This is a genomic window from Pseudomonas poae (genome assembly GCA_028869255.1).
GTDB lineage: Bacteria > Pseudomonadota > Gammaproteobacteria > Pseudomonadales > Pseudomonadaceae > Aquipseudomonas > Aquipseudomonas poae_C.
The window spans coordinates 5,117,509-6,040,254 of sequence record CP110972.1 but is presented as its reverse complement, the minus strand read 5'-3'; the positions used below and the strand labels follow the sequence as shown (position 1 = coordinate 6,040,254).

The 922,746-nt window shown below is 61.1% G+C and carries 736 protein-coding genes, 7 tRNA genes, 4 rRNA genes, 62 pseudogenes and 1 riboswitch (2 of these 810 cut by a window edge); of the genes and pseudogenes, 427 read left to right on the top strand and 382 right to left on the bottom strand.

Annotation, left to right across the window (positions count from 1 at the left end; translation table 11 throughout):
- The 6 genes from LRS56_27355 to dadA all read right to left on the bottom strand — a co-directional run.
- Positions 1 to 970, bottom strand: the 5' portion of a protein-coding gene (locus LRS56_27355) for an acetyl-CoA hydrolase (GenBank protein ID WDU62414.1). It extends 953 nt beyond the left edge of the window; only the first 970 of its 1,923 coding nucleotides appear in the window; its start codon is at positions 968 to 970; its stop codon lies off the left edge, out of view.
- 137 nt (positions 971 to 1,107) lie between these two features.
- Entirely contained in the window at positions 1,108 to 1,536 is a 429-nt protein-coding gene (locus LRS56_27350; GenBank protein WDU62413.1) for a c-type cytochrome, read from the bottom strand.
- Between the two features lie 181 nt (positions 1,537 to 1,717).
- Positions 1,718 to 2,266, bottom strand: a complete 549-nt coding sequence (locus tag LRS56_27345; GenBank protein WDU62412.1) for a cupin domain-containing protein — start codon at positions 2,264 to 2,266, stop codon at positions 1,718 to 1,720.
- A 116-nt stretch (positions 2,267 to 2,382) separates the two neighbouring features.
- A complete protein-coding gene (gene alr / locus LRS56_27340; protein ID WDU62411.1) occupies positions 2,383 to 3,456 on the bottom strand; it encodes an alanine racemase in 1,074 nt (357 codons plus the stop codon).
- Between the two features lie 79 nt (positions 3,457 to 3,535).
- Positions 3,536 to 3,889, bottom strand: coding sequence for a RidA family protein (locus LRS56_27335; GenBank protein WDU62410.1), 354 nt, complete (start codon positions 3,887 to 3,889; stop codon positions 3,536 to 3,538).
- On the bottom strand, positions 3,861 to 5,162 hold the full coding sequence (gene dadA / locus LRS56_27330; GenBank protein WDU62409.1) for a D-amino acid dehydrogenase: 1,302 nt from the start codon (positions 5,160 to 5,162) through the stop codon (positions 3,861 to 3,863). The genes LRS56_27335 and dadA overlap by 29 nt, the downstream gene beginning before the upstream one ends.
- 156 nt (positions 5,163 to 5,318) lie before the next feature.
- Here dadA and LRS56_27325 point away from each other — a divergent pair, with 156 nt between their 5' ends.
- Entirely contained in the window at positions 5,319 to 5,807 is a 489-nt protein-coding gene (locus LRS56_27325) for an Lrp/AsnC ligand binding domain-containing protein (GenBank protein ID WDU62408.1), read from the top strand.
- Between the two features lie 29 nt (positions 5,808 to 5,836).
- Here LRS56_27325 and LRS56_27320 read toward each other — a convergent pair whose 3' ends face one another.
- Positions 5,837 to 6,190 carry a YkgJ family cysteine cluster protein gene (locus tag LRS56_27320; protein ID WDU62407.1) on the bottom strand — a complete coding sequence of 118 codons (354 nt, stop codon included), beginning with the start codon at positions 6,188 to 6,190 and terminating at the stop codon, positions 5,837 to 5,839.
- Positions 6,191 to 6,305: 115 nt separating this feature from the next.
- Here LRS56_27320 and LRS56_27315 point away from each other — a divergent pair, with 115 nt between their 5' ends.
- The gene (locus tag LRS56_27315) at positions 6,306 to 7,598 is read left to right on the top strand and encodes an FAD-binding oxidoreductase (GenBank protein ID WDU62406.1); all 1,293 of its coding nucleotides are present in this window, start codon (positions 6,306 to 6,308) and stop codon (positions 7,596 to 7,598) included.
- Here the strand turns inward: LRS56_27315 and LRS56_27310 are convergent, their stop codons facing one another.
- Entirely contained in the window at positions 7,599 to 7,823 is a 225-nt protein-coding gene (locus tag LRS56_27310) for a DUF1127 domain-containing protein (GenBank protein WDU65822.1), read from the bottom strand.
- 166 nt (positions 7,824 to 7,989) lie between these two features.
- Here LRS56_27310 and LRS56_27305 point away from each other — a divergent pair, with 166 nt between their 5' ends.
- Together LRS56_27305 and LRS56_27300 are read left to right on the top strand one after the other, a co-directional pair.
- Positions 7,990 to 9,414, top strand: coding sequence for a PLP-dependent aminotransferase family protein (locus tag LRS56_27305; GenBank protein ID WDU62405.1), 1,425 nt, complete (start codon positions 7,990 to 7,992; stop codon positions 9,412 to 9,414).
- 62 nt (positions 9,415 to 9,476) lie between these two features.
- Positions 9,477 to 11,045: a phospholipase D family protein gene (locus LRS56_27300; protein ID WDU62404.1), complete on the top strand. Its 1,569-nt coding sequence runs from the start codon at positions 9,477 to 9,479 to the stop codon at positions 11,043 to 11,045.
- 126 nt (positions 11,046 to 11,171) lie between these two features.
- Here LRS56_27300 and LRS56_27295 read toward each other — a convergent pair.
- Together LRS56_27295 and LRS56_27290 are read right to left on the bottom strand one after the other, a co-directional pair.
- Positions 11,172 to 12,315, bottom strand: a pseudogene (locus LRS56_27295) (MFS transporter).
- Between the two features lie 163 nt (positions 12,316 to 12,478).
- Positions 12,479 to 13,972, bottom strand: coding sequence for an aldehyde dehydrogenase (locus LRS56_27290; protein WDU62403.1), 1,494 nt, complete (start codon positions 13,970 to 13,972; stop codon positions 12,479 to 12,481).
- Positions 13,973 to 14,202: 230 nt separating this feature from the next.
- On the opposite strand from LRS56_27290, the gene LRS56_27285 reads away from it, so the two are divergent.
- The gene (locus LRS56_27285; GenBank protein WDU62402.1) at positions 14,203 to 14,565 is read left to right on the top strand and encodes a cupin domain-containing protein; all 363 of its coding nucleotides are present in this window, start codon (positions 14,203 to 14,205) and stop codon (positions 14,563 to 14,565) included.
- A 71-nt stretch (positions 14,566 to 14,636) separates the two neighbouring features.
- Here the strand turns inward: LRS56_27285 and rpmG are convergent, their stop codons facing one another.
- Complete coding sequence (rpmG, locus tag LRS56_27280; GenBank protein ID WDU62401.1) at positions 14,637 to 14,792, bottom strand: 50S ribosomal protein L33; 156 nt, start codon at positions 14,790 to 14,792, stop codon at positions 14,637 to 14,639.
- Positions 14,793 to 14,803: 11 nt separating this feature from the next.
- Complete coding sequence (gene rpmB / locus LRS56_27275) at positions 14,804 to 15,037, bottom strand: 50S ribosomal protein L28 (GenBank protein WDU62400.1); 234 nt, start codon at positions 15,035 to 15,037, stop codon at positions 14,804 to 14,806.
- A 458-nt stretch (positions 15,038 to 15,495) separates the two neighbouring features.
- On the opposite strand from rpmB, the gene LRS56_27270 reads away from it, so the two are divergent.
- Complete coding sequence (locus LRS56_27270; protein ID WDU62399.1) at positions 15,496 to 17,088, top strand: ABC transporter substrate-binding protein; 1,593 nt, start codon at positions 15,496 to 15,498, stop codon at positions 17,086 to 17,088.
- A 28-nt stretch (positions 17,089 to 17,116) separates the two neighbouring features.
- On the opposite strand, the gene radC is transcribed toward LRS56_27270, so the two are convergent.
- Entirely contained in the window at positions 17,117 to 17,791 is a 675-nt protein-coding gene (gene radC, locus LRS56_27265; GenBank protein WDU62398.1) for a DNA repair protein RadC, read from the bottom strand.
- 152 nt (positions 17,792 to 17,943) lie between these two features.
- On the opposite strand from radC, the gene coaBC reads away from it, so the two are divergent.
- From coaBC to argB, 4 genes and pseudogenes are all read left to right on the top strand, one after another.
- Positions 17,944 to 19,152, top strand: coding sequence for a bifunctional phosphopantothenoylcysteine decarboxylase/phosphopantothenate--cysteine ligase CoaBC (gene coaBC / locus LRS56_27260; GenBank protein WDU62397.1), 1,209 nt, complete (start codon positions 17,944 to 17,946; stop codon positions 19,150 to 19,152).
- Positions 19,153 to 19,157: 5 nt separating this feature from the next.
- On the top strand, positions 19,158 to 19,613 hold the full coding sequence (dut, locus tag LRS56_27255; GenBank protein WDU62396.1) for a dUTP diphosphatase: 456 nt from the start codon (positions 19,158 to 19,160) through the stop codon (positions 19,611 to 19,613).
- Positions 19,614 to 19,861: 248 nt separating this feature from the next.
- Positions 19,862 to 21,274: pseudogene (locus LRS56_27250) on the top strand (phosphomannomutase/phosphoglucomutase).
- Between the two features lie 19 nt (positions 21,275 to 21,293).
- Positions 21,294 to 22,199 carry an acetylglutamate kinase gene (gene argB / locus LRS56_27245; GenBank protein WDU62395.1) on the top strand — a complete coding sequence of 302 codons (906 nt, stop codon included), beginning with the start codon at positions 21,294 to 21,296 and terminating at the stop codon, positions 22,197 to 22,199.
- Positions 22,200 to 22,368: 169 nt separating this feature from the next.
- On the opposite strand, the pseudogene pyrE reads toward argB, so the two are convergent.
- A pseudogene (gene pyrE, locus LRS56_27240) lies at positions 22,369 to 23,012 on the bottom strand (orotate phosphoribosyltransferase).
- Positions 23,013 to 23,094: 82 nt separating this feature from the next.
- Here pyrE and LRS56_27235 point away from each other — a divergent pair.
- Complete coding sequence (locus LRS56_27235; GenBank protein WDU62394.1) at positions 23,095 to 23,874, top strand: exodeoxyribonuclease III; 780 nt, start codon at positions 23,095 to 23,097, stop codon at positions 23,872 to 23,874.
- 58 nt (positions 23,875 to 23,932) lie between these two features.
- Here LRS56_27235 and LRS56_27230 read toward each other — a convergent pair whose 3' ends face one another.
- Both LRS56_27230 and rph read right to left on the bottom strand, forming a co-directional pair.
- Complete coding sequence (locus LRS56_27230; protein ID WDU62393.1) at positions 23,933 to 24,301, bottom strand: DUF4870 domain-containing protein; 369 nt, start codon at positions 24,299 to 24,301, stop codon at positions 23,933 to 23,935.
- Between the two features lie 22 nt (positions 24,302 to 24,323).
- Positions 24,324 to 25,046, bottom strand: a complete 723-nt coding sequence (gene rph, locus LRS56_27225; GenBank protein ID WDU62392.1) for a ribonuclease PH — start codon at positions 25,044 to 25,046, stop codon at positions 24,324 to 24,326.
- 185 nt (positions 25,047 to 25,231) lie between these two features.
- On the opposite strand from rph, the gene LRS56_27220 reads away from it, so the two are divergent.
- The 6 genes from LRS56_27220 to LRS56_27195 all read left to right on the top strand — a co-directional run bounded on the left by LRS56_27220 (position 25,232) and on the right by LRS56_27195 (position 30,528).
- Complete coding sequence (locus LRS56_27220) at positions 25,232 to 26,095, top strand: YicC family protein (protein ID WDU62391.1); 864 nt, start codon at positions 25,232 to 25,234, stop codon at positions 26,093 to 26,095.
- 10 nt (positions 26,096 to 26,105) lie between these two features.
- Positions 26,106 to 26,726: a guanylate kinase gene (gene gmk / locus LRS56_27215; GenBank protein WDU62390.1), complete on the top strand. Its 621-nt coding sequence runs from the start codon at positions 26,106 to 26,108 to the stop codon at positions 26,724 to 26,726.
- A 167-nt stretch (positions 26,727 to 26,893) separates the two neighbouring features.
- The gene (gene rpoZ / locus LRS56_27210; protein ID WDU62389.1) at positions 26,894 to 27,157 is read left to right on the top strand and encodes a DNA-directed RNA polymerase subunit omega; all 264 of its coding nucleotides are present in this window, start codon (positions 26,894 to 26,896) and stop codon (positions 27,155 to 27,157) included.
- A 60-nt stretch (positions 27,158 to 27,217) separates the two neighbouring features.
- Positions 27,218 to 29,323, top strand: coding sequence for a bifunctional GTP diphosphokinase/guanosine-3',5'-bis pyrophosphate 3'-pyrophosphohydrolase (gene spoT, locus LRS56_27205; protein ID WDU62388.1), 2,106 nt, complete (start codon positions 27,218 to 27,220; stop codon positions 29,321 to 29,323).
- A gap of 24 nt (positions 29,324 to 29,347) precedes the next feature.
- The gene (locus tag LRS56_27200; GenBank protein WDU62387.1) at positions 29,348 to 29,728 is read left to right on the top strand and encodes a RidA family protein; all 381 of its coding nucleotides are present in this window, start codon (positions 29,348 to 29,350) and stop codon (positions 29,726 to 29,728) included.
- Between the two features lie 56 nt (positions 29,729 to 29,784).
- On the top strand, positions 29,785 to 30,528 hold the full coding sequence (locus LRS56_27195) for a hypothetical protein (GenBank protein WDU62386.1): 744 nt from the start codon (positions 29,785 to 29,787) through the stop codon (positions 30,526 to 30,528).
- Positions 30,529 to 30,653: 125 nt separating this feature from the next.
- Here LRS56_27195 and LRS56_27190 read toward each other — a convergent pair whose 3' ends face one another.
- A complete protein-coding gene (locus tag LRS56_27190) occupies positions 30,654 to 31,505 on the bottom strand; it encodes an SDR family oxidoreductase (protein WDU62385.1) in 852 nt (283 codons plus the stop codon).
- A 187-nt stretch (positions 31,506 to 31,692) separates the two neighbouring features.
- Between LRS56_27190 and exbB the strand changes: the two genes are divergently transcribed.
- The 7 genes and pseudogenes from exbB to LRS56_27155 all read left to right on the top strand — a co-directional run bounded on the left by exbB (position 31,693) and on the right by LRS56_27155 (position 39,634).
- The gene (gene exbB, locus LRS56_27185) at positions 31,693 to 32,667 is read left to right on the top strand and encodes a tonB-system energizer ExbB (GenBank protein WDU62384.1); all 975 of its coding nucleotides are present in this window, start codon (positions 31,693 to 31,695) and stop codon (positions 32,665 to 32,667) included.
- A gap of 6 nt (positions 32,668 to 32,673) precedes the next feature.
- Positions 32,674 to 33,099: a TonB system transport protein ExbD gene (gene exbD / locus LRS56_27180; protein WDU62383.1), complete on the top strand. Its 426-nt coding sequence runs from the start codon at positions 32,674 to 32,676 to the stop codon at positions 33,097 to 33,099.
- Entirely contained in the window at positions 33,096 to 33,845 is a 750-nt protein-coding gene (locus tag LRS56_27175; GenBank protein ID WDU62382.1) for an energy transducer TonB, read from the top strand. Before exbD ends, LRS56_27175 begins: the two co-directional genes overlap by 4 nt.
- Positions 33,846 to 34,013: 168 nt before the next feature.
- The gene (locus LRS56_27170; protein ID WDU62381.1) at positions 34,014 to 34,934 is read left to right on the top strand and encodes a LysR substrate-binding domain-containing protein; all 921 of its coding nucleotides are present in this window, start codon (positions 34,014 to 34,016) and stop codon (positions 34,932 to 34,934) included.
- Positions 34,935 to 34,942: 8 nt separating this feature from the next.
- Positions 34,943 to 37,017, top strand: a pseudogene (recG, locus tag LRS56_27165) (ATP-dependent DNA helicase RecG).
- Positions 37,018 to 37,094: 77 nt separating this feature from the next.
- Positions 37,095 to 38,495: an HDOD domain-containing protein gene (locus LRS56_27160; protein ID WDU62380.1), complete on the top strand. Its 1,401-nt coding sequence runs from the start codon at positions 37,095 to 37,097 to the stop codon at positions 38,493 to 38,495.
- A 284-nt stretch (positions 38,496 to 38,779) separates the two neighbouring features.
- Positions 38,780 to 39,634, top strand: coding sequence for a hypothetical protein (locus LRS56_27155; GenBank protein ID WDU62379.1), 855 nt, complete (start codon positions 38,780 to 38,782; stop codon positions 39,632 to 39,634).
- A gap of 154 nt (positions 39,635 to 39,788) precedes the next feature.
- On the opposite strand, the gene LRS56_27150 is transcribed toward LRS56_27155, so the two are convergent.
- The 13 genes and pseudogenes from LRS56_27150 to tagH all read right to left on the bottom strand — a co-directional run bounded on the left by LRS56_27150 (position 39,789) and on the right by tagH (position 57,256).
- Positions 39,789 to 40,166 (bottom strand): helicase, encoded by a 378-nt coding sequence (locus LRS56_27150; protein ID WDU62378.1) that lies wholly within the window; start codon positions 40,164 to 40,166, stop codon positions 39,789 to 39,791.
- Between the two features lie 124 nt (positions 40,167 to 40,290).
- Positions 40,291 to 41,214, bottom strand: coding sequence for a type VI secretion system-associated lipoprotein TagQ (tagQ, locus tag LRS56_27145; GenBank protein ID WDU62377.1), 924 nt, complete (start codon positions 41,212 to 41,214; stop codon positions 40,291 to 40,293).
- Positions 41,215 to 41,298: 84 nt separating this feature from the next.
- Entirely contained in the window at positions 41,299 to 43,008 is a 1,710-nt protein-coding gene (locus LRS56_27140; protein WDU62376.1) for an SUMF1/EgtB/PvdO family nonheme iron enzyme, read from the bottom strand.
- Positions 43,001 to 44,186, bottom strand: a pseudogene (locus LRS56_27135) (ABC transporter permease). Before LRS56_27135 ends, LRS56_27140 begins: the two are co-directional and overlap by 8 nt.
- On the bottom strand, positions 44,186 to 44,890 hold the full coding sequence (locus LRS56_27130; GenBank protein WDU62375.1) for an ABC transporter ATP-binding protein: 705 nt from the start codon (positions 44,888 to 44,890) through the stop codon (positions 44,186 to 44,188). The pseudogene LRS56_27135 and the gene LRS56_27130 overlap by 1 nt, the downstream one beginning before the upstream one ends.
- Entirely contained in the window at positions 44,890 to 47,853 is a 2,964-nt protein-coding gene (locus LRS56_27125) for a serine/threonine-protein kinase (protein ID WDU62374.1), read from the bottom strand. Before LRS56_27125 ends, LRS56_27130 begins: the two co-directional genes overlap by 1 nt.
- The gene (locus LRS56_27120) at positions 47,850 to 48,569 is read right to left on the bottom strand and encodes a protein phosphatase 2C domain-containing protein (GenBank protein ID WDU62373.1); all 720 of its coding nucleotides are present in this window, start codon (positions 48,567 to 48,569) and stop codon (positions 47,850 to 47,852) included. Before LRS56_27120 ends, LRS56_27125 begins: the two co-directional genes overlap by 4 nt.
- Positions 48,570 to 49,223 carry a type VI secretion system-associated protein TagF gene (tagF, locus tag LRS56_27115; protein WDU62372.1) on the bottom strand — a complete coding sequence of 218 codons (654 nt, stop codon included), beginning with the start codon at positions 49,221 to 49,223 and terminating at the stop codon, positions 48,570 to 48,572.
- A pseudogene (gene tssM / locus LRS56_27110) lies at positions 49,220 to 52,719 on the bottom strand (type VI secretion system membrane subunit TssM). Before tssM ends, tagF begins: the two are co-directional and overlap by 4 nt.
- Positions 52,716 to 54,004, bottom strand: a pseudogene (locus tag LRS56_27105) (DotU family type VI secretion system protein). Before LRS56_27105 ends, tssM begins: the two co-directional pseudogenes overlap by 4 nt.
- Positions 54,005 to 54,010: 6 nt before the next feature.
- Complete coding sequence (gene tssK / locus LRS56_27100) at positions 54,011 to 55,345, bottom strand: type VI secretion system baseplate subunit TssK (protein WDU62371.1); 1,335 nt, start codon at positions 55,343 to 55,345, stop codon at positions 54,011 to 54,013.
- Between the two features lie 16 nt (positions 55,346 to 55,361).
- Complete coding sequence (tssJ, locus tag LRS56_27095) at positions 55,362 to 55,871, bottom strand: type VI secretion system lipoprotein TssJ (GenBank protein WDU62370.1); 510 nt, start codon at positions 55,869 to 55,871, stop codon at positions 55,362 to 55,364.
- A gap of 54 nt (positions 55,872 to 55,925) precedes the next feature.
- A pseudogene (gene tagH, locus LRS56_27090) lies at positions 55,926 to 57,256 on the bottom strand (type VI secretion system-associated FHA domain protein TagH).
- Positions 57,257 to 57,650: 394 nt separating this feature from the next.
- Here tagH and tssA point away from each other — a divergent pair.
- The 14 genes and pseudogenes from tssA to LRS56_27020 all read left to right on the top strand — a co-directional run bounded on the left by tssA (position 57,651) and on the right by LRS56_27020 (position 79,866).
- A complete protein-coding gene (gene tssA, locus LRS56_27085) occupies positions 57,651 to 58,670 on the top strand; it encodes a type VI secretion system protein TssA (GenBank protein WDU62369.1) in 1,020 nt (339 codons plus the stop codon).
- A gap of 54 nt (positions 58,671 to 58,724) precedes the next feature.
- Entirely contained in the window at positions 58,725 to 59,231 is a 507-nt protein-coding gene (gene tssB, locus LRS56_27080; GenBank protein WDU62368.1) for a type VI secretion system contractile sheath small subunit, read from the top strand.
- Positions 59,232 to 59,233: 2 nt separating this feature from the next.
- Positions 59,234 to 60,730 carry a type VI secretion system contractile sheath large subunit gene (gene tssC / locus LRS56_27075; protein ID WDU62367.1) on the top strand — a complete coding sequence of 499 codons (1,497 nt, stop codon included), beginning with the start codon at positions 59,234 to 59,236 and terminating at the stop codon, positions 60,728 to 60,730.
- Positions 60,731 to 60,898: 168 nt separating this feature from the next.
- On the top strand, positions 60,899 to 61,387 hold the full coding sequence (locus LRS56_27070) for a type VI secretion system tube protein Hcp (GenBank protein WDU62366.1): 489 nt from the start codon (positions 60,899 to 60,901) through the stop codon (positions 61,385 to 61,387).
- A gap of 78 nt (positions 61,388 to 61,465) precedes the next feature.
- Complete coding sequence (gene tssE, locus LRS56_27065; GenBank protein WDU62365.1) at positions 61,466 to 61,981, top strand: type VI secretion system baseplate subunit TssE; 516 nt, start codon at positions 61,466 to 61,468, stop codon at positions 61,979 to 61,981.
- On the top strand, positions 61,978 to 63,837 hold the full coding sequence (gene tssF, locus LRS56_27060) for a type VI secretion system baseplate subunit TssF (GenBank protein ID WDU62364.1): 1,860 nt from the start codon (positions 61,978 to 61,980) through the stop codon (positions 63,835 to 63,837). The genes tssE and tssF overlap by 4 nt, the downstream gene beginning before the upstream one ends.
- Positions 63,801 to 64,844, top strand: coding sequence for a type VI secretion system baseplate subunit TssG (gene tssG / locus LRS56_27055; GenBank protein ID WDU62363.1), 1,044 nt, complete (start codon positions 63,801 to 63,803; stop codon positions 64,842 to 64,844). Before tssF ends, tssG begins: the two co-directional genes overlap by 37 nt.
- Positions 64,837 to 67,495 (top strand): annotated as a pseudogene (tssH, locus tag LRS56_27050) (type VI secretion system ATPase TssH). Before tssG ends, tssH begins: the two are co-directional and overlap by 8 nt.
- A gap of 158 nt (positions 67,496 to 67,653) precedes the next feature.
- Positions 67,654 to 69,594: a type VI secretion system Vgr family protein gene (locus tag LRS56_27045; GenBank protein ID WDU62362.1), complete on the top strand. Its 1,941-nt coding sequence runs from the start codon at positions 67,654 to 67,656 to the stop codon at positions 69,592 to 69,594.
- 15 nt (positions 69,595 to 69,609) lie between these two features.
- On the top strand, positions 69,610 to 70,044 hold the full coding sequence (locus LRS56_27040; GenBank protein ID WDU62361.1) for a DcrB-related protein: 435 nt from the start codon (positions 69,610 to 69,612) through the stop codon (positions 70,042 to 70,044).
- Between the two features lie 12 nt (positions 70,045 to 70,056).
- Positions 70,057 to 74,473: pseudogene (locus LRS56_27035) on the top strand (DUF6531 domain-containing protein).
- 2 nt (positions 74,474 to 74,475) lie between these two features.
- Positions 74,476 to 74,757, top strand: a complete 282-nt coding sequence (locus tag LRS56_27030) for a hypothetical protein (protein ID WDU62360.1) — start codon at positions 74,476 to 74,478, stop codon at positions 74,755 to 74,757.
- A gap of 45 nt (positions 74,758 to 74,802) precedes the next feature.
- Positions 74,803 to 79,197, top strand: coding sequence for a DUF6531 domain-containing protein (locus LRS56_27025; GenBank protein ID WDU62359.1), 4,395 nt, complete (start codon positions 74,803 to 74,805; stop codon positions 79,195 to 79,197).
- Between the two features lie 33 nt (positions 79,198 to 79,230).
- Complete coding sequence (locus LRS56_27020; protein WDU62358.1) at positions 79,231 to 79,866, top strand: hypothetical protein; 636 nt, start codon at positions 79,231 to 79,233, stop codon at positions 79,864 to 79,866.
- Positions 79,867 to 80,266: 400 nt separating this feature from the next.
- Here the strand turns inward: LRS56_27020 and LRS56_27015 are convergent, their stop codons facing one another.
- The 4 genes from LRS56_27015 to LRS56_27000 form a co-directional block, all read right to left on the bottom strand.
- Positions 80,267 to 81,265: a hypothetical protein gene (locus LRS56_27015; GenBank protein ID WDU62357.1), complete on the bottom strand. Its 999-nt coding sequence runs from the start codon at positions 81,263 to 81,265 to the stop codon at positions 80,267 to 80,269.
- 318 nt (positions 81,266 to 81,583) lie between these two features.
- Positions 81,584 to 81,859, bottom strand: a complete 276-nt coding sequence (locus LRS56_27010; protein ID WDU62356.1) for an HU family DNA-binding protein — start codon at positions 81,857 to 81,859, stop codon at positions 81,584 to 81,586.
- A gap of 192 nt (positions 81,860 to 82,051) precedes the next feature.
- Entirely contained in the window at positions 82,052 to 83,200 is a 1,149-nt protein-coding gene (locus LRS56_27005; GenBank protein WDU62355.1) for an FAD-dependent oxidoreductase, read from the bottom strand.
- 36 nt (positions 83,201 to 83,236) lie between these two features.
- Positions 83,237 to 83,404 carry a rubredoxin gene (locus LRS56_27000; GenBank protein WDU62354.1) on the bottom strand — a complete coding sequence of 56 codons (168 nt, stop codon included), beginning with the start codon at positions 83,402 to 83,404 and terminating at the stop codon, positions 83,237 to 83,239.
- 195 nt (positions 83,405 to 83,599) lie between these two features.
- Here LRS56_27000 and LRS56_26995 point away from each other — a divergent pair, with 195 nt between their 5' ends.
- Positions 83,600 to 84,163 (top strand): chorismate lyase, encoded by a 564-nt coding sequence (locus LRS56_26995; GenBank protein WDU62353.1) that lies wholly within the window; start codon positions 83,600 to 83,602, stop codon positions 84,161 to 84,163.
- Positions 84,163 to 85,053 (top strand): 4-hydroxybenzoate octaprenyltransferase, encoded by an 891-nt coding sequence (gene ubiA, locus LRS56_26990; GenBank protein WDU62352.1) that lies wholly within the window; start codon positions 84,163 to 84,165, stop codon positions 85,051 to 85,053. The genes LRS56_26995 and ubiA overlap by 1 nt, the downstream gene beginning before the upstream one ends.
- A gap of 195 nt (positions 85,054 to 85,248) precedes the next feature.
- Here the strand turns inward: ubiA and LRS56_26985 are convergent, their stop codons facing one another.
- Positions 85,249 to 85,626, bottom strand: coding sequence for a hypothetical protein (locus LRS56_26985; protein ID WDU62351.1), 378 nt, complete (start codon positions 85,624 to 85,626; stop codon positions 85,249 to 85,251).
- Positions 85,627 to 85,780: 154 nt separating this feature from the next.
- Here LRS56_26985 and phoB point away from each other — a divergent pair, with 154 nt between their 5' ends.
- The 3 genes from phoB to LRS56_26970 all read left to right on the top strand — a co-directional run bounded on the left by phoB (position 85,781) and on the right by LRS56_26970 (position 89,504).
- Entirely contained in the window at positions 85,781 to 86,470 is a 690-nt protein-coding gene (phoB, locus tag LRS56_26980; protein ID WDU62350.1) for a phosphate regulon transcriptional regulator PhoB, read from the top strand.
- Between the two features lie 97 nt (positions 86,471 to 86,567).
- Positions 86,568 to 87,893, top strand: coding sequence for a phosphate regulon sensor histidine kinase PhoR (gene phoR, locus LRS56_26975; GenBank protein WDU65821.1), 1,326 nt, complete (start codon positions 86,568 to 86,570; stop codon positions 87,891 to 87,893).
- A 321-nt stretch (positions 87,894 to 88,214) separates the two neighbouring features.
- Positions 88,215 to 89,504 (top strand): hemolysin family protein, encoded by a 1,290-nt coding sequence (locus LRS56_26970; protein WDU62349.1) that lies wholly within the window; start codon positions 88,215 to 88,217, stop codon positions 89,502 to 89,504.
- Positions 89,505 to 89,507: 3 nt separating this feature from the next.
- Here the strand turns inward: LRS56_26970 and LRS56_26965 are convergent, their stop codons facing one another.
- The 8 genes and pseudogenes from LRS56_26965 to LRS56_26930 all read right to left on the bottom strand — a co-directional run bounded on the left by LRS56_26965 (position 89,508) and on the right by LRS56_26930 (position 99,902).
- Positions 89,508 to 90,179, bottom strand: a complete 672-nt coding sequence (locus LRS56_26965) for a M23 family metallopeptidase (protein WDU62348.1) — start codon at positions 90,177 to 90,179, stop codon at positions 89,508 to 89,510.
- Positions 90,180 to 90,324: 145 nt separating this feature from the next.
- A complete protein-coding gene (locus LRS56_26960; GenBank protein WDU62347.1) occupies positions 90,325 to 91,236 on the bottom strand; it encodes a response regulator in 912 nt (303 codons plus the stop codon).
- Between the two features lie 155 nt (positions 91,237 to 91,391).
- Positions 91,392 to 92,152: pseudogene (phoU, locus tag LRS56_26955) on the bottom strand (phosphate signaling complex protein PhoU).
- Positions 92,153 to 92,222: 70 nt separating this feature from the next.
- Positions 92,223 to 93,056, bottom strand: a complete 834-nt coding sequence (gene pstB, locus LRS56_26950) for a phosphate ABC transporter ATP-binding protein PstB (protein ID WDU62346.1) — start codon at positions 93,054 to 93,056, stop codon at positions 92,223 to 92,225.
- A gap of 164 nt (positions 93,057 to 93,220) precedes the next feature.
- Complete coding sequence (gene pstA, locus LRS56_26945; GenBank protein WDU62345.1) at positions 93,221 to 94,891, bottom strand: phosphate ABC transporter permease PstA; 1,671 nt, start codon at positions 94,889 to 94,891, stop codon at positions 93,221 to 93,223.
- A gap of 15 nt (positions 94,892 to 94,906) precedes the next feature.
- A complete protein-coding gene (locus LRS56_26940) occupies positions 94,907 to 96,940 on the bottom strand; it encodes an ABC transporter permease subunit (protein WDU65820.1) in 2,034 nt (677 codons plus the stop codon).
- A 485-nt stretch (positions 96,941 to 97,425) separates the two neighbouring features.
- Positions 97,426 to 98,412, bottom strand: coding sequence for a phosphate ABC transporter substrate-binding protein PstS (locus LRS56_26935; protein ID WDU62344.1), 987 nt, complete (start codon positions 98,410 to 98,412; stop codon positions 97,426 to 97,428).
- A gap of 199 nt (positions 98,413 to 98,611) precedes the next feature.
- Positions 98,612 to 99,902, bottom strand: a pseudogene (locus LRS56_26930) (MFS transporter).
- 409 nt (positions 99,903 to 100,311) lie between these two features.
- On the opposite strand from LRS56_26930, the gene LRS56_26925 reads away from it, so the two are divergent.
- Entirely contained in the window at positions 100,312 to 100,716 is a 405-nt protein-coding gene (locus LRS56_26925) for an acyl-CoA thioesterase (GenBank protein ID WDU62343.1), read from the top strand.
- Between the two features lie 57 nt (positions 100,717 to 100,773).
- The gene (locus LRS56_26920) at positions 100,774 to 101,673 is read left to right on the top strand and encodes a D-hexose-6-phosphate mutarotase (protein WDU62342.1); all 900 of its coding nucleotides are present in this window, start codon (positions 100,774 to 100,776) and stop codon (positions 101,671 to 101,673) included.
- Positions 101,674 to 101,792: 119 nt separating this feature from the next.
- Here the strand turns inward: LRS56_26920 and LRS56_26915 are convergent, their stop codons facing one another.
- The 5 genes from LRS56_26915 to LRS56_26895 all read right to left on the bottom strand — a co-directional run bounded on the left by LRS56_26915 (position 101,793) and on the right by LRS56_26895 (position 105,585).
- Positions 101,793 to 102,329: a DUF3299 domain-containing protein gene (locus tag LRS56_26915; protein ID WDU62341.1), complete on the bottom strand. Its 537-nt coding sequence runs from the start codon at positions 102,327 to 102,329 to the stop codon at positions 101,793 to 101,795.
- Positions 102,330 to 102,407: 78 nt separating this feature from the next.
- Positions 102,408 to 102,653 carry a GlsB/YeaQ/YmgE family stress response membrane protein gene (locus tag LRS56_26910; GenBank protein ID WDU62340.1) on the bottom strand — a complete coding sequence of 82 codons (246 nt, stop codon included), beginning with the start codon at positions 102,651 to 102,653 and terminating at the stop codon, positions 102,408 to 102,410.
- A gap of 104 nt (positions 102,654 to 102,757) precedes the next feature.
- Complete coding sequence (locus LRS56_26905) at positions 102,758 to 103,843, bottom strand: 5-(carboxyamino)imidazole ribonucleotide synthase (GenBank protein ID WDU62339.1); 1,086 nt, start codon at positions 103,841 to 103,843, stop codon at positions 102,758 to 102,760.
- Positions 103,844 to 103,854: 11 nt separating this feature from the next.
- Positions 103,855 to 104,346: a 5-(carboxyamino)imidazole ribonucleotide mutase gene (gene purE, locus LRS56_26900; protein WDU62338.1), complete on the bottom strand. Its 492-nt coding sequence runs from the start codon at positions 104,344 to 104,346 to the stop codon at positions 103,855 to 103,857.
- Positions 104,347 to 104,676: 330 nt separating this feature from the next.
- Positions 104,677 to 105,585, bottom strand: coding sequence for a LysR substrate-binding domain-containing protein (locus LRS56_26895; protein ID WDU62337.1), 909 nt, complete (start codon positions 105,583 to 105,585; stop codon positions 104,677 to 104,679).
- Between the two features lie 182 nt (positions 105,586 to 105,767).
- Between LRS56_26895 and aspA the strand changes: the two genes are divergently transcribed.
- The 7 genes from aspA (at position 105,768) to LRS56_26860 (ending at position 118,276) form a co-directional block, all read left to right on the top strand.
- Positions 105,768 to 107,192: an aspartate ammonia-lyase gene (aspA, locus tag LRS56_26890; protein ID WDU62336.1), complete on the top strand. Its 1,425-nt coding sequence runs from the start codon at positions 105,768 to 105,770 to the stop codon at positions 107,190 to 107,192.
- Between the two features lie 390 nt (positions 107,193 to 107,582).
- Positions 107,583 to 109,034, top strand: coding sequence for an alanine/glycine:cation symporter family protein (locus LRS56_26885; protein WDU62335.1), 1,452 nt, complete (start codon positions 107,583 to 107,585; stop codon positions 109,032 to 109,034).
- 82 nt (positions 109,035 to 109,116) lie between these two features.
- Positions 109,117 to 110,097 (top strand): asparaginase, encoded by a 981-nt coding sequence (locus LRS56_26880; protein WDU62334.1) that lies wholly within the window; start codon positions 109,117 to 109,119, stop codon positions 110,095 to 110,097.
- 50 nt (positions 110,098 to 110,147) lie between these two features.
- Positions 110,148 to 111,140 carry an AraC family transcriptional regulator gene (locus LRS56_26875; GenBank protein WDU62333.1) on the top strand — a complete coding sequence of 331 codons (993 nt, stop codon included), beginning with the start codon at positions 110,148 to 110,150 and terminating at the stop codon, positions 111,138 to 111,140.
- Positions 111,141 to 111,387: 247 nt separating this feature from the next.
- Positions 111,388 to 112,422 (top strand): histone deacetylase family protein, encoded by a 1,035-nt coding sequence (locus LRS56_26870; protein WDU62332.1) that lies wholly within the window; start codon positions 111,388 to 111,390, stop codon positions 112,420 to 112,422.
- Entirely contained in the window at positions 112,419 to 113,510 is a 1,092-nt protein-coding gene (locus tag LRS56_26865) for a polyamine ABC transporter substrate-binding protein (GenBank protein WDU62331.1), read from the top strand. The genes LRS56_26870 and LRS56_26865 overlap by 4 nt, the downstream gene beginning before the upstream one ends.
- A 125-nt stretch (positions 113,511 to 113,635) precedes the next feature.
- Positions 113,636 to 118,276, top strand: a complete 4,641-nt coding sequence (locus tag LRS56_26860) for a hypothetical protein (protein WDU62330.1) — start codon at positions 113,636 to 113,638, stop codon at positions 118,274 to 118,276.
- A 6-nt stretch (positions 118,277 to 118,282) separates the two neighbouring features.
- Here the strand turns inward: LRS56_26860 and LRS56_26855 are convergent.
- Positions 118,283 to 119,817: pseudogene (locus LRS56_26855) on the bottom strand (PLP-dependent aminotransferase family protein).
- Positions 119,818 to 119,907: 90 nt separating this feature from the next.
- On the opposite strand from LRS56_26855, the gene LRS56_26850 reads away from it, so the two are divergent.
- The 3 genes from LRS56_26850 to LRS56_26840 are packed head-to-tail and all read left to right on the top strand — an operon-like array spanning position 119,908 to position 121,680.
- Positions 119,908 to 120,546, top strand: coding sequence for an FMN-binding negative transcriptional regulator (locus LRS56_26850; GenBank protein WDU62329.1), 639 nt, complete (start codon positions 119,908 to 119,910; stop codon positions 120,544 to 120,546).
- A complete protein-coding gene (locus LRS56_26845) occupies positions 120,543 to 120,989 on the top strand; it encodes a GNAT family N-acetyltransferase (protein WDU62328.1) in 447 nt (148 codons plus the stop codon). Before LRS56_26850 ends, LRS56_26845 begins: the two co-directional genes overlap by 4 nt.
- A gap of 10 nt (positions 120,990 to 120,999) precedes the next feature.
- Complete coding sequence (locus tag LRS56_26840; protein ID WDU62327.1) at positions 121,000 to 121,680, top strand: GNAT family protein; 681 nt, start codon at positions 121,000 to 121,002, stop codon at positions 121,678 to 121,680.
- A gap of 22 nt (positions 121,681 to 121,702) precedes the next feature.
- Here the strand turns inward: LRS56_26840 and LRS56_26835 are convergent, their stop codons facing one another.
- Together LRS56_26835 and LRS56_26830 are read right to left on the bottom strand one after the other, a co-directional pair.
- Positions 121,703 to 121,978 (bottom strand): helix-turn-helix transcriptional regulator, encoded by a 276-nt coding sequence (locus LRS56_26835; protein ID WDU62326.1) that lies wholly within the window; start codon positions 121,976 to 121,978, stop codon positions 121,703 to 121,705.
- The gene (locus tag LRS56_26830; protein WDU62325.1) at positions 121,975 to 123,321 is read right to left on the bottom strand and encodes a HipA domain-containing protein; all 1,347 of its coding nucleotides are present in this window, start codon (positions 123,319 to 123,321) and stop codon (positions 121,975 to 121,977) included. Before LRS56_26830 ends, LRS56_26835 begins: the two co-directional genes overlap by 4 nt.
- 284 nt (positions 123,322 to 123,605) lie before the next feature.
- Between LRS56_26830 and LRS56_26825 the strand changes: the two genes are divergently transcribed.
- A complete protein-coding gene (locus LRS56_26825; GenBank protein ID WDU62324.1) occupies positions 123,606 to 124,922 on the top strand; it encodes an autotransporter outer membrane beta-barrel domain-containing protein in 1,317 nt (438 codons plus the stop codon).
- A gap of 65 nt (positions 124,923 to 124,987) precedes the next feature.
- Here LRS56_26825 and oadA read toward each other — a convergent pair whose 3' ends face one another.
- Both oadA and LRS56_26815 read right to left on the bottom strand, forming a co-directional pair.
- Positions 124,988 to 126,796: a sodium-extruding oxaloacetate decarboxylase subunit alpha gene (gene oadA, locus LRS56_26820; GenBank protein ID WDU62323.1), complete on the bottom strand. Its 1,809-nt coding sequence runs from the start codon at positions 126,794 to 126,796 to the stop codon at positions 124,988 to 124,990.
- A gap of 11 nt (positions 126,797 to 126,807) precedes the next feature.
- Positions 126,808 to 128,223 (bottom strand): acetyl-CoA carboxylase biotin carboxylase subunit, encoded by a 1,416-nt coding sequence (locus tag LRS56_26815; GenBank protein ID WDU62322.1) that lies wholly within the window; start codon positions 128,221 to 128,223, stop codon positions 126,808 to 126,810.
- 196 nt (positions 128,224 to 128,419) lie between these two features.
- Here LRS56_26815 and LRS56_26810 point away from each other — a divergent pair, with 196 nt between their 5' ends.
- Positions 128,420 to 129,394 carry a LysR family transcriptional regulator gene (locus tag LRS56_26810; protein WDU62321.1) on the top strand — a complete coding sequence of 325 codons (975 nt, stop codon included), beginning with the start codon at positions 128,420 to 128,422 and terminating at the stop codon, positions 129,392 to 129,394.
- Here the strand turns inward: LRS56_26810 and LRS56_26805 are convergent.
- The 3 genes from LRS56_26805 to LRS56_26795 form a co-directional block, all read right to left on the bottom strand.
- On the bottom strand, positions 129,324 to 129,521 hold the full coding sequence (locus LRS56_26805; GenBank protein ID WDU62320.1) for a hypothetical protein: 198 nt from the start codon (positions 129,519 to 129,521) through the stop codon (positions 129,324 to 129,326). The two genes, LRS56_26810 and LRS56_26805, sit on opposite strands and share 71 nt — an antisense overlap.
- Before the next feature lie 226 nt (positions 129,522 to 129,747).
- The gene (gene hexR, locus LRS56_26800; protein WDU62319.1) at positions 129,748 to 130,614 is read right to left on the bottom strand and encodes a transcriptional regulator HexR; all 867 of its coding nucleotides are present in this window, start codon (positions 130,612 to 130,614) and stop codon (positions 129,748 to 129,750) included.
- 162 nt (positions 130,615 to 130,776) lie between these two features.
- On the bottom strand, positions 130,777 to 133,650 hold the full coding sequence (locus LRS56_26795; GenBank protein ID WDU62318.1) for an EAL domain-containing protein: 2,874 nt from the start codon (positions 133,648 to 133,650) through the stop codon (positions 130,777 to 130,779).
- Positions 133,651 to 133,927: 277 nt separating this feature from the next.
- Here LRS56_26795 and uvrD point away from each other — a divergent pair, with 277 nt between their 5' ends.
- From uvrD to LRS56_26750, 9 genes are all read left to right on the top strand, one after another.
- The gene (uvrD, locus tag LRS56_26790) at positions 133,928 to 136,111 is read left to right on the top strand and encodes a DNA helicase II (GenBank protein ID WDU62317.1); all 2,184 of its coding nucleotides are present in this window, start codon (positions 133,928 to 133,930) and stop codon (positions 136,109 to 136,111) included.
- A gap of 189 nt (positions 136,112 to 136,300) precedes the next feature.
- A complete protein-coding gene (locus LRS56_26785) occupies positions 136,301 to 137,170 on the top strand; it encodes a Tim44 domain-containing protein (GenBank protein WDU62316.1) in 870 nt (289 codons plus the stop codon).
- A 185-nt stretch (positions 137,171 to 137,355) separates the two neighbouring features.
- Positions 137,356 to 137,853 (top strand): RNA polymerase sigma factor, encoded by a 498-nt coding sequence (locus tag LRS56_26780; GenBank protein ID WDU62315.1) that lies wholly within the window; start codon positions 137,356 to 137,358, stop codon positions 137,851 to 137,853.
- Between the two features lie 43 nt (positions 137,854 to 137,896).
- Positions 137,897 to 138,877: a FecR domain-containing protein gene (locus LRS56_26775; protein WDU62314.1), complete on the top strand. Its 981-nt coding sequence runs from the start codon at positions 137,897 to 137,899 to the stop codon at positions 138,875 to 138,877.
- A 144-nt stretch (positions 138,878 to 139,021) separates the two neighbouring features.
- Positions 139,022 to 141,913: a TonB-dependent receptor gene (locus tag LRS56_26770; protein ID WDU62313.1), complete on the top strand. Its 2,892-nt coding sequence runs from the start codon at positions 139,022 to 139,024 to the stop codon at positions 141,911 to 141,913.
- Entirely contained in the window at positions 141,795 to 142,136 is a 342-nt protein-coding gene (locus LRS56_26765) for a TonB-dependent receptor (protein ID WDU62312.1), read from the top strand. Before LRS56_26770 ends, LRS56_26765 begins: the two co-directional genes overlap by 119 nt.
- Positions 142,137 to 142,221: 85 nt before the next feature.
- On the top strand, positions 142,222 to 142,983 hold the full coding sequence (locus LRS56_26760) for a hypothetical protein (GenBank protein WDU62311.1): 762 nt from the start codon (positions 142,222 to 142,224) through the stop codon (positions 142,981 to 142,983).
- 92 nt (positions 142,984 to 143,075) lie between these two features.
- Entirely contained in the window at positions 143,076 to 144,575 is a 1,500-nt protein-coding gene (locus tag LRS56_26755) for a surface lipoprotein assembly modifier (GenBank protein ID WDU62310.1), read from the top strand.
- A gap of 119 nt (positions 144,576 to 144,694) precedes the next feature.
- Positions 144,695 to 145,102, top strand: a complete 408-nt coding sequence (locus tag LRS56_26750) for an SMI1/KNR4 family protein (GenBank protein WDU62309.1) — start codon at positions 144,695 to 144,697, stop codon at positions 145,100 to 145,102.
- Between the two features lie 46 nt (positions 145,103 to 145,148).
- On the opposite strand, the gene LRS56_26745 is transcribed toward LRS56_26750, so the two are convergent.
- On the bottom strand, positions 145,149 to 146,912 hold the full coding sequence (locus tag LRS56_26745) for a cation:proton antiporter (protein ID WDU62308.1): 1,764 nt from the start codon (positions 146,910 to 146,912) through the stop codon (positions 145,149 to 145,151).
- Positions 146,913 to 147,206: 294 nt separating this feature from the next.
- Between LRS56_26745 and LRS56_26740 the strand changes: the two genes are divergently transcribed.
- A complete protein-coding gene (locus tag LRS56_26740) occupies positions 147,207 to 147,683 on the top strand; it encodes an acyl-CoA thioesterase (GenBank protein WDU62307.1) in 477 nt (158 codons plus the stop codon).
- A gap of 139 nt (positions 147,684 to 147,822) precedes the next feature.
- Here LRS56_26740 and pdxY read toward each other — a convergent pair.
- A pseudogene (gene pdxY / locus LRS56_26735) lies at positions 147,823 to 148,694 on the bottom strand (pyridoxal kinase PdxY).
- Between the two features lie 117 nt (positions 148,695 to 148,811).
- Here pdxY and LRS56_26730 point away from each other — a divergent pair.
- Positions 148,812 to 149,207 (top strand): DUF3301 domain-containing protein, encoded by a 396-nt coding sequence (locus LRS56_26730; GenBank protein ID WDU62306.1) that lies wholly within the window; start codon positions 148,812 to 148,814, stop codon positions 149,205 to 149,207.
- On the opposite strand, the pseudogene LRS56_26725 reads toward LRS56_26730, so the two are convergent.
- From LRS56_26725 to dksA, 4 genes and pseudogenes are all read right to left on the bottom strand, one after another.
- Positions 149,201 to 150,162 (bottom strand): annotated as a pseudogene (locus tag LRS56_26725) (CobW family GTP-binding protein). The gene LRS56_26730 and the pseudogene LRS56_26725 sit on opposite strands and share 7 nt — an antisense overlap.
- A 44-nt stretch (positions 150,163 to 150,206) precedes the next feature.
- Positions 150,207 to 150,851, bottom strand: coding sequence for a DUF1826 domain-containing protein (locus LRS56_26720; protein WDU62305.1), 645 nt, complete (start codon positions 150,849 to 150,851; stop codon positions 150,207 to 150,209).
- The gene (gene zigA, locus LRS56_26715; protein ID WDU62304.1) at positions 150,851 to 152,056 is read right to left on the bottom strand and encodes a zinc metallochaperone GTPase ZigA; all 1,206 of its coding nucleotides are present in this window, start codon (positions 152,054 to 152,056) and stop codon (positions 150,851 to 150,853) included. The genes LRS56_26720 and zigA overlap by 1 nt, the downstream gene beginning before the upstream one ends.
- 27 nt (positions 152,057 to 152,083) lie before the next feature.
- Positions 152,084 to 152,488, bottom strand: coding sequence for an RNA polymerase-binding protein DksA (gene dksA / locus LRS56_26710; protein ID WDU62303.1), 405 nt, complete (start codon positions 152,486 to 152,488; stop codon positions 152,084 to 152,086).
- Between the two features lie 127 nt (positions 152,489 to 152,615).
- On the opposite strand from dksA, the gene LRS56_26705 reads away from it, so the two are divergent.
- Positions 152,616 to 152,984 carry a glutamine synthetase gene (locus LRS56_26705; GenBank protein WDU62302.1) on the top strand — a complete coding sequence of 123 codons (369 nt, stop codon included), beginning with the start codon at positions 152,616 to 152,618 and terminating at the stop codon, positions 152,982 to 152,984.
- On the opposite strand, the gene LRS56_26700 is transcribed toward LRS56_26705, so the two are convergent.
- Positions 152,981 to 154,183 (bottom strand): N-acetylmuramoyl-L-alanine amidase, encoded by a 1,203-nt coding sequence (locus tag LRS56_26700; GenBank protein ID WDU62301.1) that lies wholly within the window; start codon positions 154,181 to 154,183, stop codon positions 152,981 to 152,983. The two genes, LRS56_26705 and LRS56_26700, sit on opposite strands and share 4 nt — an antisense overlap.
- 127 nt (positions 154,184 to 154,310) lie before the next feature.
- Here LRS56_26700 and folE2 point away from each other — a divergent pair, with 127 nt between their 5' ends.
- The 7 genes and pseudogenes from folE2 to LRS56_26665 all read left to right on the top strand — a co-directional run bounded on the left by folE2 (position 154,311) and on the right by LRS56_26665 (position 159,950).
- Positions 154,311 to 155,207, top strand: coding sequence for a GTP cyclohydrolase FolE2 (folE2, locus tag LRS56_26695; protein WDU62300.1), 897 nt, complete (start codon positions 154,311 to 154,313; stop codon positions 155,205 to 155,207).
- The gene (locus tag LRS56_26690) at positions 155,204 to 155,872 is read left to right on the top strand and encodes an ATP-binding cassette domain-containing protein (GenBank protein WDU62299.1); all 669 of its coding nucleotides are present in this window, start codon (positions 155,204 to 155,206) and stop codon (positions 155,870 to 155,872) included. The genes folE2 and LRS56_26690 overlap by 4 nt, the downstream gene beginning before the upstream one ends.
- The gene (locus LRS56_26685; protein WDU62298.1) at positions 155,872 to 156,738 is read left to right on the top strand and encodes a metal ABC transporter permease; all 867 of its coding nucleotides are present in this window, start codon (positions 155,872 to 155,874) and stop codon (positions 156,736 to 156,738) included. Before LRS56_26690 ends, LRS56_26685 begins: the two co-directional genes overlap by 1 nt.
- Positions 156,739 to 156,749: 11 nt before the next feature.
- Positions 156,750 to 157,628 carry a metal ABC transporter substrate-binding protein gene (locus tag LRS56_26680; protein WDU62297.1) on the top strand — a complete coding sequence of 293 codons (879 nt, stop codon included), beginning with the start codon at positions 156,750 to 156,752 and terminating at the stop codon, positions 157,626 to 157,628.
- Positions 157,625 to 158,053, top strand: coding sequence for a phosphoribosyl-AMP cyclohydrolase (gene hisI / locus LRS56_26675; GenBank protein ID WDU62296.1), 429 nt, complete (start codon positions 157,625 to 157,627; stop codon positions 158,051 to 158,053). Before LRS56_26680 ends, hisI (LRS56_26675) begins: the two co-directional genes overlap by 4 nt.
- Positions 158,050 to 158,610 (top strand): DapH/DapD/GlmU-related protein, encoded by a 561-nt coding sequence (locus tag LRS56_26670; protein ID WDU62295.1) that lies wholly within the window; start codon positions 158,050 to 158,052, stop codon positions 158,608 to 158,610. The genes hisI (LRS56_26675) and LRS56_26670 overlap by 4 nt, the downstream gene beginning before the upstream one ends.
- A gap of 3 nt (positions 158,611 to 158,613) precedes the next feature.
- Positions 158,614 to 159,950, top strand: a pseudogene (locus LRS56_26665) (dihydroorotase).
- On the opposite strand, the gene LRS56_26660 reads toward LRS56_26665, so the two are convergent.
- Positions 159,947 to 160,468: a DUF3617 domain-containing protein gene (locus LRS56_26660; protein WDU62294.1), complete on the bottom strand. Its 522-nt coding sequence runs from the start codon at positions 160,466 to 160,468 to the stop codon at positions 159,947 to 159,949. The pseudogene LRS56_26665 and the gene LRS56_26660 sit on opposite strands and share 4 nt — an antisense overlap.
- Before the next feature lie 130 nt (positions 160,469 to 160,598).
- Here LRS56_26660 and cls point away from each other — a divergent pair, with 130 nt between their 5' ends.
- Positions 160,599 to 162,038: a cardiolipin synthase gene (gene cls / locus LRS56_26655; GenBank protein ID WDU65819.1), complete on the top strand. Its 1,440-nt coding sequence runs from the start codon at positions 160,599 to 160,601 to the stop codon at positions 162,036 to 162,038.
- A 132-nt stretch (positions 162,039 to 162,170) separates the two neighbouring features.
- On the opposite strand, the gene cfaB is transcribed toward cls, so the two are convergent.
- From cfaB to LRS56_26625, 6 genes and pseudogenes are all read right to left on the bottom strand, one after another.
- Complete coding sequence (cfaB, locus tag LRS56_26650; GenBank protein ID WDU62293.1) at positions 162,171 to 163,355, bottom strand: C17 cyclopropane fatty acid synthase CfaB; 1,185 nt, start codon at positions 163,353 to 163,355, stop codon at positions 162,171 to 162,173.
- An 87-nt stretch (positions 163,356 to 163,442) separates the two neighbouring features.
- Positions 163,443 to 163,577: pseudogene (locus LRS56_26645) on the bottom strand (DUF2063 domain-containing protein).
- Positions 163,574 to 165,460 (bottom strand): cation-translocating P-type ATPase, encoded by a 1,887-nt coding sequence (locus tag LRS56_26640; GenBank protein WDU62292.1) that lies wholly within the window; start codon positions 165,458 to 165,460, stop codon positions 163,574 to 163,576. Before LRS56_26640 ends, LRS56_26645 begins: the two are co-directional and overlap by 4 nt.
- On the bottom strand, positions 165,457 to 166,491 hold the full coding sequence (locus LRS56_26635; protein WDU62291.1) for a protease modulator HflK: 1,035 nt from the start codon (positions 166,489 to 166,491) through the stop codon (positions 165,457 to 165,459). Before LRS56_26635 ends, LRS56_26640 begins: the two co-directional genes overlap by 4 nt.
- Complete coding sequence (locus LRS56_26630) at positions 166,488 to 167,471, bottom strand: protease modulator HflC (protein ID WDU62290.1); 984 nt, start codon at positions 167,469 to 167,471, stop codon at positions 166,488 to 166,490. Before LRS56_26630 ends, LRS56_26635 begins: the two co-directional genes overlap by 4 nt.
- Positions 167,472 to 167,483: 12 nt before the next feature.
- Positions 167,484 to 169,389: pseudogene (locus LRS56_26625) on the bottom strand (protease modulator HflK).
- Positions 169,390 to 169,693: 304 nt separating this feature from the next.
- On the opposite strand from LRS56_26625, the gene LRS56_26620 reads away from it, so the two are divergent.
- The 8 genes and pseudogenes from LRS56_26620 (at position 169,694) to pbpC (ending at position 183,760) form a co-directional block, all read left to right on the top strand.
- The gene (locus tag LRS56_26620; GenBank protein ID WDU62289.1) at positions 169,694 to 170,317 is read left to right on the top strand and encodes a CDP-alcohol phosphatidyltransferase family protein; all 624 of its coding nucleotides are present in this window, start codon (positions 169,694 to 169,696) and stop codon (positions 170,315 to 170,317) included.
- Between the two features lie 10 nt (positions 170,318 to 170,327).
- Positions 170,328 to 172,082 carry a bifunctional alpha/beta hydrolase/class I SAM-dependent methyltransferase gene (locus LRS56_26615; GenBank protein WDU62288.1) on the top strand — a complete coding sequence of 585 codons (1,755 nt, stop codon included), beginning with the start codon at positions 170,328 to 170,330 and terminating at the stop codon, positions 172,080 to 172,082.
- 2 nt (positions 172,083 to 172,084) lie between these two features.
- Positions 172,085 to 173,383: a phosphatase PAP2/dual specificity phosphatase family protein gene (locus LRS56_26610; protein ID WDU62287.1), complete on the top strand. Its 1,299-nt coding sequence runs from the start codon at positions 172,085 to 172,087 to the stop codon at positions 173,381 to 173,383.
- Positions 173,373 to 173,816, top strand: coding sequence for a hypothetical protein (locus LRS56_26605; GenBank protein ID WDU62286.1), 444 nt, complete (start codon positions 173,373 to 173,375; stop codon positions 173,814 to 173,816). The genes LRS56_26610 and LRS56_26605 overlap by 11 nt, the downstream gene beginning before the upstream one ends.
- A gap of 9 nt (positions 173,817 to 173,825) precedes the next feature.
- Positions 173,826 to 174,446, top strand: a complete 621-nt coding sequence (locus LRS56_26600) for a lysophospholipid acyltransferase family protein (protein WDU62285.1) — start codon at positions 173,826 to 173,828, stop codon at positions 174,444 to 174,446.
- A 1-nt stretch (position 174,447) separates the two neighbouring features.
- Positions 174,448 to 175,380 carry a phosphatidate cytidylyltransferase gene (locus tag LRS56_26595; GenBank protein ID WDU62284.1) on the top strand — a complete coding sequence of 311 codons (933 nt, stop codon included), beginning with the start codon at positions 174,448 to 174,450 and terminating at the stop codon, positions 175,378 to 175,380.
- A gap of 297 nt (positions 175,381 to 175,677) precedes the next feature.
- Positions 175,678 to 181,479: pseudogene (locus LRS56_26590) on the top strand (alpha-2-macroglobulin).
- A complete protein-coding gene (gene pbpC / locus LRS56_26585) occupies positions 181,460 to 183,760 on the top strand; it encodes a penicillin-binding protein 1C (protein WDU62283.1) in 2,301 nt (766 codons plus the stop codon). Before LRS56_26590 ends, pbpC begins: the two are co-directional and overlap by 20 nt.
- A gap of 102 nt (positions 183,761 to 183,862) precedes the next feature.
- On the opposite strand, the gene LRS56_26580 is transcribed toward pbpC, so the two are convergent.
- The 28 genes from LRS56_26580 to mnmG form a co-directional block, all read right to left on the bottom strand.
- Positions 183,863 to 185,647 (bottom strand): thiamine pyrophosphate-binding protein, encoded by a 1,785-nt coding sequence (locus LRS56_26580; GenBank protein ID WDU62282.1) that lies wholly within the window; start codon positions 185,645 to 185,647, stop codon positions 183,863 to 183,865.
- Positions 185,631 to 186,377 (bottom strand): ABC transporter ATP-binding protein, encoded by a 747-nt coding sequence (locus tag LRS56_26575; GenBank protein WDU62281.1) that lies wholly within the window; start codon positions 186,375 to 186,377, stop codon positions 185,631 to 185,633. Before LRS56_26575 ends, LRS56_26580 begins: the two co-directional genes overlap by 17 nt.
- Positions 186,378 to 186,380: 3 nt before the next feature.
- On the bottom strand, positions 186,381 to 187,139 hold the full coding sequence (locus LRS56_26570; GenBank protein ID WDU62280.1) for an ABC transporter permease: 759 nt from the start codon (positions 187,137 to 187,139) through the stop codon (positions 186,381 to 186,383).
- 56 nt (positions 187,140 to 187,195) lie between these two features.
- On the bottom strand, positions 187,196 to 188,512 hold the full coding sequence (rfbH, locus tag LRS56_26565) for a lipopolysaccharide biosynthesis protein RfbH (protein WDU62279.1): 1,317 nt from the start codon (positions 188,510 to 188,512) through the stop codon (positions 187,196 to 187,198).
- 17 nt (positions 188,513 to 188,529) lie between these two features.
- On the bottom strand, positions 188,530 to 189,612 hold the full coding sequence (gene rfbG / locus LRS56_26560) for a CDP-glucose 4,6-dehydratase (GenBank protein ID WDU65818.1): 1,083 nt from the start codon (positions 189,610 to 189,612) through the stop codon (positions 188,530 to 188,532).
- Complete coding sequence (gene rfbF / locus LRS56_26555; protein ID WDU62278.1) at positions 189,606 to 190,376, bottom strand: glucose-1-phosphate cytidylyltransferase; 771 nt, start codon at positions 190,374 to 190,376, stop codon at positions 189,606 to 189,608. Before rfbF ends, rfbG begins: the two co-directional genes overlap by 7 nt.
- 226 nt (positions 190,377 to 190,602) lie before the next feature.
- Complete coding sequence (locus tag LRS56_26550; protein WDU62277.1) at positions 190,603 to 191,688, bottom strand: hypothetical protein; 1,086 nt, start codon at positions 191,686 to 191,688, stop codon at positions 190,603 to 190,605.
- Complete coding sequence (locus LRS56_26545) at positions 191,688 to 192,635, bottom strand: NAD(P)-dependent oxidoreductase (GenBank protein ID WDU62276.1); 948 nt, start codon at positions 192,633 to 192,635, stop codon at positions 191,688 to 191,690. Before LRS56_26545 ends, LRS56_26550 begins: the two co-directional genes overlap by 1 nt.
- A complete protein-coding gene (locus LRS56_26540; GenBank protein ID WDU62275.1) occupies positions 192,635 to 193,726 on the bottom strand; it encodes a 3-dehydroquinate synthase in 1,092 nt (363 codons plus the stop codon). The genes LRS56_26545 and LRS56_26540 overlap by 1 nt, the downstream gene beginning before the upstream one ends.
- On the bottom strand, positions 193,710 to 194,270 hold the full coding sequence (locus tag LRS56_26535; GenBank protein WDU62274.1) for an SDR family oxidoreductase: 561 nt from the start codon (positions 194,268 to 194,270) through the stop codon (positions 193,710 to 193,712). Before LRS56_26535 ends, LRS56_26540 begins: the two co-directional genes overlap by 17 nt.
- Before the next feature lie 168 nt (positions 194,271 to 194,438).
- Complete coding sequence (locus tag LRS56_26530) at positions 194,439 to 195,218, bottom strand: aldolase/citrate lyase family protein (GenBank protein ID WDU62273.1); 780 nt, start codon at positions 195,216 to 195,218, stop codon at positions 194,439 to 194,441.
- Positions 195,219 to 196,106: 888 nt separating this feature from the next.
- Positions 196,107 to 197,033, bottom strand: a complete 927-nt coding sequence (locus LRS56_26525; GenBank protein ID WDU62272.1) for a glycosyltransferase — start codon at positions 197,031 to 197,033, stop codon at positions 196,107 to 196,109.
- A 163-nt stretch (positions 197,034 to 197,196) separates the two neighbouring features.
- On the bottom strand, positions 197,197 to 199,029 hold the full coding sequence (glmS, locus tag LRS56_26520; protein ID WDU62271.1) for a glutamine--fructose-6-phosphate transaminase (isomerizing): 1,833 nt from the start codon (positions 199,027 to 199,029) through the stop codon (positions 197,197 to 197,199).
- Between the two features lie 10 nt (positions 199,030 to 199,039).
- Positions 199,040 to 199,807 carry a DeoR family transcriptional regulator gene (locus LRS56_26515; protein WDU62270.1) on the bottom strand — a complete coding sequence of 256 codons (768 nt, stop codon included), beginning with the start codon at positions 199,805 to 199,807 and terminating at the stop codon, positions 199,040 to 199,042.
- A gap of 241 nt (positions 199,808 to 200,048) precedes the next feature.
- Positions 200,049 to 201,416, bottom strand: coding sequence for a bifunctional UDP-N-acetylglucosamine diphosphorylase/glucosamine-1-phosphate N-acetyltransferase GlmU (glmU, locus tag LRS56_26510; protein ID WDU62269.1), 1,368 nt, complete (start codon positions 201,414 to 201,416; stop codon positions 200,049 to 200,051).
- 123 nt (positions 201,417 to 201,539) lie between these two features.
- Positions 201,540 to 201,956: a F0F1 ATP synthase subunit epsilon gene (locus tag LRS56_26505; GenBank protein WDU62268.1), complete on the bottom strand. Its 417-nt coding sequence runs from the start codon at positions 201,954 to 201,956 to the stop codon at positions 201,540 to 201,542.
- A 44-nt stretch (positions 201,957 to 202,000) separates the two neighbouring features.
- The gene (gene atpD, locus LRS56_26500) at positions 202,001 to 203,377 is read right to left on the bottom strand and encodes a F0F1 ATP synthase subunit beta (protein ID WDU62267.1); all 1,377 of its coding nucleotides are present in this window, start codon (positions 203,375 to 203,377) and stop codon (positions 202,001 to 202,003) included.
- 27 nt (positions 203,378 to 203,404) lie between these two features.
- Positions 203,405 to 204,265: a F0F1 ATP synthase subunit gamma gene (atpG, locus tag LRS56_26495; GenBank protein ID WDU62266.1), complete on the bottom strand. Its 861-nt coding sequence runs from the start codon at positions 204,263 to 204,265 to the stop codon at positions 203,405 to 203,407.
- A 50-nt stretch (positions 204,266 to 204,315) separates the two neighbouring features.
- Positions 204,316 to 205,860 carry a F0F1 ATP synthase subunit alpha gene (gene atpA, locus LRS56_26490; protein ID WDU62265.1) on the bottom strand — a complete coding sequence of 515 codons (1,545 nt, stop codon included), beginning with the start codon at positions 205,858 to 205,860 and terminating at the stop codon, positions 204,316 to 204,318.
- Between the two features lie 21 nt (positions 205,861 to 205,881).
- Positions 205,882 to 206,418: a F0F1 ATP synthase subunit delta gene (locus LRS56_26485; GenBank protein WDU62264.1), complete on the bottom strand. Its 537-nt coding sequence runs from the start codon at positions 206,416 to 206,418 to the stop codon at positions 205,882 to 205,884.
- A gap of 12 nt (positions 206,419 to 206,430) precedes the next feature.
- On the bottom strand, positions 206,431 to 206,901 hold the full coding sequence (locus tag LRS56_26480; GenBank protein ID WDU62263.1) for a F0F1 ATP synthase subunit B: 471 nt from the start codon (positions 206,899 to 206,901) through the stop codon (positions 206,431 to 206,433).
- 56 nt (positions 206,902 to 206,957) lie between these two features.
- The gene (atpE, locus tag LRS56_26475; protein WDU62262.1) at positions 206,958 to 207,215 is read right to left on the bottom strand and encodes a F0F1 ATP synthase subunit C; all 258 of its coding nucleotides are present in this window, start codon (positions 207,213 to 207,215) and stop codon (positions 206,958 to 206,960) included.
- 133 nt (positions 207,216 to 207,348) lie between these two features.
- On the bottom strand, positions 207,349 to 208,218 hold the full coding sequence (gene atpB, locus LRS56_26470) for a F0F1 ATP synthase subunit A (GenBank protein WDU62261.1): 870 nt from the start codon (positions 208,216 to 208,218) through the stop codon (positions 207,349 to 207,351).
- Positions 208,219 to 208,234: 16 nt separating this feature from the next.
- Positions 208,235 to 208,642 (bottom strand): F0F1 ATP synthase subunit I, encoded by a 408-nt coding sequence (locus tag LRS56_26465; GenBank protein ID WDU62260.1) that lies wholly within the window; start codon positions 208,640 to 208,642, stop codon positions 208,235 to 208,237.
- Positions 208,643 to 208,790: 148 nt separating this feature from the next.
- The gene (locus LRS56_26460) at positions 208,791 to 209,663 is read right to left on the bottom strand and encodes a ParB/RepB/Spo0J family partition protein (protein ID WDU62259.1); all 873 of its coding nucleotides are present in this window, start codon (positions 209,661 to 209,663) and stop codon (positions 208,791 to 208,793) included.
- Between the two features lie 9 nt (positions 209,664 to 209,672).
- Positions 209,673 to 210,470 carry a ParA family protein gene (locus LRS56_26455; protein ID WDU62258.1) on the bottom strand — a complete coding sequence of 266 codons (798 nt, stop codon included), beginning with the start codon at positions 210,468 to 210,470 and terminating at the stop codon, positions 209,673 to 209,675.
- Between the two features lie 18 nt (positions 210,471 to 210,488).
- Positions 210,489 to 211,133, bottom strand: coding sequence for a 16S rRNA (guanine(527)-N(7))-methyltransferase RsmG (gene rsmG / locus LRS56_26450; protein WDU62257.1), 645 nt, complete (start codon positions 211,131 to 211,133; stop codon positions 210,489 to 210,491).
- The gene (gene mnmG / locus LRS56_26445) at positions 211,130 to 213,022 is read right to left on the bottom strand and encodes a tRNA uridine-5-carboxymethylaminomethyl(34) synthesis enzyme MnmG (GenBank protein WDU62256.1); all 1,893 of its coding nucleotides are present in this window, start codon (positions 213,020 to 213,022) and stop codon (positions 211,130 to 211,132) included. Before mnmG ends, rsmG begins: the two co-directional genes overlap by 4 nt.
- 565 nt (positions 213,023 to 213,587) lie before the next feature.
- On the opposite strand from mnmG, the gene LRS56_26440 reads away from it, so the two are divergent.
- The 3 genes from LRS56_26440 to LRS56_26430 all read left to right on the top strand — a co-directional run bounded on the left by LRS56_26440 (position 213,588) and on the right by LRS56_26430 (position 217,568).
- On the top strand, positions 213,588 to 214,094 hold the full coding sequence (locus tag LRS56_26440; protein WDU62255.1) for a sigma-70 family RNA polymerase sigma factor: 507 nt from the start codon (positions 213,588 to 213,590) through the stop codon (positions 214,092 to 214,094).
- A complete protein-coding gene (locus LRS56_26435) occupies positions 214,094 to 215,038 on the top strand; it encodes a FecR domain-containing protein (GenBank protein WDU62254.1) in 945 nt (314 codons plus the stop codon). Before LRS56_26440 ends, LRS56_26435 begins: the two co-directional genes overlap by 1 nt.
- A gap of 91 nt (positions 215,039 to 215,129) precedes the next feature.
- Entirely contained in the window at positions 215,130 to 217,568 is a 2,439-nt protein-coding gene (locus LRS56_26430) for a TonB-dependent siderophore receptor (protein WDU62253.1), read from the top strand.
- A 19-nt stretch (positions 217,569 to 217,587) separates the two neighbouring features.
- Here the strand turns inward: LRS56_26430 and mnmE are convergent, their stop codons facing one another.
- The 5 genes from mnmE to rpmH all read right to left on the bottom strand — a co-directional run bounded on the left by mnmE (position 217,588) and on the right by rpmH (position 221,516).
- Positions 217,588 to 218,958, bottom strand: coding sequence for a tRNA uridine-5-carboxymethylaminomethyl(34) synthesis GTPase MnmE (gene mnmE, locus LRS56_26425; GenBank protein WDU62252.1), 1,371 nt, complete (start codon positions 218,956 to 218,958; stop codon positions 217,588 to 217,590).
- Between the two features lie 79 nt (positions 218,959 to 219,037).
- Positions 219,038 to 220,720 (bottom strand): membrane protein insertase YidC, encoded by a 1,683-nt coding sequence (yidC, locus tag LRS56_26420; GenBank protein ID WDU62251.1) that lies wholly within the window; start codon positions 220,718 to 220,720, stop codon positions 219,038 to 219,040.
- A 2-nt stretch (positions 220,721 to 220,722) separates the two neighbouring features.
- A complete protein-coding gene (gene yidD, locus LRS56_26415) occupies positions 220,723 to 220,968 on the bottom strand; it encodes a membrane protein insertion efficiency factor YidD (protein ID WDU62250.1) in 246 nt (81 codons plus the stop codon).
- Positions 220,961 to 221,365, bottom strand: a complete 405-nt coding sequence (rnpA, locus tag LRS56_26410; protein ID WDU65817.1) for a ribonuclease P protein component — start codon at positions 221,363 to 221,365, stop codon at positions 220,961 to 220,963. The genes yidD and rnpA overlap by 8 nt, the downstream gene beginning before the upstream one ends.
- 16 nt (positions 221,366 to 221,381) lie before the next feature.
- Positions 221,382 to 221,516, bottom strand: coding sequence for a 50S ribosomal protein L34 (gene rpmH, locus LRS56_26405; protein ID WDU62249.1), 135 nt, complete (start codon positions 221,514 to 221,516; stop codon positions 221,382 to 221,384).
- A 585-nt stretch (positions 221,517 to 222,101) separates the two neighbouring features.
- Here rpmH and dnaA point away from each other — a divergent pair.
- The 4 genes and pseudogenes from dnaA (at position 222,102) to gyrB (ending at position 228,311) form a co-directional block, all read left to right on the top strand.
- Positions 222,102 to 223,622 (top strand): chromosomal replication initiator protein DnaA, encoded by a 1,521-nt coding sequence (dnaA, locus tag LRS56_26400; protein WDU62248.1) that lies wholly within the window; start codon positions 222,102 to 222,104, stop codon positions 223,620 to 223,622.
- Between the two features lie 38 nt (positions 223,623 to 223,660).
- Positions 223,661 to 224,764, top strand: coding sequence for a DNA polymerase III subunit beta (gene dnaN, locus LRS56_26395; GenBank protein ID WDU62247.1), 1,104 nt, complete (start codon positions 223,661 to 223,663; stop codon positions 224,762 to 224,764).
- A 20-nt stretch (positions 224,765 to 224,784) separates the two neighbouring features.
- Positions 224,785 to 225,888 (top strand): DNA replication/repair protein RecF, encoded by a 1,104-nt coding sequence (gene recF / locus LRS56_26390; protein WDU62246.1) that lies wholly within the window; start codon positions 224,785 to 224,787, stop codon positions 225,886 to 225,888.
- Between the two features lie 4 nt (positions 225,889 to 225,892).
- Positions 225,893 to 228,311, top strand: a pseudogene (gyrB, locus tag LRS56_26385) (DNA topoisomerase (ATP-hydrolyzing) subunit B).
- 95 nt (positions 228,312 to 228,406) lie between these two features.
- Here the strand turns inward: gyrB and LRS56_26380 are convergent.
- Positions 228,407 to 229,129, bottom strand: a complete 723-nt coding sequence (locus tag LRS56_26380) for a response regulator transcription factor (GenBank protein ID WDU62245.1) — start codon at positions 229,127 to 229,129, stop codon at positions 228,407 to 228,409.
- Between the two features lie 297 nt (positions 229,130 to 229,426).
- Between LRS56_26380 and LRS56_26375 the strand changes: the two are divergent.
- Together LRS56_26375 and LRS56_26370 are read left to right on the top strand one after the other, a co-directional pair.
- A pseudogene (locus LRS56_26375) lies at positions 229,427 to 230,373 on the top strand (FecR domain-containing protein).
- Positions 230,374 to 230,376: 3 nt separating this feature from the next.
- A pseudogene (locus LRS56_26370) lies at positions 230,377 to 232,658 on the top strand (CHASE2 domain-containing protein).
- Between the two features lie 182 nt (positions 232,659 to 232,840).
- Here the strand turns inward: LRS56_26370 and LRS56_26365 are convergent.
- The 4 genes and pseudogenes from LRS56_26365 to glyQ all read right to left on the bottom strand — a co-directional run bounded on the left by LRS56_26365 (position 232,841) and on the right by glyQ (position 237,236).
- Positions 232,841 to 233,611 carry a lysophospholipid acyltransferase family protein gene (locus LRS56_26365; protein ID WDU62244.1) on the bottom strand — a complete coding sequence of 257 codons (771 nt, stop codon included), beginning with the start codon at positions 233,609 to 233,611 and terminating at the stop codon, positions 232,841 to 232,843.
- Positions 233,612 to 233,693: 82 nt separating this feature from the next.
- Positions 233,694 to 234,230, bottom strand: a complete 537-nt coding sequence (gene gmhB, locus LRS56_26360) for a D-glycero-beta-D-manno-heptose 1,7-bisphosphate 7-phosphatase (protein ID WDU62243.1) — start codon at positions 234,228 to 234,230, stop codon at positions 233,694 to 233,696.
- A 2-nt stretch (positions 234,231 to 234,232) separates the two neighbouring features.
- Positions 234,233 to 236,286: pseudogene (gene glyS / locus LRS56_26355) on the bottom strand (glycine--tRNA ligase subunit beta).
- Entirely contained in the window at positions 236,283 to 237,236 is a 954-nt protein-coding gene (glyQ, locus tag LRS56_26350; GenBank protein WDU62242.1) for a glycine--tRNA ligase subunit alpha, read from the bottom strand. Before glyQ ends, glyS begins: the two are co-directional and overlap by 4 nt.
- Before the next feature lie 81 nt (positions 237,237 to 237,317).
- Between glyQ and tag the strand changes: the two genes are divergently transcribed.
- Both tag and LRS56_26340 read left to right on the top strand, forming a co-directional pair.
- Positions 237,318 to 237,875, top strand: a complete 558-nt coding sequence (gene tag / locus LRS56_26345; protein WDU62241.1) for a DNA-3-methyladenine glycosylase I — start codon at positions 237,318 to 237,320, stop codon at positions 237,873 to 237,875.
- Positions 237,876 to 237,915: 40 nt separating this feature from the next.
- Positions 237,916 to 238,803, top strand: a complete 888-nt coding sequence (locus LRS56_26340) for a lysophospholipid acyltransferase (protein WDU62240.1) — start codon at positions 237,916 to 237,918, stop codon at positions 238,801 to 238,803.
- A gap of 129 nt (positions 238,804 to 238,932) precedes the next feature.
- Here LRS56_26340 and LRS56_26335 read toward each other — a convergent pair whose 3' ends face one another.
- The 5 genes from LRS56_26335 to def form a co-directional block, all read right to left on the bottom strand.
- Entirely contained in the window at positions 238,933 to 239,244 is a 312-nt protein-coding gene (locus tag LRS56_26335; GenBank protein ID WDU62239.1) for a hypothetical protein, read from the bottom strand.
- A 140-nt stretch (positions 239,245 to 239,384) separates the two neighbouring features.
- Entirely contained in the window at positions 239,385 to 240,758 is a 1,374-nt protein-coding gene (gene trkA, locus LRS56_26330) for a Trk system potassium transporter TrkA (GenBank protein WDU62238.1), read from the bottom strand.
- A gap of 22 nt (positions 240,759 to 240,780) precedes the next feature.
- The gene (gene rsmB / locus LRS56_26325) at positions 240,781 to 242,091 is read right to left on the bottom strand and encodes a 16S rRNA (cytosine(967)-C(5))-methyltransferase RsmB (GenBank protein ID WDU62237.1); all 1,311 of its coding nucleotides are present in this window, start codon (positions 242,089 to 242,091) and stop codon (positions 240,781 to 240,783) included.
- Entirely contained in the window at positions 242,088 to 243,041 is a 954-nt protein-coding gene (fmt, locus tag LRS56_26320; GenBank protein WDU62236.1) for a methionyl-tRNA formyltransferase, read from the bottom strand. The genes rsmB and fmt overlap by 4 nt, the downstream gene beginning before the upstream one ends.
- A 68-nt stretch (positions 243,042 to 243,109) precedes the next feature.
- On the bottom strand, positions 243,110 to 243,616 hold the full coding sequence (gene def / locus LRS56_26315) for a peptide deformylase (protein WDU62235.1): 507 nt from the start codon (positions 243,614 to 243,616) through the stop codon (positions 243,110 to 243,112).
- A gap of 135 nt (positions 243,617 to 243,751) precedes the next feature.
- Here def and LRS56_26310 point away from each other — a divergent pair, with 135 nt between their 5' ends.
- The 3 genes from LRS56_26310 (at position 243,752) to LRS56_26300 (ending at position 246,311) form a co-directional block, all read left to right on the top strand.
- Positions 243,752 to 244,528: a peptidoglycan-binding protein gene (locus LRS56_26310; GenBank protein WDU62234.1), complete on the top strand. Its 777-nt coding sequence runs from the start codon at positions 243,752 to 243,754 to the stop codon at positions 244,526 to 244,528.
- Positions 244,529 to 244,591: 63 nt separating this feature from the next.
- Complete coding sequence (dprA, locus tag LRS56_26305) at positions 244,592 to 245,695, top strand: DNA-processing protein DprA (protein WDU62233.1); 1,104 nt, start codon at positions 244,592 to 244,594, stop codon at positions 245,693 to 245,695.
- A 58-nt stretch (positions 245,696 to 245,753) separates the two neighbouring features.
- A complete protein-coding gene (locus LRS56_26300) occupies positions 245,754 to 246,311 on the top strand; it encodes an L-threonylcarbamoyladenylate synthase (protein ID WDU62232.1) in 558 nt (185 codons plus the stop codon).
- A gap of 120 nt (positions 246,312 to 246,431) precedes the next feature.
- On the opposite strand, the gene LRS56_26295 is transcribed toward LRS56_26300, so the two are convergent.
- Entirely contained in the window at positions 246,432 to 247,409 is a 978-nt protein-coding gene (locus LRS56_26295; protein ID WDU62231.1) for an NADPH:quinone reductase, read from the bottom strand.
- 159 nt (positions 247,410 to 247,568) lie between these two features.
- Between LRS56_26295 and hemF the strand changes: the two genes are divergently transcribed.
- Entirely contained in the window at positions 247,569 to 248,501 is a 933-nt protein-coding gene (gene hemF, locus LRS56_26290) for an oxygen-dependent coproporphyrinogen oxidase (protein ID WDU62230.1), read from the top strand.
- Positions 248,501 to 249,319, top strand: a complete 819-nt coding sequence (gene aroE, locus LRS56_26285) for a shikimate dehydrogenase (GenBank protein ID WDU62229.1) — start codon at positions 248,501 to 248,503, stop codon at positions 249,317 to 249,319. Before hemF ends, aroE begins: the two co-directional genes overlap by 1 nt.
- 63 nt (positions 249,320 to 249,382) lie before the next feature.
- Here aroE and LRS56_26280 read toward each other — a convergent pair whose 3' ends face one another.
- From LRS56_26280 to betC, 3 genes are all read right to left on the bottom strand, one after another.
- Complete coding sequence (locus LRS56_26280; GenBank protein WDU62228.1) at positions 249,383 to 250,951, bottom strand: SulP family inorganic anion transporter; 1,569 nt, start codon at positions 250,949 to 250,951, stop codon at positions 249,383 to 249,385.
- A 163-nt stretch (positions 250,952 to 251,114) separates the two neighbouring features.
- The gene (choX, locus tag LRS56_26275) at positions 251,115 to 252,029 is read right to left on the bottom strand and encodes a choline ABC transporter substrate-binding protein (GenBank protein WDU62227.1); all 915 of its coding nucleotides are present in this window, start codon (positions 252,027 to 252,029) and stop codon (positions 251,115 to 251,117) included.
- 16 nt (positions 252,030 to 252,045) lie between these two features.
- Positions 252,046 to 253,560: a choline-sulfatase gene (betC, locus tag LRS56_26270; protein ID WDU62226.1), complete on the bottom strand. Its 1,515-nt coding sequence runs from the start codon at positions 253,558 to 253,560 to the stop codon at positions 252,046 to 252,048.
- Between the two features lie 104 nt (positions 253,561 to 253,664).
- Between betC and LRS56_26265 the strand changes: the two are divergent.
- The 6 genes and pseudogenes from LRS56_26265 (at position 253,665) to LRS56_26240 (ending at position 259,398) form a co-directional block, all read left to right on the top strand.
- A pseudogene (locus tag LRS56_26265) lies at positions 253,665 to 254,614 on the top strand (LysR family transcriptional regulator).
- 31 nt (positions 254,615 to 254,645) lie between these two features.
- Entirely contained in the window at positions 254,646 to 254,972 is a 327-nt protein-coding gene (locus tag LRS56_26260) for a DOPA 4,5-dioxygenase family protein (GenBank protein WDU62225.1), read from the top strand.
- A gap of 162 nt (positions 254,973 to 255,134) precedes the next feature.
- A complete protein-coding gene (locus LRS56_26255) occupies positions 255,135 to 256,094 on the top strand; it encodes a 2-dehydro-3-deoxygalactonokinase (GenBank protein ID WDU62224.1) in 960 nt (319 codons plus the stop codon).
- A 1-nt stretch (position 256,095) separates the two neighbouring features.
- Entirely contained in the window at positions 256,096 to 256,716 is a 621-nt protein-coding gene (locus LRS56_26250; GenBank protein WDU62223.1) for a 2-dehydro-3-deoxy-6-phosphogalactonate aldolase, read from the top strand.
- Positions 256,717 to 256,764: 48 nt separating this feature from the next.
- Positions 256,765 to 257,913, top strand: coding sequence for a galactonate dehydratase (dgoD, locus tag LRS56_26245; GenBank protein WDU62222.1), 1,149 nt, complete (start codon positions 256,765 to 256,767; stop codon positions 257,911 to 257,913).
- Between the two features lie 180 nt (positions 257,914 to 258,093).
- A complete protein-coding gene (locus tag LRS56_26240; protein ID WDU62221.1) occupies positions 258,094 to 259,398 on the top strand; it encodes an MFS transporter in 1,305 nt (434 codons plus the stop codon).
- A 187-nt stretch (positions 259,399 to 259,585) separates the two neighbouring features.
- Here LRS56_26240 and LRS56_26235 read toward each other — a convergent pair whose 3' ends face one another.
- The 3 genes from LRS56_26235 to trpB all read right to left on the bottom strand — a co-directional run bounded on the left by LRS56_26235 (position 259,586) and on the right by trpB (position 262,209).
- A complete protein-coding gene (locus LRS56_26235) occupies positions 259,586 to 260,023 on the bottom strand; it encodes an anti-virulence regulator CigR family protein (GenBank protein WDU62220.1) in 438 nt (145 codons plus the stop codon).
- Between the two features lie 135 nt (positions 260,024 to 260,158).
- Positions 260,159 to 260,968: a tryptophan synthase subunit alpha gene (gene trpA / locus LRS56_26230; protein ID WDU62219.1), complete on the bottom strand. Its 810-nt coding sequence runs from the start codon at positions 260,966 to 260,968 to the stop codon at positions 260,159 to 260,161.
- On the bottom strand, positions 260,968 to 262,209 hold the full coding sequence (gene trpB / locus LRS56_26225) for a tryptophan synthase subunit beta (GenBank protein ID WDU62218.1): 1,242 nt from the start codon (positions 262,207 to 262,209) through the stop codon (positions 260,968 to 260,970). The genes trpA and trpB overlap by 1 nt, the downstream gene beginning before the upstream one ends.
- Positions 262,210 to 262,319: 110 nt before the next feature.
- Here trpB and LRS56_26220 point away from each other — a divergent pair, with 110 nt between their 5' ends.
- Positions 262,320 to 263,216, top strand: coding sequence for a LysR family transcriptional regulator (locus tag LRS56_26220; GenBank protein WDU62217.1), 897 nt, complete (start codon positions 262,320 to 262,322; stop codon positions 263,214 to 263,216).
- Between the two features lie 6 nt (positions 263,217 to 263,222).
- On the opposite strand, the gene LRS56_26215 is transcribed toward LRS56_26220, so the two are convergent.
- Positions 263,223 to 263,549, bottom strand: coding sequence for a DUF883 family protein (locus tag LRS56_26215; GenBank protein ID WDU62216.1), 327 nt, complete (start codon positions 263,547 to 263,549; stop codon positions 263,223 to 263,225).
- A gap of 157 nt (positions 263,550 to 263,706) precedes the next feature.
- On the opposite strand from LRS56_26215, the gene LRS56_26210 reads away from it, so the two are divergent.
- Entirely contained in the window at positions 263,707 to 263,922 is a 216-nt protein-coding gene (locus LRS56_26210; GenBank protein WDU62215.1) for a dodecin family protein, read from the top strand.
- A gap of 115 nt (positions 263,923 to 264,037) precedes the next feature.
- A complete protein-coding gene (locus tag LRS56_26205; GenBank protein WDU62214.1) occupies positions 264,038 to 264,262 on the top strand; it encodes a DUF1161 domain-containing protein in 225 nt (74 codons plus the stop codon).
- A gap of 61 nt (positions 264,263 to 264,323) precedes the next feature.
- On the opposite strand, the gene LRS56_26200 is transcribed toward LRS56_26205, so the two are convergent.
- Positions 264,324 to 265,325, bottom strand: a complete 1,002-nt coding sequence (locus tag LRS56_26200) for an LLM class flavin-dependent oxidoreductase (protein WDU62213.1) — start codon at positions 265,323 to 265,325, stop codon at positions 264,324 to 264,326.
- 216 nt (positions 265,326 to 265,541) lie between these two features.
- On the opposite strand from LRS56_26200, the gene LRS56_26195 reads away from it, so the two are divergent.
- Both LRS56_26195 and LRS56_26190 read left to right on the top strand, forming a co-directional pair.
- Positions 265,542 to 265,973, top strand: coding sequence for an OsmC family protein (locus LRS56_26195; protein ID WDU62212.1), 432 nt, complete (start codon positions 265,542 to 265,544; stop codon positions 265,971 to 265,973).
- Between the two features lie 142 nt (positions 265,974 to 266,115).
- Complete coding sequence (locus LRS56_26190; GenBank protein WDU62211.1) at positions 266,116 to 266,355, top strand: DUF1161 domain-containing protein; 240 nt, start codon at positions 266,116 to 266,118, stop codon at positions 266,353 to 266,355.
- Here LRS56_26190 and LRS56_26185 read toward each other — a convergent pair whose 3' ends face one another.
- Positions 266,356 to 266,778: a hypothetical protein gene (locus LRS56_26185; protein WDU62210.1), complete on the bottom strand. Its 423-nt coding sequence runs from the start codon at positions 266,776 to 266,778 to the stop codon at positions 266,356 to 266,358.
- Positions 266,779 to 266,888: 110 nt separating this feature from the next.
- Here LRS56_26185 and LRS56_26180 point away from each other — a divergent pair, with 110 nt between their 5' ends.
- Positions 266,889 to 267,932: an aminopeptidase gene (locus LRS56_26180; protein ID WDU62209.1), complete on the top strand. Its 1,044-nt coding sequence runs from the start codon at positions 266,889 to 266,891 to the stop codon at positions 267,930 to 267,932.
- Positions 267,933 to 268,006: 74 nt separating this feature from the next.
- Here LRS56_26180 and LRS56_26175 read toward each other — a convergent pair whose 3' ends face one another.
- Both LRS56_26175 and LRS56_26170 read right to left on the bottom strand, forming a co-directional pair.
- Entirely contained in the window at positions 268,007 to 268,666 is a 660-nt protein-coding gene (locus tag LRS56_26175; GenBank protein ID WDU62208.1) for an HAD family hydrolase, read from the bottom strand.
- Entirely contained in the window at positions 268,663 to 269,205 is a 543-nt protein-coding gene (locus LRS56_26170) for a gamma carbonic anhydrase family protein (protein WDU62207.1), read from the bottom strand. Before LRS56_26170 ends, LRS56_26175 begins: the two co-directional genes overlap by 4 nt.
- A gap of 102 nt (positions 269,206 to 269,307) precedes the next feature.
- On the opposite strand from LRS56_26170, the gene prlC reads away from it, so the two are divergent.
- From prlC to LRS56_26145, 5 genes are all read left to right on the top strand, one after another.
- Positions 269,308 to 271,359: an oligopeptidase A gene (prlC, locus tag LRS56_26165; GenBank protein WDU62206.1), complete on the top strand. Its 2,052-nt coding sequence runs from the start codon at positions 269,308 to 269,310 to the stop codon at positions 271,357 to 271,359.
- A complete protein-coding gene (locus LRS56_26160) occupies positions 271,356 to 271,631 on the top strand; it encodes a YheV family putative metal-binding protein (protein ID WDU62205.1) in 276 nt (91 codons plus the stop codon). Before prlC ends, LRS56_26160 begins: the two co-directional genes overlap by 4 nt.
- 260 nt (positions 271,632 to 271,891) lie before the next feature.
- Positions 271,892 to 272,644, top strand: a complete 753-nt coding sequence (locus LRS56_26155; protein WDU62204.1) for a gluconate 2-dehydrogenase subunit 3 family protein — start codon at positions 271,892 to 271,894, stop codon at positions 272,642 to 272,644.
- 2 nt (positions 272,645 to 272,646) lie between these two features.
- Positions 272,647 to 274,431, top strand: a complete 1,785-nt coding sequence (locus LRS56_26150; GenBank protein ID WDU62203.1) for a GMC family oxidoreductase — start codon at positions 272,647 to 272,649, stop codon at positions 274,429 to 274,431.
- 12 nt (positions 274,432 to 274,443) lie between these two features.
- A complete protein-coding gene (locus LRS56_26145; GenBank protein WDU62202.1) occupies positions 274,444 to 275,697 on the top strand; it encodes a cytochrome c in 1,254 nt (417 codons plus the stop codon).
- Positions 275,698 to 275,795: 98 nt separating this feature from the next.
- Here the strand turns inward: LRS56_26145 and LRS56_26140 are convergent, their stop codons facing one another.
- Positions 275,796 to 276,059, bottom strand: a complete 264-nt coding sequence (locus tag LRS56_26140; GenBank protein WDU62201.1) for a hypothetical protein — start codon at positions 276,057 to 276,059, stop codon at positions 275,796 to 275,798.
- 209 nt (positions 276,060 to 276,268) lie between these two features.
- Here LRS56_26140 and LRS56_26135 point away from each other — a divergent pair, with 209 nt between their 5' ends.
- The 3 genes from LRS56_26135 (at position 276,269) to LRS56_26125 (ending at position 279,922) form a co-directional block, all read left to right on the top strand.
- Entirely contained in the window at positions 276,269 to 277,327 is a 1,059-nt protein-coding gene (locus tag LRS56_26135) for a PA0069 family radical SAM protein (GenBank protein WDU62200.1), read from the top strand.
- A gap of 230 nt (positions 277,328 to 277,557) precedes the next feature.
- Positions 277,558 to 278,289: a carbonic anhydrase gene (locus tag LRS56_26130; GenBank protein WDU62199.1), complete on the top strand. Its 732-nt coding sequence runs from the start codon at positions 277,558 to 277,560 to the stop codon at positions 278,287 to 278,289.
- An 85-nt stretch (positions 278,290 to 278,374) separates the two neighbouring features.
- Positions 278,375 to 279,922 (top strand): SulP family inorganic anion transporter, encoded by a 1,548-nt coding sequence (locus tag LRS56_26125; GenBank protein WDU62198.1) that lies wholly within the window; start codon positions 278,375 to 278,377, stop codon positions 279,920 to 279,922.
- A gap of 129 nt (positions 279,923 to 280,051) precedes the next feature.
- Here LRS56_26125 and LRS56_26120 read toward each other — a convergent pair whose 3' ends face one another.
- Positions 280,052 to 280,699 (bottom strand): hypothetical protein, encoded by a 648-nt coding sequence (locus LRS56_26120; GenBank protein WDU62197.1) that lies wholly within the window; start codon positions 280,697 to 280,699, stop codon positions 280,052 to 280,054.
- Between the two features lie 367 nt (positions 280,700 to 281,066).
- On the opposite strand from LRS56_26120, the gene coxB reads away from it, so the two are divergent.
- From coxB to LRS56_26100, 4 genes are all read left to right on the top strand, one after another.
- Positions 281,067 to 282,194, top strand: a complete 1,128-nt coding sequence (coxB, locus tag LRS56_26115) for a cytochrome c oxidase subunit II (protein ID WDU62196.1) — start codon at positions 281,067 to 281,069, stop codon at positions 282,192 to 282,194.
- Between the two features lie 58 nt (positions 282,195 to 282,252).
- Positions 282,253 to 283,842: a cytochrome c oxidase subunit I gene (ctaD, locus tag LRS56_26110; protein WDU62195.1), complete on the top strand. Its 1,590-nt coding sequence runs from the start codon at positions 282,253 to 282,255 to the stop codon at positions 283,840 to 283,842.
- A 147-nt stretch (positions 283,843 to 283,989) separates the two neighbouring features.
- A complete protein-coding gene (locus LRS56_26105; GenBank protein WDU62194.1) occupies positions 283,990 to 284,541 on the top strand; it encodes a cytochrome c oxidase assembly protein in 552 nt (183 codons plus the stop codon).
- Between the two features lie 35 nt (positions 284,542 to 284,576).
- The gene (locus LRS56_26100) at positions 284,577 to 285,464 is read left to right on the top strand and encodes a cytochrome c oxidase subunit 3 (GenBank protein WDU62193.1); all 888 of its coding nucleotides are present in this window, start codon (positions 284,577 to 284,579) and stop codon (positions 285,462 to 285,464) included.
- Between the two features lie 6 nt (positions 285,465 to 285,470).
- Here LRS56_26100 and LRS56_26095 read toward each other — a convergent pair whose 3' ends face one another.
- Positions 285,471 to 285,674, bottom strand: coding sequence for a twin transmembrane helix small protein (locus LRS56_26095; GenBank protein ID WDU62192.1), 204 nt, complete (start codon positions 285,672 to 285,674; stop codon positions 285,471 to 285,473).
- 28 nt (positions 285,675 to 285,702) lie between these two features.
- Here LRS56_26095 and LRS56_26090 point away from each other — a divergent pair, with 28 nt between their 5' ends.
- The 5 genes from LRS56_26090 to LRS56_26070 are packed head-to-tail and all read left to right on the top strand — an operon-like array spanning position 285,703 to position 289,626.
- Complete coding sequence (locus LRS56_26090) at positions 285,703 to 286,467, top strand: SURF1 family protein (GenBank protein WDU62191.1); 765 nt, start codon at positions 285,703 to 285,705, stop codon at positions 286,465 to 286,467.
- Positions 286,433 to 287,017 carry a hypothetical protein gene (locus LRS56_26085; protein ID WDU62190.1) on the top strand — a complete coding sequence of 195 codons (585 nt, stop codon included), beginning with the start codon at positions 286,433 to 286,435 and terminating at the stop codon, positions 287,015 to 287,017. The genes LRS56_26090 and LRS56_26085 overlap by 35 nt, the downstream gene beginning before the upstream one ends.
- A 10-nt stretch (positions 287,018 to 287,027) precedes the next feature.
- Positions 287,028 to 288,107: a COX15/CtaA family protein gene (locus LRS56_26080; GenBank protein ID WDU62189.1), complete on the top strand. Its 1,080-nt coding sequence runs from the start codon at positions 287,028 to 287,030 to the stop codon at positions 288,105 to 288,107.
- Positions 288,095 to 288,994 (top strand): heme o synthase, encoded by a 900-nt coding sequence (cyoE, locus tag LRS56_26075; GenBank protein ID WDU62188.1) that lies wholly within the window; start codon positions 288,095 to 288,097, stop codon positions 288,992 to 288,994. Before LRS56_26080 ends, cyoE begins: the two co-directional genes overlap by 13 nt.
- On the top strand, positions 288,991 to 289,626 hold the full coding sequence (locus LRS56_26070; protein ID WDU62187.1) for an SCO family protein: 636 nt from the start codon (positions 288,991 to 288,993) through the stop codon (positions 289,624 to 289,626). The genes cyoE and LRS56_26070 overlap by 4 nt, the downstream gene beginning before the upstream one ends.
- A gap of 574 nt (positions 289,627 to 290,200) precedes the next feature.
- Here LRS56_26070 and LRS56_26065 read toward each other — a convergent pair.
- From LRS56_26065 to LRS56_26055, 3 genes are read right to left on the bottom strand one after another with little or no spacing between them, the layout of a single operon-like run.
- On the bottom strand, positions 290,201 to 290,974 hold the full coding sequence (locus LRS56_26065) for a MetQ/NlpA family ABC transporter substrate-binding protein (GenBank protein WDU62186.1): 774 nt from the start codon (positions 290,972 to 290,974) through the stop codon (positions 290,201 to 290,203).
- 51 nt (positions 290,975 to 291,025) lie between these two features.
- Positions 291,026 to 291,700, bottom strand: coding sequence for an ABC transporter permease (locus tag LRS56_26060; protein WDU62185.1), 675 nt, complete (start codon positions 291,698 to 291,700; stop codon positions 291,026 to 291,028).
- A complete protein-coding gene (locus LRS56_26055; protein ID WDU62184.1) occupies positions 291,700 to 292,707 on the bottom strand; it encodes a methionine ABC transporter ATP-binding protein in 1,008 nt (335 codons plus the stop codon). The genes LRS56_26060 and LRS56_26055 overlap by 1 nt, the downstream gene beginning before the upstream one ends.
- A gap of 265 nt (positions 292,708 to 292,972) precedes the next feature.
- Here LRS56_26055 and katE point away from each other — a divergent pair, with 265 nt between their 5' ends.
- Entirely contained in the window at positions 292,973 to 295,114 is a 2,142-nt protein-coding gene (gene katE, locus LRS56_26050; GenBank protein ID WDU62183.1) for a catalase HPII, read from the top strand.
- Between the two features lie 100 nt (positions 295,115 to 295,214).
- Here katE and LRS56_26045 read toward each other — a convergent pair whose 3' ends face one another.
- Genes LRS56_26045 through LRS56_26030 form a run of 4 tightly spaced genes read right to left on the bottom strand, consistent with a single transcriptional unit; the run spans position 295,215 to position 298,032 of the window.
- The gene (locus LRS56_26045; GenBank protein ID WDU62182.1) at positions 295,215 to 295,934 is read right to left on the bottom strand and encodes a hypothetical protein; all 720 of its coding nucleotides are present in this window, start codon (positions 295,932 to 295,934) and stop codon (positions 295,215 to 295,217) included.
- Between the two features lie 37 nt (positions 295,935 to 295,971).
- Complete coding sequence (gene znuB, locus LRS56_26040) at positions 295,972 to 296,760, bottom strand: zinc ABC transporter permease subunit ZnuB (GenBank protein WDU62181.1); 789 nt, start codon at positions 296,758 to 296,760, stop codon at positions 295,972 to 295,974.
- Positions 296,753 to 297,538, bottom strand: coding sequence for a zinc ABC transporter ATP-binding protein ZnuC (znuC, locus tag LRS56_26035; protein WDU62180.1), 786 nt, complete (start codon positions 297,536 to 297,538; stop codon positions 296,753 to 296,755). The genes znuB and znuC overlap by 8 nt, the downstream gene beginning before the upstream one ends.
- Positions 297,538 to 298,032, bottom strand: coding sequence for a Fur family transcriptional regulator (locus tag LRS56_26030; GenBank protein ID WDU65816.1), 495 nt, complete (start codon positions 298,030 to 298,032; stop codon positions 297,538 to 297,540). Before LRS56_26030 ends, znuC begins: the two co-directional genes overlap by 1 nt.
- A 46-nt stretch (positions 298,033 to 298,078) precedes the next feature.
- Here LRS56_26030 and LRS56_26025 point away from each other — a divergent pair, with 46 nt between their 5' ends.
- A complete protein-coding gene (locus tag LRS56_26025; protein WDU62179.1) occupies positions 298,079 to 299,008 on the top strand; it encodes a zinc ABC transporter substrate-binding protein in 930 nt (309 codons plus the stop codon).
- Positions 299,009 to 299,132: 124 nt separating this feature from the next.
- Here LRS56_26025 and LRS56_26020 read toward each other — a convergent pair whose 3' ends face one another.
- Together LRS56_26020 and LRS56_26015 are read right to left on the bottom strand one after the other, a co-directional pair.
- Positions 299,133 to 300,086, bottom strand: a complete 954-nt coding sequence (locus tag LRS56_26020; GenBank protein ID WDU62178.1) for a homoserine kinase — start codon at positions 300,084 to 300,086, stop codon at positions 299,133 to 299,135.
- A 56-nt stretch (positions 300,087 to 300,142) separates the two neighbouring features.
- Positions 300,143 to 300,433, bottom strand: coding sequence for a DUF2782 domain-containing protein (locus tag LRS56_26015; protein WDU62177.1), 291 nt, complete (start codon positions 300,431 to 300,433; stop codon positions 300,143 to 300,145).
- Positions 300,434 to 300,507: 74 nt separating this feature from the next.
- Here LRS56_26015 and polA point away from each other — a divergent pair, with 74 nt between their 5' ends.
- The gene (gene polA, locus LRS56_26010) at positions 300,508 to 303,297 is read left to right on the top strand and encodes a DNA polymerase I (GenBank protein ID WDU62176.1); all 2,790 of its coding nucleotides are present in this window, start codon (positions 300,508 to 300,510) and stop codon (positions 303,295 to 303,297) included.
- Between the two features lie 269 nt (positions 303,298 to 303,566).
- Here polA and yihA read toward each other — a convergent pair whose 3' ends face one another.
- Positions 303,567 to 304,208: a ribosome biogenesis GTP-binding protein YihA/YsxC gene (gene yihA, locus LRS56_26005; GenBank protein ID WDU62175.1), complete on the bottom strand. Its 642-nt coding sequence runs from the start codon at positions 304,206 to 304,208 to the stop codon at positions 303,567 to 303,569.
- A gap of 192 nt (positions 304,209 to 304,400) precedes the next feature.
- Between yihA and LRS56_26000 the strand changes: the two genes are divergently transcribed.
- From LRS56_26000 to LRS56_25975, 6 genes are all read left to right on the top strand, one after another.
- Positions 304,401 to 304,703 (top strand): cytochrome c5 family protein, encoded by a 303-nt coding sequence (locus LRS56_26000; GenBank protein ID WDU62174.1) that lies wholly within the window; start codon positions 304,401 to 304,403, stop codon positions 304,701 to 304,703.
- 33 nt (positions 304,704 to 304,736) lie between these two features.
- On the top strand, positions 304,737 to 305,342 hold the full coding sequence (locus tag LRS56_25995; GenBank protein ID WDU62173.1) for a cytochrome c4: 606 nt from the start codon (positions 304,737 to 304,739) through the stop codon (positions 305,340 to 305,342).
- Positions 305,343 to 305,510: 168 nt separating this feature from the next.
- Entirely contained in the window at positions 305,511 to 306,146 is a 636-nt protein-coding gene (gene dsbA / locus LRS56_25990) for a thiol:disulfide interchange protein DsbA (GenBank protein ID WDU62172.1), read from the top strand.
- 10 nt (positions 306,147 to 306,156) lie between these two features.
- Positions 306,157 to 307,035 (top strand): endonuclease/exonuclease/phosphatase family protein, encoded by an 879-nt coding sequence (locus LRS56_25985; GenBank protein WDU62171.1) that lies wholly within the window; start codon positions 306,157 to 306,159, stop codon positions 307,033 to 307,035.
- Positions 307,032 to 309,110 carry a GGDEF domain-containing protein gene (locus LRS56_25980; protein ID WDU62170.1) on the top strand — a complete coding sequence of 693 codons (2,079 nt, stop codon included), beginning with the start codon at positions 307,032 to 307,034 and terminating at the stop codon, positions 309,108 to 309,110. The genes LRS56_25985 and LRS56_25980 overlap by 4 nt, the downstream gene beginning before the upstream one ends.
- Positions 309,111 to 309,198: 88 nt before the next feature.
- Positions 309,199 to 309,975, top strand: coding sequence for an N-acetylmuramoyl-L-alanine amidase (locus tag LRS56_25975; GenBank protein ID WDU62169.1), 777 nt, complete (start codon positions 309,199 to 309,201; stop codon positions 309,973 to 309,975).
- A 3-nt stretch (positions 309,976 to 309,978) separates the two neighbouring features.
- On the opposite strand, the gene LRS56_25970 is transcribed toward LRS56_25975, so the two are convergent.
- Complete coding sequence (locus tag LRS56_25970; GenBank protein WDU62168.1) at positions 309,979 to 311,766, bottom strand: ATP-binding protein; 1,788 nt, start codon at positions 311,764 to 311,766, stop codon at positions 309,979 to 309,981.
- Between the two features lie 10 nt (positions 311,767 to 311,776).
- Positions 311,777 to 313,123 (bottom strand): sigma-54-dependent response regulator transcription factor AlgB, encoded by a 1,347-nt coding sequence (gene algB / locus LRS56_25965; protein ID WDU62167.1) that lies wholly within the window; start codon positions 313,121 to 313,123, stop codon positions 311,777 to 311,779.
- A 377-nt stretch (positions 313,124 to 313,500) separates the two neighbouring features.
- Between algB and LRS56_25960 the strand changes: the two genes are divergently transcribed.
- The 5 genes from LRS56_25960 to LRS56_25940 all read left to right on the top strand — a co-directional run bounded on the left by LRS56_25960 (position 313,501) and on the right by LRS56_25940 (position 317,884).
- On the top strand, positions 313,501 to 313,785 hold the full coding sequence (locus LRS56_25960) for a hypothetical protein (GenBank protein ID WDU62166.1): 285 nt from the start codon (positions 313,501 to 313,503) through the stop codon (positions 313,783 to 313,785).
- A gap of 81 nt (positions 313,786 to 313,866) precedes the next feature.
- A complete protein-coding gene (locus LRS56_25955; GenBank protein ID WDU62165.1) occupies positions 313,867 to 314,031 on the top strand; it encodes a DUF1328 domain-containing protein in 165 nt (54 codons plus the stop codon).
- A 2-nt stretch (positions 314,032 to 314,033) separates the two neighbouring features.
- Positions 314,034 to 314,498, top strand: coding sequence for an inhibitor of vertebrate lysozyme family protein (locus tag LRS56_25950; protein ID WDU62164.1), 465 nt, complete (start codon positions 314,034 to 314,036; stop codon positions 314,496 to 314,498).
- Between the two features lie 727 nt (positions 314,499 to 315,225).
- Entirely contained in the window at positions 315,226 to 316,557 is a 1,332-nt protein-coding gene (gene gltP, locus LRS56_25945) for a glutamate/aspartate:proton symporter GltP (GenBank protein ID WDU62163.1), read from the top strand.
- 97 nt (positions 316,558 to 316,654) lie between these two features.
- Positions 316,655 to 317,884 carry a hypothetical protein gene (locus LRS56_25940; GenBank protein ID WDU62162.1) on the top strand — a complete coding sequence of 410 codons (1,230 nt, stop codon included), beginning with the start codon at positions 316,655 to 316,657 and terminating at the stop codon, positions 317,882 to 317,884.
- A gap of 103 nt (positions 317,885 to 317,987) precedes the next feature.
- Here the strand turns inward: LRS56_25940 and LRS56_25935 are convergent, their stop codons facing one another.
- The 20 genes and pseudogenes from LRS56_25935 to LRS56_25840 form a co-directional block, all read right to left on the bottom strand.
- Positions 317,988 to 318,599, bottom strand: coding sequence for an ABC-type transport auxiliary lipoprotein family protein (locus tag LRS56_25935; GenBank protein WDU62161.1), 612 nt, complete (start codon positions 318,597 to 318,599; stop codon positions 317,988 to 317,990).
- On the bottom strand, positions 318,596 to 319,534 hold the full coding sequence (locus LRS56_25930; GenBank protein WDU62160.1) for an MlaD family protein: 939 nt from the start codon (positions 319,532 to 319,534) through the stop codon (positions 318,596 to 318,598). The genes LRS56_25935 and LRS56_25930 overlap by 4 nt, the downstream gene beginning before the upstream one ends.
- A gap of 1 nt (position 319,535) precedes the next feature.
- Entirely contained in the window at positions 319,536 to 320,339 is an 804-nt protein-coding gene (locus LRS56_25925; protein ID WDU62159.1) for an ATP-binding cassette domain-containing protein, read from the bottom strand.
- Positions 320,336 to 321,484, bottom strand: coding sequence for an ABC transporter permease (locus tag LRS56_25920; protein ID WDU62158.1), 1,149 nt, complete (start codon positions 321,482 to 321,484; stop codon positions 320,336 to 320,338). The genes LRS56_25925 and LRS56_25920 overlap by 4 nt, the downstream gene beginning before the upstream one ends.
- A gap of 54 nt (positions 321,485 to 321,538) precedes the next feature.
- The gene (locus LRS56_25915) at positions 321,539 to 322,570 is read right to left on the bottom strand and encodes a DUF5924 family protein (GenBank protein WDU62157.1); all 1,032 of its coding nucleotides are present in this window, start codon (positions 322,568 to 322,570) and stop codon (positions 321,539 to 321,541) included.
- A 71-nt stretch (positions 322,571 to 322,641) separates the two neighbouring features.
- Positions 322,642 to 324,024: a pitrilysin family protein gene (locus tag LRS56_25910; GenBank protein WDU62156.1), complete on the bottom strand. Its 1,383-nt coding sequence runs from the start codon at positions 324,022 to 324,024 to the stop codon at positions 322,642 to 322,644.
- Between the two features lie 57 nt (positions 324,025 to 324,081).
- Positions 324,082 to 325,740 (bottom strand): Na/Pi cotransporter family protein, encoded by a 1,659-nt coding sequence (locus tag LRS56_25905; protein WDU62155.1) that lies wholly within the window; start codon positions 325,738 to 325,740, stop codon positions 324,082 to 324,084.
- A gap of 210 nt (positions 325,741 to 325,950) precedes the next feature.
- Positions 325,951 to 326,717 (bottom strand): annotated as a pseudogene (locus LRS56_25900) (TerC family protein).
- Between the two features lie 65 nt (positions 326,718 to 326,782).
- On the bottom strand, positions 326,783 to 328,090 hold the full coding sequence (locus LRS56_25895; GenBank protein WDU62154.1) for a CitMHS family transporter: 1,308 nt from the start codon (positions 328,088 to 328,090) through the stop codon (positions 326,783 to 326,785).
- Between the two features lie 375 nt (positions 328,091 to 328,465).
- Entirely contained in the window at positions 328,466 to 330,427 is a 1,962-nt protein-coding gene (locus tag LRS56_25890) for a DUF4105 domain-containing protein (protein ID WDU62153.1), read from the bottom strand.
- Positions 330,424 to 330,744: a DUF2388 domain-containing protein gene (locus LRS56_25885; protein ID WDU62152.1), complete on the bottom strand. Its 321-nt coding sequence runs from the start codon at positions 330,742 to 330,744 to the stop codon at positions 330,424 to 330,426. Before LRS56_25885 ends, LRS56_25890 begins: the two co-directional genes overlap by 4 nt.
- 39 nt (positions 330,745 to 330,783) lie before the next feature.
- Complete coding sequence (locus tag LRS56_25880; protein ID WDU62151.1) at positions 330,784 to 331,092, bottom strand: DUF2388 domain-containing protein; 309 nt, start codon at positions 331,090 to 331,092, stop codon at positions 330,784 to 330,786.
- 102 nt (positions 331,093 to 331,194) lie between these two features.
- Positions 331,195 to 331,515: a DUF2388 domain-containing protein gene (locus LRS56_25875; GenBank protein ID WDU62150.1), complete on the bottom strand. Its 321-nt coding sequence runs from the start codon at positions 331,513 to 331,515 to the stop codon at positions 331,195 to 331,197.
- 136 nt (positions 331,516 to 331,651) lie between these two features.
- Positions 331,652 to 331,837: a hypothetical protein gene (locus LRS56_25870; GenBank protein ID WDU62149.1), complete on the bottom strand. Its 186-nt coding sequence runs from the start codon at positions 331,835 to 331,837 to the stop codon at positions 331,652 to 331,654.
- A gap of 262 nt (positions 331,838 to 332,099) precedes the next feature.
- Complete coding sequence (locus LRS56_25865; GenBank protein ID WDU62148.1) at positions 332,100 to 332,315, bottom strand: DUF1127 domain-containing protein; 216 nt, start codon at positions 332,313 to 332,315, stop codon at positions 332,100 to 332,102.
- A 318-nt stretch (positions 332,316 to 332,633) separates the two neighbouring features.
- A complete protein-coding gene (locus tag LRS56_25860) occupies positions 332,634 to 334,127 on the bottom strand; it encodes an acetyl-CoA hydrolase/transferase family protein (GenBank protein WDU62147.1) in 1,494 nt (497 codons plus the stop codon).
- 179 nt (positions 334,128 to 334,306) lie between these two features.
- Positions 334,307 to 335,743: an NAD(P)(+) transhydrogenase (Re/Si-specific) subunit beta gene (locus LRS56_25855; GenBank protein ID WDU62146.1), complete on the bottom strand. Its 1,437-nt coding sequence runs from the start codon at positions 335,741 to 335,743 to the stop codon at positions 334,307 to 334,309.
- A complete protein-coding gene (locus LRS56_25850; protein ID WDU62145.1) occupies positions 335,743 to 336,063 on the bottom strand; it encodes an NAD(P) transhydrogenase subunit alpha in 321 nt (106 codons plus the stop codon). Before LRS56_25850 ends, LRS56_25855 begins: the two co-directional genes overlap by 1 nt.
- Positions 336,064 to 336,078: 15 nt before the next feature.
- Complete coding sequence (locus tag LRS56_25845; GenBank protein WDU62144.1) at positions 336,079 to 337,200, bottom strand: Re/Si-specific NAD(P)(+) transhydrogenase subunit alpha; 1,122 nt, start codon at positions 337,198 to 337,200, stop codon at positions 336,079 to 336,081.
- Between the two features lie 452 nt (positions 337,201 to 337,652).
- Positions 337,653 to 338,552 (bottom strand): LysR family transcriptional regulator, encoded by a 900-nt coding sequence (locus LRS56_25840; GenBank protein WDU62143.1) that lies wholly within the window; start codon positions 338,550 to 338,552, stop codon positions 337,653 to 337,655.
- 155 nt (positions 338,553 to 338,707) lie between these two features.
- On the opposite strand from LRS56_25840, the gene LRS56_25835 reads away from it, so the two are divergent.
- From LRS56_25835 to LRS56_25795, 9 genes are all read left to right on the top strand, one after another.
- A complete protein-coding gene (locus LRS56_25835; protein ID WDU62142.1) occupies positions 338,708 to 339,889 on the top strand; it encodes an acyl-CoA dehydrogenase in 1,182 nt (393 codons plus the stop codon).
- 12 nt (positions 339,890 to 339,901) lie between these two features.
- Positions 339,902 to 341,122: a CaiB/BaiF CoA-transferase family protein gene (locus tag LRS56_25830; GenBank protein WDU62141.1), complete on the top strand. Its 1,221-nt coding sequence runs from the start codon at positions 339,902 to 339,904 to the stop codon at positions 341,120 to 341,122.
- 628 nt (positions 341,123 to 341,750) lie between these two features.
- Positions 341,751 to 343,287, top strand: a 16S ribosomal RNA gene (locus LRS56_25825).
- An 82-nt stretch (positions 343,288 to 343,369) separates the two neighbouring features.
- A tRNA-Ile gene (locus tag LRS56_25820) sits at positions 343,370 to 343,446 on the top strand.
- 30 nt (positions 343,447 to 343,476) lie between these two features.
- A tRNA-Ala gene (locus LRS56_25815) sits at positions 343,477 to 343,552 on the top strand.
- 248 nt (positions 343,553 to 343,800) lie between these two features.
- Positions 343,801 to 346,692, top strand: a 23S ribosomal RNA gene (locus LRS56_25810).
- Between the two features lie 156 nt (positions 346,693 to 346,848).
- Positions 346,849 to 346,964: ribosomal RNA gene (gene rrf / locus LRS56_25805) — 5S ribosomal RNA — on the top strand.
- A gap of 109 nt (positions 346,965 to 347,073) precedes the next feature.
- Positions 347,074 to 347,189, top strand: a 5S ribosomal RNA gene (gene rrf / locus LRS56_25800).
- The 16S, 23S and 5S rRNA genes sit together here with 2 tRNA genes alongside, the layout of an rRNA operon.
- Positions 347,190 to 347,532: 343 nt before the next feature.
- Positions 347,533 to 349,413, top strand: coding sequence for a methyl-accepting chemotaxis protein (locus LRS56_25795; GenBank protein ID WDU62140.1), 1,881 nt, complete (start codon positions 347,533 to 347,535; stop codon positions 349,411 to 349,413).
- Between the two features lie 45 nt (positions 349,414 to 349,458).
- Here the strand turns inward: LRS56_25795 and LRS56_25790 are convergent, their stop codons facing one another.
- The 5 genes and pseudogenes from LRS56_25790 to LRS56_25770 all read right to left on the bottom strand — a co-directional run bounded on the left by LRS56_25790 (position 349,459) and on the right by LRS56_25770 (position 356,053).
- Entirely contained in the window at positions 349,459 to 349,917 is a 459-nt protein-coding gene (locus tag LRS56_25790) for an SRPBCC family protein (GenBank protein ID WDU62139.1), read from the bottom strand.
- Positions 349,918 to 349,936: 19 nt separating this feature from the next.
- A pseudogene (locus LRS56_25785) lies at positions 349,937 to 353,313 on the bottom strand (amino acid adenylation domain-containing protein).
- On the bottom strand, positions 353,310 to 354,257 hold the full coding sequence (locus LRS56_25780) for a diiron oxygenase (protein ID WDU62138.1): 948 nt from the start codon (positions 354,255 to 354,257) through the stop codon (positions 353,310 to 353,312). The pseudogene LRS56_25785 and the gene LRS56_25780 overlap by 4 nt, the downstream one beginning before the upstream one ends.
- Positions 354,254 to 355,012 (bottom strand): DUF3050 domain-containing protein, encoded by a 759-nt coding sequence (locus LRS56_25775; GenBank protein ID WDU62137.1) that lies wholly within the window; start codon positions 355,010 to 355,012, stop codon positions 354,254 to 354,256. Before LRS56_25775 ends, LRS56_25780 begins: the two co-directional genes overlap by 4 nt.
- Positions 355,013 to 355,354: 342 nt before the next feature.
- A complete protein-coding gene (locus LRS56_25770) occupies positions 355,355 to 356,053 on the bottom strand; it encodes a GntR family transcriptional regulator (GenBank protein WDU62136.1) in 699 nt (232 codons plus the stop codon).
- A 254-nt stretch (positions 356,054 to 356,307) separates the two neighbouring features.
- On the opposite strand from LRS56_25770, the gene LRS56_25765 reads away from it, so the two are divergent.
- The 9 genes from LRS56_25765 (at position 356,308) to LRS56_25725 (ending at position 365,941) form a co-directional block, all read left to right on the top strand.
- A complete protein-coding gene (locus LRS56_25765; protein WDU62135.1) occupies positions 356,308 to 357,201 on the top strand; it encodes a TauD/TfdA family dioxygenase in 894 nt (297 codons plus the stop codon).
- Positions 357,202 to 357,215: 14 nt separating this feature from the next.
- Positions 357,216 to 358,241 carry an ABC transporter substrate-binding protein gene (locus LRS56_25760; GenBank protein ID WDU62134.1) on the top strand — a complete coding sequence of 342 codons (1,026 nt, stop codon included), beginning with the start codon at positions 357,216 to 357,218 and terminating at the stop codon, positions 358,239 to 358,241.
- 1 nt (position 358,242) lies between these two features.
- A complete protein-coding gene (locus tag LRS56_25755) occupies positions 358,243 to 359,094 on the top strand; it encodes an ABC transporter ATP-binding protein (protein WDU62133.1) in 852 nt (283 codons plus the stop codon).
- An 11-nt stretch (positions 359,095 to 359,105) separates the two neighbouring features.
- Positions 359,106 to 359,954: an ABC transporter permease gene (locus LRS56_25750; GenBank protein ID WDU62132.1), complete on the top strand. Its 849-nt coding sequence runs from the start codon at positions 359,106 to 359,108 to the stop codon at positions 359,952 to 359,954.
- A gap of 98 nt (positions 359,955 to 360,052) precedes the next feature.
- Entirely contained in the window at positions 360,053 to 360,679 is a 627-nt protein-coding gene (locus LRS56_25745) for a TonB family protein (protein WDU62131.1), read from the top strand.
- A 52-nt stretch (positions 360,680 to 360,731) separates the two neighbouring features.
- A complete protein-coding gene (locus LRS56_25740) occupies positions 360,732 to 361,652 on the top strand; it encodes a LysR family transcriptional regulator (protein WDU62130.1) in 921 nt (306 codons plus the stop codon).
- A 231-nt stretch (positions 361,653 to 361,883) separates the two neighbouring features.
- A complete protein-coding gene (locus LRS56_25735) occupies positions 361,884 to 363,419 on the top strand; it encodes an MFS transporter (GenBank protein ID WDU62129.1) in 1,536 nt (511 codons plus the stop codon).
- 15 nt (positions 363,420 to 363,434) lie between these two features.
- Entirely contained in the window at positions 363,435 to 364,493 is a 1,059-nt protein-coding gene (locus LRS56_25730) for an HlyD family secretion protein (GenBank protein ID WDU62128.1), read from the top strand.
- Positions 364,490 to 365,941 carry an efflux transporter outer membrane subunit gene (locus LRS56_25725; GenBank protein ID WDU62127.1) on the top strand — a complete coding sequence of 484 codons (1,452 nt, stop codon included), beginning with the start codon at positions 364,490 to 364,492 and terminating at the stop codon, positions 365,939 to 365,941. The genes LRS56_25730 and LRS56_25725 overlap by 4 nt, the downstream gene beginning before the upstream one ends.
- Before the next feature lie 115 nt (positions 365,942 to 366,056).
- Here LRS56_25725 and LRS56_25720 read toward each other — a convergent pair whose 3' ends face one another.
- Both LRS56_25720 and LRS56_25715 read right to left on the bottom strand, forming a co-directional pair.
- Positions 366,057 to 366,761 (bottom strand): DUF3142 domain-containing protein, encoded by a 705-nt coding sequence (locus LRS56_25720; GenBank protein WDU62126.1) that lies wholly within the window; start codon positions 366,759 to 366,761, stop codon positions 366,057 to 366,059.
- Positions 366,758 to 368,914 (bottom strand): outer membrane assembly lipoprotein YfiO, encoded by a 2,157-nt coding sequence (locus tag LRS56_25715; GenBank protein WDU62125.1) that lies wholly within the window; start codon positions 368,912 to 368,914, stop codon positions 366,758 to 366,760. The genes LRS56_25720 and LRS56_25715 overlap by 4 nt, the downstream gene beginning before the upstream one ends.
- A gap of 179 nt (positions 368,915 to 369,093) precedes the next feature.
- On the opposite strand from LRS56_25715, the gene LRS56_25710 reads away from it, so the two are divergent.
- The 25 genes and pseudogenes from LRS56_25710 to LRS56_25590 all read left to right on the top strand — a co-directional run bounded on the left by LRS56_25710 (position 369,094) and on the right by LRS56_25590 (position 399,892).
- Positions 369,094 to 370,686, top strand: a complete 1,593-nt coding sequence (locus tag LRS56_25710; GenBank protein ID WDU62124.1) for a glycosyltransferase family 39 protein — start codon at positions 369,094 to 369,096, stop codon at positions 370,684 to 370,686.
- A 33-nt stretch (positions 370,687 to 370,719) separates the two neighbouring features.
- A complete protein-coding gene (locus LRS56_25705; protein ID WDU62123.1) occupies positions 370,720 to 371,013 on the top strand; it encodes a DUF2789 domain-containing protein in 294 nt (97 codons plus the stop codon).
- Positions 371,014 to 371,106: 93 nt separating this feature from the next.
- Complete coding sequence (locus LRS56_25700) at positions 371,107 to 371,760, top strand: hypothetical protein (GenBank protein ID WDU62122.1); 654 nt, start codon at positions 371,107 to 371,109, stop codon at positions 371,758 to 371,760.
- Positions 371,757 to 372,182, top strand: coding sequence for a hypothetical protein (locus tag LRS56_25695; protein ID WDU62121.1), 426 nt, complete (start codon positions 371,757 to 371,759; stop codon positions 372,180 to 372,182). The genes LRS56_25700 and LRS56_25695 overlap by 4 nt, the downstream gene beginning before the upstream one ends.
- 245 nt (positions 372,183 to 372,427) lie before the next feature.
- Complete coding sequence (locus LRS56_25690) at positions 372,428 to 372,838, top strand: winged helix DNA-binding protein (GenBank protein ID WDU65815.1); 411 nt, start codon at positions 372,428 to 372,430, stop codon at positions 372,836 to 372,838.
- Positions 372,835 to 374,913: an FUSC family protein gene (locus tag LRS56_25685; GenBank protein WDU62120.1), complete on the top strand. Its 2,079-nt coding sequence runs from the start codon at positions 372,835 to 372,837 to the stop codon at positions 374,911 to 374,913. Before LRS56_25690 ends, LRS56_25685 begins: the two co-directional genes overlap by 4 nt.
- Positions 374,910 to 375,119 (top strand): DUF1656 domain-containing protein, encoded by a 210-nt coding sequence (locus tag LRS56_25680; protein ID WDU62119.1) that lies wholly within the window; start codon positions 374,910 to 374,912, stop codon positions 375,117 to 375,119. The genes LRS56_25685 and LRS56_25680 overlap by 4 nt, the downstream gene beginning before the upstream one ends.
- Complete coding sequence (locus LRS56_25675) at positions 375,116 to 376,006, top strand: efflux RND transporter periplasmic adaptor subunit (GenBank protein WDU62118.1); 891 nt, start codon at positions 375,116 to 375,118, stop codon at positions 376,004 to 376,006. Before LRS56_25680 ends, LRS56_25675 begins: the two co-directional genes overlap by 4 nt.
- Entirely contained in the window at positions 376,003 to 377,445 is a 1,443-nt protein-coding gene (locus LRS56_25670) for an efflux transporter outer membrane subunit (GenBank protein WDU62117.1), read from the top strand. Before LRS56_25675 ends, LRS56_25670 begins: the two co-directional genes overlap by 4 nt.
- An 81-nt stretch (positions 377,446 to 377,526) precedes the next feature.
- On the top strand, positions 377,527 to 378,159 hold the full coding sequence (locus LRS56_25665) for an NADH:ubiquinone oxidoreductase subunit N (GenBank protein ID WDU62116.1): 633 nt from the start codon (positions 377,527 to 377,529) through the stop codon (positions 378,157 to 378,159).
- Positions 378,160 to 378,318: 159 nt separating this feature from the next.
- Positions 378,319 to 379,815 (top strand): annotated as a pseudogene (locus LRS56_25660) (YdgA family protein).
- 299 nt (positions 379,816 to 380,114) lie between these two features.
- Positions 380,115 to 382,595: a poly-beta-1,6 N-acetyl-D-glucosamine export porin PgaA gene (pgaA, locus tag LRS56_25655; protein WDU62115.1), complete on the top strand. Its 2,481-nt coding sequence runs from the start codon at positions 380,115 to 380,117 to the stop codon at positions 382,593 to 382,595.
- 12 nt (positions 382,596 to 382,607) lie between these two features.
- Positions 382,608 to 384,605, top strand: coding sequence for a poly-beta-1,6-N-acetyl-D-glucosamine N-deacetylase PgaB (gene pgaB, locus LRS56_25650; GenBank protein WDU62114.1), 1,998 nt, complete (start codon positions 382,608 to 382,610; stop codon positions 384,603 to 384,605).
- Between the two features lie 2 nt (positions 384,606 to 384,607).
- The gene (gene pgaC / locus LRS56_25645) at positions 384,608 to 385,948 is read left to right on the top strand and encodes a poly-beta-1,6-N-acetyl-D-glucosamine synthase (protein ID WDU62113.1); all 1,341 of its coding nucleotides are present in this window, start codon (positions 384,608 to 384,610) and stop codon (positions 385,946 to 385,948) included.
- A 2-nt stretch (positions 385,949 to 385,950) separates the two neighbouring features.
- A complete protein-coding gene (gene pgaD, locus LRS56_25640) occupies positions 385,951 to 386,433 on the top strand; it encodes a poly-beta-1,6-N-acetyl-D-glucosamine biosynthesis protein PgaD (GenBank protein ID WDU62112.1) in 483 nt (160 codons plus the stop codon).
- Positions 386,434 to 387,018: 585 nt separating this feature from the next.
- Positions 387,019 to 388,666: pseudogene (locus tag LRS56_25635) on the top strand (ShlB/FhaC/HecB family hemolysin secretion/activation protein).
- A 30-nt stretch (positions 388,667 to 388,696) separates the two neighbouring features.
- A complete protein-coding gene (locus tag LRS56_25630) occupies positions 388,697 to 393,211 on the top strand; it encodes a filamentous hemagglutinin N-terminal domain-containing protein (GenBank protein WDU62111.1) in 4,515 nt (1,504 codons plus the stop codon).
- The gene (locus LRS56_25625) at positions 393,190 to 393,852 is read left to right on the top strand and encodes a hemagglutinin repeat-containing protein (GenBank protein ID WDU62110.1); all 663 of its coding nucleotides are present in this window, start codon (positions 393,190 to 393,192) and stop codon (positions 393,850 to 393,852) included. The genes LRS56_25630 and LRS56_25625 overlap by 22 nt, the downstream gene beginning before the upstream one ends.
- Before the next feature lie 8 nt (positions 393,853 to 393,860).
- The gene (locus LRS56_25620) at positions 393,861 to 397,013 is read left to right on the top strand and encodes a hemagglutinin repeat-containing protein (protein ID WDU62109.1); all 3,153 of its coding nucleotides are present in this window, start codon (positions 393,861 to 393,863) and stop codon (positions 397,011 to 397,013) included.
- 2 nt (positions 397,014 to 397,015) lie between these two features.
- A complete protein-coding gene (locus tag LRS56_25615) occupies positions 397,016 to 397,405 on the top strand; it encodes a hypothetical protein (GenBank protein ID WDU62108.1) in 390 nt (129 codons plus the stop codon).
- Positions 397,406 to 397,446: 41 nt separating this feature from the next.
- A complete protein-coding gene (locus LRS56_25610; GenBank protein WDU62107.1) occupies positions 397,447 to 397,806 on the top strand; it encodes a hypothetical protein in 360 nt (119 codons plus the stop codon).
- On the top strand, positions 397,803 to 398,204 hold the full coding sequence (locus LRS56_25605; GenBank protein ID WDU62106.1) for a hypothetical protein: 402 nt from the start codon (positions 397,803 to 397,805) through the stop codon (positions 398,202 to 398,204). Before LRS56_25610 ends, LRS56_25605 begins: the two co-directional genes overlap by 4 nt.
- A gap of 452 nt (positions 398,205 to 398,656) precedes the next feature.
- Entirely contained in the window at positions 398,657 to 398,860 is a 204-nt protein-coding gene (locus tag LRS56_25600) for a hypothetical protein (protein WDU62105.1), read from the top strand.
- Between the two features lie 99 nt (positions 398,861 to 398,959).
- Positions 398,960 to 399,253: pseudogene (locus tag LRS56_25595) on the top strand (NucA/NucB deoxyribonuclease domain-containing protein).
- A 3-nt stretch (positions 399,254 to 399,256) separates the two neighbouring features.
- Positions 399,257 to 399,892, top strand: a complete 636-nt coding sequence (locus LRS56_25590) for a DUF2625 family protein (GenBank protein ID WDU62104.1) — start codon at positions 399,257 to 399,259, stop codon at positions 399,890 to 399,892.
- A gap of 231 nt (positions 399,893 to 400,123) precedes the next feature.
- Here LRS56_25590 and LRS56_25585 read toward each other — a convergent pair whose 3' ends face one another.
- Both LRS56_25585 and tnpB read right to left on the bottom strand, forming a co-directional pair.
- Positions 400,124 to 401,656: an IS66 family transposase gene (locus LRS56_25585; GenBank protein ID WDU62103.1), complete on the bottom strand. Its 1,533-nt coding sequence runs from the start codon at positions 401,654 to 401,656 to the stop codon at positions 400,124 to 400,126.
- Between the two features lie 18 nt (positions 401,657 to 401,674).
- Complete coding sequence (gene tnpB, locus LRS56_25580) at positions 401,675 to 402,034, bottom strand: IS66 family insertion sequence element accessory protein TnpB (protein ID WDU62102.1); 360 nt, start codon at positions 402,032 to 402,034, stop codon at positions 401,675 to 401,677.
- Between the two features lie 207 nt (positions 402,035 to 402,241).
- Between tnpB and lepB the strand changes: the two genes are divergently transcribed.
- From lepB to LRS56_25550, 6 genes are all read left to right on the top strand, one after another.
- Complete coding sequence (gene lepB, locus LRS56_25575; protein ID WDU62101.1) at positions 402,242 to 403,027, top strand: signal peptidase I; 786 nt, start codon at positions 402,242 to 402,244, stop codon at positions 403,025 to 403,027.
- Between the two features lie 28 nt (positions 403,028 to 403,055).
- Positions 403,056 to 403,535, top strand: coding sequence for an RDD family protein (locus LRS56_25570; GenBank protein WDU62100.1), 480 nt, complete (start codon positions 403,056 to 403,058; stop codon positions 403,533 to 403,535).
- A 26-nt stretch (positions 403,536 to 403,561) separates the two neighbouring features.
- On the top strand, positions 403,562 to 403,996 hold the full coding sequence (locus tag LRS56_25565; GenBank protein WDU62099.1) for an RDD family protein: 435 nt from the start codon (positions 403,562 to 403,564) through the stop codon (positions 403,994 to 403,996).
- Positions 403,997 to 404,362: 366 nt separating this feature from the next.
- Complete coding sequence (locus LRS56_25560) at positions 404,363 to 405,043, top strand: CsgG/HfaB family protein (protein ID WDU62098.1); 681 nt, start codon at positions 404,363 to 404,365, stop codon at positions 405,041 to 405,043.
- A gap of 29 nt (positions 405,044 to 405,072) precedes the next feature.
- The gene (locus tag LRS56_25555) at positions 405,073 to 405,435 is read left to right on the top strand and encodes a DUF4810 domain-containing protein (protein ID WDU62097.1); all 363 of its coding nucleotides are present in this window, start codon (positions 405,073 to 405,075) and stop codon (positions 405,433 to 405,435) included.
- A complete protein-coding gene (locus LRS56_25550) occupies positions 405,432 to 406,082 on the top strand; it encodes a DUF799 domain-containing protein (protein WDU62096.1) in 651 nt (216 codons plus the stop codon). Before LRS56_25555 ends, LRS56_25550 begins: the two co-directional genes overlap by 4 nt.
- Before the next feature lie 53 nt (positions 406,083 to 406,135).
- Here LRS56_25550 and LRS56_25545 read toward each other — a convergent pair whose 3' ends face one another.
- On the bottom strand, positions 406,136 to 407,995 hold the full coding sequence (locus LRS56_25545) for a M10 family metallopeptidase C-terminal domain-containing protein (protein ID WDU62095.1): 1,860 nt from the start codon (positions 407,993 to 407,995) through the stop codon (positions 406,136 to 406,138).
- 273 nt (positions 407,996 to 408,268) lie between these two features.
- Between LRS56_25545 and LRS56_25540 the strand changes: the two genes are divergently transcribed.
- From LRS56_25540 to LRS56_25530, 3 genes are all read left to right on the top strand, one after another.
- Positions 408,269 to 409,897 carry a VWA domain-containing protein gene (locus LRS56_25540; GenBank protein WDU62094.1) on the top strand — a complete coding sequence of 543 codons (1,629 nt, stop codon included), beginning with the start codon at positions 408,269 to 408,271 and terminating at the stop codon, positions 409,895 to 409,897.
- A 154-nt stretch (positions 409,898 to 410,051) separates the two neighbouring features.
- Positions 410,052 to 410,624, top strand: coding sequence for an RNA polymerase sigma factor (locus LRS56_25535; protein WDU62093.1), 573 nt, complete (start codon positions 410,052 to 410,054; stop codon positions 410,622 to 410,624).
- Positions 410,621 to 411,211, top strand: a complete 591-nt coding sequence (locus LRS56_25530) for a hypothetical protein (GenBank protein ID WDU62092.1) — start codon at positions 410,621 to 410,623, stop codon at positions 411,209 to 411,211. Before LRS56_25535 ends, LRS56_25530 begins: the two co-directional genes overlap by 4 nt.
- Positions 411,212 to 411,267: 56 nt before the next feature.
- On the opposite strand, the gene LRS56_25525 is transcribed toward LRS56_25530, so the two are convergent.
- Positions 411,268 to 411,344, bottom strand: a tRNA-Arg gene (locus LRS56_25525).
- Between the two features lie 371 nt (positions 411,345 to 411,715).
- On the opposite strand from LRS56_25525, the gene gabD reads away from it, so the two are divergent.
- The 3 genes from gabD (at position 411,716) to LRS56_25510 (ending at position 415,967) form a co-directional block, all read left to right on the top strand.
- Positions 411,716 to 413,158 carry an NADP-dependent succinate-semialdehyde dehydrogenase gene (gabD, locus tag LRS56_25520; protein WDU62091.1) on the top strand — a complete coding sequence of 481 codons (1,443 nt, stop codon included), beginning with the start codon at positions 411,716 to 411,718 and terminating at the stop codon, positions 413,156 to 413,158.
- A 182-nt stretch (positions 413,159 to 413,340) separates the two neighbouring features.
- Entirely contained in the window at positions 413,341 to 414,618 is a 1,278-nt protein-coding gene (gene gabT, locus LRS56_25515; protein ID WDU62090.1) for a 4-aminobutyrate--2-oxoglutarate transaminase, read from the top strand.
- A gap of 140 nt (positions 414,619 to 414,758) precedes the next feature.
- Positions 414,759 to 415,967 carry an HDOD domain-containing protein gene (locus tag LRS56_25510; GenBank protein WDU62089.1) on the top strand — a complete coding sequence of 403 codons (1,209 nt, stop codon included), beginning with the start codon at positions 414,759 to 414,761 and terminating at the stop codon, positions 415,965 to 415,967.
- Positions 415,968 to 416,111: 144 nt separating this feature from the next.
- Here LRS56_25510 and LRS56_25505 read toward each other — a convergent pair whose 3' ends face one another.
- The gene (locus LRS56_25505; protein WDU62088.1) at positions 416,112 to 417,113 is read right to left on the bottom strand and encodes a sensor domain-containing diguanylate cyclase; all 1,002 of its coding nucleotides are present in this window, start codon (positions 417,111 to 417,113) and stop codon (positions 416,112 to 416,114) included.
- A gap of 188 nt (positions 417,114 to 417,301) precedes the next feature.
- Positions 417,302 to 418,486, bottom strand: a complete 1,185-nt coding sequence (locus tag LRS56_25500) for an acyl-CoA desaturase (protein ID WDU62087.1) — start codon at positions 418,484 to 418,486, stop codon at positions 417,302 to 417,304.
- A gap of 165 nt (positions 418,487 to 418,651) precedes the next feature.
- On the opposite strand from LRS56_25500, the gene LRS56_25495 reads away from it, so the two are divergent.
- The 6 genes from LRS56_25495 to LRS56_25470 all read left to right on the top strand — a co-directional run bounded on the left by LRS56_25495 (position 418,652) and on the right by LRS56_25470 (position 424,975).
- A complete protein-coding gene (locus tag LRS56_25495; protein WDU62086.1) occupies positions 418,652 to 420,565 on the top strand; it encodes an EAL domain-containing protein in 1,914 nt (637 codons plus the stop codon).
- Positions 420,566 to 420,862: 297 nt separating this feature from the next.
- Entirely contained in the window at positions 420,863 to 421,045 is a 183-nt protein-coding gene (gene oscA, locus LRS56_25490; GenBank protein WDU62085.1) for a sulfur starvation response protein OscA, read from the top strand.
- 68 nt (positions 421,046 to 421,113) lie between these two features.
- The gene (locus tag LRS56_25485) at positions 421,114 to 422,124 is read left to right on the top strand and encodes a sulfate ABC transporter substrate-binding protein (protein ID WDU62084.1); all 1,011 of its coding nucleotides are present in this window, start codon (positions 421,114 to 421,116) and stop codon (positions 422,122 to 422,124) included.
- A gap of 162 nt (positions 422,125 to 422,286) precedes the next feature.
- The gene (cysT, locus tag LRS56_25480; protein ID WDU62083.1) at positions 422,287 to 423,105 is read left to right on the top strand and encodes a sulfate ABC transporter permease subunit CysT; all 819 of its coding nucleotides are present in this window, start codon (positions 422,287 to 422,289) and stop codon (positions 423,103 to 423,105) included.
- Between the two features lie 13 nt (positions 423,106 to 423,118).
- The gene (gene cysW / locus LRS56_25475; protein ID WDU62082.1) at positions 423,119 to 423,991 is read left to right on the top strand and encodes a sulfate ABC transporter permease subunit CysW; all 873 of its coding nucleotides are present in this window, start codon (positions 423,119 to 423,121) and stop codon (positions 423,989 to 423,991) included.
- Positions 423,992 to 423,994: 3 nt separating this feature from the next.
- On the top strand, positions 423,995 to 424,975 hold the full coding sequence (locus LRS56_25470) for a sulfate ABC transporter ATP-binding protein (protein WDU62081.1): 981 nt from the start codon (positions 423,995 to 423,997) through the stop codon (positions 424,973 to 424,975).
- Positions 424,976 to 425,108: 133 nt separating this feature from the next.
- Here LRS56_25470 and LRS56_25465 read toward each other — a convergent pair whose 3' ends face one another.
- Positions 425,109 to 425,633, bottom strand: a complete 525-nt coding sequence (locus tag LRS56_25465) for a DUF962 domain-containing protein (GenBank protein ID WDU62080.1) — start codon at positions 425,631 to 425,633, stop codon at positions 425,109 to 425,111.
- Between the two features lie 83 nt (positions 425,634 to 425,716).
- On the opposite strand from LRS56_25465, the pseudogene LRS56_25460 reads away from it, so the two are divergent.
- Together LRS56_25460 and LRS56_25455 are read left to right on the top strand one after the other, a co-directional pair.
- Positions 425,717 to 426,402: pseudogene (locus LRS56_25460) on the top strand (Crp/Fnr family transcriptional regulator).
- Positions 426,403 to 426,440: 38 nt separating this feature from the next.
- Complete coding sequence (locus LRS56_25455) at positions 426,441 to 426,806, top strand: response regulator (GenBank protein ID WDU62079.1); 366 nt, start codon at positions 426,441 to 426,443, stop codon at positions 426,804 to 426,806.
- A 106-nt stretch (positions 426,807 to 426,912) separates the two neighbouring features.
- On the opposite strand, the gene LRS56_25450 is transcribed toward LRS56_25455, so the two are convergent.
- The gene (locus tag LRS56_25450) at positions 426,913 to 427,917 is read right to left on the bottom strand and encodes an AraC family transcriptional regulator (GenBank protein ID WDU62078.1); all 1,005 of its coding nucleotides are present in this window, start codon (positions 427,915 to 427,917) and stop codon (positions 426,913 to 426,915) included.
- A gap of 101 nt (positions 427,918 to 428,018) precedes the next feature.
- Here LRS56_25450 and LRS56_25445 point away from each other — a divergent pair, with 101 nt between their 5' ends.
- Positions 428,019 to 429,113 (top strand): fatty acid desaturase, encoded by a 1,095-nt coding sequence (locus LRS56_25445; protein ID WDU62077.1) that lies wholly within the window; start codon positions 428,019 to 428,021, stop codon positions 429,111 to 429,113.
- Here the strand turns inward: LRS56_25445 and LRS56_25440 are convergent.
- The 3 genes from LRS56_25440 to LRS56_25430 all read right to left on the bottom strand — a co-directional run bounded on the left by LRS56_25440 (position 429,004) and on the right by LRS56_25430 (position 431,654).
- Positions 429,004 to 429,939, bottom strand: a complete 936-nt coding sequence (locus tag LRS56_25440) for a LysR family transcriptional regulator (protein WDU62076.1) — start codon at positions 429,937 to 429,939, stop codon at positions 429,004 to 429,006. The two genes, LRS56_25445 and LRS56_25440, sit on opposite strands and share 110 nt — an antisense overlap.
- A gap of 97 nt (positions 429,940 to 430,036) precedes the next feature.
- Positions 430,037 to 431,206 carry a CynX/NimT family MFS transporter gene (locus tag LRS56_25435; GenBank protein WDU62075.1) on the bottom strand — a complete coding sequence of 390 codons (1,170 nt, stop codon included), beginning with the start codon at positions 431,204 to 431,206 and terminating at the stop codon, positions 430,037 to 430,039.
- On the bottom strand, positions 431,193 to 431,654 hold the full coding sequence (locus tag LRS56_25430; protein WDU62074.1) for a nucleoside deaminase: 462 nt from the start codon (positions 431,652 to 431,654) through the stop codon (positions 431,193 to 431,195). Before LRS56_25430 ends, LRS56_25435 begins: the two co-directional genes overlap by 14 nt.
- Before the next feature lie 106 nt (positions 431,655 to 431,760).
- Between LRS56_25430 and LRS56_25425 the strand changes: the two genes are divergently transcribed.
- From LRS56_25425 to LRS56_25375, 11 genes are all read left to right on the top strand, one after another.
- Positions 431,761 to 432,612 (top strand): LysR family transcriptional regulator, encoded by an 852-nt coding sequence (locus LRS56_25425; GenBank protein WDU62073.1) that lies wholly within the window; start codon positions 431,761 to 431,763, stop codon positions 432,610 to 432,612.
- 240 nt (positions 432,613 to 432,852) lie between these two features.
- Positions 432,853 to 433,662, top strand: a complete 810-nt coding sequence (locus LRS56_25420; GenBank protein WDU62072.1) for an energy transducer TonB — start codon at positions 432,853 to 432,855, stop codon at positions 433,660 to 433,662.
- A gap of 51 nt (positions 433,663 to 433,713) precedes the next feature.
- Complete coding sequence (locus LRS56_25415; GenBank protein WDU65814.1) at positions 433,714 to 434,436, top strand: MotA/TolQ/ExbB proton channel family protein; 723 nt, start codon at positions 433,714 to 433,716, stop codon at positions 434,434 to 434,436.
- A gap of 1 nt (position 434,437) precedes the next feature.
- Positions 434,438 to 434,839 carry a biopolymer transporter ExbD gene (locus tag LRS56_25410; protein WDU62071.1) on the top strand — a complete coding sequence of 134 codons (402 nt, stop codon included), beginning with the start codon at positions 434,438 to 434,440 and terminating at the stop codon, positions 434,837 to 434,839.
- Between the two features lie 315 nt (positions 434,840 to 435,154).
- Entirely contained in the window at positions 435,155 to 435,736 is a 582-nt protein-coding gene (locus LRS56_25405; GenBank protein ID WDU62070.1) for an alpha/beta hydrolase, read from the top strand.
- Between the two features lie 49 nt (positions 435,737 to 435,785).
- A complete protein-coding gene (locus LRS56_25400; protein WDU62069.1) occupies positions 435,786 to 436,709 on the top strand; it encodes a sigma 54-interacting transcriptional regulator in 924 nt (307 codons plus the stop codon).
- A gap of 127 nt (positions 436,710 to 436,836) precedes the next feature.
- Entirely contained in the window at positions 436,837 to 437,619 is a 783-nt protein-coding gene (locus LRS56_25395) for a MetQ/NlpA family ABC transporter substrate-binding protein (protein WDU62068.1), read from the top strand.
- 525 nt (positions 437,620 to 438,144) lie between these two features.
- Positions 438,145 to 438,810, top strand: a complete 666-nt coding sequence (locus LRS56_25390; GenBank protein ID WDU62067.1) for an amino acid ABC transporter permease — start codon at positions 438,145 to 438,147, stop codon at positions 438,808 to 438,810.
- Positions 438,791 to 439,450: an amino acid ABC transporter permease gene (locus LRS56_25385; protein WDU62066.1), complete on the top strand. Its 660-nt coding sequence runs from the start codon at positions 438,791 to 438,793 to the stop codon at positions 439,448 to 439,450. Before LRS56_25390 ends, LRS56_25385 begins: the two co-directional genes overlap by 20 nt.
- Positions 439,447 to 440,223, top strand: coding sequence for an amino acid ABC transporter ATP-binding protein (locus LRS56_25380; protein ID WDU62065.1), 777 nt, complete (start codon positions 439,447 to 439,449; stop codon positions 440,221 to 440,223). Before LRS56_25385 ends, LRS56_25380 begins: the two co-directional genes overlap by 4 nt.
- On the top strand, positions 440,220 to 441,071 hold the full coding sequence (locus tag LRS56_25375; GenBank protein ID WDU62064.1) for a transporter substrate-binding domain-containing protein: 852 nt from the start codon (positions 440,220 to 440,222) through the stop codon (positions 441,069 to 441,071). The genes LRS56_25380 and LRS56_25375 overlap by 4 nt, the downstream gene beginning before the upstream one ends.
- 134 nt (positions 441,072 to 441,205) lie before the next feature.
- Here LRS56_25375 and LRS56_25370 read toward each other — a convergent pair whose 3' ends face one another.
- Complete coding sequence (locus LRS56_25370; GenBank protein WDU62063.1) at positions 441,206 to 442,366, bottom strand: AAA family ATPase; 1,161 nt, start codon at positions 442,364 to 442,366, stop codon at positions 441,206 to 441,208.
- Between the two features lie 121 nt (positions 442,367 to 442,487).
- Between LRS56_25370 and LRS56_25365 the strand changes: the two genes are divergently transcribed.
- Genes LRS56_25365 through LRS56_25350 form a run of 4 tightly spaced genes read left to right on the top strand, consistent with a single transcriptional unit; the run spans position 442,488 to position 449,885 of the window.
- Positions 442,488 to 443,570, top strand: coding sequence for an efflux RND transporter periplasmic adaptor subunit (locus tag LRS56_25365; GenBank protein WDU62062.1), 1,083 nt, complete (start codon positions 442,488 to 442,490; stop codon positions 443,568 to 443,570).
- Positions 443,567 to 444,637: an efflux RND transporter periplasmic adaptor subunit gene (locus LRS56_25360; GenBank protein ID WDU62061.1), complete on the top strand. Its 1,071-nt coding sequence runs from the start codon at positions 443,567 to 443,569 to the stop codon at positions 444,635 to 444,637. The genes LRS56_25365 and LRS56_25360 overlap by 4 nt, the downstream gene beginning before the upstream one ends.
- Positions 444,634 to 447,687, top strand: a complete 3,054-nt coding sequence (locus tag LRS56_25355; GenBank protein WDU62060.1) for an efflux RND transporter permease subunit — start codon at positions 444,634 to 444,636, stop codon at positions 447,685 to 447,687. The genes LRS56_25360 and LRS56_25355 overlap by 4 nt, the downstream gene beginning before the upstream one ends.
- A gap of 2 nt (positions 447,688 to 447,689) precedes the next feature.
- A complete protein-coding gene (locus LRS56_25350) occupies positions 447,690 to 449,885 on the top strand; it encodes a hypothetical protein (GenBank protein WDU62059.1) in 2,196 nt (731 codons plus the stop codon).
- Here LRS56_25350 and LRS56_25345 read toward each other — a convergent pair.
- From LRS56_25345 to LRS56_25285, 13 genes and pseudogenes are all read right to left on the bottom strand, one after another.
- Positions 449,882 to 450,508, bottom strand: a complete 627-nt coding sequence (locus tag LRS56_25345; protein WDU62058.1) for a methyltransferase domain-containing protein — start codon at positions 450,506 to 450,508, stop codon at positions 449,882 to 449,884. The genes LRS56_25350 and LRS56_25345 overlap by 4 nt on opposite strands.
- 127 nt (positions 450,509 to 450,635) lie before the next feature.
- The gene (locus tag LRS56_25340; GenBank protein WDU62057.1) at positions 450,636 to 454,307 is read right to left on the bottom strand and encodes a YncE family protein; all 3,672 of its coding nucleotides are present in this window, start codon (positions 454,305 to 454,307) and stop codon (positions 450,636 to 450,638) included.
- Positions 454,308 to 454,466: 159 nt separating this feature from the next.
- Positions 454,467 to 455,111 (bottom strand): ABC transporter permease, encoded by a 645-nt coding sequence (locus tag LRS56_25335; protein ID WDU62056.1) that lies wholly within the window; start codon positions 455,109 to 455,111, stop codon positions 454,467 to 454,469.
- The gene (locus LRS56_25330) at positions 455,101 to 456,216 is read right to left on the bottom strand and encodes an ATP-binding cassette domain-containing protein (protein ID WDU62055.1); all 1,116 of its coding nucleotides are present in this window, start codon (positions 456,214 to 456,216) and stop codon (positions 455,101 to 455,103) included. The genes LRS56_25335 and LRS56_25330 overlap by 11 nt, the downstream gene beginning before the upstream one ends.
- Positions 456,213 to 457,029: pseudogene (locus LRS56_25325) on the bottom strand (MetQ/NlpA family ABC transporter substrate-binding protein). Before LRS56_25325 ends, LRS56_25330 begins: the two are co-directional and overlap by 4 nt.
- A gap of 83 nt (positions 457,030 to 457,112) precedes the next feature.
- Positions 457,113 to 458,465: an LLM class flavin-dependent oxidoreductase gene (locus LRS56_25320; GenBank protein ID WDU62054.1), complete on the bottom strand. Its 1,353-nt coding sequence runs from the start codon at positions 458,463 to 458,465 to the stop codon at positions 457,113 to 457,115.
- Entirely contained in the window at positions 458,465 to 459,658 is a 1,194-nt protein-coding gene (locus LRS56_25315; GenBank protein ID WDU62053.1) for an SfnB family sulfur acquisition oxidoreductase, read from the bottom strand. The genes LRS56_25320 and LRS56_25315 overlap by 1 nt, the downstream gene beginning before the upstream one ends.
- A 25-nt stretch (positions 459,659 to 459,683) precedes the next feature.
- Entirely contained in the window at positions 459,684 to 460,925 is a 1,242-nt protein-coding gene (locus tag LRS56_25310) for an SfnB family sulfur acquisition oxidoreductase (protein WDU62052.1), read from the bottom strand.
- 187 nt (positions 460,926 to 461,112) lie between these two features.
- Positions 461,113 to 461,875: pseudogene (locus LRS56_25305) on the bottom strand (hypothetical protein).
- A gap of 395 nt (positions 461,876 to 462,270) precedes the next feature.
- The gene (gene yecC, locus LRS56_25300; GenBank protein ID WDU62051.1) at positions 462,271 to 463,017 is read right to left on the bottom strand and encodes an L-cystine ABC transporter ATP-binding protein YecC; all 747 of its coding nucleotides are present in this window, start codon (positions 463,015 to 463,017) and stop codon (positions 462,271 to 462,273) included.
- A gap of 2 nt (positions 463,018 to 463,019) precedes the next feature.
- Positions 463,020 to 463,685 carry a cystine ABC transporter permease gene (gene tcyL / locus LRS56_25295; protein WDU62050.1) on the bottom strand — a complete coding sequence of 222 codons (666 nt, stop codon included), beginning with the start codon at positions 463,683 to 463,685 and terminating at the stop codon, positions 463,020 to 463,022.
- Positions 463,685 to 464,479, bottom strand: a complete 795-nt coding sequence (gene tcyJ, locus LRS56_25290) for a cystine ABC transporter substrate-binding protein (protein ID WDU62049.1) — start codon at positions 464,477 to 464,479, stop codon at positions 463,685 to 463,687. The genes tcyL and tcyJ overlap by 1 nt, the downstream gene beginning before the upstream one ends.
- 281 nt (positions 464,480 to 464,760) lie before the next feature.
- Positions 464,761 to 465,756: a D-cysteine desulfhydrase gene (locus tag LRS56_25285; protein ID WDU62048.1), complete on the bottom strand. Its 996-nt coding sequence runs from the start codon at positions 465,754 to 465,756 to the stop codon at positions 464,761 to 464,763.
- A 166-nt stretch (positions 465,757 to 465,922) separates the two neighbouring features.
- Between LRS56_25285 and LRS56_25280 the strand changes: the two genes are divergently transcribed.
- The 4 genes from LRS56_25280 to mgrA all read left to right on the top strand — a co-directional run bounded on the left by LRS56_25280 (position 465,923) and on the right by mgrA (position 471,894).
- Positions 465,923 to 466,849 (top strand): serine acetyltransferase, encoded by a 927-nt coding sequence (locus LRS56_25280; GenBank protein ID WDU62047.1) that lies wholly within the window; start codon positions 465,923 to 465,925, stop codon positions 466,847 to 466,849.
- Between the two features lie 403 nt (positions 466,850 to 467,252).
- Entirely contained in the window at positions 467,253 to 469,211 is a 1,959-nt protein-coding gene (betT, locus tag LRS56_25275; GenBank protein WDU62046.1) for a choline transporter BetT, read from the top strand.
- A gap of 208 nt (positions 469,212 to 469,419) precedes the next feature.
- Entirely contained in the window at positions 469,420 to 470,748 is a 1,329-nt protein-coding gene (locus LRS56_25270; GenBank protein WDU65813.1) for an OprD family outer membrane porin, read from the top strand.
- A 108-nt stretch (positions 470,749 to 470,856) separates the two neighbouring features.
- Positions 470,857 to 471,894 carry an L-glyceraldehyde 3-phosphate reductase gene (gene mgrA / locus LRS56_25265; protein WDU62045.1) on the top strand — a complete coding sequence of 346 codons (1,038 nt, stop codon included), beginning with the start codon at positions 470,857 to 470,859 and terminating at the stop codon, positions 471,892 to 471,894.
- 132 nt (positions 471,895 to 472,026) lie between these two features.
- Here mgrA and tauD read toward each other — a convergent pair whose 3' ends face one another.
- The 7 genes and pseudogenes from tauD to LRS56_25230 all read right to left on the bottom strand — a co-directional run bounded on the left by tauD (position 472,027) and on the right by LRS56_25230 (position 480,261).
- Complete coding sequence (gene tauD, locus LRS56_25260; protein ID WDU62044.1) at positions 472,027 to 472,863, bottom strand: taurine dioxygenase; 837 nt, start codon at positions 472,861 to 472,863, stop codon at positions 472,027 to 472,029.
- Between the two features lie 11 nt (positions 472,864 to 472,874).
- Positions 472,875 to 473,711, bottom strand: a complete 837-nt coding sequence (gene tauC, locus LRS56_25255; GenBank protein ID WDU62043.1) for a taurine ABC transporter permease TauC — start codon at positions 473,709 to 473,711, stop codon at positions 472,875 to 472,877.
- Complete coding sequence (gene tauB, locus LRS56_25250) at positions 473,708 to 474,487, bottom strand: taurine ABC transporter ATP-binding subunit (GenBank protein ID WDU62042.1); 780 nt, start codon at positions 474,485 to 474,487, stop codon at positions 473,708 to 473,710. The genes tauC and tauB overlap by 4 nt, the downstream gene beginning before the upstream one ends.
- 17 nt (positions 474,488 to 474,504) lie before the next feature.
- Positions 474,505 to 475,482, bottom strand: a complete 978-nt coding sequence (gene tauA, locus LRS56_25245; protein ID WDU62041.1) for a taurine ABC transporter substrate-binding protein — start codon at positions 475,480 to 475,482, stop codon at positions 474,505 to 474,507.
- 262 nt (positions 475,483 to 475,744) lie between these two features.
- Positions 475,745 to 477,328, bottom strand: coding sequence for a glutamate--cysteine ligase (gshA, locus tag LRS56_25240; GenBank protein WDU62040.1), 1,584 nt, complete (start codon positions 477,326 to 477,328; stop codon positions 475,745 to 475,747).
- Between the two features lie 214 nt (positions 477,329 to 477,542).
- Complete coding sequence (locus LRS56_25235; GenBank protein WDU62039.1) at positions 477,543 to 477,926, bottom strand: PaaI family thioesterase; 384 nt, start codon at positions 477,924 to 477,926, stop codon at positions 477,543 to 477,545.
- A pseudogene (locus LRS56_25230) lies at positions 477,926 to 480,261 on the bottom strand (Tex family protein). The gene LRS56_25235 and the pseudogene LRS56_25230 overlap by 1 nt, the downstream one beginning before the upstream one ends.
- Before the next feature lie 356 nt (positions 480,262 to 480,617).
- Between LRS56_25230 and ompR the strand changes: the two are divergent.
- Positions 480,618 to 481,358 (top strand): two-component system response regulator OmpR, encoded by a 741-nt coding sequence (gene ompR, locus LRS56_25225; GenBank protein ID WDU62038.1) that lies wholly within the window; start codon positions 480,618 to 480,620, stop codon positions 481,356 to 481,358.
- A 117-nt stretch (positions 481,359 to 481,475) separates the two neighbouring features.
- The gene (locus LRS56_25220; GenBank protein ID WDU62037.1) at positions 481,476 to 482,789 is read left to right on the top strand and encodes an ATP-binding protein; all 1,314 of its coding nucleotides are present in this window, start codon (positions 481,476 to 481,478) and stop codon (positions 482,787 to 482,789) included.
- A 110-nt stretch (positions 482,790 to 482,899) separates the two neighbouring features.
- Here the strand turns inward: LRS56_25220 and rimK are convergent.
- The 3 genes and pseudogenes from rimK to LRS56_25205 all read right to left on the bottom strand — a co-directional run bounded on the left by rimK (position 482,900) and on the right by LRS56_25205 (position 485,076).
- Positions 482,900 to 483,804, bottom strand: a pseudogene (gene rimK, locus LRS56_25215) (30S ribosomal protein S6--L-glutamate ligase).
- Positions 483,801 to 484,250, bottom strand: a complete 450-nt coding sequence (locus LRS56_25210) for an ATP-dependent zinc protease (GenBank protein WDU65812.1) — start codon at positions 484,248 to 484,250, stop codon at positions 483,801 to 483,803. The pseudogene rimK and the gene LRS56_25210 overlap by 4 nt, the downstream one beginning before the upstream one ends.
- Positions 484,251 to 484,296: 46 nt before the next feature.
- Entirely contained in the window at positions 484,297 to 485,076 is a 780-nt protein-coding gene (locus LRS56_25205; GenBank protein ID WDU62036.1) for an EAL domain-containing protein, read from the bottom strand.
- Between the two features lie 116 nt (positions 485,077 to 485,192).
- Here LRS56_25205 and LRS56_25200 point away from each other — a divergent pair, with 116 nt between their 5' ends.
- Positions 485,193 to 485,600: a S4 domain-containing protein gene (locus tag LRS56_25200; GenBank protein ID WDU62035.1), complete on the top strand. Its 408-nt coding sequence runs from the start codon at positions 485,193 to 485,195 to the stop codon at positions 485,598 to 485,600.
- Positions 485,601 to 485,757: 157 nt separating this feature from the next.
- Here the strand turns inward: LRS56_25200 and LRS56_25195 are convergent, their stop codons facing one another.
- Entirely contained in the window at positions 485,758 to 486,561 is an 804-nt protein-coding gene (locus LRS56_25195) for a phosphatase PAP2 family protein (GenBank protein ID WDU62034.1), read from the bottom strand.
- A 125-nt stretch (positions 486,562 to 486,686) separates the two neighbouring features.
- Here LRS56_25195 and hslO point away from each other — a divergent pair, with 125 nt between their 5' ends.
- On the top strand, positions 486,687 to 487,589 hold the full coding sequence (gene hslO, locus LRS56_25190) for an Hsp33 family molecular chaperone HslO (GenBank protein WDU62033.1): 903 nt from the start codon (positions 486,687 to 486,689) through the stop codon (positions 487,587 to 487,589).
- A 179-nt stretch (positions 487,590 to 487,768) separates the two neighbouring features.
- A complete protein-coding gene (locus LRS56_25185; GenBank protein ID WDU62032.1) occupies positions 487,769 to 489,310 on the top strand; it encodes a phosphoenolpyruvate carboxykinase in 1,542 nt (513 codons plus the stop codon).
- 188 nt (positions 489,311 to 489,498) lie between these two features.
- On the opposite strand, the gene LRS56_25180 is transcribed toward LRS56_25185, so the two are convergent.
- The 5 genes from LRS56_25180 to LRS56_25160 all read right to left on the bottom strand — a co-directional run bounded on the left by LRS56_25180 (position 489,499) and on the right by LRS56_25160 (position 492,206).
- Positions 489,499 to 489,855, bottom strand: coding sequence for a DUF1493 family protein (locus tag LRS56_25180; GenBank protein WDU62031.1), 357 nt, complete (start codon positions 489,853 to 489,855; stop codon positions 489,499 to 489,501).
- Between the two features lie 274 nt (positions 489,856 to 490,129).
- A complete protein-coding gene (locus LRS56_25175) occupies positions 490,130 to 490,612 on the bottom strand; it encodes a hypothetical protein (GenBank protein WDU62030.1) in 483 nt (160 codons plus the stop codon).
- Positions 490,613 to 490,837: 225 nt separating this feature from the next.
- Entirely contained in the window at positions 490,838 to 491,161 is a 324-nt protein-coding gene (locus tag LRS56_25170) for a hypothetical protein (GenBank protein ID WDU62029.1), read from the bottom strand.
- Positions 491,162 to 491,442: 281 nt separating this feature from the next.
- Positions 491,443 to 492,036 carry a putative adenosine monophosphate-protein transferase Fic gene (locus LRS56_25165; GenBank protein ID WDU62028.1) on the bottom strand — a complete coding sequence of 198 codons (594 nt, stop codon included), beginning with the start codon at positions 492,034 to 492,036 and terminating at the stop codon, positions 491,443 to 491,445.
- The gene (locus tag LRS56_25160) at positions 492,036 to 492,206 is read right to left on the bottom strand and encodes a YhfG family protein (protein WDU62027.1); all 171 of its coding nucleotides are present in this window, start codon (positions 492,204 to 492,206) and stop codon (positions 492,036 to 492,038) included. Before LRS56_25160 ends, LRS56_25165 begins: the two co-directional genes overlap by 1 nt.
- A 175-nt stretch (positions 492,207 to 492,381) precedes the next feature.
- On the opposite strand from LRS56_25160, the gene LRS56_25155 reads away from it, so the two are divergent.
- The 3 genes and pseudogenes from LRS56_25155 to LRS56_25145 all read left to right on the top strand — a co-directional run bounded on the left by LRS56_25155 (position 492,382) and on the right by LRS56_25145 (position 496,234).
- Entirely contained in the window at positions 492,382 to 493,557 is a 1,176-nt protein-coding gene (locus LRS56_25155) for a tetratricopeptide repeat protein (protein ID WDU62026.1), read from the top strand.
- Between the two features lie 287 nt (positions 493,558 to 493,844).
- Positions 493,845 to 495,780: pseudogene (locus LRS56_25150) on the top strand (RecQ family ATP-dependent DNA helicase).
- A 22-nt stretch (positions 495,781 to 495,802) separates the two neighbouring features.
- Entirely contained in the window at positions 495,803 to 496,234 is a 432-nt protein-coding gene (locus tag LRS56_25145; GenBank protein ID WDU62025.1) for a thioesterase family protein, read from the top strand.
- Positions 496,235 to 496,383: 149 nt separating this feature from the next.
- On the opposite strand, the gene LRS56_25140 is transcribed toward LRS56_25145, so the two are convergent.
- From LRS56_25140 to LRS56_25125, 4 genes and pseudogenes are all read right to left on the bottom strand, one after another.
- Positions 496,384 to 496,863, bottom strand: a complete 480-nt coding sequence (locus LRS56_25140; protein ID WDU62024.1) for a glycine zipper domain-containing protein — start codon at positions 496,861 to 496,863, stop codon at positions 496,384 to 496,386.
- Positions 496,864 to 497,238: 375 nt separating this feature from the next.
- Positions 497,239 to 499,587, bottom strand: a complete 2,349-nt coding sequence (locus LRS56_25135) for an FdhF/YdeP family oxidoreductase (GenBank protein ID WDU62023.1) — start codon at positions 499,585 to 499,587, stop codon at positions 497,239 to 497,241.
- Positions 499,584 to 500,423 (bottom strand): formate dehydrogenase accessory sulfurtransferase FdhD, encoded by an 840-nt coding sequence (gene fdhD / locus LRS56_25130; GenBank protein WDU62022.1) that lies wholly within the window; start codon positions 500,421 to 500,423, stop codon positions 499,584 to 499,586. The genes LRS56_25135 and fdhD overlap by 4 nt, the downstream gene beginning before the upstream one ends.
- Before the next feature lie 97 nt (positions 500,424 to 500,520).
- Positions 500,521 to 501,409 (bottom strand): annotated as a pseudogene (locus LRS56_25125) (LysR family transcriptional regulator).
- 132 nt (positions 501,410 to 501,541) lie between these two features.
- Between LRS56_25125 and lysM the strand changes: the two are divergent.
- The gene (gene lysM, locus LRS56_25120; protein WDU62021.1) at positions 501,542 to 501,982 is read left to right on the top strand and encodes a peptidoglycan-binding protein LysM; all 441 of its coding nucleotides are present in this window, start codon (positions 501,542 to 501,544) and stop codon (positions 501,980 to 501,982) included.
- A gap of 122 nt (positions 501,983 to 502,104) precedes the next feature.
- On the opposite strand, the gene yrfG is transcribed toward lysM, so the two are convergent.
- Positions 502,105 to 502,767, bottom strand: coding sequence for a GMP/IMP nucleotidase (gene yrfG, locus LRS56_25115; GenBank protein ID WDU62020.1), 663 nt, complete (start codon positions 502,765 to 502,767; stop codon positions 502,105 to 502,107).
- An 87-nt stretch (positions 502,768 to 502,854) separates the two neighbouring features.
- Here yrfG and nudE point away from each other — a divergent pair, with 87 nt between their 5' ends.
- Positions 502,855 to 503,421, top strand: coding sequence for an ADP compounds hydrolase NudE (gene nudE, locus LRS56_25110; GenBank protein WDU62019.1), 567 nt, complete (start codon positions 502,855 to 502,857; stop codon positions 503,419 to 503,421).
- Entirely contained in the window at positions 503,418 to 504,254 is an 837-nt protein-coding gene (gene cysQ / locus LRS56_25105; GenBank protein WDU62018.1) for a 3'(2'),5'-bisphosphate nucleotidase CysQ, read from the top strand. Before nudE ends, cysQ begins: the two co-directional genes overlap by 4 nt.
- Before the next feature lie 128 nt (positions 504,255 to 504,382).
- Here cysQ and LRS56_25100 read toward each other — a convergent pair whose 3' ends face one another.
- Genes LRS56_25100 through rfbB form a run of 7 tightly spaced genes read right to left on the bottom strand, consistent with a single transcriptional unit; the run spans position 504,383 to position 511,466 of the window.
- Complete coding sequence (locus tag LRS56_25100) at positions 504,383 to 504,838, bottom strand: YiiD C-terminal domain-containing protein (protein WDU62017.1); 456 nt, start codon at positions 504,836 to 504,838, stop codon at positions 504,383 to 504,385.
- Between the two features lie 26 nt (positions 504,839 to 504,864).
- Positions 504,865 to 506,250, bottom strand: coding sequence for a sigma-54 dependent transcriptional regulator (locus LRS56_25095; protein WDU62016.1), 1,386 nt, complete (start codon positions 506,248 to 506,250; stop codon positions 504,865 to 504,867).
- Positions 506,247 to 508,055, bottom strand: a complete 1,809-nt coding sequence (locus LRS56_25090; GenBank protein WDU62015.1) for an ATP-binding protein — start codon at positions 508,053 to 508,055, stop codon at positions 506,247 to 506,249. The genes LRS56_25095 and LRS56_25090 overlap by 4 nt, the downstream gene beginning before the upstream one ends.
- Before the next feature lie 36 nt (positions 508,056 to 508,091).
- The gene (rfbD, locus tag LRS56_25085) at positions 508,092 to 508,973 is read right to left on the bottom strand and encodes a dTDP-4-dehydrorhamnose reductase (GenBank protein ID WDU62014.1); all 882 of its coding nucleotides are present in this window, start codon (positions 508,971 to 508,973) and stop codon (positions 508,092 to 508,094) included.
- Positions 508,970 to 509,515 (bottom strand): dTDP-4-dehydrorhamnose 3,5-epimerase, encoded by a 546-nt coding sequence (gene rfbC / locus LRS56_25080; GenBank protein ID WDU62013.1) that lies wholly within the window; start codon positions 509,513 to 509,515, stop codon positions 508,970 to 508,972. The genes rfbD and rfbC overlap by 4 nt, the downstream gene beginning before the upstream one ends.
- Positions 509,512 to 510,387 carry a glucose-1-phosphate thymidylyltransferase RfbA gene (rfbA, locus tag LRS56_25075; GenBank protein WDU62012.1) on the bottom strand — a complete coding sequence of 292 codons (876 nt, stop codon included), beginning with the start codon at positions 510,385 to 510,387 and terminating at the stop codon, positions 509,512 to 509,514. The genes rfbC and rfbA overlap by 4 nt, the downstream gene beginning before the upstream one ends.
- Positions 510,384 to 511,466 carry a dTDP-glucose 4,6-dehydratase gene (gene rfbB / locus LRS56_25070; protein ID WDU62011.1) on the bottom strand — a complete coding sequence of 361 codons (1,083 nt, stop codon included), beginning with the start codon at positions 511,464 to 511,466 and terminating at the stop codon, positions 510,384 to 510,386. The genes rfbA and rfbB overlap by 4 nt, the downstream gene beginning before the upstream one ends.
- Positions 511,467 to 511,618: 152 nt before the next feature.
- On the opposite strand from rfbB, the gene LRS56_25065 reads away from it, so the two are divergent.
- The 3 genes from LRS56_25065 to LRS56_25055 all read left to right on the top strand — a co-directional run bounded on the left by LRS56_25065 (position 511,619) and on the right by LRS56_25055 (position 516,207).
- A complete protein-coding gene (locus tag LRS56_25065; protein ID WDU62010.1) occupies positions 511,619 to 514,528 on the top strand; it encodes an aminotransferase in 2,910 nt (969 codons plus the stop codon).
- Positions 514,529 to 514,650: 122 nt separating this feature from the next.
- A complete protein-coding gene (gene aguA, locus LRS56_25060; GenBank protein ID WDU62009.1) occupies positions 514,651 to 515,757 on the top strand; it encodes an agmatine deiminase in 1,107 nt (368 codons plus the stop codon).
- Between the two features lie 234 nt (positions 515,758 to 515,991).
- Positions 515,992 to 516,207, top strand: a complete 216-nt coding sequence (locus tag LRS56_25055; GenBank protein WDU62008.1) for a hypothetical protein — start codon at positions 515,992 to 515,994, stop codon at positions 516,205 to 516,207.
- A gap of 126 nt (positions 516,208 to 516,333) precedes the next feature.
- Here the strand turns inward: LRS56_25055 and LRS56_25050 are convergent, their stop codons facing one another.
- Complete coding sequence (locus LRS56_25050; GenBank protein ID WDU62007.1) at positions 516,334 to 518,421, bottom strand: TonB-dependent siderophore receptor; 2,088 nt, start codon at positions 518,419 to 518,421, stop codon at positions 516,334 to 516,336.
- A gap of 410 nt (positions 518,422 to 518,831) precedes the next feature.
- On the opposite strand from LRS56_25050, the gene LRS56_25045 reads away from it, so the two are divergent.
- Entirely contained in the window at positions 518,832 to 520,154 is a 1,323-nt protein-coding gene (locus LRS56_25045; protein WDU62006.1) for an OprD family porin, read from the top strand.
- Between the two features lie 59 nt (positions 520,155 to 520,213).
- On the opposite strand, the gene LRS56_25040 is transcribed toward LRS56_25045, so the two are convergent.
- A complete protein-coding gene (locus LRS56_25040; GenBank protein WDU62005.1) occupies positions 520,214 to 521,401 on the bottom strand; it encodes a M48 family metalloprotease in 1,188 nt (395 codons plus the stop codon).
- Between the two features lie 32 nt (positions 521,402 to 521,433).
- Between LRS56_25040 and LRS56_25035 the strand changes: the two genes are divergently transcribed.
- Together LRS56_25035 and LRS56_25030 are read left to right on the top strand one after the other, a co-directional pair.
- Positions 521,434 to 521,757, top strand: coding sequence for an adenylate cyclase (locus LRS56_25035; GenBank protein ID WDU62004.1), 324 nt, complete (start codon positions 521,434 to 521,436; stop codon positions 521,755 to 521,757).
- Entirely contained in the window at positions 521,744 to 521,962 is a 219-nt protein-coding gene (locus LRS56_25030) for a hypothetical protein (protein ID WDU62003.1), read from the top strand. Before LRS56_25035 ends, LRS56_25030 begins: the two co-directional genes overlap by 14 nt.
- Positions 521,963 to 523,362: 1,400 nt before the next feature.
- On the opposite strand, the gene LRS56_25025 is transcribed toward LRS56_25030, so the two are convergent.
- The 8 genes and pseudogenes from LRS56_25025 to LRS56_24990 form a co-directional block, all read right to left on the bottom strand.
- Positions 523,363 to 524,226 (bottom strand): hypothetical protein, encoded by an 864-nt coding sequence (locus tag LRS56_25025; GenBank protein WDU62002.1) that lies wholly within the window; start codon positions 524,224 to 524,226, stop codon positions 523,363 to 523,365.
- An 11-nt stretch (positions 524,227 to 524,237) separates the two neighbouring features.
- Complete coding sequence (locus LRS56_25020; GenBank protein WDU62001.1) at positions 524,238 to 524,918, bottom strand: Cro/Cl family transcriptional regulator; 681 nt, start codon at positions 524,916 to 524,918, stop codon at positions 524,238 to 524,240.
- A gap of 3 nt (positions 524,919 to 524,921) precedes the next feature.
- Positions 524,922 to 525,755, bottom strand: a complete 834-nt coding sequence (locus LRS56_25015) for a TIGR04255 family protein (protein ID WDU62000.1) — start codon at positions 525,753 to 525,755, stop codon at positions 524,922 to 524,924.
- Positions 525,756 to 525,947: 192 nt separating this feature from the next.
- The gene (locus tag LRS56_25010; GenBank protein WDU61999.1) at positions 525,948 to 526,223 is read right to left on the bottom strand and encodes a hypothetical protein; all 276 of its coding nucleotides are present in this window, start codon (positions 526,221 to 526,223) and stop codon (positions 525,948 to 525,950) included.
- Positions 526,220 to 527,196 (bottom strand): annotated as a pseudogene (locus tag LRS56_25005) (integrase domain-containing protein). Before LRS56_25005 ends, LRS56_25010 begins: the two are co-directional and overlap by 4 nt.
- 895 nt (positions 527,197 to 528,091) lie before the next feature.
- Positions 528,092 to 528,421 (bottom strand): hypothetical protein, encoded by a 330-nt coding sequence (locus tag LRS56_25000; protein WDU61998.1) that lies wholly within the window; start codon positions 528,419 to 528,421, stop codon positions 528,092 to 528,094.
- 1 nt (position 528,422) lies between these two features.
- Entirely contained in the window at positions 528,423 to 529,757 is a 1,335-nt protein-coding gene (locus tag LRS56_24995) for an integrase arm-type DNA-binding domain-containing protein (protein ID WDU61997.1), read from the bottom strand.
- Positions 529,758 to 529,929: 172 nt separating this feature from the next.
- Positions 529,930 to 530,005 (bottom strand) — tRNA-Thr (locus LRS56_24990).
- Between the two features lie 937 nt (positions 530,006 to 530,942).
- Here LRS56_24990 and bcsQ (LRS56_24985) point away from each other — a divergent pair.
- The 10 genes from bcsQ (LRS56_24985) to bcsQ (LRS56_24940) all read left to right on the top strand — a co-directional run bounded on the left by bcsQ (LRS56_24985) (position 530,943) and on the right by bcsQ (LRS56_24940) (position 546,538).
- Positions 530,943 to 531,989, top strand: a complete 1,047-nt coding sequence (gene bcsQ / locus LRS56_24985; protein WDU61996.1) for a cellulose biosynthesis protein BcsQ — start codon at positions 530,943 to 530,945, stop codon at positions 531,987 to 531,989.
- Positions 531,986 to 534,205 carry a UDP-forming cellulose synthase catalytic subunit gene (gene bcsA, locus LRS56_24980; GenBank protein ID WDU61995.1) on the top strand — a complete coding sequence of 740 codons (2,220 nt, stop codon included), beginning with the start codon at positions 531,986 to 531,988 and terminating at the stop codon, positions 534,203 to 534,205. The genes bcsQ (LRS56_24985) and bcsA overlap by 4 nt, the downstream gene beginning before the upstream one ends.
- A complete protein-coding gene (bcsB, locus tag LRS56_24975) occupies positions 534,202 to 536,463 on the top strand; it encodes a cellulose biosynthesis cyclic di-GMP-binding regulatory protein BcsB (protein ID WDU61994.1) in 2,262 nt (753 codons plus the stop codon). The genes bcsA and bcsB overlap by 4 nt, the downstream gene beginning before the upstream one ends.
- Positions 536,460 to 537,656 (top strand): cellulose synthase complex periplasmic endoglucanase BcsZ, encoded by a 1,197-nt coding sequence (bcsZ, locus tag LRS56_24970; protein WDU61993.1) that lies wholly within the window; start codon positions 536,460 to 536,462, stop codon positions 537,654 to 537,656. Before bcsB ends, bcsZ begins: the two co-directional genes overlap by 4 nt.
- Positions 537,638 to 541,516: a cellulose synthase subunit BcsC-related outer membrane protein gene (locus LRS56_24965; protein ID WDU61992.1), complete on the top strand. Its 3,879-nt coding sequence runs from the start codon at positions 537,638 to 537,640 to the stop codon at positions 541,514 to 541,516. Before bcsZ ends, LRS56_24965 begins: the two co-directional genes overlap by 19 nt.
- Positions 541,517 to 541,532: 16 nt before the next feature.
- Entirely contained in the window at positions 541,533 to 542,195 is a 663-nt protein-coding gene (locus tag LRS56_24960) for an SGNH/GDSL hydrolase family protein (protein ID WDU61991.1), read from the top strand.
- Positions 542,195 to 542,860 (top strand): alginate O-acetyltransferase AlgF, encoded by a 666-nt coding sequence (locus LRS56_24955; GenBank protein ID WDU61990.1) that lies wholly within the window; start codon positions 542,195 to 542,197, stop codon positions 542,858 to 542,860. The genes LRS56_24960 and LRS56_24955 overlap by 1 nt, the downstream gene beginning before the upstream one ends.
- A gap of 17 nt (positions 542,861 to 542,877) precedes the next feature.
- The gene (locus LRS56_24950; GenBank protein WDU61989.1) at positions 542,878 to 544,293 is read left to right on the top strand and encodes an MBOAT family protein; all 1,416 of its coding nucleotides are present in this window, start codon (positions 542,878 to 542,880) and stop codon (positions 544,291 to 544,293) included.
- A 12-nt stretch (positions 544,294 to 544,305) separates the two neighbouring features.
- Positions 544,306 to 545,430 (top strand): cell division protein FtsQ, encoded by a 1,125-nt coding sequence (locus LRS56_24945; GenBank protein WDU61988.1) that lies wholly within the window; start codon positions 544,306 to 544,308, stop codon positions 545,428 to 545,430.
- Between the two features lie 175 nt (positions 545,431 to 545,605).
- The gene (gene bcsQ / locus LRS56_24940) at positions 545,606 to 546,538 is read left to right on the top strand and encodes a cellulose biosynthesis protein BcsQ (GenBank protein WDU61987.1); all 933 of its coding nucleotides are present in this window, start codon (positions 545,606 to 545,608) and stop codon (positions 546,536 to 546,538) included.
- 240 nt (positions 546,539 to 546,778) lie between these two features.
- On the opposite strand, the gene LRS56_24935 is transcribed toward bcsQ (LRS56_24940), so the two are convergent.
- The 5 genes from LRS56_24935 to LRS56_24915 form a co-directional block, all read right to left on the bottom strand.
- A complete protein-coding gene (locus tag LRS56_24935; protein WDU61986.1) occupies positions 546,779 to 547,966 on the bottom strand; it encodes a methyltransferase in 1,188 nt (395 codons plus the stop codon).
- Positions 547,947 to 548,636 carry an ABC transporter permease gene (locus LRS56_24930; protein WDU65811.1) on the bottom strand — a complete coding sequence of 230 codons (690 nt, stop codon included), beginning with the start codon at positions 548,634 to 548,636 and terminating at the stop codon, positions 547,947 to 547,949. Before LRS56_24930 ends, LRS56_24935 begins: the two co-directional genes overlap by 20 nt.
- Positions 548,637 to 548,674: 38 nt before the next feature.
- On the bottom strand, positions 548,675 to 549,370 hold the full coding sequence (locus tag LRS56_24925; protein ID WDU61985.1) for an ABC transporter permease: 696 nt from the start codon (positions 549,368 to 549,370) through the stop codon (positions 548,675 to 548,677).
- 74 nt (positions 549,371 to 549,444) lie between these two features.
- The gene (locus tag LRS56_24920) at positions 549,445 to 550,197 is read right to left on the bottom strand and encodes an ABC transporter substrate-binding protein (protein ID WDU61984.1); all 753 of its coding nucleotides are present in this window, start codon (positions 550,195 to 550,197) and stop codon (positions 549,445 to 549,447) included.
- Between the two features lie 13 nt (positions 550,198 to 550,210).
- Positions 550,211 to 550,984 carry an ABC transporter ATP-binding protein gene (locus LRS56_24915; GenBank protein ID WDU61983.1) on the bottom strand — a complete coding sequence of 258 codons (774 nt, stop codon included), beginning with the start codon at positions 550,982 to 550,984 and terminating at the stop codon, positions 550,211 to 550,213.
- Between the two features lie 555 nt (positions 550,985 to 551,539).
- Between LRS56_24915 and gabP the strand changes: the two are divergent.
- Positions 551,540 to 552,932 (top strand): annotated as a pseudogene (gene gabP, locus LRS56_24910) (GABA permease).
- Between the two features lie 135 nt (positions 552,933 to 553,067).
- Here the strand turns inward: gabP and LRS56_24905 are convergent.
- Together LRS56_24905 and LRS56_24900 are read right to left on the bottom strand one after the other, a co-directional pair.
- Positions 553,068 to 553,481, bottom strand: a complete 414-nt coding sequence (locus LRS56_24905; GenBank protein WDU61982.1) for a hypothetical protein — start codon at positions 553,479 to 553,481, stop codon at positions 553,068 to 553,070.
- 17 nt (positions 553,482 to 553,498) lie between these two features.
- Positions 553,499 to 554,437, bottom strand: coding sequence for an alpha/beta fold hydrolase (locus tag LRS56_24900; protein WDU61981.1), 939 nt, complete (start codon positions 554,435 to 554,437; stop codon positions 553,499 to 553,501).
- A gap of 173 nt (positions 554,438 to 554,610) precedes the next feature.
- Between LRS56_24900 and LRS56_24895 the strand changes: the two genes are divergently transcribed.
- From LRS56_24895 to LRS56_24885, 3 genes are all read left to right on the top strand, one after another.
- On the top strand, positions 554,611 to 555,576 hold the full coding sequence (locus LRS56_24895) for an arsenic resistance protein (protein WDU61980.1): 966 nt from the start codon (positions 554,611 to 554,613) through the stop codon (positions 555,574 to 555,576).
- Positions 555,577 to 555,663: 87 nt separating this feature from the next.
- A complete protein-coding gene (locus LRS56_24890) occupies positions 555,664 to 557,268 on the top strand; it encodes a hypothetical protein (GenBank protein ID WDU61979.1) in 1,605 nt (534 codons plus the stop codon).
- 94 nt (positions 557,269 to 557,362) lie between these two features.
- The gene (locus LRS56_24885; GenBank protein WDU61978.1) at positions 557,363 to 557,632 is read left to right on the top strand and encodes a hypothetical protein; all 270 of its coding nucleotides are present in this window, start codon (positions 557,363 to 557,365) and stop codon (positions 557,630 to 557,632) included.
- 126 nt (positions 557,633 to 557,758) lie between these two features.
- Here LRS56_24885 and LRS56_24880 read toward each other — a convergent pair.
- From LRS56_24880 to LRS56_24865, 4 genes are all read right to left on the bottom strand, one after another.
- A tRNA-Phe gene (locus tag LRS56_24880) sits at positions 557,759 to 557,834 on the bottom strand.
- A 103-nt stretch (positions 557,835 to 557,937) separates the two neighbouring features.
- A complete protein-coding gene (locus LRS56_24875) occupies positions 557,938 to 558,210 on the bottom strand; it encodes an oxidative damage protection protein (GenBank protein WDU61977.1) in 273 nt (90 codons plus the stop codon).
- On the bottom strand, positions 558,207 to 559,274 hold the full coding sequence (gene mutY / locus LRS56_24870) for an A/G-specific adenine glycosylase (GenBank protein ID WDU61976.1): 1,068 nt from the start codon (positions 559,272 to 559,274) through the stop codon (positions 558,207 to 558,209). Before mutY ends, LRS56_24875 begins: the two co-directional genes overlap by 4 nt.
- Complete coding sequence (locus tag LRS56_24865) at positions 559,271 to 561,484, bottom strand: AsmA family protein (protein ID WDU61975.1); 2,214 nt, start codon at positions 561,482 to 561,484, stop codon at positions 559,271 to 559,273. The genes mutY and LRS56_24865 overlap by 4 nt, the downstream gene beginning before the upstream one ends.
- A 326-nt stretch (positions 561,485 to 561,810) precedes the next feature.
- On the opposite strand from LRS56_24865, the gene LRS56_24860 reads away from it, so the two are divergent.
- The 7 genes from LRS56_24860 (at position 561,811) to LRS56_24830 (ending at position 567,597) form a co-directional block, all read left to right on the top strand.
- Positions 561,811 to 563,472: an OFA family MFS transporter gene (locus LRS56_24860; GenBank protein ID WDU61974.1), complete on the top strand. Its 1,662-nt coding sequence runs from the start codon at positions 561,811 to 561,813 to the stop codon at positions 563,470 to 563,472.
- A 256-nt stretch (positions 563,473 to 563,728) separates the two neighbouring features.
- Positions 563,729 to 564,322: an imidazoleglycerol-phosphate dehydratase HisB gene (gene hisB, locus LRS56_24855; GenBank protein ID WDU61973.1), complete on the top strand. Its 594-nt coding sequence runs from the start codon at positions 563,729 to 563,731 to the stop codon at positions 564,320 to 564,322.
- On the top strand, positions 564,322 to 564,960 hold the full coding sequence (gene hisH, locus LRS56_24850) for an imidazole glycerol phosphate synthase subunit HisH (GenBank protein WDU61972.1): 639 nt from the start codon (positions 564,322 to 564,324) through the stop codon (positions 564,958 to 564,960). Before hisB ends, hisH begins: the two co-directional genes overlap by 1 nt.
- Entirely contained in the window at positions 564,961 to 565,218 is a 258-nt protein-coding gene (locus tag LRS56_24845; GenBank protein WDU61971.1) for a DUF2164 domain-containing protein, read from the top strand. It abuts the gene before it with no gap.
- Between the two features lie 39 nt (positions 565,219 to 565,257).
- The gene (hisA, locus tag LRS56_24840) at positions 565,258 to 565,995 is read left to right on the top strand and encodes a 1-(5-phosphoribosyl)-5-[(5-phosphoribosylamino)methylideneamino]imidazole-4-carboxamide isomerase (GenBank protein ID WDU61970.1); all 738 of its coding nucleotides are present in this window, start codon (positions 565,258 to 565,260) and stop codon (positions 565,993 to 565,995) included.
- 9 nt (positions 565,996 to 566,004) lie between these two features.
- Positions 566,005 to 566,775, top strand: coding sequence for an imidazole glycerol phosphate synthase subunit HisF (gene hisF / locus LRS56_24835; protein WDU61969.1), 771 nt, complete (start codon positions 566,005 to 566,007; stop codon positions 566,773 to 566,775).
- Positions 566,776 to 566,841: 66 nt separating this feature from the next.
- Positions 566,842 to 567,597: an ABC transporter substrate-binding protein gene (locus tag LRS56_24830; protein WDU61968.1), complete on the top strand. Its 756-nt coding sequence runs from the start codon at positions 566,842 to 566,844 to the stop codon at positions 567,595 to 567,597.
- Here the strand turns inward: LRS56_24830 and LRS56_24825 are convergent.
- The 5 genes and pseudogenes from LRS56_24825 to gpmI form a co-directional block, all read right to left on the bottom strand.
- The gene (locus LRS56_24825) at positions 567,550 to 568,740 is read right to left on the bottom strand and encodes a Vps62-related protein (protein ID WDU61967.1); all 1,191 of its coding nucleotides are present in this window, start codon (positions 568,738 to 568,740) and stop codon (positions 567,550 to 567,552) included. The two genes, LRS56_24830 and LRS56_24825, sit on opposite strands and share 48 nt — an antisense overlap.
- 229 nt (positions 568,741 to 568,969) lie before the next feature.
- On the bottom strand, positions 568,970 to 569,743 hold the full coding sequence (locus LRS56_24820; GenBank protein ID WDU61966.1) for a divergent polysaccharide deacetylase family protein: 774 nt from the start codon (positions 569,741 to 569,743) through the stop codon (positions 568,970 to 568,972).
- A 1-nt stretch (position 569,744) separates the two neighbouring features.
- Positions 569,745 to 571,061 carry a S41 family peptidase gene (locus LRS56_24815; protein ID WDU61965.1) on the bottom strand — a complete coding sequence of 439 codons (1,317 nt, stop codon included), beginning with the start codon at positions 571,059 to 571,061 and terminating at the stop codon, positions 569,745 to 569,747.
- 30 nt (positions 571,062 to 571,091) lie between these two features.
- A pseudogene (locus LRS56_24810) lies at positions 571,092 to 572,385 on the bottom strand (murein hydrolase activator EnvC).
- Positions 572,386 to 572,639: 254 nt separating this feature from the next.
- On the bottom strand, positions 572,640 to 574,166 hold the full coding sequence (gene gpmI / locus LRS56_24805) for a 2,3-bisphosphoglycerate-independent phosphoglycerate mutase (GenBank protein ID WDU61964.1): 1,527 nt from the start codon (positions 574,164 to 574,166) through the stop codon (positions 572,640 to 572,642).
- A gap of 151 nt (positions 574,167 to 574,317) precedes the next feature.
- Here gpmI and LRS56_24800 point away from each other — a divergent pair, with 151 nt between their 5' ends.
- The 3 genes from LRS56_24800 to secB are packed head-to-tail and all read left to right on the top strand — an operon-like array spanning position 574,318 to position 575,505.
- Positions 574,318 to 574,731: a rhodanese-like domain-containing protein gene (locus LRS56_24800; protein WDU61963.1), complete on the top strand. Its 414-nt coding sequence runs from the start codon at positions 574,318 to 574,320 to the stop codon at positions 574,729 to 574,731.
- 1 nt (position 574,732) lies between these two features.
- Positions 574,733 to 574,987 carry a glutaredoxin 3 gene (gene grxC / locus LRS56_24795; protein WDU61962.1) on the top strand — a complete coding sequence of 85 codons (255 nt, stop codon included), beginning with the start codon at positions 574,733 to 574,735 and terminating at the stop codon, positions 574,985 to 574,987.
- Positions 574,988 to 575,028: 41 nt separating this feature from the next.
- Entirely contained in the window at positions 575,029 to 575,505 is a 477-nt protein-coding gene (gene secB, locus LRS56_24790) for a protein-export chaperone SecB (protein WDU61961.1), read from the top strand.
- Between the two features lie 151 nt (positions 575,506 to 575,656).
- On the opposite strand, the pseudogene LRS56_24785 reads toward secB, so the two are convergent.
- Positions 575,657 to 576,111: pseudogene (locus LRS56_24785) on the bottom strand (tRNA (cytidine(34)-2'-O)-methyltransferase).
- On the opposite strand from LRS56_24785, the gene LRS56_24780 reads away from it, so the two are divergent.
- Positions 576,110 to 576,550: a hypothetical protein gene (locus LRS56_24780; protein WDU61960.1), complete on the top strand. Its 441-nt coding sequence runs from the start codon at positions 576,110 to 576,112 to the stop codon at positions 576,548 to 576,550. The pseudogene LRS56_24785 and the gene LRS56_24780 overlap by 2 nt on opposite strands.
- 626 nt (positions 576,551 to 577,176) lie before the next feature.
- Here LRS56_24780 and ntrC read toward each other — a convergent pair.
- From ntrC to LRS56_24760, 4 genes are all read right to left on the bottom strand, one after another.
- Entirely contained in the window at positions 577,177 to 578,613 is a 1,437-nt protein-coding gene (ntrC, locus tag LRS56_24775) for a nitrogen regulation protein NR(I) (GenBank protein WDU61959.1), read from the bottom strand.
- A complete protein-coding gene (glnL, locus tag LRS56_24770; GenBank protein ID WDU61958.1) occupies positions 578,610 to 579,695 on the bottom strand; it encodes a nitrogen regulation protein NR(II) in 1,086 nt (361 codons plus the stop codon). Before glnL ends, ntrC begins: the two co-directional genes overlap by 4 nt.
- A gap of 438 nt (positions 579,696 to 580,133) precedes the next feature.
- On the bottom strand, positions 580,134 to 580,625 hold the full coding sequence (locus LRS56_24765; GenBank protein ID WDU61957.1) for a hypothetical protein: 492 nt from the start codon (positions 580,623 to 580,625) through the stop codon (positions 580,134 to 580,136).
- 130 nt (positions 580,626 to 580,755) lie between these two features.
- Entirely contained in the window at positions 580,756 to 581,295 is a 540-nt protein-coding gene (locus LRS56_24760) for a chorismate mutase (GenBank protein ID WDU61956.1), read from the bottom strand.
- A gap of 431 nt (positions 581,296 to 581,726) precedes the next feature.
- On the opposite strand from LRS56_24760, the gene LRS56_24755 reads away from it, so the two are divergent.
- The gene (locus tag LRS56_24755) at positions 581,727 to 581,966 is read left to right on the top strand and encodes a DUF6124 family protein (GenBank protein ID WDU61955.1); all 240 of its coding nucleotides are present in this window, start codon (positions 581,727 to 581,729) and stop codon (positions 581,964 to 581,966) included.
- 73 nt (positions 581,967 to 582,039) lie between these two features.
- Here LRS56_24755 and glnA read toward each other — a convergent pair whose 3' ends face one another.
- Complete coding sequence (gene glnA, locus LRS56_24750; GenBank protein WDU61954.1) at positions 582,040 to 583,446, bottom strand: type I glutamate--ammonia ligase; 1,407 nt, start codon at positions 583,444 to 583,446, stop codon at positions 582,040 to 582,042.
- Between the two features lie 334 nt (positions 583,447 to 583,780).
- On the opposite strand from glnA, the gene thiI reads away from it, so the two are divergent.
- On the top strand, positions 583,781 to 585,235 hold the full coding sequence (gene thiI / locus LRS56_24745) for a tRNA 4-thiouridine(8) synthase ThiI (GenBank protein ID WDU61953.1): 1,455 nt from the start codon (positions 583,781 to 583,783) through the stop codon (positions 585,233 to 585,235).
- Positions 585,236 to 585,374: 139 nt separating this feature from the next.
- Positions 585,375 to 587,195, top strand: coding sequence for a translational GTPase TypA (gene typA / locus LRS56_24740; GenBank protein WDU61952.1), 1,821 nt, complete (start codon positions 585,375 to 585,377; stop codon positions 587,193 to 587,195).
- Positions 587,196 to 587,388: 193 nt separating this feature from the next.
- On the opposite strand, the gene LRS56_24735 is transcribed toward typA, so the two are convergent.
- Positions 587,389 to 587,823 carry a YkgJ family cysteine cluster protein gene (locus LRS56_24735; protein WDU61951.1) on the bottom strand — a complete coding sequence of 145 codons (435 nt, stop codon included), beginning with the start codon at positions 587,821 to 587,823 and terminating at the stop codon, positions 587,389 to 587,391.
- Positions 587,824 to 588,060: 237 nt separating this feature from the next.
- Here LRS56_24735 and LRS56_24730 point away from each other — a divergent pair, with 237 nt between their 5' ends.
- The 6 genes from LRS56_24730 (at position 588,061) to LRS56_24705 (ending at position 597,690) form a co-directional block, all read left to right on the top strand.
- Positions 588,061 to 590,511, top strand: a complete 2,451-nt coding sequence (locus LRS56_24730; protein ID WDU61950.1) for a glycogen/starch/alpha-glucan phosphorylase — start codon at positions 588,061 to 588,063, stop codon at positions 590,509 to 590,511.
- Positions 590,512 to 590,668: 157 nt separating this feature from the next.
- Positions 590,669 to 594,187, top strand: coding sequence for a DUF2339 domain-containing protein (locus tag LRS56_24725; protein ID WDU61949.1), 3,519 nt, complete (start codon positions 590,669 to 590,671; stop codon positions 594,185 to 594,187).
- Entirely contained in the window at positions 594,184 to 595,539 is a 1,356-nt protein-coding gene (locus LRS56_24720; protein ID WDU61948.1) for a DUF3999 domain-containing protein, read from the top strand. Before LRS56_24725 ends, LRS56_24720 begins: the two co-directional genes overlap by 4 nt.
- A 109-nt stretch (positions 595,540 to 595,648) precedes the next feature.
- Entirely contained in the window at positions 595,649 to 596,659 is a 1,011-nt protein-coding gene (locus LRS56_24715; GenBank protein ID WDU61947.1) for a class 1 fructose-bisphosphatase, read from the top strand.
- Between the two features lie 176 nt (positions 596,660 to 596,835).
- Positions 596,836 to 597,090, top strand: coding sequence for a hypothetical protein (locus LRS56_24710; GenBank protein ID WDU61946.1), 255 nt, complete (start codon positions 596,836 to 596,838; stop codon positions 597,088 to 597,090).
- A gap of 30 nt (positions 597,091 to 597,120) precedes the next feature.
- Positions 597,121 to 597,690, top strand: coding sequence for a lipocalin family protein (locus tag LRS56_24705; GenBank protein ID WDU61945.1), 570 nt, complete (start codon positions 597,121 to 597,123; stop codon positions 597,688 to 597,690).
- A 131-nt stretch (positions 597,691 to 597,821) separates the two neighbouring features.
- Here LRS56_24705 and LRS56_24700 read toward each other — a convergent pair whose 3' ends face one another.
- Positions 597,822 to 599,186, bottom strand: coding sequence for a formimidoylglutamate deiminase (locus LRS56_24700; protein WDU61944.1), 1,365 nt, complete (start codon positions 599,184 to 599,186; stop codon positions 597,822 to 597,824).
- A 147-nt stretch (positions 599,187 to 599,333) separates the two neighbouring features.
- On the opposite strand from LRS56_24700, the gene hutC reads away from it, so the two are divergent.
- The 22 genes and pseudogenes from hutC to LRS56_24590 all read left to right on the top strand — a co-directional run bounded on the left by hutC (position 599,334) and on the right by LRS56_24590 (position 626,035).
- Entirely contained in the window at positions 599,334 to 600,044 is a 711-nt protein-coding gene (hutC, locus tag LRS56_24695) for a histidine utilization repressor (protein WDU65810.1), read from the top strand.
- On the top strand, positions 600,041 to 600,601 hold the full coding sequence (locus tag LRS56_24690; protein WDU61943.1) for a HutD family protein: 561 nt from the start codon (positions 600,041 to 600,043) through the stop codon (positions 600,599 to 600,601). Before hutC ends, LRS56_24690 begins: the two co-directional genes overlap by 4 nt.
- Before the next feature lie 371 nt (positions 600,602 to 600,972).
- Entirely contained in the window at positions 600,973 to 602,658 is a 1,686-nt protein-coding gene (hutU, locus tag LRS56_24685; protein ID WDU61942.1) for a urocanate hydratase, read from the top strand.
- Positions 602,659 to 602,808: 150 nt separating this feature from the next.
- The gene (locus LRS56_24680) at positions 602,809 to 604,254 is read left to right on the top strand and encodes a cytosine permease (GenBank protein WDU61941.1); all 1,446 of its coding nucleotides are present in this window, start codon (positions 602,809 to 602,811) and stop codon (positions 604,252 to 604,254) included.
- Positions 604,255 to 604,323: 69 nt separating this feature from the next.
- Positions 604,324 to 605,289: pseudogene (locus LRS56_24675) on the top strand (ABC transporter substrate-binding protein).
- 71 nt (positions 605,290 to 605,360) lie between these two features.
- Complete coding sequence (locus LRS56_24670) at positions 605,361 to 606,212, top strand: proline/glycine betaine ABC transporter permease (protein ID WDU61940.1); 852 nt, start codon at positions 605,361 to 605,363, stop codon at positions 606,210 to 606,212.
- Positions 606,209 to 607,033, top strand: a complete 825-nt coding sequence (locus tag LRS56_24665) for a glycine betaine/L-proline ABC transporter ATP-binding protein (protein ID WDU61939.1) — start codon at positions 606,209 to 606,211, stop codon at positions 607,031 to 607,033. The genes LRS56_24670 and LRS56_24665 overlap by 4 nt, the downstream gene beginning before the upstream one ends.
- A gap of 137 nt (positions 607,034 to 607,170) precedes the next feature.
- On the top strand, positions 607,171 to 608,694 hold the full coding sequence (locus tag LRS56_24660) for a histidine ammonia-lyase (protein WDU61938.1): 1,524 nt from the start codon (positions 607,171 to 607,173) through the stop codon (positions 608,692 to 608,694).
- 33 nt (positions 608,695 to 608,727) lie between these two features.
- Complete coding sequence (hutH, locus tag LRS56_24655; GenBank protein ID WDU61937.1) at positions 608,728 to 610,266, top strand: histidine ammonia-lyase; 1,539 nt, start codon at positions 608,728 to 608,730, stop codon at positions 610,264 to 610,266.
- 160 nt (positions 610,267 to 610,426) lie between these two features.
- A complete protein-coding gene (locus LRS56_24650; protein ID WDU61936.1) occupies positions 610,427 to 611,836 on the top strand; it encodes an amino acid permease in 1,410 nt (469 codons plus the stop codon).
- A gap of 15 nt (positions 611,837 to 611,851) precedes the next feature.
- The gene (gene hutI / locus LRS56_24645) at positions 611,852 to 613,057 is read left to right on the top strand and encodes an imidazolonepropionase (protein WDU61935.1); all 1,206 of its coding nucleotides are present in this window, start codon (positions 611,852 to 611,854) and stop codon (positions 613,055 to 613,057) included.
- Positions 613,058 to 613,069: 12 nt separating this feature from the next.
- Positions 613,070 to 613,870 (top strand): N-formylglutamate deformylase, encoded by an 801-nt coding sequence (gene hutG / locus LRS56_24640; protein ID WDU61934.1) that lies wholly within the window; start codon positions 613,070 to 613,072, stop codon positions 613,868 to 613,870.
- Positions 613,871 to 614,112: 242 nt separating this feature from the next.
- Positions 614,113 to 615,060: a choline ABC transporter substrate-binding protein gene (locus LRS56_24635; protein ID WDU61933.1), complete on the top strand. Its 948-nt coding sequence runs from the start codon at positions 614,113 to 614,115 to the stop codon at positions 615,058 to 615,060.
- Between the two features lie 139 nt (positions 615,061 to 615,199).
- Positions 615,200 to 616,129: an alpha/beta hydrolase gene (locus LRS56_24630; protein WDU61932.1), complete on the top strand. Its 930-nt coding sequence runs from the start codon at positions 615,200 to 615,202 to the stop codon at positions 616,127 to 616,129.
- A 103-nt stretch (positions 616,130 to 616,232) separates the two neighbouring features.
- A complete protein-coding gene (pip, locus tag LRS56_24625) occupies positions 616,233 to 617,204 on the top strand; it encodes a prolyl aminopeptidase (GenBank protein WDU61931.1) in 972 nt (323 codons plus the stop codon).
- Positions 617,201 to 617,638, top strand: coding sequence for a D-aminoacyl-tRNA deacylase (dtd, locus tag LRS56_24620; GenBank protein ID WDU61930.1), 438 nt, complete (start codon positions 617,201 to 617,203; stop codon positions 617,636 to 617,638). Before pip ends, dtd begins: the two co-directional genes overlap by 4 nt.
- 323 nt (positions 617,639 to 617,961) lie before the next feature.
- Positions 617,962 to 619,641, top strand: coding sequence for a glucan biosynthesis protein G (locus tag LRS56_24615; protein ID WDU65809.1), 1,680 nt, complete (start codon positions 617,962 to 617,964; stop codon positions 619,639 to 619,641).
- Positions 619,634 to 622,206 (top strand): annotated as a pseudogene (gene mdoH, locus LRS56_24610) (glucans biosynthesis glucosyltransferase MdoH). Before LRS56_24615 ends, mdoH begins: the two are co-directional and overlap by 8 nt.
- A gap of 183 nt (positions 622,207 to 622,389) precedes the next feature.
- Positions 622,390 to 623,190 carry a transporter substrate-binding domain-containing protein gene (locus LRS56_24605; protein ID WDU61929.1) on the top strand — a complete coding sequence of 267 codons (801 nt, stop codon included), beginning with the start codon at positions 622,390 to 622,392 and terminating at the stop codon, positions 623,188 to 623,190.
- A 209-nt stretch (positions 623,191 to 623,399) separates the two neighbouring features.
- Positions 623,400 to 624,197, top strand: a complete 798-nt coding sequence (locus LRS56_24600; GenBank protein WDU61928.1) for a transporter substrate-binding domain-containing protein — start codon at positions 623,400 to 623,402, stop codon at positions 624,195 to 624,197.
- A 151-nt stretch (positions 624,198 to 624,348) separates the two neighbouring features.
- Positions 624,349 to 625,308 carry an amino acid ABC transporter permease gene (locus tag LRS56_24595; GenBank protein ID WDU61927.1) on the top strand — a complete coding sequence of 320 codons (960 nt, stop codon included), beginning with the start codon at positions 624,349 to 624,351 and terminating at the stop codon, positions 625,306 to 625,308.
- On the top strand, positions 625,301 to 626,035 hold the full coding sequence (locus LRS56_24590; GenBank protein ID WDU61926.1) for an amino acid ABC transporter ATP-binding protein: 735 nt from the start codon (positions 625,301 to 625,303) through the stop codon (positions 626,033 to 626,035). The genes LRS56_24595 and LRS56_24590 overlap by 8 nt, the downstream gene beginning before the upstream one ends.
- Before the next feature lie 18 nt (positions 626,036 to 626,053).
- On the opposite strand, the gene LRS56_24585 is transcribed toward LRS56_24590, so the two are convergent.
- The 11 genes from LRS56_24585 to ubiE all read right to left on the bottom strand — a co-directional run bounded on the left by LRS56_24585 (position 626,054) and on the right by ubiE (position 636,269).
- Positions 626,054 to 627,961 (bottom strand): methyl-accepting chemotaxis protein, encoded by a 1,908-nt coding sequence (locus tag LRS56_24585; GenBank protein ID WDU61925.1) that lies wholly within the window; start codon positions 627,959 to 627,961, stop codon positions 626,054 to 626,056.
- Between the two features lie 135 nt (positions 627,962 to 628,096).
- Entirely contained in the window at positions 628,097 to 630,013 is a 1,917-nt protein-coding gene (locus LRS56_24580; GenBank protein ID WDU61924.1) for a methyl-accepting chemotaxis protein, read from the bottom strand.
- Between the two features lie 278 nt (positions 630,014 to 630,291).
- Entirely contained in the window at positions 630,292 to 630,999 is a 708-nt protein-coding gene (locus tag LRS56_24575; protein ID WDU61923.1) for a 16S rRNA (uracil(1498)-N(3))-methyltransferase, read from the bottom strand.
- Positions 630,996 to 631,787, bottom strand: a complete 792-nt coding sequence (gene tatC / locus LRS56_24570) for a twin-arginine translocase subunit TatC (protein ID WDU61922.1) — start codon at positions 631,785 to 631,787, stop codon at positions 630,996 to 630,998. The genes LRS56_24575 and tatC overlap by 4 nt, the downstream gene beginning before the upstream one ends.
- A complete protein-coding gene (gene tatB, locus LRS56_24565) occupies positions 631,784 to 632,191 on the bottom strand; it encodes a Sec-independent protein translocase protein TatB (GenBank protein ID WDU61921.1) in 408 nt (135 codons plus the stop codon). Before tatB ends, tatC begins: the two co-directional genes overlap by 4 nt.
- Before the next feature lie 10 nt (positions 632,192 to 632,201).
- The gene (locus LRS56_24560) at positions 632,202 to 632,480 is read right to left on the bottom strand and encodes a twin-arginine translocase TatA/TatE family subunit (protein ID WDU61920.1); all 279 of its coding nucleotides are present in this window, start codon (positions 632,478 to 632,480) and stop codon (positions 632,202 to 632,204) included.
- Between the two features lie 25 nt (positions 632,481 to 632,505).
- Positions 632,506 to 632,838 carry a phosphoribosyl-ATP diphosphatase gene (locus LRS56_24555; protein ID WDU61919.1) on the bottom strand — a complete coding sequence of 111 codons (333 nt, stop codon included), beginning with the start codon at positions 632,836 to 632,838 and terminating at the stop codon, positions 632,506 to 632,508.
- 2 nt (positions 632,839 to 632,840) lie between these two features.
- Positions 632,841 to 633,233, bottom strand: coding sequence for a phosphoribosyl-AMP cyclohydrolase (gene hisI, locus LRS56_24550; protein ID WDU61918.1), 393 nt, complete (start codon positions 633,231 to 633,233; stop codon positions 632,841 to 632,843).
- Positions 633,234 to 633,274: 41 nt separating this feature from the next.
- Positions 633,275 to 634,879 carry a ubiquinone biosynthesis regulatory protein kinase UbiB gene (gene ubiB, locus LRS56_24545; protein WDU61917.1) on the bottom strand — a complete coding sequence of 535 codons (1,605 nt, stop codon included), beginning with the start codon at positions 634,877 to 634,879 and terminating at the stop codon, positions 633,275 to 633,277.
- Positions 634,876 to 635,499 carry an SCP2 domain-containing protein gene (locus LRS56_24540; GenBank protein ID WDU61916.1) on the bottom strand — a complete coding sequence of 208 codons (624 nt, stop codon included), beginning with the start codon at positions 635,497 to 635,499 and terminating at the stop codon, positions 634,876 to 634,878. The genes ubiB and LRS56_24540 overlap by 4 nt, the downstream gene beginning before the upstream one ends.
- Positions 635,499 to 636,269, bottom strand: coding sequence for a bifunctional demethylmenaquinone methyltransferase/2-methoxy-6-polyprenyl-1,4-benzoquinol methylase UbiE (ubiE, locus tag LRS56_24535; GenBank protein ID WDU61915.1), 771 nt, complete (start codon positions 636,267 to 636,269; stop codon positions 635,499 to 635,501). Before ubiE ends, LRS56_24540 begins: the two co-directional genes overlap by 1 nt.
- Positions 636,270 to 636,414: 145 nt before the next feature.
- Here ubiE and LRS56_24530 point away from each other — a divergent pair, with 145 nt between their 5' ends.
- From LRS56_24530 to LRS56_24520, 3 genes are all read left to right on the top strand, one after another.
- Positions 636,415 to 636,690 (top strand): polyhydroxyalkanoic acid system family protein, encoded by a 276-nt coding sequence (locus tag LRS56_24530; GenBank protein ID WDU61914.1) that lies wholly within the window; start codon positions 636,415 to 636,417, stop codon positions 636,688 to 636,690.
- A 104-nt stretch (positions 636,691 to 636,794) separates the two neighbouring features.
- Complete coding sequence (locus tag LRS56_24525) at positions 636,795 to 637,217, top strand: phasin family protein (GenBank protein WDU61913.1); 423 nt, start codon at positions 636,795 to 636,797, stop codon at positions 637,215 to 637,217.
- 12 nt (positions 637,218 to 637,229) lie between these two features.
- Entirely contained in the window at positions 637,230 to 638,183 is a 954-nt protein-coding gene (locus LRS56_24520) for a phasin family protein (protein WDU61912.1), read from the top strand.
- Positions 638,184 to 638,232: 49 nt separating this feature from the next.
- Here the strand turns inward: LRS56_24520 and LRS56_24515 are convergent, their stop codons facing one another.
- The 10 genes from LRS56_24515 to LRS56_24470 all read right to left on the bottom strand — a co-directional run bounded on the left by LRS56_24515 (position 638,233) and on the right by LRS56_24470 (position 651,071).
- Positions 638,233 to 638,853: a TetR/AcrR family transcriptional regulator gene (locus LRS56_24515; protein WDU61911.1), complete on the bottom strand. Its 621-nt coding sequence runs from the start codon at positions 638,851 to 638,853 to the stop codon at positions 638,233 to 638,235.
- Between the two features lie 27 nt (positions 638,854 to 638,880).
- Complete coding sequence (phaC, locus tag LRS56_24510; protein WDU61910.1) at positions 638,881 to 640,563, bottom strand: class II poly(R)-hydroxyalkanoic acid synthase; 1,683 nt, start codon at positions 640,561 to 640,563, stop codon at positions 638,881 to 638,883.
- A gap of 88 nt (positions 640,564 to 640,651) precedes the next feature.
- Positions 640,652 to 641,497 (bottom strand): poly(3-hydroxyalkanoate) depolymerase, encoded by an 846-nt coding sequence (gene phaZ / locus LRS56_24505; GenBank protein ID WDU61909.1) that lies wholly within the window; start codon positions 641,495 to 641,497, stop codon positions 640,652 to 640,654.
- A 167-nt stretch (positions 641,498 to 641,664) separates the two neighbouring features.
- Positions 641,665 to 643,344, bottom strand: coding sequence for a class II poly(R)-hydroxyalkanoic acid synthase (gene phaC / locus LRS56_24500; protein WDU61908.1), 1,680 nt, complete (start codon positions 643,342 to 643,344; stop codon positions 641,665 to 641,667).
- A gap of 249 nt (positions 643,345 to 643,593) precedes the next feature.
- Positions 643,594 to 643,971, bottom strand: a complete 378-nt coding sequence (locus LRS56_24495) for a DUF971 domain-containing protein (protein ID WDU61907.1) — start codon at positions 643,969 to 643,971, stop codon at positions 643,594 to 643,596.
- Positions 643,972 to 644,043: 72 nt separating this feature from the next.
- The gene (gene hslU, locus LRS56_24490; GenBank protein ID WDU61906.1) at positions 644,044 to 645,381 is read right to left on the bottom strand and encodes an ATP-dependent protease ATPase subunit HslU; all 1,338 of its coding nucleotides are present in this window, start codon (positions 645,379 to 645,381) and stop codon (positions 644,044 to 644,046) included.
- 37 nt (positions 645,382 to 645,418) lie between these two features.
- Entirely contained in the window at positions 645,419 to 645,949 is a 531-nt protein-coding gene (hslV, locus tag LRS56_24485; GenBank protein ID WDU61905.1) for an ATP-dependent protease subunit HslV, read from the bottom strand.
- A 258-nt stretch (positions 645,950 to 646,207) separates the two neighbouring features.
- Positions 646,208 to 646,909, bottom strand: a complete 702-nt coding sequence (locus LRS56_24480) for an SPOR domain-containing protein (protein ID WDU61904.1) — start codon at positions 646,907 to 646,909, stop codon at positions 646,208 to 646,210.
- Between the two features lies 1 nt (position 646,910).
- Complete coding sequence (gene argS / locus LRS56_24475; GenBank protein ID WDU61903.1) at positions 646,911 to 648,647, bottom strand: arginine--tRNA ligase; 1,737 nt, start codon at positions 648,645 to 648,647, stop codon at positions 646,911 to 646,913.
- 204 nt (positions 648,648 to 648,851) lie between these two features.
- Positions 648,852 to 651,071 carry a primosomal protein N' gene (locus LRS56_24470; GenBank protein ID WDU61902.1) on the bottom strand — a complete coding sequence of 740 codons (2,220 nt, stop codon included), beginning with the start codon at positions 651,069 to 651,071 and terminating at the stop codon, positions 648,852 to 648,854.
- Positions 651,072 to 651,513: 442 nt separating this feature from the next.
- Here LRS56_24470 and rpmE point away from each other — a divergent pair, with 442 nt between their 5' ends.
- The 3 genes from rpmE (at position 651,514) to LRS56_24455 (ending at position 654,019) form a co-directional block, all read left to right on the top strand.
- Positions 651,514 to 651,747, top strand: a complete 234-nt coding sequence (rpmE, locus tag LRS56_24465) for a 50S ribosomal protein L31 (protein WDU61901.1) — start codon at positions 651,514 to 651,516, stop codon at positions 651,745 to 651,747.
- A gap of 14 nt (positions 651,748 to 651,761) precedes the next feature.
- Positions 651,762 to 652,568: a thermonuclease family protein gene (locus LRS56_24460; GenBank protein ID WDU61900.1), complete on the top strand. Its 807-nt coding sequence runs from the start codon at positions 651,762 to 651,764 to the stop codon at positions 652,566 to 652,568.
- Positions 652,569 to 652,750: 182 nt separating this feature from the next.
- Positions 652,751 to 654,019 (top strand): malate dehydrogenase, encoded by a 1,269-nt coding sequence (locus LRS56_24455; GenBank protein WDU61899.1) that lies wholly within the window; start codon positions 652,751 to 652,753, stop codon positions 654,017 to 654,019.
- A 178-nt stretch (positions 654,020 to 654,197) separates the two neighbouring features.
- Here LRS56_24455 and LRS56_24450 read toward each other — a convergent pair whose 3' ends face one another.
- The gene (locus LRS56_24450; protein ID WDU61898.1) at positions 654,198 to 656,660 is read right to left on the bottom strand and encodes a penicillin-binding protein 1A; all 2,463 of its coding nucleotides are present in this window, start codon (positions 656,658 to 656,660) and stop codon (positions 654,198 to 654,200) included.
- 216 nt (positions 656,661 to 656,876) lie between these two features.
- Here LRS56_24450 and pilM point away from each other — a divergent pair, with 216 nt between their 5' ends.
- The 10 genes and pseudogenes from pilM to hemE all read left to right on the top strand — a co-directional run bounded on the left by pilM (position 656,877) and on the right by hemE (position 671,324).
- The gene (gene pilM / locus LRS56_24445) at positions 656,877 to 657,530 is read left to right on the top strand and encodes a type IV pilus assembly protein PilM (protein WDU61897.1); all 654 of its coding nucleotides are present in this window, start codon (positions 656,877 to 656,879) and stop codon (positions 657,528 to 657,530) included.
- Entirely contained in the window at positions 657,530 to 658,081 is a 552-nt protein-coding gene (locus tag LRS56_24440; GenBank protein WDU61896.1) for a PilN domain-containing protein, read from the top strand. The genes pilM and LRS56_24440 overlap by 1 nt, the downstream gene beginning before the upstream one ends.
- Complete coding sequence (locus LRS56_24435) at positions 658,078 to 659,049, top strand: pilus assembly protein PilP (protein ID WDU61895.1); 972 nt, start codon at positions 658,078 to 658,080, stop codon at positions 659,047 to 659,049. The genes LRS56_24440 and LRS56_24435 overlap by 4 nt, the downstream gene beginning before the upstream one ends.
- 69 nt (positions 659,050 to 659,118) lie before the next feature.
- Entirely contained in the window at positions 659,119 to 660,447 is a 1,329-nt protein-coding gene (locus tag LRS56_24430; protein ID WDU65808.1) for a type IV pilus secretin PilQ family protein, read from the top strand.
- Between the two features lie 4 nt (positions 660,448 to 660,451).
- On the top strand, positions 660,452 to 660,970 hold the full coding sequence (gene aroK / locus LRS56_24425) for a shikimate kinase AroK (GenBank protein WDU61894.1): 519 nt from the start codon (positions 660,452 to 660,454) through the stop codon (positions 660,968 to 660,970).
- A gap of 125 nt (positions 660,971 to 661,095) precedes the next feature.
- Positions 661,096 to 662,197: pseudogene (aroB, locus tag LRS56_24420) on the top strand (3-dehydroquinate synthase).
- A 10-nt stretch (positions 662,198 to 662,207) separates the two neighbouring features.
- A complete protein-coding gene (locus LRS56_24415) occupies positions 662,208 to 663,767 on the top strand; it encodes an SPOR domain-containing protein (protein ID WDU61893.1) in 1,560 nt (519 codons plus the stop codon).
- A 350-nt stretch (positions 663,768 to 664,117) separates the two neighbouring features.
- Positions 664,118 to 668,563 (top strand): glutamate synthase large subunit, encoded by a 4,446-nt coding sequence (gltB, locus tag LRS56_24410; protein ID WDU61892.1) that lies wholly within the window; start codon positions 664,118 to 664,120, stop codon positions 668,561 to 668,563.
- A 32-nt stretch (positions 668,564 to 668,595) separates the two neighbouring features.
- Complete coding sequence (locus tag LRS56_24405; GenBank protein ID WDU61891.1) at positions 668,596 to 670,014, top strand: FAD-dependent oxidoreductase; 1,419 nt, start codon at positions 668,596 to 668,598, stop codon at positions 670,012 to 670,014.
- 242 nt (positions 670,015 to 670,256) lie between these two features.
- Positions 670,257 to 671,324, top strand: a complete 1,068-nt coding sequence (gene hemE / locus LRS56_24400) for a uroporphyrinogen decarboxylase (GenBank protein ID WDU61890.1) — start codon at positions 670,257 to 670,259, stop codon at positions 671,322 to 671,324.
- A gap of 117 nt (positions 671,325 to 671,441) precedes the next feature.
- Here the strand turns inward: hemE and LRS56_24395 are convergent, their stop codons facing one another.
- Positions 671,442 to 672,716: an MFS transporter gene (locus LRS56_24395; protein ID WDU61889.1), complete on the bottom strand. Its 1,275-nt coding sequence runs from the start codon at positions 672,714 to 672,716 to the stop codon at positions 671,442 to 671,444.
- Between the two features lie 124 nt (positions 672,717 to 672,840).
- Here LRS56_24395 and LRS56_24390 point away from each other — a divergent pair, with 124 nt between their 5' ends.
- The gene (locus tag LRS56_24390) at positions 672,841 to 673,764 is read left to right on the top strand and encodes a LysR substrate-binding domain-containing protein (GenBank protein ID WDU61888.1); all 924 of its coding nucleotides are present in this window, start codon (positions 672,841 to 672,843) and stop codon (positions 673,762 to 673,764) included.
- A gap of 95 nt (positions 673,765 to 673,859) precedes the next feature.
- On the opposite strand, the gene LRS56_24385 is transcribed toward LRS56_24390, so the two are convergent.
- From LRS56_24385 to LRS56_24290, 20 genes and pseudogenes are all read right to left on the bottom strand, one after another.
- The gene (locus LRS56_24385; protein WDU61887.1) at positions 673,860 to 674,279 is read right to left on the bottom strand and encodes a hypothetical protein; all 420 of its coding nucleotides are present in this window, start codon (positions 674,277 to 674,279) and stop codon (positions 673,860 to 673,862) included.
- Positions 674,280 to 674,305: 26 nt separating this feature from the next.
- Positions 674,306 to 675,532, bottom strand: coding sequence for a beta-ketoacyl-ACP synthase (locus tag LRS56_24380; protein WDU61886.1), 1,227 nt, complete (start codon positions 675,530 to 675,532; stop codon positions 674,306 to 674,308).
- Positions 675,532 to 676,260: a 3-ketoacyl-ACP reductase FabG2 gene (locus LRS56_24375; GenBank protein WDU61885.1), complete on the bottom strand. Its 729-nt coding sequence runs from the start codon at positions 676,258 to 676,260 to the stop codon at positions 675,532 to 675,534. Before LRS56_24375 ends, LRS56_24380 begins: the two co-directional genes overlap by 1 nt.
- The gene (locus LRS56_24370; protein WDU61884.1) at positions 676,257 to 676,718 is read right to left on the bottom strand and encodes a hotdog family protein; all 462 of its coding nucleotides are present in this window, start codon (positions 676,716 to 676,718) and stop codon (positions 676,257 to 676,259) included. Before LRS56_24370 ends, LRS56_24375 begins: the two co-directional genes overlap by 4 nt.
- Positions 676,715 to 677,881: a beta-ketoacyl-[acyl-carrier-protein] synthase family protein gene (locus LRS56_24365; protein ID WDU61883.1), complete on the bottom strand. Its 1,167-nt coding sequence runs from the start codon at positions 677,879 to 677,881 to the stop codon at positions 676,715 to 676,717. Before LRS56_24365 ends, LRS56_24370 begins: the two co-directional genes overlap by 4 nt.
- On the bottom strand, positions 677,878 to 678,360 hold the full coding sequence (locus LRS56_24360) for a hypothetical protein (GenBank protein ID WDU61882.1): 483 nt from the start codon (positions 678,358 to 678,360) through the stop codon (positions 677,878 to 677,880). Before LRS56_24360 ends, LRS56_24365 begins: the two co-directional genes overlap by 4 nt.
- On the bottom strand, positions 678,357 to 679,106 hold the full coding sequence (locus LRS56_24355; GenBank protein WDU61881.1) for a methyltransferase domain-containing protein: 750 nt from the start codon (positions 679,104 to 679,106) through the stop codon (positions 678,357 to 678,359). The genes LRS56_24360 and LRS56_24355 overlap by 4 nt, the downstream gene beginning before the upstream one ends.
- Positions 679,103 to 680,349, bottom strand: a pseudogene (locus tag LRS56_24350) (NAD(P)/FAD-dependent oxidoreductase). Before LRS56_24350 ends, LRS56_24355 begins: the two are co-directional and overlap by 4 nt.
- 33 nt (positions 680,350 to 680,382) lie before the next feature.
- Positions 680,383 to 682,695: an MMPL family transporter gene (locus LRS56_24345; GenBank protein WDU61880.1), complete on the bottom strand. Its 2,313-nt coding sequence runs from the start codon at positions 682,693 to 682,695 to the stop codon at positions 680,383 to 680,385.
- Positions 682,685 to 683,380: an outer membrane lipoprotein carrier protein LolA gene (locus tag LRS56_24340; GenBank protein ID WDU61879.1), complete on the bottom strand. Its 696-nt coding sequence runs from the start codon at positions 683,378 to 683,380 to the stop codon at positions 682,685 to 682,687. The genes LRS56_24345 and LRS56_24340 overlap by 11 nt, the downstream gene beginning before the upstream one ends.
- Positions 683,374 to 683,800, bottom strand: a pseudogene (locus LRS56_24335) (acyl-CoA thioesterase). The gene LRS56_24340 and the pseudogene LRS56_24335 overlap by 7 nt, the downstream one beginning before the upstream one ends.
- Entirely contained in the window at positions 683,793 to 685,334 is a 1,542-nt protein-coding gene (locus tag LRS56_24330; GenBank protein ID WDU61878.1) for an aromatic amino acid ammonia-lyase, read from the bottom strand. The pseudogene LRS56_24335 and the gene LRS56_24330 overlap by 8 nt, the downstream one beginning before the upstream one ends.
- Positions 685,318 to 686,253: a glycosyl transferase gene (locus LRS56_24325; protein WDU61877.1), complete on the bottom strand. Its 936-nt coding sequence runs from the start codon at positions 686,251 to 686,253 to the stop codon at positions 685,318 to 685,320. The genes LRS56_24330 and LRS56_24325 overlap by 17 nt, the downstream gene beginning before the upstream one ends.
- Entirely contained in the window at positions 686,250 to 686,984 is a 735-nt protein-coding gene (locus LRS56_24320) for a glycosyltransferase family 2 protein (GenBank protein WDU61876.1), read from the bottom strand. Before LRS56_24320 ends, LRS56_24325 begins: the two co-directional genes overlap by 4 nt.
- A gap of 47 nt (positions 686,985 to 687,031) precedes the next feature.
- A complete protein-coding gene (locus tag LRS56_24315; protein ID WDU61875.1) occupies positions 687,032 to 688,702 on the bottom strand; it encodes an AMP-binding protein in 1,671 nt (556 codons plus the stop codon).
- On the bottom strand, positions 688,699 to 689,244 hold the full coding sequence (locus LRS56_24310; GenBank protein ID WDU61874.1) for a hypothetical protein: 546 nt from the start codon (positions 689,242 to 689,244) through the stop codon (positions 688,699 to 688,701). The genes LRS56_24315 and LRS56_24310 overlap by 4 nt, the downstream gene beginning before the upstream one ends.
- Positions 689,241 to 689,495 carry an acyl carrier protein gene (locus LRS56_24305; protein WDU61873.1) on the bottom strand — a complete coding sequence of 85 codons (255 nt, stop codon included), beginning with the start codon at positions 689,493 to 689,495 and terminating at the stop codon, positions 689,241 to 689,243. The genes LRS56_24310 and LRS56_24305 overlap by 4 nt, the downstream gene beginning before the upstream one ends.
- Before the next feature lie 9 nt (positions 689,496 to 689,504).
- Positions 689,505 to 689,774, bottom strand: coding sequence for a phosphopantetheine-binding protein (locus LRS56_24300; protein WDU61872.1), 270 nt, complete (start codon positions 689,772 to 689,774; stop codon positions 689,505 to 689,507).
- Complete coding sequence (locus tag LRS56_24295; GenBank protein ID WDU61871.1) at positions 689,752 to 690,564, bottom strand: 1-acyl-sn-glycerol-3-phosphate acyltransferase; 813 nt, start codon at positions 690,562 to 690,564, stop codon at positions 689,752 to 689,754. Before LRS56_24295 ends, LRS56_24300 begins: the two co-directional genes overlap by 23 nt.
- On the bottom strand, positions 690,540 to 691,259 hold the full coding sequence (locus LRS56_24290) for a beta-ketoacyl synthase chain length factor (protein ID WDU61870.1): 720 nt from the start codon (positions 691,257 to 691,259) through the stop codon (positions 690,540 to 690,542). The genes LRS56_24295 and LRS56_24290 overlap by 25 nt, the downstream gene beginning before the upstream one ends.
- Before the next feature lie 336 nt (positions 691,260 to 691,595).
- Here LRS56_24290 and LRS56_24285 point away from each other — a divergent pair, with 336 nt between their 5' ends.
- Together LRS56_24285 and LRS56_24280 are read left to right on the top strand one after the other, a co-directional pair.
- Positions 691,596 to 692,366 (top strand): ParA family protein, encoded by a 771-nt coding sequence (locus LRS56_24285; GenBank protein WDU61869.1) that lies wholly within the window; start codon positions 691,596 to 691,598, stop codon positions 692,364 to 692,366.
- Positions 692,367 to 692,765: 399 nt separating this feature from the next.
- Positions 692,766 to 692,999, top strand: a complete 234-nt coding sequence (locus LRS56_24280; GenBank protein ID WDU61868.1) for a DUF6124 family protein — start codon at positions 692,766 to 692,768, stop codon at positions 692,997 to 692,999.
- Positions 693,000 to 693,131: 132 nt separating this feature from the next.
- On the opposite strand, the gene trxC is transcribed toward LRS56_24280, so the two are convergent.
- Positions 693,132 to 693,566 (bottom strand): thioredoxin TrxC, encoded by a 435-nt coding sequence (gene trxC, locus LRS56_24275; protein WDU61867.1) that lies wholly within the window; start codon positions 693,564 to 693,566, stop codon positions 693,132 to 693,134.
- Positions 693,567 to 693,798: 232 nt separating this feature from the next.
- Here trxC and LRS56_24270 point away from each other — a divergent pair, with 232 nt between their 5' ends.
- A complete protein-coding gene (locus LRS56_24270; protein WDU61866.1) occupies positions 693,799 to 694,095 on the top strand; it encodes a type II toxin-antitoxin system HigB family toxin in 297 nt (98 codons plus the stop codon).
- Positions 694,092 to 694,493 carry a transcriptional regulator gene (locus LRS56_24265; GenBank protein ID WDU61865.1) on the top strand — a complete coding sequence of 134 codons (402 nt, stop codon included), beginning with the start codon at positions 694,092 to 694,094 and terminating at the stop codon, positions 694,491 to 694,493. Before LRS56_24270 ends, LRS56_24265 begins: the two co-directional genes overlap by 4 nt.
- A gap of 5 nt (positions 694,494 to 694,498) precedes the next feature.
- Here the strand turns inward: LRS56_24265 and LRS56_24260 are convergent.
- From LRS56_24260 to LRS56_24245, 4 pseudogenes are all read right to left on the bottom strand, one after another.
- A pseudogene (locus LRS56_24260) lies at positions 694,499 to 695,961 on the bottom strand (YdiU family protein).
- A 48-nt stretch (positions 695,962 to 696,009) separates the two neighbouring features.
- Positions 696,010 to 699,394 (bottom strand): annotated as a pseudogene (gene mscK / locus LRS56_24255) (mechanosensitive channel MscK).
- Between the two features lie 56 nt (positions 699,395 to 699,450).
- Positions 699,451 to 701,194 (bottom strand): annotated as a pseudogene (locus LRS56_24250) (potassium/proton antiporter).
- Between the two features lie 217 nt (positions 701,195 to 701,411).
- A pseudogene (locus LRS56_24245) lies at positions 701,412 to 703,038 on the bottom strand (methyl-accepting chemotaxis protein).
- 277 nt (positions 703,039 to 703,315) lie between these two features.
- On the opposite strand from LRS56_24245, the pseudogene LRS56_24240 reads away from it, so the two are divergent.
- A pseudogene (locus LRS56_24240) lies at positions 703,316 to 703,547 on the top strand (hypothetical protein).
- Positions 703,544 to 703,834 carry a cell division protein ZapA gene (locus LRS56_24235; GenBank protein WDU61864.1) on the top strand — a complete coding sequence of 97 codons (291 nt, stop codon included), beginning with the start codon at positions 703,544 to 703,546 and terminating at the stop codon, positions 703,832 to 703,834. Before LRS56_24240 ends, LRS56_24235 begins: the two are co-directional and overlap by 4 nt.
- On the opposite strand, the gene LRS56_24230 is transcribed toward LRS56_24235, so the two are convergent.
- Together LRS56_24230 and putA are read right to left on the bottom strand one after the other, a co-directional pair.
- On the bottom strand, positions 703,831 to 705,633 hold the full coding sequence (locus tag LRS56_24230) for an acyl-CoA dehydrogenase (GenBank protein ID WDU61863.1): 1,803 nt from the start codon (positions 705,631 to 705,633) through the stop codon (positions 703,831 to 703,833). The genes LRS56_24235 and LRS56_24230 overlap by 4 nt on opposite strands.
- A gap of 215 nt (positions 705,634 to 705,848) precedes the next feature.
- Positions 705,849 to 709,802, bottom strand: a complete 3,954-nt coding sequence (gene putA, locus LRS56_24225) for a trifunctional transcriptional regulator/proline dehydrogenase/L-glutamate gamma-semialdehyde dehydrogenase (GenBank protein WDU61862.1) — start codon at positions 709,800 to 709,802, stop codon at positions 705,849 to 705,851.
- 460 nt (positions 709,803 to 710,262) lie between these two features.
- Between putA and putP the strand changes: the two genes are divergently transcribed.
- The 4 genes and pseudogenes from putP (at position 710,263) to LRS56_24205 (ending at position 716,642) form a co-directional block, all read left to right on the top strand.
- Positions 710,263 to 711,747, top strand: a complete 1,485-nt coding sequence (gene putP, locus LRS56_24220) for a sodium/proline symporter PutP (protein ID WDU61861.1) — start codon at positions 710,263 to 710,265, stop codon at positions 711,745 to 711,747.
- Positions 711,748 to 711,952: 205 nt separating this feature from the next.
- A pseudogene (locus LRS56_24215) lies at positions 711,953 to 713,946 on the top strand (type VI secretion system tip protein VgrG).
- Between the two features lie 1,056 nt (positions 713,947 to 715,002).
- A complete protein-coding gene (locus LRS56_24210) occupies positions 715,003 to 715,389 on the top strand; it encodes a hypothetical protein (GenBank protein WDU61860.1) in 387 nt (128 codons plus the stop codon).
- Positions 715,390 to 715,916: 527 nt separating this feature from the next.
- Entirely contained in the window at positions 715,917 to 716,642 is a 726-nt protein-coding gene (locus LRS56_24205) for a DUF4123 domain-containing protein (protein ID WDU65807.1), read from the top strand.
- On the opposite strand, the gene LRS56_24200 is transcribed toward LRS56_24205, so the two are convergent.
- Positions 716,628 to 717,905, bottom strand: a complete 1,278-nt coding sequence (locus LRS56_24200) for an O-acetylhomoserine aminocarboxypropyltransferase/cysteine synthase (GenBank protein ID WDU61859.1) — start codon at positions 717,903 to 717,905, stop codon at positions 716,628 to 716,630. The two genes, LRS56_24205 and LRS56_24200, sit on opposite strands and share 15 nt — an antisense overlap.
- Positions 717,906 to 718,159: 254 nt before the next feature.
- Here LRS56_24200 and rlmJ point away from each other — a divergent pair, with 254 nt between their 5' ends.
- The gene (gene rlmJ / locus LRS56_24195; protein ID WDU61858.1) at positions 718,160 to 718,996 is read left to right on the top strand and encodes a 23S rRNA (adenine(2030)-N(6))-methyltransferase RlmJ; all 837 of its coding nucleotides are present in this window, start codon (positions 718,160 to 718,162) and stop codon (positions 718,994 to 718,996) included.
- An 83-nt stretch (positions 718,997 to 719,079) separates the two neighbouring features.
- On the opposite strand, the gene msrA is transcribed toward rlmJ, so the two are convergent.
- From msrA to aceE, 4 genes and pseudogenes are all read right to left on the bottom strand, one after another.
- Positions 719,080 to 719,727 (bottom strand): peptide-methionine (S)-S-oxide reductase MsrA, encoded by a 648-nt coding sequence (msrA, locus tag LRS56_24190; GenBank protein ID WDU61857.1) that lies wholly within the window; start codon positions 719,725 to 719,727, stop codon positions 719,080 to 719,082.
- A 72-nt stretch (positions 719,728 to 719,799) separates the two neighbouring features.
- Positions 719,800 to 722,493, bottom strand: a complete 2,694-nt coding sequence (locus LRS56_24185; protein ID WDU61856.1) for an EAL domain-containing protein — start codon at positions 722,491 to 722,493, stop codon at positions 719,800 to 719,802.
- Positions 722,494 to 722,808: 315 nt separating this feature from the next.
- Positions 722,809 to 724,461: a dihydrolipoyllysine-residue acetyltransferase gene (gene aceF / locus LRS56_24180; GenBank protein ID WDU61855.1), complete on the bottom strand. Its 1,653-nt coding sequence runs from the start codon at positions 724,459 to 724,461 to the stop codon at positions 722,809 to 722,811.
- A gap of 11 nt (positions 724,462 to 724,472) precedes the next feature.
- A pseudogene (gene aceE / locus LRS56_24175) lies at positions 724,473 to 727,119 on the bottom strand (pyruvate dehydrogenase (acetyl-transferring), homodimeric type).
- Positions 727,120 to 727,502: 383 nt separating this feature from the next.
- Here aceE and glnE point away from each other — a divergent pair.
- The 8 genes from glnE (at position 727,503) to LRS56_24135 (ending at position 737,577) form a co-directional block, all read left to right on the top strand.
- Positions 727,503 to 730,442, top strand: a complete 2,940-nt coding sequence (glnE, locus tag LRS56_24170) for a bifunctional [glutamate--ammonia ligase]-adenylyl-L-tyrosine phosphorylase/[glutamate--ammonia-ligase] adenylyltransferase (protein WDU61854.1) — start codon at positions 727,503 to 727,505, stop codon at positions 730,440 to 730,442.
- A gap of 188 nt (positions 730,443 to 730,630) precedes the next feature.
- Positions 730,631 to 731,665: a lipopolysaccharide heptosyltransferase II gene (gene waaF, locus LRS56_24165; GenBank protein WDU61853.1), complete on the top strand. Its 1,035-nt coding sequence runs from the start codon at positions 730,631 to 730,633 to the stop codon at positions 731,663 to 731,665.
- A 1-nt stretch (position 731,666) separates the two neighbouring features.
- On the top strand, positions 731,667 to 732,728 hold the full coding sequence (gene waaC / locus LRS56_24160) for a lipopolysaccharide heptosyltransferase I (protein WDU61852.1): 1,062 nt from the start codon (positions 731,667 to 731,669) through the stop codon (positions 732,726 to 732,728).
- Entirely contained in the window at positions 732,728 to 733,852 is a 1,125-nt protein-coding gene (locus LRS56_24155; GenBank protein WDU61851.1) for a glycosyltransferase family 4 protein, read from the top strand. The genes waaC and LRS56_24155 overlap by 1 nt, the downstream gene beginning before the upstream one ends.
- The gene (gene rfaP, locus LRS56_24150) at positions 733,849 to 734,655 is read left to right on the top strand and encodes a lipopolysaccharide core heptose(I) kinase RfaP (GenBank protein WDU61850.1); all 807 of its coding nucleotides are present in this window, start codon (positions 733,849 to 733,851) and stop codon (positions 734,653 to 734,655) included. The genes LRS56_24155 and rfaP overlap by 4 nt, the downstream gene beginning before the upstream one ends.
- Positions 734,655 to 735,389 carry a heptose kinase gene (locus LRS56_24145; protein ID WDU61849.1) on the top strand — a complete coding sequence of 245 codons (735 nt, stop codon included), beginning with the start codon at positions 734,655 to 734,657 and terminating at the stop codon, positions 735,387 to 735,389. Before rfaP ends, LRS56_24145 begins: the two co-directional genes overlap by 1 nt.
- Positions 735,386 to 736,138, top strand: a complete 753-nt coding sequence (locus LRS56_24140; GenBank protein ID WDU61848.1) for a lipopolysaccharide kinase — start codon at positions 735,386 to 735,388, stop codon at positions 736,136 to 736,138. The genes LRS56_24145 and LRS56_24140 overlap by 4 nt, the downstream gene beginning before the upstream one ends.
- Positions 736,138 to 737,577, top strand: coding sequence for a serine/threonine protein kinase (locus tag LRS56_24135; GenBank protein ID WDU61847.1), 1,440 nt, complete (start codon positions 736,138 to 736,140; stop codon positions 737,575 to 737,577). Before LRS56_24140 ends, LRS56_24135 begins: the two co-directional genes overlap by 1 nt.
- A 127-nt stretch (positions 737,578 to 737,704) precedes the next feature.
- Here the strand turns inward: LRS56_24135 and LRS56_24130 are convergent, their stop codons facing one another.
- Together LRS56_24130 and LRS56_24125 are read right to left on the bottom strand one after the other, a co-directional pair.
- A complete protein-coding gene (locus tag LRS56_24130) occupies positions 737,705 to 738,829 on the bottom strand; it encodes an IS481 family transposase (GenBank protein WDU61846.1) in 1,125 nt (374 codons plus the stop codon).
- Positions 738,830 to 739,700: 871 nt separating this feature from the next.
- A complete protein-coding gene (locus tag LRS56_24125) occupies positions 739,701 to 741,800 on the bottom strand; it encodes a TonB-dependent receptor (GenBank protein ID WDU61845.1) in 2,100 nt (699 codons plus the stop codon).
- A gap of 202 nt (positions 741,801 to 742,002) precedes the next feature.
- Here LRS56_24125 and LRS56_24120 point away from each other — a divergent pair, with 202 nt between their 5' ends.
- The 8 genes from LRS56_24120 (at position 742,003) to LRS56_24085 (ending at position 750,574) form a co-directional block, all read left to right on the top strand.
- Positions 742,003 to 742,353, top strand: coding sequence for a YceK/YidQ family lipoprotein (locus LRS56_24120; protein WDU65806.1), 351 nt, complete (start codon positions 742,003 to 742,005; stop codon positions 742,351 to 742,353).
- 140 nt (positions 742,354 to 742,493) lie between these two features.
- Entirely contained in the window at positions 742,494 to 744,251 is a 1,758-nt protein-coding gene (locus LRS56_24115; protein WDU61844.1) for a carbamoyltransferase, read from the top strand.
- Complete coding sequence (locus LRS56_24110; protein ID WDU61843.1) at positions 744,235 to 745,365, top strand: glycosyltransferase; 1,131 nt, start codon at positions 744,235 to 744,237, stop codon at positions 745,363 to 745,365. Before LRS56_24115 ends, LRS56_24110 begins: the two co-directional genes overlap by 17 nt.
- Positions 745,365 to 746,261 (top strand): GNAT family N-acetyltransferase, encoded by an 897-nt coding sequence (locus LRS56_24105; GenBank protein WDU61842.1) that lies wholly within the window; start codon positions 745,365 to 745,367, stop codon positions 746,259 to 746,261. The genes LRS56_24110 and LRS56_24105 overlap by 1 nt, the downstream gene beginning before the upstream one ends.
- Positions 746,258 to 747,655 carry a PIG-L family deacetylase gene (locus tag LRS56_24100; protein WDU61841.1) on the top strand — a complete coding sequence of 466 codons (1,398 nt, stop codon included), beginning with the start codon at positions 746,258 to 746,260 and terminating at the stop codon, positions 747,653 to 747,655. Before LRS56_24105 ends, LRS56_24100 begins: the two co-directional genes overlap by 4 nt.
- Before the next feature lie 11 nt (positions 747,656 to 747,666).
- Positions 747,667 to 748,623, top strand: a complete 957-nt coding sequence (locus LRS56_24095) for a glycosyltransferase (protein WDU61840.1) — start codon at positions 747,667 to 747,669, stop codon at positions 748,621 to 748,623.
- A gap of 52 nt (positions 748,624 to 748,675) precedes the next feature.
- Positions 748,676 to 749,449, top strand: a complete 774-nt coding sequence (locus LRS56_24090; protein WDU61839.1) for a glycosyltransferase family 2 protein — start codon at positions 748,676 to 748,678, stop codon at positions 749,447 to 749,449.
- Between the two features lie 39 nt (positions 749,450 to 749,488).
- Positions 749,489 to 750,574, top strand: coding sequence for a glycosyltransferase (locus LRS56_24085; protein WDU61838.1), 1,086 nt, complete (start codon positions 749,489 to 749,491; stop codon positions 750,572 to 750,574).
- Here LRS56_24085 and LRS56_24080 read toward each other — a convergent pair.
- Positions 750,563 to 751,129 (bottom strand): toluene tolerance protein, encoded by a 567-nt coding sequence (locus LRS56_24080; protein WDU61837.1) that lies wholly within the window; start codon positions 751,127 to 751,129, stop codon positions 750,563 to 750,565. The genes LRS56_24085 and LRS56_24080 overlap by 12 nt on opposite strands.
- Before the next feature lie 149 nt (positions 751,130 to 751,278).
- Here LRS56_24080 and LRS56_24075 point away from each other — a divergent pair, with 149 nt between their 5' ends.
- From LRS56_24075 to LRS56_24050, 6 genes are all read left to right on the top strand, one after another.
- Positions 751,279 to 752,457, top strand: a complete 1,179-nt coding sequence (locus tag LRS56_24075; protein WDU61836.1) for an O-antigen ligase family protein — start codon at positions 751,279 to 751,281, stop codon at positions 752,455 to 752,457.
- A gap of 9 nt (positions 752,458 to 752,466) precedes the next feature.
- Positions 752,467 to 754,275 (top strand): lipid A export permease/ATP-binding protein MsbA, encoded by a 1,809-nt coding sequence (msbA, locus tag LRS56_24070; GenBank protein ID WDU61835.1) that lies wholly within the window; start codon positions 752,467 to 752,469, stop codon positions 754,273 to 754,275.
- 150 nt (positions 754,276 to 754,425) lie between these two features.
- Positions 754,426 to 755,130 carry a sulfotransferase family 2 domain-containing protein gene (locus LRS56_24065; protein ID WDU61834.1) on the top strand — a complete coding sequence of 235 codons (705 nt, stop codon included), beginning with the start codon at positions 754,426 to 754,428 and terminating at the stop codon, positions 755,128 to 755,130.
- Positions 755,123 to 755,731, top strand: a complete 609-nt coding sequence (gene cysC, locus LRS56_24060; GenBank protein ID WDU61833.1) for an adenylyl-sulfate kinase — start codon at positions 755,123 to 755,125, stop codon at positions 755,729 to 755,731. Before LRS56_24065 ends, cysC begins: the two co-directional genes overlap by 8 nt.
- Positions 755,732 to 755,834: 103 nt before the next feature.
- Entirely contained in the window at positions 755,835 to 757,259 is a 1,425-nt protein-coding gene (gene hldE, locus LRS56_24055; protein WDU61832.1) for a bifunctional D-glycero-beta-D-manno-heptose-7-phosphate kinase/D-glycero-beta-D-manno-heptose 1-phosphate adenylyltransferase HldE, read from the top strand.
- Complete coding sequence (locus LRS56_24050) at positions 757,252 to 758,187, top strand: NAD-dependent epimerase/dehydratase family protein (GenBank protein WDU61831.1); 936 nt, start codon at positions 757,252 to 757,254, stop codon at positions 758,185 to 758,187. The genes hldE and LRS56_24050 overlap by 8 nt, the downstream gene beginning before the upstream one ends.
- 848 nt (positions 758,188 to 759,035) lie before the next feature.
- Here the strand turns inward: LRS56_24050 and LRS56_24045 are convergent.
- The 4 genes from LRS56_24045 to LRS56_24030 are packed head-to-tail and all read right to left on the bottom strand — an operon-like array spanning position 759,036 to position 762,412.
- Positions 759,036 to 759,995 carry a metal ABC transporter ATPase gene (locus LRS56_24045; GenBank protein ID WDU61830.1) on the bottom strand — a complete coding sequence of 320 codons (960 nt, stop codon included), beginning with the start codon at positions 759,993 to 759,995 and terminating at the stop codon, positions 759,036 to 759,038.
- A gap of 41 nt (positions 759,996 to 760,036) precedes the next feature.
- Positions 760,037 to 760,849: an aldo/keto reductase gene (locus LRS56_24040; GenBank protein WDU61829.1), complete on the bottom strand. Its 813-nt coding sequence runs from the start codon at positions 760,847 to 760,849 to the stop codon at positions 760,037 to 760,039.
- Positions 760,846 to 762,021 carry an FAD-dependent oxidoreductase gene (locus LRS56_24035; protein WDU61828.1) on the bottom strand — a complete coding sequence of 392 codons (1,176 nt, stop codon included), beginning with the start codon at positions 762,019 to 762,021 and terminating at the stop codon, positions 760,846 to 760,848. The genes LRS56_24040 and LRS56_24035 overlap by 4 nt, the downstream gene beginning before the upstream one ends.
- A gap of 55 nt (positions 762,022 to 762,076) precedes the next feature.
- Positions 762,077 to 762,412: a multidrug efflux SMR transporter gene (locus tag LRS56_24030; GenBank protein WDU61827.1), complete on the bottom strand. Its 336-nt coding sequence runs from the start codon at positions 762,410 to 762,412 to the stop codon at positions 762,077 to 762,079.
- A gap of 102 nt (positions 762,413 to 762,514) precedes the next feature.
- Here LRS56_24030 and LRS56_24025 point away from each other — a divergent pair, with 102 nt between their 5' ends.
- Together LRS56_24025 and waaA are read left to right on the top strand one after the other, a co-directional pair.
- Positions 762,515 to 763,405: a LysR family transcriptional regulator gene (locus LRS56_24025; GenBank protein ID WDU61826.1), complete on the top strand. Its 891-nt coding sequence runs from the start codon at positions 762,515 to 762,517 to the stop codon at positions 763,403 to 763,405.
- Between the two features lie 23 nt (positions 763,406 to 763,428).
- Positions 763,429 to 764,706, top strand: coding sequence for a lipid IV(A) 3-deoxy-D-manno-octulosonic acid transferase (gene waaA, locus LRS56_24020; protein ID WDU61825.1), 1,278 nt, complete (start codon positions 763,429 to 763,431; stop codon positions 764,704 to 764,706).
- A gap of 118 nt (positions 764,707 to 764,824) precedes the next feature.
- Here the strand turns inward: waaA and LRS56_24015 are convergent, their stop codons facing one another.
- Positions 764,825 to 766,264 (bottom strand): TolC family outer membrane protein, encoded by a 1,440-nt coding sequence (locus LRS56_24015; GenBank protein WDU61824.1) that lies wholly within the window; start codon positions 766,262 to 766,264, stop codon positions 764,825 to 764,827.
- Between the two features lie 196 nt (positions 766,265 to 766,460).
- Positions 766,461 to 766,566: riboswitch (TPP riboswitch) on the top strand.
- 148 nt (positions 766,567 to 766,714) lie between these two features.
- On the opposite strand from LRS56_24015, the gene thiC reads away from it, so the two are divergent.
- Positions 766,715 to 768,619 carry a phosphomethylpyrimidine synthase ThiC gene (gene thiC / locus LRS56_24010; protein WDU61823.1) on the top strand — a complete coding sequence of 635 codons (1,905 nt, stop codon included), beginning with the start codon at positions 766,715 to 766,717 and terminating at the stop codon, positions 768,617 to 768,619.
- 153 nt (positions 768,620 to 768,772) lie between these two features.
- The gene (gene cytX / locus LRS56_24005; GenBank protein WDU61822.1) at positions 768,773 to 770,062 is read left to right on the top strand and encodes a putative hydroxymethylpyrimidine transporter CytX; all 1,290 of its coding nucleotides are present in this window, start codon (positions 768,773 to 768,775) and stop codon (positions 770,060 to 770,062) included.
- On the opposite strand, the gene LRS56_24000 is transcribed toward cytX, so the two are convergent.
- Entirely contained in the window at positions 770,031 to 770,777 is a 747-nt protein-coding gene (locus LRS56_24000; GenBank protein ID WDU61821.1) for an RsiV family protein, read from the bottom strand. The two genes, cytX and LRS56_24000, sit on opposite strands and share 32 nt — an antisense overlap.
- Positions 770,778 to 770,970: 193 nt before the next feature.
- Here LRS56_24000 and LRS56_23995 point away from each other — a divergent pair, with 193 nt between their 5' ends.
- From LRS56_23995 to LRS56_23955, 9 genes are all read left to right on the top strand, one after another.
- Complete coding sequence (locus LRS56_23995; protein WDU61820.1) at positions 770,971 to 771,588, top strand: NUDIX domain-containing protein; 618 nt, start codon at positions 770,971 to 770,973, stop codon at positions 771,586 to 771,588.
- Positions 771,579 to 772,028: a DUF1249 domain-containing protein gene (locus LRS56_23990; GenBank protein WDU61819.1), complete on the top strand. Its 450-nt coding sequence runs from the start codon at positions 771,579 to 771,581 to the stop codon at positions 772,026 to 772,028. Before LRS56_23995 ends, LRS56_23990 begins: the two co-directional genes overlap by 10 nt.
- Before the next feature lie 98 nt (positions 772,029 to 772,126).
- Complete coding sequence (gene cpdA, locus LRS56_23985) at positions 772,127 to 772,942, top strand: 3',5'-cyclic-AMP phosphodiesterase (GenBank protein ID WDU61818.1); 816 nt, start codon at positions 772,127 to 772,129, stop codon at positions 772,940 to 772,942.
- A 207-nt stretch (positions 772,943 to 773,149) separates the two neighbouring features.
- Positions 773,150 to 773,758: an esterase gene (locus tag LRS56_23980; GenBank protein ID WDU61817.1), complete on the top strand. Its 609-nt coding sequence runs from the start codon at positions 773,150 to 773,152 to the stop codon at positions 773,756 to 773,758.
- Between the two features lie 44 nt (positions 773,759 to 773,802).
- Positions 773,803 to 775,707 (top strand): DNA topoisomerase IV subunit B, encoded by a 1,905-nt coding sequence (gene parE, locus LRS56_23975; GenBank protein ID WDU61816.1) that lies wholly within the window; start codon positions 773,803 to 773,805, stop codon positions 775,705 to 775,707.
- The gene (locus LRS56_23970; GenBank protein WDU61815.1) at positions 775,707 to 776,702 is read left to right on the top strand and encodes an esterase-like activity of phytase family protein; all 996 of its coding nucleotides are present in this window, start codon (positions 775,707 to 775,709) and stop codon (positions 776,700 to 776,702) included. Before parE ends, LRS56_23970 begins: the two co-directional genes overlap by 1 nt.
- Entirely contained in the window at positions 776,699 to 777,220 is a 522-nt protein-coding gene (locus LRS56_23965) for a TIGR02281 family clan AA aspartic protease (GenBank protein ID WDU61814.1), read from the top strand. The genes LRS56_23970 and LRS56_23965 overlap by 4 nt, the downstream gene beginning before the upstream one ends.
- 10 nt (positions 777,221 to 777,230) lie before the next feature.
- The gene (gene parC, locus LRS56_23960) at positions 777,231 to 779,495 is read left to right on the top strand and encodes a DNA topoisomerase IV subunit A (protein WDU61813.1); all 2,265 of its coding nucleotides are present in this window, start codon (positions 777,231 to 777,233) and stop codon (positions 779,493 to 779,495) included.
- Positions 779,496 to 779,672: 177 nt separating this feature from the next.
- Complete coding sequence (locus LRS56_23955; protein WDU61812.1) at positions 779,673 to 780,380, top strand: ABC-type transport auxiliary lipoprotein family protein; 708 nt, start codon at positions 779,673 to 779,675, stop codon at positions 780,378 to 780,380.
- A 235-nt stretch (positions 780,381 to 780,615) separates the two neighbouring features.
- Here the strand turns inward: LRS56_23955 and LRS56_23950 are convergent, their stop codons facing one another.
- Positions 780,616 to 782,148 (bottom strand): AhpA/YtjB family protein, encoded by a 1,533-nt coding sequence (locus tag LRS56_23950; protein WDU61811.1) that lies wholly within the window; start codon positions 782,146 to 782,148, stop codon positions 780,616 to 780,618.
- 133 nt (positions 782,149 to 782,281) lie between these two features.
- Here LRS56_23950 and serB point away from each other — a divergent pair, with 133 nt between their 5' ends.
- A complete protein-coding gene (gene serB / locus LRS56_23945) occupies positions 782,282 to 783,496 on the top strand; it encodes a phosphoserine phosphatase SerB (protein WDU61810.1) in 1,215 nt (404 codons plus the stop codon).
- A gap of 120 nt (positions 783,497 to 783,616) precedes the next feature.
- Here the strand turns inward: serB and asd are convergent, their stop codons facing one another.
- From asd to LRS56_23930, 3 genes are read right to left on the bottom strand one after another with little or no spacing between them, the layout of a single operon-like run.
- Positions 783,617 to 784,477: an archaetidylserine decarboxylase gene (gene asd, locus LRS56_23940; GenBank protein WDU61809.1), complete on the bottom strand. Its 861-nt coding sequence runs from the start codon at positions 784,475 to 784,477 to the stop codon at positions 783,617 to 783,619.
- 16 nt (positions 784,478 to 784,493) lie between these two features.
- A complete protein-coding gene (locus LRS56_23935; protein ID WDU61808.1) occupies positions 784,494 to 785,309 on the bottom strand; it encodes a rhodanese-like domain-containing protein in 816 nt (271 codons plus the stop codon).
- A gap of 57 nt (positions 785,310 to 785,366) precedes the next feature.
- Positions 785,367 to 786,902, bottom strand: a complete 1,536-nt coding sequence (locus LRS56_23930; protein ID WDU61807.1) for an HDOD domain-containing protein — start codon at positions 786,900 to 786,902, stop codon at positions 785,367 to 785,369.
- A 166-nt stretch (positions 786,903 to 787,068) separates the two neighbouring features.
- On the opposite strand from LRS56_23930, the gene motA reads away from it, so the two are divergent.
- Positions 787,069 to 787,920, top strand: a complete 852-nt coding sequence (motA, locus tag LRS56_23925; protein ID WDU61806.1) for a flagellar motor stator protein MotA — start codon at positions 787,069 to 787,071, stop codon at positions 787,918 to 787,920.
- Positions 787,921 to 787,923: 3 nt separating this feature from the next.
- Positions 787,924 to 788,942 (top strand): annotated as a pseudogene (motB, locus tag LRS56_23920) (flagellar motor protein MotB).
- 213 nt (positions 788,943 to 789,155) lie between these two features.
- Here the strand turns inward: motB and rsgA are convergent.
- The gene (gene rsgA, locus LRS56_23915; GenBank protein ID WDU61805.1) at positions 789,156 to 790,187 is read right to left on the bottom strand and encodes a small ribosomal subunit biogenesis GTPase RsgA; all 1,032 of its coding nucleotides are present in this window, start codon (positions 790,185 to 790,187) and stop codon (positions 789,156 to 789,158) included.
- 108 nt (positions 790,188 to 790,295) lie between these two features.
- Between rsgA and orn the strand changes: the two genes are divergently transcribed.
- Positions 790,296 to 790,838, top strand: coding sequence for an oligoribonuclease (gene orn, locus LRS56_23910; GenBank protein ID WDU61804.1), 543 nt, complete (start codon positions 790,296 to 790,298; stop codon positions 790,836 to 790,838).
- Between the two features lie 181 nt (positions 790,839 to 791,019).
- On the top strand, positions 791,020 to 791,637 hold the full coding sequence (locus LRS56_23905) for a trimeric intracellular cation channel family protein (protein WDU65805.1): 618 nt from the start codon (positions 791,020 to 791,022) through the stop codon (positions 791,635 to 791,637).
- On the opposite strand, the gene queG is transcribed toward LRS56_23905, so the two are convergent.
- Positions 791,634 to 792,698: a tRNA epoxyqueuosine(34) reductase QueG gene (gene queG / locus LRS56_23900; GenBank protein WDU61803.1), complete on the bottom strand. Its 1,065-nt coding sequence runs from the start codon at positions 792,696 to 792,698 to the stop codon at positions 791,634 to 791,636. The two genes, LRS56_23905 and queG, sit on opposite strands and share 4 nt — an antisense overlap.
- Positions 792,699 to 792,761: 63 nt before the next feature.
- On the opposite strand from queG, the gene LRS56_23895 reads away from it, so the two are divergent.
- From LRS56_23895 to LRS56_23840, 12 genes and pseudogenes are all read left to right on the top strand, one after another.
- Complete coding sequence (locus LRS56_23895; protein ID WDU61802.1) at positions 792,762 to 793,622, top strand: NAD(P)H-hydrate dehydratase; 861 nt, start codon at positions 792,762 to 792,764, stop codon at positions 793,620 to 793,622.
- The gene (gene tsaE, locus LRS56_23890) at positions 793,610 to 794,080 is read left to right on the top strand and encodes a tRNA (adenosine(37)-N6)-threonylcarbamoyltransferase complex ATPase subunit type 1 TsaE (protein ID WDU61801.1); all 471 of its coding nucleotides are present in this window, start codon (positions 793,610 to 793,612) and stop codon (positions 794,078 to 794,080) included. The genes LRS56_23895 and tsaE overlap by 13 nt, the downstream gene beginning before the upstream one ends.
- Before the next feature lie 3 nt (positions 794,081 to 794,083).
- On the top strand, positions 794,084 to 795,517 hold the full coding sequence (locus LRS56_23885) for an N-acetylmuramoyl-L-alanine amidase (protein WDU65804.1): 1,434 nt from the start codon (positions 794,084 to 794,086) through the stop codon (positions 795,515 to 795,517).
- Between the two features lie 14 nt (positions 795,518 to 795,531).
- Positions 795,532 to 797,431: pseudogene (gene mutL, locus LRS56_23880) on the top strand (DNA mismatch repair endonuclease MutL).
- Entirely contained in the window at positions 797,431 to 798,402 is a 972-nt protein-coding gene (gene miaA, locus LRS56_23875) for a tRNA (adenosine(37)-N6)-dimethylallyltransferase MiaA (GenBank protein WDU61800.1), read from the top strand. The pseudogene mutL and the gene miaA overlap by 1 nt, the downstream one beginning before the upstream one ends.
- A gap of 94 nt (positions 798,403 to 798,496) precedes the next feature.
- Positions 798,497 to 798,757, top strand: a complete 261-nt coding sequence (gene hfq, locus LRS56_23870; GenBank protein ID WDU65803.1) for an RNA chaperone Hfq — start codon at positions 798,497 to 798,499, stop codon at positions 798,755 to 798,757.
- Between the two features lie 12 nt (positions 798,758 to 798,769).
- Positions 798,770 to 800,071: a GTPase HflX gene (gene hflX / locus LRS56_23865; GenBank protein WDU61799.1), complete on the top strand. Its 1,302-nt coding sequence runs from the start codon at positions 798,770 to 798,772 to the stop codon at positions 800,069 to 800,071.
- A gap of 96 nt (positions 800,072 to 800,167) precedes the next feature.
- Complete coding sequence (hflK, locus tag LRS56_23860) at positions 800,168 to 801,343, top strand: FtsH protease activity modulator HflK (protein WDU61798.1); 1,176 nt, start codon at positions 800,168 to 800,170, stop codon at positions 801,341 to 801,343.
- Entirely contained in the window at positions 801,343 to 802,209 is an 867-nt protein-coding gene (hflC, locus tag LRS56_23855; GenBank protein ID WDU61797.1) for a protease modulator HflC, read from the top strand. Before hflK ends, hflC begins: the two co-directional genes overlap by 1 nt.
- 294 nt (positions 802,210 to 802,503) lie before the next feature.
- Complete coding sequence (locus tag LRS56_23850) at positions 802,504 to 803,691, top strand: ATP phosphoribosyltransferase regulatory subunit (GenBank protein ID WDU61796.1); 1,188 nt, start codon at positions 802,504 to 802,506, stop codon at positions 803,689 to 803,691.
- 54 nt (positions 803,692 to 803,745) lie between these two features.
- Positions 803,746 to 805,035, top strand: a complete 1,290-nt coding sequence (locus LRS56_23845) for an adenylosuccinate synthase (GenBank protein ID WDU61795.1) — start codon at positions 803,746 to 803,748, stop codon at positions 805,033 to 805,035.
- 139 nt (positions 805,036 to 805,174) lie between these two features.
- Positions 805,175 to 807,109, top strand: a complete 1,935-nt coding sequence (locus tag LRS56_23840) for a methyl-accepting chemotaxis protein (protein WDU61794.1) — start codon at positions 805,175 to 805,177, stop codon at positions 807,107 to 807,109.
- Between the two features lie 92 nt (positions 807,110 to 807,201).
- Here LRS56_23840 and LRS56_23835 read toward each other — a convergent pair whose 3' ends face one another.
- From LRS56_23835 to LRS56_23825, 3 genes and pseudogenes are all read right to left on the bottom strand, one after another.
- Positions 807,202 to 808,767, bottom strand: coding sequence for an iron ABC transporter permease (locus LRS56_23835; GenBank protein WDU61793.1), 1,566 nt, complete (start codon positions 808,765 to 808,767; stop codon positions 807,202 to 807,204).
- Positions 808,767 to 809,791 (bottom strand): annotated as a pseudogene (locus tag LRS56_23830) (extracellular solute-binding protein). The gene LRS56_23835 and the pseudogene LRS56_23830 overlap by 1 nt, the downstream one beginning before the upstream one ends.
- A 144-nt stretch (positions 809,792 to 809,935) precedes the next feature.
- Positions 809,936 to 810,022: transfer RNA gene (locus tag LRS56_23825), tRNA-Leu, on the bottom strand.
- Between LRS56_23825 and LRS56_23820 the strand changes: the two genes are divergently transcribed.
- A complete protein-coding gene (locus LRS56_23820) occupies positions 809,997 to 810,191 on the top strand; it encodes a hypothetical protein (GenBank protein WDU61792.1) in 195 nt (64 codons plus the stop codon). The two genes, LRS56_23825 and LRS56_23820, sit on opposite strands and share 26 nt — an antisense overlap.
- A 9-nt stretch (positions 810,192 to 810,200) precedes the next feature.
- Here the strand turns inward: LRS56_23820 and LRS56_23815 are convergent.
- A tRNA-Leu gene (locus LRS56_23815) sits at positions 810,201 to 810,287 on the bottom strand.
- Between the two features lie 224 nt (positions 810,288 to 810,511).
- Here LRS56_23815 and rnr point away from each other — a divergent pair.
- From rnr to dnaB, 7 genes and pseudogenes are all read left to right on the top strand, one after another.
- Positions 810,512 to 813,151, top strand: a pseudogene (gene rnr, locus LRS56_23810) (ribonuclease R).
- A complete protein-coding gene (gene rlmB, locus LRS56_23805) occupies positions 813,148 to 813,903 on the top strand; it encodes a 23S rRNA (guanosine(2251)-2'-O)-methyltransferase RlmB (GenBank protein WDU61791.1) in 756 nt (251 codons plus the stop codon). The pseudogene rnr and the gene rlmB overlap by 4 nt, the downstream one beginning before the upstream one ends.
- Positions 813,904 to 814,199: 296 nt before the next feature.
- Positions 814,200 to 814,622 carry a 30S ribosomal protein S6 gene (gene rpsF / locus LRS56_23800; GenBank protein ID WDU61790.1) on the top strand — a complete coding sequence of 141 codons (423 nt, stop codon included), beginning with the start codon at positions 814,200 to 814,202 and terminating at the stop codon, positions 814,620 to 814,622.
- Between the two features lie 28 nt (positions 814,623 to 814,650).
- Entirely contained in the window at positions 814,651 to 814,881 is a 231-nt protein-coding gene (rpsR, locus tag LRS56_23795) for a 30S ribosomal protein S18 (GenBank protein WDU61789.1), read from the top strand.
- A gap of 36 nt (positions 814,882 to 814,917) precedes the next feature.
- On the top strand, positions 814,918 to 815,811 hold the full coding sequence (locus LRS56_23790) for a hypothetical protein (protein ID WDU61788.1): 894 nt from the start codon (positions 814,918 to 814,920) through the stop codon (positions 815,809 to 815,811).
- Positions 815,812 to 815,829: 18 nt separating this feature from the next.
- A complete protein-coding gene (gene rplI, locus LRS56_23785; protein ID WDU61787.1) occupies positions 815,830 to 816,276 on the top strand; it encodes a 50S ribosomal protein L9 in 447 nt (148 codons plus the stop codon).
- A 110-nt stretch (positions 816,277 to 816,386) separates the two neighbouring features.
- The gene (gene dnaB, locus LRS56_23780; protein WDU61786.1) at positions 816,387 to 817,781 is read left to right on the top strand and encodes a replicative DNA helicase; all 1,395 of its coding nucleotides are present in this window, start codon (positions 816,387 to 816,389) and stop codon (positions 817,779 to 817,781) included.
- Between the two features lie 5 nt (positions 817,782 to 817,786).
- On the opposite strand, the gene LRS56_23775 is transcribed toward dnaB, so the two are convergent.
- Both LRS56_23775 and LRS56_23770 read right to left on the bottom strand, forming a co-directional pair.
- Positions 817,787 to 819,823, bottom strand: a complete 2,037-nt coding sequence (locus LRS56_23775) for a hypothetical protein (protein ID WDU61785.1) — start codon at positions 819,821 to 819,823, stop codon at positions 817,787 to 817,789.
- On the bottom strand, positions 819,784 to 821,298 hold the full coding sequence (locus LRS56_23770) for a hypothetical protein (protein WDU61784.1): 1,515 nt from the start codon (positions 821,296 to 821,298) through the stop codon (positions 819,784 to 819,786). Before LRS56_23770 ends, LRS56_23775 begins: the two co-directional genes overlap by 40 nt.
- A 116-nt stretch (positions 821,299 to 821,414) precedes the next feature.
- Here LRS56_23770 and LRS56_23765 point away from each other — a divergent pair, with 116 nt between their 5' ends.
- The 7 genes and pseudogenes from LRS56_23765 (at position 821,415) to LRS56_23735 (ending at position 832,890) form a co-directional block, all read left to right on the top strand.
- Positions 821,415 to 821,810, top strand: a complete 396-nt coding sequence (locus LRS56_23765; protein WDU61783.1) for a hypothetical protein — start codon at positions 821,415 to 821,417, stop codon at positions 821,808 to 821,810.
- 157 nt (positions 821,811 to 821,967) lie between these two features.
- Positions 821,968 to 824,271, top strand: a complete 2,304-nt coding sequence (locus tag LRS56_23760) for a YgiQ family radical SAM protein (protein ID WDU61782.1) — start codon at positions 821,968 to 821,970, stop codon at positions 824,269 to 824,271.
- A gap of 205 nt (positions 824,272 to 824,476) precedes the next feature.
- Complete coding sequence (locus tag LRS56_23755; protein WDU61781.1) at positions 824,477 to 825,400, top strand: NAD synthetase; 924 nt, start codon at positions 824,477 to 824,479, stop codon at positions 825,398 to 825,400.
- Positions 825,393 to 825,842 carry a hypothetical protein gene (locus LRS56_23750; protein ID WDU61780.1) on the top strand — a complete coding sequence of 150 codons (450 nt, stop codon included), beginning with the start codon at positions 825,393 to 825,395 and terminating at the stop codon, positions 825,840 to 825,842. The genes LRS56_23755 and LRS56_23750 overlap by 8 nt, the downstream gene beginning before the upstream one ends.
- Before the next feature lie 187 nt (positions 825,843 to 826,029).
- Positions 826,030 to 829,320, top strand: coding sequence for a transglutaminase family protein (locus tag LRS56_23745; protein WDU61779.1), 3,291 nt, complete (start codon positions 826,030 to 826,032; stop codon positions 829,318 to 829,320).
- Between the two features lie 195 nt (positions 829,321 to 829,515).
- A pseudogene (locus tag LRS56_23740) lies at positions 829,516 to 832,001 on the top strand (circularly permuted type 2 ATP-grasp protein).
- A pseudogene (locus LRS56_23735) lies at positions 832,001 to 832,890 on the top strand (transglutaminase family protein). The pseudogenes LRS56_23740 and LRS56_23735 overlap by 1 nt, the downstream one beginning before the upstream one ends.
- A gap of 46 nt (positions 832,891 to 832,936) precedes the next feature.
- Here LRS56_23735 and LRS56_23730 read toward each other — a convergent pair.
- A complete protein-coding gene (locus tag LRS56_23730; GenBank protein ID WDU61778.1) occupies positions 832,937 to 833,119 on the bottom strand; it encodes a hypothetical protein in 183 nt (60 codons plus the stop codon).
- A gap of 331 nt (positions 833,120 to 833,450) precedes the next feature.
- Between LRS56_23730 and azu the strand changes: the two genes are divergently transcribed.
- The gene (gene azu, locus LRS56_23725) at positions 833,451 to 833,897 is read left to right on the top strand and encodes an azurin (GenBank protein WDU61777.1); all 447 of its coding nucleotides are present in this window, start codon (positions 833,451 to 833,453) and stop codon (positions 833,895 to 833,897) included.
- Between the two features lie 120 nt (positions 833,898 to 834,017).
- Here the strand turns inward: azu and nadE are convergent, their stop codons facing one another.
- From nadE to LRS56_23710, 3 genes are all read right to left on the bottom strand, one after another.
- A complete protein-coding gene (gene nadE / locus LRS56_23720) occupies positions 834,018 to 834,845 on the bottom strand; it encodes an ammonia-dependent NAD(+) synthetase (GenBank protein ID WDU61776.1) in 828 nt (275 codons plus the stop codon).
- A gap of 3 nt (positions 834,846 to 834,848) precedes the next feature.
- A complete protein-coding gene (gene pncB / locus LRS56_23715; GenBank protein WDU61775.1) occupies positions 834,849 to 836,063 on the bottom strand; it encodes a nicotinate phosphoribosyltransferase in 1,215 nt (404 codons plus the stop codon).
- Between the two features lie 212 nt (positions 836,064 to 836,275).
- On the bottom strand, positions 836,276 to 837,163 hold the full coding sequence (locus tag LRS56_23710; protein WDU61774.1) for a LysR substrate-binding domain-containing protein: 888 nt from the start codon (positions 837,161 to 837,163) through the stop codon (positions 836,276 to 836,278).
- Positions 837,164 to 837,316: 153 nt separating this feature from the next.
- Between LRS56_23710 and LRS56_23705 the strand changes: the two genes are divergently transcribed.
- The 9 genes and pseudogenes from LRS56_23705 to LRS56_23665 all read left to right on the top strand — a co-directional run bounded on the left by LRS56_23705 (position 837,317) and on the right by LRS56_23665 (position 848,407).
- Entirely contained in the window at positions 837,317 to 838,807 is a 1,491-nt protein-coding gene (locus LRS56_23705; protein ID WDU61773.1) for an aldehyde dehydrogenase family protein, read from the top strand.
- A gap of 154 nt (positions 838,808 to 838,961) precedes the next feature.
- Positions 838,962 to 840,245, top strand: a complete 1,284-nt coding sequence (locus tag LRS56_23700) for an FAD-binding oxidoreductase (GenBank protein WDU61772.1) — start codon at positions 838,962 to 838,964, stop codon at positions 840,243 to 840,245.
- Positions 840,246 to 840,620: 375 nt separating this feature from the next.
- Positions 840,621 to 841,757: pseudogene (locus LRS56_23695) on the top strand (branched-chain amino acid ABC transporter substrate-binding protein).
- 201 nt (positions 841,758 to 841,958) lie between these two features.
- Positions 841,959 to 842,873: a branched-chain amino acid ABC transporter permease gene (locus LRS56_23690; GenBank protein WDU61771.1), complete on the top strand. Its 915-nt coding sequence runs from the start codon at positions 841,959 to 841,961 to the stop codon at positions 842,871 to 842,873.
- Between the two features lie 2 nt (positions 842,874 to 842,875).
- On the top strand, positions 842,876 to 844,153 hold the full coding sequence (gene livM, locus LRS56_23685; protein WDU61770.1) for a high-affinity branched-chain amino acid ABC transporter permease LivM: 1,278 nt from the start codon (positions 842,876 to 842,878) through the stop codon (positions 844,151 to 844,153).
- The gene (locus LRS56_23680) at positions 844,150 to 845,025 is read left to right on the top strand and encodes an ATP-binding cassette domain-containing protein (protein ID WDU61769.1); all 876 of its coding nucleotides are present in this window, start codon (positions 844,150 to 844,152) and stop codon (positions 845,023 to 845,025) included. Before livM ends, LRS56_23680 begins: the two co-directional genes overlap by 4 nt.
- Entirely contained in the window at positions 845,022 to 845,738 is a 717-nt protein-coding gene (locus LRS56_23675) for an ABC transporter ATP-binding protein (protein ID WDU61768.1), read from the top strand. The genes LRS56_23680 and LRS56_23675 overlap by 4 nt, the downstream gene beginning before the upstream one ends.
- Positions 845,739 to 846,513: 775 nt before the next feature.
- Positions 846,514 to 847,281, top strand: coding sequence for an SDR family oxidoreductase (locus LRS56_23670; GenBank protein WDU61767.1), 768 nt, complete (start codon positions 846,514 to 846,516; stop codon positions 847,279 to 847,281).
- A 220-nt stretch (positions 847,282 to 847,501) separates the two neighbouring features.
- Positions 847,502 to 848,407, top strand: coding sequence for a cation diffusion facilitator family transporter (locus LRS56_23665; protein WDU61766.1), 906 nt, complete (start codon positions 847,502 to 847,504; stop codon positions 848,405 to 848,407).
- Between the two features lie 119 nt (positions 848,408 to 848,526).
- Here LRS56_23665 and LRS56_23660 read toward each other — a convergent pair whose 3' ends face one another.
- The 5 genes from LRS56_23660 to ureE form a co-directional block, all read right to left on the bottom strand.
- The gene (locus LRS56_23660; protein WDU61765.1) at positions 848,527 to 849,636 is read right to left on the bottom strand and encodes an AGE family epimerase/isomerase; all 1,110 of its coding nucleotides are present in this window, start codon (positions 849,634 to 849,636) and stop codon (positions 848,527 to 848,529) included.
- Positions 849,637 to 849,801: 165 nt separating this feature from the next.
- Positions 849,802 to 850,374, bottom strand: coding sequence for a HupE/UreJ family protein (locus LRS56_23655; protein ID WDU61764.1), 573 nt, complete (start codon positions 850,372 to 850,374; stop codon positions 849,802 to 849,804).
- 21 nt (positions 850,375 to 850,395) lie between these two features.
- A complete protein-coding gene (gene ureG / locus LRS56_23650) occupies positions 850,396 to 851,010 on the bottom strand; it encodes an urease accessory protein UreG (protein WDU61763.1) in 615 nt (204 codons plus the stop codon).
- 22 nt (positions 851,011 to 851,032) lie between these two features.
- Positions 851,033 to 851,707 (bottom strand): urease accessory protein UreF, encoded by a 675-nt coding sequence (locus LRS56_23645; protein WDU61762.1) that lies wholly within the window; start codon positions 851,705 to 851,707, stop codon positions 851,033 to 851,035.
- Positions 851,704 to 852,204, bottom strand: a complete 501-nt coding sequence (gene ureE / locus LRS56_23640; GenBank protein ID WDU61761.1) for an urease accessory protein UreE — start codon at positions 852,202 to 852,204, stop codon at positions 851,704 to 851,706. The genes LRS56_23645 and ureE overlap by 4 nt, the downstream gene beginning before the upstream one ends.
- A 277-nt stretch (positions 852,205 to 852,481) precedes the next feature.
- On the opposite strand from ureE, the gene LRS56_23635 reads away from it, so the two are divergent.
- Positions 852,482 to 852,973: a C40 family peptidase gene (locus LRS56_23635; protein ID WDU61760.1), complete on the top strand. Its 492-nt coding sequence runs from the start codon at positions 852,482 to 852,484 to the stop codon at positions 852,971 to 852,973.
- 5 nt (positions 852,974 to 852,978) lie between these two features.
- On the opposite strand, the gene LRS56_23630 is transcribed toward LRS56_23635, so the two are convergent.
- Positions 852,979 to 853,611 (bottom strand): TetR family transcriptional regulator, encoded by a 633-nt coding sequence (locus LRS56_23630; protein WDU61759.1) that lies wholly within the window; start codon positions 853,609 to 853,611, stop codon positions 852,979 to 852,981.
- Between the two features lie 141 nt (positions 853,612 to 853,752).
- The gene (locus LRS56_23625) at positions 853,753 to 854,124 is read right to left on the bottom strand and encodes a hypothetical protein (protein ID WDU61758.1); all 372 of its coding nucleotides are present in this window, start codon (positions 854,122 to 854,124) and stop codon (positions 853,753 to 853,755) included.
- A gap of 346 nt (positions 854,125 to 854,470) precedes the next feature.
- Here LRS56_23625 and LRS56_23620 point away from each other — a divergent pair, with 346 nt between their 5' ends.
- Positions 854,471 to 856,540, top strand: a complete 2,070-nt coding sequence (locus LRS56_23620) for an AsmA family protein (GenBank protein WDU61757.1) — start codon at positions 854,471 to 854,473, stop codon at positions 856,538 to 856,540.
- Between the two features lie 64 nt (positions 856,541 to 856,604).
- Here LRS56_23620 and LRS56_23615 read toward each other — a convergent pair whose 3' ends face one another.
- Both LRS56_23615 and LRS56_23610 read right to left on the bottom strand, forming a co-directional pair.
- Positions 856,605 to 857,135, bottom strand: coding sequence for a ferritin-like domain-containing protein (locus LRS56_23615; protein WDU61756.1), 531 nt, complete (start codon positions 857,133 to 857,135; stop codon positions 856,605 to 856,607).
- Between the two features lie 98 nt (positions 857,136 to 857,233).
- Positions 857,234 to 858,133 carry a LysR substrate-binding domain-containing protein gene (locus LRS56_23610; protein ID WDU61755.1) on the bottom strand — a complete coding sequence of 300 codons (900 nt, stop codon included), beginning with the start codon at positions 858,131 to 858,133 and terminating at the stop codon, positions 857,234 to 857,236.
- 137 nt (positions 858,134 to 858,270) lie between these two features.
- On the opposite strand from LRS56_23610, the gene LRS56_23605 reads away from it, so the two are divergent.
- The gene (locus LRS56_23605; protein ID WDU61754.1) at positions 858,271 to 858,912 is read left to right on the top strand and encodes an NAD(P)H-dependent oxidoreductase; all 642 of its coding nucleotides are present in this window, start codon (positions 858,271 to 858,273) and stop codon (positions 858,910 to 858,912) included.
- Between the two features lie 80 nt (positions 858,913 to 858,992).
- The gene (locus tag LRS56_23600) at positions 858,993 to 859,883 is read left to right on the top strand and encodes a triacylglycerol lipase (protein WDU61753.1); all 891 of its coding nucleotides are present in this window, start codon (positions 858,993 to 858,995) and stop codon (positions 859,881 to 859,883) included.
- Positions 859,884 to 859,951: 68 nt separating this feature from the next.
- Here the strand turns inward: LRS56_23600 and LRS56_23595 are convergent, their stop codons facing one another.
- Positions 859,952 to 860,839 carry a DMT family transporter gene (locus LRS56_23595; protein ID WDU61752.1) on the bottom strand — a complete coding sequence of 296 codons (888 nt, stop codon included), beginning with the start codon at positions 860,837 to 860,839 and terminating at the stop codon, positions 859,952 to 859,954.
- A 97-nt stretch (positions 860,840 to 860,936) separates the two neighbouring features.
- Between LRS56_23595 and LRS56_23590 the strand changes: the two are divergent.
- The 5 genes and pseudogenes from LRS56_23590 (at position 860,937) to LRS56_23570 (ending at position 864,424) form a co-directional block, all read left to right on the top strand.
- Positions 860,937 to 861,726: pseudogene (locus LRS56_23590) on the top strand (helix-turn-helix transcriptional regulator).
- 71 nt (positions 861,727 to 861,797) lie between these two features.
- On the top strand, positions 861,798 to 862,097 hold the full coding sequence (locus LRS56_23585; protein WDU61751.1) for a PsiF family protein: 300 nt from the start codon (positions 861,798 to 861,800) through the stop codon (positions 862,095 to 862,097).
- Positions 862,098 to 862,302: 205 nt separating this feature from the next.
- Positions 862,303 to 863,316, top strand: a complete 1,014-nt coding sequence (locus LRS56_23580; GenBank protein ID WDU61750.1) for an AI-2E family transporter — start codon at positions 862,303 to 862,305, stop codon at positions 863,314 to 863,316.
- A gap of 43 nt (positions 863,317 to 863,359) precedes the next feature.
- Positions 863,360 to 863,938: a hypothetical protein gene (locus LRS56_23575; GenBank protein WDU61749.1), complete on the top strand. Its 579-nt coding sequence runs from the start codon at positions 863,360 to 863,362 to the stop codon at positions 863,936 to 863,938.
- Between the two features lie 156 nt (positions 863,939 to 864,094).
- Positions 864,095 to 864,424: a thioredoxin domain-containing protein gene (locus tag LRS56_23570; GenBank protein ID WDU61748.1), complete on the top strand. Its 330-nt coding sequence runs from the start codon at positions 864,095 to 864,097 to the stop codon at positions 864,422 to 864,424.
- A 45-nt stretch (positions 864,425 to 864,469) separates the two neighbouring features.
- Here LRS56_23570 and LRS56_23565 read toward each other — a convergent pair whose 3' ends face one another.
- Positions 864,470 to 865,738, bottom strand: a complete 1,269-nt coding sequence (locus tag LRS56_23565) for an Hsp70 family protein (GenBank protein WDU61747.1) — start codon at positions 865,736 to 865,738, stop codon at positions 864,470 to 864,472.
- A gap of 238 nt (positions 865,739 to 865,976) precedes the next feature.
- Between LRS56_23565 and LRS56_23560 the strand changes: the two genes are divergently transcribed.
- Positions 865,977 to 866,915, top strand: a complete 939-nt coding sequence (locus LRS56_23560) for a DnaJ domain-containing protein (protein WDU61746.1) — start codon at positions 865,977 to 865,979, stop codon at positions 866,913 to 866,915.
- A 70-nt stretch (positions 866,916 to 866,985) separates the two neighbouring features.
- Here LRS56_23560 and ureC read toward each other — a convergent pair whose 3' ends face one another.
- The 11 genes from ureC to urtA all read right to left on the bottom strand — a co-directional run bounded on the left by ureC (position 866,986) and on the right by urtA (position 877,135).
- The gene (ureC, locus tag LRS56_23555; GenBank protein ID WDU61745.1) at positions 866,986 to 868,686 is read right to left on the bottom strand and encodes an urease subunit alpha; all 1,701 of its coding nucleotides are present in this window, start codon (positions 868,684 to 868,686) and stop codon (positions 866,986 to 866,988) included.
- 131 nt (positions 868,687 to 868,817) lie between these two features.
- Positions 868,818 to 869,123, bottom strand: coding sequence for an urease subunit beta (locus LRS56_23550; protein ID WDU61744.1), 306 nt, complete (start codon positions 869,121 to 869,123; stop codon positions 868,818 to 868,820).
- The gene (locus tag LRS56_23545; GenBank protein ID WDU61743.1) at positions 869,120 to 869,653 is read right to left on the bottom strand and encodes a GNAT family N-acetyltransferase; all 534 of its coding nucleotides are present in this window, start codon (positions 869,651 to 869,653) and stop codon (positions 869,120 to 869,122) included. Before LRS56_23545 ends, LRS56_23550 begins: the two co-directional genes overlap by 4 nt.
- Positions 869,654 to 869,658: 5 nt before the next feature.
- The gene (locus LRS56_23540; protein WDU61742.1) at positions 869,659 to 870,171 is read right to left on the bottom strand and encodes a GNAT family N-acetyltransferase; all 513 of its coding nucleotides are present in this window, start codon (positions 870,169 to 870,171) and stop codon (positions 869,659 to 869,661) included.
- A gap of 9 nt (positions 870,172 to 870,180) precedes the next feature.
- Positions 870,181 to 870,483 (bottom strand): urease subunit gamma, encoded by a 303-nt coding sequence (gene ureA / locus LRS56_23535; GenBank protein WDU61741.1) that lies wholly within the window; start codon positions 870,481 to 870,483, stop codon positions 870,181 to 870,183.
- Positions 870,484 to 870,631: 148 nt separating this feature from the next.
- Positions 870,632 to 871,471 (bottom strand): urease accessory protein UreD, encoded by an 840-nt coding sequence (locus tag LRS56_23530; protein ID WDU61740.1) that lies wholly within the window; start codon positions 871,469 to 871,471, stop codon positions 870,632 to 870,634.
- 30 nt (positions 871,472 to 871,501) lie between these two features.
- Positions 871,502 to 872,200, bottom strand: coding sequence for an urea ABC transporter ATP-binding subunit UrtE (urtE, locus tag LRS56_23525; GenBank protein WDU61739.1), 699 nt, complete (start codon positions 872,198 to 872,200; stop codon positions 871,502 to 871,504).
- A 135-nt stretch (positions 872,201 to 872,335) separates the two neighbouring features.
- Positions 872,336 to 873,169, bottom strand: a complete 834-nt coding sequence (gene urtD, locus LRS56_23520) for an urea ABC transporter ATP-binding protein UrtD (protein ID WDU61738.1) — start codon at positions 873,167 to 873,169, stop codon at positions 872,336 to 872,338.
- A complete protein-coding gene (gene urtC / locus LRS56_23515) occupies positions 873,166 to 874,233 on the bottom strand; it encodes an urea ABC transporter permease subunit UrtC (protein ID WDU61737.1) in 1,068 nt (355 codons plus the stop codon). Before urtC ends, urtD begins: the two co-directional genes overlap by 4 nt.
- Positions 874,233 to 875,735 carry an urea ABC transporter permease subunit UrtB gene (gene urtB, locus LRS56_23510; GenBank protein WDU61736.1) on the bottom strand — a complete coding sequence of 501 codons (1,503 nt, stop codon included), beginning with the start codon at positions 875,733 to 875,735 and terminating at the stop codon, positions 874,233 to 874,235. Before urtB ends, urtC begins: the two co-directional genes overlap by 1 nt.
- A gap of 134 nt (positions 875,736 to 875,869) precedes the next feature.
- On the bottom strand, positions 875,870 to 877,135 hold the full coding sequence (gene urtA, locus LRS56_23505; GenBank protein WDU61735.1) for an urea ABC transporter substrate-binding protein: 1,266 nt from the start codon (positions 877,133 to 877,135) through the stop codon (positions 875,870 to 875,872).
- A 296-nt stretch (positions 877,136 to 877,431) separates the two neighbouring features.
- On the opposite strand from urtA, the gene LRS56_23500 reads away from it, so the two are divergent.
- Positions 877,432 to 878,517 carry a hypothetical protein gene (locus tag LRS56_23500; GenBank protein WDU61734.1) on the top strand — a complete coding sequence of 362 codons (1,086 nt, stop codon included), beginning with the start codon at positions 877,432 to 877,434 and terminating at the stop codon, positions 878,515 to 878,517.
- Positions 878,403 to 883,346: a hypothetical protein gene (locus LRS56_23495; protein WDU61733.1), complete on the top strand. Its 4,944-nt coding sequence runs from the start codon at positions 878,403 to 878,405 to the stop codon at positions 883,344 to 883,346. Before LRS56_23500 ends, LRS56_23495 begins: the two co-directional genes overlap by 115 nt.
- Before the next feature lie 6 nt (positions 883,347 to 883,352).
- On the opposite strand, the gene LRS56_23490 is transcribed toward LRS56_23495, so the two are convergent.
- The 11 genes and pseudogenes from LRS56_23490 to LRS56_23440 all read right to left on the bottom strand — a co-directional run bounded on the left by LRS56_23490 (position 883,353) and on the right by LRS56_23440 (position 894,159).
- A complete protein-coding gene (locus tag LRS56_23490; protein WDU61732.1) occupies positions 883,353 to 884,363 on the bottom strand; it encodes an iron ABC transporter permease in 1,011 nt (336 codons plus the stop codon).
- On the bottom strand, positions 884,360 to 885,307 hold the full coding sequence (locus LRS56_23485; GenBank protein ID WDU61731.1) for an ABC transporter substrate-binding protein: 948 nt from the start codon (positions 885,305 to 885,307) through the stop codon (positions 884,360 to 884,362). Before LRS56_23485 ends, LRS56_23490 begins: the two co-directional genes overlap by 4 nt.
- Positions 885,304 to 886,092 (bottom strand): ABC transporter ATP-binding protein, encoded by a 789-nt coding sequence (locus LRS56_23480; GenBank protein WDU61730.1) that lies wholly within the window; start codon positions 886,090 to 886,092, stop codon positions 885,304 to 885,306. The genes LRS56_23485 and LRS56_23480 overlap by 4 nt, the downstream gene beginning before the upstream one ends.
- Positions 886,093 to 886,230: 138 nt before the next feature.
- Positions 886,231 to 888,339, bottom strand: a pseudogene (locus tag LRS56_23475) (TonB-dependent receptor).
- Positions 888,340 to 888,490: 151 nt separating this feature from the next.
- Positions 888,491 to 889,873 (bottom strand): PepSY domain-containing protein, encoded by a 1,383-nt coding sequence (locus LRS56_23470; GenBank protein WDU61729.1) that lies wholly within the window; start codon positions 889,871 to 889,873, stop codon positions 888,491 to 888,493.
- Positions 889,874 to 889,988: 115 nt separating this feature from the next.
- Positions 889,989 to 892,049, bottom strand: coding sequence for a TonB-dependent copper receptor (locus LRS56_23465; GenBank protein WDU61728.1), 2,061 nt, complete (start codon positions 892,047 to 892,049; stop codon positions 889,989 to 889,991).
- Between the two features lie 93 nt (positions 892,050 to 892,142).
- Positions 892,143 to 892,532 (bottom strand): DUF2946 domain-containing protein, encoded by a 390-nt coding sequence (locus LRS56_23460; GenBank protein ID WDU61727.1) that lies wholly within the window; start codon positions 892,530 to 892,532, stop codon positions 892,143 to 892,145.
- A gap of 11 nt (positions 892,533 to 892,543) precedes the next feature.
- Complete coding sequence (locus LRS56_23455; protein ID WDU61726.1) at positions 892,544 to 893,026, bottom strand: copper chaperone PCu(A)C; 483 nt, start codon at positions 893,024 to 893,026, stop codon at positions 892,544 to 892,546.
- A gap of 46 nt (positions 893,027 to 893,072) precedes the next feature.
- Complete coding sequence (locus LRS56_23450) at positions 893,073 to 893,468, bottom strand: DUF2946 domain-containing protein (GenBank protein ID WDU61725.1); 396 nt, start codon at positions 893,466 to 893,468, stop codon at positions 893,073 to 893,075.
- A 97-nt stretch (positions 893,469 to 893,565) separates the two neighbouring features.
- Entirely contained in the window at positions 893,566 to 893,853 is a 288-nt protein-coding gene (locus tag LRS56_23445) for a putative addiction module antidote protein (protein ID WDU61724.1), read from the bottom strand.
- A 3-nt stretch (positions 893,854 to 893,856) separates the two neighbouring features.
- Complete coding sequence (locus tag LRS56_23440; protein WDU61723.1) at positions 893,857 to 894,159, bottom strand: type II toxin-antitoxin system RelE/ParE family toxin; 303 nt, start codon at positions 894,157 to 894,159, stop codon at positions 893,857 to 893,859.
- Positions 894,160 to 894,680: 521 nt separating this feature from the next.
- Here LRS56_23440 and LRS56_23435 point away from each other — a divergent pair.
- A complete protein-coding gene (locus LRS56_23435; GenBank protein WDU61722.1) occupies positions 894,681 to 894,932 on the top strand; it encodes a DUF6124 family protein in 252 nt (83 codons plus the stop codon).
- A gap of 144 nt (positions 894,933 to 895,076) precedes the next feature.
- Here LRS56_23435 and LRS56_23430 read toward each other — a convergent pair whose 3' ends face one another.
- Both LRS56_23430 and cbiE read right to left on the bottom strand, forming a co-directional pair.
- Complete coding sequence (locus LRS56_23430) at positions 895,077 to 895,802, bottom strand: cobalt-precorrin-6A reductase (protein WDU61721.1); 726 nt, start codon at positions 895,800 to 895,802, stop codon at positions 895,077 to 895,079.
- The gene (cbiE, locus tag LRS56_23425) at positions 895,799 to 897,004 is read right to left on the bottom strand and encodes a precorrin-6y C5,15-methyltransferase (decarboxylating) subunit CbiE (protein WDU61720.1); all 1,206 of its coding nucleotides are present in this window, start codon (positions 897,002 to 897,004) and stop codon (positions 895,799 to 895,801) included. The genes LRS56_23430 and cbiE overlap by 4 nt, the downstream gene beginning before the upstream one ends.
- A 38-nt stretch (positions 897,005 to 897,042) precedes the next feature.
- On the opposite strand from cbiE, the pseudogene cobG reads away from it, so the two are divergent.
- The 5 genes and pseudogenes from cobG to LRS56_23400 all read left to right on the top strand — a co-directional run bounded on the left by cobG (position 897,043) and on the right by LRS56_23400 (position 902,392).
- Positions 897,043 to 898,388, top strand: a pseudogene (gene cobG / locus LRS56_23420) (precorrin-3B synthase).
- Positions 898,381 to 899,007 (top strand): precorrin-8X methylmutase, encoded by a 627-nt coding sequence (locus LRS56_23415; protein ID WDU61719.1) that lies wholly within the window; start codon positions 898,381 to 898,383, stop codon positions 899,005 to 899,007. Before cobG ends, LRS56_23415 begins: the two are co-directional and overlap by 8 nt.
- Positions 899,007 to 899,738 carry a precorrin-2 C(20)-methyltransferase gene (locus LRS56_23410; protein ID WDU61718.1) on the top strand — a complete coding sequence of 244 codons (732 nt, stop codon included), beginning with the start codon at positions 899,007 to 899,009 and terminating at the stop codon, positions 899,736 to 899,738. Before LRS56_23415 ends, LRS56_23410 begins: the two co-directional genes overlap by 1 nt.
- A complete protein-coding gene (gene cobJ / locus LRS56_23405; GenBank protein WDU61717.1) occupies positions 899,738 to 901,375 on the top strand; it encodes a precorrin-3B C(17)-methyltransferase in 1,638 nt (545 codons plus the stop codon). Before LRS56_23410 ends, cobJ begins: the two co-directional genes overlap by 1 nt.
- A 237-nt stretch (positions 901,376 to 901,612) precedes the next feature.
- Positions 901,613 to 902,392 carry a hypothetical protein gene (locus LRS56_23400; GenBank protein WDU61716.1) on the top strand — a complete coding sequence of 260 codons (780 nt, stop codon included), beginning with the start codon at positions 901,613 to 901,615 and terminating at the stop codon, positions 902,390 to 902,392.
- Here LRS56_23400 and LRS56_23395 read toward each other — a convergent pair.
- From LRS56_23395 to LRS56_23335, 13 genes are all read right to left on the bottom strand, one after another.
- Complete coding sequence (locus tag LRS56_23395; GenBank protein WDU61715.1) at positions 902,389 to 902,985, bottom strand: MarC family protein; 597 nt, start codon at positions 902,983 to 902,985, stop codon at positions 902,389 to 902,391. The genes LRS56_23400 and LRS56_23395 overlap by 4 nt on opposite strands.
- 162 nt (positions 902,986 to 903,147) lie before the next feature.
- Positions 903,148 to 905,919 carry a response regulator gene (locus LRS56_23390; protein WDU61714.1) on the bottom strand — a complete coding sequence of 924 codons (2,772 nt, stop codon included), beginning with the start codon at positions 905,917 to 905,919 and terminating at the stop codon, positions 903,148 to 903,150.
- Positions 905,920 to 906,033: 114 nt separating this feature from the next.
- Positions 906,034 to 907,326: a phosphoribosylamine--glycine ligase gene (gene purD / locus LRS56_23385; protein WDU61713.1), complete on the bottom strand. Its 1,293-nt coding sequence runs from the start codon at positions 907,324 to 907,326 to the stop codon at positions 906,034 to 906,036.
- Between the two features lie 203 nt (positions 907,327 to 907,529).
- On the bottom strand, positions 907,530 to 909,137 hold the full coding sequence (purH, locus tag LRS56_23380) for a bifunctional phosphoribosylaminoimidazolecarboxamide formyltransferase/IMP cyclohydrolase (GenBank protein WDU61712.1): 1,608 nt from the start codon (positions 909,135 to 909,137) through the stop codon (positions 907,530 to 907,532).
- An 81-nt stretch (positions 909,138 to 909,218) separates the two neighbouring features.
- The gene (fis, locus tag LRS56_23375) at positions 909,219 to 909,539 is read right to left on the bottom strand and encodes a DNA-binding transcriptional regulator Fis (protein ID WDU61711.1); all 321 of its coding nucleotides are present in this window, start codon (positions 909,537 to 909,539) and stop codon (positions 909,219 to 909,221) included.
- Positions 909,536 to 910,549 (bottom strand): tRNA dihydrouridine synthase DusB, encoded by a 1,014-nt coding sequence (gene dusB, locus LRS56_23370; GenBank protein ID WDU61710.1) that lies wholly within the window; start codon positions 910,547 to 910,549, stop codon positions 909,536 to 909,538. Before dusB ends, fis begins: the two co-directional genes overlap by 4 nt.
- A gap of 185 nt (positions 910,550 to 910,734) precedes the next feature.
- Positions 910,735 to 911,925 carry a DUF3426 domain-containing protein gene (locus tag LRS56_23365; GenBank protein WDU61709.1) on the bottom strand — a complete coding sequence of 397 codons (1,191 nt, stop codon included), beginning with the start codon at positions 911,923 to 911,925 and terminating at the stop codon, positions 910,735 to 910,737.
- Between the two features lie 30 nt (positions 911,926 to 911,955).
- Positions 911,956 to 912,834 (bottom strand): 50S ribosomal protein L11 methyltransferase, encoded by an 879-nt coding sequence (prmA, locus tag LRS56_23360; protein WDU61708.1) that lies wholly within the window; start codon positions 912,832 to 912,834, stop codon positions 911,956 to 911,958.
- Positions 912,835 to 913,114: 280 nt separating this feature from the next.
- A complete protein-coding gene (accC, locus tag LRS56_23355; GenBank protein WDU61707.1) occupies positions 913,115 to 914,476 on the bottom strand; it encodes an acetyl-CoA carboxylase biotin carboxylase subunit in 1,362 nt (453 codons plus the stop codon).
- Positions 914,477 to 914,493: 17 nt separating this feature from the next.
- Positions 914,494 to 914,955, bottom strand: coding sequence for an acetyl-CoA carboxylase biotin carboxyl carrier protein (gene accB / locus LRS56_23350; protein WDU61706.1), 462 nt, complete (start codon positions 914,953 to 914,955; stop codon positions 914,494 to 914,496).
- Positions 914,956 to 914,979: 24 nt separating this feature from the next.
- The gene (gene aroQ / locus LRS56_23345) at positions 914,980 to 915,435 is read right to left on the bottom strand and encodes a type II 3-dehydroquinate dehydratase (protein WDU61705.1); all 456 of its coding nucleotides are present in this window, start codon (positions 915,433 to 915,435) and stop codon (positions 914,980 to 914,982) included.
- Between the two features lie 281 nt (positions 915,436 to 915,716).
- Entirely contained in the window at positions 915,717 to 917,678 is a 1,962-nt protein-coding gene (locus LRS56_23340; protein WDU61704.1) for a methyl-accepting chemotaxis protein, read from the bottom strand.
- 53 nt (positions 917,679 to 917,731) lie between these two features.
- A complete protein-coding gene (locus LRS56_23335) occupies positions 917,732 to 919,402 on the bottom strand; it encodes a PleD family two-component system response regulator (GenBank protein ID WDU61703.1) in 1,671 nt (556 codons plus the stop codon).
- A gap of 298 nt (positions 919,403 to 919,700) precedes the next feature.
- On the opposite strand from LRS56_23335, the gene LRS56_23330 reads away from it, so the two are divergent.
- From LRS56_23330 to speA, 4 genes are all read left to right on the top strand, one after another.
- Positions 919,701 to 920,768, top strand: a complete 1,068-nt coding sequence (locus LRS56_23330; GenBank protein ID WDU61702.1) for a DUF2333 family protein — start codon at positions 919,701 to 919,703, stop codon at positions 920,766 to 920,768.
- Positions 920,769 to 920,770: 2 nt separating this feature from the next.
- Positions 920,771 to 921,307 (top strand): NUDIX hydrolase, encoded by a 537-nt coding sequence (locus LRS56_23325; protein WDU61701.1) that lies wholly within the window; start codon positions 920,771 to 920,773, stop codon positions 921,305 to 921,307.
- Positions 921,308 to 921,490: 183 nt separating this feature from the next.
- A complete protein-coding gene (locus LRS56_23320) occupies positions 921,491 to 921,862 on the top strand; it encodes a translation initiation factor Sui1 (protein ID WDU61700.1) in 372 nt (123 codons plus the stop codon).
- 143 nt (positions 921,863 to 922,005) lie between these two features.
- Positions 922,006 to 922,746, top strand: partial view of an arginine decarboxylase gene (gene speA, locus LRS56_23315; GenBank protein WDU61699.1) — the 5' portion only. 1,173 nt of this gene lie beyond the right edge of the window; 741 of the gene's 1,914 nt are visible here — the first part of the coding sequence; the start codon lies at positions 922,006 to 922,008; the stop codon falls past the right edge of the window.

Genomic DNA, 922,746 nt, shown 5'->3' with positions numbered 1-922,746 from the left:
CAATTCCGGCGTCCGCCAGCACCAGCAAACCGTTGACGAACATTTCGCTGCAGCCGTACAGGCCGCGGCCGAAAGGATCGACGCCACCTTCACGGCTGATCAGCGGCGCCCACTGGTACACATCCAGGTCCGTCAGCAGCAGGCGATAAGCCTCGTTATCCGCCTGGCGCGCCAGCAACGCAGCCGTCAGCGCGTCGCCCATCGAGCCGATACCGATCTGCAAGGTGCCGCCATCGCGCACCAGGGTGCTGGCATGCAAACCGATAAAGTGATCCTGGAAACCCACCGGCATGTTCGGCGTGGAGAACAGCGTGGTGCTGTCCTTTGCATCGAGCAGGTAATCAAATTCATCCATGCCCAACTCGGCGTCGCCGGGCATGTAGGGCAAGTCACTGTGGACCTGGCCGACCACCAGGATGGTTTCCCCCGCCTCACGGCGCTTGGCGATCATCGGCAGCAGGTCGAGGGTGATATCGGGGTTGCAGCTCAGGCTCAGGCGGTCGGGATGTTCGGCGCTGCTGGCCACCAGCTGCGCCACCAGGTTCAGGCCGGCGGCATTGATATCCCGGGCGGCATGGCTGTAGTTGCTGCTCACGTAATCCTGCTGCGCCGACGTGCTGTGAAGCAGGCTGCCGGGCTGCATGAAGAACTGCTGCACGTGGATATTTTTCGGCAGGCTGTCCTTGTGCAGGTCGGTGAGGAAGTCCAGCTCGGGATAGTCGCCAAACACACGCTCGATAAAGGGTTCGAGAAAGCGTTTTTGCAAACCGTCGCCCAGGGTCGGGCGACCCAGGCTGAGCGCGGTGTAGATCGTCAGCGAGCGCTCCGGCAACTTGGCAATGCGCCGGTACAACGCATTGGCAAACAGGTTCGGCTTGCCCAGCCCCAGGGGCATGCCCATGTGGATATGCGCCGGCAACCGTGCCAGTACGTCGTCAACTGCTTGCTCGATTGAACACAACTGCACCATCCGACCCTCCTGAACATTCCATGATTAGGGGTTGGACCGAGCTTGCCGGGTCTTTGCTGCAATGAACAGCCTCGAAAGCCAAATCCGCGGCACAAAAAAGCCGCTCGCAAGCGGCATTTTTGGCGAAGGTCGGCGGGTTACAAGCCGGACATCTTCTTGATCGCACCTTTCAGGTCGTCATCCGAGCAATCCGCGCAGGTGCCTTTGGGTGGCATGGCGTTGATACCGGTGATCGCCTTGGCCAGGATGCCGTCGAGGCCGCCCTGGTGGTCGGCGCGCTCTTTCCAGGCGGCGGTGTCGCCGATTTTCGGCGCGCCCAACAGGCCGGTACCGTGGCACGCGTTGCAGTGCTTGGCGATGATTTCATCCGGCGTTTTCGCAGCGCCTCCACCGGAGGCGACTGCCACTTCCATGCCCTTGCATTCTTCACCCTGAACGCAGACTTTTCCCACTGGGTCCAGACGCTCGGCAACTACGTCGCTGCTGGCTTTACTGACAGGTGGCTCAGCTTTTTGCCCACAGCCTGACAGGGCCAATACTATTGCTGGTGCAGCCAGCATTTTCATAATTAGGTTCACGCGTTCACCCTCAATGGTGGCTATTCACGCCTGCGGCCACGGTTTCGCAGGCGGCGAAAGTATAACGGTTAGCCCGTGCGGCCGAAACAACCCTATTAAATAAAGGGAGATTAAGCCTCACGGATACAGCTACGGGTGTCTCTGCAACGCTGGCAGGACGCCTCTTTTGTTAAAAGTTCGCGGGTGTGGCTGCGCTGATTAGTCGCGCCGGCACGTCGAACGGATTGCGAAAACGATGCGGCTTGGTGCTTTCAAAGTAGTAGCTATCGCCGGCTTCGAGCACAAAAGTTTCAAGACCGACCACCAACTCCAGGCGGCCTTCCACCAGAATCCCGGTTTCCTCGCCTTCGTGGGTGAGCATTTCTTCGCCCGTATCGGCGCCCGGCGGGTAGATCTCGTTAAGAAACGCGATCGCCCGGCTGGGGTGCGCCCGGCCTACCAGTTTCATGGTGACGGCGCCGTCAGAGATATCGATAAGCTCATTGGCTTTATAGACGATCTGGGTCGGTATTTCCTGGAGGATCTCCTCGGAAAAGAACTCGACCATCGACATCGGGATGCCGCCCAGCACCTTGCGCAAGGAGCTGATCGAGGGGCTGACACTGTTTTTTTCGATCATCGAAATGGTGCTGTTGGTGACACCCGCACGCTTGGCGAGCTCGCGCTGGGAAAGACCCTTCAGTTTACGGATGGATTGCAGTCGTTCGCCGACGTCCAATGCAGGAGCCTCCTAGGATTCAGGCTTTGTTGTAATTGAGCGTTATCATGGCGACAGCGTTCAGTATTTACAACACTTGGGCCTAAATCCCGGGCAGCGGCGTTCGTACCTGGCGGTCAGGCGCCGCAATAGAGCCTTGGCACGCGGCGCAGGTTGCAGAAAATCTGGTAGGGAATGGTCTCGGCGGCGGTCGCGACGTCACTGGCGAGGATGTTTTTACCCCACAGCTCCACCGTGGAACCGAGGCCGGCCTGGGGCACGTCCGTCAGGTCAATACACAGCATGTCCATCGACACGCGCCCCAGCAATTGGCTGCGTTGCCCGGCCACCAGCACCGGCGTGCCGGTCGGTGCGTGGCGTGGGTAGCCATCGGCATAACCCATGGCGACTACGCCGATACGCATCGGTTTGGGCGTGATGAACTTGGCGCCGTAGCCCACCGGCTCGCCAGCCGGCAACTCACGTACACAAATGACTTTGGACTCAAGGGTCATCACCGGCTGCAACCGTGCGGCAATGGCCTGGTCTTCACCAAACGGCGTCGCGCCATAGAGCATGATGCCCGGGCGCACCCAGTCGCTGGACACATTCGGCCAACCCATCACCGACGGCGAATTACGCAGGCTCACCTCGGCCGACAAGCCCTGGCGCGCCGCATCAAACACCGCCACCTGCTCATGGCTGCGCACGCAATCGAGTTCATCGGCACGGGCGAAATGGCTCATCAATACGATCCTGGCCACTTTGCCGCTGGCCAGCAGGCGTTGGTAGGCTTCGTGGTAATCCTTGGGATGCAGGCCGACGCGGTGCATACCCGAATCGAGCTTGAGCCAGATCGTCAGCGGCTGGCTCAAGCGGGCTTGCTCGATGGCCTCCAGCTGCCACAGCGAATGCACCACGCACCACAAATCATGCTCGATGATCAGCGGCAGTTCGTCGGCTTCGAAAAAACCTTCCAGCAGCAGCACTGGCGCACGAATACCGGCGGCGCGCAGCTCCAGTGCCTCTTCGATGCACGCCACGGCGAATCCATCCGCCTCGGCTTCCAGCGCCTGGGCCACGCGCACGGCACCATGGCCGTAGGCGTCGGCCTTGACCACTGCGAGGGCCTTGGCCCCCGTGACTTCACGGGCCAGTTGGTAGTTGTGGCGCAGGGCTTGGAGGTCGATCAGGGCACGGGCAGGACGCATGGCGGCAGGCTTCTAGGCGGCAAGGTGAAGAAAAACCGGCACCGACCAACAGCGTCGGCACCGGGAGAGGGATCGTTGTTTAAGGCAGCGCGGCCACGACGGACAGCTCTACCAGGATTTGCGGTTCGCACAGCTTGGCTTCAACCGTAGCACGGGCCGGGGCCACGCCTTTGGGTAGCCACTTGTCCCAGACCGCGTTCATGCCGGCGAAGTCGGCATCAATGTCTTTCAGGTAGATCGTCACCGACAGCAACTTGGTCTTGTCGGTGCCGGCCAGGTCCAGCAAACGCTCGATATTGACCAGGGTTTCACGGGTCTGCTGTTCAATCCCGGCGTTCAGGTCGTCGCCGACTTGCCCGGCCAGATACACGGTACCGCTGTGGACAACGATCTGGCTCATGCGCTCATTGGTGAGCTGGCGCTGGATTGACATGTTTTGCGGACTCCTGGTGGTTGCCATAACGGGAAATATCGAGGCCTTCGGCACTGATCTGCGGGGTTTTCTTCGCGATCAGGTCAGCCAGCAAGCGGCCGGAGCCACAGGCCATGGTCCAACCGAGGGTGCCGTGACCGGTATTCAGGAACAGGTTCTTGAACGGGGTAGCACCGACAATCGGCGTGCCGTCGGGTGTGGTCGGGCGCAGACCGGTCCAGAAACTGGCTTCGGCCAAATCGCCGCCCTGAGGATAAAGGTCGTTGACGATCATCTCCAGGGTTTCGCGTCGACGTGGGTTCAGCGACAGGTCAAAACCGGCTATTTCAGCCATGCCACCGACGCGGATGCGGTTGTCGAAACGGGTGATCGCGACCTTGTAGGTCTCGTCGAGAATGGTCGAGGTCGGGGCCATGGCCGGGTTGGTGATCGGCACGGTCAGCGAGTAACCCTTGAGCGGGTACACCGGCGCCTTGATCCCCAGCGGCTTGAGCAGCTTCGGCGAGTAACTGCCGAGGGCCAGTACATAGCGGTCGGCGGTTTCCAGCTTGCCGTCGATCCACACGCCGTTGATGCGGTCGCCGGCGCAGTCGAGGCGCTGGATGTCCTGTTCGAAGCGGAACTCCACGCCCAACTGCTTGCACATCTCGGCCAGGCGCGTGGTGAACATCTGGCAGTCGCCGGTCTGGTCATTCGGCAGGCGCAACGCGCCGGCGAGGATATCGGTAACGCTGGCCAGTGCCGGTTCAACCCGGGCAATACCGGCACGGTCGAGCAATTCAAAGGGCACGCCGGACTCTTTCAACACCGCGATATCTTTGGCGGCGCCATCGAGTTGGGCTTGAGTACGGAACAGCTGTGTCGTACCGAGGCTGCGGCCTTCGTAGGCAATGCCGGTCTCGGCACGCAATTCATCGAGGCAGTCACGGCTGTACTCGGACAGACGCACCATGCGCTCCTTGTTCACCGCATAGCGGCTGGCGGTGCAGTTGCGCAGCATCTGCGCCATCCACAGGTATTGGTCGATATCGGCCGTAGCCTTGATCGCCAGCGGCGCGTGGCGTTGCAGCAGCCATTTGATGGCCTTGAGCGGCACGCCCGGCGCGGCCCATGGCGAGGCGTAGCCTGGGGACACCTGGCCGGCGTTGGCGAAACTGGTTTCCATGGCAGCGGCTGGCTGACGGTCGACCACAACCACTTCAAAGCCGGCCCGTGCCAAATAGTAGGCACTGGTCACCCCAATGACACCGCTACCCAAGACCAGAACGCGCATTTTTATATCCTCATCACGGGCTTAGCCGCTGACGTGTGTTATTCGAGCAATGATGGGCGCAGTATAAAAAGCAATCGCCAGTGCATTTCACTATATAAATACCTATATTTGGCGACAATTCTCGGCAAAAACCCTTTTCACAGAGGCGTATCCCCTATGCGTACCAACACCCAGACCAAGCGGGAGCTGGACAAGATCGACCGCAATATCCTGCGCATCCTGCAAACCGACGGGCGTATTTCGTTCACGGAGCTTGGGGAGAAGGTCGGGCTGTCGACCACGCCGTGCACCGAGCGGGTACGCCGGCTGGAGCGCGAAGGGATCATCATGGGTTACAACGCGCGGCTTAACCCGCAGCATTTAAAGGGGAGTTTGCTGGTATTTGTCGAGATCAGCCTCGATTACAAGTCCGGCGACACCTTTGAGGAATTCCGCCGCGCCGTACTGAAACTGCCCCATGTGCTGGAGTGCCACCTGGTGTCCGGCGACTTCGACTACCTGGTGAAAGCGCGGATTTCCGAGATGGCGTCGTACCGCAAACTGCTGGGCGACATCCTGCTCAAGCTGCCCCATGTACGCGAATCCAAGAGCTATATCGTGATGGAAGAGGTGAAGGAGAGCCTGAACCTGCCGATCCCGGACTGAATGTCCCACCTTTTGACCGCCGACATTCACTAGACCAGCACTTGCCGGGTGCTGGCCATGTATTCGTGGATCTGCTTCTCAACCCGAGGGTGAATCAGCTCCACCGGCCGCCGCCCATTGGGGCACGGCAAGGTCTTGGTCGTGCCGAACAGCCGACAGATCAGCGGCCGTTCGTCATACACCGTGCAGCCGTTGGGGCCCAGGTGCACGCAGTTCAGCTCATCCATGGCCGCGTCCTGCTCGGCAGCCGTCTTGCGTGGCAGGCGCGACATTTCCTCGGGCGAGGTGGTCACCGGCCCACAGCAGTCGTGGCAACCGGGGACGCACTCGAATGAAGGAATCTGCCTGCGCAGCGCGCTGATTTTCTGGCTGTTGCAACTCATCGAAACACATACCGAACGGCGAATAGGCGTGGATTCTGACGCAAAACGCCTTGCGCAGACAGCTTCGTCCGACCGCTGTATCCTGCGTCAAATTTTCCAAACAGGGATGCTCCCCATGACCGCCAGCGCCCGGCACACCGCTTCCTACTACGCCGCCAGCAGCGTCCCACAACCCGACTACCCGGCGTTGACGGGCGATGTGGTGGCCGATGTGTGTGTGGTCGGCGCTGGTTTTTCCGGGCTCAACACCGCCCTGGAGTTGGCCGAACGCGGCTTTAGCGTGGTGCTGCTGGAAGCGCGCAAGGTCGCCTGGGGCGCCAGCGGGCGTAACGGCGGCCAGTTGATTCGTGGCGTCGGCCACGGCCTGGAGCAGTTCACCAACGTGATCGGCAGCGACGGCGTGCGCCAGATGAAGCTGATGGGCCTGGAGGCCGTGGAAATCGTGCGTGAGCGCGTCGGTCGCTACCAGATCCCCTGCGACCTGACCTGGGGCTACTGCGACCTCGCCAACAAACCCCGCGACCTGCAGGGTCTGGCCACAGACGCCGAAGAACTGCGCAGCCTCGGCTATCGCCACGAAGTGCGCCTGCTGCAAGCAAGTGAGATGGGCAGCGTGATCGGCTCCGACCGCTACGTGGGCGGCATGATCGACATGGGCTCCGGCCATTTGCACCCGCTGAACCTGGCACTCGGCGAAGCCGCGGTCGCGCAGCAGTTGGGCGTGCAACTGTTTGAACAGTCCGAAGTGACGCGCATCGACTACGGCCCCGAGGTCAAGGTGCACACCGCCCAAGGCAGCGTGCGCGCCAACACCCTGGTGCTGGCCTGCAATGCCTATCTGAATGGGCTGAACCCTCATCTGAGCGGCAAGGTGCTGCCCGCCGGCAGCTACATCATCGCTACCGAGCCGTTAAGCGCAGCCCAGGCCGCGAACCTGCTGCCGCAGAATATGGCCGTGTGTGATCAGCGGGTGACGGTGGACTATTTCCGCTTGTCCGCCGACCGCCGCCTGCTGTTCGGCGGCGCCTGCCACTATTCCGGGCGCGACCCCAAGGATATCGGCGCGTACATGCGGCCGAAAATGCTGCAGGTGTTCCCACAGCTGGCCGAGGTGAAAATCGACTACCAATGGGGCGGCATGATCGGCATCGGTGCCAACCGCCTGCCGCAGATCGGCCGGTTGGCCGACCAACCCAACGTGTATTACGCCCAGGCCTACGCGGGCCATGGCCTCAACGCCACCCACTTGGCGGGCAAGCTGCTGGCCGAAGCCATCAGCGGCCAGCAACAGGGCCGTTTCGATCTGTTCGCCCAAGTGCCGCACATCACCTTCCCCGGCGGCAAGCACCTGCGCTCGCCGTTGCTGGCGCTGGGGATGCTCTGGCACCGCCTCAAAGAGCTGCTCTGATCAATCGCGCCAGAACGGTTTCAAGCCTTCCTGGCGCGCCTGTTCGGCACTTAACCCGACGTCGCGCAATTGTTCGCGGGTCAAGTGCAGCAGGGCCTTGCGCGTATGACGGCGATGCCAGAACAGGCTCCAGCGGCTGATATCGCGTGGCGACGTCGCCCGCTCCTGCCCCGCCTGCAATTCCTGACTGTGTAACATCAGCCGCACATCGCTCATGCCGTTCATTGTGTTGCCCCTCATTTGCCTGTTGCCATGAGTGACTAGGATGGGCGAGCGGGCAAAACCATTACAGATTCAACCATTCCTTATTAAATCCATACAGAGACTGCCTATGCGCGGCTGAATCCTGTATTTTCCGCCTATCTGTACTGGTCTCCCGGGAGCGACCGCCATGACGCTTTACGTCAACCTCGCCGAATTATTGGGCACGCGTATCGAACAGGGCTTCTATCGCCCCGGCGACCGGCTGCCCTCGGTACGCGCATTGAGCGTGGAACACGGGGTCAGCCTGAGCACCGTGCAACAGGCTTATCGGTTGCTGGAAGACAACGGCCTGGCGATGCCCAAGCCTAAGTCCGGCTACTTTGTGCCCGTCGGCCGTGAGCTGCCGGCTCTGCCTGAGGTGGGTCGCCCGGCCCAACGCCCGGTGGAAATTTCGCAGTGGGACCAGGTGCTGGAACTGATTCGCGCAGTGCCACGCAAAGACGTCATACAGATGGGTCGTGGCATGCCGGATGTATTGTCACCAACCCTCAAACCCCTGCTGCGTAGCCTCGCCCGCGTGAGCCGGCGCCAAGACCTGCCGGGGCTGTATTACGACAATATCCTCGGCTGTATGGAACTGCGTGAACAGATTGCTCGACTGTCACTGGATTCCGGCTGTCAGCTGACCGCTGAAGATATCGTGATCACCACCGGCTGCCATGAGGCGCTGTCCGCCAGCATCCACGCGATTTGCGAGCCGGGCGATATCGTCGCCGTGGACTCGCCAAGCTTTCACGGCGCCATGCAAACTCTCAAGGGCCTGGGCATGAAGGCCCTGGAAATCCCCACCGACCCGCTCACCGGCATCAGCCTCGAAGCACTGGAACTGGCGCTGGAACAGTGGCCGATCAAGGTCATACAGCTGACCCCCAACTGCAATAACCCGCTGGGCTACATCATGCCCGAGGCGCGTAAACGTGCATTGCTGACCCTGGCCCAACGCTTTGACGTGGCGATTATCGAAGACGATGTGTATGGCGAACTGGCCTACAGCTACCCGCGCCCGCGCACCATCAAATCCTTCGACGAAGACGGCCGCGTGCTGCTCTGCAGCTCGTTCTCGAAAACCCTGGCGCCGGGCCTGCGCATTGGCTGGGTCGCGCCGGGGCGCTACCTTGAGCGGGTGTTGCACATGAAGTACATCAGCACCGGCTCGACCGCCACCCAGCCGCAGATCGCAATTGCCGAGTTTCTCAAGGGAGGGCATTTCGAACCGCATTTGCGGCGGATGCGCACCCAATACCAGCGCAATCGCGACTTGATGCTCGATTGGGTCAGCCGTTACTTTCCGGCGGGCACCCGCGCCAGCCGCCCACAAGGCAGCTTCATGCTGTGGATCGAGCTGCCGGAAGGCTTCGACACCCTGAAGCTCAACCGGGTACTGGTGGAACAAGGCGTACAGGTGGCTGTAGGCAGCATCTTTTCGGCATCGGGCAAGTACCGTAACTGCCTGCGCATGAACTACGCTGCCAAGCCAACCGCGCAGATTGAAGAAGCGGTGCGCAAGGTCGGCGCCGCGGCGATCAAGATGCTCGCCGAGGTTGCCGACTGACCTTTCGCGGGAATTAGCCGTCATATGCCCACAACCGCCCTGACCTGGAAGCAGCGCCCTTGATGATTCGACGGCTTTTACCGTTTTTCCTGCTGGGCGCCCTGGCCCTGGGCGGCTGCGCGACCGCGCCGACACCGCGCATCCCCAGCGACGCCCTGCCCGCCGCGCAGTCCTCATTCGGCCGCTCGATCCAGGCCCAGGCGGCGCCGCATCAGGGGCGCTCCGGCTTTCGTTTGTTGCCCAACAGCAGCGAAGCCTTCATGGCCCGCGCCGAGCTGATCCGCAACGCCCAGACCAGCCTTGACCTGCAGTACTACATTGTCCACGACGGCATCAGCACGCGCATGCTGGTGGATGAACTGCTCAAGGCCGCCGACCGCGGCGTGCGTGTGCGCATCCTGCTGGACGACACCACCAGCGACGGCCTCGACCAGATCATCGCCACCCTCGCCGCCCACCCACAAATCGAAATTCGCCTGTTCAACCCGCTGCACCTGGGCCGCAGCACTGGCGTGACGCGGGCCATGGGCCGGTTGTTCAACCTGTCGCTGCAACACCGGCGCATGCATAACAAGCTGTGGCTGGCGGATAACAGCGTGGCGATCGTCGGCGGGCGTAACCTGGGCGACGAGTATTTCGACGCCGAACCCAACCTGAACTTCACCGATATCGACATGCTCAGCGTGGGTCCGGTGGCCGAGCAGCTCGGACACAGTTTTGATCAGTACTGGAACAGCGCGCTGAGCAAACCCATCGATGACTTCGTCTCCAACAGCCCGTCCAGGCGCGATCTGGCCGCCGCACGCGTGCGCCTGCAAGACTCGCTGGCCGAGTCGCGCCAGCAGAACCACGCGCTGTACAACCGCCTGCGCACCTACCAGACCCAGCCGCGCATGGACACCTGGCGCCGCGAGCTGATCTGGGCCTGGAACCAGGCCCTGTGGGACGCGCCGAGCAAGGTACTGGCCAAGGCCGACCCGGACCCTCGATTGCTGCTCACCACGCAGCTGGCGCCTGAGCTGCAAGGCGTCAACCATGAGCTGATGATGATCTCGGCGTATTTCGTACCGGGGCAACCCGGGCTGGTGTACCTGACCGGTCGTGCCGACGCTGGTGTGTCGGTGAGCCTGCTGACCAACTCCCTGGAAGCCACCGATGTACCGGCCGTGCATGGCGGCTATGCGCCCTATCGCAAGGCGCTGCTGGAGCACGGGGTAAAACTCTATGAATTGCGCCGCCAACCCGGCGACCCCAGTGCAGGCAGCGGGCCGCACCTGTTTCGGCGCGGCACCTTCCGGGGCTCGGACTCCAGCCTGCACAGCAAGGCAATGATCTTTGATCGGACCAAGTCGTTTATCGGCTCCTTCAACTTCGACCCACGCTCGGTGCTGTGGAACACCGAAGTCGGGGTGCTGGTGGACAGCCCCGAGTTGGCCGAGCACGTGCGCAACTTGGCGCTGCAAGGCATGGCCCCGGCCTTGAGCTATGAAGCGAAATTGCAGGACGGCCAGGTGGTGTGGGTGACCGAAGATAACGGGCAACTGCACACCCTGACCCGCGAACCCGGCAGTTGGTGGCGCAGGTTCAATGCCTGGTTCGCCACCAGCGTTGGCCTTGAGCGCATGCTCTAGGAGTAACGCAAATCAAAAATGTGGGAGCGGGCTTGCTCGCGAATGCGGCGTGTCAGTTAACGGCAATATTGACTGGACCGCCGCATTCGCGAGCAAGCCCGCTCCCACACTTCGACCGCATTCCAGTCAGGCGGGCTGTACTGCGCCGAAGGCACCTTGGCGCAGCAACAACACCACCAACCCCAACGCTCCCGCCGCCATCAGCCACGGCAGTGCATGCCCGCTGACCCACTGGCTGCCCGCGCCGGCCACCAGCGGGCCGATCAGGCAACCGATGCCCCATAGCTGCGCCACATGGGCATTGGCGCGCACCAGCGCGTCGTCGCGGTAGCGCTCGCCGATAAGGATCAACGATAGGGTAAACAACCCCCCGGCACTGGCGCCGAACAGCACCCACACCGGCCAGATCAACGGCGTGTGCATCAACAGCGGAATCGCCAGGCTCGACGCCAGTAACAGCAACGCACACCCCAGGAACAGCGTACGCCGTGGCAGGTAATCGGCCAGCGCGCCGATGGGCAGTTGCAGCAGCGCATCGCCGACCACCACCGTGCTGACCATCGCCAGGGCGACCTCGGCGGTAAAACCTTGTTGCAGGCAATACACCGGCAGCAGCGTCAGAATCATCGCCTCAAACGCGGCGAACAGCGCCACCGCCCAGGCAATCGCCGGCAGGCTCAGGCAGAAGCGCCACAGTTGCGCGAAGGTCACGCTGAAGGACTCGGCGCTCGGTGCGCCGGAGCGTCCCAGCAGCAACAGCGGCGCGACCATCAGCAGGCCCACGCCGACCCAGAAACCGTAGTCATGATCGGTGCCGATCAGGCCCAGCAGCAGTGGCCCCGACAGTTGGCTCAAGGCATAACTGCAGCCATACAGCGCCACCAGCCGGCCGCGCCACTGCTCCACCACCAACTGGTTGATCCAGCTTTCGCCGAGGATAAACACGATGGTCAGGATCACCCCGATCATCAGCCGTAGCACCAGCCACACCGGGTAGCTGGGCAGTACCGCCAGCAAGCCGATAGACATCGCCCCGGCCCACAGGCACAGGCGCATCAGGTTGGCGGTGCCGAGCCAGGAGGCCATGCGGCTGGAGACTTTAGCCCCCAGCAGCACGCCAAACGCCGGCATGGCCGCCATCACACCAATCGCGAAGCTGCCGTAACCCCAGCCTTCCCAGGCGCAAGGACACCAGCGGCATGCTGACGCCCAAGGCCAGGCCGACGCTGAGTACCGAGGCCAGCACGGCGAAATAAGTCGCCCAACGCATTACCACGCTCCTGTGGATAATCTTTAAGGTGACATAAAACAGTGTGGGAGCTGGCTTGCCTGCGATGCAATCACCTCAGTGTGTCTGTCACACCTCGGTGATGCTATCGCAGGCAAGCCAGCTCCCACACAAGCCAGCCCCCACATTTGACCGGCGGCGTTGCTTACAGCTTGATCCAGGTCGCCTTCAGCTCGGTGTACTTGTCGAATGCGTGCAGCGACTTGTCGCGGCCGTTACCCGACTGCTTGAAGCCACCAAACGGCGCGGTCATGTCGCCGCCATCGTACTGGTTGACCCACACGCTGCCGGCGCGCAGGGCCTTGGCGGTCAGGTGCGCCTTGGAAATATCCGCCGTCCACACCGCTGCGGCCAGGCCGTATTGGGTGTCGTTGGCGATGGCGATGGCTTCTTCGGCGCTGTCGAAAGTGATCACCGACAGCACTGGGCCGAAGATCTCCTCCTGGGCAATCTTCATCGCGTTGGTCACACCGTCGAAAATCGTCGGTTCAACGTAGGTACCGCCGGTTTCTTCCAGGGTGCGCTTGCCGCCCGCCACCAGCTTGGCGCCATCGGCGTGGCCAGCTTCGATGTACGAGAGCACGGTGTTCATTTGCTGGGTGTCCACCAAGGCGCCGACGTTGGTCGCCGGGTCCAGCGGGTTGCCCGGCTTCCAGCCCTTGAGGGCCTCGATCACCAGCGGCAGGAATTTATCCTTGATGGAGCGCTCCACCAGCAGGCGCGAGCCGGCGGTGCAGACTTCGCCCTGGTTGAAGGCGATGGCACCGGCGGCGGATTCTGCGGCGGCTTGCAGGTCCGGCGCATCGGCGAACACGATGTTCGGGCTCTTGCCGCCCGCTTCCAGCCACACGCGCTTCATGTTCGACTCGCCGGAGCGAATCAACAGTTGCTTGGCGATCTTGGTGGAGCCGGTGAACACCAGGGTGTCGACGTCCATGTGCAGCGCCAGGGCGTTGCCCACGGTGTGACCGTAACCCGGCAGCACGTTGAACACACCTTTTGGAATACCGGCTTCAACGGCCAGGGCTGCGATGCGGATGGCGGTCAGCGGGGATTTTTCAGACGGCTTGAGGATCACCGAGTTACCGGTCGACAGCGCAGGCCCGAGTTTCCAGCAGGCCATCATCAGCGGGAAGTTCCACGGCACGATCGCGCCGACAACGCCCACCGGCTCGCGGGTCACCAGACCCAGTTGATCATGCGGGGTGGCCGCAACTTCGTCATAAATCTTGTCGATGGCCTCGCCGCTCCAGCTCAGCGCATTGGCTGCGCCGGGGACGTCGATGCCCAGGGAGTCGCTGATCGGCTTGCCCATGTCCAGGGTTTCGAGCAGCGCCAACTCTTCGGCATTGGCCTTGAGCAGCGCCGCGAAACGGATCATCGCCGCTTTGCGTTTGGCTGGCGCGAGACGCGACCAGACACCGGAATTGAAGGTAGCACGGGCATTTTCTACGGCGCGCTGCGCGTCGGCGGCGTCACAGCTGGCAACGGTAGCCAACAGTCGGCCATCGACCGGGCTGATGCACTCGAAGGTGTCACCGGAAACGGCGGCGGTGTATTCGCCATTGATATAGGCGCGGCCTTCGATCTTCAGATCCTTGGCGCGTTGTTCCCAGTCGGCACGGGTCAGGGTGGTCATGCGAGTGTCCTCCTCTTGTTGAATACAAGGGCCAGGCGATGTCCCCCGGCAGCCTCAAAGAATTCTTGCCCGGCCAGCCTGCTGTTCGGCTCAAGGCAGCTGCCACCCTAAACCAGCGGCCTGGGGAGTTTCAATATATTTGACATAACCCCGGTAAACGCCCTTGCGATGTTCATTTTAATAAACATAGACTTTGGGCTCTCCAACCGCAGGCCAGACGGGACACGCACATGAGCATCCAGGATATCGTCGACTTCAGCCAAGCCAACACCGCCCCCGACCGCTACCGGCCTGCCGCCGAAAAAATCCTCAAGGGCGACCCTGAACAGACAATTTATAACCACTACAACAGCCCCTGCGGCCAGATGAGCGCCGGGGTCTGGGAAGGTGAGGTCGGGCAGTGGAAGGTCAACTATACCGAGCATGAGTATTGCGAGATTGTGCAGGGCGTTTCCGTGCTGCGCGATGCCGAGGGTAACGCCAAGACCTTGCGCGCCGGCGACCGCTTCGTGATTCCCGCCGGGTTCAGCGGCACCTGGGAAGTGCTGGAGCCGTGCCGCAAGATCTACGTGGTGTTCGAACAGAAAGCCTGATCAGCAAATCGCAGGCAAAAAAAAGCCCGACTCGTGAGAGACGGGCTTTTTTTCACAAGGAGGAAAATCAATTACTTGATTTTGCCTTCTTTGTAGATCACGTGCTTGCGAACGCGCGGGTCGAACATTTTCTTTTCGAGCTTGTCCGGGGTAGTACGCTTGTTCTTGTCGGTAGTGTAGAAGTGACCAGTACCGGCGCTAGAGATCATTCGAATCAATTCACGCATGATAGAGCTCCTTAGATCTTGCCAGCGGCACGGATTTCGGCCAGCACGACAGTGATGCCACGCTTGTCGATGATACGCATGCCTTTAGCAGATACACGCAGGCGAACAAAACGTTTCTCTTCTTCAACCCAGAAGCGGTGATGCTGCAGGTTCGGCAGGAAACGACGACGGGTTTTGTTATTTGCGTGGGAAATGTTATTCCCAGTCACCGGACCCTTACCGGTAACTTGACAGACTCTCGACATGCCTCAGCCCTCTAAAACCACATGCCCAACCCGGCATGGGTTGGCCGCTTAATCTCTCAGTCATTTGGCGCCAGGCGCCGCGTTTCTTTAGGGTCTTACCGGCTACACCTACAAGCGAAGGAACCGGGCCCCTAGAAAAGAGCGCTGCTTTATACCAGAAAGACCCCAGTGCAACAACAGCCCGTGTGTTTTTACCGGCGTAAATCTCGGTAACAAACGCCCGAACCGTTGCCAGGAGGGGCCGCTGTAACAGCCGACCGCTCGTCGCACAGAATGATTTACAGCGCTCGCGCGCGCAGTAAAGCGCACGGCGAAACGCGCTGAGGCGCCATCAAAACAGCATTTGAGGCAAAAGCACAGGCAAAAATGGGCTAGTCATTTATCAGTCAGACCACTACGGTAGGACTTTTCCAGACTGCACTCGCAGATGGGCCTTCGATCTGCAAAGGAAACCGAACATGCGCCTCGCTGCCCTACCGCTATTGCTAGCCCCTCTCTTTATCGCCCCGCTGGCGTCTGCCGCCAGCAACTTGAGCGTCTGCACCGAGGCCAGCCCCGAAGGGTTCGACGTGGTGCAATACAACTCCCTGACCACCACCAACGCCTCCGCCGACGTGCTGATGAACCGCCTGGTCGACTACGACGCGGCCAGCGGCAAACTGGTGCCCAGCCTGGCGGACAGCTGGGACGTCTCGCCAGATGGCCTGACCTACACCTTCAAGCTGCACCCGGACGTGAAATTCCATCGCACCGAGTATTTCACCCCAAGCCGCACCCTGACCGCCGAAGACGTGCGCTTCAGCTTCGAACGCATGCTCGACCCGGCCCACCCGTGGCACAAGATCGCCCAGAGCGGCTTCCCGCATGCGCAGTCGCTGCAATTGCCCACGCTGGTCAAGAAGATCGACGCCCTCGACCCATTGACCGTGCGCTTCACCCTGGACCACGCCGACTCGACCTTCCTCGCCGCCCTGAGCATGGGTTTCGCCTCGATCTACCCGGCCGAATACGCCGACAAACTGCTCAAGGCCGGCACTCCGGAAAAACTCAACAGCCAGCCGATCGGCACCGGGCCGTTCATCTTCAGCCGTTTCCAGAAGGATGCCGTGGTGCGCTACAAAGCCAACCCGGACTACTTCGCCGGCAAACCGGCTGTGGATAACTTGATCTTCGCCATTACCACGGACCCCAACGTACGCCTGCAGAAACTGAAGCGCGATGAGTGCCAGATCGCCCTGTCGCCCAAGCCTCTGGATGTAGGCGAGGCGCAAAAAGACCCTGCGCTCAAGGTGGAAAAAACCGCCGCCTTCATGACCGCATTCGTGGCCATCAACAGCCAGCACCCACCGCTGGACAAGCCCGAAGTACGCCAAGCGATCAACCTGGCCTTCGACAAGGCCAGCTACCTCAAGGCCGTGTTTGAAGGCACCGCCGAAGCCGCCAACGGCCCTTACCCGCCCAACACCTGGAACTACGCCAAAGACCTGCCGGGCTATCCGCAGGATCTCGCCAAAGCCAAGGCCCTGCTGGCTCGCGCCGGGCTCAAGGACGGTTTCAAGACCACCATCTGGACGCGCCCCACCGGCAGCCTGCTGAACCCCAACCCGAACCTTGGCGCGCAACTGTTGCAGGCCGACCTGGCTAAAGTCGGCATCCAGGCCGAGATCCGCGTGATCGAATGGGGCGAACTGATTCGTCGCGCCAAAGCCGGCGAGCATGACCTGCTGTTCATGGGTTGGGCTGGCGACAACGGTGACCCGGATAACTTCCTGACCCCGCAGTTCTCCTGCGCAGCGGTGAAGTCCGGCACCAACTTCGCCCGTTACTGCGACCCGGCGCTGGACAAGCTGATCAGCGCCGGCAAGACCACCAGCGAGCAAGGGGTGCGCAGCAAGCTGTACCAACAGGCCCAGGCGCAGATCCAACAGCAGGCACTCTGGCTGCCGCTGGCGCACCCGACGGCATTCGCCCTGACGCGCAAGAATGTCGAGGGATACCAGGTGAGCCCGTTCGGCCGTCAGGATTTCTCCAAGGTCAGCGTCAAGCCCTGAGCACCAGCCCCGCCCTTTTGGGGCGGGGCTACATCCATCCATGCTCCGCCATCGACAGCGGGTCGCCATCGCCCACAATGATGTGATCCAGCACCCGCACATCCACCATTTCCAAGGCTTTTTGCAGGATTCTGGTCAATTTTCGATCAGCTGCGCTCGGCTCCAGACTTCCCGAAGGATGGTTGTGACAGAGGATCAACGCCGCTGCGTTGTAAGCCAGTGCGCGCTTGACCACTTGCCGCGGGTACACCATGGCCGCGTCGATGGTGCCCTCCGATAAAGCCTCGAAGCCCAGCACCCGGTGCCTTGAGTCAAGGAACAGACAGCCAAAAACCTCGTGGGGCTCATGGCGCAGCAGCGCCTTGAGGTAATCACGCACGGCCACCGGGCTTTCCAGTACCGAGTCACTGCGCAAGCGCTCGGCCATATGGCGCCTGGACATTTCCAGCACGGCCTGCAACTGGGCAAACTTTGCCGGCCCCAAGCCCAATTGCTGGTTGAACAGCGTCTGGCTGGCCTCCAGTAACGGCCGCAGGCCGCCAAATTGCGCCAACAAATGACGCGCCAGGTCCACTGCGCTCCAGCCGGAAACCCCGGTGCGCAGGAAGATTGCCAGCAATTCAGCATCGGACAGACTCGCCGCACCCCACTCCAAAAGCTTTTCTCGCGGCCGCTCTGCTGCCGGCCAATCGCGAATACTCATCCCTGGTCCCTCTCCATATAGGCCGTGTGCGCCGCTGTTGCGCGGCAGGCGCTGTGTTATCGTAGGCCCTCTTTTTTGCATGCGATTTCACCTGGGGAGGGGGCATCGCACGCGCCATTGAACTGGCATCACTGAACTGGAAAGGCAAACCAATGCAGCGTCTGTATCGGAAACGCATCGTTCTCGGCGTCGGCGGCGGCATTGCCGCCTACAAGAGCGCAGAGCTGGTCCGCAGGCTCCTGGACCAGGGCGCCGAAGTGCGCGTGGTCATGACCCGTGGCGGCAGTGAGTTCATCACCCCGCTGACCATGCAGGCCTTGTCCGGCCACCCGGTGCACCTGGACCTGCTGGACCCTGCGGCCGAAGCCGCCATGGGCCATATCGAGCTGGCCAAATGGGCCGATCTGGTGCTGATCGCGCCGGCCACCGCCGACCTGATCGCCCGCCTGGCCCAAGGCATCGCCGATGACCTGCTGACCACCCTGGTACTGGCCACCGACGCCACCGTGGCCATCGCCCCGGCCATGAACCAGGCCATGTGGCGCGACCCGGCCACCCAAGCCAACACTCAACTGCTGCAAAGCCGTGGCCTCAAGGTGTTCGGCCCTGCATCCGGCAGCCAGGCCTGCGGCGACGTGGGCATGGGCCGCATGCTCGAAGCCACCGACCTGGCGCTGTGCGCCGCCGAGTGCTTCCAGCACCTGGCCCTGACCGGCAAGCATGTGCTGATCACCGCCGGCCCGACCCAGGAAAACATCGACCCGGTGCGCTACATCACCAACCATAGCTCAGGAAAAATGGGCTTTGCGCTGGCCGAAGCCGCGGTCGAGGCAGGCGCGCGCGTCACCCTGATCACCGGCCCGGTGCATTTGCCGACCCCCGATCGCGTCACGCGAATCGACGTAGTCAGCGCCCGCGACATGTTGGCGGCCTGTGAGGCGGCCATTCCCTGCGACTTGTTTATCGCCTCGGCAGCGGTTGCAGACTACCGCCCGGAAGTCGTCGCCCCGCAAAAGCTCAAGAAAGACCCTACAAGCGGTGACGGCCTGCTCCTGCAAATGGTGCGCAACCCGGACATCCTGGCCACGATTGCCACGCGACCAGACCGCCCGTTCAGCGTCGGCTTTGCCGCCGAGACCGAGCATTTGCTGGACTACGCCGCACGCAAATTGAAAGACAAAAACCTCGACTTGATCGTTGCCAATGATGTCGCCAACCCGAGCATCGGCTTCAACAGCGAGGAAAACGCCTGCAGCGTGATCGACCGCGAGCTGCACGCCACCCTTTTCGCCCAGACCAGCAAGGGCAAGATTGCCCGCCAACTGATCTCTTTTATCGCCCAACGGCTGAACCAGGTTTAATTTCCATGCACGCTTTGCAAGCCAAAATCCTCGACCCACGCATCGGCACCGAATTCCCACTGCCGGCCTACGCCACCCCAGGCTCCGCCGGCCTCGACCTGCGTGCCATGCTCAAGCAAGACACCCTCCTTGAGCCGGGCCAGACCCTCCTGATCCCCACCGGCCTGTCGATCTACGTTGGCGACCCGGGCCTGGCTGCGCTGATCCTGCCGCGCTCCGGCCTGGGTCACAAACACGGGATCGTGCTGGGCAATCTGGTGGGCCTGATCGATTCGGACTACCAGGGCGAGCTGATGGTGTCGTGCTGGAACCGTGGCCAGACCGCATTCAATATCGCCGTCGGCGAGCGTATTGCCCAGTTGGTACTGGTGCCGGTGGTGCAGGCGCACTTCGAATTGGTCGAGGAATTCGACGAGACCCAACGCGGCGCAGGTGGTTTCGGGCATTCCGGCAGCCACTGACTAAGCTGAATCTGGCCGGGCACTCTTGCCCGGCTCGACGCCACCGCAAGGCTTTTCAGGACGAAGAATGCGCGGATTAAATCAGCGAGATTTCCCCAGTGAAATCAACGCATTACGCAGACAACAAGACGGAGCCCAAGCTCCGATGGCACTTTTGCACCACGAACTCTCTGCCGAAAACACCGTCATACCCTTCAGTTTGAGCCTGCCGGTCAGCCACTTTAAGGCCAGCCTTGCCCCCTTCAGATGGAGTTTCCCCCGCGATGAGTAACGCAGCCCGAGTAGCCCCGACATTCCCCGACAGCATCTTTCGCGCCTATGACATCCGTGGCGTGGTGCCCAAGACCCTGACCGCCGAAACCGCCTACTGGATTGGCCGCGCCATCGGCTCCCAAAGCCTCGCCCAGGGTGAGCCGAACGTGTCGGTTGGCCGCGACGGTCGCCTGTCCGGCCCCGAGCTGGTGGAGCAACTGATCCAGGGCCTGGCCGACAGCGGCTGCCATGTCAGCGACGTGGGCCTGGTACCCACGCCTGCGCTGTACTACGCCGCCAACGTGCTGGCCGGCAAATCCGGGGTGATGCTCACCGGCAGCCATAACCCGTCGGACTACAACGGCTTCAAGATCGTCATCGCCGGTGACACCCTGGCCAACGAACAGATCCAGGCCCTGCACGACCGCCTGAAGACCAATGATCTGACCAGCGGCGAAGGCAGCATCACCAAAGTCGACATCTTGCAGCGCTACTCTGATGAAATCACCCGCGACGTCAAACTCGCCCGCCGCCTCAAAGTGGTGGTGGACTGCGGCAATGGCGCGGCCGGCGTCATCGCCCCGCAACTGCTTGAAGCCCTGAACTGCGAAGTTATCCCGCTGTTCTGCGACGTCGACGGCCACTTCCCCAACCATCACCCGGACCCGGGCAAGCCTGAAAACCTGGTGGACCTGATCGCCAAGGTCAAGGAAACGGGCGCCGATGTCGGCCTGGCCTTCGATGGCGACGGCGACCGCGTGGGCGTGGTGACCGAAACCGGCGAGATCGTCTTCCCGGACCGCCTGCTGATGCTGTTTGCCCGCGATGTGGTGGCACGCAACCCAGGCGCCGAGATCATTTTCGACGTCAAATGCACCCGCCGCCTCACCCCGCTGATCAAGGAATACGGCGGTCGCCCGCTAATGTGGAAGACCGGTCACTCGTTGATCAAAAAGAAAATGAAGGAAACCGGCGCGCTGTTGGCCGGTGAAATGAGCGGTCACGTGTTCTTCAAAGAACGCTGGTTCGGGTTTGATGACGGTATTTACAGCGCCGCTCGTCTGCTGGAGATCCTCAGCAAGGAAAAATCCACGGCAGAAGAGCTGTTTCAGACCTTCCCGAATGATATTTCTACGCCAGAGATCAATATCCATGTGACCGAGGAGAGCAAATTCAGCATCATTGACGCACTGCACGATGCGCAATGGGGCGAAGGCGCCAACCTGACCACCATTGATGGTGTGCGAGTCGATTACGCCAAAGGCTGGGGCCTGGTTCGCGCGTCCAACACCACACCGGTGCTGGTCCTGCGTTTCGAGGCGGATACCGAGGCTGAGTTGCAGCGCATCAAGGACGTGTTCCACGCCCAGTTGAAACGTGTTGCCCCTGATCTCCAATTACCGTTCTGATTTTTTACCGGAGCCCTGAATGACCCTCGAACGCGAAGCCGCTGCCAACACCGCCAAGGTCCTGTCCGAAGCGTTGCCCTACATTCGACGCTACGTCGGCAAGACGCTGGTGATCAAGTACGGCGGCAATGCCATGGAAAGCGACGAGCTGAAAACCGGCTTTGCCCGCGACATCGTGTTGATGAAAGCTGTCGGGATCAACCCGGTGGTGGTGCACGGCGGCGGCCCGCAAATCGGCGACCTGCTCAAGCGCTTGTCGATCGAGAGTCACTTCATCGATGGCATGCGCGTCACTGACGCGCAGACCATGGACGTGGTGGAGATGGTCCTCGGCGGCCAGGTCAACAAAGACATCGTCAACCTGATCAACCGCCACGGCGGCAGCGCGATCGGCCTGACCGGTAAGGACGCGGAGCTGATCCGTGCGAAAAAACTGACGGTCACCCGTCAGACACCGGAAATGACCCAACCGGAAATCATCGACATCGGCCAAGTGGGCGAAGTGATCGGCATCAACACCGATTTGCTGAACCTGCTGGTCAAGGGCGATTTCATCCCGGTGATCGCGCCAATCGGCGTGGGTGCCAACGGTGAGTCCTACAACATCAACGCCGACCTGGTGGCCGGCAAAGTGGCCGAAGCGCTGAAGGCTGAAAAGCTGATGCTGCTGACCAACATCGCCGGCCTGATGGACAAGGAAGGCAAGGTGCTGACCGGCCTGACCACCCAACAAGTGGACGAGCTGATCGCCGACGGCACCATCTACGGCGGCATGCTGCCGAAGATCCGTTGCGCACTGGAAGCGGTGCAAGGCGGCGTGGGCAGCTCGCTGATCCTGGATGGCCGCGTGCCGAATGCGATCCTGCTGGAGATCTTCACCGATACGGGTGTGGGCACGCTGATCAGTAACCGCAAGCGTCCTTAAGCGCTGAAAACAAAAAGGCCCCGCTCAATAACATTGGGCGGGGCCTTTTTTTCTGCCTGCGATCCAAATGTGGGAGCTGGCTTGCCTGCGATGACGGGAGCGCATTCAACAATTGCATCGCCTGACACACCGCAATCGCGGGCAAGCCCGCTCCCACAGGAGAATAGTGTCAGACGCCAAATTGCTCGCGGTACGCACGCACCGCCGGCAAATGCTGCTTGAGCTGCGGGTCAGCTTCCAGGAACTGCAACACCTGGTTCAACGACACGATGCTCACCACCGGGATGCCGAAATCTCGTTCCACTTCCTGGATCGCCGACAACTCGCCGTTGCCGCGCTCCTGACGGTTAAGCGCAATCAACACACCGGCCGCCTTGGCGCCGTCCTGGAGGCGATAATCTGCATCACCTCACGGATGGCCGTACCGGCGGTGATCACGTCGTCGATGATCAGCACATCACCTTTGAGCGGCGCGCCGACCAGGCTGCCGCCTTCGCCGTGAGCCTTGGCCTCTTTGCGGTTGAAGCACCATGGCAGGTCCTGCCCGTGATGTTCAGCCAAAGCCACGGCGGTTGCCGCGGCCAGGGGAATACCCTTGTAGGCCGGGCCAAACAAAACATCAAAGGAAATACCGCTTTCAACGATGGCTGCCGCGTAGAAACGACCCAGCTGAGCCAGGGCCGAACCCGAGTTGAACAAGCCTGCATTGAAGAAGTACGGGCTGGTGCGCCCGGACTTCAAAGTGAACTCACCGAAGCGCAAAACGCCGCGATCGATGGCAAAACGAATGAAATCGCGTTGATACGCCTGCATGAAAAAAGCCTCAGATACCACGGATTTAGCTAATTAGGTAGACGGCGTGTATCATACACGCACGCGATTTTTGGGGCCATTTATGCGGATCATCAGTGTGAACGTTAATGGTATTCAGGCTGCAGTCGAGCGTGGTTTGCTCAGTTGGCTGCAAGCCCAGAATGCCGACGTCATCTGCCTGCAGGATACCCGCGCCTCCGCCTTTGAACTGGACGACCCAGCCTTCCAACTGGATGGCTACTTCCTTTATGCCTGCGATGCCGAAGTGCCCACCCAAGGTGGCGTGGCTTTGTATTCGCGGTTGCAACCCAAGGCGGTCATCAGCGGCCTCGGCTTCGAGACAGCCGACCGCTACGGGCGCTACCTGCAAGCCGATTTCGATAAGGTCAGCATCGCGACCTTGCTGCTCCCTTCGGGGCAGAACGGCGATGAAGACTTGAACCAGAAGTTCAAGCTAATGGACGATTTCGCCCGTTACCTGGATAAACAGCGGCGCAAACGTCGCGAGTACATTTATTGTGGCTCGCTCTACGTGGCGCAACAAAAGCTGGATATCAAGAACTGGCGCGACAGCCAGCAATCCCCGGGTTTCCTGGCGCCGGAACGGGCCTGGATGGACGAGATTGTCGGCAACATGGGTTATGTGGATGCCCTGCGCGAAGTCAGCCGTGAAGGCGACCAGTACAGCTGGTGGCCCGACAATGAACAGGCTGAGATGCTCAACCTGGGCTGGCGCTTCGACTACCAGTTGCTGACCCCAGGCCTGCGCCGGTTCGTACGCAGCGCACGCCTGCCGCGCCAGCCGCGCTTCTCGCAGCACGCGCCGCTGATCGTGGACTACGACTGGACACTGACCATCTGAGGTCTTTTCCCAGGCACAAAAAAACCGACATCGCTGTCGGTTTTTTTGTGGGCGCTCATTATTTGATCAGACGCCAGGTCAGGGGGTAGCGATAAACAATCCCCTTGTTGGCCTTGATGCTGCCGATGATGGTCAGCACCACCGTGGCGATTGCCAGGGCAATCATCAGGAAAAAGCCGATCACCGCGAAGGCCAGCACAATGCACGCTATCCAGGCGATGGCCACGGTAATCTGGAAGTTCAAGGCTTCCTTGCCCTGATCATCAATAAACGGGTCCATTTCCTTCTTCATCTGCCACAGGATCAGTGGCCCCACGACGCTGCCGAAAGGGAACACAAACCCCAGAAACGCCGCGAGATGACACAACATTGCCCCCTGACGCACCTCGTAGGAAGGCGTAGGCACGGGCATCTGGTTGTCACTCATGGCGCGTCTCCTTGAGGCGGGTTCAGTCAGCCAGTGCGGCGTTCTGCAGTTCGAAGATTTCGGTCATGCCTTTCTGGGCCAGGGCCAGCATGGCATTCAGGTCGGCTGGCTGGAATGGCGCGCCTTCGGCGGTGCCCTGCACTTCGATGAAGCCACCGGTGCTGGTCATGACTACGTTGAGGTCAGTCTCGGCAGCCGAGTCTTCCAGGTAGTCCAGGTCCAGCACCGGCTCGCCCTGGTACATGCCCACCGACACAGCGGCAATCATCTGCTTGAGCGGGTCGCCGCCTTTCAGGCCGCCGCGCTTCTTGATCACTTTAAGCGCATCAACCAACGCCACCATGGCGCCGGTGATGGAGGCCGTGCGGGTACCGCCATCGGCCTGGATCACGTCGCAGTCGACGTACAGGGTCACGTCGCCCAGCTTGGACATGTCCAGCGCTGCGCGCAGCGAGCGGCCGATCAGACGCTGGATTTCCAGGGTGCGACCGCCCTGCTTGCCACGGCTGGCCTCACGCTGGTTACGCTCGCCAGTGGCACGCGGCAGCATGCCGTACTCGGCAGTCAACCAGCCTTGGCCCTGGCCTTTAAGGAAACGCGGCACGCCGTTTTCGACGCTGACGGTGCAGATAACCTTGGTATCGCCAAACTCGACCAGTACAGAACCCTCGGCGTGTTTGGTGTAGTTGCGGGTGATGCGGATCGAGCGGAGCTGATCGGCAGCGCGACCACTTGGACGTTTCATAGGGGATACCTGTACGGAGGACGAAAAACTGCCGAGCATTATAGAGCCGCGAGCCGATTCGGGGCACTGCTAAAAAATCCAGTTACGAATGCTCGGGTTTGGGCGCACTCGTCCCACTGCGCTACAATCCTGCGCCTTCTTAACCATCAGCCCGTGTTTGCGGGACTGCAACGCGAGGTACCTCCATGGTGCACAGCATGACCGCCTTCGCCCGCGTCGAAAAAGCCGGCGCCCAAGGCACCCTGAGCTGGGAACTGCGCTCGGTCAACAGCCGTTACCTGGAGCCGCACCTGCGCCTGCCGGAATCCTTCCGCGACCTCGAAGGCGCCGTGCGTGAAGCGCTGCGTCAAGGCATCTCGCGCGGTAAGCTGGAATGCACCCTGCGTTTTACCGAGGAAACCACCGGCAAGCCGTTGCAGGTCGACCGCGACCGCGCCGCACAACTGGTGGCCGCCGCCGAAACCATCGCCGGCCTGATCAAGCAGCCTGCCGCGCTGAACCCGCTGGAAGTGCTGGCCTGGCCCGGCGTGCTGGTGGCCGACGCCAGCGACCCGCAGGCCCTGAACGCCGAAGCCCTAGCCCTGTTCACCCAGGGCTTGAAGGAGCTCAAGGCTGGCCGCGAGCGCGAAGGCGCCGAGCTGGCGCGCCTGATCAACGAGCGCCTGACATCCATCGAAGAGGATGTGGTGACCCTGCGCGAGCTCGTGCCGCAGATGCTCGCCACCCAGCGCCAGAAGGTCCTCGACCGCTTTACCGACATGAAGGCCGACCTCGACCCCGTGCGCCTGGAACAGGAAATGGTGCTGCTGGCACAAAAAAGCGATGTTGCCGAAGAACTCGACCGCCTGAGCACGCACATCCTTGAAGTGCGACGTGTGCTCAAATCGGGCGGTGCCGCCGGTCGGCGCCTGGACTTCCTGATGCAGGAACTCAACCGCGAAGCCAATACACTGGGCTCCAAGGCGTTTGACCCGCGCAGCACCACGGCTGCGGTCAACCTCAAAGTGTTGATCGAGCAGATGCGCGAACAAGTACAGAATATTGAGTAAGGCAACTTCCATGACCCACAGCACCGGCACCCTTTACATCATTTCCGCCCCTTCGGGCGCGGGCAAAAGCAGCCTGGTCAAGGCCCTGACCGACGCTGACGAGCAGATCCGCATTTCGGTCTCGCACACCACCCGCGCCATGCGCCCGGGCGAGGTGAACGGGGTGCACTATCACTTCGTCGAGCGCACCGAGTTCGTCAAGATGATCGAACACGGCGACTTCCTCGAGCGCGCCGAAGTATTCGGCAACCTCTACGGCACCTCGCAAAGCCACTTGCAGCAGACCCTGGACGAAGGCCACGACCTGATCCTGGAAATCGACTGGCAAGGCGCCGAGCAAGTGCGCCAGCTGATGCCCAAGGCGCGCTCGATCTTCATCCTGCCACCGTCGCTGGAAGCCTTGCACCAGCGCCTGACCAACCGTGGCCAGGACAGCGACGAGATCATCGAAGGCCGCATGCGTGAAGCCGTCAGCGAAATGAGCCACTACGTCGACTACGACTACCTGATCATCAACGACGATTTCGCCCACGCGCTGGACGATTTGAAGGCGATTTTCCGCACCAATCAGCTCCAGCAAAAGCGCCAACAGCAGCGTTTCGGCAAATTACTGGCTGAACTACTCGGCTGATTGGCTCTTCCCAAAACCGCTGCAAGGGCTTTACATTGGCACTTGTAGCGGTTTTGTGAGGGCCTGGGAAAAATCAGCGCTTCCCTAAACGCTGGTGATTTTTTAAACTGTTTAGTCCGCTCGCCCAACCGGGCAGCGCGCATCTTGCATTCGCTCCGAGGAATACCATGGCCCGCGTAACCGTTGAAGACTGCCTAGAACACGTGGATAACCGCTTTGAGCTGGTCATGCTCTCTACCAAGCGTGCCCGTCAACTGGCCACTGGCGGCAAAGAGCCCCTGGTCCAGTGGGAAAACGACAAGCCTACCGTTGTAGCCCTGCGTGAAATCGCTGAAGGCCTGATGAGCTACGAGTTCATCGCCAACGCCGAGATCGTTGAGGACGAACCGCTGTTTGCAGCGTTCGAGGACGAGTCCAACGAGGCCGTCTAAGCCTATGCCTGGTCGACGTAGCACGGCGCGGGGTCACAGCCAACGGCAGGAGTCATTCCTTTGCCGAGCATAGACGCCCTCGCCGATCGCTTATCGACCTACCTCGGCCCAGACCAGGTCAACCTGGTCCGCCGAGCGTATTTCTACGCCGAACAAGCCCACGACGGCCAACGCCGCCGCAGCGGCGAGGCGTACGTCACGCATCCCCTTGCAGTGGCAAATATCCTGGCCGACATGCACATGGACCATCAGAGCCTGATGGCCGCGATGCTGCATGACGTGATCGAAGACACCGGCATTGCCAAGGAAGCGCTCAGCGCGCAATTTGGCGAAACCGTGGCCGAACTGGTCGACGGGGTCAGCAAGTTGACCCAGATGAACTTCGAGACCAAGGCCGAAGCCCAGGCGGAAAACTTCCAGAAGATGGCCATGGCCATGGCCCGAGACATTCGGGTGATTTTGGTCAAGCTGGCCGACCGGCTGCACAACATGCGCACGCTGGAAGTGCTGTCCGGCGAAAAACGCCGGCGCATCGCCAAGGAAACCCTGGAAATCTACGCGCCCATCGCCAACCGGCTGGGCATGCACGCCATTCGTATCGAATTTGAAGACCTCGGCTTCAAGGCGATGCACCCGATGCGCTCGGCGCGCATCTACCAGGCGGTCAAGCGCGCCCGGGGCAACCGCAAGGAAATCGTCAACAAGATCGAAGAGTCGCTGAGCCATTGCCTGGCGATCGACGAAATTGAAGGCGAAGTCAGCGGCCGGCAGAAACACATCTACGGCATCTACAAGAAGATGCGCGGCAAGCGTCGGGCCTTCAACGAGATCATGGACGTGTATGCGTTCCGGATCATCGTCGACAAGGTCGACACTTGCTATCGCGTGCTGGGCGCTGTACATAATTTGTACAAACCCCTGCCGGGGCGCTTCAAGGATTACATCGCGATTCCCAAGGCCAACGGCTATCAGTCGCTGCATACCACGCTGTTCGGTATGCACGGGGTACCGATCGAGATTCAGATCCGCACGCGGGAAATGGAGGAGATGGCCAACAACGGCATCGCCGCCCATTGGCTGTACAAGTCCAGCGGCGATGAGCAACCCAAGGGCACCCATGCCCGCGCCCGCCAGTGGGTCAAAGGCGTGCTGGAAATGCAGCAACGTGCCGGCAACTCCCTGGAATTTATCGAAAGCGTGAAGATCGACCTGTTCCCGGACGAGGTCTACGTGTTCACGCCCAAAGGCCGGATCATGGAGTTGCCCAAAGGCTCCACGGCGGTCGACTTTGCCTACGCGGTGCACACCGACGTCGGCAACAGCTGTATTGCCTGCCGGATCAACCGTCGCCTCGCGCCGCTGTCCGAACCGCTGCAAAGCGGCTCCACGGTCGAGATCGTCAGTGCACCCGGCGCCCGCCCGAACCCGGCCTGGCTCAACTTCGTGGTCACCGGCAAAGCGCGGACACACATCCGCCACGCGCTCAAACTGCAGCGCCGCTCCGAATCCATCAGCCTCGGCGAACGCCTGCTGAACAAGGTGCTCAACGGTTTCGACAGTGCCCTGGACAAGATCCCGACCGAGCGCGTGCAAGCGATGCTCCACGAGTATCGCCAGGAAACCATCGAAGACCTGCTGGAAGATATCGGCCTGGGTAACCGCATGGCCTATGTGGTGGCCCGCCGCCTGCTTGGTGAAGGCGAACAACTGCCAAGCCCGGAAGGCCCGCTGGCGATTCGCGGCACCGAGGGCCTGGTGCTCAGCTACGCCAAGTGCTGTACGCCGATCCCGGGCGACCCGATTGTCGGCCACCTGTCGGCGGGCAAAGGCATGGTGGTGCACCTGGACAACTGCCGCAATATCACCGAAATCCGCCACAACCCGGAAAAATGCATCCAGCTCTCGTGGGCCAAGGATGTCACCGGCGAATTCAACGTCGAGTTGCGCGTGGAGCTGGAACACCAGCGCGGCCTGATCGCCCTGCTGGCCAGCAGCGTCAACGCGGCCGACGGCAATATCGAGAAAATCAGCATGGATGAGCGCGATGGCCGCATCAGCGTGGTCCAGCTGGTAGTGAGCGTGCACGACCGCGTGCACCTGGCCCGCGTGATCAAGAAACTGCGCGCCTTGACCGGGGTGATCCGCATCACCCGCATGCGTGCATAACCCATCCATTACAAGGAGTCATACATGACCAAGACCGTTATCACCAGCGACAAGGCCCCAGCTGCCATCGGCACCTACTCCCAGGCGATCAAGGCCGGTAACACCGTCTACATGTCCGGCCAGATCCCACTGGACCCAAAGACCATGGAACTGGTTGAAGGCTTCGAAGCACAAACCGTACAGGTTTTCGAAAACCTCAAGTCCGTCGCTGAAGCGGCAGGCGGCTCGTTCAAAGACATCGTCAAGCTGAACATCTTCCTCACCGACCTGAGCCACTTCGCCAAGGTCAACGAGATCATGGGCAAGTACTTCGAACAGCCGTACCCAGCCCGCGCCGCCATCGGCGTCGCCGCCCTGCCTAAGGGTGCGCAGGTTGAGATGGACGCGATTCTGGTCATCGAGTAAAACACCCGGCGCAGCCCCCACAAGCTGCGCCGACTTCGTTTCAGAAGGATTTCGTGATGCGCAAAGCGCTTGTAGCTTCTTCGTTGCTCGCCCTGTTGCTCGGCGGCTGCGCCAGCAACCCTGCCGACCTGGATGTGAGCGGCACCTGGATCAACCAGGTCGCCATCAATGCGGCAGCGAAGGGCGGCCCTTTGCGTGAAGCCCTGCAGTCCCATGGTCCGACCCTCGAATGGGAGGTCAACACCAAGGCTTCGCAGGCACGCTACTACAACGGTTTTGAAGTAGCTGAAGGCAAGTTGCTCGGCGAAAAATCCGGCGCCTGGAGCGTAGATTTTTACGGCAGCTCCGCCACCGAACTCAAGCGTAAAGGCAAGCAACTGCAGCAAATGGCCAATGACAATGAGCCTGAACAGCTGTTTGCCCGCGCCAAAGACCCGGCCCCGGAAGGCGCGCCCATCGGCGCCAATTTTGAGCGAGCGCTGTATGCGGCCTATATGGGCGGCGACTGGAAGATCACTGACGGCTTCGGCAGCGGCGCCACGGTGCAGTTCCAGGCTAACGGCAAGGTCGCCGGCCTGCCTAACGTTGATCAGTACTCGCTGTGCCTGGCGGGCGACTGCGCCTCGATGAGTGGCGGCTACGACAGCATCTGGCTGCAATTGAATGGCCAGGGCAACCCGTGGATCTTTACCCGCAAGGGCAAACAGCTGGAAATCTTCCAGGCGATCAATACCGCGCAAGCGGATGAAGTGCCCTCATTCACACCGGGCCCTCGCCAATGGCTGCTTGAAAAGCAATAACCGCCCTCACCCGAATCCAAATGTGGGAGCGGGCTTGCTCGCGAATGCGGTGTATCAGAAACACATTCAGTGACTGAAACTCCGCTTTCGCGAGCAAGCCCGCTCCCACATTTTTGGACTGCGTTTCAGCCTTTCAGTATCGCCGCGTAGCCTTCGCGATAGGTCGGATACGTCGGCACCCAACCCAGCGCCTTGATACGGGCATTACTGCATTGCTTGCTACCCGCGCGCCGCACACTGGCGTCATCGGCCCACTCGGTCACACCCAGATACTCGCGCAACCAGCCCACCACCTCGGCCAGTGGCGCAGGCGCATCGTCAACGCCGATGTAGACCTTGTCCAACGCGCCGCCCTGCTCCACATGGCGCAGCAAAAAAGCCAGCAAACCCGCCGCATCGTCCGCATGAATCCGGTTGCCATATAAAGGTGGATCAACCGCCACGCGATAGCCTTGGCGCACCTGGGTCAACAGCCATTCACGACCGGGGCCGTAGATCCCGGTCAACCGCACGATGCTCGCCGGGATCCCGCTGTTGAGCGCCACTTGCTCGGCCTCCAGCATCACTTGGCCGGAATAGCCGTTGGCCTGGGTGTCGGAGGTTTCGTCGACCCACTCGCCGTTCTGTTGCCCATACACACTGCTGCTGGATACAAACAGCAGGTGTTTCGGCTCCTGACCATAGTCGCCCAGCCATTCCAGTACATGCTTCAACCCTTGCACGTACGCGGCGCGGTAGCCGGCTTCGTCGTGATCGGTCGCGGCGGCGCAGTACACCAGGTAATCCACCCCGCCGATCGGCCAGGTGTCGGGGCAATCCTTTTTGAACAGGTCGCCGGCAATGCCGATCACGCCGTCGGGCAGGCGTGAAATATCCCGTCGCAGGCCATGAACCTCCCATTCCGAGGCGAGCAATTGGCTGGCCAGCCGACTCCCCACATCGCCACAACCGGCAATTACAACAGAAGGCGCAGACATCAGAAAACTCCGTACAGAAAGGTCTAGGTTAGCCTTCGCGGATGACAGACGGCCACAAAAAGGACAAATAAAGTTACTGTATTACTTCTGTTAACAAGAATTACTTGCAATAATAACCGCCCATTTGTCCTCGACCCCCTGGGTCTGGAAGGACGATCACTCATTTTTTCTCTCAGGTCCGGCCAGCATGACACGTAATACAAACCCCGCTTCGCCAACCACGCTTCACAGCCCATCCCGCGCCTGGCGCGCGATTGCTGCGCTGCTGTTCAGCGTACTGCTGGCACCGACCGCCGCCTTCGCAGACGCCACCGCACCCGCCACCCCGGCAGCTGCCCAGCAAGGCACGCCCGCTCCAACAGCTGCGCCGGCGGCCACCGACCCGGCCCAGGCTGCAGCCCCTGCCGCCTCCGCCGACGACACCGGCGTGGTACTGGAAGAAGACAACACCCTGGGCATGGCCCACGACCTGTCGCCATGGGGCATGTACCAGAACGCTGACGTTGTGGTGAAAGCCGTGATGATCGGCCTGGCCATTGCTTCGATCATCACCTGGACCATCTGGATCGCCAAGGGCTTCGAGCTGCTGGGCGCCAAGCGTCGCCTGCGCACTGAAATCGTCCACCTGAAAAAGGCCACCACCCTCAAGGAAGCCAGCGAAACCGCGACCAAGAAGGGCACCCTGGCCAATACCCTGGTGCACGACGCGCTGGAAGAAATGCGTCTGTCGGCCAACACCCGCGAAAAAGAAGGTATCAAGGAACGTGTGGCCTTCCGCCTGGAGCGTCTGGTGGCGGCCTGCGGTCGTAACATGAGCAGCGGCACCGGCGTGCTGGCGACCATCGGTTCCACCGCGCCGTTCGTCGGCCTGTTCGGTACCGTGTGGGGCATCATGAACAGCTTCATCGGCATCGCCAAAACCCAGACCACCAACCTCGCCGTCGTTGCCCCAGGCATCGCCGAAGCCCTGCTGGCAACCGCCCTGGGCCTGGTTGCGGCGATTCCTGCGGTGGTGATCTACAACGTCTTCGCCCGCTCGATTGCCGGCTACAAGGCCCAGGTATCGGATGCGTCGGCGGAAGTCCTGCTGTTGGTCAGCCGCGACCTCGATCACCTGCCTACCGAGCGCAGCTCGCAACCGCACATGGTGAAAGTGGGGTAATCGGCCATGGGCCTGCATTTGAATCAAGGCGACGACGAACTCGTCGAGAACCACGAAATCAACGTCACGCCGTTTATCGATGTGATGCTGGTGCTGCTGATCATCTTCATGGTGGCCGCACCACTGGCCACCGTGGACATCAAGGTCGACCTGCCCGCCTCCAGCGCCAAGCCGGCGCCACGGCCAGAGAAACCGATCTTCCTCAGCGTCAAGGCGGACCAACGCCTGTTCCTGAGCGAAGAAGAAGTCAAAGCTGAAACCCTGGGGCCGGTGCTCGACGCCAAGACCCAAGGCAAGAAAGACACGACGATCTTCTTCCAGGCTGACAAGGGCGTGGACTACGGCGACCTGATGAGCGTGATGGATGCCCTGCGGGCAGCCGGCTACCTCAAGGTGGGCCTGGTCGGACTCGAGACGGCAGCCAAAAAATGATCACGACGCGCCACAAACTGACGCGTTATGGCACCAGCCTCGCCGTCGTGCTGGGCGTGCATGCCGTCGCGATTGCCATCGCGCTCCATTGGTCGGCGCCGCACACGGTGCAGTTGCCACCGGCAGCCATGGTCATCGACCTGGCACCGATGCCTGCGCCACCACCACCGGCACCGCCAAAAGTCATAACGCCGCCGCAACCGCCGGCACCGGTGGAGGAGTTGCCTTTGCCGAAACTGGCCGAGGCGCCCAAGCCGACGATCCAGGTGCCCAAGCCGGTCAAACCCAAGCCCAAGCCTCAGCCGCCCAAGCCTGTGGAGAAAAAGATCGAGCCGCTCAAGGAGAAACCTTCCGAAGAGCCGCCGAGCGACGCTCCACCGACCAACGCGCCGGCTGAAAAATCGGCCCAGCCGGTTCCAGGCCCGTCGCCGCAACAGATCGCTGCCAAAGCGTCCTGGGAAGGCACACTGCTGGCCCACCTGCAGAAGTACAAGAAGTACCCGCCAGGTGCCCAGGCCCGTGGCAAGGAAGGTCTGAACCGCCTGCGCTTCGTGGTCGATGCTGACGGCAACGTGCTGTCCTACGAGTTGGTGGGCCGCTCCGGCAACGCCGACCTGGACCGCGCCACCCTGGACATGATCCGTCGTGCCCAGCCGCTGCCCAAGCCGCCGGCCGATATGCTCAAAGGCGGCAGCATCGAGATCGTTGCACCGTTCGTGTACAACATCGAGAAGCGTCGCCGGTAAAGGCACATAGGCACCAATGTGGGAGGGGCAAGCCCCCTCCCACATTTTGGTTTCATCGCAGCAGAAAAATCCCGACTACTCCGCGCTCAATCCTCACCAAAGTTCTGATAACGTGCGTCTATCGATTGCAGCCGGTATGCTTGGCTCGCAACCTCATGGACGCCCGCTATGACTCTTACAGAATTACGCTACATCGTTACCCTCGCCCAAGAGCAGCACTTCGGCCACGCGGCCGAGCGCTGCCATGTCAGCCAGCCGACGCTGTCGGTAGGCGTGAAGAAGCTTGAAGACGAACTCGGTGTGCTGATTTTCGAGCGCAGCAAAAGCGCCGTGCGCCTCACCCCCGTGGGCGAAGGCATCGTTGCCCAGGCCCAGAAGGTCCTGGAACAAGCGCAAAGCATTCGCGAGCTGGCCCAGGCCGGCAAGAACCAGCTGACCGCTCCGCTGAAAGTCGGCGCCATCTATACCGTCGGCCCGTACCTGTTCCCGCACCTGATCCCGCAACTGCACCGCGTAGCGCCGCAGATGCCGCTGTATATCGAAGAAAACTTCACCCACGTACTGCGCGACAAACTGCGTAACGGCGAGCTCGACGCGATCATCATCGCCCTGCCCTTCAACGAAGCGGACGTGCTGACTCTGCCGCTCTACGACGAGCCGTTCTACGTGCTGATGCCGGCCTCCCACCCGTGGACGCAAAAAGACACCATCGACGCCGGCCTGCTCAACGACAAGAGCCTGCTGCTGCTGGGCGAAGGCCACTGCTTCCGCGACCAGGTGCTGGAAGCCTGCCCCACATTGACCAAAGGCAACGACGGCGCCAAGCACACCACCGTGGAATCCAGCTCCCTGGAAACTATCCGCCACATGGTGGCTTCCGGCCTGGGCATTTCGATCCTGCCGCTGTCGGCGGTGGACAGCCATCACTACGCCCCCGGCGTGATCGAAGTGCGCCCACTCACGCCACCGGTGCCGTTCCGTACCGTGGCGATTGCCTGGCGCGCCAGCTTCCCACGGCCTAAGGCGATTGAAATCCTCGCCGACTCGATCCGCCTGTGTTCGGTGGCCGAGCCGCCTGCTGCGAGCTGATTAGACGTATGACTGAGCTGTCGCAGGTGTCGGTCACCGCCCTTAAAGGTGTCGGTGAAGCCATGGCCGAAAAGCTGGCCAAGGTCGGCCTGGAAAACCTCCAGGACGTGCTGTTCCACCTGCCCCTGCGTTATCAGGACCGCACCCGCGTGGTGCCGATTGGCCAGTTGCGTCCTGGGCAGGATGCGGTGGTCGAAGGCACCGTCAGCGGCGCCGACGTGGTGATGGGCAAGCGCCGCAGCCTGGTGGTGCGCCTGCAGGACGGCACCGGCGGCCTGAGCCTGCGCTTCTACCATTTCAGCAATGCACAGAAGGACGGCCTCAAGCGTGGCACCCGCGTGCGCTGCTACGGCGAAGCGCGGCCCGGCGCCTCGGGCCTGGAGATTTACCACCCGGAGTACCGCGCCATCACCGGCGACGAGCCGCCGCCGGTGGACACCACCCTTACACCGATCTACCCGCTCACCGAAGGCCTGACCCAGCAACGCCTGCGCCAGCTGTGCATGCAAACGCTGACGATGCTCGGCCCCACAAGCCTGCCCGACTGGCTGCCGCTGGAACTGGCCCGCGACTATCAGCTGGCGCCGCTGGCCGATGCGATTCGCTACCTGCATCACCCACCGGCCGACGCTGATGTAGACGAACTGGCGCTGGGTCATCACTGGGCCCAGCACCGCCTGGCCTTTGAAGAGTTGCTGACCCACCAACTGTCCCAGCAACGCCTGCGCGAGAGCATGCGCTCGCTGCGCGCACCGGCGATGCCCAAGGCCACGCGGCTACCTGCGCAATACCTGGCCAACCTGGGCTTTGCGCCGACCGGCGCGCAGCAGCGCGTCGGCAATGAAATCGCCTACGACCTCAGCCAAAAAGAACCGATGCTGCGCCTGATCCAGGGCGATGTGGGCGCGGGCAAAACCGTGGTCGCGGCCCTCGCCGCGCTGCAAGCACTGGAAGCCGGTTACCAAGTGGCGCTGATGGCGCCCACCGAGATCCTTGCCGAGCAACACTTCATCACCTTCAAGCGCTGGCTCGAACCGCTGGGCCTGGAAGTGGCGTGGCTGGCCGGCAAGCTCAAGGGCAAGAACCGAGCAGCGGCGCTGGAACAGATCGCCGCCGGCGCACCGATGGTGGTGGGCACCCACGCACTGTTCCAGGACGAAGTGAAGTTCAAGAACCTGGCCTTGGTGATCATCGACGAACAGCACCGTTTCGGCGTGCAACAACGCCTGGCACTGCGCCAGAAAGGCGTGGGCGGGCGCATGAGCCCGCACCAGTTGATCATGACCGCCACGCCGATCCCGCGCACCCTGGCCATGAGCGCCTACGCCGACCTCGACACCTCGATCCTCGACGAACTGCCCCCGGCCGCACCCCGGTCAACACCGTGCTGGTCACCGACACCCGCCGCGTCGAAGTGATCGAGCGCGTGCGCGGCGCCTGTGCCGAAGGCCGCCAGGCGTACTGGGTGTGCACGCTGATCGAAGAGTCCGAAGAACTGACCTGCCAGGCCGCCGAGACCACTTACGAAGACCTCACCAGCGCGCTGGGTGAGCTCAAGGTCGGGCTGATCCACGGGCGCATGAAACCGGTGGAAAAAGCCGCGGTGATGGCCGAGTTCAAGGCCGGCAACCTGCAACTGCTGGTGGCCACCACCGTGATTGAGGTGGGTGTGGACGTGCCTAACGCCAGCCTGATGATCATCGAAAACCCCGAGCGCCTGGGCTTGGCGCAATTGCACCAATTGCGCGGCCGCGTCGGCCGGGGCAGCACCGCCAGCCACTGCGTGCTGCTGTATCACCCGCCGCTGTCGCAGATCGGGCGTCAGCGCTTGGGGATCATGCGCGAAACCAACGATGGGTTTGTCATCGCCGAAAAAGACCTGGAACTGCGCGGGCCCGGCGAGATGCTCGGCACGCGCCAGACCGGCCTGCTGCAATTCAAGGTCGCCGACCTGATGCGCGATGCCGACCTGCTGCCCGCTGTGCGCGATGCCGCGCAGGCGCTGCTGGAGCGCTGGCCGGAACATGTCAGCCCGTTGCTGGATCGCTGGCTGCGACATGGGCAGCAATACGGCCAAGTGTGACGCCTGACTCACTTATCCGACCAACATATGTATCAAGCTGGTTATACTTCGTTGACTGTAAGAAATTGGATCAGGCCATGTCAGAAGTTGCCCTCGCCACAGCCCCACTGACCGCCCCGCCGGTCATCCGGGCTCTGCTCGCAAAGCTCGCCGTCAACTACACGGAAGTCGCCGACCAACCGGGCCTGAATCCTGCACGAAAGGTCCAGGCTGTGCTGCTGGAAGACGCGGTGGGTGCACTGATGGTGCTGTTCCCGCAGAACCAGTTGCTCGACCTCAACCGCCTCGCCGAACTTACCGGTCGCCGCCTCACGGCCGTGTCGCCGGAGCGCATCGAGCGCATGCTGGGCAAACATGACCTGAGCCTGTTGCCGGGCCTGCCGCCGCTCACCAGCTCGCCGTGCCTGTACGAAGGCAGCCTGCTCAACGAGCCAAGCCTGCTGGTGCATTCGGGCGAAGCCGGGCTGCTGCTGGAAATCACCAGCGCCGATTTCAAGACCATGCTCACCAAGGCCAGCGCCGGCCACTTCGGCGAACCGCTGAGCAATATCCGCCCCAACCTCGACCGCCCGAATGATGACCGCGAGGAAATCACCCAGGCGATGCAGGCGTTCACCGCCCGCCGTATCCAGCAGCGCCTGGAAGCGACCATCGAGATTCCACCGCTGGCCGACACCGCGCAAAAAATCATCAAGCTGCGCGTGGACCCCAACGCCACCATCGATGACATCACCGGTGTGGTTGAAACCGACCCGGCCCTGGCCGCCCAGGTGGTGAGCTGGGCCGCGTCGCCGTACTACGCGTCGCCGGGCAAGATTCGTTCAGTAGAAGACGCCATCGTGCGCGTATTGGGCTTTGACCTGGTGATCAACCTGGCGCTGGGCCTGGCCCTGGGCAAGACCTTGAGCCTGCCCAAAGACCACCCGCACCAGGCCACGCCGTACTGGCACCAGTCGATCTATACCGCTGCCGTGATCGAAGGCCTGACCCGCGCCATGCCCCGCGCCCAGCGCCCGGAAGCCGGCCTGACCTACCTGGCCGGCCTGCTGCACAACTTCGGTTATCTGCTGCTGGCCCATGTGTTCCCGCCGCACTTCTCGCTGATCTGCCGACACCTGGAGGTCAACCCGCACCTGTGCCACAGCTACGTCGAACAACACTTGCTGGGCATCAGCCGCGAGCAGATCGGCGCCTGGCTGATGCGCTACTGGGACATGCCGGACGAGCTGTCCACCGCCCTGCGCTTCCAGCACGACCCGACCTACGACGGCCAGTACGCCGAGTACCCGAACCTGGTGTGCCTGGCCGTGCGCTTGTTGCGCAGCCGCGGGATTGGTTCCGGGCCGGATGAGGCGATCCCGGATGCGCTGCTTGAGCGCCTGGGGTTGAGCCGGGACAAGGCGGAGGAAGTGGTTGGCAAGGTGTTGGATGCTGAGGTGCTGTTGCGCGAGTTGGCGTCGCAGTTCAGCCAGGGCTGATTATTGTGGCGAGGGCGCTTGCTCCCGTTGGAGGGCGCAGTCCTCCCAAAATAGCGGGTCCGCTGCGCAGCCCAACGGGAGAAAGCGCCCTCGCCACAAAAGCAGTACTCAGTCTTATTTCTTTTTCTTCGGTTTCAGATACTGGGTCAGCCGCCGGGTTGCCCTTGATCTGAATGGCTTGCGACATTGATTAATTGTGCAAACAACACTGGAACCTTGAACAGTTATTGAGCCACAGAGTGAGTGTAAGCACATCACCCGTACTCAAAAGCCAGGATCCGTATATGACCTCTATTGCGTCTACACCTCACTTCACACCACCTTTGGCGCCCCCTCAGAGCAGTAGCACTGTTGATAACCGGCCGCCCACAGTAGAACACTTTGGCAATACAAAAATCACAACACACCCGGACAAACGAGTTAACTACGGGCCTGATCAATATACCCACGCAATACAAGTAGACATTGAAACTGGAAATACAAATGACAACATCATTCTAAAACAACTAGTAAACAACAGAATCATTGCCGAGATAAATGGCGTGGACATCACACTTGGCATAGATAACAGTGACCACGATGGCGTCATTAATATAAAAACTGCCGGCGGCAATGATAACGTGACGGTTGCTCCTGGCATCAAGTTACTAATCAATATTTCAACTGGGGCAGGTGACGACACGGTAAAAACAGGGGGCGGGAAATCCACTGTCGACTTGGGAGATGGTAATGACCACGGGGAGCTAGGCCCTGGTGGCGGTACCCTGCGCGGTGGGCGCGGAGATGACATCCTGAAAAGTGGTAATGGCCTCAATAAGCTTGAAGGGAATGAGGGGTTCAATTCATTTCACGTCGGCAGTGAAAAAACCGACAAAGAACCCACATGGATATCAGCCAAAGGAGATGCCGATGGTATTGTGGTACATTCAGGCCCTGCGCATATTATAAATAGTTCAAAGCGCGCTTTTATATACGTGCAGGCCGATGTCGACACCACGATCCGAACGCTTCCGCAAGCAGGCGCAACTAACATCACTATTGACGGCAAGGCAGAGGACGGAAAGGTCAAGTTCACTGGCCGGCGCGACAGTGATAAAGACAATATCATCTACAAGTCTGATGATAATAGGGCTTGGTAACGCAATATGGCCCAGGATGTTCTTACCACGTGATTGATAATTCTGACACGCCCTACCTAATCAATATTCTAGTGGCGGGTTGATCTTACCCTGTATACGTTACACAAAGCGTGCAAAGCGGCATTCCCACGCAGAGCGTGGGAGTGATCAAGACTCAGCCCTTCTTTTTCTTGGGCTTCAAATACTTGGTCAACCCCTGGAACCAGATTACCAGCGCCGGGTTGCCCTTGATCTGGATCGATTTGTCCTGAATCCCCGTCATGAACGCCAGTTGCTTGTTCTTCGCCTGCATCGTGGCGAAGCCGTAGGCGGCGTCCTTGAACGCGATGGCAAACGCAGGCGCCGGGTGTACGCCCGAACGGCTGGTGATGCGCTGGTCTTTGACGATGAAGTGACGGGCAACCTTGCCGTCGAGGGTCTGCAACTGGAACGCCAGGTCTTTGTCACCCAGCTGTTGCTGGAAAGCGGGATTGGTGCGGCTGGCTTTGCCCATCATCAGGCCCAGCACCCACAGCAGAAGACGAAATTTCATGCACACGGCCTCGGTGTAATTATTGAGTGGCCGCAGCAGTTTAACGATTTGCAAAAAGAACGCTACCGATCTTGCGCATTAGCGGAAGATCGGCTGGCGTTTGACGCTTATAGCAGCATATTACTTAAACGTTCGGGCAAGGAACCGGCGCCCAGTCGGCCAGGTTCGGATCGCGGCAAGTGCCTTCGATCTGCGCTTTACCGGCGCTGGCGACCTGCTTGCTTTCAGCCTGTTTGGCCTGCACGGTCTGGATGCTCTTCTCGGTGGTCACGGCTTCTTGTGGCACCACTGGCAGCACCTTCTTTTTCGGCGGCTTGACGACTTTCTTGCCTTTGGCCGGCGGCGTCACCGGGGTGGTATCGGCAGTGGCCACGGTGACCACGTCGGTACGCTGTACGCCGACTTGCTGCAGGTCTTTTTCGTAAGCCTGGGTGTAGTTGTTCAGGTCTTCGCTGGCTTTGCCGTTGACCGCAACGATCAGGTCATTGGACTCCTTCAGGCCCGCGACGATTTCCGCCAGGCGCTTGCGGCCTTCGGTGTCGTTGACGGTCTTGGCCTTGCGGTCGGCCACCAGCTTGGTGAACGCGCTCTGGTAGCACTGCTGGGACGCCTTGGCGTACGCGGTGCTGCGGTCGATATCGGAGGCGCTTTTGTTGAAGTCGGTGGAGTAGGACGCGATGCGCTGGTTGTCATCGCTGATCTGCTTTTGACGCTCGGTGTAGTAACCCGCCGCGCCGCCAGCCAGGGCGCCGCCCGCTGCACCGATGGCGGCGTTACGGCCACGCTTGTCGGAGTCGCCGGTCAGGGCGCCCAGCAGTGCACCGCCGGCCGCGCCGAGGGCGGCACCGGTGACCACCGACTTGGTCATGTCCGAGTCGGTAGTGCGCAGGTGCTGCACCGGCTCGTAGCAGTTGGGGTAGTACTCGACCTTGGTGCTGGACGCGACCTTGGAGGCCGGCGACGTGGCGCAACCGGTGAGCACGGTGCTGAAACCAGCCGCGATCAACAGCAAGTGACGCTTGGAAACCGCCTTACGGGAAAAAAGCATAAGTGTGTTCTCGTTTAAGTTTGACTTGCCCAGCACGGCCCACCGCCGCCTGAGTCCCTTCCAAGCTCGCTATACAGCCAGCGATCATCGCTGACCGCTCGCTGCGAGCAATTCCTTCAAGATCGTCGCCGGGTCGGCCCGCTGTTGTTTGCGGTAATTGCCGACATGACGAACGAACAGTGTTGCGCGCGTCACCAGGCTCTTGCCGAGCACTGGCTTGCGATCCAACTCTTCCTTGATGCGTTGAAACTGCGCCTGGATCACCGCATCGGTGTAACGCGTGCCGGTGGCCAGGTTGTCGATATAGATCGCGACCGCACCATCAAGCGCGCTGCGGCCATTGGTGATAGCCATGTCAAACAGCTTCGCGCTGGCCTCATCCTTGTTGTCCAGGGACTGCTGGCGACTCTTCTGCAGGTTGGCCAGGCGGATGTTGTAGTTGGCAATGGTCTCGGCCACCAAGGCGGCGGACTGAATCAGGTTGCCCGCCGCTTCTTCGCGCTGCTGGGCGATCAGCGAAACATTGCGCTTGAGCTCTTCATTGACCAGCCCCAGCTCGGCTTGCAGCTTGGGGTCGACGCTGGCGGCGATGATGCTGTCCAGGCGCTTGGTCGGGTCCTGAGCGTCGTCGATGGCGTCGGTCAGCGACGCCAGGCGGCCTTCCTTCTGCCACTGTGCAAACAGCTCCTTGTAGCGCGAACGCGGCGCCGACAACGCGCCGATCGCCACACGAAAACCGGTGGTCTCGTTGCTTTGCTCGGTGCCGTCGGCAGCGAACAGCGGGTACTCGCGGCGCATCCCGGTAAACAACGTGCCTTCGCCTTCGAGGTAGTTGCCACCCTTGACCACAAAGCCGCCGTAAGTGCCCTGACGGCGCCCGGCGTGTACCAGCTGGAAGGATTCCTGGACCATTTCCGCGGCGTTGCCGATCACATCGAACAGACCGATCGGGTTGGGCAACTTGGTGCCGATGGGCATCAGCCGTGCAGCCTGGCCGGTGCCACCGGCCACCTGGTTGAACACGGCGTAGTCACCGAGCGGGCCGTCGCTGTCACTGCCCTCGACGCGGCGAGGGAACAAGCGCCCTTCCAGGTCCTGACGGCTCACCGCGTGGCCACCGCGTGCGGCGAACTCCCATTCCACTTCGGTCGGCAGGCGCACAAAGCCCAGGCCGCCGTCGTCGGCCGAAGAACCACGGCCGCTCACCGGCAGCAAATCACGGTGGTATTTCATCAGCCAGGCGCTGTACACCGCCGAGAAGCGTTCGGCCTCAAAACGCGACAGCTTCACCTTGGGCAAACGCCCAGCCATGCCGGTGGGCGCATCGCACGCCGGCGCCGGCTCGCCACTGGCCAGCGACTGAGCCTGGGACATCACCTGGGCGTATTGGCGGGCGGTCACTTCGTACTTGCCGATGAAGTACAGCATGGGTTTGAGCGGGGTCTTGGCGTCGGTCTTGGGCATCAACGGCGCGATGACTTTGTTCCAGTCCCTGGGCAAGTCCTTGAGGGTGAACTGGCCGTTGATAAAGTCGCGGCGGTAGCCGGAAATAAACGACTGCTGATAGCCCGCCTCACCTTCGGCAAAGGGATAGCCGAGGCTGATCTCGCGATCATCCAGGGTGCCCTGGGCCAACACGTAGGCGTAGCGGAACACCATGTTGCCTTCGCACGGCAGCGGCAGGCTCACGTCGCCTTCCAGCGGCTTGGGGTTGTCGAGCTTGTCGCTTGCCTCATCGGCCCAGGCCATCGAGGCCAGGCTCAGCGCCACACAGGCGCCCAGTAACTTATACATCTCTGATTCCTTCAGAAGCCTGGATACGCGCCACTCGCCAACCACCACAGGCCGCCGCCACGGCGCTGACGCCGAGGATTGCAACCAGGGCCAGGGCGTAATGACGCGCCAGCAGGTGGCTGGCGTATTCGCCCGGCACCTGCACAAATAATTGATTCAAACCCGCCTCGGCCAGGCCGTACAGCCCGGCGCTGAGCACGGCGGCAACACCCGCGCTGTACAGCGCCTGCATCACCACAAACAGCAACAGTGCCCCGGTGGAAAACCCCAACAGGCGCAGCACCGACAATTCCCGACGCTTGCGCGCCACAGCGGCCAGCGCCCCGGCGAAGATCGCCGCAAACGCCCCGACCAACGCCAACCCGGCAATCACCCAGAACACGATCGACAGGTTGCGGCTCAACGACTGCACCTGGGCGATGGTCTGCGCCTGGGTTGAAACCAACAGATTCTGCCCGGCGAAAAATACCCGCAACGGCTCTACATCGGTGAGGCTGCGCGCATACAAGCGAAACGCCGGATACACCCGCTGCTCGCTCACGCCCACGGCGTCTCCCTCCCCAACCCAACGCCGGTACGGCGCGGCCATCGCGGTAATCTTCCGCCGCTTCCAGCAAGCCCAAATCCGCAAACAACCCATCGCGCGCAAAGGCTTCCAGCGGCAATACCGCCTGCACTTGCAACCGCGTGCGCTGGGCCTCGACGCGCCCCGCCACTTGCCGTGCAAAGCTGGTCTCCAGCCAATCCCCCGGCCGCGCCGCGAGTTTTTCGGCGGCGGTATGACTCAATACAATCTGCTCCAGGCCCCGAGGCATCGGCAAACCGGCCAGCAATGGATCGCCCGGCGCGGTCGGCAGCATCTCCAGGGCCAGCGTGCCCACCTGCGCCGTGGCCGCAATCTGCCGCGTGCGCGGCAAGGCAAAGGCCACATCACTGCGCAGGCGTAGCTGCTCGATAAATGCGTTGCTGAATCGACCACCGCCCAGCGGAATAATTTCACGGGTGGCGGGGTCAGTCTCCAAACGTTCGGTCAAACTGCTAACCAGTCCAAATTTCAGGCCGAATAACACCAGCAACGGCGCGATCACCGCCACCAGCGCCAGCACCGAACAGGCCGAAAGCCACGCGTCGTTGCGATAATCCTGCCACGCCAGGGAAGCCACCAGAGGCAGGCGCATCAGCACGCCTCCCCGAGAGTCGCGGTGACGCCGCCGTCGGTGTCGCGCCGACATGTGATGCGCCGCACCTGCAAGCCACTGGCGCGGGCCAACGGTTCGTCATGGGTGGCGATCACGCAGGCGGCGCGGTGCTCGCGGGCCTCGGCCAGCAGCGCCTGCATCACACGCCCGGCGTTCAGCGGGTCAAGGGACGCGGTGGGCTCATCCGCCAACACCAACTGCGGTGCATGGGCCAGGGCACGGGCGCAGCTCACGCGCTGGCGTTGGCCGACCGAGAGTGCGGCCGGCTTCTTCGCCAACTGATCGCTGATCTCCAGTTGCGCAGCCAGGCGCGCCACGCTGCCGTCATCCTTCAAGCCCAGCAGCTGCCGCGACAAGGCGATATTGCTGCGCACATCAAGAAAACCCAGCAGCCCACCGGTTTGCAGCACATACCCCAGATGACGGCTGCGCAACGCGGCCAGGGTCGATTGCTGGTCAGCACGCCACAGCCCGCCAATGTCCTGTTGATTGAATTCGAATTGCCCCACCTGATCCGGTGCGAGTACCAACGCCAGCACATCCAGCAAGGTGCTTTTGCCACAACCACTGGGCCCGACAATCGCCAATTGCTCACCCGCACGCAGCTGCAATGCCGGGATCACCAGGCTGTAACGCTGGCTACCGAGGCCCCGGCTCTTGTGCACCGCGCTCAAATTCAGCATTACGGCAACGTCGACAACGGCACGCGGTACAACGCATCACCCGGCTCGGCATCGCCGAAACGGACCCAGTTGGCCACATCATTGTGGAAGGTTTCGTAGAGGCGGATTTTCGAATCCAACTCGTCGATAAAGTCTTCCTGCTCGGCCACGCTCAACGACAACCACAAGTCCTGGGTCATGTTCAGCGACTTGCTGCGGTACGGCAGGCCCTCCAGGTACTCGCCGAGAATGCCGCCGTCGGCCAGGTTGCCGCCCTTGCGCAGGGCTTGCGGGTCGCGGCTCATATAGGCCGAGGCGCTGGCGATTTCCTGGAAGAAATCCTTGGGTGAGGTCTGGGTCTTGCGCGCCGCATCCACGATCAATTTCAGCGACTGCTGCAGGTCGTTGAGCTGCAACTTGGTGAGCATCACGCACACCTGGAACGCCGGCAGAGCCGGGTTGGTCAGGTCGCGGTCGGCGGTCCAGGCACTGACCAGCTGCGGGGCCTGGCTCGCGGTTTTGCGGCCGAGGAAATCCATGTGCATGGCGTAGCCGACGGCAGCGGATTTGTCGGCAAGCGTCGGCGCGCTGCTCAGCAGCGGCACCGGTTGCGGCGTGTTGCTGCGCACTTGGTGCACGAGATTGGCGAACACCGTGCCGATCTCATCCACGCGTTCACCCAGCTTGCGCACGTCGCCACCGGGTACCGGCGTGTACAGGTCGCCGATCTGCGGGTTGGCGTCGGCGGTGAGGATGCGGTATTGGCTTTCGGCACCGGCATGGGTTTTCTTGCCGGCGTCGGTGCGCAGGTGCAGGGCGTAGATCTTGATCTGCTTGCCCAGCGCCGCCTGGCGCACTTCGGCTTCGTTCATCTGGGTGGCGGCGAACGGATCGTTCTTGCGCAGCGCGCCGGCGTCGGTCACCAGCAGGATGATACGCCCGCCGTAACCGGACCAATCCATGCCATCCACGGCCTGCATCACCCCGGCAAACGCGTCTTCGTTGAACGAGTGGCTGGACACCGTGGACGCCCTGACCTGGCGCGCCATGTCGAGGAAACGTTGCGGGTCGCGGCCCTGGTCGAGGGTGATCAGGGTCTTGGCCACGTATTCCAGGCCGGGGGTTTTCTTGATGCTGCTGCGAAAACCGACCATGCCGAAGCTGACACTGTCCAGCTCGCCGCGCTCGGCGATACGGGTTTGCAGCTCGTGCACCACATCGCGGATCTGGTCGATATACGGCTGCATGGACACGGTGGTATCCACCACCAGCACCACGGCGGTCCGGAAAGCATCGGCGTTGGCCTTGATCACCGGCGTGGCCGGTTTGGCGGCTGCGGTGCCGGGGTCGATGGATGCGACGTTGAGCAACTGCACCGGCTGGCCGTTTTCGTCGAAGCTCTCTTTGGCGTCGAAGATCGGCAACAGATAGAACTGGTTCTGCGGCACCGCGCTGGCCGTCGGCTCCAGGGCCAGGACCTGACCGTTGTCGTCGCGGTCTTTCTGCGCCTTGGTCAACACACCTTTGGCGGCGGCCGGGTCGGCCAGCAGCTTCTCCACCTCGGAGGATTGGCGCAGGAACATCACCGGCGAGCGGCCCGAGCGTTCGGTGAACTTCAATACAAGGCTTTGCTTCCAGTCACTGACTTGAGCGGCTGGCAACCAGCCGTCGCTGCGGCCATCGGTGGCCGCACCAACGCGCACCCACGAGCTGCCGTCGACATCCTTGCGCTGGTAAACGTACAGCACGGAAAACGCCGGCAGTGCCTTGCCTGGCGCACTGCCCGCGTCGGCCGAAAGCTTGGCGCCGGGCTTGCTGAGGACGCGCTGGAACAAGGTCTTCTTACCCGCCATCAGCAACGGACGCTGGCCGCCATCGGCTTCAGGCACCGGCGGCGCCACCGCGGGCACCACCGCAGCAGGCGGTTTGGCGACGGGCTCATCGCTGCCACTCAACCACCAATAGCTGGCACCACCGATGGCCAATGCAACCGCCACCGCCACGGCGGCCAACGCCAATACCGGTCCACGGCGCTGCTCGGACACGGCGTTGTGTTGCGTCGGTGTCACCACCGGTTGGCGCACCGGTTGTGGCTTGTCGGTGGGAATCTCGATGGATTGCGGGGTGATGCCTGCCAGATCAAAACTCAGCGGAATCGGCAGCGGCCGCACCAGCGTGGCCTCCAGCGATTCCGTTGGCAGGTTATCCAACGCCAGCAGCAACGCCGCCGCATCCGGGAAGCGCTCCGCCGGGTCCTTGGCCAACAACTTGCGCAGCACCGCCTGATAACGCCCGTGATGCACCGGCAGCTCCGGTAACGGCTCGGTCAGATGCGCCAGCGCCGTGGAGAGCGCATCGGTGCCGTTATACGGCAGCTTGCCCACGAGAATTTCGTACAGCACCACGCCCAGCGCGTAGAGGTCGGCGCGGCCATCGATCTCCTGGCCTCGCGCCTGTTCCGGGCTCATATAGCTCGGGGTGCCCACGGCAAAACCGGCCTGGGTGAACTGGGTACGATCATCCAGCGACTTGGCGATGCCGAAGTCCGACAGCACCGCCGTGCCATCGGCGCGAAACAGAATGTTCGCCGGTTTGACGTCGCGGTGTACCAGCCCCTGGGCATGCGCATAGCCCAGGGCTGAGGCGATCTGGCGGATCAGCGTAAGGCCCTGCTCCGGCGTCAGGCCGGCCGCGATGCGCTCCTTGAGCGTGCCATTGGGCAGGTATTCCATGGCCATGTAATACAGCTCACCGACATTGCCGATGTCATGGATGGTCACCGTATGCGGGTGCGACAGGCGCGCCAGGGTCTTGCCCTCGCGCAGAAAACGCTCGCAGAAGCTCGGGTCGGCTGCGAGCGCGGCCGCCATCACCTTGAGGGCCACCTTGCGCTCCAGCGAGCGCTGGGTCGCCAGGTACACGCTGGCCATGGCGCCTTCGCCGATTTCGCCTTCGATGTCATAGCCCGGAATCAGGATGTTCATGCCGATACCTTCACGACGATGGCGGTAATGTTGTCCGGCGCACCCCGGTTGAGGCCCAGGTGCACCAGGCTGCGCACGATTTCATCCGGCGCGTCGTGGCTCAGCACTTCGCGGATCTCATGGTCTTCGACGGTTTTGTTCAGGCCATCGCTGCACAGCAGGTAGCTGTCGCCGGGGGCGATCAACAGGTCGACCACTGCCAGCTCCAACTGGGCTTCCACGCCAATCGCACGGGTCACGATATTGGCGCGTGGGTGCACGCGGGCATCGGCTTCGCTGAGCAGGCCGCTGTCTTGCAGGTCTTGCACGTAGCTGTGGTCACGAGAGATGCCCTCAAGCACGCCATCACGCAGGCGATACAGGCGGCTGTCGCCGGCCCACAAACACACGCCGCGCAGGCCGCGAGCCGCCAGCAGCACCACGGTGCTGCCCATCATGGCCACGCCGCGGTTGGCGGTTTCTTCGCGCACGGCGGCGTTGATGCGGATCAAGTCATTACGCAAGGCCACCGAGTATTCATCCAGGGAACGCCCCACCGGCACGCTGCGCAGGCTGTCGACAATCAGGCTGCTCACGTAGTCCCCCGCCGCATGCCCACCCATGCCGTCGGCGACCACCCACAGGCGGTTCTCCGGCAGGTCCAGAAAGGCATCTTCATTGACCTGGCGCACCATACCCACATGGCTTTTGCTCGCGGATTTATACGTCGACCCCATCTACACCACACCTTCTTGTCCGAGCAAAAACTGCGCAAAATCGCCGGTAGCAGGCAGGCCCTGACACCGCAATAAACCGGGGGAAATCGTCTGCGAACCACGCCCCCACCACAGGCTCACGCCGTCGCACGCCTGTTCGGCCAGTGCCGCCATTCGACTCTGCGGTTCGGTGGCCGCGACCCGTTGCAGGCCGGCGAAACGGCTGTCCACCGCCCGCCGCTCACTCGATGGAATACCCAGGGTGTCGAGGCCGTGGTTGAAGCTTTCAAAAGTGGCGCCGGCATCCAGGGTGCCGAGCAACAGCTCTTCGGCCTGCTCGAACCAGGTGTCCGGGCCGCCGACCAACGACGCCGGGTTGGTGTCGTGATCGAGCAAGGCCACCACCGCCAGCGGAAAATACCGCCCGACCCGATCAATGCTCGGCATCACCACGCCCGCCGCGGCGTCCGGCCCGCACACACCCGGCGCCAGCACAAAACGCCACAGCGGGCTCACCAGGTACACGTTGAGCCACTCAGCGCCCAGGCTGTGCTGGCTCGCGAGCAAACCCGCCGCCAGCCAGCTGTCCCACGGGCCGATAAAACTCTGGGGCAAGGCGCGGCTGACAAAGTCACCGCGGCTGGCCAACTTGCCGTAGAAACCCAACGTGGTCATAGCCGCTCCGGCAGGCTGAAGCCACTGAGCACGCGGCTCTTGAACGGGTTGAAGGCGCTGTTGGCGCGCAATTCGTAGGCAATGCTCGCACCGTCGACCCGCAGGCGCAGGTTGAAGCGGTCCGGCGAATTACCGGCACTCAGGTCCGATTGCTCCAGCAGGCGGAACCAGGCCCACGGCCCGTCCAGGGTTACGCCCGAGCGGCCGCTGGCCGATGGCGGCATGATCGAAATCCGCACCACGCCAATGCTGCCGGGGTTCGGCCATTGCATCGCCACCGGGCGGCTCGGGCCGTGGTCGTAGCTCAGTTGCTGGCCGTCGAGGTCGAGCAGGAACTGGGTGATGCTTGGGTCCATCGACACCGGTTTTAGCTCGAAACGCACGATTGGCTGGGTGCCCCCCGACCTGAAGAACGCATCACGGATAGCCGCGGCCCGCTGGAAGGTTTGCAGCACGCCCGGGCTGATCCCCAGCTTCTGCGCTGCGCCCGGCTGCCAGCGCCAGGTCTGCGCGGAGGTGTCCACGTAGGGCTGCAGGTACTTGCGAAAGTAGTTGTCCATCACCCCGCCGACGCCGAAGAACTGGCCGAAGTCATCCAGGGTGGCGTCCCGTGCACTGCCCGGTGACATCGGGTAACGACCCGCCAGGGACTGGCGGTACACATTCACCACTTCACTCACCCAGGCCGCATTCAGCTGGTTACGCACCCCGCCCATCATGCTGTTGGTGGTGGAGTTGACCACCGACTTGACCAGGCCCTGCACCAGCGGCGGCTGGCGCTCGGCATTCAGGCTGACCCGCGTGGCCGCAGCCGCCGCCTGGTTCTTCGCCTCGCCGAGCAGGGCATCGCCACTGGCGCCGACCATGGCGCTGACCTGCACATACAGCGCGTTCATATCCGCCAGCAGGCCATCGATGGCCGCCGGGTCGCCTTCATTCTTGCTGACGATGCTGTTGAGTTCGGCGAAGTGCGCGGTCACCGGATCATCCGCCGCCTGCGGTGCATTGGCCACGGCTTGCTCCTGGCCCAGCAGGCTGCCGAGGCGCTCCTTGAGCTTGTCGACACCGCCTTCCACCGGCACGCCCTTGGCGGCTATCTGGCGTTCTTCGGCCTGCAGATCGGTTTCCTTGGCGACCGCCACCAGCAGCTTTTTCAGCGGCGAGGTCGGCCCGGAAATCACCCGCAGCACATCGGCTGCCTGGGCTACGCTGGTGATCGGCACAAAGTCGATGTCCGCGAGCAAGGCATCCCACTGGCGCTGGTAGTCCTGGAAATACAGGCGGCGCACATCGGCGGCCAGGCTCACCACGTTTTGCTGATCGGCCTGCGCATGGCCCAGCACCCATTGCTCTTCGGCGAGGGTGCCGGTCTGGTTCAGGCTGCTCAGCAGGAACGCCTGGCGATAACCCTTGGCGGTGAAAAAGCCACTCAACGGCTCGCCCAGCGGCTTGCCGCTTTTACGGCTGAACACCAGCGCGGCATCGCGGCCGGCGGCTTCGTTGAGGCGAAAGTCCGGGACGCCTTCGGGCAGTTTCTGGCGCTTGACCCGGTCGTAGACACGCTGCGCCACCGGCAGTTGTTGCAGTTGCCGGCGCAGGTCATCGATCAGACGGGGGTCGAGCCGCGCACTCGGCGGATGGCGTTCGAACAGCGCCTGCAAGTGCCCGGTCAACGCCTGGCGCTGATCGGCCGGCAGGTCGCGGGGCAGGTTGCGGTCCCAGTCCAGGGCGATCCAGGCTTTGATAAAGTCCGGGTCGTAATGCTCGTTATCGGCGAGCATCAGGTAGGCTTTCAGGCCCTCGTAGAGGAAGTCGGAATTGCCGCCGCCGTGCAATTGCTCTTCGATACGCGTGACCAGGCGCGGCGCGAACACCGCGATCAACAGTTTGCGGTAGACACTGGCCGACTCGGCTTCGAGCATATCGCCTTGATACAGCCCCAGGCCCTCGGACCAGCTGGGCGAGTCACCCGCCAGGTTCTTCACCGCGTTGAGCAAGGGCAGCACCGCGAGCACTTCACGTTGCGCCGGGCTCAGGTTCTGCACGGTCTGGCCCAGCGGCGCGACCTTCTGATCGACCTGGGCGATATACGCCTGGTTGGCGCGATAGCTCACCCACCACAGGCCGCTGACCACCACGACCAAGGCCACGGTGGCCGCCAGCACGCCGCGAGCAATCCACTTGCGGCGCCGCTCGACCTTGGGGTTCACACCGACCAATCCACGTTCGGCGAAGGCCACGGCGGTGAACAGTTTTTCGATGAAATAACTGCGCCCGGTGCCGCTTTGGCGCGCCAGGTGCTGGCGGTCCAGGTTCATGCTCTGGGCCATGGCGCCGATCAAACGATCAATCGGGCTGCCTTCCTGTGTACCGCTGGTGAAGTACACACCGCGCAGCAAGACGCGTTCTTCAAAGGCATTGGGCTTGAACACGCCTTCGAGGAAGCTTTGCAGGCAGTCCTTCAACGCGCCGAACTGCTGCGCAAAGCCGTAGATCAAGTCACGCCGCGCCGGGTCGCGCTCCTGTTGCAGGCGTTCCACCAGCCGTTCGTTGAGGCGCTGTTCCAGCCCGGCAAATTCACTTTGCAGGTGGGCCAGCGGGCTGTCGCTGTTTTTGCCGTCGTCCAGGGCAAAGGTCATGCCCCACACCTGGGCGCGCTCTTCCTTGCTCAGGTTGTCGAAGAACTCCATGAAGCCCGGCACCAGGTCGAGCTTGGTCAGCATCAGGTAGATCGGGAAGCGCACGCCCAGTTGGGTGTACAGCTCCTGGATGCGCAGGCGGATCGCCGCCGCGTGGGCGGCGCGTTCGGCGTCGGTGCCGAGCAGCAGATCCGAGAGGCTGATGGCGATAAATGCGCCATCAATCGGGCGGCGCGAGCGTTGCTTTTTCAGCAGGTCGAGGAAGCCCAGCCATGCGGCTTTATCCACCGTGGAGTTACTGTCCTGGGTGGTGTAGCGGCCTGCGGTGTCGAGCAAAACGGCCTGGTCGGTAAACCACCAATCACAGTTACGCGTGCCCCCCACGCCACGCACCGCACCGGCGCCCAACTGCGCAGCCAGCGGGAAATGCAGCCCGGAATTGACCAGCGCGGTGGTCTTGCCCGAACCCGGCGGGCCGATGATCACGTACCACGGCAGTTCGTAGAGATTGCGGCGCTCATCACCGCCGAGCTTGGCTTTTTCAGCAGCGCCAGGGCTTCGTCCATGCGCTGGCGCAGGGTCGACAACTCTTCGGCAGTCGCCACGCTGTTGGGGTCGGCCGGGGTTTCGGCGGCAAGGCTGCGCATCACTTCGGCTGCCTGGCGGCGCGCCTGGATAATGCGGAACACGCGGTAGGCGATCCACACCGCAAACACCAGGATGATCAGCGCCCAGCGCCGCCCTTCCGGCACCAATACGTCGAGCAACGGCCCGACAAACCAGATGATCAGGCTCAGGGCAATCAGGCCCAACACGGGGATCACCCAGCGAATCATGAAACTGAAAAACGCCTTCACTCGACGCCCTCCGCCAATACGGTGATTTCAACCCGACGATTGCGGGCACGGCCTTCAGCGGTGGCGTTGGTGGCCACCGGCTCAGTGTCGCTTCTGCCCTCGGCGCTGAAGCGCTCGGCCTGCCCGGTCTTGGCCGCGAGGATCTCCAGCACCGACTTGGCCCGCGCTTCGGACAGCGCCCAGTTCGACGGGAAGCGCAGCGTGGCAATCGGGCGGTTGTCACTGTGCCCGGTCACACGCACCTGGCCCTTGACCTTGCGGATGGCATCGGCAATGCGCAGCATCAGCGGCTCGAAGTCATCGCGGATGCTGGAGCTGGCAGACGCGAACAGTTCATCGCCACGAATCGTCACCACGGAGCGGTCGACCTTATCCTCTACCGCCACGCGGCCAGCCTTGATGTCCTCCACCAGAAAGCCTGCCAGGCGCGGGCGCTCGATGACTTTGGGTTGCGCCACCGGACGGTCGATGGCCTGCACCGGAATCTCGCCCAGGGCATGGATATTCTTGAACACCGGCTCGGCGTCCGAGGCCAGTTTCAGGCGCAAGCCGAACAGCAACGCAAGCAGCAACGCCAAACCGATGGCCACGGCGATCCACGGCGGCATGAATTGCGCCAGCCGATCGCGTGCCACGGTCACGCCACGCCAATGCGGCGACAGCTCGCGCTCGTGCTCGCCACGGGCGCTGCGAATCGCGGCGGCGGTGCGTTCACGCAAAGTTTCCAAATGGCTACGACCGTCATTCATCACACGGTAGCGGCCCTCAAAACCCAGGCACATGCACAGGTACAGCAACTCCAGCAGGTACAGGCGTTCGCGTGGGCTTTGCAGGCAATGGTCGAGCAACTGGAAGACTTTTTCGCCGCCCCAGGCTTCGTTGTGCACGGTGATCAACAGGCTCTGCTTGCCCCAGTCACTGGTGCTGCCCCACGGCGTACTGAGCACCGCTTCATCCAACGCGGTGCACAGCGCGTAACGCGCCAGCAGCACTTCGTTGCGCACCACACCGGCGGCCTCGGCGCGCTCTTCGAACTGGCGCAGGTAGGCCAGCAACTGTGCACGCAAACTGGCCGGCGCTGGGTGCGCGATGGTGTTGCGCAGGCGCGTCAGCAGCGCCAACAGCGGGCCGGCGGCGCTTTCCAGCGGGTTGAGGCCCTGGCTTTTGCCGGTCAGGATCGGCGCGGCAGGCATCGACAGCGGTGCAGGTTCGGCACGCGCAGGTGCAGGCTCCCGGCCCCCGGACGCGGCATGAACTGGGTGCGGTCGTCATCATTGGGATGCATCGCGGATTATCCTCGGATCGCCCAGAAGGCCAGGTTCAAGCCCGGGAACTGCCCGGCGATATGGAAGGCAAAGCCGCCGGAGTTGTTCAGTTGCTGCCAGTGCTCACTGCCCCGGTCCAACTCGTAATAGGTGCTGCCTGCGTGGTAGGGAATCTGGCGTGGCGCCACCGGCAGCGGCAGCAGGCCGATGCCCGGCAATTGCAGGTTGACCATGTCGCGGATGTGCTCAACCGAGCCGACTTTGCTCTGCTGGCCGAAGCGGGCGCGCAGGGTTTCACCGGGCACATCGGCGCGCACCACGAGGATGAAACTGGCGCTGTCGAGCAGGGTTTTGTCGGCGAGCATGGCCACGTGGATGCCATAGGCTTTCTCGACAATCGGAATCGGCGTGGCCTTGCTGTCGATCAGCATCGACAGCGCTTCACGCAGGGCCGCCATCACCGGGGCGAAGCTCAGGGCCAGGTCGTCGTGCTGGTATTGCGGGTATTCCTGGGGGCGCCGGCCGGAGGTGGAAAACGTCGAGAACTCACCCGCCAGGCTGACCAGTTCGCTGAAGAAACGCTCCGGGTGCAGCGGGCTCAACTGGCTGAAATGCTGGAGCAATGGCTGGGCACGGTTGACCAGTTGCAGCAGCATGAAATCGGCAATCTCCGACGCGCCACCGGCACCCGAGGCGACCACGCGACCTGCCAGGGCTTCGCCGCGCTGGTGCAGCAGGCCGAGCAGTTCGCTGCGAAAGGCCGTCAGCGGTTTGCTCGCGGCCACGTCCAGCACCGGCGGGATGTAGGTGTCATCGAGCACCAGTGCGCGGTCGGCACGTTTTTCCTTGATGCGCACCAACCCGATGGCGGCATAGTCGCTGATGCCATCCTGCGCCGTCAGCAAGCGCAAGGCGCGGGAGCCCACGGCCACCGGTGCACGGTTTTCGAATGGGGCGTTGTCGTCGCGCACTTCGCGCACCTGGCTCACATAGCGTGCGGCGCCGAGGTCTTCGCCGTCATCGACGGTATCGCGGGCGCCGGCGCGCTTGAGCGGCAAGGCCAGGTACACCAGGCCGTCGCGCAGGTTGTCGTCGATATTCAGCGGGCTTGGCGCCAGGTCATCCTGGGGGATATTGAACGGTGTGCCGTCGGGCAACAGGCCGCGTGCCGACACGATCGCCAGCTTGCCCTGGGCCAGCAGGCCCTGGTCGATCAGCAATTCGGAAAACCCCCAGGCGCCGGCAGATAGCGGGCGGCTGCGGGCGTCGATCAGGTTTTCCAGGTAACGGTCATGTTGCTGGAAGTGCTGCGTTCCGATGAACATGCCTTCCGACCAGACCACGCGATTGTTCCAGGACATGGGGGCTCCGATTGCGTTATTGGGCAGGGCTGGATGGGGAAACCACGACGTCGGCGCGCACAGCACGCACATCGAGGCTGATCTGGTATTCGGTGTATTGACGCGGCGGCACGCTGATCACCGTGCGCCACTGTGCGCGGTCCAGCTCGCGGTACCCCACCAGCAAGCCGATCTGGCGGGTGGACGGGTCGAGGTCACGCTGGACGCTCAACTGTTGGCCGGGCTGCACCATCACTTCGTCCTGGTCCAGCAGGTCCAGGCCCAAGGTGGATTGCGCACGGTCGGCCAGCGCGAAGTAATCGGAGCGGCCGAAGGTGGCGGCGTTTTTCAGTTCGAAGATACGCACCCGCACTGGGGCGGCCTGGCCGTTGGCGCCGGGGTTAAGCCCGGCAATCGCATGAAAATGCAGCTCGACGGCGGCGGTGTCGGCCTCGGCTTCAGCGGCGGCCTCGGGCTTGGCCGCATCCTTGGCACACGCCGTCAACAGCAGCAGTGTGGCGACTGCGAGTAAAAACCTGGGAATCATCCTGCGTCCTCAATGACGTATTTAGCTATCCGTTAATCCATGTATTGCGAGTTGTCAGCGCCGTTGGCGTGCACTGTGTTCTTCATAGGCTCGGCTGAATTCGCGACCGAACAGGTCCTGGAAATCTTCCTGGGCCTCGCGGGAAATATTGCTGTAAAGCTCGGTGAACTGCTGCCAGTACTGGGCCTGGCGCGAGCCGTTGAAAATGCTCGACAGCCCGCCAGGCTTGCCCATGCGTTCTTCCAGCTGGGCCGGTTCGAAGCGGCTGAGCAGGTGCTTGATTGCCGCCTCCACACCCGCCATCACGGCCAGCTGATGGGCGCGCAGGTCGTCGAAACTGTCGCGCACGGCTAAGTCCGGCGCCATAAACGCTTGGTTTCCATGGCGCAGCAGCAGCAGGAGTGCTTCGTCGGCATTCGGCGCGAATTTCAACGGGTTGTTTTCGGCGGGCTGAATCATGGTCTGCTGCATGCGGAACTCGCCCTTGAGGCTGGCACGGGCGCGCAACACGTCGATCAAGCCCTCGACCATCAGCCGGTAACTGCGGCCGATGTTTTCCATCTGGGCCTCTGCCTGGGCTTTGTCCAGCCGCAACTGGTCCAGACCGGCGCCACGCAGGAAAGCTTGCAGCAGGTCGGGCGTTTGCTGGGCATCGGCCACGGGGAGCACGGGCTCGACCACCGGTGGCGGCGGGACGACGGCGGCAGGCGGTGGTGGTGGTGGCGCACTGACGACCGGCGCGGGCGTGTCGCCAAACAGGTCCCAGTCTTCGGGAATCACCGCGCCGGATACCGACGGCTGCTCGACCACAGGCACTGCCACCGGCGTCGGCGGGCGGAAATCGTGTTGTTCTGAGGGCACGTGATCGGCCACGGTCGGTGGCGGCACGGCGGTGGGGCTGAGGAAGTCGAAGAGGTCCGGCAGGGTGTCCATCGACGAGGCCCCTGGAACTGCGGGGCGATCACCGGCGTGGGGGCGGGTTTGTTCGCCACGGCGCCCATCAAGGCTTCAAAACTGTTCGCTGAATCACCGGCAAACGCCTGGCTGTCGATGGCCTGCACGTTGAAATCGATACGCGCCTGGATCTCATAGTCGCCGATGCGGATCAGCTCGCCATCGTGCAGTGGCTCGCTGTTGCCCCTACGCAAACGGATGCCGGCGTTAACCAACTCCACCCCGTTTGTACTGTTATCGGTTAAATAATAACGGCCATCTTTGTATTGAATAACACAATGTTGCGAAGACACCAGGCGCTCAGGATCAGGCAATACCCAGTCATTATCCGAGCTGCGGCCGATCGCCATCGAGCCCTGGTTCATGGACTTTTCCGAGCATTGCCCAGGGGTAATCTTGTGATAACTAGTGATAGTCAAACACAGCGACATCTTGCCTCCTTGCTGATACTTCGCGCGCAGTCGACTCCCGGGATAGCGGTTCCCGAGAGATCCCCATCAGGTCGTGCAATCGACCTTCACCAGCCTGCCGATGTCAGCATGATCGCTGATATTAACTGGGCTCCATGACAAAAATCCTGTCCCGGTGCGCCGTTCGACCCACCAGTCGCGCAGGTTGTTAAGCACCGCACATCTGTCACAGAGGGCGAATAGCTTACCTTGACAAGCCCTAACTACTACACCAAAAATGCACAACTTCTTGAATACCAGTGATGGCACATTAGTGGCGTCTTGCTTATATGACCAAGAAAACATGCAAAGTTCCTCGCGCAACTAATGCATGCATTGCCCGCCATCTAGCGGGCTGATAGGGAGATCAATTTCAGTGGATGTGCCGTTGCTGCTCGCCGCCGTTTCCGCGACTTCGCCCTGTGGCGAAGACATGGAATATGACGCGCAATTTCTCCAACTGGAACGTGATGCCAAGGGCCAGCCTGAGCGCAGCATGGGCGATTCCATCTTGCCTGCCGAACCGCCGGAATGGCGCAGCATCCAGCAGCAAAGCCTCGACCTGTTGCAGCGCAGCAAAGACCTGCGCATCACCCATTTCCTGTTGCAAAGCACCCTCGCCCTCCAGGGCGTGGCCGGGCTGGCCGAGGCCCTGACCCTGATCAACGCGTTGCTGCGTGAATACTGGGCCGACCTGCACCCGCGCCTGGATGCCGACGACGATAACGACCCTACCGTACGCATCAACGCCCTGTCCGGCTTGACCAGCGACGCGACCATTCGCCTGCTGCGCGAAAGCATCCTCACACGTTCGCGCACCTTCGGCCCGGTAAGCCTGCGCGCCGCGCTGAATGCCGGCGGCCTGATGAGCTTCCCCGATGAACACCTCGGCGCCCAGCAACTCAACGCCGCGTTTCTCGACAGCGACCCCGAGCAACTGCAAGCCACCCGCGACGCCCTGAGCGCCGCACGTGCCGCCTGCGAAGCCATCGAACAACAGGTCAGCGACCAGGTCGGCTCCGCCCAGGGCGTCGACCTCAGCCTGTTGAAGCAACCGCTCAAGCAGGCGCTGCAAATCCTCAATCAAGCCGTGCCCGACACGGCCGGCAGCAGCGAACCCGAGGCCGTCAGTGACGACAATGCCCCCTCGGTCGATTTCGCCGCTGCCCCCGTAGCACCGCGCCCCGTTGGCGATATCGCCAGCCGCGACGATGTGCTGCGCAGCCTGGACAAAATCCTTGCGTACTACACCCGGCACGAGCCTTCGAGCCCGCTGCCGGTGCTGTTGAACCGCGCAAAGAATCTGGTGCACGCCGACTTTGCGGCCATCGTGCGCAATCTGATTCCCGACGGCATGTCCCAATTTGAAAACCTGCGCGGCCCGGACGGCGAATAAACCGCCCAGTCGTGCAGTAACAACACCGTCGCTCAAGCGACCAGGAGCAGCAACGTGGCGAAGCAAAGTTCTCAGAAATTCATCGCGCGCAACCGCGCGCCTCGAGTGCAGATCGAGTACGACGTCGAGCTTTACGGCGCCGAGAAAAAGGTCCAGCTGCCCTTCGTGATGGGTGTGATGGCCGACCTCGCCGGCAAGCCTGCCGAGCCTTTGGCGCCTGTGGCCGACCGCAAGTTCCTTGAAGTGGATGTCGATAACTTCGACTCGCGCCTCAAGGCCATGCAGCCACGCGTGGCGTTCCACGTACCCAACGAACTGACCGGCGAAGGCAACCTGAGCCTGGACATCACCTTCGAAAGCATGGACGACTTCAGCCCGGCCGCCGTGGCCCGCAAGGTCGACTCGCTGAACCAGCTGCTCGAAGCCCGCACCCAACTGGCCAACCTGCTGACCTACATGGACGGCAAGACAGGCGCTGAAGAAATCATCATGAAGGCGATCAAGGACCCGGCATTGCTTCAGGCACTTGCCAGCGCGCCCAAGCCAGCAGGGGACCAGTAATCATGACTGACAATACCGCCCGCGAAGGCGCCCAGAACCTGGGTGCCACCCAAGAAGCCAGCGAGTTCGCGAACCTGCTGCTGCAAGAATTCAAGCCCAAGACCGAGCGTGCCCGCGAAGCCGTGGAAACCGCCGTGCGCACCCTGGCCGAACAGGCTCTGGCGCAGACGGACCTGGTGTCCAACGACGCGATCAAGTCGATCGAATCGATCATCGCCGCCATCGACGCCAAGCTCACCGCCCAGGTCAACCAGATCATCCACCATCAGGATTTCCAACAGCTGGAAAGCGCCTGGCGTGGCCTGCACTACCTGGTCAACAACACCGAGAGCGATGAGCAGCTGAAGATTCGCGTGCTCAACATCTCCAAGCCGGACCTGCACAAGACTCTGAAGAAATTCAAGGGCACCGCGTGGGACCAGAGCCCGATCTTCAAGAAGATGTACGAAGAAGAATACGGCCAATTCGGCGGCGAACCGTATGGCTGCCTGGTGGGCGACTACTACTTCGACCAGTCGCCACCCGACGTGGAACTGCTGGGCGAGCTGTCGAAAGTCTGCGCCGCCATGCACGCCCCGTTCATTGCTGCGGCGTCGCCGACCGTGATGGGCATGGGCTCGTGGCAGGAACTGTCGAACCCACGTGACCTGACCAAGATTTTCACCACCCCGGAATACGCCGGCTGGCGCTCGCTGCGTGAATCGGAAGACTCGCGCTACATCGGCCTGACCATGCCGCGCTTCCTGGCGCGCCTGCCGTATGGCGCCAAGACCGACCCGGTGGAAGCCTTCGCCTTCGAAGAAAACACCGACGGCGCCGACAGCTCCAAGTATACCTGGGCCAACGCCGCCTACGCGATGGCCGTGAACATCAACCGTTCGTTCAAACACTACGGCTGGTGCTCGCGCATCCGTGGCGTGGAGTCCGGCGGCGAAGTGGAAAACCTGCCGGCCCACACGTTCCCGACCGATGACGGTGGCGTGGACATGAAGTGCCCAACCGAAATCGCCATCAGCGACCGCCGTGAAGCGGAACTGGCGAAGAACGGTTTCATGCCGCTGCTGCACAAGAAAAACACCGACTTCGCCGCGTTCATCGGCGCCCAGTCGTTGCAGAAACCGGCCGAATACGACGACCCGGACGCCACCGCCAACGCCAACCTGGCTGCGCGCCTGCCGTACCTGTTCGCCACCTGCCGTTTCGCCCACTACTTGAAGTGCATCGTGCGCGACAAGATCGGCTCCTTCAAAGAGAAGGACGAGATGCAGCGCTGGTTGCAGGACTGGATCCTCAACTACGTCGACGGCGACCCGGCGCACTCCACCGAAACCACCAAGGCCCAGCACCCATTGGCTGCTGCCGAAGTGATCGTGGAAGACGTCGAAGGCAACCCGGGGTACTACAACTCCAAGTTCTACCTGCGCCCGCACTACCAGCTCGAAGGGCTGACCGTGTCGCTGCGCCTGGTATCGAAGCTGCCTTCGGCGAAAAGCGCTTAACAAAAGATCCACGGGGACCTGGCTTTTGTGGGAGCCGGGCTTGCCCGCGATGCAGGCGACGCGATCTGCCAGTTCAGACCGCGGTGATGCAATCGCAGGCAAGCCGGCTCCCACAGAAAAGCTTGGCCTTAACCAAATCGAGTGGCGCACGCCACACAGGGAGAAAACATGGCTGTTGATATTTTCATCAAGATCGGCGACATCAAGGGCGAGTCCATGGACAAGGCCCACAAGGACGAAATCGACGTGCTGAACTGGAGCTGGGGCATGGCCCAGTCCGGCAACATGCACGTGGGCGGTGGCGGCGGCGCGGGCAAGGTGAATATCCAGGACCTGTCGCTGACCAAATACGTCGACAAGGCTTCGCCGAACCTGATGATGCACTGCGCCAGCGGCAAGCACATCGACAAGGTCAAGCTGACCGTGCGCAAGGCCGGTGGCGAAAGCCAGGTCGAGTACATGGTGATCAACCTGGAAGAAGTGCTGGTGACGTCCCTGAGCACTGGCGGTTCGGGCAGCGATGATCGCCTGACCGAGAACGTCACCCTGAACTTCGCCCAAGTGATGGTCGACTACCAGCCGCAGAAAGCCGACGGCACCAAAGACGGCGGCGCGATCAAGTTCGGCTGGAACATCCGTTCCAACACCAAACGCTGATTGCCCCTGTAGCCGCTGCCTTCGGCGGCGGCTGCACGCCCCCTATTCCTCTCACAACCTGTCCGTGGAGCTGCTTTGGTGGTAACTGAAATCGCTTCCCGCGACCGTCTGCAACCGTCCCTGCTGGACCGGTTGACCGACGATGACCCAACCAACCCGAAGGAAAGCGCCGACAAACGCGTGCTGTCCCTGACCCAATTAAAAGCCTCGGTGCTGCGCGACCTGGCGTGGCTGCTCAACACCACGTCGTTGCTGGATGCCGATGCCACATTGCACACCCCGGCCGGCACCTCGGTAGTCAATTACGGCCTGCCGGCACTGGCGGGCAACAGCGTTTCCAGCGTGGACATCAAGGCCCTGGAAGCCCTGATCTACCAGGCGATTGCCACCTTTGAGCCGCGTATTCTGCGCCATACCCTGCGCGTCAAAGCCCGTGTCGGGCATGGCGAGATGAACCACAACGCCCTGAGTTTCGAGATCGAAGGCGACCTGTGGGCACAGCCGGTGCCCTTGCGCCTGCTGCTGCAAACCGACCTCGACCTGGAATCCGGCCATGTGCGCGTGGTGAATGCCGACCAGCGGAGGCGCCCATGAACCCGCGCCTGCTGGAGCTGTACAACCAGGAACTGCACCACGTGCGCGAAAGCGCCGCCGAGTTCGCCAAGGAATACCCGAAGATCGCCAGTCGGCTGACCCTGTCCGGTATGGACTGCGCCGACCCGTACGTCGAACGCCTGCTTGAGGGTTTTGCCTACCTCACCGCCCGCGTGCAGCTCAAGCTCGACGCCGAGTACCCGACCTTCACCCACAACCTGCTGGAAATCGCCTACCCGCACTACCTGGCGCCAACGCCGTCGATGACCGTGGTGCAATTGCAGACCGACCCCGACGAGGGCTCCCTGGCCAGCGGCTTTCCCTTGCCCCGTGACACGGTGCTGCGCGCCGCATTGGGCCGCGAAACCCAGACCTGCTGCGAGTACCGCACCGCCCATCCGGTCACACTGTGGCCGTTGCAGGTCAGTAACGCCGAGTACTTCGGCAACCCCGCTGCCGTGCTCGGTCGCCTGGCCGCCAGCGAGCCCAAGGCCAAGGCCGGTTTGCGCCTGACCCTGCGCACCGGCGCCGAACTGCCGTTCAACAGCCTCGACCTCGACAGCCTGCCGCTGTACCTCAGCGGCGCCGATGAGCAGCCGTTCCGCCTCTATGAACAGCTACTGGGCAGTGCCTGCGCAGTGTTCGCACGCAAGCCGGGTGGCGATTGGGTTGAGCGTCTGCCGCAAGACGCGTTGCGCTCGCGGGGCTTTGACGACGCCGACGCGGCCATGCCGGTGGTGGCGCGGGCGTTCCAGGGCTATCGCCTGTTGCAGGAATACTTCGCCCTGCCCCACCGCTTCCTGTTCGTCGAATTCGCCGAGCTGAGCCGTGCAGTCAAACGCTGCGATGGCCAGGAACTGGAGCTGATCGTGCTGTTCGACCGCCACGAGCCGAGCCTGGAAGGCAGCGTCGGCGCGGCGCAGTTCCTGCCGTTCTGCACGCCGGCGATCAACCTGTTCCCCAAACGCGTGGACCGCATCCACTTGTCCGACCGGGTCAACGAACACCATGTGATCGCCGACCGCACGCGGCCGATGGATTTCGAGATTCACTCGCTGAGTGGCATCACCGGCCACGGCACCGGACCGGAGCAGCCGTTCCTGCCGTTCTACGCAGTGCGCGACCCATCGCGCTATGGCCGCGACCAGGCGTATTACACCGTGCGCCGCGAGCCACGGGTGTTGTCCAGCGACCAACGCCGCAACGGCCCGCGCTCCACCTATGTGGGCAGTGAAACCTTTGTCAGCCTGGTCGACAGCCAGCAAGCGCCGTACCGCCATGACCTGCGCCAACTCGGTGTGACCGCGCTGTGCACCAACCGCGATCTGCCGCTGTTCATGAGCGTGGGCAATGGCAAGACCGACTTCACCCTGGCCGACAGCGCCCCGGTATTGTCTGTGCGCTGCGTGGCTGGGCCCAGCCGCCCGCGTGCCAGCCATGCCCACGACGCCAAGGCCTGGCGTTTGATCAGCCAGTTGTCGCTCAACTATTTGTCCCTGAGCGAACAAGGCCAGGGCGCCGCAGCCTTGCGCGAATTGCTGCGCCTGTACGGCGACAGCAACGATGCCGCCCTGCAATTGCAGATCGAAGGCCTGCGCGAAGTCAGCAGCAAAGCCGTGACCCGGCGCCTGCCGATGCCCGGCCCGATCGTGTTTGGCCGCGGCCTGGAAATCACTCTGGAATTCGATGAAAACGCGTTTCGCGGCACCGGCGTGTTCCTGCTCGGTGCGGTGCTGGAGCGCTTCCTGGCACGTTACGTGTCGATCAACAGCTTTACCGAGACGGTGATCCGTACCACCGAACGCGGCGAGATCATGCGATGGAAAGCCAAGCCCGGGCGGCGGCCGACCCTGTGAATACACTGGATGCGATGCATCAGGAGCCCTGGGAATACGATTTCTTCCAGGCGCTGCGGCGTATCGAGTGCGAATCGCCGGGCCTGCCGCGCCTGGGCCATTCCCTGCGCCTGGCCGATGACCCGCTGCGCCTCGGGCAACAGGCGGATTGCACATTCGCGCCGGCCACGTTGGCCTCGGTCGACCCCGGTGGAGATGGCAAACCGGCGCGCCTGGAGCAATTCTTCTTCGGCCTCGGCGGCCCCAACGGCCCGCTGCCACTGCACATCACCGAGTACGTGCGCGAGCGTCAGCGCAACAATGCCGACAGCACCAGCAAACAGTTTTTGGATGTGTTCCACCATCGCCTGCTCAGCCTGTTTTACCGGGCCTGGGCCGAAGCGCGGCCGACGGTCAGCCACGACCGCCCACACGATGATTACTGGTCCGCACGCCTGGCGGCACTCAGCGGCCGGGGCATGCCGAGCCTACTCAACCAGGGGCTGATCCCCGACACCGCGAAGCTGCATTACAGCGGCCACCTGTCGGCGCAAACCCGCTACCCGGACGGCTTGAAGGCGATCCTCGGCGAGTATTTCGGCCTGCCGGTGGAGATCGAAGAGTACATCGGCCAGTGGCTGGAGTTGCCCGAGCGCAGCCGCGTAGGGGTCAGCGCCAACCAGCTGGGCGTGGACTTTTGCCTGGGCAGCCATGTGTGGGACCGCCAGCATAAGTTCCGCATCCGCCTCGGCCCGCTCACCCTGGATGACTACATGGGCATGCTGCCCGGCCACCCGCCGTTCAACGAGCTGGTGGCGTGGGTGGCCGAGTACCTGGGCCATGAACTGGACTGGGATTTGAACCTGGTTCTGCAACAACCCGAAGTACCGGCGCTGCAACTCAACGGCCAGTTCCGCCTGGGCTTCAACACCTGGCTCGGCAAGCCCGAGCATGACGCCAACGACCTAATCCTGGCCCGGCATTACGCCGATCACGCCACCACCTCAAGGAATCCAGAGCATGGGTGAAATCAGTCGCGCCGCACTGTTCGGCAAACTCAACAGCGTGGCCTACAAGGCCATCGAAGCCGCCACCGTGTTCTGCAAACTGCGGGGCAACCCGTACGTGGAACTGGCCCACTGGTTTCACCAATTGCTGCAACTGCAGGACTCGGACCTGCACCGCATCATCCGCCAGTTCAATGTGGAACCGGCGCGCCTGGCGCGTGACCTCACCGAAGCCCTGGACCGCCTGCCACGTGGCTCGACCTCGATCACCGACCTGTCGTCGCACGTGGAAGAAGCCGTGGAGCGCGGCTGGGTCTATGGCAGCTTGATGTTCGGTGAAAGCCAGGTGCGTACCGGCTACCTGGTGCTCGGCATTCTGAAGACGCCGAGCCTGCGCCATGCGCTGCTGGGCTTGTCGTCCGAGTTCGACAAGATCAAGGCCGAAGCCCTGAGCGAACGCTTTGATGAATACGTCGGCGACTCGCCGGAAAACGCCCTCAGCGCCAGCGACGGTTTCAACGCCGGCGCAGTGCCGGGCGAGGCCAGCGGCGCGATGGCGCCGAGTGCGATGGGCAAGCAGGAAGCGCTCAAGCGCTTTACCGTCGACCTGACCGAACAGGCGCGCAGCGGCAAGCTCGACCCGATCGTGGGCCGTGATGAAGAGATTCGCCAGTTGGTGGATATCCTGATGCGTCGGCGCCAGAACAACCCGATCCTCACCGGTGAAGCCGGTGTCGGCAAGACTGCCGTGGTTGAGGGCTTCGCCCTGCGCATCGTCGCCGGTGACGTACCGCCCGCGCTCAAGGATGTGGAACTGCGCAGCCTCGACGTGGGCCTGCTGCAGGCCGGTGCCAGCATGAAAGGCGAGTTTGAACAGCGCCTGCGCCAAGTCATCGAAGACGTTCAAGCCTCGCCCAAACCGATCATCCTGTTTATCGACGAAGCCCACACCTTGGTGGGTGCCGGTGGCGCTGCCGGGACCGGTGATGCGGCCAACTTGCTGAAGCCCGCGCTGGCCCGTGGCACCTTGCGTACCGTGGCCGCCACGACTTGGGCCGAGTACAAAAAACACATCGAGAAAGACCCGGCGCTGACCCGCCGCTTCCAGGTCGTACAGGTGGCGGAGCCGTCGGAAGACAAGGCGCTGCTGATGATGCGCGGCGGTGGCCTCGACCATGGAAAAACACCACCAGGTGCAGATCCTCGACGAAGCCCTGGAAGCCTCGGTGAAGCTCTCGCACCGCTATATTCCTGCACGCCAGTTGCCGGATAAATCCGTGAGCCTGCTGGACACCGCCTGCGCCCGCGTCGCCATCAGCCTGCACGCCGTGCCGGCCGAAGTGGACGACAGCCGCCGTCGCATCGAAGCGCTGGAAACCGAGCTGCAAATCATCGCCCGCGAGCATGCCATCGGCATCGCCATTGGTGCGCGTCAGAGCAATAGCGAAGCCTTGCTGGTTGCTGAGCGTGAACGCCTGGCAACCCTGGAAAGCCGCTGGGGCGAAGAGAAAACCCTGGTGGACGAGTTGCTCGCTACCCGCGCCACCCTGCGTGAAAAAGCCGGCGTGGTAGACAGCGGCAACGACGAGTTGCGCGCCCAACTGGTCGACCTGCAACAACGCCTCACCGCCCTGCAAGGCGAGACCCCGCTGATCCTGCCGACCGTGGATTACCAGGCCGTGGCCTCGGTGGTTGCCGATTGGACCGGTATCCCGGTGGGCCGCATGGCGCGCAATGAGCTGGAGACGGTGCTCAACCTCGACCAGCACCTGAAAAAACGCATCATCGGCCAGGACCACGCCCTGCAGATGATCGCCAAGCGCATCCAGACCTCCCGCGCCGGGCTCGACAACCCGAGCAAGCCGATTGGCGTGTTCATGCTGGCCGGCACCTCCGGCGTGGGCAAGACCGAAACCGCGCTGGCCCTAGCCGAAGCCATGTACGGCGGCGAGCAGAACGTCATCACCATCAACATGAGCGAATTCCAGGAAGCCCACACGGTGTCGACCCTCAAGGGCGCACCACCGGGCTATATCGGCTACGGCGAAGGCGGCGTGCTGACCGAAGCGGTACGGCGCAAACCCTACAGCGTGGTGCTGCTGGACGAGGTGGAAAAAGCCCACCCCGATGTGCACGAAATCTTTTTCCAGGTGTTCGACAAGGGCGTGATGGAAGACGGCGAAGGCCGGGTGATCGACTTCAAGAACACCTTGATCCTGCTGACCACCAACGCCGGTACCGAGCTGATTTCCCAGGTTTGCAAAGACCCGGCGAACATCCCTGAGCCGGAAGCAATCGCCAAGGCCCTGCGCCAGCCGCTGCTGGAGATTTTCCCGCCGGCGCTGCTCGGCCGTTTGGTGACCATCCCGTACTACCCGCTGAGCGACGAGATGCTCAAGGCGATTACTCGCTTGCAACTCAACCGCATCAAAAAGCGTGTGGAGACGACCCACAAGGTCGCCTTCGACTACGACGACGCAGTGGTCGACCTGATCGTCTCGCGCTGCACCGAAACCGAAAGCGGCGGACGCATGATCGACACCATCCTCACCAACAGCCTGCTGCCAGACATGAGCCGTGAGTTCCTCACGCGCATGCTCGAAGGCAAGCCGTTGGCGGGAGTGCGCATCAGCAGCCGGGATAATGAATTGCACTACGACTTCAGCGATTGACCTGACGGAACGCGATCAAAACTGTGGGAGCGGGCTTGCTCGCGAAGGCGGTGTGTCAGTTGATGCATCCGGTGACTGATTCACCGCATTCGCGAGCAAGCCCGCTCCCACATTTAGAGCCGGTTCCTACAGCTATTACGTAATTTACGGGTTAACCGATGCTATTCAACCAAGCCTCACGCCTGGCCAAAATCACCAGCCCCCTCGGGCCGGATGTGCTGCTGCTCAATCAAATGGGCGGCGGTGAAGAATTGGGGCGGCTGTTCACCTATGAGCTGCAACTGACCTCGCTGGACGCCAACATCGACCTCAACCAGTTGCTGGGCAAGCCGATGAGCGTGGGCCTGCAACTGGCCGACGGGGGTGAGCGGCACTTTCACGGCATCGTCGCGCAGTGCAGCCAGAGCATCGACCAGGGCCAGTTCGCCAGTTACCAGGTGACGCTGCGCCCATGGCTGTGGCTGCTGAGCCGTACCTCGGACTGCCGGATTTTCCAGAACCTGAGCATCCCGCAGATCATCAAGCAGGTGTTCCGCGACCTGGGTTTCTCGGACTTCGAAGACGCCCTGAGCCGGCCGTACCGCGAGTGGGAATACTGCGTGCAGTACCGCGAAACCAGCTTCGATTTCGTCAGCCGCTTGATGGAACAGGAAGGCATCTACTACTTCTTCCGCCACGAGCAGGACCGCCATGTGCTGGTACTGGCCGACGCCTATGGCGCGCACACCACGGTGGCGGGCTACGCGTCGATCCCGTACTACCCCAAGGACGAGCAACAGCGCGAACGCGACCACATGCACAACTGGCACCTCGCGCAGCAGGTGCAGCCGGGTTCGCTGGAGCTCAACGACTACGACTTCCAGCGCCCCAGCGCCAGCATCGACGTGCGCTCGGCCATGCCGCGCCCGCACACCGCCGGCGACTACCCGCTGTACGACTACCCCGGCACCTACGTGCAAAGCGCCGACGGCGAACACTATGCGCGCACCCGCATCGAAGCCCTGCAAACCTTGCACGAACAGATCGAGTTCAGCGGCAACGCACGGGGCCTGGGTTCGGGCCACCTGTTCAGCCTCACCGGCTTCAGCCGCCAGGACCAGAACCGCGAATACCTGATCGTAGGCATTCGCTACTACATCACCCAGGAAAGCCTGGAAAGCGGCGGCGGCTCGGGTTCTGCGCAGTTCGAAAGCAGCCTCACCTGCATCGACGCCCAACAAAGCTTCCGGCCGCTGGCCAGCACCTACCGCCCCATCGTCAAAGGCCCGCAGACGGCCCTGGTGGTCGGCCCCAAAGGCGAGGAAATCTGGACCGACCAGTACGGCCGCGTAAAGGTGCACTTCCACTGGGACCGCCACGACCAATCCAACGAAAACAGCTCATGCTGGATTCGTGTTTCGCAATCCTGGGCCGGCAAGAATTGGGGCTCGATGCAGATTCCACGGATCGGCCAGGAAGTGATTGTGAGCTTTCTGGAAGGCGACCCGGACCGGCCAATCATCACCGGGCGCGTGTACAACGCCGAGCAGACCGTGCCTTACGACCTGCCGGAAAACGCGACCCAGAGCGGCATGAAAAGCCGCTCCAACAAAGGCGGCACACCGGCCAACTTCAACGAAATCCGCATGGAGGACAAGAAGGGGCTGGAGCAGCTGTACATCCACGCCGAGCGCAACCAGGACATCGTGGTGGAGGTGGATGAAAGCCACTCCGTTGGGCATGACCGCAACAAGAGCATCGGCCACAACGAGACGGTGACCATCGGTAATAACCGTACGCGCATCGTCAAACAGGAGGACGTGCTCTTGGTGGGCCAGCGCAAGACCGACAGCATCAGCCAGAGCTACGTCATCGAGGTGGGCGAAAACCTGCGCCTGGTCTGCGGTGAAAGCATTCTGGAGTTGAATGCCAGCGGGCAGATCAACCTCACCGGCGTGAATATCAGCTTCTATGCCAGCGGCGATGCCCAGTTCAACACCAAAGGTGTGCTGCACCTGAACAACGGTCAGGGCCCCGACGCCCAACCCGATGGCCAGGGCATCAAAAAAAGCATCGACGCCAATATCAAAGCCATTTTCCCCGCGCCTAAAAGCTCCTGACGAGACCTGTTTTCCATGACGTACCGAATCAACGAATTCCAGTTTCAACTGCCGGTCACCGAGCTGCAGGACGCGACGATCAATATCCTCAAGTTCCCCGAATTGGGCACTTCCCTGATCATCAGCCGCAGCCTTCTGAATGAAGGCGAAACCCTGCACAGCAACTTCGACGACCAGCTCAAGCGCCTGGAGCAACAGGTACAGGATTTGCGCTGCCAGCCAAGCGTCAGCGTGCGCCTGGGCGCCGCCCAGGAAGTGGAAGCTATCGAGCTGCGCAGCCAGTTCAGCAAGGGCAATGACAAGGTCTTCCAATATCAGCTGGCGTTAGTGCTGCCGGGCACGCGCAAGATGATGGCTTTGAGTTACGTGAAACCGGACACGCTGGGGGATGCCGAAGCCGCACACTGGGCGACGATCAAGGGCTCGCTCGTGTTCGACGTACCTCAGTGAAGCAGCCTTTGCATGTCTGACGCGCTGCTCTGGGCTGCGCGCCTGGGCGACGGGCTGTCCCACACCTCGGTCATGGCGGACATCCTCGGCGGCGTGCTGGAGGTGGCGGCCAATGTGGCGATTACCGCGCTGGCGACAGCGGCGGTGGTGGCGGCTACCGGTATTACCGTCGCCACCTTCGGGCTTGGCGCGTGCGTGCTGGGGGCAGTGGTCGGGGTGGTCGTCGGCGTGGCCATGAGCAAGACCGGAGCCGACAAAGGCTTGAGTGACATGTGCGAGGGGATCGGCAATGCACTGTTCCCTCCCACCGTCATGGCGACCATTCTCAGTGGTTCTACAGACACCCTGATCAACACCACTCCCGCAGCGCGCAGCGGGCGCCGTGCCGTCGCACGTTGAGCCATCCGGCACCGAAACGACGGAGCCTGAGCCCGGCGAGGAGCCGGGCTACCTGGACATGGCCAAAGGCTTTTTCGCTCAGATGTGGCGCCCCACGGTGGCCACCCCGGCGCCCGGCGCGGTCCCCAAGCCGCTGGACCTGGTGACCTGCACCAAGCACCCCCCGATGCCGCCGCAGTTTCTGGCCGAAGGCTCGGAAAAAGTCACGATCAATGGCCAGCCCGCCGTACGCAGCGGTGACCGCAGTACCTGTGATGCAACCGTGGTGTCGTCCGGCCTGATTTCACCGAATGTGACCATCGGCGGAGGCTCGGTGGTCGTGCGCGAGATCCGCAGCGGCAAGACCCCTGGGGTCGGGCTGGCCGTCACGGCCTTGATGATGCTCAAGGGCGGCAAGGGCAAATTCCTGAGTAACCTGCCGTGCATGCTGCTGGCCGGGGTGAATTCGCTCGTGGTCAGCCAGGCCATGGGGGCACTGGCCAATGCGGCCATGGGTTCATCCAACCCTGTGCATGCCAGCACCGGTGCGAAGGTGCTCGGCGGCCCCGAAGAGCTGGATTTCGCCCTGCCCGGCATCATGCCCATCGACTGGCAGCGCTTCTACAACAGCCGCGACGAACGCCGTAACGGTCTGTTCGGTGCTGGCTGGAGCGTCGGTTACGAAGTCAGCGTGCAACGGCTGCCCCACCCAGACGGTGGCGAGTTGTTGCTGTACACCGATGAACAAGGCCGACGCATCGACATGGGGGCCATCCCGTTGGGCGGCGCCGTGTTCAGTGCCGGCGAAGGACTCAGCGTACGGCGCCACCTGAATGGCCAACTGCTGATCGAGAGCGCGGACGGCCTTTACCGGTTGTTCGACCCCGCGCCACAGGACGCAACATGGCTACGCCTGAGCCAGTTGGGGGACCGCAACGACAACCGCATCTACCTCGACTACGACGACGGCGGTCGCCTGCTGCGCCTGCGCGATACCTTCGACCTGGTTCGCGCCGAACTGAGCTACGACGCCCTCTGGCCGCAGCGTGTCAGCCGGATCGAGCGTCTGTACCCCGATCAGCGCCGCGAAGTGCTGATGCATTACACCTACGACAGCCGTGGCGACCTGGCGTCGGTGCGCCAGTCCGACGGCCAGGTGAAGCGCCGGTTCGCCTACGACCCCGGGCAGCGCATGGTCGAGCACCAACTGCCGACCGGCTTGCGCTGCTTCTACCAGTGGGCATGTGTCGACGAGCGCGAGTGGCGCGTGGTGCGGCATTGGACCGATGCGGGCGACACCTACCAGTTCAGCTATGACTTGGACGCCGGTATCACGCGCATCACCGACGGGCTTGAGCGGACCAGCACACGCCGCTGGGACGCAGCGCACCAGATCATTGAGTCGGTCGATGGGCTGGGACGTACCTGGGCGTTTGAGTGGAATACTGAAAACCAATTGCTGGGTGCTACCGATCCGAACGGCGGGCAATACCAGTTTGCCTACGACGAGGCCGGAAACCTGAGCGTTACGCTCGACCCGCTGGGCCGCAGCGAGTCGACCTTGTGGCTGGAACATTGGGCGCTGCCGCTGGCGGAAACCGATGCGGCAGGCAACACCTGGCAGTACCGCTACGATACGAGAGGCAACTGCATCAGCGAGACTGATCCGCTGGGCCACGTGACCGCCTACCGTCACGACGCCCACGGCCAGGTCGTGGCAATCATCGACGCCACCGGCAAGCGCAAGACCCTGCAATGGACGCCGCTTGGACAGTTGAGCAAGCACACCGATTGTTCGGGCTACAGCACCCAGTTGCGCTACGACGAGCGCGGCCTGTTGCACACCAGCAGCGACGCCCTCGGCGAGCGTACCGTTTTCGCCTATGACAGCCAGGGTCGCCTGGTCAGCAAGCAATTGCCCGATGGCCGCACCGAACACTACCAGCGCGACGCCAGCGGACAGGTGATCGGCTACAGCGACCCGGCCGGGCAAACGACACACTTCGAGCACGCGCCGAACGGCTTGTTACGCCAGCGCACAGACGCCCATGGTCGCCGCGTGGAATTGCACCATGATGCCTACGGCCGCCTGCAAAGCCTGATCAACGAAAACGGTGAGCGCTACCGCTTCGACTGGGACGCAGGCGACCGACTGACCCAGGAACAGCGCCTGGACGGCAGCCTCAAGCGTTACGCCTACGACTCGCTGGATAACGTCACCCAGGTGCAGGCGCTTGCGTCGGCGGGGACCGAGCCGCCCATCGTGCATGATCTGCTGCGCGATGCCGGCGGTCGCCTGACCGCCAGACAAACGACGGACGGGCGCACCGAGTATCAGTACGACGCACTCGATCAAGTCACCGCCATCACCTATACCGGAGGTGACGGCGCGCAACAAAAGCTCGGCTTTGGCTACGACCGCCTCGGCCAGCTGATTCTTGAGCAAACGGCCGCCGGCAGCCTGGCGCACCACTACGACGAGTTGGGCAATTTGGTCCAGACCCAGCTTCCCGACGGTCGCTGGCTCAACCGCCTGCGCTACGGCAGCGGTCACCTGCACCAGATCAATCTGGACGGTGTGGTGATCAGCGACTTCGAACGCGACCGCTTGCACCGTGAAGTCCTGCAAACCCAGGGGCATATCAGCACCCGCAGCGAATACGATCGCAGCAGCCGCCTGCGTGCGCGCCAGCGCCGCCTGCGAGGCCAAGCGGGGTTGCAACCGGCGTCTCAGACGCAGTTCGGTTATGACGCCAGCGACCAATTGGTCGAGCGCTTGGAAAGTCGGCCCGATGGCACACACCGTCAACTCCTGCATTACGATGCAACCGGACGCATCCTCGCCAGCCAAGACAGCCTGCAGGGGCAGCGCGAGGCGTTCGCCTATGACCCGGCGGCCAACCTGCTGGACGGCTTCGGCCCCGTCGCCAACAACCGTTTGTTGACCTACCAGGACAAGCGCTACCGCTACGACGGCTTCGGCCGGGTTATCGAGAAACACAGCGCCCGACGCGGCGTGCAGCACTTCAGCTATGACGCCGAGCAGCGCCTGGCACAGGTGCACAACGCCGACGGCTCGGTGGTCGAGATGACCTACGACCCGCTCGGCCGGCGCATCGCCAAAACCACCCGCGACCGCAACGGCGTGCAACTGAGCCAGACTCGTTTCACTTGGGATGCCCTGCAACTGTTGCAGGAACACTGCAACCAGCAAACCAGCCTGTATCTCTACGCCGATGAAGGCTATGAACCGCTGGCCCGCGTGGATGGCCTGGGTGACCTGCAGAAAATTCGGTACTACCACAACGACATCAACGGCCTGCCGGAGCGGCTGACTGAAAGTGATGGCCATACTGTCTGGCAGGCGCGCCATGCGGTGTGGGGCACTACCGTCGAGGAAGTGCGCGAGCCTTACTTCATCGAAGAGCAGAACCTGCGTTTCCAGGGCCAGTACCTGGACCGCGAGACCGGGCTGCACTACAACACGCTGCGCTTTTACGACCCGGACATCGGGCGCTTCACCACACCCGATCCGATTGGCCTGGCCGGCGGCCTCAACCTCTACCAGTATGCCCCCAACCCCTTGAGCTGGGCCGACCCACTGGGCCTGATGAAATGTTCAAGCCCACCCAAGGGGCGCAAGGTCAACCGTACGGTTTACCGCTTCGAGGAACCGGGACGGATCGGCACGACCTGGCAGGCACACAAGTGGAATGTGGATTCCCGACACCGCTATACGGATAAAGGTCTGGGCGGCGTATATGGCGCCAACTCACGCAAGACCGCACTGGGCGAAGTCACGCATTGGGGCGTCGACCTGTCGACGCGCGTGCTGGTCAGCAAAAAGGTGCAACTCAACAACGTGCTGGACTTGACGCGCGCCGACGTGCGCAAACAATTGGGCGTGTCACTCAAAAGCATTACGGGTAACAAGTACACACAAACGCACCAGATCGGCAGTTGGGCAAAAGCCAATGGCTATGATGGAATTCTCGCGCCATCCGCACGTAACCCAACCGGCAGCAACTTAATTTCTTTCGCAGGATTTTGACCATGCCACTTGAAGACGAATACCCCGGCGATGCCGATTGGCAAAGCACGGTAGCGCTGTACCGAGAAGACTATCTGGACGACGACGCGCACACCCTTGCGAAAGCCATGGGCGGTGATCTTGACCTGGCCGTGGTACTGCGTGGCAAGCGAGGGCTAAAGGAAGGGTTGTGGTGGATCGACCGCAAAGTGCCCGCCCTCGACAACGTGCGACCTGCCGACTGCCTTGAGGACCCCCGGCTGATCAAACGCCTCAGAACCGCATTGATGAGCATGCCTTACTGAAAAACGATTGGCTGACTAAGGAAAGTCTTATGCGTATGACACCCCGTGCCTGACGCACTCTGGGCCGCCCGCATGGGCGATGCACTAGCCCACACCTCCATGATGGCCGACATCCTCGGCGGTGTGCTGGAGGTGGCGGCCAATATCGCGATCACTGCGGTGGCGACCGCCGCCGTGGTGGCTGCCACCGGCATTACCGTGGCCACCGGCGGCCTCGGCTGCTTCCTGCTGGGCGCGGTGGTGGGTACGATTGTCGGCCTTGCCATGAGCAAGAGCGGGGCCGACAAAGGGCTGACCAAAATATGCGACGCCTTTGGCAACGCCCTGTTTCCGCCCACGGTGCAGGCGAACATTCTCACCGGCTCCACCAACACCCTCACCAATAACATCCCGGCTGCCCGCGCCGCCGGGGCGATCAGCTCCCATGTCACACCGGCAGGTACCGAGCTGGAAGCATCCGAGCCTGAGCCGGAACCCGGCTTTCTGGACATGGCCCAGAGCTTTTTTTCGCAGATGTGGCGCCCCACCGTCGCGACACCCGCGCCGGGCGCAGTGCCCAAGCCGCTGGACCTCGTGGTCTGCATGAAACACCCGCCGATGCCGCCGCAGTTTCTTGCCGAAGGTTCGGAGAAGGTCACGATCAACGGCCAACCCGCGGTGCGCAGCGGTGACCGCAGTACCTGCGATGCCACGGTGGTGTCATCCGGACTTATTTCCTCCAACGTGACCATTGGCGGCGGCTCGGTGGTGGTGCGTGAAATCCGCAGCGGCAAGACCCCGGGCGTCGGCCTGGCGGTCACGGCGCTGTTGATGCTCAAGGGCGGCAAGGGCAAGTTCTTCAGCAAGCTGCCGTGCATGTTGGTCAGCGGCGCTACCTCGATGGCCATCAGCAGTGCGATGGGGGCTGCGGCCAACGCGGCCATGGGCTCGTCGAACCCGGTACATGCCGCGACCGGCGCCAAGGTGCTGGGCGATGTCGAAGACCTGGACTTCGTGCTGCCCGGCATCCTGCCTATCGACTGGCAGCGCTTCTACAACAGCCGCGACGAACGCCAAGGCAGCCTGTTCGGCGCTGGCTGGAGCGTGGCCTACGAGGTCTGCGTCGACATCCAGCCGCACCCCGAGGGCGGCGAAACACTGGTCTATACCGATGAGCAGGGTCGGCCGATCGACATGGGCTCCATCCCCTTGGGCGGCGCGGTGTTCAGCGCCGGCGAAGGGCTCGCGGTGCGGCGCCATCGCAATGGGCAATTGCTGATCGAAAGCGACGACGGCCTGTACCGTCTGTTCGAACCTGCGCCGGCCCATGCATCACGGCTTCGCCTGAGCCAACTGGGTGACCGCAACGACAACCGCATCCATCTCGACTATGACGCCACGGGACGCCTGGCGCGGCTGCGCGATACCTTCGACCTGGTACAGGTTGAGCTGATCCGCGATCAGGGCCACCTGACCCGCATTGAGCGCCTGTACCCGGACCAACGCCGTGAAGTGCTCGTCAGCTATGGCTATGACACTGCGGGGAGCCTGGCTGAGGTGCGTGATGCCACCGGCCAGGTACAGCGGCGTTTCGCCTACGACGCCGGGCGCCGAATGGTCGAGCATCAGTTGCCGACCGGGCTGCGCTGTTTCTATGACTGGGCGTTGGTTGAAGGGACGCAATGGCGGGTAGTGCGCCACTGGACCGATGAGGGCGATTCTTACCTGTTCGACTACGACCTGCTGGCCGGTCTCACGCGCATCACCGACGGCTTGCAACGCGTCAGCAGCCGGCACTGGAACACCCAGCACCAGATCATTCAGTACAGCGACAACCTTGGCCAGACCTGGCTGTTCGAGTGGAACGACGAGCGCCAGTTGCTCAGCGCCACCGACCCGCAAGGTGGGCGCTATGCATACAGCTACGATGAGAGCGGCAACCTGATCGGCGAAACCGACCCGCTGGGCCGCAGCGATTCGACCTTGTGGCTGGAGCATTGGGCCCTGCCGCGGGTGGAAACCGACGCCGCCGACAACCGTTGGCAGTATCGCTACGACCCACGCGGCAACTGCATCGCCGAGACCGACCCGCTGGGCTACGTCACCCGCTACCGCTATGACGCTCACGGCCAGCCGGTAGAAATTATCGATGCCACCGGCAAAAGCAAAACGCTGCGCTGGAACCCGTTCGGGCAACTGGTCGAACATGTCGATTGCTCGGGCTACCCCACGCGCTTCAGTTACGACGAGCGCGGTTATCTGCAGGTCATCACCGATGCCCTGGGCGAGCGCACCCAGTTCAGCTATGACGCCCAGGGGCGGTTGCTGAGCAGCCAATTGCCGGACGGGCGCACCGAACACTTCCAGCGTGATGTCAGCGGGCAATTGGTGGGCTATACCGACCCGGCCGGGCACACCACGCTCTACCAGCACAACCGGCGTGGCCAGGTGCGCCAACGCACCGACGCCCATGGGCGGCAGGTGCAGTTCGGCTACGACAGCTACGGTCGGCTGCAAGCGCTGATCAACGAGAACGGTGAACGCTATCGGTTTGCGTGGGATGCCGGGGATCGGCTGACGGAACAGCAAGACCTCGACGGCAGCGCCAAACGCTACGACTATGACGCGCTCGACAACGTCACAGCGGTCATTGCCGTGCCGGCGCCGTATGGCAATGGCTTGGCGGTCGTGCCCGAGACGCCACCCGCGCCCATCGTCCACCGACTGGAACGTGATGCGGTCGGCAGGCTGATTGCCAAAACCACCGACGATGGCCGCACCGACTACAGCTACGATGCGGTCGATCAACTCACTGCCGTCACCTTCACGGACCGGCAAGGCAATGCCCAAGCCCTGGGTTTTGCCTACGACGCCCTCGGCCAATTGCTGGCCGAACAGAGTTCAGCCGGTAACCTGCAGCATCACTACGACGAACTCGGCAACCTGATCCAGAGCCAACTGCCGGACGGCCGCTGGCTCAATCGCCTGTACTACGGCAGCGGCCATCTGCATCAAATCAACCTCGACGGCCAGGTGATCAGCGACTTCGAGCGCGACCGCCTGCACCGCGAAGTGCTGCGCACCCAGGGCCAGCTCAGCACCCGCAGCGAATACGACCGCAGCGGCCGCCTGCGCTCGCGCCAACGGCGCCTTGCGGGTCAGCCATCGCTGATGCCGGCCGCCGCGCAAAAACAATTCGAGTACGACCCCGCCGACAACCTGATCGGCAAACTCGACCAGCAACCCACCGCGCAACATCGCCAATTGCTGCACTACGACGCCACCGGCCGCATCATCGCCAGCCAGGACAGCCTGCACGGCCAACGCGAAACCTTCAGCTACGACGCCGCCGCCAACCTGCTGGACGGCCCACAACCCGGCGCCGGGCTGGTGGTGCACAACAAGCTGCTGACCTATCAAGACAAGCGTTACCGCTACGACGCGTTTGGCCGGATGATCGAAAAACGCAGCGCCAAGCGCGGTGTGCAGCGGTTTGCGTATGACGCTGAAAGCCGGCTGATCGAGGTGCGCAATGAAAACGGCAGCGTGGTCAGGATGGCCTACGACCCGCTGGGCCGACGCATCGAGAAAGCCGAGCATGGCAGTGATGGCTACCCATTGGGCGAAACCCGGTTCACATGGGATGGGCTGCGTTTATTGCAAGAGCACAAACACAGCCAGACCAGCCTGTACGTGTATGAAGATGAAGGCTACCAACCCCTGGCGCGGGTCGATGGCGTTGGACCCCTGCAAAAGATTCGTTACTACCACAATGACCTGAACGGCTTGCCGGAACAGCTGACCGAAGCTGACGGGCATAGCGTCTGGCAGGCGACTTATCGGGTGTGGGGCAACACGCTGGAAGAGGTGCGCGAGCCCTATTACATTGAAGAGCAGAATCTGCGGTTTCAGGGTCAGTACCTGGACCGGGAGACGGGGCTGCATTTCAATACGTTCAGGTTTTATGATCCGGATGTGGGGCGGTTTACTACGCCGGATCCGATTGGGTTGGCGGGGGGCATTAATACCTACCTCTATGCCGACAACCCCCTTGGCTGGATCGATCCGTTAGGTCTCACGTGTGGAGGCAGTGGAAAAGTCCACGGCAACAGCCATGCGAGCAAAAATCCTAATCACGTCTATGTCATCGTTGATACGAAAACAGGACGAATGATGAAGCCTGGGATCAGCGGGCGGCCACTAAATAAAAATGGCACATCACCGCGTGCCAACCAACAGGTCAATGCGCTGAACAAGCCTCAAGCTGGGCGCTACAAGGCAGTGATCGTCGAAAAGAACAAGACACGACTTCAAGCCAAAGCTACCGAGCAAAAGATCACGGACAAACATGCGGCGAGAAATAACGGCAACATGCCTTCACCGATCCACAAAAACCCGTTACCGCAGGTTGACACAAGAGATGGCTACCTTAAATTGTACGGCATGCCTGATAATCGTTAGTTTTTCGACGTGAGCACCGCAATGAATCTGAACATGCTTACTCTGCAAGAAAGTGATGCATCCGCTCTGACAGACGGTGTTCGTATACGTCAACTGAGTCATCATATTACCCAGATATTCATGACGTTGTTGCCTAAGGTCAAGATAAACGGTAGCAGTAAAATAGTTGTTTCACTGGGCCCACGTGCCGACGAAGATCTATTTGATAACGTCTTAGGCGTGACAAACATTTTTATAGAGAACTTTGATTTCAAACAATTCCTCTCTCTGGATCGTCCCAGTCAGGAAAAAAAACTGCTGGAAGAATTACGCCTGGCACTCGTTGCTATTGCAATAAGGAAAGAGAGTGACAACGCAGCGGTGGAGATCATAAACTCAACTGCTGAAGCAGTGCTGAAACTGCAGTTTGAGCTGGAAACCCCAATTAAAAAGCTGTCAAAAGTTAGCAAGGACAAAAAGCGTAAAATAAACATCTATAGACTGCTCAATGCGCAGGTTGGTGAAGGCTGGTATTGCGAAGAAAACAGCCCAATAACGAATAAAATCTGGATGCATGAGCTTCCCAGCTTTATTGACCGAAGCGACCTATTTAAAAATTCGGAAATCAATGAAGACGCTTACCAAATCAAAAATCGTCTTGGCAAAGTAGTTTTTGAAATCGCGCTCTAATAAAGATCAACGCCATGACGACGAAAAATTGATTGACCTATACGACTCCGAATTAAAGTGGACAGGCTTATTCAGATTAATGACAGTTAGATAAATTATATAAATCCATCCCCTTTGCCCCTTCAAGGCTTCCTTAAGAAGTTTGGTATTGGTTTTAATGACGACCTGCGCGTCATACGGCTCACGTTAGCCGGATTGAATTCATCAGAGGCTTTTGAGGCTTCATAAGGGTTTTTTCAGTACCGATTTCTTACCACATCCCATGCCGGAGCTTTGCCGTTAGGCAACGGTTTGTCTTTAGCTTGGCCGCGTTTCCAGCGTTTGAACTGAACGCAACATGGCAAATGAAGAAGGCGCTTACCCCACTAAGCGCCCACCCTCTACACCATTTTTTAAAAAACTATTCTTCCTCTGCAGCCTCAGCCTCCTTCAACAGCACCAACCTTTTGAACATCTTGTCCATTTTCACATAACGTTGTTCGATGTGATCAAGGCGCTCCTCCGGCGTACTAGGTGACGACGAGTCAGCGGCGGATGAGCGGGTGTAAAGCTGACCATACCTGACTGCGATATCTTCCAGCGGGCCCTCGGCTGCATCGAGGGTTTTCTCAAGGTTGGCCAGGCGCTCGTTGGTGGTCGTAGGGGCATCGGGCGATTTGCCGACTGCCGGCGCGTCGGGCCCTTCGTTGACTGAAATAATCGTATTGGCGAGCAATTCAACTTTTATTTCAGCGCCTTCCACACGTGCGTCGATTTTCTGCTGCTGGGTCGCGGAAGGATCTACGGTGGATTTGGTTCCGTCCGCATTCTTTTTTTCTGCACCAGGCATTTCAGCCTGCGCTGTAATTCGTTTTTCCATTTTGTCGGAAATAACATGTCTTGCAACACTGAAGCCCAAGCTGACCAAACCGCCCACGGTCGCTTCAACTAAGGCGTTGCGTACGACCTTTGCAATCTCCGCGGAAACAGGAGGGAAAAAGCCGCTGCGCTGCAAGTTATTAATAGTGTGAGATTTATGTGCAGCACTGCCAGGGCTGTTGGGACCACCGGGTAATTTCTGTGACTCCTTCTTATAAGCAGTTTCTGGCTTGAGCTTGTCCTTACCCACGGTGTTACTACTACCGGCCTTCTCTTTACCATCGGTTTTATTGCTATCACAACATTTATTTTTAACTTTGTTCTGTCCCGTTCCCACCTTTGAGCGTAACAGCCCGCCCGCTTTGAAAGCCCTCTTGAAGCGTTCCTCAGCGGTTGCTTCAGGGTAACCATAGTCGGTTACGGGCGCAGTCGAATTGGCGCTATGCATCACGCCTGGCGGCACGGGGATTTTATGTTGTGGAGTATCAGTATTGACTTGAGGCAAGACAAGAGGAATATGGAACTGTCCAGATAACTTCATAGTGTCACCCATAACAAATAAACAATTTAGAGAGGGCTCGCTGCACTCTCAAAACCTGAGTGACATAATAAAATTAAAAGTTCCAGATTTCTTGAATTATAAATCAGGCAGGCTCTGTCACTTATGCCATCACTCCATAAAGAAAATTCCGCCCCCACAAACAGCTGTCTAATAAATCACGCACACCATTATATATAGCGATATATAACTTTTTATTTCACTGCACAGGTTTAACACCAACCAACAAAAATGGGCACCCGACCCTGTCGGCGTGCCCATTTTTTTACCGCCCCGCCTCCCTTCGAGACGGCCCAACGCTTACGGGTTGACGCTGTCTTTGAGCGACTTGCCCGGTTTGAATGCAACGGTGTTGCTCGCCTTGATTTTCACAGGCTCACCGGTTTGCGGGTTTTTGCCGGTGCGGGCGCCACGGTGGCGTTGCAGGAAGGTGCCGAAGCCAACCAGGGTGACGCTGTCCTTGCGGTGCAGGGCGCCGGTGATTTCTTCGAGAACGGCGTTGAGTACGCGGTTGGCCTGTTCTTTGGTGAGGTCCGCTTTTTCAGCGATGGCGGCTGCGAGTTCTGGTTTACGCATAAGTGAAGCCTCTTTGACGGTTTTTTGTTGTTATGTCCGTGCTGCTCTCTAATGGAGCAGCGCCCAGCGGCGCCGCAGGCTCTACTCTGCGGCAGACGGGAGTGAGGATGGCATGCCCTCGCACGCTCCGCCAGTCTCGCGGCGAGCTTTCTCAGCACAAAAACAGGGTTATTCCGACAGAACGACCGGTATTTACGCCAGCAAAGGCGGAAGCTCTTTGTTGAGGGCCAGTTTTTCCATCACGGCGGTCCCCGTCAGCGCATAACCCAGCAGGCGGCCACTGGCGTCGCGGCACAGGGCCTTGATGTCGGCGCCCTGCCCTTCGACGCTCCACACGCCTTCGGTGCCGCGTGGCGGCGGCGAGACCACCAGCGGGCACACCGGCGTTTTGACGGTGACCGGCATCGGGCCGTAGCTGACGGCCGTGGCGTTACCGGCCAACGTCTGGGCCAGGGCGCGGGCGCAGCTCATCAGCGGCATCACGTACAACAGGTTGAGGCCATCGACCTCGGCGCAGTCGCCCAAGGCATAGATGTTGGCGTGGGAGGTCTTGAGGTGGCGGTCGACCATGATTCCACGGTTGGTCTGCAGGCCGGCGGCAGCTGCCAGGTCGACACGCGGGCGCAGGCCGATAGCCGACACCACCAGGTCGCAGTGGATCACTTCACCGTCCGACAGGTGCGCTTCAAGGCCGTCAGCTGTGCGCTGCAGGCGGTTGAGCACCGGGCCCAGGTGGAACCGCGCACCGAGGCTTTCCAGCCCGGCCTGTACCGCTGCGGCGGCGGCCGGGTGCAGCAGGGTTGGCATGACTTGCTCGCACGGCGCCACCAGGTCGATCTCGTAGCCGCCAAGGATCAGGTCATTGGCGAATTCGCAGCCGATCAGGCCGGCGCCGAGCAACAGCACGCGACGTTTGCCGGCAGCGGCGGCGCGAAAACGTGCGTAGTCTTCGAGGTCGTTGATCGGGAACACCAACTCCGCCGCATCACCTTCAACCGGCACACGTACTGTCTCGGCGCCCCAGGCCAGGATCAAGTCACGATAGGCCACCGCCTCCTCGCCGATCCACAGGCGCTTGTGGCCCGGGTCGATGCCGCTGACGCGGGTGTGGGTACGCACTTGGGCCTTGAGCTGCTCGGCCATGGCACCGGGTTCGGCCATGCTCAGGCCATCGGCTTCCTTGTTCTTGCCAAAGCCGGTGGAGAGCATGGGCTTGGAGTAGGAGCGCCCGTCATCCGCGGTGATCAGCAGCAACGGGGTTTCGCTGTCGAGCTTGCGAAACTCCCGGGCCACGTTGTAACCGGCCAATCCTGTGCCGATGATCACGACAGGTGCGTTCATTCCTTTCTCCTTGTAGTACGTTTCTGAACTTGATGATTAAGCGATTTCGATCATTTCGAAATCCATTTTGCCCACGCCGCAATCCGGGCATAGCCAGTCTTCCGGGACATCTTCCCAACGGGTGCCGGGCAGAATTCCGTCATCCGGCCAACCATCTTTTTCGTCGTAGATCAGGCCGCAGACTACACATTGCCACTTCTTCATTACTTGCTTCCTCAGGGTCCAGGCGTGTTGGCCGACGGTCGATAGACCAGCGTTGCCGTGCGGCTCAGGGCGTTTTGTACTGATCGGGGCCGGCAGATGCAAGCATGATCGACGCAAGCGGCCGGTTCGGCCCGGCAAAAGCTCAGGACGCCATGGTAAGCTCGCCGCCTCTTTTGCTGCCAATACTGACTCACCGTGCCGCACTCAATCGCCCTTCCCGATGCTTGCCAATGGCTGACCCAGAGCCTTCTGAGCCCATTGCCCGCGCCCTTGACCCTCAATTGGCTGTTCGATGAAGGCTCGCTGACGCGCCGGCTGACGTGGCTGTCCAATGACGGCTTCAGCGTGACGCCACTGTTCGAAGGCTGGCAGCCGCTGCGCGACGATGAATGCACTGCATTGGGGCTTGCGCCGGCCACTACCGGTTGGGTGCGCGAGGTGTATTTGCGCGGGCATGGCCAGCCGTGGGTGTTCGCCCGCAGCGTGGCGGCACGCAGTGCGCTGCAGGGCGACGGCTTGCATATGGATGAGTTGGGCAGCCGTTCGCTTGGCGAATTGCTGTTCTGCGACCACGCCTTCACCCGCCAGGCGATCGAAGTGTGCCGTTACCCCCGGCCATGGCTGCCCACCGCAGATCAGGTCGACGGCTTGTGGGCGCGCCGCTCGCGCTTCGATCGCGGGCGGCTGAGTGTGCTGGTGGCGGAAATCTTCCTGCCGAGCTTCTGGCGCGCACTGCATGACCACCCGGAGAACTGCTGATGTATCAACGTCTGCTCAAGTCCTTGAACCGCCTGAACCCCAGGGCCTGGGATTTCATTCAGTTGACCCGCATGGACAAGCCCATCGGCATCTACCTGCTGCTCTGGCCGACGCTGTGGGCGCTGTGGATTGCCGGCAAGGGCTCGCCGTCTTTGAGCAATATCGTGATTTTCGTGCTGGGCGTAGTGCTGACCCGTGCCGGCGGCTGCGTGATCAATGACTGGGCCGACCGCAAGGTCGACGGCCATGTAAAGCGTACCGAGCAACGCCCACTGGTCAGCGGCAAGATCAGTTCGAAAGAGGCGCTGGTGTTCTTTGCAGTGCTGATGGGCGTCAGTTTCCTGCTGGTATTGCTGACCAACGCCACCACCATCCTGCTATCCCTCGGCGGCCTGGCGCTGGCGGCGAGTTACCCGTTCATGAAGCGCTACACCTATTACCCGCAGGTGGTGTTGGGCGCGGCGTTTTCCTGGGGCATGCCGATGGCGTTCACCGCCGAGACCGGCAGCCTGCCTGCTGCAGCGTGGCTGCTGTACATCGCCAACCTGCTGTGGACGGTGGGCTATGACACTTATTACGCGATGACCGACCGTGACGACGACTTGAAGATCGGCGTTAAATCCACCGCCATTCTGTTCGGCGAGGCCGACCGCGTGATCATCGTTACCCTGCAGGGCCTGGCGCTGCTGTGTCTGCTGCTGGCAGGCGCTCGGTTTGAGCTGGGCGGCTGGTTCCACCTGGGGTTGGCGGCGGCGGCGGGCTGCTTTGCCTGGGAGTTCTGGTACACCCGCGACAAGGATCGGATGAAGTGCTTCAAGGCGTTTTTGCACAACCACTGGGCGGGGTTGGCGATATTTGTGGGGATTGTGGCGGACTACGCGTTTCGATAAGCGCTTGGCCTGAGTTGCCATAAGCCGGCTTATTGTGGCGAGCGGGCTTGCCCGCGTTGGGCCGCGAAGCGGCCCCTATGAGGGCCGCCGCGTTATTTCAGGAAACTCGAGTTGTCGTGTTTAGGGGCCGCTTCGCAGCCCAACGCGGGCAAGCCCGCTCGCCACAACAAGCCCGCTCGCCACACAGGTAGCGGATCAGGGTTTGATGACGTGCCACGCCCCACCCTTGCCGTCTCCGGTCTTGTCACCGGCCTTCTTGTCATCTTTGTAGGTATAAACCGGCTTGCCTTTGTAGGCCCACTGGCTGGTCTGGTCATCGCGGGTGATGACTGTCCAATCGCCCGTCGACTTGTCGGTGGACTCAGCCTTCAGCGGCGGCCAGTTAGTTGCGCATTGGTCCTTGCACACGGATTTGCCATCGGCATCCTTGTCGAAGGTGTAGAGGGTCAGCCCTTTGTGATCCACCAACAAACCGTCATGGGTCATCGCCGGCTCCGCCGCGAATGCCAGGCCCGGCAGTGACAGCGCCGCCGTAACCAGCAGGGCTTTCCAGGAAATAGTGCTGTAAGTCATCGGAACCTTCCTTTTGTGGTTGTCAGGATTCGGACCCCAAGCGTAGCCCAGAGAGGCGCGAATTGCCCAAGCGACTAAATTACTGTCACACGACTGCAATAATTCCGTTATCTAATGCGGCGCAAGACAGTTAAATGACAAGAGGATTTTAGGCATGGTTGGCAGGAGCATTCTGATTGTTGACGACGAAGCGCCCATTCGCGAGATGATCGCCGTTGCGTTGGAAATGGCCGGCTATGACTGCCTGGAGGCCGAGAACTCCCAGCAGGCCCATGCCATTATCGTCGACCGCAAGCCGGACCTGATCCTGCTGGACTGGATGCTGCCCGGCACCTCCGGCATCGAACTGGCCCGCCGCCTCAAGCGTGACGAGCTGACCGGGGATATCCCGATCATCATGCTCACCGCCAAGGGCGAAGAGGACAACAAGATCCAGGGCCTGGAAGTCGGCGCCGATGACTACATCACCAAACCGTTTTCCCCACGCGAGCTGGTCGCTCGTCTGAAAGCCGTACTGCGCCGTGCCGGTCCGACTGATGGCGAAGCCCCTATCGAAGTCGACGGTCTGATTCTGGACCCGATCAGCCACCGTGTGACCATCGACGGCAAGCCTGCCGAGATGGGCCCGACCGAATATCGCCTGCTGCAATTTTTCATGACCCACCAGGAACGCGCCTACACCCGTGGCCAGTTGCTGGACCAGGTGTGGGGCGGCAACGTGTACGTGGAAGAGCGCACGGTGGACGTGCATATCCGTCGCCTGCGCAAAGCCTTGGGCGATGCCTACGAGAATCTGGTACAAACCGTGCGCGGCACCGGCTATCGGTTTTCAACCAAAGGTTGAAAGCAGCTGCAAGCGGTTAGCTACAAGCGGCAAGTGGAAGCCGATCTGCTCTGACTTGTCGCTTGCAGCTTGAAACTTTTCACTGTCCGAAGGACCGATTGTGAACCAAAACTGGCATGGCACCCTGATCCGCCACCTGTTGCTGTTGATCACCGGCTGCCTGCTGGTGGGCCTGGTCAGCGGCCAATATGGCTGGAGCCTGGCAGCCGGCATCGCCCTGTACCTGGGCTGGACCCTCAAACAACTGCTGCGCCTGCATGAATGGCTGCGCCAGCACAAACCCGATGAAGCGCCACCCGACGGCTATGGGCTATGGGGCGAGGTGTTCGACAGCATCTACCACCTGCAACGCCGCGACCAACGCGTTCGCGGGCGCCTGCAAGCGGTGATCGACCGGGTGCAGGAGTCCACCGCCGCGCTCAAAGACGCGGTGATCATGCTCGACAGCGACGGCAACCTGGAGTGGTGGAACCGCGCCGCCGAGACCCTGCTGGGCCTCAAGACGCCCCAGGACAGCGGCCAGCCGGTGACCAACCTGGTGCGCCACCCGCGCTTCAAGGAGTACTTCGAGCAGGAGAACTACGAAGAAGCGCTGGAAATCCCCTCGCCCACCAATGATCGCGTGCGTATCCAGCTGTACCTCACGCGCTATGGCAACAACGAACACTTGATGCTGGTGCGCGACGTGACCCGTATCCACCAGTTGGAACAGATGCGCAAAGACTTCGTCGCCAACGTCTCCCACGAACTGCGCACGCCTTTGACGGTAATCTGCGGTTACCTGGAGACGCTGCTGGATAACGTCGACGAGATCAACCCGCGCTGGAGCCGCGCCCTGCAGCAGATGCAGCAGCAGGGTTCACGCATGCAAACACTGCTCAATGACCTGCTGTTACTGGCCAAGCTTGAGGCCACGGATTACCCGTCGGATAACCATCCGGTGGCCGTACAAAGCCTGTTGCAGACCATCAAGAATGACGCCCAGGCCCTCTCCGGCGAACGCGGCCAGCAGATCACCCTGGAAGCCGACCCGATGGTGCTGCTCAAAGGCAGCGAAGGCGAATTGCGCAGCGCGTTCTCCAACCTGGTGTTCAACGCCGTGAAGTACACCCAGGACAAGGGCAATATCCGCATCCGCTGGTGGGCCGACGAACACGGTGCGCACCTGAGCGTGCAAGACTCCGGCATCGGCATCGACGCCAAGCACCTGCCGCGCCTGACCGAACGCTTCTACCGCGTAGACTCCAGCCGCAACTCCAACACCGGCGGCACCGGGCTGGGGCTGGCCATCGTCAAGCATGTGCTGCTGCGCCATCGCGCACGCCTGGAAATCAGCAGCGTACTGGGCCATGGCAGTACCTTCACCTGCCATTTTCCGCCGGCGCAGATGACCCGTTCGCGAGTGATCGGTACGGACGAATAAACCGAACACGCCACCCAACCAAATGTGGGAGCGGGCTTGCTCGCGAAAGCGGTGGGTCAGCTATGAATGTGTTGACTGACCCACCGCATTCGGGAGCAAGCCCCCTCCCACATTGGATTTGCATCGTTTCCAAGAATGCATTCCTTGCCCCGCCCGGCAGCGGGCACTAGGCAAGCGCCCCGTCAGCCGCTACATTGGCCGACTTGCGCCTGCCTTTCAGGCCTTTTTGCCACCCCTTATTGAACACACGGAACCTGCAAAACCCCATCATGGACCCTTCCCCCTGGTATCACCTTCGCCACACTCTTCGCCGACTTCGGCATGATTCTTTTTGCACTGGTCCTGGTACTGCTCAACGGTTTCTTCGTTGCGGCGGAATTTGCCATGGTCAAACTGCGCGCCACCCGGGTCGAGGCCATCGCCCACAAGAACGGCTGGCGCGGGCAGATCCTGCGCACAGTGCACAGCCAGCTCGACGCCTACCTGTCGGCCTGCCAGCTGGGTATCACCCTCGCCTCCCTGGGCCTGGGCTGGGTCGGCGAGCCGGCCTTTGCGCACATCCTCGAGCCGTTGCTGGGCGCCGTGGGCGTCGAGTCGCCGGAAGTGATCAAGGGCGTTTCGTTCTTTGCCGCGTTCTTCGTGATTTCCTACCTGCACATCGTGGTCGGTGAACTGGCGCCCAAATCCTGGGCGATTCGCAAGCCTGAGCTGCTCTCGCTGTGGACGGCGGTGCCGCTGTACCTGTTCTATTGGGCCATGTACCCGGCGATCTACCTGCTCAACGCCAGCGCCAACGCCATCCTGCGCATCGCCGGCCAAGGCGAGCCTGGCCCGCATCATGAGCACCATTACAGCCGCGAAGAACTCAAGCTGATCCTGCACTCCAGCCGTGGCCAGGACCCCAGCGACCAAGGCATGCGCGTGCTGGCTTCGGCCGTGGAAATGGGCGAGCTGGAAGTGGTGGACTGGGCCAACTCCCGCGAAGACCTGGTGACCCTGGACTTCAACGCCCCGCTCAAGGAAATCCTTGCGCTGTTCCGCCGTCACAAGTTCAGCCGCTACCCGGTGTATGACGCGGTGCGCAACGAGTTCGTGGGCCTGCTGCACATCAAGGACCTGCTGCTGGAACTGGCGGCCCTGGACCACATCCCCGAGTCGTTCAACCTGGCCGAGCTGACCCGCCCGCTGGAGCGCGTGTCGCGGCATATGCCGCTGTCGCAGCTGCTGGAGCAGTTCCGCAAAGGCGGCGCGCACTTCGCCCTGGTGGAAGAAGCCGACGGCAAGATCATCGGCTACCTGACCATGGAAGACGTGCTGGAAGTGCTGGTGGGCGATATCCAGGACGAACACCGCAAGGCCGAGCGCGGCATCCTCGCCTACCAGCCAGGTAAATTGCTGGTACGAGGCGACACGCCGCTGTTCAAGGTGGAACGCCTGCTGGGCGTCGACCTGGACCACATCGAAGCCGAAACCCTGGCCGGGCTGATCTACGACACCCTCAAGCGGGTGCCGGAAGAAGAAGAAGTGCTGGAGGTTGAAGGCTTGCGGATCATCATCAAGAAGATGAAAGGCCCGAAAATCGTGCTGGCCAAGGTCCTGTTGCTGGACTGACCCTCAATTGCCCAACGCAAAGTTGGGCAATGTGCCGACCGGCTGGTTGAACTCGTAAGGGATCGACACCAGCCCGGCCTCGGTACTCTGCTGCACCACAAAGTGCAGATGCGGCCCGCTGCTGTTGCCGGTATTGCCCGACGATGCCAGCGGGCTTCCCACCGCTACACGCTGCCCCGCCCGCACACTGACCGAACCTTGCTTGAGGTGCAGGTACACGCCCTGCGTGCCGTCATCGTGCTGCACGCGCACGAAATTCCCCGAGGCATCGTTGCCACGCCCGGCCTGGTTATTCTCGATCTTCACCACCACGCCGCTGCGCGCCGCAATGATCGGCGTGCCTTCGGGCATGGCGATGTCCATGGCGTAGCGGCTTTTGGCATCGGTGTGGCTGAAGCTGCCGTTGGGGCCCTGGGTCAGCCGGAACGGCCCGCCGCGCCAGGGCAGCGGGTAGCGGTAGGCTTGCTGTGGATAACTCGCGGTTGGCCTTTGTCGCAGCGGCGGTCGTACCGGCTCGACCCTGCGCTCCTGGATCACGAATGCCTGGGCGCCGGGGGTTTGCCGGTCGCTGAAAAACACCATGCCGTTGGCATCGGTGGATTTGTAGAGGGTCATGGCCTGGCTCGAAACGGCGACCGAAGCCAGCATGCAGAACAGCAACGGGCGAAAGAGCATGGCGCGAACCTGTCGGTATGACTGAGCGGCAGACTAGCAACGGATCATGACAGCTGTGTACGTCGCAATGAAGATCCAATGGGGGTGCGGGCGAGTCGAACCGTCGCACCGCCTCTCCCACACTGGATAGATGTCGCTCTACAAATCAGGCACCCGGCACGAAGTGCTTCTGCGCCGTACCGCGTGCGATCAGGCGGGAGATGTAGTCCAGCTTCTGCGCATCCTGGTCGATAAACCGGAAGGTCAGTTGCAGCCAGTCGCTGTCCGGCTTGGGCTCGAAGGCGACGATGGCGTGCAGGTAGCCGTTGAGGCGGGCGACTTCGGCGTTATCGCCTTGCTCAAGGTCCAGCACAGCGCTTTCCAGCACCTGGGGCAGGACTTCACCGCGCCGCACCACCAGCAGCGCCTCCTTGATGCTCAGCGCCTTGATCACACATTGCTGGGTGCCGCTGGACAGGCGCAACTGGCCTTGGCCACGACCGCCGGCAGGGGATGCAGCCGCAGGCGCCTGAACCGGCGGGCTGTTGAGCAGGCCTCGACTCGGCGCGGGCGCAGCAGCAGCCACAGGTGCGGACTTGACCGCTTCGGGTTTGCCGCCGGTCAGGGCGCTCAGGGAATCGTTGCCGAAGGCCGAGTTCATCTTGGTGGGCGCGCTGGCGACCAGGGCGTCGAGGCGGCCGATCTTGTGCAGGGCCTGCTTGACCTTGTTCAGCAACTGTTCGTTGGTGAACGGCTTGCTGACGTAGCCGGAAACCCCGGCCTGGATCGCCTGGACCACGTTTTCCTTGTCGCCACGGCTGGTCACCATCACGAACGGCATGGCTTTGAGGTGCGGCTGTTCGCGGCACCAGGTCAACAGCTCAAGCCCGGACATCTCTGGCATTTCCCAGTCGCACAGCACCAGGTCGAAGGTCTCGCGCATCAGGATAGCCTGGGCCTTTTTGCCGTTCACCGCATCTTCAAGCTTGATCCCGGGGAAGTAGTTGCGCAGGCACTTCTTCACCAGGTCGCGGATAAACGAGGCATCATCCACCACCAATACACTGACTTTACTCATCGACCCTTCATCCTATAAAAACGGCGGCACACAAAACGCCTGACTGATGGCATTTTGCCAAAAACTCTGCAGTCACGTTCGGACTTTCTTTCATCCGATTCCGCTACAAACGAAAACGCCCGGCCAAAGGCCGGGCGTTAATTTCTCGGGCAACCTTACTTATCGTCAGTTTTGCCCGGAACATTAGGGATTTGGTCGACTGAACCTTCAACTTCGGCCTTCATGCGCTTGAGACCCATGTGCCGCACGTCGGTACCGCGCACCAGGTAGATCACCAGCTCCGAGATATTACGTGCGTGGTCGCCGATACGTTCCAGGAGCGCAGCACCCAGATGATGCTCAAGACCCGCGAGATAGAGCGCGGATCTTCCATCATGTAGGTCGCCAGCTCGCGCAGCGCGGTCTTGTATTCACGGTCGATGATCTTGTCGTACTGGGCCACTGACAACGCCAGTTCGGCGTCGAAGCGGGCAAAGGCGTCGAGGGCATCGCGCACCATGTTGCGCACCTGATCGCCGATGTGCCGCACTTCCACGTAACCACGCGGCGCTTCGCCCTCTTCGCACAGCTGGATGGCGCGGCGGGCGATTTTGGTGGCTTCGTCACCGATACGCTCCAGGTCGATCACTGACTTGGAGATGCTGATGATCAAACGCAAGTCGGAAGCCGCCGGCTGGCGACGGGCGAGAATGCGCAGGCATTCTTCGTCGATGTTGCGTTCCATCTGGTTGATCTGGTCGTCGATCTCGCGCACTTGCTGGGCCAGGCCCGAGTCGGCCTCGATCAGCGCGGTGACCGCGTCGTTGACTTGCTTCTCCACCAGACCGCCCATCGCCAGGAGGTGGCTGCGCACTTCCTCAAGCTCGGCGTTGAACTGCGCGGAGATGTGGTGGGTAAGGCCTTCTTTGCTAATCATGTTGGCGTCCTTGGAGCGTCCGGTAAGGTGCGGAGAACCGCAGCGTCAGTGCAATCAGAACCACAGCTTCCTAGCCGTAGCGACCGGTGATGTAGTCTTCGGTCTGCTTCTTCGCCGGATTGGTGAACAGGGTATCGGTATCGCCGAACTCCACCAGCTTGCCCATGTACATGAACGCGGTGTAGTCGGAAACCCGCGCCGCCTGTTGCATGTTGTGGGTCACGATGACGATGGTGAACTTGGACTTGAGCTCGTAGATCAGCTCTTCGACTTTCAATGTCGAGATCGGGTCGAGTGCCGAGCAGGGTTCGTCGAGCAGCAGCACTTCCGGCTCCACGGCGATGGTACGGGCGATCACCAGACGCTGTTGCTGGCCGCCGGACAAGCCGAGCGCCGAGTCATGCAAACGGTCCTTGACCTCGTCCCACAGCGCCGCGCCCTTGAGGGCCCACTCAACGGCTTCGTCGAGGATGCGTTTCTTGTTGATGCCCTGGATGCGCAGGCCGTAGACCACGTTTTCGTAGATGGTCTTGGGGAACGGGTTGGGTTTCTGGAACACCATGCCCACGCGACGACGCAGCTCGGCCACGTCCTCGCCCTTGCGGTAGATGTTGGTGCCGTAGAGGTTGATGGCACCGTCCACACGGCAACCGTCCACCAGGTCGTTCATACGGTTGAAGGTGCGCAGCAGCGTGGACTTGCCACAGCCGGACGGGCCGATAAAGGCCGTCACGCGCTGCTTGGGGATGTTCATGCTGACGTCGAACAGCGCCTGTTTTTCACCGTAGTACAGGCTCAGGCCCGGCACTTCGATGGCCACGGTTTCCTGGGCCAGGCTCAGGCTCTGCTTGTCGCGACCCAGGGCAGACATGTTGATGCCGTGGGAATGGGTGTCGTGTTGCATGGGATGCTCCCTGTGCTACCAATTCGTTTCATTGAGCCGCCTGGGGCGGCTTACTCAAATGCTGTGTCTGTGGGAGCTGGCTTGCCTGCGATGCGGGCGGCGCGGTCTTTCAGTGAAACCGCGGTGATGCCATCGCAGGCAAGCCAGCTCCCACAGGGACTGCGTTAGCTGTCCAACGCTTTGTATTTTTCGCGCAGGTGGTTACGAATCCACACTGCCGACAAGTTGAGCGTGGCGATCACCAGCACCAGCAGCAAGGCGGTGGCGTACACCAGCGGCCGTGCGGCTTCGACGTTGGGGCTCTGGAAGCCGACGTCATAAATATGAAAGCCCAGGTGCATGATCTTCTGGTCCAGGTGCAGATACGGGTAGTTGCCGTCCAGCGGCAGCGACGGTGCCAGTTTCACTACACCTACCAGCATCAGCGGCGCCACTTCACCGGCGGCGCGGGCCACGGCGAGGATCATGCCGGTCATCATCGCCGGGCTGGCCATCGGCAGCACGATCTTCCACAGCGTTTCCGCCTTGGTCGCGCCGAGTGCCAGCGAGCCTTCACGCACGGTGCGAGGAATCCGCGCCAAGCCTTCTTCGGTGGCCACGATCACCACCGGCACCGCCAGCAGCGCCAGGGTCAGCGAGGCCCACAGCAGGCCCGGCGTGCCGAAGGTCGGTGCCGGCAGGGCTTCGGCGAAGAACAGGCGATCCACCGAGCCGCCCAATACATACACGAAGAAGCCCAGGCCGAACACGCCGTAGACGATGGCCGGTACGCCGGCCAGGTTGTTCACGGCGATGCGGATGATCCGGGTCAGGGCGTTCTGCTTGGCGTATTCACGCAGGTACACCGCCGCCAGCACACCAAACGGGGTCACGATCATCGCCATGATCAAAGTCATCATTACGGTGCCGAAGATCGCCGGGAAAATCCCGCCTTCGGTGTTGGCTTCCCGTGGGTCATCGCTGAGGAATTCCCAGACCTTGCTGAAGTAGAAACCGACCTTGGTCAGCGTGCCCATGGCGTTCGGCTGATAGGCGTGCACCACTTTGCCGATGCCGATTTCCACTTCCTTGCCGTTCGCATCGCGGGCCGTCAGGGCGTCACGGTTGAACTGGGCGTGCAGATCGGCCAGGCGCGCTTCGATTTCCTGGTAACGGGCATTCAGCTCGGCGCGGCCTGCGTCCATGTCGGCCTGGGCGGCGGCGTCGAGCTTGCCTTCCAGTTCCAGTTTGCGACCGTGCAGGCGGATGCGCTCCAGGCCTGCGTTGATCGCGCCGATATCGGATTTTTCCAGGGTCTTGAGCTGGGCGGCCAGCGAGTTGACGCGGTCGACACGGGCCTGCAACTCCGGCCAAGCGGCTTCGCCTTCGGCGATGACCTTGCCATCCTGCTTGACGTTGACCAGGGTGCCGTAGAAATTGCCCCACTCGCGACGCTCGATGGTCATCAGGTTCGCAGGCGTGGTCTGGTCCTTGAGCCACTCGCCGACGATCCAGGTGAAGTCGTTACCGTTCAGGTCGCGGTTGCCAACCTTGATCAGCTCGCGGGTCATGAATTCCGGGCCTTGGTCCGGCACCGGCAAGCCCGCGCTTTTCAGGCGCTCGCGGGGTACTTCTTCCTTCTGCACCACTTCGCCGATGACGATATGGTTTTCCTGGCCCGGCACGTTGTAGTTGGCCTGGATCAGGTCGGCCGGCCAGAAGTGGCCCAAACCACGCACGGCAATCACAGCCAGCAAACCAATGGTCATGATGACCGCGATGGACACCGCGCCACCGCTGATCCAGACGCCGGGGGCGCCGCTCTTGAACCATCCATTCAGGGAGTTCTGTTTCACAGACTTCTACCTTTCTTAAAGCGACGAGTATTTCTTGCGCAGACGCTGACGAATCAGCTCGGCGAGGGTGTTCATGACAAAGGTGAACAACAGCAGCACCAACGCCGAGAGGAACAGCACACGGTAGTGGCTGCCGCCGACTTCCGACTCCGGCATCTCCACCGCGACGTTGGCCGCCAGGGTGCGCAGGCCCTCGAACAGGTTCATCTCCATCACCGGGGTGTTGCCGGTGGCCATCAGCACGATCATGGTTTCACCCACTGCGCGGCCCATGCCGATCATCAGCGCCGAGAAAATCCCCGGGCTGGCGGTCAGGATCACCACGCGGGTCATGGTCTGCCACGGCGTCGCGCCCAGGGCCAGGGAACCCAGGGTCAGGCCACGCGGCACGCTGAACACGGCGTCTTCGGCGATGGAATAGATGTTCGGGATCACCGCGAACCCCATCGCCAAACCGACTACCAGAGCGTTGCGCTGGTCGTAGGTGATCCCCAAGTCGTGGGAGATCCACATGCGCATGTCGCCGCCGAAGAACCAGGTTTCCAGGTACGGGCTCATGTACAGCGAGAGCCAGCCCACAAACAGGATCACCGGGATCAGGATCGCGCTTTCCCAGCCATCGGGAACGCGCAGGCGGATCGATTCAGGCAGGCGGCTGAAGACAAAGCCGGCCACCAGGATGCCGATCGGCAACAGCATCAGCAGGCTGAAAATCCCCGGCAGATGCCCCTCTACATACGGCGCCAGGAACAGGCCGGCGAAGAAGCCGAGGATCACCGTCGGCATCGCTTCCATCAGCTCGATCACCGGCTTGACCTTGCGGCGCAGGCTCGGCGCCATGAAGTAAGCGGTGTAAATCGCAGCGGCGACCGCCAGCGGGGCAGCCAGCAGCATGGCGTAGAACGCGGCCTTCAGCGTGCCGAAGGTCAGCGGCGCGAGGCTCATCTTGGGTTCGAAATCGGTGTTGGCGGCGGTCGATTGCCAGACGTATTTAGGCTCGTCGTAGTTTTCGTACCAGACCTTACTCCACAACGCGCTCCAGGAGACTTCCGGGTGCGGGTTGTCCAGCAGCAGCGGTTGCAGCTTGCCACCGGCTTCGACGATCACGCGGTTGGCGCGTGGCGACATGCCGTACACGCCCTGGCCGTCGACCACCGGGTCGACCAACAGGGTGCGGTGCGCGGTGCTGTGGAACACGCCGAACTTGCCTGAGGCGTCGAGGGCGGTGAAGCCTTTGCGGCGCTCTTCGGCGGAGATTTCCACGATAGGCGCAGTGCCCATCTGGAAGGTGCGGATCTGCTTGAAGCGCTGCTCGCCATCCGGGTCGCGGGCCATGAACCACTGGGCCAGGCCACCTTTGGAGTTACCGATGATCAGCGAGATACCGCCCACCAATTGCGTGCTGGCGGTGACTTCGGCGTTGCCGTCTTCGAGCAACTTGTAGCGACCGTTGAGGCTGTTGTCACGCAGGCTGAACACATCCGCGAGGGCACGGCCGTTGATCACATACAGCCACTGCTGGCGCGGGTCGATGAAGATCGCCTTCACCGGTTCGGTCATCTGCGGCAGCTCGATGCGCTTCTGCTCGCTGGTGACTTCGCCGGTCATCATGTTTTCTTCGCGGCTCAGGGACAGCACATTCAAGTGCGAACCGGCCGAGCCGGCTATCACCAACGAGGTGTCAGTGGCGTTGAGGGTCACGTGTTCCAGCGGGCGGCCGGCGTCGTCGAGCACGATCGGCGTTTCACCGTAAGGGTACTCAATTGCCGGAGTGATGGTTTTCTTGCCGTCCGGGTAGGACACCTTATAGGTGTGGCGGAACACCAGGGACTGGCCGTTCGACAAACCGAGGATCACCAGCGGGCTGCCCGGCTGGTCTTCACCGATGGAGGCAACGCTGGTGCCGGCCGGTAACGGCAGGTCGACGCGCTTGAGCTCGGCACCGGTATCCACATTAAAGAACAGCGCCTGGCCCTTGTCGGAAACCCGCATGGCGACCTGGTTCTGCTCTTCGAGGGAAATCATCAACGGCTTGCCGGCGTCCTGGATCCAGGCGGGCGTGAGCGCGTCTTCCTTGGTCAGCGAGGCGCCTTGGAACAAGGGCGCGACCACGTAGGCGAGAAAGAAGAAAATCAGGGTGATGGCGCCAAGGACGGCGAGGCCGCCGATCAACACGTACCAACGGGTCAGGCGATCTTTGAGCGCGCGAATGCGGCGCTTGCGTTGCAGCTCAGGCGTATTGAAATCAATGCGCTTGGGAGGGGAAGTCGTCGTCATGGTGGAATTGGCCAGATCATTCATGCGCACACCCTAGCGATCCTGTATGACAGAAAGATGACAGTGCAGTGACGCAACAAATCCGCCGCGAAGCAGGGCTGGCAGCGGATTGAAGAATTAGGGGTGTAGACGGTTAATGTGGGAGCGGGCTTGCCCGCGATGGCATCAATACGGTTTCAACGCTACACCGCGTCGCCAGCATCGCGGGCAAGCCCGCTCCCACAGAACAGCATGCATCTACACCCGATATTGCAGGCTTAGTTGCCTTCTTTCAGACCCAGGTCAGCCAGGGCCTTGGCGGCAACTTTGGCTGGCAGTGGGATGTAGCCGTCTTTCACTACAACTTCCTGGCCCTGTTTGGACAGAACCAGCTTCACGAACTCGGCTTCCAGCGGGGCCAGAGGCTTGTTCGGGGCTTTGTTGACGTAAACGTAGAGGAAGCGCGACAGCGGGTACTTGCCGTTCAGGGCGTTTTCTTCGGTGTCTTCGATGAAGTCAGTGCTGCCTTTTTTGGCCAGGGCCACAGTCTTCACGCTGGCGGTCTTGTAGCCGATGCCCGAGTAACCGATGCCGTTCAGCGAGGAGCTGATGGACTGCACGACCGAAGCCGAGCCTGGTTGTTCGTTGACGTTTGGCTTGTAGTCGCCTTTGCACAGGGCTTCTTCTTTGAAGTAGCCATAAGTACCGGATACCGAGTTACGACCGAACAGCTGAACCGGCTTGTTGGCCAGGTCGCCGGTCACACCCAGGTCACCCCAGGTTTTAACGTCGGCTTTAGCGCCGCACAGACGCGTCGAGGAGAAAATCGCGTCGACTTGTTCCATGGTCAGGTGCTGGATCGGGTTGTCTTTGTGCACGAATACAGCCAGGGCATCCACAGCAACCGGGATAGCAGTCGGCTTGTAGCCGTACTTCTGCTCGAAGGCCGCCAGTTCGGTGTCCTTCATCTTGCGGCTCATCGGGCCCAGGTTGGAGGTGCCTTCAGTCAGCGCAGGAGGTGCAGTGGCGGAGCCGGCAGCCTGAATCTGGATGTTGACGTTCGGGTATTCCTTTTTATAACCCTCAGCCCACAGGGTCATCAGGTTGGCCAGGGTATCGGAACCGACGCTGGACAAGTTGCCCGACACACCAGTGGTCTTCACGTAAGCAGGAATTGCCGGGTCAACACCAGCGGCCACCGCGTTGGCGGTCGCAACGCCAGCAGCGACAAAAGTCATTGCCGCCATCAAACGTTTCAGTTTCATGCCTTGCTCCTAGCAGATAGGGATAATTGGATCGGGGCCAAGTATCGGTAGGCCGTGTGAACACTCTATGTCCGCAATGTGACAATTAGATGAAAGGCCACTATCGAAAAGCGAAGGCTCAGGAGGGGTAACACATTGAATGAACACCGGCACTGTGGCGAGGGAGCTTGCTCCCGCGCCACAGGGGATCGGGCTGGTTTTAGCGTCCGCGCTTCCACAGATACCCACCCACCAGCATGCCCATCACACACAGGGCAGCCACGTAGTAGGACGGGCCCATCGGGCTTTCTTTCATCAACAGCGACACCGCCAGCGGCGTCAGGCCACCAAAGATGGCGTAGGCGACGTTATAGGAGAACGACAACCCGCTGAAGCGCACCACCGGCGGGGAAGGCTTTGACCATCACGTAAGGGACGACGCCGATGGTGCCTACAAACAAACCGGTCAAGGCGTACAGCGGGAACAGCCAGTCAGGGTGGGCAATCAGGCTGTGGTACAGGGTCCAGGAGGTCGCCAGCAACAGGGCGCAACCAAGGATCAGCACGCGGCCGGCACCAAAGCGGTCGGCCAGGGCGCCGGAGGCGATGCAACCCAGGCTCAGGGTGACGATGGCCAGGCTGTTGGCTTGCAGCGCAACCGTTGGGCTGAAGTGGTAGACGGTCTGCAGCACGGTCGGGGTCATCAGGATGACCACCACGATACCGGCCGACAGCAACCACGTCAGCAGCATCGACAGCACGATGGCGCCCCGGTGGTCACGCAGCACGGCGCGCAATGGCAGCTCGGCGGCCAGGGTCTTGCGTTGCTGCATCTCGGCGAAGATCGGCGTTTCATGCAGCCAGCGGCGCAGGTACACCGACAGCAGGCCGAACACCCCGCCGAGCAGGAATGGAATCCGCCAGGCGTAATCCGAGACCTGCTCCGGGCTATAAATAGTGTTGATTGCAGTCGCCACCAACGACCCCAGCAAGATGCCGGCGGTAAGGCCGCTGGTCAGGGTGCCGCAAGCGTAGCCCACATGGCGTGGCGGTACGTGTTCGGACACGAACACCCAGGCGCCGGGTACTTCGCCGCCAATCGCTGCGCCCTGGATGACGCGCATCAGCAGCAACAGAAGCGGCGCCCACAGGCCGATCTGCGCGTAGGTCGGCAGCAGGCCCATGATCAAAGTCGGTACGGCCATCATGAAGATGCTCAGCGTGAACATCTTCTTGCGGCCCAGCAGGTCACCGAAGTGCGCCATGATGATGCCGCCCAGCGGGCGTGCCAGGTAGCCGGCGGCGAAAATGCCGAAGGTCTGCATCATGCGCAGCCATTCGGGCATATCCACCGGGAAGAAGAGTTTTCCGACCACGGTGGCGAAAAACACGAAAATAATGAAATCATAAAATTCCAGCGCCCCGCCCAAGGCAGACAGCGACAGGGTTTTGTAGTCGTTGCGGGTCAGCGGGCGCGAAGGTTGCGCACTGCTTGCGGGCACGGAGGACATGGCAAGGCTTCTCTTATAGTAATCATCGTAATAAGGACGGCACGCCCGGGACTTGCGGCGGGTCTGGCAAGATAGCAAATCGCTTGTAAAAGCACAGCGCCAGGAGAACAGTTGCTCGCAAAAGCCGCGATACAGCGGCTATTTACCGACCAAATGAGCGCCGGGAGGTCGTCGTGGCGCATGGGTCTCGATATACTCGGCCCTTGCAAGCGCAAGAACCGCAGTCTTGAGGGGCTGCTGTGCCAAAACGTCGTTGGGTGCCATCCAGCCGATTTGGCAGAGTCTCCCTTTAGTACGCCTTACGAGAAACGCACCCGGCTTCGCGTGTTGGTGCTGAAACGTTTTTCCAACAGTCGGCTATCCACCTTGCTCCACCTATAAAAGCGTCACGGGTCAGAGGCCCCTCGGCATGATCGAACTCGAACAAGAAGATCCTATCCCGCAAGGCGATCTCGCCCTGCAAATCACCGCGCTACCGCGTGAAACCAACGGTTTTGGCGATATCTTCGGCGGCTGGCTGGTCGCGCAGATGGACCTGGCCGGCACCGCCATGGCCAGCAAGGTCGCGGGCGGGCGTGTTGCCACCGTGGCGATCGATCGCATGGCATTCCTGGTGCCGGTGGCGGTGGGCGCGCAATTGTCCTTCTATACCCAGGCCCTGGAAATCGGCCGCAGCTCGATCCAGATGATGGTCGAAGTGTGGAGCGACGACCCGCTGTCCAGCGAGTGGCGCAAGGTGACCGAGGCGGTGTTCGTGTTCGTTGCCATCGACGGCAGCGGTCGCACGCGTTCGGTGCCGTCACGCGCCCGTTAAACCTCGCCGGGTTTTGACGGTCAATTGCCCCATTGCCTGCCATAAAGAGTGCTTTGTATGCCTACGCCCCACGTTGAAAGCCTGAAAATCGACGAGCTGGACTGCTGGCGCATCCGCCACAACGGCGCCGAACTGATGGTGGCCCAGCAGGGTGCGCATATTTTCAGTTACCAGCGCGCAGGCGAACAGCCGCTGATCTGGCCGAACAAGGCAGCCGTCTTCAAGACCGGCAAAGGCATTCGTACCGGCGTTCCGGTGTGCTGGCCGTGGTTTGGCGTATTCGACCGCAACCCGCACAGCGTCAAAGCGATGCGCCAGAGCGAGCAGCCGGCCGGCGCCCATGGCTTTGTGCGCACCGCGCTGTGGGAATTGGCTGGGACCGAGCTTGAAGGCCAAACGCTGCGCGTAGACCTGGTGCTCCCGGTGCCGGCGGGTGGCTTCCCCGGCTGGCCCCATCAGGTCGACCTCAAGCTGAGCCTGCTGCTGGACGAGCAACTGCATATCCGCCTGACCAGCCATAACCGTGGGCCCGATACGGTGACCCTCAGCCAGGCGCTGCACACCTACTTCGCCGTGAGCGATGTGCGCAACGTGCAGGTCGAAGGTCTGGATGGCGCGGCCTATATCGACACCGCCGATGGCTGGGCCGAGAAGACGCAATCGGGCCTGCTGCACTTCACCGCCGAGACGGATCGCATCTACCTCGATACGCCAGCCCAGCTGAATATTGTCGATAAAGCCTGGCAGCGGCGCATCCAGCTCAGCGCCGAAGGCTCGAAATCCACCGTGATCTGGAACCCCTGGACCGAACGCGCCAAGGCCTTCGACGACATGGCCGACGATGGCTGGCAGGGCATGCTGTGTATCGAGACGGCGAATGTGCTGGATGATGTGGTGAGCCTGGCGCCAGGCGAAAGTCATACGCTGGGCGTGAGCATCACCCCTCTCGCCTTGTAAACCCAATCAAAAATGTGGGAGCGGGCTTGCTCGCGAATACGGTGTGTCAGCCACATATGCACTGACTGACATCCTGCATTCGCGAGCAAGCCCGCTCCCACATTGGGTTCTGCGGCAAATTAAAGATCGGACTCTTTGACCGCCCGCACCTTCCCCGCATCCAGCGCATACGCCGCATCCGCCAGGTCGTTATTCACCTTCTCCACCTTCAACGTACCCGTGACCCACAGCGGCGTGTAGATATCATCCAGCTTCAGCCCCTTGGGATAACGCACCAGCACCAACTGGTTGGGCGGCGGCGGCGGCACGTGGATGCAGGCGCCGGGGTACGGCACCAGGAAAAACAGCGTGCTGCGGCCCTTGGCGTCAGTCTCCAACGGCACCGGGTAACCGCCGATGCGGATGTTCTTGCCATTCATGGCCGCCACGGTCTTGGTGGAGTACATCACCGCCGGCAAGCCTTTGCTCTGCTTCAAGCCGCCTTTGTCGGTAAAGGTGCCTTGGGCTTCGGGGGAGTTGTGGTCGATCTCGGGCATGGCCTCGAGGGCCTTCTGGTCCGACAGCGGCATCAGGTCGAGCCAGTCGGTTTCCGGCAGTTCGCCGGCGTGCACCAGGCCGCAGCCCAGCAAAAGAACAGTCAAAAGAACACGGCGCATGAAGGAGCTCGACAAGGTTAACAGTGTCGGCATTCTAGCCCCCTGCGCCTGCGTAGCGCAGAGGGCTATGTCGCTAAATTACTTTTTGCGCAGCAGGCCGTAAATTACCAGCAACACGATGGCGCCGATCAGCGCACCGATAAAGCCCGCACCTTGACCCGCCTGGTAGATGCCCAGGGCCTGACCACCGTAGGTGGCGACCAGGGAACCTGCGATACCCAGCAGGATAGTCATGATCCAGCCCATGCTGTCGTCGCCGGGCTTGAGGAAACGCGCCAGCAGGCCGACGATCAAGCCGATAAAGATGGTTCCGATGATACCCATGGCATTTCCCTCTGAATGAAGTGAGCTATGCCAAAGCCTAGACAGGCTTTGGCATCCTGCAATCAGAGAGACGACGGTTACCAATGGTTCCCGTCGGACTTGGCTTATTGCTCGGCGATCAGCGCTTGGACCTTGAGGATCTGCGCTTGCAGGGTCGCTCGGTCCTTGCAGCGCAGGTTGGCGTGGCCGACCTTGCGCCCGGCCTTGAAGGCCTTGCCGTAGTGATGCAGGTGGCAGTCATCAATCGCAATCACCTGCTCCACAGGCGGTACCACACCGATGAAGTTGAGCATGGCGCTCTCGCCGACCTTGGCCGTGGACCCCAGCGGCAAGCCCGCTACCGCCCGCAGGTGGTTTTCGAACTGGCTGCACTCGGCGCCTTCAGTGGTCCAGTGCCCGGAGTTGTGCACACGCGGGGCGATTTCGTTGGCTTTGAGGCCACCGTCGACCTCAAAGAACTCGAACGCCATCACGCCGACGTAATCCAGCTGCTTGAGCACGCGGCTGGAATAGTCTTCGGCCAGAGCCTGCAGCGGGTGATCGGTGCTGGCCACGGACAGCTTGAGAATGCCGCTGTCGTGGGTGTTGTGCACCAACGGGTAGAAGCGGGTTTCGCCATCACGGGCCCGCACGGCGATCAGCGAGACTTCACCGGTGAACGGCACGAAACCTTCCAGCAGGCAGGCGACGCTGCCCAGCTCGGCGAAGGTGCCGACCACATCGGCAGCGGTGCGCAGCACTTTCTGGCCCTTGCCGTCGTAACCCAGGGTGCGGGTCTTGAGCACGGCCGGCAGACCGATGCTGGCAACGGCGGCATCCAGGTCCGCCTGGGACTGGATGTCGGCGAAGGCCGGGGTCGGAATGCCCAGGTCCTTGAACATGCTCTTCTCGAACCAGCGGTCACGCGCAATGCGCAGCGCTTCGGCGCTCGGGTACACCGGCACGAACTGCGACAGGAAGGCCACGGTTTCGGCCGGGACGCTTTCAAACTCGAAGGTCACCAGATCGACTTCGTCGGCCAATTGGCGCAGGTGGTCCGGGTCGCTGTAGTCAGCGCGCAGGTGCTCACCCAATGCAGCGGCGCAGGCGTCCGGCGCCGGGTCCAGGAAAGCGAAGTTCATCCCCAGCGGGGTACCCGCCAGGGCCAGCATGCGGCCCAGTTGGCCACCACCGATTACACCGATTTTCATCGTCAACAACCTCAGGCGATGCGTGGGTCTGGATTGTCCAGCACGCTGTCTGTCTGCTCAGCACGGAATTTTTTCAGCACCGCGTGGAACTGCGGATGCTTGGCGCCCAGGATGCTGGCGGACAGCAAGGCGGCGTTGATGGCGCCGGCCTTGCCGATCGCCAGGGTGGCCACCGGGATACCGGCCGGCATCTGCACGATGGACAACAGCGAATCCACGCCCGAGAGCATCGACGACTGCACCGGCACCCCGAGCACCGGCAGGTGGGTCTTGGCCGCACACATGCCTGGCAGGTGCGCTGCACCGCCGGCACCGGCGATGATCACCTCGATGCCACGGGATTCTGCTTCATCGGCATACTGGAACAGCAAATCCGGAGTGCGGTGGGCGGAGACCACTTTCACTTCGTAGGGAATGCCGAGTTTTTCCAGCATATCGGCGGTGTGGCTAAGGGTGGACCAATCGGACTTGGAGCCCATGATCACGCCAACCAATGCACTCATCGTCGTGCCTCTTCTCTCTGGGCGCCCGCAGGCGCGTCAAAAAACAACAAGCCACGCAGGAAATCCGGCGTGGCTTGGTGTACGAATTAAGGCCGGTTGGACCGGCCGAAGGCCGCGCAGTATACCGTAATAATCCAGATAAACAGCCCCTCGGATGACCATCTGTCCAGTGGCGCAAAGTGGCGGTTTTATTGACTTAAGAGTCAGCCAACTCACCACAAAACCCTGTGGGAGGGGCTTGCCCCCGATGACGGTGTGTCAGGCACTTATCTGTCACTGATACACCGCTATCGGGGGCAAGCCCCCTCCCACATTTTCCCGGTGCCAGGCTCAGGTATTTTGCGCCGCCCCACCTTCCAACTTGCGCCACAACAACCGCACATTCGCCTTGCGCACCAACGCGCAGCGATACAGGCGAATCTCCAGCGGCACATGCCATTGCGGCCCGCCGCACACCACCAGTTCACCGCGCGCCAACTCCGCCCGCACGCTCAGTTGCGGCACCCAGGCGATGCCCAAGCCCTCAAGGGCCATGCTCTTGAGGCTATCCGCCATGGCCGTTTCGTACACGGTGGTAAAACGCAGGGCGCGCTGGCGCAGCAGCAGGTGCACCGAACGCCCGAGAAACGCGCCAGCGCTGTAGGCCAGCAACGGCACGCTGCCCTCGCCTTCCAGGTCGAACAGCGGCTTGCCATCGGCGTCGGCGGCGCACACCGGGAGCATTTCGGTGTTACCCAAGTGCAGCGAGGGAAAGATTTCCGCATCCATCTGCATCGCCGCGTCCGGGTCGTAGAACGCCAGCATCAGGTCGCAACCGCCTTCGCGCAGGGCGTGCACGGCGTCACCGACGTTAGTGGCCACCAGCCGTGTGGCGATGTTCAAGCCTTCGTTGCGCAGTTGCGCGATCCAGCGCGGGAAGAAGCCCAACGCCAGCGAGTGAGCGGCCGCCACCTGCATGACCTCGCCCTGTCCGCCTTCCAGGTGATGCAAATGGCGCAGTACCTCGCCGAGCTGCTCGACCACCGTGCGCGCCGTCACCAGGAACAACTGCCCCGCCGCCGTCAGCTCCACCGGGGTGCGTGAGCGATTGACCAGGGTCAGGCCCAGCGCGGCTTCCAGGCTGCGGATACGCCGACTGAACGCCGGCTGGGTGACAAAGCGCCGCTCCGCCGCCTGGGAAAAGCTGCGCGTGGCCGCCAGGGCGCTGAAGTCTTCCAGCCATTTGCTCTCAAGGTTCATCACTTCCTCCCAAGGGTACGCACCATTTTGGCACACACGCCCGCCATGATAGCCGGGTCACACCTACATTATGCCGTTTGTGCATAGGCCAGTGTTTAACAGCATTGGCCCAAAAACTTCCACAAGCCTAGCATTCACAGCGTTCCGGCCAGTTCCGGGTCCATATCGAGATGATTTCCGTCATGTCCTCCGCTGCATCATTCCGCACAGAAAAAGACCTGCTTGGCGTACTCGAAGTACCGGCTCAAGCGTATTACGGCATCCAGACCCTGCGAGCGGTGAATAACTTCCGCCTCTCGGGCGTTCCGATTTCGCATTACCCGAAATTGGTGGTCGGCCTGGCAATGGTCAAGCAAGCAGCCGCTGACGCCAACCGCGAGTTGGGCCAGCTCAGCGAAGCCAAGCACGCTGCCATCAGCGAAGCCTGTGCCCGCCTGATCCGCGGCGATTTCCACGAAGAATTCGTGGTGGACATGATTCAAGGCGGCGCCGGCACTTCAACCAACATGAATGCCAACGAAGTCATCGCCAACATCGCGTTGGAGGCCATGGGCCACCAGAAGGGCGAGTACCAGTACCTGCACCCCAACAACGACGTGAACATGGCGCAGTCGACCAACGACGCCTACCCCACCGCGATCCGCCTGGGTCTGCTGCTGGGCCATGACGCGCTGCTGGCCAGCCTCGACAGCCTGATCCAGGCATTCGCCGCCAAAGGCGTCGAGTTCAGCCACGTGCTGAAAATGGGCCGCACCCAATTGCAAGACGCCGTGCCGATGACCCTCGGCCAGGAGTTCCGCGCCTTCGCCACCACCCTCGGTGAAGACCTGGCGCGCCTGAAAACCCTGGCGCCAGAGCTGCTGACCGAAGTCAACCTGGGCGGCACCGCCATCGGTACCGGCATCAACGCCGACCCACGTTACCAGGCCCTGGCCGTACAACGCCTGGCCGTTATCAGCGGCCAGCCGGTTGTTCCTGCCGCCGACCTGATCGAAGCCACCTCCGACATGGGCGCCTTCGTGCTGTTCTCCGGCATGCTCAAGCGTACTGCGGTGAAGCTGTCGAAGATCTGCAACGACTTGCGCCTGCTGTCCAGCGGCCCACGCACCGGCATCAACGAGATCAACCTGCCGGCGCGCCAGCCAGGCAGCTCGATCATGCCCGGCAAGGTCAACCCGGTGATCCCGGAAGCCGTGAACCAGGTTGCATTCCAAGTCATCGGCAACGACCTGGCCCTGACCATGGCGGCCGAAGGCGGCCAGCTGCAACTGAACGTGATGGAGCCGCTGATCGCCTTCAAGATCTTCGACTCGATCCGCCTGCTGCAACGCGCCATGGACATGCTGCGCGAACACTGCATCGTCGGCATCACCGCCAACGAAGCGCGCTGCCGCGAACTGGTGGAGCACTCCATCGGCCTGGTCACCGCGCTGAACCCGTACATCGGCTATGAAAACGCCACCCGCATCGCGCGTATCGCCCTTGAAAGCGGCCGCGGCGTGCTGGAACTGGTGCGCGAAGAAGGCTTGCTCGACGACGCCATGCTCGACGACATCCTGCGCCCCGAAAACATGATCGCTCCACGCTTGGTCCCGTTGAAGGCCTAAGCGTTTGTTGCACCGCTCACCAGGCTGAGGGACTAGACACCTCTCACCTTTTGAGGGCCTGAAGGCTCGTTCTTCAGGCCCTTTTTTTGCCTCAAGGTTGTGAAATGAAGCCCATAAAAAATCCAATATCGCCCTGCAAATCCGACTTTCCCGATTCAGCCCGGCTGAAACCTTTAATCGCCCCGTGCAGACGGATGATGCTCGCCTAGGTATAGTGCCGCCCCTCTTCGCGTCAGAGATCGTCGGTAACGAGGTCCTGGACAGCGCGAAACCGCATGAATAACAACACCCGCAAAAGGATTGGGGTCGAACGTCGTGCACTGCCTGGTGCTGAGCGACACGTCGAACCGTCCTGCGTTTGCCATTAGAAAAATCAGCGAGGAACACTCCATGCTCGAAGTCATCAACGACTTCCTCTCAGGGAAAGTCCTGATCGTGCTCATTGTCGGGCTCGGCGGTTATTTCACGATTCGCTCACGTTTCGTGCAGTTGCGTCACTTTTTCCACATGTTCTCGGTGTTTAAAGACAGCCTCAAGAGCAGCTCCGGCCAACTCAGCTCGTTCCAGGCGCTGATGCTCAGCCTGGCCGGCCGCGTCGGTGCCGGTAACATCGCAGGCGTCGGCATTGCCGTGACCCTGGGTGGCCCGGGCGCCGTGTTCTGGATGTGGGTCACCGCGCTGGTGGGCATGTCGTCGAGCTTTATCGAATGCTCCCTCGGCCAGCTGTACAAGCGCACCGACGCCGAAGGCACCTACCGTGGCGGCCCGGCTTACTACATCCAGCACGGCCTGCAGAAGCGCTGGCTGGGTATGGTGATGGCGTTCCTGTTGCTGGTGACCTTCGGTTTTGCCTTCAACGGCCTGCAAGCCCACGCCGTGACTCACTCGCTGAACAACGCTTTCGGCCTGGATACCACCTACACCGGCCTGGCGCTGGCGGTATTGCTGGGCCTGGTATTCATCGGCGGGATCAAGCGCATCGCCTCGATCGCCGACCTGCTGGTGCCGGTCAAGACCCTGGTATACATCGCCGTGACCCTGTACGTGATCGTGCTGCAATTCGACCACGTGCCGGCCATGCTCGCGACCATCGTCAAGAGCGCTTTCGGCCTCGACCAAGCCTTCGGTGGCCTGGTGGGCAGCGCGATCATCATGGGTGTGAAACGCGGCGTGTTCGCCAACGAAGCCGGTCTGGGCAGTGCGCCTAATGTGGCCGCAGTGGCCTCGGTAGAACACCCGATCGCCCAAGGCGTGGTTCAGGCGTTCAGCGTGTTCCTCGACACCTTTGTGATCTGCACCTGCACCGCGTTGCTGATCCTGCTCTCCGGTTTCTACACCCCGGGCTTTGAAGGCGACGGCATTGCCCTGACCCAGAACTCCCTGGCGGCGGTGGTCGGTGACTGGGGCCGGATGTTCATCTCGGTGGCCCTGGCGTTGTTCGTGTTCACCTCGATCATGTACAACTACTACCTCGGCGAGAGCAACCTGCGCTTCCTGGTCGGCAATAACCGCAAGGTGCTGATGGGCTACCGTGCGCTGGTGCTGGTGCTGATTTTCTGGGGCTCCATCGAGAACCTCGGCACCGTGTTCGCCTTCGCCGACATCACCATGACCCTGCTGGCGTTCGTCAACCTGTTCGCCCTGGCGTTCCTGTTCAAGATCGCCATGCGCATCCTGAATGACTACGACAACCAGCGCGCTGCGGGCATCAAGACGCCGGTGTTCGATTCCAGCCAGTTCCCTGACCTGGACCTGGATCGCACGGCCTGGCCGGCGAATCCGGTGAAGCCTGAGCCTGGCGCTCAAGCATCCGCCGAACTGAACGCTCAAACGCAACGCTGAGTTCAGGTAGATAGATGACACGCCGCCCGGCCTTGGGCATGCTCTGGGCCCGGCGGCGTTTTTCGTTCAGGAGATTCTTCAAATGACCCAACCAGCCCAAGACGTCATGGTGCTCTACACCGGCGGCACCATCGGCATGCAGGCCAGCGCCAACGGCCTGGCGCCCGCATCCGGTTTTGAAGCGCGCATGCGCGAGCAGCTCGCCAATGAGCCAGTACCTGCGTGGCGCTTCCGGGAAATGTCCCCGCTGATCGACAGCGCCAACATGACCCCGGCCTACTGGCAGCGCCTGCGCACCGCCGTGGTCGAGGCGGTGGACGCCGGCTGCGACGCGGTGCTGATCCTGCACGGCACCGACACCCTGGCCTACAGCGCAGCCGCCATGAGTTTCCAACTGCTGGGCCTGCCCGCGCCAGTGCTGTTTACCGGCTCGATGCTGCCGGCCGGCGTGCCCGACAGCGATGCCTGGGAAAACGTCAGCGGTGCGCTGGCAGCCTTGGACGCAGGCCTGGCGCCCGGCGTGCAGCTGTACTTCCACGGCGCGCTGATGGCGCCGACGCGTTGCGCGAAAATCCGCAGTTTCGGTCGCCACCCGTTTGCCGCGCTGCAACGCAATGGCGGCATCGCCAAGGCTGACCAGCTGCCGGCGGCGCTGGGCTACCGTCACGAGAAGGCCCTGGCCAATGTCGGCGTGCTGCCGCTGGTGCCGGGCATCGCCGCCGCGCAGCTGGATGCGCTGATCGACAGCGGCATTCAGGCGCTGGTGCTGGAATGCTTCGGCAGCGGCACCGGGCCGAGCGACAACCCGGCGTTTCTGGCCAGCCTCAAGCGCGCCCAGGACAAGGGCGTGGTGGTGGTGGCAATCACCCAATGCCATGAAGGCGGTGTGGAGCTGGACGTTTACGAAGCCGGCAGCCGTTTGCGCGGCGTGGGCGTATTGTCGGGCGGCGGAATGACCCGTGAAGCGGTGTTCGGCAAGCTCAATGCGCTGCTCGGCGCGGGCCTGGATAACGCCGAGGTCCGGCGCCTGGTCGAACTCGACCTGTGTGGCGAACTGAGCTGACCGGCATATAACTTGCTCCACTTCCAGCCATCCCCTGGCTGGAAGTTTCCATGCTGCATTCCCATCTCACCACCCTCAATGCGGTCTCCCTGGTGCTCGGTACATTCAAGGAACGGGGCCTGCCCAGCGACGCCTTGCTGGCCGGCAGCGGCATCTGCCCGGCAGACTTGAGCCGCGCCGACACGCGCATTACCACGAACCAGGAGATGCGCGTGTGCGCCAATGCCGTAGCGCTGCAGCGTGACATTGGTCTGGAACTGGGCCGACGCATGCATGTTTCGTCCTACGGCATGCTCGGGTATGCCCTGCTCACCAGTGCCACCTTCGGTGACGCTTTGCGCCTTGCGCTGCGTTATCCGGCGCTGCTGGGAACACTTTTCGAGCTGAGCCTGGTCGAGGACGGCGAGCGGATCTGGTTCAGCGCCAGTGATTATCGCGAAAACCCGACCCTGGAAACCTTCAATGTGGAGTTTTGCCTGGTTTCGCTGAAAGTCATCTGCGACGACCTGCTCGGCCACCCGCTGCCGCTGCTCGGCGCCCGCTTTGAATACGCTGCGCCGGACTATCAAGCACACTACCGCGAACGCTTTGACTGCCCTTTGCAGTTTCAAGCCACCGCCAATGCCTTTGCCTTCGACCCGCGCTGGCTTGACCAGCCGCTGCCCCTGGCTGACGCGATTACCCATCGGGCCATGGCCGAGCGCTGCCGCAAACAGAACCTGGAATTCACCGGGCGCCAAGCGTGGCTGGGAAGGATCCGCCAACTACTCGCCAGCCAATTGCAGGCCGCGCCGGGCCTTGAGGGGCTGGCCCAACAGATGAACTGCTCGGCGCGCACGCTGCGCCGGCACCTGCACGCCCAAGGGTGCAGCTACCAGGACCTGCTCGACGAGTTACGCTTCGAACGGGCCAAGCAGTTGCTGGGCGAGGATGAGTGGCCGATCCACCGGATTGCCGAGGCACTGGGGTTCAGCGAAACCGCGAGCTTTCGGCACGCGTTTGTACGCTGGAGCGGCGTGGCGCCGAGCCAATTTCGCACTTGAGTACCCCCACCTGTGGCGAGCGGGCTTGCCCGCGTTGGGCTGCGTAGCGGCCCCAGAAAAAGCGGGAGCGCTGCGCACTCCAACGCGGGCAAGCCCGCTCGCCACAAGAGCCTATCGCACACAAATGGGGCGAATTTCGGACAGACAATTTGGCCATATCCATCCCCTTTTGGCCGCTCCTGCCATTCTCATACACCCCGCCCGCCGCAAGACTGTAGGCACGACACAGCCTGCGGAAAACAACAATATGCTGACGATCTACTCGGACGACCACCACCTGCACCACGGCCGGTGTGAATTGATGGACGGGCAATTGATGCCCTGCTTTGAAATGCCCTCGCGCGCCGATCATGTGCTGCAGCGCGTCAAGGACCGCGAGCTGGGCCCGGTGCTGGCGCCCACGGATTTTGGCCTGGGCCCCTTGCAACGTATTCACAGCCCCGACTACCTCGACTTCTTCCAAGGCGCCTGGGCACGTTGGACCGAATTCAACCAAGACGGCGACTTGCTGCCCTACACCTGGCCCGCCCGCACCCTGCGCCGCGTATTGCCCACCAGCCTGCATGGCCAGCTGGGTTATTACAGCTTCGACGGCGGCGCGCCGATTACCGCCGGCACCTGGCAGGCCGCGTACAGCGCAGCCCAGGTGGCATTGACCGCCCAACACGCGATTCAACAAGGCGCCCGCAGTGCATTCGCGCTGTGTCGCCCGCCCGGCCATCATGCCGCCAGCGACTTGATGGGCGGTTATTGCTACCTCAATAACGCCGCTATCGCCGCCCAGGCCTTTCTCGACCAGGGCCACCAAAAGGTCGCGATCCTTGACGTGGATTACCACCACGGCAACGGCACCCAATCGATTTTCTATGAACGCAGCGATGTGCTGTTCACCTCGATCCACGGCCACCCGGAGGCGGAGTTTCCGTTTTTCCTCGGTTACGCCGATGAGTTGGGCGAAGGCACAGGCGCGGGCTTCAATTTCAACTACCCGCTGCCCGCAGGCTCAGGCTGGGATACCTGGCGCGCCGCGCTGGAACAGGCTTGCGCCGAGATCGCAGGCTACGGCGCCGACGTCATCGTGGTGTCCCTCGGGGTGGACACGTTCAAGGACGACCCGATCTCGCAATTCAAGCTCGACAGCCCGGACTACCTGGCCATGGGTGCGCGTATCGCCCAACTGGGCAGGCCGACGCTGTTTGTGATGGAAGGCGGCTACGCCGTAGAAGAAATCGGCATCAATGCCGTCAACGTTCTCGAAGGTTTTGAGGGGTCAGCCGCATGAACATGTTCAAGTCTCTTGTGCTCTGCGCCGCCGTGTTGAGCACCGCCGCGCACGCCGAAGAAAAAACCCTGCGGGTCTACAACTGGTTCGACTACATCACCCCCAAGGCGCTCGACGATTTCAAGGCGCAGAACCCCAAGGTCAAACTGGTCTACGACATCTTCGACACCAACGAAGCCCTGGAGGCCAAGCTGCTCACGGGTAACTCCGGCTATGACGTGGTGGTGCCGTCCAACGTGTTCCTTGCCAAGCAGATCGAGGCCGGCGTGTTCCAACCGCTGGACCGCAGCCAGCTGCCCAACTGGAACCACCTCGACCCCAAGCTGATGAAGCTGATCGAAGCCAACGACCCGGGCAATAAATTCGCCGTGCCGTACATGTACGGCACCATCCTCATCGGCTTCAACCCGGACAAGGTCAAGGCAGCGCTGGGTGCCGATGCGCCGGTGGACAGCTGGGACCTGATCTTCAAGGAAGAGAACATCAGCAAGCTCAAGCAATGCGGCGTGGCCTTGCTCGATTCGCCGTCGGAAATCCTGCCCCTGGCCCTGCAACACCTGGGCCTTGACCCTAACAGCAGCAACCCCAAGGACTACGAAAAAGCCGAAGCGTTGCTGATGAAGATTCGCCCCTACATCACCTACTTCCACTCGTCCAAGTACATGGCCGATATTGCCAACGGCGACATCTGCGTGGCTGTGGGCTATTCCGGCAGTTTCTCCCAGGCCGCCAACCGCGCCAAAGAGGCCAAGAACGGCGTGACCGTGGACATGCGCCTGCCCAAAGAGGGCGCACCGATCTGGTTCGACATGCTCGCGATTCCCAAGGGCGCCAAAAACCCCGCGGATGCCTACACCTTTATCAACTACCTGCTGCAACCGGCGGTGATCGCACCGATCAGCGACTTTGTCGGCTACCCCAACCCCAACAAGGACGCCACCAGCCTGGTCGACCCGGCGATCCGCAACAACCCCAACCTGTACCCCACCGAAGCGGCCATGGCCACGCTCTATACTTTGAAACCGCTGGGCCGGGATGCCGAACGCGCGCGTACCCGGGCGTGGACCAAGATCAAATCAGGAACCTGACACACCTGTGGCGAGGGCGCTTGCTCCCTCGCCACAGCGTCAACAGTTAACTACCACCCTCCACCCGGCAGGCATCGCTACTTTCTGGCAATCACATCGCTTTTTTGCCAGCAAGGAATGCCGCCATGCCCCACCCCTCCACCGAGCAAGATGCCCTCAATGGCAACGCCCTGCTCACCCAGCTGACCACCGGCCCCTCCCTTCGCGAGGTGGCCGCGAACGTTTTGCGGCCGGCGCTGAAGGAACTGTATCCCGAACTGGACATCGACCCCGACCTGGCCATTGTCGTCTCGCCACACTGGCTGATCATCGACGACCTTGTGGTGCCCGGCGTGCCTCATCACGAATCGCTCGCCGGCGCACTCGCCCGACGCGCCGTTTCCAAAGAAACCGTGGTCTACATCGACGGCAAGCACTACCTGACCGACCGCGCCAGCGTCGGCACGGACATCCACCTACCGGTGCGCATCGACGCCATCGCCCGCCTGATCAATGAGTCCGCCCCGCTGCTGTTCGTCGCGTATCAGGAACAGCAACTGGAGTTCTGGAACCAGACCAATGGGCCCCGCGGCACCCGTTGGCAGGCCTTCGCCAATGCCTTGCGCGGCGTCTGGGATATCAAGGAGTCCGTAGGCTGGGGCGAGGACGAACGCGCCATGGCGAAGAATGTGTTCCTGTACCCGGACTACGCCGTACGCCTGCCCAATGACACCTACCGCACCCATGCCTACCTGATCGACATCGATATCGACAAAGGCACACGCACCGAGCACCTCAACCTTGCCGCACTCGCCGTGCTGGTCGGCACCCACGACCAGCACACGATGATCCTCACCTACTCGATTGCCGGCGGGTATCAACAGTTCGACAGCCTGGACGACCTGGGCAAGTCGCTGGCCCTGCAAACCATCAACCCCAAGGACAAGGCGCTGCAGTGGCGGCTCTATGAACCCCAAGGGGATTTTTTCGAGTATCAGGCCTGCGCCCTTATCGGCCTGCAACTCGATGCCATTGGCAGAATCAACCTGGCCCACACGCCCCAGCCGACCCAAGACGATATCTCCGAGCGCGGGCAACTGGAGTTCGGGCAGTTGTCGTCGGACGACAGGGAAAAACTGGAAAAAATCAGCGACGCAATACCCGACTGGTTGAAAGGCGCCAGCTCTACCGAGCTGTCCCGCTATAGCCGCTACCTGTTCGATATCGCGACCCTCAATAGCCGCACCGGCAATAAAACCTATCAGGATGATATTCCGCTGATTGGCGAATACGCCCTTCAAGCCCTCGCAGACGCCATGGCCAAGACCTTGACGGCCCCCCAGAAAACCGACCTGGGCCTGGTAGCGACGGACACTCAGCTCAACCAGCAACTGATGCTCAAGCTTAAATACGTACAAATCACCGTGACCAGCCAGGTTGTCTTGGGGCTATTCACCGCCCCAGGCCTGACCAGCACCGTCACCTTCAGTCTCGAAGAACTGGCCTTGCAAAACCTGATCGCTTTGCCACTGGGCAACAAGGTTGCACAGTACAAAGATGGCCGCAGCCTGCCGACCTGGATGAGCGTGACATACCTGCAAGACCTGATCACCCAAGTGAATATCGGCGAGCAGTACCCCAAGCTGGTTAAAACCACTCTGCTCGACGATCCAGCGCAATCGCAGCTCAGGCAAACCCTCTATACCGATCAGTTACGCCTGCAGTTGCCGCTGCTGGGGCTGCAATACAAGATTCGCCAGCAGTTTGGCGTTGATGAACAAGGCTACCGTTATGTCTGTGCGGCCATGGCACGCGACCCCAACCAGCGCCGCGTGAACGGCTACACCGTGGTCATTCGGCCCCTGACGTTTATCCCTACCCGTCGTACAAGCCAGGCCGCCGACCAGGTTGCCAATATGTTCGTCATCGGCCCGCAGAACCAGGCCGACGGCCCGTGCCTGCTGTATCGCCCCCAATCATCTGCGCAGTTGATGCAGTTCGCCTCGCCACACAACCTGATTTATGCCATCAAACAAAACACCGAACTGCGCGAGTCAGTGCTGGCCTGGCTACCGGACAACGTGCGGTCCGACTACGCACAGTTTGTCTTTCCCGGCACCCTGCTGGCCTCACCCAGCACGCTCTCCACGCTACTGGTAGAGCCATGGCTGGCGTTGACCATGACGGGGCCGGTCATTCTCGGCAACCAGACCCTTCACGAAGACGATCTGGCGTCACTGTTCATCGCCAACGCGAAAGCGCTGGTGGACCTGGCCGACAAGCAGTCAGTGTCGAACGCCGAAGCGCGCTGGGAAAGTTTCAAACGGGCCGGCTGGACGATCTTCAATGCTGCCTTGCCCTTTTTGGGCAAAACCGTCGGCACTGCGGCCTGGATCGGCCAACTGATCAATGACGTGCAGGAAGCCATCGACGCCAGCGAAGGTGGCGACAGCGAGGCCAAATGGTCAGCGTTGACCGATATATTTCTCAACCTGGGTATGGCCCTGGCGCTGCATCTGGCCAGCCGCCAATCGCCGGCTGCACATGCGGAACAAGCCGTGGAGAGCCGCCAGGAAACGATCCCCTCGACCCAGCAGCCAAACGAACTGCCCACCCTTCAACTACCGGGGATCCAGACACCCGAGCTGCCCGCCGGCCACGAGCCTTCGCTGCACACCCTGGGTGCCCTGACCCGCAAACCCTCGAGCCTGAAAAAGACCCTCGACAGCTTCAGCGTAACGCGCCCCGAAGCACTGGGCGCGCAGCAAACCCAGCCTGGCTCGCATCAGCACCTCTACCCGCTCAACGACCAATGGTATGCCCCCGTGGGCGAACGCTGGTTCAAGGTGCAAGTGGACGAAAACGATACCGTGATGATCGTCGACGTCAAACAGCCGGAGCGCCTGGGCCCGGTATTGGTCAACAACCGCGCGGGCCAATGGTTTATCGATACACGCCTGCGCCTGCGCGGCGCCGGGTTTCGTAGCCGGATGAAGAGGGGCGAGCGACTCAGGCCCGCCACCATTGCAGGCCTGCGTGAACAACTGGAGGCCTTCGACCGCCAGGAAGCACAGCACAGTGCCGCCTTGACGGCCGCCCGTTCGGTCAGCCGGGCGGCACCGCCAAGCACCTCCGCCAGCGCCCTCACAACCTTTCTCGCCACGCTGGAAAAACGACGGGGGGACTACGACACGGTGATCGCCCAACTCAATTCATTGAACCTGATCGACGTCGTGCCGGAGTATTCGTCCCGCTTGCTCGGCTATCTGAGGAATCAGTTACTCGTTACAAAAGCCGGTATCGACGAACAAGTGACGGTCTTCCAAAAAGACCTGGCCGCCGCCGGACAGCATATGGACAGTGACCCGCAAGAGGTCTTTGCCCGTCGGCGCATGGCCGACTGCGCCCAGAACTTGATCACCCAGTTGGAATACCTTCATTCGCGCTTCAAACTCCTCAAGGACCTCGGTGCCGAGGGTGCGGAACTGGAACTCGAAGTCCGCAAAGACCTGCCTTCGTTTGACGTGGACGAATTGAAAGGCCTGCGTATTTCCCTGGCTCGCACCCTGTGCCTTCAGGAAAACAGCACGGCGGACATGACCGAGGCCCGCCAAAGGGTCAACGACATTGTTCAGGCGGCCCAACTCACCGTCCAGAGTTCCCGAGAGCTGGTGGAAAGGCGATCGGTGCCCGACCTGGACGCCTACATCGAGACGCTGGACGAAGTCGCCGATCAATTTACCGTGGTCAACCAGAACCTGCTGGACCTGCCCGGCGAGTACCCCGAGCTGATCGTCAGGGAGTCGGTGGAGGAGCTGCGCAAACAGATCGACGAATACGCCCAACGGGCCATGCGCTCGCTGAACAACGCGCTACGGGAACGCAAGGCCCTCGATGCCAAGGCTGAAGCAGCGGCAACGAGCGCATCCACCTCATTCCAGAAAAAGATCATCAGGACGCGCTTCAAGGGTGTGGTGGTCGGTGAACCTCGTACGGATGACCCAACCCTGGTGGACGTCAAGGCACCCATTACCCACGAGATCATTGCCACTTTCCACAAAAAAGCCTCAGGCAACTGGGTTGAACACACTCGCCCGTCCGCATCCGTCGGCCGCCAACCCACCGTGAGCCTGGCCAAGAGCATCGTAAACGCCCAGGCATTGCTGGACGATGTCACAGGTTTTATCGAGCGCACCACCGCACAAGCCGACCAGCTTCAACGGCTGCCGGTGGAGATCGAAGAAAAATTCGAGCGGCAGGCGCGCACCCTGGAGCAGGCCAAACAAGTCGTCGAACGGGCCGCCAACGCCACGAACGAAACCGACGATACCAACGCCCAGGCGCTGATCCGGCAACTTGGCGAGGCCGTGAAGAAGCTCTACCGCACAGGCCGGCGCGTCAGGCTCGACATGTTCAAGAACCGTCTGCCCAAGGCAGCCCATTTGGAACTGCTGATGGCCGAGGGGGAAGTGAGCATTCATGCAGTAGGTACTCGCCGCCGGCTCAAAGGCCCCAAGAAAGACTTCATGCAGGAATACGAGGTGCGCGACCAGAAAACCAAGCGAGCGCTGTGGTATGCGCATTTTCACTACTCAACCCTGAATGCGCCCAACGAGGCCTATACCACCGCCCATTTGAAAACGCTGGAGCAACGTCGGCTAGGGGGCGCTTTCGAAGAGTATGAGGGCATGTCCGAACAGTTACGCCGAGCCATCTATCGCGCCGAAATCGGCCCGCACCTGGCCCGCACGCTGTTCTTGAGCAAAGCGCCCGCGCCGGCCACCTGAGGCGGGTTATCGCCAGGCCTGACGCAACCGCGCCAGTGCCTGGCTGATCTGCGCCTCGGGCACGGCGGCAAAGCCCAGGACCAGCCCGGCACCCGGGTCGGAATCGGGCAACCAGTAACTGCTCAGCCCATTGACCTCCACGCCCGCCGCCGCAGCCTGGGCAACCAGTACCTGCTCCCGGGCCAGGTTGTGCACCGGCACAGTCAGGTGCAGCCCGGCCGCCACACTGGGCAGTTTGCCAATGCCCTCGATGCCCTCGGGCCATTCACCAAGCAAGGTATTCAAACGGCTCAACGCAGCCCGGCGCATGCGCCGCACATGCCGCTGAAAATGCCCGGCGGCCATGAACTCGGCCATCACCGCCTGCGTGCTGACCTCGGAATGGCGCACATCCACCGCCCGGCGTCGGGCGAAAGCCTGCACCAGCCCGGCGGGCAGTACCAGATAGCCCAGACGCAAGGCCGGGAACGCTACCTTGCCGAACGTGCCGACGTATAACACTCGCCCGCTGCGGTCCAGCGCCGCAAGGGGCGCCAGGGGGCGCCGCTGTAGCGGTATTCGCCGTCGTAGTCGTCTTCGATGATCCAGCCGCCAGTGCGCTCGGCCCAGGCCAGCAATTCCAGGCGTCGGGCCAGGCTCATCACCACGCCCAGCGGATACTGGTGCGACGGCGTGACATAGGCCAGGCGGCACTGCTTGATGGCATTCAGCGCCGCGCAATCGATGCCTTCGCTGTCCACCGTCACGCCGTGCAGGTGCGCCCCGGCGACCGCGAACGCGTGGCCCGCAGCACGGTACCCCGGATTTTCAATCGCCACGCCATCGCCGGGCGTTACCAGCAACTGTGCACAAAGGCTGATTGCCTGTTGCGCGCCACTGGTGATCACTATTTGTTCAGCCGTGCATTGCAGGCCGCGCGAGCTGCGCAGGTAAGCGGCGATCAGGCCACGCAAACGCTCATCACCCGCCGGGTCGCCATAACACAGCTGCTGCAGGTCCGGCTTGCGCCAGAAGGCCGCACTCAGCTTGGCCCACACGTCGAACGGGAACAGATCGAACGCTGGCACTCCCACCCGAAAAGCCCGGGGCGGCCCTGTCGGCGGCAGCGGCAAGTGGTTGTTTTCCACCCGCTCCAATGCCGGGCTGTGGATAACTTGACTGGATGAAATAACCGGCAAATCCAGCCAATCTGTGGATAAACCTGGGGATAAGCCTGTTGAAAACCCTGTGGATACTTTTGTGGATAGTTTTTTTGCCGACCCGGACGTTTGGGGTAATTGCGCCACATAGGTGCCATCGCCCACCCGCCCCTCGATAAAACCCTCGGCATACAGCTGGTCATAGGCCCGCACTACGCTGTTACGGGAGATCGACAACGCCGCCGCCAGGTCGCGGCTGGCGGGTAGCCGGGTGCCACTGACCAGCCGTCCGTCCAGTACACGCTGGCGCAAGGCCTGGTACAGCTGGCGCGTGAGGCCCTGCCGACGGTCCAGTTCGATACCGGCGGGGTTGAACGACAGCGGAGGCTCGATCGGCGGCATCGGATTGGACCTATAAAATTGGCTGTAGATGGCTCTTACAACGAACCATTAGCCTGCCTAGGATGCAGGCATTCGCCAAGGAAAATCTTCATGTACACACCTCGCGCTTTTGCTCTCGACGATTTGCCCGAAATCCAGCAACTGATCCAGCACACGCGCCTGGCGCAGTTGGTGACCGTTGGTGAACACGGTCTGCAAGCCAGTCACTTGCCGCTGCTGCTCAACCCCGATGAAGGCCCTAACGGCACGCTGTACGGGCACATGGCTAAAGCCAACCGTCAGTGGCAGGACCTGCAGAATGGCAGCGAAGCCCTGGTAATTTTTGCCGGTGCCGAGGCTTACATCAGCCCGGCGTTTTACCCGGCCAAGGCCGAGCACGGCAAAGTGGTGCCAACCTGGAATTACCTGGCGGTGCACGCCTACGGCAAAGCCTGCGTGTTTACCGACGCCGAACGCCTGCTGACGCTGGTCAGCGCCCTCACCGATCGCCACGAAGGCGGCCGCGCCCAGCCCTGGAAAGTCAGCGACGCCCCCGCCGACTACATTGACGGCATGCTCAAGGCCATCGTCGGCTTTGCCCTGCCCATCGAGCGCCTGATCGGCAAACGCAAACTCAGCCAGAACCGCAGCGCCGAAGACATCGCCGGTGTGCGCGACGGCCTGGCCGCCAGCATCGACGTGCGCGACCAGACCCTCGCCCGCTTTATTCCCCAAGGAGTCTCAGAATGAGCCAAATCGACATCCGCCAGGTCACCGCCGGCGACCACGCCGCCTGGCTGCCCCTGTGGCAGGCCTACCTGAGGTTTTACAACACCGAACTGCCTGACGCCGTGAGCCAAAGCACCTGGCAGCGCCTGATCGATCCCCAGGAGCCGACCCATTCCGCGCTGGCCTGGCAGGACGGCAAGGCGGTGGGCATGGTCAACTTCATCTACCACCGCTCCAACTGGAGCATCGAGAACTCCTGCTACCTGCAGGACCTGCTGGTGGACCCGGCCCAGCGCGGCACCGGCGTCGGCCGCAAACTGATCGAGTTCGTCTACACCACCGCCAAGGCCGACGGTTGCTGCAAGGTGCACTGGTTGACCCACGAGACCAACGCCACCGCGATTCAACTCTATGAACGCATCGCCGAACGCCCAGGTCTCATTCAATTTCGCAAAGGCCTTTAAGGAGCGCAGCATGCCCACTTCCCTCGCCGACTGGAAAGGCGCCCCGGCGCCCACGGTACAACTGCTCGAAGGGCGCTTTATCCGCCTGGAAAAACTCGACCCGGCCCGCCACGCCGATCAACTGTGGCAAGCCCTCGAAGGCCCCGGCGCCGACCCCAAGCTGTGGGACTATTTGCCCTATGGCCCGTTTCCCGAGCGCGCCGCGTTCGATGCATGGCTGAACAACCACGCCGCCAGTGCCGACCCGTACTTTTTCAGCGTGGTCGATCGCGCCAGCGGCCAGGTCCAGGGCATCCTCAGCCTGATGTCGATCGTCCCGGCGCAGGGGCGCATCGAAATCGGCCACGTCACCTTCGGTGCGCCGATGCAGCGCTCACCCAAAAGCACCGAAGCGGTGTACCTGCTGGCCAGGCACGCGTTCGAACAGGGCTACCGCCGCCTGGAATGGAAGTGCAACAACGCCAATGCCCGCTCCAAATACGCGGCGGAGCGGCTGGGTTTCAGTTTTGAAGGGGTGTTTCGCCAGCACATGGTGGTCAAGGGGCAGAACCGCGATACGGCGTGGTATTCGATCCTGGATGGCGAATGGCCGACAGTCGCCGCGGGGTTTGAGGCCTGGTTATCGGATGCCAACCAGACGGGCTCCGGCCAGTTGAAGGGCCTGGCGGAGTGTCGCGAGCAGGTGCTTTAACTGTCTGAACAGCGCCGCTGGCCTACAGGCTGCGGCGAAGTTTCACCACCCCCATCGTCAACCCAAATGGCCTGAACACGGCGTTCAACGACTTAAGGGTCTGATTGCCTTCGCCGTGTTCGATATGCACCAGGGTGCGCACCGAAATTTTGCACATCCTGGCGAACTGGCTCTGGTGCAGTCCGGTGACTTCATTTCGCAGGCGGCGTACGGCTTCGCCGATCCCAAGCGAGCCATCAGCCAACCCTTGTTCGATGCTCTCAATGACGCGTGCACGCTGATCAATCGACAAGCTCATCTCAGCCCCCAGCTTCTCAAGCGCTGGTCAAGATCGCGTAGCGCTATGCGTGGATGGTTCAGGGTGACCTCCGGTAAACCACTGGCAACCAAAATATCCGGCAGGGCTCGCAGGTGTTCGGCGTCTTGCCGAATACGCTCAAAGGCCTGCTCCGGGTCTATGAACGGGGAAAGCGCATTGCAGACACCACGCCAGTCGATATCACCCGCCAGCTCCAAAGCACGTGGCCACTTCGTCGTACGGCTGATGCCTTCATCATCCATGATCATGGGCGCCATATCATAAATGGGTGCCAGGCGCAGGCTACTGTCCCCACGGATGATCGAAGTATTGCGTCCATGATTGTCTGTATTGCCCAGAATCTTGTTCAGCAAATCGCGGCGCAGATAGTCCGCTATCAAATCGGCCACTTGATCATCCTGGCCAGCTTGCTTCCAGAAACCGACAAGCCTCTCCAGCGCTTCCAAATGGCCCATAGCCCCAGTGGCAAACGCTATGCCTGACAACGAGTAAATCGATTCGACCGCAAAACGCTCGACACCTTGGTCACTCACATTACGGTCAAAACGGTGCATCCAGAGGCTGGGTTTAAGCCCCTCATGGTCCTCAAGCGCCAAACCTTCGGCGGCGACGGTATCGATCCCCAGGGCCTGCAATGCCCTGTAGTAGTGATACTCGCTCCTGAGAATATCTCGGTCCCTCTGCCGGGCTTTATTGCGGGAAAACTTGATAAACCAGTGCTGACTGACTTGCTCATCGTTCAATACCGCGTCCGGATACAGAAGCCCCTCATGACTCTGCGCAAGTAACAACTTGGGCGCCTCCCCGCCCGCACCCGTCGCACCGCCAATCGCCGCACCCTCTTCGTAGGCGTATTCGAGAAAACGGTTGTCACGCTCCACCACCTCGTGGCGCTCGAACCCTACAGCTGGCCGCCCTTCCTCCGTGTGGACGGATTCTTTAATACGCATGTGACCGACCGGCGCGGGCGTACTGCGTGCCAGTAGAAATAGATCATCTCTGATACCCTCCGGTTTTTCCCGCCCGATACGATCCATAAGGAAGCGCTTTGCAGCCCCAGCGGGTGCGATGTCATACAGGAATGCAGGCGCTTTTCCCGGCGCCCCCTGGTCCCAGTTCAACGGAACTCTTGTACTGACAGCCTTGGCGAACACCGTTTCGACCTGGTCGTAATGACTGACCAGATAGGCAGACTCGTAGCCGAAACGGCAGGGGCCGTCGAAGCCGTTTTGCGGCTCGGCGAACTCCAGGGTCATCGCATCCTGCCAATGGTTCGAGCTGAAAACTTGGATCGTGAGTTTGAAAGGTGTGTCCATCTGCATTTTAATGCACCTGCATATCAGCTGAGGCTAATCTGAATGCAATATAGTGCATAAATATGATCGTCGCAGCCTTATAAAACGCAATAAAATGCATATGCGTGACAGAAGAGACCGCATAAACGCAATAAAATGCAGACGGCTCTCAGCCCCTCATACCCGTAGATGAATTTTAATCGTCGCGTACTAGAGACATCTCCCGCGAACAAGGGGTGAAACCCCTGACATTTATCACCCCGCCTCCTCACCTAAATTCCCGACCTCACAATTAAAGAGGTTGGGACCGTATGCCATTTTTACCAAATCAATTTGTAGTCGCCTTCGTGTTGGGCGCAGCCAGCATCCAATATGCCCAGGCACTTGAGGACCTGGAACCCAATAGCGAGTGGCTCACCTCGCCACCCGTGATCGTGCGCCCCGAGCCAGCCAAACCGCCTCCCGCTGCTCTTGACTTCTATTTCTCCGAACACGCGACCACCCCTAACGGCCGGCAGGTCGCTCACGTGCTGGACGTGGCCGTAGATACTCTCCTTGAGTCGGGAGAACTCAGTGAATGGCAGGAATACCAACTTGAAAACTATGGGCGCGAGCTGAGCGCGCTGGCCCCGGGCCGCCTTGGCGCGGTGCTTGAGCAACTGGCCGGCAGCCAGAACGCCAACTTGGGCACCGCCACGCAAAACAGCCTGAAGCAAATCAACAGCAACCTGCTTGCGGTCATGCGTCAGCAAAGCGACAACCGCAACCTGAGCGATAACACCGACGGTGGCCGCGTCTGGTTCCAGGTGCTGGGCAGCAGCGGCAACCTTGACGCACAGACCGGCAGCCTGGCCCAGCAGCAGCGTACCCAGGGCCTGATGCTGGGCAGCGACTGGGCGGTGGACCAGGCCTGGCGGATCGGTGTGATGGGTGCCAAGTCCACCAGCAACCTGAGCGCTGACCGCTTCAAGGGTGAGCTGGACAGCTGGCACCTGGGCGCGTACGCCATGCGCCAGGATGGGCCGCTGGCCTTGCGCCTCGGGGCGATCCACAGCAGCCATGCCGGCCAAACCAAACGCAGCGTGAACGTCGACTTTATGGATTACCGCGCACAGGCAAGCGGCAAACATAGCGCCCAGAGCCAGCATGCATTCGCCGAGCTGGGTTACCAGTTGAACATCGCCAACCTCGGTGTCGAGCCGTTCGCCGGTATCGGCTACCAGCGCTATCAGCGCGACCGTTACCAGGAAAAAGGCGGGTTTAGCGCGCTGAACGTCGGCGCCCAAACCCAGGAAAACCTCAGCAGCACCTTCGGTTTGCGCCTGGCCAGCGCCTATGAGCTGGGCAACCGGATGACCCTCAAACCGCACCTGAGCACAAGCTGGAAGCACCTCTACGGCGACGTCGCCAGCAGCCTGCGCCAATCCTCCGCCTGGGTGAAAAGGCCGGGTTTCAACAGTGACTTCAGCATCCAGGGCAGCTCATTGGACCGTGACAGCCTGGCCTTGCGCACCGGGCTCGATCTGGCACTGTCGGCCCAACACAGCGTAGGCCTGACCTACACCGTCGAGGCCGGCAGCCACAGCCTGAACCAGGGCCTGATGGGCAACTGGACACTGGCCTTCTGATTATTGCAGGCAAAAAAAGGGGGCACCTGCCCCCCGAGGATTAAACGGTAGTGTCGAAGGCTGGATCAGCCTTCGATTTCAATCAGGATTTCGCCAGGGTTTACCCGGTCGCCCTTGGCCACATGCACGGCGGTCACCTTGCCGGCAATCGCTGCCTGCACTTCGGTTTCCATCTTCATGGCTTCGGTAATCAGCACAGCCTGACCGGCCTTGACCACATCGCCTGCCTTGACCAGCACGTCGACAATGTTGCCCGGCATCGCCGTGCTGACATGGCCTGGCTCGGTAGCGTGCTTGCGCTTGCTGCCGCCGCTGCTGACAAACTCGTTGAGCGGTTCGAACACCACTTCTTCCGGCATGCCGTCGATGGACAGGTAGAAGTGGCGCTTGCCTTCGGCTTTCACGCCGACACCGGTGATGTCCACGCGGTAGCTTTCGCCGTGCACGTCGATGACGAACTCGGTCGGCACGCCTTCGCCACCGGCACGCGCAACGCCGCCGGCTTCAGGAATCGGCAGCAGCACTTCGGGGGCCAGGGTGCCGGCGTCACGCTCTTCGAGGAACTTGCGCCCGATGTCCGGGAACATGGCGTAGGTCAGCACGTCTTCTTCAGACTTGGCCAACGCGCCGATTTCGCCGCGCAGCTTGGTCATTTCCGGCTTGAGCAGATCCGCCGGGCGTACGTCGATCACCTCTTCGCTGCCGATGGCCTGGCGACGCAGCTTCTCGTTCACGGTGCCCGGCGCCTTGCCGTAGCCGCCTTGCAGGTAGAGCTTCACTTCGTTGGTGATGGTTTTGTAGCGCTCACCGGCCAGCACGTTGAAGAACGCCTGGGTGCCGACAATCTGCGAGGTCGGGGTGACCAGCGGCGGGAAGCCGAGGTCTTCACGCACCCGTGGGATTTCGGCCAGCACTTCGCTCATGCGGTTGAGTGCGCCCTGCTCCTTGAGCTGGTTGGCCAGGTTGGAAATCATCCCACCCGGTACCTGGTTGACTTGCACGCGGGTGTCGACGGCGGTGAATTCGCTTTCGAACTGGTGGTATTTCTTACGCACGGCGTAGAAGTACAGGCCAATTTCTTGCAGCAACTCCAGGCTCAGGCCGGTATCGAATTCGCTGCCTTTAAGGGCGGCGACCATCGATTCGGTACCCGGGTGGCTGGTGCCCCAGGCGAAACTGGAGATAGCGGTGTCGATATGGTCGGCACCGTTTTCGATGGCCTTGAGTTGGCACATCGCGGCCAGGCCGGCGGTGTCGTGGGAGTGGATAAAGATCGGCAGGCTCTGCTCGGCTTTCAACGCCTTGACCAGCTCACCGGTGGCGTACGGGGTCAGCAGGCCGGCCATGTCCTTGATCGCAATCGAGTCGCAACCCATGGATTCCAACTGCTTGGCCTGAGCCACGAACGCCTCGACGGTGTGCACCGGGCTGGTGGTGTAGGCGATGGTGCCCTGGGCATGTTTGCCGGCGGCTTTCACCGCCTCGATGGCCACACGCAGGTTACGCACGTCGTTCATGGCATCGAAGATGCGGAACACGTCGATGCCATTCACGGCAGCCTTGGCGACGAAGGCTTTGACCACATCGTCGCTGTAGTGGCGGTAGCCCAGCAGGTTCTGGCCGCGCAGCAGCATTTGCAGGCGCGTGTTGGGCAACGCGGCGCGCAGTTTGCGCAGGCGCTCCCACGGGTCTTCTTTCAAAAAGCGTACGCAGGCGTCGAAGGTCGCGCCGCCCCAGACTTCCAGGGACCAGTAGCCGACTTTGTCGAGCTTGTCGCAGATCGGCAGCATGTCGTCGGTGCGCATGCGGGTGGCCAGCAACGATTGGTGAGCGTCGCGCAGGATGGTGTCGGTTACAAAGATTTTCTTGGACATTGTTGTATTCCTCACAGGCCTGCGTGGGCGGCGATGGCGGCGGCGATGGCCAGGGCCAGCTCTTCGGGTTTGCGCTTGATCGAGTAGTTGGTCAGCTCAGGGTGGCTTTCCACAAAGCTTGTATTGAACTGGCCACTGCGGAATTCCGGGTTGCGCAGGATTTCCTGGTAATAGGCGGCGGTGGTCTTCACGCCTTGCAGGCGCATGTCGTCCAGGGCACGCAGGCCGCGGTCCATGGCTTCTTCCCAGGTCAACGCCCACACCACCAGTTTCAGGCACATGGAGTCGTAGAACGGCGGGATGGTGTAGCCGGTGTAGATTGCCGTGTCGGTACGCACGCCGGGGCCGCCGGGCGCGTAATAACGGGTGATCTTGCCGAAGCTGGGCAGGAAGTTGTTCTTCGGGTCTTCGGCGTTGATGCGGAACTGCAACGCAAAACCACGGTGCTGGATGTCTTCCTGTTTCACCGACAGCGGCAGGCCGGACGCGATGCGGATCTGCTCGCGGACGATGTCGATCCCGGTGATTTCCTCGGTGATGGTGTGCTCCACCTGCACCCGGGTATTCATCTCCATGAAGTACACCTCGCCCTCGGCGAGCAGGAACTCCACGGTGCCGGCGTTCTCGTAGCCCACGGCCTTGGCCGCACGCACCGACAGGTCGCCGATGTAGGCGCGCTGTTCAGGGGTCAACTGCGGGCTGGGGGCAATTTCGATCAGCTTCTGGTTACGGCGCTGGATCGAGCAATCACGCTCGAACAGATGCACCACGTTGCCAAAGCTGTCGCCGAGGATCTGCGCCTCGATGTGCTTGGGGTTGACGATGCACTTTTCCAGGAACACTTCCGCCGACCCGAACGCCTTGGTGGCTTCGGAAATCACGCGGGGGAAGGCTTGTTCAAGTTCTTCGCGACTGTTGCAACGACGGATACCCCGACCACCACCACCGGAGGTGGCCTTGAGCATCACTGGGTAACCGATGCGGTCGCCTTCGGTCAGCGCCTCGGCGATGTCGGCTACGTTGCCTTCGGTGCCTGGCGTGACCGGCACACCGGCCTTGATCATGCTGCGGCGCGCTTCGGTCTTGTCGCCCATGCGGCGGATCACTTCGGCCGACGGGCCGATGAATTTAATCCCGCGTTCGGCGCAGATGTCCGCCAATTCGGCGTTTTCCGAGAGGAAACCGTAGCCGGGGTGCAGAGCATCACAACCGGTTTCCACCGCCAGGTTCACCAGCTTGCGCGGGTTCAGGTAACCGGCCAGGGGCTCGGCACCGATGCTGTGGGCTTCGTCGGCACGTTTGACGTGCAACGCGTGGCGGTCGGCGTCGGAATAGACCGCGACCGAGCGAATGCCCATCTCGGCGCAGGCACGCACGATTCGTACGGCAATTTCACCACGGTTGGCGATCAGGATCTTTTTTATCACTTGGAAATTCCCTTGAGCCGATTGCTGCGTTCTTCGACCCTTTGCATCCGGGTCGGCGCGTGACCAAATGTTTCATGACAGTCGCGAGACACACACTAAGCCCCAACAGGGATTAACAAAAATCAATAATTATTGGGCTGTGTATAAGTAAAGACTTATAGTCAGCGCATCAGAGGTTGGCCGGGGAAGTTACTTAATGCGTAAGTCATTGATGCGTATGACATTGCGTCAGTTGCAGATCTTCAATGAAGTGTGTGATTTGCGCTCCTATAGCCGTGCAGCCGAGGAAATGTCCCTCACGCAACCGGCAGTTAGCCTACAAATCCGTCAGCTGGAAGAGCTGATCGGTCAGCCATTGTTCGATTACGTCGGCAAAAAGCTCTACATGACCGAAGCCGCCGAAGCCCTGCAACGGGCCAGCCGGGATATTTTCGGGCGCCTGGAAAACCTCGATATGCAGCTGTCGGACATGCAGGGCTCGTTGCAGGGCCAGCTGAAACTGGCGGTGGAATCCAGCGCCAAATACTTCGTGCCGCACCTGTTTGCCGCCTTCAAGCGCCAGCATCCGGAGGTGCAGTTGCACCTGACGGTGGTCAACCGCGCCCAGGTGATCCGCCGCCTTTCGGACAACCGCGATGACTTGGTGATCATGTCCATGGTGCCCCAGGACATGGGCCTGGAGTTTCTGCCGTTCCTGAATAACCCGATTGTGGCCGTGGCGCCGGCCGATCACCCGCTGAGCCACCAAGGCCCGCTGCGCCTGCAGGACCTGGAACCCTACACGCTGCTGCTGCGCGAACCGGGCTCGGGGACGCGGATGGCGTGCGAAGAGTACTTCAAGGAAAAGCGCGTGCACTTCAACCAGACGGTGGAAGTGGCCTCGGCCGAGGCGCAGCGTGAGTGCGTGTGCGCCGGGTTGGGCGTGGCCTTGCTGACGCGCCACGCCGTCAACATGGAATTGGCCACCGGCGGGCTCAAGGAGCTGCCGGTGGAAGAGCTGCCGCTGTACCGCAGTTGGTGCCTGGTGCAAGCCAAGGCGAAGCGCCTGTCACCGGTGGCCCATGCGTTCCTGGGCTTTATCCGCAGCGAACGGGTGCAGATCAGCGCGTTGGCTGAGCGCTTCGCTGGGCAGCCAAGGGTGCCTGCCAGTGGAGTTCCGGGTAGTCCGTGATGCTCTGGAGCAGTTGGCGCTCATCACAACGGTCTTCGATTGCGCGACGGAACGCCATGCGGCGTTGGTCTTCCTGCTGACGACGGGTCTTGACGGAGCTGTTGCTGTCTTCGTAGGGCCGGGCCATTTGGAGTCTCCCAATGCGAGTACGGGGAGTTAAGGATGGCCCTGGGGGATGACGGTTTGGCGGCGTGGGGGTTACAGGACGATGAATATTCTGGATAGGCATGAAATTCAAATGTGGGAGCTGGCTTGCCTGCGATAACGGTCTATCAGTTGCCATATTCGTTAGCTGACCCACCGCTATCGCAGGCAAGCCAGCTCCCACATGTTTGACCGAGCGCGGTCTTGATTCAGTCGTCGAGGGCTTTGACGGACTTGGGCGACAACCGCAGGCTGCGCAAGCTGCGCTTCACACTCTTGAGGTGGTTGACCAGGCTCGGCCCACGCGCCATCGCCACGCCCATCGCCAGCACGTCGATCACCACCAGGTGGGCGATGCGCGAGGTCAGCGGGGTGTAGATCTCGGTGTCTTCATGCACATCGATCGCCAGGTTGACCGTGGACAGCTCGGCCAATGGCGTCTGGCTTGGGCACAGGGTGATCAGGGTCGCGCCGCTTTCACGCACCAGGTTGGCGGTGATCAGCAGGTCTTTGGAGCGGCCCGACTGGGAAATGCAGATCGCCACGTCGGTAGGCTTCAAGGTCACCGCCGACATGGCCTGCATGTGCGGGTCGCTGTAGGCCGCTGCGGTCAGCAGCAGGCGGAAGAATTTGTGCTGCGCATCAGCTGCCACCGCGCCGGAAGCGCCGAAGCCGTAGAACTCCACGCGCTGGGCCTGGGACATGGCCGTCACGGCCTTTTGCAGCTCCACCGGGTCGAGTTTCTCGCGCACTTCCATAAGGGTGTGCAAGGTGGTGTCGAAGATTTTCAGGCTGTAGTCGGCGACGGAATCATCTTCGTGAATCGCAAACTGCCCGAAGCTCGCGCCGGCCGCCAGGCTCTGGGCCAGTTTGAGTTTCAAGTCCTGGAAACCGGAGCAGCCGATGGCGCGACAGAAGCGCACGATGGTCGGCTCACTGATGCCCACGCTGTGGGCCAGGTCGGCCATGGAACTGTGCATCACAGCCGCAGGGTCAAGCAGCACATGATCGGCAACCTTGAGTTCCGATTTGCGTAACAGGTGGCGCGACTGGGCGATATGTTGCAACAGGTTCAAAGGGCAGGACTCTTGTTATTGGCAGGTGCCAGGGATGTAGCAAGCTTGTAGTTATACTACAAGAATTGCCGTTTTGCCCGCCCGATGCATCACTAAATCGCCCTGCCCGCCTTTGAATCTAAGGGCGGCGCAGTTGTAGCCATAGGGGCTGAAGGCGCGTTTTTAAGGAAATTCTGCATTTTTCCGTAACAAATCTGCCAGCCCCTCGGCCGCCATTGGCCGGCTGATCAGGTAACCCTGCACCTCATCGCAGCGTTCTGCGCGCAGGAAATCCAGCTGCTGCTGATCTTCCACGCCTTCGGCCACTACTCTGAGCGCCAACCCATGGGCCATGGCGATGATCGCCCGGGTAATCGCCGCGTCCTCGCGCCCCTGGCCGAGGCCCCGGATGAAGGTCTGGTCGATCTTCACGTAGTCCACGGGGATGCGCTTGAGGTAACTGAGGGACGAATAGCCGGTGCCAAAGTCGTCGATGGCCAGCTTCACCCCCAGGTCGCGCAACTGCTGGAAGGTGGCGATGATGTGCTCAACGCTGTCGAGCAACTGGCTCTCGGTCAGTTCCAGCTCCAGGTACTGCGGGTCCAGGCCGGTTTCTTCCAACACCTGGCGCACCAGGCTGACCAGCTTGCCCTGGCGCAACTGGTGCACCGAGAGGTTCACCGACACACGGATCGGCGCCAGCCCCTGGCGCTGCCATTCGCACGCCTGCCAGCAGGCCTGGCGCAGCACGAACTCACCCAGCGGCACGATCAGGCCGGTCTCTTCGGCCAGGCCGATAAAGTCCCCCGGCGGCACCATGCCCCACTGCGGATGCTCCCAGCGGATCAGCGCTTCGGCGGCGTTCAGCTTGCCGCTGGCCAGGCACAGTTTGGGCTGATAAAACACCGAGAGCTGGCGCTCTTCGATGGCTTTACGCAGGTGGTTTTCCAGTTGCAAGCGCTCCAGGGTGCTGGCTTGCAGGCTGTCGGTGTAGAACTGGAAATTATTCCCGCCCAAGTGCTTGGCGTGCTGCATGGCGATGTTCGATTGGCTGACCAGCGCGGAAATTTCCCGCGCATTGTCCGGCAACAGGCTGACCCCCATGGAGGCACTGACTACCAGTTCATGCCCCTCCACCGTGACCGGCACTCGCAGCTTGGCCAGCAGCCGCGTGGACACCCGCGCCAGGCTCGACAGGTTGCCATAGGCGTCGAACAGCACCGCGAACTCATCACCGGACAGCCGCGCAATGGTGTCGGCTTCCGGCAAGGCGTTGATCAACCGGCGCGCCATTTTCTGCAACAACTGGTCGGCCACTTCATGGCCCAGGCTGTCGTTGAGCAATTTGAAGCGGTCGAGATTGATGTGCAGCAACGCCAGGCTGCGCCCGCCTTGGCGTACACGCTGATGGGCTTCGCGCAGCCGTTCGCGGAACAGCGAGCGGTTGGCCAGGCCGGTCAATTCGTCATAGTGAGTGAGGTAGCGCATGCGTTCTTCGGATTCACGCCGTGCCGACAAATCCGCGAAGAAACCCACGATATGGCTGACTTTTCCCCGAACATCGCGCACCACGTTCAGTTGCAGCCACTGCGGGTACAACTCGCCATTCTTGCGCGTTTCCACCAGCTCGCCCTGCCAGGTGCCATGGTTGAGCAGCGCCTGGCGGATCACCGGAAAATGGCGGCGGGCGTCACGGCTGCTGGGCAATTCCACGACGTTGCGGCCGATCATGTCGTCGATTTCAAAGCCGGTGACGCGGCTGAACGCCTGGTTGACGGCGAGCAGCACATAGTCCGGGTCAAGAATCACGATGCCTTCGCTGGCGGCCTCAAACACGGTCGAGGCCAGGCGCTGCTGTTCTTCCAGGGCCTTGCCGGCGCTGATGTCGCGGCGCGTGCCAAGCATGCGCGTGACTCGCCCGCTGGGCGCACGCTCCACGGCACGGCCACGGTCCTCGATCCACACCCAATGGCCATCGCCATGGCGCACGCGGTATTCGACCTGATAGTCCTCGCTGCGCCCCTTGAGGTGTTCCACCAGGGCGCGCTTGAGCAACGGCAGGTCCTCGGGGTGCAGGCGCGGCTTGAGGTGGCTGAGCATCGCCGTGACGTACTCGGGCTCCAGGCCGAACAGCTCCTTGAGTTGGGTGTGGTGGACTTCGTCGGTTTGCAGGTTCCAGTCCCACAGCCCCAGCTCGCTGGCTTGCAGGGCCATGGCCAGGCGCGCTTCGCTTTTGTTCAGGGCCAGGCTGGCGGCGTCCAGCTCCTGACTGCGCTGCGCCACGCGATCCTGCAGGCCGATCTGGGCTTCGCGCAGTTCCTGTTCGACCTGCCGACGCTGCTCGACTTCACGCACCAGGTCCTGATTCAGCTGCTCGCTGCGCTGCTGCGCCTGTTGCAGATGCTCTATCAACGCCTGGTTCTGGAAGCGGCGCAACAGCCCGCGCTGGATCAAGCGGTTGACCTGCCACGCCACCACACTCAAGGAGCCCAGCAGGATCAGGCCAAGCACGCCCCACCCTTGCTGCTGGGGGGCGCCATTCCAGAACAGATACACGATGGCCGGCACCAGGCACGGTAAGGCAAAGGACAGGAACGCCGGCAGGCTCACGGCATAGGCCACGCTGGCTGACAATGTCGCGGCGCCGATCAGGCCGAAAACCCAGGCCTGTTGCATAAAGCTGTCCACCGGTACCAGGGCGATGGCGGCGGTGGCCAGGGTCAGGCCGCTGACCGCCGAACCGAGCATGAACATACGGCCCCAGATCGGCTGGGCCTGGCGGCTGGGCATCGCCGAGTCAAAGGCCGCCACCTGGATCACGCGCATCGCCACCAGGGCCAGCAGCCAGACCAGCCAGATGCTGTCCAACAGGTATTGCTTGGGGTTCCACAGCAGCCAGGCGCAGACCAGGCCATTGACCAGCATCAATAAGGTAGGCAGCAACGAGCCTTGATACAGCAGGCGTGTGCGCTCGACCGCCATCTCGGTTGCGTAGTGTTTACGGATAACCTGCGCGGGCGCCGCCGAGGGGCCGAACAGGTCGGGACTGAGTGTCATAGGCAGTATTCTTATAATGGTGAGCCCGAAACGTCGACGGAGCATACACAAGCGAGCGCTTGGGCCAAACTGCTCCAAGTCATAAAAACAGTCTGACTTTCGGCCGCAAACTTCCGCGCCAGACAGCTTGAGCGAGACGCTACGCGGGCTGCGGGCCATGACCAACCGGTCATCAGCCCCGGCAGAATGTTTGCCCGGCCCGGATCATCCCGCCGTTTTGCGTCGACCACCCGGCATTGGGATTTGCCCCACTCCCCGGGAGCCATAGAATGCGCCGATGCGCGATGATCTCTCCCTTTTGCTGAACTCCCTCAACGATGCCCAACGCCAGGCCGTAGCAGCCCCCGTTGGCCGTCAGTTGGTCCTGGCCGGTGCTGGCTCCGGTAAAACCCGAGTGCTGGTGCACCGTATCGCCTGGTTGATCCAGGTCGAGAACGCGTCCCCGCACTCCATCCTGTCGGTGACGTTTACCAACAAGGCCGCTGCCGAGATGCGCCATCGCATCGAGCAGTTGATGGGCATCAGCCCGGCCGGTATGTGGGTGGGCACCTTCCACGGCCTGGCGCACCGCCTGTTGCGGGCGCATTGGCAGGAAGCGGGCTTGAGCCAGACCTTCCAGATTCTCGACAGCGACGACCAGCAACGTCTGGTCAAGCGGGTGATCCGCGAGCTGGGCCTGGACGAACAACGCTGGCCGGCGCGCCAGGCGCAGTGGTTTATCAACGGCCAGAAAGACGAAGGCCTGCGCCCGCAGCACATTCAAGCCAGCGGTGATCTGTTCCTGGCCACCATGCGCAGCATTTATGAAGCCTACGAGGCGGCTTGCGTGCGCGCCGGGGTGATCGACTTCTCCGAGCTGCTGCTGCGTGCCCTCGACCTGTGGCGCGACAACCCCGGTTTGCTGGCCCATTACCAGAAGCGCTTCCGGCACATTCTGGTGGACGAGTTCCAGGACACCAACGCCGTGCAGTACGCCTGGCTGCGTTTGTTGGCCAAGGGTGGCGACAGCCTGATGGTGGTCGGCGATGACGACCAGTCGATCTACGGCTGGCGCGGCGCGAAAATCGAGAACATCTACCAGTATTCCGACGACTTCCCGGACGCGATCACCATCCGCCTGGAGCAGAACTACCGCTCCACCGCCGGGATTCTCAAGGCTGCCAACGCCTTGATCGCCAACAATACCGGGCGCATGGGCAAAGAACTGTGGACCGACGGCGGCGAAGGCGAGGCAATCAACCTGTACGCCGCGTTCAACGAGCACGATGAAGCGCGCTACGTGGTGGAAACCATCGAAAGCGCGCTGAAAACCGGCCTGGCACGCAGCGACATCGCGATTTTGTACCGCTCCAACGCCCAATCGCGGGTACTGGAAGAAGCCTTGCTGCGCGAGCGCATCCCGTACCGCATCTATGGCGGCCAGCGCTTCTTCGAGCGTGCGGAGATCAAGAACGCCATGGCCTACCTGCGCTTGCTGGAAGGCCGTGGCAACGATGCGGCCCTGGAGCGGGTGATCAATATCCCGGCGCGTGGCATCGGCGAAAAAACCGTTGAAGCGATTCGCGACCACGCCCGCCACGCCGATGTGTCGATGTGGGAAGCCATGCGCTTGCTCATCGCCAATAAAGGCCTGACCGGCCGTGCGGCCGGGGCGTTGGGTGTGTTTGTCGAGCTGATCGAGAACCTGGCGGCCAAGTGCGCGGACATGCCCCTGCATTTGATGACCCAGACCGTGATCGAACAGTCCGGGCTGATCGCCTATCACGAAGCGGAAAAAGGCGAGAAAGGCCAGGCCCGAGTAGAAAACCTTGAGGAATTGGTCAGCGCCGCCCGTGCGTTCGAAAACACCGAGGACGACGAAGAGCTGACCCCGCTCGCCGCCTTCCTCGGCCATGCCTCGCTGGAAGCCGGCGATACCCAGGCCGACGAGCATGAAGACAGCATCCAGCTGATGACCTTGCACAGCGCCAAGGGCCTGGAGTTCCCGTATGTGTTCCTGGTGGGCATGGAAGAGGGCCTGTTCCCGCACAAGATGAGCCTGGAAGAGCCCGGCCGCCTTGAGGAAGAACGCCGTCTGGCCTACGTGGGCATCACCCGGGCGATGCAGAACCTGGTGATGACCTACGCCGAGACCCGTCGCCTGTACGGCAGCGAGACCTACAACAAGGTGTCGCGTTTCGTACGTGAAGTGCCGAAGGGTCTGATCCAGGAAGTGCGCTTGTCCAACAGCGTCAGCCGCCCGTTCGGCGGGGGCCAGCAGCAGAACTCCAGCACTATGTTTGCCGGCTCAGAGATTCCGGAAACCCCGTTCAGCCTTGGCCAGCAGGTCAGGCATTCGGTGTTCGGCGAAGGGGTGATCCTCAACTTCGAAGGCGCCGGCGCCCAGGCGCGGGTACAGGTGAATTTCGCCGAAGGCAGCAAGTGGCTGATGATGGGTTACGCGAAGCTCGAAGCAATCTGATACATCTTCCTGCATGAAGGATCGTGGCCCGCCCTTGTTTTTACAGGTGGCGGGCCAATATCTGTAACTAGTCCTACAGACCCTTCGGAATCGGTCTTACGCAAAAGCCCGAAACACTATGCCGCTAGCCACTGTCACGACACCTGTGCAACATGGCGCGCGTGCAATCCACAAATGGGAATTCCCTTTATGAAACGTTTTCTTAGCATCGCCATGGCGTTGTGCATCGGCCTGACGATGAGCATCGACGCCAACGCCAAACGCTTCGGTGGCGGCAAAAGCATGGGCTCGGCACCGACTCACCAGACCAGCCAAATGGCCCCCTCCGCCGGTGCCGGCGGTGCAGCCGCCACCGCAGGCGCAGCCGGTGCTGCTGGCGCCGCTGCCAAGGCCGGCGGTGCTTCGCGCTGGTTGGGCCCTCTGGCCGGTATCGCCGCCGGTGGCCTGCTCGCTTCCATGTTCATGGGCGGCGGCTTCCAGGGCATGCAGATCTTCGACATCCTGATCCTGGCGGTCATCGCCTTTGTGATCTTCCGCTTTATCGCCGCCCGTCGCCGCAAGCAGCAGGAGCACCTGGCTCCAGCCGGCGCGCCGATGCAGCGTGAAGTGTTCGAGCAAAAGCCGGCCATGGGTTCGATCTTCGGTGGTTCGGCAGCGCCTGCCGCCGCACGTCCGGTGATCAATGCACCGGCCTGGTTCAACGAAGAGCGTTTCGTCGAAGCGGCCCGTAGCCACTTCCAGTCCCTGCAGCAGCACTGGGACGCCAACGAAATGGACAAGATCTCCGAGTTCGTGACCCCACAACTGCTGGAGTTCCTCAAGCGCGAGCGCGCCGACATTGGTGACGCGTTCCAGTCGACCTACATCGACGACCTGCGCGTGCAGCTGGAAGGTGTGGATGACCGCGCCGACAAGACCATCGCCACCCTGACCTTCAGCGGCGTGTCGAAGACCTCGCGTTTCGACCAGGGCGAAGTGTTCAGCGAAAGCTGGAACATGGAACGTGCCCAGGGCGACAACCAGCCTTGGCTGGTCGCGGGTATCCGCCAGAACGGCTGACCGCGCGGCGCCTTGAGCGTGCTGTAAACAGCCCCGGTTGTGTATTGCCTGTAAAGGAAATACGCAGCCGGGGTATTTTTTTGCCGGCCAAAAAAGCGCTGCACAGTTTTGCTGGATTAATGAGAACGGTTCTCACTATACTCGCATCCTCTCCCGGTTCTGCCCGAGCATAGGAACGTGCCGCCGTGCTGGAAAAACTGTTCAATCAACATGCATCCGCGCTGCACCGTTACCTGCTGCGCAAGAAATGCTCCCCCAGCCTGGCGTCGGATCTGGTGCAGGACACGTTCCTGCGCATCGCCCAGTTGGAGAACCTGGAGCGCATCCTTTGCGCGCCGTCCTATCTGTTTCGGGTAGCGCACAACCTCATGATTGATCATCATCGGCGCTACGGCGAAAAGCGCTTCGATAACGACGCCACGGCGTATTTCGCGACCCTGGTGGATGAGGCCAGCGGCCCCGAGGAACTGGCTTTCGATGCCCTGGCCATGGAGCAACTGGAAAGCCTGCTGGAACGGATGCCGGAGCGCACCCGTGATATCTTCATGCTTTGCCGCGTCGAAGGCATGACGCACAAAGAGACCGCCCGCTATTTACGGATATCCACAAGCTCTGTACAAAAACACATGGCGATGGCACTGGCCAGGATCGGCAAGGCACTCGATCCCGACTCAGAGGATTAAGCCTTGGGTATTCCAGGAAGCAAGAAGGTAACCAGTCAGAACCGTGAACGACTCCCCTCAGACTATCGACCCGGTAGAGCGCAACGCTGCCGACTGGGTGATGCGTCACCGCCAAGGACAGCTCTCGCCACGTGAGCTGGAGGCTTTCCGGCGCTGGCAGGCAGCCGACCCCCGGCATGCCGCCGCCGTAGGCCGAGCTGATCGCGCCTGGCAGGCAACCGCAATGCTCAAGCGCCGTACTGGCTACGTAAAACCCCAACGCCCGGCGCGTGCCCGCTGGACTCGCCGGCCGCTGCCTGCCAGTGCTGCCGTGGCCGCATTGGCACTGGGCTGCTGGATGTGGCTCGCCCCGCCCTTCTGGTTGAAAGCCTTGAACAGCGACTACCACACCGGTTTTGGTGAAACCCGCCAGATCACGCTGGTGGACGGCAGTCGGGTAGAGCTGGGCAGCCACAGCCTGCTGAGCATTGCCTATGACGACCAAACCCGGCTGGTGCGCCTCAGCCAGGGCGAGGCCGTGTTTACCCCAGCGCCGGTCAACGAACAGGAACGACGCCCGTTTACCGTACGCGCCCCCGGGGCCGATATCACCGCCCGTGGTACACGCTACGTGGTCGGCGTAGGTCAGGACCGCGAGGGCTGGGTCGGGGTTTTGCAGCACCAGGTCGAAATCAATCTGACGCCCCAGCAACGTGATGACGCGGCAGGCTCGGCGCAATTGGAGCAAGGCAACAGCCTGCGCTTCAGCCCCAAAGCCGGCCTTGTGCCGCTCACTACCCGGCCCGATGAGTTGGCCAGCTGGCAGGATGGGCAACTGGTCTTCCTGCGCGAACGCCTCGCTGATGCCGTGGCGCGTATCAATCGCTATCGCCCGGGCCTGGTGATGGTCAAGGGCGATGCGCTGAGCGATGTTCGTATCAGCGCTGTCATGCGCCTGGACAACCTCGACGATGCCCTCAAGCGTATGGCGGCCCAAGCCAATGGGCGTTTGCTCAACCTGCCGGGCGTGACGCTGATCTATTGACGATCGGCGGCACGCCGCTGCCAGCCTGTATATTTATATAAATCCTGATACATAGATCATAACGATCTATCGCGTTTTCGCTGCTGCTGCGTTTCTACTACATGTGAATAACTCTTATTTGCTTTAGTGAGGCCGGCTGTGCAGATGCAACAGAACAACAAGAAGCGTAAGGCGATAAACCGCACCCGACTGAGCCTGGGGATTCAGTTGGCCGTTTTCGCACTGTGCGCCAATGCCGCAGACCCGAGCCCCGCGCGCAGCAACACCGCGCAAAGCGCCAACCACGCCCAGACCCGCGGCGGCTATCACGACTTCGATGTACCAGCCTTGTCACTGGATGCGGGCCTGGTGCTGCTGGCGCGTCAGGCGGGTGTCGAGCTCTACCTGGGCAGCAACGACCTTACCGGCCGCAACGCCAACCCGGTCAAGGGCCGGCTGTCCCTGGACGCGGCGCTGCAGCAACTGCTGGCCAACCAAGCCGTCTCCTACAGCCTGGTCGGCGCACCTGAACGGCCGGTGATCCAGGTGCAATCCGCACAGGGCACCAGCGGCATCCAGCAAGGTGATCTGGCGCCCATCTATGTGCTCGGCATGGAAGGCAAGGAGTCCCGCGACGAAAGGGGCTACAACGACGTCTACGATCAGGACACCTCCTCGGTCTACTCCGGCAAGGAGCAAATCGAACGCTACAAAGGCGCCGCCCCCGCCGACATGTTCAAGGGCATGCTCAACGTCTACAGCGGCGACGGCCGCAACAGTGGCGCGCTGGACCCGAACGTGCGCGGCATCCAGGGCCCAGGCCGCGTACCGCTGACCATCGATGGCACCGAACAGGCATTGACGGTGTATCGCGGCTACATGGGCGCCAACAACCGTAACTACATCGACCCCAACCTGATCGGCAGCATCAAGGTGCTCAAGGGGCCGAACCTGGAGCGCAACGTCTACAGCGGCGTCGGTGGTGCGGTGGTGGCCAACACCTTGAACGTGGATGACATTCTCAAGGAAGGCCAGGCGTTCGGTGGCGAGCTGAAAATGGAAGGCAGCAACAACTCGGTGTCACCCAAATTGCCGACGCTGATGACCGGGCAAACCCCGCCAGCCGACTACCAGTACATTCCGATCTATTCCTACTACGACCCGTCGCTGTACAAGCACCCGCGCACCGGTCGCGACAACCAGCTGATCTCCGGCGACGACTCGGCCTATCGCCTGGCTCTCGGCACCCGACAGGAAAAATTCGAACTGCTCGCCGCCTATGCCTACCGCGAAAAAGGCAACCACTACGCGGGCAAGAACAAAACCGGTTTCTATTCCACCGGCAAACAGATCAATGGCCAGTTCGACTACATCCCCAACCTGGCCAACATCTATAAACCCGGCGATGAAGTGCCCAACACATCGAGCAAGATGGAGTCCTGGCTGGCCAAGGCCAAACTCAAGATTGATGACGACCAATCCCTGGAGTTCGGCTACCGCGACACCGATTCGCTGTACGGCGAGATCATGCCGTCACGCATCTCGTTCTTCCGCCCCGGCGACCCGTTCGACGCCGAAACCAGCGGCGTACCGCAATGGCCCCTGAGCCATGTGCAGAGCAAAGCCTACAACCTGGAATACAACCTCAAGCCCCAGGACAACCCGTGGGTGGATTTCTACTCCAACTTCTGGGCCACCAATACCCAAAGCGACACCTACTCAAGCGGCGGCGTGCCCAATGCCACCAGCGCGGCCAACCCGGTATTCAGGAACACCGCCGTGGCCAATGCTCAACATGATCGGGCCGGAGTGACCGCCAGTAACAAACTCAAGCTGCTCGACAGCCTGGACCTGACCCTGGGCGCCAGTTACCAGCATGAGAAATTGGCTTCGAAGGATGATTATTACGACCCGATCATCTACGACACCTTGCGCATGAACCCGCGGGCCGGTCGTCGTGACGAGCGCGAATACAACTTCAACTTTGAATGGCGGCCGGTAACGTTCGCCAAATTCACGGCAGGGGCACGGTATTCGTCGTATTGGGCATTTGATGACTACCTGAAGGAAACCCAGGACAAAACCGGGGTCACCACGCAGTTCGTCGAAAACGGCAGGACCGTCAGTTACACCACCCGAAAAACCCTGAGCAACGCCGAGTGGCAAGCCAATGTCGATCAAAAAGTTGCAGGTAACCAGTTCTTCTGGGACATGTTCGGCATTCCGGAGGCGCAGCGCCTGGCCGAAATAGAACAGATCAAAAAAGACACCCCGCTGGTTGAAGACACTCAGCACCAGGCGAATTGGGCAAGTGACGGAAAAGGAAAGTACTCACGTGCTAACAACCCATGCATCAATGGCTTGAACGCCGGTGAAGATATCATTGCGTGCAGTGCCTCCGGCAACAACACGGGTTATCAAAAGGATGTGAGTGCAAAACACCAGAAAGACAGTGACTGGGCACCCAACGTGTCAGCCACTTTTTATACCTCAGAGAACGGCCGGGTGTATTTCCGCTACAGCGAAGCTATTCGTTACCCGAGCCTGTTTGAAAGCACACTGGGCTTTTCTTCATCGGTCAATCCCTGGGGGCTGGAGCCGGAACATGCCTATAACTATGAAGCGGCTTACATTCATAACCTGGCGGGCTGGGGCGGCAGTGAACGCGCCGATATAAAGCTGACGTATTACCACAACACCATCAAAAACGTGATTGAACGCAGCCCGGAGTTGCGCTTCAGCAACTTGGAGAAACAGACCACCTCCGGCGTGGAATTCCAGGGGCGTTACGACAACGGGCGGGTGTTTACCGACGTGAGCATCGCCCATGTGCTGAAAAGCAAAGTTTGTGACGAAGACTCGGCTGTCGCGATCAGCACCAACGGCAGCACTCCCAACTGTGTGGACGATGGCTTTGTGGGCGGTTACTCTGGTGAGCATGGCCCAGCCGGAATGGTCCGCCAACCTGGGCGCAGGCGCACGGTTCTTCAATCGCAAACTGGAAGTCGGCGGACGCGCCATTTACTACCGTCAGCACCAGAGCAAGTTCTACAGTAACTACCCGGACAGCGCGATGGTCAGTTATTACATCAATACACCCATGTCCTGGGACACGATCGTCACCTACGACGCCTATATCAATTACACGTTGACCGATGCTGCATCCATCGAATTAACCGGCACCAACTTGAGCAACCTGTATTACATCGACCCACTGACACGGTCGGCAATGCCCGCGCCGGGTCGGACATTGAAAATCGGCTTTACCACTACGTTCTAACTTGTGAGGTGCACCATGGGCGGCTAAGAGCAATTGGCAGCAGCTTGACGTGTTGAATTAATTAAATAACTCAATGGATGAAGAAATGAAAACTTTCAACTACACAGTATTGGCAGTGGCACTTCTGGGTTTGGCTGGCGTTGCTCAAGCAGATGTTTCTTCGGGGCAAAGTTATACCGGCACTATCGTCGTTGAAGGCACCGGCGGCACCGGCACCGTGAACCACCCCAGCACTCCAGGCCAGCCGGCCGTTGGCGTCCTGGCGTTCTACGGTGGCGCAAAAGTAGGCTTCGCCGGCCTTAAAGGCATGGTCGCCACCGACGCCAATGGCGTCACCACCATCACGCCGGCGATGATGCCAGCCTCCCATGCCGCACTGGGCAACTTCGACTTCAAACAAGTCGCCAGCCAGCAGGTGTACTACGGTGAGTGGTCGCAGAACGGCACCAACAACGACCCGACCCGCGTCGTGTACTACTCCGGCGACACCACCGGCCGCGTACTGCCGACTGCCAACGTGACCTATGCGGTACAAGGCATCAACAACTACTCCGGAGCCAACGTGCTGTCCGGCGACCTGACCGCATCCTTCGGCAGCGCAGCGCCGACCCTGACCGGTTCGATCGCCAACGCCAACCTGCGAGTGGCCGTAAACGCCAACATCAACACCACCACCGCAGGCTTCAGTGGCAACGCGGCAGCCCTGAACCCAACCACCAACGGCCTGCTGTCCACCGGTACCACCCAAGGCAGCTTCTTCGGCGCAGGTTCCACCGCGTCGCTGGCCGGTATCGCCAAGTTCGCCAACCGTGACTACGACACCGCTTTCGGCGGTGTAGCCAAGTAATTGCGGCTTGAACTGACGTAGCACCAGCAAGCAAGTGCCTGACGGTCAGGCACTTGCTTTTGGCGTTTTGAAGCGATCCCGAGAGCCCGGTAATGCCCCAGCCCTACTGCAAGCGATCCCTCACCCTCCACGGTTTGCCCTTTTCCCTGCTGCTGTTCACCGCCCCCACCGTGTTCGCCGCCGACCAGGACACCAGCCTGCGTCTTAACCAGACCATCGAGTACCGCGCCAACAAGCAAGAGCGCGAGCTGCTCAAGGATGAAGTGCCCAGCGATGGCGCCGCGCCGCTGCTGGATATCGACGGCCAGACCTACAGCGTCGGCAATAACCTCAATGAGTTGGGCCGCGCCGTGTATTTGTCCGTCGAACGTCAGCAATGGCCGCGCGCCCGCGACTACCTCAAACGCTACACCGCCCTGCCCGGCCACGACCCGATGCTCACGGCCTACGCCAAGGGCGGCCTGGCCCGCGCCGATGGCGACCTGGAAAAAGCAGAAAGCTACTACCGCGAACTGCTGGCCATCCAACCGGATTTCCTGCCCGGGCGCCTGGAGTTGGCGCGGGTGCAGTTCGAAAACCGTAAGGATCGCGACTCCAAACTGGCATTCCAGCAGATCAGCAGCAGCCTCAGCCCATCTGATGCTCAGGCCATGGGCCTGGGCAGGACCGTCGACAGCTTTGTCCAGGCCCTGGACCATCGCGAGGACTGGCAAGGCTCCTTCGCCATCGGCCCGACCTGGAGCGACAACCTCAACCAGTCCTCCGAAAGCAGCGTGACCTACCGTTTTGTCACCGATCAAGAAACCATCCTGGTCAAACGCTCGCTGCCCAAGGCGGTGTCTGCCCATGGCCAGGACTACGAGGGCACCCTCAACAAACGCTTGGCCATCAGTGGTCATCATGGGCTGTTCGTGCGGTCGTTGCTGTACGGCCAAGCCTACGAAAAGGAGAGCAAGTACAACGAAAGCACGGTGATCAACAACGCTGGCTACAGCTACCACGATGCGCGCAACCAGTATGCCTTCGGGCCCTCGTACGAGTTCAACACCATCGGCGACAACGCCATGTACAGCGCCTGGGGCCTGCGCGGCGAGTGGATTCATACGCTGTCCGCCACGCGCATGTTCAAGCTTGAAGGCGAGTACAAGGACATGGCCTACAAGCATGAGATCAACAGCAACCTCGACGGTGCTACCCGCTCGGTCTTCGCCACCCTCTGGCAAGCCTTGCCCCGGCAGTGGACGCTGTTCGGCGGCGTCGACATCACCGAGCGCGACGCCCGCGACCGCACGGCAGCCTATCTGCAAAAGGGCGTGCGCCTGGGGGTGGCCAAGGACTTTGACATCGGCGTGAGCGCCGTCCTTTTCGCCTCGTTCCGTCAGCGTCAGTACGATGCCTACAGCGCAATCCTCGATAACCGACGCGATGACGAAGAACAAAGCTACACCTTCATCCTGCGTGCGCCGCGCCTGGCGGTGTACGAGGTGGTCCCCAGCCTCACCGTCAAGTACAACCAGGTGCAGAGCAATGTCGACTGGCTTTATTCCTACGACAAAAACAGCATCAGCCTAAAACTGGAGAAACAGTTCTAGTCCGCCGTTGTCACAGGCAATGTGCTTACGCCGGGATTTCTATTTCACGGTTGCACTTATAGCGAGCTACTGTATAAAACGCCCCTATAAACCGCGCCATCAGCAAGAGGATCCCGGCCGTGGAAGAAATCATCGAACAATTGCGTGAAGCCAACGAACCGGTCCCGGTTCCTCTGGAACTGCCTGACGAAGACCAACTGGTGGAAATCGAGGAACAACTGTTCATCGACATCCCCTTTGTCTTCCGCGAATTCCTGCTGACCGTCAGCGACGTGGTGTATGGCAGCCTGGAGCCGGTGACCGTCACCGACCCGCAGTCCCACACCTACCTGCCGGACGTAGCCGCCAACGCCTGGGATGCCGGCGTTGACCGCAGCATGATTCCGATCTGCCAGGACGGCGATGATTACTACTGTGTCGAAGAAGACGGCACCGTGGTGCTGTGGTCCGGCGAAGAAGAGCTGGTAACCGAAGAAACCTGGGAATCGGTGTGGCACTGGGCGCGGGACGTCTGGCTGGAAAGCTGATTCCCCGCGCACTTATGTGGCAAGCCAGCTTGTGTGGCGAGCGCAGTTAGTGCTCCGGCGTATCCTTATGGTTATCCAGCGTCTCCAGCAAGGCGACCTGCATCCGCGTATGCACGCGGATGAACCACCGCCAGAGCACTGCCGCCACCGCGGCCGTGACCACGGCAATCAGCACCAGCAATTTGTTGGTCGGCAGGATACTGGCCGACAAGGCGGCCAATAGCAGGAAAATCACCAGCAGCGACAAAATCGGGATCAGTTCCGCGATCACCCGTCGCACACGCTGGGTATGCCGCCCGGCCATCTCCGGCTTCACGCTCATCTCCGCCAGCAACATCGACAGCGCCTTGAGCTTGCGGTACGCCGCAATCAGGAACGGCAGCGACAACAGCAGCGCCCCACCCCAGATCAACGCCTTCTGCCAGCTTGGATCACTGATCCAGCCTTCCAGATACCCACCGATACGCGCCGCAAAAAAACTGCCGGCGAAGAAGATCGCCACCACCAGCGCCAGGTTCACCCCCACTTGCAGGATGATCTTGCGGATCATCGACGCCAGCATGGCACCCTCGCCCTGCGGCTGAATACTGCGCAACCATTCGCCGTACATGCCAAACACCCGGCTCATGCGCTTGGGCATAACCGCCGCAATCTTCAACGACAGCGGGTCGGCACCGCGAATCAGGTACGGCGTGAGCAGCGTGGTGATCGCCGACACCGCCACGGCCACCGGATAGAGGAAATCGCTGGTCACCTGCAAGGTCATGCCCAGCGCGGCGATGATGAAGGAAAACTCGCCAATCTGTGACAGCCCCATGCCCACACGCAGTGAGGTGCGGCCATCATTACCGGCGATAAAGGCGCCCAGGCCGCAGGACAACATCTTGCCCAGCACCACCGCCACGGTAATCACCGCGATCGGCCAGGCGTATTGCAGCAGGATCTGCGGGTCGATCATCAAGCCGATGGCGACAAAGAAGATCGCACTGAACATGTCACGAACCGGCTCGATCAGGCGCTCGATCTTCACCAACTGCCGGGATTCGGCCATGATCGCGCCAATCAGGAAGGCCCCCAGCACCATGCTGTATTCCAGCTTGACCACCAGCAGGCAGAACCCGAAACACAGGCCGAGTACGGTGATCAGCAGCATCTCGTTGCTTTCGAACTTGGCCACGTACGCCAGCAAACGCGGCACCAGCAATATCCCGATAACCAGCGCGACGATCATGAACAACGAGAGCTTGCCGACCGTGGAGAACACCTCGCCGGAGCTGACCGTGCCGCTGACGGCAATGCTCGACAGCAGGGCGATGATGCCGATACCGAGGATGTCCTCGACGATCAGCACACCAAAAATCAGTTGGGCAAAGCGCTGGTTTTTCATCTTCAGGTCATTGAGTGCCTTCACGATGATGGTGGTCGAGGAAATCGCCAGGATCGCGCCGAGGAACAGCGAGTCCATGGTGTTCCAGTCGAACCAGCGGCCGATTTCGTAACCGATCCAGATCATCAGGATGATTTCCAGGAACGCCGCAATAAACGCCGTGGCGCCGACCTTGAACAGCTTGCGCAGGCTGAACTCCAGGCCCAGGCAGAACATCAGGAAGATCACCCCAAGCTCGGCCAGGGTCTTGATCGTGTCTTCGTCGTGGATCAGGCCGAACGGCGGTGTATGCGGGCCGATGATGAACCCGGCGACGATGTAGCCCAGTACCACGGGCTGCTTGAGGCGGTGAAACAGGATGGTGACCACCCCTGCCACCAGCATGATCACGGCCAGGTCCTGGATAAAGCTGATGGCGTGCATGGCGAGGGGCTCCTTGAGGGTACTGGCGCTTTTCCCACTTCCGCACGCGCCTTTGTTCGGTCGCAAAGTGCGGAAGGAAAAGTCTGCCTTGATCGTAAGAAATGCCCTGAGATGGGCTTTTGAAGGTTAACACCGCGACTTCCGGCAGAAAGCCGGTGCAATATATGGAAACAGATCGGTGCAGGCGTGACGGCAAGCCGACCACCGGCGTCCCGTTAGGGATGGCGCTGCAAAAGATTCCAGCACCCGCAGAGGTGCCTACCCAACCAATGCCTACAAACCCGTGAGTGTGCTATGGAACCCGGAAACGCCCAGCTGTCGATGACGGTATTGATGACCCCTGACATGGCCAACTTCTCAGGCAATGTCCACGGCGGCACCCTGCTCAAGTACCTCGACGAAGTGGCCTACGCCTGCGCGAGCCGTTATGCCGGCCGCTATGTGGTGACGTTGTCGGTAGACCAGGTGATTTTTCGCGAGCCGATCCATGTCGGTGAGCTGGTGACCTTCCTCGCATCGGTCAACTACACCGGCAACACCTCGATGGAAGTCGGCATCAAGGTGGTGACTGAAAACATCCGCGAGCGCTCGGTGCGCCACACCAACAGCTGCTTCTTCACCATGGTGGCTGTGGACGACCAGCGCAAACCGGCCACCGTGCCACCGCTGCAACCGCACAACAGTGAAGACAAGCGCCGGTTCGTGCAGGCCCAGCAGCGTCGGCAGATTCGCCAGGAGCTGGAGAAGCGCTACCAGGAAATCAAAGGCTGAAACGCCGAAAATCCCGGGACATAAACCGAATCAACTGTGGGAGCGGGCTTGCTCGCGAATACGGTGTGTCAGTCATACATCTTTGACTGATCCAGCGCATTCGCGAGCAAGCCCGCTCCCACCTTTTTGAGCTGCGCCGTCACAGACCGATCGGCGTGGCCTCAAAGCGTACGCGAGGATGAGCAATCCGGTCCTGCGCCCGCACCAGCTCCAGCTCGTAACTGGCGCAAGCCTGGGTTTCCAGCAGCACTTCATGCACCGCCGCCGCTGTGAACTCAAAAGCCGCCAACAGGCTGTCGCCCAACAGCACCCGCGCCAGGAACAGCCCTGAAGTCAGATCGCCCACGCCCACCGGCTGACGCGGGAAGGCCAACAGCGGCCGACGCAAGTGCCAGCTGGCTTCTGCGGTTACCAACAGCATCTCGAAACCGTCCGGCAGCTTGCCCGGGTAATCCAGATGCTTGACCAACACCGCTTTCGGCCCACGGGCCAGCAGGGCCTTGGCCATCGCCAGGCAATCGAACAACGATTGCGGCTTGCGCCCGGCAAAGCTGTCCAGCTCCAGCTGGTTGGGGCACAGGAAATCCGCCATCGCGGCCGCCTCGTCCAGCAGAAAGTCGCTGACTTCCTGGGGCACGATGCAGCCCTTTTCCGGATGGCCCATCACCGGGTCGCACAAGTACAGGGCCTTGGGGTTGGTGGCCTTGATCCGCGCCACACCGGTCAGGATCGCCCGCCCTGGTCGGCACTGCCGAGGTAGCCGGACAGCACCGCATCGCAGTTGCCCAGCTCGCCAATCGCGGCAATGCCTTCCACCAGTGCCGGAATTTGCTGCGGCGCCAACACTTCACCCGCCCACTGGCCATACTGAGTGTGGTTGGAGAACTGCACGGTGTTCAGCGGCCAGACGTTTACCCCGACCCGCTGCATGGGGAACACGGCGGCGCTGTTTCCGGCGTGGCCAAAGACCACATGAGACTGGATCGCAAGCAGATGAGGTGTGCGTTTCATGCGGGAGATTTCCGTAAAGCCGTTGAAATTCTGGCCGCGCAGTATGCGACTAAACGCAGCCTGTACGACAGACCAGCGACACAGTTAAGCTGCTCTCACTTTGTTGGAGTTCATCGCATGCTGACCCTGGGAAACATCTTCGTGTTGATGCTGCTGGCGACCGGTGCCGCCTGGGTGTGGCACAACCACGGCCTGCGCGAACGGGCGCTGGAGCGGGTCAAGCAGCATTGCGCCAAGCTCGATATCGAATTGCTCGATGGCGCGGTGGCATTGAAGCGCATCGGTTTTGTGAAAGATGCCAACGGTCGGCGGCGTCTGGCGCGGATCTACAATTTCGAGTTCACGGTAACCGGCGAAACCCGTCATCCGGGGACCATCACCCAATTTGGTGCCCATAGCGCGCAGATCGAACTGGCGCCCTACCCGTTCGAGATCAAGACGCCGCTGCCCAGCGCCGAGGTGATCGAACTGAGCCAGTGGCGTCAGGACCACGCCACCAAGAACCGTCACTGACGGCAGGCAGCCAGCGCGGCCTGCAATGCAGCCACGTCCTGTGGTGCACTGAAGATCAATTCAATACGCGAATCGCGACGCCATTCGCTGGGTTGCCAGGCCAGTGGGCTGTTATCCACAACGTTGGCGGACACCCAGCCCTCGGCACTGTGGATAACCAGCTTGGCGCGGCGCCATTCAAGGCTTGCCAGCCAGTGATGCAGGCGCCGGGTATCGAATTGCTGGCTCGGGTGCCAGCGCCACCCGATGCTCCAACCACCCTCTTGAGCCTGGCTGAGGCAAATGGGCAGCGCAGGGTCACTCCAGATGGCCGGCATCTGCGCCAAGCCTTTGGGCACGTCGAAGTTATCCACAGCCGCACGGCCCTGCGCGCTCAGGCCTGGCAACCGGTCGAGCGGCAATTGCGCCTGGCGGGTCCAGTACACCGGGCAATCCGGTAATTGCCGTTCGATGGCCTGGCGCTGCGCGGCATCCAGCGATTCATCCTTGTTCAACAGCAGCAGCCCGGCACTGGCCAAGGTTTCGCGCTGCGCCTCAGGCAAGGGTTTGCCCGCCGCCAGCGCCTGGGCATCCAGCACCAGCACGCACGGCTGAACCGCCAGCACGTTCTGCCAGGGCGTTTCACGCAGTTGCTTGAGTAACTGCGCCGGGTGCCCCAGACCCGAAGGCTCAATAAACAGCCGATCAGGCTTGGCCTTACGCAGCAGGCGGCCAAGCCCTACCTGGAACGGCGCACCATTCACACAACACAGGCAGCCGCCGGCAACTTCACCCAGGGCAATGCCGTCGTCATCCTGGGTCAGCAGTGCGGCGTCCAGGCCGATCTGCCCGAACTCGTTGATCAACACCGCCCAGCGCTCGTTGGCCGGGCGTTGGGCGAGCAGGTGCTTGATCAGGCTGGTCTTGCCGGCGCCCAGGGCCCGGCAATCACGTGGGTGGGAATGTTCTGCAGCATCGAGGGCATCGTTCGGGCCGTGTAGAGAGCTTGATCCTACCCGGTTATGCCAACCAATCCAGCGTCAGGATCAAGCGGCGTTCATCCGCTTGCAGGGCCGGCGAGCGATGGATCAGGCCATAGCTTTCATTGCCGTGCCATTTTGTGCCTTTGAGCAAGGCCACTTCGCCGCAATGGATTTGCTCGATGCGCTCGCGGGGTTCAGCGTCCGGCTGGCTGAGCTTGCGGCGGTCCATCACGCCTTCGCGCAACCACTGGCTGCCAATCCCGGCGTAGGTGGTGATCAGCCGCACCGGCACGTGGTCCACGTGAAAGCGCGGGCACATGGCCTTATCCAGCAGCCGCAAACGCACCCCGATACACTTGGCGCCGAGCAGGCAAGCGAAAGCGCTGACCAGCCACGCTACGTCGGCGACAAACCCTTCATAGCCTTCAAGATCGCGACAACTGGCCGCAAAACCCTGCAAGTTTGGCTCGGCATCTTCGCGGTTCAGCTCGATCACCAGGGATTCGGCCAACGGCTCATTGAGCGCCACCAGCAACGCGCCGAATTCAGCAATGTGCAAAGGCAACTGGCGCTGCCACAGCGCCAGGTTCACGCCGTCTTCGAGGATGTCGGAGAGCGCCAGCGGGGTTTCACCGTGTGTCTGGCGAATCACCGGGCGCAAAGGGATGACGGGGGCCAGCATCAGGCTGCCTCTTCGTACCAGGGGCCAAAGGGATCAGCCAGCAAGCGCCAACCTTCGACGCCCAAGGCCATTTCTTCATCGCTGAGCAAGCAAGCGTCCAGCTCGGCGCGCATCTGCGCGAAGTCGATGTTTTGCCCGATAAACACCAGTTCCTGACGGCAATCACCGGTGCTCAATTGCCAGTTGCCCATGATCGCCGCCACACTTTCTTCGTCCTGCGGCCACTGGTTTTTCGGCACAAAGCGCCACCAGCGTCCGGCAAACCCATGGCGCATCAGGCCACCGGCCTGGGACCAACTGCCCGCATCTTGATGCTTGCTGGCCAGCCAGAAGAACCCCTTGGAGCGCAGCAGTTTGCCGTTGACCCACGGGCGATCGATAAAGTCGAAAAAACGCTGCGGATGAAAAGGGCGGCGCGCGCGATAGGCGGTGGAGGCGATGCCGTATTCTTCGGTTTCCGGCACGTGCTCGCCGCGCAGCTCCTGCAACCAGCCCGGAGCCTGAGCGGCACGTTCGAAGTCAAAACGGCCGGTGTTAAGGATCTTGTGCAACGGCACTTCACCCATAACCATCGGGATAATTTCCGCCTGGGCATTCAACCGCTCGAGGATGGCCATCAGTTCCTCGCGCTCACGGCTGCTGATCAGATCGATCTTGCTGATCAGGATCACGTCAGCGAACTCGATCTGCTCGATCAGCAGGTCAGTAATCGAGCGCTCGTCCTCTTCACCCAGGGTTTCGCCCCGCGAGGCCAGGCTTTCGGCGGCCTGGTAGTCGAGCAGGAAGTTCATGCCGTCGACCACGGTGACCATGGTGTCCAGCCGCGCAATATCCGCCAGGCTTTGCTCATTTTCGTCGCGGAAGGTAAAGGTTTCGGCCACAGGCAGGGGTTCGGAAATGCCGGTGGATTCAATCAACAGGTAATCGAAGCGACCTTCCTTGGCGAGTTTTCCGACTTCTTCCAGTAGGTCTTCACGCAAGGTGCAGCAGATGCAGCCGTTGCTCATTTCCACCAATTTTTCTTCGGAGCGATTAAGCGTGACGTCGCGCTGCACCTCGCTGCCGTCGATGTTGATTTCGCTCATGTCGTTGACGATCACCGCCACCCGCAGGTTCTCGCGGTTGCGCAGGACATAGTTGAGCAGCGTGCTTTTGCCGGCGCCGAGAAAGCCGGACAACATGGTAACGGGGAGACGATTGGGCATCAGGTATTCCTCATCAGGGTTGGCCGGTCAAATCGCCCGTTTATGGCGTTCGCGCAGCTCTTCACGTTCTTTGGCTTCGATACACAGGGTGGCGGTGGGGCGCAGCAGCAGGCGTTGCAGGCCGATCGGTTCGCCGGTTTCGCGGCACCAGCCGTACTCGCCACGGGCCAGCAGCTCCAGCGCGTCGTCGATCTTGTCCAAGAGCTTTTTTTCCCGCTCCAACAGGCGCAGTTGCCATTGGCGCTGCTCTTCGGCGCTGCCCACATCGGCGGGGTCGCTGTTGGTTTCCTGCTCGCGCAGCAGCTGGAACTCGGCGTCGATACGCGCTTGCAGCGCATTGCGCTGGGCCAGCAACAGCGCACGGAAGAAGCCTTGCTGGGCGTCATTCATGTAGTCGGCGGGCGGCTGTGCCAGGAGGTCTTGTTCAGTCATGGGGAGCGGTTCACGGGTCAGGCTGTTGCTTAATGTTATAGTATAACAATACAAATAAGCCAATCCCCCCTTGCTCGTCACGACGAAGGGCGCAATGCTTGAACACCCCAAAGCCCTGAGAAACCCTATGAAATACCTGGTGTGCGCCCTGTTATTCGCAGCAGCAGGACCGGCCTGCGCCCAGGCCCCGAGCCTGTTGACCAACTGCACGCGCAGCGCCAACCTGCTGGCCTGTGTGGACCCGCTGGGCAATGCGTACAGCGTGGCGACGGCCGGTAGCACCACGTATTTGCGCGGCTACGAGGTGATCGGCAAACGCTATTGGGCACAGACCAACAGCCGCTACGGGCAGCTGACGTTCTTTACCGGGTTGGCGTCGGATGGCGAGGCGTGGGTCGGCTACACACGGCGTGTGGGCTGGACCACCCTTAACCGGTTCTCCAGTTCGGGTGGCGCCAGCGCCAAGTTCACCTGCAGCCGGATAACCGGCTGTTAGGCCTGGGCGTCTTTCTGCTCCTGCACCCAGGCCATGTAGCTGTTCATTGGCGGGTTCTTCTGGAAGTATTTTTTCAGCCCCTCGAACAAGCCATCGGCCACCGCCTGTTGATGACGCGCCGTGACCAGCCGCGCACTGTCCCGCGCATTCGAGATAAACCCGGTTTCCACCAGGATCGACGGCACGTCCGGTGACTTGAGCACCGCAAACCCGGCCTGTTCCACGCGTTTCTGATGCAACGAGGTGATGCCTTCCAGGCTGCCCAGGATCGAGCTGCCCAGTTGCAGGCTGGAGGCGATGGTGGCGTTCATCGACATATCCAGAATCACCCCGGCCAGCATCGGGTCCTTGTCCTTGAGGTTCAGCAGGCTGGTGGCGCCCAGCAGATCGGCGCCGTTTTCGCGTTGCGCCATAAAGCGCGCAGTGGCGGACGTGGCGCCGCCTTCGGACAAGGCATACACCGAAGCCCCCGACGCGGTGATGCGTGGCGCCGCATCTGCGTGCACCGAGATAAACATGTCAGCGTTGTGCTTGTGGGCGATTTCCACGCGCTTGCGCAGCGGCACGAAGAAGTCGTCGTTGCGCACCAGCTTCACATCAAAGCCCTTCTCGCGCTTCAAACGTTTGGCCAGCAGTTGCGCGATGGACAGCACCACATCTTTTTCGCGCTGGCCCTTGGAGCCAACGGCGCCGGGGTCCTTGCCGCCATGGCCAGGGTCGACCACCACGATGATGTCGCGCTTGGGATGGGCTTTGTCCACCGGCCGCGTGGGCTCAGCGGCGATTTGACGAGGCGCCTGCGTGGCGCTGCTGAGATCGAGCACCAGCCGATGGCCTTGGCCATCCTGGGGCGGCAATAGAAAGCTGTTGAGCTGCATCGGCGCGGCCAGGTCCAGCACGATCCGCGTATCGCCCTTGCCGAAATGCCCGGAACGAATCGCGGTAATCCCACTGCCCTTGAGCATCAATTGCGAAAAATCGCCGCTGAGCCCAGCACCACTCAGGTCGATGATCAGCCGTTCGGGCGCGCTCAGGGTAAAGGTTTTGTATTGCACCGGGCCGCTGAGGTCGAACACCAGCCGCAGCTTGTCGTCCGAGCGCCACAAGCGCGCATTGCGAATCTGCGTGGCCGACGCGGTGAAGGGCAAAGTGAACAAGGGGCTGGCCAGAAGCAGGTTAAGGAGCTGACGTCTGTGCATGAAAAATACCGCTAAAAAGGAGCGTCCCTACTCGACATGACTGAAAAAAGGCTGGAGCAGAAAAATCATCGTCGACTCAATGGTTATAATATAACATGTCTTTTTATTTCCAACGATGGACCTGCTTATGAATGCGCTGACTCTGCCGGATATCGCCGCGCAGGCTTCACGCCAAGCCTTGCCGCTCGACTGGGTGGGTATGTGCGGCATCGCCTTGCCGATCCTTATCGACGGCCAGCGCCTGACCGCAACCGCCGATGCGGGCGTGAGCCTGGACGACGGCGCCGCCCGTGGCATTCATATGTCACGCCTGTACCTGGCGCTGGAGATGCTCGACCAGCAGCCCCTTACGCCTGCACTTCTGCGTAATGTACTGCAGCGTTTTCTCGAGAGTCATGAAGGTTTATCTAATAACGCCTACCTGCGAATCCACACCGACTTGCTGCTGAAACGCCCCGCCCTGGTCAGCCCCTTGGCCGGCTGGAAGGGCTACCCGGTGAGCATCGAGGCTCGTCTTGAACACCAGATGTTCCACGTGGAACTAAAAATTGACGTTACTTATTCCTCGACTTGCCCTTGCTCCGCTGCCCTCGCCAGGCAATTGATTCAGCAGCAATTTCTTGAAGACTTCGGCAACACCCCGCTGCAGCACAAAGACGTATTGACCTGGCTCGGCAGCGCCAATGGCATTGTCGCTACGCCCCACAGTCAGCGCAGCAGCGCGCAACTGCTGATCACATTGGACGGCGACCAACCCAGCCTGCCCATCACCGACCTGATCAATGAAGTCGAAACCGCCCTCGGCACCGCCGTACAAACCGCCGTGAAACGTGCGGACGAACAAGCCTTCGCCCTGGCAAACGGGCAGAACCTGATGTTCTGCGAAGACGCCGCCCGCCGCCTGAACCTCGCCTTGAAACGCTCGGATGCCGTCAAAGCCTTCCACCTTAAAGTGATCCACGCCGAAAGCCTGCACGCGCACGATGCCGTGGCTGAAAGCCGCTGGACGAGACACCCTGCATGATCACCTGCACCGCTTTGCGCTGGGGCGCCCCCGGCCAACCGCTGACCCCTGCGGTCGATTTCACCCTGAAGAAAGGCAGCCTCACCGGCATCATCGGCGCCAACGGCACCGGCAAAAGCAGCCTGCTCAAAGTCATCGCCGGGCTGCAAAAACCCTTGGCCGGCAAGGTGACCGTGGATGTTCCACGACGTGGCGGCCTGTCGTTCCTGCCCCAGCAACAACACCTGGATCGCCAGTTCCCGATCAGCCTGCAAGCGTTGGTGGCCGCGGGTTTCTGGGGCACCAGGCTCACCCCGGAGCAACGCAGCCAACGCCTGCAAACGGTACTGGATGACTGGTGCCTGAGCGGCTTGCAACACCGCCCCTTGATGGCCTTGTCCGGCGGCGAGTTGCAGCGCGCCCTGCTCGCCCGCATGAGCCTGGCCGAGGCGCCGGTGTTGCTGCTCGATGAGCCCCACGCGGCCCTCGACGAAGAAGGCCAGGCCCTGTGCTGGAAACATATCCACACCTGGCACGATCAAGGCCGCACGCTGATCGTGGTCTGTCATGACCTGGCGTCCGTGCGCCAGCACACCCAGCAAGTGGTGCAGATCAAAAGCACCGGCTGCGTGTTCGGCGCCAGTCAAGAGCTGATCCGCCCGCAACCCCAGATGCAGGTGGCCTGATGCACTTCGCCGCCCACCTGTGGATGCCCTTTATCGACTTCGTGTTTATGCGCCGCGCCCTGATCGGCGGCCTGGTACTGGCTTGCAGCACCGCGCCGCTGGGGGTGTTTCTGATCCTGCGGCGCATGAGCCTGATCGGTGACGCCGTGGCCCACGGCATCCTGCCCGGCGCGGCACTGGGCTTCTGGTTTGCCGGGCTCAGCCTGCCCGCGCTGACCATCGGCGGCCTCGGCGCGGGCCTGGGCATGGCCGGTTTGTCCGCCTGGATCACCCGCCGCACCGGCCTGCGCGAAGACGCCAGCCTCGCCGCCATCTACCCCATCTCCCTCGCCGCCGGCGTGTTGATCCTGGGTATCGCCGGCAAGCGCCTGGACCTGCTGCACCTGCTGTTCGGCTCCGCCCTGGCCGTCGACGAAACCACGTTGACCGGCATGCTCTGGGTGTCCGGCTTCAGCCTGCTCGCCATGGCAGTGATCTATAAACCGCTGCTGCTGGACACCCTCGACCCGCTGTTTTTGCAAACCGTCAGCCGCCTCGGCCCACTGGCCCATGGCTTGTTCCTGACCCTGGTGGTGCTGAACCTGGTGATCGGCTTCCAGGCCATCGGCGCCTTGATGGTGGTGGGTTTGATGATGTTGCCGGCCATTGCCTCACGTTTCTGGAGCCGGCGCCTGCCGGTGTTGATCGCGGTATCGGCGGTGCTGGGATGCCTGTCGGTGTGGTTGGGTTTGTTGCTGTCGTTCTACTACTCGCTGCCCAGCGGCCCGGCCATCGTGCTGGTGGCTGGCGGCGGGTACCTGCTGTCCGTGGTCTTCGGTCCGGTGCACGGCTTGCTGCGCCGCCCGCCCTCTCTTACATCCCAATGAGGTGTTACCCGATGCGCGCTTTACTCGTGCTGTTCAGTCTTCTGCTGCCGCTGTCGATGGCGCAGGCCGCCGACAAACTCCAGGTGGTTACCAGCTTCAGCATTCTGGATGACATAACCCACCAGATCGGTGGCGACCACATCCAGATCAGCAACATGGTCGGCCCGGATTCCGACGCCCACACCTACGAGCCAACCCCCGACGACGCCAAGGCGTTGCTCAAGGCCAAGGTCATCATCAAAAACGGCCTCGGTTTCGAGCCCTGGCTGGACCGCCTGGTGACCAGCACCGAGACCAAAGCCACCGTGGTCACCGCCAGCAAAGGCGTGATTTCCCACACCATGGAGGAAGACGGCGAAACCATCCCCGACCCGCACGCCTGGCATAACCTGGCCAACGCCGAAATCTATGTGAACAACATCACCAAGGCACTGGTGGCTGCCGACCCGGCCAACAAGGCCGACTACCAGCGCAACAGCCAGGCCTACCTGAAAGAAATCTACCGCCTGCTGGCAGAAGCCAAGGCCAAGTTCGGCGCGCTGCCACCGGGCAACCGTCGCATCGTGACGTCCCATGACGCCTTCGGTTACCTGGGCCAGGCCTATGGCATCCAGTTCCTGGCGCCACAAGGCTTGTCCACCGAGCGTGAGCCGTCGGCCGCCGAAGTCGCGGCGCTGATCACCCAGATCCGCAAAGACAAGGTCAAAGCCGTGTTCATGGAAAACATCAAAGACTCGCGCCTGCTCAAGCAGATCGCGGATGAAAGCGGCGCGCAGATCGGCGGCACGCTGTACTCCGACGCCCTCGCCGCAGAAGGCCCGGCCAGCACCTTCACCGGGCTGTTCGAATACAACCTCAACACCTTGTGCGCCGCCCTGGGCAAGCCATGACCCTGAGCATGCTCGACCTGGAAGGGGCTGCCCTCGGCAGCCGCTTTCCACTCGAACAGGTGCTCGGTGCGCTGCCGTGGAACAGCGATGGCTTGATTGCCGCCATCGCCCAGCAACACGGCAGCGGCGAGGTGCTGATGCTGGCCTGGATGAACCGCCAGGCCCTCAGCGAAACCCTGGCCACCGGGCAGGTCTGCTACTGGTCGCGCTCGCGCCGGCAGCTGTGGCGCAAGGGTGAATCCTCCGGCCACTGGCAACAGTTGGTTGAAGCGCGCCTGGATTGCGACGGCGACGCAGTGCTGCTGATCGTCGACCAGCAAGGTCCGGCCTGCCACACCGGTCGGCCCACCTGCTTCTACAACGCCATCGACGGCGCCTACGTTCATATCATCACCTCGCCTCTTAAAAAGGAGCCCACTGCATGATCCGCAAGAACCCTTCCGGCGACCTGCCGGTGATTGCCGAATCGGCCTACGTCGACAAGACCGCGATCATCTGCGGCAAGGTCATCATCGGCGAGAACGTGTTCGTCGGCCCGTACGCCGTGATCCGTGCCGACGAAGTCGACGCCAGCGGCGCCATGGACCCGATCACCATCGGCGCCAATTCGAATATCCAGGACGGCGTGGTCATCCACTCCAAGTCCGGCGCGGCGGTGACCATTGGCGAGTTTACTTCCATCGCGCACCGCTCCATCGTCCACGGCCCCTGCACCGTCGGCGACCGGGTGTTTATCGGCTTCAACAGCGTGCTGTTCAACTGCGCCGTCGGCGATGGCTGCGTGGTGCGCCACAACTCGGTGGTCGACGGCCGCGACCTGCCCGCCGCGTTCTACGTACCCTCCACCACCCGCATCGGGCCTAACACCGACCTGTCGCAATTCCCGCCGGTGAGCGTCAGCGCCTCGGAGTTTTCCGAAGACGTGGCCCGCACCAATGTCGACCTGGTGCGCGGTTACAAAGCCCTGCAAAACGAGTTCTGAACCATGAGCCGCCTGCTGATCCGCAATGCCCGACTGGTGAATGAAGGCCAGGAATTCGATGCCGATGTGCTGATCGGCAATGGCCGTATCGAGAAGATCGCCAGCAGCATCCAGGGCTGCAATGCGCCGGTGGCTATCGACGCGCAAGGGCAGTGGCTGCTGCCGGGCATGATCGACGACCAGGTGCATTTCCGTGAACCCGGCGCGCCGGACAAAGGCAGTTTCTACAGTGAATCCCGGGCGGCGGTGGCCGGCGGCATCACCAGCTTCATGGACATGCCCAACACCAACCCGGCCACCCTGAACCTGCAAGCGCTGGCCGACAAGAAGCGCCGCGCCGCGCTGCATTCGGTGGCCAACTACGGTTTTCACTTTGGCGTGAGCAACGACAACCTCGACACCGTCGCCGCCCTCGACCCGCGTGAGGTGGCCGGGGTCAAAGTGTTCATGGGCGCCTCCACCGGCAATATGCTGGTGGACGACCCACAGATTCTGGAGCGGCTGTTTGCCGATGTGCCGACGATCCTGCTGGCCCACTGCGAACACACGCCGAGCATTCAGGCCAACGAGCAGCGCCTGCGCGAGCGCTTCGGCGACAAGATCCCGCCCGTGGCCCACCCGCTGATCCGGGATGCCGAGGCGTGTTATCGCTCATCGTCCTACGCCGTGGAATTGGCGACGCGCTTTGGTACGCGCCTGCATGTGCTGCACCTGACCAGCGCCCGCGAGTTGGCGCTGTTCGAAGACAAGCCACTGGCCCAAAAACGCATCACCGCCGAAGTCTGCATCCACCACCTGCTGTTCGATGACCACGACTATCACCGCCTCGGCCACCAGATCAAATGCAACCCGGCGATCAAGACCCGCGCCGACCGCGACGCCTTGCGCCAAGCCTTGCTCAGTGATCGTCTGGATGTGATTGGCACCGATCATGCGCCGCATACCTGGGCGCAAAAACAGTTGGGCTATCGTGAAGCGCCGTCGGGTTTGCCCTGGTGCAGCACGCGCTGCCGGCGTTGTTGGAGCTGGTGGCCGACGGGCTGTTGCCGTTGACCACCCTGGTGGCGAAAACCAGTCATCGCGTGGCCGACCTGTTTGCCATCCCGGATCGGGGTTATCTACGCGAGGGGTATTGGGCCGATCTGGTGTTGATCAAACCGGAGCCTGCGGGCAAGCCGGTGAGCAGCCAGCCGATCCTTGCCCGCTGCGGCTGGACACCGTTTGCCGAACGCAGCTTTCGCCATAGCGTCAGCACCACGTTAGTCTCCGGCCACCTGGCGTGGCACAACGGCCAGGTGGTCGACAGCTGCCAGGGCCTGCCCCTGTATTTTTTGCGTTAAGCGCGAGGTTTTACCGTACCGCAATCGTTGCCCAGCCACTGGGCGTGGGTGTCCAGGCTGCCCTTTTGCTGAACCCCGGTGGCATTGAAGGTGCCGTTGACGGCGGTGGTGAACTCTTTCTGACTCTGGAAGGTGGCCACGCCAGTGCCCTGGGCTTTCGGGCAGCTGAAGCGGAATTTCCACTGGTTGCCGGTCTTGTCGGTCACTTCCTGTTTGCAGCCCGATTGCGGGTCGGTCAAGGGGATTGAGTCGGAGGCGACCTGGGCGGGTGTCAGGCACACCTGCACGCCTTTGCCGGCCATGGTGATGCCCTGTTTTTCCAGCATGGCGCGCTGTTCCGGGGTCATCTGTTGCTTGAGCTGACCGAGGATCAGCGACAAGTCCGGCAAGTCCTGGTTATCGACTTTCATATTGCTGGTGGTCAACTCCCACAAGCCCGGCGCCAGCATCTGCGCCTGCGCCGCCACCGGCAGCGACAAACCAAAAACCATGGACAAACAGAGCAGACGAGCGTTCATCGGGTAACTCCTGGGCAATTGTGGGCGTTAGACGCCGCAAAAGTGCCAGTGTTGCACGGCAAATAAAATAGCGACATTCGCGGCCGTTCATGGTCTGTTAGGCAATGGATTGTCTGGAGTCATGTCGTTCATGGATTTCTTTGGCCCGCACCTACTCGCCTACTTCATCGCCACGCTGCACTTTCTCGGGACCCTCGCCGCGATCCACGCGGTGCTGACCGTCAGGACCGCCCAAGGCTCGATCGCCTGGGCCTTGTCGCTGATGTTCATGCCCTACCTCACGCTGATTCCCTACCTGATCTTCGGCCGCAGCACCTTCGACGCGTACATCCAGGCGCGTCGCCAGGCCAATCAGGAAATGCACACCGCCATCACCGAGCTGAACTGGCGCCCGTGGGTCGAGGAGGCCCTGGCCGCACGCAACTCCAGCGCCTACGCCTCGTTGCGCGCCATGCCCAAGCTGGGCCGCATGCCGTGCCTGGCCAACAACGAAGTGCGCTTGTTGATCAATGGCGACGCCACCTTCAGCGCGATCTTCGAGGCCATCCGCAACGCCAAGACAGCGGTGCTGTTCCAGTTCTTCATCATTCATGACGACGAACTGGGCCGCCAACTGCATGCCCTGTTGAAGGAGAAAGCCGCTCAAGGCGTGGCCATTTACGTGCTCTACGACCGCATCGGCAGCCACGCCCTGCCCCATCGCTACGTGCAATCGCTGCGCGACGCCGGGGTGCAGGTCAAAGCCTTCGCCACCCGCAGCGGCTGGCTCAATCGGTTCCAGGTCAACTTCCGCAACCACCGCAAGATCGTGGTGGTGGACGGCCTTACCGGGTTCGTCGGCGGGCACAACGTGGGCGATGAATACCTGGGCAAAAAACCACCGCTGGCGCCGTGGCGCGACACCCATGTGCAGGTCACCGGCCCGGTGGTGGCGTGCCTGCAGGAGTCGTTTGCCGAAGACTGGTTCTGGGCCGCCCGTGAGCTGCCGCCGCTGATCCTGCCGGACGCCTACCCCGAAGACGGCGTGCTCTGCCAATTGCTCGCCAGCGGCCCGGCCGACCCGTATGAAACCTGCTCGCTGTTTTTCGTCGAAGCCATCCATGCCGCGACCGAGCGCGTGTGGATCACCAGCCCGTATTTCATCCCCGACGAAGCCGTGTTTGCCGCGCTGCGCCTGGCGGTATTGCGTGGGGTGGATGTGCGCCTGCTGCTGCCATCGCGCCCCGACCACCGCATCGTCTACGCCGCCTCCAGCCTCTATGCCATCGAAGCAGTACGCGCCGGCGTGCGGGTATTCCGCTATACGCCGGGCTTTCTGCATCAGAAGGTGGTGTTGGTGGACAGCGAGATCAGCGCGATCGGCAGTGCGAATATGGACAACCGTTCATTCCGGCTGAATTTTGAAGTGATGTTGCTCACCGTCGATGAAGCCTTCGCCAAGCAAGTCGAGCAGATGCTGCTGGACGACTTCGCCCTGGCCCATGAAGTCAGCCAGGAAGAAAGCCGCGAAACCCGCCGTCTGCAACAACTGGGCATGCGGGTGGCGCGGCTTATTTCACCGATTCTCTAACTTTCAACACAAAACCAATGTGGAGCTGGCTTGCCTGCGATGGCGGTGTGTCAGTCGACTCATCCGGTCGTGATACACCGCCATCGCAGGCAAGCCAGCTCCCACAGTTTTTGATCGCCTTTGTTTTGAAGATCAGCGGTAGATATCCTCCCGCGTCCACGGCAGTTCATGGCTGCCATCAGCGTGGGGTTTTACCGCCAGGATCTGGTGCAGGTTGATCCAGCCCCGGGCAAACGCATAGGCGCAGCCGGCCAGGTACAGACGCCAGATGCGCAACGCCTGCTCCGGCACCATCTTCGCCGCTGCTTCGAGGTTGTCTTCCAGGCGCTCGCTCCAATGGTCGAGGGTGCGGGCGTAGTGCAAGCGCAAGCTTTCGACATCGACCACTTCCAGCCCGACTTCACTGATTTCCGCGGTCATCATCGCCAGGTGCGGCAGCTCGCCATTAGGGAACACATAACGCTCGATAAACTCCCCGGCGCCACGGCCCACGGGGCGTCCGTCGGTGTGCTTGGCGGTAATGCCATGGTTCATCACCAGGCCACCTTCACGCACCGCGCCAAACAGGGTCTTGCAGTATTGCGCCAGGTTGGCGTGACCGACGTGTTCAAACATGCCCACGCTCACCACCTTGTCGAAACGGCCGTCCTGAGGCAGGTCGCGGTAATCCAGCAGTTGCAGGTCTACCTGGCCTTCCAGGCCCTCGGCTTTGACCCGTTCGCGCGCCAGTGCCAGCTGCTCCTTGCTCAGGGTGATGCCGAATACCTTGACCCCGAATTCGCGCGCCGCAAAACGCGCCAGCCCGCCCCAACCGCAGCCCACGTCGAGCAAATACTCCCCGGGCTGCAGCCGCAACTTGCGGCACAAGTGGCGAAATTTGTCTTGTTGCGCCTGGTCGATGGACTCGCTGCCGGTTTCGAAATACCCGCAGGAGTACGCCATGTCCTGGTCCAGCCATAGCTGGTAGAACTCGTTGGACAGGTCGTAGTGGTAGGAAATAGCCGCTGCGTCAGTGGCCTTGTCGTGGATCGAGCGCACCGGACGACTCCCCTCGTCGTCATCGATCAGGGCGTGGCTCAACTCATCGCACACCCGGATCACTTCGGTGATGGAGCCTTCCAGCTCCAATTTGCCCTCAACAAAGGCTTCGCCCAGTGAATCGAGCGTTGGGTGGGTCAGCTTGGACACGACCGTGGGGTCCTTCACCACGATGGTCACACTGGGCTCGGGGCCCAAGTTGAATTCATGGCCATCCCAGAGTCGAAGACGCAGCGGTAGCTGAAGATTCTGTAAGGCCGGTGGAAGTTGCGCGAGCATGAGTAGTCCCCCCTTGTTTCAGACGTCTGCTGTGAGGGTAGACCATCCGAAGACAAAGTAGGAGGCTATCGATTTAATAGCGGCCTTCTATGGGGTTCGGCGTTCGAGCAATCCGTCCTGGACCCACTGTTTCAGCCACATCACCGCTTGCAGTGGTGCACCCTCATCTCTAGTGACTACTAACGCTGCGCACAGTTCTGAAAAATTCCAGCCGGTGGTCATGGGTCGAGTTTCAACAGCGGCTCCTGAAACCGCAGCAAACGCCCGGCGTTGCCCAGTACCAGCAAGGTGCTGAGGTTATGCAGCACCGCTGCGATCATTGCGCCAGCGGCGCCCAACCAGCCAAAAGCGGCGAACACCACGATGGCCAGCGTCCAGCCCAAACCGATGATCACGTTGACCTGCAGCGTGTGCCGGCACTGACGGCTCAAGCGCACGCACGTGCCGAGGCGGCGCAGGTCGCTGCCGATCAACACCACATCGGCCGAGGCCAACGCGATGTCCGCCCCGCCCGCGCCCATCGCCACGCCGACCACGCCAGCCTTGAGCGCCAGGGAATCGTTGATCCCGTCGCCCACCACCATCGGCCGAAAACCGCTGCCGATTTCCCCCAGCACGCGGTTGAGCTTGTCTTCCGGCAAGGCTTGGGCTTCGACGTCGCTGATGCCCACCTCGAGTGCCAGGCTGTCAGCCACGCTTTGCCGGTCACCGGTGAGCAGCAGCTGGCGGCCCAGGCCCAGGTCACGCAGTTCCTGCAGGGCCTGACGCGCTTCGGGCTTGACGCTGTCGGCCAGCAACAGCCAGGCGAGGAACTGCCCGTTCAGCGCCAACCCGGCAATCGGGCCGTCGTGGTTGGGCACGGTGGTGGTGACAATGCCCAATTGCTCAAACAACTCCGGCCGGCCCAACGCGGCTTCGCCCTGCCCGGTCTGCGCCACCACCCCAAGGCCCTGGCGCTCGCGGATATCGGTCAGCGCCAGCAGCTGTTCCTGCGTGGCCAACCCCGCCAACGCCCGGCTGACCGGGTGGCTGCTGGCCGAACCGAGGCTGGCCGCCAGGTTCAGCAAGCCCTGGCGGTCCGGCGCGGACGTTTCGATGGACTGCAAACGCAGGGTGCCAAAGGTCAGGGTGCCGGTCTTGTCGACCACCAGCGAGGTCAGGTCGGCCAACTCTTCCAGAAACGCCGAGCTGCGAATCAAAATCCCATGGCGCGCCGCCACCGCAATTCCGGCAATCGCCGTGGCCGGTGCCGACAGCACCAACGCACACGGGCACGCCGCCACCAGCACGGCCAACATCGCCTGGGCATCGTTGGTCACAAACCAGGTCACCGCCGCGAGCAACAGCACCAACACCATATAGCTGCCGGCATAGCGCTCCAGCAGCCGCGTGATCGGCGGCTTGGAGCGCTCGGCGTTCTGCATCAGCGCAATGACTTTGCCCAGGGTCGACTCATCGCCGGTGCGGGTCACCTCCAGGCGCAACAAACCATCCAGGTTGATCGCCCCGCCAAACACCTGCACGCCCACGCTGGCCTCCAGTGGCACCGACTCACCGGTGATCGGCGCTGTGTCCAGGCTGGCCTGGCCCGACAGCACCACACCATCGGCGGGCACCCGGTCGCCGGCGCGGACTTCGACGATATCGCCGGTGTGCAGCGTACCGTTATCCACTTCAACAATACTGCCGTCGGCCTGTACCAACCGCGCATGGCTGCGGGTCAGCTTGCCCAACGCGTGAATCGCCTCCTGGGAGCCGATCACACTGCGCTCTTCCAGCACATGGCCGAAGATCATGATGATCGGCAGCAGCGCTGCGGTCAGCAGGTCGCCCGTGGCCCACGCGCCTATCATCGCCAGGGCGATCAGTTGGTCGGTGATGCCATGCAGGCTCGGGAAACGCAGGCTGTACCACGCCGAACGCATCACCGGCACGGCCACCAGCAACGAGGCGACGCCGAGCAGCAACTGGCTGACGCCGGTCTGGTCCGGCGCCAGCCAGCGCCATACCAGGCCCAATATCAATAAACCCAGGGCCAGCATGGCCAGGGTCAGTTGCCGCGCAGCACTGCGCTGTTCAGCGGAGGTCAGCATGGGTGCACTCATTGTTCGGCGCCCTGAATGATCAAGCGGGAGTCGTCTTTAGGATCGACCGTGGTCACGGAGCCGGCCTGGCCGAGAATCTTCGGCAAGCGCTCGCGGTACAGGCGCAGCAACAAGCCTGGGTCCTTGACCTGGGCCAGGCTGGCGACGGTAGCGGTTTGCGCCTGGGCACTGGCCAGGCGTTCGCTGGCCTGGGCATGGGCGACTTGCACCAGTCGGTCAGCCTGCTGATTGGCAGTCTGGGTGAGTTTTTCTGCGTCGGTGCGCGCATTGGCCACGGCTTTGTCGGCTTGCTGGCTGGCCGTCAGCACGGCGTTGAACGCATTCACCGCCGGCCCCGGCAGACTCGACTGCACGTCAACCCGGGTGACTTCGATGCCCAGGCCCAAACCGCTGGAGGTCAACTCGGCCAGGCGCTTGTTGATGCCTTGCACCAGGTCACCGCGCAGCCGCTCACGGCGCTCGGAGGCGCCGTTGTCGGTGCCGATCAGTTCCGGGCGCGCCACCAGAATCGTGTCCAGGTCCCGCGCCGCCGTCAGCGCCACCGCACTGCGGGTCACCAAGCGATCCAACGCTGGCAACACATGCGCGCCCTGCAACACAAAGGCGTAGGGCTCGATGACCTTGTAGAACACCCGCACATCCAGCTGTACCACGCCGGCGTCGCCGGTCAGCAGGTAGCCGGAACCGGCCAGCGCGTCGCTCAACGGCGTCGCAAAACTGGCCACACGATCGGCCTGGATCGCCGCGTCGGAACGCAGCAGGTTCTCCACGCGACGCTCGATCACCCGATCCGCCGCCGGCAACAGCACCACTTGCTCGAACGGCTGCGGCCACGCCAGCAACAGCCCGGCATTCTGGATCCGGTCCAGGGCGCCGAAGTGCAGCACCACGGCGCGGTTCTGCGGGTCGATCTGGCGCACATTGGAAAACGCCCAGGCCAACGCCGCCAACACCGTCACCGCGTACAGCGCCAGGAAGGTCAGGCGCCCGGCCTGAATCCACGGGCTGTCGGGGCTGTCACGCTGGGTCATGGCTGAACATCCTTCGGCCCGTCCACCAGAGCGCGAAACGGCGCGGCGTCGGTGCGCAGGATGATCTTGGTGCCCGGCGTAACCACCGTGCCCAAGGTATCCAGCGAGCGCAGCAGGTTATACAGCTGCGGGTTAGCGGCGTAGGCACGGCCATAAATCTGCGCCGCTTCCACCCGCGACTGAGCTTCGATATCGGCGGCTTTCACCGTGGCATCGGCCTGCACGATGCGCGCATCACGCTCGGCGGCGGAGCGAATCTGCGCCGCTTCGCGCTTACCCACCGCCGTGCGTTCCGTGGCGATGGTTTCACGCTCGGCGCGCATGCGGTCGACCGTGGCGGTGAGGGTCACCGACGGCAAGGTCAGGCGCTCGACCCCGACTTGCGCCACTCGCACGCCATAGGTGGTGAGCAATTGTTGATCAATCTGCTGGCGCAGTTGTGCCTCGAAATCGGCAATTCGCACCTGGCTGGCGTCGGTGTTGATCAGGCTGGAAAGGTCAAAACTGGCCGCCGTGGTCTCCAGCGCCGAGCCGACAAACGTGCGAATCTGCCGCGCCGCCTCATCCGGCTGGTTCTGCACGGCGCGCATGAAACGCTGCACATTGTCGGCATCGCCCTGCACCTGCCACGCCACGTAAGCCTGCACGATGATGCGCAGGCCATCGCGGGTGCCCACGTCCTGCAAGCCGCTGGAGGTGGTGCGCAGGCGCAGGTCCACCGGGATCGCCGCTTCGAACGGCGCCGGCCAGCGCCAGCCCAGGCCCGGCTCCAGCAGCACCCGCGACGGGTTGCCGAAGCGGGTAATCACCGTGGCTTCACCCGAGCGCACCTGCACCAGGCTTGCCGCCGCGACGGCAAACAGCACCAGCAGCAGCGCCCAGGCCATGCGCCGCCAGGGGAACGGGCCCGCGGCCGGTTCATCGCCGTGATGAGGGTGGTGGTGATGGCCGTGATGATGATCGTGAGAATGAGCGCTCAACAGACAGACTCCTTATTGAACGGCTTTACGCGGCACCGAAGGGTCAGCCGGCAAGGTAAAAGAACGCAGATCGATCGTCGGCGCGCCATCGGCGCCCAGGCGGTGATCCAGAATAAGCAGCTTGGCGTGGGCCAGGCCCTGGCTGAGTTGGCCCAGGTACTGTTCCAACACAAAGGCACGGCCTGCGGTGGCGTAGGCTTTTTTGTTCGGCGGCAAAACGCAGGTCGGCCGCCTGGGCACCGGCGTTCACTTCGCGTGCGGTGGCCAGCGCCTGGTCGCGGGCAGTGCTGGCTTGCAGCAACGCCTGGTTGGTTTGCTCACTGGCGGCGCCGCGCTCGCGGGAGATCAGTGCCTGGGCACCAATCTGGGCCGCCTGCACGCCGTGATAGGCGTTGGCGGCGCCGGCCGGTGGGTGGATGGCTTCCACCACGGTCGCCAGAATCTCTACGCCGCTGTCGAGTTTTTGCAGGTCGGCCTGCACGGCGCGGCCGATTTCGTCGGCGAGGCTAGTGCGTTGCTCGCCGAGCAATTCGTCGAGGGTACGCGAGGCAAAGTCATGCACCAGGATGCGGCTGGCGGTGCTGCGAATCAGGGTCGGCACATCCGCGCTGTTATAGGTGGCGGCCAGCGCGGCCTGGTCGCCGAGGCCGATGCGGTAGACGAAACGCACGTCCATATTGACGATCTGGAAGCTCTGCTTGTCGCCGCTGCTGCTGGCGATGACCTGGGATTTGTCATTCACGTGGCTGGCGTCCCAAAGCCGGTTGGCGATCAGCGGCGCTGGCCCTTCGGCGGGGGCACGTTCGGGTGTGGCGGCTTCGCTGACGCTGGTAGCCAACTCATGCACCACGCCGTTTTCCACGTTGATCACGCGACCCAACGGCCAGGGCAACCCGGCATGCAGGCCCGGGCCGAACACCTCCACCGGTTTGCCGAAACGCTCATAAATCCCACGGCCTTGCAGAGGCACTTCATGCACGCCGCTAAGCGCCCAACCTACAGCAAGCACCACCAGCAACACCGGCAGGAATGCCCTACGCATGTAGGTAAATGCCCAGATCTGGCGCAGGTCGATCCCGAAGCGGTTGTGCAACTCGTGCTGCAAGGCGAGCAAAGGTTGTGGCGGCCAACGCAGCAGGCCGGCAATAAAGCTTTGCGCCATCAGGCGGGGTTCGAGGCGCGGCTGGCGCGGGCTGAACAGTGACAGCACACCCCTTAACAGAAACTCCAGCGCCACCAGCGCCGGCAACAGGCCAATCAGCACCGCCAGGCGCAGCGGCCAGACGGACTCGGCGCCGGCGAACAGCAGGCAGACCGCACTGATCACCAGGCAAACAATCGCCACCCGGCTCACCTGCGCCAACTGCGCGGCTTCCGGCCACTGGGTAGCGGTTTCCTGCGCCATGCGGCGCTCGAACACCAGCAAACCGAAGGCCAATGCCAGGCCCAGCGCGGCGCCGATGCTTGCCGACTGCCCCAGCGCTGCGGCGGGCAGGCCAAGGTTCCAGAACTCAATAACGCTGACCAGCGCCAACAGCGACCAACCGCCGAGCCACAGCACCGGCGCGCCAATCTGCCTGCCAAACCGCCCGGCCAGGCGTGCATAGCGGCCCGGTTCTTCAACCGGCACGTCAGCCGTCGGCTCCTCCAGCGCCTGGGCCCGCCAATCGGCCACCCACCACGCCGACTGCAGGCCCGCCACCAATACCAGCAACGCCGAAGCGCAGTTGATCAACACCACCGGCCAGATCGACAGCGGGGCAAACAGCGCGACAAACAACGCCAGCACCCAGCCGGCAATGGCCAGCGCCGTCAGGCTGATACCGGCTTGGCGCAATCGGCGGGCATGGAACGGCCCTTGTTGAAAACGCGCGAGGCCCTCAACCGAACCGCCGTCAGCTTCCAGATCCACTTGCATCCACTCAACGCCCGTCTGTACATAATTCGTTACGATATAACACGGAGCGTGAAATTTTTGTTCGAAAACAACGCTAATCCCCTGTGGGAGCGGGCTTGCTCGCGAATGCGGTGTGTCTGTCACCCCAGAGGGTGAATGACCCACCGCGTTCGCGAGCAAGCCCGCTCCCACATTTATCTGTGGACTGCTCGATATCGTGACTAAACCCCCATAAACACGCGCCATCACTGGTGCAGCCCACGAATAATCGGCACACTCCAAACCAGTTTTTCGCGGGTTCACGGACAAGGAAGCGTCACCCCCCATGATTTCGATCTATCAGCTCAAACCGCGTTTTCAGAACCTGTTGCGCCCGCTGGTGCAGCGCCTCTATGACAACGGCACCACCGCCAACCAGATCACCGTGTTGGCCGGTGTCGTGTCCTTGCTGGTCGGCCTGTTGATCGCCTGCTTTGCCCAGCACCTGTGGCTGTTCGCGCTGATCCCGCTGTGGATGATTCTGCGCATGGCCCTCAACGCCATCGACGGCATGCTCGCCCGCGAATTCGGCCAGCAGTCGCGTTTGGGCGCCTACCTCAATGAGCTGTGCGACGTGATCGCCGACAGCGCCTTGATCCTGCCCTTCGCGCTGATCCCCGGCGTGAGCCTGGCACCGGTGCTGCTGGTGGCGCTGCTGGCGGTGTTCAGCGAGTACGCCGGGGTGCTGGGGCCGATGGTTGGCGCATCGCGGCGCTACGACGGGCCGATGGGCAAAAGTGATCGGGCGTTCGTGCTCGGCGTGCTGGCCACCGGCGTGGCGCTGGGCTGGCTTGGCGCCGGCTGGGTCAACACGGTGATGTGGCTGGTGGCCGCCCTGCTCGCCTACACCCTGGTCAACCGGGTACGCCAGGGCCTTAAAGAAGAACAACAAACCTCCCCTTCTGCATAAGGATTTTGCGATGCGCGAACAGCAGCAGCACACCTTCAGTACCCATGATGGCGTCGAGCTTTTCTACCGGCACTGGCCGGCCACGGCGCCTGCGGGCGAGGAGCCGCGCAAGGCGATCCTGCTGTTCCATCGCGGCCACGAGCATTCGGGGCGCATTGCCCACCTGGTGGATGAGCTGGACCTGCCGCAGTTCGACGTCTTCGCCTGGGACGCCCGTGGCCACGGCCAATCCCCGGGCGCACGCGGCGACAGCCCGAGCTTCGCCACCAGCGCCCGTGACGTGCAGACCTTTTGCGAGCATATCGGCGCCACCTACGGCATCGAAGAAGAAAACATTGCGGTGATCGCCCAAAGCGTCGGCGCGGTGATCGCGGCAACGTGGGTGCACGACTACGCGCCGAAGATCCGCGCCCTGGTGCTCGCCTCCCCAGCGTTCAAGGTCAAGCTGTACGTGCCGTTCGCCCGCCCGGGCCTGGCGCTGATGCGCCGCTTTCGCGGCAACTTTTTCGTCAACAGCTACGTGAAGGCCAAGTTCCTCAGCCATGACCCCGAGCGCGTGGCGTCCTATGACAGCGACCCGCTGATCACCAAGGCCATTTCGGTGAATGTGCTGTTGGGCCTATACGAAGCCGCCGACCGGGTTGTAGCCGACGCCCAGGCGATCCAGGTGCCGACACAGTTGTTGATCTCCGGCTCCGATTTTGTGGTGCACCGCAAACCTCAACAGCAATTTTTCGACCGCCTCGGCAGCCTGAAAAAAGAGCTGCATATCCTTCCCGGTTTCTTCCACGACACCCTGGGCGAACGTGATCGCGCCGTAGCCGTGAGCAGCGCCAAGCGCTTTATCCTGCAAAACTTCACGCACCCGCTGGACCGCGCTTCCCTGCTGGATGCCGACAAACTGGGCGCCACTTGCGCCGAGTCCGAAGCCCTGGCGGCGCCATTGCCGCGCAACTCCCTGCGCGACCTGTACTGGCGCCTGACCCGCGCCAGCATGGGCCTGGGCAAGAACCTGTCGGACGGCGTAAAGCTGGGCTTCGACACCGGTTTCGACTCCGGCAGCACCCTCGATTACGTGTACCGCAACACCCCCACCGGCAAGGGCGGGCTGGGGCGGATGATCGACACCAACTACCTCAACTCCATCGGCTGGCGCGGCATTCGCCAGCGCAAGCTGAACGTCGAAGAACTGCTGCGCCTGGCCATGGCCAAGTTACGTGCGGATGATCGCGAAGTGCGCATCGTGGATATCGCCGCCGGCCACGGCCGCTACATTCTCGAAGCCTTGCAGGGCGTGTCGCCGCTGCCGGAATCGATCCTGCTGCGGGACTACAGCGACATCAACGTGCGCGACGGTGGCGCGCTGATCCGTGAGAAGGGCCTGGGGGATATCGCGCAGTTCGTCAAAGGCGATGCATTTGACCGTGCCGACCTCGCGGCCCTGCAGCCCAAGCCGACATTGGCCGTGGTTTCCGGTCTGTATGAGTTGTTTGCCGATAACGCCATGGTCGGCGGTTCGTTGGCTGGCCTGGCTGAAGCGGTGGAACCTGGCGGCTATCTGGTCTACACCGGCCAGCCGTGGCACCCGCAACTGGAACTGATCGCCCGTGCGCTGACCAGCCACCGCCAGGGCCAGGCGTGGGTGATGCGCCGTCGCAGCCAGGCGGAAATGGACCAACTGGTGGAAGCGGCCGGTTTCCGCAAAATCACCCAGCGGGTAGATGAGTGGGGCATTTTCACGGTGTCCGTGGCACAGAAGATCTGAGCATGCGCGAACCCGGCTTATTGAAACCGGCAGTCCTGTGGCTGCTGTTGTTGGCACCGCTGTTTTTCAGCACCTACGGCTTTGCTACCTGGGTCACCAGCCAGCGCAGCGACGTCGGCACGCTGGTGTTCGGCTGGGAAACCCATATGCCGTTCTGGGCCTGGACCATCGTGCCCTACTGGTCCATCGACCTGCTCTACGGCTTCTCCCTGCTGCTGCCCAACACCCGGCATGAGCTGAAGCAACACGCGTTGCGCCTGCTCAGTGCGCAGGTCATCGCCGTGAGCTGCTTCCTGATCTGGCCGCTGCGCTTCACCTTTGAACGGCCGGAGCTGGACGGCGTGTTCGGTTGGCTGTTTGCCGTCCTGGCGGGTTTCGACAAGCCGTTCAACCAGGCGCCCTCGCTGCATATCGCGCTGCTGGTGATCCTGTGGGTCATGTACCAGCGGCATACCCAAGGTGTCTGGCGCTGGCTGGTGCATGGCTGGTTCGCACTGATCGGCATTTCAGTGCTGACCACTTATCAACATCACTTTATCGACTTACCCACAGGCGCCCTCGCCGGGTGGCTGTGCGTGTGGTTGTGGCCGCTGGAGCATCCAAGCCCGCTGCTGAATGCGCGGCTTACCCGGGACACAAAGCGCTGGCGGCTGGGCGTGCGCTACGGGCTGGGTGCTTTGGCGTTGGTGATTGTCGCGTTCGGGCTGGGCGGCGGTTGGCTGTGGCTGCTGTGGCCGGCGGTTTCACTGGGGTTGATCAAGGCCAACTATTTCGTACTCGGCGCGGCGGGCTTTCAGAAACGCGCCGATGGCCGCCTGACACCCGCCGCACGCTGGCTGTATGCACCTTATCTGGTCGGCGCGTGGATCAATTCACGCCTGTGGACACGCAAGCATCCACACCCCGACCTGATTGTGGATAACGTCTGGCTTGGGCGGATTCCTGCGCGTAACGAGCAAGGTTCATTCAAGGCAATCGTCGATCTGTGCGCCGAATTGCCGATTAATCCACAGGGCCGCGCTTATGAGTGCGTCCCGGTGCTGGACCTGGTCGCCCCAACACCCATCGAATGCCTGCAAGCGGCCAAGGCCATCGAACGCCTGCGCTCAAGCGGCCCGTTGCTGGTGTGCTGCGCCCTGGGTTATTCGCGCAGCGCCACCGCCGTCGCGGCCTGGCTGCTGCACAGCGGCCGAGCCGCCACGGTTGATGAGGCGCTGGCTATTATTCGTACAGCGCGGGCCCATGTGGTCCTGCACCCCGCTCACCGTAAAGCTTTGGAGGGTTTGCCCCATGCCCGCTGATATGGAACTCCAGCTAGTCGCCAGCCTGCTGCGCCGTGGGCGCTCGCTGGACCAGTTATCCACAGGCTTGACCGTGGCCGGCGTATTGTTCGGCCTGGCCCAGTTGCTGATGGCGAGTATTTCGACCCTCTGCCTGCTGCTTGCCCTGTGGATGATTATCCTCGGGCTGCTGCAAAAGTATTGGGCGCTGCGCGTGGCCTTCGACGCCGACCTGTTCGCGCTGCTGGCCCGCGACCTCGACCGTACGGCGGACCTCGACCAGGCCCTGCAAAGCCTCGGCCTGCAATCGCCCAAGCGGGCGGGCCGGCCCTGGACCGAGCGCCGTCGCGGCGCCCTCAAACTGCTGCGCAAACAGGCCTGGCTGCTGGGCGCGCAAGCGCTGCTGACCCTGCTCGTGATCCTCGCCAGCCCTTGGCTGCCTTTCGCCGGATAAGGAATCCCCATGTTCGAACCCGTGGTCGCCACGCTGATTACCTCCATGGCCCGCACCGTCACTGGCGCCCGCAGCCTGTGGCTGGGTTGCGCGCCCGTGCCGGTGCAGCGCATCTACTTTGCCAACCACAGCAGCCACGGCGACTTCGTGTTGCTGTGGGCCTCCCTGCCGCAGAACCTGCGCAAATTCACGCGCCCGGTGGCCGGCAGCGATTACTGGAACAAAAGTGCCCTGCGCCGCTACATCATCAACCGCGTGTTCAACGGCGTGCTGATCGACCGCGAGCGCAAAGACCCTGTGGATAACCCGCTGCAGCCGATGCTCAACGCGCTGGAAGGCGGCGATTCGCTGATCATTTTTCCCGAAGGCACGCGCAATCTGGAAGACGGCCTGCTGCCCTTCAAAAGCGGCCTGTACCACTTGGCGAAAAGTTACCCACAGGCCGAATTGATCCCGGTGTGGATCGCCAACCTCAACCGGGTCATGCCCAAGGGCCGCGTACTGCCGCTGCCTTTGCTGTGCACCACCAGCTTCGGCGCGCCGCTGCAATTGGAAGACGGTGAAGACAAAGCCGACTTCCTTGCCCGCACCCGCGACGCCCTGCTCGCCCTTGCCCCGGAGCACGTCTGACATGGATAGCCAAACCCTGATGTTGTTCGGCGGGATCGGCGCGATCCTGGTGCTCGCCTCGCTGATCGGCCTGATCCTCAAATTGCGCACCCGTGGTACGCCGAACGCGGTGATCGACAACCTCAACGCCCGCATCAACGCCTGGTGGGTGATGGTGGTGGTGATCGGCATCGCCTTCTGGCTGGGCACCGGCGCAGTGATCCTGCTGTTCTACGCCGTGTCGTTTTACGCCCTGCGTGAATTCCTCACCCTCACTCCCACCCGCCGCAGCGACTATCCGGCCCTGGTCGCCGCGTTCTACCTGGCCCTGCCGCTGCAATACCTGCTGATCTACTCGGACTGGTACGGGCTGTTCTCGATCTTTATCCCGGTGTACGTGTTCCTGCTGCTGCCGATCCTCGCTTCGCTGGGCGGCGACAGCACGCACTTCCTGGAACGCGCCTCGAAAGTGCAGTGGGGCCTGATGATCGCGGTGTTCTGCGTGTCTTTCGTGCCCGCGCTGCTGACCCTCGACATCCCCGGCTACGAAGGCCGCAACCTGCTGCTGATCGCTTACCTGGTGATCGTGGTGCAGCTCTCGGACGTGTTGCAGTACGTGTGCGGCAAACTGTTCGGCAAACACAAGATCGCGCCCAACCTGTCGCCCTCCAAAACCGTGGAAGGCTTTGTCGGCGGAATTTTGCTGTCGTCCCTGATCGGCGCGGCGCTGTGGTGGACCACACCGTTCAACCCGTGGCAGTCATTTTTGATCGCGCTGCTGATCAACCTGCTGGGGTTTGCGGGCGGCATTGTGATGTCCGCGATCAAGCGCGACCGGGGCGTTAAAGACTGGGGGCATATGATCGAAGGGCACGGCGGGATGCTGGACCGGCTGGATTCGGTATGTTTTGCCGCGCCGATTTTCTTCCACCTGGTGCGGTACTGGTGGACTTGAGGCCACCGCCCTCAGGCCTGATGAAGATCAAAATGTGGGAGGGGGCTTGCTCCCGAAGGCAATCTGTCAGCCAATGCATCTGGTGACTGACCTAGCGCTTTCGCGAGCAAGCCCGCTCCCACCTTTGTTTTGCAGTGTTTTCGAGAGCGGGAAAAATCCGAAACCGCTGCTGCTCCCCCCTCGCTCCTTTTTCATCCCGCTAACTCGGTAAACATCCACGCTGTGCGGCGTATCCGCGTCATCTTTTGTATCAAAGATACCTGTAAGATACGCCGCACTTAGCCAGGGATGCTCACCATGTTCGATTCGCTCAAAGCCATCAGCCGTCGTGTTGCCGGCGTGTTTCTGACTGTGGTGGGGGCCGTTTTCGGCCAGTGGCATCCTCCGCTGTGGCTGCGTGCCATCGGCCGTGGCCTGACGCAACTGGGTGGTAAAGCCCGCGCTTACCCACGTCAGACGGGTGCCGGGGTGCTTGGGCTTGTGCTGCTGGCCGCCGCCGGTTTCTACGGCTGGCACTGGTACTCCAACCTGCCGCAGCCGCACACCGCGAGCTACTCGCTGCATAAACCGAACCTGACCGACTACACCCAGCAAACGCCGGTTGTGGATAACTTGCAGGTGCGCTTCGCCGAGTCGGTGGCCCCGCTGGCCGCCATTGGCAAGCCGGTCACGCAGGGCATCACGCTCAAGCCCGAAGTCGCGGGTACCTGGCGCTGGGCAGACGACCGCAGCCTGTTGTTCGTGCCGGAAAAAGACTGGCCCATCGACGCCCATTACACCCTGGACCTGGCCAAGAAGAACCTGCTGGCCGACGGCGTGCTGCTGGACCAGTACAGCAGCCAGTTTTCCACGCAACCGTTCCGCGCCACCCTGGCCGCCAACGAGCTGTACCAGGATCCATCCAACCCAACGCTGAAACAGCTGGTGGCGACCTTCCACTTTTCCCACCCGGTCGATGAAGACAGCCTACGCAAGCGCGTCTCGGTAACCCTGGGCAAAGGCTTGGCCTACCGCGACGCCCAGTTGCCCAACCGCCCGGAAATCAGCTTCGACGACACCAGGCTCAACGCCTACGTACGTTCTGCCGCCCTGGCCACTCCGCTGGAAAGCACGCCGGTCAGCGCCAAGCTCGATGAAGGGCTCAAGGCCCGCGACGGCGGCAATGCCAGCACTGCGCCGCTGGTGGCGGAAGTCACGGTGCCCGGCCGCTATCGCCTGACCTTCACCGGCGCCGAAGTCAGCTTTGTGGATAACGAGCGTGGTGAGCCGGAGCCGGTGCTGATGTTCAGCAGCTCCAGCGCTGTAGCCGATAACACCATTGCCGGTAAGGTCCAGGCCTGGCTGTTGCCGGAAAAAGCCCAGGACGACACGCGGCCCTATAACAGCAACGACATCGACGACGCGCTGCTGGCCCGCAGCACCAAGGTCAACCTGACCCACGTGCCCAGCGTCGAGCCGCTGAACACCCTGCACGCGTTCAAGTTCAAGGCCCCTGCGGGTCGCGCACTGTATGTACGCGTGCCGGCCAACCTGGAAGCCATCGGCGGTTACCTGGCAAAAAACCCTACGGCCTCGCTGATCAGCATGCCGGCCTACCCGCGCACCTTGCAGTTCTTGTCCGACGGCGCCCTGCTTAGCCTCAATGGCGAAAAACGCCTGGGTTTCATGGCCCGTGGCGTGCCCGGCGCGCATGTGGAAATCGCCCGCCTGCTACCCAACCAGTTGCAACACCTGGTGGACCAGAGCAGCGGCAGCTTTGCCCGGCCGAATTTCGGTAACGAATACTTCGACCGCATGGTAGAGCGTCAGTCGCTGGACATTGCGCTGTCATCCAACGACCCGGCCAAAACCGTCTACGACAACGTGGACCTCAGCCACTACCTCACCGCCAACGGCGGCCGGCGCGGCATTTTCGTGCTCAAGCTCAGCCCGCAGGATGACCCGGCCCCGCGCACGTTCGAGTACGACCGCAGCAGCACCAGCGACCTGCGTTTTATCGTGGTCACCGACCTCGGCATCATCGCCAAGCGTTCCAGCGACGGCAGCCATGATGTGTATGTGCAGTCCATCGGCAACGGTTCGCCGGTGGCCGAGGCACAAGTCGACATCATTGGCCGTAACGGTTTGCCGGTCAGCAGTGGCCGCACCGATGCCGAAGGCCATGCGCATTTCGCCAAGCTGGATGAACTGCGCCGTGAGAAAACGCCGCTGATGTATGTGGTCACCCGCGGCAATGACCAGTCGTTCCTGCCGATTGCCCGCCAGTCGCAGCAATTGGATTTGTCGCGCTTTGATGTAGGCGGTTTGGAAGAGGACGGTGCGATTGATCGCCTCAGCGCCTACCTGTTCACCGACCGTGGCCTGTACCGGCCCGGCGAAACCGCCCACCTGGGCATGATCGTGCGCAGCGGCAACTGGAAAGGCGCGCTGCAAGGGCTGCCGGTGGAGCTGCAAATCACCGACCCGCGTGGCCTGGAAGTGATCCGCCAGCCACTGAAACTGTCTGCCAGCGGTTTTGAAACCTTTGATTTCCCCAGCAGCGAGGTCGCCCCCGCCGGGGATTACACCGCGACCCTGCAGTTGATTGGGCAGAAAAATACCCGCACTGACCTCGGCAGTGTCAGCTTCAAGGTTCGCGATTTCGAGCCGGACCGCATGAAGGTCAGCTTGAGCCTGCACGACACGCCCGTGCAGGGCTGGATTCCACCGGACCAGGTGGTGGCCAAGGTCACCGCGATGCACTTGTTCGGCGCCCCGGCGGCAGGCCGCCGTGTAACCGCGAAGATGTCCCTGAGCCCTACGCTTGCGGCCTTTGAGCGGTACCCCGATTACCGCTTCCGTCTCAACGACTCACTGGAAGAGGCCAGCACCGAAGACCTGGCCGAAACCACTGTCGACGACAACGGCCAAGCCGTGCTCGACCTGAACCTGCAACGCTTCGCCAACAGCACCTATCGCCTGCAAGTGATGACCCAGGTGTTCGAGGCCGAAGGTGGCCGCAATGTGGCGGCGCAAAGTGCCTTGCTGGTGTCGTCCGCGCCCTATCTGGTCGGTGTGAAAAGTCAGGACTCGCTGTCGTACGTCGCCAAGGACGCCCCGCGCCAGGTGCAATGGCTGGCCGTCGCGCCAGACCTCACGCCGCTGGCGGTGGACGGCCTGACCACCGAGGTGGTCGAGCACCGCTATGTGTCGGTGCTGGTGAAACAGTCCAATGGCACCTACAAATACGAGTCGCGCATCAAGAACATCAGCCAACCGGCCTCGCCATTGGTAATGACCAAAGAAGGCGCCAAGCAAACCCTGAACACCGCAACACCGGGTGATTTCACCCTGCAACTCAAGGACGCCAACGGCAACCTGCTGAACCAGATCGACTACAGCGTGGCCGGGCGTGGCAACACCTCGCGCTCGCTGGAGCGCAACGCCGAACTGCAACTGCGCCTGGATAAACGCAGCTACGCCACCGGCGATGAGATAGCGATCAGCATTCGTGCGCCGTACACCGGTGCCGGTTTGATCACCATCGAGCGCGACAAGGTCTACACCCAGCAATGGTTCAAGGCCGACAGCACCAACAGCGTGCAACATATCCGCGTGCCTGCGGGGCTGGAGGGCAATGCCTACGTCAACGTGCAGTTTGTGCGGGACATGGGTTCAGCCGAGGTTTATATGAGCCCGTTGTCCTACGGCGTGGTGCCATTTGGCATCAACCTGGATGCGCGACGCATGGCGCTGAAGGTCGAAGGCCCGGCGCAGATCGAACCGGGGCAGACCCTTGATATCAAGGTGAGCGCCGACCGCCCCGGCCGCGCCGTGGTGTATGCGGTGGACGAAGGCATCTTGCAAGTGGCGCGCTACCAGGCGCCGGACCCGTTGGGTTTCTTCTTTCAGAAGCGTGCGTTGGAAGTCGGCACCAGTCAGATTCTTGACCTCATCCTGCCGGAATTCAGCCGGCTGCTCAGTGGGGCAGCGCCCGGTGGCGATACGGAAGGCGCCCTGGCCAACCACCTCAACCCGTTCAAGCGTAAACATCAGCCGCCGGTGGCCTGGTGGTCGGGGTTGGTGGACTTGCCGGCCGGCGAAACCGTGCTGCATTACCAGGTGCCGGACAGCTTCAACGGCAAGCTGCACCTGTTCGCGGTGGCGGTGGATGCAGACAGCGTGGGCGTGAGCGAGGCCAACACCGAAGTACGCGGGCCCATCGTGATCACGCCGAACGTCCCGGCCTTTGTGGCGCCAGGGGATGTGTTCAACGTAAGTGCGGGGGTGTTCAGCAACCTCGACGCGGCGGCGGATGTGAAGTTTGAGCTGCAGACCAGCGACGGCCTCAACGTGCAGGGCGACAAAGGCAGCACCCTGTCGCTGCAACCGCGCAAGGAAGGCACCGCCGAGTTCACGATCAAGGTCGGCGAAACCCTCGGCTCGGCGGACCTGCGCTTTGTCGCGGTGCTGGCGGATGGCAAACGTATCCAGGTGGCGGAAACCACCTCGATCCGCCCACTGAGTGAACACCGTGTGGCCTTGAGCCTGGGCCGCTTCGACAGCGCCAGCAAAGAACTCAAACCCACCCGCGAACTGTTCAGCCAACTGCGCAACGTGCAGCTGGGCGTAGCCGCCTCGCCGCTGGTGTGGGCCAACGGCCTCAAGCATTACCTGGATGACTACGGCTACGCCTGCACTGAGCAACTGGTGTCCAAGGCCATGCCGGCGTTGATCTGGGGCGGCACTGCGCCCGAAGCCGAACAAGCCTTCGCCAGTGCGGTGCGCATGCTGCGCCAGCGTCAGAACCAGGCCGGTGGCTTCGGGTTGTGGGCGGCCAACCCCGACGTGGCGCCGTATGCCAGCCTGTACGCCACCGACTTCCTGATCGAAGCCAAGGAACGCGGGCTGCCGGTACCGGAAGATTTGCTGCTGCGCTCGAATGCTTATCTGACGGATCTGGCCAACGGCCCGAGCGAAGGTCTGTCGGAGTTGCGCAACCGTGCCTATGCCAGTTACCTGCTGAGCCGTCAGGGATTCTGGTGAGCGGCGCCTTGAGTGACATCCGCGAGCGTTACGAAAGCTACTTCAAGGACACTTGGCAGAACGACCTGGGCGCCGCCTACCTGGCCGCCAGCTACAAGCTGCTCAAGCAGGATCGCCAGGCCGATACGCTGTTCCGCAAGATCCCGTGGCGTTCGCTTGTGGATAAGTGGGACAGCGACGGCCTGTATTACGACCCGCTGGTGCACGACGCCGAACACCTGCACCTGCTGGCGCGCCACTTCCCCGAGCTGCTGGAGGATGTGCCGACGGCGCTGTTGGACAAACTCGGCAAACGCCTTAACGAACAGCGCTACAACTCGCTGTCGGCAGCCTTGTTGCTGCGTGCCCTGGACAACTACGGCCAGCGTGCGCAAAGCGATATGAGCCTCAAGGCCACCGCCTGGCTGGGTGACAAACAGCAACAACTGCTGGAGATGGCTGGCCAGCCACCTCGCGCCGCCGTACCGGGCGCCACGCAAAAGCTGGTGATGGAAAAAACCGACGGCCCGGCCGCGTTCTACATGCTCAGCGAAGCCGGTTTCGATAAGGGCGCCAAGCTCAAGCCGATCAACAATGGCCTGGAAATCATCCACGAATACCTCGACCTCAAAGGCGAACCGGTGAGCACGGTGGCCGTGGGCGATGAGTTCCTGGTGCGCCTGCGCCTGCGCGCCACCGACCGCGACACAGGTGCAGCAAGTGGCCGTGGTCGACCTGCTGCCGGGTGGCGTGGAGCCTGTGTATAACTTGCCGCCGGAACCGCAAGCCGCCAGTACCGAGGAAGGCGAAGGCGAAGAGTCCGAGTACGTGGAAGACAGCGAGGAAGCCGACACGTGGCAGGCGCCCATTGGCGAAACCGACTTGAGCACCTGGCAACCAGACTACGTGGATGTACGTGATGATCGGGTGGTGTTGTACGGCACTGCGCTGCGCGATGTAGGCACTTTCGTGTATCGCGTGCGTGCCACCCACGCAGGGACCTTCAATACGCCACCGGCCTACGCCGAAGGCATGTACGAAACCACCCTGCAAGGGCGCGGCAAAGTAGGCCAGCTTGAAATTACCAAGCCTTAAGCGACTGACGCCGCCGCTGCTGGCAGCGGCGGTGCTGTTGGCGGGGTTGCGGCTATGGCCGCACGCCCCGCTGGAACAGACCGTGAGCTCCTCACGGGTGGTGTTGGCCGACGACGGCTCATTGCTGCGCATGACGCTGGCGGATGACGGCCAATACCGTTTATGGCTACCGCTGGAGCGCATATCACCGTCACTGGTCGAAGCCTTACTGCTCAAGGAAGACCGCAATTTCTACTGGCACCCCGGGGTCAATCCGCCGGCGTTGCTGCGGGCGGCCATGGCCACCTACAGCGGCGGCCAGCGTCAGGGCGGCTCGACCTTGAGCATGCAACTGGCACGGCGGTTGTGGGACCTCAACACCCGCCAGGTACCGGGCAAGCTGCAACAGATGGCCCTGGCATTGTGGTTGGAGGCGCGGTACAGCAAGCACGATATTCTCGAGGCTTACCTGAACCTGGCCCCCATGGGCGGCAATATCGAAGGCGCCGAGGCGGCGAGCCGGATTTACTTCAGCAAGTCAGCATCGCAGTTGTCCTTGTCGGAATCCCTGGCGCTGGCGGTGATTCCCCAGCAGCCGGGGCGGCGCGCACGCTTTGGGCCATCCCTGCAAAATGCGCGGCTGCGGTTGATGGCCGACTGGCGTGAAACTTATCCACAAGACCCGCGTAACGGCAGTTTGCTCGACTTGCCGCTGGAGGCGCGCAACCGCCAGCAGATCCCGTTTCTGGCACCGCACCTGAGCGAACAGTTGCTGGCGTCCCAGCCGGACAATGAGTTGAACAGCACCCTTAACCTGCCCTTGCAGCAATTACTCGAACGCCTGATCACCGGCTTTATCGCTGAACGGCGCAGCACCGGCGTGGAAAACGCCACGGCGATTCTGATCGACAGCCGTGATCAGAGCGTAAAGGCATTGGTGGGCTCGGCGGATTACTTATCCACAAGCATCCACGGCCAGGTCAACGGCGTGCTGGCGCGGCGCTCGCCAGGGTCGACCCTCAAGCCATTCCTCTATGGGCTGGCGCTGGACCAAGGGGTTATCCACCCCATGAGCATCCTCAAGGATTTGCCGAGTAACTTCGGCTACTTCCAGCCAGAAAATTTCGACGGCAGTTTTGTCGGGCCACTGACTGCGCGGGACGCCCTGATCCGTAGTCGCAATATCCCCGCTGTGTGGCTGGCCAGCCAGGTAAAATCGCCGTCTCTGTATGGATTGCTGCAACGCGCCGGTATCAAGGGCCTGCGCGGTGAAAGCCACTACGGCCTGGCGCTGGCCCTCGGCGGCGGTGAGATGACGCCGGAGGAGCTGGCGCAGCTGTATGTGATGCTGGCCGGCGACGGGCATCTGCGGCCATTGCGCTATGTGCAGGACCAGCCGCCATCCACCGGCCCCCAACTGCTCACCCCGCAAGCCGCGTTTATGGTGCGCGACATGCTGCGCCGCAACCCGCGCCCGGATGGTTTGCCCGATCGCCACTGGCGTACCGCCTGGAAAACCGGCACGTCCTGGGGTTTTCACGACGCCTGGAGCGCCGGCCTGGTCGGCCCGTACGTGCTGGTGGTGTGGGTAGGTAACTTTGATGGTCGCCCGAACCCGGCGTTTATCGGCGCCAAGACCGCCGCGCCGCTGTTCTTTCGCATCGCCGATGCCTTGCCCCTGGCGTTGCCGAATGTGCTGATCAAACCCGACAAACCACCCGCCGGGCTGGTGCGCATCGACGTCTGCGCCGCTTCCGGCGAGTTGCCCAACCGCTGGTGCCCGCAAACCCGCAAGACCTGGTACATCCCCGGCGTCTCGCCGATACGCGTGTCCAACCTGCACCGCCCGGTACTGATCGACACCCGCACCGGCAAGGCCGCGTGCCCACCGTTCGAGGCGCAATACACCCGCGAAGAAGTCTTCGAGTTCTGGCCCAGCGACGTCCAGCGCCTGTACCGCGCCGCCGGCCTGCCCCGGCGCACACCGCCGAATGTGATGAAGAACTGTCAGCCCAATCGCGTCAGCGACCAGAGCGAAGCGCCGCAAATCCGCTCGCCGCTGACGCAGGTGAGCTACCAGTTGCGCCTGTCCCAGCCCCAGGAAAGCATCCCGCTGAGCGCCAACGCGGCCAGTGATGCGGCGACCTTGTACTGGTTCGCCGACCAGACGCTGATTGGCCAGGGCCCACCGCAAACCACGCTGAACTGGCGGCCGGGCAAATCGGGGGAATATTGGTTGCGGGTCAGTGATGATCAGGGGCGTAGCGCGAGCCGGGGGTTGAAGGTGGAGTTTGTGCCGTGAGCGGGCTCGAACGCCTGGCCGGTAAAAAAAACCGCGAGACAGGCTCGCGGTAGAGGGTCAGCTGTGAACCGGGCAGCCCACAGGCTGCCCGTTCAATAGCTATTACAGAAAGCGCGTAACCTGCTGCGCCAACGCGTCATCCAGATCAGGCGACATCTGGTGCAACGGGTTGGAAGCCATGCCCGTTGGCGTGACTCGGCTGGTGATTTTTGGGAAATAGGTTTGCTCAGGGTCGACCTTGACGATGAAGGCGCCCGGGCCATCGCTCTCGAGTTGAGCGGTGAACGCCTGCGAGCTTTCAAAGCCTGGCTCTACGTGCACCACCGGAATACCGTAGGCGGTAAACAACGCAGCCCAGTTTGGCAGACCCAAGCCCGTTTCGATGTCACAACCCACGTAACGCCCACCGAAGTAGCTACGTTGGGTCGAACGAATAGACGCATAGCCCGAGTCATCGAAGATAAAGATCTTCACGTTCAGGCGGTTAACGCCAACCGTGCCGATTTCCTGGAGGTTCTGCGCAAAGCCGCCGTCACCTTCAACCAACACTACGCGCTGATCCGGGTTGGCAAATGCCGCGCCAATCGCACCGCTCAAGCCGTAACCCATCGAGGCCAGGCCCTTGTTGGTCACCACGCGCTGGCCGGCCTTCTGTGCGAACACCTGCATCATGACCGTGAACGCGCCGCCGCTGCTGCAAGGCACAACCACGTCGTCTGCGGTGAGCAAAGTAGACAGATGCTCCACCAGTTTGAACGGTGATTGGTAACCCTCGTGGGTCACGTTCTCTTCGATCAATGGCAAAGACGCCTGAACCTGGCGGCAGTAGCCGTGCCACTCGCTCCACTGACCTTCGAGCCTGGAAGCCAGGCTCTTGAGCCACGGGTTGACGTCGGCACAGATCGGCACGTCGACACGTGGGTGGCCCTTGGTCAGTTCGGCCACATCGCAGTCCACCTGCACGACCTTGCCGCCACGCCCGAATTCCTGCCAGTTGAAACCGGTCTGCTGCAGGCCAAGCCGCGTACCCAGCGCCAGCACCAGATCGGCCTGCTGGAGCAGCAGGTTGGCGTAGCGCTGACCCCAGGTATTGGGCCGGCCGAAATAGCATGGATGGTCGGCGGCGATACGGTCCAGGCCATTCCAGGTTGTGAACAACGGCAACGAGTGCTGCTCGGCGATGGCTGTCAACGCCGCCGCCGCTTCATGGCTGACGCCGCCGCCAATCAACACCGCAGGGCGTTGAGCGCCGCGCAACAGGCCCAGCACCTCGTCGAGCGAGGTCTCGGCCGTGCGAACATCGGCAGGCAACGGCATTGGCTTGCCAGTAACGGCAACGGCAGGCGTGGTCGGCAGTTCTTCGGCGCTCATCAAGCGGCCTTGCACGTCCAGCGGCAGTTCGATGAACACCGGGCCCGGGCGGCCACGCTCGGTAGCTGCGCAGAGGGCCAGGAAAGCTTCGCGGGAGAGCTGGGTGTCCAGGCGCTCGGCGGCGACGGTGACAGGACGAGCGATGGCAATACCGTCGATTTCCTGGATACCGCGTTGACGCAATTCGCCGTGGCTCAAGTCTGCAGTCTTGACCTGACCACCGATCACCAGCAGTTCGCGGCTTTCGAGGAAGGCACCGGACAAAGCCGTGACGATGTTGGTCAGGCCAGGGCCTGCAGTGACCAGCGCCAAGGCTTTGTGGCCCTGGCCGTTGGTGGCGTTGAAATATTCTGCCGCGATACCTGCCGCCACTTCATGCACGACGGGGACGCAGGTCAGGTTATGGCTGAGGCTTTCCAGCAGGTGCATGATATTGCCGCCTGCTACGAAGAAGCAGTGGGTGTAGCCTGCTTCTGCCAGCCAGGTACTGACCCAATCGCTATACTTTTTCTGCATGATCACTCCCGGTGAATTCTTGAGCGGTTTGTTCGCGAATGATCTTGCCGTGTTCCACGTGCAGGATTCGCGTACAAGTGCGCGCGAGCAGCGCGGTATCGTGCGAGGCAATCACGACGATCGCTGCACGGTTGAACAGATGGGTGAGCCGCTCGGTGGCTCGTGCCTTGAAATCATCGTCGCCAACGCTCAGCCATTCGTCCATCAACAGGATGTCGGAGCCGACGGAGGTCGAGATAGCAAATGCCAGGCGCATCATCATCCCGCTCGAATAGGTACGAACGGGCAGCTTCAGGTAGTCGCCCAACCCGGAGAAATCGCAGATCTCATCGATGTGCGGTTTGATCCGCTTCGGCGAATGCCCCATGGTGATGGCGCGCAGGGTGATGTTCTCAAGGCCACTGGAGTCGAGGTCGAAGCCTTGGGAAATATCCAGCAGTGAGGTGATCGAACCGTCCATGTCGAGCGTACCGCTGGCCGGCTCATACACACCGCTCAAGGCGCGCAGCAATGTGGTCTTGCCCGAGCCATTGTGGCCCAGCAAACCGACGCGCTCACCGTCGTTGATCGAGAACGTGGCGCCGTCAACCGCACGGACCAGCACTCGCGAGTCGGAGCCAGCCAGCTTTCCTCCTGACGCCGCCTTGAGGAACGTTTTGCGCATCGACCTTTGCGCGCCCTGGTAAATCGGAAACTCGACTACCAGGTCCTTAGCAATGATGTGGGCCATGGGTTACAACCAATAAACAATGCGCGTACGAAAACGCGCAAACAAAAGAAAAGAGGCCACCGCGGTAACCAGCACAATCGCGGCCACACCGGTCCAGACGCTCATGGTCAATGGCTGGCCCAGCAGCGGGTTACGAACGAGTTCGAGCATGTAGTAGAACGGGTTCATCTCGGCGATCCACATCCGCGAGCTCAGCACCTCCGCTTTCCACATGATGGGCGTCATGAAAAACACCACCTGCATCACGTTGGCAACAATCAGCGGGATATCGCGAAAACGCGCGCTGAGCAGGCCGACGAGCAGTGCCAGCCAGAACAGGAACACCCCGATCACCGCCAGCCCGACCAAGGCCATCAACAAGTTCATGAAGTTGAACGGCAGGAACCACACCACCACACCGATCAATACGACCGAGTTGTGCAGGAACACCAGGATGTTGCGCCACACCAGCCGCAGCACATAGGACGACAAGGGTATCCTTGCCGCCTTGATACTGCCTTCCGCCCCCGTGAACACAAAGCAACTTTCAGTGACCACGAGCGTCATGAAGTTCCAGGTGATCATGCCGGCAGCAAGGTAGGGGATGTAGTCATTCACATCCATCTTGAACAACCCGGCATACATCACGCCCAGGCCGCCGATCAACACGGCGGTACTGAGGGTGATCCAGAACGGCCCCAGCACTGAACGCCGATACCGCTGCTTGATGTCATGACTTCCCAGGAAAATCCAGGTTTCCGTCGCAACCAAAGCAGCGCGCAAATCACTCCAGGCTTCACTTACTCGTTTAGAAAAGCGCTTACTCAAGGGGCGTCCTATTATTTGTTGATACCGAAGAACGTTTCGATACGATCTACGACGTAGTCAAGCATTTCATGGGTCAGACCTGGCCAAACGCCAACCCAGAACGTCTTGCTCATGATCCGGTCAGTGTTTTCCAAAGTGCCCGACACACGATATTCGCGGCCAATCATATACGGTTGGCGCAGCAGATTCCCGGCGAAGAGAAGTCGTGTACCAATTTTGTGCTCGTCCAGGAACGTCAGCAGATCAAGACGTTGATACGGGATCGCGTCCTTCAAGGTGATCGGGAAACCAAACCACGACGGCTCAGCGCCTTCAGTGGCTTCCGGAAGAATCAGGAACTCCGCACAGCTCGCGAGCCGCTCCTTCAGGTAGGCAAAGTTATGTTTGCGCGCCTCGATGAAGGACGGCAGCTTGTCCATTTGCGCCAGAGCGCAAGCGGCCTGCATGTCGGTAATCTTGAGGTTATAGCCCAGGTGGGAGTAGGTGTACTTGTGATCGTAGCCATACGGCAGATCACCCAGTTGCCAGCAAAAACGCTTCTTGCAGGTGTTGTCTTCACCTGGCGGGCAGAAGCACGAGCGGCCCCAGTCACGAATGGATTCGACCGCAAGACGCAGCTTGGACTTGTTGGTGAATACCGCGCCGCCTTCACCCATGGTGATGTGGTGAGCCGGGTAGAAGCTCAAGGTGCCGATATCGCCAAAGGTGCCGACCAGCTTGCCGTCATAGGTAGAACCCAGGGCGTCGCAGCAGTCTTCGACCAACCACAGCTTGTACTTGTCGCACAGCTCGCGAATCTTGCGCAGGTTGTACGGGTTGCCGAGGGTGTGAGCCAGCATGATCGCCTTGGTTTTCGGCGAAATGGCTGCTTCGATCAGGTCCGGGTTGATGTTGTAGGTCGCCAGGTCAACGTCGACAAATACCGGGATCGCACCATTCTGGATGATCGGGTTGACGGTGGTGGGGAAGCCCGCCGCCACGCCAATCACTTCGTCACCCGGCTTGATTGCGCGATCGCCCAGGGTTGGCGAGGTCAGCGCGGTGAACGCCAGCAGGTTGGCTGACGAACCGGAGTTGGTGGTCAGTACGTGCTTGACGCCAAGGAACTTGCTGAGGCGCTTTTCGAATTCGGTGTTGAAACGGCCAGTGGTCAACCAACCATCCAGCGAGGCCTGAATCATCAGGCCGACTTCGGCCCCATCGATCACTTTGCCTGCCGGTGGAATGGCGGTCACGCCAGGCACGAATTCACGACGCGCAAACGCGGTCTTGGAGTATTGCTGGGCCAGGTCGTCAATCTGTTTTCTGAGGTCGTCTTGGGTGGTCATCAGGTAATCCGTGTTCATTATGGTCGGGCTTGAGAAAAGCTCGAAATTTGATCAATACACACTTGTCGCATGTCGCTGCCGGCCAGAAACGCTCGGTGCCAGCCCACTACCTCATCCAACGCACGGGCGAGGGACCAGCGTGGTGTCCAAGACAATCGCGCACGGGCCTTGGAGCAATCGAGCTTGAGGTAGTTGGCCTCGTGAGGGGCCGCAGCATTTGCTTCGATACGGAATTGAGCGCCGTCGGACCAGCACTGCGTCATGCGCTCGGCAATCCAGCTCACGGGCTGGGCATCGGAGTCTGCAGGGCCGAAGTTCCAGCCTTCGGCCACCTGTGCACCGTCCTCATAGAGACGCTGGGCCAGCACCAGGTAGCCCGACAGCGGCTCGAGCACATGCTGCCAAGGGCGAATCGCTCCCGGGTTGCGGATGATAGCAACTTCTTTGCGCTCAAATGCCCCCAGCAGATCCGGCACCAGACGATCTGCGGCCCAGTCACCGCCGCCGATCACGTTGCCTGCACGGCCACTGCCCAACCCAACACCGTGTTCAGCGTGGCGGGCCGGGTTGAAATACGAGCTGCGATAAGAGGCTGTCACCAGTTCGGTACAGCCCTTGCTCGCGCTGTAGGGGTCATAACCGCCCATGGCTTCGTTTTCGCGGTAGCCCCAAGGCCATTCGCGGTTTTCGTAGCATTTGTCGGAGCTGACCACGACGCAGGAACGCACAGTGGGGCAAGCACGAACCGCTTCCAGCAGATGCACGGTACCCATTACATTGGTACCGAATGTTTCTACTGGTGCGTCGTAGGAATAGCGGACCAGTGGCTGCGCCGCCAAGTGCAGTACGATCTCCGGCTGCGCCTGGGCAACGGCTGCCGCCAAGGCTGCGCCATCACGAATGTCGCCGATGATCGAGGTCATGCGCTCGCCCACCGACGCAACGTCGAACAGGCTGGGGGTGGTCTGCGGTTCGAGGGCGAACCCGGTAACGATCGCGCCCATTTCCTGCAGCCACAGCGCCAACCAGCCGCCTTTGAAACCGGTATGTCCCGTCAGGAATACCCGCTTGCCCTGCCAGAACGCCGGATTGATCACCATACTTTCCACGGGGCGACCTTGCGTTCCCACAAGTCCTCCAGCTGTTGTTTCTCGCGCAGGGTATCCATCGGCTGCCAGAAGCCGCCGTGTTCATAGGCCAGCAGCTCACGGTCGCGGGCCAGCGCTTCCAGGGGCTCACGCTCCCAGATGGTGTCGTCGGCCTCGATCAGGTCGATGACTTCCGGCTTGAGCACGAAGTAACCGCCATTGATCCAGGAATCATCGCCGTGGGGTTTCTCGCGGAAACTTTCCACATGGTGATCGTTGATGTTCAGAGCGCCGAAACGGCCTGGGGGCTGGGTCGCGGTGACCGTTGCCTTTTTACCGTGGGCTTTGTGGAAGGCCACCAGTTTGCCGATATCGACATCGGCAACGCCGTCGCCATAGGTAAAGCAGAAATCTTCGCCCGGTTCCAGATAATCACGAACGCGACGCAGGCGACCGCCGGTCTGAGACTCAGCCCCGGTATCAACCAGGGTCACACGCCATGGCTCGGCGTTGTTCTGGTGGACTTCCATTTTGTTGTTCGCCATGTCGAAGGTAACGTCCGACATGTGCAGGAAATAGTTGGCGAAGTATTCTTTGATGACATAGCCCTTGTAGCCCAGGCAAATCACGAAATCATTCACGCCATAATGAGAGTAGATTTTCATGATGTGCCAGAGAATTGGACGGCCACCCACTTCAACCATAGGTTTTGGCCGCGTGCTCGTCTCTTCACTCAGGCGGCTGCCAAGCCCACCAGCCAAAATCACTGCTTTCATCGTTTGCTCCTGCATTATTCCAAAATAAGTTTTATCGGGGCTGGTCGTGGCACAACCCGGCGGCGTTCGTATTATCTTCTAACTAGTCGTCTACAGACCCATAACGGATACGGAGATTGTGCTTTATAAAAAGCAGCCGCGCATGCACCTGATCGCCACCCCTATTAAGTGGCGATGCAGATAGTCAGTGGCGGGCCACCAGGTATAACCTTTTCCATGCGCTTCTTCATGCATCGGTGAGTCGAATTCGGCCCGTTTTCAGGCGTGCGAGGATCAGACCGGCGGTATGAACAAGACCCCGCTCCCGAACCATCAAAAGAACCATCTTGATGAAGCTGAAGTAACGGAAAGAACGAGAAACTTTTTCAACGTATGTTTCACTCATGGGCACATCGTAAGCCGTCGCCTGGGCCAGTACCTGAGTCTGCGCAACGAAATCCACCAGCACGCCTTCCGCACGCTCATACAGGCTCAAGTAACGCTCGCGCGCCACACCCACGGTCTCTTGCGCACGCTTGAAACCAGCCGCGTCGCCGTCACCCCATACGTAACCTTCAGTCCCGTGCTCGCCCTTGCCAATCAGCTCGGTAAAGTGCTCGTTCGGCAAGAACACTACCGGGCAACCGCACAGCATGGCCTCAATGGCCAATGCCGAGTTTTCATAGCAGTAGAACCGCTCGCTTTGCTGGAACAGGTCACGAATCTGCTCGGGGGTCTGCTCATCATCACGATCCCGAACGATCTCAACCAGCCCGTCGGTGACCGCAAAGGTCTTGCCACCGTAGTAGTTTTTATACTTACCCGCATAAAAACACCCACCCTGGCGTTTGGTACCCGGTGCGGGCGGTACGAAAAAGTTAGGGTCCGAGGCCGGAATGAAAAGAGTCTGTTTCGACTCCGGCACTGTTGCGGCAATGGCTTCGCTGTAGGAGATGCAATACTCCGACTCCGGAAACCGTGTGTCACCGCCCAGGACGCCGGCATAATTCAACACATACCGAACAATAAAGGGCGCCTGAACAGGGTTGCCCCGGATGCTCTCGGGATAGATGGTGATAGGGGTCAGACCCTGCGCACGGTGGTAATCCATGACGCGCTTGGTCAGCACCGGCGTGTTCAGTGATGGATGACCCGCCAAATACGATGGAAAGTGCGGGTGCATGATCAAAAAGGCTTGCTCGCCCATGCGATTGAGCGCGTGACACAGAAAATGCAGCGCCTTGATCCCGGCGGAAGTGCGCACATAACGAGCGGTGACAATGTAATAAGGGTTACGCCGCACAGGCATGAATATTGATCGAGTTTCGGTCATTACTTGTCACTTTCAGCAAGGCTGCTCATATAGTCGGCGGTCAGTTTGATCTGCTGATCCAACCCAAGCGGGGTCAACTGCAGGTTGCGTTCGAACTCACGAATCGCAGTGGGATCGCCCACGTATCGGTCTGCCGGCTTTTCACTCAGTGCAGGTCGCTCGATAGCCAGGTGCGGCGCAAGCAATGTTTGGCAGCGCAGCGCCAGCTCTCCAACCTCGACCACTTCAGTACCCACGGTATCGAACACGTGGAACACAGGGCCTTTATCACGGGCGCTGAACATCAGACGGCAGCACAACTCAATCAGGTCAGTGACGCTGTAGTAGGAGCGAATCACCGGGTGAGTCGCACGCACACTGATCGGCTCGTTCGCCAGGCACGCGCTGATGATCGACGCCAACGCGTACAGATTGTGCTTATTGATGTAGGGCCCGCTGACGTTGAATACCCGCGGGCTCACCACCGGGAAGCGGTACTGCTGGCCAATGGCCTCGAAGACACGCTCATCGTCCAGTTTGCAACGGCCATAAATCGCTCCATCGCTCTGGTTGTCCGCATCCATCCCTGCATAGGCCGCTCCACTGGAGGGCACAAACAAACCAGCAATCGGGTTAGCGTCGACAAACTGCAGCAACGCTTCACGAATGCTGCGATTGAGGAGCGTGTAGACCTCCTGGCTGTTGGCCCCAACGCGATCCTTGGTCTGGAACGCGTAATGGAACACCAGCGCAGGCCGGGACGTACGCAGCGCCGGCAAAGAAGATAGAGCCTCAACCTGTACGACGGTGCCGTCGCGCAGGACCAATGGCCGGGCGGTCGAAGCAAAGGCATGTACCCGTGACCTGTCGGCCGGCGCGAGCTGGCGGAACAGGTGTTCAAGGGTAGCCTGACCCAACCAGCCGGTTGCCCCGATAACGACGAAGTCGACCTGGTTAAAACTGTCCATCAGGCACCGCCATGAATGGCGAGCTCTGCGCCTTGGGCAAAAGCATTTGCGATCAGCGTTTGAACAGCCGGGGTACGCTCAACCGACAACCGCTGCAAATCACCGTCACCGACCGGAACGATTACCCGGTAATGGCTCTGGGAGTGCTTTTTGTCGCTCGCGAAGTGCTTGAGCAACTCATCGGCACTCACCCCGACCAGTGGCGCAAGGGTGTGACGCATCGGCTGCAGCAGGTCTTGCACGTGGGCAACCAGGCGCCCGGCGCGGGCTTCACCCTCAGGCGTCAGGATTGCCGCTACCTGGGCATACCGATAGGCCATCAGGATGCCTACACCCACCGCGATACCGTGAGGGATCGCAAAGCTGGTGGCTGACTCCACAGCATGGCCAAAGGTGTGACCGAAGTTCAGCAACAGGCGTTCGGCACGGTCGAACTCGTCGATTTCGATGAACCACTTTTTAGTGGTCAGACTCTGCTCGATGATGGCGAAAGCGGTTTCTGACTTGAGCGGTGGCGCGGGCTGCAAATCCAGGTAAGCCGCAAAGGCTTGTGCGCCCCGGGCGTAGCAGATTTTAACCGACTCCATCAGGCCGCTGGTTTGTTGCTCGGCGCTCAGGCTATGCACGAACGCGAGGTCAATCAGAATACTGGCCGGTGGATGGAAATTACCCACCAGATTTTTCAGCGCACCGACGTTGATCGATGACTTGCCGCCGATACAGGAATCGACCATGCCCAGTAGCGTGGTCGGGCAGTAGTGCCAGCGCAGGCCACGCATATAAATCGAGGCGACGAATGTCGCGATGTCCTGGATGATCCCGCCGCCCACTGCGACGATCTCGGTATCACGCGTCGCACCATGGCGCTTGAGCGCTTCGATGACAGGCGCGATCCGTTCCAGAGACTTGTTTTCTTCGGTTGCGTCGACAGCGATGATCGGGTCTGTGACAAACGCCACCTGAGGCATCAGGCGACTGTCCACCAGGAAAATCCGGTGGGCTTGGGTAGCCACCACTTCCTGAACCAGGCCTTCGCCCAGCGACACGTGATACACGCCCGTCGAGCTGTTGATGTTAAACGATGCGCGCATGAGAAAACCCTTTGTCAACCGTCAGAAATTGGCCGGTGATGGACCGATGCCCAGGCGAGCAGCAAAACTCCACCACCGCAGCCACATCGGCGACACCTGCCAATTGAGAACCTGGCGTCGCAGCTTCCAATCGACCGATCTGTTCGGCACTGAGGTTGGCACGCGTCATGGGCGTATCGAGCGCGCCAGGCAGTACCGCATTGATCACGTGGCCTTTATCGGCCAGATCAAGGGACACCGAACGCACCAGCCCCTGCAACGCGGCCTTGGTGACGCAATAGGAGAGCTTGTTCTGCCGGGCGATGTTCTGCCAGATCGAACTGATGACGCACAGGCGCGCCCCACCGTTGACCAGTGCATCGGCGCCCAGCAGAGCATTCAGTGACACCAGCACATGACCGACGTTGGCTTCGTACATGCGCATGTGGCGCTCGTAATCCAGGTCGGTAATGTTGTCGGTGCAGTTATCGCCTTGCGCCCAGACCACCGCATCGAGTTGGGCTAGCACGGCCGGCAGGGGCTCGCCGGCAAGTGGATCCCACACAACGGTGGTCACCTGCTCATGCGCCCCAGGGCCGGCAGTCACTCGCCGAACGATGGCAGCAACGTCCCACCCGCGGTCAGCGAACCATTCCACCAGCCCGCAACCGATGGCGCCGGAGGCGCCAAAGATCGCGATGCGAGGCCGCGCTGTCGTGGCAGCGACCACGTCTTATTGACCGCCCAGGAGTTTCCAGCGGGAGTCGAGCATGGCGATGCGCTTGTCATCTTCCTTCTCGATCAACCCGTAGTACTCGCGCTTGTTTTCCAGCCAAAGGAGCTCGAAATGCACGGCATTGAGCAGGCCTTTTTCGATATCGCAGGTGCGTACCGATTCAGCCGCGTAGACAACCTTGCGGGTCTCGAAACGCGCCAGGTGGTTGGCTTCGAGTTTTTTCAGTTCTTCGATCGCGTCACTGGAAACACCACCACCAACGACCAGCTCAAGGCCGGCAGCCTTGGCCGCGGTACCTGTCTGCAGAGCGTACTCGGTCACTTTTGGATGGTTGATGTCGTCACGGCTGTAGCCGTTCGACAGCGAGAAATCGACACGGCCGAATACTACGCCGTCCAAACCGTCCGGCACGCTTGCGGCCTGAATCAGCTCGTTCAGGTTGTTGAAACCGGTAATAGTTTCGAGGTTGAAAAGGAACTTGGTGTCTTCCTGATCTTCCTTGTTGTAGACCTTGTTCTTCGCTTCGATGAATTTCTTCACGGCATAAGCGGATTCGATCATCGGTGCGATGATGTATTCAACACCAATCTGCTTGCTTTCCAGCAAATCGCGGATTGCCTCGCAGCCACCGATCTTCAGCGCGATATCCAGGTCGGCACGACGCGCGAGTTCGATCAGGCGCAGTAATTCGTCAACACGAGTCCCTTCTGCTTCGAACTCGGCCTTAACTGCGAGATAACCGTATTCTTCTTTACCGCGTTTGAGCAGTTCCAGCATCTTGCGTTCACGGCGATTCATTTGACACTCCTTACTCGAATATTTTCAGACAACCGGGGTTTGCCCATTTGTCGCAATTAAAACGTCAGCGACTATTGAGAATTAGTCGCAGGAGCGCTGGGACTGAAGTCCGTAACCCTGGCAGTTTAATAGAATCTTCGAAACAGACGGACACCACCCCGCAACGGAGATGGCAATTTAGTTGCTCGCAGTGCGAGCACAGGATGCGCAGTATTCAGCGATAAAAATAATGGCAAAACGACAGCAACCATTAACAAAATCTGCTCCACCGTGGCGAGCACACCGTGTGTTTCAGGTAATCCATACCAAACCTTTCGCTGCTAGCAGCATCCCTGGCCGTAGCCGTTTCGAAATATCGCAACGCATCTTGTCGGAACTGGCCGGGAACTTCATCTGTTTTTTTTGCCCGCCAGTCATCATTTTGCAAAATTAGCCCAGTACTGCTGGCCAATCTCGCGATGGCATAAAGGCATCAGACTCCCGGCTCTACCGCACTCAAGGATGATCTTTCCTGAGTGAAGTCGGGGAATCACAAAGGGTCAAACGTGTCGCCTACAGACCCTCTCCTGGGCCCAATACAAGCGCTCGGGTCAACTGCCAGTTACGGAACATAGCCGTCAAGAAGCAACATCCCCCTCTACGACAGCACGTATCCACCACCAGTTCGTCCAGAGGGTCATCGGTAAGGTAATAATTTCGGTGCAGAGTCGGGCCAAGGCACGCCCGTGAACAGGCTCGCCTCTTGAGGCGTGAGAGTGTTGGAGATGAACAGCCCGGCAGCGACTCTTCGATATTCAAAGAGGGTAAATAATAAAATAGAGCGGACACTCTACTGATGCCGTCCCGCAGACGTTTATAAGCGGTCAGTCATCTAGTTCCGCCCATACACCAGGCAACTGCACACAGCGCGGCGAACAGTACTTGATCACGTCGACGACGACGGCACTGGCGAGCATTCTTGAACATCCACGCAAACTGAGGACGCCCGAAAGCCTTGCCATCCAGCGGTGGAATGCAATCAGCACCCACCAACCGATTAATCAAGGCGATCTGCTCGAACCACCATCCTTCGCGCACCCGCTTGAGGCGTCCGAACATCGAGCGCCAGGTGGTGTTGGCGCCAAACTCATTATTGCCATGCTGGCGATACAGCAGGCTGGGCCGGGAATCGATGACCCATCCCCAACCGGCCTGCCGGGCAAACGCGTAGGTAAACCAGTCATGCAACGCGACATCTTGCAGCGCGTGCCATTGTTCGCGTACGAAGGCTTGCAAGGCTATGGCCAACGGCGGGCTGAGCACATACGTACACCCCGGCCCCGCTGCCTCGAAAAGATGATCCCAGCGCACTTGCGGCTGGGCCTTGTCCACTACCTCATGGCGCCCATCAGGCCAGAAGGCGAGCACGTTACTGGAGTACGCACCGACCTGGTGCTCGGACAGTTGCTCGATGGATCGCTTTAACTTATCGAGCAGCCAGATATCGTCTTGATCCGCGAAGGCCACATAATCCAGTTCAGTCAGTTCTACATCCCGCAACAACCTGAAAAAGTTGCGCCCGGCACTGCCAAATCGGCCAGAAGGCAACAACGTGACCTTCGAGTACTTCGCCGCATACGCCTCAGATAACGACTGAGTATTATCGCGTCCCTCGTCGACACTGATATGCAAACTAACATCCACATCCTGCTGCTTCAGGATGGACTGTACTTGTTCGTCGACCCATTGTTCACCATTGTAGGCGGCCAATAAAACAGCCACTTTGGGCAACGGTGAAGTACCGGACGCACTCATGAAGTACACACCAACATTTCAGATAGGGCTGTAGGAACCATCGACGCAATATTCCCTGTGCTGAACAAATAAACGGGCGCCGATGTCATGCAATACCAACCGGCGTCCACGCGCTTACACTTTTATCCTTGGGACCACAGCCGAGTCTCCAGGGAGCGGCGAGTTACTCCACCGTCACCGACTTCGCCAGGTTGCGCGGCTGGTCCACGTCGGTGCCCTTGAGCACGGCCACGTAGTAAGACAGCAGCTGCAGCGGGATGGTGTAGAGGATCGGCGACAGGGTGTCGTGGATGTGCGGCATGTTGATCACGTGAGTGCCTTCGCCGTTGGTCATGCCGGCTTTTTCGTCGGCGAACACGATCAATTGGCCGCCACGTGCGCGCACTTCCTGCAGGTTGGATTTGAGTTTTTCCAGCAGTTCGTTGTTCGGCGCCACGGTGACCACTGGCATGTCGTCATCCACCAGGGCCAACGGGCCATGTTTCAACTCACCAGCCGGGTAGGCTTCGGCGTGAATGTAGGAGATTTCCTTGAGTTTGAGCGAGCCCTCCATCGCCACCGGGTATTGCGCGCCACGGCCGAGGAACAGGGTGTGGTTCTTGTCGGCGAACAGCTCAGCGACTTTTTCCACGGTGCTGTCCATGGCCAGGGCTTCGCCGAGGCGGGTCGGCAGGCGGCGCAGCTCTTCCACCAGGCGTGCTTCGACGCCTTCAGCCAGGGTGCCGCGCACCTTGCCCAGGGACAGGGTCAGCAGCAGCAGGCCAACCAACTGGGTGGTGAAGGCTTTGGTGGAGGCTACGCCGATTTCGCGACCGGCCTGGGTCAGCAGGGTCAGGTCGGATTCGCGCACCAGGGAGCTGATGCTCACGTTGCAGATCGCCAGACTGGCGAGGAAACCCAGCTCCTTGGCATTGCGCAGGGCGGCCAACGTGTCGGCGGTTTCGCCGGACTGAGAGATGGTCACGAACAGCGTGTCAGGCTGCACCACCACTTTGCGGTAGCGGAATTCGCTGGCGACCTCGACCTGGCACGGGATGCCGGCCAGCTCTTCCAGCCAGTAACGCGCGACCATGCCGGCGTGGTAGCTGGTGCCGCAGGCGACGATCTGCACATTGCGCACTTTAGCGAACAGCTCGGCGGCTTGCGGGCCAAAGGCGTTGACCAGCACATGCTTGTCACCAAGGCGACCCTCCAGGGTGCGTTGCACCACGGCCGGTTGCTCGTGGATTTCCTTGAGCATGAAGTGGCGGAACTCGCCCTTGTCGGCCGCTTCAGCACCGTCACGGTATTGCACGGCTTCGCGCTCGACGGAATTGCCGTTTACGTCCCAGATCGCCACGCTTTCGCGGCGGATGTCGGCGATATCGCCTTCTTCCAGGTACATGAAGCGGTCGGTGACCTGGCGCAGCGCCAGTTGGTCGGAGGCCAGGAAGTTCTCGCCCAGACCCAGGCCGATCACCAACGGGCTACCGCTGCGTGCAGCCACTACGCGGTCGGGCTGGCTGGCGCTGATCACGGCCAGACCATAGGCGCCGTGCAGTTCCTTGACGGTGGCCTTGAGGGCGACGGTCAGGTCGCCGAGGTCCTTGAGCTTGTGATTCAGCAGGTGCGCGATCACTTCAGTGTCGGTGTCCGAGGTGAACACGTAGCCAAGGCCCTTGAGCTGTTCGCGCAGCACTTCGTGGTTTTCGATGATGCCGTTGTGCACCACGGCCAAATCACCGGAGAAGTGCGGGTGGGCGTTGCGTTCGCACGGCGCGCCGTGGGTGGCCCAACGGGTGTGGGCAATGCCCAGGCGGCCGACCAGCGGCTCACCGAGCAGGGCCTGCTCCAGTTCGCTGACCTTGCCTGGGCGACGTACGCGCTCAAGCTTGCCGGCGTTGGTGAAGACCGCCACACCGGCGCTGTCGTAGCCGCGGTATTCCAGGCGCTTGAGGCCTTCAAGCAGGATGGCGGTGACGTTGCGTTCAGCGACTGCGCCTACAATTCCACACATGGTGCTTCTCCTAGATGATTGCCGCGCATATCAGCGTAATGCCGCGGGCTTGGATCTGGTCGCGGGCCTCAAGCGGCAGGCGATCATCGGTAATAAGGGTATGGACGCTGCCCCAGGGCAGTTCCAGGTTGGGAATCTTGCGGCCGATCTTGTCGGATTCGACCATCACCACCACTTCGCGGGCGACCTCGGCCATCACGCGGCTCAGGCCCAGCAATTCATTGAAGGTGGTGGTGCCGCGCTGCAGATCGATGCCGTCGGCGCCGATGAACAGCTGATCAAAGTCGTAGGAACGCAGCACTTGCTCGGCGACTTGGCCCTGGAATGAATCCGAATGCGGATCCCAGGTGCCGCCGGTCATGAGTAGCACCGGCTCGTGTTCCAGTTCGCTCAAGGCGCTGGCCACGTGCAAGGAGTTGGTCATCACCACCAGGCCGGGCTGGTGGCCCAGCTCGGGGATCATGGCGGCGGTGGTGCTGCCGCTGTCGATGATGATGCGCGCGTGTTCACGCAAGCGCATCACGGCCGCACGTGCGATAGCACGCTTGTAGGCCGAGATGGGTTGCGCGGCGTCGCCGACCAGCTCCTGGGGCATGGTGATTGCGCCGCCGTAGCGACGCAGCAGCAGGCCGTTGCTTTCCAGCGCGGCCAAGTCCTTGCGGATGGTCACTTCCGAGGTTTCGAAACGCTTGGCCAACTCGTCCACGCTGACTTCGCCCTGTTCATTGAGCAAGGTCAGGATGTTGTGCCGTCGTTGGGGTGTATTTCGTTTCGACATGGTGATGATAAGTTTCGTTTCGAAAGATAACGAAGGCAATCAAAACCTATTGGTGAAAGATCGTCAAGCGGCGGGCCGTAAATTTTTGCGGGTATTTTGACAACACCAACAAATAAATGTGGGAGCTGGCTTGCCTGCGATAGCGGATTGTCAGGCGACATTCGTGTTGAATGTCAGACAGCTATCGCAGGCAAGCCAGCTCCCACAGGAGATAGCATTACACGGCAATATTGTGGATAACTCAGGTCTTTTTGATTTTGACCGGGCGTTTCCAACCGTCGATGTTGCGCTGACGCGCACGGGCCACTGCCAGCTGAGACTTATCCACATCCTGATTGATGGTTGAACCCGCTGCGGTATTCGAGCCATCCCCGATGGTGACGGGTGCGATCAGCGAGTTATTGGAGCCGATAAATACATCTTCGCCAATAGTCGTCTGGTACTTGTTGGCGCCATCGTAATTGCAGGTGATGGCGCCGGCGCCAATGTTGCTGCGAGCCCCGATCGTTGCGTCACCGAGGTAGGCCAGGTGCCCCGCCTTCGCATCGTCGCCCATTACGGCGTTCTTCAGCTCCACGAAGTTACCCACATGGGCCCTGGCGCCCATCACTGTGCCAGGGCGCAGCCGCGCAAATGGGCCGGCGTCACTGCCCTCGCCCATCACCGCGCCGTCGATATGAGTGTTGGCCTTGATCACCACGCCCTTGCGCAGGGTGCTGTCCTTGATCACGCAGTTCGGGCCGATCACCACGTCGTCTTCAATGATCACACGACCTTCGAGGATCACGTTGATGTCGATCAGCACGTCGCGGCCCACGCTGACTTCACCGCGCACATCGAATCGCGCCGGGTCACGCAGGGTCACGCCCTGGGCCATCAGGCGGCGGCCTTCGCGCAATTGGTAATGACGCTCAAGCTCTGCAAGCTGCTTGCGGTCGTTGGCGCCCTGCACTTCCATCGGGTCGTGGGGCTGCTCGGTGGCGACCAGCAGGCCATCACTCACGGCCATTTCGATTACGTCGGTAAGGTAGTACTCGCCCTGGGCGTTGTTGTTGGACAGACGGCTCATCCAGTCAGCAAGCTTGTTGGCCGGAACAGCCAGAATGCCGGTATTGCCTTCAGTGATAGCACGCTGGGCTTCGCTGGCGTCCTTGTGCTCGACGATGGCCGCGACCTTGCCGTCGGCGTTGCGCACGATGCGGCCATAGCCGGTCGGGTCATCCAACTCAACGGTGAGCAGGCCCATCTGGCCGGGGACGACGTGCTTGAGCAGGCGTTGCAGAGTTTGCACTTCAATCAACGGCACGTCGCCGTAGAGGATCAGCACCGTGTCGGCGTTGATGAACGGCACGGCTTGCGCGGTGGCGTGGCCGGTGCCGAGTTGTTTGTCCTGCAAAACGAAATTCAGGTCATCGGCGGCCAGGCGTTCACGCACCACATCGGCACCGTGGCCGATCACCACGTGAATTCGCTGCGGGTTCAACTGCCGGGCGCTGTGGATAACATGGCCCAGCATGGAGTTGCCGGCAACCGGGTGCAGCACCTTGGGCAGTGCCGAACGCATGCGGGTGCCCTGGCCTGCGGCGAGAATGACGATTTCAAGAGACATGAGTGGCTACCAATCCTGGGCGGTCCGGCTTCAGACCAAAGAAGTGTTTTGCTGAAAAAGAAAAAGGGTAGCCGAGGCTACCCTTTTTAATCAATCGCACATGAAGCATGACGGCGTGGCCGTTTACTTCTTGCGCAACTGCTGGAGCGTGCGCAGCTGAGCTGCAGCTTCGGCCAGACGTACAGCAGCAGCGCTGTAGTCGAAGTCCGCACCCTTTTCGTTCAGGGCCTTCTCGGCAGCCTTTACGGCTTCCTGAGCAGAAGCTTCATCCAGGTCGCCAGCACGTTGCACAGTGTCGGCAAGTACCTTGACCATGTTCGGCTGAACCTCGAGGAAACCACCGGAGATGTAAAACACCTCCTTTTCCCCGCCTTGCTTGGTCAGAGTGATCGGACCTGGCTTCAAGCTTGTGATCAGCGGGGCATGACCCATAGCGATACCAAGATCACCCAGGTCGCCGTGCGCTGTAACAAACTCGACCAGACCGGAGAAGATTTCCCCTTCCGCGCTGACGATATCGCAATGGACTGTCATAGCCATCTGATTGCCTCAACCTGATGAGCGCCCGTTGCCGGGCGCCGGGATTACAGTTTCTTGGCTTTCTCGATCGCTTCTTCGATGCCGCCGACCATGTAGAACGCTTGTTCTGGCAGGTGGTCGTAGTCACCGTTGAGGATGCCTTTGAAGCCAGCAATGGTGTCTTTCAGGGAAACGTATTTACCCGAAGCACCGGTGAAGACTTCAGCCACGAAGAACGGCTGCGACAAGAAGCGCTGGATCTTACGAGCACGGTTTACCAACTGCTTGTCGGCTTCCGACAGCTCGTCCATACCCAGGATCGCAATGATGTCCTTCAGTTCTTTGTAACGCTGCAGCACGTACTGAACGCCGCGAGCGGTGTCGTAGTGCTCCTGGCCGATCACGTTCGGGTCCAGCTGGCGCGAAGTCGAGTCGAGTGGATCGACCGCTGGGTAGATACCCAGGGAAGCGATGTCACGGGACAGAACGACGGTGGCGTCCAAGTGGGCGAAGGTGGTAGCAGGCGATGGGTCGGTCAAGTCATCCGCAGGTACGTATACCGCTTGGATCGAGGTGATCGAACCTTCTTTGGTCGAAGTGATACGTTCTTGCAGAACGCCCATCTCTTCAGCCAGGGTCGGCTGGTAACCTACTGCCGAAGGCATACGGCCCAGCAGTGCGGATACTTCAGTACCGGCCAGGGTGTAACGGTAGATGTTGTCGACGAACAACAGAACGTCGTTACCTTCGTCACGGAACTTCTCGGCCATGGTCAGGCCAGTCAGTGCTACGCGCAGACGGTTTCCCGGCGGCTCGTTCATCTGACCGTAAACCAGTGCCACTTTGTCCAGAACGTTGGAGTCCTTCATCTCGTGGTAGAAGTCGTTACCCTCACGAGTACGCTCACCCACACCGGCGAACACGGAATAACCGCTGTGCTCGATGGCGATGTTACGGATCAGTTCCATCATGTTTACGGTTTTGCCTACACCGGCACCACCGAACAGACCGACTTTACCGCCTTTGGCGAACGGGCAAACCAGGTCGATAACCTTGATGCCGGTTTCCAGCAGATCGTTGCCGCCCGCTTGCTCGGCGAACGAAGGTGCTGGACGGTGAATGCCCCAGCGCTCTTCGGTGTCGATCGGGCCAGCTTCGTCGATCGGGTTGCCCAGTACGTCCATGATCCGGCCCAGGGTCGCTTTACCGACCGGTACGGAGATGGCAGCGCCAGTGTCGACAACGTCCAGACCGCGCTTCAAGCCTTCGGTGGAACCCATCGCAATGGTACGAACTACGCCGTCGCCCAGCTGCTGCTGAACTTCCAGAGTAGTTTCCGCGCCTTGTACTTTCAGCGCGTTGTAGATGCTCGGTACGCTGTCGCGTGGAAATTCCACGTCGATAACGGCGCCGATGATTTGAACGATACGTCCGCTACTCATAGCTGGATCCTCTGAATATTTGAACCGTTAAACCGCGGCAGCGCCGCCGACGATTTCCGAGATCTCTTGGGTGATCGCAGCCTGACGCGCCTTGTTGTAGATCAGCTGCAAATCGCTGATCAGATCACCGGCGTTATCGGTAGCGTTTTTCATCGCGATCATCCGCGCCGCTTGTTCAGCTGCGTTGTTCTCGACCACCGCCTGGTACACCTGCGACTCCACGTAGCGCACCATCAAGCCGTCAAGCAGCTCTTTGGCGTCTGGTTCGTAGAGGTAGTCCCAGTGGTGCTTGAGTTCCTGATCCGGAGTCGCCACCAGTGGAATCAATTGCTCCACGGTTGGCTGCTGGGTCATGGTGTTGATGAACTTGTTGGATACCACGGAAAGGCGGTCAATCCGGCCTTCCAGGTACGCATCCAGCATCACCTTCACACTGCCGATCAAATCATTGATCGACGGCTCTTCACCCAGGTGGCTGATAGCTGCAACGACGTTACCGCCGAAGTTACGGAAAAAGGCCGCACCCTTGCTACCAACAACACACAGATCGATCTCGACGCCTTTTTCGCGGTTTACCGCCATGTCCTTGACCAGGGCCTTGAACAGGTTGGTATTCAAACCACCGCACAAACCACGGTCACTGCTCACAACCACATAACCCACACGCTTAACTTCGCGGTCGATCATGAACGGGTGGCGGTATTCCGGGTTGGCGTTGGCCAGATGCCCAATTACCTGGCGGATACGCTCCGCATAAGGACGGCTAGCAGCCATGCGCATTTGTGCCTTGCGCATTTTGCTGACCGCCACTTTTTCCATGGCGCTGGTAATCTTTTGCGTGCTTTTGATGCTCGCAATCTTACTGCGAATCTCTTTTGCGCCTGCCATGTAACACCTATCAGGTTAGCAAGCGGGAGCCTTGCGGCTCCCGCTGCGGCTTACCAGGTTTGGGTGGCCTTGAACTTCTCGATACCGGCTTTCATGCCAGCGTCGATATCGTCATTGAAGTCACCCTTCACGTTGATCTTCGCCATCAATTCGGCGTGATCGCGGTTGAAGTAAGCAATCAGCGCTTGTTCAAAGCTGCCGACCTTGGCGATTTCAACGTCGGTCAGGAACCCACGCTCAGCGGCATACAGCGACAACGCCATGTCAGCGATCGACATTGGGGCGTATTGCTTCTGCTTCATCAGCTCGGTAACGCGCTGACCATGCTCAAGTTGCTTACGGGTCGCTTCGTCCAGGTCAGAAGCGAACTGGGCGAATGCCGCCAGTTCACGGTACTGAGCCAGAGCGGTACGGATACCACCGGAGAGCTTCTTGATGATCTTGGTCTGAGCGGCACCACCCACACGGGATACCGAAACACCGGCGTTCACTGCAGGGCGGATGCCCGAGTTGAACATGGCCGATTCCAGGAAGATCTGACCGTCGGTGATGGAAATCACGTTGGTCGGAACGAACGCGGAAACGTCGCCAGCCTGGGTTTCGATGATCGGCAGTGCGGTCAGGGAACCGGTTTTGCCGGTCACTGCGCCGTTGGTGAACTTCTCTACGTACTCTTCCGAAACGCGGGATGCGCGCTCCAGCAGACGGGAGTGGAGATAGAACACGTCGCCTGGGTAAGCTTCACGGCCTGGTGGACGGCGCAGCAGCAGGGAAATCTGGCGGTAAGCCACTGCTTGCTTGGACAGATCGTCATAAACGATCAGCGCGTCTTCACCGCGGTCGCGGAAGAATTCACCCATGGTGCAACCGGAGTACGGTGCCAGGAATTGCAGCGCAGGAGATTCCGAAGCACTGGCAGCCACGATGATCGTGTTGGCCAGGGCGCCGTTTTCTTCCAGCTTGCGAACCACGTTGGCGATGGTCGATTGCTTCTGACCGATGGCTACGTAGACGCAGAAAATGCCGCTGTTCTTCTGGTTGATGATCGCGTCGATCGCCAGAGCGGTTTTACCGATCTGACGGTCACCGATGATCAGCTCACGCTGGCCACGGCCGACTGGGATCATGGCATCGACAGCCTTGTAGCCAGTCTGTACAGGCTGGTCTACCGACTTACGCCAGATCACGCCTGGAGCAACTTTCTCGACCGCGTCGGTCTCGGTGTTGCCCAGTGGACCTTTACCGTCAACAGGGTTACCCAGTGCGTCGACTACGCGACCCAGCAGTTCCTTACCAACCGGAACCTCCAGGATGCGGCCTGTGCACTTGGCGCTCATGCCTTCAGCCAGACTGGTGTAAGCGCCCAATACAACGGCACCTACGGAGTCTTGCTCCAGGTTGAGGGCCATACCGTAGACGCCGCCCGGAAACTCGATCATCTCGCCGTACATTACGTCGGCCAGACCGTGAATCCGCACGATGCCGTCAGATACGCTGACGACAGTGCCTTCGTTACGGGCTTGGGAGGTCACATCGAGCTTGTCGATGCGGCCCTTGATAATTTCACTTATTTCGGAAGGATTGAGTTGCTGCATTGCTCTGCTGCCCCTTCAAACTCAAGATTTCAATGCTTCGGCAAGATTCGCGAGTTTGCCGCGAATCGAGCCATCGATAACCAGGTCGCCGGCGCGAATGACAACACCCCCAATGAGGGATTTGTCTTCCGCAACTTGCAGGCGCACTTCCCGGTCGAGTCGTGCACTGAGAACCTTGGCGAGTTTGTCTTGCTGTTCTTGGTTCAATGCAAAAGCACTGGTGACTTCAACGTCTACCGATTTCTCTTGCTCGGCCTTGTACAGGTCGAACAGAGCGGCGATCTCCGGCAAAAGCGGGAGACGGTCGTTTTCGGCAACGACGTGAATGAAGTTCTGCACTTTCACATCAAACTTGTCGCCGCACACTTCAATAAAAGTGGCGGCCTTGTCTGCGCTCGTCAGTCGCGGGGCCTTGAGCACGCGCTGCATGGTGTCGTCTTGCGACACTGCTGCAGCCAGGCCGAGCATGGCTGACCAAGAGGCCAGCTGCTGGTGGGCCTGGGCGTGCTCGAAGGCTGCCTTAGCGTAAGGTCGGGCCAACGTGGTCAATTCTGCCATGATCGCCCTCGCTTAAATTTCAGCAGCCAGTTTGTTTACCAGCTCCGCGTGCGCGTTTTGATCGATTGTGGCACCCAGGATCTTCTCAGCACCGCCGACGGCCAGAGCACCCAGTTGGGCACGCAGCGCATCTTTGACACCGTTCAATTCCTGTTCGATCTCGGCCTGAGCCTGAACCTTCACACGGTCAGCGTCGATACGGGCTTTTTCAACAGCCTCTTCAACAATCTGATTACCGCGTTTCTTGGCTTGCTCAATGATTTCAGCTGCCTGTGCCTTAGCATCGCGCAGTTGATGGCCCGCTTTCTCTTGGGCCAACTCCAGGTCGCGAGCTGCACGGGAGGCAGCGTCCAGCCCATCTGCGATCTTCTTCTGACGTTCGTGCAAAGCTGCGATGACCGGAGGCCATACGAACTTCATGCAGAAAACGACAAAAATCAAGAACGCTAAGGACTGACCAATAATGGTTGCATTAATGTTCACGCCAATACCTCGCTCATTCGTTGCACAACACACCAATCACTCGAAAAGACGAGTGATTAACCGGCGAGTTGACCAACGAAGGGGTTCGCGAAGGTGAAGAACAGAGCGATACCAACGCCGATCATGGTCACGGCGTCGAGCAGGCCGGCGACGATGAACATTTTAACTTGCAGCATTGGAACCATTTCTGGCTGACGCGCTGCGCCTTCCAGGAACTTGCCGCCCAGCAGGCCGAAACCAATGGCAGTACCCAGGGCGCCCAGGCCGATCAACAGTGCAACAGCGATAGCGGTTAGACCAACTACAGTTTCCATCTTTCCTCCCGACTTTTACGTCGTATGGTTTAGGTTTTTTAGATTTTAAAGCGGTAAAACAAATCGTTTCATAGCCCTGGTGGGCCACCTTCCCGTTTCACCGGGAAGGACATCAGACTAGTCGAGACTGGTCTTAATGGTTCTCTTCGTGCGCCATCGACAGGTAGACGATGGTCAGCATCATGAAGATGAAGGCCTGCAGGGTGATGATCAGGATGTGGAACACAGCCCACGCCCACTGCAGAACAATGCCCAGGCCGCTAAGCCAGAGCAGACCGCTGCCGAACATCACAGCGATCAGAATGAACACCAGCTCGCCGGCATACATGTTGCCGAACAGTCGCAGAGCCAGGGAAATCGGCTTGGCGATCAGGGTGACGAATTCCAGCAGGAAGTTCACCGGGATCAGCAGGGCTTGAACGAAGATGTTCTTGCTGCCGAAGGGGTGCAGGGTCAGTTCGCCGATGAAGCCGCCGATGCCCTTGATCTTGATGCTGTAGAAAATGATCAACGCGAACACCGACAGGGCCATGCCCAGGGTAGCGTTCGGGTCAGTGGTCGAGACGGCACGGAATGGAATGTGCGGGTCGCCGCTGATCCACATGGCGACTTGCGGGATCCAGTCCACCGGAATCAGGTCGACGGCGTTCATCAGGAACACCCAGACGAAGATGGTCAGTGCCAACGGCGCAATCACCGCGCTACGGCCATGGAAGCTGTCTTTCACGCTGCCATCGACGAATTCGACCAATACTTCAACGAAGTTCTGCAAAGCACCTGGCTGACCGGAAGTGGCCTTTTTTGCCGCCATGCGGAAAATCAGGACGAAGATCAGACCCAGTGCGACCGACCAGCCCAGAGTATCCAGGTGGAAAGCCCAGAAGCCCATTTCTTTGGCTTCTGCTGCGGAGTGGGCAAAGCCCCAGCCGCCGTTGGGAAGCTGACCGAAGGTCAGGTTCTGCAAGTGGTGCTGGATATAGCCCGAAGCGGTTGTTTCTGCCATGGTTGCCTCAAACGCCCTAAGGTTTCGAAAGTCTTGTTTTCATTAGCAGGGGAGCGAACCAGCTGACCAGTTGGGTCAACACGAAGACGCCGAATACAGCCAGCGGCGCCAATGGCTTCACACCTGCAAAGGTCAGTGCAAACAGCACTGCCGTCAAAATCAGTTTCCCTGCTTCACCGGCGTAAAAAGACCGGACGATAGCCTGGGCTGCTCGGGCGCCGGAAAACCGAAAGGCCCTGTGAGCAAAATACATATTGGGCAGCAAGGCTATCAGGCCCCCGCAGAGTCCTGAATATCCGGCTACGACTCCATGCCAATACCAAAGCGCCAATGCGGCGATCAGCAAAATGACAAATTGAGCCAATAAAACCGGAAAAACGGCCAAGCGATGGAACGGCAACGTGTTTGGCGTGCGGGTTTCCATCACTCTTGCTCCTCAATGGTCGGCTGCCGGAAATCAATAACTTGGCATAATTTGTGCCGACAAAATGCGCGCAGAGTATAGGGGCGGTTCTGCCCCTATTCAACTGCCGGGTAGTGATTTCCGATCACGCGCTACATAAGCAAATGTTTCAGCGGATGTGGGCAAGGACGCCCTGAAGCTCATCAAGGGAGTTATATCCGATGACCAACTGCCCTTTGCCTTTCTTGCCGTGGCGAATTTGCACCGCAGAGCCTAGGCGCTCGGCCAGCCGCTGCTCGAGACGGGCGATATCCGGATCAGTTTTGACTGTTTCGACCGGTGCAGGTTTGCCGCTGAGCCACTGGCGAACCAGGGCCTCGGTCTGACGAACGGTGAGCCCCCGTGCGACAACGTGTCGCGCCCCTTCAACCTGTTGATTTTCCGGCAACCCGAGCAAAGCACGGGCGTGGCCCATCTCCAGGTCGCCGTGGGACAACATGGTCTTGATCACTTCCGGCAGCGCAATCAGGCGCAGCAAGTTGGACACGGTCACGCGGGATTTACCCACGGCCTCGGCTACCTGTTGCTGGGTCAGCTGGAATTCCTGCTGCAAACGCTGCAACGCGATCGCTTCTTCGATCGGGTTGAGGTCTTCACGCTGGATGTTCTCGATCAACGCCATGGCGATGGCGGTTTCATCCGGCACATCGCGCACCATCGCCGGGATGGTCTCTTTGCCGGCCTGCTGGCTGGCCCGCCAGCGGCGTTCGCCGGCAATGATTTCAAAACGACCGCCACCAATCGGGCGCACCACGATCGGCTGCATCACGCCCTGGGCCTTGATCGAATTCGCCAGTTCTTCCAGCGCCTGGGGGTCCATGTCCCGACGTGGCTGGTATTTGCCACGCTGGATCAGGTCCAGGGGCAAGTGCTGCAGCTCGCGCTCGTCGGCCTGCACCGCTTGTTCTTCAAGCGATGTGACGGTCGGACCACTCAGCAGTGCATCCAGTCCACGTCCGAGACCTCGTTTCTTGACGGCCATGGGGATTCCTTAAGTTGGCTGGGCTGCAGCGGTGCGTGAGTTGCGGCGTTGACGGCGAACCATCTCGCCGGCCAGCGCCAGGTAGGCAATGGCGCCACGCGACGTTTTGTCGTACGCCAGCGCAGGCATCCCGTAGCTTGGCGCTTCGGCCAAACGGATGTTGCGCGGGATCACGGTGTCGTACAACTGGTCGCCGAAGTGTTCCTTGAGCTGCGCCGAAACATCGTTCATCAGGCTCAGGCGCGGGTCATACATGGTCCGCAACAGGCCTTCGATCTGCAGGTTCGGGTTGAGCAACTCGGCGATACGCTTGATGTTATCCACAAGGTCGCTCAACCCTTCGAGCGCGAAGTACTCGCACTGCATGGGGATGATCACCCCATCGGCGGCCACCAGCGCGTTGAGCGTGAGCATCGACAGCGACGGTGGGCAGTCGATCAGAATGTAGTCGTAGTTCTCGCGGATCGGCGCCAAGGCACTGCGCAGACGGCTTTCTTTCATCTGCATTTCCAGCAGCACCACTTCCGCCGCAGTCAAATCGCGGTTGGCCGGCAGCAGTTGATAACCGCCGTGTTCGGAGTAGTGCATGGCCTGGGCCAGGTCGCACTCGCCAATCAGCAAGTCGTAGACCGAGTTTTCCAGGCCGTGTTTATCCACACCGCTACCCATGGTGGCGTTGCCCTGTGGATCGAGATCGATCAACAACACCCGGCGCTTGGTTGCCACCAGGGATGCTGCGAGGTTGATGCAGGTGGTGGTTTTACCCACGCCACCTTTCTGGTTCGCTATCGCGAATACCTTAGCCATTCTTGCTTGTGTTCCCAATCATGCCGTGCGGCGCAGTATCAGCAGATGGCGTTGGCCTTGGCAACCGGGTACGGCCAAGGCGTGTTCGCTATCGAGGTGGAAGTCTGCCGGCAATGCTAACAGCTCGTCGCTTGGATGAACGCCCTTCATTGCCAGCCAGCGGGTGTCGCGGTCGCCCAGGTGGCGGGTCCAGTTGCTGAAGTTCTCCATGCTGCTGAATGCCCGGGAAACAATTCCGTTGAAAGGCTGTTCAGGCGTGAAGGCTTCGACGCGACTGTGGATAACTTGGAGGTTATCCAGCTTGAGTTCGAGTTTTACCTGGGTCAGGAAGCGGGTTTTCTTGCCGTTGCTGTCCAGGCAGGTCACTTGCGACTCGGGAAACAGGATGGCCAACGGGATGCCGGGCATGCCGCCACCGCTGCCGACATCGAGCCAACGACCGTTTTCGATAAACGGCATGACGCTCAAGCTGTCGAGCAAATGGCGCGAGACCATTTCATCGGGATCGCGCACTGCGGTCAGGTTGTAAGCCTTGTTCCATTTGATCAACAGGGCCAGATAACCCAACAGCAATTCGTGCTGGGCTTCGGTCAGGTCAACGCCCAATTGGAGCGCGCCTGTGGATAACTCTTCGGCATGTTGCGAGGTGACCAACGAACTCAAGCGCTTTGCTCCAACTGACGGCCCGCGCCGCGTTTTTTCAAGTGAATCATCAACAGCGAAATGGCTGCCGGCGTGACACCGGGGATACGTGATGCCTGGCCTAGAGTTTCCGGCCGAGTTATCCCCAGCTTGCTTTGAATTTCTTTCGACAACCCGGAAATCCCGGTGTAGTCGATATCCACAGGCAGCTTGGTGTTTTCACTGGCGCGCAGGCGGGCGATCTCATCCTGTTGGCGGTCAATGTAACCGGCGTACTTGGTTTTGATCTCGACCTGTTCGGCGACCTGTGGATCTTCTGCGCCCTGGCCTGTTACTTCGACCAGGCCAGCGTAGTCGATTTCCGGACGGGACAGCAGGTTCAGCAGGTTGTATTCGTGGGTCAGCGGCGTGCCGAATTTTTCGGCAATCGCGTCGCCTTGCTCGGTGCCTGGGCGGACCCAGGTACTTTTCAAGCGTTGCTCTTCGAGCGTGATGCTTTCGCGTTTTTTGCAGAAGGCTTGCCAGCGCGCATCATCGACCAGGCCCAGCTCGCGACCTTTTTCGGTCAGGCGCAGGTCGGCGTTGTCTTCACGCAAGATCAGGCGGTATTCGGCTCGGGATGTGAACATCCGGTACGGCTCCTGGGTACCGAGGGTAATCAGGTCGTCAACCAACACGCCGATGTACGCCTCATCGCGACGTGGGCACCAGCTGTCTTTGCCTTGTGCACGCAGTGCGGCGTTGGTCCCGGCCAGCAAACCCTGGGCGCCGGCTTCTTCGTAACCGGTGGTGCCGTTGATTTGCCCGGCAAAGAACAAACCGCCGATCACTTTGGTTTCGAGGCTGTATTTCAGGTCTCGCGGGTCGAAGTAGTCGTACTCGATGGCGTAGCCCGGGCGCACGATGTGCGCGTTTTCCATGCCGCGAATCGACTGCACGATCTGGATTTGCACGTCGAACGGCAGGGAAGTGGAAATCCCGTTCGGGTACAGCTCGTGGGTGGTCAAGCCTTCGGGCTCGATAAAGACCTGGTGGCTTTCCTTGTCGGCAAAGCGGTGGATCTTGTCTTCAATCGACGGGCAATAACGCGGGCCAATGCCTTCGATCACCCCGGAATACATCGGCGAACGGTCAAGGTTCGCGGCGATGATTTCGTGGGTTCGCGCATTGGTGTGGGTAATCCAGCAGCTCACCTGTTTCGGGTGCTGCTCTTTGGACCCCATGAACGACATCACCGGAATCGGCGTATCGCCGGCTTGTTCGGTCATCACCGAGAAATCCACGGAACGCCCGTCGATACGTGGCGGGGTCCCGGTTTTCAGACGGCCGACGCGCAGCGGCAATTCACGCAGGCGTTTTGCCAGGGCAATCGACGGCGGATCACCAGCGCGACCACCGGAATAGTTCTGCATGCCGATGTGGATAAGTCCGCCGAGGAACGTACCGGTGGTCAACACCACGGATTCTGCAAAGAAACGCAGGCCCATTTGCGTGACAACACCGCGTACCTGGTCTTGTTCGACGATCAGGTCATCCGCCGCTTGTTGAAATATCCACAGGTTTGGCTGGTTTTCCAGGGTTTCACGTACCGCTGCCTTGTACAGGATGCGGTCAGCTTGTGCCCGGGTAGCACGCACTGCTGGGCCTTTGCGGCTGTTGAGCACGCGAAATTGAATACCACCTTTGTCGGTGGCCATGGCCATGACGCCGCCAAGGGCGTCGATTTCTTTGACCAAATGGCTTTTGCCGATCCCACCGATGGCGGGGTTGCAACTCATGGCACCGAGGGTTTCCACGTTGTGCGTCAGCAACAGGGTTTTTACGCCCATGCGTGCTGACGCCAGTGCTGCCTCGGTACCGGCATGACCGCCGCCGATGACGATCACTTCAAAACGGGAAGGGAAATCCACCACGCACCTCGTGCCTGCTTATGTAGGTAATCAGGAATTGTTTGTTGAAAGAGTTTTAGAGCTTTGGCGGCAAGTATAGGGACTTAACCCTCCCTAAAGAACCCTTTGCACAAAATTTAACCAGCTGTGGATGAATCAAGGACAATAGAAATTAAAAAGAGAGAAATTTATTAAATCTTTGTTTTTATGTTTATTTCTACTGAGCATAGATTCTGTGGATAGATCTCTACAGGCCTTTTTTTACGTTGTGTATAGCGATTCAAAAGTCTGTGGTCATGTGCCAATGAGGCCCTTGGATAAGTGCTTTAAGCCTGTGGATTAAACAGGTGGTTATCCACAGAGGGGTTTTTACTCAGGTTTCAGGCCCTGTTATCAACTGGGCACAGGGGCGGTTATTCACAGGGCTTAATCCACAGAATTCGATGATCAGAGGTAAATCGCAGCCACGGCGAAGCCACCGAAAACCTTCGACTCTGGGTTCATCACAGAAAAAACACGGCTATTGTGAGAAAACGACGGCGCAGTTAATAATAGCGATTATCATTAACCTGCCTTGTCCATGCCTATGTCCCCTCCTTCACACACGGCTGCGGTCCAGCACATCTATGAGCAACACCATTCGTGGTTGCACGGGTGGCTGAAAGGAAAATTGCACAACACCTGCGATGCGGCCGACGTGGCGCACGATACGTTTGTGCGTATTCTGGGAGGGCGCCATGCGGCGCAGATCCTCGAACCACGGGACTATCTGGCGACCATCGCTCGGGGGCTGGTGATTGACCGCTACCGGCGACACGCCATCGAGCAGGCTTACAAACAAACCCTGGCCGAACGCCCGCACGCCTGCGCCGTCAGTGAAGAAGACAAGGCAATCATCATTGAAACCCTGGTGGCTGTGGATAAAGCCCTGGCCGGCCTTGGGGAGCGAGCGCGGCGGATCTTCATGCTGTCGCAGATCGAGGGCCTGACTTATCAACAGATCGCCGAGCAACTGCAGGTGTCGTTAACCACGGTGAAGAAACACATGATCCGCGCCCTGACTGAATGTTCGCTGATCATGGCCGGCCTGTAATGGCTGCGCCCGATCGCAAGACCTTCGAAGCCGCAGCCAGCTGGTATGTACAGTTTCAGTCCCAGCCCCCGACACCCGCAGATCGACAAGCCTGGCAACAATGGCTCAATGGCGATCCGACCCACCAGGCGGCGTGGAACCAGATGGAACAATTGCAGCGCAGCCTCGGCGCCCTTCCCCAGGATCTGACTCGCCGCGCCTTGTCGTCCACGCAACAACGCCGCCAGGTACTCAAGTGGATGCTGGTACTCGGCGCCACCGGCTACCTGGGTTGGAATGTTCAGCAACATACGCCGCTGGGCAGTGTGTGGGCAGACTACCGCACCCCCGTGGGTAAACGGCGGCGCATCGAGCTGGCCGATGGCACACGGATTGATCTCAACACCCACACGGCGATTGATGTGGTATTCGACGGGCGCCAGCGCCTGATACGTCTGCGCCACGGTGAAATACTTATCCACACCGGCAAATCGGGTGGGCAAACGCCGTTTTATGTCGACACCCGCCAGGGCCGGATTCAAGCACTGGGCACGCGTTTTACAGTGCGCCAGCTGGAGGATTCCACGCGGGTAGGCGTGCTGGAAGACCGGGTAAGTCTGTCGCCGGGCGATCAACCCGACCGAGGCCGGTTGCTGAATGCCGGTGAAAGCGCTGACTTTGATCGGCAACACGTGGGGCCCAACCATCCCTATGGTGGCGCTCAGGCTGCTTGGGTCGATGGTCAATTGATCGTGCTGAATGCGAGGCTCGGGGAGGTGATCGACGAACTCGCTCGCTATCGAGCAGGTGTATTGCAGTGCGATTCAGCCTCGGCACGGCTGCGTGTTTCCGGGACATTTCGCCTGGACTCCACTGATGCCGTGCTGGCCAACCTGCAGGCAACCCTGCCGATCCAAGTGAAATACTTCACCCGTTTTTGGGTCTCGGTGCAGCGAATCGCCTGATCGCAAAAAATAATCCACAGGGGGTTATCTTTTTTTTACCTGACACGGCCCTACCGGTAATTACGACGCTACCTTCAGGGCTTACCCACCTATGCGCCTCCCTACCAAGCTTCGCCAGCAACTCTCCCGCCACGGCATGACCTATGGTTTGCTGCTCACCTCGGCCGTCGCCACCGGTGTGTTGCTCTCGACCGGCGCCATGGCCGCCAGCGCGGTGCAACATTACGCCATCGCCGCGGGGCCGCTGGACCGTGCCTTGAGCCAATTTGCCGCCAGGGCCAATGTGATTCTGTCCTTCTCGCCCGAGCAAACGGCGCGTTTGAACACCACAGGGCTTGAAGGTGACTACTCGGTGGACCAGGGTTTCGCGCTGCTGCTGCAAAGCTCGGGGTTGCAAGCGGTCGTCCAGGCGCCCGGCAGCTATGTGTTGCAGGCCGCTCCCACCGGTCAACTGACCCTCTCGCCCACCACCGTCAGTACTTATCAACAGGCGGGGTTTAATCAGGAGATTGCCGGGGATGTAGGCTACAAAGCGCAAAATAGCCGCATCGGGACCAAGACCAGCACCCCGCTGTCGGAAACCCCGCGCTCGGTCTCGGTGGTCACCGGCCAGCGCATCAAGGACCAGAAGTCCCAGACCCTGACTGAAGTGCTGGGTTATGTACCGGGGATCTTCGCGCCGCCTTTCGCCGCTGGCGACAGCCTGGCCGGTGATCTGTTCTTCATTCGCGGTTTTAACGCCACGGATTACGGCTACGGCCTGCTGCGTGATGGCTTACGCGTGCAAGGCAACCGGTATGACACTACCAGCGAGCCGTACGGCCTGGAGCGCGTCGAGATTTTCCGTGGGCCTTCTTCCCTGCTCTACGGTGAAAACGCCCCGGGAGGCCTGGTGAACCTGGTCAGCAAACACCCCACGGCGACCCCACAAGGCGAGGTGCAGCTGGGTTATGGCTCGAATAACCGGCGCCAAGTCGGTGTGGATATCTCCGGCCCGCTCAATGACAGCGACAACATCCTTGGTCGGGTGGTGATGCTCGGCCGCAAGTCCGATACACAAACGGATCATGTCCCGGACGATCGTCTCTACATCGCGCCGTCCCTGACCCTGAATTTTGACGACTACAACAGCCTTACCCTGCTGGCCAACTACCAGAAAGATCACACCAACCTGGAACTCGGCCTACCGGCAGCCGGCACTTTGCTCAAAAATCCCAACGGCAAACTCTCCAAGCACACCCTGCTTGGCGATCCGGACTGGAATACCTTTGAACGTGAGGCCTGGAGCGCCGGTTACGAATTCAGCCACAGCTTCAATGACGATTGGCAGTACCGCCAGAACTCGCGTTATATGCAGTCGCGCATCAACCGCCATGAGACCTGGCCGAGTGCACTGAATAACGGCGGGTTCGGCACCCAACTGAACATGACCGCCTACGACCGCTACAACAAGTCGATGGTCTACTCCCTGGATAACCAGCTTGAAGGCAAATTCCAGCTGGGCGCGCTGGAAAATACCGTACTGTTCGGCGCCAGCTACGATCGTACCTCGTTCAACCAGGATTGGGACGCAGGCTTCGCCGGCACCATCAATGTGTATAACCCGGTGTACCTGCGCGAACCCACCACGCCGATTGCGGTGCAAAACACCTTGCTTGAGCAACAGATGAAAGGTGTTTATGCACAGGTCCAGAGCAAGTATGACCACTGGTTGTTCCTGCTGGGCGGCCGCCAGGATTGGGTCGACAGCGATTTTCGCGACAAGGTGAAACCGGCCAGCAATATCGGCTCCGAAGATCGCAAGTTCACCTACCAGGGCGGCGTGATGTACCAGTTCGACAACGGCCTGACGCCGTATGTCAGCTACTCCACTGCGTTTGTGCCGGTCCAGCAGATTTCCAACGCCGGCTCGCCGCTGAAACCGATTACCAGCAGCCAATACGAAGTGGGCGTTAAGTACGAACCGATCGGTTGGGACACGGCAATGACCTTATCGGTCTACGACCTGCGCAAACAGGACGACACCTACCTCGATGCCACCACCAACAGTTACCGCCAAGTGGGCGAGAGCCGCGCCAAAGGTGTGGAGGTGGAGGTCAATAGCAACCTCACGCCGAACCTGAACGTCACCGCCGCTTATACCTACACGGATGCCCGGATTACCAAGGACTCCGCCACCTCGCTGGTCGAGGGGCATCAGATGACGGGCGTTCCGCGCAACCAGGCTTCGGTGTGGGGCAAATACCGTTTCCTGGATGGCCAACTCAAAGGTTTTTCCCTGGGCGGCGGTGTGCGCTATTTCGACAGTACCTTTTCCTACACAGCGCCGTCGCTATACGGGAAGTTGGACGCCGGCAGTGTGACGCTGGTGGATGCGGCCGTCGGTTATCAAATAGACAAACACTGGTCAGTGGATGTGAACGCCAAAAACCTGTTCGACAAGGAATATGTATCCGGTTGCAACGACGCAGGCCGTTGCTACTGGGGCGACAGCCGTACCTTGCTCGGTACGGTGTCCTACAACTGGTGAGGCGCTGTGGATAAGCCGGCTATTTACCAATACAGAAACTGGAAAAGATCCTCCCCAACAAATCATCGGAGCTGAATGCACCGGTGATTTCCCCGAGCAGCTGCTGCGCCTGACGTAAATCCTCAGCCAGCAGCTCCCCTGCCCCCGCCAACGTCAGCTGCGCTCGACCGTGCTCCAATGCCGCGCTGGCATGGCGCAGCGCCTCCAGGTGCCTGCGCCGGGCACTGAAGCTGCTTTCCGAGGTCTGCTCGTAGCCCATGCACGCCTTGAGGTGCTCGCGCAGCAGTTCCAGGCCATCACCCGCCGACTTGGCGCTGAGGCTGATCGTCACATGGCCATCCTCACTGGTTTGCAGGGCAATGGCTTCGCCCGTGAGGTCTGCCTTGTTGCGGATCAACGTCACTTTGGCCGGGTCCGGCCGTTGCTCGAGGAACTCCGGCCATAGCGCAAAAGGATCCACAGCCTCGGGCGCCGTGGCATCCACCACCAACAGCACACGGTCCGCTTCGCCGATGGCTTTGAGCGCACGCTCCACGCCGATCTTTTCCACCTGGTCGTCGGTGTCACGCAACCCGGCGGTGTCGACCACGTGCAGCGGCATGCCGTCGATGTGGATATGTTCGCGCAGGATATCTCGGGTGGTGCCGGCGATCTCGGTGACAATGGCCGCTTCGCGACCTGCCAGAGCGTTGAGCAGGCTGGATTTTCCCGCATTCGGTCGACCGGCGATCACCACCGTCATGCCGTCCCGAAGCAACGCGCCTTGGCCGGCTTCACGCAGCACTGTGGATAACTCATCACGGACTTTATCCAGCATCGCCAGTACATGGCCATCGGCTAGAAAGTCGATTTCCTCTTCCGGAAAATCGATCGCGGCTTCCACGTAGATACGCAGGCTGATCAACTGCTCGGTCAAGTTATGCACACGCAGCGAGAAAGCCCCCTGCAATGAGCGCAACGCATTGCGCGCAGCCTGTGCAGAACTGGCCTCGATCAAGTCGGCAATGGCTTCGGCCTGTGCCAGGTCGAGCTTGTCGTTCAAAAAGGCGCGTTCGCTGAACTCCCCGGGGCGAGCCAGGCGGCAGCCCAATTGCAGGCAGCGCTGCAGCAACATATCCAGTACGACCGGGCCGCCGTGGCCCTGCAGTTCCAATACATCTTCACCGGTGAAGGAATTGGGCCCCGGGAAATAGATCGCCAGGCCCTCATCCAGGACGCTGTTGTCCGCATCCAGAAACGCCCCGTAATGGGCATAACGCGGCTTCAGTTCACGGCCGCTGATCGCTTGCGCCGCCTTACCGGCAAGCGGCCCGGAAATTCGAACGATACCGACACCGCCGCGACCTTGAGCGGTAGCGACAGCAGCGATGGTTTCACGAGGAGCGCTCATCAGCAGGTTCCAGAACAAAAATGACGGAAAGCAAAACGCCCCACTAGGGGGCGTCTTGAGTGGTTATCCACAGAGTAAATTACGCAGCAGCGTTTTTGGTAGCCGCTTCGATTTTACGTGTGATGTACCACTGTTGAGAGATCGACAACACGTTGTTGACCACCCAGTACAGCACCAGACCAGCCGGGAACCACAGGAAGAAGAAGGTGAAGATGATTGGCATCATTTTCATTACCTTGGCCTGCATCGGGTCCGGCGGAGTCGGGTTCAGACGCTGCTGGATAAACATGGTCGCGCCCATGATGATCGGCAGGATAAAGAACGGGTCTTTGATCGACAGGTCAGTTATCCACAGCATGAACGGAGCCTGGCGCATTTCCACGCTTTCCAGGAGTACCCAGTACAGCGACAGGAACACCGGCATCTGTACCAGAATCGGCAAGCATCCACCCAGCGGGTTGATCTTCTCTTTCTTGTACAGCTCCATCATGGCCTGCGACATTTTCTGCCGGTCGTCACCATGTTGCTCTTTCAGAGCGGCCAGCTTCGGCGCCACGGCACGCATACGCGCCATCGACTTGTAGCTGGCGGCAGACAGAGGGAAGAAGATCCCTTTGATCAGCATGGTCAGGAAGATGATCGAGAAGCCCCAGTTACCCACAATGCTGTGGATATGTTGCAGCAGCCAGAAAATCGGCTGGGCAATGAACCAGAGAATGCCGTAATCCACAGTCAGTTCCAGACCTGGGGACAACTCTTTCAGGACTGCCTGGCTTTTCGGGCCGGCGTACAGAGTGGCGCTGGTTTCAGCCTTGGCACCTGGAGCGACGGTCAACGCCGGGCCAGTGAAGCCAATGATGTAGTTGCCCTGGCTGTCCTTGCGGGTTTGAACCAGGTTGGCTTCACCTTTGTTCGGGATCCATGCGGTCACGAAGTAGTGTTGCAGCCAGGCTACCCAACCGCCTTGAACCGTTTCTTTCAGCGCGCCCTTGTCGATATCTTTCATCGACACTTTTTTGTACGGCTCGCCACTTGTCCACAGGGCTGCGCCCAGGTAAGTCGCGGTGCCGGTGGCGGTGCTGGAAGATGGATCGGAGCTGCCATCACGCTTGAGCTGGGCAAACAGGTTGCCCGTCCACGGCTTGGCGCTTTCGTTGTCGATCAGGTAAGTGACCTTCAAGTCGTACAAACCACGGGTGAAGCTGAAACGCTTGATGTAGTTGACGCCGTCCTGAGTGAATTTCAGGTCGACGTTCAGCTGGTTCTGGCCATCAGCCAGTTGATAAGTCTTCTGTTCGGTCGAATAAACCGGACGACCGGTAGCACGAGCATCCGGACCGTCAGTGCCGGTCAGGCCGCTTTGCGCCAGATAAGTACGTTCACCACCGTTATCGAACAGTTGGAACGGCACATCCGGATGGTCTTGGCGACGTGGATACAGCGGCAGTTTCAACTGCGCGATATCACCACCTTGTGGGTCGATAGCCAGGTCGAGCACATCCGTTTTCACGTGGATGAGGTCTTTATTGGTGACCACTGGCGTTTCTAGAGGGGCGCTTGTCTCGCCATTCGCGCTGGGAACATCGGCACTCGCGGACGCATTGTTACCCAACGGGGTGTCCGGAATAGCCGGCGCAGCCTGATTGGCAGCAACATTCTGAGTCGGCAGGGCAGCCTGGCCGTAGTCCTGGTTCCACTTAAGAACCATGACGTAGGACACGATTGCCAGGGCGACGATCAGGATCGTGCGTTTAATATCCATGATTACTCGGCCATCGAAGAAGAACGGGAGGTAGGGATAGGTGGAACCGGGTCATAACCACCGGGATTCCACGGATGACAGCGACCTAAACGACGAAAGGTCAGCCAGCCACCGCGCAGAAGACCATGATTTTCTATGGCCTCTAACGCGTAGCAGGAACAACTGGGGTAGAAACGACAGTGGTTGGCCATCAGAGGACTAATGGCATAGCGATAAAACTGGATCGGAACGATGGCCAGTTTACGCATCAAGGCTGTCTACCCCTACAGTTTCGGTAGCCGCTGGTGGTGCTGGCTTGTTGGTACGCGCCAAACGTTTCCAGAGCTTGCCGAAATGCTGAATCAATTCGGGGTTTTCTACATCCCCCAAGCCTTTGCGCGCGACGATAACAATATCCCAACCAACCAGAGTGTCCTGGTGGAGGCGAAACGATTCGCGCATCAGACGCTTGAGGCGATTGCGCTCAACGGAGAGCTTTACGCTCTTCTTGCCGATCACCAACCCGAGACGGGGGTGATCAAGATCGTTGTTACGCGCAAGGAGCAGGAGATTTTTCCCCGGAACCTTGCCGGTGGGGGAGTCAAAGACTGCCTTGAAGTGCCGGGGGGTTAGCAGACGCTTTTCCCGACTGAAGTCCTGACTCACCACCAGTACCGGATTATCAAACTGCCAGACGCGCACGACCTTTGGCGCGGCGACGCGACAGGACAGCACGGCCGTTCTTGGTAGCCATGCGAGCACGGAAGCCGTGGGTACGGGCGCGTTTGATGGTGCTTGGTTGGAAAGTACGTTTCATGGCGTTGTTACCTGGTTCGTCCACAACGGGCCGGAATGGCCCCCGTTTTAAGAGACCGGCGATTCTAGAGAAAGCAAGCCTCTAGGTCAATTTCCAACCAGCTTTTCCTTTAATTAGATCTTTATGGGTCATCAGCCCTTTCCTGTCCGCCAGGCTCTCACGGGCAATGCCATAGATATAAAAATAAAGAAGGAAGTTATTTAAAGCTTTTCTGTAAAGCTTATAAAAGCTAGGGATGGCTTCTTCTGTGGATAACTACCTTAAGGCCATATTCCACGTGCTGTACAGAGAATGACAACTACAGGGGAAAACGGTGCTTTGCCTGTGCTGCACTGTCGGATAAGCTGTGGGTGGAATGGCATGTTATCCACAGGCCAGTTACCCACAGACTTTAGCCCCCACTTGTACAACGGGCTTAGGCACGCTTATCCACAGAGCTTATACACAGACCATTGGTCGCCTTTTTTGCAGTTAAGGCATTGATTTTGGGCGCCCGGTGAGCAACCTACATGTGGATAAGTGGGCGGCTGGCCGCTACAATGGCGGCTGTTTTTGCCTCACCGGCTTTCAACTTAGGGGATATCCGTGTCAGTGGAACTTTGGCAGCAGTGCGTGGAGCTTTTGCGCGAAGAGCTGCCTGCCCAGCAATTCAACACCTGGATCCGTCCGCTACAGGTCGAAGCCGAAGGCGACGAGTTGCGTGTCTATGCGCCCAATCGTTTTGTACTCGACTGGGTCAACGAGAAGTACCTGAGCCGCGTTCTCGAATTGCTCGATGAACATGGCAACGGCCTCGCGCCCGTGCTCTCCTTATTAATAGGCAGCAAACGCAGCTCGGCACCTCGTGCTGCGCCGAATGCACCGTTGGCGGCCAGCGCCTCGCAGGCTCAGGCCGCTGCGGCACCTGTTAATAACTCGCCCGCGCCGGTGGCCCAGACGCCTTCGAAATCTTCGTCGCAGAAAAACGCGCCTATTAATGAAGAGCCGTCCCGCGACAGCTTCGACCCGATGGCCGGTGCCAGCTCCCAGCAGGCACCTGTTCGTGCCGAGCAGCGTACCGTGCAGGTTGAAGGCGCGCTCAAGCACACCAGCTACCTGAACCGCACTTTTACCTTCGAGAACTTCGTCGAAGGTAAATCCAACCAGTTGGCCCGCGCGGCCGCCTGGCAGGTGGCCGATAACCCCAAGCACGGCTACAACCCACTGTTTCTTTATGGTGGCGTAGGTTTGGGTAAGACTCACTTGATGCACGCGGTGGGTAACCACCTATTAAAGAAGAACCCGAATGCCAAGGTGGTGTACCTGCACTCGGAGCGCTTCGTGGCTGACATGGTCAAGGCCCTGCAGCTCAATGCCATCAACGAGTTCAAGCGGTTCTACCGTTCGGTTGATGCCTTGCTGATCGATGACATTCAATTCTTCGCTCGCAAGGAACGCTCCCAGGAAGAGTTCTTCCACACCTTCAACGCCCTGCTCGAAGGCGGCCAACAGGTCATCCTGACCAGTGACCGCTACCCGAAGGAAATCGAAGGTCTGGAAGAGCGTTTGAAGTCGCGTTTCGGCTGGGGCCTGACCGTAGCGGTAGAGCCGCCGGAACTGGAAACCCGCGTCGCGATCCTGATGAAAAAGGCCGACCAGGCCAAGGTCGATCTGCCCCACGACGCCGCGTTCTTCATTGCCCAACGCATTCGTTCCAATGTGCGTGAGCTGGAAGGCGCTCTCAAGCGGGTTATCGCGCACTCGCACTTTATGGGCCGCGACATCACCATCGAGCTGATTCGCGAATCCCTGAAAGACTTGCTGGCGCTGCAGGATAAACTGGTGAGTGTGGATAACATCCAGCGCACCGTGGCCGAGTACTACAAGATCAAGATTTCCGACCTGCTGTCCAAGCGCCGTTCGCGCTCGGTGGCTCGTCCGCGTCAGGTGGCCATGGCCCTCTCCAAAGAGTTGACCAACCATAGCCTGCCGGAAATCGGTGATGTGTTCGGCGGTCGCGACCACACGACGGTGTTGCACGCCTGCCGCAAGATCAATGAACTTAAGGAATCCGACGCGGATATTCGCGAGGACTACAAGAACCTGCTGCGTACACTGACAACTTGATGACACCAGCGCAGCTTATTAAGGCAAGGGACTAGACCATGCATTTCACCATTCAACGCGAAGCCCTGTTGAAACCCCTGCAACTGGTCGCAGGCGTCGTCGAGCGCCGACAGACCTTGCCGGTGCTCTCCAACGTACTGCTGGTGGTTGAAGGCCAGCAATTGTCGTTGACCGGTACCGACCTGGAAGTCGAGCTGGTTGGCCGGGTTCAGCTGGAAGAACCGGCTGAGCCAGGCGAAATCACTGTGCCTGCGCGCAAGCTGATGGACATCTGCAAGAGTCTGCCCAACGAAGCGCTGATCGACATCAAGGTCGACGAGCAGAAGTTGGTGGTGAAGGCGGGTCGCAGTCGTTTCACCTTGTCGACCTTGCCAGCCAACGATTTCCCGACGGTTGAAGAAGGCCCGGGCTCGCTGACCTGCAGCCTGGAGCAAAGCAAGCTGCGTCGTCTGATCGAGCGCACCAGCTTTGCCATGGCCCAGCAGGACGTACGCTACTACCTCAACGGTATGTTGCTGGAAGTCTCCGAAGGCGTCATTCGCGCTGTGGCCACCGACGGTCACCGTCTGGCGATGTGCTCGATGCGTGCCGATATCGGTCAGCCCGATCGTCACCAGGTGATCGTGCCGCGTAAAGGTATTCTTGAACTGGCGCGCCTGCTGACCGAGCCGGACGGCGCCGTCAGCATCGTACTGGGCCAGCACCATATCCGTGCTACTACCAGCGAGTTCACCTTCACGTCCAAGCTGGTCGATGGCAAATTCCCGGATTACGAGCGTGTACTGCCCAAAGGCGGCGACAAGCTGGTGATCGGTGATCGTCAGGCCCTGCGTGAAGCCTTCAGCCGTACTGCGATTCTGTCGAACGAAAAGTACCGTGGTATTCGCCTGCAACTGGCCAACGGTCAGCTGAAAATCCAGGCCAATAACCCGGAGCAGGAAGAAGCGGAAGAAGAAGTGGGCGTCGACTACAACGGCGGCTCGCTGGAAATCGGCTTCAACGTGAGCTACCTGTTGGACGTACTGGGTGTGATGACGACCGAACAGGTTCGCCTGATTCTGTCCGACTCCAACAGCAGCGCCCTGGTGCAGGAATCCGACAACGACGACTCGGCTTACGTTGTCATGCCGATGCGCCTGTAACCATGCTCAGCAGAAGCTAGATGTCCCTCAGTCGCGTCTCGGTCACCGCGGTGCGCAATCTGCACCCGGTGACCTTCTCCCCCTCCCCCCGCATCAATATCCTCCACGGCGCCAACGGCAGTGGCAAAACCAGCGTGCTGGAAGCCATCCACTTGCTGGGGCTTGCCCGTTCCTTTCGCAGTGCTCGCTTGTTACCGGTTATCCAATACGAACAATTGGCGTGCACAGTGTTCGGCCAGGTCGAATTGGCTGAAGGTGGGCACAGCAGCCTGGGGATATCGCGTGATCGCGGCGGTGAGTTCCAGATTCGTATCGACGGGCAGAATGCTCGCAGTGCCGCGCAGCTGGCAGAAATTTTACCGTTGCAATTGATCAACCCCGACAGCTTTCGGTTGTTGGAGGGCGCGCCAAAAATCCGCAGGCAATTCCTCGATTGGGGAGTGTTCCACGTGGAACCACGCTTTATGGCCACTTGGCAGCGCCTGCAGAAGGCCCTGCGGCAGCGGAACTCATGGCTGCGGCATGGTACACTTGACGCCGCTTCGCAAGCAGCCTGGGACCGGGAACTGTGCCTGGCCAGCGACGAAATAGATGAATACCGCCGCGCCTATATCAAAGCCTTGAAACCAGTCTTTGAGCAGACCTTGAGTGAGTTGTTGGATCTCGAGGGCCTGACGTTGAGTTACTACCGTGGTTGGGATAAAGAGCGCGAGCTGAGTGCTGTACTCGCCACGTCCCTGCACCGGGATCAGCAAATTGGCCACACCCAGGCCGGCCCCCAACGCGCTGATTTGCGTCTTAGATTGGGTGCACATAATGCCGCGGACATCTTGTCCCGGGGTCAGCAGAAGTTGGTGGTGTGTGCGCTGCGGATTGCCCAGGGGCACTTGGTTAGCCAGGCCCGGCGCGGGCAGTGTATTTATCTGGTGGACGACTTGCCGTCGGAACTCGACGAGCAGCACCGCCGCGCGTTATGCCGCTTGTTGGAAGACTTACGCTGCCAGGTGTTTATCACCTGTGTAGACCACGAATTATTGAGGGAAGGCTGGCAGACGGAAACGCCAGTTGCTTTGTTCCACGTGGAACAAGGCCGTATCACCCAGACCCACGACCATCGGGAGTGAAGGCATGAGCGAAGAAAACACGTACGACTCGACCAGCATTAAAGTGCTGAAAGGTTTGGATGCCGTACGCAAACGTCCCGGTATGTACATTGGCGACACTGATGACGGTAGCGGTCTGCACCACATGGTGTTCGAGGTGGTCGACAACTCCATCGACGAAGCTCTGGCCGGTCACTGCGACGACATCAGCATCATCATCCACCCGGATGAGTCCATCACCGTGCGCGACAACGGCCGCGGCATTCCGGTAGACGTGCATAAAGAAGAAGGCGTTTCGGCGGCAGAGGTCATCATGACCGTGCTCCACGCCGGCGGTAAGTTCGACGACAACTCCTATAAAGTCTCCGGCGGTTTGCACGGTGTAGGTGTGTCGGTGGTGAACGCGCTGTCCGAAGAGCTGATCCTGACGGTGCGCCGTAGCGGCAAGATCTGGGAACAGACCTACGTCCACGGTGTTCCACAAGAGCCGATGAAAATCGTTGGCGACAGTGAATCCACCGGTACGCAGATCCACTTCAAGCCCTCGGCGGAAACCTTCAAGAACATCCACTTCAGCTGGGACATCCTGGCCAAGCGGATTCGTGAACTGTCCTTCCTCAACTCCGGTGTGGGTATCGTCCTCAAGGATGAGCGCAGCGGTAAGGAAGAGCTATTCAAGTACGAAGGCGGCCTGCGTGCATTCGTTGAATACCTGAACACCAACAAGACTGCGGTCAACCAGGTGTTCCACTTCAACATCCAGCGTGAAGACGGCATCGGCGTGGAAATCGCCCTGCAATGGAACGACAGCTTCAACGAAAACCTGTTGTGCTTCACCAACAACATTCCACAGCGCGACGGCGGTACTCATCTGGTGGGTTTCCGTTCCGCGCTGACGCGTAACCTGAACACCTACATCGAAGCCGAAGGCTTGGCCAAGAAGCACAAAGTTGCCACCACCGGTGACGATGCGCGTGAAGGCCTGACCGCAATCATTTCGGTAAAAGTGCCAGACCCCAAGTTCAGCTCCCAGACCAAAGACAAGCTGGTGTCTTCCGAAGTGAAGACCGCTGTCGAACAGGAAATGGGCAAGTACTTCTCGGACTTCCTGCTGGAAAACCCGAACGAAGCCAAGCTGGTTGTCGGCAAGATGATCGACGCGGCGCGTGCCCGTGAAGCGGCGCGTAAAGCCCGTGAGATGACCCGCCGTAAAGGTGCGTTGGACATTGCCGGCCTGCCGGGCAAACTGGCTGACTGCCAGGAGAAGGACCCTGCCCTCTCCGAACTGTACCATGGTGGAAGGTGACTCTGCTGGCGGTTCCGCCAAGCAGGGTCGTAACCGTCGCACCCAGGCCATCCTCCCGTTGAAGGGCAAGATCCTCAACGTTGAGAAGGCACGCTTCGACAAGATGATTTCCTCCCAGGAAGTCGGCACCTTGATCACGGCGTTGGGCTGCGGTATCGGCCGCGACGAGTACAACATCGACAAGCTGCGCTACCACAACATCATCATCATGACCGATGCTGACGTCGACGGTTCGCACATCCGTACCCTGCTGCTGACCTTCTTCTTCCGTCAGTTGCCGGAGCTGATCGAGCGTGGCTACATCTACATCGCTCAGCCGCCGTTGTACAAAGTGAAGAAGGGCAAGCAAGAGCAATACATCAAAGACGATGACGCCATGGAAGAGTACATGACGCAGTCGGCCCTGGAAGATGCCAGCCTGCACTTGAACGACGAAGCACCCGGTATTTCCGGTGAGTCGCTGGAGCGTCTGGTAAACGACTTCCGCATGGTGATGAAGACCCTTAAGCGTCTGTCGCGCCTGTACCCGCAGGAACTGACCGAGCACTTCATCTACCTGCCGGCTGTGAGCCTGGAGCAGTTGGGCGATCACGCTCACATGCAGAATTGGCTGGCTCAGTACGAAGTGCGTCTGCGCACCGTCGAAAAATCCGGTCTGGTGTACAAAGCCAGCCTGCGTGAAGACCGTGAACGTAACGTATGGCTGCCAGAGGTCGAGCTGATCTCCCACGGCCTGTCCAACTACGTCACCTTCAACCGCGACTTTTTCGGCAGCAATGACTACAAGACCGTAGTGACCTTGGGCGCGCAACTCAGCACCCTGTTGGACGACGGCGCTTACATTCAGCGTGGCGAACGCAAGAAGCAGGTCAAGGAATTCAAGGAAGCCCTTGACTGGCTGATGGCCGAAAGCACCAAGCGCCACACCATCCAGCGATACAAAGGCCTGGGCGAAATGAACCCGGATCAGCTGTGGGAAACCACCATGGATCCGGCTCAGCGTCGCATGCTGCGCGTGACCATCGAAGACGCCATTGGCGCAGACCAGATCTTCAACACCCTGATGGGTGATGCGGTCGAACCTCGTCGTGACTTCATCGAGAGCAACGCCTTGGCGGTGTCCAACCTGGACTTCTGATCAGGTAGTACGGCTAAAACAAAAAGGCCAACGCTTAGCGTTGGCCTTTTTTATTGTGCGTATTTTTAAAATGCTCCACGTGGAACATCTTGGTTTTAGCTGTGCGAAGGCGCTGCCACACTCTCCAAGCGATAGCCGTACCCATAGATCGTCAACAGCTGCCAGCCGCGATCGGCCGTCAGCCCCAGCTTGTTACGCAGCCGGTAGATATGCGTATCCAGTGGGCGCGACGAGACCATTTCTTCGTGGGACCAAAAGCGCTCATAGAGGTATTCACGCGAAAGCGGCCGGGCGAGGTTGGCGAACAAGCAGCTGGCCAGGCGGTATTCACGCTCAGTCAGGTTGATCGGTTTGCCGGCGCGGGTGACGGTCAGCTCAGCGTCGTCAAAGGTCAGGTCGTTAAAGCTTTGGACTTCATGGGTCGCCGACTTCTGCAGGCCGTGGCGGCGCAATACCGCGCTGACTCGGGCGATCAGTTCATTGGGGCGAAAGGGCTTGCTGACGTAGTCGTCCGCGCCGCTGTTCAGGGCGGTGACGATATCGCTCTCCGCATCGCGACTGGTGAGCATGATCACGGCGGGAGGCGATTCCATGTGTTCGCGGGTCCAGCGCAGCAAAGCGATACCGCTGATATCGGGCAATTGCCAGTCGAGTATCAGCAGGTCAAAGGTTTCCCGGCGCAGTTGGCGCAGCAGGTCTTCACCGCGCTCGAAGCAATGCAGGGACCACGGCTGTTCGGCTGTACTGGGGATCTGGCGCAGTGTCTGTTCCACCCGCCGCAATTCAGCAGGTTCGTCATCCAGTATCGCGACACGCATGTCGTGGGTCCTTCTACTTAAAATATGGCAGCCGACGGCCATGAATAAACGGCACATACTGCGCAGTTGCCGGCCTTCGAATCTGAAGAATTGTGCTCAAATTCAATGACCCCTTGGATCTCTCGGTACGCTGATATCAAAGGGCGGTTCACCCATTGAAAGACCGCGATGACCCTGTGGAAAAGCTATGTAGGAAAGATACCGGCTCCCGGCAGTAAGTAAAAGGATCAGCCGACACATGCGCTGCCGTAAACGCCTGCGCGCCGATGTCAGATGCCCTCTGGAACCTTGACCTTGATGAGTACCATGCTCCCCTCCCCGCACTTCACGCGTCGTGCCCTGCCCTCACTGTTGATCCTGGCAGTGGGCGCAGCCAGTGCATCCACCAAAGTGCGCCCGCCCTATATCGATGACCATGCCCTGTGCCGTGCGCAACCATTACCGGCCGTGGTGCAGCACCTCAACGGGGTCGCCTGGAAGCTCGACACCAAGGGCAAGGCGAGTCCATTGCAGGAAGGTATGACCATTGATGAACAGGAGGGTGTGAAAACGTCCGAGTCGGCGTTTGTCAGCCTGTTGCTGGGCGACGGTTCCCGGGTGGTGTTGCCCTCCAGTTCCCAGGTACGTTTGCACCTATGGTCGAGAAGCAGTCGATCCCCCAGGTCATACTCGAACAAGGCCAGGCCGAAGCGTATGTGATCAAGCGTGCGAGTGATTACGATCGGTTCCAGATCCTTACGCCGGTGGGCGTTCTGGGGGTACGCGGTACGCATTTTCGAGTGAGCGATGACGGTGAGCAAACGTTACTCGAAGTGCTGGATGGCCAGGTGGCGGTCCAGCGTGCAAAGAAACAGAGCCCAACTGAAGGCGAAGTAAAAGTCGATGCCCGCCAAGGGCTGCTGTTCAAGCAACAAGGCGATCTAAACCCGGTAGAGCTGCTGCCGGCCCCCAGGCTGATCGGCCAGGATGGACAAAAAGGTGATTCGCCGGTCTGGCGTTTATACCTGCGGCCGGTGACCGGTGCCCAACGCTATCGGGCTCAGGTGGCGACCGATAAAGCGTTTATGAATATCAAGCAGGAAAACTTTTCCAGTGAACCAAAAATGAGCTTCACTGGGCTCAAGGCGTCGTTCTATCACGTGCGGGTGTCGGCGTACGATGCACATGGCCTGGAAGGAGAAACCGGGGTCTATGACATTTTCTACTACCCGCCCAGCACACAGGCGCAGGTTTTCGGTGGCTGACCAATGACGCTCTGGGGCAAGCCCGAAAAACGCCAGCCTACTCATGCTCAGCGCCTGTTCCGTGGCCTGGTGCGCGAGTGGCTGTGGATTGGTTTGCTGTTGCTGCCGATCACGGCATACCTGTCGCTGAGCCCTGGCCTTGCCCTGAATAATCCGTTGTATGACAGCCTGCGCCGTCTCACCCCACTGCCGGTAGACCCGCGTATTTTGCTAGTGACGATTGATGATCCCAGCCTGAAAAAATTGGGCCAGTGGCCCTGGCCGCGTAGCTTGCACGCCGACCTGATCGATCGCCTGAGTGCCGCGCAACCGGCAGGCATTCTGTTTGACGTGATCTTCAGCGAACCCGGCAACTCCGCCAATGACAAGCGCCTCGCTGATGCCGTGTGCAACGCTGGTAACGTTCTGCTGCCATTGGTGCGTGAGGGCACTGCCAGCTACAGCCAGCCAGGTGCACAAATGTCGGCGTTGCTCAAATGCGCCAAGGGCGTTGGCCATATCAACGTGGAAGCCGACAGCGACGGCGTGGTGCGCAGCCTGTATATGCGCGAGGGTCCGCCCGATGCCGGCGCTGCGCAACTGGCATGGCTGGCGTATGAGCTGAGCGGTGAGAAGGCGCCCATGCCCGGGGAGCCCCGTGAGGCGACCGATCAGCACTGGCACAGGGAGCATGCTATTCGTATCCCTTTCATTGCGCCGCATACCCATTTTCCCAGCGTGTCCTACGTCAGCGTATTACAGGGTGAAGTGCCGCCCGAGTTACTGCGCGACCGCCTGATTCTGGTCGGGGCCACCGCCTCGGGAATGGGCGATCGCTTCGTCACGCCCCTCTCCTCCACCGTCGGCACCACCGCCGGTTTGGAGATCCAGGCCAATGTGCTCAATGGCCTGCTGCAGGGAGCGCAGCATCGTTGATCTTCCCGGCTGGCTGGCGGCAACCCTGGCGACGAGCCTGGTTGCATTGCTGCTGGGCTTGCTGTTGTACCGCCCACGCTATGCGCTGTGGATGACCCTGGGCTGTATGGCCACGGCGTTGCTCGGCGCGTGGGCCCTGTTGCGTCTGGGGCATTGGTGGTCGCCGGCGGCTTGCCTGATCGGCCTGCTGCTGAGCTACCTGATCTGGAACTGGCGGCGCCTGAGCGTGATCCTGGCTTATTTCGGTTGGGAGCTGGCGCGCTTGGACAACGAGCCCAAAGTACTGCCCGAACGGCGCCGTGCGCCTACCCGCAACGGGGACGTACTGCAGGCGCGGATCTTTGCCCTGGAGCAAGCCGTCAGCCGCACACGCGACACCCGGCGCTTTATGGCCGATGGCCTGGAGTGCCTGCCGGTGGCGACGCTGATTACCGATCCCAAAGGCAATATCCTGCTGGCCAACCGGATTGCCCGCGAAGTGTTCGGCAATGATCTGGTCGCCGCCAACCTCCTCGAAGAGCTCGCCGACCTCGGTTACCCACCGCTGCATAACGGCGTGCGCCCTGCCCTCTCGGCGATGGAGTTGGTGGAGTTCCGTGACATCCATCAGCGCAGCTTGCGCATGGAGCTCGCGCCTATGCTGCCCGCCGACGGAGACGTCGCACTGGGCTGGCTGTTGAGCCTTACCGACCTGAGCCAGGAGCGCGATGCCCAACAGCACCGCGAGACCATGCTGCGCTTTTTGTCCCATGACCTGCGGGCGCCACACTCGGCGATCCTCGCGCTGCTGGATGTGCATAACGGTGAATCACCGGTGTTCGCCCAGATCGAACAGCAGGTTCGACGCGCCCTGAGCCTCACCGAATCCTTCGTGCAATTGGCGAAGGCAGAGGCCGACGGCTATCAGTTTCAGCCGACGCTGTTCGCCATGCTGGTGATGGATGCTTTCGACTAAGGTGGCGGTGATCGCTCAGCTCAAAGGTATTCACCTGGTCCATGATCTGGAGGAGGCTGATGAGGGCATGGTGTCGGCCGATCAATCATTGCTCACACGTGCGTTGTTTAACGTGCTGGAAAATGCGATCAAATATTCCGCGTCCGGTACCACCGTCCGGTTGAGCCACGGCAGCGCACAAGGCTGGTTGGAATGCCGCATCAGCGACCAGGGGCCGGGGATAGCGGCCGAGGACTTGCCGGAGCTGTTCAGCCAGTATCGACGCTTCGACTCGGCCCAGGGCAGTGAGGGCCTGGGGTTGGGCCTAACCATGGTCAAGGCCGTTATGGAACGCCACGGTGGGCGAATCGAATGCGAAAGCGTGGTGGGCAAAGGCACGACTTTCAGCCTGTATTTACCGTTGCTGGAAGACTGAAAAAACGTACTTTTTCGCTGTGCATAAAAAACCGGTCTCAAGGACCGGTTTTTTAATGCGGAAAAAACTTATGCACCTTTTTCGCAATTTTATGAGCTTGGGAAATATGTAAGTAAATCAGCTTGTTATAGGTTAAAAACGGCAAATCGCCAACAAACCGTACACAGGTTATCCACAGATGCTCAGATCACCGGCGTGTCGACCACAACCGGCTCTGGAGGCAGTGAACCCATGGCCCGTTGTTGCGCTTCATTCCAGGCCGCAGCACGGTCATTCAGCGCGGCGATGGCACGTGGACCTTCACCTTCGGCATACATCGGTTCGCCAATCACCACGGTGATGGTGCCTTCACGTTTGGCCCAGCCGGTCTTTGGCCAGAACTTGCCGGCGTTATGCGCAATCGGCAACACGGGCAGATTGGCGTTGACCGCCAATGCGGTACCGCCGCGTGAGAACTTGCCTACGGTGCCGTAGGGCACACGCGTCCCCTCAGGGAAGATCAGCACCCATACGCCATCCTTGAGCAGCTCGTCGCCCTTCTTGGCCACATGCTTGAGTGCGGCCTTGGGGTTGTCACGGTCAATCGCGATCGGACGCAACATGGCCATGGCCCAACCGAAGAACGGCACGTACAGCAGCTCACGCTTGAGTACTTGGCTCAGTGGCGAGAAGTACGCTGAAAGGAAGAACGTCTCCCAGGTGCTCTGGTGGTTCGACAGAATCACGCAGGGCTGGTCCGGGACGTTCTCGGCGCCCTTGACCTCGAAACGGATGCCCAGGAACACCTTGGACAGCCACAACGCGCAGCGGCACCAGTAGACGTTGATAAAGCGATAGCGCGCCTTGAACGGCAGGAAGGGCGCAATAAAAAAGCTCAGGGTGCACCAGAGGAAGGAACTGGTGCCCAGCAGCAGGTAAAAGAAAAAGGTTCTGATGGCCTGCAAAATCGACATGGCGGCATTTACCGTTGCGGGACAAGGCCCGCCTGTTAAAAGCGCACTCCCGAACAGTCCTTGGTCAGGAAGTCGAGGGCGGCTAGTTGTTGATAAGTTCTGCGGCAACCGCCGCCAGATCGTCAAAAATCAAGGTGCCTACCGGCAGGTTTTTCGCCTGGGTCTTTTCGCCTTTCCCGGTCTTAACCAAAACTGGCTGAGAGTCGACGGCTTTGGCCGCCTCCAGGTCACCGAGGCTGTCCCCGACGAACCATATCCCAGCCAAGGGCACCTTGTAATGTTCTGCAATAGTTTTCAACATGCCAGGCTTGGGTTTGCGGCAATCGCAGCCCTCATCCGGCCCGTGGGGGCAGTACACCACCAGCCCCACCTCGCCGCCCTGCTCGGCCACCAACGTGCGCAAGCGCGCGTGCATGGCGTCCAGGGTGGCGATGTCGTAGTAGCCGCGGGCGATGCCGGACTGGTTGGTGGCGATGGCCACCGTCCAGCCGGCTTTGCTCAACTGCGCGATGGCCTCGATCGAGCCGGGCAGTGGAACCCATTCCGCCACCGATTTGATGTAAGCGTCGGAGTCGTAATTGATCACCCCGTCCCGATCGAGAATCAGCAGTTTCAGCATGGTCAGCTCAGCGTCGAAATGTCGGCAATATTGACGAACAAGCCGCGCAGACGCGCCAGCATGGCGTAGCGATTTTTCCGCACACCCGCGTCTTCGGCATTGATCATCACCGCTTCGAAGAACGCATCCACCGGCTCACGCAAGGTGGCCAGGCGCGCCAGTGCTTCGGCGTAGTTGCGTTCGGCGATCAGCGGCTTCACAGCGTTTTCGGCTTTGGCGATGGCCGAGTTCAGCGAGAACTCCTTGGCATCGGCAAACAGGCCAGGATCGACGTCGACATTGCCCAGGCCTTCGGCCTTGCTCAGCAGGTTCGACACGCGCTTGTTCACGGCGGCCAGGGCATCCGCCTCCGGCAGCTTGCGGAACGCCTGTACGGCTTGCACACGCTGATCGAAGTCCAAGGCAGAACCCGGTTGCAGGGCACGTACCGACAGGTACACGGAAACGTCGACGCCTTCGTCTTCGTAACGCGCACGCAGGCGGTCGAACACGAATTCCAGCACTTGCTCGGCCAAACCGGCTTGCTTGACCTTGCCACCAAACTGGCCAACCGCAAACACCACGGCCTGGGTCAGGTCGAGGTCGAGCTTCTTGTCGATCAGGATACGCAACACGCCCAGGGCCGCACGGCGCAGGGCATACGGGTCTTTGCTGCCGGTAGGCAACATGCCGATACCGAAGATACCGACGAGGGTGTCCAGCTTGTCGGCGATGGCCACGGCCGCACCGGTCAAGGTGGTCGGCAACTCGGCACCGGCGCCACGCGGCATGTACTGCTCGTTCAGGGCCAGGGCCACGTCGTCCGGCTCGCCGTCGTTGAGGGCATAGTAGTAACCGGCAACGCCTTGCATTTCCGGGAACTCGCCGACCATCTCAGTGGCCAGGTCGCACTTGGACAACATGCCGGCGCGGGCAGCCCAGGCGGCATCACCGCCAATGCGCGGCGCGATGTAGGCGGCCAGCTTGGAAACCCGTACGGCCTTGTCGTAGACGCTGCCGAGTTTTTCCTGGAACACCACGTTTTGCAGGCGCAGGTTGAAGTCTTCGAGCTTCTGCTTCTTGTCTTGCTTGAAGAAGAACTCGGCGTCGGTCAGGCGCGGGCGAACGACTTTCTCGTTACCGGCGATGATCTGCTGCGGGTCCTTGCTCTCGATGTTTGCCACGGTGATAAAGCGCGGCAGCAACTTGCCGTCCACATCCAACAGGCAGAAGTACTTCTGGTTGTCCTGCATGGTGGTGATCAGGGCTTCTTGCGGCACGTCGAGGAAACGTTCTTCAAACGAGCACACCAGCGGCACCGGCCATTCAACCAGCGCGGTCACTTCGTCGAGCAGGCTTGGCGGCACGATGGCGGTGCCTTCCTGCAGGCGGGCCAGCTCTTCGGTGCGCTTGCTGATCAGCTCGCGACGCTCATTGGCATCGGCCAGTACATAGGCGGCGCGCAGGTCGGCGGCATAGTTGGCCGGCGAGGTGATGCGCACGGCTTCTGGGTGGTGGAAGCGGTGACCACGGGAATCACGGCCAGCCTTCTGGGCGAGGATGGTGCAGTCGATGACCTGGTCACCGAGCAGCATCACCAGCCATTGGGTTGGGCGTACGAACTCTTCCTTGCGTGCCCCCAGCGCATGCGCTTGGGGATCGGCAGGTCGTTCAGCGAGTCCTCAACGATGGTCGGCAACAGGCTGGCGGTCGGCTTACCGGTGATGACCTGGCTGAAACGCAGTTTCGGGCCGCTCTGGTCGATCTCGCTCAGTTCCACGCCACACTTCTTGGCGAAACCCAGGGCAGCCTGGGTCGGGTTACCTTCGGCATCAAAAGCCGCCTGACGCGGAGGGCCGTCGAGGTTGATGCTGCGATCCGGCTGCTGGGTTTCCAACGCGGTCAGCAATACCGCCAGGCGACGTGGCGCGGCGTAGACTTTTTTCGCTTCAAACTTCAGGCCGGCGCTTTGCAGGCCTTTTTCGATACCGGCCAGGAACGCGTCGGCCAGGGTATTGAGTGCCTTGGGTGGCAGCTCTTCGGTGCCCAGTTCAACCAGGAAATCTTGAGCACTCATTGTGCAGCCTCCAGCTTAGCCAACACTTCATCACGCAGATCCGGGGTTGCCATCGGGAAGCCCAACTTGGCGCGAGCCAGCAGGTAGGCTTGGGCGACGGAACGCGCCAGGGTGCGTACACGCAGGATGTATTGCTGGCGCGCGGTTACCGAGATGGCACGGCGGGCGTCCAGCAGGTTGAAGGTATGGGATGCCTTCAATACCATTTCATAGCTTGGCAACGGCAGCGGCTGGTCGAGTTCGATCAGGCGCTTGGCTTCGCTTTCATAGAAGTCGAACAGTTCGAACAGCTTGTCGACGTTGGCGTGTTCGAAGTTGTAAGTGGACTGCTCCACTTCGTTCTGGTGGAACACGTCGCCGTAGGTCACTTTGCCGAACGGGCCGTCTGCCCACACCAGGTCGTAGACCGAGTCCACGCCCTGCAGGTACATGGCCAGGCGCTCAAGGCCGTAGGTGATTTCGCCGGTCACCGGGTAGCACTCGATGCCGCCCGCTTGCTGGAAGTAAGTGAACTGCGTCACTTCCATGCCATTGAGCCAGACTTCCCAGCCCAGGCCCCAGGCGCCCAGGGTCGGCGATTCCCAGTTGTCTTCAACGAAACGGATGTCGTGGACCAGTGGGTCCAGGCCTACATGCTTGAGCGAGCCCAGGTACAGTTCCTGGAAGTTGTCCGGGTTCGGCTTCAGTACCACCTGGAACTGGTAGTAGTGCTGCAGGCGGTTCGGGTTTTCGCCGTAGCGGCCGTCAGTCGGGCGACGACTGGGCTGCACATAAGCGGCGTTCCAGGTTTCCGGGCCGATGGCCCGCAGGAATGTAGCGGTGTGGAAAGTGCCGGCGCCTACTTCCATATCGTAGGGCTGAAGTACCACACAACCTTGCTCGGCCCAGTATTGCTGGAGGGCGAGGATCAAGTCTTGGAAGGTACGCACGGCTGGCGTAGGCTGGCTCACGAAATTCACCTGTTACTTGGGCTGCGATTTAAAGAGCGGGAGTATACCCGATTCGGCCGCGCCACCATCCCCTGGAGCCTTATGCCACGCTGCTTTTGGTGTTCTGAAGATCCGCTGTACATGGCTTATCACGATCAGGAGTGGGGAACGCCGCTGCGCGATGCGCAGGGTTTGTTCGAGTTGCTTTTACTCGAAGGGTTCCAGGCGGGCCTGTCCTGGATCACCGTTTTACGCAAACGCGAGCATTATCGAAAGGTCTTGTTCGGTTTTGACGCGCAGCGGCTTGCGCGGTTGAGCGATGCCGAGATCGAAGCACTGATGCTCGACCCAGGCATTGTGCGCAATCGCTTGAAGCTCAACGCTACCCGTCGCAACGCCGCCGCCTGGCTGGCGCTGGAGGACCCGGTTGGGTTGCTTTGGTCGTTTGTCGGCGGCGTGCCCAAGGTCAATCACTTCAAGGACCGCAGCCAAGTCCCGGCGATTACGCCTGAGGCCGAAGCCATGAGCAAAGCCTTGAAAAAAGCCGGCTTTACCTTTGTCGGCCCGACCATCTGTTACGCGTTCATGCAGGCTTCGGGCATGGTCATGGACCACACTCAAGACTGCGACCGTTACGCGGACCTGGCCAACGCCGGTTAGAATGCCGGCTTTGCGCACCACACACGATCAGGAGTGACCTGTGGAAAAGTTTAAAGGCGCCTTGCTGGTAGGCGCTCTTCGGTTGTTTGCCCTATTGCCCTGGCGCGCGGTTCAAGCGGTCGGCACGGCGATCGGCTGGATCATGTGGAAAACCCCCAACCGCTCCCGCGACACGGTGCGGATCAACCTCTCCAAATGTTTCCCGGACATGGACCCGGCGGCGCGTGAGCGCCTGGTGGGTCAGAGCCTGATGGATATCGGCAAGTCCCTGACCGAAAGCGCCTGCGCCTGGATCTGGCCGGCCCAGCGCTCCATCGACCTGGTGCGCGAGGTCGAAGGCCTGGAAGTGCTGCACGAAGCCCTGGCCTCGGGTAAAGGCGTGGTGGGCATCACCAGCCACCTGGGCAACTGGGAAGTGTTGAACCACTTCTATTGCAGCCAGTGCAAACCGATCATTTTCTACCGCCCGCCGAAGCTCAAGGCGGTAGACGATTTGCTGCGCAAACAGCGCGTACAGCTGGGTAACCGCGTGGCGGCTTCCACCAAGGAAGGCATCCTCAGCGTGATCAAGGAAGTGCGCAAGGGCGGCCAGGTGGGAATCCCGGCGGACCCGGAGCCGGCGGAATCCGCAGGGATCTTCGTACCGTTCTTCGCCACCCAGGCGCTGACCAGCAAGTTCGTGCCGAACATGCTCGCAGGCCACAAGGCTGTGGGCGTGTTCCTGCACGCGCTGCGGCTGCCGGACGGTTCGGGCTACAAAGTGATCCTGGAGGCGGCGCCGCAAGACATGTACAGCACCGATACCGCCACGTCTTGCGCGGCGATGAGCAAGGTGGTGGAGCGCTATGTGGGGGCTTACCCGAGCCAGTACATGTGGAGCATGAAGCGCTTCAAGAAACGCCCGCCGGGTGAAGAGCGATGGTACTGATTAACCCAGATCTATAAATCAATACAGAGCTAATGTGGGAGCTGGCTTGCCTGCGATTGCATCGACTCGGTTTATCGGACAGACCGAGTCGCCCGCATCGCAGGCAAGCCAGCTCCCACAGGGATCACCTCAGGCCTGGCGGTCGAGTTTCTTCAGGAACACCGTCATCTCTTTCTCGGCCTGTTTGTCGCCATGGGCCTGGGCCGCTTCGATGCCCTTCTCCCACGCCAGCCGCGCTGCAGCACTATCACCCAACCCCGCCTGCGCCTTGCCCAACAATTTCCACGCCGCCGAATACTTCGGGTCAAACTCGACGCACTTGCGCAAATGCTCCGCCGCCTTGGCGTTGTCCTTCAAGTCCAGATAACCCTTGCCCAAACCGAAGCGCAGCAATGAATTATCCACACCCTTGGCGAGCATTTTTTCCAGGGATTCGAGCATTTAATGCCACCTTGAGCAAAGTAAGGCTGTTGTGGCGAGGGTGCTTGCTCCCGTTGGGCTGCGTAGCAGCCCCAAGCATTTTGCGAGTGCTTCGCACTCGAACGGGAGCAAGCGCCCTCGCCACACTGGAATGTTCATACTTAGAAAAAACTCAGGCCCACGTGGAAGAGTTTTTCCACATCGCGGATATGTTTTTTATCCACCAGGAACAAAATCACATGGTCACCGGTGGCAATCACCGTGTCGTCGTGGGCAATGATCACCTCTTCGTCACGAATGATCGCGCCGATGGTGGTGCCTGGCGGCAAGCCGATATCGCGGATGGCCTTGCCGATCACCTTGCTCGACTTCGAATCACCATGGGCAATCGCCTCGATGGCTTCCGCCGCGCCACGGCGCAGGGAATGCACGCTGACGATATCGCCACGGCGCACATGGGCCAGCAGAGTGCCGATGGTCGCCAGTTGCGGGCTGATGGCGATGTCGATATCGCCGCCCTGGATCAGGTCTACATACGCCGGGTTGTTGATGATGGTCATCACCTTCTTCGCCCCCAGCCGCTTGGCCAGCAAGGACGACATGATGTTGGCCTCGTCATCGTTGGTCAGCGCCAGGAAGATATCGGCGTCGGCGATGTTTTCTTCCATCAGCAGGTCGCGATCCGAGGCGCTGCCCTGGAGTACGACGGTGCTGTCGAGGGTGTCGGACAAGTGCCGGCAGCGTGCCGGGCTCATCTCAATGATCTTCACCTGGTAACGGCTTTCGATAGCCTCGGCCAGGCGCTCGCCGATCTGCCCGCCACCGGCGATCACGATGCGTTTGTAGGTTTCATCCAGCCGGCGCATTTCGCTCATGACTGCGCGAATATTCGCCTTGGCGGCGATGAAAAACACTTCGTCGTCGGCCTCGATCACGGTATCGCCCTGGGGCAGGATCGGCCGGTCACGTCGGAAAATCGCCGCTACACGGGTTTCCACGTTCGGCATATGTTCACGCAACTGACGCAGTTGCTGGCCCACCAGCGGGCCGCCGTAATAGGCTTTGACCGCCACCAGTTGGGCCTTGCCGCCGGCAAAGTCGATCACCTGCAAGGCGCCGGGAATCTCGATCAGGCGCTTGATGTAATGGGTGACCACCTGTTCGGGGCTGATCAACACATCCACTGGAATCGCGTCGTTGTCGAAAAGCCCTGCACGGGTCAGGTAAGCCGCCTCACGGACTCGGGCGATTTTGGTGGGCGTGTGGAACAGCGTATGGGCGACCTGGCAGGCGACCATATTGGTTTCATCGCTATTGGTCACCGCCACCAGCATGTCGGCGTCGTCGGCGCCTGCCTGACGCAGCACCGTAGGAAACGACGCACGACCCTGTACGGTACGGATATCCAGGCGGTCACCGAGGTTGCGCAGGCGCTCGGCATCGGTGTCGACCACGGTGATGTCGTTGGCTTCGCTGGCCAAATGCTCGGCCAATGTGCCGCCGACCTGCCCTGCCCCAAGGATGATGATTTTCATCCGGTCACTCCCTTAAACCCGTTCAGCCGCGTGCGGCGGCAATCTTGATCAGTTTGGCGTAGTAGAAGCCATCGTGTCCGCCTTCTTGCGCGAGCAGTTGGCGGCCGTGCGGCTGCTTGATCCCGGCCGCCGTGGCGAGGTCCAACTCGCGGGCGCCACGGGTGCGGGCGAGGAAGGCTTCGATCACCTCGGTGTTTTCGGTCGGCAATGTGGAGCAAGTGGCGTAGAGCAGAATGCCGCCGACTTCCAGGGTTGGCCACAGGGCGTCGAGCAGTTCGCCCTGCAGCGCGGCCAGGGCGACGATGTCGTCCGGTTGGCGAGTGAGTTTGATATCCGGGTGGCGGCGGATCACGCCGGTGGCCGAACACGGCGCGTCCAGCAGGATGCGCTGGAACGGTTTGCCATCCCACCAGGTGGCGGTGTCGCGGCCGTCGGCGGCAATCAGCTCGGCGCTCAGGCCCAGGCGTGCGAGGTTTTCACGCACCCGCACCAGGCGCTTGGCTTCCAGGTCGACAGCGACTACACCCGCCAGGTCTTTTTCGACTTCCAGGATGTGACACGTCTTACCGCCCGGTGCGCAGCAGGCGTCCAGCACACGTTGGCCTGGGGCCAGGTCAAGCAAGTCGGCAGCCAGTTGGGCGGCTTCGTCCTGCACGCTGATCCAGCCTTCGGCGAAGCCCGGCAGGCTGCGCACGTCGGCGGCCGCTTCGAGCACGATGCCGTCGACGCTGTACACGCAAGGTGTGGCGCTGATGCCGGCATCGGCCAGCAATTGCAGGTAGGCGTCACGGCTGTGATGGCGACGGTTGACCCGCAAAATCATCGGTGGATGCGCATTGTTGGCCGCGCAAATGGCTTCCCATTGCTCCGGCCAGAAGGCTTTCAGGGATTTTTGCAACCAGCGTGGGTGGGCGGTGCGCACCACCGGGTCATGCTCCAACTCAGCCAGCAGCGCTTCGCTTTCACGCTGGGCGCGGCGCAGCACGGCATTGAGCAGGGCCTTGGCCCAGGGTTTTTTCAGCTTGTCGGCGCAACCAACGGTTTCACCGATGGCGGCGTGGGCCGGGACGCGGGTGTAGAGCAACTGATAGAGGCCCACCAGCAGCAGCGCCTCCACATCGGCATCGGCGGCCTTGAACGGCTTTTGCAGCAGTTTGGCCGCCAGCGCCGACAAACGCGGCTGCCAGCGGGCGGTGCCAAAGGCCAGGTCCTGGGTGAAACCGCGATCACGGTCCTCAACCTTGTCCAGCGCGGTGGGCAGCGAACTGTTCAGCGAAGCCTTGCCGTTGAGGACGGCGGCGAGTGCCTTGGCGGCGGCCAGACGTGGGTTCATTGAGCGATCGCCCCGAGAACCGTGCCCAAGGCAAATTTCTCACGACGGCTGTTGAACAAATCGCTGAAGTTAAGCGCCTTGCCACCGGGCAATTGCAGACGCGTCAGGCACAGTGCCTGCTCACCGCAGGCCACCAACAGGCCGTCCTTGCGGGTGCCGATGATCTCGCCGGGGACGCCTTTGCCGTCGGCCAAGGTGGCGGCGAGCACTTTCAGGGCTTCGCCATTGAGGGTGCTGTGGCAGATCGGCCATGGGTTGAAGGCGCGCACCAGGCGTTCCAGCTCCACGGCCGGGCGGCTCCAGTCGATGCGTGCTTCGTCTTTGTTCAGCTTGTGGGCGTAGGTGGCGAGGCTGTCGTCCTGCACTTCACCTTGCAGGGTGCCGGCAGCCAGACCGGCAATGGCCTGGATCACGGCGGGCGGGCCCAGCTCGGCCAGGCGGTCGTGCAGGCTGCCGCCGGTGTCTTCGGCGGTGATTGGAGTGGTGACTTTGAGCAGCATTGGGCCGGTGTCCAGACCCGCCTCCATGCGCATCACGGTCACGCCGCTTTCACTGTCACCGGCTTGCACGGCGCGCTGGATCGGCGCCGCACCGCGCCAGCGTGGCAGCAGCGACGCATGGCTGTTGATGCAGCCCAGGCGCGGGATATCCAGCACAACCTGGGGCAGGATCAAGCCATAGGCCACCACCACCAGCAGGTCCGGCTTCAATGCCGCCAGTTCCGCCTGGGCCTCGGCGTTGCGCAGGGTCGGCGGTTGCAGCACAGGAATGTCGTGCTCAAGCGCCAGCTGCTTGACCGGGCTCGGCATCAGTTTTTGCCCGCGACCGGCCGGGCGATCCGGCTGGGTGTACACCGCGACGATGTCATAAGGGCTGGCAAGCAGCGCCTTGAGGTGTTCGGCTGCGAATTCGGGAGTGCCGGCAAAAACAATGCGCAATGGCTCGGTCATGGGAGGTCTCGGTTAAAAACAGTCACAAAGAAAAAGGCTTGCCGCAGCAAGCCTTTGGAAGAAGGGCATCAAGCTTGCTGGCGATGCTTTTTTTCCAGCTTCTTCTTGATCCGGTCGCGTTTAAGCGTGGACAGGTAATCGACAAACAGCTTGCCGTTGAGGTGGTCGCATTCGTGCTGAATGCACACCGCCAGCAGGCCGTCGGCAATCAGCTCGTAGGGTTTGCCATCACGGTCCAGGGCCTTGATCTTCACGCGCAGCGGGCGTTCGACGTTCTCGTAGAACTCGGGTACCGAGAGGCAGCCTTCCTGGTATTCGCCCATCTCGTCGGTCAGCGGTTCGAACTCGGGGTTGATAAACACCCGAGGTTCGCTGCGATCTTCCGACAGGTCCATGACCACGACGCGCTGATGCACGTTGACCTGGGTCGCGGCGAGGCCGATGCCCGGGGCTTCATACATTGTTTCAAACATGTCATCGACCAACTGACGAACCTTGTCGTCCACTACGGCCACCGGTTTGGCGATCGTGCGCAGGCGCGAGTCGGGAAATTCGAGGATGTTCAAAATAGCCATAAGCGTAATTGCTGCACATGTGAGGTAAAGGCAAATCGGCGTTGGGATGGACCCAGACCGCCGGTGTGAAAGGTTCGAAAGCCGCGAAGGCTATGGCATTTCACGCGAACGCACATAATAAAGGAGATTGACCCCATGAGGAAATCGCTACTCGTCTTGCTGCTGTGGGCCCCGCTTGCCACGGCCCTGCTTCCCCAGCCTGCACAGCGTCTGGATCAACCGACGCAACAGGCCATCCAGCGCTTTTTACTGCACAACCGCATTCTGGATACCCCCGAGGATCTGGACCACGCGCCCTACGTCGTCGCGGCCGAGACCGGGCGGGTGCTGGGGGCCAATGGCGAGCTTGTGCACGCCCGGGGCAACCTGGACCCGGCCCAGCCCGGCTATGGCATTGTGCGCCGCGGCAAGGTCTACACCGACCCGCAAACCCACGAGCTGCTGGGGGTTAACGCCGATGACATCGGCACTGCACGGTTTGTCACCGCCGGCGACCTCACCACCCTCGCCTTGCAGCGGGTGACACAGGAGGTGCGCCCGGGCGACCGCTTGCTCCGGGTGCAGCCGCCGGTTGATCCGGCCAGCCTCAAGACGCCGCAATCCACGCCCTTCATTCAAGGGCACATCATCGATATCCCCAAGGGCGTGACCCAGATCGGCGTGCTGGACGCTGTGACCCTCAACAAAGGCCGGCGCGAGGGGCTGGTCGAGGGCCAACTGCTGACCATCATCAAAACCGGCGCCAGCGTTCGCGACCCTCTCAATGGCGCCCCGCTGAAGCTTCCAGATGAACGCGTCGGCACCCTGCTGGTGTTTCGGACTTATGAAAAGCTCAGTTATGGCCTGGTCCTCAGCGCCTCGCGGGCACTGGCGGTAATGGACCGTTTCGAGACTGCTCGTCAAACGCAATGAATAGCCTGCTAAATAAGTTACCAACAGAGTTATCCACAGCTTGTTCCGGTCAAGGATGATCAAATGATTCCGATAAACAGCAGTGAAATTTCCCCGTCAGAACTGGAAGCCCGGCTACGCTTGCACAGGCTGCCGGAACTGGGTCCCAGGCGTTTTCGTGTGTTGATCGAAGCCTTCGGCTCGGCCTCCAAGGCCATCAGCGCCCCCGCCAGTGCCTGGCGTTCGCTTGGCTTGCCGGCCGTGAGTGCCGATGCCCGGCGTAGCCCTGAAATCCGTGATGGTGCCAGCAGGGCGTTAGCCTGGTTGGAGCAACCGGCCCAGCATTTGTTGATGTGGGACCAGCCTGAGTACCCTGCGCTCCTCGCCCAGATCGACGCTGCACCGCCGCTTTTATTTGTTGCCGGTGACCCTGCAATCCTGGAAAAACCGCAGCTGGCGATGGTAGGCAGCCGCCGCGCATCCCGCCCCGGAATGGACACCGCTGCAGCGTTTTCCCGCAGCCTGGCGAGCGCTGGTTTTGTTATCACCAGCGGCCTTGCGTTGGGCATCGACGGTGCGGCGCATCAAGCCGCATTGGATGTCGGCGGGCACACAATCGGCGTACTCGGCACCGGCCTCGAAAATTTTTATCCACAGCGCCACCGACGCCTCGCAGCGGCGATGATTGAGCAAGGCAGCGCGGTGGTTTCCGAGTTCCCGTTGGACGCCCCGCCCCAGGCCGCGAACTTTCCACGGCGCAACCGGATTATCAGCGGCCTGTCCCTGGGCGTGCTGGTGGTGGAAGCCGGCATGGCCAGCGGTTCGCTGATCACGGCAAAGCTCGCGGCCGAACAGGGGCGCGAGGTGTATGCGATCCCGGGTTCCATCCACCATCCTGGCGCCAAGGGCTGCCACCAACTGATCCGCGAGGGCGCGATGCTGGTGGAAACCATCGAACATATTCTGGAAGGGTTGCGCGGCTGGCAGGCGTTGTCACGCCCGGCGGCGATACCGGTCACCCACCCGCTGGTGGCACTGTTGCATGCGGCGCCTCACACCAGCGAAGCCTTGGCGATTGCCAGTGGCCGGTCGATGGCCCAGGTGCTGGCGAGCCTGACTGAGCTTGAGCTGGAAGGCCTGGTGATCTGCGAGAGCGGGCGCTGGCTCGCGCGCGGCCAGCTTTTGTAGCTGGGTTTTGTAAAGAAGATCGGTAAACTGCCCAGAGCTTTAGTCTGGAGAGTGAGCAATGGTCAACAGGTGGCGTGTGCTGGAAACCGCACGGGAAATTCGCGCAGGCGCGGTGATCGCCTACCCAACCGAAGCGGTATGGGGCTTGGGCTGTGACCCGTGGAATGAAGAAGCAGTGGACCGTTTGCTCGCGATCAAGAACCGCTCGGTGGACAAGGGCCTGATCCTGGTGGCGGACAACATTCGTCAGTTCGACTTTCTGTTTGAAGACTTCCCCCAGGACTGGATCGACCGCATGGCCAGCACCTGGCCAGGGCCCAATACCTGGCTGGTGCCCCATCAGGACTTGTTGCCGGAATGGGTGACCGGGGTGCACGACACGGTCGCGCTGCGGGTTACCGACCATCCGCTGGTACGGGATTTGTGCTCGTTGGTTGGGCCGTTGATTTCCACCTCGGCCAACCCCCAAGGCCGCCCTGCAGCGCGCTCACGGATCCGCGTGGAGCAGTATTTCCGTGGCCAAGTGGACCTGGTACTGGGTGGCGCTCTGGGCGGGCGCAAGAACCCGAGCCTGATTCGCAATCTGGCGACGGGCGCGGTGGTGCGGCCTTCCTGAGACCGTGGCGCGCCCATCGCGGGCAAGCCCGGCTCCCACATTTGAATGGGTTAACACATCAAAATGTGGGAGCGGGCTTGCCCGCGAAGAGGCCCTTACAACCTCTGGAGATTTATCGCTTCAGGGCAACAGAATGGTCGACCCGGTCGTGCGCCGCCCCGACAACTCCGTCTGCGCCTTCGCCGCCTCCGCCAGCGAAAACCGCTGGTTGATATCAATGCGCACCTTGCCGCTCTTGATCATCGAGAACAGGTCATCCGCCATTGCCTGCAGGTTCTGCGGGTTGTTGGCATAGGTCGCCAGTGTCGGCCGGGTGACGTACAGCGAGCCCTTGGCTGACAGAATCCCCAAATTCACCCCATCCACCGCGCCTGACGCATTCCCGAAACTCACCACCAGCCCACGTGGCGCCACGCTGTCCAGCGAGGTCAGCCAGGTGTCCTTGCCGACGCCGTCGTACACCACCGGGACTTTTTTGCCGTCGGTCAATTCCAGCACACGTTGTGCGACGTTTTCCTTGCTGTAGTCGATGGTTTCCCAGGCACCCAGGGATTTGGCCAGGGCGGCTTTCTGCGGCGAACTGACCGTGCCGATCAACTTCACGCCCAGGGCCTTGGCCCATTGGCAGGCCAGGGAGCCCACGCCACCGGCGGCGGCGTGGAACAGGATGGTTTCGCCGCCCTTGAGCTCATAGGTCTGGCGCAGCAGATACTGCACGGTCAGGCCCTTGAGCATGGCGCCGGCGGCTTGTTCGAAGCTGATCTCATCCGGCAGGTGCACCAGGTTGGCGGCGGGCAGCACATGCAGCTCGCTATAGGCGCCCAGCGGGCCGCTGCCGTAGGCCACGCGATCACCGACTTTAAATTGCGTGACTTCGCTGCCCACGGCATCGACCACACCGGCACCCTCGGCGCCCAAACCTGATGGCAGGGCTGGCGGCGCATAAAGACCACTGCGGAAATAGGTGTCGATGAAGTTCAGGCCAATGGCCTCGTTGCGCACGCGAACCTGCTGCGGGCCCGGCTCTGCCGGCGTGTAGTCCACATACTCAAGCACTTCGGGGCCGCCATGGGCGCTGAACTGGATACGTTTGGCCATCTGCACTTCTCCTGAGGTCGAATCGCGTAGCCCCCTATCCCACTCCTAAGCTTGATCTTCGTCAACTGCGGCGCAACGGGGTGCGGTGGTATCCTGTGCGCCCATTTGCCGCCGACGCCCAATGGCCTCGCGTAGCTTTGCCCGATTCAAGGTGATGCCATGACTACCCGCACCGAGGCTGTAAAGGCCTACCTGCTTGACCTGCAAGACCGCATTTGCAGCGCCCTGGAAACCTTCGAGACGGACACTCGCTTTATCGAAGACGCCTGGACCCGGCCTGCCGGCGGGGGCGGTCGCACCCGTGTGATCGAAAACGGTTCGGTGATCGAAAAAGGCGGCGTTAACTTTTCCCACGTGTTCGGCAGCGGCCTCCCACCGTCCGCCAGTGCGCATCGGCCTGAACTGGCCGGTCGTGGGTTTGAAGCCCTGGGCGTGTCGCTGGTGATTCACCCGCACAACCCGCATGTGCCAACTTCCCACGCCAACGTGCGTTTTTTCACCGCCGAAAAAGAGGGCGAAGAACCGGTGTGGTGGTTCGGGGGCGGCTTTGACCTCACGCCCTACTACGGCAATGAAGAAGACTGCATCCACTGGCACCGCGTGGCCGAGCAGGCGTGTGCGCCGTTCGGGCCGGATGTGTATGCGCGCTATAAAGCCTGGTGCGATACCTACTTCCATATCAAGCACCGCAACGAGCCGCGTGGCATCGGCGGCCTGTTCTTCGATGACTTGAACGAGTGGGGTTTCGACACCTGCTTCGCGTTTATCCGCGCCATCGGTGACGCCTACATCGACGCCTACCTGCCGATCGTGCAGCGCCGCAAGGCTGCGACCTATACCGAGCAGCAGCGCCAGTTCCAGGAGTTCCGCCGTGGCCGCTACGTCGAGTTCAACCTGGTCTACGACCGTGGCACCCTGTTCGGCCTGCAATCGGGTGGGCGCACCGAGTCGATCCTGATGTCGCTGCCGCCCCAGGTGCGCTGGAGCTATGACTGGAAAGCCGAGGCCGGCAGCGAAGAGGCGCGCCTCACCGACTACTTCCTGCAAGACCGCGACTGGCTGGGCGTGGCTGCGCCCCAGGCGGCTGTCTGATGGATCGTTATGTGGTGTTCGGCAACCCCATCGGCCACAGCAAGTCACCGCTGATTCACCGGATGTTCGCCGAGCAGACCGGCGAGCAACTGGACTACAGCACCTTGCTCGCGCCATTGCAGGATTTCACCGGCTGTGCCCGTGAGTTCTTTCTGCAAGGCCGTGGCGCCAATGTCACCGTACCGTTCAAGGAAGACGCCTACCGCCTGGCCAACACTTTGACCGAACGTGCCCAGCGCGCTGGCGCGGTGAACACCCTGAGCAAGCTGGCCGACGGCACATTGTTGGGCGACAACACCGACGGCGCGGGCCTGGTGCGCGACCTCACGGTGAACGCCGGGCTTAGCCTGCAAGGTAAACGTGTCCTGCTGCTGGGCGCCGGTGGAGCGGTACGCGGGGCGCTGGAGCCGTTGCTGGCCGAGCGGCCCGCTTCGCTGATCATCGCCAACCGCACCGTGGAAAAAGCCGAGTTACTCGCCGAGCTGTTCGACGATCTGGGCCCGGTGTCTGCCAGCGGTTTCGACTGGCTGCGTGAGCCGGTGGACGTGATCATCAATGCCACGTCCGCGAGCCTGTCAGGCGATGTACCGCCGATTGCAGGAAGCCTGGTCGAACCTGGCAAGACCTTTTGCTACGACATGATGTACGCCAAGGAACCGACCGCGTTCTGCCGTTGGGCCAGCGAGCAAGGCGCAGCCGTGGCGATGGACGGCCTGGGCATGCTGGTGGAGCAGGCGGCGGAAGCCTTCTACCTGTGGCGCGGTGTGCGCCCGGACTCGGCGCCGGTGTTGGCTGAGTTGCGTCGCCAGTTGGCCTGACACAAATCCAATGTGGGCACAGTCCGGGTGAAAGCGGGCTTGCTCCCACATGTTTACCCGCATTCAGTCTTCGAAATGCAGGGGGCATTTGTCGGCCCCTTCCAGTTTTTTCAGCTCCTCCACCACCTGCGGCCGGGCCCGGCGCAATGTCAGGCTGCGCCCCATACCCTGCAATCGCCGCGCTTCCTGGTGCAGCATTTCTACCCCGGAATAGTCGATAAAATTGATCTGCTGCGCCTCGATCACCACGCGCTCGGCCTGCAAGCTTTGCAGGCGCACTTGCAGGTAATGGCTGGCGCCGAAAAAGATCGAGCCGCCCACCCGCAACACATCCTCATCACCGTCGCGCCACTGCTGAACCCGCGGCTGCGAAGTGCGCTTGAGGTAGAAAAACAACGATGCCAGCACCCCGGCGTAAATCGCCGTTTGCAACTCCAGCAGCAATGTGGCGACACACGTCAGGCCCATCACCACAAACTCGGCACGGCTCACGCGAAACAGTGCGCGAATGCCGCGATGATCCACCAGGCCCCAGCAGATCAACAGGATGCTGGCGGCCATGCTCGGGATTGGAATATGTGCGATCAGCGCCGCGCCAAACAGGGCGAACAGCGCCACCCACAGGGCGGAAAACACGCCCGCCAAGGGTGAGCAGGCCCCCGCCTCGTAGCTGAGGCCGGAGCGGGTAAAGGAACCGGCCGACAAGTACCCGGAGAAAAAACCGCCCACAATATTGGACAAACCCTGCGCACGAACTTCCTGGTTGGCGTCGAGCAATTGCTGGGAGCGCGCCGACAGCGAGCGCGCAATCGACAGGCTGGTGACCAGCCCCAGCATACCCACCGCCACGGCACTCGGCAGCAGGCGCAGGAGCATATCCAGGTCCATCGGCAAGGGGCTCAAAGGCGGCAGTCTGCCGATAAATGAACTGACCAGCGCCACATGCCCGAACATCGCCGGCCACAGCCACGCCACCAGGCTACCGAGGGCCAGGGCGATCAGCCGCGTCGGCCAGCGCGGCACCAGGTACTTGAGCAATGCGCCCACCAGCAAAGTCCCCAGCCCGAGTGCCAGTGAGGCGTGATCCCACTCCCCGCCGTGATCCACCAGCGCGAGAAAACTCTTGATCGCCGTCGCCTGGCTGGGTAAGTCCAGCCCCAGCAAGTTAGGCAACTGCCCCAGGGCAATCACCACGGCAGCGCCCAGGGTGAAACCCAATACCACCGAATGCGACACAAAATTCACCAGCGCGCCAAAACGCAGCATGCCGAGCAACCATTGGAAAACACCCGCCAGGAAGGTCAGCAACAGGATCAAGGTGATGTAGTCCTGAGAGCCCGGCACGGCCAAGGGGCTGACACTGGCGTAGAGCACGATGGAAATCGCCGCTGTGGGGCCGCAGATCAGGTGCCAGGACGAACCCCACAGGCAGGCGATCAGTACCGGGATGATGGCGGCGTACAGGCCGTATTCGGGTGGGAGCCCGGCGATCAGCGCGTAGGCAATCGACTGCGGCAACGCGAGTACCGCGCCGCTGAGGCCGACCAGCGCGTCCCGCCCGACGCTGGCGCGGGTTTGGCGCGGGAGCCAGGCGAGGAAGGGGAAGAGTGTATGGCGGTTGGGCCGGGGCATCGCAGGCTCGGGTAGAAAGGTTTGGCTCAGAGTATCAGTACACACCGGCCCCTGTGGGAGCTGGCTTGCCTGCGATAGCATCCCCTCGGTCTAACTGACAGACCGAGCCGTCTGCATCGCAGGCAAGCCAGCTCCCACAAAAGCCAGTTCCCACAGGGATGGTTTAGAGCTTGGCTTTTACAGCGGCCAATGCATCCTGGCCATCCACTGTTTTCACCCCGTCCAGCCACTTGTCCAACACCGCCGGGTTAGCCTTGATCCACGCCTTTGCCGCATCGGCATTGCTGACCTTTTTATGGGTCACTTCAGCCATGATGCTGTTCTCCATCTCCTGGGTGAAACTCAGGTTGGTCAGCAGTTTTCCTACATTCGGGCACGCCTGGGCATAGCCTTTGCGGGTCAGGGTATACACGCTGCCGGTGTCACCAAAATATTTCTCGCCGCCTTTGAGGTAGTGCATTTTCAACTGCACGTTCATCGGGTGCGGGGTCCAGCCGAGGAAGGTGACGAATTTCTGCTTCTTCACCGCCCGCGACACTTCGGCCAGCATCGCCTGTTCGCTGGATTCGACCAGCTTCCATTGGCCGAGGTTGAAGTCATTCTTCTTGATGATTTCCTGCAACGAGATATTCGCCGGCGCGCCGGAGCCGATGCCGTAGATCTTCTTGTCGAACTTGTCGGCAAATTTGTTCAAGTCGGCAAAGTCATGCACACCGGCGTCCCACACATAGTCCGGTACGGCGAGGGTGAACTCGGTGCCGTCGAGGTTTTTCGCCAATTGCACCACGTCGCCATTGGCCACGAACTTGTCATAGAAGCCCTGCTGCGCCGGCATCCAGTTGCCGAGGAACACATCCACCTGGCCGTCCTTGAGCCCGCCAAAGGTGATCGGCACCGCCAGGGTGTCGACCTTGGCCTTGTAGCCCATGCCGGTCAGCAGAAAACCGGCGATGGCATTGGTGGCGGCAATGTCGCTCCAGCCCGGATCGGCCATCTTCACCGTGTCACAGCTGGTGTCCGCGTACGCATTGGCGCTGCTCAGCACCAGCATGCCCACTACCGCAGTTAACTTTTGCATGGCCTTCCCTCTGTATTTATTGGTTTTGGCAGGGTTGTGGATAACGTGCCTTGCGCTCCAGGTCGTCGAGGTCGATATGGTTGCGCATGTATTGCTGACTGGCGTCTACCAGCGGCTGGTGATCCCAGCTCTTCAGCTTGCCGTGGGTCAGCGCCTCAAATACCAGGCGGCGACGGCGTTGGCTGGCGAGCACCTGCTGGTGGATCGCCGGGATGTCCCATTTGGCCCGCGCCTCACTCAAAAACGCCTCGAACAGTGGCCGGTGTTCCGGTGACTGGCTGAGGTTCTCCCGCTCGTGCGGGTCGTTGTGCACATCGAACAGTAGACAAGGGTCGTCTTCGCTGTAGATGAATTTGTAGGCGCCCCGGCGAATCATCATCAACGGGCTGACGGTGCCCTCGGCCATGTACTCGCCAAACACTTCGTCGTGCCCGCCCTGCCCCTGCAAGTGCGGGACCAGCGAACGGCCGTCCAGCGGCAGGCGTGGGTCCAGCTCGCCACCGGCCAGTTCCACCAGGGTCGGCAGCAGGTCGGCGGTGGACACTGCGTGGGTCACGCGGCCAGCGGCAAACTGCCCTGGCGCACTGACCAGCAGCGGCACGCGCGCGGCCATTTCAAACCAGTGCATTTTGTACCAGAGGCCGCGCTCGCCGAGCATGTCGCCGTGGTCGCCGGAGAAGATGATGATCGTATCGTCGGCCAGGCCGGTGTCTTCCAGGGTTTGCAGGAGTTTGCCGACATTGCTGTCGATATAGCTGCACGCGCCGAAGTAGGCACGGCGTGCATCGCGGATCTTATCCACAGGCAGCGGCTTGTCCCACAGGTCGTAGACCTTGAGCAGGCGCTGGGAATGCGGGTCGAGATCGGCCTGGGCTGGCGTCGTAGGCAAAGGGATGTCGGCGTCGTCGTACAGGTCCCAGAACGGCTTGGGAATGGTGTACGGGTCGTGGGGGTGAGTCATCGATACCGTCAGGCAGAACGGCTGGTCGCCGTCTTCGCGGATATGGTCGAACAGGTACTGCTGGGCCTTGAACACCACCTCTTCGTCGAAATCCAGCTGGTTGGTGCGCACGCACGGGCCGGCTTGCAGCACCGAGGACATGTTGTGGTACCAGCTGGGGCGTACGTCCGGTTCGTCCCAGTTCACCGCCCAGCCGTAGTCGGCGGGATAGATGTCGCTGGTCAGGCGTTCTTCATAGCCGTGCAGTTGGTCCGGGCCACAAAAGTGCATCTTGCCCGACAGCGCGGTGCGGTAGCCGAGGCGGCGCAGGTAGTGGGCATAGGTCGGTACGTCGGCGGGCAAATCCGCCGCGTTGTCGTAGGCGCCGATCTTGCTCGGCAGCTGGCCGCTGACCAGGGTAAAGCGCGACGGCGCGCACAGCGGGCTGTTGCAGTAGGCGGCGTCAAACACCACGCCTTGTGCGGCGAGGCGGCTCAAGTTGGGCAGCTTGATCGGGGAAGGTCCGTAGAACGGCAGCATCGGCGCGGCCATTTGATCGGCCATGATGAAAAGAATGTTCTTGCGCTTCATGATCTATCGGCATTCCATAGGCGGTGTTTATGCGAATGAGCATGCAGCCCATGGAAAATGGGGTAAAGCCCATGAAAAGCAATGTCTCAGGATAAGCACAGCTTATGTATGAAGCCCTGGGTGAGATGTCCCTCGACCTGCTGCGTGCCTTTGAAGCGGCGGCGCGCCACCGCAGTTTCACCGCCGCCGCGATGGAGCTGGGCACCACGCAGCCGGCCATCAGCCAACAGATCAAACGCCTTGAAGAACAGTTGGCGATTCGCCTGTTTGACCGGATCTACCGTGGCATTGAGTTGACCGACGCCGGCGCGCTGTTGTTCGAGCACGTGCAAGGCGGTTTGCAGACCATCAACCAGGGCTGAGCGCAATCACCCAGCAGGACCAGCACGAAGTGCTGCAAGTGGCCACCGACTTTGCCTTCGCCGCCTACTGGTTGATGCCGCGTTTGCACCGCTTCCACCAAGCCAACCCCCAAGTGGATGTAAGCCTGGTCACCAGCGAACGTAACCACGCGACCTTGCGCAGCGATATCGACGTAGCGGTGCTGTTCGGTGATGGCCGCTTCAAGCAGGGCGACAGCCTGTGGCTGTTCAATGAAGAAGTGTTCCCGGTGTGCAGCCCGCAATGGCTCAAGGGCCAGGCCACGCCGCTGACCCTGCAGAACCTGCATGACGTGCCTTTGCTGCACCTGCGCCAGGAAAACAACAGCCAGTGGTTCGACTGGAGCGGGGTGTTTCGCGAACTGGGCATCACTGCCACGCCCACCCCCGGCCAACTGCGTTTCGATAACTACACCCTGCTGATCCAGGCCGCGATTGCCGGCCAGGGCGTGGCCATCGGCTGGCGCCACCTGGTGGATAATTTGCTGGAGCAGAACTGGCTGTGCCGGCCGATCGGCGACACGGTGGTCTCGCGCTTCGGGTATTACGTGGTGCAGCCCCAGCGCAAACGTCGCGGGCAGTTGGTTGAACGGTTTGTCGACTGGCTGCTGGCGGAACAGGCCAGCAGTGCGCAGTCACTGACCGGGCTGGCCCTGCCCTCGATTGCGGTCTAGGATCTGGCGCATCTTGATTCCGGAGCCTGCCATGCAACGTATCAAGGGCTACCACGCCCATATCTACTTCGACGCCAGCACCCTCGACCAGGCGCGCACCTTATGTGAGGACGGCGCGAAGCTGTTCCCACTGCGCATGGGCCGTGTGCATGAACGGCCGGTGGGCCCGCACCCGGACTGGAGCTGCCAGCTGGCGTTCGACGCCGAATACATCGGCGTGGTGCTGCCGTGGTTGGCGCTCAATCGCAATGGCCTGGTGGTGTTCCTGCACCCCGATACCGGCGATGACCTCAAGGACCACACCGATTACGCGATCTGGATGGGCGCGATGCGTGAGCTGGACCTGTCTGGTTTTTAACCACTGTGCCTGCCCATCCCGTCGACTTGTGCCAAGGCGACGGGATTTTTTCTATATAAACCCGATATATGGGACTGTTATTTATATATTGAGATATTGCCAGGCATAGGTTTATATTCGCTCATCTGCTTTTTTCAGCACCCACTCATTTCAGGTGAAGCGATGCAGGCGCAATTGATCGCGCTCGATTGGGGGACCAGCTCCCTCCGGGCTTATAAACTCGGCCAGGCCGGCGCTGTGCTCGAACAGCGTTCGCTGGCCTTCGGGATCATGCACCTGCCTTGCGAACCGCGCGAGATTGCCGGCGTTCAGTGCAACAACGGCTTCGAGTTGGCGTTCGATGCAGCCTGCGGCGATTGGCTCGACGCCCAACCGGGCTTGCCGGTGATCGCTTGCGGCATGGTCGGCAGCGCCCAGGGCTGGAGCGAAGCGGCCTATCGCAACACCCCCGTCGATGTCGCCAGCCTCAGCCAGGCGCTGCACAGCGTGCGCAGCCTGCGCGGTGTGCAGGTGCATATCGTGCCCGGCGTGATCGAGCAGGTCGGCTTGCCCAATGTAATGCGCGGCGAAGAAACCCAAGTGCTCGGCGTGCTGCAGGGCCTCGGTGCCGAGGTGTTGATCGGCCTGCCCGGCAGCCATTCCAAATGGGTAGAAGTGGCGGGTGGCTGCATCACGCACTTCGACACCTTCATGACCGGCGAGCTGTTCGCGGTCATGAGCAAGCACAGCATCCTGGGGCGCACTCAGAAGACCTCCGAGCAGTTCCAGGCCGACGCCTTTGATCGCGGCGTGCACGTGTCGCAGTCAAAAGACGGCCGTCGTGGCGTGCTGTCGACGTTGTTCAGCGCCCGTAGCCTGGGGTTGACCGGCGAACTGGCCCCCGAGCAACAACCCGATTACCTGTCCGGCCTGCTGATTGGCTATGAACTGGCCGGCTTGCCGGACCAGGCAAAACACACGCCCATCATCCTGGTCGGCGCCGCCGCCCTCTGCGCCCGCTACCAACGCGCCCTCGCCCTGTGCGGCTTCGCCCACGTCAGCCTGGCGCAGGAGGCCACCGAGCGTGGCTTGTGGCAATTGGCAGTGGCGGCCGGGCTCACTCAACCTGCAACGGAGGCCTGACATGCTCAAGCAAGCACTCGCACATAACGGTTTGATCGCAATCCTGCGCGGCGTACGACCGGACGAAGCCGAGGCGATCGGCCAGGTGCTGTATCAGGCCGGTTTTCGCGTGATCGAAGTCCCACTGAATTCGCCCGACCCCTACACCAGCATCCGCACCCTGCGCGACAGCCTGCCCGCCGATTGCCTGATCGGCGCGGGCACGGTGTTGACGCCGGAGCAGGTCGAGCAGGTCAAAGCCGCCGGTGGCCAAGTGATCGTCATGCCCCACAGCGATCCCAAGGTGTTGCGTGCAGCCAAAGCGGCGGGTCTGTATCTGTCGCCGGGTGTGGCCACCCCCACCGAAGCGTTCGCCGCACTGACCGAAGGCGCCGATGTGTTGAAGCTGTTCCCGGCCGAGCAGATGGGCCCTTCGGTGATCAAGGCGTGGCTGGCGGTATTGCCGGCGGGTACCTTGTTGCTGCCGGTGGGCGGCGTGACCCCCGACAACATGCAGGTGTTTATCGAGGCCGGCGCCAAAGGGTTCGGGCTGGGTTCCGGGTTGTTCAAACCGGGTATGACAGTGGATCAGGTCGCGAGCCGTGCCCAGGCGTATGTCGCCGCCTGGAAAGCCCTGAGCTGATATCAAGTTCCGCGCCCACAGGCGCCGCATCTATAAGAGAGATAACAGATGAAAATCACCAAACTGACGACCTTTATCGTCCCGCCGCGCTGGTGCTTCCTCAAGGTCGAAACCGACCAGGGCGTGACCGGCTGGGGTGAACCCGTGGTTGAGGGCCGTGCCCACACCGTGGCGGCGGCGGTCGAAGAACTGTCCGACTACCTGATCGGCAAAGACCCACGCAATATTGAAGATATCTGGACCGTGCTCTATCGCGGCGGCTTCTACCGTGGCGGCGCTGTGCACATGAGCGCGCTGGCCGGGATCGACCAGGCGCTGTGGGACATCAAGGGCAAGGCCCTGGGCGTGTCGGTCAGCGACCTGCTGGGCGGCCAGGTACGCGACAAGATCCGCGTGTACTCATGGATCGGCGGCGATCGCCCTGCCGACACCGCCCGCGCCGCCAAAGAGGCGGTGGCCCGTGGCTTTACTGCGGTGAAAATGAACGGTACCGAAGAGTTGCAGTTTGTCGACAGCTTCGAAAAAGTCGACCTGGCCCTGGCCAACGTGGCGGCCGTGCGCGATGCGGTCGGGCCTAACGTGGGTATCGGCGTCGACTTCCATGGCCGCGTGCACAAGCCCATGGCCAAGGTGCTGATGAAAGAGCTGGACCCGTACAAACTGATGTTCATCGAAGAGCCGGTGCTCAGCGAAAACTACGAAGCGCTCAAGGAATTGGCGCCGCTGACCAGCACACCAATTGCCCTGGGCGAGCGCCTGTTCTCGCGTTGGGACTTCAAGCGCGTGCTCAGCGAAGGCTATGTCGACATCATCCAGCCGGACGCCTCCCACGCCGGCGGCATCACCGAAACCCGCAAGATCGCCAACATGGCCGAAGCCTACGACGTGGCCCTGGCGCTGCACTGCCCGCTGGGCCCGATTGCCTTGGCGGCCTGCCTGCAACTGGACGCGGTTTGCTACAACGCATTTATCCAGGAGCAGAGCCTGGGCATTCACTACAACGAGAGCAACGACCTGCTCGACTACGTGCGCGACCCGGGCGTGTTCGACTATGACCAGGGCTTTGTGAAGATCCCCAACGGGCCGGGCCTGGGCATCGAGATCAACGAGGAATACGTGATCGAACGCGCCGCCATCGGCCACCGCTGGCGCAACCCGATCTGGCGGCATGCCGACGGCAGCTTTGCGGAGTGGTGAGCACCGCGAACCTGAAGTGAAAACCCAATCAATGTGGGAGCGGGCTTGCTCGCGAAAGCGGTCTATCAGCCGCAGATGTGTTGACTGACACTCCGCCTTCGCGAGCAAGCCCGCTCCCACATTTGATCCCGGTTTCTTCAGCAAGATTTGTCCTCAATAAACATAACAAGAGGCACCCCCATGCACCCTGAATCCTTCAGCGGGCAGGCTTCTCTCGTCACGCCTAGCAGAAAGCGCTTTTTCATCATGGTGCTGCTGTTTATCACCGTGGTGATCAACTACCTCGACCGCAGCAACCTGTCGATTGCCGCCCCGGCGCTGACCACTGAACTGGGGATCGACCCGGTGCATGTCGGGCTGATTTTCTCTGCGTTCGGCTGGACTTACGCCGCCATGCAGATCCCCGGCGGCTGGCTGGTCGACCGCGTGCCCCCGCGCATTCTCTACACCGTCGCCCTGCTGCTATGGTCGATCGCCACGGTGATGCTCGGGTTCGCTGCCAGCTTTATCGCGCTGTTTGTGCTGCGCATGGCCGTCGGCGCCCTCGAAGCGCCGGCGTATCCGATCAACAGCCGTGTGGTCACCACTTGGTTTCCAGAGCGCGAGCGCGCCACGGCGATTGGCGTATACACCTCGGGGCAGTTTGTCGGGCTGGCGTTTCTGACGCCGGTACTGGCCTGGCTGCAGCACGCATTCGGCTGGCACATGGTGTTTGTCGCCACCGGTGGTGTGGGCATTGTGTGGGCGTTGATCTGGTACGCGGTGTATCGCGAGCCGAAGGATTTCAAGGGCGCGAATGCCGCTGAAATCGAATTGATCCGCGACGGCGGCGGCTTGGTGGACATGCAGGCGCAAGCCACCAAGGCGCCGTTCAGTTGGGTCGACCTGGGCATTGTGCTGAGCAAGCGCAAGCTCTGGGGCATCTACCTGGGGCAGTTCTGCCTGAACTCCACACTGTGGTTTTTTCTGACGTGGTTTCCGACCTATCTGGTGAAATATCGCGGGATGGACTTCATCAAATCCGGCCTGCTGGCCTCACTGCCCTTCTTGGCCGCGTTTGTCGGGGTGCTGTGTTCGGGGATTTTTTCCGACTGGCTGATACGCCGAGGGGCGTCGGTGGGCTTTGCGCGCAAATTACCGATTATTGGCGGGTTGCTGATTTCCACGGCGATCATTGGCGCCAACTATGTGGATTCCACCGCGTGGGTCATCGCGTTTCTGGCGCTGGCGTTTTTCGGCAATGGCCTGGCGTCGATCACCTGGTCACTGGTGTCGACCCTGGCACCGGCGCGGCTGTTGGGGCTGACCGGTGGGGTGTTCAACTTCATCGGCAACCTGTCGGCGATTGCCACGCCGATCGTGATTGGCTTTTTGGCCACCGGCGATTCTTTTGCGCCGGCGATCACCTATATCGCAGTGCTCGCTTTGTTGGGGGCGCTTTCCTACGTGCTGCTGGTCGGCAAGGTCGAACGCATCGAGCTGTAGACATTGCTTATGTGGCGAGCGGGCTTTCGTGGCGAGCGGGCTTGCCCGCGTTGGAGTGCGCAGCGCTCCCGCTTTTTTGGGGCCGCTGCGCAGCCCAACGCGGGCAAGCCCGCTCGCCACAAAAGCCCATCCGCGACAGAAGCCCGATGCCACTCAGGCTTCCTCACCACAAAGTGATCGGCAAGCTTTAGTTGAGTACGCCATCCAGAATCTCATAGACGATGCCAGTACCCACCGCGATCAACACCACATCCGGCCCCGAGCGGCGCCATTCATAACCCGGGTAAACCGGCAGGCGTGCCAGGGCGCGGTTGTCCAGGCGCTCGCCGTAGTAGCCGCGTGGCAGGGGCTGGCCGCGTACCAGGCGAACGTTGGGCGGTGGCGGCGCGCCACGCGAGAACTGGCCGTGGTTGTCGTGGATGATCTGCCGCACCGGGCCGAAGTCCTGAGGCGGGCCGCGACGGTTGTCCTGCGGGCCGCGATGGTCGTCGCCACGTTGCTCGTGCTGGCCTTGCGGGCCACCACGGTCGTCACCTCGCTGGTCCGGCGGTGCGGCTTGCACCAGGGCGCTGGCGCCAAGCACCAGCACGCCAAGGCCGGCAATCACGGATTTAGGCATTTTCATCGGGTATTCCTCAGGGCACACACACAAAAAAGGGATCCCGAACGAGGTTCGAAATCCCTTGGTCTTGCTGTTTAGGCTGTGATTGTGCGAGTTGATTCCTCTGTATCAGGAACTTTACCTCCCGCTACATAGGCCTTACTTACGGGCGTTACGCACACCTTCCGACAGCGCCGCGCACAGGCTCAATACCCCATCAATCGCTTGTTGATCGTTGCTGGCATTCGCGATGTGATCGATCAGCGCCGAACCCACCACCACACCGTCCGCCAGGCGTGCGATAGCCGCCGCTTGTTCCGGCGTGCGGATACCAAAACCGATGCTGATCGGCAGGTCGGTATGCCGACGCAGGCGGGTCACCGCTTCTTCGACGTGCTCCAGGGTGGCGGCACCGGCACCGGTCACCCCGGCCACCGACACGTAGTACACAAAGCCGGAGCTGCCGTTAAGCACGGTCGGCAGGCGCACGTCATCGGTGGTCGGCGTGGTCAGGCGGATAAAGTCGATGCCCGCTGCCTGGGCCGGGTCGCACAGCTCGCCGTTATGTTCAGGCGGCATGTCGACCACGATCAGGCCGTCCACACCGGCTTCCTTGGCATCAACGATGAACTGCGGCACGCCGTATTTGTGGATCGGGTTGAAGTACCCCATCAGCACCAGCGGCGTGTCGTTGTTGTCTTTGCGGAACTCGCGAACCATTTGCAGGGTTTTCACCAGGTTCTGCTTGGCTTCCAATGCACGGATGTTGGCCAACTGGATGGCCGGGCCGTCGGCCATCGGGTCGGTGAAGGGCATGCCCAGCTCGATCACATCGGCGCCAGCCGCCGGCAAACCCTTGAGGATCGCCAGCGAGGTGTCGTAACCCGGGTCACCGGCGGTGACGAAGGTCACCAGGGCAGCGCGGTTTTGTTCTTTCAGTTGCGTAAAGCGGGTTTGCAGGCGGCTCATCAGTGTTTCTCCTGCTGGGCTGGCACTTGTTGAGAGTTTTCCATGTGGTGCATCACGGTCTGCATGTCTTTGTCGCCACGGCCGGACAGGTTGACCACCATCAGGTGATCTTTCGGCAGGGTCGGTGCGCGCTTGAACACTTCGGCCAGGGCGTGGGCGCTTTCCAGTGCAGGAATAATCCCTTCCAGGCGGCAGCATTTGTGGAACGCGTCGAGGGCTTCGTCGTCGGTTACCGAGGTGTATTGAACGCGGCCGATGTCATGCAACCAGGCGTGTTCCGGGCCGATGCCCGGGTAGTCGAGGCCGGCGGAAATCGAGTGGGCGTCGATGATCTGGCCATCGTCGTCCTGCAACAGGAAGGTACGGTTGCCGTGCAGCACGCCGGGTACACCGCCGTTTAGGCTGGCGGCGTGCTTGCCGGTTTCGATGCCGTGGCCGGCGGCTTCAACGCCGATGATCTCGACGCTGGTGTCATCCAGGAACGGGTGGAACAGGCCCATGGCGTTGGAACCGCCGCCGATGCACGCCACCAGGCTGTCCGGCAGGCGGCCTTCCTGGGCTTGCAACTGGGTGCGGGTTTCTTTGCCGATCACGGCCTGGAAGTCGCGCACCATCGCCGGGTACGGGTGTGGGCCAGCCACGGTGCCGATCAGGTAGAAGGTGCTGTCGACGTTGGTTACCCAGTCGCGCAGGGCTTCGTTCATCGCGTCCTTGAGGGTGCCGGTGCCGGCGACCACTGGGATCACTTCGGCACCCAGCAGCTTCATGCGGAACACGTTGGCCTGTTGGCGCTCGATGTCGGTGGTGCCCATGTAGATCACGCATTGCAGGCCGAAGCGTGCCGCCACGGTGGCGGTGGCCACGCCGTGCATGCCTGCGCCGGTTTCGGCGATGATGCGTTTTTTGCCCATGCGCCGCGCCAGCAGGATCTGGCCGATGCAGTTGTTGATCTTGTGCGCGCCGGTGTGGTTCAGCTCTTCGCGCTTGAGGTAGATCTTGGCGCCGCCACAGAATTCGGTCAGGCGTTCGGCGAAATACAGCGGGCTTGGGCGCCCGACATAATCGCGCTGGAAGTAGGCCAATTCTTCAGTGAACGCCGGATCGATCTTCGCGGCTTCGTATTCGCGGGCCAGGTCGAGAATCAACGGCATCAGGGTTTCAGCGACGTAGCGGCCGCCGAACGCGCCAAAGAGGCCGTTGGCGTCAGGGCCGTTGCGTAGATCGGTCTGGGACTGAGTCATGGGGCGCTCCAGGAAAAGAAGGTGAGGAGAGGCAATGACGGCCACTCTACCCCTGACGCTGTACCCTGAAAACCGATAAGATCGCCGTAACCTGTCAGGAAAACTCACAGATGAGCCGAGACCTACCCCCCCTCAACGCCCTGCGCGCCTTTGAAGCCACTGCCCGACTCAACAGCGTTAGCCAGGCCGCCGAGAAACTTCACGTCACGCATGGCGCGGTGAGCCGGCAATTGAAGGTGCTGGAAGAGCACTTGGGGGTCAGCCTGTTCGTCAAGGATGGGCGCGGCCTTAAACTCACAGATGCCGGTGTGCGGCTGCGAGACGCCAGCGCTGAGGCATTCGAGCGGTTAAGGGATGTATGCGCCGAACTCACCCAAGCCAGCGCCGACGCACCCTTCGTGCTCGGCTGCTCGGGCAGCCTGCTGGCGCGCTGGCTGATCCCGCGTCTGGGCCGTTTGAACGCAGACTTGCCGGACCTGCGCCTGCACCTGTCGGCGGGCGACGGCGATCTCGACCCGCGTCGCCCCGGGCTGGATGCCCTGCTGGTCTTCGCCGAACCGCCGTGGCCCGCGGATATGCAGGTGTACGAGCTGGCCAGCGAGCGCATCGGCCCGGTGATGAGCCCGCGTTTTGCCGGTTACGAGCGTCTGCGCCAGGCGCCAGCCTCGGCGTTGTGTGACGAGGCCCTGTTGCACACCACCTCACGCCCGCAAGCCTGGCCCAGTTGGGCGCAGCAACACGGCATCGAGCCCGGCACGTTGAGACACGGCCAGGGGTTCGAGCATTTGTATTATTTGCTGGAAGCGGCGGTGGCCGGTTTGGGTGTGGCGATTGCACCGCAGCCGCTGGTGGCGGAGGACCTGCGAGCGGGTCGCCTGGTGGCGCCGTGGGGTTTCAGTGAAACCCCGGCGCACCTGGCGTTGTGGCTACCCAAGCGCGCCGCAGACGGGCGCGCGGGTCAGTTGGCGCAATGGCTCAAGGCTGAGCTGTTGCGCCAGCCGCTGTAGGTAAAATCAGTCGCCGCGTTTGCACAGCAGGTAAGCCGCCAGCAGACCCAGTGCGCCTACAGCGACGCCGGCGGTAGTCCATGGGTGCTCTTGTGCGTAGTCGCGGGTTGCAACACCGGTTTCGCGGATTTTGACTTTGCTTTCTTCGTAGGCATCGCTGATCAGGTGACGGGAGTGCTTGAGGGCATTCTCGGCATTGCTTTTCAGGGCCTTCAGGGTTTTGCGCGACTCATCGGACGCATCATCCTTGAGGCTCTCAAGGGACTTGAGCAGGCTCGAAATCTCGGCTTCCATGCTTTCCAGCGACGCTTTGCGTAAAGAAGTGTTGGCCATTTGGACATCTCCTGAAGTGATTGAGTGGCATGTGTAGATACCGACTCCAGCGTTTTCAGAAAGTGCAGTAAATCTGAACTTTCGGGTAGGAACAGTCGCCAGAAGCAGTACGAATATTCACTGCTAGTCTTGATTGACGACCCCTAGGAGAAACGCCATGAGTGATCATCACACCTACAAGAAAGTCGAACTGGTGGGTTCTTCCACCACCAGCATCGAAGACGCGATCAATAACGCCCTGGCTGAAGCCAGCAAGAGCATCAAGCACCTGGAGTGGTTCGAGGTGACCGAAACCCGTGGCCACATCAAGGACGGCAAGGCGGCGCACTTCCAGGTCACCCTGAAGGTGGGGTTCCGAATTGCCAGTAGTTGATCACGCCGGTTGAACTTTGCCGACTGGCCGATTGCCATAACCTGCGCTACAACCAATGGGTGCCGATGCGAAAGCGTCGGCACGCTCTTTTCGATCAGCGCAAGGAAAGTAACGGATGAAGAAGTTCCTGTTAGCGGTAGGTTTGTTGAGCATTGCGGGCACAGCCCTGGCGGCGGGCAAGCCTTGTGAAGAGCTGAAAAGCGAAATCGCAGCGAAAATCGACGCCAAGGGCGCTACGGGTTATTCGCTGGAAGTGGTAGATAAAGGCGCATCGACCGACGCCAAAGTGGTCGGCAGCTGCGAAGGCGGCACCAAGGAAATCGTCTACAAGCGCGGTTAATCCCGTGTTCCAGACATAAAAAACCGACGCAGGTGCGTCGGTTTTTTTTCGCCTGAGGGTTTTAGCCCTTCATCAACTGCGCCAGCAACTCGTAGGAATGAATCCGGTCGGCGTGTTCGTATAGGTCGCAGGTAAAGATCAGCTCATCGGCGCCGGTTTGTTCGACCAGCACCTCCAGTTTGGCGCGGATCTTCGCCGGGCTGCCAACCATGGCCAGGCCGAGGAAGCTGCCCACTGCGTCCTTTTCATGGGGCAGCCACAGGCCGTCCATGGTTTTTACCGGCGGGCGCTGCACCAGGCTTTGCCCGCGCATCAGCGCCAGGATGCGTTGGTACACCGAGGTGGCCAGGTAATCGGCCTGTTCGTCGGTGTCGGCGGCTACCAGCGGAATGCCGAGCATCACGTAGGGCTTGTCCAGTACGGCTGAAGGCTTGAAGTGGTTGCGATACACGCGAACCGCTTCATGCATAAGGCGCGGTGCGAAATGCGAGGCGAAGGCGTAGGGCAAACCGCGCTCGCCTGCCAATTGCGCGCTGAACAGGCTCGAACCGAGCAGCCACACCGGCACATTGGTGCCGGTGCCGGGCACGGCGATTACCCGCTGGTCCGGGGTGCGTGGGCCGAGGTAGGCCATCAGCTCGGCCACATCATCCGGGAAATCGTCGGCGCTGCCCGAGCGTTCACGGCGCAGGGCGCGGGCAGTCATCTGGTCGGAACCGGGGGCGCGGCCCAGGCCCAGGTCGATACGGCCGGGGTAGAGGCTTTCGAGCGTGCCGAACTGCTCGGCGATCACCAATGGCGCGTGGTTGGGCAGCATCACGCCGCCAGAGCCGACGCGAATGGTCGAAGTGCCGCCCGCCAGGTAGCCCAGCAACACCGAGGTGGCCGAGCTGGCAATGCCGTCCATGTTGTGGTGTTCAGCCACCCAGAAACGGTTGTAGCCAAACTTTTCCACGTGCTGGGCCAAGTCCAGGGAATTGCGCAACGACTGCGCCGGGCTGCCATTGGCCCGCACGGGCACCAGGTCCAGGGTCGAGAACTTCACGTCGGACAGCGATTTCATAAGCCTGCTTCTCCAATAGGTGCGCAGGCTTATAGACGAACCAAAACCTGCCGCTTCATGTGCATGTTCTATGCAATGAGGGCATATACCCGAGATTCAATAGCGAGCATGTAATTTCCTACTAAATTGCTGGGTTTCTCCGACAAGATGAACTTTGCCACGCGGTCTATCCTCAGAACCCTTACTGACGCAAAACCACCGTTCGAGGAGAAAGCTATGAGTATCGTTAAAAAAGCATCCGCGCATTGGGAAGGTGACCTGAAGACTGGCCTGGGTTCTATCTCCACCGAAACCGGCGTGCTGCGCGAAGCGCCCTACGGCTTCAAGGCGCGTTTCGAAGGCGGCAAGGGTACCAACCCTGAAGAGTTGATCGGTGCGGCCCACGCCGGCTGTTTCTCCATGGCGTTCTCCATGATTCTGGGCGACGCGGGCCTTAAGGCCGACAGCATCGACACCCAGGCCGAAGTGACGCTGGACCAGGTTGACGGGGGCTTTGCGATCACCGCCGTGCACCTGATCCTAAAGGCCAAGATCCCGGGTGCAAGCCAGGCGCAGTTCGATGAACTGAGCAAAAAAGCCAAGGAAGGGTGCCCGGTGTCCAAGGTGCTGAATGCGAAAATCAGCCTGGACGCCACGCTGGTCAGCTGATCCGGCAGGCGCAATGAGGGAGCGAGCCGCTCCCTCATTTAGTTATGCGTTAAATCAGAACTCGTGTTTCACCGTTGTGGTCCTATAGCTTATGCAGCCTTAGACGCACACCCGTGCGCAATGCATTTAGGGAGCTTCACTGATGAAACGTATTGCCTTGGCGGTTATCTGCGGTGCACTGGCAACCTCGGCCTTGGCCGCGCCAAAAGACTGCGAAGAGCTCAGGAAAGAGATCGAGGTCAAGATTCAGGCGAATGCCGTTCCGTCCTACACGCTGGAAATCGTCAGCAAGGAAGAGGCCGACAAGCACGACGTGGCCATGGTCGTCGGCAGCTGTGAGAACGGCACCAAAGCCATCGTCTATCAGAAAAACAACGACTGATCACAGACAGTTGACGCTGCGCTCCTGCGCCAACAACTGACGTGCTGCGTTGTACAGCCGGATATTCGGCGTGTAGCCCAGCGAACGCCCTTCCAGTCGATAACGCTGGCCGGCCTCGAAATGGTCATACTGCAAGGTGATGAAGCAGGTACGGTCGCTGGTTTGCCCAAACCCGCTGAGGCTGCCGCCGGTGGGGACTTCAAAATCAAAACGCACCATTAACTCATGACCGCCCGGTGGGAACTGGAAGTAGCGCCCGTCCGGTAGGTTCTTGCCATCCAGACGCTGGGCCATCACCAGCTTGGCGCCGGGTGTCGGCGTGGCGAAATCGACCCATGCCTGTTGCGGGTCGACCGGTGGCAGCGGCGTCGAAGCACAGGCGCTGAGAAACAGGGCGGCGACGGGAAGCAAAAGCTGACGCATGGCGGGTACTCAACACTAGGAGAGGTTTGAGTATAAACACGCCACGCCATGGAAAAACTCCCTGCAGGCAGGATAGTCTGGCGCACAAATCACCCAGGAGCGGTTGGGGCATGGTCAGGCGTTTTCTTGCGGTGTGGGTGGTTGTGCTGCTCAGCGGCTGCTCCAGCATCACTTATTACAGCCAGTTGGCGGGCGGTCAGTGGCAATTGTTGCGGGCCCGGGAGCCGGTTTCCGAGGTCATCGCAGACCCTTCCCGCCCACAGGTATTGCGTGACCACCTGGAGCAGTCGCAAAAAGCGCGTACGTTCGCCAGTGAGCACCTGCACCTTCCCGACAACCAGAGTTACCGCTTGTATGCGGACATTGGCCGGGCCTATGTGGTCTGGAATGTCTTCGCCACGCAGGAATTTTCCCTGTCGCCGGAAACCCATTGCTTTCCGATTGCCGGTTGCGTCGCTTATCGCGGCTATTACAACCAAGGGGCGGCGCGAGGCGAGGCGGCGCTGTTGAAACAACAAGGCATGGATGTGTCGATTGGCGGCGTCGAGGCCTATTCCACCTTGGGCTGGTTTAACGATCCGATCATGAACTCAATGCTGAGCTGGGGTGATGAGCGCCTGGCCACGCTGATCTTCCACGAGCTGGCGCACCAGCGTTTTTACGTGAAGGACGACACTGAGTTCAACGAGTCCTACGCCAACTTCGTCGAGCAGGAAGGCACCCGCCAATGGCGTGCGGCGCGAGGCCTGGCGCCGCTCGGCACTGCGGCGTTGCAGCAACGCGATCAATTTATCCGGCTGGTTCTCGACACGCGCAAACGCCTGGAAACACTTTACGCCCAGCCGCTGGCGGCCGATGTGATGCGCCAGCGCAAAGCTGCGGAATTCGAGCGTTTGCGCAGCGATTACCGGCAACTTCGCGACAACCAATGGGCTGGCGATAAACGCTATGACGCCTGGATCAACCAGCCGATGAACAATGCGAAGCTGTTGCCGTTCGGGCTGTATGACCAGTGGGTGCCGGCGTTTGCTGCATTGTTTGCGCAGGAGGGCGGGGATTGGGTGAAGTTCTTTGCGGCGGTGGAGAAGCTGGGTGGGTTGCCGGTAGGGCAGCGTAAGGCGGCATTGAGGCAGCTGGAAATTGTTGGCCATTAGGCCTCATCGCAGGCAAGCCAGCTCCCACATTGGAGCGGCGTACACCGGCAGCTGGCTTGCCTGCGATAGCGATCTCAAGGCCGTTGCAAAAACGCCTGATGCATCTCGCCCAACGTCTCAAAGTGCCAGGTCGGCGCCTCGGCGTTCAGCTCCTCAAAACTGCCAAACCCATACCCCACCGCAGCCGAATCCAGCCCGTTGCTCCGCGCCCCGATCAGGTCGTGCTTGCGATCACCAATCATCAAGGTCGTGGCCGGGTCCAGGCCCTCTTCGCTCATCAAGTGAGCAATCAACTCGACTTTGTTGGTACGCGTCCCATCCAGTTCGCTGCCGTAAATCACCTTGAAGTGCTTGGCAAAATCGAAATGCCGAGCGATCTCGCGGGCAAACACCCAAGGCTTGGACGTCGCGATATACAGTTGGCGGCCCTGGCGGCTCAAATCTTCCAGCAACGGCATCACGCCGTCGAACACGCGGTTTTCGTACAGCCCGGTGACCTTGAAACGCTCGCGGTAGAAATTCAACGCTTCCCACGCCTTGGGCTCATCGAGGTCATAGAACTGCATGAACGCTTGCAGCAACGGCGGGCCGATGAAGTGTTCGAGCTTGGCCAGGTCAGGTTCGTCGATGCCCAGTTTGCCGAGGGCGTACTGGATCGAGCGGGTGATGCCCTCACGCGGGTCGGTGAGGGTGCCATCCAGGTCGAACAGGACGGTGGGGTAATGCAGGGTCATTGATCGAATCCTTCAGCCAGGTGCAGGTCTTTGAGCTTCACGTAGTTCGCCGCGCTGTAGGTGAAAAAGGCGCGTTCCTTGTCAGTCAGTGCGCGGACTTGTTTAACCGGGCTGCCCACATACAAAAAGCCGCTTTCGAGTTTTTTGCCCGGCGGTACCAGGCTCCCGGCGCCGATGATCACGTCGTCTTCCACCACGGCGCCATCCATCACGATGCTGCCCATGCCGATCAGGATGCGATTACCGACGGTGCAACCGTGCAGCATGACTTTGTGGGCGATGGTCACGTCATTGCCGATCAGCAGCGCAAAGCCGTCCGGGTTGAAGGGGCCGGCGTGGGTGATGTGCAGCACGCAGCCGTCCTGCACGCTGGTGCGCGCACCGATGCGGATGCGGTGCATGTCGCCGCGAATCACGGTCAGCGGCCACACCGAGCTGTCGGTGCCGATTTCGACATCGCCGATCACCACCGCCGAAATATCGACAAAAGCCCCGGCGCCGAGGGTTGGCGTGTGGTTCTGATAGGTGCGAAGGGTCACGATAGCCTCTCTCTTATCTGCTGATAGCTGCGGTGGGCGTTGATTGTAATTAAGATGGCCCCATCTTTGTTCTTACATGTTTCTTCAGCCAAGGTGCCAACCGTGAGCGCGAACAACCCTCTTCTGCAGCCCTACGACCTGCCGCCGTTCTCGGCGATCCGTGCCGAGCACGTCCAGCCGGCCATCGAACAGATCCTCGCCGACAACCGCGTTGCCATCGAAGGCATCCTGCAAAGCCAGGGCAAAAACCCGACATGGGCCGGCCTGGTCCTGGCCATGGACGAACTGAATGACCGCCTGGGCGCTGCCTGGAGCCCGGTCAGCCACCTCAACGCCGTGTGCAACAGCGCCGAATTGCGCGAAGCCTATGAAGGCTGCCTGCCAGCGTTGAGCGCCTACTCCACCGAGATGGGCCAGAACCGCGCACTGTTCCAGGCTTTCGAAGCCTTGGCCAATAGCCCGGAAGCCGCCGGTTTCGACGTGGCGCAAAAAACCATCCTGGAACATTCGCTGCGCGACTTCCGCCTGTCGGGTATTGATTTGCCGCCCGAGCAGCAAAAACGTTACGCCGAAGTGCAGAGCAAACTGTCCGAGCTGGGCAGCAAGTTCTCCAACCAACTGCTGGACGCCACCCAGGCCTGGACCAAACACGTCACCGACGAAGCCACCCTCGCCGGCCTGACCGACTCGGCCAAGGCGCAAATGGCCGCCGCCGCCCAGGCCAAAGGCCTCGATGGCTGGCTGATTACCCTGGAGTTCCCGAGCTATTACGCGGTGATGACCTACGCCCAGGACCGCGCCCTGCGTGAAGAAGTCTACGCGGCCTACTGCACCCGTGCGTCGGACCAAGGCCCGAATGCCGGTCAGAATGATAACGGCCCGGTGATGGAACAGATCCTCGACCTGCGTCAGGAGTTGGCCAAGCTGTTGGGTTATGCGTCGTTCTCCGAACTGAGCCTGGCCACCAAAATGGCCGAGTCCAGCGACCAGGTGCTGAGCTTCCTGCGCGACCTGGCCAAGCGCAGCAAGCCCTTTGCTGCCCAGGACCTGCAACAGCTCAAGGCTTACGCCGCCGAACAGGGCTGCGCCGACCTGCAGAGTTGGGACAGCGGTTTCTACGGCGAGAAACTCCGTGAGCAGCGCTACAGCGTGTCCCAGGAAGCCCTGCGCGCCTACTTCCCGATCGACAAAGTGCTGGGCGGCCTGTTCGCCATCGTGCAGCGCTTGTACGGCATCGAGATTGCCGAGCAAAAAGGCTTCGACACCTGGCACCCGGATGTTCGCCTGTTCGAAATCAAGGAAAACGGCCAGCACGTCGGCCGCTTCTTCTTCGACCTGTACGCCCGCGCCAACAAGCGTGGCGGTGCCTGGATGGACGGCGCCCGCGACCGTCGTCGCACCGTCGATGGCGTGCTGCAAAGCCCGGTGGCCAACCTGGTGTGCAACTTCACTCCGGCCGACAGCGGCAAGCCTGCCCTGCTGACCCACGATGAAGTGACCACCCTGTTCCACGAGTTCGGCCACGGCCTGCACCACCTGCTGACCCGCGTTGAACACGCCGGTGTGTCCGGCATCAACGGCGTGGCCTGGGACGCGGTGGAGTTGCCGAGCCAGTTCATGGAGAACTGGTGCTGGGAGCCGGAAGGCCTGGCGCTGATCTCCGGCCACTATGAAAGCGGCGAGCCGCTGCCCCAGGACCTGCTGGAAAAAATGCTCGCGGCGAAGAACTTCCAGTCCGGCCTGATGATGGTGCGCCAGTTGGAATTCTCGCTGTTCGACTTCGAACTGCATGCCACCCACGGCGATGGCCGCACAGTGGCGCAGGTGCTCGAAGGCGTGCGCGACGAGGTCTCGGTGATGCGCCCACCGGCCTACAACCGCTTCCCCAACAGCTTCGCGCACATCTTTGCCGGCGGTTACGCGGCGGGTTACTACAGCTACAAATGGGCCGAAGTATTGTCGGCGGATGCCTTCTCCAAGTTCGAAGAAGAGGGCGTGCTCAATGCCGAAACCGGCCGGGCATTCCGCGAGGCAATCCTGGCGCGTGGCGGCTCGCAAGCACCGATGGTGCTGTTCGTCGACTTCCGCGGACGGGCGCCGTCGATTGACGCACTCTTGCGCCACAGCGGCCTGAGTGAGGACGCGGCAGCATGAGCGAAGGGCCTGTGATCACCAAAAAGCAGTTTATCGCCGGGGCGGTCTGCCCGGCGTGCAGCGAGCCGGACAAGCTGAAAATGTGGACCGAGGACAACGTGCCGCACCGTGAATGCGTGGCCTGCGGTTATACCGACACCCTGAATGATCAGGGCTTGTCAGTGCCCAGGGAGCTCGGCACGCGGGTGAACACCTCGGCATTGAAAGCGCCGGCCGACCCCAAGGTGCAGGCGGTGCAGTTCTTTCCCAATCCGAAACTCAAGAAAGACTAACAGCCCTACGCACACCCAATGTGGGAGGGGGCTTGCCCCCGATAGCACAAGGTCAGTCAGCCTCCAATTGGCTGACCCAGCGCTATCGGGAGCAAGCCCCCTCCCACATTTTTTTGCCTGGGTTTATTCGACTTAGGTCGCTGAATCCATTCTCTACATGCTTAGCCTGCTATCATTTGTAACCATTGATTGCCAAAATCGCACGAGCTGCTCCCAAGAAGCGGCCGAACAAACCCGTGACCACATGATGAGGTGCCACCATGTCTGATCAAGATCAAGACAACCCCCGGCGTGACTTTTTGCGCAAATCCTTGACCTTGATCCCGGTGGTCACGGTTGCCAGCACCGGCCTTGGCGGCTCGATGCTGATGGCCACGCCTGAGCCTGCCCAGGCAGCGCCGGCCAAGCCTGCGGTGAGCGACAAGGCTTATGAACCGAGCTATTTCAGCGCCGAGGAATGGGCGTTTATCAACGCTGCCGTCGAGCGTCTGATCCCCGCCGACGCCCAAGGCCCAGGCGCCCTGGAAGCCGGCGTGCCGGAATACATCGACCGTCAGATGAACACGCCGTATGCCAGCGGCGCCCTGTGGTTCATGCAAGGCCCGTTCAATGCCGACGCCGCGCCAGAGATGGGCTGGCAGAGCAAATTGGTGCCCAAAGAGATTTATCGCTTGGGCATTGCTGCCACGGATGCCTGGTCAAAGGCGTTCAATGGTAAAGCTTTTGCTGCGCAAGACAGCGCTACCCGAGACGACATGTTGCACCGTCTGGAGGCTGGCGGCAGTGAAGTCGCCACGCATTTCGATGCGGTGCCGCCCAAGATCTTCTTCAACCTGCTGCTGCAAAACACCAAGGAAGGGTTCTTCTGCGACCCGATCCACGGCGGCAACAAAGGCATGGTCGGCTGGACCATGATCGGCTTCCCCGGCGCCCGCGCCGATTTCATGGACTGGGTTGAACGCAACGAGCAATACCCCTTCCCGGCTGTTTCCATTCGCGGCGAGAGGGCATAAACGTGGCGACCATCATGAAGAAAGTGGATGCGGTTATCGTAGGCTTCGGCTGGACCGGCGCGATCATGGCCAAAGAGCTGACCGAAGCGGGCCTCAACGTGGTAGCGCTGGAGCGCGGCCCGATGCAGGACACCTATCCGGACGGCAACTATCCCCAGGTCATCGACGAACTGACCTACAGCGTGCGTAAAAAACTCTTCCAGGACATTTCCAAGGAAACGGTGACGATTCGCCATAGCGTGAATGACGTTGCTTTGCCTAACCGTCAGCTCGGCGCCTTTTTGCCGGGTAATGGCGTCGGTGGTGCAGGCCTGCACTGGTCGGGCGTGCACTTCCGTGTCGACCCTATCGAGCTGCGGATGCGCAGCCACTATGAAGAGCGCTACGGCAAAAACTTCATTCCCAAGGACATGACCATCCAGGACTTCGGCGTCAGTTATGAAGAGCTGGAGCCGTTTTTCGACTATGCGGAAAAAGTCTTCGGCACTTCCGGCCAAGCCTGGACCGTGAAGGGTCAGTTGGTTGGCGAAGGCCGTGGAGGCAACCCGTACGCGCCGGATCGCTCCAACCCGTTCCCGCTGGAGTCGCAGAAAAACACCGTCTCCGCACAGCTGTTTCAGAAAGCGGCTACCGAGGTAGGTTACAAACCCTACAACCTGCCGTCGGCCAACACCTCGGGGCCTTACACCAACCCCTACGGCGCGCAAATGGGGCCGTGCAACTTTTGTGGTTTTTGCAGCGGCTATGTCTGCTACATGTACTCCAAAGCCTCGCCGAACGTGAACATCCTGCCGGCGCTGCGCCAGGTGCCGAACTTCGAGCTGCGGCCCAATTCCCATGTGCTCAAGGTCAACCTCGACAGCACCAAGAGCAAGGCCACCGGCGTGACTTACATCGACGCCCAGGGCCGCGAATGTGAGCAACCGGCGGACCTGGTGATCCTCGGCGCGTTCCAGTTCCATAACGTGCGCCTGATGCTGCTGTCGGGCATCGGCAAGCCGTACGACCCGATTACCAACGAGGGCGTGGTGGGCCGGAACTTCGCCTACCAGAACATGGCGACCATCAAGGCGTTCTTCGACAAGGACACCCACACCAACAACTTCATCGGCGCCGGCGGCAATGGCGTGGCGATGGATGACTTCAACGCCGACAACTTCGACCACGGGCCCCATGGCTTTGTGGGCGGCTCGCCGATGTGGGTCAACCAGGCAGGCAGCCGGCCGATTGCCGGCACCTCCAACCCACCGGGCACCCCGGCTTGGGGCAGTGCCTGGAAACGCGCCACCGCCGATTACTACACCCACCAGGTGTCGATGGACGCCCACGGCGCCCATCAGTCCTACCGGGGTAACTACCTCGATCTGGACCCGGTGTACCGCGATGCCTACGGGCTGCCGCTGCTGCGCATGACGTTCGATTGGCAGGAAAACGACATCAAGATGAACCGCTTCATGGTCGAGAAAATGAGCAAGGTCGCCGAAGCGATGAACCCCAAGGCCATTGCTCTGCTGGGCAAAAAGGTCGGTGAGCACTTCAACACCGCAGCGTACCAGACCACTCACCTCAATGGCGGCGCGATCATGGGCACCGACCCGAAAACCAGTGCGCTGAACCGCTATCTGCAGTGCTGGGATGTACACAACGTGTTTGTCCCAGGCGCGTCCGCCTTCCCTCAAGGATTGGGCTACAACCCTACCGGCCTGGTGGCGGCGCTGACCTATTGGTCGGCGCGGGCGATCCGCGAGCAGTACTTGAAAAACCCCGGCCCACTGGTTCAGGCATAAGGAGTGATGACCATGAAAGCACTTGTTATCGCGACCTTCGCGCTCTTCAGCAGTTGCTCGGTGAGCGCGGCTGAGAGCGACCTGATCAAGCAGGGCGAATACCTGGCCCGTGCCGGTGACTGCGTGGCGTGCCACACCGCCAAGGGCGGCAAGCCGTTCGCGGGCGGGCTGCCGATGGAAACCCCGATTGGCGTGATCTACTCCACCAACATCACCCCGGACAAAACCGGCCTGGGCGACTACAGCTTTGAGGACTTCGACAAGGCCGTACGCCATGGCGTCGCCAAGAACGGTAGTACGCTTTACCCGGCGATGCCGTATCCGTCCTATGCGCGTGTCAGCGACAGCGATATGCAGGCGTTGTATGCGTACTTTATGAAGGGCGTGGAGCCGGTCGCCCAGGAGAACAAGGACAGCGATATTCCCTGGCCCTTGAGCATGCGTTGGCCTCTGGCCGCGTGGCGTTGGATGTTTGCGCCGATGGTCGAGGAGCATCCGGCACCAGCGGCTACCGACCCGGTGGTGAGCCGTGGTGCCTACCTGGTTGAAGGGCTCGGCCACTGCGGCGCTTGCCATACGCCGCGTGCGTTGACCATGCAGGAAAAAGCCCTGAGTGCCACCGACGGCAATGCGTTTCTGTCCGGCAGCGCGCCGCTGGAAGGCTGGATCGCGAAAAGCCTGCGCGGCGACCACAAGGACGGCCTCGGGAGCTGGAGCGAGGAGCAACTGGTGCAATTCCTCAAGACCGGTCGCAGTGAGCGCAGCGCGGTGTTTGGCGGCATGAGCGATGTTGTAGTCCACAGCATGCAGTACATGTCGGAAGGCGACCTGACCGCTATCGCCCGTTACCTGAAGAGCCTGCCGGCGGTCGACCCCAAGGACCAGCCGCACCAGTACGACAAACAGGTGGCCGAGGCGCTGTGGAAAGGCGATGACAGCCCGCCGGGCGCGTCGGTGTATATCGACAACTGCGCGGCTTGCCACCGCACCGATGGCCACGGCTACACGCGGGTATTCCCCGCGCTGGCGGGCAACCCGGTGTTGCAGACGGCGGACGCCACGTCGTTGATCAACATCGTGTTGAACGGCGGCACCCTGCCTGCTACCCATACGGCGCCGTCGACCTTCACTATGCCTGCGTTTGCCTGGCGGTTGTCGGACCAGGAAGTGGCGGATGTGGTCAGTTTCGTGCGTGGCAGTTGGGGTAATAAAGGGGCGGCAGTAAGTGCTGCACAAGTTGCAGGTCTGCGTGAGGCTAATAAATAAACTCCCAACAATAAAAGTTTAAGTCTCGCACATTATATATTGATGCCCCGGCCTTATCTGTTTGCAGATATAGGTCGGGTCATTGACGGTTTACAATATTAATTAGTTGGGTTTTTCGCTGAGCATGTCTTTGCGAACGCGTTGGCAATGGTTAGGAAAAGTGCCTTGTCGTCGTCGTCAAAATCGTCATCATTGTCCAGGTCTGTCGGGGCCGAGGTGGTGTCATAGTGCCCGTTCTTGTTGGAGGAGGAGGCGTACATTGCGTATGAAAGATTACCGTCGGTAAAACGCTCGAGTAAAATTTCCGCGTTGTTATCTTTTTCAAAGTCTTCGCATGACAAGCGTAGTTCATCCTGAGACATAGAGATCCTTTGTGGTATTAATGAATTGAGCCGGAATCATAGTTGCGCATCTGAAGTTTAATCCATCACTCAAGTATGCCGATTTGTTTCTTGCGATTTATAAACAGTGCATAAATTTTGGCGCGACCTGAGGTCTTCCCGCCGAGCGGCGGTGGCGGGAAACGGCACGCTCGATTACTGTATATAAATACAGTTATGAGGTCTGCCCCATGAACGCTCCTCTTCCACCCCGCGGGCGGGGTACCGGCACCAATCTGCACAACCGTTTTGCGCCTACCGTCAGCGTGGTCGAGGACGACGGCTGGTTCCAGGAAGTGCCCGCGACACAGGGCACCGAAGTGCGTATCGAAACGGCCAAGAGCATCATTACGCGCAACAATTCGCCGGATTTGCCGTTCGATCGCTCGATCAACCCCTATCGTGGCTGCGAGCATGGCTGCATCTACTGCTATGCGCGGCCCAGCCATGCCTATTGGGATATGTCGCCGGGGCTGGATTTTGAAACCAAACTGATCGCCAAGACCAACGCCGCCGACGTGCTGGAGCAACAGCTCTCGAAGCCGGGCTATGTGTGTGCGCCGATCAACCTGGGCTCCAATACCGACCCGTACCAGCCGATTGAGCGCGAGTACAAGATCACCCGGCAAACCCTGCAAGTGCTGCTGCGTTACCGGCACCCGGTGACCATCATCACCAAGGGGTCGTTGATTCTGCGCGACCTCGACCTGTTGACCGAGCTGGCCCGTCAGCGGCTGGTGGCGGTGATGATCAGCCTCACCAGCCTGGATGACGAGCTCAAACGTATCCTGGAGCCGCGCACGGCGGCGCCCAAGGCGCGTTTGCGGGCGATTCGGGTGATGCGTGAGGCAGGCATCCCGGTGGGCGTGCTGTGCTCGCCGATGATCCCGATGATCAACGACAGCGAGCTGGAAAGCCTGCTCACCGAAGCCCACGCCGCCGGTGCGCAAAGCGCGGCGTACATGATGTTGCGCCTGCCGTTGGAGGTGGCGCCGTTGTTCGAGGAGTGGCTGGCGGCGCATTACCCGCAGCGGGCGGCGCATGTGATGAGCCTGGTGCGCCAGGTGCGCGGTGGGGAGGTGTATGACAGCCGTTTCGGCGTACGCATGCGTGGCGAGGGGCCGTTTGCCGATTTGTTGGCGCAGCGTTTCAGCAAGGCGATCAAGCGCCTGGGGCTCAATCGACGGGAAGGCTTTAATCTGGATTGCAGTGCGTTTTGCCCACCGGGCAGGCAGATGGCATTGTTGTAAGCTGTAGAGGCGTATCCTGCTTGTTCTGTAGGAATAGTCGCGTTTTGATATCACTGAAACCCGCGACCTAGAGCGGTTCATTCAGTTTGAGTTAAGTTTCGGTGGTTACCTTGTTCAGCGAGTGACTGATGGGTCGCAAGCCTGGCTTTTTGGATATTTACAACTATTCCACTGGCCCGGCGTCGAACTTGCCTGAAAACTCCCCCCTGCATTAATCAAGAGGATGAATCATGAGTGACAAGGATAAACAGCCGTTGGCTGCGTCGGCTTCAGCCCCTCAGGTGGCGGAATCCGCCGATGCAGCGCTAAAGCACATCGTTGACGGCTTTTTGCATTTCCATCACGACGTCTTCCCTCAGCAGGAAGAACTCTTCAAAAAACTCGCCACGGCCCAGAGCCCTCGGGCGATGTTCATTACCTGTGCCGACTCGCGCATCGTGCCTGAGCTGATAACCCAAAGCTCCCCTGGCGACCTGTTCGTGACCCGCAACGTGGGCAATGTGGTGCCGCCTTACGGCCAGATGAACGGCGGTGTTTCCACGGCCATCGAGTACGCCGTACTTGCCCTGGGCGTGCAGCACATCATTGTGTGCGGGCATTCCGATTGCGGCGCCATGCGCGCGGTACTCAACCCGGACAGCCTGGAGAAGATGCCGACGGTCAAGGCTTGGCTGCGTCACGCCGAGGTTGCCAAGACCATGGTCCATGACAACTGTGACTGCGCCAATGAAGGCGAAAGCATGAAGGTGCTGACCGAAGAAAACGTCATCGCTCAGTTGCAGCACTTGCGCACCCACCCATCAGTGGCCTCGCGTATGGCTAATGGTCATTTGTTTATCCATGGCTGGATTTACAACATCGAGACCAGCGAGATCCGGGCCTACGACGCGGATCAATCGACGTTCCGACCGTTGGGCGGCGAAGGGCCGATTCCTTCAGCGACGCCTAAAGCGCGCTTCTAAAACACTTCCCTGCCGGGTAATGCGGTGGCTGCCATGGACGCAGCCAGGCTTTGCCGCGCCCGGCGAATGCCTCGGGAGAGTCATCATGCGTGCTGCTCAATTAAAAGCTGTATTGCCACGGGAGCTGCTGGCCTCCGTGGTTGTGTTTCTGGTCGCCCTGCCTTTGTGTATGGGCATCGCGATCGCGTCCGGCATGCCACCGGCCAAGGGGCTGATCACCGGGATCATTGGCGGCCTGGTGGTGGGCTGGCTGGCGGGTTCGCCGCTGCAGGTCAGTGGCCCCGCAGCGGGTCTGGCGGTGCTGGTGTTCGAGCTGGTGCGCCAGCACGGGATGATGATGCTCGGGCCGATCCTGCTGCTCGCGGGGTTCCTGCAACTGGTGGCCGGGCGTCTGCGCCTGGGGTGCTGGTTCCGCGTCACGGCACCGGCGGTGGTGTACGGCATGCTGGCGGGGATCGGCGTGCTGATTGTGCTATCGCAGGTGCATGTGATGCTCGACGGCGCGCCCAAGCCATCGGGGCTGGATAACCTGGCGGGTTTCCCGGCAGCGTTGGTCGAGGCGATTCCGACCCTCGGCGGTGGCCTGGGTTGGCAGGCTGGTTTGCTTGGGCTTTCGACGATGCTGGTGATGTACCTGTGGGATAAATTTCGCCCGCAAAAACTGCGTTTTGTGCCCGGTGCCTTGTTGGGTGTGGGCCTGGCAACGGTAACCAGCCTGGTGCTGGCGTTGCAGGTCAAGCGCGTGGAAGTCCCGGAAAACCTTGCCGATGCCATCGACTGGCTGCGCCCCAGCGACTTGCTGAACCTGGCTGACCCGCAACTGTTGATTGCTGCGTTCGCCGTGGCGTTTATTGCCAGCGCCGAGACCCTGTTGTCTGCGGCAGCGGTCGATCGCATGCACAGCGGCCAGCGGTCTGATTTCGACAAGGAATTGTCCGCCCAAGGTGTGGGCAACATGCTCTGCGGCCTGGTGGGTGCCCTGCCGATGACCGGCGTGATCGTGCGCAGTTCGGCCAACGTGCAAGCCGGCGCCACCACACGTTTGTCGGCAATGTTCCACGGTGTATGGCTGCTGGGCTTCGTGTTGTTGCTCTCGAGTGTGCTGCAAAGCATTCCGGTGGCGAGCCTGGCGGGCGTGCTGGTGTACACCGGGATCAAGCTGGTGGACCTCAAGGCATTCCGCGCGCTGGGCCGATATGGCCGGATGCCGATGTTCACGTATGCCGCGACAGCGCTGGCGATTATCTTCACCGACCTGCTGACCGGTGTGCTGGTGGGCTTCGCGCTGACGTTGGTGAAGCTGGCCTTCAAGGCTTCGCGGCTTAAGGTCAGCCTGATCGACCTGCCCCAGGACGGTGAGATGGAGTTGCGCTTGACCGGTGCGGCGACCTTTCTGAAAGTGCCGGCCCTGACCCAGGTGCTGTCGACGGTGCCCGCAGGGACCACCTTGCATGTGCCGCTCAGCAACTTGAGTTACATCGACCATTCCTGCCTGGAACTGCTGGAAGAATGGGGTCGGGCGAACGCGGCCAAGGGCTCGAAGCTGGTGATCGAGGCCCGGGGCTTGAAGCGCCGGTTGGAAGGCCGGGTACGGATGACGGTAGGCATAGGTTCGGCGCCTTCCTCTGGCTGACGAAACCGGATGAAAATGTGGGAGCGGGCTTGCTCGCGAATGCGGTGGCTCAGTCAATTATTCAGTGACTGACACTCCGTTTTCGCGGGCAAGCCCGCTCCCACATTTGATTTCCATCAGCCAAAAGACTTAAGCAGGCTGATCCAGCGCCAACTCAACCCCCAATTGCCGCGACAGGCACGGCCAGCGCTTCCACGCCGCTTCCGTGTTCGGGCTCTTGAGCGTCTCGCGGTACGCCTCGACAGACTCCAATGCGAAGCTGTCCTCGTTCAGCATCTCATCCACCGCCAGGTGCACGGCTTCATCCAATTGATTGGCGAATGCTTCGCCGATCAGTTGATGGGCGATCAGGTTGGCCACGGTCGTATCCGCCGGAATCAGCGGCTGACCGAAATGCTTGATATACAGATCGTTTACTTCCTCAACCAGGCGGTGCGCCAGGTAAGCCTCGTCCAGCAGGCCGTCGAGCCCTTCATGGCCGGCCAGGATCGCGGGCGGTTGCAGGAAGAAATGCTCGGCGATCTTCAGTACCGGCTTGATCTGGCTTTCGATACCGGCCTCGCGGGCCACGTCGTTGGCTGCGTCCAGCAGGTCCGGCACCAGTTCGATGTAGGCGGTAACAAAGCGGGTCATAACAATGTTGCGATCACCGTCAGCCAGGGAGATGGCCGAATGCAGGTGCGGCAATTGTTTTTCCAGTTGCTGGGCAAGCTGGCCCGTGCTGGCTTCGTGTTGATGGGCACGGGAAATCTGCTCGCGCAATGCGGCGGTGTTCATGAAGGCTCCAGTGATGCAGGCGTAGGAAAAGGGAGAGGATAAGGTAGCTCGTTTATACGAGCGCCTAAGACGCATTTGTCATAATTAGTTCACGGTTATGCGCCCGCGTTATATCGAATTGCCATCGTTGGTAGGATAAACGATTCTGCACGCTATTTTATTGGCCCGCGCCGATCATTTCTACTCATTTGCCCCTACACATTGCGGGGTTGCAGAGCCTGTCTATACTCGGGTTTGTACGCGATTAGCTGATGACGCCAGACTGCATAAGCAGGCAAGGCTAAGCGGTTGTAAGCAGTATGGAAGCCGCTCCCTTCGACGCAGGTGCAAACCGGCGGGATAACAAGAACGATAAGGGGAACCCGCAATGACGCGACATCCACACGTTTGGATGGGCCTCCTGTTGTGGTCGGTATTCGGCCAGGCGCACGCCGCCTGGACAACGAATATGGCGCCAGGGGCGACTGAAGTCAGTCACGCTGTGTTTGATCTGCACATGACCATTTTCTGGATCTGTGTGGTGATCGGCATTGTCGTGTTTGGCGCGATGTTCTGGTCGATGATCCTGCACCGCCGGTCTACGGGCCAAGTAGCGGCCAAGTTCCACGAGAGCACCACCGTGGAAATCCTTTGGACCGTGGTGCCCTTGTTGATCCTGGTGGCCATGGCCATCCCGGCGACCAAGACCCTGATCAATATTTACGACAGCAGTGAATCGGATATCGATATCCAGGTCACCGGCTATCAGTGGAAGTGGCATTACAAATACCTGGGCCAGGACGTGGAGTTCTTCAGCAACCTGGCCACGCCCGCCGAGCAGATCCATAACCAGGCCACCAAGGGTGAGCACTATTTGCTCGAAGTCGACCAGCCGCTGGTGCTGCCGGTGGGCGCCAAGGTGCGCTTTTTGGTGACCGCCGCCGACGTGATCCACTCCTGGTGGGTGCCGGCCTTTGCGGTCAAGCGCGACGCCATCCCCGGTTTCGTCAACGAGGCGTGGACCCGGGTCGAGAAGCCCGGCATCTACCGTGGCCAGTGCGCCGAATTGTGCGGCAAGGACCATGGTTTCATGCCGATTGTGGTCGAGGTCAAATCCAGGGCCGACTACGACACCTGGCTCGGCGAGCGCAAGGAAGAGGCGGCCAAACTCAAGGAGCTGACCTCCAAGGAGTGGACGCTTGAAGAACTGGTGGCCCGTGGCGACAAGGTCTACCACACCACCTGCGTGGCCTGTCACCAGGCCGAAGGCCAGGGCCTGCCGCCGATGTTCCCGGCGCTCAAGGGCTCGAAAATCGCCACCGGGCCTGCCGCTGATCACCTGAGCCTGGTCTACCACGGCAAGCCCGGCACCGCGATGGCCGCGTTCGGCAAGCAACTGTCGGAAGTCGATATCGCCGCAGTAGTGACCTACGAGCGCAATGCCTGGGGCAACAACAAGGGCGACATGGTCACGCCTAAAGACGTGCTGGCTATTAAGCAGGCGGAAAGCAAATGACCTACTTCGTTGCGTATGCCCCGCCCCGCCCCGCCCATTCGCTTGCAGGAGAACGGCCATGAGCACTGTGATCGACGACCATGGTCACGCCGCTGACCATGCCCACGGCCCCGCCAAGGGGTTGATGCGCTGGGTGCTGACCACCAACCACAAAGACATCGGCACCATGTACCTGTGGTTCGCCTTCACCATGTTCCTGCTCGGCGGCTCGTTCGCCATGGTGATCCGTGCCGAATTGTTCCAGCCCGGGCTGCAGATCGTGGAACCGGCGTTTTTCAACCAGATGACCACCATGCATGGCCTGATCATGGTGTTTGGCGCGGTGATGCCGGCGTTCGTCGGCCTGGCCAACTGGATGATCCCGCTGATGATCGGCGCGCCCGACATGGCCCTGCCGCGCATGAACAACTTCAGCTTCTGGCTGCTGCCGGCGGCATTCCTGCTGCTGGTGTCCACGCTGTTCAGCCCCGGCGGCGGGCCGAATTTCGGCTGGACCTTCTACGCCCCGCTCTCCACCACCTATGCGCCGGAAAGCGTGACGTTCTTCATCTTCGCGATTCACTTGATGGGCATCAGTTCAATCATGGGCGCGATCAACGTGGTCGCCACCATCCTCAACCTGCGCGCCCCCGGCATGACCTTGATGAAAATGCCGCTGTTCGTCTGGACCTGGCTGATCACCGCCTTCCTGCTGATTGCGGTGATGCCGGTACTGGCCGGTTGCGTGACCATGATGCTGATGGATATCCACTTCGGCACCAGCTTCTTCAGTGCGGCCGGCGGCGGTGACCCGGTGCTGTTCCAGCATGTGTTCTGGTTCTTCGGCCACCCCGAGGTGTACATCATGATTCTGCCGGCGTTTGGCGCCGTCAGCTCAATCATCCCGACGTTCTCGCGCAAGCCATTGTTCGGCTACACCTCGATGGTCTACGCCACGGCGAGCATCGCGTTCTTGTCGTTCATCGTGTGGGCGCACCACATGTTTGTGGTCGGCATCCCGCTGGTGGGTGAGCTGTTCTTCATGTACGCCACGCTGCTGATCGCCGTGCCCACGGGGGTAAAGGTGTTTAACTGGGTCAGCACGATGTGGCAAGGCTCGCTGACCTTCGAGACACCGATGCTGTTTGCCGTGGCCTTCGTGATCCTGTTCACCATCGGCGGCTTCTCTGGGCTGATGCTGGCAATTGCCCCGGCGGACTTCCAGTACCACGACACCTACTTTGTGGTGGCGCATTTCCATTACGTACTGGTGCCTGGCGCGATCTTTGGCATCTTCGCGTCGGCCTACTACTGGCTGCCGAAATGGACCGGCCATATGTACGACGAAACCTTGGGCAAGCTGCACTTCTGGCTGTCTTTCGTGGGCATGAACATGGCGTTCTTCCCGATGCACTTCGTGGGGCTGGCCGGCATGCCGCGCCGGGTGCCGGATTACAACCTGCAGTTCGCCGACTTCAACATGGTCTCCTCGATTGGCGCGTTCATGTTTGGCGCCACGCAGATCTTCTTCCTGTTTATCGTGATCAAGTGCATCCGTGGCGGCCCGCCGGCCCCGGCCAAACCGTGGGATGGGGCTGAAGGGTTGGAGTGGAGCGTGCCCTCGCCTGCGCCGTATCACACGTTTACGACGCCGCCGGAGGTCAAGTGAATACCTTTTTGGGGTGTGAGTACCGTCAATGTGGGAGCGGGCTTGCTCGCGAAGACGATGCGTCAGTCAGCATCTTCGTCAGCTATGAAATCGCTTTCGCGAGCAAGCCCGCTCCCACATTGATCGAGTTCGGCTCAGGTGAGCACCATGGCTGAATCCATCCCGATCAAACGCCTGGTCACCCGCCTGCTGATGCTGGTGGTGGCGATGTTCGCTTTCGGCTTTGCCTTAGTGCCGATCTACGACGTGATGTGCAAGGCGTTCGGCATCAACGGCAAGACGGCTGGGCAGTACGAGGGCGAACAGGTCGTTGATTCCTCGCGCCAGGTGCGGGTGCAGTTTTTGTCGACCAACGCCATCGACATGGTCTGGGATTTCTACGCCAAGGCTGACGAAGTGGTGGTCAACCCCGGCGCCGTTACCGAGATGCTGTTCGTGGCCTACAACCCCACGGATAAGCCGATGACCGCCCAGGCGGTGCCGAGCATTTCCCCGGCCGAAGCGGCGATGTACTTCCACAAGACCGAGTGCTTTTGCTTTACCCAGCAGGTGCTGCAGCCAGGCCAGCGCATCGAAATGCCGGTGCGCTTCATCGTCGATCGCGACATGCCCAAGGATGTGAAGCATTTGACCCTGGCGTACACGCTGTTTGATATCACTGCGCGCCAACCGCCGGTGGCTGCCCGTACAGGCGGCTAGCTACTGTTTGCCCGCTCAATCAGGAGAGCGAATACATGTCGACTCATGATACGTACTACGTACCAGCGCAAAGCAAATGGCCGATAATTGCCACGATTGGCATGTTGGTCACGGTGTATGGCCTGGCCGTGTGGTTCAACGATCTGAAAGCGGCGCGCCCGGAATCCCACGGCCCGTGGATCTTTTTCGTCGGCGGGCTGCTGGTCGCTTACATGCTGTTCGGCTGGTTCGGCGCGGTGATCAAGGAAAGCCGTGCCGGGTTGTACAGCGCGCAGATGGACCGCTCGTTTCGCTGGGGCATGAGCTGGTTCATCTTTTCCGAAGTGATGTTCTTTATCGCGTTCTTCGGGGCGCTGTTTTATGTGCGGCACATGTCCGGCCCCTGGCTGGGCGGCGAAGGGCATAAGGGCATCGCGCATATGCTGTGGCCGAACTTCGAGTTCGCCTGGCCGCTGCTCAATAACCCTGACCCGAAACTGTACCCCGCGCCGGAAGGCACCATCAGCCCATGGGGCCTGCCGCTGGTCAATACCATCCTGCTGGTGAGTTCCAGCGTGACCATCACCATCGCCCACCATGCCCTGCGCAAAGGCCATCGTGGCGCGCTGAAAATCTGGCTGGCGATCACGGTATTGCTGGGGCTGGCGTTCCTGGGGTTCCAGGCCGAGGAATATATCCACGCCTATAAAGAGCTGGGCCTGACCCTTGGTTCGGGCGTGTACGGCGCGACGTTCTTCATGCTCACCGGCTTTCACGGCGCGCACGTGACCATCGGCACCATCATTCTGTTTGTGATGCTGATGCGCATCCTGCGCGGGCATTTCAATGCCGAGCACCAGTTCGGGTTCGAGGCGGCCAGTTGGTATTGGCACTTTGTGGATGTGGTGTGGATCGGCCTGTTTTTCTTCGTTTATGTGCTGTGAGGTGCGTTACCACGGTGCATGAGAAACCAGCTGGCCGCTGAAAAAGCCCCAGGCGATCAAGCCCACGGTGATCACGGCCAGCACCACGCGCACGGTCAAGGCAGTGACGAGGCGGTTGGAGTTGCCCTCGTCCTTGACCAGGAAGAACAAGCCACTGAACAGGCTCACGACAGTCGCGATCAGCATCAGGGCAATAGCTGCTTTGAGCATGGTCAGGTTCCATTCGGATGGGCGGGCAATGAAAACAAGTATAGCCAGCGCCATAAAAGACTTTCGCCCAGGGCTAGCACCCACGTTGGTAGTGCTGGTGCTGCTGCCGTTGATGGTCGGTTTGGGCTTCTGGCAGTTGGCTCGCGGCCATGAAAAACAGCTGCTGGTGGACCGTTATGCCGAGCGGCGCATGGCCGACCCGGTCAGCAGTGCGCAGCTTAATGACATGCCTGACCCGGCCTTTCGCCGCGTGCACCTGCGCGGGCAATTCGACCCCGAGCACAGCGTGTTGCTCGATAACCGTATGCGCGATGGCAAGGCCGGTGTGGAACTTCTGCAACCCTTTCATGACCAGGCCAGCGGCCTGTGGCTGTTGCTCAACCGTGGCTGGCTGCCGTGGCCGGACCGGCGCACGTCCCCTTCCTTCACCACCCCTGAGCAACCTTTGAACCTCGATGCCTGGGTGTACGTGGCCCCTGGCGAAACCTTCCAGTTGCACGCCGACCCGGCGAGCGCGCAATGGCCGCGCCTGCTGACGGCGCTGCATCCCGCCGCGCTGTGGGACGAGCTGGGGCGCAGCGGCTTTGCCTACGAGCTGCGCGCCGAAGCGGGCCCGGGTACGTACGACACCACCTGGCCGGTGGTTGGCATGGGCCCGGAAAAACACCTGGGGTACGCCGTGCAGTGGTTCGCCATGGCGTTGGCGCTGTTGGCGCTTTACCTCTACCTCGGATGGCACAACAAAAAGGAGAAGCACCATGGGAGCGGCCATGAATCCACTCAACATGTCTGAGGTGCCCGACCGCCGCAAAGGCCGTTGGCAACTGATTTTGATCCTGCTGATGGTGATCGGCCCGATGGCGCTGGCCACTTTCATGTACAAACTGCAGTTCTGGGTGCCGGACAGCCGCAGCTACCACGGCGAGTTGATCGGTAACGGCCAGACCCGCGCCGATATCGGCGTGCAAGCCGATGAACAGCGCTGGCAACTGCTGGTCACCGCGCCCACCGCGTGCGCGGCCGAATGCCAGCAACTGGTGTACCTGGCGCGCCAGCTGCAAATCAGCCTCGGCCGTGACGCCTCTCGCGCCAGCCATGCCCTGGCCAGCGCGCAGCCGGTAAGCACCGAGTACGAGGCCAAGCTCAAGGCCGAATACCCGCAACTGCAACGCTACTCGCTGGATCTCTCGACCTTCACCAAAGACGCCGCCGCCCCCGGCGATGCGCAACTGTGGATCGTCGACCCGCACGGCAACCTGGTGCTGCGCTACGACGCCAAGGTCAAGGGCAAGGACCTGCTCAACGACCTGCGCCTGCTGCTGAAACTGTCGAATATCGGATAAGGGCATCGTCATGGCCAAACCTGGATTTCGCCTCGCGTTGTTTGCCACCTTGCTTGCGCTGCTGGTCGTGCTGCTCGGCGCCTATACGCGCCTGACCCACGCAGGCCTCGGTTGCCCGGACTGGCCCGGTTGCTACGGCTTTATCGGCGTGCCGCAAAGCGAAGCCCAGCTGGCCCATGCCGAGCTGCATTTCCCCGATACGCCGGTGGAGGCCGACAAGGGTTGGGCCGAGATGACGCATCGTTACTTTGCCGGCACTCTGGGCTTGCTGATTGTGTTGCTGGCGGCGCGTTCGTGGAACCATCGGCGGGACCCGGGGCAGCCGGTAAAATTGCCGCTATTCCTGTTGGCGGTGGTGTTCGCCCAGGCGGCGTTCGGCATGTGGACGGTCACGTTGAAACTGTGGCCGCAGGTGGTGACGGGCCACTTGTTGGGCGGTTTTGCCACCTTGAGCCTGCTGTTTCTGCTGACCTTGCGACTGTCCGGCGTACTGCCCGCGTTGATCGTGCCCAAGCGCCTGCAATATTGGGCGACGGCCGGGTTGGTGCTGGTGATCGGGCAGATCGCCTTGGGCGGTTGGGTCAGTTCCAACTACGCGGCGGTGGCCTGTATCGACTTGCCCACCTGCCATGGCGAGTGGTGGCCGGCGGCGGACTTTGCCAATGGCTTTCACCTCACTCAACACATCGGCCCGAATTACCTCGGCGGCCAGCTCGACAGCGAAGCGCGCACGGCCATTCACCTCACCCATCGTATTGGCGCGGTGCTGGTCACGCTGGTGTTGCTGGGCCTGGCCTGGCAGTTGCGCGTCGTGGGCATGACCCGGCTCGCGAGCCTGTTGCTGATCGCGCTGGCGGCACAACTCTGTCTGGGCTTGAGCAACGTGTATTTCCATCTGCCGTTGCCGGTTGCGGTCGGCCATAACGCCGGTGGCGCCGCGTTGCTGCTGACACTGGTGCTGGTCAACTACCACGCCCGCACCAGCCTGGTCCGGGTGCGCAACCAGCTGCCGTTCGGCTGGCGGTTTATCCCGCGCAAACACGTATCGGGCCTCATCACCCTTAAAGGAGAGATGCCATGGCGACCTTGATCGGCACGCGTCACGATCAGGCGATCTGGCGTGACTACCTGGAGCTGACCAAGCCGAAAGTGGTGGTGCTGATGCTCATCACCTCGTTGGTGGGCATGTTCCTCGCGACCCGCGCCGGGGTGCCGTGGGCGGTGCTGGTGTTTGGCAACCTGGGCATTGCGCTGTGTGCCGGTGGGGCGGCGGCGGTCAACCATGTGGTGGATCGGCGGATTGATGCGGTGATGGCGCGCACGCATCAGCGGCCGATGGCGCAGGGGCGCGTGTCGCCGGTGGCGGCGTTGACCTTTGCGTTGTGTCTGGCTGTGGCTGGATTGGCCTTGCTGCTGGCGTTCACCAACCCCCTGGCGGCCTGGCTGACGCTGGCCTCGCTGCTGGGTTATGCGGTGATCTATACCGGCTTTTTGAAGCGCGCCACGCCGCAGAATATCGTCATCGGCGGCCTCGCCGAGGCTGCGCCGCCGTTGTTGGGCTGGGTTGCGGTAACCGGGCATGTCAGCGCCGAGCCGCTGCTGCTGGTGCTCATCATCTTCGCCTGGACCCCGCCGCACTTCTGGGCCCTGGCCATTCACCGCAAGGAGGAATACGCCAAGGCAGATATTCCGATGCTGCCGGTCACCCATGGCGAGCACTACACCAAGGTGCATATCCTGCTCTACACCTTCGCCCTGCTGGCGGCGAGCCTGATGCCTTACGTCATCCATATGAGCGGCCTGCTGTACCTGGCGTGCGCGCTGGTATTGGGCGCACGCTTTCTGCAATGGGCCTGGGTGCTGTACCGTGGCAGCAAGCCGCACGCGGCGATCAACACGTTCAAGTACTCTATCTGGTACCTGTTCCTGCTGTTTATCGCCCTGCTCGTAGACCATTACTTACTGTTGAACCTATGACCCGAACTCAAAAAACTGTCTTTATCCTGGTGGCCATCGTCGCGTTGATCATGGGCCTGACCGTCAACAAGGTACTCAGTGGCAAAGGCCAGGGCGACCCCACCGCGCTGATCGACGCCGGTATCATCCTGCTGCCGCAAAGCCGCCAGCTGCCACCGGTGACCATGACCAATCAAGACGGCCAGCCGGTTGTGGTCAGCGAGTTGAAAGGCAAGTGGAGCCTGCTGTTCTTCGGCTACACCTTCTGCCCGGACATCTGCCCGACCACCCTCGCCCAACTGCGCCAGATCAAGAGCGAACTGCCGAAAGAGGCCGTGGATAAGTTGCAGGTGATTTTGGTCAGTGTCGACCCAAACCGCGACACGCCGACCCAGCTCAAGCAGTACCTGGGCTACTTCGACCCGCAATTCCAGGGCCTTACCGGTGCAAATGTGGGCGATGTGCAGAAGGTCTCGAATGCGGTGAGCATCCCGTTCATCCCGGCGGATACCAGCAAGCCAAACTACACCGTCGACCACAGCGGCAACCTCGCGCTGATCGGCCCGGATGGTACGCAGCGTGGGTTTATCCGTGCGCCGTTGAACAACCAAAAGCTGGTGGCGCAGTTGCCAGGCTTGCTGCAGCGTAAATAACAAGCGCCGTGGGAGTGGGCTTGCCCGCGATAGCGGTGGGTCAGCTTGCATCTCTGGCACTGATGCACCGCCATCGCGGGCAAGCCAGCTCCCACAGTGGTTTTGTGCAAGGGTTGAGTATCGAGTCAGTGGCCTGACCTTTCAAGCAACACAAAATAAATGTGGGAGTGGGCTTGCCTGCGATAGCGGTGGGTCAGCTTGCATCTCTGGCACTGATGCACCGCCATCGCGGGCAAGCCAGCTCCCACAGTGGTTTTGTGCATGGGTTGAGTATCGAGTCAGTGGCCTGACCTTTCAAGCAACACAAAATAAATGTGGGAGCGGGCTTGCCCGCGATAGCGGTGGGTCAGCTTGCATCTCTGGCACTGAAACACCGCCATCGCGGGCAAGCCAGCTCCCACAGTGGTTTTGTGCAAGGGTTGAGTATCGAGTCAGTGGCCTGACCTTTCAAGCAACACAAAACAAATGTGGGAGCGGGCTTGCCCGCGAAGGCGGAGTGTCAGTCACGGAATCTGTCGACTGAATCACCGCATTCGCGAGCAAGCCCGCTCCCACATTTTTTGATCTGGTTTGATCAGAACGCCGGCAGAATCGCGCCTTTGTACTTCTCAAGAATGAACGCTTTCACTTCCGGCGTGTGCAGGGCTGCAACCAGCTTCTTCACGGCGTCCGAGTCCTTGTTGTCGTCGCGGGTGACCAGGATGTTCACGTAAGGCGAGTCATTGCCTTCGATCACCAGGGCGTCCTTGGACGGGTCCAGCTTGGCTTCCAGGGCGTAGTTGGTGTTGATCAGCGCCAGGTCGACCTGGGTCAGCACGCGCGGCAGAGTGGCGGCTTCCAGTTCGCGGAATTTCAGGTTTTTCGGGTTGCCGGTGATGTCCTTGATGGTCGACAGGATGTTGGTCGGGTCCTTCAGGGTGATCAGGTTGTACTTGGCCAGCAGCAGCAGAGCGCGGCCGCCGTTGGTGGCGTCGTTCGGGATCACCACGTTGGCGCCGCTTGGCAGTTCTTCCAGCTTCTTGTACTTGCTGGAGTAGGCGCCCAGGGGCTCCAGGTGCACAGCACCGACGCTCACCAGGTGAGTGCCTTTGGTTTTGTTGAACTCATCCAGGTACGGCTGGTGCTGGAAGAAGTTGGCGTCCAGGCGCTTTTCAGCTACCTGTACGTTCGGCTGCACGTAGTCGGTGAAGACTTTGACCTGCAAATCCACGCCTTCTTTGGCGAGTGCAGGCTTCACGAATTCGAGGATTTCCGCGTGCGGTACCGGCGATGCAGCGACCGTGATGGTCTCGGCAGCGTGGGCGGAAAACGCGGCAACGGCGGCGAAAGCAACCAGTAGTTTTTTCATTCAACAAGCTCCTTGTTCGGGCATGGGCCGGCGAGGGGCCGGCCATGGCCGTTATTTTCGAGAATAGTGTGTCACCAGCTTGTCGCCGATGGTTTGCAGAATTTGTACCAGCACAATCAGCATGACTACGGTAACGACCATCACATCGTCCTGGAAACGCTGGTATCCATAACGGATCGCCAGGTCACCCAAGCCACCGGCGCCCACCACGCCTGCCATGGCGGTGTAGCCCACCAGAGCGATGGCGGTGACGGTGATTGCCGCAATGATGCCGGGCTTTGCCTCCGGCAGAAGCGCCTTGACGATGATCTGCCGAGTGGTGGCGCCCATGGCTTGGGTCGCCTCGATGATGCCGCGATCCACCTCGCGCAATGCGGTTTCCACCAGCCGCGCGAAGAACGTCGAAGCCCCTACCACCAGCGGTGGAATCGCGCCGGCCACGCCAAGCGAGGTGCCGGTGATGAAGATCGTCGTCGGGATCATCACAATCAGCAGGATGATAAACGGCAGAGAGCGTATAGCGTTGACGATAAATGCCAGTACGCCATAGGTGGCTTTCTGCTCCAGCAACTGCCGTGGGCTGAACAGAAACAGCAGAATGCCCAGCGGCAGGCCCACCAGCACCGTGAAAAACAGCGAGGTGCTGAGCATCAGCATGGTGTCGCCGGTGGCAACCCAGATGTCCGCCCAGTCAACCTTGTCGAAGTAATGCAGTAATACGTCCATTAACGCAGGACCTCCATGTGCACATCGGCTGCGGTGAAGCGGGCAAATGCCGCCTCCATGTCACCGCCGGTGATGGCCAGGGTCAGTTGCCCGTAGGGGGTGTCTTTGATGTGGTCGATTCGACCGGCAAGGATGCTGTAGTCCACCCCCGTTTCACGGGCGACGGTACCCAGCAACGGCGCGTAGGTCGCTTCGCCCTGGAACGTCAGGCGTACGATGCGGCCCGGCACATGGGCGAACACATCACGTTGCTCGCCTTCATCGACTTGCTCGGCTTCTTGCACGAAGCGCTTGGTGGTCGGGTGTTTGGGGTGCAGGAACACGTCGGCCACCGAGCCTTGCTCGACGATCACACCGGCGTCCATCACGGCCACGTGATCGCACACGCGGCGGATCACGTCCATTTCATGGGTGATCAGCACGATGGTCAGCTTCAGCTCGCGGTTGATCTCAGCCAGCAGTTTCAATACCGAGGCGGTGGTTTGCGGGTCGAGGGCGCTGGTGGCTTCGTCGCACAGCAGGATTTTTGGCTTGGTCGCCAGGGCGCGGGCGATGCCGACGCGCTGCTTCTGGCCACCGGACAACTGCGCCGGGTACTTCCTGGCGTGGTCCGACAAGCCGACGCGGGCCAGCAGTTCGGCCACGCGCAGGTCGATATCCTTGCGCGACAATTCGCCGGCCAGGGTCAGCGGCAGTGCCACGTTGTCGGCCACGGTCTTGGACGCCAGCAAGTTGAAGTGCTGGAAAATCATCCCGACCTGCTGACGGAAACGGCGCAGGCCGTTGGCGTCGAGTGCGGTGACTTCTTCGCCGTCGACATTGATCTGACCGCCGCTGGGTTGTTCCAAGCGATTGATCAGACGCAGCAGGGTACTTTTTCCCGCACCGGAGTGGCCAATGAGGCCGAACACCTGGCCGTTTTCGACGCGCAGGCTGGTGGGGTGCAGCGCGGGGATTTCCTTACCGGCGACGCGGTAGGTTTTATGGACGTTATGAAACTCGATCACGTAGCGAACCTTGTGGGGCGCATGGAAAAGGGATCAGCGGTTAGCCGGGCGCGCATTTTAGCCTGTCCGTATAGTGTTTCTTAGCATTTATTTCGCATTCAACCAGCGATTTGGCAATAACGCGATCAAAGGTCATAAAAAAGGAACGGCGCAAAACGGTACCAGTCACTACTTAAGCAACTCGATTTCCCAGGTGCCGTGCCTGGGGTTTTGCTCAAACGAGCCGGGGACCGCTCTGGCCACTTTGAATAAGGAGTTTTGACTGATGAGTACCAAGAAGCCAGCTACCCCGCCGAAGAGTGAGCTCGCGGGCACCGACACCCTGGACCGTGGCAACACCAACGCCAAGCTGCAGGCCCTGGAGGAGTTCCGTTCCGATGCGACCGGCCAGGCGCTGCGCACCAACCAGGGCGTGAAGATTTCCGATAACCAGAACACCCTCAAAGTCGGTTCCCGTGGCCCGTCGCTGCTGGAAGACTTCATCATGCGTGAAAAAATCACGCACTTTGACCATGAGCGTATCCCGGAGCGCATCGTGCATGCCCGTGGCACCGGCGCCCATGGCTATTTTCAAACCTATGAAAACCATTCCGCGCTGACCAAGGCCGGTTTCCTACGTGACCCTGGGCATAAAACCCCGGTATTTGTGCGCTTCTCCACCGTGCAGGGCCCGCGCGGTTCCGGCGATACGGTGCGCGACGTGCGCGGCTTTGCCGTGAAGTTCTTCACTGACGAAGGCAACTTCGACCTGGTGGGCAACAACATGCCGGTGTTTTTCATCCAGGACGCGATCAAGTTTCCTGACTTCGTGCATGCGGTAAAACCTGAGCCGCATAACGAGATTCCTACCGGCGGCTCGGCCCACGATACGTTCTGGGATTTTGTCTCGCTGCAGCCGGAATCGGCGCACATGGTGATCTGGGCCATGTCCGACCGTGCGATCCCCAAAAGCCTGCGCAGCATGCAGGGGTTTGGTGTGCACACTTTCCGCCTGGTGAATGCCGAGGGTAAATCCAACTTCGTCAAATTCCACTGGCGCCCTACAGCCGGCACCTGCTCGCTGGTGTGGGACGAGGCCCAGAAGCTTGCAGGTAAAGATACCGATTACCACCGTCGCGACCTCTGGGAGTCGATTGAAAGCGGCGATTACCCTGAGTGGGAGCTGGGCGTGCAGGTGATTCCTGAAGACAAGGAGCACGCGTTCGACTTCGACATCCTCGACCCGACCAAGCTGATCCCCGAAGAGCTGGTGCCGATTACCCCGCTGGGCAAGATGGTGCTGAACCGCAACCCGGACAACTTCTTTGCCGAAGTCGAGCAGGTGGCGTTCTGCCCTGGGCACATCGTGCCGGGCATCGACTTCTCCAATGACCCACTGCTGCAAGGTCGGTTGTTTTCCTACACCGATACGCAGATCAGCCGACTGGGCGGCCCGAACTTTCACCAGTTGCCGATCAACCAGCCGGTGACGCCGCTGCATAACAACCAGCGCGATGCCATGCACCGCAGCACCATCGACAAGGGTCGTGCCTCGTACGAGCCGAACTCGATTGATGGCGGCTGGCCGAAAGAAACCCCACCTGCGGCGCAGGATGGAGGTTTCGAGAGCTATCCGGAACGCATCGAGGCGCACAAGGTGCGTGAGCGTAGCGAGTCGTTCGGCGATCACTTCTCCCAGGCGCGGCTGTTCTTTCGCAGCATGAGCAAGCACGAGCAAGAGCACATTATTGCGGCGTACAGCTTTGAGTTGGGCAAGGTGGAGCGCGAGTTTATTCGTGCGCGTCAGGTCAATGAGATCCTGGCCAATATCGACCTGGAATTGGCCAAGCGTGTGGCGCAGAACCTGGGCCTGCCGGTGCCGACCAAAGGCACGGTGCCTGAGCGTCAAACCAAGCCGGAGCGTTCACCTGCGCTGAGCCAGGCGAATTTGCTGCCGGGCGATATCAAGACGCGCAAAGTGGCCATTCTGGCCGCCAACGGTGTAGATGCTACGGCGATTGCCGCGTTGAAGAAGGCGCTGGAAGCTGAAGGCGCACACGCCAAGCTGCTGGGGCCGACCTCGGCGCCGGTGAAGACCGCCGATGGCAAGAGCCTGCCGGTGGATGCGTCGATGGAAGGCATGCCGTCGATTGCGTTTGATGCGGTGTTCGTACCCGGCGGTAAAGAGTCGATCAAGGCGTTGAGCGGCGACGGCGTCGCGTTGCACTTCCTGCTGGAGGCTTACAAGCATCTGAAGGCGATTGCCCTTGCCCCGGATGCCAAGCCCTTGCTGGACCTGCTGAAGCTTGAGGTGGATGCGGGGTTGATCGTAGGTGCGGACGCCAAGGCGTTCAAAGCGTTTTTTGCCGCGATCGGGCAGCATCGGGTTTGGGATCGTGAGCCGAAGGCCAAGGCGATTCCGGCTTAAGTCGTTGGTTGTTTGTTAGATCGTCATCGCAGGCAACCCAGCTCCTACATTTGAATGTGTTCACAGTTCAACATGTGGGAGCTGGCTTGCCTGCGATGCTTTATTGCGCCTTGCGCGGAATCAGCACCACTTGCGCCGGAATGTGTTTCAGAATCTGCCGGTGAATCTTCAGCTCATATCCCGAATCAAGTCGCTTCACCCGTTTGGTCAGCAGCGTGGCAAGCCATGGGTAATCCTGGGTGCGCGGCACCTGGATGCTTACGTCGCACTGGTAATTCACCACATCGGTAGCGATGGCATCCAACTGATGGCGAAGTTCTTCGATATCAGTGAGGTTCAACGCAACCGTGGTGCTTTCAGCGGCCGGGTCGATGACTTTGGCGGCAGGCTTGGCCTCGGCGGCTTTGAGTGCGGCCTCAGCTTTATCCAGCTCGGCTTTGCGGGCGTGCGTGATGGCGCTGTTCACCCCGCCGGTGAGCGCCGGCGCCTTGGGCATCAATGCGCGGGCCCGGCTCAGGGCAGTGGCGGCGGCATTGACATCACCTTTTTGCAGCACGATCTGGCTGCGCTGCAGGTAGGCTTCGGCCAATTGGCGCTGGTACGGCTCAAGGGCCGGGTCGTTGGGTGACTGGGCCTGCAGCGCGGCCAGTTGGTCCTCGGCGGTGGCCAGCTCACTGCTGGCCAGGTTTTGCTCCAGCTGCGCGATGGCCGCAGCGCGTGCGTCCGGGGCCTCGGGGGCGGCGGGCGGTGTGCTCTGACAGGCGCCCAGCAGCAAGGAAAATGCGGCAAGGAGCAGATAACGGGAGTTGAACGGCTTCATTCCTGCGACTCTCTAATTGCGCAAAAAGCGAGCAAGTCTACACCCCTCGACGGGGCAGGACAAAACTCAGCAGAAACAGGGCGGCGGCCGTGACCACAATCGACGGCCCGGCCGGCGTGTCCTTGAACCAGGACAGCGCCAGGCCCCCACACACTGCCAGCATCCCCAGCAGGCTGGCGCCGATCGCCATCTGCTCCGGTGAGCGGGCATGGCGCTGGGCGGCGGCGGCGGGAATGATCAGCAGCGACGTGATCAACAATACGCCGACAATCTTCATCGCGACAGCAATCACCACGGCGATCAACAACATAAGCGCCATGCGCAGAGTGGGTACGGGCAGGCCCTCCACCGTCGCCAGCTCTTCATGCACGGTGATTGCCAGCAGCGGGCGCCACAGGGCCACCAGCAACACCAGCACCACCGTACTGCCGCCGAGGATCCATGAGAGGTCGGTGGGGCTGATCGCTAGCAAGTCGCCGAACAAGTAGGCCATCAGGTCGATGCGCACTTCATGCATAAAGCTCAGCACTACCAGGCCAAGGGACAAGGTGCTCGGCGCGAGAATGCCCAGCAATGTGTCGGAGGCCAGCGGCTGGCGCTGTTGCAGGGTCACCAGCAGCACCGCCAGCAGCAGGCAGCCGACGGTCACGGCGATGGTTGGGCTCACATCCAGCAGGAAGCCCATGGCCACGCCCAGCAGCGCGGCGTGCGACAAGGTGTCGCCGAAATACGCCATGCGGCGCCACACCACGAACGAGCCCAGCGGGCCCGCCACCAGTGCCAAGGCCAAGCCTGCCAGCAGGGCGTAGAGCAGAAAATCAGCCATGCTTGCAGCTATCTCCATGGACGTGGGTATGAGGGGCGTCGGGATCGTCGACCACGGCGCCATGCAGATCATGGGCGTGGTCGTGATGATGGTGGTAGATCGCCAGGCTCTGCGCGTTCTTGCCGAACAACTCGACAAACGCCGGGTCGCCGCTGACCTGTTCCGGGTGGCCGGAGCAGCACACATGGCGATTGAGGCACACCACCTGGTCGGTGGTGCTCATGACCAGGTGCAGGTCGTGGGAGACCATCAGCACGCCGCAGCCATGGCGGTCGCGCAGGCGGGTGATCAGGCTGTACAGCTCGGCCTGGCCGGCCACGTCGACGCCTTGCACCGGCTCATCGAGCACCAGCAACTCCGGTTCGCGCAACAAGGCGCGGGCCAGCAGTACGCGCTGCATTTCGCCGCCGGAGATGCTTTGTACCGGGCTGTCGATCACCTGTTCAGCGCCGACTTCCTTGAGCGCGGCCAGTGCGCGGGCGCGATCCACGCCGGGCACCAGGCGCAAAAAACGCAGCACGGACAGCGGCAAGGTCGGGTCCACATGCAGCTTTTGCGGCATGTAACCAACGCGCAGCCTGGGCTTGCGCCACACGCTGCCGGTGTCGGGCTTGAGCAGGCCGAGCACGGCGCGCACCAGGGTGGTCTTGCCGGCGCCATTGGGGCCGATCAGGGTGACGATCTGCCCCGGCTCCACACTCAGCGCGATGTTATCCAGCACGTTTTGCCCGGCGAACGTGACCCCGACCTGTTCCAGGCGGATTAACGCATTGCTCATCAAGCCCCCTGGCAGCCCGAGCAGAGCCCGACCACTTCGACCGTTTGCCCTTCGACCCTGAAGCCGACATCGGCGGAGCTTTTGATGATGGCGTCGCTGATGCTTTTTTGTTCAAGCTCGATGGCAGCGTGGCACTCGCGGCAGATCAAGAACTGGCCCTGGTGCGCGTGTTCCGGGTGGTTGCAGCCGACGAACGCGTTGAGCGAGGCGATACGGTGTACCAGGCCGTTTTCCAGCAGGAAATCCAGTGCGCGGTACACGGTGGGCGGCGCGGCGCGGCGGCCATCCTGCTCGCTGAGCACGCCGAGAATGTCGTAGGCACCCAGCGGCTTGTGGCTCTGCCACACCAGTTCCAGCACCCGACGGCGCAAGGCGGTCAGGCGCAAGCCCTTCTGCGCGCACAGGGTATCGGCCTCCGACAGCGCGGTATGCACGCAGTGAGAGTGGTCGTGGGGACGGCTGGCAAGCGGTGTTTTAGGCATGAGCGGCGACAGACATTTGATAGAGACGTTATTATGTTACCCGTTCCTACGTCATTGAGTGGTCATCGTGTCCCGACTTTTTCCCGTTTTTGTCGTTTTTGTCACCAGTTTGTTCATCGCGGGTGCTGCTCAGGCCGAGGTCAAGGTGCTGACCAGCATCAAGCCGTTGCAGTTGATTGCCGCCGCTGTGCAGGACGGCGTGGCGGTTCCCGAAGTGTTGTTGCCGCCCGGCGCATCGCCGCATAACTATGCCTTGCGCCCATCCGACGTACGGCGCGTGCAGTCGGTGGATCTGCTGTATTGGATCGGCCCGGACATGGAAAGCTTCCTGCCTCGCGTATTGAAGGGCCGGACAGCGACAACCGTGGCGGTTCAGGATCTACCCGGCATGAAGCTGCGTCGTTTCGCCGAAGATAGCCACTCCCACGCTGACGATGCCGACGAACATGATCACGATCACCGCCCAGGCAGCCTGGACGCGCATTTGTGGTTGTCGACGGTCAATGCGCGCGTGATTGCTGCGCGCATGGCGTCTGATCTCAGCGCTGCCGACCCGGCCAATGCTGCGCGTTACCAGAGCAACGTGAAGGCGTTCGATGAGCGTTTGGATGCGTTGGATGCGCGCTTGAAAGCGCGCCTGGCGAGTGTGGGCGACAAGCCTTACTTCGTGTTCCACGAAGCTTTTGATTACTTCGAAGCCGCTTACGGGCTCAAGCACACCGGCGTGTTCAGCGTGGCCGCTGAAGTCCAGCCAGGCGCCCAGCATGTGGCGGCGATGCGTACGCGGTTGCAGGAAGTGGGCAAGACCTGTGTGTTCAGCGAGCCGCCGTTGCGCCCGCGGTTGGCTGAGACGTTGGTGGCCGGCTTGCCGGTAAAACTGGCCGAACTGGATGCGTTGGGCGGTTACACCCCGGCGACGGCGCAGGGTTATGAGCAGGTACTGGAGAAGCTGGGGAGTGACTTGGCGGGGTGCCTGGAGTCGCTCTGACAGCCGGCACAGAACTACTGTGGGAGCGGGCTTGTGTGGGAGCGGGCTTGCTCGCGAAGGCGCAGTGTCAGTAAATACATCTATTACTGATCTACTGCCTTCGCGAGCAAGCCCGCTCCCACATTTAGAGCGCGAACGGCAGGTGCACAGTCACCTGCTGACGCTGCGCCAAGCGATGCTCGAACTCCGCCGGGTCATGGATCAACACATCCTGTCCGGCAAACGACTCGGCAGCGATCAGGCGTGACAGCCAGAATCGCACGCACGCCACGCGCAACATGCTCGGCCACAGCTCGGCTTCCTTGGCGGTAAAAGGCCGCAGCCCGGCATAGGCGCCCAGCAGTGCGCGGGCGCGTTGCCCGTCAATCACTCCGTCGGCATCCGAACACCAGTCATTCAGGGCGATCGCCACGTCGTACAGCATTGGGCCCGAGCAGGCGTTGTAGAAGTCGATCAAACCGGTCAGGTGCGTGCCTTCGAACATCGCATTGTCGCGAAACAGGTCGGCGTGAACATTGGCTCGCGGCAGGGCGAGGATGTCGGCCTTATGCGCTTCGATCTCGGCCAACGCAGCGTGCAGCAGGCGCTGTTGCGCCTCGCTCAGGTGTGAAATCAGCTTCGCGCCTTCACTGAGCATCCAGTCCAGCCCGCGATCGGTCTTGCGTTCCAGCACTTTCTCGCCTTGCGTCGCCAGGTGCAGGTGGCCGAGCAGGTCACCGACCTGTGCGCAGTGTTGGGCGTTGGCGTCTTTGATGTGCTTGCCGGCCAGGCGCGGTTGCAACAGCGCCGGCTTGCCCTTCAACTCGCGCAGGGCCACGCCGTCGGTGGTGCGCAGGGCGTAAGGCACCGGCAGGTCGGCGTCGTGGAGCACGTCGAGCAGTTCGATGAAGAACGGCATTTCGGCGACCGGGCCGCGCTCAACCAGGGTCAGGACGAATTCGCCCTGTTCCAGGCTGATAAAGAAATTGGTGTTTTCGCTACCGGCGGCAATCCCCTGGAAATCAAGCAGGCGGCCGAGCCCGTATGGGGCGAGAAAGGTTTCCAGCTCGGGCCGAGCCAGCGGGGTGAACACAGACATGGTTAAAACTGCCAGTACGGGCGCCGCGGTGCGCGGCGCCAATTTAAGTTAAGAAATCATTTCCATTCGAAGATCTTCCATGACGGGATCAGCATATCCGGCTGGTCAGAACGGATGAAGTTCGCATCGGTTCCGTCCGCACGCACCAGGAAGTAAGGCGGAAAGCCTTTCTGGGTCACCTTGATCGCGTACAGGAAACCATTCTGGCGGTATTCCTGAATGGTCTTGTCGCCTTCCGTGCGAATGGTAACTTCCGGGTCGCCAGACGGGGCAGTATCCGCCGCCATGGCCATCATCGGAGTGAGTGCAATCAAGCCGGTCAACAACAGGCGATTTACTGTACGCATGATAACCTTGTCCCTTTGTCGTCATTGGTCCGGCTATTCTAGCGCCTGACCCGCCGAAAAGGTTGATCCTGCTCATGAGCCAAGCCCCCCTCGTCCTGGTGGACGGTTCTTCTTATCTGTACCGCGCCTTTCACGCGCTGCCACCGCTGACCACCTCCAAAGGCCTGCCGACCGGTGCCGTCAAGGGCGTGTTGAACATGCTCAAAAGCCTGCGCAAGCAGTACCCGGACAGCCCGTTCGCCGTTGTGTTCGACGCCAAGGGTGGGACCTTTCGCGATGACATGTACGCCGAATACAAGGCCAACCGCCCGAGCATGCCCGATGACATGCGCCTGCAGATCGAGCCGCTGCACCAGAGCGTGATCGCCCTGGGCTTCCCGTTACTGTGCGTCGAAGGTGTCGAAGCCGATGACGTGATCGGCACCCTGGCCCGCAGCAGTGCGGCGGCTGACCGCCCGGTGGTGATTTCCACCGGTGACAAGGACATGGCGCAGCTGGTCGACGGGCACATTACCTTGGTCAACACCATGACCGGTAGCGCGATGGACATCGAGGGCGTAAAGGAGAAATTTGGCGTCGCTCCGGAGCAGATCATCGACTATCTGGCGCTGATGGGCGATTCGTCCGACAACATCCCGGGCGTTCCGGGGATTGGTCCGAAGACCGCTTCCGGCTTGCTGGTGGGCGTGAATGGCGGCCTCAAAGAGCTTTATGAGCAGCTGGATATTGTGCCGACCCTGCCGATTCGTGGGGCCAAGAATCTTCCGGCCAAGCTCGAAGAACATAAAGAGATGGCATTCCTGTCCTATCAGTTGGCGACGATCAAGATCGACGTGCCGCTGGATGTGGGCCTGGATGATCTGCATCTGATCGAGCCGGACCGCGAAAAGCTGCTGGAGCTGTACACGCTGCTGGAGTTCAAGAGCTGGTTTGACGAAATTCAGCGCGATGCCAAGCGTGTCGAGCTGAAGATCTCAAACGAGGCGGCTCCGGCTGTTGAAGACGTGATCGAGACGGCTGCACCGCTGGAAGCGTCCTACACCACCATCCTCGACCAGGCTACGTTCGACACTTGGCTGAAAAAGCTTAACGCCGCAAAACTGTTTGCTTTCGACACCGAAACCACCGGGATCGACGCCCAGCAGGCGCAACTGGTCGGGGTGTCCTTTGCCGTACAGCCCCATGAAGCGGCCTACATCCCGCTGACCCATTCCTACATCGGTGCGCCGCAGCAGCTGGATCGCGACACCGTGTTGCTGGCCCTGAAGCCACTGCTGGAAGACCCGAGCAAGCTCAAGGTCGGCCAGCACGCCAAGTTCGATATGAATATCCTGGCCAACTGCGCCATCGGCGGCGACCCGGCGAACGGCATCACCGTACGCGGCATCGCTTTCGACACCATGCTCGAATCCTACGTGTTGAACTCCACGGCGACCCGCCATGACATGGACAGCCTGGCCAAGAAGTACCTGGACTACGACACCGTCAGCTTCCAGGACATCGCCGGCAAAGGCGCCAAGCAGCTGACGTTCGACCAGATCCCGCTCGAGCAGGCCGGCCCTTATGCCGCCGAAGATGCCGACGTGACGTTGCGTCTGCATCAGGCGTTGCATGCACAGCTCGCGGCCATACCGAGCCTGGCGAGTGTGCTGACGGACATCGAAATACCCCTGGTGCCGGTGCTGGCGCGTATCGAACGCCAGGGCGCCCTGGTGGATGCGCAACTGCTCGGTGTGCAAAGTATTGAGCTGGGCAACAAGATGGTTGAGCTGGAGCGCCAAGCGTTTGAGATCGCCGGTGAAGAATTCAACCTGGGCTCGCCCAAGCAGCTTGGGGCGATTCTCTACGAGAAACTCGGCCTGCCGGTGCTGAAAAAGACCGGCAAAGGGCAGGCGTCCACGGCGGAGGAAGTGCTGGCCAAGCTGGCCGAAGATGACTATCCGCTGCCCAAGGTCCTGATGCAGTACCGCAGCATGAGCAAGCTGAAAAGTACTTACACCGACCGCCTGCCGGAGCAGATCAACCCGCGTACCGGGCGGGTCCACACCTCTTATCATCAGGCGGTGGCCGCGACCGGGCGGCTGTCTTCCAGCGACCCGAACCTGCAGAACATCCCGGTGCGCACCGCCGAGGGGCGGAGGATTCGCCAGGCATTCGTCGCGCCCAAGGGCTACAAGCTGCTGGCGGCCGACTATTCGCAGATCGAGCTGCGGATCATGGCGCACTTGTCCAAGGACGAGGGGCTGATGAATGCGTTCCGCAACGACCTGGACGTACACACCGCCACGGCGGCCGAGGTGTTCAAGGTTGAGCTGGCCGAGGTCACGTCGAACCAGCGGCGCAGTGCCAAGGCGATCAACTTTGGCCTGATCTACGGCATGGGCGCACAGAAGCTTGGCAAGGACATCGGCGTCGATACCAAGACCGCCAAGGCTTACATCGATGTGTACTTCGCTCGCTACCCGGGCGTTCGCGAGTACATGGAGCGCACCCGTGCCCAGGCCGCCGATCAAGGCTATGTCGAAACCTTCTTCGGGCGTCGGCTGTACTTGCCGGACATCAACTCCAATAAGCCGCAGGAGCGCGCTGGCGCAGAACGCACGGCGATCAACGCGCCGATGCAGGGCACGGCGGCGGATATCATCAAGAAAGCCATGGTGCAGGTGGACAACTGGCTGACCGATTCGGGCCTGGATGCCAAGGTCATCCTGCAGGTGCACGATGAACTGGTGCTAGAGGTGCGTGAGGACCTGATTGAGGTCGTCAGCGAGAAAATTCGCGAGCACATGAGTGCGGCTGCACAGCTGGATGTACCGTTGGTGGTGGATGTGGGCGTGGGCGACAACTGGGACGAAGCGCACTGATTTCGCGGTTCCGCCACCACCGGGCGTGGTGGCGGAGTGCTTTAGATCGGAAATCGTCTTGAGTTATTTCCAATAGTTTTTTGAACCTGCCGGAACTTAACCCATGAAATGCGACTCAGAGTTACTGAATGGGTGGTGAAGCCCTTCAATGCTCCTATGTTGTGTTAAGTGTTGGCAGATATCTGGACCCCGCCCTAGCGGTCCGGAACTTGAACCCCGAACTTCCCCTCCCCATACGAAGTCCGGGGTTTTTTTTGCCTGCGCAAAAGTTATTCGGCGATTTCCGCGCCCTTGTCCGCCAATTCCATCCAGCCGGCCAGCACGGTGTAAGCGTCTTCCAGGCCCATGCGCTTGGGCGCCGAGAACAGCTGGATGGTGATCGCATCGCCCCAACCCTTACGGATTTCGGACTGCACCTTGAGTAGCGTGTTCTTGGCTGCGCCGTAGGTCAGCTTGTCGGCTTTGGTCAGCAGGATATGCATTGGCATGCCGCTGGCGACGGCCCAGTCGAGCATCAGCAGGTCGAAGTCGGTCATTGGATGACGGATGTCCATCATCAGAATCAACCCCTTCAAACTCTCACGACCACCCAAGTATGCCTCGAGGTGACGCTGCCAGTGCAGCTTCAGCGGGATAGGTACTTTTGCGTAACCGTAGCCCGGCAGGTCGACCAGACGCCGATCATCGTCTAGCTTGAAGAAATTGAGCAGCTGCGTGCGGCCCGGGGTTTTCGAGGTGCGCGCCAGGCTGGCGTGGGTCAGGGTGTTCAGCGCGCTGGATTTACCGGCGTTGGAACGGCCGGCAAAGGCAACTTCAAAGCCCTCGTCATCGGGGCATTGGTCAACTTTGGCGGCGCTGAGCATGAACGTGGACTGTTGGCACAGGCCGAGGATGGGATTCTTGAGTTGCATGAGATTTCCGATATGGGCGGTGCCGAGAAAGGGTGCGGCAAGCGGTGTCGTTTCCGTTTCAGTAGCGCCAGTATATAATGCCGCAGATTTTGTGTGTGCTTTGTCCCAGCGAAGGATGAAGTTCACGGGAGCGAAAGACCTTTATTGCGCATTAGAACGCAAAACGCTCTCAAACCCTGAAAAGGTCGATGTATGACCCGATGGTTGCTCGCTTTTGGTGTCCTGATTCCGTTTTTCGGCGCTCAGGCTACACAGGATCCGGAAGCGGTGTACAACCGAGTTTGCGTGGCTTGCCATGCCGGCCAGCTGCCGAACGCCCCAAAGCGGGGTGATCAGGCAGCCTGGGCGCCAAGACTGGCGCAGGGCATGGACACGCTGGTGCAACACGTAACCCAGGGTTTCAAGGCAATGCCGCCGCGTGGTTTGTGCATGGACTGCAGTACTGAGGATTACCAGGCCATCATTCAATTGATGGTGAGTAAACCCGGTAGATAACTCTTAAACCCTTAGCCGTAGTTGGATTAGCTGATGAACAAACTGATCGTGAGTCTGCTGTTGACCTTGGGCATCACCGGTGTTGCCCATGCTGCAGGCGACGCTACAGCGGGTCAGGCGAAAGCCGCCGTATGTGGTGCTTGCCACGGACCGGATGGTAACAGCCCGGCGCCGAACTTCCCCAAACTGGCGGGCCAGGGTGAGCGTTACCTGACCAAGCAGATGCACGACATCAAGGACGGCAAGCGCACGGTGCTGGAAATGACCGGCTTGTTGACCAATCTCAGTGATCAGGACCTGGCAGACCTCGCGGCGTATTTTGCCAGCCAGAAAGGCAGTGTGGGAGCTGCTGATCCTAAAACGGTGGCTCGCGGTGAAGAACTGTTCCGTGGCGGCAACCTGGAAAAAGGCATGCCTTCCTGTATCGGCTGCCACTCGCCGAATGGTGCCGGCCTTGCCGCTGCGGGCTTCCCCCACTTGAGCGGGCAACACGCGCAGTATATTTCCAAGCAGCTGACGGACTTCCGTGAAGGTAATCGTACCAACGACGGCGATACCAAAATCATGCAAAGCATCGCCGGCAAGCTCAGCAACAAAGACATCGAAGCGGTTTCGCAGTATATCCAGGGCCTGCATTGATCCCGGCCGTACGTTAACGCTCGATTAATCCGTCGATGCAAGCATAAAAAGGGTGGCTTAGGCCGCCCTTTTTTGTGGCCGCTGCCGTTACACTAACGAACTCATGCCCGCGTAGACCTGTCACAACAAGGGTCGCGTGAGGCGACTTTATTTGTCCAGGAGTAAAGCATGCGTAATCTGATCCTCAGCGCCGCTCTCGTCACTGCCAGCCTCTTCGGCATGACCGCACAAGCTGCCGACGTGCCGCTTGAAGCCGGTAAAACCTACGTTGAATTGGCCAATCCAGTACCCGTGTCGGTACCGGGCAAGATCGAAGTGGTGGAGCTGTTCTGGTACGGCTGCCCGCATTGCTACGCCTTTGAACCGACCATCAACCCATGGGTTGAAAAACTCCCGTCCGACGTTAACTTCAAACGCATCCCGGCCATGTTCGGCGGCCCATGGGATGCTCACGGCCAACTGTTCCTGACTCTCGAAGCCATGGGCGTTGAGCACAAGGTCCACAATGCCGTATTCGATGCCATCCAGAAACAAGGCAAGCGCCTGACCAAGCCAGACGAAATGGCTGACTTCGTTGCCACCCAAGGTGTCGACAAGGACAAGTTCCTGGCCACCTTCAACTCCTTCGCGATTCAGGGCCAGATCAAACAGGCCAAGGAACTCGCGCAGAAATACGGGGTGCAGGGCGTACCGACCATGATCGTCAACGGCAAATACCGTTTCGACCTGGGCACCACCGGTGGTCCTGAAGCGACCCTCAATGTTGCCGACCAGCTGATCGCCAAAGAGCGCGCAGCCAAGTAAGGGGCTTACCATGCGCCGCTGGGGTACCGAACGTGTTGTTGGCCTGCATGACCCGCAGGTCAACGAGCATCATCTGGATTCCACAGGTTTGCCGGCCGACAGCCGTCTGCGCCTGCTCAGCTTCAATATTCAGGTGGGCATCAGTACCGAAAAGTACCGGCACTACCTCACCCGTGGCTGGCAGCACCTGCTGCCCCACAATGGGCGTGCCGGCAACCTGCAAAAGATCGGCAACCTGCTCAACGACTTCGATCTGGTCGCCTTGCAGGAGGCCGACGGCGGCAGCATGCGCTCCGGTTACATCAACCAGGTGGAGCATCTGGCGCAGCTCGGCGCCTTCCCCTACTGGTATCAACAGCTCAATCGCAACCTCGGGCGCCTGGCGCAGCACAGTAATGGCGTGCTCAGCCGCTTGAAGCCATCGGTCATCGAAGATCACCCGTTGCCCGGCCCCAAGGGGCGGGGGGCGATCCTGGTGCGGTTTGGCGAAGGCCCTGAAGCCTTGGTGGTGGTCATGATGCACCTGGCGCTGGGTGCACGCACCCGCACCATGCAACTGGCCTACATCCGAGAGCTGATCGGCAATTACAAACATCAGGTGTTGATGGGGGATATGAACACCCACGCCAACGACCTGCTGCTGAATTCCCCGTTGCGCGACCTCGGGTTACTGGCGCCGCAAGTCGAAGCCACGTTTCCCAGCTGGCGCCCGCAGCGCTGTCTTGACCATATCCTGCTCAGCCCGACGCTCACGCTGGAAAGTGTGCAGGTACTGGCGCAGCCGATCTCCGATCACCTGCCGGTTGCGGTAGAGATTCGTCTGCCGGGTTCGCTCACGGCTGATGCATTCCCCGCGTTGAGCCCAGGCACCAGCGGACCCCTTGCATGAGCGACGACGCCCAGCGCTGGAAAGAAAAATACCTTAAAAGCATCGAACAGCAGGAAAAGCTCGAACGCCGCTGGGCGGCCCGCCTCGACCTGCTGCGCCGAGGGCTGGTGCGCAGTACGCTGGCCGCTGAAGGTACCGACCGCGCTGTCGACTTATGCATGAAGGAAATGCGTGACGTTGTCCGCACCGATGATATGGACGCGGCCCTCGCCGCCCTGCTGCCGCGCCTGGAAAAGGCCGTGCTGGACTCGGAGCAACGCCGCGAAACCCGGGTTGAGCAGATCAGCACCGCGCTGACCTCCCTGGTTACCCAGCTGCAAAAGCTGCCGCTGCCGCGTGAGGTTGCGCGCCCGCTGAAGACCTTTGCCAAGCAGTTGGACGGGCGCGTCAGTCAGGCCCGTGAGATCCCGTTGCTGCTCAGCGAGTTGAGTGGCCTGCAAGGTCAGGCGCTGAATAACCTGGAGCCGGATGGCGAAACCACCCGTCCTGGACCTGGGCTGCTGCAACGCATTTTCGGCGCCAGGGATGCTGCCAGCGAAACCGCGACCAACGAGCCGACGCCGGTGCTGGCGCCGCAGCCTGTTGCGGCCAAGCCCGTTGCCGAGCCTCAGGCCCCTGAGCAATCCGAAGAACTCGCGCAAGCCTTGCGCGCCTTTGCGCCGCAGCCTCAAGAGCCGATTGCGCCGCAGCCTGAGCCCGCAGCGCCGGCCGTCGTGGCCGAGGCTGTCAGCGAGACGTTCGTCTACGAAGCGCCGGCCCCCAAGGCACCTGTTGAAGTGCCCGCTGCGCACGTCGATGCTAAAGAACCCGAGTCCGAGTCCGAGTCCGAGTCCGAGCCTCAGGCCGAAGAGCCCGCACCCGAAAGTGCCCTCGCCGCCTTTATCGAAGCTTCCGAGGCTCCGCCTGAGGCGCCGGATGAGACGGTTATCGGCAGCCTGTCGCTCCCTCCGGTGATGGAGGCCGAGGAACCCGACCCCGACGAATTGCAATCCGACGGCGCGTACTCCCTGCCGGACTCGCCGGAGCCGTCCTACAGCTCCGTTGCCAAACACATCGAAGACACCTTGCTCGGCCTGCTGGAAGACCTGACCTTGCCCGAGCGCCATCGGCCACAGGCCGAAGCCATGCGTGAGCGTCTGGCCCATGGGTTGAACTGGTACGAACTGCTGCCGATCCTCGACGATCTGGCGGTATTGATGCTGGCGATTACCGACAGCGGCCAGCATGAGTTCGAGGCTTACCTCAAGCAGCTCAACGAACGCCTTGAAGCGTTCCAGGGGCACTTGCAGGTCGCCAGCGACGGCCATGCCGACAGCCGTTCCGCCGCTCGGGAGCTGGACACGCAAATCCGCGAGCAGGTCGACGGCCTGCAAAGCAGTGTGCAGGACGCCGCCGACCTGGAGAGCCTCAAGCACATACTGGAAAGCCACCTCGAAGGCTTGCTCGGCACCATGGACGAGCACCAGCAACAACGTGACCAACGTGAGCAGGAAGTGGCGGCGCGCCTCAAAGGGCTGGCCGAGCGGGTCGCCAATATGGAGCAGGAAGCCCAGGGCTATCGCGAGCACCTGGAGGTGCAGCGCCAGAAAGCCCTCATCGACCCGCTCACCGCTCTGCCCAACCGTGCGGCCTGGAGCGAACGTCTCGATCAGGAGGTCAATCTCTGGCACCAACACGGCAACCATCTGTCGCTGGCCATGCTGGACCTGGACCACTTCAAGCGCATCAATGATGGCTATGGCCACCTGGCCGGTGACAAAGTGCTGAAGATCATCGCCAATGTGCTGCGCAAACGTCTGCGTCCCAGCGATTTCATTGCGCGCTTTGGCGGTGAGGAGTTTGTGTTGCTGATGCCTGACTCATGCCTGTCGGATGCGCTGGCGGCGGGCGACGCGTTGCGGGCGGCGATTGAAGCGTGCCCGTTTCACTTCAAGGGCGAGCCGGTGACGATCACCGTGTCCATGGGCGTCGCGCAGTTCCAGCCGGGGGAGCGCAGTGATGCGGCGCTCAAGCGTGCCGATGCGGCGCTGTACCGGGCCAAGGCTGCGGGGCGCAACCAGGTGCAGGCGGCGTAAAAGATGTTCCATTTTGTAATTTGACCGCCGGGCCGCAAACGGTACGTTACACTGTTGCATTATCGTCTTCAGTGTAATGTCTTCCGCCATGAAATCCTTTTACTTCGCCTTTGTGTTCCTTTTTCTGGCGGGCTGCGCCAGTGGCCCTCGCCTGGACACCAACCACCCCTCGGTCAACCACGACAACCGCGTGCAGTTCGTGGTTGTCCACTACACCTCCACCGGCCTCGAACGCTCCCTGGCGCTATTGACCCACGGCCAGGTCAGCAGCCATTACCTGATCGGCGACGATGGCTCCGCCACCATCTATAAGCTCGTAGACGAGAGCCAGCGGGCGTGGCATGCCGGGGAAAGCGAATGGATGGGCCGCACCTGGCTCAACTCCAGCTCCATTGGTATCGAGATTGTGAACCCGGGCTACAAGGACACACCGAACGGCCGGCTGTGGTATCCGTATTCCGAAGCGCAGGTGAAGTCGCTGGTGGTGTTGCTCAAGGACATCAGCAAGCGCAACGGCATCGATCCCAAGAACATCATCGGCCACAGCGATATCGCGCCGCTGCGCAAGCTGGACCCGGGCCCATTGTTCCCTTGGAAGCGTCTAGCGGATGAAGGGCTGGGTATGTGGCCGGATGCACAGGCCGTGGCGCGCTTTCAGGTGCAATACGCCGCTGAGCTGCCGAGCATTAGCTGGTTCCAGCAGGAGCTGGCTCATCTGGGCTATCAGACACCCCAGACCGGCGAGCTGGATGTGGCCACACGGCACGTGATTGCGGCGTTCCAGATGCATTTCCGGCCGTCGCTGTTTGATGGCACCCCGGATGCTGAAAGTGCTGCGATCCTGCGTACGTTGAACCGCCGCTAAGCCTTAAAGCGGCAACGCCATGTAGAACTGGGTGCCCTGCCCCGGCCGCGAATACACGCCCATGCGGCCGCCGTGCAACTGCACGATCTCTTTGCACAGCGCCAGCCCCAGGCCGGCGCCGCCTTTCTTGCGACCCACCTGCACGAAGGGCTCGAAGATCCGCCCCTGCTGCCCGTAGGCGATGCCTTCGCCGTTATCTTCGACGCTGATAATCACCCGCTCGCCATGGCGACGCGCCTGCAAGCGAATCTGCCCGCCCTCGGCGGTGTGACGCAGCGCGTTGCCCAGTAAGTTGTCGAGTACTCGCTCCAGTTGCGCCCTGTCGGCATACAGTCGGGGCAAGTCTGCTTGAGCTTCTACCAGCAGTTCGATGTGCTGCGCATTGGCCGGTTCTACAAAACGCGCACGGGCATGCTCAAGCAGATCGGTGACGTCGCATGGCCCGAGGGTGAGTTTCTGCAGGCCATTCTGGTAGCGCGAGAAGTTGAGCAAGTCGTTGATCAACTGCATCAAGCGCTGCATTTCTTCGTTGACCGTATCCAGCAGGTCCGCTTCACGGGACTCCGCAGGAAACTTCGCCCGCTCGCGGAACAGCCCGAAGGCCATGTGCATGCCGGTCACCGGCGTGCGCAGCTCATGGGAAGCGCGCAACACGAACTCGCTGCGCACCCGTTCGAAGGCGCGTTGCTCAGTCACGTCATGCAGCACCATCACCGCGCCGAGGATATGCCCCTGGGTGTGGCTGACGGGGGTGAGGCTGTAGGTCAGCAGGCGCAGTTCGCCTTCGACTTCCACTTCCAGATCGTCCGGCGCCCGTTCCAGGCTGCCGCCACGCAGTACCAGTTGCAACTGTTCGTCCAGCTCCGGGCGCGCCAGTGCCTCGCCCAGGCCCTGTCCGAGGCGTTCTGCGTCCCAGCCCAGTTGGCGCTGTGCGACCGGGTTGAGGTGCTCCAGACGGCCCTGGCGATCAATCATCAACAGGCCGTCATCGATGCTGTCGAGCACGGCTTGCAGGCGCTGCTGGCCGGCCAACAGTTCATCGACGTTGGTCGCCTGATGTTGGCGCAAAGCCTCGGCCATGATGCCGAAACGCCGGGTCAGTTGGTTCATCTCGGCTGCTGAAGAAATCGGCAGCGTGACCTCGAAATCACCTTGTCCGATCTTGTCCGCCGCTTTGGCCAGCGCTTCGATCGGCCCACCAAACCGCCGGGCGATCCCATGGGCAGTGACGAAGCCGATGATCAGCACCGCGAGCCCCACCAACCCCAGCAGGCCGGCAATCAGCAAGGCGCGTTCGCGGGACTTGTGTTCGCTGTTACTGATATTTTCCAGGGCCTGCTTGTGCTCGGCGATCAGGCCATTGCGCAGCACATTGAAGGTATCGGTGAGTTTTTCCTTGGTGCCGGGCGGAGGCGTCGGCTGCTGGGATTCGTCAAATGCCTCCAGCAAGTCTTGATACTGGCCTCGGGCCTGGCTGAAGCCACTCCCATGACCGTCATGCTGTTCATGGGCAATGCCTTGGTCCAACAGGTCGAAATAGCGCTGCTTGGAGGCTTCCAGGGCCTGTGGGTCCGGGCGCTCCTCCAGCATCATGATCAATTGGTCGCCCAGGCTCTGGCGCAGTTTGAGCCCCAGATCCAGGGTGATGAAGTTGCTGCGAATCAAGGATTCCTGGGTCTTGGCCATTTGCATGACGCTCACCAAGCCCAGGATCAAACCCAGCAGGGCGACGGTGATCAGCGCTGAGATACTCAGAAATAATCGAGTGCGCAGTTTCATCGCTAGCTTCATAGGGTACAGCTCACAGGTTGTACTGTTTACGTTTGCGATACAGGGTCGACGCGTCGATGCCCAGCGTGCGGGCCGCCTGGTCCAGGGTATCGCTGGTCGCCAGCACGGCGCCGATGTGCGCTTTTTCCAGCTCGTCCAGGCTCAGCGCCGCGCCGATACGCGGGGCATTGTTGGTCGGCTGCTCCGCCATGCCGAGGTGGCTGATCTCAACTTTTTCCTGGGGGCAGATAATGCTGGCGCGCTCCACGACGTTGCGCAGCTCGCGGATATTGCCGGGCCAGCGATAATTCAGCAGCGCTTCGCGGGCGTCGTCGCTGAAGCCCCGCGCCGGCCGTGCGTATTCTTTGACGAAGCGCGCCAGGAATCGGTCGGCCAGGGTCAGGATGTCTTCGCTGCGTTCGCGCAGGGGCGGCAGGTGCAAGGTGATCACGTTGAGGCGGTAGAGCAAGTCCTCACGGAAGCGGCCGTCGCGCACCATGTCTTCAAGGTTCAAGTTGGTGGCTGCCAGGATGCGCACATCGGCGCGGCGGGTGACCGGGTCGCCCACGCGCTCGTATTCCTTGTCCTGGATAAAACGCAGCAACTTGGGCTGCAATGTGAGGGGAAAATCGCCGATCTCATCAAGAAACAGCGTACCGCCGTCAGCTTGGTTGACGCGGCCCAGGGTGCTTTCGCTGGCGCCGGTAAAGGCGCCGCGGCTATGGCCGAACAGCTCGCTTTCCATCAGTTCTGCCGTCAGCGACGGGCAGTTGATAGTCACGCAGGACTTCTTTGAACGCTTGCTCCAGCCATGAATGGCCCGGGCCAGCTCACCTTTACCGGTGCCGGACTCGCCGAGGATCAGGATGTTGGCGTCGGTGCCCGCCACTTGGCGTGCGGTTTCCAGCACTACCATCATTGAGGGACTGTGGGAATCGAGGCCGTCTTTAGGCTGGCGCACTTCGCCTTCCAGCGCTTCGAGGCGTGCGGAGAGTTGGCGCACTTCCAGCTGCTTGGCGGTGGCCAGGCGCAGCTGGTCGGGGCTGCAAGGTTTTACCAGGTAGTCGGCGGCGCCGGCCTGGATGGCATCCACGGCGGTGTCCACGGCTGAGTGGGCCGTGACGATCACCACGCGCATCCACGGCGCCTGAATACGCATCTGGGCCAATACATCCAGGCCATTGTCTTCACCCAGGCGCAGGTCCAGGAAGCACAGGTCGAACACCTGACGCTGCATCAGGGCGTCGGCCTGGGCTGCGCTGTTGGCGGTGGCTACGGTATAGCCTTCATCTTCCAGGCAATAACGGAAGGTGCGGAGGATTGCGGATTCGTCGTCCACTAAAAGAATGCGGCCTTGAAGTTCCTTGGCTGATTCCATCTGTCCCGCGCTCCTTAACTATGAATGATGGTGTTTAGTCCCGGAATAATCGGGCAAGTTGCATGGTTTATTCTGATCGATAAAAGGCAGCGTCGTGCAGGTATCTGTGGGGCGTCCTGCAAAGCCCCGTCTGATGGCGTTTTCATGCCGTCTTGCCACTTCGGCAACTCGATAATCGCTTTCTATCCGTTGACCCGACCACTGACCATCGTGCATTTCGCACGGCGTACAGGGGGGCATCGTGCAGGATGCTAGGCGATTGACCTAATGCATATATTTAACTTGTTGATTTTATTGAGTTTTATTTTGCAAAAAAGCTGGCATGCGCTCTGCAATAGCTATCCCAACGAATAATCAAAATGCGGGAGCAAAGCAGCATGACTCGCCAAAGCCTCAACCAACTGTGTGTATCGCCGCTGCGCTTGCAGCAAGGTCTGTTTGCCAGCTTGGCCGTGATGGTCACGCTGATTGCGGGCCAGCAGTTACACCATTGGCAGCAGAGTCAGCAGCAGGTCCCGCAATTCGAACGTCCGGCCATGACCCAGACCCATTTCCGTTCAGTCGGTAGCGTTGCTGCCGATATGACCGCCCCGCAATTGAAAGTAGCCGACCAGGATTCGACCTTGGGCGAGCTGCCAAACCAAGAGCGTTGGGTGTTTTAAGCAAGACAAGCGGTCGCACGCATCGAGCGGCCGTACGGCACTACCGCTGTTACCTCTTATAGAAGCATAAGGAGAATCACCATGTTGAGTTGGGCAATCACATTTCTGATCATCGCCATTGTGGCTGCAGTCCTGGGCTTCGGTGGTATCGCGGGAACCGCCACGGGTATCGCCAAGATTCTCTTTGTCGTCTTTCTGGTGATGTTCATCGCTTCGTTCTTCTTTGGTCGTCGCGGCCGAGGCTGAATATGACCACTTCCTTTAAAACCATTGTTGCCGCCCTGCTTTTGGGCGGCAGCGGCCTGGCGATGGCCGCCAATGACGGCCAATCCCGGGCTAACGAATTGCTCAGCGCGGACCCGCAATACCGCGAAACCTGGCAAGGCGTGGTGAAGAAAGAAGAGCGCCTGCCTGAATGGGTGATGAACCTGTCGGGCACGGCCGAACAAATGAATGCCGTGGAAGAAGATGGCGACAAGTACTTGGTCGGGCCGCTGTGCGAAACCGCAGACACATGCCTGAACAAGCGCCTGATCGTCGCGTTCAGCCTCGACAAGGAAGATGCCTACGCCATGTTGGTGGAAGTACCGGCTGGTTTGCCGGCGGACAAGTCCCCTACGCGGCACGCCGATTACCGTTTTATCGGTAAACCGGATGAAGGCATGCAGAAGCTGCTGATGGAGCAGCTGAAGAAAGATCCGAATTGGTACTAAGTTCTGTCCGACGCGACTGTCGTCAACAGGGCCAGCGTCCATAGGAAGAAGCCCCTCGCTTCTTTCTGTCTGCATCCCCGCCAAGGGTGATGCATGACCAGGGGCCGGGTTGCTCTGATCAATCGAGATCGGCGTGACCTACGGGTACAGGGAGTGCCTGCGCAAGGGCCGGGTCAGGCGAAAAGCTGCGACGCAAGTTCACAAGTCCTCAAGCTTGCTGAACTTGCGGCGGGCTTATGCCGCTTTTTATATCCCTCTCATACAGCCCGTAGCCGGGAATTCTCTTTTCGCTCGTGACCAACCATTACTTGGTGTGTCCGCGTGACCATCTATCGAGAAAGTTTTGCCCTCGCCATAGGACATTTCTGACACTCGCCCCATGAATTCATAGGCATTTTTGCCAACCATCCGAAGTCGTTCTGAATCTCTGCGCGAGCCTGAATTGGCCGGTTCACGGCATATTCACCGGACAATATGTCGCATTTGAACTGACCGTTCGGACAGTTATTATGCAAAATCGCCATGCCGATTCGGCATAGGGTAGGCGTTTACGGCATTAGACGTCGAACTCTTGCATGGGAATAGTTGCGCCTTTTTTCGCCTGCCAGTAAGCCATTTCGGCCATGCGGCGGTGACCTTCCATGGAGGCAGATGCACACACTTTTTCGCTCTCGAGCGTTCCAGCTGGCGCATTTGCCTTAAGTCCACTTGAAGTAAGGGTAATGACATGAAGAAGGCAAAGCTAAGCCTCGCCTGGCAGATCCTCATCGGTTTGGTGCTGGGGATTGCAATCGGTGCCGTGCTCAACCATTTCAGTGCTGAAAAGGCCTGGTGGATCAGCAATGTGTTGCAGCCAGCGGGCGATATCTTTATCCGCCTGATCAAGATGATCGTGATCCCGATTGTGATTTCCTCGCTGATCGTCGGCATTGCCGGGGTGGGTGACGCGAAAAAGCTCGGTCGCATCGGCGTCAAGACCATCCTTTACTTCGAAGTGGTCACCACCATCGCCATTGTGGTCGGCCTGTTGCTGGCCAACCTGTTCCACCCCGGCGCGGGCATCGACATGAGTACCCTGGGTACCGTCGACATCTCCAAGTACACCGCCACCGCCGCCGAAGTGCAGCATGAGCATGCGTTCATCCAGACCATTCTCAACCTGATCCCCTCGAACATCTTTGCCGCCGTGGCCCGTGGCGAAATGCTGCCGATCATCTTCTTCTCGGTGTTGTTCGGCCTCGGTTTGTCGAGCCTCAAGCCTGAGCTGCGCGAACCCCTGGTGACCATGTTCCAGGGCGTGTCCGAGAGCATGTTCAAAGTCACGCACATGATCATGAAGTACGCCCCGATCGGTGTATTCGCCCTGATCGCGGTGACCGTCGCCAACTTCGGTTTCGCCTCCCTGCTGCCGCTGGCCAAGCTGGTGATTCTGGTTTACGTGGCCATCCTGTTCTTCGCCTTCGTGATCCTCGGCCTGATCGCTCGCCTGTTCGGCTTCTCGGTGATCAAGCTGATGCGCATCTTCAAGGATGAGCTGGTGCTGGCCTACTCCACCGCCAGTTCCGAAACCGTGCTGCCGCGTGTGATCGAGAAGATGGAAGCCTACGGCGCGCCGAAGGCCATCTGCAGCTTCGTGGTACCGACCGGCTACTCGTTCAACCTCGACGGTTCGACCCTGTACCAGAGCATCGCGGCGATCTTTATCGCGCAGCTGTACGGCATCGACCTGTCGGTCGGCCAGCAACTGATGCTGGTACTGACCCTGATGGTCACCTCCAAAGGCATCGCCGGCGTGCCGGGCGTGTCCTTCGTGGTGCTGCTGGCCACCCTGGGCAGCGTCGGCATTCCGCTGGAAGGCCTGGCGTTCATTGCCGGTGTCGACCGCATCATGGACATGGCGCGTACTGCCCTGAACGTGATCGGCAACGCCCTGGCGGTGCTGGTGATCTCTCGTTGGGAAGGCATGTACGACGACGCCAAGGGCGAGCGCTACTGGAATTCCCTGCCGCACTGGCGCAGCAAGCAAGCGCTGCCGGTGGGTGAGACCAGTCGCGGCTGATCACGTCTATGTTCCTACACAAACCCCGGAAAATCCGGGGTTTGTCGTTTCTGCCAGCCCCGCTATCATTCGCCCCATCTTTCGGGGGATTTAACTGATGCTCAATGGCCTGTGGCTTGGCTTCTTTGTCGTGGCAATGGTGTCAGCACTGGCGCAATGGCTGATCGGCGGCAACGCCGGGATTTTCGCGGCGATGGTGGAAAGCATTTTCGCCATGGCCAAATTGTCGGTGGAGGTGATGGTGCTGCTGTTCGGCACCCTCACGTTGTGGCTGGGCTTTTTGCGTATCGCCGAAAAAGCCGGGATCGTCGACTGGCTGGCCAAGGCCCTCGGCCCGCTGTTTCGCCGCCTGATGCCGGAGGTGCCCGCCGGCCACCCTGCCATCGGGTTGATCACCCTCAACTTCGCCGCCAACGGCCTGGGCCTGGACAACGCGGCGACGCCCATTGGCCTCAAAGCCATGAAGGCGCTGCAGGAACTCAACCCTATCCCCAACACCGCGAGTAACGCGCAGATCCTGTTTCTGGTGCTCAACGCGTCCTCGCTGACGCTGTTGCCGGTGACCATCTTCATGTATCGCGCCCAGCAAGGCGCGCCCGACCCGACGCTGGTGTTCTTGCCGATTCTGCTGGCGACCAGCGCATCGACCCTGGTGGGCCTGCTGTCGGTGGCGGTGATGCAGCGCCTGCGCCTGTGGGACCCAGTGGTGCTGGCCTACCTGATTCCCGGCGCGTTGGTGCTGGGCGGGTTTATGGCCTTGCTGGCGACGCTCTCAGCCAGCGCATTGGCCGGGTTGTCGTCGATCCTGGGCAACCTCACGCTGTTCGGCCTGATCATGTTGTTTCTGGTGATCGGCGCGCTGCGCAAGGTCAAGGTGTACGAGGCGTTTGTCGAAGGGGCCAAGGAAGGTTTTGATGTGGCCAAGAACCTGCTGCCGTATCTGGTTGCGATGCTGTGCGCCGTCGGCGTATTGCGCGCCTCCGGGGCGTTGGACTTGGCCCTGGAAGGGATTCGCCATGTCGTGGCCTGGACCGGCCTTGACACACGCTTTGTCGACGCCTTGCCGACGGCGATGGTCAAGCCGTTCTCCGGCAGCGCTGCGCGGGCGATGCTGATCGAGACCATGCAGACCCAGGGTGTGGACAGCTTCCCGGCGTTGGTGGCGGCGACGATTCAGGGTAGTACGGAAACCACCTTCTATGTGTTGGCGGTGTACTTCGGCTCGGTGGGCATCCAGCGGGCGCGGCATGCGGTGGGCTGTGCGTTGCTGGCAGAGTTGGCCGGTGTGGTGGCGGCTATCGCAGTGTGCTACTGGTTCTTCGGTTAAGGCTGATACTGCTATCGCAGGCAAGCCAGCTCTCACATTTGACCGCGTTTATCCTGACGAAAGGCGTCCGAATGTGGGAGCTGGCTTGCCTGCAAAAAGGCCGTCAGCGTTTCGCAGCAGTATTGCCCTGCGCAACCACCCAATCCACCACCTGCTTATTCAACTGATCCCCTGCCTGCCCAAACGCGGCAACCACCGCCGGTACTTTGGTATCCGTCACCGGCTGGTGGATTTCAAACCGCCGGCTAGCCACAATCCGCTGATCACTCCCGCGCACTAACCGCGCGTCCAGGCGAATCACCACCTCCACCGCACTGCCGCGGTATTCACTCTGGAACGCCTGCAATTGCCCGCCCAGCTCATAGTCAGACTGCAGGTTGGTGTCGTCGGTACTCAGCAGCGTCACCCGACCATCGCGTTGAAAGCCATCCATGAAGCGGTTGCGCAACAGTACCGGCGACGGATCGCTCCAGCGTGAGTTGGCATAGCTGCTGATCAGGTCGCCATTGGGCACCACGGCAATGCGCGGGCTGTCGAGAAACTCACTGGTCTGTGGTTTGTTCACACGCAACGACCACGCCACTGGCGCGCCTTGATGGGGGGTCTGGGCCGAGGCCAGGCGGTATACGTCCGAAGGGTCGGCCTTGGGCAGGATCGAGCACGCACTGATCAGGGCCAACGCCACAGGGGCGATCATTTGGTAAGCACGCTTCATGGCGTGAACTCCTTGTTCTTGTCGCTGCCCAGCAGGTAACCGCTGGGGTTGGCTTCCAGGCGGCGGGAGATGGCGCGCAGCGAACCGAGGGTTTCGCGCAGTTCGCGCACGGCCGGCGCCAGTTCGTTGAGGCCCTGCATGCCGCTGTTCACCGAGTCCTTGTTGTTGGTCAGCAAGGTGTTGATGGTGGCGGTGCTTTGCTCCAGGGATTTCATTGCCTGCTCGGCGCTGCCGAATGCCTGTTTGCCCTGCTCATTAAGCAAGCCGTTGGCGCTGCGCATCAGCACCGTGGTCTGCTCCAGGGCGGCGCTCGCCTGTTTGCTGACCTGCATCAGTTGCTGCATCACCACCTTGATATCGCCGCGCTGGTCGGCAATGGCGCCGGTGGTTTGCTGCAGGTTATCCAGGGTTTTACTCAGGCGGTCGACGTTCTCCGAAGAAAACATATGGTTGGCGTTGTGCAGCAGCAGGTTAATGCTGGTCATCAGGTCGTTGCTGTTATTCAGCAAGCGGGCGATCGGCGAGGGTGACGCGATAATTTCCGGCAGGTTGCCGTCCTTGCCCTTGAGTTCCGGGCTTTGCGGTGTGCCGCCGCTGAGCTGGATGATCGAGGTGCCGGTGATGCCGGTCAGGGCCAGCTTGGCCTGGGTGTCTTCCTTGATCGGCGTCTGCCCGGCCAGGCGAATGCGCGCAAGTACGCGGCGCGGGTCTTTGGGGTCGAGGCGCAGGCTGATCACGTCGCCCACCTTGATCCCGCTGTACTGCACCGAGCTGCCCTGGGACAGGCCGCTGACCGCCTCGTTGAAGATCACTTCGTAATCCTGGAAGGCGCTGTCGACGCTGGATTTGGCCAGCCACAGGCCAAACAGCATCGCGCCGACCACCACGATCACGCTGAACAGACCGATCATCACATGATGGGCTCGGGTTTCCATGTCATACCTCGTTGAGCGGTTGAGCGGCATCCAATGCCGCGCGGCCCCGGGGGCCGTGGAAGTATTCGTGAATCCAGGCGTCGTTCGTTTCCGAGACGACATCAATGGCATCGGCCACCAGCACTTTCTTCTGCGCCAGCACCGCCACGCGGTCGGTGATGGTGTACAGCGTGTCCAGGTCGTGGGTGACCAGAAACACACTCAGGCCCAGCGCATCGCGCAGGGTCAGGATCAGTTGGTCGAATTGCGCCGCGCCAATCGGGTCGAGGCCGGCGGTGGGTTCATCCAGAAACAGGATGTCCGGGTCCAACGCCAAGGCGCGGGCCAGGGCGGCGCGTTTGATCATGCCGCCGGAGAGTGACGCCGGGTACTTGTCGGCCGCCGACAGCGGCAGCCCGGCCAGCGCCAGTTTGACTGCGGCCAGGTGCTCGGCGTCGCGGCGGCTGAGGCCAGCGTGTTCGATCAGCGGCAGGGCGACGTTTTCGGTCACCGTCAGCGAGGAAAACAACGCGCCCTTCTGGAACAGCACGCCGAAGCGCCGCTCGACCAGCGAGCGTTCATGTTCGGCAAGGCTCGGCAGGTTCTTGCCGAACACCCGCACTTCTCCTTCGCTGGGCCGGCGCAGGCCGACAATGCTGCGCAACAGCACCGACTTGCCGCTGCCGGAACCGCCGACTACGGCGAGGATCTCGCCCTTGTACAAATCCAGGTCGAGATCCTCGTGCACGCTTTGTTTGCCAAAGCGATTGCACAGGCCACGCACCTCAATCACCGCCTCGGCGGGCGCACGGTGTAAACGGCTCACCAGCCCATCTCCATGAAGAACAGCGCGGCCACCGCATCCAGCACGATCACCACAAAGATCGATTGCACCACGCTGGAGGTGGTGTGAGCGCCGACCGACTCTGCGCTGCCGCTGACCTTGAAGCCTTCCAGGCAGCCAATGGCGGCGATCAGGAAGGCGAAGATCGGTGCTTTCACCATGCCTACCAGAAAATGCTGCACGCCAATGTCCGATTGCAGCAGCGAGAGGAACATCGCCGGCGAAATATCCAGGGCCACGGCGCACACCACGCCGCCGCCGACGATCCCCGAGAGCATCGCGAGGAAGGTCAGCATCGGCAGCGCCACCAGCAACGCCAGCACCCGCGGCAATACCAGCAACTCCATCGGGTCGAGGCCGAGGGTGCGGATCGCGTCGATTTCTTCGTTGGCCTTCATTGAGCCGATTTGTGCGGTAAAAGCACTGGCGGTGCGGCCGGCGATCAGGATCGCGGTAAGCAATACACCGAATTCACGCAGGAAAGAGAAGGCCACCAGGTCCACGGTGAAAATCGTCGCGCCAAAGCTTTTAAGCACTGTGGCCCCGAGGAAGGCCACCACGGCGCCGACCAGAAAGGTCAGCAAGGCGACGATGGGGGCGGCGTCGAGGCCGACCTGTTCAAGATGCGCGACCATCGGCGTCAGCCGCCAGCGCTTGGGCCGGAAGATGCCTCGTGCGAAGGTCTCGAGGATCAGGCCGATAAAGCCCAGGAGTTTCTTGCTGTCCTGCCAGACCGTGTCCACGGCGCGGCCGATACGCGCCAGCACCTGGATGCCGGCCGTCTCTTCCGGGGTTTTATCCGGTACGCAAAAGTCGTTGAGGGAGCGGTAGACGGTTTTTAGCAGGGCGCGGTCGGCGGCGGACAAGCTGCAATCGGTCTGCTCGGCGGATTGCTCGATTCGGGTTGGCCCCAGCAACTCCACCAGCAGTGAGGCGCCGGCGGTATCGAGGGCGCCGAGGCCATTGAGGTCGATGCGTGCACCGGCGTCGTATTGGCCGTCGAGTTTGTCTGACAGCTTCTTGAGGCTTGCGTAGTGGGCAAGCGTCCAGTCCCCCGTAATCCTCAGCTGTGGCGGGGTGGTAGACGTATCGAGGTGCGCTGCGCCGGCCGTTGTACTGGTAGTCATAAGCTCCGAGCTTGTTTGGCTATCCACAATTGCTACGTAATAGCACGATCCTGCCTAGTTTGGGTTGTCCGTTTGTGCTGTGTCGGTCACTTTGAAGCGCAGCACACCGATCACTTGCCCGTCTTCGGTCAATACCTGTACCTGCCAGCGGCCAATGGCGTCGGCCGGGAAGTTCTGTTTGTGGGTCCAGGCGCGATAGCCCTCTTTGCGCCCGCCGTGGATATCCAGGGCAATGCGGTCGACCTCTTTGCCATTGAATTTCCATACATGGTAGATCCGCTCATCCAGCCCGCGTGGTGCGTTGATTGCGGTGTAGGCATACAGCCCGGTGCTGCGCAGTTGGGCGGCGTTGACTTCCTTGAGGTCATCGCCCGGCGTGCGGTCCTGCAACTGGGTGCTGATGGCCACTTCGGTCATCCACAGGGTCGCGGGCGGCACCCAACTGCGCAAGAACCAACCGGCGCAACCAATTGCGGCCGTGACCCCCAGCAACATCGCCCAGCCTTTGAGACTGCGCAGCGGCAAGCTCACTGCCAGGCTTGGAATCGACAACGCCATGGCCACGCCGAGGGCGAGTTTGTAACTTTCGGCGGTGGTCAGGTGCAGGATGATCGGCAGCGCGGTGAGTAGCGCGGCGAACAGTGTCAGCGTGTGCAGTGCGAGGAACAGCGAACGCTTGGGCGCCAGCCACTTGTAGTAGAGCGGGTCGGTGATCGACACCAGCGCCGCTGCGCCGAGCAGGCCGGTGAACACCGATTGGCCGCTGTTCCAAGCGGTGGTGACGAAGAAGAACGGCAGCACAAAAAACAGACTTTCCTGGTGGATCATCTGGGTCGCGTAACGCAACAGCGGCTCGGGGATTTCGCGCTTGAAGACTTTGGTGAACAGTTGCGTAAAGCTGTTTTCGAGCATCAGCCATAGCCAGCTCACCAGCATGATCACCGCGATCCAGCTGGCCATGCCCTGCTGGCGATCGACCAGGATGAAACTGCACACACCGGAGATAAAACCGCCGAGCGCAATCACCCCTGGGTAGCGCTTCATCAGTTCGAGAATGCGGGTGATCAAGCGGGTCAGGTTTAGCATTCGGCGGTTCGCAGTCTTTGTAGGAAAAATCCCAGACAGAATAACGTCTTAGCCCTGGGTCCGGTGCCTCATTACGCGTTCCGTTTGCGATAAAGCCGTGCACCGACCAACACAATAGCGATCAGCCCGAGTACAGCGGCGCCGATCCAGCTGAGCATGTCGTAACTCAGCAGCGGCTTTTCGATGCGCCAGTAGCCGGGCTGTTTGAATACCTGGCGCATGGCCTGGTTGGTCTGGTCCAGGCTCACGGCCTTGATACGTTTGACCGGGTCGCTGAAGTGGCCGTTGTTGTAGTCACCCGAGGCGCTCCAGTAGTAGTCGGCCAGCGCGCTGTTGCCCTGCACTGCCCAAGCCTGGCGGGCGATGGCCGCTTGTTGCAGGCGGGCGAACACGGCCGGGTCCAGGCCATTCTTGAGCAATTGCGCCTTCAGGTCCTGCAGCACCTGTTCGGCTTCGGGGAGGTTGTCCCGCTCAAGGTCGGCATTCAGGCTGAGGAAACCGACGCCGCCAAGCACTTCGCGTTCGCTCCACGGGCCGTAGGACAACGCGTGCTTGAGGCGCAACTGGCGGTACAGCGCCCAGTCCAGGTAATCCTTGAGCAGGTCATAGGTTTCATCGTGTTGGTCGTCCAGCATCGGCTCGGGGAACAGCCAATGCAGCTTGGCGTTGTCGCCCACCCAGCCGTGGATCAGCTCGCGATGGCCGGCGGCGACGTGCTGGATTTGCGGCAGCGCCAGGTGCTCGCTGGGCTCGACCGGGTCGAGTTGGCCATAGGTGCGTTCCAGGTAGGCGGGCAGCAATTTGTCGAGGTCGCCGACGATGATCAGCGTCATGTTGTTGGGGGCATACCAGTTTTTGCGCAGGGTCTCCAACTGCTCGCGAGTCAAGTGATCGACCTCGGCGCGTTCGGCGCATTTAAGCCCTAGCTCCACCGCCAATTGATTGCTCGCAGTGTGGCCCAGGTCCTGGCGGTCGAGCAGGCGCTGCAGGTGTGAGTAATGGCCGCCGTCTTCGCGCTCTACCACCTGTTTGGCCGCGTTGATATTGGCGTCGGTCAGCTCGGTGCGGGTAAGGATCGCCAGCAGCAGGTCCAGCACCTTGCGCTGGTTTTGCGCGGGCGCTTCGATCACAAATGTGGTGTCGGCATTGCTGGTGTAGGCGTTCCACTCGCCGCCCAGGGCTTGCATGCGGTCTTCGAGGTCGCCTTCGCCGCCGCCGTCGATACCGCTGAACAGCAAGTGCTCAAGCAGGTGCGGCAGCTCTTTGTCGGCGCAACTGAAGTCATCCAGGCCGACGCCCACCACCAGACGGATCGCCACATGCCCGCGCTCGGTGCCCGGTTTGAGCAGCAATTGCAGGCCGTTGGGCAAGCTGTAGCCCTCGACTTGCAAGCGGTCAAAGGCAAAGGCGTGGGCAGAGCCCATGAGCAGGCAAGCGAATAACAGGCGACGCATAACAAGCTTCCTGGCGAGTGAGGTCAGCTTTAACTGACTTCACGGGCCATCATCCGTTCAGGGCGAATGCGTGATGTCGGCAATATCTTCGGCGGAGAGCGCGCCGGTGTCGGACGTTTCCAACACTACATAAGCACTGCTGCAAAACAACGAGTTCAGACGTTTCATGTCGGCGATCAGCTCCAGGTGCAGGGAACTGGTCTCCAGGCTCTGTACGATTTTACGCTGCAGACGGCTGACGTGCGCATGGGCCAGGCGCCGTTCCTGGGCGCGAAAGCGACGTTTCTCGCGCAGCAATTGCCGGGCGCTTTCCGGGTCGGCACTGAGGAACACCGACAGGCCCAGACGCAGGTTGGCGATCAACTGGCTGTGCAGGCCGCTGAGTTCTTCCAGGCCGACTTCCGAGAATTGGCGGCGCTGGGAGGTTTTTTGCTGCTGGACTTTGCGCAGCATGCGTTCGATCAGGTCGCCGGCGAGCTTCAGGTTGATCGACAGCTCGATGATTTCGGCCCAGCGGCGGCTGTCCTGTTCGCTGAGGTCTTCGCGGGGCATTTGCGCCAGGTAGAGCTTGATCGCGCTGTAGAGCGCTTCGACGTCATCGCTGAGGCTGCGCATTTCCTGGGTGATGGCGGTTTGCTTGCCGCGCAGCACTTCCTGCATGGCGGTGAGCATGTTGTCGATCAGGTCGCCCAGGCGCAGGGTTTCCCGTGCAGCGTTGGCCAGTGCCAGGCTCGGCGTGGCGAGGGCCGCGAGGTCGAGATGACGGGGCTTGGCTTTGCCGTTCACCTCCTCGCGCTCCGGTAGCAGCCAGGCGCACAGGCGCGACATCGGGCCGATGGTGGGCAGCAGGATCAGGCAGCGGCTGACGTTGTAGAGCAGGTGGAAGGTGATGACCATGCCTTGGGCGCTGTAGTCCAGGCCATCCATCCACAGCACCAACGGGTCGAGCACCGGGATGATCAACAGCAGGCCGATCAATTTGTACAACAGGCTGCCCAGGGCCACCTGACGCCCGGCCGCGTTTTGCATGCTGGTGCTGAGGAAGGCCAGCACGCCGCTGCCGATATTGGCGCCGATCACCAGGCCGATTGCCACGTGCAAACCGATCACACCGGCGCCGGCCAGGGTGGCGGTGAGCAGCACGGCGGCCAGGCTGGAGTAGGAAATCATCGCGAACAGGGCGCCGACCAGGGCGTCGAGCAGGATGTCACCGGTCAATGATGCGAACAGCACTTTCACGCCCTGGGCGTGGGTAATCGGTCCGGCAGCTTCCACGATCAACTGCAGGGCGAGGATGATCAGCCCGAGGCCGATCCCCACCCGACCCAACTGCCCTGCCCGCGTCTGTTTGCGTGACAGGAAGAAGATCACCCCGAGGAAAATCAGCAGCGGCGACAGCCACGACAGGTCAAACGTGAGCACCCGCGCCATCAAGGCAGTACCGACGTCGGCGCCGAGCATGGTCGCCAGGGCGGGCATCAGGCCCATCAGGCCCTGGCCGACAAAGGACGTCACCAGCATGGCCGTGGCGTTGCTGCTCTGCACCATGGCGGTCACCAGGATACCGGCGACAAACGCCAGCCAGCGCTTGGACATGTTCTGCCCGATGACTTGACGCAAGTTGGAGCCGTAGACCCGCAGGATGCCGGTACGGACGATGTGCGTGCCCCAGATAAGCAGGGTCACGGCGGAAAGCAGATTGAGCAAGGTCAGCATGCTCGGCCCCCGTGTGGGTGTGCTCCAAAAGGAGCTAATGAGAATTGCCGCGTGCCGTTCTACGTCTTGTACTTAAGCTGTAGTTGGCGAATGGGCTCTGCGCCAGCATCGCATAGCTAAAGTGGGGATTGAAACAAAACTGTCATGAAGTCAGTTTTTTGCAGATGAAAAAATGGGGCGCGAGCGCCCCATTTCAGCAGCGGGTCCAGGTTATTGACCCGGAATGTCCTTGCGCAGTTTCACAGGGTCCTGCTGTTTCTTCTTTTTCGCGATGGCGGTGCGCATCTTGATATTGACCGCTTCCACCGCCAGCGAGAACGCCATGGCGAAGTAGACGTAGCCTTTTGGCACGTGCACGTCGAAGGATTCGGCGATCAGCACGGTACCCACCACCAGCAGGAACGACAGCGCGAGCATCTTCAGCGACGGGTGCTTGTCGATGAATTCGCTGATGGTGCCGGCCGCCAGCATCATCACCAGGACTGCAACCACGATCGCCGCGACCATCACCGGTACATGGGAGACCATGCCGACGGCGGTGATTACCGAGTCCAGGAGAACACGATGTCGATGATCGCGATCTGGATGATGGTGTAGATGAACTTGCCACCCTTGCCGCCTGGCTCTTCATGGGTTTCATCTTCGCCTTCCAGCGCGTGGTACATCTCCTGGGAGCTTTTCCACAGCAGGAACAGACCACCGAAGAACAGGATCAGGTCGCGCCCGGAAATGCCCTGGCCGAAGACCACGAACAGGTCGGCGGTCAGTTGCATGACCCAGGTGATCGACAGCAGCAACAGGATGCGCGTGACCATGGCCAGCGCCAGGCCGAAGATCCGGGTGCGCGCCTGCATATGCTTGGGCATGCGGCTGACCAGGATCGAAATCATGATGATGTTATCGATGCCCAGGACGATCTCGAGGGCCGTCAGGGTGAAGAAGGCAATCCAGATTTCCGGATTGGTCAGCCATTCCATGTGTATTCCTTTGAGCAAGTGTTAAACCGCGCAAGCTGCAGCGCCGCGCGGTTGAGTTGGTACGATTATAGAGTGCTGAACAGCGGAAAAATCCCCATCAGCAACGCGGCGAACATTATGCACAGGCACACCAGCACTGCCCACTTCAGGGTGAAGCGCTGGTGATCGCCAAATTCGATACCGGCCAGGGCCACCAGCAGGTAGGTCGAGGGTACCAGCGGGCTGAGCAAGTGTACGGGTTGGCCGACGATCGACGCACGGGCCATTTCCACGGCGGTGATGCCGTAGTGGCTGGCTGCTTCGGCCAATACCGGCAGTACGCCGTAGTAGAACGCATCGTTGGACATGAAGAAGGTAAACGGCATGCTCACCAGCGCGGTGATCACGGCCAGGTACGGACCCAGCGCGTCAGGGATGACCGCCAGCAGGCTCTTGGACATGGCATCGACCATGCCGGTGCCCGACAGGATGCCGGTGAAGATACCCGCAGCGAAGATCAACCCCACTACTGCCAGTACGCTGCCTGCGTGGGCGGCGACGCGGTCTTTCTGCATTTGCAGGCAAGGGTAGTTGACGATCATCGCGATACTGAACGCCACCATGAACAGCACCGGCAACGGCAACAGGCCGGCGATCAGGGTGCACATCAGGGCGAAGGTCAGGGCGCCGTTGAACCAGATCAGCTTCGGACGGCGGGCGTCCGGGAATTGCGACACGCTGATTTCACTGTGATCGATCTCGTCGCCTTGCAGGTGCAATTCGCCCAGGCGAGCGCGTTCACGTTTGCCGTACATGTAAGCAATCACGAGGATTGCCACCACACCGGCAGCCATGGCCGGGATCATCGGTACGAAGATGTCCGATGGGTCCACATGCAGTGCACTCGCGGCACGGGCGGTCGGGCCGCCCCAGGGCGTCATGTTCATCACGCCACCGGCGAGGATGATCAGGCCGGCCATGATCCGTGGGCTCATGCCGATGCGCTGGTACAGCGGCAGCATGGCGGCCACGCAGATCATGTAGGTGGTGGCGCCGTCACCGTCGAGCGATACCACCAGGGCCAGCACGGCGGTGCCGACCGAAACCTTCAGCGGGTCGCCCTTGACCATCTTGAGGATCTTGCGCACGGCCGGGTCAAACAGGCCGGAGTCGATCATCAGGGCAAAGTAGAGAATGGCGAACATCAGCATCACGCCCGTCGGCGCAAGCTTGGTGATGCCCGCGAGCATCATCGGGCCGATCTCCGGTGCAAAGCCACCAAACAGGGCGAACAGGATCGGCACGATGATCAGGGCGATCAGCGCGGACAGGCGCTTGGTCATGATCAGGTACATGAACGTGATGACCATGGCAAAGCCAAGGAAAGTCAGCATAGGAATACTCCAGGCGTAGCGCGGCTAGGGAATGGCGAACCGGGTTGGGGTCAGCGCAGAACGACAGGCACGAGGCGTACGGGGGGAGTTGGGGCAAACAGGCGGGTACGAGCGGACATCAGGATCACCATTGTTGTTGTAAACAGCCGGTCTGTTGCCGGCAGTGGGGCGATCCTAGACGGGGAAGCTTTCAGCCAGCTTTCGCTGAGCAAACCTGTGATGAAGGCCGACACGCGGTCTTTGGATTTATGTAGATCAAAATGTGGGAGCGGGCTTGCTCGCGAATGCAGTCTGCCAGTTGATGATGCATCGACTGGCAATCCACTTTCGCGAGCAAGCCCGCTCGCACATTTGAATTGTGTTTAGACGTAGGTGTCAGGGCAGTTCGAGACCACCCGCGGCCTTATGCAGCGCCCGCAAATGCTCACCCACCTGCTTGAGGTTGGCTTCGCAGGCGGCGATTTCGGCGGCGCGGGAAGGCTCGAGCAGCGCCCTCACCTCTTTATCCAGCTCGCCGGTGAGCGATTGCAGCTGCTTCTGGCGCTCGGCGCTTTCCGATTCCAGGCGTTTGGACTCTGACGGCTGGGGCAGGCCGTAGCCGCCGCTGCCCAGCAGTTCCGCGGGGCGACTGAGGAAGCCGCTGTTGGCAAGAATCTGTTGCAGCGTGGCGTTGGCCTTCTCCATGCCGCCGTTCTTCAGCTCGCGGGCACCGAGGTAGCGCTGTTTGACTTCGTCCTGAGCCAGCATCAGCTGTTTGCGAAAGCTCGCCTGCTCCAACAGCAACAGCGCGGCGCTGGTGCGCAGGTCGGCCTGGGCAAACCACTGGCGGCGCTCTTCGGCGCTGAGGGACAGCCAGTCTTCGACTTGGGTCTGTTTGATCGGCAAATGTTTGCGCAACACATCGAACATCGCCTGATAGCGCTCGCGGAAGGAGTCGAAGTGATAACCCATGCGCAGCGCCTCGCGCTTGTCATTCAGTACGCTGGTGTCGGCCAGGCCACGGGCTTGAAGCACTTCGAGCAGGCCATTGGGGGTGATGTTGTCCAGCCCGGTCAGTTGCGGGTTGGCGCTGCCGCTGCGCAGCAGTTTCAGGCTTTCCACTGCGCAGTTGTTGGAAATGAAGAAATAGTTGCCGTCATAGCTCCAATGCATTTCGGCGGCATGTTCGACAGTGTCGTTGATTTCCTGACGTGTGAGTTTCAGGGGCACTGAGGCCAGGCCGCGTAGTTCGGTCTTGGTGTACTCGTCAATCACCTGAGCCAGCGGCAGTACAAACAGGCGCGACGGGTATTTGCCTACCAGGCCGTCCCAGCTCGACAGCTGTACGTCACCGACGAAGGCGCGATAGGACAGCACCAGGTGTTGGTCCAGGTCCAGCCGGCAATCCGGGCCACGCGGGCGACCGGGCGCGCAGATCACCAGGCGCAACATGCTGTGACCCCAACGGCTCACCAGGTTCTGGTTGGCTTCGGCGAGCAGGTAGTCGATTTCGTAGACCCGCTCCGGGTCGACATGGCCCAGCGGGGTCTTGGCGAAATCGTTACCGGCGTTGAGAAACGCGTAAGTCTTTTCGCAGGTGTCTTGCTCAGGCGGCGCCCACCCGAAGTGTTCCTTGTAGTAGCGGAACAGCGCGGGGCGACGGCAGGCGTAGCTTGGGTCAAGAAGAAAGTACTCCATGTTGACTGCCACGAACTCCAGCGGGCTGGTGGTTTCGTAGATGTCCGGGCTGCGTGCGACCTGGTGATTGTGCTGTTCGCGTTCGCCGCGACGGCCGACATATTGGGGCCAGCCGGCGAGGTCCAGCAGGCGCGGGTCGTCACTGAGGGTAAAGCGACGGTCGTTCTGGCCACGGCATTGATCGGGCAGGCCGATCAGGCCGGTGATGTTGTTCTGGCGGCTGCAGCGATTGATCAGCGCGCGCTCGTCCTTGGACCATAAACGTGCACGGTCATAGATGTGGGTCAGTTCATGCAGCACGGTGGCAAGCATTTCCCGGCGCACAGTGCCGTGGGGGCGATTGGTTTTCTGGGTGGCGGCGCTGCCGTCGGTCAGGCTGGCGAGCAGATTGCGGTTGAGGTCCAGTTCGGACACCAGCGAGGCTTGGCCGTAGGCGTTCTCGGGCATCTTGTCGGTCCAGCCGACGTCGATACGCCGGTCGAGCTGCTCGATAAAGCGCGGCGGTAACGAGCGCATCGCTTCATCGAGCAATGCCTGGCTGGCCTGCTGTTCAGCCGGGCTCAAGCCATCGGTCTTGAGCCGCAGTTGCAGGCTGGCCTGGGCCGCGCCGCCACACAGCAGCACAGTCCCGGCCAGCAGCCAGGCGACAAGGCGCCTCACAGTGCGAGGATAGCTTCGGCTAGGGTCTGGTCACTGGCATCGCGGGCTTCCGGGAGGCGGGTGCGCAGGGTGTTAAAGGCAGCTTCCAGTTGCGCGCCGCGAATTTCGCCATTGCTGGCGACGAAACTGGCTGCGTCATCGTGGGCTTCGCGCACGACTTTGGAGTCACGGATGGAGGTGGTGGTGTCCGAGGTGAAATCAATGGTACGGCCAGAGGCACGCACAACGATGTTACTGGTGGCCACCAGGGTATGTGCCTGGGCGACGTCGGCCAACAACAGCAGGCCAAGGGTGGCGGCGATCAGCGGGCTACGCATGGAATAACTCCGAATACAAAGATGGAAATACACAGATGATTATTGGACGAGAATTGCCTGTGCCAGTTCAAGGTCGCTGGCGTTAAGTTTTGGCTGGGTGCGGCGCAGATAATCCAGCGCGGACTCCAGCCGTGCCCCCCGCCACTGGCCGTCTGTGGCGACAAACGCAGCAGCATCATCCTGGGCGGCCATCACTACTTTTCTGTCGAAGGGCGCGGAAGTCACCTTGCTGGTGGCATACGCGCTCGCGACTGTACTCTGGGTGGTCAGGTCAAAGGCCGACGCCATGGGCGACCAACCGGCGAAAAACAACACAGGGGCGATTAACAGGCGGTATGAAAAAGCCATGGGACTCGACAACTGAAAGCGAGCGCCAAGGCTAGCGCAATGCCCGGGCGAGAGCCAGTGAAGGTATCAGGGAGCGACGGGCACTCCCCTCTGTGCTCCGGCTCAGATGGTCAGGATGGCCTGGGCCAGCTGCGCGTCAGTCGCGGTGTTCAGTTGCGGCGCTTGCTGGCGGATCTGGGCCAGCGCGCTTTCCAGCTTCACGCCACGGATGGCGCCTTCACTGGCGACAAAGCTGGCGGCGTCGTCACGGGCGGCGCGCACGACCTTGTTGTCACGCAGCGACGAGGTAGCGTCTGAGCTGGCGTCGGAAGTGGCTTTCAGTGCGCCGACGATGGAGTCGGTGGTCACGATGAAGCTGCTCGCGTTGGCGTTGGCAGCCAGGGCCAGCAAGGCTGCAGCACTTAGCAGACGAAGACGGGACATGGTGTGACTCCTGTAGATGAGCAAATAAGGTGGCGCAGGCCAGCCATTGGGGATCAGACGCCTGTTCCAGGCCGTTCGCCACGTGGTGGTCGGATATTAAGCCGCCGTTTATCCGTTCGGAAAGCCTCTTGACTGCCTAGTCACGCCAGAACGGCTTGGACAGCTCGGCCATTCTGTCGCTTTGGCTGATGCCGGCATCGGACAGTTCGCGAAGATCCAGCTGTGCCAGTTGGTTTCGCTCGTACGCGTGGCGCGCCGATTTGGCTAGCGTGGAGGCTGCGCGGCGTAACAGCCGCTTACAAAGAGAGGTTCGCGTATCCATGGTGAATGCCTTGCATAAGGGCCTGGAACACCATGGTGGGCGAAGGTGTTTGACCGTTACAGATACACCAAGGCGAAATTGTACTGCTTAACTGTTTTGTTTTTTGAACTGTACCTGTTCTTCTGAAAGCCTTCTGTTTGAGGGGCAAAAATCCGAAACACGCAAACAGCAAAGCCCGCCTCCGGTTACCCGGGGCGGGCTTTGTTTTGACAAATCAAGTTGCTGGCAGTGGACCCGATGGGTCAGGGCCAGCGAGCGCCAATCAGCGCCAGAACGGCTTGCTCAGCTCTTCGTAGCGTTGAGCTTCGCTGATACCGGCGTCAGCCAGCAGGCGTGCATCCAGACGGGCCAGTTGGTGGCGGCTGGAGATGCGGCGCTGCCACAACATCAGGTTAGCGAGAACGCGCAAAGGCAGGGAAGCCTGGGTGTTTACAGCTTTTTCTTCGAAGAACAGATCGGAACTGAGTGTACGTTCCATGATGACATCCTTCCGCTTGTGGCGGGATTAGGTAGTGGTTTAACTGATGCCAATGATCCTCTTCCAGCGCAAGACTCTCTAGATACAGTTCACTTGTATTGTGAGGGGCCAGTTAACTGTTTAAAGGGGCTGTACTGTACGGAATTGGGGCAACTGTACCTGTCCGCACTGAAATAGTGCGAAATTGCCGGTTTACTGAATATTCGTAGGATATTTCGGTAGGAAAAGACCGGTACAGCAGTACAGTTTTTTGAATAATGCGCGATCAGAACCTCGAGCTGATGAAACTGTGTTTGCATCAGCTCGAATCTGTATCAATCACGCCTTGAGCATATGCCCGGTTTCTTCCAGGTTGATGTGCCAACTCAGTGCTTCGCGCAGGATGTGCGGGGTGTGGCCGCCGATGGCGCAGGCGGATTCGAAGTACCGGTTAAGTGCGTCGCGGTACGCCGGGTGCACACAGTTGTCGATGATTACCCGAGCCCGTTCCCGTGGCGCCAGGCCACGCAGGTCGGCCAGGCCGACTTCGGTCACGAGGATGTCGACGTCATGCTCGGTGTGGTCCACATGGCTGACCATCGGCACCACGCTGGAAATCGCACCGTTCTTAGCAATCGACTTGGTGACGAAGATCGCCAGGTGCGCATTGCGCGCAAAATCCCCGGAGCCGCCAATGCCGTTCATCATCCGTGTGCCGCACACATGGGTCGAGTTGACGTTGCCGTAAATGTCGAACTCCAGCGCAGTGTTGATACCAATGATCCCGAGCCGGCGCACCACTTCAGGGTGGTTGGAAATTTCCTGCGGGCGCAGAACCAGCTTGTCCTTGTAGTGTTCCAGGTTGCCGAATACGTCGGCATTGCGCCGCTCCGACAAGGTGATCGAGCTGCCCGAGGCGAAACTCAGTTTGCCGGCGTCAATGAGGTCGAACGTTGAGTCCTGCAGTACTTCCGAATACATGGTCAGGTCTTCGAACGGCGACTCGATCAGGCCGCACATCACCGCGTTGGCGATGTTGCCGATCCCGGCCTGCAGCGGGCCAAGCTTGTTGGTCATGCGCCCGGCGTCCACTTCCTGCTTGAGGAAGTTGATCAGGTGATTGGCGATGCCTTGGGTGTCGGCATCCGGCGGCGTCACGGTGGAGGCGGAGTCAGCCTGATGGGTGATCACAATGGCGACGATTTTTTCCGGCGGGATCGGGATCGCGGTGCTGCCAATGCGGTCATCGACCTTGACCAGCGGAATCGGCGTGCGGGTCGGCCGGTAAGTCGGGATATAGATGTCATGCAACCCTTCGAGGTTCGGGTTGTGCGCCAGGTTGATCTCAACGATCACCTGCTTGGCGAAAATCGCGAAGCTGGCCGAGTTACCCACGGAGGTGGTCGGTACGATGTGCCCTTGCTCGGTGATCGCAACGGCTTCGATCACGGCGATGTCCGGCAGCTTGAGCTGGTTGTTGCGCAGTTGCTCGACGGTTTCCGACAAGTGCTGGTCAATAAACATCACTTCGCCGGCGTTGATCGCCTTGCGCAAGGTACTGTCGACCTGGAATGGCATGCGGCGGGACAGCACACCGGCTTCAGTCAGTTGCTTGTCCAGGTCATTGCCCAGGCTGGCGCCGGTCATCAGGGTGATTTTCAGCGGCGAAGTCTTGGCGCGCTCGGCCAGGGCGTGGGGGACGGCCTTGGCTTCACCGGCACGGGTGAAGCCGCTCATGCCGACGGTCATGCCGTCCTCGATCAGTGCGGCGGCGTCTGCCGCGCTCATGACCTTGTTCAACAACGAAGGCAAGCGGATACGATCACGGTACATGAATTGTTATCTCAGGCTACGGAAGCAAGGTGGGCAGTGTAGTGATTTCAAAAAATTTCGGCCCGCTACCATGGTCGAATGCCAAGCAGCGATTTAGAGCCTTTGGTCGGGTTTCATGAGGCAATAAAAAACCCCAGCCTACGGGAGGCCAGGGTTTCGAGTATTGCGCTGGCGCAGTGTTATTCGACGGCTTTGACCATGTCTTCGATGACCTTCTTGGCATCACCGAAGACCATCATGGTCTTGTCCAGGTAGAACAACTCGTTATCCAGCCCGGCATAGCCGCTGGCCATCGAGCGCTTGTTGACGATGATGGTCTTGGCCTTGAAGGCTTCCAGGATCGGCATGCCGGCAATCGGCGAGTTCGGGTCGTTCTTCGCGGCCGGGTTGACCACGTCGTTCGCGCCGAGCACCAGCACCACGTCGGCCTGACCGAATTCAGAGTTGATGTCTTCCATCTCGAACACCTGGTCGTAAGGCACTTCGGCCTCGGCGAGCAGCACGTTCATGTGCCCAGGCATGCGGCCCGCCACCGGGTGGATCGCATACTTCACGGTCACGCCACGGTGGGTCAGCTTCTCGGTCAGTTCCTTGAGCGCATGTTGCGCCCGAGCCACCGCCAGGCCGTAGCCCGGGACGATGATCACGGTGTCAGCGTTGGTCAGCAGGAAGGTGGCGTCGTCGGCCGAACCGGATTTCACCGGCCGCGCTTCTTTCGAGCCTGCCGCAGCACCGGCATCCGGCGCATTGCCGAAACCGCCGAGCAGTACATTAAAGAAGGAACGGTTCATCGCCTTGCACATGATGTACGACAGGATCGCGCCGCTCGAGCCCACCAGGGAGCCGGCGATGATCAGCATCGAGTTGTTCAGCGAGAAGCCGATACCCGCCGCCGCCCAGCCGGAGTAGCTGTTGAGCATCGAGACGACTACCGGCATATCGGCGCCGCCGATCGGGATGATGATCAGCACGCCCAGCACGAAGGCCAAGGCCAGCATCAGGGCGAAGGCAGTGAGATTGCCGGTGAACATAAAGGCCAGGCCCAGACCCAGCGTCAGCAGGCCAAGCACCAGATTCAGCTTGTGCTGGCCGCCGAACTGTACCGGTGCGCCCTGAAACAGGCGGAACTTGTACTTGCCCGACAGCTTACCGAACGCAATCACCGAGCCGGAGAAGGTGATCGCACCGATGGCTGCACCGAGGAACAGCTCCAGGCGGTTGCCCGCTGGGATCGCGTCGCCCAGGTGTTTGACGATCCCCAGGGATTGCGGCTCGACCACGGCAGCGATCGCAATAAACACTGCGGCTAGGCCGATCATGCTGTGCATGAATGCGACCAGCTCCGGCATCTTGGTCATCTCAACGCGCTTGGCCATGATCGAACCGGCAGTGCCGCCGACCAGCAGGCCGACGATCACGTAGCCAATGCCGGCAGTCGCCAGCTCAGCCCCGAGCTTATAGATGAGGCCCACGGTGGTGAGCACCGCCAGCGCCATGCCGAGCATGCCGAACAGGTTGCCGCGTCGCGACGTGGTCGGGTGCGACAGGCCTTTAAGGGCCTGGATAAAGCAGATCGACGCGATCAAGTAGAGCGTCGTAACCAGATTCATGCTCATTACTTCGGCGCCTCTTCTTTTACTTTCGGGGCTTTCTTCTTGAACATCTCCAGCATCCTACGAGTCACCAGGAAACCGCCGAACACGTTCACGGCTGCCAGGGCCACGGCCAAGGTGCCCATGGTCTTGCCCAGTGGCGTTACCGTGAGGGCCGCTGCGAGCATGGCGCCGACTATCACAATCGCCGAGATTGCGTTGGTCACCGCCATCAACGGCGTGTGCAGCGCGGGCGTAACGTTCCAGACCACGTGGTAACCGACATAAATCGCCAGCACAAAGATGATCAGGTTGTAGATACCGGGGGAGATAAGCTCTTCCATCGTCTGAATCCCTGTTTAGGCGTTTTTGCGGATGACTTGGCCGTCGCGGCACATCAGGCACGCGGCGACGATGTCGTCTTCGAGGTTGATTTCAAACTGCCCTTCCTTGGTGAAGACCAGCTTCAGGAAGTCCAGCAGGTTGCGCGCATACAAAGCTGACGCGTCGGCCGCAACGGCGCCGGCCAGGTTGGTCGGGCCGCAGATGATCACGCCGTTTTCCACTACGACTTGGTCGGCGACGGTCAGCGGGCAGTTGCCGCCTTGGGCGGCGGCGAGGTCGATCACTACCGAGCCGGGCTTCATCTGCGCGACGGTTTCGGCGCTCAGCAGGGTCGGTGCCTTGCGGCCGGGGATCAGCGCGGTGGTGATCACGATGTCGGCCTGCTTGGCGCGTTCGTGTACGGCCAGGGCCTGGCGCTGCATCCAACTGGCGGGCATCGGGCGTGCGTAACCGCCGACACCGACGGCGCATTCGCGTTCTTCATCGGTTTCGTAAGGCACGTCGACGAACTTGGCGCCAAGGGATTCGATTTGCTCTTTTACGGCCGGGCGCACGTCGGATGCTTCGATCACCGCCCCCAGACGTTTCGCCGTAGCGATTGCCTGCAGGCCGGCAACACCGGCGCCGAGAATCAGCACACGGGCGGCTTTCACCGTACCGGCGGCGGTCATCAGCATCGGCATAAAGCGCGGGTAGTGATGGGCAGCCAGCAGCACGGCTTTATAGCCGGCGATGTTGGCTTGAGACGACAGCACATCTAGGCTTTGGGCCCGTGAGGTGCGTGGTGCGGCTTCGAGTGCAAAGGCAGTGATGCCCTGCCCGGCCAGCTTGGCGATGGTGTCGTTGCTGAACGGATTGAGCATGCCCACCACTACGGTGCCGCTTTTGATCAGCGCCAGTTCGCTGTCGCTGGGCGCAACCACCTTGAGAATCAGCTCGGCGCCAAACGCATCGTTGGCGCTGCCAATGGTCGCGCCTGCCGTTTCATAGGCACTGTCGACGATGCTGGCGTTGAGGCCGGCGCCACTTTGAACAGTGACCGTATGGCCCTGGCCGATCAGCTTCTTGATGGTTTCCGGGGTGGCAGCCACCCGCGTTTCACCGGTCTGGGTTTCGAGAGGAACACCAATGTGCACGTCAAATCTCCTGCATGATCTTTTTGCTTTTGATCTTTTTGTAAAAAGGCCAGTGCACCGTGAGTGGCGCAGCTGGGGCGGCCGATCAGCACGATCCCGCTGAAATGACAGCGGGGCGCGGCATTTTGCAGGCGAACTTTACGGCCTTCAAGGGATTATGACGTGTGACGAAAAATTAACTACAAGTCACCCTGTGACTGATTGTCGCAACTCGCGGAAATAACCTCTTTAAATACAGGTGTTTAAAGGGTTGCAGAGGTTTTATCAGTGTTTCCCCATCGCCGGTGTGAATAGTTGGCCATGGGCAGGTGATACGCGCTGTAAGTCATAGGAATCATGGCCTTGAGCCTTATTTTTGTCTGGTGAGTACAGTCTGCTTAAAAGCGACATATACGTACATCTGTAGGCTCTTAATGTTTCTGACTACAAAGTCAGCAAGGCAGCGGAGCCCTTTAAATACTGAGGTTATAGCGCTGCGACTGATCGATCAGCCAGTCCCTGAAGGCGCGTAATGAGGCGGACTCGACTTTTCTCTCGGGAATCATCAGGTAGTAAGCCTTCGAACTATTCAGCGCGTCGGGGTTGGCGATGACCAGGCGCTTCTCCTCCAGCTCCCGCTGAATAAGGAACGGCGGGATCAGTGCAATTCCCATGTCATGCATGGCCGCCTGGGACAACATCGAGAATAGCTCGTAACGGGGGCCTGTCATGTCGCGGGGTATGTTCAATTGTTGCGCGTTGAACCACTGGCGCCAGGCATAAGGTCGAGTGGTCTGCTGCAGTAGGGGCAGTTCGGCGATTTCCAGCGGGCTGAACTGTGTGTGCTGGCCCAACAGGCGCGGGCTGCACACCGGCACAGGGTTTTCTCCCATCAGGCGGTGTGATTCGGTACCCGACCAGTCGGCATCGCCGAAGTAGATCGCTGCGTCGAACTCGGTGTCGGCAAACAGGAAGGGCCGCGTGCGGTTGGTGAGGTTAACCGTGACTTCAGGGTGCTGGCGCTGGAAGTCCTTGAGACGGGGTATCAGCCACTGCGTACCAAACGTCGGGACCACGGCCAGTTCGATGACGTTAGCGCCCTGCTGCCCCATTACGGACAGGGTATCGCGCTCCACCGCATCCAATTGCGCGGCCACGCGTCGGCTATACGAGAGCCCCGCCTCGGTCAATTTGACCCCGCGCCGTGAGCGTCGAAACAGCTCGACACTTAAAAACTCCTCCAGGCTTGCGATCTGTCGACAAATGGCGCCCTGAGTGATGGAAAGCTCCTGCGCCGCCTTGGTAAAGCTCTCGTGGCGGGCTGCGGCTTCAAAGCTGACCAGGGCGGTGGTGCTGGGGATCTTTCTGCGCATGTACCGTGTACTCACATGTAAAGCGCGTCTGCGCCCTTATTGATCGTTTCGAAGTGAGAAATTAGCACAACCCTATGCAGAAACCTCGTTTGCCCTCTGCGTTTGCTCGGCCTAGGCTGCATCCACGACTTCTGATTTTGAACGAGGACTTATTCATGGCTGGCAAGGCAAGCTTCAACTGGATCGATCCGCTGCTGCTGGATCAACAGCTCACCGAAGAAGAGCGCATGGTGCGTGACAGCGCTGAGCAATTCGCCCAGGACAAGTTGGCGCCCCGCGTGCTCGAAGCCTTCCGCCATGAAAAGACCGACCCGGCGATTTTTCGCGAGATGGGGGAAACCGGTTTGCTGGGCGCAATGATTCCCGAGCAATACGGTGGCAGTGGCTTGAACTACGTCAGCTACGGGTTGATTGCGCGTGAAGTGGAGCGCGTCGACTCGGGCTACCGCTCGATGATGAGTGTGCAATCGTCATTGGTGATGGTGCCGATCAATGAGTTCGGCACCGAGGCGCAAAAGCAGAAATACCTGCCGAAGCTGGCCTCTGGCGAGTGGATCGGCTGCTTTGGTCTGACAGAGCCTGATCATGGTTCTGACCCGGGTGCGATGCTTACTCGAGCACGCAAGGTGGATGGCGGCTACAGCCTGACCGGCGCCAAGATGTGGATCACCAATAGCCCGATCGCCGATGTGTTTGTGGTGTGGGGCAAGGATGATGCCGGCGATATCCGTGGGTTTGTCCTGGAGAAAGGCTGGAAGGGCCTGAGCGCGCCGGCGATTCACGGCAAGGTCGGCCTGCGGGCGTCCATCACTGGCGAGATCGTCATGGACAACGTTTTTGTGCCGGATGAGAACATCTTCCCGGATGTACGTGGCTTGAAAGGGCCTTTCACCTGCCTCAACTCTGCGCGTTACGGTATCTCTTGGGGGGCGCTGGGGGCTGCCGAGTTCTGCTGGCACACGGCGCGCCAATACACCCTTGATCGCAAGCAGTTCGGTCGCCCATTGGCGGCTACCCAATTGATCCAGAAGAAACTGGCCGACATGCAGACCGAAATTACCTTGGCCCTGCAAGGCTGCCTGCGCCTGGGGCGTATGAAAGACGAGGGCACGGCGGCAGTCGAGATCACGTCGATCATGAAGCGCAACTCGTGCGGCAAGTCCCTGGACATCGCCCGCATGGCGCGGGACATGCTGGGTGGCAACGGTATTTCCGATGAGTTTGGTGTGGCGCGTCACCTGGTCAACCTGGAGGTGGTGAACACCTATGAAGGTACCCATGACGTGCATGCCTTGATCCTTGGGCGTGCGCAGACCGGTCTTCAGGCGTTCTATTAATAGGAGCACGGCATGGGCGCGCTTTCACATCTGCGGGTACTGGATTTATCGCGAGTGCTGGCGGGCCCTTGGTCCGGACAGATTCTTGCGGACCTTGGGGCTGAGGTGATCAAGGTCGAGCGACCGGGCAATGGCGACGACACGCGTGCGTGGGGGCCGCCGTTTCTTAAGGATGCTTATGGCGAGAACACCTCTGAGGCGGCGTATTATCTGTCGGCCAACCGTAACAAGGAGTCAGTGACCATCGACTTCACGCGGCCGGAGGGACAGAAGCTGGTACGTGATCTGGCGGCCAAGTCCGACATCCTGATCGAGAACTTCAAGGTGGGTGGTCTGGCGGCGTATGGGCTGGACTATGCATCGCTGAAAGAGATCAATCCGCAGCTGATCTATTGCTCTATCACCGGGTTCGGTCAGACGGGCCCTTACGCGTCCCGTGCCGGCTATGACTTCATGATTCAGGGCTTGGGCGGGCTTATGAGCCTGACCGGCCGGCCTGAGGGTGATGAGGGGGCTGGGCCGGTGAAGGTGGGGGTGGCCTTGACGGACATTCTCACGGGGCTTTACTCGACGGTGGCGATCCTGGCGGCGTTGGCGCACCGGGATCATGACGGCGGTGGGCAGCATATCGATATGGCGTTGCTGGATGTGCAGGTGGCTTGTCTGGCTAACCAGGCCATGAATTACCTGACGACGGGGGTATCGCCAAAACGTCTGGGTAATGCGCACCCGAACATTGTGCCCTACCAGGATTTTCCTACGGCCGATGGCGACTTCATTCTGACCGTGGGAAATGACGGGCAGTTTCGCAAGTTTGCGCAGGTGGCCGGGCAGCCGCAGTGGGCGGATGATCCGCGCTTTGCGACGAATAAGCTGCGAGTGGCCAACCGTGCTGAGCTGATCCCGTTGATTCGCCAGGCGACGGTCTTCAAGACGACGGCTGAGTGGGTGTCATCGTTGGAGCAGGTGGGAGTGCCTTGCGGGCCGATCAATGATCTGGCGCAGGTATTCGCTGACCCCCAGGTCAAGGCGCGTGGGTTGGCGATTGAGTTGCCGCATGCCTTGGCGGGGATGGTGCCTCAGGTTGCCAGCCCGATACGGTTATCCAAGACGCCTGTGGAGTACCGCAGTGCGCCTCCTCTATTAGGAGAGCATACGGCTCAGGTGCTGAAGGATGTGTTGGGGTTGGGGGCGGCGAATGTAGCTGCGCTGAAGGTGGCGGGTGTTATCTGAGGCTTTCCTTCTATATAGAGGCGCTCGTTGTGTTGTTTTGGTGGTTTTTTAATCAATTCTAACTAATTGATATAAAAGCAAAATTAAGGGTTGACGGCAGATTCTGGAAGTCTATAATTCGCCCCACTTCCGGCGCAGTCGAAACGGAAAACTCCTTGGTAAACAAAGAGTTATGCGAGATTCGACAGCGAGATGCTTCAGTTCATCGAAGCCCAGAAGGAGTTGGTAGGGCAGTGTTGTTTGGCTCTATTAACGTTTCGATCTTCTCGGTCGAAAGCGGAGAAAAAGAGGTGTTGACAGCAGCGTGTAACGCTGTAGAATTCGCCTCCCGCTAACGAGAGATCGGAAGCGCAAGTGGTTGAAGTTGTTGAAGAAATCTTCGAAAACTTCTGAAAATAATCACTTGACAGCAAATGAGGCTGCTGTAGAATGCGCGCCTCGGTTGAGACGAAAGATCTTAACCAACCGCTCTTTAACAACTGAATCAAGCAATTCGTGTGGGTGCTTGTGGAGTCAGACTGATAGTCAACAAGATTATCAGCATCACAAGTTACTCCGCGAGAAATCAAAGATGTAACCAACGATTGCTGAGCCAAGTTTAGGGTTTCTTAAAAACCCAAAGATGTTTGAACTGAAGAGTTTGATCATGGCTCAGATTGAACGCTGGCGGCAGGCCTAACACATGCAAGTCGAGCGGTAGAGAGAAGCTTGCTTCTCTTGAGAGCGGCGGACGGGTGAGTAATGCCTAGGAATCTGCCTGGTAGTGGGGGATAACGTTCGGAAACGGACGCTAATACCGCATACGTCCTACGGGAGAAAGCAGGGGACCTTCGGGCCTTGCGCTATCAGATGAGCCTAGGTCGGATTAGCTAGTTGGTGAGGTAATGGCTCACCAAGGCGACGATCCGTAACTGGTCTGAGAGGATGATCAGTCACACTGGAACTGAGACACGGTCCAGACTCCTACGGGAGGCAGCAGTGGGGAATATTGGACAATGGGCGAAAGCCTGATCCAGCCATGCCGCGTGTGTGAAGAAGGTCTTCGGATTGTAAAGCACTTTAAGTTGGGAGGAAGGGCAGTTACCTAATACGTGATTGTTTTGACGTTACCGACAGAATAAGCACCGGCTAACTCTGTGCCAGCAGCCGCGGTAATACAGAGGGTGCAAGCGTTAATCGGAATTACTGGGCGTAAAGCGCGCGTAGGTGGTTTGTTAAGTTGGATGTGAAATCCCCGGGCTCAACCTGGGAACTGCATTCAAAACTGACTGACTAGAGTATGGTAGAGGGTGGTGGAATTTCCTGTGTAGCGGTGAAATGCGTAGATATAGGAAGGAACACCAGTGGCGAAGGCGACCACCTGGACTAATACTGACACTGAGGTGCGAAAGCGTGGGGAGCAAACAGGATTAGATACCCTGGTAGTCCACGCCGTAAACGATGTCAACTAGCCGTTGGAAGCCTTGAGCTTTTAGTGGCGCAGCTAACGCATTAAGTTGACCGCCTGGGGAGTACGGCCGCAAGGTTAAAACTCAAATGAATTGACGGGGGCCCGCACAAGCGGTGGAGCATGTGGTTTAATTCGAAGCAACGCGAAGAACCTTACCAGGCCTTGACATCCAATGAACTTTCTAGAGATAGATTGGTGCCTTCGGGAACATTGAGACAGGTGCTGCATGGCTGTCGTCAGCTCGTGTCGTGAGATGTTGGGTTAAGTCCCGTAACGAGCGCAACCCTTGTCCTTAGTTACCAGCACGTAATGGTGGGCACTCTAAGGAGACTGCCGGTGACAAACCGGAGGAAGGTGGGGATGACGTCAAGTCATCATGGCCCTTACGGCCTGGGCTACACACGTGCTACAATGGTCGGTACAGAGGGTTGCCAAGCCGCGAGGTGGAGCTAATCCCATAAAACCGATCGTAGTCCGGATCGCAGTCTGCAACTCGACTGCGTGAAGTCGGAATCGCTAGTAATCGCGAATCAGAATGTCGCGGTGAATACGTTCCCGGGCCTTGTACACACCGCCCGTCACACCATGGGAGTGGGTTGCACCAGAAGTAGCTAGTCTAACCTTCGGGAGGACGGTTACCACGGTGTGATTCATGACTGGGGTGAAGTCGTAACAAGGTAGCCGTAGGGGAACCTGCGGCTGGATCACCTCCTTAATCGACGACATCAGCTGCTCCATAAGTTCCCACACGAATTGCTTGATTCATTGAAGAAGACGATAAGAAGCAGCCCGAAATTGGGTCTGTAGCTCAGTTGGTTAGAGCGCACCCCTGATAAGGGTGAGGTCGGCAGTTCGAATCTGCCCAGACCCACCAATTTTGTGTGGGAAACGCCTGTAGAAATACGGGGCCATAGCTCAGCTGGGAGAGCGCCTGCCTTGCACGCAGGAGGTCAACGGTTCGATCCCGTTTGGCTCCACCACTACTGCTTCTGAAGTTTTGAAAGCTTAGAAATGAGCATTCCATCAAATTGATGGTGAATGTTGATTTCTAGTCTTTGATTAGATTGTTCTTTAAAAATTTGGGTATGTGATAGAAAGATAGACTGAACGTTACTTTCACTGGTAACGGATCAGGCTAAGGTAAAATTTGTGAGTTCTCTTAATTGAGAAATTCGAATTTTCGGCGAATGTTGTCTTCACAGTATAACCAGATTGCTTGGGGTTATATGGTCAAGTGAAGAAGCGCATACGGTGGATGCCTTGGCAGTCAGAGGCGATGAAAGACGTGGTAGCCTGCGAAAAGCTTCGGGGAGTCGGCAAACAGACTTTGATCCGGAGATGTCTGAATGGGGGAACCCAGCCATCATAAGATGGTTATCTTGTACTGAATACATAGGTGCAAGAGGCGAACCAGGGGAACTGAAACATCTAAGTACCCTGAGGAAAAGAAATCAACCGAGATTCCCTTAGTAGTGGCGAGCGAACGGGGACTAGCCCTTAAGTGGCTTTGAGATTAGCGGAACGCTCTGGAAAGTGCGGCCATAGTGGGTGATAGCCCTGTACGCGAAAATCTCTTAGTCATGAAATCGAGTAGGACGGAGCACGAGAAACTTTGTCTGAATATGGGGGGACCATCCTCCAAGGCTAAATACTACTGACTGACCGATAGTGAACTAGTACCGTGAGGGAAAGGCGAAAAGAACCCCGGAGAGGGGAGTGAAATAGATCCTGAAACCGTATGCGTACAAGCAGTGGGAGCCCACTTTGTTGGGTGACTGCGTACCTTTTGTATAATGGGTCAGCGACTTATTTTCAGTGGCGAGCTTAACCGAATAGGGGAGGCGTAGCGAAAGCGAGTCTTAATAGGGCGTCTAGTCGCTGGGAATAGACCCGAAACCGGGCGATCTATCCATGGGCAGGTTGAAGGTTGGGTAACACTAACTGGAGGACCGAACCGACTACCGTTGAAAAGTTAGCGGATGACCTGTGGATCGGAGTGAAAGGCTAATCAAGCTCGGAGATAGCTGGTTCTCCTCGAAAGCTATTTAGGTAGCGCCTCATGTATCACTGTAGGGGGTAGAGCACTGTTTCGGCTAGGGGGTCATCCCGACTTACCAAACCGATGCAAACTCCGAATACCTACAAGTGCCGAGCATGGGAGACACACGGCGGGTGCTAACGTCCGTCGTGAAAAGGGAAACAACCCAGACCGTCAGCTAAGGTCCCAAAGTTATGGTTAAGTGGGAAACGATGTGGGAAGGCTTAGACAGCTAGGAGGTTGGCTTAGAAGCAGCCACCCTTTAAAGAAAGCGTAATAGCTCACTAGTCGAGTCGGCCTGCGCGGAAGATGTAACGGGGCTCAAACCATACACCGAAGCTACGGGTATCACGTAAGTGATGCGGTAGAGGAGCGTTCTGTAAGCCTGTGAAGGTGAGTTGAGAAGCTTGCTGGAGGTATCAGAAGTGCGAATGCTGACATGAGTAACGACAATGGGTGTGAAAAACACCCACGCCGAAAGACCAAGGTTTCCTGCGCAACGTTAATCGACGCAGGGTTAGTCGGTCCCTAAGGCGAGGCTGAAAAGCGTAGTCGATGGAAAACAGGTTAATATTCCTGTACTTCTGGTTATTGCGATGGAGGGACGGAGAAGGCTAGGCCAGCTTGGCGTTGGTTGTCCAAGTTTAAGGTGGTAGGCTGAGATCTTAGGTAAATCCGGGATCTTAAGGCCGAGAGCTGATGACGAGTTAACTTTTAGTTAACGAAGTGGTTGATGCCATGCTTCCAAGAAAAGCTTCTAAGCTTCAGGTAACCAGGAACCGTACCCCAAACCGACACAGGTGGTTGGGTAGAGAATACCAAGGCGCTTGAGAGAACTCGGGTGAAGGAACTAGGCAAAATGGCACCGTAACTTCGGGAGAAGGTGCGCCGGTGAGGGTGAAGGACTTGCTCCGTAAGCTCATGCCGGTCGAAGATACCAGGCCGCTGCGACTGTTTATTAAAAACACAGCACTCTGCAAACACGAAAGTGGACGTATAGGGTGTGACGCCTGCCCGGTGCCGGAAGGTTAATTGATGGGGTTAGCTAACGCGAAGCTCTTGATCGAAGCCCCGGTAAACGGCGGCCGTAACTATAACGGTCCTAAGGTAGCGAAATTCCTTGTCGGGTAAGTTCCGACCTGCACGAATGGCGTAACGATGGCGGCGCTGTCTCCACCCGAGACTCAGTGAAATTGAAATCGCTGTGAAGATGCAGTGTATCCGCGGCTAGACGGAAAGACCCCGTGAACCTTTACTATAGCTTTGCACTGGACTTTGAATTTGCTTGTGTAGGATAGGTGGGAGGCTTTGAAGCGTGGACGCCAGTCTGCGTGGAGCCAACCTTGAAATACCACCCTGGCAACTTTGAGGTTCTAACTCAGGTCCGTTATCCGGATCGAGGACAGTGTATGGTGGGTAGTTTGACTGGGGCGGTCTCCTCCTAAAGAGTAACGGAGGAGTACGAAGGTGCGCTCAGACCGGTCGGAAATCGGTCGTAGAGTATAAAGGCAAAAGCGCGCTTGACTGCGAGACAGACACGTCGAGCAGGTACGAAAGTAGGTCTTAGTGATCCGGTGGTTCTGTATGGAAGGGCCATCGCTCAACGGATAAAAGGTACTCCGGGGATAACAGGCTGATACCGCCCAAGAGTTCATATCGACGGCGGTGTTTGGCACCTCGATGTCGGCTCATCACATCCTGGGGCTGAAGCCGGTCCCAAGGGTATGGCTGTTCGCCATTTAAAGTGGTACGCGAGCTGGGTTTAGAACGTCGTGAGACAGTTCGGTCCCTATCTGCCGTGGACGTTTGAGATTTGAGAGGGGCTGCTCCTAGTACGAGAGGACCGGAGTGGACGAACCTCTGGTGTTCCGGTTGTCACGCCAGTGGCATTGCCGGGTAGCTATGTTCGGAATAGATAACCGCTGAAAGCATCTAAGCGGGAAACTAGCCTCAAGATGAGATCTCACTGGAACCTTGAGTTCCCTGAAGGGCCGTCGAAGACTACGACGTTGATAGGTTGGGTGTGTAAGCGCTGTGAGGCGTTGAGCTAACCAATACTAATTGCCCGTGAGGCTTGACCATATAACACCCAAGCAATTTGCTGACCTGAGAAGGCACCAGATTGCGGTGTGTGAAGACGAAATGAACCGAAAGTTCGACGCTTACAAACACCGAAAGCTATCACATACCCAATTTGCTGAAGCGAGGCCAGCTGGTCACGACTCAGTACCCGAATTTCTTGACGACCATAGAGCATTGGAACCACCTGATCCCATCCCGAACTCAGTAGTGAAACGATGCATCGCCGATGGTAGTGTGGGGTTTCCCCATGTGAGAGTAGGTCATCGTCAAGATTAAATTCCAGAACCCCTGTTTGCTAACGCAAACAGGGGTTTTGTTTATGTAGAAGTCCATGAATTTCATCGGCACGTTGCTAGCGCAACGGTTCGGTACACAGAATTTCTTGACGACCATAGAGCATTGGAACCACCTGATCCCATCCCGAACTCAGCAGTGAAACGATGCATCGCCGATGGTAGTGTGGGGTTTCCCCATGTGAGAGTAGGTCATCGTCAAGATTGAATTCCAGAACCCCTGTCTCGCTAACGCAGACAGGGGTTTTGTCGTTTAAGGGGTTCCGTTGCCCCACTTCCATGAGCAGCCCTTGAATAACGGCGAAGCGCCGTCAACGGCCAACAGAAAAACCTCGCATTGCGCCTCCTTGTACGACAACCACTTATCGGTTTCCTACGTGAAATGAGGATACATCTCACAATTCGCTAAGTTTTGCCTCGGTTTGGCCGAAAGCCTGATGAGCCATGCGTGCACCGAAATAGAGCGGCCACAGAAGCTGCCTATACCGTTACATGGAATGTTCCCCTCGGCACGCTCACCCCCCTTTGGCAAAAAGAAGTCGATGAAATGAATCTCAAGTTCAGTCATAAAATTCTGTTGGCCGCGTCAGGCGTTGTGGTTTTAGCCTTCGCGTTATTCACCCTCTACAACGACTACCTGCAGCGCAGCACCATCACGCAGAACCTGGAGTCGTCTATCCAGCAATCCGGTGAACTCACCGCCAGCAGCGTGCAGAACTGGCTCAGTGGTCGAATACTGGTGCTCGAAAACCTCACGCAAAATGTGGCCCACCAAGGCAGTGGTGCCGACCTCCCGGGGTTGGTCGACCAACCGGCGTTCACCTCGAACTTCCAGTTCACCTATGTTGGGCAAACCAACGGGGTGTTTACTCAGCGTCCCGACGCGAAAATGCCCGATGGCTACGACCCCCGTCAGCGCCCCTGGTACAAACAAGCGGTGGCCGCTGATAAACCCATGCTTACGCCGCCCTATATGGCTGCAGTGGGTGGGCAGATCGTAACCATCGCCATGCCGGTAAAAAAGAATGGCGAATTGCTGGGTGTGGTGGGTGGCGACTTGAGCCTGCAGACATTGGTGAAGATCATCAACTCGGTGGATTTCGGGGGTATCGGCCATGCGTTCCTGGTCAGCGGTGACGGCCAAGTGATCGTCAGCCCGGATCAAGACCAGGTGATGAAAAACCTTAAGGATATCTATCCAGGCACCAATGTCCGTATCGAGAGAGTCAACCAGGACGTCGTCCTCAATGGCCAGGATCGTATTCTGTCCTTCACCCCGATCAGCGGCTTGCCCGGTGCAGACTGGTATATCGGCCTGTCGATCGACAAAGACAAAGCCTACGCACCGCTGGGCAAGTTCCGTACATCAGCGTTGATTGCCATGCTGATCGCTGTAGTCGCAATTGCCGTGCTTCTGAGCTTGCTGATCCAAGTGTTGCTACGGCCCCTGACCACCATGGGCGTGGCCATGCAGGACATAGCCCAGGGTGAGGGCGACTTGACCCGCCGCCTCGCTGTCACCAGCAAAGATGAGTTCGGCGAAGTCGGCAGCGCGTTCAATCAGTTCGTGGAGCGTATTCATGCCTCCATTTCCGAAGTGTCTTCGGCAACTCGCCAGGTGCACGACCTTTCCCAGCGGGTGATGGCCTCTTCGAACGCCTCGATTATCGGCTCCGACGAGCAAAGCGCACGCACCAACAGTGTGGCCGCTGCGATCAATGAACTGGGGGCCGCCACTCAGGAAATCGCGCGTAACGCCGCTGACGCTTCACAGCACGCCAGCGGTGCCAGTGAGCAGGCCGATGATGGCCGCAAAGTGGTGGAGCAAACCATCCTGGCAATGTCGCAGTTGTCGCAGAAGATCAGCCTCTCCTGCACCCAGATCGAAACCTTGAATGCCAGCACCGATAACATCGGCCACATCCTCGATGTGATCAAAGGTATCTCCCAGCAAACCAACTTGTTGGCCCTCAACGCCGCGATCGAGGCAGCGCGTGCCGGGGAGGCCGGGCGTGGTTTTGCGGTGGTCGCCGATGAGGTGCGCAACCTGGCCCATCGCACCCAGGAATCGGCTGAAGAGATCCACAAGATGATCACTTCGCTGCAAGTGGGCTCGCGTGAAGCGGTGACCACCATGAATGCCAGCCAAGCCTCCAGTGAAGAAAGTGTAGAGGTCGCCAACCAAGCGGGTGAGCGTCTGGTCAGCGTGACGCAGCGGATCGTCGAGATCGACGGCATGAACCAGTCTGTCGCCGCCGCCACCGAGGAGCAGACCGCCGTGGTGGAAACCCTCAACGTGGACATCAACCAGATCAACTTGCTGAATCAGCAGGGCGTGGCCAACCTCAATGAAACATTGAAGGACTGCGACGCACTGTCGCAACAAGCCAGCCGGTTGAAGCAACTGGTCGACAGCTTCAAGATCTGACCCGCTGATTGATCAGGCAGGAACGAGCCGTTTCGTTCCTGCCGTTCAGCCCAACAGACGGCGCACATTTTCCAGGGCGCTGTCGGCAAAATTCTGCACAAACTGTTCAAACCCCGCCTGCGCCGTGTCAATGGGCTCGGCGATAATGGTCCAGGTCACCCTGGCGCACTGTGCTGCCAGTGCCTCCACGCGAATCGCTGCCCATAGCCTGGCCACGCCGAGCGTGTTGTAGACCGTGGTCCAGGTCATATGCATGGCGTGCTCGTCCCGGCTATTGAGCTGCTCCACGACACAGTTGCCATCGTGGAAGAGTTTGATACGCAAAGCGCCCACGCCGGTGCCGATCATCTCGATACGTGACAGCCCAGGAATGAATGCATCAAAGCCAGCGAACTGCCCCACCATGTTCCACAGTCGGGTGGCAGGGCAGCCGACCACCACAGAAGCCACTATCGGCAGGCCGTTCGGGTTGCGGATCAATGTATCGGGTTGCAGTGGTTTCATGAGGTTGTCCTGAGGCGTTTCAAAGAAAGCCAATGGTCTTGAGGTAGTTGCAGCCTTTGCTCAGCAGCACCGCGTCTTTTTCGGGGTAGTGTTCCCCCATCCGCAGAACCCCTCTTCGCGCGTTGTCATGGCGAATCATTGAGGTATCGCCGATGTCTTCATCCAGGCGATCGAGGTAAAACCCGAGCACGCCAAACAATGCGTTGTCCTGATTCACCGTGCGCAACGCCTGTTGCCATTGCGCAACGCTTACACGCTCGAAGCTGTAGCCCGCCTGGCTGAATGCATCCAGGTAGTGCTCCCAACTTAAGGGCTGTGGATTATGCAGGTTGAACACGCAGCTATCGGCTTGAAAGCGAGAGCAATGGAACGCGATGAAGCGCGCCAGGAAATCCACTGGCATCAGGTCGAAATTCAGATCCAGTCGAGGCAGAAGGCCCAACTGCAGCGAACCCTTGAGCATCAGCATCTGGCGATTTTTGTGGGGCTGGCAGACACCGTTGCGGCTGTTGAAACTGATATTCCCGGGGCGATGGATGTTCACCCAGGCGCCTTGCTTCACCGCATACCCCAGCTGCTGTTCAGCGACCCATTTGGACAGGTTGTAGCCATTCTTGATGTACAGCGGCAACGTGGCCGCAGCAGGCGCTTCAAGGACATAGCCCAGCGAGTCGATGCTACTGGACGCCGACAGCGTCGAGACAAAGTTGAAGACTTTCTTGCAGCGGGTCTCACACAAGCGCAGGCATTCGAAGATGGGATCAACGTTGTCCCTGGCCAGTGTGGCGTACTCCATCACGTGATTGACCCGCGCCGCGTTGTGCACCAGCACCCCGTAGCTTTGCGCAAGCGCGTCATACACCTCAGCGGTCAAACCCAATCGCGGCAAGCTGATATCCGCCGCGATTACCCGTACGCGGCTCAGATCCAGGTGCTGCAGGCGGTACTCGCATAGCGCATGGGTAAAGCGTGTGATCGCGGTGTGCCCCGGCTCCTCACGCACCAGGCACGCCACCTCGGTTGCACCGCAGGCCAGCAACGCTTCGACGATATGCACGCCGACGAAGCTGTTGGCCCCGGTCACGATCACTTTGTTTGGGTCACCTGCACGGCTCTCGGGCAGTATGTTGATCACCCACTGGCGTTGAGCATCGCGGACCGCCTGACCAGAGGGTGCATCGGGCCGGTCGCCATCCTCCAGCAATGTCGCGAGAGTACGCACCGTCGGTGCTTCGATGAAGTGGCTCAGCGCGAAACCACGGCCCAATTGCTCGCGGACACGCAGCAACAAGGTCGACAGTAGAATTGAATGGCCGCCAAGGTCAAAGAAACTCTCATCGATAGACAACTCAGCCACAGGCAGCGCCAATAGTTCGCTCCAGAGCTGGGTCAGGCGTACCTGAAGCGGTGTGTGTGCGGCGCTGCGAATGGTCTGCCTGACAGCTCGCGACGGTAACGCCAGCAGTGCTTCACGGTCGACTTTGCCATTGCTGGAGTGGGGTATGGCGGCCAACTCGTTCCAGGAACCGGGCTGCATGTAGTCCGGCAGCCACTGTCGGGCATGCTGTTGCAAGGCTGCCACTGTGGCGCCGGGGTCGGGCTGGGCGACGAACGCTCGGATGCTGGCGTTACGCTCGATAATCACCACGACCTGGCGATACAAACGACTGTTGCGCAAGCATTCCTCTATTTCCCGAGGCTCGACTCGAAAACCGCGGATCTTCACCTGATCATCGCGCCGCCCGCCAAGCACAATGCCGTCGGCCGTCCACTTGGCCAGGTCACCGCTGCGGTAGGCCCGCAGTTTTCCGGCGCCCGGCACGGTCAGTTCGACGAAAGGGCTGGCGGCCTGTTGCGGTGCGTTCACATACCCCAGGCTTACCCCGGGACCGACGATATACACCTCGCCCATTACCTGTTCATCCACCGGTTGCAGGGCGTCATCCAGGATCAGTACCTGGCTGTTGGCGATGGGTCGGCCCAGGTTGCGATTGCCGTCGTCGGGGCGCAACGTCCGATGGGTGACCAACACCGTGGTCTCGGTGGGCCCGTAGAGGTTGTGGAACTGACACTGCCCCGCCAGCTGTTCGATCACGTACGGCTCGCACACATCGCCCCCCGTCAGCAGGTGTTTGAGGCCCAGCGGTTGATCGAGCGGCAGGATGCTGAGCAGGGCAGGCGGCACAAAGGCATGGGTGATACGGTGGCGGTGCAGCAGTTCCAGCAGTTGCCGAGGGTCGCGCCGTTGCTCTTCGCTGGGCACGATCAACTCGGCGCCGGCTATCAACGCCGGGAAAATATCGATCAGCGACGAGTCGAAGCTCAATGGCGAAAACTGCAGGACGCGGCTATGTTCGTCCAGGCTGACACAGGACCTGTACCACGCGGTGAAGTGCGCCAGGTTACCTTGGCTGAGTAGTACGCCCTTCGGCTGGCCGGTGGTGCCCGATGTGTAGAGCGTCATGCAGGGTGCATCGGATCGCAGGTGCTGGTGCACCAATGGGCCTGTTAAATCGGCATCCCGAGGGTCAAGTGCACTGACATCCAGGGAAACGAAACCCGCTCGCAAGGGATGCTGCCCCGTATCCAGCAATACGCGTGCCCCTGCGTGCTCAAGCATTACCTGGTGACGTTGAGGAGGATGCTCCGGCCCCAGCGGCAGGTACACCGCCCCACAGCCCAGCACCGCAAGAATGCTGGCGTATAACGCGCTGGATTTTTCCAGGCACACACCCACCACCGCTGGTGCCTCAAGACCCTCCAGCAGGGGGAGCAATCGTTGCTGGATGGCCAGGGCCTGGACCTCCAATTGACGGTAGCTAACCTGTGTGCCCGCGATGTTCAAGGCCGGCCGTTCGGCGAAGGCGTGAAGGCCGGCTTGCAACCGTTCGATCACCGGCACCCGTGCTTCGTGCAGCAATTCGGGGTCGGCGGTGTGATTGAATCGGTGCATAAACGCCAGCGCTTCCAGTGCTTGCAAGCCTTGCTCGGGCCAGGCGTTGGCTATCGCATGCTCAGAGAAATACCCGGCGCCCCGTGAGAAGCCGCTGACCTGCAGCGCGATCCATTCGGCCAACGTATTCGTCACCTGCCGGCGCAGCCGCTGTCCGTTGCCACTGGGCTCATCGGCGATGTCCAGCACGGCCAATAACCGCTGCTCACGTTCATAGGCGCGCAATTGCAGCGCGGGCAGCCCGCAGTCGGATATCGGGCCAATGCCCACGCGCAGGCTTAGCCGGGGGCCTGGTCGGCGCCGGCCGGCAGCGACTGAGTACCGTCTTCAATCAACAGGTCGATCGCTTCATCACTCGAGCCGTGCCCGTACTGCTCAAGCAACTGCCTGATCGCATCGAGGGCCATGCTGGCGCCGCTCCATCCTATGTTCAGGCGCCTCATGTCGGCCTCCCGGACAGCGGCAGGTAGTGGTCCAGCGCCTGCGCCACACTCGGCGTCTGCAACAGCCCGCTGTGTTGCAGGAAGCCCATGATGTTGCCCATCAATGGATGCTGGCGGGTGATCGGGAACGCCAGCGCCGCGACTTCATCGTGCAATGCGGCGCGCACGCGGGGGTGGACGTCGAGGTGCTCAACCAACTGCCGATCGAAGTTTTTCTGCAGGTCATTGGTCAGGTAATGCGCCAGGAAGGTCGGCAGTACCTGAGCGATGCTGTCGCGGTCATCCGGGGTCGCGGTTTGCCAATACAGGCGTACCAGCCGTGTCCAGAACTGTGCATGCCGGCCTTCGTCAAACAGGTGGTCGGCCATCAAGCCGCGGACGGAGGCTTTGACACTGCTGTCCTTGGAAAACGCCGCTGCGTCGTGGGTCACGGTGTTTTCGGCGATGGCTACGCCAATCAGCTCTACCGCATCGCGCAGGTGAACGGGGACCTGGGCTTGTGCAGCGGGCAGCGCCCGGCTCAATTCGATCTGTTCGGGCAGGCCCAGCGGTTGGATGCCGGTGAGGGCGATGGTTTGTTGCAGGAAGTCCAGCGCCACCAGCGCGTGGTAGTCCTCGTCCACTACGACGGTCATCGCATCAACCCGGCAGGCAAGCGGGAAGGGCACCGAGAAGCGATTCTTGGCAATGCTGCGTGCAGTTCTGTCGACGATTTCGGTTTCGAAAATCACCACGTCGTTGATGAATTTGTAGAAGCTTTGCAGCAGCACAAAGTCGCGCCACTGCGGGCAGTGTTCAACAAAGGTCGGGCTGAGTACCAAGGGTTGGCGGCATATCGGATAGATCAACTTGTCGTCGTTTTCCAGCAGGCGGCGAGGGCGTGTGCGGATGGTGGCGCGGCGCTCCCAGTCGTCGGCAATGGGGCGGTAGTCGGTAATGTTCATGGGTGCACCTCTTGCAGCGAGGCCCGCACCTCGTCCCAGAACGCGATGCGGCTCTCAACGGCGGCGAGGGCGGTGTCGTGGGCCTGTTGCGCGAACGTCGGGTCTGCGCTGACCAGGCGGTCGAGCAGCTGCTGCGCTGCCGGCCCGTGGTCCTGGGTGTCCAGTTCGATATGGCGCTTGAGATAGCCGCACAAGATTGGCGCCTGGTGGTGGATGACCTCAGCGTCTTGCAGAAGCCGCTCAAACATCGCGGGGATGACATGCTCGCGGCCGTGAAGAAATGCAGCTGCTACGCAGTGAGTGGGCGCGTTCAACGCAATGTGTAACGTGGCACTCACGAAGCGCGCTACGCCGGATGGAGGTCCAACCTCTTGCAAGGCGGTGTGGGTGTCCTGGCCGTGCCGCAGCAGCGCAACGAAGCGGTTGATTGCTGAGGTGCTGGCGCCGATTTCGGCCATGGCTTCGAGGTACAACTCGAAGTGACTGCAATGGCCCGTCCTGGGATGCGTGTCTGATTCTTCGCCGAGCACAATCTCATTGATCAGGCGTGCGGCCTGCGGGTCGGCGGGTGGGAGCCAGGGCAGGTGAGTGCAGGTCAGGTCCTGTTGCAGGCGCTTGGTGAGGGTCATGAAATCCCAAACAGCGAATACATGGCTTTCCATAAAAAGTTGTAACTTGCGAAGTGAAGTTATTTCCGCAAATAACGGATGCCTGCATAACTGCAGTTTTGTTTGTTCAAATAACGGTTGATGCATGGTTGATGCCTATAAGTTGTTGCGTCTGCTGTAGAAACAGCGAGGGGCTTTTGTGATCGGCCAAAGAGGTAAGTGGTTGCGAACAGGCCAGGCGCGCGAGGCCACCCATCTGCGTGAGAGCCCCAGCGAGTAAAACGTCTGGTTTAGTAATAAAAGATAATAAGCGGGTTGAATAATTTGGCGAGCATATAAAAGTGTTAGATGTTTTTCTAAATAATATTGGCTGTCAGGAAGTTGCTCTATTAAATGTGGGAAGTTTCTTTGGCGCGAGTGCCTGCACGAGGGGCAGGGACCCGCAATACTTCAGGGGGCAAGCAGGGAAAGCGAACGCTCTTGCTTGATTTACTTGTCGGCCGCCTCGAGGCCATTGAGGTAGGTCGTGATCACTTCCATGCCGCGCATCAAGTGATTACGCAGCGTGAGGATGCTTTCATCGGTTTTTTTCTGCGACACCAGATGCAGCAGTTCACGGTGGTCTTCCTGGGATGTTTCGCCCAGCCCCATTGCTTCAAGGTTGAACCGCAGGAAGCGTTCCTCCTCATTCAGCCCGTGTTCCACCAACTTGAGCAGGCGCTGGTTGGGGGCCTTGCCATAGAGGGCCATGTGAAACAGTCGATTGAGGCGGCCGATCTCGGCGTAGTCTTTTTCCTGTTCCAGCTCACAGATGATGGCATCGGCCTCGGCTATATCCGCCTCCGTAAGCAAGGGGATCGACAAGCGCAAGGCTTCAGACTCCAGCAACATCCGCAGCGCATAGGTTTCGGCCGAGTTATCCTCGATCAAGGGGGCCACCACAGCGCCTTTGTGCGTCACCACATGCAGCAGTGACTGGGCTTCCAGCTGGCGCAAGGCTTCACGCACTGGCATGCGGCTGACCCCAAACAGGCTGGCCAGCTCCTGTTGGCGCATGGCAGTGCCACATGGCAATCGCCCATCCAGGATGGCATTGCGCAAGGTTTCTTCAATCACGGAGCGAGCGAGATGGGCGGGGATAGGGCCGCTGATCTTGATGCTGTTCAAAGGGTTCGGCTTCTGCGTCACGGTTACGCTATCCTCCTGATTAGGATAGGTGGCTAATTGGATCCAATGCACACTAGAGACTGCTTATAAGCTTGTCAAACGGGCACGGTTTCGGCTTGTAAGCGCTTCAACATAGCGCTCCCTGCGCCCACGATCAGTGTTGATGGGGTCTTACGCTGACGGTACATTCCCGTATATGGATATTCATTAACGGTATTTAAATAGCCGTTCTTATACCTATAAAGTCACTCTCCTGTCTGACCGGGAGTGACCTCATGTCCGCCACCTCTACTGTTCCAACAGCGACCCCTACCGCTCAAGCGTTCGAGATTCGCCCACTGCCCGGCAGTGTTGGCGCCGAGATCATTGGTTTGGACTTGTCTCGCCCGGTCAGCGACGAGGATTTCGCACGCATCCACCGTGCGCACCTCAACCATCACGTCGTGGTGTTTCGCGATCAACGTATCACCCCCGAACAACAAATCGCCTTCAGCCGCCGCTTCGGCGTGTTGCAGATCCACGTACTCAAGCAGTTCCTGCTGGCCAACCACCCGGAAATCCTGATCGTCTCCAACATCATCGAAAACGGCCAATCCATCGGCCTGGGTGACGCGGGCAAATTCTGGCATTCGGACCTGTCCTATAAGGAACTGCCGAGCCTGGGCTCGATGCTCCATGCTCAGGAACTGCCCTCCGAAGGCGGCGATACCTTGTTCGCCGACATGCACAAAGCCTGGGACCAACTGCCCGAACACCTGCGCAAAGCCGTTGAAGGCCGCAGCGCCGCGCATTCCTACACCGCGCGCTACAGCGAAACCAAATTCGAGGGCAACTGGCGCCCGACCCTGACGCCGGAGCAACTGGCCCAGGTGGCCGAAGTGGTGCACCCGATTGTGCGCACCCACCCGGAGAATGGCCGCCAGGCGCTGTTCGTCAGCGAAGGTTTCACCACCCGCATCGTCGGCCTGCCGGAAGACGAAAGCCGTGACCTGCTGGCCCAGCTCTACGCCCACAGCGTGCTGGCGCACAACATCTATCGCCATCAATGGCAGCCCCACGACCTAGTGTTCTGGGACAACCGCTCGCTCATCCACCTGGCGGCCGGTTGCCCGAGCAACCTGCGCCGCAAGCTGTTTCGCACCACCATCCAGGGCGACGCGCCTTTCTGATTCGGAGCATGAACATGTCCAGGAAAATTCCATTTGCGCGGCTGGCGGCGACGGTCGGCCTGGGCGTCAGCCTGTTGGCCGGCAGCCTGGTGGCCCCGGCCGCCGCACAGGCCGAAGGCGAGATCCGCATTGCCGAACAGTTCGGTATCGTCTATCTGTTGCTTAACGTGGTACGCGACCAGAACCTGATCGAGAAGTACGGCAAGCAGGAAGGCATCGACATCAAGGTCGACTGGACCCAGTTGTCGGGCGGTGCCGCAGTGAACGACGCGCTGCTCTCCGGCTCCATCGACATTGCCGGTGCCGGCGTTGGCCCGCTGCTGACCATCTGGGACCGCACCCACGGCAAGCAGAACGTCAAGGCCGTGGCCTCCCTGGGTAACTTCCCGTACTACCTGGTGAGCAACAACCCCAAGGTCAAAACCATTGCCGATTTCACCGACAAAGACCGTATCGCCGTGCCGGCGGTGGGCGTATCGGTGCAGTCGCGCTTCCTGCAATACGCCGCCGCCAAGCAGTGGGGCGACAAGGAATTCAATCGCCTCGACAAATACACCGTCGCCGTCCCGCACCCGGACGCCACCGCTGCGCTGATCGCCGGCGGCACCGAACTGACCGGGCACTTTTCCAACCCGCCGTTCCAGGACCAGGCTCTGGCCAATCCTAACGTGCACGTGGTGCTGAACACCTACGACCTGTTGGGCCCGAACTCGCCGACCGTGCTGTTCGCCACCGAGAAATTCCGCAACGACAACCCTAAAACCTACAAGGCGTTTGTCGAGGCGTTGACCGAAGCCGCACAGTTCGCCCAGAACGATAAAGGCGCCGCGGCCGACACTTACATCCGCGTCACCAAAGCCAAGATCGACCGTGCCGAGCTGCTGAAAATCATCGATAACCCGCAGTTCGAATTCAGCGTGACCCCGAAAAACACCTACCCGCTGGCGGAATTCCTCTACCGCGTCGGCGCCATCAAGAACAAGCCTGAATCGTGGAAGGATTACTTCTTCCAGGACGCCAAGCCCCTGCAAGGAAGTTGAGATGAACGCGCCCTTGCAAGGCCACACGGCCAGCAACCTGCACACCACCGAGCCCTTGCTGGCGGTGGATAACGTCAGCCTGGAATACCGCACCCCCGAGCGCGTGGTGCGGGCCACCCACCAAGTCAGTTTCGAAATTGACCCGGCCGATCGCTACGTGTTGCTCGGCCCGTCGGGCTGCGGCAAGTCCACGTTGCTCAAGTCCATCGCCGGGTTTATCAAACCCTGCGAAGGCGAGATCCGGCTGTTGGGCCAAAAGGTCGAACAACCGGGCCCGGATCGCATTGTGGTGTTCCAGGAGTTCGACCAGCTGCCACCGTGGAAAACCGTCAAACAGAACGTGATGTTCCCGCTGCTGGCGTCGAAAACCCTTAAGCGTCGCGAAGCCGAAGAACGCGCGCTGCACTACCTTGAAAAAGTCGGCCTGAGTGCGTTTGCCGACGCTTACCCGCATACCCTTTCCGGTGGCATGAAAGCCCGCGTGGCCATCGCCCGCGCCCTGGCCATGCAGCCGAAAATCCTGCTGATGGACGAGCCCTTCGCCGCCCTTGACGCCCTGACCCGACGCAAGATGCAGGAAGAGTTGCTGCTGCTCTGGGAGGAGGTGCGCTTCACCCTGTTGTTCGTCACCCACTCCATCGAAGAAGCGTTGGTGGTGGGCAATCGCATCCTGTTGCTGTCGCCGCACCCGGGGCGCGTGCGCGCCGAAGTCCACAGCCATCAATATGACCTGCACAGCCTCGGTGGTGTGGAGTTCCAGGCGTCGGCGCGGCGCATTCATCGCCTGCTGTTCGATGAAGCGCCCGAGGCCGAACTTGAGTTGGGCTTCGCCGATATCCGCATCGCTTATTGAAGGGGCCGCCCATGCGCCAGGAATTTGAAGTTACCCTCCAACCGCTGCTCAGCGTCCCCGTGGAACGCGAGCTGCCCCTGCGCCAACGCCTGTGGCAACAAGGCTGGCTGCGCAAAGGCTTGATCCTGATCGTGCTGGCGATCCTCTGGGAAGCGGTCGCCCGCTACCAGAACAACGACCTGTTGCTGCCCAGTTTCCTGCAAACGTCCGCCGCGCTGTACGACGGCCTGCTCAGTGGCGAGCTGCTGAGCAAAGTGAGTATCTCGCTGGCGGTGCTGATCAAGGGCTATCTGATCGGTATCGTGCTGGCGTTTGCCCTGACCACCCTGGCGGTGTCGACGCAGTTGGGCCGCGACCTGCTGAGCACCCTGACCTCGATGTTCAACCCCTTGCCCGCAATCGCCTTGCTGCCGTTGGCGCTGTTGTGGTTTGGCCTGGGGCAGAACAGCCTGATTTTCGTGCTGGTGCATTCGGTGTTGTGGGCGTTGGCGCTGAACACTTACTCGGGGTTCCTTGGTGTGTCCGAAACCCTGCGCATGGCCGGTCGCAACTATGGCCTCAAGGGCATGCGTTTTGTGTTGTTCATCCTGATTCCGGCGGCGTTGCCGTCGATTCTGGCTGGGCTGAAAATCGGCTGGGCATTTGCCTGGCGCACGCTGATCGCCGCCGAGCTGGTTTTCGGCGCCACCAGCGGCAAGGGCGGCTTGGGCTGGTACATTTTCCAGAACCGCAACGAGCTGTACACCGACAAAGTATTCGCCGGGTTGGCCGTGGTGATTCTGATCGGCTTGCTGGTGGAAAACCTGGTGTTTGACACCTTCGAGCGGCTCACGGTGAAACGCTGGGGCATGCAGCGCTAAACAGGAATGATTGCTCTTTGGTGGGTGTGAGTCCGATAATGCCGGCCTGATTCGGCGCCGTGATGGCGTCGTAGAGTCTGGTAAAAGGATTTACATACATGCGTTTTTTAGTCTTGGCAGCCGCCTTGTGTTTGTCGACCTCAGCGTTGGCTGAGTTCGTGCCCGAAGCGGTATCGATGCCCAAGCCGGTCTACCCTTCAGCCCTGATCACCACCCAGGGGCATGCGCGCATCAGCCTGAATATTCACAACGACGGCACGGTCAGCGAGGTAAAAGCGCTCAGCGCCACCCGCCCGGATTTCGCCGCCGCTGCCGTGAGCGCAGGCAAACAATGGCGCTTCAAGCCCTGGACGGTGAATGCCGATCGGCCGGCGGTGATCGAGGCGCACAACGACATGATTTTCTCGCCGTCGCCAACCGTCAGTGAAGCCGTTCAACTGAGCTTCACGCAAACCACCTATCAATCCTGCAGCACGTTGAACGGCGAAGTCAGCCAGTTCCGTCAGGAGCATCCCACCCGCCCGTTGATCGCCATGAAGAGCTTTGCCATTACCCGCGTCGCGGTGATGTTCCCGGCGTTAAGCGGTAAAGGCGACTACAACGAGGGCCTGGCCCGGGCCGATGAGCTGGAAAACGCCCTGCCGGACATCGTGCGCAAGTGCCAGGCCAACCCCCGGCGAACCTACGCCGAATACCTGCCCCAGAACCTGAAGCGCTACCTGTAAAGCCTGCTAGGATTGCGTGCGCTGTACTCCCCAAACATCATGAGTGCTTGGCATGCAACTACCGGACATGAACCTGCTGGTCGCCCTCGACGCCCTGCTCGACGAGGGCAGCGTGGTTGGCGCCGCGCGGCGCATGAACCTCAGCCCGGCCGCCATGAGCCGCACGCTTACGCGCATTCGCGAGGCCGTGGGTGACCCGATCCTGGTGCGCGCCGGCCGCGGCCTGGTGCCGACGCCCAAGGCCCTGCAGTTGCAGAGCCAAGTGCGCAACGTGGTGGAGCAGGCCGCGCTGCTGTTCCGCTCGGCCGACCAGGTGGACTTGAGCACCCTGCGCCGCCGCTTCAGCGTGCGCGCCAATGACTTTTTTGTCGGCGTGTATGGCGGGCGCCTGTTCGACACCATGGAGCGCATGGCGCCGCTGTGCGAGCTGTGTTTCGTGCCCGAGGGCGACACCGACGATGAAGCGCTGCGCGAAGGGCGCCTGGATTTACGGGTGAGCAACACCATGCCCGTGAGCCCTGAAGTGAAGGTGCAGAACCTGTTTTCCACCACCTTCGTGGGCCTCGCACGCGAAGATCATCCGTTGTTCGATGAGGAAATCACCGCCGCGCGGTTTGCCAGCTATTCGCATATCAGCATCTCGCGGCGCGGCATCGCCCGTGGTCCGATCGACACCGCGCTGAATGCGCAGGGCCTGGAGCGCCGCGTGGCAATGATCGCACCGGGTTTTCACGGCGCGATGTTCATGTTGCCCGATTCCGACCTGATTCTGCCGGTGCCCAAAGAGGCCTTGTTAAGTGCCACTCGCCTGAAATTGCCGCTGCGTTCATTTGCCTTGCCGATCTCGTTGCCGACCCTGGTATTGGCCCAATCCTGGCACCCGCGCTTCGACAAAGACCCGGCCCATAAATGGCTGCGCGAAACCATGCGCGAGAGTTGCCACGCCACATGGCTGGAAGCCCAACCCACCTGAGGCAGCCCACAATCAAAAACTGTGGGAGCGGGCTTGCTCGCGAATGCGGTTTGTCAACCAAAGCATTTTTCACAGGCGCACCGCATTCGCGAGCAAGCCCGCTCCCACATTAGATTTGTGCACTATTTTGAATTGCGTCTGGCGCACTTATATCCTGCCGACAAGTAACTTTTTGTCATGTGTGTGCCTGATTAAACTGCTCGGGTATTTATCATCCCGAGTTACCTGTTCATGACTTCCCTCGCTGCCCCCACCCTTGCGGCCGCAGCCAAACCCGTCGCAATGACCCCGCCTGTGTTCGGCCTGAGGATCATCATCGGTCTGGTCGGCGTATTGCTGGCGGTGCTGGTGTCCGGTCTCAACGAGATGGTCACCAAGGTGGCTCTTGCCGATATCCGTGGCGCGCTGTACATCGGTTTTGACGAAGGCACCTGGCTGGTCGCGGCCTACACCGCCACCTCCGTGTCGGCCATGGCGTTTGCGCCCTGGTGTTCGGTGACCTTCTCCTTGCGCCGCTTCACCCTGTGCGCCATCGGCCTGTTCACCGTGCTGGGCATCCTGTGCCCGTTCGCGCCGAACTACGAAAGCCTGCTGCTGCTGCGCACCGTGCAAGGTCTGGCCGGTGGCGCGTTGCCGCCGATGCTGATGACCGTCGCGCTGCGCTTTCTGCCGGCCAACGTGAAGTTGTATGGCCTGGCCGGTTACGCGCTCACCGCCACGTTCGGCCCGAGCCTCGGTACGCCGTTGGCGGCGCTGTGGACCGAGTACGTCGGCTGGCAGTGGGCGTTCTGGCAGATCGTCGGGCCGTGCCTGCTGGCGATGGCCGCCGTGGCCTACGGCTTGCCGCAGGACCCGCTGCGCCTGGAGCGCTTCAAGCAGTTCAACTGGCGTGGCCTGCTGCTGGGGTTCCCGGCGATCTGCATGCTGGTGATCGGCATTCTGCAAGGCAATCGCCTGGACTGGTTCGAGTCGGGCCTGATCACCTTCCTGCTGTGCGCCGGCACGCTGTTGCTGGTGCTGTTCATGGTCAATGAATGGTCGCACCCGATGCCGTTTTTCAAGCTGCAGATGCTCGGCCTGCGCAACCTGTCGTTCGCCTTGATCGTGCTGGCCGGGGTGCTCATGGTGCTGACGTCGGTGATCATCATCCCGTCGAGCTTCCTGGCCCAGGTTCAGGGCTATCGCCCCCTGCAAACTGCGCCGGTGATGCTGCTGATGGCCCTGCCGCAATTGATCGCGCTGCCGCTGGTGGCAGCGCTGTGCAACCTGCGCTGGGTGGATTGCCGTTGGGTGCTGGGGATCGGGCTGGGCATGCTGGTGCTGTGTTGCGTGGGCAGTGCGCACCTGACCTCGGCGTGGATTCGCGACGATTTCTATGGCCTGTACCTGCTGCAAATCTTCGGGCAACCCATGGCCGTGTTGCCGCTGCTGATGCTCTCCACCGGCAGTATCCAACCGGCGGACGGGCCGTTCGCCTCGGCCTGGTTCAACACCATCAAGGGCCTGGCCGCCGTGATCGCCACCGGCGTGCTGGATGCGTTGACCACCCAGCGTCTGCACTTTCACTCGACCATGCTGGTGGACCGCCTGGGCAACTCGCCCCTGGCCGATGGCGACGCGGCCGGCCTGGCCCACCGCCTGCACCAGCAGGCCGTGGTGCTCACGTCTTCGGATCTTTATTACGTCATGGCCGGTGTCGCTGTGGCGTTGATCCTGCTGATTCTCTGGATGCCCACGCGGATCTTTCCGCCTCGCGCTCCGATCTAGCCACAAGGACTTCTCATGAAACGCAAAGACAAAATTGCCGTCTCCGTTATCGCCGTATTTGCCGTCGGCGTGCTGATGTATCTGGTCGCGCCGGGTGTGCTGGGCAGCAAGCGCCAGGTCACCAACGACGCCTTCGTCGCCGCCGACTTCACCCTGGTCGCGCCGCGAGTGGCGGGCTTTATCAAGGAAGTGCTGGTGGAAGACAACCAGCGCGTCAAGGCCGGCCAACTGCTGGCGCTGATCGACGACCGTGATTTTCGCGCCGCTGCCCAGGCCGCCGATGCCGACACCCTGGTGGCCCGGGCCCAGCTGAAAAACGCCACCGCGACCCTGGAGCGCCAGAGCTCGGTGATCGCCCAGGCCCAGGCCACCGTGGCGGCAGACCGCGCTGAGGTGGCGTTCGCCGAACACGAACTGAACCGTTACAACCACCTTGCCGGCGTCGGCGCGGGCACGGTGCAAAACGCCCAGCAAGCCAAGACCCGCATCGATCAGGCCACCGCACGCCTGGCCAACGCCACGGCGGTACTGGCGGCCGAACGCAAGCAGGTGGAAATCCTCACCGCCCAGCGTGACGCCGCCGAAGGTGGGCTCAAGCGCGCCCAGGCGGCGTTGGAAATGGCCAGCTATCAGCTGTCCTACACGCGCATTGTGGCGCCGGTGGATGGCATGGTTGGCGAGCGTGCGGTGCGGGTCGGCGCCTATGTGACGCCGGGCAGCAAGATCCTCGCCGTGGTGCCGTTGGCCGAGGCGTACGTGGTGGCCAACTTCCAGGAAACCCAGCTCTCGCATATGCATGCCGGCCAGGCGGTGCAGGTGCGGGTCGACAGCCTCGACGGCGAGTTGCTCAACGGCCATCTGCAAAGCCTGGCGCCCGCGACCGGTGTGACGTTCGCCTCGGTCAAACCCGACAACGCCACTGGCAACTTCACCAAGGTGGTGCAGCGCATTCCGGTGAAAATCGTTCTTGAGCCGGGCCAGGCACACATCGAACGCCTGCGGGTTGGCATGTCGGTGGAAGCCAGCGTCGACACCCAGCCGGCCGCGCAGCAGCGTGAGGTGGCCCAGCAATGAAGTCGTTTACCTGGCTCACCTTGAGCCTTATCAGCCTGAGTGCGTGCACCGTCGGCCCGGATTTTCAGCGGCCCCAGGGCCCGCAAGTCACCCAGTGGAGCGAACCCCAGGGCCGTCAGGCCGCCAGCCGCGCCAGCACCGACCCTTTGCAGGAGCGCTGGTGGGATGTGTTTCACGATGAGCAACTCTCGGCTCTCACACGCCGAGCCCTCACCGATAACCTCGACCTGAAACTGGCCGGCAGCCGCCTGCAACAAAGCCGAGCCGTGCGCCAGGTGACCACCGCCGAGCGCTACCCCAACGTCAACGCCACCGCTGATTACGCACGCCAACGCAACAGCGCCAAGGGCTTGAGCGACCCGTCCGGCAACAATGGCCGGTCGGCGTTCAACCAGTGGGACATGGGTTTCTCCGCCGCCTGGGAGCTGGATTTCTGGGGCCGGGTAAAACGCGAAACCGAAGCCGCCGACGCCACCCTGCAAGTCGCCGAGAACGACCGCCGCGCCGTGCTGCTGTCGGTGCTCGCCGAGACGGCCCAGGACTACATCCAACTGCGCGGCGTGCAAAACACCCGTGCCGTCACCGAGCAAAACCTCGACGTCGCGCGCCACAGCCTCAAGCTCTCGCAGCTGCGCCTGGCCGATGGCGTGGCCACCGACCTGGACGTGGCCGAAGCCGCCGCTCAGGTTGCCGCCATCGAGGCGCGCCTGCCGGATTTGCAGCAACGCCAGGACCAGTTGATCAATGCCCTGAGCCTGTTGATGGGCGAGCCGCCGCAAGCCCTGCATGCGCAGTTGTCCAAGGATGCTGCGGTGCCACAAACCCGGCGCCAGGTCGCTATCGGCCTGCCGTCGGAACTCGCGGAACGCCGCCCGGATATCCGCCAGGCCGAGGCGCGCCTGCACGCCGCCACCGCCAGCATCGGCGTAGCCAAGGGCGACTTTTACCCGCGTATCACGCTGTCGGGCAGCCTCGGGTCCCAGGCCATGCAACTGTCGGATTTCGGCTCCTGGGGCTCCCGCGCCTTTGCCTTCGGCCCGCAATTCAGCCTGCCGCTGTTCAACGGTGGGCGACTGCAAGGCATGTTGAATTTGCGCGAAGCCCAGCAACAGGAAGCGGCGCTGGCGTACCAGCAAACCGTGCTGCGCGCCTGGCATGAAATCGACGACCAGCTGACCCGCTACAACGCCAGCCAACTGCGCCGCGACAGCCTTGCCGAAGCGGTACGCCAGAACCAGATCGCCCTGAGCACCGCACAACATCAATACGTGGAAGGCGTGGTGGATTTCGTCAATGTGCTCACGGTGCAAAGCGCGCTGCTGGCCACGCAGGAGCAGTGGGTTGAGAGCTCGACCGGTGTGTCGTTGGCCATGGTCGGGCTATACAAAGCACTCGGAGGCGGGTGGCAATCGGTCTACCCCGAAACAGCCGCCATTCCCGCGGGCTGACACCACCCCATGTGGGAGCGGGCTTGCTCGCGAATGCGGTAGATCGGCCAGGAATTTGTTGACTGACACACCGCCTTCGCGAGCAAGCCCGCTCCCACACGCAGGCATTGCGTGATCACGGATTCTGCAAAAACACCACATAGCCCCGGAACCACTCACTGCCCTGCAAATACCCCGGCGCTTGCCACTCTCCGCCCTGAATCAAGCCGACCTTGAACGGCAGCCCCAGCCGATTCATCCGTGGCAAGTACGCCGCGTAATCCGGGATGCTGTGGCGGCCCTGATACGTCTGCACCACCACCTCATCCACCACGCCCTTGAGCTGGGCGATGGCGGCCGAGTCGGCGTTGCTGCTCCAGTCCATCAGGCCGGTGATGCTCAGACGCAGCTCAGAGGGCAGGCGTTGGCGCAGGTCGCGCAGGAAGTCGGCGTATTCGTGCAGGTATTGAGTGCGGGCGTCGAAGTCGATCTGGATACCGACCACCGGGTTGCCCGCGTCGCGCCAGCGCTGCACCTGGCCGAGCACTTGGGTGTAGACGCGTTCCGGCCAGTGCAAGGTATGGGCGCGGTAGACCACCCAGACTTGCCCTCGGGTGAGGCGCGGCACGCTGATGCCCTGGGCAATCAATTGCACACCACGTTGCGGCGCCCGGCGGGTGGAATTGATCTGGCCCTGGAGGATATACAGGGTGTTGGCTTGCTTGAGCACCGGTTGCGGCGCGACCCCGCTCCACAGCCAGAAGGCGTCATAGTCGCGGGCGTCGACAGCGGCGAAGGCCGGGCTCGCCAGCAACAGCAAGCCTAGCCATAGGTGTTTCACCAGTAGTACTTCAGTGACTCGGCCCACTCGGTGTCGGCATACCCGGTTTTCAGCTGGCGGAACCAGCCTTTGCGTACGGATTTGTCGACATCTTCACCGCCGCAGTTGTTATAGCCGGACCGCGCATAGCAGTAGATGGCGCGATACAGGGCGTAGGCTTTGTCGTCATGCGGCGCCTTGGGGTTATCGATAACCTTGCGGTAACCGTCGAGCCGCGAGAACGTTTCGCCTTTGAACAGCGAGGCGGTGCTGCCCAGGCTGCCGGCGGCGCGCACCTGGTCCAGTGGCATGCCATCCAGATGGTTGATCAGGATGAACTCACCCAGGCAGTTGAGGCCCTTGGGGCTTTTCGGATCGGCCTGCAGGGTGTTGGCGATTTGCGCAATGCTCGGGCAGGCGTAGCCGGATTCGGCTTTGTCGCCGCTCCACTGGAACAACTGCAGCGAACGATTATCGCCATAGACATAACCCAGGCTGGTGCCCAGCTTGTCCTGCGGCACCGACGCCGGCAGTTGCTTGAGGTCTTCGGCGAAGGTGGCGTACTGGCCGCGCATCAGGTCTTTGTACAGCAGCACAAACTGCGCGGTTTCACGTTCGGCCGAATCGCTGGCCTGGGTGATCTGCTGGCGCAGCAACGCCTGGTCTGCGATGTTGCGCAGCAAGATGTAGCGTACTTGCTTGGCGCTGATCGGCGAGTCGGCGGCGAACACTTTGGCCAACTGCCCGCTGCGCTCGTAATTCATCGCCAACGCCAGCTCCAGCTGGTCGCGCTGCAAGGGTTGCTGGGCCAGGGGCAACAGTTTGAGCCACAGGGCTTCGGCGCTTTTCCAGTCGCCCTTGGCTTCCAGCGCAAGACCGCGCAGGGTCTGCTGGCTGAAGGCGAAGTAGTTGAGGCTCGCCGGCACGTCCTGCGGCAGCAGTTTCAAAGCGTTGTCGGGCTGGTGCTCGACGTACAGGGCAAACGCCGCTTGCACGTAGTCGTACAGCGCCGGCTCCTGGGCAAACACCGGCTTCTGCCCGGCCAGTAGCTCGCGGGTCAGTTTGGGTGGGTTGCCGGCGCGCATCCCCATCAGGTCAGTGAGCGCCAGGGTCAGAGGGTTGGCTGCGGATGCGTTGGTTGTGCTCAGCAGCTTGTTGTCGGTTTCCTGCACCAGCTCGTCCAGCGACACATTGCGCTGCCCGGCACTGAACTGCGCTGCAAGGTCATTCGCCAGTTTGTCGGTATCGCCCGCCAGCCAATGCACTCGGCGCAACAGGCCCGTGGCGGAGACGGCGTACTCGCCCTGTGGATAAGTTTTCAGGTACAGGTTGAAACGGGTGTCGCTGTCGGCCAGTGCAGACTTATCCACACGCTCCAATTGCGGCATGTCGTATTCGTCGAAGGCGTTTTCCTGGGCCTGATTCAAAGCCGTGCGGGCGGTCATGTAGAGCGCGGCCTCCTTGACCCACGGCAGGCTGCTGGTGGAAGCGGCGACAAAGCCGCGTTGTGCGTCGCCAAAACGGCCGCTGTAGAAGTCACCGGCGGCTTGAAGGTAGGTGCGCAACTCACGGCCTGAGGGCGACTGGATTTGCTCCGGGTCACCCAGGCTCGCGCTTTCCCAGGTACAGGCGCCCAGCAGCTCCAGACGGGCAGTGACCAGCAGCCGGCGTTCCGCTTCGGGCAGGTCGGCTTTGATGGCTTGGTTGATAAAGGCTGTGGCGCTGCTTTCGTCATTGCTGCGGCAGCGGCTGCCTTCGCCGTAGAGGAACGCGTCCCCCGCCGCTTTGGCGTTCTCACGCGCAATACCCAGCGGGGTCAGTAATTCGTCGAGCTGGCTGGGGGTGGCGGGTGTGTCGGGTTTCTCGCCACTGGCGTCGGTCAGCGGGGTCAGGCGATACACCGGGAAGGGGACGGGGCCGAAGCCTTCCTCCAGATCCGTTTCACTCAGTGCATTCGGCGTCAGGGGCGCTACCTGCTTGTCTGCCAGCAACAGGCGCAGATTGACCCGGCTGTCGTTGCCCGGGCTCAGGAAGGGCAGGTTGCTGCACCCTTCAAGGCTGTCGCGTGATACTCGCCAGTCGGGGTAGCACGAGTCGTCGCCACTGGCCTGGGCCTGAAAGGAAAGGCCGGCGAGTAATGCCAGTGCCAGGGGTGACAGAAAACCGATGCGCATGACGTGTCCTTGATCCTGAGTCCTTGGAGGGCGGCAATAATAGCGTGTTCCTGATGGTGCTTCGGTGAAGCCCTACACAAAATGCTGATTTGTCCGATTCCAGAAGCGAATCCGAGGCTTTTGTCCTAGAGTGGCGGTGTTTGCGCTGAGGCAGTCAGGGCAGTGCTAGAGGAATCGAGGTGCGTCGGTCTGTGGTAGAGCAAAACGAAAAGGTCGGGGCGTTGCCCGCATTCAACCGACTCACGTGGGAGAGCGCCGGCTGGATCAGCCGCCTATGGTGGGTGCCGTTCCTGGCACTGGCCATGGCCTTGCGTTTTTACCACCTGACGTCGTCAGCGATCTGGGGCGACGAAGGCTCCAGCCTGCTGCTCAGCGAATACGCCGCGGCCGACCTGTGGTTTCACGCGGCCCATGATGTGCACCCGCCGCTGTATTTTTTCATGCTGCGCGGCTGGATCGAACTGTTCGGCGACGGCATCTGGTCGATACGCGGCATGAGTGCCATACCCGGTGTCGTTGCCGTGGGCCTGGGCATCTGGCTCACGCGGCAACTGTCCACCCGGCGTGCGGCCATGCTGGCCGGGGTGCTGCTGGCGTTGCTGCCGACGGCGGTGCGCTACAGCCAGGAAGTGCGCATGTATTCGCTGCTGGGCGTGTGGCTGGTGGGCGCTACGCTGGCGCTGGTGTATTGGGTGCGCCGACCCGAACGCACGCGTTACCTGGCGGTGTATGTGCTGGTGATGAGTGCCGGGTTCTACACCCATTATTTCACCGCGCTGTGCGTGCTGGTGCATTGGGCCTGGTTGGCCGCACAGCCGCGAGGCCAGCGGCTGCTTGCCCGCCCGGCCTGGTGGGTGGCCAACGCCGCGATTGTGCTGTTGTACCTGCCCTGGCTGCCGAACCTGCTGGACCTGGTGCTGCACGTCGAACAACTCAAAGTCGGCGGGGATATCGGCTGGGAAGATCCCGTCGGCGTGTTCTCCCTGCCATCGATGATCTGGCAGTTCGTGCTCCAGGATGAAGGCGTTGGCTTCTGGCTGCCGCTGTTCTGGCTGTTGCCGTTGTTGCTGACAGCGATTGTCGTGGTGACCGCTGTGCTGGACCGCGAACGCTATCGCCCGGCGCTCCTGATGGCGCTGTTTTTCCTGCTGCCACTGCTGCTGGTGTACGGGGTGTCGTTTGTCTCCCCGGTGTTTATCGAGCGTTATCTCACGGTTTACGCCCTGGGCCTGCCGATCCTGGTGGCCATGGCCATCGACCGCCTGCCGGCGCGTCTGTCGCTGCTGGGTGCGGCGTTGTTTGTGCTGTTTGTCGGCGTGGAATTGGTGGGCCTCAAAAACAACTTCACCGTGAATGAGCAAGATCAATTGAACGTGCCGGTGGAGTTCGTCAATCGCAATTACCAGGAAGACGACCGCATCGTCCTCAGCGACATGATGTGGTACCTCAGCTATGTGTATTACGACCAGACCGATGCTCAACTGCAGCTCTATACGCCACCCAAGCCCGACGGCACGTCGACCCGCCCGAATGCCTACGGCTTCGGCACGCTGGTGGACCAGGACGGCGGGCGTATCTACCTCGACCATCTATCGGCATTACCCGCCGGCACCCGCCGCGTATGGCTGATCAGCAGCAACGAAGCGCCGGACGATTTTGCCCCACTGCCCGAAGGCTGGCGCGAACTCAGTCGCCAGGACGGCGGCGGCGCGCGCGCACGCTTGTTTGTGCTGTGCAACGTGCCGCAGCCGCAACCCCAAGGCTGCCGCTAGACTCGATTAAACCTTTGCCATCAGGAGCCCACCATGGAATCGCCAGTGCACAGCCTGCCATCTTTGTTCAAGCAGCTTGGCCTGCCGGATGACCCGGTCAGCATTGAGCAGTTCGTGGCCGTTCATTCGCCGCTCAAGCCTAAGTTGAAGCTCGCGGATGCGTTCTTTTGGACGGACAGCCAGAGAGCGTTTTTGCGCGAGGAGATTCTGGAGGATGCGGATTGGGCTGAAGTGGTGGATGAGCTGAATTTGATGTTGCGGGGTGGGCGAGGGGGTAAGAAACCGGGCTTTAATCGCGTAAGCAGACTTTTTGAGGTTGCAGTCTAGGAAGTTTCCTATCGATTAAACGGAAGTAGACGATAGTCGCAAGAGTGAGGAGGCCGGTATTTACAGGCTCAGACTTCTTCCTCTGGGTACCGCATGAAACGCCTCTTTCCTCGCGCCGAAATTGAAAGGTATGACCTCACAAAAGTCGAGAGCCCCTATTTTGCTGTCATCAAAATAAGGGAGCACTTTCGTGCGCCTTATGCCCTGCCGGGGTTGAGCGAACTTCTGAGTGAGTGCAAGGTGTCTCCTGGTTGTTGTTCGGCGGAAAAAGACCAGCGCCGAGTGCTGGGTAAGTTGGCAGCCGGAGATTGGTTGTTCTTGATGGAGTATCCCTTCCTTCCTTTAAGTAGAGAGTGTCGCGTTAAGTACGGACACCTGATGGGGCGCCGACTTTATGTAGGTCCAGGTAAATGGGAAAAGGTCAGTGTTGATTATGATGGCGTTAAAAATACGGCGATCCTCGCAGCGAATCGATTAAGTTCCATAGGGGATGAGGGGCGGATGTTTTTATCGGACGGCAAGGACCTCGCGAACACCACCAGGGTTATGACTCAGCGCTGGGTAAGGTTAGACAGTCGCGATGATCAACTCACCCACAGGTCGGTTGACCGCAAATACGGGGAACTTCGGAACATCAAGCAACGTTATCTGGAGGGAAGCGATAACTGGCAAGTGGGGGGGCAAACATGGCATTGGCAGCCTGTAACACCGGATATAGCGTACGAATACAAGGGTGATGAAAAGTGACGCGTAAGCAGGTTTTTTGGTTCTGGGGCGGGATGGATGCCATTTATCTGACTCGGTATTTCATTACCAGCGTGATGGCGGGGAGAGTTCCATATTTTAGTGATATGGAAAGTGCGTTATGGCTTCTACGTGAACACAGTGTTGTACAGCTTTATATATTTGGTTTTTCCATGCTCCTGCAAGTTTCTATCGTGATTTCTTGTGGGCTATTTTTCCTCAAAAGCACAAGAGTTAAATGGGTTGTCTATCTTCAAACACCGTTGCGGCTCGCCTTAGTGGTTCCTTCTGTTTCGCTCCTGCTTTTGGGCGCTCAGGCCGTTCCAAACTACAATCTGGTGTTAATGACTGCGTTACTCGTGCTATCCGAAATAGCGAAAGTTTGGAGCGTTTGGCGGTGGAGCAAACTGAGCGTCCAGGCCTGAGCAACGCAGATCAAAATGTGGGAGCTGGCTTGCCTGCGATTTCGCAGTGTCAGTCCACAACTACAGCTCCCACAGGTGTTTTGTACCGCTGGCAAAACCCGCTTTACTTACCCACAGACCTCCCCACCACCCATCCGCAAAATTGTTTCAAAACTTGACGCGTTTGGCTTCATCCACCATATTGATAGTTAGCAAACTAACTGTATGCGAACTATCCAGTGTCCCAGACCCTCGAACAACTCCAGATGAACCTCAGCAGCAGCATGGTGGTGGGCGCCCGTAACTGGCGCAAAATCTGCCAGAGCACGCTGGTGAGCTACGGTATTTCCGAAGCCTGTGCCGTGCCGCTGTTGATGATCGGCCGCCTGGGCGACGGGGTGCATCAGGTAAAAGTGGCGCAGGCGTTGGGGATGGAAAGCCCGTCGCTGGTACGCCTGCTCGACCGCTTGTGCCACGACGGTTACGTGTGCCGCACTGAAGATGTGCATGACCGTCGCGCCAAGGCCCTGAGCCTCACCGAGCGCGGCCGTGAACTGGTGCAAGCGGTGGAGGCGCAGTTGGTACGCCTGCGCAAGGATGTACTGGCGGATATCGCCCCCAATGACTTGGAAGCCGCGCTACGGGTGTTGCGCGCCTTCGAGGCGGCGAACCCTTGAACGGATTTTTTACCGGTTTCCCGCCCGCCCGCGACTGGTTCTACGGCGTTCGTACATTCGCGGCCTCGATGATCGCGCTGTACATCGCCATGCTCATGCAAATGCCGCGTCCGTATTGGGCGATGGCCACGGTGTATATCGTCTCCAGCCCGTTTGTCGGCCCTACCAGTTCCAAGGCTTTGTACCGCGCCATCGGCACCTTTATGGGCGCGGCGGCGGCGGTGATTTTTGTGCCGATGTTCGTGCAGTCGCCCTACCTGCTGGTGGTGGTGATTGCCTTGTGGACGGGCACCCTGTTGTTTCTCTCCATGCACCTGCGTACCGCCAACAACTACGCGCTGATGCTGGCCGGCTACACGCTGCCGCTGATCGCCTTGCCGGTGGTGGATAACCCGCTGGCGGTATGGGATGTGGCCGAGGCGCGTACCGAAGAAATCTTCCTCGGCATCGCGGTAGCGGCGGTGGTGGGTGCGATGTTCTGGCCACGGCGCCTGATGCCGGTGTTCGATGGCTCGGTGGCCAAGTGGTTCGCCGATGCGCAGGTCTACAGCCAGCGCTTTTTGACGCGCAAAGTGACGCCGGAAGAGATCAGCACCTTGCGTGGCGGCATGGTCGCCACCTTCAACACCCTCGAGTTGATGATCGGCCAGTTGCCCCACGAGGGCGCACGGCCGCAGACGGTGCGCAACACCAAGGAACTGCGCGGGCGCATGATTCACCTGTTGCCGGTGATCGATGCTCTGGACGATGCGGTCTACGCGATCGAACACCGCGCACCGGAATTTCTCGATCAGCTCACGCCGTTGCTCGAAGAGGCCAACGCCTGGCTGGAAAGCACTACCCAGCAAGCGCCCCTCGAACGCTGGCGCGTACTGCGCGACAAGATCGACGCCGCCCAGCCCCAAGGCGAAGCACTCGACGACCGCCACACGCTGCTGTTCTCCAATGCGCTGTACCGCCTGAGCGAGTGGGTCGACCTGTGGCAAGACTGCCGCAGCCTGCAAGCCGCCATCCAGTGCGAAAGCCAGGACACCTGGCGCGCCGTGTACCGCCACTGGCGCCTGGGCCGGCTCACGCCATTTCTCGACCGTGGCCTGATGTTCTACTCGGCGTTTTCCACGGTCACCGCGATCATCGTTGCCTCGGTGTTGTGGATTCTGCTGGGCTGGACCGACGGTGGCAGCGCGGTGATCCTGGCCGCTGTGGCCTGCAGCTTTTTCGCCTCGATGGACGACCCGGCGCCGCAGATCTACCGGTTCTTTTTCTGGACCGCCATGTCGGTGCTGTTCGCCAGCCTGTATCTGTTTCTGGTGCTGCCCAACCTGCACGATTTCCCGATGCTGGTGCTGGCGTTCGCCGTGCCGTTTATCTGCATCGGCACGCTCACTGTGCAGCCGCGTTTTTACCTGGGCATGCTGCTGACGCTGGTCAACACCTCGTCGTTCATCAGCATTCAGGGCGCCTATGACGCAGACTTCCTGAATTTCGCCAACGTCAACCTGGCCGGGCCGGTGGGCCTGCTGTTTGCCTTTGTGTGGACCTTGATCGCACGGCCCTTTGGCGCCGAACTGGCGGCCAAGCGCCTGACCCGTTTCAGCTGGCGCGACATCGTCAGCCTGACCGAACCCGCGACCCTGGCCGAGCACCGCCACATGGCCGCGCAAATGCTCGACCGCCTGATGCAGCATCTGCCGCGCCTGGCGTTGATCAACCAGGACACCGGCAGCGCCCTGCGCGACTTGCGCGTGGCGCTCAACCTGCTCGACCTGCTGGCCTACTCGCCGCGCATCCTCGGTGTGCCACGGGTGCTGCTCAACCAAGTGGTGGAAGGCGTAGGCGGTTACTTCAAGGCGTGCCTCAAGGCGGGTGAACGCTTGCCTGCGCCGAGCGGTCTGCTGATGACCCTCGACCGCACGCGCCGCGCGCTCAACGGCCATGGCCTGCAAGACGAAGACGATACCCGCCTGCATCTGCTGCACGCGTTGGCCGGTTTGCGCCTGTCATTGCTGCCCGGCGTGGAATTTATTGACGGCACCGAGCGTGAAGCGCCGTTACCCGATGGAGCGCCTTTATGATCGGTGATCTGGATATCAGCGGGGTGTTCCTGCCCACGCTGCTGGTGCTGATGGGCATTACGTATGTGTTGTTTCTGGTGGTGCACGGGCTGTTGACCCGCCTCCACTTCTATCGCCTGGTCTGGCACCGGGCATTGTTCAATGTGGGGCTCTACGCGCTGTTGCTGGGCGCGGTGGACTCACTCAGTCGATACCTGATGACATGAAAAAACCTTTTTTGACCATCGGCCGTGTAGTCCTCACGTTGTTGATCGTGACGTTTGCGGTTGTCGTTGTGTGGCGCATGGTCATGTACTACATGTTTGCTCCCTGGACCCGCGACGGGCACATCCGTGCCGACATCGTGCAGATCGCCCCGGACGTGTCCGGGCTGATCCAGCAAGTGGACGTGCGCGACAACCAGTTGGTGACCAAGGGCCAGGTGCTGTTTGCCGTGGACCAGGACCGCTTCAAGCTGGCGTTGCGCCAAGCCCAGGCCGCCGTGGCCGATCGTCAGGAAACCCTGGCCCAGGCCAGCCGCGAGTACAAGCGTAACCGTGGCCTGGGCAACCTGGTGCCCAGCGAGCAACTGGAAGAAAGCCAGTCCCGCGTGGCCCGCGCCCAGTCGGCCCTGGCCGAAGCGCAAGTGACGGTGGATGCCGCCCAGCTCAACCTCGATCGCTCGGTGATCCACAGCCCGGTGGACGGCTACGTCAACGACCGTGCGCCGCGCACCCAGGAGTTCGTCACCGCCGGGCGCCCGGTGCTGTCGGTGGTGGACAGCAACTCGTTCCATATCGACGGCTATTTCGAGGAGACCAAGCTCGACGGTATCCACGTCGGCATGGCGGTGGATATCCGCGTGATCGGCGACAACGCCCGCCTGCGCGGCCATGTGCAGAGCATCGTCGCCGGTATCGAAGACCGTGACCGCAGCAGCGGTTCCAACCTGCTGCCCAACGTCAACCCGGCGTTCAGCTGGGTACGCCTGGCTCAGCGGATTCCGGTGCGTATTGCCTTTGATGAGGTGCCGGCCGACTTTCGCATGATCGCCGGGCGCACGGCGACGGTGTCGATCATCGGCGACAAGGTTAAAGACGGAGACACGCCATGAAGCAGTTGCTGGCAACCGCTGCGCTGGGGTTGTTGCTGTCGGCCTGCCAAGTGGTGGGGCCCGATTACAAGCTGCCGGAAAAGTCCGCGGTCAACCGGGGTGACCTGCAAGGCCAGCTGGCGGGCGAGGGCAATAATGTGGTCTCGGCGCCGGTCCCGGCCGACTGGTGGAAACTGTACAAAGACCCGCGCCTGGATGAGCTGGTGCGCCAGGCCATGGCCTCCAACACGGACCTGCGGGTGGCCGCCGCGAATTTGCAGCGTGCACGTTTTCAGACCGAACAGGCTGAATCAGCGGGTGGCTGGAGCCTTGGTGCCAAAGCCGAAGCCCAGCGCCTGCAAGAGTCCGGTGAAGCCTTTTTGCTGACGGAAAAAGTCCCGGTGGGCAACATCGGCGCCGCGAGTATCACCACCTCGTATCAATTCGATTTGTTCGGAACCTTGCAGCGCGGCATCGAAAGCGCCCAGGCCAGCGCCGACGCAGCGCAAGCCGCCGCCGACATCGCACGCATCACCTTGGTGGCGGATGTGGTGCGCTCCTACACCCAGGTGTGCGCGGCCAACGAAGAGCTGGCGATTGCCAACGAGTCCCTCGACCTGCAAGCCCAAAGCACCACGCTTACCCAGCGCCTGCGCGACGCTGGGCGCGGTGATGAAACCCAAGTGACGCGCTCGCAAACCCAGTACAAATCGTTGCGCGCCGACATGCCGCGCTATGAAGCGGCGCGCCAGGCGGGTCTGTTCCGCCTGTCGATGCTGCTGGCCAAGCCGCTGGACCAACTGCCGGCGGGCACCGGCACCTGCGCCGAGCTGCCGCACATCGCCCAGTTGTTGCCGGTAGGCGATGGCGCCACGCTGCTCAAGCGCCGCCCCGACGTGCGCCAGGCCGAACGCCAATTGGCCGCCGCCACTGCGCGTATCGGCGTGGCCACCGGCGCGCTGTACCCGGATATCAGCATTGGCGCCACCGTCGGCACCGTCGGTCTGCTCGAGAACCTGGGCACACCGGCCACCAACCGCTGGGGCTTTGGCCCATTGATCAGCTGGACAGTACCGACCAACGGCGCTCGCGCACGTATCCACGAAGCCGAAGCCGCGACCCAGGGCGCCCTGGCGCATTTCGACGGGGTGGTGCTCAACGCCATCCGTGAAACCCAGACCGGCCTTGCGCAGTACACCGCGCAACTGCAGCGCCGCGACGCCCTGGCCGAAGCCGGCGAATCCGCCAGGGAAGCCGCAGACCAGACCCACCGCTTCTTCCAGGCGGGTCGTGCGTCGTTCCTGGCCGACCTGCAAGCCACCCGCACCTACACCGATGTGCGGGCGCAACTGGCGGCGGCCAACACCCAGGTTGCCATGAGCCAGATCGATCTGTTCCTGGCCCTCGGCGGCGGTTGGGAAAGCGGACGAACGCAAGCGTCACAGCCCGGCAAACCCTGAGCAAATAGCTATGCTTTGTCAGGCAGGTCGCCGTGACGATCTGCCTGACACTGCTCGCGTTTGCTCATGGGGATTCCAATAATGAAAAACCCTTATGCTCCCGCTTTCTGGTGCGTGTGTTTCGCACTGGTGCTGTTATCGGCTGCCTACTTCTACGGCGTCATGCTCGCTCATCAAATCGACAAGGCCATGGTGTTTCTTGACAGCGCGTGCCTGGTGATCGGCACCTTGTCTATCGGCGTGGTGGCCTGGGCGTCTTATCAAAACCAACGGGTGAAGAAAAAGCTTCTCGAACAAGGCAAGACCCGCGTGGCCATCTGGGATACCAAGGTTGCCCTGCGCCGCGTCGAAACCGTGTTCGACCGCTATTTCTGGGGCAGCTACTGGCAGCCCGGGCGCACGTTCCAGGAAGTCATGGGCGACCTCACCGGCACACCGCTCGAAAAAAGCCTCGAAGTCCTGAAAAAACAGTGCGTGGCCCTTGATCAACAGGTCGCCGAGGGTAGGCATTGGCTTAATAACGCGCGCGAATTATCCGACGTGGCCACGCAGATGGCCCGTGAGCGCTACCAGCTGGACTTCTGCGACCCCAAGGCCGATACCCCAGGCAATGCCGTGATACACCGCGAGTTTGAGGTGCTGGTGTACACCTGGACCGCACGCTTGAAGAGTTTTGATCACCAGCTCGATGAGATCGAATTGGAGTATTCCTGACGCCTTCGGTGAACCAACGGTAGGCCTGACCCCTCTGAAAAGCTGGGCCGTTCGCGGCCGCCAGTGCTAATCTTCCCCCGCTTTCGGCGGGCTTGAGCCAACCCTTTCAGGGTTCAAGGAAGACAGCCCACTTCTCACAGGATTTGATCAGGTCACTTCATGAATAAGCCAGCAGTTGTTCTTTTGGGTTTTGTGGTCGCCGTTGGCGTCGTCAGTGCAGGCGGCGCCTGGTACACCGGTAAGCAACTGGAGCCGGTGCTGCAAACGGCCGTCCAGGACGCCAACAAGGAGCTGCAACGGTCCATGGCCGGCGTCGACGGCACCGCAACCCTGGAGCTGGTGTCCCTGGACCGTGGCTTGTTCAGCAGCACCGCGCACTACCGCCTCAAAGGCCAGGGCTCGGTGTTCGGCGAGCAGAACCCCAACCCCGAATTGCTCTTTGTCGACCATATCGAACACGGCCCGCTGCCGTTCTCGCGCCTGGTGTCGCTGAAATGGCTGCCGGTCATGGCCACCAGTCACTATGCGCTGGAAAAAAACGCCACCACCGAAAAATGGTTCGCGGCCGCCAAAGACGTGTCGCCGCTCAAGGGCGTGGCCAACATCGGCTACAACCGTTCGGTCAGCGGCAACCTTGAACTGCTGCCCCTGGAGTTCAAGGACGACACCTCCTCGGTCAGCTTCTCCGGCGCCAACCTGGACTTCGACAGCAGCGCCGAGGGTAAGAAGGTCAAGGCCGACGGCTACATGAACAGCCTCAAGATCAGCGCAGTCGACGGCAACGGCACGCCGTTCGAAGCTGAGTTCGCCGGCTTCACCGTCGCCAGCAACCTGGAAAAATCCACTTTCGGCTTCTACACCGGGCAGAACACCCTGGAGCTGAGCGATACCAAGCTCACCTACGGTGCGCAAAAGGCGGTGCTGACCCTCAAGGGCTTCGAGCAGAAAGACAGCAGCGCAATCAAAGAAAACAACATGGACGGCCGCGTCGATTACAAGATCGACGAGATCGGCTACTAGGGCAAACCTGTCGGCTCGGCCGCCATGGCGCTGAGCGTGAAGAACATTGATATTCCATCGGGGCTGCTGTTGACCAAGCTCTACCAGGACAAGATGCAGCCGGTGCAAGCCGCAGCCGCCGCCGGCCAACCAGTGCCGGAGCTGCAACTGACCGAAGCCGAGCAAACCCTGGCCGAAGCCAACGTCAACCAACTGCTGGCCGCCAAGCCGCACCTGGCGCTGGAAAACCTGTCGCTGAAAACCACCCACGGCGAAAGCAAATTCAACCTGGTGGTGGACCTGACCAAGCCGTCGTCCATGGAGCTGCCGCCGGTAGAGCTGGGCAAACAGATGGTGTCGCTGTTGGATGCCAACCTGACCCTGTCCAAGCCGATGATCGCCGACGTGGCCGCCCTGCAAGCGCAGGTGGGCGGTGTGACCGACCCTAAAGCCATCGAGCAGCAATCCCAGATGGCCAGCGAAATGGTCAGCGGCATGGCCGTTGGTACGCAGTTGGCGACCCTGGTGGGCAGCGATGTGGTGTCCAAGCTGCATTACGCCAACAATGAAGTGACGTTCAACGGCCAGAAGATGACCGTCGAGCAGTTCATTGGCTTCGTGATGTCCAAAATCGGTGCGGTCGGCGGCGCGCAGTAAGGCTTTCGCCAGCGCCCCGAAATAATTAATGGGGGAGCGGGATTGCCCGCGATAAGGGTCAAACAGTCGGCACTCATACCGGCTGGCGACCCTTTATCGCAGGCAAGTCCGCTCCCCATTCGTTTTTCAGATTTGCCGGGCAATTCTGAACAATTGTTATGATTTGTCCTTTTTCGTACGGGTGTCGGGGATAGTTCCTACAGGAAAGCTAGGTCGGGTCACGAGACGCCGACGCCCTGATGCAAATCGCTCAGGACCACCTATCGTTACAGCTTTCCGTGTGTAAGGAAGCTCACGATATGTTGCGAAACCTACCCCTCAGTGCCTCAGGCCGGTTGCGACTGCTCATCGGGGTCGCCTTGTGCAGCCAGCTGCTGATGCCCACCTTCGCCATGGCCGACCCGGCCTATGACGCGCTGATTATTCAGGCGCGCAACGGCAACTTCACCCCCGCCCTCACTCAATTGCGCCAATTGCCAGCCGAGCGTCAGACGCCAGGCCAGATCAGCGATCACCTGGTGATCGCCGGTTGGGCCGGCCAGGATGCCGAAGTGCTGAAGGTGTATGAGGCCCAGGGGCAGAATCGCAACCTGACCGCCCAGGCGCTGGCCACGGTCGCACGCACCTATCGCAACCAGAAGCAGTGGGCGCAGGCCGAGGCGGTCTATCGCAAGGCGCTGCTGCGTGAACCGCAGAATGTCGACCTGCAACTGGGCCTGGCCCTCACGCAGGCTGACGGCGGTAAAGCCAGCGAAGCGGTGCAACGCGCCCGCGCCCTGGTGGCCGCCAAGCCCGATGACCCCAACCGGCGTATGGCGCTGGGCTATGCGCTGACTCGCGCCGGATTGCAGTTCGACGCGCTGCATGAGTTCGACCAGGCGTTTATCCGCGCTGGCAGCAAACCGGAAGTGGCCCGCGAATACATCGTCGCCCTGCAAAAGGCCCGCCTGCCGGAGCCTGCGCTGCGCCTGTCGGCCCAGCGCCCGGGGCTTGTAGACCCGGTGACCCAGCGTCGCCTGGAAGGTGACCTGGCCGCCGAGCGCGTACGCATGGCCGAGTTCGCCACGCGCTCCGAGAAAGAACGCTATGTCATCGCTGATCGGGCCTTGCAGGGCTACGATCAACTCCTCGCCCGTTGGACCCCGGACGCCACGGCCCATGACGACGTGCTGACCTGGCGCATCGACCGCCTGGGCGCACTCAAGGCTCGGGCGCGCACCGCTGACGTGATCCGCGAGTATGAAACCCTCAAGGCCGAAGGTGTGCAGTTGCCCACCTACGCCGTGCGCTGGGTGGCGGCGTCCTACCTCGACCAACGCCAGCCGGAAAAAGCCGAACCGTTGTACCGCCAGGTGCTGAGTGCCCCCGACGCCGAACGTGATGATCGGGTTGAAGACACCACGGCGTTGTTCTATGCCTTGCAGGAAAGCGACAAAGCCGACGAAGCGCGTGAGGTCGCCAACAACCTGGCCAAAAGCCAAAGCCCACGGGTAGAACTCAAGGGCTTGCCCATCGGCAACCCCAGCGATGCCTGGATGGACGCGCAGCAACTGTCAGCCCAGGCCGGCGTCTTCGGCGGCGACCTGCCAGGCAGCGAGGCCGGCCTGGAAGCGCTGGTGGCCAAAGCCCCAGGCAATGTCGGCTTGCGCCTGGCCCAGGCCGACATGTACCGCGCCCGCGATTTGCCACGGCGCGCCGAAGGCATTCTCAAGGAAACCGAAGCCCAGGCCCCGCGCGATATCGGCCTGGAAGTGAGCCAGGCCTATACCGCGATGGACCTGCAGGAATGGCGCCAGCTCGACGTGCTGACCGATGACGTGGTCGCACGCAACCCGGACAACCGCCAGGTGCAGCGCCTCAGTCGCCTGCGCGATGTGCATGACATGGCCGAGCTGCGGGTCGAGGCTTACACCGGTAAAAGCTTCGGCGGTGGTAACAACGGCGATGCGGGTGCTGTCGCTGGTAGCCGTGACTGGGGCATTGAAAGCCGCCTCTACACGCCGCCCATCGACGAAGACTGGCGCCTGTTCGCCGGTGCCGGCTATGCCCGCGCCGATTTCGAAGAGGGCACCGGCCAGCACCGTTGGCAGGTGGTCGGCGTAGAGCGGCGCACCCGCGATATGACGATTGAAGCCGAGGTGTCCAACCACTCCTACGGCGACGGCTCGAAACAGGGCGCCGCCGTGTCGATTGCCCGCGACATCAACGACAACTGGCAATACGGCGGCAGCCTTGGCTACCTCCTGTCCACCACGCCACTGCGGGCGTTGAATGACGGGGTCACGGCCAACGGCGGCAGCGGTTTCATCCGCTGGCGTGCCAACGAAAGTCGCGAGTGGAAGCTGACCCTCAGCCCGTCCCATTTCAGCGATGGCAACGACCGCTTCGAAGCCTTGCTCAGCGGGCGCGAGGGACTTTACAGCTCGTCGAAGGTGCAAGTGGACCTGGGCCTGGAAGTCGGCGCCAGCCGCAACAGCAAGGAAGACACGGTCTACTTCAACCCGAAGTCGGACTTCACCGTGTTGCCGGTCCTCAACATCAACCATGTGCTCTATCACCGCTACGAGACCCAGTGGAGTCAGCAGTTCCAGGTCGGTGCGGGTACGTATAGCCAGCGCGATTATTCCACCGGTGGCATCGGTCTGGTGGGCTACGGCCAACGTTTTCGCTGGAACGATGTACTGGACGCCGGCGCCAACCTGAGCCTGATCAGCCGACCTTACGACGGTGATCGCGAACGCGATCTGCGCCTGCTCGTCGACCTCACTTACCGTTTCTAGAAGAGCCTGACCATGACCGTCCTCAGCCGTTGCCTGTTGATCCTGGGCGTAATGCTGGCCAGTGCCTGCGCCCAGCAACCCGCGCCATTTACTCCACCCGCCGAGCGGCCGACCCCGGCCAATGAAGCGCCGTGGCCGAAAAACCACTTCCTGGGCATTGCCTACCACGATGTCGAGGATCGCGACCCCGACCAGGCGGTGGTGGCGGTGCGCACCGAGCGTTTGATCGAGCAGTTGGCCTGGCTGCGCGAGAACGGCTACCAGGCGGTCAGCGTCGACCAGATCCTGGCGGCCCGCAACGGTGGGCCGGCGTTGCCGCCCAAAGCCATCATGCTGAGCTTCGATGACGGCTATTCCAGCTTCTACACCCGGGTGATGCCGATTCTGCGTGCCTATCATTGGCCGGCCTTGCTGGCGCCGGTGGGCTACTGGATCGACACGCCACTGAACAAACCGGTGGACTTCGCCGGTTTACCTCGGCCACGCGGTGAGTTCCTCACGTGGCAGCAGATCCGCGAAGTGTCGCAATCGGGCCTGGTGGAAATCGCCGCGCACACCGATGCCAGCCACACCGGGATCCTGGCCAACCCCCAGGGCAATCTGGAGCCGGCCGCCACCTCGCTGCGCTATGACCCGGCCACGGGCCGCTATGAAACCGAGGCCCAGTTCCAGGCGCGGATGCGCGCTGACGTCACGGCGATTTCCAACAAGATCCAAAACGTGACCGGCAAGAAACCCCGCGTATGGGTATGGCCGTATGGCGCCGCCAAGGGCACCTCGCTGGCGATCATCGGCGAGCACGGCTACCAGATGGCCCTGACCCTGGAGGACGGCCTCGACAGCTCCAGTGAATTGATGAACAGCCCACGCTTCCTGGTGGCCTCCGACCCGGACGGCGAGCATTTCGCCAATAGCATCGTCGCGGTGCAAACCCCGGCGCCGCTGCGGGTGCTGCATGTGGACCTGGACAACGTCTACGACCCGGACCCGGCCCAGCAAGCGCGCAATCTCGACTTACTGGTGCAGCGCGTGGTGGACATGGGCGCGGGTACCGTGTTCCTGCAAGCCTTCGCCGACCCCAAGGGCGACGGCCTGGTGCATGAACTCTACTTCCCCAACCGGCACTTGCCGGTGCGCGCCGACCTGTTCAACCGCGTCTCCTGGCAGTTGCACACCCGGGCCCACGCCGCGGTGTATGCCTGGATGCCGGTGCTCAGTTTCGCGCTCGACTCCAAGCTGCCCCGCGTGACCCGCTGGGACCCGGAAACCGGCAAGGTGGGCCTCGATCCCGACCAATACAAACGCCTGTCGCCGTTCGACCCGCAGGTGCGCAAGATCATCGGTGAGATCTATGAAGACCTGGCGCGCAACAATGCCATCGACGGCGTGCTCTACCACGACGATGCCGTGCTGTCGGACTTCGAAGACGCCAGCCCCGCCGCGCTCAAGGCCTACGCCGCCAACGGCCTGCCCGACAGCATTGCGGCCCTGCGCGCCGACCCGGCAGTGATGCAGCGCTGGACGCGCTTCAAGAGCCGCTACCTGATCGACTTCACCCAGGAGCTGACCGCCAAGGTCCGCGCTATCGGTGGGCCGCAGGTGCGCACCGCACGCAATATCTTCGCCGAGCCGATGCTCAACCCGGGCAGCGAAGCCTGGTTCGCGCAGAACCTCGATGACTTCCTCCAGACCTACGACTGGACCGCGCCCATGGCCATGCCGTTGATGGAAGGCCAGGAGTACAAGACCTCCAACGCCTGGCTGGAAAAGTTGGTCGCCACGGTCAAGGCTCGCCCGGGTGCGCTGCAGCGCACCGTATTCGAACTGCAGGCCAAGGACTGGCGCACCCAGGCCGCGCCGGATATCGACGCCAGGCAGATGGCTGAATGGATGGGTGTGCTCAAACGCCAGGGTGTCACGAGTTTTGGCTATTACCCGGACAACTTCCTGGAAAACTCCCCGGACCTGAAGACTGTGCGTCCGGCCCTTTCCAACCAATGGAACCCTTGACCATGTTCGATAGAATCCTGGCTTTATTCGTGCTGGCATTGGTATTAGGCGTGCCCCTGGGCCTGATCTTCCTGGTCACCGGGCAGTTCCTGATGGACTTTGTGTTTTTCTACCCGCTGTTCATGTCGGCGTTGTGGATCGCAGGCGGCCTGTACTTCTGGCTGCACTGGGAGCGCCACTGGCCGTGGGAAGAGGACACCCCGGCGCCGACCCTGGCCGGCGCCCCGCTGATCTCGATCCTCATCCCTTGCTACAACGAAGGGGATAACGCCGCCGATACGATCCACGCGGCGCTGGACCAGCTGTACCCGAACATCGAAGTGATCGCCGTGAATGACGGCTCCTCCGATAACACCGCGGCGGTCCTCGATGCCCTGGCGCTGGAGCACCCACGTCTGCGCGTGTTGCACCTGGCACAGAACCAGGGCAAGGCGGTGGCCCTGCGCATGGGCGCCGTGGCTGCGCGCAGCGAATACCTGGTGTGCATCGACGGCGATGCGTTACTCGACAAAAACGCTGCGGCCTACATGGTGGCGCCGATGCTCGATAACCCGCGCCTCGGCGCCGTCACCGGCAACCCGCGCATTCGCACTCGCTCGACCTTGATCGGCCGGGTGCAAGTGGGTGAGTTCTCTTCGATCATTGGCTTGATCAAGCGCACGCAACGGGTGTTCGGGCGGATCTTCACGGTGTCGGGTGTGGTGGTGGCGTTTCGCAAGAAAGCGCTGGACCGCATCGACTACTGGAGCACCGACATGATCACCGAGGACATCGATGTCAGTTGGAAGCTGCAGCTCGACCACTGGAGCATCTTCTACGAGCCCCGCGCTCTGTGCTGGATCCTGATGCCGGAAACCGTTGGCGGCCTCTGGAAGCAGCGCCTGCGTTGGGCCCAGGGTGGCGCCGAGGTGCTGTTCAAAAACATCCGTGGCATCTGGCAATGGCGCCATCGTTACCTGTGGCCGCTGCTGTTCGAATACTGCCTGTCTACCGGTTGGGCCTTTACCTTTCTGCTGTCGGTGATCTTCTGGGGCGTGGGCAAATTTATCCCGCTGCCACAGGCGATTGCAGTCGACTCGCTGATGCCGCCGGCGTTTACCGGGCTGGTGCTGGCGATGGTGTGCCTGCTGCAGTTTGCCGTGAGCATCCTGATCGACCGCCGTTACGAGAAAGACCTGTGGAAGACGCTGTTCTGGACCGTGTGGTACCCGATGGTGTTCTGGCTGGTCAGCCTGTTCACCACCCTGGTCAGTTTCCCCAAGGTGCTGTTCAACCAGCACCAGAAGCGTGCGCGCTGGGTCAGCCCGGATCGCGGTATCAAACCTGTTGAAGAGGAGGCGTGACCATGAAACTGGTCAGAACCCGCCAGCGTTCCGTGATGTGGATCATCGATGTGCTGTTGACCCTGATGGCCTGGGCCGGGTTGATCTGGCTGCTGGCTCGCGGGATTAACTCGATGCTGGAAACCCACGGTGGTCCACGTATTGAAGCGCCGATTTTTGCGGCGCTCAACACCCTGCAAATCTACCTGTGGATTGCCTTGTTCAACGCCGTGATCCTGATCAGCTGGGCACGCTACCAGCAACGCCGAGGCCGCCAGTTCGCCCAGCGCCGCGCCGAGGCCAAGGCCCTTACCGACAAGAACCTGAGCGAGAGCTTCAGCCTGGGCGAGGGCGACCTGGAGCAGTTGCGCCGTCCTGGGGTGCTGGTGATCCACAACGACGAGGAGGGCGGCGTGTCGCAAGTGAAATCCCATGTCTCGCGTGATGTGGAAAAGCCGGGGTTGACCCTGGTGCCTGGCCAGGACCGGGATAAAGATGTGAGCTGAAGTTCACGGCGCACGGGACTCTTGTGGCGAGCGGGCTTGCCCGCGTTGGGGCGCGAAGCGGCCCTGAAACCTGCTACCCGGTTCCGGCTAGAAACGCGATGGCGGTATTGGGGCTGCTTCGCAGCCCAACGCGGGCAAGCCCGCTCGCCACAACAAGCCCGCTCGCCACGACAAGCGGGCGTCACAACTGGCTCAATGCGCATAAATGGGATCCAACTCACAAAACCCCCGCGAACTTTTCTGCTTTTTTCGGTACTAACTTATCTCGGTAAGAACTTGATGGCCAACTAGTGGCAACTTTAAGTTCTCCGACGAATCGCTATCAAAACAGTTACCGCTTGTCGGAATAATACTTCCAGACACAAGCCTTGTTTCTTTTTGATAATTTTTAATTGTTATTAATCAATTGGTTGCGAGATTAATGAGTGCGGATGTGCAACTAATCCAGTTTCTTGGGTTGGTGCTAGTTCGATGTTAGTTTGCCGCCCCTTGATTGTCGACGGATCGAACATGTCTTTGTTATCGCCACGGACTCGGTATTTTCTATGCACTTTCCTGCTCGCTTATTTGAGCCTGAACAGTGCTATGGCTGCCCCTACGCCTGGGGATCAGGACCTGATCCGCGACCGTCAGAATCGCCTTCTCGAAGAGCAACGCCGGCGCCTGGAAGAACTCCAGGACCTGCCCGGCAAAGCCACCACGCCCGAGGCCCCGGCCTTGCCGGCGGACACCCGCTGCTTCCCTATCAAAGACATCGAGCTCAAAGGCGCCGACAGCCTGTCCGCCGCCGACCGCACGCGGCTGCTCAAGCCCTATATCGGCCAGTGTCTGGGGGTTGCGCAGCTCAATGAACTGCTCAAGGTCATCACCGACTATTACATCGCCAAGGGCCGGGTCACCAGCCGCGCCTACCTGCCGCAGCAGGACCTCTCCAGTGGCCACCTGCAGGTGCTGGTGGTGGAAGGCAAACTCGAAGCCTTGAAGAGTGCCGAGGGCAGCAGTGTGACCGACCGCGAGCTGGCCATGGCCTTTCCCGGCAAGGTCGGCGAGGCGCTTGACCTGCGTGAAGTCGAGCAACTGGTGGATCAACTCAGCCGCTTGCCCTCCAAGCAGGCGCAAATGGTACTGACCCCCGGCAGCGAAGTGGGCGGCAGCGAAGTGGTGGTGAAAAACCAGCCGCAAAAGCCCTGGCGCGCGAGCCTGTCGCGCAATAACGACGGGCAGAAAAGCACCGGCGAACAGCAATGGGGCGCGGGCCTGGAGTGGGACAGCCCCTTGGGCCTGGCCGACCAACTGGTGCTGCGCGGTGGTCATGATGCGGTCAGCGACCACCAGAAAACCTCGAAAAACAGCATGTTCTATTACAACCTGCCGTGGGGCTGGTGGAATTTCAGTTACTCCTACAGCGAGAGCGAGTACAGCACGTTCGGCGTGCTCCAGGGGTTCAAGTTCAAGCAGAACGGCGACAGCCAGAACCACCAGCTGCGTGCCGAGCGCGTGATCCATCGCGACGACGTGAGCAAGACCTCGGTCAACGTCGGCCTGACGCACCTGCGCACCAACAACTACCTGCTCGGCGCACGTCTGGACAGCAGCAACCGCCTCAGCGAATTACAGGTCGGCTTCACCCACGGGCGGCGCATCGGCAGTGCCTTCGTCAACCTGGAGGCGGGCATGCAAAACGGCATAGGGGCCTTTGACGCGCAGAGCAATCAGCAGACACGCGACCCCCAGGGCAACCTCACCCCCGACCCCGCACTATCGCAAATACACCGCCACCCTGAGCTATCTGCAGCCTTTTACGCTGTGGGGCGAGTCGTTGAGTTTTTCCAGCCTGGCCACCGGGCAGCGCAGTGAAGACGTGCTGTTCGCGCCGCAACGCATGAGCCTCGGGGGCGCTTACTCGGTGCGTGGCTTCAAGGATCAGCAACTCAATGGCGACAGCGGCGGCTACTGGCGTAACGAAGTGCGCTGGGCGCGGCCGGTCAGCCTCGACTGGATGCGCCCGGCCTTGCTCGAATACGGCGCCAGCGTCGGCTACGACCAAGGTGTGATTCGCAACGATCGCTACAACGACGACCAGCACGGCCGGGTGTCGAGTAATTCCGTCGAGTTGTTCGCCCGAGGCAAATACGTCAGCACCAGCGTGACCTTTGCCCACTCCCTGGAGCGCCCTGGTGTGGTGACCGAGCGCGAAGCGCCGGTCTATTTCCGCCTGGATTTCTTCCTGTAATTCAACGCCCGCTGCCTTGAGATTCTGAATATGGACGTTCGCCCCGTTACTGCCCTGAAAACCCTGAGCCAACGCGGCCTGGCCTTGATCCTGGCCAACGCGCTGTTCTGGCAGCCGCTGCTAGCGCAGGCCGAGGGTATCGTGGTGAGCGCCCCGGGCACCACGCTCGGTCAGGCAGGCAACGGCGTGCCGGTGGTGAACATTGCCACGCCCAATGGCAGCGGCCTGTCCCACAACCAGTTCAAGGACTACAACGTCGGCCCCAACGGCGTGATCCTCAACAACGTCAACGGCGCAATGCAAAGCACGCAGTTGGGCGGGATCATCGTCGGCAACCCGAACCTCAAGGGCGGCGCCGCGAATGTCATCCTCAACGAAGTCAACGGCGGCAGCCCCAGCCAGTTGCGCGGCTACACCGAAGTGGCGGGCAAATCGGCCAAAGTGATTGTCGCCAACCCTTACGGCGTCAGCTGCAACGGCTGTGGTTTTATCAACACGCCTAACGTCACCCTGACCACCGGTAAACCGGTAATCGATCAAGTCGGCCGCCTGGACCACTACCAGGTCGATGGCGGTGCAGTGACCATCGACGGCCAGGGTTTGAACGCGAGTAACGTCGACCATTTCGAGATCATTACCCGTTCGGCCAAGATCAACGCGCAAATCAACGCACGCCAGCTCACGGTGATCGCCGGGCGCAATGACGTCGATGCACAAACCCTGAAAACCACCGCGCGCGCCGACGATGGCAGTGAAAAACCCGAACTGGCCATCGACTCGTCGGCCCTGGGCGGCATGTACGCCGGTGCGATCAAGCTGGTGGGCACCGAAGCCGGTGTGGGCGTGAAGCTCGACGGTACGTTGGCGGCCAGTGGCGGCGATATCCAGCTCGACGCCAACGGCCATCTGAGCATGGCCCAGGCGGCCGCCAGTGGTGCGGTGGATATCAAGGCGGCGAGCCTGGACGCCCATGGTCCGGTCTACGCGGGCACCGCCCTCAAGGTCAACACCAAGGGCGAGCTGAAAAACCGCAAAAGCCTCGCCGCCCGCGACAGCATCACCCTGGCGAGCAACGGCCAACTGACCAACAGCGGCATCATCGAAGCCGGGGTCAACGCCGACAACACCCGCAATGCCGGGGGCGACGTTACGCTCGACAGCCAGCACATCACCAATACCGGCAACGTGATCGCCAATCGCACCCTCACCGCGACCGCCGCGCAAAGCCTGGACAACCAGGGCGGTGCCTTGAGTGCGAAACAGGCGCTGAATGTCACCGCCGCAAGCCTCGACAACCGCAACAAAGGCCAGTTGCTCAGCGACGGCGCGCAAACCCTCAATGTCAGCGGCCTGCTGGACAACCGCCAGGGCGGCATCATCGACAGCACCGGCGCCTTCACCCTGCACGGCAACACCCTGAACAACAGCAGCGGCAACCTCACCGGTGGCGGCTCGATCACCCTGGATCTGCTCGGCGACCTGATCAACCGCAACGGCAAGCTGGCGAGTGCCGGGCCGCTGCTGGTGCAGCGCGCCGACCGTATCGACAACCAGGGCGGCAAGCTCGCCAGCCAGAGCGTGCTGAGCGTATTCGCCAACAGCGTCGACAACCGCAACAACGGCACCCTGGCCGCCAACGATGGCCTGGGCATCACCACCACCGGCCTGCTGCAAAACGGCGGCAATGGCCTGATCCACAGTGAGAGGGCCGGCCTGACTATCACGGCCGGCACCCTGGAAAACAGCGGTGGGCGCATCTTTGCCAAAGCCGGTGATGCGCTGATCGACGCCGGCGATTTCAACAACGGCAGCGGCAACCTGTTCGCCCGTGATCGTGTGCGTCTGCAGGGCGGCAATGTGGATAACGGCGGCGAGATCGCCGGTAACCAGATTGAGGTCAGCCTGCCTGGCGCACTGGTCAACCGTGGCTTGATCGAAAGCGCCACGACCCTGGACGTGGTCAGCGCCAGCCTGGATAACAGCGGGCAAATGCGCGCCCTGGGCAGCGCCGGTAAAACCCGCTATGCCATCGGTGGCCTGCTGAACAACAGCGGTAGCCTGGAGACCGCCAACGACCAGTTGAGCCTCGCCGCCACCACCTTCCAGAACGCGGGCGGCAAGGTGCTGCACGTGGGCACCGGCCTGCTCGACCTCAGCGGTATCAGCCTGGATGACGTTGGCGGCAGCCTGGTGACCCAGGGCGACCTGACCCTGGAAAAAGACCACTGGACCAACAGCACCGCGATCCAGGCCGGGCGCCTGACGCTCAACATCGGCAACCTGCAACAGACCGCCACCGGCCAGTTGCTGGGCACCCGCAGCCTGGTCGGCAACGGCCAGGACTGGACCGTGGGCGGCACGCTCGCCAGCCAAGGCAACCTCGATCTGGCGGTGGGCAACCTGCTGAATGACCACGGGCTGATCTTCAGCGGCGGCGACATGAACCTGAAGGTCGACCGCCTGAAAAACCTCGGCGCCAACCTCTATGCCATGGGCAACTTGCGCGTCGACCGCGACGGCCAGGGCGGGCTGGCCACCAGCATTATCAACAGCTCGGGCACTATCGAGAGTGAGCGCAACCTGATCCTGGCGGCCAGCACGATCGACAATATCCGCACCGTGCTCACCACCGAGTCCGGCATCTACAGCGCTTCCATCACTCCCATCGCCTGTATCGAAGGCGTGACCGGTGGCGACTGCGACGGCGGCAAGCAGAATCGACCGTTCCAGATCACCGAGCGTGATCACTTTATCGTCAGCAACGCCACCGCGGCGTCCAGCATCACTTCGGGCGGCAATATGCAGCTGAGCGGCGGCGAGCTGCTCAACAGCAGCAGTAGCATCGCTGCCGGTGGCGCGATGACGGTGCGCGTCAACCAACTGAGCAACGTCGGCCTGGTGACCCACGACACCCAATACGACCGTGTATTTACCTCCGAGCGCGAGCGCAAGCCGCAGGGCTGGTACACCTACGCCGCGAACTTCACCGCGCAATATTCCCTCGGCGGCGCGCAGTACAACGCCAACAACCTCGGCGGCCTCCAAGGGGCCCTGGCCACGTTTATCGGCACCATGCAAAAGGAGCAGATCGACCTGCGCAAGACCACCGAGCTGGCGAAGTCCGACCAGAGCTACTCCGCCGTGATCCAGGCCGGTGGCGCCGTGGACGTGCAGGCTCAGGACGGTATCGATAACCGCGTGGTGCGCCCTGGCTATACCTACGTCGGCAGCGGTGCGAATACCCATGCGCCGGGCTACTCGACTGAAGTCAGCCTCAACCCGCAACTGCCGCCGGACGTCGCCCAGCAACAGGTCAACCCATTGGGCTTGCCGGGCTTCGACTTGCCCACCGGGGAGAATGGCCTGTTCCACCTCAACGTCGGCAACGGCGTGAACGGCCTGCCCACCAGCCAGTTCGCCACCAGCCCGCATAAATACCTGATTGAAACCAACCCGCTGTTCACCAACATGCGTCAGTTCCTGGGCTCGGATTACATGCTGACCAAGCTCGGTTATGACCCCGACACTGCGCAGCGTCGCCTTGGTGACGGTTTTTACGAACAGCGCCTGATCCAGCAAGCCGTCCTCGCCCGCACCGGCCAGCGTTTTATCGATGGCCAGACCAGCGACGCCGACCTGTTCAAGCACCTGATGGACAACGCCATCGGCAGCAAAAGCGCCCTCAACCTGTCGGTAGGCGTCAGCCTTACCGCCGAACAGGTCGCGGCCCTGACCCACGACATCGTGTGGCTGGAAAACACCACTGTCGCCGGGCAACAAGTGCTGGTGCCGGTGCTGTACCTGGCCCAGGCGAGCAACCGCCTGGCACCCAATGGCGCGTTGATTTCCGGCAGTGACGTCAGCTTGATCAGCGGCAGCAACCTCAACAACGCCGGTACGTTGCGCGCCAGCGGTAGCCTGTTGGCGAACGTCGGCGGCAACCTCGCCAACAGCGGTTTGATGGAAGCGGGCGGGCGCCTCGACCTGCTCGCCGGCAACAACCTGAGCAACCGTGCCGGCGGCGTGATTGCCGGCAGCGAGGTCAACCTGGCCGCCGGTGCCGACCTGCTCAACGAGCGCACGGTCACCACCCATGAAAGCGCCAGCGCCTACCGCACCGAACGCAGCAACTTCATCGACAGCGCCGCGCGCGTCGAGTCGGCCAACGCGTTGATCCTGCAAGCCGGTGGCAATTTCAACAGCGTCGGTGGCGTGCTCAAGAGCGGTACCGATACCACCGTCAAAGCCGCGGGTGACGTGAATATCAACGCCGCGCAAACCCTGGACAGCGGGGCGATCGGCAACCAATCCAACTACAAGAACATTGTTCAGCACGGCTCTGTGGTGGAAGCCGGCCGCGACCTGCATGTGGTCGCCGGGCGCGACATCAGCGCCGGGGGCAGCCAGGTGGAGGCCAAGCGCGACGTCAACCTGATTGCCACCCGCGACCTTAACGCCATCGCGGCAGCCAACGAGCAGCATTCGACGTACAACTCGAAAAAATCAAAAGCATCGAAGACCACGTGCAGCAAGTGTCCAGCGTGATCAAGGCCGGCGGCGACGCCACCCTGAGCGCCGGGCAAGACCTGCAATTGGTGGCCAGCCAGGTGAATGCGGGCAACGAAGCCTATCTGGTGTCCGGTAAAAACCTCAGCCTCAAAGCCGCTGAAGGCCAGGACTACAGCTTCTACAGCAAGACCAAGAAAACCTCCCAAGGCAAGAAATTCCGCCTCGATGAAACCGACGCGGTCAACAACGTCGGCAGCCTGGTCAGCGCCGGCACTCACAGCACCGTGGTGGCCGGTGAAAACCTGCTGCTGGCCGGCAGCGCGGTGACCGCCGAAAAAGGCGCCACGCAATTGGTCGCCGGGCAGGACATCAGCATCCTGGCCGTGAGCAATTCCGACAGTGCGCGCCATGAGCGCAAAGAGAGCAAAAGCAGCTGGGGTGGCCTCAAGTCGAGCAAGGTTCAGGACAAAGTCGACGAAAAACGCACCACCGCCATGGGCAGCATGGTCTCCGGCGAAACCGTGACCGTCGCGGCCAAACGTGATGCCACCGTCACCGGTTCTTCCCTGGTCAGCACTGGCGACCTTGCCGTACAGGCCGGTCGCGACCTGACCATCGACGCGGCGCAGAACACCTTCGCCCGCACCGACATGCACAAGGAAAAAATCGCGACCTGACCGGGGTGTTGACCGGCAACAAGCTCGGTCTGGATGACATGACCGGCAACCAGAAGCTGTACATCAACAGCTCCAAACACAACGGCACAGCCAATGAAATGACCCTGACCGGCAGCACTATTGGTTCGAGCGAGGGCAATGTGTCGCTGACGGCGGGGCGTGAGCTGGCGGTGGTTGCCAGTGATCTGGTCAGCACCAAAAACATGCAGTTGAGTGGTGCCAACGTCAGCATCACGGCCGGTATGGAAACCGCCAGCCAGACCAGCAAGGACAGTTCCAAAAGCCTGGCGGTAGGCCGTGTGGTCGCGGGCTCCGTGGTCGATACCGCCAACAGCATTCGCGACGCATCCGAAGCACTCCGTAATGCTGATGACCCGCGCCTGAAGGCAGTGAAGGTCGCCCAGGCCGCATTGGCGACCTACAACCTCAATAATCAACTGGGCGATCTTGCGTCGAAAAGCAGCGACGATAAAGACAACGCCGGCCGCTCCGCCGGTAATGGTTCGCTGATCAAGATCGGCACCGAGCTGGCCAACACCCGCACCAAAAGCAGCAGCGAGTACGCGGCGCAGACCGCCCACCAGAGCAGCCTCAATGCGGGTGAAAACCTGTCGATTGTCGCGGCGGGTGACGCGCCGGGCACAGCGGGCGATCTGCTGATCACCGGCAGTTCGTTGAAAGCCGGCAATACCCTGCTCTCGGCGAAAAACAACATCCTGCTGCAAAGCGCGCAGAACACCACTGACCGCAAAAATGACGGCTCGCGCAACCGAACCGCCATCGGCGTGAGTTTCAACGTCGGCGAGCAAACCGGTTTCACCCTCGACCTTGGCGCGCAAATCGCCAAGAACCTCGGCTCGGGCAGCTCGGTAACCCAGGTCAATACCACCCTGGACACCGGCTCGCTGGTACTGCGCAGCGGCCAGGACACCACCCTGGCAGGGGCCCAGGTACGTGCCGAGCGGATCGATGCCGATATTGGTGGCAACCTCAACATCCTCTCACGCCAGGACACCGACACGTCCAAGAGCAAGCAGGACAGTGCGGGCTTTGGTGCGAGCATCTGTATTCCACCGTTCTGCCTGGGCTCCACCGTTACCGCGTCGGCAAACCTGGCGGCGTCGAAGACGAACAGCGATTACCAGGCGGTCGCCGACCAGAGCGGCTTCTTCGCCGGCAAGGGCGGCTACACCATCGACGTGGCCAAGAACACCACCTTGCAAGGCGCGGTGATTGCCAGTGAGGCCACGGCCGACAGAAACCTGCTGCTCACCGATCGGCTGCTGGTCAGCGACATCAAGAACAAAAGCGAGATCGAGAGCAAATCGGCGAGTGTAGGCGTCTCCGGCTCCTACAGCGGCGGCGTCGGCGCACTCAAGCCAGGTGCCTTGTATGGCCTGGCGCTCAACGACTCGGACCACAGCCACACACGCAGTGCCGTCAGCGAAGGCACGATCGTGGTGCGCAATGCCGAAGGGGCCAACGACCTGGTCGGCTTGAACCGCGATACCGCCAATGCCAACCAGCACCTCGACAAGCCTGATGAGAAAGCCATGCAGGAGCGCATGGACCTGGTCAAAAGCTCGATGGAGTTGACCAAGGGCATTGGCGATGCCATCGCTGACGCCCGGATCAGGGCGGCCAACGACCCCAACAGCGACGTCAGCAAAGCCACACGGCAGAAGCTGATCGAGGACGGTAACCCCGACCCGACACAGCTGCAGATCAGCCAGCAAGCCCAGCAGGATTATGGCGTCGGCAGCAGCTTCCAGAAGGCCAGCCAGGCTGCGACTGCTGTGGTGCAAGCGGCGATGGGTGGCAGCGTAGGGGGTGCTTTGGCGGGGGCGGCAGCGCCGTATATGGCGCAGACGGTCAAAAAGTTCACCGAGGGTGACCCGAATGCCAACTTGATGGCTCATGCCGTGTTGGGTGCGGTGCTGGCGCGGGCCGGTGGTAACTCCGCGCTGGCAGGGGCGGCCGGGGCCGTGGTGGCGGAGAAAACCGCACAGCTGATCAAAGAGAAGCTGTATGGCGATGTCAGTAACGAACATTTGACTCAAGAGCAAAAGCAGACGATCTCCAGTCTCTCGACGTTGGCGGCTGGGCTCTCCGGATCGGTGGTGGGCAAGGACGCGCTGAATGCGGTGGCCGCCGCGCAGGTTGGGAAGAATGCGGTTGAAAACAATTATCTCAGCGTGCCGGAAGCTACCCGAAAGTTTGTGCTTTCACGCAAGCAAATGCTGGGCACCATCACTGACCAAGAAAAAGATGAACTCGCGTATATAAACGCTATCGATAAAGATCGAGATGAAGCGATTCGTGGAGCCTGTACCGCCGGGAATTTATCTAGTACGGCATGCGGTAGTCTGATCGAGCCTGCACGTAAGGTTCTTGCGCAATACGACGGCCCCGTCTCTGCCCGCCTGCTTTATAAAGAACTTTACCCGGTAGATGCTAAAAATGCCGAGGCTGCATTACGCGGTTTAGACGACGACAGCATTCTGCGCGACATCGTAATAACGGACCTCGCGAGCCGCTCTGAAAAGACGCGGGCGGAAGTTGAGCAGCAGTATGACTTTGTCATGACGATGCATGCCATCACGGTGGCGATGGCTGGAGGGTACGGATTAAAAGGGTTATCCTCTGGTCCAAAAGCGACAGCAGGTGCTGCTGTTGATGGCGCAGGCGGTATTGCTGTTGCGCCTAAAACGATCCCATATGAACCAAAGGGCTCGGTTGTTTTACAAGGTGACGCCCCTGTATGCGGACCAGCCTGCGCAGCAATGACAATTACTGACAAAACGGGTGCGGCTATTAGCCTTGACAATGCAATTGGAAGCTTTGTAAACGGGGTCAGGCCGACCGGCGTTAACACTCTGGAATTATCAGATGTGATATCTAAGGCGGGAGTTAAAAATACTATAAACACTACAATGGTACCTGGGCAGTTAAACAAAGCACTGCAAGAAGGAGCGAGTGTTATCGTTCAGGTTCCCGCTGGCCAAGGAAAACACTTCATTATTGTTGATAGTGTTAAGTCTGTTGATGGCGTAAGTTACTATATGACACGAGACCCGTATGTCGGGCCAAGAGGTGTTCAGCAAGGGTTGTTAGATGGCGCAATGTCAACAGGCGTTAATGCCATTGTGATAGGGAAGTGATAATGAATATCGGCGATATTGTTGAGCTAGAGGGCTGGCTGGTTATTATCGATTATAAGCTTTTCCTCATACCAGAGAACTATTCAGAAAGTTATGAAGATGGTGAAAAAATTGAGATTTCTAACCCTGAAATAATGTTTTCTGTGATGGATGAAATCCTTCCCTTGGCCGGAGGAAAGAGCTTTATATTTCATAAATCTAAGGTTTCAGGGGTCTTGATAGAGCTTTCGCCGATGAAGATTAAGCCAACAGCTTTATCTGTAGAGGAGAGAGGGCGTGGTTTTATTTCTATAGATATTGAGGGTGATGTTGAAAAAAATAAAGTTCGGTACGAGGATTTCCTTAAGAAGAGACAGAATGTTAAGTCCGGTGACTGGCTAGATTACTTGTAGGTCCAAAAGACGCTGCGTCCAAGAATGCGAATGCAACAAGCATGCTTCGTCCGCTCAATGAAGCGGACCCAAAAATACCTTCGCTGATCACGGATAGAATTGCAGATAAAGCCGCTACGAATCCTGGCAAGCTTTATCCAAACGGAAATATGAAAGATGCCCACGCTGAAATTGGTGTGATTCAGCAAGCATATGGCTCTGGTAAAACCGCCGGAGCGGACATATCCATGACAGTCGCAGGAAAGGATGTATGCGGATTCTGCAAAGGTGACCTAGCCGCTGCCGCAGAAAAGGCTGAGTTGAAATCTTTAACCGTAAGAGCTATAGATGATAAAACAGGACTTCCGAAAAACTATTACTGGGCGTCAGGTATGAAGTCCATAAAGGAGAAAAATAGATGATGCTTGGAGGGTATACGCTTAGTCCTGAACACGGTAGATTGCAAACCCCTCTTGTTCATCAGCCGACTATGGAAGATGTTAAATCCATTATATATGAATATAGTAAATTCGATGGCGTCACTTCATTGTCTATTACCCCTGTACCTGAAGCTGGGCCTTACGAAATCAATCTTTATGCCGATTCTGGAAATTATCTTCTGATGTTAAATCAATATCTGGATGATGGGGTGCACGTTGTGCGTACCCTTAATAATACGTCGGCTGGAACAAAACTGATTGATGTCCTGGGTGATTGCTATCAGGCGAGTTTAATTACAAGAGATATAGGGGTCGTTATTTCCTGTTTTCAAGAGTTTTTAAGCTCTGGTGATGTAGGTTCATCGGTGTTAAATGTTTAGAACAAAAAAGGTGCAAGTAGAACGCAGGGTTAGGTGCAAAAGCGACAGCTACTCCACGCGCTCCACTAGCTGGTCCTACTGAAAACTGGAAAACCTTTGTTAATGCTGAAAAACAGACTCAACTCGAAGCAGGTGCTGGGCAGCGTGTAGATCAAGTTATCAATGAAACTCTATCGGGTAAGAAAAATTTCAAGAGCTCTATGACGCTCACAACCGATGAGGCTCTATCGGCAGGGCAAAAATATCTCGCTCCCGAGTACAGGGAAATCGGTAAGCCCGGCTCTAGGGTGTTTCACAGCGCTGATGGCACCAAGGAGTTCCGTATCGACTCAGGATCTATATCAGGAGCACATGCCCCAGGAGTTCCGCATGTTCATTTTGGAGTTAAGGATCCTGTGACTGGTAAATATATTTCTAACAATGATGTTCCCTATGCGGACTAGGATATCGATATGTCTATAGCTCGTAAGGGCATTGTTGTCACTGGCGAATATTCTGGCTGGGAAATTGTTGTTACTGACGATCGTGATGGCGACACTGGCGGGTATTATCTTTACTTGAAGAGAAGTGATGCTGAAGGGTTTGACTACTGGTTCGAGCATGAGGCAGAGCTTCAAGCTCAGTTAGTTGATTTTGGAGTGAGATGGATGGGTTAGAGTATTTAATTGGCATAATTTCAGTTTGCCTTTGGTGCAAAAGCGACAGGTGCCGCTGGGAGTGATGTTGAAAAGGTTGTAACAGGCAGCAAAAGCCGCTTTCCTGAGTCAGCACAACACATCGAAGACGCTATTGACGCGGGTAAGCCTGACACCCTGATCATAGATCGCGCGAATACGGCATCAAATAGGCGTGAATCTTTGCGCGGTATTGAAACCAAACCAGGTCTTGATCGTGATGAGTACCCACCTGCAATGTTCCAAGAAGGTGGTCAAGGGGCCTCTGTAAGACATATCAACCCTAGCGACAATCGTGGGGCTGGTGCTTGTATTGGTGCTCAATGTAGAGGGTTGCCAAACGGAGCGAAGGTTCGAATAGACGTGGTGGATTAGAATATGGCTAGTTTGGATAAATTGTTATCGAACGCAAGTTCATCTTTGAGCGAGCATGAACCGGAAATGTTAGGGCAATCGCGTAGATTGGCAGGCACTTTAGCTGATCAACTTTTGGGAATGCTGTGTCAGCGTAATGGTTTTTATGCTTTAGAAAGTGCTTTGCATGTATTTCCAACACACTCTAGTCAGAACGAAATTGGCATTGGTGATTGGAACGAGAGTGCTCTGTGGCGCAGTGGCTACAAAGGCCTGGCCGATGGTTGTCTTTTTTTTGCTGAAGATGTTTTTGGTGGGCAGTTCTGCATTAAAGATAGCAAGGTCTATACCTTTGACCCCGAAACAGGCTCGTTAGAATACTTGGCTGATGATATTGAAAGCTGGGCGCAAATTCTCCTCAGTGATTATGAGGTACTTACGGGCTATCCGTTGGCGCATCAATGGCAAAAGCAGAACGGTCAGCTCGCTGCCGGGAAGCGTTTGTTACCTAAGGTGCCGTTCGTACTGGGTGGTGAGTTTGTGCTGGATAATTTGTACTTGGCTGATGCTGTAGAGGGAATGAGATTTAGAGCAGATATAGCCAGTCAAATTAAAGAGCTGCCGGACGGTGCCCAGATTAGATTAAATATTGACAGCTAAATTTTTATAACGGGTAATAGATTTATATCGAATCATACTCGATCTGACACCGGCATCGTGCCGGTGTTGTTTTATCTGCCTACTGCAAAACCTCCCTTCCTTCGCTGCTCGCTTTAATCGTGGCCTGAACGATCAGGGCATCGAGCATCTGCGCAACAAATTTCTGCTGGCTCTTGGGCAACTGATCTTAAGCGCTCCATGACCCCCACATTTTAAAGGTGGGATCTATGGCTATCTTGGGGTTTGCGGCGCGCAGTTCCACGGCAGCAAGGCCTCGAAGTCTTCTACGCTCGAGGCTTGTGGCAGGCGCTCAAGTGCGTGGCGCAGCCACGCATAGGGCTCTTGGCCGTTGGCTTTAGCTGTCTCTACCAAACTGTAAAGTTGAGCGCTGGCCATCGCGCCTTTGGGCGTGTCGCTGAACAGCCAGTTCTTGCGCCCGATCACGAAGGGCCTGATCGCACGCTCTGCCGTATTGTTGTCGATCGGCAAGTAACCGGCTTCGGTGTAGCGCACCAACTTGATCCAGTTGCTGGCCAGGTAGCTGATGGCTTTGCCCAGTGCATTTTGCGCCGTCACTTGTGGCTGGGTTTTCTCCAGCCATGTTTGCAACTGCGCCAACACCGGCAGGCTGTTTTGCTGTCGGCTTTCGTGGCGATGTTCATCGCCGACTTCTTTTAAATCTCGCTCGATACCGTACAGCTTGTTGATCAGATTTAGGGCGATATCGGCACGCCCGACTTTACCTTTCGGCTGCACCTTTTGCGCCTCGACGAACTTGCGTCGAGCGTGTGCCCAACAGCCTAAACGTTCGACACCGGATTGCGCGCCCAAGGCGTTATAACCAGCGTAATCATCGGTCATCAGATAGCCGCGATAACCTTGGAGCAGGCGCGACGGAACCTCCTGCGCCCGGCTGGTCGAGTAGTCAAAAAGAATGACCGGCTTATCAGGCGGCCCGCCGGTTTGAACCCACATCCAGGACTGGCTGCTCGGTTCTCGATCAGGTTCTTTCAGCACTTGCACACGCGTTTCGTCACAGTGGATGACACGGCTTTCCAGTAGCCGGTCGCGCATCAAATTCAGCAACGGCTGCAAGTGTTCACCGCACTGGATAACCCATCGAGCCAGCGTCTGACGTGGGATATCGATACCGTGGCGGCCCAGCACTTTTTCGAAGCGGTGAAGCGGTAAGCCGTCGACGTATTTGGTCGTCAGCAGCATCGCCAGGACACTTGGGCTAGCCATGCTTTTTTCAATCAGTTGAGCGGGCTTGTCCGCTGTAACTGGTGCGGTTTCGCAATCGCGACAACCGTAGATCTTGCGGACATGTTTGATCACGCGGATTTGCATCGGCACAATCTCGAGCTGCTCGCTGATTTCCTCGCCAATGCTGTGTTTACGGCAACCGCAGGCGCAGGTCAGCTCGTGCTCGGGCAGTTCGTGGATGACTTCGATGCGCGGAAGATCGGCGGGCAGAGGCTTGCGTTTACCGCGATGTTTGGTCGGAGCTACGACCTCTTCTTCCACCGTTTCGTCGACAGACTCGGCCACGCTTTCAGCTTCGTTGAACAAGGCCATTTGCGGGGCCGCGGGATCGGCCGTCTGCTCTGACTTGCGCCCGAAAAGGCGCTGACGCAACAGCGCGTTTTCCTCCTCGAGATGAACGATCTTGCCCTTATCCGACTCGCGCTCACTCAGCATCTGCTCAAGCAGTTGCTTGAGCAGAACAGGGTCGTCAGGAAGGTCTTTGGGCATGGAAATCATGCCCTGGATTATACCGAATCAGGCGACGAATCGAGGCGTCAAAACTTGATGCGGACGGTTGCGCCACAAATCAAAACCGTCCAATAACCAGTTGAGTTCTTGAACCGTCAGCACGATGGCTTCATCCGAACAATCCGGCGATGTTTTGAAGCGCTCGGATTCCAGGCGCTTTAGCCAAAGGCAAAAGCCGTTGCGTTCCCAATATAAAATCTTCACTCGGTTTCGAGGCTTGTTGAGGAACACGAAAAGCACCGGATCAAACACCGCGACCTTGATGTCCAGTTCGACCAGAGCGGCGAGGCCGTCGATGGATTTTCGGAAATCCACAGGTTTGGGGTACAAATAAACTTTTTCGACTTTGGCGTCGGGACGCATCATGAGGTGCGGGCTCCGGAAAAGAATCGGGAGCACAGCATCGGGATCAGGTGGCGGCTTTGAATGTGGGGTTCATGGAGCGCTTACGAATTCCTCGACCTTGTGCGGCTTTTCCTTGGACTTAGGTGAAGCATCTTAGGCAAACTCTGCGGCAAATTCGCGTCAGGTCAGGTGCTCTGCCACTGGCCTTTATCCCCTCAAGGACGATCAATGAAACCGGTAAAATTTTCCCTGCAGGCCTTCCTGATGTCCTGCCTGGTGCCCGGCTGGGGCCTGGTGTACGTCGGCCGTATCAAGTGGGGTATCCGGGTCGCCGTGGTGTTATTCGCCGGGGTCGTGCTGATGGGGGCGCTGGGGCTGGCCACTACCCCTGTCGGGCTGTATGTGCTCGTAGGCTTCGCGGTCACGGTCAAACTTGCTTCAGCCATCGTGTCGGCGGTGTTGGCGCGTCGCTACAGTGGCCCGCCCAATGTGCCGCGCAAGCGTTTCCATGCCCTTTACGTCGGCGTCTTGCTGATTGCGGTGTTGGTGGTCGACGTATTTCGCGTGCCGTTGCTGGGGTTCAAAAACTATTTGATCCCATCGGGCTCGATGGCTCCGACGCTGCCCATTGGTGACTACATCATTACGAACCTGCAGGCAGGGCCGCCCAAGGTGGGGGATATCGTGGTGTACCGCTGGAATGGCACCGAAGCGGTCAAACGCGTGGCGGGTGTGGGCGGTGACACCCTGGAAATCGTCAACGGCGAGCTGATCCGCAACGGCGAAAACCTCGGGCTGTTTCATGCACCGGCCGACCGGGTAAAAGGCCCGGAGTCGCTGACGCTTGCGCCGGTCAAGGTTGAGCCGGGGCACGTCTACCTGCTGGGCGACAACCGCTACAACAGCAATGACAGCCGCTTCATGGGGCAGGTCGCGGTTGAAGATGTGGTGGGCAAGGTGACCGGTATCTGGTTCTCCAAAGACTGGGCGCGGATCGGCACGACTTTCCCTTGATACTTTCTTGAAGCTGGAGCGATACCGAATGGATGCACAGAATACCGCCGCCCGCCCGACCATCCTGGCCAGTATCGGCCGTCGCCTGGCCGCACGCCTTATCGACTGCGCCGTCGCGGTGCTGATCTTTTTCATCGTCAAGTTCAGCGCCGGCGCGCTGTCGGCTTATGTGCCTGCGGTAACGCCCAAGGCCAGCTTTCTCTCGGCATTTTTTGCAGCGTTTGCCTACTTCCTGCTGGCCGATGCGCTGCCCAACGGCCAAAGCCTGGGCAAGCGCTTGTTGAGCATTGCCGCGGTCGACCGCAAGACCCGCAAAGGCTGCAGCATTTCCCAGGCGTTCACCCGCAACGCCGGGGCGCTGGTGGTCATCGACTGGGTCTGGATATTCATGGAGTCGAGGACACGCCTGGGCGATATGTTCGCCAAGACCATCGTGATCCAGACCGGCAACCTGACCAGCGTGCGCAGCCTTGCGGACATTTATGACAACGGAAGAACCCACGGCTGATGGCTTACTCTGCGGATAAGGACGTTATGAACACTTCAGTATCAACCACCGACAGCTACAACCTGGCCAGCCCTGGCAAACGGCTGCTCGGCTACCTCATCGACATGGGCGTGGTGTTTTGTCTGCTGTTTTTGAAGAGCATGCTGGGCTATGTCTCGCTGTATTTCTACTCGGCCGCCGGCATGATGTTTTTACAAGGCGTCGGCTACGTGCTGACCCTGTTGGCGTTCGGTTACCTGCTGTTTTGCGATGCCTTGCCCAATGGCCAGAGCCTGGGCAAGCGCGTGTGCCGCATGGCGGTAGTGGGTTACCCGTACCCCACCAATTGCACGCTGTTCCAGTCTTTCCTGCGCAACCTGCCGAAGCCGCTGTTCAGCGTGCTGGACGGTCTTTTTGCGTTGTTTGGCCTGCGCCGTCGCCTGGGCGATATGTTGGCCAAGACGATTGTTATCAATGTATGAGCAGGGCGGGTTGATGGTTTTCGTTTTCCGGACAATGCCTTAGAAACATTCGCCGCGCTCTCGGGTGGCAGTGCCATTAAAACGACACTATTTAAGCGGCAAAACAGCTTGAGAACGCCTTTCAACTCCGTAAAATGCCGCGATTGTTTAAAGCTCGATACTTTTCAGGGATGAATTCAGACATGCGTGCGTTTGCCGTAGTCCTCGCCGCCTGCCCCATCGCGGGCGGTGCCTCCAAGCCGCATAACTCTCTACTGCGGCGCTGGTCATGATTCCCAAGACCGTTACCCATAGCCTCGACACCCTCAGCCTTGAGGGGGCGTGTCGACGCGATCACCCTGGATTTTCACCACTTAGGAGCACCCTGTGAAAACACTGTCCAAAATCCTGCTGTCGGGCATTGCCGCCGCAGCGCTGTTGACCGTGGCCGGTTGCGCCACGGAGAGCAACCGCGCCCTGCCGGTGGAACAAGTCGCCAGCGCCAACGTCGCCTATTCCGGCGTGCGCGTGCCGATTGCCGTGGGCAAGTTCGATAACCGCTCCAGCTACATGCGCGGCATCTTCTCCGACGGCGTTGACCGCCTCGGTGGCCAGGCCAAGACCATCCTGATCACCCACCTGCAGCAGACCAACCGCTTCAGCGTGCTGGACCGCGACAACATGGGCGAAATCTCCCAGGAAGCCGCGATCAAAGGCACCGCGCAAAAGCTCAAGGGCGCTGACTACGTGGTGACCGGTGATGTGACCGAGTTCGGCCGCAAGGAAACCGGCGACCGTCAGCTGTTCGGCATTCTAGGCCGTGGCAAGACCCAAGTGGCCTACGCCAAAGTCGCGTTGAATATCGTCAACATCAGCACCTCCGAAGTGGTGTATTCCACCCAGGGCGCCGGTGAATACGCGCTGTCCAACCGCGAAGTGGTTGGTTTCGGCGGCACCGCCAGCTACGACTCCACCCTCAATGGCAAGGTCCTGGACCTGGCCATGCGCGAAGCCATCAACCGCCTCGTCGACGGCATCAACGCCGGCGCCTGGAACCCGCGCAACTGATCAGCAACACTTCAAGGAGCAGTACACGGATGAGCAAGGCAGTTAAGTTGGCGTTGATGCTGACAGCAGTCGCGGCGGTCGCCGGGTGCCAAACGGCGCCCCAGCCCCTGTATCAATGGGAAAGCTACCAGCCGCAGGTTTACGAGTACTTCAAGGGCGAGCCCAAGGAGGCGCAGGTGGAGGCACTGGAGCGCGATCTGCAAAAGATCAACGCCAGTGGCCGCAAGGCGCCGCCGGGTTACCACGCGCACCTGGGCATGCTGTACCTGAGCATGGGCAAGGATGACCAGATGGTGCAGGAGTTCCGCACCGAGAAGGCCCTGTTCCCTGAGTCCGCGTCGTACATGGACTTTCTGCTGAAAAACGCCAAGACCGGAGTCGCCACCAAATGAGCCTGTTGAAACTCACTGGCGCCTTGCTGGCCCTGGCTTTGCTCGGCGGTTGCGCAGCCCCCAAGACCATTGACTACACGGCATATAAACAGGCGCGGCCCAAGTCGATCCTGGTATTGCCGCCGCTCAATGAGTCGCCGGAAGTGCAGGCGTCCTACAGCCTGGTTTCCCAGGTGACGTACCCGTTGGCCGAAGCCGGCTACTACGTGCTGCCGATTGCGCTGGTGGACGAAACGTTCCGCCAGAACGGCCTGACCACCGCCAACGATATCCAGGCGGTGCCAGCGACCAAGCTGCATGACATCTTCGGCGCGGATGCGGCGCTGTACATCACCGTCAGCGAGTACGGCACCAAGTACATGCTGATCTCCAGCGACACCGCCGTGACGGCCTCGGCCAAACTGGTGGACCTGCGCACCGGCACCACCCTGTGGACCGGCTCGGCGCGTGCTTCCAGCGAGGAAGGCAACAACAACAGCGGCGGCCTGATCGGCATGCTGATCACGGCGGCGGTCAAGCAAGTGATCAACAGCTCCACCGATGCGGCGCACCCGATTGCCGGCATCACCAGCGCACGCCTGCTGTCACCGGGGCAACGCGCCGGGATTCTGTATGGCCCGCGTAATCCGAAGTACGGTACGGACTGAGCCGAAAGAATACTTTGCTGGCCTTCCCAGGCCAGCAAAGGCTTCGGTGGCCATTAACCCGCAATAACATCCCCCGGCCTGATCCGTTGCGTACTTCTCACCAGGAAGTCCGTTCTGCGGTTGCCGGTCAGGTCCACGGCGATAAAGTAGCGTTGGGTGTGCGTGTTAAACGTCACCACGGTGTCGCCAATGCGCCCGGTAAATGCCTTTACGAGCGTGAAGCGCGTATTGGCTTCTTCCTGCACGCCCCGCAGATCAATCTTGTCTTCACCGCTGACGAAATCCGTCAACATCCGGGAATTGGCCATGCTTGATTCGCTGGCCTTGGTGAAGATGAACGCAGGTCTTGTCCCAGGTGTATCGACGCGTGGCGTTGTGCGTTTTACCCGCGGTGCCGGCGTGGCGTTACGGGCGTGGATGACATCCTCGGGTTTGACTTGCCCATGGGTCTTGATCAGCAGGTTGGCTTTACCATCCCCCGTCGTATCGATGGATACGGAGCCCGTACCGGTTTTCTCGTTATAGCTGAGGATTGCCTCGCCGGCTTTGCCGCTCCAGTTACTGACAAACGAAAGAGCTGACAGACCTGCATTTCTCAACGCCTGCGACACATCGATTGTGTCGGTACCGCTGGTGAAGTCCATGATTTCATCGGGGTTGCCAGGCGAGGAGTCGCTGGCGTGGTTATACACAAAAGTATTCGCGCCCCCACCCCCACGCATGCGGTCACCGCCGCCCCCACCAGTGAGCCGGTTATCGGCTTGGTTACCGATCAGCACATCATTGCCCGAGCCGGCAATGGCATTTTCGATGACGCAGTTGCGGGCGATAGAAACGTTGCCTTGATAGCCCCCCACATCGGAAAACGAACCGGCCCGCAGGTTGACGACTTGGTTTTGGTGGTAACCCGACACGTCCAGTGTGTCGTTGCCGGCGGCGTCCCATATACAAAAGGAGGCCATATCGCGGTGGCTGTTAAGTGAGTAGTAATCCCGCTCGGTGTTGGAGTTGAAACCATAGGTGTTGTTTTCCCGACGGGTTTTATAATTCGCGCCGTACTTGTGTTGAATGGCACTGATGTCATCCATCAGTGGGGCCGTGGGATCGTCATTGGCATTTTTGCCACTGCTTTGGGTGTTGTAATAGCTCATGACGGAATGGGCTTTGGAGTCTTGGGCATAGACTCGTTTCGTATCGTCTGGATGACCGTCGTAATCCCCCGGGTGACTCAGGCCGAGGGCGTGACCGATTTCGTGGGTCAGGTCTTTGCGTGTCACAAATGCTGGGTTGTAGCGGGTATCACCGCCGACACTGCCTTCGTAGGTGCTGTAAGGGTAGGCGCCGTCGGCAACGCTGACGTTATTGGATATGCGGAAAGTCAACCGTCCTTCTGCGCGGGGGCCGCCTTCAGTGAAGTCCAGATTGGCCACATCCCCCCAGGACTGGATGGAGCGCCGGGCTTCTCTTTTCTGGTGTTCGTTGAACCCGATGCCCCACCCATTATTGAGGAAGTGGTAGGAAATCTCGGTTTTGTTGTTTCTGTTCGAGTCCTGCCATGTCGGTGTGTGCCGAGTGAGTTGCTCAAGGGTCCGTTGTTTATCAAAGGACTGTCGGTTGGCTCTGTTTATATACGGGTCGTCCGTGCGCCGAGTGGCATCATAGTTATCCCCAAGTGCGTTGCGAGGGCTTGAGGCAGAGGCGTCCCACCGACTATTGCGCTGTATGTTCGGCTGTTTAGGCGACTGCACATAGCGATGCTGAGTGCGGGGTTGAATAAAGGGCCGGAAGATTTTTCTTAATGGAGAGGAGCCCTGAATCAGTTGGCTGGCCGCCGGGAGGAGGGGATAGAAAGGGGGTCCAGAATTTATTCTCATTGTCATAAGCCCTACTGGAGATTTGCTTTTTCCTTCCATGGCTGGGTCCGCATACTCACTGTTGCGAAGTGCAAAGCTGCCAATGTCGGGAGCAGTTTCCAAAGGTCTATCTGTGTCGGAGTGAGTCTTCATTTCAGGGGTAACAGGCGTCTGTTTTTCTTACGAGATGTTTAATTTTCTGCCTGCCCCCCGTCAATGCTCGATAAACAGCATCCGGGTTTTTCCATACATCATTTTTCGGGTATTAACCCGAACCCCTGAAGCCTTTCGTCTGACCTTGTGAGCGGATTATTCATTCCCGAGGTTAAGCCAATGCCCCGTCCTCATTTACACCCTACGGCCCACGGTTTTGCCGTGACCTTGCTTCTTGCGCTGGCCGGTTGTGGGTTGTCCTCGTCCCGCGATGCGGCCAAGCCGGAACAGGCTTCACCGGTCGCGGAACTGCTTAGCGAGCCTGTGCAAGGCACGCTGAAAAAACCACTTCCGGCCCCGATGGCGTTACGGCGCGTCATGCAGGACTCGATGGCGATGCCATACCGCAGCGAGCCGCGTGAACAATACGCAAACCTGCCGGATAACCCGGTGCATCGCGTGGCTGAAACGCCGGTATCCACCTTCAGTGTCGATGTGGACACTGGCAGTTATGCCAACGTAAGACGCTTCCTCAACCAAGGCAGTCTGCCGCCCGAAGGTGCTGTGCGACTTGAGGAAATGCTCAACTACTTCCCCTACAGCTACGCCTTGCCTACCGACGGCTCGCCCTTTGGCGTAACCACCGAACTCGCCGCCACGCCGTGGAACCCGCATACCCGGTTGCTGCGCATCGGCATCAAAGCCTCGGACCGCGCCGTGGCCGACCTGGCGCCGGCCAACCTGGTGTTCCTGGTAGATGTGTCCGGCTCCATGGACCGCCGCGAGGGCTTGCCGCTGGTGAAAAGCACCCTGAAATTACTGGTGGAGCAGTTGCGCGATCAGGACCGTGTGTCGCTGGTGGTGTATGCCGGTGAGTCGCGGGTGGTGCTCAAGCCCACGTCCGGCCGCGAAAAAACCAGAATCCGTAACGCCATCGACCAACTCACCGCCGGTGGCTCCACGGCGGGTGCATCCGGTATTGAACTGGCCTACCAGATGGCCCGCGAAGGCTTTATCGACAAAGGTATCAACCGCATCCTGCTGGCCACCGACGGTGATTTCAACGTGGGCATCAGCGACTTCGACAGCCTCAAGCAAATGGCCGTGAACCAGCGCAAAAGCGGAGTCTCCCTGACCACCCTGGGCTTTGGGGTGGATAACTACAACGAACACCTGATGGAGCAACTGGCTGACGCGGGCGACGGCAACTATGCCTATATCGACAACCTGCGCGAAGCGCGCAAGGTGCTGGTGGACCAACTCGGCTCGACCCTGGCGGTGGTAGCGCGGGACGTGAAGCTGCAGGTGGAATTCAACCCGGCCCAGGTCAGCGAATACCGGCTGCTCGGCTACGAAAACCGCGCCCTGAAGCGTGAAGATTTCAATAACGACAAAGTCGATGCCGGTGAGATTAGCGCAGGGCATACGGTGACCGCGCTGTACGAAATTGTGCCGAAGGGGCAGCGGGGCTGGCTGGACCCCTTGCGGTACGCCGCCGCACCTGCGGCTGAAAACCCATCTACGGAGCTGGCGATGCTGCGCGTGCGCTACAAACCGGCGGCGGGCGGTGATAGCCAACTGATTGAGCAGCCAATCAGTCACCAGGCGACCCCGGCCAGTGATGACCTGCGCTTCTCAGCGGCCGTGGCGGCCTTCGCCCAACAGCTCAAGAGTGATGGCCGCTACACTGGCAGCATGAGTTTGCAGGACACCGCCGCACTGGCGCGCTCGGCCCGCGGCGATGACCCGTTCGGGCTGCGCAACGAATTTGTGCAACTGGTGGAAGTGGCACAGAGCCTCAAACGCTAATCTCGAACAAAACAACGATCCACTGTGGGAGCTGGCTTGCCTGCGATAGCGGCCGGTCAGTATCGCCGATGTTGCCTGACCCACCGCTATCGCGGGCAAGCCCGGCTCCCACACCTGAACGGTTTTAACGTCTCAAAAGGAGTTCGCGACCTACATGGCTGTTCCAGATGAATCACCCAGCGACGAATCGCTGCTCGCCCGCTACCGAACGGGTGACGGTGCCGCGTTCGAAGCCTTGTATGCGCGGCATCGCCAAGGGCTGTACCGGTTCCTGGTGTCCCTGAGCAACAAGGTCGAACTGGCCGAGGAAATCTACCAGGAGACCTGGCTCAGCCTGATCCGCAGCAGCACGCAACCACAGGGGCGAGCAAGTTTTCGTACGTGGCTTTTCCAGATTGCCCGCAACCGCCTGATCGATTACTGGCGCAAGCACGGCATTCACAACCCGTTGCACGACAGCTACGACGAGCAACTGCACGCCCAGGCCGACGACAGCGCCGGCCCAGAGCAGCAACTGAGCCTGAGCCGCGACCAGGCGCGCCTCGACGCCGCATTGCAAGACTTGCCCGAAGACCAGCGCGAAGTCTTCCTGCTGCGCCTGCACGGCGACCTGGAAGTGCCGCAAATCGCCGCGCTCACCGGCGCCCCGCTGGAAACCGTAAAAAGCCGCCTGCGTTACGCCCAGCAGAAACTGCGCCGCCTGCTGGCCGAGGAGATACCCGCATGACCGATTCCCGACACACGCCTGACGACGAGCTGATCCAGCATTTTCGTCAACACAGCATGGGCGAACCGCCCGCGTCCCTCGACGCCTTCATCCTCAACGCCGCCCGCCGCGAAGCCCCGGCGCCGCAGCCGAGCCTCTGGCAACGCTGGCTGCAAGCCTGCCAACAACCGCGCTGGCAGATGGCATTTGCCACAGTTGCCGGTGTCGCGTTGATGATCGGCGTGGTGATGCGCTCCCCGGTGCCGCAACCGGAGATCTCCCCCGCGACCTTCTCCGCTCCCCACCAGGAAGCTGCGCGCCCGGCGCCGCAAGCGTTTTCTGCCCCAGCGCCCGCCCCCATGGCCCGATTGGCCGTCGCACCGCCGGCCCAGGCAGAAATCGCCAGCTCGTCAGCGGATGCGCCGGCGGCGAAACTCAGCAAGCGCGCCCCGGCGGCGTTGCCTTCGCTGGAAGCAGGGTTGCAGGAAATTGTGCACCTGCGCCTGACCGGGCAAACCCGGGCGGCGGATGAAAAGCTGCTGGCGCTGCATGCGCGCTTCCCCAAGGAAGACTTGCCGGCGCGGTTGGAGGCGTTGCAGAAGCCATAAACCGCGCCAACAAAAAAGCCCCGGGTCGTAAGACCTGGGGCTTTTTTGTTTGTGTCTGGTGCACCCGGCGGGATTCGAACCCACGACCCCTGCCTTCGGAGGGCAGTACTCTATCCAGCTGAGCTACGGATGCTTGTGCGGGCGACATCATACCCATGTCGACCTTGGGCGTCCATGCCGGTCTTTGGCCCTTTATAAGTAGGAATTTGCTCCACCGAGGCCCTGCGCCGGGTGTCGGTGATCGATACGTTGGAACCCGGCGGAAACACGCTGATCAGAAAAATTCGGCAAATGCGCCGTTTTCGTTCTTTTTTTCGAACAGACTATTGCCCTGTACCCCCATTGATCCTAGGATTCGTTTGAGATTTCAAACGCTCTGTCTCCCGTGCGCTATTCACTCAATCGTGCGTGCTGGGGCTGATTTCCCTGACGGCAGCCCACAAGGCGCCTTTCAACAACTCTAATTCGCTCCGCGTGCGCGCGGTGCTGTTAAGGAAAGCCGACATGCAGCTCAAAGATACCCAGTTGTTCCGCCAACAAGCCTTTATCGATGGCGCTTGGGTCGATGCGGACAACGGTCAGACCATCAAGGTCAACAACCCGGCCACGGGCGAAATTCTCGGCACCGTGCCGAAGATGGGCGCTGCGGAAACCCGCCGCGCCATCGAAGCCGCCGACAAGGCGCTGCCGGCCTGGCGTGCACTCACCGCCAAGGACCGCGCCAACAAGCTGCGTCGCTGGTTTGAGCTGATCATCGAGAACCAGGACGACCTGGCTCGCCTGATGACCCTGGAGCAAGGCAAGCCGCTGGCCGAAGCCAAAGGCGAAATCGTCTACGCTGCGTCCTTCATCGAGTGGTTCGCCGAAGAAGCCAAGCGCGTCTACGGCGATGTGATTCCCGGCCACCAGCCGGACAAGCGCCTGATCGTGATCAAACAGCCGATCGGCGTTACCGCCGCCATCACGCCGTGGAACTTCCCGGCCGCGATGATCACCCGTAAAGCCGGCCCGGCCCTGGCCGCCGGTTGCACCATGGTGCTCAAGCCTGCGTCGCAAACCCCGTTCTCCGCGTTCGCCCTGGCTGAGCTGGCGCAGCGTGCCGGTATTCCGAAAGGCGTGTTCAGCGTGGTCTCCGGCAGCGCCGGTGATATCGGCAGCGAGCTGACCAGCAACCCGATCGTGCGTAAATTGTCGTTCACCGGCTCCACCGAAATCGGTCGCCAGTTGATGGCCGAATGCGCCAAGGACATCAAGAAAGTTTCCCTGGAGCTGGGCGGCAACGCGCCGTTTATCGTGTTCGACGACGCCGACCTGGATAAGGCCGTCGAAGGCGCGATCATCTCCAAGTACCGCAACAACGGCCAGACCTGCGTCTGCGCCAACCGCCTGTACATCCAGGATTCGGTGTACGACGCGTTCGCCGAAAAACTCAAGGTGGCCGTGGCCAAGCTCAAGATCGGCAACGGTCTGGAAGAAGGCACCACCACTGGCCCGCTGATCGACGAAAAAGCCGTGGCCAAGGTGCAGGAGCACATCGCTGATGCCCTGAGCAAAGGCGCCACCCTGTTGGCCGGCGGTAAGGTCATCGATGGCAACTTCTTTGAGCCGACCATCCTGGTCAATGTGCCGAAAGACGCTGCCGTGGCCAAGGAAGAAACCTTCGGCCCATTGGCACCGCTGTTCCGCTTCAAAGACGAAGCCGAAGTGATCGCGATGTCCAACGACACCGAGTTCGGCCTCGCGTCCTACTTCTATGCCCGCGACCTGGGCCGTGTGTTCCGTGTGGCCGAAGCCCTGGAATACGGCATGGTCGGCGTCAACACCGGGTTGATCTCCAACGAAGTGGCGCCGTTCGGCGGCATCAAGGCTTCGGGCCTGGGCCGTGAAGGCTCCAAGTACGGGATCGAGGATTACCTGGAAATCAAATACCTCTGCCTGGGCATCTAAGCTCGGCAAGAGTTCGCAGCAAACGCAGAGGGCACGAGAGCGCTGACCCTATGCGTGTTTCAAGACGTTTTTCGTAGTGACCGGGAAAGCTGTGGCAGTCGATCATCGCATGCTGCCGTAGTTGCCTCCCCGCCACGTATTCCTTGGACCACGCCACCCGATGAGTGGCGAATGAGGACTTTATGAGCAAGACCAACGCATCCTTGATGAAACGCCGCGAAGCCGCTGTACCGCGTGGTGTTGGCCAGATTCACCCGATCTTCGCCGAATCCGCGAAGAACGCCACCGTGACCGACGTTGAAGGTCGCGAGTTCATCGACTTCGCCGGCGGTATCGCCGTGCTGAACACCGGCCATGTGCACCCGAAAATCATCGCGGCCGTGACCGAGCAGTTGAACAAGCTGACCCACACCTGCTTCCAGGTTCTGGCCTACGAGCCTTACGTGGAGCTGTGCGAAAAAATCAACGCCAAGGTCCCAGGTGATTTCGCCAAGAAAACCCTGCTGGTCACCACCGGTTCCGAAGCGGTTGAGAACGCCGTGAAAATCGCTCGCGCCGCCACTGGCCGTGCCGGCGTGATTGCCTTCACCGGCGCTTACCACGGCCGCACCATGATGACCCTGGGCCTCACCGGTAAAGTCGTACCGTACTCGGCCGGCATGGGCCTGATGCCGGGCGGCGTGTTCCGCGCACTGTTCCCGAATGAACTGCACGGCGTCAGCGATGACGATTCCATCGCCAGCATCGAACGCATCTTCAAGAACGATGCCGAGCCGCGTGACATCGCTGCCATCATCATCGAGCCGGTTCAGGGCGAAGGCGGTTTCTACGTCGCGCCTAAATCCTTCATGAAGCGCCTGCGCGAACTGTGCGACAAGCACGGCATCCTGCTGATCGCCGACGAAGTGCAAACCGGTGCCGGCCGTACCGGTACGTTCTTTGCCATGGAGCAGATGGGCGTTGCCGCCGACCTGACCACCTTCGCTAAATCCATCGCCGGCGGTTTCCCGTTGGCCGGTGTGTGCGGTAAGGCTGAATACATGGACGCCATTGCTCCAGGCGGCCTGGGCGGCACCTACGCCGGTAGCCCGATCGCTTGCGCCGCTGCATTGGCGGTGATGGAAGTGTTCGAAGAAGAGCACCTGCTGGACCGCTGCAAGGCTGTCGGCGAGCGCCTGGTGACTGGCCTCAAAGCCATTCAGGCCAAGTACCCGGTGATTGGCGAAGTGCGTGCCCTGGGCGCGATGATCGCGGTCGAGCTGTTCGAAGGTGGCGACAGCCACAAGCCGAATGCGGCCGCTGTCGCTTCCGTGGTGGCCAAGGCGCGTGACAAGGGCCTGATCCTGCTGTCCTGCGGCACCTATGGCAACGTGTTGCGCGTGCTGGTGCCGTTGACCTCGCCGGACGAGCAACTCGACAAAGGCCTGGCGATCATTGAAGAGTGCTTCTCCGAGCTGTAAGCGGAAGCTGAACTGATCGACAGAAAAAAACCCGCTTCGGCGGGTTTTTTTATGCCGATCACCGCACATTCAGGCCTTGTTCATTGTACGTATGCGCCTCCATTGTCTAAGGTTCCAGCATTGCCGATGGAGCGTGCAGGATGATTGCTGTTGATTTACCCGCTGTACCCCGCGTACTGATTGCCGAAGCGGACCCCTGGTCGCGGGACCTGCTCAAGCAAGTACTGTTGAATGTGCGCTGTGATGCGCGGCTGGATGTGTGTGCCGACGGGCAGCAAGCGGCCACGCTGCTGCGCGAAAAGCCCTACGACCTGATCCTGGCGGATTGGGAGCTGCCAGGCATTGATGGGCTGAGCCTGTTGCGCAACGTGCGCCAGAAACGCCGCTCGCCCGCGCTGCCGTTCATTCTGCTGAGCAGTCGCAACGACAGCGCCAGCGTGCGCGAAGCCTTGCCCCTGGCGCCTACGGCGTATTTGACCAAACCCCTGAACATGGAAGGCCTGACGCAGCGTCTGCAAGACCTGCTGCTGAACGAAGGCGAAAGCGTGTATTGCGAGATTCCGCCGCTGGCGCCCGGCATGACCTTGCCGGTATTCCTCGAGCGCCGCCGCGAGGCGTCCGATGGTGCGCCGTTGCGGGTCGACGTAAGAGCCGCCGTGCAACACAGCCTCGGCCCGGACGGCCTGGACCTCAAGCACCTCGAAGACCGGGTGCGCATGGACCCACAAATTACCGCCGTGCTGATCGCCGCCGCTAACAGCGCCGGCCATCACGGCATACCGGTGCAAACTCTGCCCGCAGCCCTGAACACGCTGGCGCCCGGGCAAAGCATGAACCTGATCCTGGGCCTGGCGCTCAAGCACAACGTGGTGTTGGCGGATCCGGGCCTGATGGCGTATGCGCAGCGTCACTGGCAATTGTCCCAGGACACCGCCGACTATGCCCTGCGTCTGGCACATATGTTGGCGCTGGACCATGAGCGCTGCTACAGCGCCGGTATCCTCCATCGGCTGGGCGACTTGGCGCTGTTGCGCTGCCTGGAAGACTGGCGTCAGGGCGGCGGTGCGCTGGATGATGAAGCGATCGGCGAAGCCCTCTACACCTTTGGCGCGGCCTATGGCTCGGCACTGCGGGCCCGTTGGCGGTTGCCGTTGGCGTTGCGCCAATTGATCGCGGCGATTTATTCCCTGGAGGGCGGTGTGTATGCCCGGGATGCACTGGTGGTGAACCTGGCGGCGCAAATGGCGCGATTGACCGAGCACGAGGGGCTGGAAGAACTGGCCGCGAGCAAGACCGCACGTCTGCTGAAGGTGGGGTTGGCCGAGCTGACGCGGGTGCGCAAGTCCTAGAGGGCGACGAGACCCAAATGTGGGAGCGGGCTTGCCCGCGAATACGGTGTCTCAGTCACTGAGTATATTGGCTGACACGCCACATTCGCGAGCAAGCCCGCCCCCACATGGGATTTTCACTGTGGCAGATGAACGTGTTCGGCTTTAACCCGCGACCACGCGGTTTTTGCCCAGGCGCTTGGCCTCATACATGGCCGCGTCGGCGCGGGCAAACAGGCTGTCCAGGGTCGAGTCCTGCTCAGTGAGGCTGGCCAGGCCCTGGCTGATGGTCACGCTGAACGCTTGGCCTTCATAGTTGAAGCTCAATTCCTGAATCTCCCTGCCCAGTCGCTCGGCCACCTGTAGCGCCATCTGCGGTGCACACCCGGGCAATACGGCGGCGAACTCTTCGCCCCCAATGCGCCCGAACAGGTCACCACGGCGCAACACCCCACGGCCGCTCTCGGCGATACGCCGCAGCACCTGGTCGCCCTCCAGGTGGCCGTAGGTGTCGTTGACGTCCTTGAAGTCGTCGATGTCCAGCAGCAGAAAGGCCAGCGGTGCGCCCTGAGCACAGGCGCTGTCGAAGGCATGGTTGGCGCATTCGAAGAAATGCCGACGGTTACTGCTCTGGGTCAGCACGTCAGTGGTGGCCAGGCGGTGCAGTTCCAGCTCCATTTGTTTCTTTTCGGTGATGTCCTCGGCCATGCCCACCACAATCACCGGCTCGCCGGGTTCGACCTGCTGGTTGATGTAGCACTTGTCGCTCAGCCAGCGGATTTGCCCGTCTGCAGTGATGATGCGGTATTCGCGGTCTTCCACGGCGCCTTGCTCCAACACGCGCGCCAGACTGTGTTCGGCATAGTCGAGGTCTTCTGGGTGGATGCTGTTGCGCCATTCCCGATGGTCGGCCAGCAGCAGGCCGGCGGAACGGCCGAACACGCGCTCGTAGGCGGGGCTCACGTAGAGTACGCGACGCGTCGCCCAATCGATGGCCCAAAGCACGGCATTCACGCTGACCAGCAGTGAACTCAGCAACTGTTCGCGCTCACTCAGCCGCTCGACTTCGCCCTGGGCATGCATCAGCGCCAGCAGGGTCGCCGCTGCCGCCGGGCGAGGATGCTCAGCAGTGGGCGTATCGGTTACGTGGGACTTTTCGTGAACCATCGGCACAACTCTCTCTGGGCGCGCCGCAGGATGGAGCAGCGGTCACTACAAGGGGTCACCATGATGGCGAAGTGTTCATTGAGAGAGGCGAATTGCAGTGAAGTTCCGTCAACAGGACCGATTGCCGGTGTCCGAGAAATGACGCCAAAAAGCTGATAGGTGGGAGGGCAAGCCCTCCCACGTCACGTTCAGACCGCCGCAGGACGCAGCGAATAGGTCTTCAATTGGTGGGCAAAATCCCGCAGGGATTGGATGCCGCTGGCCTCGGCTTCGTGCACCCATTCCTTGATGGCGGCCAGCATATCGTGGCCATTGGAGCTGGTTTTGAGCCAGATCTGCTGCAGCGCCAGGCGCTTTTCATAGATCACCTTCAGGGCCTGGCTGTGCTCGAGCATGCTCTGGATGCGCACGTGGTGGCGGTCATCGAGCAAGCTGGTCTCACGCGACAACAATCGCTTGGCGCGATGGAATTGGTGGCGCACCGAGTGATCGACCTTCTCCAGCTCCTGCTTGACCAGTGGGCCGATCACCAACTTGCGGTACTGGGCCATGATCTGGAAGCGGTTGTTGAGGATCGCCATGGCGGTGTCCATGTCCAGGTGGCCCTTGCCTTCCACGCGATGGGCAATCGGTGCAACGCGCTGCACCTTGGCCAGGCGCAGGAAGCTGAACACCTTGATCCAGGCCCAACCGAGGTCGAACTCCCACTTCTTCACCGACAACTTGGCCGAGTTGGGATAGGTGTGGTGGTTGTTGTGCAGCTCTTCGCCGCCCACGATGATGCCCCACGGCACCAGGTTGGTGGCGGCGTCACGGCATTCGAAGTTGCGATAGCCCACGGCGTGCCCCAGGCCGTTGATCACACCGGCGGCCCAGAATGGAATCCACATCATCTGGATCGCCCAGATGGTGATGCCGATGGTGCCGAACAGCAGCAGGTCGATCACGCCCATGATCGCCACACCCAACAGCGGGTAGGGGGTGTAGAGCTTGCGTTCGATCCAGTCGTCCGGGCAGTTCTTGCCGTAGATGCGCAGGGTCTCGGGGTTTTCCGCCTCGGCGCGGTACAGCTCGGCGCCTTTGCGCAATACGGTGGACAGGCCCTTGATCACCGGGCTGTGCGGGTCATCGACGGTTTCGCATTTGGCGTGGTGTTTGCGGTGGATGGCGGTCCACTCGCGGGTGTTCTGCGCCGTGGTCAGCCACAGCCAGAAGCGGAAGAAGTGTTTCAGGCCGGCATTGAGCTCCAGGGAGCGATGGGCTGAATAACGATGCAGATAAACCGTGACGCCAACGATGGTCACGTGGGTCATCAACAGAGTGACTGCCACCAGTTGCCAGGCTGACAAGTCAAGAAAACCGTTGTACCACATAGGCTGTATGGCCCTCAGAAAAAGAAAAACCAGCTCACGCATTATCACTAAGCCTACAGAGAAAACCAGCCGCCCTTTCAGATAGGAGTGACTGGATGTTTCTTATTCTATAATCCGCAGCCTTTGTAGGGCGATTCTGTTTTTTTGGTAAGGATTACTGACCATATGCTGTTTTCATACCGAGGTGCCCTGCGTGTGGGGCTGGTATACCTGCTGGTATCCATTGCTTGGCTCCAGCTCAGCGACCATATATTGATCAACTTTCTCGATGAACCGCAGGAGTTGGGGCGCTGGCTGCAAGTGCGCGGGTACGTGTGGGTGGCCCTGAGTGCCCTGGCGATTTACCTGCTATGCGCGCGTTTTGCCCGTGCGCACCAGTTGCAGCAACCGCTGCAGGAAAATCGCGAGCGCCTGCGCCAGGCCGCCGCGGTGTTTGATTGCACCCGCGAAGGCGTGCTGGTCACCGACGCGCAGGGGCTGATCGTGCATGTGAATCGGGCCTTTATGGCGATCACCGGCTACCAGCGCGAAGACGTCATGGGGCGCGAACCCAGCCTGTTCAAGTCCGGGCGCCATTCGTCGCATTTTTACCAGCAGATGTTCCAGTGCCTGGAGCGCACCGGCGAATGGAGCGGTGAAATCTGGAACCGACGCAAAAGCGGCGAGATTTACCCGCAGTGGCAAACCATTCGGGTAATCCGCGATGACCTTGGCCAAGTCAGCCATTATGTCGCGGTATTTTCCGATATCACCGCCATCAAGGATTCCGAGCACGAGCTGGCCCACCTGGCGCATCACGACCCCCTGACCGACCTGCCCAACCGCCTGCTGTTTACCGACCGCGCCGAGCAGGCGCTGGCCTCGGCGCAAATCCACAAGCGCGGCTGCGCCCTGCTGTTGCTGGACCTGGACCACTTCAAGATCATCAACGACAGCCTTGGCCATAACGTCGGTGACCAATTGCTCAAAGTCGTGAGCGAACGCCTGCTGGGCTTGTTCGGCCCCGGCGTGACCCTGGCGCGCCTGGGCGGGGACGAGTTTGCCGTGCTGATGGAAAGCTGCCCGCAGGTGGTGCAGGCGGCCGCGTTGGCGCAACGCATGCTGGAGGCGATGAAGCAACCGTTCAGGTTCGACGGCCACCAGCTGTTTATCAGCGCCAGCATCGGCATCAGCCTGTTTCCCAATGACGCCTTGAGCGCCGAACAACTGCTGCGCAATGCCGACTCCGCGCTGTTCAAGGCCAAGAGCGCCGGCCGCGAAGGCTACGCGCTGTACACCGAAGAACTCACGGCCCACGCCCAGAACCGCGTGGAAATCGCCAGTGAACTGCGGCGCGCCCTCGACCAGCAGGAGCTGCGCGTCTATTACCAGCCGGTGCACGACCTGCACAACAGCCGCCTGGTGGGCGTAGAAGCCCTGGTGCGCTGGCAGCACCCGGAACGCGGGCTGGTGCCGCCGGGCGAATTTATCCCGATCGCCGAACGCACCGGGCTGATCGCCGATATCGACGCTTGGGTCATGGACCAAGCCTGCCGCCAGATGTGCCAATGGCTGGCCGACGGTGCGCCGCTGGGCTTTATCGCGATCAATGTGTCCAGCCGGCTATTTGCCCGACGCGAATTGTACGAGCAAGTCGCTCAGGTGCTGCACGACACCGGCCTGGACCCGGCCTACCTTGAACTGGAAGTCACCGAAAGTGCAGTGATGGACGACCCGGAAGTGGCCCTCGAGCAACTGCACCGCCTGCGCGAACTGGGCTTGCGCCTGGCCATCGACGACTTCGGTACCGGCTATTCCTCCCTGCTGCGCCTCAAGCGCCTGCCGGTGCAGAAACTCAAGATCGACCAGGGTTTTGTCGCCGGGCTGCCGTGGGACGAAGATGACGCCGCGATTGTGCGGGTGGTGATCGCCCTGGCCAAAAGCATGGGCATGCAGGTGCACGCCGAAGGGATTGAGCAGGTAGAGCAGGCGCGGTTTTTGTTGGATCAGGCGTGCGATATGGGGCAGGGGTATTGGTTCGGGCGGCCGATGCCGGCGCAGGCGATTGATTGGGATAGAGCTCCCGCTATCCGAACTTGAAATACAGTCAAATGTGGGAGGGGCTTGCCCCCGATGAGGGAGTGTCAGCCAACCAATAAGTGACTGACCCACCGCCATCGGGGGCAAGCCCCCTCCCACATTTGAATCTCTCAAGGCTTAATTTCAGCACAAGCTGCCAAAATCCTCTCGCAACCCCGCGTCTTGCCAGAAAATTCTTTCTGGTTATATAAACATTCTTAAATAGTATTTTTAAGAATATCCGCGCTTATCTACTATCGCCTCACGCCGCAAGCAGTGCCGCCACTGCGAGGCACTATTCATTTCAGGAGCGAGACCATGAGCGCATCTCTACGTAGCGTCGACGGCCAGGACGAAGCAGCCATTTTGCGTGAGATCCAGAGCGCCCTGCGCGATCTGCGGTTTGGCGCGGTGGAAATCACTGTGCATAACGCTCAAGTGGTACAGATCGAACGCAAAGAAAAATTCCGTTTGCAGAACCCGGGTAACAAACCGAGCTAAGCAATAACGGCGATAGACCCCCGTCACTATAAGAAAAAGCCAACACCCAAGAATTTTCAGGAGCTTCTATGTCGTCGATTCGCCGTTATGCCCTGGCCGCCCTGGCCAGTGCCGTGTTTGCAGGTTCCGCCGTTGCCAAGGACTACGAGTTGCTCAACGTCTCGTACGACCCTACCCGTGAGCTGTACCAGGATTACAACGCTGAGTTCACCACCTTCTGGAAACAGTCCCACCCCGGCGACAATGTGAAGATCCAGCAATCCCACGGTGGTTCGGGCAAGCAAGGCCGTGCAGTGATCGACGGCCTGCGCGCCGACGTGGTCACCCTGGCCCTGGCCGGCGACATCGACGAAATCGCCAAGCTGGGCAAGACCCTGCCGGAAAACTGGCAAACCCGCCTGCCGGACGCCAGCACCCCGTACACCTCGACCATCGTGTTCCTGGTGCGCAAGGGCAACCCTAAAGGCATCAAGGATTGGGGCGACCTGATCAAGAAAGATGTGTCGGTGATCACTCCTAATCCGAAAACCTCCGGTGGTGCGCGCTGGAACTTCCTCGCCGCCTGGGCCTATGGCCTCAAATCCGGTGGCAGCGAAGCCAAGGCCCAGGAATACGTGAAAGAGCTGTTCAAGCACGTGCCGATCCTCGACACCGGTGCTCGCGGTTCGACCATCACCTTCGTCAACAACGGTCAGGGTGACGTGTTGCTGGCCTGGGAAAACGAAGCGTTCCTGGCGCTGAAAGAAGACGGCGGCGCCGACAAGTTCGATATCGTCGTGCCTTCGCTGTCGATCCTCGCGGAGCCGCCGGTGGCCGTGGTCGACAAGAACGCCGAGAAAAAGGGCAACACCGAAATCGCCACCGAATACCTGAAGCACCTGTACAGCCCGGCTGGCCAGGAGATTGCGGCGAAGAATTTCTACCGCCCACGCGATGCAAAAGTGGCCGCCAAATACGCCCAGCAGTTCCCGAAACTGGACCTGGTGACTATCGACAAAGACTTCGGCGGCTGGAAAACTGCCCAACCGAAATTCTTTAACGACGGCGGCGTGTTCGATCAGATTTACACCGCGCAGTAACCAACACAATCTGGTGGCGCACGCTATGCCCTGTGGGAGCTGGCTTGCCTGCGATAGCATCGCCGCGGTGTGACTGACATACCGCGGCGCTTGCATCGCAGGCAAGCCAGCTCCCACAGGACGTGTGTGCCTCCAGTGGTTTTCCCTTAACCAAGGACTCTTATGTCGCGTCGTATTTCCCCCGTCATACCCGGCTTCGGGCTGACGCTGGGCTACACCGTGGTGTACCTCAGCCTGATCGTACTCATCCCCCTCGCGGCGATGTTTGTACACGCCGCTCAACTCACCTGGGATCAGTTCTGGAACATCATCTCGGCACCGCGCGTGCTGGCGGCGTTGAAACTGAGCTTCAGCACCGCGCTCTACGCCGCGCTGATCAATGGCGTGATCGGCACGCTGCTGGCCTGGGTGCTGGTGCGCTATACCTTCCCCGGCCGCAAGATCATCGATGCGATGATCGACCTGCCGTTCGCCCTGCCCACCGCCGTGGCCGGTATCGCGCTGACCGCGTTGTACACGCCGACCGGCCTGGTCGGCCAGTTCGCCGCTGACCTCGGTTTCAAGATCGCCTACAGCCCGTTGGGTATCACGCTGGCGCTGACGTTCGTCACGCTGCCATTCGTGGTGCGCACAGTGCAGCCGGTGCTGGCCGATATCCCTCGCGAAATCGAAGAAGCCGCCGCCTGCCTGGGCGCCAAGCCGTTGCAGGTGTTCCGCTATATCCTCGTGCCCGCGTTGCTGCCTGCCTGGCTGACCGGCTTTGCCCTGGCCTTTGCCCGTGGCGTCGGTGAGTACGGTTCGGTGATTTTCATCGCCGGCAACATGCCGATGAAAACCGAGATCCTGCCGCTGCTGATCATGGTCAAGCTCGACCAATACGACTACCGCGGCGCCACCTCCATCGGCGTGCTGATGCTGGTGGTTTCATTTGTTTTGCTGCTGCTGATCAACTTGTTGCAGCGGCGCATCGAACGTCCATAAGGAGGCGCGGAACATGTCCCAATCGTCTATTTCCGCTGCATCCTCGGCCAACGCTGCCCGTCGTGGCAGCGCCGTGTCGCGACGCATCCTGATCAGCCTGGGCTGGCTGGTGTTCTTTCTGTTCCTGTTGCTGCCGCTGTTTATCGTGGTGTCCCAGGGCTTGAAGAATGGCCTGGGCGCGTTCTTTACCGCGATCCTTGAGCCCGACGCACTGTCGGCGCTGAAGCTCACGGTGATCGCCGTGTTGATCTCGGTGCCGCTCAACGTAGTGTTCGGCGTCAGTGCCGCCTGGTGCGTGAGCAAGTACTCGTTCCGTGGCAAGAGCATCCTGGTGACGCTGATCGACCTGCCGTTCTCGGTATCGCCAGTCATCGCGGGCCTGGTGTACGTATTGATGTTCGGCGCCCAGGGTTTATTCGGCCCGTGGTTGCAGGAGCATGACATCCAGATCGTGTTCGCCTTGCCGGGCATCGTGCTCGCCACCATCTTCGTGACTGTGCCCTTTGTGGCCCGTGAACTGATCCCGCTGATGCAGGAGCAGGGCACCCAGGAAGAAGAGGCTGCTCGCCTGCTGGGCGCCAATGGCTGGCAGATGTTCTGGCATGTGACCGTGCCGAATATCAAATGGGGCCTGATCTACGGCGTGGTGCTGTGTACCGCACGGGCCATGGGCGAGTTCGGCGCGGTGTCGGTGGTGTCCGGCCACATTCGCGGCGTGACCAACACCCTGCCGCTGCACGTCGAGATTCTCTACAACGAATACAACCACGTTGCCGCGTTTGCGGTGGCGAGTCTGCTGCTGATCCTGGCGCTCTTCATCCTGCTGCTCAAGCAGTGGAGCGAGAACCGAATTAATCGCCTGCGCGCAGCAAGCAGTGAGGAATAAGTCATGTCGATCGAAGTCCGTAATGTCAGCAAGAACTTCAACGCCTTCAAGGCCCTGAACAGCATCAATCTGGATATCCAGAGTGGCGAGCTGGTGGCGTTGCTCGGCCCGTCCGGCTGCGGCAAAACTACCTTGCTGCGCATCATTGCCGGCCTGGAAACCCCGGATGACGGCAGCATCGTGTTCCACGGTGAAGACGTGTCCGGCCACGACGTGCGTGATCGCAACGTCGGTTTTGTGTTCCAGCACTACGCGCTGTTCCGCCACATGACCGTGTTCGACAACGTCGCCTTCGGCCTGCGCATGAAGCCGAAAAACCAGCGCCCGAATGAAAGCCAGATCGCGGTAAAAGTCCACGAGCTGCTGAATATGGTGCAGCTCGATTGGCTGTCTGATCGCTACCCGGAACAACTCTCCGGTGGCCAGCGCCAGCGCATCGCCTTGGCCCGCGCCCTGGCGGTAGAACCTAAAGTGCTGCTGCTCGATGAGCCGTTCGGCGCCCTCGACGCCAAGGTGCGTAAAGAGCTGCGTCGCTGGCTGGCGCGCCTGCACGAAGACATCAACCTGACCTCGGTGTTCGTGACCCATGACCAGGAAGAGGCCATGGAAGTCGCCGACCGTATCGTGGTGATGAACAAGGGCGTGATCGAGCAGATCGGCTCACCGGGTGAAGTCTACGAAAACCCGGCCAGTGATTTTGTGTACCACTTCCTGGGTGATTCCAACCGCCTGCATTTGGGCGAGGACAATCACGTGCTGTTCCGTCCGCATGAAGTGTCGCTGTCGCGGCATGAACTGGAAGACCACCATGCGGCTGAAGTGCGCGATATTCGCCCGCTGGGCGCCACTACGCGGGTCACCCTGAAAGTGGAAGGCCAGAGCGAGCTGATCGAGGCTGAAGTGGTGAAAGACCACGACAGCCTGACCGGTTTGGCGCGGGGCGAGACCTTGTTCTTCAAACCCAAGGTCTGGCAAAAAGCCTGAGTCTACAAACACTGCAAAACCCTTGTGGGAGCCGGGCTTGCCCGCGATGGCGGACTGTCAGTCGGCAATGATGTTGGCTGGCCCACCGTCATCGCGGGCAAGCCCGGCTCCCACATTTGTTCTTCAGTGCCTGTTAGACCGTGGCGTTTTTCGCGCGTACCGCCACCGGCCCCGAACGCTCTTCAATCTGCTGCTTGAGCCCCTGGCGCAACCCCACCAGAAATGCCAACTCCACCACCACAAACAACGGCCCCACGATCAGCCCGGACACGTCATCCACAAACGCCGGCTTCCGGCCCTCGTAGTAGTGGCCGACAAACTGAATCACCCAGCCCACCACAAACAGGCCGATACCGCTGCTGAGCCACACCAGCGTGCTCTGCGCCGCCAGCACGTGCCCGGCCCACACCGCCAAGCCCATCAGCACTGTCATCAGCACGCCGAGCGCCAGCTCCAGGCGCAGGTAAAACCACGCCGAAAACAGCGCGACAATCACTGCCGGCGACAGCCAAAGGCCACCAACCGCCCATTCGGGGCGTGACAGCAGCACGGCCACGGCGACCACGATCAAGGGGATGCCAATAAAGTGGCTGGCAATATTGCGTGGGTCGCGGTGGTAGGCGGCGTATTGACTGAGGTGGTCGACGAGGCTTTTCATTGTTGTTCCTCCTGTAGGATGTTTGATCATGCCCTGCCGGCCCGCCACTGACTGTCAGTTGGGCGACAATCTTCGGAGTTCTCATGGACGTAGACCAATGGCACGCCCGGCTGGCTGCCGGTCACTGGTTCAGCCATCTACCCGCGCCTTTTCAGCATAGCTTGCTGGCCCATGCGCAGCTGCGCCAACTGGCGGGGGGCAATACCTGTTCAAGCGCGGCGACCCGCCCTGCGGCCTGTATGCCGTGCTCGACGGCAGCCTGCGGGTCAGCGCGGTGAATGAGCAGGGCAAGGAGGCGATTTTGAGCCTGATGGAGGTACCCTACTGGTTCGGCGAAATCTGCCTGTTCGACGGTTTGCCGCGCACCCACGACGCCTGCGCTGTTGGGCCGTGCACCCTGTTGCAGGTGCCGCAGCAGGCGCTGCTGAAAATCCTCGACCAGGCCCCTCGGTACTGGCGCGACCTGGCGTTATTGATGAGCCAGAAGCTGCGCCTGAGTTTTATCGGCCTGGAACAGCTCAGCCTGATGCCGGCCTCGGTGCGCCTGGCCCATCGTTTGTTGATGATCGTCGAGGGGCACGGCGATATCGAACCCGCCAGACGCGTGCTGCAATTACCCCAGGAAGACTTGGCGGCGATGTTGAGCCTGTCGCGCCAGACCACCAACGCTTTGCTCAAGGACCTGCAAACCCAAGGCATCGTGCGCCTGGGCTATGGCGAGATCGAAATCCTCGATGCGCAGCGGCTGCGGCAGGCGGCGCACACCTGAGGGTGGTAGCCTGCAGGTCTGATCAATCGAGGTGTGTTATGCGCGTGCTGTTAGTGGAACATGAGACCGACGAAGCACAGCGGATGGCCCAGGGTTTGAACGAGGCCGGCTACACCGTGGAAGTCGCGGCCAACGGCATGGCGGCGCAGCGTTTTGTCGAAAGCGCCGACTATGAACTGGTGATTCTGGATGTGATGCTGCCGGGCCTGAACGCCTGGAAGTTGCAGCAGGCCATTCGGCAGAAGGGCGATACGCCGCTGCTGTTTTTGACCACGCCGGGCGGGATTGAAGACCGCCTGCGCGGCCTGGAATTGCATGAGGATGACTACCTGCTCAAGCCGTTTGAAGCCAAGGCGTTAGTGGCGCGGGTGAGAAAGGTTTTGCGCCGCGATCGCGGGCGCTGACTGAGCCACCGCCATCGCGGGCAAGCCCGTTCCCACAGGGGAACGCATTCCAAATGTGGGAGGGGGCTTGCTCCCGAAGAGGCCCTTACACCCACCGCACATCCCACTACCGCAACCCATCCCGAAACTGCCCCGGCGTCATCCCCGTCCAGCGCTTGAACGCCCGGTTAAAACTGCTGGTATCGGCAAACCCGAGCAAATGACTGATCTCAGCCAATGAACATTGCGGGTCGCGCAGGTGCAGCAACGCGAGGTTCTCCCTGCATTCATTGAGCAGCGCGTCAAAGCGGCAGCCCTCATCCGCCAGATGCCGCTGCAAGCTGCGCAGGCTCAGGTGCAGGGCCTGGGCAACCCGTTCGGCACTTGGCTCGCCTTCGGGCAGTTGCGCCTCGATGGCTGCGCGCACTTTACGTTCCCAGGTCAGCGGTTGCAGTTGGGCGAGGGTGCGCTTGAGCACGGTTTCGTTGTGTTCGGCCAGTTCCGGGTTGGCATCGTCCAGGTGGCTGTCGAAATCATGGGCGGCGAATTCGAGGCGGTCTTCCTCGGCGGCAAAAAACACCGGCGCACGAAACACCGTGTGCCAGGGGTTGGGGTCGGCCGGTTCCGGGCGGCGCAGGTACACCGCCAAAGGCGCGTAGTCCCGGCCCAGGCGGTTGCGGCAGGTGCGCACATAGATCGCGGCGAAGGCATCGATGGCTTCCAGCGCCGGCGCCGGGCTGCCCGGTGGTTGCAGCAGGCGAAAGCGGTAGCGCTCGCCATCGCCGCTAAGCTCCAGCACCAGGGCATCGCTGACCACCTGGTGATAGCGCACGATGCGCTCGAACACTTCCCGCAGACTGCCGCTGGCCACCAAGGCATAGCCGAGCGCATGAAACGTGGTGGGGCTGACAAACCGCGACACCCGCAAGCCGATTGCCGGGTCGCCGCTGGCCTGCACCGCCAGTTCCCACAGGCGCGTGGTGGCCGACAGCGGGTAGCGCGCATTCGGGTCGTCCATTTGCTGCGGGTCGAGCCCGGCCTCGACGCACAGCGCGGCGCTGTCGAGGTCCAGGGCGTCGAGCTGCTTGCGCAGGGCGCGGGTCCAGCTGGCGAGGGAAGTCGGTTCGGTCATGACGATTGGCGCTTGCGGTCAACAGGTTGGCGTGTGGGGCTAGCGTCCTGCACGCGGGCCTGGTGCAGGATGTAACCATCAGTAAACAAGAGGATGGGAGCATGGACGGTACTTCTGCAAGTCCCCAACAGATGAACGCGCAACAGCGCTCGGCGCATATTCGTGAAGTGGTGTTGGCCGAAGGCCTCAGGTTGCGCCAACAGCACCCCTGGTTGTTGCATCAGGACGCGCTGGGCGCGGGCATCCTGGCGTTCGCCCTGCTGGGCATGCTGGGTTCGGCGGCGCTGTACATCAGCGGCCATATGGCCTGGTGGGTGTGCCTGCTGCTCAATGCCTTTTTGGCCTCGCTGACCCACGAGTTGGAACACGACCTGATCCACAGCATGTACTTTCGCAAGCAACGCGTGCCCCACAACCTGATGATGGGCCTGGTATGGCTGGCGCGGCCGAGTACGATCAACCCGTGGATCCGCCGGCACCTGCACCTCAACCATCACAAGGTGTCGGGCACCGAAACCGATATGGAAGAGCGCGCCATCACCAATGGCGAGCCCTGGGGTTTTGCGCGGTTGCTGATGGTGGGCGATAACGTGATGTCGGCCTTCATCCGGATGCTGCGCGCCAAAACCTGGAGCCACAAATTCAAGATCCTCAAGCGCTCGCTGCTGGTGTACGCACCGTTGGCGCTGTTGCACTGGGGCGCCTGGTACATCTTCCTGGGCTTTCATGCGGCCAACGGCATCGCCAGCCTGATGGGCACGCCGATCGGCTGGTCAGCCGGTACGTTGCAGATGATGCAGGTGATCGATATCGCCGCCGTGGTGATCATCGGCCCCAACGTGTTGCGCACCTTTTGCCTGCACTTTGTCAGCTCCAACATGCACTACTACGGCGACGTGGAACTGGGCAATGTGCTCCAGCAAACCCAAGTGCTGAACCCGTGGTGGCTGTGGCCGTTGCAGGCGTTCTGCTTCAATTTCGGCAGCACCCACGGCATCCATCACTTTGTGGTTAAAGAGCCGTTTTACATCCGCCAGATGACGGCCGGAGTGGCACACAAAGTGATGGCCGAGATGGGCGTGCGTTTCAACGATTTTGGGACGTTTGCGCGGGCCAATCGCCTTGGCTTTCCACCGCCAGCAGCGTCTCGATCAGCGCCTTTGCCGCAGGCGACAAGCGCACCCCAGCGCGGCTGATCACCCCGCAGCGGGTGTTCAAACTGTCCAGGGCGTGGGGCACGTTGCGCCAGTGCAGCGGGTGCAACTGGCCACTGGCGAAGGCGTCGAGGAAGGCTTCTTCGGCGCCCAGGCCGATGGCGTCGGACTGGCGCACGATGCTGGCCAGCGCGGCAAACTGCTCCAGCTCGATGGCGGGTGCGAAGTCGATGCGCCCGCTGAGGTTGGCCAGCAGTTTGCGAATGCCGGGGGCGATCAAGGGCGTGGCCAGCGGGTAGCCGAACAGGTCGTTGGTGGACAGGCTGTCCTTGGCCAGCAGCGGGTGCCCGTCGCGGCAGAAAAACACGCTGCGCCGAGGCGTCAGGGCCTGGGTCTGGAAGTTCGGCTCGGCCTCGAAATGGCGCACGTCGGCGATAAAAAACTCGATCTCCTCCCGGGCCAGGCTGCGCCCGAGTTTTTCCCAATTGTCTACCTGCAACGCGGTACGCACCTTGGGGTATGCCGTGACAAACCGCGCCATGGTCTGGGGCACCAGGCTGACGGCCGCCACCGCATCGCTGCCAAACCGTACCTCGCCCGCGTCGAGCTTGGTCATGCGCGTCACTTCATGGCTGAGCAGCGCCGCACCTTGTACCAGGCTCAGGGCATGTTGCAGCACCACTTGGCCTTCGGGGGTCGGGCGCAGGTCTTTATGGGCGCGGTCCACCAGCACACAGCCGAACTCCTGTTCCAGGCCCTGGATGCTACGGCTGAACGCCGGCTGCGTGATGCCCATGGCGTCGGCGGCGCGCACGAAACTGCGGTGCTCGTTAAGAGCGATGAAGTAACGCAGTTGGCGAAGATCCATGGTGTGCCCGGCATCCTGTAGAAGAACCGGGATTTTAAGGTGGCTTCTTATTCCGTCAATGAAGCATGTTTTTTTTATCTAGATCTTAAATGCATATCTATAGAGCGGGCGCCGTGCGATAGGTGGCAGGGCTGAACACGCGGGTCACCACCAGCATCGCCACCACGGTCACCGTCAGCACCACCCAGGCGCTGATGAAGCTGCCGGTCAGCTCGCGCAGCCAGCCGGTCAGCCACGGCGATAGGGCGTTGATCAAAAAGCCCACGCCCTGCACAAAGGCCGCCAGTTGCCCGGCCTGGCGAGGGTCGCGATGGTGGTCGAGGGTCAGCAGCAGGCTCAGCGCGAAACACGCGCCCAGGCCGAAGCCGCACAAGGCCACCCACAGGTGGGGATAGCCCTGCGGCGCGAGGATCAAACCCAGGTAACCCACCGTCTGAGCCAGCAGGGCGATGCCCAGCAGTGGCCGACGGTCGATCCCGCGTTGTGCCAGCACCGGCATCAACAGCGCGGCGATCACCTGGAAGATAGTCATGAATGCCAGCAACGAACCGCTGGGCAGCACGCCCCAGCCCAATTGCTGATAGTAGGCCGGCAGCCACGCCACCATGCTCATGTAGCCGCAGTTCACCAGGCCGAAATACACCGCCAGCAGCCAGGCCCGGCGGTTGCGCAAACCCTGGAACGCAGGCACCCGCTGTGGGTTTTTCGCCGCACCCAGCGGCAGCCAGGCCCACAACAGCAACGCCGCCAGCGCCGGCAGCAGCCACACGCCCAACCCCGCCTGCCATTGCTGGAAGTGCGTGGCCACCACCGGGCTGAGCAGCGCCGCCAGCCCGCCACCGGCCATCAGTGAGGCCGAATACACGCCCATCGCCACCGGCACGCGGTGATGAAACTCGCGCTTGATCATCGCCGGCACCAAGGCCTGGATCAGCGCCACCCCGGCACCGCCAAGCAATGCCGTGACCAGCAGCGCCGACGCCTGGCCCATCAGCCAGCGCGCCAGGCACGCCAGCAAAACCATCATCAAGCCCAGGGCAATGCCGCGCCGTTCCCCCAACTGCGCCTCCACACGCACCCCCACCAACGCCACCAGGCCCATGCACACCACGGGCAGGCTGGTCAGCAGGGCGCTGCTCTGGAAACTCAAACCGGTGGCCAGGCGAATCTCGCCGAGCAACGGGCTGATCGAGCTGAGGATCGGCCGCAGGTTCAAGCCCAGGACCACCAGCAGGCCCCAGCCGGCGAGGGATTTATTCAGCTTCATGCAGGGTTTTCCATTCGCGATACAGGGCCGTCATGGCTGGGTCGGGCAGATGCTGGATTGGCAGGCGTTGTTCATGCACGGGCAGGCCGACCTGTTGGCCAATCGCCGCCGTCGACAGCCCGAACGGCTCGGCCATTGCGTTGCTGGCGGCAAACACCACCCGTTCCACGCCGCACAGGTACATGGCGCTCAGGCACATCGGGCACGGCTGGCCGCTGGCGTAGATCACGCAGCCCTCCAGGCGTGCGCCGAGCTGTTGGCTGGCAGCGCGAATCGCCAGCAGCTCGGCGTGGGCGGTGGGGTCCTGGCTCAGGTGGATCTCATTCACGGCGTCCACCAGCACTTCGCCGTTGCGCACCAGCACCGCGCCAAACGGGCGGCCACCCTGGGCCACGTTGGTCTGGGCCAGCCGAATGGCGCGTTGCAGGTGCTGTAGATCGTCGGTCATGGGGGCTCCTCCGGGCAGAATGGAGGGTGAAGTATGGGCAGCCATCGCGGTATTCTGAAATTAAATATAACCATGCCAATCAGTGGCAAACGCAATGGTGATGCCAATGTTCGACCCCGTGTTATTGCGCAGTTTCGTCGCCGTGGTGGATTGCGGCAATTTCACCCGCGCCGCCGAGCGACTGCACTTGACCCAGTCCACCGTGAGCCAGCAGATCCGCCGCCTCGAAGACGCGGTAACGTGCCAGTTGCTGGACCGCGACCAGCGCCGCGTGGTGCCCACCGCCGAGGGCGAAAGGCTGCTGGCCTATGCGCGACGCATCCTCGCGCTGCATGAAGAAGCGGCCGATGTGTTGATCAACCAGCAAAGTGACGGTGTGCTGCGCCTTGGCGTACCCGAAGACTTTGCCGCCGAGCGCCTGATGCCGTTGCTCTCGGCGTTTGTGCAGGCATTCCCACGGGTGCGCCTGGAGGTCACCAGCGGCCTGGGCCCCGAGTTGCAGCGCCAGTATCGCGGCGGTGAGTTCGATGTATTGCTGGTCAAGCAGATGGGCGACAGCGCCGACTGCCTGGCGTCGTGGCCGGAGCCGTTGTGCTGGGTCGACAGCCGCAGCACGCCCTCCCTGGCGCGCGACCCGTTGCCCTTGGTGGCCTTTCCGGTCGGCGGCCTGTACCGCAATGAAATGCTGCAGCACCTGGAAGTGGCCGGTTGGCGGTGGCGCATCGGCTATTCCAGCGCAAGCCTGGCCAGTGTGTGTTCGGCGGTGGCGGCGGGGCTGGGTATCAGTTTGTTGCCGCGCCGGGTGGTGCAGGCCGGGCATGTGGTGCTCGGCGTCGACAGCGGTTTGCCAGCGGTGCAGGGCGTGCGACTGGCGTTGTATGGCCGCAGTGGCCTGGGGGCGGCGGGGCAGAGTTTGCAGCGCCAATTGCTCGATTTGTGCGCAAACAGCCCTGCCTGACCCATGCCTTTGCTGAATATTTTTTATGCCTGAAAAGCATTGAAAATCGACACCTTCGCGCCAGCCCACGTGGGACGTGGCTTTGGCGTTTCTGAATGTTTCGTTTATTCATTTTTAATCTATGTATAACTTTAAAGATTACTTTAAGAGATAAGCGTCTGGCCCCGATGATTCAGCCCTCGACGGCCTCCCATGCAGGCCCGTCGGTTTTTTTGTTTCAAAACCGTAGGGAGTGAATCAATGGGCAAAGTCCAGACCGCCGCCAGTGCACACGAGGCGCAATGGCGCCAGGCACCGAGTGGTGAGTTGGTCGACCTTGGCCGGCCGCACCGCGCGCCGTTGGGGCAGTTGCGCACGCAGAAAACCCCGAAGCGCTTTTCGAGCCGACGCGAAGGGATTTTGCTCGGGCTGCTGGTGTTGGCCCTGCACGGCGCGGTGATTTATTGGGTAAGCCAGAAGCCCACCCCGGTGCTGCCGATTGTGCCGCCGGAAATCCCGCCGATGACCATCGAATTCTCACAACCGGCACCGCCGGTGGTGGAACCGCCTCCGCCTGTGCAGCCACCGCCGCCACCACCGGTGGTCGAGCCACCGCCGCCGGTGGTGGATGAGTTGGCCGCCAAGCCTGCGCCGAAAAAAATTCCGAAACCCAAGCCGGTGCCAAAGCCTGAGCCCAAGCCCGCACCCAAACCGGTCGAGCAACCGCCTGCGCCACCGACACCGGCTCCGCCAGCGCCAGCGCCCGTTGCGCCGCCGGCCCCGGCGCCGGTAACACCGGCTTCCGCCAACGCCGCGTACTTGAAGAACCCGGCGCCGGAATACCCGTCACTGGCTCAGCGTCGCGGTTGGGAAGGCACGGTGTTGTTGCGGGTGCATGTACTGGCCAGCGGCAAGCCGGGTGAGATCCAGATCCAGAAAAGCAGCGGTCGCCAGCAACTCGACGACGCCGCACTGACCGCCGTGAAGCGTTGGAGCTTCGTGCCGGCCAAGCAGGGCGATGTGGCCCAGGACGGCTGGGTCAGCGTACCGATTGATTTCAAGATTCACTAACTATTCGGCTGCGGTGTGTTGCACACGCCGCGACCTGCACAGAGGGAATACATCATGGCATTAGCATCTCCACTTGAATCCATCGAAAGCGCGGTGATCTGGCTGCTGGTGGTCTTTTCGGTCGCCACTTGGGGCTTCGCCTTGCTCAAGGGCCTGCAGTTCGGTCGCCTCAAGGCGCAGGATCGCAAGTTCCATAAACAGTTCTGGGCGGCATCGAGTCTCGACTCGGCCGCCGAGCTGGCCGAAACCCAGCCGGGCGCCGCTGCCCGTGTGGCCCAGGCCGGTTATGCCGCGATCCAGGTGGGAGATGCGCCGCATGCTGCCGACCTGAGCCAGGCGATCAACCACCAGGACCGCCTTGAACGTGCCCTGCGCCAGCAGATCGTGCGTGAACGCCGTTCCCTGGAAACCGGCCTGGCCGTGGTCGCCAGTATCGGCAGCACCTCGCCGTTTATCGGCTTGTTCGGCACCGTGTGGGGGATCATGGAAGCACTCAAGGGCATCAGCGCCGCCGGTTCCGCCAGCCTGGAAACCGTGGCCGGGCCGATTGGTGCAGCGCTGGTCGCCACCGGTGTGGGGATCGCCGTCGCGGTGCCTGCGGTGCTGGTCTACAACTATTTCCTGCGTCGCCTGAAGCTCACGGCTGCCGACCTCGACGACTTTGCCCACGACTTCTACAGCCTCGCGCAGAAGAACTCCTTCCGCGTGCTGCTGCACCCGGCCCTGACCAAAAACGCGGGCGGCAACCCGCAAAAAGTGAAGGAGGCGTCCTGAAATGGCCTTCTCCACGCAAGACAGTGATGAGGTGCTGAGCGAGATCAACGTCACGCCGCTGGTGGACGTGATGCTGGTGCTGCTGGTGGTGTTTATCGTCACCGCGCCGCTTCTGACCAACGCGATCCCGATCAACCTGCCCAAGACCGAGGCCGTGGCCCCGGTGGAGCAGAAAGACCCGCTGGTGGTGAGCATCGACGGCGCCGGCAAACTGTTTATCAACAAGGACGAAATCCAGCCGGACCTGCTGGAATTCAACCTGCAGGCGGCCAAGGCCAAGGACCCCGATGTGCGGGTGCAACTGCAGGCTGACGATGGAGTGAATTACGGCGAAGTGGCGCGAGCCATGGCGTCTATCGAACGCGCGGGGATTACCAAGCTGTCGGTGATTACTGCACGTTAAGTTTCAAAAGCCTCGACAATTTTTTGGCCGTCTCCTTGGCAGGGTGCGGCCTTTTTTTTGCCTGGGATTTAGGCCTCCTCGCTCATCTCCTGTGGAATCGGTTCAGTGTGGGAGCGGGCTTGCTCGCGAAGGCGGTGGGTCAGTAACAGATGCTCTGACTGATACACCGCCTTCGCGAGCAAGCCCGCTCCCACGGTTTGAGGTTTAGTGTGATTGGGTTTTTGGTTATTAATAAATAGCTTCTTATTCCTTAACGAATATAACACCCGTCCCTATACTGTTCAGCAACGTTAAACGCTGCAGGAGGGCACACCCATGCACAGCGAGTCGATTCGTTACCTGATCGTGCCGGGCTGGCAAGGATCGCCAGAAGATCATTGGCAAAGTCACTGGCAGAACAGCCTGCCCAACAGTGCGCGTGTGGAGCAGGCCGACTGGCTGACGCCACGCCGTGAAGACTGGGTAGCCGCGCTCGCCGAGGCGATCGCCGCCGACAGCACGCCGGTGATTCTCATCGCCCACAGCCTGGGCTGCATCACCGTTGCGCACTGGGCAGCCACAGCGCCGTTGCATTTTCTGCGGCAGGTCCGCGGCGCGTTGCTGGTGGCTCCGGCCGATGTCGAACGTCCCGCTTGCGCTCCGGCCTTGCGTAATTTCGCGCCTATTCCAACCGACCTGCTGCCGTTCCCCAGCCAAGTGGTCAGCTCCGACAACGACAGTGCCGTCAGCGCCCCTCGTGCGCTGGAGCTGGCGCGTAACTGGGGCGCCGAAGCCGGCATCCTGTCGGGCGCTGGCCATATCAATGTGAAGTCCGGTCACCAGCGCTGGGAACAGGGCTTTGCGTACCTCTATCGCCTGCAAAGCCGCCTTGAGCATCACGCACGGCGTACTGCCTGATATTTTTTCAACGCCCCGTCCCTGAGTGGATTTGGGGCGGGAGCCTGCCATGAGTCATGAAACCTTCGGCCAGCCACTGCTGACCTTCCCCGACGCCGAAAAAAGCCCGCTGAGCATCCGTGCCAAGGCCCTGGTGTTTGTCGACCCGCGTTCGCGACAGCTACGCGAAGACCTGGAAAACCTCGCCCCCCGCGCCTTGCCGGTGTTGATTCGCGGCGAGACCGGCAGCGGTAAAGAGTTGCTGGCGCGGCATATCCACCGTGGCAGCGACCGCACCGGTTTGTTTGTCTCGGTCAATTGCGGCGCCATCAGCCCAACCTACGCCGACGCCGAGCTGTTCGGCTACGCGGCCGGGGCTCACAGCGGAGCGGCCAGCAGCCGGGCCGGGTGGTTCGGCTCGGCGAATGGCGGCACTTTGTACCTGGATGAAATCGGCGACTTGCCGCTGCCGATCCAGGTCAAGCTGCTCGCCGCCCTGGAAAATCACGAAGTGACCCGCGTGGGTGCGCATCAGCCCAGCCCGGTGGACGTGCGTCTGGTGGCCGCCACCAGCATCGACCTGGCCCAGGCGGTGGCGGCGGGCAAGTTTCATGAGCGGTTGTTTCATTACCTGAGCGAAGGCCAACTGGAACTGCCGGCCTTGCGCGAGCGTGTGGGCGACATCCTGTCCCTGGCCGAGTACTTCCTCGGCATCTACAGCCAGCGCCTCGACCTGCCGGTGCCGCTGATCAGCGACGCGGCCCAACAGGTACTTGAGCACCACAGTTGGCCGGGCAATACCCGCGAACTGGAAAACGTTATTCACTTTGCCTTGCTGGTCAGCAGCGGCGACGAGATTTTGCCCGAGCATTTGAACCTGCCCGTAGCGGGCTCGCCGCTTGAGCAGGTGCGGCGGATTTTCGCGAGTGCCAGCCCCGCCGAGCGGGAAACCTTGCGCAGCTTTCTACATGAACAAAATGGAATATCAACGTGAATAAAAGATATTGTTCGGGAATAAAAAATATAGGTATTGTCCATCCCACGCCGCGATAGCACTTCGCTGGCACACCACATAAAAAACGGTCGTCAGAGACGCCCCGGAATTTCGATAAGGACACTGCATGAAAAAGGTTCTGTTGTTTACCGCACTGGCGGCTGCCCTGACTGCAAGCTTCGCCCAGGCCAACGAGAAACTGGTGGTTGCCGCCACCCCGATCCCGCACGCCGAGATTCTTGAACTGGTCAAACCGACCCTGGCCAAAGAAGGCGTGGACCTGGAAATCAAAGTGTTCACCGACTACGTACAGCCAAACGTACAAGTCGCCGAGAAGCGTCTGGACGCCAACTATTTCCAGACCCTGCCGTACCTGAAAAATTTCAACGAAGGTAAGGGCACCAACCTGGTCACCGTGGTTGGCGTGCACGTTGAACCCTTCGGCGGTTACTCGAGCAAGATCAAGAAGATTGAAGATCTGAAAGACGGCGCCACCGTGGCTATCCCGAACGAAGGCTCCAACAGTGGCCGCGCGCTGCTGCTGCTGCAAAAGAACGGTCTGATCACGTTGAAAGACCCAACCAACGCCCTGGCCACACCGAAAGACATCAAAGACAACCCGAAAAACCTCAAATTCAAGGAGCTGGAATCGGCCTTGCTGCCACGCGTTTTGAAAGAGGTTGACCTGGACCTGATCAACACCAACTACGCCCTGGAAGCCGGCCTGAACCCAGCCAAAGACGCGCTGATCATCGAAGACGCCAAGTCGCCGTACGTGAACTTCCTGGTGGCTCGCCCGGACAACAAGGACAGCGCCGCAATCCAGAAACTGGCCAAAGCCCTGACCAGCCCGGAAGTCAAAGCCTTCATCGAGAAGAAGTACAACGGCGCGGTAGTGCCTGCGTTCTGATGTAAACAAAACCCCCTTCAAGGTTTGAACGCCGACGGCTAGTACAGCGTCGGCGTTTTTTTATGGGCTTTGGAATGCATTCAAAACGGTGGGAGAGCGCTTGTTGTGGCGAGGGAGCTTGCTCCCGTTCGACTGCGCAGCAGTCGCCGATAGTGGGGGCGCTTCGCACCCCAACGGGAGCAAGCTCCCTCGCCACAAAAGCCAGCTCCCACAGAGAGCGGTGAAGTTTCAGAGTGCGCGGCTGTTAATCGCCCTGCGCAACGCCACCAACCATTTCACCAGCTCCTGCGGATCAATCGGTTTTGCTTGGTTCATTGTTCAATCCCTCGAATTACAGACCCCTCAACCATAGCCGCCACGCGCCAAACCCGTGAATCCGCCGGTTATCTTTTTGGGTGATATCAATATGCTATTTAGGTATTTAAATTTTACTTTTTATACCTTTAAAGTTCGCGCTACCCGGCGTTACCCACGCCGGATCGGACTGCGCTCGCTGCATTACCCTTGCGGCGTCATGGACTCAAGATGACCTTCGATTTCGCTTTTATCCTCAGTACCCTGCCGGCGTTTCTCAAGGCCGTGGGGGTGACGCTGCAAGTGGGCCTGATCGCCATTGCCACGTCCTTGCTGGTGGCGCTGATCAACGCGGCGCTGCTGGTGTTTCGCACGCCCTACCTGTCGCGCCTGGTGGCGTTGTATGTGGAGCTGGCGCGTAACACGCCGCTGCTGATCCAACTGTTTTTCGTGTACTTCGCACTGCCGGCCCTGGGTTTCAATATCTCCGGGTTCTGGGCCGCGATCATTACCATGACCTTCCTCGGCGGCGCCTACCTCACCGAAGTGCTGCGCGCCGGTGTGGAAGCGGTACCGCTGGCGCAGATCGAATCCGGCAAGTCCATCGGCCTGTCCGACTGGCAACTGCTGCGCCATGTGATCCTGCCCCAGGCCGGTATCCTCAGCCTGCCGGCACTGTTCGCCAATTTCATCTTCCTGCTCAAGGAGACCACCGTGGTCTCTGCGGTGGCGGTGCCGGAGATTCTCTACACCACCAAGAGCTACATCGCGCTCTACTACAAAACCTACGAAATGCTCGCCGTGCTGACGCTGATTTGCGTGCTGTTGTTCTTGCCGCTGTCGCTGCTGCTCAGCCGCCTGGAAAGGAGGCTCCAGCATGGCCAGTTCGGGTCTTGAGTTGCTGTGGGTGTCGTTGCCGCAATTGGGCAAAGGCGCTGCGCAAACCCTGTCGATTTCGTTTTTGAGCATTGCCTTCAGCACCGTCGGTGGCGTGTTGTATGGCGTGCTGCGCACCCTGAACAACAAGCTGATCAACGCGGTGCTGCGGGTTTACCTGGAGCTGTTCCGGGCGATCCCGGTGCTGGTGTGGTTGTACCTGCTGTTTTTCGGCCTGCCGATTTTCTTCGGCCTGAGCATTCCGAGCTTCTGGTGCGCGGTGCTGGTGCTGTCGCTGTGGGGCGCCAGCGAGGTCGGCGAAGTGGTGCGCGGTGCGCTGCATTCGCTGCCGCGTGGGCAGCGTGAAGCGGGGTTGTCGATTGGCCTGTCGGACCCACAGCTGTACGGCTACGTGTTGCTGCCCCAGGCCCTCAAACGCATGACGCCGCCGACCATCAACGTCTATACGCGCATCATCAAGACCAGCTCCCTGGCCGTGCTGATCGGCGTGGTGGATGTGATCAAGGTTGGCCAGCAAATCATCGAGCGCACCTATGAGTCGGTATTGATCTACGGCGCGCTGTTCCTGTTTTTCTTCTTTATCTGCTACCCGTTGTCGGCCGCCTCCAAGGTGCTGGAACGGCGCTGGGCCCAAGCATGAGCGCATTGATCGAGTTCCAGGGTTTCAATAAATTCTTCGGCGAGACGCAGGTGCTCAAGGGCATCGACCTGAGTGTGCAAAGCGGCGAAGTGGTGGTGATCCTCGGCCCCAGCGGCTGCGGCAAAAGTACCTTGCTGCGCTGCCTCAACGGCCTGGAAGTGGCCCACAGCGGCAGCCTGCGGTTTGCCGGCAAGGAGCTGCTGGACAAGGCCACCGACTGGCGCCAGGTGCGCCAGGACGTGGGTATGGTGTTCCAGAGCTACCACCTGTTCCCGCACATGAGCGTGCTCGACAACATCCTGCTCGGCCCGCTCAAAGTGCAGAAACGCGACCCGCGTGAAGCCCGCGCCCAAGCCGAAAAACTGCTGGAGCGCGTGGGCCTGGCCGACAAGCGCGACGCCTTCCCGCGTCAGCTGTCCGGCGGCCAGCAGCAACGCATCGCCATCGTCCGCTCGTTGTGCATGAACCCCCAGGTCATGCTGTTTGACGAAGTTACCGCCGCCCTTGACCCGGAAATGGTCAAGGAAGTGCTGGAAGTCATCCAGGGACTGGCCCGTGATGGCATGACCCTGCTGATCGTCACCCATGAAATGGCCTTCGCCCGCGCCGTCGCCGACCGCGTGGTGTTTATGGAGGCCGGTCGCATCCTCGAACACAACACCCCCGAGGCATTCTTTACGAACCCGCAAACCGCACGCGCGCAGCAGTTCCTGGAGAAGTTCTCCTTTGTTTCAACACTGCCCAAAAAACCTAAGGAACTCGCGCTGCTATGAAAAAGTTACTGCTGCCACTGTTTGCCGTCGCCTTACTGGCCGGCTGCGATAAAAAGGCCGAAGAGCCCGCCAAACCAACCGCCGCTGCGAGCTACATCGACAAGATCAAGGCGCGCGACAAGCTCATCGTCGGCGTATTCACCGACAAGCCGCCGTTCGGTTTTGTAAACGAAGCCGGCCGCTACGTGGGTTTTGATACCGACATCGGTCGCCAATTCGCCAAGGACCTGCTGGGCGATGAAAACAAGGTTGAGTTTGTGGCCGTCGAGCCGGCCAGCCGTATTCCGTTCCTGCAAAGCGACAAGGTCGACCTGATCCTCGCCAACATGACCGTGACCCCGGAGCGCAAGGAAGCGGTGGACTTCACCAACCCCAACCTCAAAGTCGCGGTGCAGGCCTTGGTGCCTAACGACAGCGCGGTAAAAAGCCTGAATGACCTGGCTACCCGCACCACCATCGTCACCACCGGCACCACCGCCGATATCTGGCTGACCAAGAACCATCCGGACTGGAAACTGCTCAAGTTCGAGAAAAATTCCGAGTCGCTGCAAGCGCTGTCGGCCGGTCGCGGTGATGCTTACGCGCAAGACAACCTGGTGCTGTTCAGCTGGGCCAAGCAGAACCCGGGCTACCGCGTGCTGGAAGAGAAACTCGGTGATGAAGCACCGATTGCCCCGGCGGTGAAGAAGGGCAATATCGAACTGCGTGACTGGGTGAATGCCGAGTTGGCGAAGTTGGGTGAAGAGAAGTTCCTGCTCAAGCTGTACGACCAATATGTGCGTAAAGAGCTGAGCGATGACACCAAGCCTGAGAGTGTGATTGTGGAAGGCGGGAAGTGGCAGGGCTGATCCCTTGTTCCTGTGGTGACTGATCTACCGCTTTCGCGAGCAAGCCAGCACCCACAATTGACCGCGTTTCAAAGGTGGAATGCTGAAAAATGTGGGAGCGGGCTTGCCCGCGAAGAGTCCCTCACCGGCGACGATTACTCCGGCCAATGCCACGCCGGTGCATCCAATATCCCCTGCCCAACGATTTGGGTTTCCCCCAACACCTTCTCCAGCACAATCGAATTACACCCCTCATCCTGTTGCAGTGCCGCAATCAAGCGGCTGGCATGCGACACCACCCACACCTGGCATTGCTGCGACGCCTGGATAATCAAGCGCGCCAATGCCGGCAACAGGTCCGGGTGCAGGCTGGTTTCCGGTTCGTTCAGCACCATCATGGTCGGTGGCCGTGGCGTGAGCAGTGCGGCGATCAACAGCAGGTAACGCAAGGTGCCGTCCGACAACTCCGCCGCCGATAATGGCCGCAGCAAACCTTCCTGATAAAACTCGATCGCAAAGCGCCCGCCCTGCAGTGGCTCGATGTTCAAACGTGCACCGGGGAATGCATCGCTGACCGCCCGCTGCAATGCCTCGGGGTCGCCAATCTCGCGAATGGTCTGCAACGCCGCCGCCAGGTCGCGGCCATCGTGATGCAGCACCGGTGTGCGCGTGCCCAGTTGGGGCTGGCGCACGGGCGCATCGACGTCGCTGCGAAAGTGATCATAAAAACGCCAGCCACGGATGCTCTCGCGCAGCAGCAACACTTCCGGCGAGCCGCGCAGGCTGCCGACCTGATCGAACAGGCTGTGGTAGTTCGGTGTGTGCTGGGCCAGCACATCCCAGGCGCGGCCGTCACGAGCCCGCACCATCGGCCCCGAGCGCTGCACCAGCAGGCTGGCCGGGCGGTAGAGATGGCCGGCCCAGATGCATTCCTTCTTCACTTCAGGGTCCAGGGCGAAAAACGAACGGCTCGGCTCGGGCAATCCCAGGGAAATGGCGTAGCTGAAATCTTCCCCCGCAAACCCCAGGCGCAGACGCTTGACGCCCTGGCGGACCACGGCTTCGACCGGCACCTCGCCCTTGCGCATGCGCCGGCTGATGGTTTCGGGGCCGGCCCAGAAGGTCGAGTCCAGCCCGCCCTCACGGGCCAGTGCATTGATCACCCCGCCTTGAGCGGTTTCGGCCAGCAGGCGCAGGGCGCGGTACAGGTTGGATTTGCCGCTGCCATTGGGCCCGGTGATCAGGTTCAACCGATTCAGCGGCACCACCAATTTATTGATCGAGCGGTAATTGGCCACCGCGAGGGTCTTGAGCATGAGCATTCAGTCGGCTTGGGAACCATTGGAGTATGGGAGCCTCCATGCAGATAAGGAACCCTCAACTAAGCTCACAGTCGCATACACACTGGCAAGTCGGCATCACGCAAAAGGAGCCTGCATGGGCGGTCGAATTTTCACCTGTATTCTCGGGCTTGGCCTACTGACGCTGCTGAGCGGCTGTGGCCAGGAAAAAGCCGAGCCCAAGGCGCATTCACGGGTGTTTGTGCAAACCGTGCAGTCGGCTGACTTCGCCGCGGCGGTGACCCTGACCGGGGATATCCAGGCCCGGGTGCAAACCGATTTGTCCTTTCGCGTGGGCGGCAAAATCATCCAGCGCATGGTGGATGTGGGCGACCGCGTGACCGCCAAGCAAGTACTGGCCAAGCTCGACCCCAAGGATTTGCAGACCAACGTCGACTCGGCCCAGGCCCAGGTCGTGGCCGAACAGGCGCGGGTCAAGCAGACCGCCGCCGCCTTTGTGCGCCAGCAAAAGCTGCTGCCCAAGGGTTACACCAGCCGCAGCGAATATGACTCTGCCCAAGCCGCGCTGCGCAGCAGCCAAAGTGCCCTGGCCGCCGCGCAAGCCCAGTTGGCCAATGCCCGCGAACAACTCGGCTATACCGCATTGATCGCGGATGCACCGGGTGTGATCACTGCGCGCCAGGCTGAAGTCGGCCAGGTGGTGCAGGCCACCGTGCCGATTTTCAGCCTGGCTACCGACGGCGAGCGCGATGCGGTGTTCAACGTCTATGAGTCCTTGCTGGTGGAGCCGCCGCCGGATGCGCCGATCACCGTCAGCCTGTTGGATAACCCGAGTATCAAGGCTGTGGGTAAAGTCCGCGAAGTCACGCCCGCCGTGGCGGCCAATACCGGCACGGTGCAGGTGAAGATCGCCCTGCAATCCCTGCCCAAAGGCATGCAGTTGGGCTCGGTGGTGAGTGCCACCGCCAACGGCCCGGCCAAGGCCAGCATCGAGTTGCCCTGGTCGGCGTTGACCAAAGACCTCAGCGAGCCCGCCGTGTGGCTGATCGACGGTGACGGCAAGGCGCAACTGCACAAAGTCACGGTGGCGCGTTACCTCACCGGCAAAGTGATCATCGGCGACGGCCTTAAGGGCGGCGAAAAAGTCGTGGTGGCCGGTGGGCAATTGCTGCACCCCGGCATGCAGGTCGAGATCGCCCAGCAAGGAGCCCAGCCATGAAGCGCCTGACGGCCCTGCTCGCCGCCAGCCTGTTGCTGGTGGCCTGCTCCAAGGAAGAACCCGCGCCCGAGCCCGTACGGCCGGTGCTGTCGATGCAAGTGACGTCCGAGGACCAGGAAACCCTCGGCCGTTTCGCCGGCACCATCCAGGCCCGCTATGAAAGCAACCTGGGGTTCCGCGTGCCCGGGCGCATCGCCCGCCGCGCCGTGGATGTAGGCGCCGAGGTGGAGAAGGGCGCCTTGCTCGCCGTGCTTGACCCCACCGATCAACAGAACCAACTGCGCGCGGCCCAGGGCGACCTTGCCCGCGTGCAGGCGCAGTTCATCAATGCCCAGGCCAATGCGCGCCGGCAGCAGGAGCTGTTCAACCGCGGCGTCGGCGCCCAGGCTCAACTGGATGTGGCCCAGACCGACCTGAAAACCACCCAGGCCAGCCTCGACCAGGCGCAGGCCTCGGTCAATCAGGCCAAGGACCAGCTCAACTACGCCGAGCTGCGCACCGACCACGCTGGCATTGTCACCGCCTGGAATGCCGAGGCTGGCCAGGTGGTCAGCGCCGGTCAGCAAGTGGTGACGCTGGCCCGCCCGGACATCAAGGAAGCGGTGATCGACCTGCCCGCGGGCCTTGCCGAGCGCCTGCCGGCGGATGTGGTGTTTGTGGTCGCCGGGCAACTCGACCCCGGCGTGCACACCACGGCCATCGTGCGCGAGATCGAACCCCAGGCGCAAAGCGCCACGCGCACCCGCCGTGCGCGCCTGACCCTGGCCGAGACGCCCCCCGCGTTTCGCCTCGGCACCGCCATCAGCGTGACCTTGAGCACCGCCATCGCCCCGCGCATCGAAGTGCCTTTGAGCGCCTTGCAGGAGGTCGACGGCAAGACCCGCATCTGGCTGCTCGACACCCAAAGCCAGACCGTACAGCCGCGAGACATCACCGTGATCAGCCGTGACACCAGCAGTGCCTTGCTCAACGGCGGCGTCAAACCCGGCGAACGCATCGTTACCGCCGGTGTGAACAGCCTGAAGCCCGGGCAAAAAGTTAAAATTGACGAGGACAGCCCGCGATGAAAGGGAGCTTCAACTTATCCGACTGGGCCCTCAAGCATCAGTCCTTCGTCTGGTACCTGATGTTCGTCGCGCTGCTGATGGGCGTGTTCTCCTACATGAACCTGGGCCGCGAGGAAGACCCCTCGTTCACCATCAAAACCATGGTGATCCAGACCCGCTGGCCGGGCGCGACCCAGGAAGAAACGCTCAAGCAGGTCACCGACCGCATCGAGAAAAAACTCGAAGAACTCGACTCCCTCGACTACGTGAAAAGCTACACCCGGCCGGGCGAGTCCACGGTGTTCGTGTTCCTCAAAGACACCACCAGCGCCAAGGCCATCCCGGAGATCTGGTACCAGGTACGCAAGAAAATCGACGACATTCGCGGCACCTTCCCCCAGGGGTTGCAGGGGCCGTCGTTCAACGACGAGTTCGGTGATGTGTTCGGCTCGGTGTACGCCTTTACCGGCGACGGCCTGTCGATGCGCCAGCTGCGCGACTATGTAGAGCAAGTGCGCGCCGAGATCCGTTCGGTGCCGGGCCTGGGCAAGGTCGAGATGATCGGCCAGCAGGACGAAGTGATTTACCTGAATTTCTCCACGCGCAAACTCGCGGCGTTGGGGGTTGACCAGCGCCAGGTCGTGCAAAGCCTGCAATCGCAGAACGCCGTGACGCCCGCCGGGGTGATCGAAGCCGGGCCGGAGCGGATTTCTGTGCGCACGTCGGGGCAGTTCGCCTCGGAGAAGGACCTGGCCAACGTCAACCTGCGGCTCAATGACCGCTTCTATCGCCTGGCGGATATCGCCGAGATCAGCCGTGGCTACGTCGACCCGGCGCGGCCGATGTTCCGGTTCAACGGCAAACCGGCGATCGGCCTGGCCATCGCCATGCAGAAGGGCGGCAATATCCAGTCCTTCGGCAAGGCCCTGCACACCCGCATGGACGAGCTGACCGCCGACCTGCCGGTGGGCGTCGGCGTGCACAAAGTGTCCGACCAGGCCGAAGTGGTGGAAGAAGCCGTCGGCGGCTTTACCAGCGCGCTGTTTGAGGCGGTGATCATCGTCTTGGTGGTGAGCTTTATCAGCCTCGGCATGCGCGCCGGGCTGGTGGTGGCGTGCTCGATTCCGTTGGTGCTGGCGCTGGTGTTTGTGTTCATGGAATACAGCGGCATCACCATGCAGCGCGTGTCGCTCGGTGCCTTGATCATCGCCCTCGGCCTGTTGGTGGACGACGCGATGATCACCGTGGAGATGATGATCACGCGCCTGGAGAAAGGTGAAACCAAGGAGCAGGCGGCGACCTACGCCTACACCTCCACCGCGTTCCCGATGCTCACCGGTACGCTGGTGACCGTGGCGGGGTTTGTACCGATCGGCCTCAACGCCAGCTCGGCGGGTGAGTACACCTTCACTCTGTTCGCGGTGATTGCCGTGGCGATGCTGGTGTCGTGGGTAGTGGCGGTGCTGTTTGCACCGGTGATCGGCGTGCATATCCTCAGCGCCAACGTAAAACCGCACAGCGCCGAGCCTGGGCGCATTGGCCGCGCCTTCAACGGCGGCATGCTGTGGGCCATGCGCAACCGCTGGTGGGCTATCGGGATTACCGTCGGCCTGTTTGTGGCGTCGGTGTTTTCCATGCAGTTTGTGCAGAACCAGTTTTTCCCGTCATCGGATCGCCCGGAGATTCTGGTCGACCTCAACCTGCCGCAAAACGCCTCGATCAACGAGACCCGCAAAGCGGTCGACCGCCTGGAAGCGATCATCAAGGATGACCCGGATATCGCCCGCTGGAGCACCTATATTGGCCAGGGCGCGATTCGTTTCTACCTGCCCCTCGACCAGCAACTGGAAAACCCTTACTACGCGCAGCTGGTGATCGTCAGCAAGGGCCTGGAGGAGCGCGGCGAATTGATTGCGCGCCTGCAAAAACGCCTGCGCGATGACTTTGTGGGCATCGGCAGCTTTGTGCAGCCGCTGGAAATGGGCCCGCCGGTGGGCCGTCCGATCCAGTACCGGGTTTCCGGCAAAGACACCGACCAGGTGCGCAAACACGCCATCGAACTGGCGACCTTGCTGGATAAAAACACCCATCTCGGGGAAATCATTTACGACTGGAACGAGCCCGGCAAAGTGCTGCGCGTGGACATCGCCCAGGACAAGGCGCGCCAGCTCGGGCTGTCGTCCGAAGACGTGGCGCAGTTGATGAACAGCGTGGTCAGCGGCTCGTCGGTAACCCAGGTGCACGACGATATCTACCTGATCAACGTGGTCGGCCGCGCCGAAGACGCCGAGCGTGGCACCCCGGAAACCTTGCAGAACCTGCAGATCGTTACGCCCAACGGCACCTCGATTCCGCTGCTGGCGTTCGCCACCGTGCGGTATGAGCTGGAGCAGCCGCTGGTATGGCGTCGCGACCGCAAGCCGACCATCACCATCAAGGCCTCGGTCCGCGATGAGATGCAGCCGACCGACCTGGTCAAGCAGCTCAAGCCCGAGATCGACAAGTTCAGTGCCGGCCTTCCGGTGGGCTACAAGGTGGCCACTGGCGGTACTGTGGAAGAGAGCGGCAAGGCCCAGGGCCCGATTGCCAGTGTGGTGCCGTTGATGCTGTTCCTCATGGCGACGTTCCTGATGATCCAGCTGCACAGCGTGCAGAAGATGTTCCTGGTGGCGAGTGTCGCGCCGCTGGGGTTGATCGGCGTGGTGCTGGCGTTGATCCCCACGGGCACGCCCATGGGCTTTGTGGCGATCCTCGGGATTTTGGCGCTGATCGGCATCATCATCCGCAACTCGGTGATCCTGGTGACGCAGATTCATGAATACGAAGTGGCCGGCTATACGCCGTGGGATGCGGTGGTGGAAGCCACCGAGCACCGGCGTCGGCCGATCCTGCTGACCGCTGCTGCGGCAAGCCTGGGCATGATTCCGATTGCACGGGAAGTGTTCTGGGGGCCGATGGCTTACGCCATGATTGGCGGGATTATCATCGCAACTTTGCTAACACTTTTGTTTTTGCCTGCGTTGTATGTGGCTTGGTACAAGATCCGGGAGCCCAAACAACCCCAGAGCTGAACATGAAAAGCTGCGTGCGCCACGCCTTGCTGATAGTCGCTGTTTTGTTGGCGCCCATGGCCTTCGCCGGCACCGTTCTGGAAAACCCCTTGTGGCGGGTCGAACTCGACCCGGCCACCCTCGCTGTCCGTGTCACACCCAGTGGCCAGCCGGCGGTGCAGGCCAGCCGTGGGGTTACGGCGCGCGCCGTCAGCCAGCTTACACACACTGCGCAACAGGCCAGTTGGCAATGGGATGACGGCGCCTTTCACGTGAGTGCGACCCTTGAGCAGCGCGACTTGGCGCTGTCCATCCATGCGCGGGAGGCCGGCGAGCTGCCGATCCTGTGGCAGCCGGCGAATGCCATGGGCAAGGGGCTGATGTGGCCGCTGGCCGAGGGGCATTACGTGCCCGCCGGTCACCCGGTGTGGAGGGCGTTCCTGCTGGCGCAGGGCGAGGTCAACACCACCCAGGACCTCAGCCTGCCGTTATGGGGTGTGGATCACGGCAGCTTCACCTTGAACTGGCTGCTGACCAATCCCTACAACAACCGTTTGCAGTGGCAGGCCGACGGCGACGGGCTGGCGTTGTCAGTGTCCCATGCGTTTACCCGCCTCGACCCATCGGCCCCCATGACCCTGCGCCTGCACCTGGGCGCCGCCGACCCATTGGCCGGCGCCAGGCGCTATCGCCAATGGTTGGTCGAGCAGGGCCACTATGAACCGTTGGAGGACAAGCTGCGGCAAACACCGCAAGCGCAAAAGCTGCTGGGCGCCAGCCATGTGTACCTGTGGGGCAATGACCTGTTGGCCGCGGATGATGTGCGGGACTGGCCGAAGTTGCTTCAGCTGCTGCGCAATCATGAACTCAAGGGGCTGTTGGACAAGGAGGCGACGCAACTGCTGACGCAAAAAAGCCTGGCCAATCGCTACGAGCAAACGGTGCTGTTACGCGGGCTTAATGCGGCGATGAACAGGAAGGCCCGGCAGAGTTGGCAGCAAGTCGAAGAGCCCGACATGCAGCGACTCGCCGCCCGCTACGGCGAGTTGCGTGGCGAATGGGCGGTGGCGTTTGCCGGCGCGTTGAGTGATACCCCTGAAACCTGGGGCAGCCAGGCTGTGCAGGCATTGCGCGGCGCTGGGTTGCCGCGTTTGCTGCTGACCCTGGGCGAAGGCTGGGAAGGCGGCCTCTGGCACCCGGAAACGATTCGTGCCGGGGTCGACGCCGGCTACTTGGTGGCGCCCTACGACTCCTATGAAACCGCCTTGTCCGCCACCGAAAACCCGGACTGGACCACCGCCCACCTGGGCCTCCGGGCCCATCGCGACTGTGCCATCGTGCTGCAGGACGGCAAGCTCAAGACCGGCTTCCAGCAATCCGGCCACTACACCGACCCGCGCTGTGTACGACCTTTGCTGGAGGCCCGGGTGAAGGCCGTGCAAGCCCAGGCGGGCTTCAACGCCTGGTTCCTCGATGCGTACGCCACCAGCATGCTCTTCGACAGCTACCGTGACGGCGCGCCAATGACCCAGGCACAAAATGCCGAAGGCAATATCGATGCGGCCCGCTGGCTCAATACCGTACTCAAGCTGCCCGCCGGGTCGGAAGACGGCAATGCCGTCACCGCCCAGGGCATCCTGTTTGCCCATGGCATGCAAACCCCGGTGATCGGCTGGGGCGATCGTGAGATGACCCAAAACAAGCAGTCACCTTATTACGTGGGCAACTGGTACCCGCCGGAGCAGCCGGCGGTGTTCTTCAAACCGGTGCCGTTGAACGAGCCGTTTCGCACGGTCTACTTCGACCCGACGCTGCGCCTGCCGCTGTATCAGGCAGTGTTTCACGGCTCGGTGATCACCACCCATCATTGGCTGTTCGACAGCCTCAAGCTGAGCAATGTGCGGGCTGAGAGCGAGCTGGCCCAGCTGCTGTACAACGTGCCGCCGCTGTATCACCTGAGTGCGGCGACGCTCGACGAGCGGCTGCCGGTTATCCAGCGCCAGGACAGCTTTTTTCGGCCACTGCATCAGCGCCTGGCCACTCAGGCAATGACTGGGTTTCGTTGGTTGACGGCGGACCGGCAAGTGCAGGAAACCACCTTCGCCGATGGCACGCGCTTGGTGGCGAATTTTTCCGCCAGCCAAAGACAAGGCTACGCCGCGCACAGTGTCACGGCCTGGATCGAGGGTGAAAAAGCGCTGGTGTATTCGGTGAATTAGCCTTTGCGCCACACGCTCGCCAGCCAGGGCTGCTGATCCCGAGGCAACCCGGCCGGTCGATAATAGTGCTCCAGCTCTTCGAACCCGGCCGCTGTCAACAACGCTTGCCACGCCGGCAGGTCGTGATATGACCCATATCGCGGCCCATTCCAGCCCTCCTGGTTTTCACCTCGTGGGTTGGAGCTGAACAACACGCCTCCAGGTTTCAACGCCCCGTGCAATTGCTTGAGCACCCGTGGCAATTCCTGCTTGGGGATGTGAAACAGCACCGCATTGGCAAAGACACCATCGAAGCGTTCGGCGGGCAGATCCAGCTTCAGGAAGTCCTGCTGCAGCACCTCGCAGCCACTGTCCTCGCGCGCCATCTGCGCAAACCGTTCGGAGCCATCCAGGCCTACGGCGATATGCCCCATACGTGTAAATGTCTGCAAGTCGCGCCCCGGCCCGCAGCCGAAATCCAGCACGGTGAATGGCGCCGTGCCCTGGATATGCCGCAGCAAGGCGTCGATGTTCTGGCTGACGTCATGATCGCGAGTGCCTTCGCGAAAATCCTCGGCCACCTTGTTGTAATGGCCGAGGGTGGTGGCGGTGATCTGGTCGAGGGCGTCGGGGGCGAGTTTCATGGCTGGGCTTCAACGGCATGGAGGAGAGGCAGACTATACGCCATGCGTTGGGGATAAATAAAAAAGCGGAACAGATCAACTAATCTGTTCCGCCAAAGTGGATCTGAACGTTTAAACGTATCGCGTTTTATGAGAGGCGAGTCACTTTGGCGTTTGACACGACGTAGTCATTGCCGCCAGCGGTGGGTTGACTGTTGAAGAGCATGAAATCCATGCTCTGAGTATTGGCAATGAACTCACCGCTCATCGTGATCGTCGTCATCGAGGAGAGATAATAATAGTCCGTGAGCGGGCCTTGGTTTGTATGCAGAGAGAGGATAGGCAGCGCGAACCTACCGTCTACCCTCATGGCGTCCATACTGAACCGGTAGGTTGATCCTATTTTCATGTTGTTAAATGACTTTCTAATTATCATTCCCTGAGAGCTTTCGCTGTAGGTATAGTTTAATAAACCTTGTGGCGAGAAACTTAGATCCCGGAAGTCCGCCGCAAAGGATTTCCAGCCATTCATCGACGAGTTTTGAAAGGTTGTGATATCGCTGGCAAGTGTTGGCACATTGATGATGGTGTATTCGGTGAGTGGGAACTGAACTGTCGTCGGGCTATTAAAGATGCCATCATGGGCCGATTCCACGTCCAGCATTAACCGACCATTGTTGCTTAACGTCAATAACCAACTGTTCGGTACCGGGATATTTACCAACCCGTTGGTAACTTCGTTGGCAGTGATGGGGTAGTTGTCCAGCACTTTGAGCGGGAGCACCCCATCACTATGGGCGGTGATGGTGAGTCGCTGGCCAACCTTGCTCAAGCGCCACGCCGGCAGTGACAACGTCGACGTGGTGAAGTTGTCCAGGTTTTGCTGCCCGCCATTGACGACTCGGTTGAGCAGTGCCTGTGGCAGGTTTGCCTCTGGGATCGTTTGCACCGTCAGTGTCTGGACGTCTGACCAGACCACTTTTGTGCCACTGGTTGACGAGTATTGCAACGTGATGGGTTTACCCACACTGGCGCTGAGCACTGCCCGAGAGACAGGAAAGTCGACTCTTCCCGTAGCCAGGCCGTTTCTCGCAGCGATCGTGGCATTTGTGCCGTCCGGGAAACGCCAGAGCAAGTTGATGGTTTGGGCGGTGGTCATGCCTGGGTAGGTAACGGTGACAGAGGCGGTATTCTCGTAGATGAGTGGGTCAATACTGAGCGCAGCCACCTTCTGATTGGCAAACGCGGGCGCCGGCAGGGTGCTGGGCAACGTCTGGATAACATAGTCACGCGTGGTAAAGGGTACCGCCGTGTCCGTACTGGGGACTTGTGCATAACTGACTGAGAATGTCAGGAGCAAGTGCGAGTTGTCCTGGAGCCCTGTCAATTCCTGCGCCGGTACAAGTGCGGAAATGCCGTTGGCGGCCTCGTCTGCGGTAAGCACGTGGGCGTTGAAGATTACATTTTCGTAGGGCGTACCATCGGCATTCGTGCCTCTGAGTGTTCCCCAGATGTACTGGTTTACAAAGATAGAGTCCCATCTATCAACCTTGAAATAGGCGTCTCCTGTAATTTCGTAGACAGGCAACGACCCAAGTTCATAGGCGTTGATTGTTGGAGCCCGCATACCGGTAGGGGGCAACAGCCGCAGATCACGCGAGACGGAGGTATAGCTGAAAGGCCCCCGTGTAAAGTAGTAGCTGACCGTAATCGTGTTGCCACCCGCACGAAGGGCTTTGGCAATAACCTCGGGTGGGATGGGCGCCTTGACGATAGTGGCCTTCGAGTTGCCTGGCACTTGCACTTCAATAGTGCTAATGCCAAAAGCGCCCTGCCAAACGGCGAAGATTTGATCGTCGTCCCGCGACTGCCGAATGTCCATCTCAATGGTTGCACCCTTGGTCACGTTTTTGGGGTCGATTTGATCTTGAAGCGGGCTGGCCTCAATCACTCTGGGAATCCCCAGCCTCACCGCCTTGCCGACGCTGATGTAACGCACCTCGGAACGCAAGATCCGTGGGGGGCGCGCTGTGGGGTCTGTGACGCTGTAGGTGACGCTGATGATGTTTTCGTTATTGTTGTCCAGCACCAGCCGGGGCACCGGGATGCCCACGGTGGGCAAGGCACTGCCTGCGTTCGTCGTTGTGATAGGAAAGGTTCCGCTCGCGGAGCCTGCCTGGTTCTGCCCTATCACACTCCAGCTCACCACATTGCCTGCGACCGTGCCCGTGTAAGGCACATAGATCGTCAACTCGGGGTCTTTCATTTCGGCCGGGTCGATATTGTCATCTACTGCCCCTTTAACAGTCGGGGCGGCCAATACAGGGTCGCGCACGCCAATCTGAGCCGTGAGCACCTTCGACTTGCGGATGGCAGGTGCACCCTCCCTGCCTTCGTTCGTGGAGTAACCAATTTCCAGGAAGCCTTGGCCCCTGAATCTTTGCAGGTTCGCAACGGTCACACGCCGAATACCACCCTGAGGCCCTGCCAATTGCGTTTCGGTGTACGGCGCAAGGCCGCCCGCGCTTACCACTGGCGTCATCGAAAACGTTTCCGTCCAATTCGGGTTGTGGGGCTGGTAGGTCGGGATTTCTGCGGACAGGTCTGCGATGGCTTCAATCAAGCCCGACTCGATCTGGGCCGAGATCACGGGTGGCATCAATACCTGGCTGCCCACGACCCTGACCAAGGTGCTCGCCGATTGCCCCTTCAATACTCCTGCGCTGGTCAGCCATTGGAAGGACATCCGGAACATCCCGCCCGTCAGCGAGTTGATGAGCTCTTTATCGACATCAATCTTCACACGCCCCAAGTTAGTGTCGGGGGCGAGAGGAAAAACTTTGACCCAAGGGGTACCGTTTGCCGGTGTGATTTCAAAAGTGAGTTTGACCTGGTGGGGGGGCCTGGGGGCGACCCTGGCACGATCTACAAAGGCATAAACAAAGAAGCTGGAGGTGGAGTCGGTATCCAGGTCGACCTGAGTGACTTCTAAGCCTTCAGTATCGGGCGGAACCGCCACCATAAAGGCCGGAGGGGAGAGAAGCGTTTGGTCCAGCTCACTTCGCAACTCGATAGGTTTTGAATACGGGTACTTACCCCCTGCTTCGTTGCCCACCACGTCTTTGCAGCTGAAGAACACCTGCACCGATCCCAGTTGGGTGGCATTGAGGATAATGCTCTCGGGGATCTCCACGCGGATCGGCCCGGCCCCGGCAGCCTCGGCCGGGCTCACGATATGGGGGACCCTTATGCCATCAAACCAGATTGTGATTTCGTCGTTCTGGCGGCAGTTCAAATACTTGTCGATCAGGCAAGTAAACCCGCCTGTCGGGTCTGCAATGGTGTCGCCGTCAACAATGGGCTCGCCGGTTGCGGTGTATATGATCCGCATCACCAACTCGCTGTGCCACGGCTCCAGTACCCTGCGATCGTCTCCGCCGGGCCGCGTGGTCTTGATCAGAATTTTTTGCGTGATAGACCGGCTGGCCTGGCCGCTGCCGATACGTACCACCCGGCCAAACATGTCGACGTTACCCTCTGGAAGGTCCCGCGCAGGAACGACCAAAACGTACCGGGACACTTCGTCCTCTACGTTGTCGATCTCGAGAGAGGCGATTGGACGGTCCAGGTTCCCAATGCGCCAGCCCATGTAGTCACCTCTGTTGGCGCCGGGCCATCGTTCGAAATACATGCTAAGGGAGGGGGACACATGACGGATGTTAAGGCCGTAAACGGCCGCTTCGGGGTACAAGGTGTTGCCCAGCGGCACGGATTCAGCTGGATAGGGTGGTGGTTCGAGGTCAATGGGTTCGGTAGGCATGGTCATATTCCTTGCAAAGTGAGGGCGTGGGGAAAATGCACGCAGGGCAAGGTAAATAAGACGCCTGGGGGGAAATCGACGTCTACCTGTGAGAATTGACAGTTCCGATGAGCGGCGTAGCTCGTGATGTGCTCCCCGAGCGGGGAGCAGCGAAGGTCTTCAGCGTTTGTTAAGCACCCGTGCCAGGCGATCACCGCCCAACTGGATCACCGCTACCAGAATCACCAGCAGCACGATGACCGTCAGCATGATCTGCGTATCGAACCGTTGGTAGCCATACCGGTAGGCAATGTCCCCCAACCCGCCGGCACCAATGGCCCCGGCCATTGCCGATGAGTTGATCATCGTCACCAGGGTAATCGTGAACCCGCCGACAATTCCCGGCAGCGCTTCCGGCAACAGCACATGCCAGACGATATGCCAACGCCGGCAGCCCATGGCCTGCGCGGCCTCGATCAAACCGTGGTCGACCTCACGCAGGCTGACTTCAGCGATCCGCGCAAAGAACGGCGTGGCGGCGATGGTCAGCGGCACCACGGCCGCCCACACGCCATAGGTGGTGCCGACGATCAACCGGGTGAACGGGATCAGCGCCACCATCAGAATCAGAAACGGTATGGAGCGGAACAGATTGACGAACGCTCCCAGCACCCGGTTCAGCGCGGGCGCCTGGTAGATGCCGCCCTTGTCGCTGGTCACCAGGAACACTGCCAGCGGAATCCCGACCAGCAACGCGATCAGCGACGACACGCCAACCATCAACAAGGTGTCGATGGCGCCCTGTAATAAACGATCAAACCACATAGCCCAGCACCTCTACCTGTTGTGCCCAATTCCCGGCGCGGTTGCGCAGCTCCTCGGCGCTGTGGGGTGAGCCGCTGACCGCCAACAGCAGTTGCCCCAGGGCGTGGCCCTGAATCCGCTCCACACCGCCTTGCAGCAAGCGCACGCGCCCGCCGAGGGCAGCGAACAGCGCGGCCAGGTCGGGTTCGTCGGTGTCGCTGCCGGTGAACTGCAAACGCAGCACTAGCGCCGCGTCCGCCGATTCAGGCGTGGGTTGCAAACGGCTTTGCAGTTCGTCCGGCAGCCCATGTTGCAGCGGCGCCAGCAGGGTTTTGCTGACGGCGTGCTGCGGGTTGCCGAACACCTGCCACACCGGGCCTTGTTCGACGACACGCCCGTGTTCCAGCACCACCACGCGGTCGCAGATTTCGCGGATCACCGCCATTTCATGAGTGATCAGCACAATGGTCAGGCCCAGGCGCTGGTTGATCTCGCGCAACAGGCCAAGGATCGACTGTGAAGTCTGCGGGTCGAGGGCCGAGGTGGCCTCGTCGCACAGCAGAATCTGTGGGTCATGCACCAGCGAACGGGCGATGCCCACGCGCTGTTTCTGCCCGCCGGAGAGCTGCGCCGGATAGGCCTTGTGCTTGTCCTGCAAGCCCACCAGTTCCAGCAGTTCGCGCACTTTTTGTTCACGCTGCAGCTTGGGCACGCCGGCGACTTTCAGCGGCAACTCGACGTTCTGCCACACGGTCTTGGCCGACATCAGGTTGAAGTGCTGGAAGATCATGCCGATGCGCCGCCGCAACGCCACCAGGTGGTCTTCGTCGAAGTCGCCGATGTCGACCTGATCGATCAGCACCCGCCCGCTGCTGGGTTGCTCCAGGCGGTTGATGGTGCGGATCAGCGAAGATTTACCGGCGCCGCTGCGGCCGATAATGCCGAATACTTCACCGTGCTGAATCGCCAGGTCGATGCCTTGCAAGGCATGCACGTTGCCGTCGTAGGTTTTGCCCAGGTTGATAAAACGCACATGGGCGCGGTTCAAGTCCGGATGCAGTTCTGCCTGCTCGGCGTCCCTGGGCGGCAAGCCCAGGTCGCGCAGTTGAGAGTGGGCGGCGGTCATTTTTTATCTTCCCAGCCCACTTGGTAGAGCTTGCCGAGGGATTTATCCAGGGCCGCGCGCACCACTGGCGAATGCTGGTAGATGTCGACGAACTTGATCACACGCGGGTCGGTTTTGCTTTTGGGCTGGATCACGAACTGGATCACGTATTCCGGATGGTCGAGGCCGTCGAACAGCAATGCCGATTCCGCATCGAAGGTCTTGGACAGGCGGATATACGCCGGGTAGCCCTGTACTCAGGTCGGCGTCGTCATAGGCGCGCACCAGTTGCACGGCCTCCACTTGCAGGATTTTGATCTTCTTCGGGTTGGTCACGATGTCTTCTTCCGTGGCCTTGTAGCCTACGCCCGGCTTGAGGGTGATCAGCCCAGCCTTGGCCAGCAATTGCAGGCCGCGACCGCTGTTGATCGGGTCATTGGCGATCGCTACGCTGGCGCCTTGGGGCAGGTCATTGATGCTTTTGTATTTCTTCGAATACAGTCCGACGTTGTTGATGATGCCCGGCGCGTACGGCACCAGGTCAAAGCCGGCGGCGGCCTTGGCGTTTTCCAGGAACGGGATGTGCTGGAAGTAATTCACGTCGATATCACCGGCAGCCAGGCTGACGTTGGGCGCGATCCAGTCGGTGAACTCCACCAGTTCGACTTTCAGGCCCTGCTTGCCGGCTTCAGCCACGGCGGCTTCCAGCGGGATCGCAAAGGCCGCAGTGGTGCCGATTTTCAGTGGGGCGTCGGCGGCAAATACCACCGAGCTGAACAATCCAAAAGCCAGGGCCAGTGCTTTGACTGGGTGGGAGAGCAGGGTCTTTTTCATTATCGATTTCCAGTCATAAGGTGTAGTTATTTAACAACTCGATCAACTGTGGGAGCAGGCAAGCCAGCTCCCACATTTTTGGTTCAGTGTCGGTAGGTAGATCCGGTGTGTTGTTCGGGTAGACGGGCGCTGCGCTGGAAGACTTTTTCGCGCAAGGTGCCGGTCTCATAGGCGGTCTTGTACGACCCGCGCCGCTGCAGCTCCGGCACCACCAGGTCGATAAAGTCCACGTAGCTTTCCGGGGTGACGATGCGCGTCAGGTTGAAGCCATCCAGGCCGGTTTCGCTGACCCAGGATTCCAGCTCGTCCGCCACCTGCTCGGGCGAACCGACCAGGGTGATATAGCGCCCGCCCAGGGCGTGTTGCTCCAGCAATTTGCGCCGGGTCCAATCGTTGTTCTGCAGGTTATTGGTGGCCGACTGGATCGCGTTGCTCTTCACGTACTGGATCGGTTCGTCCAGTTCGTATTGGGCGAAATCGATCGCCGTGGACGCCGAGAAGTGCGCCACGCCGGCTTCCGGGCTGGCATAGCTCAAGTACTCGGCGTGCTTGGCCCAGGCCAGTTCCTCGGTGGCGCCAACGATCACGTTGAGGCCCATGAATACCTTGATGTCATCCGGGTTGCGCCCGGCCTCGACCGCGCTGGCGCGCACCTTGTCCACCTGCACTTTGGTCGCAGCCTTGTTCTGCCCGCTGATAAACACGCACTCGGCATGCCGCCCGGCGAACAGCAAACCCCGCTCTGAACTGCCGGCCTGAAACAGCACCGGCGTGCGCTGCGGCGACGGCTCGCACAGGTGATAACCCTCCACCTGGTAAAACTCGCCCTGGTGCTCGACCTTGTGCACCTTGCCCGGCTGCGCGTAGACCCGCGCTTGTGGGTCGTTGAGCACCGCGTCGTCTTCCCAGCTGCCTTCCCAGAGTTTGTAGAGCACTTGCAGGTACTCATCAGCCTGGTCGTAACGGCGGTCATGTTCGACCTGCTCGGTGAGGCCCATGGCCTTGGCGGCACTGTCGAGGTAGCCGGTGACAATGTTCCAACCCACGCGGCCACGGCTCAGGTGATCGAGCGTGGACATGCGCCGGGCGAACAGGTACGGCGGCTCATAAGTGAGGTTGGCGGTGAGGCCGAAGCCGAGGTTCTTGGTCACGGCTGCCATCGCCGAGACCAGCAGCAACGGGTCATTCACCGGCAGCTGGATCGACTCTTTGAGCGGCACGTCAATCGAGTGCTGGTACACGTCATACACGCCGACGATATCGGCGATAAACAAACCGTCGAACAGCCCGCGCTCCAGGGTTCGCGCCAGTTCGGTCCAGTATTCGATGGTTTTGTACTGGGTGGACGTGTCCCGTGGATGCGTCCACAAGCCGTGGTTTATGTGCCCGATGCAGTTCATGTTGAAGGCATTGAGCAGGATCTTTTTCTTAGCCATCAGAGAGTGCCCCGCAGTGGCGGGTTTTCATCATTGAGGTAGTAATTGCCCACTGCGTGATACTTCCAGCGCACCGGGTCGTGCAGGGTGTGCACGCGGGCGTTGCGCCAGTGGCGGTCCAGGCCGTGCTCGGCCAGGGTCGCCTGGCTGCCGGCCAGTTCGAACAGGGTGCTGCCGGCGGCCAGGGAAATCTCGGTGCTCAAGGCGCGCACTTCGGCGACGGCGATGGAGGCTGCCGCGACGGTGTCGGCCGTGCTGTCGGCCTGGGCGCGGTCAAGGCATTCGCCGGAGCGTTCCAGCAATGCTTCGGCGGCGTGCAGGCGAATGCTCAGGTGGCCAAAGCTCTTGAGGGTCAGCGGGTCTTCGGTGGCTTTGTCGTTGCCGGAATCGATCCACGGGCGGGTCTTGGTGCGCACAAAGTGCAACGCGTCTTCGAAGGCGGCGCGGGCGATGCCGGTGTCGATGGCAGCGTGAAGGATCTGCGCCAGCGGGCCGACCGTGGTCGGGCGTTCGAAGGCGCTCTGGAACGCGATCACGTCGTGTGCGGCGACCCACACGTTATCGAACACTACTGAGCCGCTGCCGGTGGTGCGCTGGCCGAAACCGCTCCAGTCGTCGATCACGCTCAGACCTTCGCTGTCGCGGGGCACAAACGCCAATTGCTGCACGCCGTGTTCATCCACCACCGAGGTGGGGATGCGCTGGGCGTAGATCGCGCCGGTGGCGTAAAACTTACGGCCGCTAATGCGAAAGCCGTCGCCGTCGCGAGTGATGGACGTCACGCGGTCATGCGCGGTTTTGGTGCCCAGTTCCGCCAAGGCGTTGCCGAAACGCTGGCCGGCCAGCACCTCGGCGTACAGACGTTGTTGCTGGGCGGGGCTGCCGTTTACGCGCAGCACTTCCAGGGCGTAAAAATGATTTTGCGGGATCTGGCCCAACGAGGCATCGGCCTGGGCGATAAGTGCGATGACCTTGGCCAGGGTGACGTTGGACACCCCGGCGCCGCCGTACTCCTTGGGCACGCTGATGCCCCACAGGCCGGAGCGCGAGAACACGTCCAGTTCGGGCAGCGGCAGGCGGCGCTCGCGGTCGCGCTGGGCGCTGTCGCGGCGCAAGTCTTCAGCCAGGTCGCTGGCGACAATAAGGGCTTGTTCGTCGCTGGTGATGACCGCGACGTTTGCAGAGAAAGTCATGTGTGTTCTCCAGATGTCTGGTCGGTCAGATCCAGGAATGCCGAGCTGGCAATGTGCCGTTCAAGCGATAGGCGCCGATAGCGTGATACTTCCAGCGCACCGGGTCGTGCAAGGTGTGCACCCGCGCGTTGCGCCAGTGGCGGTCGAGGTTGAATTCGGCGAGGGTGGCGCGGCTGCCGGCCAGTTCGAAGAGCTTCTCGCTGACCAGCAACGACACTTCGGTGGTCAGCACTTTTGCCTCGGCCACGGCAATTGAGGCACGGGCGGCGGACTGCGCGGTGATCGGCGCGGCACTCACCTGGTCCAGCACCTGGCCGGCCTTGCGCAACAGCGCCTCGGCGGCGTGCAGTTCGATTTTCAGCTTGCCGATATCGGCAATCACATACAGGTCATCGCTGGCGCGCTCGACCTTGGCGTCGATCCACGGGCGCGAGCGCTCACGCACGAAGGCGATAGTGTCATCCAGCGCGCCACGGGCGATGCCGGCGTCGATAGCCGCTTGAATCAGCTGCGAGACGGCGCCCTGGATAGTCGGGGTTTCGCCGATGCGCCAGTTTTCGATGACCAGCTCGGTGTCTACCGGCACACGGTCCAGCAGCACGGTGCCGCTGGCGGTGGTGCGTTGGCCGAAGCCGGACCAGTCATCGACGATGCGTAGCCCTTCGGTGCCACGACGCACAAACGCCATGACCTGCTTGCCTTCATCGTTAAGTGCTTTAACCGCGACCCAGTGGGCAAACAGCGCGCCGGTGGAGTAGAACTTCTGGCCGCTGATGACATAACCGTCGCCTTCGGCGGTAATCCGCGCCTTGAGCTCCAGGGTGTTTTTGGTGCCGCGTTCCGGGCCGCCATTGCCGATGCGCCAGCCGTCGAGGACGCTCTGGAACAACTGCTTTTTCTGGCGTTCGGTGGCGGCGCCCTGCAACAGGTGCAGGATGCCGAAATGGTTCTGTGGGATCTGGCCGAGGGCCGGGTCGGCCGCGCTGATGATCGCGAACACGTCGGCCAGGGTCACAAACGAAACCTGTGGGCCGCCGTACTCGCGGGGAATGGAAATACTGCCCAGCCCGCTGCGGGTGAACTGTTCGATCAGCGCCCACGGCAGCTTGCGTTGCTGGTCGCGCTTGGCGGCTTGCAGGCGTGCGGCCTGGGCCAGCTCGCGGGCGGCGCCCAGCGCGTCTGTGTCGTTGCGCAGCACGGCGGCCGGCAACAGCAGGGGGGCTACGTCCAGATCACTCTGGGGGGGTGTTAGAGCCAAGTTAGACATCAGCGCCGCTCCTTGGCTGCACGTAATGCCCTGGCGTTGTGCACCGGGGTAATTCTGACCATACCGACCTCGCATTCAATGAAATAAAAACAGAAAAATCAGTGATGTCCGGTGGTCCGGTGCATATACCCTAAGCGTGTTAAATATTTAAATAAACTAACTTTTGGGAATATGCATAGAAGGTCTGTCACCCAGGTTCACAGGGCGAACCGAGGGGGCGCGGTTGATAGGTCTGCGTGGCAACGGCCGGGCGGGTGGTGGCTGCAGCCGCAATCCTTAACGTGCGGGCCGGCGCCCAGCGCGACGTGTTGCCGACGCAATCGAGAATGCAGTACGTGACCTCCAGCCGGCAGTCGTCGCCAGCGTCGACAATCACCGCTGGCGGCACCCACACCTGCACCGTCAGGCCCACACTCCTGGCCTGGATTTTCGGCAGGTCCATGCGCACATCACCCCAGCGCAGGGTGATCGCATCGCCGGTGGTCATGTTCGCGTAGGGCTCGATGGTCAGGGGGATACCGCGCCGGACCTGGCTGCTGTTGACGCCATAGCGGCGGATCGTCTCCGGCAAGTTCACGGGGGCAAGGTTCTGGTTTTCGTCGTTGTACAGGTCCGAAGGCCCGCCGCCAGGGCGGTTGGTTTTGACTCGCACCTGCGTCACAGCCGAGCGTGCTGGGGCGTGGCCGATCTGCATGACCTGATAGTGAACCCGCGCCGGACCATCCTGTACAAAACTTCTCCGGTACGCGCAGGCGCGTGGGGGTGCCGGCTTTGCCCGCCGTGACCCGCCGTGAGGCGGCAAAGCAGTTGTTCCAGAACAATTCGATCACGTCGCCTTCATCCATACCCGGATAAGGCGCGATGTCGACCTGCAGGTGAGTGGCGGCCAGGGCATTGATGCCGTTTCGAAGGGCCTGAGGCAAAGTCGGGGCGGTGAGCATGCGCGTCATAAGTAATCTCCTTGATGCAGCCAGCAGCAATCGTTCCGACCCCTTGGCGCAGGTGTGCGTTGGGGGCCGAAATGAACGATTCAGTGAATAGCCGGGATAGGATCCAATCCTCTGGGTGCTAGATAAGAGGGTTGGCCCACGAGCGTCAATGGCGGCAAAGGGCTAAACGGCGAGTTGGCGCAGATTCAGAAAGGGCTGACGAGGAGGGGGATTTTAGGGGGTGTGCGGCGGGGAGTTTTACAGGTGCGGGTGAGGACGTCTTGTAGGAGCAGTAACGTGTGGCGAGGGAGCTTGCTCCCGTTGGGCTGCGTAGCAGCCCCAAAATCTGGGGAGCGCTTCGCACTCCAACGGGAGCAAGCTCCCTCGCCACATTTAAGCGTGTTTTGCAGAGGGGGTCAGTGAGCGAGGAATTTGCTCAGGAACTGCTTGGTACGTTCTTCCCTGGGGTTGGCAAACAATGCCTTGGCTTCGCCTTGCTCCACGATCACGCCCTTGTCGAAGAAGATCACCCGGTTGGCCACATCCCGCGCAAAGCTCATTTCGTGCGTGACGATGACCATGGTGCGGTTTTCTTCGGCGAGGCTGCGAATGGTCGCCAGTACTTCGCCCACCAACTCCGGGTCCAGCGCGGAGGTGGGTTCGTCGAACAGAATCACCTCGGGCTCCATCGCCAGCGCACGGGCTATCGCCACGCGCTGTTGCTGGCCGCCGGACAAACGACGTGGGTAGGCGTCTTCCTTGCCCGCCAGGCCGACCCTGGCCAGCAGCTTGCGACCCAGTTCGATGGCCGCCTCGCGTGGCATCTTCTTGACCACGATCGGGCCTTCGATGACGTTTTCCAGTGCGGTGCGGTGCGGGAACAGGTTGAAGTTCTGGAACACAAAACCCACGTGCTGGCGCAAGCGCCGCACCAGGCCCTGTTGCTGGTTGAGCGGTTTGCTGCTGTCGATCTCGATGTCACCGACCTTGATACGGCCGCTGGTAGGTTCTTCGAGGAAGTTCAGGCAGCGCAGGAAGGTGGTCTTGCCGGAACCGCTTGGGCCGATGATGGCGACCACTTCGCCTTCCTTGACCTCAAGGTCGATCCCGTTAAGCACCACCTGACCCTTGAATTGTTTGGTCAGTTTTTCAACCACGATCATGCTCAGGACTCCAGGTCATGCCGGTTGACCCGGTCTTCCAGGCGATTTTGGAAATGCGCCAGGATGCTTGCCAGTATCCAGTAGATCAGGGCAGCGGACAGGTACATGGTGAAGATTTCAAAGGTACGGGCCGACACCAGTTGCGCCTGGCGGAACAGCTCGGGCACCTGGATGGTGGCCGCCAGCGCCGTGTCCTTGACCAGTGAAATAAAGCTGTTGCCCAGCGGCGGCAAGGCCGTGCGCATCGCCTGCGGCAGGATGGCCCGGCGCAGGGTTTGCGCACGGGTCATGCCGATACTGGCGGCAGCTTCCCACTGGCCGCGCTCGATGGAGCTGATTGCAGCGCGCAGGATTTCACAGGCATAGGCGGCCATGTTCAGCGAAAAGCCGATCATGGCGGCCGGGATCGGATCCAGCTCGATGCCCACTTGCGGCAAGCCGTAGTAGATCAAAAACAGCTGTACCAGCAAGGGCGTGCCGCGAAAGAACGACACGTAGACCCGGGCTATCCAGCTCACCAGCTTGAAGCGCGACAGGCGCATCAAGGCCAGGCCGAAGCCCAGCAGCAAACCGAAAAACATCCCGCCGAGGCTAAGGATCACCGTGTAGTACGCGCCCTTGAGCAGAAAGGGCGCGGAGTCCAGCGCGAGTTGGAAACCTGCTTCCATTATTCAGTGACGTCAGCGTTGAAATACTTCTCGGACAGCTTCTTCAAGGTGCCGTCGGCGCGCAGCTTGTCGAGGGCCTTGTTCACCGCGTCGAGCAGTTCAGGCTCGCCTTTGCGCAGGGCAATACCGGCTTCCTGGCGGGAGAAGGCATCACCGGCAGCGGCGGTGTCAGGGGCTTTTTTGGCGTATTCCAGGGCCGCCAGGCGGTCGATCAGGATGGCGTCGATGCGGCCGATGCGCAGGTCCTGGAACTTGGTTGGGTCATCGTTGTAAGTCTTGATGATGGCTTTGGGTTGGTTGTCCTTGAGCCATTGTTCGTAGTTGGTGCCCAGGCCCACACCGACTTTCTTGCCGGCCAGATCGTTGGCGGTCTTGATGGTGTCGAGGTTTTTCTTCAGGACCAGCGCCTGGATCCCGGACACGGTGTAGGGCTTGGAGAAGTCATACTTCTTCTTGCGCTCTTCGGAGATGGTCACTTGGTTGACCACGGCGTCCAGGCGCTTGGATTCCAGGGCGGCGAGGATGCCGTCCCACGGGGTGGCTTGCAGCTTGACCTTGACGCCCAGCTCCTTGGCCAGCGCTTCGGACAGCTCGACTTCGAAGCCGCTGAGCTTGCCGCTTTCATCGACAAAACTGAACGGCGGGTAGGTGCCTTCCAGGCCGATCTTGATCTCGCCCGCTTTCTTGATGTTGCCCAATTGTTCGCCGGCCACTGCCTGGCCCATCAGGCCAGCCCCAAGTGCCAGGCCCAAAGTGCCAACCAACAACGTGCGACGCAATACAGAAATAGTCATGAAGAGCCCCTGTGTTTTTTATGTTGAGCGAAGCAGGTGACGCAGTAGTCGTATCCTGCCTTAAAGCGCGTAGCGCGTCTTCGCCTACGGCGCGACTATAAAGCCGGTTTTTAAGACTTGAAAATAATATAAATCTAAATTGATATTCTATTATGGAATATAAGGCAGATTTAATGTGGGAGCTGGCTTGCCTGCGATAGCGGTGGATCAGTCAACACATCTGTAGCTGACAAACCGCCATCGCAGGCAAGCCAGCTCCCACAATTTCAATTCGCGTGTATTCAGTTAAACACTGAGTTGTAAGCAAACAACGCCGGCGCCCCACCGGTGTGCAGGAAAATGATCGGGCCGTCTTCAAACCGCTGACGCCCGATGCCATCCAGCAAACCGGCCATGGCCTTGCCAGTGTAGACCGGGTCCAGCAGCAGGCCTTCCTGGCTCGCCAGTAACTTGACCGCAGACAGCGTGCCGGCGTTCGGTTCGCCATACCGGGGGCCGAAATATTCGTCCCACAAAATCACCTTGAAGGCTTCGGGGATATCCACGCCCAGCAGCTCGGCGGTGCGCTCGGCCAGGCCCTGTACTTTTGGACGCTGGGCTTCATCGGTGCGCGACACCGTGACGCCGATCACCGGCAGATCCGGCAGCACTTCACTCAGGGCCAATGCCAGGCCGCTGTGGGTGCCGGCACTGCCGGACGCCAGGACCACAGCGGCGAACTTGATACCGCTGTCTTCGATCTGCGCGGCCAGCTCCAGCCCGGCGCGCACATAACCCAGGGCGCCAAGGGCGTTGGAGCCGCCGATGGGCACCCGGTACGGCTTCTTGCCGTTGCTGCGCAAGCGGTCGGCGAGGGCGTTGAGTTGCTCGTCCACATTGTCGAGGTTCTCGACCAATTCCACTTTGGCGTCGAACAGCTCCAGCAGCAGGCGGTTGCCGTTGCCCAGGTAACTCGGGTCTTCGGTGCCCGTGGGGTTTTCCAGCAGGGCCACGCAGCCCAGGCCGAGCTTGGCGGCCAGTGCGGCGGTCTGGCGTACGTGATTGGACTGGATGGCGCCGGCGGTCACCAGGGTATCGGCGCCCTGAGCGATGGCGTCAAAGGCCAGGTACTCGAGCTTGCGCAGCTTGTTGCCGCCCATGGCCAGGGGCGTGGTGTCGTCGCGCTTGACGTAGATATCCCTGCCCAACCAGGCCGACAGCCGCTCGAGTTTTTCCAGGGCGGTGGCGCCGCCCAGCAGTTCCAGGCGTTTAAAACGGTCGAGCTGTTGTTTGATCATGGCGACAGACAGTGGCTGAGTGATGGGGCGACTATAGGCAGGCACTTTTGATCGGGCAACCGCCAATCGCTTATGTCGGATGATTCTTAGCATCACACCATTGGTTCTTAAGGGCGGGCTGGGTGCATACCGTAAAGTGGTGGGCATTTCGTCAGGAGTGAATACCGTGAGTGAGCGTTCCAGTCATTGGCAATTGCAGACCATCGTCAGTCAACTGCGCGGCGCCCGGGACCAGTGGCGAACGCGCAATGGCCGCTTGAGCGGCGAGCATGGCGGCCGCGAATTGCCGTCCCGCGAGGCCGTGGCGCAAATCCTCGAATCGCTGTGCGGGGCGCTGTTTCCGATGCGCCTGGGGCCGGTGGACCTGCGTGAAGAGAGTGAAGACTTTTACGTCGGCCACACCCTTGATGTCGCCTTGAATGCGTTGCTCGCCCAGGCTCGCCTGGAGTTGCGTTACGCCGCACGCCAAGGGGGCCAGGATGACGGCGCAGTGGACGCGTTGGCCATCCGCCTGATCCAGGATTTCGCGTTGGCCTTGCCGTCCCTGCGCAGCCTGCTGGACACCGACGTGCTGGCCGCCTACCACGGCGACCCGGCTGCGCGCAGCGTAGATGAAGTGTTGCTGTGCTATCCGGGGATTCTGGCGGTGATTCACCATCGCCTGGCGCACCACTTGTATCGCGCCGGGTTGCCGCTGTTGGCGCGGATCAGCGCGGAAATTGCCCACTCGGCCACTGGTATTGATATCCACCCGGGCGCGCAGATCGGCCCGAGTTTCTTTATCGATCATGGAACGGGTGTAGTGATCGGCGAAACCGCGATCATCGGCGAGCGGGTGCGCATTTACCAGGCCGTGACTTTGGGGGCCAAGCGCTTCCCGGCGGATGAGGATGGGCAGTTGCAGAAGGGCCATCCACGTCACCCGATTGTTGAGGATGATGTGGTGATCTATGCCGGGGCGACGATCCTGGGGCGCATCACCATCGGCAAGGGCTCGACCATCGGCGGCAATGTGTGGCTGACCCGAAGTGTGCCGGCGGGGGCGAACATCACGCAGGCGAATTTGCAGCATGATGATGGGGCGCAGAAGTAATCCCTGACAAACACCGATCACCTGTGGGAGCTGGCTTGCCTGCGATAGCTGCCTGTCAGCAACCAATGTGTTGACGGATGCTCCGCTATCGCAGGCAAGCCAGCTCCCACATTTTTGTGTGCATTTCAAATCCAAATCGCTGAACGATTTGCCTCATCTGCCCGTCATACCTTTCCTTGAGCTAGTGTAGGAATAACCTACCACTCAGCCCTGCGATTAATCCCAAACCGCCGATCCATGTTTAACTTGAATGTTCGTTCAAGTTAAACCGGTGGTTCGCTGCCCGCTCACAACAGGAGGCTTACCTTTGCTGAGTCCGTTATTTACAGCCACATCCCACACCCTCGGGGTGCATCGTTCATGAGTGCATCGTCCACCCCACCCAGCGGCCTGGTGCGCATGAATGCGCCCGTTTTTTTACTTTGCCGCCACCTTCATCTTGCTGTTCGGCATCACTGTCATCGCTATCCCGCAACAGGCCGGTGCCTGGCTGCTGGCCGCGCAAAACTGGGCGGCCAACACGGTCGGCTGGTACTACATGCTGGCGATGACCCTGTATCTGGTCTTCGTGGTGGTCACCGCGCTATCGGGCTACGGCAAGATAAAACTCGGTGCCGACCACGACGAGCCCGAATTCAGTTATCTGTCCTGGGCCGGCATGCTGTTCGCTGCAGGGATCAGCATCACGCTGTTTTTCTTCTGCGTGTCCGAGCCGCTGACGCACCTGGTGCAACCGCCCCAGGGCGCGCCGATGAACGCCGATGCGGCGCGCCAGGCCATGCAGATCCTGTTTCTGCACTGGGGCCTGCATGGCTGGGGCGTGTTCGCCTTTGTCGGCATGGCGCTGGCATATTTCGCCTACCGGCATAACCTGCCGCTGGCGCTGCGCTCGGCGTTGTACCCCCTGATCGGCAAGCGCATCAACGGGCCCATCGGTTATGCGGTGGATGGCTTCGGCATCATCGCCACGGTGTTTGGTCTCGGTGCCGACATGGGTTTTGGTGTGCTGCACCTCAACTCCGGCCTCGACTACCTGTTCGGCATCGCCCACACCCAGTGGATTCAGGTCGGCCTGATCACTCTGATGATGGGCGCCGCGATCCTCGTTGCTGTGGCCGGCGTCGATAAGGGCGTGCGGGTGATGTCCGATATCAACATGCTGCTGGCCTGCGCGCTGCTGCTGTTCGTGTTGTTTGCCGGGCCTACCCAGCATTTGCTCAATACCTTGATCCAGAACATCGGCGACTACTTGGGCGCCTTGCCGACCAAGAGTTTTGATGTGTACGCCTACGACAAACCCAGTGACTGGCTGGGCGGTTGGACGGTGTTCTACTGGGCCTGGTGGATCGCGTGGTCGCCGTTCGTGGGCCTGTTTATTGCGCGGATTTCCCGCGGCCGGACCATCCGTGAGTTCGTGTTCGGGGTGCTGCTGATCCCGCTGGGTTTCACCCTGGCGTGGATGTCGATCTTCGGCAACAGCGCCATCGATCAGGTGCTCAACCACGGGCTGACGGCGCTCGGGCAGTCGGCCATCGATGACCCGTCGATGAGCCTCTACCTGCTGCTGGAAACCTACCCGTGGAGCAAAACCGTGATCGCCGTTACGGTGTTTATCAGCTTCGTGTTCTTCGTCACGTCGGCGGACTCCGGCACTGTGGTGCTCTCGACCCTGTCGTCCAAGGGCGGCAACGCCGACGAAGACGGGCCGAAGTGGCTGCGGGTGTTCTGGGGCGCGATGACCGCCCTGGTCACCAGTGCGTTGCTGTTTGCCGGCAGCATCGATTCGCTCAAATCAGCGGTGGTACTGACCTCGTTGCCGTTCTCGATGATTTTGCTGCTGATGATGTGGGGGCTGCACAAGGCGTTCCACTTGGAGTCGCAAAAGCAGATTGCCCAGCTGCATTCGCTGGCACCGGTTTCGGCATCGCGCAAAGGCAAAGGTGGCTGGCGCCAGCGTTTGAGCCAGGCCGTGCACTTCCCATCGCGCGATGAGGTGTACCGTTTCCTTGAATCGACAGTACGCCCGGCGATTGAAGAAGTGACGGCGGTATTTGTCGAGAAAGGCTTGAGTGTGGTCACCCAGCCGGACCCGGCCAACGACAACGTGAGCCTGGAAATCGGCCATGGCGAAGAGCATCCCTTTGTCTATCAGGTGCAGATGCGCGGTTACTTCACACCGTCCTTCGCCCGTGGCGGCATGGGCTCCAAAGAGCTCAATAACCGCCGCTACTACCGGGCGGAAGTGCACTTGAGCGAGGGCAGCCAGGACTACGATCTGGTGGGCTACACCAAAGAGCAGATCATCAACGACATCCTCGACCAGTACGAGCGACACCTGCAGTTCCTGCACTTGGTGCGCTAGTCACCTGTGGTAGCGGGCTTGCCCGCTCCCACAAAAATCCCCGCAAAGCCCCGTTCTACGGGGCTTTCTTAAACTTAATTTCATCCGTCAAAGCCCGGTTTTGACGCGCAACTGTCATCTGGCCACTGCGTAATTGTGTGAAGCGTTTGACGCTTTCATTTCAGAACAGTGACGGAGACCGGTAACAATGAAGACGTTAATAAGCCCCATGGTGGGTGCCGCCATGGCGAGCTTTATGCTGTCCGCCCACGCCGATTTTATCGATGACAGCCACGCCGACGTGACCCTGCTCAACCGCTATCTCAACCAGCAGGGACGGGATGTGGTGAACAGCAACGCCAAGGCCCACAGCATTCGTGATTGGGGCCAGGGTTTCGAGTTCAACTTCAAGTCCGGCTACACCGAGGGGCCGGTGGGCTTTGGGCTGGACCTGCAAGCGTTCTACGGCTTGAAACTGGATTCCGGTGGTGACCTAAACGACAAGGACCACCAGGGCCGCTATCCCGGCAGCATGTTCCCGCTGGACAACGGCAAGTCCGCCGACCAGTTCGGCGTGCTCAGCCCCACGTTCAAGATGCGCTTTGCCAAGGACGAGTTGCGCGTCGGTACGCTGTACGGCAACAACCCGGTGCTGGCCAACACCGACGGCCGCCTGTACCAGCAAACCAATACCGGCGTGCAGCTGGTGTCCAAGGACCTCACCGACTTCACCTTTACCGGTGGCGACATCCTCAAGACCAAGATCCGTAACGAAACCGGCGACCAGGGCATGATCACCGCCGGCGGTACCAAAGAGAGCGATCGCTTCCTGTTCGGCGGGGCGGATTACACCGGCATTCAAAACACCACCGTCAGCCTGTGGTACTCCAACCTTGAGGATTACTACCAGCAGTTCTTCCTCGGTGCCAAACGCCATGACGCCTTGTCGGTCGGTGCAATCGACACCGACCTGCGCATGTTCCGCAGCCTGGGCGTGGGCGGCAACGCCGATGGCGATAAGGATTACGCGGCAGCCGGCCTCTACGGCGACGGCGTGAACAAGGGGCGCATCAACCAGTCCACCGTCAGCTTGCTGGAAAGCTACAGCCTGGACGGCCATACCGTGGGCCTGGGGATCCAGAAAAACAGCGGCGACAGCGATTTCCCTTACCTCGACTCCGGCCTGAACAGCGGCGACAACCGCCAAGGTCCCGGCTCGGGTGCCGACACCCCGGCGCTGACCAACATGCAACTGAACAAATTCCAGCACGCCGGCGAACGCACCTGGCTTGCGCAGTACAAGTATGACTTCGGCAAACTCGGCCTCACCGGCCTGTCGTTCTCCGCCGCCTATGCCCATGGCGATGACATCCGCACCGCGCAGGGCACTACCAGCGAATGGGAGCGCAACGTTGCCGTGGCCTACCAAGTACCCACCGGCACCCTCAAGGGCCTTGGCGTAACCTGGAAAAACGCGCACGCGAGCCCCGACATTACCGGCGCCACCGTGCAAGATGAAAACCGCTTTTATGTCAGCTACGTCGTTCCACTCTGGTAGGCAATTGCTGTAAAACGGAAGGGCAGACTTAAGCGATTCAGCTGGTTAAAAGGCCCAGGAATAACCTTATTCCTGGGCCTTATTTGCCTACGTCCAAGAGAGGATTCGATGACTTACATTGCTGCCGAAAACCGCTATGAATCTATCCCGTATCGCCGCGTAGGCCGCAGTGGATTGGTGCTGCCTGCACTGTCCCTGGGGCTGTGGCACAACTTTGGCGACAGCACCCCGATCGACACCCAGCGCGCCCTGCTGCGCACCGCGTTCGACCTGGGGATCAACCACTTCGACCTGGCCAACAACTACGGCCCGCCCTACGGCAGCGCCGAGATCAATTTCGGCCGTTTGCTGCGCGAAGACTTCAAGCACTACCGCGACGAACTGATCATCTCGAGCAAAGCCGGCTGGGACATGTGGCCCGGCCCGTACGGCCAGGGCGGCGGCTCACGCAAATACATCCTGGCGAGCCTGGACCAAAGCCTGCAGCGCCTGGGCGTCGACTATGTGGATATTTTCTACTCCCACCGTTTTGACGCCGACACCCCGCTGGAAGAGACCGCCAGCGCCCTCGCCACTGCCGTGCAACAGGGCAAGGCACTGTACATCGGCATCTCGTCGTATTCCGGGGTCAAAACCCGCGAAATCGCGGCCTTGCTCAAAGAGTGGAAAGTGCCGCTGCTGATCCACCAACCGGCCTACAACCTGCTCAACCGCTGGGTGGAAAAAGACCTGCTGGACACCACCGAAGAGCTCGGAGCCGGGGTGATTGCCTTCACGCCGCTGGCCCAGGGTTTGCTCACCGACAAGTACCTCAATGGCGTGCCGGCGGATGCACGGGTCAATCGCCCGGGCGGCGGTTCGTTGCAGGCCAAGCACCTGTCCGAAGAAAACATCGCGCACGTGCGTGCGCTGAATGAAATCGCCAAGCGTCGCGGCCAGAGCCTGGCGCAACTGGCCCTGGCCTGGACCCTGCGTGACCCACGGGTGACCAGCGCACTGATCGGTGCAAGCCGGCCGGAGCAGATCATCGAGAACGTTGGCGCGTTGAAGAACTTGAGCTTCAGTGCCGAAGAGCTGGCGGAGATTGATCGGTTTGCGCAGGAAGGCGGGATTAACCTGTGGGAAAAACCGTCTACCGCTGAATAACCTGGCGTAACCCGGTCAATGTGGGAGCCGGGCTTGCCCGCGATAGCGGTGTGTCAGTCAATGAATCTGTTGCTGACTCACCGCTATCGCAGGCAAGCCAGCTCCCACCTTGATTTCCAGTGTGTTTGAAAGCTAGAAGGGCACATCCCCCAGAATCGTCGCCCGATGCATCACCCGCCGCTGCGGCCGGTAATCATCCACCGCGTAATGCTGGGTCACGCGGTTGTCCCAGAACGCCACATCATTCTCCTGCCAGCGCCAGCGAATGGTGAATTCCGGGCGTGTCGCGTGAGCAAACAGCAGCTTCAGAATCGCCTCGCTTTCCGCTGGCTCCAGCTCATTGATCTTGGTGGTAAACCCATCACTCACAAACAGCGATTTACGCCCACTCACCGGGTGCGTACGCACCACCGGGTGCGACAGCGGAGGGTTTTTCTTGCGGGTTTCTTCCCAGCGCGCCAGGTCTTCGGCGGTGTTGCCGAAGCGCTCCAGCGGGAAGGATTTGGTGAAGTCGTGGGTCGCCGTCAGCCCGTTGAGCAGCACCTTCAACGGTTGCGACAACGCCTCATACGCCGCAATCCCGCTGGCCCACAAGGTATCGCCGCCGAACGCCGGCAGCAGCTTGGCGCTGAGCACCGCGCCGAGGGCCGGGGTGGGCAGGAAGGTCACGTCGGTGTGCCATACGGCGTTGTCGCGCACGTCGGTGACGGCGGTGTCGAGGATCAGCACTTCGGGCTGTTCCGGCACGTTGGGGTAGATCGGGTGAATATGCAGGTCACCAAAACTCGCCGCGAACCGCGCCTGTTGCTGCGGGGTGATCGGTTGGCCGCGAAAGAACAACACCGAGTGCGTGAGCAACGCCTGTTCGATGGCGTCGCGCTGTTCCAGTTTCAACGGCTGGGTGATATCGACGCCACTGATCTGGGCGCCGAGGGCGGTACTTAATGGCGTAACGGTCAGGCTGCTCATGCTGTTCTCACTCAATGTGCCTGGCCATGCCAGGGCACCCATTTGCGCTGCAGGGCGCGCAGGCCCATTTCCATGGCGAAGGCAATCAGCGCGATCACCAGAATCCCCAGCACCACCACATCGGTCACCAGGAACTGCGCCGCCGACTGCACCATAAAACCCAGGCCGCTGGTGGCTGCGATCAGCTCAGCCGCAACCAACGTCGACCAGCCCACACCCAAGCCGATGCGCACGCCGGTGAGGATGTCGGGCAAGGCGCTCGGCAGGATCACATGGCGAATCAGCTGGGCGCGGGTCGCCCCTAATGATTGCGCGGCACGCAGTTTGGCCGGGTCGACCGTGCGTACGCCGGTCGCGGTGGCGATGGCGATCGGTGCAAAGATCGCCAGGTAAATCAGCAACACCTTGGACAGCTCGCCGATGCCGCACCAGATCACGATCAGCGGCAGGTAGGCCAGGGGCGGAATCGGCCGGTAGAACTCGATCAGCGGGTCGAGAATGCCCCGGGCGATGCGGTTGGAGCCGATGGCAATGCCCACCGGCACGGCGGTCAGCACCGCAAAGCCCAGGCCCAGGCCGATACGGCTCAAGCTTGCGCCCAGATGCTGCCACAACGTGGAGTCCATATAGCCGGTGGTCGCCAGCAGCCAGCCTTTTTGCAACACGGCCGACGGCGGTGGCAGGAACAGCGGTTCGATCAAACCGGTGGCCGTCACCGCCCACCAGATCGCCAGCAAAGCGACTAACGTCAGCAGGCTGATCCAGCGCGTGCTCAGGCTGCGGCGCACCGCAATCACGGTGTGCGCCACCGGCTTGGCGGCGGTGGCGGGGAGTTCGTAGCTGCTCATGCGGACACCTGCCGTTGCGAGAACACTTTGCCCAGCACGTGTTCGCGGGTTTCGATAAAACGCGGGTCGGACTTGATTGCCCGCGCCGACTCACCGGCGGCGTAGCGCTGGCCGAAGTCCAGGTGCAGGCGCTCGACGATCTGGCCTGGGTTGGGCGCCAGCAGAATCAAATCGGTGGCGAGGAATACCGCCTCTTCAATGTCGTGGGTAATCAGAAACACCGGTTTGGCCGTGCGCCGCCAGACTTGCAGGAGCAATTCCTGCATCTGTTCGCGGGTGAAGGCATCGAGGGCGCCGAAGGGTTCGTCCATCAGCAATACCCGCGGGTCTGCCGCCAGGGCGCGGGCCAGGCCGACACGCTGCTTCTGGCCGCCGGAGAGCTGCCAGATGCGGCGGCTGTCGAAACCGGCCAGGTCGACCAGGGCCAGCATCTCCCGGGCGCGAATTTCACGTTGCGCCTTGGGCACACCGGCCAGCTCCAGGCCGAAGCCGACATTGGCCAGCACGTCCTGCCAGGGCAGCAGGGCGTCGTCCCGGAACACCACGCCGCGTTCGGCGCTGGGCCCTTTGACCGGAACACCGTCGAGGGTTATGCGCCCGGCGGAAGGTTCGACAAAACCGGCGATCAGGTTCAACAGCGAAGTCTTGCCACTGCCGGACGGGCCGAGGGCGACCAGCAATTGCTGGGGCCCGAGGTCGAGTGAAATGTCAGACAGTACCGGTTGTGTGGCGCCTGGGTACTGTGCGCTGATGCGCTCCAGTTGTAGCAAGGCCATCGCGATGAACTCCCGAATCAGTTAGTGATGAACTTGGCGCTGACATATGGGGCGTAGTCCGGCAGCACGGCGTCGACCTTGCCTTGTTCCTTCAAGAACGCAGCGGTGTCGGTCACGGCCTTGGTGGTCGGTGCGCCCAGCAGGGTCACCTGGTCAGCGGCCAGCGGGTAGACGTTGCCTTGCAGTAGCAATGGGATGTCAGTGGCCTTGGCGCCGGAGAGCTTGACCAGCTTGTCGACGTTGTCTTTGTCGGCGAGCCAGGCTTGTGGGTCTTTGCGGTACGCGGCGTAGGCGTCCAGGGTGACTTTGGCGAAGGCGGTGACGATTTCCGGGTGCTTCTCGGCAAAATCCTTACGCACGATCCACGCATCGAAGGTCGGCGCCCCAAACTTGGCCAGCTCGCCGGAGGTGATCAGCACCTTGCCGTTTTCCTTGGCCACGCCCAGGGCGGGGTCCCATACGTAGGTGGCGTCGATATCACCGCGCTTCCACGCAGCAATGATCGCCGGTGGCGCGAGGTTGAGGATGGTGACTTTCGACGGGTCGATGTTCCAGTGCTTCAGCGCGGCTAGCAGGCTGTAGTGGCCGGTGGACACGAACGGCACGGCGACCTTCTTGCCGACCAGGTCCTGCGGGCTGTTGATCCCCGAACCGTTGCGCGCCACCAGGGCTTCGGCGCCGCCGATCTGGGTGGCGACGAGGAACGTTTCCACCGGCACTTTGCGGGTGATGGCAGCGGTCAGCGGGCTGGAACCGAGGTAGCCGATCTGCACGTCGCCGGAGGCGATGGCGGCGATGATGTCGGCGCCATTGTCGAATTTGCGCCAGTCGATCTTGGCATTGGTGGCTTTTTCGTACGCGCCGTCGGCCTGGGCGACTTTCGCCGGGTCCACGGTGGTCTGGTAGGCGATGGTCACATCCGCCGCCTGGGCAAACAGGCTGGCACCGGCCAGGGACAACGCCGCAAGGAGGCGCAGAGGGGTTAACAGTTTCAAGGGGAAGCTCCTCAATCAGGCGGCCGAGGGTCGGCGTGTGAGGAGACTAAATGATCTAAGAATCCGAAAATAAATAACATTTTCGAATTAGCTTATTAGCAGAAAAGTGGCGCCCATTCTTCCGGCGGGTGAGGGCAAAGGTGGGAGCCGGCTTGCCTGCGAAAGCCTTGACTCGGTACTACTGAAATACTGAGGCGTCTGCATCGCGGGCAAGCCCGGCTCCCACAAAAGCCCTGCTCCCACAGGGCTTTGTGCATAAGGCTTAGTTGCTGATCGCCAGAATGCTCGCCTGGTACGACCCGACAAATACATCGAAATCGCCCACTTCGTTCTGCTCCAGTTCCGCCTGCTGTGCCAGCGACGTGCGCGCCAGCTCTTCAAAGCGTGCTTGTTCCTCGGCAGCCAACGGCTCGCTGCGAAAATGCTCGGCATGCACTTCGCTCTGGTGCAGGGAGAACTGCGCAAAACTCTCTTTGCGCTCGGCCATCGCCGCCAGCACTTGGGCCGAAGGGGTCAGGGACGGATCCTTGACCTTGGCCAGTTGGGCGTCGAGCGCCTGGCTGTGTTCAGTGATGCCGTGGCTTTGATCCAGTAAGGCCGCCAGCGGCGCAATCTGCTCAAGCAGCTCGGTGGCCCATTCCTTCATGTCCACCGCCTGGCCCTTGCGCTGCAATTGCAGGCCCGGGCGGCGACCTTCCTTGACCACGCTGAGGAAGTTGGACGTGGCATTGCCGCACTCGTTGTCGGCGAACAGCGGGCTGTCATTCAGCGCGCAGTACAGCAGGAAGGCGTCGAGGAAACGCGATTCCGGCAGGTCGATACCCATCGGCAGGAACGGGTTGATGTCCAGGCAGCGCACTTCGATGTACTGGATGCCACGGGCCACCAGCGCCTGGATCGGCCGCTCGCCGGTGTAGGTCACCCGTTTGGGGCGGATATTGGAGTAGTACTCGTTTTCGATCTGCAGGATGTTGGTGTTGAGCTGCACCCACTCACCGTCCTTGTGCGTGCCGACTTCGACGTACGGCGCGTAAGGCGTTGCCACCGCTTCGCGCAGGCTGTCGGTGTAGCTGCTCAGGTCGTTGTAGCACGGCGTCAGGCCGGCCTGGGCGTTGCTCTGGTAACCCAGGTCGCTCATGCGCAGGCTGGTGGCATAGGGCAGGTACAGGGTGTCGGCGTCCAGCACTTCCAGCTGGTGCGAACGACCGCGCAGGAAACCCGCGTCCAGGGCTGGCGAGGCACCAAACAGGTACATCAGCAGCCAGCTGTAACGGCGGAAATTACGGATCAGCGCGATATAGGCAGTGGACTGGTAGTCGCGGTCGGTGCCGACGAAGCCTTCAGTCTCCTTGAGCAACGGCCACAACTTTTCCGGCAGGGAAAAGTTGTAGTGGATGCCGGCAATACACTGCATGGTCTTGCCGTACCGCAGGGCCAGGCCCTTGCGATACACGTACTTGAGCTGTCCGATATTGGAGGTGCCGTAGTAGGCAATCGGAATATCTTCCTCGGCCGGCAACGGGCACGGCATCGAGGGGCTCCACAGGTATTCGCTGCCCAGCTTGCTGTAGGCAAAGCGGTGGATCTTGTCCAGGCTGCTCAGGGTATCGGCCGGGTTGGGCAGGGCTGGGGTGATGAACTCCAGCAACGATTCCGAGTAGTCGGTGGTGATCTGTTCGTGGGTCAACGCGGCGCCCAGGGCTTCAGGGTGCGGCGTTTGCGCCAGGCGACCCTCACCGGTGACGCGTAGGCATTCACGCTCGATGCCGTGCAAGCATTGCTCTAGCAGGGAGAGGTGTTCGCGCTTGCCGAGCAGGGCCAGGCGGCGGTTGAGAAGTTCGCTCAAGTTGGATTCCTTCACGCGTCAGTCGCCCCAATATGGGGGTGGGCAGGACGGTCTACAAGGGTGAAGTTGAAACTGGCGTTATCGCCTGGTTTTGAGTCGATTTGACCCGCAATGAAAAAGCCTACTTCACTCCATGAATTGGGCTATAGCGCAGCAAGAAAATTCCGACGCTGTTGTCGCAGCGCCGAAATTAACTCAAATCGAGGGTGGGGAGCTATAGGACAGCGAAGGTGCCCTGTGCTTTTGCGACAAGTCGTTCGTCCTGGTACACGTCGGCCTCAACCACCAAAGTGCGTCGACCGGCGTGAATCACCCGACTGGTGCACAACACGTCGCCCTCTTCCACGGCGCGGATGTAGTTGATCTTGCACTCGATGGTCGCGCTCTGCTGGTCAAAACCATGGGAGCTGGAGCACGCCAGGCCCATGGTGATGTCCACCAGGCTGAAAATCGCCCCGCCATGGAGCTTGCCCGCGCGATTGCGCAGGTGCGGCTCCAGGGTCAGGGCCACCTCGGCAACGCCCTCATCCAGGCGTTGCAGGCGGCAGCCGATCAGCTCGCTGAAAGCGCTTTGGGTCAAGCCAGCCGGGATTTCCATCAACGTTTCTTCAACTGTTTGGCATTGGCGAACAGCGAGGCCATGGCGTTGTTGCTCGGCGCTGCGGTCGCGGTTTCCTTGCGTGGTGCACTGTTTTCGGAGCGGTTTTGCGACTGGCGTGGGGCCGAGCCGGGGCGTGCGCCACGGGCACCGTCGATTTTCTCGCCGGGGGTGTCGCTCATGCGCATCGACAGGCCGACACGTTTGCGCGGGATGTCCACCTCCATGACCTTGACCTTCACCACATCACCGGCTTTCACCGCCTCACGCGGGTCCTTGATGAACTTCTCCGAAAGCGCGGAAATATGCACCAAACCGTCCTGATGCACGCCGATGTCTACAAAGGCGCCGAAGTTGGTCACGTTGGTCACCACGCCTTCGAGGATCATGCCCAGTTGCAGGTCCTTGAGGTCTTCGACGCCGTCCCGGAACTCGGCGGTCTTGAACCCGGGCGCGGGTCGCGGCCAGGTTTTTCCAGCTCTTGCAGGATGTCGGTGATGGTCGGCACGCCGAAGGTTTCGTCGGTGTACTTCTTCGGATCCAGGCGCTTGAGGAACGCCGCGTCGCCGATCAGCGAGCGGATATCGCGGTCGGTCTCGGCGGCAATGCGCTGCACCAGCGGGTAGGCTTCCGGGTGAACGGCGGAGGCGTCCAGCGGGTTGTCGCCGTTCATTACGCGTAGGAAACCGGCGGCCTGTTCGAAGGTTTTTTCACCAAGGCGGGCGACTTTTTTCAGCGCGGCGCGGGTCTTGAACGCGCCGTTTTCGTCACGGTGAGTCACGATATTCTGCGCCAGGGTGGTGTTCAGGCCGGAGATACGCGCCAGCAACGCCACGGAGGCGGTGTTCACGTCGACGCCCACGGCGTTTACGCAGTCTTCCACCACGGCATCCAGGCCACGCGCCAGTTTCAGCTGCGACACGTCGTGCTGGTACTGGCCGACGCCGATGGATTTAGGGTCGATCTTCACCAGTTCGGCCAGTGGGTCCTGCAGGCGACGAGCGATGGACACCGCGCCACGGATCGACACGTCGAGGTCCGGGAATTCCTTGGATGCCAGCTCCGACGCCGAATACACCGAAGCGCCAGCCTCGGAGACCATGACCTTGGTCATCTTCATGGCTGGGTATTTTTTGATCAGTTCGGCGGCCAGCTTGTCGGTTTCACGGCTGGCGGTGCCGTTGCCGATGGCGATCAGGTCCACCGCATGCTTGGCGCACAGCGCGGCGAGGATCGCGAGGGTCTGGTCCCACTTGTTGTGCGGCACATGCGGGTACACGGTGGCGTGGTCCAGCAGCTTGCCGGTGGCATCGACCACGGCGACCTTGCAGCCGGTGCGCAGGCCCGGGTCGAGGCCCAGCGTTGCACGCGGGCCGGCCGGCGCGGCCAGCAGCAGGTCGTGCAGGTTGTGAGCGAATACGTTGATCGCCTCGGTTTCGGCGCCGTCGCGAAGTTCGCCGAGCAGGTCGGTTTCCAGGTGGGTGTAGAGCTTGACCTTCCAGGTCCAGCGCACGACTTCACCGAGCCACTTGTCCGCAGGACGATTCTGATTCTGGATGCCGAATTGTTGCCCGATCATGCCTTCGCACGGGTGCATGGTGCCCGGTAGCTCGTCGCCGACCTTCAGCGCGGAGCTGAGAATGCCCTCGTTGCGGCCGCGGAAAATCGCCAGCGCACGGTGCGACGGCATGCTCTTGAGCGGCTCGTCGTGCTCGAAATAGTCGCGGAATTTGGCGCCTTCTTCCTCTTTGCCGGCGATAACGCGGGCGCTGAGGGTGGCTTCCTGCTTGAGGTAGGTGCGCAGTTTTTCCAGCAGGCTGGCGTTTTCGGCGAAACGCTCCATCAGGATGTACTTGGCGCCTTCCAGGGCGGCCTTGACGTCGGCAACGCCTTTTTCGGCGTCGATAAAGCGTGCAGCTTCGGTTTCCGGGGTCAGCGCCGGGTCGTTGAACAGACCGTCGGCCAGTTCGCCCAGGCCGGCTTCCAGGGCGATCTGGCCCTTGGTGCGGCGCTTTTGCTTGTAGGGCAGGTAAAGGTCTTCGAGGCGGGTCTTGGTGTCGGCGAGCTTGATGTCGCGTTCCAGTTGTGGGGTCAGCTTGCCCTGTTCCTCGATGCTGGCGAGGATGCTGATGCGCCGTTCGTCGAGTTCTCGCAGGTAGCGCAGGCGTTCTTCCAGGTGACGCAATTGGGTGTCGTCGAGGCTGCCGGTCACTTCTTTACGGTAACGGGCGATGAAAGGCACCGTGGAGCCTTCATCCAGTAGAGCGACGGCCGCTTCGACCTGTTGTGGGCGTACACCGAGTTCCTCGGCAATGCGGCTGTTGATGCTGTCCATAAAACCACCTGAAATTCTGAAAGCAGCTCGCAGGCCCGGAAAACAAGGCGTTGCGAGGCTGGTTGAGCGGCCCTGTCGGCGCCGCTGCCTGGGTCAAGAGGCTGCCTATTGACCCTCGAAATCGGAAAGTTGCTGCCCGCCGCTGAGAAAATCGGTAAGGCAGTAAGCAGTAAAGTCTGACATTACCCTGCACAAAGGCGGCGCATTATAACCAGCGTTCTGCCCTGGGTGGGGATTGCGCCGAAGGTTGCAGAGCGCGGGTTTACTGGCGGTAGAGGAAAAATCTGCTAACAATGCACACCGTGCGTATAACGGCAGCTACGCCATAATGCGCGCCGAGATAAGAGGAGCATCTAATGAGCAGCACTGCACAAACTGCTGAAGGCGAAAAAATTCTCATCGTTGATGACGATCCGGGGCTGAGCAGCCTGCTGGAGCGCTTCTTCAACTCCAAGGGCTATCGTGCCCGCGCGGTGCCGAACACCGAGCAGATGGACCGCCTGTTGGGGCGTGAAGTATTCAATCTGGTGGTGCTCGACCTGATGCTGCCCGGCGAAGACGGCCTGACCGCCTGCAAACGCCTGCGCGGTGCGAACAACCAGATCCCGATCATCATGCTCACCGCCAAGGGCGATGAGCTGAGCCGCATCAAGGGTCTTGAGCTGGGCGCCGATGACTATCTGGCCAAGCCGTTCAACCCGGACGAGCTGATGGCGCGGGTCAAAGCCGTATTGCGTCGCCAGGCGCCTCCGGTACCGGGCGCACCGGGCAGCGAAGACGAAAGCGTGACCTTTGGCGACTACGAACTGTCGCTGGCCACCCGTGAACTCAAGCGTGGCGACGAAGTGCACATGCTCACCACCGGCGAGTTCGCGGTACTCAAGGCGCTGGTGATGAATGCACGCCAGCCGCTGACCCGCGACAAGCTGATGAACCTGGCCCGTGGCCGGGAGTGGGATGCCCTGGAGCGCTCCATCGACGTGCAGATTTCCCGTCTGCGCCGGATGATCGAGCCGGACCCGTCCAAGCCACGGTATATCCAAACGGTGTGGGGCGTAGGTTATGTGTTTGTGCCGGATGGCACCGCCACCAAGTGACCGATGATTTGCAGCGGCGGGTATTCCGGCGTTTGGCTCCATGAGAGTCTACGGGATACCCGGCGCCTGCAATTCTGCGAGCGCCGCTCGTTCCTGCAAGGTGTTTAGCTGTCATCTATGAAAACCCCGTTGTGGTTCCCGCAAAGTTTCTTCTCCCGCACCCTTTGGCTGGTGCTGATCGTCGTTCTGTTTTCCAAGGCGCTTACGCTGGTTTATCTGCTGATGAACGAAGACGTGCTGGTGGATCGGCAGTACAGCCACGGTGTCGCCCTGACGCTGCGCGCCTATTGGGCGGCCGACCCCGAGAACCGCGAAAAAATCGCCAAGGCGGCTACGCTGGTGCGCGTCGCCGGTGCCGGTGTGCCGGAGGGCGAGCAACATTGGCCCTACAGTGAGATCTACCAACGCCAGATGCAGGCCGAACTGGGTGAAGACACCGAAGTGCGGCTGCGCATGCATGTGTCGCCGGCGCTGTGGGTGCGTGCGCCCAGCCTGGGTGAGGATTGGCTGAAGGTGCCGTTGTACCCGCATCCGTTACGGGGGCAGAAGATCTGGAACGTGCTGGGCTGGTTCCTGGCGATCGGCTTGCTTTCAACCGCGTCCGCGTGGATTTTCGTGCGCCAGCTCAACCAGCCGCTCAAACGCCTGGTATTTGCTGCGCGCCAGCTGGGGCAGGGGCGCAGTGTGCGCCTGCCGGTCAGTGATACGCCCAGTGAGATGACCGAGGTGTACGGGGCGTTCAACCAGATGGCGGAGGATGTCGAACAGGCCGGGCGCGAACGCGAGCTGATGCTGGCGGGGGTGTCCCATGACTTGCGCACACCGCTGACGCGATTGCGCTTGTCCCTGGAGTTGATGGGCAACCACACCGACCTCACGGATGACATGGTGCGCGATATCGAGGACATGGACGCGATTCTCGACCAGTTCCTGGCGTTTATCCGCGATGGCCGTGACGAAGTGGTGGAGGAGGTCGACCTCACGGACCTGGTACGTGAAGTGGTCGCACCCTACAACCAGAACGGTGAACAGGTGCGCATGCGCCTGGAACCGATCCAGCCGTTTGCGTTGCGCCGGGTCTCGATGAAGCGCCTGTTGAACAACCTGATCGGCAACGCCCTGCACCACGCCGGCTCGGATGTGGAAGTGGCGGCGTACGTCTCTGGCGACAGCACCGCGCCTTATGTGGTGCTGAGTGTGATGGACCGGGGCACCGGGATTGACCCGGCTGAACTGGAAGGCATTTTCAACCCGTTTACCCGTGGCGACCGTGCGCGAGGCGGTAAAGGTACGGGGTTGGGCTTGGCGATTGTGCGTCGGATTGCGTCGATGCATGGCGGCAATGTTGAGCTGCGTAATCGGGAAGAGGGCGGCTTGGAGGCGCGGGTGCGTTTGCCATTGGGCCTGATGCTGCCAAGAGACGCGGTCTGACAAACAACAGCAAATAAATGTGGGAGCTGGCTGGTGTGGGAGCAGGCAAGCCAGCTCCCACACCAACCAGTTCCCACATTGGTTTTCAGCGTGTCACAGAATGTGCCTGATCAACCCTTACCCTTGGTTCTGGTCATATTCGGCCCACCATTCTTCTCCAGATGCTGAATGATGATGCCCGCCACATCCTTGCCAGTGGTGGTCTCGATCCCTTCCAACCCCGGCGACGAGTTCACCTCCATCACCAGCGGCCCGTGGTTGGAGCGCAAGATATCCACACCCGCCACGGCCAACCCCATGACCTTGGCCGCCCGCAGCGCGGTCATGCGCTCTTCCGGGGTGATCTTGATCAGGCTGGCGCTGCCACCCCGGTGCAGGTTGGAGCGGAACTCCCCGGGCTTGGCCTGGCGTTTCATCGCGGCAATCACCTTGTCGCCCACCACGAAGCAGCGGATATCCGCACCGCCGGCCTCCTTGATGTACTCCTGCACCATGATGTTCTGCTTGAGGCCCATAAATGCCTCGATCACCGACTCTGCAGCGGTCGCTGTTTCACACAACACCACGCCGATGCCCTGGGTGCCTTCCAGCACTTTGATCACCAGCGGTGCGCCGTTGACCATCTCGATCAGGTCCGGGATGTCATCGGGGAGTGGGCAAAACCGGTCACCGGCAGGCCGATGCCCCGGCGCGACAGCAGTTGCAGCGAGCGCAACTTGTCCCGCGAGCGGGCGATGGCCACGGATTCATTGAGGGGGAACACCCCCATCATTTCAAACTGGCGCAACACCGCGCAGCCGTAGAACGTCACCGAAGCGCCGATCCGCGGGATCACTGCATCAAACCCCTCCAGCGGCTTGCCCCGGTAGTGGATCTGCGGCTTGTGGCTGGCAATGTTCATATAGGCACGCAACGTGTCGATCACCACCATTTCGTGGCCACGTTCGGTGCCGGCCTCGACCAGGCGGCGGGTGGAATACAGACGCGGGTTTCGCGACAGCACAGCAATCTTCATGCAGCACCTGGGGCAGAAATAGTAGAGACCGGGAACACCGGCTTGTCTTGAACGTACTTGACGCCGGGATTGACCACCAAATGGCCGTCAATCAGCGCCTTGGAGCCCAGCAACAGGCGGTAACGCATGGCTTTGCGGCAGGCCAGGGTGAACTCCACCCGCCAAACCCGATCGCCCAAGGCCAGGGTAGTGCTGATCACATAACGCACCTGCGCATGGCCATTGGAGCTCTTGATGGTTTTCATCGTCACCAGGGGCGCTTCGCAGCGGCGGTGACGCAGTTGCACCACGCTGCCCAGGTGCGCGGTAAAGCGCACCCACTTCTCACCGTCGCGCTCAAACGGCTCGATATCGGTGGCGTGCAGGCTGGAGGTGCTGGCACCGGTGTCGATCTTCGCGCGCAGGCCCGCCACTCCCAGGTCGGGAAGGGCCACCCACTCACGCAGACCCACAACGGTCAAATGGTCAAATGTCTTCAATATGGGTAACCGGTCAATTCGCCCAGGCGCGGGGAGATACCTCGGCCAGGGCTTTGAATGCAGGCTTGGCGAACCAGTAGCCCTGCATCAGAAATATTCCACAGTCGGACAGGAAATCGCGCTCGCCGGCACTTTCGATGCCTTCGGCGATGACAGTAACCCCCAACTGCTCACAGATTGTGACAATCCCCTGGACGATCACCTGACGGACACGATCCTGATCGACATCGCGGATCAGCGCCATGTCGAGTTTGATCAAGTCAGGTTGGAAATCGGCCAGCAGATTCAGTCCCGAATAGCCCGCGCCGAAATCGTCGATGGCGGTCTTGAAACCGAATTCGCGATATTCACGCAGAATATTCGTCAAATGGCGATAGTTATCTACATGCTCGCTTTCCAGCGTCTCGAAAATCAGCTGGTCAAGTGGAAAGTTGTGCGCGCGCGCCGCCTCCAGGGTGCTGCGAATGCACAACTCCGGACGGTACACGGCGTTGGGCATGAAGTTGATGGAAAGGTGGGATTGCATCCCCAGGGCCGCGGCCTGGGCAATCGCCTGGGTGCGGCAGCGCTGGTCGAAGCGGTAGCGATTGCTGTCGTTGACCTGGTCGAGCACCGACATCGCCCCTTCGCCATTGACGCCGCGCACCAAGGCTTCGTGGGCAAAAATCGAATGGTCTCGAAGGTCTACGATTGGCTGGTAGGCAAAAGCGAAATCGAAACCCAAGGGCTCGCTTTGCTGGCACCCCACGCACCGTTGGTTAGGCGAGGTGAGTGAAACGGGAAAGTCGGTCACGGTGAAACCTCGCGAAAACAGGATGCTACCTGGCGTATCTTAGGTGAGCCTTGGGGTTTATGCGTCGAAGGGTTTCAACGGTAAAGTTGCGACATTTTTCAGAGCGAGGAATTCAAGTGGCTCAAAAGCAGGAAGAGGAAGAAAAGGTCCGTTTGGACAAGTGGTTGTGGGCGGCGCGTTTCTATAAAACCCGTGCCCTGGCCAAGGCCGCCATCGAAAGCGGCAAGGTGCACCATCGCGGCGAACGTTGCAAACCGGGCAAAGAGCCACGTGTCGGTGATGAGTTGCAGATTCGTACAGGTTTTGACGAAAAGACCGTAGTGGTCCAGGCGCTTTCGATTGTGCGCCGTGGCGCTCCCGAGGCCCAGGCGTTGTACGCCGAGACCGAAGCCAGCATTGCCAAGCGTGAAAACGCGGCAGCCATGCGCAAGGCGGGTGCTACCGGCATGACCACCGATGGTAGACCGAGCAAGAAGCAACGCCGCGACCTGTTCAAGTTTCGCGGCAGTGGCAATGATGACTAGCTGGTGTGGCGAGCGAGCTTGCCCGCGTTGGGCTGCGTAGCAGTCCCAAAACGTGGTCGCGGGTTTTTCCTGAAAATACGGCGTCAACTTTTCTGGGGGCGCTTCGCACCCCAACGCGGGCAAGCCCGCTCGCCACACGAAGCCCGCTCGCTACAGGTTATTGGGTTGCTCTTATGACGCTCAACTGCCCGACTACTGGCAGCTTGCCGAGTAAGTTGAACACCGGCGCGGTCATCCGCAGCAACGCCCCGGATACCTTCGCCGCAAACGGCGTGTAGTAACCCCAGCCCAACGCCAACAAAGCCAGCAGCACGCCACCGATATAGTCGTCTTGCCCCCAATGCGCGCCCGCCACCAGACGCGGCATCATGAACAACACCGCCAGGCCCCAGATCACCAGCACCTGGCCGATGCGCTTGGCGAACACGGTCATGAACATCCCCCAGATCAACAACACCGAAGCATGATCCCCCGGAAAGCTCTGGCTCGAGCGGTCCTTCAATTCCCAGGTCTTCTCCAGCCCCGGGAAATAGTCGCTCATCTGGATCGCCCCGCTGATCATCATTGAAGGGCTACTGTGCTGCCAGCCCATCTGTGCTGCGAGTTTGGAAAACAGCATGCGGATGAACAGCAACAGCAACAAAATGCCGACAAAACCTAACACCGCCTGGCGCACCTGCACGGCCTTGAACACCCAGTCGCCGCGAATCAGCAGCGTCAGCAAAATCACGCCGACCACTGCATCAAACGGCCGCAAACTGGCCACAGCCCACACATGCAGCCATGTTGCGTTGCTTGCCAGCGGGTCATTGAGCAGATGAAACAGCCACTCGTCGAAAATCACACACAGCATTTGGCCCGTGGGCCACAGCCAAAAACACAGCAGTCCGATAGCGAGTAGATTGCAAAGAGCCCATCGCCGGAGGTTCCACTTGGCTTGGAACAAACCCGGATTGTTCATAAACTGTCCCTCTTCGCTCAATTAAGCTCTCTGTTTCCAGGAGAAAGCCGCACCAATGTGGTGCTAAAGCGTTTAATTTTATAAACCTTGTAATCAATTTGTCATCAATTCAGATACCCAGACCTATGACTGATCTACCGGATACCGACTTCACTCAACGCTTTATCTTCGACGAGAACGACGCCCGCGGCGAACTGGTCTCGCTGGAGCGCAGCTACGCCGAAGTCCTCGCCAAGCACCCCTATCCGGAGCCGGTCGCGCAACTGCTCGGTGAGTTGATGGCGGCGGCTGCGTTGCTGGTAGGCACCATGAAATTCGACGGGTTGCTGATCCTGCAGGCCCGCTCCGAAGGCCCGGTGCCGATGCTGATGATCGAGTGTTCCAGCGAGCGTGAAATCCGTGGCCTGGCCCGTTACGACGCCGACTTGATCGCCCCGGACGCCACCCTTGCCGACCTGATGGCCAACGGCGTGCTGGCGATCACCGTCGACCCGACTGAAGGCCAGCGCTACCAAGGCATTGTCGACCTCGACGGCGAAACCCTGTCGGACTGCTTCACCAACTATTTCGTGATGTCCCAGCAAGTTGGCACCAAGTTCTGGCTCAACGCCGACGGCAAGCGCGCCCGCGGCCTGTTGTTGCAGCAATTGCCCGCTGACCGCATCAAGGACGACGATGAGCGTACCGATAGCTGGCGCAAGCTGACCGCCCTGGCTGGCACCCTGACCGCCGAAGAGCTACTGGGCCTGAACAACGAAACCATCCTGCATCGCCTGTATCACGAAGAGGCAGTGCGCCTGTTCGACGAGCAGTCGCTGCGCTTCAACTGCAGCTGCTCCCGTGAGCGCTCGGCCAATGCGCTGGTCAGCCTGGGCCTGGAAGATGCGCAGAATCTGGTGGTGGAACACGGCGGCCATATCGAGATCGACTGCCAGTTCTGCAACCAGCGCTACCTGTTCGATGCTGCCGATGTGGCTCAATTGTTCGCCGGCGCAGGCATCGACACGCCTTCCGATACCCGCCACTAAAACGTTTAAGCACAGGTAAATCACCTGACGAATACCGGATTAGCGCTGTTCTGACGGGAGGGCCCTACTCTTTTTGGGCTTTTCTGGCATAATCCGGCCCACTTTTTTCGCGGTAGTAGTGCGCAACTTTCTACTACAAAACGTTTGGAGCACTCGGCCATAGGCCGACGGGGAACCTCATGACGCAAGCCAATAACGCCGTATACACCGATCTGAGTGTTGACGATCTGGTCAAAGAAGCCCTGCAGCGCGGTGAAGGCGTGCTTGCCGATACTGGCGCGCTGGTCGTCGAAACCGGTCACCGTACCGGCCGTTCGCCAGTCGACCGTTTCATCGTTGAAGAGCCTTCCACCCAGGCTTCCATCGCCTGGGGCCCGATCAACCGCAAGTTCCCGGCCGACAAGTTCGACGCCCTGTGGGCTCGCGTCGAGGCATTCAACAACGCGCAAGAGCATTTCGTTTCCCATGTTCACGTAGGGGCTGCGCAAGACCACTACCTGGCCGTGAAAATGACCACCCAGACTGCCTGGCAGAACCTGTTCGGTCGTTGCCTTTTCATCAACCCGGCCCAGTACAACCCGGCCGGTCGTGAAGAGTGGCAAGTGCTCAACGTGGCCAACTTCGAGTGCGTGCCAGAGCGTGACGGCACCAACTCCGACGGTTGCGTGATCCTCAATTTCGCCCAGAAAAAAGTGCTGATCGCCGGCATGCGTTACGCCGGTGAAATGAAAAAAGCCATGTTCTCGGTGCAGAACTACCTGCTGCCGGCTTCCGACGTGCTGCCGATGCACTGCGCCGCCAACATCGGCGAAGCAGGCGACGTGACCCTGTTCTTCGGTCTGTCGGGCACCGGTAAAACCACCCTGTCCGCCGACGAAAGCCGTTACCTGATCGGTGACGACGAACACGGCTGGGGCGAAGGCGTGGTGTTCAACATCGAAGGCGGTTGCTATGCCAAGTGCATCGACCTGTCCGAGAAGAACGAGCCGGTTATCTGGAAAGCCATCAAGCATGGCGCGGTGCTGGAAAACGTCGTGATCGACGACGCCAAGCACGCCGACTACACCAACGTCAGCCTGACCCAGAACAGCCGTGCCGCCTACCCGCTGGAGCACGTTGCCAAGCGTTCCGAGAAGAACCTGGGCGGCGAGCCAAACGCGGTGATCTTCCTGACCTGCGACCTGACCGGCGTTCTGCCGCCTGTGTCGATCCTCAGCGAAGAGCAAGCGGCCTACCACTTCCTGTCCGGCTACACCGCACTGGTGGGCTCGACCGAAATGGGTTCGGGAGGCGGCATCAAGTCGACCTTCTCCACCTGCTTCGGCGCGCCGTTCTTCCCACGCCCGGCCGGTGAATACGCTGAGCTGCTGATCAAGCGCATCCGCGGTTTCGGCTCCAAGGTCTACCTGGTCAACACCGGCTGGACCGGCGGCGGCTACGGCGTCGGCAAACGCTTCAACATCCCGACCACTCGCGGCGTCATCGCAGCGATCCAGAGCGGCGCGTTGATCGGTGCTGAAACTGAACACCTCGACACCATCAACCTCGACGTGCCATTGGCTGTGCCAGGCGTTGAGACTGGCCTGTTGAACCCACGCAACACCTGGGCCGACAAGGCTGCTTACGATGAAGCCGCGAAGGCACTGGCCGGCCTGTTCATCGAGAACTTCAAGAAGTTCGAAGTGAGTGATGCGATCAAGGCTGCGGGTCCGAAGTTGTAAGAGTCGGACGCTGTTAAAAAAGCCGCCCCTAGTGGGCGGCTTTTTTGTGCGCGCAGACCCAATGTGGGAGCGGGCTTGCCCGCGAAAGCGGAGGGTCAATCGCCGAATATGTTGACTGAGACACCGTCTTTTTCGCGAGTAAGCCCGCACCCACATTTGACTTTAGTGTGTTCGAAATCTGTATCCGCTCAGCTCAGGTTTTCCAGCGTCTGCGTATCCCAGCTGTTGGTTTTGATGGCCAGGTAGAGCATCCCAATGGTCAACGGCACCTTCTCGCCACGCCCCTTGGCGCGTCGCTTGAGGAACACATCAAAGACCGGCGGGTTGAAGTAACGATAAGTGTCGTAATCGCCTAGGTCGAGGGCAAACTCCTGCTCCAGCGCGTCCATGAGTTGCTTGGCTTCACTGCCGTCGCAGCCCAGGTCGAAGTTGAGCGAGGTTTGCAGGCGAATGGTCTTGTGTTTCGGCAGGCCGATTTCTTCGTGCAGCAGTTGCAAGAGCTGCTTCATCACGGGGTCTTCGGGGAAGTTGGGGGCGAGGTTCATGGTGGGGGCACGCAGGAGTGGGTGAAGGGGCTGGTTGTGTTGCCGACGGTATTTGTTTCGGGTGACGAAAAGTTCTAAGCCTAGCAAGAATAGAAACAGAGGAAGTAGCTGGATGCCGAGGATGATGGCGACGTAGGGTAACCAGAATAATAGGATCAGCCCGCTTAGCATGAACGCAATGCCGAAGCGTTTTCTGAGCCTGCAGTCGGTGATTTTGTAGTGAAACACTGTAGAGGCTGCCAAAAAAGCGCCCACTTGTAGGTAGAGCCATTCACTATGAGTCATCTGAGTACACATGCATTGAGAGGCTCGAGCGCTGAGGGCCGATGCCCCCGCTGACCTGTGCCTCTAGGCCGATGATGATGTCTGCGCTATGAAAGTTGCGGAGCCGGTTGAAGATCAAATCGCTGATAGCATTTTCGACTACCGACTCTGCTTGGCTGGAAATGACTCCAATCGGGGTCGCGATTGCGCCAGAAATGATTTTTTTGATGAGGTTGTTTCGGTTGTTCAGGCTATCTGCCTGTTTGCGCGTGAGTGGTTTTGAAATGACCACCGTCATGACGCACGGCAAGTCTCGAGCGAGCATTTTTTCGTACAAATTCTGCAACCGCAGGCGAACCTCAGGCGCTGAAGATTTTGCGTCTAACAAGCAAAGTGTGGCGAGCTCGTTCCGGTTGTTTGGTTTCACGGTAAAACGAATCACCGTGAAGGTGACGCCATAATGGCCGATGTATTGAGTCCTTTCGATGTTCACAGATTTTTGCCAGCGCAATTGTGAGAGCGCTAGTTTCCGTCATACAACGGGGAGTTATGTAGAGGGTTGAGCAGGTGTTTTAAGCAGTTTAGGAAGAGGACTACGACGTATTTAAGGGTTTCTCACAGCGCTTTCCGGCATTTGCGGTTTGACAGTGATTTTTTGAGCAGCGCCCATCAAATAGGGGAGCCGGCGCGACGATTCGACAAGCCAGCTCCCACAGTTTTAACTCAGCGGCTGGCTTGGTTGTGTTTGCTTATCGACTGTCGGCTGCAGCTTTACGTGCTGCACCGCTTCCAACAAATCACAGCCATCCTGAACAAGCAGGTACAAGGCATTAACGATGTGGGAGATGTCTTTAAGGTCGGCGTGTTGGAAGGTCAGGCAGGTGAAAGTTTCCAGTAAGTCGGTGGCGGCGCGGATGCGCTGATGTGCGGCGGACTGGATGTCTTCGGCGCTGGCTTCGGTGTCGATGATGAGAGGGTGGGTGTCGGTGAAGTTGGTGCGTAGCTGACGATAGCGATTTTCAGACGGATTTATAGCGTTCATTGATTTGAATCTCTGTGTAGTTAGAGGACCGCCATCATCGTGACCAAGCGATGGGTGGCGGACTGTGTCCAGGTTGGTCAACCGGCAGAGATTCACCCGGCACGCCCGAAGGCGTCCCAAACACAGCCGCCATGAAGCGTGTGGGCACAGGAGTGCCTACGACATCTGAAGGTGCGTATGTGAACTCTGTATCGGGTGACCAAACCCGATCGCTGATTGTGCAGCGAGGGGCGAACTATAGGTGGGCGGGGTGGGATGGTGCAATACAGGCAAAAGGCTGTTTAGCGAGGTAGGCTGATACACCGCTCAAAAATCGCCTCAAGCCCCCGATAATCACACGCCACCGCATCAATGTTCGCCGGTATCCACGCCGCGTGTTTCACCAGCCACCAATTCACTGAAAAACCGGCATTCACAATGATCTGTTCGAACAAAATCCGCTGCGCCCGGCCATTGCCTTCACGAAAGGGATGGATGACGTTGAGGTCGCCATAAGCCTCGGCAATCAGCGGCACCAGTTCAGCCTGGGTCGCGCCTACATACCAATTGCATTGTTCCATATGCTGGATGATTTTCGCCGCTTCCGGCGGAATGCGTTCCGGTGTGCAGAACAGGGTATCGCCTTTCTGGATGTTGACGCTGCGCAGCTCCCCGGCCCAGTCGTAGATGTCGCCGAACAGGGTGCGGTGGATGTGTTGCAGTCGTTCGAGGTCGTAGGGCGGCGGATAGAGTGGGAGGCTGCCAACGGCGATTTCGGATAGTTCGCGCTCGGCTTGATGCAGAAGTATTTCGTCGTGCAAATCGAGGCGGTTGCGCAGGACGCCGCTACCGGGATAGCAGTACGGATCCTGGCCCACCCCGTATTTGTCGAGCATCAGTGTGGGGTTTTGCGGTACTTGGCAAGAACGGCTTCGCGGGTCGGCAGGGGTTTGTCGACATCGGCCGGTTGGGTGTCGAACCCTTCCAGGCGCAGGCTTGCCAAGTAATTGGAACGGCGGATCTTGTGGTAGTGATCCTGTTTTTGCTCAAACGTCGGTTCGCTCATTGCAGCGTACTCCTGGGTCGCAAGACTCAATTGTAGCGCAATGCTTGCGCAAGCAGGCGGGATAAAAACCACGTCACATTCCGCACAAAAATTCCGCCAACCCGCTGAATTCAGCGTATGTTTCACCGCAAAATCTTGTAGGGCAATTCTGCCCACTACTTAAAGGGAGTTAAGCATGGGTTTGCTGCGTATCGCGTCAGCGCTGTCATTGTGTGCGGTGGCTTTTTCAATTCAGGCTGCCCAATTGCCGATTGAAGTGCTCAGCGCGGTGGTCAAGGACCAGAAAATCGCCGATGCCGAAGTGCTGCTGCAACGCAACGGCGCACAGAACGTGGTGGGCCGTACCAACGCCCAGGGCCAAGTGACCCTCACCAGCGAAGCGGCCGATGATGCGAGTAACCTGCTGATTATCAAGAAGCCTGGCTACTCCAACCTGGTGGTGAAATGCCCGTGCGCGGGGATGACCTACGCCGTGAGCCCGGTCATGGAAAACCTCGACGGCCTGCGCGTGGTGCTGACGTGGGGCAAGACGCCTGAAGACCTCGACTCCCATATGATCTTCCCGGGCAACAACATCTATTTTGAAAACCAGAAGGGCGACGACGCCGAGCTGGATGTGGATGACGTCGACAGCTACGGCCCGGAAACCATCACCCTGCAGAAAAAACACTACGGCGAAAGCTACGTGTACGCCGTGCATGACTTCACCAACCTCGCCAACCCGGGTTCGCGTCAGCTGTCCAACAGTGAGGCCAAGGTGTTCGTGTACATGGGCCAGTCCCTGGTGCGTACCTACTACGTGCCGAAAAACCGCAGCGGTAACCTCTGGACGGTGTTCCGCATGACCGGCAGCGGCGACTTCCAGGACATCAACACCTTCAGCGGCGTGAACGTGGAAGCCAAGGATGTGCTCAATGAAGTCAAGCCGTTGCTGGATGACAGCGTCGCGGTTTCGGCCGTGGCTGTCAGCTCTTCCGCACAGACCGATGCGAAGCGTCTGAACCTGCAAGGTGAAGCGGCCTACCAGGCCGGTAATCTGGACCAGGCTATCGACCTGTTCCGCCAAGCCATCGAGCTGGACAATGGCTTCGGTAAAGCCTACGGCAACCTGGGGCTGGCCTATCAGAAGGCCGGTAACACCGCCGAGTCGATCTGGGCCAATCGCAAGGCTATCGCCCTGGCTACCGGCGCGAATGCCGCAACCGTGCGCGCTGGCGCTTACTACAACATTGCACGGATTTACGAAGCAGCGGGGCAGTTCGCGGATGCGTTGCGTCATTACCAGTTGGCGAAAGAGCAGAAGGCCAACCCGGTGTATGACACGGCGATTGAGCGCGTGCAGAACCGCTGATTCCGGTTTAACACAGCACTAAAAATGTGGGAGCGGGCTTGCCCGCGATGGCGGTGGTTCAGTTGATACTTGGGTCGACTGATACACCGCCATCGCGGGCAAGCCCGCTCCCACATTTGGTTTGTATTCTTCTCACAAAATCGAGTGAACAATCCTACTTCGGCCCAAGGCCATCCCCCAGCCTGTGTATCATCCTGTCTCTTTTTTCCATGCGACCTTTCTCGATTCGCTGAGCGTTCCGGGCTATGTTTTTGAGCCACGTTCAGCGGTCAATGGAGTGACAGCCTATGCACGACACCCTCCAGCAGGTCTTTGGTTATCCACAGTTTCGTTTGGGCCAGGAAGAAACGGTCAGCGCCGTACTGGCCGGGCGTTCGGCGGCTGCGATTTTCCCCACCGGGTCCGGCAAGTCCCTGTGTTATCAGCTGTCGGCGGTGTTGCTGCCGCACCTGACGCTGGTGGTGTCGCCGTTATTGGCGTTGATGCAGGACCAGTTGGGCTTTTTGCAGCGTCACGGTATTTCGGCGGGCAGCATCGACTCGGCGCAAAGCCGTGAAGACGCCAATGACGTGATGGCTCGTGCTCGTTCGGGCGAGCTGAAAGTCCTGATGATTTCCGTGGAGCGCTTGAAGAACGAGCGCTTTCGTAACTTCCTGCAAAGCGTGCAGATCTCGTTGCTGGTCGTGGATGAAGCGCACTGTATTTCCGAGTGGGGCCATAACTTTCGGCCGGACTATTTGAAACTGCCGGACTACCAGCGCCAGTTCAATATCCCACAAGCGTTGCTGCTGACCGCCACGGCCACGCCCAAGGTGATTGCCGACATGCAGGCGAAGTTCGCTATCGCGCCCGAGGATGTGGTCACCACCGGCTTCTACCGGCCCAACCTCAATCTGCTGGTAGAGCCGGTCAGCGGCCATGACAAGCGGCGACGCCTGGTCGAATGGATGAACGAGCGGGTCAACCAACCGAGCATCGTTTATGTCACCTTGCAAAAAACCGCCGAGCAGATTGCCGAGCATCTGAACCGCAGCGGCATCCAGGCTGAGGCGTATCACGCCGGTTTGGCCCACGATAAACGCGAGAGCATCCAACAGCGCTTTATGAGTGGGCGCTCCAACTGCATCGTCGCCACCATTGCGTTCGGCATGGGCATCGACAAAAGTGATATCCGCAATGTGGTGCACTTTGACCTGCCCAAATCCATCGAGAACTACAGCCAGGAAATCGGCCGTGCGGGGCGAGATGGGCAGCCGTCCGACTGCCTGGTGCTGGCCAACCGCGACAGCCTCAATGTGCTGGAAAACTTCGTGTACGGCGATACGCCCGAGCAGGGGGTATTCGCCGTGTGCTGGATGAATTGCAGGCGGCGCGCAGTGAGGGGCAATGGGAGTTTTTGCTGAGGTCGCTGTCGGACCACAGCAATATCCGCGAGCTGCCGCTGAAGACGCTGCTGGTGCAGTTGGAACTCAAGGGCGTGATCGCACCGCGCTATGCGTTTTATGCCGAATACCGCTTCAAATACCTGATTGAGCCCGAGGCCCTGCTGGCGCGGTTCTCCGGCGAGCGGCAGCAGTTTGTTGCAGCGATCATTGAGGTGTGCAAACGCGCCAGAACCTGGGCAACGGTGGATTTCGACGCGCTTTACCAGCATCACAACGCCGAGCGTGGACGTGTGGTGAAGGCGCTGGATTACTCTGGGAGCAGGGCTTGATCGAGATGGAGAGCAAGCAGATGACGGAGGTCTACAGCCTGCTCGATACGGACTTTGACCCCCAGGTGCTGAGCGCCGAGTTATACACAGGCTTCAAGCAGCACGAGGTGGCAGAGGTGGCGCGGATTCACGCGATGCTCGATCTGTTTGCCACCGAACGTTGCCTGGGCCAGCGCCTGGCGCAGTATTTCGGTGATGAGAAAGCCCCCCAGCTTTGCGGGCATTGCTCGGTCTGCCACGGGCATATTGCGCACTTGCCGGCACCGCCGAGCTTGCCGCCGCTTGTGGATAAAAACTTCATGGGGCTGTGCGGTGATTTTATCCACAGGCATCATGAGCACACCGGCCAACTGCCCGAGGCCGAGCGGCTGACGCGGTTTTTGGGTGGTATCAGCGTGCCGTTGTTCACCAAGTTGAAGGCGCGGGGCATTCCCGGTTTTGCTGCGCTGGAGGACTACCCTTACGCCGAGGTGCGTGAGTGGGCCCAAACCCATCTGAATGACCTATAACCCACTTTCTCGAGACCTGCCCATGCCTGATTCAACGCCCAAGCGTGCCGATTACCGCCACTTCCAGCCGATCATCACGCGCTGGCACGACAACGACGTGTATGGCCATGTGAACAACGTGACCTACTACAGCTTTTTCGATACTGCGGTGAATACCTACCTGATCGAACAGGGCGGGCTGGATATTCATGAAGGTGAAGTGGTGGGGTTTGTGGTGAGTTCGGCGTGCGATTACTTCGCCTCGATCGCATTTCCCGACCGTATAGACATCGGCCTGCGAGTGGGCAAGTTGGGCAACAGCTCGGTGCAGTATGAATTGGCGGTGTTCAAGGCAGGCGAAGAGGATGCCTGTGCGGCGGGGCGCTTTGTGCATGTGTTTGTGGATCGGGGGACGAACCAGCCGGTGACGATTCCGGCGGTGTTGCGCGAGGCGTTGCAGCGGTTGGTGGTGTGACGCGTGTTTTGCAGGCAATGAAAATCAAATGTGAGAGCCGGGCTTGCCCGCGATAGCGGTGTGTCAGGTTCACACGTGTCGCCTGACGCTACGCTATCGCGGGCAAGCCCGGCTCCCACAAGGGCAGCAGTGTTCTTTAAACTGCTGACTTACCGATGACGGTAGTGATGCTTGTTCTTGCGATGCCCGTAGGCATGGCCACGGCCGCGATGATCATCACGGTCATAACGACGGTTGTCGCGCCCGTGGGAGCGGCGATCGTTGTCATCGCTCTGGTTGCCCATGTAGTTGCCCAGAGCGCCGCCTGCGCCACCACCGGCGGCTGCGCCGATCAGGCTGCCGGTGCTGCCGCCCATGCTGCGGCCCACCACGTTGCCGCCGGCTGCGCCCAGCGCGCCGCCGATAGCTGCCTGGCCACGGCTGCGTTTGTCGGCACCGACCGCACTGCCGCCTGCGCCGCCCAAGGCCGCGCCGATAGCCGAACCGGTGTTACCGCCGATCTGCTGGCCTACAACCGAACCGAGTACCCCGCCCAATGCGCCGCCCACACCGGCTTCGGTGGTGCCACCGGCCATGGCTGCGCCACTGACCAGGCCAAGGGACAACAAGAGAATCGAGGAAAACTTCATAGAGAGACCTCAAGAGGATGACGGCGCGATCCTGAGGTTGTATCGAGGTGCTGACAATCGAAATCCGACCAGTGGCAGTGGTTGTATACAATTTCCTAAGTTGCTGTTTTGTATAAGGAACTTAAGTCGTTTTTGTGAGTCATTAGCTACTTCGGAACGGCCGCTTTTACACAAAAGCGGCCTTTTTTTGTGCCCGGAATTTATATCGGGCCACCCCGTTCTTGTGGCGAGCGGGCTTGCCCGCGTTGGGGCGCGAAGCGGCCCCAGGTCCTGGCGCTGCCTATTGACTGGACGTATGCGGTGACGTTCTTGGGGCTGCTTCGCAGCCCAACGCGGGCAAGCCCGCTCGCCACAACAGCCTCGCTCGCCACGCAATCAGGCCGAGCGCGCCATGATCAGCCCGTTGTCACTCGCCGCTTCCAGACGAATGGCCACGAACTTCGACGTTGGCGTATGGCTGCCATCCCCGGTGCTTTCCAGGGGCACCAGCGGGTTCACTTCCGGGTAATAGGCGGCTGCCTGCCCCGCCGGAATATCAAACGCCAGCAAGGTGAAGCCCTTCACGCGGCGCTCGCGCCCGTCCTCCCACAGCGAGACGATGTCAGCCTTTTGCCCCGGTTTGAAGCCCAGGCGGATGATGTCGGCTTCGTTGACGAACAACACGTCACGTTGGCCTTTGACCCCGCGATAGCGGTCATCCAGGCCATAAATGGTGGTGTTGTACTGATCGTGGGAGCGCATCGACTGCATGATCAGGTCCGGCACGCGGCCCGTGGCATGGGTGCGTTCGTGGATCAAATCTTTGGGCAGGATATTCGGGCGGAAGTTGGCGCGGCCCGAGGGGGTGTTCCAACGACGTGCGCCGGCCGAGTTACCCAGGTAGAAACCACCTGGGTGCTTGAGGCGCTCGTTGAAGTCCTTGAAGCCGGGGATGGTGTCGGCGATCAGGTCGCGAATGCGGCTGTAGTCGGCCACCAGCCAGTTCCAGTCCACCGGCTTGCTGCCCAGGGTCGCCGCGGCGATGCCGGCGAGGATGGCCGGTTCCGATTTCATCAGCTTCGACAGCGGCTGTAACTGGCCGTTGGAGTCGTGGACCATGCTGAACGAGTCTTCCACCGTCACCGCCTGCGGGCCTTCGGCCTGGATGTCGATGTCGGTACGGCCCAGGCACGGCAGGATCAGCGCGTCTTTACCGTGGGTCAGGTGGCTGCGGTTGAGCTTGGTGCTGATCTGCACGGTCAGGTCGCAATTGCGCAGCGCTTCAAAGGTGCGCGGGCTGTCCGGCGTGGCTTGGGCGAAGTTGCCGCCCAGGCCGATAAACACCTTGGAGCGGCCCTCAAGCATGGCGTGAATCGCTTCCACCACGTTGTGGCCATGGGTGCGTGGCACCTGGAACTGGAAGCGGCGCTCAAGGGAATCGAGGAACGCCACCGGTGGGCGTTCGTTGATGCCCATGGTGCGGTCGCCCTGCACGTTACTGTGGCCACGTACCGGGCACAGGCCGGCGCCGGGGCGGCCGATATTGCCGCGCAGCAGCATCAGGTTGGCGATTTCCTGGATGGTCGGCACCGAGTGGCGGTGCTGGGTGATGCCCATCGCCCAGCACATGATCACGTTTTTACCTTTGGCGTACATGCGCGCCGCTTGCTCGATCTCGACCAGCGTCAGGCCGGACTGCGCGACGATTTCATCCCACGAGGTGTCGTCGATCTTGCCCAGGTAGTCGAGCACGTTGGCCGTGTGTTCGTTGAGGAAGTCGTGGTCGAACACTGCTTCCTTGCCTTCGGCCTGGGCCTGGCGTTCCCACAGCAGCAGGAACTTGGCCATGCCGCGCAGGATCGCCATATCGCCACCCAGCGCCGGGCGGAAGTAGGCGGTGTTGGTCGGCTTGTCACCGTTAGTGAGCATTTCCAGCGGGTGTTGCGGGTGCTGGAAGCGTTCCAGGCCGCGCTCTTTCAATGGGTTGATACACACCACTTGAGCGCCGCGTTTAACCGCTTCGCGCAACGGTTCGAGCATGCGCGGGTGATTGGTGCCGGGGTTCTGGCCCCAGACGAAAATCGCATCGGCATGTTCGAAGTCATCAAAGGTCACCGTGCCTTTGCCCACGCCCACACTTTGCGCCAAGGCCACGCCGCTGGCCTCGTGGCACATGTTCGAGCAGTCCGGGAAATTATTGGTGCCGTAGGCGCGCACAAACAGCTGGTACAGGTACGCCGCTTCGTTGCTGGCGCGGCCCGAGGTGTAGAACTCGGCCATGTCCGGGCTGGGCAATGCATTGAGGTGCTTGCCGATCAGGTCGAACGCCGCTTCCCAACTGACGGGCGTGTAGTGGTCGGTTTCGGCGTCATAGCGCACCGGCTCGGTCAGGCGGCCCTGGTATTCCAGCCAATAGTCGCTTTGCGCAAGCAGCGCAGTGACGCTGTGCTTGGCGAAGAATGCCGCGTCGACACGGCGCTTGGTGGCTTCCCAGTTGACCGCCTTGGCGCCGTTTTCGCAGAACTTGACCATGCCGCTTTCCGGCGAGTCGCCCCAGGCACAGCCCGGGCAGTCGAAGCCGCCGTTCTGGTTGGTCTTGAGCATCATGCGCAGGTTTTTCAGCGCGTTATCGCTGGTCAGCCACGCCTGTGCCACGCTGATCAGCGCGCCCCAGCCGCCAGCCGGGCCTTTATAGGGCTTGTAGCGCGGGGTCGGGGTTTGGTCGGCTTGGTGGTGATTGCTCATGGCTGATACTCCATCGCAGGGCTATAGACCCGCGGCGCGCTTTTCTGCGGCAGGTGGATAAGATTGAGATTGTGTCGACGCGCCCATTGCAGGGCCAGGCCGGTGGGTGACGAGAGGCTGACGAGAGTCTGGATGCCCGCGCGCAGGACTTTCTGGATCAGTTCAAGACTGCAGCGGCTGGTGACAATCGCCAGGCCGCCGTCAGTCGGAATCTTTTGGCGGATCAATGCGCCGATCAATTTATCGAGGGCGTTATGCCGGCCGATGTCTTCGCGACCCATCAGCAACTCGCCCTGGCTATTCATAAATACTGCCGCATGCACTGCGCCGCTGTACTGGCCCAGAGGCTGGAATGCGCTGATGCGCTGGCGCAGGCCATCGAGCCACTCGGCAGGCGGCAAGGGCGCGCCGGGCAGCACCTGAAGGTCCGGCAAGGCTTGCTCGACGGCTTCTACGCCGCACAAACCGCAGCCGCTGGTGCCGGTCAACTGGCGGCGCTGCTGTTTGAGGTTCCAGAAGGCGCGGCTGGAAATCTGTACCTGTGCGTATTGGGCCGAACCCGAACCGCTGAGTTTCAGATCATATATGTCGCTAACGTCGGCGATAATGCCGCTGCCGATGCTAAAACCTACGATGAAGTCTTCCAGGTCCGTCGGCGTCACCAGCATGACTGCCTGGCTGATATCGTTATAGGCAATCGCCAACGCCACTTCTTCGGCCAACGCGGTGCTGGCGACTTCAGTGTGTTCGAGATTGCAAAACTGGTAGCTCTGGCTGGCGGCGGGCGCGGGCATTACAGAGGCTGGCGCCGCGCAGACTGGGCGCTTGGCGTTCATGGGGCAGTACCACCGGCGGATTGATCAGTGTTTAGACTAGGCGCGACAAAGCGTCGCGTCTAATCGCCAGTACTGATCTACCGATAGATGACGTCGATCAAGACTCTGTTTGCGATTTCTGAAACAGCGCGAAACACGCCTCTGCCAGCGCGGAGCGAGGTGCGCTGCGCCGCATGATCAACCCCAAGCGCGCCAGGGTGTGGGCGTCTGCGATCGGTTGCAGGCGCAGATGCTCGGTGAGCGCGTCGAGGCCTCCGTCCAGTGGCATCACCGCGCAACACAGCCCGCCGTGCACAGCTTGTAACAACTGATGCACGGCATCGGTTTGCAACAGTGGCTGCGGGTTCAAGCCCCGGCTATGGAAGTTATGGTCGATGGACTGCCGAAAGTGCATGCCGCTGGTGAGCATGCCCAGGGGCAGTTCGGTCAGCGCCTCCCAGCTCAGCGGCGTGTCGCCGAAGTTGAAATAGCGCTGGTCGTAAAGCAGGCCCATGCGGGTCTCGCCGAGGGCCATGGAGTCGAAGCGCTCATTGTCCAGGCGCTCCAGAGTACGACACACCGAGGTCCAGGCGATTGCTCGCCAGCTGCTCAAGAATTTGTTCGGAGCTGAGCGCCGAAAGCTCAAAGCGCAGGCTTGGGTGCTCCTTGTGCAATTGCTGCATCAAGGCCAGGGGATCAAAACTCGACAGCGGCACCACCCCCAGGCGCAACGTGCCGACGAGGTTGCCGCGACAGGCTGCCGCTTCGGCCTGCAAACCGTCATACGCCGCCAGCACGGTACGTGCCCACGCCAGCACGCGTTCGCCTGGAGCGGTAAAGCCTTCGAAGCGCTGGCCGCGATTGACCAGCGGCAGGTCCAGCTCTTCCTCCAGGCTGCGCAGGCGCATCGACAGCGTTGGCTGGGTAATGTGGCAGCGCGCGGCCGCCTGGCCGAAGTGACGGGTCTCGTCGAGGGCGATGAGGAATTTCAGCTGTTTGATGTCCATCTTCGCTCCGAGGCTTATTCCAATGGCGGGGGGATTCTAGCGCGTTTGGGTCTTGGACCGGGCTGGAACCCAAATCCGTGGGACTGGTCTAGTCTTGAGCATCTGGACATCAACTACCAAGGAGAGCGCACCATGAGTCTTTTTAGTTTTGTTAAGGAAGCAGGCGAGAAATTGATCGATCTGTTGACGCCGGGTAATGCGAATGCGGGAGAGCAGTTGAAGGAGCACGTGCAAAAAGTGGGTCTGGGGAATCCGAATGTACAGACCACGGTTGATGGCGACAAAGTGACTGTGACTGGCGAAGTCGCCACCCAGGAAGAGAAAGAAAAGATCCTGCTGGCGCTGGGCAATATTGCTGGTGTGGCCAGTGTGGATGATCAGATCACCGTCACCGGCCCGGCAGTGGCCGCTGCTCGTTTTGTTGTGGTGAAAAAGGGCGACACCCTCAGCGCGATTTCCCTGACGGTTTACGGTAACGCCAACCAGTACAACAAGATTTTCGAGGCCAACAAGCCGCTGCTGTCGCACCCGGATAAAATTTACCCAGGGCAGACGCTGCGTATCCCTGAGTAAACGCGGAGCAAAATGTGGGCGTCGGGCTTGCCCGCGATGCAAACGCCGCGGTGTATAAGCCCTACCGAGGCGATGCCATCGCGGGCAAGCCCGGCTCCCACACAAGCCCCTCCCACATGGGTTCAGAGACCGGCAATTAGGTCGCGGTAGTCTTCAACTGCTGCAAATTCTGCGGTGTCTTTGGGCCCTTTGCGACTGTCCGGCTCTTTCACCGCCAACAAATGCCCCACCCCAAACTCCCGGGCGCTGCGCAGGATCGGCAAGGTGTCGTCGATAAACAGGCTGCGGGCCGGGTCGAAGGCGATGTCAGCTTGCAGGGCATCCCAGAACTGCGGGTTTTCCTTGGCGAAACCGTAGTCGTGGGAGCTGATCAACCGCTCGAAATACGGCGCCAGTTCGATGCGTTCCAACTTCAATGACAGCGAATCACGGTGAGCATTGGTGATCAGGATCACTCGCTTGCCGGCCTGTTTGATCGCCGCCAGGAAGGTATCGGCATCCGGGCGCAGGGCGATCAGGTGGGCGGTTTCCAGCTTGAGCTCGCGCACCGGGAGATTCAGCTCGGTGCTCCAGAAATCCAGGCAATACCATTGCAACTGTCCGGCGTTACGCTCGAACAGAGGCTGCAACTCCATCTCGGCCATGGCCCGGCTCACCCCGTGCAGCTCAGCGTAGCGCTGGGGCAGGTGCTCCATCCAGAAGTGGTTGTCGAAATGCAGGTCGAGCAAGGTGCCGTCCATGTCCAGCAGGACAGTATCGATGGCGTGCCAGGGCAAAGAGGGCATGGGGCGTTCTCATGTAAGTAAAGATATCCGACACAGACAATCGGAAAAGCCACGGTATAGTAACCCGATCACGCCAAGGAGCCGCTTATGCGCCAGAAACCCACCGTCCTCGCCCGCGAAATAGTCGCCAGTAGCCGTTTGTTCCGCGTGGAGGAAGTGCAATTGCGCTTTTCCAATGGCGTTGAACGGACCTACGAGCGCCTGGTAGGGCGCGGTGCCGGCTATGGCGCGGTGATGATCGTGGCGATGATCGACGACGACCATGCGTTGCTGGTGGAAGAGTACTGCGGCGGGACGGACGAATATGAATTGTCTTTGCCCAAAGGCTTGATCGAGCCTGGCGAGGATGTACTGGCGGCGGCGGACCGCGAGCTCAAGGAAGAGGCGGGCTACGGCGCACGTCAGTTGGAACACCTCACTGAGCTTTCGCTGTCTCCCGGCTATATGAGCCAGAAAATCCAGGTGGTGCTCGCCACCGACCTCTATGAAGAACGCCTGGAAGGCGATGAGCCTGAACCGATGCGCGTGGACAGGGTCAACCTGCGTGAGTTGTCGCAACTGGCGCAAAACGAGCAATTCAGCGAAGGCCGGGCATTGGCCGCGCTGTATCTGGTACGAGATTTGTTGATTCAGCGTGGAGCGTTTATCGCATGAGCGAACTGTTTTTAGGCCACCCGTTTATTGCCCCCGTGATCGAGCTGGCTCGCCAGGCGGGTGAAGTGATTCTGCCGTACTGGCGTGCGGATGTGGCGGTGACGTCCAAGGCTGATGATTCGCCGGTGACGGCGGCGGATTTGGCCGCTCATCACCTGATTCTCGCCGGCCTGACGGCACTGGACCCGAGTATCCCGGTATTGTCCGAGGAAGACGCCGATATCGACCAGAGCGTGCGCGCCGGTTGGCAGCGCTGGTGGCTGGTGGATCCGCTGGATGGCACCAAGGAATTTATTGCCGGCAGCGAAGAGTTCACCGTGAATATCGCCCTGATCGAGCAGGGTCGCGTGGTGTTCGGCGTGGTATCCATGCCCACCAATGGCCGTTGCTACTTTGGCGGTGCCGGCCTGGGCGCATGGCGTTCCGATGTGAACGAGGCGCCCAAGCAGATCCAGGTGCGCGAGACGCCGGCAGCGGGCGAGTCGTTTACCGTGGTGGCCAGCCGTCGGCATACCAGCCCCGAGCAGGAGCGTTTGCTGGACGGGTTGAGTGAAGGGTTGGGCGCGTTGAAACTGGCGAATATCGGCAGCTCGTTGAAATTCTGCCTGTTGGCTGAGGGCAGCGCCGATTGCTACCCGCGCCTGGCGCCGACCTCGCAGTGGGACACCGCTGCGGCCCAGGGCGTATTGGAAGGAGCGGGCGGTGAGGTGGTGGAGTTGAGCGGTGAGCCGTTCAGCTACCCGGCGCGGGAATCCTTGCTGAATCCGTTCTTTTTAGCGTTGCCGGCCAAGGCTGCGTGGCGTGAACGGTTGCTGACGTTAGCTAGATCTTAGGGCCTCAGCAGATCAAAATGTGGGAGCGGGCTTGCTCGCGAATGCGCAGTGTCAGTCACTGAATGTGTCTCTGATACACCGCATTCGCGAGCAAGCCCGCTCCCACATTTGTTTTTGTGTTGCAGCGGCTAGCGGTGCAAAACGTACTGGCCGGTAAACGTCACGGCTTTTTCTTCACTCCCCGCATTCACAATCCACGTCTGCAGCGCCAACCGCGCCCGCCCATAACGTTTGTACGTCGCCAAAAAGCGCTTCCAGACTTTCTCATCCGGTGCCGCGCACACCACCGTCGCGTCCTGCGTCACCGGCAGCGGGTAACTGATCTGCCCTTCCTGAATCACGATATGCCCGTCTTCAACCCCTTCTTCGCGCAGTTTCAGATGCAACCAGCCCCAGCCCGCCAGCACCGCGCCGCAGTAGAGGCTGCCGCCGAACATGGTGCTCTTGTGGTTGATATTGGCTTGCAGCGGCAAGTGCAGCTGCAATTGGCCGTGCTGCCAGTCGAGCACCTTGAGGCCCATTTCCCGGGTGAGGGGGATGTCGTGGTGAAGGATGGATTCCAGGTAACGGCTGTCGCGGCTCATGGCGGCCTCTTGGTGGGTGGGCGGGGTCATTCGTCGTCGGTGCTGTGGTTGCCGCTGTCGGCGAAGTTCAGGCCGTGCTTGCGCAATTTGTCGTGCAAGGTCTTGCGCGGCACACCCAGGGCTTCGGCCAGGCTGCGCATGGAGCTGTGGGGGCGGGTGAGTTCGGCGGCGATCAGGCTCTTTTCGAACTGTTCGACTTGCTCGCTCAAGCCGCCCGGGGTGGAGGTCAGCACGCCCGCTGCGGGGTTATCCTGCGTGTTGTCCAGCGCCAGTTCCAGGCCCAGGGCAAAGCGTTCGGCGGCGTTCTGCAACTCGCGCACATTGCCCGGCCAGCTGTGGCGCAGCAGCAGCGCACGTTGCCCCGGCTGCAGTTCGTGCAGCGGCAGGCCGTGGCGGCTGCTGGCTTCATCGGCAAAATGCTGGAACAGCATCAGCGCGTCCTCACCGCGTTCGCGCAGTGGCGGAATGCGCAGCGGCGCAACGTTGAGGCGGTAATACAGGTCAGCACGGAAGCGGCCCTGGTCGGCGGACTGGCGCAGGTCTTCCTTAGTGGCGGCGATGATGCGGATATCCAGCGGAATCAGCTGATTGCCGCCCAGGCGCTCCACCACTCGCTCTTGCAGCAGGCGCAGCAGCTTGACCTGCACGTCCAGGCTCATGCTTTCGATTTCATCGAGAAACAGCGTGCCGCCGTTGGCGAATTCGAACTTGCCGATACGGCGCTTCTGCGCGCCGGTGAAAGCGCCCGGCTCATGGCCGAACAGCTCGCTTTCCACCACCGACTCGGCCAGGGCGCCGGCGTTGATCGCCACAAACGGCCCGCTGCGTCGGCTCGACAGGTCATGCAGCGCACGGGCGACGACTTCTTTGCCGGCGCCGGTTTCGCCGAGGATCAGCACATCAGCCCTGGTCGCCGCCAGCGCGCCGATCTGCTCACGCAGGCGCAGCATTTGCGGCGAGTGGCCCACCAGGCGCGTGCTCAGTTGCTGGCGGTCGCTCAGGGCCAGGCGCAGGCTGCGGTTGTCCAGCACCAGGCGGCGCAGGGCCAGGGCGCGGCGCACACTGTCGAGCAGCGCGTCGCTGGCAAAGGGTTTTTCCAGGAAGTCATACGCGCCGGCGCGCATTGCCTGCACCGCCAACGGCACATCGCCGTGACCGGTGATCAACAGCACCGGCAGTTCCGGGTCCTGGCCGTGCAGTTCGGCCAGCAGCTCCAGGCCGTCCATGCCCGGCATGCGGATATCGCTGACCACCACGCCCGCCCAATCGCGGGACAGGCGCGCAGTAAGGCCGGTGGCTTCGCCCAGGGTCAGGACTTTCAGCCCGGCCAGGTCCAGGGTCTGGCACAGGGCCTGACGCAGATGCGGATCGTCGTCGATCAACACCACCTGAATCTGGTTATCGATACTCATACACTGCGGTCCTCGGACGGTTGCAGACTGACGCCCGGCGAGCCGGCACGCAATTTCAGGGTTAACAGCGCGCCACCTTCCTTGTGGTTGGCGAACAGCAGTTCGCCGCCAAAGGCACGCATCAGGGTGTCACAGATCGCCAGGCCCAACCCCAGGCCCTGGGTGCGGGTCTTGGTGGTGTAGAACGGCTCGCTGGCGCGGCCCAGGGCTTCCATGCAAAACCCCGGGCCGTTGTCGCGAATGTACAGGTTGACGCCCTGTTCAGTGGTTTGGGCACTCAACCAGAGTTTGCGCGGCGGGCCTTTTTCGGTGAGGGCGTCGAGGGCGTTGGCCAACAGGTTGCCGAGCACCTGGCGCAAACGGGTTTCGCCGGCTTGCACCCACAGGGTCGCTTCCGGCAGATCGCGGATCAGCTCGACTTCCATCGCCCGCCGCCGCTTGGCCAGCAAGGCCAGCGCATCGTCGAGCGCCGGTTGCAGGGCCACGCTCTCGGGGGCATGCCGGTCACGGCGAGCGAAGGCGCGCAAGTGCGCGATGATCGAGGCCATGCGCCCGGTCAGTTCGCTGATCAGCTTGAGATTGCCGCGGGCATCACTGGTGCGTTCGTGGTCGAGCAGGATCTCGGCGTTTTCCGCATAGCTGCGAATCGCCGCCAACGGTTGATTGAGCTCGTGGCTGATGCTCGCCGACATGGTGCCCAGCGCCGACAGTTTGCCCGCCTGCACCAGGTCATCCTGAGCGCGCACCAGTTCCTGCTGGGCGTGCTCGCGCTCCAGCACTTCCTGTTTCAGGCGTCGGTTGAGGCCCTCCAGGTCACTGGTGCGTTCGACCACGCGGGCTTCCAGCTCGCGGCGCGCCTTGGCTTCGAAGGCGATGCGGTCCAGGTAATGGCGGCGGCGTTGCATCATCAGGCCCAGCAACAGCATCAATACCAGCAGCGTGGCGCCACCCACCGCGACCACCGTGCGCACCGGGCGGCTGATCAGCGAGCGTGGGGCGAGGATTTCCACGTTCCAGCCGGTCTCCGCGATGGCCGTGGATTGGCGTAGCCATGCCGTGCTGCTGAGGGCCAGCGGCTGCGGGTCGCGGGTTGGGTAAGGCTGGATGGCAATGATCGCCTGGCGTTCTGCGGCGGTCAGTGGCCGCGTGGCGCGGAACCGCCATTGCGGGCGCGACGTCAGGATCACCACGCCGTTGTGGTCAGTCACCAGCAGTTGTTCCGGGGTGTTGCCCCACAGGCTTTCGGTGTGATCCAGGTCGACCTTCACCACCAGCACGCCGATGACTTTATCGCCATCGCGCACGGCGGCGGCGAAGAAGTATCCGCGCTTGGCCGAGGTGGTGCCCAGGCCGAAGAACCGCCCCAAACGCCCGGCCATGGCCTCGCTGAAATACGGTCGGAACGAGAAATTGCGGCCGACGAAGCTGTCCTGTTTGTCCCAGTTGGACGCGGCGAGAGTCTTGCCGGTGGTGTCCATCAGGTACATCACTTCCACCCCGGCCTGGGCGGCGACGTCCTTGAGCAGCAGGTTGGCGTTGACCAGGTTGGTGCTCACCTGTGGTGCATCGAGTGCCGTGCGCAAGGCCGGCAGGTCGCCGAGGATCTGCGGCAGCACTTCATAGCGATGCAGCGTACCCAGCAGGTTGGCCACGTACAGGTCGAGGGTTTGGCGGTTTTGCCCGGCCAGTTCGCTGCGGTAATAGCGCTCGGCCAGGTGCTCCAGCGGCCACAGCAGCGGTGCCAGGCACAACGCCAACAGGGCGAGGCTGCGCCAGCGGGGTCTTCGCGGAAGGGGTGGAGTCATGGGAGTCGTGCGCCTGTGGGTACAGGCGCATTATGCCTAGTGCTGCTCGGCAAGACACTCGCGCAATGCGTCTTGCCACTGCGGCTGGCTGACCTGCCATTGCTGCTGCAGGCGACGGCAATCCAGGCGCGAGTTGAGCGGGCGCCTGGCGGGCGTCGGGTAGGCGCTGGAGGGGATCGCTTCCAGCTCGGCGCAGGCTTTGCCGTCGGCACGCAGGTGTTCACCTATCGCCTCGGCAAAGCCGAACCACGAGGTTTCGCCCTGGGCCGTCAGGTGGTATACGCCCCAGTCGCCCACTTGACCCGCCTGCCAACGTTCGATCAAGGCGCGCGTGCTGTTGGCGATGGTGCCGGCCCAGGTCGGCGCACCGATCTGGTCGACGACGATGCGCATCTGCGGCTTCTCTTGCAGCAGACGCTGCATGGTCAGCAGGAAATTCTTGCCGTGGCCGGAGTAGACCCAACTGGTGCGCAGGACCAGATACTCGCCGCCCACTGCGGCAATCGCTTGTTCACCGGCGAGCTTGCTCTGGCCGTACACACCCAATGGGTTCGGCGTGTCGGCTTCGGTGTAAGGCGCGGGCTTGCTGCCGTCGAACACATAGTCGGTGGAGTAGTGGATCAATGGGATGCCCAGCGCCTTGGCCTCTTCGGCCAGGATGCCGGGGGCAATCGCGTTGATGGCAAAGGCCACGTCCGGCTCGCTTTCGGCTTGATCGACGGCGGTATGGGCGGCGGCGTTGATGATCAGGCCGGGGCAGTGGGCGCGGACTTGCTGGCGGATCTGGTCGGGGTTGGCCAGGTCCAGTTGGTCGCGGCCCAGCACGATGAGTTCGCCCAGGTCCCGCAGGCGGTGTTGCAGCTCGCGGGAGACTTGCCCGTGTTGGCCGGTAATCAGGATTTTCAGAGGGCGGGTCATGGGAACAGGTCGGCTTCCATCAGCAGCTTGCCGGCCTGATCCTTGGTGGACAGTTGCGGCGGCTCAGTGAGTTCCCAGTCGATCGCCAGCGTCGGGTCATTCCACAGGATGCTGCGCTCGGCGCTCGGCTGGTAGTAATCGGTGGTCTTGTACAGGAACTCTGCGTAATCGCTGAGCACCACAAACCCATGGGCAAAGCCTTCCGGCACCCACAACTGGCGATGGTTGTGTGCCGAGAGGCGAACGCCCACCCATTGGCCGAAATTTGGCGAGCTACGGCGGATATCCACGGCAACGTCCAATACTTCGCCGGCCGTTACGCGCACCAGCTTGCCCTGGGTGTGTTCCAGTTGGTAATGCAGGCCGCGCAGCACGCCTTTTTGCGAGCGCGAATGGTTGTCCTGCACGAAGTCGCGCTTGAGCCCGGTGGCCTCTTCAAAGGCACGGGCGTTGAAGCTTTCGTAGAAAAACCCGCGCTCATCACCAAATACCTTGGGCTCGATGATCAGCACGCCAGGCAATGCAGTTTCAATGACGTTCACGGGTGGTCTCCAGCCAACGAATACAGGTATTGGCCATAGCCGGTTTTGCCGAAGTACTTGGCGCGTTCAAGCAGGTGGTCGCGGTCGATCCAGCCATTTTCGTAAGCGATCTCTTCCAGGCACGCCACCTTCAGCCCCTGGCGGTGCTCGATGGTTTGCACATAGGTTGAGGCTTCCAGCAGGCTGTCATGGGTACCCGTGTCGAGCCAGGCAAAGCCACGGCCGAAACACTCCACATGCAAGTCGCCACGCTCGAGATAGGCGTTGTTGACGTCGGTAATTTCCAGCTCGCCACGCGGCGAAGGTTTGACCTCGTGTGCGATCCGGATCACGTCGTTGTCGTAGAAATACAGGCCGGTTACGGCGTAGGCCGATTTGGGCTTGGCCGGTTTTTCTTCGATGGACAAGGCGCGGCCGTTTTTGTCGAAGTCGATTACCCCAAAACGCTCAGGGTCCTTGACCCTGTAGCCGAAGACGGTAGCGCCTGAGGTGCGTTCGGCTGCGGTGCGCAACTGGTCGCTGAAATGTTGGCCGTGGAAAATGTTATCGCCCAGGATCAGGCAAACCGGATCATCCCCGATAAATTCTTCGCCAATGATAAACGCCTGGGCCAAGCCATCCGGCGAAGGCTGTTCGGCATAGCTGAAACGCACGCCAAACTGGCTGCCATCGCCGAGCAAGTTGCGGTATTGCGGCAAGTCCACCGGGGTGGAAATCACCAGGATGTCTTTGATCCCCGCCAGCATCAGCACCGACACCGGGTAATAGATCATCGGTTTGTCATACACCGGCAGCAGTTGTTTGGACACGCCCAGGGTAATGGGGTGCAAGCGGGTTCCGGAGCCACCGGCCAATACGATTCCCTTCATCATGCAATCAGATCCTTCATGTCGGTATTGCCAAGTCGTTCACCTTGATAGCTGCCGTCCTGGACCCTGCGGCACCATTGCAGGTTATCGAGGTACCACTGCACGGTCTTGCGCAGGCCGGTTTCGAAGGTTTCTTCGGGGACCCAGCCCAGTTCGCGTTCTATCTTGCTGGCGTCGATCGCGTAGCGCTGATCATGGCCCGGGCGATCTTTGACGAACGTGATCAGGTCAGTGAATTTTTCGACCGTGGCTGGGCGTTGCGGTGCCAGCTCTTCCAGCAGGCCGCAAATGCCTCTGACCACGTCGATGTTTTTCTGCTCGTTGTGGCCGCCAATGTTGTACGTCTCGCCGACTACGCCCTGGGTGACCACTTTCAGCAGCGCACGTGCATGGTCCTCCACGAACAGCCAGTCGCGTACCTGCAAACCATCACCGTAGACCGGCAACGGCTTACCCGCGAGTGCATTGAGGATGACCAGCGGGATCAACTTCTCGGGAAAATGGAAGGCCCCGTAGTTGTTCGAACAGTTGGTCAGCAGGACTGGCAAGCCGTAGGTGCGATGCCATGCGCGCACCAGGTGATCGGACGCCGCTTTGCTCGCGGAATAGGGCGAGCTGGGCGCGTAGGGCGTGGTCTCGGTGAACAGGTCGTCAACGCCGTGCAGGTCGCCATACACCTCGTCGGTAGAAATATGGTGGAAGCGGAAGGCTTGCCTGGCCGACTCATCCAGCGTGAGCCAGTAGGCGCGAGTGGCTTCCAGCAGGCTGTAGGTGCCGACGATGTTGGTCTGGATAAAATCCGACGGGCCGTCAATCGAACGGTCGACATGGGACTCCGCTGCCAGGTGCATGATCGCCTGGGGCTCGAAGCGCGCCAGCACGGCGCTGACGGTGGCCTGGTCGATGATATCGGCCTGAACGAACTCATAACGGCTATTGGACGCGATGCTGGTCAGTGATTCCAGGTTGCCAGCATAGGTGAGCTTGTCCAGGTTGAGCACTTCGTGCTCGGTGTGCTGAATCAGGTGACGGATAAGGGCTGAGCCGATAAATCCAGCGCCACCAGTGATGAGAATGCGCATGTCGGAGGGCCTTTTCCTTAGACGGACATTAAGCGAATGAAGCATAGCTTGAGTTGTGCGGCGGGGCGGTGCAAGCGCGGCATGCGTGGGGGTTGCCTAATTCACCAGAACAATGGCGATATACACCCCTGAAAAAAACCGAGGCCACCCCCATGCTGCTCGCCACGTTGGTCCACCGCGCCAGTCTACCTTGCCCGCAAGTCGGCCCCGATCAGGCGGCGCAGCTGCTTGAGCAGCATTACGGCCTCACCGGCCCGTTGCAGTCACTGGGCAGCCAGCAGGACCTGAACTACAGAGTCGACAGCGCCCGCGGTCGTTTTGTTCTGAAAATCTGCCGGGGCGATTACGCCGCCGTGGAGTTGCAAGCCCAGCACGCGGCCTTGAACACCTTGCAGGCTCAAGCCAGCGTGCGCGTGCCCAAGGTCATCAAGGCCCTGAACGGCGAAGAACTGCTGACCCTGAGCCTCGACGGCCAAACCCTGCATGTGCGCCTGCTGGACTATATCGACGGCCAGCCACTGACCCATCTGCCCCACCTTGGGCGCGAGGTGATCGCAGGTTTCGGCGACCTGTGCGGGCGGATGAGCCAGGCGTTGGCGCCGTTCGAACACCCGGGCCTTGCGCGCACCCTGCAATGGGACCCGCGCCACGCCGGGGAATTGATCACGCATTTACTGGCCAGCCTTGAACACCTGCCGTACCGAGCGGCGCTGGAGCAGGTGGCCGAGCAGCTTGAGCAGCGCATTCGCCCCCTGGCCGAGCACCTGCCGTGGCAAGCGGTGCACATGGACATCACCGACGACAATGTTGTGTGGCAACGCGATGCCCAGCGCCACTGGCAGCTGCAGGGCGTGATCGATTTCGGCGACCTGGTGCACACCTGGCGCATCGCCGATCTGTCGGTGACCTGCGCGGCCCTGTTGCACCATGCCGAGGGCGACCCCTTTGCCATCTTGCCGGCGATTCAGGCTTGCCACGCCGTCACGCCGCTGCAGCACCAGGAATTGCAGGCGCTATGGCCGTTGATCGTGGCCCGGGCGGCGGTGCTGGTATTGAGCAGTGAACAGCAACAATGCCTGGACCCGGATAACAGCTATCTGTTGAAAAACGCCGAGCACGAGTGGGAGATTTTCCATGTGGCGACCTCGGTGCCGTTTGAATTGATGGAGGCTGCGATTCTAAGCAGCGTCGGGCAAGTGCCGGCGCCGATTGCCGGCCAGGGTTTCGCGCCGTTGTTGCCGGGGCTGGTGGGGCGTGAGTTTGCCTTGATCGACCTGGGTGTACTCAGCCCGCATTTCGAGGCGGGTAACTGGGAGCAGGCCGGTGTCGACCAGCGTTTGTTAGAGGATGCGGCGGCGGTGCATGGCCTGGCGGCGAGTCGCTACGGGCAATACCGTTTGTCACGTACCCAGCCTGACAGCGCCGGTGAGCCGCAGACGTTTGCGCTGCACGTCGAACTGCATGTGCCTCTGGGCACCTCCGTCGAAGCGCCGTTCGCGGGCATCCTGCGCCCGGGCGCCAACGGCGAATGGCGGGTGCACAGCGGCGAGGCCAATGTGCGGCTGTGGGGCGTCAAAGTGCTGTTGCAGCCTGGCGCTGCCGTGCTTAAAGGGCAGGTGATCGGTGAAGTCGCAGGCCCGCTGACCGTGCAATTGTGCCGTAGCGAGCTGCCGGCGCCGCTGTTCTGCACGCCCTCCCGGGCGCACGCGTGGCAGGTGTTGTGCCCCTCGCCGGCCACGCTGCTGGGGCTGGCCTGTGATGCACAGCCCGAGTTAGACCCCACGGCCCTGCTGGCGCGCCGCGATGCCAGCTTTGCGCGCTCGCAAAAACACTATTACGTCGACCCGCCGCGTATCGAGCGCGGCTGGCGTAACCACCTGATCGATATGCAGGGCCGTTCCTACCTCGACATGCTCAATAACGTCGCGGTGCTGGGCCATGGCCATCCGCGCATGGCGGCGGTGGCGGCGCGCCAGTGGTCGCTGCTTAACACCAACTCGCGCTTTCACTACGCGGCGATTGCCGAGTTTTCCGAACGTTTGCTGGTGCTGGCGCCGCAGGGCATGGACCGGGTGTTCCTGGTCAACAGCGGCACCGAGGCCAATGACTTGGCGATTCGCCTGGCCTGGGCCTACAGCGGCGGGCGCGACATGCTCAGCGTGTTGGAGGCGTACCACGGCTGGTCGGTGGCGGCGGATGCCGTGTCCACCTCGATTGCCGACAACCCCCAGGCGCTGAGCAGCCGGCCGGATTGGGTGCACCCGGTGACTGCGCCCAATACCTATCGCGGCGAATTCCGAGGCCAGGACAGTGCGCCGGATTACGTAAGAAGCGTGGAGCACAACCTGGCGAAAATCGCCGCCAGTAAACGTCAACTGGCGGGTTTCATCTGCGAGCCGGTGTACGGCAATGCGGGCGGCATTTCCCTGCCGCCGGGCTATCTGCAGCAGGTGTATGCGCGGGTGCGCGCCCAGGGCGGCGTGTGCATCGCCGATGAAGTGCAGGTGGGTTATGGCCGCATGGGGCATTTCTTCTGGGGTTTTGAAGAGCAGGGCGTAGTGCCGGATATCATCACCATGGCCAAAGGCATGGGCAACGGCCAACCCTTGGGCGCAGTGATCACCCGCCGCGAAATCGCCGAAGCCCTGGAGGCCGAGGGGTACTTCTTTTCATCATCAGGTGGAAGCCCGGTCAGTTGCCGGATCGGCATGGCAGTGCTGGACGTGATGGAGGAAGAAAAACTGTGGGAAAACGCCCAGGTCGTGGGCGGACATTTCAAGGCGCGGCTGGAAGCATTGATCGACCGACATCCGTTAGTCGGTGCGGTGCACGGCTCCGGCTTCTATCTGGGCCTGGAGCTGGTGCGCGACCGGCAAACCCTGGAACCCGCCACTGAAGAGACCACACTGCTGTGCGATCGCCTGCGCGAACTGGGGATATTCATGCAGCCAACCGGCGACTACTTGAACATCCTCAAGATCAAGCCGCCGATGGTCACCTCTCGACGCAGTGTGGATTTCTTCGTCGACATGCTGTCGAAGGTGCTGGATGAGCAATTGTAAAAAGCCGATTGTTATCGGCTATTTATTGTCATATTTATTGCCTATGATCTTTGAACGCTTTTAAAGCCGATTTTTATCCGTTATAAAGTCGGCCTTTACCCCCATTCGGAGTCCTGATCGCCATGACCACCCTGCACAGCACCCCTCGCGCCGATGGCTTCCATATGCCCGCCGAATGGGCGCCACAGACCCAAACCTGGATGGTCTGGCCCGAGCGCCCGGACAACTGGCGTCTGGGCGGCAAGCCCGCACAGGCGGCTCACGTGGCGGTGGCCAAGGCTATTGCGCGTTTTGAACCGGTGACCGTGGCGGTTTCCGCCGGCCAGTATGAAAACGCCCGCGCCCGTCTGGATGTGCCCAATATTCGGGTGGTAGAGATGTCCAGCGACGACGCCTGGGTGCGTGACACTGGCCCGACCTTTGTGATCAACAACAACGGCGAAGTGCGCGGTGTGAACTGGGACTTCAATGCCTGGGGCGGTTTTGACGGCGGCCTGTACTCGCCGTGGAACCGGGATTCGCAGGTGGGTGGCAAGATCCTCGAAATCGAGCGCGCGCCGCGCTACCGCACCGAAGGCTTTGTGCTGGAAGGTGGCTCGATTCACGTCGATGGCGAAGGCACTTTGATCACCACTGAAGAATGCCTGCTCAACCGCAATCGCAACCCGCACCTGGACCGTGCCGAGATCGAAGCGGTGCTCAGCGCCAACCTGGCTGTGGATAAGATCATCTGGCTGCCGGACGGCCTGTTCAACGACGAAACCGACGGCCATGTGGATAACTTCTGCTGCTACGTGCGCCCAGGCGAAGTGTTGCTGGCCTGGACCGACGACCCACAAGACCCGAACTATGCACGCTGCCACGCCGCGATGGATGTTCTGCAAAGCAGCACCGACGCCCAGGGCCGTGAATTCACAGTGCACAAAATGCCGATCCCGGGGCCGCTGTACGCGACCGAGGAAGAGTGTGCAGGCGTAGACCCGGTGGACGGCACTCAAGAGCGCAATCCTACGGTGCGCCTGGCTGGTTCCTACGTGAACTTCCTGATCGTCAACGGCGGCATTATTGCGCCAAGCTTCGACGACCCGCTGGACAGCCAGGCCAAGGCGATCCTGCAGAACCTGTTCCCGCAGCACGAAGTGGTCATGGTGCCGGGCCGTGAACTGTTACTGGGTGGCGGCAATATCCATTGCCTGACCCAACAACAGCCAGCCCCGCACAAAAATTGAGTGCAGTTGTAACAGCAGCACGACGGCGACCGGTCGCCTCCCGGTTTTAGCGTTCTCGGCAAGCCCGCGCCCCAGCAAGGTCGCGGGCTTTTTTGTGTCCGCATGCCTATAAACCCGAGACATTGGCATAGCTCTTGTATTGATGTTGCCAGAGTGGCCCAAGGTCATGACTGCGCAGTTTTGTCATAAACCTTGAGTAAGTTAGCCGCTCACGCAGTAGGAGAGAGCGCTGAAATGAACGCCGATATCAACCTGATGAACACGCGCACGTTCCACCCTTTGCGGGTCAACGGCGACGCGATCCATGCGCTGGCGCACTGGTTGAAGGAAAACGGCTCGCGACAGATCAGGCAACAGCCTGACTTGCGCAGCGTGATGAGTGAACGCTACCCGGTGGGGTTGTTCAGTGAGGATGAAGTGCACGCGTTGTGTGAGCTGATGAACAGGTAAACGACCCCGAGATCAAAAAATGTGGGAGCGGGCTTGCTCGCGAATGCGGTGTATCAGTCGGTACATCTGAAACTGACACACCGCATTCGCGAGCAAGCCCGCTCCCACATTGACTCGAGTCTGGCTTTAGAAACTGTAAGTGCCTGTAACCACCAAGCTACGGGGTTCACCGGGCTGAATCTGCGCCACGCTGGTCGCCGATGCGTAGTAGGTTTTATCGGCGATATTGTTCAGCGCCGCCCTCACGTCCCATTCCTTTTGACGGAACCCGGCCAAGGCGTCCCAACGGCCATAACCCGGCAGCACCACGGTGTTGAGGCTGTCGGCATAACGGTCGCCCGCCAGCGTCAGGCCGGTTTCCGCGTACCAGCCCATTTCCGGTTTCCAGGTGAGAAACAGGCTGGCGTTGCGCTTGGCGACGTCGCTGACGCGCTTGCCTTCAAAGCCATTGTTGTCTTTCTCGACCTTGGCATCCTGCAGGCCGACGCCGCCGCGAACATACCAGTTGCCGACGATTTTACCGGTGGCCGTCAGCTCTACGCCGCGTGAGCGCTGCAAGCCGCTGAGCAGGGTGATGGTGCGGTCCAGCGGGTCGCTGGTGCGACGGTTATAGAGTTCCAGTTCGTACACGGCGAGGGTGGTGCTGAGGCGGTCGTCGAGCCAGTCGCTCTTCACCCCGATTTCTTTCTGTTTGGTCAGCTCGGGGCTCAGGTCGTTGACGCTGCCGGCGGCGTTCGGGGTGATGCCGATCAGGCCGCCACCCGCCGGGGAGAAGGTTTTGCTCCACGAGGCGTAGAACGAGTGGTGCTCCACGGGCGTCCACACCAGGCCGAAGCGCGGGCTGGTGCTGCGGCTTTCGACGGCTTGCTGGGTGTTGAGCAGCTTGTTTTTGGTGTCCACTTCAAAGTAGTCGTAACGCAAGCCGGCCAGCACTTGCCACTGATCGTTCAGGCGCAGTTGGTCCTGTACGTAAACGGCGCGGCTTTCGACTTCGGTGTGGTTGTTGCTCGACACACTCATCGACCCGGTGTGGCTCAGGTGGCGATTCGGTTGGTTGAGGTCCAGGCTCGGCACGGCGCGGCCGCCCCGGTTGACGGCCGTCGCGGTGTACAGCTTGGGGTCGCGGCGCTGGCTGCCCAGCTCAAGGCCGGTGAGCAGGCGATGTTCCAGGCCGAAGGTGCTGAAGCCACCTTCCAGCTCGACATTGTTGAAGATATTGAGGGTGGTCAGGTCCTGCTGCCAGCGTTGCCGTGTGACGCGATTGGTCGCCGGGGTGTAGCCGGTCTGGTAGGTGTTGTCGAAATCGCTGTCGAGCTTGAACACGCCGAGGGTCTGGCGCAGTTGCCAATTGTCGTTGAGTTCATAGGCCAGCTTGGAGCGTAGCGACTGGGTTTTGTCGTCGATGTAATCGCCACTGTCAAAGTAGGTGGTGCTGCGGCTCACATCGGCCGGGCGCCCGTTGACCCCGGGGATGCCACGGTCCGGCGTGCGGTTGTAGCGGCTGTATTCGTATTGCACCAGCCAGTTCAGGTCCGGTGTCAGTTGCCAGCTCATGGAGGGTGCAAACAGCTGGCGATTGCCGCTGACGCCATCGCGAAAGCTGTTGTTGTCCTGGTTACCCATGTTCAGGCGCAGGCTGATGGTGTCTGTGGGGTCGGTGCTGAGGTCGGCGTACAAGCTGCGCAAATCGTTGCTGCCGCCCTGGGCCTCGATGCTCGACTTATGCCCGGCCGTTGGCAGCTTGCTGACGCGGTTGACGATCCCTCCCTGACCGCCTCGCCCGTAAAGTACAGCGGCCGGGCCTTTGAGCACCTCGATGCGCTCGATGTTGTGCAGGTCGCGCACGTACTGGCTGTCGTCGCGAATGCCATCCAGATAGAAGTCATTGCTCGCGTCGAAACCCCGGATGCGCAAACTGTCGAAACGCGTATCGGCGCCGCTGCTCACGTTGGGAATGCCGCTCAGGGCCTGGCCCAGGTCATTGGTGCCGTAGGAGCGCAGGCTTTCGGTCTTCACCGAGTCGATGGCCTGCGGCACATAGCGCACGGGGGTGGCGGTGCGCGTGGCGGTGCTGGTTTCCTTGACGCGTGGGTCATCTTCGTCAGCTTCGGCGCTGATCGAGGTTTCGGGCAAGATGGTGGCTGCACAGGCAAAACCGGCAGACAGCAAAACGGAAAGCCCAAGGGTGAAGGGCGTGAGACGAGGGGCAGGCATGCTGGAATGTATCCGAATTGTTTGGGAGGAAAATCGCACTTTAATGATAATGCTTTGCATTTGCGCGTGTTATCAGTTGCCAAACGTATCAACTTTGAAATGTGTTACTAAATGTGTTTTTAGTGTCGCCGAAGAGGGTTTTTGGTCGTTTTCAGAAAGGCTGTCAGCCTTTGCTTAGAATTATTTCGCCTAAATACAGACGATTCACGAAATTGACACATAGTTCAACGCCCGACTAGGATTGCGCCAACGCCTGTGGCGAACCGCCATGACTCATCCAATAAAAAAGGCCCGCGGCATGTTAAGTCGTCCCGCGGGCCTTCTTTTTTCCGGAAAAAGTCGACACCAGAAAAGCGACACGGAGCCTGGTGTCACAGCGCGTACTCAACCAGTAATAAGGAATATAAGAAATGTTGAAGCAACGGATGAGTCTGATCGCTCTGGGGATTTTGAGCGCATCGACGGCCATGGCAAACGACCAGGAGCAATCCAAGGGTTTTGTTGATGACAGCCACCTGAACATCGCAGCACGTAACGCCTACATCAGCCGTGACTACAAGAACGGCAAGCAAGACAAAGCCGAGTGGGGCCAGGGCTTTATCGGCAAGTTCGAGTCCGGTTTCACTCAAGGCACCGTGGGTGTGGGTGTGGACGTGATTGGCCAGTACGCTATCCGTCTGGACGGTGGTAAAGGTCGCGCCGGCGCGGGCGGTATCGACTTCTTCAAGCAGGGCAATGGCACCACCAACCCTGATGGCTCGAACAACCCTGGCTCGGCACCTCACGACCTGGCCAAGGGCGGCGCTGCCGTGAAGTTCCGCGTTTCCAACACCGTACTCAAGTACGGTGACCAGTTCCCGGCCGTGCCTGTGCTGCAGTACGACAACTCCCGTCTGTTGTCGGAAACCTACACCGGTACTTCGATCGTTTCCAAAGAGATCGAAGGTCTGCAACTGGATGCGGGCCACTTCACCAAAGAAGCGCGCAAGAGCATGGAAGGTACCGACAGCGGTAACCTGAAAAGCATCAATTACCTCGGTGGTAGCTACAAATTCACCGAAAGCCTGTCGGCTGCGCTGTACGCCTCCGATATGGAAGACGTGCTGAAGAAGCAATACGTCAACGTCAACTACGTGCTGGCCCTGCCAGAGAAACAGTCGCTGACTTTTGACTTCAACGGCTACAAAACCAAGCTGGACCGCAGCTTCGCCGAACAACGCGGCAATGGCGACGCACGCGACAACAAAATCTGGAGCCTGGGCGCCACTTGGGCTGTCGGCGCACACAGCTTCACCCTGGCCCACCAGCGCAGCACCGGTGACACCGGTTACCTGTACGGCGGCTACCGCGACGACACGGCGGACACCGGTATCGGCGACGGCGGCAACACCATCCTGCTGGCCAACTCCTACTGGTCCGACTTCAACGGCAAGGACGAGCGCTCCTGGCAGGCAGGCTATGGCCTGGACTTCAGCACCTTCGGCGTACCTGGCCTGACCTACAACGTTGCCTACGTGCGCGGCACCAACATTGACGACGGTTCCAACCGCGGCAATGGCACCGAGCGTGAAATCTTCAACCAGTTCAAATACGTGGTTCAGAGCGGCCCGGCCAAAGACCTGAGCCTGCGTGCACGTGCGTCCTGGTTGCGCGTTTCCAGCAATGCCGACCGGTATAACGTAGGCGGTAACGAAATCCGTCTGTTCGCCGACTACCCAATCAACGTGTTCTGATTGATTGCGCGTAGCGCCTGATTCAAGGCGATAAAAACCCCGACTGGTTCGGGGTTTTTTTATGCCTGCGCCTCCTCGTCGCGCAGGTGCAGAATCTTGCGGGCGAGGGAGGCGTTTATGGACTCGTGCATCAGCGTCAGGCCCTCGTAAGGCTCAATCTTTTTGTTGTCGATACACAGCTGCGCCATTTGCAGCAGCACCTGGCGTTTCTTCTTGTTGACCCGTGCATCGGGCACCCCGAATGCGGTTTTACGCCGCTCGGGCAAAGGCGTTTCCGGCGTCAATTCTACTGTCACCCAAATACCCTGTATCGATTGCAGCGAGACCTGGGCGATATGCTCGATCGGCAACGGCTGCGTGAGATTGGCGAACACAAAATGCTCCGGCGTAAGGCGCAAGGCGATCTGCGGGGCGCGCTTGAAGCGGCGCACGCCCAGCCAAACAAAAATCAGCGCGATCCCACCCACGGCCGCCCCGGCGCCCAGCGCCGATAATGGTGTGCCTTTCAGGCGCTCCGGGGCGAGCCAGGGCCGGGACATGATCCAAAGCCCCAGCAGCACGAAGGGAATCGCCAGCACCACCATCGACACCCCGCGCCACTTGCCGCCTTCATGCAGCGCACGTTCGCCTTCCGTCGAGGCGACCATGTTTTCCAGCAGTTGGGTGCGTGCCGTGTCTTCGGCGACTGCCACCTCGATAAGGTCGCGGGACAGCTGCTTACGCAGCGTGTGCGGCGCGCTGAAATAGCCGTCGAGTTGCTCGTTCGCGGAGCCAGGGTCGACGGCGCGAGTGGCGCTGTGCAGTGCATCGTCCAGCGGCACGCGCAGCGCCTGCAAGCGTTCGCCATTCGATGGGTGCGAGTCGGTCGGGTGAGGCTGATGAATCTCCAGCGCCTGCGGCGGCAGTTGCAGCGAATGGGCTTGCAGCGCGGCGAGGGCGTCGCCGGGCAAATCGTCAGTGGCCGTTTCACAGAGCACCAGCAGCGCGTCATCGATAGGCGGCTGCAGCACCGATACCCGCAGCAGCGCCGACGCCGCCGCGGCATTGCCGGCCAGGCGAGCACCGGCGGCGTCCGCCAGTAACTCGCGCTCGCGGCTCCAATGGTTCACCGCATGATCAAAGCGTTGCATGAAAAACACGCCGAACATGAAGGATGGCCGCATCAGCCAACCCTGGATCAGGTCACTGGCGAGCAGGGTGTGCAGTAACGCTTCCAGGCTGCGGTTGACCCCATCGTAGATCGGCAAAAAGCGCAGGCTGGAAAGGTTACAGCCCTACCGTGACGTGGAATGCAACCGGTGGTTATTATCAAGCTGAAATGAAGGGCGATGATCCGTTTATGGGCGCTTTGTTAAGTAAAGCGGGCGTGTCCGTGGGGTTCGCCTTTGGTAACGCGGTTAAGGGCCCCTTGGATAAACTGCTTAACCCGGTGTCGAAGCAGTATGAGTGGGTACCGACGGGGATGTGGACGATTACCAAGCCCGCCCCGCAAAGTCCCGTTCCCTCCATATTCGGTAATTTGGGCGATTCTGCATCGTCAGGGGCGTTCAACGGTGGCGCTGATTTCTACTTGAAGAAAAGAGACGGCAATGAGAAAAAATGAACCCTGGTGGGTCGCTGTTTATCTTCCTTGTGCCTGTGCGTTGGCCCTTGTGCTTATGTGTGCGTTCTTTCACATTGCCGGGTATTGGTTAAGTGGTGGTGATGACATTGTCGCGCTGTTAAAAGCATTTCTGCCGTTCTATCTGCAAATGGCAGGGGCAGGCTTTGTCATGGGTCTTGTTCTGTGGTTTTTTAATGTTCGTTGATTCCTTGATCCAGGGGGCTGAGGGTTCCCCGGCCCCCTGAACCGGCCTTATTGAGCTGGTCTGTCATGTCCCGGAGACTGTTGCTCCCTGACCCTTTAATAACCATGAGCGATCGAGCTATGCCGACTACTTGCTGAAAGGTGAGCCGTATTCCCCGCAGATGCTCTGGGTTCTGAACTGAGCGGTAGTTGAAGTCGCGGATGACGCCCTCTATCAGGAGGTGAGCTTTTAGTACGGTGGACTGTTCATCCAGCTTATGCGAGAAATGCTTATCGAAAAGGTCCCCATGCGTTTGCATCAGGCGAGCTATTTCAGGGGGGCGGTGGGAGTCGTTGACATAGAAGCAGCCCTCAAATTGGAGCTAAGCGCCCACGGAGGTCGCCTAGATAAGCGGCTTGTTACGTGTCTTGTTACGTTTCGCACAAAAAACAAAGGCCTGCATCGCTGCAAGCCTTTGTTTTTAAATGGTGCGGCACCAGGAGTCGAAAATTCTCACAACTAATTGATTTTTAAGTATTTTACTTCTATAGGCGCGTACTTCTATCTCTAAAACTATCCTCAGGCGCCCCCTCTGATGATTAACGAGTCAAGGAAAGCTAAAACAAGAACTTAGGGAATTACACTGCCTCGAGGTTTCGATATCGCAGACCCTCATAGTCGGATGATGGAGGGCACGACCCTACCGCTTAGGGTAAGCGACAGCACATGACCTCGTGTAAAAGGCAAAGCTCGATACTCTTTCAATTTGAGCTGACTGCTATAAATGCGTGGGAAGCGGCCATGGCGGAAAATGGCCGGAAGCTGAAAACAGTGCTAAAGAAATTTTAGCAAAAAAGCCCGGCAAGCGATTGAGCTTACCGGGCTTTCTATCTACATCAGTGAGGCTTGGATGGTGCGCTGTCGTCCGTCAGGTCGAGCGTACCTTGCTCACCGGCTCCTTCTGGTTGCTTCGCCTTCCGAACTTCATCTACCTCAAAGCAGAACGCGGTTTTACCAACCTCGTGTGCGAAAAGGCGTTTGCCGTTGCGGAGGGTAATGAAGGGTCTGCAAATCAAAGTCATACGGATTCTCCAAGAGAACCCGGAAGTACTTGCGACACTGCAAATGCCGCTAGTCAAGCAGGTGTTGTAAAGAGATCGATATGTACGTAGAATCTCTTCCCGAGTATGGAAACCTGACCTCCGGGTTTGTTTTCTAATTGTGCTTTGGAGTTCTGCAAAAACATCCATTGCACGGTTCAAATCGCCTGCCAATGCTGCAAACATTGGTGGGCTTTTTTTGTCGATAAAAAAGCTATCGGCAATTATAATTATCCTGTCATATCATCTTGCCGTCAACCCTTCTCCTCTAATTTTCCCTTCGTTTTCAGGCCGTTGGCTCAGAAGTTGAGATTTTTTCACTCAGACGTCAAAAATTGGCTGCGCTGGGTCGCTTCGCAAGCTCACATAGTCAGCCTGCCATCTGATCAGGTTTAGCGACTGACCATAGGTCAGCGCCTCATCGGATATCACGTTGATTTCTGTCAGCTCGATCCATTCCCAAGCCTGATTCGCGCCTGTTCTGCAGCGGCTCAGAAAAAGTTCGTCGATGGCCTTTGCTGCAGCCAAGGCTGCTTCTTCCGCAGTCTCAGGATCTTCGTCGGTTTTGTAGAGAACCAAGATCGCGAGCTCGTAAAGATCGTCCGATCCTTCTCGGGTTCTCTCCGTCCCCTGATCAACGTCAAAGAACACTGCTGGAATGTGGTTCCCGGACTCTTTAAAAAGCCTGGCAAGTCGATCGGCAACCTTTGTATCTCGCAGCCTGCGGTCAAACTCGTCCGGGAACGATGATCGGCGATATCTTGCTGCTAGCCAGCGCTGGAAGATGCTTCGTTCCTGGCCGTTCATCAAGGCAGCCCGAGTCGGCTCGTAGGACACAAATGCCTTGGACGGATCCTTATGCTCCTTCTGAACCCTAACCCGCTTGCTTGCATCGAATTCGCAAAGTAAGTGCTCGTCCGTGCCAGTCAGTTCGATATGTAGGCGCCTCGCGGTTTTGCAGTGCGTATAGTTCCCATCAAGTTTGTCCGTCAGGACCTTCCCTAAAATGAGCTCCACCTCCGGTTCGCCGTATGCTAGCTGCGCAAGGTCGCAATCATGCGTGGCGACGGCTGCGATGATTTTTTCCTGGTCATCGCCGTCGATGGTGATGCCGAGCTGGGCGAGTGTTTCGCTATCGACAATATAACCTTGTCGCCACGGTGTTGATCGACTCCAGCTCACCATCAACTGCTACCTCATGCTCTGTCTTGCAAATGGGGTGAGCCGATCGACGCGAGATCTACGGCGGCCCGATTTCGAGTTTTCAGTCTCGAGTCCATTGCTGCACGTTGTGCGCCTTCCTTTTGAGCCATAGCGATGAGTTTCCCAGCTGCCTCTACACCCGACATGCCTCCGGCAACAGCTTCAAATAGAGATTTGCCGCCTGGGAGCTTCCGCTTGGCGTTCACTTGTCCTGCTAGCGGATGGGCCACGATACGATCGGCCGCTGCGGCCAGTTCGTAGAGCAGGGCTTGGTTGCCCTCTGAGATGTGCTCACCGGCTTGCCAGTTATAAATCGCCTGCCTCGAAACTCCGAAGATCAATGCCAATTCGGTCACCGCTGGTTTCAAGGTGTTGCGTACGTAAGACATAGCTTCTGCGGTTGTCCGTGGGGCAGTTGTTTGCTCATGCTTGGCGATGCCTTGAGCCGATTCTTTGTATTCCTTGCTAGCCCGGTTCTCGCGAGGTTGGGGTTGTGGTGACAAGGTTCCAAGGCATAGTGCAAAGGCAACAGTCAGGCCGTAGCCCCAAGCCAGTGCTGCGCTGCCTGCCGTGCGCTTGACCTTCTCTCGTTCGGATTCGAGATGCCGGCTTGCTGCATTAAATGATCGGTTTGCCATTCCCGGGTTTGGAGATGGCGCGTACATTGTGCTCATAGGTTAACTCCATGCTTTCCGTGCGTAGTCCGTCACAGTCGCGTTGAAGAACAGCTCAACGAGGTCGTGAAGGTGTTGAAACCTATCTTTGATTTCGGTCGAGTCGTACTTTCGGCGCTCGGAAAAACTGGCGTCGACGTCAACGGTTGCGTGCTGACCATTGAGTCCTCTGAAGCGCTCGCCAACTTTGAGCGGATCTGGCAGCAGGTCTGGTGGAAAGCGCAGTTCGCTGTTCTGGGCAACCACCCGCGAGACCACCTGCCCTATGCTTGGGATGGTGGCCGACGACTCGGCAAAAGAATGATTGTAAGTCAGTGGTTGCCCTTCGAACTGGTACATCTGGTTGAGATCGAGCGAGGCTGGTGTTCCCCACACCTCTCGAGCAAGGTACTGCTGTAAGGTTTCCCCTTCAGCAGGTACTACAGCATCGAGGTACCTCAGGCCTAAGCGCTCAAAATAAGCGAGACCGTCGACCGCTTCCTCCAGAATGCTCAAACCCCGTTCCAATTCAGCATAGAACTTCGGAAAGGTCTCGTATTCAGTGCAGCGAAACGAAAGCGCACTCGGCTCCATCAGAAAGCCTTGAGTACCTTCGAGGTTGGAGAACGTATAGCTTTCGATCTGCTGTACGCCCGGCTGGAAAGGCTGCGTGTCATCCCCGCCTGTAATAGCACCAAAAGAGAATTGCATCTGCTGAGCGCTTTTGAAATCAGGGTAACCAGCCTTGCGCATCCGCTCCTGAATAGCCGGAAGGTAAGCCTTCAGTGACAGCAGTGTGTTGTGACGCACCTGGCCGATGGTGAAGTAGACTGGGGCGTTTGCGTATTTCTTTCCCATTTCGATTACTCAGCTTGACACTTTGATTGACAGTTTACAGCTAGGTTTACACTCTAGCAAGCGGATGAGTGTCCGCTGTGTCTAGAGCTCGACATCAGCGCTCATCAAGGGGAGCTGACTGATGCCTACGCAAAAAGCCACTAGTCAAGGTCAGTTGCTTTTGGGTTGATTGCTATCGGTATCAGGTGCCACTTAGAGATTGAAAGTCCATGACGTCTGTCGGCGCTGAGCGAGCAGTCGGACGGTAAGCAGGTAATAGTAACGAGTCGCTTCACTACGCCCAGCTAGCCGATGGTCCATAAACCAAATTAGGTGTTTTCTCTGCCAGCTCCATGGCGTCTCTCGCCGCCATCGCGCTGCGATCTCGGCGCTAATAATCCTGGCTTGCCGCAAATGCCGCTGCTGCGTTGCATGCGATCCAGTCAGCACGCCACCTAGGAACATCTCCATATCAAACGCCTTACTCATGTCCGTCCTCCAATATAGGCAGCGGCAACGTCGATCCGACTGTGCCCCAGTTCTTTGCTGATCTGCATGCGAGCCTCACAGTCAAGACGCCGATCCACGGCATAGCACTGACCACCATTAACCGGCGCTTGGTGCTGGGTAATTTGCTCATAGCGCTCACAAGCAAACGCCGCCCGTAGCTCGTGAAAGCCTTTGAGGTTGTGCTTATGGAGAAGGTCCCGCGCGGGACGGACGATTTCCCGTTGGAAATCGAGGTATCTTTCATTCGGCGCAAGCAGGTTGTGGCTGCCGCGGGGTGAGACCTGTTCGGCGAATCTCAAAGCTTCGTGAATATGATCATCCACTCTGATCCAGCGAGGTGCCGAGGCACCTGAGCGCCCCCTTTGGTGCCATCCTGGATGTTGATCTTGCCGTAGTGTTCGGACTCACGTTTTAAGCGCGGTAAGTCGGCCAAAATGGCCTCGCGCAGGCGCATTCCGGTGGCCCGCGCTAACTGAGCGATGGCCGCGGCACGAGAGTGCTGTTCGCTGAGCGTCTCGACGATTCGCATCAGGTGTTCGCGATCCTGGCCTTGTGGAGCTGTCGTGCGGATGGTGGTGCGCTGCATTCCCAGCGCTTTGCTCGGACTCGGCACTTTCACGTACTGATCACCGCGAAGCGCCGCCATGGTTCGGTTGACGCTGGACAATCGATTTTGTGCGGTGGCGATGGAGAGGTCGCCGCGATCGACCAAGTGACGCAGATGCGCCACGTAATCCGCCAAGATCTGACGATCTACCTGTCGTGCATCGTTGAGTCCTGGTCCATCGTCTGAGCGGCACCAGCGCACGAATGCCTGCCAACGATCACAGTGCGCTTTAACGGTCCCGTAGTGCCCGCCACCGAACATGTCTCTCAGCGCTTGCGGCCCGGCATAGCTCAGTTGCCGGCCATAGCCAAAATTGCGCCCATCTCGTCTGCCCACCAGCGCCATGATCAAACTCCTCTCGAAGCCAAAACTTTTAAAACTTTCCCCACGTCATCCCGCCAAGAATGTTGAGTGTTATCAGGGATCAAGGCCCCTGCGACCTGTGAGGGTTGTCCATTAACGCGGGACTGGCGGCTCCTTACGACCGGGAGCGTGGGCATCTCATGATCTGGCCTCCTGAACACTTCCGAAGAAGTGGGCGGGTGGAGGCTGTGCTGGCTGACGAAACCAACGCCGCGAGATCCTGAGTCGAGTGAAGGCAGTGATGTGATGACCGGGGCATGCCTGACTGTCAGTCAGGTTCAGTCCATTCCCTGGGCTGCGACACCATCATCTGCATCGCTGTTGCTGGTGACTTCGGTGTTTGTCACGCCGATTGTCACGAGGGGGAATGCCGCAAAGCCTTGTACGAGTTGGGCTGCAGCAGCGGTAGGAGCGCCCGTCTCTTTCCGGGAGAAAGAGACGGGCGCAGGTTGGCGCAAGGAAATGGCCAAGCGGATAGGTTGCTGCAGGGCAGCTATGAAAGGGGTGAGTTGCCGCAGTGGGCACTCTGATAGAAGTAGGCATCCATCACATCGCTGTGACTGTGCGAGCCACCGGACGCTAATCGCACTTTGGGAGAACCACCACCGTGTGGCGTAGCCTTGAAGGTTCTGGCTACCTGGGTTGCTGTCGACGACAGCGCTTTGCTCGATCTTTTCTACGCCTGTGGATAATTTGGGTCAAGGCCCCAATTTTCGGGAGTTCTGCGGCTGTGGATGAAATTATCCACCGGTGGAAATCCGTGGTTTTCCACAGACAGTTGCGTGGGCTTTAGATTTTTAAGTGAGGTCCATCCAAACAGGGCGGCTTTGCAGCCCTGTTTGGATGGACCCGCGTGGCAGAGCAGATTGCGAGAGCCTTACGGATGTACGCTTACTTTACTGCGGCACTTTAAAAGCCAAAGTAGTGTTAGCACCGTCGGCCAAAATAACGTGTTGAGAACGTCGTGAGCGCTTGCCTGCCAGCGCCAGTACCCGAAGCTTCCAATATCGTCTCGCCGATCTACCCACTCGCCTGCACACGCAATGATGAAAACAACCAGCCAGCCAAGGTATGGCCTGAATCGTCGGGTGCCAACGATCAACGTCAAATAGACCGCCATGCCCAAATAGATATGCAGCGCGTCTTTTGACAGTCCGGTTGCCGACACAATGGCGAGCTTGATGCTTTGTGCGGTTGAGATATCCATATCAACTCCTCCTCTCTGCGCCAATGCCAGGCTTCGCCTTTATGCGAGTAACGTTATCTCCAATCTGGTTGGCGAATTCGTGTGGAGTGACATGCTCCTGTCGGTTGGCCTCCAGGTACCGACTCCACCAGTTCATGATCAGCCTGCGTTCCTCAATGAATTCGGCCTTGTGGATGTAAGCGGCGCGGACATTGTTGCGTTCCTTGTGGCTCATCTGCCGTTCAATGGCTGTCTCGGACCACAATCCTGACTCGATCAGTGCGCTGCAGGCCATCGAACGAAACCCATGTCCGCAGATATCGGTTTTGGTGTCGTATCCCATCGTCCGTAGCGCGTTGTTCACGGTGTTTTCAGACATGGGTTTCCAGGGCTTGGCATCGCCTGCAAACACCAGGTCGAATTTACCGGTGAGTGCGTGGATCTGTTCAAGCAAGGCCACTGCTTGCGGCGATAAGGGTACTAAATGGATATCCCCTGCCATCTTCGTACCCCTTGTGGAAAAGGCTACTCCCTCCAACGCGGGTCGAGTGTCCGGGATTTCCCAGACGCCGCGCTTAAGGTCGAACTCGCTCCATCGGGCGAAGCGCAGCTCGCTGGACCGTACAAACACATGGAGCGACAGCATCACCGTCAGACGGGTAAGTGCCCGGCCTTTATAGGTGTCGATCCGCTCTTGCAGTTCCGGCAGTCGCGATAAGGGTAGAGCGGGGCGATGTACCACCCGCGGGGCTTTGATCAAGCCTTCGAGGTCGTAAGCAGGGTTTGCGGTGATAAGCCGGAGTCGCTTTGCCTCGCGCATGATGCTCTGCAGGTAGTTTTGTACCCTTAAAGCAACGTCTATCGTTCCGCGCTTCTTGATCGCTTCCAAGGGCTGCATAAGGTCATGGGTGTCGAGATCAACAATGGCGCGTGCGCCGATCAGCGGGAATACGTGGGTTTTTAGGCGGCTCATCACTGTCTTGGAATGGCCTGGTGCCCACTTGGCCGACATTTCTGTGTGCCAGTCCAGCGCAACGCTTTCAAAGGTTCTGCCTTTGATCACGGCTTCCGCCTTGGCTTGGTGCTTGGTCTCTATGGGATCAATGCCATCCGCCAGCATTCGCTTGATCTCCAAGCGCTTGCGGCGCGCATCGGCGAGGCCAATGACGGGGTAGTTGCCGAACGAGGTCAGTCCTTCCCGTCCGTCAGGTTTGACGTAACGGAGCCGCCAGCCTTTGCGGCCATTGGGTTGGACTAGGAGGTAGAGGCCGTCGCCGTCGAAAAGCTTGTAGGCGCGGTCGGTGGGCTTGGCTGAGCGGCAAGCCGAATCAGAGAGTGGAGCAGTGGTGCGCGACATAAGGGTACTCCCTTTTATCGAAGTGACCTGTATCCCAAACTCTACCCTTAAAACGGTTGGAATCCACCAGTTTCTGACGGAAACCGATGGAACGCCAAAACGAAAAAACCCGCCAGAAGGCGGGTTTTTCGGGGGTTCTAGAGATTTTGAAAGCCTTCTCTGGAACCTTGTATGGTGCCGGCACCAGGAGTCGAACCCGGGACCTACTGATTACAAGTCAGTTGCTCTACCAACTGAGCTATACCGGCGTGTTAGGGCGACGATTATAGCGATTGGTAAGCTTCTGTAAACCCCTGAATTCTGACTATTTTTGCAGACACCACGCTTTTCTCGCGTGCGTCACTTTTTCGGGCTGGCGAGGGTAGGATTTATCCTGGGTTGCAGGGCCGCCTACTGGACGCAATCGTGAATCCATCCAACTCAAAAGCAAGCGCTCCCGCCAGGGTCGGCGCCTGGAATGGCTTGCGCGGTTAAGCCAGTACTTCTGTAGTCCGGGGTGGCCGTTTTGGAAGCGCTTTGCACTCCAACGGGAGCAAGCTCCCTCGCCATGGGGGCGGGATGTCCTTTAAAAGCCTTGATGCCCCTTTGCGCATTCAACACGCCATCGCCCGGCCGGCCATCTTCCAGGCTGACGGCGATCAATGTGCTCCGGTCCAGGGTCGGTATCTTCGGTTTGTGTCTGGCGGCTCGGGTTTTGCTTCGTTCTTTATAGATGCCGCGCCTGTATACCCAGCGATCCACCGGCCGTGGCTTTGCAGGCGACCGTCGGGCGGGTTTGGCCTTGAATCCAGCGAGGGTTTGCGTATTCTGTCGCGCGATATGAACTGTAAGTTTAATCGCAAAATCGTGTAGGCAAATTTCCGAGACAGTTCGGTGCAATCGAATATTTGTTGGTGAGTGTGTCAGTTTTGTGCCGGTTTTGACCGGTCGGCCAACAAAACTTTAGGCAAATTGATGCAAGTGTATGTTCTTACAGAGAATGCGTTTTTCGCCAATAAATAGTCATAAAAATGGCGCATTGCCGTTCGTCGGATAGATTGCGGCTTAAATCATCAAAATACTGACACCATCATTGTGATATCACAGAATGCCCCAGCCAACACATAACTAGAAAAATACAAGGTCAGCTTATTGCTGACCTTTTTATCGCCTTTAAAGCGCAAATCAGGTGGGGAGGGGCAGTGAGTGAGTCGAGCAGATGACATTTCAAAACTATTCAACAAGCTGGGTGCCAACCCGAACGGCTATCGCGAAATCGACTTTGTTTATGAGTTCATCGAAGACATCGAAGACGAAGTAGAGGTGCTGGAAAGCCCGGTGGTCGTTGCTCGTCCGTCTGTGATGGATGAGGCCCCATCGGCGCCGCTGCTGCGTTTGCTGGAAGAGCTGAACCACGGCGAAGCCGACCACCTGCAGCCGCCCGAAGTGGTGGAAGGGCGTGACGGTGTCATGTACTCGGAGCAATCGAGCCCTAAAGTCGTGGTGGTGGTCTCGGTCAAAGGCGGCGTCGGCCGTAGCACCCTGGCCGCCGCGATTGCCAGTGGCTTGCAGCGACAGGGTCGCCCGGCACTCGCCCTTGACCTGGACCCGCAAAACGCCCTGCGCCATCACCTGTGCCTGGGCCTGAATATGCCGGGCCTCGGGGCCACCAGCCTGCTTAATGAGGGGTGGGAAGCCTTGCCGGAGCGCGGTTTTGCCGGTTGCCGCGTGGTTGCGTTCGGTAGCACCGACCACGCGCAGCAGCAGAGTCTGAATCGCTGGCTGGGCGAAGAGGCCGAGTGGCTGAGCAAACGGTTGGCCAGCCTTAAATTGAACGGCCAGGACACCGTGATCATCGACGTCCCGGCCGGCAACACCGTGTACCTCAGCCAAGCCATGTCGGTCGCCGACGCGGTGCTGGTGGTGGTGCAGTCGGATGTGGCTTCGTTCAGCACCCTGGACCAGATGGACAGCCTGCTTGCCCCGTATCTGCAGGGCAAAAAACCGCCACAACGCTTCTATGTGATCAACCAGCTGGACGCCGCGCACCGTTTCAGCCTCGACATGGCCGAAGTGTTCAAGACGCGCCTCGGTGGCGCCCTGCTGGGCAGGGTGCACCGCGACCCGGCCTTCAGCGAAGCCCAGGCCTACGGGCGTGATCCCCTTGACCCTACCGTCAACAGTATCGGCAGCCAGGACGTCCACGCCTTGTGCCGCGCCTTGCTCGAACGCATCGACTCGGAACTTCCATGACCGACAATACGTCCTCCACGCCCTTCGTCGAAGGGCGCGCTGAACAGCGCCTAAATGGCGCCATCGCGCGCTTCAATCGCTGGCCGTCGGTGCTGCGCACGCTGCTGGTGGTGGGCAGTTGTTTGCTCGGTGGCTTGCTGCTGCTGGCCATTATCTGCGCGCCGCTGGACCTCTTCACCCAATGCCTGTTTGCCGCCATCTGCTTCGCGGCGGTGCTGGTGCTGCGCAAGATCCCCGGGCGCCTGGCGATCCTTGCGCTGGTGGTGCTGTCGCTGGTGGCGTCGTTGCGCTACATGTTCTGGCGGCTCACCTCCACCCTGGGTTTTGAAACCTGGGTCGACATGTTCTTCGGCTATGGCTTGGTCGCCGCCGAGTTCTATGCCCTGGTCGTGCTGATCTTCGGCTACGTGCAAACCGCCTGGCCGCTGCGTCGCACGCCGGTATGGCTCAAGACTGAGCCGGAAGAATGGCCGACGGTGGACGTGTTCATCCCCACCTATAACGAAGCGCTGAGCATCGTGAAGCTGACCATCTTCGCCGCCCAGGCGATGGACTGGCCCAAGGACAAGCTGCGCGTGCACGTACTCGACGACGGCCGCCGTGACGATTTCCGCGACTTCTGTCGCAAGATCGGCGTGAACTACATTCGCCGTGACAATAATTTCCACGCCAAGGCCGGTAACCTCAACGAAGCGTTGAAGGTCACCGACGGCGAATACGTCGCGCTGTTCGATGCCGACCACGTGCCGACGCGCTCTTTCTTGCAGGTGAGCCTGGGCTGGTTCCTCAAGGACCAGAAGCTGGCGATGCTGCAAACGCCGCACTTCTTCTTCTCGCCGGACCCGTTCGAGAAGAACCTCGACACCTTCCGCGCCGTGCCCAACGAGGGCGAACTGTTCTACGGCCTGGTGCAAGACGGCAACGACTTGTGGAACGCTACGTTCTTCTGCGGCTCGTGTGCGGTGATTCGCCGTAAGCCGCTGCTGGAAATCGGCGGCGTGGCTGTCGAGACCGTCACAGAGGACGCCCATACCGCGCTCAAGCTCAACCGCCTGGGTTACAACACCGCTTACCTGGCTATCCCGCAAGCCGCCGGCCTGGCCACGGAAAGCCTGTCGCGCCACATCAACCAGCGCATTCGCTGGGCGCGCGGCATGGCGCAGATTTTCCGCACCGACAACCCGCTGCTGGGCAAGGGGCTGAAGTGGGGCCAGCGCATCTGCTACGCCAACGCCATGTTGCACTTCTTTTATGGTTTGCCGCGCCTGGTGTTCCTCACCGCGCCGCTGGCTTACCTGGTGTTCGGCGCAGAGATTTTCCATGCGTCGGCGCTGATGATCGTTGCCTACGTGCTGCCGCACCTGGTGCATTCCAGCCTGACCAACTCGCGGATCCAGGGGCGCTTCCGGCACTCGTTCTGGAACGAGGTGTACGAGACGGTACTGGCCTGGTACATCCTGCCGCCGGTGCTGGTGGCGCTGATCAATCCTAAGGCCGGTGGTTTCAACGTCACCGACAAGGGCGGCATCATCGACAAGCAGTTCTTCGACTGGAAGCTGGCGCGCCCGTATCTGGTGTTGTTGCTGGTGAACCTGGTCGGTATCGGTTTCGGCGTGCACCAGTTGATCTGGGGCGATGCGTCCACCGCTGTGACGGTGGCGATCAACCTCACCTGGACCCTTTATAACCTGATCATCACCAGCGCAGCCGTGGCCGTGGCGTCCGAGACGCGCCAGGTGCGTTCCGAGCCGCGAGTGAGTGCGAAACTGCCGGTCAGCGTGATCTGCGCCGACGGCCAGGTACTCGCCGGTATCACCCAGGATTTCTCGCAGAACGGCTTTGGCCTGATTCTGGATGAAGGGCACTCCATCCGCCAAGGCGAACGGGTCCAGTTGGTGCTGTCGCGTAACGGCCAGGACAGTCTGTTCCAGGCGCGGGTTGCGTTCAGCAAGGGCTCGCAGATCGGCGCGCAGTTTGAATCGCTGTCGCTGCGCGAACAAAGCGAGCTGGTGCGCCTGACCTTTTCCCGAGCCGACACCTGGGCCGCCAGTTGGGGGGCCGGCCAGCCCGACACGCCGCTGGCGGCCCTGCGTGAAGTCGGTGGCATTGGCATTGGCGGCTTGTTCACCCTATGCCGCGCCACACTGCATGAATTGCGAATGGCCTTGCGCCGCACTCCCTCACAACCGCTCGACACGTTGATGGACAAGCCATGACTTCCACACCTTTTTTTGCGCGCGCCCACTCGCGTGCGGCACTCACGTTGCTGATTGCCTCGCTGCTGGGCTTGAGCCCGCTGCTGCAGGCCGCCGACAAACCGTCCGCCGCGCCGGTCGCCAATGACGGCTACAGCTTGACCCTCAAGCAATTGGGCCGTCGCGACACCATGAACCTGCAAGGCGTGGAGTCGTCCGACAGCGTCAACTTCGATATCCGTGCCGACCAGGTAGTGACCGGCGCGCAAGTGCTGCTCAACTACAGTTACTCGCCGGCGTTGCTGGCAGACGTGTCGCAGATCAACGTGCTGGTCAACGATGAAGTGGCGGCCAGCATCCCGCTGACCAAAGAGGGCGCGGGCACGGCGCAACAGACCCTGGTGCAGATCCCGCCGCACCTGATCACCGAATTCAACCGCCTGCGCGTGCAGTTCATTGGTCACTACACCATGTCCTGCGAAGACCCGCTGCACAGCAGTCTGTGGGCCAAAATCAGCAACAGCAGCGAGCTGAAATTGCAGGTGTCGCAGATCCAGTTGAAGGACGACTTGTCGGTACTGCCGCTGCCGTTCTTCGACAAACGTGATGCGCGCCAGGTCAACCTGCCGTTCGTGTTTGCCTCGGCCCCGGATAACGCCACGCTGGAAGCGGCGGCCACCTTGTCGTCTTGGTTTGGCGCGTTGGCCAGCTACCGGGGTGCGACGTTCCCCGCCACCTACGGCACGATCCCGGCCAAGGGCAACGCCATCGTGTTGGTGTTGAGCCCGAGCGCGGTCGACGTCAACGGCGTAAAAGTGGCGCAAGCCAGCGGGCCGACGATCAACCTGATCACTAACCCCAACGACCCGCAGGGCAAGCTGCTGATCGTATCGGGTCGCGACGGTGCCGAACTCAAGCGCGCCGCCACGGCCGTTGCGCTGGGTAATCCAGTACTGGCCGGCAGCAGCGTGGTGATCGACAAGCTCGAAAGCCTCGCCCCGCGCCGTCCATACGACGCGCCGAACTGGGTGCCAAGTGATCGCCCGGTACGCCTGGGTGAACTGGTCGACCTGAAAAAACTCAGTGTCGCAGGCTACAACCCTGGCGCCATCAGCGTCGACTTCCGCCTGCCGCCCGACCTGTTCAACTGGCGTGAAGAAGGCGTGCCGCTGAATCTCAAATACCGCTACACACCGCAACAGGTGTCGACTAATTCGTCGCTGCTGGTTGGCCTGGATGACCAGTTCATGAAGTCCATGCCGCTGCCGTCGATCACCAGCCTGGCGGACGGGAAAACCCTGCTGAGCATGATGCAGAAAGACAACACGCTGCCGCGTGAAGCCAAGGTGCTGCTGCCGATCAGCTCGGCGTCGCCGATGTCCAAGCTGCAACTGCGCTTCATGTACGACTACATCAAGGAAGGCGAATGCCGCGACATTATTGTCGATAACATGCGCGGCACCATCGACCCGGATTCGAGCCTGGACATCACCGGCTACCAGCACTTCATTGCCATGCCTAACCTGGGCGTGTTCAACGATGCCGGCTTCCCGTTCACGCGCCTGGCAGACCTTTCCGAGTCGGCGGTGGTGTTGCCGGATACCTTTGGCACCGATGAGCTGAGCGCTTACCTCACCATCCTCGGCCGCTTCGGCGAGTCCACCGGCTACCCGGCCACCGCCGTCAAAGTGGTGCAGGCCAAAGACGTACAGAGCGTTGCCGACAAAGACCTGCTGGTGATCGCCACCGGCGCCGACCAGCCGCTGTTCAAGCAATGGCAGCAGTACCTGCCGGCCAATGTCGACGGGCCGCAACAGCACTTCAAATTGTCTGACCTGCCGCGCTACGTGAGCACCTGGATCAGCCCCGATGCCGAGGCCAACAAGCACGCTGCCAACGCAGCGATCAGCTTCAGCGGCTTGAGCACCAGCACCTGGTTTGCCGGTTTCGAGTCGCCGCTCAAGGCCGGGCGCAGCGTGGTGCTGATCTCCAGCAGCAAGCCTGAAGGCTTGCAGGCCGCGACGGCGGTGTTGATCGGCGGTGACCAATACAAAGAGACCATTCAAGGCAGCCTCGCTGTGGTGCAGGGCACACAAGTCAGTTCGCTGGTGGCTGACCAGCAGTACTACGTCGGCAAGCTGGGGCTGTTCAAGCAGGTGCAGTGGCAGCTGTCGCAGAACCTGGGCTGGATGCTGCTGTTCACTTTCCTCGGCCTGGCGATCGTGACCTGCCTGATTTACCTGTCCCTGCGTGCACGTGCAAAACGGCGGCTGGCATGATGCGCAAAGCCGGTTGGGTTGCGTTGGGCGCCGCGCTCTTCGCCAGTGCAGCCCAGGCGCAAACGTGCGACGCGCAGTGGCCGCTTTGGCAGAACTACGCGACGCGCTTTGTGCAGGATGACGGGCGGGTGTTGAACTCGTCCCTGAACCCCAGCGAAAGCAATTCCGAAGGGCAGTCGTACGCCATGTTCTTTGCCCTGGTGGGCAACGACCGCGCACGCTTCGAGAAACTCTGGGCATGGACCAGGGCCAATATGGCGGGCGGCGATATCAGCCGCACGCTGCCGGCCTGGTTGTGGGGTAAGAACAAGGACGGCGAGTGGGGCGTGATCGACGCCAACTCCGCCAGCGATGCTGACCTGTGGATCGCCTACGCGCTGCTTGAAGCGGCGCGGGTGTGGAATGTGCCGCAGTATCGCGCCGATGCGCAGTTGATGTTGGCCAATGTCGAAAAGACCTTGATCGTGCGTGTGCCAGGCCTGGGCAAGATGCTGCTGCCAGGGCCGGTGGGCTACAGCTACCCGGAAGGTTTGTGGCGCTTCAACCCTAGTTATCAGGTACTGGCGCAACTGCGACGTTTCCACAAGGAACGTCCCAATGGCGGCTGGAACGATGTGGCCGAGAGCAACGCCAAAATGCTCGCCGACCCCAAGGGCAGCCCCCACGGTATCGCCGCCAACTGGGTGGGCTACCGCGCCACCAGCGCGAATGCGGGCATGTTTGTGGTCGACCCGTATTCCGATGACCTGGGCAGCTACGACGCCATTCGCACCTACCTGTGGGCCGGCATGACCGCCAAGGGCGACCCGCTGGCGGCACCGATGCTCAAGGCGTTGGGCGGCTTTTCGCGTGCGACGGCGGCGTCTCCCAGTGGCTTGCCACCGGAGAAGATCCACGTGCTCAGCGGTGTTGCCGAAAAGAACAACGGCTTTTCGCCGCTGGGGTTCTCGGCTTCCGCGCTGGTGTTCTTCCAGGCGCGTGGCGAAACCGCGCTGATGCAACTGCAAAAAAACAAGCTCGATGAGGTGCTGGGCAAGGCCCTCGCCGCATCGGCGCCCGACAGCGCGCAGCCGGTGTATTACGACTACATGCTCAGCCTGTTCAGCCAAGGCTTTACCGATCAAAAGTACCGCTTCGAACAGGATGGTACGGTCAAATTATTCTGGGAGGCCGCATGCGCCGCCACACGCTAGCCCTCGCGATCTTGGCCACCCTGGCGTCCAGCGCCAGCTTCGCCGCGCCTATCGACCCACAAGCCGTGCTGATTGAGCAGGGTTACTACTGGCAGTCCAAGAAAAACCCGGAACGCGCCCTGGAAACCTGGCAGAAATTGCTCGGCCTGAGCCCTGAGCAACCGGATGCGTTGTACGGTATCGGCCTGATCCAGGTGCAACAGCAGCACCCGGAGGAGGCGCAAAAATACCTGGCCCGCTTGCGTGCGATCTCGCCATTGCCACGCCAGGCGTTGCAGCTCGAACAAGACATTGCGGTGAACACGCCGACTAACGCCAAGTTGCTGGAGCAGGCCCGTGAGTTGGGCGAGCCGGTAGAAGAGCGCGAACAGGCTGTGGCGCTGTACCGCCAGATTTTCCAGGGGCGCCAGCCGCAGGGCTTGATTGCCCGCGAGTATTACAACGCCCTGGCGTTTACGCCCAAAGGCACGGCCGAGGGCATCGCCGGCCTGCAACGCGTAACGCGTGAGCGGCCGGATGATTCGATCGCCGCGCTGTTCCTTGCCCGACACCTGGCGCGCAACCCGAGCACCCGTGTCGAGGGTATCCGCGCCATGGCGCGCCTGGCCCCCAACAACGAAGTTGGCGGCGCCGCCGACGAAGGCTGGCGCTTTGCGCTGGTATGGCTCGGTGCACCTAACCGTGAGCAAGTGCCATTGTTCCAGGAGTTCCTGGCCAAGCACCCGGACGACAGCGAAATCCGGGCGTTGATGAACAAGGGTATCTCCCAGGGTAAAGGTGATGGCGGCTGGCAGCGCGATCCGAAGCTGGTCAAGGCCTTCAAGGCGCTTGACGACGGCGACCTGAAAACCGCCGAGCCGCTGCTGGCGGCGCGTTTGGCAGAAAAGCCCAACGACGTCGACGCCCTCGGCGGCATGGGCGTATTGCGTCAACAGCAGCAGCGCTTCAGCGACGCCGAAGGCTACCTGGTCCAGGCCACGCGCCTGCCCGGTGGCGCCGCTTGGCAAAAGGCCCTGAATGACGTGCGTTACTGGAGCCTGCTGAGCCAGGCCCGGGATGCGCAGACGGCCGGCCGTTCGAGCCAGGCGCGTGACCTGGCGGCTCAGGCCGAGCGCCTGAACCCTGGCCGGTCTGACGCCACCGTGGCGCTGGCCGGTTTTCAGGCCCAGGACAATCAATTCGACGCTTCTGAAGCCAGCTACCGCAAAGTGCTGGCGCGCAACCCTGGCGACCCGGACGCCTTGAATGGTCTGATCGGAGTGCTGTCGCAGTCCGGTCGGCCGGACGAAGCCTTGACACTGATCGACTCGCTGTCACCGGCCGATCGCAGCCAATTTTCTTCGAACGTGAAGATCAAGGCCCTGCGCGCGACCCAGATGGGCAAGCTGGCGGATCAGCGCGGTGATTTGAAAGGCGCGCAAGCGGCTTACCAACAAGCCATCGACGCCGACCCGGAAAACCCCTGGACGCGATTCGCCCTGGCACGTGTTTACCTGCGCGACGGGCAGATTCGCAACGCCCGGGCCTTGATCGACGGCCTGCTCAAAAGCCAACCCAATCAGCCGGACGCGCTGTACACCAGCACGTTGCTGTCGGTGGAGCTGGACGAGTGGAAAGCCGCGGATGCCACGCTGTCGCGCATTCCTGCCGGCCAACGCACCGCGGACATGAATGAGTTGGCGAGCGATATCGCGCTGCACAAGCAGACCGAAATCGCGATTGAAAGCGCCCGCCGTGGTCAGCGTCCCGAGGCCTTGGCACTGTTGGGTCGCAGCGCGACGCTGGCGGGTAAAAAGCCTGAGCGCCTGGCGGTGCTGGCGTCTGCGTATGTGGACGTGGGCGCGCCGGAAGAGGGCCTGCAGATCATGCAGGGCGTGCTGGAAAAAACGCCGAACCCCACGCCCGACCAGAAGCTGCTCTACGCCGGCGTGCTGCTCAAGGCCAACCACTACACCGAGGCCGGTGACATCCTGCGCGACATGCAGGGCCAGCCACTGAGTGACGCCGGGCGCCAGCGCTACGAAGACCTGATCTTCCAGTACCGGGTCAAGCAAGCCGATGCGCTGCGTGAGAAAAACGACTTGGTGGCGGCTTACGACATGCTCTCGCCGGCCCTGGTGCAACGCCCCCACGACACCTCGGCCATTGCGGTACTGGCGCGCATGTATGCCGACGGCGGCGACGGCAAGAAAGCCATGGCGCTCTACGAGCCGCTCGTGCTGCAAAACCCCAACAGCGCACGCCTGCAACTGGGCCTGGCCGGTATCGCCTTGAAGGGCGGCAACCGTAGCCTGGCAGAGTCGGCTACCGACAAGGCGCTGAGGCTGGACCCGACCAATGCCGAGACCCTGACCGCCGCCGGGCAGATCTATCAGGGGCTGGGCCGTAATGCCGAAGCAGCCGAATTGCTGCGTCGCGCACTGGCTATTGAAAACACCCAGCGCACCCAGGCGCGCTCGGCCTTGGCCGACGCCCAGGGCGTGGCTTACAACCCGTTTGTCGGCCTGCCGGGCCAACGGCGCCAGATCACCGACTTGGCCGTCGATCGCGGTGCGGTTCCACCGCCCATAGATGCGCCAGCCAATGTGATGCCGGCGCCGGTTTCGGCCTCCGGGAATACCGTGGCAGCTGCTGGCTTTGCACCCTCGAACAAGCTGAGCGACCCGTTTGTGCCGCCAACGCGCATTGCCGCGCTGGACAACCCGACCTTGAGCCCGGCGCGCCGTGCCCTCGATGGGCTGCTGCGTGATCGCAGTGGCTACCTGGTGCAAGGGTTGAGCGTGCGCAGTAACAATGGTGAAAGCGGTTTGAGCCGAATCACCGACGTCGAGACGCCATTTGAAGCGCGCATGCCGGTGGGTGATTACAACGTGGCGTTGCGTGCGACACCGGTGAGTTTGAGTTCCGGGACGGTCAAGGCTATTTCGGCTGCGCGTTTTGGTGCTGGTGCCGGCACGGATGGTTCCCAGAGAGAAAACGGCGTCGGTTTGGCGGTTGCTGTGGAAGATCCGGCGCAGGGCGTCAAGGCCGATATCGGCGTCAGCCCTTTGGGCTTTACCTATAGCACTGTGGTCGGTGGCGTGAGTGTGAATCGCCCGTTCACCGAAGGCGGCAACCTGCGCTATGGCGTGAATGTCTCGCGGCGCCCGGTCACCGATAGCGTGACCTCGTTTGCCGGCTCTGAAACCACAACCTCCGCTGGAGACCGCAAGAAGTGGGGCGGCGTCACTGCCAACGGCGGGCGCGGCGAGCTGAGCTACGATAACCAGGAAGTGGGCGCCTACGGCTACGCGTCGTTGCACCAGTTGCTCGGCAACAACGTTGAAGACAACACCCGTATGGAGTTGGGCAGCGGCGTCTACTGGTACCTGCGTAATACGCCGACCGACACCCTCACCTTGGGCGTCAGCGGCATGGCCATGGGCTTCAAGGACAACCAGGGTTTCTACACCTATGGCAATGGCGGCTACTTCAGCCCGCAACGTTTCTTCTCCCTGGCCGTGCCGGTTCGCTGGGCACAGAGCTTCGACCGCTTCAGCTACGAGTTGAAAAGTTCGGTGGGCGTGCAGCATATCGCGCAAGATGGCGCCGATTACTTTCCTACGGACAGCACGCTTCAAGGCAATGCGGCCACCAAAAAATACGACAGCAGCAGCAAGACCGGCATCGGCTACAGCCTCAACGCAGCCGCCGAATACCGTCTTACTTCACGCTTTTATCTGGGTGGCGAAGTCGGTGTCGACAACGCCCAGGATTATCGCCAGTACGTCGGCAACGCCTACTTGCGCTACCTGTTTGAAGACCTGAGCGGGCCAATGCCTTTGCCGGTCAGCCCCTACCGTTCCCCCTATTCGAATTGATTGATAGGAGTCATCCATGCCTGTTTCTGCAATTGCCGGCCTGACCCTGCTGGTACTCGGCGAAAGCCACTTGAGCTTCCCGGACCATTTGCTGGACCCGTTGCAAGCCAACCTCACGGCGCAAGGCGCCAAGGTGCACACCATCGGCGCCTGCGGTGCCGGTGCGGCCGACTGGATCGTGCCGAAGAAAGTCGACTGCGGCGCCGAGAACCTGCCCGGCGGCAAGCCCGAAGTGTTCGGCAAGAACGCCATGAGCACCACACCGGTCAAGGACCTGATCGCCAAGGACAAGCCGGACCTCGTGGTGATCATCATCGGCGACACCATGGCCTCCTACCCGGACCCGCAATTCCCGAAAGTCTGGGCCTGGAAGAGTGTGACCTCCCTGACCAAGGCCATCAGCGAAACCGGCACCAAGTGCGTGTGGGTCGGCCCGGCCTGGGGCAAGGTCGGCAGCATGTACAAGAAGGATGACGCGCGCACCAAACTGATGTCGCAATTCCTTGCGACCAACGTCGCGCCGTGCACCTATATCGATTCGCTGACCTTCTCCAAGCCAGGCCAATGGATCACCACCGACGGCCAGCACTTCACCATCGACGGCTACCAGAAGTGGGCCAAGGCCATCGGCGGCGCGCTGTCTGCGTTGCCGGCGGACGCCGTGAAGGGAGCCAAATGATGACGCGCATCACCCTGGGCCTGGCGACCTTGCTTGCCAGTGTCAGCGCCTGGAGCGCCGACATTCCGTTGTACCCCACCGGGCCGGAAAAGGACTCGGCCTTCCTGCGGTTTGCCAATGGCACTGACAGCGAATTGAAACTGGTCGCCGAAGGTTCCAAGGCCAGCCTGGTGCTGGCGGGCGACAAGCTGGTTTCCGATTACCTGCCGGTGTCCGGCGGCAGCGCGCCGATCAAGGGCGTGTTGAGCCAGGGTAGCAACACCGCTGAGTTGGCCGTCACCGTAGCCCCGGGCGAATTTGCCACGGTGGTGGCGGTAGCCGATGCCAAGGGCGGTATTCGCCAGGTGGTGATCCATGAACAACCGGACGACTTCAACGCACTGAAAGCCTCGCTGGCCTTCATCAACGCCGACGCCGCGTGCGCCGACGCCAGCCTGGAAGCCGTTGCGCAAAAGGCCGAGCTGTTCAAAAAGGTCGCCGAAGGTTCCGTGCAGCGCCGCATGATCAACCCGGTGGAGCTGTCGGTACAGCTCAAGTGCGCCGGTGCACCCGTCGGCCAGCCGTTGAGCTTCAGCCTCAAGGCGGGCGAGCGCTACAGCGTGTTGGCTTTGCCATCCGCAACGGGCTCCCGGCTGTTGTTCGCGCCTGATTCGCTCGCTAACTGATCGGGCCCGACACCACCATGGTCTTTGCCTCACTCGAATTCCTCACGCTGTTCCTGCCGGCCTTCCTGTTGATTTACGCCCTGGCTCGTCCGAGCTGGCGCAACGTCATCCTGTTGATCGGCAGCTGGTTGTTCTACGGCTGGTTGAGCCCGTTGTTCCTGTTCCTGCACATGGTCTTGACCGTGGTGGCATGGGTCGGCGGCCTGCTGGTGGACCGCTCCCGTGAGGACGGCAAAGGCCGGGTGCGCCTGTTGATTGCGTTGATCGTGTTCAACACGGCAGTGCTGTGTTGGTACAAGTACGCCAACATCGTCGCGGGCACCGTGAGTGAGGTGATCACCTGGTACGGCGCGATGCCGCTGGACTGGCAGCGCGTGGCCTTGCCGGCCGGCTTGTCGTTTATCGTGCTGCAGGCGATTTCCTACCTGGTGGATGTGCACCGGCATACGGTGCCGGTGGAGCGCAGTTTCATCAACTACGCCACTTACATCTCGATGTTCGGCCACTCGATTGCGGGCCCGATCATCCGTTACGACTGGGTCCGCCGCGAGCTGAACCAGCGTTATTTCAACTGGGCGAATTTTGCCCTGGGCGCGCGGCGCTTCATGATCGGCATGGGCATGAAAGTGCTGGTGGCCGATACCTTGTCGCCGCTGGTGGACATTGCCTTCCACCTGGAAAACCCGAGCCTGGTGGACGCCTGGATCGGTTGCCTGGCGTACTCGCTGCAACTGTTCTTCGACTTCGCCGGCTACAGCGCCATGGCCATCGGCCTGGGCCTGATGCTGGGTTTTCACTTTCCGGAAAACTTCAACCGGCCGTACCTGGCCAGCAGCATCCAGGACTTCTGGCGCCGTTGGCACTTGTCGTTGTCCAGCTGGTTGCGCGACTACCTGTACATCGCCCTCGGCGGTAACCGTGACGGCGTGTGGCGCACCTATCGCAACCTGTTCCTGACCATGGCGATTGCCGGGCTGTGGCACGGCGGCGACAGTTGGAACTATCTGCTGTGGGGTTCGGCCCACGGCGTGGCGTTGTGCGTTGACCGGGCCTGGTCGCGGTCGAGCCTGCCAAGCATTCCGCCGGTGCTGTCGCACATTCTGACGCTGCTGTTTGTATGCCTGGCGTGGACCTTGTTCCGGGCGCCGGACTTCCATTCGGCACTGACCATGTACGCCGGCCAGTTCGGCCTGCACGGCATGGCCCTGGGGGATGCAATGGCTGTGGCCATGCGCCCGGCTCATGGTATGGCGGCCTTGCTGGGCCTGGTGTGCATCATCGCGCCGATCTGGCAGGTGCGTTGCGAGCAGCGTTTCGGCACCCAGCCGTGGTTTGTGGTGGCGGCCTCGCTGTGGCCGGTGGCCGGGTTTGTGTTGTCTTTCGCGCTGATTGCCAGCCGCGACGCCGTACCGTTTCTGTACTTTCAGTTCTGAGGACGCCCGACCATGCCCGCTCCTACCGCGCCGACTCCTCCGAGCGACCTGGCCGTTCGCACCAGCCCCCTGGCGGCCTGGGTGCTGGTGCCCTTCCTGGCGGCGGGGCTGTTGTCCTGCGTCTGGCTGATGGTGAAGGGCCCGATCAGCTATGTGCCGGCCAAAGTCGACAGCGACATGCTGCTGCACGGCGACCTGACCCACCGTTTCGCCAAGGAACTGGCCAAGGCGCCGATGGCGATCCAGGCCGCCAACCTGGAGCGCGGCACCAGCTGGCTGGCGTTCGGCGACACCGGCCCACGCGTGCGCCAGGGTTGCCCGGGCTGGCTGTTTATCAGCGATGAGCTGCGCATCAACCGCCATGCCGAGGCCAATGCCTGGACCAAGGCCCAGGCGGTGATCGACCTGCAAAAACAGCTGGGTCAAAAAGGTATCGAGCTGCAAGTGGTGGTGGTGCCGGACAAGAGCCGCATCGGCGCCGCGCAACGCTGTGGCCTGTACCGCCCGGCGGTGCTCGACAGCCGCATCCAGGACTGGACCGCCGTGTTGCAGGCCGCTGGCGTATCCGCGCTGGACCTGACCGACACGCTCAAACCCCTGGGCGCGCAGGCGTACCTGCGCACGGACACGCATTGGAGTGAAATCGGCTCTAACGCTGGGGCCAAGGCCCTGGCGCAGCGCATCCGGCAGCGCGGTATCCAGGCCACGCCCGAGCAGCCTTTCGAGATTACCCAGGCGCCGCTCGCCGTGCGCCCGGGTGACCTGGTGCGCCTGGCCGGCCTCGACTGGCTGCCGCCAACATTGCAGCCGCCAGGCGAGTCCGTCGCGGCCAGCACCGCCCATGAAACCGGCGGAGCGACCAGCAATGCCGATGACCTGTTCGGCGACGCCGGGCTGCCCAATGTGGCGCTGATCGGCACCTCGTTCTCGCGCAATTCGAACTTTGTAGGTTTCTTGCAGGCCGCCCTGAATGCGCCGGTGGGCAATTTCAGCAAGGACGGTGGTGAGTTTTCCGGCGCGGCCAAAGCCTACTTCGACAGCCCTGCCTTCAAGCAAACGCCACCCAAGTTGTTGATTTGGGAGATTCCTGAGCGAGATCTGCAAACCCCGTACGACTCGATCACGGTTAGCCAGTAATTTGACGATTTGCCGCCTGTCTAAAAAATAGGCGGCAAATTAATCAAAATAATGACACATTGCCTGCTCTGTCACAGAATGCGACAACAACAGACGCCTATAAAAAGACCTGCGGCGAGCCTTCTGCTTGCCGACCCTCTACGTCTTTAAGCTGCGTCGTATGGGAGTTCAGGCCATGAGCTTTACTGATCAGCTTTTCGAGTTATTCGGCAAGAACGTAATGCGCGATGCCCAAGGGCTGAATGCGCGGCTGCACTTTTTCGGCAGCATTCCCGTGGATGACGGCACCCCGTTCCCGCCCCAAACCCCCAGCGCCAACGAACCGTCCGAACCGATGGATGCAGCCGCGCCGCGCCCCAAGGTGGTGGCACTGGTGTCGGTCAATGGGGGAGTGGGTCGCAGCACCCTGGTCACGGCGTTGAGCAGCGGTTTGCAGCGCCATGGCGAATCGGTGGTGGCCGTGGAGCTGGACCCGCAGAACGCCCTGCGGCATCACTTCGGGGTCGACCCGGACGTGCCTGGCATCGGCCGCACCAGCCTGGAGAATGCGCACTGGCGGCAGATCCAGCAGCCCGGGTTCGCCGGTTGCCGGGTGATCACCTTTGGCGACACCGATACCCGGCAGCAGGAAAACCTGCAGCGCTGGCTCCGGCATCAGCCGGATTGGCTGGAGCAGCGCCTGTGCGCCTTGGGCCTGAGCGCACGCCACACGGTGATCATCGACACCCCCGCCGGTAATAACGTGTATTTCCACCAGGCGCTGAGCGTGGCCGATGTGGTGCTGGTGGTCGCCCAGGCCGACGCTGCCTCGCTCGGCACGCTGGACCAACTCGACGTGCTCTTGGCGCCGTACCTTCAGCGTGAGCAGCCACCGCGTGTGCATTTTGTGCTCAACCAATTGGACGAGGGCAATGCCTTCAGCCTGGATATGGCCGAGGCGTTCAAGCAGCGCCTGGGAAGCGCGCCGTATGAGGTGCATTGCGACATGGCCATCAGCGAAGCCCTGGCTTTCGGCACCGACCCGCTGGACAGCCACGCGATGCGGCTGGCGGCGGACGATATCAACGACCTCTGCCGGTTGTTGAAAGCCCCGAAAAGGCTTTCGTAAAGCGCGGTTTATACGCTTAACGCCAGATGCTTATGCACAATCGGTTGGACAGGGGGGCACGTAACAGCCTTTTTGTGGAGCGGTTCTCATCACCTCGCAACTGCTTGTTTTACGTGTGTTTTATTTTATGAACAAAAAATGACCAAGGCGGCTTTCGGCCTGTAACGCCGATGGCTACAGGGTCTGTAAAGAATTCATCAACAGAGTTATCCACAGGCTGTGGTGCGGCATTTTTGCCCTTTAATCGCGCTCGGCAAGCACCATTAAGTTGCGCGGGGTCAATGCAGATTCGCAGAAGCTGCCTACCTCGACCTTGTAGCCGTTTTCAGCCAGAAATAATGCCCGATCCAGTACCAGCCATAACTCCAGCGGGCGCCGAAACAGTCCGCGCAGCAATTCCAGGTTTCTGACCTCGGCCAAACGCCGCCAGCCATGCGCCTCCAGCGCCGACCAATCCTGTTCACCTGTGGACAATCCTTTGCGGCGCGCCAGTTCCCGGCAGTAGTCGGCAAACGGGTGGTCCAGCCAACTGGCAGGCAGGGAAGGCGTGGGCAGGTACTCGTCGCGGCCGCGCAAGTGGCGTTGCAACTGATCAAACCCCAGGCGCCGGGCCATGGACGTGTCCCGTTGCAGGCGCACGCGCTTGCCGGCCGTCACGGTTTCGCTCAACGGCAGGCCGAGGTCCTCCACCGATAATTGCAAGCCCGAGGCCCGGCCTTGGTGCGACAGTGCCTGGTAGGTCTGCGTGTTAATCCGGTTGTAGCAGCAGGGCGCCAGTGCCAGTTGCTTGCAGCCGGCGGCGCTGGCCAGTTGCAGCAGGCGTACGTGCAGGTCGCCGCAGGCGTGCAGGGCCACAGGGGTGTGGTCGGCGCTGATCGCCAGCGCGGCCATCACGTCTTGCAGGCGATGAGTGGCGGGCAGGTGGTGATGGTCGCTCAAGGCCTGGCCGGCAGCGATCAGCGCCGGGTCGTATTCCAGGCAGGTCAGCTGTTGCCCGGTTTGCAGCAGGCGACGTCCGAGGTGGCCCTTGCCGGCGCACCAGTCCAGCCAATGTGTGGCGGTTTGCGCAAATGGCAGCGCGGCGCCGAAGGCTTCGATTTGCTGCCATTTGCGACCGGGCACGTCGACATTCAGGCGCTGGCGAGCGGGTTGCAGTGGGTGCGAGGGTAATTTATCCACAGCACTGAGGCGCAAAGCCTGCGCTGCCAGCTGTGGAAACGGTGCAGGCGCCGGTAGTTCATGGGGATGGTTGTGACTGGTTTCGGCATCGGCCAGCGACCGTTGGCGCAGCCAGTCGGCAAGTTCGCGGTGCTCGGTTTCCCAGGGTAACTGGCGATGCGTAAAGGGCCGTGGTCGCCACAGCCCTTGGTGCTCGATCAGAAACGCATCCAGCGCCGCAAAGCGTGCTTCAACGTCCTTGGCAGGCATCGACGCGCAGCCAGCGTTCCAGCAGTTTGAAGCCGCGTACCAGCATGTAGGCCATCAACAGGTAGAACAGCCCGGCGGCGAAGAAAATTTCAACCGGCAAGTAGGTGCGGGCAATGATGGTGCGCGCCATGCCGGTCAGTTCCAGCAACGTCACGGTGCTGGCCAGTGCGCTGGCCTTGAGCATCAGGATTACTTCGTTGCTGTAGGCAGGCAGGCCGATGCGTGAGGCACGGGGCAGGATGATGTAGAACAGCGTCTTGGGCTTGGACATACCCAGGGCGCGTGCCGCTTCAATCTCACCGGGTGGGATCGCCTGGATCGCACCGCGAAGAATCTCGGCGATATAGGCCGCAGTGTGCAGGGTCATGGTGGCCGTGGCACACCAGAATGGGTCGCGCAGGTACGGCCACATGAAACTCTCACGTATAGCGTCGAACTGCGCCAGGCCGTAATAGACCAGGAACAACTGCACCAGCAGCGGCGTGCCACGGAAGAAGAAAATGTAGGCGTAGGGCAGGGCGCTCACGTACCAGCGGCGCGAGGAGCGGGCGATCCCCAAGGGGATCGCCAGCAGCAGCCCGGCGATCACGGCGATGGCCACCAGCTCTAGGGTCAGGGTCGCGCCCTGTGCCAGTTTGGGCAGCCATTTGATGATCACCGCCCAGTTCAGGCCCAGGTCGAAATGCGCCAGCCAGCTGTAGTCGCCGCTCATTGGGTGCTCCTTGCAAAGCCGCGGGCGGCGCGTTTTTCCAGGAAGTGCATGCCGGTCATGGCCAGGACCGTGAGGCCCAGGTACATGAACGCCGCGACCATAAAGAAGGTGAAGGGCTGCTTGGTCACGGTCACGCCGATCTGAGCATGGCGCATGATTTCTTCAAGGCCGATCACCGACACCAGGGCGGTGTCCTTCATCAGGATCATGAACAGGTTGCCCAGGCCCGGCAGGGCGATGCGCCACATCTGCGGCATGATCAGGCGGGTAAAGATGCGAAACTTCGACAGCCCCAACGCCACACCGGCTTCGCGGTGGCCCTTGGGAATAGCGAGGATCGCGCCACGGAACACTTCCGTGGCATAGGCGCCAAAGCACAGGCCCAGGGCGATCACCCCGGCGGCAAAGGCACTCAGGGAAAGCTCGGGGATACCAAAAAACTCCCCCAGGGCGCGCATCATGTTGACCGTGCCGAAGTAGATCAGCAGCACCCACAGCAGCTCTGGAATACCGCGAACGATGGTCGAGTAAGTGCCGCCCAGCCATTGCAGCGGTTTGTACGGCGAGGTCTTGGCCAAGGCCCCGGCCAGGCCGAGCACCAGCCCCAGGCACAGGGCCGTGAGCGCCAATTTGACGGTCATCAGCGCGCCGGCGGCGAGCGCCGGGCCGAATCCGTAGAGATCAAAATTCATGGTGTTTTCATATCGCGGCAGGCATTGCTGAAAGCCGGCGCGCCCAGGCGAGCGCGTCGGTCAGGCCGTTCAGATCATTCGATGCTGAACGGGAAGTACTTGTCGTTGATCTTCTTGTAGGTGCCGTCTGCCTTGATCTCTGCCAGGGCTTTGTTCAGGCGCTCGCGCAGTGGGTCGCCCTTGCGTACGGCGATACCGATCTTGTCGCTTTCTACAACCGGGTCGCCCTTGAACTCGTAGGCCGAACCGTCTTTGCTCTTGAGCCATTCGTACTGCACATATTTGTCGGCGAGGATCCCGTCCAGGCGGCCGGAAGTCAGGTCGAGGTAGGCGTTTTCCTGGGTGTCGTAGAGCTTGGCCTCGGTTTCCGGCAGCTTGTCTTCCAGATAAGTGCCGGCCAGGGTCGCGCGCTGCGCACCGATGATCTTGCCTTTGAGGTAGGCCGCGTCGGGCTTGAAGTCTTTGGTGGCTTTGGGCGCAATGAACTGCAGCTTGTTGGAGTAGTACGGGTCGGTGAAGTCGACGGCCTGCTTGCGCTCATCGGTGATCGACAGCGAAGAGACCAGGAAGTCGAACTTCTTGGCGTTCAGGGCCGGGATGATGCCGTCCCAGTCAGACACATATACTTCGCACTTCTCGACTTTCATCTTGGCGCACAGGGCGTCGCCGATGTCTTTGTCGAAGCCCACGACGTTGCCGCTGGCGTCTTTATTGTTGAAGGGCGGGTAGGCCGCTTCGATCCCCATTTTCAGGGTTTCTGCCATGGCCGTGGCGCTGAACGCCATCGAGACGGCCGCAGCCAGAAGGAATTTTTTATAGTTCTGCATGCATGTTGCTCCGTTAGCGGTTGCTGGACATGAATTGTTTGCAGCGCGCCGAAAGCGGGTTTTCAAACACCTGCTGTGGCGACCCTTGCTCTTCGACCAGGCCTTGGTGCAGGAACACCACTTCGCTGGAAACCTGTCGGGCGAAGCCCATTTCATGGGTGACCAGCAGCATGGTGCGGCCTTCTTCGGCCAGCGCGCGGATCACATTAAGTACTTCCTGAACCATTTCCGGGTCAAGCGCCGAAGTGGGCTCGTCGAACAGGATGACTTTGGGCTGCATTGCCAGGGTGCGTGCGATGGCTGCTCGTTGCTGCTGGCCGCCGGACAGTTGCGCCGGGTAGGCGTGGCGCTTGTCGCTGATACCGACCTTGGCCAGCAGGGCTTCGGCCACTTCTATCGCCTCGGCCTTGCTCTGTCCGAGCACGCGGCGGGGCGCCTCGATGATGTTGTCGAGGACGCTCATGTGCGGCCACAGGTTAAAGTTTTGAAACACAAAACCGATTTCGCTGCGCAGGCGGTTGATCTGCTTACCGTCGGCGGCAATCAGTTCGCCGTTTTTCGCAGCCTTGAGCTTGAGCTCTTCACCGGCGACCAGGATCTGCCCCTGGTGCGGGTTTTCCAGCAAGTTGATGCAACGCAGAAGCGTGGACTTACCGGAACCGGAGGAGCCCAGGATCGAGATCACGTCGCCGTCGCGAGCGGTCAGCGAGATACCTTTGAGTACCTCCAGCTCACCATAGCGTTTATGCAAGTTGCGGATTTCAAGCGCGGGCGTGGCCTCGGCCATGTGCGGTCCTCATTGTGTTCATTGCGTTCGACGCTGTTGGGCCGCCTTCCTGGCGAGGCGCCAAGCTAGCATAGCGTCCTGATGGCAGCCAACAGCGCGCCCAGCGGTAAACAGGCGGTGTGCGGCAGGGTGTCGCATCGGCGCAGCAGCGTGTCGCGCCATCAACAACCGAACAACCGTTTGATCCCGAAAAGCCGCAGGCTTCGCGTAAAAAAGGGCGCGATGGTGCCAGCTTTGGTCAGGTGTTGGAAGGGTTAACCGGGCAAACGGCGCTTATCAGCCCTTTTATGAGGCGTCACGTACTTTTTGTGTGTGTTTTTGGTGCGCGTATTCGTCTGTAATGTGGGTCGCACGGTAACGCTATAGCGGAATGCCATTGTTCTCAATGACTTGCGATTGCTGGGGGATTGTCCTACAGCCCGCGTCAATCGCGGCTCTGTAACATTTTGGCGCAAATCTTGCGTAAAAAATAAAGAACGCTCTGTTGGTTTCTTTTCACGAGAAAGATCCCAGGCCGGGCCGACCGTTTTCGCAATTCCTCGTAAAGGTGTGTCAATGAGTAGTACGCAAAGCTCCAATGACCTCGAACAGGGGCTCAAACCGCGTCACGTCACCATGCTGTCGATTGCCGGCGTTATCGGTGCCGGTTTGTTTGTCGGCTCCGGCCACGCGATTGCTGCTGCCGGCCCTGCCGTACTGCTGGCGTATGCCGCTGCGGGTACGCTGGTGGTCCTGGTGATGCGCATGCTGGCCGAAATGGCCGTGGCGTCCCCGGACACCGGTTCGTTTTCCACCTACGCCGACCGTGCGATCGGCCACTGGGCCGGTTTCACCATCGGCTGGCTGTACTGGTGGTTCTGGGTGCTGGTGATTCCCCTGGAAGCCAACGCCGCCGCGACCATTCTGCATGCCTGGTTCCCGGATGTGGCGATCTGGGCCTTTACGCTGATCATCACGTTGCTGCTGACTGCGACCAACCTGTTCAGCGTGAAGAACTACGGTGAGTTCGAGTTCTGGTTTGCGCTGATCAAAGTCAGTGGCGATTGTGGGCTTCGTGATCCTCGGCCTGGCGGCGATTTTCGGCTTTCTGCCGACCAGCCAGGTCAGCGGCGTTTCGCACCTGTTCGACACCCAAGGCTTTATGCCCAACGGCATGGGCGCCGTATTGGCGGCGATCCTGACCACCATGTTCTCCTTCATGGGCACCGAGATCGTCACCATCGCGGCCGCTGAATCGAAGAACCCTGGCCAGCAAATCACCAAGGCCACCAACTCGGTGATCTGGCGGATTGGTTTGTTCTACCTGCTGTCGATCTTCATCGTGGTGTCCCTGGTGCCATGGAACGATCCGACCCTGGCGGCGGTAGGTTCCTATCAAACCGTGCTGGAACGCATGGGCATCCCGAATGCCAAGCTGATTGTCGACCTGGTGGTCCTGGTTGCCGTAACCAGCTGCCTGAACTCAGCGCTGTATACCGCCTCGCGCATGCTGTTCTCCCTGGGTCGCCGCGGTGACGCGCCGGCTGTGGCCAAGCGCACCAACAAGAGTGGCACGCCTTACTGGGCGGTGTTGCTGTCGACCGGTGCGGCGTTCCTGGCGGTGTTCGCCAACTATGTAGCGCCAGCGGCGGTGTTCGAGTTCCTGCTGGCCAGCTCCGGCGCCATCGCGTTGCTGGTATACCTGGTGATCGCGGTGTCGCAACTGCGCATGCGCCAGAAACGCACGGCGGCGGGCGAGAAAATTGTCTTCAAAATGTGGCTGTTCCCGGGCCTGACCTACGCGGTGATGGTGTTTATCGTCGGTACGCTGACCATCATGCTGTTCCAGGAAGCGCACCGGGTCGAGATCATCGCGACCGGGGTGCTGAGCTTGCTGGTAGTGGCGGCGGGGTTGTTTGTGTCGAGCCGTCGCAAGGCGCAGAAGGTAGGCGCTGCAGTACTCAATTGATGTGATGCGGTTGCTGGAACGCAGCTAAAACCATGTGGGAGCGGGCTTGCTCGCGAAAGCGACGTGTCAGTCAAAGTAAATATTGACTGTTCCACCGCTTTCGCGAGCAAGCCCGCTCCCACATTTGGTTTTGTATCAGTCCTGGGAGTTGACCAGTGCCTGAGACGCGGCGACGTAATCCGCCTGGAACTCCGGCGACTCGATCCACGCCAGTGCGGCCGCTTCATCGTCACTGTCCGTGGCCCACTGCCGATATTCGATCAGTGCCGCCAGGATAAAGTCGGTGGCTTCCTCTTCGCCTTCCTGCTCGAGCACCAACGCCAACAGCGGGTGCGCCAGGAACACCGCGCACAGCGCTTGCTGGCTGGTCTCACCGGCCGTACGCATCTCGACGAACAGCTCGGTCAAGTCCACCGACTCAAGGTCAATGCGGCTGTCATCGCCGGCGAACGCATCCGGCTTGGCGGCGGCGGTGCGTTGGGTGCGGTTCTGCTTGGCTTTGGCCTTTGCCCGGTGGGCACGTTTTTGCTGCTTGTTCGGCGAGGCCATGGGCTCACGTCCTTGGGTCAGGATCTGGGTGGGGTATTGAAGCGCAGGTTGGGGGAAATCCCAAGGATATCCGCAGTTAATTGGCCGTTTTGCAGCCATACCAATGCAATCGGCCACAATCGATCCTGAAACTCGCTACGAAAAAAAGCGAAATGGCCGACCTTTTTCTCGCCGATATCTTCAGGTGCAATCCGCACATGGGTGCGCTCGCAGCCGTCGAAGTAACCCAGCAAGCGTTCAACGGCCGCCACGGTGCCGAACGGGTCATCGGTGATGCTGATCGCCAGCATCTGGGCTTTCACACGGCTGAAAGGCAAGCCTTTCAGGGCCCGGCCGCTGGGGCGCGTCTCATAGCGGGGTGTTGGTGTGCTCCAGTCGCGCACCACGCCTGCCGGCGTATCTTCAAGCCAGCCCAGGCGCTTGCCGGGGAAATACCCGCACATTGCCGTCACCAGCGGCATTACCACATGCCACTTGGCAAACATCCGCCAGCGCCCGCTCGCCTGGTAATCACGCCAGTAGGCGAACTGTGCGCCCACCGTCACGATCCGCCGGATCACCGCGCCCGATGCGCCGAGCCCGGCCGCGCAGCCGCCGAAACTGTGACCGACCACATCAATCGGCTGGCCCGGAAATTCCCGCTGTGCGCGCCGCACAATCGCCTCGAAATCCAGCACGCCCCAATCCGACCAAGAAGCGTTGAAGCCTCGCAACGATCCGCTGCGCGACTCGCCGATGCCGCGATAGTCGTAGGTGATCACGTCCAAACCGTTGGCGAACAGGTAGTCGGCGAAGCGTGAGTAATGGCGGCAGCGCACGGAGGTGGCGGCGTTGATGATCACCACCGGGCGTTCGAGGTCGGTGCGCAGGTGGCGCCAGGTGAAGCCACCGAGGGGGTAGCTGTCGCAAGCGAACTCGCGGAATGCTTCGGGGGCGGTGCGTGATGGCAGGTTCATGGGTGGGCTCGGTCCTTGCGCTTTTTGCTGGGCTTCGCAGGGCCCTGGCGCTTTTTATAAGCAGCCGAAATTAACAAATTTGGCGTGCCATAGGCGTCAAGATTTTCACGGCGCTCGACCTTGTCCATCTGGATGCTTAGGCTGGCGATCTTTCGATCAGCCTGGGCCGGCCCATGACCCGCGACACGCTTGAACACAACCAGATCCCGATCTACTTCGTCGCCGTGCTGCTGGCCGCCGCCTTTGGCCTGCTCGCGCCATCGCCGGCGCATGGCCTCGGTATGCTGTTAACGCCGGCCATCGCGGTGTTGATGTACGCCATGTTCCTGCAAATCCCGTTTCTGGACCTGCGCCAAGGCTTGAGCAATACGCGTTTCCTGTCGGCGTTGCTGCTGGCCAATTTTATCCTGCTGCCCTTACTGGTGTGGGCCTTGACCCGCGGCCTGGTTGAGCGCCCGGCTTTGCTGGTGGGGGCGTTGCTGGTGTTGCTGACGCCGTGTATCGACTACGTGGTGGTGTTTACGCACATCGGCAAAGGCGACTCGCGATTGATGCTGGCAGCGACGCCGGTACTGCTGTTGCTGCAGCTTGCGCTGTTGCCGATGTACCTGGGGCTGATGCTGGGGGCGCAGTCCGAGGTGGTGGTGGCGGCGGGGCCGTTTGTCGAGGCGTTCGTGGTGTTGATTGTGCTGCCGATGGTCCTGGCGGTGCTGACGACCTCCCTGGCGCGGCGATCCAGGGTGATCAGTGCCTGGAACGACGCCTGGGCCTGGTTACCCGTACCGGCGATGGCGCTGGTGCTGTTTGGGGTGATCGGTTCGCAGATTACCTCGGTGGTGCGCGATATCCACCTGCTGCTGCCGGTGTTGGCGGTGTATATCGGCTTCCTGTTGCTGGCCCCGCTGATTGGCGCACTGGCCTCGCGGCTGTTCGCGTTGCCGGCGGTAACGGCGCGGGCGGTGACGTTCAGCGCGTCGACGCGTAATTCACTGGTGGTTCTGCCCCTGGCGCTGGCTTTGCCTGAAGACGTGCGGGGGCTGGCCGCAACGGCGGTGATCCTGCAAACCCTGGTCGAGCTGGTGGGGGAATTGATCTACATCCGCCTGATCCCGAGGTGGGTGTGGCCCGCAGGTCGGTAAGCGGCGCAATGTTCAGGTTTGTTCAGGCGTTATTCAGGGATGTGTTCGGCACCATGGGCCGGCGCTCCCCACCTGACAGGTCTACCGATGGATCATCGCAACCGTTTTCGCCTGGAGTCCCTGGGCATTTTTCTGTTTGCCCTGCTGTTGTTCACTTTGGGCATCTGGGATCAGCAGCCCCAAGGGTTTGATGGACGCTGGGCGCTGTTCCTGCAGGAAATGTTTCGCCATGGCGCGAGTCTTTTTCCTACCACCTATGGGAAGCCTTACGCCGACTACCCTGGCACGGCGACGTTCTTCAGTTTTGTAGTTGCGCGGTTATTCGGCGCGCCCAACCACTTGGCGAATATCCTGCCGACGGCGCTGGCGTCTGCCGGGGTGGTCGCTCTGATTTACCGGCTGCTGGTGCCCTATGCTCGCCATTGGGCGCTGCTGACCGTGTTGCTCACCTTGCTCACCACCCAGTTACTCGAAAAATCGCGCTCGGTGTGCCTGGATCAGATGGTGGCGCTGCTTTGCGTAGGCAGTTTCTACCTGCTGCACAGTGGGGAGCGCCTGGGCTCGCGGCTGCGGCAGCTGGCGGTGTTCCCGTTGTTTATCCTGGGCTTTGCGATTCGCGGGCCGCTGGGGTTGATCGAAGTCTGCGGCGTGGTGTGTGTGTATTGGGCGCTGGGGCGCCCGGGCGAGCGCGTCAGGCAGGTGTTGATTCATGGCGCGGTCGGCCTGGTGCTCCTGGCCGCCTGTTGGTGGCTGCTGGTGAAGCTGGCGCGTATCAGTGGCGGCGATGCGTTTGCCGATGAGGTGTTCAAGATGCAAGTGGGCGGGCGTCTCGATGAAACCGGCGAGCCGTTCTATTTCTATTTTCAGTTGAGTTTGTACCGCTACTTTCCTGTGGTGCCCTTGGCGTTGGCCACATTGGTTGCGCTGCGTCATCGGCGGTTTGAGCGGTTCGACGACACTGTGCAATTGGTGATGCGGCTTGGTGCCTGCGGCTTGATGATCCTGCTCGGGTTGTCGGTGCCGCACTTCAAGCGCGCCTATTACATCCTGCCCATGGTGCCGATGTTTGCCGCTGTCGCCGCCTATGGGCTGCTCCAGGCGCAAGGTTGGCTGGTTGGCGTGCGCCGCTGCTATGAGTGGCTTGTCGCGGCGCTGCCGGGGTTATGCGTGGTTGTAGTCTTTGTCTGTCGGCATGGGTGGCAGAAGCACGGTTACTGGCCCAGCGTTTCGTTGCCGCTGTTGATTGGCGTGCTGGTGATCCTGCAGTTGGCGGCGTTGCTGGCTTGGCGCCGGGCGGGGCGGCTGGTGTGGCTCAGCCTGTTCGCACTGGCGGCGCAGTGGCTGGTGCTGGTAACGGTCGTGGAGCCCGCCAAGGACTTGCAGTTCGACACCCGCCGGTTTGTCAGCCAAGTGGAGGCACTGCGCGTGTCGCAGCCTGGGCCGCTGGTGTTTGTGAACCTTGGTAGAGACACCTGGGCGGTGCGCTACATGATGAACCTGGAGCACGATGAGCAGCCATTGTTTGTCGGCACAGGCGACATTCAACGGTTGGGCGCGCTGCCCCGGCCGTCATGGGTCATCGTCTCGCGCAAGGAAACCGCGCTGCTCAAGGGAACGCCCCTGGAGCATCTGGCTCCAAGCTTTGAAGGGCGATTGAATGACAACCCGTTGATGGTGTTTTTACTGAAATAAATCAGCAGCTTGCTGTATGTTCGCCGGCTGAGTGACCGGCCGGTCACGTGATTGCGCCGTTGTTAGTAAGTGCCGTACTGGAAGCAATATGGATATGACGAAAAAGGACTTTAAGCGGCTCGGCTGTGGCCACGTGATAGAGCGCTCTCGATTTGGCTGGCTGAGCATCTGCTTCGATGGCGGTTGCAGCTACCCCGCGATGATCAATGTGTTGCGAGCGGTGTTTAAGCGCTACGGGCGCCTGGTGCGCTTTGGCGAGCAACTGTCGGCGCAGGGCTGGCTTGATCGGGTGGAGGCGCGGGGGTTTCAGATCTCCGATCAGGAGCGGGTGGCGGTGATTACGTTGATGTGGGATCGGGGGTGATCGGTCTGGTGAGGCGACGCTGAGTCGCCTCAGCCAGGACATCTAAATCCCAGACAACAAAAAACCCGCACTAGGCGGGTTTTTTGTGTGTTTCAGATGATGCTGGCACCACCTGAAACTAATTAGTGGTGCCCAGAGACGGAATCGAACCGCCGACACGGGGATTTTCAATCCCCTGCTCTACCGACTGAGCTATCTGGGCAACGGGGCGCATTAAACGGGTTTTTCAGGGGGTCGTCAAGCAAGTTTTCAAAAAATATTTAATTATTACCGTCGCTTACGTGCCGACCCCGGTTTTTGATCAATTATTGAGCAGGCGGCACGTAGCCGTCGGCCTTGGCGTATTCCTCGCCGGAAAAGAACTTGTCCATTTCGCCCGCGAGGTATTTGCGGTCTTCGCCGTTCATCATGTTCAGGCGTTTTTCGTTGATCAGCAGGGTCTGGTGTTTCAGCCAGTCGCCCCAGGCCTGGGCCGAGATGTGTTCGAAAATATCCTGGCCCTTGGCGCCCGGATACGGAGGGCGTTCCAGGCCTGGCAATTGTTCTTTGTACTTGCGGCACATTACGGTGCGGGTCATGACGACACTCCTGCATTCAATACGTCGGCCGCGCGCTTCAGCAGTTTCTTGACCGGGGCGGCAAGGCCCAGGCGCGGCGGGGTGGCGAGGTTATACCAGAGCCAGTCGGCCTCGGCCACGTGATGGGCGGATTCCTCGACCTGGACCAGCCACGGTTCGATGGCCAGTTGGAAGTGGCTGAAGGTGTGGGTCAGCCCCGGCAGTGCCTGTTGTTTGCCCAGTGCCAGCGCGTGTTGGTGGGCGAGGTGTTCCAGGTCGGTGAGGTCGTCCAGCTCCGGCAGGCTCCACAAACCGCCCCACAGGCCGGTGGACGGGCGACGGTAAAGCAGAATCGCGCCCTCGGCATTCGCCAGCAGCGGCATCAGCGTGCGCTTCTGCGGGATGGTCTTGCGCGGCTTGGGGATCGGGTAGCGCGTCTCCAGGCCGAGCATATGGGCTTCGCAGCCTTTTTCCAGCGGGCACAGCAGGCAGCTGGGTTTGCTGCGGGTGCAGAGGGTGGCGCCCATGTCCATCATCGCCTGGGTGTAGGCGTTGACGCGATCGTGTGGCGTAAAGCGCTCTGCGGTCGCCCACAGCTGTTTGGCGACCTTGGGTTCGCCTGGGTAGCCCTCTTGCGCGGTAAAACGTGCCAGTACGCGTTTGACGTTGCCGTCGAGGATCGGTGCGCGCAGGCCCATGCTCAGGCTGGCAATCGCACCGGCAGTGGACAGGCCGATGCCGGGCAGTTCGGTGAGCTTTTCGACATCCTTGGGAAACTCGCCACCGTACTCGGCCACGACGATTTTCGCGGTCTTTTGCAGGTTGCGTGCGCGGGTGTAGTAACCCAGGCCGGTCCACAGGTGCAGCACCTCGTCTTCCGGCGCGGCCGCCAGGGCTTCGACCGTCGGCAGGGAGGCCATGAAACGGTCGAAGTAATTGAGCACCGTGCTCACCTGGGTCTGCTGCAGCATGATCTCCGATACCCACACCCGATAAGGCGTGATGCCCTGTTGCCAGGGCAGGTCATGGCGACCGTGGCGGTCGTACCAGTCCAGCACCGCTTCTGAAAACTGCTCGTTTCTCATCGTTTAAACAGGCCCTTCAGAGCGTCTTTCAACTGCGGGTTAACCTTGTCGAGTTTTTCTTCCAGCTTCTCGCTGAGCTTGTTGCCGGCCGCCTTGATCGCGACCTGGCTCAAGCCATCTTTGTCCAGGCGGCAGGCCTTGGCGCCCAGTTCCAGCGGGCCACGGCAACGCAGCGGCACTTCGATGTTCTGGAAGTTGGCGCCGACCTGGCAGGCCGGGTCCGGCGTATCGCGCTGGTCGCCTTCGACGATGATGCCCACGCGGTAATCCATGCCCAGCACGCGCAGGTCGATATCCCCGTTGCCGTTGACCGTGAGGCCCGGGATTCGCACTTTCAGGTCAGGGTTGCTGGCCACGCCGTTACGCAGGGTAAGGTTGCCGCGCAGTTCCTGGAACGGCGTGTCCTTGCCGGGTGGCGTACTGCTCAACGTCTTGCGGTTGAGCAGGGCGATGCCGGTGCACAGTTGCTGTTCAAGGTTGGCGTTAAGCAGCACGCCGTTGTTGATCACGAAACTGGCCGTGCCGTTGAGGCTGTCGATCAGTGCCTTTTGGCTGTTGCCACGCCCGCTGAGATTGCTGTCGAGGGTGATCTGGCCTTTCACCGGCGGGGTTTGCCCCTGGGCTTGCAGGATGCGTTCGACCGGCACTTGCTTGATATGGCTTTGCAGCGCCAATACCGGAATGTCCTGGCGCACATCGAGGCTGCCGTTGGCCTGGAACGTGCCGTTGTAGAGGCCGCCGCTGAGGGTGTCGAGCTTGAGCTGGCCGTCGACGCCGGACGCTTTCAGCGCGGCGTTCTGGATCGGCAGTTTGCTCAGGGTCAACTGGCCGAAGGCGAGGTCGGCATTGACGTCGAGCGTACGCAGGCGAGCCAGAGGCAGCAGCTTGTCGGTGCTCCATGCGCCTTTGGTCGGTGCGTCCGGCAGTGGTGTAGTACCGCCGGCGGCCATGGCGCCGGCTTCGCTGTTCTGCACTTCGGCCTGGCGTGCGGCGGCCGCACCTTTGGCGGATTCGGACTTGGCCGGCAGGTAGTTGTCGGCGTTGAAGGTGTCGCCCTTCAACTGCACGCGCAAGGATTGCCTGGCGAAATCATCCACCGCGACGCGACCGGTGAAGGTGCTGCCATCGAGCTTCAGGTTCAGGTCTTCCAGCGCCAGGCTGGTCGGCGTGCCCTTGAGGCGGCTGACCAGTTCGACTTTGCTCAGGCTACCCTCGGCCATCGGCGGCAACGGGTGACCCACGCTGTCGAGGAACTTGGCCAGGTCAAACTGGGCGATGGACAGGGCGCCGCTGAGTTGCGGGGTCTTGTCCAGGCCGTTGACCTTCAGCTCGCCCAGGGCGCGCAGCAGGTTGGCCGACAGCTTCATGTTGGTCCATTCGGCGATATTGGCCGCCTGGTCCACCAGCAGTTGGCCCTGGGTGGAGAAGGTCACAGTCTTGCCTTGCAGCGGCTCGCCTGTGGCTTCACCGGTGACCTTCATGTCTTCGAACTGGTAGCGCTTGAGGGCGCGTTGAATGCGCAGGTTGCCGTTGAGCTCGGTCTTGACGCGCATCACCGGCTGGTTGCTGCCGAAAAATGCGGTGAGCTTCACCGGAATACTGGCGCCTTCGTGCACGGCGCCGGCGCTCAGCTGGATGCTTTCGGCGCTGAATTGCTTGCCGGTCAGTTCGTCGTTGTATTCAACGCGGGCGTTGTTGACGGTCAGGCTGTCGATGTCCAGGCGGATCGGTTTTGACGGCTTTTCCGGTTCCTGTGCCTCAGGCTGTTCTACCGGAGCAGGGGTGCCGGTGGTGGTCGCCACGGTGACGTTCTTGCCGATGTCTTCCCAGTTGCCGTGGCCTTGTTTGTCGCGGTTCAGGCGCAGGTTGAGGCCCTCGACACGCACGTCGCTCATCTGCACTTCACGGCGCAGCAGCGGCAGCACGCGTACCGACAGGCCGAGCATCTGCAGGTCGGCGAACGGCTGGGTCGGGTTGGTCAACGTTGCGACGCTGGCTTCGTGCAATTCAAGGCCCAGCCAGGGGAACAGGCTCCAGCCGATATCGCCATTGAGCGTCAGCTCGATGTGGGCCTTGTCGCGGGCTATCTGGCGAATCTCGTCTTTATAGTCGTTGGGATCGAAGAGGTGGGTCAGGGCAAAACCCAGAGCCACAATGATCAGCAACAGCCCGAGAAGTACCAGACCCAGGATTTTGCCGAACGCTTTCATGGGCGAGTCCTTGTATGTCGATTTCAAAATTTAGCCGCAGAGTATAACGCCCGACGGCCCACGTCAGTTCGCGGATCGTTACATTGTATCCACGGGCGTGGGAACGGGTTTTTGGCGTCAAACAAAACAGATTTCCTGAAAAAGGTGATATCAGTTTGGTTTTTCTGTCATCCACAGGTGCTAATCTGCGCACGTTCGTCTGCCTTCTGCGACACAGCGTCGCGCTTAAAAGGAGCTTTACTCAACAACAACGGCCAACGCTCTGCGTGCAAGGCCGAGGGAGAGAGCGCCTGACGAACACATACTAACAACTGGGGGAAACACCAATGAGCACAAGCACTGCGGCAGGTTCAACTGCTGCACAGCCTGCGTTCCTGTCCAAGGAACGCATTATCGCCAAGCCCGGCTTCAACCGCTGGCTGGTTCCACCGGCCGCCTTGGCCATCCACCTGTGCATCGGCATGGCCTACGGCTTCTCGGTGTTCTGGCTGCCACTGTCCAAGGCGCTGGGTATCACCAAACCGCTCGCCTGCGCGCCGGACATGGGCTTCATCGCCCAAGTCTTCTCGTCCCAATGCGACTGGCCCATCTCCATGCTGGGCTGGATCTACACCCTGTTTTTCATCTTCCTGGGCTGCTCGGCAGCGATCTGGGGCGGCTGGCTGGAACATGCCGGGCCACGCAAGGCCGGCGTCGTGTCGGCACTGTGCTGGTGTGGCGGCCTGCTGATCTCGGCGTTGGGTATCTATACCCACCAGATCTGGCTGATGTGGATCGGCTCCGGGGTCATTGGCGGTATCGGCCTGGGCCTGGGCTATATCTCGCCCGTGTCGACCCTGATCAAGTGGTTCCCGGACAAACGCGGCATGGCCACCGGCATGGCGATCATGGGCTTCGGCGGCGGTGCGATGGTGGGTGCACCCCTGGCCGCAGCGCTGATGGGCCACTTTGCCACGCCAACCAGCGTGGGCGTGTGGCAGAGCTTTGTGGTGATGGCGGCGATCTACTTCGTGTTCATGATCGGCGGCGCACTGCTGTACCGCGTCCCGCCGACCGGCTGGAAGCCTGAGGGCTGGACTGCCCCGGCGAAAAAAGCCAGCAACGCGATGATCACTCACCGCCACGTGCACGTGAACGTGGCGTGGAAAACCCCGCAATTCCGTCTGGTATGGCTGGTGCTGTGCCTGAACGTATCTGCTGGTATCGGCATCCTCGGCATGGCTTCGCCACTGCTGCAGGAAGTGTTCGGCGGCAAGTTGCTGGGTGTGGATGTGCCGTTTGGTCAACTGGACGCCGGTCAACTGGCTTCAATTGCTGCCATTGCGGCGGGCTTTACCGGTCTGTTGAGCCTGTTCAACATCGGTGGCCGGTTCTTCTGGGCGTCGTTCTCCGACTACCTGGGCCGTAAAAACACCTACTTCGTGTTCTTCGCCCTGGGCTTTGCCCTGTATGCGCTGATCCCGAACCTGGGTCACCTGGGCAACGTGGCGCTGTTCGTGGCGGCGTTCTGCATCATCCTGTCGATGTACGGCGGTGGTTTTGCGACCGTTCCGGCTTACCTGGCCGACCTGTTCGGCACCCAGATGGTCGGCGCGATCCACGGTCGCCTGTTGACCGCATGGGCGGCGGCGGGCGTATTGGGCCCGGTGTTGGTGAACTACCTGCGTGAGTATCAGCTGAGCATCGGCGTTGAACGCGCTGCGGCGTATGACATCACCTTGTACATCCTCGCCGGCCTGCTGGTGCTGGGCTTCATCTGCAACCTGCTGGTTCGTCCGGTGGCCGATAAGTACTTCATGACCGATGCGGAGCTGGCTGCCGAACAGGCGCTGGGTCACGACAAAGGGGCTGATGCGTCCACTTCCCTGGAGTGGAAAGCCGCAGCTGGCAGCAAGCCATTGGCGATTGCGGCCTGGTTGGTGGTGGGTATTCCGTTGGCGTGGGGTGTGTGGGTGACCCTGCAGAAGACCGCGGTATTGTTCCACTAACACCGCGTAACCCTTGTGGGAGCGAGCCTGTGTGGGAGCGGGCTTGCTCGCGAATGCGTTGGATCAGTCAGCACATGTATTGGCTGACACACCGCCTTCGCGAGCAAGCCCGCTCCCACACAAAGCAGCTCCCACGCTTGTACTGACATGTCTATCCCCGACACTCCATCAGTCTTATCCCCTCCGATGTTTCTGTTTAGCGCCCACGCCCCTATAATGGCTGCCTTTTTCGCCCAATGATTTTGCGGAGCTGGTGATGGCCGAACGTAAGGCGTCCGTCGAGCGCGACACTCTGGAAACCCAGATCAAAGCCTCGATCAACCTGGATGGCACCGGAAAGGCCCGATTTGATATCGGTGTACCTTTTCTTGAGCACATGCTGGACCAGATCGCCCGTCACGGGCTGATCGACCTGGATATCGTCAGCAAGGGCGACCTGCATATCGACGACCACCACACGGTGGAAGACGTCGGTATCACCCTGGGCCAGGCATTTGCCAAGGCCATCGGCGACAAGAAAGGCATCCGTCGCTACGGCCACGCCTATGTCCCGCTGGACGAAGCGCTGTCGCGTGTGGTCATCGACTTCTCCGGCCGCCCAGGCCTGCAGATGCACGTGCCGTACACCCGCGCTACCGTGGGCGGCTTTGATGTCGACCTGTTCCAGGAATTCTTCCAGGGTTTCGTCAACCACGCACTCGTCAGCCTGCACATCGACAACCTGCGCGGCACCAACACCCACCACCAGATCGAAACCGTGTTCAAGGCCTTCGGCCGTGCACTGCGCATGGCGGTGGAGCTGGATGACCGCATGGCCGGGCAAATGCCCTCGACCAAGGGCGTTCTGTAATGCAGACGGTCGCGGTTATCGATTACGGCATGGGTAACCTGCACTCGGTGGCCAAGGCCCTCGAACACGTAGGGGCCGGCAAGGTGCTGATCACCAGCGATGCCAAGGTGATTCGCGAAGCCGACCGCGTGGTATTCCCCGGCGTTGGCGCGATTCGCGATTGCATGGCCGAGATCCGCCGCCTGGGCTTTGACAGCCTGGTGCGCGAAGTCAGCCAGGACCGCCCGTTCCTCGGGATCTGCGTGGGCATGCAAGCCTTGCTCGACAGCAGTGAAGAGAACGAGGGTGTCGACTGCATCGGCCTGTTCCCCGGCCAGGTGAAGTTCTTCGGCAAAGACCTGCACGAAGACGGCGAGCACCTGAAAGTCCCGCACATGGGCTGGAACGAGGTGCGTCGCACCGTCGACCACCCGCTGTGGCACGAAATCCCGGACATGGCGCGTTTCTATTTCGTGCACAGCTACTACATCGCCGCCGGTAACCCGCGCCAAGTGGTGGGTGGCGGGCATTACGGCGTCGACTTCGCCGCAGCGCTGGCCGAAGGCTCGCGGTTTGCCGTGCAGTTCCACCCGGAGAAGAGCCATACCCATGGCCTGCAATTGCTGCAGAACTTCGCCGCCTGGGACGGGCGCTGGTAAATGGCCAAGAAGCCGAAGCAGCCGGTCTTGAACCTCACTCCCGAGCAGGAGAGTGAGGCTACCCTCAAGATCAAGCGCTTCATGGAAGATCGCTTCGAGCTCAAGCTGGGGTCGTTCGAGGTCGCCGAGATTCTCGAACTGTTCACCACCGAAGTGGCTCCGCACTATTACAACAAGGCGATTTTCGATACGCAGACGCTCCTTAAAGAAAGGTTCGAAAGCATCGAAAGCGACCTGTGGTCGCTTGAGAAACCCTGATTTCCCAAGCATTGCTGAATATCGAATAAGGTTTGCCAGATGCTGATTATCCCCGCTATCGATCTCAAGGACGGCGCCTGCGTACGTCTGCGCCAGGGCCGTATGGAAGACTCCACGGTGTTCTCCGATGACCCGGTGAGCATGGCCGCCAAATGGGTGGAAGGTGGTTGCCGTCGTCTGCATCTGGTGGACTTGAACGGCGCCTTCGAAGGCCAGCCGGTCAATGGCGAAGTCGTAACCGCCATCGCCAAGCGCTACCCGAACCTGCCGATCCAGATCGGCGGCGGGATTCGCTCCCTGGAAACCATCGAGCACTACGTCAAGGCCGGCGTGAGCTACGTGATCATCGGCACCAAGGCCGTGAAAGACCCGGCCTTCGTTGCTGAAGCCTGCCGTGCTTTCCCGGGCAAGGTCATCGTTGGCCTGGATGCCAAAGACGGTTTTGTCGCCACTGACGGCTGGGCTGAAATCAGCACCGTGCAGGTGATCGACCTGGCCAAGCAGTTCGAAGCCGACGGCGTGTCCGCCATCGTTTACACCGACATCGCCAAAGACGGCATGATGCAGGGCTGCAACGTGCCGTTCACCGCTGCGTTGGCGGCGGCTACCAGGATTCCGGTGATCGCATCCGGCGGTATTCACAACCTGGGCGATATCAAATCGCTGCTGGACGCCAAGGCGCCAGGCATTATCGGCGCCATCACCGGCCGGGCGATCTATGAAGGCACCCTCGACGTCGCGGAAGCTCAAGCTTTCTGCGATTCGTACAAAGGCTGAGGACTGACCATGGCGCTGGCCAAACGCATCATCCCTTGCCTGGACGTGGACAACGGCCGGGTCGTCAAAGGTGTGAAGTTCGAGAACATCCGCGACGCCGGCGACCCGGTGGAAATCGCCCGTCGCTACGATGAGCAAGGTGCGGACGAGATTACCTTTCTCGACATCACCGCCAGCGTCGACGGCCGCGATACCACGCTGCATACCGTCGAGCGCATGGCCAGCCAGGTGTTTATCCCGCTGACCGTGGGCGGTGGCGTGCGCACCGTGCAAGACATCCGCAACCTGCTCAATGCCGGTGCGGACAAGGTCTCGATCAACACTGCGGCGGTATTCAACCCGGAGTTTGTCGGCGAAGCCGCGCAGCACTTCGGCTCGCAGTGCATCGTGGTGGCCATCGACGCCAAAAAGGTTTCCGGTCCGGGCGAAACCCCGCGCTGGGAGATCTTCACCCACGGCGGCCGCAAGCCTACCGGGCTGGACGCGGTGGAGTGGGCGATGAAGATGGAGGGCCTGGGTGCCGGTGAAATCTTGCTGACCAGCATGGACCAGGACGGCATGAAAAACGGCTTCGACCTGGGCGTGACCCGTGCCATCAGCGATGCGCTGGGCATTCCGGTGATTGCTTCGGGCGGCGTCGGCAACCTGCAGCACTTGGCCGACGGTGTGATCGAAGGCCACGCCAGTGCAGTGCTGGCAGCGAGCATTTTCCACTTTGGCGAATACACCGTTCCTGAGGCCAAGGCCTACATGGCGGCGCGCGGTATCGTCGTTCGCTAAACGTTGCTGGACACCATGGCAGGGGCGCGGCACTCTCTGCGCTTGCCATGGATTCCGGTAGCCTTCATGTTCAAGACCCTGTTGCTCGCCCTCGCCAGTACCTCTTTGCTGTTGGCAGGCTCGGCCCATGCCGAAGAACCGTCTGACGCCGCCCTGGTGTTACTGACGGAAAATTTCCCGCCCTACAACATGGCGAAAAACGGCAAGAACTTCGCCAAGGAAGAGAACATCGAAGGGATCGCCGTGGATATCGTCCGCGAGACCTTCAAGCGTGCCGGCATTTCCTACAACCTGACCCTGCGTTTCCCTTGGGAACGAATCTACAAACTCGCCCTGGAAAAGCCCGGCTACGGTGTATTCGTGATGGCGCGCCTGCCGGATCGCGAAGCGCTGTTCAAATGGGTCGGCCCGATTGGCCCGGATGATTGGGTGCTGCTGGCCAAGGCCGACAGCAAAATCCAGTTGGCTGACCTTGAGCATGCCCGTCGCTACAAGATCGGCGCCTATAAAGGCGACGCCATCGCCGAGACCCTGGAGAAGCAGGGCCTCAACCCCCTGGTGGTGCTGCGCGACCAGGACAACGCGCAAAAACTGATGGATGGTCAGATCGACCTGTGGGCCACCGGCGACCCGGCGGGCCGTTATCTGGCGCGCCAGGTCGGGGTGACCGGGCTCAAGACCGTGCTGCGTTTCAACAGTGCCGAGCTGTATCTGGCACTCAACAAAAACGTGCCGGACGAACTGGTGGCCAAACTCCAGAAGGCGCTGGATCAGTTACGGGACGAGGGTGTTGTCAACGAAATCATCGAGCGTTATCTCTAGGGTCGTATCGACCGGAGGTGCCAGGGGCGGCACATCTGGGCTCACCGGTTGCCCTGCGGGCAATAAGGGGCCAAGGCCATCACCGGGTTCGGCGTCAGCCGGCAGCGACTCTCGAAAGTACACCTGGTCCGCGTTGACATAGGTGACGGTGTCCGCCAATTGGGTGCCATCGCTGCGCAGCAACGTGTATTCACTACGGATGACGTAAGCCGCAACGGTCTTGTTGGCTGGAATGTAGGCGGCGATGTCGGCGCTGGCGGCCTGTGTCCAGCCCTTTGACGATTGTCCCGTGTGCACAAAGGCGTTGTTCAGTCGTGCGCAGAAGTGTGGTTTTGCGAGGTGCGTCCTGATCGACCAGTCGCCTGCCAATTCGATTCCGGTGCTGGCGGAGAGCGTCAAGGAGCCTTCGCCAATTTCTCCCTTGGCGACGCGCCAGTTGTAGGTCTGGTTGATGTCTGCGTCGTTGGTCCCCAGGCCGACGCGCTGGTATTGATCGCTGCGTTCCAGCCGATAGGTGGGCGATAGCTGCGATTGCTCTGTGGGTTTCAACTCCCAATCTCTCACGGCAAACCACGGTAGCTCGCAACTGTGGACCGTTGTCTCGATCTGCATCTCGGCCTCTTGAACGCCATGCCTGGGCGCGGGTGGGGAGGGCAGTTCATTCATCTGTAACGGCAGGTCTATCCTCAAGGCGAACGCCACCTCCGGGGTTTGCGGCCGCGTGTAGCTGCCTACCCCAAAGAAAGTACCGGGTGCGAGATACGCCTCGTCAGGTTGTGCCTGGGGCGGGAAGATCTCCCAGGCACTGAAGTCCGCTCGCGCTCGGCTGCCCTTGTCGTCCCAGATCATTTGCCCCAGGTGCGAGCCGATCACCAGATCGGCCCTGACACAACGAATAGTGTTGAGGGGCGGGCGCTCGTAGCCCACGCTGCAAATGTGCCCCATGGCCACATAGCCAGCGGGCGGAATGGGCCGCCATACGGCGATTTCGGCTGAGCCCTTCGAGCCCTGGTTGTTCCACACGGCGGTCAACTGCTCGGGTGGGCGCAGGGCGGTACCGTCTGTGGCGTTGGCGTCGCTGACGACCGCAACGATCCGGCGGTTGTTGATCTGGCCGTAGCCTTCAACGGCGATATCGCCCAACGAAAAAAGTTGTTGAGGTGGTTGGCGGAGATTTCAGGGCGCCAGAAGCTGGCTGACTTATGCGCGCCAGAGCCTTTGTCATTCCAGAGCAGATGGAACTCGGTGGTGAAGTTGATCAGCAGGTCTTTGAATTGCAGCGAGGACATTGAGGAACTCTCCAGTGGGTTCGAGAACTCACTATCGAGCAGTTTGCGCAGCTCCCAGCGGTAGCTATGTAGGGCGCAAAAAACTAGCGGTATTTACCGTCTTTACCGTGCCCTGCCATCGCCTGGTTGCTGCGCAGGCTGATCATCAGCTTGATATCGATCCACTCGACGCCCTGGGCCTTGAGCTTGGGCAGTTCACGCTCAAGCACCGCGAGGGTTTGCGGGTACGGGTGGCCGATCATCACTGCCGAGCCCTGCTTGTGGGCCAGCTTGATTGCGGTTTGCAATTGCGTGGTGATCGCCGCTTCGGTGCGCTCGTCATCGAGGAAAACATCCCGCGACACGCTGGCCAAGCCGATCTTCTGCGCTTCGGCGGCGGCGACCGTCTGGGCGCTGGTGCGGCTGTCGACGAAGAACTTGTGGCGCCGTTGCAGCTCACCCATCAGCCAGGCCATGGCCTGCGGCTGGGCGGTCATGCGGCTGCCCATGTGGTTGTTGATGCCGGCCGTGTAAGGCACGGCGTTGAAGGCCGCATCCAGGCGCTTGCCGAGTTCTTCGATAGGCAACTCGGGGTGCCAGGCGAACGGCCCGGTGGCCGGGTCCATGGGCATGTGCAGGATCACGATCTTGCCGGCCTTATGCGCTTCGCGGGCGAATTCGGCGGCATGCGGCGTGTCGGGCATGATCGCCGTAGTGACCGGACCGGGCAGGGCCAGCACACGCCGATCCCGGGGCAGGTTTTGCCCCAGATCGTCGATGATCAGGGTCAGGTAGGCTTTATGCGGTTCGCCGGCAGGGGCCGCGTGGGCCACCCCTGCCAGGCTGCAGAGCACAGCGATGATCAGGGCGAAACGCATATCAACGGCTGCGCGTGATGCTCAGGCCTTTAAGCAGGCTCAGTGCCTGGGCCAGCTGGTAGTCGTCGTCCTGCGGCATCGGCTTGGCTTTGGCGCCGCTGCCGGTCGGCTGGTCGGCGCCGCCGTTGCCATTGCCCAGGTGACCTTGCAGGTCTGCTTCCTTGTAGTACTCGCTGTCGACCTCGTTGGTGATCTTGGCCTTGCGCACTTCGATATCCGGAACGATGCCCTGGGCCTGGATCGAGCGGCCGTTCGGCGTGTAGTACAACGCGGTGGTGATCTTCAGCGCGCGCTCGTTGTTCAGCGGCAGCACGGTTTGTACCGAGCCCTTGCCGAAGCTGGTGGTGCCCATCAATACACCGCGTTTCTGGTCTTGCAGGGCGCCGGCGACGATCTCCGAGGCCGAGGCGCTGCCGCCGTTGATCAGCACGGCCAATGGCACGTTTTCGCTGAGGTCGTTGCCGGTAGCCGAGAAGCGCAGTTCGGAGTTGGCGATACGGCCCTTGGTGTAGACGATCAGGCCCTTGGTGATGAAATGGTCGACCACTTCCACCGCCGCCTGCAGCACGCCGCCCGGGTTGTTGCGCAGGTCGAGCACGATACCGCTGAGCTTCTTGCCGTTGTCTTTGCGCAGCTTGGCCAGGGCCTTGGCCACTTCGTCGCCGGTCTTGACCTGGAACTGGGTGATGCGGATGTAACCGTAGCCCGATTCCAGCAACTGGCTCTTCACGCTCTTGACCACAATGGTGGCGCGGGTCAGCGTCACGTCAAACGGGTTGCCGCCGTCGCGCACCAGGGTCAGGGTGATTTTCTGGCCAATCTTGCCGCGCATCTTGTCGACGGCTTCGGTCATGGTCTGGCCACGGGTCGGCTGGCCATTGATTTTGACGATAAAGTCGCCGGCCTGGATGCCGGCCTTGGACGCCGGGGTGTCGTCGATCGGCGACACGACCTTGATGTTGCCGTCTTCGGCACCAACCTCGATGCCCAGGCCGCCGAACTCACCGCTGGTGCTTTCCTGCAGCTCGGCGAAATCTTCCGGGCCCAGGTAGGCGGAGTGCGGGTCGAGGTTGCTGAGCATGCCCTTGATCGCATTTTCGAGCAGGGTCTTGTCGTCTACGGGTTCGACATAGGCTGCCTTGATCCGGTCCATGACCTCGGCAAAGGTGCGCAGCTCGTCCAGCGGCAACGGGGCCTTGGTGGTCGCGGCCGTGGCGGCGGGTGCAGTTGGAGCGGCCTGGCCGGCGAAAGCCAGAGGCGCGCCGATCACCAGGGCGATCGTCAGGGCCAGCGAAGTGAGGCGGGACAAATGCAGCATGTCGAACGAACTCCTAATGTAGATGCGGCCCTATCCTTGGGAACGGCACCATTGTGCAGGATCGCTCGGGCGACCCTGCTGACGAATAGCGAAGTACAGTGCCGGGGTGTCCTGGCCACCACTGTTACCCACAGTGGAGATGGATTCACCGGCTTTTACAACATCACCTGCCGACTTGAGTAAAGTCTGATTGTGGCCGTAAAGGCTCAAATAGCCATTACCGTGGTCAAGAATTACCAGCAAGCCGGCGCCGCGCAGCCAATCGGCAAACACCACACGCCCGCCATGCACCGCGTGGACCTGGCTACCGGCAGAGGCGCTGATCATCACTCCATCCCACTTGGCGCGGGTGTCATCGCCACGGGTTTCACCGAAGCGTGCCAGTAGTCGACCATCAACTGGCCATGGAAGTTTGCCGCGGGCAGAAGCAAAAGGGCCGCCGAACGACTCGCCGGCGCTGGAAACCAGCGGGCCAGGCGCTGCATGCGCCGGTTTACGTGGTGCCGGGGCGTCCGTGGTGGCTGCCAGTTCGGCCTCACGCTGGCGCTTTTTTCGGCTTCCTGCTGGGCGATCAGCGCTTTTTGCCGCGCTTCTTCGGCCTCGCGTGCCTGGCGCGCCAGGGTTTCTTCGATGGTTTTGAGCACTTTGGCCAGGTCGGCCTGGTCTTGCTCGCGGGCCTGCAGCTTGGCGTCGCGGGCCTTCACGTCGTCATTGAGCTTGGCCAGCGCCAGTTGGCGCTCCTTGCGGACCTTGTCCAGCTCGTCGCGCTGAGTGTCGAGGGCGCTTTTCTGGTCCTGCAACTGCGACTGCTGGTTGGCGATTTCCTGTTCCACGTTGACCAACTGGCGCAGGGTCTCGTTGAAGCTTTTCAGCTGCTCCATACGGGCTTTGCTCAGGTAATCGTAGTAGGTCAGGGTGCGTGCGAATTTTTCCGGGTTCTGCTGGTTGAGCAGCAGCTTGAGGTATTCCTGGCGGCCGTTCTGGTAGGCGGCACGGGCCTGGATCGCGATCAGGCGTTGCTGTTCAACGCGGGCGCTCTGGAGTTTTTTTTCTCAGCGTCGAGTCGCTCCAGTTCCGACTCGCTCTTCTTTAATTCTTTTTGTAGCTCCTGGACCTGCTTCTCGAGCTTGCCCATCTCGGTTTCCGTACCGCGCAGGTCTTTTTGCACCCCGGATTTTTCTTCCTGGAGCTTGCCGAGCAGTTTTTTCAGCTCGGTAATGTCCTGACGCGTAGCGTCCAACTGTTGTTGGGTTTGTGCGCGCTCATCGGCAAACGCCGGTTGGAGCAGGCAGACAAGAGCGAGGGTAATCAAGGCGCGAAGCATAGAGGCGGGCGACACCAGGGAAAGGGACGGCCTAGTATGCCCGCCAAGCGCGGCAAAAAAAACGCCCAATTCGGGCTCAGAGGCAAGATAGGTGCCGAGTGGCGGTGGTATGGCAAAAAGACATCCTTAAAACCACCCTACAACGCTGTGGGAGCTGGCTTGCCTGCGATGCCGACACCTCGGTGCTTCAGAGATACCGAGTTGATGCTGTCGCAGGCGAGCCAGCTCCCACAGGCTGGCGGTGCCTCTCAGAGTCAAACCAGAATCGACGTCCCGGTCATCTCTTGCGGCTTCTCCAAGCCCATCAGCATCAACATGGTCGGCGCTACGTCCGCCAGCACGCCGCCTTCACGCACTTTGAAATCGCGCTTGCCAACGTAGATGAACGGCACCGGCTCGGTGGTGTGGGCGGTGTGGGCCTGGCCGGTGGATTCGTCGGACATCTGCTCGCAGTTGCCGTGGTCAGCGGTGATCAGGGCTTCGCCGCCGACTTTTTCCAGGGCGTCGACGATGCGGCCGACGCACAGGTCCAGGCATTCCACGGCCTTGGTCGCCGCTTGCAGGTTGCCGCTGTGGCCCACCATGTCGCCGTTGGCGTAGTTGACCACGATCACGTCATAACGCTGATGGTCTATGGCGTCGACGATCTTGTCGGTGACTTCCGGTGCGCTCATTTCCGGCTGCAGGTCGTAGGTGGCGACTTTTGGCGAAGGGATCAGGATGCGTTCTTCACCCGGGAACGGTTCTTCACGGCCGCCGGAGAAGAAGAAGGTCACGTGGGCGTATTTTTCGGTTTCGGCGATGCGCAGTTGGGTCTTGCCGTTTTTCGCCAAATAGTCGCCCAACACGTTGTCCAGGCTGCCGGCGGCAAAGGCGGCAGGGGCCGGGATGCTGGCGGCGTATTGGGTCAGGCCCACGTACTGCACTTTGGGTTGGCGGGCGCGTTCGAATTCCTTGAAACCGTCTTCGACAAACACGCGGCTCAGCTCGCGGGCGCGGTCGGCGCGAAAGTTCATGAACACCACGGCGTCGCCGTCTTCGACTTTTACCGGCTCGCCGATGGTAGTGGCTTTGACGAATTCATCGCTCTCGCCACGTGCATAGGCCGCTTCCAGGCCCTCCTGGGCGGTGGCGGCGTTGAATTCGGCCTGGCCGTCGACGATCAGGTTGTAAGCCTGGGACACGCGGTCCCAGCGGTTGTCGCGGTCCATGGCGAAGTAGCGGCCTACCAGGCTGGCAATGCGGCCCTTGCCCAGTGCGGCGAAGGTGGCGTCCAGCAACTCGATGGACGATTGCGCGCTTTTTGGCGGGGTGTCGCGGCCGTCGAGGAAGGCGTGCAGGTAGATCTTGTCGGCGCCGCGCTTGAAGGCCAGTTCGGCCATCGCGACCAGGTGGTCCTGGTGGCTGTGTACGCCGCCGTCCGACAGCAGGCCCATAAAGTGCACGGCCTTGCCGGCGGCGACGGCTTTATCCACCGCTGCGCAGAGGGTCGGGTTCTCGAAGAAGTCGCCATCGCGGATCGATTTGGTCACGCGGGTGAAGTCCTGGTAGACCACTCGTCCGGCGCCGAGATTCATGTGGCCGACTTCCGAGTTGCCCATCTGGCCGTCGGGCAGGCCCACGTCCATGCCCGAGCCGGAGATCAGGCCGTTGGGCACGGTGGCGGTCAGGCGGTCGAGTACCGGCTTCTTGGCCGCGTACACCGCGTTGTCATGGTGGCTTTCACTGTGTCCGAAGCCATCGAGAATTATCAGGACCAAAGGTTTAGGCGTAGTAGTCATAGATCCTCTCGCGGCGGTAATAAAGGAAGACAATTGAAAAGGGAGTGGCAGTTTAAAGCGAAGTTCCGACCACGTCACCGCTTTACGGGGGTTGGCCCCCCCTGACGGCTGTGTATACTTACCGCCATTTTAACGCCCTGGAACCTCCTTGATGGTTGATCACCTGATTGCATTTGCCACTGCCCACTACCTGCTCGCGGGTGCCTTCGTTATCCTGCTGGCGCTGCTGATCGCTCATGAAATGAGCCGCGGTGGCCGCAGCCTGAGCACGTCGGAGCTGACCGCACTGGTCAACAAGGATGAGGCCGTTGTCGTGGATATCCGCCCGGCCAAGGATTTTGCCGCCGGCCATATCGTCGGCGCACTGAATATTCCGCAGGACAAGCTGATCGCACGCCTGGCCGAGCTGGAAAAATACAAGGCCAAGACCATTATTCTGGTCGACGCCCAAGGCCAGCACGCCGGTACCCACGCCCGCGAAATGCTCAAGACCGGTTTCACCGCCGCCAAACTGTCCGGCGGTATCGGCAGCTGGAAGGCCGACAACTTGCCGCTGGTGAAGTGATATGAGCCAGGTTGTCGTGTATTCCAGCGATTGGTGCCCTTACTGCATGCGGGCCAAGGCCCTGCTTGAGAAAAAGGGCGTTGCCTTCGAAGAGATCAAGGTCGACGGCAAACCCCAGGTGCGCGCCGAAATGGCCCAGAAGGCGGGGCGCACGTCCGTGCCGCAGATCTGGATCGGCGCCAAGCACATCGGTGGCTGCGATGACCTGTTCGCCCTGGAGCGCGCCGGTAAACTCGATGCGCTGCTGCTCGTCTGACTCCAACCCCTAAAAGACCCCAAGATCAAGAAGGATCTGCGATGACTGACCAACAGAACACCGAAGCAGCAGAAGCCCAGCCACAATTCTCGTTGCAGCGGATCTATGTACGTGACCTGTCGTTTGAAGCGCCGAAAAGCCCGGCGATCTTCCGTCAGGAGTGGACCCCAAGCGTTGCCCTGGACCTGAACACTCGCCAAAAGCCCTTGGAAGGTGACTTCCACGAGGTGGTGCTGACCCTGTCGGTTACCGTCAAGAACGGCGAAGAAGTAGCCTTCATCGCTGAAGTGCAACAGGCCGGTATCTTCCTGATCCAGGGCCTGGACGACGCTTCCATGAGCCACACCCTGGGCGCGTTCTGCCCGAACATCCTGTTCCCGTATGCCCGTGAGACCCTGGACAGCCTGGTCACCCGTGGCTCGTTCCCGGCACTGATGCTGGCGCCGGTGAACTTCGATGCCCTGTACGCTCAAGAGCTGCAGCGCATGCAACAGGAAGGTTCGTCGACGGTTCAATAAGTCGACTCGGTAAAAAATGTGGGAGCGGGCTTGTGTGGGAGCTGGCTTGCCTGCGATAGCATCACCGCGGTGTGACTGACACACCGAGGTGCCTGCATCGCGGGCAAGCCCGGCTCCCACACAAGCCCGCTCCCACATTTGTTATGCGGTGTTATTTAAAGCCGAGCTGGCGCCAGCCTTCATAAACGGCAACCGCCACGGTGTTGGACAGGTTCAAGCTGCGGCACCCTCACGCATCGGCAGGCGCAGGCGATGGCCGTCCGGCAGGGCGTCGAGCACCTCGGCCGGCAGGCCACGGCTTTCCGGGCCGAACAGGAAGGCGTCGCCTTCGGCAAAGCTGGCATCATGGAATGGCCGCGAACCCTTGGTGGTGAACGCGAACAGCCGTGGGTGGCCCAGGCTTTCCAGGCAACTGGCGAGGTCGGCATGGCGCTTGAGGGTGGCGTACTCGTGGTAGTCCAGCCCGGCGCGACGCAGGCGCTTGTCGTCCATGTCGAAGCCCAGGGGCTCGATCAAATGCAGGTGGCAGCCACTGTTGGCGCACAGCCTGATAACGTTGCCGGTATTCGGCGGAATTTCTGGTTGAAAAAGGATGACGTGAAACATGCACGGCTCCGAAGGCAAAGATGCGCTGCATTCTACCCCCGAAGAGGACCCAAGACCGAAGCTAATGCCACGGGTCATGGGTTCTTTGGCGATTGTCGGCCTGATGGTGGGGCTGATGATCGGCCGCCTGACCACGCCCGATCCGGTCGAGTTGCAGCAGGTAGAGACGGCGGCAGATGGCGTGGTGGTGTGGTTCAACAGCGAGCCCAAACTGCACGGCGAGCATATCGACGGCACGGTGGCGCTGCTGTTTGACGCCCAGGGCAAGGCCAGCGGCGGACAACTGAAGGTCAATGACAAGGACGTGAACTGGCGCGTGCGCAAGACTGATGGCGGCTTGCTGCTGAACCTGGTGGCGGCTCGGCCGTTGCACGGGGAATGGAAGGGCGAGAAGGCCGATGGCCGCTGGCGGCTGGAGATCCATCTCCGGGAGGAATAAAAGAGGGAATCCCCGGCCTGCCTGTACCAAGGTCCCCAAAACGGGTTGGGGCTATGGGCGCTATGCCGCATAAGCCCCGGTGTAAAGAAGGGAGTTCCCGGCCTGCCTGTACCAGGGCTCCCAAAACGGGGTGAAGCCTTACAAGGCTTCGGTGTTAAAGAGGGAATCCCCGGCCTGCCTGTACCAAGGTTCCCGAAACGGGTGTGGGGCGCGACGCGATTCGCATCAAGCACCCCGGGTGTAAAGAGGGGATTCTCGGCCTGCCTGTACCAAGGTCCCCGAAACTGGGTAGTACAAGGGTTATTGCAGGGCGCGTGCCACAGTTGGCAATTTGTGCCAAAAAATTACGCCAGAAAGCGCAAAGCCCCGGAATACGGGGCTTTGGTGTTTTTGGCTTTTAATGTTTTGTTAACAGTGCAGGTATTTCAGGGGTTGGCTCCGTGCCCGATGCCGGTTCGTGGTGCATTGAAGCGGTGCACGTTCATGAAACCCTGTGGAGAACCAAATGTGGGAGCGGGCTTGCTCGCGAAGGCAGTGTGTCAGTCAATAAATGCATCGACTGACACACTGCCTTTGCGAGCAAGCCCGCTCCCACATTAGATCTTCAGTGGATCAGGGATTAGTGTTCAGCCCTCATCGCCTTCATCATCATCCCCACCATCCACCTTCATGCCCAGCTCCTTGATCTTGCGGGTCAAGGTATTGCGGCCCCAACCCAGCAGCACGGCAGCGTCGCGGCGGCGGCCGGCGGTGTGCTTCAGGGCGGTTTCGATCATGATCCGCTCGAAGGCCGGTACGGCGCTGTCCAGCAGGTTCGACTGGCCGCGTGCCAGCGCCTGGTCGGCCCATTGGCGCAGCGCCTGCTCCCAGTTGGTCACCGGCGCCGAGTCCTGCGGCAGGCTCAACAGCTCCGGAGGCAGGTCGCTGATATGCACTTCACGCCCGGAGGCCATCACTGTGATCCAGCGGCAGGTGTTCTCCAGCTGGCGCACGTTGCCCGGCCACGGCAGGTTCTTCAGGTATTCCTCGGTCTCGCTTTTCAGCAGCTTCGGCTCGACGGCCAGCTCCTGGGCGGCGCGGCTGAGGAAGTGGCGGGCGAGGGTCGGGATGTCTTCGCGACGGTCCGACATGCGTGGGATATGGATGCGGATCACGTTCAGACGGTGGAACAAGTCCTCACGGAATTTACCCGCGTGCACCAGGGTTTCGAGGTTCTGGTGGGTCGCCGCAATGATGCGCACGTCGACCTTGACCGGGGTGTGCCCGCCGACGCGGTAGAACTCGCCGTCCGCCAGTACGCGCAGCAAGCGGGTCTGGGTGTCGGCCGGCATATCACCGATTTCGTCGAGGAACAGCGTGCCGCCGTCCGCCTGCTCAAAACGCCCGCGACGCAGGTTGGCTGCGCCGGTAAACGCGCCTTTCTCATGGCCGAACAGTTCGGACTCCATCAAGTCCTTGGGGATCGCCGCCATGTTCAGCGCGATAAACGGCGAGGCTGCCCGTGGGCTGTGACGGTGCAGGGCGTGGGCCACCAGCTCTTTACCGGTACCCGATTCACCGTTGATCAGCACGGTGATATTGGAGTGGCTCAAGCGCCCGATGGCGCGAAACACTTCCTGCATCGCCGGCGCTTCGCCGATGATTTCCGGGGTGCGGGTCAGGGCTGGCGGGGCTTCCTGGTTCTGTTGTTCCTGGGCGTGCTGGTTGGCGCGTTTTACCAGCGCCACCGCCTCGTCCACGTCGAACGGCTTGGGCAGGTATTCAAAGGCGCCGCCCTGGTAGGACGCGACAGCGCTGTCCAGGTCCGAGTGCGCGGTCATGATGATCACCGGCAGGCGCGGGTGCTGCTCGCGGATGCGCGCCAGCAGGTCCAGGCCACTGGCGCCGGGCATGCGGATGTCGGAAATGATCACGTCGGGCTGCTGGCGCGCCAGGCGGCTCATCACCCCATCGGCGCTGTCGAAGCTCTGGGTGGTCATGCCTTCCTGTTGCAAGGCTTTTTCGAGGACCCAGCGGATAGAACGGTCGTCATCGACGATCCAGACAGTTTCACTACGGCTCATGTCGATGGGGCTCCTTGTTCCAGAGGCAGAAAGATCGAGAACGTGGTGTGGCCAGGATGGCTTTCACATTCGATCAGACCCTGGTGCTGGCTGATGATGTTCTGAGTAATGGCCAGGCCCAGCCCGGTACCGTCCGGGCGGCCGCTGACCATGGGAAAGAAAATGGTTTCCTGCAGTTCCGCAGGAATGCCCGGCCCGTTGTCGATGATCTCGACTTTGGTAACCAGGCGATGGCGCACGTGGCCGATGGTGAACTGGCGCAAGGCGCGGGTGCGCAGGCTGATGCGGCCCAGGCGCAATTCGTTTTGGCTGCTGATGGCCTGCATGGCGTTGCGCACGATATTGAGCACCGCCTGGATCATCTGTTCACGGTCGATCAAGACGTCGGGAATGCTTGGGTCATAGTCGCGCACCAAGGTAATGCAGCCCTGGCTTTCGGCTTCGACCAGATGGCAGACGCGCTCCAGCACCTCATGCACGTTGGTCATCGCCAGCGACGGCAACTTGTTGGAGCCGAGCATGCGGTCCACCAGGTTACGCAGGCGGTCGGCCTCCTCGATGATGACGTTGGTGTAGTCCTTGAGGTTCTCGTCCGGCAGCTCGCGGGCCAGCAGTTGTGCGGCGCCGCGAATCCCGCCCAACGGGTTTTTGATCTCATGCGCCAGGCCGCGCACCAGCATCTTGCTGGTTTCCTGCTTGGACAGCTGCGCTTCTTCTTTAGTGATGCGCAGCAGGCGGTCACGCGGGTGCACTTCGAGCAACAGCAACGTCTCGCCGTTGCTCAGGATCGGCGTCACGGCGTAGTCGACGGTCAGGGTCTGGCCGGTGAGCGCCGTGAGCATCGCTTCGCGCTTGGTAAACGGGTGTGCCTGTTCCACCGCCTGGCGCAACGAGCTCAAGGCTTCGGCCGATTCGGTGAACAATTCGCTGATGAACTGCCCATGGCTGCGCTGGCCACTGATGGCCAGGAGCATTTCCGCCGCCGGGTTCATGTACTCAAGGCGCAGGTCGTCATTGAGCAGAATGGTCGCGGTGGTCAGGTTGTCGAGTAATAAACGGTGCAGTGCATCGTTGATGGTCATCAGGACCTCTTTTGGAGCAAGGCGCGGGCTTGAGGCACACGCTGATACAAGGAAAATGCAAAAACCAAACCAAGGCTCCGAAAAGAAGCGTTAAACCCCTGAAATAGGGGTTTCAGGCTCGAAACTGTGGCGTTCTGCCAGCTTGATCAGGAAGTTTCGAACCAAAATGGGCTGGGCAGGTGGGGAGGGTGCAGTGTATTGCACCAATATAGTGCTGTTTTGGCGGGTCCGTTCAGGAAAGCTGAAAAAGGCTTTCCTGGCAGTGGGTCAGGGCGGCAGGTTGCGCAATCTTAGCGTGGCGGATTCAGGTAGGTTTTTTCGGCGTGGTCTTTCGATTGTTCAGGCACGGGGTGATGACTTCGCGCAGGCCGGCGTTGTTTCGTGGCAGTAGAAAATCCGCAGTCAGTGGCGCGTCTCCGGGGGCGGCTGAAGGTAATTTTATCCTGATGAGCTGGCCGGCCATGTCATCGCTGATCCACTCGCGTAACTCGCGGCGATTGGCAGGCATGGTGAACTTGAACAGCACGCCGTGTTGTTGCGTGGGCTCTGCACTGTAGTAGCCCTTGACGCGGTAGGTGTGGGAGGGAGTGCGCCGGTCGTGAGGCTCAGCGGGCCGGTTGACCGGGCATCCGGGCCTTCATAGATGTTGGGGTTGAAGCGCAGTTCATCGGTGTGGGTGTACAGCGAGATCACCGGGCGCAAGGGTGAGCGATAACAGGCGACATGCAGGATCGCGATGCTGGTCTCGTCGGCGTGAGCGGCCATGCCTTCAATGCGCGCGCTGATGATCTTGCTGTCGCGTTCGGGCGCCTGCACGGTCCATGCAGTGGGCACAAAGTCGGTGGTTGGGGAAGGAATGCTCTCTTGTGCGCCGGTCAGGGGGCTGAGCATCAGCATCAGCGAGGATAGGCGCTTGCAGGTGGGGTTCATCGCGAAGTACGTCGGCGGGTGGCGGCAGGTCGCGCAATCGTAGAGGCTCGGTTATCTGGGGTATGTCAGACATTTCTGCGGTTTTACGAGGGGGTGGGAAAGGGCCTTCAGTGAAGCAGGCCCTCGTCCGTCATGGCTTATAGATGCACAGCTCGGCTGTGGCGCGGGTCATTGCGAGTTGGACCAGGGGCTCGTAACGCGGCTCGTGCACGGCCAGGGCTAGCCATTGTGGGCACTGGGGGTTGGTACGTTCGGGGCTGAAGTCGGCCAATTGTTGCAACAGGCGTTTTTGCAGCTGGTCCAGTTCGGGGCGGATCTTGCCGACCAGGTCGGGGCGCGGGGTGTCGGGCGCCTTGCCTTGAAGCTGCCAGTCGGACAGCCGGGCGTATTGCACCAGTTTATTGGCTTCGATCTGAGCGCTGAAGAACTGCTCCGCCGCCTCGGGCGCCACTTTATAGTCGGGCGCCTGGGCTTTTACGCTGGCGATCACGGCCTGTTCCCGTGGGCGGTCTTCCACGGCTTTGTGGCTGTCCCATTTGCTCAGGGCGACCTGGTCGGCGATGGTCAGGCGCTCGGCGATGCTGGTGAGCAGTGGGGCGAGGGTGGTGGGGGGAGCAGCGGATGCGCAGGCGCTGGCGAGCAGCAGGGCGAGTGCAAGGCTATATTTCAACGGTGAACTCCTTGTGGGAGCGGGCTTGCTCGCGAATACGGTGTGTCAGTTGATGCATCTGGTGGCTGATAGACCGTATTCGCGAGCAAGCCCGCTCCCACATTTTTGATTGGGTTTGCAGATTAAGAGCTGCGTCAGTTCGAGGCTACCGCAACTTGCGCGCTTGCCTACAGTTACGCCAGAATCCGCCGGCTTGTACGGCTGGCTTGTCGTCTCTAAGGTTGCTCGGTCGCTGCTTATGAGCGATCAGGTTTAGTAGCCTGAGGGTTAAGTTAAGTCGTACCACACCGGCCTTATATGGCGGCTGTGCGTAGGGCACCTTCGGGTGCGCCGGCTTTTGCTTAACTTCCCCGGTCTACTAACCTGCGCCCAGCTGCCACCCTATCGTTTAGTAGCGAGTCGATGGCGGCCTCATTCGAGGAAGTTAAGACATGTTCAAAGCAACCCCAAATCCGCCTTCATCCGTCTTCACCATCGCCCCCGATACCGACGACGAAGCCCTGATGGTCAATAGCCTGGAAACCTTCTCCTCAGTCAGCGCATTGTTGCTCGACCTGTCTGAAGCGCTGGAAGGTAAAACTCGCGATACGGTCCTGGCCATCCACCAGTTGAGTGCGCTGGGCACGCAGATGGTTGGCAAGATGCTCGACCGCCATACCCCGACCCGCTAAATCCCAGGCAAAAAAAAGACCTCCCGAAGGAGGTCTTTTTTGTCACGCCGCTTCAAGCAGCGGCGCTACCGGATCAGCAGCTGTAGTACAGCTCGTATTCCAGTGGGTGTACGAAGGTGCGAACCTTGATTTCTTCTGCGCTTTTCAGCTCGATGTAGGCATCGATAAAGTCGTCGCTGAACACGCCGCCTTTGGTCAGGAACGCACGGCCCTTGTCCAGCTCTTCCAGGGCTTCTTTCAGGCTGCCGCACACTTGTGGGATCTCTTTGGCCTCTTCAGGCGGCAGGTCGTACAAGTTTTTGTCGGCGGCATCGCCAGGGTGGATCTTGTTCTGGATACCGTCCAGGCCAGCCATTACCAGGGCAGCGAAGGCCAGGTATGGGTTGGCAGCCGGATCCGGGAAGCGTGCTTCGATACGGCGAGCACGAGGGCTGGACACGTAAGGAATACGGATCGAGGCGGAACGGTTGCGAGCCGAGTAGGCCAGCATTACCGGTGCTTCGAAACCTGGGACCAGACGCTTGTAGGAGTTGGTCGACGGGTTGGTGAAGCCGTTCAGGGCCTTACCGTGCTTGATGATACCGCCGATGAAGTACAGGGCGGTGTCGGACAGGCCGGCATAACCTTCGCCAGCGAAGGTGTTCTTGCCATCTTTGGCGATGGACAGGTGAACGTGCATACCCGAACCGTTATCGCCGTACAGAGGCTTAGGCATGAAGGTTGCGGTACGGCCGTAAGCCACGGCAGTGTTGTGTACGCAGTACTTCAGGGTCTGAACTTCGTCAGCCTTGGCTACCAGGGTGTTGAACTTCACACCGATTTCGTTCTGACCGGCAGTGGCCACTTCGTGGTGGTGCACTTCGATGACCAGGCCCATGTCTTCCATGGCGTTGCACATGGAGGTACGGATTTCGTGGTCGTGGTCGAACGGCGGAACCGGGAAGTAACCACCTTTGATACCTGGACGGTGGCCATGGTTGCCGCCTTCCACGTCCTGGTCGGACATCCAGGAGCCTTGTTCGGAGTAGATCTTGAACATGGAACCAGAGATATCGGACTTGAACTTCACTTGGTCGAAGATGAAGAATTCTGGCTCTGGGCCTACGAATACGGTGTCACCGATACCGGTGGACTTCAGGTATTCCTCGGCACGCTTGGCGATCGCACGTGGGTCGCGGTCGTAGCCTTGCATGGTCGAAGGCTCGATCACGTCGCACACCAGGATCAGGGTGGCTTCTTCGGTGAACGGGTCGAGCACGGCAGTGCTGTCGTCCGGCATCAGGATCATGTCGGAGGCTTCGATGCCTTTCCAGCCGGCGATGGAGGAACCGTCGAACATTTTGCCTTCTTCGAAGAAAGCGTCATCCAGCGCGTCGCGAGCCGGCATGGTCACGTGGTGCTGAGTGCCTTTGGTGTCCGTGAAGCGCAGATCAATCCATTTAACGTCATGATCTTTGATGAGTTGAACCGACTTCGACATAGTGTCCTCCGGGTGGCTTCGGGCTGGGGTAGTGGAGTTAGCCCTTAGAATGTGGGTGATGCCGGCGCGGATAGTCCGCCATGGCAACCTGCCTCACAAGAGAGCAAATTGCATGCCAGTGCGCCAACATGGCCTTTTTGCCTCAAAATGGCCCCTATAACGGTGCAATCCGCTGAAGCGGAATAAATAACGCACCGAAAACAGGCGTCCGTTTATATAAATGACCTGTTTTGGTGCGCGCAACCTGTGATGCATATTAACTGGTTAAACCTTGAGCGATTTCCGCTATAATCCGCGCCCCCCTTTTTCAGCAGGCCCGGCGCGCGCTGTTTCCATGAAATTAATCGTAAAAGTCTTCCCCGAGATCACCATCAAAAGCCGACCGGTACGGACGCGTTTCATCCGTCAGTTGGCCAAGAACATCCGTGCCGTGCTCCGCGATCTGGACCCGGCTGTGGTGGTGAATGGCGTGTGGGACAACCTCGAGCTGGAAACCCGTATCACCGACGCCAAAGCCTTGAAGGACATGACCGAGCGCCTGAGCTGCATGCCGGGTATCGCGCATTTCCTGCAGGTGGATGAGTACCCGCTGGGCGACTTCGACGACATCACCGAGAAGTGCAAGCTGCACTACGGCGAGTCGCTGGAAGGCAAGATCTTTTCGGTGCGTTGCAAGCGCGCCGGCAAACACCCGTTCAGCTCCATGGATGTGGAGAAATACGTCGGCAGCACGCTGCGTCGCGAGTGCGGCGCCGCCGGAATTTCCCTGAAAGCGCCGCAAATTGAAGTGCGCATGGAAATTCGCGACCAACGGTTGTTTGTGATCCACAGCCAGCACAACAGCATCGGCGGCTACCCGCTGGGTGCCCTCGAACAGACCCTGGTGCTGATGTCCGGCGGTTTCGATTCCACGGTCGCGGCCTACCAGATCATGCGCCGCGGCCTCATGAGCCACTTCTGCTTCTTTAACCTGGGCGGGCGTGCACATGAATTGGGCGTGATGGAAGTCGCGCACTTTATCTGGAAGAAGTACGGCAGCTCCCAACGCGTGCTATTTGTGAGCGTACCGTTCGAGGAAGTGCTGGGCGAAATTCTCGGCAAAGTCGATAACAGTCATATGGGCGTGGTATTGAAGCGTATGATGTTGCGCGCTGCGTCCCGAATCGCCGATCAATTGCAGATCGATGCGCTGGTGACCGGTGAAGCGATCTCACAGGTGTCCAGCCAGACGCTGCCGAACCTATCGCTGATTGATTGCGTCACCGAGAAGCTGGTCTTGCGCCCGCTGATCGCCAGCCATAAACAGGACATCATCGACCTGGCAGAACAGATCGGCACCGCCGACTTTGCCAAGCATATGCCTGAGTACTGCGGGGTCATTTCGGTGAACCCCAAGACCCACGCCAAGCGCAACCGCGTGGAATATGAAGAACAACAGTTTGATATGGCGATTCTGGAGCGTGCGCTCGAGAACGCCAAACTGGTCCCGATCGATCGCGTGATCGACGAGTTGGGCCAGGATGTGCAAATCGAAGAAGTCAGCGAAGCCCTGGCCGGCCAGATTGTCGTCGACATCCGTCACCCGGATGCCGCGGAAGATGAGCCGCTGGAAATCGCCGGCATCGACGTGCAAACGCTGCCGTTCTACGCACTGAACGCGCGTTTCAAGGAACTGGATAACAGCCGTCAGTACCTGCTGTATTGCGACAAAGGCGTGATGAGTCGCCTGCATGCCCACCATTTGCTCAGTGAGGGGTATGCCAATGTGCGCGTTTATCGACCGAGCTAAGAGCCCGGGGCTGTTTGCCTGTGGCCTGCGTCACCGGCCCCCCGACTCTGCCGTCAAGCTGTAACGGCAAGGCCTGACTCTACTGTTAATCGCTGCCACGACCTGTCAGCACACCGAATCCTCTGATCGAGATACACAAGTGATCGAAAATCTACGTAACATCGCCATCATTGCCCACGTTGACCATGGTAAAACCACCCTGGTAGACAAACTCCTGCGTCAATCCGGCACCCTGGAGCGCAACGAGCTCAACGACGAGCGCGTGATGGACTCCAACGACCAGGAAAAAGAGCGCGGTATTACCATCCTGGCTAAAAACACCGCTATCAACTGGAACGGCTACCACATCAACATCGTGGACACCCCGGGCCACGCCGACTTCGGCGGCGAAGTAGAACGCGTGATGTCGATGGTTGACTCCGTTCTGCTGCTGGTTGACGCTCAAGACGGCCCTATGCCGCAAACCCGTTTCGTGACCAAGAAGGCTTTCGAAGCCGGCCTGCGTCCGATCGTGTGCATCAACAAGGTTGACCGTCCAGGCGCGCGTCCGGACTGGGTTCTGGACCAGATCTTCGACCTGTTCGACAACCTGGGTGCTACCGAAGAACAGCTGGACTTCAAAGTCGTCTACGCCTCGGCCCTGAACGGCATTGCCGGTCTGGAACACACCGACATGGCTGAAGACATGACCCCGCTGTACCAGTCGATCGTCGACAACGTACCGGCTCCAAAAGTTGACCGTGACGGTCCGTTCCAGATGCAAATCTCGGCACTGGACTACAACAGCTTCCTGGGTGTTATCGGCGTTGGCCGTATCGCTCGTGGTAGCGTCAAGCCGAACACTCCAGTTGTGGCTATCGGTGCTGACGGCAAGAAGCGCAACGGTCGTATCCTGAAGCTGATGGGTCACCACGGCCTGCACCGCATCGACGTTGAAGAAGCGTTCGCCGGCGACATCGTGTGCGTGAGCGGTATGGACTCGCTGTTCATCTCCGACACCCTGTGCCAGCCGGACAACGTCGAGGCGATGAAGCCTCTGACCGTTGACGAGCCAACCGTTTCCATGACCTTCCAGGTAAACGACTCGCCTTTCTGCGGTAAAGAAGGCAAGTTCGTGACTTCCCGTAACATCAAGGAACGTCTGGACAAAGAGCTGCTGTACAACGTTGCACTGCGCGTTGAAGAAGGCGACTCGGCTGACAAGTTCAAGGTTTCCGGCCGTGGTGAGCTGCACCTCTCGGTACTGATCGAAACCATGCGTCGCGAAGGCTTCGAAATGGGCGTTGGTCGTCCTGAAGTGATCATCCGTCAGGTTGACGGCGTGAAGCAGGAACCGTTCGAAAACGTGACCATCGACACCCCTGAAGAATCCCAGGGCAAGGTCATGGAAGAGATGGGCCTGCGTAAAGGCGACCTGACCAACATGGTGCCGGATGGCAAAGGCCGTGTGCGTCTGGAATACAACATCCCTGCTCGCGGTCTGATCGGTTTCCGTAACCAGTTCCTGACCCTGACCAACGGTGCTGGCATCCTGACCTCGATCTTCGATCGCTACGACACTATGAAGTCCGGCGACATGTCCGGCCGTCAGAACGGTGTTCTGGTATCGGTAGAAACCGGCAAGGCACTGACCTACTCCCTGGAAACCCTCCAGGCGCGTGGCAAGCTGTTCGTTGAGCACGGTCAAGAGATCTACAACGGTCAGATCGTTGGTCTGAACAGCCGTGACAACGACATGGGCGTCAACCCAACCAAAGGCAAGAAGCTCGACAACATGCGTGCTTCGGGTAAAGACGAAACCATCGCCCTGGTTCCACCTGTTCGCTTCACCCTGGAACAGGCTCTGGAATTCATCCAGGACGACGAGCTGTGCGAAGTGACGCCGAAGTCGATCCGCCTGCGTAAGAAGATCCTGGACGAAGGCGAGCGTACCCGCGCTGCCAAGAAAGCCAAGAACTGAGTTAACTCAGGCTGAATGAAAAACGCCCCCGGTCGAAAGGCCGGGGGCGTTTTTTTGTGCCTGCAGTTTGTGTGGTGACTGTGTTGGCCCCATCGCAGGCAAGCCAGCTCCCACACTTGAATGTGTTCACAGATCAAAATGTGGGAGCTGGCTTGCCTGCGATGAGGCCCGAAAGGTCTCTAGATCTCCTGGATCAGAACTTGTCGAGGGTCTTGAACTTGGTCTCGCGCACCACTTCTTTCGGCTTGTACGCGCAATATCCCGGGCGCGGCCCGATTTTCGGGTGGTTGCGGCAGGTATCCGGGCGCTTGTCATAAATAGTGCAGAAGCGCGTCTTACGATCCAGGTACAGGCAGTCGTTGTTGCTCATGCGCTGCAGGGTAAAAATCTCGGATTTGGAATTGAAGCGCTCGACGATGCCTTCCTTCTGCAAACGCTTGGCGATGTTCTTCGGCGGGTCGCCGCGCTCGAACTCATCGACGATGCCAATGCGGATCAGGTCCTTGATCTTCACCTCAACCGGCAGCGTGCAGCAGCTGGACACGCAGCCACCGCACATGTGGGCGGAATATTTCTGCCAGGTCTCGAGACGGTCGAGTTCCGCGGCGGCGATCAGTTGAGGCTTCATCAGGGTTCCAAGGTGGGGCGGTATCCGGGCGCGCGATCATACCGGGATTGGTGGTTTTTTGAACAATATTTTGCAGATTTCATCTCCAACGGTGCGGGTGACGAAAGCAGGCACGGCCCCTGCATCAATTTCCCGCATACGGTGAATGAGTTAAAAAACTGCCGAACCAGACCGTCTACCGTCTGTCAGACCGACTAGGCTCTAGCAACTCCTTCAATCTCGCCCGAGGTCGCACCGATGTCTCAGGAACCGCTTGCACGAGAAGCAGAGGTAGCCGCATTCCGCGATGCTGTCTTGACCAAACTCACCTATGCGGTGGGCAAGGACCCGGATCACGCCTTCGACCATGACTGGTTCGAAGCGATTGCCCTGGCCGCTCGCGACCAGATGGTCGACCACTGGATGGACCATACGAGGCGTATTTACCGCAAAGGCCAGAAGCGGGTGTATTACCTCTCCCTGGAATTTTTGATTGGCCGCTTGCTCTACGACAGCCTGAGTAACCTCGGCGTGCTGGAGATCGCTCGCGAAGCCCTGTCCGAACTGGGCGTGGACCTGGAGCGCATCCGCCTGCTGGAGCCCGACGCGGCGCTCGGCAACGGTGGCCTCGGCCGCCTGGCGGCGTGCTTTATGGAAAGCATGTCGACCCTGGGCATTGCCGGCCACGGTTATGGCATTCGTTATGAACACGGCCTGTTCCGTCAGGCGATTGTCGATGGCTGGCAGCAGGAGCAGACCGAGCGCTGGCTGGATTTCGGCAACCCGTGGGAATTCGAACGGGCCGAGGTGATTTACCCGATCGGCTTTGGCGGCAGCGTTGAAACCCTGCCGGATTCTTCCGGCAAACTGATCCAGGTGTGGTCGCCCAACGAAACCGTACGCGCAGTGGCGTATGACACCCCGGTCGTCGGCTGGCGTGGCGCCAGCGTCAACACCTTGCGCCTGTGGCGTGCACGGGCGGTGGAAGACTTGCATCTGGAGCGCTTCAACGCCGGTGACCACTTGGGCGCCGTCGCCGAAGTGGCCCGCGCCGAAAGCATCTCCCGAGTGCTTTACCCGGCCGACAGCACCGAAGCGGGGCAGGAACTGCGGCTGCGCCAGGAGTACTTCTTCGTCTCGGCCTCGCTGCAAGACCTGCTGCGCCGCCACAAGAACATGCACGGCTCGGTACTGAGCCTGGGCGAACACGCGGCGATCCAGCTCAACGACACTCACCCCTCCATCGCCGTGGCCGAGTTGATGCGCCAGTTGGTGGATTTGCACGACATCCCGTGGGAAGCCGCGTGGGACGTGACGGTTGAAACCCTTTCCTACACCAACCACACCTTGCTGCCCGAGGCGTTGGAGACCTGGCCTGTAGGTTTGATGGAACGCATGCTGCCGCGGCACATGCAGATCATCTACCTGATCAACGCCCAGCACATCGACTCGCTGCGCGCCAAGGGCATCCACGACTTCGACGTGCTGCGCGCCGTGTCGCTGATCGAAGAAGACAACGGCCGCCGCGTGCGCATGGGTAACCTGGCGTTCCTCGGCTCCCATAGCGTGAACGGCGTGTCCGGTTTGCACACCCAGTTGATGCGCAGCACGGTGTTCTCGGAGTTGCACAAGCTGTACCCCGAGCGCATCAACAACAAAACCAACGGCATCACCTTCCGCCGCTGGCTGTACCAGGCCAACCCGAAACTCACCGAGATGCTGGTGGAAGCCTTGGGCCCGGACATTCTCGACACCATGGAAACCCGCCTGACGGAGCTGGAAACCTTCGCCGAGAAACAGGCCTTCCGCAAAGCCTTCGCTGACCAGCGCCTGCACAGCAAGCGTGCGCTGGCCGAGATCATTCATGAGCGTCTGGGCATTTCGGTGAACCCGGCGGCGATGTTCGATGTGCAGGTCAAGCGCATCCATGAGTACAAGCGCCAGTTGCTGAACCTGCTGCACACCGTGGCGCTGTACCAGGCGATTCGTGCCGAGCCGGGCACCGACTGGGTGCCGCGTGTGAAGATCTTCGCGGGCAAGGCAGCGGCCAGTTATCACCAGGCCAAGTTGATCATCAAACTGACCAACGACATCGCCCGCACCGTCAACAACGACCCGACCGTGCGCGGTTTGCTCAAGGTGGTGTTCCTGCCCAACTACAACGTCAGCCTGGCGGAAAGCATCATTCCGGCGGCGGACTTGTCGGAGCAGATCTCCACCGCCGGCTTTGAAGCCTCGGGCACCAGTAACATGAAGTTCGGCCTCAACGGCGCGCTGACCATCGGCACCATGGACGGCGCCAACGTGGAGATGCACGAGCGCGTGGGCGCCGAGCATATGTTTATCTTCGGCCTCAGCGCTGAGCAGGTGGAAGCCCGCAAGCACGCCGGTGAGTTCCACGCCGGGCCGGAAGTGGCCGCTTCCCATCGCCTCAACGATGTGTTGCAAGCGATTCGGGGCGGGGTGTTCTCGCCGGATGACCCGGGCCGGTATGTGGGGCTGATCGACGGGCTGATCGACTACGACCGCTTCCTGGTCTGTGCCGACTTTGACTCCTACTGGGACGCCCAGGCGCGGGTCGAGGCGCATTGGCATGATTCCAAGGCGTGGTGGCGCTCGGCGGTGCTGAATACGGCGCGAATGGGCTGGTTCAGCTCGGACCGCACCATCCGTGAATACGCGACGGAGATCTGGAAAGCATTGGATTAAACGGCGCAGATCCACATGTGGGAGCGGGCTTGCCCGCGAATGCGGAGTCTCAGTTAACAAATATGTCGACTGGCACACCGCATTCGCGAGCAAGCCCGCTCCCACATTGATTGCGCGTCGATATACTAGGCCTCGGTTCGTCTAGGGAATATCGACCATGCAATGGATTTTCATGCTGATTGGCCTGGTGCTCGGCTGGACGCTCGATGAGTCGTTCAGTGATGCAGGCATCGGTGCGCTGCTGGGCTTGGGCATCGGCCAGGCGATTCGCCTGTCGCGGCTGTCGGCTCAAGCGGACCAGCAAGCTCGTCAGCTGGAAACCACGCAAAAGGCGTTGATCGCGCTGGGTGAGCGCATGCGGCATCTGGAAACACTGCCCGCGCCGACGAGCAACGTCACTGTCGAACCGCCCCTCCCTGAACCGACCCCTGTCATCACCAAAGCACCCGACCTCGTTTGGGAATTGCCGGCGGATCTGGCGCCTGCCCCTGTGGTTGCGCAAGCCAGCCAACCGCTGCCGGATGATGTGTGGGCGCCTGCGCCTAAGCCAGAGCCTGAAGAACCCGCAACCCCCCGTGGCCCCAACCTGATCGAGCGCGCCATCAGCGGCGCACGCAATTGGCTGTTTGGCGGCAACACCGTGCTGCGGGTCGGCGTGGTGTTGTTGTTCCTCGGGCTGGCGTTCCTGTTGCGCTACGCCACCGAAGGCATGGTGGTGCCGATCGAACTGCGTTACGCCGGGGTTGGCGCTGCCGCCGTGGGCCTGCTGGGGCTGGGCTGGTGGCTGCGGCTGCGCAACAGCAATTATGGCTTGATGCTGCAAGGCACCGGGATCGCCGTGTTGTACCTCACGGTGTTTGCCGCCATGCGCCTGCACCCGTTGATCGACCCGAGTGCGGCGCTGGGCCTGCTGGTGGCGGTTACCGTGTTTTCGGCGATTCTGGCGATTACCCAGGATGCATTGGGGCTGGCCTGCGCGGCGGCGCTCGGCGGGTTTGCCGCGCCGATTCTCACCTCAACCGGTGCCGGTAACCATGTGGCGCTGTTCAGCTACTTTGCCTTGCTCAACGCAGGCATCCTCGCCATTGCCTGGTTCAAGGCCTGGCGCCTGCTCAACTTGATCGGCTTTGTCGGCACTTTCGGTATCGGCTTTGCCTGGGGCATGCGTTCGTATACGCCGGAGTTGCTGTGGAGTACCGAGCCGTTTCTGATCCTGTTTTTCCTGATGTACCTGGCCATCGGCTTGCTGTTCGCCCGACGTAAATTGCAAGAAATGGGCGATGCGCCCCAGGGCCGCGATGCGCTGCTGCGCTGGTCTGCCGCCAAGGGCGATTACGTGGACGGCAGCATGCTGTTCGGCCCGCCGCTGGTGGGCTTTGGCTTGCAGTTCGCGCTGGTGCAGCACCTGGAGTTTGCCGCTGCATTCAGCGCACTGGGCCTGGGCATCATCTACATGGGCCTGGCGCGCCTGCTGAGCGGCGGGCGCGCCTTGCTGCTGGCGGAGACTTGCCTGGCCCTGGGGGTGATTTTTGCCAGCCTGGCGATCCCCTTGGGCCTCGATGCGCGCTGGACGGCGGCGGCGTGGGCGGTGGAGGGCGCGGGGATTTTCTGGCTGGGCTTGCGGCAGCAACGGCCGCTGGCGCGGGCATTCGGCCTGTTGTTGCAGTTGGGTTCGGCAGTCACCTTCCTCAGCGAACTGCGCATCGGCGAGCACAGCTTGCTCGACGGCGCGCCGCTGGGGGCGTTGCTGCTGGGCGCGGCGCTGTTGTTCAGCTTCGACCAATTGCGCAGGGCGCCAGTGGAGCAAGCGACTGCGTGGGAGCGCAAGGGCGTACCGGTGTTGGCAAGCCTTGGCCTGGGCTTTTTGTACCTGCTCGCGCCGCTGCTGTTGCTGACCCAAGGCACCGCCATCAGTTGGGCGATTGCCGGTCTGGTGACCCTGTTTATCGGCCTGCGCATTGGCTCGCGGACCTTCCTGTTCAGCGCGTTTGCCGTGCAACTGCTGGGCGGTGTGTTGTTCCTGCTGCGTTTGCAAGGTGGCGACGGGGTAGCGGTGTTCAATGCGGGCTGGAGCGGTTTGCTCACCGCCTCGTTGATCGGCCTGGCCCTGATCGGCGGCATGCTGCTGGCAGCACGCGACACCCTGGTGCGCAGCGATGTGCGGCTGTTGCGCGGGTTGTCGGTGGTGTTGCTGGCGGGCCTCGTACTTATCAACCTCGCGGTGTTGTTCGTGCTGCCGTGGGAAAGCGCCAGCGGCGTGTGGGCGGCCAGTGGGTTGTTGGTTATCTGGTTGAGCCTGTACCTGCAACAGCGCGTCAGTTTTGTATTCGGGTTGTTGCTGCAACTGCTCGGCGGCGCTTCGTTCCTGGTGGCCGTGCCGGAGCTGCTCGGGCCGTTGACCGGCGAGGGTTTGCGCCCGTTGGCCCACAGTGGGTTCTGGACGCCGATGGTGCTGGGCCTGGCCGCGCTGGTCGGTGCCTGGCGCTTGCAGCGTGAACCCCATGCGCCGATGTTTGCCGTGCTTAAGCTGCAACGCTTGTCCGACCTGCTGCTGGTGTGGGGCGCGGCGTGGTGGACGATCGCGCTGGGCGGCGAAGTGTTGCGCTTTATCCCGCAGGCGTTGCAGGGGGCGTTCCTGCTGGGTTGCGCGGCGACCAGCGTGGCGATCTGGACGCTGCTGGCTTCGCGCCTGAAGTGGGGGTCGCTGGGCGTGCTGTCCACAATGCTGATGCCGGCGGTGGGCGTAGTGCTGCTGGTGTGCGCGCATACCTATTACCACCCTGCGGCGCAGTACGGTTGGCTGGCGTGGCCGGCGGTATTCGTGGTGCATTTCATCTCGCTGCGACGTTTGGCGGCGGTCGTGCCCGCCAAGGCACTGAGCGTGGCCCACGTGCTGGGCTGCTGGATGCTGATCGGCATGCTGGCGCTGGAGTTGCGTTACGGCTTGCTCAGGTTGTCTGCCGAATACAACGCCTGGCGCTGGCTGGGCTGGGCGATCCTGCCAAGTCTCTACCTTGTGCTGGCTGCTGCGCCGCGCCATTGGCCATGGCCGGTGGCCGCGTATCCAAGGGAGTACCGAGTATTGGCGGCCTTGCCATTGGCGGCCTTGATGCTCGGCTGGTTCTGGCTGGCGAATATTTTCAGCGACGGCACGGCCAACCCACTGCCCTATGTGCCGCTGCTTAGCCCGCTGGACCTGGGCCTGTTGTTTGCGCTGCTGGGCGTGTACCTGTGGGCACGCAGTGTGGCGCCGCAACGCGGGCCGCGTGCTGAGCTGGTCGCCGAGGGGGTTGCGGGTATTTCGCTGTTTGCCTTCTTTACCGCGCTGGTGATGCGCACCGCACACCATTGGGGCGGCGTGCCGTTCCAGTTGGATGCGTTGCTGGCGTCGATGCTGGTGCAGGCTGGGCTGTCGATCGTGTGGACCCTGATCGCGCTCGGCCTGATGATCGGCGGCCACCTGCGCCATCGTCGTGAAGTGTGGTTGATCGGCGCGGCGTTGATTGCCGTGGTGGTCGCCAAGCTGTTTTTTGTCGAGCTGAGCAACCGTGGCGGGCTGGCGCGGATCGTGTCGTTTATCGGGGTAGGCGGGCTGTTGCTGGTGGTGGGCTATTTTGCGCCGCTGCCGCCCAAGCGTGCCGAACCTGTGGTGGAAACTGAAGGAGCATCCTCTTGATCGGTAAGTTGAGCGTGGTCGTGCTGGGCATCTGTACGACGTGGTCGGTGTGGGCCCAGGAAGCGCCTGCCGATTTCACCACCCACGTGCCGCTGAGCGTCAGTGGCAGCGGGCCCTGGTATCGTCTGGAGCTGCCGCTGGCGGTGCAGTTGGGCGCACGCCAGGCCGACCTCAGCGATGTGCGCGTGTTCAACGCCGCCGGTGAGCCGCAAGCCTATGCGCTGTCACGCCAGCCCGCCCAGCGCAGCGAAAACCGCATGGTCACCGACGTGAAGTGGTTCCCGCTGTACGCCGCCGACACCCAGCAAGCGCTGCCCGGCGTGGTGATGAAAGCCACCACCTCCGGCACCCTGGTGGAAATCAAACCGGCTACCGCAGCCAAACCCGGCAAGCAGATTCTGCGTGGCTGGGTGCTCGACGCCAGCGCGATCAAGGCCCCACTGCAGCAACTGACCCTCGATTGGAGCCACGAGCAGGAAGGCTTCCAGCGTTTCAGCATCGAGGCCAGCGATGATTTGCAGCACTGGCAGCGCTGGGGCGATGGCCAAGTGGCGCGTTTGTCGTTTGCCGACGAACGGGTCGAGCAACATGACGTCAGCCTGCCGGGGCAGTCGGCGCGCTACCTGCGCCTGGTGTGGCAAGGTCAGGCGGCGCCATTGCTGACCTCGGCCAAACTGGTGAGCGCGTCCAGCAGCAGCCTGCCGCTGCCGTTGGTGTGGTCGCAGCCGCTTGCCGGCACGCGGCTCAACGCGGGGGAATACAGCTGGCAGCTGCCTACGGGGCTGAATCTCGAACGGCTGCGCATCGAGCTGAAGCAACCCAACACGCTGGCGCCCGTCACGTTGTCGGGGCGCAGGGACAGCAAGCAGGCCTGGCAGCCATTGAGTAACGGTTTGCTGTACCGCCTGAGCCAGAAAGGCCAGGACGTGGTGCAGGATGAATTGCAGTTGCCTGGCCAGGCGGTCAGTGAACTCAAATTGCAGGTGGACGAGCGCGGCGGCGGCCTGGGCGTTGAAGCGCCGGCCCTGCGTTTTGCGGTGCGCGCCACGCAGTTGGTGTTCCTGGCACGCGGTGAGCCGCCGTTTACCCTGGCGCTGGGGAGTGCGACGGTGAAGGCGGCGAATTTGCCGCTGTCGACGCTGATTCCGGATTACAGCGCCGAGCGCTTCAACACGCTGGGGCAGGCCAAGGTGGCCGGCGAAGTCGTGGTCACCTCGCCGGCGGTTGCCGCCGCTGTCGAGGCGGCGCCGGGCTGGCAAAAGCTCGGGCTCTGGGCCGTGTTGCTGCTCGGCGTGGCGGCCCTGGGCGCCATGGCCTACAGTTTGCTGCGCAAGCCGCCGGTGGCACGTTAAATAAAGTCCATGAACTCTATTGGGTTTAAATCCTCTGATAGGAGGAAATACGCCCCGACTCGCGCTAAACTGCGCGGGTTTTTAGCCCCCCCATTCTCCGGAGCCTTCCATGTCCCGCGTTACCTTGAGTCGCTATTTGATTGAGCAGACCCGCAGCAACAACACGCCTGCCGATCTGCGCTTCCTTATCGAAGTGGTGGCGCGTGCTTGCAAGGAAATCAGCCACGCCGTCTCCAAAGGCGCACTGGGCGGTGTCCTGGGCAGCATGGGCACCGAGAACGTGCAGGGCGAAGTGCAGAAGAAACTCGACGTGCTGTCCAACGAGATCCTGCTGGAAGCCAACGAATGGGGCGGCCACCTGGCCGGCATGGCGTCCGAAGAAATGGACAACGCCTACCAGATCCCGGGCAAATACCCGAAGGGCGCCTACCTGCTGGTGTTCGACCCACTGGACGGCTCGTCCAACATCGACATCAACGCACCGGTCGGCACCATCTTCTCGGTACTGCGTTGCCCGAACGAATACCTGAGCCAGAACGAAGCCCTGAACGAAAAAGCCTTCCTGCAGCCGGGCACCGAGCAGGTGGCTGCCGGTTACGCGATCTACGGCCCACAGACCATGCTGGTACTGACCCTGGGCGACGGCGTAAAAGGCTTCACCCTGGACCGCGAAATGGGCAGCTTCGTGCTGACCCACGAAGACATTTCGATCCCTGCTTCCACCCAGGAATTTGCGATCAACATGTCCAACCAGCGCCACTGGGAAGAGCCGGTCACCCGCTACGTAGGTGAGTTGATGGCAGGCGAGGAAGGGCCGTTGAAGAAGAACTTCAACATGCGCTGGGTCGCTGCGATGGTGGCCGACGTGCACCGCATCCTTACCCGTGGCGGCCTGTTCATGTACCCACGCGACAGCCGCGAGCCGTCCAAACCGGGCAAACTGCGTTTGATGTATGAAGCCAACCCGATGTCGTTCCTGGTTGAGCAAGCGGGCGGCGCGGCCACCGACGGCCACCAGCGCATCCTCGACATTCAGCCCGAAGGCCTGCACCAGCGTGTGGCGGTATTCCTGGGTTCCAAGGAAGAAGTTGAGCGTGTAACGGCCTATCACAAGAAGTAACCCGCTGCGATAAGTAAGCGGCGTTGTTGTGAGCCGGTTCACCCTTAAAGAAGCCCCGAAACGTTTCAGCGTTTTCGGGGCTTTTTTGTTTTCGCTGGTCGGGAACCAGACACCTCTTTTCCCTTCTAAGCTTCTGGCAGATACCCAAGCTGCTTGGCCCTTCCAGGAGTTTTTCCATGTCGTTACGCCGTCTCGCCCTGCTGGCTTTTTGCGTGCTGTTGGCCGCTTGCAGCAAGGTCAATCAAGAAAACTATGCAAAGTTGTCGGCCGGCATGGCCAAGGCCGAGGTGGAGTCGCTGCTGGGTACGCCAACCGATTGTTCCGGCGCACTGGGTATGTCCAGCTGCACCTGGGGCGATAAAAACAGCTTTATCAGCGTTCAATATGCCGGTGACAAAGTTCTGATGTTTTCCGGGCAAGGCCTGAAGTAAACCGGGGCGAGAGCCTGCGGGAGAAGAAGAATGATGCGTTTTGTTTTGTGCCTTTGTGCCAGCCTGTTTTTGGCGGGCTGCGCCAGTCATTCTGGCGATGATCTGCAACCCAAGACGGCGAGCAACGTCAACCTCAAGCGTTACCAGGGCACCTGGTATGAGTTGGCCCGCTTGCCGATGTACTTCCAGCGCAACTGCGCGCAGTCCGAAGCCCGTTATACCCTGTTGCCTGATGGCGATATGTCGGTGTTCAACCGTTGCCTGACGACTGAGTGGAAGTGGGAAGAAGCCAAGGGCACGGCCACGCCGCAAGTGCCCGGCAAGACCGACAAGCTCTGGGTGGAATTCAATAACTGGTTTACCGCGCTGTTGCCGGGCGTCGCCAAGGGCGATTACTGGGTGCTGTACGTCAGCGACGATTACAAGACCGCCCTGGTCGGCAGCCCAAGCCGACGCTATATGTGGATTTTGTCGCGTACGCCGACGGTCAGCGCCGACACCCGCGAAGACCTGCTGAGCAGGGCGCGGCAGCAGGGGTATGACACCACGCGGTTGATCTGGCGTACGTCGGACAAGCAGATGGCGAAGACCTCGCAATAATTCTGGATCGGCGCCAATCCAAATGTGGGAGCGGGCTTGCTCGCGAATGCAGAGTGACAGTCGACAGATGTATTGACTGATACACCACATTCGCGAGCAAGCCCGCTCCCACAGTGGTTATGGGTTGCGGGTTAGCCGAGTAGATCCCTCAAAACCTGTGTGAATGCCTGGCTGCTGTCTTCCTCGCCGGCATGATGCCCATCGCGCACCACCCACTTCCCGTTCACCAGCACATCGCGCACTTGCCGATCTCCACCGGCGAACAGCCAGCGGTTGAGAATGCCGTCTTCGGTCGCCGTCGCCAGGTACGGGTCGTTACCGTCCAGCACTATCCAATCCGCCCGCTTGCCCACTTCCAGTCGACCAATGGGCTGGCCCAAAGCCTGGGCGCCGCCGTCCAATGCTGCATCAAACAGCGTGCGCCCGACCATCGGCTGATCAGTGCGATACAGGCGATTACGCCGTTGGTCGCGCAGGCGCTGGCCGTATTCAAGCCAGCGCAGCTCTTCCACCACGCTCAGTGAGACATGGCTGTCGGAGCCGATGCCCATGCGCCCACCCTGGGCGAGGAAATCCACCGCCGGGAAAATCCCGTCACCCAGGTTGGCCTCAGTAGTCAGGCACAAGCCTGCAATCGCTCGGCTCCTGGCCATGCGCGTCACCTCGTCAGCGTCCGCGTGAGTGGCGTGCACCAGGCACCAGCGCGCATCGACTTCAACATTGTCATACAGCCATTGCAGCGGGCGTTTGCCGCTCCAGGCCAGGCAATCGTCGACCTCTTTTTGCTGTTCGGCGATGTGGATATGCACCGGGCAGGTCTGGTCACTGGCGGCCAGCACTTCGCTGATCTGTTGCGGTGTGACGGCGCGCAACGAGTGAAAGCACAGGCCCAGTTGCTGCGCGGGTTGCGCGGCCAGGATGGGGTTGAGGCGCGCTTGCAGGTCCAGATAGTTTTCAGTGCTGTTGATAAACCGTCGCTGCCCGTCGTTGGGCGCTTGTCCACCAAAGCCTGAGTGGGTATAGAGCACCGGCACCAACGTCAGGCCGATCCCGCTGCTGGCGGCGGCCTGGCTGATCTGCCGCGACAGCTCCGTACGGTCCGCATACGGCTGGCCGCTGACGTCGTGGTGCACGTAGTGAAATTCGGCCACCGAGGTGTAACCGGCCTTGAGCATCTCGATATACAGCTGGCGTGCGATGACCTGCAGTTGCTCCGGGTTGATCTTGCCGACCATGCGGTACATCAGGTCGCGCCAAGTCCAGAAACTGTCATTCGGGTTGCCGGCCACTTCCGCCAAACCCGCCATTGCACGCTGGAACGCGTGGGAATGCAGGTTCGGCATGCCCGCCAAAACCGGGCCTCTCAGCCGTTCGGCAGCGTCTGCGACGGCATTCGGCTCAACGTGGGTCAGCAGGCCATCGGCGCTGACTTCAAAGCGTACATCGTTGGCCCATCCATTAGGCAGCAGTGCGCGTTCGGCGAAGAAAGCGGACATGATCATGGCACCCCGGTCGTGTGTTTATTTGTATATACATATACAGACGTTTGCCTGCTCGGTAAACTCCGGCAATCTATGCATCTTTTCCCCCTGCAAGGATTCCCTGTGCCGACTCCGCCTGCCAAGTCTTCGCTGGCTGCCCACATGGACGAAAGTCCGGCGCCCTTGTATGCCCGCGTCAAACAGATGATCAGCCAGCAGATCCTCAACGGCAACTGGCCGCCGCATTACCGCGTACCGTCCGAGAGCGAGCTGGTCAGCCAACTGGGCTTCAGCCGCATGACCATCAACCGCGCCCTGCGCGAGCTGACTGCCGAAGGTCTGCTGGTGCGCATGCAAGGCGTCGGCACGTTTGTCGCCGAGCCCAAGAGCCAGTCGGCGCTGTTTGAAGTACACAATATTGCCGATGAGATCGCCTCGCGCGGTCATCGGCATACCTGCCAGGTGATTCACCTGGGCGAAGAGGCTGCCGGTTCCGAGCGTGCCGTCGCCCTGGAAATGCGCGAAGGCGGGCGGGTGTTCCATTCGCTGATCGTGCACTTCGAAAACGATATCCCCGTGCAAATCGAAGACCGGTTCGTCAACGCCCTGGTCGCGCCGGAATACCTGCAGCAGGACTTTACCCAGCAAACGCCGTACGCCTACTTGAACCAGGTCGCACCGCTGACCGAAGGCGAGCACGTGGTAGAGGCGATTCTCGCCGATGCCGCCGAGTGCAAGTTGTTGCAGATCGAGCCGAGCGAGCCGTGCCTGTTGATTCGCCGGCGTACCTGGTCCGGTCGCCAGCCGGTGACTGCCGCACGTTTGATCCACCCCGGTTCCCGTCATAGCCTGGAAGGACGTTTCAGTAAATGAGTGCAGTGAAAGTCTGGCGCGCCGCCGATTACATCCGTATGCCGTGGAAAAACGGCGGCGGCAGTACCGAAGAAATCACCCGTGATGCAGGCACCGGCCTGGATGGCTTTGGCTGGCGCCTGTCGATTGCCGATATCGGTGAATCGGGCGGGTTTTCGACCTTCGCCGGTTATCAGCGCGTGATCACGGTCATCAAGGGCGCGGGCATGGTGCTGACCGTGGATGGCGAAGAGCAGCGCGGGTTGTTACCGCTGCAGCCTTTCGCGTTCAAGGGCGACAGCCAGGTGTCGTGCCGTTTGATCACCGGGCCGATCCGCGATTTCAACCTGATCTATTCGCCCCAGCGTTACCATGCGCGCTTGCAGTGGGTGGATGGCGTGCAGCGCTTTTTCAGTACCGCGCAGACGGTGCTGGTGTTCAGCGTGGCCGATGAGGTAACAGTGCTGGACCAGGTGCTGGGCCATCACGACTGCCTGCAAGTGGACGGTAACACTGGCTTGCTGGATATCTCGGTCAGCGGCCGCTGCTGCATTATCGAACTGACCGCACGCGCTTAAAACCTGTGGGAGCTGGCTTGCCTGCGATAGCGATGTGACTGACACGCCGCCATCGCAGGCAAGCCAGCTCCCACAGTTATTTGTGTGTCGTAACCCGCGCACCAATTTGTTACCGAATGCCCCAGCGTGGCGCAAAACCACGCCGTCGTGACAAGCCTCCCTCGCTGTAAAACCCCCTCCTGAGAAATTTCATCAAGCCCCGAGCCCTTATTTTTCAAGGCTCGCGCACGCATTCCAAAAATATCTCGACACCCCTCGCAGAAAGTTGGCCGCTTGATTGCATATGCTTGTATGTACAAGTAAAGATGTGTGCGTAAGACTCTCCTTCGCACCATCAATGTTCGCGCATCGATCGCTGAGGAGTTCTGGTTGTGACCGATTTTTCGAAAGCCAAGCCTACTAAATACCGTGACGTTGAAATCCGTGCCGCTCGTGGTAACACGCTCACCGCCAAAAGCTGGCTGACTGAAGCGCCGCTGCGCATGTTGATGAACAACCTCGACCCGCAAGTGGCCGAGAACCCCAAAGAACTGGTGGTGTACGGCGGTATCGGCCGTGCGGCGCGCAACTGGGAGTGCTACGACCAGATCGTCGAGAGCCTCACTAACCTGAATGACGACGAAACCCTGCTGGTGCAATCCGGCAAACCGGTCGGCGTGTTCAAGACCCACAGCAACGCCCCGCGTGTGCTGATCGCCAACTCCAACCTGGTGCCGCACTGGGCCAGCTGGGAGCACTTCAACGAACTGGATGCCAAGGGCCTGGCCATGTACGGCCAGATGACCGCCGGCAGCTGGATCTACATCGGCAGCCAGGGCATCGTGCAGGGCACCTACGAAACCTTCGTCGAAGCCGGGCGCCAGCACTACGATTCAAACCTCAAAGGCCGCTGGGTCCTCACCGCCGGTCTCGGCGGCATGGGCGGTGCCCAGCCGCTGGCTGCAACCCTGGCCGGCGCGTGCTCGCTGAACATCGAGTGCCAGCAGGTCAGCATCGACTTCCGCCTGAACAGCCGTTATGTCGACGAGCAAGCCAGCGACCTCGACGACGCCCTGGCGCGCATCGCCAAATACACCCAGGAAGGCAAGGCCATCTCCATCGCCTTGCTGGGCAACGCTGCGGAAATCCTGCCGGAGCTGGTCAAGCGCGGCGTGCGCCCGGACATGGTCACTGACCAGACCAGCGCCCATGACCCCCTCAACGGCTACCTGCCGGCCGGCTGGACCTGGGACGAATACCGCGCCCGCGCCAAGACCGAACCGGCTGCCGTGATCAAGGCCGCCAAGCAGTCGATGGCCGTACACGTCAAAGCCATGCTCGAGTTCCAGAAACAAGGCATTCCGACCTTCGATTACGGCAACAACATCCGCCAGATGGCGCAAGAAGAAGGCGTGGAAAACGCATTCGACTTCCCAGGCTTCGTACCGGCCTATATCCGCCCACTGTTCTGCCGTGGCATCGGCCCGTTCCGCTGGGCTGCGCTGTCGGGTGACCCGCAAGACATCTACAAGACCGACGCCAAAGTCAAAGAGCTGATCCCGGACGACGCCCACCTGCACAACTGGCTGGACATGGCCCGCGAGCGCATCAGCTTCCAGGGCCTGCCGGCGCGTATCTGCTGGGTCGGCCTGGGCCAGCGCGCCAAGCTCGGCCTGGCGTTCAACGAAATGGTGCGCAGCGGCGAGCTGTCGGCGCCAGTCGTGATCGGCCGTGACCACCTCGACTCCGGCTCGGTCGCCAGCCCCAACCGCGAAACCGAAGCCATGCAGGACGGCTCCGACGCCGTGTCCGACTGGCCACTGCTCAACGCCTTGCTCAACACCGCCAGCGGCGCGACCTGGGTTTCGCTGCACCACGGCGGCGGCGTGGGCATGGGCTTCTCGCAGCACTCCGGCATGGTGATCGTCTGCGACGGCACTGACGAAGCAGCCGAGCGGATTGCCCGTGTACTGCACAACGACCCGGCCACCGGGGTGATGCGCCATGCGGATGCCGGTTACCAGATCGCAATTGATTGCGCCAAAGAGCAGGGTTTGAACCTGCCGATGATCAAGTAAGGGCTGGTCAGGTTTGTGTGGGAGCTGGCTTGCCTGCGATGTCGTCACCTCGGTTCTACTGCGGGGCCGAGTCGCTCGCATCGCAGGCAAGCCAGCTCCCACAGAAGAGCAAAGCTGCGCACAAAACAATCCATCAGAGGTTGAACACACATGGCTGCAAATGACACCACCCCGTTGATCGAAAGGCGTTCGATCGACTACATCCCGGAAGCGGAAAGACACGGTCGTCTGTTTAGCCAGTTCACCCTGTGGATGGGTGCCAACCTGCAAATCACCGCGATTGTCACTGGGGCTTTGGCCGTGGTGCTGGGCGGTGATGTGTTCTGGTCGTTGATCGGCCTGTTGGTCGGCCAACTGATCGGCGGCGGCGTCATGGCGCTGCACGCGGCGCAGGGGCCCAAGCTGGGCCTGCCGCAGATGATCTCCAGCCGCGTGCAGTTTGGCGTTTACGGCGCGGCGATTCCGATTGTGCTGGTGTGTTTGATGTACCTCGGGTTCACCGCCACCGGCACCGTGCTTTCCGGGCAGGCGCTAGGCCAGTTGTTTGGTGTCAGCGACAGCGTCGGCATCCTGATCTTTGCCAGTGTCATCGTGCTGGTGACGGTGCTGGGTTACCGGGTGATCCACTTCATCGGCCGTGTCGCCAGCGTCATTGGGGTGGTTGCTTTTGTCTACCTGTTCAGTCGCCTGATCAGCCAGACCGACGTCGGTGCGCTGCTGCAAATCCGCCACTTCAGCTGGAGCAGTTTTCTGCTGGCGGTGTCGCTCGCGGCCTCCTGGCAGATCGCCTTCGGCCCTTATGTGGCGGACTACTCGCGTTACCTGCCAAGCGCTACGTCGTCGGTGAAAACCTTTTTCGCCGCCGGTGCGGGTTCGGTGATTGGCGCGCAGGTGGCGATGGTCCTCGGGGTGTTTGCCGCGGCCATGTCCAACGGGCAATTCGCCGGTCACGAAGTGGCCTACATCGTGGGTTTGAGCGGCACTGGTGCCACCGCTGCACTGCTGTATTTCAGCATTGCGTTCGGCAAGGTCACCATCTCCACGCTGAACTCCTACGGCAGCTTTATGTGCATCGCGACCATCATCAGCGGCTTCCGTGGTCGCCTGGAGGTCACGCGCTTGCAGCGTCTGGTGTTTGTGCTGGTGATTGTCGGTACGGCAACCCTGATCGCGTTGCTCGGTCAGCACTCGTTCCTCGGTGCGTTCAAGTCTTTCATCCTGTTCCTGCTGGCGTTCTTTACGCCCTGGAGCGCGATCAACCTGGTGGATTACTACTGCATCACCCGCGAGCGTTATGACGTGCCGGCGCTGGCTGATCCGAGCGGTCGCTACGGTCGTTGGAACCTGCTTGGTATCAGCGTCTATGTGTTCGGTGTGCTGGTGCAATTGCCGTTCATCTCCACCAAGTTCTATACAGGCCCGCTGGTGGCCGCGCTGGGTGATGTGGATATTTCCTGGATCATCGGCCTGGTGCTACCGGCAGCGCTGTATTACGTATGTGCAAAAAAATGGCACGGCGCGGTACCTGATCAACTGATCCTGCCGGTAGAGCAGGGCGCTATACCAAGAGCAAACGGGCTGGCTGCACAAGCCTGATGGGACGTGGACAGGGCAGGACGCCTACTGACTGCCGTAATCCATTTCAAGATTGGGAGCGTCACAACAATGAAAATGCATAAGACCCTGCTGGCCACGTTGCTCTGCACAGGTTTACTGGCCTCCGCTGGCGCGCAAGCGGCCGGCTGGTGCGAATCCGGCAAACCGGTGAAGTTCGCCGGCCTGAACTGGGAAAGCGGCATGTTGCTCACCGACATCCTGCAAACCGTGCTGGAAAAAGGCTACGACTGTAAAACCGACAGCCTGCCGGGCAACTCCATCACCATGGAAAACGCCCTGAGCAGCAATGACATTCAAGTGTTTGCCGAAGAGTGGGTCGGCCGCAGCGAAGTCTGGAACAAAGCCGAGAAGGCCGGAAAAGTCGTCGGCGTCGGCGCGCCGGTCGTGGGTGCTATCGAAGGCTGGTACGTGCCGCGCTACGTGATCGAAGGCGACGCCAAGCGCAAGCTGGAGCCCAAGGCGCCGGGCCTGAAAAACATCGCTGACCTGGCCAAGTACGCCTCGGTCTTCAAGGACTAGGAAGAGCCGTCCAAAGGCCGTTTCTACAACTGCCCGGCTGGCTGGACCTGCGAGCTGGATAACAGTGAGATGCTCAAAAGCTACGACCTGGAAAGCACCTACACCAACTTCCGCCCTGGCACCGGCCCGGCGCTGGATGCGGCGGTACTGTCGAGCTACAAGCGTGGCGAGCCGATCCTGTTCTACTACTGGTCGCCGACGCCGCTGATGGGCCAAGTCGACCTGGTGAAGCTGGAAGAAAAGCCCGGCGTGGATAAAAGCGTGAGCATCAAGGTCGGCCTGTCCAAGACCTTCCACGAGCAAGCGCCCGAACTGGTTGCCGTGCTGGAAAAGGTCAACCTGCCGATTGACCTGCTCAACCAGAACCTCGGCCGCATGGCCAAAGAGCGAATTGAGTCGCCAAAACTGGCGAAAATATTCCTCAAGGAACATCCTGAAGTCTGGCACGCATGGGTGAGCGACGACGCAGCCAAGAAAATCGACGCGGCCTTGTAGGTTGAGCGTTTCCGGTTGCCCCAACAGGCAACCGGACGCCCGGCCACAACCCACTGGATCGAGAGCACGATATGTTTCCTGAGAGTTTTACGTTTTCCATCGCCGACTGGGTCAATGGTTGGGTGGATTCGCTGGTCACCAACTACGGCGATGTGTTCCGGCACATCTCCGACACCCTGCTATGGGCCATCGTCAACCTGGAGGGCTTGCTGCGTGCGGCGCCCTGGTGGCTGATGCTGGCCATCGTCGGCGGCGTCGCCTGGCATGCGACCCGCAAGGTGCTGACCACGGCGGTGATCGTCGGCTTGCTGTTCCTGGTGGGGGCGGTCGGCCTGTGGGACAAGCTGATGCAGACCCTGGCGCTGATGATGGTCGCCACGGTGATCTCGGTGCTGATCGGCATTCCGCTGGGCATCCTGTCGGCGCGTAGCAATCGCCTGCGTTCGGTGCTGATGCCGTTGCTCGACATCATGCAAACCATGCCCAGCTTCGTGTACCTGATCCCGGTGCTGATGCTGTTCGGCCTGGGCAAGGTCCCGGCGATTTTCGCCACGGTGATCTACGCCGCCCCGCCGCTGATTCGCCTGACCGATCTGGGCATTCGCCAGGTCGACGGCGAAGTCATGGAAGCCATCAATGCCTTCGGTGCCAACCGCTGGCAGCAACTGTTCGGCGTGCAACTGCCGTTGGCGTTGCCGAGCATCATGGCCGGTATCAACCAGACCACCATGATGGCGCTGTCGATGGTCGTGATCGCCTCGATGATCGGCGCCCGTGGCTTGGGTGAAGACGTGCTCGTTGGCATCCAGACCCTCAACGTCGGCCGTGGCCTTGAAGCCGGGCTGGCGATCGTGATTCTCGCAGTGGTCATCGACCGCATTACCCAGGCCTATGGTCGTCCACGGCATGAGGCGAGCAAATGACTACCGTCAGCAAAATCGAAGTTAAAAACGTCTTTAAAATCTTCGGCGCCCGTTCCAAGGATGCACTGGCCATGGTCGGCCAGGGCAAGACCAAGGATCAGGTGCTGGCCGAGACCGGTTGCGTGGTCGGCGTAAATGACCTGTCGCTGAGCATCGGCACCGGCGAGATCTTTGTGATCATGGGCCTGTCGGGTTCCGGCAAATCCACGTTGGTGCGCCACTTCAACCGCCTGATCGACCCTACCAGCGGCGCGATCCTGGTGGACGGTGAAGATATCCTGCAACTGGACATGGAAGCCCTGCGCCAATTCCGTCGGCACAAGATCAGCATGGTGTTCCAGAGCTTCGGCCTGCTGCCCCACAAGAGCGTGCTCGACAACGTCGCCTACGGCCTCAAGGTGCGTGGCGAAACCAAGCAAGTGTGCGCCGAACGCGCCCTGCACTGGATCGAAACCGTGGGCCTCAAGGGCTACGAAAACAAATACCCGCACCAGCTCTCCGGCGGCATGCGCCAGCGCGTCGGCCTGGCCCGCGCCTTGGCGGCCGACACCGACATCATCCTGATGGACGAAGCCTTCAGCGCCCTCGACCCGCTGATCCGCGCCGAGATGCAGGACCAGTTGCTGGAGCTGCAAAAGACCCTGCACAAAACCATCGTATTTATTACCCACGACCTCGACGAGGCCGTGCGCATCGGCAACCGCATCGCGATCCTCAAGGACGGCAAGCTGATCCAGGTTGGCACCCCGCGAGAGATCCTGCATTCGCCGGCGGATGAGTATGTGGATCGGTTTGTCCAGCGGCGGGCGGCGGTGGTCTGAGCCGGGTTGTGTGGTGAGCCGTCTGGCCTCTTCGCGAGCAAGCCCGCTCCCACATTTGGAACGCATTCCCCCTGTGGGAGCGGGCTTGCTCGCGAAGAGGCCGGCAAAGCTGCACAAGAATTAAAGAAGGTATGAAGATGTCCCAGGCAACAAAAATCACCATCGCCGATACGCCATCGCGCTGGCAGGACGTAGTCGCCGTCGCCCGCCATGGTGCGCTACTCGAACTCTCGGGCCAGGCCTGGGCGCGCATCGACAATGCCCAGGCCATCGTGCAGCGCATTGTCACCAGCGGTGAACGCGCTTATGGCGTGAATACCGGCCTGGGCGCGCTGTGCAATGTGTCGCTGGCGGGTGAGCAACTCAGCCAACTGTCGCGCAACACCCTGCTGAGCCACGCGTGCGGCGTCGGCCCGGTGCTGAGCGACGAACAGACCCGCGCGATCATCTGCGCGGCGGTCATCAATTACAGCCACGGCAAGTCCGGCCTGCATCCGCAGGTGGTGCACTCGCTGCTGGCGCTGCTCAACCACGGCATCACGCCGCAAGTGCCGTCCCAGGGCTCGGTGGGCTATTTGACCCATATGGCGCATGTCGGCGTTGCGTTGTTGGGTGTTGGCAATGTGAGCTATCGCGGCCAGATCGTTTCGGCGCAGCAGGCCTTGGCTGCCGAAGGTTTGCAGCCGGTGGTGCTCGGCGCCAAGGACGGCCTGTGCCTGGTCAATGGCACGCCGTGCATGACCGGCCTGAGCTGCCTGGCCCTGGCCGATGCTCACCACCTGCTGCAATGGGCCGACGTGATCGGCGCCATGAGTTTTGAGGCCCAGCGTGGGCAGATCGACGCCTTCGATGAAGAAATCATCGCCCTCAAGCGCCACCCGGGCATGCAGCACGTCGGCATCAACCTGCGTGCGCTGCTCGATGGCAGTGAGGTGATCGCCAGCAGCAAAGGCATTCGCACCCAGGACGCCTTGAGCATCCGTTCGATCCCGCAGATCCATGGTGCGGCGCGTGACCAGGTGGAACACGCCACTCTCCAGGTCGAGACCGAACTCAACAGCGCCACCGACAACCCGCTGGTCCTCGGCACCCCGGACAACTACCGCGTGGTGTCCCAGGCCAACCCGCATGGGCAGTCTGTGGCCCTGGCCGCCGACATGCTGGCCATCGCCATGGCCGAAATCGGCTCGGTGGCCGAACGCCGCCTGGACCGCCTGATCAACCCGCATGTCAGCGGCTTGCCGGCATTTTTGGTGAGCAACCCCGGGGTCAACTCCGGGATGATGATCGTGCAGTACGTCGCCGCCTCGCTGTGCGGGCAAAACCGCCAGTTGGCGCAACCGGCGGTGCTCGACAATTTCGTCACCTCGGGCCTGCAGGAAGACCACTTGAGCATGGGCACCAATGCCGCGCTCAAGCTGCATCAGCTGTTGGCCAACGTCACGCAGATTCTCGCCATCGAGTACCTGCTGGCGGCCCAGGCGTTCGAGTTTCTCAAGGACCAGCGTTTCGGCGCGGGCACCGGCAGCGCCTGGCGGCTGTTGCGTGAACAGATCTCCCCGTACGAGCAGGACCGCTGGCTGGCGCCGGATATCGCAACGACCGCCGCGCTGCTCAAAGATACGACTTTGCTGCACCGCGTATTACCCCATTTGCACTGACCACTTATATTCAAAAGAATAATTCAAAGGAGCATGAATGTGACTGCGCTAAATCTGATTCCAGGCCAACTGAGCCTTGCCCAACTGCGGGCCATCTACCAGCAGCCGGTAACCCTCAGTCTGGATGAAAGCGCCTCGGCCCAGATCGAAGCCAGTGTGGCCTGCGTGGAGCAGATTCTCGCCGAGAATCGCACCGCCTATGGCATCAACACCGGTTTCGGCCTGCTGGCCTCGACCCGCATCGCCAGCGAAGACCTGGAAAACCTCCAGCGTTCCCTGGTGCTGTCCCACGCCGCCGGCGTCGGTGAGCCGATCAGCGACGCGCTGGTGCGGCTGGTCATGGTGCTCAAGGTCAACAGCCTGAGCCGTGGGTTCTCCGGGATCCGTCGCCAGGTGATCGACGCGCTGATCGCGCTGATCAACGCCGAGGTGTACCCGCACATTCCGCTCAAAGGTTCGGTCGGTGCCTCCGGCGACTTGGCGCCATTGGCGCACATGTCCCTGGTGCTGCTGGGCGAAGGCAAGGCGCGCTACAAAGGTGAATGGCTGGAAGCGACTGAAGCGCTGAAAGTCGCCGGCCTGACGCCGCTGACCCTCGCCGCCAAAGAAGGCCTGGCGCTGCTCAACGGTACTCAGGTGTCCACCGCCTATGCGCTGCGTGGCTTGTTCGAAGGCGAAGACCTGTTCGCCGGCGCCCTGGCCTGTGGCGGCCTCACTGTAGAAGCCGTGCTGGGCTCGCGCTCGCCGTTCGATGCGCGGATTCACGCCGCTCGTGGCCAACGTGGGCAGATCGATTCGGCTGCAGCTTATCGCGACCTGCTGGGCGACAGCAGCCAGGTCTCGCAGTCGCACCAGAACTGCGACAAGGTGCAAGACCCGTACTCCCTGCGTTGCCAGCCGCAAGTCATGGGCGCCTGCCTGACCCAGTTCCGCCAGGCCGCCGAAGTGCTGGTGGTGGAAGCCAACGCCGTGTCGGATAACCCGCTGGTGTTTGCCGCTGAGGGTGATGTGATTTCCGGCGGTAACTTCCACGCCGAACCAGTGGCCATGGCCGCCGACAACATGGCGTTGGCCATCGCTGAGATCGGCTCTCTGAGCGAGCGTCGTATCTCGCTGATGATGGACAAGCACATGTCGCAACTGCCGCCGTTCCTGGTGGGCAATAGTGGGGTCAACTCCGGCTTCATGATCGCCCAGGTGACGGCTGCGGCACTCGCCAGCGAGAACAAGGCGCTGGCTCATCCGCACAGCGTCGACAGTTTGCCGACCTCGGCCAACCAGGAAGACCACGTGTCCATGGCCCCGGCTGCCGGCAAGCGCCTGTGGGAAATGGCTGAGAACACCCGTGGCATCCTCGCCGTGGAATGGCTGGCAGCGTGCCAGGGCCTGGACCTGCGCGAAGGTTTGAAAACCTCGCCAAAGCTGGAAACCGCCCGTGGCATCCTGCGCGCCAAAGTGGGCTTCTATGACAAGGACCGCTTCTTCGCCCCGGACATCATCGCCGCCACAGAGCTGCTCGCCAGCCGCTGCCTGAACGAGCTGGTGCCGGCCAAGTTGCTGCCGAGCCTGTAAGAGCGACTCCGAACCATTGTGGGAGCTGGCTTGCCTGCGATAGCGGTGTGTCAGCTCCAGATGAGCTGTCTGGACGTCCGTCATCGCAGGCAAGCCAGCTCCCACATTGATTTTCGCCAGATTTGGATTTTCTCAGGATAAAAATAATTAAGGACGAGAAATGCACCAGCAAGAAAAAGGTTTGAAACGCGGGCTCAGCGCCCGACATATTCGCTTCATGGCACTCGGTTCCGCGATCGGCACCGGGCTGTTCTATGGCTCCGCCTCGGCTATCCAGATGGCCGGGCCTGCCGTGCTGCTGGCTTACCTGATCGGCGGCGCCGCCGTATTCATGGTGATGCGCGCCCTCGGCGAAATGGCCGTGCACAACCCTGTGGCCGGCTCCTTCGGCCAATACGCCAGCACCTACCTGGGCCCCATGGCCGGGTTTATCCTCGGCTGGACCTACGCCTTTGAAATGATCATCGTCTGCCTCGCCGACGTCACCGCCTTCGGCATCTACATGGGTTTCTGGTTTCCCGACGTGGCGCGGTGGGTGTGGGTGCTCGGTATCGTGTTTTTGATCGGCGGCCTGAACCTGTGCAACGTCAAAGTGTTTGGCGAGATGGAATTCTGGCTGTCGCTGCTCAAGGTCGGCGCCATCGTGGCGATGATCCTCGGCGGCTTCGGCATCATGCTGTTCGGCATTCATTCGGCCGGCGACACTCAAGCCAGCGGCCTGAGCAACCTGTGGGCCCACGGCGGCTTCATGCCCAATGGCATCGGCGGCCTGATCGCCTCGTTTGCAGTGGTGATGTTCGCCTTCGGCGGCATCGAAATCATCGGCATCACCGCCGGTGAAGCCAAAGACCCGCAGCGCGTGATTCCCAAAGCGATCAATGCGGTGCCGCTGCGCATCCTGTTGTTCTACGTGCTGACCCTGTTTGTCTTGATGGCCATTTACCCGTGGCCGCAGATCGGCAGCCAGGGCAGCCCGTTCGTGCAGATCTTCAGCAACCTGGGCATTGACTCGGCAGCGACCATCCTCAACATCGTGGTGATCTCGGCAGCCGTCTCGGCGATCAACAGCGACATCTTCGGCGCCGGCCGCATGATGTACGGCCTAGCTCAGCAAGGGCAGGCGCCCAAGGGCTTTGCGCAGTTGTCCAGGCACGGCGTGCCGTGGATGACTGTGGTGGTGATGGGCGCAGCGCTGTTGGGCGGCGTGGTGCTCAACTACCTGATCCCGGAAAACGTGTTCCTGCTGATCGCCTCGATTGCCACCTTCGCCACCGTGTGGGTGTGGCTGATGATCCTGTTTACCCAGGTCGCCATGCGCCGCTCGATGAGCAAGGCACAGGTGGCCGAACTGAAATTCCCGGTGCCGTTCTGGCCCTATGCGCCAGCGGCGGCCATTGCGTTCATGCTGTTTGTATTTGGCGTGCTGGGTTACTTCCCGGACACCCAGGCGGCCTTGCTGGTCGGCGCCGTGTGGATCGTGTTGCTGGTGGTGGCTTACCTGCTGTGGGTCAAGCCCGCAGCGGGGCAAGCGGCCAAGGTCGACTACGACCCGGCTTTGTCTCATCGTTAATTTAGGGAGGCGTTGATGAAAACGCTTTGGCAACACTGCCACGTCGCAACCATGGCCCAGGGCAAATACTCGATCATCGAGGATGCCGCCCTGGTCACTGCAGGCTCGCTCATTGAGTGGGTCGGCCCGCGCAGCCAAGTGCCGCCGGCGGATTACGCCCAGGTGCATGACCTGCAAGGCGCGTGGGTGACCCCCGGGCTGATCGACTGCCATACCCACACGGTGTTCGGCGGCAATCGCAGCGGCGAGTTCGAGCAGCGCCTTGAGGGCGTTAGCTACGCCGAAATCGCGGCCAAGGGCGGCGGTATTGCCAGCACCGTGCGCGCCACCCGCGCCGCCACTGAGGATGAATTGTTCGCCAGCGCTCACAAGCGCCTGCGCAGTTTGCTGCGTGACGGTGTGACCACGGTAGAGATCAAGTCCGGCTACGGCCTGGACCTGGCCAGCGAGCGCAAATTGCTGCGGGTGATTCGTCGCCTCGGCGACGCGCTGCCGGTCAGCGTGCGCGCCACGTGCCTGGCGGCCCACGCGTTGCCGCCGGAGTACAAGGACCGCGCCGACGACTATATCGATCACATCTGCAACGAGATGCTCCCGGCCCTGGCGGCGGAAGGGCTGGTGGATGCGGTGGACGCCTTCTGCGAATACCTGGCGTTTTCCCCGGAACAGGTGGAGCGCGTGTTCAAGGTCGCCCAGCAACTGGGCCTGCCGGTGAAGCTGCACGCCGAGCAGCTTTCCTCCTTGCATGGCTCCAGCCTGGCGGCACGCTATCACGCACTCTCGGCGGACCATCTGGAATTCATGACCGAAGCAGACGCCATCGCCATGGCCGCCTCGGGCACTGTCGCCGTACTGTTGCCGGGCGCGTTCTACTTCCTGCGTGAGACCCAGTTGCCGCCGATGGACGCCCTGCGCAAGCACGGTGTGAAGATCGCCATCGCCAGCGACCTCAACCCAGGCACCTCGCCGGCGTTGTCGGTGCGCCTGATGCTGAACATGGCCTGCACCCTGTTCCGCATGACCCCGGAAGAAGCCCTGGCCGGCGCCACGCAACATGCGGCCACCGCGCTGGGCATGGGCAACACCCATGGTTCGCTGGAAGTCGGCAAGGTTGCGGATTTTGTCGCCTGGCAGATTGATCGCCCCGCTGACCTGGCTTATTGGCTGGGCGGCGAGCTGGATAAACGCGTCGTGCGCCATGGCGTCGACGTCACTGTTTGAGGAGCATTTTTTGTGGATAAGGTTCTGAACTTCAAACAAGGTCGCGTGCCGCTGCTGATCAGCATGCCTCATGCCGGCCTGCGCCTCACGCCTGCGGTCGAAGCCGGGTTGATCCCCGAGGCGCAAAGCCTGCCGGACACCGACTGGCACATACCTGCGCTGTATGACTTTGCCGAAGCGCTGGGCGCCAGCACCCTGGCGGCCGAGTATTCGCGGTTTGTCATCGACCTCAACCGGCCGTCCGACGACAAGCCGCTGTACGCCGGCGCGACCACCGGGCTGTACCCGGCCACGCTGTTTGACGGCGTGCCGTTGTTCCGCGAGGGGCTGGAGCCGAGCGAGACGGAACGTGCCAGCTACCTGCAAAAGGTCTGGGGCCCGTATCACCGCACCCTGCAAGAAGAGCTGGCGCGGCTCAAGGCCGAGTTCGGCTATGCGCTGCTGTTCGATGCGCACTCGATTCGCTCGGTGATCCCGCACCTGTTCGACGGCAAGCTGCCGGACTTCAACCTCGGCACCTTCAATGGCGCGTCCTGTGATCCTGAGCTGGCCGGCCAGCTTGAAGCGATCTGCGCCGCCCATCCGCAGTACACCCACGTGCTGAACGGGCGCTTCAAGGGCGGGCATATCACCCGGCACTATGGCGACCCGGGGCAGGATATTCACGCGGTGCAGCTGGAGTTGTGCCAGAGCGCGTATATGGAAGAGTTTGAGCCGTTTCGTTATCGGCCGGACCTGGCTGAACCGACGCGGGTGGTATTAAAGCAATTGCTGGAAGGGTTGCTGGCCTGGGGGCAGCAGCGCTACCGGTAATTTTCGGTGTTGCTGCAATAGCTTTCGCGAGCAAGCCCGCTCCCACATTTTGACCGCATTCTCATGATTGAACTCGGTCAAGTGTGGGAGCGGGCTTGCTCGCGAAGGCGGCCTCTCGGTCGCCCCAGTGCAACTGCCGGTCGCCACAGTTCGTGTTAACCGAGATCCCGCTGGGTAAGGTTGTGGGTACGGCGCGTCAGACGCCACTCCCCACAATAAAGCTGCCGAGTGAGACCTCTTTCATGAAAAGACTGTTCAACCGTTACCTGTTGACCCTCACCGGCGCTGCACTGCTCAGTGCGCACGCCATGGCCGCCGAGCCGGCCTCCTGCAAAACCGTGCGCATGGGCGTGGTCAGCTGGACCGATGTGATCGCCACGTCCGGCATGGCCGATGTGCTGCTCAACGGCCTGGGCTACGACAGCAAACAGACCAGCGCGGTGCAACAGATCATCTTTGCCGGCATCCGCGACAAGCGCCTGGATATCTTCCTCGGCTACTGGAAACCGGCGATGGACAACAACATCGCGCCGTTCCTGGCCGCCAAGCAGGTCAAAGTCTTCGACACCCCCAGCCTCGCCGACGCCCAGGCCACCCTGGCCGTGCCGCAGTACGTGGCCGATGCCGGGTTGAAAACCTTTGCCGACATCGCCCGTTTCAAGGACAAGCTCGGCGGCAAGATCTATGGCATCGAGCCCGGCAGCGGCGCGAATACCGATATCCAGAAAATGATCGACACCCACCATTTCGGCCTGGGCGGCTTCAAGCTGGTGGCCTCCGGTGAGGCGGGCATGCTGGCGGCGGTGCAGCGTGCCGTGAACCGCAAGGAGTTCGTGGTGTTCGTGGGTTGGACCCCGCACCCGATGAATATCAATATGAAAATGGCCTACCTCACCGGCAGCGAAGACGTATTCGGCCCCGATGAAGGCCGGGCGACTGTTTCCACCGTCACCGCGCCGGATTTTGCCGAGCGCTGCCCCAACGCCAATCGCCTGCTTGCCAACCTGACGTTTACCGCCGCCCAGGAAAGCCAGTTGATGGTGCCGATCATGGAGCGCCAGTCGCCCCAGGACGTGGCCAGGCAGTGGCTGCGTGATCATCCCGAGGACTTGCAGCGCTGGCTGGCCGGGGTGAAGGCGTTTGAGGGGGGTGATGGCTTGGCGGCGGTACAGGCAAGCCTGAAACCCTGAGCACTTACACCGACCAAATGTGGGAGCGGGCTTGCCCGCGAATACGGTGTGTCAGTCGCCAGATAAGTTGTCTGACTGACCGCTATCGCAGGCAAGCCAGCTCCCACATTGGGATCTTCATTGTCAGGGATATTTGCACATGTATCCGCTCTCTTTGCAGCTCGCAGCCTTTGTCGCCAAGACCGAATCCTTCACCAGCGATGATTCGTCGCTGGCGGGGCTACGCCAGAACTACGACCGAATGTGCCAGGCATTCACCCCACCGCCACCAGAGGACTTGCTGGTCGAGGACCTCATCCTGGGCGGCGTTCGCGTGCGCAGTTATCTGCCGACCTGGCCCACTCCACCCGACGGCTGGCCCTGCCTCCTTTATATGCACGGCGGCGGCTGGGTGGTCGGTGGGCTGGACTCCCACGACTTCATCTGCTTCGAACTGGCAAGCGCGCTGCAACTGCTGGTGATCGCCATTGACTACCGCCTGGCACCGGAACACCCGTTCCCGGCGGCATACCAGGATTGCCGCGCCGTGTGGCAGGCGATCCAGGCGGGGAAGGGGCCGCACCCCATCAACCTGCAACGCCGGGTGGTGATCGGCGACAGTGCGGGCGGCAATCTCGCGGCGGCTTTGTGCCTGGGGCTGCGCGATGAGGGGCAACCGCTGCCCCAGGCCCAAGTGTTGATCTACCCCGGCCTGGGCGGCCCGGCCGACTTACCGTCGCGCCGCGATTGCAGGGATGCGCCCCTGCTCAGCACGGCCGACACCGACTGCTACCTGGCGCTGTACCTGCGTGGCACACGCGAGCCATCAGCCTACGCCCTGCCGCTGCTGGCCGAGGATTTCAGCGGTTTGCCCAAGGCCCTGATTGCCGTGGCCCAGTTCGACCCGCTGCGCGATGACGGCATGCTCTACGCCGAACGCCTGCAAGCGGCCGGGGTGCCGACCGTGCTGTATCCCGGCAAAGGCCTGGTCCACGGCTGTTTACGCGCGCGCGGCCAGGCGCCGGAGGTGGATCAGCTGTACAGCTATCTGCTGGGCTACCTAAGGAGCGAACGGCTGACACAGGTCTAAGTGCTCAAGGACATGCTCATTGCACAATTCGGGTTTATAGTGCCAGACGGCAAAATAAAAGACGTCCCCCCAGGGATGAACCCGACCCCCTACGGAGCGCGCAATGCAGACTTGGTACCCGCAGATCAAACCCTACGCCCGGCACGATCTGGCCGTCGATGACACCCACACCCTGTACGTCGATGAAAGCGGCTCCCCCGAAGGCTTGCCTGTCGTATTCATCCATGGTGGCCCCGGCTCCGGTTGCGATGCCCAGAGCCGCTGCTACTTTGATCCGAACCTGTACCGCATCGTCACCTTCGACCAGCGTGGTTGCGGCCGTTCCACCCCGCGTGCCAGCCTTGAAAACAACACCACCTGGGACCTGGTCGCCGACCTTGAGCGCATCCGCGAACACCTGGGCATTGAAAAATGGGTGTTGTTCGGCGGCTCCTGGGGCTCCACCCTGTCCCTGGCCTACGCGCAAAGCCACCCCGAGCGCGTGCATGGGCTGATCCTGCGCGGCATTTTCCTCGCCCGTTCGCAGGATATTCACTGGTTCTACCAGGAAGGTGCGAGCCGCATGTTCCCGGATTACTGGCAGGACTACCTGGCCCCGATCCCGGCGGATGAGCGCCACGACCTGGTCGCCGCCTACCACAAGCGCCTCACCGGCAACGACCAGATCGCCCAGATGCACGCGGCCAAAGCCTGGTCCGGCTGGGAAGGCCGCATGCTGGGCCTGTGCCCGAGCCCGCAGCATGTGGAGCGGTTTTCCGAGCCGCAACGGGCACTGTCGATTGCGCGTATCGAATGCCACTACTTCACCAACAACTCCTTCCTGGAGCCTAACCAGCTGATCCGCGACATGCACAAGATCGCCCATCTGCCTGGCGTCATCATCCATGGCCGCTACGATATGATCTGCCCGCTGGACAACGCCTGGGAGCTGCATCAGGCATGGCCCAACAGTGAGTTGCAGGTGATTCGCGAGGCGGGCCATGCGGCGTCCGAGCCCGGGATTACCGACGCGCTGGTGCGCGCCACCGGTGAGATGGCACGGCGCCTGCTTGACCTGCCGCCAGAAGAAGCATGAAGGGTCTGTTGCAACGGGTGCGTGGCGCCCGGGTCGAGGTCGCGGGCGAAATCGTGGGGGCCATCGACCAGGGTTTGCTGGTGCTGGTGGCCGTCGAACCGTCGGATACGCCCCAGAGTGCCGACAAACTTCTGCACAAACTGCTTAACTACCGGGTGTTCAGTGACGACGAGGGCAAGATGAACCTGTCGTTGAAGGATGTCGGCGGTGGTTTGCTGCTGGTGTCGCAATTCACTCTGGCGGCGGACACCAAAAGCGGGTTGCGGCCAAGCTTCACCTCGGCGGCCCCTCCGGCGCTGGGAGCGGCGCTATTTGATCACTTGCTGTTACAAGCGCAACAATTGCATGGCAAGGTGGCGTCGGGGCGTTTTGGCGCCGATATGCAGGTGCATCTGGTCAATGATGGCCCTGTGACCTTCCTCTTACAGACATGAATGTATTAAAAACGACTTTAATGCCTAAAAACGCAGGGTTTCGCTACAAATACTTCGTTGTCCCTGATGCGTTGTATCGCGGGCTACTAGATAATCGCGCGCTACGGGGATCAGCGTTGATTGGTCCATTTTTGACTTAGGTAGAGACTTGTCCGACGGCGATTGGGGAATCATTCTGATCCAATGCAGTCGGAACAATGCTCGCCAACCTGGCATATAGATAGCTGGCCGTTGGTTTTTTGATCTGTTTTCGGCGAGGGTTGCTCGTGATTGTTAGTCCCTGTAATGCACCAAAATTGTCTGCCAAACGGTTACGAAACGCACTGGTGACGGGCTCTGCCCTGTTTTGCCTGTTCGGCGCGGGTCAACTGTGGGCATTCAGTCTGGATGATGTGTCGGCCAAGGCAAAAGAGCTGGCCGGGCAGAAATACGAAGCTCCGCGCAGCAATCTGCCGAACGAATTTCGCGAAATGAAATTCGCTGATTACCAAAAGATTCGTTTCCGCAGCGACAAAGCCGAGTGGGCTGATCAGAACACCCCGTTCAAGCTGTCCTTCTATCACCAGGGTATGCACTTCGATACACCGGTGAAAATCAACGAAGTCACTGCCGACAGCGTCCAGGAAATCAAATACGACGCGGCGCGTTTCGATTTCGGCGACGTCAAGGTTGATCCCAAGGCTACTGAACAGCTGGGTTATGCCGGCTTCCGTGTGCTTTACCCGATCAACAAGGGCGACAAGCAAGACGAAATCATGACCATGCTCGGCGCCAGCTATTTCCGCGTCGTGGGCAAGGATCAGGTGTATGGCCTGTCCGCCCGTGGCATGGCGATCGATACCGCGCTGCCGTCCGGTGAAGAATTCCCGCGTTTCACCGAGTTCTGGATCGAGCGTCCGAAGCCGGGTGACAAGCACCTGGTGATCTTCGCTCTGCTGGATTCGCCACGTGCCACCGGCGCCTATCGCCTGATCCTGCGTCCGGGCACCGACACCGTGGTCGATGTGAAATCGCAGATGTTCCTGCGCGACAAGGTCAGCAAACTGGGGGTTGCCCCGTTGACTTCGATGTTCCTGTTCGGCGCGAACCAGCCGTCCAAGGTGCTCAACTACCGTCGTGAGCTGCACGATTCCAGCGGCCTGTCGATCCATGCCGGCAATGGCGAGTGGATCTGGCGCCCGCTGAACAACCCTAAACACCTGTCGGTCAGCAACTTCACCGTAGAAAACCCGCGTGGTTTCGGTCTGCTGCAACGGGGTCGCAACTTCAGCCACTACGAAGACCTGGACGACAACTACGACAAGCGCCCAAGCGCCTGGATCGAGCCTGAAGGCGACTGGGGCAAGGGTTCCGTCGACCTGGTAGAGATCCCGACCGCCGATGAAACCAACGACAACATCGTGGCTTTCTGGAGCCCGGCCGAACTGCCGGAAGTCGGCAAACCGCTGGATGTTTCCTACCGCCTGCACTGGACCCTGGACGACGCTGCGTTCCATTCGCCGGAAAGCGCCTGGGTCAAGCAGACCCTGCGTTCCACGGGGGATGTGAAGCAATCCAACCTGATCCGTCAGCCGGATGGCAGCGTGGCCTACCTGGTGGACTTCGAAGGCCCGTCGCTGAAAAAACTGCTGCCGGACGCGCCGGTGCGCAGCCAGGTGAGCGTCGGTGACAACGCTGAAGTGGTTGAAAACAGCGTGCGTTACAACGAGCACACCAAAGGCTGGCGCCTGACCCTGCGCTTGAAGATCAAGGACGCTGGCAAGCCGACCGAAATGCGTGCAGCGCTGGTGCAAGACATCGTGCAGCCTGAGCCGGAGAAAGTGTCGACCCAGGTGCTCAAGGCCGACAAGGTCCTGGCCAAACAGCACGAGAAACAGGCCAAGAAAGACGCCAAAGACAAGGAAGCCAAGCAGCCAGAAGCTGCCCCAGCCACACCGGAGCCGATCAAGACCGAGCAAGTCCTGACCGAAACCTGGAGCTATCAGTTGCCTGCCGATGAGTAATTCTCAAGCCACGCCCGAGACTCTGTCCGAGTATCTGGCGCACCTCCCGATGACCGCTGAGCAGCGCGCCGAACTGGCGGGCTGCTCGTCCTTCAGCGAGCTGCACCAACGCCTGTCGTCCTCCACGTTCGACGCGCCGGTTGACGCCGCACAAGCGTCGGTTGGCCGCCGGTTGACCCTCAACACGGCTGAAGAACTGCAGGACGCCGAAATGCTGGGGCTCGACGCCAGCGGTCGCGTGTGCCTGAAGGCCACGCCGCCGATTCGTCGCACCAAGGTTGTGCCGGAGCCATGGCGCACCAATATCCTGGTGCGCGGCTGGCGCCGGTTGACCGGTCGCACCAACCCGCCGAAGCCGCCGAAAGACGAGCGTGTGTTGCCGGCTGCGCGCTGGCGCACCGTCGGTTCGATCCGCCGTTATATCCTGCTGGTGCTGATGCTCGGCCAGACCATCGTCGCCGGCTGGTACATGAAAGGCATCATGCCGTACCAGGGCTGGTCGCTGGTCGACTTCGACGAAATCCGCAACCAGACCCTGCTGCAAACCGCTACCCAGGTACTGCCTTACGCCCTGCAAACCAGCATCCTGATCATGTTCGGGATCTTGTTCTGCTGGGTTTCGGCCGGTTTCTGGACCGCGTTGATGGGCTTCCTCGAGCTGCTCACCGGCCACGATAAATACCGGATCTCCGGTAAAAGTGCCGGTGACGAGCCGATCCCAAAGGATGCCCGCACCGCGCTGGTAATGCCGATCTGCAACGAAGACGTACCGCGCGTATTCGCCGGCTTGCGTGCGACGTTCGAGTCGGTGGCCGCCACGGGCGACCTGGACCGCTTCGATTTCTTCGTCCTCAGCGACAGTAACGATGCCGACATCTGCATCGCCGAGCAGCAAGCCTGGCTGGATGTGTGCCGCGAAGCCGGTGGTTTCGGCAAGATCTTCTATCGCCGCCGCCGTCGTCGCGTTAAGCGTAAAAGCGGCAACCTCGACGACTTCTGCCGTCGTTGGGGCGGTGAATACAAGTACATGGTGGTGCTCGACGCCGACAGCGTGATGAGCGGCGAATGCCTGACCAGCCTGGTACGCCTGATGGAAGCCACGCCGGATGCCGGGATTATCCAGACCGCGCCGCGTGCGTCGGGCATGGACACCCTGTATGCGCGCATGCAGCAGTTCGCTACCCGTGTGTATGGCCCGCTGTTTACGGCCGGCCTGCACTTCTGGCAGTTGGGTGAATCCCACTATTGGGGTCACAACGCGATTATCCGCATGAAGCCATTTATCGAGCACTGCGCCCTGGCGCCGTTGCCGGGTAAAGGTGCATTTGCCGGTGCGATCCTCTCCCACGACTTCGTTGAAGCCGCGCTGATGCGCCGTGCCGGCTGGGGCGTGTGGATTGCCTACGACCTGCCGGGCAGTTACGAAGAACTGCCGCCGAACCTGCTGGATGAACTCAAGCGTGACCGTCGCTGGTGCCACGGTAACCTGATGAACTTCCGCCTGTTCCTGGTCAAAGGCATGCACCCGGTGCACCGTGCGGTGTTCCTGACCGGCGTGATGTCCTACCTGTCGGCGCCGTTGTGGTTCTTCTTCCTGGTGTTGTCGACGGCCCTGCTGGCGGTGAACACCTTGATGGAGCCGCAGTACTTCATGGCGCCACGCCAGCTGTACCCGCTGTGGCCGCAATGGCATCCGGACAAGGCGGTGGCGCTGTTCTCCACCACCATCGTGCTGCTGTTCCTGCCCAAGTTGCTGAGCATCATCCTGATCTGGGCCAAGGGCGCGAAAGAGTTCGGCGGCAAGTTCAAAGTGACCTTGTCGATGCTGCTGGAGATGCTGTTCTCCATGCTGCTGGCGCCGGTGCGGATGATTTTCCACACCCGCTTCGTGCTCGCCGCATTCCTCGGCTGGGCCGCGACCTGGAACTCGCCGCAGCGTGACGACGACTCCACGCCATGGAGCGAGGCGATCAAGCGCCACGGCACGCAAACCCTGCTGGGCTTCTTCTGGGCGGCGTTGGTGGTGTGGTTGAACCCAAGCTTCCTGTGGTGGCTGGTGCCGATCGTCGGTTCGCTGATGTTGTCGATTCCGGTGTCGGTGATTTCCAGTCGCGTGAACCTGGGCCTCAAATCCCGCGACGAGAGCCTGTTCCTGATACCTGAGGAATACAACCCGCCGCAGGCGTTGCTGTCGACCGAGAAGTACACTCACGAAAACCGTTGGCACGCGCTCAACGACGGGTTTGTGCGTTCGGTGGTCGACCCGCAGCAGAACGCCCTGGCCTGCGCCCTGGCGACCTCGCGGCACCGTGAGGCAGAGCCGATTGAATGGCTGCGTATCGAACGTGTGCGCCATGCGTTGAAAGTCGGCCCTGCCGGCCTCAACAACGCCGATCGCCTGGCGTTGCTCAGTGATCCAGTAGCCCTGGCCCGTCTGCACGAACAGGTCTGGAGCGAAGGGCATCCTGAGTGGCTGGCGGCGTGGCGGGATTCGATCAAGTCCGACCCACACGCGCCGTTGCTGCCGCTGCAACCGCTGTCGTCCCAGGCCCAACCGGCCTGATTCAGACGCCCCCGAAGGTTCACTTCGGGGGCGTTCGAAGCGCTGGTCCTACAGCGTTTCCTGCCTCTTCTTTATCGCGCTAACCCCTTGTTATTTCGAAACAAAAGACCCTGGTTCAAGGCGTATTGCCGTGCCCGTGGCTGAGTTAGCATCGCCCCGAATTTGACGTGGCCACAGGGGTATTTATGAACAAACGGTATTGTTTGGCGCTGCTGACCGGCGCCCTGGCATTCATTCAACTCGGCCTGGTGCAGGCCGGGGCCATTGACGACGCCGTGCGGCGCGGCGTGCTGAAGGTCGGCACCACACCGACCTATGTCCCCTTCGAAATGAAAGACAAGCAGGGGCGCATCGTCGGCTTCGAGATCGATTTGCTGCAGGCCATGAGCCGCGCCCTGGGCGTCGAGCTTGAACTGGTGGCGGTGCCCTATACCGAGCTGCTGCCGGGGTTGATGGCAAAGAAATTCGATCTGATCGGCAGCGGCATGACGGTGACCCAGGAGCGCAACCTCAAGCTGAATTTCAGCGACTCCTTTATCGTCGTGGGCCAGACCGTGCTGCTGCATCCGAGCCTGGCCGGCAAGGTGTCCAGTATCGAAGACCTCGACGAGGCCGGCTACCGCATCGCGGCTACCGAGGGCACGACCGGCGAGACCGCAGCACAACGCTTCCTGACGGCGGCCCAGCTCTACAGTTTTGCCACCTCGGAAGAAGGCATACGCCGGGTGGTAGAGGGCAAGGCCGATGCGTTTATCCATGACGCGCCCTACAACCTGATCGCGATGACCCGGCCAGAGAACAGCAGCTTGCTGGCACTGGAACAGCCCTTCACCTTTGAGCCGCTGGCGTTTGGCCTGAAGAAAGGCGACTACGACAGCCTCAACTGGATCAACCATTTCCTCAATCAAGTGGCGCAGGACGGGACCTACGATCGCCTGCACGACAAGTGGTTCAAGGACACCGCGTGGACCGCAGAGATCGACTGACCGTCATAACTTCTTACACATCAAGCAATTGCCGACGATAGGTCTATCCCATGCGCTCGGCTGCACCGTTGTGGGGCCTTTGCGATATACGCGATAACAATTACCCGTGAAACCTTTGTGACGGGCAACGAGTGGGGTAGGATCGCACCCCGAAATGGTGCAGCCCTTTTGCGCGCCCACCTCACAAGAATCGTTCAGGGGACTTGATGATGAAAAAGTATCTTTCGATGCTGCTGCTAGGCGTCACCGCACTGGTTGCCGCGAATGCGGCGCAGGCCGGTGCCATCGATGATGCGGTCAAGCGCGGCACGCTGAAAGTGGGCATGGACCCGACCTACATGCCGTTCGAAATGACCGACAAGCGCGGTGAAATCATCGGCTTCGAAGTCGACATCCTCAAGGCGATGGCCAAGTCCATGGGCGTCAAGCTGGAGCTGGTGTCCACCGGCTATGACGGGATTATCCCGGCGTTCCTGACCGGCAAGTTCGACATGATCGGCAGCGGCATGACCCTGACCCAGGAGCGCAACCTGCGCCTGAACTTCAGCGAACCCTTCATCGTGGTCGGTCAGACCCTGCTGATTCGCAAGGACCTGGAAGGCACCATCAAGTCCTATAAAGACCTGAACGACGAGAAATACCGCCTGACCTCCAAGCTCGGCACCACCGGTGAGATGGTCGCCAAGAAGCTGATCTCCAAGGCCAAATACCACGGCTACGACAACGAGCAGGAAGGTGTGCTGGACGTAGTCAACGGCAAGGCCGATGCCTTTGTGTATGACGCGCCGTACAACGTGGTGGCCGAGAAGAAAGTCGGCAACGGCAAGCTGGTGTTCCTGGAAGAACCCTTCACCTTCGAGCCTCTGGCATTCGGCCTGAAAAAGGGTGACTACGACAGCATCAACTTCATCAATAACTTCCTGCACCAGATCCGCAACGACGGCACCTACGATCGCATCCATGACAAGTGGTTCAAGAGCTCCGAGTGGCTCAAGGACATGGAATAAGGCCGTATTGGTAGGCGCTTTTTGTGGCGAGCGGGCTTGCCCGCGTTGGGTCGCGAAGCGACCCCAAAAATGGGACTGCTACGCAGTCCAACGCGGGCAAGCCCGCTCGCCACAACAGCGAGTGCGCTCCCGACCTTTTGGATGTTGAGTAATGAAACAGAAAAAAGCCCAATGGCCCTGGCACCTGCTGACCGTGGTCGTGCTGGTCGGCCTGGCCGGCGCCTTGTACTACGCCACCTCGCTGATGTCCTACGAGTGGCGCTGGAACCGTGTGCCGCAGTACTTCGCCTATCAGGCCGAGACGTCCCAGCGTGCCGCCGACATCTCCACCGTCGTCGAGCTGGTGCGCAACGGCGATGTGGCTGAAGTCACCCTGCGCAATGACGCCGGCACCCTGCAAACGCTCACGGTGGCCGACAACAGCCTGCAAGTGGCACGCGGCGACGACGTGGCCGAAGGCGACGTGGTGGGCGTGACCCGGCAATGGGCGTTGGGGCCGTTGATGTGGGGCTTGTGGACCACGTTGTGGCTGTCGGTGGTGTCCGGCATCCTGGGCTTGGCGATTGGTTTGGCGACCGGCCTGTGTCGGCTGTCGACTAACCCGACCTTGCGCGATCTGTCGACGATCTACGTCGAACTGGTGCGCGGTACGCCGCTATTGGTGCAAATCTTCATTTTCTATTTCTTTATCGGCACGGTACTCAACCTGTCCCGGGAGTTTGCCGGGATCGCCGCGCTGTCGCTGTTCACCGGTGCTTATGTGGCGGAAATCGTGCGCGCCGGCGTGCAGTCGATCACCCGTGGCCAGAACGAAGCTGCGCGCTCCCTGGGCCTGAGTGCCGGCCAGTCGATGCGCCATGTGGTGCTGCCGCAGGCGTTCAAGCGCGTGCTGCCGCCGTTGGCGGGGCAATTTATCAGCTTGGTTAAGGACACATCCCTGGTCTCGGTGATTGCGATTACCGAACTGCTCAAAAGCGGCCGCGAAGTGATCACCACCTCGTTTTCGCCGTTTGAAATTCTGTTCTGCGTGGCAGGCCTGTACCTGCTGATCAACCTGCCGCTGTCGAAAATGGCCAGCCGGCTTGAGCGGAGGCTCGCGCAAAGTGATTGAAGTCCGCGATCTGGTAAAAGTCTTCGACACCCGTGGCCATGTGGTGCGGGCGGTGGATAACGTCACCACCCAGGTGGCCAAGGGTGAAGTGCTGGTGGTGATCGGGCCGTCCGGCTCGGGCAAGTCGACCTTCCTGCGCTGCCTCAATGGCCTGGAAGCGTTCGATTCGGGCTCGGTGAGCATCGATGGCCTGCAACTGGCCGACCCGAAAACCGACGTGAACGCCTATCGTCGCGAAGTCGGCATGGTGTTCCAGCACTTCAACCTGTTCCCGCACATGACCGTGCTGGAAAACCTGTGCCTGGCGCAAAAAGTCGTGCGCAAGCGCAGCAAACCAGAGCGCGAGGCCAAGGCCATGGCGCTGCTGGAAAAAGTCGGCATCGCGCAGAAAGCCAATGAGTTCCCGTCGCGGCTCTCCGGCGGCCAGCAACAGCGCGTGGCAATTGCCCGAGCGCTGGCGATGGAGCCCAAGGTGATGCTGTTCGACGAGCCCACCTCGGCCCTCGACCCGGAAATGGTCGGCGAAGTGCTGGACGTGATGAAGACCCTGGCCCTGGAAGGCATGACCATGGTCTGCGTGACCCACGAAATGGGCTTTGCCCGTGAAGTGGCGGATCGCGTGCTGTTCTTCGATCACGGCAAGTTGCTGGAAGACGCGGCCCCGGCCGAGTTCTTCGATGCGCCGAAAGACCCACGGGCCCAGGCGTTCCTGCGCCAAGTGCTGTAGCCCCGCAACAGCGGGAGGTCATACCTTGAACCTCCCCACGCACGCCTGCAATTCCATGCCGAGGCGCGCCAATTCGAGGCTCGCCGTCGCCGTCTGTTCACTGGCGGCGGCGGTTTGCTCCGAAACATCGCGGACTTTCAAGACGCTGCGATTGATCTCTTCGGCAACCGCGCTTTGCTCTTCGGCCGCTGCGGCAATCTGCGGGTTCATTTCCTGGATCACGGCCACGGTGCGGGCGATCTCCGTCAGGGCGTCCCCGGCATTGCGCGCCAGGTTGACGCTGTTGTCGGTCAGGGTGCGGCTGTGGTCCATGATGTCCGCCACCTGTTGCGTGCCGCTGTGCAGGCCGCCAATGAGCTCTTCGATTTCCTCGGCGGACTGCTGGGTCCGTTGGGCCAGGCTGCGAACCTCGTCGGCGACCACCGCAAACCCACGGCCGGCCTCTCCGGCGCGGGCGGCTTCGATCGCGGCGTTGAGCGCCAGCAGGTTGGTCTGCTGCGACACCGACTTGATCACATCCAGCACGCTGCCGATCTTCTGGCTTTCGCGTTGCAGCCCCAGCATGGCTTGGCTTGAGCGCGCCATTTCATGGGCCAGGTGCTCGATTTGCGCCACGGCATCCGTCACCACTTGATCGCCCCGTTCAGTCTGTTGATTGGCCTCGCCCGCTGCAACCGAGGCCTGTTCGGCGTGACGCGCCACCTCCTGGGCGGTGGCCAGCATCTGGTTCATGGCCGTTGCCACCTGCTCGGTCTCCTCACGCTGGTTATTCACCCCGCTGCGAGTTTGCTGGGTAACCGTGGAAAGCTCCTCGGCAGCGCTGGCGATCTGCCGGGCGTTGTTGCTGATATTGCCGATCAGTTCCCGCAGGTTCTGCGTCATCCGGGTCATGCTGCTTTGCAACTGGCCCAGTTCGTCCTTGCGCCGGGTCTGTGCGTCGTGGCTGAGGTCGCCTTCGGCAATGCGGTTGGCGGCTGATAACGCCTTGCGCAATGGTTTTACGATTTGTCCGGCAATCACCCAGGCCGCCAGCGCGCCGAAGAGCAAGGCGGCGCCCGTGATGCCCAGGGTTTGGGTGCGGGCTTGTTCGGCTTCAAGGTCGCGGCGCTGGGTCTGGTCCTGGCTCAACAGGTCACTCTGGCCGAGCAACTGATCGAGCTGCTGTTCCAACTGGTTCTGAGTGTTTTCGGTGCTGAGCTGGGTTTCCTTGAGGCGTGTCAGTTGGGTGCGGATGCCGAGCAGGGTGTTTTTCAGCGCGGCGCTGTCGACCGGCAGCTTCGCCACGGCGGCCTCGGTGAGTTCGAGGTTGCGCTCGGCGTCGCTGACGGCCTGGGCATAGGCCTCCAGCGAGCTGGCGGCCCAGGCGGGGCTCTGGGCGCGGTCCTCGGCCTGTTCGATGGCCTGGCGCAGGTTTTCGATGGCATCCAGGGCTTTTTCATCCTCTTGATTGGGCAGGTCACTGGCCAACTGGGCCAGCACATCTCCGGTTCGCGTGGAGCTCTGTTTCAATTGCTCGCGGGCACTCTCGCGTTTTTCAACCTGCGTGGGCACGTCCTTGAGCGTGGTTTTGAACGTCGCGCTAAGACGGGTCATTTCCTGCAGGAATGCGATGGCTTGCGACGCTTTCAGGCGGTCGGACAGCTCCGTGAGGGCGCCGTCGATTTTGCCCATGCTCACGCTCAATTTATTCAGGCTGTTTGCGTCATCCAGGGTGCGGTAGACGATGCGGTCGGCGCGCATTTCTTCACCGGCCACCGCCAGTTGTGCGAGCAGCGTCAGCGTTTGCGAGCGGTAAAGGGACGCGGCCAGGGCCTGCCAACCGGTTACGGCAATCACAAGGCTCAGGGCCAGTACCACGGAAAATCCCAGGGCCAGTTTGAGGGTGACACTGGTGTCGCCCAGCAGATCAGTGATTCGGCGAAGCATGGTTAACCTCCGGCAAGTGAATAGCGCTGGCTTGAAAGCTAGTGCTCTTGACGGTGGGTCGGGCCTGAAAAACGCGTAGGAAATTTCAGAGGTTGCAGGCGGCGACCCAGGGCAGGCCGCCGCGCAGGGGAGGCGTCAGACCCGGAAGCGGCCGACCAGTGATTGCAGATGGGTGCCCAGGCGCGCCAGTTCGGTGCTCGACGCCGCAGTCTCTTCACTGGCCGCAGCCGTCTGTTCCGAGATATCGCGCACGTTCAGCACGCTGCGGTTGATCTCTTCGGCCACGGCGCTTTGCTGCTCGGCGGCGGTGGCGATCTGCGAGTTCATCGCCTGGATGGTCGAGACCGTGCGGGTGATGCTGCCCAGGGCGCTGCCGGCGCGGCGGGTCAGTTCGACGCTGCTGTCGGTGAGGCTACGGCTGTTGTCCATGATGCTGGCCACCTGCTGGGTGCCGTTTTGCAGGCCGACAATCAGCTCTTCAATCTCTTCGGTGGACTTCTGGGTGCGCTGGGCCAGGCTGCGCACTTCATCGGCCACTACCGCGAAACCGCGCCCGGCTTCACCGGCACGCGCCGCTTCGATGGCGGCGTTGAGCGCCAGCAGGTTGGTTTGCTGGGCCACGGACTTGATCACGTCGAGCACGCTGCCGATTTTGTCGCTTTCGCGCTTCAGGTCGCCCATCGCCGCCGTGGAGTTACCCACCTCGGTCGCCAGGCGCTCGATCTGGGCGATGGCTTCACCCACCACTTTGTCGCCTTCACGGGCCTGCTGGTCGGCGGCCACGGCAGCTTCGGAGGCTTCTTCGGCGTTGCGTGCCACTTCCTGCACGGTGGCGGCCATTTCATTCATGGCGGTGGCCACCTGGTCGGTCTCGACCTTCTGGCTGTTGACCCCGGCGCTGGTTTGCTCGGTCACGGCCGACAGTTGCTCGGCGGCGCTGGCGATCTGGGTGACGCCGTCGCTGATCCCGCCGATGAGTTCGCGCAGGCCGACGCTCATGCTTTGCATGGCGCGTTGCAACTGGCCCAGTTCGTCCTGGCGCGTGGAGGTCAGGTTATGGCTCAGGTCGCCCGAGGCTACGCGCTCGGCCACTTTGAGCGTCTGCTCCAGCGGGATGATGATCTGGCGTGTAATGGCCCACGCCGCTACCAGCCCGAAGATCAAGGCGAGCACGGTTGCCAGCAGCAACAGGTTCTTGGCCTGTGCGGCGTCGGTATCGCGCACGACGGTTTGGGACAGGGTCAGTTTTTTACTGCGGTCGAGCATGATGTCGCCTTGCTCGGCCATGGTTTTCATGGCGACGACACTCGCCACCTGAGAGTCGCGGTATTGGCTGACGGCTGCACGGTAGGCTTGCAGCGAGACGCTGGCCTGTTGCAGGTTGGCCGCGTATTGCTCCGGCAGTTCGCCATTGAGGGCGGTGATTTTCTTCAGTGCGTTATCGATGGCGTCCAGGGCGGGTTGTTCTGCTTCAACCTTGCCGCTGTAGGTGTAGCCGCGCACTTGGAAGCGCGCTTGCTGGATCAGCTTGCTCAAGTCGACCACGCTGTTGAATTGGGTCACGCTGTCGCCTTGCAGCAGGGCTTTTTCGATCTGACCGATTTTGAGCACCGCGTTGTCGGCGGTATCGCCCAGCTTGCTGCGGGCGTTTTCACGGTTGGCGCCAGCCTGGACCATTGCGTCAAAGGCACGCTTGTATTGATCGAGGGCGGCCAGTTGCTCATCTACCAGCACATTGTCGGCAGGCTGATCAATCAGGGTGTCCGCGGTTTTCAGGGCGCCTTCCAGTTTGCCGATCAGGTCATTGACCGCCGTTGGGCCTTGTTCGCCACGGCGCATTTCATAGTCCAGGCGAGCGAGGCGCAGGTCCTTGGTCAGCTCATTGACGCTGGAGATATAGCCCAATTTGTCACCGCGGCTGATCACCCCGCTCAGGCCGCTCCAGCCGGTAAACGTGATCAACAATGTCAGGATCAATACCAGACCAAAACCGACGGCCAGTTTGGTTTTGACGCTGACATTCCCCAGCTTTTCGGCTAACCAACGATACATGCTGCGAACTCCCCTGGAACAAGGCTTGAACTTATTCAGGAGCTATCGGCTGTCAGAGAAGAATCTGTAGGAAATACAGCCTTTATGGCCAGAGCGCTGGTTGTGGCGAGTGGGCTGTTTGTGGCGAGCGGGCTTGCCCGCGTTGGACCGCGAAGCGGTCCCATTTAGGCTTGCGCGGTGTGTCAGGCGTAAGGCGTTGCAGGTTTTGGGGCTGCTACGCAGCCCAACGCGGGCAAGCCCGCTCGCCACAACAAGAGTGCTTGCCATAGGGGGCAGGGTTAGAACAGGCGGGCGAGCAGGGCGGTCACGGCGGTTTCGACCCGCAGGATGCGAGCGCCAAGCTGTACCGGCTGTAACCCGGCCTTGGTCAGCAGGTCCACTTCATAGGGGATCCAGCCGCCTTCCGGGCCAATCGCCAGGGTCACCGGCTCATCCAGGCCACGCGGGCAGGCGGGGTAGTCGCCGGGATGGCCGATCAGGCCCAGGGTGCCGTCGGTCATGGCCGGCAGGCGGTCTTCGACAAACGGCTTGAAGCGCTTTTCGATGATGATCTCGGGCAGCACGGTGTCCCGCGCTTGCTCTAGCCCGAGGATCAGTTGCTCGCGAATCGCCGCGGGCTCCAGAAAGGGGGTTTGCCAGAAGCTTTTTTCCACCCGGTAGCTGTTGACCAGCACCACCTTGGGCACGCCCATCGCCGCCACGGTTTGCAGCACCCGGCGCAGCATCTTCGGGCGCGGCAGGGCCAGCAGCAGGGTCAGGGGCAGTTTGGTCGGGGGCGGCAGGTCGAAGCTGACTTGCAGCTCGGCTTCACCGGCTTCCAGGCGCACCAGCTGCGCATTGCCCATCAGCCCGCCGAGACGGCCCACGCGCAGGTTGTCGCCTACCGCCGCACGGTGGACCTCCTGCATATGCACCAGGCGCCGATCACGCAGCACCACCCGGTCGGCCGCGATAAAGTCGGCCTCTTCAAGCAGCAGCAGGTTCACGGCTGGGTCGCTGGCGGCTGGTCGTCGTCGGCGGTTTGGTCATCCGGGTGCTCGCCACGCTTGCTGATCAAGCCGCTGAACAGAATGCCGATTTCGAACAGCATCCACATCGGCACGGCCAGCAGGGTCTGGGAGAAGATGTCCGGCGGCGTGAGGATCATGCCGACCACAAAGCAGCCGATGATCACGTACGGGCGGATTTTCTTCAGGTACGCCACGTTGACCACGCCGATCCATACCAGCAGCACCACGGCCACCGGGATTTCGAAGGCCACGCCGAAGGCGAAGAACAGCGTCATCACGAAGTCGAGGTAGCTGGTGATGTCGGTCATCATCTCCACACCGGCCGGGGTGGCGGCGGCGAAGAACTTGAAGATCAGCGGGAACACCAGGAAATAGGCGAACGCCATGCCGGTGTAGAACAGCAGGATGCTCGACACCAGCAACGGCACCGCGATGCGCTTTTCATGCTTGTACAGGCCCGGTGCGATAAAGCCCCAGATCTGGTGCAGGATCACCGGGATCGCCAGGAACAGCGAGACCATCATGGTCAGCTTCAACGGTGTCAGGAACGGCGACGACACATCGGTGGCGATCATCGTCGCGCCCGCCGGCAGGTACTGGCGCAAGGGCGTGGAGACGAAGGTATAGATCTGCTGGGTGAAGGCGAACAGCCCGGCAAAGATGATGAAGATCGCCGCTACGCAACGCAGCAGGCGGGTCCGCAACTCGGTGAGGTGCGAGACCAGCGGCATGTGCTGGTCGTTTTCCGGTTTATCAGCGCTCATGGGGCTCGCGGCGGCAATGTAGGGTCATGGGGCGCGGGCGACGCAACGGGCGTCGGCGCGGGCTCGGTCGGAGTGGCAACGGCGGGCGGCGTTTCGGCTGCAGGGGCCGGCGCGATGCTGTGCTCGGCCACAGGCTCTACCGGCTTGGCGGGCTCCTGCACGGGCGACAGGATCTTGCGTGCTTCCTGCTCCAACGAGAGGATGTGCTCGTTGTGCAGTTGCCGGCGGATTTCGTCGGCGCCGATTTCCCGTTCAACTTCCTGTTTGATCGCATTGAAACTGCGTTTCAGGCGCCCGATCCACAGGCCGGCCGTGCGCGCCGCACCGGGCAGGCGTTCCGGCCCCAGCACCAGCAGGGCAACCAGGCCGACGAGCAGCAGTTCAGAGAAGCTGATACCAAACATTAGTCAGTGCTCACGAGTCTTTGCGGGTCGGCTCTTCGACTTTCTCAGCCTGCACGTCGAAGGTACGACGCTCGGTGATCGGCTGGGTGGCCTGCGGGTGTACGGGTTGCGCCGGCGGTACCGGATTGACGGCAGGGTCAGCTGGTTTTTCGTCATCGTTCATGGCTTTACGAAAGCCCTTGATCGACTCGCCCACGTCGGTGCCCAGGTTCTTGAGTTTCTTGGTGCCGAACACCAGTACCACCACTACCAGAATGACGATCCAGTGTTTCCAGTCAAAAATGCCCATGCTGCAATTCCTCTGTAAAAGTTATTCAGGCGGACGGGCGCGAGGCCTTTTCGGCGTGCCCGGACAAGCCGAAGCGACGGTCCAGTTCATCCAGCACCGCCTGCGGATGCTGCCCCAGTTGGGCGAGCATGACCAGACTGTGAAACCACAAGTCGGCGGTTTCGTAGATCACATCGCTGCAATCGCCGCTGATTTGCGCGTCCTTGGCGGCGATGATGGTCTCGATGGACTCTTCGCCGAGTTTTTCCAGAATCTTGTTCAGGCCCTTGTGGTACAGGCTGGCGACATAGGAGCTGTCGGCGTCCGCGCCTTTACGGTCTTCCAGCACCTGGGCCACACGGTTCAGGGTATCGCTCATGTTCAGTGTCCTGCCGAGTAAATGGCGTGCGGGTCTTTGAGCACCGGCTCCACAACCTTCCATTCGCCGTTCTCGAACACGCGATAGAAGCAGCTGTGACGACCGGTGTGGCAGGCGATGTCGCCGATCTGCTCAACCATCAGGATCACCACGTCGGCGTCGCAGTCGATGCGCATCTCGTGCAGGGTCTGCACGTGCCCGGACTCTTCGCCCTTGCGCCACAGTTTGCCACGTGAACGTGACCAGTAAATGGCGCGCTGCTCAGCGGCGGTGAGGCTCAGGGCCTCGCGGTTCATCCAGGCCATCATCAGCACGCGCCCGGTTTTGTAGTCCTGGGCAATGGCCGGCACCAGGCCGTCACTGTCCCACTTGATCTCGTCCAGCCAGTCTTTCATGTTCGGCTCCGGCAATTTGCGACAGTGTATAACCGGATCGGCTATCGACGCACGATCAGATACACACCCACGGCGACCATGATCCCGGCCGGCCAGTGGCCCAGCTGGTTCAGCGGCCCGCCGATGGCCAGCATCACGCCGCCCACCAGGTGCGCGGCGCCCAGCAGGCGCAGGAACCAATCGTCCTTGCGCTTCTGCCACGGCGGCGCAGGATCTTTGGCATGGGGCTGGGACATGCGCTCCAGCAGGTCGCGGGTCATGTTGGCCAGGTGCGGCAGCTGTTCCATCTGGCTGTGAAGGTTGCCCAGCAGGGTTTTCGGGCTGACGCGCTCGCGCATCCAGCGTTCCAGGAACGGCTGCGCGGTGTTCCACAGGTCGAGGTCCGGGTACAACTGACGGCCCAGGCCCTCGATGTTCAGCAGGGTTTTCTGCAAGAGAACAAGCTGCGGCTGCACCTCCATATTGAAGCGGCGCGCCGTCTGGAACAGGCGCATCAGCACCTGACCGAAGGAAATATCTTTTAACGGTTTTTCAAAGATCGGCTCGCACACGGTCCGGATCGCCGCTTCGAATTCGTTGAGTTTGGTTTCCGCCGGCACCCAGCCCGAATCGATGTGCAACTGCGCCACGCGGCGGTAGTCACGCTTGAAGAAGGCGAACAGGTTGCGCGCCAGGTAGTCCTGGTCTTCCGGGGTCAGGCTGCCGACGATGCCGCAGTCGATCGCGATGTACTGCGGGCTCCACGGGTTGACGGTGCTGACGAAGATATTGCCCGGGTGCATGTCGGCGTGGAAGAAACTGTCGCGGAACACCTGGGTGAAGAAGATTTCCACGCCGCGCTCGGCGAGCATCTTCATGTCGGTGCGCTGGTCGGCCAGGGTCGCGAGGTCGGTGACCTGCACCCCGTAGATGCGCTCCATCACCAGCACTTTAGGGCGGCACCAGTCCCAATACACTTGTGGCACGTACAGCAGCTGCGAGCCTTCGAAGTTACGCTTCAGCTGGCTGGCGTTGGCCGCCTCGCGCAGCAGGTCGAGTTCGTCGTAGATGGTTTTTTCGTAGTCGGCGACCACGTCCACCGGGTGCAGCAGGCGTGCATCGGCAGAGAAACGCTCGGCGGCGCGGGCGAGGATAAACAGCCACGCCAGGTCCTGGCCGATGATCGGCTTGAGGCCTGGGCGGATCACCTTCACCACCACTTCTTCGCCGGTCTTGAGCTGCGCGGCGTGCACTTGCGCCACCGAGGCCGACGCCAGGGGCTCGACGTCGAAGCGGCTGAATACCTCGCTGATTTTTTTGCCCAACTGTTCTTCGATCAGCTTCATCGACTGCTGGGAGTCGAACGGCGGCACGCGGTCCTGCAACAGCATCAGCTCGTCGGCGATGTCTTCGGGCAACAAGTCGCGGCGGGTCGAGAGGATCTGCCCGAACTTGATAAAGATCGGCCCCAGGTCCTGCAACGCCAGGCGCAGGCGTGCGCCACGGCTCAGCTCCAGCGGTTTGCGCGGGAACCAGCGCCACGGCAGCACGTAGCGCACCGCCAGCAGGAACCACGGCAAGGGCAGGGCGAACAGCAGGTCATCGAGGCGGTAGCGGATTACGACGCGCTGGATACGAAACAAACGGCGGACGGCGAGCAGCTTCATGCGTTATCGCTTGGATCAAGGGAACGGCTCAAGCGCTCGAAGCGCGCCTCAAGGCGTTCCAGGTCGATTTTGGCCTTGTCGAGTTCGCGAAAGCGCGCTTGCGCTTCACGTTCTCCGACCAGGGTGCGCGATTCTTCGCTCAGGTATTCGGCGAGGTTCTGGTTAAGGCTGGCGAACCCCTGCTGGTACCAGCGCGAGCGGCTGCGCAGGTGCCCGCTGATCAACTGGGTGGCCACGGGGCCGATCCAGCGTGACAGCTCGTATTCCCAGTCCAGCTCCAGGTCTTGCAGCACGGCGGCCAGATCCATCAGCACTGCGCTGTCGCCTTCCAGCTCCAATTCAGGGCTGTGCAGGATCGCGGTTTTGTTGCGGCTCAGCGCCAGGTGCAACAGGCTGGATGCCGGCGCACGCAAGGTGCAGTCGGCCTCGGCCGCCCATTGGGTGGCCAGCAGCAGGCCTTCATCGCTGGGCAGGATAAACAGCTGCAAGGCAGGGCTGCGGCAATCGACGGCAATCACCTTGCCGTTCAAGTGCGCGAGCCGCGCCAGGGCGGTGCTGTCCAGGCGCAATACACGATTGAGGCCGTGTTCGACGCTGGCGAGAAGGCCTGCGAACAGCATCAGGGCTTGATGCCGCGGTGCAGGGCGACAATGCCAGAGGTCATGTTGTGGTAGGTCACGCGGTCGAAACCGGCTTCCACCATCATCGACTTCAGGGTTTCCTGGTCGGGGTGCATGCGGATCGATTCGGCCAGGTAGCGGTAGCTCTCGGCGTCGTTGGTGATCAGCTTGCCCATCAGCGGCATGAAGGCGAACGAGTAGGTGTCGTAGACCTTGGACATCAGCGCGTTGGTCGGCTTGGAGAACTCCAGCACCAACAGGCGGCCACCCGGCTTGAGCACGCGCAGCATCGAGCGGATCGCGTCTTCTTTGTGGGTGACGTTGCGCAGGCCGAAGGCGATGGTCACGCAGTCGAAATGGTTGTCCGGGAACGGCAGCTTTTCGGCGTCGGCCTGGACGAATTCGATATTGCCGGCCACGCCTTTATCCAGCAGACGGTCGCGGCCGACCTTGAGCATCGAGCCATTGATGTCTGCCAGCACAACCTGGCCGGTCGGGCCGACCAGCTTGGAGAACTTGGCCGCCAGGTCACCGGTGCCGCCGGCGATATCGAGCACGCGGTTGCCGGTGCGTACGCCCGACAACTCGATGGTGAAACGCTTCCAGAGGCGGTGCATACCGCCCGATAGCACGTCGTTCATCAGGTCGTACTTGGCCGCTACGGAGTGAAACACCTCAGCGACTTTTTCCGCTTTCTGGCTTTCCGGGACGTTCTTGAAGCCGAAGTGAGTGGTGGGTTCGGCATCGCTGCCTTTGCGCTGATCAGTCATATCGCTGTCACCAAAAGAGAATGCGGGACATGATAATCCCCAAGGCCTGCTTTGTCTTGGCAAGGCTGCAGGTAAGATAGGCGGTCACCGAGACCTTTTGCCGCATGGCAGGTGTTCTGAGTCGTTATAAAGAGGAGTCATTGCAATGGCCCGTATTACCGTTGAGCGTGCACATTCCCTGGGTAAAGAAGGGGCACGCGCCAAGGCCGACAAGTTGGCGAACAAACTCCAGGAGCAATATGGTCTGGAACCGTCGTGGTCCGGCGATACCTTGAACCTCAAGCGTTCGGGGGTTAAAGGCACGGTATTAGTCACTGATGATGCACTGCGCATCGATGTTGAGTTGGGCCTGTTGATGTCGGCCATGAGTGGCACCATCAAGTCGGAAATCGAAAAGGCCCTGGATAAAGCGCTGGCCTGATCCCATGTACTTAGGGTGCCGATTCTAATTTTTCACCCTACTTTGTGCCCACGCCCTCAACTCCTGTGGGCCGTTCCTCCCCCCTATCTTGCGTGAGGTGCACCATGGCCAAAGTTATCCTGAAGAAAAAAATCGACGCCCAGACTACTGCCCTGAGCGACGTTAAAACCTATGCCCGCAAGATCTGGCTGGCGGGTCTTGGGGCCTACGCCAAGGTCGGAAGCGAGGGCGGCGAGTACTTCAAAGAGCTGGTTAAGACCGGTCAACATGTTGAAAGTAAAGGTAAAAAAGTTGCAATTGAACAACTTGAGGCCGCCAACAGTCAGATTGATCAAGTAAAGAGTAATGTCTCCTCCGTCAAAGGTCTGGTAGAAGTTCAGCTGGATAAAGTTGAAAAAGCTTTTGATACTCGTGTGGCCAGTGCCTTGAATCGAATCGGCATTGCGTCTAAACATGACGTGGAGACACTCTCTGCTAAGCTCGAAGAGCTGACGGCATTGCTCGAACGTGTCGCGCGTAAACACTAAGGAGACATCGGGATGGCTGTTAAAAAGACTACTCAGAAAGAAGGCAGCTCGTGGGTCGGGAAAGTTGAAGAATATTCCCGCAAGATCTGGCTGGCTGGTTTAGGCGTTTACTCGAAGATCGACAGTGACGGCAGCAAACTCTTCGAGACGTTGGTTAAAGACGGCGAGAAGGCCGAGAAGTTGACCAAGAGCACAGTGGGTAAACAAGTGAATGCCGCCAAGGCTACTGCCGGTTCGCGCATCAGTGATGCGAAGAAACAGGTATTGGGTACTTGGAGCGAGCTTGAAGGGGCATTGGACACCCGCCTCAACAAGGCTATTTCGCGACTCGGTGTCCCTAGCCGTACAGAAGTGAAAGCGCTGCACACCAAGGTCGATACGCTGACCAAGCAGATCGAAAAACTGACCGGCGCTAAAGTGACTCCGGTGAAAACCGCAGCCGCTAAACCTGTGGCCAAAACCGCGGCGGCCAAGCCGGCTGCCAAACCTGCCGCCAAGGCACCTGCCAAAGCAGCAGCGAAACCGGCTGCCAAGCCAGCTGCCAAAACCGCCGCTGCCAAACCGGCTGCCAAGCCTGCCGCTAAACCAGTGGCCGCTAAAGCAGCTGCCAAGCCCGCTGCAAAACCTGCAGCCAAGGCGCCAGCAAAAACGGCCGCCAAGCCAGCGGCTAAAACTGCAGCCGCCAAGCCAGCCGCCAAACCGGCCGCAGCCAAGCCTGCAGCCAAGCCAGTCGCAGCAAAACCTGCCGCCAAACCGGCTGCAGCCAAGCCAGCTGCAAAACCCGCAGCTGCGAAGAAACCGGCCGTAGCGAAAAAGCCAGCAGCGGCCAAGCCCGCTGTGGCAGCCAAGCCTGCGACTGCGCCAACCTCAACCGCTTCCTCAGCCAACTCGGTCTCCGCGCCGACGCCCGCTGCCGTAACCCCGACTGCAACGCCGGCAACCCCGACGCCATCCAGTCAGTCCTGATTTTTTCGGGATGCACAAAAATGCCCGGTCTGCGAAGGTCGGGCATTTTTTATGGCGCGTGATCCACATATTTGAGTGCGAACCGCTCCGTCGCTTGGCGTGCCGGCGGTAACAGATGTGGCGCCACCAGCATCATCACCTGGTACACAACCACCTGCACCTCACCTTCCCGATCGAGAATCCGCTGGTAGTCCAGGGAAAACAGCAGGGTCAGGGTGATCTGTTCCACCAGTTGCCCCAGCGCCTGGGTGTCGCTGACCAGTTGCCCCGCCGCCTTCAATCGTGCGAGCAATGAAGCGAGGGTGCGCTTGAGGGCCGTCAACAGGTTGCGAACGCCCTTCGCCAACTTCGGCAGGCGCCCGGCCAGGTTGGACAGGTCCTGAAACAAAAACCGGTAATGGGCCATGCGCTCCACGATCAGGTGCAGGAACAGCCAGTAATCCTCGGCTTCCAGCTGCGCATCCGCCGGCGGGTCGAGCAATGGCGCCAGTTCATTTTGAAAGCGCTCGAACAGCCCGAGCACCAGCGGCTCCTTGCCATGGAAGTGGTAGTAGAGGTTGCCGGGGCTGATCCCCATCTCATTGGCCACCTCCATGGTCGACACGTTCGGTTCGCCCTTCTGGTTGAACAACTGCAGGGCACATTCAAGGATACGGTCGCGGGTCTTCATCCAGTCTTCTTAATGTGATCGTTGAGCTCAGCGCACTCGCACGTAAGTGCCGGGCGCCGCTTCCATTGGTGGGTAATTCTGGTTGCCCAGGGCGGTCAGGGTTTCGCGCTGCACGCCCGAGCGCTGCTGGATCCACTCCAGCCACTGCGGCCACCAGCTGCCTTCGACGTGACTGGCGTCGTAGTACCAGGCGCGGGGGTCGCTGCTCAGCTTGGGGTTTTCGACGTAATTGGCCTTGGGGTTGCCCGGCGGGTTGAGGATGCTTTGGATGTGCCCGCTGTTGGACAGCACGAAGCGCCGCTCACCGCCCAGCAATTGCGTGGAGCGGTACACCGCGTCCCACGGCGTGATGTGGTCGTTGATCCCGGCCACGCTGAAGCTGTCCACCGTGACCTTCTGCAGATCGATGGGCGTGCCGCACACCTCCAGGCCGCCGGGATGGCTCAGCGGGTTGTGCTTGAAGAAGTCCAGCAAATCACCATGCAGCGCGGCGGGCAGGCGCGTGTTGTCGTTGTTCCAGTACAGGATGTCGAAGGCCGGCGGCTCCTTGCCCAGCAGGTAATTGTTGATCCAGTAATTCCAGATCAGGTCGTTGGGGCGCATCCAGGCAAACACCCGGGCCATGTCGCGCCCGTCCAGCACGCCTTGCTGGTAGGAGCGGCGTTTGGCCGCTTCGAGGGTTTGCTCGTCGACGAACAGGGTGGCGGGGCTGTCGATCTGGCTGTCCAACAGGCTTACCAGGTAACTGGCGCTGGAGATACGCCGCAGCTGGCGCTTGGCCTGCAAATGGCCTTGCAGCGCGGCGATGGTCAGGCCACCGGCGCAGGCGCCCATCAGGTTGACCTCGCGGGCGCCGGTGATCGCCCGGCACACGTTGAGCGCCTCTTCCAGGGCCGCCACGTAGGTGGACAAGCCCCACTCGCGGTGCCGCACATCCGGGTTGCGCCAGCTGACGATAAAGGTCTGCAGGCCGTGCTTCAGCGCGTACTGCACAAAGCTGTTGGTGGGGCTGAGGTCGAAAATGTAGTACTTGTTGATTTGCGGCGGCACGATCAGCAGCGGCTTGGCGTACTGTTTTTCGCTCATGGGCTTGTACTGGATCAACTCCAGCAGCTCATTGCGAAACACCACCGAGCCCGGGGTGGTGGCCACGGTTTTGCCGACCTCGAACGCCTGCTTGCTGACCTGACGCGGCAGGCCGTGGTTGTGCAGCAGGTCGTCAAACAGGTTGCTCACCCCGCGTACCACGCTGTTACCGCCGGAGTTGAGCAGCTCCTTGATGGCCAGCGGGTTGAGCAGGGTGTTGGAGGGTGAGACGGCGTCGTTGATCAGGGCGAAGGCAAAGTGCGCGCGGGCGCGGTCATCGGCGCTCAGTGCGCTGTCATCGATCCAGTGTCGGGTCTGCTTCTGCCAGCTCAGATAGGCTTGCAGGCTGCGTCGGTAGAGCGGGTTCAGCTTCCAGGTCGGGTCGGCAAAGCGGCCGTCGTGAGGGTTGGGTTCATGCACCGTTTCACCCAGCAACACGCGGCCCAGTTGCCCGCCGAGGGCCAGGGCGTGGCGGGCGGTATGCACCGGGTTGCGCAGGCCGTGGGCCGCCACACTGCGCAAGGTCGACAGCAAGTCCCGACCACGCAGGCCGGTAATAGCATTTTGCGCATTGATGAACGCAGCGGGGGTGGGCGCCGGGTTCGTCACGGGTCTTTCTCGCATGAGCCAACACTCCTTCGTCAAGGCAACAACAGGCACACCAATTCAGAACCATAGCCGGTTCTCGACAAGTTGCCCGGCGGTGTAGTCCTTACACGGCCGGTCGCGGGTGAATCACTGCGCGCAGGCGCTCCTCCTGAAGAAACTTCATGATGATCGGCGCCACGGCTTCAGCCCGGGTGATCAGAAACAGGTGACCATCATCGATGATGTGCAACTGCGCGTTAGGAATGCGCCAGGCCAGCATGCGCATATTGATCAGGGGGATCAGCGGGTCGTCGTCGCCGGCCAGTACCAAGGTCGGCTGGCGGATCTTGTGCAGCCAGTGAATGCTGGTCCAGCCCAGCCCCGCGAACAGCTGCCAGTAGTAACCCAGCTTGCCGGCCGAGCGCACTTTGCTGGCGTGTTCGGCCGCCAGTTTTGAGTCACGGCGGAACGAGCCGCCGTAAATCATCGGTGCAATGCGCACCACGTGGGACGGCTGGATATAGCGCCGTGGGCTGGCCATCAGCCACAACACCTTGGGCTTGCCCGGCACCATAACGGCCCCGGCGGCGGTGGCGGCAAGAATCAGCTTCTTGCAGCGTTCCGGGTAGTCATAGGCGAACTGTTGCGCCAGCGCGCCGCCCCAGGACACCCCCACCGCATTCACCTGGCCGTAGTCCAGGTAATCGAGCATGCGCGCCGTGAGCTTGGCCAGGCCGGGAAAACGGTATGGTCGGTTGGGCGTGGAAGAGCCACCCACGCCCGGCACGTCGAAGGCGATCACTTCCAGGTCCGGGTCCAGCGCCTGGACGAACGGAAACACCAACTCAAGGTTGGCGCCGATGCCGTTGAAGATCAGCAGCGGCGTCAAGTGAGGCTTGCCCGGGCGTACCGCCGTGCGGATGGTCTGGCCATCCAGGTCGATGGTACGGAAGATGAACGGTTGCGGCATGCTCAAGCCCTGTCAGGTGGTGCATAGGTCTAATGGGCGATGCGGTCCCTGTGGGAGCTGGCTTGCCTGCGAAGGCGGTGTGTCAGTCACTGAAAATGTTGACTGTTGTATCGCCATCGCTGGCAAGCCAGCTCCTACATTGATCTCGTTTCAGCCACGCATTCTGGTTACCGTTCGTGAACATATGTACCCGGCGCCGCCTCAGCCGCGGCATAGGTTTTATTACCCAAGCTTGTAGGCGCCTTCTTCAATTTACCCGCCCGCTCCGCCTGCCAGGCTTGCCAGTGCAACCACCAGGAGTCGGTGTGCTTGGTGGCGTTCTCCTGCCAGTCCAAGGGCTTCGCCGTAAGGCTGTCGCTGGTCTGGTAGCGCGCCTTGGGGTTGCCCGGCGGGTTGAGGATGCTCTGGATATGCCCGCTGCTGGACAATACAAACTCCACCTTGCCGCCAAACAGCTGCGCTGACTTATAGCAGGACTGCCAGGGCGTGATGTGGTCGTTGGTGCCGGCCAGTGAGTAGATATCAGCGGTAACCTGTTTGAGGTCGATCGGCGTGCCGCACACTTCGAGGGCATTGGCGCGCACCAGCGGGTTGTTTTTGAACAACTCGATCAGGTCGCCGTGGAATGCCGCCGGCAAGCGCGTGGTGTCGTTGTTCCAGAACAGGATGTCGAACACCGGCGGCTCATTGCCCAGCAGGTAGTTGTTGACCCAGTAATTCCAGATCAGGTCGTTGGGGCGCATCCAGGCGAACACCTTGGCCATGTCGCGGCCTTCCAGCACGCCGGCCTGGTAGGAATGGCGCTTGGCCGCCTCCAGGGTTTGCTCGTCGACGAACAGCGCCACCTGGGTGTCCAGGGTGGTATCCAGCACGCTCACCAACAGCGTCAGGGCGTTGACCTTCTTCTCCCCCAGCGCCGCGTAGTGGCCCAGCAGCGCGGTGCAGGTGATGCCGCCGGAGCAGGCGCCGAGCATATTGATATCTTTGCTGGCGGTAATCGCCGTGACTACATCGACGGCTTCCTTGAGCGCCTCGATATAGGTCGACAGGCCCCATTCGCGCTGGGCCTTGGTCGGGTTGCGCCAGCTCACGATAAACGTCTGCTGGCCATTGCGCAGGCAGAAGCGCGCCAGGCTCTTATCCTGGCTCAGGTCGAATACATAGAATTTGTTGATCTGCGGCGGCACCACCAGCAGCGGGCGTTCGTGCACCTGTTCGGTGATCGGTTTGTACTGGATCAGCTCCAGCACGTCGTTGCGAAACACCACGGCGCCTTCGGTGGTACCCAGGGTCTTGCCCACTTCAAACGCGCCCATGTTGACCTGGCTCGGCATGCCGCCGTTGTGCACCATGTCCTTGGCCAGGTGGGACAGGCCATCGAGCAGGCTTTTGCCGCCGGTTTCAAAGAAGCGTTTGACCGCCGCCGGGTTGGCCGCGCTGTTGGTGGGGGCCATGGCTTCGGTCATCAGGTTGATCACGAAGTGGCCACGGCTGATGTCTTGTTCCGACAGGTTGCTGTCGCCGATCCAGTCGTGCAGTTCCTTGCGCCACGCCAGGTAGGTTTGCAGGTAGCGCTTATAGAGCGGGTTCTGGCTCCAGGCCGGGTCGTGGAAGCGGCGGTCGTCGCTTTCGGGTTGCAGCTGCGATTTGCCGAACATCACGTTCTTCAATTCGACGCCAAAATGGGCGACGTGCTTGACGCTGTGCAATGGCTGTTTGATGGCTTGGGTCAGCACCATCTTCGCCGAGGCCAGTAAATCCTTTTTACGTAACGCGATGATCGGGTTGAGCCCCAAGGTGTTTTCCGAGGCCTGGCGTTTCAAGTCATCGTTGTTCTTGTTACTCATCTACGACGCTCCATTGTCCGAAAGACGAGTACCGGGTACCGCTGCGCACGAGGTTTCGATACACAACACAAGCCTGGTACTGCGACTCGGGTGACCGTTGATACCGCATCGTCAAATGCAGGGAACTTGCCAGTTCCATTGGTTACCCGAGTTTAATTTTTTTCGCAAGCGGGCCAATCGTTGGCCACGAGACAGGGCATTCAAGCAGATGAAATTAGAAAATGCCCTCTAAAGAGCGAGAAGCCTGGGCTAGAGCATCAGCCGCACGACCGACTGGCTCGGGTCGCGGGTTTTACCGGCCGCTTTGAGCTCGGCAAGATAATCGGCCCACAACGCCTCTTGGCGCACGGCCAACTGGTAGAGGTAGTCCCACGTGAACAAACCGCTGTCATGCCCGTCGTCGAAGGTCAATTTCAGTGCGTACTGACCGGCCGGTTCAATCTTGATCAACCGGACATTGAGCTTGCCGAATTGCAGGATGGGTTTGCCGTGGCCCTGGACTTCGGCGGACGGCGAGTGGGTGCGCAGCAGTTCGGCGGGAAGCTGGTACACCTCATCGGGCCCGTAGGTGAGGCCGAGGGTGTTGGAGGTTTTGTGCAAATTAACAGCGGTGGGGAATTTCGGCATTGGGGACACCTTGGGCTACAAGCTACAAGTTGAATGTGCTCAACTTGCGGCTTGTAGCTTACAGCTTGCGGCTTACAGAATGTACCGCGACAGATCTTCGTTCTGCGCCAATTCGCCCAAATGGCTGTTGACGTAATCAGCGTCGATCTTGATCACTTCGCCGTTCTGCGCACCAGCCAGGTCACCAGCACTGAAGGACACTTCCTCCAGCAAACGCTCGAGCAGGGTATGCAGGCGACGCGCACCGATGTTCTCGGTCTTCTCGTTGACCTGCCAGGCGATCTCCGCCAGGCGCTTGATGCCATCGGGTTGGAACTCGATCCCTAAGCCTTCGGTTTTCAGCAGCTCGCGGTACTGCTCTGTCAGCGAAGCATGCGGCTCGCTGAGGATGCGCTCGAAGTCGCCCGGGGTCAGCGCCTTGAGCTCCACACGAATCGGCAGACGGCCTTGCAGCTCGGGCACCAGGTCGCTTGGCTTGCTCAGGTGGAACGCACCGGAGGCGATAAACAGGATGTGGTCGGTCTTGACCATGCCCAGCTTGGTGTTCACGGTGCAGCCCTCGATCAGCGGCAGCAGGTCGCGCTGTACGCCTTCGCGGGACACATCGACGCCGCCGGAGTTGCCGCGCTTGGCCACCTTGTCGATCTCGTCGATAAACACGATGCCATGCTGCTCGACCGCTTCCAGGGCCTTGGCCTTGAGTTCTTCCTCATTTACCAGGCGCCCGGCTTCTTCGTCGCGCACCAGTTTCAGCGCTTCCTTCACCTTGAGCTTGCGGCTTTTCTTCTTGCCCTTGCCCATATTGGCAAACAGGTTCTGCAACTGGCTGGTCATTTCCTCCATGCCAGGCGGTGCGGAGATGTCGACGCCGGACACTTCGGCCACTTCGATCTCGATTTCCTTGTCGTCCAACTGGCCTTCACGCAGGCGCTTGCGGAACAGCTGGCGGGTGTTGGAATCCGAGGCCGGTGCCGCGTCTTCGTTGAAGCCCATGCGCGCCGGTGGCAGCAGGGCATCGAGGATGCGCTCTTCGGCGGCGTCTTCGGCGCGGTGGCTGACCTTGGTCATTTCCTGTTCGCGCAACAGCTTCAGGGCGGCGTCGGCCAGGTCACGGATGATCGACTCGACGTCACGGCCCACATAGCCGACTTCGGTGAACTTGGTGGCTTCGACCTTGATAAACGGGGCGTTGGCCAGTTTGGCCAGGCGCCGGGCGATTTCGGTTTTACCGACGCCGGTCGGCCCGATCATCAGGATGTTCTTCGGCGTTACTTCAACGCGCAGTTCTTCGGGCAGTTGCATGCGGCGCCAGCGGTTACGCAGCGCAATGGCAACGGCGCGCTTGGCATCGTCCTGGCCGATGATATGGCGATTAAGTTCATGGACGATTTCGCGGGGAGTCATGGACATAGTGTTTGGCGGCCTCAAGCGGGAATAAGCCTACGGCTTATTCGGCGAGGTCCTGCTCCTCAATGGTGAAGTTGTGGTTGGTGAACACGCAGATATCGCCCGCGATGCCCAAGGCAGTCTCGACGATTTCGCGGGCCGACAGGTCGGTTTTCTTCATCAGTGCGCTGGCGGCCGCTTGGGCGTAGCCGCCACCGGACCCCATGGCGATCAGGCCATGTTCAGGCTCAACCACATCGCCGTTACCGGTGATGATCAGGGAAGCGTCTTTGTTGGCGACGGCCAGCATGGCTTCCAGGCGGCTGAGGGAGCGGTCGGTGCGCCATTCTTTGGCAAGCTCGACAGCGGCGCGCACGAGGTGGCCCTGGTGTTTTTCCAGTTGGCCTTCAAAACGCTCGAAGAGGGTGAAGGCGTCGGCGGTAGCGCCGGCAAAGCCTGCGAGAACCTGGCCGTGGTACAGGCGACGGACTTTCTTGGCGTTGCCTTTCATCACGGTGTTGCCAAGGGAAACCTGGCCGTCGCCGCCCATGACGACTTTGCCGTGGCGACGTACTGAAACGATGGTGGTCAAGGGGAGAGTCTCCACGCAGCGGGGCGAAAATGCCCTGATGGAAACTGATATGGGGGTGGTGGGGATGATTTCAACCGTAGGACGTGAGTGCGGACGAGCGGTGTTTATTGGTCTTACACGTTCTCAAGCACACCACAAAACCAAATGTGGGAGCTGGCTTGCCTGCGATAGCGGTGTGTCAGTCACTGAAAATATTGACTGTTACATCGCTATCGCACGCAAGCCAGCTCCCACATTTTTATCGGTGTTGAGCCTGAATCAGCGGCTCTGGCGCTGTTGTAACAACAGGTTGCTAAAGCCTGCGCCCGCCAGTTGCTTCTGCGCCACGGTCAGCTGTTCACGGTTGCTGAACGGCCCCACGAGCACGCGGTACCAGGTCGCATCCTTCACCGTGCCGGACTCCACAGTCACCGTCTGTCCCAGCAAAATGATCTGCGCCCGTACACGATCCGCATCCGCCTGTTTCGGGAACGAGCCCGCTTGCAGGAAGAACTTGGTCACCGGCGCGGCTTTGGTTTCTGCAACCGGTGGCGGTGGCGGCGGGGTGATCCCGGCCAGCGCGGCCTGGGCGCGCGCGGTGTCGATTTTCGCGGCTTCTGCCGGGGTCACCGGCGTTGTCGGCACTTGCGGGGTCGGCAGGGTTTTTTCCGGCACGGCGTCCGGCGGTACGATTACTTCCGATTCCGGCAGCAGCGTGTAGAAATCGTACTTCGGCTTCACCGGTGCAGTCGGGCTAGGCGCGGTCTTGTTGGCTTCGGCCATTTTGGTGGCCTTCTGCTGCTCTTGTTTGACGCGCTTTACGTCATCACCCTTGCCCGGGTCCAGCTTCATCAGAAACACGATAAACGCGCCGACCGTGAGGCCGATGGCCATCCACAGCCAGCCCGGAATAGGCTTCTTTGCCGGTGCCTGATAGCGGCTGGCGCCGCGCTTGGGTGCAGGTTTTTTCTTGGCAGCCAACTTACATACGCTCCAGAGTTTCCAGGCCCAACAGCTCCAGGCCTTGCTTGAGGGTCCGTCCGGCCAGTGCGGCGAGGCGCAGGCGACTCTGCTTCTGGGCTTCGTCGTCGGCGGTGAGGATCGGGCAATTCTCGTAGAAGCTGGAGAACAGACCCGCGACTTCGTACAGGTAGGTGCACAGGATATGCGGCGTGCCTTTCTCGCCGACGCTGTTCAGCACTTCGCCGAATTGCGCGAGTTTGGCTGCCAGTTCCTGTTCATGCGGGGCATCGAGCACGATCTGGCCTTCAACTTCGCTGAAGTCCTTGCCCAACTTGCGGAAAACGCCCGCCACACGGGTGTAGGCGTACAGCAGGTAGGGCGCGGTGTTGCCTTCAAAATTGAGCATCAGCTCGAAGTTGAAGCTGTAGTCGCTGGTACGGTGCTTGGACAGGTCGGCGTATTTCACCGCGCCGATCCCGACTACGCGGGCAATATTGCGCAAATCGGCTTCGGCCAGCTCCGGGTTCTTTTCCTTTACCAGCAGGTAGGCGCGTTCCTGGGCTTCGTTCAGCAGGTCGATCAGCTTCACGGTGCCGCCGTCGCGGGTCTTGAACGGGCGGCCATCGGCGCCGTTCATGGTGCCGAAACCCATGTGTTCCATGTGCATCGGGTGCGTGACGAAACCGGCGCGGCGTGCCACTTCGAACACTTGCTGGAAGTGCAGGGCCTGGCGCTGGTCAACGAAATACAGTGCACGGTCGGCTTTCAGCACGCCGCTGCGGTAGCGCACGGCCGCCAGGTCAGTGGTGGCGTACAGATAGCCGCCGTCGGCCTTGACGATGATCACCGGCAGCGGCTCGCCGTCGGCGGTCTTGAATTCTTCGAGGAACACGCACTGCGCGCCGTTGCTCTCCACCAGCAGGCCCTTGGCCTTGAGGTCGTTGACCACGTTGATCAGGTCGTCGTTGTAGGCGCTTTCGCCCATCACGTCGGCCATGGTCAATTTGACGTTGAGCAGTTCGTAGATTTCCTGGCAGTGCGACAGCGAGATATCCCGAAAGCGCGTCCACAGCTCCAGGCACTCCTGGTCACCGGCTTGCAGCTTGACCACCAGCCCACGGGCGCGGTCGGCGAATTCTTCGGATTCGTCGAAACGCTTTTTGGCGGCGCGGTAGAAGTTTTCCAGGTCCGCCAGCTCGTTGCTGGTGATCGGGTTTTCCTGCAGATAGGCCATCAGCATGCCGAACTGGGTGCCCCAATCGCCCACGTGGTTCTGGCGGATCACGGTATCGCCCAGGAACTCCAGCACCCGCGCCACGCCGTCGCCAATGATGGTCGAACGCAGGTGGCCGACGTGCATCTCTTTGGCCAGGTTCGGCGCGGACAGGTCAACGGCCACGCGTTGCTGCGGGCCAGCCTTGCGCACGCCGATTTTGCTGTCGGCGAGGGCCGCGTCCAGGCGCGAAGCCAGGGCCTGGGTGTTCTGGAAGAAATTGATAAAGCCCGGGCCGGCGATTTCGGCCTTGGTCACACTTTCGTCGGCCGGCAGCGCGGCGATGATTTTTTCCGCCAGGTCACGCGGTTTCATGCCCGCAGGCTTGGACAGCATCATCGCGATGTTGCTGGCGAAGTCGCCGTGGGTCTTGTCGCGGGTGTTTTCCACCTGGATCGCCGGCGTCAGGCCTTCAGGCAACACACCTTCGTTGACGAGTTGGGTGAGGGCTTGTTGGATCAGCTGGCGAATGGTGTCTTTCATGGTGTTCTCTTTCGACCGCAAGCGGCGGCGCGCGATGCGCAGGTGGAAAAACTGGGCATTATCCGTGGCGAGGGCGGGCTTGCCAACCGTTCAGACCAGATGGCGGACCTGCGGGCCTCATCGCGGGCAAGCCCGCTCCCACATTTAAGGGTGTTCACATTTCAAAACGTGGGAGCTGGCTGGCCTGCGATGGCGCAATTGCTATCAATACAGATCTACCGGGTCCACATCCAGCGACCATCGCACCTGGCGGCCGCTGGGCATTTGCTCCAGAGCAAGCAACCAGCTACTTAATAGCCGGTGCAGCGGTGCGCGGGACGTTGCTTGCAAGAGTAGCTGAGCGCGATAACGCCCGGCGCGGCGCTCCATGGGGGCGGGCACCGGGCCAAGCAGCTCGATGCCGGTCAGACCCAGTTCGCCGAGCAATCGTTCGGCGATGCTGCAGGCTTCATCCAGAAAACCTTCGGCCTGTCCCGGTTTGTGGGCTTCGGCACGCAGCAGCGCCAGGTGCGCGAACGGCGGCAGCCCGGCGGCCCGGCGTTCGCTCAGCGCCTGTTCGGCGAAAGCAAAGTAGCCTTGTTCTGTCAGCTGAATCAGCAGCGGGTGGTCGGCCAGGTGCGTCTGGATAATCACCTTGCCTGGCTCCTCGGCACGCCCGGCGCGGCCTGCGACCTGCACGATCAACTGCGCCATGCGCTCGCTGGCGCGGAAATCCCCGGAAAACAGGCCGCCGTCGGCATCGAGGATCGACACCAGCGTCACCCGTGGAAAGTGATGTCCTTTGGCTAGCATCTGCGTGCCCACCAGAATGCACGGTTGGCCCTTCTGGATGGTGGCGAATAACTGGTTCATTGCGTCTTTGCGCGAAGTGCTGTCGCGGTCGACCCGCAGCACCGGGTAATCCGGAAACAGAATGCCCAGGCGTTCTTCGGCGCGCTCGGTGCCCGCGCCCACCGGGCGCAGGTCGACCTTGCCGCATTGCGGGCAATGGCGCGGTACGCGCTCCACATGGCCGCAATGGTGGCACCGCAACTCGCCGTAGCGCTGGTGCACGGTCATGCGCGCATCGCAGCGCTCGCACTCGGACATCCAGCCGCAGTCATGGCATAACAGTGTCGGCGCAAAGCCCCGGCGATTGAGAAACACCAATACCTGCTGGCCAGCGGCGAGGGTCTGGCCGATGGCTTGTTGCATCGGCCCGGAAATGCCGCTGTCCAGCGGGCGGCTTTTTACATCCAGGCGCAGGAAGCGTGGCTGCTTGGCGCCGCCCGCCCGCTCATTCAAGCGTAGGAGCCCATAACGGCCGGTGTAGGCGTTGTGCAGGCTTTCCAGGGACGGCGTGGCCGAGCCCAGCACAATCGGGATGTCTTCCTGGCGCGCCCGCACCAGCGCCAGGTCGCGGGCGTGGTAGCGCAAACCTTCCTGCTGTTTATAGGAGCCGTCGTGCTCCTCGTCGATGATGATCAGCCCGGGGTTTTTCATCGGCGTGAACAGCGCCGAACGGGTGCCGATAATAATGTCGGCCTCGCCATCGCGCGCCGCCAGCCACGACTCCAGCCGCTCGCGGTCGTTGACCGCCGAGTGCACCAGGGCAATGCGTGCATTAAAGCGCTGTTCGAAGCGCGCCAGGGTCTGCGGGCCCAGGTTGATCTCCGGGATCAGCACCAGCGCCTGTTTGCCGGCCTGCAGGGTTTCGCGGATCAGCTGCAAATACACTTCGGTTTTGCCGCTGCCGGTGACGCCGGCCAGCAGGAACGCGTGGAAACTGTCGAAACCTGCGCGAATGGCCTCATACGCCGCCCGCTGCTCGGGGTTCAGCGGCAGTTCGGGCTGCGCCAGCCAGTGTTCGTGGCGTGGGTCGGGGGCGTGCTTGCGGATTTCCACCTGCACCAAGCCCTTGGCCAGCAGCAGGTCGAGGCTGTCTTTGCTCAGCATCAGCTTGCTTAATAGCTGATGGGCCACGCCGTGAGGGTGCTGGGCCAGGGTCGCCAGGGCCTCACGCTGGCGCGGGGCACGGGCGATACGCGGGTCGTCGAAACGCGCACCGGGCACCATCGACCAGAAGCGCTCCTGGCGTGCTTCGGCCAGTTCGCCCTGGCGCAGCAACACCGGCAGGGCCCAGCTCAGGGTGTCGCCCAGGCTGTGTTGGTAATACTGGGCGGTCCACAGGCACAGCTTGAACAGCGCGGGCGGCAGCGGCGGTGTGGCATCGAGGATCGCCAGGGCCGGCTTGAGCTTCTCGGCCGGGACTTCGCTGTGGTCGGCGACTTCTATGAGGATGCCGATCATTTCCCGTCGCCCGAATGGCACGCGCACCCGCATGCCCGGCTGCAACTGCGCCCGCAGCACGCCGGCCGGGGCTCGGTAATCGAACAGGCGGCGCAGGGGCGAGGGCAGGGCTAGGCGCAAGATGGCGTCGGGCACGCGAGGGGTCTCATATAAAGGCAGGCGGTGGCGCAGGGGCGGGAGCCTAGCAGACCGGCGGCATCGGTATCTACACAACTGCCTCTAGCTCTGGATTCGCAGGCGACGCGCCGCGGTGGCGAGCGGGCTTATGTGGCGAGCGGGCTTGCCCGCGTTGGGCCGCGAAGCGGCCCCAGTAAAAGCACCGGTTTTTTTCGAACAAGCCGGGTGGCCAGTTTTGGGGCTGCCTCGCAACCCAACGCGGGCAAGCCCGCTCGCCACGTAGGTCGATAAAACGGTATAGCGGTCGCGGATATTTTCTGATGAAAGGGCCTTTTATAGGCGCAAACCATAGGGTCCGCCGCTTGCGCGATTAAAAAGGTCTGGTAGAATCCGCGGCCTAATTACGTGCGGTATTCGACAATAGTGTCGAGTGGCGGCACGCTAGCCCGAGGAAGTCACCATGAAAGCCGATATCCATCCAGCGTACGAAACCATCGAAGTAACCTGCAGCTGCGGCAACAAGTTCGAAACTCGTTCGAACCTGTGCAAGCCACTGGGTACTGACGTATGCAACGAGTGCCACCCGTTCTACACCGGTAAGCAGAAAACTCTGGACACCGGCGGCCGTGTACAGCGCTTCGCAGATCGCTTTGGTGCTTTCGGCAAGAAGCCTGCTGCTACTCCAGCAGAGTAAGGCTCAAAAGCCTTATGGGCTTTTGCCAGCTGTTGAAAAAGGCGTCCCTTGCGGGCGCCTTTTTTGTGCCTGCGATTTGGCTGTCGGCTGCCCAGGCCGAGGTGTTCTGCCCGGCGCCGGCGTCTATGGCCCGCGTCGAAGTGCAGCGCGTGGTGGACGGCGACACGGTACGCCTCAAGGATGGCCGCAGCGTGCGCATGATCGGTATCAATGCCCCGGAGACCGGCAAGAAGGGCCGTGCAGACGAGCCTTTCGCCGTCGCCGCTCGCCAGCGTTTGCAGGCATTGCTGGATGCCGGCGGCGGGCGCGTCGGCCTGGTGCCTGGGCGTGAAAGCCAGGATCGCTACGGTCGTGCCCTGGCCCACCTCTATGGTGCCAATGGCGAGAACCTGGAAGCACAGCTGCTGGCCGAGGGCCTGGGGTTCCAGGTAGGGGTTGCGCCGAATGTCGACCTCGTCGCTTGCCAGCAGGCCGCTGAAAACAGCGCTCGCCAGTCCCGTCTGGGGCTATGGCGGCAGTCGCCGGTGCAGGCCGTGGCACAACTTCGGCAATCAGGCTTTGCGCTGATCAGTGGGCAGGTGAGCAAGATCGAGCGCAATCGTGGTGGTATCTGGATCGAATTGCAGGGTTCACTGGTATTACGCATTGCACCCGATCAGGTCCGCGAGTTCGACGTGGGCATGCTCAATGGTCTGCAAGGCCGTACGGTCGAGGCGCGTGGCTGGGTGCAGGATCGTTCGCGGCGCGGCGGCCTGAAAAACGGCCAGGCGCGTTGGCTGCTGCCACTGACCGATCCCGGCATGCTCAAACCGATGCCTTAAGAAAAAAATTGTAGACATTTTTATAGTCGATTGTGAACAGTTGAGCCCTTGTATCCCGTGGCTCTTGGCCGAAAGTCTTAGTGCAGGGCCCTTGACACCTGTGACTGCCCAGTCTTGTGGGGACTTTACGACACGCGTATCCTCGGCGGTCCGTCGACCAACAGTAAAAGCGGAATGCCGATATGTCTGATTTGAAAACTGCCGCTCTCGAATATCATGCCCATCCTCGTCCAGGAAAGCTGAGTGTAGAGCTCACCAAAGCCACTGCCACCGCCCGCGATCTGTCGCTGGCCTACAGCCCTGGCGTTGCCGAGCCCGTACGTGAAATCGCCCGCGACCCCGAACTGGCGTACAAGTACACCGGCAAAGGCAACCTGGTTGCAGTGATTTCCGATGGCACCGCGATTCTGGGCTTGGGTAACCTCGGCCCATTGGCTTCCAAGCCAGTCATGGAAGGTAAGGGCGTGCTGTTCAAGCGCTTTGCCGGCATCGACGTTTTCGACATCGAAGTCGATTCCGAAAGCCCGCAGGCTTTCATCGACACCGTAAAGCGCATTTCCATCACCTTCGGTGGCATCAACCTGGAAGACATCAAGGCACCTGAGTGCTTCGAGATCGAAAAGGCGCTGATCGAACAGTGCGACATTCCGGTATTCCACGATGACCAGCACGGCACCGCGATCGTTACCGCAGCCGGCATGATCAACGCCCTGGAAATCGCCGGTAAAACCCTGGCTGACGCGCAAATCGTCTGCCTGGGCGCTGGTGCTGCGGCCATCTCCTGCATGAAGTTGCTGGTGAGCATGGGCGCCAAGCTGGAAAACATCTTCATGGTCGACAGCAAGGGCGTGGTCCAGTCCGAGCGTACCGACCTGAACCAGTACAAGGCGATGTTTGCCCACGCCACCGACAAGCGCACCCTGGCTGACGCCCTCGACGGTGCCGACGTGTTCGTTGGCCTGTCCGGCCCGAACCTGCTGAGCGCCGAAGGCCTCAAGTCCATGGCGGCCAACCCGATCGTGTTCGCGTGCTCCAACCCTGATCCGGAAATCTCCCCGGAACTGGCGCACGCCACCCGTAACGACGTGATCATGGCCACCGGCCGTTCGGACTACCCGAACCAGGTCAACAACGTACTGGGCTTCCCGTTCATCTTCCGTGGTGCCCTGGACGTTCGCGCCAAGCGCATCAACGAAGAGATGAAAGTGGCTGCCGCCAACGCCCTGCGCGAACTGGCCAAGCTGCCGGTGCCTCAGGAAGTGTGCGACGCCTACGGTGGCATCAAGTTGGAATTCGGTCGTGAGTACATCATCCCGAAACCAATGGACAAGCGCCTGATCACCCTGATCTCCGACGCCGTGGCCAAGGCCGCAATCGAGACCGGTGTGGCCACCCTGCCGTATCCGAAGCACTACCCGCTGCAAAGCGTGGATGATGTGTTCAACGGCTAAGCCGTTGTAGCGCACCCACAAAAAAAGCCCCGGCTCTCGCGAGTCGGGGCTTTTTTGTGGCTAATCGGAATGTAGCTGGGCCCTGTGGGGGCCGGGCTTGCCCGCGATGCAGGCACCTCGGTTATTCAGTTGCACCGAGGTGTATCGCAGGCAAGCCAGCTCCTACAGTGGAGCTGTGTCAGAACAAATCGATTGGCGCCGCCTCATCCGCCGGCAGCGGGCTGCCCGGTGCAACGCCATTGCCCAGCTCGTTGACCGACGGCGGCGTGTCTTCGCTCTTGAACAGTTCGAAGTACGCATTCGGCGTGCTTGGCGAGGCCGCCCGGCCGCTGACCGGGTCGATCCGCAGGCTGAGGATGCCTTCCGGTTCCGGCTGGGTGTGCAGCGGCTTGTCCTTCAAGGCCGCGCCCATGTAGCTCATCCAGATTGGCAGCGCCACGGTGCCGCCGAACTCGCGGCGGCCGAGGCTTTCCGGCTGGTCGTAGCCGGTCCACACGGTGGTCACGTAGTCGGCGTTATAGCCGGAGAACCAGGCATCCTTGGATTCGTTGGTGGTACCGGTCTTGCCCGCGATATCCGCCCGGCCCAGGGCCAGGGCGCGGCGGCCGGTACCCTTCTTGATCACGTCCTCAAGGATGCTGTTGAGGATATACGTGGTACGGCCGTCGACGATGCGCTCGGCGACTGCAGGCGTCTGGGGCTCAGCCGGCGTGCCGCTGGCCGCAGGCGTTGTGCCCGGAGTCGGCTCGATGGTGATACCGCCGTGGCTCGGCGCCGCCAGTCCGTCAGTGGCTGCGACACCGTTGACCACATCCCCCGGCACTCGAGGCGGGTTGGCGGTGAACAGTGTGTCGCCATTGCGGCTTTCAATCTTGTCGATCAGATACGGCGCGATCTTGTAGCCGCCGTTGGCAAACGTGCTCCAGCCGGTAGCGATTTCCATCGGTGTAAGGGTTGCGGTACCCAGGGCCAGCGACAGGTTCGGCGGCAGATCCGACTTGGCGAAACCAAAGCGGGTGATGTAGTCGATGGTCTTGCCCACGCCCATCGCTTGCAGCAAGCGGATCGACACCAGGTTGCGCGACTTGTACAGCGCCTCGCGGATGCGGATCGGGCCGAGGAAGGTATTGGTGTCGTTCTTCGGGCGCCAGACCTTGTCCAGGTACTCGTCGACAAACACGATCGGTGCATCGTTGACCAGGCTAGCGGCGGTGTAGCCGTTATCCAGGGCGGCGCTATAGATGAACGGCTTGAAGCTCGAGCCCGGCTGACGCTTGGCCTGGGTGGCGCGGTTGTAGTTGCTCTGCTCGAAGGCGAAGCCTCCTACCAGGGCGCGGATTGCGCCGTTCTGTGGGTCCAGCGACACCAGAGCGCCCTGGGCCAACGGCACCTGGCTGAATTTGAGGCTGTCGTCGGGCTGGCGTTGCACGCGGATCAAGTCACCCACCTGCGCAACGTCCGATGGCTGCTTGGGCATCGGGCCCATGCTGTTGGTGTTCAGGAACGGGCGCGCCCACTTCATGCTGTCCCAGGCCACATGCGCTTCGCCGGTGCGGGTCAGTACCTGCACGCCATCCTTCTTCACCTGGGTGACGATGGCCGGCTCCAGGCCGCTGATCGGGCGCTGTTTGCCCAGCTCGGTGGACCACGCGCTAAGGGTCTTGCCCGGCAGGCGCGATTCAGGGCCGCGGTAGCCGTGGCGCTGGTCATAGGTAATCAGGCCGGAATGCACCGAGTTATTGGCGATGTCTTGCAAGTCGCTCGGAACGGTGGTGGTCACACGGAAGCCTTCGGTGTAAGCCTCGCTGCCATAACGGCCGACCATCTCGGCCCGCGCCATTTCAGCGATGTACGGCGCATTCACCTCCGGTGTCGGCACGTGGTAGCTGGCGTTCAGCGGCTCGGCCACGGCGCTTTCATAAGCGGCCTGGTCGATCTTGCCCAGCTTGTACATGCGCCCCAGGATCCAGTCGCGGCGTTCTTTGCTGCGCGCCGGGTTGGCCAGGGGGTTAAAGCGCGACGGGGCCTTGGGCAGGCCGGCAATCATGGCCATCTGCGCCAGGCTGGCGTCACGGATCGACTTGCCGTAGTACACCTGGGAGGCCGCCTCGATCCCGTAGGCGCGGTTGCCCAAGTAGATCTTGTTGACGTACAGCTCGAGGATCTCGTCCTTGGTCAACTGGCGTTCGATCTGCAGCGCCAGAAGGATCTCGGTGGCCTTACGCGAAAAACTGCGCTCACTGGTGAGGAAGAAGTTCTTCGCCACCTGCATCGTGATGGTGCTGCCCCCGGACTGAATGTGTCCGCTTTTTACCAATTGTGTGGCTGCTCGCACCAGGCTGCTGGGGTCGACGCCATAGTGGTTGGCAAAATTATCGTCTTCGGCCGACAGCAAGGCGCTGATGAAATTAGGCGGAATGTCGGCAAAACGGATCGGTGTGCGGCGCATTTCGCCGAACTCCGCGATCAGCTTTTCATCGCTGCTGTAGACCCGCAAAGGAATCTGCAACTGGATGCTTCTCAGGGCCTCTACGGAGGGCAAACCCGGACTAAGGTAGAGGTAGGCCCCGCTGAGAACGAGCATCAGCCCGCAGACGATCGCGACAATGGAGTACCCGAAAAACTTCAGCAGACGAATCAAGGCTTTTGGATTTCCAGAGAAAAGAATGAGTTAGGCGTCGGGGCATGCATGGCAAACGATGGATCAACCCGAGCTGCAGATAAAAGCGGGAAAAAACGCTGGGCATTAAAGCATTTTCGGCCTGGGGCGTCATTCGCACCACTCAAACAAGTCGACCGAATGCACCACCCACGGTACCAATCAGGCGGTATGACAGACAAAGTTTTAGGGAGTTTTATGGGAAAGGGATTTTTCAGGCGAAAAGGCGAAGGCCTACTGGGCGTCGACATCAATGACACGGCGATCCGGCTGGTCGAGCTGGGCCGTTCAACCTCCGGTTACACCATTCAGGGCTATTCCACGCAAGGGTTGCCCGCCCATGCGGTGGTCGATGGTACCTTGCTGGATCTCGAGGCGATCGGACGCGCCTTGCTTACGGCGCTGTCTCGGTTGCACACCCGTGCCCGTGGCGCCGCCGTTGCGGTGGCCGGGCCCTCGGTGATTACCCGGCTGGTAGAGCTGGAAGCCGGGCTCAGCGACGACGAAATGAGCTGGATGATCCAGATGGAGGCTGATCAATACATTCCCTACCCGCTGGATGACGTGGCCATCGACTTTCAGGTGCAGGGGCCGTCGATTGCCGACCCGGCGCGGGTGCAGGTGCTGCTGGCGGCTTGCCTGAAGGCGCAGGTGGAAGCCCGCGAGGCGGTTTTGACCCTGGCCGGGCTGGTGCCCAAGGTGGTGGATGTCGACGCGTTTGCATTGGCGCGCGCTTGCGGTCAGGATTTCGCCAGCTTCATGCCGGGCCATCAAGTCGATGGTGCACAATGGGTCGTGGATGCCCAAGGGATGGGAATTGCTTGCGGGCTGGCCCTGAGGAGTTTCGCTTGATGACACGAATCAATCTTTTGCCTTGGCGCCAGGCGCTGGCAGAGCGTCGGCGCAAATACTTCCTGGCGTTTTTGCTGGCGTTCGCCTGTGTGGCGCTCGCGGCCGTGTGGCTGGCAGACCAGGTGATCGACCAGGCGATTGACCGTCAAGTGACGCGCAATGACCATTTGGGCAAAGACGTCGGCATCCTCGACGCGCGCATCAAAACCATTGACGACCTGCAGGCGCAGAGCCAGCAACTGGCGCAGCGCATGAAGGTGGTGCAAGACCTGCACGATTCCCGTTCGTCCGGTGCCCAGTTACTGGACCAGTTGGCGCGTGCAGTCCCTGAGGGTGTGCATCTGCATGAGGTGGTGGCCAAGGGCGACACGCTGAGCATCAGCGGCAGTGCCGAATCCAGCCAGGACATCGCCCAGTTGATGCGCCGCCTGGAGGTCTCCGAGGGGCGCAACGCCGCCCGCTTGCAGCATGTGCGCACCGAAGGCGCTCGCGGCAACAATGAATTCCAGTTGATGGTGCGCCAGGGAGAGTCCACCGAGGCTCAGCCATGAGCCTGCCCAGGCTCGATATTTTCGCACTCACTCACAACGCTTCGAAATGGCCCCTCCCCGGCAAGGCCCTGCTGGGCTGTGCGCTGGCCGGCATGGTGTGGGTGGCGGGTGAACTCGCGTACCTCAGCCCGTCGCGGGAGCGGTTGCACCAGGTCGAGGCGCAGGAAGTGCTGTTGCGAAAGCAACTTGCGCAAAAATCAGCGTTATCCGCCAGTCTTGAGGCGCGCACGCAGCAGCTTCAGCGTTTGCAGGCGAAGGTCGACGCGTCCTTGCAGGCGTTTCCGGGCAAATCGGAAATGCCTGGCTTGCTGGAAGACATCGCTCGTTTGGCGCAGGCCAATGGTTTGCTGATCGAAAGCGTCATCCCGCTGGATGAGCAGCCTCGGGCGTTCTATAGCGAGCAGCCCGTGCAGATCGGTGTGACCGGCGTCTATCACGACCTGGCGACGTTCGTAAGCGCCGTGGGCGGCCTTTCGCGAATCGCTACGGTGCATGAGGTTGCAATGCGCCGTGAAGGCAAGCTGCTGCGCCTTGATCTGCTGGCCAAGACCTACTGGCATAGTCAGTCCGGTGGCGGGTCGGGCGAACCTGGCGTGCGCGGGCAGTCTTTCGTCTACGAAGCCTTCGGCCTGCGCGATCCGTTCCAGCCGCTGGTGGTTCAGGTCGATCACTTGCCTGGGCGGCCCGCACGTGCGCCGGACCTCACCCGGTTGCGTGGTGTGCTGGAAAGCCTCGCCGTGGATCAGTTCGAAATGGTCGGAACCCTGTCGCGTGGGGTGCATACCTTTGCGCTGTTGCGTTCGGCGTCCACGGTGCACCGCCTGGCCGTCGGCGACTACCTGGGGCCCGATCACGGCCGGGTGACGGCCATTCACGATGGCCATATCGAACTGGTGGAGCTGTTCCCCGGTGAACGCGGCGGGTGGTTGGAGCGTTCGCGAACCCTGTTGTTAAACGTCAACTCATAACGGAATCAAAAAATGAAAAGGACTTTTTCGTCCTTCGGTGTGGCGCTATGGATAGCGTTCACGGCACCGATGGCTGCTGCTGTGCCCAACCGTGTGGATTTGATCCATCTGCCACCGTCTGGCAATGCGGTTGCGAGCATTACCTATACCGGCGACAAGCTGAACCTCAACTTCCAGAACATCGATTTGCGTGCGGTACTGCAGCAGATTGCGGATGTGGCCGGGCTTAACCTTGTGGCCAGTGACGAGGTACAAGGCTCGATCACGTTGCGCCTCAAGGACGTGCCCTGGGACCAGGCGCTGGACCTGGTGCTGCAAGTCAAGGGGCTGGATAAGCGGGTGAAGGCCGGCGTATTGCTGGTGGCGCCTGCCGAGGAGCTGGCTGCGCGTGAACTGTTGGTGTTGGAGTCGAGCAAGCAAATGGCCGAATTGGCGCCGTTACGCCGGGAGCTGTTGCAGGTCAACTACGCCAAGGCGGCGGACCTGGCCAAGCTGTTCCAGTCGGTGAGCGGCCTTGAGGGCGCCACTGATGAACGTGGCTCGGTGGCGGTGGATGACCGCACCAACAACATCATCGCCTACCAGACCGGCGAACGCCTGGAGGAGCTGCGACGGATCGTGGCGCAACTGGACATCCCGGTACGCCAGGTAATGATCGAGGCGCGGATTGTCGAGGCCAACGTCGATTACGACAAAAGCCTCGGCGTACGCTGGGGCGGGCGCCTGAATCGAGGCGACTGGGAGGCGGGCGGCATCCGCAAACCCCTGGCGCAAGGCACTGAAGCCCCGGCAAACCCACCCAGCTCACCCTTTGTCGACCTGGGTTCGCTGACCGCCACCTCAGGCCTGGGCATCGCCTACATCACCGACAACCTGTTGCTGGACCTGGAGCTGACCGCCATGGAAAAAAGCGGTAACGGTGAAATCGTCTCGCAGCCCAAGGTGGTCACCTCCGACAAGGAGACGGCGCGCATCCTCAAGGGCACCGAGATTCCCTACCAGGAATCCACCTCTCAGGGCGCAACATCGGTGTCGTTCAAGGAGGCCTCGCTGTCGCTGGAGGTGACCCCGCAAATCACCCCGGACGACTATGTGATCATGGTGGTCAAGGTCACCAAGGATGAGCCCGACTACCTGAACAAACTCAACGACGTGCCGCCGATCAAGAAAAACGAGGTCAACGCCAAAGTGCTGGTCAAGGATGGCGAGACCATCGTGATCGGCGGGGTTTTCTCCAATACCCAAAGCAAAGTGCTAGATAAAGTGCCATTTTTGGGCGATGTGCCGTATCTTGGCCGCCTTTTCCGGCGCGATGTGCTGGCGGAGAAAAAATCCGAGCTGCTGGTATTCCTGACTCCGCGTATTATGAATAACCAGGCGATTGCTGTGAGTCGTTGATTCTGTGCGAAATTTGATTCTTGTAGGACCGATGGGGGCTGGAAAAAGCACCATCGGCCGTTTGCTGGCCAAAGAGCTGCGCCTGCCTTTCAAAGATTCCGACAAGGAAATTGAATTGCGCACGGGTGCCAATATCCCATGGATCTTCGATAAGGAAGGCGAACTGGGCTTTCGCGACCGCGAGCAGGCGATGATTGCCGAGCTGTGCGGCTGCGATGGCGTGGTATTGGCCACCGGCGGTGGCGCGGTGATGCGCGATGAAAACCGCCGGGCGCTGCACGCCGGTGGTCGCGTGGTCTATCTGCATGCGTCGGTGGAGCAGCAAGTGGGTCGTACCGCCCGTGATCGCAATCGCCCTTTGTTGCGCACCGCCGACCCGGCCAAGACCCTGAGGGATCTGCTGGCGCTGCGCGATCCGCTGTATCGGGAGATCGCCGATCTGGTGGTAGAAACCGATGAGAGGCCACCGCGGATGGTGGTGCTCGACATTCTTGAGCGCCTGCAACGGCTGCCACCCCGTTAAAGCCAGGCCCGAAATGCGCTATTCTCGGCGGCGCGCCATCACCCTTTGGGGTGTGGCGTAGAGCCATCAGGCAACGTCAGGTTTCGACATTGCCGGTCGTCAATACATCTTCAACGCGGGGACACATGCAGACACTTAAGGTCGATCTAGGCGAGCGCAGCTACCCGATCCATATTGGCGAAGGCCTGTTGGACCAGCCCGAGTTGCTTGCACCGCATATTGCCGGGCGGCAGGTGGCGATCATCTCCAACGAAACAGTCGCGCCGCTGTATCTTGAGCGTCTGAGCCGCAGCCTGGCGGCGTACTCGGTGATCTCCGTGGTGTTGCCGGACGGCGAAGCCCACAAGAACTGGGAAACCCTGCAACTGATTTTTGATGGCCTGCTGACTGCACGCCATGATCGGCGCACCACCGTGGTCGCCCTGGGCGGCGGGGTGATCGGCGATATGGCCGGCTTTGCGGCGGCCTGCTACCAGCGTGGCGTGGACTTTATCCAGGTACCGACCACGTTGCTGTCCCAGGTCGATTCGTCGGTGGGCGGCAAGACCGGTATCAACCACCCGCTGGGCAAGAACATGGTCGGCGCGTTCTACCAGCCCCAAGCCGTACTGATCGACACCGCGACCCTCAACACTTTGCCTCCGCGTGAACTGTCGGCGGGCCTTGCGGAAGTCATCAAGTACGGGCTGATCTGTGACGAGCCGTTCCTGACCTGGCTGGAAGAACACGTGGACGCCTTGCGCGCCCTCGACCAAGGTGGCGCTGACCGAAGCGATTTCCCGCTCCTGCGCCGCGAAGGCGCTGGTGGTCAATGCCGACGAACGGGAGTCCGGTGTACGGGCCACTCTGAACCTGGGCCACACCTTCGGCCATGCGATCGAAACCCACATGGGCTATGGTGTGTGGTTGCATGGGGAGGCCGTAGCGGCTGGCACTGTGATGGCATTGGAGATGTCGCAACGCCTGGGCTGGATCAGCGCCCAGGAGCGCGATCGCGGCATTCGCCTGTTCCAGCGCGCCGGTTTGCCGGTCATTCCGCCTGAGGAGATGACCGAGGCTGACTTCCTCGAACATATGGCGATAGACAAGAAAGTGATCGACGGTCGCCTGCGACTGGTGCTGCTGCGCCACATGGGCGAAGCGGTAGTGACCGACGATTATCCGAAAGAGATTTTACAGGCCACGCTGGGAGCGGATTACCGCGCCCTGGCCCAGCTTAAAGGTTAATAAGATCCCGATGACTAGTTTGCATGCCGACGAGGCGTTCCTCGGCCATTACCAGTTAAGCCACGACCCTTTTGCTCCACGGGTGCCTGGTTTCAAATTTTTCCCGGCCCAGCGCAAGCCGGTGCTCGGGCAGTTGCACCACCTTGCGCGCTACAGCCAGTTGCTGCTGGTTGTGACCGGGCCGTTGGGCAGCGGCAAAACCTTGCTGCGTCAGGCGCTGGTGGCTAGCACCAACAAGCAATCGGTACAGAGCGTGGTGGTGTCGGCCCGTGGTGCGGGTGACGCGGCGGGCGTGTTGCGCCAGGTTGCACAGGCGCTGGACGTGTCCACTGCTGAGCCGAACGCGATCCTCAAGCAAGTTGTGCAACTGGGCCTGACCGGCCAGGAAGTCTACTTGCTGGTGGATGACGCCGAGCAGCTCGACGAGTCCGCCCTTGAAGCGCTGTTGGCACTGGCGGCGGGTACGCCGGAAGGTCGCCCGCACGTGTTCCTGTTCGGTGAGTCGTCGTTGATCGCCGATCTGGAGCAGATCAGTGGCGATCAGGAGCTGTTCCACGTCATCGAGCTGCAGCCGTACGAAGAGGAAGAAACCCGCGAATACCTGGCTCAACGCCTGGAAGGCGCAGGGGCCGGCATCGAACTTTTCTCCGCTGCGCAGATCTCTGATATTCACGAAAGCTCCGACGGCTGGCCCGGCACCATCAACCAGGTCGCCCGCGATGCCATGATCGAAGCCATGATTGCCAGCCGCTCTGCGGTCAAGCGTCCAAAGATGGGGTTCACTATGCCTAAGAAACACGTATTGGCTATTTCCGCCGTTGTCGTGGTCGCTGTCGCCGCCGCCTGGTTGATCCCAGGTCGCAGCAAGGCACCGACGACTGCCGGCGCGCCAACCGAACAGGCGCAGTTGCCACTGGGCAAGCCCACGCCAAACGTAGAATTCGCCAACTCCGGCCAGCCGACCAACCTGCCAATGGTCGGTCAGCCTGTAATGCGCGGCCCGCTCGCTGAAGAAGCCGGTGGCATTTCCGAAGGCGACGACGGCGTGCCGGTGGAAGGCTCCAGCGCCACGCCGCCAACCGTGACCACCACCGCGCCACCTGCGGGCGTGCCAGCGGGTCAGCCTGCAGCCAAGCCGACACCTGCGCCAACGGTCGCTACCGCCAAGCCTGCGCCAGTGACCAAGCCGGTCGCGCCTGCGCCAGCTGCCAAGCCAGCGCCTGCACCGGCAGCCAAGCCTGCTGAAAAACCCGCCGCCACCGTTGCCAAAGCCGGTTCCGCCGGCAGCAGCTGGTACGCCAGCCAGCCTACCGGTAACTTCGTGGTGCAGATCCTCGGCACCAGCTCTGAAGCCAACGCCCAGGCGTTCGTGAAAGAGCAGGGCGGTGAGTACCGTTATTTCAAGAAAGTGCTCAACGGCAAGCCTCTCTACGTGATCACCTACGGCAACTTCGCAAGCCGTGCTGCAGCTGATTCTGCGATCAAAACCTTGCCAGCGAAGGTTCAGGCTGGTAAACCTTGGCCTCGCACTGTCGCCAGCGTTCAACAAGAACTCGCAACAGCTCGCTGAAGACCCGGCGGCCTTACCCAGGCCGCTCTCTCAGCACCTCAAAAAAAACAACAAAGCGTGCAGCCCTGAAGGCCGCGCGCTTTGTGGTGTCTGCGTCACGGTAGCTTTTGAGTCGTAGCGGTCAGAATTAAAAAAGTTTTGACTAGCACAGCATATCGCTTTAAACCTTTCATAAATGCGACATAGATTTGCGACATTTCGTCGCTAAATTTGTGAGCGTTCGTGTCGGTGTGTACAATGACCTCCCTTTTGCCCCCGCTAAGCCGGCGTACGTTCGGCGTGGAAGGTAACCGGTTGAATTGAAAAGAAATTTGCCTCGATATAAGAGGCAGCCTGGTGAGAAAGTGTCTATGAAAGCAGGTCTGTACCAACCCGATGAATTCAAGGATAACTGCGGTTTCGGCCTGATAGCCCACATGCAGGGCGAGCCCAGTCATACCCTTTTGCAAACGGCCATCGAGGCCCTGACCTGCATGACCCACCGCGGTGGGATCAACGCCGACGGCAAGACCGGTGACGGTTGCGGCTTGCTGATTCAAAAGCCCGACCAGTTCCTGCGCGCTGTCGCCAAACAGCATTTCGCGGTCGAGCTGCCCAAGCAGTACGCCGTGGGCATGGTGTTTTTCAACCAGGACCCGGTCAAAGCCGAAGCCGCTCGCGAGAACATGAACCGCGAGATCCTGGCTGCCGGCCTGCAACTCGTCGGCTGGCGCAAAGTGCCGATCGACACCAGCGTGCTCGGCCGCCTGGCCCTGGAGCGCCTGCCGCAGATCGAACAAGTGTTCATCGCGGGCGACGGCCTGAGCGACCAGGACATGGCGATCAAACTGTTCACATCGCGTCGTCGCTCGTCCGTGGCCAACGCCGCCGATGCCGACCACTACATCTGCAGCTTTTCGCACAAGACCATCATTTATAAAGGCCTGATGATGCCGGCGGATTTGACCGCCTTCTATCCGGACCTGAGCGACGAGCGCCTGCAAACCGCAATCTGCGTGTTCCACCAGCGCTTCTCCACCAACACCCTGCCGAAATGGCCGCTGGCTCAGCCATTCCGCTTCCTCGCCCACAACGGCGAGATCAACACCATCACCGGCAACCGCAACTGGGCCGTGGCCCGTCGCACCAAGTTCGCCAACGACTTGATGGATTTGGAAGAGCTCGGCCCGCTGGTCAACCGCGTGGGTTCCGACTCCTCGAGCATGGACAACATGCTTGAGCTGATGGTCACCGGTGGCATCGACCTGTTCCGTGGCGTGCGCATGATCATTCCGCCTGCGTGGCAGAACGTCGAAACCATGGATCCGGACCTGCGTGCATTCTACGAGTACAACTCGATGCACATGGAGCCGTGGGACGGCCCGGCCGGCGTGGTCATGACCGACGGTCGCTACGCGGTGTGCCTGCTCGACCGTAACGGTCTGCGCCCGGCGCGTTGGGTCACCACCACCAACGGTTTCATCACCCTGGCGTCGGAAATCGGCGTGTGGGACTACAAACCCGAAGACGTGATCGCCAAAGGCCGCGTAGGCCCTGGCCAGATCCTGGCCGTGGACACCGAAACCGGGCAGATCCTCGACACCGACGCCATCGACAACCGCTTGAAGTCGCGTCACCCGTACAAGCAATGGCTGCGCAAGAACGCCCTGCGCATCCAGGCGACCATGGAAGACAACGACCATGGTTCGGCGTTCTACGACGTCGACCAGCTCAAGCAGTACATGAAGATGTACCAGGTTACGTTCGAGGAGCGCGACCAGGTGCTGCGCCCGCTCGGCGAGCAAGGCTACGAGGCCGTCGGCTCGATGGGCGACGACACGCCGATGGCCGTGCTGTCCCAGCGCGTACGCACGCCGTACGATTATTTCCGCCAGCAGTTCGCCCAGGTGACCAACCCACCGATCGACCCGTTGCGCGAAGCGATCGTGATGTCGCTGGAAGTGTGCCTCGGCGCCGAGCGCAACATCTTCCAGGAATCGCCTGAGCACGCCTCGCGTGTGATCCTCAGCTCGCCGGTCATTTCCCCGGCCAAGTGGCGCTCGTTGATGACCCTGGAGCGTCCGGGCTTTGACCGCCAGATCATCGACCTGAACTACGACGAGAGCCTCGGCCTTGAAGCGGCTGTACGCAACGTCGCGGATCAGGCTGAAGAAGCTGTGCGCGCCGGTCGCACCCAGATCGTGCTGACCGACCGTCACATTGCTCCCGGCAAGCTGCCGATCCACGCCTCCCTGGCCACCGGCGCGGTGCACCACCGCTTGACCGAAAAGGGCCTGCGTTGCGACTCCAACATCCTCGTGGAAACCGCTACCGCCCGCGACCCGCACCACTTTGCGGTGTTGATCGGTTTCGGCGCCTCGGCGGTGTACCCGTTCCTTGCGTACGAAGTGCTGGGTGACCTGATCCGTACCGGTGAGGTGCTGGGCGACCTCTATGAGGTGTTCAAGAACTACCGTAAGGGCATCACCAAGGGCCTGTTGAAGATCCTGTCGAAGATGGGCATCTCCACTGTCACCTCGTACCGTGGCGCACAACTGTTCGAAGCCATCGGCCTGTCCGAAGAAGTTTGCGAGCTGAGCTTCCGTGGCGTGCCAAGCCGTATCAAGGGCGCGCGTTTCGTCGACATCGAAGCCGAGCAAAAAGCCCTGGCGGCCGAAGCCTGGAGCGCACGCAAGCCGATCCAGCAAGGCGGCCTGCTCAAGTTCGTGCACGGTGGCGAATACCACGCGTACAACCCGGACGTGGTCAACACCCTGCAAGCCGCTGTGCAGCAGGGCGACTACGCCAAGTTCAAGGAATACACCGCGCTGGTGGATAACCGCCCGGTGTCGATGATCCGCGACCTGTTCAAGGTGAAAACCCTGGACACGCCGCTGGCCATCAGCGAAATCGAACCGTTGGAGTCGATCCTCAAGCGCTTCGACTCCGCCGGTATTTCCCTCGGTGCTCTGTCGCCTGAGGCTCACGAAGCCCTGGCCGAAGCCATGAACCGCCTGGGTGCGCGTTCCAACTCCGGCGAAGGCGGTGAAGACCCGGCGCGCTACGGCACCATCAAGAGCTCGAAAATCAAGCAGGTGGCGACTGGCCGTTTCGGTGTAACCCCGGAATACCTGGTCAATGCCGAAGTGCTGCAGATCAAAGTCGCCCAGGGCGCCAAGCCCGGTGAAGGCGGCCAACTGCCAGGTGGCAAGGTCAACGGTCTGATCGCCAAGCTGCGTTACGCAGTGCCGGGTGTGACCCTGATTTCGCCGCCGCCGCACCACGACATCTACTCGATTGAAGACTTGTCGCAGCTGATTTTTGACTTGAAACAAGTCAACCCGCAGGCCCTGGTCTCGGTGAAACTGGTGGCGGAAGCCGGCGTGGGCACCATCGCCGCCGGTGTCGCCAAGGCTTATGCCGACTTGATCACCATCTCCGGCTACGACGGCGGTACCGGCGCTTCGCCGCTGACCTCGATCAAGTACGCCGGCGCACCGTGGGAACTCGGCCTGGCCGAAACCCACCAGACCCTGCGCGGCAACGACCTGCGCGGCAAAGTCCGGGTGCAGACCGACGGCGGCCTGAAAACCGGCCTCGACGTGATCAAAGCCGCGATCCTCGGCGCCGAAAGCTTCGGCTTCGGCACCGCGCCAATGATCGCTTTGGGCTGCAAATACCTGCGCATCTGCCACCTGAACAACTGCGCCACCGGCGTCGCCACTCAGAATGAGAAGCTGCGCAAGGATCACTACATCGGCACCGTCGACATGGTGGTGAACTTCTTCACCTACGTCGCCGAAGAGACCCGTGAGTGGCTGGCCAAGCTGGGTGTGCGTTCCCTCGAAGAACTGATCGGGCGTACCGACCTGCTCGACATCCTCGAAGGCCAGACCGCCAAGCAGAACCACCTGGACCTGACGCCGCTGTTGGGCAGCGATCACATCCCGGCAGACAAGCCGCAATTCTGCCAGGTGGACCGTAACCCGCCGTTCGACAAAGGCCTGTTGGCCGAGAAGATGGTCGAGATGGCCGGCTCCTCGATCAATGACGCCAGCGGCGGCGAATTCGCTCTGGATATCTGCAACTGCGACCGTTCCATCGGCGCACGCATCTCCGGCGAAATCGCACGCAAGCACGGCAACCAGGGCATGGCCAAGGCGCCGATCACGTTCCGCTTCAAGGGCACTGCGGGTCAGAGCTTCGGCGTGTGGAACGCTGGCGGCCTGCACATGTACCTCGAAGGCGACGCCAACGACTACGTGGGCAAGGGCATGACCGGCGGCAAGTTGGTGATCGTTCCGCCTAAAGGCAGCATCTACAAGACCCAGGACAGTGCCATCATCGGCAACACCTGCTTGTACGGTGCCACCGGTGGCAAGCTGTTCGCCGCCGGTACCGCCGGTGAGCGTTTTGCCGTGCGTAACTCCGGTGCCCACACCGTGGTGGAAGGCACTGGCGATCACTGCTGCGAGTACATGACCGGGGGCTTTGTCGCGGTACTGGGCAAGACCGGTTACAACTTCGGTTCGGGCATGACCGGCGGTTTCGCCTACGTGCTCGACCAGGACAACACCTTCGTCGACAAGGTCAACCACGAGTTGGTCGAGATCCAGCGGATCAGCGGCGAAGCCATGGAATCCTACCGGAACCACTTGCAGCACGTGCTGGACGAGTACGTCGAGGAGACCGGCAGCGAATGGGGTCGTAACCTCGCCGAAAACCTCGATGATTACCTGCGTCGTTTCTGGCTGGTCAAGCCCAAGGCTGCCAACCTGAAATCGTTGCTTTCCAGCATCCGTGCCAACCCGCAGTGATATGCGCCTGAAGAGTTTGATGAGGTTTTAACATGGCTGAACGTCTGAATAACGACTTCCAGTTCATCGATGTCGGGCGCAAAGATCCGAAGAAGAAACTGTTGCGTCAACGCAAGAAAGAGTTCGTGGAGATCTACGAACCCTTCAAACCCCAGCACTCGGCCGACCAGGCCCACCGCTGCCTGGGGTGCGGTAACCCGTATTGCGAATGGAAGTGCCCGGTGCACAACTTCATTCCCAACTGGCTGAAATTGGTGGCCGAGGGCAACATCCTTGCCGCCGCCGAGCTGTCGCACCAGACCAACACCCTGCCCGAAGTGTGCGGCCGTGTGTGCCCGCAGGACCGTCTGTGCGAAGGTGCCTGCACCCTTAACGACGGCTTCGGCGCGGTGACCATCGGTTCGGTGGAGAAGTACATCACCGACACCGCGTTCGCCATGGGCTGGCGCCCGGACATGTCCAAGGTCAAGCCGACCGGCAAGCGCGTCGCAATCATTGGTGCGGGCCCGGCGGGCCTGGGCTGTGCCGACGTGCTGGTGCGTGGCGGCGTGACCCCGGTGGTGTTCGACAAGAACCCGGAAATCGGCGGCCTGCTGACCTTCGGTATCCCCGAGTTCAAGCTGGAAAAAACCGTACTGAGCAACCGTCGCGAAGTGTTTACCGGCATGGGTATCGAGTTCCGTCTCAATACCGAAATCGGCAAAGACATCACCATGGAGCAACTGCTCGAAGAATACGATGCCGTGTTCATGGGCATGGGCACCTACACCTACATGAAGGGCGGCTTTGCCGGTGAGGACCTGCCGGGCGTGTATGACGCGCTCGACTTCCTGATCGCCAACGTCAACCGCAACCTGGGCTTTGAAAAGTCGCCGGAAGACTTCGTCGACATGAAAGGCAAGAAGGTTGTGGTACTCGGCGGTGGCGACACCGCGATGGACTGCAACCGGACGTCGATCCGCCAGGGCGCCAAGTCGGTGACCTGTGCGTATCGTCGTGACGAAGCCAACATGCCGGGCTCGCGCAAAGAGGTGAAGAACGCCAAGGAAGAAGGCGTGAAATTCCTCTACAACCGCCAGCCGATCGCGATTGTTGGTGAAGATCGCGTCGAAGGCGTGAAGGTGGTCGAGACCCGTCTCGGCGAGCCGGACGCCCGTGGCCGTCGCAGCCCAGAGCCGATTCCAGGTTCCGAAGAGATCATCCCGGCTGACGCCGTGGTCATCGCTTTCGGTTTTCGTCCAAGCCCGGCGCCGTGGTTCGAACAGTTCCAGATCCAGACCGATAGCCAGGGCCGCGTCGTAGCCCCGGAACAAGGCCAGTACAAACACCAGACCAGCAACCCGAAAATCTTCGCCGGTGGCGATATGGTGCGCGGGTCGGACCTGGTGGTAACCGCGATCTTCGAAGGCCGCAACGCCGCTGAGGGGATCCTGGACTACCTGCAAGTCTGATCCTGATCCCGAGTTGAAATGGGATCAAAATGTGGGAGCGGGCTTGCTCGCGAATACGGTTTATCAGTCACTAGATGTATCGACTGACCCACCGCTTTCGCGAGCAAGCCCGCTCCCACATTTGTTTTGCAGCACTTTCATGTCCGCGACAAATTGACCCGATAGACAAAAGGCACGGCGCATTCCGTGCCTTTTGCGTCTGGCTCTGAGAAAATGCCCGCACTTTTTTTGCGGATGCCGACATGACTGCCCTCAAGAACGACCGTTTCCTTCGTGCCCTGCTCAAGCAACCCGTGGACGTCACCCCTGTGTGGATGATGCGCCAGGCCGGTCGCTACCTGCCGGAATACCGCGCCAGTCGCGCCAACGCCGGCGACTTCATGAGCCTGTGCATGAACCCGGAGTTCGCCTGCGAAGTCACGATGCAGCCGCTGGACCGCTACCCACAACTGGACGCGGCCATCCTCTTTTCCGATATCCTCACCATCCCCGACGCCATGGGCCAGGGCCTGTATTTTGAAACCGGCGAAGGCCCGCGTTTTAAAAAGGTCGTCAGCACTCTGGCTGATATCGAGGCCCTGCCGATCCCGGATCCGCATAAAGACCTCGGCTACGTGATGGATGCCGTCAGCACCATCCGCCGCGAGCTGAATGGCCGCGTGCCGCTGATCGGTTTCTCCGGCAGCCCCTGGACCCTGGCCACCTACATGGTCGAAGGCGGCTCGTCGAAAGACTTCCGCAAGACCAAGGCCATGCTCTACGACAACCCGCAAGCCATGCACCTGCTGCTGGATAAACTCGCGCAGTCGGTCACCAGCTACCTCAACGGCCAGATCATGGCCGGCGCACAGGCTGTGCAGATCTTCGATACCTGGGGCGGCAACCTGTCGGCGGCGGCGTATCAGGAATTCTCCCTGGCCTACATGCGCAAAATCGTCAGCGGCCTGATCCGCGAACACGAAGGCCGCAAAGTGCCGGTGATCCTGTTCACCAAGGGTGGCGGCCTGTGGCTGGAAAGCATCGCCGATGCCGGTGCCGATGCATTGGGCCTGGACTGGACCTGCGACATCGGCGAAGCCCGCCGTCGCGTCGGCAACCAGGTGGCGCTGCAAGGCAACATGGACCCGACCGTGCTCTACGCCAAGCCGGAAGCGATCCGCAGCGAAGTCGGCCGCATCCTGGCCAGCTACGGCAAGGGCACCGGGCACGTGTTCAACCTCGGCCATGGCATCACCCCGGAAGTGAACCCGGAGCATGCCGGCGCGTTCCTGCGAGCGGTGCATGAGCTGTCGGCGCAGTATCACGAGTAAATGCGAACAAATGTGGGAGCGGGTTTGCTCGCGAATGGGGTGTGTCAGTCGACAAATTCGTCACTGACCCACCGCATTCGCGAGCAAGCCCGCTCCCACATTTAAAGCAAAATCGCCTCAGGCTTTCACATTCCCCAACGGCGGCAACTTCGCCAACTTCAACGCCACCAGCAGCGCGCCGATCAACAGCGCCACGATAAACCCGCCGATTCCGTTCCACCCGCCGAAGTGCCAGAAGAACCCGCCCGCCGTACCGGCAATGCTCGAACCTGCGTAGTAGCAGAACAGATACAGCGACGACGCCTGCCCCTTGGCCTTGACCGCACGGCGACCGATCCAGCTGCTGGCCACCGAGTGGGCGCCGAAGAAGCCGAAGGTGAAGATCAGCATGCCCGGCACCACCAGCCACAGCGGGGTGAACAGGGTCATGGCCATACCGGCGAGCATCAACACGATGGTGCCCCACAGCACGCGACGACGGCCGAGGCGGTCGGCCAGGGAGCCGATTTTCGCCGAGCTGTAGATGCCCGACAGATACACCAGCGACAGCAGGCCGACCACGGCCTGGCTCAGGTCATAGGGATCGGCCAGCAGGCGATAGCCGATGTAGTTGAACATCGTCACGAACGCGCCCATCAGCAGGAAGGCTTCGAGGAACAGCCACGGCAGGCCCGCGTCCTTGAAGTGCATCACGAAGCCATCCACCAGGCTGCGTGGCCTGAGGCTGCTGGCGCGGAAGTTGCGCGATTCAGGGAGGATTTTCCAGAACACCGTGGCCGCGATCAGTGCCAGGGCGCCGATGATCAGCATTGCGGTGTGCCAGCTGACGAAGTCGATCAATACGCCGATGATCAGGCGCCCGCTCATGCCGCCAATCGCGTTGCCGCCGATGTACAGGCCCATGGCCAGGCCGATGTGCTGTGGGTGGATCTCTTCGCTCAGGTAAGTCATGGCCACGGCGGCCAGGCCGCTCAGGGACAAACCCACCAGCGCACGCATCAGCAAAATCCCCTCCCAGGTCGGCATCAGGCCGCTGGCGATGGTGGCCAGTGCCGCGCAGAACAGCGCCGCGACCATTACCGGCTTACGCCCCAGGGTGTCGGAAATCGGCCCGGTGATCAGCAAGCCCAACGCCAGCATTGCCGTGGCCACCGACAGGATCAGGCTGCTCTGCGCCGCATTGATGGAAAACTCATGGGACAGCGCCGGCATCATCGGCTGCACGCAATACAGCAGGGCAAAGGTGGCGAAACCGCCGGAGAACAGCGCAAGCACCGTGCGCATGAACATCGGTGTGCCTTTTTCGATGTACTGCTCGTTGAGTTGGGCCACCACTTCATCGAGGGCGGTGGGCGGGACTTCTTGAGCGAATGGCGCGACAGCAGATTTCACGGGGACCTCGGGGAGGAAAAGCGTGCCAGGACTGGCAATGCAAAAAAGAATATAGCTGCCTAATGATTCTTTCCAATATATTGTTCGACCTGTTTGATAGCTTTTACGACCTAATGAGGTTGGCATGGAATTACGTCATCTGCGGTACTTCATCGCCGTCGCCGAAGAGCTGCATTTCGGCCGCGCTGCTCAGGTGCTGGGCATCTCGCAACCGCCGTTGAGCCAGCAGATCCAGGCGCTGGAGCAGGAGGTCGGCGCGCGCTTGTTCGAGCGTACTAACCGTCGGGTTGAGTTGAGCGAGGCGGGTCGGCTGTTCCTGCAAGAGGCGCGGCTGGTGCTGGCGCAAGTCGATAAAGCAGCGGACGTGGCGCGCCGGGCGCAATTGGGTGAGCTGGGGGAACTGAAGATCGGCTTCACGTCGTCGGCACCGTTCAACTCCAGCATCCCGCAGGCGATTTTTGCATTTCGCCAGGCGTTTCCGGCAGTGCACCTGAACCTGCAAGAGATGAGCAGTACCGAGGTGGCCGAGTCGCTGGTGGATGAGTCGATCCAGGTAGGGCTGATGCGCCCGCTGCCGTTGCCGGATTCGCTGAGTGTCATCGAGCTGATGCGCGAGCCTTTGGTGGCGGTGCTGAACGCCGGTCACCCGTTGGTGGAAGGCAGCGAGCGCGGCTTGCATTTGGCGCAACTGGCTGACGAACCGTTCGTATTTTTCCCACGCACTTACGGCAGTGGTCTTTACGCCCAGCTCCTCAACCTGGCGCGGGACGCCGGCTTCAGCCCGCACTTCGCCCAGGAAGCGGGAGAGGCGATGACCATCATCGGCCTGGTGGCGGCGGGGCTGGGGGTGTCGGTGCTGCCGGCGTCCTACCAACGCATCCGCATTGATGGGGTGGTGTATCGCACCTTGCTCGATGAGGAGGCGGTGACGGCGGTGTGGCTGGTGCAACGCAAGGGCGCGCAAACGCCGATGGCGAAGGCGTTTGTGGAGCTTCTAGTGGCGAGCGGGCTTGCCCGCGTTGGGCTGCGAAGCAGCCCCAATACCTGACACGGTGAGCTGTCAGTTAGAGCGCGGGGGCCGTAATGGGGCTGCTGCGCAGCCCAACGCGGGCAAGCCCGCTCGCCACAGCAAGCTCGTCACACTCAATTCTGCGGCAAGGAATTGGCTTCATTCACGCCGTAGTTGCGCAAGCTGGCCATGATGTCCCGATCCAGCATGCTCACCCAACGGTTGTAATTGCGATGGATCTTGCCGTCCTTGTAGCCCAGGTCGCGGCTGTCGCGGTAGGTGATGGCGTAGCTGTTGCGGGTGTAACGGATATCGATTGCCGCGTAGTACTGGTTACGCACGGTGATCTCGGCCTGCACCAATTGCGGGCTCAGGCGCTGTACGGTCCATTCGCGCTTTTGCAGGGCGTTGATGATGACCGTTTTCATTTTCTCTTCGCTGACCTGAGCGTTGGCTGGCAGCTCGTGCTGGGTGTTGAGGATCGGCTTGCTGGTGCAGCCGGCAGTGGTCAGCAATGCCAGGGTGATCAGGGTGGCGCGTAGCAAGGAAGACATTCCGTTTTCTCCAATCGATTAAAAATTCAGGACCAGCGGCGGAAGATCAGCGAGGTGTTGACGCCGCCGAAGGCAAAGTTGTTGTTCATCACGTAGTCGTGGTGCATCTCGCGAAACTCACCCTGCAGGTAATCCAGCTCGCCGCATTGCGGGTCGACGGAATCCAGGTTGAAGGTGTGCACGTATTGGTCACGGTTCAGCATCTCGATGCTGAACCAGGACTCCAGCGCGCCGCACGCTCCGAGGGTGTGGCCGAGAAAGCTTTTCTGCGAACTGATGGGCATACGGCTGCCGAAGAGGCTGCTGGTGGCCAGGGTTTCGGCGATGTCACCTTGGTCGGTGGCAGTGCCATGACCGTTCACGTAGCCGATGGCGCAGGGCTCTAGCCCGGCGTCTTCCAGGGCCAGCTCCATGGCTCGGCGCATGGTTTTCTGCTCTGGACGGGTGGTGTGCTGGCCGTCGGCGTTGCTGCCGAACCCGACCAACTCGGCGTGGATATGTGCTCCGCGAGCCAGGGCGTGCTCCAGTTCCTCCAGCACCAGCATGCCGCCGCCTTCGCCGATCACCAGGCCATCACGGCCGCTGTCGTAGGGGCGCGGGCTGGTCTGCGGGGCGTCGTTTTTCAGGCTGGTGGCATAGAGCGCGTCGAACACCATGGCTTCGGTTGGGCACAGCTCTTCGGCGCCACCGGCAAGCATCAAGGGCAGGCGGCCGAACTTGATCGCCTCGTAGGCGTAGCCGATGCCCTGGCTGCCGCTGGTGCAGGCGCTGGACGTCGGGATCAAGCGCCCGGTCAGGCCAAAAAATATGCTGATATTCGCCGCCGTGGTGTGCGGCATCATGCGCACATACGAGTTGGCATTCAGCCCCTCGGCCACCGAGTTCAGCAGCATATTGCCGAACGCCTTGATCTCATCGGTACTGCCGGTGGACGAGCCGCACGCCACGCCCATGCGCCCGTCCTTGATCGACTCGTCACCCAGCAAGCCGGCGTCCTGCAACGCCTGCTCCGCCGCCCACACCGCCAGGCGCGACACGCGGCCCATGCTGCGCAGTTGCTTGCGCGTCCAGTGCGCGGGCACCACGAAATCGTCGATCGGCCCGGCCAGGCGCGTGTTCAACTCGGTAAAACGGTCCCACTCGTCCATGCGCCGGATGCCGCTGCGGTTGGCGCGGAAGTTGGCCGCGATGGTGTCCCAGTCGCTACCCAGGGAGGTCATGCCGGCCATGCCGGTGACGACAACGCGCTTCATCAGCACAGGCCTCCATTCACGGCCAGGACCTGGCGCGTGATATAGCCGGCTTCGGCCGACATCAGGAAGTTCACCGCACCGGCCACCTCTTGCGGGGTGCCCATGCGCTGCGCGGGGATCATCTTCATCAGTTCCTCCACCGGAACGTTTTCATCCAGCATGGCGGTGTCGATCAGACCCGGGGCCACACAGTTGACGGTGATCTTGCGCTTGCCCAACTCGATAGCCAGCGCCTTGGCCGCGCCGATCAAGCCGGCTTTGGAGGCACTGTAATTGACCTGGCCACGGTTGCCGATCAGCCCGGACACCGACGTAATGCACACGATACGCCCAGCGGCGCGGCGGCGAATCATCGGCATCATCACCGGGTGCAGCACGTTGTAGAAACCGTCCAGGTTGGTGCGCATCACCACGTCCCAGTCGTCTTCCGACAAGGCCGGGAAGGCGCCGTCGCGGGTCAGGCCGGCGTTGAGCACCACGCCGTAATAGGCGCCATGCTGCTCAACATCGGCTTCGAGAATTTGCTTGCACAGCGTGCGATCCGCCACGTCGAACTGCAGCACCCGCGCCTTGCGCCCCAGGGCTTCGATCTCGACCTGCACCGCGTCGGCTTCCGCCCGGCCGCTGCGGCAATGCAGCACGATGTCATGCCCGGCCTGCGCCAGGCGCAGGGCAATGGCGCGGCCGATACCACGGCTGGAGCCGGTGACCAGTACGGGTTCAGTCATGGCGTTTCGTCCTTCGATTCATCTAAATAGTTGGCCGCCTGGGGCGGTCGAAATACATTCAAGCGGGCGCTGGCCTGGATTCCGTCACCGGTAAGGTGGCATTCGAACACACCCATGCCGTTGTCGTCTTCCAGCGAACGCAGGCCGTGGATCTTCAGCTCGGCGCCCGCCGGGAACTGTGCCACGTTGCACTCGAACTTGCGTGTGCCCAACAGGAAGCCCAGTTCCACGGCTGCGCCTTTGCGGCGTGCGTGGCAACCGGCGTAGGCGGCGACGCTTTGCGCCATCAGCTCGATGCCGACCCAGGCCGGCAGGCTGCCGTCGGGGCGGTTGAACAGGCCGCCGGGCTTGACGGTGGCGCGGGTGTGAATCTGCTCTTCATCGAACGACAGCACCTGGTCGATCAGGATCATGTCGCCCGCATGGGGCAGCAGTTCGGCGAGTGGCCAATCGATCATGGGGCCTCTGCGATTATCAGGCTGACGTTATTGCCGCCGAAGGCAAACGAGTTGCTCATCAGGCAGCGTTTTTTCAAGGTGTCGCCGGTGCGCGCCCACTGCAAGGTCGGCAGTGCCGGGTCGGCCTGGCCGTCCCACACATGGGGCGGCACCCGGCCGTGGCTCAGGCTCAGCCAGCAGAACGCCGCTTCCAGCGCGCCGGCGGCGCCGAGGGTGTGGCCGCTCATGGGTTTGGTCGACGAACACGCGACCCCTTCCGGGAACAGGCTCGCAACGGCCAGGCTTTCCATGGCGTCGTTGTGCTGGGTGGCGGTGCCGTGCAGGTTCAGGTAACCGATCTGCTCGGGTTGCAATTTTGCGCTGGCCAGGGCCTTGCGCATTGCCTGCAGCGCGCCTTTGCCGGTGGGTTCGGGTGCGGAAATATGGTGGGCGTCACAGCTGGCGCCGCTGCCCAGCAGGGCGATAGGCGCCGGCTCTTTACTCATCACAAACACAACTGCGGCTTCGCCGATATTGATGCCGTTGCGGTTTGCCGAAAACGGGTTGCAGCGCTCGCCGGATACCGCCTCCAGCGCGCTGAAGCCGTTGAGTGTGAGCTTGCACAGGCTGTCGACGCCGCCGCAGATCACGGCGTCGCACACACCCAGGTCCAGCAGGCGCTGGGCGCTCATCAGTGCGCGGGCACTGGAGGTGCAGGCGGTGGAAATCACATAGGCCGGGCCGCTCAGTTGCAGCCAGTCGGCGAGGAAGTTTGCCGGTGCACTGAGTTCCTGTTGCTGGTAATCGTAGTCACCGGGGAACTGCCGGTCGCGCAGGTAATGGGCAATGCCGCGACTGGCTTCGTCGATACCCGAGGTGCTGGTGCCCAGCACAATGCCGACCCGCGAGGCGCCGTAGCGCTGGATCGCCTGGCGAATCTCGCCCTCGATCTGCAAGGCGGCCTCGAGCAGCAACTGGTTATTGCGGCTGCTTTGCTGGCCCAGTTCCACCGGGATGGTCGCCAGTTCGCCGTGCACACCGGCTACCGGCAGCACGCGCTCCGGCACCCAGCCGCTTTCGGCGCGCATGCCCGAACAGTCACCGGCAAACAGGTTGCGGCTGACCTCGGCCTGGCCACGGCCCAGGGCGCAGATCACACCGAGTGCGTTGAGGTAGGCGGTCATCGCGCAACCCCGAGCGGTGTGATGCGGTAGCTCAACGGTTGCCCCGTGATATTCACGCTGAACACCTCTGAAGACTGATACACAATTTGCCAATGCCCCGGCAGCGTACGCGTCAGGTCCATCGCCTGGGCACTCGGGTACAGCGCACGCAGGTCATCCGCCGAAGTCAGGGCGAACAGCAGCGCAGCAAACAGTTCGCGTGCCTGGGGGTTGGGCGGCAGCAAGCCATCGGCCTGCCACTGGCCATCGATCAGCTTTTGCCGGGCCTGGGGGATGCCCAGCGGGTCCATCATCGACCAGCGAATGCCGCCGCCTTCGCGCTGGATCACCAGCAGCCAGTCCTGGCTCTGGCCGTCTGCCAGGCGCTGCACATGCAATTGCAGCGGCAGGGCAAGCGTTGGGGCTTTCTCGGGCAGCGGCGGCTGGCTGGCGCACGCGCTCAGCAGCAACAGGCAGCCGATCAAGAGCAGGCGCCTCATGCTTGCGCGCTCGCCAAGGGTTTGCGGGCCACGCAATTGACCAGGGTTTCTTCACGCTGGCCCACCGGTGGCGCCTGGCGCAGGCCCCAGCGCTCCAGCAGGCCAAAATCGCTGGAACGGCTCCACCACAGATACGGGTACGAGACGTTCTGCGCGTCAAACTCGAAGCCCTGCTCGTGCAGCATCTGCAGGTACTCTTCGGCGCTTTTCTGCACATGCATCGGGTGGCGGAACAGCCAGCGGATCACCCAGGTGTCGATATAGGCTTCGGTGGATTCGGCAAACAGCAAGTAGCCGCCGGGCTTGAGCACCCGGTAGAACTCTTGCAACGCACGATGCTGTTCAACCAGATGGTGAAAGGTCTGGTGGCAGAACAGGATATCGACGCTTTCGTCCGGCACGTCTAGGGTCGCGCAATCACTGCCGATCAGCTCCACGGCCAGGCCCTGGCGTGCGGCTTCGGCGTGGCTCAGTTCCAGGCTGTGAGGGTCGGCGTCCAGGCCGATCAGGCGTGATGGGGCGAATGCCTGGTGCAGCAGCTTGAAGGACTTGCCCTGGCCGCAACCGGCGTCCAGCAACACCGGCGCCACCGGCAGTGGCTGCGTAAACAGGCTGCGCAGGTCGTTGATCGCCACGCGCAGCACGTGATGCTGCCAGGTGTGGCTGCGCAGAAACCAGAAGCCAAAGCGGGTTTCTTCGACGTAGTTTTTACTCAGGTAGTTTTTTTCAAGAGAAGGGCTATTCACGCTGCATCCCCTGCACAAATCTCCGACAACATCCGCAACCGCCGCTTGGGCTCGCTGACAAACGGGTTGCGCTCGTCCCACGCATAACCGGCGAGAATCGAGCTGATCATCCGGCGAATCTCCGGCGCGCTGCCCGGGTGGAAAATCACATCCTGGAACGTCCCCGCGTACCAGCCTTCGACGTAGCAACGGAAGGTGTCGACACCGCGCTTGAGCGGTGCGGCGAATTCGGTTTGCCAGTCCACGGCTTCGCCTTTGAGCTGACGGTCCAGCAGGCCGGCCGCCATGCTCGCCGAACGCATGGCGATGGTCACCCCGGAGGAGAACACCGGGTCGAGGAATTCCGCCGCATTGCCCAGCAACGCGAAGCCAGGGCCGTGCAGGGTTTTGACGTTGGCCGAGTAACCGCCGATGGTGCGTGCGGGGGTATCCCACACGGCGTGTTGCAGCACGCCGGACAGGCTTGGGGTTTCATCGATAAAACCGCGCAGGCAGGCGTCGAGGTCGCTGTCGCGGCCGTCGAAATGTTCCTTGGCCGCCACCACGCCCACCGAGCAACGGCCGTTGCTGAACGGGATGGTCCAGAACCAGATATCGCGCTTTGTCGGGTGGGTGGTCACGAGGATCTTGGTGCGGTCAAAACCTGGGTGTTCGATGCGGTCTTCGACGTGGGTGAATACCGCCTGGCGCACCGGAAAATTCGATGGCGCCTCCAGGTCCAGCAGGCGCGGCAGCACGCGGCCGTAGCCGCTGGCGTCGAGGACGAACTTGGCCTTGAGGTGGTACTCGCTGCCGTTCTCACGGCGCACATGCAGGTAACGACACTCGCCTTTGAAATCCACGCCGATGATGGTTTCGCCGTAGCGAATTTCCACGCCTTGCAACGCCGCCTGGTCCGCCAGCAGCTTGTCGAATTCGCCGCGCTGCACCTGAAAGGTCGTGGGTTTGCCGTTGCTGAAGGTGTCGCCGAAATCAAACGCGCTGTAGCGCTCGCCCCAGGCGAACGCGGCGCCGGTTTTTACCTGGAAGCCCGCCGACTGCACGGCCTCGAGCATGCCGGCTTCTTCGATAAAGTCGATGCAGTGCGACAGCAGGCTTTCGCCGATCGAAAAGCGCGGGAAATGCTGGCGCTCGATGATCAATACATCATGCCCTTGCGCTTGAGCAGCGCGGCGGCGATGGCGCCGGATGGGCCGGCACCGATCACCACCACTTGGCGACGTTCCATTTCAACTGTGGGCACGAAGGCTCCTTGCCGCATTGGCGATAATCACATTCATAAGGCGTGCTCGCGTTGGCCGGCCCAGGGCGCCAGCATAAAGCTGAATGCCAGGCCCAGGCTGACCGACAGGCCGAAATTACTCACCGCCGGTGTACTGGACACCGCCAGCAGGCCGAACGACAACCAGGTCGTCAGCGCTGCCAGCAGCGTCCCTAAAAGGCTGACGGCAGGGCCGCCAATTTGTTCGCGCATCAAGATTGCGTAGTCGACGCTGATGGCGGTGACCAGCAACAGGCCGAACAGGCTGAACAGGGTCAGCGGCTGGCCCAGCCAACCCAGGCTGGCGAGGCTGCACAGCGCGGCCAGCAAGGGCAAGGCGACGATGCGCAAGGCACCGCCGACGCCGAACGGCAGGATCAGCAGTAACACGATCAGCACGCAGGACATCAACTTCAATTCGGCCGCGCTGATCTGCGTGTCGGCGAACACCCGGTTCAAATCCCCCAGGCGATCGACCAACTGCACACCGGGCAAGTCCACCGCCTGCACCCGCAGCAGCGCCGGGTTGTTCAAGCCTTGCAGGCTGACCATCGCCGCCACGCCGCCGTCTACCGGGCCCAGCCACAGGGTGCGCCACGGTTCGGCCAGGGGCCCGACCAGTGCGGCGTCGATGTCTTCGCTAGGCAGCGCCTGCAGTTGCGCGACTTCGGCTTGCAGCGCGCTGGCGGGTACGCCCAGGTCCAGCAGCGGCTGCCAGTGTTGGGGGAGCTGGTTCAGCGCAGCGCGCAGTTGCTGCTGTTCGGCGGGCAGGTTGACCAGTTGATTGAGCGCCAGGTAGCCCTGCAGTTTGTCCATATTCACCAGCTGGTCCAGGCGTTGGCCCAGTGCCGCCTGGCGTTCCAGCAACTGCTGTTGGTTGTCGGCCCGTACCAGGAAAAACTGGCTGGTGGGCTGGAACCCGGTAATCCGCGCCACGGCCTGGGCTTCTTGCAACAGCTGCGGCGGTGCGCCGATCCATTGGCGGATATCGTTTTTGCTGTTCAGTTGCCACAGGCCACCGGCACAAAACAATAGTACCCACGCCAGCAAAAAGCCGCTGGGTATGCGCTTGAGCAACGAGGCACGCGCCAGCCACAGGCATTCGGCGACGCGCAGCGGCCATTGCGCCGGGCGCAGCTCCACGCCCTTGAGCAGGGCCGGCAACAGGCACACCGCGGATAGGTATGCTCCGACCAGGCCGGCCGCCGAGAACACCGCGATTTGGGTCAAGGCCGGGAACGGCGTCCAGGCCAGCGCCAGATAGCCGATGCAACTGGTGGCCAGGCTCAGGCTCAGCCCCGGCAGGGTCAGGCGCAAGGCTGGCCAGCTGCGCCAGGGTTGCAGGCTCCAGCTTTTGGACAGGTAGTGCAGCGGGTAATCCACCGCCACGCCAATCAGGCTGGAACCCAGCACCAGGGTCATAACATGCATATGGCCGAACAGCGCCACACAGGCCACCGCGCCAAACAGCATGCCCACCAGCACCGGCACAAAGGCCAGCAGCACCCGCCAGCGTCGGAACGCCAGCAACAGCAATAACAGGATGCCAAGGGTGGCGCCGCCGCCGACCCAAGTGATCTCCCGCGTGGCCTGTTGCTGCCCATTGGCCGCGTAGAGCAGGCCGCTGGCGGCGAGCAATTGTGCACCTTGCCCGCTGGCTTGCTCGCGGCTGGCCTGGAGCAAGTCCGCCACTTGCAGCGGCAGTTTCATATCAAAGGCATTGCCGGTGGTGCGCGCGCGCAGCAGCACCCAGCTTTGGCCGTCGGCATCGGCGATCAACGCGCCGCTGCCGATATCCAGCTGCACCGAGCCGTGCTGCGGCTGGCTGTTCTGGATGCGCCCGGTGAGGCCCAGCCAGTCATCCTGGCTCGGCACCAGGCTGAAGCCGGTGAACGGGTCGAACAGCGCTTGCACGCGCTGTTGGATAAACGCGTCGGGCTGCTCGATCAGTTGCTCTCGGTCCTTGGCCGAGAGCATCGCCAGCCGCCCGCGCAGCAGTTGCTCACGTAACGCCGGCAAGTCGGCTTGCAGGTTCCATTGGACCTTTTCAAACAGGCCGCTGGCCTGCCAGCGCTCGCCCAATTGTTGCGCCACCGCCACCGCTTTTTGGCGATCGGCATGCCCCACCAGCACCAGCATCTCGCGGTTCAGTGGTTCCTGCATGCGTTGCTCGGCTTTTAGCTCCAGCGCATCCGGCGTGCTGCCCGGCACCAGCTCCATCAGGTTGGCCGACAGCGGCGCGCCATGGCGCCACTGCCAGCCGGCCAGGGCCAGCACAGCCACCAGCAGGATCAGGAACAGGCGGGGCAACAAGCGCTCACTGGGCAAAGTCGTGTTGCTCCGCATCGCTCAACGGCTGCTCGGCGGTGCTGTCCTGCATGCGCAGCACCGTGCTGTCGCCTTGGGTTTCCAGCAGTTCGATTTTCTGCACCAGCTCGCCGCCGTCGATATTGATCTGGGTGAAGACTTGTTTGAGCAGCAGCGAACGCGGGATCAGCGTGAGCTTCCAGTGCTGGGCTTCGCCTTGCAGTTGCAATTCGAAGTCGCGCTGCAAGCCGCTGCTGTCGCCCTGGAGCACGGCGAGGAACAGGCGATTCTGTTCGGCGCCGGCGCTCTTGTTCGGCAGCCATTGCCAGCCATTGGCGTCACGCCGGGCGATGCCTTGGGCGCTGATGCGGTAGTCCTGTTGCAGCGGGGTCTTGAGCAGCCAGAGCAGGCCGTGGTCTTTGGCGAGCACGAAGGTGCCCTTGCTGACCAAGGGTTGCGGCAGGGCGCGCAGGTGTTTTTCCTGGGTGAAGTTGCCGTGGATCACGGAGGGCTTGGCCAGTTGATCGCTGAGTTGTTGCAGGTCAAAGGCGTGAGCGAATCCTGGCATACCCAGCAACAGGCACAGCGCGAGTAATGTGGGAGCGGGCTTGCTCGCGAAAAGCCTGAGTGCGCCGCGCAGTGTCAGGGGAGCTGCGTCATCGTTAACGTCCATCGCGGGCAAGCCCGCTCCCACAGGGGTCAGCATTTCAAGGCCCTTTCTACGGCGTCGGTGAAGACTTTGGGGAGGCCAGCTGCATCTCGCGGCTGGCGATTTCGACGGCTACCTGCACGGTGCTGGCGCGGGTCAGGCGTTCGCCGCTGGCAAGGTCGGTGATCAGGTAATTCACCTTCAGACGGTTCTCCCATTCCACCAAACTGGCGCGCACGTTGATGGTCTGGCCAAAGGTGGCGCCGCGCACATAGCGCAGCTGCATATCGATCACCGGCCACGCGTAGCCGGCTTCGAGCATCGCCGTGTAGTTGTGGTCGAGCTTGTCCAGCAACGCGCAGCGCGCCACTTCCAGTACTTCACGTAGTGCCCGTGCCACACCACATTCATGGTGTCGATATCAAAAAACGGCACGAGGATTTGTGTGTCGCTGTGCAACACGCCCGGGCTACGCATGCAGCCTCCAGTGTTGCTCGGCGATGCGCTTGAGGCACAGGCGCAGCTCGCCTTCCAGGGCGCGGTCTTCGATCACCGGCGGGAAGTCCTTGGCCAGTGCCGCGTGCATGGCCGCCAGGGCCGGTGGCAACGGGCGCGCATCCTCAGCCTGGGCGCGCAGCCACACGCCCTGGTTGGCCGCCAGCAAGGTGGCGGCGGCGACCTGTTCGGTCAGCTCCAGCACACGGATTGCATCGCGGGCGGCGATGGTGCCCATGCTCACCTTGTCCTGGTTGTGGCACTCGGTGGAGCGCGAGAACACGCTGGCCGGCATGGTATTTTTCAGCGCTTCGGCGGTCCAGGCGCTGGTGCCGATCTGCACGGCCTTGAAGCCGTGGTTAATCATTGCGCGGTCGGCCGGCGCGCCGGACAGGTTGCTCGGCAGGCCGTGGTTGTAACGCACGTCCACCAGCAGCGCGAGCTGGCGGTCGAGCAGGTCGGCAACGTTCGCCACCAGGGTTTTGAGGCTGTCCATGGCAAAGGCGATATGCCCGCCGTAGAAGTGCCCGCCATGCAGCACGCGTTCTTCTTCGGCGTCGATGATCGGGTTGTCGTTGGCGCTGTTCAGTTCGATCTCGATAAACGAGCGCAGCCAATTCAGGCTGTCGGCCAACACCCCGAGCACATGCGGCGCGCAACGCAGCGAGTAGCGGTCCTGCAGGCGGTGCAGCGGCGCGGTCGGCGCATCAATCGCCAGGTCCTTGCGCAGCCAGGCGGCGACCTGCATCTGCCCCGGGTGCGGTTTGGCGGCGAACAGGCGCTCGTCGAAGTGCTCCGGGTTGCCTTGCAGCGCCACCACGTTCATGGCGGTGATGCGCGTGGCCAGTTGCAGCAGGTAGTCGGCGCGGGCGAAGGCCAGGCAGGCCAGTCCGGTCATCACGGCGGTGCCGTTCATTAACGCCAAGGCTTCCTTGGGGCGCAGCACCAAAGGCTCCCAGCCCAGCTCGCGGTGCACATCGGCGGCCTGGCGGCGTTCGCCACGGAACAACACTTCGCGCTCGCCGGACAAGGTCGCGGCGACGTAGGACAGCGGCGTCAAATCACCGCTGGCGCCCACTGAGCCTTCTTCCGGGATCAACGGCAGCACATCGTGCTCGAGGAACGCATGCAGGCGCTCCAGCAGCTCTACACGCACGCCCGACACGCCATGGCACAGCGACTGCAAACGCGCCGCCAGCACGGCGCGGGTCGCCTGGGCGTCGAGCAGTTTGCCGAGGCCGCAGCCGTGGAAGGTGTAGAGGTGACGTGGCAACGCCTCGACGTGCTGCAACGGCACCGCCACCACGCACGAGTCGCCGTAACCGGTGGTCACGCCGTAGATCACGCCTTCCTTGTCCAGCAGCGAGTCGAGGAACTGCGCGCCTTTGGCAATGCGCTGGCGATAGGCCGCATCGCCCTGTAACTGCGTGGGCGCCTGGCGGTTGGCCAGGGCCAGCACGTCTTCAATGCGCAAGGCGCGTTCGCCAAAGGTTACCGGCTCAAGATGCGTCGTCATCGGTCTTCCAGAAAGGGTAAAAGTTGAACCATTGTTGGGGCGCTTCCAGGCAGAACTGACCCAGGCGTGCGGCGTAGCGTGCGGTCCACTCGGCAATCACCTGTTCGCGGGTGCTGCGCTTCCATTCGATCAAGGGGGTGAAGGGCTCGATGGTCAGGCGATAGCGGTTTTTGTGCTTGAGGCACATCAGCAGGTTCACCGGGCATTTGAGCAGGCCGGCCAGCAGCCACGGGCCCTGGGGGAACGCGGCGCGATGCCCGAGGAAGTCCACGCGCACCTTGCGCCCACCGTGCAGTGGCACGCGGTCACCGGCAATCGCCAGCCACTCGCCGTCGTCCAGGCGCTGGCTGAGCAGCAGCATGGTGGCCGGGTCCAGCTCGCTGACCTGAATCAGGCGCAAATGGGTGGCCCCGGCTTCGCCGAGCAGGCGGTTGAAGCGTTCGGCATGCTTGGTGTGTACCAGCACGTTCATGGTGACTTGTTCACCGATCTCGGCGAGTGCGCGGCACACTTCGAGGTTGCCCAGGTGCGCGCCCACCAGCATCTGCCCGCGCTCACCGCGCAGTTGCCCGCGCAGCTTGGCCGGGTCGTTGATCTCGATCTGTTCCAGGCGCAGCTTGCCGTTCCACACGTCGAGCTTGTCGAGCAGCGCGTCGGCAAAGGCCATGAACTGGCCGAAGACTTTGCGGTGGGTGGGGCGCAGCTCATCGCGCCCGCTCCAGTCGGCCAGGCGCTGCTGGTATTGCCAGGCGCTTTGGCGCGCCGTGCGGCCAAACACGAAAAAGTACAACACGATGCCATACAGCAGCGGGCTCAGCAGGCGGCGGCCGAGGACCTTGGCGGCGATGGCGGTGAGTTTCATCAGCCAGAAGCTGCCGCGTTCCTCGCGGTCGGCCCAGTGTTTGCTGCTGTCGCTCATGCCTGCCACCGTCGCCACAGGATCATCGGGGCACGCACCAACATGCCGAAAAACAAGCGGGTGTGCATGGCCGAGATACGCACGTTGTCGTGGAACAAGCGGAAGTGCGACAGGCCGTCGGCGGGGTAATGCACTTTGGTCGGCAGCCAGCGCATCGGCTGGTTGCGCCACGCCAGGCGTACCAGGATGTCCGAGTCAAAATCCATGCGCGTGCCGATGTAGGCCGAGTTCATCAATGCCAGGGTGGGCGCCAGCGGGTACACGCGAAAGCCGCACATCGAGTCGCGAATCTGCAGCGACAGGGTGTTGATCCACACCCAAACATGGGTCAGGTAGCGGGCGTAGAGGCGGCCTTTGGGCACGCTCTCGTCGTATTCTGGGTAGCCGCAGATCACGGCGTCGGGGTGCGTGCGCGAGGCGTCGAGGAAGCTCTCGACCTCGCGCAGGTCGTGCTGGCCGTCGGCATCCACTTGCAGGGCGTGGCTGAAACCCAGGCGCGCCGCCTCACGGAACCCGGCCATGACCGCGCCGCCCTTGCCTTGATTATTCGGCAAGGTCAGCAGGGTGACGTTATCGAGTGTCGCCAAGTGCGCCAATACCGCCGCGCACGCCGCGCTGCTGCCATCATCGACCAGCAGGCACGGCAAGCCGCTGTTCAACAGGCTATGCACCACGGCCGGCACCGCAGCTTCATGGTTGTAGACCGGGATCAGGGCGCAGGGGTTATGCATGACCCGTACCCCGAAGTCGCCACAGCCAGCCCGCTCGCCACAAGAGCTTATTCACTTGGCGTCTCCAACACTATCCGGCCGCTGGAGCAGGCGGCGACGCCGTTGCGGTAGGCGAAATAAAGCTTGGCGCGGTCCGCGTCGAAGCGCAGGTGCAGTTCGATGCGGTCGCCTGGGCGTACCAGTTGCTGGAACTTGAGCACTTCCATCCCGGCAAAGGTGGCGGGCAGGTCCAGCAGTTGCTGGCCGAGGTTGAAGGCCCATTCCACCTGCACCACTCCTGGCAGCACCGGTGTGACCGGGAAGTGGCCGCTGAAATAGGCCAGGTCCGGCGGCACACTCAGTTGCAAGGTCCATTCGCCGTCGGCTTCGACTTGCTCCAGAACCTCCGGGGCTTTCGTCCGGGGCGCCAACAGCAGCGCTTCGATGTCGGCCTGGGGCAGCTTGCCCTGGCTGTTCAGCGGCAGCTGGCGCAGCAAGCGCCAACGCCGCGGCAGCGCCAGGGCTTCGCAGTGTTGGCTCAAGTGCTGGCGCAGGGTCTGGGTGACGCTGCGTCGGCCCTGGTTGCGCAAGGCATGCAAGCCTTCGGCGCTCAGCACCACCAGCGCGCCGAGGGAGGCGCGGTTTTCCTGCACCACACCCAGGCGGGTTTCGGCGACCCACGGGTGGGCCATCAGTGCCTGTTCGAGCATGGGCAGGGAGATGCGTTTTTCTTCCAGTTTGACGATGCGGTCCAGGCGGCCCAGCAGTTCGAAACGGCCGTCCGAGTGGATGCGCGCCGCGTCGGCGGTGTGTTCGATATGCCCCTCGGGCAGGTAGGGCGAGGCGATACGCAGCGCGCCGTCGGGATCCTGGCTCAATTGCACGTCGGCAAACGGCTGCCACGGCTGCGCGCCCTGGCGCCAGGCGATGCCGCCGGTTTCCGAGCTGCCGAGGATTTCCGTCGGCCATTGCTGCAAGCGGTCGTAAAGGCTACCGGCCGCTTCGACGGGCAACGCACCGCCTGAGGAGAACACCCGAGCGACCTGGCTCAGCGCAGGCCAGTCGAGGTTGTCGCCCATGCGCTTGAGCAGCGCGGGGCTGGCGACCCAGGCAAATTGTGGGTGCTCGCGGCTGGCGCGCTGCAGGTCTTCGGGGAAGGCCAGTTGCTTGCGCACAAAGGTGCGACCGGCGCACAGCGGCCACAGCACGCGGAACAGCAAACCGTAGATATGCTGGGTGGCCACGCTGCCGATGATGCAGGCGCCTTTGAGGTCTGCGCCCCACAGGGCTTCCAGCGCCTCAACTTCGTTGGCCAGTTGGCGCAGGGTTTTGTCGATACGCTTGGGCTCGCCGCTGGAGCCGGAGGTGCACAGGCTCAGTTGGCAGGCGTCCAGGTCGAGCGCGGCGGGGCTCAATGGCGTTTGGTACAGCGCGTCGAGATCGGCGCCTGCAACCAGCCACGCGTCCACGGCGGCGTCCCAGCGTTGGCGGGTCTGGGGTTGCAGGTCGGCGGGCAGCAGTACGCTGACCCCGGCGCGCCAGGCGCCCAGCAGGGCAATCGCCAGTTCGCCGGCGTCTTCCAGGTGCACCGCCACACGCCGGATGCCACGGGCTTGCAGGCCCGCCGCCAGGCTCAGGGCGTGCGCCCACAGCTGGGCGTGATTCATCGCAGGTTCGGTGGTGACCAAACGGTGTTCCAGCGGCTCAAGCAGCACGTGCTCAAGTTTCAACCCATTCATACGCGGCCTCGAACCCTTTGTCGTACCAGCCATTCCACGGCAAACAACAGCCCCATCAGCCCGTAGGCGATCAGGCCGTTGTACAACGTCCACCAGCTCAGCGGCGCCCACAGGGTGAGGGCGGCGGCGAGCAGGCCATTACACAGAAAAAACACACTCCACACCACGGTGACCTGGCGGGTATACACAATGGCGTGCGGTGGCAGCTGCGGCTCGCTCATGCGCGCCAGGCGCTCGACCATCGGCGGGCCGTATTTCAGGCTCAGGCCGAACAGCGCCAGCATGAACGCGCTGACCAGGCTCGGGTACCAGCGCAGCAGGTGCGGGTTGTCGAACCAGGCCAGCAGCAGGCAAAACACGATCACCGCCACGGCCATCCAGCGGCTGCCCGGGCGCCGTGCGCCGGTGAGTGCGCGCAACAGCCACAGGCTGCCGAGCAGCAGGCCGAATTGCCACGGCGCAAAGTGCTCGGTGCCGTAATACACCGCAAAGGGGTACAGCAGCCCCGCCAGCAACAGGCCAAGGCCGATCAGCCGGCTCATGCGGCAGGCGTGACCAGACGGTACACCGCCTCAACCACGTCGTTGACGGTGCGCACGGCCTTGAATTCTTCGGCGGCGATCTTCTTGCCGGTCTGGCGCTTGATATGGTCGATCAGGTCCACGGCGTCGATGCTGTCGATTTCCAGGTCCTGGTACAGGTTGGCGTCGAGCGTGACGCGGGCAGGGTCCAGTTCAAACAGTTCCACCAAGGCATCGCGCAGGGTGTTGAAAATATCGTCACGAGTTTGCATGGTCCGGTCTCAAGCTGCCTGTCTGGCCGTGACGAACGCCGCAAGGCTGGCCACGTTGGTGAAGTGATTGCGGGTGTCTTTGGCGTCGGCGTCGATTTTTATGCCGTACTTTTTCTGAATCGCCAGGCCCAATTCCAGGGCGTCTACCGAATCCAGGCCAAGACCTTCGCCAAACAGGGTCTGGTCGCTGCCGATGTCGTCGGCGCTGATGTCTTCCAGGCCCAGGGCCTCGATGATCAGCGTCTTTATGTCGTGCTCAAGGCGGTGTTGGTCGCTCATCTTCGGCGAGCTCCTTAATAAAATAGTGATGCAGGTAATCGTTGAGCTTGCGTGAAGCCTGGGGCGCGGGCCCCAGTGCAGCAAAGGCTTGTGGTTCTATATCGGCACCCACCCGCAAACTGAAGTGCACACGGCATTTTGGGATGCGGTACCAGGGTTCGGCCTTGGTCAGGGTAGTGGGGCTGACCTTGATCACCACGGGGGTGATGATTGTCGCACCGCGCAGCGCAATGGCGGCGCCCCCGCGATGAAAGGCAGGCGCCGCGCCGGGTGTGGTGCGGGTGCCCTCGGGAAAGATGATCAGGGTCTGGCCGGCTTGCAGGGCGCCGGCGGCGGCATCAAGCATCTCGGCGCTGCCGTCGTTGCTGATATAGCCCGCGTCGCGAACCGGGCCACGGGTGAAGGGGTTCTGCCACAGGCTCTGCTTGACCACGCAGTTGGCCTGGCGCACCAGGCCGATCAGAAACACCACGTCGATCAGCGACGGGTGGTTGGCGATGATCATCTGGCCGGGGCGGCCGAGTTTTTCAGCGCCCTCGACGGTGTAAGTCAGTACGCCGGCTTTTTGCATCAGCTGAATGAAGAACCAGAACAGCTTGCTGATGGTGTGACGGGCGCGGCGCTGGTGTTTTTCAGCGCTGCCCGGCAGGCAACCGAGCAATGGAAATACCAGTAAACGCAGGCACAGCCCACCGAAGCCGAACAGCGCGAAGCTGGCAGCGGTGGCGAACAGACGCCAGTAATAGGCGTCCCGGTGCTTGTCGGTCAGGGCTTGCGTTGCCAGTTCCATACGCGGTTCTTCCAGGCATGTTGGCAGGCAACCTGTTCGGTGAGCAGGGTGCGCAGCAGGTTCAGGGCATGGGGCCACTGGGTTTGAGTGGGTTGGACAGTGGCGGTGCTCAGTTCCAGCTGCCACTCGTCGCCCGGTGTCAGCAGCAGGCCGAGGGCGTAGGGGAACGGCACGTCCTGGATCCACCCGGCGTAGGCTTCGGGCGGCTGTTCTTCGGTGATCACCAGCAAAACGGCCGGGGCGCCTTCATTCAGCAGCGCGGCGGCTTCGAGCATGCCGTGCTCCAGGCCATCGCCGGCAGCGGCGAGGGCAGTCATCTCGCTGGTTTCATTGCGCAGGATCGACCACAGGCCGATCACCGCGTTATGCACCGACAGGCTGAACTGGGTTGGCGACAGCGGCTGGTCGTTGGCCAGGTCACTCAGGATATCCAGGGTGCGCGGGGTTTCGCCGTGCCGCGAAACAAACACCAGCGGCAGATCCTGCAGGCCCTCGGCCAGCGGCCAGCCCACGCTGAATGCCATGCGCGCCAGACGGCTCAGGCGGCGGCGTTGCATCGCCGGCAGAAATGACACATCGGGGCAGGCTTCGCTTGCAGGCAGCAACACCGGGTTCCGGCACCAGGCGTGCCAGTCGTCCGCGCTCTCAAGGCCAGGGGCCCAGGCACGCCATTGGGCGATGTTGAAAGTGATCACTGAGAAAGTATCCCGCCCCTGCGGGCTTCCATGTGCGGCTTTTGGCCCCGAATACCGGGACAGGGAGCAATAGCCGAATGGCGCGCATTATCCGGGTGCCGTGGGGTTCTAGCAAACATTGGTAAAGAAATGTTCACGGGTAATTACAATTTGCTGGAAGAGATTTACAGATTGTCCTTTACCTGGCGCTGGATTTGACTGTCGGACCATTCCTAATAGCCTGTGTGTCACGTGCGGCCCACCGCTTTAATGCAGCAGTGCATGGATGAACGAGGTAGCTAACAGGCGCTTTTGCCCTCTACACTCGGACATTCATTGATACACGGAGGTTTTTCCATGCGGCGTGTGGTGTTCAATCAGAAAGGCGGGGTTGGCAAGTCCAGCATCGCCTGCAACCTGGCGGCGGTCAGCGCCAGTGAAGGCTATCGAACCCTGTTGGTGGACCTCGATGCACAAGCCAACTCAACCCAGTACCTCACAGGGCTGACCGGCGACGATATCCCGATGGGCATTGCCGAATTTTTCAAGCAAACCCTGTCTTCCGGGCCGTTTTCCAAGAAAAACCGCGTGGATATCTACGAAACACCGTTCGATAACCTGCATGTGATCACGGCGACCGCCGAGTTGGCCGATCTGCAACCCAAGCTTGAGGCCAAGCACAAGATCAATAAGCTGCGAAAGTTGCTCGATGAGCTGAGCGAAGATTACGACCGGATCTACCTGGATACGCCGCCAGCGCTGAACTTTTACGCGGTTTCGGCGTTGATCGCCGCTGATCGTGTGCTGATTCCCTTCGATTGCGACAGCTTCTCGCGCCAGGCGCTGTATGGCCTGCTGGCGGAAATCGAAGAACTGAAGGAAGACCACAACGAAGGCCTGGAAGTGGAAGGCATCGTGGTCAACCAGTTCCAGGCCCGGGCGAGCTTGCCGCAGCAGATGCTCGATGAATTGATTGCCGAGGGCTTGCCGGTGTTGCCGGTGTACCTGGCCAGTTCCGTGCGCATGCGCGAGTCGCACCAGGAGAACAAACCGCTGATCCACCTGGACCCACGGCATAAGCTGACACAGCAGTTTGTGGAGTTGCATAACCTGCTGGAAAACGCCTGATTTCGCGGGTGACACAGCTCCCACATTTGTACCGCGTTTCTGCAGGGGGATTTGGATTGTTCCCACAGAGGCTGTAGGAAGGGTCTTGCAAGCTGCCTCGCGGCTTGTCTCGTTGCCTACAGATAAGCCAGAATCGCCCGGCTTGTGCGTCTGGATGGGCGTCTCTAAGGTTTGCCGGTCACTGAATGTTCAGTGATCGGGTTTAGTAGCCCAATCAGACGAAAGCATGTGCACCGTTCCAAAAGTATGGCGTTTTATCGCCTATCTGATGGTGGCTGTGCGCAGGGCACCTTCGGGTGCGCCGGGTTTTGCTTTCGTCTACCGGTCTACTAACCTGCGCACAGCTGCCACCCCTCGTTTAGTAGCGAAAAGGTGGTGGCCCCAGTAGAGATCGAAAGCATGTTCAAAGCAGATTCCAACGTATTCACCATCACACCCAACCTCCCCACCGAAACCCTCGTGCTCAACAGCTACGAAACCTTCTCCAGCGTCCGAACCCTATTGCTCGGCCTGTCCAACGACCTCGCCGGCGAACACCGCGATGTGGCCCTGGCTATCCATCAATTGAGCGAGCTGGGCGTATTACTGGTCGGCCAGATGATGGACCGCGAAGCCCCGGTGGCCCAAGCCTAAAACGCGGTCAAAAATGTGGGAGCGGGCTTGCTCGCGAATGCGCAGTGTCAGCTGATACATGTGCAAGCTGACACCGCGCATTCGCGAGCAAGCCCGCTCCCACACTGTCCGGTGTCGTCCAGAGGATCTGTTTTACACCCCTTGGCTACGCAACCACCCCATCAACTGCGGCAACGGAAACGCCCCACTCTGGCGCGCCACTTCGCGGCCGTTCTTGAACAGAATCAAACTCGGAATCGAGCGAATCCCCAACTGCGCCGACAACTGCTGGTTGGCCTCGCTGTCCAGCTTGGCCAGCCGGCACTTGCCCTCCAACTGCCCGGCCGCCTGCTCAAACACCGGCGCAAACGACTTGCACGGCCCGCACCACTCAGCCCACACATCCACCAGCAACGGCAAATCGCCCTTGATCTGGCTGGCGTAGTCGCCCTGTTTCAACTCAAAAGGCTTGTTCAACAACACCGGCTGCTTGCAGCGCCCGCATTTCGGCGCATCACCCAGGCGTTCGCCGGGGATGCGGTTGAGGCCGTTGCAATGGGGGCAAGGGATTACAAGAGGTTCGGACATGGTGGGTTCCTTGGGGGCCAATGGAGTGTATTTGGAGCCAAGCCCGAGGTTTATCAAGGCACAAACCCGACGACTCATCCACTCACAGTTTGCCGATGCTGATACGAGCCCGAGTATCTAGGCTGTTGGTGCTTGTTCTGTTTTGCGCCACCTGTCTGTTTGCGGCTATAGCAAATTGCGATAGTCGGGAATCGGGTTTAACCTTCATAGCAAGATGCGATAAGGATGTTGCATGCGAGTGATCAGCGAGAAAAGGATATGGGAAGCGAAGGGAAAGTGGCCACGCTCGGCATCGGCTTTGGACCAGTGGTATCGGGTAATAAGGCGAAATTATCCCAAAGACTTCGCGGCGATGAAAACCATGTTTCCCGCCACGGATAAAGTCGGGGAGTTTCACGTATTCGATATTGGCGGCAACAAACTGAGGTTGATCGCGGGTGTGGAGTATCAGGCGCAGCGCGTTTACATCAAGCACCTGCTTGATCATCGCGATTACGAGAAAGATAAATGGAAGGAAAAAATCAGATGAGCGCGCTTATGCGAGTAGCGGCCGAACACTGGCAATTCGTTTCGCCAGTGATGCGCAAACCAGAAAACGAGGCAGACTACGACGCGCTGGTGTGTGGTTTGGACGAGCTGCTGAGCCTGATCGGCGAAAACGAGGACAGCCCGCTGATGAGCTTGGTGGACATCCTCAGCGACTGGATCGAAGCCTATGATCATGAGCATCGCCCCATGCCCGTCGCCAGTGGAGTCGATGTGCTGCGCTATATGATGCGCGAACATAACCTTACCCAGAGTGACCTGCCGGGTGTGGGCGCGCAATCGGTTGTGTCAGAGGTGTTGAGCGGCAAGCGCCAGCTCAACGTGCGACAGATTCGTTGGCTGGCTGAGCGGTTCGGGGTGTCAGTGGAAACCTTTATCTGAGGTTTTCAAGATGAACAACTGATCTCCAAATGCTTCCCCCAATCCGGCGGCCGCTGGGCGTACTGCTCCATCCCCGCTTGCTCCTCAAATGGCTTGCTCAGCACCTCATGCAGCCGCCGCACTTCGCTGTAATCGCCCGACTCGGCGGCGGCGATGGCGTTTTGCGCCAGGTAGTTGCGCAGGATGTACAGCGGGTTGACTGCATGCATGCGCTCACGGCGCTCTGCCTCGGTGCTATCCCCGTCTCGCTCAACGCGGGCTTTGTACAGCTCGGCCCAGGCATCGAAGCCGGCCATGTCGACGAAGTCATCGCGCAAGCGGGTTACCGCCAACGCCGCCGACTCATCGCCCAGGCGGCGGAAGAACAGCGTGTAATCCACGCCGCTGTTCTGCATCAGCTTCAGTAACTGCTCCACCAGCGTTTGGTCATCGTCTTCGGCGGTGGTCAGCCCCAGGCGACGACGCATCAGGTCCAGGTAATGCGCCTGGTACAGCGGCAGGTACAGGCCAAGCGCTTCTTTCAAGGCGTCGACGCTGATAAACGGCGTAAGCGCCTGGGCCAGCGCGCTCAGGTTCCATTGCCCGATCGGCACCTGGTTGCTGAAGGAGTAACGGCCTTCATGATCGGAGTGGTTGCAGATGAAGTGCGCATCGAAATCATCCAGAAACGCAAACGGCCCGAAGTCGAAAGTGATGCCGAGGATCGACATGTTGTCGGTGTTCATCACGCCGTGGCAGAAGCCGTAAGCCTGCCATTTGGCGATCATTTCGGCATTGCGTTCGACGATTTCGCGGAACATCGCGAGGTAAGGTTCAGGCTGTTCCTTGCACTCGGGGTAGTGCAGCGAAAGCACGTGTTCGGCCAGTTCCGCCTGCTGTTCGGGCTTTTGGTGTAGTAGAAATATTCGAAATGCCCGAAGCGGATATGGCTGGGTGCCAGGCGCAGCACCATGGCGCCGCGTTCCTGTTTTTCGCGCCATACCGGGGTGTCGGAGCCGATCACGCAGAGTGCGCGGCTGCTGGGAATGCCCAGGGCATGCAGGGCTTCGGAGGCGAGAAACTCACGAATCGAGGAACGCAGCACCGCGCGGCCATCGCCCATGCGCGAGTAGGGGGTCATGCCGGCGCCCTTGAGGTGCAGGTCCCAGTGCTCGCCAGCCTGGTTATACACCTCGCCCAGCAGCAACCCACGGCCATCGCCCAGTTGCGGCGTGTAGCCGCCGAACTGGTGTCCGGAATAGACCATCGCCCGGGGTTCCGCTTCGGCCCACAGCTTGTGGCCGCCGAACAGTTCGGCGAACACCGGCGTTTCGGCCACGGCCGGGTCGAGGTCGAGCAGGGCCATGGCGGCATTGCTTGCCACGACAAGGCGCGGTTCGTCGAGGGGCTCGGGTAATACGTGGGTTGAGAACGCGTCGCCCAGGCGTGCGAAGCGGTTGTCGAAGGTCAGTTCGTCGAGGGCTTTCACCGGCCATCTCCAGCAGAATGTCCGAGCATTCTGCTGGGGATAGGGCGTTTAGTCGACTTTGCTGGGCGGTGGTTCCGGCGCATCGTCGACTTTGCCGGGTGGCGGCTCGGGCGCGTCCTGCTCTGCGGCAGGCCCGGCGATGGTCTTGCGATCATCCTCGACCGGCACCAGTTTGTACTCTTGGCCGTGCATGTTCTTGAGGTACACCTCCATCTGCCGGAACGAGATGTTGATGTGCTGCTTCTTGAACTCACGGTTGATATAGCGGTTGACCTCGTCCAGCACCGGGTTGCGGTCACCGAGGTCGCGCACGTGCATGCGCAGTTCGTGGTCGAGGGTGCTTTCGCCGAAGTTGAGGAAGTACACGTGCGGTTCTGGTTCTTTCAGCACGCGCGGGTTTTCCCTGGCGGCCTTGAGCAGCAATTCCTTCACCAGGATCCAGGTCGGAGCCGTAGTCCACACCCAGCTTCAAGGTGACGCGAGTGATGGTATCGGTCAGCGACCAGTTGATCAGTTGTCCGGTGATAAACGTCTTGTTCGGGACAATGATGTCCTTGCGGTCGAAGTCGGTGATGGTGGTGGCGCGGATACGGATCTTGCTCACCGTGCCCGACAGGTTGCCGATGGTGATGGTGTCGCCGATGCGCACCGGGCGTTCGAACAGGATCATGATGCCGGAGATAAAGTTGGCGAAGATCTCCTGCATCCCGAAGCCCAAGCCTACCGACAGCGCCGCCACCAGCCATTGCAACTTGTCCCAGCTCACGCCGAGGGTGGACAGGGTGGACACAAAGCCCACGCCGGCAATCACATAGGACAGCAGTGTAGTGGTCGCGTAGGCGCTGCCCTGGGCCAGTTCCAGCTTGGACAGCACCAGCACCTCCAGCAAACCTGGCAGGTTGCGCGCCAGCGCGAAGGTAATACCGATGATGATCAGCGCGCCGAGCAAGTCGCCGATGCTGATCGGCACCATGCTGATATTGGCGCCGGTGCCGCTGGTGTATTCGTAGAGGGTGACGTTGTCGAGGTACGAAAACACCGAGATCAGGTCGGACCACACCCAGTACAGCGCGGCGATAAAGCCGCCGAGCAAGGCCAGGCGGATCAGTCGCATCGACTGTTCGTTGACCTGTTCGATGTCCAGGGTCGGCTCTTCGATCACCGCTTCGCCGTCGCCGGCCTCTTTGGCGGCCTGGCGTTTGGCCAGGGCCCGCGCATAGGCCAGGCGTCGTGCGGCGACGCCCAGGCCGCGTACGAAAGTGGCTTCGATCACCAGCCAGAACATCAGCAGGTACAGGGTATTGATCAAGCGGTCACTGAGCTTGAGCGCGGTGTAGTAGTAGCCAAAGCACACCGCGATAAACAGCGCGACGGGCAGGGCGGTAAACAGCAGGCCTACGGCTTTGCGAAACAGCGAGGCTTTTTCGTGGGTCGGGCTATTCAGCAGCAGGCGGCCGAGCAGCCAGGCCATCAGGGCGTAGCAGGTCAAGACCACGCCGATGCCCAGCACGTCGTCGGCGAGCGCCGCCGGTTGATGCTCGGCAATCGCCACCACGGCCACCAGCGCCAGCACCACCAAGCCGAGCTTGCGTACCCAGCCCTGGAGGAATTCGACCTGGGGTTTTTCCCAGCGGAAATGCAGTTCGGCCACGCCACCCGGCGCCAGGATGCGGTAGGCGGTGTAGAACACCAGCCATGCCTGGGCAATTTGCAGCAAGGCCGCGCCGAGGTTGGCGTTTTGCCCACGGGCGTCGATCTGCAGCGCATAGCCGCACAGCGCCAGGCCCAGGGCGACCGGCATGGCCAGCAGGATATTGATCAGGATGGCCTGCGGCGTGTGCCACTGGCTGTCGCGCTTGAAGTGGCCGATGTCCAGGTGCACCTTGTTCAGGCGCTGGTACAGGTTTTTGCGACGCCACAGCAGCGCGCCGATCAACAGCAGCAGCGGCAGGAACAGCAGCGGGCGCTGGGTCAGGCCGTCGTACAGTTCGCTGACGCTGGAGGCCCAGGGCAGGGTGGTGACCTGCTTGCTCAGGTGCGACGGGACGGTTTCCAGCCACTCGGTGTCCAGCGGCTTGTTGCTGGGGATCCAGAACATTTGCTCATCCAGCGTCGCACGCAGGGTGGTGGCGGTGCTGAGCAGTTGTTTCTGGTTCAGTTGCAGGGTGATGGATTCGTTCAGCAGCGCGCTCAGCTCACGGCTCAGGCGCTCCAGCAGGTCGCTGCGGGTGATCGCCAGTTCCAGCAAGGTGCGGCGTAACTGCGGGGTAACGTCTTGCGGTGGCTGGTTGGCCAGCAAGTTATCCACATAAGTGCTCGGGGAGCTGATCAGTTCGCGCTGCTGGTTGACCTCGAACTGGTATAGGCGAATGTTGGCGATATCGTCCGCCAGGTCGCGGTCGACCGTCAGGCGTGGCAGCGCCTGTTTCTGTTTATAGAGAATCTTGGACAGCAGCAGGCTGCCCTTGAGCACGTTGATCTGCTCGTCCAGGGCCGAGTCGCTCTGGGTCACGGTGTCCAGTTGCTGCTTGGTCTGCAGGTTTTTCTGGGTCAGGTCGTTGAGGCGGTCGGTGCTTTTAAGCAGGTAGTCGGACAGCTTCAGGTTCGCCGCGCTTTCGGTGGCCAACAGGCCGCTGCCGCCGGCTTTCTGCGCTTCGATGGACTGTTGGGTCACGGTCTGTTGGGACTGGGCCAGGCGTTTCTGGTTGATCAGGGTTTGCAGGTCCTGGATCTCTTGCTCAAGACGTGCGGTTTTTTCCACCACCAGGTCGTGCTGGCTGTTGCCCAGGTCTTGCAATTGGCTGTTGCCGGCCAGTTCCTGGCGGCGCAGGGGGATCAGCGCATTCAGCGCGGCGAGTTCGGCGTTCAGCTGGTTGCGCTGGTCGCCGCTGAGGGTTTTGCCATTGTCTTTGCCGGCCTTGAGGATCGCGTTGATCTGCTGGATGCGCGTCTGGCTGCTGCTGATTTCGGTTTGGGCGCGCTCAGGGCGGGTCTGGGCGGCGATGGTCAGGCTGTTGGCGTCGGCCAGTTCCTTTTGCAGGTCACCTTGCTGGGTGGTGCGCTGCACCAGCAATTGCTCAAGCTGTGGCACCGGCAGGGTGGCGTAGCGCTGGGCCACCGGGATCACCTTGGTGGCCTTGAGCCGGACCAGGTCGCGCTGGTTGTCGGTGGTCTGGCGCGGCGCGTCCTCCAGCTGGCGCTTGAGGTCGGCCAGGCGCTGCTCGTAATCCTGCTTGTTGCCCAGGTAGGTCAGGGTCTGTTGCAGAATCGACTGCAGCGCCTTCATGTCGGCGTCGGGCAGCTTGCGGTCAGGCAGTTTGTCCAGGCTTTGCTGGATGGCGTCGGCGCTGGGCGGGTCGGCGGCGTATACGCTGCCGACACAAAGGGTCAGGCCCAGCAGGGCAGTGGCTAAGAAGGTGCGCAGGATTGTCATGGATACCGATCGAGCAAGGCAAAGAAAGTGAGGGCGTGGCGCCATAGCCCCGCAGTTTAGAGGAAGAGTCCAGGGCCTGGACGACTCCCTTCGGGGAATTTGACGCCGACTTTTCCGATCTTGTTCCCGTCCATGACCGCAACGGTCCAGAGGGTGTTGTTCCACTCTACCTGATCGCCCACTACCGGTGCGCCGCCGACTTTTTGAGTGATGAAGCGGCTCAATGGCATATCCGGGTCGATCCCCTCGAGCTTGAGCCCGTACAACGCGGAAACCGCGCCCAGCTGGGCGTCGCCTTCGAGTACGAAGTCGCCGAAGAAACGCAGGTCGAGGCCGCGTTGTGGTGCCTGGCTGAACAGTTTGCCCAAGGCCGGGAGGTTGTGTTCGTGGCCGATCACGCAGAGCAGATCGTCGACTTCCAGCACGGTACTACCCGACGGATGGAGCAGTTGTTGGCCACGGAACAGCGCGGCGATCCGCGTGCCTTCAGGCATTTTCAGCTCGCGCAGGGCCGCGCCGATGCACCATTTTTCCGCGCCCAGGCGGTAGACAAACAGCTCCCACTCGCTGGTGACGTGCACTTCCAGGGCGGCGCGGGAGATCGGCGCAGGGTCCGGCGGTACGGTCACTTTCAGCAGCTTGGCCACCCACGGCAGGCTCGTGCCCTGTACCAGCAGCGAGACCAATACGATAAAGAACGCCAGGTTGAAGTACAGCTGCGCATGGGGCAGGCCGGCCATCAGCGGGAACACCGCCAGAATGATCGGCACCGCGCCGCGTAGGCCGACCCAGGCGATAAAGGCTTTTTCGCGACCGTGGAACGCCTTGAACGGCAGCAGGCCGACCATCACCGACAGCGGCCGTGCAAACAGGATCATCCACAACGCCAGGCCCAGCGCGGGCAGGGCGATTGGCAGCAAGTCATGGGGCGTGACCAGCAGGCCCAGCACCAGGAACATGCCGATCTGCGCCAGCCAAGCCATGCCGTCGAGCATATGCAAAATGCCATGACGGCTGCGCACCGGGCGGTTGCCGATCACCAGGCCGCACAGGTACACGGCGAGGAAGCCGCTGCCGTGCAGGGCGTTGGTCACCGCAAACACGAACAGGCCGCCGGCGATCACCAGGATCGGGTACAGGCCGGTGGCCAGGTTGATGCGGTTGACCATCTGCAGCATCAGCCAGCCGCCGCCCAGGCCGACGATGCCGCCGATGCCGAACTCGCGGATCAAATGGGTCAGCAGGCTCCAGTGCAGGCCGGTCTGGCCGCTGGCGAGCATGTCGATCAGGGTGACGGTGAGGAACACCGCCATCGGGTCGTTACTGCCGGATTCGATTTCCAGGCTGGCGGTGACCCGTTCGTTCAGGCCCTTGCCGCCGAGCAGCGAGAACACCGCCGCGGCGTCCGTGGAGCCGACAATGGCACCGATCAGCAAGCCCTGGATGATATTGAGGTCGAACAGCCAGGCGGCGGCCATGCCGGTGAGGCCGGTGGTGATCAACACCCCCACTGTGGCCAGCGATAACGCAGGCCAGAGTGCCACACGGAAACTCGCCACCCGTGTGCGCAGACCGCCGTCGAGCAGGATCACGGCCAGGGCGAGGTTGCCCACCAGAGTAGGCGGTCGGGTAGTTATCGAAAATGATGCCGCCGCCGTCGACGCCGGCGACCATGCCCACGGCCAGGATAATCACCAGAATAGGGATACCGAGGCGGGACGAAAGAGAACTCACCAGAATGCTCGCACTCACCAGCAACGCGCCGATCAAGAACAGGCTGTTGATGGTCGTCGCATTCAAAGGCAGTACTCCATAAGCAAACAAGACGGGGCGCAAACTGACCATGCAGTCTGCGTGCCAGCGATTCTAACCTGTTGAATTGCTGCGCTGTCAAAAAGCTTTTAAGGACATGCGTTATCCAATGTGGGAGCTGGCTTGCCTGCGATGCTGGCACCGCGCTGGGTCAGGTTCACCCAGGAGATGCCATCGCAGGCAAGCCAGCTCCCACAGAAATCGCCTACAGGCGGAACCGCCCCACCATCCCGTTCAGGTCCACCGCCAACCGCGACAGCTCACTGCTCGCAGCGCTCGTCTGGCTGGCACCCGTTGCCGACTGCACCGACAAATCACGAATGTTCACCAGGTTACGGTCCACTTCCCGCGCCACCTGCGCCTGTTCTTCCGCCGCGCTGGCGATGACCAGATTGCGCTCGTTGATCTCGACAATCGCCGTGTTGATGGTGTCCAGCGACATTCCGGCGCCTTTGGCGATGTTCAAGGTTGATTCTGCGCGTTCGGTGCTGTTGCGCATCGAGTCCACGGCATGCTCGGTACCGGCCTGGATGCTGCCGATCATGCGTTCGATTTCGCTGGTCGATTGCTGAGTGCGATGGGCCAGAGCGCGCACTTCATCGGCGACCACTGCAAACCCACGGCCGGCTTCCCGGCCCGTGCGGCTTCAATCGCCGCGTTCAAGGCCAGCAGGTTGGTCTGGTCGGCCAGGCCGCGAATCACGTCCAGCACCTTGCCGATGTCCCGCGACTCGTTGGCCAGGTCGCCAATCAGGGTGGCCGTGGCTTGCACGTCACCGCTCATGCGTTCGATGGCGCTGACGGTTTCCTGTACTATAGGTCACGGCCGTCACCGGCCGAGGTGGTGGCGTTGCGTGAGGCTTCGGAGGTGCTCACCGCGTTGCGGGCGACTTCTTCGACGGCACTGGTCATCTCGTTGACGGCAGTGGCGGCTTGTTCGATTTCGTGGTTTTGCTGGGTGAGGCCACGGGCGCTCTCGTCGGTGACGGCGTTCAGCTCTTCGGCCGCAGAGGCAAGCTGGGTGGCGGAACCCGAGATACGTTGCAAGGTGTCGCGCAACTTGTCCTGCATCTTGGCCATGGCGGCCAGCAGGCGGCCGGCTTCGTCGCTGCCGTCGACCGTGATCGGGCGCGTCAGGTTGCCTTCGGCGATTTCTTCGGCGGCACCCAATGCCTGGGAGATCGGCAAGGTGATGCTGCGGGTCAGCAGCCAGGCGAACAACAAGGTCAGTGCCGTGGCGATTACCAGCAGGCCAATCACCCAGTCAAAGGCCATGTTGTACTGGTCTTCGGCCTGTTGGTTGGTGGCCAGGGCCGCCTTGTTGTTGTAGTCCAGCAGGCGGTTGAGCACGTTGTTGACCTGAGTCGGAGTTGCTCAACAGCTCGGTGTTGAGCAGGGTGCGCAGCTCTTCGATCTGGTTGGCACGGGACAGGCTCTTCATGCGCGCTTCAATTTGACGGTACTGGTCAAGCAGGCCCATGTATTCGTCGTAGATCGAGCGCTCTTCACGGCTGTCGATCAGCTTTTCGTAGATGGCCTGGGCGGTGCGGATCTGCTGGTTGCGCAGTTCGAAGTTTTCCAGGGTTTTTGCTGAACCTCCGGTTCGCGGTTGGTCAGCAAGCGATAGGACAAAACCCGCAGGCGCAAAGTGAGTTGGGTGAATTCATCGAGGGCGCGAATGCTCGGCACGCTGGACAGGGTGATGTCTTGGGTGGCGCTACGGATCTTGCTCATCTGGTTCAGCGCGAACACACCGAGAAACAACATCAATGCGCCAATTAACGCGAAGCCGAGGAAGGCCCTCGGAGCGATATTCATATTACGAAGCGACATGCGGCAATCCTGGGGATAAGCGCGATCCGTGCGGCCATGAGAGGGGGTGTGCTTCGCTATCGGTCGTACGACTAAAGTCTAAAGGGGGCTGTGCGTTTTTGTCGCATCTGACGAGGGGTTGCGCGGATTCAGGAACCAGATGGGGTAAATGCAGTCACTAAGGCTCGAAAGTGTGGCCCGCCCCTTAAAAAACGGGCTGCACGCCGGGGATAACCCTGGCTTGCGAGGTGAATTTTCTTTATCGTCACCGCCCTTTGAAAAAACCCGAGAAATCAAAATGTTAGAAGCATCCCTCAGCCAGCTTGAACAGCTTGTCACTGACCTGAGTACAGCAGAATCAGGACCTGCTCGGCAGCAACGAATCCCTTAAGGCGGAACTGGCCCGCGCCAAGGATGAGAACGACAGCCTGCAATTGAACCTGATGGAACAGGAAGAAAAGCACGGTGCCACCGCCGCCCGTATCCAGGCGTTGGTTGAGCGTGTGAGCGCAGGGCCTGTCAGCGCATGAATGAAGGGATAAAGGTCGTTTCGATTCTCGGAGAGGATTACTCGATCAAGGCACCGGCCGGGGAAGATAAAACCCTGATGCACGCCGTGACCATGCTCAAGGCGTCCCTGGCCACCACCAAGAAAAAGTACCCGACCCTGATCGGTGACAAATTACTGGTGCTGGCGGCGCTGAACCTGTGCGCCGAGCAGATCGAGCTGCAGCAGGCTCACCAGCAGGAACTCGACCGTTACCAAGAGCAAGTCAGCGCCACGGTCGAGGTGATTTCCAAGGCGATCCAGCCTTAGAACCACTCATCCTGCATGCCCAGGCACGTGTCATCGCGTGCCTCCAGTATTGCCAGTTCATGATGGCAGCTTGGTACCTCCCAGGTCAGGAAGTACCGAGCGGCCTGGAGCTTGCCTTTATAGAAGGCCGCATCCGCCGCATTGCCCTTGGCCAACCCCTCTTCGGCGCGAATCGCCTGTTCCAGCCAGCGCCAGCCAATCACCGTATGCCCGAATACCTTCAGATACAGCACCGAGTTCGCCAGGCTGCTATTGACCTTGCCCTGGGCGAGATCCGTCAGCAGGCCAAGTGTTACGCGTTGCAGGTTCGCCACCAATTGTTCCAGTGGTTCTCGAAGTGCCGTCAGTGATGAGTATTCCTGCGCCCGGGCGCCGGTCTCGGCGATCAGGCGAATCAACTGTTTCAAGCCTGCGCCGCCGTTCTGCGCGAGCTTGCGCCCCAGCAGGTCCAGGGACTGGATGCCATGGGTGCCTTCATGGATCGGGTTCAGGCGGTTGTCGCGGTAGTACTGCTCCACCGGGTATTCACGGGTGTAGCCGTGGCCGCCGAGGATCTGGATCGCCAATTCGTTGGCCTTGAGGCAGAACTCCGAGGGCCAGGATTTGACGATCGGCGTCAGCAGGTCCAGCAGTTCGTGGGCGTGCTTGCGTTCGGCGTCGGTGGGCAGGGTGGTGGTGTCATCGAACAGCCGTGCGGCGTAGAGGCCGAGGTCGAAGGCGCCTTCCACGTAGGATTTTTGGGTCAGCAGCATGCGTTTTATGTCTGCGTGCTGGATGATCGAGACCGGCGCTGTTGTGGGATCTTTGCTATCGGGCAGGCGGCCTTGCGGCCGTTCGCGGGCGTACTCCAGCGAGTACAGGTAGCCGGCGTAGCCGAGCATCACCGCGCCCATGCCCACGCCGATGCGCGCTTCGTTCATCATCTGGAACATGCAGCTCAAACCCTGGTGCGGCTTGCCCACCAGGTAGCCGACACAGTTCCCGTTATCGCCGAAATTCAGCGCGGTGGAGGTGGTGCCGCGCCAGCCCATCTTGTGAAACAACCCAGCCAGCAGCACATCGTTGCGCTCGCCCAGGCTGCCGTCCTCGTTTACCAGGAATTTAGGCACGATAAACAGCGAAATGCCTTTCACCCCTGGCGGCGCGTCCGGCAACTTGGCCAGCACCATGTGCACGATGTTTTCCGACAGCGGGTGGTCGCCGCCGGAGATGAAGATCTTGTTGCCCTTGAGCCGATAGGTGCCGTCAGCCGCAGGCTCTGCGCGTGTACGAATATCCGACAACGACGAGCCGGCATGTGGTTCGGTCAGGGCCATGGTGCCGAAAAAACGACCGTCGATCATCGGCTGCAGGAAGCGCTGTTTTTGCTCCTCGGTGCCGAAGCTTTCGATCAGGTTGGCGGCGCCCATGGTCAGGAACGGGTAAGAAGTAGACGCCGCGTTGGCCGACTGGAAGTGCGCGAAACACGCCTGGGACAGCAGGGTTGGCAACTGCATGCCACCGGCTTCGAAGCTGCGGGCGGCGTTCAGGAAGCCCGCTTCGAGGAACGCGTCCACGGCCGGTTTCACTTCGGGAATCAGAATCGCCTTACCGTCTTCGTAGCGCGGTTCGTTCTCGTCATTTTTGCGGTTATGGGGCGCGAAGAACTTCTCGGCGATGTTTCGGGCCGTACTGATGGCGGCGTCGAAGGTTTCGCGATTGTGCTCGGCAAACCGCTCGCGCTGGGTCAGGCCCTCGGCATCGAGGACTTCGTACAGCTCGAAAGCCAGATTGCGGGAACTGAGCAGCGTCTCGGACATGGCGGCTTACCTTCTAAAGGGAATGGCCTGAGTCTAAGTGCGCGAATAGAGGCTGGATAGCAAGATTGATCTGGGTGATGGAGCGGCAAAACAACAGCGCAAGGCTTGCACAGTCCATGTGGGAGCTGGCTTGCCTGCGATGGCATCGCGGCGGTCTGTCAGTAGCACCGCGTCGCTTGCATCGCAGGCAAGCCAGCTCCCACAGGGAGAAGGGTTTAGCCGATAGTCATCAGGCTGGCGTTACCGCCCGCCGCCGCCGTGTTAACGCTCAGCGCACGTTCAATCACCAGACGCTCCAGCGCAATCGCCGTCTCGCCCTGCGACAAGCCATGCACCCCGACAATCGCGCCACCGCGCTGCGCCACTTGCTGGCAAACGGCACGCAGTTGGTCGGAGTCCCCGTGGTGCAGGACCGCGTCGAACACCACTTCGTCCTTGGTCCAGTCGGCCACGCGCTTGACCTTCGCCTGAATCTCCTTCGGCAGGCGTGGGAGCAAGGCTTTGGTCAGGTCGGTTTCCGGCCAGACCGCCGCACCGCCCACCGCCAGAACCGCCGCCAGTTGGGTCAGCAGGTCGCCTTCCACTTCGGCCAGGCACAGTACGTGCTCGCGGGGCAGGATCGCGTAGCTGTTGCGCTCGCCGGTCGGGCCGGCCAGTTGGCGGGTGATACCGCTTTGCGATTGCGCGGCGAACTGGCTGCACAGGGCGCTCAGTTCGCTGAACTGGTTGCTGTCGGCCCAGGTTTTGAGGGCGGTCAGCGGCTGGCTCATGGCATCACGCAGGCGTACATCCGGTGCAGCCAACTTGTCGCCACGTACGAAGGATTGCTCGATCGCATCGGTAGGGCGCGTCGACAGCAGGCGGTACAGGTACAACGGACCACCGGCTTTCGGGCCGGTGCCCGACAGGCCTTCGCCGCCGAACGGCTGCACGCCGACCACGGCACCCACAATGTTGCGGTTCACATAGACGTTACCGGCATTGACGTTATCGATCACCTTGGCGATGGTTTCGTCGATGCGGGTGTGCACGCCCAGGGTCAGGCCGTAGCCGGACGCGTTGATCTGGCCGATCAACTGGTCGATCTCTTTGCGCTTGTAGCGCACCACGTGCAGCACGGGGCCAAAGATCTCGCGTTGCAGCTCGTCGAAGCTTTCCAGCTCGATCAGGGTTGGCATCACGAAGGTGCCGCGCTTGATCTCTTCGCCGTCGGCAATCGCCACTTGGTACACAGCGCGGCCTTTGTCACGCATGGCCTGGATGTGTTTCTCGATGCCGGCCTTGGCTTCGGCGTCGATCACCGGGCCGATATCCACCGACAGGCGCTCAGGGTTGCCGAGGCGGCATTCAGCCATGGCGCCCTTGAGCATTTCGATCACACGGTCTGCCGAATCTTCCTGCAGGCACAGTACACGCAGGGCCGAGCAACGTTGGCCGGCGCTGTCGAAGGCCGAGGAGACGACGTCGATCACCACTTGCTCGGTGAGGGCCGAGGAGTCGACGATCATCGCGTTCTGGCCACCGGTTTCGGCGATCAGTGGAATCGGACGGCCCTGGGCATCCAGGCGCCCGGCGACGCTGCGTTGCAGCAGGCGGGCAACTTCGGTGGAGCCGGTGAACATCACGCCTTTGACGCGATCATCACCCACAAGGCGCGCACCGACGCTTTCGCCCTGGCCCGGCAGCAGTTGCAGCACGCCTTCCGGAATACCGGCTTCCAGCAAAATGCGCACCGCTTGAGCGGCCACCAGCGGGGTTTGCTCGGCAGGCTTGGCCAGTACCGGGTTACCGGCGGCCAATGCAGCGGCGACCTGACCACTGAAGATCGCCAGCGGGAAGTTCCACGGGCTGATGCACACCACCGGGCCCAGTGGGCGGTGGGCGTCATTGGTGAAGTCGTTGCGCGCCTGCACCGCGTAGTAACGCAGGAAGTCCACGGCTTCGCGCACTTCGGCGATGGCGTTGGCGAAGGTCTTGCCGGCTTCACGGGCCAGCAGGCCCATCAGCGGCTGGATCTCGCCTTCCATCAGGTCGGCGGCGCGTTCCAGGATCGCGGCGCGCTCGGCGGGCGGGGTGGCCTGCCAGATCGGGCCGGCATTGATGGCGCACTGGATGGCATTGTCGACGTCTTCGACGGTGGCTTCCTGTACATGGCCGACCACATCACGCAGGTCGGACGGGTTCAGCACGGGGGCGGCGGCTTCATTGCTGGCGGCGCAACCCAGCATCGGCGCGGCTTTCCAGTTGTTATGCGCGGTGGCCAGCAACGCGCAGGACAGCGACGCCAGGCGGTGTTCGTTGGCCAGGTCGATGCCCGCCGAGTTGGCGCGGTCGCTGCCATACAGGTCACGCGGCAGCGGGATACGCGGGTGCGGCAGGCCGAAGCCGCCTTCCAGCGTCGCCATCTGCTCGATGCTGGCCACCGGGTCGGCCACCAACTCCTGAATCGAGATGGACTGGTCGGCAATCCGGTTGACGAACGAGGTGTTGGCGCCGTTTTCCAGCAGGCGACGCACCAGGTAAGCCAGCAGTGTTTCGTGGGTGCCAACCGGTGCATACACGCGGCACGGACGGTTCAGCTTGCCTTCGGAGACCTTGCCTACAACCTGCTCGTACAGCGGTTCACCCATGCCGTGCAGGCATTGGAACTCGTACTGGCCGGGGTAATAGTTCTGACCGGCGATGTGGTAGATGGCCGACAGCGTGTGGGCGTTGTGCGTGGCGAACTGCGGGTAGATGACTTCCGGTACCGACAGCAGTTTGCGTGCACAGGCAATGTAGGAAACGTCGGTGTACACCTTGCGGGTGTACACCGGGTAGCCTTCCAGGCCCTCGACCTGGGCGCGCTTGATTTCGCTGTCCCAGTAGGCGCCTTTTACCAGGCGGATCATCAGGCGATGGCGGCTGCGGCGGGCCAGGTCGATCACGTAGTCGATCACATACGGGCAACGCTTCTGGTAAGCCTGGATCACGAAACCGATGCCGTTCCAGCCGGTCAATTGCGGCTCGAAGCACAGGCGTTCCAGCAGGTCCAGCGACAGCTCCAGGCGGTCGGCCTCTTCGGCGTCGATGTTCAGGCCGATGTCGTAGTGCTTGGCCAGCAGGGTCAGGGACAGCAGGCGCGGGTACAGCTCGTCCATCACACGCTCGTATTGCGCACGGCTGTAGCGTGGGTGCAAGGCCGACAGCTTGATGGAAATGCCCGGGCCTTCATAAATCCCACGGCCGTGGGAGGCTTTGCCGATGGAGTGAATGGCTTGTTCGTACGAGGCCAGGTACTTCTGGGCATCGTGCTCGGTCAGTGCGGCTTCGCCGAGCATGTCGTAGGAATAGCGGAAACCCTTGGCTTCGAACTTGCTCGCGTTGGCCAGGGCTTCGGCGATGGTCTCGCCGGTGACGAACTGCTCGCCCATCAGGCGCATGGCCATGTCGACGCCCTTGCGGATCATCGGCTCGCCGCTTTTGCCGATGATGCGGCTCAGGGAAGAGGTCAAGCCCGCCTCGTTGTGCGTGGCGACCAGTTTGCCGGTCAGCAGCAGGCCCCAGGTGGCGGCGTTGACGAACAGCGACGGGCTGTTGCCCAGGTGCGGCTGCCAGTTGCCGGTGCTGATCTTGTCGCGGATCAGCGCGTCACGGGTGCCTTTGTCCGGGATGCGCAGCAGCGCTTCGGCCAGGCACATCAGGGCCACGCCTTCCTGGGACGACAGGGAAAATTCCTGCAACAGGCCCTGAACAATACCGGCACGGCCGCCGGCACTTTTCTGATTGCGTAGCTTCTCGGCGATCGAGGCCGCCAGCTTGTTGGTGGCTTCGGCCATTTGCTGCGGCAGGCGGGCCTGCTCGATCAGCATCGGCACCACTTCCGGCTCAGGGCGGCGGTAAGCGGCGGTGATCGAGGCGCGCAATACGGATTGCGGCAGGATACTCTCGGCGAATTCAAGGAAGCACTGGTGAGCGTGGTCGGGCTGGACCTCGCCTGCGTCTTCAGCGTCCTTGCTGCTCAAGCCATTGAGCTCGGACAGGGTTGCACCACCCTCGAGTTTCTCCAGGTAATTGAAAATCGCCTGTTTGATCAGCCAGTGCGGCGTGCGATCAATGGAGGTCGCGGCCGCCTTCAGGCGTTCGCGGGTCGGGTCGTCGAGTTTGACCCCAAGGGTGGTCGTAGCCATTTTCTTATCCTCATGGGTGCCACTACCGAGTGGCATCAGCTGGCGGCAAGATTAGCTGCGCCCATGAAGAGGTGCAACCGGGTGCAACCCATTTTGTGCATGATTTTTTTGATGGTGATCGGGAAAAAATCCGGCCTTCGACGGAAACCGCTTTGAGTTGGTGCATTTGCTTCTGAGATCGGCTGTTCTTGCTCCGAAAAGGAGCAAAAACCCGGTGTTTTTCGCAAAACACACTTAGGTGCAACTTATTCTCAAGAAACTGGTTGCACCTTATTTGCTTTGTTGAATAGCATTCGCGCCCAAGGTGCAACCAGCTTAAACGTCTGGTTCATCGGCTGACGGCTTTCCTGGGGAAACGTCAGTCATAAATGCACGGCACGCAGTTACGTTTACCTACTTTCCGTGGGTGGCCGTCTGACAGACCGCTGCTACATAAAAAAAAAGCCAGGGCGTCACTCTTATGAGCGTTAGCAATCCCACCCTGATCACGTTTGTGATCTACATCGCAGCAATGGTGCTGATCGGCTTCATGGCCTATCGATCCACCAACAACCTTTCCGATTACATCCTCGGCGGTCGCAGCCTCGGTAGCGTGGTCACGGCCTTGTCGGCCGGTGCATCCGATATGAGCGGCTGGTTGTTGATGGGCTTGCCGGGCGCGATCTACATGTCCGGCCTGTCGGAAAGCTGGATCGCCATTGGCCTGATCGTCGGTGCCTACCTGAACTGGCTGTTCGTGGCCGGTCGCCTGCGAGTGCAGACCGAACACAACGGCGACGCCCTGACCCTGCCGGACTACTTCTCCAGCCGCTTCGAAGATAAAAGCGGCCTGCTGCGGATCATCTCTGCGGTGGTGATCCTGGTGTTCTTCACCATTTATTGCGCCTCCGGCATCGTGGCCGGTGCCCGCCTGTTCGAAAGCACCTTCGGCATGTCCTACGAGACCGCCCTGTGGGCCGGCGCTGCAGCGACTATTGCCTACACCTTCGTCGGTGGTTTCCTGGCGGTGAGCTGGACGGATACCGTACAAGCTACGCTGATGATCTTCGCGCTGATCCTCACGCCGATCATCGTGCTGCTGGCCACCGGCGGCGTCGATACCACCTTCCTGGCCATCGAAGCCAAGAACCCCGACAACTTCAACATGCTGAAAAACACCACCTTCATCGGCATCATCTCCCTGATGGGCTGGGGCCTGGGCTACTTCGGCCAGCCGCACATCCTGGCGCGCTTCATGGCGGCGGATTCGGTGAAGTCGATTGCCAATGCACGTCGCATCTCCATGACCTGGATGATCCTGTGCCTGGGCGGCACCGTGGCCGTGGGCTTCTTCGGCATCGCCTACTTCTCGGCGCACCCTGAGGTGGCTGGCCCGGTGACCGAGAACCACGAACGTGTGTTCATTGAACTGGCCAAGCTGCTGTTCAACCCATGGATCGCGGGCGTGCTGTTGTCGGCGATTCTGGCGGCGGTGATGAGCACCCTGAGCTGCCAGCTGCTGGTGTGCTCCAGTGCCCTGACCGAAGATTTCTACAAGACCTTCCTGCGCAAGAACGCCTCCCAGCTTGAGCTGGTGTGGGTCGGCCGCGCCATGGTGCTGGTGGTTGCGCTGATCGCCATCGCCATGGCCGCCAACCCGAACAACCGCGTACTCGGCCTGGTCAGCTACGCCTGGGCCGGTTTCGGCGCCGCGTTTGGCCCTGTGGTGCTGATCTCGGTGATCTGGAAACACATGACCCGCAACGGCGCACTGGCCGGTATCCTGGTGGGCGCGATCACCGTGATCGTGTGGAAGCATTTCGAACTGCTGGGGCTGTACGAAATCATCCCAGGCTTTATCTTCGCCAGCCTGGCGATCTACTTCGTGAGCAAGATGGGCGCACCGACTGTCGGTATGGTTGAGCGTTTTGATGCGGCGGAAAAAGACTACAACCTCAACAAGTAATTCGCCGGGCGTTCGGCGCCCGTTGAGTTGAAAAAAAGGCCCGCGTCCTACGGATGGCGGGCCTTTTTTTGTGTGTGATTTGCGCCGGTCCGAGGAATATTCTGACGCTGGCGTGTAGGGTTTTACTGATTTATCCGGGGCATGCTCAGCAGGGCGTAATCGTGGTGCAGAATCGGTCGCCTATTCCTTCGCAGAGAAACACCGGATGTTCGCTTCTGCCAATCAAACTGCCTTTACCCTGACGCTGGATGGGGTCGCCAGCGATCTTAAGGTCTACAGCTTCCAGGGCGTGGAAGCGCTCAGCCAGCCCTACCGTTTTGACCTGGAACTGGTCGGCGAGCAAGCCGATCTGGACCTCGAAAGCCTGCTGCATCGCCAGGTGTATCTCGGTTTCGACGCACAGGGCCATGGCGTGCATGGCCTGGTCGAGCGGGTGGCGCAGGGCGATTCCGGGCGGCGTCTCACGCGCTATCAGCTAAGCCTTGTGCCGCAGTTGGCCTACCTGAAACACAGCAGCCACCAGCGTGTTTTCCAACACAAAACCGTGCCGCAGATTGTGGCGGCGGTGCTGGCCGGGCAGGGCATTCAAAGCGACCAATTCGAGTTTCACCTGAGCGGTACTTACCCTCAGCGCGAGTATTGCGTGCAGTTCGGCGAAACCGATCTGGCGTTTATTCAGCGCCTGTGTGCGGAGCTGGGGATTCACTATCACTTCCAGCATTCAACCGAACGGCACCTGCTGGTGTTCGGCGATGATCAAACCCTATTTGCCCAGGCTGATCAGCCGACCCCTTACATGCCCGGTTCCGGGATGGTCGCGGATACCCCGGCGATCAAGCGGTTCGGCGTGCAGTTGGCCACCCGCACCACGGCGGTGAATCTGCGCGATTACGATTTTCGCAAGCCAGGCCTCGGGCTGGAAACCGCTGCCAATGGTGAGAGCCTTCCCCAGCTTGAGCAGCAGCTCTACCCCGGCCACTTCAGCGACCGCGCCCAGGGTAAATACCTCGCGCAGCGTGGGTTGGAGCGGCATCGCAGTGACTACCGGCTGGCCCAGGGGCCGGTGATGAGCCAGCACTGGTCAGTGGCCGGTTCCTCACGCTGAGCGGGCACCCGCGTGCCGAGTGGAATGCGTTGTGGCTGGTGACGCAAGTAACCCACTGGGGCAAGCAGCCCCAAGTACTGGAGGAGGCTGTAACCGAGGTCGCGGGTGGGGATTTTCGTCAGGGTTATCACAATGAATTTGCCGCCACGCCCTGGGACGTGATCTATCGTGCGCCGCTGCCGGAACAGCCGCGTCCAAGCATTTCCGGCTTTCAGAATGCTGTGGTTACGGGCCCTGCCGACAGTGAAATCCATTGCGACGAGTACGGCCGGGTCAAGGTGCAAATGGCCTGGGATCGCGTGGGGGCGCATAACGACCATTCCAGTTGCTGGTTACGGGTCGCCACTGGCTGGGCCCATGACCGTTATGGCGCGGTGCTGATCCCCAGGGTGGGCATGGAAGTGCTGGTGGGCTTCGTCAATGGCGACATGGACATGCCGCTGGTGATGGGCTGCCTGCCCAACGCGGCGACCTCGGTGCCTCTGGACCTGCCGGCTGACAAGACCCGCAGCATTTTCCGCAGCCAGAGCAGCCCCGGCGGTGGCGGCTACAACGAGCTGCGTATCGAGGACCGCAAGGGCGCCGAGGAAATCTACCTGCGCGCCCAGCGTGACTGGACCCAGCATGTGCTGCATGACCAGCAGCTTCAGGTTGAAAACCGGCGCCGGGTGAGGGTCGGCGGCGAGTCGCACCATGAGCTTCAGGGCGAAGAACAGCGCATCACCCACGGCAACCGCCTGACTGAACTCAAGCAGGATGATCATCTGGTGGTCGGCGGTTCACAGCAGATGCGGGCCGGGCAGACCATTCAGATTGGCGCAGGGCAGAGCATCGTCATCGATGCCGGGGCCAGCGTGACGATTCAGGCGGGCGGGCAGTCGATCACAATTTCTGCGGGCGGGATTTTCAGCAGTGTGCCGATCCAGATTGGCGGTGGCCCCGCGCCGGCGGCGTCGCCGCTGATGCCGGGCCTGAAGGAGAAATTGCTGGCGGTGGTCCCCGCACCGCTGAGCCGTGTGCAGGTGGCGAGCTTGAAACGCAGCGCACCGTTTTGTGAGGAGTGCGAGCGTTGCAAGAACGGGCAGTGCGATCTAGCGCAGCACGGCGGCGGCAGTCATAAAAGTCGCGCAGCCCCTGCGGCGAAAGAATCGGCTGTCGAACCGGGTTTTCATATTGTGCAACGCGTCATGCCGCGTGGTGAATTGGAGAAGTCTCTGTTCGAGTCTCCCAGTGCGATTGTGCTGGAGCGTTTTCGCAGCCTGAATCCACAACTCACGCAGTATGCCAGGCCCGGGCAGATGCTCGTCCTCAGCGACCCACTTAACAGTCAGTGCACGCGCGAGGAAGCGTTGCTGATGGCGGCTGCACAGGAGGTGAACAATGCGCTGGCGCCGATGAGTGATGAGGACGCGGCGTTTATGGTGGAGCACCATGAGGTGGTTCGTGGGTTTTTGGCGGAGGGTTCGATGGCGGTGGGTGTGGGATCTTCAATGGTGAGCAAGCATTTGGGCAGCATTGAAAAGGCCCTTACAAACCTTGAGAGGTTGCATGTAGAAACCTTTCAACAGCACGGCAAGCTGCAAGGCGCTGAGTTCTTCGCTGAGCGAAAAATCTTGCTGAAGCAGTTGGATAACGGCCTCGGACCTCTTGTGCGTAAAGGCGTTGGCATTCCTGATCATCTAAAGCTGAAAAGTGCGATGGGTATCTCTAGTCGCAGTCTTGTCCATCATTGGAAAAAGGCGGGTGTTTCAGGGGGGATCCCCGGTTATGCGACGCACATACAGGGTGTTGCACGGGCGAGCCAATATATGAAAGTTGGTGGTTTCGTCGGTATCGGTTTGGGGGGCATCGGCCTCTGCGTTAAAGGTGAAGGAAACGTGTCGAGTTGGAACTGCTGCGGAGTGTAACAAAGTGAAACTCACGGAGGGCGGCAGCTTTTTAGCCTCCGCTGGAGGTGGGGCGGCGGGTGCGTATTTGGGAGCATTGGCGGCCGCTCCGGTATGTATTGCTATAGGCGTAGGAACCTTTGGCATAGGCGGGTTGGTTTGCGGCGTGGTGGTTGTGGGAGCTGGAGCTGCAATAGGGGGTAATGCCGGAGCTGGAATAGGGGGGGAGTTGGGGGAAGTTGTTTATGAGGGGGTTAAGTAAATATGGAGAGCGCAAGGGTTTTATATGTGTATTGTTTGGTGGTTGCGGCGGTATGGGTCGTTCTTGTTTTAGTAGGGCAGGTATATTTTTCGTATCGTAAAGTCGATGAGATATTGGAGTGCTTGGGTGCTTCAAGATTGGTCTCTTACCGTAAGCATTTTATTGGTTCTGACTTTTTTAGCAAAATGTTTTTCGTCAATACTATTGTTGGGATGTTTGTTTTCCAGAAGCTGCACATTAAAGATGGGGCCGTTACGCGTGAAGAGTTGGATAAGGTTCCTCGCCGGCTAATGCTTGAGTTAAGGCTGTGGGGGTTTTTCTTGATGGGTATGGGGGCGTATGCGGTTACTTTATGGTGTGTGGGTGAATATGTGGGCTGGCTTAAATGACGCTGTTTTGAGAGGTAAAAGTTAACGTGTTTGTAAGTGGCGTAAAGGATGTTTATTTTAGTTTGCTGAGTTTGTTTTTTTTATTGGCTTGTATCGTGCCTGTTTGGGCGTTATACCTTTCCTACTTTAAGATGGAAAAGATGCGAGTGCATTTAAAGCGTAGTTGGCTAATTGTAGAGGCAAGCGAAGCTATTGGCTGGGACCCTATAAGTAGATCGTGGGCGATAAGACGTGTGATCGTTGCTTTCGCTTTTCCTGCACAGTCTATAAAAAACGGGCTTCTTAATGCTGAAGACTACGCTGAATTTCCGAAGACGCTCAAGGTTATTTTGAGATGCCTAGGTGTCTGTTCAGTGGTCTTCACCCTTGGCATATTAATTTTGTATGTAATAGGAGACCTTGCGGGGTGGGAGGATGTTGATTGGTTTTAGATTAGGCGAGAGTTTTTAAAAGTGTAATTGTGTGTGGCGATAATTATTTTGAAAAGCGAATCACTGCTGCGTCTTGATTTGATTGGAATGTATCTAATGCCGAATCAGTTGTTACCAAAAACTTGGTTAACCCACTGCCCGCTTCAGCCGACTGAGAATGTCTTCGTTATTCTCAGTAACGCCGGCGATACACAGCCAGTCGATGCTTGGCGAAAACTGGCAGTCGGCAAACCGCCACAACCCATCTGGGCAGGCACAGCCTACGCCGAATGGACCGAGGTAATGCCTTACGTCGCGGTGATCGAACCCGACAGTCCTTTTCTCGACTGGGTAGGCACTACTACCTCAACCGATTGGGGCTGGCTGGCAGTGTCCTCCAGTCCGTTGGAAACCGTGATTGCGCACCTGCAAGGCTTGACCAAGGTCTACCTGCCGGATGGGGAGGACGTGTTCTTGCGTTTCTGGGATGGCGCTCAGTTTTTACCCATCTTGCGGGGCTTAGGCGATGAGGCCGGTAAGGTCTTGCCGGTGTTCCAGCGCTATCTGATCAACGGCCAGCCACTGACGGTTGTGCCGGCGCCGGTGACCGAGGCCAAAGCCAGCCCCTGGTGGCGAGTGCCGGCAGCGTTAATGGAGCAACTGGCTGAGCAATCGCCTCAAACCCTGATCGGCAACCTGCTGCAATGGCTCGAAGAGCAGCGCCCGGACCTCTACACCGCCTTTACGCCGACGACCTTGCAGCACAAGGTCGCGTATTTTGCGCGCAGTGCGGATATTCGCCATGAGGCGCTGGCCGCCTACCTGGCCTCAGAGTTGAGTTGAGCCCAGTGCCTGCTGCAAATCTTCGATCAAGTCTTCAATCGCCTCGATGCCCACCGACAGGCGAATCATCTCCGGCTTGACGCCGGCCTTGGCCTGTTCCTGTTCGTTCATCTGCCGATGGGTGGTGGACGCTGGGTGGCAGGCCAGGGACTTGGCATCGCCGATATTCACCAGGCGCTTGAAGATTTGCAGGGCATCGTAGAAGCGCACGCCGGCTTCATAGCCGCCCTTCAAGCCGAAGGACAGGATCGCCGATGGTTTGCCCTGCATGTATTTCTGCGCCAGGGCGTGGTGCGGGTGGTCCGGCAGGCCCGCGTAGCTGACCCACTCAACTTCGGCATGGCCTTGCAGGAACTGCGCGATCTTCAGCGCATTTTCGGTGTGGCGCTCCATGCGCAGGGCCAGGGTTTCCAGGCCTTGCAAGAGCAGGAAGGCATTCATCGGTGCCAGCGCCGCGCCGGTATTGCGCAGCGGTACGGTGCGGGCACGGGCGATAAAAGCGGCAGGGCCGAATTTTTCGGTGTAGATCACGCCGTGATAGGCCGGTTCGGGCTGGTTTAGCCCGGGAAATTTCTGCGGGTACTGCGTCCAGGGAAAGGTCCCGCTGTCGACGATGACCCCACCCAGGGAGTTGCCATGGCCACCGACGTATTTGGTCACCGAGTGCACCACGATATCGGCGCCAAACTGGATCGGCTTGCACAGGATCGGGGTGGCCACGGTGTTGTCCACCATCAAGGGTATGCCGCGAGCGTGGGCGACGTCGGCCAGGGCTTCGATGTCGATGATATTGCCCGCCGGGTTGCCGATGCTTTCGCAGTAGACCAGCTTGGTATTGTCGTCGATCAGTTCGGCGATGGCTTCGGCGGAGTCGTTACGGGCGAAGCGCACATCGACGCCGAAGCTCGGCAGCAAGTGGGCGAACAGGGTGTAAGTGCCGCCGTAGAGTTGCGGCGTGGTGACGATATTGTCTCCGGCGCGGGTCAGGGTCTGGATCGCGTAGTGGATCGCCGCGCTGCCGGCTGACACGGCCAGGGCGGCGATACCGCCTTCCAACGCCGCGATGCGCTGTTCCAGCACATCGTTGGTGGGGTTCATGATCCGCGTGTAGATATTGCCCGGCACATCCAGGTTGAACAGGTCGGCGCCGTGTTGGGCATTGTCGAATTCGAAGGCGACGTTCTGGTAGATCGGTACCGCTACGGCCTTGGTGGTCGGGTCCGACTTGAAGCCGTGGTGCAGTGCAATGGTGGCGTCTTTCATGATTGTTATTGACCTCCTTGGATTTCATGGGCGCCCCCGATGACAAATGTGGGAGCTGGCTTGCCTGCGATAGCATCACCGCGCAGTACGGGTAATACCGCGTCGCCTGCATCGCGGGCAAGCCCGCTCCCACAACGGGGATTAGACTGTTTTCCGCGGTTTACCTGCCTTTGCGACATAAGCACCGCCCGGCATGCGGCCCTGCACCTTTGCGCCGGTAAAAGGTAAACTTCGCCCCCTGCGCAGGAGCAACCATGAATTATCGTCACGCCTTTCACGCCGGCAACCACGCCGATGTCTTCAAACACCTGACTTTGACCCGCCTCATCGCTCTGATGTCGCGCAAGGAGCAGCCGTTCGCCTACCTCGACACCCACGCCGGTATCGGTCTGTATGACCTGCAAGGCGATCAGGCCAACCGCACCGGTGAATACCTGGAAGGCATTGCCCGCCTGTGGGGCGCAAGCGACCTGCCGCCGCTGACGGCCGACTACATGCGTGTGCTGCACGAGATGAACCCGGATGGCCAGTTGCGTTACTACCCGGGCTCGCCGGAGCTGGCGCGGCGCCTCACGCGCCCCCAGGACCGCGTGTTGCTTAATGAAAAGCACCCCGAAGATGGCGTGCTGCTCAAGGACAACATGAAGGGTGATCGCCGGGTCAAAGTGCATTTGGGCGAAGGCTGGCATGTGCCGCGAGCCTTGTTGCCGGTGCCGGAAAAGCGCGCGCTGATGCTGATCGACCCGCCGTTCGAGAAACTCGATGAGATGCAGCGCTGCGCAGCGTCCCTCAAGGAGGCCGTCAGCCGCATGCGCCAGACTGTCGCGGCGATCTGGTACCCGGTGAAAGACCAACGCATGTTGCGCCGGTTCTATCAGGACCTGGCCGGCACCGGCGCGCCGAAGCTGCTGCGCGTGGAGTTGCTGGTGCATCCGCTGGACACGCCCAACACCTTGACCGGCTCGGGCCTGGCGATTGCCAACCCGCCGTGGGGCCTGGAAGAGGAGTTGCGTGAGCTGCTGCCGTGGTTGTCCAAGAAGCTTGGCCAAACCCAGGGCGGGTGGCAGATGGATTGGCTCATCGCTGAGTAGCTATAAGTTTCAAGCTGCAAGCTGCAAGTAAAAGCAGAACCCGGCACTTACAGCTTGTAGCTTAAAACTTGCCGCTCCGATCCTTAGATCGGGCAGGTCACGCCCGTGCCGCCGATCCCGCAATAGCCCTGCGGATTCTTCGCCAGGTACTGCTGGTGATACGTCTCGGCGAAGTACACGGTCGGCGCTTCTTCGATTTGCGTGGTGATCGTGCCCAGGCCGGCTTTGGTCAATTCACCCTGATACGCCTCGGCACTGGCTTGCGCCGCCGCCAATTGCTCAGGCGTGGTCGCATAGATCACCGAACGGTACTGGCTGCCGATGTCGTTGCCCTGGCGCATGCCCTGGGTCGGGTTGTGCAGTTCCCAGAACATCTTCAGCAGGTCTTCATACTTGAGTTTGGCCTGGTCATACACCACCAGCACCACTTCGCTGTGGCCGGTCAGGCCGGAGCAGACTTCTTCATAGGTCGGGTTCGGTGTGTAACCGCCGGCGTAGCCGACCACGGTGCTGACCACGCCGTCGCGCTGCCAGAACCGCCGCTCGGCGCCCCAGAAACAACCCAGGCCGAAGATTGCAAAGCCGACGTCATCCAGAAACGGGCCCAGCAGCGGGTTGCCGTTGACGAAATGCGTCTCTGGCAGCGCCATCGGGGTTTCACGGCCAGGCAGAGCTTGTTCTTGAGTAGGCAGCACGTTTTTGTTCACCAGAATTTCCGAGCGCAAGACCATGATCAGTCCTCTCAGTCAGATTGAGTTGGGTAAGAATTCAGACCGCCAGTGTGCCCGAGTGTTACAGCGCTGTCAGGCGATAGGCCCGCGAGGATAGCGTTTAAGCATCTTCAGCAGCTCTGCGCCGGGGATCGGCCGGTCGAACAGGTAGCCCTGGCCCACATCGCAACGATGGCGGCGCAGGAACGCCAGTTGCTCGGAGGTTTCGACGCCCTCGGCCACTACTTTGAGTTTGAGGTTGTGGGCCATGGCGATCACCGCCGAGGTGATTTCCATGTCGTCCTGGTTGTCCGGGATTTCATGGATAAAGCTGCGGTCGATCTTGATGATGTCGATGGGGAATTTTTTCAAGTAACTCAGCGACGAGTAACCGGTGCCGAAGTCGTCCATGGCCAGGGTCAGGCCAAAGCTCTTCAGTTGATCCAGTTGCAGGCGTGTGTCCTCGGTGGCTTCGAGCAGCAAGCCTTCGGTCAGCTCAAGCTCCAGCAGGTTGGCCGGCAGTTGTTCTTCCTTGAGGATCGTGGCGATCGAGGCCACCAGGTCCGGGTCGGAGAACTGTTTGGGCGACAGGTTGATCGCCACCTGCAAATTACCCATGCCCGCAGCGCTGAGCTGCTTGCTCATGCGGCACGCCTGACGGGCGATCCACTTGCCGATGGGGATGATCAGCCCGGTCTCTTCGGCCACGCTGATGAATTGGTCAGGGCGGATCATGCCCTTTTCCGGATGGTTCCAGCGCAACAGCGCTTCCATGCCCAGCAAGCGGCCGCTGCGCAGGCAGAGCTTGGGCTGGTAGAACACGTCCAGCTCGTTCTGGGTCAGGGCGCGGCGCAGGTTGTTTTCCACGAACAGCTTGTAGCTGGCCTCGGCGTTCAGCGCTTCGGTAAACACCTGCACCTGGTGTTTGCCGTTGGCCTTGGCCTTGTGCAGCGCCAAACCGGCGTTGCGCATCAGGGTCTGCGGGTCGCGGCCATGCAGCGGCGCGCAGGCCAGGCCCACGGAGCCGGTGACGCTGATCAATTGGTTGTCGACGAACATCGGCTTGTCGAGGGTCGCCAGCAGTTGGCTGGCGACCTGCTGGCCGCTTTCAAGGTCAGTATCGTCGAGCAACACCGCAAACTCGTTACTGGCAAAGCGCGCCAGGCTGCCACTGGCACTCAGGCTGTTGCGCAGGCGACGGGCCAGGCTGATCAGCAGCTTGTCGCCGGTCTGGTGGCCGAGGCTGTCGTTGATCCGCTTGAAGTTGTCGATGTCCACCAGCAGCAGGCTGATCGGGCTGTCGCTGTCGCGGGCAAAACGCTCGTCGAGGTTGCGGATGAACGCCGGGCGGTTGCCGAGGTTAGTCAGGTTGTCGGTGTAGGCCAGGCGCTCGATGCGTTGCTGCGCGAGCTTGGTCTGGGTGATGTCTTCGTAGATGCCGATGTAGTGCGTCAGCTCTCGGTTATCGCCGTACACCTTGGAAATCGACAGCTGGCCCCAGTAGGGTTCCAGGTTCTTGCGCCGGCTCTTGAACTCGCCCTGCCAGCTGTTGCTCTTGGCCAAACTCGATGGCGCGTCGAACAGCAGCTCACTGAGGTTTTCCAGGGCCGGCAGCTGCGCCAGGCGGTGGCCGTGGACTTCTTCGGCGCTGTACTGGGTGATCGCGGTGAAGCTCGGGTTGACGTACTCCACCACGCCGTCGCAGTTGACCAGCAAAAAGGCGTTGGCGCTCTGCTCCACGGCGCGCTGAAACAGGTGCAGGGCGCTGGTGGCGGTACGGCGATTGTGGTTGTTGATGACCTGTGCGAACTGGTCGGCCAACTCACCGGCGAAAGCGATCTCATCAGCCTGCCAGGCACGCGGGCTGCCGCCCTGTTCCAGGCACAATACGCCGATCACCTGGCCATCCACGCGGATGCTTGCGTCGAGCATCGCGTAAACGTCCTTGGCGCGCAGGTTCTCGGCCATTTCCCGGGTGCGCGGATCGCGCATGGCATTGGTGGCGTCGATGGCGCGGCTGGTGTGCAGGGCTTCCAGGTAGTCGGGGTAGCTGCTGGCGTCGATCGGTTCGGGCATGTGGTGCCGTTGGCCTGCGCGGTGGTAGGCCGAGATCGGCACCAGGCGCTGGCCTTCGAGGTTCCAGATGCTGGCGCAATCGATCTGGTAGATATCGCAGGCGCTGCGGGTGATCAGCTCGGCGGCTTCCTGCAGCGAATTGTTGGTGGTGTAGCGCTGGCGGGCCAACAGCAGGATCAGTTCCTGCTGGGCGCGCACTCGCTCCAGGTGCTGCAACTGTTCCTGCTGGGCGCGCTGGTTGAGTTCCAGGGCGATCTGCAGGCGGCTGTTCTGATTCTCCAGTTCCGCTGTGGGCGCCGGGGAGGGGACTTCGCTGAACAGGCCGTCGACCACCATCAGGTAGCCGCGCAGCAGGTGGCGATTGTGTTGTTTGTAGGCTTCACCCATTTCCAGCAGGCTCAGGGGCCCGTCGTTGGTGTGCAGGGTGTAGCGCACCAGGTAATGCGGACTTTGGGTCAGTTGTTGCTGAATCGCATCGTGCAACTGATAGCGGGCCTGGGGTTCCATCAGGCTGGCGTAGGGTGTGCCGACCAGCGCACACAGCTCGACCGCTGGCAGGCCGAATTGGCGCTCGCAGTTGGGGTCGAGGTAGAGAAGGGCCCAGCTTGCCTCATTAAGCCGCTCGAAACGCAGCATACCGAGGCGCGAGGGCACCGGTAACTGCGTCACTACCTCGGCCGCCATACGGGCGACATCGGGTTGGCTTTTCATGGGGGAGACTCACTTGAAATAACGCGCACGGCGCCGGGCTCACGCCCTCTTTTCTGTTGCCTGCGGCAAGGTTGCATCATGCGGCGCGGGCTGACAAGAGAGGATGAAGGCTAAGTGCTATAAGGGTGTTATCGGCCGTGAGAGGGATTTCTACAGTCGAGGTGATGGAAGGTGTACAAACCTGTTTTGTGTGTCCAGTTTTATGCCCGAAAACAAGCAAAAAAAGCCCCGCCAATTGGCGGGGTTGAGGTACGAGCGTGGCGCTCGGAAATCGCTGCAGCCAGGCCCCCTCGGTGAAGAGGAGGCCGCGGCGGCTTACAACAGGATGGTGCGGATGTCGTTGAGCAGTTGGCTCAGGCGCTGCGTGAAACGTGCAGCGGCGGCGCCGTTGATCACACGGTGATCGTAGGACAACGACAGCGGCAGCATCAGCTTCGGCTGGAACGCTTTACCGTCCCAAACCGGCTGGATAGTTGCCTTGGACACACCCAGGATCGCCACTTCCGGCGCGTTGACGATTGGCGTGAAGCCAGTGCCGCCAATGTGACCGAGGCTGGAGATGGTGAAGCAAGCGCCTTGCATATCGTCTGCGGTGAGCTTCTTGTCGCGGGCTTTGGCAGCCAGCGCAGCCGCTTCGGCAGCGAGTTGCAGCAGGCTCTTCTGGTCGACGTTCTTGATGACCGGTACCAGCAGGCCATCCGGGGTGTCGACGGCAAAGCCTACGTGCACGTACTTCTTGCGAATGATCGCCTTGCCGCTTGGCGCCAGCGAACTGTTGAAGTCCGGCAGTTCCTTAAGCAGGTGCGCACACGCCTTGAGCAGCAGCGGCAGCACGGTCAGTTTCACGCCGGCTTTCTCGGCCACGGCTTTCTGCGCAACGCGGAAAGCTTCCAGGTCGGTGATGTCGGCCTGGTCGAACTGAGTCACGTGCGGAATGTTCAGCCAGCTGCGGTGCAGGCTCGACGCGCCGATTTGCATCAGGCGGGTCATCGGCACTTCTTCGGTTTCGCCGAAGCGGCTGAAGTCCACGACCGGGATCGGCGGAATGCCCGAACCGCCGGTTGCAGTGCCGGCAGCCGGGGCTTCCTTGGCTTTCTGCATCATGGCTTTGACGTAAACCTGCACGTCTTCCTTCAACACGCGGCCGTGCGGGCCGGTGGCCGACACAGCGTTCAGCTCAACGCCAAACTCACGGGCCAGCTGACGCACGGCTGGGCCTGCATGCACCTTGGCACCGCTCGGCGCAGGTGCGGCAGCAGGGGCCGGTACGGCCTCGGCTTTGGCAGCAGGCGCGGGGGCGGCAGCGGCCGGAGCCGCAGGCGCCGCTTCAGCCTTGGCCGCTGGAGCAGCAGCCGGTGCTGGGGCAGCGGCAGGCGCAGCGCCTTGCACTTTCAGCTTGAGGATGAAGTCGCCAGTGCCGACTTCGTCTTCCAGCTTGACCGCGATGCTTTCCACCACGCCGGCAGCCGGCGAAGGGATTTCCATGGAGGCCTTGTCGGACTCCAGGGTGATCAGCGACTGGTCGGCTTCGACGGTGTCGCCGACTTTAACCAGCAGCTCGATGATCTTGGCCTTGCCCGACGAACCGATGTCCGGAACATGAATGTCCTGGACAGTGGCAGCGGCCGGTGCAGCAGCCGGGGCCGCTGGGGCCTCGGCAGCAGCAGGCTTTTCAGCAGCAGGTGCGAGTGCAGCAGCGGCAGCAGGAGCCGCCGCTGGCGCCGCATCAGCGGCACCTTCGATTTCCAGTTCCAGCAGTTCGTCGCCTTCTTTCAGGCGGTCGCCCAGCTTCACTTTCAGGCTCTTGACCACGCCGGCTTTGGGAGCAGGGATTTCCATGCTCGCCTTGTCCGATTCCAGGGTCAGGATGCTCTGGTCGGCTTCGACGGTGTCGCCGACCTTCACAAACAGCTCGATTACTTCACCTTCACCGCTGCCGATGTCAGGTACGCGAATGAGTTCGCTCACAAAAAATCTCCTCAGCAGTCCAGTGGGTTGCGTTTTTCCGGGTTGATCCCGAACTTGACGATAGCGTCAGCCACCACCTTGGGTTCGATCTCACCACGGTCAGCCAAGGCTTCCAGGGCTGCCAACACCACGAAGTGACGGTCGACTTCGAAGAAGTGACGCAGCTTCTTGCGGCTGTCACTGCGGCCGAAACCGTCGGTGCCCAGGACTTTGAATTCCTTGGACGGGACCCACTGGCGAATTTGTTCAGCAAACAGCTTCATGTAGTCGGTAGAGGCAATGACTGGACCTTTGCGGCCGGCCAGGCACTCTTCGACGTAGCTCTTCGCAGGTTTCTGACCTGGGTGCAGGCGGTTGTTGCGCTCGACTGCCAGGCCGTCGCGACGCAGTTCGTTGAAGCTGGTAACGCTCCATACGTCAGCGCCGACGTTGAACTCGTCACGCAGGATCTTCGCCGCTTCACGCACTTCACGCAGGATGGTGCCGGAGCCCATCAGCTGCACGTGGTGCGCCGCTTCCTTGGTGTCTTCTTCGAGCAGGTACATGCCCTTGATGATGCCTTCCTCTACACCGGCCGGCATGGCTGGCTGCTGGTAGGACTCGTTCATCACGGTGATGTAGTAGAAAACGTCCTGCTGCTCTTCGGTCATCTTCTTCATGCCGTCCTGGATGATCACCGCCAGCTCATAGCCGTAGGTTGGATCAAAGGTGCGGCAGTTCGGGATGGTGGCAGCCAGGATGTGGCTGTGACCGTCTTCGTGTTGCAGGCCTTCGCCGTTCAGCGTGGTACGGCCGGCGGTGCCGCCGATCAGGAAACCACGGGTACGGCTGTCGCCTGCTGCCCACGCCAGGTCGCCGATACGCTGGAAGCCGAACATCGAGTAGAAGATGTAGAACGGCAGCATCGGCTGGTTGTGGCTGGAGTACGAAGTACCGGCAGCGATGAAGGAGCCTCATGGCGCCCGCTTCGTTGATGCCTTCTTCGAGGATCTGGCCCTTCTTGTCCTCCTTGTAGAACATCACCTGGTCTTTATCGACTGGCTCGTAGAGCTGGCCGACGGAGGAGTAGATGCCCAACTGACGGAACATGCCTTCCATACCGAAGGTACGGGCTTCGTCCGGGATGATCGGCACGATGCGCGAACCGATTTCCTTGTCCTTGACCAGCTGCGCGAGGATCCGCACGAAGGCCATGGTGGTGGAGATTTCACGGTCGCCCGAGCCGTCCAGGATAGCCTTGAGGGTATCGAGTGGCGGTGTAGGGATGTTGAAGGACTTGGCGCGGCGCTGCGGCACGAAACCGCCCAGGGCAGTGCGACGCTCGCTGAGGTAGCGGGCTTCGGCGCTGTTTGGCTCCGGCTTGAAGAACGGCAGGTTTTCCAGCTCTTCGTCTTTGACGGGAATGTCGAAGCGGTCGCGGAACAACTTCAGGCTTTCAACATCAACCTTCTTGGTGTTGTGCGCGGTGTTTTTCGCTTCGCCGGCACCGGTGCCATAACCCTTGATGGTCTTGGCCAGGATGACGGTCGGTTGTTCTTTGTGGTTGACCGCTTCGTGGTACGCCGCGTAGACCTTGTACGGGTCGTGGCCACCACGGTTGAGTTTCCAGATCTCGTCGTCGGACAGGTCTGCAACCATCGCCTTGAGTTCCGGCGTGTTGAAGAAGTGTTCACGCACGAACGCGCCGTCTTTGGCTTTGTAGTTCTGGTACTCGCCGTCGATGACTTCGTCCATGCGACGTTGCAGGATGCCGTCGACGTCTTTGGCCAGCAGTGGGTCCCAGAAACGGCCCCAGATGACTTTGGTCACGTTCCACTGAGCACCGCGGAACACGCCTTCGAGTTCCTGGATGATCTTGCCGTTGCCGCGAACCGGGCCGTCGAGGCGCTGCAGGTTGCAGTTGATGACGAAGATCAGGTTGTCCAGCTTCTCGCGGCCGGCCAGGGAGATGGCGCCCAGGGATTCCGGCTCGTCGCACTCGCCGTCGCCCAGGAAGCACCAGACTTTCTGCTTGCCTTCAGGGATGAAGCCACGCGCTTCCAGGTACTTCATGAAGCGTGCCTGGTAGATCGCCTGGATCGGGCCCAGGCCCATGGATACAGTCGGGAACTGCCAGAAATCAGGCATCAGCCAAGGGTGCGGGTACGACGACAGGCCGTTACCGTCCACTTCCTGGCGGAAGTTGTTCATGTGTTCTTCGGTGATGCGGCCTTCCATGAACGCACGGGCGTAGACGCCTGGCGAGGTGTGGCCCTGGAAGTAGATCAGGTCGCCGCCGTGTTCGTCGGTCGGGGCCTGGAAGAAGTAGTTGAAGCCGATGTCATACAGGGTTGCGCTGGAAGCGAAGCTGGAGATGTGACCGCCCAGGTCAGAATCTTTCAAGTTCGTGCGCATTACCATCGCCATGGCGTTCCAACGTACCAGCGAGCGAATGCGGCGTTCCATGAACAGGTCGCCAGGCATGCGTGCTTCGTGGGTAACAGGGATGGTGTTGCGGTATGGCGTGGTGATGGCGTAGGGCAGTTGCGAGCCGCTGCGGGTCGCGAGTTCGCCCATACGGGTCATCAGGTAGTGAGCACGGTCTTCGCCTTCTTTGTCGAGAACCGATTCCAGGGCGTCCAGCCATTCCTGGGTTTCGACGGGATCGAGGTCTTGCATGGCTTGCTCCAGGGCGGAAAGGCTACCAGAATCGGTTGCCTGAAGTTTGCGACTGGCCTTGTGGGCAGACGACATAAATTCTTGGATGGCCGAAGGTTGCTTCGGCGTCCTGTAGTTTTACTACAAATCGTCGGCCATTTCAGCCTTTCGAATGTATATACGAGTAGTAAAACTACACAAGACCGAGCGGATTGCTCGGTCTGGCTGGTGAGCATAATCGTTATTGTTGATCATTTTCGAACAAGAAAAGGTGAAAGTTTGATGTTGCCTGCCAAAATTAAATTATTTTCAGCTATTTATAACCTTTGTTCGACAGTCCTTCACCGAGCGTGGTTCTTGCGTTCACAGCAACAGGCCATTTACGCGCCGATCAAGGATAGACCATGAGCCTTCCCACGCTGGCCGAATTGCCCGCCATTCTCTTGCCTTACGCCAGCCGGGCCGAGCAGTCATTTCGTGACGCAGTGGCCGCGCTGGACGACGATCATGGCCTTTCTGAGTGGACGCCGCAACGGTGGGCCGACTTCGCACGTGTGTGCGCCGCCAGTGATTTCGTCATTGAACAGAGTGTTCGTGACCCTTTGATGTTGCTTGAGCTAGTGGCCTGGTGCGAGCTGGACCGCGGCTTTGCGCCCGGTGAGCTGTGCAGCCAGATCGCCGGCGCCGTGCAACAGGCCGAAACAGAAGAGGAGCTGGGCCGGGTGCTGCGTCGCCAGCGCACGCGCCAGCAAGTGCGCATCATCTGGCGCGACCTGACCCGCCAGGCCGACCTGGTGCAAACCTGTCGTGACCTCTCCGACATGGCCGACGCCAGCATCGACCAAGCCTACCAATGGCTGTACCAGCGCCACTGCAGCCAGTTCGGCACCCCCACCGGGCGGCGCAGCGGTGAGCCGCAGCAGATGGTGATCCTCGGCATGGGCAAGCTCGGCGCCGTGGAGCTGAACCTGTCGTCGGATATCGACCTGATCTTCGCCTACCCCGAAGGTGGCGAGACGGTGGGCGTGAAGCGCTCGCTGGATAACCAGGAATTTTTTATTCGACTTGGTCAAAAATTGATCAAGGCCCTCGACCCGATGACCGTCGACGGTTTTGTATTCCGGGTCGACATGCGTCTGCGCCCTTATGGCTCGGCCGGCGCGCTGGTGCTCAGCTTCAACGCGCTGGAGCAGTACTACCAGGACCAGGGCCGCGACTGGGAACGCTACGCGATGATCAAGGCCCGTGTGGTCGCGGGCGACCAGGTGGCCGGTGCGCAACTGCTGGATATGCTGCGGCCCTTTGTGTATCGCCGCTACCTGGACTTCTCGGCCATCGAGGCGCTGCGCACCATGAAGCAGCTGATCCAGCAGGAGGTGCGGCGCAAGGGCATGGCCGAAAACATCAAGCTGGGTTCGGGCGGCATTCGTGAGGTGGAATTTATCGCCCAGGCGTTCCAGCTGATCCATGGCGGGCGCGACCTCAGCCTGCAACAACGGCCGTTGCTCAAGGTGCTCGGCACCTTGGAAGGGCAGGGCTACCTGCCTCCGGCGGTGATCGCCGAATTGCGCAATGGCTATGAATTTTTGCGTTACACCGAGCACGCCATCCAGGCAATTGCCGACCGTCAGACGCAAATGCTCCCGGACAGCCCCGAAGACCAGGCGCGCATTGCCTTTATGCTGGGCTTTGCCGACTGGGCCGCGTTCCATGAGCGCTTGATGTACTGGCGTGGCCGGGTGGACTGGCACTTCCGTCAAGTGATTGCCGACCCTGACGAAGAAGAGGGCGAAGAAAGCGAGTTGGTTGTCGGCGGCGAGTGGTTACCGCTGTGGGAAGAATCCCAGGACGAAGACGCTGCCTGCCGCCAGCTCGACGAGGGCGGCTTCAGCGATGCACCCAAGGCGCTCAAAGCCCTGGCTGGCCTGCGCAGCAGCCCGCAATTGCGCGCCATGCAGCGCCTCGGTCGTGAGCGGCTCGACGCGTTTATCCCGCGTCTGCTGGCCCAGGCCGTCGAGCATGCCAATCCGGACCTGGTGCTGGAGCGCGTATTGCCGCTGGTGGAGGCCGTCGCCCGCCGCTCGGCTTATCTGGTGCTGCTGACCGAGAACCCCGATGCCCTGCGCCGCCTGCTGACGCTGTGCGCCGCCAGCCCGTGGATCGCCGAACAGATCACCCGCTTCCCGCTGTTGCTTGACGAATTGCTCAACGAGGGCCGCCTGTTCAAGCCGCCGTTGGCGCCGGAACTCGCCGCCGAGCTGCGCGAGCGCCTGACGCGGATCCCAGAGGATGACCTTGAGCAGCAGATGGAAGCTCTGCGCCACTTCAAACTGGCCCACCGCCTGCGCGTAGCCGCGTCGGAAATCGCCGGCAGCCTGCCATTGATGAAAGTCAGCGACTACCTGACCTGGCTCGCCGAAGCCATCCTCGAACAAGTATTGGCCCTGGCCTGGCGCCAGACGGTGGCACGCCACGGCTCGCCGCAACGGGTCGACGGCACCCTGTGCGATCCTGGGTTCATCATTGTCGGTTATGGCAAAGTCGGCGGCATCGAACTGGGGCATGGTTCGGACCTGGACCTGGTGTTTATCCACGACGGCGACCCGCAGGCCGAGACCGACGGTGCCAAGCCGATCGACGGCGCGCAGTTTTTCACACGCCTGGGGCAGCGGATCATTCACCTGCTGACCACCCAGACCAACTCCGGCCAACTGTACGAAGTGGACATGCGCCTGCGACCGTCCGGCGCGTCCGGGCTGTTGGTCAGTTCATTGGGTGCATTTGACCGCTATCAACAAAATGAAGCCTGGACCTGGGAACATCAGGCCCTGATCCGCGCACGGGTGCTGGTGGGCAGCCAGGACGTGGGCCAGGCATTCGAGCAGGTACGGGCTAAAGTGTTGGGGCGTGAGCGCGATTTGGCGAAGCTGCGCCAGGAGGTCAGCGAGATGCGCGCCAAGATGCGTGACAACCTGGGTACCAAGGGCACGGCGGCCGGTACCGGCGCCAATGCCTTCGAAGCCACGGCGGCGTTCGACCTCAAGCAGGACGCCGGAGGTATCGTCGATATTGAATTTATGGTGCAATACGCGGCTTTGGCGTGGTCTGCGCAACATCCATCGTTGCTGCGCTACACCGACAATATCCGCATTCTGGAGGGGCTGGAGCAGGTGGGGTTGATGCCCGCCGCCGATGCCCATCTGCTGCGCGAGGTGTACAAGGCCTACCGTTCCGCCGCGCACCGCCAGGCCCTGCAAAACGAGGCCGGGACGGTAGCCGGGGATCAGTTCGCCGACGAACGGCGGCAGGTGATGCGAATCTGGAATGAACTGGGTTTAAGCTGAACCCCGATTAAATGTGGGAGCGGGCTTGCTCGCGAATGCAGTATGTCAGTCACTCGATGTGCTGGCTGATAGACCGCTTTCGCGAGCAAGCCCGCTCCCACACAAAGCTGTAACCGGGCCAACCGTGACCTACAGTAATTTTCGAGGCGGGGAGGCATAAGCCTCCCCGCATCGTTTGTGGAAACTACATGAATATTCTGATCGTTGGGCCCAGTTGGGTCGGTGACATGGTGATGGCGCAGACACTGTTCCAGTGCCTCAAGCAGCGTCATCCCGACTGCCAAATCGACGTGCTCGCCCCCGAGTGGAGCCGGCCGATTCTTGAGCGCATGCCCGAAGTGCGTGCGGCCTTGAGCTTTCCGCTTGGCCATGGCGCCCTCGAACTGGCGACCCGTCGGCGTATCGGCAAGTCCCTGGTGGGCCAGTACGACCAGGCCATCCTGCTGCCCAACTCGCTCAAGTCGGCGCTGGTGCCGTACTTTGCCGGCATCCCCAAACGCACCGGCTGGCGCGGCGAGTTTCGCTATGTGTTGCTCAACGACGTGCGCACCCTCGACAAGGCGCGCTACCCGCTGATGATCGAACGCTTCATGGCCCTGGCCTACGAGCCCGGTGCCCAATTGCCCACGCCGTACCCGCGCCCAAGCCTGCAGATCGACCCGGTGACCCGCGATGCGGCCCTGACCAAGTTCGGCCTGCAGCTCGATCGCCCGGTGTTGGCGCTGTGCCCTGGCGCCGAGTTTGGCGAGTCCAAGCGCTGGCCGTCGGAGCATTACGCCAAGGTCGCCGAGATGAAGATCCGCGAAGGCTGGCAGGTGTGGCTGTTCGGTTCGAAGAATGATCACGCGGTGGGCGAAGATATTCGCCAGCGCCTGATCCCCGGCCTGCGTGAAGAGGCGGTGAACCTGAGTGGCGACACGTCGCTGGCCGAGGCCATCGACTTGCTGTCCTGCGCCGAAGCCGTGGTGTCCAACGACTCCGGCCTGATGCACGTGGCTGCCGCGTTGAACCGCCCGCTGGTGGCGGTGTACGGCTCCACCTCGCCAGGCTTCACCCCGCCGTTGGCCGACAAGGTCGAAGTGGTGCGCCTGGGCCTGGATTGCAGCCCGTGTTTTGATCGCACTTGCCGTTTCGGCCACTACAACTGCCTGCGCCAATTGCTGCCGCAACCGGTGAGTGAAGCCTTGCAGCGGTTGCAGGGCTCTGTGGTCGAGGTTCGTTAGTTTGCGCGTATTGGTAATCAAGACCTCATCCCTGGGCGACGTGATCCACGCGCTGCCGGCACTGACCGACGCAGCGCGGGCGATCCCGGGTATTCAATTCGACTGGGTGGTGGAAGAAGGCTTTGCCGAAATTCCCACCTGGCACCCGGCGGTCGACAAGGTGATCCCGGTGGCGATCCGCCGCTGGCGTAAAAACCTCTGGCAAACCCTCAAAAGTGGCGAATGGCGCGGTTTCAAGCAACGCATTCAGTCGACCAAATACGACTTGGTGATCGACGCCCAGGGCCTGCTGAAAAGCGCCTGGCTGACGCGTTATGTGCGCGCTCCCGTAGCGGGCTTCGACAAAAACTCGGCCCGTGAACCGATCGCGGCGCGCTTCTACTCGCGGCGCCTGGCTGTGGCCCGTGGGCAGCACGCGGTGGAGCGTTTGCGCCAACTGTTCGCCTTGGCCTTGGGTTATGACTTGCCCAAGGGGCTGGGCGACTACGGCTTGAGCGTCGACAAGCTGCTCGGCCTGCCGCCGAAAAAGCCGTTTGTACTGCTGCTGCACGGTACCACCTGGGACACCAAGCACTGGCCCGAAGCCTACTGGCGCGAACTGGCCGAACGCATGGGCCGCCTGGGCGTGGACGTGAAATTGCCGTGGGGTAACCCCGCCGAAAAAGCCCGCGCCGAACGCCTGGCCCAGGGCCTGAAAAATGCTGAAGTGCTGCCCAAGTTGAACCTGGCCGGCGTCGCCCGTGTGTTGGCCGGCGCCCGCGCCTGTGTGGCGGTGGATACGGGTCTTGGCCACCTGGCGGCCGCGTTGGACGTGCCGACCATCTCCCTGTTCGGCCCCACCAACCCCGGCCTGACCGGTGCCTACGGCAAGGGCCAGATTCACCTGGCCAGCGACTTCCCGTGCGCGCCGTGCCTGCAAAAGCACTGTACCTATCAACCGACGGCCGACGACCTGCGTCGGTTCGACATCAAGCGCGAGTCGCCCCTGTGCTTTACGCGCTTGAACCCTGAGCGTGTGGCAAACCGGCTGAGCACGTTGTTACTGGCTGAGGAGCTGCACTGATGCAACTGGCTTTTGTTCTGTACAAATATTTCCCCTTCGGCGGCCTGCAGCGTGACTTCATGCGTATCGCCCTGGAGTGCCAGCAGCGCGGCCACCAGATTCGTGTCTACACGCTGATCTGGGAGGGTGACATTCCGCCGGGCTTCGAAGTGCTGGTGGCGCCGGTCAAGGCGTTCTTCAACCATCGGCGCAACGAGAAGCTCAGCGCCTGGATGGCCGCCGACCTGGCCAAGCGCCCGGTGGACCGTTTGATCGGCTTCAACAAAATGCCCGGCCTGGACGTGTACTACGCCGCCGACGGCTGCTTTGAAGACAAGGCGCAAAACCTGCGCCACTCGCTGTACAAAAGCTTTGGCCGTTACAAGCACTTTGCCGAGTACGAACGTGCGGTGTTCGCCAAGGACGCCAAGACTGAAGTGCTGATGATCTCCGAAGTGCAGCAGCCGCTCTTCATCAAGCATTACGACACCCCGTTGGAACGCTTCCACCTGCTGCCGCCGGGCATCGCCCAGGACCGCCGCGCACCGCCGAACGCCGCCGAAATTCGCCAAGGGTTTCGCAAGGAATTCAACCTGGGCGATGACGACCTGTTGCTGGTGCAAATCGGTTCGGGCTTCAAGACCAAAGGTGTCGACCGCAGCCTGAAAGCCGTGGCCGCACTGCCGGCGGAACTGAAAAAACGCACCCGCCTGTTTGTAATTGGCCAGGACGACCCCAAAGTATTCCAACTGCAGAGCGCTACATTGGGGTTGGGCGATAACGTGCAATTTCTCAAGGGCCGCAGCGATATCCCGCGTTTCCTGCTGGGCGCCGACCTGTTGATTCACCCGGCGTACAACGAAAATACCGGCACCGTGCTGCTCGAAGCCCTGGTGGCCGGTTTGCCGGTACTGGTCTCGGCCGTGTGTGGTTATGCCCACTACATCAATGAGGCCGACAGCGGCCGGGTACTGGATGAGCCGTTTGAACAAACGCAGCTCAACCAATACCTGACGCACATGCTCACCGACACTGCACAGCGCGCGGCCTGGGGCCGCAATGGGTTGGCCTTTGCCGAGACGGCCGACCTCTACAGCATGCCGCAGCACGCTGCGGATGTGATTCTGGCGGAGCCAAAACGATGAAGTTGATTCTTGCCGAACCGTTCAAGACGTTATGGGCCGGGCTGGATGCCTTCGCCGCAGTCGAGCAGCTGCAAGGCCAGGTATTCCGTGAGCTGGCGGCGCGTCGCACGTTACGCACCGAGGTCGATGGCCGTGCGTATTTCGTGAAAATCCACCGGGGCATCGGTTGGGCGGAAATCTTCAAGAACCTGATCACCGCCAAGCTGCCGGTGCTCGGTGCCGGCCTGGAGTGGGATGCGATTCACCGCTTGCAGGAAATCGGCGTACCGACCATGACCGGCGTGGCGTTCGGTGAAAAGGGCAGCAACCCGGCGGACCAGCACTCCTTCATCATCACCGAAGAACTGGCGCCGACCCTCAGCCTCGAAGACCTGACGCTGAACTGGGTCGCCGAGCCGCCTGCACCTGCATTGCGCCACGCCCTCACCGCCGAGCTGGCGCGCATGGTCGGCGAGATGCACCGGGGCGGCGTGAATCATCGCGACTGCTACCTCTGCCATTTCCTGCTGGATACCGCGCAACCGATTGACGCACGCAACATCAAACTCTCGGTGATCGACCTGCACCGCGCCCAACTGCGCGCCCACTTGCCGCTGCGCTGGCGCGACAAGGACTTGTCCGCGTTGTACTACTCGGCGCTGGAAATCGGCCTGACCCGGCGTGACAAGCTGCGCTTCCTCAAGGGCTATTTCCGCCAGCCGTTGCGCCAGATCCTGGCCGAGCAATCGGCGTCGCTGAGCCTGATGCAGCGCAAGGCCGACAAGCTGTATGCGCGCAAGCAACGTTACGGGGATGCGATCTGATGGCGGGTTGGAACCTGGAACCTGCTTACGCCAACCTGGCGGATGATTTTGGAAGCCTCGAAGCGGTGTTTGCCCTGCAAGGCGAGCGCCTGACCCGCGACCCGCTGTCGGAAGTGATCCGGGTGGAGCGCGGCGGGGTCAATTACTACGTCAAGCGCTACACCGGCGCCGGCAAGGGCTTGCGCCGCTACCTTGGCAAGCCGCGGGTCAAGTCCGAATGGCAGAACCTCAAGCGCTTCGCCAAGTGGGGCATCCCCACCGCTGACGTGGTGGCCTGGGGTCTTGAGCGCAACGGCCTGGCCTATGACCGTGGCGCGATGATCACCCGCGAGTTGCCGAGGACAGAAGACCTCTCCGTGCTGGCCGAGCGGAACGATGCGCGGCTGCGCGACCCCAAATGGGTCGACGCGGTCAGCCGCCAGCTCGCCGAATACACGCGGACCATGCACGAGCACCGGTTTACCCATAACGACCTGAAGTGGCGCAACCTGCTGATCGACGACCAGTCGACCCTGTACCTGATCGACTGCCCCAACGGCGATTTCTGGCGCGGCTTCTGGCTCAAGTACCGGATCACCAAGGACCTGGCCTGCCTGGACAAGGTGGCCAAGTATCACCTGTCGGCCACCCAGCGCCTGCGTTTTTACATGCAGTACCGCCAGCGCCGGCACCTGAGTGCGTCGGACAAGCAGCGTATTCGCCACGTGGTGAAGTTTTTCGAGGGGCGCGAATGAGTGATTTCCTGGCGGCCGAAGACCGTGCCTTGCTGGAGCGGCACGGCCTCGCAACCTTTGATGCGCTGTGGGCCAAGCAATTGGATGCAGTGGACGAGCCGAACACCAGCCGTGGCGGCTGGAGCAGTGTGTTTCGCCTGGAGCTTGATGGCCATGGTTACTACCTCAAGCGCCAGAGCAACTACCTGACGCGCAGCTTGCACCGGCCACTGGGCGAGCCAAGTTTCTCGCGCGAATTCCGCAATATCAGCCGTTACCGCACGTTGGGTATCCCGGCATTGCAGGCGGCGTTCTACGGCGAGCGCAAGGTGGCCGGCGAACACCGTGCGATGCTGCTGACCCGCGCCCTCGACGGCTGGAATGACCTGGATTCGCTGCTGGAACAGTGGCCTGCCCTGAGCGACGCGCAGCATGCCGCGATCCTGCTGGCCTGCGGTCAGTTGGCGCGTCGGCTGCACAGTGTCGGCCAGGTGCATGGCTGCTTTTACCCCAAGCATATTTTCCTGCAGGCCACCGGCGACGGTTACGCCGCGCAGTTGATCGACCTGGAGAAAACCCGCCCGCTGCTGTTCGGCTGGCGTGACCGGGTCAAGGACCTGGAACCGTTGTTGCGCCGCGCACGCGTGTGGTCGGACACGCAAGTACGCCAACTGCTGGCGGCCTACCTTGATCAGCCGCAGGACAGTGCGTTGGTCGCCACCTGGCTGCAACGTCTGACGACGCGGCGCAGCCACAAGGAGAACCGCTGATGCGCCTGTCCGAACTGAAAAACGCCGGCCGCACGCCGAGCCTGCCGCTGACCCTCGACCTGGCGGACGCCGCCGGCCCCGGCCAGTTGCAACTGCTGAGCCTGTTGCGCGTGTTGCCGGGCGAGCGTTACGTGGGTGCGGCGGTGTGGCGCGGGCGCCCGGTGCTGGCCAAGTTACTGGTGGGCAGCAAGGCGGCGCGGCACTTTCAGCGTGAACTCAGCGGCGTGCGCCTGCTCGCCGAGCAGGGCCTGACCACGCCGCTGTTGCTCGCCGATGGCTTGCAGGAAGGCGAGGGCGGTTGGCTGCTGTTCGAGTTTCTGGAGGGCGCCGAAAGCCTGGCCGATGCCTGGTACGCCGTTGAAGGTCTGCCGCCGTTGGCCGACGAGCAAACCGCTGTACTGGCCGAAGCGCTGGGCGCGATTGCCTTGATGCACACCAAGGGGTTGTGGCAGGAAGACCTGCACCTGGACAACCTGCTGCGTCAGAACGGCAAGCTGTACTTGATCGACGGCGCCGGGATTCGCGTGGAAGAGGCCGGCAAGCCGCTGTCGCGCAACCGGGTGCTGGAAAACCTCGGGGTGTTTTTTGCCCAGTTGCCGAAAAACCTTGAGCCATTCACCGAAGAGTTGCTGGTGTACTACCTGCTGAGCAACGGCGAGCACGCCTTGCCTTTGCAGGCCCTGGAGGCACAGGTGCGCAAGGTCAGCGCCTGGCGCTTGAAAGACTTTTTGAACAAGGTCGGCCGCGAGTGCACGCTGTTCAGTGTGGCGCGTGGCGCGTTTGGCTTGCGCGCGATTCGTCGCGAGGAAGAGCCTGCGATGCTGCCCGTGCTTGAGCGGGCGGACGCGTTGCTGGATCAGGGGCACTTGTATAAAACCGGGGGTGCGGCGAGTGTGGCGAAGGTCGAAGTGGCTGGCCGGCCGTTGGTGATCAAGCGCTATAACATCAAGGGTTTTGCGCATTGGCTCAAGCGCTTTTGGCGCCCTAGCCGCGCCTGGCATTCGTGGCGGGAGGGTAATCGTCTGGCGTTTTTGGGGATTGCTACGCCTAAGCCGCTGGCGGTGTTGGAGAAGCGGTTTTTCTGGTTGCGTGGTCGGGCTTATCTGGTGACTGAGTTTTTGCCGGGGCCGGATATTATTGAGCGGTTTGCGCCCTATATCGAGCGGGGGGATGCGCCGGAAAATGAGCTGCTGGCGTTGGATCAGCTGTTCGCTGGGTTGATTCGTGAGCGTATCAGTCATGGTGATTTCAAGGGGCACAACTTGTTTTGGCATGAGGATCGTTGGGCTTTGATCGACTTGGATGCGATGTGTCAGCATCGTTCTGCGGGGAGCTTTGGTCCGGCGTATGCCAGAGATCGTGCGCGGTTTATGCGTAATTGGCCGCAGGGGAGTGCGCTTTACCGGCTGATTGATCAGCGGTTGCCTCGGCTGGGGTGATGGGGGGGGGTATCCGTTATTTGGGTAACGGCTGCTTATGGTTCCGCTCTTACAGCGGGTCACTTTTGGAAAGACCTGTATAGACCGGACACATGGTGGACACATGTGCGGGGACATGGTTGACACATTATGGACCATAGTCAGGTTTGCTCACGTCGATCGTTCGTAGGAAGTGATGGCAGAAAAACACGTCAAACAGTCCATCACCTTCAGTGTTGGGCCGTATTGCGATGTGATGCCCAGCCAAACCTTTGGCGATGCTGAAGTAGCGTTTCTGAAAACGAAAACGGCTGTGATAAGCCTTGGCTAATACGTCGTCCGGTCCGTACTCAAAGGTTGGTAACTGTTGCGGATAAGCCCATGGGCTGGCCCTATACCGGTCCATAGGCACCTTGTAGTCCAGCGCCTGATGGGGCCGTTGCAGGTTATAAACATCACGCCACCGATCAAATGCTGCTTGAGCTTCCTTGAGCGTGGAAAACTGACGCCCTTCAAGTACTTCGGCCTTGAGTGAGCGATGGAAACGCTCAATCTTTCCATTGGTTTGTGGGTGGTAAGGACGGCTGAAACTGATCCGAATACCCAGACGAATCAACCAGATACTCAGCTCTGTGATTTCACCAGGGTTACGTGGAGAGCCCCAAGGCGGTCCGTTATCAACGTTGATGCGAGCCGGTAATCCGAAGCGCTGGAATACCTCGGTCAACCTTTCCTTCACCGTGGCTCCACGCTCATTATCACAAGCGTGAATAGCCAAACTGAAACGTGAATGGTCGTCCAGCAAAGTCAGGGGATGGCATCTGCCTTCTTGCGTCGGGAAATGCCCTTTGAAATCCATCTGCCAAAGATTGTTGGGCGCGTCGTGTTCAAATCTCAGCTTTGCCTCTTGCTCCTTCGTAGCCGGCTGAATCAGCCCGTGCCGGTGCAGGACATTGGTAACGGTGCTGGGAGCAATCTGCTTTTTCAAGAGGCTGCTGATCGTGCGCCCACCCCATGCTGGATGGTCTTGTCTGAGCGATATGACCTGCGCTTCCAGGGCCGGCGTGGTCAGCTTGGGGCTGGTAGCCGGTTTTCGGGATTTATCTTGCAGCCCCGAATGGCCGAGCGTCGCGTAGCGGTTAAGCCACTTGTAGGCCGTCTGCGGACTGATACCGAACCGTCGGCACAGTTCTCGTTTGTTGCTGCCGGGTTGCCCTGCTAAGGCAACAAACTCTTCTTTCAGGCTCATGGCATCTCTCGTGTCCCAGGGCATGATGGCTTTCCGGCGAAATTGGCTCGCCGAAAAGTGTCCACCATGTCCCCGCACACCCGTCAACCATGTGTCCGGTCTATACAGAAAGACCCAAAAGTAACCAAAAGGTCTTCGCCCCATCACTCGGCACCTCGCCTCCGGCTCGGTGTGCCCTCACTCCGGCTTGAATCCGTGGGCCGCCGCGATGGGCCATCCTTGGCCCAGCGCGGCTAACCCGGCGTCCTGCCGGGTTGCCCACGGATTCAAGCCTGCGTTCGGCCATCGTGATTGACGGGGCGCCTCAGATCACGATCAAAAGCCCTAGATCAAAAGATCGCTGACTTCGTCAGCGGTAAGGATGTAAGGGCCACAGCAAAAACAAAGCAAAGCGAGGCGGCCTGACAGCCGACCTGATCTTTGAGGCAGTACTCGGTCAAATGTGGGAGCTGGCTTGCCTGCGAAAGCATCAACTCGGTGTGCCTGATACACCTAGGTGTCTGCATCGCAGGCAAGCCAGCTCCCACAGAAAAGCCAATCCACTGGGATCCCGCTCTTGATCTACACCACTCAGGTCGGCTACTAGGCCGCCGTGCTCTGCTTTTGATCTTGATCCTAGGCGCCCCATTAACCACGCTGGCCGCACGCGGGCTTGAATCCGTGGGTAACCCGGCAGGACGCCGGGTTAGCCGCGCTGGGCCATGGATGGCCCAGCGCGGCGGCCCACGGATTCAAGTCTGCGTGCGGGCACACCGAGCCGGAGGCGAGGTGCCGAGTGGTGGGGCAAGAGCCTTTTGGTTACTTTTGGGCTCTTTCCAAAAGTGACCCGCTGTAAGAGCGGAACCATAAGCAGCCGTTACCCCAATAACGGATAAGCCCCCAAAAACCAAAGCGATCAAAACCGATACTCCGCCCCAGCCCCCGCATACCAAGACCGCCCCGGCGCCGCCTCGTAATAACGACCATTCCCATCACCGACAATCACCGACCCGACATACTGTCGATCCAGCAAGTTATCCAGCCGCAACGTCTGGTGAAACGTCCAATGCTCGACCTTCTGCTCAAACCGCGCACGCCAGTTGAACACGCTGTAGCCAGGCGCAGCGTGTTGCTGATTGGTGTCTTCAACATAAACCTTGCTGCGGTACATCCCTTCGACGCCAGTGCTGACCCAATCCCTGGGCTTCCAGTTCAGCTCAGCGAATAACGTGGTTTGCGGCACGCCGGGCAGGTAGTTGCCCTTGTCGACGGCGGTGCTGGCGCCGCTGACGAAATCGCTGTCATAGGTGGCTTGCAAGCGGGTGTAGGCGAGGTTGGTGCTCCAGTGCTCGGCCAGTTGGCTCTCGAGGCCCAACTCGAAGCCACGGCGCAGGGTGCGGCCGGCGTTTTGGTAGGTGGTGCGGCCACCGCTGGACTGCTGCACCACCAACTCGTCTTCGGTGGTGATCTGGAACAGGGCTGCATTGACCCGGGTGTCCTGGCCGAGGCGGGCTTTCAAACCGACTTCATACTGCTTGCTGACCGATGGCTTCAACGCAAAGTTGAAACCGTTCGACGTGCTGGAATACGCCGACTCCGCCTGGGTTGGTGTTTCGAAACCTTTACCCGCGCTCACATAGCCGTGCAGGTCAGGGGTGAAAGCGTACATCACGCTGACTGACGGGGTGTTCTTCTGGTAGGTCTTGCTGCCGCTGTCGTTACCGTCGCTGAGAAAGTGATCGTCCACCTTCATTTCCATGGTGCTGTGGCGCAGGCCGGCTTGCAGGGTCCAGTCGCCCAGCAGCCAGTTGGCTTGCACGAAGGGGTCGAGGCTGGTGGCGGTGTCGATTTCGTCACGGCCTAGGGCGCCTTTGATACCGTGCACGCCGTTGACGGTGTTGGAATAACCCTGGCGATCATCCTGGCTGCGGTCGTAATCGAGGCCGGCGATCAGGGTCAGGTCGCCGGGTGCGCGGGTGATGGGTTGGAGCCAGTGGACGGAGCCGCCGTAGAATTTGCGGTCGAACGCCACCACGCCGCCACGGGCATTGGCCGGGTTGGGGAAGCCGCTGGCAAACCGGTCCGGGATCGACAAGTACTGAATGACGCTGCGCCGTCCGGTATAGCCATTCACCTGCAAGGTTGCATCGCCGAAATAGCGCTCGTAATTCAGGCCCAATTGCTGATGATCGATGCTTTTGCGTGTGTTGTAGGTCAGTGCGGCCGGCGCCACAGAGCGCGGGTCGGCCTTGTAGGCGGCCCAGGTCTGCCCCAGGGGGTCCTGGGTGCCGTTCTGCTCCAGGCTGCTGTAGATCAGCGCGAGTTTGCTGTCGTCATCCGGCTGGAAGTTGAGCTTGGCAAAGGTCTGGTCGCGGCGGGCGCTGCTGTGGTCGCGGTAGCCGTTGGTGTCCATGCGCGAGGCGTCGAGCACGAAGCCTGCGCCATTGGCTGCACCTTCGGCGGTGAGGTGGTTTTTGTTCAGGCCGTCGCTGCCCACCAGGGTTTCGGCGCCGATGCGCGGCGGGCCTTCGCCGTCGCGGGAAAACATCTGGATGACCCCGCCGGCGTTGCTGCCATACAGCGTGGCGGCCGGCCCGCGCAGCACTTCGATGCGTTCGGCGGTGTCGAGGTTGAAGGTGGCAGCCTGGCCCTGGCCGTCCGGGGTGCTGGCGGGGATGCCGTCGGCGATCAGCTTGATGCCGCGCACACCAAAGGCCGAGCGAGCGCCGAAGCCGCGGGAGGAAATCTGCAGGTCCTGCGCGTAATTCTGGCGGTTCTGCACCACCAGGCCCGGTACGCGGGAAAGGGCTTCGGAGGCATTGATCCCCAGCTGGCCGTCGCTGATTTGCTCGCGGCTGATGCCGTCCACCGAGTACGGCAGGTCGAACGTCGGGCTGGCACTGCGTGAACCGGTGACTACGCTCGGGTCGAGGGTCAGCGTTTCGTCAGCCTGGGCAGCGTCGCACAGGGCGAGCAGGCCGGGCAGCAGGAGGGTGAGACGAGCGAGGTTGTTCATGAGTCAGCCGCAATCCGTTGGCGTTCAGGGTGTAAACGCGCAAAGGGGCGCGAGTTTAGTGACTCGGGCGATTTATTTCTTTAGGAATCTGCCTACACGTCCAGTCAGCTCTTCGGCACTGGGCTCATAGGGGCGTCGATGTTAGCGTGATCGGCCTTAGCAATAATAATGGCCAATGGATCAGTAGGAGTGGGTCGTGAGGATTACATCGAAAGTCTTGTGGCTGGCAGCCTCGCTGGTGCTTGCCGGTTGTGGCACGATCAACACCGTTTTCCGCCCGGATGCCGTGGCCAGCCAGAACCTCAAGGACTCACGCAGCCACTGCGAAAACGTGCCGCGCATCTACAGCGGGGTGATCTACGGTTTTTGTACCCTCAATGGCGAGCCCGCGGCGGATAAAAGCCTGAACGACAAAAGCCTGATCGATCACGGGGGCGGCGCGCTGCCGATTTTCGCCGCCGAGCTGGTCGCCTCCGGGGTGCTGGATACGCTGGTGCTGCCCTACACGATCTACCGCCAGAACAAGGACGGCAGCATCGAAATCTACCGCTGACCCGCTTGCAGCTTGCCGCTAACAGCTTCCCCCTGCTTTTAAGCTATAATCCCGCCCTTTAGCTGTTTCCTGCCCAGGCAGGAAGCACACTTTTTCAGGCGCGACCCGCCTGCATGCAGACTAAAAGAGGCTAGACCCCTGTGGCATTGACGATTCTTGGCCTGTCCGGCGCCCTTAGCCATGATCCTTCCGCAGCCTTGTATATCGACGGCAAGCTGATCGCGGCCGCCGAAGAAGAGCGCTTCGTACGCGACAAACATGCAAAGAACCGCATGCCCTACGAATCGGCGAAGTTCTGCCTGGAACAGGCCGGCATCAAACCTTCCGACGTTGATGTGGTGGCGATCCCGTTCGCTCCGATCAGCTTGTTCGGCGAGGCACGCTGGCACTACGCCAAGCGTTACTGGTATGCCCCGGACCGCGCCCTTGACGCGATCCTGATGGGCAACCGTCGCTACAAGCGCTATCGCAACAAGATCGTCTGGTGCCTTGAGCAACTGGGCTTCGATCCGAAGAAAATCAAGATCGAACCGGTCGAACACCACTTGGCCCACGCCTCCAGCGCTTACCATTGCTCGGGCTTCCAGGAGAAAACCGCGATCCTCGGGATCGACGGCAAGGGTGAGTACGCCACCACGTTCTTCGGCTACGGCGAAAACGGCAAGATCCACAAGATCAAGGAATTCTTTGATCCGGACTCCCTCGGCGGCCTGTACGGCGCGATCACCGAGTTCCTCGGTTTCGAGATGCTCGACGGTGAGTTCAAGGTGATGGGCATGGCGCCATATGGCGATGCCAGCAAGTACGATTTCTCGCGCCTGGCCTCCTTTGAAAACGGCGAGCTGGTGATCAACACCGACTACGCCAACGTCATCGGCCTGCGCCGCTACAAAGAGAAGGGCAAGGGGTTCTACTTCTCGCCAAAACTGATCGAGTGGCTGGGGCCAAAGCGCGAAGGCGACATCGCCGACGAGCCGTACATCCACTACGCGGCCAGCATGCAAGCGCTGTTCGAGAAGCTGGCGTTGCAGATGATCGACCACTACCTGGGCGACATCCTCAAGGACACCGGCAAGCTGGCTTTCGCTGGCGGCTGTGCGCTGAACGTCAAGCTGAACCAGAAGATCATTGCGCGTGACGACGTCAAAGAGCTGTTCGTACAGCCGGCGTCCGGCGATGCCGGGACTGCGGTTGGCGCGGCGGCCTACGTGTCCCACGCCCGTGGCGTACCGGTGGAGAAGATGGAACACGTCTACCTGGGCCCGTCCTACAGCAACGAAGACGTGATCGCCGCGTGTGCCAGGCACGAGAGCAAGCCGAACTGGCGCAAGATCGAAAACATGCCCCAGCGCATCGCCAAGATCATGGTCGACGGCAACCCGGTGGCCTGGTTCCAGGGCCGCATGGAATTTGGCCCGCGTGCCTTGGGCGGCCGCTCGATCATTGGTTGCCCGAGCGCCACCGGCGTGGCGGATCGCATCAACCACCAGATCAAGTTCCGCGAGCGCTGGAGGCCTTTCTGCCCGTCGATGCTCGACACCGTGGCCCCACAAATGATCAAGGTCGATCATCCGGCACCGTTCATGACCTTCACTTTTGAAGTGGCCGAAGAGTGGAAGACCCGCGTGCCGGAAGTAGTCCATGAAGACGGCACCTCCCGCGCCCAGGTGCTCAAGCGCGAATACAACCCGCGCTACTACGACATGATGAAAGAGCTTGAAGTGCTGACCGGCAACGGCGTGTCGCTGAACACCTCGCTCAACCGTCGTGGCGAAGCGATGATCTGCTCGCCGACCGACGCGCTGAACATGTTCTTCGGCTCCGACCTGCAGTACCTGATCATGGAAGACATCCTGGTCGTCAAAGACGGCGTGGACCCTTATGACGCGCTCGGCTGAACGCCACGTCCTGCAGTTCTGCCACGGCTATGACGGGCCGTTCCTCGATTGCGCGCGGCAGTACGCCAGCTTGTTCGCAGGCTCCGGCTACAAGGTGACCACGGTGTTTCTCACCGGGGTCGCTGACCCTGAGGTGGCGGCCGGTTGTGCCAGCGATGAAGTGTTGTTCATGGAATTCAGCTCCAAGGCCATCCGTGGCCTGAAGCTGGGTGCTATCGGTGAACTGCGCAAGATCGCCGCGTCGCGCAATTTCAGTTTCTGCATTGCCCACCGCTTCAAGCCGATCTACGTCGCCTTGCTGGCCACGCGGTTGCCGGTGATTGGGGTGCACCATGCCTTTGGTGACTATCAGCGCCGCAGCCGCAAGCTGTTTGCCGGGATTTTCCGCAAGCGCCTGAGCCTGCTCGGTGTATCCGACGCTGTGCGTGATGACATGCGCCGTTGCCTGCCGGCGTGGCCCGCCGCACGTATCCAGACCTTGTACAACCGTATCGACGTCGACGCCTTGCAGGCTATTCAGGTGCCGGCGCATGAGGCGCGTGACGCGCTGGGCTTGTCGCCGGACGACTGGGTGATCGGCAATGTCGGCCGCCTGCACCCGGACAAGGACCAGGCCACGCTGCTCAAGGGCTTTGCCCTGGCACTGCCGCACTTGCCGGTTGAGCGTCGCCTGGCGATCCTCGGCAGCGGGCGCCTGGAGCAAGACCTCAAGGAACTCGCCCGCGAACTGGGGGTTGCCGACAAGGTGCTGTTTCTCGGCCAGGTGCCGGATGCGCGCCGGTATTTCCGGGCATTCGATGTGTTTGCGCTGAGCTCCGACCACGAGCCCTTCGGCATGGTGCTGCTGGAAGCCATGGCGGCCGGCGTGCCGTTGCTGGCCACGGCCTGTGGTGGGGCGAAGGAGGTGGTCGAGGGCGTGGGTATCCTGTTTCCCTTCGGCGATGCCGAACACCTTGCCCAAGGGTTGCGACACCTGGCTGCGATGGATCAACACCAGCAGCGGCAGTGCGCCGAGATGATGCTGGAGCGCCTGCGCGAGCGCTTCTCGGATCAGGCGGTACGCGATACCTTCTGGCAACTGCCGCACGTTATTGAATTGACCGCGGGGGCTTGATGCTCAATCGATTTCAAGGCTGGCGCGAGCGCGGCTGGTCCGTCGTCGATGCGCCTGTCTACAGCGACGCCTGGCAGCGTTTTGGCGGCAGTGTTGCGACCCACCCGCAGGTGATCGAGCGCCTCGCCGGGCTGGCTGAAATCCCGGTGCGTTACCTGGCCTGGGAGCAAGGCGGCGAACTTCAGGCGTGCATCGCGACCTGGGGCCGTGACCTTGCGCTGTCCAAGGACGTGCTCAAGCAGCGCGGTAAAAAGGGCCTGTTCGACCTGGGTAATGCCGAGTTGATCCTGCCCGCCGCGCCAGGCGCCGAGGCGCCGTTGCGCCAGCGTGCGCGCTACCTGTCGGCCCTGAATGAAGGCCGTTTCAGTGGCCTCAAGCCGCAGGCCGAGCAACTGGCCATGGCCCGCACGCCGGAAGAACTGTCGAAGAAGTTCCGCTACAACCAGCGCCGCGAATTGCGTTTGCTGGAAGAGGCCGGAGGCGTTGTGCGCCCGGTGAGCGAGTTTTCCAGCGTGGAGCTGGCGGCGATCTACTGTGATTTGTTCCTGCGCCGCTGGGGCTTTGTCGCCACAGGTGCCGAGCGCATGGCCGAGGTGATCGAGCTGCTGCGCGAGTGGCTGATCGGCTCGGTGATTTTCCTTAATGACGCGCCCATCGCTGTGCAGCTGGTGTATCGGGTCGAGTCGCCCGAGTGGATCAGCGTGGAGTACGTCAACGGTGGCGTCGACCCTCAAACCCGTGCGTTCAGCCCGGGCAGTGTCCTGAGCTTCCTCAATACCCAAAGTGCCTGGGAGCAGGCGCGTGAAGTCGGCAAGCCGCTGCGGTTTTCCTTCGGGCGCGCCGACCGGGAGTACAAGGACCGTTGGTGCAACTCCGTGCCGGTGCTGACCGTATGAGCCGCAAACAGCAATTGCTCAAGCGCCATCGGCGCAACAAACGCGTCGGTGTGTTGATCGGCCTGGTGCTGCTGGTGGTGGTCGGTATCAGCGTCGCCTGGTGGTTGCCGTTGGTGCTCGGCGTGCTGGCCTGGGCGGCCCATGAAGCCTGGTTTGCCGACCACCTGTTTTATGCGCCCGGCGAAGACTATCAATACCGTTTTTCGGCGGATGCCGAGCTGGCCGGGGTTCGCTTCGAAGGCGGGCGGCTGCAGGTGGATGCGCCGCTCGAAGCCAATACGACGCTGGTGCTGGCGATCAAGGTCAAGAGCGGTTGGCTGGGACGGTTTCTCGACCCGGCCATCGAGATCTCCGGCGGTGAAAGCCCCGACCGGCAGGCGTTCGAGCGTGGGGTCAATGGCGTTCGTTACCTCAACCTCAGTGGCCTGGCCCCGGCCCTGATAGCGGGTGAGCTGCGCTTGCGCGGGCGTTTTTGCAGCCTGCAGGGTGCGCCCCGCCTGTGGGCCTGGGCCACTGCGGACTATTCGGCGCAGCGGGTGATGGTCATTGCGCCCCATGCCGATGATGCCGAATTGGCTGCTTTCGGTCTTTATAGCCAGGCTGAAAAGCCGTGGATCGTGACCCTCACCGCTGGCGAGATCGAAGCCGAACACTATCAGCAGATGGGCCTGGACCCGGTCGAGGCCTCGCGGATCAAAGGCCGCTTGCGTGCCTGGGACAGCATCGCCGTGCCGCGCTGGGCGGGTGTGCCAGAGGCGCATTGTGTGCAGTTGGGCTACTTCTGCCTGCAATTGCCGGCAATGCGCGCCTCGCCGGACCAGCCGGTCGCCTCGCGAGAGGCTGACTTGTCGGATATCCGCCTGTTTCGCCAGTTCAACCCCTTCGCGTTACCGGCGGACCATGACGGCCTGCCGACCTGGAATAACCTGCTGGCCGATTTGCGCCAATTACTGCTGACGGCGCGCCCTGAAGTGATCGTGTTGCCGCACCCGGTGCTCGACCCGCACCCGGATCATATCTGCGCGCAACAAGCGGTGGTCGAGGCCCTGCAAGGGCTGGAATGGCAGCCGACTGCCGTGCTGGGCTACGCCAACCATCTGCATGACAACGACCGCTGGCCCATGGGTGACGCGGGCGCCGGCATTGCCCTGCCGCCACTGTTCGATGACGCGCTTGAGCTGCGGCCGTACAGCTTGTCGCTGTCGCCGGCACAACAGCGCGACAAGGCCATGGCGCTGGGCATGATGCATGACCTGCAGCCCGCGCCGCCGTTCAAGCGCCAAGTGCGGCGCTGGTTACAGCGTGTGCTGGCAGGGCGTGCGCGCTCGCCTTATGGTGAGAACGAATTTTTCCGCAAGGCCGTACGACGGCATGAGTTGTTCTGGCGTTTGTGAAAGGAAATCCCATGAAAGTTTTGTTTCTGGTGCAGAAAGAACAGCGCGCTATTCTCGACCGCTTGTACGAAGGCGTCGCCGAGCACTGCGAGTGCGACCTGCGTTGGTTGAGCAGTGACGAACAGCGCAACCTGCGGGGTTACTTCCGGCGTGAAGTCGACGTGACCCGCTATGACCGCATTGTGTTCTTCCTGCGGTTCAAGCAGGAAATCCGCCAGGCTGCGTTTATTCGCACGATCCCGAACCTGGTGATCCTTGAACACGACGCCTATCAGAACTACATCCCTTGCAAGTACACCGGCAAGTTCAGCGCCCATTACCGCCGCTTGCCATGGGTGCGGGTGATCAGTTCCGGCCACAGGGTCACCGAACGCCTGCGCGCCGAAGGCTTTGACGCGGTGTTCGTGCCCAAAGGCTATGATCAGGCGCTGCTGCAGCCGCAGGACCGCGAGCGCGACATCGAACTGGCGTTTGTCGGCAGCACCAACAGCGTGGCCTACAGTGGTCGCAAAGCGTTGCTGGACGAGCTGGCGCAGGTTGAGCCTTTGGTGGTGACGCGCACCAAATCCGGCGAGGAATATTGCGCGACCCTCAACCGAATCCGGTTTTTCGTCAGTGCCGACGTCGGCATGGGCGAGTACATGATCAAGAACTTCGAGGCGATGGCCTGTGGCTGCGTGCTGCTGGCGTTTGATCAGGGCGCTTCGGAAAACGAGGCGTTGGGCTTCAAGGACATGGTCAATGTGGTGTTCTACAAGGACATCCCACAGTTGCAGGAGAAACTGTCCATGTTGCGGGCCGACCCGCAACTGGCGGCAGACATTGCGCGTAATGGGCAAGCGCTGGCAGTCAGCCAGTTCAGCTTTGCGCGTCTCGGCCAGCGCATTGTCGACGTGCTCCAGCCGCCCCTGCGGCCGTGTGCGCCGTTGAATTGGCTGGAAAGGTTGCGCCTTAAACTGGGCGTGTAATGGCGACCGATGGGTCGCATATGATGGCTATATGAAATTTTCGAGGCGTTGAATGCAATTCTCCGATCAAAGCGACATAACGCTCGTAGTGACCAGTTGCGGTCGCTTCGATTTGTTGAAGCGCACGCTCGAGAGCTTCGATCTGTTCAACACGGCAGATATACGCGAAGTGTTCATTACCGAAGACTCCGGTGATGAAGCGGTACGTCGCGCGATTCCTGAGCACTGGCACAGCCATTGCACTTTCTTGATCAACCGTCCGAAGCTTGGGCAACTGGCATCCATCGATCTGGCCTACGAGTCGGTCAAGACCCCTTACATATTCCATTGCGAAGATGATTGGGCGTTTTACCGACCCGGGTTTGTCGAGGATTCCAAGACGGTACTGGAGCAGCGCCCCGAGATTCTTCAAGTCTGGTTGCGCAATTACGTGTACGACTTGCAGGTGCACAGCCCCTATATCCATCTGGGGCCGCGTGATGTGATCGGCGGGGTGCCGTGTTATCCGTTGCTGTCCGACAAGCCCGACTGGCAGGGGTTTTCGCTGAACCCGGGCCTGCGGCGGATCAAGGAATACCGGTTGTGCGCACCCTATGCAGGGTTTGAAGGGGAGAAGGGGCTTTCCCGGCGTTACGCAGAATTGAATCTGGCGGCGGTTACCCTGGAAGGCGATGCGGTTTTGCACACCGGTTTCGGTTTGCATGTGGCGACAGCAGAAGAGCGCTTGACCAAGCTCAAGCGCAAGCGGCGCGAGCGGATCAAGCTGGCAGCTATGCTGATACTGGGAGTGGGTATCGGTTGGTTACTCAATTACTTGGTTAAGTAGAACAAGTCACCACAACGCCGCATAAGGTCATTTTTCTCGATGAGCATTCTTAACATCATGTGGGCCGGTGGTTCTGCATTCGCTTCGGTGCAAAAGGTTCATCAGCAGATACTGTCTCACGCGGTCAGCCGTGCTCCGATCGAAACCTGGCTGCTTCAAGGCAGTGCACAGAACGGTGAGCCGGCGCTCGAGTGGAAGCTTTCCTCGGCCCAACTCAAGGGCCGGCATCTGTGGAAGCTGTTGATGCCCAGGATGCGTGCGCGCTTTCAGAAGGCGCTGCCCGAAGGCATGGAGATTGTGCTGCTGGACGGCATTGGCGTTGCCCGCGTGATGTTGCCGGTGCTCAAGCGGCTGCCGCAGGTGCGGATAGTTGTGGTGTTTCATGGTCACACACGCCTGCGTCCTGCCGACCAGAAGCTGTTTGATCAGTTTGCGGCTGCGCAATTGACCCTGGCAGCGGTGTCGCAAACCTTGTCCGTCTCGCTTGAAGGTTATTTGCAACGCCCGGTGGCGGTGTTGCGCAGCGCGTTTGACCCTGTCGCTTTTCGCGCGGGTGCACTGTCGCGGGAGCAGGCGCGGTCGCGTCTGGGGTTGGCGTTGCAGGGCGCGCCGGTGCTGGGCGCGGTAGGTCGCCTGGTCGATAGCAAAGGCTTTGGTTGTTTGCTGGAGGCGTTTGCCGACGTCTCGGCTGATCAGCCCGATGCGCACCTGGTGATCATCGGCGAGGGGGCGGCGCGGTCTGCCCTTGAGGCGCGTATTGCGCAGCTCGGCTTACAGGGCAAGGTGTCGCTGCCCGGCCATTTGCCGGACGCGGCGACGCTGTATCGGGCCTTTGACTGGGTGGCCATTCCATCCACGCAAGAGGGTTTGGGCTTGATCCTGCAAGAGGCGGTGATGGCCGGCGTGCCGGTGTTGACCAGCGATTTGCCAGTCTTTCGCGAGCAGTTGGGGGAGGCTGGTTGGTACGCCCCTTCAGACAATGCAGCGGCTTGGGGCCAGTTGATGTCGCGTGCATTCGCCAGCCCTGCCGCCGAGGTGGTGGCGGCTCAGTCGCAGGCACTGGCGCCGGACCAAGCCTGGGCAGACTTCAGTGAAACCTCCCGGCGCCTGTTTTCATGCCGCTAGCAGTGCTTGCTCCAGGGCATGCATTGGAAAGCGTTCGTTCAGCTTCTCACGCGCAATATAGCGTGCGAAATGTTGCAGGTTGCGTCGTGCGAGTTCCGGGTTCAGGGGGGCACGCAGGAAGCGCATGTCGGCTACGTCGATCAGCCCCATCTCATTGTCTGGCGTCACCACGATATTGCCCAGGTGCAAGGAGCGGAAGTAAATTCCCGCGCCATGCAAGCGGCGGATAAGTGCCACCAGCGGGCCCAGGTTCGCTTCCCATTCAAAGCCTTCGCGGTTGGAAATCTGGCGCAGCGTTTCCCCCGGTAGCGGGCGATACAGCACGGCGGTCATGCCGGGCGCGGCCAGTTGAAAGAACGCGAGCACGCTCAAGGTGGGGATGCCGCGCTGTTGCAGCTGCGCCACGTTGTCGATGAAACGCTTGGAGTACGGGCGAAACAGCGCCGACGAAAACAGGCGTTTACGACGAAACAGTTTGAGGATATTCCCGTCGGTCAGCAGGTAGACTTTGGGCCCATAGCTGTCCTTCTCCAGGATTTTGGCACCTTCAATCATCTTGTCTAAATCGGCTTGGGCAAGCCTTGAACATTGCATCGTTGGAAAGCCTTGTGGGGAGTCGCGGGCACAGTGATCGGTAATAATGCCGAAAGTTTTGGGTTTTAACCATGCCGGCTTGGCGGGTTGGACGTAATCAGGAGCGGGTGATGCAAGCAAGTCGTTGGGCGCAGGTCTGGATGATTACAGGGTTACTTTGGTTTTTGCTGGCGATTGCCTACGCGCCGACCAACAAGATTTATCAGCAAGGCTTGACGCTGTTTCTGTGGCTGCCGGCGATGGTGTTTGCGTGGGCGGCGCGTGAACGCCTCAAGGAAGTCTGGCGTGAGCAACGCTGGATATGCCTGATGATTGTGGCGCTGGCGGTATGGGGCGCCATCAGCTTGTCGTGGACCAATGCCCAAGACCCTTCACGTGAGACCAAACGCCTGTTGTATATCGGCGTGTTCCTGCTGTTTTTCCCGGTATTCGCGTGTGGCCGGACCGAGCGGGTCATTAGTGTGATGCAGTGGGGCGGTTTCGGCCTGGCCTTGTCGTCGCTGGTGGCGATCATCAAGTTTTATGGGGTTGAGCATAATCCCTGGTTTGCGCGCCTCGAAGGCTTGGGCCAGCTGTCCCACCCGATTCTGGGTGCCTACGTGATCGGGATGGCGGCGGTCTGGTTGCTGCACTGGCTGCCCCGTGGGCGCTGGATGCAAGTGGCGTGGGCCTTCTCCATCGCACTGCTCGGCCTGTTTGTTGTGTTGAGCCAAAGCCGTGGCGCTGCCCTGGCGCTGCTGTTGACCGTGGTGGCCATGCCCGCCTGGTGCCGCGACCGGCGTACCGCCGTGATCGCCATCGGGGCGGTTGTGGCGGCATTGGCGGTGTTCTTCGCCATGCAGTCGCTGATGCTGGCCCGTGGCGTGTCTTACCGGCCGCAGATCTTCATGGCTGCCTTGCAGATGATTTCCGAGCACCCGTGGACCGGCCTGGGCCTGGGCGGGGACTACAAGGTATTTGCCGATAACCTGTACTTTGATCACTCCCACAACCTGTTCACCCACATCACCCTCGAACTGGGCCTGCCGGGCCTGCTGCTCTGGTGCGGGCTGTGGTTTGGCGTGTTGTGGCAAGCCTGGAAAGCCCGCGACACGCTCTACGGCAAGGGCATCATCGGCATGTGGGTGTTCTCGTTCCTGGCCATGCAGTTCGACGCGGCGAGCCTCACGGGCACGCCACGGGCCGAGTGGTTTATCTCGTGGCTGCCGATTGCGCTGGCCAGTGTATTGGTCTGGGCTCGGGCCAACCCCGACGCTTGTGATAAAGTTCGCGTCCTACCCAATCAGTGAGCTCGACACATGAGTGACGCACCGCCCAAAGCGGACCAGGAATCCAGCCTGAAAATTTATTTCAGGCTGCTGGGCTATGTGAAACCGTACCTCGGTATGTTCCTGCTGAGTATCGTGGGCTTCGTGATCTTTGCTTCCACCCAGCCGATGCTCGCCGGGATCCTTAAATACTTCGTGGATGGCCTGAGTAATCCCGATGTGGTGTTCCTGCCCAAGATCCCGTTGTTCAAAGACTTGAAGCTGTTGATGGCCGTGCCGCTGCTGATCATCCTGATCGCTGCGTGGCAGGGCCTCGGCTCGTTCCTGGGCAACTACTATCTGGCCAAGGTTTCCCTGGGGCTGGTGCATGACCTGCGGGTCCAGCTGTTCAACAAACTGCTGGTGCTGCCCAACCGCTATTTCGATACGCATAACTCCGGGCACCTGATTTCCCGCATCACCTTCAACGTGACCATGGTCACCGGCGCCGCGACGGATGCGATCAAGGTGGTGATCCGTGAAGGCCTGACCGTGGTGTTCCTGTTCGGCTACCTGCTGTGGATGAACTGGAAGCTGACCCTGGTGATGCTGGCGATCCTGCCGCTGATTGCGATCATGGTCGGCAGTACCAGCAAGAAATTCCGCAAGCAGAGCAAGAAGATCCAGGTGGCGATGGGCGACGTGACACACGTGGCCTCCGAGACCATCCAGGGCTACCGCGTGGTGCGCAGCTTCGGTGGCGAAAGCTACGAGGAGCGCCGTTTTGCCGCTGCCAGCCAGGGCAATACCGACAAGCAACTGCGCATGAACAAGACCGGCGCGGTCTACACCCCGATGCTGCAACTGGTGATCTACACCGCCATGGCCGCGCTGATGTTTCTGGTGCTGCTGCTGCGCGGCGATGCCACGGCGGGTGACCTGGTGGCCTACATCACCGCTGCGGGCCTGCTGCCCAAGCCGATCCGCCAGCTGTCGGAAGTCAGCTCGACGATTCAGAAAGGCGTGGCGGGTGCCGAGAGCATCTTCGAACAGCTGGATGAAGTGCCTGAAGTCGACAGCGGCACCGTGGAGCGTGATCGCGTCAGCGGGCGCCTGGACGTGCGCAACCTGAGCTTTACCTACCCGGGTACCGAGCGCGAAGTGCTGAAGAACATCAGCTTCAGTGCCGCGCCGGGGCAGATGATCGCCCTGGTCGGGCGCTCGGGCAGCGGCAAGTCGACCCTGGCCAGCCTGATCCCGCGTTTCTATCATCACGAAACCGGCGAAATCCTGTTGGACGAGGTAGAGATCGAAGACTACCGCCTGCGCAACCTGCGTCGGCATGTGGCCCAGGTGACCCAGCATGTGACCCTGTTCAACGACACCGTGGCCAACAACATCGCCTACGGCGACCTGGCGGATGCACCGCGTGAGGACATCGAAAAGGCCGCGGCGGATGCCTACGCCATGGACTTTATCGCCGAACTGCCCAAAGGGCTGGACACCGAAGTCGGTGAAAACGGTGTGTTGCTCTCCGGCGGTCAGCGTCAACGCCTGGCGATCGCCCGTGCATTGCTGAAAAACGCCCCGCTGCTGATCCTGGATGAGGCGACTTCGGCACTGGATACCGAGTCGGAGCGCCACATTCAGGCCGCGCTGGACAAGGTCATGAAAGGCCGTACCACCCTGGTTATCGCGCACCGGCTGTCCACCATCGAGAAAGCCGACATGATTCTGGTGATGGACCACGGCGAAATTGTCGAGCGCGGTACACATCTGGAACTGCTGGCCATGGGCGGCTATTACTCGCGGCTGCACGCCATGGGCCTGGATGAGCCGGCGACGGCCAACATCACCTGACACACCGGGGCGCGCAATGCGCCCGGGTTTGTATCAAGCCCCTTACGGGCTTGACCAAAGCCAAATAATTTACCGCCTGTCGTTTGTTATGTTGGCCTTCTCGATTCGAATGACGAACGAGAGGGCTAACCTTCTTGCGTGGGTAATGGAATGTTGCAACGTTTGTTCTGGAAACTGCTTCCCAAGCCGCAACGAACGTTTCTGCTGGGGCGTTTATCGGTGGTGGATCGCCAGGCGGTGAACAAATCCCTGTCTGGGGTGGCCGCACTCAACCCCGCTTTCGAACGGCACAAATGCGTGTTTATCCATGTGCCCAAATGCGCCGGCAGCAGTGTCTGCTCGGCACTGCTGGAAGGGCGCTGGCCGGGGCATTTGCCGTATTACTGGTACGAGCAGCAATTCCCCGAGCACTGCGAACGCAGCTTCAAGTTTGCCTTCGTGCGCCACCCGCTGGAGCGCGCCTACTCGGCCTATACCTACCTGCGCAGCAACCACATGGGGGCTCGCGACCTGCACGCCCAGGCCTTGGTCTCGCGCTACCGTGACTTCGATCATTTTGTGGCCGGCTGGCTGCACGCGGACAACCTGCGCCGACAACTGCATTTCGCACCCCAGACGGATTTTCTGGTCGATCACATGGGGCAAATGGCCATGGATTTCCTGGGGCGCCAGGAGTCCCTGGAGCAAGACTTCCAGCACTTGTGTGAACACCTCGGCGTGAGCTCGTTGCTGCCGCATCTGAATGTTTCACTCGGGCGGCGCAGCGAGCCGGTCAGGGAGTTTTGCTCTCTGCGCACACGCCGCCTGGTGCGGCGTGCCTACCAACGTGATTACGAGGTGCTGGGTTATGAATAGCCAGTCGCTGCCCCATGGTTCTGCTTCCATCCGCCCCTTTGTTTTGTCGTTGTCGGCGGCGGCACGGGCGGTGCTCAAGCAACAGCAGCCCTGTTGCCTGTGGCTGACGGGGTTGTCCGGGTCGGGCAAGTCGACCCTGGCCAATGCCCTGGAGGTGCAGCTCAACGAGCAGGGGCGGCATACCTTTGTGCTCGATGGGGATAATTTGCGCACCGGCCTGTGCAGTGACCTGGGCATGAATGACGCGGCGCGCAAGGAAAACATCCGGCGTATCGGCGAAGTGGCGCGGCTGATGGTGGACGCGGGATTGATCGTGATTGTCTCGGCGATTTCGCCGTTCAGCGCTGACCGGGCGACCGCCAAGGCGCTGTTCGGGCCTGGGCAGTTTTTTGAGGTGTATGTCAGCACACCCTTTGACGTGTGCGCGCGGCGTGATCCCAAAGGCTTGTACCGCGCAGCGCTGGACGGACGCATCAAGGCGTTCACCGGCCTGGACAGCCCCTATGAGGCGCCGCTGGCGGCCGACTGCGAAGTCAATACCGATGAGGTCGAACTGGCCGACGCCGTGGACCAAGTCCTGGCAGTTCTGTCTAAAAAATAACCAGTTTTCGCGCCAGATGCATCGTGAATAAAGCTCTCGAACTAGGCGGCGCTCACCCTGTGCTAATATCGCGCCCCTGTTCATTTTGTATGTGGGTTGCTCCATGAAGTTGTCCATGCCGCGATTCGATCAAGCCCCTGTCTTGGTGGTCGGCGATGTCATGCTCGACCGTTACTGGCATGGCGGTACCTCACGGATTTCCCCTGAGGCGCCGGTACCGGTAGTCAAGGTCGAGCAAATCGAAGACCGCCCGGGTGGCGCTGCCAACGTTGCCCTCAATATTGCCGCCCTCGGCGCCCCGGCCTCCCTGGTGGGTGTGACCGGTGACGACGAAGCCGCCGACAGCCTGGCCAACAGCCTGCGCGGTGCCGGCGTGCGTGCGCTGTTCCAGCGCATCGCCCATCAGCCGACCATCGTCAAGCTGCGGGTCATGAGCCGTCACCAGCAATTGCTGCGTATCGATTTCGAAGAACCCTTCGCCACTGACGCCCTGGCCCTCAGCGGTCAGGTCGATGAGTTGCTCGAAGGTATCAAGGTGCTGGTGTTGTCCGACTACGGCAAAGGCGCCTTGAAGAACCACCAGATGCTGATCCAGGCCGCCAAGGCCAGGGGCATCCCGGTGCTGGCCGACCCCAAAGGCAAGGACTTCTCGATTTATCGCGGAGCCAGCCTGATCACGCCGAACCTCAGCGAGTTTGAAGCCATCGTCGGCGGTTGTGCCGATGAGCACGAGCTGGTGACCAAAGGCGCGGCGCTGATGGCCGACCTCGACCTGGGCGCCTTGCTGGTAACCCGTGGCGAGCACGGCATGACCCTGCTGCGCCCCGGCCACCCGGCGATGCACTTGCCGGCGCGAGCCCGTGAAGTGTTCGACGTGACCGGCGCCGGCGACACGGTGATTTCGACCCTGGCCGCCTCCATCGCGGCCGGCGAAGAGCTGCCCCACGCGGTGGCCCTGGCCAACCTGGCGGCGGGCATCGTGGTCGGCAAGCTGGGTACCGCAGCCATCAGCGCCCCTGAGCTGCGCCGCGCCATCCAGCGCTCCGAAGGCTCGGAGCGTGGCGTGCTGACCATCGAGCAATTGCTGCTGGCGATTGACGATGCGCGTGCCCACAACGAAAGCATTGTGTTCACCAACGGCTGCTTCGACATCCTGCATGCAGGCCACGTGACTTACCTGGAACAGGCACGTGCCCAAGGCGACCGCCTGATCGTCGCGGTCAACGATGACGCCTCGGTCAGTCGCCTCAAGGGCCCGGGCCGTCCGATCAACAGTGTCGATCGGCGCATGGCGGTATTGGCCGGCCTGGGCGCGGTGGACTGGGTGATCAGCTTCCCTGAAGCAACCCCGGAAAACCTGCTGGCTCAGGTCAAGCCGGACGTGCTGGTCAAGGGCGGCGATTATTCCGTCGACCAGGTGGTGGGGGCCGACATCGTCAGCGCCTACGGCGGCAAGGTCAAAGTACTGGGGCTGGTCGAGAACAGCTCGACCACCGCCATTGTCGAGAAGATCCGCAACAATGAGTAATGCTGATAAGTGGGTCCTGATCACCGGAGGTGCCGGGTTTATCGGTTCGCACCTGGTGGATGCGCTGCTCGCCAAGGGCTATGCGGTGCGGGTGCTGGATAACTTGTCCACGGGCAAGCGCAGCAACCTGGCGCTGGATAACCCTCGCGTCGAACTGCTGGAAGGCGACGTCGCCGATGCCGCCCTGGTGGCGCGTGCTGCAGTCGGCACGACCGCCGTGGTGCACTTGGCGGCGGTGGCGTCTGTGCAGGCCTCGGTGGATGACCCGGTCAGCACGCACCAGAGCAATTTTGTCGGCACCTTGAATGTCTGCGAGGCCATGCGTAAGGCTGGCGTGAAGCGCGTGGTGTTTGCCTCCAGCGCGGCGGTGTATGGCAACAATGGCGAGGGGGCTTCGATTGATGAGGAGACCACCAAGGCGCCGTTGACGCCCTATGCGTCCGATAAGTTGGCGGGTGAGCATTACTTTGACTTCTACCGTCGTCAGCATGGTTTGGAGCCGGTGATTTTTCGCTTCTTTAATATTTTTGGGCCGCGGCAGGATCCTTCGTCGCCGTATTCCGGGGTGATCAGTATTTTCTGTGAGCGTGCGCAGCAGGGTGTGCCGATTGCGGTGTTTGGCGATGGTGAGCAGACCCGCGACTTTATGTATGTGGAAGATCTGGTGGATGTGCTGGTGCAGGCCATCGAAGCGCCTGGGGCGCCGTTGGGGGCGATTAATGTGGGGTGGAATCGCACAACTACCCTGAAGCAGGTGTTGCAGGCGCTGGAGGAGGCGCTCGGTGCTTTGCCTGTCGTGACTTTTGGGCCGGCGCGGTCGGGGGATATTCGGCATTCGCGGGCGGATAATCGGCGGTTGTTGGCGAGCTTTGAACTGCCGGAGCCGACGCCTTTGAGGGTGGGGTTGGAGAGGTTGCTCAACGGCTGATTGGGGGGGGATATCCGTTGCTGCGGTAACGGCTGCTTATGGTTCCGCTCTTACAGCGGGTCACTTTTGGCAAACGCCCCAAAAGTAACCAAAAGGTCTGTGCCCCATCACTCGGCACCTCGCTCTGGCTCGGTGTGCCCTCACTCCGGCTTGAATCCGTGGGCCGCCGCGATGGGCCATCCTTGGCCCAGCGCGGCTAACCCGGCGTCCTGCCGGGTTGCCCACGGATTCAAGCCTGCGTTCGGCCATCGTGATTGACGGGGCGCCTCGGATCAAGATCACGATCAAAAGCCTAGATCAAAAGATCGCTGACTTCGTCAGCGGTAAGGATGTAAGGGCCAGATCAAAAACGAAGCAAAGCACGGCGGCCTGACAGCCGACCTCGGTCAAATGTGGGAGCTGGCTTGCCTGCGATGGCATCAACTGGGTGCCACTGATAGACCGAGTTGCCTGCATCGCAGGCAAGCCAGCTCCCACAGAAAAGCCCCCCCACTGCTCACGCCGACCCGCTCTTGATCTACACCACTCAGGTCGGCTACCAGGCCGCCGTGCTCTGCTTTTGACTTTGATCTGAGGCGCCCCATTAACCACGCTGGCCGCACGTGGGCTTGAATCCGTGGGTAACCCGGCAGGACGCCGGGTTAGCCGCGCTGGGCCAAGGATGGCCCATCGCGGCGGCCCACGGATTCAAGTCTGCGTGCGGGCACACCGAGCCGGAGGCGAGGTGCCGAGTGGTGGGGCAAGAGCCTTTTGGTTACTTTTGGGCTCTTTCCAAAAGTGACCCGCTGTAAGAGCGGAACCATAAGCAGCCGTTACCCAACAACGGATATGTACTCAACCCCCCAAAATCACCGACCAACCTCCTTCTTAGGCACAATCTTACGCAACACCCTCCGCGCCAAACGCTTCAATTTCGACTCCTTCTCCGGCTCCGCCAACCCCTGCTGCCTAAGCCAATCCTTCCAGCGAATCCGCTCATCACGCACCAGCCAGCCCTCCTGCTGGGCGAAGCTCTCAGCCAGATACAACCCCCGGGTACTGGCCGGATACAGCTGATCCTTCTTCACCGTGTACAACTCAGCAAGCGGCTGGCCATCTTTCAAAGGCATCAGATACAAATCCGGCCGCTGCCGGTCCAGCCTTGCCACCAGTTGATCGCCTTCGAGCCGCTCATCCACATGGAACAAGCTGAGCGACTTGGCCTCCTTGGGCACCTCAAGACGCAAGTCATAAATCAATTGCAGCGACGCCGTCGGCAAGTGCACGTAAGCCCGTGGGCGCTCGATCAGTTGGGTCGTCGCGCAACGCACCGGGCGTGCGGCGCCGGACAGCGGGCTCAGCCGAAACGGCAAGGCCTCGCGATAATGCAGGGCGGCGGAGTAGGGCGCCGGCAGCCAGGTGTCGTTGAAACGCCCGCTCAGCCAGCCTTCCGGCGTCTCCAGCAGGCATTCTTCGGCAATCTCCTGGATGGCGGTGTGCAGCGGCAGGTTCAATTCGTGGGCCGGGACGTAGCCGGAAATCAGCTTGAGCACCACATCGCCACGGTCCTGGCGGCGTTGGCGCACCAGCACCCAGTAGTCCTTGTTCTGCCAGTGCAGGGTCAGGCGCACCGACACACCGAGGTTCGCCAGTTCCAGGGCGAAACGCTCGGGGTCCGCCACCTCTACCGGCTTGCGGCGCTGCAGGGTCTGGGCGAAATTGAGCGGCATGCCCACGCTTTGGTAGCTCAGGCCCTCGGGGGTGGCTTCGACGTGCAGCGGCAGTGTTTTAAAGTTGCTGGGGTTTTTTCTTATGAGCGTTCGCGGCATGTCGGCTCCTTCTTGCGACGGGGTCGGCCGCGTCGGCGGCATCAGAGTTGACGAATGACCTTGGCAGCGGTCGCCACGTTATGGGCCAGGTGCAGCGGATTAATGGTCCCGACAATAGCACTGGCGACGCCCGTTTGCGCAAACAACAACATGAAACTGGCCTGAATTGGATCCATTCCAGGCTCAAGGCACACGTGGCCGCTGGCCAGGGCTTTTTTCACCAGGATGCCCTTGCCGTGCGCCGCCGCATATTCAATGACGGCTTTCTCGGCCTGTTCGTTCAGATTGTAGGTGACCATTGCGCAATCACCTTGTTCCAGAGCCTTTACGCCGCCCTCGACGGTTTTGCCGGAGAAGCCGAAACCACGGATTTTGCCCTCTTTTTTCAGCGTCGCCAGGGTCTGGTAGACCTCGCAGTCGTTGAGGATGTGCAGGTCATTGCCGTCGGAATGCACCAGCACCAGGTCGATAAAATCAGTTTCAAGGCGTTTCAAGCTACGCTCGATCGACATCCGCGTGTGGGCCGCGCTGAAGTCGTGATGGGACACGCCCTCTTCAAACTCTTCGCCGACCTTGCTGACAATCACCCAGTCCTGGCGCTGGCCCCGCAACAACGGCCCCAGGCGTTCTTCGCTGCGACCGTAGGCCGGTGCGGTATCGATCAGGTTGATCCCCAGCTGGCGGGCCTGGCGCAGCAACATGCGCGCTTCGTCGTCATTGGGGATCGTGAAGCCGCTGGGGTATTTCACCCCCTGATCGCGGCCCAGCTTGACGGTGCCCAGGCCCAGCGGCGAGACCAGCAAGCCGGTGCTGCCCAAGGGGCGATGCAGGTCGTGCAGGGTGGGCAGGCTCATGGCAACAGTTGCTCCCAGGCAGGTTGGCCGATAGCCGGCTTTGGCAGGTCGGGCAGGGTTTGGCTGGCGCTTGGGCGGATGCCCTCGCGTTCGAGGCTGTTGATTACCCGATCGGCGAAGTCCGGCGCCAGGGCCAGTTTGGTTGGCCAGCCCACCAGCAGGCGGCCTTGCTCGGCCAGGAAGGCATTGTCGGGGCGGGTGAGGCCCGATTGCAGCGGCTCGGCGCGGTCGACACGCAAGGTGGCCCAGCGGGTCTGGCTCATGTCGATCCATGGCAGCAACTGCGCCAGCTCTTTCTGGGCGGTGGCGATTTGTTCTTCAGGCGTGCGCGCCACGCCATCGGCTTCGGCAATATCGCCGCCCATGTACCACACCCAATTGCCATCGGCCGCCGGGTGAGTCGTCACGGTGATGCGCGGTTTGGTGCCGCCGCCCAGGCAATGCGCGTAGAGCGGCTTCAAGCCAGGGCCTTTGGCGATGATCATGTGCAGCGGGCGTTTTTGCATGGCGGGCTGGCTCAGGCCCAGCGCCGCCAGCAGGTCGGCGGTGCCGCCGCCGGCACTCAGCACAATGCGCTGGGCGCGGATCTCGCGGCCGTCGACCTTGAGGCCCACCAGGGTCGCATCTTCAAGCAGCGGTTCGATGTGTTGCCCGGCGAGTAAGCCATCACCGGCCAGTTGCGCCAGGCGTTCGATCAGGCTCGGCACGTCGATCACCAGTTCGGCCAGGCGATAGACCTTGCCCTTGAAACGACGGTCCTGCAGTGCTGGCGGCAGTTCGTCGCCCTTGACCTGATCGACCCGGCCACGCACGGCCTTGCTGGCGAAAAAGCTGGTGAGGTTGCCGGCGAGGGTGCCGGGGGACCACAAGTAATGCGCCTCGGACAGCAAGCGCACGCCGGACAGGTCCAGCTCGCCGTTGCCCGCCAAGGCTTCCCGCCAGCGGCGCGGCATATCGGCAATGGCTTCGGAAGCGCCGGTGAGGGCGCCGTGCAGGGCGTATTTCGCACCGCCGTGGATGATCCCCTGGGACTTCACGCTTTGCCCGCCGCCCAGGGTGGCGCTTTCTACCAACACCGTGGAAAACCCCTGGCGGCGCAGGCGCGCATTCAGCCAGAGGCCGGCAACTCCGGCGCCGACAATCAGCACGTCGGTGGAAATAACGGATGGCATCGGCGACCTCAGTGTTCAAGACAAGAGGCGCAGTATACAGGCTGTTGAGTAGCGGTCAGTGCCCGGCGGTTTTCGAGAACAGCTGAATCACCACCACGCCCAACACAATCAAGCCCATGCCGAGCATCGCCGGCACATCGAGCTTCTGCCCGTAGATAAACAGCGCCGCGATGCTCACCATCACAATGCCCATCCCGGCCCACACGGCATACGCCACACCCACCGGCACGGTGCGCACCACCAGGGTCAGCATCCAGAACGCCACGCCGTAGCCGACGATTACCAGCAGCAGCGGGATGGGCGTGCTCCAGCCCTTGATGGCTTTCATGGAAACGGTTGCGATTACTTCCGAGCAGATGGCGATGGCCAGGTAGCAGTAAGCGGCGTTCATAGGTCAATCCTCGGTGTAAAGCAATCTGATAAGGCCGGCATTCTAGAGGTTTGTCAGATGGGGTAAAGTCATTACCTATCCGAATAAAAGATGGGCTGAGCCATGGGCATGCAGTGGAACCTTGAGCAGATGCGACTGTTTGTCAGCGTCGCCGAGCAACGTTCGTTTTCGGCGGTGGCGCGCGAGCAGCGCAAGGCGCAGTCGGCGGTCAGCAATGGGATTGCGCTGTTGGAGGCGGACCTTGGGATTAACCTGTTTGATCGTAGCAGCGGCCGCCAGCCGCGCCTGACTGAAGCCGGCAGCGTGTTGCTGGAGGAAGCCCGCGAGGTGTTGCGCCAGTGTGAGCGGCTTAATGGCCGGGCGCTGTCGTTGACCCGTGGTGAGGAGGCCTGCCTGCGGCTGGCCCAGGATGAAGCCATGCTGTTTCAGCCGGTTCTCGACAGCCTTGAGGCGCTGGCCGGGCAATACCCGCTGCTGGAAGTACAGCTGTCCAGCGCAGCCCAAGGCGATGTGGCGCGCAAGTTGGTGGAGCGCAAAGCGGACTTGGGCCTGTTGTTCTATCACGACCAGATCCCCGAGGCCCTGGAGCGGCGCGTGGTGGGCAGTGTGGAAATGGTCACGGTGTGCGCTGTGAACCACCCGCTGGCCAAGGAAAAATACGTGACCTGCCAGCACCTGGCGCAGTTTCGCCAGTTGTTGATGTCGACCCAGACCAGCGTCTACCCCGGCAGTGAAGCCGCCAGCCCGCTGGTGTGGCGCGCCGACAGTTTCTACGTATTGGCCGAATGGCTGATGAGTGGCCTGGGCTGGGCCTGGCTGCCCCGGCATATCGTGCAGTACCCGACCTATCAGCAACAAATGGTCGAATTGGACAGCGAATGGACGCCGCCGGCCCTGGTGGTGGAGCTGGTATGGCGCCGCGACGAGCACCTCGGCCCTGCTGCGCGCTTTCTTGCTGAACGTTTTGCCGAGTGCTTGCAGGCGATCGACTGAAAAAGCCGATAAACTCCGCCGCCATGAATAGAACTCTCTACAGCTGTCTGTTTTACCTGGCGCTGCCGTTGGTGGCTTTACGTCTGTGGCTGCGTGCACGCAAGGCACCGGCCTACGCCCGGCGCGTCGGCGAGCGGTTTTCCTATGGCCTGCCGGTGATGCAGCCTGGCGGGATCTGGGTGCACGCCGTGTCGGTGGGCGAGAGTATTGCCGCCGCGCCGATGATCCGTGGCCTGCTGGAGCGTTATCCACAACTGCCAATGACCGTCACCTGCATGACGCCCACCGGTTCCGAGCGTATCCAGGCCTTGTTTGCCAACGAGCCGCGTATCCAGCATTGCTACCTGCCCTACGACTTGCCTTGTGCTGCCAAGCGTTTCCTTGATCGCGTGCAGCCCAAGCTGGCGGTGATCATGGAAACCGAGTTGTGGCCCAACCATATCCACGCTTGTGCCCAGCGCGGTATTCCAGTGGCTTTGGCCAATGCACGGTTGTCGGCGCGTTCGGCCAAGGGCTACGCACGCTTCGCCAAGCTGACGGCGCCGATGCTGTCGCAAATGAGTCTGTTCGCGGTGCAAACCGAAACCGAGGCTCAGCGCTTTCGCAGCCTGGGTGCACGGCCGCAAACCGTTGAGGTTACCGGCTCGATCAAATTCGACCTGACCATCGACCCCGAACTGCCGGTGCGCGCCGCCGCCTTGCGTGAGCAATGGGGCGCCACGGAACGCCCGGTGTGGATCGCTGCGAGTACCCACGAAGGCGAAGATGAGGTGGTGCTAGCAGCCCATCGCCAACTGCTCGAAAGCTATCCCAATGCGCTGCTGATTCTGGTGCCGCGTCATCAGGAACGCTTCGGCCCGATGTTCGAGCTGTGCGCGCAACAAGGCTTTGCCACGGTGCGCCGTTCCAGCGGCGAGGCGGTGACTGCGCAAACCTCGGTATTGCTCGGCGATACCATGGGCGAGCTGTTATTCCTCTATGCCTTGGCCGACAGCGCGTTTGTCGGCGGCAGCCTGGTGGCGACCGGTGGGCATAACCCGCTGGAGCCGGCGGCGCTGGCCAAGCCTGTGATCATGGGGCCGCACGTGTTCAACTTCCTCGAAATCACCGCGATGATGCGTGAAGCCGGGGCGTTGCGAGCCGTGGATGACGCCGAAGGATTGGCCGAGGCCGTACGGCAGCTGTTCGAGCTGCCGCAGGATGCGCGCAAGATGGCACAAGCGGGTCTCAAGGTGATGCAGGCCAACCAGGGCGCGTTGAAGCGTTTGCTCGATGGCCTGGGCAAACTCCTGAATCATTGACCACACAAATCGAATGTGGGAGCTGGCTTGCCTGCGATGCAAGCGCCTCGGTCCATCAGGTAAACCGAGGTGTTGCTATCGCAGGCAAGCCAGCTCCCACATTGGTTATGCGGTGTGCTTAATAGCCTGGGCGGGCCTTGAGTTGTTCGGCGGCGGCTTTGGCCAGGTCCGGCGGCAGGAAGTCGCGATCCGGGTTGTAGTCGGCCTTGAGGTAGCGCGCCAGGTCTTGCAGATCCCCTGGGTTCAAGGTGCCTGCGGCCTGCTTCAGGCGCAGGTTGTCGAGGATGTAGTCGTAGCGGCTGTTGTTGTAGTTGCGCACCGAGGAGTAGAGCTGGCGCTGTGAATCCAGCACGTCGACGATATTGCGCGTACCCACCTGGTACCCGATTTCCGTGGCTTCCACCGCGCTCTGGTTGGAGATGATCGATTGGCGGCGCGCCTGTACCTGCTCCACATCCGTGTTGACCGCACGGTGCAGGTTGCGCGTGTTTTCCACCACCTGGCGGCGCAGGCCCTCGCGTTGCTGCTCGGTCTGGCCCAAGCGCGAGTAGGACTCACGCACTTGCGAGCTGGTCAGCCCGCCGCTGTAGATCGGGATGTTCAAGCGCAGCCCGATGGTGCGTTGCTCCACATCGCCGCGATACGGTGTGCCAAAGGCATTCGGGTTGCTGAAGCCCAGGGCGTCATTATCGCCTTTCTCGTACTGGGCCACCGCATCCAGGGTCGGCGCATGGCCGGCCTTGCGCTGCTTCAAGGTTTCTTCGGCGGCGGTCACCGCGTAGTTGCTGGCAAGCAGGTTGAGGTTCTGGCGGCCGGCGGTCTCGACCCACGCCTTGGCGTCGTTCGGTGACGGTGGCAGCACCGGCAGTGTGTGCACGATGCCCTGGATCGAGTTGTACTGGCGGTTGGTCAGGGTGATCAGCGCTTCAAAGGCGTCGTCCACCTGGCGCTGGGCCACGATGCGGTTGGCACGGGCCGTGTCGTAGCTGGCCTGGGATTGCAGCACGTCGGTCTTGTCCGACAGGCCCACGTCGAAGCGCTCGTTGGATTGGTCGAGCTGGCGCTTGAACGCATTTTCTTCGGCCTTGGTCGAGGCCAGGTTGTCCTGGGCGCGCAGCACGGCGAAGTAGCTTTCGGCGCTTTGCAGGATCAGATTTTGTTCGGTGGCCGAGAGTTGCAGCGCGGCCTGCTCATTGGTGGCCTCGGCGGCTTGCAACTGGAACCAGCGGTCGGCGCGGAACAGCGGCTGGCTCAAGGTGGCTCGCCAGGAGTGCGCGTCGCGGTTGGCGGTGGCGGCCGGGGTGTCGATCTGGGTGCGCACGTTATTGATATCCGCACCGCCCGACAGGTTGGGCAGCAAGCCTGCGCGGGCCTGGGGCACCACTTCTTTTTGTGCGCCGTATTGGGCGCGGGCGGCGGCCAGGTCGGCGTTGTTATCGGCAGCTTCCTGGTAGACGCTGACCAGGTCGGTTTTGGCGGACAAGGGCGCTTCAGCTGCCCAGACCATTCCGTTGGTCGCACAAGACACGGCGAGAGCCAGTGAGAGTTTGCGCAGCATGAGGCGATCCCTAGAGTTAATATTATGGTGATAATTTATTGCCCAAGGCTAAGACTGGCCGTTCCTGGCGTCAAGCATTGTGGCGGTCATCGAGTGTAGTGGCGCTGACCCGGCGCAACAATCCCGCAATCGCGCCATTCATCACGCTGAATAAACCGCTATTGGCAATTTGCCCACGCCATGGTCTAGACTGGCCGCGTTCTTGTCGGGGTGCCTTGTTGGAAGGCTGAGATCGGTAAATACCGGATCCCGTTGAACCTGATCAGGTTAACGCCTGCGTAGGGAACAAGATTTCTCGTCACCCGGCGAGTCCTCTTGTGCTTCGTCCGGGATGTTGTTCGACCATCGAACAGCTCTTGTGCGCCAAGCACAGCACTGGTTTCAGTGCGTCCGTCCGTCACAGGTTCGCTCCGACAAAAATCCACCGCCTGGATAGTTGGAGAGCCCGTGATGAGCACCGAATTAAAAAGTACAAAACTAAAAAATACCGTGCACCTGAGTGAATCGGCCAAGGTCGACTCCGGCTCCGTGCAACCCTTTACCCGCTCGCAAAAAATCTACGTGCAGGGCACTCGCCCCGACATTCGCGTGCCGATGCGCGAAATCAGCCTGGATGTAACCCCCACCGATTTCGGCGGTGAAATCAACGCGCCCGTGGTGGTGTATGACACCTCCGGCCCCTACACCGACCCCAATGTGATCATCGATGTGCGCAAAGGCCTGGGCGACGTGCGTTCGCCGTGGATCGAAGTGCGTGGCGACACCGAGCGCCTGCCGGGCCTGAGTTCGCACTTCGGCCAACAGCGCCTCAGCGATGCCGAGCTGACCGCTTTGCGCTTTGCCCATGTGAAGAACCCGCGCCGTGCCAAGGCTGGCGCCAACGTCACGCAAATGCACTACGCGCGCAAAGGCATCATCACCGCCGAGATGGAATACGTCGCCATCCGCGAAAACATGAAGCTCGAAGAGGCCCGCGCCAGTGGCCTGCTCGACCAGCAGCACGCCGGCCACAGCTTCGGCGCCAGTGTGCCGAAAATCATCACCCCGGAGTTCGTGCGCGAAGAAATCGCCCGTGGCCGCGCAATCATCCCGGCCAACATCAACCACACCGAACTGGAACCGATGATCATCGGCCGTAACTTCCTGGTGAAGATCAACGGCAACATCGGCAACAGTGCCCTGGGTTCTTCCATCGAAGAAGAAGTGGCGAAACTCACCTGGGGCATTCGCTGGGGCTCGGACACGGTGATGGACCTGTCCACCGGCAAGCACATCCACGAAACCCGCGAGTGGATCATCCGTAACTCGCCGGTGCCGATTGGTACCGTGCCGATCTACCAGGCCCTGGAAAAAGTCGGCGGCGCGGCCGAGGACCTGACCTGGGAGCTGTTTCGCGACACCTTGATCGAACAGGCCGAGCAGGGCGTCGACTACTTCACCATCCACGCCGGCGTGTTGCTGCGCTACGTGCCGCTGACTGCCAAGCGCGTGACCGGCATTGTCTCGCGTGGCGGTTCGATCATGGCCAAGTGGTGCCTGGCGCACCACAAAGAGAACTTCACCTACACGCATTTCGACGAAATCTGCGAAATCATGAAGGCCTATGACGTCAGCTTCTCCCTCGGGGACGGCCTGCGCCCTGGCTCGATTGCCGACGCCAACGATGCCGCGCAATTCGGTGAGCTGGAAACCCTCGGCGAACTGACCAAGACCGCCTGGAAGCACGACGTGCAAACCATGATCGAAGGCCCCGGCCACGTGCCGATGCAACTGATCAAGGAGAACATGGACAAGCAACTGGAGTGCTGCGACGAGGCGCCGTTCTACACCCTCGGCCCGCTGACCACCGATATTGCACCGGGTTATGACCACATCACCTCGGGTATCGGTGCGGCGATGATCGGCTGGTTCGGTTGCGCCATGCTCTGCTACGTCACGCCCAAGGAGCATTTGGGCCTGCCGAACAAGGATGATGTGAAGACCGGGATCATCACCTACAAGATCGCCGCCCACGCGGCAGACCTCGCCAAAGGTCATCCGGGCGCGCAGATTCGCGACAACGCCTTGAGCAAGGCGCGCTTCGAGTTCCGCTGGGAAGACCAGTTCAACCTCGGCCTGGACCCGGACACCGCGCGTTCGTATCACGACGAAACCCTGCCGAAGGACTCGGCCAAAGTCGCGCATTTCTGCTCGATGTGCGGGCCGAAGTTCTGCTCGATGAAAATCACCCAGGAAGTGCGTGAGTACGCCGCCAACCAGCGCATTGAAGCGGTGGATGTGGACGTGGCCAAGGGCTTGGCCGAGCAGGCGGAGCGGTTCAAGCAGGAAGGTAGCCAGCTGTACAAGAAGGTCTGATTCTAGAGTGTAAGTGCCTTTACTGGCCCCTTCGCGAGCAAGTCGAATCGTCGCACCGCCGCTCCCACATTGGAATGCGTTCCAAATGTGGGAGCGGGCTTGCTCGCGAAGGCGATCCATCAAACAACAAAGTGTCCCTCAGAGATAACACCCTTGAGCATTCAATCCAGCACTTACTCCCCGGACATCGCAGTTCCCGCTGACAAACGCGTGTTCGGCGCCCGCGACCTGTTCTCCCTGTGGTTCTCCCTCGGCATCGGCCTGATGGTCCTGCAAACCGGCGCATTACTCGCGCCGGGCCTGGGCCTCTCGGGCTCGTTGCTGGCGATTTTCCTCGGTACGCTGGTCGGCGTGCTGTTGCTGGCGGCCGTCGGCGTGATCGGCAGTGACACCGGCCTGTCCGCCATGGCCGCGCTCAAGCTCAGCCTCGGTGCCAAAGGCGCCAGCCTGCCGGCATTGTTGAACCTGCTGCAGTTGATCGGCTGGGGCTCGTTCGAAATCATTGTGATGCGCGATGCTGCCAGCCTGCTCGGCGCACGCGCGTTCAGCGACGGCAGCCTGCTGGCCAGCCCGTTGTTGTGGACCGTGTTTTTTGGCGGTTTGGCGACCTTGCTGGCGGTCAGTGGCCCGCTGACGTTTGTACGGCAGATCCTGCGCAAGTGGGGCATCTGGCTGCTGCTCGCCGCCTGCCTGTGGCTGACCTGGAACCTGTTCGTCAAGGCCGACCTTGGCGCACTCTGGGCCCAGGCCGGTGATGGTTCGATGCCGTTTGCGGTGGGGTTTGATATTGCCATCGCCATGCCGCTGTCGTGGTTGCCGCTGATTGCCGATTACTCACGCTTCGGCAAACGCGCCAAAAGTGTGTTCGGCGGCACCGCGCTGGGCTTCTTTATCGGTAATTTCTGGCTGATGAGCCTGGGCGTGGCCTACACCCTGGCGTTTGCGCCCAGCGGTGAAGTGAATGCGCTGTTGCTGGCATTGGCCGGGGCTGGGCTGGGGATTCCGTTGTTGCTGATCCTGCTGGATGAGTCGGAAAACGCTTTCGCCGATATCCACTCGGCGGCGGTGTCCAGCGGCATTCTGTTGCGCTTGAAGGTCGAGCACCTGGCCTTGGGCATTGGTGTGCTCTGCACCTTGATCGCCTGTTTTGCGCCGTTGGCCCAGTATCAGAACTTCCTGTTGCTGATCGGCTCGGTGTTCGCGCCGTTGTTCGGCGTGGTGCTGGTGGATCACTTCATCCTGCGCCGGCGTGGCCTGGGCGCGGTGGCCAATCTGCGTTGGCCGGCACTGGTGGCCTGGCTGGGTGGCATCGGTACTTACCATTTGCTGGCCAACCTGTACCCGGATATCGGCGCGACCCTGCCGGCGCTGGTGCTGGCAGGGGTATTGCAGTTCATCCTGGGCCGGGCCTTCAGTGGCGTACGGGCACCAGTTCAGGCTTGATGATGCCGTCCAGGCGCGAGTAAGGAATCTGCAACTCGACGTGGCCCAGGGCATAGGGTGCGATGGTGGCGGTGGGGTACTTGAGGACCACCGCGCCATAAGTCAGCGCCACGTTCGGGGTTTTCTGGAAGGGGTAGCTCTTCACGAACTCCGGCTCCAGGCTCAGGCGGGTGCTGATCAGCCAGCTGTTGTGGGCCACCTGGGCGGCTTTCCAGAAGGCGTCTTCCTTGCCCGGCAACAGCATGTCGCTCAAGGACAGGGCCTTTTGCTGCTGGCGTGAATAGTTGATGAATGCACGCCCCGGCTCGCCGTGGGTGGCGCCCTGGTCCAGGTAGCTGGACAATTCGACGATCACCAAGCCGTCATGCTGCTCGCGTACCTTGGCCTGCAAGTACATGCTGTTGCGTGGGGCGGCGGTTTGCAGGAATTGCTCGCGATAGGTTTCCAAACTGGTCGGCAGCGGGTCGCTGGCAGCCGTGCGGGTCATCTCCAGCAGGCGCTGTTCGATCAGGGCGTCCAGCTTGGGTTCCTTGGCAAAGTGCACCGTGTCGATATTCACCAGCGGGCAATCGGCGCTGGCGCAGCCTGGCTTGCTTTGCTCGGTGGCGTCGCGGGTGGCTTCCAGCGGGGTGCGATAGCTGGGTTGGAACAGGCTTTGGCAGGCACCAAGGGTCAATGCGATGCAGGCCACGGAGGCGATTTTTAAAAGCGACATGGAAGTCCTTCGTCTATCGATAAGAGCGAAATTTGTGGAGCTTCGACTACCGGCAAGGCAGTCAGTTCGCCACTAAGCTGATTAGAGTGAGTTTGACGCCCGCCGTCTATCCCGGCAACCGGAAAGGGGCTGCGCCAAGGTGCACGGGCGCGTTAGGATGGCGCCAATTGCTCAGGCTTAACGAGGATGGGATATGACGGACTTAGCAAAATCGACGCCGAGCAAAATTGAAATTGTTCAGCGCGACAATGCCTATAAAGGTTTCTACAAGCTTGATCGCGTGCAGCTGCGCCACGAGAAATTCGACGGCGGCATGAGCCGGGTGATCAACCGTGAAGTCTTTGTGCGTCACGACGCCGTGTGCGTATTGCCCTACGACCCGCAACGCGATGAAGTGGTGTTGATCGAGCAATTTCGCGTCGGCGCCATGGGCCGTACCGACAACCCGTGGCTGATCGAGATGGTCGCCGGCCTGATCGACAAGGATGAAGAGCCGGAGGAGGTTGCACACCGCGAAGCCGAGGAGGAAGCTGGGCTGACATTCTCCGCGCTGTGGCCGATCACCAAATATTTCCCGTCGCCCGGCGGCAGCACCGAATATGTGCACTTGTACCTGGGCCGTTGCGACAGCTCGGGCGCGGGTGGCGTCCATGGACTGGAAGAAGAGGCAGAAGATATCCGCGTCAGCACCTGGGCCTTTGAAGATGCCCTGCAAGCGGTGCGTGACGGCAAAATTTCCAACGCAGCCAGCATTATCGCCCTGCAATGGCTTGCGCTTAATCGCGCGGAAGTGAGGGGGTTATGGCAGTAAAGGCACGGGAACGATACCGAGTCGACCTGATCGGGCTGCAGGCTGCCTGTGAGGCCAACTATGCGCGGCTGATGCGGTTGCTGCCCGACATGCGTCACGCGCCTGAGGCGCGGCGCATCGGCGTGACCCATGGCGACCAGATGCTTGGCGTACTGGCGCTTGAAGTCATCGTCAACTGCCCGTACACCACCACCTTGCGGGTGCGCCAGGAACACAGCCTGCCGTGGCTGCCGGTGCCGCAACTGGAAGTGCAGGTGTACCACGATGCACGGATGGCCGAAGTGATCAGCGCTGAACATGCGCGACGCTTTCGCAGCATCTATCCTTACCCCAATGTGTTCATGCACCAGCCCGATGAGAAAGCACAGCTCAATGTGTTCCTCGGTGAGTGGTTGAGCCACTGCCTGGCCCTGGGCCATGAGTTTGAAGTCGTGCGGTAGATGTGAACTGCGTCCGCTTCCCGGGTTTCCTCTTTGTGTCCTGCCCCAGCATAATCACGTTAACCGTCCATTTCCTGTGATTGCCTTGGGAGAGCGCCTTGCCGAGCGTATCCACCTTGAACCCTGATGCGCCGGCGTTGCTGGTGCAACTGTCCGACAGCCACCTGTTTGCCGAGGCCGACGGTGCGCTGCTGGGCATGAATACCCGCGAAAGCCTGCAACGGGTGATCGAATTGGTGCGCGAGCAGCAGCCACGGATCGACTTGCTGCTGGCCACCGGAGACCTGTCCCAGGACGGCACGCTGGAGTCCTATCAGCTGTTTCGCGAGATGACCCGCCAGCTCGACGCCCCGGCGCGCTGGATTCCCGGCAACCACGACGAACCGCAGATCATGGCGCACGCCGCCGTGCACAGCGACTTGCTGGAGCCGGTGGTCGACGTGGGCAACTGGCGCATCACCCTGCTGGACTCGGCTGTACCCGGTTCGGTGCCCGGCTACCTGCAGGACCAGCAGCTGCAATTGCTCGCCCAGGCGTTGAGCGAAGCGCCGAACCGGCATCACCTGGTGTGTTTTCACCATCACCCGGTGTCCATCGGCTGTGCGTGGATGGAGCCCATCGGCCTGCGCAACCCCGAGGCATTGTTTGCCGTGCTTGACCGCTTCCCGCAGGTCAAGGCGGTGCTGTGGGGCCATGTGCACCAGGAAATCGACCGCCCGCGCAACGGTGTGCGCCTGTTGGCGTCGCCGTCGACCTGCATCCAGTTCGCGCCGGGCAGCGAAGACTTCAAGGTCAGCGAGCAAGCACCGGGCTATCGCTGGCTGCGCCTGCATGCCGACGGGCGGTTGGAGACCGGGGTAGAGCGGGTCAAAGACTTTGCCTTTACCGTGGATTACGGCAGCAGCGGCTACTGACACCTGCAAACACCGATCAAAATGTGGGAGCGGGCTTGCTCGCGAATGTGGTGTATCAGTCACCCGATGTATTGACTGGCACTGCGCATTCGCGAGCAAGCCCGCTCCCACATGGGTTCTGCAACGGCCGGATGATCGGGGGTTCTCACACGCCGCCCCGATCCCTGTAAACTGCGCCTCTTTTGGCGCAAGCATGGAGAGCCCGGCATGTCCGCTTCGATCCTGTATATCCACGGTTTCAACAGCGCGCCCGCGTCCAACAAGGCCAGCCAACTGATTACCGTGATGGGCCATCTCGGCCTGGCCGACCAGTTGCGTGTGCCGGCCCTGCATCACCACCCGCGTCAGGCGATTCCTCAATTGGAGGAGGCCATTTCCCAGCTGGGGCGGCCACTGCTAGTCGGAAGCTCACTCGGCGGCTACTATGCAACCCATCTTGCCGAACGCCATGGCCTCAAGGCGCTGCTGGTCAACCCGGCGGTCAGCCCCCATCGGATGTTTGACGGTTACCTGGGCACCCAGAAGAACCTCTACACCGATGAAACCTGGGAACTGACCCACGACCACGTCACGGCGCTGGCTGAGCTGGAAGTACCGGCCCCGCAGGACGCGGCGCGGTATCAGGTGTGGTTGCAGACCGGCGATGAAACACTGGATTATCGCCTCGCCCAACAGTATTACCGGGCCTGTGCCTTGCGCATCCAGGCCGGTGGCGACCATGGTTACCAGGGGTTCGCCCAGCAATTGCCGGCGTTGTTGAGCTTTGCCGGCATTGGCGCAGATCAGTATCCATCCTTCGACTTTGCAGCACTGTAAAGTCGCGGGTCACTCTTTAATCGAACGACTCACGACGAGACCCCATGGCCACTCCCAGCGCTAGCTCTTATAACGCCGACGCCATCGAAGTCCTCTCGGGCCTCGACCCGGTGCGCAAACGCCCCGGCATGTACACCGACACCAGTCGGCCGAACCACCTTGCCCAGGAAGTCATCGACAACAGCGTCGACGAAGCCTTGGCCGGGCATGCCAAGTCGGTACAAGTCATCCTCCATGCCGACCACTCGCTGGAAGTGTCCGACGATGGTCGCGGCATGCCGGTGGACATTCACCCGGAAGAGGGCGTGTCGGGCGTCGAGTTGATCCTCACCAAGCTGCACGCCGGCGGCAAGTTCTCCAACAAGAACTACCAGTTTTCCGGTGGCTTGCACGGTGTGGGTATTTCCGTGGTCAACGCCCTGTCGACCCTGGTGCGGGTCAAGGTCAAGCGCGACGGCAACGAGTACCAGATGACCTTCGCCGATGGCTACAAAGCCACCGACCTGGAAGTGATCGGCACCGTCGGCAAGCGCAACACCGGCACCAGCGTGTACTTCGCGCCGGACCCGAAATACTTCGATTCGCCAAAATTCTCCATCAGCCGTCTCAAGCACGTGCTCAAAGCCAAGGCCGTGTTGTGCCCGGGCCTGCTGGTCAGCTTTGAAGATAAAGGCACCGGCGAAAAGGTCGAGTGGCACTACGAAGACGGCCTGCGCTCCTACCTGGAAGACTCCGTCAGCGACTTCGAACGCCTGCCCAACGAGCCGTTCTGCGGCAGCCTGGCCGGTAACAAGGAAGCCGTCGACTGGGCGCTGCTGTGGTTGCCCGAAGGCGGCGACAGCGTGCAGGAAAGCTACGTCAACCTGATCCCCACCGCCCAGGGCGGTACTCACGTCAACGGTTTGCGCCAGGGTTTGCTGGATGCCATGCGCGAATTCTGCGAATACCGCAGCCTGTTGCCACGCGGCGTGAAGCTGGCGCCGGAAGACGTGTGGGAGCGCATCGCGTTCGTGCTGTCGATGAAGATGCAGGAGCCGCAGTTCTCCGGCCAAACCAAAGAGCGCCTGTCGTCCCGTGAGGCGGCGGCGTTTGTCTCCGGTGTGGTCAAGGACGCCTTCAGCCTGTGGCTCAACGAGCACCCGGAACTGGGCCTGGCCCTGGCGGAACTGGCGATCAACAACGCCGGCCGTCGCCTCAAGGCCAGCAAGAAGGTCGAGCGCAAGCGCATCACCCAGGGCCCGGCGTTGCCCGGCAAGCTGGCCGATTGCGCCGGGCAGGACCCGATGCGTTCCGAGCTGTTCCTGGTGGAAGGTGACTCTGCCGGCGGTTCCGCCAAACAAGCGCGGGACAAGGAATTCCAGGCGATCCTGCCGTTGCGCGGCAAGATCCTCAACACCTGGGAAGTCGACGGCAGCGAAGTGCTGGCCAGCCAGGAAGTGCACAACATCGCCGTGGCCATCGGGGTCGACCCGGGCGCGGCGGACATGAGCCAGCTGCGCTACGGCAAGATCTGCATCCTCGCCGACGCCGACTCCGACGGTTTGCACATCGCCACCTTGCTGTGCGCGCTGTTCGTGCAGCACTTCCGCCCGTTGGTGGATGCCGGTCACGTCTACGTCGCCATGCCGCCGCTGTACCGTATCGACCTGGGCAAGGAGATTTTCTACGCCCTGGACGAAGCCGAGCGCGATGGCATCCTCGACCGCCTGGTGGCCGAGAAGAAACGTGGCAAGCCGCAGGTCACGCGATTCAAAGGCTTGGGTGAAATGAACCCGCCCCAGCTGCGCGAAACCACCATGGACCCGAACACTCGGCGCCTGGTGCAGTTGACCCTGGAAGACTTCGCCGCCACCTCGGAAATGATGGACATGCTGCTGGCGAAGAAACGTGCGCCGGATCGCAAGTCGTGGCTGGAATCCAAAGGCAACCTCGCCGAGGTCCTGGGCTGATGCGCACAGGCGTCGCCCTGGCGATCCTGATGTTGAGCGGGTTGGCGACCACCACAGTGGTCGCCGCGCCTGCGGCTGAGCTTAAACTTGTGTCCGAACACCCGGTGGACGGCATGCGCGGCGGTAATCTGTCGGGGCTGGCGTTATGCGGCAAGGACTTGTGGGCGGTTTCCGACCGCGATGACGAGCAGATCTATCGCCTGGATATCAGCGCGCCAACCTGGCAGGCCGAAACGGTGAAGATCGACGTGCCGCCGGTGCCCGAGTCCGGGTTGCCCTGGGGGTTGCGCTCGCGCACCAAGGCCGCATCGTTCATTCGCGGCGGTGACCTGGATTTTGAAGGCATCACCTGTGATGCCGCCGGTAACCGCTACATTGTCAGCGAGGCCCATGCGGCGGTGCTGCAGGTGCCGGTGTCCGGCTCGCCTGAATGGTTGAAAATCGCCCCAGGCATGGTGCGTGAAGCCCGTGCCAGTGGCCTGTTGCTGCACTTCAATGCGTTGTTTGAAGGCTTGGCGATAAATCCCGAAGGTAATCAGATTTGGCTGGCGGCAGAGCGTGAGCGGCGTGGCTTAATTTCGATCAAGCGCGGGCAGAGTGTGTGGGATTGTGACGGACCTTGCGTGTTGCTCAGCGAGGCTGGCACCGAAATGCAGCCGGCGCTGGTGCCCAAGGCCAAGGCGGTCGCCAGGAATTTTTCCGATGTGGCGCTGTTTGAGGGCAAGTTGTTTACCCTTGAAAGCAGTCAGTACCAGCTGTGCCGGCGTAACGCCGCGACCGCCGCTATCGAGCAGTGCTGGTCGTTTGCCGCCGAGATGCTCGCACCGCAACGCCGCTATGATCAGCCCTATGGGCTGGCCGAGGCGTTGGTGGTCGATACGCAAGGCGCCTGGATCGGCCTGGACAACAATTTCGGCCCCCGCGCCGATGGTGAAAAACGCCCTGTGGTCTATCGTTTTGCCGCCCCTGCCGGTGGCTGGGGCTCCCAGCCATGAGTGCACAACCGCCCGGCAAGCGCGCCGGACGTGTACTGATGTTCGTGGCATGGGGTGCCGGGCTGTTTTTGGCGACGCGGTTTTTTGGGCAGTGGGAAGCGCGTCAGCAAAACCCCAATGCCGTGGTGACCTCGGAGCAGCATGAGGGTTACATCGAAGTAAAATTGCTGGGCAACGGCCAGGGGCATTTTGTTGCCAGCGGCCAGATCAACGGTCAACCGGTGGAGTTTATGCTCGACACCGGGGCGACCGATGTGGCGGTCCCGGCCGAGCTGGCCGACCGTCTCGGGCTCAAACGTGGCCTGCCGGTGACCTTGAGCACCGCCAATGGGCGTAGCCAGGGCTACCGGACTCACCTGGACCGCCTGAAACTGGGCGATATCGTGCTGCAGGACGTCCGTGCGCTGGTGGCGCCGGGCCTGGGTGGCGAGCAGGTGCTGTTGGGCATGAGTGCATTGAAACAACTTGAATTTACCCAGCGCAGCGGCACCTTGCTGCTGCGCCAGACCAAACAATGATGAGGCCCGCATGAGTGACATCCTCGCAGACAGCTTAGATGGCGTAGAACGCCGGTCGCTGGCTGACTTCACCGAAAATGCCTACCTCAACTACTCCATGTACGTGATCATGGACCGTGCCTTGCCGCATATCGGCGACGGCCTGAAGCCTGTGCAACGGCGCATCATCTACGCCATGAGTGAGTTGGGCCTGGACGCAGATTCCAAGCACAAGAAATCGGCGCGTACCGTCGGTGACGTGCTCGGTAAGTTCCACCCCCACGGCGACTCGGCCTGCTATGAAGCCATGGTGCTCATGGCTCAGCCGTTCAGCTACCGCTACACCCTGGTAGACGGCCAGGGCAACTGGGGTGCACCGGATGATCCCAAGTCTTTTGCCGCCATGCGGTATACCGAGGCACGCCTGTCGCGGTATTCGGAAGTATTGCTGAGCGAATTGGGCCAGGGCACCGCAAATTGGGGCCCGAACTTCGACGGCACTCTCGACGAGCCCCTGGTATTGCCGGCACGTTTGCCGAATATCCTGCTCAATGGCACCACCGGCATCGCCGTCGGCATGGCCACCGACGTGCCACCGCATAACTTGCGCGAAGTCGCCACGGCGTGCGTACGTTTGCTGGATGAGCCCAAAGCCACGGTCGAGCAGCTTTGCGAGCATATCCAGGGCCCGGATTACCCGACCGAAGCGGAAATCATCACGCCGCGTGCCGACCTGCTGAAGATGTACGAGACCGGCAAGGGTTCGGTGCGCATGCGCGCCGTGTACCACATTGAAGACGGCGACATTATTGTCACCGCGCTGCCGCACCAGGTTTCCGGCGCCAAGGTGCTGGAGCAAATTGCCGCGCTGATGCAGGCAAAACCGTCGAAATTGCCGCAAGTTGCTGACCTGCGTGATGAGTCAGACCACGAAAACCCGTGCCGTATCGTGATCATCCCGACCAACAGCCGGGTCGACCACGAAGTGCTGATGCAGCATCTGTTTGCCAGCACGGACTTGGAGTCCAGCTACCGGGTCAACGTCAACATCATCGGCCTGGACGGCAAGCCGCAGCTGAAAAACCTGCGCAACTTGCTGGTGGAATGGCTGGAGTTCCGCGTACAGACCGTGCGCCGCCGCCTGCAATTTCGCCTCGACAAGGTCGAGCGCCGCCTGCACCTGTTGGACGGTTTGCTGATTGCCTACCTCAACCTGGACGAAGTGATTCACATCATTCGGACCGCCGAGCACCCGAAAGCCGAGCTGATCGCGCGTTTCGAGCTGAGCGAGATCCAGGCCGACTACATCCTCGACACCCGTTTGCGTCAGTTGGCGCGACTGGAAGAGATGAAGCTGCGCGACGAGCAGGATGCGCTGCTCAAGGAGCAAGCCAAGCTGCAAGCCCTGCTGGGCAGCGAAGCCAAGCTCAAGAAGCTGGTGCGCAGCGAGCTGATCAAAGACGCCGAAACCTACGGCGACGACCGTCGTTCGCCGATCGTTGAGCGCGCTGAAGCCAAGGCTCTGACAGAAACCGAGCTGCTGCCTAACGAGAAGATTACCGTCGTTCTGTCGGAAAAGGGTTGGGTTCGCTCCGCCAAAGGGCATGATATTGACGCCACCGGTTTGTCGTACAAGGCTGGTGATGGCTTCAAGACCGCTGCCGCCGGGCGCTCCAATCAATTTGCGGTGTTTATCGATTCCACCGGGCGCAGTTACTCGGTGCCAGCCCATACCTTGCCATCAGCGCGGGGGCAGGGCGAGCCGTTGACCGGGCGCCTGACGCCGCCACCGGGGGCGAACTTTGAATGCGTGCTGCTGCCGGACGACGATTCGCTGTACGTGATCGCCTCCGACGCGGGTTACGGTTTCGTGGTCAAGGGTGAAGACCTGCAGGCCAAGAACAAGGCGGGCAAGGCGCTGTTGAGCCTGCCGAACAATGCCAAGGTGATCCTGCCGCGTCCGGTGGACGACCGCGAGAGCAATTGGCTGGCGTCGGTGACCACCGAAGGGCGCTTGCTGGTGTTCAAGATCAGTGATTTGCCGCAGTTGGGCAAAGGCAAAGGCAACAAGATTATCGGGATTCCCGGCGAGCGGGTGGCCAGTCGCGAAGAGTACGTGACCGACATCGCCGTCATCCCGGAAGGTTCTACCCTGGTGCTTCAGGCCGGCAAGCGCACCCTGTCATTGCGCCCGGACGACCTGGAGCACTACAAGGGCGAGCGTGGTCGTCGTGGTAACAAACTGCCTCGGGGCTTCCAGCGTGTGGATGCTTTGTTGGTGGAAACGCCCGTTTAAGGCGGATTAGAGCCCTCGATCTACGATTTAACGCGTAGATCGACGCTTTGGCGCTGGAGTCATGGCGCATATTCACGGATGATATGGCCTTTCCAGCGCCGGCGTGGCCGAGCGTGTTTAGGTTGTTTTTAAGTATTACATTGTGGTTCGCCTTGTGGCAGCCACCTGGATGGGATGATGACTGCTCCACGCCTTCCTTTTATTTTCATGCTCGCTGGCCTTTTGGGCCTGGCGGGTTGCAGCACACATCAGCCGGTGTCGCTGTACCAGCTGGACAGCGGAAGTCCGGCTCAGCCAGCCCAAACGGCTGGCATGGCCGTTTTGCTGGGCCCGGTAGTCGTGGCTGACTACCTGCAACGCGAAACCCTGCTGCAACGTCAGAACGACGGCAGCCTGCAAGGTTCCATCGATGGCCGTTGGGCGGGCAGTTTGTCGTCCGACATCAATCAGCTGATGTTGCGCCAGGTGGCTGGCCATCTGGACAGCCAGCGTGTGGTGCTCGCACCCGCACCCACCGGCTTCACCCCGGATGTGCAGGTTTTGCTGACCATTACTCGGCTCGACTCCGGTACCTCGCAGCCGGCGATCCTCGACGCGCAATGGCGTTTGATCGACCGCCGTGGTCAGGTGCGTGATAACCGCATCGTGCACCTGCAGGAAGAACACACCGGCACCACCGCGTCCCAGGTTCAGGCCCAGGGCGTGCTGTTGCAGCACCTGGCGCAGCAGTTGTCGGTGGCCCTCAAGCCGCTGGCCAACCAGCCCCCGATTGCCGAGGCGCCGCGCAAGCAAGCCCCGGTACAGGCTAAGCCGGCAGCGCCGCAGAAGCCAAAAATGCCGATGGCGGTGCCGATTCGTACGGACATGGAAGTGTTCAGGTTCTGATCACAATCGCGCACAAACAAAAGGCCCGCTGAGTAAGCGGGCCTTTTTGTTTGTGCAGGATCTGACTTATGAAGAGAGTGCCTGTTGTGGCGAGCGGGCTTGCCCGCGTTGGGTTGCGAAGCAGCCCCAGAAATCCTGGGAGCGCTTCGCACTCCAACGCGGGCAAGCCCGCTCGCCACAAAAGGCCCTCAGTGCAATAGCCTGTTCGCCACACAAGGCCGCCACACGACTCGCGTCAGGGTTTGGCGCGGGTCTCATGCATGCGTGCCAGCTGGCGTTCCAGCATCGATGGATACGGCTCCATCAGCCGTTCTACGCAACTCGCCCCTTCTGGGCTGGCAATCGGGCGAATGCGTGCGCGCTGGCGGATCAGCGTGTCTTCACTGATCTTGCGTTCCACCAACAGCAGGTTGCGGCTGTGCTGGGACAAGGCCAGGGCGTCCTGGGCTATTTCCGTCAGCAGCAGGTCGATCTGGCTCATGCCGAACAGGTCGTCGCCCACCGTTAAACCAAGCTGCAATTGCAAGGTAATGCCGCTGTCGGCCACTTCAATCTGCAACTCATGGCCCAGGGCGCGTAGCAGTTCACCGCAGCAGATTGCGTTGGTCAGGTAGTCTTCGCCGCTGTCTTCACTGTGGAACAGCATCAGCGTGCTGCCATCGTTCAGGGTGTGCAGCTCGCTCTGGTACAGCGAGGCGGCCTGGTCGAGGCAATCGCGGTAACGTTCCAGCAATTCGGTGAGGCGGGCGCGGGGCAGGCGACGCAACTGGTCCTGGGCACCCAATTGCACAGCCAGCACGGCGCTGTGCTGGGGCTCGGCATTGCGTGCGGGTACAGGCTTGGGCGCGACGGCCGGGCTGTTGGCCGAGGTGTCGCGCAGGTCGGCGAATGGGTCTTCGCCGTCCAGCTCGTCTTCTTCGGCCTTGAATGCCTGGCGGGTGGCAGGTTTCAAGCCCGCCACCGGGGCGCTTTCGTCAAAGCCCGGGTCGCGCAGGTCTCGCACTTCAAACTCAGGTTCGTCGTCGTACTCGGTCTCGTCGAACTCAGGCTCGGGCTCAACCTCGCGCACCATCGGTTCCGGTGCGAAGCTGGCGTGGAGCTGGCGCGCAAGGTCGCCGATCTCATCCTGGCGGTCGGTGGCCGGGGTGTGTTCGTCGATATCGCGCAGCCAGATGCGCAGCTGCATCAGTGGCGTGGAGATATGCCGACCCAGGCGCAGGCTCAAGGCCAGGGCCAATGCCAGCAGGATGGCGCTGAGAATGCCCATGCTCTGCAGGCTGATGGTCATCGGCTGCTGGAACTGCTGCATGTCGAGGCTGATACGCAGTTGGCCGGCCTTCACATCCTGAAACGTAATATTGCTCTGGTACAAACCTTCGGCTTCGCCCAGCAGGCCGTTTTTCGGGCGCTGCCCGGCTTCGGCCATGATCCGGTTGTCCACGCTGTAGATGGCGGCGTGGGCCACCAGCGGGTTCTTGGTCAGGTTGTTGAGCAGCACGTTGAGGCTGAGAATGTCGTTGGACACCAGCAGCTCGGTCGCCGACGTAGCGGTCTGGGTGGTCAGGCTCTCGCCCAGGGCGTCGGCCTGCTCGTGCATGGCCTGCTTGAACTGCAAACCCATCACGCAGGCATAGATCACCAGGGCCAGAGCGACCAGGATCACGTTATGGCTGGCGATGCGTAATGCGATCGGTACACGGCGGTGGCGCAGTGCCCGGAAGATCAGCAGAAAGAAGTTATCGGTTTTTACTGGCGTGGGCCGGTTCACTTGCGCTCGGCTCTTGGTCCGTGAAGTTGACGCGCAGTATAGCGACAGCCCTAGAACCGGCAAAGCGCTGGCTGTGCCCGATGGTCACTGAAAGTGGGTAGAATGCGGTTTTTTTCCAGCCTGGGGGTGCGCCTTGCGCGAAATTGTCCTGATAAACATCACAGGTGTTGACCGACCGGGTCTCACCGCCGCCATTACCGGTGTTCTGGCCCAGGGTGGTGTGAACATTCTCGACATCGGCCAGGCGGTGATCCACGACACCCTGTCGTTCGGCATCCTCGTCGAGATTCCGAGCACCGAGCAGGCGTCGTCCGTGCTCAAGGACATCCTGTTTACGGCGTATAAGCTGGACCAACAGGTGCGTTTCACCCCGGTCTCCGAGGCGGATTACCAGCACTGGGTGGAAGGTCAGGGCAAAAAACGCCATATCGTGACCCTGCTGACCCGCAAGGTAACCGCCGAACAGTTGCAGCGCGTCAGCTCTATTACGGCGCAGTACGGCTTGAATATCGACCATATCGACCGTCTGTCGGGCCGCATGCCCTTGGACACCCCGGCGGACAAAGGCAAGGGCTGCATCGAGTTCTCGGTGCGCGGTGAGCCGGCCGACCCGCAAGCCCTGCGCGCCGAATTCCTGAGCGTAGCCCAGGAGCTGAATGTGGATATTGCCTTCCAGGAAGATTCGCTGTTCCGTCGCAATCGGCGTTTGGCGGTGTTCGACATGGATTCCACGCTGATCGAAGCCGAAGTCATCGACGAGTTGGCCAAGGCTGCCGGTGTGGGCGCGCAAGTGTCTGAAATTACCGAGCGCGCCATGGCCGGTGAGCTGGATTTCCGTGCCAGCTTCAAGGAGCGCCTGGCACTGCTCAAGGGCCTGGATGTGAGCGTGCTGGACTCGATCGGCGCGTCGCTGCGCCTGACCGAAGGCGCCGAAACCCTGTTCGCTGAACTCAAGCGCCTGGGCTACAAGACCGCGATCCTGTCCGGTGGTTTCACCTACTTCGCCAAGCAATTACAGGCCAAGCTGGGTATCGACTACGTGTTCGCCAACGAGTTGGAAGTGGTGGATGGCAAGGTGACTGGCGTGGCGGTTGAGCCAATTGTCGATGCACAGCGCAAGGCGGACTTGCTGAAGGAGCTGGCCCACAAGGAAGGTTTGCGACTGGAGCAGACCATTGCGGTCGGCGACGGCGCCAATGACTTGCCGATGCTGGCGATTGCCGGGCTGGGCGTAGCGTTCCGTGCCAAGCCGTTGGTGAAGCAGTCGGCCAAGCAGGCGATTTCGACGTTGGGGCTGGACGGTGTGTTGTATCTGCTGGGCTTTCGCGACCGGGACGGGCAGCTCTGAGCGACACAAAACCAATGTGGGAGCAGGCTTGCCTGCGATAGCGGTGTTGGATTCACCGTCGTCATCGCAGGCAAGCCAGCTCCCACATTGAAGGGGTGCCAGCTTCAAAACTGCTGGGGGTCAGGCTTTTGGCAGTGCAATACCCTGGCCCATCTGCACCGGCGTACCCGCCACCAGCTCTTGCGCCCACTTAATCTGATCCGGCCCGAACAGCACGATGGCGGTCGAGCCCAGCTTGAAGCGGCCCAGCTCCGCACCTTTTTCCAGATGGATCGGCGCGCGTGCGGCCTCGTCGTAGCGGAAGGTTTTCAGCTCGCGCTTGGGCGGCGTCACCAGCCCGGCCCACACGGTTTCAATCGACGCCACGATCATCGCACCCACCAACACTACAGCCATCGGGCCGCGTTCAGTGTCGAACAGGCACACAACGCGCTCGTTGCGCGCAAACAGCTCAGGCACGTTTTCGGCGGTGGTCTGGTTCACCGAGAAAATCCGGCCCGGTACGTAGACCATCTCACGCAGGGTGCCGGCCAGCGGCATATGCACGCGGTGGTAATCCTTCGGCGACAGGTAAATGGTGGCGAAATCACCGCCCATAAACGGCGCAGCAACGGCGGCATCGCCACCCAGCAGTTCCAGCACACTGAAGCTGTGGCCTTTGGCCTGGAACACCCGGCCATGCTCGATCGGGCCAAGCTGGCTGACCGCACCGTCGGCTGGGCTGAGTACCGCGCCCGGGGTTTGATCCAGTGGGCGGGCGCCGTCTTTCAAGGCGCGGGTGAAGAAGGCGTTGAAGTGCTCGTAGGCGGTCACGTCTTCTACCAGCGCCTGGGACATGTCCACCTGATAACGCTTGGCGAACCACGTGGTGAAGGCATTTTTGAACCAGCGCACGCGGCACTCGGCAATGCAGCCGGCCAACCGCGACAGCAGGTGGTGCGGCAGCAGGTACTGGCTGAGGATAAACAACTGCTTTTTCATTAACTGTCCTTAAACCTTAAATCTCAACGGGGGTGTCGGGGTGGTTGCCCCATTCGCCCCACGAACCGGCATAACCTTTGACTCGCGGATAACCGAGCGCCTTGGCCACCAGGTAGGTGAAGCCAGAGCGGTGGTGAGTCTGGCAGTGGGTGATGATTTCTTTATCGCGGGTCAGCCCGAGGTCTTCGAGGATCTGCGGCATGTCACGGCGGATGCGCAGGTTGCGCGCCTTGTCCATGCCGGCGGTCCATTCGAAATTCACCGCGCCGGGGATGTGCCCGCCCTTGGCCGCCAGCACTTTTTCGCCGGAATATTCCAGCGGGCCGCGTGCGTCCCAGATGCCCAGGTCGGCCGCACCGAGGCGGCTTTGCAGGTATTCGCGGGTCGCGGTGGGGCCGTCATGCAAGGTCAGGCTGACCGGGCCGCCGACGGGGGCGGGCACGTCGGTGGAGACCGGGTGTTTTTCTTCCAGCCACGCCAGCAGGCCGCCGTCGAGGTAGTGGTATTTCTGGTGGCCGATCACGTCGAGCATCCAGATAAACCGCCCGGCCCAGCCACCGCCTTCGTCGTCATAGACCACGTAGGTGGCATCCGGGGTATGGCCCAGTTCGCCGAAGAGCTTTTCCAGATCCGCCTTTTGCGGCAGCAGGCCGGGTGCTGGCGGCTGGCCCAGTTGCGTGCGTTTGGGGTCAACGAAATGCGCGCCGGGGATGTGCCCTTCGGCGTAGCGGGCGGCACTGGTGAGGTCCACCAGAATCAGCTGTTCGGCATCGAGGCGACCAAGCAGGTCGCTGGATTCGATCACCAGCGGCAAGCCAGAGAAGTCAGGCATGTGAGGTCTCCTGGGCACAAATGTTGGCGATAAAGGAGGGCGATTGTAGCGCAAGCATCAGGCGCTGCGGTTGGTAAAGCTGTGCAGGGCTTTTTCGATGCATTGGGCGGTTTTGCCGAAGGCTTGCACGGTGGTTTCCGAGAACGGCCCGCCGCCCTGGTCGGCGACCATCAGCATCACCACCTTGCCGTTGCAGCTCAAGGAGCGCAGCAGCAGGTGCTCACCGGTAAACAGGCGACGCAGGATTGGCGGCAGCAACGCCGAGAACTGGGCATGGTTTTCCGGGTTGAGGCGCACCTGGGCGGATTTTTCCAGCAGGCGCTGCAGCAGGGTGCTGTTGACCACATCCAGGCTCAGGTTGGCGGCATCCTTCGGCAGGCCGTCCACCTGATGCACACGCAAGGTGCTCTGGGCGCGATCGGTCATCAGCAGCATGACCCGCTGCATGCCGCTGGCCACCAGGGCCTCGCGTGCGCAAGTGGTCAGGTGCATGGCGTTGGCAAAGCGGCTCGGCTCCACCAGCAATTCGGTGCAGCGCTTGCGCCACACGGCCAGGGACTCGGCGGTAGGCGGCGGTGCCGGCAGCAGGCCACGATGAATCTTTTGCACATGCCACGGCCAGATCAGCGACAGCGCCGGGTGCCAGAGGTCGGGCATCAGGGTGCTGCGGGCACTGGTCACGGCTTGCTGGTGTACCTGTTGCTGCACGTCGCTCAGCGGCTGTTGCAGGTACAGCGCGGTCAGGTATTGCCAGCGTTCGGTGTGCGGGCAGGTCCAGGATTCCTGGGCCGACATCGCCAGGCCGTTGGCCAGCAACACGGTATTGGCCGGCTGGTTCAGCCAGCGGCGCAGGTTGGGTTCGGCGTCGAGCAATTGCTGATGGCGCAGCGGGTCATCTTCGCGGGCGATATGCAGCGCTCGGACCAGCAAGCGTTGCTCGTTGCGCAGCAAGGTATAGCCCTGGGATACCCAGATCGGCAGGTGCCAGGTTTCGGTCAGCCCCAGGCACAGATCCAGCAGGCGCACGCCGAACAATTCCTGCTCGACAGCGCGTGCCGGTTGGCCTTTGTGGATAACCCGCAACTCCCATTCTTCCAGGAGCTTGGGGTAGGCCACCGCCATCGGCCACAGCGGCGACAGAAACAGCAGGCTGCCCCAGTGGATGTCTTGCCACAGCCGCGCCAGGCGGCTGCCGAACAAGCCGTTGGCTTGCTGCGAAGCGTGCTGGCTGACCAGCAGCAGTTGGCGCAAGGCCACGGGAATCTCTTGATCGGGCACCGAGGGCAGGCGCGCCAGCAGTTCTTCGGCGCGCTTGAGGCCCAGGCGGTTGAGTGCCACTTCGAGGTTTTCCGCCGGCGCCGTCATGCTGCCATGGGTGTGGCTGTTGGCCTCGCGCATCACGCTGAGCACCAGGGCCGGGCTGTTTTGCATCAGCTCGGCAATATCTCGCAACGAGCTGCGGCTGTCGCGGATGGCCTTGCACACTCGGTCGTGGCTGGCCTGGGGAACGGGCAGCAGCACATCGTCCAGGCGCTTGATCCAAGCGGCGAGCGAGTTGGGTTTTGCAGTTGGGACTGTCGTTTCATTAGCCATGATTGGGGCGCGATCATCACTTGCGGTCTACACGCCCGGAGTGGGCCGAACTGGCTTTTCGCCTTAACGGCCTATAGTCTGGCGCAGTTTTGCCGATAAGTAGAACAAGAGTTTTCTGCTACACCCAATATGTCCATGAACCCGACGGCGCAAGTACTCATCTCCTATGGCTAAAATTATCGGCATCATCGTCGTCTTCGCAAGCGTGCTCGGCGGGTACGTCCTGTCCCACGGTAAAATTGCTGCGCTGATTCAGCCTTTCGAGGTGATGATTATCGGTGGTGCGGCACTGGGTGCTTTCCTGCAGGCGAACCCCGGCTACATGACCATGCACGTGATCAAGAAGTCGCTGGGCATGTTCGGCTCGCGCTTCACGCACACCTTCTATCTGGAGGTGTTGGGCCTGGTTTACGAGATCCTCAACAAGAGCCGCCGCGAAGGCATGATGGCCATCGAGGCCGACATCGAAGACGCTGCGGCCAGCCCGATTTTCGCCAAGTACCCGGCCGTGCTCAAAGACGAGCGCATGACCGCCTACATCTGCGATTACCTGCGCATCATGTCCTCGGGCAACATGGCCCCGCATGAGCTGGAAGGCTTGTTCGACATGGAATTGTTCAGCCTCAAAGAAGAGCTGGAGCATCCCTCCCACGCGGTGACCGGCATCGCCGACGGCATGCCCGGTTTCGGTATCGTCGCGGCGGTACTCGGTATCGTGGTAACCATGGCCTCGCTGGGCGAGGGTGACCAGGCCGCCATCGGCATGCACGTGGGTGCGGCGCTGGTGGGTACGTTCTTCGGTATTCTCGCGGCCTATGGCTTCTTCGGCCCGTTGGCGACTTCCCTGGCTCACGATGCCAAGGAAGAAATCAATCTGTACGAGTCGATCAAGGCCAGCCTGGTGGCGTCAGCTTCCGGCATGCCGCCATCGCTGGCGGTGGAGTTCGGTCGTAAAGTGCTTTACCCCAAGCACCGCCCAAGCTTCGCCGAGCTGGAACAAGCGGTTCGCGGTCGCTAAGCCATGGAAAACAACCAGCCGATAATCATCAAGCGCGTCAAGCGCTTCGCTGCGGGGCACCATGGCGGCGCCTGGAAAATCGCCTTCGCCGACTTTGCGACGGCGATGATGGCGTTCTTCCTGGTGCTGTGGCTGATGTCCACCGCTACGCCCGAGCAGAAGATTGCCATCGCCGGCTACTTCAAAGACCCGATTGGTTTCTCGGAAAGCGGCACGCCTTTCGTGATCGACCTGGGTGGCTCGCCGCAACTGGCGCCGGAGCGCACCATCAACCCGGAAGTGAAGACCGAAGCGCCGCAGGAAAAATCCCGATCGAGCGCGATACCGTCGAAGCCATGGCTGAGCAGGTCGAGCAGGAACGCCTGGAGTTGTTGCTGCAAGAGTTGCAGACCAAGGTTGAGGAAAACCCGCAGCTGCTGAAATTCAAGGACCAGATTTCGTTCGAGATCACGCCTGACGGCTTGCGCATCCAGATTACGGACGCCGCCAACCGGCCGATGTTCGACTCCGGCAGTGCGCGGCTCAAGCCTTACTTTGAAGACATCCTGCTGGCCATGGCCGACACCATCAAGGCGGTGCCGAACAAGATCAGCATCAGCGGCCACACCGACGCCAAGCCCTATGCGGGCCAGGGCGACTTCGGCAACTGGGAGCTTTCGGCCAACCGCGCCAACGCTGCACGCCGTGCATTGGTGGCCGGCAGCTATCCGGACCCGCAAGTGGCACGCGTGGTGGGTTTTGCGTCGTCGCAGCTGTTTGATCACAAAGACCCGTTCAACCCGATCAACCGCCGCATCGATATCGTCGTGCTGACCAAAAAGGCCCAGCGTGCGATCGAAGGTGATCAGCCGCCATCCGCAGTGCCAACCCCAGGTGCAGGCGCGCCAGGTGAAGTGCCTACCGACCCGAACGCGATCCCGGCAGGGCAGGAGCCGTTGCCGGCGCACGAGCTGCGCCAGAAGCTGAACCTGTTTGATGACGGCGGCGTGAAAGACCCTACGGCGCCCAAGACGGGTACCTAGGCGGCCGTTGTGGCGAGCAGGCTTGTTGTGGCGAGCGGGCTTGCCCGCGTTGGGCTGCGAAGCAGCCCCAGATAAAACAGAACACGGTGTATCAGATACTCTGCGTCGCCTGGTTTTCAGGGCCGCTTCGCGGCCCAACGCGGGCAAGCCCGCTCGCCACGAAAAGCCCGCTCTGCACAACAAGCCCGCTCGCCACGCTGTCAGCAGTGCGAGTTAGTAACTGCTTTCGGGCAAGCTCGCAATAATCGACCGATAGCTGTTCATTCGCTGCTGCTGCACGCGGCCGTCTTCCAGGGCCTTGAGCAATGCACAGCCCGGCTCGCGGTCGTGTTTGCAGTCGCGAAAACGGCAGGTGCCGATCAGGTCGTTGAACTCGATGAAGCCCGCTTCCACATCGCTGCGGCTCACGTGGCCGAGGCCGAACTCGCGGATGCCGGGGGAGTCGATCAGCTCACCGCCGCCGGGGAAGTGGAACAACCGTGCGGTGGTGGTGGTGTGGGTGCCCTGGCCTGACAGCTCCGACAGCGGCCCCACGCGGGTGTCGACTTCCGGCAGCAGGCTGTTGACCAGCGACGACTTGCCCACGCCCGACTGGCCGACAAACACGCTGATCCGCCCATCCAGCTGCTGTTGCAGCTGTTCCATGCCATTGCCGTGATGCGCCGAAACCTCCAGCACCGGGTAGCCCAATGTGCGGTACACCGCCAGCAGCGCGTTGAGCGCCGGGGCGTTCTGCTCGTCGATCAGGTCGAATTTGTTCAGCAGCAACAGCGGGCGGATACCGGCATGCTCGGCCGCGACCAGGTAGCGGTCGATCAGGTTGGCATGGGGCTCGGGCAGTGGCGCGAACACGATCACGATCATGTCGACGTTGGCCGCCACCGGCTTGAGTTGGCCACGGCTGTCGGGGCGACGCAGTTCGGTGGTACGCGGCAATTGGGCGACGATCACGCCGATACCCTGGTTGCCCGCACGCCACACCACTTGGTCGCCGGTCACCAGCGCAGGCAGGTTGGCGCGCAAGTGGCAACGGAACACAGAGCCTGCGAGTTCGCCTTCGAGCGCCTCGACTTCGACCTGCACACCAAAGTGCGCGATCACCAGGCCCGTTTGTTCGGGGCCCAGGTCGCCGCCCTCGAGTGCTTCTACGGCGGAGGATTCACGTTTGGCGGCGCGAGCGGCGCGCTCACCTTGAATCTTTTCGATGCGCCAGTTTTGGCGACGATTGAGCTGGCGTTTGGCCATTGGTGTTCCGTGTCGATAATGCAAAGGTTGGGTAAAACGGTCGCGAGTCTAGCACGCCCCCGCCTGCTAAACTGCGCAGCTACGCCAAGGTGCCAAGAGAATCAAGCCATGCAAAACCCACAGAACCTGATTTGGATCGATCTGGAAATGACCGGTCTGAACCCCGACACCGACGTCATCATCGAGATGGCCACCATTGTCACCGACAGCAACCTCAACACCTTGGCCGAAGGTCCGGTGATCGCCATCCACCACAGCGACGCGGTGCTGGCCACCATGGACGAGTGGAACACCCGCACCCACGGCAACTCCGGCCTGACCCAGCGCGTGCGCGACAGCCGCATCAGCATGGCCGAGGCCGAAGCCGAAACCATCGCCTTCCTGGAAAAGTGGGTGCCCAAGGGCAAGTCGCCGATCTGCGGCAACAGCATCTGCCAGGACCGGCGCTTCCTTTATACGCACATGAAGGGGCTGGAAAGCTACTTCCACTATCGCAACCTCGACGTGTCCACTCTGAAAGAGCTGGCTGCGCGCTGGGCGCCGGAAGTCAAAGACAGTTTCCATAAAGGCAGCACCCACCTGGCACTGGATGATATTCGCGAGTCGATCGCCGAGTTGCAGCATTACCGCAAGCATTTCATCAAGGCTTGAATGTCTGGCGCCTGGCCTGGCGCTTTCGCGAGCAAGCCCGCTCCCACGTTTGAATGTGTTCACAGCTTAAAGTGTGGGAGCTGGCTTGCCTGCGATGCAGTCGACACGGTCTTTCGCCTTGCGCCCCCTTTTGGTGCCATCATCAAATGATTAGACTGCGCGCCTCTTTGCAAGGATCGCCATCATGCTGCTGATGCTCTACCTCATCGCCATCACCGCCGAAGCCATGACCGGCGCGCTGTCCGCCGGGCGGCGCGGCATGGACTGGTTCGGTGTAGTGCTGATTGCGTGTGTGACGGCGCTGGGTGGCGGTTCGGTGCGCGATGTGCTGCTGGGGCATTACCCGCTGACCTGGGTCAAGCACCCGGAATACCTGGTGCTGACCTCCATCGCCGCCCTGGTGACGATCTTTATCGCACCGCTGATGCGCCACCTGCGTTCGCTGTTCCTGGCGCTGGACGCCGTGGGCCTGGTGGCCTTTACCCTGATCGGCTGCATGACCGCCCTGGAAATGGGCCACGGCATGTTGGTGGCTTCGGTCAGCGGGGTGATCACCGGCGTCTTCGGCGGCATCCTGCGGGACATTTTCTGCAACGATATCCCACTGATCTTCCGCCGTGAGCTATATGCCAGCGTGTCGTTCCTCGCCGCCTGGTTCTACCTGCTGTGCCTTTATCTGGAACTGCCCAGTGAGCAAGCGATTCTGCTGACCCTGTTCAGCGGCTTTCTCTTACGCCTGCTGGCGATACGGTTTCACTGGGAAATGCCCAAGTTCGTCTACAACGACGACGTGCACTAGCGCTCGGCGTGCTGGTTCAACGCCCATTCCACATGTTCGCGCACCAGTTCCGAGGGGTAATCCCGGCGCGCCTTCAAGGCTTCCAGCACCGGAATGCTCGACGGCGCATTGCCCAGGCCCACGGCCAGGTTGCGCAGCCAGCGCTCATAACCGGCGCGGCGTAGCGGCGAACCTTCGGTGCTGCTGAGGAATTTATCCTCGTCCCACATAAACAGTTCGGCCAGCTCGGCGTTATCCAGATTGTGCCGTGGCTTGAAATCGCTTTCGGCGGTAGGCCGTGCGAAACGATTCCACGGGCAAACGATCTGACAGTCATCGCAGCCGAATACGCGATTGCCGATCAGTGGGCGCAAGTCTTCCGGGATTGCACTTTTGAGTTCGATGGTCAGGTAGGAAATGCAGCGTCGCGCATCCAGCACATAGGGGCCGACGAAGGCATTGGTGGGGCAAATATCCAGGCAGGCGGTGCAGCGGCCGCAGTGCTCGGTGGTATGAGGGGGATCTACCGGCAACGGCAAATCGACAAACAGCTCGCTGAGGAAGAAATAACTGCCGGCCTTGCGATTGAGCACCAGAGTGTTTTTGCCGATCCAGCCGAGTCCGGCCTGTTCGGCGATGGCTTTTTCCAGCACCGGCGCGCTGTCGACAAAGGCACGAAAACCGAAGGGGCCGATTTGCGCCTGGATACGGTCGGCCAATTGCTGCACGCGCTTGCGGATCAGCTTGTGGTAATCGCGGCCCAAGGCGTAACGGGAGATGTAGGCTTTTTCCGGCTTTGCCAGCAGCTGCGCCATCTGGGTGTCGCCTGGCAGGTAATCCATGCGCAGCGACACCACGCGCAAGGTGCCCGGCACCAGTTCGTCGGGATGTGAGCGTTTGCTGCCGTGGGCGCCCATGTATTCCATCTCGCCGTGGTAGCCCGCGTCGAGCCAGCGTTGCAGATGCTGTTCATGCTCGGCCAGGTCCAGGCCGCTGATGCCGACTTGCTGAAAGCCCAGCTCGCGGCCCCAGTCTTTGATCGATTGGGCGAGGGCGGGCAGATCGGTGGTGATGGCAGGCATGAGACAAGGGAAACCGCAGGTTAGATAGGTATAATTCTGCCAGACATCGGAGCTTGAAGACGCATGCCGCAGACAAAACACGTAATAACCGACGTACAGCCGCTGTTGCACGGCCATTTGCCGCAACTGGCTGCGCGTTCCCCGGACGCCCATAAGGGCCAGTTCGGCCACCTGCTGGTCATCGGCGGCGACCGCGGCTTTGGTGGCGCCGCGCTACTGAGCGCCGAAAGTGCCCTGCGCAGTGGCGCAGGCATGGTATCGCTGGCGACTCGCGCGGAGCACGTACCCGCTGCGTTGGCCCGCCTGCCAGAGGTCATGACCCTCGGCGTGAGCTCGGCCAACCAGTTGATGGGGCTGTTGGAAAACATCTCGGTGATCGTGATTGGCCCTGGCCTGGGTGACGCGTCCTGGGGCAAAAGCCTGCTCTCGGTCGCCGCCAACGCTACGCAGCCGCAAGTCTGGGATGCAGACGCCTTGAACCAGCTGGCCACGGGCAGCGTCAGCCTGCCGGCCAACTGCGTGATCACCCCGCATCCGGGCGAGGCAGCACGCTTGTTGGGCATTTCGACAGCCGAGGTTCAGGCCGATCGTCTTAAGGTGGCGCGCGCGTTGAGTCAGACATTCAATGCAGTGGCTATCCTCAAGGGTGCTGGCAGTTTGATCGCCAGCCCGGACGGACGTGTTTCGCGATGTGATCAAGGCCACCCAGCCATGGCGACCGCGGGTCTGGGCGATGTGTTGGCCGGCCTGGTGGGCGCGTTGCTGGCCCAAGGCATGCCGGCGTACGACGCCAGTTGCCTGGCCGTGTGGTTACACGCAACAGCGGGGGATCGCCAAGGCACCTTTGGTCGCGGGCTGGCTGCCGGCGATCTGATCCCCGCCATTCGTCAATTGCTGGAGGAGCAGTCGCCGTGCCTGAAGTAATTCTTTTCCTGGCCGATGAAGACACCATGGTGGCGTTCGGTCATCGCATTGCGCAGGTCACGGGCGGGGTGGGGTTGATCTTTCTTGAGGGCGACCTGGGGGCGGGCAAGACCACTTTGTCCCGTGGGATTATTCGCGGCCTGGGGCACACCGGCGCGGTAAAAAGCCCGACATTCACGTTGGTTGAGCCCTACGAGATCGGGGAGATTCGTGCGTTTCACTTCGACCTCTACCGCCTGGTGGACCCCGAAGAGCTGGAGTACATGGGCATCCGTGATTACTTCGATGAGGACGCGCTGTGCCTGATCGAGTGGCCAGATAAAGGCACAGGCTTTTTGCCAAAGCCGGACCTGACCATTACCATTACGCCGCATGAGCATGGACGTCAGCTGAAGTTGTTGCCCCAGAGCGTGCGCGGCCAGTCGTGGTGCGCCGCTTTGGCATTGGAATTCAAATAATTGATGGGGTTAGGTATGCGCTTTCGCGCGTTGGTTACTGTCGTAGGGGTGTTGCTTGCGGCAATGACTGTCAATGCTCTGGCTGCTTCACAGGTGAAAAGTGTTCGCCTGTGGCGAGCGCCGGATAACACGCGACTGGTGTTCGACCTGTCTGGCCCGGTCCAGCACAGCGTCTTTACCCTGACGGCGCCTGATCGCCTGGTGATCGACATCAACGGTGCGACCCTGGCGGCGCCCTTGAAAGTCTCCACCGCCAACACGCCGATTACCGCCATGCGCTCGGCCCAGCGTACGCCGACCGACCTGCGCGTGGTTATCGACCTGAAAAAAGTCGTGACCCCCAAAAGCTTCTCCCTGGCCCCGAATGCCCAGTATGGCAACCGGCTGGTGGTCGACCTGTTCGACAACGCCGCCGATGCCGCGCCGCCGCCTGCGCCGACCCCGAGCGTGGCCACGGTGCCTGCGGTGCCGGTCAACCCGTCGCAACCCCAGGTCAAATTGCCGCCGCCGCCTCCGGCCCCGGCCGGCAAGCGCGACATCATCGTGGTGATCGACGCCGGCCATGGCGGCGAAGATCCGGGCGCCTCCGGTTCGCGTGGCCAGCATGAAAAAGACGTGGTATTGGCCATCGCCCGCGAGCTGCAGCGCCAGATCAACGGCATGAAAGGCTACCGCGCCGAGCTGACCCGTACCGGCGACTATTTCATTCCATTGCGCGGCCGTACCGAAATCGCCCGCAAGAAGGGCGCCGACCTGTTTGTCTCGATCCACGCCGACGCCGCACCGTCGGCCGCTGCTTTCGGCGCCTCGGTGTTTGCCCTGTCGGACCGCGGCGCTACTTCCGAGACCGCTCGTTGGCTGGCCGACAGCGAAAACCGTTCCGACTTGATCGGCGGGGCCGGCAACGTGTCCCTCGATGACAAAGACAAAATGCTCGCTGGCGTACTGCTCGACCTGTCGATGACCGCTTCGCTGACCTCCAGCTTGAACGTCGGCCAGAAGGTGTTGAGCAATATCGGTCGCGTGACCTCGCTGCACAAACAGCGTGTGGAGCAGGCCGGGTTCATGGTGTTGAAATCGCCGGATATCCCGTCGATCCTGGTGGAAACCGGGTTTATCTCCAACTCCAACGAAGCCTCGAAGCTGGCCAGCGCCAGCCATCAGCAGGCCCTGGCGCGTTCGATCAGCGCCGGTGTTCGCCAGTTCTTCCAGCAGAACCCGCCGCCGGGCACGTATATCGCCTGGTTGCGCGATTCCGGGAAAATCGCCCAAGGCCCGCGTGATCACCGGGTGCAGCCCGGCGACACCCTGGCCATGCTGGCCGTGCGCTTCCAGGTCTCGCCCGCAACGTTGCGCAGCGCCAATAACCTGAAGTCCGATGAATTGAAGGTCGGCCAGATGTTGACCATCCCCGGCACTGAATTGGCGGCACAGTAATGAGCGAATCAGTCTTGAATAGCGGCTCGCGCATCGAACTGCTCAGCCCGCGCCTCGCCAACCAGATTGCGGCGGGCGAGGTGGTTGAACGCCCTGCTTCGGTGATCAAGGAGCTGCTGGAGAACAGCATCGACTCCGGCGCCAAGCGCATTGATGTCGACGTGGAGCAGGGTGGCGTCAAGCTGCTGCGCGTGCGCGACGATGGCAGCGGCATCTCCTCGGATGACCTGCCGCTGGCCCTGGCCCGTCACGCCACCAGTAAGATCCGCGACCTGGAAGACCTGGAGCGGGTAATGAGCCTGGGCTTTCGTGGTGAGGCGTTGGCTTCCATCAGCTCGGTGGCCCGCCTGACCCTGACCTCGCGCACCCGCAGCGCCGAGCAGGCCTGGCAGGTGGAAACCGAAGGCCGTGACATGGCTCCACGGGTCCAGCCGGCTGCGCATCCGGTGGGCACCTCGGTTGAAGTGCGCGACCTGTTCTTCAACACCCCGGCGCGGCGTAAATTCCTCAAGGCCGAAAAAACCGAATTCGATCACCTGCAAGAAGTCATCAAGCGTCTGGCCCTGGCGCGCTTTGATGTGGCGTTTCATTTGCGCCATAACGGCAAGACCATCCTCAGCCTGCACGAAGCCCATGATGATGCGGCGCGTGCCCGGCGTGTGTCGGCCATCTGCGGCGCGGGGTTCCTGGAGCAGGCGCTGCCGATTGAAATCGAGCGTAATGGCCTGCGCCTGTGGGGCTGGGTGGGTTTGCCGACTTTCTCCCGTAGCCAGGCGGATTTGCAGTATTTTTTTTGTAAATGGCCGCGCTGTGCGCGACAAACTGGTGGCCCACGCGGTGCGCCAAGCCTATCGCGATGTGTTGTTCAACGGGCGGCACCCGACGTTTGTGCTGTTTTTTGAGGTCGACCCGTCGGTGGTCGACGTCAACGTGCACCCGACCAAGCACGAAGTGCGCTTCCGTGACGGGCGCATGGTGCATGACTTCCTGTATGGCACCTTGCACCGCGCCTTGGGCGATGTGCGCCCGGATGATCAGCTGTCTGCGCCGATTGTGACGGCAGTGGTTCGTCCGAGCGGTCCGGAAGCCGGCGAGTTCGGCCCTCAAGGCGAAATGAGCCTGGCTGGCAACCTGCTGCAATCGCCGCAGCCGCAGCCGAGTTACACCGCGCCTGGCGCCGGTGCGGGTGCGGGTTACCAGTACCAATACACCCCGCGTGCGCAATCGGCCGTGCCGGTGGCCGAGGCGCAGGCCGCCTATCGTGAATTTTTTGCGCCGCTGCCGGGTGCCGAGCCGAGCGCGGTGGCCTTGCCTGAAGGCGGTGGTGATATTCCGCCGCTGGGCTACGCGTTGGCGCAGCTCAAGGGCATCTACATCCTTTCGGAAAACGCCCACGGGCTGGTGCTGGTGGACATGCACGCCGCCCATGAGCGGATCATGTACGAGCGCCTGAAGATCGCCATGGCCAGCGAAGGGCTGAGCGGCCAGCCGCTGCTGGTGCCGGAATCCCTGGCGGTCAGCCAGCGTGAAGCCGATTGCGCTGAAGAGCACCACAGCGTGTTCCAGAAACTGGGTTTCGAACTGCAACGGCTGGGCCCGGAAACCCTGGCGATCCGCCAGATTCCTGCCTTGCTCAAGCAAGCCGAGGCCAACCGTTTGGTGGCTGACGTGCTGGCCGACCTGATGGAGTACGGCACCAGTGACCGTATCCAGGCGCATATCAACGAGTTGCTTGGCACCATGGCCTGTCACGGTGCGATTCGCGCCAACCGCCGGCTGGCCCTGCCGGAAATGAACGGACTGCTGCGCGATATGGAAAACACCGAGCGCAGCGGCCAATGCAACCATGGCCGGCCGACCTGGACCCAGATGGGCCTGGACGATCTGGACAAACTGTTCCTGCGCGGTCGTTGATGAGTGCCTTGCCCCCCGCGATCTTCCTGATGGGCCCCACGGCCGCCGGCAAGACCGACCTGGCCATCGAGCTGACCAAGGTGCTGCCGTGCGAGCTGATCAGTGTCGACTCTGCCCTGGTTTACCGGGACATGGACATCGGCACCGCCAAGCCTTCCAGGGAGCTGTTGGCCCGATATCCGCATGCCTTGATTGACATCATCGACCCGTCCGAGAGCTATTCGGCGGCGGATTTTCGCACCGATGCCCTGGCGGCCATGGCCGAGATCACCGCGCGCGGCAATATCCCGCTGCTGGTGGGCGGTACGATGCTCTATTACAAGGCTTTGCAGGAAGGTCTGGCGGATATGCCCCCCGCTGACGCCCAAGTGCGCGCCGAGCTTGAGGAAGAGGCGGCACGCCTTGGCTGGCAAGCCCTGCACGACCAATTGGCGGCGGTGGACCCGGTATCCGCCGCACGCATTCACCCCAATGACCCCCAGCGCCTCACTCGCGCCCTGGAAGTCTGGCGTGTGAGCGGGCAGACCATGACTGAACACCGGCTGAAACAAAGTGCGCAAAGTGCTGACGCAGGCGCATCTGGTCGGTCACATTTGCCCTATACTGTGGCGAATCTGGCCATCGCTCCGGCAAATCGCCAGGTGCTGCATGAACGAATTGCACAAAGATTCACAATTATGTTGGAACAGGGGTTTGTAGACGAGGTCGTAGCACTGCGTTCAAGAGGTGACCTGCATCCGGGGCTGCCTTCGATACGTGCTGTAGGTTACCGACAAGTCTGGGATCATCTGGATGGCAAGCTGACGTCAGCCGAAATGCAGGAGCGCGGCATCATTGCCACGCGCCAATTGGCGAAGCGCCAGTTCACCTGGTTGCGCAGCTGGAGCGATTTGCACTGGTTGGACAGCCTGGACAGCGACAATCTGTCACGCGCCTTGAAATACTTGGGAACGGTCTCCATATTGAGCTGAGTCCTTGCAATTGCCGTCTATCCTTGGGGGTGTGACGGCCATAAGCTATCTATTTTCCGATTTTTTATTATTGATCCTTAAAGGAGTGCGGCACATGTCAAAAGGGCATTCGCTACAAGACCCTTACTTGAATACTTTACGTAAAGAGAAAGTGGGGGTTTCCATCTACCTGGTCAACGGTATCAAGCTGCAAGGCACGATCGAGTCGTTCGACCAGTTCGTGATCCTGCTGAAAAACACCGTCAGCCAGATGGTTTACAAGCACGCTATCTCGACAGTCGTTCCAGTTCGTCCAATCCGTCTGCCTAGCGCAGCCGGTGATGAACAGGGTGACGCTGAGCCAGGTAACGCCTGATAGGAGTCTCCTTTGTTCTTTGAGCGCCACGGTGGTGGTGAGCGAGTAATCCTCGTTCACTTGGATGGACAGGACCCTGAGGCGCGCGAAGATCCGCAGGAGTTTCAGGAGTTGGCAAATTCGGCCGGCGCCGAGACCGTTGCGTTTTTTAACGTACCGCGTCATCGGCCAACCGCCAAATACCTGATTGGCAGCGGCAAGGTCGAGGAGCTGCGCGACCTGGTCCATGCTGAAGAAGCCGATCTGGTGATCTTCAATCACACCCTCACGCCCAGTCAGGAACGTAACCTCGAACGTGTTTTCGAGTGTCGCGTGATCGACCGCACCGGCCTGATTCTCGATATTTTCGCCCAGCGCGCCCGTACCCATGAAGGCAAGCTCCAGGTTGAACTGGCCCAGCTTGACCACATGAGCACCCGGCTGGTTCGTGGCTGGACTCACCTTGAGCGTCAGGGTGGCGGTATCGGCATGCGTGGCCCGGGTGAAACCCAGCTCGAAACCGACCGACGTCTGCTGCGGGTGCGCCTGCGCCAGATCAAGGGCCGCCTGGAAAAAGTCCGCAGCCAGCGTGAGCAATCGCGCCGTGGTCGTTCGCGGGCGGATATCCCTACCGTGTCCCTGGTGGGCTATACCAACGCCGGCAAATCCACGCTGTTCAACAACGTGACCCAATCCGACGTGTACGCGGCCGACCAGCTGTTCGCCACGCTGGACCCGACCTTGCGCCGTCTGGATATCGACGACCTGGGGCCGATTGTCCTGGCCGACACCGTGGGTTTTATTCGCCACTTGCCACACAAACTGGTCGAGGCGTTTCGGTCTACGCTCGAAGAGTCGAGCAATTCCGACCTGCTGTTGCACGTGATCGATGCGGCCGAACCGGATCGCATGCTGCAGATTGAGCAGGTGATGGTGGTGCTGGGTGAGATTGGTGCCCAGGACTTGCCGATCCTCGAGGTCTATAACAAACTCGATTTGCTTGAAGGCGTTGAGCCACAAATCCAGCGTGACGAGAACGGCAAGCCCCAGCGGGTCTGGCTGTCGGCGCGAGATGGGAGTGGTTTGGAGCTGCTTGAACAGGCCATTGCCGAGTTGTTGGGCAGTGATTTGTTTGTCGGCACCTTGCGCTTGCCTCAGCGTTTTGCTCGACTGCGTGCACAGTTTTTCGAGCTGGGCGCGGTACAGAAAGAAGAACACGACGAAGAAGGGGTCAGCTTGCTGGCCGTTCGATTGCCGCGCTCGGAGCTCAACCGGCTGGTCAGCCGCGAGGGTGTCGTACCGACAGAGTTCATCGAACAACACACTTTGCAATAAAAGCCTCCGAAAGCGGTTGTGCCGCAGTAGCAGGCATTCTGTAGCATTGGTCGGCGCGCCGTGGGTGCGTCTTTGCTTTATCAGATGGAGAGCGCTATGGCTTGGAATGAGCCGGGTGGCAACTCGAATAATCAGGATCCTTGGGGTGGTAAACGCCGCAATAATGGCGACCGCAAGGGGCCACCAGATCTCGACGAGGCCTTCCGAAAGCTGCAGGAAAGCCTGAATGGGTTGTTCGGTGGTGGAAAAAAACGTGGTGGTGACGACGGCGGTCGCACAAGCAAGGGCGGCGGCTACGGCCTGCTGGGCCTGGGTCTTGTCGTGCTGGCGGCCGTATGGCTGTACAGCGCCGTTTACGTAGTGGATGAGCAGGAGCAGGCCGTGGTGCTGCGCTTCGGCAAATACTACGAAACAGTCGGCCCCGGCCTGAACATCTATTTCCCGCCGATCGACAAGAAGTACATGGAGAACGTCACGCGTGAGCGTGCCTACACCAAGCAGGGCCAGATGCTGACCGAAGACGAGAACATCGTCGAAGTGCCGCTGACCGTGCAGTACAAGATCAGCAACCTGCAGGACTTCGTGCTGAACGTTGATCAGCCGGAAATCAGTCTGCAACACGCGACCGAAAGCGCCCTGCGCCACGTGGTGGGTTCCACCGCCATGGACCAGGTGCTGACCGAAGGTCGTGAATTGATGGCCAGCGAAATCAAGGAGCGCCTGCAACGGTTCCTCGATACCTACCGCACCGGTATCACCGTTACCCAGGTGAACGTACAGAGCGCAGCGGCACCGCGTGAAGTGCAGGAAGCCTTCGATGACGTGATCCGCGCCCGTGAAGACGAGCAGCGTTCGCGCAACCAGGCTGAAACCTATGCCAACGGCGTCGTGCCGGAAGCCCGTGGTCAGGCCCAGCGCATCCTCGAAGATGCCAACGGTTACCGCGACGAAGTGGTCTCCCGCGCCAAGGGTGAGGCGGATCGCTTTACCAAGCTGGTCGCCGAGTACCGCAAGGCTCCGGAAGTCACGCGTGAGCGTCTGTACCTGGACACCATGCAGGAAGTCTTCAGCAACACCAGCAAGGTCCTCGTGACCGGCAGCAAAGGTGGGCAGAACAACCTGCTGTACCTGCCGCTGGACAAGATGATCGAAGGTGGTCGTAGCAGCACCAGCGCACCGTCCACCGGTTCCAATGCCGCTGCCAACGAAGCGAGCGCCCGTGCGGCCGCTGACTTGCTGCAACAGCAAACACGTACCAGGGAGAGTCGTTGATGAGCAATAAATCGCTGACCGCCCTGATTGTGGGCGTCGTCGTGGTCATCGCTGCCTGGAACTGCTTCTACATCGTGTCTCAGACCGAGCGCGCGGTGTTGCTGCAATTCGGTCGTGTGGTCCAGGCGGATGTCCAGCCGGGCCTGCATGTGAAAGTCCCCTACGTGAACCAGGTGCGCAAGTTCGACGGCCGCCTGATGACCCTGGATGCACCGACACAGCGCTTCCTGACCCTGGAAAAGAAAGCCGTGATGGTTGACGCCTACGCCAAGTGGCGCGTCAAGGATGCCGAGCGCTTCTACACCGCGACTTCCGGCCTCAAGCAGATTGCCGACGAGCGTTTGTCGCGCCGTCTGGAGTCGGGCCTGCGTGACCAGTTTGGTAAGCGCACCCTGCACGAGGTGGTATCTGGTGAACGTGATGCGCTGATGGCGGATATCACCCGTTCGCTGAACACAATGGCGGAAAAAGAGCTGGGCATCGAAGTGGTCGATGTTCGGGTCAAGGCCATTGACCTGCCGAAGGAAGTGAACCGCAGCGTGTTCGAGCGTATGAGCACCGAGCGTGAGCGTGAAGCCCGTGAGCACCGCGCCAAGGGTAATGAACTGGCGGAAGGGATCCGTGCGGATGCCGATCGTCAGCGTCGTGTACTGTTGGCTGAAGCCTATCGCGAGTCTGAAGAGGCGCGTGGTGATGGTGATGCTCAAGCCGCGGCGATCTACGCCAAGGCGTACGGCCAGGACCAGGAGTTCTACGCGTTCTACCGTAGCCTGCGCGCCTACCGTGAAAGCTTCGCGAACAAAACCGACGTCATGGTGCTGGACCCAAGCAGCGACTTCTTCCGCTACCTGGAAAAGTCCAAGTAACCGGCCCGTGATTCTGTAGGCATCACTCCCGCCTGGCGGCTAAAACGCCTGGCGGGGTGATCCTTTCAGAAAACGGGTGTATGATGCGGCAGCCGGGAAATTCCCGGCTTTTTTGCGTCTGCATGTTTGATTCGGCAGGCGTGACAGGTTTTTCGAGGAAAGTGCCCGACGAGGCCGGTTACAGGTCGTTCGTCACGTCGCTCTTGCGCGTGGTTTATGCAGGGGGCGGGTATTTTCTGCTTCACTCAAGGCTCGGCCGAGGGCTGGCCGCCCGGATCATAGGGGAATGGCGTAATGGCAACGGTAGACCGCTGGCTGCTGCCAGATGGCATCGAAGAAGTACTGCCACCGGAAGCTGCGCGCATTGAAGTAGCGCGTCGCCAGGTGTTGGATCTGTTCCAGAGCTGGGGTTACGAGTTTGTCGTGACCCCCCATATCGAGTACCTGGAATCCCTGCTGACCGGCGCGGGCCAGGACCTGGATCTGCGCACCTTCAAGGTCATCGACCCGCAGTCGGGTCGGCAAATGGGTTTCCGTGCCGACATCACGCCGCAAGTGGCGCGCATCGATGCGCACACCCTGCGCCGCGAAGGCCCGAGCCGCCTGTGCTACGCCGGCAGCGTGCTGCATGCTCAGCCGCGTGCCTTGTCGTCTTCGCGTAGCCCGATCCAGTTGGGCGCCGAGTTGTACGGCGACGCCAGCCCGAGCAGCGACGTTGAAGTGATCAGCCTGATGCTGGCCATGCTGCAACTGGCCGATGTGCCGGATGTGCACATGGACCTGGGCCACGTCGGTATCTACCGTGGCCTGGCGCGTGCGGCCGGTTTGTCCGGTGAAGTGGAACAACAATTGTTCGATGCCCTGCAACGCAAGGCGATCGACGAAGTGATCGCGCTTACCGAAAGCGTGCCGGCTGACCTCGCCGAAATGCTGCGCGCACTGGTCAACCTGTGCGGCGGCCGTGAAGTGCTGGTGGCGGCGCGGGAGCGTCTGGCCAAGGCGCCGGCCCCGGTATTGGCGGCACTGGATGACGTGTTGGCGATTGCCGAGCAGTTGTCGGCGCGCTTCCCGGAGTTGCCGCTGTATTTCGACCTGGGTGAGTTGCGCGGCTACCACTACCACACCGGTGTGGTGTTCGCGGTATTTGTACCGGGTGTTGGCCAGGCCATCGCCCAAGGCGGTCGTTATGACGATATCGGCGCCGACTTCGGTCGTGCGCGTCCGGCCACCGGCTTTTCCACCGATTTGAAAACCCTGGTGACCCTGGGGCGTGCTGAGGTCGAGCTGCCGTCTGGTGGCATCTGGATGCCCGACAGTACGGACGCAGCACTCTGGCAGCAGGTTTGCCAGTTGCGCAGTGAGGGTCAGCGTGTTGTCCAGGCATTGCCTGGGCAGCCATTGGCCGCCGCCCGTGAAGCGGACTGCGACCGGCAATTGATTCTGCAGAACGGGCTTTGGCAAGTATCGCCACTGGCTTCTTGAGTTTTCCTGCCGGCCATCGCCGGCACCAAGTTTGCGCGAATGAGGACAAGTGTTATGGGTAAGAATGTCGTAGTCCTGGGCACCCAATGGGGTGATGAGGGCAAAGGCAAGATCGTTGATCTGCTGACCGAACATGCTGCCGCCGTAGTGCGCTACCAAGGTGGCCACAACGCTGGCCACACCCTGGTCATCGATGGCGAAAAAACCGTCTTGCACCTGATCCCGTCGGGCGTGCTGCGCGAAGGCGTGCAGTGCCTGATCGGCAACGGCGTGGTGGTTGCACCTGACGCCCTGCTGCGTGAGATCACCAAGCTGGAAGAGAAAGGCGTACCGGTGCGCGAGCGCCTGCGTATCAGCCCGTCCTGCCCGCTGATCCTGTCCTTCCACGTTGCGCTGGACCAGGCCCGTGAAAAGGCGCGTGGCGAGCTGAAGATCGGTACGACCGGTCGCGGCATCGGCCCGGCTTACGAAGACAAGGTTGCCCGTCGTGGCCTGCGTGTGGGCGACCTGCTCAACATGCCGCGCTTTGAAGACAAGCTGCGTGAACTGGTGGATTACCACAACTTCATGCTGGTGGGTTACTACAAAGAGCCGGCCATCGAGTTCGAAAAGACCCTGGCCGAGTGCAAGGAATACGCTGAGCTGCTCAAGCCGCTGATGCTGGACGTGACTGCCGAGCTGCACGACCTGCGTCGCGCCGGCAAAGACATCATGTTCGAAGGCGCCCAAGGTTCGTTGCTGGACATCGACCACGGTACCTACCCGTACGTGACCAGCTCCAACACCACCGCGGGTGGTGTTGCGACCGGTTCGGGTGTTGGCCCGATGTTCCTGGACTACATCCTGGGCATCACCAAGGCTTACACCACCCGTGTAGGTTCGGGTCCGTTCCCGACTGAACTGTTCGACGAAGTCGGTGCGCACCTGGCCAAACAAGGTCATGAATTCGGCGCGACCACCGGCCGTGCTCGTCGTTGCGGCTGGTTCGACGCCGTTATCCTGCGTCGCGCTATCGATGTGAACAGCATCTCGGGCATCTGCCTGACCAAGCTGGATGTGCTCGACGGTCTGGAAGCCATCAATATCTGCGTCGGCTACAAAGATGCAGACGGCAAAGACGTTGCCCCGACTGACGCCGACAGCTACGTGGGCCTGCAGCCGGTGTACGAAGAAGTGCCGGGCTGGACCGAATCGACCGTGGGTGCCAAAACCCTGGAAGAGCTGCCGGCCAACGCCCGTGCTTACATCAAGCGCGTTGAAGAGCTGATCGGCGCACCGATCGACATTATTTCGACGGGGCCGGACCGCAACGAAACCATCGTTCTGCGTCACCCGTTCGCTTAATAAGCTGTTGATGTAAAAAGCAAAGGGCTCCTTCGGGAGCCCTTTGTCGTTTCTGTTCATCAAGCGGCACGACCCTTGCTTTGGTTCTTTCTTTCGCGGTGCTATCAAATTAATGGCACCCGTGGTGGAGGGATTCCCGATGTCTGCCGTTCTCTCATTGTTACAAAGCCGTCTGTTGCGGCCGGTGTTCGTTACCCTCGGTATCGCTCTTTTGGTGCAGGTGCTGGTGGCGGTCGCTCTAACCCGAAGCACGGTCACGGCCCTGGAGGCCGATTTAGGCAATCGCCTGGGGGTCGACAGCCAGAAACTGTCGGGTGAATTGGCTCAGGCCGGCAAGGAAGTCACGTCGAGCCTGGACAGCCTTTCCACCAGCACCCGTCAGCGTCTTACGGCGGGGCTTTCCACGCGTCTGCAGGAAGAGCAGAAGCAATTGCGTGCGACCCTGGAAAAAGACCTGCAGGACTCCGCCAATGACATGGCGCAACTGCTGGCCTCGGTGGCGCCCCGCGCCATGTGGGACAGCGACGTGCCGACACTCTCGGAGTTTGCCCGGCGCGCCCAGCGCAATCCGAATGTATTGTTTGTGGTGTATGACGACGCGGCGGGTGAGCACCTGACCCGTTACCTGAACCGTGAAAACCCGATCAACCAGGCACTGTTGGAAAAGGGCAAGGGCGACCGCGCCCTGGATAAAGTGCTCGATGCGGCAAAAAATGACCCTTCGGTGTTCTACGTCGAGGCGTCCATCAGCCCTAACGGCGTTGAGATTGGCAAGGTGCGCATGGGCGTCTCGACCGCGGCCGTAGAGACCGACCTGGCGGCGCTGGACAAGCGTTTTGCCGCGCTGATCGCCAGTGGTGATCAACTGGTGGGCGACAGCCTCAAGGGTGCGGCGGCCGATAGTGCGGCAGCCATGGGCGCACGCCTGCAGTCGGCGCAAGCCACCGCAACCCAAATGACCGCCAACACCACCGGCGCCGTGCAGGAGGCTGCCGGCACGCTGCGCTGGCGCATCGGTATGGGCCTTGCGGTGGTTGGCTTTGGCGTGTTGCTGCTGATCGCCGTGGTGCTCGGGCGGCGCGTGGTCAATCGGCTGAAGCTGTTGATTGCGGCCATGGACGACCTGGCGGCTGGCGAGGGCGACCTTACCAAGCGTGTGCAGATCAGCAGCAAGGACGAAATCGGCGACATGGCGTCGGCGGTCAATCGCTTTGTGGATAAGTTGCAGCCGATCGTGCGTGAGGCGGGCGATGTGGCTCAGCGTACCGGTGTGGAAATCGGCGCCATGACCTTGCGCAATGCCGGGGCCGACAAGGCGGCCGGCTTGCAGCGTGACGAAGTCGCCGAAAGTTTGCGCGCCCTCTCGCAAATGGCCGACGAAGCCCAGGCCGAAAGCCATGCGATGCAGGCGGCGTTGCAGCAGGTGGTGGATATTCGCCAGGCCACGGACGAAAACTCACGCACCTCGACGGAAGTCGGCAGCCTGATCGAGGCGCTGGCGGGGCAAGTGCAGGCCGGCTCTCAGGTGATTGAACGGCTGGCACAGCAGAGTGAGCAGATCGAAGTGGTGCTGACGGTGATTCACGGTATTGCCGAACAGACCAACCTGTTGGCGCTCAACGCGGCCATCGAAGCGGCGCGTGCCGGTGAAACCGGACGTGGTTTTGCGGTGGTGGCGGACGAAGTGCGGGCGCTGGCAAGTAAAACCCAAAGCTCTACCGGTGATATCCAGGCGCATATCGTTGCGCTGCAGCAGGGGGCGCGTGAGGCGGTGGAAACCATCGGCAAGGCTGGGCGCCAGGCCAATGAAGGTTTGCTGGTGCTGCGTGACAGCGTGCGCTTGCAGCAGACCGTGCAGGCTTCAGTCGAGCAGGTGCATGCGGCGATTGGGTTGGCCACGCGTGCGGCTGAGCATCAGGCGCAGGGCGCGCATGCGGTGCGTGGGCGGGTTGAGGTGATCCATGCCCAGGCCGAGCGTGCGGCGCAGGCGGTGCAGGAGACGACCGCCAGTGGCAAGGTGCTGGATGGGTTGGCGGCGCAGTTGAAGGCGAGTCTGGGGCAGTTTCGGGCCTAGCTTCGTCTGCACCGGCGGCATCGCAGGCAAGCCGGCTCCCACATTTGGAATGCATTTCAACCTGTGGGAAGGGCTTGCCCCCGATAGCGATCTCAGCGGCTCAGGTACATCCGCGTCGTGAGCAAATACACCGGCAACCCCGACACCAGAATCAGCAGCGCCGCATAAGGCGCTGCCGCCGCAAACTCCACATTCGAGGTATGCGCCCACACGGCCGTGGCCAGGGTGTTCAGCCCGGTCGGGCTGAGCAGCAGGGTCGCCGTCAATTCCTTCATTGCATCCAGGAACACCAGCGCAAACGCCGCACCCAATGCCGGGAAGATAATCGGCAGGGTCACCCGGCAAAACGCGCTGAACGATGATGCGCCCAACGTGCGTGCGGCTTCTTCCAGCTGCGGCGCGGCCTTGTTCAGGGCCGTGCGGATCGGTGCCTGAGCCAGTGGCAAAAACAGCAATGCATACGCAATCAGCAGCAATGCCGACGTTTGATACAGCGCCGGCACGTAATGCAGTGCGAAGTACACCAGCGTCAGCGCAATGACCAGGCCGGGCAGGGCGTGCAGCAGGTATGGCAGGCGTTCGGCCCAGATCGCCAGCTGGCCTTTGTAGCGCACCACCAGCAGCCCCACCGGCACCGCCAGCGCCAGGCACAGTGCGGCGCCACCCAGGGACAACGCCAGCGAAGACAGTAACGCCTCGCCAATCTCGGCCAGCGGAAACGCTGCCGACGAACCCACCGCCAGCCAGTACCCGAGCATCCCCAGGGGAATGCCGCTGCCGATGATCGCCAGCGCCAGGCAATACGCCTGGCCCAGGGCCGCCCACTGGCCCAGCTTGACCTGTTCCGCGTGCCGCGCTGCGCCCTGGCCGATACGTACGTGGCGACCCTTGCCGCGCACGCGCAACTCCAGCCACAGCAGGGTCAGGCACATCACCAGCAGCACCGCCGAGAGCATCGCGGCATTGGCATTGCTGAATTCCAGTTCGAATTGTTGGTAGATCGCGGTGGTAAACGTCTGCAGGCCGATAATCGACAGCGCGCCGAATTCCACCAGCATATGTAATGCAATCAAGAGCGCCCCGGCCAGCAGCGAAGGCCACAGCAAAGGCAGCGTGATCCGAAAAAACACGCCCCAGCGATTCAGGCCCAGGGTGCGCGCCGATTCTTCCAGCGAAGGGTCAAGATTGCGCAGGGTCGCCGCCACCGGCAGAAACACCAGCGGGTACTTTGAAAGGGTCATCACCAGAATCGCGCCGCCGAGCCCTTCGAAGTTGGCACTCAGCGACACCCAGGTAAAGCTGCTGACAAACGCCGGCACTGCGAATGGCAGGCACAGGATCACGCCCCAGATCCGTCGCCCCGGCAGGTTGCTGCGCTCCAGCAGCCAGGCCAGGGACAGGCCGATCACGCCGCAAGCCACCGTAACCCCGATCATCAGGGCCAGGGTGTTGCGCAGCAACCCGAATACATAGGGCCGCCACAACAGGTGCACCGCCTCCGCCCAGCCGGCCTGCCAGGCTTTGGTCCCGACATACACCAGTGGCAGCAGGCTCAGGCCAACCAGAAACAGCACAGGGAGCAACAGCCAGATCGAGGGGCGCTTGCGCCGCGGGCTGAAACCCCCGCGCAGGGCGGGGGCGGGTAGCGATGGATTCATCAGTTCAAGCCAACGTCACGTTCCAGGTCCAGGGCTTCTTCGGCGTTGCCCAGGTCGGCGGGGGTGACTTTCGGCGGTTGCAGCTCGCTGAAGGGCTTGAGGCCACGGTTGGACTGCATGCCCTTGCGCAGCGGGTATTCGGCCGAGGTGTTGGTGATCACGCGTTGGCCTTCTTCACTGGCCATGAACGCCAGCAGTTGCTGCGCTTCTTTCGGGTGTTTGCTGGATTTGAGCGCTGCAGCCGACGACACGGTGATCAGGCCGCCTGCGTCGCCATTGGTGAAGTAATGCAGTTGGGAATCCAGATTGGTTTTTTCTTTCTTCAGGGCAAACCAATAGTAGTTGTTCACCAGTACGGTGGCCACTTCGCCGTTTTCCACGGCTTTGAGGGCGACCATGTTGTTGCTGTACACCTTGCCGAAGGCGCGCAGGCCGGTCAGCCATTCTTCAGCGGCTTCACGCCCGTGCAGCTTGATGATCGCCACGGCCTGTTCCTGGAACGCGCCGCTGGTGGGTACGAAGCCGACCTTGCCTTGCCATTCGGGGCCTGCGAAATCCAGTACCGACTTGGGCAAGTCTTTTTCAGCGATCAGTTTCGGGTTGAAGGCCACGACGCGGGTGCGTGCGGTCACACCCATCCAGTCGCCATTGCTGCCGACGTAATCCTTGGGCAATACATCAAGGGTGGCGGCGTCGATCTTCGCCAGCAGGCCTTGCTCGCCGAGTTTGTTCAGGGGGGGGATTCTTCGGTGTAGATCACGTCGGCCGGGGAGCGATCACCTTCTTCTACCACTTGGCTGGCCAGCTGGTTACTGCTGCCTTTGCGCACGTTGACGTGGATGCCGGTCTTGGCCTCGAAGGCTTTGGCGAGTTCATCGCCGACTTCTTTATGTTGGCCGTTGTACAGGGTCAGAGAGGCCTTGTCGGCGGAGTAGGCGGTGGGCGAGAGCAGGGTCAGGCCGAGCAGAGTGAGGGTCAGGCCACGCAGAAGGGATGTCTTGAGACGGGTATCGCGGATCATCATCCGAAGTGTTCCTCGCTTGTATGCAACAAATCATTGCAAGGATAAACGATAAAACTTCTCAAGTGCGGACAAGGGGTAAATCGCTGGGCAGGTTTTCAAACCCCGGAAACGAAAAAACCCGCTTTCGCGGGTTTGATCTGAATTTGGTGCCCAGGAGAAGACTCGAACTTCCACGACCTTGCGATCACCAGCACCTGAAGCTGGCGTGTCTACCAATTTCACCACCTGGGCATTATCAAGCAACGTTGCCGCTGTTGATGGGGCGAACTATACGGCGGGCTTTTTGATCTGTAAACCCCTGATTCAAAAATATAAATCAAGATTCTTGTTAAAAATCAAAGGCCTGAAACGCAAAAACCCGCTTTCGCGGGTTTTTGGAGACTCAAGGTTGAAATCTTGAGTTTGAAATTGGTGCCCAGGAGAAGACTCGAACTTCCACGACCTTGCGATCACCAGCACCTGAAGCTGGCGTGTCTACCAATTTCACCACCTGGGCAGCATCAACAACGTTGCCGTCGTCGATGGCGCGCACTATACGGAGCGAATTTTAAGCTGTAAACCCCTGCCATGAAAAAAGCCTGGAAAATCTCACCAATGGTCGTGCAAGGTGTCTGTCAGGGGCTGCAAAGGGCTTTAAAAGGCTTGTTGGCGTCTGAAATTTCCCGTTTCAATACGCGTATGCCAAACTAACCCGCATATAGACAAGGTGAAAATTCTCTAATGGCCGATTGGCAGTCCCTCGATCCCGAGGCCGCTCGTGAAGCGGAAAAATATGAAAACCCTATTCCTAGCCGCGAACTGATCCTGGCGCATCTCGCCGATCGGGGTTCGCCTGCTAGCCGCGAGCAGCTGGTTGAAGAGTTCGGTCTGACCACCGAAGACCAGCTCGAAGCCCTGCGCCGCCGCCTGCGTGCCATGGAGCGCGATGCTCAATTGATCTACACCCGCCGTGGCACTTATGCGCCGGTGGACAAGCTCGACCTGATCCTGGGCCGCATCGCCGGCCACCGTGACGGCTTCGGCTTCCTGATCCCGGACGATGGCAGCGATGACCTGTTCATGAGCCCGGCGCAAATGCGCCTGGTTTTCGATGGCGACCGTGCCCTGGCGCGTGTTTCCGGCCTGGACCGTCGCGGTCGCCGTGAAGGCGTGATCGTTGAAGTCGTATCCCGTGGTCACGAGACCATCGTGGGTCGCTACTTCGAAGAAGGCGGCATCGGTTTTGTCGTGCCGGATAACCCCAAGGTGCAGCAGGAAGTGCTGATCACTCCGGGCCGCAACGCCAACGCCAAGGTCGGTCAGTTCGTTGAGGTGAAAATCACCCACTGGCCAACCCCGCGCTTCCAGCCGCAAGGTGATGTGGTCGAAGTGGTCGGCAACTACATGGCGCCGGGCATGGAGATCGATGTCGCGCTGCGTACTTACGATATCCCGCACGTATGGCCTGAAGCCGTCGTGAAGGAAGCCCGCAAGCTCAAGCCCGAAGTGGAAGAGAAGGACAAAGAGAAGCGCATCGACCTGCGCCATCTGCCGTTCGTCACTATCGACGGCGAAGACGCCCGCGACTTCGACGATGCGGTCTACTGCGAAGCCAAGCCAGGCAAGCTGCGCCTGTTCTCCGGCGGCTGGAAGTTGTACGTGGCGATTGCCGACGTTTCCAGCTACGTGAAAATCGGTTCGGCCCTGGACAACGAGGCCCAGGTGCGCGGCAACTCGGTGTACTTCCCCGAGCGCGTGATTCCGATGCTGCCGGAAGAATTGTCCAACGGCCTGTGCTCGTTGAATCCTCTGGTCGACCGTTTGGCCATGGTGTGCGAGATGACTATCTCGAAAACCGGCGAAATGACCGATTACCAGTTCTACGAAGCGGTGATCCATTCCCAGGCGCGTCTGACCTATAACAAGGTCAGCACCATCCTGGAGCAGCCGAAAACCAGCGAAGCCAAAGCCCTGCGCGGCGAGTACGGCCATGTCGTGCCGCACCTCAAGCAGCTTTACGCGCTGTACAAAGTATTGCTGGGCGCTCGTCATGTGCGCGGTGCGATTGATTTTGAAACCCAGGAAACCCGGATTGTCTTCGGTTCCGAGCGCAAAATCGCCGCCATTACCCCGACCACGCGTAACGATGCGCACAAGCTGATCGAGGAATGCATGCTGGCGGCCAACGTGGCCACCGCTGAATTCCTGAAAAAGCACGAAATCCCCGCGCTGTACCGCGTGCACGATGGCCCGCCGCCGGAGCGTCTGGAAAAACTGCGCGCCTTCCTCGGCGAGCTTGGCCTGTCCCTGCACAAAGGCAAGGACGGCCCGACGCCGAAGGATTACCAGGCCTTGCTGGCCAGCATCAAAGACCGTCCGGATTACCATGTGATCCAGACCGTGATGCTGCGCTCCCTGAGCCAGGCGGTGTACAGCGCCGACAACTAGGGCCACTTCGGCCTGAATTACGAAGCGTACACCCACTTCACTTCGCCGATTCGCCGTTACCCGGACCTGCTGACGCACCGGGCGATCCGCAGCGTGATCCATTCCAAGCAGAACACCCCGCACGTCAAGCGCGCCGGTGCCATGACCATTCCGAAGGCGCGGATCTATCCGTACGACGAAGCGGCGCTGGAACAGTTGGGCGAGCAGTGCTCCATGAGCGAGCGCCGCGCCGACGAAGCCACCCGCGACGTGGTGAACTGGCTCAAGTGCGAGTTCATGAAGGACCGTGTGGGCGAGACGTTCCCGGGCGTGATCACCGCCGTGACCGGCTTTGGTCTGTTTGTGGAACTGACCGACATTTACGTCGAGGGTCTGGTGCACGTCACCGCCTTGCCGGGCGACTACTACCACTTCGACCCTGTGCATCACCGCCTGGCGGGCGAGCGCACTGGTCGCAGCTTCCGTTTGGGCGATACCGTGGAAGTGCAGGTCATGCGCGTCGACCTCGACGAGCGCAAGATCGACTTCGGCATGCCTGACAAGCCGGCCGAAACACCGAATGGCCGTAAAAAGCGTGGCAGCGAAACCGCCGCGCCGGCAGCCAAAGGCAAAGGGGCTCCTGCGAAAGCAGCGGCCGCCGAGCCTGCAGCATCCAAACCGGCCGGTCGTCGCTCTTCCGTCAAGGAAAAAGCCCCTGAGGCCTACCGTCCGAGCGACGCTGCGGCAAAAAATGCCGAAGTGCGCAAGAGCCGTGAGTTGAAGCAGCAGTTGCTCAACGAAGCCAAAAGCGGTGGTAAAGCGGCGTCTGGGGGAAAGTCCCACGGGGCGGAAAAGCCGTCGAGCAAGCCGAGTAAACATCGTAAAGGCCCGCCAAAAGCGGGCTCTGCCCCCGCGAAAAGCGGCGGGTCGCGCAAACCTAAGGCCAAGTCATGAGTCTGGAAAAAATCTACGGCGTGCACGCCGTAGAAGCACTGCTGCGTCACCACCCCAAGCGCGTCAAGCAAGTGTGGTTGGCCGAAGGCCGCAGCGAGCCGCGTGTACAGGCGCTGGTCGAGCTGGCCACCCAAAACAAAGTCGCCATCGGCCAGGCCGAGCGGCGTGAAATGGACGTGTGGGTCGAAGGCGTTCACCAGGGCGTGGTCGCGGACGTAAGCCCGAGCCAGGTCTGGGGTGAAGCGATGCTCGACGAGCTGCTCGACCGCACCGAAGGCGCGCCGCTGCTGCTGGTGCTGGACGGCGTGACCGACCCGCACAACCTCGGCGCCTGCCTGCGTTCGGCGGATGCTGCCGGCGCGCTGGCGGTGATCGTGCCTAAAGACAAGTCGGCGACGTTGACGCCGGTTGTGCGTAAGGTCGCCTGCGGTGCGGCGGAAGTGATTCCGCTGGTGGCCGTGACCAACCTGGCGCGCACCCTGGAGAAACTCCAGCAGCGCGGCCTGTGGGTCGTGGGCACGGCGGGGGAGGCTGAGGTCAGTATTTATGACCAGGACCTCACCGGCCCGACCATCCTGATCATGGGCGCCGAAGGCAAAGGCATGCGTCGCCTGACCCGTGAGCACTGCGATTACCTGGTGCACCTGCCGATGGCCGGCAGCGTCAGCAGCCTTAACGTGTCGGTCGCGACCGGTGTGTGCCTGTTTGAAGCCCAGCGCCAGCGTGGCGCCAAGGCCAAAGCCAAGAAGTAAGCAGTGCCCTGTGGGAGCCGGGCTTGCCCGCGATGACGGTGTGCCAGTCAGCAGAGATGTTGCCGGTGCCATTGTCATCGCAGGCAAGCCAGCTCCCACATTTGTTTTTGAGGTGTTTGGGAGATTGTTCAAATAATCACCAATCACCTTGCGCCGTTTCTCCCCCTTCTCTACAATTGCGCCCCTTGCCTTCCTGGCAGGCACCGATGTGCCTCCCTGCGGCAAGATCCATAAGTGTCATTCACTCCTTGTCTGACCGTTTTTGAGCGGCAGGCTACAACCCGTAAGGAGCATTCATGCGTCATTACGAAATCATCTTTTTGGTCCACCCGGATCAAAGCGAGCAAGTCGGCGGCATGGTAGAGCGTTACACCAAGCTGATCGAAGAAGACGGCGGCAAAATCCACCGTCTGGAAGATTGGGGCCGTCGTCAACTGGCCTACGCAATCAACAATGTTCACAAGGCTCACTACGTGATGCTGAACGTTGAGTGCACTGGCAAGGCCCTGGCCGAGCTGGAAGACAACTTCCGCTACAACGATGCAGTGATCCGTAACCTGGTCATCCGTCGCGAAGAAGCCGTTACCGGCCAATCCGAGATGCTCAAGGCTGAAGAAAACCGCAGTGAGCGCCGTGAGCGTCGCGACCGTCCTGAGCACGAAGGCGCTGATAGCGCTGACAGTGATGACAGCGACAACAGCGATAACGCTGACGAGTAATCCACGGACCTTTTAAGGAGCCTATCAAATGGCACGTTTCTTCCGTCGTCGTAAATTCTGCCGCTTCACCGCTGAAGACGTGAAAGAGATCGATTACAAAGATCTCAACACTCTGAAAGCTTACGTATCCGAGACCGGCAAAATCGTTCCAAGCCGCATCACCGGTACCAAAGCACGTTATCAGCGTCAGCTGGCCACCGCTATCAAGCGCGCCCGCTTCCTGGCCCTGCTGGCCTACACCGACAGCCACGGCCGCTGAGACCGGGCAGTCGACAAGTAGTAAGGGATTGAATGCATGCGCGCCTTAGCTGAGTTCATCATGCGCGGTCGTGTGCAGGCCACTCTGGTAGTGGCTGGATGTGCAGCATTGCCGTTGTTGTATTGGTTGGCTGCTGCTGCGGGTTGCCTTGTGCTCCTGCGGCGCGGTTTACAGGACGCCGTTGGTGTCCTGGCCCTGGGGTTGCTGGCCGGTTTGATCTGGTGGCTGCAATTGGGCGAACCCAAGGTGCTTATGGTGCTGTTGGGGTCGTCGAGCCTTGCGTTGGTTTTACGCGCAAGCGAGTCCTGGGTCCGCACGCTGCTGGTCAGCGTGGCATTGGGGTTGGTGTATTCAGTAGTGCTTGGCGCGGCTTTCCGCCCGCAAATCGAGGCGCTGGCGCAGGAGATCGTCAAGATCCTGCCCCTGGCCCTCGGGGATCTCTACCAGCAGTTGTCGGTAGATGAGCGAGCGCGCCTGGCGGCACTGATAGCACCGATTCTGGTCGGCCTGATGGCGGTAGTGTTGCAGATTGTCAGCGTGCTGAGCCTGATGCTTGGGCGTTATTGGCAGGCGTTGTTGTACAACCCGGGTGGTTTTGGTCGCGAGTTTCGCAGTATCAGAATCCCCGCGGGCCCGGCGATGTTGCTGCTGGCGCTCATGGCTGTCGGACCGTACTTCGGTTCATTGATGGCCTTGCTGGCGCTGTTTTGCAGCGTACCGCTGGTGTTTGCCGGATTGGCCCTGATTCATGGGCTGGTCGCGCAGAAGCGGCTGGCCAGGTTCTGGCTGGTAGGGTTGTACGTCACGCTGTTGCTGTTCACGCAGCTGATCTATCCGTTACTCGTGGTTTTGGCCATTGTCGACGGCCTGATTGATTTTCGCGGTCGTCTGGCGCCGAAAGACGCCGATAACGCGAACGGTGAAGGTTAAAAGTTAGAGGATTTTCACATGCAACTGATCCTTCTGGAAAAAGTCGCCAACCTGGGCAACCTGGGCGACAAAGTGAACGTTAAGGCCGGCTACGGTCGTAACTACCTGCTGCCTTACGGCAAAGCCACCGCTGCAACCGCTGCCAACCTGGCTGCGTTTGAAGAGCGTCGTGCTGAGCTGGAAAAAGCAGCAGCAGACAAAAAAGCTTCGGCCGAAACTCGCGCTGCCCAACTGGCTGAGCTGGAAGTGACTATCACTGCCACTGCCGGTGACGAAGGCAAGCTGTTCGGTTCGATCGGCACCCACGACATCGCTGATGCACTGACCGCCTCCGGCGTTGAAGTGCAGAAGAGCGAAGTTCGTCTGCCGAACGGCACCATCCGCAACGTAGGCGAATTCGACGTAGCCGTGCACCTGCACGCCGAAGTTGAAGCCACCGTACGCGTTGTAGTGGTAGCAGCTTAAGCAGCACGTAACTGACTGGCACCTCGCGTGCCGGGCGGTTAACATCGGGCACGATCCTGTTTACAGGTCGTGCCTTTTGTTTTTCTACACACCCCTAATTCCAAGTGGCCATGAACGATATTTCAGCTCCCGAGCAATACGATCTGCAAACCGCTGCCCTGAAGGTGCCGCCGCATTCCATCGAGGCCGAACAGGCCGTGCTCGGTGGTTTGATGCTGGACAACAACGCCTGGGAGCGCGTGCTGGATCAGGTCTCGGACGGTGATTTCTATCGCCATGACCACCGCCTGATCTTCCGCGCCATCGCCAAGTTGGCCGACCAGAACTCGCCGATCGACGTAGTGACCCTGGCCGAGCAGTTGGACAAGGAAGGCCAGACCTCCCAGGTCGGCGGCCTGGGTTACCTCGGTGAGCTGGCGAAAAACACGCCATCGGTCGCCAACATCAAGGCGTATGCGCAGATCGTCCGTGCGCGGGCCACGTTGCGTCAGTTGATCGGTATCGCCACCGAAATCGCCGACAGCGCCTTCAACCCTGAAGGCCGTACCGCTGAAGAGATTCTCGACGAGGCCGAACGGCAGATCTTCCAGATCGCCGAAGCGCGGCCGAAAACCGGCGGCCCGGTCAGCGTCAACGACCTGTTGACCAAGGCCATCGACCGCATCGATACCCTGTTCAACACCGACAACGCCATCACTGGCCTGTCCACCGGCTACACCGACCTGGATGGCATGACCAGCGGCCTGCAGCCGTCCGACTTGATCATCGTCGCCGGCCGTCCCTCCATGGGTAAGACCACCTTTGCGATGAACCTGGTGGAAAACGCCGTATTGCGCAGCGACAAGGCGGTACTGGTTTACTCGCTGGAGATGCCAGGTGAATCGCTGATCATGCGTATGTTGTCGTCCCTGGGCCGCATCGACCAGACCAAGGTTCGCGCCGGCCGCCTGGAAGATGACGACTGGCCGCGGCTGACCTCGGCGGTCAACCTGCTTAACGACCGCAAGTTGTTTATCGATGACACGGCGGGTATCAGCCCCTCGGAAATGCGTGCGCGTACCCGTCGCCTGGTACGTGAACACGGCGACATCGCCCTGATCATGATCGACTACCTGCAACTGATGCAGATCCCGGGTTCGGGCGGTGACAACCGTACCAACGAAATTTCCGAGATTTCCCGCTCGTTGAAAGCCCTGGCCAAGGAATTCAACTGCCCGGTGGTTGCCCTGTCGCAGCTCAACCGCTCCCTTGAGCAGCGGCCGAACAAGCGCCCGATCAACTCCGACTTGCGGGAATCCGGAGCGATCGAGCAGGATGCCGACGTGATCATGTTCGTGTACCGGGACGAGGTTTATCACCCGGAAACCGAATACAAAGGGGTCGCCGAGATCATCATCGGCAAGCAGCGTAACGGCCCGATCGGAACCGCACGCCTGGCATTTATCGGTAAGTACACACGCTTCGAGAACCTGGCGCCGGGCAGCTACAACTTCGAAGACGAATAACGCGGTCAGTGTGAGTTAGGCAGGGGGCCGAACAGCGCCCTGACCGTGGCCTCGTTGTACTGGTAGTTCCAGCGCAGCTCGGTGGCGGCTGGAATGTCCTCACTGGCAAACATTACCTTGATTTCAAAACGCTCCAGTGCGGCTGCGCCTGCCTGGACGTCGGCATTGAACACTGCCGCTTCAACGTTGTAACCCGACGCTGCCTGCCTGGCTGGAACCCCTCCCTCATACTCGAGAATCGTGTTGATCCGCGAAATTATATTGTCGCCTGACAGTACCGGTGGGGGTGCGGCGGGTGTGGGGGAGAAGGGTTTGACATCGATGATGTAAGGGTCTTGTCGAAAAGCTGCAATGTAATAAGGCAATAGCTCCCCGCCATAGACGCCGAGCGCTTCACCTCTTTTGATCGGTTTTCGGGTCATGACGGTGGCCTGACCGATCAGTGCCGCCTCTTCCGGGAATTTCTGATGGGCAGCGGTGAAGGGGACCACCTCGAGTTTGTCATCGTAGAGGCGTGCGACGTTCTCGAAACCTTCCCATTGGATGTAGGGCAGCACCAGCTGTTTGCTGAACAGGGTGGGTGAAGTGAGTGATTTGCCAAAGTTCTGCAGGCGCTTGATTCGCAGTGCGCGCCCTTGTTCGTTGCGCAATGGGTAGCGGCCATTGTTGGCACGATCATAGATGCGTCGATAGTTCTGGCTGTACTGATAACTGCGCTCGGAGCGCATGTGGGCCAACTCGTGCGGGGTGTAAAGCACCTTCACCGCGCCCTCTTCGGCCGACTCGTAGTCACTGGACGAGCGCGCCGACTCGAATTCGTCGCTGGAGTCCATGGGCGCGCCCCGTGGTGCGGGCACCTCTGGCATTCCGCCCATTAGCGCGCCTTTGGCAGGGTCAATTTCCCAACCGCCCGGCGTGGTTCGGCGCACATACGGCCTATAGGCCCTGAAAGGGCTTCGAGCATCGATCAGTTGCCACCCCAGGTCATCGGATTTGACTCGGTAGTAGTGCTGCTGATCCAGGATGTAGCAGGGGTAACTGCCGTCGGGAAGCGGCGGCGCCTGATAGATGCCGTCGGCGCGCAGGGTCATGCCCTGGGGAGGGCTTGGCTCGGCGAACAGCGTATCCAGCGCGGCGTCGTTGGTCTGCGACAGTGTTTGCGCGGCGGCGCTGGCCCGGCGCGGTGGATGTTGGGCGATTAGCGACAGGCTGCGTCGTTGGACAGCGGCTTTGAGGCTATGGGCGCTCGATCGGCTCACCAGCGCCTGGCGTAGCGGCTCGCCAAGGCTGCGTTCGAGGGTGCTGAACAGATCGCCCGGCAGGTGCAGGTCGGCGCCCTGGGTGTCTTGGGCGATGTACTGTTGACCCCGGCGAATCAGGATATGGCGCACGCTGTTAGGTTCGCTGCCGATGCTGCCCAGCAAGGGGCCGCTGTTGCTGTCGTCGTAGACCTCGATTCGCGCACCTGGCCAGCCAGGCAACTGCTCCAGGGCATACAGCATAAGCGCGATGCTGTCGGGGTTATGGGGGGCGTCGAGGTAAATGCCTTCACGCGCCCGTGCGGCGCGTATCGCATTGAGGTACTGGCCCGCTTCCCATTGCTGGTGCGGGGGCAGGCTTTTGTCCTGATGCAGGCGCTGCCGTTCGTTCTGGCTGAGGGTGGCTGCCATTTCTTCAACGTGGGTTTTGGACAGGCCGGGCGCCTGGGCAAGAATGTCTTTTTCAACCTCGGTAACCGCTGTTTCACGCACGCTATTGATCAAGGCAAACAGCTGCGGCTTTTGTTGCTGCGCCTGATCATGCAGGCGCAGGGCGAGGTTCTCCACCTTGCTGAAATAGTCGATATATGGCGTCGGTAGCAGTTTGTTGAAGTCTTCCTGAGGTAATTGCTCTTGCAGTGCATGCAGCAGTTCGCCGTTTCGCCAGCGCGTTGCCGAAACCTGAAGTTCGACCGTGCCTGCGCCATGGGTCAGCAGCACGTTGTGCTGTTCATCGACAATGTTCAGCCGGTAGGTCGCAGGCCACTCCGGCAGCGAGCACACCAGGTGGAACTGGATCTGCGGTGAGTAGGGCGTAAGCGTTTTGCCTTCAGCACGATCAATACTGAAGTCGTTGATCTCCTGCTCCAGGTTGAAGTGGCTGAGCGTGTCGCGCAGCAGGGGCGGGGGCGTGTCATGTCCTGATAGGTCTGGCGCAGGGTGAGGCTGTCCACGCCGCCCAGCAGCAGGATGGGCTCAACCGCGGGTTGGGTGATATTGGTTGCATCAGGCCCCAGACGCTTGATCAGTTTGAGGTCACTCCAGTCCTCGGGTTTTTCATGGGCGCAGCGCCAGCCGCCTACGGTATTGCTCAGCATCTGCGGCGAGTAAGCGTGCGGGGCGCTCGGGTGAGGCAGGTGCCATTGCTTGCCATCAGGCGTGAGTTGCACGGCGTGGTGCTGATCATCCAGTTTCAGATAACGCTGCTCTTCATGCAGGTAGACACCCTGGGTGTCGGCGGCCAGATGGGCGGGCAATGCCTTGGGGTGACGGTAGGGGGTCAGGTCTGGGTTCCATAGGCGCCAGCCCCGGTTGTGCACCTGCACCTTTACCAGGCGGGTGGCCACGCCGGCAGCCTTGATCGCGCCTGCCGTGGCGGCGGCCAGGGCGACGTTGTCCACCACGTCCAGCAGGTCGTTCAAGGCTTCGTCGCTGTCCCCTCGGCTCCAGGCGGCAAATCCATCGTAGACGCTGTTGATCAGTTGAACGGCGCTGACCATCAGCAGCACCTCCCCGACAATCGGAATAAACGACGCCGCGAAAAACAGCAGCGACTTGCCGATGTCTTCATAGCCCTGAAGGCGTTTTTGCCGGCTTAGCAGGTCGACATCGGCGGTGGGCACCGCCAGGGTGCGGGCTTCGCTTTGGATCTGGGTGATGCGCTGCCGGGCCATGGCCTGGAACAGGTTTCTTGGGATCGCGGTTACGCTCACTGGCTTGTCGAGGCTGGCGCGGTAGAGTTTTCCGGGCGTGGTCATGGACGCGTAATTAACCCAGGCCGGGTTCACTTTCAGCAGCGTCTGCTGGTGCTGCAACGGCGTAAGGCGCTCGAAGAACGTCAGGTAGCGTGGTTCCAGCAAGCGCTCGGCCAGGCTGTGCTCAAGGTCTTTCAGGGAAGGGTGCTGCCGAAACGCCGCCCTCGGGTCATCGGGGGTGTAGAGCAGGAAAGGCATGCCGATTGTCGGCGCTTGGATCACCAGGACGGCGGGCAGTACCACCTGGTTAATCGTCAGGTGGCCATAGCGGATGTCTGTGTGGTTTCCCGTACGCTGAAGGCTGTGCAGTTGCAAATGTTGCAGGGGGGTAAAGGCCTTTTGCATATAGGCCATATGCAGGGCAACCCCGAAGGCGTGTTGCGCCTGGGCGCGGAACAGCCCGCGCACCTGCGCGGCGGTGTGGGGTGCATTGGAGAGCGGCGCGGGTTCCAGGATGTCGCGTAAGTGCTGCTGGTACTGGCCCCCAGGTCCAGGCTGCGGCACAGGCTTGCGAACGCCGCCGGAGCCACGCCGGTCAGCACTTCAGCGGTTTTGGTTGCATTGTAAAGGCCGGTGCCGGCTTCCATGCCACCCGCTTGGGCTTCCGAGGCTTCGTAGTTTTGCAGGGCGGCTTCGAGCAAGGTTTGCCGAGTGGTGCGGGCGTGGTTTTTGATCAGCCCCAGCAAATGGCTATGCTTCCACTCGCGTATCAGGATCGCGTTCTCGTCCTCCAGCAAACCGAAAAAGCGCGTGCGCAGTGCATGGCGCAGCAGGGGGCAGGCGAAGGCTTCCGGGCTTTTCAGGGTCTGCATGAAGGCCTTGAGGTCGTGCCTGGCCTGGTTGCTGCCGATCAGGCTGTCGCGAAAGTCCCTGAGCAGGTCGGGCGGCGCCTGGGCGAGCCAAGTGGGCAGTTGGGCCTTGATAAAAGCCTTATGGTTGTCGGGCGGGCGCGTGTTCATGAAAAGACCATCGAAGCAGTGATTGATCTGCTCCAGCCTACTCAGGCGATGCGCTAACATCGGTTAGCCGGATAGCCCCGCGCAGCCGCCTATACGGGGTAGCGCGTGCTTGCGGATAACGAAGGGTTAAAAGCCGACCATTGCCGTCGGAATTGGTCAAAATTTGTGCTATATTCCGCGCCCGCGATTTTTCATCTCAACACCGGTCACCGTCATGCAAACAGCCAAGCCGTTATTTGACTATCCCAAGTACTGGGCCGAATGTTTCGGTCCTGCGCCATTCCTGCCGATGAGCAGGGAGGAGATGGATCAGCTTGGCTGGGATTCCTGCGACATCATCATCGTCACCGGTGATGCCTACGTTGACCATCCGTCGTTCGGCATGGCAATCATCGGCCGGCTGCTGGAGTCCCAGGGCTTTCGCGTCGGGATCATTGCCCAGCCCAACTGGCAGTCCAAAGACGATTTCATGAAGCTCGGCGAGCCGAACCTGTTCTTCGGCGTCGCGGCCGGCAACATGGACTCGATGATCAACCGCTACACCGCCGACAAGAAAATCCGCTCCGACGACGCCTACACCCCTGGCGGCATGGCCGGCAAACGCCCGGACCGCGCCAGCCTGGTGTACAGCCAGCGTTGCAAGGAAGCCTACAAGAACGTGCCGATCGTGCTCGGCGGCATCGAGGCTTCGCTGCGCCGCATCGCCCACTACGACTACTGGCAGGACCGGGTGCGCAACTCGATCCTGATCGACGCCACCGCCGATATCCTGCTGTATGGCAACGCCGAGCGCGCCATTGTCGAAGTGGCCCAGCGCCTGTCGTGGGGCCACAAGATCGAAGACATCACCGACGTGCGCGGCACCGCGTTCATTCGCCGTGACACGCCTGCTGGCTGGTATGAAGTGGACTCCACGCGTATCGACCGTCCGGGCAAGATCGACAAGATCATCAACCCGTACGTGAACACCCAGGACACCCAAGCCTGCGCCATCGAGCAGGAAAAGGGGCCGCAGGACGATCCGGACGAAGCCAAGGTCGTGCAGATCCTGGCCAGCCCGCGCATGACCCGCGACAAGACCGTGATCCGCCTGCCGTCGGTGGAAAAGGTCCGTGGCGACGCGGTGCTCTACGCCCACGCCAACCGCGTGTTGCACCTGGAAACCAACCCAGGCAACGCCCGCGCCCTGGTGCAGAAACACGGTGAAGTGGACGTGTGGTTCAACCCGCCGCCCATTCCGATGACCACTGAAGAAATGGACTACGTATTCGGTATGCCTTACGCAAGGGTTCCGCACCCGGCGTACGGCAAGGAAAAAATCCCGGCCTACGACATGATCCGCTTCTCGGTGAACATCATGCGTGGCTGCTTCGGCGGCTGCACCTTCTGCTCGATCACCGAGCACGAAGGTCGCATCATCCAGAACCGTTCCGAAGAGTCGATCATTCGCGAAATCGAAGAGATCCGCGACAAGGTCCCAGGCTTCACCGGCGTCATTTCCGACCTCGGCGGCCCGACCGCGAACATGTACCGCATCGCCTGCAAGAGCCCGGAAATCGAATCCGCGTGCCGCAAGCCGTCGTGCGTGTTCCCCGGCATCTGCCCGAACCTGAACACTGACCACTCCTCCTTGATCCAGCTGTACCGCAGCGCCCGTGCGTTGCCGGGTGTGAAGAAGATCCTGATCGCTTCCGGCCTGCGCTACGACCTCGCGGTCGAGTCGCCGGAATACGTCAAAGAGCTGGTGACCCACCACGTTGGTGGCTACCTCAAGATCGCCCCGGAACACACCGAGGAAGGTCCGCTCAACCAGATGATGAAACCGGGCATCGGCAGCTACGACAAGTTCAAGCGCATGTTCGAGAAGTACACCAAGGAAGCGGGCAAGGAGCAGTACCTGATTCCTTACTTCATCGCCGCCCACCCGGGCACCACCGATGAAGACATGATGAACCTGGCCCTGTGGCTCAAGGGCAACGGCTTCCGCGCCGACCAGGTGCAGGCGTTCTACCCGTCGCCGATGGCCACTGCCACCGCGATGTACCACTCGGGCAAGAACCCGCTGCGCAAGGTCACCTACAAGAGCGACGCGGTGACCATCGTCAAGAGCGAGGAGCAGCGCCGTCTGCACAAGGCGTTCCTGCGCTATCACGACCCCAAAGGCTGGCCGATGCTGCGCGAAGCGCTGACCCGCATGGGCCGTGCCGACCTGATCGGGCCGGGCAAGGACCAACTGATCCCGTTGCACCAGCCGTCCACCGACAGCTACCAGAGCGCGCGTCGCAAGAACTCGACGCCGGCCGGCAGCCATAAGGTCGCCAAGGAAACCACCACCAAGATCCTCACCCAGCACACCGGCCTGCCGCCGCGAGGCAGCGACGGCAGCAACCCGTGGGACAAGCGCGAACAAGCCAAGGCTGCGGCGCAGGCGCGCAACAAGCAGGCCGCCAAAGAGCGCAGCGATGCGGCCAAGGGCAAGGGCGGCAAGCCTGCGCGCAAGCCGGTCGTGCCGCGTTGATCGCAGCCTGAACATGCAAAACGCCAGCCGTGTGCTGGCGTTTTGCTTTCTAGCCGCTGGGTAGCCTGTTTGTTAAGGTGGCGCCCATTGAATCGCCATCGCGGGCAAGCCCGGCTCCCACAGGGGAATGCATTCCAAATGTGGGAGCCGGGCTTGCCCGCGATGAGGCCAGTCTGGCCACCACCCCTTTCAAGGAAGAACACCCATGGGCAACCCCCTGGCCAGTATTGGCATGGATTCCAACCGCTCCCAGTTCATGGCGCGACAGCGCATCGAAAGCCAGATCAACCTGCCGCGCCTGTTCGCCGCCATTGACGCCGACCCCGCTATCGTCGGCGCGGGCGTGGTGTATATCGACGCCGATTTCAACGTGGTAACCCTGCGCGAGTTCCAGCCGATCTGCAGCATTGCACCCAAACGCATCATTTTGCGTGAAGCGCAGAAATACATCGCCCCGGCGCAGTTTGCGCAACAGGTGCAGGACAATCCCCGTGAATCACGACTGGTGGGAGAGGCGATCAACACATCCCTATCCTGCGCAGGCGCGATCATCGGTTGGATCGTCGTGCTCAGCGGCACCGTCGCCGTGCCGTTCACGGCGGGCGCGAGCAGCGTGATTACGGCCATCGGATATACCGCCGCCACCGCCAGCACGCTCCAGTGTTTTGCCAGCGGCTATCGCGTCAGCAATGAGATCAGTAATCCCGCCAAAAATGACCAGCTCGACAGCGCGCAGTGGTATCAGTACACGATGATCGCGCTGGACGCTGCGTCTTTGATAGGGGTTGGTGCGTCGACGCTGACCACGGTAAAACTGGTGCGCTTGAATCAGGCCACCACCGGCAAGAGCGTGAGGGACGTGCTGCGAGGGTTGAACCGGCAAGAGCGCGCCAAGCTGACGAAAGAGCTGCTCAGCATCCAGGATCCGCGCATCAGCGCCAAAATGCTCAAGTTGAAACAGTTGTCCGGCGAGGCGACCAAGCGTTTCACGCCGGCCCAGGTCAAGCATGCAACGGTGACCCAGATACAGGACGCCCTGGGCGCTGCCATCGGGTTTACCGGCAGTGCACTCTCGGGGAATGTGCGCACCATTGCCGTGGGGTTGTATGAGGAAATGAGCGATGAATGAGCTGCCCAGCATTCGCAGTTTTCTGGCGCACTATTTTCCGGTCTTCATGGGCGCGATTTTCGCGGCGGTGTTCAGCCTGGTGTTTGCGGTGCCGCTGATTTTCGACAGTTATTTCCCACGCTTGCCGCTGGACGACAACCTCAAGTATTCCTTTCTGGGGGGGCTCGCGCTGACGTGGGGCATCGTGCAGTGCAATTTCATGATCGCGCGCGGGCGGCCGCAGTGGGTATGGCCGCTGGTGATGCTGCTCGCACTGTGTTTTCTGGCAGTGCTGCCCACTATTACCTTTGGTCCGCATTGGCTGTCCTATGGCTTGAGCCTGTTGTTTCCCTTATTGGGATTGCTGCTGCTCAACAGCAAGCGTCACCGCGAAATGCGCCACAAACTGGTTGAAGTGCGACGGCTGCGCCAAGCCATCATCGCTAAGCACAAGGCTCGCTAACTGGGTAGATTCACCACTGATCCTCGAACGCACGCCACAAATATGTGCGTCACTTGCACCACGGCGCCACCGTTGGCGCCGTTTTGGTGCTGTACTGCACCGGGTCTTACGATAAAGCGCAATGACCGCCGCTCTGGCATAAGTCTTGCGCGCTTTGTGCTCATGCCCTGGCTCGCAGGAGGCCGCCGTGTCGATTCATGTCGCGTTGCACCACGTTACGCATTACCGCTATGACCGCGCTGTCGAACTCGGCCCGCAGATCGTGCGTTTGCGCCCGGCGGCCCACAGCCGCACGCGGATTTTGTCCTACGCGCTGAAAGTGCTGCCCGAGCAGCATTTCATCAATTGGCAGCAAGACCCCCAGGGCAATTACCTGGCGCGGTTGGTGTTCCCGGAAAAGACCGACGAGCTGCGCATCGAAGTCGACCTGGTCGCCGAGATGGCGGTGTTCAACCCGTTCGACTTTTTTCTTGAGCCCTACGCCGAGAAAATCCCGTTCAGCTACGCCGCCGACGAGCAGCGCGAGCTGGCGCCGTACCTGGAAACCCTGCCGCTGACGCCGAAGTTTGCCGCCTACCTGGCCGCTATCGACCGTACGCCGTTGCCGGCTGTGGATTTCCTGGTCGGCCTCAACCAGCGCCTGGCGGCGGATATCGGCTACCTGATCCGCATGGAACCGGGGGTGCAAACCCCGGAGTTCACCCTGGAAAACGCCTCCGGTTCCTGCCGGGATTCGGCCTGGTTGCTCGTGCAATTGCTGCGCAACCTGGGGTTGGCGGCGCGCTTTGTGTCCGGCTATCTCATTCAATTGACCGCCGACGTCAAAGCCCTCGACGGCCCGTCCGGTACTGAGGTGGACTTCACCGACTTGCACGCCTGGTGCGAAGTGTATTTGCCTGGCGCTGGCTGGATCGGGCTGGATGCCACCTCCGGGTTGTTCGCCGGTGAAGGCCATATCCCGTTGGCCTGTAGTCCCGATCCATCTTCCGCCGCTCCGATCAGTGGGCTGGTGGAGCCGTGCGAGTGCGAATTTACCCACGAGATGTCGGTTGAACGTATCTGGGAGGCGCCACGGGTTACCAAGCCCTACACCGAAGAGCAATGGCTGGCGATCCAGGCCCTGGGCCGGCAGATCGACGCCGACCTGCTCAAGGACGACGTGCGCCTGACCATGGGCGGCGAGCCGACCTTTGTGTCCATCGACGACCCCGACGGTGCCGAGTGGAATACCGCAGCCCTCGGGCCGGACAAGCGCCGGCTGTCTGCCGAACTGTTCCAGCGCATGCGCAATCACTACGCGCCCAAAGGCCTGGTGCATTTTGGCCAGGGCAAGTGGTACCCCGGCGAGCAACTGCCGCGTTGGTCGCTCAACTGCTACTGGCGCCGTGATGGGGTGCCGATCTGGCATAACAGTGCGCTGATTGCCGATGAGCAACAGGACTACGGCGCGGATGGCGTATTGGCCGGGCGCTTCCTGGCCAGCGTCGCCGAGCGCCTCAAGCTGCCGGCGCGCTTTGTGTTTCCGGCCTTCGAAGACAACTTCTACTACCTGTGGCGCGAAGGTGCACTGCCGCAAAACGTCACCGCCCAGGACCCGCGTTTAAGCGACGACCTGGAGCGCGAACGCCTGCGCAAAGTATTCGGCCAGGGCCTGGATAAAGTCATCGGCCAAGTGCTGCCGCTGGCGCGCACCGCCGCCAATGACCGCTGGCAGAGCGGGCGCTGGTACCTGCGGGACAACCACTGCCGCCTGGTGCCGGGGGACTCGCCGCTGGGCTATCGCCTGCCGTTGGCGTCGCAGCCGTGGGTGACAGCGGCGGAGTATCCGTTTGTGCACCCCACCGACCCGAATCAGGACCAGCCACAACTGCCGAGCAGCGCGCAATTGCAAAGCCATGGCGAGCCCGCACCGAGCGACGAGCGTGTGCCCAAGGTGGACGAGTCCGCCGACTGGCTGACCCGCACCGCCTTGTGCGCCGAAGCACGCGAAGGGCGCCTATACCTCTTTATGCCGCCGCTGGAGCGCGTCGAGGATTACCTGGAGCTGGTGGCCGCCATCGAAGCCACCGCCGAAGAGCTGCATTGCCCGGTCTTGCTGGAAGGCTACGAGCCGCCGTTCGACACGCGCTTGAGCAACTTCCGGGTTACGCCGGACCCGGGTGTGATCGAGGTCAACGTGCAGCCGTCCGCCACTTGGGACGAGTTGGTAGAACGCACCGAGTTCCTCTACGAAGAGGCGCGGCAAACTCGCCTCACCACCGAAAAATTCATGATCGACGGCCGCCACACCGGCACCGGTGGCGGTAACCACTTTGTGCTGGGGGGCGCCACGCCCAAGGATTCGCCCTTCCTGCGCAGGCCGGACCTGCTGCGCAGCCTGATCAGCTACTGGCATAACCACCCCTCGCTGTCGTACCTGTTTTCCGGGCTGTTTATCGGCCCGACCTCCCAGGCGCCACGGGTGGACGAAGCCCGTAACGATGCGCTGTATGAGCTGGAAATCGCCTTCGCACAGATGCCCGCCGCCGGTGAGGAGTGCCCGCCATGGTTGGTGGACCGCCTGCTGCGCAACCTGTTGATCGATGTGACCGGCAATACCCACCGCGCCGAATTCTGCATCGACAAACTCTACTCGCCGGATGGCGCCACCGGCCGCCTGGGCCTGCTGGAGTTGCGCGCCTTTGAAATGCCGCCCCATGCGCGCATGAGCCTGACCCAGCAATTGCTGCTGCGGGCCCTGGTAGCGCGCTTCTGGCGCGAGCCGTACGCGCCGCCGAAACTGGCGCGGTGGGGCACCGAGCTGCACGACCGCTTCCTGTTGCCGCACTTTATCGAGCAAGACTTCGCCGACGTGATCGTCGAGCTGAACGCCGCTGGCTACCCGTTGCGCGCCGAATGGTTTGCCGCGCACCTGGAGTTCCGTTTCCCCAAGGTGGGCGACTACGCCGTCAGTGGGATCGAACTGGAACTGCGCCAGGCCCTGGAGCCTTGGCACGTGTTGGGCGAAGAGGGGGCGGTGGGTGGCACGGTGCGTTATGTGGATTCCTCACTTGAGCGCTTGCAGGTGAAGCTGAGCGGCCTGCCGCCGCAGCGTTATCTGCTGACCTGCAACGGCATCCCGGTGCCGCTGCAACCCACCGGGCGCGTTGGCGAGTTTGTGGCGGGCGTGCGTTACCGCGCCTGGCAACCGGCCAACTGCCTGCAACCGACCATCGCGGTGCATGCACCGTTGGTGTTCGACCTGCTGGACACCTGGATGCAACGCTCGCTGGGCGGCTGCCAGTACCACGTCGCGCATCCCGGCGGGCGTAATTACGACAGCTTGCCGGTGAATGCCAATGAGGCTGAGAGCCGGCGTATGGCGCGGTTTTTCCGCCTCGGCCACACGCCGGGCAAGCTCTGCGTGCCGCCAGTGGTGGTGAATGATGAATTACCGATGACCTTGGATCTGCGGCGCTTCCCCAATAAAAATGACTAAGCGCGCCCCCTGTGGAAGTGAAGTGCTTTTGTGGCGAGCGGGCTTGCCCGCGCTGGGACGCGCAGCGGCCCCAGAAGATGGGACTGCTGCGCAGTCCAACGCGGGCAAGCCCGCTCGCCACAGGTGTTTTCATCCCACGCTGGATTGCAGTGAATTTGAGTTAATCTGAGCCCCCTTGCCTCTGCCGAGCGTTCCATGCCCGACTTGCTCGACCGTTACCCGCTGACCGCGGGCACTTATCACGAATTGCTGGACGACAGCGGCGCGGTGCGTGCCCATTGGCGGCGCCTGCTGGATCACTTGCAGCGCAGCACGCCCGCGCAGTTGGCCCAGCGCCAGGCGCTGCTGACCCGGCAGATCCAGGAAAACGGCGTGACCTATAACGTCTACGCCGACCCCAAGGGCGCCGATCGCCCGTGGGAACTGGACCTGCTGCCGCATGTGCTGGCCTTTGAGGAGTGGCAGCACCTGTCGGCCGGTATCGCCCAGCGTGCGCGCCTGCTCAATGCGGTGCTGGCCGATCTCTACGGCCCGCAACGTTTGATCAAAGAGGGGTTGCTGCCCGCCGAGCTGGTGTTCGGGCATAACAATTTCTTGTGGCCGTGCCAGGGTATCCAGCCGCCCGACGGGGCTTTCCTGCACCTGTATGCCGTGGACCTGGCGCGGACCCCGGACGGCCGCTGGTGGGTCACCGCCGACCGCACCCAGGCGCCGTCGGGTGCCGGGTATGCGTTGGAAAACCGTACCATCGTGTCCCGCGCGTTCCCGGACCTGTACCGCGACTTGCAGGTGCAGCACCTCACCGGGTTTTTCCGCACCCTCCAGGAAACCCTGGCCCGCCAGGCGCCCGCTGATGACCAGCCGCCGCTGATCGTGCTGCTCACCCCGGGCCGTTTCAACGAGAGCTATTTCGAACACCTCTACCTTGCGCGTCAGCTTGGTTACCCGCTGGTCGAAGGCGGCGACCTCACCGTGCGCGACAGCACCGTGTTCCTCAAAACCCTCAGCGGCCTGCGCCGGGTGCACGCGATCATGCGCCGCCTGGACGACGATTTCTGCGACCCGCTGGAGCTGCGCACCGACTCGGCCCTGGGCGTGCCCGGCCTGCTCGACGCCGTGCGCCAGGGCAATGTGCTGGTGGCCAATGCCTTGGGCAGCGGTGTGCTGGAGTCCCCGGGTTTGCTCGGCTTTCTGCCGAAGATCAACCAGTTCCTGTTTGGCGAGGAGCTGATCCTGCCGTCTATCGCCACCTGGTGGTGCGGTGAGGCGCCGGTGCTGGCCGAAGCCTTGGAGAAACTGCCGGAGCTGTTGATCAAACCCGCGTTTCCGTCGCAGAGTTTCACCCCGGTATTCGGCCGCGATTTGAACGAAGAGCAGCGCCAGGCCCTGGCCGAACGCATGCGTGCGCGGCCTTATGCGTATGTCGCCCAGGAATTGGCGCAGCTGTCCCAGGCGCCGGTGTGGCACACCGTGGATGACCACTTGCAGCACCGCGCTATCGGCATGCGCGTGTACGCCGTGGCCAGTGATGACGGCTACCGCGTGTTGCCCGGGGGCCTGACCCGCGTGGCGGCCGAGGCCGATGCTGAAGTGGTGTCGATGCAACGCGGCGGCGCCAGCAAGGACACCTGGGTACTTGGCGAACGCGCCGCCGGTGGCGAGCATTGGCGCGCCCAGCGTGCCATCGGCGCCCACGACCTGGTGCGCCGCGACCCGTATCTGCCGTCACGCGTGGTGGAAAACCTGTTCTGGTTTGGCCGCTATTGCGAGCGCTGCGACGACAGTGCGCGTTGGTTGCGTATCGTGCTGGCGCGCTATGTGGACGGCGACGATCCCCTCGCGCTGCAGGCGGCGGTGGAGTTGGGTGAGAACCTGCGCTTGCTGCCGGAGGAGGGCGAGTTGCCCGAACGCCTGCTTGCGGCCCTGCTCGGTGATGATTGGCCGTCGAGCCTGCGCGCCAACCTGCAGCGCTTGCAGTGGGCGGCGTCCCAGGTGCGGGGCAAGTTGTCCCGCGAGAACTGGCAAGCGTTGGTGGAGCTGCAACGCGAGGCCCTGGAGCTGGAAAGCGAGACCCCGGATTTTGGCGAGCTGCTGGATTTTCTCAACCGCCTGGTGATGTCCCTGGCGGCGCTGTCCGGGTTTGCCCTGGACGACATGACCCGCGACGAAGGCTGGCGCTTTTTGATGATGGGCCGGCGTATCGAGCGCCTGCAGTTTCTCAGCAGCAGCCTCGCGGCATTCTTGCGTGGCGTGGCGGTGTTTGATCAGGCGGGCCTTGAGTGGCTGCTGGAGCTGGGTAACAGCAGCATCACCTACCGCTCGCGCTACCTGGCGGTGCCGCAGTTGATCCCGGTACTTGACCTGCTGTTGTTGGATGAGCAGAACCCGCACGCCGTGCTGTTCCAGTTGAAACTGGTGAGCCGCACCCTGCGTCGTCTCAACGACGACTTCGGCGTGCCCCGGAAACCGGCCTGGCGCCGTTGGTAGAGCGCCTGGCGCGGTTTGACCTGGGTTGCCTGGAGAACCCGTTGTTCGGCGAGTCCAGCGTGCGTGCCGCGCTGGACGGCCTGGCCGACCTGCTGCAAGCGGTCGCCGATGAGAGCGGGCAAGTGTCGGACCGCCTGGCGTTGCGTCACTTTGCCCATGTGGATGATGTGAGTCAGCAAACGGTGTCGGTGTAATGAGCGCGCGCTATCAGATTTTTCACGATACCCACTACCACTACGACAGCCCGGTGTCCCTGGCCCAGCAGCTGGCGCATTTATGGCCACGGCCGTGCGCCTGGCAGCGTTGCAGCGCGCAGCAACTGGATATCAGCCCGCAGCCGTCTTCGCGCCGCGATGAGCTGGACGTGTTCGGCAACCCGATCACCCGCTTGGCGTTTGAGCGGCCCCACGACGAACTGCTGGTCAATGCCGGGTTAACCGTGGAAGTGCTGGCCCGCCCGGCGCTGGATTTTCAGCAGTCGCCAGCCTGGGACCAGACCCGTGACAGCCTGACCTACAGCAGCCAGCCGCTGCCCGCCGAACTGATCGAAGCCTGCCGCTATCGCTTTGAGTCGCCGTACGTGCACCTGAAAAAAACCTTCGTCGAGTTTTCCGAGAGTTGTTTCCCTCCCGGTAAGCCGTTGCTGCTGGGCGTGCAGGCGTTGATGGAAAAGATCTTCAGCGAATTCACCTTCGATGCCGAAGCCACCCAAGTCGCCACACCCTTGGTGGAAGTGCTGGAGCGCCGACGCGGCGTGTGCCAGGACTTCGCCCACCTGATGCTCGCGTGCCTGCGCTCGCGGGGCCTGGCGGCGCGCTATATCAGTGGTTATCTGCTGACCCAACCGCCGCCGGGCCAACCACGGCTGATCGGCGCCGACGCGTCCCACGCATGGGTTTCGGTGTATTGCCCGGTGTCGGGCTGGGTAGATTTTGATCCGACGAACAATGTGCAGCCGGCACTGGAGCACATCACCCTGGCCTGGGGCCGTGATTTCTCTGATGTGTCGCCGTTGCGGGGGTGATTCTGGGGGGAGGGAACCATGACCCGGAGGTGCGGGTGACGGTGATGCCGCTGCAATAATGGTGGGTTGGGGTGAGCAGGGAGGGCCTGCTCACCCCAACAGAATTTATTCAGCCGGGTCTTTCGGTGTCTCGGTCTCGTCAGTCGCCACTTCACCTTCAGCATCCGGGTTCAGTGCACCTGCCTCTTCATCGGCAGCGGCTTTCTTGCGTTGCAGCTTTTCCTCTTTCTTCTGCTCCTTGGCCAAGTCTCTCTGACGTTTGGCGAAGGAGTAATTAGGTTTGGCCATGGGCGATCCTCTAGGGTCGAAGGTGAGGGTGGCGGCGCGCAGCTGCCTTGGGACGACATGGTAGCAGCTTCAAGGTGCGCTTGGCCTTCACTTACCGCAGGCGTACGCAGCCAACAGGCCGTTGAACAGGTGATTGAGGCGCATGGTTCGGGCTCCAGTGGGTGATGGGCCGATCATAAGCAGGTACTGCTGCTTTGGCTGGTAGATTGTGTTGATAAGTCTGATAGCCTAAAGTTGTATACAATCTGTTGATTCAGATCATAAGAATTCAAGCCTGCTTGAGGCACCCTTGTCGCAATACGCGTTTTTTAACCCTGCCTTGGAGATTCACATGTTTGCCAAACTCGTTGCTGTTTCCCTGCTGACTCTGGCGAGCGGCCAGTTGCTTGCCGCAGAGTGCAAGGTCACCGTCGACTCCACCGACCAGATGTCCTTCAACACCAAGGAAATCACGATCGACAAGAGCTGCAAGACGTTCACCGTCGAGTTGACTCACTCCGGCAACCTGCCGAAAAACGTCATGGGTCACAACTGGGTATTGAGTAAAGAAGCCGACATGCAGCCGATTGCGGCTGATGGTATGGCCGGCGGCGTTGACAAGAACTACCTGAAAGACGGTGACGAACGCATCATCGCTCACACCAAACTCATCGGTGCTGGTGAGAAAGACTCGGTGACGTTCGACGTTTCGAAGCTGAAGGCTGATGAAAAGTATGGTTTCTTCTGCTCGTTCCCAGGCCACATCTCGATGATGAAAGGCACTGTGACCGTCAAGTAAGACCGCGTTATCGTTCTTCGCGAGCAAGCCCGCTCCCACACTTGAAATGCATTCCAAATGTGGGAGCGGGCTTGCTCGCGAAAGCGGTCTGACAATCAACCCGAAACCATCTGGCTCACCTCACGGCGCAAACGGCATGACCCGCTTGTGCTCGGTCTTGCGGTAGGTCTCGCAGATAATCCTGAACGCTTCCTCACGCACCGGCTCGCCGTGCAGGAACGCATCGATCTCGGCATAGGTCACGCCGTGGGACGCTTCATCCGGCTTGCCGGGCGACAGGTCTTCCAGGTCCGCAGTCGGGATCTTCTCCACCAATGACTCCGGCGCGCCAAAGTGTCGCGCAATCGCTCGCACCTGGTTTTTCACCAGGCCGCTCAAGGGCGCCAGGTCGCACGCGCCGTCACCGAACTTGGTGAAAAAGCCCATCACCGCTTCCGCCGCATGGTCGGTACCGATCACCAGGCCGCCGGCCGCGCCCGCGATGGTGTACTGCGCCACCATGCGCATGCGCGCCTTGGTGTTGCCCAGCACGAAGTCGCGGGACACCGCCGCCTTGCCCTCAAATGCCGCCACTTCATTGGCCAAGGCTTTCACCGCCGGGCCGATATTCACGGTATGGCGCTCGTCCGGCTCAATAAAGTCCACCGATGCCTGGGCGTCGATTTCATCGAATTGGGTTTCGTAGGGCAGGCGCACGGCGATAAACCGGTAAGCCTCATCACCCGTGCTGGCGCGCAGTTCCTGCATCGCACGCTGGGCCAACAGGCCAGCGGTCAGGGAGTCGACGCCGCCACTGATGCCCAGCACCAATGTCTTGAGCCCGGAATTGCGCAGGCAGTCCTGGATAAACGCCACGCGTCGGGCAACTTCGGCTTCGAGGGCCGCCTGGTCTTTGAACGGTGCTTGGACCTTGAGCTGCTGCGCAATCTCACGCTGTACGGCTTGCATGATTCACTCCTTGCTGGAAAGGGCAGGTACTTTGAAAACGTGACGCAAATAGGCGACGAAATTCGGATCGGTGCAGTGGGTCTTGCCCGCTTCATCGGAGATCTTCGCGACGGGCTGGCCATTGCAGGCGGTCATTTTAAGCACGATGCTCATCGGTTCCACACCCGGAATGTCGCAGGTCAGGTTGGTGCCGATCCCGAAGCTCACATTAATGCGACCGCGCAGCGCCCGGAAAATCTCCAGGGCCTTGGGCAACGACAGGCTGTCGGAGAACACCAGGGTCTTGCTCATCGGCTCGATGCCGAGCTTGTGGTAGTGAGCGATGGCTTTTTCGGCCCACTGCACCGGGTCACCGGAGTCGTGGCGCAGGCCGTCGAACAGCTTGGCGAAGTACAAGTCGAAATCGCTGAGGAAGGCATCGGTGGTGATGCAGTCGGTCAGGGCGATGCCCAGCAGGCCGCGGTATTCGCGGACCCAGCAGTCGAGGGCGGCGATCTGGCTGTCGATCAGGCGCGGGCCGAGTTGCTGGTGGGCCATGATCCATTCGTGGGCCATGGTGCCGAGCGGCTTCATATCGAATTCGCGGGCCAGGTGCACGTTGCTGGTGCCGACAAAACGCCCTGGGAAGTCATGCTTGAGCACGCTCACCACTTCTTCCTGCACGCGGTACGAGAAGCGCCGGCGCGTGCCGAAATCCGCCACTTGCAGCTCGGCCAGTTCGTCGCTGCCGGCGTTGGCGGTCAGCCAGTCGAACTTGCGGTACAGCTGCTCGCGGGCCTGTTCGAGGATCACGGTCTGGTAGCGGTAGCGGTTACGCACTTCGCTGACGATGGCCAGCATCGGCACTTCAAACAGGATCACATGCAGCCACGGTCCGCGCAGGCGGATAAACAATTCGCCGTTTTCGATACCGGTTTGCACATAACGCAGGTTGAAGCGGAACAGCCCTAGAAAGCGCAAAAAGTCCGGCTTCATAAAGCTGATGCGCTCAAGAAAACCAAGCTGGTCCGGGCTCAGGCTCAGCTCGGCGAGGCGCTCGATCTGGTAGCGGATTTCCGCGAGGTAGGGGCGCAGGTCTTCGCTGTTACGGCAACGAAACTCCCATTCCACTTCCACGTTCGGGTAGTTATGCAGCACCGCCTGCATCATGGTCAGCTTGTAGAAGTCGGTGTCGAGCAAGTTCTGCACGATGCGATCGGCAAACACACTCTCGCTCATAACGGGAATCTCCAGACGGGTCGGCGATGGGCGCCGACCTTTACGCACAATTAAGGAATGGCGCTAGTGGCGCATAGACCTGTGTTGTTTTGCCAGTGATTTTTTTGGAATGGCCACAGGCCTCATCGCAGGCAAGCCAGCTCCCACACTTGAAATACACTCCAGATGTGGGAGCTGGCTTGCCTGCGATAGCGATGGTGCAGGCCAAAAAATCAAACCTGCTCCATCATCCATTTCACAAACTCGCGCACCTTGGGCACTTCCGCCGAATGCTCCGGATAAGCCAGGTAATAAGCATCCTGGCTCGGCATCGCATGCTGCCAGGGAATCACCAGCTTGCCGTCGGCCAGTTCTTCTTCCACCAGAAACCGTGGCAACAAGGCCACGCCGCAACCCACCTGCGCCGCCCGAATGCACATATAGAAGGTGTCGAAACGCGGCCCATGGTAGCTGTGCTCGGTGTGGAAACCCTGGCTGGCGAACCAGTCGTGCCAGCCCTGGGGGCGCGAGGCGTTTTGCAGCAGCACCAGCTTGCTCAGTTGCGTGGGGTCGGTGAACGGCTGCGCGGGCAGACTCTCCGGGGCGCACACCGGCACCAGCTCCTCGCTGAACAGTTTCAGGCTTTCGGTGCCGGGGCGTGAGCCTTGGCCGAAGTAGAAGGCCATGTCGGCCTTGCCCTGCAGCAACTCGTCCGGGTCCTGCTCGTTGCACACATCCAGATGGATCTGTGGGTGACGCAAGCGCCAGCCCTTGAGGCGCGGCACCAGCCAGCGTGCGCCGAAGGTGTAGGGCGTGGACACCCGCAGCACTTCGGTCTCGCCGCCGTAGGAGCGCAGGTAGTGGGTGGACATCTCCACCTGCGTGAGGATCTTGCGCACTTCCACCAGGTACAAATCACCTGCCGGGGTCATCTGCAGGCGCCTGCGCACTCGACGAAACAGCAGGTGTTGCAGCAATTCTTCCAACTGCGCCACCTGTTTGCTCACCGCGCTTTGCGTGAGGTTCAACTCTTCGGCTGCGCGGGTGAAGCTCAGGTGGCGGGTGGCGGCTTCGAAACACTGCAGGGCGGTGATCGAAGGCAAATGTCTTTTGTTCAGCACGGCACGCCTCTTTTTATTCTTTGCATGAATAAACGGAATGATATCTCGCCTAATCGTCGTTTGTTGGCAAGTCTTGGGCCAGCTACAAATAAGGTCTGGATCGCCGTGTCTGTGGCGGCGCAAATTTTCTGTTTGAGTTTGAAGGAGTGACCCATGGTTGCCGCATTGCTTGATCGTCTCGGGGTAGACCCGGCGCTGTACCAGGCGGGCAAACAGCCCGTGCATTCGCCGATTGATGGCAGCCGCATCGGCAGTGTGCACTGGGAAGGTGCCGCCGAGGTGGAGCAACAGGTCAGTCGCGCCGAGCATGCATTCGATGCCTGGCGTAAAGTGCCGGCACCGCGCCGTGGCGAACTGGTGCGTCAATTTGGCGATGTATTGCGCGAATACAAGGCCGACCTGGGCGAGCTGGTGTCCTGGGAAGCCGGCAAGATCACCCAGGAAGGCTTGGGTGAAGTGCAGGAAATGATCGACATCTGCGACTTCGCCGTCGGCCTGTCGCGTCAGTTGTACGGCTTGACCATCGCCTCCGAGCGCCCTGGCCACCATATGCGTGAAACCTGGCACCCGCTGGGTGTGGTTGGCGTGATCAGTGCGTTCAACTTCCCGGTGGCTGTATGGGCGTGGAACACCACCCTGGCGCTGGTGTGCGGCAACGCGGTGATCTGGAAACCATCGGAAAAAACCCCGCTTACCGCCCTGGCCTGCCAGGCGCTGTTCGAGCGCGTACTGAAAAACTTCAAGGACGCCCCCGAGTACCTGAGCCAGGTGATCATCGGCGGCCGTGACGCTGGCGCCGCCTTGGTGGATGACCCGCGCGTGGCCCTGATCAGCGCCACCGGCAGCACCCGCATGGGCCGTGAAGTGGCGCCGAAAGTCGCCGCCCGTTTTGCCCGCAGCATCCTTGAACTGGGCGGCAACAACGCGATGATCCTCGGCCCGAGCGCCGACCTGGACATGGCCGTACGCGCCATCCTGTTCAGCGCCGTCGGCACCGCCGGCCAGCGCTGCACCACCCTGCGCCGGCTGATCGCCCACGAGTCGGTCAAGGAAGAAATCGTTACCCGTCTCAAGGCCGCCTATTCCAAAGTGCGCATCGGCCACCCGCTGGAAGGCAACCTGATCGGACCTCTGATCGACAAACACGGCTTCGACAATATGCAGGACGCCCTGGAGCAAGCCTTGAGCGAAGGCGGCAAGGTGTTCGGCGGCAAGCGCCAGTTGGAAGAAAAATTCCCCAACGCCTACTACGTGTCGCCGGCAATTGTGGAAATGCCCGAGCAAAGCGATGTGGTGTGCACCGAAACCTTCGCGCCGATTCTGTACGTGGTCGGCTACAAGGACTTCTCCGAAGCCCTGCGCCTGAACAACGCCGTGCCTCAAGGTTTGTCGTCGTGCATCTTCACCACCGATGTGCGTGAAGCCGAGCAGTTCATGTCGGCGGTGGGCAGTGATTGCGGGATCGCCAACGTCAACATCGGCCCGAGCGGCGCGGAGATTGGTGGCGCGTTTGGTGGCGAGAAAGAGACCGGTGGCGGGCGTGAGTCGGGTTCGGATGCGTGGCGCGGGTATATGCGTCGCCAGACCAATACCGTGAACTACTCGCTGGAATTGCCGCTGGCGCAGGGCATTACCTTCGACTGACCTTTAAGTCGAAGTGCAGTCAATGTGGGAGCTGGCTTGCCTGCGATAGCGGTGGCGACTGATACACCGCTATCGCAGGCAAGCCAGCTCCCACACTTGATTGGGTTGGCAATTTAAAACTTCGTTGTTTGTTAGGTCTCATCGGAGTCTGGCAATGGCACTACGCGAAACATGTTTGTGGGAGCATCTCACCCCCGACCGGCCGGATCGCGCCGCGCTCAAGGGCGAGGTCAAGGTCGATGTGTGCGTGATCGGCGCCGGGATCACCGGGTTGTCGGCCGCCATTCACTTGCTGGAGCAAGGTAAAAGCGTGGCCGTGCTGGAGGCGCATCGCACCGGGCATGGCGGTTCGGGGCGCAACGTGGGGCTGGTCAACGCCGGCCTGTGGATCCCTCCGGACGAGATTGAAGCCGGTTTCGGCGAGGCGGTGGGCAGTCAGCTCAACCGCATGTTGGGCGCGGCGCCGTCGCTGGTGTTCAGCCTGATCGATAAATACAACATCGATTGCCAATTGCGCCGCGAGGGCACCTTGCACATGGCGCACAACGCCCGCGGCGAGGCGGATTTGCGCAGTCGTGAAGAACAATGGAAGCGCCGCGGCGCACCGGTGGAGTTGCTCACCGGACACGCTTGCGAGCAAGCCACCGGCACCCGCAAGATCGCTGCCGCCTTACTGGACCGGCGTGCCGGCACCTTGAACCCGATGGCTTACACCAGCGGTTTGGCCAACGCCGCCGTAGGGTTGGGCGGGCAATTGTTCGACCATTCGCCGGTCGCCCGGCTGGAACGCCAAGGCTCGAACTGGTCGGTGCAGACCGCCCACGGTTCGGTGCAGGCTGCACAGGTGGTCATCGCCTCCAATGCCTACACCGAAGGCGAATGGACCGAGCTGCGCCGCAACTTTTTCCCCGGCTATTACTATCAAGTCGCGTCGGCCCCGCTGACCGAGGCCGCCGCCCAGCAGATCCTCCCCGGCGGGCAGGGCTCCTGGGATACGCGGCAGGTGCTGAGCAGCATTCGCCGTGACGCCGATGGCCGTCTGTTGCTCGGCAGCCTGGGCAACGGTAACCAGAAACCGGCATGGTTCCTCAAGGCATGGGCCGATCGGGTGCAGCAACACTACTTCCCGTACCTCAAATCGGTGCAATGGGAATTCACCTGGACCGGCTGCATCGCCTTTACCCCCGACCACCTGATGCGCCTGTTCGAGCCGGCGCCGGGCCTTGTGGCAGTAACGGGCTATAACGGGCGTGGCGTGACCACCGGCAGCGTGGTCGGAAAAGCGTTTGCCGACTACTTATGTCACCAGAATCCCCAAGCCCTGCCGATTCCGTTCGCCCCCATGCAACCGCTGACCGGAGCAGGGCTGCGCAGCTGTCTGTATGAAGCTGGATTCTCGCTGTATCACGCCGGGCAATGCCTGCGGATCGTGATCTGATCAGCGAAATACCGCTCAAAAGCCTGCATTTTCTTAGCAGGCTACTAATCTGTATTGGTGCAAGTCGTAGCAATCACGCACTGTAAATGTGCAGTTCCGTTACGCACATTGTTACAGGTGTAGGAACTGTCGTTTATGCCTCCGGTTGCAGGTGCGACCGGCCTGGGTTGTACTTTTTTTGGTTGATTGGTTGCACCTCTCGACGCTAGAGGGTTGCACGTGCTGGCAAAAGGAGCCGAAACGCCCGTAATAACAATGACACCGTGTCTTTTTGAAGAATAAAAACGTAATGGCACGCGCCTTGCTCTGGGCTTTCAGTGAAAGGTTTGAATGCAAGTTGTCGTGCCAAAAATCAAAAATATCGGAGCACCACTCATGTCCCAGACGTTTTACAAGAAAGGTTTTCTGGCCCTCGCCGTTGCAGCGGCGCTGGGTGTTTCTACGTTTGTTCAAGCTGATGTGAAGATTGGCGTAGCGGGGCCGATGACCGGCGCCAACGCCTCGTTCGGTGAGCAGTACATGAAGGGTGCCCAAGCGGCAGCCGATGTGATCAACAAGGCGGGCGGCATCAACGGCGAGAAGGTCGTGCTGGTTGCCGGCGACGATGCCTGTGAACCCAAGCAAGCCGTGGCTGTGGCCAACCGCCTGGCCGACTAGGACAAGGTGATCGGCGTGGTCGGACACTTCTGCTCGTCGAACACCATCCCGGCCTCCGAGGTGTATGACGAAGCGGGCATCATCGCGATCACCCCAGGCTCCACCAACCCCCAAGTCACCGAACGCGGCCTGAGCGCCATGTTCCGCATGTGCGGCCGTGACGACCAGCAAGGCATCGTGGCCGGCGATTACATCGTCGACGTGCTCAAGGGCAAGAAAGTCGCGGTCATCAACGACAAGGACACCTACGGCAAAGGCCTGGCCGACGCCACCGCTGCCCAGTTGACCAAGCGCGGCGTCAAGCCGGTGCTGGAAGAAGGCCTGACCCGTGGCGAGAAAGACTTCAGCGCCCTGGTGACCAAGATCCGCTCCACCGGTGCTGACGTGGTGTACTTCGGTGGCCTGCACCCGGAAGCCGGTCCACTGGTTCGCCAGATTCGTGAAGCCGGCCTCAAAGACGTGAAATTCATGTCCGACGACGGCGTCGTCACCGACGAACTGGTGGCCACCGCTGGCGGCGCGCAATACGTCGACGGCGTGTACATGACCTTCGGCGCCGACCCGCGCCTGCTGCCGGAAAGCAAGGCCGTCGTGGACGAGTTCCGCAAAGCCGGCTACGAGCCTGAAGGCTACACCCTGTACGCCTACGCTTCGCTGCAGGCCCTGGCCGCCGGCTTCAACGGCGCCAAGTCCAACAAGGGCGAAGACGCCGCCAAGTGGCTCAAGGCTCACCCGGTGAAAACCGTGATGGGTGAAAAAGCCTGGGATGCCAAAGGCGACCTGAAAGTGTCCGACTACGTGGTTTACCAGTGGGACAAAGACGGCAAATACCATCAGCTGGAAAAGCAGAAGTAAGACTGAGCGCCACATAACCAATGTGGGAGCGGGCTTGCTCGCGAATGCGGTGTATCAGTCAACACATCTGCTACTGACAGACCGCTTTCGCGAGCAAGCCCGCTCCCACAGGGGGGTGGGGTTGTTATACACGTCTGTTTTTTCCTCCAGAAGCGCCGCACACCCACCGGTGTGCAGGTGCTCACCGCGTGAGATTGCGTTATGGATGGTATTTTCCTGCAGCAACTGGTCAACGGCCTGACCCTCGGGTCGGTCTATGGCCTGATCGCCATCGGCTACACAATGGTCTATGGCATCATTGGCATGATCAACTTCGCCCACGGCGAGGTTTATATGATTTCCGCTTACCTCGCGGCGATCAGTCTGGCACTGCTGGCTTACTTCGGCATCGAATCCTTCCCGCTGCTCATTCTCGGTACGTTGGTCTTCACCGTGGTCGTCACCGGCGTTTACGGTTGGGTCATCGAACGTGTCGCTTACAAACCGCTGCGCAACTCCACCCGACTGGCTCCGCTGATCAGCGCCATCGGTATTTCCCTGATCCTGCAGAACTACGCGCAGATCGCCCAGGGCGCCAAGCAACAAGGTATTCCTACCCTGCTGGCGGGGGCCTGGCGTGTCGATATCGGCAGCGGGTTCGTGCAGCTCACCTACACCAAGGTCTTCATCCTCGTGGCGGCGTTCGCCGGCATGGCGTTGCTCACCTACATCATCAAGTACACCAAGCTCGGCCGTATGTGCCGTGCGACTCAGCAAGACCGCAAGATGGCCTCGATCCTGGGTATCAACACCGACCGCGTGATCTCCTACGTGTTTGTCATCGGTGCCGCCATGGCCGCGTTGGCCGGCGTGCTGATCACCCTCAACTACGGCACGTTCGACTTCTATGCCGGCTTCATCATCGGCATCAAGGCGTTTACCGCAGCGGTACTCGGCGGCATTGGTTCCCTGCCTGGGGCAATGCTGGGCGGGATTATCCTCGGTATTTCCGAGTCGCTGTTCTCGGGGTTGATCAACTCTGACTACAAAGACGTGTTCAGTTTCTCCCTGCTGGTGGTGATTCTGATTTTCCGTCCCCAGGGCCTGCTTGGTCGCCCACTCGTGGCGAAGGTGTAAACATGTCTGCTGCCAAACCCATCGATATCAAAAAAAGTGTGGTCGATACGGTCCTCGCCGGGCTGATTTCGCTGATCGTGTTCGGTCCGATCGTCGGCGTGGTACTCGACGGCTACAGCTTCAACCTGGAACCGGCCCGCGTGGGCCTGCTGGTGGCCATTGTGATGGTCGGTCGCTTTGCCATGAGCCTGTTCCTGCAAACCCCCAAGGGCCTGAAGATTCTGCAGGGTTTCGAGAGCAGTGGTTCGGGTGTGCATGTGCTGGCGCCGGACTACAAGTCGCGGCTGCGCTGGATCATCCCGGCACTGATCGTGATCGCCATCGTGTTCCCGTTCTTTGCCAACAAGTACCTGCTGACCGTGGTGATCCTCGGGCTGATCTACGTGTTGCTCGGCCTGGGCCTGAACATCGTGGTCGGCCTGGCCGGCTTGCTCGACCTCGGTTATGTGGCGTTCTACGCCATCGGCGCCTACGGCCTGGCATTGGGTTATCAATACCTCGGCCTGGGCTTCTGGACCGTGCTGCCATTGGCGGCCATCTGTGCGGCGTTGGCGGGGTGCATACTCGGGTTTCCGGTGTTGCGAATGCACGGCGATTATCTCGCCATCGTGACCCTGGGCTTCGGTGAAATCATCCGCCTGGTGCTCAACAACTGGCTGTCGTTTACCGGCGGCCCGAACGGCATGCCGGTGCCATCACCGACGTTCTTCGGGCTGGAGTTCGTGCGTAAAGCCAAAGATGGCGGGATTCCGTTTCATGAATTTTTCGGCATCGACTACAACCCCAACATCAAATTCCTGTTCATCTACATCGTGCTGTTCCTGGTGGTGCTGGCCGTGCTGTACATCAAGCACCGCCTGACCCGCATGCCGGTCGGCCGCGCCTGGGAAGCCTTGCGCGAAGATGAAATCGCCTGCCGTTCCATGGGCCTGAACCACGTGCTGGTCAAGCTCTCGGCATTCACCATCGGTGCTTCCACCGCTGGTCTGGCCGGGGTGTTCTTCGCCAGCTACCAGGGCTTCGTCAACCCGTCGTCGTTCACCTTCTTCGAGTCGGCGCTGATCCTCGCCATCGTGGTGCTGGGCGGCATGGGCTCGACAGTGGGCGTGGTGATTGCGGCGTTCGTCCTCACCGTCGCCCCGGAGCTGCTGCGCAGTTTCTCCGAATACCGCGTGCTGCTGTTTGGCGTGCTGATGGTGGTGATGATGATCTGGCGGCCGCGTGGCCTGATCCGGATCAGCCGTACCGGTGTGACTCCGCGTAAGGGGGTAGCGCCATGAGCAAGGAAGTCGTCCTGTCCGTGGAACACCTGATGATGCACTTCGGTGGAATCAAAGCCTTGAGCGACGTGAGCCTCAAGGTCGAACGCAACTCGATCTTCGCCCTGATCGGCCCCAACGGCGCCGGCAAGACCACTGTGTTCAACTGCCTTACCGGTTTCTATAAAGCCAGTGGCGGCAAAATCGAACTCAACATCCGTGGCAAGCAGACCAACGTGATCCAGTTGCTCGGCGAACGCTTCAAGGCCACTGATTTTGTGTCGCCCAAAAGCTTTTTCAGTCGCGTGTACTACAAGATGTTCGGCGGCACTCACTTGGTGAACCGCGCCGGTCTGGCCCGTACGTTCCAGAACATTCGCCTGTTCAAGGAAATGTCGGTGCTGGAAAACCTGCTGGTGGCCCAGCACATGTGGGTCAACCGCAACATGCTCGCCGGCATCCTCAACACCAAGGGCTACCGCAAGGCCGAAAGTGATGCCCTCGATCACGCGTTCTACTGGCTCGAAGTGGTGGACCTGGTGGACTGCGCCAATCGCCTGGCCGGCGAGCTTTCCTACGGTCAGCAGCGGCGCCTGGAAATCGCCCGCGCCATGTGCACCCGGCCGCAGATCATCTGCCTGGACGAACCGGCAGCGGGCCTCAACCCCCAGGAAACCGAAGCCCTCAGCGCGATGATTCGCCTGCTGCGCGACGAACACGACCTGACGGTGGTGCTGATCGAACACGACATGGGCATGGTGATGAGTATTTCCGACCACATCGTGGTGCTGGACCACGGCAACGTGATCGCCGAGGGCGGGCCGGAGGCGATCCGCAACGATCCGAAAGTGATTGCCGCCTACCTGGGCGCAGACGAAGAGGAACTGGTATGAGTGCACCTATCCTCGAAATGAAGGAGCTGGACGTGTTCTACGGCCCGATCCAGGCCCTGAAAAAAGTCTCGCTGCACATCAATGAAGGCGAAACCGTGAGCCTGATCGGCTCCAACGGCGCGGGTAAATCCACGTTGCTGATGTCGATCTTCGGCCAGCCACGGGCCGAGTCGGGGCAGATCATCTACAACGGCGTCGACATTACCCACAAGTCGTCCCACTACATTGCCTCCAACGGCATTGCGCAGTCGCCGGAAGGGCGGCGGGTGTTCCCCGACATGACCGTCGAGGAAAACCTGCTGATGGGCACCATCCCGATTGGCGACAAGTTTGCCGCTGAGGACATGCAGCGCATGTTCGAGCTGTTCCCACGGCTCAAGGAGCGGCGTAACCAGCGCGCCATGACCATGTCCGGTGGTGAGCAGCAAATGCTCGCCATCGCCCGTGCGCTGATGAGCCGGCCCAAGCTGTTGCTGCTGGATGAGCCGAGCCTGGGGCTGGCGCCGATTGTGGTGAAGCAGATCTTCGCCACCCTGCGCGAGCTGGCGGCCACCGGGATGACCATCTTCCTGGTGGAGCAGAACGCCAACCATGCGTTGCGGCTTTCTGACCGGGCGTATGTGATGGTCAACGGCGAGATCCGCCTGACGGGCACCGGTAAGGAATTGCTGGTGAATGAGGAAGTGCGCAACGCCTACCTCGGCGGTCACTGACCTAAAAGCTTGATGTGGGAGCTGGCTTGCCTGCGATGCAGACACCTCGGTCTATCAGTAAACCGAGGGGATGCTATCGCAGGCAAGCCAGCTCCCACATTCCTTTTAGTGCTATCCCCAGACCTTTCCGGAAATTGTGGAAAACAAATCCAGCTCCCCTCCAAAGCGCGACATATAGCCGCCGCAAATCCCTGTTTTGTCACAGTTTTGACTTGTCCCCATCCGCTGTGGAACCGACTGTGGGTAACGTGGGTGTAGCTGTCTGAAAGCCTTTGATTACGTGGCTTGTAGCTTGGTGGTTGTTTTTTGATCAGTGGGTTTTTCGTGACCTGCCAAGGGGTTTGTCAACCTGTTTAAAGACACAGGTATATGACCGAAATATGTCCTGCCAGCCTGTGGATAAGTCTGTGACTAAACTCTGGAAAGACTGCCGCAGAGGCCGAAATGACTGGCCTGGAGCCATCGTTCGGATTTTTCCTCTAGGCAAAGGGCTACATACGCCTGGGCCAAGGTCAAGCAAAAAACTTTCTAAAATCGCCTGCAGGCCGTGTATGGAGCGGCCTGGGGCTTTTGGCACTTGCCCCCAAAGACTGTGGGCGCAGTTGTGGATAACCTGCGCGCATATGGCTGCAAGCCACGGCCTATAAGGCTTTGCTTGATGCGGTTAAAAAGTGATCAGTTGTGAGTGAAGTTGTGCGCATAGCGGTTGCCGCGAAAGCGGCGTACGGGCATTCTGCTGGCTGATTTTTTCCCCGATGCCCGCAAGGAGAACACCATGTCCAACACGCTGTTTATTACTGGCGCAACCTCAGGTTTCGGCGAAGCCTGCGCCCGTCGTTTTGCCGAAGCCGGCTGGAAACTGGTGCTCACTGGCCGTCGTGCCGACCGCCTGAATGCGCTGGTCGAAGAGCTTTCCAAGCAGACCGAAGTGCACGGCCTGGTCGTGGACGTGCGTGACCGCAAGGGCATGGAAGACGCCATCGCCAACCTGCCGCCCTCGTTCGCCACGCTGCGCGGGCTGATCAACAACGCCGGCCTCGCCGTGGGCACCGACCCTGCGCCCAAATGCAGCCTCGACGATTGGGAAACCATGGTCGACACCAACATCAAGGGCCTGCTGACCACCACCAGCCTGCTGCTGCCACGCCTGATCGCCCATGGCCGTGGCGCCGGGATCATCAACCTGGGCTCCATCGCCGGCAGCTACCCGTACCCGGGCAGCCACGTGTATGGCGGCTCCAAGGCATTCGTGAAGCAGTTCTCGCTGAACCTGCGCTGCGACCTGCAAGGCACCGGCGTACGGGTGACCAACATCGAGCCGGGCCTGTGCGAGAGTGAGTTCTCACTGGTGCGCTTCGGCGGTGACCAGGCGCGCTACGACGCCACTTACGCCGGCGCCGAGCCGATCCAGCCGCAAGACATTGCCGACACGATTTTCTGGGTGCTCAACACCCCGGCTCACGTCAATATCAACCGCCTGGAGCTGATGCCGGTGAGCCAGACCTGGGCCGGGTTTGCGATTGAGCGTGGCGCTAAAGGCTAAAACTGTTGGCTTCTGTGGCGAGGGAGCATGCTCCCGTTGGGGCGCGAAGCGGCCCTGGCTTTTTGGGGCTGCTGCGCAGCCCAACGGGAGCAAGCTCCCTCGCCACAATGATTTTATTCGCTTGATAATGCGTCAAATCGGCCAAAACACGGCATAAGGTACACTCCACTCCTGAAAACCCTTCGCAGTGTGCGGTTTAAAGGTTTTAACAGGAGGAAATGTGAGTAACCGAGGTGAGCAGGCACTGCTCAAACAATCGACGATTCTGATGTTCGCCGTGGCGATCGCCGGGATTGTCACGGGTGTGATATCCGGCGCCCAATCCATTCTGTTCGACGGCTTCTTCTCGCTGATCGCCACCGCCATCAAGGTGTTGATGCTGATCACGGCCAAGCTGATCGCCAAGAAAAGCAACGAACGTTTCCAGTTCGGCTATTGGCACCTGGAACCCATGGTGCTGCTGATTGAAGGCAGCTTCCTGCTGCTGATCGCCATCTATGCGTTTCTCAACGGTGTGTTCGGCATTATCAATGGCGGGCGCGAGATCGAGCTGGGGCTGGTGATTATCTACGCGGCGGTGTTTACCGTCGTCGAGTTTGCCTACTTCTTCTACGTGCGTTATCGCAACCGCAGGCTGAAATCCTCGCTGATCCAGTTCGATAACATCAGTTGGCTGGTAGACGCGATGCTCTCGGTGGGCCTGCTGATCAGCTTTCTGGCGGCGCTGTTGCTCAAGTCCCGGGGCTATGGCGAATGGGCGGTGTATGTCGACCCGTTGATCCTGATTCTGCTGGCCCTGAGCATGCTGGCGCCGGCGTTCAAGATCCTGCGCCCGGCGTTGCGCGAGGTGCTGGGGATTGCCCCGGATCACCTGGATGACAAAGTGCGTGAAGTGATGAACGCGGCCCAGGCCAACCATGGTTTCGACGACTACGTGTCCTACGTGCAAAAGCACGGGCGTGCGCGGTTTATCGAGATTCACGTGGTGTTGCCGGCCAATTACCCGGTGGATAACGTCGCGACTCTCGACGCATTGCGTGAGGAGATATCCACAGGGCTGGGCAAACCGGATGCGGCGCGTTGGTTGACGATCAGTTTTACCGGGGATCGCAAGTGGATTGAGTGAGGTCAGGTAGACCGAGGTGAGCCTTTCGCGAGCAAGCCCGCTCCCACATTTAACCGCGTCCTACCTTTGGAATACGGTCGAATGTGGGAGCGGGCTTGCTCGCGAAGTGGCCCTGAAAATCAGCCGAGATGCTGGATCAGCCCCTGATAGCAAGTCGCCAAATGATAGGGGGTGGTAGAAGGCATATCCCGCCGACTCACCGCTCCCTTGGCATCCAGGCATTCATTCCAGCCCTTCTCATGCAGGAAATGCTCTTGCAGCGCCAGCAACTGGCGCTGCAACACGGCTTCACTGCCAGGGCGCAAGGTCAGGGCCCGCAGGTATTCGGCCTGGGCCCAGATGCGCTGGGTGCCATCGCGTACGCTGCCGTCCAGCGCGAGCATGCCGCTGACCGCGCCGCTGGTGGTATCCACGCCCTTGAGTTCGGCATAGGCAAACGCCCGTGTCAGCGAGGCGTGCAGCGGGGTGCCGCGCAGTACCTCGGAAGACTCCAGCAAAAAGAACCATTCGAACTGGTGCCCCGGCTCGAACCAGTTATCCACAGCGCCCAGCGGTTTTTCCATCATCACGCCGTGCTGGCGGTCGATGAAGCGCTTCTGCATCGCGTTGGCCAGGTCCAGCAGGGCGTCCTGGGTTATGGGGTCTTCACGCACGGCCAACGTGGCGAGGAAGCCTTCGGCCAGGTGCATCAGCGGGTTTTGCAGTGGGCCGGACTTGAGCGACGACCAGTTGCGTTCCAGGACGGCTTCGTACAGGCCGTCGCCGGTGGCGAAACGCTGGGCGACCACTTCCAGGGCGGCGTCGAGCACCGACTCCACCAGCGGCTCACGCACCTTGGCCCAGTAATGGGCACAGGCGAAGATGATGAAGGCGTGGGTGTAGAGGTCTTTGCGCTTGTCCAGCGGCTGGCCGCCGGCATCGATGCTGTAGAACCAGCCACCGTGCTCGGCGTCGTGGAAATGCCGTTGCAGCGAGCGGAACAACGCCGCTGCACGCTCGTCGGCAAACTCGGCGCCGGGCGCGCCGATCAGGCTGGCGAACAGGTACAGCTGCCGGGCGCAGGCCATGGCGCGGTAGCGTTGTGGGGGCAACGGCCGGTGGTCGGCGTCCAGCGCCTCATAGGGCAACGCCATTTCGGCATTCCAGCCCGGGCCCTGCCATAGCGGCACGATCAGGCTGTGGAAGTGCGTAAGCACGGTGTTCAAGGCGGGTGGGGAAGCAGTGGGCATTGGCTGGCGTCGTCACGGCAGGGGTGTAGGCGCGCATGGTATCAGGCTTGGGATTGGTGGTGTCTGTGCTACCGCTTTCGCGAGCAAGCCCGCTCCCACACTTGGAACGCATTCCAAGTGTGGGAGCGGGCTTGCTCGCGAAGGGGCCTTAAGCAGCGCCGCGAATCAACCTGCCAGCAGCCACACCCCAGTCGCCGCCGAGGCCGCCCCGGCAATCCGCACCAACGGCGCTGCCGCAGACGGCAGGAAGCGCACCACGGCATAGCCGGCGGCGTGCAACACGGCGGTTGCGCCGACGAAACCTGCGGCATACGCCCAAGGGCTGGACATGTCCGGCAGCTCCAAACCATGCGCCACACCGTGGAACAGTGCAAACAGCGCCGTGGCGCCTACCGCCATGAACAACGGCGGACGCACCGCCAGCGCCACGGCCAGGCCCAGGGCCAGCACCGAGGCAGCAATCCCGCTTTCCAGCGCTGGCAATTGCAGCCCTTCAAAACCCAGCACGCCGCCGATCAGCATGGTGCCGACAAAGGTGCAGGGCAGGGCCCAGCGCGCTGCGCCTTTTTGTTGTGCGGCCCACAAGCCGACCGCGACCATGGCCAGCAAGTGGTCGATCCCGCTCAGGGGGTGGCTGATACCGGCAAACAGGCCGTTGTCGCCGTGGCCCGGGTGAGCGAAGGCCAGGGCGGGGGTGAGCAGCAAGGCCGCGGCTGCGAAGAGTTTGTTGAGGCTCATGGACAGGTTCCTTGGGGTTGATCAGGCAGCGGTCAGCAGACCCTGGCGTTCGATAAAGGCGACGATCTCTTCCAGGCCGACCCCGGTTTTCTGGTTGCTGAACACAAACGGTTTGCCGTTGCGCATGCGCTGGGTGTCGCTGTTCATCAGCTCCAGCGAAGCGCCAACCAGGGGCGCGAGGTCGATCTTGTTGATCACCAGCAGGTCGGATTTGCAAATACCGGGCCCGCCCTTGCGCGGCAGCTTGTCGCCGGCCGACACATCGATCACGTAGATGGTCAGGTCCGACAGTTCCGGGCTGAAGGTGGCCGAGAGGTTGTCGCCACCGGACTCCACCAGAATCAGGTCGAGGCCGGGGAAGCGGCGGTTGAGTTGGTCTACGGCTTCGAGGTTGATCGAGGCGTCTTCTCGGATCGCCGTGTGCGGGCAGCCGCCGGTTTCCACGCCGATGATGCGCTCCGGCGCCAGAGCCTGGTTACGCACCAGGAAATCGGCGTCTTCGCGGGTGTAGATGTCGTTGGTCACTACCGCCAGGTTGTAGCGGTCGCGCAGGGCGAGGCACAGGGCCAGGGTCAGCGCGGTTTTGCCGGAGCCTACCGGGCCGCCGATGCCGACGCGCAGAGGTTGGGTGTTCATATATGCATCTCCAAAAAAAGCCCTAGGAACGGAACAGGCGGCTGTACTGGCGCTCATGCGCCATGCACGCCAGGGACAGGCCAAAGGCGGCGCTGCCGAAATGCTGGGGGTCGATACGGCCTGCGTCCTGCTGCGCCTGTTGCAGCAGCGGCAGCAGTTCACTGGTCAGGCGTTGCGCGGCTTGCTGGCCCAGGGGCAGGGTTTTCATCAGCACGGCCAATTGGTTTTCCAACCAGCTCCAGAGCCAGGCGGCGAGGGCGTCGTCGGGGCTGATCTGCCAGGCCCGCGCCGCCAGCGCCCAACCCAGGGCCAGGTGCGGCTCGCTGTGCTGCTGCAGAAAATCACGCGCGGCGGCGTCGAGTTCCGGCAGGCCATTGAGCAGTTGCTGCAGGGAGTAGCCCATCTGCCGGCTCTCCTGATACAGCTCGCGGGTCTCGCGGCTGGCGCGGTGCTCTTCGCACAGCTGGGTCAGGCGCGGCCAGCGCTGCTCGGCGGCGGCGCGGCAGTGGGCGAGCAGCAACGGCGCTTCAAAGCGCGCCAGGTTTAGCAGCAATTGGTCGCTGATCCAGCGTCGAGCGCTGGCGGCGTCATGGACACGGGCGTTTTCCACGGCCATTTCCAGCCCTTGGGAATAGCTGTAGCCGCCAATCGGCAATTGCGGGCTGGCCAGACGCAGCAACGCCCAGGCTGGGTTCATAGACGCACGCCGAACTGGTGCAGTTTGGGCGGGTAGTTGAAGTCTTCATCGCCGTGGCGTGAATGATGATGGCCGCCCCCGTAGGCCCCGTGTTCCGGCTGGAACGGGGCCTCGATGGTCTCGGTGTGAGCGCCCAATTGCTCAAGCATCGCCTTGAGCACGTAATCATCGAGCAGGCGCAACCAGCCATCCCCGACTTGCAACGCCACATGGCGATTGCCCAGGTGATAGGCGGCGCGGGTCAGTTCGAAGGCATTACTGCAGGTGACGTGCAGCAGGTGTTCAGGGCGCGCTTTGACGCATACGACGCGTCCGTCTTCGGCCTGCAGGCATTCGCCATCGTGCAGCGGCGGCTGGCCACGCTCCAGGAAAAGGCCGACGTCTTCACCGTCGGCACTGAAACAGCGCAGTCGGCTTTTGCTGCGTGCTTCGAAATTCAGCAGCAACTCAGCGTCCCAGAGGGCTTGGGGGGCGATTCGGCGGTGGATCACCAGCATCAGAAATCTTCCAGCTATGAGCGATGAAAGACTTAGAGCAAGGGGCTTGCCAACCCTGCTGGGGGGTAGGAATTGCCTGTAGGCGGTTGCGTTGGCGCCACTAAAGGGGGCAGAAGGAGATGGATGCATTGCACTGATTTGGTGCGTCTAATGATGGGGTGCACCTGCTGTGGGCGTTTTAGGACTTGTCCTACGTGATCGCAGGAATCGGCGTTCATTGCGTTACATGTCGTTTTATTAATCTACGCGCCGTGTTTAATTCACTGCGACGTTTATCATGCTCAAGTCAATTTGCTGTGTACTGCTTGTCAGCCTGGCCCTGGTCATCACCCGCGCTTCGGCCAACCTGCCAAGCCATGTGGCCTTTGAGGCTCAACCACCGGCTATCAACAATGTGATCGACCGCGCCCACGAGTTGCTCGGTACGCCTTACAAGGGTGGCGGCACCTCGGTGGAACAGGGGTTTGATTGCAGCAGCTTCCTGGTCTATCTGTTCAAGACTGAAGCCAATATCCGTTTGCCGCGCACCACCTCGCAAATGCATCGCTCAAGCGCTGCGACCATCCGGCGCGAGGCGCTCAAGCCCGGTGACGCGGTGTTTTTCAAGGGTAATGGACGCGGGCAGGTCAGCCATGTCGGCCTGTATATCGGCAAAGGCAAATTTATCCATTCACCCAGCACCGGCAAGCGCGTGCGCATCGATTCGCTGAACAGCAACTACTGGAAGCAGCATTACACCAGCGCCAAACGCTTCCACAGCGCGGGCTGATCGGCTTACTCGGTGCTGCCCAGGCCTTGCCAATGCTTGAGGCCGATAAAGATAAAACGCAGTTGCTGGGTGATTTTCGCCTGGGGCGTGAGGTGGGCAGGCAAGGCTTGGGCAGGTGGGTCGATAATGTCGGGGAGGGTGGCGAACACGCTCTTGACGATCAGGTCGGCCATCACATGCAAGCCTTCGGCGTCCAGGTGCTGGAGCTTGGGCATCAACGTGAGGTCGGCCGCCAGGTCGCTGGTGATGTCTTCGCGCAAGGCGCCGATGGCTTGGCGCACGGCCAGGCAGCCGCCGTATTGCTCGCGGGCCAGGAACAGGAATTGCGAACGGTTGGCCGACACCACATCGAGAAAGATCCGCACGGAGGCATCGATAATGCCGCCCATCACGAATTCGTTGTGGCGCACCAGGCGGATCGTGGCGCGAAAAGTCTGGCCCACTTCGCTCACCAGTACCAGGCCGAGCTGATCCATGTCGGCGAAATGGCGATAGAAACCGGTGGGTACGATACCGGCCGTCTTGGCCACTTCGCGCAGGCTCAGGCTGCCGAACCCACGGCCACACTCCATCAGATGGCGGGCTGCGTCCATCAAGGCGAGGCGGGTCTGTTGCTTCTGTTCGGCGCGGGGCAGCATTGGCGGGCAGGCTTAGTCGACAAGTACAGCGCTGCACTCTAGCAAAACAGCTTCGTTGGCGTCGAACTTGGCGGGGAGGGCATTCTACAAAAAGTCAAAAGCCCGATCGGCTGATCGGGCTTTTTTGTGGGCCACCACGGGTTAGCTCTGTGCGCGGTGCAGGTCATTCAAGGTGTCGGAACCACCTTCGGCAAGACCTTGGGCGTATTCACGGTTCTGGGTCTGTTCAGCGCCGCCTTCAACCAGGCCTTTCTGTTCCAGGCGATCACGGCCACCTTCTGCAACGCCTTCGGTGTAGGCGCGTTTGTTGGCGTGTTCCGAACCATTTTCTGCAACGGCGCCTTTGGCGTAGTCACGGTTTTCTTCTTCTTGCGAACCGCTGCGAGCCAGGGTCTGGCTGGATTGAACGGCTTGCGCTTTGTTCTGTGGGATGGCTTGTTCTGCGGCTGGCAGGGCAAAGGCGCTGGAAGCCAGGATGGATAACAGGGCGGTAGCGAGTATTTGGCGTTTCATGAGAGTTGCTCCTTGGGAGGGCGATAAAGTGGGTACAGGGCTAATGCTACTCTTGATAAGTCGATATAAAAGTTCATAAACACAATGGTAATAATCAACAGAATTGATTGTTCCGCAGAGAGGCTCTAGAACGGGCCTCTCAAGCCCGCGGTTTTGCACCGAGGTGGGTATTTTCGACACGAACCTGGGTAACAATGGTGCGCCGTTGATGATCGGAATCTGCCTGATCGATCAGGAAAATGGCTTTTTGCGACTAAATCGGCGATCGAGTTAAACCCCCGTGCGGTTTGCCAGTCGTAGCCTTATAAGCTGTAGTTTTGCTACTTGTATTGAGGAGTTTTGTGCAATGACGCGCACTCGTAAAATCGTGGTTTGGAGCTGCGCCAGCTTCGTTCTGTTAATCGCCGTGGTGGTGCTGGTCCTGGTGTTCTTTGACTGGAACCGCATCAAGCCGCCCCTCAATGCCAAGGTCTCCGAAGAATTGCATCGCCCGTTTGCCATCAATGGCAACCTGGCCGTGGTGTGGGCGCGTGAACCCGATGAAGGTGGCTGGCGCGCCTGGGTGCCCTGGCCGCATGTGATTGCCGAAGACCTGACCCTGGGCAACCCCGACTGGTCGAAAAAACCGCAGATGGTCACCCTGAAAAAGGTCGAGCTGCGCATTTCGCCGCTGGCGTTGCTGGTGCAGCGCGTGGTGATCCCGCGTATCGACCTCACCGAACCCAGCGCCGACTTGCAGCGCCTGGCCGACGGCCGCGCCAACTGGACGTTCAAGTTCGACCCCAAAGACCCCAACGCCGAACCCTCCAACTGGGTGGTGGACATCGGTGCCATCGGCTTCGACAAAGGCCACGTGACCCTCGACGACCAGACCCTCAAGACTCAGTTGGACGTGATCATCGACCCCCTGGGCAAACCCATCCCCTTCGGCGAAATCGTCGGCGATGCCGATGCCAAAAAAGCCCTGGAAAAAGGCTCGGCACCGCAGGACTACGCGTTTGGCCTCAAGGTCAAAGGCCAGTATCACGGCCAGAAACTCGACGGCAGCGGCAAGATCGGCGGCCTGCTGGCCCTGCAGGACGCGGCCAAGCCGTTCCCGCTGCAAGCCCAGGTCAAGATTGGTGATACCCGCATCGCCTTGGCCGGCACCCTGACCGACCCGCTCAACCTCGGCGCCCTGGACCTGCGTCTGAAGCTGTCCGGCACCAGCCTGGGCAATCTTTACCCGCTGACCGGCGTGACCTTGCCGGATTCGCCGGCTTATTCCACTGACGGTCACCTGATCGCCAAACTGCATGAAGCCAGCGGTGCCTCATTCACCTACGAGAACTTCAACGGCAAGATCGGCAATAGCGACATCCATGGCAGCCTGAGCTATGTCGCCAGCCAGCCACGGCCCAAGCTCAGTGGTGCGCTGGTGTCCAACCAACTGCTGATGACTGACCTCGCGCCCCTGATCGGCGCCGATTCCAACGCCAAGCAAAAAGCCCGTGGCGGTGAAAGCAAACAACCGGCGACCAAGGTGCTGCCGGTGGAAGAGTTCCGCACCGAGCGTTGGCGCGACATGGATGCCGATGTGGAATTCACCGGCAAGCGCATCGTGCACAGTGCCGAATTGCCCTTTACCGACCTCTACACCCACTTGGTCCTTAACGACGGCGAACTGAGCCTGGAGCCCCTGCGTTTCGGCGTGGCCGGCGGCAAGCTGGATGCCCAGATCCGTCTGAACGGCCGCACAACGCCGATGGAAGGCCGCGCCAAACTCACTGCGCGTAACTTCAAGCTCAAGCAGCTGTTCCCGACCTTCGAACCAATGAAAACCAGCTTTGGTGAACTCAACGGCGACGCCGATATTTCCGGGCGCGGCAACTCGGTGGCGGCGCTGCTGGGCACGTCCAACGGCGACCTGAAAATGCTGATCAATGATGGCGCCATCAGTCGTGGCCTGATGGAAATCGCCGGGCTCAACGTGGGCAACTACGTAGTCGGGCGCCTGTTCGGCGACAAGGAAGTGAAGATCAACTGTGCGGCGGCGGACTTCGGCATCAAGACGGGCCTGGCGACCCCGCGCTTGTTTGTCTTCGATACCGAGAACGCGATCATCTACATCGATGGCACGGCGAATATGGCGACGGAGCAGCTGGATCTCACCATCACGCCCGAATCCAAGGGCTTGCGCTTGTTTTCGTTGCGTTCGCCGCTGTACGTGAACGGGCCGTTTATCAAGCCCAATGCTGGTGTGAAAGCGGTCCCGCTGATGCTGCGCGGTGCCGGGATGGTCGCGCTGGGCGTGATTGCCGGCCCGGCTGCCGGCTTGCTGGCACTGGTGGCGCCAAGTAGCGATGAGCCAAACCAATGTGCGCCGTTGTTGCAGCAGATGAGGGAAGGCAAGGCGCCGAAGACCGTCAAAGGTTGATCGCCAACCGGCAGGCATAAGAAAGGGGGAGCTGGCTGACCAGCTCCCCTTTTTGTGCGGCGGTTTACAGGCTTTCGAGAATGTCCGCCATGTCGTCTGCGTGCTCTTCTTCCTGGGCCAGGATTTCTTCGAACAGGCGGCGCGTGGTCGGGTCTTTATCACCGATGTACTGGATGATTTCGCGGTAGCTGTCCACAGCGATGCGCTCTGCCACCAAGTCTTCGTAGACCATTTCTTTCAGCGAGTTACCTGCCACGTATTGAGCGTGGGAGTTTTTCGACAGCAGGTCCGGGTTGAACTCCGGCTCGCCGCCCAACTGCACGATGCGTTCGGCCAGTTTGTCGGCGTGTTCGGCTTCCTGGGTCGCGTGCTCAAGGAATTCCTCGGCGGCCACATGCGCTTTCACGCCGCTGGCCATGAAGTAGTGGCGCTTGTAGCGCAACACGCAGACCAGTTCGGTTGCGAGCGAGCCGTTGAGCAAGCGGATGATTTCTTCGCGGTCGGCGTCGTAGCCCTCGGTCACGGCACCGTTTTCGACGTTCTGGCGGGCGCGGCTGCGCAGGGTCGCAACGTCAGTCAAGTTTGCTTCAGTCATCTCAATCTCCTGGGGCTAATCCGGTTTTACGCCACGCTCTGCCGGCGTGATCGCTCCAAGTTGTGAGTCCCAGGCCATGCAAAAAGTTTTATCGGATTTCACACCGCTTGGCCGGACAGCTTCGCTTCCTCGCGCACCCACTGGAAAAACGCTCGAACCGGCGGGTGGCGTTCACGGCCCGGTACGCACAGGGCGCTGTAGCCGGCGCCGTCCACGCTGATTTGCGGCCGATAAGGCACCAGCAGTCCTGAGGCAACGCTTTCCGAGACCAGGATATTGCTCGCCAGCACCAGGCCCTGGCCGGCAATCGCCGCTTGCAAGGCGTAGTGCTCTTCATCGTATTCACGCAATTGCGCGGTATGAGCCAGCCAGGTCTCTGCGGCTTTTTCGCACCAGGCTTGCCAGCCCAGGGCGTACAGCTCGGAATTGTGCCAGCGCACGCTGATCAGGGTGGGCACCCGAGTCGCGGCCAGGGCGACTTGTTCGGGAGAGCCGTACACCGCAAAAGCCTCGTCGAACAGGCATTGGCCATACAGGTTGGGGTAATCGCCGAGGCTGTAGCGGATCGCCAGGTCGACGCTGGCGTCCTGCTGCAAGTCGATCACGTCGCACTGCGTATCCAGGCGCAAGTTGATATCCGGATGGGCGCTATAAAACCGGCCCAGGCGCGGCACCAGCCACAGCGCGGCAAACGCCGGCGTAGTGGAGACCGTGAGGTGCCCGGCACTGCGTTGCGGGCGCAAGGTGTCGAGGCTTTGCGCCACATCGAGCAAGGCGCCATGCACGCTGTGAAACAAGCGCTCGCCACCTTCCGTCAGGCGTACCTGGCGCGGCAGCCGCTCGAACAGCGGCACCCCGAGCCAGGTTTCCAGGCTGCGAATCTGATGGGACACCGCCGTGGGCGTCACCGACAGCTCCTGGGCGGCGGCCTTGAAGCTCAGCAGGCGCGACGCCGATTCGAAGGTGCGCAGGGCGGTAAGGGGCAGTGGGGCAAACATTGTGGCTCCATAGGTGAAATGAACTCATCCGGATTAACTATTGCTCATTTGTCGAGAGCCGGCCTCAGCCCTAGATTCGCTGGCATCAGCGGCGGCCATCCAGGTTGCCTGAGTCTAGCCTGTGAAGGATTAAACAGATGAAAAAAATGCTAGTGATTCACGCCAGCCCCCGTGGCGAACGCTCCCACTCCCGGCGCCTGGCCGAGTCGTTTGTCGAGGCCTGGCAAACCGCCAACCCGAATGCTCAATTGACCCGTCGCGAAGTCGGGCGCGCCGCCATTCCCCATATCAGCGAAGCCTTTGTGGCGGCCAATTTCTACCCTGAGCCGCAGTCGCTGCCGAAGGTGATGAAGGCCGACCTGCAATTAAGCGACGAACTGGTCGGCGAGCTGATCGAGCATGAACTGCTGGTGATTTCCATGCCGCTGTACAACTTTGGGGTGCCCAGCGGCCTCAAGGCGTGGATCGATCAAATCGTGCGCATGGGGCTGACGTTCGATGTCTTCCAAGACAGCCAGGGCGTCGCGCAGTATCAGCGGTTGCTGACGGGCAAACGCGCTCTGATCATCACCAGTCGCGGCGGCAACGGTTTTGGCCCAGGCGGCGAAAACGAGGCGATGAACCACGCCGATCCGCACCTGCGTACGATATTGGGCTTTATTGGCATCGACGATATCCAGGTGATTGCTGCCGAGGGCGAGGAGTCGGACAAGACCGTTTTCCTGCGCGCTTGCGAAGAAGCCGAACGCCAGCTGCACGACCTGGCAGGGCATTTCTAAAAAGGCCGGAGCGTCATGGGGCGGTCATGTCGATTGGTCTAGGATGGTGTTATCGCCTCCCCGATCAGGACCTTTGCACCATGCCCGACCCCCTCGCCACGCGTTACCCCCTGGTGCTGGTGCCCGGCATGCTCGGGTTTGTGCGTTTGGGGTGGTTCCCGTACTGGTACGGCATTGTCCCGGCGTTGCGGGCGGGTGGGGCGCAGGTGTTTGCCATCCAGGTGGCACCGCTGGATTCCAGCGAGGTGCGTGGCGAGCAGTTGCTGGCGCAGATCGAGCGGCTGCGCCGCGAAACCGGCGCCGACAAGGTCAACCTGATCGGCCATAGCCAGGGTGCGCTGACGGCGCGCTATGCCGCCGCCAAGCGCCCGGAGTGGGTGGCTTCGGTGACGTCGGTGGCCGGGCCCAACCATGGTTCGGAGCTGGCGGACCACATCCACTCCCATTACCCCGCTGACAGCGTCAAAGGCCGGATCATGAGCGCGCTGTTTCATCTGGTCGCCTGGGTGATGGGCCTGCTGGAGACCGGCTATCGCGGTCCTCGTTTCAAAGCCGACCTGCACGCCTCACATCTGTCGCTGACCAGCCAGGGCGTCGCGCTGTTCAACCGCCAATACCCGCAAGGCTTGCCCGCGACCTGGGGCGGGCAGGGCGTGGAGGAGGTCAATGGCGTGCGCTATTACTCATGGTCCGGCACCTTGCAGCCGGGCAATACCGATCGCGGGCGCAATCTGCTGGACGGTACGAACCGCAGCTGCCGGTTGTTCGCTCGCAGTTTTGTCCGCGAAAAGGGCCAGTGCGACGGCATGGTCGGGCGCTACAGCTCACACCTGGGGCGGGTGATCGGCGATGACTACGCCTTGGACCACTTTGATATCGTCAACCAGTCCATGGGCTTGGTGGGCAAGGGCGCGGAGCCGATCCGACTGTTTGTCGAGCATGCCCAGCGCCTGAAGGACGCCGGGGTTTAGCCGGTGCACCGCAGGCAAGCCCGCGCGGATCCAATGTGGGAGCCGGGCGTGCCCGCGATAGCAGTGGCTCAGGCGCCCCTGAGCTTTCGGCCAACCGGCGTGGTCCAGCGCTCCGACAGAATCACCCCGCCCAAGGTCAGCAAGCCGCCTACCAGGTGATACAGCGCCAGTTCTTCCTTCAGCACCACGGCGGCAATCAGCGCGGTAATCAACGGCAGCAGGTTGAAGAACAGCGTGGTCCGGCTCGGCCCCAGGGTTTTGACCGAATGCATCCACGCCAGTGGCGCGAGCATCGATGCCAGCAAGCAGGCATACAGCACCAGCGGGATATTCGCCCAGCCAAGGCCCGCCTTCGCCGAAAACACATACAACGGAAACAGCACCACCACCGCCACCAGCACCTGCAGATACAGGAGGACCAGCGGCGGCAGGCGCAATTGCCATTTTTTCAGCAGCGTGCTGTAGACCGCATAGGCCAGGGTGGCCACCAGCATCATGCCGTCGCCCAGGTTCACCCCATGCTGCAGCAACGCGCCCAGACTGCCGGCCGACACCACCACAACCACCCCGGCGAACGACAGTACGGCACCGGTCAGCGCGCCGAAGGTCAGGCGCTGGCCGAGGCTGATGATTGCCGCGGTCAGCGCCATCAACGGCATCAGCGACAGGATGATGCCCATATTGGTGGCGGTGGTCAGCGTGGCGGCGTAATAGGCCAGGCTCTGGTACACGGCCATGCCCAGCACACCGAGGATAAAAATCTTGCCCAGGTTCGGGCGGATGATCGACCAGTTGGCACGCACCGGCTTGAGCATGAACGGGGTAAACAGCAAGGCCGCCAGCAACCAGCGGTAAAAGCCGATTTCCGCCGGGAAGATCGAACCCACGGCCAATTTGTTGATCACGGTATTGCCGGCCCAGATAAAGATGGCCAACAGGGGATACGCGTATTGCATCGAAAGAAACCAGGTGTGTTGATGAGGCAGGATTATCCCCTGTCTGGATCGAAGCCTATACTGCGATCCAGACAAACGACCTTTGAATCCAGACAATATGGCCAGACATACCGTACGCCTCGCGGATTTCGCCCGCCTGCCGAGCCAGGTGTACTTTCGCTACTCCGATTTCGCCCCCGATACCGAGTGCACCCCCGCATCAGCATTTGTGGGGTTCGCTGGACTATTCGGCGAGTGGCGTGATGCGCATGGAAGTGGCCGGCAGCCGTTTTATGTCGCCGCCGCAATACGCAGTGTGGGTGCCGCCGCATACCGAACACAGCTCCTACAATGCGCATGCGATTGTCTATCACTCGGTGGGCCTGGCCCCCGAGTTGTGTGAGCAACTGCCCCAGCAGCCCTGCACCCTGGCGATCAGCGACATCCTCAAGGCGATCCTCCGGGATTTTGCCCTGCGCGATGTGAATCACCCGCAAAGTGCCGCCGACCGGCGCCTGGCCGAGGTCGTGGTGGACCAGCTCAAGCAGGCGCCGATCCACGATTGCTTCCTGCCCTACGCCCGTCACCCTGGGCTGCTCGGTGTGCTGGAAGGCATGCAGGCCGAGCCCGGTGACAACCGCCCCCTGGCCCATTGGGCCGACCAAGTGCATGTGAGCGAACGCACCCTGGCGCGCCAATTTGTGCGGGAGCTGGGCATGAGCTTCGGCGAATGGCGCCAGCGCCTGCGCTACCTCGCCGCCATCGAGGCGCTGGACAGCGAACGCAGCGTGCAACACGTGGCCTTCGACCTGGGCTACAGCACCGCTTCGGCTTTTATTGCGATGTTCCAGCGCCACGCGGGCTGCACGCCGGAGCAGTACCGACGAGCAAATATTCGCGGTCGATGAAGATGTAACAGGCTTTGACTACACTCCTCGTTAGGCCGTGCCCCCCGGCACGGTAACAGGGAGAAAACTCCATGAAGATGCTGCGTATTCCGCTGTTGATGATGGGCCTGCTGCTGTGTTCCCAGGGTTTTGCCGCCACTGCCCAGCAAAATAAAATGACCACCTGCAACGCCGAAGCCACCACCAAGACGCTCAAGGGCGATGAGCGCAAGGCGTTCATGAAGACCTGCCTGTCGGCCCCGGCGGCCAACGACGCCAAGACCCTCACACCGCAGCAGCAGAAAATGAAGGATTGCAATGCATCGGCGAAAACCAAGGCGCTGACCGGCGATGCACGCAAAACCTTTATGAGCACCTGCCTCAAAGGCTGACCACGATTTCGCGAACGCTCAAGATCCAATGTGGGAGCTGGCTTGCCTGCGATACAGGCGCCTCGGTCTATCTGTTAATCCGAGATGCCTGCTATCGCAGGCAAGCCAGTTCCCACACTTGATCGTATTCACAGCACCCCTCTCGCTTGATTCCCTCAAGGCTGGCAGACTGCCCATCCTTTAGCGCCGTTTGTTTTGAGGCTGTATGCCAACGTTTTCTCAGCGTCACGTGATATTACTGGCCAGCTACATCATCATTTTCGGCGGGTTGCTGCTGGTGCTGCCGTTGAAGTTGCTGCCCAGCCTGCTGGCCGGCCTGTTGGTCTATGAGCTGGTCAACATGCTCACCCCGCAGTTGCAGCGGTTGATCGAAGGCCGGCGTGCGCGTTGGCTGGCAGTGGCCTTGCTCGGCACCCTGATCGTCAGCGTGCTGACGTTGATCTTCGCCGGTGCCATCAGCTTCCTGCTGCACGAAGCGGAAAACCCCGGCGCCTCCCTCGACAAGTTCATGGGCGTGGTCGACCGTGCGCGCGGCCAACTGCCGCCGTTTCTCGATGCCTACCTGCCCGCCAGCGCCGCCGAGTTCCGCGTGGCCATCGGCGATTGGCTGAGCAAACACTTGAGCGAACTGCAACTGGTCGGCAAAGACGCCGCCCACATGTTCGTCACCCTGCTGATCGGCATGGTGCTCGGCGCGATCATCGCCCTGCAGCGCGTGCCCGACCTGACCAAGCGCAAGCCCCTGGCCGCTGCGCTGTTCGATCGCCTGCACCTGCTGGTCCAGGCCTTTCGTAATATCGTCTTCGCCCAGATCAAGATCGCCGCGCTCAACACCGCCTTTACCGCGGTGTTCCTGGCCGTGGTGCTGCCGTTGTGCGGCATCCACCTGCCGCTGACCAAGACCCTGATCGTGCTGACTTTCCTGCTGGGCCTGCTGCCGGTGATCGGCAACCTGATGTCCAACACCCTGATCACCATCGTCGCGCTGTCGCTGTCGATCTGGGTGGCGGTGGCAGCATTGGGGTACTTGATCGTGATCCACAAGGTCGAGTACTTCCTCAACGCACGCATCGTGGGCGGGCAGATCAGTGCCAAATCGTGGGAATTGCTGCTGGCGATGCTGGTGTTTGAAGCCGCGTTCGGCCTGCCGGGTGTGGTGGCGGGCCCGATTTACTACGCGTATTTGAAGAGTGAGTTGAAGCTCGGCGGCATGGTTTGACGCAGTCACATGGACTTTAAAGGGAATTAAGGGGAAGTAAGCGGTGAGCGAAAATATCTATGCTCCGCCAACGGCGGAGCTGACCGAGACGGTAAAAACGTCGCCTGAGTTTTATGTCATTTCCAAAAACAAGCTGTTGGTGCTGAGCCTGCTCAGTTTCGGGCTCTATACCTACATCTGGGCGTATAAAAACTGGAGCTTGTACAAAAAGGCCCATCAGCTGGATATCTGGCCGTTGGCGCGTGCCATTTTCTTTATTTTCTTTATCCACCAGCTGTATCGCCGGGCGGATGATCGCGTTGCCCGCAGCGGTCGAAAATTCGATTTCGACTTCGAACAGTGGGCCACGGTATTCGTGGTGGTGACGGTAGGCGCCAGGGTTTTCGAAATGGCGGCTAACCGGATCGACACCTGGCTGGTCTATAAGCCTCTGGTGATCCTGGCGGTTCCGCTGTGTGCCTACATCCTTCAACAGGCCCAGGGCTTGATCAACTTCGCAGCAGGCGACCCCGAGGGGCAGAGCAACGCTCGCTACAACCTGTGGAACTGCCTGGTGATCGTATCGGGCGTGGTCATGTGGTGCCTGACGTTGCTTGGGATTTGGGCGATCTATCATCACTAGGCTGTCGCTTTAGAGCCTGGCGGGGGCAAGCGTCGGTAGTGTCAGAGTCCAGCGGGGAGACCTGTTACTTCTGACAGTAGACCCGGTGCGTATTTGCTGGTCTGCTCATGGATGACGAACTCAACGTTTGTTGAGTCTTTCGAAAGGAGCTATGCCATGTCGTTAACGACCGTAGATGCCGACAGCTTTTCAGGGAGTGTTCTCAAGTCCACTGTCCCAGTCATTGTGCTGTTCAGCGACGCCAGCAAAAACAGTTCAAGAAATATGCTCGCCAGCCTGGAGGCGGCAGCCCAGGATCAGGGTTGCGCTGTCCAAGTGGTCAATAAGGCTTTCGACAAAGAGGGCGACGTCGAGAAAACCTATGACGTCCAGTCCGCGCCCACGACGTTATTTTTCAGGGACGGCGAGCTGAAGCGGGTGGTGGTAGGGTTTTATCAGTACGAGGGTTTTTTCAAGGGGTGGATCGATCAACTCGCTCTGTCATGACCCGCCGGGAGTTGCCTCATGTCGTGCATGAGGCAACTCGCCATTTCAGCTGCCGTAGCGCTTGCTCGCCTCAATCGCCAGACCACTGCCGATACTGCCGAAGATATTCCCTTCCACATGCCGCGCATTCGGCAGCATCGCCGAGATGCTGTGGCGCAGCGCCGGGATCCCGCTGGAACCACCGGTAAAGAACACCGTGTCCACCTGGGCCACATCCACCGAAGCGTCCGCCAGCAACTGAGTGACGCTGTTGCGCACGCGCTCCAGCAAGCCGTCGATGGCCGACTCGAACAGTGTGCGGCTCAGGTCCACGCTCAGCCCCGGCTCAACCCGGTCCAGCAGCACGTGGCGGCTGTCTTCATGGGTGAGCTGGATCTTGGTCTCTTCCACTTCCATCGCCAGCCAGTGCCCGGCGCGTTGTTCGATCAACTTGAACAGGCGGTCGATGCCGCCGGTGTCTTCGATGTCGTAGCGCATGCTGCCCAAGGCCAGCTGGGATTTTTGCGAGTACACCGAGTTGATGGTGTGCCAGGTGGCCAGGTTCATGTGGTGGCTGGTGGGCATGTAGGCGCCGCTTTTCATGCGGCTGCCGTAGCCGAACAGCGGCATCATGCCGGCCAGCGAGAGCTGTTTGTCGAAATCGGTACCGCCGATGTGCACACCGCCGGTGGCGAGGATGTCATCGTGGCGGTTGTCGTTGTGACGGCGGTCCGGGGACAGGCGCACCAGCGAGAAGTCGGACGTACCCCCGCCGATGTCGACGATCAGCACCAGCTCTTCTTTTTCGATGGTGGACTCGTAGTCGAACGCCGCCGCAATCGGTTCGTACTGGAACGAGATGTCCTTGAAGCCGATCTTGCGCGCCACGTCGACCAGGGTGTTTTCGGCCTCTTGGTCGGCCATCGGGTCGTCATCGACGAAGAACACCGGGCGGCCCAGTACCACTTCCTCGAACTCGCGGCCGGCGGTGGCCTCGGCACGGCTCTTGAGCTGGCCGATAAACAGCGCCAGCAGGTCGGTGAACGGCATGGCCGTGCCCAGTACGCTGGTGTCGTGCTTGATCAGCTTGGAACCCAGCAGGCTCTTGAGCGAACGCATCAAGCGGCCTTCGTAGTTTTCCAGGTACTCGTGCAGGGCCAGGCGACCATACACCGGGCGGCGCTCCTCGAAGTTGAAGAACACCACCGACGGCAGCGTGATCTTGTCGTCCTCCAGCGCGATAAGCGTCTCCTCGCCGGGGCGGATCCAGCCGACGGTGGAGTTGGACGTGCCAAAGTCGATGCCGCAGGCACGGGCTGGGGATGGGTTTTTCATGTCTATCGGGTTCCGGTTGAAAAACGGCCGCGCAGTGTATGCCAGTCGAGGGCGGATGCGTAGGCCGACCATCCGTTAAATCGTGCTTGAAACTGGGCGATTTGCCCCCACATCTGGTGCATACGGCTAGCGCCGATAACACTTTGACGCACCCCCAGGCCACACCACTCAACAGGTGCAAAGCAGCGCACGTTGTGCCCCGGGCTGTGCGATCTCGATTAAGGATGGTGAACCGCCGATGGATTTCAAAGATTACTACAAGATATTGGGTGTCGAGCCGAGCGCCGATGACAAGGAAATCAAGGCCGCCTATCGCAAGCTCGCACGCAAATATCACCCGGATGTAAGCAAGGAAAAAGACGCCGAAGAGAAATTCAAGGACGCGTCCGAGGCCTATGAAGCGCTTAAAAGCGCCGACAAGCGCGCTGAATACGACGAACTGCGCAAATACGGCCAGCATGGCCAGCCGTTCCAGGGCCCACCGGGCTGGCAGAGCCGTGGCGGCTTTGGCGGCGGCCAGGACGCGGGCGATTTTTCGGACTTCTTCAGTTCGATCTTCGGCTCGCGTGGCGACGCGTTTGGTGGCGGCCAACGCCGCCCCACCGGGCGCAAAGGCCAGGACGTGGAAATGCAACTGTCGGTGTTCCTTGAAGAGACGCTGTCCACCGAGTCCAAGCAGATCAGCTTCCAGGTGCCGCAATACGACCCTTCGGGCCGGCATGTGAGCAACACCACCAAGAGCCTGAACGTGAAGATCCCCGCCGGCGTGGTCGACGGCGAGCGCATCCGCCTCAAAGGGCAAGGCGCGCCAGGCATCGGCGGTGGGCCCAATGGCGACCTGTACCTGATCATCAAGTTTGCGCCGCACCCCAAGTTCGAAGTGGATGGCGAAAACCTGATCATCAACCTGCCCCTGGCGCCGTGGGAATTGGCGCTGGGTGCGGAAGTGGCAGTGCCGACCCTCACCGGCAAGATCAACCTCAAGGTGCCGGCCGGCAGCCAGAACGGCCAGCGCATGCGCGCCAAGGGCCATGGCTTGCTGAACAAGGCCGGGCAGCGCGGCTTCCTGTACGTGCAGCTCAAGGCGGTGATGCCGCCGGTGGGCGACGACGACGTGAAAGCGCTGTGGCAGGAGCTGGCGCAGAAGGCTGCGTTCAACCCTCGTGAGAGCTTCTAAGGCTTAGCAACCAATACCTGTGGCGAGGGCGCAAGCTCCTCGCCACAGGTTGTTTTCTGTTGGTTTTGGATCAGAACAGGAAATACCGCTGCGCCATCGGCAATACCTCGGCCGGTTCGCACCACAGCAACACCCCGTCGGCCTTGACCTGATAGGTCTGTGGATCAACCTCGATATCCGGCAGGTAATCGTTGTGGATCAGGTCGGTTTTCTGCACGTTGCGACAGCCCTTGACCACGCCGATCTGCTTCTTCAACCCCAGCGCCTCCGGCAAGCCCGCGTCCATGGCCGCCTGGCTGATAAAGGTCAGGCTGGTGGCGTGCAACGAGCTGCCGAAACTGGCGAACATCGGGCGGTAGTGCACCGGCTGCGGCGTCGGAATCGATGCGTTGGCGTCACCCATCAGGCTGGAAGCAATCGCGCCGCCCTTGAGGATCAAGGTCGGCTTGATGCCAAAGAATGCCGGGCGCCACAGCACCAGGTCGGCCCATTTGCCCACTTCGATCGAACCAACGATATGGCTGATGCCGTGGGTGATCGCCGGGTTGATGGTGTACTTGGCGATGTAGCGTTTGGCGCGGAAATTGTCGTTGCCGGGGCCGTCGCCGGGCAGGGCGCCGCGCTGTTTTTTCATCTTGTCGGCGGTCTGCCAGGTGCGCGTGATCACTTCGCCGACGCGGCCCATGGCCTGGCTGTCGGAGCTGATCATCGAGAACGCGCCGAGGTCGTGCAGGATGTCTTCGGCGGCAATCGTCTCGCGGCGGATGCGGCTTTCGGCGAAGGCCACGTCTTCGGCAATGCTCGGGTCCAGGTGATGGCAGACCATCAACATGTCCAGGTGCTCGTCGATGGTGTTGCGCGTGAACGGCCGGGTCGGGTTGGTGGAACTGGGCAGCACGTTGGCGAAACCGCAGGCCTTGATGATGTCCGGCGCGTGGCCGCCACCGGCCCCTTCGGTGTGGTAGGTGTGGATGGTGCGGCCCTTGAGCGCGGCCAGGGTGGTTTCGACGAAGCCGGACTCGTTGAGGGTGTCACTGTGGATCGCTACCTGCACGTCATAATCATCGGCAACGCTCAGGCAGTTGTCGATGCTGGCGGGTGTGGTGCCCCAGTCTTCGTGCAGCTTGAGGCCGATGGCACCGGCCTTGACCTGTTCGATCAACGGCTCCGGCAAACTGGCGTTGCCCTTGCCGGTAAAACCGATGTTCATCGGGAACGAATCGCTGGCCTGCAGCATGCGCGCCAGGTGCCACGGGCCCGAGGTGCAGGTGGTGGCATTGGTGCCGGTGGCCGGGCCGGTGCCGCCGCCGATCATGGTGGTGACGCCGCTGGTCAGCGCCTCTTCGATCTGCTGCGGGCAGATGAAATGCACGTGGGAGTCGATGCCGCCCGCGGTGAGGATCATGCCTTCACCGGCGATCACTTCGGTGCTGGCGCCGATGGCCATGGTCACGCCGGGCTGGATATCCGGGTTGCCGGCCTTGCCGATGGCGTGGATGCGGCCGTTCTTGAGGCCGACGTCGGCCTTGACGATGCCCCAGTGGTCGATGATCAGCGCGTTGGTGATCAGCGTGTCGACCACTTCATGGGCGAGCAGTTGGCTCTGGCCCTGGCCGTCGCGGATCACTTTACCGCCGCCGAATTTCACTTCTTCGCCGTAGACGGTGAAGTCCCGCTCGACTTCGACGAACAACTCGGTGTCGGCCAGGCGGACTTTGTCACCGACGGTGGGGCCGTACATGTCGGCGTAGGCTTGGCGGCTGATTTTCATGTGTGTGAGCCCTGAAAAAATTATGTTGAATGTGAGTCCGTATTCGCGAGCAAGCCCGCTCCCACATTTGTTCCGGGTACATCCTTTGGAATGCGGTCGAATGTGGGAGCGGGCTTGCTCGCGAAGAGGCCCTAAAGGTCGCCCATGATCCGCCCGGCAAACCCGAATACCCGCCGCCCGCCGCTCAAATCCACCAACTCGACCTCACGACTCTGCCCCGGCTCAAACCGCACCGCCGTCCCCGCCGGAATATTCAGGCGCATGCCACGGCTCAATGCGCGGTCGAACGTCAGCGCGTCATTGGTCTCGAAAAAATGGTAGTGCGAACCCACCTGGATCGGCCGGTCGCCGCTGTTGGCCACGCTGAGGGTGACGGTGCGGCGGCCTACGTTGAGTTCGATCTCGCCAGGCTGGATCTGATATTCACCAGGAATCATGCAGGTTGCCCCAAGGTCTTGAAGTAGATGGCGGTCGGGCTGTAGCGCCCGTCCGGGCTTTGGCAATAGTCGGGCAGTTCACCGATCTTGGTGTAGCGCAGCGACTGGTAGAAGGCTTCGGCGCCGGAGCCGGCCTCGGTGTCCAGGTACAGCAGGCCGCGCTTGTGCTGGCGTGCGGCAAGCTCCAGGGCGTTCATCAACTGTTGGCCCAGGCCATGGCGCCGGGCGCTGCTGTGCACCAGCAGCTTTTGCACTTCGGCGCGGTTCAGGCCATTGGCTTTCTGGCACAGCGCCAACTGCACGCTGGCGATCACCTGTTCGTCGCGCACCACCACCCACAGCAACAGGCTGGCGTCTTCGATGCTGGCTTGCACGCCGGTCCAATAATCGCGGGCCTGGGGCGCATCGAAGTCGGCCATAAAGCCAACGGAGGCGCCGTGCCTGACCGCGTCCAGCAGCAGCTCGATCAAACCCTGGCGGTAATGGGCGAAGCTCTCCGCATTGACACGACGCAGTTGTGTCGCACTCATCGAACTCACTCCTTGGGCGGTTCTGCGCCCGGATTCAATGCCAGTTGCATAAACGTCAGGTCCAGCCAGCGGCCGAGTTTGATGCCCACTTGGGGCATCTGCCCGGTGGTGATGAAACCCAGGCGCTCATGCAGGCGGATCGACGCCTGGTTGCCGCTTTCGATGGCGGCCACCATCACGTGTTTGCCACCGATGCGGGCGCGTTCGATCAGCGCCTGCATCAGCAGTGGGCCGTGGCCTTTGCCGCGTTGGTCGCTGCGCACATACACCGAGTGTTCGACGCTGTAGCGGAAGCCTTCAAACGGGCGCCAATCGCCAAACGAGGCATAGCCGGTGACTTCACCGTTTTCGATGCTGACCAGGATCGGGTAACCCTGGGCATGCCGTGCACTGAACCAAGCCTGGCGGTTGCCCAGGTCCACCGGTTGTTCGTTCCAGATCGCCGTGGTGTTGAGTACCGCGTCGTTGTAGATATCGCGGATCGCCGGCAAATCGTTTTGAGTCGCGTCACGAATCATGGCCGTGCCTCACGCGATGGGCTGGTGGACGGTGACCAGCTTGGTGCCGTCCGGGAAGGTGGCTTCCACCTGGATATCCGGGATCATTTCCGGGATGCCTTCCATCACTTGCTCGCGGCTGAGCAGGGTGGTGCCGTAGTGCATCAGGTCGGCCACGGTGCGGCCATCGCGGGCACCTTCCATCAAGGCGGCGGAAATGTAGGCGATGGTTTCCGGGTAGTTGAGCTTCACCCCGCGCGCCAGGCGCCGTTCGGCCACGAGGCCAGCGGTGAAGATCAGCAGTTTGTCTTTTTCCCGTGGGGTCAAATCCATGGTTCAAGGTCCTTCAAAGACAGCATTCTTAAATACAACAGAGATCAAGTGTGGGAGCGGGCTTGCTCGCGAAAACGGAGTGTCAGTCAATGCATCTGCCACTGGCCCACCGCATTCGCGAGCAAGCCCGCTCCCACATTTTTGATCTTCATGTGCTCCAGATTCTCGGTGGTACCGCTTCCCGGCCGAGTACGCCAGGGCGTAACAGTTTCCATAAATCAATCAACCATCCCCGCGCCAGCAGCGCTTCACTGGCCAGGCAGCGGGCCACCAGCAAGCCGGGCAATTGGGTCAGGTCACCGCGCACGGCGTGGGGCAGGGCGCGGCAGCGTTCAAGTAATTCGGGGTCGATATCGCCGGTCAGCAGCAGCGTGGCGAACACCGGTTGGCCGTCCAGGCCGATAGGCGAGTCGAGCAGACCGTCGTCGCCCACGATGCGCTGGCGCTCATGCCAGAGCAACTGGCCGTCGCGGCGGATATCCAGGTGCGATTGGAAGTGGCCGAGGTTAAAACGCTCGCCACTGGCCGGGCGACCCAGGGCGACCACGTCCCAGTAGAGCAGGCGGGCATCGCCGTGCAGGTCGATCCGCGTGGAGAGTTCGGCCTGGGCGGCGCTGAACACGATGGTTTCCTGGGGTAGCCATTCCAGCGTCGCGCCGGCTTGCACGCTCAATTCGAGTGTTTGATAGGCCGGGCCGCCCGCGCGGTACCACTTGGCTGCGCCGGGGCTGGTGAGTTGCGCCCAGGCGCCGCTGCCGACCTGCGCGCGGATGTCCAGGCGGTCGCCGCCGGCAATCCCGCCGGGCGGGTGCACGATAATGTGCTGGCACACCTCGGGGCCTTCGGCGTACAGGTGCTTTTGCACCCGCAGCGGGCCGAGATGGCGGCGCATCACCGGGCGCGTGGTGTCACCGAAACGCGCGTAGCCGAGTTCCAGCTCGGCATGCCAGCTGGGGGTGAACAGGGCGGGGGTAACGGGCAGGTTCATGTCTGGTGCTTATCGTTAGGAGGCTACAGATTAGATGGTAACGAGTCCTCGCACACCCTCGCTTTGCATATTTTCACCCCGGCCCTGCTGGACGATCTCGCCCCGGGACATCACCAGGTACTGGTCAGCCAGCTCGGCGGCAAAGTCGTAGAACTGCTCCACCAGCAGGATCGCCATATCGCCGCGTGCCGCAAGTTTCTTGATCACGGCGCCGATCTCCTTGATCACCGACGGCTGGATGCCCTCGGTGGGCTCATCGAGAATCAACAGGCGCGGGCGGCTGGCCAGTGCCCGGCCAATCGCCAATTGTTGCTGCTGGCCGCCGGACAAGTCACCGCCGCGCCGGTGCTTCATTTGCAGCAACACCGGGAACAGTTCGTAGATAAACGCCGGCACTTCCTTGGCCTCGGCGCCGGGAAAACGCGACAGGCCCATCAGCAGGTTTTCTTCCACGGTAAGCCGCCCGAAAATCTCCCGGCCCTGGGGCACGTAGGCAATGCCTGCGTGCACCCGCTGGTGCGGCTTGAAGCCGGTGATCGGTTTGCCTTCCCACTTCACCACGCCCTCTTTGGCCGGCAGCAAACCCATCAGGCACTTGAGCAAGGTGGTCTTGCCCACGCCGTTACGGCCGAGCAGACAGGTGACTTCGCCGATCTTCACGTCAAACGAGAGACCGCGCAGGATGTGGCTACCGCCGTAGTATTGGTGCAGCTTGTCGACTTGCAGCATTCTCAAAACCTCCTCGATTCCCCTGAAGGAACGGGTTCAAATGTGGGAGCTGGCTTGCCTGCGATGGCATCACGTCGGTGTGACTGAAAGACCGAGTCGTCTGCATCGCAGGCAAGCCAGCTCCCACATAAAGCATCAGCGACCGAGGTACACCTCGATCACCCGCTCGTTTTCCTGCACCTGTTCCAGCGACCCTTCGGCCAGCACGCTGCCCTGGTGCAACACGGTCACGTGGTCGGCAATCGAGCCGACAAACCCCATGTCGTGTTCCACCACCATCAGCGAATGCTTGCCCGCCAGGCGCTTGAACAGTTCGGCGGTGAATTCGGTTTCGGCGTCGGTCATGCCCGCCACCGGTTCGTCCAGCAGCAACAACTGCGGGTCTTGCATCAGCAGCATGCCGATTTCCAGGAACTGCTTCTGGCCGTGGGACAGCAGGCCTGCCTGGCGGTGCAACGAGGCGGTGAGGCGGATGGTGTCGAGCACTTCATCGATGCGGTCTTTCTGCTCGCCGCTCAGGCGTGCGCGCAGGCTGGCCCACACCGACTTGTCGGTCTTCTGCGCCAGCTCCAGGTTTTCGAACACGCTCAGGGCTTCGAACACCGTGGGCTTCTGGAACTTGCGGCCGATGCCGGCCTGGGCGATCTGCACTTCGCTCATGCTGGTCAGGTCCAGGGTTTCGCCAAACCACGCCTTGCCGTGGCTGGGCCGGGTCTTGCCGGTGATCACGTCCATCAACGTGGTTTTGCCCGCGCCGTTGGGGCCGATGATGCAGCGCAGTTCGCCGACGCCGATATACAGGTTCAGCTCGTTGAGCGCCTTGAAACCGTCGAAGCTCACGCTGATGTCTTCCAGGGTCAGGATCGTGCCATGGCGGGTGTTGAGGCCGGTGCCGGCGGCCTGGCCGATGCCGATCGCATCACGGCCGCTGCCCGCGTCAAGAATAGGTTCGAGCATGACGTTCCTCATTTCTTCAACAGGCCGATAACGCCCTTGGGCAGATACAGGGTGACGATGATGAACAGCGCGCCGAGGAAGAACAGCCAGTATTCCGGGAAGGCCACGGTGAACCAGCTCTTCATGCCATTGACCACACCGGCGCCGAGTAACGGCCCGATCAGCGTGCCGCGCCCGCCCAGGGCCACCCACACGGCGGCTTCGATGGAGTTGGTCGGCGACATTTCACTGGGGTTGATAATGCCCACCTGCGGCACATACAACGCCCCCGCCAAGCCACACAGCACCGCGCTCAACACCCAGACGAACAGCTTGAAACCCCGCGGGTCGTAGCCGCAGAACATCAGGCGGTTTTCCGCATCGCGCAAGGCGGTGAGCACCCGGCCGAACTTGCTTTGCGCCAGGCGCCAGCCGATGAACAGGCTCGCCACCAGCAAGGCCACGGTGGCGACGAACAACACCGCCCGCGTGCCCGGTTCGGTAATGCCGAAGCCCAGGATGCTGCGGAAATTGGTGAAGCCGTTGTTGCCGCCGAAGCCGGTCTCATTGCGGAAAAACAACAGCATCCCGGCGAAGGTCAGTGCCTGGGTCATGATCGAGAAATACACGCCTTTGATCCGCGAACGGAAAGCGAAGAAACCGAACACCAGCGCCAGCACCCCCGGTGCCAGCACCACCAGGCACAGGGCCCACAGGAAGTGCTCGGTGCCGACCCAGTACCAGGGCAGTTCGGTCCACGACAAAAACGTCATGAACGCCGGCAGCTCATCGCCGGACGCCTGGCGCATCAGGTACATGCCCATCGCATAGCCGCCGAGCGCAAAGAACAGGCCGTGGCCGAGGGACAACATCCCCGCGTAACCCCACACCAGGTCCAGCGCCAGGGCGACGATGGCGTAGCAGAGGATCTTGCCCACCAGCGTCAGGGTATAGGCCGACACATGCAGCGGGTTTTCCGGTGATAACAGAGAAAACAACGGCAGCGCCAGCAGCAGGATCAGAATCACTGCGCCGACTGCAATCGTGACCTTGGGGCCGGCCTTTTGCGTGGCCGTAAGCATCAATGGCTGGTTCATCAGTCGATCACCCGTCCTTTCAGTGCGAAGAGTCCCTGCGGGCGTTTCTGGATAAACAGAATGATCAGCGCGAGGATCAGGATCTTGCCGAGCACGGCGCCGATCTGCGGTTCCAGAATCTTGTTGGCTATCCCTAAGCCGAACGCGGCCATGACGCTACCGGCCAACTGGCCGACGCCACCGAGCACCACTACCAGGAACGAGTCGATGATGTAGCTCTGGCCCAGGTCCGGGCCGACGTTGCCGATCTGGCTCAGCGCCACGCCGCCTAACCCTGCGATGCCGGAGCCGAGGCCAAACGCGAGCATGTCCACGCGCCCGGTGGGCACGCCGCAGCAGGCGGCCATGTTGCGGTTCTGGGTTACGGCGCGCACGTTGAGGCCCAGGCGGGTCTTGTTCAGCAGCAGCCAGGTCAGCACCACCACAAACAGCGCAAAGGCGATGATTACGATGCGGTTGTACGGCAGCACCAGGTTGGGCAGCACTTGAATCCCACCGGAGAGCCACGCCGGGTTGGACACTTCGACGTTCTGCGCGCCGAACACCAAACGCACCAATTGGATCAGCATCAGGCTGATGCCCCAGGTGGCGAGCAGGGTTTCCAGCGGGCGGCCGTACAGGTGGCGGATCACCGTGCGCTCCAGCGCCATGCCAATCGCAGCGGTGACAAAGAACGCCACCGGCAGCGCGATCAGCGGGTAGAACTCGATGGCCGCAGGCACGTAGCGCTGCATCAGCATCTGCACCACATAGGTGGAGTAGGCGCCGAGCATCAGCATCTCGCCGTGGGCCATGTTGATCACACCGAGCAGGCCGAAGGTGATCGCCAGGCCCAGGGCCGCCAGCAGCAGGATCGAACCCAGGGACATGCCGCTGAACGCCTGGCCAAGGACCTCGCCGACCATCAGTTTACGTTTGACCTGGGCCAGGCTGGTCTCGGCGGCGGTGTGCACGGCGGCATCGGTTTCCACGCCGGGGGCGAGCAGGGCTTCGAGGCGGGTACGGGCCAGCGGGTCGCCGGTGCCGCCGAGCAAACGCACGGCGGCGAGGCGCACGGCGGGATCGCTGTCGACCAATTGCAGGTTGGCCAGCGCCAGGCTGAGGGCGGTGTGCACGCCTTCGTCGGTCTCGGCGGCGACCTGCTGGTCGAGGAATTTGAGTTGTGCAGGAACTGCGCTTTTTTGCAGGGTGATGGCTGCGGCCAAACGTACCTTGGGGTCGGCGGCGAGCAGTTGCTGGCTGGCCTGGACGTTGTCGATCAGCCCACGCAGACGGTTGTTCAGGCGTACGGTTTTGGTTTCACCGTTTAGCGTGAGTTGACCTTGTTGCAGCGCGTCCACCAGCTCGATGCGCGCAGGGTCGGGCTGGGCGGCCCAGTCCTGCAGGAGTTTGGCTTGCTGCGTCGGGTTGGCGGCAAGGAAGTCGTCGGCGTCGCCGGCGTGTGCGGCCAAAGGCAGCAACAGCAGCGCGGCGAGGATGAAGCGGTATAGGGCAGTGGGCATACAAAATGTCCTGATCGTGCACGGACAATGTGGGAGCGGGCTTGCTCGCGAAAGCGGTGGATCAGTTTCGGATGCGTCGACTGACACACCGCTTTCGCGAGCAAGCCCGCTCCCACATTTAGACCGAGTTGGTCTTAGTTGCTCTTCACCGCGTAATCCGGCTTTTTGTCATTGCCAGGAATGTACGGGCTCCACGGCTGTGCACGGATCGGCTCGTTGGTCTGCCATACGACGGAGAACTGCCCATCCGCCTGGATCTCGCCGATCATCACCGGCTTGTGCAGGTGGTGGTTGGTCTTGTCCATGGTCAGGGTAAAGCCCGACGGTGCGGCGAAGGTCTGGCCGGCCAGCGCCTCACGCACTTTGTCGACGTCGGTGGACTTGGCTTTTTCCGCCGCCTGCGCCCACATATGGATGCCCACGTAGGTGGCTTCCATCGGGTCGTTGGTCACGGCTTTGTCCGCGCCCGGCAGGTTGTGTTTCTTGGCGTAGGCTTTCCAGTCGGCGACGAACTTCTTGTTCACCGGGTTCTCCACCGACTGGAAGTAGTTCCAGGCCGCCAGGTTGCCCACCAGCGGCTTGGTGTCGATACCGCGCAGTTCTTCTTCACCTACCGAGAATGCCACCACCGGCACGTCGGTGGCTTTCAGGCCCTGGTTGGCCAGCTCTTTGTAGAACGGCACGTTGGAGTCGCCATTCACGGTGGAGATCACAGCGGTTTTGCCGCCAGCGGAGAACTTCTTGATGTTGGCGACGATGGTCTGGTAATCGGCGTGGCCGAACGGGGTGTAGACCTCTTCGATATCTTTATCCGCCACACCTTTGGAATGCAGGAACGAGCGCAGGATCTTGTTGGTGGTGCGCGGGTACACGTAGTCGGTGCCGAGCAGGAAGAAGCGTTTGGCGCTGCCGCCTTCTTCGCTCATCAGGTATTCCACCGCCGGGATCGCCTGCTGGTTTGGCGCCGCACCGGTATAGAACACGTTCGGCGACATTTCTTCACCTTCGTATTGCACCGGGTAGAACAGCAGGCCGTTGAGTTCTTCGAACACCGGCAGTACCGATTTACGCGACACCGAGGTCCAGCAGCCGAACACCACGGCGACCTTGTCCTGGGTCAGCAACTGCCGGCCCTTTTCAGCGAACAGCGGCCAGTTCGACGCGGGGTCGACCACCACCGGTTCGAGCATCTTGCCGTTTACACCACCCTTGGCGTTGATCTCGTCGATGGTCATCAGCGCCATGTCTTTCAGCGAAGTTTCGGAGATAGCCATGGTGCCGGACAGCGAGTGCAGGATGCCGACCTTGATGGTCTCGGCGGCCTGCACGGTCCAGGTCAGGCCCATGGCGGCAATCGATGCCGAGAGAGTGAAAGCCTTGATCAAGCTGCGACGCTTCATGGTGCTATCTCCAGAACTCAATGTTGTTGTAAGGGCTGATGCTGGAGACATTGCAAGGGGTGTGCCTAGTCGGTCAGAGGCATGTTCCAGACGCTTTCTGATCTGTGCGGGCTCTGGTCGCGCACCATAAGCAGGCGTGTCGGCAAGGTGGTGCGTGCTGCTGCGCTAGAACGGGGCATGGCCGGTTTAACTATCTAACGCCCGCCTGCGGCCAAACCCTTGAAAGTTAAGCCTGCCTGACGCGCTTCGAAATGGAGGGGCACGGCAGAGTCTTCACTTTATTCAAAGGCAGGAACATGGACAGTACGGACATTCAACATGACCAGGCTGCAGGGCGCTTACCGCCCCTGGGCCCGGAGTTCATCACCGGCAACGATGCGGCCTTTTGGCTGCACATGCAGGTCAGCAACAAGCGCGATCGGGTGTATGGCGCAGTGATTCTCAAGCGTGCCGATGGCAGGTATCTGCCGACAGTGCCGACGGCGGGTAACGCCGGCGGGTTCCACTTTGGTTCGATCCTGAAGGAGGATGCCAACGTCGACCTTCAGGCGCCGGAGGGGTACAGCGTCTATGCGCTGTTCACCTCGCGGGCGGGGCAGTCCAAGGCGCGGGCCGCCCAGGTGGCCCATTGGAGCGCTGCACAGCGGCGTCTCGAACTGAGCTTCTTTTCAATGAAAGGTCTGGCCTTCGTGATTGAACAGCGCGATTTCTGTCCGATTTATTATTTGTCGGGCCGGTATGACTCGCTGATCAAATATGAAAGCAGCGGTTCGCAGGAGGAACAGCATTTCCTGAGTAAGCTGACGGCGAGCCGGGAATCGGACGAATTTGAAGACCTGATTTTCCTGATCAATGTCACCGCAAGAGTGGGTGTGCTGCGCGTGGTGACGCCGAACAAGGCGCTGGGCGGCAAGGCCGGGCAGATCGTTGAACCCTGGACCATCAACCAGGCCGTTGCAGAGGTTGCCCAGTCCCTGCAGGCGGAGCCCAGTACTCAAGTTTTCAGGCGCTGGCAGGACGCAATCCGCTCCGCCTTGCCGCCCCTGGATGCGCCGACTCAGGCCAGCCATTTTGGCTATCTGCTCAAGGATGATGCAGGCGAGTTCGTGGCGAAGTTGCCGGATGCCGCCTTGAAGTCCATCTTTGATAGAGCCCCGCCAGGCATGTCTCTGCCCAAGGGCCGGTCCAAGTTGTCCAGTGGCTTTTATCTACAGGGCATCTATGCCTCGCTGGCCAGAAAGGACATTCCACCCGTGGCCGGCGAGACTTGGTTGGCCCAGAGCTTTTTACCGCCGCGAGCCTGGCGACGGCGGTCGCCCTGGCCGCAACCGACGAGCCGGACCTTGAGTTTTACCTGCGCGCCGACGACGGCGCGCTGTTGATGTACCGCTGCACCGGCTCGGCCGCCCAAGCCCAACTGTTCGCCAACCGTGGCGCGGACATTGACCGGCGCCTCAAGGACGGTACGCTTAGCCCTTCGGCGTTTGTCCGGCAAGTGGCGGCGGTGGGCACGCTGACGGTGATGGAAACCGGCAGGGTCTGGGACGTGGCCGGCGTGGTGGGGCCGCAATGGCGGGCCTTCGCGCATATCCATCAGGCCCTGAGCCCGGCTTTTGTCACGGCGGATGACGCGGCGCGCCACCTGCATTACATGGCGGTGGCGGGTCGGCCACGCGGTGAGTTTCTACAAGCCTTTATCTTGTTACGCAACGATGGCCGGTTTGTAACCGCGAAGCTGCAGGACGGTGATGAGTGGCGGGCCACGTGGGGGCCGTCATCGCCCACCGGCGACTACCTGACCCGTGTTGAACTGGAAGGTTACCGCGTGGTTGGCCAGTTCAATCGGCCTGAGCCCGATCAGGCCGAACTGGTTGCCAGCTATCCCGAATTCACGCCCAGGCGATTGGCGTTCCTGGTCAGCACGCCGGGGGTGCGCTCGGTTATCCTCACGCTGCACTTTTCGAACCTGATCAAGACGCTTTACACCAGCGGCCCTAACGGCACCCTGATCAAGTACGGGCTCAGCGGCTCCCGCGCTGAGCATGAGTTCGGCGAGTATTTGTCGAACGCAGTGAGTACCGGTGAGATGGTGCCCCGGGTGCAAGGGTATGACGGTACACCCGAAGGCCTGATCAAAGAACTGGTGAAACTCGGTGAGTTGACGGTGCTGCTGGCCGATGACACCTGGTACCACGTCCAGGGGCGTGTTCCGACGAATTGGGCGCCGCAGACGCCCTTCACCCCGGCAGCCCCCTTAGATGCGCCGCTGAGCTGGGTCTTCACGGACCTTGCCACCGCCGCCGAATATGCCCACGGCCGTCTGCAGGCGACGCCGGGTGGGCGGCGCGTCGGCTGTATCCTTCAGTTCGGCAGCCTGGCGCAATACGTGGTCAGCGAGCCTTCCACGCCGATACCGGGCAGCAAGTCCCTGTTCGCGTTGTCTCACATCTTCGGCAACGACGGACCGCCGCAAGGCTTCGCCCTGCGCGGTTGGTACTGCCGCAGCGAACCGGCTGCCGATGGCATCGCCAGCGAGCCCTGGCTCTATGAGTCCTTCATGGCCACTGTCGACTTTGCCCAGGCGATTGCCTCCTTGCGTGCCGCCCCGCAAAGCAACGTGGCGCTCTACGTGAGTACGGCAGACGGCGCGCAACTCGCGTATGACGCCTCAGGCTCGGCCGAGGAAGCCGGGCTCTACAGCGTGCTGCCCGACGGCAGTGTGGGCGACAATGGGCTGGCGGATGAACTGCGGGCCGGCACACTGGCGCCCCACGACCTGATCCTCAAGATCGCCGACGCCGGTGCACTGTCGGTATTACAGGTGGGCACGCTGTGGGATGTGCCTGGGCTGGTCAGCGCCACCTGGCACGGGTACGCCCTGGCGGTCCGACCGCAACTGAGCCCGGGGTTTCTGCACGAGGAAGACGCTGCGCGCTATGCCCACGTACAGATCGGCAGCCAGCGCGAGCGTGAGTACTGCGGCTATATCCTGCAACGCCCGGACGGCCTGTTCGTGGCGACCGAGCCGTTGTACGCAAGTGACGCCGGGCGGTTTGCCTTGGGGTTTGTCTACCCCCAGGACAGCAAGGGGCGCTCGCTGCTGCCGTCTCGGCACGTGTGGAAGGCGGTGTATGGCTCCAGCCGTGGCGTTTCCTTGATGGCACCCAAGCAACTGTTGCGCCCAGGCTGGACACGGGACGACGCCTACCTGGCAGCGCAAATATTCAGTGCTGATGATATCTACACGTTGATCCGCAATCGCCAGCAGGTTGCGGTGGCCTATCTATCGGTTGCCGAGGATGCGTTGCTGGTCTTTGAACTGGGGGATTCGCCCGCCCTGGCAGCTTTGCGCCAGGCGGTAACGCCCTCCGAACAAGACAGCCCAGTGGCCCGCAACCTCGCCAACGGCACCCTCACCGCAGCGCAATGGATCAGGCAATTGGCAGCGGGCGGTAGTTTACGGGTGATACTGGGCAACCCTTTGTGGGGCGCCCCCGAGTTGATCACCGAACATTGGCGCCCGCGCCTGGCGGGTTTGCGGCGCGACCGCCCGCAGCAAGTTGCCTATGGGCAGGTCTGCACCAGCGCCGCTGAGGCCGCCGAGACCTTGCATGCCGGCATGGACCGTGGTGCACCGACGCAGACCTGTTTCGGGGTCATTCTCAAGCATCGTGAGCATGCTGCTTTTGTTGGCACCGAACGGGTGCCGGCCTGGGACAAGGCCGGGCTGTTCGCCTTGAACGGCATCTTTGCGGTCGATGATGCGGGCCAGTTCCTCTACCCGCCGGGCTATCAGTTGCACGCCTTGTTCTATGGTCGCAGCTGGATGCCGCAGGGCTTGACCACCGCTGAACGCTGGTTGGCGCAGCATTTTATTTCGGCCAGCGACCTTTCCAGTGCGCTCACCCACGCCAAGCGTCAGCGCGAAGCGGGTGCACCGGCGGGCTTGCCGGTGTATATCTCGACCCTCGACCGGGCATTGCTGAGCGTGCAAGCGCCGCTGTCGTCGATGTTGTTCAACCCGATCCGCCAGCCTTCGGGGGTCTTTGAAGATGTGCAAACCCTGATCGCCAGCGGGCAGTTATCCGTCGTAGGGTTCGTCAACGAGGTGGCGAAACTGAGCTGGTTGAGTGTGCTGGTCGCCAATGAATGCTGGGCGTCGGTGGGCAAAGTGGACACCAGCCGTACACCCTGGAGTGCGTTTTCCAGGTTTATGCGCCGCGCCTTGAGCCCCTTGTTCAGCAGCCAGGCCGATGCCGTGCGTTACGCCTGCCAACAACTGGGCACACGGCGCGACCAGCGCTACGGTGGCCTGATATTGCAACGTAACGGCAAATTCGTCGCGACCCTGGCGATACCGGTATTGAGTGAGGACTTCGACCCCGAGGTGATTCTGCCCGGCCTGGACGTCAGCCAGGCGCTGCTGGCTCCGGGCTGGAAGATGGTCGGGCGCTACCGGTCGCGGGCTGCCCAGGTGCTGCCGTTCTGGCTGGAGGCCCAGGAGAATGCGACGTACCAGAATCTGTTCTCCACCAAGACGCTGGAGACGGCCCTCAAGTCAGGCCACCTGTGGACCCACGAATACCTGCTGACACCGGACGGTTCACTGATCGGCTTCAGCACCCATGACGCCGAGCGCAACCTGATGAACAGCACGCAGCGCAACGAAGCGATGCAGTTGCTCAACCAGTTGGAAACGGCCTTGGCGCCCAACGAGCTGGCGGCCCATGACCCCTACGGCAATGCCGTCGAGCAGCAAGTGCGTGCGGGGCGTAAAACCCCGAGCGAATGGGTCAACCAGTTGGCGCGGGTGGGGACTTTGCAGGTGCTTGAGGGCGGTGCGTTATGGGGCATTGCCAGGCGAGTACGCGTGGGCTGGATGCCAGGCGTGGGGTATATCGCGCCGGAGGATATCCTGCATGCCGTGGCGGATCGGGCGTTGAGCCCGGTGTTCAAGCAGGCCGACGACGCCGCACGGCATGGCCATCAATACTCCCATGAGCGGGCGCGGCTGAGTTTCGGGCTGATCCTCAAAGCCTCCGATAATGGCCACTTCGTCGCGTGTGCGCCGATCAAGGGCGATGACCTGCAATTTCGGCTCGAGCGCGCCTTCTTGCGCGGCCAGTTGCCCACCGGCTACAGCCTCCAGGGCCTCTATCTGAACTTGCCGCAACAGGCCGCGCCGGAACTGCCGCAAGGCGAGGGCTATGCGCAACTGCCGGCACCGGCCGTGGTGCTGGAAGCGCTGAGTTTCCTGCGGGTGCTGACGGCACCGAGCGAGCGTTTCCTGCCGTTGTATGTGTCCTGTCCCGACGGGTCATTGGTGCGTTTTCGGGCGACGCAGTTGGACCCCGACTGGACCTCCGCCACTCGGCAGGCGGCGTACCTGGCGCGCCTCAATCAGCGTGGCAGCATCGACGGGTATCTGTTGAAGCTGATCGAGTCTGCAGAGCTGCGTGTGCTCGACAGCAGCCCGTTCTGGGATGGGTTGCTACCCAGGGTCGTACGCGTGGCCCAGGGCCTGGCGGGGTTTGATACACGCCTGGCCCTGGGGCCGTTATGCGCCCACCCGGACGATGCGGCGCGGCTGGTGTGGCAGCGTTTTGCGCCAGGTAAGGCGCACCCGTGGCTGGGCGCGATCCTGGGCAATGGCGACAGCGACACGTTTATTGCCGTGCAACCGGTGGCGGACCCGGGGCCGTCGGTGGCGGTAGGGCTGCGCCCGCAAACACCGGCCTATCAGAGCCTGTTCGAAGGCGTCATGAACCTCGGTTATCCCAGCACCTCCACCCGCTACCCGGCCGGTTACAAGGTCATGGGGGTACAGCAGTTGTACAAACTCGACACCCAGCGCCAGCGCCTGGCGGATCGCTACGAAGAGGCGTTGGCCCACAACTTTATCGCCCAGCCGGAAATCCGCGGCTTCATCGAGATGTTGCGCCAGGACCGAGTGGCCGGGGCGCGGTATTACTTCACCCCGGTACAGGGCGGACTGATGGTGTATGAACCCAGCTATCACCTGGATGAAAGCCAGTTGTTACGCGATGACTGGATCGACGAAACCACCGGTGCCGTGAAGGTCCTGCCGAGTGAGGTGATCCGCCGGCTGGCGACGTCCGGCCAACTGAGCATTCTGGAAACCGATCATTTCTGGCAGCCGCGCGAGCCGGGTGGCGCGCGGGCTGTTGCAGGCGCTCAAGGAGGCCGATGAGCGCACTTAACGTTTGCGCATCAACCCGATAAAAAACAACCCGCCGATGGCCGCTGTCGCCACGCCGATGGGCAGGTCTTCCGGAGCGATCAGCGTGCGGGCCGCCACATCGACCCACACCAGGAACAGGCTGCCCAGCAACGCACACACCGGCAGCAATCGTCGGTGCTCGGCGCCCACCAGGCGCCGTGCAATGTGCGGCACCATCAGCCCGACAAAGCCGATGGAGCCGCTGATGGAGACCAGCACGCCGGTCATCAGCGAGGCGATCAGAAACACCTTCAGCCGCACGTTGCGTGCGTTCAGGCCAAGGGTCACGGCAGTCTGCTCACCGGCCATCAGCGCGTTCAGCGGGCGCGCCATGCCCAGCAGCAACACCAGCCCGAGCAACACTGTGACGCTCGGAATGCTCAGTAACTCCCAGCGCGCCAGCCCCAGGCCGCCGAGCATCCAGAACATCACCGCCGACGCTGCACGGTGGTCGCCCATGAACAGCAGCAGGTTGGCCACCGCCATCATCACGAACGACACCGCCACACCGCACAACAGCAGCCGCTCGCTCTCCAGCCGGCCATTGCGACTGGCCACCGCCAGCACCACCAGCATGCTCACCAGCGCCCCGATAAAGGCGGCGATGGGCAGGGTCAGCAGCCCGATCACTTCCCCCACATGCAACACCACTATCACCGCGCCCAGGGTGGCGCCGGAGGTCACGCCGAGCAGGTGCGGGTCGGCCAGCGGGTTGCGTGTGACCGCCTGCAGCACCGCGCCGATCAACGCCAGCCCGGCCCCTACCAGCGCCCCGAGCAGCATGCGCGGAACGCGGATCAGCCACACGATATGTTCCTGGCCGGCAGCCCAGTTCACCTCGCCGATGCCCAAGGTTTTATGCAGCAGAATCCGCCACACCAGGTCCACCGGCACCCGCGCCGAGCCGAACCCCAGCGACACCACGCAAGAGACCAGCAGCAACGCGCCAAGGGCACTCAGCAGCAATGCGTAGCGAGAGGTGATCATTCGCCGTGGAACCCCTTGGCCAGGGTTTCAACTGCCAGCACGTTATCGATGCCCGGCGTGGCCTGCACATAGGGGATCACGATAAAGCGCTGGTTCTTGATCGCATCCACCGATTGCAGGGCCGGGTTGTTGAGCAGGAACTGTTGTTTCTGTTCGGCGGTGATTTCGCTGTAGTCGACGATCACGATGACTTGCGGGTTGCGCTCCACCACGGTTTCCCAGTTGATGCGGGTCCAGCTGGCGTCCACGTCGTCGAGGATATTGCGCCCACCGGCAGCGTCGATCAGCGCCTGGGGCATGCCCAGGCGGCCGGAGGTCATGGCGCGGTCTTCACCGCTGTCGTAGAGAAACACGCGTGGCTTGTCGGCCGGCAGGTCTTTTTGCACGTCGGCCACTTGCGCCTGCATCTGCGCAATCAGGGCATTGGCGCGGTCTTGCACGTCGAAGATCTTGCCCAGGTTGCGCAGGTCGTTGTAGGTGTCCTCCAGCGTGGCCGCCGGGCGCTTCATCACGAAGGCACAGGACTCGGTCAGCTCATACACGTTGATGCCCAAAGGTTGCAGGGTATTGGGCGTGAGGTCGCCACCGACGCGCATGCCGTAGTCCCAGCCGGCGAAGAAGAAATCGACGTTGGCATTGAGCAGGGTTTCCACCGACGGGTATTTGCTCGCCAACTCCGGCAGGCCGTCGAGGATCTGGGCCATTTCGGGGGTTACCGACTTCCAGCCGGTCACGCCGCTGTAGCCGGCCATGCGTGGCTTGAGGCCCAGGGCGAGCATCATCTGGGTCATGTTGATGTCGTGGCTCACCGCGTGTTTCGGTGCCTCGGCGAAGGTCACTTCACGGTTGCAGCTCTGGATTTTCAGCGGGTAATGGGTCGCTTCGGCAAATGCCTGAGAAGCGCCGAGCAGCGCAGCGAAAGACAGCAGGGAGCGCAGGATCATGGTTGGGTTATCCAAGTGATTCGGGGGTAGCCGGACAAGGGATGGGTGTCGATCAATGCTTCAACGCCGAACACCTCGCGCAGCAACTCGGCGGTGAGCACCTGATGGGGCGTGCCGCTGGCGACGATGCGCCCGTGGTCGATCACGTAGAGACGATCGCAAAACGCAGCGGCCAGGTTCAGGTCGTGGATGCTGGCCAGGGTGCCGATGTTCAGGCGCTTGACCAGCCGCAGCAACTCCAGCTGATAGCGCGGGTCGAGGTGGTTGGTCGGCTCGTCGAGGATCAGCAATTGCGGTTGCTGGGCCAGGGCGCGGGCGAGGATGACGCGCTGCTTTTCTCCGCCTGACAGTGTGGCGAACGCATGCGCGTCGAAGCCCTGCATACCGACGGATTCGAGCGCGGTTTGAATCAGCTGCCGGTCGTGCAGCGTGTCGCCATCAAACAAACCCTTGTGCGGCGTGCGGCCCATGGCGACCACTTCATCCACGCGCAGGCCAAAGGCGTCGGGGAACTCCTGCAGCACCACGGCGATGCGTTGCGCACACCATTTCGATGTCTGCTTCCAGACATTCCGATGCTCCAGCAACACCTCACCCTGTGCCGGTTTGCTGAACCGATAGGCGCAGCGCAACAGGCTGGTCTTGCCGCTGCCATTGGGCCCGATCAACCCCACGAACTCCCCGGCACCGACCTGCAGGCTGGCGTTGCGCAGCTGGAAGTGATGGTGACAGTGGCCGTGATCGGACGGTGTCCAAGTCAGGTCGGCGAGGGTGAGTGAGGTCATCAATATTCTCAAGTCCAACACAGGTCAAATGTGGGAGGGGCTTGCCCCGATAACGGTGGGTCAGTGACAGGTGTATAGACTGGCTCACCGCCATCGGGGGCAAGCCCCCTCCCACATTTTTCATCGGTGTTGGTTCAGTTAGAAGGTGTAGTCCGCTGTTACGAAGAACGAGCGCGGCTCACCCAAAATCCACTGCTGGCCGTCGTTGTATTGGCTCACGGCATAGGTGCGGTCGAACAGGTTGTTCAGTTGCAGGCCCAGAGTGGTGTTGCGCATGGCTTTCCACGACACACTGGCATCAACCACGGTGTAGCTCGGCAGCTCGTTCTGGTTGGCCATGTCGGCATAACGGGCGTCGACATAACGCACACCCGCACCGGCACGGATATCGTCGGTCACCGCCTTGCTCAACCATAGGTTGGCGGTGCGACGCGGTACGTCCACCGGGCGATTGCCGTCGCGGGATACCTGCACGCCGTCGACGTCCTGTTTGAAGTCGTCGTATTGCGCACGCACGATCGCCGCGTTGGCTTGCAGCTGCCAGGCGTTCGGCAGTTGCAGGTCGAGGCTGGCTTCCAGGCCGCTGGAGGATTGCTGGCCGACCTGCTGTTGTTGGTCCGGGTCGCCCGGTACGTCGGTGAGCAGTTTTTTCTTGACGATATGGTAAGCCGCCAGGGTCCATTCGCCGCGCTGGTCCCAGAAGGCTTGCTTGATGCCGATCTCGGTCTGCTTGGCTGTGGACAGGTCGAATTGCTGCTGGCTTTTACTCAGGGAAATCAGGCCACCGACGCCGTCGGTGCTGGTGGCGTACTGGCCGTAGACCGAGGTGTCCGGGGTGATCGCGTAGACCAGGCCGGCCTTCCAGTTATTGCCGGTGAGGGTCTTGTCGTTTTGGCTGCCGTCGCGCAAATCATCGCGGTCAATGTGTGCGTAGTCGCGGCGGATGCCGGTGATCAACGACAGTTGGTCGGTGAGTTGCAGGCGGTTCTCGGCGAAGCCGGCGACGGTTTTGGTGGTGCTGGCGAACACCGGTTTGAACGGGTCGTTACTGGCGAACTGCCCGGGCGCCGGGTGGTTCACGTCAATGGGTTGGCCACTGGGGAAGGTGTCTTCAAATGGGGAGTTGCTGGCCAGGCGGAAGCGGATACGGTTGTATTCCACGCCGGTCACGGTCTGGCTGTCGAGGCCGAACAGGGTGTGCTTGAAGGTAAAGGTCTGGCGGTCGCCGACCTGTTCCTAGTTGTGCTTGATGCCGTAGTTGCCGCTGCGGGTCAGTTGGCCGTTGGTGAAGGTGTAGTTCTCGGCATTCTGCCAGCGGCGCTGGTTTTTCAGGTAGTACAGCTCGTTGGTGGCACTGACGCTGTCGTTGATTTGCCACTCGCTGGTCAGGCGCGTCCACTGGTCGTTGTAGTGCTGGGTGTCGTTACTGACGTTGTAGTTCTTGTCGCGCAGGCCCTTGTGCAACTGGCCGTTGATCAGCGGCGTACCGAAGTAGTTCTGCGGGCGCTGGTCGCCATAGTCGCTGGCCAGGGTGAAGCTCAGGTTGTCCGCTGGCTGCCAGCGCAGGGCGCCGCTGACGAAGTCGCTGCTGGAGTTGCCCCGGTCGATAAAACCATTGCTGCGCAGGCGGTTGAGGTTCAGGCGATAGCTCAAGGTGTCGGTCAGCGAACCGCCGCTGTCCAGGGCCTCTTGCTGGCGATCATAGGAACCGTAGCCCAGGCGGATATGGTTTTCGATGTCGCCGCTGAAGGGTTTTTTCGGCACGGTGTTGACCACCGCACCGGTGGCGCCTTCGCCGTACAGCACCGAGGCCGGGCCACGCAAAACGTCCACGCGTTCCACCGACCAGGTGTCCACCGGGAAGGTCGAGGTGCCCATGCCCATGTACATGCGGTTACCGTCGTACAGCTGCATCACCGAGCCCTGGCCGGTAAACCCCCGGGCCGAGAGCGAGGTGCCGCCGTCGCCCGGCGAGCCGGTGCGGCTGATGCCGGTGGCGCGGGAAATCGCGTCCTGCACGCTGGCATCGCCACGTTCGCGGATCTGCGCGCCGGTCTGGCTTTCGACACTGCCGGGGGTTTGCAGGGCCGTGAGGTTCAGGCGCGAGCCGGCGGTGGACGGGGTGTGCAGGTCGACGTGTGCGTCATCCACGGCAGGCGCGGTCACGGGGCTGGCGGGCAGGGTCAGGGCCTGGGCGCTGTGGTGCAGGGCGAGCAGGCACAGGCCGGACGCAAGGTACTTGTTCATCGCTCGATCAATCGCTTCTTGGAAGGGTGCTCGCCGCAGGGAGCGGCGAGCAACGATAACGCAGAAAGTGTTATAAGTTAACACTTATTGGCTGCGGGGCAAAAGTCGCGCAAGGCTACAGAAGCCCTCTGGCTTGGGCATCTCGCCTGCTTCATGCAGAACCTGAAGCAGATTCACCTTGGTTGAAGAATCGCGCCAACACCAGGCGATCCAACGCCCACACCACAACCAGCGAGGCCCCCACCAACGGAAAAATGATCGCCAGCCCCAGCATGATCACCATCGCGGTTTTCCATTTCGGCAGGTCATGGCGCAACGGTGGAACCCCCAGCCCGCCTGCGGGGCGGCGCTTCCACCAGATCACCACGCCGCTCACGGCGCTGAGCAAAATCATCAGGCAAATCAGCAGCACGATCAGCTGGTTGACCCAGCCGAACATCTTGCCCTCATGCAGCATCACGCCGGTTTCGGTGGCGCGGGCGACCGTGCTGTAGTGTTCCCAGCGCACATCGGCCAGGACCTTGCCGGTGTACTGGTCCACATGCAGGGTGGCGTCGTTGCGCGGGTCGTTGGCGAACACCGCGACAGTGAACACGCCTTCGGCGGTGGTGGGGAAGGTGATGCTGTAGCCGGGCTCGACCTTGCGTGCGTCGGCCAGGTCGACCACCTGTTGCAGGCGGATGGTCGGTGCGGCTGGCGCGGCATGCATGCCGGCGTGTTTCATGTGTTCGGCATGGTCGCCGGACATCGGCATCGGCGTGTTTTCCATGGCCCAGGGGACGGTCTGTTGGCTGGCGGTGTTGAGCACTCGCGCCTGCTGATCGGACTGCGGGACGTTGTTCCACATCGCCGCCGGAAACCTGTTCCACAGCTCAGCGTATTGCTTGCCCCAGAAGCCGGTCCAGGTCATGCCACTGAGCAGCATCACCAGCAAAAAGGCCGCGCCCCAGAAACCAGCGACCGCATGCATATCGCGCCAGAACACCCGGCCACGGCTATTGAACCGTGGCCACAACACACCCGCCGAAGACTTGCCACGTGGCCACCACAGGTACAGGCCCGACACCACCAGCATCACGCCCCAACCGGCGGCGAGTTCCACCAGGCGATCACCGACGGTGCCGATCATCAGCTCGCCGTGCAGGGCGCGGGCGATGGCTTGCAGGTTGTATTTTGCGTCTTGTTCACCGAGCACGCTGCCGCGATACGGGTCGACGAATACCGTCACTTCACGCCCACCCTCGTGCATCACGAATTGCGCACTGCTGGTGGCGTCGGCCGGCGGCAGGTATTTGCTGATCTTGCCCTGGGGGAAAGCCGCCTGGGCGCGTTGCAGTTGCTCATCGGCACTCAAGGCGTGCTCGGCGGGCGGTACGGTCAGCAGGTCGCCGTACATCAGCGGGTCGAGCTGGGGTTTGAACAGGTAGATGATGCCGGTCAAGGCCAGCAATACCATGAATGGCGCGACAAACAGGCCGGCGTAGAAGTGCCAGCGCCAGGCCAGGTTGTAGAAGGAAATCTTTTGAGTGGTCATCATTAGGCTCCGCAAGGCTTTGAATTTTTTGTGTTGGTTACACCGCTATCGCAGGCAAGCCAGCTCCCACAGGGCAATGCATTGGAACTGTGGGAGCTGCTTGCCTGTGGTGCTGTTAGAAGCTCATATCCACCTTGGTCCAAAGGGTGCGCCCCGGCTCCTTGATGGCTTGCGGGTCGTTGGCCGGGTAGCCGAACCCGGCGTTGCCGGCCAGGTTCAGGTGCTCGGCGTAGGCCTTGCCGAACAGGTTGTCGACGCCGGTGCTGACCTTGAAGTGTTTATTGATGCGGTAGGCCGCATTCAGCGAGAACACGCCAAAGCCGCCGCTCTTGTCGAAGTCCTTGCCGACCACGTTGCCCTTGTTCTGGTCGATGCGGTTTTGCGCGGCGACCACACGCCACAAGGCACCGGCGCTCCAGTCGTCCTCGCTGTAGGTCAGGCCAAAACGCGCATCCAGCGGCGGCATCTGCGGCAGCGCCTTGCCGTCGCTGCTGTTTTTGCCCCAGGCGTAGGCCAGGGTGGCATCCGCCTTCCAGTTGGGGGTCAGCTTGTAGGCCGCGCCGAGTTCACCGCCCATGATCCGCGCATTCACATTGCGCGCCTGGGAGGTGGTGCCCATCATGCCCGGCTGGTAGTCGAACAGAATGAAGTCCTGCACCCGGCCGATGTAACCCGAAGCCCAAGCTTCGAGGTCGGTAGTTTTGTACTGCGCGCCGAAGTCGAGCTGGGTGGTTTTCTCCGGCTTCACACCGTCGAAGGCATTCACCGAACCGGCGGCGCCGGTATTGGGGGAGAACAGCTCCCAGTAATCCGGGAAGCGTTCCGCATGGCCCAGACCCGCGTAGAGCGTGGCAGGGCTGGCGGCGAGGTCATGTTCATAACGCACGAAACCGGATGGCAGCGTATCGGCGCGCGTGTGGTCGGCGGTCGGGTTGGCGCTGGCGCTCATCCCGGAGCCGATGGTTTGCCGAAAGTCCCTGGCCGAGGCACGGTCCAGGCGTGCGCCGGTGATCAGGCGATCACGCTCGGCGGCGTACCAGGTGAGTTCGCCAAAGGCGCCGTAGTTGTGGAAGTTGGCGTCCTTGACCCGGGGCAGTTCCTTGTAGGTGTCGATGCCCATGCTGCTGCGCTCGCGGTGCTCGTTGGTCTGCGCGTCGAGGCCGCCGATCAGCTGCACATCGGCCCAGCGCCAGGTCGCCTTGACCCGTGCACCGAGGGTGCGCCGGTCGACGTTGGCGGCCATGGGGCCGGCCATCATCCCGGTGCCGGAGGGCACGCGCAGGCTGTAGTTGTCCATCACATGGTCGGCGTAGTTGTAGTAGACCTGGGCTTCGACCTTGTCCAGCACTTCGCCGATGTTGGACTTCTCAAAGCGCAGCCCGAGGCTTTCGCGCAGGAACTGCGAGCCGTCCATGCCGCGCCCGGCGTAGCGTGCTTCGCCGTCGCCACGGCCGGCGGTGAGTTCCAGCAAGGTGTCGGCATCGGGGGTGAAACCGACGGCCAGATCACCATTCCACTTGTCGTAGCGTGAGGCGACGGTGTGGTTATTGCCGTCCTTGTAATCGTCGGCGTGCGCCTGGTTGCCGATCACGCTCACATAGCCCAGCGGCCCGCCGGCAGCGGCATCGATGACTTTGTCGAAACGCCCGTTGGAGCCCGCCAACACACTGGCATTGACCCGTGTACCCAACTCACCGAATTGCTCCGGTTCGCGCTCGAACAGCACCGTGCCGGCCGACGCGCCGGGGCCCCAGAGCACGGTTTGCGGGCCTTTGATTACCGTCAGTTTGTCGTAGGTTTCCGGCGAGATGTACGAGGTGGGCGCGTCCATGCGGCCGGGGCAGGCGCCGAGCATCTGGCCGCCATTGGTGAGGATATTCAGGCGCGAGCCGAACATGCCGCGCAGTACCGGGTCACCATTGGTGCCGCCATTGCGCACCAGGGCGAAGCCGGGGACGGTCTTGAGGTAGTCGCCACCATCGCTGGCGGGTACCGGCTGGCGCGGGTCCTTGGGGTTGGTGACCACGGTCAGTGGCGAGCTGGGGGCGATCGCGGTGATCACGGTGGGGCTCAGTTCGTGTTCATCCGCCTGGGCCTGTGGCGCCAGGAGTGCGCCGCATAAAACGGCGAGCACGGGGGTGCATCCCAAACGGGTGTCAGCAGAAAACCTGGACATGACAAATTCCATCAATCAATCGTAAACAACACGGCCAGCAGCCTGCGGCTGTCTGTCTAAAGTCGGCCGGGGTGAAGTAACGGTGTCAGGTGCTTACGCGGCGATGGGCGGGGCGCGGCTACGGGCGCCGGGGAAGATGCTCTGCCGGGCATGGCCCAGGCGCGGGGCGGGGGCGATTGCATTGGCCGGCGGCGGGGTGCCAAGGGTGACATGGGACACGCTGCCGGGCAGGGCCGGGCAGCTGAACAACAGGCTGCAATAGCCGCATTTTTCCCAGAGGACGTGGTGCTCATCCGGGGCTTTGACGGGCTTGGGCTCACCATGGCACTCGGGCATGTCCATGGACATACCGGCGTGATGATCCATCGGCATCGCTTGGGAAATCAGCGGACCGATAAAGATCATCAGCATGGCGAACAGGCTGATCCAACTGCCGCGCATCAGGCGGTGGTGGGGGGACAACCTGGCGCGAGGGGCGCCCATCGAGTGTTGGCCTACTGGGCGTGTTTATGCTCGTGGGTGGCCATCGGCGGCACTTTCTGTACTGACACTTCGACCTCAACCTTGCCGGCTTTTTCGAAGGTCAGGGTCAGCGGGAACTGCTTGCGGTCGGCCATCAGGCTGCGGTCCTTGAGGCCCAGCAGCATCACGTGGTACGCCATGGGCGCGAAGGTCAGATCACCGTTGGCCGGTACAGCCACGCTGGGCACTTGTTGCATCTTCATCAGGTCGCCCTGCATCACATGCTCATGCAGCTCGGCCTTGTCCGCCACGGGCGTCTCGACGCTGAGCAGGCGGTCCGGGCTAACGCCGGTGTTATGAATCACAAAATACGCCGCCACAGTCGGCGCATTCGGCGGCAACTCCTGGGACCAGGGATCGCTGACCAGCAGGTCGCCGGCCTTGTAGTCCTCGGCATTCGCAGCACTGAACACCGGCAGCAACAACGCAGCCAGAAGCAGGGAAGATTTGAGCATGGCAGTTCTCCAGAACGGTTCTAAACGCAGTTCACTTGCGAAGAAATCAGACCGTCGGAGAAGCGCGGGGGTTGAGGCTAGGCCATTGCTGGCGCGGGGTGGGCGGCTGTAGCGAAGGCACCGGCAGATTCTGGAACGCATCGAACCGCGTCACATACAACTGCGGCACATGCCCCGGCAACGCCACCAGCGGCGCCGAGCCCGAGCAACACCAGCAATGTTGCATGGTGGAGTGCTCGTCTTGCTGCGGCGCCGGAATCTCCAGCGTGCCCAGGGCAATCGCCTTCAAGCTGGCGCCATTGGAGGAACAGAAGCTGCCCCACAGCAATTGCTGTACGGGGTTCTGGGACTGCTGCATCGCACTGGCCATCGGCATGGCAAAGGCGTTGAACAGCACTGCAAGGCAGGCGATCCAGGCAATTGCAAAGCGTTGACGGGCCATGGCGGACAATCCGTAGGGTTAAACGATCAGGTGGGTATTTAGCCTGATCGGTGGGGATAAGTAAAAAGGGCCGGTGTGGTTTGGTGTCGCAGTGCTATCAGATCGCAGTGGCGTGAAGCTTGAGGCCCAGAGCTTTCATGACCTTCATGATAGTCGCGAACTCGGGATTGCCAGTGCTGGAGAGGGCTTTGTATAAACTTTCGCGTCCAAGGCCGGCGTCGCGGGCGATTTGGGTCATGCCTTGGGCGCGGGCGATATTGTTTAGGGCTGAACGAATCAGTAGTCCATCACCAGAATCCTCTTCGAAAGAGGCTTCAAGATACTCGGTCATGTCCTCGGGGGTCTTGAGGTGCTCGGCTATGTCGAAATCTTTAAATTGAGTCATGGGTCAGTCCTCTTTGCCTAATTCATCGGCAATTTCTTTAGCGCGCTGGATGTCGCGTTTTTGAGTTGATTTATCACCACCTATCAACAGCAGGTAAACCACCTCACCTATGCGCGTGAAATACACCCGGTATCCAGGACCGTAGTGGATACGCATTTCCAATACGCCACTTCCTACGGTTTCGCAGTCTCCAAAATTGCCCCGTGTTGCGTTATCTAATCTTGTCAACACTCGTCCACGGGCAGGTTTACCGCGGGACGAATCAAGCCATTCCTGAAACTGGTCGGATCTCTTGAATCGAATCATCTCGGATCGTATTCCTTGGGATACAGATTGGCAAGTCGCGATGCGCTGCAAAAACAGGCATCCCCATCGCGGATGGCTGACGCGAAACCGCGAGAGGGGAGGTTAGGGCGGGGGCTTTTGGCTGAACCAGCCAGTTGGTTCGGAAGTGCTTGTAGGGGGATTCGCCTTTTTAAGAAAAGACAAAATCGGTGACCGTTGGGAGGGGATTCGTACAAACAGAAATTTCCGACAAGTCTTTGAGGTTGTCCCTAGGACACTCAATCTCTAGTCTCCGTACACCGCTGCAAACTCAGCGGTCGGGTGTCGCGGCCCGGATTTCTTCAGACGCAAAAGCGTCATCGTCTCCTTTCAGTTGGCGCTTTTTTATCGTCTACTGTGCGGCGCTATGGCGGCTGTGCGCGGGATACCTTCGGGTATGCCGGTGTTCTGGAGAATCGGTCCGCGAACCTGCGTACAGCTGCCACCCCCATCGCGTCGCGGCGATCAGTGGCAGCTCCTTTTTACTTCTCCGGAGCTTCACAATGATTAAACCCACCCCAAATCCCCCCGTCCGGCTATTCACCGTAGCCGATGGAGTCAGCACCGAAGACCTGTTGGTCAATCTCAGCGAAACACTCGCCTCGGCCAATGCGCTGAGTTGCGATCTTGCATTTAACCTTGAAGGTTCGAAACGAGAGGAATTGCTGGGCGTTGCACAGTTGATTGAGCTGGCGCTGTTGCTGGCTGATCGAGTGCAGGATGGTGTTGCACAACCGAACGCCACGGTGAATTAAGGGCCTGATGCCTGAGCGTTCCTGTGCTCACCCGGAGGAACGATCCGCCAGCTGTGCCGACCGCGTCGGCACAGTCCGCCTCAATCATTAGCCGTCTTGAAGGTAATAAATAGGTTACTAATCAAGCAAGCGAACGATCCTGATTTATCGAATGAAATTTGCCAACGCGATGAGTGTTTCTTCAGGCGACAAGAGTTCCCGATCTACTTGAACCAACACCGGCCGCTTCAACACCAACATCGGCAGCCCCCGTTCCCGCGCCACTTCCAGCTTCGGCTCAGTGGCCGCACTGCCGCTGTTCTTGCTGATCAGCACATCAATCCCGCGCCGTTCAAACAACACCCGCTCGTCTTCGATCAAAAACGGCCCACGTGCGCCGATCACTTCGCAACGCTCGTTGCCGGGATACACATCCAGCGCACGCAGCGTCCAGAACTGGCCGGCGGGGATTTCATCGAGGTGTTGCAACGGTTCGCGGCCCAGCGTGAACAAGGGACGCTTGAAGGGCTTTAACGCCGTAATCAACTCAGCCCAATCACCGACCTCGCGCCAGTCATCCCCCGCCCGCGGCTGCCACGCCGGTCGGCGCAATGCCCAGCAAGGGATGCCACTCAACCGCGCAGCCTCTGCGGCATTGCGGCTGATCTGCGCCGCGTAGGGATGGGTTGCGTCGAGAATCAGGCCAATCCCCTCATCCCGAACAAACGCCGCCAACCCCTCAGCCCCGCCGTAGCCGCCAACCCGCACCTGACAGGTGAGGTCGGTAGGCACCCGCCCAACCCCCGCCAAACTGTAGATATGCTCCGGGCCAAGGGTGCGGGCAATGGCCAACGCTTCCGTCACGCCGCCCAGCAACAGGATGCGTTTCATAGCGGCTTGACCACTTCCAGCAGCGTGATCGGCAACGCTTGGCGCCATGTATCGAACGCTCCCAATGGCTGAGCCTGGGCCACATGAATGCGGGTCAGCTCGCCGCCATGCTCGGCGCGCCAGTTCATCAGGGTCATTTCACTTTGCAGGGTCACGGCGTTGGCGACCAGGCGGCCACCGGGGCGCAGGTGCTGCCAGCAGGTGTCGAGCACGCCGTCGCGGGTGACGCCGCCGCCGATGAAGATGGCGTCGGGAGCTTCCAGGCCGTGCAACGCGTCCGGGGCCTTGCCGCGAATCAGTTGCAGGCCGGGCACGCCGAGGGCGTCGCGGTTGTGTTCGATCAGGCCCTGGCGGCCTGCATCGGCTTCAATCGCCAGTGCACGGCAGCTCGGGTGCGCGCGCATCCATTCGATACCGATGGCGCCGCTGCCTGCGCCCACGTCCCATAGCAGTTCGCCGGGCATCGGGGCAAGGCGGGCGAGGGTCATGGCGCGTACATCGCGTTTGGTCAGTTGGCCGTCGTGTTTGAAGGCCGAGTCGGGCAGGCCCGCCAGGCGTGACAGGCGTGGTGTTTCGCTGGAAGCCAGGCAGTCGATGGCGACCAGGTTCAAGTCGGCGACTGAAGCGTGTTGCCAATCAGCAGCCAGCCCCTCGACACGCCGCTCATCCGCGCCGCCCAGGTGTTCAAACACGCTCAACCGGCTGGGCCCGAACCCGGCGTCAGCCAACAACGAGGCAATCAAGGCAGGACTGCGACCGTCATTGCTCAACACCAGCAACCGCACGCCACTGGCCAGATGCGCATTAATCGCCGCCAATGGCCGCGCCACCACGGACAACGTCACCACCTCCTGCAACGGCCAGCCCAGCCGCGCCGCTGCCAGCGACACCGAGGACGGCGCCGGCAAGATCAGCAATTCTTCAGCCGGCACCTGGCGCGCCAGACTGGCGCCCACGCCGTAGAACATCGGATCGCCGCTGGCCAGCACGCACACCGGTGTACCGCGCTGCGCCAGCACCGGCTCCAGGGAAAACGGGCTCGGCCACACCTGCCGCTCACCCCGGATACACACCGGCAGCAGGTCCAACTGGCGCTGGCCGCCTATAATCCACGTGGCGCGCAACAGGGCATGCCGGGCGTTTCTGCCCAGCCCCTTGAAGCCGTCTTCACCGATGCCTACAACCGTCAGCCAGGGCGACATATCAATTCCTTGAACGACATCCGACGGGCAGGCTTTTCATGCCGCCGGACAAAGCAGGCATAATACCGCGCCTTTACCCGTCAACCGGTAGCCCCGTGAACCCAACGCCTGCTCTGAACACCTTGCGCCCCTCGGCTTGTCCGGGGTTGCTGCGTATCGTCCAGGCGCTGGATGGCGGAATTTGCCGGATCAAACTGGCCGGGGGGCTATCCGCGCCGCCCAGGCGATTGCAGTGGCAGACGCCGCCCAGGCCCATGCGGGCGGGGTGATCGAGGCGACCAACCGCGCCAACCTGCAGATTCGCGGGATTGGTGCCGAGCAGGACGCCTTGATCGCCATGCTGTTGGCCGCCGACCTCGGGCCGAGCAACGCCGCCGGCGACGACGTGCGCAACCTGATGCTCAGCCCCAGCGCCGGGATCGACCCGCAGATGCTGTTCGACACCCGCCCGCTGGCCGAGCAGATCCTGACCACGCTGCAAAACCACCCACGCTTCCATGAACTGTCGGCCAAGTTTGCCGTGCAATTGGATGGTGGCGAGGCCCTGGCGATGCTCGAGCATCACCACGACGTGTGGCTGTCGGCGTTTGAGCGCGACGGCGAAATAGTATTGGCCTTCGGCCTGGCCGGCTGCCCTGGGCTGAATGCGCCATTGGCGGCGGTGCCACTGGAGCAGGGCCATGCCTTGGTGGTCGCGGTGCTGGAGCTGTTTCTGGGCCTGGCGACCCCAGCGCAAACCCGTATGCGCCATCTGGCTGTGGATAACTTCGTGAGCCGGCTGCGTCTGCCGTTGCTGCCGGTGGAGGGCTTCAAACGCTCGGCCAGTGGCGCTTTGCTGCACCTGGGGACTTATCCACAGCACCAAAAAGATCAGTTCTACGTCGCTGCCGTTGCGCCGTTGGGTCGCCTGGACTCGAACATGCTCAGAGGCGTCGCGCAGCTGGCCAGCGAGTTCGGCGACGGCACGTTGCGCTTCACGCCCTGGCAGGGCGTGCTGCTGCCCAACGTCAACAAGCCTGAGGCCGTTACTCAACGTTTGGAGCAACTGGGCTTCCTCTGCTCGCCCGACCAACCCCTGGCACGCATGATCGCCTGCACCGGTTCCAGCGGCTGCGGCAAAGGCCTGGCGGACACCAAAGCCGACGCGGTGCAATTGGCCGCGCTGCAACCCGGCATCGAGGTGCACCTGTCCGGCTGCCCGCGCTCCTGCGCCGCCGCGCACGTGGCGCCGGCCACCTTGCTGGCGGTGAGCCCCGGCCACTACGACCTCTATTTTCGCGACGCAGCCCAACCCGGTTTCGGCCGGCTGCACGCACGCACTCTTTCTATTGAAGCGGCGGGCGCCCTGCTGCGCGCTCGCCCACGGAGCAACACCGATGATTGATTACATCCGCGACGGTCAGGAGATCTATCGCAACTCCTTCGCCATTATTCGCGCGGAAGCCAACCTGGAGCGCATCCCGGCCGACCTGGAACAACTCGCGGTGCGGGTGATTCATGCGTGCGGCATGGTCGAGGCGATCGACGGCCTGCAGTTTTCCGAGGGCGCGGGCAAAGCCGGGCGCGATGCGCTGGCAGCCGGCGCGCCGATTCTGTGTGATGCGCGGATGGTCTCCGAAGGCGTGACCCGTGCGCGCCTGCCGGCCAATAACGAGGTGATCTGCACCCTGCGCGACGACAGCGTGCCGGAACTGGCGCGGGAGTTGGGCAACACGCGTTCCGCCGCCGCCCTTGAGCTGTGGCGCCCGCATCTGGAAGGCAGCGTGGTGGTGATCGGCAATGCGCCGACCGCCTTGTTCTACCTGCTGGAAATGCTCGACGCCGGTGCGCCGAAACCGGCGTTGATCCTCGGCTTTCCGGTGGGGTTTGTCGGCGCCGCCGAATCCAAGGCAATGCTGGCGGCCGACAGCCGTGGCGTGCCGTTTGTGATCATGCAAGGCCGCCTGGGCGGCAGTGCGATGGCCGCCGCTGCGGTCAACGCCTTGGCCACGGAGGTCGAATAATGCCGGCACGCGGACGTTTGATCGGCCTGGGCGTGGGCCCCGGTGACCCGGAACTGATCACCCTCAAGGCTCTGCGCCTGCTGCGCGAATCGCCGGTGGTGGCGTACTTCGTGGCCAAAGGCAAGAAGGGCAACGCCTTCGGCATCATCGAGGACCACTTGGTACCCCAGCAAACCCTGATGCCACTGGTGTACCCGGTGACCACTGAAGTGCTGCCGGCACCGATGTCTTACGAACAAATCATCAGTGACTTCTACGACAACGCCAGCCTCGACGTGGCCGCGCACCTGGACGCCGGCCGCGATGTGGCGGTGATCTGCGAAGGTGACCCGTTCTTCTACGGCTCCTACATGTACCTGCATGACCGCCTGGCCGAGCGCTATGAGGCTCAGGTTATCCCGGGCGTGTGCTCGATGCTCGGCGGCGCCTCGGTGCTTGGCGCGCCGCTGGTGTATCGCAACCAGAGCCTGTCGGTGCTCTCGGGCGTTCTGCCGCATGAGGACCTCAAGCGCCGCCTGGCGGATGCCGACGCGGCGGTGATCATGAAGCTGGGCCGCAACTTCCCCAAGGTGCGCCAGGTGCTCGAAGAACTCGGCCTGGCCGAGCGTGCGCTGTATGTGGAGCGCGCCACCATGGCCAACCAGAAAATCGTCGCGCTGGATCAGGTTGACCCGGCGTCTTCGCCGTATTTCTCGCTGATCATTGTGCCGGGTGAAAGGTGGCAAGGTTGATGCGCCCGGCGATTGTCATTCTGGGGCAGGGCAGCCTGGCCACTGCGCGCAGGATCCAACAGGTGTACCCCGGCGCGCTGATCCACGGCCTGGCCGGACGGGTAGAGGGCGCAGACCAGCCCTACAACGAATTCGGCGCAACCCTGCGCCAGCTGTATCAACACGGCACGCCGCTGATTGCGCTGTGCGCGGCCGGCATCGTGATCCGCACCCTGGCGCCGCTGTTGCTGGAAAAAGGCGAAGAGCCCGCTGTGCTGGCCGTGGCCGAAGACGGCAGCGCTGTGGTGCCGTTGCTGGGTGGCCTGGGCGGGGTGAACATCATGGCCCGGGATATTGCTGCCGCGCTCGGTGTGGCCGCTGCGATCACCACCAGCGGTGAAGTGCGTTTCGGCACCTGCCTGCTCAATCCGCCTGAGGGCTATCAGCTGGCTGACCTGGAACTGGGCAAGCGGTTTGTCTCGGACCTGTTGGCCGGCGAAAGCGTGCGCATCGAGGGCGCGGCGCCGTGGCTGGACCAGGCCAACCTGCCACAGGATCAGCAGGCGCGCCTGGCGATCCACGTGGGCAGCGCCGAGCGCACGCCGGCGGCCAATGAATTGCTGATTTACCCGAAGACGGTGTGCGTGACCTGCCAGCCGGGCGCGGAGTTGGCGCAGCGTGTGCGCACGGCCTTGCACGGAGCGGGGATCGCTGTGCAATCCCTGGCCTGCCTGTTGGCCAGCGCGACGCAGATGGCCGAGCCCTCACTGCATGAAGCCGCGCTGGCGTTGGGCGTACCGCTGCGTTTCGCCGATGTGGCGCCTGACGCGGACATCACGATCACGGTTGCCGAGCAGCCTCTGGACCTGTCGCAGGTTGGCCGCCCGCGTGGCCGCCTTGCTGTGATCGGCCTGGGCCCGGGCGCCGCCGAGTTGATGGTGCCGGCGGTGAAGGCCGAACTGGCGCGCTGCACCGATGTGCTGGGCTACGAAACTTATGTACGCATGGCCGGGCCGTTCCGTGACGACCAAGTGCAGCACTGCACCGATAACCGCGAAGAAATGCAGCGCGCCCGCCACGCCTTTGAGCTGGCCGCCCTGGGGCGTTCGGTGGTGGTGGTGTCGTCCGGCGACCCGGGTGTGTTCGCCATGGCGGCGGCGGTGATCGAGGCCTTGCACGAGTCCAGCGACCCTGCGTGGCACCAGGTCGACCTGGAAATCCTGCCGGGCGTCTCGGCCTCCCTGGCCACCGCCGCCCAGGCCGGTGCGCCGCTGGGCCATGACTTTTGCGTGATGTCGCTGTCGGACAACCTCAAGCCCTGGTCGATCATCGAAAAGCGCCTGGATCTCGCGTCCCAGGCCGATCTGGCGCTGGCGTTCTACAACCCTATTTCGCGCTCGCGGCCCTGGCAATTGGGGCGTGCCCTGGAAATCGTCGCGCTGCATCGCACCCCTGAAACACCGGTGGTGCTGGGGCGTGACATCGGTCGCCCGGGCCAGACGCTGCGCGTCACCACGCTGGGGCAACTGACGCCCGAGCAAGTCGACATGCGCACCATGGTGCTGATCGGTTCATCCACCACCTGTGCGTTCCCGCGTGCCGGGGGCGGTGACTGGGTGTACACCCCGCGTTGGTACGGCGAAAAACCAGCCTCCTGAAAACGGCCTGCCGCCAGCCGGAAAGCTCCGAGTGATGTTGGGTGAAAACCTGCTGTTACTCGGGGCTTTTTCTTTTTTCAGGGTTGAAATACGGAAGGCCCACAGGCGCGCCTCGCTATTGCTGGAGGGCGTTTTTTCGGGCGCCTCTCCAAGCGATGTTTGTCGTCTGGAAAGCCCACCGGCCACTGGACTAGTGTGGGGGTGAGCCCTGTGTGGGGTGGTTGTGGAGAACTGAAAATGGAGCGACATCACAAAAGGATCATCAGTGCGAAAAGGCGCAAGCTGATTGCCGCCTATAAGCTGCCAGGGGCACCGGGCGCCAGCCCTGCCATGCCCCTGGGCACTGAGGATGATTGCAATGGGGCGGTGGTGAACAACGGGGTGATCTCGTTTATCGAGGGGGTGTCCGTGCTGAACCGCGAGTACATCCGCAAGAGCTACCTGCTTGCCAGTAGCTATGTCAGCGATGTGTTGAGGATGCAGCGCGGTACGGAGGTGTGGTACGACGAATTTATCAAGGTGATGGTCAGCCTGGGCTGGTTGCCGGTGCGTAACAGTTTTGAACGGGTCAAACGCTCGGGCAAGGGCCTGACGGTGCAACTGGCGGCGCTGAATATGATTGCGGCGATGCTGGCGTCGTCCTCTCTGGCCGGGCCCTTGCTTGGCGCATTGCCGAAGTTGGCGGCTGACGCACTGGAGGCCATGAAGCAGCACCCCGCCTCTTTCGAACTGTTCAAACGCAACAGCACAGTGCACCAGGGCGGTGATTTCGGCTTGGCGTCCTGTGCCGAAACCGAGGGCGAGGTGACGATGGTGCTGGTGACCTACAGCTCCTATGGGGTGAGCAAGCAGGTGGGGCTGCCGTTTCTGGAGTGGGACAGTTCATCATTCGAGGCTTTCAGCGGGCAGACCTGTCTGGTGCTGAATACCTCGGTGGTCAACGAAAAGACGCTGCAGCTGATGCGTGAGAGCGCGGGTGACAAGGTGCAGTCGGCAATTACCAAGTATCGGATCTAGGGCACCAGGTAACCACGCACCCCGGTAAAGATGATTTGCGCGGCCAGTGCGCACACGAACAACCCCATTAACCGGCTGACAATCTGCAAGCCCTGGTCGCCGAGAATCCGTTCGATCCGGTTGGACAGGTACAGCACCACGCCCACCGTGAGGCTGGCCAGGGCAATGCTGAGTATGGCAGTGATCTTGTCATCCCAATGCGGCTGGCTGACGCCCATCACCAGCAGCGCACCGATGGTGCCGGGGCCGACCGTAAGAGGGATGGTCAGCGGCACGATGGTCACGTCCTGCTGCACATTGTCGGTCTGCACCGCCGACTTGCCTTGGGCCATTCCCAGGGCCGAGATAAACAGCACACTGCCGGCACCGATGCGGAACGCGTCCACGGTGATGCCGAACACACTGAAAATCACCCGACCGAACAGGTAGAGCAACACGCTCGAGACCAGGGTGGCCAACGCGACTTTCCAGGCCAGGCGCCGACGTTCCTTGCTGGAGTAGCCACGGGTCAGGCTGATAAAGCAGGACAGCACAAAGAAGGGGCTGTAGAGCACCAGCATTTTCAGGTAGACGCTGAATAACACGTGGAGCATGGGGGAGGCTCGCGGGCGGAAAAAGTGTTGAGAGTCTATCAGGCGGCAGGGTTCAAATGTGGGAGGGGGCTTGCCCCCGATAGCGTGTATCAGTCACACATTGGTTGGCTGACAGTTCGCAATCGGAGGCAAGCCTCTTCCCATATGGGGCAGTATTTCCGTTCAGGAAGACGCATGTTCCGGTCGCTGTTGACGCTGCGCCACCCAAAACTCCACCAACTCGCGCAACTGTGACAGCTCCACCGGCTTGGCCATGTGCCCGTCCATCCCGGCCTGGCGTGCGCGCTCTTTGTGTTCCGACAGAATATGCGCCGTGAGCGCGACCACCGGCGTGCGAATGCGCTGATGGCTGACTTCCCACGCCCGCAGCTGCTGGGTGGCGGAGAAACCATCGAGGATCGGCATCTCACAGTCCATCAACACCAAGTCATAGCGCTGGGACTTCATCGCCTCCAGCGCTTCCTCGCCATTGCTGGCGGTGTCCGGGTTGAGGTTGAGCTTGCCGAGCATGCCACGGATCACTTTGGTGGAAATGCTGTTGTCTTCGGCTACCAGGATGCGGAAATCGGCGGGCACGGTGACGGCTGCCGGTGCAATGGGTGCCACGCGGGGCTGGGTTGCGCCTTTGTTGCGCTGGGCCAGTTCGTCAGCCAGGGTGGTCTTGAGCGTATAACCCGCCACTGGCTTGGCGAGGATGCGTTTGATCCCGCAATTGCGTGCGATGATCTTGCTCGGCGCATTGCTGATGCCGGTGAGCATGATCAACAGGATGTCGTGGTTCAGGCTTGGGTCTTCCTTGATCTTGGCGGCCAGTTGCATGCCGGTCATGCCGGGCATGTTCTGGTCCAGCAGCACCACGTCGAAGTAGTCGCGCAGGTGCGCCTTGGTGCGCAGCAGCGCCAGAGCTTCCTTGCCCGAGGGCACGGCGCTGACGTTCAGGCCCCAGGCGGTGCATTGTTGCACCAGCACTTTGCGGCAGGTGTCGTTGTCGTCCACCACCAGCACGCGGGCGTCCTTGAGCGGGCCGTCGAGGTCGGACGTCGGGTGTTCCAGGCGTTCCGGGTCCAGCGGCAGGGTCAGCCACAGGGTGCTGCCCTGGTGGGCGCCGCTCTTGATGCCGAACTCGCCGTTCATCAACAGGATCAGTTGGCGGGCGATCACCAGACCCAGGTGGCCGCTCAAACGGGTGGCCGAGAGGAAGTTCTTGCTGTGCAGTTCGCTGTGCAACAGGGCGTCGCGCTCGGCGGCTTCCATCGGCAGGCCGCTGTCCTGTACGGCAATGCGCAGGCGCGGTTTGGTGCTGCGGTCATCCAGGGCGACCACGATCAGCACTTCGCCTTCGTCGGTCTTTTGCAGGGCGTTTTCCAGCAGGCTCAGCAGCGCTTGGCGTAAGCGCGTCGGGTCGCCGCTGATCACGCGGGGTACCTGGGGCTGGATAAAGCTGATCAACTCGACATTCTGCTGCTCGGCCTTGGCGCGGAAGATGCTCAGGCAATCGTCGATCAGCGCGTTGAGGTCGAATTGCACGTCGTCCAGCTCGATCTGCCCCGACTCGAGCTTGGAGATATCGAGGATCTCGTTGATCAGGGTGAGCAGTTCATTCCCGGCACTGTGGATGGTTTGCACGTAGTCGCGCTGCTTCACCGACAGCGGCGTGCCCAGCAGCAGCTCGGTCATGCCCAGCACGCCGTTCATGGGGGTGCGGATCTCGTGGCTGATCTTCGCCAGGAACTCGGCCTTTGCTGCGATTTCGGCATTGCTGGCCGCCAGGTCACGGCTGAGGCTGAACCGCGCCTCGACAATCGCCCGTTGGCGTTCGCCCAGGGCCAGGCTCATTAACAGGCCGCTCAGGCAGATAAAGGCGAGCAGCGTGATGATCAAGCCTTGCGGCGACACCATCGTCAGGCCCAGCAGGGCAGGCAGGATGATCAGCGTGCCGATGTTGAACACCACCATTGCCGCCACGAACAAACGCGCCGGGCGGTAGCCTTTTTGCCAGTGGCAGGCCGAGACAAACAGCATGCTCAAGCCGGCCAGGGCCACCAGGGCGTAGGTGATGATGTTCAGCGGCAGGGTGTTGACGAACAACAGCAACAGGCCGCACAGCACGATCAACAGGATGTCGGCCATCAACAGCTTGTTCAGCGGGTGCGGGCCCAACGGCATGAAGAAACGGTAGGCAAACATCAGCCCGCACGGCGCGGTCAGTAGCAGCGCAAGGTAGGCGCCGGGGGTCTGGATCGCGTGCCAGTTCGGCAGCCACGGGCCCAGCAGGTTGAGCAACAACGCCAGGCTGAGCATCAACAGCACTTCACAGGCGGCCAGCCACAGGCTGCTGCGTGAGCGGTGGTAGGCGAAGCGCGTGAGGTTGTGCAGGATCAGCATCAGCAGGCAGCCGAACAGCAGGCCGTAGATCAGCGTCTGGGTCTGGTCAGCGGCGGCGAGTACGGCCGGTTCCAGGGTTATGTAGGGGCGCAGTTCATGTTCCGAAACCAGGCGCAGGTAGACCTCGAGGGGTTTCTGGCTCTGTGGCATCGGCAGCATGAAGTCGCTGCTGGGCAACGGGCGTTCCGCCTGGGGTTGGCGCGTGCCGGTGGTTTGTTGCTCGACCAGGGTGTCGCCGTCCAGCACGTAAAGGCTCAGGTGGGACAGGTCCGGGGCAAAGATACGCAGCACTTGCTCGTGCTTGCCGGGTTGCAGCTTGAAGCGTACCCACAACGCACCGTCAGGTTCGGCTGCGGTAATGCGGTCAAGTTCAATGGGGCTGAATTGGTTGGTGTAGCGCGAGGAGCGGATGTCGCTCAGTTGCAGGTCGGCCTGTTCATCAAGCAATACTGCCCAGCCACTGCCTTGCGCGGCGGCCTGGGCCGGGAACAAGCAGAGCAGTGTCAGCAGGCTGACAGTAAAACCTATGGCGATCCTGAGCCAGCGCACGGCGAAATCCCTTCGTAGGTTGATGCACGGGTTAACTATGCGCGGGGTGGCATGTGTACGGCAAGGGCCAGAGGCCCTTGCCTAACCGAACGGATAGCTACGGACTACAGCTGCTTACTGGTTCTCGCCACGTTCGCGGGCAATCGCGCGATAGCCGATGTCGGTGCGGTAGAAACAGCCTTTCCAATCGATTTTCGCGGCCAGCTTGTACGCCTGTTGCTGCGCGGCATCGACACTGGCACCCATTGCAGTGGCGCACAATACACGGCCACCTGCGGTTACAACTTTGCCATCCTTGAGCGCAGTGCCCGCATGGAACACTTTGCCTTCCAGCGTAGCCGCCGCGTCCAGGCCTTCAATCACGTCGCCCTTGGCGTAGTCGCCAGGGTAACCGCCGGCCGCCAGCACAATCCCGACGCTTGGGCGTGGGTCCCACTGCGCTTCCACCTTGTCCAGGGCCTGTGCCAGCGCGGCTTCCACCAGCAGTACCAGGCTCGACTGCAGACGCAGCATCACCGGTTGGGTTTCCGGGTCGCCGAAGCGGCAGTTGAACTCGATGACTTTCGGGTTACCGGCTTTGTCGATCATCAGGCCTGCGTACAGAAAACCGGTGTACACATTGCCTTCGTCGGCCATGCCGCGCACGGTCGGCCAGATCACCAGGTCCATCACGCGTTTGTGCACTTCGCTGGTGACCACCGGGGCAGGGGAGTAAGCCCCCATGCCGCCGGTGTTCGGGCCGCTGTCGCCGTCGCCGACGCGTTTGTGGTCCTGGCTGGTGGCCATCGGCAACACGTTCTTGCCGTCGACCATCACGATAAAGCTGGCTTCTTCGCCGTCGAGGAACTCTTCGATGACTACCCGCGAACCGGCCTCACCAAAAGCATTGCCGGCGAGCATGTCGCGCACGGCGTCTTCGGCTTCCTGCAGGGTCATCGCCACGATCACGCCTTTACCGGCGGCCAGGCCGTCGGCCTTGATCACGATCGGCGCACCTTTTTCACGCAGGTAAGCCAGGGCGGGCTCGATCTCGGTGAAGTTCTGGTAGTCGGCGGTCGGGATCTTGTGGCGTGCCAGGAAATCCTTGGTGAATGCCTTGGAGCCTTCCAGCTGGGCAGCGCCGGCGGTCGGGCCGAAGCAGTCCAGGCCACGGCTGCGGAACAGGTCCACCACGCCGGCAACCAGCGGTACTTCCGGGCCGACGATGGTCAGGGACACGTTCTGCTCGGCAAAGTCTGCCAACTGCTCAAGCGCCAGCACGTCGATGGCGACGTTTTCGCACTTGGCTTCAATGGCGGTACCGGCGTTGCCGGGCGCCACGAAAACCTTCTGGACGCGTGGGTCCTGGGCAACTTTCCAGGCCAGGGCGTGTTCACGGCCACCGCTGCCAATGATCAAAACATTCATTTCAAAAACCTCGAATTCTATAGGGCGCTAACGTGGCGCCGGACTCGTGTGGCGAGCGGGCTTGCCCGCGTCGGGCTGCGAAGCGGCCCCAACACCAAGCACCGCGGGCTGACTGATAAACCCTGTGCTTCTTGAGGGGGACTGCTGCGCAGCCCAACGCGGGCAAGCCCGCTCGCCACAAGAAGCCCCCTTCCACATTTGGATCAGTGACGGAAGTGGCGCATGCCGGTGAAGACCATGGCGATGCCGGCTTCATCAGCCGCTGCAATCACTTCTGCATCACGCATCGAGCCGCCTGGCTGGATCACTGCGGTAACACCGGCTTTCGCGGCGTTATCCAGGCCATCGCGGAACGGGAAGAACGCATCGGAAGCCATCACCGAGCCCACTACCTGCAGACCGGCGTGTTCCGCCTTGATCGCAGCGATACGCGCCGAGTTCACTCGGCTCATCTGGCCGGCGCCGACACCGATGGTCTGGCGGTTCTTGGCGTAGACGATGGCATTGGATTTAACGTACTTGGCCACTTTCCAGGCGAAGATCAGGTCGTTGATCTCTTGCTCGGTCGGTGCGCGCTTGGTCACCACTTTGAGGTCTTGGCTGCCGATCATGCCGATGTCGCGGCTCTGTACCAGCAAACCGCCGTTGACGCGCTTGTAGTCCCAGGCAGCAGCGCGGTCAGCCGACCACTCGCCGCAGGCCAGCAGGCGCACATTGGCCTTGGCGGCGACAATGGCGCGAGCCTCTTCGCTGACGCTAGGGGCGATGATCACTTCGACGAACTGACGCTCGACGATCGCTTTAGCGGTCTCTGCATCCAGCTCACGGTTGAATGCGATGATGCCGCCGAACGCGGACTCAGTGTCGGTGGCGTAGGCCAGTTCGTACGCCTGGCGGATACCGCCTTCAGCGTCCGGGCTCACCGCCACGCCGCACGGGTTGGCGTGCTTGACGATCACGCAGGCCGGCTTGACGAAGCTCTTCACGCATTCCAGCGCGGCATCGGTGTCGGCCACGTTGTTGTAGGACAGCTCTTTGCCTTGCAGCTGGGTCGCAGTGGCGATGCCGACTTCGGCCGGTTTGGCTTCCACGTAGAACGCCGCGCTCTGGTGCGGGTTCTCGCCGTAGCGCATTTCCTGGGCCTTGATGAACTGGCTGTTGAAGGTGCGCGGGAACTGGCTGCGGCCTTCGGTGCTGAGGGTTTCAGCCGCCTGGTTCACGGTGCCCATGTAGTTGGCGATCATGCCGTCGTAGGCGGCGGTGTGTTCGAACGCCTTGAGCATCAGGTCGAAACGCTGGGCGTAGGTCAGGCCGCCGGCTTTCAGGCTGTCGAGCACTTGGGCGTAGTCGCTGGCGTTGACCACGATGGCCACGTCTTTGTGGTTCTTGGCGGCGGAGCGAACCATGGTCGGGCCGCCGATATCGATGTTTTCGATGGCGGTCGGCAGGTCGCAGCCTGGCTTGTTGATGGTGGCTTCGAACGGGTAGAGGTTAACGGCCACCAGGTCGATCGGCTTGATGCCGTGCTCGGTCATGATGGCGTCGTCGATACCGCGACGGCCGAGGATGCCGCCGTGGATTTTCGGGTGCAGGGTCTTGACCCGACCGTCCATCATTTCTGCGAAACCGGTGTAGTCCGCGACTTCCACTGCGGCCACGCCGTTGTCCTGCAGCAGTTTGAAGGTCCCGCCTGTGGAGAGGATTTCCACGCCGAGGGCTTCCAGCTCCCGGGCAAATTCGAGGATCCCGGTCTTGTCGGAGACGCTGATCAAGGCGCGGCGGATCGGCAGGCGGGTAGTCTGGTCGGTCATTTCAATTTCCATCAAAAGCAAAGGAGTCAGCAAAAAAGGCGACCGGTTTTACGCGGGCGCCTTTCTGGTTTGATTGAATGCTTACAGCAAATCGTATTGCTTGAGCTTTTTGCGCAAGGTGCCACGGTTGAGGCCCAGCAGCTCACTGGCTTTGGTCTGGTTGCCCTTGACGTAGTTCATCACGCTTTCGAGCAAGGGCGCCTCGACTTCGGAGAGCACCAGGTTGTACACGTCCGTGACGGAAGCGCCCTCAAGGTGGGCGAAATAATTGTGCAGCGCCTTCTCGACACTCCCGCGAAGGGTCTGGCCTTCTTCGCTCGGCGTGTTGAGGTGCTGTTTCAAATTGACGTTGTCGCTCACGGGTGTTGTTCCACTCACTAAAGTCTCGGTCATCATCGTCATGCGGCCACCCCCTCTCCGTCCCCTGTCCCCAGGCTCTTTTCACGCTCGCTGAAAAACTCTCGAACGGTGGCGACCTGTGCTTGCGTATCATCCAAACGATTGAAGTGGGCGCGAAACTCCCTGGCGCCCGGCAAGGTTGCGAGATACCAGCCGACATGCTTGCGAGCAATGCGTACTCCCATCACGTCTCCGTAGAAGGCGTGCAGGGCGGCCAGATGCTCTAGCAGAATACGTTCCACCTCGATCAGCTCCGGTGCCGGCAAGACTTCGCCGGTACGCAGAAAGTGGTCGATCTCACGAAAAATCCACGGTCGCCCCTGGGCGGCCCGGCCAATCAACAAACCATCGGCACCGGTGGCGTGCAGCACGCGCCGGGCTTTCTCGGCTGAATCGATATCGCCATTGGCAAACACCGGCATCGACACCGCCTGCTTGATCGCGGCGACGGTGTCGTACTCGGCTTCACCGGTGTACAGATCGGCGCGGGTGCGGCCATGCACCGCCAGCGCTGTAATACCTGCCTGTTCGGCGATCTTCGCCACCGTCAGGCCGTTCTTGTTGTCCCGGTCCCAGCCGGTACGAATCTTCAGGGTGACCGGTACATCCACTGCGCCGACAACGGCCTGCAGGATCTCGGCTACCAATTGCTCATCTTTCAACAGCGCGGAACCGGCGGCCTTGTTGCAGACCTTTTTGGCCGGGCAGCCCATGTTGATATCAATGATCTGTGCACCCAACTCCACGTTGGCCCGGGCCGCATCCGCCAGCATCTGTGCATCACCACCGGCGATCTGTACCGAGCGGGGCTCGGGATCACCTTCGTGGATCATGCGCATCCGTGATTTGCGGGTGTTCCACAAGCTCATGTCGCTGGTGACCATTTCCGAGACTACTAGACCCGCGCCCAAACGCTTGCACAGCTGACGAAAGGGCTGGTCGGTGACGCCCGCCATGGGGGCGAGAATCAAGCCATTGTGCAATGTGTATGGGCCGATGCGTACCGCCGACATAGGACTTCCCTGTTGTGGGGCCGGATCATTAGAGTTCGAAAAAGGGTTGGCATGATACCCGCTCTCGATGACTGGATAAAGGCTGAATTGGATAAAATCTGAACAGTTATTTCTTTATCGCCGCCGGTTTGGTTGCGCAAAGCCCAGTCAAGAATCCGCCGTCAAGCCTCACGGCATCGGTCAGCTCACTCGGGCGAGTGAAAGCTCAGGCTGTAATTCACGGCTTTGTTGCCCGGGTCGAGAATGTCCAGGGAGATATGGATCGGGGTCTGCGATGGCATTTCGCTTACGCCGGCCAGCTCGCCGCTCAGGTATTCGGCGGGTTTGAAGCGACGACTGGCGATCAGGCCGCCGTTCAAATCGGCAAAACGCAGCTCCAGCAGCGGAAAGGGCTGGGAGAAAGTCGCCCGGTTGTAGATGATCGCATCCACCACCAACGCTCCGGCGAACTCCGGGTGGCTGCGCACCACCAGGTTGCTGCTCTTGATGTGGGCGATATCGACCCGCGACGGCACGGTGCAGCCCAGTGTGGGGCACAGTTCCTGAAACCAGGGGCGGTAGGCGTCCTGGCGGGCCAGGTCGTCGAATTGGTAGGCGATGTATTGGCCGGCAAGGCCGCCAGCGGCGATCAGTACCAACAATAGCCAGATCAGGCGACGGCCCCAGCCCGAGGGGCGCTTCTGCGCGTAGAGGTGCAGCGGGTCGTCTTCCAGGTCCTGGAGCATGTCGTCGTGGACACCGGCTTCGGGGCGCGGGCGCTTGCGACGGGGTTGGGGGCGCTCTTCGGGTTCCGGCTCGTCCGCAGCCTTGGTCAAGGGCGTGAACGGCGGGTCGATGTCGTCATCGTGATCGTCAGGGGCTGAGCGCAGCGGCGGCTCATCGTCGATGTCGTCGAGGCGAAAGGACATCGACGGTTCGGTGCGCTGACGTGTCGCAGGTTCGTCTTCGGGCGCTTGCGGGCGCTCCTCGGGCGGCTCGCTGAACAGGCTAGCGGCCCATTTTTCTTCCTCGGCCTTGACGGTGCCGCGAGTGGCGCTGAGGGAATCTTCAGGTTGCCGACGGTCGGTGCTCGCCTGGCGGCGTTCCAGCTTGGCCAGCTCTTCGTCCAGGTCCAGGTTGTCCAGGTCCAGCTCTTCGGCGCTCCACTGTTTCTGGCTGATGGCGCGCGGCAACTCAGGCGTCAGCTCAGCGACCGGCTCGGCAGCGGCAGGCTGCGCAGGCGCCTGGGCGCGCTGCTCCAGCAACTGGCGAGCGGCGTTGAACACTTGCAGGCATGAGCCGCAGCGCACCACGCCACGCGCCACGCTCAACTGAGCGTGGCTGACGCGAAAGCGCGCTTGGCAATGCGGGCACTGGGTGACAAAACTGTCGGTCATGCGGCCATCCGATTCAGGCAAGCGCTCATTCTAGCGCCGACGCCCGCTGATGCGTACCCAGCCATCACGGTTAGCGATCGGGTCCAATTCGAAATCCTTGGCGTACGCCGCCGCCACGTCGTCACCCTGTTCGGCGAGGATGCCCGACAGGGCCAGGCGGCCGCCCGGCTTGACCAGGCTCGACAGCTGCGGCGCCAGCGACACCAGCGGCCCGGCGAGGATATTCGCCACCAGTACATCGGCCTGCACCTGGGGCAATTGCTCCGGGAGGTAGAGTGGGAATTTGCCTTCAGGAATGTGGTTGCGCCCGGCGTTGTCGCGGGAGGCTTCCAGGGCTTGCACGTCGATGTCGGTGCCGACGGCTTCCTTGGCGCCCAGCAGCAGCGCGGCAATCGCCAGGATCCCCGAACCGCAGCCGAAATCCAGCACGTGGCTGTCGGTCAGGTCCTGGCCGTCGAGCCATTCCAGGCACAGTGCGGTGGTGGGGTGGGTGCCGGTGCCGAAGGCCAGGCCCGGGTCCAGCAGCAGGTTGACGGCATCCGGTTCCGGTGCGGCGTGCCAGCTCGGCACGATCCACAGGCGCTGGCCGAAACGCATCGGCTGGAAGTTATCCATCCAGCTGCGTTCCCAGTCCTGATCTTCGATGATTTCGCTGTGATGCTCGGGCAGCGGGCCGCCGGTGAGCAGTTCCATATGGGCCAGGACGGCGGCGGCATCGGTGCCGTCTTCAAACAGGGCCAGCAGGTGGGTGTGGGACCACAGCGGTGTGGTGTTGAGTTCCGGTTCGAAAATCGGTTGGTCTTCGGCGTCCATGAAGGTCACCGACACGGCGCCGACTTCGAGGAAAGCGTCTTCGTAGGTTTCGGCTTGTTCTGGGCTGATGGCGAGACGGACTTGCAGCCAAGGCATGGCGGGCACCTTTGAAAAAATGAATGTGCGACGAGTGGGTCGCGAAAGGGCGCAAGTTTACGCGAGCGGCGGGCATAAGACGACTGTACTGCGGGTGTACACAGAACAAAATGTGGGAGCGGGCTTGCTCGCGAATGCGCTGGGCCAGTCAATATATCCGTGACTGACACGCCGCATTCGCGAGCAAGCCCGCTCCCACAGGGGGAATGCATCCATCCAGAAAAGGGGGTGCCGCACAAACAACAAAACCGCCCGAAGGCGGTTTTGTTGGGTGGAGCACTTACTGGTTGGCCAGCTTGTGTTCCAGGTAGTGAATGTTCACACCACCTTCGCAGAAGCCTTCATCACGAACCAGGTCCCGATGCAGCGGGATGTTGGTCTTGATGCCGTCTACCACGATTTCGTCCAGGGCATTGCGCATGCGGGCCATCGCCTCGTCGCGGGTGGCGCCCCAGGTGATCAGCTTGCCGATCAGCGAGTCGTAGTTGGACGGAACCTTGTAGCCGCTGTACAGGTGCGAATCCACACGTACGCCGTTGCCGCCGGGCGCGTGGAAATGCTTGACCAGGCCAGGGCTTGGGATAAAGGTTTTCGGGTCTTCGGCGTTGATCCGGCACTCCAGGGAGTGGCCGTGGAGCTTCACGTCGTCCTGGGTAAAGGACAGCACGTTGCCGGCGGCGATGCTGAGCATCTCCTTGACGATGTCGATACCGGTAACCATCTCCGACACCGGGTGCTCTACCTGCACGCGAGTGTTCATCTCGATGAAGTAGAAACGGCCGTTCTCGTACAGGAACTCAAAGGTACCGGCGCCACGGTAGTTGATGTCGATGCACGCCTTGACGCAGCGAGCCAGCACTTCCTGGCGAGCGGTTTCATCCAGGCCCGGTGCCGGCGCTTCTTCCAACACCTTCTGGTGACGACGTTGCAGCGAGCAATCGCGGTCGCCCAGGTGGATGGCGTGGCCCTGGCCGTCGGACAGTACCTGAACTTCCACGTGACGTGGGTTGGTCAGGTACTTTTCCAGGTAGACCATCGGGTTGCCGAACCAGGCGCCCGCTTCGGAGCGGGTCTGCTTGGCGGCTTCGATCAGGTCTTCTTCCTTGTGCACCACACGCATGCCGCGACCACCACCGCCACCGGCGGCCTTGATGATCACCGGGTAACCGACTTCACGACCAATGCGCAGGGCGGTTGCCTCGTCTTCCGGCAGTGGGCCGTCGGAGCCAGGCACGGTTGGCACGCCGGCGGCGATCATGGCGTCCTTGGCCGACACCTTGTCGCCCATCAGGCGAATGGTTTCGGCTTTCGGACCAATGAAGGCAAACCCGGATTTTTCCACCTGTTCGGCGAAATCGGCGTTTTCCGCGAGGAAGCCGTAGCCCGGGTGGATGCCATCAGCGCCGGTCACTTCAGCAGCGGCGATGATGTTCGAGACTTTCAGGTACGAGTTCGTGGCCAGTGGCGGGCCGATGCAGATGCTTTCGTCCGCCAGTTTCACGTGCATCAATTCGGTATCGGCCGTCGAGTAAACAGCGACGGTCTTGATGCCCTCTTCCTTACAGGCGCGCAGGATACGCAGCGCGATCTCGCCGCGGTTGGCGATCAGGACTTTTTGCAGTTTCTTCGCAGGTTTCAACATCGAAGGCGCTCCGCGGTTCAAACGATGGTGAACAGCGGCTGGTCGTACTCAACCGGCTGACCGTTTTCTACCAGGATGGATTCGATGACACCGGCTTTTTCAGCCGTGATGTGGTTCATCATCTTCATCGCTTCAACGATGCAGATGGTGTCGCCCACTTTCACGGTTGCGCCGACTTCAACGAAGGCTGGCGAGGTCGGTGCCGGGGTGCGGTAGAAAGTACCGACCATTGGCGACTTGACCACGAAACCGTTCAGCACTGGAGCAGCCGGGGCGGCTGGTGCAGCTGCAGCAGCAGGCGCGGCGGCCGGAGCAGCAGCAGGCGCCGGTGCTTGCATTTGTGGCGCGTAGAACTGTTGGGCCGGGGTCTTGCTGTGACGGCTGATCCGTACGGACTCTTCGCCTTCCTTGATTTCCAGCTCGTCGATACCGGATTCTTCCAGCAGCTCGATCAGTTTCTTAACTTTACGGATATCCATGAATCATCAACTCCCAAGGGTCGGTCAGGGGCGCTTGGCCGGTTGTTCAAGTTGTTCCAGGGCGGCCTCCAGGGCCAGTCGGTAACCGCTGGCGCCAAGGCCGCAGATCACACCTACCGCTACATCGGAGAAGTAGGAGTGATGGCGGAAAGCTTCGCGTTTGTGCACGTTCGACAAATGCACTTCGATGAATGGGATGCTCACCGCCAGCAGCGCGTCACGTAATGCAACGCTTGTATGCGTAAAAGCGGCGGGATTGATCAGGATAAAGTCCACGCCTTCGCCACGCGCGGCATGGATGCGATCAATCAATTCGTACTCGGCATTGCTTTGCAGGTAGAGCAAATGGTGGCCGGCTTCACGTGCCCGTCGTTCCAGATCGAGGTTGATCTGTTCCAGGGTAACTGCCCCGTAGACGCCCGGTTCACGAGTGCCGAGCAGGTTCAGGTTGGGTCCGTGAAGAACCAGTAAGGTCGCCATCGGCTGTTCCTTGTTATTGATGTGGGTACGACAGAACCCGGCGACTATGCCGCAAAGCCTTTGTGACTGTCCAGTTCTATGCAGTAGCCAGCACGATTAGCGAGGATAGCGCGAAATTTGTGACCGTGAGTCTGACTTTGGTCAGTGTGGGAGCGGGCTTGCTCGCGAATGCGCTGGGTCAGTCACCTCATGTATCAGCTGACAAACTGCATTCGCGAGCAAGCCCGCTCCCACACTGACCAAAGTCAGACTCACGGTCACTCACTTGGCGCGAGATCGGGTCAGACGCGAAACGCCTGGACCGCCGTATTGAGCTGCCCGCCCAGCACCAGCAAGTGCTCCCCCTGGCTGCGACCCTGGCCGATACGCAGCAAATTATCTTCACCCAACTGGTGAATCCGCTCGCTGTTATCGCGAATCTCACTGACGGCACCACTTTGCTGTGCGGTCACATCGGCGATGCGCACGGCCGTGTCGGAAATGGTCTGGATCGCACCGACGATTTCATCCAGCGCACCATCCGCCGCCTGGGCTTGCTGGGCGGTGGCTTCGGCGTGCTCGACCTGGGCGCGCATGCCTTGCACCGATTGGTGCGCGGCGCTTTGCAGGCCGGCGATCAAGGTCTGGATTTCTGCGGTGGCACCGGCGGTGCGCTGGGCCAGGGAACGGACCTCGTCGGCGACCACGGCAAACCCTCTGCCGGCCTCACCGGCGCGGGCGGCTTCAATTGCTGCATTGAGGGCCAGCAGGTTGGTCTGGTCGGCAATGGCGCGAATCACTGTCAGTACGCCGCCGATGGTGGCGGATTCTTCGGCGAGTTTTTCGATCATTTGCGCGTTTTGCTGCACTTCGCCCACCAGGGCATGCAGCCCGGTCAGGCTCAGGCCGATCACCCGCTGGCCTTGCTCCACCGCCTGGCCGGCGCTGCGGCTGGCACTGGCGGCCTGGCTGGCATCGCCAGCCACTTGCTGGATGGTCGCCTCCAGTTCACCCAGTGAATCACGGATCTGCGCAGTGTCCCCGGCCTGACGCTCGGCACCATCGTGCAAGCCACTGCTCAGTTCAGCCAAGGCGCGGCTGCTGCCGGCGACCTCCTCGGCATTCCCGCGAATGGTGCCCACCAGGTCGACCAGGTAGGCGCGTAAACGGTTGAGAGAAGCTTCGATATCGCGCAATTCGCGGTTGGTCTTGCCCAGGGCAATCGGCTGGCCGAAGTCGCCTTCGGCCCATGTCGACAGGGCCGGTGCGAGGTTGGTGAGCACGCGGGCCAGCTTCCTTTGCAGGGTGTCGATCAGCAGCGCGATCAGCAGAATCAGGCCGATCATTACCCCTTGCATCAGGCGCACTTCACCCTGGATCTTGCCGTGTTGGGCGCGTACTACCGGTTCCAGCCCGGCGATGGCTTGTTGCACGGCGTTGATTTTCAGGTGCGTGGCGGCGGCCAGGTCGGCGCGTTGCTGGATCTGCTCGCGGGTGCGCTTGAGTTCGGCGGGGTAGCGGGTCAGCAGGCTATTGAGTTCGCGCTTGAGGTCGACGCCGGTGTCCTGGGCTTCGGTTTTTTGGCTGTTTTCCAGGCCCATCAGCGCGGAAAAATCATCGGCGCTGGATTCGGCGCTGGCCTTGACGCCCAGCAGCGGCAGTTGCTCCAGCAGGTCGGCCTGGCTGCGGATATTGCCGACTTCACGCTCCACGTCGTCGGCCAGTTCCGCACGCCCGCTGCTGACCAGCTTGTCGCGGGCCAGCGACAGCCTGCTCAGGTGCTGGGAAGCCGCCAGCAGCGGCGGCAGGTAGCGCGCCGCTTCCGGGGTATTTACGCCGGTTGCGTACTGGCTCAGCTGATCCAGGTTGGCGCCCAGTTCTCGCTCGGCTTGCAGCAGCAAGGCTTGTGGGTCGCCGGCCAATTTGCCGGCCGCGAGCAGGTCGGTTTTGCTGAAGGTGTCCAGGTTGGCCAGACTGGGGCGCAGGCTCTGCGCGAGGTCGGCGGGCAGTTCATCCAGATGTTGCAGCAGGTTTTCGAGGCTTTGGCTGGCGCTGCTCAAGCGCAGCGCGTCGCCACTGGCGAGGTAGTCGTCGATATTGCGGGCGGCCTGGTTCTGGAAAGTCTGCGACAGGCCGAGGTAGCGTTCCATCAGCAAGTAAGGGCGCTCCAGCGCCCGCTGCGACCACCACAGCGTCGCCCCCAGCGCCAGGCACACGGCCACCAGAAGAAGGGTGTTGAGATTGGTCAGCAGCTTCAGGCGCATGCGTGGTTTCAACCGACAGCAAAAGATAAGTGCCTGAAGTTATTGCGTTTTCATTACAGGGTTATGACGGAATCACTCGATTCCGGTGAAAAGATGGCACTTTGCTTTGATGTGCGTGCGGCCTGTACGCGATTGCGTCCGGCATCCTTGGCGCGGTACAGCGCCTCGTCGGCCTGGGCGGCCATCATCAGGCTGTCGGAGCCGTCGCACAGCTCCACCAGGCCGGCGCTGAAGGTGCACCACAAATCCTGCGGCTGGGCCGGGTAGTGGATTTCGGCAAAGCGTCCGCGGATTTCATCCAGCACCTTGCAGGCCGATTCGAGGTCGGTGTCGGGCATCACGATGGCGAACTCTTCACCGCCGTAGCGCCCGATGTAGTCGGTCTTGCGCAAACGCTGTTTGAGAAACAGCGCCAGGCTCTTGATCACACGGTCGCCCATCGGGTGGCCGTGGCTGTCATTGACTCGTTTGAAGTGGTCGATGTCGAGCATGGCAAAGCTCAGCGGCTTGTTCTCGCGGCGGGCGCGGAAGCTGCAGTCTTCGAGCAATTGCAGGATGTGGGTGTGGTTGTACAACCCGGTCAGGCTGTCGCGCACCATCCGCGCCTTGAGGTTGCGCGCACGCGCGGCGCGGTTGCGTACGGTGGTGATCAGGTGGCGTGGCTTGATCGGCTTGGTGAGGAAGTCGTCGCCGCCTTCGCTCATGGCGTCCAGCTGCTTGTCCAGGTCATCTTCGGCCGACAGGTAGATGATCGGCACGCTGACGTAACGGTCGTTGTGGCGAATCACCTTGGCCAGTTCGGTGCCGGTACAGGCCGGCATATACATGTCGAGGATGATCAGGTCGGGCTGGAAATCCGCCAGCTCGGCCATGGCCTGGATCGGCTCGATCAGGGTGCGCGTGACGATTCCGGCACTGTTAAGCAACCGTTCGGTATGCAGCGCCTGGGCCCGCGAATCATCGATGATCAGCACTTTATAGGGTTCGTACTGGGCGACGCAGGTCAGCACCTCGATCTTTTCCAGCAGGCTTGAGGCTTCCAGCGTACCGGTGAGGAATTCCTGGCCCCCGGCGCGCACGGCGGCCAGGCGAGTGGGCGTGTCGGTTTCATGCAGGCTGAAAAACAGCAGCGGCAGTTTTTGCTCCAGCCCTTCCTGGGCTTCGGCGGCGAGCTTGAGGCCCAGGCCGGTGCCACAGAAATCCACGTCCATCACAATCGCCGAAGGCAGGCGTTCGGCCATCGACGCACGAAATGCCGCCACGCTGTCCAGGGACTGGGCACTCATGCCAAAAAATTCCAGCTGCTTGGCCAGGCGCTCGGCCCGGTCGTGGTCGGCGAGCATCACATAGATCGGCTTGCGCATCGGTGGCAGGAAGGTTTGTTCCAGCTGGTCGCCCTGGCGCAGGCCGGTGCGGGACAGGCGCTGCATCAGGCGATTGAGTTCGGTGATCAGCTGGCTGCTGAGGCGGCCGCGATTTTCGTCCACTGCCTTGAGGGATTCACCGATGTGCCGTGCCAACTGGCCGTGTTCCGGCTGTTCGAAACGCTCGGCAAAGCGCAGCAGGCGCAGGTTGGCTTCGCTGAGTTCGCAAAGGTCGGCGCTGGACCACTCGCTGCGTTGCAGGCGCTGCCAGATCTCAAGAATTTGACGTGCCTGATGAATTACCCGCTGGGCAAAGTGTTGCTTGAGGCGCTCACGGCTGGGGTCTTCTGGCTCGGTCATATCCTGACTACTAGTTAGGGTGCATGCTGAGGTCGACTGATGGCTCTATGCTAGCACCTCTTTTCCATGGGATGAGTGTCATATGTCAATTAACTGCGCGTCCTTCATATTCAGTTATTGACCCAATGGTCGCGCAGCGTAAAAAACGTGCATCCTTTATAGTCGAACGCCTCCCGTGTGCCAGTCTGATTAAAAGCACCGCACTGGCGGGCACGATGGGGTAGGGTTGTGGTCGGAGTGTTTGAACGCACGCCGCCTTTTTAAGTGCATGAACTCAAGTGATTGAAAGGATATCGCCATGCTGGACTGGAAAAACCGCGCAGGCAGTGCCAAAGGCCCCGCCCCTGAGCCCAAGTCGGCCAACCGCAGCTATTTTCGTACTCTGCTGATGAGCCGGGCCGTGCTCAGCGTGCTCGGCCTGTACCTGCTGGTCGCCGGTGCCCTGGGCTGGTACTGGAGCGAAGAGCCGGCGCTGTTCCCGGTCCAGCAAAATGCGCAGATTGCCGCCGAGAAGGAAGGCAAGCAGATGGTGGTGGGCTTTACCACCGTCGAAACCCTCAAAACCGTGGTCGGCACCTTGCTGAACAAGCCCGGTGGCTACATTTCCAACGACCGCTTCCCGCCGGGCCTGTGGATGGACAACATGCCGAGTTGGGAATACGGCGTGCTGGTGCAGGTACGCGACCTGACCCGCGCCCTGCGTAAAGACTTCGCCCGCTCCCAGTCGCAGTCGGCGGAAGATGCGGATTTGGCCAAGGCCGAGCCGCGCTTCAACTTCGACAACAAGAGCTGGGTGCTGCCCTCCAGCGAGTCGGAATACCAGGAAGGCATCAACTCCCTGAGTCGCTATGAAGCACGTCTGTCGGACCCGAACCAGCGCGGTGCATTGTTCTATGCGCGTGCCGACAACCTGAACAACTGGCTGGGCGACGTCGCCACCCGCCTGGGTTCGCTGTCGCAACGCCTGTCGGCCAGCGTGGGCCGGGTCAAATTGAACACCGCACTCAAAACCGAGGCCCTGGCGCCGGGTGAAGTGCCGCAGGTCGATGAAGAAGTGGTGGAAACCCCATGGATGCAGATCGATAACGTGTTCTACGAAGCCCGTGGCCAGGCGTGGGCCTTGTCCCACCTGCTGCGTGCCATCGAAGTCGACTTTGCCGATGTACTGGCCAAGAAGAACGCCACCGTCAGCGTGCGCCAGATCATTCGCGAGCTGGAAGCCTCGCAGGAACCGGTCTGGAGCCCTATGATTCTCAACGGCAGCGGCTTTGGCGTATTGGCCAACCACTCGCTGGTGATGGCCAACTATATTTCCCGGGCAAACGCTGCAGTGATCGACTTGCGTCAGCTCCTCAACCAGGGTTGATGATGGACGCTACTCAAAACGAGGCCGCACACCGTGCGGCCTCTGATGCCGAACTGATCTGCTGGGTCGACGAGCACGACACGCTGCTCGGCCACCTCGTCAGGTCCGACCTGCGCCAGCGCGGCCTGATCGGTCGCTGCACTTTTATCTTCCTATTCAATTCGGCCGGCGAGCTGTGTGTGCATCGGCGCACCCTGAGTAAAGCCCTGTACCCGGGGTTTTGGGATACGGCGGCGGGCGGGATGGTCGCGGCAGGGGAGTCCTATGCGGTGTCGGCCGCCCGTGAGCTGGAAGAGGAATTGGGTGTAGGCGGCGTGGAGCTGGTCGAACATGACCATTTCTACTTTGAGGATGGCGACAGTCGGCTCTGGTGCACATCCTACTCCGCGATCTGGGATGGGCCATTGCGCCTGCAGCCCGAAGAAGTCATGGAAGCGCGCTTTTTACCGCTTGAAGTGGTGCTGCAAGAGGCTGAACAAAAGCCTTACTGCCCGGACGCCCAGGAGGGCTTGCGCCGCTATCTGGCGTCACGTCGCTAAAGTTGCATAAATTGGCGCGATTTGGCTCTTAGCAAGCCGGCTTTTTGCCGTTACACTGCGCGACTTTTCACCCGAACCGCCTTGGTGGTTCGGTAGCGCTGCCCCTGCCTGAGTGGGGCTTCGCGGTCGGTAATTGCCCCTTGCGGGTACCGATCAGTCTTTATCCTCCCAAGAGGATTGCCGGTGGCCAAAAAAGCCGCATCCTTCGCCGCCCTTGGTGGCCTGGTATTTTCCACCGATGCAGGTCGACACTGCCCGGACTGTCGTCAGCCCGTGGGTTCGTGCACCTGCAAACAAACCCTGATCCCTGAAGGCGACGGCATTGCCCGTGTGCGCCGCGAAAGCAAAGGCCGTGGCGGCAAGACGGTGACCACCATCACCGGCGTGCCCTTGGCCGAAGACGCGCTGAAGGACCTCGCTACCACGCTGAAAAAACGTTGTGGCACTGGAGGGGCGTTGAAAGACGGGGTTATCGAGATCCAGGGCGATCACGTCGAGTTGCTGTTGGCCGAGCTGATCAAGCTCGGGTACAAGGCCAAGAAGTCCGGCGGCTGAAAGCCTCTTCCCAACCTGTGTCTAAACTCTGTCCTGCGAGTGGGGTCTACCTCTCTTACAGGCAAATCGTCATTTTCATTCTTTAGACTGCGCCAGCCTCTATGAAGGGGCGGCGCTTTCGACTTCATCTATAGGGGACTTCGATGTCCGTACGACGCACACGCAAAGACGATGGCAGCCAATGGACAGTTGCGGACAGCCGCAGTGTTTACGGGATTCGCCATTGGGGGGCCGGGTATTTCGCGATCAATGATGCCGGTCGCGTTGAAGTCCGTCCGAACGGCCCGAACAGCACGCCTGTCGACCTGTACGAGCAAGTGGACGAGCTGCGTAAAAGTGGCCTGTCCTTGCCGTTGCTGGTGCGCTTCCCCGACATCCTGCAGGACCGCGTGCGCCAGCTGACCGGTGCCTTCGACTCGAACATCGAACGCCTGGAATACCAGAGCAAGTACACCGCGCTGTACCCGATCAAGGTGAACCAGCAGGAAGCGGTGATCGAAAATATCATCGCCACCCAGAACGTCTCCATCGGCCTGGAAGCCGGCTCCAAGCCGGAGCTGCTGGCCGTGCTGGCCCTGGCGCCGAAGGGCGGCACCATCGTCTGCAACGGTTACAAAGACCGTGAGTTCATCCGCCTGGCGTTGATGGGCCAGAAGCTCGGCCACAATGTGTTCATCGTGATCGAGAAAGAATCCGAAGTTGAGCTGGTGATCGAAGAGGCCGCGAGCCTCAAGGTCAAGCCGCAGGTCGGCCTGCGCGTACGTTTATCGTCCCTGGCATCAAGCAAGTGGGCAGACACCGGTGGCGAAAAATCCAAGTTCGGTTTGTCGGCGGCGCAGCTGCTGTCGGTGGTCGAGCGCTTCCGCGCGGCGGGCCTGGACCAG

What these genes read in the sequence shown, in the direction of transcription:
- nadE (WDU61776.1), bottom strand. Translation starts at nt 834,845, where the DNA reads ATGCAAGCCGTACAGCGTGAGATTGCGCAGCAGCTCAAGGTCCAAGCA.
- LRS56_26865 (WDU62331.1), top strand. Translation starts at nt 112,419, where the DNA reads ATGAACATGTTCAAGTCTCTTGTGCTCTGCGCCGCCGTGTTGAGCACC.
- LRS56_25455 (WDU62079.1), top strand. Translation starts at nt 426,441, where the DNA reads ATGCGCGTGCTGTTAGTGGAACATGAGACCGACGAAGCACAGCGGATG.
- trpB (WDU62218.1), bottom strand. Translation starts at nt 262,209, where the DNA reads ATGACTCAGTCCCAGACCGATCTACGCAACGGCCCTGACGCCAACGGC.
- LRS56_25145 (WDU62025.1), top strand. Translation starts at nt 495,803, where the DNA reads ATGCCTGATTCAACGCCCAAGCGTGCCGATTACCGCCACTTCCAGCCG.
- LRS56_24595 (WDU61927.1), top strand. Translation starts at nt 624,349, where the DNA reads ATGAAACAGAAAAAAGCCCAATGGCCCTGGCACCTGCTGACCGTGGTC.
- LRS56_25855 (WDU62146.1), bottom strand. Translation starts at nt 335,743, where the DNA reads ATGAGCATGAATCTGGTTACGACGCTCTACTTGATCGCGTCGATCTGC.
- LRS56_27160 (WDU62380.1), top strand. Translation starts at nt 37,095, where the DNA reads ATGTCAGAAGTTGCCCTCGCCACAGCCCCACTGACCGCCCCGCCGGTC.
- LRS56_26145 (WDU62202.1), top strand. Translation starts at nt 274,444, where the DNA reads ATGAAAGCACTTGTTATCGCGACCTTCGCGCTCTTCAGCAGTTGCTCG.
- LRS56_27230 (WDU62393.1), bottom strand. Translation starts at nt 24,301, where the DNA reads ATGAGTGACAACCAGATGCCCGTGCCTACGCCTTCCTACGAGGTGCGT.
- LRS56_23630 (WDU61759.1), bottom strand. Translation starts at nt 853,611, where the DNA reads ATGCTGCCCCGCGCCGAACAGAAGCAACAGACCCGCCTCGCCTTGATG.
- rfbD (WDU62014.1), bottom strand. Translation starts at nt 508,973, where the DNA reads ATGACCCGCCCTCTGAAAATCCTGATTACCGGCCAACACGGGCAAGTC.
- LRS56_24945 (WDU61988.1), top strand. Translation starts at nt 544,306, where the DNA reads ATGCCCGCTCCTACCGCGCCGACTCCTCCGAGCGACCTGGCCGTTCGC.
- LRS56_23330 (WDU61702.1), top strand. Translation starts at nt 919,701, where the DNA reads ATGCTGGACTGGAAAAACCGCGCAGGCAGTGCCAAAGGCCCCGCCCCT.
- hemF (WDU62230.1), top strand. Translation starts at nt 247,569, where the DNA reads ATGACTACCCGCACCGAGGCTGTAAAGGCCTACCTGCTTGACCTGCAA.
- LRS56_24385 (WDU61887.1), bottom strand. Translation starts at nt 674,279, where the DNA reads ATGTCTTCCTTGCTACGCGCCACCCTGATCACCCTGGCATTGCTGACC.
- LRS56_26765 (WDU62312.1), top strand. Translation starts at nt 141,795, where the DNA reads ATGGCCCAGCCGGAATGGTCCGCCAACCTGGGCGCAGGCGCACGGTTC.
- ureG (WDU61763.1), bottom strand. Translation starts at nt 851,010, where the DNA reads ATGAACACCCAACCTCTGCGCGTCGGCATCGGCGGCCCGGTAGGCTCC.
- LRS56_26525 (WDU62272.1), bottom strand. Translation starts at nt 197,033, where the DNA reads ATGAGTGCGTCCGGTACTTCACCGTTGCCCAAAGTGGCTGTTTTATTG.
- tcyL (WDU62050.1), bottom strand. Translation starts at nt 463,685, where the DNA reads ATGGAAGCAGGTTTCCAACTCGCGCTGGACTCCGCGCCCTTTCTGCTC.
- LRS56_26840 (WDU62327.1), top strand. Translation starts at nt 121,000, where the DNA reads ATGCCCACTTCCCTCGCCGACTGGAAAGGCGCCCCGGCGCCCACGGTA.
- LRS56_23595 (WDU61752.1), bottom strand. Translation starts at nt 860,839, where the DNA reads ATGCAATACGCGTATCCCCTGTTGGCCATCTTTATCTGGGCCGGCAAT.
- LRS56_25450 (WDU62078.1), bottom strand. Translation starts at nt 427,917, where the DNA reads ATGACCGAACCGACTTCCCTCGCCAGCTGGACCCGCGCCCTGCGCAAG.
- choX (WDU62227.1), bottom strand. Translation starts at nt 252,029, where the DNA reads ATGCAAAAGTTAACTGCGGTAGTGGGCATGCTGGTGCTGAGCAGCGCC.
- LRS56_24295 (WDU61871.1), bottom strand. Translation starts at nt 690,564, where the DNA reads ATGGAACTGGCAACGCAAGCCCTGACCGACAAGCACCGGGACGCCTAT.
- tag (WDU62241.1), top strand. Translation starts at nt 237,318, where the DNA reads ATGCCACGCTGCTTTTGGTGTTCTGAAGATCCGCTGTACATGGCTTAT.
- LRS56_25270 (WDU65813.1), top strand. Translation starts at nt 469,420, where the DNA reads ATGGTGGGTGCCGCCATGGCGAGCTTTATGCTGTCCGCCCACGCCGAT.
- LRS56_25690 (WDU65815.1), top strand. Translation starts at nt 372,428, where the DNA reads ATGAACCTCAGCAGCAGCATGGTGGTGGGCGCCCGTAACTGGCGCAAA.
- dut (WDU62396.1), top strand. Translation starts at nt 19,158, where the DNA reads ATGCACGCTTTGCAAGCCAAAATCCTCGACCCACGCATCGGCACCGAA.
- LRS56_24585 (WDU61925.1), bottom strand. Translation starts at nt 627,961, where the DNA reads ATGCTTCGCCGAATCACTGATCTGCTGGGCGACACCAGTGTCACCCTC.
- LRS56_23365 (WDU61709.1), bottom strand. Translation starts at nt 911,925, where the DNA reads ATGACCGACAGTTTTGTCACCCAGTGCCCGCATTGCCAAGCGCGCTTT.
- gmhB (WDU62243.1), bottom strand. Translation starts at nt 234,230, where the DNA reads ATGCTGAAACTGCTGATTCTCGATCGGGACGGGGTGATCAATTACGAC.
- LRS56_26190 (WDU62211.1), top strand. Translation starts at nt 266,116, where the DNA reads ATGAAACGTATTGCCTTGGCGGTTATCTGCGGTGCACTGGCAACCTCG.
- LRS56_24050 (WDU61831.1), top strand. Translation starts at nt 757,252, where the DNA reads ATGAGTAATGCTGATAAGTGGGTCCTGATCACCGGAGGTGCCGGGTTT.
- aguA (WDU62009.1), top strand. Translation starts at nt 514,651, where the DNA reads ATGACCACCCTGCACAGCACCCCTCGCGCCGATGGCTTCCATATGCCC.
- LRS56_23610 (WDU61755.1), bottom strand. Translation starts at nt 858,133, where the DNA reads ATGTTTGCCCCACTGCCCCTTACCGCCCTGCGCACCTTCGAATCGGCG.
- tagQ (WDU62377.1), bottom strand. Translation starts at nt 41,214, where the DNA reads ATGCTTTTTTCCCGTAAGGCGGTTTCCAAGCGTCACTTGCTGTTGATC.
- trxC (WDU61867.1), bottom strand. Translation starts at nt 693,566, where the DNA reads ATGTCCGAACCTCTTGTAATCCCTTGCCCCCATTGCAACGGCCTCAAC.
- LRS56_24155 (WDU61851.1), top strand. Translation starts at nt 732,728, where the DNA reads ATGCAACTGGCTTTTGTTCTGTACAAATATTTCCCCTTCGGCGGCCTG.
- LRS56_26795 (WDU62318.1), bottom strand. Translation starts at nt 133,650, where the DNA reads ATGACACTCAGTCCCGACCTGTTCGGCCCCTCGGCGGCGCCCGCGCAG.
- LRS56_26380 (WDU62245.1), bottom strand. Translation starts at nt 229,129, where the DNA reads ATGCGTGTCGCGATACTGGATGACGAACCTGCTGAATTGCGGCGGGTG.
- LRS56_24710 (WDU61946.1), top strand. Translation starts at nt 596,836, where the DNA reads ATGTCGTTACGCCGTCTCGCCCTGCTGGCTTTTTGCGTGCTGTTGGCC.
- rfaP (WDU61850.1), top strand. Translation starts at nt 733,849, where the DNA reads ATGAAGTTGATTCTTGCCGAACCGTTCAAGACGTTATGGGCCGGGCTG.
- LRS56_27305 (WDU62405.1), top strand. Translation starts at nt 7,990, where the DNA reads ATGACGCTTTACGTCAACCTCGCCGAATTATTGGGCACGCGTATCGAA.
- uvrD (WDU62317.1), top strand. Translation starts at nt 133,928, where the DNA reads ATGCGCGATGATCTCTCCCTTTTGCTGAACTCCCTCAACGATGCCCAA.
- LRS56_24515 (WDU61911.1), bottom strand. Translation starts at nt 638,853, where the DNA reads ATGAAGACCCGCGACCGTATCCTTGAATGTGCCCTGCAGTTGTTCAAC.
- LRS56_26045 (WDU62182.1), bottom strand. Translation starts at nt 295,934, where the DNA reads ATGAAGCCGTTCAACTCCCGTTATCTGCTCCTTGCCGCATTTTCCTTG.
- LRS56_24030 (WDU61827.1), bottom strand. Translation starts at nt 762,412, where the DNA reads ATGAACGCCGCTTACTGCTACCTGGCCATCGCCATCTGCTCGGAAGTA.
- LRS56_24555 (WDU61919.1), bottom strand. Translation starts at nt 632,838, where the DNA reads ATGAGCGATACCCTGAACCGTGTGGCCCAGGTGCTGGAAGACCGTAAA.
- LRS56_23615 (WDU61756.1), bottom strand. Translation starts at nt 857,135, where the DNA reads ATGACTGAAGCAAACTTGACTGACGTTGCGACCCTGCGCAGCCGCGCC.
- hutC (WDU65810.1), top strand. Translation starts at nt 599,334, where the DNA reads ATGGACGAAAGTCCGGCGCCCTTGTATGCCCGCGTCAAACAGATGATC.
- rfbF (WDU62278.1), bottom strand. Translation starts at nt 190,376, where the DNA reads ATGAAAGCAGTGATTTTGGCTGGTGGGCTTGGCAGCCGCCTGAGTGAA.
- LRS56_26260 (WDU62225.1), top strand. Translation starts at nt 254,646, where the DNA reads ATGCAACGTATCAAGGGCTACCACGCCCATATCTACTTCGACGCCAGC.
- LRS56_27155 (WDU62379.1), top strand. Translation starts at nt 38,780, where the DNA reads ATGACCTCTATTGCGTCTACACCTCACTTCACACCACCTTTGGCGCCC.
- LRS56_24300 (WDU61872.1), bottom strand. Translation starts at nt 689,774, where the DNA reads ATGAGCGACCAACACCGCCTTGAGCACGACATAAAGACGCTGATCATC.
- LRS56_23790 (WDU61788.1), top strand. Translation starts at nt 814,918, where the DNA reads ATGCGCGCCTTAGCTGAGTTCATCATGCGCGGTCGTGTGCAGGCCACT.
- phaC (WDU61908.1), bottom strand. Translation starts at nt 643,344, where the DNA reads ATGAGTAACAAGAACAACGATGACTTGAAACGCCAGGCCTCGGAAAAC.
- cls (WDU65819.1), top strand. Translation starts at nt 160,599, where the DNA reads ATGGATTTCTTTGGCCCGCACCTACTCGCCTACTTCATCGCCACGCTG.
- radC (WDU62398.1), bottom strand. Translation starts at nt 17,791, where the DNA reads ATGAGTATTCGCGATTGGCCGGCAGCAGAGCGGCCGCGAGAAAAGCTT.
- LRS56_24865 (WDU61975.1), bottom strand. Translation starts at nt 561,484, where the DNA reads ATGAAAGCGTTCGGCAAAATCCTGGGTCTGGTACTTCTCGGGCTGTTG.
- cysT (WDU62083.1), top strand. Translation starts at nt 422,287, where the DNA reads ATGTCGCGTCGTATTTCCCCCGTCATACCCGGCTTCGGGCTGACGCTG.
- rph (WDU62392.1), bottom strand. Translation starts at nt 25,046, where the DNA reads ATGAAACGTCCAAGTGGTCGCGCTGCCGATCAGCTCCGCTCGATCCGC.
- trkA (WDU62238.1), bottom strand. Translation starts at nt 240,758, where the DNA reads ATGAAAATCATCATCCTTGGGGCAGGGCAGGTCGGCGGCACATTGGCC.
- LRS56_25385 (WDU62066.1), top strand. Translation starts at nt 438,791, where the DNA reads ATGGCCAGTTCGGGTCTTGAGTTGCTGTGGGTGTCGTTGCCGCAATTG.
- LRS56_26235 (WDU62220.1), bottom strand. Translation starts at nt 260,023, where the DNA reads ATGAAAATGCCTAAATCCGTGATTGCCGGCCTTGGCGTGCTGGTGCTT.
- LRS56_24200 (WDU61859.1), bottom strand. Translation starts at nt 717,905, where the DNA reads ATGAAAGACGCCACCATTGCACTGCACCACGGCTTCAAGTCGGACCCG.
- LRS56_25880 (WDU62151.1), bottom strand. Translation starts at nt 331,092, where the DNA reads ATGGCTTTTTCATACCGCCTGTTAATCGCCCCTGTGTTGTTTTTCGCC.
- LRS56_25370 (WDU62063.1), bottom strand. Translation starts at nt 442,366, where the DNA reads ATGCTCAAGACCCTCGCGGTGGCCAATTACCGCTCGATCAATAAATTG.
- LRS56_25170 (WDU62029.1), bottom strand. Translation starts at nt 491,161, where the DNA reads ATGAACGCTATAAATCCGTCTGAAAATCGCTATCGTCAGCTACGCACC.
- betT (WDU62046.1), top strand. Translation starts at nt 467,253, where the DNA reads ATGCGCCCGTTTTTTTACTTTGCCGCCACCTTCATCTTGCTGTTCGGC.
- LRS56_26070 (WDU62187.1), top strand. Translation starts at nt 288,991, where the DNA reads ATGACCCGAACTCAAAAAACTGTCTTTATCCTGGTGGCCATCGTCGCG.
- gmk (WDU62390.1), top strand. Translation starts at nt 26,106, where the DNA reads ATGACCCACAGCACCGGCACCCTTTACATCATTTCCGCCCCTTCGGGC.
- LRS56_27150 (WDU62378.1), bottom strand. Translation starts at nt 40,166, where the DNA reads ATGAAATTTCGTCTTCTGCTGTGGGTGCTGGGCCTGATGATGGGCAAA.
- LRS56_23755 (WDU61781.1), top strand. Translation starts at nt 824,477, where the DNA reads ATGGGCAACCCCCTGGCCAGTATTGGCATGGATTCCAACCGCTCCCAG.
- LRS56_26605 (WDU62286.1), top strand. Translation starts at nt 173,373, where the DNA reads ATGCCCGCTGATATGGAACTCCAGCTAGTCGCCAGCCTGCTGCGCCGT.
- coxB (WDU62196.1), top strand. Translation starts at nt 281,067, where the DNA reads ATGACGCGACATCCACACGTTTGGATGGGCCTCCTGTTGTGGTCGGTA.
- rlmB (WDU61791.1), top strand. Translation starts at nt 813,148, where the DNA reads ATGAGTCTGGAAAAAATCTACGGCGTGCACGCCGTAGAAGCACTGCTG.
- LRS56_25380 (WDU62065.1), top strand. Translation starts at nt 439,447, where the DNA reads ATGAGCGCATTGATCGAGTTCCAGGGTTTCAATAAATTCTTCGGCGAG.
- LRS56_24035 (WDU61828.1), bottom strand. Translation starts at nt 762,021, where the DNA reads ATGCCATCCGTTATTTCCACCGACGTGCTGATTGTCGGCGCCGGAGTT.
- putA (WDU61862.1), bottom strand. Translation starts at nt 709,802, where the DNA reads ATGGCTACGACCACCCTTGGGGTCAAACTCGACGACCCGACCCGCGAA.
- urtC (WDU61737.1), bottom strand. Translation starts at nt 874,233, where the DNA reads ATGAACCAGCCATTGATGCTTACGGCCACGCAAAAGGCCGGCCCCAAG.
- LRS56_25630 (WDU62111.1), top strand. Translation starts at nt 388,697, where the DNA reads ATGGACGTTCGCCCCGTTACTGCCCTGAAAACCCTGAGCCAACGCGGC.
- LRS56_23690 (WDU61771.1), top strand. Translation starts at nt 841,959, where the DNA reads ATGGATGGTATTTTCCTGCAGCAACTGGTCAACGGCCTGACCCTCGGG.
- LRS56_23460 (WDU61727.1), bottom strand. Translation starts at nt 892,532, where the DNA reads ATGGGCGCCCCTCGCGCCAGGTTGTCCCCCCACCACCGCCTGATGCGC.
- LRS56_24895 (WDU61980.1), top strand. Translation starts at nt 554,611, where the DNA reads ATGACCCGCGACACGCTTGAACACAACCAGATCCCGATCTACTTCGTC.
- LRS56_26885 (WDU62335.1), top strand. Translation starts at nt 107,583, where the DNA reads ATGCTCGAAGTCATCAACGACTTCCTCTCAGGGAAAGTCCTGATCGTG.
- LRS56_25485 (WDU62084.1), top strand. Translation starts at nt 421,114, where the DNA reads ATGTCGTCGATTCGCCGTTATGCCCTGGCCGCCCTGGCCAGTGCCGTG.
- queG (WDU61803.1), bottom strand. Translation starts at nt 792,698, where the DNA reads ATGCCTGCCATCACCACCGATCTGCCCGCCCTCGCCCAATCGATCAAA.
- nudE (WDU62019.1), top strand. Translation starts at nt 502,855, where the DNA reads ATGCGCCAGAAACCCACCGTCCTCGCCCGCGAAATAGTCGCCAGTAGC.
- LRS56_23840 (WDU61794.1), top strand. Translation starts at nt 805,175, where the DNA reads ATGTCTGCCGTTCTCTCATTGTTACAAAGCCGTCTGTTGCGGCCGGTG.
- LRS56_26770 (WDU62313.1), top strand. Translation starts at nt 139,022, where the DNA reads ATGCAACAGAACAACAAGAAGCGTAAGGCGATAAACCGCACCCGACTG.
- fis (WDU61711.1), bottom strand. Translation starts at nt 909,539, where the DNA reads ATGACGATGATGACCGAGACTTTAGTGAGTGGAACAACACCCGTGAGC.
- ctaD (WDU62195.1), top strand. Translation starts at nt 282,253, where the DNA reads ATGAGCACTGTGATCGACGACCATGGTCACGCCGCTGACCATGCCCAC.
- LRS56_26130 (WDU62199.1), top strand. Translation starts at nt 277,558, where the DNA reads ATGAGTGACAAGGATAAACAGCCGTTGGCTGCGTCGGCTTCAGCCCCT.
- LRS56_24365 (WDU61883.1), bottom strand. Translation starts at nt 677,881, where the DNA reads ATGACCGCCTACCTCAACGCACTCGGTGTGATCTGCGCCCTGGGCCGT.
- LRS56_24995 (WDU61997.1), bottom strand. Translation starts at nt 529,757, where the DNA reads ATGTCGCGCACCACTGCTCCACTCTCTGATTCGGCTTGCCGCTCAGCC.
- tatB (WDU61921.1), bottom strand. Translation starts at nt 632,191, where the DNA reads ATGTTTGGTATCAGCTTCTCTGAACTGCTGCTCGTCGGCCTGGTTGCC.
- LRS56_23670 (WDU61767.1), top strand. Translation starts at nt 846,514, where the DNA reads ATGTCCAACACGCTGTTTATTACTGGCGCAACCTCAGGTTTCGGCGAA.
- LRS56_24800 (WDU61963.1), top strand. Translation starts at nt 574,318, where the DNA reads ATGGTTGATCACCTGATTGCATTTGCCACTGCCCACTACCTGCTCGCG.
- LRS56_26255 (WDU62224.1), top strand. Translation starts at nt 255,135, where the DNA reads ATGCAGGCGCAATTGATCGCGCTCGATTGGGGGACCAGCTCCCTCCGG.
- LRS56_25440 (WDU62076.1), bottom strand. Translation starts at nt 429,939, where the DNA reads ATGGATCTTCGCCAACTGCGTTACTTCATCGCTCTTAACGAGCACCGC.
- LRS56_26095 (WDU62192.1), bottom strand. Translation starts at nt 285,674, where the DNA reads ATGCTCAAAGCAGCTATTGCCCTGATGCTGATCGCGACTGTCGTGAGC.
- LRS56_26845 (WDU62328.1), top strand. Translation starts at nt 120,543, where the DNA reads ATGAGCCAAATCGACATCCGCCAGGTCACCGCCGGCGACCACGCCGCC.
- LRS56_23570 (WDU61748.1), top strand. Translation starts at nt 864,095, where the DNA reads ATGTCGTTAACGACCGTAGATGCCGACAGCTTTTCAGGGAGTGTTCTC.
- LRS56_24080 (WDU61837.1), bottom strand. Translation starts at nt 751,129, where the DNA reads ATGATTGAAGGTGCCAAAATCCTGGAGAAGGACAGCTATGGGCCCAAA.
- LRS56_24435 (WDU61895.1), top strand. Translation starts at nt 658,078, where the DNA reads ATGAGCCTGCCCAGGCTCGATATTTTCGCACTCACTCACAACGCTTCG.
- purD (WDU61713.1), bottom strand. Translation starts at nt 907,326, where the DNA reads ATGAATGTTTTGATCATTGGCAGCGGTGGCCGTGAACACGCCCTGGCC.
- LRS56_24360 (WDU61882.1), bottom strand. Translation starts at nt 678,360, where the DNA reads ATGAGGCGCCTGCTCTTGATCGGCTGCCTGTTGCTGCTGAGCGCGTGC.
- LRS56_23835 (WDU61793.1), bottom strand. Translation starts at nt 808,767, where the DNA reads ATGAATCCATCGCTACCCGCCCCCGCCCTGCGCGGGGGTTTCAGCCCG.
- LRS56_27285 (WDU62402.1), top strand. Translation starts at nt 14,203, where the DNA reads ATGAGCATCCAGGATATCGTCGACTTCAGCCAAGCCAACACCGCCCCC.
- mnmE (WDU62252.1), bottom strand. Translation starts at nt 218,958, where the DNA reads ATGAGCGCTCCTCGTGAAACCATCGCTGCTGTCGCTACCGCTCAAGGT.
- LRS56_25920 (WDU62158.1), bottom strand. Translation starts at nt 321,484, where the DNA reads ATGACTACCAGTACAACGGCCGGCGCAGCGCACCTCGATACGTCTACC.
- dnaN (WDU62247.1), top strand. Translation starts at nt 223,661, where the DNA reads ATGCATTTCACCATTCAACGCGAAGCCCTGTTGAAACCCCTGCAACTG.
- LRS56_25940 (WDU62162.1), top strand. Translation starts at nt 316,655, where the DNA reads ATGCTCAATGGCCTGTGGCTTGGCTTCTTTGTCGTGGCAATGGTGTCA.
- glnE (WDU61854.1), top strand. Translation starts at nt 727,503, where the DNA reads ATGAGCCTTCCCACGCTGGCCGAATTGCCCGCCATTCTCTTGCCTTAC.
- LRS56_26105 (WDU62194.1), top strand. Translation starts at nt 283,990, where the DNA reads ATGGCTGAATCCATCCCGATCAAACGCCTGGTCACCCGCCTGCTGATG.
- LRS56_26660 (WDU62294.1), bottom strand. Translation starts at nt 160,468, where the DNA reads ATGAACGCTCGTCTGCTCTGTTTGTCCATGGTTTTTGGTTTGTCGCTG.
- LRS56_25885 (WDU62152.1), bottom strand. Translation starts at nt 330,744, where the DNA reads ATGCGTAGCCCGCTGATCGCCGCCACCCTTGGCCTGCTGTTGTTGGCC.
- hflK (WDU61798.1), top strand. Translation starts at nt 800,168, where the DNA reads ATGGCTTGGAATGAGCCGGGTGGCAACTCGAATAATCAGGATCCTTGG.
- LRS56_25705 (WDU62123.1), top strand. Translation starts at nt 370,720, where the DNA reads ATGGAATCGCCAGTGCACAGCCTGCCATCTTTGTTCAAGCAGCTTGGC.
- LRS56_23700 (WDU61772.1), top strand. Translation starts at nt 838,962, where the DNA reads ATGGCACTACGCGAAACATGTTTGTGGGAGCATCTCACCCCCGACCGG.
- LRS56_25065 (WDU62010.1), top strand. Translation starts at nt 511,619, where the DNA reads ATGCTGCTCGCCACGTTGGTCCACCGCGCCAGTCTACCTTGCCCGCAA.
- LRS56_26730 (WDU62306.1), top strand. Translation starts at nt 148,812, where the DNA reads ATGCTGACCCTGGGAAACATCTTCGTGTTGATGCTGCTGGCGACCGGT.
- LRS56_25975 (WDU62169.1), top strand. Translation starts at nt 309,199, where the DNA reads ATGAAATCCTTTTACTTCGCCTTTGTGTTCCTTTTTCTGGCGGGCTGC.
- LRS56_25000 (WDU61998.1), bottom strand. Translation starts at nt 528,421, where the DNA reads ATGGATATCTCAACCGCACAAAGCATCAAGCTCGCCATTGTGTCGGCA.
- LRS56_26720 (WDU62305.1), bottom strand. Translation starts at nt 150,851, where the DNA reads ATGCTGGCCCCCGTCATCCCTTTGCGCCCGGTGATTCGCCAGACACAC.
- LRS56_26880 (WDU62334.1), top strand. Translation starts at nt 109,117, where the DNA reads ATGACCCAACCAGCCCAAGACGTCATGGTGCTCTACACCGGCGGCACC.
- glmS (WDU62271.1), bottom strand. Translation starts at nt 199,029, where the DNA reads ATGTGTGGAATTGTAGGCGCAGTCGCTGAACGCAACGTCACCGCCATC.
- hemE (WDU61890.1), top strand. Translation starts at nt 670,257, where the DNA reads ATGACTGCCCTCAAGAACGACCGTTTCCTTCGTGCCCTGCTCAAGCAA.
- LRS56_24820 (WDU61966.1), bottom strand. Translation starts at nt 569,743, where the DNA reads ATGCGTTTCGCCCTGATCATCGCTGTGCTCTGCAGCCTGGCAGGGGTG.
- LRS56_24440 (WDU61896.1), top strand. Translation starts at nt 657,530, where the DNA reads ATGACACGAATCAATCTTTTGCCTTGGCGCCAGGCGCTGGCAGAGCGT.
- LRS56_27130 (WDU62375.1), bottom strand. Translation starts at nt 44,890, where the DNA reads ATGCTGAATTTGAGCGCGGTGCACAAGAGCCGGGGCCTCGGTAGCCAG.
- phaZ (WDU61909.1), bottom strand. Translation starts at nt 641,497, where the DNA reads ATGCCGCAACCGTTCATCTTCCGTACCATCGACCTGGATGGCCAGACC.
- LRS56_25055 (WDU62008.1), top strand. Translation starts at nt 515,992, where the DNA reads ATGAACGCCGATATCAACCTGATGAACACGCGCACGTTCCACCCTTTG.
- accC (WDU61707.1), bottom strand. Translation starts at nt 914,476, where the DNA reads ATGTTGAAACCTGCGAAGAAACTGCAAAAAGTCCTGATCGCCAACCGC.
- LRS56_24230 (WDU61863.1), bottom strand. Translation starts at nt 705,633, where the DNA reads ATGTCCGAGACGCTGCTCAGTTCCCGCAATCTGGCTTTCGAGCTGTAC.
- LRS56_26580 (WDU62282.1), bottom strand. Translation starts at nt 185,647, where the DNA reads ATGCAGAAAAAGTATAGCGATTGGGTCAGTACCTGGCTGGCAGAAGCA.
- LRS56_26830 (WDU62325.1), bottom strand. Translation starts at nt 123,321, where the DNA reads ATGCAGATGGACACACCTTTCAAACTCACGATCCAAGTTTTCAGCTCG.
- tatC (WDU61922.1), bottom strand. Translation starts at nt 631,787, where the DNA reads ATGAGCGCTGATAAACCGGAAAACGACCAGCACATGCCGCTGGTCTCG.
- LRS56_24540 (WDU61916.1), bottom strand. Translation starts at nt 635,499, where the DNA reads ATGCTGTTCGCAGGCCTTCTCGCCAGCGTCGAACACGGCCTCAATCGT.
- yecC (WDU62051.1), bottom strand. Translation starts at nt 463,017, where the DNA reads ATGATCGTGGTTGAAAAACTGACCAAACAATTCAAGGGTCAGGTGGTG.
- mgrA (WDU62045.1), top strand. Translation starts at nt 470,857, where the DNA reads ATGACTTACATTGCTGCCGAAAACCGCTATGAATCTATCCCGTATCGC.
- LRS56_23545 (WDU61743.1), bottom strand. Translation starts at nt 869,653, where the DNA reads ATGAGTGCGACACAACTGCGTCGTGTCAATGCGGAGAGCTTCGCCCAT.
- LRS56_26210 (WDU62215.1), top strand. Translation starts at nt 263,707, where the DNA reads ATGAGTGATCATCACACCTACAAGAAAGTCGAACTGGTGGGTTCTTCC.
- LRS56_26610 (WDU62287.1), top strand. Translation starts at nt 172,085, where the DNA reads ATGCGCGAACCCGGCTTATTGAAACCGGCAGTCCTGTGGCTGCTGTTG.
- rplI (WDU61787.1), top strand. Translation starts at nt 815,830, where the DNA reads ATGCAACTGATCCTTCTGGAAAAAGTCGCCAACCTGGGCAACCTGGGC.
- betC (WDU62226.1), bottom strand. Translation starts at nt 253,560, where the DNA reads ATGAAGCGCAAGAACATTCTTTTCATCATGGCCGATCAAATGGCCGCG.
- LRS56_25090 (WDU62015.1), bottom strand. Translation starts at nt 508,055, where the DNA reads ATGACTCCACCCCTTCCGCGAAGACCCCGCTGGCGCAGCCTCGCCCTG.
- LRS56_25605 (WDU62106.1), top strand. Translation starts at nt 397,803, where the DNA reads ATGATGCTTGGAGGGTATACGCTTAGTCCTGAACACGGTAGATTGCAA.
- LRS56_25360 (WDU62061.1), top strand. Translation starts at nt 443,567, where the DNA reads ATGAAGCGCCTGACGGCCCTGCTCGCCGCCAGCCTGTTGCTGGTGGCC.
- LRS56_24340 (WDU61879.1), bottom strand. Translation starts at nt 683,380, where the DNA reads ATGCTGACCCCTGTGGGAGCGGGCTTGCCCGCGATGGACGTTAACGAT.
- ureE (WDU61761.1), bottom strand. Translation starts at nt 852,204, where the DNA reads ATGCTGGTGATCCACCGCCGAATCGCCCCCCAAGCCCTCTGGGACGCT.
- cysC (WDU61833.1), top strand. Translation starts at nt 755,123, where the DNA reads ATGAATAGCCAGTCGCTGCCCCATGGTTCTGCTTCCATCCGCCCCTTT.
- rpmG (WDU62401.1), bottom strand. Translation starts at nt 14,792, where the DNA reads ATGCGTGAATTGATTCGAATGATCTCTAGCGCCGGTACTGGTCACTTC.
- LRS56_26825 (WDU62324.1), top strand. Translation starts at nt 123,606, where the DNA reads ATGCCATTTTTACCAAATCAATTTGTAGTCGCCTTCGTGTTGGGCGCA.
- LRS56_26615 (WDU62288.1), top strand. Translation starts at nt 170,328, where the DNA reads ATGCGCGAACAGCAGCAGCACACCTTCAGTACCCATGATGGCGTCGAG.
- LRS56_25840 (WDU62143.1), bottom strand. Translation starts at nt 338,552, where the DNA reads ATGCGCAGAAAGATCCCCAGCACCACCGCCCTGGTCAGCTTTGAAGCC.
- argB (WDU62395.1), top strand. Translation starts at nt 21,294, where the DNA reads ATGACCCTCGAACGCGAAGCCGCTGCCAACACCGCCAAGGTCCTGTCC.
- LRS56_23990 (WDU61819.1), top strand. Translation starts at nt 771,579, where the DNA reads ATGGCAGTAAAGGCACGGGAACGATACCGAGTCGACCTGATCGGGCTG.
- rfbG (WDU65818.1), bottom strand. Translation starts at nt 189,612, where the DNA reads ATGGTGATCAATCCGGCGTTCTGGCAGGGCAAGCGGGTATTCCTGACG.
- LRS56_26020 (WDU62178.1), bottom strand. Translation starts at nt 300,086, where the DNA reads ATGTCTGTGTTCACCCCGCTGGCTCGGCCCGAGCTGGAAACCTTTCTC.
- LRS56_25860 (WDU62147.1), bottom strand. Translation starts at nt 334,127, where the DNA reads ATGTACCGTGATCGTATCCGCTTGCCTTCGTTGTTGAACAAGGTCATG.
- LRS56_23625 (WDU61758.1), bottom strand. Translation starts at nt 854,124, where the DNA reads ATGAAACGCCAAATACTCGCTACCGCCCTGTTATCCATCCTGGCTTCC.
- LRS56_25960 (WDU62166.1), top strand. Translation starts at nt 313,501, where the DNA reads ATGACTCGCCAAAGCCTCAACCAACTGTGTGTATCGCCGCTGCGCTTG.
- LRS56_25445 (WDU62077.1), top strand. Translation starts at nt 428,019, where the DNA reads ATGGACGGTACTTCTGCAAGTCCCCAACAGATGAACGCGCAACAGCGC.
- LRS56_24765 (WDU61957.1), bottom strand. Translation starts at nt 580,625, where the DNA reads ATGAACCCCACCTGCAAGCGCCTATCCTCGCTGATGCTGATGCTCAGC.
- tauC (WDU62043.1), bottom strand. Translation starts at nt 473,711, where the DNA reads ATGAGCAGCTACGAACTCCCCGCCACCGCCGCCAAGCCGGTGGCGCAC.
- tnpB (WDU62102.1), bottom strand. Translation starts at nt 402,034, where the DNA reads ATGATGCGTCCCGACGCCAAAGTCGAAAAAGTTTATTTGTACCCCAAA.
- LRS56_23440 (WDU61723.1), bottom strand. Translation starts at nt 894,159, where the DNA reads ATGATTCGATTCAAGAGATCCGACCAGTTTCAGGAATGGCTTGATTCG.
- LRS56_25670 (WDU62117.1), top strand. Translation starts at nt 376,003, where the DNA reads ATGAAGCAGTTGCTGGCAACCGCTGCGCTGGGGTTGTTGCTGTCGGCC.
- LRS56_24375 (WDU61885.1), bottom strand. Translation starts at nt 676,260, where the DNA reads ATGACTGAACCCGTACTGGTCACCGGCTCCAGCCGTGGTATCGGCCGC.
- LRS56_25955 (WDU62165.1), top strand. Translation starts at nt 313,867, where the DNA reads ATGTTGAGTTGGGCAATCACATTTCTGATCATCGCCATTGTGGCTGCA.
- LRS56_24650 (WDU61936.1), top strand. Translation starts at nt 610,427, where the DNA reads ATGCACCAGCAAGAAAAAGGTTTGAAACGCGGGCTCAGCGCCCGACAT.
- LRS56_27335 (WDU62410.1), bottom strand. Translation starts at nt 3,889, where the DNA reads ATGTCAATCCAGCGCCAGCTCACCAATGAGCGCATGAGCCAGATCGTT.
- urtD (WDU61738.1), bottom strand. Translation starts at nt 873,169, where the DNA reads ATGAGGAACGTCATGCTCGAACCTATTCTTGACGCGGGCAGCGGCCGT.
- LRS56_23335 (WDU61703.1), bottom strand. Translation starts at nt 919,402, where the DNA reads ATGACCGAGCCAGAAGACCCCAGCCGTGAGCGCCTCAAGCAACACTTT.
- LRS56_24830 (WDU61968.1), top strand. Translation starts at nt 566,842, where the DNA reads ATGTTCAAGACCCTGTTGCTCGCCCTCGCCAGTACCTCTTTGCTGTTG.
- LRS56_24145 (WDU61849.1), top strand. Translation starts at nt 734,655, where the DNA reads ATGGCGGGTTGGAACCTGGAACCTGCTTACGCCAACCTGGCGGATGAT.
- LRS56_25285 (WDU62048.1), bottom strand. Translation starts at nt 465,756, where the DNA reads ATGATCAAACAACAGCTCGACCGTTTTAAACGCCTGGAACTGCTGGGC.
- LRS56_26200 (WDU62213.1), bottom strand. Translation starts at nt 265,325, where the DNA reads ATGAAATCGCTGTCCGACGTGAAGTTCTCGACCCTGGACCTGGTGCCC.
- LRS56_23675 (WDU61768.1), top strand. Translation starts at nt 845,022, where the DNA reads ATGAGTGCACCTATCCTCGAAATGAAGGAGCTGGACGTGTTCTACGGC.
- LRS56_25790 (WDU62139.1), bottom strand. Translation starts at nt 349,917, where the DNA reads ATGAAACCACTGCAACCCGATACATTGATCCGCAACCCGAACGGCCTG.
- bcsB (WDU61994.1), top strand. Translation starts at nt 534,202, where the DNA reads ATGACTTCCACACCTTTTTTTGCGCGCGCCCACTCGCGTGCGGCACTC.
- LRS56_27020 (WDU62358.1), top strand. Translation starts at nt 79,231, where the DNA reads ATGCTTACTCTGCAAGAAAGTGATGCATCCGCTCTGACAGACGGTGTT.
- LRS56_25335 (WDU62056.1), bottom strand. Translation starts at nt 455,111, where the DNA reads ATGTGGTTTGATCGTTTATTACAGGGCGCCATCGACACCTTGTTGATG.
- LRS56_26140 (WDU62201.1), bottom strand. Translation starts at nt 276,059, where the DNA reads ATGTCTCAGGATGAACTACGCTTGTCATGCGAAGACTTTGAAAAAGAT.
- LRS56_25910 (WDU62156.1), bottom strand. Translation starts at nt 324,024, where the DNA reads ATGCGTCGCCTGTTATTCGCTTGCCTGCTCATGGGCTCTGCCCACGCC.
- LRS56_23560 (WDU61746.1), top strand. Translation starts at nt 865,977, where the DNA reads ATGGATTTCAAAGATTACTACAAGATATTGGGTGTCGAGCCGAGCGCC.
- atpD (WDU62267.1), bottom strand. Translation starts at nt 203,377, where the DNA reads ATGAGTAGCGGACGTATCGTTCAAATCATCGGCGCCGTTATCGACGTG.
- azu (WDU61777.1), top strand. Translation starts at nt 833,451, where the DNA reads ATGTTTGCCAAACTCGTTGCTGTTTCCCTGCTGACTCTGGCGAGCGGC.
- LRS56_25750 (WDU62132.1), top strand. Translation starts at nt 359,106, where the DNA reads ATGCGCCAGGAATTTGAAGTTACCCTCCAACCGCTGCTCAGCGTCCCC.
- LRS56_25980 (WDU62170.1), top strand. Translation starts at nt 307,032, where the DNA reads ATGAGCGACGACGCCCAGCGCTGGAAAGAAAAATACCTTAAAAGCATC.
- LRS56_25550 (WDU62096.1), top strand. Translation starts at nt 405,432, where the DNA reads ATGAGCCTGTTGAAACTCACTGGCGCCTTGCTGGCCCTGGCTTTGCTC.
- LRS56_25760 (WDU62134.1), top strand. Translation starts at nt 357,216, where the DNA reads ATGTCCAGGAAAATTCCATTTGCGCGGCTGGCGGCGACGGTCGGCCTG.
- ubiB (WDU61917.1), bottom strand. Translation starts at nt 634,879, where the DNA reads ATGAAGCTGCTCGCCGTCCGCCGTTTGTTTCGTATCCAGCGCGTCGTA.
- LRS56_23935 (WDU61808.1), bottom strand. Translation starts at nt 785,309, where the DNA reads ATGCCTGACTTCTCTGGCTTGCCGCTGGTGATCGAATCCAGCGACCTG.
- LRS56_25610 (WDU62107.1), top strand. Translation starts at nt 397,447, where the DNA reads ATGCTTCGTCCGCTCAATGAAGCGGACCCAAAAATACCTTCGCTGATC.
- LRS56_26685 (WDU62298.1), top strand. Translation starts at nt 155,872, where the DNA reads ATGCACTTCGCCGCCCACCTGTGGATGCCCTTTATCGACTTCGTGTTT.
- LRS56_24680 (WDU61941.1), top strand. Translation starts at nt 602,809, where the DNA reads ATGGCTGCAAATGACACCACCCCGTTGATCGAAAGGCGTTCGATCGAC.
- LRS56_25425 (WDU62073.1), top strand. Translation starts at nt 431,761, where the DNA reads ATGTTCGACCCCGTGTTATTGCGCAGTTTCGTCGCCGTGGTGGATTGC.
- LRS56_26705 (WDU62302.1), top strand. Translation starts at nt 152,616, where the DNA reads ATGAAATACCTGGTGTGCGCCCTGTTATTCGCAGCAGCAGGACCGGCC.
- hflC (WDU61797.1), top strand. Translation starts at nt 801,343, where the DNA reads ATGAGCAATAAATCGCTGACCGCCCTGATTGTGGGCGTCGTCGTGGTC.
- glnA (WDU61954.1), bottom strand. Translation starts at nt 583,446, where the DNA reads ATGTCGAAGTCGGTTCAACTCATCAAAGATCATGACGTTAAATGGATT.
- LRS56_26870 (WDU62332.1), top strand. Translation starts at nt 111,388, where the DNA reads ATGCTGACGATCTACTCGGACGACCACCACCTGCACCACGGCCGGTGT.
- ureC (WDU61745.1), bottom strand. Translation starts at nt 868,686, where the DNA reads ATGAAAATCAGCCGCCAAGCCTACGCCGACATGTACGGCCCCACCGTC.
- LRS56_23325 (WDU61701.1), top strand. Translation starts at nt 920,771, where the DNA reads ATGGACGCTACTCAAAACGAGGCCGCACACCGTGCGGCCTCTGATGCC.
- parE (WDU61816.1), top strand. Translation starts at nt 773,803, where the DNA reads ATGGCCACTCCCAGCGCTAGCTCTTATAACGCCGACGCCATCGAAGTC.
- LRS56_25835 (WDU62142.1), top strand. Translation starts at nt 338,708, where the DNA reads ATGGCTGGCAAGGCAAGCTTCAACTGGATCGATCCGCTGCTGCTGGAT.
- LRS56_27125 (WDU62374.1), bottom strand. Translation starts at nt 47,853, where the DNA reads ATGAACATCCTGATTCCGGGCTATGACATCGAAGGCGAAATCGGCGAA.
- LRS56_24705 (WDU61945.1), top strand. Translation starts at nt 597,121, where the DNA reads ATGATGCGTTTTGTTTTGTGCCTTTGTGCCAGCCTGTTTTTGGCGGGC.
- LRS56_26310 (WDU62234.1), top strand. Translation starts at nt 243,752, where the DNA reads ATGAGGAAATCGCTACTCGTCTTGCTGCTGTGGGCCCCGCTTGCCACG.
- mutY (WDU61976.1), bottom strand. Translation starts at nt 559,274, where the DNA reads ATGAGAAACGAGCAGTTTTCAGAAGCGGTGCTGGACTGGTACGACCGC.
- LRS56_24210 (WDU61860.1), top strand. Translation starts at nt 715,003, where the DNA reads ATGGAGAGCGCAAGGGTTTTATATGTGTATTGTTTGGTGGTTGCGGCG.
- LRS56_27300 (WDU62404.1), top strand. Translation starts at nt 9,477, where the DNA reads ATGATTCGACGGCTTTTACCGTTTTTCCTGCTGGGCGCCCTGGCCCTG.
- tauD (WDU62044.1), bottom strand. Translation starts at nt 472,863, where the DNA reads ATGAGCAGCCTGACCGTTACGCCATTAAGTACCGCCCTCGGCGCCCAG.
- LRS56_24580 (WDU61924.1), bottom strand. Translation starts at nt 630,013, where the DNA reads ATGTATCGTTGGTTAGCCGAAAAGCTGGGGAATGTCAGCGTCAAAACC.
- LRS56_25555 (WDU62097.1), top strand. Translation starts at nt 405,073, where the DNA reads ATGAGCAAGGCAGTTAAGTTGGCGTTGATGCTGACAGCAGTCGCGGCG.
- LRS56_25680 (WDU62119.1), top strand. Translation starts at nt 374,910, where the DNA reads ATGATCGGTGATCTGGATATCAGCGGGGTGTTCCTGCCCACGCTGCTG.
- LRS56_23500 (WDU61734.1), top strand. Translation starts at nt 877,432, where the DNA reads ATGGACAGTACGGACATTCAACATGACCAGGCTGCAGGGCGCTTACCG.
- LRS56_24860 (WDU61974.1), top strand. Translation starts at nt 561,811, where the DNA reads ATGAGCACAAGCACTGCGGCAGGTTCAACTGCTGCACAGCCTGCGTTC.
- LRS56_26120 (WDU62197.1), bottom strand. Translation starts at nt 280,699, where the DNA reads ATGAACACCGCCGCATTGCGCGAGCAGATTTCCCGTGCCCATCAACAC.
- LRS56_24935 (WDU61986.1), bottom strand. Translation starts at nt 547,966, where the DNA reads ATGCCTGCCAAGGACGTTGAAGCACGCTTTGCGGCGCTGGATGCGTTT.
- LRS56_26430 (WDU62253.1), top strand. Translation starts at nt 215,130, where the DNA reads ATGCGCCTCCCTACCAAGCTTCGCCAGCAACTCTCCCGCCACGGCATG.
- cbiE (WDU61720.1), bottom strand. Translation starts at nt 897,004, where the DNA reads ATGTCGCCCTGGCTGACGGTTGTAGGCATCGGTGAAGACGGCTTCAAG.
- LRS56_26575 (WDU62281.1), bottom strand. Translation starts at nt 186,377, where the DNA reads ATGGCCCACATCATTGCTAAGGACCTGGTAGTCGAGTTTCCGATTTAC.
- LRS56_26785 (WDU62316.1), top strand. Translation starts at nt 136,301, where the DNA reads ATGAAACGTTTTCTTAGCATCGCCATGGCGTTGTGCATCGGCCTGACG.
- urtB (WDU61736.1), bottom strand. Translation starts at nt 875,735, where the DNA reads ATGCCCACTGCCCTATACCGCTTCATCCTCGCCGCGCTGCTGTTGCTG.
- LRS56_25320 (WDU62054.1), bottom strand. Translation starts at nt 458,465, where the DNA reads ATGGCTAAGAAAAAGATCCTGCTCAATGCCTTCAACATGAACTGCATC.
- LRS56_26545 (WDU62276.1), bottom strand. Translation starts at nt 192,635, where the DNA reads ATGGACAGTTTTAACCAGGTCGACTTCGTCGTTATCGGGGCAACCGGC.
- LRS56_24305 (WDU61873.1), bottom strand. Translation starts at nt 689,495, where the DNA reads ATGCAAACTCGTGACGATATTTTCAACACCCTGCGCGATGCCTTGGTG.
- LRS56_27310 (WDU65822.1), bottom strand. Translation starts at nt 7,823, where the DNA reads ATGAACGGCATGAGCGATGTGCGGCTGATGTTACACAGTCAGGAATTG.
- LRS56_26505 (WDU62268.1), bottom strand. Translation starts at nt 201,956, where the DNA reads ATGGCTATGACAGTCCATTGCGATATCGTCAGCGCGGAAGGGGAAATC.
- LRS56_24525 (WDU61913.1), top strand. Translation starts at nt 636,795, where the DNA reads ATGGCCAAAGTTATCCTGAAGAAAAAAATCGACGCCCAGACTACTGCC.
- LRS56_24925 (WDU61985.1), bottom strand. Translation starts at nt 549,370, where the DNA reads ATGAATTTTGATCTCTACGGATTCGGCCCGGCGCTCGCCGCCGGCGCG.
- livM (WDU61770.1), top strand. Translation starts at nt 842,876, where the DNA reads ATGTCTGCTGCCAAACCCATCGATATCAAAAAAAGTGTGGTCGATACG.
- purE (WDU62338.1), bottom strand. Translation starts at nt 104,346, where the DNA reads ATGAGTGCATTGGTTGGCGTGATCATGGGCTCCAAGTCCGATTGGTCC.
- LRS56_26485 (WDU62264.1), bottom strand. Translation starts at nt 206,418, where the DNA reads ATGGCAGAATTGACCACGTTGGCCCGACCTTACGCTAAGGCAGCCTTC.
- LRS56_24905 (WDU61982.1), bottom strand. Translation starts at nt 553,481, where the DNA reads ATGGCCTCGCCGAACAAGCAGCAAAAACGTGCCCACCGGGCAAAGGCC.
- LRS56_25390 (WDU62067.1), top strand. Translation starts at nt 438,145, where the DNA reads ATGACCTTCGATTTCGCTTTTATCCTCAGTACCCTGCCGGCGTTTCTC.
- LRS56_24325 (WDU61877.1), bottom strand. Translation starts at nt 686,253, where the DNA reads ATGAGCGACAGCAGCAAACACTGGGCCGACCGCGAGGAACGCGGCAGC.
- LRS56_27120 (WDU62373.1), bottom strand. Translation starts at nt 48,569, where the DNA reads ATGGGGTCGACGTATAAATCCGCGAGCAAAAGCCATGTGGGTATGGTG.
- LRS56_27190 (WDU62385.1), bottom strand. Translation starts at nt 31,505, where the DNA reads ATGTCTGCGCCTTCTGTTGTAATTGCCGGTTGTGGCGATGTGGGGAGT.
- LRS56_23895 (WDU61802.1), top strand. Translation starts at nt 792,762, where the DNA reads ATGCCGCAGACAAAACACGTAATAACCGACGTACAGCCGCTGTTGCAC.
- LRS56_26160 (WDU62205.1), top strand. Translation starts at nt 271,356, where the DNA reads ATGAGCGAAGGGCCTGTGATCACCAAAAAGCAGTTTATCGCCGGGGCG.
- LRS56_26180 (WDU62209.1), top strand. Translation starts at nt 266,889, where the DNA reads ATGGTCAGGCGTTTTCTTGCGGTGTGGGTGGTTGTGCTGCTCAGCGGC.
- LRS56_23480 (WDU61730.1), bottom strand. Translation starts at nt 886,092, where the DNA reads ATGACCTCACTCACCCTCGCCGACCTGACTTGGACACCGTCCGATCAC.
- hisA (WDU61970.1), top strand. Translation starts at nt 565,258, where the DNA reads ATGCTGATTATCCCCGCTATCGATCTCAAGGACGGCGCCTGCGTACGT.
- hslO (WDU62033.1), top strand. Translation starts at nt 486,687, where the DNA reads ATGACTGATCTACCGGATACCGACTTCACTCAACGCTTTATCTTCGAC.
- LRS56_24140 (WDU61848.1), top strand. Translation starts at nt 735,386, where the DNA reads ATGAGTGATTTCCTGGCGGCCGAAGACCGTGCCTTGCTGGAGCGGCAC.
- znuC (WDU62180.1), bottom strand. Translation starts at nt 297,538, where the DNA reads ATGAGCAATGCGTTAATCCGCCTGGAACAGGTCGGGGTCACGTTCGCC.
- LRS56_26600 (WDU62285.1), top strand. Translation starts at nt 173,826, where the DNA reads ATGTTCGAACCCGTGGTCGCCACGCTGATTACCTCCATGGCCCGCACC.
- LRS56_25345 (WDU62058.1), bottom strand. Translation starts at nt 450,508, where the DNA reads ATGAAACTCGCCCCCGACGCCCTCGACCAGATCACCGCCACCACCCTC.
- exbD (WDU62383.1), top strand. Translation starts at nt 32,674, where the DNA reads ATGGGCCTGCATTTGAATCAAGGCGACGACGAACTCGTCGAGAACCAC.
- LRS56_26060 (WDU62185.1), bottom strand. Translation starts at nt 291,700, where the DNA reads ATGGACGTATTACTGCATTACTTCGACAAGGTTGACTGGGCGGACATC.
- LRS56_26835 (WDU62326.1), bottom strand. Translation starts at nt 121,978, where the DNA reads ATGAGCTTGTCGATTGATCAGCGTGCACGCGTCATTGAGAGCATCGAA.
- LRS56_27000 (WDU62354.1), bottom strand. Translation starts at nt 83,404, where the DNA reads ATGAAGAAGTGGCAATGTGTAGTCTGCGGCCTGATCTACGACGAAAAA.
- tagF (WDU62372.1), bottom strand. Translation starts at nt 49,223, where the DNA reads ATGACCACGTTGGGTTTCTACGGCAAGTTGGCCAGCCGCGGTGACTTT.
- aspA (WDU62336.1), top strand. Translation starts at nt 105,768, where the DNA reads ATGTCCTCCGCTGCATCATTCCGCACAGAAAAAGACCTGCTTGGCGTA.
- LRS56_23635 (WDU61760.1), top strand. Translation starts at nt 852,482, where the DNA reads ATGCTCAAGTCAATTTGCTGTGTACTGCTTGTCAGCCTGGCCCTGGTC.
- cyoE (WDU62188.1), top strand. Translation starts at nt 288,095, where the DNA reads ATGGCGACCTTGATCGGCACGCGTCACGATCAGGCGATCTGGCGTGAC.
- LRS56_25405 (WDU62070.1), top strand. Translation starts at nt 435,155, where the DNA reads ATGCACAGCGAGTCGATTCGTTACCTGATCGTGCCGGGCTGGCAAGGA.
- hldE (WDU61832.1), top strand. Translation starts at nt 755,835, where the DNA reads ATGAAGTTGTCCATGCCGCGATTCGATCAAGCCCCTGTCTTGGTGGTC.
- LRS56_24715 (WDU61947.1), top strand. Translation starts at nt 595,649, where the DNA reads ATGTCCCGCGTTACCTTGAGTCGCTATTTGATTGAGCAGACCCGCAGC.
- aroE (WDU62229.1), top strand. Translation starts at nt 248,501, where the DNA reads ATGGATCGTTATGTGGTGTTCGGCAACCCCATCGGCCACAGCAAGTCA.
- LRS56_26640 (WDU62292.1), bottom strand. Translation starts at nt 165,460, where the DNA reads ATGAGTGCACCCATGCTGACCTCCGCTGAACAGCGCAGTGCTGCGCGG.
- LRS56_27070 (WDU62366.1), top strand. Translation starts at nt 60,899, where the DNA reads ATGGCTGTTGATATTTTCATCAAGATCGGCGACATCAAGGGCGAGTCC.
- LRS56_26300 (WDU62232.1), top strand. Translation starts at nt 245,754, where the DNA reads ATGGTCAACAGGTGGCGTGTGCTGGAAACCGCACGGGAAATTCGCGCA.
- LRS56_25570 (WDU62100.1), top strand. Translation starts at nt 403,056, where the DNA reads ATGGATGCACAGAATACCGCCGCCCGCCCGACCATCCTGGCCAGTATC.
- LRS56_26700 (WDU62301.1), bottom strand. Translation starts at nt 154,183, where the DNA reads ATGCACAGACGTCAGCTCCTTAACCTGCTTCTGGCCAGCCCCTTGTTC.
- LRS56_26540 (WDU62275.1), bottom strand. Translation starts at nt 193,726, where the DNA reads ATGCGCGCATCGTTTAACATCAACAGCTCGACGGGCGTGTATCACGTG.
- gltB (WDU61892.1), top strand. Translation starts at nt 664,118, where the DNA reads ATGAAAGCAGGTCTGTACCAACCCGATGAATTCAAGGATAACTGCGGT.
- LRS56_24700 (WDU61944.1), bottom strand. Translation starts at nt 599,186, where the DNA reads ATGTCCGCTTTCTTCGCCGAACGCGCACTGCTGCCTAATGGATGGGCC.
- LRS56_23645 (WDU61762.1), bottom strand. Translation starts at nt 851,707, where the DNA reads ATGAACCCAGCCTGGGCGTTGCTGCGTCTGGCCAGCCCGCAATTGCCG.
- LRS56_24900 (WDU61981.1), bottom strand. Translation starts at nt 554,437, where the DNA reads ATGAACCTGCCATCACGCACCGCCCCCGAAGCATTCCGCGAGTTCGCT.
- LRS56_26460 (WDU62259.1), bottom strand. Translation starts at nt 209,663, where the DNA reads ATGGCCGTCAAGAAACGAGGTCTCGGACGTGGACTGGATGCACTGCTG.
- LRS56_24270 (WDU61866.1), top strand. Translation starts at nt 693,799, where the DNA reads ATGCGAGTGATCAGCGAGAAAAGGATATGGGAAGCGAAGGGAAAGTGG.
- LRS56_26155 (WDU62204.1), top strand. Translation starts at nt 271,892, where the DNA reads ATGTCTGATCAAGATCAAGACAACCCCCGGCGTGACTTTTTGCGCAAA.
- LRS56_23955 (WDU61812.1), top strand. Translation starts at nt 779,673, where the DNA reads ATGACTGCTCCACGCCTTCCTTTTATTTTCATGCTCGCTGGCCTTTTG.
- LRS56_25585 (WDU62103.1), bottom strand. Translation starts at nt 401,656, where the DNA reads ATGATTTCCATGCCCAAAGACCTTCCTGACGACCCTGTTCTGCTCAAG.
- gpmI (WDU61964.1), bottom strand. Translation starts at nt 574,166, where the DNA reads ATGACTACTACGCCTAAACCTTTGGTCCTGATAATTCTCGATGGCTTC.
- LRS56_24415 (WDU61893.1), top strand. Translation starts at nt 662,208, where the DNA reads ATGACTAGTTTGCATGCCGACGAGGCGTTCCTCGGCCATTACCAGTTA.
- LRS56_25050 (WDU62007.1), bottom strand. Translation starts at nt 518,421, where the DNA reads ATGCCTGCCCCTCGTCTCACGCCCTTCACCCTTGGGCTTTCCGTTTTG.
- yrfG (WDU62020.1), bottom strand. Translation starts at nt 502,767, where the DNA reads ATGCCCTCTTTGCCCTGGCACGCCATCGATACTGTCCTGCTGGACATG.
- tssC (WDU62367.1), top strand. Translation starts at nt 59,234, where the DNA reads ATGACTGACAATACCGCCCGCGAAGGCGCCCAGAACCTGGGTGCCACC.
- LRS56_25935 (WDU62161.1), bottom strand. Translation starts at nt 318,599, where the DNA reads ATGAAGCGTGCTTACCAAATGATCGCCCCTGTGGCGTTGGCCCTGATC.
- accB (WDU61706.1), bottom strand. Translation starts at nt 914,955, where the DNA reads ATGGATATCCGTAAAGTTAAGAAACTGATCGAGCTGCTGGAAGAATCC.
- LRS56_26455 (WDU62258.1), bottom strand. Translation starts at nt 210,470, where the DNA reads ATGGCTAAGGTATTCGCGATAGCGAACCAGAAAGGTGGCGTGGGTAAA.
- LRS56_26985 (WDU62351.1), bottom strand. Translation starts at nt 85,626, where the DNA reads ATGACTTACAGCACTATTTCCTGGAAAGCCCTGCTGGTTACGGCGGCG.
- LRS56_25765 (WDU62135.1), top strand. Translation starts at nt 356,308, where the DNA reads ATGTCCGCCACCTCTACTGTTCCAACAGCGACCCCTACCGCTCAAGCG.
- LRS56_24560 (WDU61920.1), bottom strand. Translation starts at nt 632,480, where the DNA reads ATGGGCATTTTTGACTGGAAACACTGGATCGTCATTCTGGTAGTGGTG.
- bcsA (WDU61995.1), top strand. Translation starts at nt 531,986, where the DNA reads ATGACCGACAATACGTCCTCCACGCCCTTCGTCGAAGGGCGCGCTGAA.
- LRS56_23565 (WDU61747.1), bottom strand. Translation starts at nt 865,738, where the DNA reads ATGAAAAACCCATCCCCAGCCCGTGCCTGCGGCATCGACTTTGGCACG.
- phaC (WDU61910.1), bottom strand. Translation starts at nt 640,563, where the DNA reads ATGCGAGAAAGACCCGTGACGAACCCGGCGCCCACCCCCGCTGCGTTC.
- dtd (WDU61930.1), top strand. Translation starts at nt 617,201, where the DNA reads ATGAAGGGTCTGTTGCAACGGGTGCGTGGCGCCCGGGTCGAGGTCGCG.
- thiC (WDU61823.1), top strand. Translation starts at nt 766,715, where the DNA reads ATGAGCACCGAATTAAAAAGTACAAAACTAAAAAATACCGTGCACCTG.
- LRS56_25235 (WDU62039.1), bottom strand. Translation starts at nt 477,926, where the DNA reads ATGGAAATCCCGGCTGGCTTGACCCAAAGCGCTTTCAGCGAGCTGATC.
- dprA (WDU62233.1), top strand. Translation starts at nt 244,592, where the DNA reads ATGATTCCGATAAACAGCAGTGAAATTTCCCCGTCAGAACTGGAAGCC.
- atpG (WDU62266.1), bottom strand. Translation starts at nt 204,265, where the DNA reads ATGGCAGGCGCAAAAGAGATTCGCAGTAAGATTGCGAGCATCAAAAGC.
- thiI (WDU61953.1), top strand. Translation starts at nt 583,781, where the DNA reads ATGAAATTAATCGTAAAAGTCTTCCCCGAGATCACCATCAAAAGCCGA.
- urtE (WDU61739.1), bottom strand. Translation starts at nt 872,200, where the DNA reads ATGCTGCAAGTCGACAAGCTGCACCAATACTACGGCGGTAGCCACATC.
- LRS56_24075 (WDU61836.1), top strand. Translation starts at nt 751,279, where the DNA reads ATGCAAGCAAGTCGTTGGGCGCAGGTCTGGATGATTACAGGGTTACTT.
- LRS56_25665 (WDU62116.1), top strand. Translation starts at nt 377,527, where the DNA reads ATGAAAAACCCTTATGCTCCCGCTTTCTGGTGCGTGTGTTTCGCACTG.
- LRS56_26240 (WDU62221.1), top strand. Translation starts at nt 258,094, where the DNA reads ATGCACCCTGAATCCTTCAGCGGGCAGGCTTCTCTCGTCACGCCTAGC.
- LRS56_25950 (WDU62164.1), top strand. Translation starts at nt 314,034, where the DNA reads ATGACCACTTCCTTTAAAACCATTGTTGCCGCCCTGCTTTTGGGCGGC.
- LRS56_26905 (WDU62339.1), bottom strand. Translation starts at nt 103,843, where the DNA reads ATGAAAATCGGTGTAATCGGTGGTGGCCAACTGGGCCGCATGCTGGCC.
- LRS56_23445 (WDU61724.1), bottom strand. Translation starts at nt 893,853, where the DNA reads ATGACTCAATTTAAAGATTTCGACATAGCCGAGCACCTCAAGACCCCC.
- LRS56_25350 (WDU62059.1), top strand. Translation starts at nt 447,690, where the DNA reads ATGAAAAGCTGCGTGCGCCACGCCTTGCTGATAGTCGCTGTTTTGTTG.
- LRS56_24495 (WDU61907.1), bottom strand. Translation starts at nt 643,971, where the DNA reads ATGCCGAAATTCCCCACCGCTGTTAATTTGCACAAAACCTCCAACACC.
- atpB (WDU62261.1), bottom strand. Translation starts at nt 208,218, where the DNA reads ATGGCAGAAACAACCGCTTCGGGCTATATCCAGCACCACTTGCAGAAC.
- LRS56_24135 (WDU61847.1), top strand. Translation starts at nt 736,138, where the DNA reads ATGCGCCTGTCCGAACTGAAAAACGCCGGCCGCACGCCGAGCCTGCCG.
- LRS56_26295 (WDU62231.1), bottom strand. Translation starts at nt 247,409, where the DNA reads ATGGCCAAACGTATCCAGTTCAGCGCCCATGGCGGCCCCGAAGTGCTT.
- LRS56_23485 (WDU61731.1), bottom strand. Translation starts at nt 885,307, where the DNA reads ATGATCCTGCGCTCCCTGCTGTCTTTCGCTGCGCTGCTCGGCGCTTCT.
- LRS56_26690 (WDU62299.1), top strand. Translation starts at nt 155,204, where the DNA reads ATGATCACCTGCACCGCTTTGCGCTGGGGCGCCCCCGGCCAACCGCTG.
- LRS56_25030 (WDU62003.1), top strand. Translation starts at nt 521,744, where the DNA reads ATGAGAAAAAATGAACCCTGGTGGGTCGCTGTTTATCTTCCTTGTGCC.
- LRS56_26205 (WDU62214.1), top strand. Translation starts at nt 264,038, where the DNA reads ATGAAGAAGTTCCTGTTAGCGGTAGGTTTGTTGAGCATTGCGGGCACA.
- LRS56_23750 (WDU61780.1), top strand. Translation starts at nt 825,393, where the DNA reads ATGAATGAGCTGCCCAGCATTCGCAGTTTTCTGGCGCACTATTTTCCG.
- LRS56_25895 (WDU62154.1), bottom strand. Translation starts at nt 328,090, where the DNA reads ATGCTGACTTTCCTTGGCTTTGCCATGGTCATCACGTTCATGTACCTG.
- LRS56_26860 (WDU62330.1), top strand. Translation starts at nt 113,636, where the DNA reads ATGCCCCACCCCTCCACCGAGCAAGATGCCCTCAATGGCAACGCCCTG.
- LRS56_26670 (WDU62295.1), top strand. Translation starts at nt 158,050, where the DNA reads ATGATCCGCAAGAACCCTTCCGGCGACCTGCCGGTGATTGCCGAATCG.
- LRS56_25565 (WDU62099.1), top strand. Translation starts at nt 403,562, where the DNA reads ATGAACACTTCAGTATCAACCACCGACAGCTACAACCTGGCCAGCCCT.
- folE2 (WDU62300.1), top strand. Translation starts at nt 154,311, where the DNA reads ATGAATGCGCTGACTCTGCCGGATATCGCCGCGCAGGCTTCACGCCAA.
- LRS56_25675 (WDU62118.1), top strand. Translation starts at nt 375,116, where the DNA reads ATGAAAAAACCTTTTTTGACCATCGGCCGTGTAGTCCTCACGTTGTTG.
- LRS56_25970 (WDU62168.1), bottom strand. Translation starts at nt 311,766, where the DNA reads ATGAAGCTAGCGATGAAACTGCGCACTCGATTATTTCTGAGTATCTCA.
- LRS56_23585 (WDU61751.1), top strand. Translation starts at nt 861,798, where the DNA reads ATGAAGATGCTGCGTATTCCGCTGTTGATGATGGGCCTGCTGCTGTGT.
- LRS56_26745 (WDU62308.1), bottom strand. Translation starts at nt 146,912, where the DNA reads ATGCACGCCATCAGCTTTATCCAGGACCTGGCCGTGATCATGCTGGTG.
- LRS56_24320 (WDU61876.1), bottom strand. Translation starts at nt 686,984, where the DNA reads ATGCATAACCCCTGCGCCCTGATCCCGGTCTACAACCATGAAGCTGCG.
- prmA (WDU61708.1), bottom strand. Translation starts at nt 912,834, where the DNA reads ATGCCTTGGCTGCAAGTCCGTCTCGCCATCAGCCCAGAACAAGCCGAA.
- exbB (WDU62384.1), top strand. Translation starts at nt 31,693, where the DNA reads ATGACACGTAATACAAACCCCGCTTCGCCAACCACGCTTCACAGCCCA.
- LRS56_26100 (WDU62193.1), top strand. Translation starts at nt 284,577, where the DNA reads ATGTCGACTCATGATACGTACTACGTACCAGCGCAAAGCAAATGGCCG.
- ntrC (WDU61959.1), bottom strand. Translation starts at nt 578,613, where the DNA reads ATGAGCCGTAGTGAAACTGTCTGGATCGTCGATGACGACCGTTCTATC.
- LRS56_25185 (WDU62032.1), top strand. Translation starts at nt 487,769, where the DNA reads ATGACGCAAGCCAATAACGCCGTATACACCGATCTGAGTGTTGACGAT.
- LRS56_24045 (WDU61830.1), bottom strand. Translation starts at nt 759,995, where the DNA reads ATGCCGCGAACGCTCATAAGAAAAAACCCCAGCAACTTTAAAACACTG.
- LRS56_25180 (WDU62031.1), bottom strand. Translation starts at nt 489,855, where the DNA reads ATGAACCTCGCCCCCAACTTCCCCGAAGACCCCGTGATGAAGCAGCTC.
- LRS56_26935 (WDU62344.1), bottom strand. Translation starts at nt 98,412, where the DNA reads ATGAAACTGAAACGTTTGATGGCGGCAATGACTTTTGTCGCTGCTGGC.
- LRS56_25775 (WDU62137.1), bottom strand. Translation starts at nt 355,012, where the DNA reads ATGCATCAACCGTTATTTGAACAAACAAAACTGCAGTTATGCAGGCAT.
- LRS56_25340 (WDU62057.1), bottom strand. Translation starts at nt 454,307, where the DNA reads ATGCCTACCGAACCCATTGACCTCGAACCACCACCCTATCCAGCTGAA.
- LRS56_26515 (WDU62270.1), bottom strand. Translation starts at nt 199,807, where the DNA reads ATGTCGAAACGAAATACACCCCAACGACGGCACAACATCCTGACCTTG.
- LRS56_27010 (WDU62356.1), bottom strand. Translation starts at nt 81,859, where the DNA reads ATGCGTAAACCAGAACTCGCAGCCGCCATCGCTGAAAAAGCGGACCTC.
- LRS56_25400 (WDU62069.1), top strand. Translation starts at nt 435,786, where the DNA reads ATGAGTCATGAAACCTTCGGCCAGCCACTGCTGACCTTCCCCGACGCC.
- fmt (WDU62236.1), bottom strand. Translation starts at nt 243,041, where the DNA reads ATGACCGAGCCATTGCGCATTGTTTTTGCCGGCACTCCCGAATTCGCA.
- tssJ (WDU62370.1), bottom strand. Translation starts at nt 55,871, where the DNA reads ATGATTCCCAGGTTTTTACTCGCAGTCGCCACACTGCTGCTGTTGACG.
- LRS56_24960 (WDU61991.1), top strand. Translation starts at nt 541,533, where the DNA reads ATGCCTGTTTCTGCAATTGCCGGCCTGACCCTGCTGGTACTCGGCGAA.
- msbA (WDU61835.1), top strand. Translation starts at nt 752,467, where the DNA reads ATGAGTGACGCACCGCCCAAAGCGGACCAGGAATCCAGCCTGAAAATT.
- LRS56_24845 (WDU61971.1), top strand. Translation starts at nt 564,961, where the DNA reads ATGGCCAAGAAGCCGAAGCAGCCGGTCTTGAACCTCACTCCCGAGCAG.
- LRS56_23845 (WDU61795.1), top strand. Translation starts at nt 803,746, where the DNA reads ATGGGTAAGAATGTCGTAGTCCTGGGCACCCAATGGGGTGATGAGGGC.
- LRS56_26895 (WDU62337.1), bottom strand. Translation starts at nt 105,585, where the DNA reads ATGAACCTTGAGAGCAAATGGCTGGAAGACTTCAGCGCCCTGGCGGCC.
- cysQ (WDU62018.1), top strand. Translation starts at nt 503,418, where the DNA reads ATGAGCGAACTGTTTTTAGGCCACCCGTTTATTGCCCCCGTGATCGAG.
- zigA (WDU62304.1), bottom strand. Translation starts at nt 152,056, where the DNA reads ATGCCCAATCGTCTCCCCGTTACCATGTTGTCCGGCTTTCTCGGCGCC.
- LRS56_24965 (WDU61992.1), top strand. Translation starts at nt 537,638, where the DNA reads ATGCGCCGCCACACGCTAGCCCTCGCGATCTTGGCCACCCTGGCGTCC.
- LRS56_27045 (WDU62362.1), top strand. Translation starts at nt 67,654, where the DNA reads ATGCTATTCAACCAAGCCTCACGCCTGGCCAAAATCACCAGCCCCCTC.
- LRS56_23680 (WDU61769.1), top strand. Translation starts at nt 844,150, where the DNA reads ATGAGCAAGGAAGTCGTCCTGTCCGTGGAACACCTGATGATGCACTTC.
- LRS56_25430 (WDU62074.1), bottom strand. Translation starts at nt 431,654, where the DNA reads ATGACCGACGATCTACAGCACCTGCAACGCGCCATTCGGCTGGCCCAG.
- LRS56_24065 (WDU61834.1), top strand. Translation starts at nt 754,426, where the DNA reads ATGTTGCAACGTTTGTTCTGGAAACTGCTTCCCAAGCCGCAACGAACG.
- yidD (WDU62250.1), bottom strand. Translation starts at nt 220,968, where the DNA reads ATGCGTAAACTGGCCATCGTTCCGATCCAGTTTTATCGCTATGCCATT.
- def (WDU62235.1), bottom strand. Translation starts at nt 243,616, where the DNA reads ATGGCTATTTTGAACATCCTCGAATTTCCCGACTCGCGCCTGCGCACG.
- LRS56_23660 (WDU61765.1), bottom strand. Translation starts at nt 849,636, where the DNA reads ATGCCCACTGCTTCCCCACCCGCCTTGAACACCGTGCTTACGCACTTC.
- LRS56_23995 (WDU61820.1), top strand. Translation starts at nt 770,971, where the DNA reads ATGACGGACTTAGCAAAATCGACGCCGAGCAAAATTGAAATTGTTCAG.
- LRS56_25535 (WDU62093.1), top strand. Translation starts at nt 410,052, where the DNA reads ATGGCTGTTCCAGATGAATCACCCAGCGACGAATCGCTGCTCGCCCGC.
- rpmB (WDU62400.1), bottom strand. Translation starts at nt 15,037, where the DNA reads ATGTCGAGAGTCTGTCAAGTTACCGGTAAGGGTCCGGTGACTGGGAAT.
- LRS56_23395 (WDU61715.1), bottom strand. Translation starts at nt 902,985, where the DNA reads ATGCTCCACGTGTTATTCAGCGTCTACCTGAAAATGCTGGTGCTCTAC.
- LRS56_25010 (WDU61999.1), bottom strand. Translation starts at nt 526,223, where the DNA reads ATGAGTAAGGCGTTTGATATGGAGATGTTCCTAGGTGGCGTGCTGACT.
- LRS56_24315 (WDU61875.1), bottom strand. Translation starts at nt 688,702, where the DNA reads ATGAATGGGTTGAAACTTGAGCACGTGCTGCTTGAGCCGCTGGAACAC.
- pstB (WDU62346.1), bottom strand. Translation starts at nt 93,056, where the DNA reads ATGCAACACGACACCCATTCCCACGGCATCAACATGTCTGCCCTGGGT.
- LRS56_25850 (WDU62145.1), bottom strand. Translation starts at nt 336,063, where the DNA reads ATGGAAGAGCTTATCTCCCCCGGTATCTACAACCTGATCATCTTTGTG.
- LRS56_25100 (WDU62017.1), bottom strand. Translation starts at nt 504,838, where the DNA reads ATGAGCCGCGACAGCCGTTACCTGGAATCCATCCTTCACCACGACATC.
- alr (WDU62411.1), bottom strand. Translation starts at nt 3,456, where the DNA reads ATGCGTCCTGCCCGTGCCCTGATCGACCTCCAAGCCCTGCGCCACAAC.
- tssF (WDU62364.1), top strand. Translation starts at nt 61,978, where the DNA reads ATGAACCCGCGCCTGCTGGAGCTGTACAACCAGGAACTGCACCACGTG.
- LRS56_24380 (WDU61886.1), bottom strand. Translation starts at nt 675,532, where the DNA reads ATGAAGCGCGTTGTCGTCACCGGCATGGCCGGCATGACCTCCCTGGGT.
- LRS56_26065 (WDU62186.1), bottom strand. Translation starts at nt 290,974, where the DNA reads ATGAAAAAACTACTGGTTGCTTTCGCCGCCGTTGCCGCGTTTTCCGCC.
- LRS56_23965 (WDU61814.1), top strand. Translation starts at nt 776,699, where the DNA reads ATGAGTGCACAACCGCCCGGCAAGCGCGCCGGACGTGTACTGATGTTC.
- LRS56_25135 (WDU62023.1), bottom strand. Translation starts at nt 499,587, where the DNA reads ATGAGCAATCACCACCAAGCCGACCAAACCCCGACCCCGCGCTACAAG.
- cysW (WDU62082.1), top strand. Translation starts at nt 423,119, where the DNA reads ATGTCCCAATCGTCTATTTCCGCTGCATCCTCGGCCAACGCTGCCCGT.
- tssK (WDU62371.1), bottom strand. Translation starts at nt 55,345, where the DNA reads ATGTCCTGGAACAATCGCGTGGTCTGGTCGGAAGGCATGTTCATCGGA.
- LRS56_27270 (WDU62399.1), top strand. Translation starts at nt 15,496, where the DNA reads ATGCGCCTCGCTGCCCTACCGCTATTGCTAGCCCCTCTCTTTATCGCC.
- LRS56_26000 (WDU62174.1), top strand. Translation starts at nt 304,401, where the DNA reads ATGACCCGATGGTTGCTCGCTTTTGGTGTCCTGATTCCGTTTTTCGGC.
- LRS56_26965 (WDU62348.1), bottom strand. Translation starts at nt 90,179, where the DNA reads ATGCTCTTTCGCCCGTTGCTGTTCTGCATGCTGGCTTCGGTCGCCGTT.
- LRS56_25375 (WDU62064.1), top strand. Translation starts at nt 440,220, where the DNA reads ATGAAAAAGTTACTGCTGCCACTGTTTGCCGTCGCCTTACTGGCCGGC.
- LRS56_25730 (WDU62128.1), top strand. Translation starts at nt 363,435, where the DNA reads ATGAAACGCAAAGACAAAATTGCCGTCTCCGTTATCGCCGTATTTGCC.
- LRS56_26810 (WDU62321.1), top strand. Translation starts at nt 128,420, where the DNA reads ATGCGTAAGTCATTGATGCGTATGACATTGCGTCAGTTGCAGATCTTC.
- lysM (WDU62021.1), top strand. Translation starts at nt 501,542, where the DNA reads ATGAGTCTTTTTAGTTTTGTTAAGGAAGCAGGCGAGAAATTGATCGAT.
- oscA (WDU62085.1), top strand. Translation starts at nt 420,863, where the DNA reads ATGAGCGCATCTCTACGTAGCGTCGACGGCCAGGACGAAGCAGCCATT.
- LRS56_24015 (WDU61824.1), bottom strand. Translation starts at nt 766,264, where the DNA reads ATGCTGCGCAAACTCTCACTGGCTCTCGCCGTGTCTTGTGCGACCAAC.
- LRS56_25985 (WDU62171.1), top strand. Translation starts at nt 306,157, where the DNA reads ATGCGCCGCTGGGGTACCGAACGTGTTGTTGGCCTGCATGACCCGCAG.
- LRS56_24920 (WDU61984.1), bottom strand. Translation starts at nt 550,197, where the DNA reads ATGCAGAACTATAAAAAATTCCTTCTGGCTGCGGCCGTCTCGATGGCG.
- LRS56_27320 (WDU62407.1), bottom strand. Translation starts at nt 6,190, where the DNA reads ATGAGTTGCAACAGCCAGAAAATCAGCGCGCTGCGCAGGCAGATTCCT.
- LRS56_24370 (WDU61884.1), bottom strand. Translation starts at nt 676,718, where the DNA reads ATGATCGATTGGCCACTCGCCGAACTGCTGCCCCATGCGGGCGACATG.
- bcsQ (WDU61987.1), top strand. Translation starts at nt 545,606, where the DNA reads ATGAGCTTTACTGATCAGCTTTTCGAGTTATTCGGCAAGAACGTAATG.
- LRS56_25600 (WDU62105.1), top strand. Translation starts at nt 398,657, where the DNA reads ATGTCTATAGCTCGTAAGGGCATTGTTGTCACTGGCGAATATTCTGGC.
- LRS56_25995 (WDU62173.1), top strand. Translation starts at nt 304,737, where the DNA reads ATGAACAAACTGATCGTGAGTCTGCTGTTGACCTTGGGCATCACCGGT.
- LRS56_23435 (WDU61722.1), top strand. Translation starts at nt 894,681, where the DNA reads ATGATTAAACCCACCCCAAATCCCCCCGTCCGGCTATTCACCGTAGCC.
- LRS56_24950 (WDU61989.1), top strand. Translation starts at nt 542,878, where the DNA reads ATGGTCTTTGCCTCACTCGAATTCCTCACGCTGTTCCTGCCGGCCTTC.
- dgoD (WDU62222.1), top strand. Translation starts at nt 256,765, where the DNA reads ATGAAAATCACCAAACTGACGACCTTTATCGTCCCGCCGCGCTGGTGC.
- LRS56_23455 (WDU61726.1), bottom strand. Translation starts at nt 893,026, where the DNA reads ATGCTCAAATCTTCCCTGCTTCTGGCTGCGTTGTTGCTGCCGGTGTTC.
- motA (WDU61806.1), top strand. Translation starts at nt 787,069, where the DNA reads ATGGCTAAAATTATCGGCATCATCGTCGTCTTCGCAAGCGTGCTCGGC.
- znuB (WDU62181.1), bottom strand. Translation starts at nt 296,760, where the DNA reads ATGGCTGATTTTCTGCTCTACGCCCTGCTGGCAGGCTTGGCCTTGGCA.
- LRS56_24890 (WDU61979.1), top strand. Translation starts at nt 555,664, where the DNA reads ATGGATCATCGCAACCGTTTTCGCCTGGAGTCCCTGGGCATTTTTCTG.
- LRS56_23600 (WDU61753.1), top strand. Translation starts at nt 858,993, where the DNA reads ATGCCCGACCCCCTCGCCACGCGTTACCCCCTGGTGCTGGTGCCCGGC.
- LRS56_24085 (WDU61838.1), top strand. Translation starts at nt 749,489, where the DNA reads ATGAGCATTCTTAACATCATGTGGGCCGGTGGTTCTGCATTCGCTTCG.
- LRS56_25530 (WDU62092.1), top strand. Translation starts at nt 410,621, where the DNA reads ATGACCGATTCCCGACACACGCCTGACGACGAGCTGATCCAGCATTTT.
- LRS56_24605 (WDU61929.1), top strand. Translation starts at nt 622,390, where the DNA reads ATGAACAAACGGTATTGTTTGGCGCTGCTGACCGGCGCCCTGGCATTC.
- hisF (WDU61969.1), top strand. Translation starts at nt 566,005, where the DNA reads ATGGCGCTGGCCAAACGCATCATCCCTTGCCTGGACGTGGACAACGGC.
- algB (WDU62167.1), bottom strand. Translation starts at nt 313,123, where the DNA reads ATGGAATCAGCCAAGGAACTTCAAGGCCGCATTCTTTTAGTGGACGAC.
- LRS56_26435 (WDU62254.1), top strand. Translation starts at nt 214,094, where the DNA reads ATGGCTGCGCCCGATCGCAAGACCTTCGAAGCCGCAGCCAGCTGGTAT.
- LRS56_26280 (WDU62228.1), bottom strand. Translation starts at nt 250,951, where the DNA reads ATGCCCCGGCCCAACCGCCATACACTCTTCCCCTTCCTCGCCTGGCTC.
- LRS56_24090 (WDU61839.1), top strand. Translation starts at nt 748,676, where the DNA reads ATGCAATTCTCCGATCAAAGCGACATAACGCTCGTAGTGACCAGTTGC.
- LRS56_26875 (WDU62333.1), top strand. Translation starts at nt 110,148, where the DNA reads ATGCTGCATTCCCATCTCACCACCCTCAATGCGGTCTCCCTGGTGCTC.
- LRS56_27005 (WDU62355.1), bottom strand. Translation starts at nt 83,200, where the DNA reads ATGAACGCACCTGTCGTGATCATCGGCACAGGATTGGCCGGTTACAAC.
- LRS56_23885 (WDU65804.1), top strand. Translation starts at nt 794,084, where the DNA reads ATGGGGTTAGGTATGCGCTTTCGCGCGTTGGTTACTGTCGTAGGGGTG.
- purH (WDU61712.1), bottom strand. Translation starts at nt 909,137, where the DNA reads ATGACCGACCAGACTACCCGCCTGCCGATCCGCCGCGCCTTGATCAGC.
- LRS56_25875 (WDU62150.1), bottom strand. Translation starts at nt 331,515, where the DNA reads ATGTCCCGTCTTCGTCTGCTAAGTGCTGCAGCCTTGCTGGCCCTGGCT.
- LRS56_23415 (WDU61719.1), top strand. Translation starts at nt 898,381, where the DNA reads ATGATTGATTACATCCGCGACGGTCAGGAGATCTATCGCAACTCCTTC.
- pip (WDU61931.1), top strand. Translation starts at nt 616,233, where the DNA reads ATGCAGACTTGGTACCCGCAGATCAAACCCTACGCCCGGCACGATCTG.
- rsmB (WDU62237.1), bottom strand. Translation starts at nt 242,091, where the DNA reads ATGAACCCACGTCTGGCCGCCGCCAAGGCACTCGCCGCCGTCCTCAAC.
- LRS56_23540 (WDU61742.1), bottom strand. Translation starts at nt 870,171, where the DNA reads ATGATTCGTGACGCGACTCAAAACGATTTGCCGGCGATCCGCGATATC.
- LRS56_26595 (WDU62284.1), top strand. Translation starts at nt 174,448, where the DNA reads ATGGATAGCCAAACCCTGATGTTGTTCGGCGGGATCGGCGCGATCCTG.
- rpsF (WDU61790.1), top strand. Translation starts at nt 814,200, where the DNA reads ATGCGTCATTACGAAATCATCTTTTTGGTCCACCCGGATCAAAGCGAG.
- LRS56_25715 (WDU62125.1), bottom strand. Translation starts at nt 368,914, where the DNA reads ATGCGCATCGGTTTTCTGTCACCCCTGGCACTGGCATTACTCGCCGGC.
- LRS56_23655 (WDU61764.1), bottom strand. Translation starts at nt 850,374, where the DNA reads ATGAGCCTCAACAAACTCTTCGCAGCCGCGGCCTTGCTGCTCACCCCC.
- lepB (WDU62101.1), top strand. Translation starts at nt 402,242, where the DNA reads ATGAAACCGGTAAAATTTTCCCTGCAGGCCTTCCTGATGTCCTGCCTG.
- LRS56_26680 (WDU62297.1), top strand. Translation starts at nt 156,750, where the DNA reads ATGCGCGCTTTACTCGTGCTGTTCAGTCTTCTGCTGCCGCTGTCGATG.
- LRS56_24125 (WDU61845.1), bottom strand. Translation starts at nt 741,800, where the DNA reads ATGAACAACCTCGCTCGTCTCACCCTCCTGCTGCCCGGCCTGCTCGCC.
- hutH (WDU61937.1), top strand. Translation starts at nt 608,728, where the DNA reads ATGAATGTGACTGCGCTAAATCTGATTCCAGGCCAACTGAGCCTTGCC.
- LRS56_25505 (WDU62088.1), bottom strand. Translation starts at nt 417,113, where the DNA reads ATGGTTCACGAAAAGTCCCACGTAACCGATACGCCCACTGCTGAGCAT.
- LRS56_25780 (WDU62138.1), bottom strand. Translation starts at nt 354,257, where the DNA reads ATGAACATTACCGACTACCGCCCCATTGCCGACGACTGGGAGCGCCGC.
- LRS56_23450 (WDU61725.1), bottom strand. Translation starts at nt 893,468, where the DNA reads ATGGCCCGTCAACGCTTTGCAATTGCCTGGATCGCCTGCCTTGCAGTG.
- LRS56_26550 (WDU62277.1), bottom strand. Translation starts at nt 191,688, where the DNA reads ATGACCGAAACTCGATCAATATTCATGCCTGTGCGGCGTAACCCTTAT.
- LRS56_24235 (WDU61864.1), top strand. Translation starts at nt 703,544, where the DNA reads ATGAATGAAGGGATAAAGGTCGTTTCGATTCTCGGAGAGGATTACTCG.
- LRS56_27030 (WDU62360.1), top strand. Translation starts at nt 74,476, where the DNA reads ATGCCACTTGAAGACGAATACCCCGGCGATGCCGATTGGCAAAGCACG.
- LRS56_26760 (WDU62311.1), top strand. Translation starts at nt 142,222, where the DNA reads ATGAAAACTTTCAACTACACAGTATTGGCAGTGGCACTTCTGGGTTTG.
- LRS56_27325 (WDU62408.1), top strand. Translation starts at nt 5,319, where the DNA reads ATGCGTACCAACACCCAGACCAAGCGGGAGCTGGACAAGATCGACCGC.
- dadA (WDU62409.1), bottom strand. Translation starts at nt 5,162, where the DNA reads ATGCGCGTTCTGGTCTTGGGTAGCGGTGTCATTGGGGTGACCAGTGCC.
- LRS56_27315 (WDU62406.1), top strand. Translation starts at nt 6,306, where the DNA reads ATGACCGCCAGCGCCCGGCACACCGCTTCCTACTACGCCGCCAGCAGC.
- LRS56_24670 (WDU61940.1), top strand. Translation starts at nt 605,361, where the DNA reads ATGTTTCCTGAGAGTTTTACGTTTTCCATCGCCGACTGGGTCAATGGT.
- LRS56_25495 (WDU62086.1), top strand. Translation starts at nt 418,652, where the DNA reads ATGCTGTTTTCATACCGAGGTGCCCTGCGTGTGGGGCTGGTATACCTG.
- LRS56_24815 (WDU61965.1), bottom strand. Translation starts at nt 571,061, where the DNA reads ATGCTGCATTTGTCCCGCCTCACTTCGCTGGCCCTGACGATCGCCCTG.
- pgaB (WDU62114.1), top strand. Translation starts at nt 382,608, where the DNA reads ATGACCGTCCTCAGCCGTTGCCTGTTGATCCTGGGCGTAATGCTGGCC.
- LRS56_26920 (WDU62342.1), top strand. Translation starts at nt 100,774, where the DNA reads ATGCCTACGCCCCACGTTGAAAGCCTGAAAATCGACGAGCTGGACTGC.
- LRS56_24390 (WDU61888.1), top strand. Translation starts at nt 672,841, where the DNA reads ATGGAATTACGTCATCTGCGGTACTTCATCGCCGTCGCCGAAGAGCTG.
- coaBC (WDU62397.1), top strand. Translation starts at nt 17,944, where the DNA reads ATGCAGCGTCTGTATCGGAAACGCATCGTTCTCGGCGTCGGCGGCGGC.
- dusB (WDU61710.1), bottom strand. Translation starts at nt 910,549, where the DNA reads ATGTCGGCGGTACGCATCGGCCCATACACATTGCACAATGGCTTGATT.
- LRS56_27195 (WDU62386.1), top strand. Translation starts at nt 29,785, where the DNA reads ATGCGCAAAGCGCTTGTAGCTTCTTCGTTGCTCGCCCTGTTGCTCGGC.
- LRS56_27040 (WDU62361.1), top strand. Translation starts at nt 69,610, where the DNA reads ATGACGTACCGAATCAACGAATTCCAGTTTCAACTGCCGGTCACCGAG.
- LRS56_24455 (WDU61899.1), top strand. Translation starts at nt 652,751, where the DNA reads ATGTCTGATTTGAAAACTGCCGCTCTCGAATATCATGCCCATCCTCGT.
- LRS56_25755 (WDU62133.1), top strand. Translation starts at nt 358,243, where the DNA reads ATGAACGCGCCCTTGCAAGGCCACACGGCCAGCAACCTGCACACCACC.
- putP (WDU61861.1), top strand. Translation starts at nt 710,263, where the DNA reads ATGAGCGTTAGCAATCCCACCCTGATCACGTTTGTGATCTACATCGCA.
- LRS56_24110 (WDU61843.1), top strand. Translation starts at nt 744,235, where the DNA reads ATGACGCGCTCGGCTGAACGCCACGTCCTGCAGTTCTGCCACGGCTAT.
- LRS56_25365 (WDU62062.1), top strand. Translation starts at nt 442,488, where the DNA reads ATGGGCGGTCGAATTTTCACCTGTATTCTCGGGCTTGGCCTACTGACG.
- LRS56_25020 (WDU62001.1), bottom strand. Translation starts at nt 524,918, where the DNA reads ATGAGCACAATGTACGCGCCATCTCCAAACCCGGGAATGGCAAACCGA.
- rpsR (WDU61789.1), top strand. Translation starts at nt 814,651, where the DNA reads ATGGCACGTTTCTTCCGTCGTCGTAAATTCTGCCGCTTCACCGCTGAA.
- tcyJ (WDU62049.1), bottom strand. Translation starts at nt 464,479, where the DNA reads ATGACTATTTCTGTATTGCGTCGCACGTTGTTGGTTGGCACTTTGGGC.
- LRS56_24280 (WDU61868.1), top strand. Translation starts at nt 692,766, where the DNA reads ATGTTCAAAGCAGATTCCAACGTATTCACCATCACACCCAACCTCCCC.
- LRS56_26175 (WDU62208.1), bottom strand. Translation starts at nt 268,666, where the DNA reads ATGACCCTGCATTACCCCACCGTCCTGTTCGACCTGGATGGCACCCTC.
- LRS56_24130 (WDU61846.1), bottom strand. Translation starts at nt 738,829, where the DNA reads ATGCCCTGGGACACGAGAGATGCCATGAGCCTGAAAGAAGAGTTTGTT.
- cfaB (WDU62293.1), bottom strand. Translation starts at nt 163,355, where the DNA reads ATGCTCGCGCAACTTCCACCGGCCTTACAGAATCTTCAGCTACCGCTG.
- LRS56_27140 (WDU62376.1), bottom strand. Translation starts at nt 43,008, where the DNA reads ATGTATAAGTTACTGGGCGCCTGTGTGGCGCTGAGCCTGGCCTCGATG.
- LRS56_24955 (WDU61990.1), top strand. Translation starts at nt 542,195, where the DNA reads ATGACGCGCATCACCCTGGGCCTGGCGACCTTGCTTGCCAGTGTCAGC.
- LRS56_24630 (WDU61932.1), top strand. Translation starts at nt 615,200, where the DNA reads ATGTATCCGCTCTCTTTGCAGCTCGCAGCCTTTGTCGCCAAGACCGAA.
- LRS56_23730 (WDU61778.1), bottom strand. Translation starts at nt 833,119, where the DNA reads ATGGCCAAACCTAATTACTCCTTCGCCAAACGTCAGAGAGACTTGGCC.
- LRS56_27235 (WDU62394.1), top strand. Translation starts at nt 23,095, where the DNA reads ATGCGGATCATCAGTGTGAACGTTAATGGTATTCAGGCTGCAGTCGAG.
- urtA (WDU61735.1), bottom strand. Translation starts at nt 877,135, where the DNA reads ATGAAGCGTCGCAGCTTGATCAAGGCTTTCACTCTCTCGGCATCGATT.
- LRS56_25195 (WDU62034.1), bottom strand. Translation starts at nt 486,561, where the DNA reads ATGAACAATCCGGGTTTGTTCCAAGCCAAGTGGAACCTCCGGCGATGG.
- LRS56_25165 (WDU62028.1), bottom strand. Translation starts at nt 492,036, where the DNA reads ATGCTCGACAAATACGGGGTGGGCCAGGATCCGTACTGCTATCCCGGT.
- trpA (WDU62219.1), bottom strand. Translation starts at nt 260,968, where the DNA reads ATGAGCCGCCTGCAAACCCGCTTTACGCAACTGAAAGAACAAAACCGC.
- yidC (WDU62251.1), bottom strand. Translation starts at nt 220,720, where the DNA reads ATGGATATTAAACGCACGATCCTGATCGTCGCCCTGGCAATCGTGTCC.
- LRS56_25355 (WDU62060.1), top strand. Translation starts at nt 444,634, where the DNA reads ATGAAAGGGAGCTTCAACTTATCCGACTGGGCCCTCAAGCATCAGTCC.
- LRS56_25220 (WDU62037.1), top strand. Translation starts at nt 481,476, where the DNA reads ATGAAAACCCCGTTGTGGTTCCCGCAAAGTTTCTTCTCCCGCACCCTT.
- tssG (WDU62363.1), top strand. Translation starts at nt 63,801, where the DNA reads ATGGAAAGCCAAGCCCGGGCGGCGGCCGACCCTGTGAATACACTGGAT.
- LRS56_26185 (WDU62210.1), bottom strand. Translation starts at nt 266,778, where the DNA reads ATGCGTCAGCTTTTGCTTCCCGTCGCCGCCCTGTTTCTCAGCGCCTGT.
- LRS56_24885 (WDU61978.1), top strand. Translation starts at nt 557,363, where the DNA reads ATGACGAAAAAGGACTTTAAGCGGCTCGGCTGTGGCCACGTGATAGAG.
- LRS56_24665 (WDU61939.1), top strand. Translation starts at nt 606,209, where the DNA reads ATGACTACCGTCAGCAAAATCGAAGTTAAAAACGTCTTTAAAATCTTC.
- LRS56_26740 (WDU62307.1), top strand. Translation starts at nt 147,207, where the DNA reads ATGGAACCCGGAAACGCCCAGCTGTCGATGACGGTATTGATGACCCCT.
- LRS56_24635 (WDU61933.1), top strand. Translation starts at nt 614,113, where the DNA reads ATGAAAAGACTGTTCAACCGTTACCTGTTGACCCTCACCGGCGCTGCA.
- LRS56_24875 (WDU61977.1), bottom strand. Translation starts at nt 558,210, where the DNA reads ATGACCCGCACCGTAATGTGCCGCAAGTACAAAGAACAATTGCCAGGC.
- pilM (WDU61897.1), top strand. Translation starts at nt 656,877, where the DNA reads ATGGGAAAGGGATTTTTCAGGCGAAAAGGCGAAGGCCTACTGGGCGTC.
- LRS56_24405 (WDU61891.1), top strand. Translation starts at nt 668,596, where the DNA reads ATGGCTGAACGTCTGAATAACGACTTCCAGTTCATCGATGTCGGGCGC.
- atpE (WDU62262.1), bottom strand. Translation starts at nt 207,215, where the DNA reads ATGGAAACTGTAGTTGGTCTAACCGCTATCGCTGTTGCACTGTTGATC.
- LRS56_27350 (WDU62413.1), bottom strand. Translation starts at nt 1,536, where the DNA reads ATGAAAATGCTGGCTGCACCAGCAATAGTATTGGCCCTGTCAGGCTGT.
- ubiE (WDU61915.1), bottom strand. Translation starts at nt 636,269, where the DNA reads ATGACTGATCAGCGCAAAGGCAGCGATGCCGAACCCACCACTCACTTC.
- LRS56_23930 (WDU61807.1), bottom strand. Translation starts at nt 786,902, where the DNA reads ATGGCTAATGAAACGACAGTCCCAACTGCAAAACCCAACTCGCTCGCC.
- LRS56_24530 (WDU61914.1), top strand. Translation starts at nt 636,415, where the DNA reads ATGGCCCGTATTACCGTTGAGCGTGCACATTCCCTGGGTAAAGAAGGG.
- asd (WDU61809.1), bottom strand. Translation starts at nt 784,477, where the DNA reads ATGAAAAAGCAGTTGTTTATCCTCAGCCAGTACCTGCTGCCGCACCAC.
- hutI (WDU61935.1), top strand. Translation starts at nt 611,852, where the DNA reads ATGAAAACGCTTTGGCAACACTGCCACGTCGCAACCATGGCCCAGGGC.
- LRS56_24780 (WDU61960.1), top strand. Translation starts at nt 576,110, where the DNA reads ATGCACGGCTCCGAAGGCAAAGATGCGCTGCATTCTACCCCCGAAGAG.
- rsgA (WDU61805.1), bottom strand. Translation starts at nt 790,187, where the DNA reads ATGGCCAAACGCCAGCTCAATCGTCGCCAAAACTGGCGCATCGAAAAG.
- dnaB (WDU61786.1), top strand. Translation starts at nt 816,387, where the DNA reads ATGAACGATATTTCAGCTCCCGAGCAATACGATCTGCAAACCGCTGCC.
- hisB (WDU61973.1), top strand. Translation starts at nt 563,729, where the DNA reads ATGGCCGAACGTAAGGCGTCCGTCGAGCGCGACACTCTGGAAACCCAG.
- LRS56_23760 (WDU61782.1), top strand. Translation starts at nt 821,968, where the DNA reads ATGCAAACAGCCAAGCCGTTATTTGACTATCCCAAGTACTGGGCCGAA.
- LRS56_26805 (WDU62320.1), bottom strand. Translation starts at nt 129,521, where the DNA reads ATGGCCCGGCCCTACGAAGACAGCAACAGCTCCGTCAAGACCCGTCGT.
- LRS56_25410 (WDU62071.1), top strand. Translation starts at nt 434,438, where the DNA reads ATGGCCTTCTCCACGCAAGACAGTGATGAGGTGCTGAGCGAGATCAAC.
- LRS56_25435 (WDU62075.1), bottom strand. Translation starts at nt 431,206, where the DNA reads ATGAAGCTGAATAAATCCCTCGCCGGCTGGGGCCTGCTGGTGGTCCTG.
- LRS56_23620 (WDU61757.1), top strand. Translation starts at nt 854,471, where the DNA reads ATGACGCGCACTCGTAAAATCGTGGTTTGGAGCTGCGCCAGCTTCGTT.
- ureA (WDU61741.1), bottom strand. Translation starts at nt 870,483, where the DNA reads ATGGATTTGACCCCACGGGAAAAAGACAAACTGCTGATCTTCACCGCT.
- LRS56_26195 (WDU62212.1), top strand. Translation starts at nt 265,542, where the DNA reads ATGAGTATCGTTAAAAAAGCATCCGCGCATTGGGAAGGTGACCTGAAG.
- atpA (WDU62265.1), bottom strand. Translation starts at nt 205,860, where the DNA reads ATGCAGCAACTCAATCCTTCCGAAATAAGTGAAATTATCAAGGGCCGC.
- rlmJ (WDU61858.1), top strand. Translation starts at nt 718,160, where the DNA reads ATGAATTATCGTCACGCCTTTCACGCCGGCAACCACGCCGATGTCTTC.
- parC (WDU61813.1), top strand. Translation starts at nt 777,231, where the DNA reads ATGAGTGACATCCTCGCAGACAGCTTAGATGGCGTAGAACGCCGGTCG.
- LRS56_25865 (WDU62148.1), bottom strand. Translation starts at nt 332,315, where the DNA reads ATGGAACGTACACTCAGTTCCGATCTGTTCTTCGAAGAAAAAGCTGTA.
- LRS56_25615 (WDU62108.1), top strand. Translation starts at nt 397,016, where the DNA reads ATGAATATCGGCGATATTGTTGAGCTAGAGGGCTGGCTGGTTATTATC.
- LRS56_26925 (WDU62343.1), top strand. Translation starts at nt 100,312, where the DNA reads ATGATCGAACTCGAACAAGAAGATCCTATCCCGCAAGGCGATCTCGCC.
- argS (WDU61903.1), bottom strand. Translation starts at nt 648,647, where the DNA reads ATGAAAGACACCATTCGCCAGCTGATCCAACAAGCCCTCACCCAACTC.
- LRS56_23340 (WDU61704.1), bottom strand. Translation starts at nt 917,678, where the DNA reads ATGCGCCTGAAGCTGCTGACCAATCTCAACACCCTTCTTCTGGTGGCC.
- LRS56_23970 (WDU61815.1), top strand. Translation starts at nt 775,707, where the DNA reads ATGCGCACAGGCGTCGCCCTGGCGATCCTGATGTTGAGCGGGTTGGCG.
- LRS56_26440 (WDU62255.1), top strand. Translation starts at nt 213,588, where the DNA reads ATGTCCCCTCCTTCACACACGGCTGCGGTCCAGCACATCTATGAGCAA.
- LRS56_26015 (WDU62177.1), bottom strand. Translation starts at nt 300,433, where the DNA reads ATGCGTACAGTAAATCGCCTGTTGTTGACCGGCTTGATTGCACTCACT.
- LRS56_26080 (WDU62189.1), top strand. Translation starts at nt 287,028, where the DNA reads ATGGCCAAACCTGGATTTCGCCTCGCGTTGTTTGCCACCTTGCTTGCG.
- LRS56_24100 (WDU61841.1), top strand. Translation starts at nt 746,258, where the DNA reads ATGAGCCGCAAACAGCAATTGCTCAAGCGCCATCGGCGCAACAAACGC.
- ubiA (WDU62352.1), top strand. Translation starts at nt 84,163, where the DNA reads ATGTATCAACGTCTGCTCAAGTCCTTGAACCGCCTGAACCCCAGGGCC.
- LRS56_25915 (WDU62157.1), bottom strand. Translation starts at nt 322,570, where the DNA reads ATGCTAAACCTGACCCGCTTGATCACCCGCATTCTCGAACTGATGAAG.
- msrA (WDU61857.1), bottom strand. Translation starts at nt 719,727, where the DNA reads ATGGTCTTGCGCTCGGAAATTCTGGTGAACAAAAACGTGCTGCCTACT.
- LRS56_24095 (WDU61840.1), top strand. Translation starts at nt 747,667, where the DNA reads ATGAAAGTTTTGTTTCTGGTGCAGAAAGAACAGCGCGCTATTCTCGAC.
- hisH (WDU61972.1), top strand. Translation starts at nt 564,322, where the DNA reads ATGCAGACGGTCGCGGTTATCGATTACGGCATGGGTAACCTGCACTCG.
- LRS56_25045 (WDU62006.1), top strand. Translation starts at nt 518,832, where the DNA reads ATGTTGAAGCAACGGATGAGTCTGATCGCTCTGGGGATTTTGAGCGCA.
- LRS56_25395 (WDU62068.1), top strand. Translation starts at nt 436,837, where the DNA reads ATGAAAAAGGTTCTGTTGTTTACCGCACTGGCGGCTGCCCTGACTGCA.
- orn (WDU61804.1), top strand. Translation starts at nt 790,296, where the DNA reads ATGCAAAACCCACAGAACCTGATTTGGATCGATCTGGAAATGACCGGT.
- LRS56_23530 (WDU61740.1), bottom strand. Translation starts at nt 871,471, where the DNA reads ATGAACCTGCCCGTTACCCCCGCCCTGTTCACCCCCAGCTGGCATGCC.
- LRS56_24000 (WDU61821.1), bottom strand. Translation starts at nt 770,777, where the DNA reads ATGTCGCTTTTAAAAATCGCCTCCGTGGCCTGCATCGCATTGACCCTT.
- LRS56_24265 (WDU61865.1), top strand. Translation starts at nt 694,092, where the DNA reads ATGAGCGCGCTTATGCGAGTAGCGGCCGAACACTGGCAATTCGTTTCG.
- gabD (WDU62091.1), top strand. Translation starts at nt 411,716, where the DNA reads ATGCAGCTCAAAGATACCCAGTTGTTCCGCCAACAAGCCTTTATCGAT.
- LRS56_26135 (WDU62200.1), top strand. Translation starts at nt 276,269, where the DNA reads ATGAACGCTCCTCTTCCACCCCGCGGGCGGGGTACCGGCACCAATCTG.
- LRS56_25870 (WDU62149.1), bottom strand. Translation starts at nt 331,837, where the DNA reads ATGGATACGCGAACCTCTCTTTGTAAGCGGCTGTTACGCCGCGCAGCC.
- LRS56_26755 (WDU62310.1), top strand. Translation starts at nt 143,076, where the DNA reads ATGCCCCAGCCCTACTGCAAGCGATCCCTCACCCTCCACGGTTTGCCC.
- LRS56_26910 (WDU62340.1), bottom strand. Translation starts at nt 102,653, where the DNA reads ATGGGTATCATCGGAACCATCTTTATCGGCTTGATCGTCGGCCTGCTG.
- tauB (WDU62042.1), bottom strand. Translation starts at nt 474,487, where the DNA reads ATGGCCTTGCTACAACTGGAGCGCATCAGCGCACAGTACCCAGGCGCC.
- waaF (WDU61853.1), top strand. Translation starts at nt 730,631, where the DNA reads ATGAATATTCTGATCGTTGGGCCCAGTTGGGTCGGTGACATGGTGATG.
- LRS56_23550 (WDU61744.1), bottom strand. Translation starts at nt 869,123, where the DNA reads ATGATTCCTGGTGAATATCAGATCCAGCCTGGCGAGATCGAACTCAAC.
- LRS56_24285 (WDU61869.1), top strand. Translation starts at nt 691,596, where the DNA reads ATGCGGCGTGTGGTGTTCAATCAGAAAGGCGGGGTTGGCAAGTCCAGC.
- LRS56_26250 (WDU62223.1), top strand. Translation starts at nt 256,096, where the DNA reads ATGCTCAAGCAAGCACTCGCACATAACGGTTTGATCGCAATCCTGCGC.
- LRS56_26335 (WDU62239.1), bottom strand. Translation starts at nt 239,244, where the DNA reads ATGCTCGAATCCCTGGAAAAAATGCTCGCCAAGGGTGTGGATAATTCA.
- oadA (WDU62323.1), bottom strand. Translation starts at nt 126,796, where the DNA reads ATGTCCAAGAAAATCTTTGTAACCGACACCATCCTGCGCGACGCTCAC.
- LRS56_25795 (WDU62140.1), top strand. Translation starts at nt 347,533, where the DNA reads ATGAATCTCAAGTTCAGTCATAAAATTCTGTTGGCCGCGTCAGGCGTT.
- LRS56_25420 (WDU62072.1), top strand. Translation starts at nt 432,853, where the DNA reads ATGGGCAAAGTCCAGACCGCCGCCAGTGCACACGAGGCGCAATGGCGC.
- glnL (WDU61958.1), bottom strand. Translation starts at nt 579,695, where the DNA reads ATGACCATCAACGATGCACTGCACCGTTTATTACTCGACAACCTGACC.
- LRS56_25470 (WDU62081.1), top strand. Translation starts at nt 423,995, where the DNA reads ATGTCGATCGAAGTCCGTAATGTCAGCAAGAACTTCAACGCCTTCAAG.
- LRS56_26085 (WDU62190.1), top strand. Translation starts at nt 286,433, where the DNA reads ATGGGAGCGGCCATGAATCCACTCAACATGTCTGAGGTGCCCGACCGC.
- LRS56_25590 (WDU62104.1), top strand. Translation starts at nt 399,257, where the DNA reads ATGGCTAGTTTGGATAAATTGTTATCGAACGCAAGTTCATCTTTGAGC.
- LRS56_25740 (WDU62130.1), top strand. Translation starts at nt 360,732, where the DNA reads ATGCAACTACCGGACATGAACCTGCTGGTCGCCCTCGACGCCCTGCTC.
- LRS56_25330 (WDU62055.1), bottom strand. Translation starts at nt 456,216, where the DNA reads ATGACCGCCGCCCACTCTCAACTGCGCGACCTGGGCTTGCCGCCCAGG.
- recF (WDU62246.1), top strand. Translation starts at nt 224,785, where the DNA reads ATGTCCCTCAGTCGCGTCTCGGTCACCGCGGTGCGCAATCTGCACCCG.
- LRS56_23430 (WDU61721.1), bottom strand. Translation starts at nt 895,802, where the DNA reads ATGAAACGCATCCTGTTGCTGGGCGGCGTGACGGAAGCGTTGGCCATT.
- LRS56_24185 (WDU61856.1), bottom strand. Translation starts at nt 722,493, where the DNA reads ATGAAAAGCCAACCCGATGTCGCCCGTATGGCGGCCGAGGTAGTGACG.
- rpmH (WDU62249.1), bottom strand. Translation starts at nt 221,516, where the DNA reads ATGAAACGTACTTTCCAACCAAGCACCATCAAACGCGCCCGTACCCAC.
- LRS56_24520 (WDU61912.1), top strand. Translation starts at nt 637,230, where the DNA reads ATGGCTGTTAAAAAGACTACTCAGAAAGAAGGCAGCTCGTGGGTCGGG.
- LRS56_26365 (WDU62244.1), bottom strand. Translation starts at nt 233,611, where the DNA reads ATGTCGATTTTGCAGGCCATCAGAACCTTTTTCTTTTACCTGCTGCTG.
- LRS56_26530 (WDU62273.1), bottom strand. Translation starts at nt 195,218, where the DNA reads ATGCTGGAACTGCTCAAACGCGGTAAAGAAGAATACGGTTATCTCGCA.
- LRS56_24460 (WDU61900.1), top strand. Translation starts at nt 651,762, where the DNA reads ATGGGCTTTTGCCAGCTGTTGAAAAAGGCGTCCCTTGCGGGCGCCTTT.
- LRS56_24725 (WDU61949.1), top strand. Translation starts at nt 590,669, where the DNA reads ATGCAATGGATTTTCATGCTGATTGGCCTGGTGCTCGGCTGGACGCTC.
- LRS56_24330 (WDU61878.1), bottom strand. Translation starts at nt 685,334, where the DNA reads ATGACGACGCATCTTGAGCCGGTAACCTTTGGCGAACGCGCCTTGCGC.
- LRS56_25015 (WDU62000.1), bottom strand. Translation starts at nt 525,755, where the DNA reads ATGGGAAAGAAATACGCAAACGCCCCAGTCTACTTCACCATCGGCCAG.
- LRS56_24755 (WDU61955.1), top strand. Translation starts at nt 581,727, where the DNA reads ATGTTCAAAGCAACCCCAAATCCGCCTTCATCCGTCTTCACCATCGCC.
- fdhD (WDU62022.1), bottom strand. Translation starts at nt 500,423, where the DNA reads ATGAACGCCAAGCGCCCAGTCTGCGCGGCGCCAGCCTCTGTAATGCCC.
- LRS56_25830 (WDU62141.1), top strand. Translation starts at nt 339,902, where the DNA reads ATGGGCGCGCTTTCACATCTGCGGGTACTGGATTTATCGCGAGTGCTG.
- LRS56_27015 (WDU62357.1), bottom strand. Translation starts at nt 81,265, where the DNA reads ATGAAGTTATCTGGACAGTTCCATATTCCTCTTGTCTTGCCTCAAGTC.
- LRS56_24660 (WDU61938.1), top strand. Translation starts at nt 607,171, where the DNA reads ATGTCCCAGGCAACAAAAATCACCATCGCCGATACGCCATCGCGCTGG.
- miaA (WDU61800.1), top strand. Translation starts at nt 797,431, where the DNA reads ATGAGTGCCTTGCCCCCCGCGATCTTCCTGATGGGCCCCACGGCCGCC.
- LRS56_25095 (WDU62016.1), bottom strand. Translation starts at nt 506,250, where the DNA reads ATGAGTATCGATAACCAGATTCAGGTGGTGTTGATCGACGACGATCCG.
- LRS56_23490 (WDU61732.1), bottom strand. Translation starts at nt 884,363, where the DNA reads ATGATCACCTCTCGCTACGCATTGCTGCTGAGTGCCCTTGGCGCGTTG.
- LRS56_25510 (WDU62089.1), top strand. Translation starts at nt 414,759, where the DNA reads ATGATTGCTGTTGATTTACCCGCTGTACCCCGCGTACTGATTGCCGAA.
- grxC (WDU61962.1), top strand. Translation starts at nt 574,733, where the DNA reads ATGAGCCAGGTTGTCGTGTATTCCAGCGATTGGTGCCCTTACTGCATG.
- LRS56_24735 (WDU61951.1), bottom strand. Translation starts at nt 587,823, where the DNA reads ATGAAGCCTCAACTGATCGCCGCCGCGGAACTCGACCGTCTCGAGACC.
- LRS56_23400 (WDU61716.1), top strand. Translation starts at nt 901,613, where the DNA reads ATGGAGCGACATCACAAAAGGATCATCAGTGCGAAAAGGCGCAAGCTG.
- LRS56_23470 (WDU61729.1), bottom strand. Translation starts at nt 889,873, where the DNA reads ATGACCACTCAAAAGATTTCCTTCTACAACCTGGCCTGGCGCTGGCAC.
- gabT (WDU62090.1), top strand. Translation starts at nt 413,341, where the DNA reads ATGAGCAAGACCAACGCATCCTTGATGAAACGCCGCGAAGCCGCTGTA.
- LRS56_24040 (WDU61829.1), bottom strand. Translation starts at nt 760,849, where the DNA reads ATGAGCCTGCCCACCCTGCACGACCTGCATCGCCCCTTGGGCAGCACC.
- pgaC (WDU62113.1), top strand. Translation starts at nt 384,608, where the DNA reads ATGTTCGATAGAATCCTGGCTTTATTCGTGCTGGCATTGGTATTAGGC.
- hisI (WDU61918.1), bottom strand. Translation starts at nt 633,233, where the DNA reads ATGAAAGACTGGCTGGACGAGATCAAGTGGGACAGTGACGGCCTGGTG.
- rpoZ (WDU62389.1), top strand. Translation starts at nt 26,894, where the DNA reads ATGGCCCGCGTAACCGTTGAAGACTGCCTAGAACACGTGGATAACCGC.
- LRS56_26220 (WDU62217.1), top strand. Translation starts at nt 262,320, where the DNA reads ATGAGCCGAGACCTACCCCCCCTCAACGCCCTGCGCGCCTTTGAAGCC.
- LRS56_26635 (WDU62291.1), bottom strand. Translation starts at nt 166,491, where the DNA reads ATGACCCAGCGTGACAGCCCCGACAGCCCGTGGATTCAGGCCGGGCGC.
- LRS56_24690 (WDU61943.1), top strand. Translation starts at nt 600,041, where the DNA reads ATGAGTGCAGTGAAAGTCTGGCGCGCCGCCGATTACATCCGTATGCCG.
- LRS56_27200 (WDU62387.1), top strand. Translation starts at nt 29,348, where the DNA reads ATGACCAAGACCGTTATCACCAGCGACAAGGCCCCAGCTGCCATCGGC.
- LRS56_25745 (WDU62131.1), top strand. Translation starts at nt 360,053, where the DNA reads ATGCGTTTTTTAGTCTTGGCAGCCGCCTTGTGTTTGTCGACCTCAGCG.
- LRS56_26125 (WDU62198.1), top strand. Translation starts at nt 278,375, where the DNA reads ATGCGTGCTGCTCAATTAAAAGCTGTATTGCCACGGGAGCTGCTGGCC.
- LRS56_25540 (WDU62094.1), top strand. Translation starts at nt 408,269, where the DNA reads ATGCCCCGTCCTCATTTACACCCTACGGCCCACGGTTTTGCCGTGACC.
- rfbB (WDU62011.1), bottom strand. Translation starts at nt 511,466, where the DNA reads ATGCGCATTCTCATCACTGGTGGCGCTGGATTTATCGGCTCAGCCCTT.
- LRS56_26970 (WDU62349.1), top strand. Translation starts at nt 88,215, where the DNA reads ATGATTCTTTTTGCACTGGTCCTGGTACTGCTCAACGGTTTCTTCGTT.
- yihA (WDU62175.1), bottom strand. Translation starts at nt 304,208, where the DNA reads ATGCAACTCAAGAATCCCATCCTCGGCCTGTGCCAACAGTCCACGTTC.
- LRS56_23580 (WDU61750.1), top strand. Translation starts at nt 862,303, where the DNA reads ATGCCAACGTTTTCTCAGCGTCACGTGATATTACTGGCCAGCTACATC.
- LRS56_23465 (WDU61728.1), bottom strand. Translation starts at nt 892,049, where the DNA reads ATGTCCAGGTTTTCTGCTGACACCCGTTTGGGATGCACCCCCGTGCTC.
- LRS56_25930 (WDU62160.1), bottom strand. Translation starts at nt 319,534, where the DNA reads ATGGAAACCCGAGCCCATCATGTGATGATCGGTCTGTTCAGCGTGATC.
- LRS56_26620 (WDU62289.1), top strand. Translation starts at nt 169,694, where the DNA reads ATGATTTCGATCTATCAGCTCAAACCGCGTTTTCAGAACCTGTTGCGC.
- LRS56_24205 (WDU65807.1), top strand. Translation starts at nt 715,917, where the DNA reads ATGCCGAATCAGTTGTTACCAAAAACTTGGTTAACCCACTGCCCGCTT.
- LRS56_26960 (WDU62347.1), bottom strand. Translation starts at nt 91,236, where the DNA reads ATGAGTAAAGTCAGTGTATTGGTGGTGGATGATGCCTCGTTTATCCGC.
- secB (WDU61961.1), top strand. Translation starts at nt 575,029, where the DNA reads ATGACTGACCAACAGAACACCGAAGCAGCAGAAGCCCAGCCACAATTC.
- LRS56_25315 (WDU62053.1), bottom strand. Translation starts at nt 459,658, where the DNA reads ATGACTTTCTCTGCAAACGTCGCGGTCATCACCAGCGACGAACAAGCC.
- rfbA (WDU62012.1), bottom strand. Translation starts at nt 510,387, where the DNA reads ATGATGAAGGGAATCGTATTGGCCGGTGGCTCCGGAACCCGCTTGCAC.
- LRS56_25735 (WDU62129.1), top strand. Translation starts at nt 361,884, where the DNA reads ATGACTTCCCTCGCTGCCCCCACCCTTGCGGCCGCAGCCAAACCCGTC.
- dksA (WDU62303.1), bottom strand. Translation starts at nt 152,488, where the DNA reads ATGACTGAACAAGACCTCCTGGCACAGCCGCCCGCCGACTACATGAAT.
- LRS56_27220 (WDU62391.1), top strand. Translation starts at nt 25,232, where the DNA reads ATGGTGCACAGCATGACCGCCTTCGCCCGCGTCGAAAAAGCCGGCGCC.
- katE (WDU62183.1), top strand. Translation starts at nt 292,973, where the DNA reads ATGAGTACCAAGAAGCCAGCTACCCCGCCGAAGAGTGAGCTCGCGGGC.
- pgaA (WDU62115.1), top strand. Translation starts at nt 380,115, where the DNA reads ATGTTGCGAAACCTACCCCTCAGTGCCTCAGGCCGGTTGCGACTGCTC.
- gltP (WDU62163.1), top strand. Translation starts at nt 315,226, where the DNA reads ATGAAGAAGGCAAAGCTAAGCCTCGCCTGGCAGATCCTCATCGGTTTG.
- ompR (WDU62038.1), top strand. Translation starts at nt 480,618, where the DNA reads ATGAGCAGCACTGCACAAACTGCTGAAGGCGAAAAAATTCTCATCGTT.
- LRS56_23410 (WDU61718.1), top strand. Translation starts at nt 899,007, where the DNA reads ATGCCGGCACGCGGACGTTTGATCGGCCTGGGCGTGGGCCCCGGTGAC.
- LRS56_25155 (WDU62026.1), top strand. Translation starts at nt 492,382, where the DNA reads ATGGGTTTGCTGCGTATCGCGTCAGCGCTGTCATTGTGTGCGGTGGCT.
- LRS56_26915 (WDU62341.1), bottom strand. Translation starts at nt 102,329, where the DNA reads ATGCGCCGTGTTCTTTTGACTGTTCTTTTGCTGGGCTGCGGCCTGGTG.
- LRS56_27290 (WDU62403.1), bottom strand. Translation starts at nt 13,972, where the DNA reads ATGACCACCCTGACCCGTGCCGACTGGGAACAACGCGCCAAGGATCTG.
- LRS56_26215 (WDU62216.1), bottom strand. Translation starts at nt 263,549, where the DNA reads ATGGCCAACACTTCTTTACGCAAAGCGTCGCTGGAAAGCATGGAAGCC.
- LRS56_24600 (WDU61928.1), top strand. Translation starts at nt 623,400, where the DNA reads ATGAAAAAGTATCTTTCGATGCTGCTGCTAGGCGTCACCGCACTGGTT.
- LRS56_26850 (WDU62329.1), top strand. Translation starts at nt 119,908, where the DNA reads ATGTACACACCTCGCGCTTTTGCTCTCGACGATTTGCCCGAAATCCAG.
- hisI (WDU62296.1), top strand. Translation starts at nt 157,625, where the DNA reads ATGACCCTGAGCATGCTCGACCTGGAAGGGGCTGCCCTCGGCAGCCGC.
- LRS56_25025 (WDU62002.1), bottom strand. Translation starts at nt 524,226, where the DNA reads ATGGTGAGCTGGAGTCGATCAACACCGTGGCGACAAGGTTATATTGTC.
- aroQ (WDU61705.1), bottom strand. Translation starts at nt 915,435, where the DNA reads ATGGCGACCTTACTGGTTCTTCACGGACCCAACCTGAACCTGCTCGGC.
- LRS56_26465 (WDU62260.1), bottom strand. Translation starts at nt 208,642, where the DNA reads ATGGAAACCCGCACGCCAAACACGTTGCCGTTCCATCGCTTGGCCGTT.
- polA (WDU62176.1), top strand. Translation starts at nt 300,508, where the DNA reads ATGAGCCAAGCCCCCCTCGTCCTGGTGGACGGTTCTTCTTATCTGTAC.
- LRS56_23850 (WDU61796.1), top strand. Translation starts at nt 802,504, where the DNA reads ATGGCAACGGTAGACCGCTGGCTGCTGCCAGATGGCATCGAAGAAGTA.
- LRS56_24105 (WDU61842.1), top strand. Translation starts at nt 745,365, where the DNA reads ATGCTCAATCGATTTCAAGGCTGGCGCGAGCGCGGCTGGTCCGTCGTC.
- LRS56_25140 (WDU62024.1), bottom strand. Translation starts at nt 496,863, where the DNA reads ATGAAGTTTTCCTCGATTCTCTTGTTGTCCCTTGGCCTGGTCAGTGGC.
- LRS56_25725 (WDU62127.1), top strand. Translation starts at nt 364,490, where the DNA reads ATGAAGTCGTTTACCTGGCTCACCTTGAGCCTTATCAGCCTGAGTGCG.
- rfbH (WDU62279.1), bottom strand. Translation starts at nt 188,512, where the DNA reads ATGACCACCCAAGACGACCTCAGAAAACAGATTGACGACCTGGCCCAG.
- bcsZ (WDU61993.1), top strand. Translation starts at nt 536,460, where the DNA reads ATGATGCGCAAAGCCGGTTGGGTTGCGTTGGGCGCCGCGCTCTTCGCC.
- pgaD (WDU62112.1), top strand. Translation starts at nt 385,951, where the DNA reads ATGAAACTGGTCAGAACCCGCCAGCGTTCCGTGATGTGGATCATCGAT.
- LRS56_26090 (WDU62191.1), top strand. Translation starts at nt 285,703, where the DNA reads ATGAAAACAAGTATAGCCAGCGCCATAAAAGACTTTCGCCCAGGGCTA.
- LRS56_25500 (WDU62087.1), bottom strand. Translation starts at nt 418,486, where the DNA reads ATGTGGTACAACGGTTTTCTTGACTTGTCAGCCTGGCAACTGGTGGCA.
- hfq (WDU65803.1), top strand. Translation starts at nt 798,497, where the DNA reads ATGTCAAAAGGGCATTCGCTACAAGACCCTTACTTGAATACTTTACGT.
- LRS56_24310 (WDU61874.1), bottom strand. Translation starts at nt 689,244, where the DNA reads ATGAGCCGGCTGATCGGCCTTGGCCTGTTGCTGGCGGGGCTGCTGTAC.
- LRS56_23705 (WDU61773.1), top strand. Translation starts at nt 837,317, where the DNA reads ATGGTTGCCGCATTGCTTGATCGTCTCGGGGTAGACCCGGCGCTGTAC.
- LRS56_25310 (WDU62052.1), bottom strand. Translation starts at nt 460,925, where the DNA reads ATGTCTAACTTGGCTCTAACACCCCCCCAGAGTGATCTGGACGTAGCC.
- LRS56_24025 (WDU61826.1), top strand. Translation starts at nt 762,515, where the DNA reads ATGGGCATGCAGTGGAACCTTGAGCAGATGCGACTGTTTGTCAGCGTC.
- hslU (WDU61906.1), bottom strand. Translation starts at nt 645,381, where the DNA reads ATGTCCATGACTCCCCGCGAAATCGTCCATGAACTTAATCGCCATATC.
- LRS56_25905 (WDU62155.1), bottom strand. Translation starts at nt 325,740, where the DNA reads ATGCTGACCTTGCTCAATCTGCTTTCCGCCGTGACCCTGCTTATCTGG.
- LRS56_25465 (WDU62080.1), bottom strand. Translation starts at nt 425,633, where the DNA reads ATGAAAAGCCTCGTCGACCACCTCAGTCAATACGCCGCCTACCACCGC.
- LRS56_25700 (WDU62122.1), top strand. Translation starts at nt 371,107, where the DNA reads ATGAAACGCCTCTTTCCTCGCGCCGAAATTGAAAGGTATGACCTCACA.
- phoB (WDU62350.1), top strand. Translation starts at nt 85,781, where the DNA reads ATGGTTGGCAGGAGCATTCTGATTGTTGACGACGAAGCGCCCATTCGC.
- LRS56_27170 (WDU62381.1), top strand. Translation starts at nt 34,014, where the DNA reads ATGACTCTTACAGAATTACGCTACATCGTTACCCTCGCCCAAGAGCAG.
- LRS56_24430 (WDU65808.1), top strand. Translation starts at nt 659,119, where the DNA reads ATGGCTGCTGCTGTGCCCAACCGTGTGGATTTGATCCATCTGCCACCG.
- rpmE (WDU61901.1), top strand. Translation starts at nt 651,514, where the DNA reads ATGAAAGCCGATATCCATCCAGCGTACGAAACCATCGAAGTAACCTGC.
- dsbA (WDU62172.1), top strand. Translation starts at nt 305,511, where the DNA reads ATGCGTAATCTGATCCTCAGCGCCGCTCTCGTCACTGCCAGCCTCTTC.
- waaA (WDU61825.1), top strand. Translation starts at nt 763,429, where the DNA reads ATGAATAGAACTCTCTACAGCTGTCTGTTTTACCTGGCGCTGCCGTTG.
- LRS56_23980 (WDU61817.1), top strand. Translation starts at nt 773,150, where the DNA reads ATGTCCGCTTCGATCCTGTATATCCACGGTTTCAACAGCGCGCCCGCG.
- LRS56_24915 (WDU61983.1), bottom strand. Translation starts at nt 550,984, where the DNA reads ATGGCCGAGGCCACGCCCGCGCTTGAAATCCGCAACTTGCATAAACGC.
- pncB (WDU61775.1), bottom strand. Translation starts at nt 836,063, where the DNA reads ATGAGCGAGAGTGTGTTTGCCGATCGCATCGTGCAGAACTTGCTCGAC.
- LRS56_24730 (WDU61950.1), top strand. Translation starts at nt 588,061, where the DNA reads ATGTCTCAGGAACCGCTTGCACGAGAAGCAGAGGTAGCCGCATTCCGC.
- glmU (WDU62269.1), bottom strand. Translation starts at nt 201,416, where the DNA reads ATGTCTCTTGAAATCGTCATTCTCGCCGCAGGCCAGGGCACCCGCATG.
- LRS56_25160 (WDU62027.1), bottom strand. Translation starts at nt 492,206, where the DNA reads ATGAGCGAACCGACGTTTGAGCAAAAACAGGATCACTACCACAAGATC.
- cobJ (WDU61717.1), top strand. Translation starts at nt 899,738, where the DNA reads ATGCGCCCGGCGATTGTCATTCTGGGGCAGGGCAGCCTGGCCACTGCG.
- LRS56_27175 (WDU62382.1), top strand. Translation starts at nt 33,096, where the DNA reads ATGATCACGACGCGCCACAAACTGACGCGTTATGGCACCAGCCTCGCC.
- LRS56_23605 (WDU61754.1), top strand. Translation starts at nt 858,271, where the DNA reads ATGAAAAAAATGCTAGTGATTCACGCCAGCCCCCGTGGCGAACGCTCC.
- LRS56_25545 (WDU62095.1), bottom strand. Translation starts at nt 407,995, where the DNA reads ATGGAAGGAAAAAGCAAATCTCCAGTAGGGCTTATGACAATGAGAATA.